This window comes from Actinomadura sp. NAK00032, from assembly GCF_013364275.1.
In the GTDB taxonomy this organism is placed as follows: domain Bacteria; phylum Actinomycetota; class Actinomycetes; order Streptosporangiales; family Streptosporangiaceae; genus Spirillospora.
Genome location: NZ_CP054932.1, coordinates 2487998 through 3388557, shown reverse-complemented (window position 1 = coordinate 3388557; position 900560 = coordinate 2487998). Strand labels below are relative to the sequence as shown.

Here is a 900560-nt window from a genome sequence, read left to right as displayed (position 1 = left end):
TGCGGAACCAGCTCTCCTCCGTCTCGCCCTCGGGGACGGGGAAGCGGGGGCTGAGGTCGCGGTACTCGAACATGCCCGCCGGGTCGACCTTCTCCGCGATCACGAGGGTGTTGCGGCACCCTTCCAGCCAGGTGTCGGAGGAGTCGATGCCGCGCATCTCGTCGGCGGTCTTGAGGTAGTAGCCGCTGCCGTTGAACCGGAACCGGTCGGGGTCGGCGAGCTGCTTGCCGACCTGCACGCACAGCAGCGCGTCGTGCGCGGTCGCCTCCGACTCGTGGGTGTAGTGCGAGTCGTTGGTCACCACCGGCGGGATGTTCAGCTTCTTGCCGATGTCGAGCAGGCCCTGCCGGACGTTGCGCTCGATGTCGAGCCCGTGGTCCATCAGCTCGAGGAAGTAGTTGTCCTTGCCGAGGATGTCCTGGAAGGTGGCGGCGGCCTTCAGCGCCTCGTCGAACTGGCCGAGCCGCAGCCGGGTCTGGATCTTGCCGGACGGGCAGCCCGTGGTGCCCATCACGCCGTCGGCGTGCTCGGCGAGCAGTTCCTCGTCCATCCGGGCGTACTTGAAGACGAAGCCCTCGGTGTAGGCGCGGCTCGACAGCTTGAACATGTTGTGCAGGCCGGTCCTGTTGCGCGCCCACAGCGTCATGTGGTTGATGAGGCCGCCGCCGGAGACGTCGTCGCGCTTCTGGCTCGGCTCACCCCACTGGACCTTCTTCTTGTGGTAGCGGGACTCGGGCGCCATGTACGCCTCGATGCCGATGATCGGGGTGACCCCGGCGGCCGTCGCCTGCTTGTGGAAGTCGTAGGCGCCGTGCATGTTGCCGTGGTCGGTCATCGCGATCGCCGGCATCTCCTGCCGGCCGACCTCTTCGAACATCTGCTTCAGCCGGGCCGCTCCGTCGAGCATGGAGTACTCCGTATGAACGTGCAGGTGAACGAAAGAGTCGGCCATGCGTGCTGCGCCTCCTGCTCATCGCATGCGACCGCCCGCGCACCGGTGGCGCGCGGTGGCGGTATCGGTCCCGGGGGAAGATCGTCAACCCGGCGGGGCCGCCGGGACGACGCGGTCCTGAGAGCCTAACCCGCCCCCGGGGCCCCACGCGCCCCGACGCGCCCGATCCGTGCGGCCCCGGCCGAACGTCTCAGCACGTGGGACGGCCTGTCCGGAGTTTGGCACGCGGGGCGGCACCGCCTACCATCGGGGCATGGCACGTCGCTATCCCAGGTTTACGCGGCCGGCTCCGGGCGAGCCGGTCGCCGCGGCGACCTGAGCGACGACCCCGGAGCCGGCCGAGGCGGAGCCCCCGCGGGCTTCGCCCCTGCTTTCGATTCGCATCGACCAGGCGCGGCCCCGGCACCGGCTCCCTTCCCCGTGCGGCCCGCCGCAGCATGAGAGGGAACCCCATGCCCGACCAGGTGATCGACCCCGCCGAGCTGCGGGTCGCGCTGCCGTCCGCCGGCGCCATCACCACCCTCGGCGAGGCGCGGGCCGCGATCGACGGCATCGACGCGGCCCTGGCGACCCTGCTGGAGCACCGCGCCGCGGTCGCCGCCGTCGTGCAGCGGCTCAAGCCGGTCGGCGGCTTCGCCGGCCGCGACCCGCGCCGGGAGCGGGAGATCGTCGAGGCGATGGCCGCGCGCGCCCCCTCGCTCGGCGCCGCCCGGCTCGCCCCCGTCGTGAACGCGATCATCGAGGCCGGCCTGGACGCCGCCGCCACCGGCCGATGAGCGCGGTGGACACGGCGCCGGGCGAGGGCGCGGTGCCGGACGAGCCCGCGGCGCCGGATGAGGGCGCTCGGGCGAGTGCCGTCCGGGACGGGCTGAGCGTGGGCGTCGCCGTGGGCGTGTCCGGGCTCGCGTTCGGCGCGGCGGCCGTCACCGCCGGCCTCACCGTCGCGCAGGCGTGCGTGCTGAGCCTGCTGGCGTTCACGGGCGCGTCCCAGTTCGCGCTGGCCGGCGTGGTCGGCGGAGGCGGCGGCCTGGTGGCCGGCTCGCTCGGCGCGGTGCTGCTCGGCGGCCGCAACGCCCTGTACGGGCTGCGGCTCGCCGGCATGCTCGGCGTGCGCGGGTGGCGGCGGCTGCTCACCGCGCACGTCGTCATCGACGAGACCGCCGCCGTCGCGACCGCGCAGCGCGACCGCGCCGCGGCCCGCGCCGGCTTCTACACCACCGCCGCCACCCTCTACCTGGCCTGGAACCTCACCACGCTGCTGGGCGCGGTCGGCGCGGCCCGGCTCGGCGACCCCGACGCCATCGGCCTGGACGTCCTCGGCCCCGCCGCGTTCCTGGCACTGCTGTGGCCGCGTCTCACCGCCGGAGGCGGCGCCGTTCGGGTGGCCGCGGGGGCGGCGGTGATCGCGGTCGTGGCCACGCCGCTGCTGCCGCCCGGCGTGCCGGTCATGCTGGCGGCCGTCGCCGCGCTGCCCGCCCTGATCGGGCGGAGGCCGGCGCCGTGAGCGTGTGGATCGCCGTGGCCGCCACGGCGCTGGGCTGCTACGCCCTGAAGCTCGCGGGGCTCGTCACGCCGCAGCGGGTGCTGGACGATCCGCGGGTGCGCCGCTTCACCGAGCTGGTGCCGGTGGCGCTGCTCACCGCGCTGATCGCCGTGCAGGCGCTCGCCGACGGCCGCTCCCTGGAGTTCGACCCCGCCCGCCTCGCGGGGCTGGGCGCGGCCGTGGTCGCGCTGCTGCTGCGGGCGCCGTTCCTGGTGGTGCTGGTCGCCGCGGCCGGCGTCGCCGCCGGACTGCGCGTGCTCGGCCTGTAGCGGTCAGGACTCGGCTTCGACGATCTCCAGGGCGCGGGCCAGGTCGTCCGGGTAGGGGCTCTCGAACTGCACCCACTCGCCGTTGGCCGGGTGCTCGAAGCCCAGCCGGACGGCGTGCAGCCACTGGCGCTTCAGGCCGAGCCGGGCCGCGAGCGTCGGGTCGGCGCCGTAGGCCATGTCGCCCGCGCATGGATGCCGGATCGCCGACATGTGCACCCGGATCTGGTGGGTGCGGCCGGTCTCCAGGTCGATGTCGAGCAGCGTCGCCGCCCGGAACGCCTCGACGGTGTCGTAGTGGGTGACGGACGGCTTGCCGCCCGCCACGACCGCGAACCTGCCGTCGCCGGACGGGTGCCGGTCGATCGGCGCGTCGACCGTGCCCCGGAACGGGTCGGGGTGGCCCTGCACCAGCGCCTGGTAGCGCTTGTCGATGCGGCGCTCCTTGAAGGCCCGCTTGAGCCGCGAGTACGCGATCTCGCTCTTGGCCACGACCATCGCGCCGGTGGTGTTGGCGTCGAGCCGGTGGACGATGCCCTGCCGCTCGGACGCGCCGCTGGTCGCGATCGTGTGCCCGGCGCCGAGCAGGCCGCCGAGGACGGTCGGGCCCGTCCAGCCGGTGGTGGGGTGGGCGGCGACGCCGACGGGCTTGTTCACCACGACGATGTCGTCGTCCTCGTACAGGATGCCCATCCCGGGGACGGGCTCGGCGACCGGCGCGGGCGGGGCGGGCGGCGGCGGGAGCGTGACCTCCAGCCAGGCGCCGGCGTGCAGCCGCTCGGACTTGGTGGCCACCTCGGCGCCGTCCAGCAGGACCTCGCCCGCGGCGATGATGTCGGCCGCGCCGCTGCGCGACAGGCCGAACAGCCGCGCCAGGGCGGCGTCGATCCGCTCGCCCTCCAGGCCGTCCGGCACGTGGAGGCTGCGCACCTCGCCCATCAGGCCTTCTCCTCCGGAGCCGGCTCCGGCTCGGCGGCCTCGGCCTTCACCTCCGTCTTGGCCTCGGTCTCGGCGCCGGTCTTGGCCTCGGTCTTGGCGTCCGTCCCGGCCCCGGCCTCGGGGGCGGGGGGTTCGTCGTCGTCATCGCCGGCGACACGGGTGCCGTCGACCTGGAGGCCGCGCGCGGCGAGCAGCACGGCGAGGACGCCGCCGCACACGATCGCCGAGTCGGCCAGGTTGAACACCGGCCAGTGCGGCAGCTGGATCCAGTCGACGACGTGGCCCTTCAGCGGCGCCGGTTCGCGCAGCATCCGGTCGGTCAGGTTGCCGATCGCGCCGCCGAGCAGCAGGCCGAGGCAGACCGCCCACGGCGCGCTGCGCAGGTTGCGGGCCGTCCGCAGGATGGCCACCACCACTCCGCAGGCGATCAGGGTGAACACGATCGTGTAGCCGGTGCCGATGGAGAACGCGGCACCGCTGTTGCGGGTCTCGCGCAGCGTCAGCAGCCCGCCGAGCAGCCGGACCGGCTCGCGGTCCTGGAGCGTCGCCACCACGATGGCCTTGGACACGGCGTCGGTGACCAGCGCGGCCAGGGCCACGGCGACGAGCACGCCGACGCGGCGCGGCCGGGAAGGTCCCGTGGACTCCCCGGCCTCGCCCTCTGGGTTCGTTGAGTCGCTCAGCGACGTTCCTCGCGTTGTTTGCATGTCACACATAGGGTCGCACGCGGGAAGACCTGAAGTCGCGCCTTGCCGATCGGCTTGGCGCAGGACTCGCAGGTCCCGTACGTGCCGGCGTCCATCCGCTGGACGGCCCGCTCGATCTGGGCGAGCAGGTCCTGTGAATTGTAGGCCAGGGCGAGCTCGTGCTCGCGCTCGTAGGTCTTGGCGCCCGCGTCGGCCTGGTCGTCGCCCGCACCGTCGCTGCCGTCGCCCTCGGCGATCTGGCTCGCGGACGCGGCGATCTCGGCGCGCAGGCCCTCGATCTGCTCCTGCAGCCCGGCCCGCACCTCGGCGAGCTCGCCGGCGGTCCAGCGGTGCTCGCCCTCCCGCACCGGCAGCTCCGCCGCCGCGGGGGCGCCCCCCTGCCGCGGCTCCGCCGCCCTCGCGCCGCTCCCTCCGGCGGCGCCCTTGCGGGCGGGGGACTTGCGCTTCCTCCCGGCGGGCGCCTCGGCGGGCTCGGGCTTCCCCTTCGCGGCCCGCTTCTCGGCGGTCCGCCCTTCGGTGGGCAGGGCGCTGTCAGCGGGCAGGGCGCCCTTCGTCGCGCCGGCCATGTCGGCCTCCCTCGCGCTGATCGCCTCGACGGGCACTGCGGGCAGCATAGGTCCCCTTTCTCGGACGCGGTAAACAACCTGGGCCGTGGTACCGACCGCTTATGCCCGGTCGCCGATCGTCCGGAAACCCCAGGCCGGCGTACGAGATCGCAAAGGAACGCCACCCGCCCGCCGGGCCGGCCCGCCGGGGAAAGGGGAAGAGCGGGCGGCGCGCGTGCGTTAAAGTGCAGACGAGCAGTCATGCGGCAGGCGCTGATGGGGACACCTGCCGCCGCAAGCGGCCATGAGCGACCCGGGGACGGTGCGAGCCCGGGGGAGCGCGCGGCGGTCTGATCACCCCGGAGCCGCCGGAGGAAACGCCCCGGCCCTCGGCCGCGGGCGCGGTAGAGCCGGCAGCCGAGACGCCGAACGAAGCGGGCCGCGCCGTTCCGGTGCGGTCAAGGAGGGTGGTACCGCGGGGCCGCGCGCCTCGTCCCTCCGGTCAACGTTTCCACGTCGATCCGGAGGTCCGCCACCGTGAGCCGAGCCTTTCGGCCGCTGCCCGCGCAGGTCGATCTGCCCGCCCTTGAGCGGGACATGCTGCGCCGCTGGCAGGAGAACAAGGTCTTCGAGCGGTCGCTCGAGCGCACCGCTTCCGGCGAGCCCTGGGTGTTCTACGAGGGGCCGCCGACCGCCAACGGCATGCCGGGCGTCCACCACGTCGAGGCCCGCGTGTTCAAGGACGTCTTCCCCCGCTTCAAGACCATGAAGGGCCACCACGTCCCCCGCAAGGCCGGCTGGGACTGCCACGGCCTGCCGGTGGAGGTGGCCGTGGAGAAGGAGCTCGGCCTCACCGGCAAGAAGGACATCGAGGAGTACGGCGTCGCGGAGTTCAACGCCCGCTGCCGCGAATCGGTCCTGCGCCATGTGGACGCGTTCGAAGAGATGACCGAGCGCATGGGGTACTGGGTCAACACCGACCAGGCCTACCGGACGATGGACCCCGAGTACGTCGAGGCCGTCTGGTGGTCGCTGAAGCAGGTGTTCGACAAGGGCCTGCTGTTCCGCGACTTCCGCATCACCCCCTACTGCCCGCGCTGCGGGACGGGCCTGTCCGACCATGAGCTGGGGCAGCCCGGCGGGTACGAGACGGTGTCGAGCCCGTCGGTGTACGTGCGGATGCCCGTCACGTCCGGGCCGCTCGCCGAGCTGGGCGCCGCGCTGCTCATCTGGACGACGACCCCGTGGACCCTGGTGTCCAACACCGCCGTCGCCGTCCACCCCGACGTCACCTACGTCGCGGCCCGCCCGGCCGGGTCGGACGAGGTGCTCGTCGTGGCCGAGCCCCTGGTCGACCAGGTCCTCGGCGAGGGCGCCGAGCGGCTCGCCACCTACCAGGGCACCGAGTTGGAGCGGACGACCTACCAGCGCCCCTTCGACCTCGTCGACATCCCGGACGCGCACTACGTCGTCCTGGGCGACTACGTCACCGTCGAGGACGGCACCGGGCTCGTCCACCAGGCGCCCGCGTTCGGCGGCGACGACATGACCGTCTGCAAGCGGTACGGCATGCCGATCGTCAACCCGATCGGGCCGGACGGCCGCTTCCTGCGGGAGGTGCCCCTCGTCGGCAACAAGTTCTTCAAGGACGCCGACGAGCCGCTCACCGAGGACCTGCGCGCGCGCGGGCTGCTGTTCCGCGGCGGGCACTTCGAGCACAGCTACCCGCACTGCTGGCGCTGCCACACGCCGCTGCTCTACTACGCGCTCCCGGCCTGGTACATCCGCACCACGCAGATCAAGGACCGGCTGCTGGAGGAGAACGAGAAGACCAACTGGTACCCCGAGACGGTCAAGCACGGCCGGTACGGGGAATGGCTGCGCAACAACGTCGACTGGTCGCTGTCGCGGAGCCGCTACTGGGGCACGCCCCTCCCCCTGTGGGTGTGCGGCGACGACGAGGAGCACGTCACCTGTGTCGGGTCGCTCAAGGAACTGGGCGAGCTGGCCGGGCGCGACCTGTCCGCGCTCGACCCGCACCGGCCCTACGTGGACGACGTCGCGTTCCCTTGCCCGCGGTGCGGCACGCAGGCGCGCCGCGTCCCCGACGTCATCGACGCCTGGTACGACTCGGGGTCGATGCCGTTCGCGCAGTGGGGCGCCCCCTACCGCAACAACGACGTCTTCGAGAACGCCTACCCGGCCCAGTACATCTGCGAGGCCCAGGACCAGACCCGCGGCTGGTTCTACTCCCTCATGGCCGTCGGGACGCTGGTGTTCGACCGGTCGTCCTACGAGAACGTCGTGTGCCTCGGGCTGATCCTCGCCGAGGACGGCCGCAAGATGAGCAAGCACCTCGGCAACGTCCTGCGGCCCATCCCGCTGATGGACGAGCACGGCGCGGACGCGGTGCGCTGGTTCATGGCCGCGAGCGGGCTGCCCTGGGCGTCCCGCCGCGTCGGGCACGGCGCCCTGGAGGAGATCGTCCGCAAGGTGCTCCTCACGTACTGGAACACCGCGTCGTTCTTCGTCCTGTACGCCAACGCCGCGCAGGCGCAGGGCCGCGCCTGGACGCCGGACCTGATGCCGGAGGCCCCGGCCCCCGCCGACCGCCCGCTCCTGGACCGCTGGGCGCTCGCCGAGCTGCACCGCACCGTCCGCGAGGTCGACGCCGCGCTGGAGGAGTTCGACACCGCGCGCGCGGGCCGGCGCCTCTCGCAGTTCGTCGACGACCTGTCCAACTGGTACGTGCGGCGGTCGCGGCGGCGCTTCTGGGAGGGCCCGGGGACCCCGGAGGGGGCGGCCGCCTTCGCCACCCTCTACGAGTGCCTGGAGACCCTCACCCGGCTGATGGCGCCGATCGTCCCGTTCATCACCGACCACGTGTGGGACGTCATCCGGCCCGAGGACGGCCCCGAGTCGGTGCACCTGGCCGACTGGCCGGCCGTCGACGAGAGCCTCCTCGACGACGCCCTGACCGCGCAGATGGCGCTCGTCCGGCGGCTGGTGGAGCTCGGCCGCTCCGCGCGGGCCGCGAGCGGCGTCCGGACCCGCCAGCCGCTCGGCCGCGCCCTCGTCGGCGCCGCCGGCTGGTCCGCGCTGCCCGCGCAGCTGCGCGCGCAGATCTCCGAGGAGCTGAACGTCCTCGGGTTCGAGGAGCTGTCCTCCATCGGCGGCGACCTGGTCGAGTACGAGGTGAAGCCGAACTTCCGGGAGCTGGGCAAGCGCTACGCCAAGGACACCCCGAAGGTCGCCAAGGCGATCACCTCCGCCGGCGCCGCCGACCTCGTGCGGGCGCTCCGCGCGGGCACGGCGCGGGTCGAGGCCGCCGATCTCGGCACGGTGCCGCTGGCGGCGGACGACGTGATCGTCACCGAGCGGCCGCGCAGCGGCTGGGCGGTGGAGAGCGCCGCCGGCGAGACCGTCGCGCTCGACCTCACCGTCACGCCCGAGCTGCGCCGCGCGGGCCTGGTGCGGGAGGCCGTCCGGCTCGTCCAGGAGGGCCGCAAGGCCGCCGGGCTGGAGGTCACCGACCGCATCGAGCTGTGGTGGGAGGCGACCGGCACCGACCTCGCGGAGGCGCTGCGCGCGCACTCCGCCGAGGTGGCCGCCGAGGTGCTCGCGACCGCGGTGGCCGAGGGCCGTCCCGCGGACGTCCCGGCGAACCGCGACGAGGAGCTGGGCCTCACCTACTACCTCCGCCGCGCGTGACCGGTGCTCCGCCGCGTCCGGATCCGGGCGCGGCGGAGAACTTTCCGCGATGGGGTTCTTCGCGACACATCGCGTTTGCGATGATGGTCCCGTGAATCTTCCCGAGCAGCCTTCGGGCTCCGAACCTCCGGCCGCCCCGTCCCCCGCGAGCATGCGCGCGTCGGACGCCGACCGCGACGAGGTGGCCGACCGCCTGCGCGAGGCCCTGGCGGAGGGGCGCATCACGCCGGAGGAGCACGCCGAGCGCATCGACGCCGTCTACACGGCCAAGACGTACGCCGAGCTGGCGCCCGTCCTCAGCGACCTGCCCGACGAGCGGCCCCCGCACCCCCGGGTCGACCTGCGCAAGGAGCCCGCGCTCGCGCCGCCTCCGCCGCAGTCGCCCAACCTGGTGGCGGTCTTCGCCGGGGTGGAGCGCAAGGGCCGCTGGCTCGTCGAGCCCACCACCAACGTCTCCTGCGTTTTCGGCGGCGCCGACCTGGACTTCCGGCAGGCGGTCCTCAGCCAGGGCGAGGTCACCGTCAACGTCACCTGCGTCTTCGGCGGCGTCAACATGATCGTCCCGCCGGGGGTGCGGGTGATCGGGTCCAACACCTCCGTCTTCGGCGGCACCGACCTGCCCGAGGACGACACGGCGGACCCGGACGCGCCCGTCATCCGGATCACCGGGATGCTGCTGTTCGGCGGCGTGTCCGTCAGCCGCCGCGCGGTCGGCGAGAAGGGCGGCCGCCGCGACCGGCACCGGGACGCCCACGAGCTGCACCGCAGGCACCACGAGGAGCTGCGGGAGCTGCACCGCGAGCACCGGGACGCCCGCCGGGAGCGGCTGCGCGAACTGCGCGCGGAGCGGCGCCGGGACCGCTGACCCGGCCGCCCGCGGGCCGGTGCGCCGGCCCGCGGGCCGGGGTCAGTCGCGGGCGTGCGCGGCGCGGTCGGGCTGGCAGACCAGGCAGGGCGTGCAGCCGCGCGACTTGGCCTCCGCGCGGGAGAGCGACTCCAGGTCGTCGGCGTCGTCGCCGACGTCCTCGATGAGCGCGCAGTCGACGCGGTGGTAGCGCTTGGTGCCGCTCAGGATGCGGACCTGCGGGCCCTCCCCCGCCGGCTCGCCGGACGACTCGTCCGCATCGGACGGCTCGCCCACGGCGGCCGGCTCCGGCTCGGGGTCGGCCGCGAAGACGTCCCCGGCGGCGGGCTCGTCGGCGGTCTCGTCGTCGGCGTGGCGCGGCTTCGGGGCGGCGGCGTCCGCACCCGTGAAGGGGGCCGAGCCGAGGTCGACGGTGACGTCCGGTGACGCGGACGCGGGCTCAGCGGGCCGCTCCCAGCCGGAGCGTGCCTCCGGCTCCTGCGATGCGGGTTCGCCCTTCTCGGCCGTCTCCGGCGCGCTGGGCGCCTTCGCGGCGGCGGCGAACAGGCCGGCGGCGGGCATGTCGGTCAGGGTCGGACCGGCGGGGCTCCCGGCCGGGGGCTCCGCGGCGGACTCGTCCGCCCGCGGGATCTCGGCCGTCCGGTCGAACGCGCCGGGCTTGTCGAAGGAGCCGGGCTTGTCAGGGGCGCCGGGGTCGGCGAAGGAGACGGGCGTGTCGAACGCCGTGGACGCCGCGGCGGAGGGCGCCGGCTTGGCGAGGCCCGCCAGGCCGCCCTCGGAACGTTCCGCGCCGGGCTCGCGGCCGGCCGCTCCCGCCTTGCCGCCCGGGCCGCCGTCCTTGGCCGGGGACGCGGGCACCGACGCCGCGGCGCGCGCCGCCAGTGCGGTGTCGGGCATGCAGGCGGTGCAGGGGCTGAACCCCTCCTCCTTGGCCTCGGCGTACGTCAGTTCCTCGACGTCGCGCCCGGCGAGCTGCCGGCACGTGTCGAGGTGGTAGCGCTTGCGCCCGCGGACGACGAACACCAGCGCGTCCTCGGGGACGTCGGCGGGCGGGGCGGCCACCTCGGGCACGTCGTCGGACGCGTCCGACGACGGTGCCGGGGACGCGGCCGCCGGGGCGCCGGCGGCGCCCACGGCGCTCTTGGCGGGCGCCGGTACCGGGGGCGCGGGCTTCTTGCGCCTGTCCTTCTTGGCCTTCTTGCTCTGCCGGGCCGGTGCCGCCGAGGCTCCGGAGCCCCACAGCTCCTTGCGCCGCAGGAACACCCCGATGGCCAGGCACAGGGCGGAGATGATGCTGACGGCGATCGATATGTAGATCACCACCAGCGCGTCCAGGCCGAAGACCTGGGCGCTGTCTCCGTTGCCGGCGACGATTCCCGCTACCAGGAGGGCGATCGCCACCACCACGAGAACGCCACTCAGGATGATCACAGGGTCTCTCCCACTCGTTCGGACCGCTCGGCTCCGGGCCGTGCGAGTGACCCGGTCGCCGCCCACGACCGCCCGTCAGCGCCGGGAGGGCGCCCGCCGGGATGGCGCCGCTGCCACCCGGCGCGGGCATCGGGACGACACTATCGCCTGCGGCGGCCGCGTCAGCGCCGTTCGTGCGGCGGGTTGTCGCCGCCCGCGTGGAAAGCGCCGGTCGCCGAGTGCTGCACCTGCTGGCCGTGCTCGGCCGGCTGCGGGAACGTGCCCGGCGCGGGCGAGGGGCCGCCGGCGGCGCCGTTGCGGTTCTCGGGGTGCGGCAGGCCGGGCTGCGGGCCGGTCTGCGGACCCTGCGGGGCGCTCTGCGGCGACTGGACCGGGGCCGCGCCCGGGACGGCGGCGAACGCGCCGGTCTCGGTGCTGCCCGCCTCCAGGTCCCGGAGCTGGCCCTCCAGGTACACCTTCAGGCGGCTGCGGTACTCGCGCTCGAACGCGCGCAGGTTGTCGACCTCGCGCTCGAGCTCCTCGCGCTGCTGCACGAGCGAGCCCATGACCTGGCGGTGCCGCTCCTGCGCGTCGCGGTCGAGGGCCTCGGCGCGGGACCGGGCCTCGCTGACGATCTGGTCGGCCTGCCGGCGGGCCTTGCCGAGGATCTCCTCGGCCTCGCGGCGGGCGCGGCCGAGCGTCTCGTCGGCCTCCCGGCGGGCGTCGGCGATCGCCTGGTCGGCGGTCTGCTGCGCGAGCGCGAGGACGCGGGCCGCGGTGTCCATGTTGTCCTCGCCGGTGGGGGCGGCGGACATGCCGAGGCCGCCGAGCACGGGCTCCGGCTCGGGCTGCGGCTGCGGCTCCGGGCGGGGCGGCTCGGGGATCTTCTGAACGTCCGGCTTCGGCTCCACGATGGGGGCGGCCATGGCGGGGACCTTGCCGCGCAGGCACTCGGCCAGCTTGGCCCGCAGCTCCTCGTTCTCCTGGATGAGGCGGTCGAGCTCGGCCTCGACCTCGTCGAGGAAGGCGTCCACCTCCTCCTCGTCGTACCCCGGCCTCAGCCTGGTGGTACTGAACTGCTTGTTCCGCACGTCGGCGGGTGTCAGCGGCATGTTCTCGTCTCCTTGGCGCGCTTGGAGTCTGTCCCTGAAGGACGGTATCCGATCGATCTAGGGACCGCCGAATACGGAGCCAACGACCATGATCAGGATCCAGACCACAAGGATGAGCACGGTGAAGCTGAGGTCCAGTGCAACGTTACCCAGACGGACGGGCGGGATGAAACGCCTCAGCAGCTTCAAGGGCGGATCGGTGATGGTGTAGGTCGCCTCGGCGATCACCAGCACCACCCCGGAGGGCTTCCATTGGCGGGCGAACGACTGAAGGACCTCCAGCACCAGCCTCCCGATCAGGAAGAGGAGGAAGAGGTACAGGAGGTACGTCAGCACCTGTCCAGCGATGTTCACGGATACTCTCGCATGTGGCTCTCAGCTCTGGTTGAAGAACCCACGTTCTGCCATCCGGGCCTTGTCCTCCGCCGTCACCTCCACGTTGGCGGGCGACAGGAGGAACACCTTGTTCGTAACACGCTCGATGCTCCCGTGCAGGCCGAACACGAGACCCGCCGCGAAGTCGACCAGACGCTTGGCGTCGCTGTCGACCATCTCGGTCAGATTCATGATCACCGGTGTGCCCTCTCGGAAGTGCTCCCCGATGGTCCTTGCCTCGTTGTAGGTCCTTGGATGCAGAGTAGTGATACGAGCGAGGTCGGTGGTACCGGACTCGTAGAGCGCCACGGAGCGTCGCTCTAGCGTCGACGTGGAGTGATGGTCGCGATCCCGGTCCGCGGTCTCTTCCGCTCGGGTAAGCTGACCGCCGGATTCGTCCTCACGGCGACGGGTCTGACCGGGGTCGGTCTCGTCGTCGTAGACCTCGTACTCGTCGTAGTCGCCGTACTTGTCGTCGTAACGGTCGTCCTCCACAAGGCCGAGGTAGACCGCCATCTTGCGCATCGCGCTGGCCATACGCCCCTCCGTGTCCTGTGGCCGCGGCGCCGGGCGCGTCCGGCGCCGTCGTTGGACTGCTCCGTCGTGGCGACCCGCGTACCGCCAGGTACCACTGGGGGGACATTACCTGACGATTGCCCGTCGGCCGCCGAGCAACGCCGTACCGATCCGCAGGTGTGTCGCGCCGCACGCGATCGCCTGCTCCAGATCGCCGCTCATACCCGCACTGACGATCCGGGCGTCCGGATGGTTCCTTCGCATCTCCGCCGCGACCTCCGCGAGCCGGGCGAATGCGGGCAGCGGGTCGACGCCGAGCGGCGCGACCGCCATCACTCCGCCGAGCCGCAGGCCGGGCGCCCCGGCGATCGCGTCGGCCAGCTCCGGCACGGCGCCGGGCGCCGCGCCGCCCCGCTCGCCGCGCGCCGCCTCCTCGTCCAGCGACACCTGGATCAGGCAGCGCGGCGTCCGCCCGGCCCGGACGGCGGCGTCCGACAGCGCGGCGGCCAGCCTCGGCCGGTCCACTGAGTGGACGACGTCGGCGTAGCCGGCGACCGCGCGGGCCTTGTTGGTCTGCACCCGGCCGACGAAGTGCCAGGTGAGCGGGAGGTCGGCGCATTCGGCCGCCTTGGGGCGGGCCTCCTGGTCGCGGTTCTCGCCGACCTCGGTGAGGCCGAGTCCGGCCAGCAGCCGCACGTCGGAGGCGGGGAAGTTCTTGGTCACCGCGATCAGCGTGACCTCGCGCTCGTCCCGGCCGGCGGCGGCGCAGGCCGCCGCGATCCGGGCGCGGACCTCGGCGAGGCCGGCGGCGAGTTCCGCGCGGCGCCGCTCCGGGGTGAGATCGGTCTCGCCGGTCACGCGCCGTCCTTGAGCCAGACATATCCCGCGAAGCGGCCGGTCCGGCCGTCGCGGCGGTAGGAGAACAGGCCCGCGTCCTCGATGGTGCAGCGCGGGTCGGCGGCGACCTCGGCCACCCCGGCGGAGGCGAGCTGCGCGGCGATGCCGGCGCGGATGTCCAGCCCGGGCGTCCCCTGGGACGTCACGGCGTGCGCGGCGGGCACGACGGCGGCGACCTCGTCCCGCATCTCGGCGGGCACCTCGTAGCAGCGGCCGCACGCGGCGGGCCCGATCGCGGCGGCCATCCGGGCCGGGTCGGCGCCCCGCTCGCACATCGCCTTCACCAGCGCCGGGACGACCCCGGCGGCCGTGCCGGGGCGGCCGGAGTGGGCGGCGCCGACGACGCCGGCGACCGGGTCGGCCAGCAGGACGGGCGCGCAGTCGGCGACGAGGACGGCGAGAGCGAGGCCCGGGACGGTCGTCACGACGGCGTCGACGGGGCCGGGGGTCTCGGGGGAGGTGACGAACGCGACGTCCGCGCCGTGCACCTGCCGCATGTAGACGGTGCGGCCGGGGTCGGCGCCGAGCGCCTCGGCGGCGCGCCGCCGGTTGCCGCGCACGGCGGCCGGGTCGTCGCCGACCGCGCCGCCGAGGTTCAGGGAGTCGTAGGGGGGCCTGCTCGCGCCGCCGGCGCGGCCGGTGAAGCCGGCGCCGACGCCGTCGCCCAGGGCGACGGGGGTGATCACTTCAGGAAGTCGGGCACGTCGAGGTCGTCGTCCTCGTCGAACACGACGGGACGGCGGCGCTGCCCGGAGGAGGCGGGGCCGCCGTCGTTCTCTCCCGCGTGCACCCGGGAGGAGGCCGGCTCGGTGGGCTGGCGCGGCGCCGGGGCGCGCGACCCGGCGGACTCGCCGGCGTCCCGGTCGCCCGGCGGCCCGGCCGAGGTGCTCTCGGGCCGGGCGGGCTCGTCGCGGTCGCCGCGGCCGGCGGCCCGGTCGTCGTGGGCCGGCGCGGGCGGCTGCGCGCGGTCGCTCTCGGCGCGCGGCGGCGCGGCCGGGGCCGGCGGCGCCGCGGCGGGCGGGTGCGGCGCGGCGGCGGCCTGCGCCACCGACGGCTGCGCCGGCGCGCCGGCCTGGTGGCCGCTCACCGGCTCCGAGCGCCCGACCCGGCTGGGGATCGGGTTGGCCGGGGCGGCGGGCGGCGCGGACGCCGGCGGCGGCACCGGGCGGGGCGGGGGCGGGGGCAGCCGCTTGCTCTCCGGCTCGGGAGCCGGCTTGGCAGGGCGCCCCTCGTCAAAACCCGCCGCGATCACCGTGACCCGGACCTCGTCGCCGAGCGCGTCGTCGATGACCGCGCCGAAGATGATGTTGGCGTCCGGGGCGGCCGCGTTCGACACCAGCTGCGCGGCCTCGTTGATCTCGAACAGGCCGAGGTCGGAGCCGCCGGAGATGGACAGCAGCACGCCGTGCGCGCCGTCGATGCTGGCCTCCAGCAGCGGGCTGGAGATCGCCATCTCGGCGGCGGCGACGCTGCGGTCGTCGCCGCGCGCGGAGCCGATCCCCATCAGCGCCGAGCCGGCGCCGGACATCACGGACTTGACGTCGGCGAAGTCGAGGTTGATCAGGCCCGGCGTGGTGATGAGGTCGGTGATGCCCTGGACACCGGACAGCAGCACCTGGTCGGCGGCCTTGAAGGCGTCCAGCACGCTGACCTGCCGGTCGGAGATCGACAGCAGCCGGTCGTTGGGGATGACGATGAGGGTGTCGACCTCGTCGCGCAGCGTCTCTATGCCGGCCTCGGCCTGCATGGCGCGGCGCTTGCCCTCGAAGCTGAACGGGCGGGTCACCACCCCGATGGTGAGCGCGCCGAGCGAGCGGGCGATGTTGGCGACGACGGGCGCGCCGCCGGTGCCGGTGCCGCCGCCCTCCCCGGCGGTGACGAACACCATGTCGGCGCCCTTGAGGACCTCCTCGATCTCCTCCCGGTGGTCCTCGGCGGCCTTGCGGCCCACGTCCGGGTTGGCCCCGGCGCCGAGGCCGCGGGTGAGCTCGCGGCCCACGTCCAGTTTCACGTCGGCGTCACTCATCAGCAGCGCCTGGGCGTCCGTGTTGATCGCGATGAACTCGACGCCCTTGAGACCCTCTTCGATCATCCGGTTGACGGCGTTGACGCCGCCGCCGCCGATGCCGACGACCTTGATGACCGCGAGGTAGTTCTGCGGTGCTGCCACGACGAGGGGCCTTTCCGCTCTCTTCGACCGCCCAGACCGGCCTGCCGACCGTGCCGCCGCGGTGTTCCGACCTGTGCACTGGGGGCGGGGCCGAAACCCTCACCCTCAACTTGAGGCTTACACTTATGTCAACCTGAAGACTGATACGGACAGTAGGGCGGCCTTACCGCCAGGGTCAACTAACCTCCCCCGAACTCCACCGGCGTGTCGCGGCTGGCATGGGTTTGCCCAGGTTGTCGTCAGGCCTCCGCCCGCCGCACCGCCCGCTGCACCGCCCGCGCGCATCGGCGTCCCCCCTCCTCGTCCGCATCGGTCCGGCATGACCGTTCCAGCGTGCCCGATCGGGCGGCGGGAATCGCCGCGACACACGCACCCGGCCCACTTCGGGGCCTCACTTCGTCTTCAGGACCTCGGGCGAGCTGATGTCGATGGTGCGGATCGCGCGGCCGGACGCGGTGCGCCGCACGGCGTCCAGCAGCCTGACCTTCTCCTCCGCCCGCTCGGCGGCGCCCCACACGACCGTCTGCCCGTCCGCCATGTGCAGCGTGACGGCCTCCGGCCCGGTGGCCTCCACCTCGGCCACCGCGCGGCCCAGCCGCTCCGGCAGGCCGGTCAGCACCGCGAGCGCCGCGCCGGTCGTCCGGTCCGACGGTCCCGGCGAGGCCACCGTCAGCACGGGCAGCCCGGACGGGCGCGACTCCCGGTCGGCCACCGTGACGCCGTGCCGGTCGAGCAGGTGGTAGCGCCCGTCGCGGCCGAAGACCGCCACCGGCGCGCGCTCCCGCACGACGATCCGGACCGTGCCCGGCCAGTGCCGCTCGATCCGGGCCGACTCCACCTCGCGGAGCCGCTCGACGCGCTCGGCGACCGCGCCGGTGCGCAGCCGCGCCATCGGCGTGCCGAGGTCGATCGCGGCGGCGGCGACGATCCGGTCGCGCGGCGCCAGCCCGGCGCCCGTGACCTCGACGTGCCGCACCACCAGCAGCCGGGACCCGAGCAGCACCCAGGTCACCAGGCCGAGCGCGCCGACGACCAGCAGCGTGACGAAGATCGCCTTCCACCGGTTCGGCCGGCCGCGGCCCTCCCCCGCCGCGCCGGGATCCTCCCCCGGGACGGCGTGCCGGCCGGTCCGTACCTCGGTCATGACCCAAGCTTGGCAGTTCTCCCCCCGCGCGCCGCCGACCGCGCGGCCGGCGGCGTGTCACCCGCCGAGGCGCTCCAGGACGAGCGGCCCGAGCTGCGTCACGTCCCCGGCGCCGAGCGTGATGACGACGTCGCCGGGCCGGGCCAGGGACGCCGCGATGCCGGGCACCTCGTCCCGGACGGGTGCGTACACGGTCTCGGTGCCGGCCGGGACGGCGTCCGCGATGAGCGCGCCGGTCACCCCGGGCTCCGGGTCCTCGCGGGCGCCGTACACGTCGAGCACCACCGCGACGTCGGCGCGGCCGAGCGCCGCGCCGAACTCGGCGGCGAAGAACCGGGTGCGGCTGTACAGGTGCGGCTGGAACACCGCGACGATGCGGCCGCCCTCGCCCTTCTCCCCCAGGTAGTCGCGGGTGGCCTCCAGGTCGGCGGTCAGCTCGGTGGGGTGGTGGGCGTAGCTGTCGAACACCTCGACGCCGCCCGCCGCGCCCTTGCGCTCCAGCCGCCGCATCGCGCCGCCGAACGCGGCGAGGCCCGCCCGCACCGGCGCGTCGTCCAGCCCGAGCGCCCGCGCGACCGCGATGACGGCGGTGGCGTTGAGCGCGTTGTGCCGGCCGGGCACGCCCAGCGCGACCTCGCCGGCGCCCTCGATCTCGAACCGGGAGCCGAGGCCGCGCGGCGTGAAACCGGTCACCCGCAGGTCGGCGCCCTCGGCCTCGCCGTAGGTGCGGACGGTCAGCCCGCGCGCCCGCGCGAGCGCGGCCAGTTCCATCGCGACCGGGTCGTCGGCGCCCGCGACGAGCGTCCCGCCCGGCTCGACCCGGTCGACGAACCGGGCGAAGTTCTCCTTCACCTTCTCGAAGCCGCCGTAGTTGTCGAGGTGGTCGGCCTCGACGTTGGTGACGACCGCGATGTGCGGGGTGTACATGAGGAACGAGCCGTCGCTCTCGTCGGCCTCGGCGACGAACACGTCGCCGGTGCCCTCGTCGGCGCCGAGGCCCGTGGTGACCAGCTGCCCGCCGATGCAGTAGGACGGGTCGGCGCCCGCGTGCTGGAGCGCGACCGTCAGCATCGACGTCGTGGTGGTCTTGCCGTGCGTCCCGGCGACCGCGACGGCGCGCCGCCCGGCCATCAGGGACGCGAGCGCCGCGGACCGGTGCAGGACGCGCAGCCCCCGCGCGCGGGCGGCGACCAGCTCGGGGTTGGACTCCCGGATCGCCGTGGAGACCACCACCGTGTCGGCCTCGCCGACGTGCGCCTCGTCGTGCCCGACGAACACCTTGGCGCCGAGGTCGCCGAGCTGGCCGAGCAGTTCGGAGTCGCGGGCGTCGCTGCCGGACACCGCCATCCCCCGGCGCAGCATGATGCGGGCGATGCCGGACATCCCGGCGCCCCCGATGGCGATGAAGTGGACCCGGCCGAGCTCGCCGGCCGGCACCACCGCGCTCGGGTCGATCAGGCTCATCGCGCGGCGCCCGCCGCGCGGACCACGTCGTACACCATGCGGGCGAGCGCGACGTCGGCGTCCCGGCGGCCCATCCGGCCGGCGGCCTCCGACATGTGCGCGACCCGGGCCGGGTCGGCCAGCACCGGCAGCAGGTGCGCGGCGATCCAGTCGGGCGACAGCTCGGCGTTGTCGACCAGCATGCCGCCGCCCGCCGCGACGATCGGCTCGGCGTTCAGGCGCTGCTCGCCGTTGCCGATCGGCAGCGGCACGTACACCGCGGGCAGCGCGACGGCGGCCAGCTCGGCGCAGGTCATCGCGCCCGCCCGGCACATCGCCATGTCGGCGGCGGCGTAGGCGAGGTCCATCCGGTCGCAGTAGGGGATCGTGACGTACTGCGGGCCGCCGGACGCGGGCTCGGGCTCCTCGGTGTTCTTCGGCCCGACGATGTGCAGCACCTGGATGCCGGCCTGCCGGAAGTACGGCGCGGCGGCCACCGCGGCCTGGTTCAGCGAGCGGGCGCCCTGCGAGCCGCCGAAGATCAGCAGCGTGGGCAGGTCGGGCAGCAGCCCGAAGTAGGAGCGGGCCTTGTCGCCCATCGCGAGCCGGTCGAGGGTGGCGATCTCGCGGCGCAGCGGGATCCCGACGAACGTCGGGTTCGGCAGCGGCGAGTCGGCGTGCGAGACGGCGACGTGCTCGGTGAAGCGGGCGCCGAGCTTGTTGGCGAGGCCGGGCTTGGGGTTGGCCTCGTGCACGATGATCGGCACCTTGCGCTTGCGGGCCGCGAGGTAGCCGGGCGTGGCGACGTAGCCGCCGAAGCCGACCAGGATGTCGGCCTGGGCCTGGTCCAGGACGGCCGCCGCGGCGTTGATCGCGCCGCGCAGCCGGCCGGGCACCGACAGCAGCTGCGGGGTCAGCGTGCGCGGCAGCGGCACCGGCGGGATCAGCGCGAGCTCGTACCCCCGCTGCGGGACCAGGCGGGTCTCCAGCCCCCGCTCGGTCCCGAGGCAGACGATCCCGGTGTTCGGGTCGTTGCGGCGCAGCGCGTCGGCGAGGGCCAGGGCGGGCTCGATGTGTCCGGCGGTGCCCCCGCCGGCCAGGACAACCCTCATGCTCGTTGACAACTCCTCAGCGTGTTCGAAAGGGGGGATTTCAACGCCGTGCCAGACCCAGCCAGCTTAGAGCCCTCACGACGGGTCCGGGGCCACGTGCGGAGAGTGCCTGCCGCGCGCCGGGCTCCCGTTTGGCGAAGGCGAGCAGCATCCCGAGCGCGAACAGGCTCGGGATGAGCGCCGAACCGCCGTAGGACACCAGCGGGAGCGGGATCCCCGTGATGGGCAGCACGGCGATGACGGCGCCGATGTTCACGATGGCCTGCACGACCAGCCAGGCGGTCACGCCCGCGGCGGCGAGCCGGGTGAAGGGGTCCTTCACGCGGCGCGCGATGCGCAGCCCGGCGTAGGCGAGCGTGCCGAACAGGCCGACGACGACGAGGGTGCCGACGAGGCCGAACTCCTCCCCCACGATCGCGAAGATGAAGTCGGTCTCGGCGTGCGGGAGGTAGTCCCACTTGGCGCGGCCCTCGCCGAGGCCGGTGCCGAACAGCCCGCCGGACGCGAGCGCGTACAGCCCCTGGGTGCCCTGGTAGTTGGTGGTCAGCTTGTTGCCCGACGGGTCGAGGAACCCGGTCAGGCGCTGCATCCGGTACGGCTCGACGACGATGAGGATCGACACCAGCAGGCACACGAGCCCGGCGATGCCGACGAACAGCCGGCCGGGCGCGCCGACGACCCACAGCAGCGCGAGGAAGATGGTGAGGAGCACCAGCGTGGTGCCGAGGTCGCTGCCCAGCATGACGAGCAGGACGAGGATCCCGGCGCCCGGCATCAGCGGCACGAGCAGCGGCCGCCACTCGGTGAGCTGGCCGAGCCGGTCCTTGCGGGCCAGCAGGTCGGCGCCCCACAGCACGAGGCCGAGCTTGGCGAGCTCGGACGGCTGGATCTGCAGCGGGCCGATGTCGACCCAGCGGGTGGCGCCGCCCGCGCTGCGGCCGAGCCCCGGCACGAGCACCAGCCCCAGCGCGACGACCGACAGCAGCACCAGGGGGTAGGCGAGCGCGCGGAACGTCTTCACCGGCAGCCGGGACGCCACCCACATGGCGGGCAGCCCGATCGCCATCCACACCGCCTGCTTCTGGAACAGCGTGTACGCCGAGCCCGTCGCCTGGAGCTGCTTCACGCTGGAGGCCGACAGCACCATCGTCAGGCCGAGCGCGAGCAGCATGATCGAGCAGCCCAGCACCAGGTAGTAGGAGGTGAGGGGCCGGTCGAGCAGCCCGACGGCGGCGGCCACGTGCTCGCGCGGCCCCGGACGCCCGCCGCCCTCCTCCTCGGCAGCGGCGGTCACGGCTACTCGGCCGCCCCGGCGCCGGCCGCCCCGGCGAGGCGTTCGACGGCCGCGATGAACGCCTCGCCGCGGGCCGGGTAGTTGGCGAACATGTCGAAGGACGCCCCGACGGGCGCGAGGAGCACGGTGTCCCCGGGGCGGGCGAGGGCGGAGGCTTCGTTGACGACGCGTTCCATGGCCCCAGTGTCGGTGTCGGAGACGTCGACGACGGGGACATCCGGGGCGTGTCGCGCGAGTGCCTCCGCGATCCGGTGCCGGTCGCGCCCCATCAGCACCACGCCGCGCAGCCGCGCGGCGCACGAGCGCACGAGGTCGTCGACGTCCAGCCCCTTGAGCAGGCCCCCGGCGATCCACACGACGGGCTCGTAGGCGGCGAGGGACGCGGCGGCGGCGTGCGGCTGGGTGGCCTTGGAGTCGTTGACGTAGGCGACGCCGGCGACGTCGGCGACGTGCTGGATGCGGTGCGGGTCCGGGACGAACGCCCGCAGGCCCGCGCGGACCGCCTCCGGCGGCACCCCGAACGCGCGCGCCAGCGCGGCGGCGGCCAGCGCGTTCGCGACGTTGTGCGGCGCGTACGGGCGGACGTCCTCCAGCGCGGCCAGCTCGGCGGCGTGGTGCGCGGGGTCGTCGGTGAGGGCCCGGTCGACCAGGAGGTCCTCGACGACGCCGAGCTCGCCGGGGCGCGGCACCCGGAGGGTGAACCCGACCCGGCCGCGGACGCCCTCGGCGCGTTCGGCGAGCGCCGCGGAGGTGTCGTCGTCGGCGTTGTAGACCGCGACGGTGCCCGGCGCGTAGATCTTGCCCTTGGCGCCGACGTAGGCGTCCATGGTGCCGTGCCAGTCGAGGTGGTCGGGGGCGACGTTCAGCACGACGGCCGCCTCCGGCGCGAGCGAGCTGGACCAGTGCAGCTGGTAGCTCGACAGCTCCACCGCGAGAACGTCGTACGGCTCGCTGTGCTCTTCCTGGGGGGGCGACCCCCCAGACCCCCCGGAACCCCCTATGGCCTCCACGATCGGGGTGCCCACGTTGCCGACCGCGAGGGCCTTGTGCCCGGCGGCGGTGAGCATGCAGGCCAGCATGCGGACGACGGTGGTCTTGCCGTCCGTCCCGGTGATGGCCAGCCACGGCGCGGCGTCCGGCCCGCGCAGCCGCCAGGCCAGCTCCACCTCGCCGATGATCTCGATGCCCGCGGCGGCGGCCGCGGCGAGCAGCGGCACGTCCGGCCGCCAGCCGGGCGAGGTCACGACCAGTTCGGTGCCCTCGGGAAGGCGCTCGCCGTCGCCGAGCCGCACGGCGACCCCGCGGGCCGCCAGCTCGGCGGCGTGGCCGCGCTGTTCGTCGCCGTCGCGGGCGTCCACGATCGTGACGCGGGCGCCGCGGCCGGCGAGGACGCGCGCGGCGGCGCGGCCGGACACGCCGAGCCCGGCCACGCACACCGGCAGGCCGTCCCAGGGCTGGTTCACTTCTTCGGCATCCATTCCAGGTAGAACAGGCCGAGCCCGGCCGCGGTGAACAGTGCGGACATCAGCCAGAAGCGCACGACGATCGTGGTCTCGGCCCAGCCGGACAGCTCGAAGTGGTGCTGCAGCGGGGCCATCTTGAACACCCGTTTCCCGGTCATCTTGAACCCGCCGACCTGGATCATCACCGACAGCGTGATCATCACGATGAGGCCGCAGAGGATCGCGAGCAGGAACTGGGTGCGGGTGAGGATCGCGAGGCCGACCAGCACGCCGCCGAGCGCCAGCGAGCCGGTGTCGCCCATGAAGATCTTCGCGGGCGGGGCGTTCCACCACAGGAAACCGAACACGCCGCCGAGCACGGCCGCGGCGACCACCGCGAGGTCGAGGGGGTCGCGGACGCTGTAGCAGTTGGGGGCGAGGGCGGCGGCGCAGCTGTTGCGCAGCTGCCAGTTGCCGATGATCACGTAGGCGGCCAGCACCATGCCGGCCGGGCCCGCGGCGAGGCCGTCCAGCCCGTCGGTGAGGTTCACGCCGTTGGACATCGCCGCGATGAGCAGCAGCGCCCACAGCACGAACAGGTACGGGCCGATCGAGGGGCCGAAGTCGCGCAGGAAGGACAGGTGGGGGTCGGCGGGGGTGACGTCGTAGCCGTTGGGGAAGTTCAGCGACCCGACGGCGAACACGACGCCGACGAGGATGATCCCGACCATCTTGGCGCCGCTGCGCAGGCCGAGGCTGCGCTGCTTGAACACCTTGATGTAGTCGTCGACGAAGCCGACGAGCCCGAGGCCCGTCATCAGGAACAGCACGAGCACGCCGGAGATCGTCGGCTCCTCGCCGGTGACCAGGTGCGCCGCGGCGTAGCCGACGAGCGCGCCGACGATGAAGACCGCCCCGCCCATCGTGGGGGTGCCGCGCTTCTTGAGGTGCGCCTCGGGGCCCTCGTCGCGGATCATCTGTCCGTAGCCGAGCCGGTTGACGATCCGGATCCACACCGGCGTGCCGACCACCACGAAGACCAGCGCGATCCCCGCGGCGATGATGATGTTGGTCATCGGGCGGCCTCCGCCAGCAGCGCCTCGGCCACCCGTTCCAGCCCGGCCACGCGCGAGCCCTTCACCAGCACGACGTCCCGCGGCGCGAGCCGCTCGCTGAGCGCGGCCACCGCCGCGCCGACGTCATCCACCTGTACGCACTCTCCCGTCCATGAGGCCACCTGCCCGGCCCCTTCGGCCATCGCCGCCGCATTCGCGCCGACCACCACGAGCCCGGCGATCCCGCTGCGCGCGACATGCTGCCCGATCTTGGCATGTTCCGCCACGGAGGAGGCGCCGAGTTCGGCCATCTCCCCCAGCACCGCGAAGGCGCGCCGCCCGCGGGCCATGTGGACCAGCACGTCGAGCGCGGCGAGCGTCGAGTCGGGGTTGGCGTTGTAGGCGTCGTTCACCACGGTCACCCCGTCGGGCCGCTCGGTGACCTCCATCCGCCACCGGCTGACCGGCACCGCTGCCGACAGCGCCTCGGCGACCGCGTCCGGCGCCAGCCCGGCGGCGCGCGCGGCGGCGGCCGCGGCGAGCGCGTTCGGGACGGCGTGCGACCCGTGCAGGCGCAGCGCGACCGGCGCCGCCCCCTCCGGGGTGACGAGGGTGAACCGGGCGCGGCCCTGCTCGTCGAGCGTCTCGCCGGTCGCGCGGACGACCGCGTCCGGGCCGCGGCCGAACGTGACGACCTCGCCCCGGGTGCGGGACGCCATCGCGGCGACCAGCGGGTCGTCGGCGTTCAGCACGGCCGTCCCGCCCGGCGGCACCGCCTCGACGATCTCGCCCTTGGCGCGGGCGATGTTCTCCCGGCCGCCGAACTCCCCGACGTGCGCGGTGCCGACGTTCAGCACCACCCCGACGTCGGGCCGCGCGATCCCGGTCAGGTAGGCGATATGGCCGATGCCGCGGGCGCCCATCTCCAGGACGAGGTGGCGGGTGCCGGCGTCGGCGCGCAGCGCGGTCAGCGGCAGCCCGATCTCGTTGTTGAACGAGCCGGGCGGGTGCACCGTCGGGCCGGCGCGGCCCACCACCTGCGCGATGAGGTCCTTGGTGGAGGTCTTGCCGGCCGAGCCGGTCACCGCGATGACCGTGAGGTCCGGGAGCCGCTCCAGCACGCCCCCGGCCAGCCGCCCGAGCGCCTCCTGGACGTCGGGGGCGACCACGCACGGCCCCTCGACCGGGCGCTGCGCCAGCACCGCGGCGGCCCCGGCGGCCAGCGCCCCGGCGGCGAAGTCGTGCCCGTCCGCGCGCTCGCCCTTGAACGCCGCGAACAGCGCCCCGGGCTCCACGGCGCGGGAGTCGATGACCACGGGACCGCTCACCACGACGTCCGGCGGCCCGTGAAGGGCGCCTCCCGTGATCTCCGCGATCGTCGCCAGCGGAAGTGGGATCACGCCTGCGTCCCGTCCCCTCTAGTCCCTTGTCTCCGGCGCCGCAGCGCCGCGCGGACGACCTCGCGGTCGTCGAACGGATGGGTCTCGCCCGCCACGCTCTGCCCCTGCTCGTGGCCCTTGCCCGCGACGACGACGACGTCGCCGCGGCGGGCCCGGCCGACGGCCAGCCCGATCGCGGCGGCGCGGTCGGGCTCCACGACGATGTGCGCGCGCTCGGGCTGGGGCACCTTGAGCCCGCCCTCGACCATAGCGGCGAGGATGGCCAGTGGATCTTCGGACCGCGGGTTGTCGTTGGTGAAATACGCCATGTCGGCCAGCCGCGCGGCGGCCTCCCCCATGAGCGGCCGCTTGCCGCGGTCGCGGTCGCCGCCGCAGCCGAGCACCACCGTGAGCTCGCCCTCGGTGACGGGCCGCAACGCGGTCAGCACGGCCTCGACCGCGCCCGGCTTGTGCGAGTAGTCGACGAGGGTGACGAAGTCCTGGCCCTCGTCGACGCGCTCCAGCCGGCCGGGGACGCCGGGCAGCGCGCCGACGCCGCGGACGGCCGCCTGCAGCGTGATGCCGGCCTCGACCAGCGCCACGATCGCGGCGAGCGCGTTGGCGACGTTGAACGGCCCGGCAAGCCGGACCTGCGCGTCCGCCTCGACGCCGCCCGGCCCGACGACGCGGAACACGCTGCCGTCGGCGCCGACGCGCACGTCCTCGGCGCGCCAGTCGGCCGCCGGGTCCCCGGACGGGGAGAACGTCGTCGTCGGCACCGCGGCGATCTCCAGCAGCTCCCGGCCGTAGTGGTCGTCGAGGTTGACCACGCCGACGCGGGAGTACTCGGGCGTGAACAGCCGCGCCTTCGCCAGGAAGTAGTCCTGCATGGTCGGGTGGTAGTCGAGGTGGTCCTGGGAGAGGTTCGTGAACACCGCGACCTCGTAGCGGGCGCCGCCGACACGGCCCTGCACGAGCGCGTGGCTGGACACCTCCATCGCGGCGGCGCCGACGCCGCGCTCGCGCATCATCGCCAGCAGCGCGTGCAGGTCGGTCGACTCCGGCGTCGTCAGCGCGCTCGGCACCACCTCGCCGCCCACCCGGATCTCGACGCCGCCGACCAGGCCCGTCTCGATCCCGGCGGCGCGCAGGCCCGCGTCCACCAGGAACACGGTGGTGGTCTTGCCGCTGGTGCCGGTGACGCCGATGAGCGTGATGTCGCGCCCCGGCTCGCCGTAGACCCAGGCGGCGGCCTCGCCGAGCCGCGCGCGGACGTCGGCGACCACCAGGACCGGCAGGCCCGACGCCGCCGCCCGGTCGTACCCGGCCGGGTCGGTGAGGACCGCGGCCGCGCCCGCGTCGGCGGCCTGCCCGGCGAACTGGGCGCCGTGCGCGCGGGCGCCGGGCAGCGCCGCGTAGACGTCGCCGGGGCGCACCGCCCGCGAGTCGTGCGTGATGCCCGTGACCGACGTGCCGTCCCGTCCGTCCCCTTCGATCCCGAGGAGCTCCGCGAGCCCGCTCAGCGGACGGGCCGGATTGGTGGTCGGACGCATGGCTGTTCTTTCGGTGCTCGCGGAACGGGACTGGTGGGACACGGGTGGTGGACTCACAGGCGAGGAGGGTACTCGCTGCGCTCAGTCTCGGGCGTGGATCTGGATGATCGGCGGTCGGCTCCCCGTCGGCGGGATCTTCTCGGACTGCAGCGCGAAGCTCATCACGTCCTTGAAGACCGGAGCGGCCGCAACGCCACCATAGTGGCTGCCGCGCTGCGGGTTCCGCAGGACGACCTGCACGACGAGCCGCGGGTCGTCCGCCGGGGCGAATCCCGCGAAGGACGCGGTGTAGCCGCCGCCCTTGTAGCAGCCGCAGCGCGGGTTGACGTTCTCGGCCGTCCCGGTCTTGCCGGCGACGCGGTAGCCCGGGATCTGGGCCTTGGGGGCGGTGCCCTCGTCGGTGGTGACGCCCTCCAGCATGTCGCTGATGTCACGGGCCGTCTTGGCGCTGATGACCTGCTTGCGCGCGGGCGCCGGGGCGGGCGTGAACGCGTCGTCCTCGCCGACCGTGCCCTCGACCAGGGTGGGCGCGACCCGGACGCCGCCGTTGGCGATGGTCGCGTACACGCTCGCCATCTGCACCGCGTTCACCGACGCCGTCTGCCCGAACGCGATCGAGTACCGGTCGGTGCCCGACCACTTGGCGGGCGGCGGCAGCAGGCCGGACGTCTCGCCGGGCAGCGGCAGGCCGGTCCGCTGCCCGAACCCGAAGTCGCGGAGCGTCCCGTAGAGCTGCTGGGGGCTGATGCTCTCGCTGGCCATGATGGTGCCGACGTTGCTGGACTTGGCCAGCACCCCGGCGAAGGTGAGCCGCTCCGGCGGGTGCGGGTGCGAGTCGTGGAACTCGACGTCGTACTTCTGGATCTTGTCGGGCACGGTGTAGGGCGTGGTCTTGGTGACGCCGCCGTGCTCCATGACGGCGGCGGCCGTGATGACCTTGCCGGTGCTGCCGGGCTCGTAGGCGTCCTGGACGAGCGGGCTGCCCCACCGGGACCGGTCGGACTCGCCGTATTCGTTCGGGTCGAAGCCGGGCGCCGACGCCATCGCGAGCATCTTCCCGGTGCGCGGGTCCATCACGACGACGCTGCCGCTCTCGGCCCTGGTCGCCTTGACCTGCTTCTCGATGGCCTCCTGCGCCTTGAACTGCAGGTCGCGCTGGAGCGTGAGGCGGACGCCGCGGCCGGGCACGGAGGGGCGCTTCTGGTCCTCGCCCATGGGGATGTGCTGGCCCTCCAGGCTGATCTCCACCCGCTGCCAGCCCGCGCGGCCGGCGAGCACGTCGTTCATGGAGCTCTCCAGGCCGGCGGCGCCCTTGCCCGTGTCGTTCACGAACCCTATGACGCTCGCGGCGAGCGAGTCGTTGGGGTATTCGCGGCGGTATTCCGGAAGAGTTCCGATTCCGGGGAGGTCCCAGGAGGTGATGAGCCGGGCCTGGTCGGGGCGGACCCCGTGCGCCAGGTACACGAACCGGGTGTCGGGCTTGCTGACCTGCTTCATCAGCGTCGCGGGGTTCAGGCCGAGCGTCGGCGCGAGCGCGTTCACCACCGCCTGCCGCCGGTCGTCCTCGATCAGCGACGGGTCGGCGTAGATGGCGCGCGCCTCCACCGTCATGGCGAGGGGGTGGCCCTGGGCGTCGGTGATGTCGCCGCGGACGGCGGGCAGCTCGATCTCCTGCATCCGCTGGCGCATCGCCTCGGCGGTGTACTTGCCGGACTCGATCGTCTGCAGCTGGACGAGGCGCCCGGCGAACAGCGACAGCAGGAACGCGACGGCGAGCAGGCCGACGTTGAGCCGCTTCATCGGGTCGCGGCGGTTGAACGGCACGCGGGCGCGCGGCCCCCGGCCCGGCGGGCGCGGCCCGGAGCCGCCGGGGCGCGGCCCGCGCGGGCCGCCGCCGGCGCGCGCGGCGCTCTTGCCGGGCGCGGTGCCCGCGGGCGCCTTCTTGCGCGCGGGCCTGCCGGTGGACGCGGCCTTCGGCGGCTCCGTGCGCGAAGCCGCCTTGCGGTCGGCGGCCTTCCGGCCGGGGGCCTTGCGATCGGGCGCCTTGCCGGCGGCAGACTTGCCACTGGACGCCTTACTGCCGGGCGCCTTGCGGTCCGGCGCCTTGCTGGAAGGGGCCTTGCGGTCGCCCGTCCTCGTCTCTCCGGACTTGCGCGGTGTCTCTCCGGACTTGCGCGGCGACTCCCGGCGGGGGGCCGAGCCCGTCCCGCCGCGCGCGGGACGGCGGGGCGCGCCGCCCTTGCCGCCCGGCCGCCCCGCGCCGTCGGCCCGCACGCCGGGGGCGCGCGGATTGCCGCCGGCCGGAGGCCCGGACGCGCGCGCCGCGCCCGGGCCGCTCTTGTCGTCCCGCCCGGCCGAGCCCCGGGGGGCCCTGCCGTCCGGCCCGCGCCGCCGGCCGGGCGGAGGGCCGGCGGCCCCGGGTCCCGGCCGTTTCGTCATCTCGTCCCCCGCTCCCCGCTGCCGCGCCGCGTCACGGCGTCCCGTTCCCGGCCCGCGCGCCGCTGCCGGCCGGCGGCCGCACGCCGTCGCCGGGCACCACGGTGCCGGGGACGCCGAGCACGCCCGCGGCGCCCGCGGACGCGGCGGCCGCCTGCGGGACGGGCCGGATCTTCCCGGCGCCGGGCCGGCCGGTGTCGGCGTCGAAGAAGGCCGGGTCCTCGGCCTCCTTCATGCCGAGCGCCTCGGCCTTGCGCGCCAGCCCCGCCGGGGAGCCCTCGCGGGCGATCTCCTCCTCGTAGGCCTGGCGCTGCTGCTCCAGCTGCTTGTTGCTCTGCTGGAGCCGCGTCAGGGTGAACGCGTCCTCGGCGAGGACGGTGTTGAGCAGCAGCAGGCTCACCAGCGCGCCGCCGAGCAGCCCGATGATGAGCAGCACGAACGGCGCGCGCGGCGCGGCCCGCCCGGCCGCGGCCGGGCGGGACCGGGCCGCCGCCTTCGCCTTCTTGCCGCCCGCCGCCTTCGCGGGCGCGGCGGCCGTGCCCTTGCCGCTGCCCGTGCCCGCGGTCTTGGCCGGAGCCTTGGCGGGAGTCTTCGGCGCGGGCTTGGCGGGAGCCTTCGGCGGGGCCTTGGGCGCGGCCTTCGCGGCCGTCGCCGTCGCGCCCCGCGCCGCGGGCGCCGGCGCCGCCGTCCTCTTCTTCTTGGGCGCCTTGGTCGGCGGGCGCCTGCTCGTCGTCGTCATGTCGCCTCCCGGACCCGCTCCGCGGCGCGCATCCGCACCGATCCGGCCCGTGGGTTGGTCGTGGTCTCCGCGTCGGACGGCAGCTCGGCCCCGCGCGTCAGGAGCCGGAACCTCGGCTCGTGCTCGGGCAGCGGGACGGGCAGGTCCGGCGGGGTGGTGTCGGCCGCCTGGGCGGCGAGGACCTGCTTGGTGATGCGGTCCTCGAGGGAGTGGTAGGACAGGACGGCGACCCGGCCCCCGACCGGGAGCGCGTCCAGTGCGGCGGGCAGCGCCCGGCGCCAGCTGTCGAGCTCGCCGTTCACCTCGATGCGCAGCGCCTGGAAGGTGCGCTTGGCCGGGTTGCCGCCGGTGCGGCGGGTCGCGGCCGGGATGGCGGTGCGGACGAGGTCGGCGAGCCTGCGGGTGGACTCCAGCGGGGCGCGCTCGCGCTCGCGGACGATCGCCGAGGCGATCCGCTGGGCGAACCGCTCCTCGCCGTACTCGCGCAGGATGCGGGCGAGCTCGGCGGGCGGGTAGCCGTTGACGACCTCGGCGGCGGTGAGGCGCTGGGTGCGGTCCATCCGCATGTCGAGCGGCGCGTCGTAGGAGTAGGCGAAGCCGCGGTCGGCCTCGTCGAGCTGCGGGGAGGACACCCCGAGGTCGAACAGGACGGCGTCCACCGCGCGCACGCCGGTCCGGCGCAGCACCGCGGGGATCTCGTCGTAGACGGCGTGCTCCAGCGCGACCCGGTCGCCGAACGGGGCGAGCCGGCGCGCGGAGCGCTCCAGCGCGAGGGTGTCGCGGTCGAGGCCGATCAGCCGCAGCCGCGGGACGGCGCGCAGCATCGCCTCGGCGTGGCCGCCCATGCCGAGCGTGGCGTCCAGGTAGACGGGGTCGCGGCCCGTCACCGCCTCGGCGGCGGGGACGAGGAGTTCAAGGACGCGGCCGAGCATGACCGGCACGTGGCCGCTGCCGGGCCCCCGGTCGCCGGCGGGCACGCCGGCCTCCTCGGACGCGTGGTCGCCCACGTCCATGGTTCACCCCCCTGTACTGCCACTTCGCTCGCGGACTGCGTGGCATCGCCGGACCGGACCGTTCCGCGCCCCCGGCGGCGGCCTCGCCCGGCCAGGTCCCCATCCGCTGCCCTAGAGGAAGATCACCGCGTTTCCGCGGGGGGTCGCCGTCTGGCACCGGGGAAGCTGCGCCAGCTGGCTCGGAGAGCGGCTGGAGACCTGGCCGAACGTGGGCCATAGCCGGTCAACGGACCGACGAGTCATTCGCTCAGAGGATCCCTGGCAACACCTCCTCCGAGACGTCGGAGAACGTCTCCTCCTCCTGCTCCAGGTAGGTCTCCCATGCCTGGGCGTCCCAGATCTCCAGGCGCGTGTTCGCGCCGATGACCGCGCAGTCGCGGGTGAGCCCCGCGTACTTGCGCAGGGGCGGAGGAATGGTGACGCGGCCCTGCTTGTCCGGAACCTCGTCGGAGGCGCTGGCGAAGAAGACCCGGCTGTAGCTCCGGACCGCCTTCTCCGTGACCGGCGCGGCACGCAGAGCCTCGGTAATCCGCTGGAACTCCGCCATGGGGAAGACGTACAGGCAGCGTTCCTGGCCCTTCGTGATCACCAATCCCCCCGACAGCTCCTCGCGGTACTTCGCCGGCAGGAACAGCCGTCCCTTGTCGTCGAGGCGCGGTGAATGGGTGCCGAGGAACACCGGCCCCACCTCCCGCGCCGCATGGGGTGCTACCGCCCCCACGGCGCCCCACTCTACTCCACTCTTCCCCACCGTCAACAAGAAAAACACCTCCCCCGGACGAATTTCGCGCACGAAACCGCAGGTCAGAGAGGGTGGTGCGAGGTGGGGCCCAGCGGCGCCCCCACCGCGCGCCGGACCGGCCGCGAGCGCCCGGTGACGCGATTCCGGGTGCCGCGGCGTGCGGTGGATGATCGTGGTGGAGCGAAGTGGCGCGCGGCGCGCGGCGTGCGCCGTCCGCCCCGTGCAGCACAATGGGCTCGCGTTCCCCATGAACATCGCGGCGGGCGTTCCGACGACGTACTGTCGGGTGGGACGGCTGAGGAGGGTTTGGTGGCAGTAGGCACGCACGGAGAGTCGTTCATGGAGACCGACCCACCGGCTTCCCACCCGGCCCGGCGGCGCGCCTCGGGAGGCGAGGGGGCCGGCCGCGGGCTCGACGGGCTCGCCCATGTCGCGAACAAGATCCGGGACGCGGTGGAGACCGTCATCGAGGGCAAGCCCTCGGTGGTGCGGCTCGCGCTCACGGTGCTGCTGGCGGAGGGGCACCTGCTGATCGAGGACGTCCCCGGGGTCGGCAAGACGATGCTGGCCAAGGCGCTCGCGCGCTCGGTCGACTGCTCGGTGCGGCGCGTCCAGTTCACCCCGGACCTGCTGCCCAGCGACATCACCGGCGTCAGCGCCTACAACCAGGAGCTGCGCGAGTTCGAGTTCAAGCCGGGCCCGGTGTTCGCCAACATCGTGGTCGGCGACGAGATCAACCGCGCGTCCCCGAAGACGCAGTCGGCGCTGCTGGAGTGCATGGAGGAGCGGCAGGTCACGGTGGACGGCACCACCTACGCGCTGGAGCCGCCGTTCATGGTGATCTCCACGCAGAACCCGGTGGAGATGGAGGGCACCTACCCGCTGCCGGAGGCGCAGCGCGACCGGTTCACCGCCCGCATCTCGATGGGGTACCCCGACCCGGCCGCCGAGCTGGAGATGCTCGACACGCACGGCCAGGCGTCCCCGCTCGACCGGCTCGCCCCGGTCGCGCACGCCGCCGACGTCCGCGACCTCATCGAGGTGGTGCGGCGCCAGCACGTCGCGCCGGCCGTGCGGCAGTACGCGATCGACCTCGTCTCCGCCACCCGCAAGCACCCCGAGCTGCGGCTCGGCGCGTCCCCCCGGGCGACGCTGCACCTGGTGCGGGCGGCGCGCGCGTACGCGGCGCTCGACGACCGCGACTACGTCGTCCCCGACGACGTCCAGGAACTCGCCGTCCCCGTCCTCGCGCACCGGCTGCTGCCGACGCCGGAGGCCCAGGTGGAGCGGCGCCGCCCCGAGCAGGTCGTCGCCGAACTGGTGAAGCGGCTGCCGGTGCCCTCCCCCGGGAAGTGACCGGTGCGACGCGCGCTCGCCGGCCTCACCACGCGCGGGCGGTCCTTCGTGGCCGCCGGCGCGACCGCGATCGTGTGCGCGGTCGTCCTCGGCGAGCGCGACCTGCTGCGGGCCGGGGTGCTCGTGCTGGTGCTGCCGCTGCTGTGCATGCTCGCGGTGTCGCGGACCCGGTACCGGCTCGCGTGCGCGCGGCGGCTGGAGCCGGCGCGGCTGCCGGTCGGCCGGGAGTCCCGCGTCGACCTGCGGCTGGAGAACGTGTCGCGGCTGCCGAGCGGGCTGCTCATGGTGGAGGACCGGGTGCCCTACGCGCTCGGCGGCCGGGCCCGGTTCGTGCTGGAGCGGATCGAGCCGCACGGCTCCCGCCAGCTCGGCTACCGGATCCGCTCGGACGTGCGCGGGCGCTACCGCGTCGGGCCGCTGACGGTCCGGCTCGCCGACCCGTTCGGGATGGTGGAGCTGGTGCGCTCGTTCAGCCTGTCCGACACCCTCACCGTGACGCCCGCGATCGTCCCGCTGCCGCACAGCCGGCTGTCGGGCGCCTGGACGGGCGGCGGCGACAGCGTCGCCCGCGCGGTCTCCGCCGCCGGTGAGGACGACGCCGCCCCGCGCGAGTACCGGCACGGCGACGACCTGCGCCGCGTGCACTGGCGGTCCACCGCCCGGCACGGCGAGTTGATGGTCCGGCGCGAGGAGCAGCACTTCCAGAGCAGCGGGACGCTGTTCCTCGACACCCGCCGCACCGCGCACTGGGGCGAGGGGCTGAGCGGCTCGTTCGAGCAGGCCGTGTCGGCGACCGCGTCGATCGGCGTGCACCTCGTCCGCACCGGGATGAGCCTGCGGTACGTCACCGACGCCGGTGAGGCGCTGCCGGCCGCGCCGTCCGAGGGCGCCTTCGAGGGGCTGCTGCTCGACGCGCTCGCCGTGGCGCGCCGGTCCAAGGGCGGGTCGCTGTCGGCGGGGCTGACCGCGCTGCGCGGCGGCGGCCGGGAGGGCGAGGGCCTGGTCGTCGCGGTGTTCGGCGCGCTGACCGCCGAGGAGGCCCGCTCGGTCGCCGAAGTGCGCAGCGGCAAGGGCACGCGCGTGGCGGTGCTCGTCGGCGGCGGGCCGGCGGGCGGCGCCGACCGGGACGCGGCGGCGGGGCTGCTGCGCGCGGCGGGCTGGCGCGTGCTGCCCGTCCGCACCGCCGCGGCGCTCGCGCAGGCGTGGACGGCGGCCGGCAAGGCCGGCGAGGACTTCGTCAGGGACGGTGCATGAGGATCCGGATGACGGCCATGGCCGGGGTGGCGACGCTCGCCGGCTCCCTCGGCCTCTACCCGCTGTTCGAGAAGTCCGGCTGGTTCTGGGCGGGGTTCGGCGCGGTGCTCGCGGTCGCCGGCGGCGGGATGCTGTCGCGGCGGCTGCGGCTGCCCGCGCCGATGAACCTCGTGTTCGGGCTGGCCGCGCTGCTGCTGTACCTCAACCTCGTGTACGCCTCCGACAGGGCGTGGCTGGCGTTCGTGCCGTCGCCGGAGTCGCTGCGGCACCTCGGCGACCTCGCCGGGGGCGGCTGGCAGGCCGCGAACCGGTACGCGGCGCCGGTCCCGCTGCTGCCGGGCATCGCGATGCTGACCGCCACCGGCATCGGGCTGGTCGCGGCGCTGGTCGACCTGCTCGCCGTCCGGCTGCACCGCACCGCGCCCGCCGGGCTGCCGCTGCTGGCCATGTACAGCGTGCCCGCCGCCGTCCGCGAGGACGGCGTCGGCTGGCTGGCGTTCGGCGCGGGCGCGCTCGGCTTCCTCGGCCTGCTGATGGCCGACGCCCGCGAGAAGGTCGGCGGGTGGGGCCGGACGGTCACCACCCACCGGCGGCCCCGCGAGGTCCCGCTCGCCGGCGCCGACTCGCCTCCGGCCGCGGGGGCGGCGCCTCCCGACGCGACGCCGCTGGCGGTGAGCGGCCGCCGGATCGCGGTCGGCGCGGTCGCCGTCGCGGTGCTGCTGCCGGCCGCGGTGCCGGGCCTGGAGCCGCGCGGCATGTTCGGCCTCGGCGACGGCGGGAACGGCGGCACCCGCACCGTCACCACCCCCGACCCCCTCGTCAGCCTGAAGCGGGAGCTGACCCGGCTGGACGACTCGGTCGTCCTCACCTACCGCACCGACGACCCCGACGGTCCCGACTACCTGCGCCTGTACGCCCTGGACCGGTTCGACGGCGACCGGTGGACCTACAGCCCGCTGAAGAGCAGCGGCAAGGACAAGGTGGTGCACGGGCGGTCGCTCCCGCCGCCGCCCGGGCTGACCATGGGCCGGGTGCACAAGGTGACGACCGAGGTGCGGGTCCGCCCCGAGGTCAGGAACATGACGTTCCTGCCGGTGCCGTACGCGCCGACCAGCGTGTCGATCAAGGGCGACTGGCGGGTGCACGCCTCGTCGCTGATGGTCTACTCGCTGCGCGACTCGGCGGGCGGCCGCGCCTACACCGTCGAGAGCCTGCGCACCGACCCGACCAGCGGGCAGCTCGCCGCCGCGGCCGGCTACCCGGACGACATCGTCGCGCACTACACGGCCGTCCCGAAGAACATCCCGCAGGAGGTCAGGCAGCTGGCCGAGCAGGTCACCGCCGGGTCGTCGACCGCGCTCGCGCAGGCCGTCCGGCTGCAGCGCTGGTTCACCGTCGACGGCGGGTACACCTACGACCTGTCCGCGCCGGCGCCGCAGCACAGCAACGACCTCGTCGAGTTCCTGCTGCGCAGCAAGCGCGGCTACTGCGAGCAGTACGCCGCGTCGATGGCGCTGCTGGCCCGGATCCTCGGCATCCCGTCCCGCGTCGCGATGGGGTACACGCCGGGCAGCGAGGTCCGGCCGGGCGAATGGGTCGTCCGGTCGCGGGACGCGCACGCCTGGCCGGAGCTGTACTTCCAGGGCACCGGCTGGGTGCGGTTCGAGCCGACCCCGGCCGGCGCCGCCGGGCAGGGCACCGCCGTCACCCCGCCCTACAGCCAGCCCGCCGTCAGCACCGGCGGCGGGAGCGACAGCTCGGGCGCGCAGGCGCCGGACAGCTCCGCCGCCGGCGGCGAGGCCACCGCGGCGCCCGGCGCGGGCGCCCGGCACCGCAACGACGAGGGCCCCGGCGGCACCACCACCGCGCAGAACGACGAGGAGGACGGTTTCACCGCCGTCCCCTGGCTCGCGGGCACCGTGCTCGTCCTGCTGCTGATGGGCGTCCCCATGGCACTGCGGATGATCACCCGGCGCCGCCGCTGGGCCGCACTGGCCCCGCCGCCCTCACCGCCGCCGCCCGGCGCCCCGCCCCGCCCCCGGACGCGGGCGGCGGCCGCCCCCGACCCGGCGGGCGCGGCCCACGCCGCCTGGCGGGAGATGCGCGCGGACGCGCTCGACCACGGGCTCGAATGGCGGCCCAGCGACTCCCCGCGCGCGACCGCGCGCCGCCTCGGCGAACTCCTGGAACTGGACGCGGCGGGCGCCCAGGCCCTCACCCGCATCGCCCGCGCGGAGGAATTGGCCCGCTACTCCCAGTCCCGCTCCCCCGAGCCGGCGGAGCGGCTGCGCGCCGACGTCCGCACCGTCCGCGAGGCGTTCGCCGCGTCCGTGGGCCGCCGCACCCGCTGGCGCGCCCGGCTCCTGCCCCCGTCGACCATGGCGCAGACACGCACGGCCCTCCGCACCGCCGGAGACCGCGTCCTGGACGTCACCGCCCGCCTCAACGACCTCCCGTCCCGCCTCCGCCGCAAGTAAACGCACCCGGGCCGCCCACCCTTGAAGACCGACCGCCGCCCAGAGGCGCCCCCAAGCCAGAACGAAACCGACACCCTCATCCCCTACGGGCGCCGGTCACTCCACCCACTCAGAAGCAGAACTGACCGCCGCCCACACTGCGGACGCCGGTCAGCAGCCCCGTCGCTCTCCGCTTCGCTAGAGCTCCACCACGGAGACCGACCGGCCAGCGTCACTCCCTGGGGGCACCTCCAGCCCCCGCACAAGCAGGACTAGCCGCCGCCCACCACTCCGCCAGCACCCCGCTGCGGACGTCGGTCAGTGTCACTCCTGAGGGACAACCCCCAGACCCCCGCCTGAGCAGGACTGACCGCCGCCCTCCGCTCCACCAGCGCTCCGCTACGGACGTCGGACAGCATCACTCCTGAGGGACAACCCCCAGACCCCCGCCTGAGCAGGACTGACCGCCGTCCTCCGCTCCGCTACGGACGTCGGTCAGTCGCCCTCGGTGCGGCGGCGCCAGCGTTCTTCCATGCGTTCCATGAAGCCCGCCTTGGCCGGGCGGGCGGCGCGGCCGCCGCCGGGGCGGGCGGGCTCGTTGCCGATGCCCGTCATGCGCTTCCAGCTCGTCAGCGCCCAGACGCAGCAGACCACCATCAGCAGGAAACCCGTCACGCTGATCGCGATGGTGACCGTGCCCTCGTTGATCACGAGGCCGGCCATCAGCGCGCAGACGCCCACGACGAAGCCGAGGGCGGCCTTCACGATCCGGCGCTTGTAGTGGACCTGGGGGTTGGTCGAGCGAACCGCGTGAGCGAACTTCGGATCCTCGGCGTACAGAGCCGATTCGATCTGTTCGAGCATGCGCTGCTCGTGCTCAGAGAGCGGCACGGCACCTCCCAACGACAGCTCCGCGACGGGGTATCCGATGCGGGACGCGAACGTCAACGGTGATATGCCCAGAATACGAGCACTGTCGAGCGTACGAAAGCGAACGGCCCGCCGAGGGCCCGGTGCCGGTCACCCCACCGCCTTCTTTCATTGTCTTCCGTCCCTGCCGTCCCGTCCGTCACCGTCCGCCGCGCGCCGCACCAGCGCGGCGGGGCGGACCGCGCCGCGGCCGAACCGGTGCGCGACCTGGTCCATGGCTCGCTCGGCCTCACGCCAACCGCGTTCCGGCTCGTCGAAGGCGAGCTGACGGGGGGCCTCGCCGGCCGGGCCCAGGTTCTCCACCCGGACGCCGACCAGTCGGAGTCGTACCCGTTCCAGCCCGGCCGCCTCGTACAGCTCGCATGCTGTGACATAGATCACACGGGCGAGGTCGGTCGGCTCGCTCAGCGTCCGCGCCCGGGTGATCGTCTTGAAGCTCGCCATCCGCAGTTTGACGCTGACCGTCCGGCCCGCGTTCCCGCCGGCGCGCAGCCGCTCGCCGGTCTTCTCCGCCAGCCGCAGCAGCGTCCGGCGGATGACCTCCGGGTCGTCGACGTCGGTGTCGAACGTCTCCTCCGCGCCGATGCTCTTGTCGGGCGTCTCCGGGACGACCTCGCGCGCGTCGCGGCCCCAGGCCAGCTCGTGCAGGTGCGCGCCGAGCGCGGTGCCGAGCTCGCGCTGGAGCGTGGGGAGCGGCACCTGGGCGAGCTGCCCGACCGTCCGCAGGCCCAGCCGGACGAGCGTCTGCTCCGTCCGCTCCCCGACGCCCCACAGGGACGCGACGGGCAGCGGGTGCAGGAAGTCGACGGCGCCGTCCGCGGGGACGACGAGCAGGCCGTCCGGTTTGCACCGGGTCGAGGCGAGCTTGGCGATGAACTTCGTGCTCGCGACGCCGACCGAGCAGGTGATCCCCTGCTGGTCGCGCACCTGCTCGCGGATGACCTGCGCGATCCGCGCGGGCCGGCCGAGCCGCCGCCGGGCGCCCGCCACGTCGAGGAACGCCTCGTCCAGCGACAGGCCCTCCACCAGCGGGGTGACCGAGCGGAAGATCTCGAACACGGCGGCGGAGACGCGGGAGTACTTGCCGTGGCTCACCGGCAGCACGACCGCCTGCGGGCACAGCCGCCGCGCGCGCGTCATCGGCATCGCCGAGTGCACCCCGAAGGCGCGGGCCTCATAGGACGCCGCGGACACCACGCCGCGCGGCCCGGCGCCGCCCACGATCACCGGACGCCCGCGCAGCTCGGGCCGTTCGAGCAGCTCGACGCTGACGAAGAACGCGTCCATGTCGACGTGCAGGATGTGGCAGCCGGTGTCGTCGGCGGGCGGGCCCGGCTGCGGCCCGGGCCGGTGCAGCTGCTGCTTGCGGCTCACGGCTAGCCGGCCGGCTTGTCGGCCACCAGGTGCAGCTGGGTGGCGAGGTCCCGCAGGACCGGGTGGACGGCCGCGACCGACTCCAGCGCGATCAGCGCGTCGGCGGAGTCGGAGTCGCCGTCCAGCAGGCCGCTCGGCACCAGGTCGGCGAAGATGCGGACACCGTGCAGCTCGGCGACCCGCAGGCCCGCGCCCCGCACCAGCGCCGACAGCGTCTCGCGGGTGAAGCGGCGCGGCATCCGGTCGCCATCGCCCCAGCGCCCGGCGGGGTCGGTCAGCACCCGCCGCGCGTCGTCGAAGTGCCCGGCCACGGCGCGGTGCAGCGCCGCGGCGACCTGCCCGGCGACGAGCACGCTGACGGAACCGCCCGGCCGGACGGCGCCGGTGAGGGCCGCCATCGCCGCGCCGGGGTCGTCGACGTACTCCAGGACGCTGTGGCACAGCACGAGGTCGGCGGCGTCCGGGCCCAGCAGGTCGGGCAGGTCGACGGCGTCGCCCTGCACCGCGCGGACCCGCACCCCGGACTCGGCGGCGCGGCGCTCCAGCGCGGCGAGCGCGTCCGGGTTGGCGTCGACCACCGTGACCCGGTGCCCCAGCTCGGCGAGCGGCACCGCGAACCCGCCGGTGCCACCGCCGACGTCCACCACGTCGCGCGGCCCGGCCTCAGGGGTGATGCGGCCGAGAACGGCGCGCAGGGCCTCCCACAGCACCGCACTGCGCACCCGACTGCCGCCCCGCACCCGCTTCTGCTGCCGGCCGGTCACGACCACTCCCCTAACGTCACTCATCCCGCCCCAGCCTAGGCTGTATTTGCCCAGGGGGGCGACCCCCTGGAACCCCCGTTGCGAGCCGGTCGATCCTCACGCCACGGTTTCCGTCGCTGTGACCGTGCGGGCCGGTGTCGTGTCGCTGCGGTCGCCCGGCTCGACGGGCATGCCCGCTGCGCTCGCTAGCGCTCACTCCGCGTGCCTGCCCGTGCTGTGTTTGCCCAGGGGGGCGACCCCTTGGAACCCCCGTTGCGAGCCGGTCGATCCTCACGCCACGGTTTCCGTCGCTGTGACCGTGCGGGCCGGTGTCGTGTCGCTGCGGTCGCCCGGCTCGACGGGCATGCCCGCTGCGCTCGCTAGCGCTCACTCCGCGTGCCTGCCCGTGCTGTGTTTGCCCAGGGGGGCGACCCCTTGGAACCCCCGTTGCGAGCCGGTCGATCCTCACGCCACGGTTTCCGTCGTCGTGACCGTGCGGGCCGGTGTCGTGTCGCTGCGGTCGCCCGGCTCGACGGGCATGCCCGCTGCGCTCGCTAGCGCTCACTCCGCGTGCCTGCCCGTGCCCCCAGTCACGGTTCATGCAAAGCGACACCCCCAGGTTCGAAGCCCAGCCACCACTCACGGGTCGGGCGGCCGGAGGGCGCCCAGCGCCCGGAGGTCGCCCGACCCGACGGTCGGCGGGCTGTTTCACCGAGACGCGCCAGCGGATCGGGGAAACGGCCCGCCGACCGGGCGGGGGTTCCAGGGGGTCGCCCCCCTGGGTTACAAACTCAGCGAGGGCTTCAGGTGTTGCAGGCGGGAGAGGAGGCCGTTGACGAAGCGGGGGGATTCGTCGGTGGAGAGTTCGGTGGCCAGGCCCACGGCCTCGCTGACCGCTACGCCGTCGGGGACGTCGTCGACCCAGAGGAGTTCGTAGGCGCCCATCCGGAGGATGTTGCGGTCGACGGCGGGCATGCGTTCCAGGGTCCAGCCGGTGGCGTAGGTGGCGATGAGGTCGTCGATGCGGTCGCGGTGCTCCTGGACGCCCTTGATGAGGCGGACGGCGTGCGGGTATTCGGCCAGTTCGTCCTGGTTGGGGCGGCCGCGGCCGGCGAGGACGGCCGTGGGCTCCTCTTCGCGCAGCTCCGCGGCGAACAGGATGTCCAGGGCGAGTTTGCGCGCCTTGGTGCGTGCCGCCATCTCAGGCGCGGCCGAGGTACTCGCCGGAGCGGGTGTCGACCTTGACCTTCTCGCCGGTGGTGATGAACAGCGGGACCTGGATCTGGGCGCCGGTCTCCAGGGTGGCGGGCTTGCTGCCGCCGGTGGAGCGGTCTCCCTGCAGGCCGGGCTCGGTCTCGGTGATCTGCAGCACGACGGCGGCGGGCAGCTCGACGTAGAGCGGGTTCTCGTTGTTGAAGGCGATCACGGCGTTCTGCTCGGGGAGCAGGTAGTCCGCGGCGGTGCCGACGACGGCCGCGGGGATGTGCGGCTGGTCGTAGGTCTCGGTGTCCATGAAGACGAAGTCCTCGCCCTCGCGGTAGAGGTACTGCATCTCCCGCTTGTCGACGCTCGCCACCTCGACCTTGGTGCCGGCGTTGAAGGTCTTGTCGACGACCTTCCCGGACAGCACGTTCTTGAGCTTGGTGCGGACGAACGCGCCGCCCTTGCCTGGCTTGACGTGCTGGAACTCCAGGACGGTCCAGAGCTGGCCGTCGAGGTTCAGCGTCATGCCGTTCTTCAGGTCGTTCGTCGTCGCCACTGGCTGTTTCTCCCGGTCGCGGACCCGCGCGCCTACAGGACGAGCAGGTCCTTCGTCGTTGTGGTGAGGAGCTCGGGGCCGTCCGCCCGGACCACCAACGTGTCCTCGATGCGGACCCCGCCCCGGCCCGCGAGGTAGACCCCCGGCTCCGCGGTGATCGGAACCCGGTCCAGCAGTTTACCGGTTTGGTCGTACCCCATGAGCGGCGCTTCGTGGATCTCCAGGCCGACGCCGTGCCCGAGGCCGTGGCCGAACGCCTCGCCGTGGCCCGCGTCCGCGATGATCTGGCGGGCGGCGGCGTCGACGTCCTTGGTGTCCGCGCCGGGTGCGGCGGCGGCGATCCCGGCCCGCTGCGCCTGATGGACGAGGTCGTAGAGGTCGCGCTGCCAGCCGGCGGGCTCGCCGATCGCGACGGTGCGGGTCATGTCGGCGTGGTAGCCGCCGTAGAGGGCGCCGAAGTCCATGGTGACGAGGTCGCCGGCCTGGAGTTCGCGGCCGCCGGGGTGGTGGTGCGGGACGGCGCCGTTCGGCCCGGACGCGATGATCGACTCGAACGCGGGGCGCTCGGCGCCGAGGTCGACCATGGCCCGTTCGAGGGCGATCGCGACGGCCCGCTCGGTGACGCCGGCGCGGATCTCGGGGAGGACGGCCTCGAAGGCGCGGTCGGTGATGGCGCACGCCTCGCGCAGGAGGCCGATCTCCTCCTCGTCCTTGACCATGCGCAGTTCCTCGACGAGGTGGCCGAGCGGCGCGAGTTCGACCGGCGAGTCGAGCTTGCCGGCCTCCTCGCGGAGGGCGGTGTGCTGCTCGACGGTGATGTCGTGGGCCTCGAAGCCGAGCCGGCCGTGGCCGTCCGCGGCGGCCCGCTTGATCAGCGCGGCGGCGACCTGCCGGTCGACGACGACCGGCAGGTCCGGGCAGACCTCGGCGGCCATGCCGGCGTACCGGACGTCGGTCGCGAGGACGGCCGCGCCGTCCGCCGGGACGAGCAGCGCCGCGCGCGAGCTGTCGAGGCCGGTCAGGTAGCGGACGTTGACGAGCCGGGTCACCAGCGCGGCGGCCAGGCCGCGGTCGGCGGCGAGCGCGGCGAGCCGGCGGCGCCGCGCGATGTGCGTCTCCCCCATGGCCAGGACTCTAGATGATCGCCGGGAGGCCGTCTCGACGCGGTCACGAAACATGAAGAACCCTCGACTTCGGGTCGAGGTCCGGCCTAGCGTGAGCTGCCGTGTGATCTTCCGTCCCCCGCTTCTGGTCTTCCCCCAGGAGGGATCCCCTTGACCCGAGTCAGCCGCCGCAGACTGCTCGGCACGGGCGCGCTCACCGCGGCCGGCGCCGTCGCCTCCGCCGCCGCGGCGCCGTCCGCCGCCGCCCGCACCGCGCCCGTCAGCACCGACGTGGTGATCGTCGGGGCCGGCCTGTCCGGTCTCACCGCCGCGCGCGACCTGGCCGCCGCCGGCCGGTCCGTGCTCGTCCTGGAGGCCCGCGAGCGCCCCGGCGGGCGCGTGTACGGGCTGCCGCTCGGCGACGGCACCACCAGCGAGGGCGGCGCCGAGTTCATCGGCCCGACGCAGGACCGCATCGCCGCGCTGGCCAAGGACATGGGCGTCGCGACCTTCAAGACCTACAACGAGGGCAAGAACGTCTACTACCGCGACGGCAAGCGGTCCCTGTACGCCACCGACGGCCTGCTCGGCGCGGTCCCGCCGGACTGGGGCGTGATCGACCTGGAGCTGGCGCTGCTCAAGCTCGGCGGCATGATCAAGGACATCCCGGTCGGCGAGCCGTGGAAGGCGGCGAGGGCCGAGGAGTGGGACGCGCAGACCTTCTACACCTGGTCGCGGTCCAACTCGCTGAGCAGCGGCGCCCGGTTCCTGATGGACGCGTTCGCCTCCTCGACGCTGTCGATGCGCTCGCAGGAGATCTCGCTGCTGTACCTGCTGAACTACGCGGCCTCGGCGGGCAACGAGAGCACCCCCGGGACGGTCGACCGGCTGATCAACACCAAGGACGGCGCGCAGGAGTCGCGGTTCGTCGGCGGGTCGCAGGAGGTGCCGGTCCGGCTGGCGGCGAAGCTCGGCGACATCGTCCGCTACAACGCGCCGGTGCGGTCGATCGCGACCGGCGCGGACGGCGTCACCGTCACCGCGGACGGGATCACGGTGTCGGCGAAGCGGGTCGTCGTCGCGATGTCACCCGCGATCGCCGGGAGGATCGACTACTCGCCGGGGCTGCCCGCGAGCAGGGCGCAGCTCATGCAGCGCTACCCGATGGGGTCGATCGCCAAGTTCGTCGGCGTCTACGACACGCCGTTCTGGCGGGCGGACGGCCTCACCGGGCAGGCCGTCGCCGACAGCGGCGCCATCGACGCGACCTTCGACAACAGCCCGCCGGACGGGTCGCGCGGCATCCTGATGGGCTTCATGAACCAGGCGAACATCCGCAGGCTGGACGGCGCGTCCGCCGACGAGGTCCGGGCGGCGGGGCTCGCGTCGTTCACCACGCTGTTCGGTGACAAGGCCGCGAGCCCGCGGATCACGGCGTTCCAGCGCTGGGACAACGAGATGTGGAGCGGCGGCGGCCCGGTCGGCATCGCGCCGCCCGGCGCGCTGACCGCGTTCGGCCCGGCGCTGCGCGCCCCGTGCGGCCGGATCCACTGGGCGGGCACCGAGACGTCCGACTACTGGACGGGCTACATGGACGGCGCGGTCCGCTCCGGCGAGCGCGTCGCCAGGGAGGTCCACGCGGCGCTGTGACGGCGCGGGGGCGGGCCGGTGCCGGCCCGCCCCGCCGCTCACACCCCGCCGCTCACACCTCGGCGGCCATCTCCTTGACCTTCTCGATCAGGGCGAGCCGGCCCTTGTGGTCGCCGGCGATCGGGGACACGTTCAGCGTCGTGATCCCGGACTCCTTCATCGCGGCGAGCCGCTCGCGGACGTGCCCCTCGGAGCCGATGAGGGACATCTTCTCCAGCAGCTCCTGCGGGACCTTCGCGGCGGCCTCGTCCTTCTTGCCGTCCAGGTACAGGTCCTGGATCTCCTCGGCCTCCTTCTCGAAGCCGTACCGGCGGGCGAGGTCGTTGTAGAAGTTCTTGCCCTTGGCTCCCATGCCGCCGATGTAGAGCGCCGCCATCGGGCGGCCGAACTCCAGGTAGCCCCGCACGTCGTCGCCGATGGCGAGCGCGGCCTGGCCGACCACGTCCAGCTCGCCGAGCGCGGGGTCGCGGCGGGCCTTGCCCGCGGCGAGGGAGGCGCCCCACACGTCCGCGGCCTTCTCCGGCATGTAGAAGATCGGCTCCCAGCCGTTGGCGATCTCGGCGGTCTGCTCGACGTTCTTCGGGCCGATCGCGGCGACCAGGATCGGGATGTCGGCGCGCACCGGGTGGTTGATGAGCTTCAGCGGCTTGCCGAGGCCGGTGCCCTGGTCGGCGGGCAGCGGCAGCGTGTAGTGCCTGCCCTCGTACTGGAGCCGCTCGCGCCGCCAGACCTTGCGGCAGATCTCGATGACCTCGCGGGTGCGGCCGAGCGGCGCGGTGTAGGGGACGCCGTGGAAGCCCTCGATGACCTGCGGCCCGGACGCGCCGATGCCGAGCGTGAACCGGCCGTCGGAGACGTAGTCCAGGCCGGCGGCGGTCTGCGCCATCGCCGTCGGCGTGCGCGAGTAGATGTTGAGGATGCCGGAGGCGATCTCCAGCCGCTCGGTCCTGGCGGCGATGTAGCCCATCTGGCTCACCGCGTCGAAGCTGTAGGCCTCCGCGATATAGACGATGTCGAGACCGGCCTTCTCGTAGTCGGCCAGCTCCTCGACGGTCTCCTTGAAACCGCCCGAGTAGCTGAGCGCCATCCCGATGCGCATCAGGCATCCTCCCTAACCGAATCCGATTCCAGTCGAACGTAACCTATCCCGCCGGCCGCCGGTCAGGGCAGCGCGGGACCGTGCAGCGCGTCCAGCACCGGCCGGTACAGGTCGGCGCGGATCCTGGCGACCGTCCCGCCGCCCCGGCCCGCCGCCGACGCCGCCAGCTCGACGGCCGCGGGCAGGACCTCGTCCTCGGCGGCGGTCCGCTGGACGATCCCGGCCTCCCGCGCCTGCTCCGCGGTGTAGCGGCGCCCGGTGAGCATGGCCTCGTGCGCGGTGGCCGTCGGCAGCCGCTCCTTCAGCAGGGCGTTCATGCCGGGCGTGAAGCTCATGCCGAGGTCGACCTCGGGCAGGCAGAAGTAGCCGCGGTCGGTGCGCATGACCACGGTGTCGTGGCAGAGCGCGAGCATCGCGCCACCGGCGAACGCGTGCCCGTTGACCGCCGCGAACGTCGGCATCGGCAGCTCCAGGACGCGGGCGAACACGCCGTGGACGCGCCCGAGGTACTCCTCGAACCTGTCCTGGTTGGCGCCGAGCCACTCCAGGTCGAGGCCGTTGGAGTAGAACTTGCCGCTGCCGACGGTGACCAGGGCGCCCGGCCCGTCGTTCTTCGCCACCGTGTCGAGCGCGTCCTCGACGGCGCCGAGGAAGTCGGGGCTGAACCGGTTCTCGCCGGCGTCGAACCGCAGGACGTACACGTCTCCGTCGCGCTGGAGGTCGATCACGTGGCTCTCCTTCATCCGTGCCTGAGCGAACCCTACTCGCGGGTAGCCGCGGGGAGGACCATGCAGGTCGTCGTGCCGTGCGCGACGAGCTTGCCGTCGGCGTTGGTGATGCGCCCCTCGGCCGTCGCGACCTTGCGCCCGACGTGGACGGCCGTCCCCTCGCACACCAGCCGGCCGCCCTCCAGCGGCACCGCCCGCACGAAGTTCACCTTGAGCTCCAGCGTCGTGTAGCTCGCGCCCTCCGGCAGCGACGTGTGCACCGCGCACCCCATCGCCGAGTCGAGCAGCGTCGACATGATGCCGCCGTGCACCGTCCCGAGGGGGTTGCTGAAGTCGGTGCGGGGCGTGAGGGCGAACACGACCCGTCCGGGTTCCAGGCTCTCGGCGGTCATGCCGAGCAGCGCCCCGATGCCGTATCCCTTCTCCGCGCCCATGGTGAGCAGCTCCTTCAGCTGCTCAAGGCCCGCCGTGCTCTCCATCCCGCTCCCTCGGTAGGACGTCCGTCATAGGAACCATGTTCTATGACGTCCGTCATGGGCAACGCGAGCACCATATGATGAATGTCATAATCGAGCCATGGGGACCGACAGCCGGGAACGCATGGTGCGCAGCGCCGCCTACCTCTTCCGCGAGCGCGGCTACAGCGGCACCGGGTTCCGCGACGTCATCGCGCACAGCGGCGCCCCGCGCGGGTCGATCTACCACCACTTCCCGGACGGCAAGGCGCAGCTCGCCGAGGAGGCCGTCCGCTACGCCGGCGAGTTCCTCAACGCCGGCATCCTCGCCGCGACGGAGGGCGGCGACGCCGCGTCCGCCGTGGACGCCTTCGTCGGCTGGTGGCGGCAGGTCCTGGTCAAGAGCGAGTTCCGCGCGGGCTGCCCCGTCGTCGCGGTCACCGTGGAGGCCCACGACGACGCCCCGCAGCTCGCGAAGGCGGCCGCGGCGGTGTTCGGCCGCTGGCAGGACACCCTCGCCACGGGCCTCGGCAACGCCGGCGTCCCCGACGAGCGCGCCGCGCGGCTGGCCCGCCTCATCGTCGCCGCCGTCGAGGGGGCCACCATCCTGTGCCGCGCCCACCGCGACGTGGCCCCGCTGGACGACGTGGTCGCCGAGCTCAAGGAGATGACCAGGCAGGCGGTCACGGAGGACTGACGGCGCCCTCCGGCCGGGTCAGGAGCTCTCGGCGACGAGTTCGGCCACGGCCTGGAGGGCCAGGACGTAGGACATGGGGCCGAACCCGGCGATGGTGCCGGTGGCGACGCCGGCGACGACCGAGGTGTGGCGGAACTCCTCGCGCGTCGCCGGGTTGGTGATGTGGACCTCGATGAGCGGCGCCGTGCGCTGGGCGAGGGCGTCGCGCAGCGAGTAGGAGTAGTGCGTGAACGCGGCCGGGTTCAGCACGATCGGGACGCGCTCGTCGGCGGCCTCGTGCACCCAGTGGACCAGCTCGGCCTCGTCGTCGGTCTGCCGGAACTCCACGCTCAGGTCGAGGCGGCGGCCGGTGTCGCGGCACAGGGCGGCGAGGTCGTCGAAGCTCGTCGTGCCGTAGGTGTCGGGCTCGCGGACGCCGAGGCGGCGCAGGTTCGGGCCGTTCAGGACGAGCACGCGGGTCATGGGGTGATCTCCCGGTAGGCGGCGGCGAGCAGGTCCTCGTCCGGGCCCTCGAGGCGGCCCGGCCGCCCGATGCCGTCCAGGACGACGAAGCGGAGCGTCGTCCCGCGCGACTTCTTGTCGATGGCCATGGTGGCGCGCAGGCCGGTCCAGTCGGCGGCGTAGGAGACCGGCAGGCCGACCGAGGCCAGGACGTCGCGGTGCCGCTGGACGGCGCCGGCGGGCAGCCGGCCGGCGAGGCGGGCGAGCTCGGCGGCGTAGACCATGCCGATCGCGACGGCGTGGCCGTGCCGGAACCGGTACTCCTCGGCCTTCTCGATGGCGTGCGCGAGGGTGTGGCCGTAGTTGAGGATCTCGCGGAGCCCGCTCTCCCTGAGGTCGGCCGAGACGACGTCGGCCTTGACCCTGACCGCCCGCTCGACCAGCTCGCGGGTGTGCGGGCCGTCCGGGGACGCGGCGCCCTTCGGGTCGTCCTCGACGAGGCCGAGGATCGCGGTGTCGGCGATGAACCCGGCCTTGATGATCTCGGCGAGGCCGCTGATGTAGTCCTCGTGCGGCATCGTCACCAGCGTGGCGAGGTCGCACAGGACGCCGGCGGGCGGGTGGAACGCGCCGACGAGGTTCTTGCCCTCGGGGACGTTGATGCCGGTCTTGCCGCCGACCGCCGCGTCCACCATGCCGAGCAGCGTGGTCGGGACGAGCACCGCCCGCACCCCGCGCAGCCACGACGCCGCCGCGAACCCGGCGAGGTCGGTGGTGGCGCCGCCGCCGACGCCGACGACGACGTCGGTGCGGGTCATGCCGAGCCGGGCGAAGGACGACCAGAGCCCGGCGAGGACGCCGACCTCCTTGGCGGCCTCGCCGTCGGGGACGGGCAGCGCGTGGACGGCGTACCCGGCCTGTTCGAGGGCGCCGCACACCGGGCGGGCGATCTCCGGGAGCCCCTCGGCGTGCACGACGGCGACGGTGCGGGCGCGGTCGCCGACCATCGCGGGCAGCTCGCCGAGGACGCCGGTCCCGATGACGACGTCGTAGGAGTCGGCCCCGCCGACGTGCACCCGCCCCGGCGTCACGCGCCCTCCCCGCCCGTGTCCAGGCCCTTGGCGATCTCTTCGACGATCTCGGCGGGCTCGCGGCCGTCGGTGTCGACGGTGACGGTGCCGAGGCGCTCGTAGATCGGCAGGCGCTCCTCCAGGAGCTTGCGCATCTGGCTGCGCGGGTTCAGCACCAGCAGCGGGCGGGCGGACGCGAGGCCGACCCGCTTGATCGCCTCGGACAGCCCGACCCGCAGGTAGACGACGCTGTGCCCGGCGAGCAGCTCCTGGGTCTCGGCGGCGAGGACGGCGCCGCCGCCGAGCGCGACGACGCCCGGGTGCTCGGCGAGGGCGGCCGCGACGGCGGCGCGCTCCAGCTCGCGGAAGCGGTCCTCGCCGTCGTCGATGAAGATCTCGCCGATCGGCTTGCCCGCCGCGGCCTCGACGTCGGCGTCGGTGTCGCGCAGCGCGACGCCGAGCCGGGCGGCGAGCGCGCCGCCGATCGTGGTCTTGCCCGAGCCGGGCGGCCCGATGATGACTGCCTTCGGTCGCATGGTCCCGCTCACTTGATCGTCAGGGCGGACAGGTAGCCGCGCAGGTTGCGGGCGGTCTCCGCGGCGGAGTCGCCGCCGAACTTCTCCAGCGCCGCGTCGGCGAGGACGAGCGCGACCATCGCCTCGGCGACGACCCCGGCGGCCGGGACGGCGGTGACGTCGCTGCGCTGGTTGATGGCCTTGGCGGGCCCGCCGGTCTTGACGTCGATGGTGTCGAGGCGCCGGGGGACGGTCGAGATCGGCTTCATCGCGGCACGCACCCGCAGCACCTCGCCGGTCGTCATGCCGCCCTCGACGCCGCCCGCGCGGTTCGTCCGGCGGCGGACGCCCTCGGGGGTGCCGTCGATCTCGTCGTGCGCGCGGGAACCGGGGCGCCGGGCGGTGGTGAACCCGTCGCCGAGCTCCACGCCCTTGATCGCCTGGACGCCCATCAGGATCCCGGCGAGCCGCGAGTCGAGCCGCCGGTCCCAGTGGACGTGGCTGCCGAGGCCGGGCGGCAGCCCGTAGGCGAGGACCTCGACGACGCCGCCGAGGGTGTCGCCGGCCTTCTTCGTCTCGTCGATGTGCGCGACCATCGCCGCGGAGGCGTCGGCGTCGAAGCAGCGGACGGGGCTCTCGTCCACCCGGGCGAGGTCGCCGGGCCCGGGCAGGACGCCCGCGGGGGCCTCGACCTCGCCGAGCGCGATCACGTGGCTGAGGACGTCCACGCCGAGGGCCTGCTTGAGGAACGCCTTGGCGACGGTGCCGAGCGCGACGCGGGCGGCGGTCTCCCGGGCGCTCGCCCGCTCCAGCACGGGGCGGGCGTCGTCGAAGCCGTACTTCTGCATGCCGACGAGGTCGGCGTGGCCGGGCCGGGGCTGCGACAGCGGCGCGTTGCGCGCCTGGGCGGCGAGCACGTCGGCGTCGACGGGGTCGGCCGACATGACCGTCTCCCATTTGGGCCACTCGGTGTTGCCGACCTCGATCGCGACCGGCCCGCCGAGCGTCACCCCGTGGCGGACGCCGCCGAGGATCGTCACCTCGTCCTGCTCGAACTTCATCCGGGCGCCCCGCCCGTGCCCGAGCCGGCGGCGGCGCAGTTCCTCGGCGATGTCCCCCGAGGTCACGCGCACACCGGCCGGCAGCCCCTCCACGATCGCGGTCAGGGCCGGGCCGTGGGACTCCCCCGCGGTCAACCAGCGCAGCATGGCCACGATCCTATTGACTCCGCGCGTGCGCCCGTGACGGCGTCCACCATCTGAGAGGCTGGCGCGGTGAGGGAGCGGGTGAGGGAGCAACTGCTCGCGCAGGCGCGGGCGTGCGCGCAGCTGGGATCGCCGATGTACGCGGAGCTGCTCGCGCGGGCGGCCGACGACCCGGGCGGCGCCGCGGCGGGCGTGCTCGGGGAGCACCGGGGCTCCGGCTTCATCCTGGGCATGCTCGGGACGGTGCACCGGCTCGTGCTGGAGGGCCGCGCGCCGGACCTGGCCGCCTACTACCCGACCGCCGGCGGGACGCGGGACCCGCTGCAGGCCTGGCCCGCGTTCCGGGACGTGCTGGCCGAGCACGCGGCGGAGATCCGCACGGGCCTGACCGATCCGCCGCAGACGAACGAGGTGGGACGGTCTGCTCCGCTGGTCGGCGGCCTCCTCGCGATCAGCGCGGCGACGGGCGGGCTGCCGGTCCGGCTGCTGGAGATCGGTGCGAGCGCGGGCCTGAACCTGCGCGCCGACCACTTCCGGTTCGGCCACGACGGCGGCGTGTACGGGCCGGAGTCGCCGGTCGTGCTGCCCGGCGCGTGGCGGGGCCTGCCGCCGGTGGACGCGCCGCTGGCCGTCGTGCGGCGGCGCGGCTGCGACCCGAACCCGCTCGACGCGGCGTCGCCCGGGGCGCAGCGGCGGCTCCTGTCGTACGTGTGGCCCGACCAGGCGGGGCGGGTGGCGCGGCTGCGGGCGGCGTTCGAGGTGGCGGCGCGGGTCCCGGTGGAGGTCGTCCGGGCGGGCGCGGCCGATTTCCTCGACGGCCTGGCCCCCGAGCCGGGCACGGCCACGGTGGTGTGGCACTCGACGATGCGCGCCTACCTGTCGGCGGACGAGTCGGCGCGCGTCGCCCGGCACATCGAGGACGCCGGCGCGGCGGCCACCGGGGGCGCCCCCGTCGCGCACCTGTCGTTCGAGGGCCGGGACGCCTCGCGCCTCAGCGTCGCGCACGTCGTGGCGCTGCGGCTGTGGCCGGGCGGGGAGCGCCGGATCCTCGGCGAGGGCCCGTCGCACGGCCTGCCGACGACCTGGTTCTAGCGCGGGTCCGCCCACGACTCGCGGCGCACGAGGTCGCCGTAGGGCTTCGCCATCGACCGCAGCCGGGCGGTGTCGGCCGGGGGCACGGCGTCCTCGCGGGCGTGGCCGATCGTGGCGACGCCGACCACGGCGATGTCGTCCGGGAGGCCGAGCAGCTTCTTGAGCCCCTCCTTGTGGCGGACGGTCGCGAACCCCGTCGCGAGGCCCTCGTTGATCGCGGCGAGCTGGACCAGCATGAGGAACGCCCCGGAGTCGACCCACCAGTAGGGGGCGGGCCACTCCATCTCCTTGCCGTCGATGAGCTTGTCGGGGCGGGTGTAGCGGTCGTGGTAGTCGTCCTCGCGGATGCCGAGCACCATCAGCACCGGCGCGACCGACAGCCACTTCTCCGGGTAGCGGGACTCCTCGGCGAGTTCGGCGACGCGCTCGCGGGCGGCGCGCTCGGTGACGACGACGAGGCGGTGGCCCTGGCTGAACCCGGCGCTCGGCGCCCTGCGGATCGTCCGGGCGATCTTCTCCACGGTCTCCGGCGGGACGGGGTCGGTGCGGTAGCGGCGCACCATCCGCCGCGCCGCGAGGACGTCGTCGAACTCCACTCGTGCCTCCGTTCTCAGATGCCCTGGGTGAGGCCGCCGTCGACCAGCAGCGTCGTCCCGGTGATGAAGCCGGCCCGCTCGCTGGCGAGGAACGCGGCGGCGGCGCCGAAGTCGGCGGGCGAGCCGAGCCGGCCGAGCGGGATGCCCGCGGCGATCCCGGCCAGGCCCGCCTCCCGGTCGGCGCCGAGGAGCGCCTCCACGGCGGGGGTGAGGTGGTAGCCGGGCGCCAGCACGTTGACGGTGGTCCCGGCCGGGCCGAGCTCGCGGACGAGCGCCTTGGCGAACCCGGCGAGCGCGGGCCGCACGGTGCCGGACAGGGCGAGTTCCGGCGCCGGCTGCCGCATCGTCTCCGACGCGATCATCAGGACGCGGCCCCAGCCGGCGTCGCGCATATGCGGGACGGCGGCCTGGACGAGCGCGATGTGCGACAGCACGCACAGCTCGACGGCGTCGCGGTAGGCGTCGAGGCCGAACCCGAGGGCGGGGCCGGCCGGCGGCCCGCCCGCGTTGGTGACCAGGACGTGCAGCCCGCCGAGGCCGGCGGCGGTGCGGTCGACCCAGGCGGCCGCCGCCTCGTGGTCGCGGACGTCGAGCCGGGTCGCGACGGCGCGTCCCGGCCCGGCCGCGTCGATCTCCTCGCGGGCCGCCTCCAGCCGCGCCTCGTCGCGCCCGCAGAACGCGACGTCGGCGCCGGCGGCGGCGAGCTCGCGGGCGGTGGCCAGGCCGAGGCCGCTGGTCGCGGCGGCGACCAGCGCGACCCGGCCGCGCAGTCCGAGATCCATCAGGCCTCCGCGGGGATGCGGGCGGCCGGGGTCGGCCGCAGCGGGTAGCGGTAGCGGGCCAGCAGCGGCAGCGCGAGGACGGTGGCGACGGCGCGGGCGGGCGCGGGCTGGGCGCGCACCCACGCGTCGTCCTCCCGGATCCGGACCGGCCCGTGCCGCAGCCGGTCGGGGTTGCCGGTCACGGTGTGGTTGACGCCGAGCCGGGCGGTGCCGGCGCCGTCCACGGGCGGGTCGCCGGTGAGGCCGGCGTGCGCCATCACCCGCGCCAGTTCGGCGCGCGGGTCGGCGGTGAAGTCCTCGTAGCGCAGCCGCAGGCAGCGCTCGGGGAACGCGCGGGCGACGCGCTCGGACGCGAGGTTGAAGCCCGTCCAGTAGGCGGTGCTGCGGGCGGGGCCCATCGCCGGGATGTAGTCCTTCGCGCGCCGCCACGACTCGGCGGTGGCGCGCGGGTCCCGGACGACGTGCAGCACGCGGGCGTCGACGCCGGGCGCGCCGCACAGCGCGGCGGCCTCGGCGGGGAACTTGCCGGTGTCGACGATCAGCCCGGCGCCGGACTCCGCCGCGATCGCCTCGTACAGCCGGACCAGGTCGGCGACGGCCGGGTGCGCGGCGCGGACGTGCCGCGCCTCGGCGAGCCGGCGGCCGGTGTGCCGGGTCCGCAGCGCGGCCCGCTGCCGCGCGACGGCGCGTTCGGCGTGCCAGGCGGGGTCGCCGCCGGCGAGCCGGGCGATGACGCCCTTCCACAGCGGGCACGCCGGGACGTCCCGCCCGCAGCCGCACAGGGTGTTGGTGCCGCGGCCGAGGACGCCGTTCGTCCACAGGTAGCGCAGCTCGCCGGCGTGGACGGCGCCCGGCAGCTCGCCGAGCAGGTTGCCGAGCAGGGTGGTGCCGCTGCGGCACCAGCCCGTCACGTACAGGACGCGGACCATCAGCGGCGCCCGGCGCCGGAGCCGACGACCTTCCGGACGGCCTCGACGACGTGGTCGCGGTCCCGCGCGGTGAGGTTCGCCGACAGCGGGATGTCGATCGACTCGTCCAGCCGCGCGGCCGTGGCGGGGTACTCGGCGCGGGCGCGCTCGGCGTCGGGGAACAGGAACCGCCAGTTCCAGAACGCGCGGACGTTGGTGTCGCCGGGGTCGCCGAGGGCGCGGGCGTCGATGCCCTCGGCGCGCAGCGCGGCGGCGGCCCAGGCGGTGCGGCGGGCGCCCGCGCCCGGCAGCCGGAACACCAGCGCCTCGCCGAGGTAGGCGCCGTCGGCGACGGGGCGGCGCAGCGCGAGGCCGGGCACGTCCGCGAGCCGTCCCGCGACGTCGTCGTAGTTGCGGTGGTGGGCGGCGAGCCGCTCGGGCAGGCGGCGCAGCATCGGGCGGGCGAGCGCGGCGCGGATCTCGTCCATCCGCAGCCCGAAGATCGGCAGGGCCAGGTCGTCGACGGGCGGCGGCGCGCCGTCGAAGTGCCGCGCCATCCGGCCCTCGTAGGCGCCGGAGTAGACGACCGCGCGGGCGTGCACGGACGGGTCGCGGGCGAGCAGGAACCCGCCCTCGCCGGTGTTGAGCGACTTGTCGGACTGGGTGCTGAACGCGCCCGCGTCGCCGATCGTGCCGAGGAGGCGGCCGCCGAGCCGGGCGCCGAGCGCGGGCACCGCGTCCTCGACGACGGGGATGCCGCGCTCGCGGGCGAGCGCGCAGATCGCGTCCATGTCGGAGGCGAACCCGCGCATGTGCACGACGACGACCGCGCGGACGTCGCCCGTGAGGCGGCGGCGCAGGTCGGCGACGTCCAGGTGCAGGTCGTCGTCGCACTCGACGAGGACGGGCCGGTGCCCGGCGAGCAGCACCGCGCTGGGCGTCGCGGCGAAGGTGAAGGCGGGGCAGGCGACGCGGGAGCCGGGCGGCAGGTCCAGGGCGAGCAGCGCGAGCGTGATCGCGGCGGTGCCGCTGGCGCAGGCCAGCGCGTGCGGGACGCCGAAGTAGCCGCACAGGTCCCGTTCGAGCAGGCCGGTGCGGGTCTCGGCGTGGGGGCGGTGGTCGTAGCGGAAGTAGAGCCGGTCGCGGATCGCGTCGAGCGCGTCGCGCAGGTCGTCCTCGTCGATGAAGACGTCGCCCTTGTCGTAGGTCGGCCAGGGGTCGGTGCGCACCGGCGCGGCGCCGTCGATGGCGAGCAGGCCGGGCTGGACGTCCACGGTCATGTTCGTCTCCTCCACGGGGAACGGGAGCATCGCTCAGGAGTGCGGGGGCGCCAGGGCGAGCACGGCGGGCACGCCGGCGGGGCGGGCGCGGCGCAGCAGCCCGTAGCCGATGCCGGACAGGCCGGCGAGCAGGCCGGGGGCGGGGGCGGGCAGGGCGGTGCGCCACGGGCCGCCGGGCGGGGCGGGGGCGTCCTCGCCGAGGGCGGCGAGCAGGTCGGTGAGCCCGGACGCGCCGTGGCAGAGCGCGTCGTCGGGGAGGCCGGCGGCGGCGGCGGAGCGGGCCGTCGCGGCGGCGGCGTCGAGGGAACGCTCCAGTTCGGGAGCGGCGCATCCGGGCCGGGCGAGGAGGTCGGCGAGGGCGAGGCCGGTGCCGGCGGCGCCCTGGCACCAGCCGGGCTCGGGGTCCTCCGGCGGGACGGCGAGCGCCTTCGCGCGGGCGGCGTGGCGGGGGTCGCCGAGCAGGCCGTGCAGGCGGGCGAGGGCGAGCGCGGCGCCGGGCGCGCCGTAGCCGAGGCCGGGCCCGGCGGGTTCCATGGCCATGAGCCGCTCCCCGGACGCCCGTGCCGCGTCGCGCACCTGCTCTGCGGGCAGGACGGCGTGCAGCGCGAGCGCGGACAGGAGCATGCCCGCTTCGCCGTCCAGGACGTCCGGGCCGGGCGGGGAGGGGGCGGTGAGCAGCGCGTCGCGCGCCGCCTCGGCCAGGTCGGGGCGGCGGTGGACGGCGGCGGCGTGCGCCAGGTGGTAGACGGGACCGAGTGCGGGGACGTCCGCTCCGGCGCGCAGGCGCACGGCGACCTCGTCGGCGACCCGCTCGGCGAGGCGGGCGGCCCAGGGCTCGTCCGTGACGGCGGACAGGTAGGTCAGGAACAGGCCGATGCCGGGCAGGCCGCCGTAGAGGTCGAGTCCGGCGGGCGCGACCCGGCGGGACGCGGCGTCGACGACCTCGATGGTCGGCCAGCCGACGCGGTCGCCGTCGCGGACGGCGGTCTCGTCCAGCCGCCGGGCGATGGCGAGGGCGCCGCGCACCGGGTCGCCGTCCGGCGGCGCGGGGACGCGGTGCCCGGCGCGCGGGCGGGTGTCGAGCGCGGCCAGGCTCGCGTCGATGGTCTCCAGCTGGGCGGCGGCGCCCTCCGCGCGCAGCCCGGCGAGACGGGCCGCGGTCTCCGCCAGCGGCGCGGCGGGCAGGACGCCGGGCAGCCGCGTGCCGTCCTCCAGCCACAGGTCGCGGTGCCCGGGGCGGATCTCGAACACGGGCACCTCGCCGCGCCGCAGCGCCGCCTTCTCCGCCGCGATCAGCGCGGCGCGGTGCGGGACGCCGGGCCAGCCCGCGTCGAGCCGGGCGAGGCCGCGCTCGTGGACGGCGGGGTCGCGCGCCGCCTCCGGCCGCCAGCCCTCCAGCAGCAGCCGGACGTAGAGGAACGTCGACAGCTGGATCAGCCGCACCGGGACGTCCGCGCAGCCGTCCAGGGGCCCGCCCGGCGCGAGCAGGGCCGTTCCCGCGGCGGCCAGGCGCCGGTGGGCGAAGGCGTACCCGGCGGTGAGCGCGTCACGGTGCGCGCGGGGGTCGGCGGTGCCGCCGTCCGGCAGGCGCAGCCGCCCGGCGGGCGCGGGGACGTCCCGGTAGCCGAGCCCGGCGCGCATCTCGTCGGTGCCCGCGTGCTCGACGACCGGCGTCGGGATGAGGGAGCGGCGGCCGGGGGCGATGCCGAGCGGGCTGATGTCGACGCCGAAGGGCAGCTCGGTGCCGGTGTCCGGCATCACGAGCGGGCCGGGGAGCAGGCCGGTGCGCAGCACGGACGCGGCCAGCCGCTCGGCGGCGGGGTCGCCGAGCCGGGCGCGGCGCGCCATCGGCTGCGTCCCCTCGGTGTGGAACAGGGCCTCCAGGTCGATCACCACGGGGTCGGCCCCGGCGGCGATCACGTTGTCGGCGTGCAGGTCGTAGCCGTGGACGGCGTGGGTCAGCGCGAGCAGGGCGCCCATCCGCCAGAAGAACGCCGGGAGCCGCTCGGGCGCGCAGGGGGCGGGCTCGACGTACTCGCTCCAGCCGCGGTCGCCGCGGTCCAGCAGCCGGATCCGCCGCAGCGGGTGCGGCACGCCGCCGGACGCGTTGAACCAGCCGAGGAGGCGGTCGAAGCAGTGGTCGACGGCCAGGCAGCGGGGCTTGTACACGAGGGTGCCGCGCTCGAACCGGACGAGCGCGACCGTCCGGCCGCCCCGGTGCGTCTCCTCGGACCCGAAGCGGACGTCGGCGACGGCGCCGAGCTCGCCGAACGCCGCGGTGAGCGCGGGAAGGTCGGCGGCGAGGTCGCGGGCGAACGCCGCGCGGGCGGCGGTCCAGGCCTCCAGCAGGCGGGCGGCCTGCCGGGCGAGGACGGGGTACCGCGCCCAGATCCGGCGCGCCTCCGCCGGGTCGCGCAGGGTCGCCGTGAACGCGTCATGGCGCCGCTCGGGGGTGTCGCCGGGCAGGCCGCGGCGGCGCGCGGCGGCGAGTTCCCGGGCCAGCGCCGGCTGGAGGGCCATCGAGAGCCAGCCGAGCGGCGGGTCGCGCGGCAGCAGGCCGGGCAGGCCGGCCAGGCCGTCCGGGAGCGGCGGGCCGGCGGCGAGCCGGTCGCGCAGGTCGTCCCGGGCGGCGCCGATCAGGGGCCGTGCGATCTCCAGCAGGCCGAGGCCGTCCAGGTCGCCGGGGGCGCCGGGGCGGGCCGCGGTCGGGGTGCTCATCCGCCGTCACCCGGCGGGTCGCCGGCCTTCTCCCGGGTGGCGCGGGCGGCGCGCAGCGGGCAGCGGGGGGCGGGGCGCGCGGCCGGCCGGGGGCCGGTCCCGCGCCGCGGATCGAGCACCGGATCGGTGAATGCCGCAGCTCCCCCGGCCGCATTATCCGGCTTCGCCATGGCACCTCCCGAACCAATCCGTTACGAAGTTCTACCATGACCGATTTTTCGGAACAAGATCGAGCGAGGCCCTTTTAATTTCCGCGATCCTGTGCTTACTCTCGGGGTTGGCACGGTGCAGGATCGGCGCCGTGCATTTGTCGGCCGGCCCGAGATCCGGACGGCCGCGAAAGGTACGTCTGATGGGAGTTCTGCGTGCTGGACTACCTCATCGATGACCCCGGGCTGCGCGAGCGCGGCCCCGGCGAGGAGCTGGCGGTCGCGGTCGCCAGGGCCGCCGGGGGCGACGCCGCGGTCCGGATCCGGGCGCCGCTGACGACGCTGTTCCCGCTGGCCTCCACCCGGCCCCGCCCGACCGTCCGCGAGCAGACCAAGGGCGGCACGGTCACCGACCGGACCCTGCGCTACGTGCGGGAACTCCGCGACACCGGGAGCGGCGAGGACGGCCGCTCCGGCACCCGCTACGGCGCGACGCCGGAGGCGGTGTTCCGCCCGGCGCTCGCCAAGGCCGAGCTGACCGAGATCTCCGTCTCCGTCCCGGTGCCCGCCGAGCTGTGCGCCGACCCCGCGCTGCTGGCGCGGTTCGTCGACCACCGCGTCATCGTCCGCCTGTGCACCGTGGAGAACGAGGTCCTCCTGCGCGGCAGCGACGACGGCGCGATCACCGGGCTGCTGCGCCTGGACGGGCTGCGCCGCCTCGCGGCCCCGCCGCCGGACGCCGCGCCCGGCCGGGTGCTGGACGCGCTGATGGCCGGCTGCGCCGAAGTGGAGGAGATGGGCGGCTCGTGCGACGGGATGGTCATGCACCCCGCCCTGTACTGGCGGCTCGTCGGCGGCGGGGCGCTGCCCGCGCTCGACGCCGCCGGGCTGCGCCTCACCCGCACCCGCATGATCGAGCCCGACCGGGTGCTGCTCGGCGACTTCCGCGCCGGCATCACGCTGCTGGACGGCGAGGAGTCCGCCCTCGCCCTGCGCCGGCCCGCCGGCGGGAACGGCGCCGGGGACGGCGCCGGGGAGGCGGCGATCACCGCCTCGATGCGGCTCGGGCTGGCCGTCCACCTCCCCCAGCACTTCCTGCTGCTGTCCCTCTGACCTGCTCGGACGCGGTCGTCCCGGCGCCCTCGCGCGCCCCGGCGGCCGCCCGCTCCCCCGGGCCCGGACGTCCGGGCCCGTGTCCGCCGAGAAGTGGAGGTGCCCCATGCGCACGCCCCCGTGGTGACCCGTCCGCGATCGTCCGTCCCGTCCCGGCGAGAGCAGGAGGTGAATCGCATGCGCACGCCCCCGTGGTGATGTTCCGCGCTCCCGTCCCGCCCCATCGGACCAGGAGGTGAATCGCATGCGCACGCCCCCGTGGTGATTTGCACCGAAGAAAAGCGCACGACACCGGGGTAAACCGGCATGCGCGCTCCGTGAAGGGCCGGAAGGCGGCAGAACAATGGCCGATGCCAGTACCGCCTTCCGCATTTGCGCCGAGGTAATTCGGTCGCACTAATTCATGGATGCGGGCGCCGGATTCACCGGTCGCGGTGCAGCGGCGCCCGCGGCGCCCTCCGGGGCCGCGGGCGCCCCCCGTCCCGGGCGGCGGCGCCGGCCAGCGCCGTAGCCGCCAGGCCCGCCGCGAGCCCCGCCCACGCGATCCGGAACGCGCCGCCGGTCGGCTCGTGCAGCACCGCGGCGAGCCCGCCGATGCCGGCCGCCGCGCCGGCCGACCGGGCCAGCATGATCAGCGCGCTGCCGCTGCCGAACCGGGCGGGCGGGACGGCGGCCATCGCGATCGTCTCGATCGCCACGGCCGCCGCGGCCATCCCGGCCGTCCCGGCGATGAGCGCGGGCAGCACCACCAGCGGGTAGCGGGGCCCGGCGCCGAGCGCCTCCGCCACCAGGGGCCAGCACCACCCGGCCGCGCCCACCGCGCCGCCCGCGACCGTGACCGCCCGCGCCCCGGCCCGCCGCACCAGCGGCCCGCTCAGCCAGGACACGGCGGCCGAGGTCAGCGGGCCGGGCGTGAGCGCGAGCGCGGCGGCGAGCACCGAGTAGCCCCAGTGCTCGGTGAGGAACAGCGCCACGCACAGCGCCACCGCGAACTGGGTGACGCTCAGCAGCACCATCGCCGCGTTGCCCACCGCCGTCGTCGCGGCGCGCAGCAGCGTGAAGTCGGCGGCCGGGCGCGGATGGCGCAGCGACCGGCGCACCCCGAGGCAGGTCAGCGCGAGGCCGGCGGCGAGCGCGCCGAGGGTCGGCGCGGCCGTCCAGCCCCAGCCGGGGCCCTGCACGACGCCGAGCACCAGCGCGGCGACCCCGGCGGCGAGCAGCGCGGTGCCGAGCAGGTCGGGCAGGCCGCGCCCCGCGGCGGGCCGGGCCGGGACGCCCGCCGCCGCGCACGCCAGCGCGAGCGCGCCGATCGGCAGGTTGACCAGGAAGATCCAGCGCCAGCCGCCGGCCGCCAGCAGCGCCGCGCCGAGCGCGGGCCCGCTCGCCCCGGCGATCCCGGACACGGCGCCGAGCAGCCCGAACGCGTGCCCGGCCCGGCCGGGGAACTCGCTCAGCCCGACCGAGATCGACAGCGCGACGACCGCGCCGCCGCCGGTCGCCTGGAGCATCCTCGCGAGCACCAGCGTCACCGGCCCGGCCGCGAGCGCGCAGGCGGCCGAGCCGAGCGTGAACACCGCGAGCCCGGCGAGGAAGATCCGCTTGGGGCCGAGCCGGTCGGCCATCCCGCCGGCGGGCAGCAGGACGGCCGCGAACACCACCGTGTACGCGGTGATCGTCCAGGACAGCCCGGCGAGGGTGCTGCCGGGGAAGGCGCGCAGCAGCTGCGGGATCGCGACGCTGACGATGTTGTAGTCGACCACCGCCATGACGTTGGCGAGGACGACCGAGGTCAGCGCCAGCGCCCGGCGCCGGGACGGGCCGGCCGGCGCGGTGCGGCGCCGGGCGAGGGACCCGGCGCTCACCGCGCGGCGGCCGCGCGCGCCCTCCGGGCGAACTCCTCCTCCAGGACCCGTTTGCGGACCTTCCCCGTCGGGGTCCTGGGCAGCTCGGCGACGACCTCCAGCCGGTCGGGCTCGTAGCCGGGCGTCATGCCCGCGTCCGCGACGCGCTCGCGCAGCTCCTCCAGCGTCGGCGGCGGGCCGCCCGGCGCGGGCACGACGACCGCCACGATGGTCTCGCCGAGCCGCGGCTCCGGCTCCCCGACGACCGCGACCTCCGCGATCCGCGGGTCGGCGCGCAGGATGCCCTCGACGGTGACGCCGGGGACGTGCAGCCCGCCCTTGTTGATCATGTCCTTGGTACGGCCGATGATCTTGATGCCGCCGCGGCCGTCCGGCCGGGCGAGGTCGCCGGTGACGAACCAGCCGTCGTGCAGCGCGGCCTCGAACACCTCGTCGGCGCCCTCGTAGCCCAGGCACATGTTCGCGCCGCGGATCTCCAGCCGGCCCGGACCGTCGGCGACGGCGGCGCCGTCCTCGCCGACGAGCCGCAGCGACATCCACTCGACGGGGCGGCCGTCGCTGCGGGCGGCCCAGTCGGGCGGGTCGTCCGGACGGCCGATCGTGACGCCACCGTTCTCGGTCATCCCCCACAGCGGCCGGACCGGGAACCCGAACGCCTCCAGGAACCGTCCCGGCAGGTCCGGCGGGATCGGCGTGGAGCCGGTGACCATGTGCCGCAGCGCCACCTCCCGCGGGTCCGCGCGCTGCTCGGCGACCAGCTCGTCCAGGACGAGCGGGGTGAAGTAGGCCGCGGTGATCCCGTACCGCACGGCGAGGTCGAGGAAGTCGCCGGGCTTGAACGCGTCCGCCCAGACGGCGGTGGCGCCCGCGACGAGCGGCGCCAGCATCCCGTAGAGCCAGCCGCCCTGCCCGCCGACGATGCACGGCGTGGACAGCACGTCGTCCTCGCCGAGCCCCAGCGGGACGGTGTAGGAGCGCGCCATCGCGTACAGCGTGTTGTGCGAGTGCCGGACGCCCTTCGGCCGCCCCGTCGTGCCCGAGGTGTACATGATCTGGAAGACGTCGTCGCCGGACGGCCGGTGCCGGGGCGCCGTGCCGCCCGCCGCGAGCAGGCCGCTCTCGAAGCCGACCGCGCCGGCCGGGACGTCGTCCCCCACCACGATCTGGTGGCGCAGGCCGGGGAGCCGGTCCCGCATGCCGGCGATGGTCCCAGCGATGTCGAGGCCGCGCACCCCGTCCAGCGACACGACGGCGCGGGCGCAGGACTCGCGCAGGATCCACTCGGTGTCGGCGGCGCCCGTCGCGATGTAGTACGGGACGACGACGGCGCCGGCGCGCCCGCAGCCGAGCGCGAGGACGGTCGCCTGCCACTGGTTGACCAGCTGCATCGCGACCCGGTCGCCGGGCCCGATGCCGAGCGCGGCGAGCCCGGCCGCGCAGCGGTCCACCCGCTCGGCCAGCTGCGCGTAGGTGAGGACGGCGTCCGGCCCGTCCCCGGTCTCCCAGACATGGCCGACCACCGCCGGGCGGTCGGGGGCGGCGTCCGCCCACCGGTCGAGGTCGTCGAGGAATGTGCCGTCCCGCCACCAGCCCCGCCGCCGGAACTCGTGCGCGTCATGGACGTCCGTCACGATCTGCCCCTTCCATGCCGGGTGACTTGATCATCACCACGGCGGGGCGGACGCGGCAACGGCCACTGTTGACGAAGACCGGACGGGCCGGTCGGCACCCGCGTCAGGCGATCTCGCGCCAGTCCAGCACGGGCGCGGCGGTGTCCCGGACGGCGGCGAGGAGCCCGAGCCGGTTGGCGCGCACGCCCGAGTCCTCGGCCATCACCATCACGTCGTCGAAGTAGGCGTCGATCGGCCCGACGAGCGCGGACGCGGCGCCGGCGAACTCCGGCAGCGACGGCCGCGCGGTCAGCTCGGCCTTCACGCGGGTGAACGCCTCGTGCAGGGCGTGCTCGGCGGGCTCGGTGAACAGCGCCGGATCGTACCCGGCCCCGGCGCCGGCGGGGACGATCCGCAGGACGCGCTGCAGCGCCGTCGTGAGCCGCTCGAACGGCGCCGACCCGAGCAGCTCCGCCAGGTCGGCGGCGGCCCGCGCGGCCTGGGCGGGCGCGCCCGCCAGCGGCAGCACGGCCCGGACGACGCGCACCGGGTGCCCCTCGTCCAGCAGGTGCTGCTCCAGGCGGCGCGCGACGAACCGCTCGGCGTCGGCGAGCGCGTCCGGGGCGACGGCGACGGGCTGGTGCCGGGCGGCGACGGCGAGGCCGTCCCCGACCGTGACCGGCGCGAGGCGCGGGACGTCCCGCAGGACGGCGGTCAGCGCGAGCGCGGCGCGGCGCAGCCCGAACGGGTCGGAGCTGCCCGTCGGCGCCGACCCGACGGCGAACAGCCCGGCGAGCAGGTCGAGCCGGTCGGCGGCGGCGAGCACGGCCCCGGCGGCCGTCGCGGGCGGCGCGTCCCCGGCGGCGCGGGGCATTTCCATCTCCAGCAGGGCCTGGGCGACGCCGTCGTCCTCCCCGGCCCGGCGGGCGTACTCGCGGGCCATCGTCCCGGCGAGGCTCGGCAGCTCGATGACCATGGACGAGGCCAGGTCGAACTTCGCCAGCGCGGCGGCGCGGCCGAGCACGGCCCGCTCGGCGGCGGTGAGGTCGAGCCGGCCCGCCAGGTCGGCGGCGATCGCGGCGATGCGGGAGGACCGGTCGGCCATCGACCCGAGCCGCTCGGTGAACGTCAGCCTGCCGAGCCCTTCCTTGATCTGCTCGGGCGCGCTGCGCAGGTCCTGCCGGAAGAAGAACGACGCGTCCTCGTACCGGGCGCGCAGGACGGCCTCGTTCCCGGCCCGGACGGCGTCGTGGTCGCAGTCGCCGTTGGCGACGGTGACGAAGTGCGGGAGGAGGCGGCCGGCGGTGTCCCGCACCGGCAGGTAGCGCTGGTGCCTGCGCATGACCGTGGTGAGGATCTCCTCGGGCAGCTCCAGGTAGGCGGGGTCGAACGACCCGAGGATGGCGACGGGCTCCTCGACCAGGTTCACGATCTCCTCGACGAGGGCGTGCTCGGCGGTCAGGGCGACCGTCCCGCCCCGGCTGCCCGCGAGGGCCCGCGCCGCCTCGGCGATCCGGGCCCGGCGGCGGGACGGGGCGGGCTCGATCCCGTGCTCGCGCAGCACCGCGACCAGCGACGCGGCGTCCGGCACGTCGACGCGCGGCGTCGCGGACGTCCGGTGGACGCGGGTCGCGCGCCCGGCGGTGAGGCCCCCGGCCGCGACCGGGACCTCCCGGTCGTCCAGCAGCGCCACCAGCCACCGGATCGGGCGGGCGAACGACAGGCCGGGCGCGTTCCACCGCATGTTCTTCCCGGCGCGCAGGCCGGTGACGATCTCCGGGAGCAGCCCGGCGAGGACCTCGGCGGCGGAGCGGCCCGCGACCGTCCGGGTGTAGCCGGCGTACTCCCCGCCGGCGACGGTGATCTTCCGGACGCCGGAGACCTCGATGCCGTGGCCGCGCGCGAACCCCTCCAGCGCCCGCGTCGGCTCGCCGGACGCGTCGTAGGCCGCGGCGAACCGCGGCCCCTTCACGACCTGCTCGGTGTCGGGCTCGCGGGCCTCCAGGCCGTCGACGAGCACGATGACCCGGCGCGGCGTCGCGTAGGCGGTGAGCGAGGACGCGTCCGTGAGCAGGCGGGCCTCGGCCAGCCCGTCGCGCAGCCGCCCCTCGACGTGCTCGGCCGTCCTCCCGACCTCGCCCGGCGGCAGCTCCTCGACGCCGATCTCCAGCGCGAACGTCCCGGCGGACGCGGCGGCCGGCAGGTCGCCCGGCCCGGCGGCGGCGGGCCGCGCCGTCGCGTCGCCGAGGGGGTGGCCCAGTTCGGCGCGGCGCTCCACCCACAGCGCGGCCACCTCGTGGGCGAGGCCGCGCATCCGGGCGAACGCGCGCGCCCGCTCGGTCGTGCCGATCGCGCCGCGCGCGTCCAGGACGTTGAACGCGTGCGAGCACTTCAGCACGTAGGAGTGGGCGGGGACGGGCAGCCGCGCGTCCAGCATCCGCCGCGCCTCGGCCGCGTACGCCTCGAACAGCTCCCGGTTCGCCGCGATGTCGGCGTCGTCCAGGTAGTAGCGGCTCATCTCGTACTCGGCCTGGCCGAACGCCTCGCCGTAGGTGATGCCGGGGGCGTACCGGATGTCCTTGAAGTGGGAGACGCCCTGGAGCGCCATCAGGATGCGCTCCATCCCGTAGGTGATCTCGACCGAGACGGGGTCGAGGGTCAGCCCGCCCGACTGCTGGAAATAGGTGAACTGGGTGATCTCCAGGCCGTCCAGCCACACCTCCCAGCCGAGCCCCCACGCGCCGAGCGCGGGCGACGCCCAGTCGTCCTCGACGAACCGGACATCGTGCGCGCGCAGGTCGACGCCGAGCGCGGCGAGGCTGCCGAGGTACAGCTCCTGCGCGTCGCCCGGCTCCGGCTTGAGGACCACCTGGAACTGGGTGTGGGTCTGCAGCCGGTTCGGGTTGTCGCCGTAGCGGGAGTCGTCGGGGCGGACGCTCGGCTCGGTGTAGGCGACGCGCCACGGCTCCGGGCCGAGCACGCGCAGCGCCGTCGCCGGGTTGAGCGTCCCCGCCCCCACCTCGGTGTTCATCGGCTGCGCGACGAGGCAGCCGCGCCCCGCCCAGTAGTCGGTGAGCCGGATCAGGGCGTCCTGCATGGTCAGCACGGGAAGTCTCCAATGGGCGCGGAAGGGACAAGCCTAGAAGCGCCCGAGACCTCGCTCGATCGCGACGCGCACGGGAGACGCCGCGGGAAGGGGGTCGGCGGGGACCAGCGGCGGCTGCGCCATGAACCGGGGGCGCGTCCCGCGGTGGCGCTGCGCGGCGTGGACGAGGAACGGGTGGCACAGGTACACGTCCCCGGCGCGGCCCGTCGCGTGCGCGACCGGCCGGTGCTCGGTCGCCGGGACCGCCTTGCCCGCCAGCTCCATGAACGCCAGGCCGACCTCGCCGGCGGGCTCCAGGATCGGCGGGACGTCCAGGTGGGAGCCCACGCGGATGCGGGTGGGGCCGTCGTCCTCGGCCACGTCCGAGAACAGGAACAGCATCAGCAGCGCGCGGGCCTTCGAGACGGCGTTCACCCGGTAGGCCATGAAGTCGGCGGGGTCGTCGCCGGGGAAGGACGCGTCGATGTGCCAGCCGTCGTCGCCGGGCGGCTCCTCGCTGGGGAACCGCACCGGGAACGTGCCGAGGCTCCCGCGCGGCAGCCAGGCGCCCGCGCCGACGACCGCGTCGAACGCGGCGCGCAGCCGGGGCGTGTTCGCGGCGGCGCGGAACGGCTCCCCCGCCTGGTCGCCGAGGCGGACCACCGGCCGGGTCCAGGTCGCGGGATCATCGGGGTCGCAGCCGGTGCCGCGCCACAGGATCGCCCGGCACTCGGCCGCCAGGTCGCGCGGGACCGCCTCGTCCACCCGCACGAACCCGTCGGTGATGAAGGCGTCGACGTCGGTCATGCCGCCCAGGGTCGCAGGGCGGCACCGGCGGGGGCGACCGAATTACCGGCGGCCCGCGTTCACCGGCGCACGACGTTCAGCTCGACGCCGCCGACGATGCGGCCGCGCAGCAGTTCGGCGAGCCGGTCGGAGACCCGCTGGACGGTGCCCCGCTCGTCGTGCCCCGGGGCGACCGAGAACCGGACGGCGACCTCCGCGGACGTCCCCTCGGTCACCCGGACGCCGGTCACCGACGGGTCGGAGCCGAACGCGGCGTCGACGGCGGCGAGGACGTCGGGGTCCTCGTGCGGCGGCGGGACGGGACGGCCCTCGGCGAGCAGGTGCAGGCGCAGCCCCTCCACGGCGAACGGGACCGGGCCGGCGACGTCCACGACCAGGGCGTCGGCGCCCTCGTCGAGGGCGGCGCGGCACGCGTCGCCGCCCCGCACCGTCACCGGGCGGGCGTCCGCGCGCCACGCCTTCATCGTCTCGGCGCAGGTGAAGCCGAGCACGCCGCGCCGCCCGTCGTCGCCGATCAGCGTGGGCAGCGCCATCTCGCTCGACTTCTCACGCCGCAGTTCGCCGGGCGCGACCTCTTCCTCCTCGGTGAGGACGGCGACGATCGGCACGAGCAGCCGGGCGTTCTGGAGCCGCCGCAGCACCGTGTGCGCGCCGACGCGGCCCGCGGCGTACCCCGTGAGCGCCTCGCACAGCCGGGGATCGGCGCCGCCGTCGTCCCCGGGGATCAGTGGTTCGGGAATGGTCAGTCCGGACACGCCAGGCAGGCTATAACCTCAGGCGACCGCCGTGGGCGACTACCCGGATACTCTCCGTCCCCGTCCGCTAGCCGAGATCGGCGATGGCGGCGACGGTGCCACCGCCGGAGGGGCCCTGGTGGACGGCCGCGACCGACACGAAGACCGCCGGGTCGCCCGTGACGGAGGCGGCGACGCCGCCGACGCACGCCTTGATCTGCCGGTGCCAGTGCACGTCCGAGTCGTCCAGCATGATGTTGCGGCGGCCCCGGACCGCGCCGCTCGGGTCGGCCTCGCACTTGATGAACACGTTGACGAGCCGGTCGCCGAGGTCGGCCGCGCGGGGCCTGCCGGGCAGGTCGAGGCCGGTCGAGGCGATGGCGTCCCAGATGCCGTCGGCGTCCAGTGCGTCCTTCATCACACCGTGCCCGGCCCGGTACCGGCCGCCGATGCCGCGCACGTTGCCGACGACGACGATCTGCGCCCGGTCGAGCTCCACGCCGGACGAGCAGGACGCCACCGACGAGTACAGCGTCAGGTCCTTATGGATCTGCCCGGCGGACGGCATCGCGATCTCGCCGAGCGCGACGGCGATGCCGAGCGCGGTGGTGGAGTTGGAGATGTCCATCGACTTCAGCGTGTCCTCGGTGACGACGTCGCGGCCCCGGGACTTGGCGTCGTTGATGGTGTCGAGGGTGAGCAGCGGCGTCTTGGTCTGCACGTAGTGGACGTCGGCGGGGTCGTCGATCCCGGCGGCCTTCATCGCCTCGCGGACCCCGGCAGCGACGGTCTCGACCATCGCGGGGCGCCCGATGTCCTCGGGCAGGACGACCTCGCTCATCGCGACGCCGACCGACAGGCGCGGCTCGTCCGAGGCGGGCGCCTTCGCCGGGTCGGTGGTGGCGAACACGGTCGCGTGCGGGCTGAGGACGCCGTCGGTGCCGCCCGACCACACCAGGGGGACGCGCGCGACCTCGTCCGCCGTCCGGGTGCCCTTGGCGGTGAGGACCTCGCGGAACGCCCGGTCGGCCAGCAGCCGCGTGTAGTCGTTCACGCCGCCGTTGCCCTCGGTCTTGCCGACGACGGCGAGTACGCGGTCGGCCTCCAGGACACCGTCGTCGATCAGCCGGGCCAGCCCGGACGCGTCGGTCACGCTCTCGATGGGGATCTTGCGGACTTCAATCGGGTCGGGCACGTCGTCGCTCCTCGGCTGCTCTGCTCGGTGTGGTCCCTACCCCGGCCGCCGCCTCCACGATCGTCCCGGCCGCTCCGGCATGGCCCGCGCCGGGCGGTCCCCGCCGTTGCGGGCCACGGGACGGACGCTAACCCGCGCGAAGGGCGGCGCTCATGGGCGAAATCCGCCCAACGAGCGCCGCTTCTTCGGCACTTTCTAGGGACGCGCGCCGAGCCGGTCGACCCAGCCCATCGCCTCGTAGGTGGTCACGATGGGCGCCTCACCGGCCTCGGTCATCCGGAATTCGAGCAGGTCGGCGGTGGCCGCCGAGATGACCAGCCGGGACTCGGTCGCGCCCGCGCCGCCGTCCGGGGCCGACTTCGCGACGACGGCCATGCCGGCGCGGCCGCGCCGGTCGGTGGTCTTGCCCGCCAGCTGGATTCCGGGCTGCGCGGCGAGGACCTTGAAGAGCGCCGACTTGGTCCCCGGCGTGATCGGCCCGCCGAGCAGGTCGTGCGCGATCCCCCACACGTAGGCGGTGAAGGTGCCCTTGAACGGGTTCTCGGCGGCCTTCAACTCTCGCGCGTAGCGGCCGCGCAGCACGGCCGACAGCCTCTTCTGGTCCTCGGGCAGGGCCGCGATCTGCTCGGACGTCATCTCGCCGGTGCCGAGGCCGAGGCGCATCGGCCCCTCCCAGACCCGCTTCTCGCCGGAGCCGGCGAGGTCGGGAGACCCGTCCTCCTGCCACAGGGCCTTGTCCCGGGCGGTGGGGAAGACGAGCTTCTCCGGGCCGCTTGTCTTGCGCGCCCTGCTTCCGTCGCGCGCGAGCCAGACCTCGCCTGGGCTCTCGATGAGAGCCTTGTAGGAGAGCTTCTTGCGCACCTTGCGGGCGTCCGGCCCCTTGCCGACGACCACCGTGCGGTACCCGCCGACCTCGCTCGTCGTCAGCTGCCGGTTGTACCAGTAGCGGCCGGTCGCGGCCGGGGCCTTCGCGGCGGTCGTCGCGCTGGCGAGCAGGAAGGTGCGCGCGTCGGCGGGCCCCTGCTCCGCCGACGGCGGCCGCGCCGGGGCGTCGCCGCCGCCGGTGACGACGACGGCCCCGGCGGCGGCGCAGGCGGCGGCCGCGACTCCGGCGGCCAGCAGCACGGGCCGGCGGACGCGGGGGCGCGGGCGCGGCGCGGCGGCGGCGCTCATGGCGCGGGCCAGGTCGGTGTCGCGGCGGCGCGCGTGGCCGTCCTCGGCCAGCTCGTCGAGCGCGGCGGGCTTGAGCGCGCGGAACGCGGTGTCGGGCATCTTCTCTCCAGTGGTCATCGGGCCGCCTCCCCGGCGACCGGTGCGGCGGGGCGGGGGCGGGCCGGGGCGGCGGCGCCGGCGGCGTCCAGGGCGCGGCCGAGGCGCTTGCGGGCGCGGTGCAGCCGGACGGCGAGCGCGGGCGCCGAGCAGCCCATGACCTTCGCCGCCTGCCGGGGCTCCAGGCCGTGCCAGTTGACGAGCGCGAGCACCTCCAGGTCGCGCTCGGGCAGCGCGGCGACGGCCGCGAGCGCGGTCTCGCGCTCCACCACGTGCTCGGCGACGTCCCAGGCCGCGAGGTCGGCGGGCGTGCTCAGCGCCCGGATCCGGTCGGCGAGGGCGTGGCCGCGGCGGCGCCGGTCGCGCTGCTTGCGCAGCAGGTTGCGGGCGACGCCGAGCAGCCACGGCAGCGGCGGGTCGGCGACGGCGTCCAGCCGCCGCCAGGCGATCAGGAACGTCTCGCCGGCGATGTCCTCGGCGGTGTGCGGCTCGGCGTGGGTGAGGGCGTAGGCGAGGACGCGCCGGTGGTTCTCGTCGTACAGGCGGGTGAACCGTGATTCGGGATCATCCACGAGTACCTCCCGTCGGGGTCGGTTGTCGTGACGTAATCCCGGGCGGGCGCCCCCGCTTACAGGCGCGGCGCGGGTTTTTCTCAGCGGAGCCGGGCGAGGCGCTCCACGGCCTCGTCGATGACCTCGTCCTTCTTGCAGAACGCGAACCGGACGAAGTGGGCCCCGGCCTCGGCGTGGTCGTAGAACACCTGGGTCGGGATCGCGACGACGCCCGCCCGCTCCGGCAGGGCGCGGGCCAGCTCCATGCCGTCGGTGAACCCGAGCGGCCGGATGTCGGCCTGCACGAAGTAGGTGCCCTGCGGCCGGTAGGCGGTGAACCCGGCGGCCTCCAGGCCGGTGATGAGCCGGTCGCGCTTGGCCTGGAGCGACTTGCGCAGCTCCTCCACCCACGGGATCTCGTTGCGCAGCGCGTACGCGGCGGCCCGCTGGTAGGGGGCGCTGACCGCGTAGGTGAGGAACTGCTTCACCGTCTGGACGGCCCGGACGTAGTGCGCCGGCGCGGTCACCCAGCCGGTCTTCCAGCCGGTGACGGAGAACGACTTGCCGGCGGACGACACCGACACCGTCCGCTCCCGCATCCCGTCGAGGGAGGCGAGGGGGATGTGCTCGGCGTCGTCGAAGGTGAGGTACTCGTACACCTCGTCGGTGATCGCGACCAGGTCGTGCTCGCGGCACACGCCCGCGATGGCCTCCAGCTCGTCCCGCGTGAAGACGGTGCCCGCCGGGTTGTGCGGCGAGTTCACCAGGATCGCGCGCGTGCGGGGGCCGACGGCCGCGCGCAGCTCGTCGGGGTCGAAGGTGAACCGGCCCTCGACCGGCCGCAGCGTGACCGGCCTGCGCACCGCTCCGGCGAGCGCGACGACGGCCGCGTAGGAGTCGTAGTACGGCTCGAAGACGATGACCTCGTCGCCGGGCCCGGTGAGCGCGAGGACGGACGCGGCGATGCCCTCGGTGGCGCCCACGGTCACGTACACCTCGGTCGCCGGGTCGTACTCCAGCCCGTACCGGCCGAGCCGCTGCGCCGCCACCGCCTCCCGCAGCTCGGCCACGCCCGGCCCCGGCGGGTACTGGTTCCCGCCCGAGCGGATCGCCTCCACCGCCGCGTCGAGGACGCCGGCGGGGCCGTCCTCGTCCGGAAAGCCCTGGCCGAGGTTGATCGCCCCGGTCCGGACGGCGAGGGCCGACATCTCGGCGAAGATCGTCTCGCCGAATCCCTGCATGCGCGCTACGAGAGGCTCACCCACGCGACCAGGGTAACGGCGTCAGATCCAGCCCATCCGCTCGGCGGTGCGGACGGCGGCGAGGCGGTTGGACTCGTCGAGCTTGCTCATGGCGGTGGAGAGGTAGTTGCGGACGGTGCCCTCGGACAGGTGCAGGACGGCGGCGATGCGGGCGGTCCCGGCGCCGGTGCCGGTGAGGCGCAGCACCTCGCGCTCGCGCTCGGTGAGCGGGTTGTCGCCGGCGGCCATGGCGCCGGCGGCGAGCTCGGCGTCCAGGTAGCGGCCGCCGCCGTGGACCTTGCGGATGGCGGCGGCGAGCTCCTGCGTGGGGGCGTCCTTGGCGACGAAGCCGCGGACCCCGGCGGCCATGGCGCGTCGCAGGTAGCCGGGGCGGCCGAAGCTCGTCAGGATGCACACCGCGCAGCGGGCGCCGGCGGCGTGCAGGTCCTCGGCGACGGACAGGCCGTCCGCACCCGGCATCTCGATGTCGAGGACGGCGACGTCCGGGTCGTGGACGGCGACGGCGGCGGCGACCTCGTCGCCGCGCCCGACCTCGGCGACGACCTCCAGGTCGGCCTCCAGGCCGAGCAGCGCGGCGACGGCGCCGCGGATGAGGTGCTCGTCGTCGGCGAGCAGGACGCGGATCACACCTCCCTCCCGGCGGGCGCCGCGGCGGGCACGGGGCCGTCGCCGGGCTCGTCTGCGGGCGCGGGCAGCGGGACGGCGGCGCGCAGCAGGAACCCGTCGCGGCCGCGCCGCCCGTAGGCGACCTCGCCGCCGAGCACGGCGGCGCGCTCGGCGAGCCCGGTCAGCCCCGAGCCGCCCGGCCCGTCGGCCGCGCGGGCGCCGTCGTTCAGCATCTCCAGCACCACGGACCCGCCGTAGGACGTGATCGAGATCGTGCAGCGGCGCGCCTCGCTGTGCTTGATCACGTTGGTGGCGCCCTCGCGGATCACCCAGGCGAGCACGGAGCGGACCTCGGGCGGCAGCCCGTCCGGCGGGGCGCCCGCCTCGCAGCGGACCCCGGCGGCCTCCAGCACCGCCCGCACCCCGGCCAGCTCGGCCTCCAGCTCGACCGCGCGGTACCCGCTGACGGCGGCCCGCACCTCGCGCAGCGCCTCCCGGGCGGCGTGCCGGACGTCGGCCATCTCGGCGCCCGCCCGCTCGGGGTCGGTGCCGGCCATCCGCATCGCCAGCTCGCTCTTCACCGCGATGAGCGACAGGCTGTGGCCGAGCAGGTCGTGCAGGTCGCGGGAGAAGCGGAGCCGCTCCTCGGTGACGGCGAGCCGGGCGAGGGCGTCGCGGGCCGCGTGGGTCTCGCGGTGCATGTCCCACATGCGGCGCTGGTAGAGGTTGACGAACGCGACCACGCCGCAGACGGCGGAGTAGATGGCGAACACCATCGGGAAGACGCCGTACCAGGGCAGGTTCCCGTCCGGGGCGATCCGGCCCGCGCCGACCGTCGCGATCACCGCGCAGACGCCTCCGGTGCCGAGGCACAGGGCGGCGATCCGGCCGCGGCTCATCGGCGTCAGCACCACGGCGGACAGCCAGAAGACGGGCACCACGCTGAACAGCGGATCGACGAGCAGCATCAGGCTGACCGCGCCCGCGACGGCGCCGCTGGCCGCGATGTCGCGGCGGCGCGCCCCGCCCTCCAGGCCCGTCCGGACGAGCCGCGCGTAGAACCAGGTGAGCAGGCCGAGGCCCGCCAGCACCGCGAGCGCGACGCCGGCGCCGATGTCGTCGCCGTAGGCGTTGGCGAGCGCGATCAGGCTGGGCCCGACGAAGCCCACGGCGGCGAACATGAACGAGCGGTAGGTGACCCGCCGGTACCGCTCCAGCCTGCGGGTGTCCTGTTCTTCGATGTCCGCCGCGGTGGCGACCGTCATGTGCGGTTCCTCCTCTCAACGCAGGGTAGTACCGGTGGTCAGGCGTGCCGCGGCTCCCACCGGAACCAGCGGGCGGCCATGGCGCGGCCGAGCGCGCCCCAGACTGCCAGGTAGAGGAACGGCCGCACGCTGGCGGCCCAGCCCTCGGCGATGCCGACGGACGGGTGCGGGGCGCCGTGGTGGACGAAGTCCTGCCCGAAGTAGCCGGTCCGGACGATCTCCACGACCGGGCTGAGCGGGACGGCCCGGCACACCTGCTGGAGCCAGCCGGGCAGTTCCTCCATCGGGAACATCACCCCGCCGCCGAGCATGCAGCCGAACATGATCGGCAGCACGGTGAGCTGGGCCAGCTCCGCGTTCGGGGTGAGCCCGGAGACGGCGAAGGCCAGCAGCGCGAACACGGCGGCGCCACCGGCGAGCCCGGCGAGCAGCAGCACCGGGTCGGCGGGGAACCGGCCGCCGAACGCGGCGGCCAGCGCGATCAGCAGCGCGAGGGCCTGCGCGGCGTACATGGCGGTCGCGGTCAGCACGCTGCCGCCGGTGATCTCGGCGTCCGAGAGCGCGGTGCCGCGCAGCCGCTTGAGCGTGCGGTCCTCGCGGCGGGCGGTGAAGACGTTGACGAGGTTCATGAACACGGCGAAGACGAGGAAGAACCCGAGGTGCCCGGTGCCCTGGAGGAGCGCGCCGTCCACGCCGCCGATCTCCTGGCCCTTCATCGGGACGAGCATCGCGGCGAACAGGACCGGCAGGCCGAACACGGTGAACATCGCCGTCCGGTTGCGCCAGAGCAGGGTGGCGTCGAGGCGGGCGACGCGCAGCATCGCGGAGAGGGTCATCGGGCCGCTCCTTCGGCGGTGCGGAGGAAGACGTCCTCGAGGGACGCGCTGCGCGCCTCCAGGCCGTCGAGCCGGACGCGCTGGTCGTCGGCCCAGCGCAGCAGGTCGTACAGGCCCGCCTGGAGGCCGGTGCCGGTGACGGTGTAGGAGGCGACGGTGCGGCCGCCGTCCACGGAGACGGCGGCGCGGGCGCCGCGCAGGTCGGGCAGCTCGGCGACCTGGAGGCTGTCGGGGACGCGGAAGCGGATGCGGTCTCCGTGCCCGGCGACGACCTCGCCGACCGTCCCGGACGTCTCGATCCGGCCCCCGTGCATGATCGCGAGCCGGTCGGCGAGGTGCTCGGCCTCTTCGAGGTAGTGGGTGGTGAGCAGGACGGTCGTGCCGTCCGCCACCAGGCCGCGGACGGTCGCCCAGGTGGCCTGCCTGGCCTCGGGGTCCATGCCGGTGGTGGGCTCGTCCAGGAAGATGACCTGGGGGCGGCCGAGCAGCGCGAGGGCGAGGTCGAGGCGGCGCTTCTGGCCGCCGGACAGCTGCCGCACCCGCACGCCGGCCTTGCCGGCGAGCCCGGAGATGGCGATGGCCTCGTCCTTGGGCCGCGCGGCCGGGGTGAAGCCGCGCCAGTGCTCGATGGTCTCGGCGACGGTGAGGTCGGCGAAGAAGCCGCCGTCCTGGAGCATGATGCCGATGCGCGGGCGGACGGCGCGGCGCTCCCGGTACGGGTCGTGCCCGAGCACCCGGACCGTGCCCGCGTGGGCGGGCCGGTGCCCCTCCAGGGTCTCGAGCGTGGTCGTCTTGCCGGCGCCGTTGGTGCCGAGGAGGGCGAACAGCTCGCCCTCCCCCACGTCGAACGAGATGCCGGCGACGGCCTCGAAGTCCCCGTACCGCTGGCGGAGGCCGGTGACGGTGATGGCTGGTTCGTCCATGCGTCCCAGCCTCGCGGCCGCGCGCGGCGGCCGGTAGGAGCCGGTGTCACCGGTTCCGGCGGCGCCTGTCAGGCGATCGGCATGACAGGTGTCACGTCCCTCAGCCCGCGACGCTGACGACGTGGCCGACGGAGGAGTCGTCGGCGATCTGGTCGAGGAGGGCGACGGCCAGGTCGGCGCGGGCGATGGTGGCGCCGCCGAGCACGTTGCGGTCGACCGCCTTGCGGTAGCGGCCGTTGCCGGGGCCGTTGGTCAGGCGCGGCGGGCGGACGATCGTCCAGCGCAGGCCGGAGCCGCGGACCGCGTCCTCGGCGGCGCGCATGTCGGCGAACGCGTGCTTGAGGAGCGGCTGGAGGAGCAGCGGCTTGACGACGAACCGGGTGACCGGGTCATCGCCCGGCCCGGCGTGCAGCCCGGACGCGCTGACCAGCAGGAACCGGTCGGCGCCCGCGGCGTCCATGGCGGCGGTGATGCTGCGGGTGCCGTCCGCGCAGACGCTGGTCGGGGCGCGGCCCTCGCGGGAGCCGAGCGCGGACAGCACGGCGTCGCGGCCCTTGACCGCCTCCTCGATCGCGGCCGGGTCCATGACGTCGGCCTGGACGACCTCGGTGCAGGAGCGCAGCTCGGACGGCAGCCGCGCCGGGTCGCGGACGACGGCGGTGACGTGGTGGCCGGCGTCCAGCGCCCGCCGGACGGTGAGCGCGCCGGTGCCGCCGGTCGCCCCGAAGATCGTGATCCGCATCGTGCCCCCTGAGGTGAGTGAGTATTTACTAACCCCTATCCTGGTGAGCGTTCACTCACCTGTCAAGGGGGCCCTATTGAGCGCGCGGGAACGGATCCTGGACGCCGCGGCGGACCTCATGCGGCGGCACGGCGTCGCCCGCGCCACCACCAAGGAGATCGCGAAGGCGTCCGGCTACTCCGAGGCGCTGCTCTACAAGCACTTCCGCGACAAGGAGGAGCTGATGCTGAGCGTGCTGAAGGAGCGGATGCCGCCGTTCGCCACGATGGGCGTACCGGGCGAGGGCACCGTGGAGTCGAACCTCGTCGCGATCGTCCACGGCGCGCTGCGCTTCTACCGGCTGGCGTTCCCGATGATGGCGTCGATGGCGGCGCAGCCCGCGCTGCTGAACGCCACCCGCGAGTCGCTGCGCAAGTACGGGGCGGGCCCGCGGGAGCCGGTGCGGGCGCTCGCCCGGTACCTGGACGCCGAGCGCGGCCTCGGCCGCGTCGCCGCCGGCGCGGACGCGCAGGCGGTGGCGGCGCTGCTCATGGGGGCGTGCTTCCAGCAGGGGTTCCTGCACTACTTCGCCGAGGGCGAGGACGGCCCCGACCTGCCGGAGTCGTTCGCGCGCGGCCTCGTGCGGCCCGTCCTGGCGGAGCTGCTGCCCTAGAGCTCGCCGAGGCGGGTCTTGACGACCTTGCCCATGGCGTTGCGCGGCAGCGCGTCCACCAGGTGGACGGTGCGGGGCCGCTTGTGCGCCGACAGCCGCTCGGCGACGAACCCGATGAGCTGGTCCGCCGCGACGCCGTCGGCGACGACGTAGGCGGTGACCTGCTCGCCGAGGTCGTCGTGCGGGGTGCCGACGACGGCCGCCTCCCGGACCGCCGGATGCGCCAGCAGCGCGTTCTCGATCTCCCCGGCGCCGATCCGGTACCCGCCGCTCTTGATGAGGTCGGTGGACGCGCGGCCGACGATGCGGTGCCAGCCGTCCGGGCCGATGGTCGCGATGTCGCCGGTGCGGAACCAGCCGTCCGGCGCGAACGACTCCGCGGTGGCCTCGGGCCGGTTGAGGTAGCCCTTGAACAGCAGCGGCGCGCGGACGTGCAGCTCGCCGGGCGCCTCCCCGTCGTGCGGGACGGCGGTGCCGTCCTCGGCGGCGAGGCGGGTCTCGACGCCGGGCAGCGGCATGCCGACATAGCCGGGACGCCTGTCGCCGTCGGCGCGCGCGCTGACCGTGATGAGGGTCTCGGTCATGCCGTACCGCTCGACGGGCCGGTGCCCGGTGAGCCCGGACAGCCGCTCGAAGACGGGCACGGGCAGGGGCGCGCTTCCGGAGACGAGGAGCCGCGCCCCGCGCAGCGCCTCGGCGCTCGCGGGATCGGCCGCCGTCCGCGACCAGACCGTGGGAACACCGAAGAACAGGCTGCCGCCGTCGTTTCGCGCGGCGGCCGCGTACAGCTCCGGCTTGGGACGTCCCGTGTGGACGAGCGGCGACCCCACCCGCAGCGCCCCGAGCACCCCGAGCACCAGGCCGTGCACATGGAACAGGGGCAGCCCGTGGACGAGCACGTCGCCGGGCGTCCACGCCCACGCCTCGGCGAGCGCGTCCAGCCCGGCGGCGATCGCGCTCCGCGAGATGAGCACGCCCTTCGGCGGACCCGTCGTCCCGCTGGTGTAGAGGATCAGCGCGGTCGCGTCGGCGGGGACGTCACCGCTTCCCCCGCCTCCGTCGCGCGGCAGCCGGTCGACCGGGAGAAGGGGCGGCTCGCCCGGCGCGGACTCCGTCCCGCCCGCGGCGAGGATCATGCTCGCGCCCGAGTCGCCGAGGATGTGGGCGCGCTCGGCGGGCCCCGAGTCGGGCGGCAGCGGCACCACCGGGACGCCCGCGAGGAGGCCGCCGACGACCGCCGCGACCGTCTCCAGCGACGCCGTCGCGTGCACGGCCACCGCGTCCGCGCCCCGGATCTGCGCGGCGACGGCGGACGCCCACCCGAGCAGTTCGTCCCGCGCCAGCTCCCGCCCCGCGACGCGCACCGGGCCGCCGGTCTCGCCGAGCAGCTCCATCATTCGCCCCTCTCCCTCTCGTCCAGCCAGGCCAGGACCGCGTCGTTGTGCTCGCCGAGCAGCGGCGGCGCGGTGTGCTCGCGCGGCGGCGCGCCGTCGAACCGCAGCGGCGGGCCGGGCAGCTCGATCCGGCCGAGCTGCGGATGGTCGACCTCGATGACCAGGCCCTGCGACCGGGTCTGCGCCCACTCGTAGACCTCGTCGATCGACCGGATCGCCCCGGCGGGGACGCCCGCCTCGTCCAGCCGCGCGAGCCACGCCTCCCGCGTGCCGGCCGCCAGCGCGCGCTCGATGTCGGCGGTCAGCTCCGCGCGGCGGGCCGCGCGGTCCGGGATCGTCGCGTAGCGCGGATCGTCCGGGTCGAGACCGGCGAGCGGCGCGAACCGGCGCCACAGGTTCTGGTTGGCGACGCCGATCTGGATCTGCCCGTCCTGGCAGCGGAACGTCCCGTACGGGGCGATGGACGGGTGGTCGTTGCCGACCGACTCGGGCGCGTCCCGCGCGACGGTCCACCGGGTGCCCTGGAACATGTGGGCGCCCACCACCGACGCCAGCAGCGATGTGCGCACGACCGTCCCGCGCCCGGTTCTCGTGCGCTCGTACAGCGCGGCCAGCACCCCGGCGACCCCGTTGTGCGCCGCGAGGATGTCGGCGATCGAGAGACCGACCTTGCTGGGCGTGCCGGGCGGCCCGGTCACGCTCATGATCCCCGCCTCGCCCTGCACGATCGCGTCGTAGCCGGGCCGCCCGCCCTCGGGCCCGCCGTGCCCGAACCCGGTGATCGACAGGACGACCAGGCCGGGGTTCAGCTCGTGCAGCCGCTCGACGGGGAAGCCGAGCCGGTCGAGCACGCCGGGCCGGAAGTTCTCCACCAGCACGTCGGCGTGCCGCACCAGCCGGGCCAGGACGCCGGCGCCCTCCTGCGACTTCAGGTCGAGGGTGACCGACTCCTTGTTCCGGTTGACCGCCAGGTAGTAGGTGCTGACCTGCTCGTCCCCCGCGAACGGCGGCCCCCAGCCGCGGGTCTCGTCCCCGCCGCCGGGCTGCTCCACCTTGATGACGCGGGCACCGAGGTCGGCGAGCGCCATGGTGGCCTGCGGGCCCGCCACCACGCGGCTGAGGTCGACGATCACGACGCCTTCGAGCGGTCCGGGCAAGGACGTCCTCCTTCGCGGGTACGGCACCTGGAAGTATGCCGTCCGTGCCGCATTCCGCGATGACCTACCCCGCGCTCGCCGCGCGCCTGCTCGCCCGGCCGCCGTCCTGCGGCCCGGCGCGCCTGGTCGCGGTGGACGGCCCGAGCGGCGCCGGGAAGTCGACGTTCGCCGGCCACCTCGCGGAGGCGCTGGTGGGCGCGCCGATCGTCCGCTCGGACGACTTCCGCGTGCCGTGGGACGCCGACCCGCTCACCTGGTGGGAGCCGCTGAGCGCGGCCGTCCTCGACCCGCTCCGCGCGGGCCGCCCGGCCCGCCTGCGCCGCTACGACTGGCACGACGACCGCTACGGCCCCGAAGAGGAGATCGCGCCGCCGCCCGTCCTCATCGTCGAGGGCGTCGGCTCCGCCTGGGCCGGCTCCCCCGCCGCCCACCGCATCTGGATCGACGCCCCCTACGGCGTCCGCCAGGCCCGCGCCCTCGCCCGCGACGGCCTGGAGTACGCCGACGCCTGGGAGCGGTGGGCCGCCCGCGAGACCGAGTTCTTCGCCAAGGACGGCACCGAGGCCCGCTGCGACCTCCACATAGACGGCACCACCTTCACCCCGCACCGCTTCTCGCCCCGCTGACCCCACGGCCGAGTCACGCTCGCCACCATGGCGAACGCACACCGGCCCCGCTACGCGGCGTGAGTATCAGTGCCGCGCAGGACGTACATGTCATCCCCGAAGACGGCCGAGATCTGAAGCTCACCACCGATGGCCTGGACATAGCGGGCAATGGCCTCGACGGTGGAGACCTCGCCTCGCTCGATCTGGGACACGCGGCTCTTGGTCACGCCCATCCGGTCGGCCACCTCCTTCTGGGACAGGCCGATGGCCTTGCGCCTCTCCGCGAGGCGGTGCCCATCGATGTACGCCTGGTTGCGCTTGCGCGCCTCGGCCACGCCCCGCTCACCGCCGGCCCCCTCGACGACGTCGGCCCGCACATCGCTCCACTTGGGAAAATTCGTCATCGCGACAGTCCCTCCTTGCCCTCTCGCTCCTTCAGGTAGTCGACGTACAGCTCTTCGGCGCGCGGTATCGCCCGCCGGTACCAGCCCGACCAATCACCCGACTTGTCCCCGCCGACGAGCAGGATCGCCGATCGCCACGGATCGAAGACGAACAAGATGCGAATCTCTGATCGTCCCGCCGAGCCCGGACGCAGTTCCTTCAGGTTGTGGATCTCGGAACCCTCCAGGCGATCGACGAGGGGGCGTCCAAGCCCTGGGCCGTCCTCGGCCAGTCGGTCGACGGCATCGACGACCTGGGCCTTTGAGCGCTCCTCCAACTCGCCGATCCAGATGAGGAACTCGTTCGTGACGCGGATCTCCCATTCCTCGTCCACGAGTGGGAGTGTAGCAAATCCTCTACCTCCTCTAGGGGTGATCAGTGCGGCCTATGCTCTGGCCATGACGGATGCCGAGTATCTGGCGACGAACAAGGCGCTCTGGGACGAGCGGGTGCCGATCCATCTGGCCAGCGACTTCTACGACGTGGCCGGGTTCAAGGCCGGCGGCCAGGCCCTGCGCGACTTCGAGACGGCCGAGGTCGGAGACGTCACGGGGCGGCGGCTCGTCCACCTGCAGTGCCACTTCGGCCTCGACACCCTCTCCTGGGCCCGCCAGGGTGCGCAGGTGACCGGGCTGGACTTCTCCGAGAAGGCCATCGAGGCCGCCCGCACGGTGGCGGACGAAACAGGTCTCACGGCCCGCTTCGCCGTAGCGGACGTGTACGACGCGCCAAGAGTTCTCGGTGAGACCTACGACATCGTCTACACGGGCCTGGGCGCCCTGTGCTGGCTCCCCGACATCGACCGCTGGGCCGGCGTCGTGGCGTCGCTGCTGGAGCCAGGCGGGTTCCTGTACCTGGCGGAGTTCCACCCGTTCGCCGACACCCTCGACGACCGCGAAGGCCGCACGCTCACCTACGACTACTTCGCCGACGGCCCCCAGATCTGGGACGAGCCGGACATGGGCAGCTACGCCGACCCGCAGGCCCCCGTCCAGCACACCCGCTCGATCGAGTTCGCCCACGGCCTGGGCGAAGTGGTGACGGCCCTGACCACCAAGGGCCTGCGCATCGACTTCCTGCACGAGCACGACTACACGCTCTGGCAGCGGTTCTCCGTCCTGGAACGCCACGGCACCACCTACCGCCTCCCAGAGGGCCACCCCCGCATCCCCCTGATGTACTCCCTCCGCGCCACCAAGCCCGCCCTTTAGTCGCGCTTGGCGAGCGCGCGCGGAGCGGACGGGTCTGGCGGAATCGGCAGGATCGTGTGATCTCGGTCTGTAGCTTGGCGTCATGAGCGGTGACGGCCTTGCGCACGGGATCGGTCCTGCGGCGAAGATAACGCTGAGGCAGGCGGCGGCCGAGGACGACGAGGACGCCGCGTCCCTGTGGTGTGCGCGGCTGGCCCAGTTCGGGATGGTCGAGGCGGCCAGGCAGTACTTCCGTCCGTCCGGCGAGGAGGGCGACCTCGCCGCGGTCAAGTGCATGGTGTGGCTCGCCTGGGAGGCCGGGGAGGACGGCGACGCCCGGACGTGGCTGGAGCGAGCCGCCCTGACCGGTGACTTGTGGGCGATGCACGAGCTGGGGCGGTCCGTGCCGGAGCCGGACGAGGCTGAGCGCTGGTACCGCCGGGCGGCCGAAGCGGGTCACGCGCTGGCGATGAACAACCTGGGGTCGCTCCTCAGCCGCACCGGCCGGCGTGATGAGGCCATGGCCTGGTACCGGCGCGCGGCCGAAGCCGGTGTCGACATCGCGATGAACAACCTCGCCGTCCAGCACGTCCTCCAGGGCGAGCACGCGGAGGCCGAGCGGTGGTTCCGGCGCGCCGCCGACACGGGCAACGTCGACGGGATGGCCAACCTGGGACGCCTGAAGCTGGAGATGGGCGACCTCCAGGACGGCGAGTCCTGGCTCGCCAAGGCGGCCGAGAAGGGCCACAGAGGCGCGATGGAACGGCTCGCCGAGCTGCGGGCCGAGTCCGGCCGATGATGCTCGGCGCGGATCGGTGGAGTCCCGCCGCCGGCCGCGAACCCGAGCGGTGAGGCGGTTGCGCCGGGCGATGTCGGGGCGGGCCGCCGAGGCGGGGCTGGGCGCCGTCCGGCGCGTTCACCGGCAGCATCGCGGCCGGCCCGACTGGACCGACCTCGCCCCCTGGTTCCTCGGCTTCGCCATGGCGGCGGGCGTGGTCGCCGCCTTCGACTGGCGGTTCGTCCTCCTGCTGCCTGCGCTGGTGTGGGCGGGCCTGGCCTGCTGGGTCCTCCTCGGGCCGATTCCCAGGGTGGACGGGCCGCGGCGCCGGTTCGCCGTCTGCGAGGACGGTCTGCTGGTGTGGGCCCGGGATTCCTCCAGCGCCATCCCCTGGGATGCGCTGACCACGCCCGACTGGGGTGCGAAGCGCCGGGTCGTGCGGCTGGCGTGGGCGGACGGTCCCGAAGAGCGGTCCGTGTTCGTCGGCCCTGTGAGCGCGTCCCGGGATCTGGGCAGGGCCGTGGAGCGCCGGGGGCCCGTGCGGGCGTCGCCCGGCCCGCGGCTGGCGACCGTGGCGGCCGGCATGGCGGTGCTCGCGCTGGTGGGCTGGATCGTGCAGCCGTGGCTCGTTCCCGCCGTCTTCGGGGAGCGGCCGGAGAATCTGAGGGAACTCGCCCGGCTGTGCTGGCGGCAGGACCGTCCCTTCGAGCGGGCCGCTGAGCATGAGGGGGCGGGCCCCCACCCGCTGGTGTTCTTCCGCGAGGGCGCGGGCCGTCCGCAACTCGCGACCACGGGCGAGGGCGCGAAGCGGCCCGCGCCGGACGAGGTGGAGCTGGTGGCGTGCAGCTACCCGGCGGGCCGCGTGTCGGACAAGCCGATCAAGGTATGCGCGTACGAGGGCGGCCTGCGCACCGAGTCCTTCCAGGGCCGCCATCGCCTCGACGTCTATGAGGCCCGCACGGGCCGCCGCGTCGGCCGGCGGATGCTGACGGGACGCGCCGGCGTCGGCGAATGCGCCCCCGCCAAGGTCGTCTACGGCGAGCCGCCCTACGACGACCGGCTCCAGGGCGAGACCTACCCCACGATGACCGACTACCAGAGCGCCCTACAGCCCTTCATCACCCCTTAGCCCACCGAGGGTGTCGACTTCGGCGGAGACGGCGCCGCCGGAGAGCTCCGGGTAGCCGGGGCCCCGGTCGAAGAAGGGGACGGGGCCGCGGGCGGCGCGCAGGCGGGCGCGGAGGGTGGTGGTCGCCCCGTCGTCCACGGTGCCGCCTTCGAGCACTACGCCGTAGTCGTCGCGGGCTCCTTCGAGGGAGACCTTGCCGTCGCGGACGTCGGCGGCCACGCGGGACGGGTCGCGGTTCAGGGGGTCGCCCCAGCCGCCGCCCCCGGTGGTCCGGATGCGGATCGTCTGGCCCGCCCTGACCGGGTGGTCATCGACGAGGCCGTCCATCTCCTCGCCGTCGATGTCGACGCGGAAGGGGCGGCCGGCGCGGCCGCCGTTGACGCCCCAGCAGGACAGGATCGAGCGGTCGGCGATCGACATGTAGCGGGCGTCGCGGAGCATGCGGATGCGCTTGTCGTAGCCGAGGCCGCCGCGGTGCTCCCCCGGGCCGCCGGAGTCGGCGGCGAGGCCGAGGCGTTCGACGATGAACGGCCAGCGGGCCTCGGCGAACTCGGCGGGGATGTTGCGGGAGTCGGGCACGACGTGGATGGTGTCCTCGCCGTCGGCGTAGTAGCGGCCGCCGGAGCCGCCGCCCAGGACCTCGCGCATGAGGTACGGGCCGCGGTCGTCCTCGCCGTAGACGCCGGTGTAGCGGATCGTCTCCTGGTCGGCGGGCATCCGGCCGCCGGTGGCCTTGGCCAGCACGCCCGCGAGGACGCCCAGCAGGCGCAGGATGACGAACGTGCGGGCGTTGGTCGGGGCAGGGAAGACGGGCGTGAGGAGGGTGCCCTTCTCGGGGAAGCGCATCTCGATGAGGGGGACGACGCCCTCGTTGACGTCCAGTTCGGCGGCGCGCTCGGGGGTGTCGGCGAGGTTCCGCAGGACGGGCGCCAGCCACTTCTTCAGGAAGACGCCGTCCGAGTAGTCGCCCGCGTGGTTGATGGGGCCCTTGGCCTGGGGCGAGGTGCCGGTGAAGTCGATGACCAGGGGGACGGCCGCCGCCTTGTCGACGGTGAGCGTGATGCGCTGCGCGTGCAGGCGGGGCGGGTCGACGCCGTCGTGCTCGGCGTAGTCCTCCCAGGTGAAGGTGCCGTCCGGGATCTTGGCGAGGAGTTCGCGGCGGAACGTCTCGGTGGTGCGGTCGATGATCGCGTCGAAGCAGCCCTCGACGGCGGCGCGGCCGTAGCGGGCGAACAGCTCGCCGAGGCGGCGGGCGCCCATCAGGCAGGCCGAGCACTCGGCGTCGAGATCGCCGGCGAGGGAGTCGGGCATCCGCGAGTTGCGGGTCATGATGGCGAGGGCCGCCGCGTTCGGGACGCCCCGGTCCCACAGCTTGATCGGCGGGACCATCAGGCCCTCCTCGAACGCGCTGCGGGCGTGGCTCGGCATCGAGCCGGGGACGGCGCCGCCGATGTCGTCGTGGTGGCCGAACGCCTGGACGAACGCGACCACCTCGTCCCCGTGGAACACCGGCACCGTGACGCAGAGGTCGGGGAGGTGGCCGATGCCGCCCTCGGACAGGTACACGTCGTTGTGGAAGAACACGTCGCCCGGCCGCATGGCGTCGAGCGGGAAGTCGCGCGCGATCGGCTGGACGAGCGCCGAGTAGGAGCGGCCGGTGAGCTTGCGGAGGCGGCGGTCGTGGATGCCGGCGCGGAAGTCGTGCGCGTCGCGGATCATCGGGGAGCGGGCGGTGCGGGCGATCGCCGTCTCCACCTCGCGCTCGACCGAGGCGAGGGTGCCCTCGACGATCTCCAGCAGGATCGGGTCGGTCATCGCGTCACCACCAGGTTGCCGTAGCCGTCGAGCCGCGCGGTGAAGCCGGGGTGCAGGGGGACGGTCGAGCCGAACTCCTCGATGACGGCCGGGCCCTCGATCGTGTCGCCCGGTGCGAGTTTCTCGCGGCGGTAGATCGCCGTCTCCCGCCAGGTGTCGAAGTGGACCTGCCGGGTGCCGGTGCGGGCGCGGGACGGGTCGCCGTCGCCCGGCGGGCGCTCGGCCAGGCGCGGGCGCTCGATCGGGCCGATGCCGGAGACGCGCAGGTTGACCCATTCGACCGGATGGCGCGGGTCGTCGCGGTAGCAGTAGCCGTAGAGGGCCTCGTGGGCGTCGTGGAACCGGCGGACGACCTCGGCACGGAACGCCTCGCCGGGCGCCCCGGCGGGCGCGGGCACGCGCACCTCGAACGCCTGCCCGTAGTAGCGCAGGTCGGCGGAGCGGGCGAAGCGGCGGTCGCCCTCCGGGAAGCCCTCGTGGGCCAGAGCGGCCGAGGCCTCGGCCTCCAGGTCGGTGTAGACGGCGGCCAGGAGCGCGGGGTCGAGTTCGGCGTCCCGGACGACCCGCGTCCGCACGTAGTCGTTCTTCACGTCCACCGTGAGCAGGCCGAACGCGGACAGGTTGCCGGGGTTCTCCGGGACGACGGCGGCGGGCAGGCCGAGCACGTCCAGCAGCCGGCAGGCGAGCAGCGGCCCCGAGCCGCCGAACGCGACGAGCGGGTAGTCGCGGACGTCCAGGCCCCGCTTCACGGTGATCCGCCGGATCGCGTTCGCCTGGTTCCACGCCGAGATCTCCAGGATGCCGGCGGCGGCGCGTTCGAGCGGCAGGCCGAGGTCGGCGGCGAGGGCGCCGAGCCCCGCGCGGGCCGCCTCCGCGTCGAGGGGGACCTCGCCGCCGAGCAGGTGCGGCGGGATGCGGCCGAGGACGGCGTGCGCGTCGGTCACGGTCGCCTCGGTGCCGCCGCGCCCGTAGCAGAGCGGGCCGGGGTCGGCGCCCGCGCTGCGCGGGCCGACCTTCAGCGCGCCCTCGGGCGACCGCCACGCGACCGAGCCGCCGCCCGCGCCGACCGTCACGATGTCGATCATCGGGATCTTGACCGGGTGGCGGCCGATCGCGCCTTCGGTGGTGAGGGTCGGCTCGCCGTCCAGGACCACGGCGACGTCGGTGGACGTCCCGCCGCCGTCCAGGGTCACGACGGAGCCGTGCCCGCTGTGCGCGACGACGAACGCCGCGCCGAGCGCCCCCGCCGCCGGGCCCGAGAGCACCGTCGTGATCGGCTGCCGGGCGACCTCGTCGGCCGACAGGACGCCGCCGTTGCTCTTCATCACCAGCGGGCGGGCCGCGGCGCGCTCGGCGATCCGGGCGAGGTAGCCGTTCATCGCGGGCTTGACTGCGGCGTCCACCAGCGTCGTCACCGACCGCTCGTACTCGCGGTACTCGCGCAGCACCTCGCACGACAGCGACACGACGGCGTCCGGGTGCTCGCGGCGCAGGACGTCCCGCATGGCCAGTTCGTGGGACGGGTCGGCGTAGGAGTGCAGGAAGCACACCCCGATCGCGCGGATCCCCTCATCGCGGAACCAGCGGGCCGCCGCGACCGCCGACGCCTCGTCGAACGGGCGGATCTCCGCGCCGGTGTGGTCGAGCCGCCCGCCGACCGCCCGCACGCGGTGCACGGGGACGATCCGCGGCGGCTTCACCCAGAAGTAGCTGTTGCCGTAGCCGTCCGGGACGCTCTGCCGCGCGATCTCCAGGACCGACTCGAACCCCTCGGTGGTGACGAACCCGAGGCCGTCGATCCGGTCTTCGAGGAGCCGGTTGGTCGCGACCGTGGTGCCGTGCGAGAGCGCCGCGACGTCCTCGGGCCCGGCGCCGAGCAGCCGCAGCACCTTCGCGACGCCGGCCGCGAACCCCTCGGCGGGGTCGGCGGGCGTGGACGGGGTCTTGGTGGTGGTCAGCCCGCCGCCCTCGTCCAGCGCGACGACGTCGGTGAACGTCCCGCCCGTGTCGATCCCGATCCGCAGCCGCCTCGCCATGCTGAAGGGTCTACCGGACGGCGGCCACCAGGGAAACCGTCGCAATCTGCCAACGGGCGCGTCGTTCTTTCGTGAAGGCCCGTAGGGCTAGGCTGAGCCTTTCCCATCGGACGACAAATGCTGGAGCCCTTTCATGGCGCTTGAACGCCCCGAGATCGACTTCCCCGAGGGACAGCCACCGCAGTACCTCGACATCACCGACATCACCGAGGGCGACGGCCCGGCGGCGGCCAAGGGGTCGCAGGTGTCGATGCACTACGTGGGCGTGTCCTGGTCCACCGGCGAGGAGTTCGACGCGTCCTGGAACCGCGGCTCGACGCTGGACTTCGAGCTCGGCTCCGGCCGCGTCATCAAGGGCTGGGACATGGGCATCGAGGGCATGAAGGTCGGCGGGCGCCGCAAGCTCGTCATCCCGCCGCACCTGGCCTACGGCGACCGCAGCCCGAGCCCGGCGATCAAGCCAGGCGAGACGCTCATCTTCATCGTGGACCTGGTGGGCGTCAGCTAGCGGCGCGCGGCTCAGCGGCGCGCGCGGTGGCCGAGCAGGTAGCCGAGCGCGACGCCGGCGAGGGCCACCGCCCCGCCGGCGCCGAACGCCGCCGTCATCGGCCACGCCGCGGACGCGCGCTCCGGCGCCGCCGCGGCGCGTCCCGCGTAGACCGCGCCGGTGCCCGCCGGGACCTCGGCGGGCGCCTGCGCGGCGGCCGGCGAGACGGTAGGCGCGGCGGTCGGCGGGGGCGCGGTGATGTCGCGTTCGACGGCGGCGAAGAACTCGCCCGCGGTGCGCTTGGCGACGCTGCCGAGCATCCGCTGCCCGACGCCGCCGACCATCCCGCCGACGACCGCCTCGGCGTCGTAGTCGACGCGGGTCGCGCCGTCGCCGTCCGACAGCCGGACGCGGACGGTCGCGTCGACCGTGCCCGGCGCGCCCTGGCCGCGCGCCCGCAGCACGAACGAGCGCGGCGGGTCGGGCTCGGCGAGCTCGACCTGCCCGACGTAGGTGCCCTGGATGGACGCGACGCCCGCGGTGACCGTCATCCGGTACGTGCCGGGGCCCGTCTCCTCCAGGGAGCGGCACCCCGGGATCGTGCGGGCGAGGACGGCCGGGTCCTGCAGGGCGTCCCAGACGCGGTCGAGCGGCGCGGCGACGCCGGCACTGCCGTTCAGCTGCATGTCCCGACTGTAGAGAACGCGACCGCCGCGCCGAACGGCAACATCTGCCGAGTACACGCCGACGATTGGGCAATGCACCCCGACGGACCCCGGAAATGATCGGATATGTCCGGCAGGTTCCGGCCGGGTGCGAACCCCGGCCGTTCGCCGCGCGTCAACCGATGCGACATCCACCCCCCACCGAACGGAGTACGCGGCCAATGCGAGGGAAGACGCCCGTGATCGCCATGGTTGCCGCCGGAGTGCTCGGCGTGGCCGCGGGCGGATGGCCCGTCGTCACCGCGCAGGCCGGCGACTCCGGACCCTCCACCCGGGCGCAGCTCGCCTCGGTGCTCGGCGACCAGAAGTGGCCGACGCCGAAGCCCGGCAGCTGGACGATGCCGAAGCCGGCCGCCAACGGGCTGCCGCCGGTCATCAGCCGCATCGAGACGCGGGAGCGCGTCGTCTTCCTCACCATCGACGACGGCTACACCTACGACTCGGAGTTCGTGAACCTCGTCCGCAAGGAGAAGGTTCCGATCATGACGTTCCTGACCTCCACCTACATCAAGGGGCAGGGGCAGTACTTCTGGGCGATGCGCAACGCCGGGTCGCCGATGGAGAACCACACGATCAGCCACCCCAACATGGCGACGCTGAGCGCCGAGCGGCAGAAGAAGGAGATCTGCGGCGCGTCGGACGCCATCCAGGCGCAGTACGGCCGCCGGCCCCAGGTCTTCCGGCCGCCGTTCGGCAGCTACAACCAGACCACGCTGCAGGTCGCCAAGGAGTGCGGCATCAAGTCGGTGCTGCTGTGGTCGGCGGAGTTCTACAACGGCACGACCGGCCCCGGCGTCGGGTTCAACGGGTTCGCGCGCGGCGACGGCGGCAAGGGGTTCAAGCCCGGCGACATCATCCTGATGCACTACCGCAAGGGACTCGCCCAGGAGTTCCAGATGATCCTCGGCTGGATCAAGCAGGCCGGGTTCCGGCCGGCGGCCGTGGAGAACTACCTGCCCACGTCGCTCGGCGGGAACGTCCCCGCGACCCCCGCCCACGGCTGATTTCCGACCTTCCCGGAGGAATCCCGGTTACGGCGAGGGCCCAGGGGGTCCTTGACTAGGGTCAACTCGCTGGCGGGGCCGAGGTCCCCCGCTTCCCGAGCCGGTCCCGCCAGCATCAGCCGCCGCGAGGGCCGTCAGCCCGCCCGCACGCCCTCGCGGACGCGCAGCGACGCGTCGTCCTCGGCGCGCCGCCGCAGCGTGAAGAGCGCGTCCGGGGAGAGCGGCATCGCGTCCACGCGCACGCCCTCCGCGTCCTCCACCGCCGACGCGATCACCGCCGACACCGGGATGACGCCCGCTTCCCCCGCGCCCTTGATGCCGAGCGGGTTCAGCGGCGACGGCGTCTCCAGATGGTCGGTCTCGATGCGCGGGATCTCCGTCGCGTACGGCATCAGGAAGTCCATGAACGACGCGTTCAGCAGCTGCCCGGACTCGTCGTACACCATCCGCTCGTACAGCGCCCCGCCGATGCCTTGCGCGACGCCGCCGTGGATCTGCCCCTCGACGACCATCGGGTTGATGAGCCGCCCGCAGTCGTGCACGACCGCGTACCGCAGGATCGCGATCTCCGCGGTGTCCGGGTCGACCTCCACCACGGCGGCGTGCGCGCCGGCCGCGAACGTCGACCGGACGGGCGAGTAGTAGTCGCGCCCCTCCAGCCCCGGCTCGTCGCCGGCCGCGACCGGCGGCTCGGTGACCGGGCGGCCCACCGCGAACTGCGTCGCCGCCGCGGCCTCCTCGTCGAAGGCGTACCGCAGCGGGTTCGACAGCACCGCGACCGTCCGCAGCGGGACCGACGCCGACCGGTCGCCCCGCACGTGCACCACCCCGTCGGTGATCTCCAGGTCGCGCGGGTCGGCCTCCAGGGCCTCCCCGGCGATGCGCAGCGCCTTGCCGCGGACCTTCCGGCAGGCCAGCGCGATCGCGTTGCCGCTCATCACCGCCGCGCGGGAGGCGAACGTCCCGACCGCGTACCCGAACCGCCGGGTGTCGCCGGTGGTGACGTGCACGTCCTCGATGGGGACGCCCAACTCGGCCGCGGCGATCTGGGCGAACACCGTCTCGTGGCCCTGCCCCTGCGAGGTCAGGCCGGTCGACACGTGCACCCGTCCGGCGGTGTCGATCTCGACGTGCCCGCCCTCGTACGGGCCGACGCCCGTCCCCTCCACGTAGACGCCGAGGCCGATGCCGACCCGGCGGCCCCGGGCCGCGGCGGCGGCGCGCTCCCGTTCGAAGCCGTCCCAGCCGACCAGCTCGCGCGCCTTGCGCAGCAGTTCCGGGTAGTCGCCGGAGTCGTAGACGAGCGGGCGCCCGTCCTGGAACGTCAGGCCCTGGTCGTAGGGGAACTCGTCGGGCTGGATGAAGTTCGCGGCGCGCACGTCGGCGCGGTCGCGGCCGAGGTGGCGGGCGATGCGGTCCATCGTCCGCTCCATGCAGAACACGCCCTGCGGGCGGCCCGCGCCGCGGTACGGGGTGACGATCAGCGTGTTGGTGTAGAGGCTGACGACCTCCGCCCGGTACGCGCCGATCTTGTACGGGCCGAGGAGCTGGGTGGAGGTGACGATCGGGATGATGATCCCGTACGGGGTGTAGGCGCCGTGGTCGTGCCGGATCCGCACGTCCAGGCCGAGGACGCGGCCGTCGCCGTCGAACCCGACCCGCACGTCCTGGAGCTGGCCGCGCTCGTGCGCGGCGGACACGAAGTGCTCCCGCCGGTCCTCGGTCCACTTGATCTCGCGGTCCAGCAGCCGCGCCGCCCACGGGACGAGGACCTCCTCCGGCCACGGGTGGACGATCTTCACCCCGAACCCGCCGCCGACGTCCGGCGCGACCACCTCGACCTTGCCGTTCGGCAGCCCGAGCCGCGCGGCGATCGCGGCGCGCACGCTGGTGGACGCCTGCGTGGAGGAGTACACGCGCAGCGACCCGTCGTCGGCGTCCCACCGCGCGTAGACGCCGCGCCCCTCCAGCGGCATGGACGCGCTGCGCTCGATGGCGAGGCTGAACTCCAGCACGTGCGGCGCGGCCTCGATGGCGGCGCGGGCGTCGCCGTTCTCCTGGACGAGGACGGCCCCGACGTTGCCCGGCACGTCGTCGTGCACCAGGTGGTCGGCGCGGGCCGCCGCCTCGATGCCGACGACGGCGGGCAGCGGCTCGTACTCGACGCGGATGCGCTCGGCGGCGTCCTCGGCCAGGTACCGGTCGCGGGCGACGACCATGGCGACGGGCTCGCCGACGTGCCGGACGACGTCGCGCGCGAGCGGGTACCCGGTGCGGCCGTGCGTCAGCGCGGGGTGCGGGATGAGCAGCGGCAGCGGCTCGCCGATCCGGCCGGGCAGGTCCTCCCAGGTGTAGACGGCGACGAGGCCGTCCACGTCGAGGGCGCCGGACACGTCGATGTCGGCGACGCGGGCGTGCGCGTGCGGCGACCGGACGAACGCCGCCGCGAGCGCGTTCCGCCCGAGGTCGTCGAGGTAGCGGCCCTGCCCCGTGGTGAGCCGGGCGTCCTCGCGCCGCTCGACCCGCTCACCGAACACGCGCGTGCCCATTCACGACTCCCCTTCGCCGGCGGACGGAGCTTCTCGAGCGGACGGAGCCTCTTGAACGGACGGAGCCTCTTGAACGGACGGGGCGAGCAGCTCGGCGGCGCGGTGCACCGACTTGACGATGTTCTGGTAGCCGGTGCAGCGGCACAGGTTCCCCGAGATCCCCTCAAGGACCTGCTCCTCGGTCGGGCGCGGCGTCTCCCGCAGCAGCGCCGTGACCGTGCAGAGGAAACCGGGCGTGCAGAAGCCGCACTGCAGGCCGTGGCATTCGCGGAAGGCGCGCTGCACCGGCGACGGGGTGCCGTCCTCGGCGGCGAGCCCCTCGACGGTGGTGACCTCGTGCCCGGCGGCGGTGACGGCGAACATCAGGCACGACCGCACCGGCTCGCCGTCCAGCAGGACGGTGCAGCAGCCGCAGACGCCGTGCTCGCAGCCGACGTGCGTGCCGGTGAGCCCGAGGTCGTGCCGCAGCAGGTCCGACAGCAGCCGCCGCGCCGGGACGCCGGCCGTGCGGTGCGTGCCGTTGACGGTCAGCGCGACGTCGAAGCACTCCTCCATCAGTCCCCCGCCTTCCGATGTGCCTCCGTCTTCAGTAATGCCTCCGTCTTCAGTAATGCCTCCGACGCCGCCGCCCGCAACGCCCGCTCGGTGAGCACGCCGGTCAGGTGGCGGCGGTAGTCGGCGCCGGCGTGGATGTCGGGTTCCGGGTCGATCCGGTCGCGGACGTGCGCGGCGGCGGCCGCCCAGTCGCCGTCCGGCCCGGCCGCGCCGGTCAGGTCGAGCACCAGCGGTGTCGCCGCGATGCCCAGGTACCCGGCGCGGGCCGCGGCGACCCGCAGGTCCGCGTCGAGGGTGACGACGGCGGCGACCCCGGCGAGCGCGTAGTCGCCGTGCCGCCGCGCCGTCTCGGTGAACGCGGTGCCGGTGCGGGGCGGCGCCGCCGGGAAGAACGCGGCGACGGCCAACTCACCGGGGGCCAGCGCCGACTCCAGCGGGCCGGCGAAGAACTCGGCGGCGGGTATGGTCCGGCGACCCGCCGCCGACGCCGCCTCGACCGTCCCGCCGAGGACGGCGAGCACGGCGGGCAGCTCGGCGGCGGGGTCGGCGTGCGCGAGGCTGCCGACGACCGTGCCCCGGTTGCGGATCACGGGGTGCGCGACGTGCCGGAGCGCCTGCCCGAGCAGCGGCTGGACGGCCGCCGCCTCCGCCGACCGCTCGACCCGCGCGTGCCGGGCGAGCGCGCCGACCCGGACGCCGCCGTCCTCGGCGCGCAGGGTGTCCAGCTCGGCGATCCGGTTGATGTCGACCAGGTCGGACGGCGCGGCGAGCCGCATGTTCAGCAGCGGGATGAGGCTCTGCCCGCCCGCGAGAACCTTGCCGCCCGGCGCGGCGGCCAGCACGTCGAGGGCGCCGGCGAGCGTGCCGGGCGCGTGGTAGCCGAACGGCGGCGGCTTCACGCGTCCGCGTTCGGGGCCGGGCGGACCGGGCCGCCGATCTCCTTCTCCGCGGGCGCGATGACGCCGCCGCCCGAGTCCTCCGGTCTGCGCAGCACGTTGAGGAGGTGGTAGCCGACCAGGACGGCGATCGTGCCGAGCGCGATGCCCTGCAGCGGGAAGTCGTCGGTGATCTGCAGCGTCACGTTCCCGATCGCCAGGATGATCGCGGCGGCGACCGGGACGAGGTTGACCGGGTCGGCGAAGTCGACCCGGTTCTCGATCCAGATCTTCGCGCCGAGCAGCCCGATCATCCCGTACAGCACGACGGTGATGCCGCCGAGGACGCCGCCCGGCGTCGCGGCGACGAGCGCGCCGAACTTCGGGCACAGCCCGAACAGCACGGCCACGACCGCGGCGACGTAGTAGGCGGCGGTCGAGTAGATCCGGGTCGCGGCCATGACGCCGATGTTCTCGGCGTAGGTGGTGGTGGGCGAGCCGCCGACCGCGCTGGCGAGGGTGGTGCCGATGCCGTCCGCGGTGATGGCGCGGCCGAGGAGGGGGTTCAGGTCGTCGCCGGTCATCGCCGACACCGCCTTGACGTGCCCGGTGTTCTCCGCGATCAGCGCGATGACGGCGGGCAGCGCCAGCAGGATCGCGGAGGTCGTGAAGTCGGGGCCGTGCAGGCTCGGGAACCCGAACCAGTCGGCGGCCTTCACACCGGAGAAGTCGACCCGGTCGTGCGGGAACGCGGTGGCGATGCAGTACGGGCCCTCCGCCGTGCACGCCCTGCCCGCCCCGTCCAGCAGGTTCTGCCCGGGAAGGACTGACGTGACCCGGCCGACGGTGTTGTCGAGAATCCACGAAAGGGCGTACCCGAACACGAGCGCAAGCAGGATCGTGATGCGCGCCCAGAACCCGCGCAGCAGCACCGCGGCCAGCACGGCGAACCCCAGCGTCGCGAGCGCGACCCACTGGTCCTGCGGCCAGTAGACGGTCGCGACCACCGGGGCCAGGTTGAAGCCGATCAGCATGACCACGGCGCCCGTCACCACCGGCGGGAACACCCGGTGGACGACCTCCCCGCCGGCGAAGTGGATCAGCACGCCGACCAGCGCGAGCACCGCGCCCGCGACGAGGATCGCGCCGGTCACGGTCGCGCTGTCGCCGCCCGCCGCGCGGATCGCCGCGACCGCGCCGACGAACGAGGCGCTCGTGCCGAGGTAGCTCGGCACCCGGCCGCCGACGATCAGCAGGAACAGCACCGTCGCGATCCCGGACATCATGATCGCGAGGTTGGGGTCCAGCCCCATCACCACGGGGAACACGAACGTCGCCCCGAACATCGCCACCACGTGCTGCGCGCCGATGCCGGCGGTGCGCGGCCACGACAGGCGCTCGTCCGGCCGGACGACCTCCCCGGGCGGCGGTGTGCGTCCGTCGCCGTGCAGCTTCCAGCCGATCACCATGCGGGGTTCCTCCTGCTCAGCCGAGCGCGTTCATGCGGGCAAGGTAGATCTACCCTGACAGGCGGGCATCGGCGACTTCTGCCAAACCCCCGCCGCGCCGATTGAGAGGACCGGCCGGTGTGAGCGCCGGTGCGCTACGCTCAGATACCGCGCATGCGCAGAACGTGCAGAGCGAGGGTGAGGTTGAGCCGCAGATGCGCGTCCTCCGTGAACGCTCCGAGCATCCGCTCCAGCTTCCCGATGCGGTACCGCAGCGTGTTGTAGTGGAAGTGCAGCCGGCGCGCCGTCTCGGCGACGTTGAGGTTGGTCTCCAGCAGCACCTGCAGCGTCCTGCGCAGGTCCACCAGCTCCGGCTCGTCGTCGGCGGCGAGGTCGCCGAGCGTCTCGCGGACGAACGCGTGCAGCTCGTCCGGGTCCGACACGAGGCTGAGCAGCCGGTACACGCCGAGCTGGTCGAAGTGCGCCCGCGCGCCCGCGCCGTTCAGCTGGCGGCCGACCCGGACGGCCTTCACCGCCTGCTCGTAGGCCTCCGGCAGCGCCGCCGGGGACGCCACCGTCCGGCTGATCCCGGTGGAGAACGTGCGCCGCACCGGCAGGTGCTCGGCGAAGATCGACGACGCCTCCTTCACCATCGCCTGCACCGGCCCGGCCGCCCATTCGGCGGGGTCGCCGCCGTCCGCGCCGACGACCGCGACGACCTCGTGCGCGAAGCTCGCGACCGCGGCGCCCTTGTCGTGGCGGCGGACGGCCGTCGTCCACGCGGCGGCGAGCCGCTCCTGCGCGGAGCGCTCCTCGGCGCCGCGGCCCCGGCCGTCCGGCTCGGCGGCCTTCGCGCGGCCCTTGCCCTCGGGCTCGGCGCCGCGCGGGCGGCCGTCCAGCTCGGCGACGACCACCATCATCGGGCGGTCCAGGTCCCAGCCGAAGCCGCCGCAGTGCGCGACGACGCGGGCGTCGTCGCCGGCCCGCCCGGCGAGGATGTCGCGCAGGAAGTCGGCGCGGTACTTGCTCTCCACCGCCGCGACGGCCTGCTGCTTGGTCACCACGAGCGCGGCGACGGTCGCGGCGCGTTCCAGGATGCCGAGGTCGGTGCCGCGCAGCGTGCCGCCGGGGCTGAACGCGACGATCCGGCCGTGGTCGAAGCCGCCCGCCATCACCGGCACCACCAGGTGGTCGCCGGTGCCGTGCGCGCCGATGACGCCGCAGCCGCCGCGCCCGCAGGCGGCGTGCCGGCCCGCGTCGAACGCGCGCATCGCCTGGACGTGCTCGTCGGGCCCGGCGCCGGCGAGCACGCGCTGCTCGCCGTCCAGCACCACGACCGCCACGTCCAGCAGGGTCGCGACCTCGTCCACGACCTCCTGGAGGCCGCCGCCGCACAGCACGATCTGGACCAGCGCCCGGTGCACCTCCTCGGTGCGGGCGAGGACGGCCGCCTGCCGGTTCAGGATGTCGGTCAGGACCTGGTTCAGGATGTCGTCGAAGCCGACGTCGTTCGGGAGCAGGATCAGGGGGAAGCCGCGCCGGTCCGCCTGCGCGATCATCTCGGCGGGGAGGGAGTCGAGGTAGCGGCCCAGTTTGATGGCCAGGGCCGCGAGGCCGCGCTCGTCGAGGTCGGCGACCAGGTTGTCGAGCGACTGGGGGGTGTTGCGGAGGGGGTAGCCGGTGGTGAGGAGCAGCTCGTTCGGTTTGACCCACGACAGGATGTCGGGGACCTCCATCACGTTGAGCCGCTGGACGACGCGGTCGAGTCCGGCGCGGCCGGCGATGAGGCGGGCGCCGTTCAGGGTGCTGACGCCGAGGACCTCCCCCACCGACAGGCCGTAGGTCAGTGTTCCGGTACTCGCGAGCCGCAGGGCCGGTGGGCCCGGGTCCGCAGTGGTGTAGCTCATGCCAGGGGTCACCTCGCTTTTGGTGCGTACATCGTCAGTGACGACGTGATCGCTACCGGTTCCTGATCAAAATGACAACAAACACGAACGATGACAACCATCCTTGGCAGCTTTCTCCATACGACCGGTGCGGGGGCCGTTCTACCGTCATCGCGAGGCCGGGCCGCCCGCGCGCCGGGCGGCCGCCGACACCGGCCTCGGGAGGATCCGTGACCGCCCTCGTCCGCGACCCCGTCCCGCTCCCGGCCGGACCCCGGCGGCGGCCGCCCGCCGCCGGCGCGGCGAGCCTCGCGCTGCGCCCGCTGCTGGACCCGCCGCGCCGCGCGGCCCGCGTCATCGCCGTGTTCCCCTCGGCGGTGTACCTGGAGATGCGGGGCGGCCCCGAGCCGCGCGTGCTCGCCGTCGTCACCTCCGACGCCGGGCGGCTGCCGAACGCGGTGGTCGTCGTCGCGACGCGCCGCGAGCACCCGTTCCGGACGGTCCGCGAGGGCGGCGACGCCCTGGTCGGCGAGGGCCGGGTGGAGGCGGACGGCCTGAGCGTGCGCGTCCGCCGCTGGTGGGACCCCTCGCCCGCGCTCGCGGTGCCGCACCCGGTGGCGCTCGCCCGCGGCGTCCGCGCGCTGGAGGCCGAACTGGCCGCGGCCGGCGTGCTCACCGCCGAGGGGCCGGTGCGCGGCGGCCTCGACGGGCATCCCGACCCCGGCGCGCTCGCCGCCGCGTGCGCGGACGGCGACCTCGCGGGCGCGGTGGAGGCGGCCGAGCGGATCGTCGGCCTCGGGCCGGGGCTGACGCCGTCCGGCGACGACATCCTGTGCGGCCTGCTGGTGTCGCTGCGGCTGGTCGGCGGCGCCGTCCGGCACGGCGACGCGGCCCTGCGGCTGGCCGACTGGCTCGGCGCCGCCGTCACCGCCGACGCCGGCACCCGCACGACCGCGCTGGCCGCGACGCTGCTGCACTGCGCGGCGGCGGGCGGCGCGGGCGCCGAGGTCGCGGCGGTGCTGCGCTTCGTCGCGGGCCATGAGCCGCCGGGCGGCGCGGGCCAGGGCGCCGTCCGGCGGCTGCTGTCGATCGGGCACACCTCGGGCACCGACCTCGCGCACGGCGTCCTCGCCGGCTGCCGCGCCGCGCTCGCGCTGACCGCTCCCGCTGTCGTCGATGTTCCGAGGGTTCCTGCATGAGCGCAGCGGACCGGGGGGTGCGGGGGGTCGACCCCCCGCAGGGTGCGCGTATGAGCGACTGGGTCGAGGTGCGTCGGGGGAGCTACCACGATTCGGTCACGCTCATGCGGGTCAGCCGGCGGCTGGCGGAGCGGCCCGGCGTCGGCGGGGCGATGGTGGCCATGGGCACCGAGCTGAACCGCGAGATGCTCGCGCGGATGGGGTTCGCCGTGCCGGACGGGACGGGCCCCGACGACCTGGTCGTGGCGATCCGGGCGGACGGCGGCGGCCTCGACGAGGCGCGGGAGGCGCTCGCCGGGCTGCTGGCCGAGGCGTCCCGCCCGGCGGCCGGCGGCGGGCCGCTCGGCGCGCCGGCGCCGCCGCGCACGACCCGGTCGGCGGCGGCGGGAGCGGACGCGACCGTCGCGCTGCTGTCGGTGCCGGGCCCGCACGTGTTCCCCGAGGCGATGGACGCGCTCGACGCCGGCCTCAACGTGATGATCTTCAGCGACAACGTGCCGCTGGCCCAGGAGATCGCGCTGAAGGAGGCGGCGGCGCGGCGCGGCCTGATCGTGATGGGCCCCGACTGCGGCACGGCGGTGGTCGGCGGCGCGGGCCTGGGGTTCGCGAACGCGGTCCGGCCGGGGCCGGTGGGCGTCGTCGCGGCGTCCGGGACGGGCGCGCAGCAGCTGATGTGCCTGCTGGACGCGGCGGGCACCGGGGTGAGCCACGTGCTGGGCGTCGGCGGCCGCGACCTGTCGCCCGAGGTGAGCGGCCGGTCGGCGCTGGCGGCGCTCGCGGCGCTGGACGCCGACCCGGGCACCGAGCTGATCGTGCTGGTGTCCAAGCCGCCCGCGCCGCAGGTCCTCGACCTGATCCGGGAGGCGGCCCGGCGGCTGGACACACCGGTCGTGTTCGCGCTGCCGATGCCCGGCGAGGACGACCTGACCCGGGCCGCGGAGAAGGTGCTGACGGCCCTCGGCCGCGCCGTCCCGCAGTGGCCGCGCTGGACCGCGGCCCCCCGCCCCGCCCCGTCGCCCGCCCCGTCACCCGCGCCGGCGCGCGGGCGGGCGCTGCGCGGGCTGTTCGCGGGCGGCACCCTGCGGGACGAGGCCGCGATGATCGCCGCGGAGGCGCTCGGCCGCGACCTGGAGGCGCGCGGCCACCGGTTCACCGACTTCGGCGACGACGCCTACACGCGGGGCCGCGCGCACCCGATGATCGACCCGGCGCTGCGGCTGGAGGCCCTGGCGGCCGAGGCCGCCGACCCGGCGTGCGGCGTGCTGCTGCTGGACGTGGTGCTCGGCCACGGCGCCGACCCCGATCCGGCGGGCGCGCTCGCCCCGGCCGTCGCCGCCGCCGTCCGCGACCGGCCCGGCCTCGCGGTCGTGGTGTCGCTGTGCGGGACGCCGGCCGACCCGCAGGGCCGCGACCGGCAGGCCGCGGCGCTGTGCGGCGCGGGCGCCGACGTGTTCGCCTCCAACGCGGCGGCGACCCGGCACGCCCTGCGCACCGTGGAAGGGGTTCCGGCATGACCGAGCAGCGGCTGGGCGGGCTGCTGGCACGCGAGCCGCGCGTCGTCACCGCCGGTGTGGAGGTGCTGGCGGACGCGCTCGCCGAGCAGGCCGTCCCGGTGCGGGCGGTCGACTGGCGGCCCCCGCCGGCCGGGACGGAGGCGGCGCTCGCCGCGGTGCTCGGCGCCCCGGGCCACTCCGAGGCCAACGCCCGCGCGGTGCGGCGCATGGTGACGGCACGCCCCCACCTGGTGGACGTGCGCCCGGCGCGGGACGTCCTCGGCCTGGAGCCGGGCACGTTCCTGCACGCGGGCCCGCCGCTGGAGTGGGAGCGCGCGTCCGGCCCGATGCGGGGCGCGCTCATCGGGGCGATGCTCCTCGAAGGGCTCGCCGAGACGCCGCTCGGCGCGCGGCACGCGCTGGAGCGCGGCACGGCCGTCCTCGAACCGTGCCACCACCACGCGACGGTCGGGCCGATGGCGGGCGTCGTCAGCCCGTCCATGTGGATGTTCGTGGTGGAGGACGCCGAGCACGGCGGCACCGCGTACTGCTCCCTCAACGAGGGCCTCGGGAAGGTGCTGCGGTACGGCGCGTACGGGCCGGAGGTCATCGAGCGGCTGACCTGGATGGGCGAGGTGCTCGGCCCGGCGCTGCGGGCGGCCGTCCGGCGGCACGGCCCCCTCGACCTGGTGTCGGTCATCGCGCAGGCGCTGCAGATGGGCGACGAGCTGCACAACCGCAACCGCGCGGCGACGTCGCTGCTGCTGCGGGAGCTGGCGCCCGACCTCATCGCCGCCGAGGAGGTGCCCCGCGACCGGGCCGCCGAGGCGCTGCGGTTCGCGGCGGGCAACGACCACTTCTTCCTGAACGCGGGGATGGCGGCGGCGAAGGCGTGCGCGGACGCGGCCCGCGGCGTCCCCGGGTCGAGCCTGGTGGTGGCGATGGCCCGCAACGGCACCGACTTCGGCATCCAGGTGTCGGGCACCGGCGACCGCTGGTTCACCGGCCCCGCCGGCGTCCCGGACGGCCTGTACCTCGGCGCCTACGGCCCGGACGACGCCAACCCCGACATCGGCGACTCGGCGATCACCGAGACGGCCGGGACGGGCGGGTTCGCGCTCGCCGCCGCGCCCGCGATCGTCCGGTTCGTCGGCGGCGAGGTGCCCGACGCGGTCGCCGCCACCCAGCGGATGTACGAGATCACGATGGCCGAGCACCCGGCGCTGCAGATCCCGCTGCTGTCGTTTCGCGGCACGCCCGTCGGCATCGACGCCGCGCGCGTCGTCCGCACCGGGATCCTGCCCGTCATCGACACCGGGATCGCGGGCCGGGAGGCCGGCACCGGCCAGGTCGGAGCGGGGCTCGTCGAACCGCCGTCGAACGTGTTCGCCGACGCCCTGCACGCCCTCGCGGAGATCGCGTAGCGGCGGTCCCAGGGGGTAGCGTCCGGGGCATGAGCGAGTCGATCACCGGAGAGCAGTACGCCCTGAGCGCCGGGCCGTACCAGGCCGTCGTCACCGAGTCGGGCGCCAGCCTGCGGGAGCTGGCCCACGAGGGGCGGCCGCTGGTGCTGTCGCACGGCGCCGACGAGCCGGCCCCGGCCGCGTTCGGGCACCTGCTGGTCCCGTGGCCGAACCGGATCGACCGCGGCCGCTACTCCTACGGCGGCGCCGAGCACCAGCTGGACCTGTCCGAGCCCGACCGCGACTGCGCGATCCACGGGCTGGTGCGGTGGGCGTCCTGGCAGGTCGCCGAGCATGAGCCGCACCGGGTGCGGCTGACCCACCGCCTGCTCGCGACGGGCGGCTACCCGTTCCGCCTCGACCTGGAGGCCGAGTACACCCTGGACGCCGCGACCGGGCTGCACGTGCGGATGTCCGCCCGCAACCCCGGGACGAACACCGCGCCGTACGGGCACGGCGCGCACCCCTACCTGACGGTCGGCGAGCCGATCGACGCCTGCACCGTCCACCTGCTCGCCGACCGGTACGTGCCGGTGGACGACCGGATGATCCCGTCCGGGCCGTCCGAGGACGTCACCGGCACGAAGTACGACCTGCGGACCGGGCCGCTGCTCAGCGACCGCCGGATCGACAACGCGTTCGCCGACCTGAACCGCGACGGCGACGGCCGCGTCTGGGTCGTGCTGTCGGGCGGCGGCCGGACGGTCCGGCTGTGGGCCGACGAGGCGCACCCGTGGATGGAGATCTACACCGCCGACAACGCGCCGGCGCCGCGCGGCGGCCTCGGCGTCGAGCCGATGACGTGCCCGCCGAACGCGTTCGCGTCCGGGGAGGGCCTCGTCCACCTGGAGCCGGGCGCGGAGTTCCACGGCACGTGGGGCATCGTCGCGGGCGGCTGACCGCGCACGGCCGATCGCGCGGCCGATCGCGCGGCCGATCGCGGGCGACCGATCCGCCGCGACCGGTTCCCCGGCGGGCGGGGGTTGGGGGATCATTGCGGGGTGAACCTCAGTGTGTCCTCGTTCGACGACCTGTCCGCGCGCATCGCCGCCGCCCGCGACGCGCACGGCGAGCGCTTCCCCGGCGGCGCGGAGGGCCGGCAGCCGGTGCACACGGTGTACGTGCCGGCCGACCGGTTCTCCCGCTCGACGCCCGCCGACTTCGGCGCGGAGGCGCTGCGGCTGCTGAACACGCACACCCCCGGCGCCGGGTCGTTCGGCGCGGCGTTCGGCCTCGACCCGGAGCTGGCCGGGCCGGTGCGCGAGCGGGTCGCGGCCAAGCTCGCCGCCGAGCCCGTCGAGGACGTGCGGATCGACTTCGAGGACGGCTACGGCGTGCGCGCGGACGCCGAGGAGGACGGGCACGTCGCGCAGGTCGTGGAGGCCGTCGCCGCCGCGTACCAGGTGAAGGGCCTCCCCCACTACTGGGGGGTGCGGGTGAAGTCGTTCGCCGACGGCGGCCACGAGCGGGCGATGCGGACGCTGGACGGGTTCCTCACCGCGCTGCGCGACCGGCTCGGCCGGCTGCCCGGCGGGTTCACGATCACCTTCCCGAAGGTGCTGAGCGTGGAGCAGGTCCGGCTGTTCACCGAGTTCCTCGACCGGCTGGAGGGCGCGCTCGGGCTGCCGCAGGGCATCCTGCGGTTCGAGATCCAGGTCGAGACGCCGCAGTCGCTCATCGACCACGCCGAGGGGCGGGTCGGGCTCGGCCCGCTCGTCGAGGCCGCGCAGGGCCGCGTCACCGCCGCCCACTTCGGCGTGTTCGACTACACCGCCGCGCTGGGGCTGCCGCCGCACGAGCAGCGGCTCGACCATCCGGCCTGCGACTTCGCCCGCCACCTGATGCAGGTGTCGCTCGCCGGGACCGGGGTGCGGCTGTCGGACGGCTCCACCAACGTCGTCCCGCGCAACGACGGGCCCGACGAGGTCAACGCGGCGTGGGCGGCGCACGCGGCGCACGTCAGGCACTCCCTCGCGCACGGCTTCTACCAGGGCTGGGACCTGCACCCCGCGCACCTGCCGAGCCGGTACGCGGCCGTGTACGCGTTCCACCTGACCGGCGCCGACGAGGTCATCGGGCGGGTCCGGGCATGGCACGAGCAGGCGGCGGGGGGCACGAGCGGCTTCCTGGACGAGCCCGCCACGATCAAGGCGCTCACGGCCCGGCTGCGCCGCGCGGTCGACTGCGGCGCGCTGGACGAGAGCGTCCTCCCGGCCTCCTAGCCCTGGACTGCCGGCGTCCTGGCCGCGGGCTGCCGGGCAACCGGGCCGCGGGCTACCGGGCCGGCCTCCAGAGCGGGCCGACGGCGTTCATGACGGTGCGGAGCTGCTCCTCCTCGTAGGCGAAATGGGCGTCGAGTTCGGCGGTGATCTTGTCGAGCTCGGCGCGGACGTCGTCCGGGTCGCGGGAGGCGGCGTCGTCCAGCAGGGCCTGGAGCCGCAGCCGGTTCCCGGTGACGGCGACGTGCTCGCGGCGCAGCCTGCCGATCACCGGGGCGAGGCCGGGGAACTCGGCCTCCAGGCGGGGGAAGGCGCGCGCCTCCTCGTTGTCGTGGTGCTCGCCGAGGACGCCGCAGACCGAGACGCAGTGCTCGCGGAGCTGCCGCGCCAGGTCGGGGACGTCGCGGGAGCCGGCGTAGAAGGCGTCGACGTCGGCGCGCAGGTCCGCCAGCCGGGCGCGCAGGTCGTCGTGGATCCTGATCAGCTCGTCGCCGATGGCGGCGCCCCGTCCTTCCAGGTGGCCGCGGTGGACGGCGACGACCGGGATGACGCGGCTCGTCTGCCGCTGGTACTCGGCGTAGGCGGGGACGCGCTCGCCCTGCAGCGCGTAGAGCCGGTCGCGCTCCTCGCCCTCGACGGGGAGCGCGACGCCCTCGAAGGTCTCGGTGCCGACCTCGACGGTGACGCGCGGGTCGGCGCGGACGTTGCGGTACCACACCGGGTCGTGCGGCTGCCCCGCGTTGGAGGCGAACACCAGCAGCCGGTCGCCGTCCGCCATGTAGCCGAGCGGCGTGGTGTGCGGGGCGCCGGTCTTCCCGCCGGTGCTGGTGAGCAGGAGCAGGTCGGCCCCCTCGAAGGGCCCGCCGACCCGCCCGCCGCCGGCCCGGAACTCCTCGATGACCTGCCGGTTCCAGTCGCTCATGGACGCGGCCTCCTATCCTGGACGCGATCAGAGAATCTTTTGCTTTGATAGCAAAGCTATTTTGGAAGCAGAGCCAATGTCAACCGAAGAGAGCGCCGGGCCGGACGTCGACGACGGCATCCGGACGATGCTGCTGCTGATGCCGCGGCTGGTGTCCACGGCCAAGAAGATCAAGGTGCCGGCGGAGCTGGCCTCCTTCGACCTCGCGCCCCGGCACCTGTCGCTGCTCGCCTACCTGCTGTTCGACGGCCCGCTGACGGTGAACGCCCTCGCCGCGCGGCTGGAGGTGGCGCCCGCGACGGTGAGCCTGATGGTCGGCGACCTCAGCCGGCAGGGCATCCTGCTGCGCCGCGAGGACCCCGCCGACCGGCGCCGCACCATCGTCAGCGTCGCCGGCGAGCACCTGCCCGCGATCAACGGGTGGCTCGGTCAGGGCGCCGGCGCCTGGCGCACCGCGCTGGAGCCGCTCACGCCCGCGCAGCGGCGGCTGTTCATCGACACGCTGCTCGCCTACGAGCGCGCGGTCACCGAGGCTCGCGGCGGGTGAAGGCCGCCAGGTCGTCCGGCGTGTCGATGTCGTCGGGCGCGGCGACGCCGTCGCACGGGACCGGGGTGACCAGCTCCGGGTGGGCGCGCAGGTAGCCGCGCGCTCCCCGGTCGCCGACCGCCGCCTCCGCGACGCCCGCGAAGTGCTCCGCGCTCAGCAGCACGGGGTTGCGGGGCGCTCCCCCGTAGGTGGCGACGGCGATCCCCGCGCCCGCCTCATAGGCGGCGACGAGCCGCTGGACGGCGGCCGGGGTGACGAGCGGCTGGTCGACGAGCGCGACCACCACGGCCGGGCAGCCCGGCGGCAGCGCGGCGAGCCCGGTGCGCAGCGACGAGCCCATGCCGTCGCGCCAGCCGGGATTGGGGACGACGACGGCGCCGATCACCTCGATCTGCGCCGCGCCCGCCACCACCAGGACCGGGGCGCAGCCCCCGTCCCGCAGCAAGCGGACGCCGCGGTCGACGAGGCGCTCGCCGTCCAGCTCCAGGGTCGCCTTGGGGCGCCCGAGCCGGCTGCCCTCCCCCGCCGCGAGCAGCAGGCCCGCCGGGGCGTCCGCGCGGTGCAACGTCATCCCGCGAGGGTAGTGCCGTCAGGGCGCGTCGGCGTGGATGCGGCCGCTGGTGTCGGTGAGCGGCCGCCCCGAGCCGCCCCAGCGGAGCTGGACCAGCTCCGCCGCGATCGACACCGCCGTCTCCTCCGGCGTCCGGGCGCCGAGGTCCAGGCCGATCGGCGAGCGCAGCCGGGCCAGCTCGGCCTCGGTCAGCCCCGCCTCCCGCAGCCGGGCGAGCCGGTCGTCGTGGGTGCGGCGCGAGCCCATCGCGCCGATGTAGCCGGCGTCCGTGCGCAGCGCCACCTCCAGGAGCGGCACGTCGAACTTGGGGTCGTGGGTCAGCACGCAGATCGCGGTGCGCGCGTCGATGGTGCCGCGCTCCTCCTCCAGGAACTTGTGCGGCCACTTCACCACCACCTCGTCGGCCTCGGGGAACCGCTTCGGCGTGGCGAACACCGGCCGCGCGTCGCACACCGTCACGCGGTAGCCGAGGAACGCGCCGACCCGCGCGACGGCCGCGGCGAAGTCGATCGCACCGAACACCAGCAGGCGCGGCGGCGGCGCGAACGAGTGGACGAACACCGACAGGTCGTCCAGCCGCCGCTCCCCCTCCGGCCCGTAGTGCCGCTGCCCGGTGAGGCCCTGCGCGAGCATGCCGCGCGCGTCGTCGTCGACGGCCGCGTCGAGGCGGGCGGCGTGCGATTCGCCGGGCGCGAGCGACCCGGAGGCCCGGTCGGCCCACACGACGCGGCGGGCGCCGATGCGGCCGGGCCCGGCGACGACGGTGGCGACCGCGACCGGCTCGTGCCGCTCGATCGCCGCCGCGACCTCGGCGAACTCGGGGAACGTGGCGGGGCCGACCGGCTCCACCAGCACGTCCAGGATGCCGCCGCAGGTCAGCCCGACGGCGAACGCGTCGTCGTCGCTCACCCCGTACCGCTGCACGACCGGTACGCCCGTCTCCAGCACCGACTGCGCCAGCTCGTAGACGGCGCCCTCCACGCAGCCGCCGGACACGCTGCCCGCCACCTCCCCGCCGGGCGACACCGCCATCGCGGCGCCCGGCGGGCGCGGCGCGCTGCGGAAGGTGTGCACGACGGTCGCGAGACCGAACGTCTCCCCCGCCGCGTACCAGCCGGCGATGTCGCCGAGCACGTCACGCATGAGCGCTCCCCTTTCCCGCGGTGCCCGCGACGATGCGGGCCAGTTCCTCCAGCGCCGCCAGGCTGTGCCCGGAGGTGAAGTCGTCGACGTGCGGCAGCGCCGCCGCCATCCCCGCCGTCAGCGGCTCGTACCCGGGCCGCGCCTTGTGCGGGTTCGCCCACACGACGCGGTAGGCGAGCCGGCGCAGCCGCGCCATCTGGTCGCCGAGCAGCGCCGCGTCGCCGCGCTCCCAGCCGTCGGAGGCGATCACCACGACCGCGCCGCGGGCCAGGCCGCGCTGCCCGAACCGGTCGAGGAACTCCTTCAGCTCCTCGCCGAGCCGGGTGCCGCCGCTCCAGTCCGGGATGGCGGCCGACGCCGCCGCCATCGCCGCGTCCGCGTCGCGGTGCCGCAGCTCGCGGGTGAGGCGGGTGAGCCGCGTCCCGGCGCTGAACACCTCCACGCCGCGGCCGCCGGACCGGGCGGCGGCGTGCGCGAACCGCAGCAGCGCGTCCGCGTACGGGCTCATCGAGCCGCTGACGTCCACGATCAGCACGACGCGGCGCGGCCGGGTGCGGTGCGCCCGGTGCCGCAGCAGGGACGTCTCGCCGCCGCGCCGCAGCGTCTCGCGGACCGTCCGGGCCGGGTCGAGCCGCCCGGCGGACGCGGGCGCGAACCGGCGCGACCTGCGCCGCCGCCCTCCCGCGTCCAGCAGCGCGATGAGCCGGGCGACCTCGGCGTGCTCGGCGGCGCTCAGCCGCGCGACGTCCCGGTCGCGCAGCACCTCGGTCTCGCTGGCCGTGGCCGTCGTCAGGTCGCCGTCCTCCTGCGCGCCGCCGCGTGCGCCCGCGTCGGGCACCGCCATCCGCCGGACGACCACGGGCGGCGGCGTCCGCCGGCCCGGCCGCGCCGTCGCGCCGGAGAAGTACGCGGCGAAGCACCGGTCGTAGCGGGGAAGGTCGTCGGGGTCGGCGCACAGCGTCAGCCGGCCCGCCCAGTACACGTCGTTCGGGTCGAGGACGTCGAGGTGGTCGAGCGCCGCCAGCATCGCCTGGACGCGCTCGGGATCGGCGGCGCCGCCCGCCGCGCGCAGCGTCCGGGCGAACCCGACGAGGGTCTCGGTGACGTCCCGCCGCACGGCTCAGCCCCCGTTGAGCAGGGCCTCGAGCCCGCCGCCGAGGAGGCGCTGCTGGTCCTCGCGGTACTTGAGCACGGCGCCGAGCGTGACCGCCGCCGACGCCGGGTCGAGCTCGCGGACGCCGAGCGCCACCAGGGCCTCGGTCCAGTCGAGGGTCTCGGCGACGCCGGGCGGCTTCAGCAGGCCGGCCCCGCGCATCCGCTGCGCGGCGCGGGCGACCTGCCCGGCGAGCCGCTCGGCCGCGTCCGGCAGCCGCCGCCTGATGATCGCGACCTCGCGGTCGAACGACGGGTGCTCCAGCCAGTGGTACAGGCAGCGCCGCTTGAGCGCGTCGTGCACCTCGCGGGTGCGGTTGGAGGTGACCACGACGACCGGCGGGCGCTCGGCCCGGATCGTGCCGAGCTCCGGGACGGTGATCGTGAAGTCGCTGAGGACCTCCAGCAGGAACGCCTCGAACTCGTCGTCGGCGCGGTCGAGCTCGTCCACCAGCAGGACGCTCGGCGCGGTCTCCAGCGCCCGCAGCAGCGGCCTGGCCAGCAGGAACCGCCGGTCGTACAGCTCGCCCTCCAGCCGCGACACATCGCTCACGCCCGCCGCCTCGGCGGCGCGCAGGTGCAGCAGCTGGCGCGGGAAGTCCCAGTCGTAGAGGGCCTGGGAGGCGTCCAGGCCCTCGTAGCACTGCAGCCGGATCAGCGGCGCGCCGAGGCCCCGCGCGAGCGTCTTGGCCAGCTCGGTCTTGCCGACGCCGGCCTCGCCCTCCAGGAACAGCGGCCGGCCCATCCGCAGCGCGAGGAAGCACGCCGTGGCGAGCCCCTCGTCGCACAGGTAGGCGTGCCGGTCGAGCAGGCCCGCGAGCTGCGCGGGAGATCCGACCCGGTCCATGGTCATCGACGCCGTCTCACCCACGGCATCGAGGCTACTCGGCGGGAGACGCAAGTCACATGGCCCGCGCCCTTGCGTTTTCGTAGCCCGCCGCGCCGGGTGACAATTCATATGAAATAGGTAGGGAAAGTTGACTTTGAGGGCGCCGCCCGCGAGCATCGGACCATGCGACCCGGTCACCGGAAGGAACCCGACCTCACCGACGAGGCGGCCTACGAGCACGTCCGCGCACTGTCCCGGCGGGGCATGCTGCGCCTGTCGGCGGGCGCCGGCGCCGCGCTCGCCGTCCCCGCCGCCGTCCCCGCCGCCGCGGCGCGGGCCGCGGCGGCCGACGGCGCCACGGGAATCGTGAAGCCGCTGCCGCCCGAGCTGTTCATCCCGCACGGCACCAACGCCGAGATGCGGTGGGAGGCCATGCGCGGCCAGGGCCCGCTCACCCCGGCCGACCGGTTCTTCGTCCGCAACCACGTCGCCACACCGCTCATCGACGCGCGCACCTGGCGGCTCAAGCTCTGGGGAACCGGGCTGCACGGCTCCCCCGCCGAGGAGCGTCCCCGCGAGTTCTCCTACCGCGACCTGCTCCGGCTGCCCTCCGAGACCATCACGGCCTTCATCGAATGCACCGGCAACGCGCGGGGGTTCTACGCCTCCCAGCAGGGCCAGCAGGTCTCCGGCACGCCCTGGAGGCTCGGCGCGGTCGGCGTCGCGCGCTGGCGCGGGGTCCGGCTCTCGACCGTGCTGAGGCTCGCAGGTATTACCCGTGAGGCCGTGGACATCCTGCCGCGCGGGTTGGACGCTGACTATGTGGACAAGGGCGAGAACCTCGGCCGCGTGCGGCGTCCCCTCCCCGTCGCCAAGGCGATGAAGGACGTCCTCCTCGCCTACGAGATGAACGGCGCCCCGCTGCCGCCCGACCACGGGCACCCCGTCCGGCTGGTCGTGCCGTCCTGGACGGGGATCGCGTCCATCAAGTGGCTCGGCGACGTGCAGGTGGCCGCCGAACCGCTGTACTCCCCGTGGAACACCCGCTTCTACCGGCTCTTCGGCCCCGGCTACCCGGCGGAGGGGTCGCCGCCGCTGACCCGAACGAACGTCAAGGCGGCCTTCGAACTGCCCTGGGAGGCGTCCCTTCCGTCCAGGCCGCAGACCCTGCGCGGCCGGTCCTGGTCGGGCAGCGGCCGCATCCGGCGCACCGAGATCAGCGTGGACGGCGGCACCACCTGGCGCCCCGCCCGCCTCCTCGACCGCCCCGACCCGCGCGGCTGGACGCGCTGGGAGTTCCCCTGGAGGCCGCACGCCTCCGGGCACCACGAGCTGCTGGCGCGCGCCACCGACGAGACCGGCGCGTCCCAGCCCTTCAACGCCCCCTACAACACCCTCGGCTACCTGTTCGGCGCCGTCGTACGGCACCCGGTCACCGTCTCCTGAACGACCCGACCCCCTGCACGAGAGGACGACCATGGCACTGTGGAAGCCGGATCCGACCTTCTACGCCTCCCCCCGCGACGCGGCCTCGGCCCCCGCCGAGAAGCTCGCCTACGTGGTCGCCTTCGACCGTGCCGCCGCGAAACCCGACGCGCTCGCGGTCCTGGACGTCGACCCCGACTCGTCGTCCTACGGGTCCGTGGTGGGCTGGACGGAACTGCCCTACCTCGGCGACGAACTGCACCACTTCGGGTGGAACGCGTGCAGCAGCGCCCTGTGCCCGGGGTCGCCGCATCCGCACGTGGAGCGCCGGTACCTGATCGTGCCGGGGCTGCGGTCGTCGCGGGTCTATGTGATCGACACCAAGGACGACCCCACCGCTCCCAAGATCGTCAAGATTCTGGAGGCGGACGAGCTGGCCAAGCGCGCCGGGTACTCGCGGCCCCACACCGTCCACTGCGGGCCCGAGGGCCTGTACCTGACGGCGCTCGGCGGCGCCAACGGCGAGGACGGGCCGGGCGGCATCGCGCTGCTCGACCACACCTCGTTCGACGTCCTCGGCCGCTGGGAGGTCGACCGGGGCCCGCAGTACCTCGCCTACGACGCGTGGTGGCACATCGCGCACGACGTCCTCGTCACGTCCGAGTGGGGCACCCCGTCCATGGTGGAGGACGGCGTCGTCGGCGAGCTGCTGCTCGGCCGCAAGTACGGGCACGCGCTGAACTTCTTCGACCTGCGCAAGCGCAAGCACGTCCAGACCGTGGACCTCGGCGACGAGCACCAGATGGTGCTGGAGCTGCGCCCCGCGCACGACCCGACCAAGCTGTACGGCTTCGCCGGCGTGGTCGTCAACGTCGAGGACCTGTCGGCGTCCGTCTGGGTCTGGCACCGCGACGGCGACGCCTGGACGGCCACCAAGGTCATCACCATCCCGGCCGAACCCGCCGACCCCGCCGACCTGCCGCCGGTCATCCAGCCGTTCGGCGCGGTGCCGCCGCTCGTCACCGACATCGACCTGTCCGTCGACGACCAGTGGCTGTACGTCTCGTGCTGGGGCACCGGCGAACTCAAGCGCTACAACGTCAGCGACCCCTTCAACCCCGTCGAGGCCGGCTCGGTCCGCATCGGGGGCATCGTCAACCGGACACCGCACCCGGCCGCGCCGGACCGCCCCCTCGCCGGCGGTCCGCAGATGGTCGAGATCAGCCGCGACGGCGAGCGCGTCTACGTCACCAACTCGCTCTACGGCTCGTGGGACGACCAGTTCTACCCCGACGGCGTCGGCGCGTGGATGGCGAAACTCGACTCCACCCCGGACGGCTTCGCCTTCGACGAGCGCTTCTTCCCCAACGGCGACGCCTTCCGCGGCCGCCGCCCCCACCAGACCCGCCTCCAGGGCGGCGACGCCTCCTCAGACTCCTACTGCTACCCGTGAACGACGGGTCGCTCGCGGCGCTGGTGGTGCTCGGGGCGTTCCACGGGGTCAATCCGGCGATGGGCTGGCTGTTCGCGGTGGCGCGCGGGCTCCAGGAGCGCAGCAGGGCGCTGGTCCTGCAGTCGCTCCCGGCGATCGCCGCGGGGCACGCCGCGTCCGTCGGCGCCGTCGCGGTGCTCATCGCGCTGACCCGGTCGGTCGTCGCGACGCAGGCGGTGGCGATCGGCGGCGGCGCGCTGCTGGTCGGCTTCGGGCTGTGGCGGCTGCTGTCGCGCCGCCACTTCCGCTGGGTCGGGATGCGGATCTCGCTGTGGCAGCTCGCCGGCTGGTCGTTCCTGATGTCGTCGGTGCACGGCGCCGGGCTGATGCTGCTGCCCGTGCTCACCGCGTCCGGGACGGCCCCGGCGGGCCACGACCACGGGCTGGCGTCGTCGTCCGGGAGCGCCCTGTCCACGGGGATCTTCGTGACGGCCGTGCACACGCTGTCGATGTTCGCCGTGGCGGGCGTCATCGCGGTGCTGGTCTACGAGATCGTCGGCCTGGCGGTGCTGCGGCGCGCCTGGTTCAACCTCGACCGCGTCTGGGCCGTCGCCCTCATCGGCGCCGGCACCGTCACCCTCTTCACCGCCCTGTGACGCCCAAGGCCCCTTGGCGACGCCGGCCGACCGAAGGCGAGCATGATCCGCGGAGGTCTAGCGGCGCTTGCCGACGGCGGTCAGGTCGATCTCGATGTCGAACGGCACCGTCACCTTGAGCTGGTCGTGGTGGATGCCGGTCAGCGCGTAGGCGTCACTGGCGGGTTCGAGCTCATAGACGTACACAATGGTCCGACCCTCGTCCTCCTCGACCCGCCAGTAGTGCTTGATGCCGGCTTCCCTGTACCTGCGCGGCTTGGTCTCCCGATCACGGATCTCGGAATCGGGCGATACCGCCTCGACCGCCAGCAGCACATCCTCGGGTAGATAGTAGGTCGACGGCTCGTCTCGCTCGTACGCCTCAGCCGAGACGATGAGAACGTCGGGCTCGGGCGCCTGGCGCCCACCGAGCTTGACGGTCATCTCCCGATCCGCGCACAGATCCTCGGGCGCCTGCCGAGCGAGCTCGTCCCGGAGCAGATTGATCACCCGGACGTGCCACTTGCGCTGCGGGCTCACGAAGACCAGGCCCCCGTCGACCAGCTCGGTGTGCCGGGGCAGACCGCGCATGCGCAGGAAGTCGTCGGCGGTGAAACCGCCCGGCGGGGGGATCACCCAGTCTGGCAGCGGTGCGGCGTCCATGTGACCACTTTCTGCGATCGCCTCGACACTCTGAGCGCTCATGCGCTTACTTTTGCACACGAGCGTCGCCCTGGTCCTGGCAACAGCCTAGAACAAGACCTCGGGTCGGGGACGTCAGGCGGGGTCGGGGGCTTCGCCCCTGGCGCGCAGGAGAGACTGGAGTTCGGTGAGCTGGCGGGCGGCGAGGGCCTTCTCGGCGCCGTTGATGCCCATGGCGCCGATGGAGGTGCCGTCCGCCAGGTCGAGGGTGGGCCACGGGTCGCCGACGTTCATGGTGACGTCGAGGATCTGCGGCCACTCCAGGCGGCGGGTGTTGAAGGCGTTGACGACCGTGACGCCCGACTCGTCGGCGGCGACGCGGCACCGCGCGAGCATGTGCAGGATCCACGCGACGACCGCGCCGAACCCCACCATCAGGACGCGGTCGAACAGCTTGTACTGCTCCGGCACCACCACGGCGAGCACGACCAGGCCGAGCATGATCACGCCCGCCGTGATGTAGGCGACGATCCGGGTGGTGCGGGGGCGCCACACGGTCGGCAGTGCCGGAGTGTCAGTCAACGATCTTCGCGATGGGGATCTCGAGGATGTCGTGCGCGCCCGCCGCCTTCAGCGCCGGGATCAGCGTGTTGACGCCGCGCTTGGCGACCACCGACTCCACGGCGTTCGACTCGCCGCCGGCGAGCGAGGTCACCGTGGGCGACGACATCGCGGGCATGATGTCGAGGACGTTCCGCAGGTCGGCCTCCGCGACGTTCAGCTTCAGCAGCACCTTGCCGCGTGCGCGGATCACGCCCTGCAGCAGGAGGGCGATGTCCTCCATCGCGGCGCGCTTGTCGGCGTCCTCGTAGGCCTCGCGGTTGGCGACCAGCTCGGTGTAGCTGGTCAGCAGCGTGTCGAGGATGCGCAGGCCGTTCTTGCGCAGCGACGAGCCGGTCTCGGTGAGGTCGACGATCGCGTCCACGATGTCGGGCACCTTCGCCTCGGTCGCGCCGTAGGACGGGACGACCGTGGCCTTCACGCCGTGCTGGTCGAGGAACCGCTTGGTCATCGCCGGGAACTCGGTGGAGATCCGGACGCCCTCCGGCAGGTCCGACACCGACTGCCAGGGCGCGCCGTCCGGCACCGCCATGATCACGCGGACCGGGTTGGCGGTCGCCTTGGAGTACTTCAGCTCGCCGAGGCTGACGACGTCGGCGTCGGTCTCGGTGATCCAGTCGCGGCCGGTGATGCCGAGGTCGAACAGCCCCTGCTCCAGGTAGGTCGGGATCTCCTGCGGGCGCAGGACCCGGACCCGGTCGATGCGGGGGTCGTCGATGGAGGCGCGGTAGTCGCGGTCCGACGTGCGCTGGACGGTGAGGTCGGCGGCGTCGAACAGCTGCATGGTCGCCTTCTCCAGCGACCCCTTGGGCAGGACGAGTGACAGCACGGAATTGCCTTTCGGATGAGGATGCGTACGGGATGCCCGGATGGTCAGGAGCCCAGATGCTCCAGGCCGTGCCCGGCGTGACCGTGATGCCGCAGACCTCGCAGGGTCAGTGCCGTGTCGAGTGCGGCCACAGTCGCCTCCCATCCCTTGTCCTCGGAGCTGCCCGGCAGCCCGCTGCGTTCCAGTGCCTGCTCAATGGTGTCACATGTGAGGACCCCGTTGCCCACCGGAGTCGACTCGTCGAGCGCGACGCGGGTCACACCCGCGGTCACCGAGTCGCAGACGTAGTCGAAATGGGCGGTGGCGCCCCGGATGACCGCGCCGAGGCAGACGACCGCGTCGAAGTCGCGGGCCATCTGCTGGGCGACCACGGGCAGTTCGAGCGCGCCGGCGACGCGGGCGACGACGGGCTGGTCGATCCCGCACTCCTTGGCTGCGGCGAGCGAGCGCTCCAGCAGCCGGTCGGTGATCTGCCCGTGCCAGCGGGTGCAGACGACGCCGAGCGTGAGCCCGGCGGCGTCGACGGTCCTGTCCTCGGGGCGTCCCGCTCCGCTCATCAGAGTCCCTCGATCTGGTGTCCGAGACGGTCCCGCTTGACCGTCAGGTAGCGCCGGTTGTGCTCGGTCACGACGACGGGCATGGCCTCGCGTCCGCGCACGTCCACGCCGAAGCCGTCCAGGCCCTTGAGCTTGTCGGGGTTGTTGGTCAGCACCCGGATAGAGCGTACGCCCAGGTCACGCAGCATATGCGCCGCGTTGGAGTACTCGCGCGCGTCGGCCGGGAGCCCCAGCTCCAGGTTGGCGTCCACGGTGTCGGAGCCGTTGTCCTGGAGCGCGTACGCCTGGAGCTTGGCGAGCAGGCCGATGCCGCGCCCCTCGTGCCCGCGCAGGTAGAGGACGACGCCGCGCCCCTCCTGCGCGATGCGCTCCATGGCGGCGTCGAGCTGGGTTCCGCAGTCGCAGCGCTCGGAGTGCAGGACGTCGCCGGTGAGGCACTCCGAGTGGGCCCGGATGAGGACGTCCTCGCCCTCGCCGACCTCGCCCAGCACGAGCGCGATGTGCTCGCCGCCGTCGATGGCGCTGGAGAATCCGACGGCGCGCCACGTCCCGAACCGGTTGGGCAGGCGGGTCTCGACGACGCGGGTGACCATCGCCTCGGTGCGGCGGCGGTACTCGGCGAGTTGTTCGATGGAGACGAGCTTGAGCCCGTGCTCCTTGGCGAAGACCTGGAGTTCGGGAAGGCGCGCCATGGTGCCGTCCTCGTTCACCACCTCGGCGAGGACGCCGGCGGGGGCGAGCCCGGCGAGCCGGGCGAGGTCGACGGCGGCCTCGGTGTGGCCGCGCCGCCGCAGGACGCCGCCCTCCCGGTAGCGCAGCGGGAAGATGTGGCCGGGGCGGACGAGGTCGCCCGGCTCCGACGCCGAGTCGCACAGGGTGCGGATCGTCTTGGCCCGGTCGGCGGCGGAGATGCCGGTGGTGACGCCGAGGCGCGCGTCCACGCTGACGGTGTAGGCGGTGCGCATCCGCTCGGTGTTCTGCGCCGTCATCAGCGGGATCTGCAGCCGGTCGAGGTCGGCGCCCTCCATCGGGACGCAGATGACGCCGCTGGTGTAGCGGATGGTGAACGTGAGCAGCTCCGGCGTCGCCTTGGACGCGGCGAAGATGATGTCGCCCTCGTTCTCGCGGTCCTCGTCGTCGACGACCACGACGGGGCGTCCCGCCGCGATGTCGGCGATCGCCGCCTCGATGGAGTCGAAGATTCCCGTGTCGTTGCCGCTGCTCATGCGGTCACCGCCTTCTGCCTGGGGGTTTGCACGCTCCGGGACTCCCGGAGCCAGTTCCTGAACCCGACCATCACCATCACGAAGAAGATCCCGTAGACCGCGCCGGAGACGTACAGCCCGGACTTGAACGCCAGCGGCACCCCGACCAGGTCGACGAGCACCCACACGATCCAGAAGTCGACCAGCGCGCGGCTCTGCGCGAACGTCGCGACGGCGCTGCCGACGAAGATGTAGGCGTTGGCCCACGGCGACCAGGCGACCTGCAGCCAGTCGAGGTGGGCGAACAGCTGGGCGACCACGGCCGTGCCGGCCACCAGGACGCCGAGCAGGACGACGCGTTCCCTGGGGGTCGCCTGCCGGACGACGATGACGTCGGTCTGCCGCCGTCCGCGCGTCCACATGACCCACCCGTACAGGGCGAGGCCGCAGAACAGCACCTGCTTGAGGGCGTTGCCGGGGACGCTCGCGTGCAGGGACGCGGCGAGCAGCAGCAGCGCGCCGACGAGCTGCACCGGCCACGTCCAGAGGGTCTTGCGCATGGCGAGCCAGACGACGGCGAGGGAGAGCACGTTCCCGGTGAGGTCGGTCCAGAGGATGTGCTCGCCGAACACCTCGAAGCCCGCGTCGAGCCAGTTCACGACCGGTCGCCCAGCATGCGTTCGACGTACTTGGCGACGACGTCCACTTCGAGGTTCACGGGGTCGCCGGGCTTCTTGTGGCCGAGCGTCGTAAGGGCGAGCGTGGTCGGGATGAGCGCGACGCTGAACCGGTCGGTGCCAGCCTCCACGACGGTGAGGCTGATGCCGTCGATGGTGATGGAGCCCTTGTTCACCAGGTAGCGGCTGAGGTCAGCGGGCAGGGAGACCGTCACGACGTCCCACCGCTCCCCCGGCTCGCGGGAGATGATCGCGCCGACGCCGTCGACGTGGCCCTGCACGAGGTGCCCGCCGAGCCGGTCGGAGAGCCGTACGGGACGTTCCAGGTTGACCTTCGAGCCCGGTTCCAGCGCGCCGAGGCTGGACTTGTCGAGGGTCTCCTTGATGGCGTCGGCGGTGAAGACGCCGTCCTTGACGTCCACCACGGTGAGACAGACGCCGTTGACGGCGATCGACGCGCCGTGGACGGCGTCCTCGGTGACGAGCGGGCCGCGGATCGCGAGGGTGACCGAGTCTCCCTGGGGATCCATCGCGACGATCTCGCCGAGCTCCTCGACGATGCCGGTGAACATCTCCCGGGCCTCCTAGTTCAGGGCTCCGGGGACGCTCATACATCGTCGTACGCCCCATGGTCAGGGGCGTACCGCGCGCTGCCTCCCATCCGGACTTTCACCGTCGGTCCCGGAGTTTCACCGGGTCAACCGGCCGATGGCTTCGGCCGGGTCGCGGACTGTCACCGCCGGTTCGGAATTTCACCGACCCCGGAGCACGCGTTCATGCTTTGCCAACCAGTGTGCCATGCATTCCATTCCGCGTCCCGTGTGACCATCGCCACTGGCCGTCCGGGATTGAACGTTCAACGATCTTGGAGTCGGGGTACACCCTGCGCCACAAGTGACGCATGACGGACTTTTCCCCCAGGAGGCAGTCATGGACGTCGTCGCCCTCATCGCCCGCATCGCCTTCACCGCGATCTTCATCGGCGCCGCGGTCGGCCACTTCACCGCGACCGAGGCCATGGCCGGTTACGCGGCCGCGAAGAAGCTGCCCATGGCCAAGCTCGCCGTGCAGGTCTCCGGCGCCTACATCCTGCTCGCGTCGGCCCTGCTCATCCTCGGCATCTGGCCCGACCTCGCCGCCATCGCCCTCGTCCCGTTCCTGCTCGTCACGGCGTTCGTGTTCCACGACTTCTGGAAGCAGGAGTCCCCGGAGGCGCGCCAGATGGAGCAGCAGCAGTTCCTCAAGGACCTCTCCCTGGCCGGCGGCGCCCTGGCTTTGTTCGTCCTGTACGCCTCCGACAACCACCCCGGCCTGAACCTTGTAGGCCCCCTCTTCACCTGACCCCGGCGGTCCGCGCCGCCGAGCGGCCCCGGCGGCGCGGCTCGGTACCTCGTCCGCGTCCGGCGCGCGGCCCGGCGATGCCGCAGCCACGGCCCGCCTCACGGAATCGGGGAACTGCGGATCGCCCAAGCGCCCCTCTGGAAGAGCCGGGGGCGAAGAGGCCGCTCGGCGGTCGGCCGCCCGTCGAGGATCATCGGTTCGCCGCGCAGGTAGCGCCGGTACTGGACGATCAGGTCAGCGTCCGGAAGCAGGGGCCACCGACTCGTCCGGCCACTCGCCTTGTCGAGGACCAGCACAGTCTCCCCGCCGGGCACCGGAACCTGCGGCGGCTCGGGCAGCACCGCCGACACGCCCCTAGCGACGTAGAAGGCGCCAAGATCACTGAGCAAGACGAGCCGCCGTGCGCCGCCCGCGGCCGAGCGGTTGAAGTGAGCGTCCGCACACGCCCACGCAGCACCGCGGTCAAGCGGAGCACCCTGCCAGGCCCCGTGCGAGACGAGCGCGGCGGCGACGCGACGCATGGTCGGGCAGGGCGCCGCTGTCTCGCACGCCGGACACGCCGCCGCTCCCGTGGGACGATGCGCGTCCAGGAGGTCGGCGAGCATGGCCACCGCACCGGCCAAGGTCCGGCTCGCTTCGGCGGCCGAGTCGTCCCGCGCGAGGACGGCGAGGGCCGCGTCCCGTGCTTCTCGGACGAGCGATTCCTCGGGACGAGCCGTCATCGGACGTCGTCTCCGGAAACGACACCGCGCTCGTGGTGGCAGACGACCTCGTCGGCGACATCGTGCAGATCCGCGAAGGGCCTGCACGCGTAGGCGTTCCGCGTCCCCGGCCGGACGCGCCACCGGAACACGCCCGGCGGCTCGGACCAGACCGTCAGGCCCCGCACCGCGACCACCGAACGGTCGGACCCGTGGTGGCAGCGCGTGCCGTCCAGCCCTCTGGCGACCAGCAGGCGGCGCAGCACCACGGCCGCCTCCCACGGGAGCGGGCGTGCCGGGGGCGCACACGTCCGGGCGGCCGGGACGCAGAACCAGGTCGCCTTGCCCGGTACCGGCAGCGGCCCCAGCCTGGACCGCGTCCGGTGCCAGCCCCACGCCGACGAGAGCGCGTCGACGACCGCCATTCCCCGGCCGTTCTCCGCCCACGCGCCGACCGCCTTGCCGGGACGCGTCCACTCGGGCTTCGGGTCGAACACTTTGAACACGAGCTGGCTCTCCGGCGTGACCCGGTGGTAGGCCCACAGCTCGAGGACGCGCCGCCCCGGCGCCGCCTCCGCGCGGCCCGACGCGCCGCCGATGCCGTGCCTGAGGCCGTTCGTCACCAGCTCCGACGCCGCGAGCGTGACGTCCTCGACGAGTTCGCCCGGCACCTTGGCCGCCGTCAGCGCCACCCGAAGGTGTGCGCGGGCCACACCGGCGCAGGTCTCGTCGGCGGGCAGCGGCCACGCCGAACACCCGCCGAGCACCAGATCAGGGAGATGGCCGTGAACCATGGGGGTCTCCTCTACACGAGGGGTCTATGTCCGAAGCAGCAAGATCGTTTCCGTAATCGGCTGCGAACGCTGCGTTACGGGCTAGATAATGAAGTCATTCGCACCTAGATCGCAAGGCTAAGCGAGATAGATAATCCAGATTCTTGCGATCATGAAACTAAATACCCACAAAATAGAAGGAATGGACATGTCAGACATTCGCGCTAGCGGATACAGTCCGACGATCAAGAAGCGTGCACTCAGCCGGAAATTGGTTGACCTGCGAAAACAGTGCGGCATGACGACAGCCCAGGTATGCAGGCAGCTCAACTGGAGTCACACGAAGCTCAACTACATCGAAAAGGCCAAATGGGTCGAACCGAGCAGCGACGCCGTCGCCGACCTCTGCGAGCTGTACGGCGTCGAGGGCAGTGACCGCGAAGCCCTGATCATGCTCACCCGGGAGGCTCGCCAGCGCGGCTGGTGGCGCAGGTACAACGACGTCTTCCGGGACGACTTCGTGGGGCTGGAGGCGGGCGCCTCAGAAATCTACGCGTTCCAAACCACACTCGTGCCGGGCCTGCTTCAAACACCTGGATACGTCGAGATGATCAATCGCGATGCGGGCATGGTTGACGACGCCGAACTGAAGCGCCACATCGATGCCCGGACGCAACGCCAGATGATCCTCACGAAACGGTCATCTCCCTGCCGCTTCCATGCGCTGATCGATGAGAACGCGTTGCTTCGGATCAGCAGCCCCCACGTACGGTCGGAGCAGATTCGCCATCTCATCAAGGTCTCAGGGAGACCTAACGTCGACGTACAGATCCTCAAGATCGCTGACGGAGTCTACCCAGGCACCAGCGAACCGTTCGTTTATCTGAAGTTCCCCGGAGCCGCTGACCGAGACATCGTCTACCTCGAAACCACGATCGACGACCGCATGATGGAGGAGGAGGATGAGCTAGAGCGCTACATGGCCAGGTTTGATCTGCTACGCGCCAGGGCTACAGATCCTGCCGCAACTAGCGCATACCTCACAAGATTGATTGAGTGACAGCCATGGAGCTTTCTAGGACGAACTGGCGCAAGAGCAGCAAGTCCAGCGCTGGCGGCCAAGAGTGCGTCGAGGTCGCTGCGGCCTGGCGAAAGAGCACTCGTTCCCTCGGCAACAACGAGCAGTGTGTCGAGGTGGCGAGCGCCTCTGAGACCGTGCTGATCCGTGACAGCAAGGACGTTGGCGGCCCGATGCACATGGTGACGCCCACGGCGTTCCGGGAGCTGGTCAGCCGGATCAAGAGCGGTGGGCTCGACCTGTAGTACAGGAAGCGCGCCCTACGTTGACCTGCGGCGTGTTGCCCTTATCCGCAGGTCGTTAATACTCCAGCCGCATTTGGAGATCTCGGTCTGATCGAGGCCGGAACGTGAGACGGCCACCGCTGTGATCGTGTGGGTGTGTTGGAACCAGACGATCGGCGGTGGCCATGCCGCCCACTGTAGAAGATGTCGACCCGGCCGGGTGGGCTGATGGGTTCGATGAGCTGTTCGCGCAGGTGGTGGCTCCGTTCTTCGGCCGGCGGGAGCCCAGGGTGCGGGCCTGGTCGTATCTGCTGGGTCTGCTGAGCGGACTGGAGCGCAAGAACGGCTGGTCGTTGGCGGGGTTCGCCGGGGACACGCGGCCGGACGGGATGCAGCGGCTGCTCAACCATGACCGCTGGGACGCCGACCTGGTGCGGGACGCTCTGCGTGCGCAAGTGGCCGAGCGGCTCGGCGACGCCGGCGGAGTGCTGGTTGTCGACGACACCGGGTTTGAGAACAAGGGCCGCCGCTCGGCGGGTGTGCAGCGCCAGTACACCGGCACCGCAGGCAAGATCACCAACTGCCAGATCGGAGTGTTCTACTCGTATGTGAACCCCGACCAACAGCGGTTGCTCATCGACCGGGAGCTTTATCTGCCCGAATCCTGGTTCGCCGACCCCGGCAGGCTCGCCGACACGGGCGTCCCGGAGCGGGCACAGTTCGCGACCAAGCCGGAGCTGGCCTGGCGGATGATCGAACGGGCCTGCGACGACCCGCTGCTGGTGTTCGGGTGGCTGACCGGCGACGAGGCCTACGGCGACAAACCGCGCTGCGCCACCGCTGCACCGGCCGCGGCGTGAACTACGTGTTCGCGGTCTCCTGCGACCACCCGCTCATGCTCGGCGGCGCCCGCACCCGGGGCCGACGCCGCGTTCGCCGACCTGGACCGGACGGCGTGGCAAGCGCTCTCTTGCGGGGACGGGGCCAAGGGCCGCCGCTGGTACGACTGGGCGTGGATCGGCCTCGGTGAACACCAGGGGGAACACCAGTGGGCGCTGGCCCGCCAGTCGATCAGCGACCCCACCGACCTGGCCTTCTACCGATGCGCAGCCAACCGGCCGGTCGGCCTGCCCGAACTGGTGCGGGTGGCCGGTTCCCGCTGGAGCGTCGAGGAATGCTTCCAAGCGTCCAAGAACGAGGTCGGCCTGGACCACTACCAGGTCCGCAAGCACACCGCCTGGTACCGGCACATCACCCCGGCCATGGTCGCCCACGCGCACCTGGCATTCCTGGCCGCCGACCCGCCCCCAGACCCCGCCAACCCAGACCCCGGCGGCACCGACGATGGCGAGGCTGACGACCTCGCCACACAGGGGGCCCGATCAGCAGGGACGATCACACTCCAATGACGCGGGCCGGGACGAACCCGACGATCTGGTCCCGCTCACCGTCAACGAGATCCGCCGCCTGCACGCCCATCTCCACCAGCCCAGGCACCCACCCCGACACCGAATCCACTGGCCACACTGGCGACGCCGCCACCAAGCACGCGCCCGCCGCTGCCACTACCAACGACAACAACGCCTCATCGATCACTAAAAGCGGCTGGAGTATTAAGTGGGGCGAGATGGATGCATCGCGGATGACGCGGCACAAGAGCAGCCGTTCGCTCGGCAATAACGAAGAGTGTGTCGAAGTCTCTGCGATCTGGCGCAGGAGCAGCAAGTCCAGCGGTGGCGGCCAGGCGTGCGTTGAGGTGGCGGGCACCCCGAGGTCGTACTGGTCCGCAACAGCAAGGACGCGGCCGGCCCCGGGCACATGATCACTCCAGAGACGTTCCGCGACCTGATCGGCCAGATCAAGAGCGGCAGGCTCAACCTGTAAGTCGTGACGCGTTGACCGGCGGAGTGTTGCCCTTATCCGCAGGTCGTTAAGGGCAACACTCCGCAAGTCATCCGTAGAGGGACGGGGGCCGGGGCCAAGGATGGACGCAGTCCGTGAACGTGCAGGTCAGCGCCAGGCCCACGGGACGATCCTGTGGACGTCTTGGCACCCGACCGGCCGCACCCACGACCTCACCGCCGCACGCGCATGGGCCTCTGCGCGAGTTGGAGCGGCTCTACCAGGCTGAACTTGACGTTCGAGGTCGCCACTCCGCCCGTAATAATGCTGCGATCAGCGCTTCCATAACAGCCACCACAAAAGGCTCCTATTGCAATCATATGTCATCAAATTCATAGACCCCCAGTCGGGCCAACTTCCTGACCATATCCGACCAGGTGGCCCCCTCTATTCGCTCGATAGCGGCAGTTACCGTTCGCAGGAGTGGCGGAATGTTTGGACTATCCACAAGTATCAACGAATAACCGAATACCACTTGCTCCCGAACCAGTCGGCGAGCGACATTTTTGGGCGTGCAGACAATGAACTGCAAAGATTCTTCACCGATGCCGTCCGAAGGGCCTACAAGAGCCTGCAAAAGGAAGGAGAAATCCGTCTCATCCTCAGGCCAGAATGAATCAAGGTCTACATCCGGACTAATGAGAGCCCTCACCTTGACGTTCATGGCATGTCTACAATGTTGAGGTGTGCGTCACCCTGCCAACGGCCTTCAGGCCGGACTCGCCATTCGAAATTTGCCTGATGCCCGGGTCCCCCGAAGCGGGCCGGCCTATTTGGCTTGAACGACGGTGGCCGATATTGCCGCAACCCGTCACTACTTATCATCGTTTTCCCATCCCGAGCTAGCCTGTACCCCGGACCTACCCACGCCTCCCCCATCAGCGCCGACTCGTGTGCCGTACCAGAACCGATACCGGAGAACCCCTTTTGCTTGCCGGCGTTGCTCAACATCCGGCTTAGCTCCATCTCCCGCTCAACACTGATACCACACCCCTTGCAGGCTCCGCCCCCGAGTCTCGGAGATTCCAACCCAAGTAGCCTCCGGAGGCCCCCCGTGCCCTGTAGAGTTCCTCCCGATTGTCCACCGTTCGCCTCAGTAACTGCGTTTGCGCCAGCGGCTCCGATCCCTGCGAGCTTTAGGCATGCCACGATTCTTGCCAGGCAGACCTCAGTGGCCACACCCGCCGCCGCTTCGCAGCCACCAAAGACACATACTCCAGCTGCAATTACAGCGAGGGATATAATTGCAGCAACCTTTTCTGGCTTAGACAGGGGCGGCAACTTGCGGTACGGCCCGTTGGGCACCGGGCCGCCTTGGTGGCACCCTGACTGCGCTGCGAGGTAGCCGTTACAGGTAGGGAGCTTTGGCCTTTGGTGCGTAGCCGAACTCCTCCCACCGTAGCTGTTGCCACTTGTAGCAACTTTGCGGCCGCCGGGGTTGTAAACATCGTAGCCGCCCTTGTTGTTGGGGCGGCGGTCCACGCCATCGCCGTTGAAGCATTCCAGGCCGTCTCGGGTTCTGCGGCACATCTTGCCGTCCGGGTCGGCGTTGGTGACGGGGCTGTTGTTGGCGTAGGTGTAGCCGTTCATCTGCTGGGGGTCGGCCTGGTCCATGAGGGGGTCGACGGAGATGAAGCGGCCTGTATCGGGGTCGTATTCGCGGGCGCCGAGGTGGGTGAGACCGGTGGGGTCCTGGGTTCCGCCGACGAACCCCTTGTCGCCTGGCCAGGTGGCGTCGTCGTCCATGCCGCGGAGGGAGCCGAAGGGTGTGAAGCGGCGGACGGTGGTCTGCTGGGTGGCGCTGTTGACGGCAATTTGGGCTGTGCCTTGGTGGTCGGCGGCCAGGTAGGTGATGGTGCCGTCGGTGGTGCGCATTGCGATGGTCTGGCCGGCGAAGGTGTAGTAGCGGGTTGCGGTGGCGGTGGTGGCGCCGTTGAGTGCACGGAGTTCGGTGCCGTCCGGGAGGTACAACGTCGCGCCGGATGCGTCCTTGCGGATCAGGCGGTTGCCGTCGGCGTCGTAGGCGAAGGTGAGGTCGTTGCCGTTTTCGGTGACCTTGGTCAGTTCGCCTTCGGTGTTCCATTCCAGGGTCTGGCCGGTATTGGTGGGGCCGGTGTCGATGGCGCGTTTGGTGGTGTTGCCGACGGCGTCGTAGGTGTAGGTGTCGCTGCGTTGGCCGGTGGGGCCGGTCTGGGTGACCTGGTTGAGGCGGTTGCCTTGGCCAGCGGGGGCGTAGGTGTAGGTGCGAGTCGTGTCGGTGGTGCCGCCGATGCCATGGCGGGTTTCGGCGGTGCGGTTGCCGGCCTTGTCGTAGGTGAAGGACTGCCAGTACGGGGCCGGGCCACCGATCAGCGAAGCGGTGGGTGCGGTGGCGCAGGCGTCAGTGGTGCTCTGCGTCCAGGCCTGGGTAAGGCGTTGCAGGTGGTCGTAGCGGAAGCACTGGTTGTCGACGCCGTCGCGGGAGACGTCGGTGATCGAGGTGATGGTGCCGGCGTCGGTGTAGTGGTAAGTGGCGTAGCGGTCGTCGCCTTGGACGCCTTCGTGCAGGGTGCGGGCGGTGGCCGGGCGCTGGGTGCCGTACTGGTAGGTGAAGGTTTGCCAGGTGTGTTTGCCGTCGGGCCCGAATTCCAACAGGTTGGGCTTGTTGGTGGGGGTGTAAAGGGCGTCGTTGACGTAGGGCGTCTGATCGGTGGGGCTTGTCCCGCCGGTCATGCCCGTGGGGCGGAGGATGTCGTCGTACTGGTATGTGACGCTCTCGGCGGGAAGGCCACCGGCAGCGGGGCGTGCCTGCCCCAGAACGGTTTCGTCCAGGCCGTACTGAGTGGAGAACTGGTACCGGCCAGCCAGCGCGCCTTGTGAAGCGGGGATAGTGAGGGCGGTCTTATCGGCGCGACCGAGTTGGTCGTAGTGGCGGACGGTGCTGGTGTAGTCGCCGTCGCTGGTGTGTCTGGTGGCGGTGGCGAGTTTGCCCTTACCGAAGGGGGCGGTGTCGTAGGTCCAGGAGGCCAGGAGCGGTCCGTCGGCTGCCCCATCGTGGGTGGCGGTCTTGCGGCTTAGCCCGTCATAGTCGACAAAGATCTTCTTGCCACGGGCGTCGGTGGTGGAGACCAGCCGATCCAGGTCGTCGTAGGCGAAGGTCGTGGTCCCCTTGTCGGGGTCGGTGGTCCGGATCTTGCGACCGCGCAGATCGTAGCTGGTGGTGAAGGTGTTCCCCGACGGGTCGGTGACCGTGGCGACCTGCCCGGCAGGGGTGTAGGTGTAGCGAGTCGCGTCGTACTCGCCGGTCGGAGTCGCGGCTTTGTACTGTCGGCGCTCGATCACCTGCCCGCGGGCGTCAGTGATCTGTGCGTTGGCGATGCCGCCGGACGGCGGGGTGACCGAGACACGGTTGCCGCCTCCGTAGCCGTAGGTGGTACGCCACAGTTCGGAGTCGGGCTGGGAGCCGTTGCCGGAAGTGAGTTTTTCGACGGTCTTGCGGCCCAGGCCGTCGTACTCGGTGCGGGTCTGGGTCTCGATGTTGCCGGGGGTGCCGATACCGAACAGCTCGGTGGTCGGGGCGCCCTCGGCCGCGTAGGCGGCATAGGTTCTGACAACTTGTCCGCGGTTGTCGTAGAAGGTGTCGCTGATCAGCCGTCCGGTCTGGCCGGGTACTTGGACTTGGCGGGGCCGCAGCCATCCGTCCAGCAGTTCTATCCTCGCTAGCCGCTGTCCGCCGGTGGCGGTCAGCGTCTGGGTGGTGACGGCGACGATCTGGCCTTCGGTGACGCGGTAGCTGTATTCGTAGTTGGGTTCGCGGCCGTTGGCCTTGGACTGGTTGGGCAGCCACACCTTGGTCAGCCGGCCGAGCGGATCGTAGGCGTAGTCGGTGCGCAGCCCCATGTTGGACTGGTCAATGGTGGTGACCGGCACACCCCATGCCGGGTCGAGGTACTTCACCGTGGTCAATGCCGTCGAGGAGACATCCGGCTTGGCCGGCGGTGTCGTGGTGGTGACCTGGGTGTTCAGCCCCTGGGTGTCGGTGTAGGACGTCGTCGTGGTCTGGTTCGCGGCATCGGTGACCTGGGTCGGACGACCGTAGCCGTCGTAGGCGGATCGAGCTTTCACCACATACGTCGGCGAGCTACCGTCATGAGAAGCGATGGTCTCGACCTTGGTGACGTTTCCCGCAGTCGGGCCTTCACCGAAACCGAGCCCGTCGTAGAAGGTGCGGACGTCGGAGACGACCTGCGTGGAGTGGTCGGGAGTGACGCTGCAGGCAACCGAGACCGTCTCGACCCGTGACGGGGAATCCACCATCCAGGCGCCTGTGTTGTCGGCGTAGTCGGTGCGGGTGCACCTGTCGTCATCGTTGGAGTCGACGTCGCCCAGGTCGCTGACCGAGGTGACACGTCCGACGCCAGGGCCCGAACTCGCATAGGAGTTGTCGGTCTTGGTCTGAAGCCAGCCGCCGCCGTCCTTGACGGTCCAGGTCCGCGTACCGTCAATCGCGGTCACGTTCGCCGTGGTTGTCCCCCACGAGCGGGTGCGTGAGGCGGTTTGGACACGCCAAGGGGTGTTGACCGTCTTGGAGTGGATGCTGCCGCCCGGCCCGGTGTACTGGGCGGTCTTGAGCGTGAATCCGGCCAGGGCGTCATGGTCGGTGTAGGTGCCGCCTTCTCCATCGGAGACGGTCACCGATTTGGTGCCTCCGTCACGGGTCTTGCGGTCGCCGTCCATGCCGCGCAGATAGTAGGTGTCGGACTGTGTGGACGGGGTGTTGTAGGAGCCGGTGAGGGTGCGGACGTGGCCGTAGCCGCGCCACTGCGACCAGGTCTTCTTCTTCTCCTTGGTCAGCCCGTCATCGTCGTCGAAATGCCAGGCAGCGCCGCCCAGGTACTCGTACTTGGTGGCCATGTCGGGGGAAAGCCCGGTCCGGTCGGTCTGGATCACCGAGGTCACCACGTACTTGTGGAACCAGTCGGTGATGGGCTCTTCTCGTCCTGGCGGTGTCCAGATGACCGGCATGCAGCGGGTGGTGTTGGTCTCCGGAGTCGGCAGGTCGCTCAGAGAGCAGTCGGGATCGGAGTAGGTGATGTCGATCTGTCCACCGGACTCGTCCCAGATCGTGCCGACCCGGTAGCGGACGTAGGCCAGAATGTCGTCGCCAACCTCATCGAGCCGGTTGTCCGCCTGGCCAGATTGGAAGGTGACCTTCGGCAGAGTCGTCTTCTTGCCATCGGCGGCATAGCCGGAATGCTGGATCTCCTCCAGCAGCAGGTCGCGTTCAACATCGGCCAGGCCCCAGTCGTGGTTCATCGACCAGGAGTCGACTGGCCGGTAATCCGATCCGTCGCTCTTGAGGATCTGGGTGGTGACCTGGGTGAGTCGTTTGCGGGACCAGAACGTCGGCGACAAGGTGCCGTGGGTGTCCTTGCACTCCTGACCGGAGTTGCAGTGCAGGTCCCAGGGGACGTCCCACCACTGGTCGGGGTTGTCGGCGATCTTGGACGGGTCGCAGTCGAAGGACGCGGTGGGGATGCAGCGCTCAGAGGTGGCGAAGGTGACCTGCGCGGGTGCCTTGGCGAAAAGCGCGTCCTTGCGCAGACCATAGGAGATCGTCTTCAGGTAGCCGCCGCGTACGTACGGGGTCTCGTCGGCGGCCTTGAGGTTGCGGCCGTAGTGGTTTGTCTCCTGGCCGTAGGTGTAGAGGATCGCGTTGCCGTTGGGATCGACGACGTAGTCCAGGTTCCAGCGGTAAGCCTGCTGACACCAGGACGTGGCGAACGACGACCCGTGGCACGGTTCACCGGCGTCGTCACCGAACACCGGTGAGGTCCATGTCGAACCTGTCTCGGGCTTCCCGCTTACCCAGCCGGGCGCCCGGTTAAGGCCAAAGAAGTACTGGGTGCCGTCGGTGGTGGTGACCTTCCAGTACTCCCCGTTGTCGTCACCGTTCTCGACGGAGGAACTGGTCAGTTTCTCGTACTTGGTGCCGTCGTCGGACTTGGCCCGCCAGGTCCCGTCCGACGTCTTGATTAGCTCCCCGCCCTTGCCGTTCCAAGTGACCGTCGCGTTGTCGTAGCCCCAGCACTGATCGCCTGGCGAGTTGCCCCATTCATCCTTTGGCGCGCCATCGTCCTCACATGACTTGTAACGGCGTTCGATGTATCCCGGCCACAGTTCGAAGCCTTCGCCGACCCAGGAGGGCTGCGAGTTGGAGTTGGCCGTCCGACCGTCCACGCTCCCCGATGAGTAGGAAATCGTGACGTTGGGCGTCAGCCCACCTGGAACGGGGGGAACTCGCATCGGGTACGACCACGTGAAGTCACCGGTGCTCCCGCCGCCCTGCCAAGTCGCCGATGCCTCTAGCGAAGTGGCCTTGTAATCGCCTTGCGAGCTGTCAGAGGCGGCGGCGACGACCAGCAGTGTTCCGTTCTGGCCTGCTTCTGTTGCCGCCTGGGACCCCGAGGTGGCGGCGGGGGCCGCCTCGACCTCGGCGGTCAGTGTCTTTCTCACACCGTTGTTATCGGCTGGTACTGGTTTGGAGGTGCGGCATTGCGGCTGGTCCGGCGTCGTCAGTGCGCACGCCGGCATCTGCATCAGCCGCAGCCTGGGCCCGTAGGCTCCGCCGAACGCCTGCGAGAACGCCGAGTAGTCCAGCCGGAGTTTGACCCGGCCCGGTGCGGCGGCATCGGTGCGGGCGACTGTGAACGCCAATCCGTCCACGCCTGCGGTGCGGGCCGCCTGCCGGTCCAGCACCTGGACCCGTACCTGTTCTGCGGGCGGTGCCGTTCGTGCGGTAGGGCTTCCGGCGGGCGCCAAGATCTCGACGGGGAGTGCGCCCGCCTTGGCGGCGGTGCCCGCGGCGCGTGCAGTGCGGCCCGTGTCCGAGCCGGACGGCACCTTCACTTCTGCGGTGCCGGGCGCGGGCCACGCCGCCTTGGCCGCCGGGCCTGGCTTGGCCGTATCGGTCTTGCGGGGTCGCGCCTTCAGGGGCCGGCCGTCCACCACCGGTTCGTGGTCTTCGACCTTGGGCCGGTGGGAGTTCGGCGGGTCGGCCAATGCCGGAGGGACCGACAGCAGGCCCGCGGCCAGCGCCACCGCGGTCACGATCGCAGTGGCCCGCGCCGACCGGCGCGGTTCCAGCACCAGTGTCCGGCGACGGGGCTTCACTCGGCCTGCCTTCACGACATCCTCCACAGGGCGGTCCTCAACGGGCACGCTCGGCATGCATCAAGTTCAAGACGGGGGCTCTTTTCCGGCCGTCGCCCGGCTGGCGGCCGGGTGTGGTGGTCAGGGCCCGGATCCGGGAGGGAGTTCCACGTCGACGGCGAGGCTGGCGACCTGGGGTTGTGTGAGCGCGCCTTGGTAGGCCCACAGGTCGTCCATCGCGTCCGGCCAGAACTCGGTTCCATCGGCCGCACCGAACTTGTTGCGGCCCACTTGCAGGCCGCCGTTGTTCTTCGCTTCGAAGGGGATCGCGCCGTCCTCCTGCGAGACCCCGCCAGCGGTTTCATCGAGTTGCCCGTTGACGTAAAGGCTGACCCGGTCCCGCAGCGCGTCGTACACCACCGCCAGGTGCACCCAGTCGCCAGGACTGAAATTGGAATGCGAAACCACAATCGGTGCTGCGGCCGCATCATCCGATCCGCGTAGCGCGACCTGCCAACTGCCCTGCTCGACCGGATCCTCGCCGGGCACGTACCGCAACACGAACGCGTTCGCCTGGGTACCGGGCTGGGAGAACACCGTGGCCGCCTGCTGTGGACGTCCCATATTGCGGACCCACCCGGCCATGGTGAAGCTCTCGTTGGTCCACACCGGTGGTGTGAGCGTCTCGGTGAACTTGCCCGCCCCGAGCATCAGACCCGCCGGCGAGGTCCCCGATCCGAATCCCGCAAGTGGATCAATGGCCGCGCCATTGTGAAATACCAGGTCGGGTGCTCCGGGCGGGAACGAGGCCGCCTCACCATTACTGTTCAGCATCCATCGGGCTTTGAGTACGGGATGGTCGGTGACCATCTTCTCGATTTCCTCGTCCCCGACGATGCGGTCGTAGACCCGCACGTCGTCGAGTTGGCCGGGCCAGTGGTCGAGTTGGACGTCCTTGTACTTGGAACGCCCGATCTGCAGGCCGCCTGTGGCCTTCCACATTGCCGGTATCACCGGGCTGTCGTTGCCGCGGTCACCGTTGACGTATATCTGCATCGTGTTGGCCAGCGCGTCCCAGACACCCACCAGGTGCGTCCATTCTCCGGTCCGGGCCGGCGCCTTGGACGACGCCTGGTACCACCCGGGCGCGTCAGTGGTGTCGGTCGCTGTCCGGCCGAACACCCATTTGCGGGTGTCCTTGACGTACTTCAGATAGAAGGCGCTCTCGTGGACGCCCTCCATTGACAGTGCCGCGAAGTCGTTGTCGGGGTCGGATGCGTCCACTTTGGCCCAGACCGATACGGCGAAGCTCTGGCTGGTGTCGACCAGCGGGGCGTTGGTCGAGGCATAGCCGGTCGAGCCGTCCAACTGGGCGGCCTGTTTGATATGGCCGACCGTGCCCAGGGTGGCGCCGCCGTGCACGGTCGCCGAGACGGCCGGTTCACCGTCACGGGTCACGGCCTGCACCGCGGTGGCACCCGCCGGCTCGTCCAGAGCGAAACCGGCCACCGGAGCCGACCCCTTGTTCGCACGGAACTCATAGGAGACGACCGGGCCGTTCTGGTCGGAGAGGGCCAGCGCCTGCACCGTCAGCACGTTGGGACCGGACCGGGTCGGAGCGATCTGCACCTGCTGCGCCGCGCCGGCGGTAGTGGCCACCGTGCGCGGAGGCCCCCCATTCAACGTGATGAGGTACCGGTCGGCGACACCAGCGGAATCGGCGATGGTGAATGTGCCGGGCTGGCCGACTCCGCCGTGCTCGGCGCCGTCCTGTGGATAGTCCGTCGAGGTGATGGTCGGCTCACCGGGTTTGGCGGGGTCGTAGTAGAAGTAGCAGGCTATCTGCGCCCCATCCGAGGCCCACGGACCGTATTGCTCACCGTCGTAAGCCCGGACGTTCCACCCGATCAGCTTCCCTGACGGGATGTTGGCGGGCAGCGCCGTCTCGAACTTGCTGTTCGAGGCTTTGGGAGCCGTCAGATTCGAGAACCATCGGGCGATGAAGCCTTTGCCGTCGCCGGCGTCCCAGTTCAAGGCGAACTGGCCTTGCACCTTGTTCCTGTCCTCGGTGTCGGGGTCCTTGAGGTAGGCGTACACCGTGGGGATGCCGTTGACCGTATGCGCCTCCCAGCTGGGCAGGCACTTGGTGCCGGGGTCGGCGAACATGGTGTCGTTATCGGGCTGCAGCGGCGGGTTGTTGTACTGCACCTTCAGGTAGGCGTCCTCGGCGAACCGCTTCCACCAGTCCATCGTCGTCTCGTTGTAGGCCTTCAACCCGAAAGTGATCGTGCCGTAGCCCTTGCCGATCGCGTCCTGCACATGCTCGCGCAGCTTCGCACCGCCGAACTCCACCGGCGCCTTGGAGCAGTACGCCACATCCCGGGTGGCCAGGACCTCACCCCAGGCGCCGCCATTGGGCCAGGTCCTCTTGGTGTTGTTCCACGTCGCCGACGAGGTGTACGCCGAGGTCCGCCACAACTCCACTACGGTCGGATTGCTGCAGTTGTAGGCGCTGGTCTCATAGGCGATGAACTCCGCGCTCTGGATATAGCGGCCCTTCAGCGGCGGCAGCTCCATCCGGTAGAACAGGCGCTTGGTCTGGTCCTTGACGCAGCGGGAATCCTTGCCGACCTCACACCGCCCCACACCCTCGGTGGAGCGGCCATCGAAAAGGGGATAGTTCTCATCGGGATAGCCCGACGACACCATCCCCCACGACGACGCCAGCAGCGTCCGGTACATCGGATCGATGTACACGGGGAACGTGGTGTCCGGCGCGGTCAGCAGCCCCTGGTCCGGCGTCAACGTGAGAGCACCGTCCCCGACAGCAACGTCGACAACAGCCGTCTTGGCCCCTTCTCCCGGCTCCTCGGCCGCGTCCGCAGTCGTCTGCGTGCGGGTCTGCGGCGCTGGGGAGGCCGGCTGGGAAGAGTCCCACATCAACGGCGACGGCGCCTGGAACACCACGGCGCCCGAGCTGGGATCGGTGGCCTTCAGGATTCCGCTGCCCTGCTCCTCGGTCACCGTCAGGCGCGTGGCCGACAGCGCCAGCGACAACGAGGCCACCCGCGGATCCTTGGCGGCGTCCGCGGTCTTGATCACCAGGATGTGGGCGAACCCGTCCGGCATCGCCCGCAGCCGCAGATCGACATCCGGGCCGGCCACGCCCGCATAGACGGCGGTGTCCCCCTCCAGAGCCGGTTCGGGCAGCGGCTGAGGCCAGGTCAGGGCGAGCTTGCGGCCAGCCCGCGTCATCTCGACCATCGGACCGTTCCCGCCGGCGGAGAACCGGAGCCCGACAGTGGTCGCGGCCGGAACGATCACATCACCCGAACGGTGCAGGGTAGCGTCAATACCGACCCATTCATTGCCCTGACGTGCGCGAATCGGCTGGAGATGCTGCTCGACCTCGATCCGGCCGTTCGGCAGCGCCCTCACCGTGCGCCTTTCCCCACGCCGAGAGGCGACCTCGACCGGTTCACCTGTCCGCGCCGCGGCCGCGACAGCTTCCCGTTCGGTCTTGGCTCCTTGAGTCGCCGTCGTCTTCGGTTCATCGGCGTGACCCTCAGATTCAAGCGCCACAACAGCTATCGGCGCTTGCAGCAAACCGGCCACCATGAGCAACGCCACCAGGTGGGCCATTCGGCCGGGACTCCGCCACAACAACGAACGGAGAACCGACGCACAACGGCATGCCGCACCGCGAACCATATGTGAACCCCAAGGCGTAAAGGGTCGTTAAAGTCGCTTTAAGTTAACTCCGCAGTCAGGCCAGTGGAAGACACCCAGACGATCTTGCTTTGTGATCTAGATCACAAGAAAACTCTGTAGACCTGAGTCACGTCCTAGGCGTCCTAATTTGTTCCATCGCCAACCGATACACTTGGTCATCAAAAGGCGACGAAGTGCAATCTGCGCAGGAGCCGCCCTTTGAGGACTGGATGAACGCCGGCCACCGCTCCGCCTCCAGCGCCTGTGCTCCGGCCCCAAGGTCTTCCCGCCCGCAAGCGCTCCGGGTGAGCATGTCTTGGCCAGCCAGCGCTCGGCCGGGTGAGGGCGGCTCCTTGGCGGGCCTATCAGCCGGAGGCGGTCAGGTGGAGGGCGGGTATGGGTTGCCTTCACATTGGTCAGGGTCCGGACGGTGTGGCGCACCGCCGCCAGAGACTCCGCCGGGTAGCTGGTCAGGACGGCCACGTCGGCATCGCCGACGGCGCGGCCCCCGGCGATGCCGACGGGGCGTCCTCGATGACCGCGCAGGTGGACGGGTCAACGCCAAGGTGCGGGGCTGCCTGGAGGTAGCCGGACGGGTCGGGTATGCCGGTCGCCACGTACTCGATCGAGGGTCCGCGCCGCTGTGTGCCAGAGCTGGTCACCTGCGGGCGCTGACACGTATCGCAGTGGCCCTAGTTATGCCTGAGGCTCTGCTCTGGACCGGCCTTGGTCGGGTCGTCTTTTGTCTGGTTGTTGTGTTCGTTGGGTTTGTTGGGGGTGCGGGCGCAGGTTAGGGCCAGGAGGGGCAGGACGGTGATCAGGCCGTAGGTGATGAGGCGGATGCCGTAGTCGTTGATCACAGCGCCGATCGTGCAGGTGGTCAGGACGGCGGCGAGGGTGGGGCGGAGGGTCGGCCATTCGCGCAGGGCGGCGTCCAGGTAGGCGGGTGAGAACCGATGCGGCCAGACGAGGGCCGTGGCCCCAGGCCAGTGGGCCGCTCGCAAGGGAGGAGAGGGCGTCGCCCGTCTCCGCCCACGTCGGCGCCCCGGGCCGGCCAGGTGTCGGGCGTCTGGAGCCAGTCCGGCCTCGGCGTCCGCAACGCCCCCAGGGCCGACCGTGTGCCCGCGATCCCAGGCACGCGGTTGGTCTTGCCGGAGAGCGAGGGCCTGGTGAAACTCGTTTACGAACGGCCCGCCGCGGACTCGGGGGAAGGCCCATGGCCAAGCTGTCCTTGTCGCCCAAGATCCTGGACGTCCTCGACTTCGGCACCCCCTCGGCGGAGCGCGACATCGCGCGCGGGCTGGGCAGCTACTTCGTGGAGTCGCCGACGTACCAGCGCGTGCGGTCCGGGGCGAAGACGATCCTGATGGGCAACCGGGGGGCCGGGAAGAGCGCGATCTTCAAGGTGCTGGCGGCCCGGGAGCGCGCCGCCGGCAGCCACGTCATCGAGCTGTCGCCGGAGGACTACTCCTACGAGCTGCTCAGCTCGACGATGGAGGCCGAGCACGCGGGGTCCTGGGCGAAGACGGGCGCGTACGCCGCCGCCTGGAAGTACCTGATCTACGTCCTCGTCATGAAGGCCCTCGCCCGGAAGGGGATGCGGCTGACCAAGGGCGGCGGCCGGGAGATCCACCGGTACATCAGGCACAACCACGGCGCGCACCAGCTCGGCACGCTGTCGCTGCTGGTGTCGTACCTGAAGCGGCTGGAGGCCATCAAGATCGGCCCGATCGAGGCCGGGGTCCGGACGCGGGAGCTGGACCGCCTCTACAAGCTGGAGGAGATCCACAACCTGCTGCCGGCGCTGCGCCGGGTGCTGGACGGCCAGCGGGTGGTGGTGTTCGTCGACGAGCTGGACCGCGGCTGGGACTCCTCCGAGGACGCCAAGGCGTTCGTGTCCGGGCTGTTCCAGGCGTGCGTGTCGATCAACGGCCTGCACCGGAACCTGCGGGTGTACGTGTCGCTGCGGCAGGAGCTGTACGACGACATCCCCGCCCTGTACGAGGACGCGCAGAAGCACCGCGACCTGCTGGAGCGGATCTACTGGTCGGAGGAGTCGCTGCTGGAGCTGATCGCCAAGCGGATACGGTACTCCGCCCGCGAGAAGGGCTTCGACGTCGAGGCGCTCGAGAAGGCCGGCGACCGCGCCTGCTGGTCGGCGGTCTTCGCCGCGCCGCCGGGCCGGGCCCGGGACGGCTCGTTCGGCTACATGGTCGACCGGACGCTGTACCGGCCGCGGGAGCTGATCCAGTTCTGCTCCGAGGCGCTGGCGCAGGCCCGGGGCCGCGTCTCGCGGCTGCCCGTGCCCTACTCTGCGATCGAGCGGTCCGAGTACGGCTACTCCACCGAGCGGACCAAGGACATCGCCGCCGAGTACCGCTCCCAGTACCCGGGCCTGCTGAGCGTGTTCGAGGTGTTCCGCGGCCGGCCCCACACGTTCGACCGCGAGGAGCTCGAACTGCTGTGCCTGGAGCTGGCCGTGGGGGACGTCCCCACGCACGGCACGGAGTCGTGGCTGCCGCTGTGCGATACGCACGACCTGATCGAGGTCCTGTGGCGCGCCGGTCTGCTCACCGCCCAGGCCGCCCGGGACGGCCGGTTCGTCGGCAGCCACCAGGCGCAGCACGTCAACCTGGCGGCCGCGCGGCGTTTCCGCGTCCACGACATGTTCCGCGCGTCCCTCGGGCTCGCGGCCGGGCTCAGCTGAGCAAGTCGATGCCCTTCGGGGCCGCCCGCACTTCGGTCAGGGTCTGGACGGTGTGGTGGGCCGCTGTGAGGGCTTCCGGCGGGTGGCTCGTCTGGACGGCCAGGACGGTGGCGCCGGCGGCGCGGCCGGCGGCTATGCCGGCTGGGGCGTCCTCGATGACCAAGCAGGTGGACGGGGCGACGCCCAGGTGCGCGGCTGCCTGGAGGTAGCCGGACGGGTCGGGTTTGCCGGACGGGACGTCTTCGGCGGTGACGATTATGGGTGGGACGGGGACGCCCGCCACGGTCGTGCGGAGTTTCAGTTGGGCCCTGTCCATCGAGGTGACGAAGGCGTGGGGCAGGCCGTTCATGGTGGTCAGGAGGTCCACCGCGCCGGGGAGGGCCGTGATGCCGTCGGTGCCGGTTGATTCCAGGGCGTCTAGGCGGGCGGTGGCGTCGGCGACCTGGTCGGGTGGGAGGAAGTCGGCTACGCGGTCGCTCGTGCGGCGGCCGTGGGCGTCGGACAGGAACTCGTCCGGGTCGATGCCGTACTCGGCGGCCCAGGCGCGGGCCGCGCGCTCGACGAGGGGCGTGGAGTCGACCAGGGTGCCGTCCACGTCGAACAGCACGGCCGCGCAGGGCAGGATCACCAGTTCGCCTTGGCCGTGGCCTCCTCGGCCTGGGCGCGGAGGTTGCGGATCGCCTCGGCCGGGTCGTCGGCGCCGTAGACGGCGCTGCCCGCCACGAAGACGTCCGCGCCGGCCTCGGCGCAGCGCTCGATCGTCTCGGCGCTGACGCCGCCGTCCACCTGCAGCCAGACGGGCAGGTCGCGGCCCTTGATCAGCTCGCGCGCGCGACGGACCTTGGGCAGGACGACGTCCAGGAACTTCTGGCCGCCGAAGCCCGGCTCGACGGTCATCAGCAGGAGCATGTCGATCTCGCCGAGGATGTCCTCGAAGCCGTCCACCGGGGTGGCCGGGTTGACGCCGAGGCCCGCGCGCGCGCCGGCGGCGCGGATGGCGCGCAGGGTGCGGATGGGGGCCTTCGCCGCCTCGGCGTGGATGGTGACGCTCTTCGCGCCCGCCTCGGCGTACTCCGGCGCCCAGCGGTCGGGGTCCTCGATCATCAGGTGGCAGTCGAGCGGCAGCGGGCTGTGGTCCAGCAGGGCCTGGACGACCGGCAGCCCGAGGGTGAGGTTCGGGACGAAGTGGTTGTCCATGACGTCGACGTGGACCCAGTCGGCGGAACCGGAGATGCGCGCGATCTCCTCGGCCAGGCGGGCGAAGTCGGCGGACAGGATGCTGGGTGAGATCTGAGGAGCCATGATGCCCCGAGTCTATTGGCGCAGTTCGGCCCGGCCCTCACCCGCCCGGGTGATGCCGGGGGTGGAGCGGGCGGCCAGGCGCAGCCGGACGAACGCCTCCGGCGCGCCGGCGGTGACCCACAGCGCGAGCAGTGCCTGGACGGCGAACGCCTGGGCGAGGTTCGACCCGTCCGGCAGCACGTCCAGCGCGGCGATGAGGACGGCGCCGGCGAAGCCCACCGGGAGGCGCGCCAACCGCTGCCAGGGGTTGCCGCCGGGGTCGAACCAGCCGCGCGCCGCGAGTATGGACAGGCCCGCGATCGCGCCGCCGAGCCCGCCGGACGCCCGCGCCGAGTCGGTCAGGGTGACGGGTTCGGTCTGGCCTCCGGCCGCCCTGATGGCGTCCCCCCAGGCGTGGGGCCACTGCCAGTTCTCCAGCGGCTGCCACGCGCCCCAGGCCGCTGCCAGCAGCAGCAGGGCGATGGCCAGTGAGAGCGCCAACTGCACGGCCAGGTGGCGGCTGGTCCACCACGGGACGACAATGGGTTCCAGGGCGAGGACGGCCACCAGGAGGGTCAGGCCGATGGCCCATCCGGCGAGGACCTGACTGGTCGAGTGGACGCCCAGATAGACGCGGGACACCCCGATCAAGGCGATGATGACGGCGGCGCCCACCCACAGGAGCCTGCGCCTGGTCTGCGCGGCGAAGAAACCCCACGCCACAATGCCGTTCTGGGCGTGCCCGGACGGCATCCCGAAGGAGGACAGCGACTGCCTGCCCTTGATGGCGGGGTCCGTCCAGTAGGGGCGCGGCTCGTGGAACACCAGTTTCAGGACCGTGTTGAGGAGCGCGCCCGACAGCAGGACGACCGCCGCCCGCGCCGCGAGGCGCGGTGCGACGCACCAGAAGAGCGCCAGCAGCAGCGGGACGTAGAAGGCCGAGCTGCCCAGGTACGACATGAAGAGCATGAAGCTGGTCAGCACGGGTCCCCCAGTGGCTCAGGTCCGGCGCAGAAGGGCCAGGAACATCGCGTCGGTGCCGTGGCGGTGCGGCCAGAACTGCGCGTAGGGGCCGTCCCCCAGACCGGTGAGGTCGGCGCTGATCGAGGTCAGGACCGCGGGCGCGTCGAGGCGTTCCACGTCGTCGCGCTTGCGCAGGACGTCGTCGACCACGACGCGGGTCTCGGCCAGGTGCGGGGAGCAGGTGACGTAGGCGACCACGCCGCCGGGACGGACGGACTCCAGTGCCGTGGTGAGGAGGCCGCGCTGCAGGGCTCCCAGTTCGGCGACCGCTTCGGGGCCCCGCCGCCAGCGGGACTCGGGGCGGCGGCGGAGCGCCCCCAGGCCGGTGCAGGGCGCGTCCACCATGACCCGGTCGAAGGCCCCGGGACGCCAGGCGGGTGCGGTGCCGTCGGCCGCGACCACGCCCGCGCGCGCGTCGACCGCACGCTGGACGAGCGCCGCGCGGTGCGGCTGGACGTCGGCCGCTAGGAGGCGGGCGTCGCGCTGGGTGGCGAGGGCGGAGAGGATCCCCGCCTTGCCTCCGGGGCCGGCGCACAGGTCGGCCCAGCGGGAGTCACGGCCCTCCAGAGGCGCCTCGGCCAGCGCCAAGGCGACCATCTGGCTCGCCTCGTCCTGGACGGCCGCGCGCCCCTCTCGGACGGCGGCGATACCAGCGGGGTCGCCTTCGGGCAGGACGGCGGCGTAGGGCGAGTACGGGGCGGGCTCGGCGCCGGCCTCGTAGAGCTCCTGGAGTGTGGCCCGGCCGGGGCGGGCGACCAGCGTCACCCTGGGGCGGGCGTTGTCGGCCGCGAGGAGTGCGTCGATCTCGCCGGGCCCGACGGCGTCGCGCAGCGCGGACACGATCCACTTGGGGTGGCTGTGCGCGATGGAGAGCCGGGTCGTCGGATCGGCGTCGGCGGGGGCCACGATCTCCAGCCAGGCGTCCATGTCGCGGGTCGCGACCTTGCGCAGCACCGCGTTGGCGAACTTCGCCTGGCCGGGGCCCGCGACGGAGCGGGCCAGCTCCACGGCCGTCCCCACGGCCGCGTGCGGCGGGATGCGGGTGGCGAGGATCTGGTGCGCGCCGAGGCGCAGGACGTCCAGCAGCGGGGCGTCGACGCGGCGCAGCTCCCGGTCGCTGCACAGCGCGAGGATCGCGTCGTAGGTGCCGCGGCCGCGCAGGGTGCCGTAGGTCAGCTCGGTGGCGAGGGCGGCGTCGCGTCCGGACAGGGCGCGGTCGTGCAGGCGCTTGGGCAGCAGCAGGTTCGCGTAGGCGTCGCGGGTCTCGACCGCGCGGATCACGTCGAACGCGGTGCGGCGGACCAGGTCCTGCGGGCGGCCCGTCCGGCGGGGGCCGCCGGGCCTGCGGTTCGGAGCGTGGCGGCGGTTGCGGGCGGGTGGCATCAGTGCAGTGCGTCCTTGACGGTGAGGTTGACGCCGCGTGCCCAGTCGGCGGCGGCCATGAGGCGCTTGCCCTGCGGCTGGACGTCGCCGAGCGCGACGGGGTGCGTGGCCGTTCCCACCAGCACCTCGCTCTTCCCGGGACGGATCTCGCCCGGCGCGAGCTTGTCGGCGTCCGGTGCGAGGCGGACCGGCCCCAGCTTGACGCGCGCGTCGCGGAAGCTCGTCCACGCGCCGGGGGCGGGCGTACAGGCGCGCACGAGGCGGTCGATGTGCAGGGCCGGGCTCCCCCAGTCGACGTGGCCGTCCTCGGGTGTGAGCTTCGCCGCGTGGGACACGCCCTCGGTCGGCTGCGGGCGGGGTTCGAGGACGCCAGCCTCGATGCCGTTCATGGTGTCCAGCAGCAGGCTCGCCCCGGCGACGGCGAGCCGCCCCAGCAGCTCGCCGGAGGTGTCGGCCGGCTGGATCGGCTCGGTGAGGACGCCGAACACCGGGCCGGTGTCGAGACCCTCCTCGATCTGGAACGTGGCCGCGCCGGTCATGTCGTCGCCGTGCAGGATCGCACGCTGGACCGGTGCCGCGCCGCGCCAGGCGGGCAGCAGCGAGAAGTGCAGGTTCACCCAGCCGTGCCGCGGGATGTCCAGGGCCTCGCGGGGCAGCAGCGCCCCGTAGGCCACGACCGGGCAGCAGTCGGGCGCGATCTCGCGCAGCCGGTCGAGGAACTCGGGGTCGCGGACCTTGGCGGGCTTGAGCACCTCGACGCCGGCCTCGGCGGCCAGCTCGCCCACCGGAGAGGCGCTGAGCCGCCGCCCACGGCCCGCCGGGCGGTCGGGGCGGGTCACGACACCGACCACCTCGTGCGAGGACCCCAGCAGCGCCGTGAGCGCCGGGAGCGCGGTGTCCGGGGTGCCCGCGAAGACCAGCCGCACCTAGATCGCCTGCCCGAGGGTCCGGTGCGGCGACTCCTTGACGACGGGGACCGGGTCGCCGAACCACTCGGCCTCCCGGATCGCCTTCATCGCCGCCTTGCGCTGCTCGGGGTCCATCCGGTCGATGAAGATGATCCCGTCGAGGTGGTCGGTCTCGTGCTGGACGCAGCGGGCCAGCAGGTGCGTGCCCTCCAGCGTGATGGGCTCGCCGTGCATGTTGAAGCCCTTGGCCACCACCCCGAGGGAGCGCGGCGTGGGGAACGCGAGGCCGGGCAGGGACAGGCAGCCCTCGTCGTCGGTCTCCAGCTCGTCGGTCAGGTCGAGCGTGGGGTTGACCAGGTGCCCGAGCCTGTCGTCGACGTAGTAGGTGAACACGCGCAGGCCCACGCCGAGCTGCGGCGCGGCCAGGCCCGCGCCGGGAGCGTCGATCATCGTGTCGGTGAGGTCCTTGACGAGCTGGCGCAGCTCCTTGTCGAAGTCCTTCACCGGCTCCGCGGGCGTGCGCAGCACGGGGTCGCCGAAGAGGCGGATGGGCTTGACGGCCAACGGGGACTCCGTTCCCTGCAAGGTCTTCTGACGTTCTGCCGATGTATCCGTCCAGTCTACGGAGACATCCGGCCGTGAATCACACGCCGCTTCACACGCCGCGGTGCGCCCCCTGGCCCGCCGAGCGCGCCTTGTAGGCGGCGGTACGCGCGGCCTTGGCGGTCGCCTTGTCGGGATGGTGCGCGCCCAATGCCTCCAGGACGTCGGCCGCACCGGGATGCTCGGTGCGCCACAGGCCGTCGACCATGTCCTTCATCTCCGCCTCAGGCGGCGCGTCGATGAGGGCCGCCTCGACCGCCTCCGCCGGTTCGGCGGTCTCCAGCATCCCGGCGACGGTGTCGACGAACACCCACAGGTACTCCTCGCGGGCCAGCTCCCGCCCGGACGGGTCGCCGACGGCGTTCAGCCAGAGCGCGGCGTAGGGCGACACCAGCGGATGCTCTTGCGCGGCGCGCACGACGCCCGCGGCCTCCGGCCCGATGCGGTGCAGCACGGCCGCGGCGAGGTTCCGCGCGCCCGGACCGCCGGTGCGCATGACGTCCAGCAGGTCGGCGGCGGCGTCCTTGGGATCGTGGGCGGCCAGCCAGCCGTCGATCTCCTCGTCGGCGGCGTCGGGCCGGTACCAGGTGAGCCCGGCGATCAGCTCGGACGCGCGGGCACCGGCCAGCTCGCCGATCACGGGGGCGGTGAACCCGTCCGCCAGCAGCAGCTCCCGGACGGCCCACACGCCGAGCGGCGTCAGCGCGAGCCCCGCGCCGGACGGCTCGGCGATCCCCCAGTCCCGCAGGGTCGCCAGCTCCAGGTGCACCGCGTCCCGGACGAGGGCGCCCATGGCCTCGGCGTCGGAGAGGTCGTAGGCCTCCTCGACATGGCCGAGCAGGGCCCCGGCCAGGATCTCCGGCTCCGTCGGCTCCTCCTGCTCGTACAGGTGGATGAGGACGCCGGTCATCTCGTTCTGGACGAGCTCCACCGCGTCCAGGCCGTCCGCGTAGTCGTGGCCGGGCACCGCCATGGCCTCGAACAGCGGCAGCCAGGCGGCGAGGACCTCCTCGTCGTCCTCGGACCCGAGGCGGGCGAGGGCCGGGCCGGGGGCGGCACCGCGGTTCTCGGCCGTGATGACGTCGGCCTCGACGGCGGCCCACCACAGGCGCTCCAGCTCGCCCTGGTCCTCCAGCTGCCCGTGGCGGCGGGGGACCTCCAGCCCGAGGGCGGCCTCGGCGGCGTCGATGTCCTCGTCGGTGAGCGTGTCGTGCTCGGTGAGGGCGCGCTCGCCCGTCCAGGCGGCCAGGGCCAGGACCGACGCGGTCAGCCGGGAGGCGCGCGCGGCGGCGGCCAGCGCGTCCCGGGGCGCCTGCCGGACCGGCGGGACGACCAGCTCGCCGGCCAGCCGCAGGTACTCCTCGGTGCGGGCGTAGCGCTCTTCCTCGGGCAGCTCCTCGAACGCGCGCACCCACGCGTCGACGGCCTCCTGGTCGTCCAGCGAGACCCCGTCGGCCTGCATCAGCCCGCTGATCACCTCGGCGGCGGCCTGCCGCTCGTCGCTGTCGACGGCGGCCACGACCTCGGCGAACTCGGGCCCCGTCCGGTCGATCTCGGCGGCCAGCGCGGCGGCGTCCGGCGCGGCGACCGCGCCGGTGTCGCCCAGATGGCGGACGATCTTGCGGAAGGCGTCCAGGACGGTCGGGACGTCGTCGCTCCCGGCGACCACGCTCTCGGGGAAGACCTTCAGCAGCAGCTCGCGGACCCCCTCCGGGGTCAGCTCGCCCGGCCCCGCCAGGCCCATCTCCTCGCGCGCCAGGCCGAGCAGGATGCGGACCCCCTGCTCGTCCAGCGCCTCGCCGCGTTCGTCCGCCCACCGCCGCAGGTCGCCGGCGGTGCTCTCCACCCAGTTGTCGGCCACCCGAGAACCCTATTGGTCAGATCAGCTCCAGGGGGTCGATCTGGACGCGTACGGTCTCCGTGGCTTTACGCGCACTGCGCACACCCTGGGATTCCTTCAGCGCGCGCGCCAGGGCGTGTCCTGCGGGACGGGACACCCGTATCAGCGCGCGTTCCTTCTCCTGGACGCCGGTTCCCGCCTGCGCCGCGGGGACGGGCACCGGAACCGGCCCGAGCACCTCCGCCCCCTCCGGCAGCCTGGCATCGGCCAGAAGCTCCCGGATCGCGGCCGGGGAGCCGGTGAGCGACGCCATCCGCGCGGCGGGCGGGAACCCCGCCTCCCTCCGCTCGGCCAGCTCGCGCTCGGCGTAGGTGGCCGGGTCCCAGCGGACGAGCGCCTGCACGGCCGGAAGCGACCCTTCGGCGGCCACGATGACCGGCCCCTGCGGGCGGACCAGCGACGCCGCGTTCATCCAGCGGCGCAGCGCCTCCTCACCCGCGCGCAGGTCGGGGCGGCCCAGCAGCACCCAGCCGTCCAGCAGCAGCGCGGCCCTGTAGCCCTCGTCGGCCGGGGGCTCCGCCCCTGGCGTGGACACCACCAGAGCACGCTCTGGGCCGACCCGTTCGAGTATCGCGTCGCGCCCGGACGTGCGTACGGGGACGCCGGGGAACGCCCTGCCCAGCTCCTCCGCCGTGCGTTTCGCGCCCACCACGACGGCGCGCACCTGGAAGAAGCCGCATTCGGGGCAGTGCCAGTCGCCCGCGATGCGCCCGCACCACCGGCAGTAGGGGGCGGCATGGGACGACGCCAGCGACAGCGGCCCCTGGCACGCCTGGCACCGGGCCGGCTCACGGCAGCGCCCGCACGCGATGCCGGGGACGTACCCGCGCCTGGGCACCTGCACGAGGACGGGCCCGTCCTCCAGGGCGCTCCGAGCGGCCTCGAACGCGACGTTCGGCAGGCGCGCCGTGCGCGCGGCGGCGTCGCGTGCGAGCTGCGCGTCCTCCCCCACGTACCGGACGCGGGGCATCGCGGCCCGGACGCCGTCGCGGGCGGCCGCGAGCGCGTGCGCCCAGCCCGTCTCCACCAGCTGGGTGGCGTCGGTGGTCCGGGTGAAACCGCCGATGAGCGCGCCCGCGTTCGCCCTGTGCGCGCGCAGCGCGAGGACGTCGCGGGGGTGCGGGTACGGCGCGTGGGGTTCGGCGTGGACGTCGTCGCCGTCGTCCCACAGCACGACGAGGCCGAGGTCGGTGACGGGCGCGAACATGGCCGCGCGCGTGCCGACGACCGCCCGCGCCCTGCCGCGCAGGACGGCGAGCCACCTCCGGTAGCGCTCGGCCGGGCCGAGCTCCGCCGTCAGGGCGACGTGCAGGCCCTCCTCCAGCTCGGCCTTGAGGGCGGTGTCCACGCGCGCAACATCGCGCCCGTCGGCCACCACGACGATCGCACCGCGCCCACTGCTCAGGGTGGCCGCGACGGCACGCGCTATGGCGGCCGCCCAGCCGGGCCCTGGCAGCGCCGTCCAGACGGCACGCGGTGCCCTCCCGTCGGCGAGCGCGCTCAAGAACGACGGACCGGCCGGGTAGTCGCCCCACACGCCGGGGTCATCGGCCCCCGGCTCCGCTTCGGCCTCGGGCTCTTCCGGCTCCGGCACGGGCTCGGCCTCCACCCGGGCGTGCCGGGGCGGGACCGCCAGGCGGAGGACGTCCGCGAACGTGCCCGCGTACCGGTCGGCCACCTCCCGGGCCAGCGCGGCGATCTCCGGCGTCAGGACGGCCTCGGACGAGGTCACCCGCTCCAGGAACAGCAGCGTGCCGTCATGGCCGCTCTCGGCGGCGCGCTCCAGCACGAACCCGTCGACGAGCTGCCCGGCGAACCGGACCCGCACCCGGCACCCCGGCACCGTCCGGGCGTCCAGCTCGGCGGGCACCAGGTAGTCGAAGGGCCGGTCCAGGTGCGGCAGCGACATGTCGACCGCGATCCGCGCCACGGGCAGCTCACCGGCCGGGCTGCGCGCCCCCTTCCGCCCGCCAGACCTGCCCGCCTTCTTCGGTCTGCCGGGCTTGTCGGGCTTGCCGGCAGGAGCCCGGGGAAGGTCGTCCAGCCCCGGGATCAGGTCCGTCCCCCCGCCGTCCTTCGTCACGCTCCCCGTCCTACCAGATCGGCCCGACGGCCGGACGGGCACGCTAGGGTTGATCCGTTTGAACGGGCGCGCGCCCGCCGGCCCATTGCCCGCCGCCCCCCTCCGCGCCCCCGCCGTCCGACGAGCCCGTGCAGGCGAAGTGACCTCAGCGCATACTCAAGAGCGGGCGGACGCCCCGGTCCGGCCTGGATCGCCGCGCCGTCCCGCACGTTCCTCGCCCGACTGGAAGCAGTGGAAGAGGCGGGCACGCCATCCGGTGGTGGCGGCCACGGCCGCCGCCGCGGTCCTCCACCTGGTGTGGGCGCTCGCCCTCGCGACCGAGGGCGGCGACCTGGCGGCCCAGGCCGCCTGGACCGACTTCGCCTGGAAGCACCCCGGCGCGGCCTACAGCTTCGCCTGGTACGGCGGCATGCACCCGGTGTCCTACAGCGTGCTGTCGCCGTACCTGATGGCGCTGTTCGGCATCCGCACGGTGGCGGTGGTGACGGGCACGCTCTCGGCGACCCTGACCGCCTGCCTGCTCAAGAGGTTCCGGGCCCCGGTGGCGCTGCCCGCGTCGCTGTGGGCCGCGTTCGCGCTGTCGTGCAACACCGCCTCGGGCCGCGTCACCTTCGGCCTGGGGCTGCTGTTCGCGCTCATGGCGACGATCGTGGCGTTCACCTCGCGCGGCACGCCCGCCCTGCGCGCCGCCGGGATGGTCGGCCTGAGCCTGCTCGCCTCGCTCGCGAGCCCGGTCGCCGGCCTGTTCCTGCTCGTGCTGGCCGCCGCGCTGTTCCTGACCGGGCGCCGCCGCGCGGGCGTCTGCCTCGCCCTCGGCCTCCCCCTCGTGGTGGGGACGACGAGCCTGCTGTTCCCCTTCAGCGGCGTGCAGCCGATCTCGCTCACCGCCATCGTGCTGCCCGCCGTCGCCAGCGTCATCGCGATCCTGCTGTGCGCGCCGAAGACCTGGACGTTCGTGCGCGTCGGCGCCGGCGTGTACCTGGCCGGGATCCTGCTGACCTGGCTGATCCCCTCGCCCGTCGGCAGCAACGTCGAGCGCCTGGCGCTGCTGTTCGGCGGCATGTTCCTGCTGTCGGCGGTGGCGCGCGCGCAGGGCCGCGTCCGGATCGCGGTGCTGTCGCTGGCGTTCATCGTCACGGCGTCCTGGCAGGTCGTGAAGCCCGTCGACGACCTGATCCACACCGAGCCCGCGGCGGCCGCCGCCGCGCACGCGCGCGGCCTCGTGTCCGAACTGGACGCCCTCGGCGCCGACAAGGGCCGCATCGAGGTCGTGCCGCTGCGCTCCCACTGGGAGTCGGCCGGCCTCAGCCGCCACTTCGTGCTGGCGCGCGGCTGGAACCGCCAGGTCGACGCCGAGCGCCACAAGCTGTTCTACGAGGACGGCGCGCTGACGGCCGATTCCTACCGCGACTGGCTGCACGAGTGGTCCGTGCAGTACGTCGTCCTGCCCGAGCAGGAGGTCGACTGGTCCGCGCAGGAGGAGGCCGCCCTGGTCGAGCAGGGCCAGCCGTACCTCACCGAGGTCTGGCGGGACGAGCACTGGCGCCTGTTCCGTGTCGCCTCCCCGACGCCGCTGGTCGACCGCCCCGCGTCCGTCCGCGAGCTGACCGCGGGCGAACTCGTCGTCGACATGCCGTCCAAGGGGTCCGTCCTCATGCGGGTCTCGTGGTCGCCCTGGCTGAGCGCCACGGGCGGGGACGCCTGCCTGGCGCGCGAGGGCGACTTCGTGCGGCTGACGGCGCGGGAGCCCGGCCGCTACACCATCGCCGCCCGCTACGGCCTGCACCGCGGCAACCACTGCCCTTCCTGACCGAAGACGCGAAGCCCCGTACACGCGAAGCCGAAGACGCGAAGAGGGCCCCGGGGTCGCCCCGGGGCCCTCTTCGCGTGTACGGGTCAGAGACCGGCGGCGGAGGCCAGGTCCTTGGCGCGGTCGGTGGACTCCCAGGAGAAGTCGGGCTCCGACCGGCCGAAGTGGCCGTAGGCGGCGGTCTGCGAGTAGATCGGGCGGAGCAGGTCCAGGTCGCGGACGATCGCGGCCGGACGCAGGTCGAACACCTCGTCGACCGCCTTCTCGATCTTCTCGGGGGCGACCTTCTCGGTGCCGAACGTCTCCACGAACACCCCGACCGGGTGCGCCTTGCCGATCGCGTACGCGACCTGCACCTCGGCGCGGTCGGCGAGCTGCGCGGCGACGATGTTCTTGGCGACCCAGCGCATCGCGTACGCGGCGGACCGGTCGACCTTGGACGGGTCCTTGCCGGAGAACGCGCCGCCGCCGTGCCGGGCCATCCCGCCGTAGGTGTCGACGATGATCTTGCGGCCGGTGAGGCCGGCGTCGCCCATCGGGCCGCCGATCTCGAAGCGGCCGGTCGGGTTGACCAGCAGCCGGTACCCGGCGGTGTCGAGCTCGAACTGGGCGAGCACCGGGTCGACCACGTGCTCCTTCACGTCGGGGGCGAGCAGCTCCTTCAGATCGATGTCGGGAGCGTGCTGGCTGGACACCACGACGGTGTCGAGGCGGACGCCGCGGTCGCCGTCGTACTCGATGGTGACCTGGGTCTTGCCGTCGGGGCGCAGGTAGGGCACGTCGCCGCTCTTGCGGACCGCCGACAGCCGCTGCGCGAGCCGGTGCGCCAGCGTGATCGGCAGCGGCATCAGCTCGGGCGTCTCGCTGGTGGCGTAGCCGAACATCAGGCCCTGGTCGCCGGCGCCCTGCCGGTCCAGGTCGTCGATGCCCTCGCCCTCGCGGGTCTCGTAGGCGTCGTCGACGCCCTGCGCGATGTCGGGCGACTGCGCGCCGATGGACACCGACACGCCGCAGGAGTGCCCGTCGAAGCCCTTCTTGGACGAGTCGTAGCCGATGTCGAGGATCTTCTCCCGGATCACGCCGGGGATGTCCACGTAGGTCTCGGTGGTGACCTCGCCGGCCACGTGCACCTGGCCGGTCGTGATCAACGTCTCGACGGCGACCCGGCTCTTCGGGTCGTCCTTGAGCATCGAGTCGAGGATCGCGTCACTGATCTGGTCCGCGATCTTGTCCGGGTGTCCTTCGGTCACGGACTCGGAGGTGAACAGGCGGCGAGACACGTACGTGAACTCCTTGCAGCGGCTGCTGACTGACGTCGCAGGACGGATATGTCATCGAGTTCGGCGGGGACGTCCCCCGCGCGTTGTCCAGTGGGTACAGGTGGGCGGTGTCCAAGTGGTAGGCCCGCAGTCTAGCCCGATCGCCGCCGGGCGCCGGTAGTGACTCGGTCGAGCCGGGCGGCCTCCGATCATTGCGCGGGCGAGCCGTCCAGGCGGGCGGCGACGAGATCCCAGACGACCTCGGCCAGGGCGTCCTTCGCACCGCGCGGCACCTCGGTGTGCGAGCCGTCCGCGCCGAGGATCACCGCCTCGTTGTCGGGGCGCCCGAAGGTCAGGTTCTCGCCGACCTGGTTGACGACGAGCAGGTCGCTGCCCTTGCGGGCGAGTTTGGCGCGGCCGTTGGCGAGGACGTCGTCGGTCTCGGCGGCGAAGCCCACGATCACCTGCCCGGGGCGCCGGTCGCGGCCGAGTCCGGCCAGGATGTCGGGGTTCTTGAGGAGCCGGATGGGCTCGGGCTCCGCGCCCTCCGCCTTCTTGATCTTCGAGCCCCGGTAGCCGGCCGGCCGGAAGTCGGCGACGGCGGCGGCCATCACGACCGCGTCCGCGTCGGCGGCGGCCGCCACGACGGCCTTGTGCATCTCCTCGGCCGATCCGACGGGGACGACCTCGGCGCCGGCGGGGTCGGGCAGGGCGACGTTCGCCGCGATGAGCGTCACACGGGCGCCGCGCGCCACGGCGGTGCGGGCGAGCGCGTAGCCCTGCAGGCCGGACGAGCGGTTGCCGATGAACCGGACGGGGTCGATCGGCTCCCGGGTGCCGCCGGCCGAGACCACGACGCGGCGCCCGGCCAGGTCGCGGCCGTCGGCGCCGCGGGCCAGGACGTGCCGCGCGACCTCGAACAGCTCGGCCGGGTCGGGCAGCCGGCCGGGGCCGGTGTCCTTGCCGGTGAGCCGCCCGGACGCGGGCTCCACCACGATCGCGCCCCGGGAGCGCAGCGTCGCCACGTTGGCGCGGGTCGCCGGGTGCTCCCACATCTCGGTGTGCATCGCGGGCGCGAACACGACCGGGCAGCGGGCGGTGAGCAGGGTGTTGGTGAGCAGGTCGTCGGCCAGCCCCTGCGCGGCCCGCGCGAGCAGGTCGGCGGTGGCGGGCGCGACGAACACCAGGTCGGCGCCCTGCCCGAGCCGGACGTGCGGCACCTCGGCGACGCCGTCCCACACCTGCGGGGACACCGGGTTGCCCGACAGGGCCGCCCAGGTCGGCTCGCCGACGAACCGCAGCGCGTCGGCGGTCGGGACCACGGTGACGTCGTGGCCGGACTCGGTGAGCCGCCGGAGCAGCTCGCACACCTTGTACGCGGCGATGCCCGCGCTCACGCCGAGGACGACGCGCGGCTTTCGGGAGGTCATGCGGTCACGATCCCATCGCGCGCCCGGAGAGCCTGCGGCGGGGGTCCGCTACCCCGCGAAGGACCCTGCGGGCATCGGCGAGGGCCGCCGCGCGCCGGGGTGCGGCATCGGCGGCCACGGGTCGGCTAGCCCTCGATGGGCTCGGCGTTCAGGAGCCCCTCGCGCGTCTCGCGGAGCGCGATCGACAGCGGCTTCTCCTGCACCTGGGTCTCGACGAGCGGGCCGACGTACTCCAGCAGGCCCTCGCCCAGCTGGGCGTAGTAGGCGTTGATCTGCCGGGCGCGCTTGGCCGCGATGCTCACGAGGCCGTACTTGGTGTCGACGACCTCCAGGAGCTCGTCGATCGACGGGTTGGTGATGCCCTCGTTGCTGGCTGCCACTCGGTGGCCTTCCACTGGTAGGTCGCTTACTGGACAGCCATCAAGGCTAGCAGCTCATCGCACACGTCCTGGACGGACGTGTTGACGAGCGTCACATCGAACTCCTTCTCGGCGGCGAGCTCCACGCGGGCCGCGTCGAGGCGGCGCTCGATGACGTCGGGGGGCTCGGTGCCGCGGCCGGTGAGCCGGCGGACCAGCTCCGCCCAGCTCGGCGGCGCGAGGAAGACCAGCCGCGCCTGCGCCATGGACCGGCGGACCTGCCGGGCGCCCTGCAAGTCGATCTCCAGGAGCACCGGCTCGCCGCGGGCGAGGCGCTCCTCGACGGGCCGGCGCGGGGTGCCGTAGCGGTTCCCCGCGAACTCGGCCCATTCGAGGAGCTCCCCTTCGGCGACGAGCCGGTCGAAACCGGCGTCGTCGACGAAGAAGTACTGCACACCATCGGTCTCACCCGGGCGGGGGGCCCGGGTGGTCACCGAGACCGACAGCCACACCTGCGGGTGCGAGCGCCGGATCTCGGCGACGACCGTGCTCTTGCCGACGCCCGACGGTCCGGACAGGACCGTCAGCCGCCGCGCGAGCGGGCCATGCGTGCTGGAGCCTTCCGGCGCAGGAATGGGTGCGCCGGAGCCGGACGGGATGGAGCCGGCGCCGGGTCGCCCCGGGCCGGCCGCGGCGGCCTGACCGCCGCGCCCGCCCGTGAGTCGCGCGTCAGCGGTTCGCACTTCCGCCGAACTCACGCTCCAGGGAGGCACGCTGGTTGGCGCCGAGGCCCCGCACACGGCGGGACTCGGCGATGCCCAGGCGCTCCATGATCTGCTTCGCACGGACCTTGCCCACACCGGGCAGTGATTCCAGAAGGGCCGACACCTTCATCTTTCCGATGACGTCGTCGGACTGACCCTCTTTGAGAACCTCGGCGAGCGAGGTTCCCCCGTGCTTGAGCCGGTTCTTAACCTCGGCCCGCTCCTTGCGCGCCTTGGCAGCCTTCTCCAGGGCTGCGGCGCGCTGTTCGGGGGTTAGGGGCGGAAGAGCCACGCCGGGTCACCTCAGGTTTCCACTCGACGGAGTCGGACGGGTTGGGAAACTAGCGAGTTCACCGCCCATAAGGCAACGTGAAGTGCCGTTTAGCCCACCACAAATTCACGAAAATCACTCCCCGGAGTGTCCTGAATACAGAGTGTACCCAATCTGGAGGGGTCCGCGGCCCATCCCCGTGCCTTGCTGGGACTTTCGCATGATCGTGAAAATCCCCCCAATCTGACCTCAAATGCGGCACTCGGTACCCTTATGTCGCAGCGGTTCGCGCCCCGCCGGGCGCGTCCCGCCGCGCTCCGCCGGGCCGCCGGCGGGCCTCCGCGACCGCCCTCCGCCGCCCTCTGTGAGGTCTCCCACAACCCATCCCGACCGAGTGACTCTCGTCACGCCGGGACGTTCCGCACGTCGCGGCGGCACCGTTACTGTCATCCTCGACAACACCCGACCCCGCCAAGATCGTCTCCCGCTCGGAGGGCCGCACCACCGCACCCAGCTCCCCGCCCGCCGCCAGGGCACCGACACGGACGCGGAACGACCGGACGACCCGCCGGGGGCTCCCCGGCCGGTGAATCGCCACTCCGCGTGAACGAGTTGCTCGTTCGGCACGTACTCGCAATGCGAACACTCCGTCCCCGCCATTCGCATGCGACTAAAACCACAATGTGCGATCCCACCCGGCTGAGAACGCCCCGAAACTTTCGTTGAATGCAGTTCCGCACGTGCACCCGCGGTCACCGCAATCGGCGCGGCGGGCCGGTGCCGGGCGGGCGTCAGCGGACGTCGGCGGAGGTGCGCCGCAGCGCGGCCGCGATCGCCGCGGCGGCGGCGCCGGGGTCGGGGGCGCCGGTGATCGGGCGCCCGATGACCAGCAGGTCCGCGCCCGCCGCCAGGGCCGCCTCCGGGGTCGCCACGCGGGCCTGGTCCTGGGTGTCGGCGCCGGCCGGGCGGACACCCGGAGTGATCAGCGTGATGTCCGGGCCGACCTCGGCGCGGACCGCGGCGGCCTCCTGCGGGGAGCAGACGAGGGCCTGCGCGCCCGCCTCGACGGCGAGCACGGCGAGCCGCCGGACGGCGTCCGGCGCGGGCCCGGACAGGCCCAGCGCGGCGAGGTCGGCGTCCCCCAGCGACGTCAGGACGGTCACCGCGGCGATCGACGTGCTGGGGGCGGCCTCGACGGCCGCGCGGATCATCGCGGGCCCGCCGGCGGCGTGCACGGTCAGGTAGGACGGCTTGAGCCGCGCCACGGCGCGGGCGGCGCCGCGGACCGTCGCGGGGATGTCGTGGAGCTTGAGGTCCAGGAAGACCTGCACGCGGCTGGCGCCGCGGACGCTGGCGATGACGTCCGGCCCGTACCGCAGGTAGAGCTCCAGGCCCACCTTGACGGTGGAGACGTGCGGCGTCACCAGGGTGGCCCAGCGCGCGGCCGTCTCCAGGTCGGGCGCGTCCAGCGCGACGGCGATGGGGGCGGTCACAGTTTCTCCTTCTCGGGCTCTTGCGGGCGCACCTGGGGCGGAACGTACCCGGCGGGCTTGTGCGCGAGGCCGACCGCGTCGGCGAGGGCGCCGATGCGGCGGGCCGCGAGCGCCTCCTCCAGCTCGCGCAGGACGCGGGGGCCGGCCAGGGGGTCGTGGAACACGGCGGTGCCGACGGCGACCGCGCAGGCACCCGCGAGGATGAACTCCAGCGCGTCCAGGCCGGTGGCGATGCCGCCGACGCCGATGATGGGCGTGCTGGGCAGCGCGGCGTGCACCTGGTAGACGCAGCGGACCGCGACGGGCCGGACCGCGGGCCCCGACAGCCCGCCCGACACGCCGGTGAGGGCGGGCCGGAGCGTCCCGGTGTCGATCGCCATGGCGTCCATGGTGTTGATCAGGGTGAGGCCGTCGGCGCCCGCGTCGACGCAGGCGAGCGCGATCGTGACGATGTCGGTGACGTCCGGGGCGAGCTTGGCGAAGACCGGGACGCCGGGCCGGGCGTGGTCGCGGACGGCCCGCACGACGGACGCGGCGGCGGCCGGGTGCCAGCCGAACACGCGCCCGCGGTCCTCGGCGTTGGGGCAGGCGACGTTGACCTCGATCGCGGCGACGCCGGGGACGCCGCGCAGGCGGCGGGCCATGTCGCCGTACTCCTCGACGCTGTTGCCGGCGACGGAGACGATCGTGCGGGCGTCCTGCTCGATGAGCCACGGCAGGTCGCGTTCAAGAAAGGTCTCCACGCCGGGGCCGGGGAGGCCCATGGCGGTGAGGAGACCGCTGGGCGTCTCGGTCACGCGCGGCGTGGGGCGTCCCGCGCGCGCTTGGGGCATGACGGACGTGGTGACGAACGCGCCCAGGCGGGAGATGTCGAAGAACTGGGCGAGCTCCCGCCCCGTCCCGCCGCACCCGGCGGCCGTCATGACGGGGTTGGGCAGCTCCAGGGGCCCGAGCGCGGTCCTGACACGGTCGCTCACTGGGAGCCCCCCTCGGTGACGTTCAGGACGCGCGGCGCGCCCAGCGCGTCGAACGGGATGGTGCCGAGGTCGCCCCACCGGACGCGGTCGCCGCGCAGGACGGGCCCGTCGGCGCAGGCGCGGACCATGCGGGTCACGCCGTCGTCGCCGTGGACGGGGAGCATGCACGTCATGCACACGCCGATCCCGCACGCACCGGTCTGCTGCAGGAACTCCTCGACCGACACCTGGGAGGGGAGCCCGAAGTCGCCGGCGACCTGGGTGACCGAGCGCAGCAGGCTCGTCGGGCCGCAGCCGTAGACGACGTCCGCGCCGGTCTCCTCGATGACGCGGGGCAGGACGTCGCGGACGGTGCCCTTCTCCCCCATCGAGCCGTCCTCGGTGGCGACGGTGGAGCTGTCGCCGATCCGCTGCGCCATCCGGGAGCCGAACACCTGCCGGGCGGACGGCCCGGCGAGCACGAAGTGCACCTGGCAGCCGCGCCGCAGCAGGGTGTCGGCGAGCGCGAACACCGCCGCGCCGCCCGGCCCGCCGCCGGCGAGCAGGCAGGTCACCGGGTCGCGGGGCAGCCGGAACGGGCGGCCGAGCGGGCCGACGAGGTCGATCTGGTCGCGGGAGCGGCGGCCGGCGAGCCAGCCGGTGCCGGGCTCGGTGTCGGCGAACACCAGCTCGACGGTGCCGCCGTAGTCGGACTTGACCTCGTGGACGCCGAAGCAGCGGCGGACCAGGCGGGACGTGTGCTCGCCGCCGACGGCGAGCGCCACGAACTGGCCGGGCCGGAACCGCTCGGCGATGGCCGGGGCCACCAGCGTCATCGCGTGGTAGTCCTGCACCTGGCGGACCGTCAGCACCGTCGCCGACGTCTGCACCGGCGTGTCGGACACCCGTCTCCCTCTCCTCGTCGTGCGCCGGGCGGGCCGGGCGGAGGCTGCCGCCGCCCGGCCCGCCCGGCGCGTCGTCACGCGGGCGGCACGTCGCCGTCCCGGCCCGCACCGCCGTCGGGGTCGCCGCCGGTCGGGGCCGGCGCCTGCGCGCGGCCCCGGGCGCCGCCGATCCGCGCGGCGTGCTCCTGGAGGGAGCGGACGCCGACCTGGCCGCCGGCGACGGCCTCGATGCCCTGCACGGCCGCCGCGAGGCCCTGCACGGTCGTCACGCACGGTACGCCCCTCAGCACGGCCGCGGTGCGGATCTCGTAGCCGTCGAGCCGCGGCCCGGACTGGCCGGGGCTGCCGAAGGGCGTGTTGACGATGAGGTCGACCTCGCCGTCCAGGACGCGCCGCACGATCGTGGGCTCGCCGGCCGGGCCGGGGCCGTCGCTGTGCTTGCGCACGATCTTGGCACGCACGCCGTTGCGGCGCAGGACCTCCGCGGTCCCTTCCGTGGCAAGAATCTCAAAGCCCAGGTCAGCGAGGCGCTTCACCGGGAACACCATGTGCCGTTTGTCGCGGTTCGCCACGGACACGAACGCGCGCCCCTTGGTCGGCAGCGACCCGTAGGCGGCCTGCTGCGACTTGGCGAACGCGGTGCCGAACACCTCGTCGATGCCCATGACCTCGCCGGTCGAGCGCATCTCGGGGCCGAGCACGATGTCGACGCCCTGCCCGCTGGCGTTGCGGAACCGGTCGAACGGGAGGACGGCCTCCTTCACCGCGATCGGCGCGTCCAGCGGCAGGGTCCCGCCGTCGCCGGTCTCCGGCAGCATGCCCTCGGCGCGCAGTTCGGCGACGGTGGCGCCCATCATGACGCGGGCCGCCGCCTTGGCGAGCGGCACGGCCGTCGCCTTGGAGACGAACGGGACCGTCCGGGACGCGCGGGGGTTGGCCTCCAGCACGTACAGGACGCCCGCGGAGAGCGCGTACTGGACGTTCATGAGGCCGCGCACGCCGACGCCGCGCGCGAGCGCCTCCGTCGATTCCCGGATGCGGCGGATGTCCTCGTGGCCCAGCGTGATGGGCGGCAGCGCGCACGCCGAGTCGCCCGAGTGGATCCCGGCCTCCTCGATGTGCTCCATCACGCCGCCGAGGTAGAGCTCCTCGCCGTCGAACAGGGCGTCCACGTCGATCTCGATGGCCTCGTCCAGGAAGCGGTCGACCAGGACGGGATGCTCGGGGCTCGCCTCGGTCGCGCGGGCCATGTACGACTCCAGCGTGGCGTCGTCGTACACGATCTCCATGCCGCGCCCGCCGAGCACGTAGGACGGGCGGACGAGGACGGGGTAGCCGATCTCGTCGGCGATCTCGCGGGCCTCCTCGTAGGAGGTGGCCGTGCCGTGCTTGGGCGCGAGCAGCCCCGCCCTGTGCAGGACCCGCCCGAACGCGCCGCGCTCTTCGGCGAGGTGGATGCTCTCCGGGGAGGTGCCCACGATCGGCACTCCGGCGTCCTTCAGCTTCTGGGCCAGGCCCAGGGGCGTCTGGCCGCCGAGCTGGACGATGACGCCCGCGACCTCACCGGACTGCTGCTCGGCGTAGACGACCTCCAGGACGTCCTCCAGCGTGAGGGGCTCGAAGTACAGCCGGTCGGAGGTGTCGTAGTCGGTGGAGACCGTCTCGGGGTTGCAGTTGACCATCACGGTCTCGTAGCCGGCCTCGGCCAGCGTGAAGGACGCGTGGACGCAGGAGTAGTCGAACTCGACGCCCTGGCCGATCCGGTTGGGGCCGCTGCCCAGGATGAGGACCTTGGGCTTGGCGCCCGGCGGGACCTCGGTCTCCTCGTCGTAGGCCGAGTACAGGTACGGGGTCTGCGCCTCGAACTCGGCGGCGCACGTGTCGACCGTGAGGTACACGGGGCGGATGCCGAGCGCGTGGCGCACCTCGCGGACGACCTCCTCCGAGAGGCCGCGCAGCTCGCCGATCTGCGCGTCGGAGAACCCGTGGCGCTTGGCGCGCAGCAGCTTGTCCCTCGTGAGCGCGTCGTCGGCGGTGCGGATCTCCTCGGCGACCTCGTTGACGGCGGCGATCTGGTCCAGGAACCAGGGGTCGATGCCGGTCGCCTGGTACACGTCGGTGATGCTCGCCCCGGCCCAGAGCGCGCGCTGGACGTCCCTGAGGCGCCCGTCGTGCGGGCGCCCGGCCGATTCGAGCAGCTCGGCGGCGTCGGCGTCCCCCGCCCAGCTGAACGACGAGCCCTTCTGCTCCAGCGACCGCAGCGCCTTCTGCAGCGCCTCGGTGAAGCAGCGGCCGATCGCCATGGCCTCGCCCACGGACTTCATGTGCGTGGTGAGCGTGCCGTCGGCGCCGGGGAACTTCTCGAACGCGAACCGGGGCACCTTCACCACGACGTAGTCGAGCGTGGGCTCGAACGACGCGGGCGTCTCCCGGGTGATGTCGTTCGGGATCTCGTCGAGGGTGTACCCGATCGCCAGCTTCGCGGCGATCTTGGCGATGGGGAAGCCGGTGGCCTTGGACGCCAGCGCCGACGACCGCGACACCCGCGGGTTCATCTCGATGACGATCATCCGGCCGGTGCCGGGGTGCACGGCGAACTGGATGTTGCAGCCGCCGGTGTCGACGCCGACCTCGCGGATCACCGCGATCGCGACGTCCCGCATGTTCTGGTACTCGCGGTCGGTGAGCGTCAGCGCGGGCGCGACGGTGATCGAGTCGCCGGTGTGCACGCCCATCGGGTCGAGGTTCTCGATGGAGCACACGATGACCACGTTGTCGGCGCGGTCGCGCATGACCTCCAGCTCGTACTCCTTCCAGCCGAGGATCGACTCCTCCAGGAGCACCTCGCCGGTCGGCGACGCGTCGAGCCCGGCGCCGGCGATGCGGCGCAGGTCGTCCTCGTCGTGGGCGAAGCCGGAGCCCCGCCCGCCCATGGTGAACGAGGGCCGCACGACGAGCGGGTAGCCGAGCTCGCCGGCCGCGGCGAGGCAGTCGTCCATCGTGTGGCAGATGACCGACTTGGCGGACTCGGCGTTCAGGCCCTGCTCGCGCGCCACCTTGGCGACGACGTCCTTGAACCGCTCGCGGTTCTCGCCGGCCTGGATGGCGTCCACGTCGGCGCCGATCAGCTCGACCCCGTACTTCTCCAGGACGCCGCTCTCGTAGAGCGCGATCGCGGTGTTCAGGGCCGTCTGGCCGCCGAGGGTGGGCAGCAGCGCGTCCGGCCGCTCCTTGGCGATGATCTTCTCGACGACCTCGGGGGTGATCGGCTCGACGTAGGTCGCGTCGGCGAACTCGGGATCGGTCATGATCGTGGCGGGGTTGCTGTTGACCAGCGTGACCCGCAGGCCCTCGGCCTTCAGCACCCGGCACGCCTGGGTGCCGGAGTAGTCGAACTCGCACGCCTGACCGATGACGATCGGCCCGGAGCCGATGACCAGGACGGACTTCAGGTCTTCGCGGCGCGGCATTACTTCGACGCCTCCATGAGCTCGCAGAAACGGTCGAAGAGCCCGGAGGCGTCGTGCGGGCCTGCCGCGGCCTCCGGGTGGTACTGGACGCTGAACGCCGGGCGCTCCAGGAGCCGCAGCCCCTCGACGCAGCCGTCGTTGAGGTTCACGTGGCTGACCTCGCCGGGCCCGTAGGGGGTGTCGAACGGCCCGCCGGCGGGCGCGTCGACGGCGAACCCGTGGTTGTGCGCCGACACGTCGACCTTGCCGGTCGCCCGGTCCTGGACGGGCTGGTTGATGCCCCGGTGGCCGAACCGCAGCTTGTAGGTGCCGAGGCCCAGCGCGCGGCCGAAGATCTGGTTGCCGAAGCAGATGCCGAAGAACGGCTTGCCGGCGTCCAGGACGCCCTTCAGCGCGTCCACGGCGTAGTCGGCGGCGGCGGGGTCGCCGGGGCCGTTGGAGAAGAACACGCCGTCGGGGTCGAGGGCGAGGATGTCCTCGGCGGTGCTGGTCGCGGGCAGGACGTGCACCTCGCAGCCCCGCTCGGCCATCCGGTGGGGCGTCATCGACTTGATGCCGAGGTCGACGGCCGCGACGGTGTAGCGCTTCTCGCCCTTGGCCGCGATGACGTAGGGCTCGGCGGTGGAGACGTCGCGCGCGAGGTCGGCGCCCTCCATCGAGGGGCTCTGCAGCACGCGCCGGACGAGCGCCTCCTCACCGGCCGCCAGGGCCTCCGGCCCGCTGAAAATGCCGGCGCGCATCGCGCCCTTGTCGCGCAGGTGCCGGGTCAGCGCGCGCGTGCCGGGGATGGCGATGCCCACCACGCCCTGGTCGCGCAGCGCGGAACCGAGCGAGCCCGTGGCCCGCCAGTTGGACGCCACGCGGGCGGGCTCGCGCACCACGTAGCCGGCCACCTGGATGCGGCGGGACTCGGGGTCCTCGCCGTTGATGCCGGTGTTGCCGATGTGGGGGGACGTCATGGCCACGATCTGGCGCGCGTAGGAGGGGTCGGTGAGGGTCTCCTGGTAGCCGGTCATGCCGGTGTTGAAGACCATCTCGCCGAAGGCCTCCCCTTCGGCCCCGTACGCGACCCCGTGGAACACCCTGCCGTCTTCCAGTACGAGCAGAGCAGGGTTCATTGCAACTTCCCTTCGAGGACGGTCGGGACGCCGCGCAGGAACGTCGCGACGACCCGGCCGGGCAGCTCCAGCCCCGCGAACGGGGTGTTGCGGCTCTTGGAGGTCATCGCCGACGGGTCCACGGCGCGGCGCGGCGACGGGTCGTACAGCGTGATGTTGGCGGGCGAACCTGCCTCCAGCGGACGACCCTGTCCGGAAAGGCGGCCGATGCGGGCGGGGCGGGCGGACATGCGGTCGGCGACCCCGGCCCAGTCGAGCAGGCCGGTGTCCACCATCGCCTCCTGGACGACCGGCAGCGCGGTCTCCAGGCCGATCATCCCCATCGCGGCCACGGCCCACTCGGTCTCCTTGGCCTCGACCGGGTGCGGGGCGTGGTCGGTGGCGACGCAGTCGATCGTCCCGTCGGCGAGGGCGTGCCGCAGCGCGGTGACGTCGTCGGCGGTGCGCAGCGGCGGGTTGACCTTGAAGATCGGGTCGTAGGTCCCGGCCTTCGCGTCGTTCAGCAGCAGGTGGTGCGGGGTGACCTCGGCGGTCACCGGGCAGCCCTTGCTCTTCGCCCAGCGGATGATCTCCACCGAGCCGGCCGTGGAGACGTGGCACACGTGCAGCCGCGACCCGACGTGCTGGGCGAGCAGCACGTCCCGGGCGATGATCGCCTCCTCGGCGACGGCGGGCCAGCCGCGCAGCCCGAGCGCCGCCGACATCTCGCCCTCGTTCATCTGCGCGCCCTCGGTGAGGCGCGGCTCCTGCGCGTGCTGGGCGACGACGCCGTCGAACGCCTTCACGTACTCCAGCGCGCGGCGCATGATGACCGCGTCCGACACGCAGTGCCCGTCGTCGGAGAAGACCCGCACGCGGGCGGCGGAGTCGGCCATCGCGCCCAGCTCGGCGAGCTTCTCGCCGGCGATGCCGCGGGTGACGGCCCCGACCGGCTGGACGTCGCAGTAGCCGGCCTCGCGGCCGAGGCGCCACACCTGCTCCACGACGCCGGCGGTGTCGGCGACGGGATCGGTGTTGGCCATCGCGTGGACGGCGGTGTAGCCGCCCATCGCGGCGGCCTTCGTCCCCGACTCGACGGTCTCGGCGTCCTCGCGGCCGGGCTCGCGCAGGTGGGTGTGCAGGTCGACCAGGCCCGGCAGGGCCACCAGCCCGGCGGCGTCGACGACCTGCGCGCCGGCCTCGTCCAGGCCGCGGCCGACCGCGGCGACGGCGCCCTCGCGGACCAGGATGTCGGCGGGCTCGCCGCCGAGGATCCGGGCGCCCCTGATGATGTACGTCGTCACTTCGCGACCTCCTGGCCGATGGCGGGCTCGGAGCCGCCGAGCAGCAGATACAGGACGGCCATGCGGGCGCTGACGCCGTTGGCGACCTGCTCGACGATCGTGGACCGGACCGAGTCGGCGACCTCGGCGGCGATCTCGACGCCGCGGTTCATCGGGCCGGGGTGCATCACGATGGCGTGCTCGGGGAGCTGCGCCATGCGGTCGCCGTCCAGCCCGTAGCGGCGGCTGTACTCGCGCACGGTCGGGAAGTAGGCGGCGTTCATCCGCTCCTGCTGGACGCGCAGCATCATGATGACGTCGCTCTTGGGGAGGACGGCGTCGAGGTCGTACGACACCGAGCACGGCCAGGTGTCGATGGCGACGGGCAGCAGCGTCGGGGGCGCGACCACGGTGACGTCCGCGCCGAGCGTGTCGAGCAGCAGGACGTTGGACCGCGCCACACGGCTGTGGAGGACGTCGCCCACGATCGTGACGCGCCGGCCGTCCAGCTCGCCGAGGCGCTTGCGCATCGTGAACGCGTCCAGCAGCGCCTGGGTGGGGTGCTCGTGCGTGCCGTCGCCGGCGTTGACGACGCTGCCCTGCACCCAGCCCGCGAGCCGGTGCGGGGCGCCCGAGGCGCCGTGCCGGACGACGACGCCGTCCGCGCCCATCGCCTCCAGCGTCAGGGCCGTGTCCTTCAGGCTCTCGCCCTTGGACACGCTCGACCCCTTCGCGGAGAAGTTGATCACGTCGGCGGACAGCCGCTTGGCCGCCGCCTCGAAGGAGATCCGGGTGCGGGTGGAGTCCTCGAAGAACAGGTTGACGACCGTCCGGCCGCGCAGCGTCGGCAGCTTCTTGATGGAGCGGCCGGCGATCTGGGCCAGCTCCTCGGCGGTGTCCAGGACGAGCAGCGCGTCGTCGCGGGACAGGTCGGCCGCGGAGATCAGATGGCGGTTCACTCGGCTCCCCCCGTCGGGGCGGGCGCCGCCGGTCCCAGCAGGACCGCGTCGCGCCCGTCGTTCTCGTCCAGCAGGACCTTCACGGTCTCGCGCATCGAGGTGGGCAGGTTCTTGCCCACGTAGTCGGCGCGGATCGGCAGCTGCCGGTGCCCGCGGTCGACCAGCACGGCCAGCTGGACCGCGCGGGGCCGGCCGAGGTCGTTCAGCGAGTCCAGCGCGGCGCGCACCGTCCGGCCGGAGAACAGCACGTCGTCGACCAGCACCACGACCTGGTCGTCGACGCCGCCGGGCGGCAGCTCGGTGCGGCCGAGGGCGCGGGCGGGCCGCATCCGCAGGTCGTCCCGGTACATGGTCACATCGAGCGAGCCCCAGGGCACCGGGCGGCCCTCGACCTCGCGCAGCGCTCCGGCCAGCCGCTCGGCCAGCGTCACGCCGCGGGTCTGGATGCCGAGCAGCAGGACGTCGTGGCCGCCCTTGGTCCGCTCGAGGATCTCGTGTGCGATACGCGTCAGCGCGCGGCGGATGTCGGGACCCTCCAGAACGGCCTTGGGCCGGGGATCACCGTCCGCCACGCGATGCTCCTGCCCGGGGGCAGCATTCACCGCAGAAACCTCCTTCCCCGCCTCACTGGACGGGCCTTAAAGGACGTTGTGTCGGCCCCACGTTAGCAGCCGGGCCGGACCGCTCCGCACCCGGACCGGTCGGCGTCTTCGCAGGTGAGAGGCGTCACATCGGAGCGGCGGCGGGACGGCCGGGCGAGGCCGGCGCGGCGCGCCGCGACCGCCGGGGGACGATCCGGACGGCCCGGATCGAGTCCTGCGGATTCGACCGCTTTTTTCCAATCAGCTTGACCTGGGGCCGTACCCGTTTTACCGTCACTGTCCGTAACCATCCCTGGAGACAGACTCCTGAGGCCCCCTGGCTTCATGAACCTGTCTCCCCCCGGTGACACCACCGGGGTCCGAACGACGACGAAAGTGAGCCTGGGGGGCCGCAGAATGCCGTCTGAATACGCTAAGGCTCTCGGCGCGCGCCTGCGCGCCATCCGCACCCAGCAGGGCCTGTCCCTGCACGGTGTGGAGGAGAAGTCACGCGGCCGCTGGAAGGCCGTCGTCGTGGGTTCGTACGAGCGGGGCGACCGCGCCGTCACCGTTCAGAAGCTGGCCGAGCTCGCCGATTTCTACGGCGTGCCGGTATCCGAGTTGCTGCCCGGCGGAGCCGCGCCGAGCCCGCTCGGGCCTACACCCAAGCTCGTGATCGATCTAGAGCGGTTGCAGCAGCTTCCGAAAGACAAGGCCGGTCCTCTCGCCCGCTACGCCGCGACGATCCAGAGCCAGCGGGGCGACTACAACGGAAAGGTCCTGTCCATCCGCCAGGAAGACCTGCGTTCACTCGCGGTCATCTACGACAAGTCCCCGACCGAGCTGACCGAAGAGCTGATCGGCTGGGGCGTCCTCGACCCGGAGGCGCGCCGCGCCGTCGAGTCGTTCTGATTCACCGCACGACCCGCTCCACCGCATCACCGAGTTTCACCGCACCACCTGCTCCACCGTGACGGGGCCCGGCGCCATGCCGGGCCCCGTCCGGCGCCTGCGGCGCGGCACCAGCAGGGCCAGCGGCAGCACGGCGGCCATGGCGGCGGCGCTCAGCGCGAACCCGGCCGTGTAGCCGCCGTCGCCGGGCACCACCACGATGACGACCGCGCTGACCTGCGTCCCGAGGGACGCGCCGACCGTGCGGATGAGGGTGTTGATGCCGGTCGCGACGCCCGTCTCCCCCGCCGGGACGGCGGCGACGACGAGGTTCGCGACGGCGGCGTAGGCGAAGCCGAGGCCGATGCCCCGGGCCAGCCCGCCGGTGTAGAGCTGCCACATGGCGGCGTGCTCGAACGCCACGAACGCGTAGCCCGCGCCGGTCATCAGCGCGCCTCCGAGCAGCACCATGCGCGAGCCGATCCGCCGGTCGAGGACGCCCGCCGCCATGCCGGCGGCGGTCATCCCGACGCTGGCGGGCAGTTGCAGGAGCGCCGCCTCGGTGGCCGTCCCGCCGAACCCGAACCCGGTGCTCTCCGGGAGCTGGACGAGCAGCGGGAACAGCAGGCCGCCGGCCATGAGCGCGTAGCCGGACAGCAGCGACGCGGCGTTCGCCGTCCAGACGCCGCGCACGCGCATCAGCCGCAGGTCGACCAGCGGTTCGGCGACGCGGCTCTCCACCCGCAGCCAGACGAGCGCCGTCACCGCCGACAGCGCGAGCAGGCCGAGGACGCCCGGCGACGTCCAGCCCCAGTCCATGCCCTGGGTCAGCGCGGTGAGCGCGGCCACCAGCCAGCCGGCGAACAGGACGGCGCCCCACCAGTCGACCCGGGCCGCCGCCCTCGGCGCCGAGCGCGGAACGATCCACCAGGCGAGGGCGATGCCGGGCACCAGCCCGATGACGGGCACCCAGAGCAGCCACCGCCAGCCGAGGAAGTCGATGATCGGGCCCGCCAGGCACCAGGAGACCGCGCCGCCGAGCCCGAGCATGGACGACATGAGCCCGACCGCGGACGCCGTCCGGGACGCCGGGACGACGTCCCGGATGATCGTGTACGCCAGCGGGTACACGCCGCCGCCGATGCCGCCGAGCACGCGCCCGGCCAGCATCGCCGGCACCGACGGGGCGAGCGCCGCGACGACCATGCCCAGGGTCGCGACCGCGAGCACGGCGAGCAGCACGCGCCGGGGCCCGTACAGGTCGCCGAGCCGCCCCACCACCGGGGTGGCGACGGCGGCGGACAGCGTCATCGCGGTGAGCGCCCACGCGGCGCCGGCCGGGGTGGTGCCGAGGCCCTCCTGGATCTGCGGCAGCGCGGGCGTCACGACGGCCATCGACAGCGAGTAGCCCATCACCCCGAGGAACGCCAGCAGCGGGACAAGCCCGCGCCCGTCCCGCACCGCCACCGCGCCCCTCCCGTACTTCGCCGCCCTAACAATCTCACATGCGGACAAAGCACACATCGCGGGCCGTCTCGCTCTCCGGTACGGCCCGCCCCCGGGCGGGGCGTCAGATGCCGAGCCGTGTCAGATGCCGGGTCGCGTCAGATGCCGTAGACGCGCTCGTACTTGTCGAGGATGGCGAGCGCCTGCCCCTTCATCCGGTGCTCGGCCCGGGACCGGACGATCTCGGCGATCTCCTCCGGCCGGTGCCCGAGGCGGCGCATCAGGTTGAGGGCGATGCTGACCACGTCCGCCGCCTCCCGCGCCGCGGCCTGCTCGTCCCCCCGCGCCAGGTGCTCCTCCAGCTCGTCGAACTGGATGTCGACCGCCCGGCGGAAATGCGACAAGGGCTTTCGCGCCATCTCATCGTCGGCCTCGTCCCATGCGTCCCACATGGATTGGAACGGACCAAGGTGATCGGTCATGGTTGCGCGCGTCCCTCCTGTACGAAATCCGTCACGGCCCCCCGGGCGTGGTCCGCGCCACGGGCGCGGGCCCCTGGGGCAGGTCGGGGACCTGTCCCGCGTCGGCCAGGAGGCCGAGCCCCACCAGGATGACGCCCGCCGTGACGAGCGCGATGATCCGGGCCCGCGAGAGCCGCGGGATCTCCACTCCGCCGACCTCGAAGTCCCCGCCGATCAGCGCTATCAGGATGCACACCGCGCCTACCACCTGCAGCGTCATGATGAAGTGCCCTCCGGACGCAACCGGGGAAGCCTCTGCAGACTTCTCTTATGTGTATTAACACATGAAGAGAAATGGATGTCTACAGCTACCTATGCGCAATATTACGCAGACCTTCGAGATCGTGCAGAACGATCTTGCGCCGCCCGGTGCTGACCAGGCCCTCGTCCCGGAGTTTGCGCAGCTCGATCGCGACGGCGTCGCGGGACGCGCCGATCCGCCCGGCGAGGTCCTGCTGCGAGAGGGTGACCGCGATCGTCCACCCCGCCCCGTCCTGCTCGCCGACCTCGCCCGCCAGGTCCAGCAGCCAGCGGGCCAGCCGGCTCTTCACGTCCAGCCGCGCGAGCAGCGCCCGCTGGTCGGACTGGCGGCGCCGGCGGACGGCCGCCCGGTACATCAGCGGCCACAGGTCGTGGTCGCGGACGAAGGCCAGCAGGGCGTCCGCCGCGATGTCCAGCCCGGCGAGGTCGGTGATCGTCGTCACGGTCGCGGCGCGGGGCTCGCCCATGAGGACGCCCTCCTCCCCCATGACCTCGCCCTCGCCGCGGATCGCCAGGATGATCTCCGTACCGTCGGCGCCCCGCCGCGTCACCTTGACGCTGCCCTTCTGGATCAGCAGCACCGAGTGCGACGGCTGCCCCTCCCAGAAGATCGTGTGCTCGGCGGGGAACTGCACCGGCGTGCCCAGCGCCTCCAGGGCCGAGCGCAGCGGCTCCTCCCCGGGCGCGAGCGGCCGGCCCAGGACGTCCATGATCCGGACGGAGGGGTCATCCATCATAGAGGCGAGTGTAATTATCCATGCACCGGCATGGCCAGGTCCGGACTCATGAATGTAACCGTCGCGTTCGGGTCAGCCGATCGCGCCCGCGCCCCGCAGGGCGGCGATCCGGTCCGGGGAGAGTGACAGGACGTCCCGCAGGACCTCGTCCGTGTGCTCGCCCAGCGCGGGCGCCGGTACCGGCGGCAGCGAGGCGCCGCCGAGGCGCAGCGGCGAGCCCGGGGCGAGATGGGGGCCGATGCCCGGCTGGTCGAGCGGCGCCATGAGGGGCTCGTCGCGCAGCCCCGCCGCCACCTCGGCGAAGCCCCGGTACCGGGACCACAGGACGGACGTGCCCTTCAACCCGTCCGCGACCTGTGCGCAGGTCCGCGCCGCGAACCAGGGGGCGAGGACGCCGCCGAGCGCCTCGCGGTGGGCGAAGCGGTCGCCGGCGCGGCGGAAGTCGGCGCCGAAGGCGCGTTCGAGGGCGGCGCCCACCTCGCCGAGCCCGGTGGCCTCCACCAGGTCGCGCCAGTGGCGGGCGGTGAGGACCGCGACCATGACGCGGCCGTCCGCGGTGGCGAAATCGCGCCCGAAGTCGCCGAACAGGTGGTTGCCCAGACGCTGCCTGGCCTCGCCCAGTTGCGCCTCTGCGAGGTACCCGAGGTTCCCCGCGGTGGCCAGGGCGACGTCTTGCAGCGCCACCTGGACGCTCTGGCCCTCGCCCGTGCGCAGCCGGTGCCGCTCGGCCGCCAGGATGCCGACGGCCATGTAGAGGCCGCACGCGATGTCCCAGGCGGGCAGCACGTGGTTGACGGGCCCGTCCTGGCCGGACGGCCCCGTGATATCAGGGAAGCCCAGGGCGGCGTTCACCGTGTAGTCGACGGCGTTGCCCCCGTCCCGGGTGCCCTGGAGCCGGATGTGGATCAGGTCCGGCCGGGCGGCCCGCAGCTCGTCGTAGCCGAGCCCCGGGCGCGGGGCCGCGTTGGTCAGCACGACGCCGCACTCCGCGACGAGCCCCGCGACGACCTCCCGCCCCTCCGCCGACCGCAGGTCGGCGGTGACGGACCGCTTGCCCTTGTTCAACCCGGCCCAGTACAGGCTCCGCCCGGACGGCGCGAGCGGCCACCGGTCGATGTCGGGCCCGCCGCCCACCTGGTCGACCCGCACGACGTCCGCGCCGAGCTGCGCCAGGGTCATCCCGCCGAGCGGCGTCGCGACGAAGCTCGACAGCTCCACGACGCGCATCCCGTCCAACGGCAAGGTTCCGCTCATGCAGCGATGTCTATCAGCCCGCCCCGCCCCCGCCCCCGCACACCCCGGCCTCACCAACGACCCGCCACATCAGCACATGCCCGCCCCCCGCCGGGGCCTGCGGGTCGTGGGCTGGGTCGGCCGCGGGCTTCATTGGTCGGCCGCGCCGAGCTTGCCCGCGCCGGGCGTGCGGTGGGCGTCGGGGATCGCGCCGGTGGGGCCGGCTCGGGGGGTTGCGGCCGCCGCCGGCGCGATCGTCCGGAGGTCGCCGGGGGCCGGGGGCGCCCGCCGCGCGGTCGGACCGGCGGGGCGGGCGCCCCGGCCCCCGGCGCGGCCGGTCCCGGAATGGGGAGGGTGGGGACGGGCCGCCGGGATGGCTAGCTGGCCTCGGGGACGGGCAGCGTGGGCTGCCCGTCGATGCCGAGGGTGTCCTCGACGAGGGTGACGAAGACCTCGGCGTCGTGCACGAGCTCTTCGGCCTCGCGCGGGGTGACGGCGCGCGGCAGCCCCGCCTCGGCGGCGGCGCGCTTGTCGGCGCCGGCGGCGAAGAACGCGGCCCACTCGCGCAGCGCGGGCTCGGCCTCGGGCAGCAGCACCCACACGCTGCGGGGGCGCCCCCGGCGGTGGGTCTCCAGGGGCTCCTTGGACGCGAGCACCGCGGCGGCGGCGCGCAGCGCCGCCAGGTGCGCGCAGACGTAGCGCACGGCCGGCGAGGTGGCCTCGGCGGCCTCGGCGAGGCCCATGCGGGCCGCGTGCAGCTGGCCGGCGGCCGTGTGCGCCGGACGCGGCGCGGGCAGCGGGCGGTGGCGTGGGCTCGGCGGCGGGACGGACTGGGCGGCGGAGTGGACGCCGCGTGCGGTCATCGTTCCGGACATCTGTGCCTCCTTCCGGGCTCGGGCCGGCCGGGCGGAGAGCTTCCCCTCACTCCGCCCGGCCGTCCGTCCCGCCGAAACACCGCGACCGGCGGGGACGTCGCCCTGGCGCGGGCCGCGAGTCCCGCACCAGCGTCGAACATAAGTTCGACGCATTCCCCAGTAAACAGGCCTGACGCCGATTCGTCAACGTGTTCGAACGCGTGGCGTGCCGCGCAGGTCAGCGGGGGTCTGCGGGGGCGCCGGCGGGCTAGCGGGGACGCCTGACGTGCACGGGGACGTCGGTGCCGAGGAGGCCGGGGAAGTACTCGGCGACGTGCATCGGCATCCGGACGCAGCCGTGCGAGGCCGGGTACCGCGGCACGTCCAGCGCGCCGTGGAAGGCGATGCCGCCGTTGAAGTAGATCGGGTTGTAGAGCCGCCCCAGGGGCGAGGTCTCCCAGCCGGTGAAGCGGCGCCCGGTGCGGAAGTCGCCCGTGCCGGTCGTGGCGTAGCGGCAGCGCGGGACGGTGGCGCCGCGGTCCTTGGCGCAGTAGTACTCCCCCGACCCCGAGGAGATGTGCGAGATCAGACGCGGCTTCCCGGCCTTGTAGAGGACGAGGTACTGGCGCTTGAGGTCGACGTCGACGCGGTTCCTCTCGCGCTTCTTGGCCATCGGGCGCGGCTCCTTGGGAGCCTCCAGCGCCGTCCAGAAGGACTTGCCCAGCGTGCTCTTCTGCTTGAGCCGGTTGACCGCCTGGAACGCCCACACGGCCATCTGCGTGGACGGCCCGTACTTGCCGTCCACCTTGCCCGGGTCGTAGTGGAGTTCCTTCAGGCGCCGCTGGAGGTCTTCGACGTCGGCGCCCTTCGCACCGGGCTTGAGCGTCCGGTGCGTGGGAGTCGGCGTCGGGGTGGGCGCCGACGCCTTCGCGGACGGCGACTTCGCCTGCGGGGAGCCCTCCCGGGCCCGGGGCTCCGCCTGCTCCGTCCCGTCGCAGCCCGCCAGGGCAACGGCCGCGATCAGCAGTACCGCGCTCTTCCGCACGTCGACCGGTATCCCGCGCATGCAGGAAGCTTAAAGTGCTTCCCATGCATCCGAATGCCGAAATCGTCGCGAAGGCCCTGCTGGACCAGGGCGCGACCGGGGTCATCGTCGAACTGTCCGACTCCGCGCGGACGGCGCAGGCCGCAGCGGACCAGCTGGGCTGCGAGGTCGGCGCGATCGCCAACAGCCTGGTGTTCGACGCCGACGGAGCGCCGCTGTTGGTGCTGACCAGCGGCGCCCACCGGGTGGACACGGCGAAGGTGGCGGCCCTCGTGGGCGTGGCGAAGGTGAAGCGGGCGACGCCGGAGTTCGTCCGGGAGGCGACCGGCCAGCCGATCGGTGGCGTGGCGCCGCTCGGCCACCCGGCCCCGCTCCGTACGCTCGTGGACGTCTGGCTGAACAGGTACGACCAGGTCTGGGCGGCCGGCGGGCACCCGCACACCGTCTTCCCCACGTCGTACGAGGAACTGCTGAGGATCACCGGGGGAACCCCCGCGGAGGTGGAGTGATGGAGATCTGGCACAACCCGCGCTGCTCGAAGAGCCGGGCCGCGAAGGCCGCCCTGGACGAGGCGGGCGTCGAGTACACCGAGCGCCGCTACCTGGACGAGCCGCCCACGGCGCAGGAGCTGGACGCGGTGCTCACGCGCGTCGGCGCGGAGCCGTGGGACGTGGCGCGGCTGAACGAGCCGGTCGCCAAGGAGCTCGGGCTCAAGGACATGGAGCACGACCGGGCCCGCTGGATCGAGGTCATGGCGGCCAACCCGGTGCTGATCCAGCGGCCGATCGTGCTGACCGGCGACGCGGCCGTGGTGGCGCGGGACGAGGAATCGGTGCGCAAGGCCCTCGACAGCCAGTGACACCGGTGTGATTCTGGGGAGTCAGGACACGACGATCGGTGACCGAGTCGACCTCGACACGGAGGTGGGATGACCGCGCAGATGCGCACGGGCCCGGCGGCGCGCGACCCGCAGTTCCGGGGGATCGACCCGCCCGCGCTCAACCAGGTCGTCAAGCAGCTGCAGGACGCGCAGAACGCGATCCAGGGCTGGCTGAACGCGCACCGTCCCCCGCCCGGGGTGTCCACGGCCGGGCACCGGCAGGCCGCCCAGGTCGCGCAGTGGGCCGCCGACCAGCTCGGGATGCTGTCGCGCCGCTACAACTACGCGGTCACCCATCCCTCCCCCGGCGGCGGGGTCGACGCCCCGCCGCCGCCCGCCCCCGCTCCGGCGCCGGGCGGGCCGGGCAAAGGCCCGTCCGGGGCGCCCCGGCCCGCCAGGCCCCCGTCCCATGAGGCGCCGGTCAAGACGGCGCCGCCCACGCTGAAGCCCACGCCGCAGCCCACGCCGAGGGGCGCGGGCGACATCGGCAACTTCCCCGACCGCAAGTCCGCGGCGAAGGCCGCCAGGACCGACGCGCTCGCCGTGGTCGCGGCCGTCCAGGACGGGCGGCCCGTCCCCGACTCGGTCTGGAGGCACCTGAAGGCCAACGCCGACGATCCCGACTACACCGAGAAGCTGTACGAGCGGCTCGGCCCGGCGGCGACGGCCGATCTGCTGAAGGCGGCCCAGGGCGACGAGGCGCGACTGAAGGCCGTCCAGGAGTCGGTGGGCGTGGCCAGCCACCACATGGTGATGGACGTGAAGTGGCTGCGCGCGTTCCTGGCCGAGGCCGACCGCGCGGGGGTCCGTCCCGTCGCGCTGCAGGTGCTGGCCGGTGCGCCCATGAGCGAGCGGGCGCGCGCGGCCATCGCCAAAGCGACCACCACCGTCGCCTGAGAGACCTGAGAGGTCGCCATGGCCGCTCCGCCGCCGCCCGGGAGCCTGCCCCTGCCGCTCACCGGTGCCGCCGCCGCCAAGCTGTCCCCGACAGAGCAGCCCAACCCGGAGTACCAGCGGCTCTACCAGGCGTACGCGGACGCCTACGGCAGCATCGACCGGCTCAGGCAGGCCCTGGACGCGCCGGTGAAGACCCTGCGCGGGACGGACGCGTGGCTGGGCCCCGAGGCGCGCGTGTGGGGCGGGCAGCTCGACGCCAATCGGGGAGCGCTGAAGAAGGCCGCCGACCGCATCCTCTGGGACCTCTACGATCGGCTCTCCGTGACGCAGCGCACCATCCCCCGGGTCTAGGCTCTTGCGGGTGAGGGACCCGAAGCTGCGCGAGATCGACCAACGCGCCTTCCTACGCAGGCTCAACCCCATGCTGGACGTGTACGCGGCCGCGATGGAGCCGCCCAACGAGCAGCTTCCGGGCCGGCACACCATCATGGAGCGGCACGCCTCGTATCCGGGCTTCCGCGCGTTCGTGGCCGAGCGGCGCGGGGCGCTGCCCGTCCTGCCGAGCCCGGTCCAGGGGTTCGCCTACGGGTTCCACGGGGCGCGCGGCCAGTGGTGGCACGACGTCGTCCACCAGGCGCTGTCCGACCTGGAGGGGCCGGGCCAGGCCGAGGAGTGGCTGGCGGACGCGTTCGAGGTCGCCGAGCTGCACGTGCACCCGCAGGCCCAGGGCAGGGGCCTCGGCCGCGGCCTGCTGACCGCGCTGTGCGAGGGCCGGCCGGAGCGGACGGTCGTCCTGTCCACCCTCGACCGGCGCCCCGAGACGCCCGCCCGCCGCCTCTACCGCTCGGTCGGCATGGTGGACCTGCTGAGCGCCTTCGAGTTCCCCGGCGGCGGGCCCCGCTACGCGGTCATGGGCGGGACGCTGCCCCTCGCGCCGTACTCCTCGGCGCCGAGGAGCGAGTAGACCTCGCGCGTCGCCGTGGACTTGTTGAACGTGATGAAGTGGATGCCGGGCGCGTCCTGCTCCAGCAGTTCGCGGCACAGCTCGGCGGCGTACTCGACGCCGAGCCTGCGGACCGCCTCCGGGTCGTGCGCGACGGCGTCGAACCGGGCCTTGACCTCGGGCGGGAACGGCGCGCCCGACAGCTGCTCGGACCGCTCGATCGTGCTCACCTGGGTGACCGGCATGATGCCCGGCAGGATCGGCACGTCGCAGCCGGCGGCGGCGACCCGGTCGCGGAGCCGGAAGTAGTCCTCGGCGCGGAAGAACATCTGGGTGATCGCGTAGTCGGCCCCGGCGCGGCACTTCTCCACGAAGTACCGCACGTCGCTGCCGACGTCCGGTGAGCGCGGGTGCTTGTAGGGGAACGCGGCGACGCCGACGCAGAAGTCGCCGTAGGAGCGGATCATCCGGACCAGGTCGGCCGCGTACTCGACGCCGTCGGGGTGCTTGACCCACTCCCCCATCGGGTCGCCGGGCGGGTCGCCGCGCAGCGCGAGCACGTTGCGGACGCCGGCGGCGGCGAACCGGCCGACGAGGTTGCGCAGCTCGGCCTGCGAGTGGTCGACGGCGGTGAAGTGCGCGACCGGGGTGAGCGTGGTGTCGGTCGCGATCCGCTCGACGATGTCGACGGTGGTGTCGCGGGTGCCGCCGCCCGCGCCGTAGGTCACCGACACGAACGTCGGGTGCAGGGACTCCAGCTCGCGGATCGTACGCCACAGGTTCCGCGCGCCCTTGTCGGTCTTGGGCGGGAAGAACTCGAAGGAGAAGGACCTGCCTCCCGCGGCCAGCAGCTCGCGGACTGTCGGGGGGCGGTCGGGGCGTACGCGTCGCATTCCCCAAGCCTACAGAAGCCGTTGGAGACGGCTTCGAACCGCCGATACGCGTGATGCTCACCACACCTCACGGGCGTTATGCCCCTATTTCCGAAGATCCAGTGACTTCTCACGTTTTGGCGGCAGGGTTGAATCGCCCCAGGTGGATACGATCTCGGCATGTCGACCAGCCGTATCCGCAAGGAGGTCGACGAAGCCCTCCTCGGCTTCGTCGACCGGCAGCGCCCGGCGCTGCTGACCATCAGCGACGACCTCGCGCCGCTGCTGTCCGCCCTCGACGCCCTGCTGAGCGGCGGCAAGCGGCTGCGGCCCGCGTTCTGCTACTGGGGCTGGCGGGCCGCCGGCGGCGAGGACTCGCCCGGCATCGTGGCCGCCGCCGCGTCCCTGGAGCTGCTCCAGGCGAGCGCGCTGGTGCACGACGACGTGATGGACTCCAGCGACACCCGGCGCGGCCAGCCGTCCGCGCACCGCCGGTTCGAGGCGCTGCACCGCGCGCAGGGCTGGCCGGGCGACGCGGAGGCGTTCGGCGGCGGCGCCGCCATCCTGCTCGGCGACCTGTGCCTGGCCTGGTCGAGCGAGATGTTCGAGACGTGCGGGCTCGGCGCCGAGCCGCGGCGGCGCGGCCGGGCCGTCTACGACCTGATGCGCACCGAGGTCATGTGCGGCCAGTACCTCGACATGCTGGAGGGCACCCGCGGCCGGGCCACCGTCGAGACGGCGCTGCGCGTGGTGGAGTACAAGAGCGCCAAGTACACGATCGAGCGCCCGCTGCACCTCGGCGCCGTCCTCGCCGGCGCCCGCCCGGACGTGACCGCCGCGCTCACCGGCTACGGCCTGCCGCTCGGCATCGCCTTCCAACTGCGCGACGACGTGCTCGGCGTATTCGGCGACCCCGCCGAGACCGGCAAGCCCGCCGGGGACGACCTGCGCGAGGGCAAGCGCACCGTGCTGATCGCCCTGACGCTGGAGCGCGCGTCCGCCGCGCAGGCCGCCGCGGTGCGGCGCCGCCTCGGCGACCCGGCGCTGGACCGGCCCGGCGTGGACGAGCTGCGCACGATCATCGACGAGACCGGCGGGCTCGCCGCCTGCGAGGCGATGATCGAGCGCTACCTGCGGGAGGCGGAGAAGAGCCTGGAGGCCGCGCCCGTCACCGCGCAGGCCCGGGAGGCCCTCGGCGAGCTGGCCGTGGCCGCCACCACCCGCAGCACGTAAGTAACCAATGACACAATCCGGCCAAATTTTCCCAGTGGACTAGAACTTTCCCACTGATCGGTGGCAGAAATGTCGCCATGTGCGCCGACACTTCGGGGAACCGCGTCCCGCGCTTCGACCCGCTGCCAGCGGACGCCTGGGACGACGTCCTCAAGGCCGTGGCAGCGACGACCGGGCCGCTGAACATCTTCACCACGCTCGCCCGCCACCCGGACCTGTTCCACGCGTGGATCGGGTTCGGGTCGATGCTGCTGATGAAGGGGACCCTCGCGGCCCGCGACCGCGAGCTGGCGATCATGCGGACGGCGCACCACCGGTCCTGCGACTACGAGTGGGAGCACCACCGCGGGCTCGCGCGCGGCGCCGGCCTCACCGAGGCCGACATCGCGGCGCTCCGGCTCGACCTCGACGGCCACGGCTGGAGCGACGACGACCGGATGGTCCTCACCGCGGCCGACGAGCTGCACGCCTCCGGCACCCTGTCCGACGCGACCTGGACGGAGCTCGCCACCCGGTTCGGGGAGCACGAGCTGATCGAGCTGGTCATGCTGATCGGCCACTACCACATGGTCGCCTTCACCCTGAACGCGCTGCGCGTCCAGAACGAGGGACCGCTCCAGAACGGGAAGGGGCACTGATGCGGACCGGACGGTGGCTCCCGGCGGCGGGCGCGCTCGCCGCGGCCCTGGCGCTGCTCTCGGTGCCCGCGCCCGGTGACGCGCGGGCGGCGGCGGGGCGCTGCGGCGACCCGGCGCAGCGGCCGTGGTGCGACACGGCGCTGACCCCGGACCAGCGGACGGCGCTGCTGCTGCCGAAGCTGACCGCCGACGAGAAGATCGCGCTGCTGGCCTCCGACGACCCGTTCGGCGGCCCGCTCGGCGGGTTCTTCGAGGACGCGCACGCCGACACCAACCGCGGGATCGACCGGCTCGGCGTCCCGCCCGTCTACATGTCGGACGGCCCGGCGGGCGTCCGGCAGGGCAAGGCGACCGCGCTGCCCGCGCCGATCGCGCTGGCGGCCGGCTTCGACCGGGACGCGGCGGCGCTGTACGGCGGGACGGTCGCCTGGGAGGCCCGGCACCGCGGCAACGACCTGGTCTTCGGCCCGACCGTGGACGTGCTGCGCACCCCCCGCAACGGCCGGACGTTCGAGGGCTTCGGCGAGGACCCCTACCTGTCCGCGACGCTCGGCGTGCCGTGGGTCAAGGGCGCGCAGGCGCAGGGCGTGATGACGTCGGTCAAGCACCTGGCCGTCTACACCCAGGAGACCGACCGGCTGTCGCTCGGCATGAAGGTGGACCCCCGCACGCTGCGGGAGATCTACCTGCCGCCGTTCGAGGCCGCCGTGAAGGACGGCGGCGCCGCGACCGTCATGTGCGGCTTCGGCAAGCTGAACGGCCGCTGGGCGTGCCAGGACGACGCCGTCCTCAACAAGATCCTGCGGTCGGAGTGGGGCTTCAAGGGCTTCGTGCCGTCCGACCACACCGCCGTGCAGGACACCGCCGAGGCCGCCAACGGCGGGCTCGACATGGAACTGCCGATCGGCATGAAGTACAACGCGTTCCTGCTGAAGATGGCCGTCGCGCAGAAGAAAGTGACGCAGGCCGCCATCGACGGGCACGTCGGCAACATCCTGCGGACGATGTTCGCGTTCGGGGTGTTCGACCGGCAGGCGTACCCGAACGACCTGTCCCGCGTCGACCGGACCGCGAGCCAGACCGCCGCGCGCCGGATCGAGGAGGGCGGCATCACGCTGCTGAAGAACGACGGCGCCCTGCCGCTGGCGGCGCCGAAGAGGATCGCGCTGATCGGCCGCGCCGCGCGGGAGGCCCCGGGCGGGTTCGGCTCGGCGAAGGTCGTGCCGTTCACCACCGTCAGCGCGCAGGACGGCATCGCGCGCCGCGCCGGGGCCGGCACCGCGATCACCTACCACGACGGCGACGACCGCGCGGCCGCCGCGAACGCGGCGCGGGCCGCCGACGTCGCGATCGTGTTCGCGACCGACAGCCAGGGCGAGTTCTTCGACAAGTCGTGCCTGACGCTGCGGTGCGGCGAACCGCTCCGCGGCGACCAGGACGGCCTGATCACCGAGATCGCCAAGGCCAACCCCAACACGATCGTCGTGCTGAACACTGGCGGCCCGGTGCTGACGCCCTGGGCGGGCCAGGTGAGGGGCATCGTCGAGGCGTGGTACCCGGGGCAGGAGGCGGGCAACGCCCTGGCGCGCGTCCTGTACGGGGACGTGGATCCGGGTGGCCGCCTACCGGTGACCTTCCCCGTGGCGGAGAACGACGCGCCGACGTCCGGGAACCCCGCGCAGTACCCGGGCGTGAACAAGACCGTCACGTTCTCCGAGGGCGTCCTGGTCGGCTACCGGCACTACGACGCGAAGGACATCACGCCGCAGTTCCCGTTCGGGCACGGCCTGTCCTACACGACGTTCGCCTACAGCGGTCTCAAGGCGAGCACCAAGGCGGTGCAGGTGACCGTCACCAACACCGGTGACCGCGCAGGCGTCGCCGTCCCGCAGCTCTACATCGGCATGCCCGCGGCGGGCGTGGACGTCCCGCAGCCGCCCAAGCAGCTCAAGGGCTACACCAAGGTCACGCTCGCGCCGGGGCAGAGCACCACGGTGACGTTCCCGCTGTCCGCGCGGTCGTTCTCCTACTGGAACGAGGAGGCGAAGGCGTGGAAGGTCGCGGACGGCTGCTACCAGGTCATGGTCGGCGCGTCGTCCCGCCAGATCACCCAGAAGGGGGCATTGGGGACATGTGGGTAGCAGTAAAGATCTCGGTTCGGCTGCCGTGCGGAGCCGTGGCGCGGTACAAATAGGGAAATCTTCGTCCGTCCCCGCCGAGTCGGAGTCTTCCTGTGCCGCACGACACCTCCCGCGGGAGGACGAACGCCCACCCCGCGCGTCCCACCGCCGCCCGGACCGGGCGACCCGGCCGCGCGACCAAGCCGCGCCCGGCCCCGCCCACCGCCAAGCAGCCCGCCAAGCAGGCCGCCCAGCAGGCCGTGGCCAAGCCCGCGGGCGCCAAGCAGGGACGCGTGGGCCAGGCCCACGCGGGCCAGGCGCGCCCGACCGCCGCGTCCCGGCCCGCGCAGGACCGCGGGCCCGGCACGCCGCTCGGCCCGGACGACCCGCGCCGCCTCGCCGGCTACACGCTGCTCGCCCGGCTGGGCGAGGGCGGCCAGGGCGTCGTCTACCTCGGCCGCGACCGTGAGGGCGGGCTCGTCACCGTCAAGCTGCTGCGCGGCGGCGTGGCGGCCGGGCAGCGGGCGCGCAGCCGCTTCGTCAAGGAGGCGGAGGCGGCGCTGCAGGTGTCCGGGCGGCACACAGCGCGCGTCCTGGACGCCGACATGACCGGCGACCGCCCCTACATCGTCAGCGAGTACGTCGAGGGCCCGTCGCTGCAGCAGGTCGTCGCCGACCGGGGCCCGCTGCCCGCCCCGCAGCTGCGCAAGGCCGCGCTGCGGACGGCGGCGGCGCTGGCCGCGATCCACCGCGCCGGGATCGTGCACCGCGACTTCAAGCCCGGCAACGTGCTGCTCGGCCCGGACGGCGCCAAGGTCATCGACTTCGGCATCGCCCGCACCACCGACGCCCTCGGGCCCGCCACGCCGCTGACCACCGGCCCGGTCGGCACACCCGCCTACATGGCGCCCGAGCAGATCGAGGACGAGCCGGTCGGGCCGCCCGCCGACGTGTTCGCCTGGGGCGCCGCGATGGTGTTCGCCGCGACCGGGCGGCCGCCGTTCGGCACCGGGCCGAGCGCCGCCGTGATGCGGCGCGTCACCACCCGGCCGCCGGACCTCGGCGACATGCGCGGCCCGCTGCGCGACCTCGCCGCCCGCTGCCTGGACAAGAACCCGGCGGCGCGGCCGACCGCGCCGCAGCTCGTCCGGGCGCTGCGGGAGGGCCGCACGCCCGCGCCGAAGCCGCGCCCGAAGCGCATCCCGCGCTACCGCTGGCGGATGATGGTCGCGCTCGGCGCCGTCGTCATCGCCGGGTTCGCGCTCGGCATGATGTTCTGAGCCGGCGCGTCACCCGTCCGGGCGGGCGCTACCAGTGCGGCGGGCGCTCCTCCAGCAGGCGGGAGTCATCGTCGCCGCCGCCGCGCCACTCGCCCCAGCCGACGTCGGTGTCGTCGGACGTCTGGTCGGGCAGGATCGGCGGGTCGTCGTCCAGTTCGACGGTGCGGTCGTCGTCGGGTCCCAGGGTCATGATCCCCATTGTCGGTGATCGTCCCGCCGTCCCGCACCGTGATCCGGGTCAAACCCGGGCCCAGGGAACGCTCAGGCCGCGAGCCGGCGCGCGAACTGCGCGGCGGCGGCGCCGGGGTCGTCCGCCTCGGTGATCGCCCGGACCACGACGACGCGGGCCGCGCCCGCGGCCAGCACCGTGTCGAGGGTGCCGAGGTCGATGCCGCCGATCGCGAACCAGGGCCGCGCCGGCCGCTGCGCCGCCACGTACTCCAGCAGCTTCGGGCCGGGCGCGGGGCGGCCGGGCTTGGTCGGCGTGGGCCACACCGGGCCCGCGCAGAAGTAGTCGGCGCCGGGCTCGGCGGCCGCCGCCGACGCCTGCTCGCCGGAGTGCGTGGACCGGCCGATCAGCACGTCGCCGCCGACGATCTCGCGGGCGGCGGGCACCGGCAGGTCGTCCTGGCCGAGGTGCAGCACGTCCGCGCGGACGGCGTGCGCCACGTCGGCCCGGTCGTTGACGGCGAGGAGCGCGCCGTGCCGGTCGCAGGCCGCCCGGAAGACCTCCAGGTGGGCCATCTCCCGCCGGGCCTCCAGGCCCTTCTGGCGGAGCTGGACGATGTCGACGCCGTTCGCGAGGACGGCGTCCAGGAACTCCGGCAGGTCGCCCTGCCGCTCCCGCGCGTCGGTGCACAGGTAGAGGCGGGCCCGGCCGAGCCGGGCGCGCAGCGCGACGGCGCGTTCGGAGGGGAGATGCCTGGACACGGCCGGGGCACGTCCTTTCACGGGTTCGGATCATGCTGGATCGCGGGGCCGCGCGGCGGTGCTCCCGCCGCACGACCCCGCGATCGTGTCATGTGCGTGTTCCTGCGGTGCCGCCGGGGTTAGAAGGCGAGGGCCTGGGCGCGGCGGCGGACCTCGGTCCCCCGGTTCTCGCTGAGCGCGTCCACCGGCGTGCCGGGCAGCGTGTCGTCGGCGGTGAACAGCCAGCGGATCGTCTCGACGTCGTCGAACCCGGCGTCCGACAGCAGCGTCAGCGTGCCGGGCAGGCCCTTGATGACCTGGCCGTCCTGGATGAACGCCGCGGGCACCATCGGCTGCCCCTCCCGGCGCACCGCGAGGATGCGGTGCTCGTGGATGAGCTGCTTGATCCGGTTGGGCCGGATCCCGAGCCGTTCGGCGGTCTCGCGGAGGGTGAGCCAGTCGCCGGCGAGGGCGTCGGTCCGGGGGTCGAGTGCGCTGTCAACGGTTGCGTGCATCTGCGTCACGCCCCCTTGCTACCACGCCTTCGGAAGCCTCAAACCCTCTGGACAGCCGTTACCCTCCGCCGCCGATCGCTATCCGCGAACGGCCTGCCGGACGGGCACGTCCGGGTCGGCGATCGCCGCCGGGTCCACCGGCGTCCCGGCGGCGATCACCCGCCGCGCCTGCACCAGGTCGCGGGGCCGGTCGACGGTGAGGATCGCGTCGAGGCGGTCGCCGGTCAGCCACACCGCCGCCCACTTGCGGCCGGCCGGGTCGCCGCGGTGGACGAGCCGCTCGGACGCGGCGTGGCTGCCCGCGTACTGCACCATGCGGCCGAACTGCTCGGACCAGAAGTAGGGGGCGGCGTCGTAGCGCGCGTCCGCGCCCAGCAGGGCCGCCGCGGCGGTCTCGGGGGCGTTGAGGGCGGTGTCCCAGTGCTCGACGAGGAGCCGCCGGCCGTAGCGCTCCGACCACCAGGCGGCGCAGTCGCCGACCGCCACGATGTCCGGGCGGAGCGCTCCGGGCTCCTCCTCGCCCTGGTAGACGCGGAACGAGCCGTCGGTGACCACGCCGCGCTCGACCAGCAGCCCGGAGCCGTCCAGCCAGGACACGTCCGGGCGGACGCCGACGCCGACCACGACCTCGTCGGCCTCGATCCGGCCGCCGCCGGCGAGGGCGAGGCCGCCCCGCTCGACCTCGGCGACCTTCACCCCGGTGCGCAGTTCGACGCCGGCCTCGGCGTACCAGGGGGCGGTCAGCGCGCCGATCTCGGGCCCGATCGCGTTGGCGAGGGGCGTGTCGGCCGCCTCCACGACGGTGACGCGGCAGCCCTTCTTCGCGGCGGTGGTCGCGACTTCGGCACCGATCCAGCCCGCGCCGACGATCACGATCCGGGCGCCCCCGGTCAGCCGGGACCGCAGGTCGCGGGAGTCGCCGATGGTCCGCAGCACGTGCTGGCGGCCCTCCCCCGGCAGCGTGACGGGGGTGGCGCCGGTCGCGATGACCAGTCCGTCGAACGGCAGGTCGCCGGCGGTGGTGGCGAGCACGCCGCCGCGCCCCGGCGCGGCGGGCCGCAGCGCGGTCGCGCGCTCGCCGAGCAGCAGCTCGCAGCGCAGCGCCGCCCAGTCGGCGTCGACCGTCGTGTCGTCGGAGTCGCCCGCGAGGACGGCCTTCGACAGCGGCGGCCGGTCGTACGGCCGCTCGCGCTCGGCCGACACGAGCGTCAGCGCGCCCTCGTACCCCTTGCTGCGCAGGGCTTCCACGGCGCGCACGCCGGCCAGCCCGCCACCCACGACGATGACCCTGTCCATGAAGGGCAGCCTAATGCGCCGCCGATTTCGGGTGGACACCTGTCCAGGAGTTGGACGGCGCGATCGAGGTCGTAAGGTAGGGATCAGGTAAAACATCACAGAGCGCGGGAGTCCGGTGCGACCGGGCTGAGAGGGCGGCTGACCGGGCCGCCGACCGCCGGACCTGATCCGGATCATGCCGGCGAAGGGAGCGCGCATGCAGATCGTGATCGTCGGGGCGGGCGTCATCGGCCTCGCCACCGCCTGGCGGACCGCCGCGGCGGGAGGCGGCGGGGTCACCCTGGTCGACCCGTCCCCCGCGAGCGGCGCCTCGTCGGTGGCGGCGGGCATGCTCACCCCGGTCAGCGAGCTGACCTACGGCGAGGAGCCGCTGCTGCGGCTCGGCCTCGCCTCCCGCGACCGCTACGGCGCCTTCGTCGCCGAGCTGGAGGAGCTGACCGGCCTCGGCACCGGCCACCGCACGGACGGGCTGCTGCAGGTCGCGTTCGACGCCGACGACCTGAAGTACCTCGACGACCTGCGCCGCTTCCAGGAGAGCCTCGGCATCCCCGCCGAGGCGCTGACCGGCCGGGAGAGCCGGCGGGCGGAGCCGATGCTCGCGCCCGGCGTGCGCGGCGGGCTGCTGGCCCCCGCCGACGGCTCGATCGACCCGCGCCGCCTCACCGCGGCCCTGCTCGCCGCGTGCGAGCGGACCGGCGTCCACCTCGTCCGCGAGCGGGCCGCCCGGATCGTCGTCGAAGGCGGCGCGGCGGCCGGCGTCGGGCTGGACGACGGGACGGTGCTGCGCGCGGACAGGGTGCTGCTCGCCGCCGGGCCGTGGTCGGGCGACCTGGAGGGGCTGCCGCCCGGGAGCGTGCCGCCCGTCCGCCCGGTGAAGGGCCAGGTGATCCGGCTCCGCACCCGGGTTCCGTTCCTGCGCCGCACGATCCGCGGCCTGGTGAAGGGCTCGTCGGTCTACCTGGTGCCGCGCGCGGACGGCGAGATCGTCCTCGGCGCCACCCAGGAGGAGCTGGGCTTCGACACGCGGGTCACCGCGGGCGGGCTGTGGGAGCTGCTGCGCGACGCCCGCGAGCTGCTGCCCGGCATCACCGAGCTGGAGTTCGCCGAGGTCACCGCCGGGCTGCGCCCCGGCTCCCCGGACAACGCGCCGCTGATGGGGCCGTCCGCGCTGCCCGGCCTGCTGCTCGGCACCGGGCACTTCCGCAACGGCGTCCTGCTGGCGCCGGTGAGCGCCGACATCCTGTCCGCGATGCTGCTGGACCGTCCCGTCCCCGAGGTCGCGGGGCCGTTCGCCCCGGGCCGCTTCTGCGAGGTGCAGGCATGAAGGTGACCGTCAACGGCGAGCCGCGCGAGCTGGCCGAGGCCGCGAGCGTGGCCGAGGCGGTCGCGTCCGTGACCGCCGCGCGGACCGGTGTGGCCGCCGCGCTGAACGACGAGGTCGTCCGCCGCTCCGCGTGGGAGACCACGCCACTGAGCGACGGCGACCGTTTGGAAGTGCTGACCGCCGTGCAAGGAGGCTGAGGTGGAGAAGGACGCACTGGTCATCGCCGGGGAGGAACTGGACTCGCGGCTGATCATGGGGACCGGCGGGGCGCCGAGCATGCATGTGCTGCGGGAGGCGCTGACCGCGTCCGGGACGGCGCTGACCACGGTCGCGATGCGGCGGGTCGACCCGTCGGCGCGCGGCTCGGTGCTGGACGTCCTCAAGGAGTGCGGCATCCGGGTGCTGCCGAACACGGCGGGCTGCTTCACCGCCGGGGAGGCCGTGCTCACCGCCAAGCTCGCCCGCGAGGCGCTCGGCACGGACTGGGTCAAGCTGGAGGTGATCGCCGACGAGCGCACGCTGCTGCCCGACCCGATCGAGCTGGTGGAGGCCGCCGAGCAGCTCGTCGACGACGGCTTCACCGTGCTGCCGTACACCAGCGATGATCCGGTGCTGGCGCACCGGCTGGAGCAGCTCGGCTGCGCCGCGGTGATGCCGCTCGGCTCCCCGATCGGGTCGGGCCTCGGCATCCGCAACCCGCACAACATCGAGCTGATCGTCGAGCGGGCGGGCGTCCCGGTGATCCTGGACGCCGGGCTCGGCACCGCCTCCGACGCCGCGCTCGCCATGGAGCTGGGCTGCGACGCCGTGCTGCTCGCGACCGCGGTCACCCGCGCCCAGGACCCGGCCCGGATGGCCGCGGCGATGCGGCACGGGGTCGAGGCGGGGCGGCTCGCCCGGCTGGCCGGGCGCATCCCGCGGCGCCGCTACGCGCAGGCGTCCTCGCCGTTCGAGGGGCTCGCGACCTCGTAGCAACGCTAAAGCATCGCCTATAGAATTATTCGCTGGACCTGAAACCTGCGCCTTACCAGACTGGGTTCGCTCACCCCGGACATGTCGCAACCTGGCATGTCATTTCGGTGTTCATGGAAACGACCCATACCTAAGGTGCGTGACATGCAGCAGGAGAACACGGGTCGCGTCGACAAGCGCGCGGTCGCCGCCGCCACGGTCACGGTCGTGCTGTGGGCGTCCGCATTCGTCTCGATCCGCAGCGCCGGCGCCGAGTACGGGCCCGGCGCGCTCGCCCTCGGCCGCCTCCTGTCGGGGACGGTCGTCCTCGGCGTGCTCTGGGCGATCCGGCGCGAGGGACTCCCGCCCCGGGCGGCGTGGCCCGGCATCGTCACCGCCGGCGTGCTGTGGTTCGGCGCCTACATGGTCGCGCTGAACTGGGGCGAGCAGCTCGTGGACGCGGGCACCGCCGCCCTCGTCGTCAACATCGGGCCCATCCTGATCGCGCTCCTCGGCGGCTGGCTGCTGAAGGAGGGGATCTCGGCCCGGCTGGTGGCCGGGATGGCCGTCTCGTTCGCCGGCGCCGCCGTCGTCGGGCTGTCGATGTCCGGGGACGGCCGCGCGTCCGTCGGCGGGGTGCTGCTGTGCCTCGCCGCCGCCGTGACCTACGCGGCGGGCGTGGTGAGCCAGAAGCCCGCGCTGCGGCACGCCTCCGCCCTGCAGTTCACCACGTTCGCCTGCGGGATCGGCGCGCTCGCCTGCCTGCCGTTCGCCGGGCAGCTGGCCGAGCAGGCCGCCCACGCCCCCGCCGGCGCCACCCTCAACATGGTCTACCTGGGCGTCTTCCCGACCGCGCTCGCGTTCACCACCTGGGGGTACGCGCTGGCCCGGACGTCCGCCGGGAAGATGGGCGCCACCACCTACGCCGTGCCCGCCCTCGTCGTCGCGATGTCGTGGCTGTTCCTCGGCGAGGTCCCCGGCCTGGTCACCCTCGCGGGCGGCCTGCTGTGCCTGGCCGGCGTGGCCGTCTCCCGCAGCCGGGGCCGCCGCCGCGCCACTCCCGCCCCAGAGGCATCACCCCAGGGGCTCATGGATGCTCATACTCGCGGCTGATGAGTTCCGCTTCGGTTCACCCGTAAACTCGCACCGATGGACATGACGGTCGCTGATCCACTCGTCGGGCGGATGCTCGACGGGCGCTACCGCATCGAGTCCCGCATCGCGCGCGGCGGGATGGCCACGGTGTACCTCGCGCGGGACGTCCGCCTCGACCGCACCGTCGCGATCAAGGTGATGCACGCCGGGCTCGCCTCCGACGAGGACTTCGTCACCCGCTTCATCGGCGAGGCGAAGGCCGCGGCGGCGCTGTCGCACCCGAACGTCGTCGCGGTCTACGACCAGCGCACCGACGGGGAGCACGTCTTCCTGGTGATGGAGTACGTGCCGGGCCGCACGCTGCGCGAGGAGCTGACCGCGCGCGGCCGGCTCGGCCCGCGCGCCGCGCTGGAGATCATGCAGCCGGTGCTGGCGGCGCTCGGCGCCGCGCACCGGGCCGGCCTCGTGCACCGCGACGTCAAGCCGGAGAACGTGCTCATCACCGAGGACGGCCAGGTCAAGGTCGCCGACTTCGGGCTCGCCCGGGCCGAGACGGCGAGCAAGATGACCAAGACCGGCGTGATCATCGGCACGGTCGGCTACCTGGCGCCCGAGCAGGTGCTGTCCGGCGACGCCGACTTCCGCTCCGATGTCTACGCCGCCGGGATCATGCTGTTCGAGCTGCTCACCGGCCGGCTCCCGCACCAGGGCGACACGCCGCTCGCGGTCGCCTACAAGCACGTGAACGAGACGGTGCCGCCGCCGTCCACCCTCGTCCCCGGGCTGCCCCCGCAGGTGGACGCGCTCGTCACCGACGCGACGAGCCACGACCCCGCCCGCCGCCCGCACGACGCGAACCAGTACCTCGCCGAGGCCGCCGAGGTGTTCGGCGGCCTGCCCCGCGACTTCGACCGGCGGCTGGAGGAGTCGTCCCACCGCGCGACCAGCGTGCTGGAGGCGCCCGCCCCCGGGCACACCGCCGTCCTCGACCCCCGCGTCGAGCCGACCGCCGACCACCCTGCGCAGCGCACCCGCACCGACCGCGCGATCGGCGCGCTGACCGGCCGGTACGTCCTCGTCGCCATCGGCGCGATCGCGGCGCTCATCCTCGGCTGGGCCGTCTGGTACCAGACGTCCGGGCAGTACGAGCACGTCCCGTCGTCGATCATCGGCATGAAGGTCGCCGACGCCCGCGACCAGCTGCAGTCCAAGGGCCTGGAGGTCCGCACGGCGAAGGCGGTCTACGACGACCGCGTCCACAAGGGCGGCGTCGCCAGGTCCGACCCGCCCGCCGGCGCCCGCCTCGCCAAGGGCGAGCCGGTCACGCTGACGCCGTCGAAGGGCCTGACGCCCCACGAGGTCCCCGACGTCGAGGGCAAGCCGCTCGCCGACGCCAAGAAGACCCTGGAGGACAAGGGCTTCACCGTCGGCCGGACGAGCACCAGCCCGTCCCAGACCGTCGGCAAGGACCGGGTCATCAGTACCGACCCGGAGGCCGGCCGCAAGCAGTCCCCCGACGAGCCGATCGCGATCGTCGTCTCCACCGGCATGTCCATGCCCGACCTCGTCGGGCAGAACGGCGACGCCGCCGCGAACCAGCTGCGCTCGATGGGCCTGAACGTCAACGTCCAGAAGAAGAAGGTGGACGGCAAGCAGCCGAACACCGTCGTCAGCCAGGCCCCCTCGGAGGGCACCGGCGTCTCCCGCGGCGACGACGTCACCATCGTCGTCAACAAGCGCGACTGCATCGTGGACGCGGGCCCGATCCAGCTCGGCTGCGACGACGGCGGCGGCGAGGAGAAGATCCCCGTCCCCAACGTCACCGGCCGCACGGTGGACGACGCCAAGAAGGCCCTCAAGGACTCCGGCTTCAAGGTCAACGTGACGGGCATCGGCGGCAACGTCGTCCGCTTCCAGTCCCCCTCGAGCGGCGAGGCCCCGCGCGGCTCCACCGTCACCCTCGTCAAGGGCCCGTGACCGGATACGCTGAACCGGCTATGACCTCACCGAACAGCCCCGTCGGGGCCCATGTCCCCGTGGCCGGCGGCCTCGCCACCGGCGGCCTGAAGTACGCCGCGCAGATCGGCGCCGAGGCGATCCAGGTGTTCGTCGCGAACCCGCGCGGCTGGGCGCTGCCCGAGGGCAAGCCCGCCGAGGACGCCAAGCTCCGCGAGCACGGCATCCCCGTGTACGTGCACGCTCCGTACCTGGTCAACTTCGGTTCGCCCACGCCCGAGACCCTCGAGAAGTCGATCGCGACGGTCCGCCACTCCCTGGTCCGCGGCCGGGCCATCGGCGCCCGCGGCGTCGTCGTCCACACCGGCTCCGCCGTGAGCCAGACCTACGACGAGGCCATGGCCCAGGTCCACGAGCACGTCCTCCCCCTCCTGGAGGAGATCCCCGAGGACGGCCCCGACCTCCTCCTGGAGCCCATGGCCGGGCAGAACAACATGCTCTGCGCCATGGTCCAGGACCTCGGCCCCTTCTTCGAGAAGCTGGAGCACCACCCGAAGCTCGGCGTCTGCTTCGACACCTGCCACGCGTTCGCCGCGGGCCATGACCTGGCCGCCCCCGGCGGCGCCAAGCAGACCATCGACGCCCTGGTCGCCACCGTCGGCGAGGGCCGCCTGAAGCTGATCCACGCCAACGACTCCAAGGACCCCTGCGCCTCCGGCCGCGACCGCCACGAGAACATCGGCGCCGGCCACATCGGCGAGCACCCCTTCGCCGACCTCTTCGCGCACCCCGCCGTCCAGGGCCTCCCCTTCCTGATCGAAACCCCGGGCCGAGCCCCCGAACCCCACGCAAAAGACATAGAAACCCTCAAGCGCCTCCGCACCGCATAGAGCAGTAACCCAGCGAGCCGCCAGGCGAGCCGCACGGCAAAACCGCAACCCACTACTGCGACGGCACCGGCCACCACCTCAGCCCGGCGACAACCTGGGCCGTCGCGATTGCGTCCGAAGGCAGGTCGCGAGCGAAGCGAGAAACCTGATCGCGCAGCGAGCCGCAAGGCGAGCCGAAGCGATGCAGCAATCGCACTTTTGCCCGCCGAAGGAAGGCGCCCTAGCGCCTGACGCCAAGGGCAAAAAACAAATACGACTCGGACGCCGCTGAACAACCCCCCGACTGTTCAGCGGCGCCCGAGCCACAGGCCGCCGGATCCCACCCCCCCGGTACGGGATCCGGCGACTCCGATCCGGCCTGTGCCGGATCTCCGGGATTTGCTGTTGTGGGAGGTTCCGCGGCCGAGGGGCCGCCCGCCCCTCCGGTGGCGGTGTGGCGTGTGGTGCCACTGAGAACACTAGACGCGCGGCACGGCCCGGCGGCACCAGGAGAACACGGGCATCGGCGAACGGTACGTAGTCATAGATGTGCGTAGCGTAGTCACGCGACGAGCGGTCGGTCCGGCGGGACGAGCGGTCGGGCGCGGACGGTCCCCGCGGCACGGGTGCCGTTCGTGGCCGGATCGCGGGGCTTCACCCGGCGCGGAGGTCCTCGGGGAGGTGCAGGCGGCGCAGGGCCCCGTCGGTGTGGCGGGGGACGCGGCGGCGGGTCAGCAGGGACACCGCGACCATGGTCGCGAAGGCGGCCGGGGCGATCAGCAGGACGGGCTGGTCCAGGACGGTCGCCGGCCAGCCCGTGGGCGCGTCGCGGAAGAGGCGGGCGAGCCCGGCGGCGACGGCGAGACCGCCGCCGGTGGCGAGGCCCGCGGCGGCGCCGGCGGCGGTCAGCCCGCGCCACCAGATGCCGAGCAGCAGCAGCGGGCACAGCGAGCAGGCAGAGACGCCGAGGGCCATGGTGACCAGGCCCGCCGCGCCCTGCGCGCCGAGGCCCGGCAGCAGGACGAGCGGCGCGGCGAGCGCGACCAGGACGCCGCGCCGGAACGCGGCCGGGCCGGCGCGGCGGGCGCACTGCGCGAGCGTCCCGCCGATGGCGACGGCGAGGCCGCAGGAGGTGGCGATGAACGCGGCGAAGGCCCCGGCGGTGACGAGGCCGGTGAGCAGCGCGCCGGGCGGCCCGGGGATGATCCGCTTCGGGAGCAGCAGGAGGGTCGCGTCGGTGTCGCCGGTCATGAGGAGTTCGGGCGCGTACAGGCGTCCCAGCGTCCCGTAGAGGACGGGGAACAGGAAGAACAGGGCGAGGAGGACGGGTACGATCGCGGCCGTGCGGCGCGCGGCGCTTCCGGACGTGCTGGTGTAGAAGCGCATCAGGATGTGCGGTAACCCCATCGTGCCGAGCAGGATGGCCAGCATCGCCGAGTAGGTGCGGAACAGTTCGTGCCGATCGCCGCGCGCGAACGGTGTCGCCCAGGTGCCGCCGTCCTGGACGGGCAGGCGCTCGGCGTGCGGCACGGGCGTCCCGGCGGGGAAGACCACGGTCGTGCCGCGGCCGATGGTGTGCCGCCCCGCGGGCAGGCGGACCGCGCCGCCGTGCCGGTGGGCGCCGTCCACGCTGCCCCGTGCGGTGACGGTGACGTCGGCGGGGACGGTGACGGTCACGCCGGTGCGGACGTCCACCCGCGTGGCCTGCTCGAACCGCGGGACGCCGGCGCCGAGCGGGCCGGGGGCGCCGTGCAGGTGCCACATCCCGAGCAGCGCGGCCGCGGGCACCGCCACCGCGACCAGCTTCACCCAGTACTGGGCGGCCTGGACGGTGGTGATGCTGCGCATCCCGCCGGACAGGACGAGCGCCAGCGTGACGGCGACCACGACGGCCCAGCCGGCCCAGGCCGGGGCGCCGGTCAGCACGCGCAGCGTCACGCCCGCGCCCTGGAACTGCGGCAGCAGGTAGAACCAGCCGGCGAAGCAGACGCAGCCGGTGACGAGGTGGCGGACGGCGCGCGAGCCGAGCCGCCATTCGGCGAAGTCGGAGAGCGTGTAGGCGCCGGAGCGGCGCAGCGGCGCGGTCACGAACGCCAGCAGCAGGACGTGCCCGGCGGTCGCGGCGATGGGCAGCCACAGCATGTCGGCGCCGTAGGCGAGGACGAGCCCGGCGGTGCCGAGGAAGGCGGCGGCGGAGATGTACTCGCCGCTGATCGCGGACGCGTTCCGCCAGGGCGTGACGCCGCGCGAGGCGACCAGGAGGTCGCAGGCCGTGCGGGCGGAGCGGCGCCCGTACACGCCGAGCGCGGCCGTCACCCCGAGCAGCACGGCCGGCGCGATGAGCGCGGCCGCCGCGGCGGGCGCGGTCACCGGCGGTCCAGCGCGCGCTCGGCCCGTTCGGCCCGTCTCAACTGGCGGACCGCGACCGCGATCCAGACCGGCTGGACGCCGGCGGCGAGGACGAGCCACAGCACCGGCAGCCCGTGCGCGCGGACGCGCGCGACCGGCGGGACGAGCGCCAGCAGCGGCAGGCCGGCCAGGACGGACATGACCATCGCGCAGGTGCCGAGCGCGGTCCGCAGCTGGGCGCGGATCAGGGCGCGCGTCTCGGCCGGGCCGGGCGGCCCCGGCGGGGCAGTGCCGGACGCGGCGGATCGGGGCGGGCCGGTATGGAGCGGGTCGGCGTCCGGTGCCTCGGGGGCGGCGGCCCGGGCGGCCGGCCGTGCGGCGCCCTCCCCCGCCGCGCGGACGGCGGGCTCCGCCGGCAGCACCGCCCGGTGCTCACCGGCCATCGCCCGCCTCCTCGGCCGCGCCGCCCGCCGCCGCGCCGCCCGCCGGACGGCCGGCGTCCGGCGGGCCGCCCTCCGGGTGGTGGAACCGGCGGACCAGGCGGTCCCGCACCTCGCGGGTGTGCCGGCGGCTGACCTGCAGCAGCTCGTCGCCGATCCGGACGGCGGCGCGGCCGCCGTCGAAGCGCACCTCGGTGATGTGCGCGGACGCGACCAGGGTGCTGCGGTGGATCCGGATGAACCCGGCGGTCTCCCACCGCTTGGTCAGCGCCGACAGCGGCATCCGGACCAGGTACCCGCCGTCGGCGGTGTGCAGCCGGACGTAGTCGCCCTGCGCCTCCACGTGCGTCACCGTGCGGCGGGAGACGAGCCGGGTGCGGCCGCCGAGCTCGACGGGGATCAGCTCGTCGTCGGGCGCGGGGGCCTCCGGGGCGGGCGGGCCCGTGCGGTGCACGGCCTCGGCGACGCGGCGGACCGACTCGGCGAGCCGCTCCTGCCGGACCGGCTTCAGCAGGTAGTCGAGCGCGCCGAGCTCGTAGGCGGTGACGGCGCAGTCGTCGTGCGCGGTCACGAACACCACGTGCGGGGGCGCGGAGAACCCGGTGAGCAGCCGGGTGAAGTCGAGCCCGTCGAGGCCCGGCATCCGGATGTCCAGGAACACGGCGTCGAGGCGCTCGCCCTCCACGAGCATGCGGCTCAGGTCGCGGAGCGCGCACGAGGCGTCCCCCGCGCCGGTGACCTGCCCGATCCGCGGGTCCTGGCGGAGGAGATAGGCCAGTTCCTCCAATGCGGGGCGTTCATCGTCGACGGCGAGGACGTGGAGCATGAGGGCGACTTTGCCGCGATTACCGTCCGTCCGCAATCGATTCCAGGAAGTGAGTGTCGCGCCGCGGGGCCGGGCGTCACTCCAGAAAGACCCCTGGACGGCACTTCGGCACGCGTAATCTGACCTTGGTTCCGGCGCCGAGCGCTGTCTCGACGGTGAGCCCGTAGTCCTCGCCGTAGACCTGCCGCAGCCGCTCGTCGACGTTGGCGAGGCCGATGCCCGGGTCGGCGCGCCCGTCCTTGCGGGGCCGCGCCGGGACGCTGCCCCAGCCGGTCGGGCCGGGCCGGCCGAGCGGCGCGGACAGGATCTCCTGGAGCCGCTCGGGGTCCATGCCGGCGCCGTCGTCCTCCACGCTGATCGCGGCCTCGGCCCCCGAGTCGCGCGCGACGATCGTGATGTGGAACGGCCCGCGCCGCCCCGCCATCCCGTGCCGGACGGCGTTCTCGACGAGCGGCTGCAGCGCCAGGAACGGGACGGCGACCGGCAGCACCTCCGGCGCGACGTCGACGCTGCACTTCAGCCGCTCGCCGAACCTGGCCCGCTCCAGCAGCAGGTAGCGGTCGATGGAGCGCAGCTCGTCGGCGAGGGTGGTGAAGTCGCGGCCGTCGCGGAAGGAGTAGCGGGCGAAGTCGGCGAAGTCCAGCAGCAGGGCGCGGGCGCGGGCGGGGTCGGTGCGGACGAACGAGGCGATCGTGGTCAGCGAGTTGTAGACGAAGTGCGGCGAGATCTGGGCGCGCAGCGCGCGCGTCTCGGCCTCGCCGAGCCGGACGCGGGCGGTGTCCAGTTCGGCCAGCTCCAGCTGCCCGGCGACGAACCGGGCCGCCTCGCCGACGGCGCGGATCCGCGCCGCCGTCACGCTGCGCCAGTACGCGGTGAGCGTGCCCTCGACCCGTCCGGCCACGGTGAGGGGCGCGGTCAGCGCGACCTGGACGGGGCAGTGCGGATCGGCGCAGCCGACCGGCTCCGGGGCGCCGGCCCTGGGGCGGCCGGACGCGAGCACGGGCACCGCGAGCCCGACGGCCTCGGCCGCGTGGGCGCCGCCGCCGGCGCCGTCCCAGGCCAGCAGCCGGGGCGCGGCCCGGAAGGGGTCACCGCCCGCCGCGTCGCCGAGGCGGCCCGGGGCCTGCGCGGGGCGCAGGGCGACCAGCGCGACCGCCTCGGCGCCGAGCAGCGGCCGCAGCTCCCGCGCCGCCGTCCGCGCCGCCTCGCCGGTCAGCCCGGCGCGCAGCGGCGGCGACGCCCGCGCGATCAGGCCGAGAGCCGCGAACGCCGCCTCCTCGGCCGGGTCGGCGGGCGCGCGGCGCGGCAGGCGGAACCACCGGCGCAGCGCCCAGACCCCGGAGGCGGCGCCGGCGGCCGCGGCGTGGACCGCGGCATCTGCGACGGACGGTAGGACCATGACGACTTACGGTAACGTCTACCGTCCCCGGCGGTCCGGCCGTTGCCCATTTACGAATGTCTCGGATAGGCCACGCCCTGCAGCACGTCCAGGGCGGCACGTCCAGGGCGGCATGTCCAGGGCGGCGCGTCCTCACAGGGGCGGGGACTCGCCCTCGTCCTCCTGGTAGGAGTAGCGCTGCTCCCGCCACGGGTCGGCGACGTTGTGGTAGCCGCGCTCCTCCCAGAACCCGCGGCGGTCCTTCACCAGGTACTCGACGCCGCGGACCCACTTCACGCTCTTCCACGCGTACAGGTGCGGGACGACGATGCGCAGCGGCGCCCCGTGGTCGGCGGTCAGCCGCTCGCCGTCGTGGTGGGTGGCGAACATGGTCCCGTCGGCGAGGAAGTCGCTCATCCGGATGTTGGCGCTGTAGCCGTACTCGGCCCAGACCATCACGTGGGTGACGTCCGGCGCGGGGGGCGCCAGCTCCACGATCGCCGTGCCGGGGACGCCCTCCCACTCGTTGCCGGGGATCGTGAACTTGGTGACGCAGTGGAAGTCGGAGACCGCCCCGGCCCGCGGCAGCGCGTCGAACTCGTCCCAGGTCCAGCGGTGCTGCCCGCCCGACTCGGTGGCGCCGAAGACCCGGAAGTCCCAGTCCGCGGGACGGAACTTCGGCACGGGGCCGTAATGCAGGACGGGCCAGCCGCGGGGGACGTACTGGCCGGGCGGCAGGTCCCGCGGCTGCGGTGCGGAGTGCTCGGGGTGGGTCATGACGCGGCCATCCTGCCATCCGGCGTGAGCTGAGCCATATTCGGGGGCGGTGCGAATGGCCGCCGCGCGCATCGGATACGCTTGGGCCCGTGCGCAACGTCGTCTATTTCTTTTGGTACGGCCAGCCCGGGCGGCTGGTCTGCCAGACGCTGCGCTGACAGACCACGGATCGAGAAGCCCCGGGCCCAGTGGCCCGGGGCTTTCTCTGTTTCAAGGGTCGTCCGCGGGGCCCACCGGGGTTCCGGGCGAAACAGGAGAGGCAGCACACGCATGGTCGTCGTCATGGCCCCGGAGGCCAACGAAGCGGATATCAAGGCCGTCGTCTCACTGGTCGAGACGGCGGGAGGTGACGCCTTCGTCAGCCGCGGCGTGGAGCGGACCATCGTCGGCCTCGTCGGCGACGTCCAGCAGTTCGGCGCCCTCAACCTGCGCGGGATGCGCGGCGTCAGCGATGTCATCCGCATCTCGGCGCCCTACAAGCTGGTGAGCCGGGAGAACCACGGCGAGCGCTCGGTGGTGCGGGTCGGCGGCGTGCCGATCGGCCCCGGCACGATGACGCTGATCGCCGGCCCGTGCGCCGTGGAGACCCCGGAGCAGACCCTCGGCGCCGCGCAGATGGCGCAGGCCGCGGGCGCGACGCTGCTGCGCGGCGGCGCCTTCAAGCCGCGCACGTCCCCGTACGCGTTCCAGGGCCTCGGCGAGGCGGGCCTGCGCATCCTCGCGGACGTGCGGGCGGAGACGGGCATGCCGATCGTCACCGAGGTGGTGGACGCCGGCGACGTCGAACTGGTCGCCTCCTACGCGGACATGCTGCAGATCGGCACCCGCAACGCGCAGAACTTCGCCCTCCTGCAGGCCGCGGGCGAGTCCGGCAAGCCGGTCATGCTCAAGCGCGGCATGAACGGGACGATCGAGGAGTGGCTGATGGCCGCCGAGTACGTCGCGCAGCGCGGCAACCTCGACATCGTGCTGTGCGAGCGCGGCATCCGCACCTTCGAGAAGGCCACCCGCAACACCCTCGACATCTCCGCGGTGCCGGTGGCGCAGCGCCTCTCCCACCTGCCGGTCATCGTGGACCCGTCGCACTCGGGCGGCAGCCGCGACCTCGTCCTGCCGCTGACCCGCGCCGCGATCGCGGTCGGCGCCGACGGCGTGATCATCGACGTGCACCCGCACCCGGAGACCGCCCTGTGCGACGGCCCGCAGGCCCTGGTGGACGGCGACCTGCGCGAACTGGCCAAGCTCGTCCGCGACCTGCCCCCGCTGGTGGACCGCGCCCTGACCCAGGCCGAGGACCCGGACACCGTCCCCGCCTGAGTCCCGCCCGGCCCGTGCCCGGCACGGGGCCGGTATCGTCCCTCGCATGGCGTACTGGGTCTCCGACTGCGGGCCGCCGCGCTCCTGACGGGGCGCGGCGACCGCACTCACAGCGAGTTCTGACCCCGGCCCGGCGCGGACACGCGCCCGGCCGGCGTCCTCCTGCGCCCCGAATCCGGAACTTCCTCTTCCGATTCGAGGTCAGGAGCCTCCGTGTCACAGCACACCTTCCTCCGGCACGCGTCCAGACGGGCCGCCCGCGCCCGCTCCGGCGGCGGTGCCGACGTCCTGCTGGCGGCGTCCCTGTGGGGGACGACAGGGACCGTCCGCACGTTCGCCGAGGGCGCGTCGGCGTTCTCGGTCGCCGCGAGCCGCATCGTCATCGGCGGTGCCGTCCTGCTGGTGCTCGCGGCGTGCACGCGCCGGGGCGCCGGGCTGCGGCGGCTGCTCGGGAACCGCCGCAACCTGCCGCTGGTCGGTGTGGGCGCCGTCGCGATCGCGGTGTACCAGACCGCGTTCTTCGTCGCGGCGGGCCGCACCGGCGTGGCGGTGGGCACGGTCGTCACGATCGGCAGCGCGCCCGCGTTCACCGGCGTGATCGGGCTGCTCGCGCGGCGGTCGCGGCCGGCCGGGCGGTGGGCGGTCGCGACCGCGGGCGCCGTCGCGGGCTGCGCGCTGCTCATCGGCGGCGGCCGGGACGCCGGCGTCGAGCCGGTGGGCATCGCCCTGGCGCTGCTGTCCGGGCTGTCGTACGCGGTGTACGCGACGGTCGCGTCCGTTCTCATCGGGCGCGGCGAGGAGGACCGGGCCGTCGCCGGGGCGCTGTTCGCGGCGGCGGCCGTCCCGCTGCTCCCGGTGCTGTCGGCCGGGTCGGGCTGGCTGCTCACCGGGTCGGGCGCGCTGATCGCGCTCTACCTCGGCGTGGTCACCACGGGCGGCGGCTACCTGCTGTTCGCGCGGGGCCTGCGCACCACCCCGGCCACGACGGCGACGACGCTGACGCTGGCGGAGCCGGCGGTGGCCGCGGTGCTCGGCACGGTCCTGCTGGACGAGCGGCTCGGCGCCGCCGCGCTGGCCGGCCTGGCGCTGCTGGCGGCGAGCCTGGTCGTGCTCATCGCGCCCGCCCGGTGGAGAACGCGGCGGTAACAAAATGGTCTGGACCATTGGCCGGAACCGGCGCGGCGAGGATGATGTCCGGCATGACGATGGGCGATGGTGACGCCGGGGGGCGGTTGTTCCCGGAGGACCTGGACGGCGTCGACCCGGTCGCCGCGGTCCGGCTCGCGGACGCGTGCCGCGCCCTGTCCGCCTATCCGGAGCTCGTGGCCGTGGGCACGCTGTTCACGGCCGCCGAGCACGTCCCGGGCGGCTGGCAGGTCGTGTGCCCGTGCGATCCGCTGCCGCAGGGCGTCCGCGAGCTGCTCGCCGGGCGGCTGGAGGACCTGGCGGCGCTCGCGGGCGGCGCGCGCGAGGACGAGCTGCTCGCCGCCGCGCGCGCCGTGCAGGGCGAGGCGGCCGACGAGGTCGCCGCGGCCGGGCGGCGGTTCCGGATCGTACGGATCGAGCAGCTCGTCCGCACCGGCCCGGACGGCCCGGAGCCGCCCCGCCCCACGGACCCGGACCCGCGGCCCGCCGCGGGCCGCGCCGCGTCCGTCCGCCCCTACGAGCTGCTGCCCGAGGACGACCCGGTGTCCGAGCCGGCGGCCGAGCTGCTGTGCCGGCTGCTGGACGCGGCCGCGGCGGCGGGGCACGAGCCGTCCGGCGCGTTCCTCACCCCGGTCGCGCTGGCGCCCGCGTTCACGGTGGCCGAGCGCAGCGAGCGGCGCTGGCGGCCGGTCGGCCGGCTGCACGGCGCGCCGCAGCAGGCCCGCGACGCGCTGATCACCTACTTCCGGCACGTGGTCCCGGCGGTGGAGAGCCCGGCCGACGCGGACGTCACCCGCTTCGCCGAGGCGGCGGAGCTGCTGGAGGCCGAGTCGCGCCGCAACGGCATCGCGGTGGCCGGCCGCCGGTTCCGCATCGTCCGCATCGAGCGCATCACGCTGATGGGCCCGGACGGCCCCGAACCCCCGCGCCCCACGGACTTCGACGCCCGCTGAGGGGCCGACCGGAGCGCCAGCGGAGGTCGGCCCCTCAGCGGGCCGTCCTTTATCGGGGGTGTGGGGGTCGTTCCCCACAATGAAAGGCTGAGGGGGCGACCGGAGCGCCAGCGGAGGTCGCCCCCCTCAGCGGGCCGCGCTCTTATCGGGGGTGTGGGGGTCGTCCCCCACAATGAAACGCTGAGGGGCCGACCGGAGCGGACCTCCACGATGAAACGCTGAGGGCGCCGGGTCAGGTTGTGGTGTCGCCGTAGGTCGGGCGGTGTTCCTGGACGGAGTCGGCGAGGTGGTCGGCCAGCTCGTCGACGTCGAGGCGCTTCTCGATGCGGCGGAGGTCGTCGATCTTGGCCTTGGTCTCGGCGCGGCGGGGCGCGAGCATGGTGCAGCAGTCCTCGTCGGGCAGCTCGGAGATCGACAGGGTGCGGATGCGGCGCGCCTGGTCCATGATCTCGCTCTTGTCCATGCCGACGAGGGGGCGCAGGATGGGCAGCTCGACGGCGTCGTCCAGCGCGGTGATGTTGGTGAGCGTCTGGCTGGACACCTGGCCGAGCGCGTCACCGGTGATCAGCGCGGTGTCGCGGCGGCGGTGGGCGAGGACCTCGCCGGTGCGCAGCATCAGCCGGCGCTGCGCGATCACGGCGAGCCGGTCCGCGCCGGACGACTTGATCTGCTGCTGCGCCTTGCCGAACGGGACGACGAACAGCCGGGACCCGCCCTGGAACTTGTCCAGCTCGCGGACCAGCGCGTACGCCTTGTAGATCGACTCGGGGCCGGTGAACGGCATGCCGGAGAAGTGCAGGTAGTCCACGCGCAGGCCGCGGCGCATCATCCGGTAGGCGGCGACGGGCGAGTCGATGCCGCCGGACATCAGCACGAGGGCGCGGCCGCTCATCCCGACGGGGAGGCCGCCCTGGCCGGGCAGCCCGCCGGAGTAGACGAACACCTCGTCGCGGTCGACCTCGATGGACAGGGTGTGCTCGGGGTCCTTGAGCCTGACGGGCTGGCCGTAGCGCTCGGCGACGAGGCCGCCGATGTGCCGGTCGAGCTCGGTGGAGGTCATCGGGAAGCGCTTGTCGCGGCGCCGGGACCGGACGGCGAAGGTGCCGGTGCGGCCGTCCATGAGTTCGAGGGCGGCGCGCTCGACGCTGGCGAGGTCCTTGCCGACCCGCCAGGCGCGGTGCGCCCACACGATGCCCATGACGTCGGTCACCCGCTGCGCGACGCGCTCCATGGTGGCGAGGTCGGCGTCGTGCTTGCGGATGATGAACACGCCGTGGCGGCGGACGACGTCGACGCGGGCGATGGGCCGGACGGCCAGCCGCACGTTGTCGGCGAGGCGGCGCTCGAACAGCTCGCGGTTCTTGCCCTTGAGGACGACCTCGCCCAGTTTGAGCAGCACGCACGGCTCGCCGCCGGCCGGCGACTGCTCCCGGGCGTCCGCCGGCGCGGTGTCGAGCGTGGTCATGCGTGATCCTCCTGGCGGGAACAGGTCGAGGGGCCGGCTTCTAGTGTGGCCCACAGTGGGCAACACCGCGACCCGGAAGACGTGTTCCCGCCGGGAGGGCCCGATCAGCCGAAGAAGACCTCGGCCTCGGCGTAGCGCTCGAGCGGGACGGTCTTCAGCTCCTTGGTCGCCTCGTCCAGCCCGACCCGGACGATGCCGGTGCCCTGGAGCGCGACCATCTTGCCGAAGTCGCCGTCCTTGACGGCGTCGATGGCCTGGAGGCCGAAGCGGGTGGCGAGGACGCGGTCGAACGCGGTGGGGGTGCCGCCGCGCTGGATGTGCCCGAGCACGGTGGCGCGGGCCTCCTTGCCGGTGCGCTTCTCGATCTCGTCGGCGAGGGCCTGGCCGATGCCGCCGAGCCGGACGTGCCCGAACGCGTCCCGCTCCCCGGTCTGCAGCTGCATCTGCCCGTCGATCGGGTGGGCGCCCTCGGACACGACGATGATCGGCGCGTACCGGGTCTTGAACCGGCTCTCCACGTACTGGCAGACCTTCTCGATGTCGAAGGGCCGCTCGGGGATGAGGATGACGTTGGCGCCGGCGGCCATGCCGACGTGCAGCGCGATCCAGCCCGCGTGCCGGCCCATGACCTCGCAGATCAGCGCGCGGTGGTGGCTCTCGGCGGTGGTGTGCAGCCGGTCGACGGCCTCCATGCCGATGTTGACGGCGGTGTCGAACCCGAACGTGTAGTCGGTCGCGTTCAGGTCGTTGTCGATCGTCTTCGGGACGCCGACGACGTTGACGCCGCTCGCGTACAGCTCGCGCGCGACGCCGAGGGTGTCCTCGCCGCCGATGGCGATCAGGGCGTCCACGCCGAGGCCGGCGAGGTTGTCCTTGATCCGCTCGACGCCGCCCTCGACCTTGACCGGGTTGGTCCGGGACGAGCCGAGAATCGTGCCGCCGCGCGGCAGGATCCCGCGCACGGCCTGCACGTCGAGGGCCACGGTGTCGCCTTCGAGGGGCCCGCGCCAGCCGGCCCGGAAGCCCACGAACTCGTAGCCGAAGACCTGCACGCCCTTGCGGACGACCGCGCGGATCACCGCGTTCAGTCCGGGGCAGTCCCCGCCACCGGTCAGCACTCCGACGCGCATGCCGTCTCCTTCTCCCGCCACCGGGCTCCTCCCTCGATTCACAGGCCCGAACATACGGCCACGGGGCGGGCGCGCCGGGCGTCCCGGCGTGCCGCCATTGGTCTAGACCATAGCCGCTGCCGGGGGCGGCGGCACACCGTTCGCGCCGCGCCGCACGGGTCAGCGCGGCGCGCCCCGTCCGAAGACCCGGACGTACCCGCGAACCCGCACCGCCACTCCCCCGGGCGCCCGGCGCACGGCGGCCCGGCGGGGGCGCGGCGGGGACTCGCCGTCATACGACCACCGGACCTCGGCGAGCGCCAGTTCCCGCGCCGCGTCCGCGTCGAGTTCGCCGCGGTGGGCGCGCGCGAAGTCCCACCCGTCCCGCAATGACCCGCGGGTCGGCCGCTCGGCGGCCCAGGCGGTGAACGCGTCGCGCCAGGACGTCCCGTAGGACGCGGCGAGTGCGGGCCACGCGCGGGCGGCCTCCCCGGCCCGCTTGAGCAGGATGCCGCGCGCGGCGGCCCCGACGGCGCCGGGGTCGAAGCCGTCCGGGAGCGGCCCGCCGGCCGCCATGGCGCGGACGAGCGCCTCCTGCGCCGCCGCGAGGGCGGGGTCGAAGGGGCCGCTCATGTGATCGGCGGGTAGCCGGACGCGGCGGCGACGGCGTCCAGCTCGGCCCGCAGCTCGCCGGCCGGCGGGTAGTGCCCGTCGCGCTCCAGCAGCAGGCCGGGCGGGCGGCGGCGCGCGCACAGCTCGGCGACCAGGTCCAGGACCTCCGGCGGGACGGCGGCGGTGTGGGTGTCGTGGTACCGGCCGCCCCGCTCGGCGCCGCCCGCGACGTGGCAGTAGGCGACGCGGTCGAGCGGCAGCCGGTCGAGGAGGTCCAGGGGGTCCTCGCCGCGGTTGCGGGCGTTGGCGTACACGTTGGCGACGTCCAGCAGGAGCAGCGCGCCGGTGCGGTCGAGCAGTTCGGTCAGGAAGTCGGCCTCGGTGTACTCGGCGTCCGGCCAGTCGAACAGGGCCGCGATCGGCTCGACGGCCAGCGGGACGGGCAGCTCGGCCCGCGTGCGGCGGATGTTGGCGGTGAGGGCGTCCAGCGCGGCGCGGGTGCGCGGCACCGGCAGCAGGTGCCCGGCCTCGATCCCGCCCGCCCGGACGAACGCGACGTGCTCGCTCACCAGCGGGGCGCGCAGCGCGTCGGCGCACGCGGCCAGGTGCGCGACCCGCTCGGCCGCGACGGGCTCGGCGCCGCCGAGCGACAGCTTCACCCCGTGCGGGACGACCGCCGCGCCCCGCTCGCGCAGCTCCGCCAGCTCCGGCGCGGGACGCTCCGGGTGCACCGATTCGGCGATCACCTCGGTGAAGCGCAGCCCCGGCAGCGCCCCGACGAACCCCGCGATCTCCGGCCGCCACCCGATCCCGACGCCCAGCTCCGGAAGGTCAGCCGCCTCCACCGCAGCCTCCTCCCCCGCCGCAACCGCCTCCGCCACCGCAGCCTCCTCCTCCGCCGCCGCAGGAGCCTCCGCCGCCGCAGGACGACGCCGAGCAGACCGAGGCGCTGGACGAGCACGACGATCTCCATTCCACGCCCGAGGTCGCCGCGGTACCGGACAGCTCCAGGTAGCGGCCGAGCCCGACGGTGTGGACGAACACCGGGTCGAGCGCCATCAGCGCCGCCGTCCCGAACAGCGCGACGCCGAGCAGGACCTCGGGGCCGGGGAGCCCGGCGTAGGCGGCCCCGTTCTCCGGGTCGAGATGGGGGGCGCGCTCCCTGGCCCGCTCGACCGCCCGCTCCCCCTCCGCCGTCCGCTCGCCCTTGTCCGCACCGAGCGACAGCGCGCCGATCCCCAGCGCGGCCAGGCCCGCGAGCGGCACCAGCGCGGCCGGGAACCCCTCGAAGACGTCGCCGAGGACGAAGACCGAGAAGCCGATCACGATCCAGACGAACACGGCGCCCCGGGCGAACCGCAGCCGGGTCCGCCCGCCCGGCCCGATCAGCAGGCCCTGGGCGACCAGCCCGTCGCGGAGCCGGTCGCGTTCGGCCCGGACGCCCGCCTCGGCGGTGAGCTCGGCGAGCGTCCCGGCCCGGCCGCCGGCGACGGCGCCGAAGACCGCCGCGTCCAGCGGAGTCCCGGCCGCGTGCGGGCCCGCGCCGGCCGGCCCGGTCGCCGCGAGCCGCCCGTCGGCGTGCGCGTCGACCGCGCGGTCGAGCCGGAGCGCGGTCAGCGAGGCCGCGATCGCGTGCCGTCCCCCGCCGTGCAGGTAGGCGATCTCGTAGGGGTGCGGGTCGCGCGGCGGCGGGGCGCCGCGCACCAGCGGCGCCCGCACGGTCCGCAAGATCAACAGCAGCAGGGCACCGATCACGAGGTGGAACGCGAGGAAGCCCAGTGCGGACCCCGAGATGTCGTCGACCATGGCACGCTCCCGTCCGGCGGCACGTTCACGTCGTGAGACGCGGGCGCTCCGGCCGTGGTTCGGGCCTGGATCCGGGTGCCGCTAGTCCTCCTGGTCGAGGCCCTTCTCGATGGCGTAGCGGACGAGTTCGACGCGGTTGTGGAGCTGGAGCTTGCCGAGGGTGTTCTGCACGTGGTTCTGCACCGTGCGGTGGGACAGGACGAGGCGCTGCGCGATCTGCTTGTAGGTCAGGCCCTTCGCGACGAGCCGCAGCACCTCGGTCTCGCGGTCGGTGAGGCGCGGGGCGTCGTCGTCTTCGGCGCGGGCGGGCGCGGCGGCCAGGCGGCGGTACTCGCCGAGGACGAGCCCGGCGAGGCCGGGGGTGAAGACCGCGTCGCCCTCTCCGGTCCGGCGGACGGCGTCCAGGAACTCCTCGCGGGCGGCGGACTTCAGCAGGTAGCCGGTCGCGCCCGCCTTCACCGCCTCCAGGACGTCCTGCTGCTCCCCGCTCGCCGACAGCACCAGCACCCGGACGGGCGGGTCGGCGGCGGCGAGGTGGCGGGTGACCTCGACGCCGCTCAGGTCGGGCAGCTGGAGGTCGACGACCGCGACCTCGGGGCGCGCGGCGGCGGCGATGCGGACCGCGGCGCGGCCCTCCCCGGCGGTGGCGACCACGTCGTGCCCGGCTTCGGCGAGGTCGCGGGCGACGGCCTCGCGCCACATCGGGTGGTCGTCCACGACCATGACTCGCAGGCTCACGTGCACACCCTAAGCCGGACGAACCGGGCGGCGGGGCACGGTCATCTCGATCTCGGTGCCCTCGCCCGGCGCGGCGGCGATCGCGACCGTGCCGCCGAGGTCGGCGACGCGGCCCCGGATGGACTGGGCGACGCCGAGCCGCCCGTCCGCCGCCGCCTCGGCCAGCCGGCCCGGGGGCATGCCGGGGCCGTCGTCGCGGACGCTCACGGCGACCCCGTCGGCGCCGTCCTCCAGCAGCACCCACGCGCGGGCGCCGTCGCCGCAGTGCCGCCGGACGTTGTCCAGCGCCGCCGCCACGGCCGCCGCGACCTCGCGGGCGGCGTGCGCGGGCAGCGGCACCGCGGTCGCCGGCGTCGAGACCGTGACGGACGTGGACGCGTGCGCGGTCAGCAGCGGGCGCAGGTCGGCGTCGGCGGTGTCGGCGGTGTCGGCGGTGTCGGCCCGCGCGGGGGCGGCCGGGGCTGTGCCGATGAGGGCGCGCAGCGCGGCCTCCTGCTCCCCGGCGAGCCGGCCCAGCTCGGCCGCCTCGCCGCCGAGCTCGCCGCCGCGCCGCTGGACCATGGCGAGGACCTGCAGCACCGAGTCGTGGATGCGGCGGGCCAGGCGCTCGCGCTCGCGGTTGGCCGACTCCAGCTCGACCGCCCGGGCCAGCCGCGCCTCGGCCTCCCGCGCCAGCCGGACGACGTGCCCCACGACGAGACCGGCGAGCACCAGCAGCACGATGCCGTTGAACGTGGTGCCGCCGATGCCGCCGCCCGTCCCGGCGATCGCGTGGACCAGGAGGTTCGCGGCGGCCAGCACGAGCGCCGCGGTGAGGCCGAGCCGCCGCCCGCCCGCCACCGCCCACGCCAGCACCGCCGCCGCCACCCACGACACCGGCAGGGTGGGGCGCCCGGCGGCGATGTTCGCGGCGGTCTCCACCCACGCCGTCGCGAGGATGCTCGCCGCCGCGACGGCGAGGTCGGCGGCCAGGAGCGGCCATCCGCGGCGGCGCGGGTCGCCGAACGCGGCGACCGCGTAGGCGGTCCACGCCGCCATGACCGCGAGGACGGCCCACCCGGCGGCGGGGTGCGCGTAGCCGTCGAAGTTCATGGCGATCACGATCGCGGCGTAGACCAGCGCCAGCCCCCGGTAGACGGCGACGGCCCGCCACAGCGCGACCTCCAGGCCCATCACGGCCCGCTACCCGCGGTCGCTGAGCCCGCCGTCGTCCTCCTCGGCGGACCGCACCGGCCTGCCCGCCAGCTCGGCCTTCACCTCGGCGGCGTACCGGTCGACGTACTCCTGCCCGGACAGCTCCCGGATGGCCCGCATGATCTCGTCGGTGATCTCCCGCAGCACCCGGTGGTCGTCCTCCCGGCCGTAGTAGCGGGAGAAGTCCATCGGCTCCCCGAACCGGACGCCGGGCCGGACGCCGAGCCGCGGCAGCGGCTTGCCGGGCGGCATCAGGTCGAAGGTGTTGATCATCGCCATCGGGATCACCGGGACGCGCGACTTCAGCGCCAGCCGCGCCACCCCCGTCTTGCCGCGGTACAGCCGGTCGTCGGGGGCCCGGGTGCCCTCCGGGTAGATGCCGAGCAGCTTGCCCTCGCCGAGGATCCGCAGGCCGGTCTGCAGCGCCGCCTCCGCCGCGTCCCCGCCGGTGCGGTCGACCGGCACGACGCCGACGCCGGTGAAGAAGCCCTTGCTGATCAGCCCTTTGATCCCCTTGCCGGTGAAGTACTCGCCCTTGCCAATGAAGAAGATCGGGCGCATCAGCGGCAGCGGGCCGAAGAAGTGGTCGGCGAACGACAGGTGGTTGCTCACCATCAGCGCGGGGCCGCGCTTCGGGACGTTGCGCATGCCCTTGTTCCGCGGCCACCACCCGAGGTACAGGATCGGCGACAGGACGATCCTGAGCAGGATCCAGAACCACAGCATGCGGGCACCTTCCTCGGAACCGTGCCCTCAGGGGTGAGCACGACCGGTCCCTGGCCGAGCGGAGACGATGGGACATCCTCCCACTCCCCGTCCCACCGATCTACCGACCGGTACCCCTCAACGGGACGCGGTCGCGCGGCGGCGGGGCCCGCCGGGAACGTAGGCTCTGAACGGTGAATCTCAATCGGGCGCGCCCGGGGGCTTGTCCCGCGCGGCGCAGCGAATACCGTGGGACACACGTTTCGGGGTGTCCGGGAGTGCCGCGGCGGGCCGCGGGCACGGCCGGGCACCGCAGTGTCGATGGGGGAGCGGAGGCCGCCATGCCGGTGCCGACGGTCACGCCGGAGTCGTCGAAGGAGCCGGCCCCGTGAATCGCCGTGGCAACGGCCTGTCGGCCGACACCTACGCCCCGCTGGTCGATCTCGCCCCGCATCTGGCCGACGCGATGCTGGCGGCGCTCGGCGAGGCCGGGGTGGCCGCCTACGCGACCTCGCCGGCCGGGCTGCCCGAACTCGCCGACCCGGCCGCCGAGCCGGTCGCGGGCGACGTCCTCGACCGGCTGTACGTGGACGTCGACATGAAGCCCGCCGCCGAGGGCATCCTGCGCGTCCACCTGGCGCGGCTCCGCGAGGCGTCCGCCCGCGGCTCCGACGCCGACCGCGCGGAGGCCGCCGAGCCCGCCGAGCGCGGCGACCAGGGCGAGCGCGCCGAGAAGGCCGAGCGCGCCGAGACCGGTCTCGCCGACCCCGCCGAGGGCGCCGCCAGCACGGACGGGGGCGGCGTCGCCGAGCGCGACGAGGACGCCATCTGGGCCGAGATCGTCGCCGGGTTCGACACCGGCCCGGAGGGCGACGACGTCCCCTGGCCGGACCAGGAGGACATCCGCGAGGACGTCCGCGAGCCCGCCGCCGACCCGCCGCGGGAGGGCGACGACCGCTCCGGCCGGCTCCCCCGCGCCCGCGTGATCAAGCCGCCGGAGCCGCCGGAGTTCCCCGCCGACGGCGGCGAGGAGGAGCACTACGTCCCGCCGCCCCCGCCGCCGCTGCCGGCCGCCGACCCGCTCACCAAGGGCGCCTGGATCGCGCTGATCGGCGGGCCCGTCTACCTGCTCGTCACCGTCATCCTCGACTGGGAGGTGCCCGGCTGGGCCGCCTTCCTCGCCGTCGCCGCGTTCATCGGCGGCTTCGTCACGCTCGTCCTGCGGATGGGCGACGAGCCCCGCGACCCCGACGACGGGGCCATCGTCTAGCCCAGCCGCAGGTCGGCCATGACGGGCCGGTGGTCGGTGGCGATCGGGTAGTCGCGGGCGAGGGCCTCGTCCTCGGGGACGCCGCACGCCTCGATCCCGATCGCGGAGTCGGCGAAGACGGCGTCGATGCGCCGGTTCGGGTTCCGGGCGGAGAAGGTGAGCTCCCCGCCGGTGGGGGCGGCCGCGTAGCCGTCCCGGAACCGCGCGGCGAGCAGGCCCCAGGCGTCGCCGCCCGGTTCCTCGTTGAAGTCGCCCGCGAGCACCGCGGGCGCGCCGTGGCGGGCGCGGGCCCGGTCGAGATGGGCGAGGATCTCGTGGACGTGGCGCTCGCGCGGGCCGGGCTCCAGGTCCAGATGGGTGCTCGCGGCGATCAGGCGGGCGCCGCCCGCCTCCAGCACGGCGATCGCCAGCGCGCGCCGGTGCAGGCCCCGGTCGGGGGTGAGCAGATGGAACTCGCGCGCGACCCGGCGGACGTGCGGGGCGGTAAAAACGGCGAGCCCGCAGGCCCGCCGCCCCGCCGCGATCCGCAGGCCGCACGCCCGCGCCAGCAGGCGCCGCCGCACCCGCCACGCCCGGAACCGCGGCACCTCCTGCAGGCACAGCACGTCCGGGCCCGCGCCGCGCACGACGCGGGCCACGGCCGCCGCGTCGTCGCGCAGCGACCGGACGTTGTAGGTCAGCAGGCGGACGGCGGCCACGCCTAGACGGCCGCGTCCCGGACGGCCGCGTCCTGCACGGGCCGGACGCGGGCGAGGTCCGCGGCGCCGACGATGCCCGCCGCCGACCCGAGCTCGGCGATCCGGATGTCGGGCAGCGGGCGGTGGCCGCGTCCGGTCAGCGCGTCCTCGAACGCGGCGCGGATCGGGTCGAGGAGGAGGTCCCCGGCGTCCGACAGGCCGCCGCCGATGATGAACGCGCCCGGGTCCAGGATGGCGGACAGGTCGGCGAGGCCCTGGCCCGCCCAGTGCGCGATGGTGCGGAAGCACTCCAGCGCGGCCTTGTCGCCCTCGCGGGCCGCCTGCGACACCTCGGGGCCGCTGATGCCCTCCGGCCGCCCGCCGCCGAGCTCCAGCAGCCGCCCCGCCATCGCGGGCGCCACCCGGGCCAGGTCGCGGGCCTCGTGCACGAGCGCGTTGCCGCTGGCGTACTGCTCCCAGCAGCCGCGGTTGCCGCAGCCGCAGCGGCGCCCGTCCGGGACGACCCGGAAGTGCCCCATCTCGGCGCCGATGCCGAACCGGCCCCGGTACAGCTCGCCGTTGACGATGATGCCGCCGCCGATGCCGGTGCCGAGCGCCACGAGCACGAGGATGTCCTCACCGCGCCCGGCGCCGAACCGGGCCTCGCCCCACGCGGTCGCGTTGCCGTCGTTCTCCACAACGACGGGCAGGCCGACCAGGCTCTCGACCTTCTCCTTGATCGGCTCGTCCCGCCAGGCGAGGTTCGGCGCGAACAGCACGGTGGCGCGGGCCTCGTCGACGAAGCCCGCCGTGCCGAGCCCGACCGCCGACACCTCGTCGTACTTGCCCTTCAGCAGGTCGACGACCTCGGCGATGGTCTCGGCGGTCTCCTTGGGGTTCGTCGAGGGAGTCGGCCGGCGGACCTTCTCCAGGATCGTCCCCCGGTCGTCGACGACCCCCGCGGCCACCTTGGTGCCGCCCACATCCACGCCGATGGTCAGGGCCATGTAACGGTTCCTCCTCCTCGCGCGCCCCGGCTGGAGCCACTGCCGCGTACCCGGTGCCGGCGGGGCCGGGCAGGGCTCCGCCGGGCCGGGTACTCCCGACCGGTCGGACGTACCCGCCCGCGGGCGAATCGACGCCTCCGGGGGCCCGGGTACCGCGCATTGGCACGGTCCCATGCCCCGCCGTCGCCTCCATCATCCCCCGCCGCGGGCGCGCGCGGTATCGCCGCCGCCGGCGCCCCGCCCCGCCGCGCGGGGCGGCGCGCCCGGGTCAGCTCTCGACGCGGCGCTTGAGGCCCTTGAGGGCGGAGTCGATGATCCGCTTCTCGCCCTTGCGCTTCACCATGCCGATCATCGGGATGCGGACGTCCACGGCGAGCTCGTAGACCACCTCGGTGGCGCCGCCCTCCTCGGCGAGGGCGTAGGTGCCGTGCAGGCCGGTGACGACCGTGCCGGGCTCGACCAGCTCCCAGCTGACCCGGTCGTCGCCCTCCCAGGTGTAGGCGAGCCCGACGGTGTCGCTGAACGGGCCGCCGTCGAAGGTCAGCCGGCCGCGCAGCGCGCGGCCGTCCTCGCCGGTCTCCTGCACGGTGAACTCGCGGATCCCGCTCGCCCACCGCGGGTACGCCTCCAGGTCGGCGATCACCGCCATGATCTCGGCCTTGCCGGCCTTGACCGTGATGGAGGAACGCGTGCGGTCGGCCATTTCCGTCTCCCTCCTGCCGTCCGCGGGCCCGCGCCGGGGCCCGCCGTCGTGACGACGGTATCCGTCACACCGTCAGGACGTACGGAACGCCGCGTGCCCGGAAGTGCCCGACGTTCAGGCATTCGGTGCGGCCGACGCGGATCCGGCGCGCGAGCGGCTGGTGGACGTGCCCGAACAGCGCGTACCTCGGCTGCGTGCGGCGGATCAGCTCCAGGATCGCCTCGCTGCCCCGCTCGAACCGGCGCGCCACCGTGTCGTAGAGCAGTTCGGGGACGGCGGGCGGGATGTGCGAGCACAGCACGTCGACCTCGCCGAGCGCCGCGACCTTGGCGGCGAAGGTCTCCTCGTCCAGCTCGTAGGGGGTGCGGTACTCGGTGCGCAGGCCGCCGCCGACGAACCCGAACCGCAGCCCGCCGATCTCGGTGGTCTCGCCGTCCAGGACGTGGTGGCCGTCGCGCAGGTGCGCGGCCCACATGCGGGGGACGTCGACGTTGCCGTACGTCAGGTAGGCGGGGGCGGGCATCGCGGCGAACAGCTGCGCGTACTGCCGGTCGACGGCGCGCTCGATGTGCGGCCACGCGTCGCCCTCCAGCGACGCCCACAGGCCCCGGGAGAAGGCGCGGGCGTCGTCGAAGCGCTTCTCGGTGCGCAGCGCGATGAAGCGGTCGGCGTTCTCCCGGCCGAACAGGTCAGCGAAGATCCCCTGCGCGTGGTCCTGGTAGTCGATGAACAGGATCAGGTCGCCCAGGCACAGGAGGGCGTCGGCGCCGTCCGCCGCGCTCGCCAGGGCGTCCGCGCGGCCGTGGACGTCGCTCACCACGTGGATCCTCATGAACCGACTCTAATAGGACAGACCACCCGGCAGGTCGGGCGGGGTCAGCCGGTCGCGGCGGACACCAGCGAGCGCCACTCCCGCACGAGGGCCGGGTCGACGGGCAGGTCCCAGGCGCCGTCCGGGCGGACGGCGGTGCCGACGTGGAACGCCGTGACGCCGGCGGCGGCGAGCACCGCGACGTGCTTGCGGCGCAGCCCGCCCCCCGCCATGATCATCCCGGCGGCGTCCGGGTCCTCGGCGGCGCGCCGGACCAGCACGTCCACCCCGGCGTCCACGCCGCGCGGCGAGCCCGCCGTCAGGACGGTGTCGAGGCCGCCGCCGAGATGGCGGACGGCCCGCCACGCCTGGGCGGGGTCGGCGGCGTGGTCGAGCGCGCGGTGGAACGTCCAGGGCAGCGGGGCGGCGACGGCGGCGAGCTTGCCGGTCGCGGCGGCGTCGACCAGGCCGGCGGAGTCGAGGAAGCCGAGCACGAAGCCGTCCGCGCCCGCGGCGGCGAGGTCGGCGGTGGCCCGCCGCAGCCGGTCCAGCTCGGCGCCGGTCGTGCGGAACCCGGCGTTCGCCCGCAGCATCACCCGCATCGGCAGCGCCGTGGCGGCCCGCATCGCGGCGACGAGGTCCGGATCGGGGGTGAGCCCGTCGGCGGCCATGTCGGCGACGACCTCGAGCCGGTCGGCGCCGCCCTCCTCCGCCGCGCGCGCGTCGTCCACGGTGAGCGCGATCACTTCCAGCAGCGACATGGCCCTCCCCCGAACCGCCTGCGTCGTACGACCGGGGACCAGCGTAGGCGACGCGGCCGCGGGCGCCGCGGGCGACGGTGCGTTCTTTGCCGTGCCGTTGAACCGGCGAAATTCCTACTCATGGGTATCATTCGGGTGCGGAGAAGCCTCCGGAGACTTCCCGCCGACCTGGAACACCGACGTACAGGAGTGGGCCGTGCGCGAGTTCAGCGTCCCCGCGATGGTGGAGGTTCCCGACTCCGCCAATCTGACCGACGCGCCCTTCACCCGTGCCGCCGAGCAGCCCGGCACGATCGTGGCGCGCCGCAAGAGCGGATCGGGAGCGGGGGACGCCTGGAGCGCCGTCACCGCGGCCGAGTTCGCGGCCGAGGCCGCCGCGGCCGCCAAGGGCCTCGCGGCCGCGGGCGTCGAGCCCGGCGACCGGGTGTGCCTGCTGTCGCGGACCCGCTACGAGTGGACCGTCCTCGACTACGCCGTCTGGACGGCCGGCGCCGTGTCGGTGCCCATCTACGAGACGTCGTCCGCCGAGCAGATCGAGTGGATCGTCGGCGACTCCGGCGCGAAGGCCGTGTTCGCCGAGACCGCCGAGCACGCCGGGCGCGTCGCCGAGGTCAGGGACCGGCTGCCCGGCCTCGCGCACGTGTGGACGATCGACGCGGGCGGCGTCGACGAGGTCGTCCGGCTCGGCGCGGACGTCGGCGACGACGTGATCGAGGAGCGCCGCCGGTCCCGCACCGCCGCCGACGTCGCCACGCTCGTCTACACCTCCGGCACCACCGGGCGTCCCAAGGGCTGCGAGCTCACCCACGGCAACCTCGTGTCGACCGCGCGGAACGCGGTGCAGGGCGCGATCTCCGAGGTCGCCGTCGAGGGCAGCTCCACGCTGCTGTTCCTGCCGCTCGCGCACGTGTTCGCGCGGCTGATCCAGGTCGCGACGATCGAGGGCGGCATCGTCCTCGGGCACAGCGACGTCCCGAGCCTGCTGCCCGACCTCGCCTCGTTCCGGCCGACGTTCCTGCTCGCCGTCCCGCGCGTGTTCGAGAAGGTCTACAACGGCGCCGAGCAGAAGGCCGCGGCGGACGGCAAGGGCAAGGTCTTCAAGGCCGCCGCCGAGACCGCGATCGCCTACAGCCGGGCGCTGGACGCGGGCCGCCCCGGGCTCGCCCTCAAGGCGAAGCACAAGCTGTTCGACGTGCTGGTGTACGGGAAGCTGCGCGCCGCCGTCGGCGGCCGGGTGCAGTACGCGGTGTCGGGCGGGGCGGCGCTGGGCGAGCGCCTCGGGCACTTCTTCCGCGGCGTCGGCATCACGATCCTGGAGGGCTACGGCCTCACCGAGACGACGGCGCCCGCCAGCGTGAACCGGCCGACCGCCATCAAGATCGGCACGGTGGGCCGGCCGATCCCGGGCGTGGACGTCCGCATCGCCGAGGACGGCGAGGTCCTCGTGCGCGGCATCAACGTGCTGCGCGGCTACTGGAACAACGAGGCCGCCACCAAGGAGGCCCTGGAGGACGGCTGGTTCCACACCGGCGACCTCGGCTCCCTCGACGGGGACGGCTTCCTGCGGATCACCGGCCGCAAGAAGGAGATCCTCGTCACGGCGGCGGGCAAGAACGTCGCGCCCGCCCCGCTGGAGGACCGGCTCCGCGCGCACCCGCTGATCAGCCAGTGCCTCGTCGTCGGCGACGGCCGCAAGTTCATCAGCGCCCTCATCACGCTGGACGAGGAGGCGCTCGGGCCGTGGCAGGAGCGGCTCGGCAAGCCCGCGGGGATGGCGATCGACGACCTGCGCCGCGACCCCGACCTCATCGCCGAGATCGAGGGCGCGGTCGCCGAGGCCAACAAGTCGGTCAGCCACGCCGAGGCGATCAAGAAGTACGTCATCCTCGGCGTCGACTTCACCGAGGAGGCCGGGCACATGACGCCGAGCCTGAAGGTGAAGCGCAACGTCGTGATGAAGGACTTCGCCGACGAGATCGACGCGCTCTACGCCTCCTAGCGGGGCCGCTCAGCGGCTCAGCACAGCGACGCGACGGCGTCCTCGACCGGGGTGCCGCCGTTCAGCAGGTCGAGCGTGCGGCGGCGGACGCCCGGGGCGTCGAGCAGCGCCACCACGACCGCCGCCACGTCGTCGCGGGTGACCGCGTCGTGCCCGATCGGCGGCTCCTCCAGCCGCACCAGCCCGGTGCCGGGGTCGTCGGTGAGCCTGCCGGGGCGCAGGATCACCCAGTCGAGGGCGTCGCGGTCGCGGAGGTCGTCCTCGGCCTCGCCCTTGGCCCGGATGTAGGCGTCCCACACCTCGCCGCGCCCCGGGGCGGCCTTCTCGCCCGCGCCCATCGCGGAGATCTGCACGAACCCGCGCACGCCCGCGCGCTCGGCGGCGTCCGCCATCAGCACCGACGCGGCACGGTCGACGGTGTCCTTGCGGGCCGTGCCGCTGCCCGGCCCCGCCCCGGCGGCGAACACGACGGCGTCCGCGCCGGCGATGAGCCCGGCGACCTCGTCGGTGCCGGCGGCCTCCAGGTCGCACACGACCGGTTCGGCGCCGGTGTCCCGGACGTCGCCCGCGTGCGCCGGGTTGCGGATGATGCCGCGTACGGTGTCCCCCCGTGCGGCCAGCAGCCGGGACAGCCGCAGCGCGATCTGCCCGTGCCCGCCCGCGATCACAATGTCCATGCCGCGATCGTAGGACGCCCGGCCCCCGGACGCGCGCGGACGCGGCCGGTGCGCCCCCACCGGCCGCGTTCCGGTGCGCTCCCCCGGCGTTCCGCGTTCCGGGCGTTCCGGACGCGGGGGGCGCGGGGGGCGCGGCTCAGCGGCGGCGCTTGCCGGTGGTGCGCGCGCCCTTGTTGATGGCGTTGACCGCCTGCTGCATCAGCCGCTCGCCCATCACGTTGATGAAGTCGCCGTGGTCGGTGACCGGGTCGTGGCCCGACTCGGGGAAGCTGTCCAGCGCGAAGGCGAGGGGCTTGGCGGGCACGTCGTAGGCCAGCGTCATCCGCAGCTGCGGGATGGCCTTGAACCCCTGCGGGCAGGCGCCCGTCCGCGCGTCGGCGAAGGCGACGTGGTCGCGGTGGTTGGCGCTGTCGGTGTTCTGGCCGTCCCAGCAGCCGGGGAAGTTCAGCACGCGCTCGACCTTGCTGCCCTGCGGGCACAGCGGGTACTTGTCGGTGAACGCCCGGTTCTCGAAGCCGCTGCACGTCCACGACGCGTGGGCGTTCTTCAGGCCGTTGGTCACGGCCTTGGCGTCGCCGGTGGCGATGCGGATGAACTGCGGCGCCGCCGTCACCTTGGCGCGCGGGTTGCCGAGGAACTGCAGCTTCACGCTGGAGGGGGTGACGATGCTGCCGACGTTGCCGTCCGCCGTGCTCTGCTCGGCCCGGTCGGAGGTGTCCTTGCCGTCGCGCAGCCGGACCACCGGCCAGAAGTAGGCCGACTTGTCGCCGTTGGTGCAGGTCGTCCCGGCGGCGGCGAACGTCTCGTCGGTGGAGAACGCGTTGGTGTCGAGGTTGCCGACGTAGTCGTGGATGTGGTGCGCGCCGTTGACGACGCCGGGCGCGGCGAGGACGTTGTCGGGGTTGCTGTGCGCCTGCCCCTCGTTCACGCCGCAGTTGGACGAGAACACGCCGGTGGACGCCTGCCGGGTGCGGCGCGGCTGCCGGACGCGGGGCGCCTTGCGGATGTCGACGAACTGGTCGGCGCGCAGCTCCGGGTTGGGCGGGGGCTGCTGGCCCTGGTCGCCGCCGTCGCCCTGGTCGCCGTTCTGGCCGTCGTCCATCTGGCCGCCGTCGCCCATCTGGCCGCCCATGTCGTCGGTCGGCTCACCGCTCGGCTGGCCGGAGGGCTGGTCCGTGGGTTCGGCCGTGGGCTGGCCGGAGGGCTGATCGGTGGGGTCGCCCATGGGCGGGTCGGCGGGGTCGCCGGTCGGCTCGGCCGTGGGGTCGCCGGGAGGCTGGGCGGTCGGCTGGGCCGTGGGCTGGGCGCCGTTCTGCTGGGTGCCGCTGGTGGGCCTGGCTCCGCCGCCCTGGAGGTTGGGGACGCCGTTGCCCTCGGCCGGCCGGCCGGGATAGGCGGCGGGATTGGCCGCCTTGGTCGTCTGCGGGCTGTACGGCCCGGCCGCGGCGCCGGGGGTCTCCTGGCACGCGGTCGCGATGAGGGCGAGCGCCGGGACCAGCACGGCGAACGCTTTCTTCTTTCGTCCCATGGAAAAGGTCTCCCTCTGCGGGGGTGGGATGTTCAGTTCAGTGCAGGGCCCGCCGGGGCACCAGGCCGGTGCTCTCCAGCAGCGACATGTGCGTGTTGACGAATTTCATCGCCCGCTCGGCGAACGCGCGGATCACCGAGTTCTCCGACTGCGCGCGCACTTTGGCGATGACCGCGAAGACCTGCCCGTGCGCGGCGCGCAGCCGCAGTACGAAGGTCTTGTCGTAATCGCCGCCGAACTTGCCGGACATCTCCCGGAGCCAGCTCTTCTGGCTGCCGTTCGGCTCGTTCGGCACGAGCACGCCGAGCTTCTCGGCGGTGGCGCGGGTGTCGGCGTCCAGCTGGACGTGCTGCTGCCAGATGATCTCTGCGACCTGCCGCACCCGAGGCGCCCGGGCGCGCTGCTGCGCCTGCTGGCCGGCGGGTATCTCCCACAGCCCGGCCTGCCGGACCTTGACCAGCAGCTGCCGGTCCAGGGTGCTCATCGGCCCCCACTCGGTCCGCACGGTGCCGCCCAGGTTGGCCGCGCCGCTGGCGGGCACTCCGACGGGGTTCAGCACGACCGCGAAGGCCGCGCCGACGGCGGCCACGGCCGCCAGCACCAGCAGCAGGCGCCCCTTTCCGAGGCGCGGGAGCCTGCGTCCTCCAGCCATTCCGTAGGATTTCCTCAAGGTTCCTTTCCTCCTCTCGGGGATCTCTCGACGGACGCGGCGCGGGTCCGCCCATGAATACGCACCGCACCGGCGCGAGGTTCAACGGTGTCCGGCAGATGTCACTTTTTCCGCGCCACCGGAATTCATCGCCGCGACGGCGCTCCCGGGACGCCGTCGACCACTCGGAGCGCCAATGCCGGGCACATCGCGACGGCCTTCTGCACGTCCTTCTCCAGCCATTCTGGGATGTCGGTGCCGAGCACCACGGGAAAGCCGTACCGGTCGAGCTGGATCAGTTCGGGGACGAGGTAGGCGCACAGCCCGTGCCCGTCGCAGCGGCTCCAGTCGATCGCCACCCGGCCCTCGGAGCCGTCCGGCACCGGCAGCGGCAGCACGCCGTAGGTGGACAGGCCGCAGCCGCCGCCCCAGCGGTGCGCGTCGATGTCGGCGCCGAACGCCTCCATCGCCGACAGCACGAACCTCGCCGTCCCGTCCGGGTGGGTGCAGGCGCCACGGCCCCGGCCGACCCCGGCGGCGCGGCGCACGTCCTCGACCCTCCCGGCGCCCTCGGTCAGCGCGTTCAGCGACCGGACGACGTCCGGCAGCCCCAGCCGGCACGGGCCGCACTGCCCGGCGGACTGCGCCGCGAGGTAGGACGCGATGCGGGTGACCTCGCCGAGCGGGCAGGTGCCCTGGGTGAGCGGGAGGATGATGCCGGCGCCGACCGTCCCGCCGACGCGCCGCATCCCGGCCCGCGACAGCACGGCCCGCGACACCCCGCCGGGGCCGAGCCACATGCCGTGGTAGCCGCCGACGAGCACGCCCGGGGACGGCGGCACCTGGCAGTGGTCGAGGACGGCCTGCAGCGGCGTGCCGAGCGGCGCCTCCACCACCTGCGTCCCGCCGATCGTGAGCAGCGTGGTGCCGGGCTCCTCGTCCGTCCCGGCCGAGGCGTACAGGTCGGAGCCGAGCGAGACCAGCACCGCGAGCTGCGCGAACGTCTCGGTGTTGGACAGCAGCGTCGGGAAGCCGTCCACCCCGGAGTCGGACGCGCGGACCTTGACGCCCGGCGGGATCGGCGCCTCCCCGTTGATCGCGCGGACCACCGCGCCGCTCTCCCCGGAGATGAACCGCTCGGTCAGCCGGACGACCCGGGCCGGCATCCGCCGCTCGCTGATCGCGGCGCGCACGGAGCGGGCGGCCTCGTCGTCCTCGACGGCCACGATGATCCGCTGCGTGCCGAGCGCGGAGGCGGCGATCTGGGCGCCGTCCAGGACGAGGTGCGGGGCCCGGCCGAGCAGCACCTTGTCCTTGGCGCTGCCGGGCTCGCCCTCGGCGCCGTTCACGACCACGACCACGTTCTCGCTGGAGCCGCGCTCGTCGGCGCGCTCGCCGGGCAGCAGCGCGGTCTGGTCGGCGGTGGGGTGCCTGATCCGCGCCGCGACCGCCATCAGCTTGCGCGCGAACGGGAACCCGGCCCCGCCGCGCCCCCGCAGGTCGACCTGCTCGGCCATGCGGATCAGGTCGTCCAGTCCGGGCGCGCGGAGCTTGCCGTGCACCGCCAGGTGCCGGTCGATGTCCAGCCGGTCGAACCGGTCGAACCCGAGCGTCAGGCGCGGCCCGCCGATGCCCGAGACCGTGACCGTCGACGTCATCGCAGCACCTCGGTGTCGCGGCCGGGCCCGGTGAGCGGCACGCCGCGCGGGTCGCGGGTGGTCCGGCGCGGATCGTCGTAGCCGTCCCGCTCGCCGAAGTCGCGCTCGCCGAACTCCCGCTCGCCGAACTCCCGCTCGCCGAAGTCGCGGCCCGCCGCCGCGGCGCGGCCCTCCTCGTGCTCGCGGGCCGCCATCGCGCGCCGGTAGCGGGCGCGCCCGGCGCCGTCCGGCACCGCGAACGGGTCGATCTCGGCGCCCGCGCGCGGCAGCTCCCGCGGCTTGATCACCACGATCATGCGGGTGACCAGCGCCAGCACGACCAGCACGACGCTCATCACGTAGCTGAGCACCACCCAGTTCGCCGCGGACCGGCCGGTGATGAGGCCGTGCACGATCGCCATCGGCCAGGCGATGTAGGCGAGCACGTGCGCCGACCGCCACATCCAGCTCTTGCCGCGGACCGCGAACCGGGCCCGCACCATCCCGGTGGCCATGACGAGCACCATCAGCTCGGCGGCGATCGTGCCGAGGCCGACGGCGCCGCCGTCCGGGACGACGACCTGCGCCGGCAGCGCCAGCCCGTTCATCACCTTCACCGAGACGTGCGCGACGAGCATCGCGGTCGCCACCACGGCCGCCGCCCGGTGCACCGCCTGCGCGAGCACGCGGTGCCGGATCTTCAGGATCAGCCGCTCGGTGGCGAGGAGCCCGCACATCACGGCGGTGGTGTAGGCGACGAGCGCGAACACCCCGGCGTAGAAGTTGAGGAAGTACTGCACGTTCGCGACCGCGACCGCTCCCGGCGGGGTCGCCGCGCCGACGAGCACCAGCACCGCGCCGGCGAGCACGACGCGCAGCACCCAGGTGGGCACCGCGGGATCATCACTGCTGCGAGTTCGCACCGTTCGGACTCCTGTTCTCGGTTGCGGCCGCCGCCGGGGCGGCGGCCGTTCCTGCGCCGTCCTCCGGCGAAGGGCTCGGAGACGGCGACGGCGGCACGGGCTCCTCCTCCGCCGCCGCCGGGACGGGGCCGAGGTTGGCCATCAGGCCCCCGGGGAGCACTTGCAGGGCGCCGCGCTCGGCGAACCCGAGCAGCGGCTTGGCCCGCTCCCGGAACGTCCAGCCGCCGATCTCGGCGCCGTCCAGCGGCACGGTCCCGGTGCCGCCGCGCAGCCCGAACCCGACCTCGGCCCGCGGTGCCGCCGCCCCGCCGCAGGGCCGTTCGGTGCCGGTGCCGCCGAGCGCGCCGCCCTGCGCGACGACACCGCCGTCGCGCAGCCGGGTCACGTTCCGCAGCCGGTAGTAGGTGGTCGCGAGGCCGCTCGGGTGGATCAGCATCACCATCGCGTTGCCGGACGCGTTGCCGCAGAACCGGTAGAGCCTGCCCTTGGCGGACGCGACGACGCGGCCGTCGCCGCCGGAGAACGCGAGCGAGGCCAGCGGGCGGGCGGAGCCGTCCGAGGTCGTCATCGCCCAGACCTGGCCGATCTTCCACGGCAGCATCAGCCGGTCGCCGGCCCGGGTGCCGTTGACGAGCGCCGCGGCCCCCTCGGCGGTGACCGTGCCGTACTCGCGCAGCAGCCGGCCCTCCGCCGCCGGCATGACGGCCGCGGGCATGCCGGCGAGCAGCGTCGCGAACGCCGCCCCGCCGGACAGCCCGACCTGCCACCGCTTCCCGGTCCAGTGCGCCGCGTAGAACGCGACCTCCGGGTTGGCGGCGCTGGACTCGGGGACGGGGATCGCGGTCGTGCCGAACACCCAGGTCCGGTCGGCGCTCGTGCGGGTGGCGCCGACGATCGGCTGCTGCGCCGGCGCCGCGCCGTAGGCCTGCCGCGCGGCGGCGCCGCGCTCGGCCAGGGTCAGCTTCCGGACCTGCGCGGCCAGCACTCGCAGGCTGGGGCCGTCCGCCGCCGGGCCGGTGCCGCCGCCCTCGGCGGGCCGCCGGGACGGCTGCCCCGGCCGCGCGGGCGCGTCCGTGCCCGGCTTCGGCGGCTGGATCGCGCGCTGCGAGCCGACCGGCCCCGACGTGCCGCCGAGCGGGCCCCCGTCGAGGAGCGCCCGCTCCAGGATGCCGAGCAGCGACAGCCCGACGGCGGTGGACAGCACGATCGCGCCGATCCCCAGCCGGTCACCGGGCCGCCGGCCGCGCCGCGGCCGCGCCTTCGGCCCGGACCGCGCCCCCCGCCGCTCCACCCGCCCCCGCTCCGCACGCCGCCCCCGCCCAACCCCCTCACCCCGAGCATCGAACCGCGCCGTCCGTGCCGCCCGCGCGTCCCGCGCATCGAACCGCGCCGTGCGCGCATCTCGCGCCTCCGACTGCGGTGTCCGCGCATCGCGCGCGTCGAAGCGTGCCGTGCGCGCGTCACGCGCGTCGGATCGGGGTGTGCGCGCATCCCGTGCAGGCTGTGGTGGGCGGGGGGTGCGTTCGGGGCCAGGTGTGCGGGCGCCGCGTCGGGGTTGCGGCGCCCGGGCGTCGCGCGGGGTGGGGCTCGATGGTGGTGCGGCCGGGCGCCCGGGGGGCACCGTGGGGACGTCGGTCCGGGTGGCGCGGGAGTCGGACGGGCGGGCGGTGCGCCGGTTGCGGGCCTCGAAGGGGTCGGCGCGGCCGGAGCCCTTGTTGCGCACGGCGAACGGGTCGGTGCGCCCGTCGCGCCGCTTGGCGGGCGGCTCGCGCCGCTTGGCGGGCGGCTCGGGCCGCTCCTGCGCCTCGCGCCGCGCACGGGACCTGCCCTCGCGCCGCTTCGCCTCGCGCCGGCCGGGCTCGCCGCGGGCCGCCTTGCGCCCGCGCTCGAACCAGTCCGGCTGCTCCGACCACCAGGACCCCTCGGGCCACTGGGGCTCCTCGGACCAGCGCGCCTGCCCGGCCGCCGGTCTCGATGAGGGGCGCGCGGGCGTCTCCGCCCACGATGAAACATGCGTGTCGCCCCGGGACGCATGCCCGTTATCGCGTCGCGCCATGCCCTCTCCTGTGGAGGAGACGGAGGGCTCGGCGAACGCCGGTGGCTCCGCACCGCCGGGCCGCAGGCCCGGCGGCGGTTCCGCTGAGACATCACGGGACCGCGGTGTCGGAGCCCGCTCGCTCCCACCGCGTTCCCCGGACGAATTCTCGGCGAACCCGCCCGATCACTCCGGGAGCATACGCCCTAGGAGCCGTTCTGACGGCAATTGGTGCCAAGAAACCGTCCCGGCCTTATCCCGCGGCCGTTCCACTCTCCGGACGAGTACGCAGGAACGGCGCATGGGGTTCATTTCTTCTGGCCGCTATCGCAGGAACTTCGCGGCCAGGGGCGCCGCCACTCGCGGCCCGGACCCACCGCCCTGGACGAACACCGCGAACGCGACGTCGTCCCGGTACCCGATGAACCAGGCGTGCGTCCCGCCGGCGAACTCCGCGGTGCCGGTCTTGCCCGCCGTCCCGCCGGGCAGGCCGGCCCCCGCCGCGGTGCCCTCGGTGACGACGGCCCGCATCATCGTGCGCAGGGCCGCCGCGCCGGGCACGGGGCGCGGTGCCGGGGCCCGTCCCCCGCTCTCCCGCATCAGCTTCGCCGGCAGCAGCCGGGGCGGTCGCCAGGTGCCGTCCGCCGCCGCGGCGGCGACCGTCGCCATCAGCAGCGGGCTCGCCTGGACGCGCCCCTGCCCGATCGCGGCTTCGGCCAGCTCCGCGCCGCTGCGCGGATCGGGGAAGCTCCCCGCCGCCGCGTCGACGCCCGGGTTGAGGGGGGCGCCGAACCCGAAGCGGCGCGCGCTCGCGGCCAGCTTCGCCGCGCCGAGCCGCTCCACCGCCAGCCGCGCGAACGTCGTGTTGCAGGACGCGGCGAACGCGCCGCGCAGCGTCGTCCGGCCGAGCGCGTGGTCCTCGTCGTTGTGGATGGTGCGCTGCGCGGTGACCACCGAGGCCGGGCAGTCGGCGCCGGTCCCGGCGCCCGCCCCGTCCGCGACCAGCCCGCCCGCCGTGACGACCTTGAACGTCGAACCGGGCGGGTAGCGGCCGACGAACGCGCCGAGGCCGCCGAGGGCGTCCGCGACCGCGAGGACCTCGCCCGTGCCGGGCCGGACGGCCACGATCGCGGCCTGGCCGGATGCGGACGCGACCGCCTTCTCCGCCGCCGCCTGCAGCCGCCGGTCCAGCGTCGTGCGGACCTTCCGGCCCTTCGGTACGTCGAACAGCTTCACCCGGCGCGGCGGCGCCTCGCCGTCCCGCAGCACGATCGCGTACCCGACCTCCTCCTCGTCCGCGTCGAGGCCCGCGGTGATCCCGTCGAGGTAGGGCGCGAGCAGCCCGTCGCGCGGCAGCGCCTTCCCGTCCCGCGCCACGAGCGTCACCGCCGGGACGCGGACCTGCCCGATCGTCCACGCCCCCTTGCCCTTCAGCCCGGGATACAGCGTCGCGGGCGTCCACAGGACCCGCCACCGCCCGTCCACGCGGCCCAGCCGGAGCACCGCCTGGAACGACCAGTCCCCGTGCCCGGACAGCGACCGGGTGACGGTGAACGCGGCCTGCGCCGCATCCTTCCCGGACCGGACGACGGGGCGCGGCTCCACCGCGATCGCCGTGACCAGGAGCCCGCGCGACAGCGCCCGGTACTGCGAGGCGAAGTCGGCCGGCGGGTCGGCGACCAGCTCCCGCATGCCGTCCAGGTCCCCCTCGCCCCAGGCGGTGAAGAAGCCGGCCGCGACCTCCTCGGGCGTGTCGTCCCGCCCGCGCCGCAGTATCCACCCCGCCGTGAGCCCCGCCACCAGCACGACCGATAACACCGCGGCCAGCACCACGACACCGCGAGACCGCATGACCCCTCCTCCGCCGGCCCGGCCGTCCGAACGCCTGATCATCCCAGTGTCCGAATGCTCCGTACATGCGAAGTAGAGCCGTTTTTGTGGCCGAAACTGGAAGGCGGCTTAGCGACGACTCATCCGCCCCTTAAACGCGCTTTAACGGCACTCCCGCACCGCCGGAACTCCCCTAGCTTCGGAAACGTCAGCGACCGCGGACGGAACGGCGGCAAGGAGGTGGCCCCATTGCATCGATCACCGCGACAAGGGATCGGCCCGGGGGCCGCCCGGCCTCCGCAGTCCGCGGCCGGGCACCGCCGGGGGCGCGATCCCCGCGGTGCCGGACGCCGCGGGTCGTGCCCCGCGCTCCCGTCCCCGCGGACCCGGTCCACCGGGCCGGCCCACCACGGCGCACCCCACCTCCAGGTCCTCCACGAGGGCGCCGGGCCGGCCGCGACCGGATCACACCCACATCCCCTCGGCAGGGGCAGGTCCGCACGGAACGGCCTCCGGGCGCAGGGCACGGCCCGACCAAGCCGTACGCCGGCCGCAAGACGGACGTCCGTAACCTGAGCAGGCGGCGACCTCAGCGTTGCGATCGCGTGCGAAGCCAGGTTCGAGCGAAGCGAGAACCTGATCGCGCAGGGAGCCGCCAGGCGAGCCGGAGCGATGCAGCGATCGCCGCTTTGCCCGTGGAAGGAAGGCGCGCCAGCGCCTGACGCCGAGGGCGAAGCAATCAACTGGTCCAGGGCAGGCGGACGGCCTCCAGGGAGTCGTCCGTCAGGACGGCCTCGATGAGGGACGTCGGGCCGACGATCTTCGTGCCCCACAGGTCCCAGTCGCAGTAGACGACCCAGGAGCGGTCCTCGGCCCACAGGTCGGACGGGCAGCTGTTCAGCCCGGGATGGTCGTAGAGGGCGGTCGCGTCGCCGAGGCGGCCCGCGAGGACGGTGTCGTCGTCCCAGTCGCCCGTGACCAGCGGGCAGTAGTAGGCCAGGCAGCGGGTGTCCGCGCCGGACGGGCCGTGCCGCAGCAGCACGCCGATGAGGCGGTTCCAGCTCTCCCGGTCCAGGCAGCCCTCCGCGGGCGGCCGGACCGCCGCCGACCAGCTGCCCGCCGGGTGCCCCTGGCGCAGGCAGCGGCTGCCCGGCAGCGCCCCGTCCGGGACGACCGGCTCACCGAAGCCGCGCGCCAGCTCCCGCCACCGCAGCCGCCGCCACCCCGCGCCGGGGTCGCCGGTGCGGCCGAGGTCGACGCCGGTGACGATCGCGCCCTCCAGCAGGTCGCCCATGTCGGACGGGCCGGTCAGCCCCGCCGCCGCCACCGACTGGTGGACATCGTCGTGCGTCGTGGTGACCAGGCCCTCCCGCCACACGTACATCGCGTGCAGGAGCCAGGCGGCGTCGGGGCGGCGCGGCGGCTCGAACCCCGAATGGCCGTGGCCCGGATCCAGCTCGCGCAGCCACCGGGCGGCGTCCCCCGGAACGCGGGCCCATGCGTCCTCGATGTCCATAGCCGCATCCTGCCATCTCAGGGCGCCAGCAGGCCGCCCAGCCGGGCGGCCTGGACCTCCCACCGCCACTCGCGCTCGATCCAGGCGCGGCCCCGCTCCCCCATCGCGCGGGCGCGCGCCGGGTCGGCCAGCAGCCCGGTGAGCGCGGTGGCGATCCCGGCGACCGAGCGGCCCGGCACGACCAGGCCCGTCTCGCCGTCCAGGACGGCGTCGGGCGCGCCGCCGGAGTCGCCGGCGACGACGGGCAGGCCGGTCGCGGACGCCTCCAGGTAGACGATGCCGAGCCCCTCCACGTCCAGGCCGCGGCGGCGGGTCCGGCACGGCATCGCGAAGACGTCCCCGGCGTCGTAGTGGGCGGGCAGCTCCTCCCAGCTCACGCCGCCGGTGAAGACCACGCTGCGGTCGACGCCGAGGGACGCCGCGAGGCGCTGCAGAGCGGCCCGGTAGGGGCCGCCGCCGACGAGCAGGAGGGCGGCGTCGGGCCGCTGCCGCAGGACGTGCGGCCAGGCGTGGATCAGCGCGTCCTGCCCCTTGCGCGGCACCAGCCGCGACACGCACACCACCACCGGGCGGTCCGCGAGCCCGTGCCGGGCCCGGATCTCCTCGCCGCCCGTGTTCCGGTGGAAGACCTTCTCGTCCACGCCGGGGGCGAGCCGCGCCAGCCGCGCGGCGGCGGGCGGTGCCAGCGCCCGCGCCAGCCGGGTGCGGGTGTACTCGCCGAGGTAGGTCAGCACGTCCAGGTCGTCGCCGATGCGGCGGAGCAGGCGCCGCGCCACCGGGAGCGCCGCCCAGCCCGCCTCGTGGCCGTGCGTGATGCCGACGAGGCGGCCGGCGCCGCGCCGCCGCAGCGCCGGGGCCAGCAGGCCGAGCGGCGCCGCCGCGCCGAACACGACCGAGTCGCAGCCCTCCGCGCGCAGTACCTCCGCGGCGCGGCGCAGCACGCCCGGCTCCGGCAGCATCAGCGACCCGGGATGCCGGACGACCGGGAACGGCTGCCGCGCGTCGAACTCCGCGGCGCCCTTCCACGCCGGGGCGTACACGACCACGGAGCCGGCCGGGCGGCGGGCGGCGAGGCCGTGCACGAACGCCTGGATGCCGCCGGGCCGCGGCGGGAAGTCGTTGGTGACGAACAGGGTCTTGGTCATCGCCTGGCCAGAATACGGACAGGCCCGCCACCGCGGCTGCGGTGGCGGGCCCCTGAGCGTGCGGTCAGTGGTTGATCTCCTGCGACGCGCGGCCGCCCTCGATCTCCTCGTGCTCGCCGTGCTCGTGCTCCTCGACGGGGACGTCGTCGAAGGTCCACGCCCGGTTGAGCCGCGACCGCAGGTGGCCGATCGGGCCCTTCGCGCCGGGCGCCGGGATGCCGGCGGCGTCCCGGTCCGGCGGCTCCGGCCGCGCGTTCTCCTTCGACAGCAGGACGTGCTTCTCCTCGTCGCGCGCCGGCTCGTGCCGCTCGGAGAACTTGCCGTCCGGCGACATCAGGATGACGCCGCTCTCCACGCCGTGGCCGACGATGTCGGCGTCCTTGCGCTGCAGGCCGAGGCAGATCCGCTTCGTGATGATGAACGCGATGACCGGCCCGACGAAGAACGTCACCCGGAAGAACCAGGTCGTGGCGAACAGCGACAGGTGGAACTTGTCCGCGAGGACGTCGTTCGCGCCGGCCAGCCACAGCAGCCCGTAGAACGTGACCGCGGCGACGCCCGTCGCGGTGCGGACCGGGGCGTTGCGCGGCCGGGTGTTGACGTGGTGGTGCCGCTTGTCGCCGGTCACCCACGCCTCGATCCACGGCCAGGCCGCGGCGCCGCCGAACACGATGCCGAGCGGCAGGGCCGCCGGGATCAGCACGCTCAGGCTGAGCGTGTGGCCCCAGGCGTTGATCTCCCAGCCCGGCATGATGCGCAGCGAGCCCTCCAGGACGCCCATGTACCAGTCGGGCTGGGAGCCCGAGGAGATGGCGCCGGGGTCGTACGGCCCGAACAGCCAGATCGGGTTGATCTGCGCGAAGGCCCCCAGCAGCGCCAGGACGCCGAAGGTGAACAGGAAGTAGGCGCCCGTCTTGGCCATGAAGACCGGGTAGAACGGGTAGCCGTAGACCTGCTTCTCGGACTGGTTCTTGACCGGCATCGCGGTGTGCTTCTGCACCCACATGATCATCATGTGCGCGGTGACCATGCCGAGCAGCAGCGCCGGGATCAGCAGGATGTGCACCATGTACAGGCGCGGCACGATGTCCTGGCCGGGGAACTCCCCGCCGAACAGGAACATGTACAGGTAGGTGCCGACGATCGGGATGCCCTCGGCCACGCCCTGCGTGATGCGCAGGCCGGTGCCGGACAGCAGGTCGTCGGGGAGCGAGTAGCCCGCGAGGCCCTCCAGCATGCCCAGCGTGAACATGCCGATGCCGATGAGCCAGTTCAGCTCGCGCGGCTTGCGGTAGGCGCCGGTGAAGAAGACCCGGAGCATGTGCGCCAGGATCGACGCCATGAACAGCAGCGCCGCCCAGTGGTGGATCTGCCGCATGAGCAGGCCGCCGCGGACGTCGAAGCTGATGTGCAGCGTCGAGGCGTACGCCTCGGACATCTTCACGCCGTTCAAGGGCTTGTAGGAGCCCTCGTACACGACCTCCACCATGCTCGGCTTGAACCAGAGCGTCAGGAACGTCCCGGTCAGCAGCAGGATGATGAAGGAGTACAGGGCGATCTCGCCCAGCATGAAGGACCAGTGGTCCGGAAAGACCTTCTTCATATTGCGCTTGAAGAAGGTGGTGGACCCGAGGCGGTCGTCGATGAACGTCAGCGGGGCCTCGACCGCCTTGGGTGCTGTCGCCTCGCTCATCCGCGCTCCCAGAAGCTCGGGCCGACGGGTTCGTGGTAGTCGCTCGTGGCGACGATGTAACCGTCCTCGACCGCCAGCGGCAGCTGCGGGAGCGGCCGGGCCGCCGGGCCGAACACGACCTTGGCGGCGTCGGTGGCGTCGAACGTGGACTGGTGGCACGGGCACAGGATGTGGTGCGTCGTCTGCTCGTACAGGGCCGCCGGGCAGCCGACGTGCGTGCAGACCTTGGAGTACGCGACGATCCCGTTGACGTGCCAGTTCTCCCGGCCCTTGGCGGGCTTGAAGTCGCCCGCCGGGACGTTGATCAGGATCGTGACGGCCTTCGCGACCTGGGTGAGCACCTCGTCCTCGGGCAGGTGCTCCTCCATGCCCTCCGGCAGCACGGTGATCATCGAGCCGGGCGAGGCGAAGTCGCTGACCTTGAGCGGCTTGTTGGTGCCGTCCACCACCAGGCGGACGCCCTTCTTGCCCTGCGCCTTCGCCTGCTTGACGGCCTCGCCCCAGAAGGTGTGCCGCAGCTTCTTCTCCGGCAGCGGGCCGAGGTCGCGCAGCAGCACCAGCGGGGCCAGCCCGAGCGGCGCGGCGGCGAGCAGCAGCGTGCGGCGCAGCAGCGGCCGCTTGGTGATGCCGCTGTCGTCCGCGCCCTCCATGAAGTCCCGGCTGAACGCCTCCCGGGTCTCCTCGTCGGCCGCCAGCTCGTGCCGCTCCTGGATGATCGGCTTGCTGGTCATCAGCCGGCGCACCCAGATGGTGACGCCGACCGCCATCGACAGGAAGGCCAGCGCCATCGTCCCGCCGAGCCAGAAGTTGTTCTCGCGGGCGTCCAGCAGGCCGTGCATGCCGCCGTCGCGGCCGCTCCAGCCGATGAAGTAGGCGATGAACGCCACGCTCGCCGCGAACGCCAGCAGGAAGAACGCCGCGACGATGCGCTCGGCACGCTTGGCCGACTGCTCGTCGAGCTGCTCCCCCACGCCGGCGGGCGCCGAGATGTCGTCCTCGGCGAGGAGCGCCTTCTCCCTCGCCGGGGACGGCGTGCCGATCACGCGTTCGCGCCGGCCGCCGTCCTCGCGCGGGCCCGTCGAGCCCGCGGTCTCCTTGTTGTCGTCGCTCATGACTTCTTCAGCTTCTTCGGCTTCTTAGCGGTGATCCACATGGCCGCCAGCACCATCAGGCTGAGCCCCACCAGCCAGGCGACCAGGCCCTCGCTCACCGGGCCGATGCGGCCGAGGCCGTTGCCGCCCGGGTTGGGCTCCTCGCGCGTCTGCACCAGGTAGGAGATGATCGCCTGCTTGTCCTCGGGCCGCAGCGTGGTGTCGTTGAACACCGGCATGGCCTGCGGGCCGGTCAGCATGGCCTCGTACATCTGGGTGGGCGTGACGTCGTCGCCCGACAGCGGCGGCGCGTACTTGCCGCCCGTCAGCGCGCCGCCCTGGCCGGTGAAGCTGTGGCACTGCGCGCAGTTGGTGCGGAACAGCTTCCCGCCGAGCGCCACGTCCCCGTTCTTCGGGTCCACGGCCGACGCGGGCGGAACCTCGGGGCCGCCGCCCAGGGAGGCGATGTAGGCCCGCAGGTCGGCCAGGTTCTTCTCGGCCTGGGCCTTCTGCTTCTCCGCCGCCTCGCGCTTCTCCGGCTCCTCGTAGTCGGTCTTGATCGAGGTGTTGAAGGCGGGGACCGGCGTCTTGCGCGGCACCTGCGCGCCAGGGTTCATCGCGGGCATGCGGCCCGTGCTGACCTGGAAGTCGACGGATGCGGCGCCCACCCCGATGAGGCTCGGCGCGATCGAGTTGCCCTCGGCGTCCTTCGTGCCCTCGGCGTTGAGCCCGTGGCAGCTCGCGCAGTTCTTGTTGAACAGCTGTTGCCCGTGCTTCAAGTCCTCCGCGGCCTGCGCGGTGTTCTGCGCCTCGGCGCGGTCGGTCTGCGGTGAGAAGCCGGCGTAGATCACGCCGATCGCCGCCAGGGCCGCCAGCACGACGGCGTAGCCCGCCCACGGGCGCCGTCGCCATGCGGTGATCCTTTTCACGGAAATCCCCGTTCGGGTCATGTCGTCGGGATGGGGTCAGAGGTCGAGCAGGTAAACGACCGAGAACAGGCCGATCCACACCACGTCGACGAAGTGCCAGTAGTAGGACACGACGATCGCGCTCGTCGCCTGCTCGTGGGTCCAGCGCTTGGCGGCGTAGGTCCGCCCGAGCAGGAACAGGAACGCGACCAGGCCGCCGACCACGTGCAGGCCGTGGAAGCCGGTGGCCAGGTAGAACACCGAGCCGTAGGCCGAGGACGAGAAGGTCAGCCCGTCGTGCGTGACGAGGTTGTAGTACTCGTAGCCCTGGCCCGCGACGAAGTAGGCGCCCATGAGGAACGAGAGGACGTACCACTCGCGCAGACCCCACCGGGCCGGGTTGAGCAGGCTGCCGTCACGGCCGACCTTGCCCGCCTCGGCCTTGAACACGCCCATCTGGCACGTCACCGAGGACAGCACCAGGATGGCCGTGTTCACCCCCGACAGGGGCAGGTCCAGCGGGGCGCCCGGCCACGCGTCTTCACCGGACTGGCCGATCGTCACGGAGCGGATCGTGAAGAACATCGCGAACAGCGCCGCGAAGAACATCAGCTCGGACGACAGCCAAACGATCGTCCCCACGCTGACCAGATTGGGACGGTTCGCCCGTGCGTGAGGTGTTGTCTCTATCGCGGATGCTGTCACGGGCAGCATTATTGCGCCCCCATCCAGTGAGTGACGCATGACCCCCCTCCTAGGGTTCCCCGCGCGTGTTGCCGGAGCCCCCGACCCGGTACCCTCACGTGCATGAGCACCACCCCGGAGAGCCCGATGAAGGTCCTCGTCTACAGCGACGACGCGAACACCCGCGCCCAGATCCGGCTGGCCGTCGGGCGCCGGCCCGCCGCCGACCTGCCCAAGGTCGAGTTCGTCGAGGTCGCCACCCAGCCCGCCGTGGTGGAGCGGCTGGACGTGGGCGACATCGACGTCGCGATCGTCGACGGCGAGACGCAGCCCGCCGGCGGCCTCGGCGTCTGCCGGCAGGCCAAGGACGAGGTCTACGACTGCCCGCCGTTCCTCGCCCTCATCGCCCGCCGCGACGACGGCTGGCTCGCCACCTGGTCGCGCGCCGACGCCGTCGCGAGCCTGCCGATCGACCCGATGGCGCTGGCGAACGCCCTCGCCGGGCTGATGCGGCAGCGCCTGGAGAACCGCCTGCCCGCCCTGTAGCCCCGCGCCCGTCCGCCGAGGGCGGCCGCACGACACCCGGTAGGGGACATGGACGCCCGCACGAACTGGCCCGCACTGCTCAACGCCCTCCTGTCGGGCGAGTCGCTGTCCAGCGAGGAGACCTCCTGGGCCATGAACAGCATCATGGCCGGGGAGGCCAGCGACGTGCAGATCGCGGGCTTCGCCGTCGCGCTGCGCGCCAAGGGCGAGACCGTCGAGGAGGTCACCGGCCTCGCCGACGGCATGATGGACAACGCCACCCGCATCGAGGTCCCCGGGCACATCGCCGACCTCGTCGGCACCGGCGGCGACCGGGCCCACACCGTCAACATCTCCACGATGGCCGGCGTCGTGGCCGCCGCGGCCGGCGTCCGCGTCGTCAAGCACGGCAACCGCGCCGCGTCGTCCTCCTGCGGCGCCGCCGACCTGCTGGAGCACCTCGGCGTCGCCATCGACCTGCCGCCGGACGCCACCGCGCGGGTCGCCGAGGAGACCGGCATCACCTTCTGCTTCGCGCCGCTCTACCACCCGGCGCTGCGGCACGCGTCCCGCACCCGCAGCGAACTCGGCACGCCGACCGTGTTCAACTTCCTCGGCCCGCTGACGAACCCGGCGCGCCCGTCCGCGCAGGCCGTCGGGGTGTTCCACCCGCGGATGGCGGGCGTCATCGCCGGCGTCTTCGCCGCCCGCGGCTGCTCGTCCCTGGTGTTCCGCGGCAACGACGGCCTCGACGAGCTCACCACCACCGGCACCTCCACCGTCTGGGTCGTCCGTGACGGCACCGCCACCGAGACCACCTTCGACCCCGCCGACCTGGGCATCGCCCCCGCCCACCCCGACGACCTGCGCGGCGCCGACGCCGAGTTCAACGCCCGCGTGGCCCGCGACACCTTCGCCGGCGCCAAGGGCGCGGTCCGCGACATAGTGCTCCTGAACGCCGCCGCCCTGATCACCGCCTACGAGGGCACCCCGCCCGCCGCAGACCTCACCAAGGCCCTGCAAACGGGCTACACCCGCGCAGCCGAAGCCATCGACTCAGGCAAGGCCAACGACCTGCTGGCACGCTGGATAGAAGTATCGGGTTCTCTTCGCTAGCTGGCCCCCACAAGCCTCAGGCGCCGGGGGCTCTGCCCCTGCTTTTCGGGGGGGGGTAGGGAGCGAAGCCCCCACCGGGGGCGTGGGGGCGGAGCCCCCACCGGGCCAACCCCCGACCGCGGGGGGCGTGGGGGGTCGCCCCCCACAATTAATCAGCGTTGGGCAGGCCCAAGGCGAATGCCTGCTCTAGGTCGTGCTGGGAGTAGGTCCGGAACGCTATGTGGGTCTCGGTGTCGACGATGCCGGGGACCTTGTTGATGCGGCCGGGGATCACGTCGTTGAGTTCCTCGTGGCGGCGCACGCGGACCATCGCCATGAGGTCGTGGTCGCCGGTGATGGAGTAGACCTCGCTGACGCCGTCGAGCGCGGCGATCGTCTCGGCCACCTCGTGGATGCGCGCGACGTCGGCCTTGACGAACACGATCGCAGTGACCACTGCACCCTCCCCCTCAGACACGGACTCTCCGACCCTATCGGGCGCGGGTCAGCCGCGGCTCAGCGCGGCCGGGCGGCGGGCGGGGCCGGCCCGGCGGGCCAGGAGGGCGAACGCCACGCCGGCCACGAAGCCGTAGATGTGCGCGGTGTAGGCGACGTTGCTCTTCTCGTCGCCCAGCGACAGCCATTGCAGGACGAACCAGTACCCGAGCACCACCCAGACGGGCAGCCGGACCACGATGACGGGCGGTACCCAGCTGACGATGCGGCCCCGCGGGTTGAGGATCACGTAGGCGCCCATCACCCCGGCGATGGCGCCGGACGCGCCGATGAGCGGGACGGTGGAGCCGGGGGACGTCCACGCGAAGCCGTAGACGGCGACCAGGCCGAACGCCAGGTAGCTCAGGAGGTAGCGCCAGCGGCCCAGGCGGTCTTCGACGCCCATGCCGACGACGAACAGCGCCACCAGGTTGCCCAGCAGGTGCAGGGCTCCGGAGTGCAGGAACATCGAGGTGAACGCGGAGGTCCAGGGCGCCTTGCCGAAGGAGGCGGGGCCGCATTCGTGGACGATGTCGGTCGGCAGGGGCTGCTGGTCGCCGGTGGTCAGCTCCTTGGGCACCGCGCCGTACTCGTAGGTGAAGTGGGCCGCCCGGCATTCGCGGACGCGGTCCTCGCCGTACCAGGTCGCGAAGTTCGACATCGGCGTGAGCAGGAAGACCACGACGTTCGCCGCGACGAGCAGGTACGTCACCCACGGGACGCGGCGCGCCGGCTGGCTGTCGTAGAGGGGCAGTGCCACAGGGTCACCTTAGTGGGCGGCCGGGGCGCGAGCGGGACGTCTCGGGCCGCTCGTAGGGCCGCTCGTAGGCCTTGTCGATCCATTCGCGCAGGCCCTCGGCGCCGTGCACGGGGCACGTCCACGGACCGTCGACCTCGACGAGCCGGACGCCGGGCAGGTCGAGCCAGCGCAGCACGCACTCCATCTCCTCGGCGGTGGCGCCCGCCGAGGGGGGCGCGCCGAGCGGGACGCCGCCGGGCGCCTCCCCGGAGGGCGGGAACACCGTCTCGGCGGTGGCGATCAGCGCGTCCACGTACGGGCGGGGGTGGGCGCGCGCCGGAACGGTCCCGGCGGCGGCGAGCCGGCCGTAGCGCACCACCGACAGCTCCCAGCCGCCGTCGAAGGCGGGCCTGGCCGCCACGAGCTGCGGCAGCCGGGCCAGGGCGGCGAGCCGCTGGCCGCGCGCGGCGGCGCGGACGAACGCGGCGAGCCGGTCGCGCTGCGCGGCGGCCTCCTCGTAGCGCAGCTCGGAGGCGAGCCGGTCGATGCGCACCTGGGCGGCGGCCACGACGGGGCGCACGTCGCCCTCCATGACGGCGCGGGCCGTCCCGGCGTGGACGGCGTAGGCGTCGGCGGACTCGCGGCCGTCGCAGGGCGCGCCGCAGCGGCCGATCTCGGCGAGCGCGCACGCGCGGGTCTTGCCGCGCTCGATCAGCCGGAGCGTCAGCCGCTGGGTGCACTGGCGCAGCGGGACGGCCTCGTGCAGGGCGGCGCGGGCCTCCTCGGCCTGCCGCCGCGACGAGATCGGCCCGAGGTAGCGGGCGCCGTCGGCGCGGCACTCGCGGACGATCGACAGCCGCGGGAAGGGCTCCACGGTCAGCTTCAGCCAGATCGCCCGCTCGGGGAACTTCGAGCGGCGGTTGTAGCGCGGCTTGTGCTCGGCGATCAGCCGCAGCTCGCGGACCTCGGCCTCCAGGCCGGTGGCGCACACGATCGTGCGGACGTTCTCGGCGAGGCCGACCATCTCGCGGACGCGCCAGCGCGTCTCCGAGCCGGTGAAGTAGCTGCGTACCCGGGAGCGCAGGTCGCCGCTCTTGCCGACGTAGAGCACCTCGCCCGCGTGGTCCTCGAACAGGTAGACGCCGGGGGTGCTCGGCACGTCGTCGGCGAGGTGGCGCTTGCGGCGCTGCTCGGGGGTGGGCGCCTTGGCGAAGCCGCGCATCTCCTCCAGGGACGTGACGCCGAACGAGCCGAGCCGCTCGATGAGGCCGTGCAGGACCTCGGTGGTGGCGCGGGCGTCGGCGAGGGCGCGGTGCGTCGGCTCGTTGGACGTCCGGAAGAAGCGGGCCAGCGTGCCGAGCTTGCAGTTGGGCACCTCGTCCTTGGACAGGACGCGGCGCGCGAGGTCGACGGTGTCGACGACGGGGAAGGCGGGCCAGGCGTAGCCGTTCGCGGCGGCGGCGGTCTTCAGGAAGCCGATGTCGAATGGGGCGTTGTGCGCGACGAGCACGCAGCCGCGCGCGAACTCCAGGAACGCGGGCAGCACCGACTCGATGCGCGGCGCGGCCGTCACCATCGCGGTGGTGATGCCGGTCAGCGCGGTGATGAACGGCGGGACGGGCCCGCCGGGGTCGACCAGCGTGCCGAAGTCGCCGAGCTCCTCGCCGCCGCGCACCTTCACCGCGCCGATCTCGGTGATGGCCGAGTCGGCGGCCGAGCCGCCCGTCGTCTCCAGGTCGACCACCACGAAGGTGACCTCGGCGAGCGGCGTGCCGAGGTCCTCCAGCGTCCCCTGCACTCCCTCAACACCGTGCGCAGCCGTCATGTGCGCGACCGTAGAGGACGCCACCGACAGAAGCCGGGGCCGCTAGGGTTGGAGGGCGCCGGCACGTCCCGCCGGGCGGGGGGCCGCGGGGGACGGCTCGGGGGAGCCCGGCGCGCCCCGTCCGATCGCGCGTCCGGCCTGGTCGGTCGCCGGTTAGGACGCGGGGCGGCAGGGAACACAGAGCCCACCGGCGGCGTAGCCCGGAAGGAGCGGGATCATCGACAGCGGCCCCGAAGCGACCCCCGGCTGCGCGGAGTCCGACGAGAAGCTGGGCAGGCCCCTCCCCGAACCGGTCCGGCAGTCGGTGGTCGAGGCCGCCGCCGAGCTGATCGGGACGCTGCCCGCCGACGAGGTCCCGGTGCCGCTGCGCCGGTTCGCGCGGTTCGAGCGCCGCAAGCGCGCCAAGCTCGCGGGGCAGCACATCGCGGCGGTGCTGGAGAAGGACGCCGCGTTCCGCGGCCGGGTCGCCGAGCCGCTGCGCGAGGCGCAGGCCGACCTGGTCGGGGAGGTCGAGGCGGGGCGGGTGCCGCCCGCCGCCGATCCGGTCCGGGTCGCGGTGCTGGCCTACCTGCTGCGGCCCGCCGGCTGGACGGCGCTCGTCGACGCGGCCCGCGCGGAGCTGGAGCGCTCCGCGACCGCCTCCGAGGAGGAGGCCGCCGAGCGCCGCGTCACCGCGCTGAAGGAGGAGCTGGCCGCCGCGCGCGCCACGCGCTCCGCCGAGCACGAGAAGGCGCGCGCCGAGCTGCGCGAGGTCAAGGCCGAGGTGGCCGAGCTGCGCCGCAAGCTGCACGACGCCCGCACCCGGTACCGGGCGGCGGAGGAGCGCGCGGACACGGTCGTGGCGGACGCCGAGCGGCGGCTGGCCGCGGCCGGCGAGTCGACGGCCGCGGCGGAGAAGGAGGTGCGCAAGCTGCGCGCCCGCGCCGAGCGGGCGGAGACCGCCGCGGAGGCCGCCAAGCGGGCCGCGCGGGAGGGGCGCAACGTCGACGACGTCCGGCTGCGGATGCTGCTCGACACGCTCGTGGACGCGGCGCAGGGCGTCCGCCGGGAGCTGGCGCTGCCCGCGACCATCGTGCGGCCGGCCGACGTGGTCGGCGGGCTGGAGCCGGACCGTCTCGCGCACCGCGCGCTGCCGGGCCGGGCCCTGTCCGACGGCGACCCGCAGCTGCTCGACCGGCTGCTGGCCCTGCCGCAGGTGCACCTGATCGTGGACGGCTACAACGTCACGAAGACCGGCTACGGGGAGCTGCCGCTGTCGGACCAGCGCAGCCGGCTGGTGTCCGGGCTCGGCGGGCTGGCCGCGCAGACCCGCGCCGAGGTGACCTGCGTGTTCGACGGCGCGGAGCTGGACGCGCCGGTGGCGATCGCGGCGCCGCGCGGCGTCCGGGTGAAGTTCAGCGCCCCGGGGCAGACCGCGGACGAGCTGATCGGCGAGCTGGTGCAGGCCGAGCCGCCGGGCCGTCCCGTGGTGGTGGTGTCCTCGGACCGGGAGGTCGCCGACGCGGCCCGGCGCGCCGACGCGCGGCCGTGCCCGTCGACGCTGCTGCTGCGCCGGCTCGGCCGGTCCTGACCGGGCGCCGCCGGTTAAGGACGGTTTAAGGCCGCGATAAGGGACGGGTCGCAATCCGTGATCTTGTCGCCACGGAAAGTGGACGTTGCCTGTCGATCTCCATCAAAGAGTGACGAATCGGTTGTGACGGTTGTTGCCCATCGCTAATGTCGTCCGCTGACGTCGTGGACGAGAGGGGCGAAACCGACCGTGGCCAAAGATCTCATCGGGGCACCGGCACGCGAGCGTGACCGGAGGGGCGGCCCCGCGAGCAGAGGCGCCTCCCGCCGCCTGGCGGCCGCCGCCTGCCTGACCGTGACCGCCGCCCTGGTCTCCCCCCCGGTGGTGGCGCACGCCGACCCCAGGCCGACCAAGGCCCAGGCGCAGAAGAAGCTCGAGAAGCTCACCGAGCAGTTCGACCAGGAAGTCGAGAAGTACAACCAGAACCGCGAGAAGCTCAAGGTCGCGAAGAAGAAGTACGAAACGGCGAACAAGGCGAGCAAGGAGGAGCAGGCCACCTTCGAGCAGCAGCGCTCCAAGATCGCCCAGATGGCGGCCGCCGCCTACAAGAACGGCGACTCCACGGACGTGACGGGCTTCGTGGGCAGCAAGGACCCGCAGTCGATCCTCGACCAGGCGGCCGTCTTCTCCCACCTGTCGCACGAGCGCAGCTCCCAGCTCACCCAGTTCCTCGCCACCGCGCAGCGCCTGCGCCGCGAGCAGTCGCAGGCCAAGGCCGCCTACGACGAGATGAAGCAGAAGCAGGCGGAGATCAAGAAGAAGAGGGCCGAGCTCGACAAGAAGGTCGAGAAGCAGAAGGCGCTGGTCCGGCGGCTCGGCGGCGGTTCGTCGTCCTCCGGCGGTTCGTCGTCCTCCGGCGGCGGGGCGACCGGCGGCACCTACAACGGCCCGGCGAGCGGCGCCCCGCGCGCGGCGCTGGACTTCGCCTACGCCCAGCTCGGCAAGCCGTACCAGTACGGCGCCGAGGGCCCGGGCTCCTACGACTGCTCCGGCCTGACCATGAAGGCGTGGGCCGCGGCGGGCGTCGGCATCACCCGCACCACCAACTCCCAGTACGCCGCCACCAAGCGGGTGGCCAAGAGCAACCTGCAGCCGGGCGACCTGGTCTTCTTCAGCAGCCTCGGCCACGTCGGCATGTACGTGGGCAACGGCAAGATGATCCACGCCCCGCGCACCGGCAAGAACGTTGAGATCGTCAGCATCACCTCGGGCTACTACCTGAACAACTACTACGGCGCCGGACGCCCCTGAGGCGTCCCTCCGCGCCCCCGCCGAGGGGCCGCGGAACGGCTCCCCCCGACAACGGACCAGGCTTGACCTGGTCCGTTGTTAATTTTGGGGGGGTTTGCCTTCTCTTGGGGCTTTGGTACCTTGTCCTCACCCATCGGCGCCCTCCAGGCGCCGTGGCCACGCGACGCCCACCAGGCGCCGCGGCCCCGCGCGGCGCGTCAGTCAGCCGCGCGACGGCGGCGCGAGCCACGCGCCGCTCCCCCCTCGGGACGGCACGGCCCACGCGCCGTCCCCGCGGCACCCGCGGGGTGCCGCAGCGGTCCGCACGCGGACCGCGGCCGGCCCGGCCCACCGTGCGCACGCCCGCAGCGGCATGGCGCTGAGAGCGCGGCCACGGCGGTCCCTCGGGGCCAGCCTCCCCGGACGTCCCCCGGCAACGGGCCCGACGTCCGTGCACAACATCAGGCGCCGCTCGTTCGCACGCGGGAGACAGGTCCCGCGCCGGGCCCCATCTCGCCCCCAGGAGCGCAGCGGCAGCGCCGAATCCGCGCAGCGCGGAACCGGGGAACCACATCGCCGGAGTCCGGGAGTCCTCCCGGACGGGCATTCCGGCACCCGGGGTGAATCGGTGCGTCTCTCCCGGCCCCGTTCCGGTGGAGCCCGCCGTAGGGCCAGCTTCCTCGCCCGAACCCGTCAGCTAACCCGGTAGGCGTCTGGAAGAGCGAAGGAGAGATTCCGCAGCGTTGCCTGGGCGTGGCCGCCCATCATGCGGCCACGCCCGGACCCCCTGCGCTCCGCGGGCCCCGCCCGCCGAGCGCTCCCCATCCGAACCGGCGTGCCCGCAACGGGCACGCCACCGCCGAGTCCGCGGCCGCGCCAGCGCGCCGGACGCGGAGCCGGGGACCCATCCAGTCCCTTCACATCGGGGTGAATCGGCCTGCCCAAGGGCGGCCGTAGGGCGGCTTCCACGCCCGAACCCGTCAGCTAACCCGGTAGGCGGCATGGAAGTCGAGGAGACCCCCCGTGCCAGGCGCACATCGCAAGAAGATCCCGGGCAAGCACCGCAAGGCGAGCCCTCTTTCCCTCCCGTGGCGGACGACCGGCGGCGTCCTCGTCGGCGCCGCCGTACTCGGCACCGCCGCGGTGACCGCCCAGGCGTCCGTCCTGCCGTTCGGCTCCGCCCCCGCGGCGACCACGGCGGCCGACGCCGCCGTCGCCAAGAAGGCGGACAAGGGCTCGTCCGGAAACTCGTCCAAGGACGCCTCCAAGCGCGGGCGGAGCAAGGCGGCCACGACGCCGAAGCCGTCCGCGCCGTCCCCCGGCAAGAGCGCGAAGGCCGAGCCGGAGCCGGCCGCCGCCGGGAAGCGGGCCTCGGCCTCGCGTCCCACCGCCGCGCAGGCCATCGAACTCGCCCGGTCCCAGGTCGGCGTCAAGGAGGACGGCGGCGGCGAGACCAAGTTCCAGCAGTGGTACATGAGCACGTCCCGCGCGCAGCAGACCCTCGCCCGCGACGGCGGCTCCCTCGGCGGCTACAGCGACGCGAACTGGTGCGACATGTTCGTCTCCTGGGTCGGCGAGCAGATCGGCTTCACCGACCAGATCGGCAGCGACGCCTGGACGGTCGCCCACGCCCGCTGGTTCCAGGAGCACGGCCGCTGGGGCACCGAGCCCAGGCCGGGCGCGATCGTCTTCTTCGCCTGGGACGGCGGCAAGAAGGTCACCGACATCCGGCACGTCGGCATGGTGATCAAGAAGGCCGGCGAGGGCACCGTCCAGACCGTCGAGGGCAACACCGGCAACGCCGTCCAGGTCAAGGTGCGCTCGGCCAGTGACATCGTCGGCTACGGATACCCCGACTACAAGTCGTGACGGCCTCCCCGGCGGCGCGGGCTGCATAGGATCGCGCGCATGGAGGACGCTCGGGACCACGACCCGGAGCGGGACGCCCCCGAGCGGGACGCCTCGCGGCGCGGCGGTCCCGTCACGCGGCGCAGGGCCCTGGTCCTCGGCGCGGGCGGGACCGCCGCGCTGCTCGCGGGCGGCGGCGCCCTCCTCGGCGCGCGGGCCGGCGCCGGCGCGGCACCGGCGGCCCGCGCGGCCCGCGGCGGCGGGTCGCGCGCGGCCGGGCCCTTCAGCCTCGACGCCGCCGGGACCGTCCTCGCCAACCGCGCCCGGGCCGTGCGGACCGGCGACCGCTTCGCCTTCCTCGCCACCGTCGGGGAGGCGCCCAGGACGTTCCAGGACGCCCAGTCCCGCATGTACGACAACCTCCGCCGGCTGCCCCTCGAAGGCTGGGAGGAGCGCGCCGTCAACGTCCAGGCCGCGGCCGAGGACGGCGCCGTCCTCCGCGTGGAGGTGCGCTACCGGCTGCGGGGCTTCGACAAGGGCCACGTCGCCCGCACCCGCTACCTCGCGATGGCCCCGGGCTCCGGCACCTGGACGATCGCCGGGGACGGGACGTCCCACGGCCTCACCGACGACGCCGACATCTGGGACGGCGGGCCCCTCACCGTGGTCAAGGGCCGCAGCAGCCTCGTCATCGGCGACACGACGGGCCTCGACGGCATCGCCGCCCGCCTGGACGCCGCCGTACCGGTCGTCACCGGCGTCGTCGGCCGCGGCTGGGCGCAGCGGGTCGTCGCACTGGTCCCCGCCGACGCGGGCCTGGCGTCCGCGCTCGCGGGCCCCGGGCAGAGCCTCGGCGAGATCGCCGCGCTCGCCACGGTCGCGCCGGCGGGCGGCACCGGCCGCGGCGAGGACCGCGTCATCGTCTCCCCCGGCACCTTCGGCCGCCTCAACGGCCTCGGGCGCGACGTCGTCCTCACGCACGAGTTGACCCATGTCGCCACCGGCGGCGCCCGGGACCGGCGGACCCCGCTGTGGCTGATCGAGGGCTTCGCCGACTACGTCGGCTACCGGCGCGTCAAGATCGGCGTCCGGTCGGCGGCCGGCGAGCTGCGCCGCGAGGTCGCCGCCGGGCGGCTGCCCGCCGCCCTCCCGGCGCCGGCCGCCTTCGCGGGCGGCTCCCCGCGGCTCTCCCAGGCCTACCAGGAGTCCTGGCTCGCCTGCCGGATGGTCGCCGACCGGTACGGTGAGGCGACGCTCGTCCGGCTCTACCGGGCCGCCGGGCGCGTCCCGGAGGCCGCCGCGCTGCGCGACGTGCTCGGCCTCACCCGGGACCGCTTCACCGCCCTGTGGCGCGATTACGTGAAGAAGGAGCTCGCATGAGTGAGCGAAGCGAAGCGGGGGGCGTGGGGGGTCGACCCCCCACAGAAGACACGAGTGAGCGAAGCGAGGCGGGGGGCGTGGGGGCCGTTGAGGTGGCGGGGAGCCGCGTTGAGCGGGACTCGGCCGGGGCCGGGATGCGGGGGGCTCGGGTCGCGGCGGGGGTCGCCGCTCTGGTGCTGTTCGCGGCCGTGGCGGCCGTGCTCGCGCTGACCACGCCGTGGAACCCGCTGCCGGGGCACGTGCCCGGCGGGCATGTGCGGGCCGACCCGGCGCTCGACTTCTCCCCCGCCGAGATCGCGCGGTCCAGGGCGTTCGACTCGGCCGTGAACCCGCCCGCCTACGCGGGGCTGCTGGTGGGGCTCGCGGTGGTCCTCGTGCTCGGCCTCACCCCGCTCGGCGCGCGCCTCGTCGGCCGGGTCACCGCCCGCACCCGGCGCCGTCCCCTCAAGATCGCGCTCGCGGCGGTCGTGCTCGTCGCCGTGCTGCGCGTCGCCGGGCTGCCGTTCGACATCTGGGGCGAGTCGGTGCTGCGCCGGTACGGGCTGTCGACGCAGAGCTGGCCCGCGTGGCTGGTCGACCAGCTGAAGTCCCTCGGCGTCACCTGCGTCATCTACACGGTCGCGCTGCTGCTCCTGTACGCGGTGGTGCGCCGGTTCCCGCGCTACTGGTGGACGGGCGCCGCCGCCGGCGGGTTCGCGCTCGTCGTGCTCGTGTCGTTCATCTACCCGATCGCCGTCGAGCCGGTCTTCAACAAGTTCCACTCGCTGCCGCAGGGGCAGCTGCGCAGCGACCTGCTCGCGATGGCGAAGCGGGACGGTGTGCCGGTGAAGGACGTCCTGGTCGCCGACGCCTCCCGGCGGACGACGTCGCTGAACGCCTACGTGTCGGGGTTCGGCTCCACGCGGCGGATCGTCCTATACGACACGCTGCTGAAGTCGCCGCGCCCGCGGATCGAGTCGATCGTCGGGCACGAGCTCGGCCACGCGAAGCGCCGTGACGTCCTGTGGGGCACGCTGGTGGGCGCGCTGGGCGTGGCCGGGGCGCTGTGCCTGCTGTACCTCCTGATGACCTCTCCGCGGCTCCTGCGGCGTGCCGGGGTCGATCCCGGCGGCCCGCCCGGGGCCGCCTCCCGCGGGCGGGCGGCGGCGGACCCGCGCACCGTCGCGCTGGTGCTCGCGCTCGTCGCCGCCGGGACGCAGGTCTCCGCCCCCGTCCAGAACCTGGTCAGCCGGCGCATCGAGGCCCGCGCGGACGCGCACGCCCTCCAGCTCACCCGCGACCCGGCGACGTTCGTGTCGATGCAGCACGAGCTGTCGGTGCGCAACATCTCCGATCTGAGCCCCGACGCCCTGGAGCGCCTCCTGTGGATGACGCACCCGGCGGGGCCGGACCGGATCGCGATGGCCCGCGACTGGGCCCGGATGAACCGCGTCCCGGTCCCGCCTCCGCTGCGCTGAGCGGGCGTCAGTTCCCCTCGGCGCCCTGCTTCTGCGGCGCCTTCTGCTGCGAGCCCTGCCCCTGCCGCGCGGACAGGGTCGCCGCGTCAGGGCGCGGCGCGGTCGTCACCGGCCGCTTCAGCGCGCCGCCCTTCACCCAGTCGTTCCAGCCGACCTGCCAGAAGCCCCAGCCGTTGTCGGGCTCCAGCTTCCGGCTGGTGCCCGTCACCTCGACCGGGTCGCCGCGGTAGCTGAGGTTGTAGAACCACTTGGCGTTGGACGGGCTGATGTTGATGCACCCGTGGCTGACGTTCTCGCTCCCCTGGGAGCCGACCGACCACGGCGCGCTGTGCACGTACTCGCCGCTGTTGGAGATGCGCACGGCCTTGTACACGGTCAGGCTGTAGCCGCCGGGGCTTCCGGGGCTGACGCCCATCCACTCCGACGTCATGACGGTGGGGTCCTCCTTGGCCATCGTCAGGTGGACGCCGTTGGTGGTGGTGTACTTGCGGGACCCGCCGCGGCCCATGCTGGTCGGGATGGTCTTGACCTTCTTGCCGTTGACCTTGACGACCATCTTGTGGCTGTCCTCGCCCGCGGTGGACACGTGCGAATCGCCGATCTTGAAGTCGACGGCGTAGTTCTTGCCGCCGTAGACGTCCCCGCCGGTGCGCACGCCGGCCAGGTGCGCCCGGAACCTCACGTTCGTGTGGGCGGGCCAGTACTGCTTGGTGCGGAACACGACCTGCTGGTCGCCGAACCAGTGCCAGGCGCCCTCGACGGTCCGGTCCGCCGTGACCTCCAGCGCCCGCTCGACCGCCGCCCGGTCCTTCACCGGCTCCTCGAAGTTCATGATGATCGGGATGCCGACCCCGACCGTCTCCTTGTTGTAGGGCGCCTCGACCGTCACGCCGTTCGTCTTGGCGGCCTCGGCCGTGGTGAAGCGGCTGGACACCGTGCGGGTCCGGCCGTCCTCGCCGAGCGCCGTCGCGGCGACCGTGTAGGTCTTCCCCGGCTCCAGCGACCAGCGCGACCGCCACTGCGTCCGGTCGGCGCTGAGGTCCCCCTCGACATCGCCCTTCCCGGTCGACACCGTGACGCTCTCGATCGTGCCGCTGTGCGCCCGGACGTCGATCTGGCTGTCCGGCTTGAGCTTGCCGCCGCCGCTCACCGGTGAGACCGCGAGCCGTACCGCGTCCGCGGCCTCCGGCTCGCCGCCCGAGCACGCCGCGGCCCCCGCCACGACGCTCGCGCCGACGAGCACGGCGGCAGTGCGCCGGCCCCGCTCCCCCGGTCCTGAGCCACCCACCCGCATGTGGACCCCCCGGTCGTCCTCCTGGGCGATCGGTCCGCCTTGCCCAGCCCGGTGGCTGGAACGGCGCCCAGTATGTGAAAGGGCCGGTACCCGCTAAAAAGCGGACACCGGCCCCCGATGGGAGTCTTTTACCGACTAGTGGGCGAAATGACCCCGGTAGTACTCGAAGACGAGACCGATGGTGGTCAGGATCGCGCTGGCCACGCCGAGGATCACCAGCCACCAGCCGAACACGATGCCGAGCGCCACCGCCGAGGCCGACAGCGCGACCCACAGCGGCCACCAGCTGTGCGGGCTGAAGAAGCCCAGCTCACCGGCCGCGTCCGCGATCTCGCCCTGCGGGTCGTCCTCGAACAGCGGGCCCGAGTTCGCCCGCTCCAGGCGGCGGATCGTGAAGTGGACGTAGAAACCGATCAGCCCGGCGAGGCCGACCGCGAGGCCGAGCGCCGTCGTGCCCGTCCAGTCCTTGGACCAGAGCCAGTACACGACGTCGGTCGCGAGGAAGAAGACCGCGCAGCCGTAGAACATGAACGCCTGGACGCGCATCGGCTACTCCCCCTTCGCCCCGGCGAGCTCGCCCTTGGCACCCACGTGCGGGTGGTGCAGGTCGAACGCCGGCCGCTCGGAACGGATCTTCGGGATCGAGTTGAAGTTGTGCCGCGGCGGCGGGCAGGACGTCGCCCACTCCAGCGAGTTGGCGTAGCCCCACGGGTCGTCGACCTCGACCTTCTTGCCCTTCTTCCACGTGATGTAGACGTTGTAGAAGAACGGCAGCATCGAGGCGCCCAGGATGAACGAGAAGATCGTCGAGATCTCGTTCAGCCCGTGGAACTCGGCGGCGTAGTCGGCGTACCGGCGCGGCATGCCCGCCGCACCCAGCCAGTGCTGCACGAGGAACGTGCCGTGGAAGCCGATGAACAGCAGCCAGAAGTGCACGTGGCCGAGCTTGTCGTTGAGCATCTTGCCGGTCCACTTCGGCCACCAGAAGTAGAAGCCCGCGAACATCGCGAACACCACGGTGCCGAAGACGACGTAGTGGAAGTGCGCCACCACGAAGTAGGAGTCCGACAGCTGGAAGTCCATCGGCGGGGACGCCAGGATGACGCCGGTCAGACCGCCGAACAGGAACGTCACCAGGAAGCCCAGCGACCACAGCATCGGCGATTCGAACGTCAGTTGTCCTCGCCAGATCGTCCCCACCCAGTTGAAGAACTTCACCCCCGTGGGCACGGCGATGAGGAACGACATGAAGGAGAAGAACGGCAGCAGGACCTGGCCGGTCACGAACATGTGGTGCGCCCACACCGTGATGGAGAGGCCGGTGATGCTGATGGTCGCGAAGACCAGGCCGATGTAGCCGAAGACCGGCTTGCGGCTGAACACCGGGAGGATCTCCGTCACGATGCCGAAGAAGGGCAACGCGATGATGTAGACCTCCGGATGCCCGAAGAACCAGAACAGGTGCTGCCATAGCAGCGCGCCGCCGTGCGCGGCGTCGAAGATGTGCGCGCCCAGCTTGCGGTCGGCCTCCAGGGCCAGCAGCGCGGCGGCGAGGACCGGGAACGCCAGCAGGACCAGGATGGAGGTCAGCAGGACGTTCCAGGTGAAGATCGGCATCCGGAACATCGTCATGCCCGGCGCGCGCATGCACAGGATCGTGGTGATGAAGTTGACCGCGCCCATGATGGTGCCGAAACCCGACATCGCCAGGCCCATCACCCACATGTCGCCGCCGATGCCCGGCGAGCGGACCGCGTCCGACAGCGGGGCGTAGGCGAACCATCCGAAGCTGGCCGCGCCGCCCGGGGTCAGGAAGCCCGCGATGACGATCAGGCTGCCGAACAGGAACAGCCAGTACGCCAGCATGTTCAGCCGCGGGAACGCCACGTCCGGGGCGCCGATCTGCAGCGGCATGATCACGTTGGTGAAGCCCGCGAACAGCGGCGTCGCGAACATCAGCAGCATGATCGTGCCGTGCATGGTGAACAGCTGGTTGTACTGCTCGTTGCTGACGACCTGCAGTCCCGGCTCGAACAGCTCGGCGCGGATGAGCAGCGCGAGCACGCCGCCGAACAGGAACATGAAGAACGAGGTGATCAGGTAGAGGTAGCCGATCACCTTGTGGTCGGTGGACGACATCCAGGAGGCGATGAGGCGCCCCTTGCTCGTCCGCGGCGCGGCGATCGGCGCGCTCGGGGCGTGACTCGTCGCGGTCACTTCCCACCTCCCGCGGCCAGTGCTTGCTTCGAATCTGCGATGAACTTGTCGTACTGCTCCGGCGTCACGACACGCAGCTGGAACAGCATCTTGCTGTGGTCGACGCCGCAGAGTTCGGCGCAGCGGCCCTCATAGGTGCCGAGCTTGTTCGCCGTGAACTCGAACTCGTTGGTGTACCCCGGCATGACGTCCTTCTTGTAGATCAGCGCGGGGACCCAGAACGAGTGGATGACGTCGTTGGAGTGCAGCTTCACCCGGACGGTCTTGCCGGCGGGGATCGTCATGACCGGCTTGCCCGGAGCGGGCCCGTTGGGGGCCACCGGCACGCCGGTGACGGTGGCGACGGTCTTGCCGCTCTCCTTGTAGTCGAACTGCCAGCTCCACTGGTACGCCGTCACGTCGACGACCACCGCGGGATTGTCGGTGGTCTTCTCGACGAAGTTCTCGTCGCGTGCGGTGAAGTAGAACAGGACCGCGATGATGACGAACGGGACCGCCGTATAGAGGATCTCGATCGGCATGTTGTAGCGGACCTGCGGCGGCAGGTCGTCGGAGCGCTTGCGGTGGAACAGAATCGCCCAGATGATCAGGCCCCAGACGACGGCCCCGACCGCGAACGCCGCGATCCAGGAGCCCTGCCACAGGTGCAGCATGCGCTCGCCTTGAACGCTGATCGGCTCGGGCAGGCCCAGCCGGGAACCACTGCAGCCGGTGGCGGCGAGCGCCAGCAGCCCTAGCGCACCGGCGCTTTTCAATGCGCGGCGACTGCGCACAGGCGTACGCCGCTCCCTAGAGCGGGTCGGACTCACGGAATGCCTTCCCCACGGATGAAGCCCGGTCGGCCGGGCGGGTGAGATCACTGTTTACACGTGTGGTGGACACCCTAGCGCGAGGGTCGCCGGAACCCCCGATCGGGTGCCCGGTTAGTGTTTCACCGTGGCCGATACGAGCACGGCGGGCGCTCCGTCCGGGTACTTCGACGCCGCGTCCACCGAGGCGCCGCACCCGGCGGGCCGGGCCGCGCTCCTGGAGGCGCTGGACGCGGGCTGGGCCGACCCCGCGCGGCTGTACGGGCCGGCGCGCGCCACCCGGCTGCTGCTCGACCGTGCCCGCGCGCGTGTCGCGGGCGTGCTCGGCGCGCGTCCGGACGAGGTGTCGTTCACGTCGTCGGGCACCCAGGCGGTGCACCTGGCGGTCCTCGGGGGGCTCCAGGCGCGCCGGCGCGCCGGGCGGCACCTCGTGGTGGGCGCCGTGGAGCACTCCAGCGTGCTGCACGCCGCCGAGGAGCACGAGCGCGGCGGCGGCGAGGTGACCGTCGTCGGCGTCGACCGCGCCGGGCGCGTCGACCCGGAGGAGTTCGCCGCGGCGCTGCGCCCCGACACCGCGCTCGCGTGCCTGCAGTCGGCCAACCACGAGGTCGGCACCGTGCAGCCGGTCGCCGAGGCGGCGGAGGCGTGCCGCGCCGCCGGGGTGCCGCTGTTCGTGGACGCCGCCCAGTCGCTCGGCCGGGCGGACGTCCCGCCCGGCTGGTCGTTCCTCGCGGGCAGCGCGCACAAGTGGGGCGGCCCCGCGGGCGTCGGCGTGCTCGCCGTCCGCAAGGGCACCCGGTGGCGCTCCCCGCTGCCGGCGGACGAGCGGGAGGGCCGCCGCGTCCCCGGGTTCGAGAACGTTCCCGCCATCGCGGCGGCGGCGGCCGCGCTGGAGGCGTACCGTGCGGACATGGCGGCGGACGCGCCGCGCGTCTCGGCGCTGGTGGACCGCATCCGCGCGGAGGTGGCGCGGAGCGTCCCCGACGTGGAGGTGGTCGGCGACCCGGTCCGGCGGCTGCCGCACCTGGTGACGTTCTCGTGCCTGTACGTCGAGGGCGAGGCGCTGCTGACCGAACTGGACCGGCTGGGTTTCGCGGTTTCCTCCGGGAGCTCGTGCACGGCGGATACGCTGCGTCCCAGTCACGTGCTGGAGGCGATGGGGGTGCTCACCCATGGGAACGTCCGGGTATCGCTGCCGCGCGGCGTCGCCGCCGCGGACGTCGACCGCTTCCTCGGCGTGCTGCCCGCCGCCGTCGCCCGGCTCCGCGAGACGCTGAGGGCCGGGACATGACGAGCGGTGACATGAGCGGTCACATGAACAGCGGTGACATGACGGGCCGCCGGACGGTCGGCACCTTCGAGACGGGGAGGCGGTCGCGCCCATGAGGTTCCGAGGCCGCGGCAGGAACGCCGCGCCGCCCGCGGACGCCGCGCCGGCGCCCGAGCCGGCCCCCGCCGGCCCGCCGCCCGTGCTCGTCATCGACGCGCTCGGCCGCAAGTGCCCCATCCCGATCATCATGCTCGCCGAGCGGATCCGCGAGGTCCCGGTCGGGCAGGTCGTGGCCGTCCTCGCCGACGACGCCGCCGCCCGCACCGACGTCCCCGCCTGGTGCCGGATGAAGTCGCAGGACTTCGTCCGCGAGGAGACCCTGCAGCAGGGCGGCTGGGGCTTCCACATCCGCCGCACGTACTGACGCGCCCGCCCTATGCGCCGGCGCGCCGGAGGGCCGCGCCGGTCGGCGCGGCCCTCCGGCGCGATGCCGCTACGGGTTCGGGCAGGTGATGTGGGCCGCGACGTCGGCGGCGGCGTCGGCGCCGTAGGCGGCGGCGAAGCGGTCGAGGAACGCCTGGCGGGCTAGGCCGTACTCCTGCGGGCCCGCGGCCTCCAGCGCGTACGCGGCGATGGTGCAGCCGACCTGCGCGGCGCGCTCCAGCGGCAGGCCCCAGGCGGTGGCCGACAGGAAGCCGCCGCGGAACGCGTCGCCGACGCCGGTCGGGTCGGCGACCTTCTCGACCGGGACGCAGGGGACGTGCACGCCCTCCTCGCCCTCGCGGTCGATGACGACGCCCTTGGCGCCGAGGGTGGTGACGCGGACGCCGACGCGGGACAGGATCTCCGCGCCTGTCCAGCCGGTCTTCTCCTCGGCGAGCGCCTTCTCGTACTCGTTGCTGAACAGGTACGCGGCGCCGTCGATGAGCCGGCGCACGTCGGCGCCGTCCATCCGGGCGAGCTGCTGGGACGGGTCGGCGGCGAACGGGAGGCCGCGGGTGCGGCACTCGTCGGTGTGCCGCGTCATCGCGTCCGGGTCGTTCGGGCTGATGACGACGAGGTCGAGCCCGCCGACGCGGTCGGCGACCGGGCGCAGCTCGATGGAGCGGGCCTCGCTCATCGCGCCCGCGTAGAACGTGGCGATCTGGTTCTGGTCCTGGTCGGTGGTGCACAGGAACCGGGCGGTGTGGTGGACGTCCGAGACGTGCACGGACGCGGTGTCCACGGCGTGGCGCTCCAGCCAGGACCGGTAGTCGGCGAAGTCGTCGCCGACGGAGCCGACGAGGATCGACTCCTTGCCGAGGCTGCCCATCGCGAAGCAGATGTTGGCGGCGATGCCGCCCCGGCGGATCTCCAGCTCGTCCACCAGGAAGGACAGCGACACCCGGTCCAGCTGGTCGGGCAGGAGCTGGTCGGTGAACCTGCCAGGGAAGGTCATCAGATGGTCGGTCGCAATGGAGCCAGTCACGGCGATGCGCACGGCGTCGCTCTCCTCGTCGTGGTCGTCCGGCTGTTTCACCGGCTGTTTCGAACCCCGAAAGACTACTTCCCCATCGCACCACAGATCGTCGCCGTGCCCCAGCGGGCGGGGCGAAATCGCCTCCCGCGGGCACGCGAAAGGGCGGCCCGGGCCGGACCCGGACCGCCCTCCCGGACGCTCCCGTCACGTGGCGGCCGCTCGCGCGGCGCCCCGGCGGAGGCGGCGCCTCAGTTGAAGGAGTCGCCGCAGGCGCAGGAGCCCGACGCGTTCGGGTTGTCGATCGTGAAGCCCTGCTTCTCGATCGAGTCGACGAAGTCGATGGTGGCGCCGGTCAGGTAGGGCGCGCTCATCCGGTCGACGCGCACGTTGAGGCCGTCGAAGTCCTGCACCTGGTCCCCGTCCATCTCCCGCTCGTCGAAGAAGAGCTGGTAGATCAGGCCGGAGCAGCCGCCCGGCTGCACGGCGACACGCAGCGCAAGGTCGTCGCGGCCCTCCTGCTCGAGCAGGCCCTTGGCCTTCTCGGCGGCGGCGTCGGTCAGGACGACGCCCTGCTGCGTGGTCTCCTGCGTGGTCTCGCCTGAAACCGTCATGTGTTCAGCTCCCGGGTCTCGCTGCGCCGCGGTGCGGCGGACTGTCGCTTGTCCGAGGACGTGATGCGCCTCTTCCCGTAGGACAACGTACCTCGCTACATGGCCATTCCGCTTATCGGCCGGGTTTAACTCCCCGCCGCGGTGCGTTCTACGTCACATCACCGCCGGCGCCGGGATGTGCCATCATTAGTCGTCAAAGCGACGATAAGCCCCCGTCGCCGAAGGGAGACTCCCGATGACCACCCCGGTACGCGACCTTCCGCTGCTCCTGCTCGGCACCGGCGCCGACCCCGCCAGCGAACGCGGCGTGGACTGCCCCGGCGAGCTGCCGCCGGCGTCCGACCCGGCGCTGGTCGAGCGCGCCCGCGCCGCCAAGGCGTCCCTCGGCGACCGGGTGTTCGTCCTCGGCCACCACTACCAGCGGGACGAGGTCATCCAGTTCGCCGACGTCACCGGCGACTCGTTCAAGCTGGCGCAGCAGGCGGCGGCGCGTCCCGAGGCGCCCTACGTGGTGTTCTGCGGCGTGCACTTCATGGCGGAGTCGGCCGACATCCTGACCGCCGCGCACCAGCGGGTGATCCTGCCCGACCTCGGCGCCGGCTGCTCGATGGCCGACATGGCGACGTTCGACCAGGTCGAGGACTGCTGGGACGTCCTTGAGGACGCCGGCGTCGCCGACGACGTCGTCCCCGTCACGTACATGAACTCCTCCGCCGACATCAAGGCGTTCGTCGGCCGGCACGGCGGCGTGGTGTGCACCTCCTCCAACGCCAAGCGCGCCCTGGACTGGGCCTACGGCAAGGGCAAGAAGGTCCTGTTCCTGCCCGACCAGCACCTCGGCCGCAACACCGCCGTCCTGGAGATGGGCTTCTCACTGGACGACTGCGTCGTCTACAGCCCGCACCGGCGCGAGGGCGGGCTCACGCACCAGCAGTTGCGGGACGCCAAGATGATCCTCTGGCGCGGCCACTGCTCGGTGCACGGCCGGTTCACCAGGGAGTCGGTGGACGAGGTCAGGGAGCGCGTCCCCGGAGTGAACGTCCTCGTGCACCCCGAGTGCCGCCACGAGGTCGTCACGGCCGCCGACCAGATCGGCTCCACCGAGTACATCATCAGGACCCTCGATGCCGCCGAGCCCGGCTCGTCCTGGGCGATCGGCACCGAGCTGAACCTCGTCCGGCGGCTGGCGAACGCGCACCCGGACAAGAACGTCATGTTCCTCGACAAGACGGTCTGCTACTGCTCGACGATGAACCGCATCGACCTCCCGCACCTGGTGCTGTCGCTGGAGTCGCTGGCGGCGGGCGACGTCCAGAACGTCATCGAGGTGGACGAGGAGACCGCGCACTACGCCCGCGCCGCCCTCGACCAGATGCTCGCCCTGCCCTAGCCGCCCGTGGGGGCGCGCCCGGCCGGTCACGGGGCGGGGGCGTCCCAGAGCGGGAACCAGCGCGCCCTGTCGGGCTCGATCGGCAGGGTTCCGGTTAGTGCGTCACGGGCGCGGGTCTCGACCAGGTTGTTGCGGCCGCGGGAGGCGGCATCGGCGGCGCCGTCCGGGCCGTCGGCCGGGCGCGGCGCGAACGGATAGAACGCGTCCCGTACCGGCGCGTGCACCAGGAAGAGCCGCTGGCGCTCCGCGCCCCTGCGGAAGCCCGCGACCGCGCACAGCAGGTAGCGCCCGTAGCCGGCGTCGGCGAGCGTCGACTCGATGAGGTGCAGGTCGGCGACCAGCGCCTCGAAGTCGCCGGGCGGGCGGGCGACGCGGATCCATCCCCAGCCGTGCGGGTCGGCGCTGGTGCCCGTCCGCCGGGCCGCGTCGCCGGACAGCAGCCGGGCGACCTCGCGCTGCGCGCGCCCGAACGCGCCGAACGGCCCGCCCTCCACGAGCCGGTGGCAGACGCCGCCCGCCCCGGTCGGGGCGAAGCCCGTCGCCGCCTCCAGCGCCGGCGCGGCGGCGGGGAGCGCGAACAGCCGGCCGGTGCCGGACGCGGCGGACGGCGGCGCGGGCCGGCCGAGGAGCCCGTCCAGGAGGCCCACGCTCATCCCCCGCTCGCCAGCCGCCAGGAGAGGCCGGTCAGCCGCTCCTTGCGCCGCTCCGTCGGCGGATGGGTGGCCAGCAGCCCGGCCACGCCGCCGCCGCGCGCCGCGACCACGCAGCGCGGCGCGGCCGGGCGCAGCGCCCGCAGGTCGTCGCGGGACGCGTCGCGCAGCTCGTCGGTGATCTTGTCGAGCGCCGTCGCGAGGTCGGCGGGCCGCCCGGTGAGCAGCGCCCCGGTGGCGTCGGCGCACAGCTCGCGCTGCCGCGCCAGGGCGAGCAGCACCAGCGTGCCCGCCGCGTACAGCACCGCGGCCACGGCGGCGAGCGGCAGCAGGACGACCCCGGCGGGCAGCGCGGCGGCGCGCCCCGCGGCACTCCTGCCGCGGCCGGTGAGCAGGCCCGCCCACCAGTCGAGGAAGAGCCCGGTGACCAGGCTCGGGAACGAGGCGATGGCCGCGACGAGGACGTCCCGGTTCGCCACGTGCGCGGTCTCGTGCGCCAGGACGGCGGCGAGCTCGGCCGGGTCGAGCCGGGCGCGCAGCCCCTCGGTGACGCACACGACCGCCGAGCCGGGGCCCGAGCCCGCGGCGAAGGCGTTGGGCGCGGCCACGGCGGAGACCGCGAGGCGCGGCCTCGGCAGGCCGGACGACATGCACAGCCGGTCCAGGACCGCGTGCAGTTCGGGCTCCTCGGCGGCGGTCACCTGGCGGGCGTCCATCGCGCGCAGGACGAGGCCGTCGGCCGCCCGCGCCGAGCAGACCGCGACGGCCGCGGCGACGGCCACCGCTGCCGCGCCCCAGACCGGTCCGGCGAGGAACGCGGGCAGCGCGGCGGCCGCGTAGACGAGCGCGACGAGGCCCATCGTGGCGAGCATCCGCCACGTCAGGCCCGGCTCGTCCGCGTCGCGGGAGGGCGTCATGGCCTGACGTTAGACCGGCGCGGTGAACGCTTCAGTGTCGTGCGACGCAGAAGCGGGTGACGGGACGGCTACAGGCCGGGGGCGCCCCAGACGGGGAACCAGCGGCCGAGGTCCTCCTCGAAGGGGAGGTCGGCGCCGATCGCGCCGCGCACCTGGAGTTCGAGCGCGTTGTCGCGCTTGTCGCCGGGCAGCGGCGCGAACGGGTAGAACGTGCCGCGCTTGTAGAGGTAGACGAGGGCGAGCCGCTGCCCCTCCGGGCCGCGGAAGCCCGCCAGCGAGCACAGCAGGTGCGGCCCGAACCCGCCCGACTCCAGCGTGGAGTTCACCGCGTGCAGGTCGGTGACGAGGTCGGGCAGCTCCTCCGGCGCGTGCGTGGCGAGCAGCCAGGTGTAGCCGTAGGCGTCGTTGCTGATCTCCACCTTGGGGCCCTGGTCGGCGTCGAGCAGTTCCTGGACGTCGGCCTGCAGCCGCGCGAACGCGCCGCCCTCGGCCGCCCGGAAGCACACCGAGCCGCGCCCCGTCGGGGTGAACCCGGTCGCCGCCTCCAGCGTGATCGCGGCCGACGACAGCCCGAAGATCTGGTCGAGGTCGGGCTTGGCCGGCTTGGAGCGGCCGAGGAGGGTGTCCAGGAAACCCACGGGATCAGACTCCCCTGCTGAGCTGGGCGGAGATCTTCGAGAGCTGGGCGAGCCGCTTGTCCAGCGGCGGGTGGGTGGAGAACAGCGCCGCGACGCTGGCGCCGCGGCCGAACGCCGGGGTGAAGAAGAACGCGTTGAACGCCTGCGCGGACCGCAGGTCGTTGGTCGGGATCCGGGCGATCTCGCCGGTGACCTTCGTCAGCGCGCTGGCGAGCGCGGAGGGGCGCCCGGTCAGCAGCGCGGCGGCGCGGTCGGCGGACAGCTCGCGGTACCGCGACAGGGCGCGGGTGAGCAGGAAGCTGACCGCGTAGGCGAGCGCGCTGGCCGCGACGACGGCGAGCAGGATCAGCCCGGTGTTCTGGTCGTTGCTGCGGCGGGAGAACCCGCCCCACAGGCCCCACTGGAGGCCGAAGCGGGTGATGAGGCCCGCGCAGATGCCGAGGAACGAGGCGATCGTCATGACCGCGACGTCCCGGTGCGCGACGTGCGCCATCTCGTGCGCGAGCACGCCCTCCAGCTCGACGGGCTCGAGCCGGCGCAGCAGCCCGGTGGTGACGCAGACGACCGCCTTCTTCTGGTTGCGGCCGGTGGCGAACGCGTTCGGCACGTCGGTGTCGGCGATCGCGACCTTCGGCTTCGGCGCGTCCGACATCGCGCAGATCCGGTCGATGACGCCGTGCAGTTCCGGCGCCTCCTCCGGTGTGACGACGCGGCCGTGCATGGCGAACAGCGTCATCCGGTCGGAGAAGAAGTACTGCGCGAACAGGAACGCCACCGCGACGCCGAGGGCGACGAACGCCCACTGCGGCACGAAGACGAAGAAAGCCCCCACGAAGACGACGTACACCAGCCCCAGCAGGAACATCGTCACGAGCATCCGCGATGTCAGCCCCCGGTCGGAGGCGTAGCGCGTCCTGGCCATGCGGCCACCCCCAAGTCTTGCTCTATTCATTTGTACCAACGCACGAGACCCGGGTTTTGTGCCTGTGTGTCCAGAACAGCCTGATCCAGAACGGTCTGGGCGTCCGGAACGGACGACACACCCGGGGCCCCGCGGCGTCGTGTCACGGGACGTCCCCTTCCCCCGCTGCGCGGAGTCAGTCCGGGATGAGCCCCTCGTCCCCGAGCATGGAGCGCACCTCGTCGATGTGCGCGTCGGCCGGCGGCAGGATCAGCTCCGACGGCTCCAGGCTGTCGGCCGGCAGCGGCCTGCCCACCTTGCGGACGTTCTCCAGCAGGGCGTGCAGCGCGGCGCGGAACGCCGTCTCGTCGCCCGACTCGATCGCCGACTCCAGCTCGGAGTCGAGGGCGTTCAACGAGGACAGGTCCTCGTCGGCCACGTCCAGCTGGCCCTCGCCCATGAGGCGGACGATCACTGGGCACCCCCGGGGTTGTTCGGCCACGGGGCCTGCTGGGGGGTGTCCTGCTGCTGCTGTTGCGGCTGCGCGTTCGGCGTGCCCTGGTTCAGCTGCTTGGGCGCGGGGCCCTGGCCGAGCTCGGCCTTCAGCTGCTCCAGCTCCAGGTCGACGCCGGGACCGGAGCCCATCCGGTCGAGCTCGGCCTGGATGTCGTCCTTCGGACCGGAGAAGTCCTCCAGGGCGCCGGAGGCCAGCAGCTCGTCGATCGCGCCGGCGCGGGCCTTCATCGTGTCGGTCTTCTCCTCGGCGCGCTGGATCGCCAGGCCGACGTCGCCCATCTCCTCGGAGATGCCGGAGAACGCCTCGTTGATCTTCGTCTGCGCCTCGGCGGCCGTGTAGGTCGCCTTGATCGTCTCCTTGCGGGTGCGGAAGGAGTCGACCTTGGCCTGCAGCCGCTGGGACGCGAGCGTGAGCTTCTCCTCCTCGCCCTGGAGCTGCTGGTACTGGCCGCGCAGGTCGTTCAGCTGGCTCTCCAGGCCGGCCCGGCGGGTCAGCGCCTCGCGGGCGAGGTCCTCGCGGCCCACCTGCAGCGCCTTCTTGCCCTGGTCGGTCAGCTTGCTCTGCTGCTGCTCCAGCTGGTTGATCTGCAGTTCGAGACGCTTGCGCGAGGTGGCGACGTCGGCGACCCCGCGACGAACCTTCTGCAGCATCTCCAGCTGACGCTGGTAGGAGTAATCGAGGGTCTCCCGAGGATCTTCCATGCGGTCCAGGGCTTTGTTCGCCTTGGACTTGAAGATCATCGACATTCGCTTCATCACGCTCATCGCGCGGCGCCGGTCCCTTCGTGCTGTCGCCTCAGTCGTGAACTGGGCTCAATGACCACTGCTGGGGTTCTTATCACCCTACGCGTTAACGCGCGAGGCAGCCACGATGTTCGCAGCCGGTAGTCTGATCCCGTGTTCAAGCGTCGTACCCCGGAGCCCCCGGCGAATCCTCCTCAGGTAGTAAAGCCGGGAGGCAAGGGCCGTCCCACCCCGAAGCGGAAGGACGCCGAAAAGCGCCGCCGCCAGCCGATCACCGCACCGGCCACCGGCAAGGAGGCCTACAAGCGGCGCCGCGCCCAGCTGGCGGACGAGCGTGTCAAGGCGCGCCAGGGCATGGCCCAAGGCGACGAGAAGCACCTGCTCAAGCGGGACAAGGGCCCCGTGCGGCGGATGGCCCGCAACTATGTGGACTCCCGCCGCACCTTCGGCTCGTACCTGATGTACGCCATGTTCGCCATGGTGCTGCTGAGCATGCTGCCGATCCCGGCCGCCCGGCTGCTGGTGCTGTTCGCGCCGCCGCTGCTGCTGATCGTCGTGTTCGGCGAGGGCTTCTGGCTGAGCCGCGGCATCAAGCGGCTGGCCGCCGAGCGCTTCCCCGAGGAGGACGCCAAGGGCGTCGGGCTGTACGCCGCCATGCGCGCCATGCAGATCCGCCGGCTGCGGGTCCCGAACCCGCAGGTGCGGATCGGCGAGAAGGAGAAGGTCTGACCCCGGGCCCGGCGATCATCCGCGGGCTAGGGTCGGAGCCATGGAGTTCCGAAACCTGGGCCGGAGCGGTCTGAAGATCAGCGAGATCGCGTACGGCAACTGGCTCACCCACGGCTCCCAGGTCGAGGAGGACGCCGCCCGCGCGTGCGTGCGGACCGCCCTCGACGAGGGGATCACCACCTTCGACACCGCCGACGTCTACGCCGGCACGCGCGCCGAGGAGGTCCTCGGCCGCGCGCTCAAGGGGCAGCGCCGCGAAGGCCTGGAGATCTTCACCAAGGTCTACTGGCCGACCGGGCCCGGCGTGAACGACCGGGGCCTGTCCCGCAAGCACATCTTCGAGTCGATCCACGCCTCCCTGGGCCGGCTCGGCACCGACTACGTGGACCTGTACCAGGCCCACCGGTTCGACTACGAGACGCCGCTGGAGGAGACCCTGCGCGCGTTCGACGACCTCGTCCGGCAGGGCAAGGTGCTGTACGTCGGCGTGTCGGAGTGGCGGGCCGAGGAGATCGAGCGCGCCCTCAAGATCGCCGACGAGATGGGCTTCGACCGGATCGTCTCGAGCCAGCCGCAGTACTCGATGCTGTGGCGGGTCATCGAGGAGGAGGTCGTCCCGCTGTGCGAGCGCGAGGGGGTCGGCCAGATCGTCTGGTCGCCGATCGCGCAGGGCGTGCTGACCGGCAAGTACAAGCCGGGCCAGCCGCTGCCGGAGGGGTCGCGCGCCACCGACGACAAGGGCGGCGCGGACATGATCAAGCGCTACCTGAACGACGACCTGCTGACCCGCGTGCAGGAGCTGCGGCCCATCGCCGACGGCCTCGGGCTGTCGATGGCGCAGCTGGCGATCGCCTGGACGCTGCAGAACCCGAACGTGTCGGCGGCGATCGTGGGCGCGACCCGTCCCGAGCAGGTCACCGACAACGTGAAGGCCGCGGGGGTGAAGCTGGACGCCGACGTGCTGAAGCGGATCGACGACGTGCTCGGCTCGGCCGTCATCCGCGACCCGGCCAAGACCGCCAGCCCGCGCAAGCGCCCCTGACCGCGGGGCGCACGCCTCCGGCCGGACGCTGACGGGGCCGCGGAGCCGCCGGCTCCGCGGCCCCACGCCTCACTCGGGGTCCTGCAGGCTCATCTCGTACACGAGCGTCTCGCCGTCCAGCAGGACGACCTTGTCCACCTCGTCGGCGCGCAGGCCGCGCCAGTTCTCCCCCAGCCAGCTCTCCGCGTCCGCCTGGGTGGAGAAGGTCTCCTCCGACATGCCGATCGCGCGCCCGTCGGCCCGCTCCAAACGCCAGCTCCACGCCATCGCGTCGACCTCCCTCGTCGCGGGTGAGACTAGCCGGTCACGCGGCGGCTTCGATGGCGCGGCGCAGCGCCTCGGGGCTCGCGGTGTCGGACGTGTCGAGCTTGCGCCCGTTCACCCGCACCGTCGGCGTGCCCTGGATCCCGGACGATATGTAGCCCTGGCTGACCGTCTTCACGCTGCCCGCGTAGCGCTGGCTCTTCACGCAGGAGGTGAAGTCGTCCCCCGTCAGCCCGAGGGGCTCGGCCAGGGAGAGCAGCTGGTCCGTGGTGTAGCCCGTGGAGCTCTCGCTCTCGGGCTGGTTGGCGTAGAGGGCGTCCTGGTAGGAGAGCCAGTGCGCGCCGTCGCCGACGCAGCGCAGGGCGGACGCGGCGCGCAGCGAGTTGTCGTGCGCCGGCTGGGTGCTCGCACCGAAGATCAGCATCGGGTGGAAGACGACCTTGGCGCGTCCCGCGACCACGAGCTGCTTCAGCATCGGGTCGTGCTTGCTGTCGAACGCGCCGCAGGGCGGGCACGCGAAGTCCTCGTAGATGTCGACGACCGGGGCGGCGACGCCGGGCCTGGACATGACGAGGCTGCCGTCGGCCTGGGGCATCGCCTCCGCGCCTCCGGCGATCTTGCCGACCCGCAGCTGGACGTCGCCGCCGCCATCGCCGCCGCCGTCATCGTCGCCGCTCTGGAGGACGAGCACGACCGCCGCCACGATGATCAGCACGACGACGAGGCCGCCGCCGAGCAGCGCGAGCACCGGCCCGCCGGCGCCTTTCCGTCCGGGCGGAGGCGGACCGGGCGGCCCGTGGGGCGGGCCGTAGGGCGTGCCGGGAGGCGGGCCGTAGCCGCCGGGCATGCCGGGCGGGGGCCCGCCCGGCGGCGGGACGGGAGGCGGGCCGTAGGGCGGCCCGCCACCAGGGCCGGGCTGCCCCGGCTGGGGCGGCCAGGGATTGTTCGGGGGGTTGCCCACCGGGCTCCTCCTGTCGGGGGCGAGGTGATCCTTCCCGGGGAGCGTAACCGTAGAGTTCCGACCGGTATGAACATCGAGCTTCGCGGCATCGCCGCTGCCCAGGGCTGGCCCGCGCCCGGCTGCCGGTGCGCGTCCTGCAACCGGCTGCGCGCCGCCGGCGTCCGGCACGAGCCGCTCGGCGGCCTCGCCGACGGCGTACCGCTGGACGACCTGCCGCGCACGGAGGTGCCCGGCGGCCACGAGGTCCGCTCCCCCGGCGGCGGGCGCGTCCTGGTGGCGGCGGGCCCGGGGGCGCGGCCGGAACCGGCCCCGGGGGTGCGGTACGACGCCGTCCTGCTCGACCTCGCGGGCTCCCCCGAGCACCTCGGCCGCCTGCGGCGCGTCGGAGCGGTGACGGCCGCGACCGAGGTCGCCGCCGTCCACGTGGACCACCGGCTGCCCTCCCCCGCCGAGCTGGAGCGCCGCATGGCCTTCTGGAACCGGCCCGGGGACGGCCCGTTCCGCACCCTGCTGCTCGGCGGGAGCCGGTCGGGGAAGTCGGCCGAGGCGGAGCTGCGGCTGGCCGCGTGCCCGGACGTCCTCTACGTCGCGACCGGCCCCGTCCGCGACGACGACCCCGCGTGGGCCGAGCGGGTCGCGGCGCACCGGCGGCGCCGCCCGGCCTGGTGGCGCACCGCCGAGACGACGGCCCTGGCGGACGTCCTGGCGTCCGCGACGGGCGCGGTCCTGGTGGACGGCATCGGCACCTGGCTGGCCGCCGCGATGGACGAGTCCGCCGCCTGGGACGACCCGTCGCGGGCGCTGCCCCGCCTCGACGAGCTGGTCGAGGCGTGGCGCGGCACGGCGGCGCGGGTGGTCGCGGTCAGCGACGAGGTCGGGCTGTCCCTGGTGCCGACGACGCCGTCCGGGCGGGCGTTCCGGGACCTGCTCGGGCTGGCCAACCAGCGGCTCGCGGCCGAGTCGGAGGAGGCCGCCCTGGTGGTCGCGGGACGCGTCATGGAGCTGCCGTGATCGAGGGGCTGCGGCTGGCGGTGACGCTGCTGACCGTCGTCCCGCTGGGCCGGGCGCGGGTCGACCGCGGCACCGCGCGCGCCGCCATGCTGCTGGCCCCGGCCGCCGGTCTGCTCACCGGCGGCGCCGCCGCGCTCGTCCTGCTCGCGGGCGGCGCGCTCGGCCTGCCCGGCCTCCTGGCGGCGGTGCTCGCGGTGGCCGCGACGGCGGCGATGACCCGGGCGCTGCACCTGGACGGCCTGGCCGACCTCGCGGACGGGCTTGGCAGCGGCCGTCCCGCCGCCGAGGCCCTGACCATCATGAAGCGCTCGGACATCGGCCCGTTCGGCGTGGTCACGCTGCTGCTGACCGTCCTGGCCCAGGTCGCGGCGCTGGCCTCGGCGCCGCATCCGGCCGTCGCCGCGCTCGTCGCGGCGGTCGCCGGGCGGCTGGCGCTCCCGTGGGCCTGCCGGAGCGGCGTTCCGTCCGCGCGTCCCGGCGGCCTGGGCGCGCTGGTCGCGGGGACGGTCGGCACGCGCGCGGTGCTGCCGGTCACGGCGGTGGTCCTCGCCGCCGCCACGGGCGCCGGAGCGGCCGCCGGCGGGGTCGGCGCCGCCGTCCAGGCCGGGCTCGCGGTGCTCGCCGCGCTGGCCGCCGCGCTGCTGATGCTCCGGCACGCCGTCCGGCGGCTGGGCGGCGTGACCGGCGACGTCCTCGGCGCCCTCGTCGAGCTCGCCGCGACGGCCGCGCTGGTCGTCCTCGCCGCCCGGCCGTGACGCGCGGCCGGGACGGCCGCGGGCGCGCCGGGACCGTCTCCGGGCCGGGCAATGCTTGATCCAAAAGGACGAAAGCGGTCACCGGGAGGACTACCATCGTGCTACGTGACGAGCATCAGCCTTGACAGCGCAGCCCTGGCCAGTCTTGACACCGACGCGATCGTGATCGGCGTCACTCCAGCCGGGGCGGGCGCCGCGCCGGCCGGGGCGGAAGACCTCGACCGCGCCATGGACGGCCGCCTCGCGGACGCGCTCGGCGCGCTCGGCGCCACCGGCAAGGCCGGTGAGATCACCAGGCTGCCGACGCTCGGCGCCGTCACCGCCAAGGTCGTCGTCGCCGCCGGGCTCGGCGAGGACCCCTCCGCCGAGGACCTGCGCCGCGCCGCCGGCGCCGCCGTCCGGTCCCTCGCGGGCACGGCCCGGGTCGCCGTGGCGCTGCCCGCGGCGTCCGCCGAGGCCGTCGAGGCGGTCGCGCTCGGCGCGCTGCTCGGCGCCTACTCCTTCGACACCTTCCGCACCGGCGGCGACCGCAAGGCCCCCGTCGAGGAGATCCGGCTCGCGGCGCCCGCTGCCGAGGAGGCCGCCGTCGCCCGCGCCCGCACCCTCGCCGCGTCGGTGAAGCTCGTCCGCGACCTGGTCAACACCCCGCCCTCGCACCTGACGCCCGAGGACCTCGCCGCCGAGGCGGGCCGCGTCGCCGCCGAGTCCGGGCTCGCGATCGAGGTGCTGGACGAGAAGGCCCTCGTGGAGGGCGGCTACGGCGGCATCGCCGGCGTCGGGCAGGGCTCGGTGAACCCGCCGCGGCTCGTCCGGCTCGCCTACACCCACGCCGAGGCGTCCCGGACGCTCGCGCTGGTCGGCAAGGGCATCACGTTCGACTCCGGCGGCCTGTCCCTCAAGCCCACCGAGGCGATGGACTGGATGAAGTCCGACATGGGCGGCGCCGCGGCGGTGCTCGGCGCGCTCGACGCCATCGCCAAGCTCGGCCCGAAGGTCAACGTCGTCGGCTACCTCGCCATCGCCGAGAACATGCCGAGCGGCACCGCGCAGCGCCCGTCCGACGTGCTGCGCATGTACGGCGGCAAGACCGTGGAGGTCCTCAACACCGACGCCGAGGGCCGCCTGGTCATGGCCGACGCCATCGTCCGCGCCGGCGAGGACTCCCCCGACCTCATCGTGGACGTCGCCACGCTGACCGGCGCGCAGCTCGTCGCGCTCGGCACCCGCACCACCGGCGTCATGGCCAACGACGACGACGTCCGCGAGAAGGTCGTGGCGGCGGCCGAGCGCGCGGGCGAGCCGTCCTGGGGCATGCCGCTGCCGGCCGAGCTGCGCAAGGGCCTGGACTCGGCGGTCGCCGACATCGCCAACATCAGCGGCGAGCGCTGGGGCGGCATGCTCGTCGCCGGGACGTTCCTGAAGGAGTTCGTGCCGGACGGCGTCAAGTGGGCGCACCTCGACATCGCCGGACCGTCCTTCAACAAGGGCGAGGCGTACGGCTACACCCCGAAGGGCGGCACCGGCGCGGCGGCCCGCACGCTGGTCCAGCTCGCCGAGGACGTCGCCGCGGGAATTCTGTAGCGAACCCCGCCGCTGTGACCTTGCGGAGAACAGAATAGGTTTCTCATGGCGGCGGGGGCCCGCCCGCGGTGCTCCCCGCCCCGCCCTACCACTACGGGCGCCCCGGTCCACGCGGGCGCCGCGACAGGGGAAATGGAGCGTCCAGTGGCCAACAGCGGCACCTTCGACATCGTCGTCCTAGGCGCCGGCAGCGGCGGTTACGCGTGCGCGCTGCGCGCCGCCGAGCTCGGCAGGTCGGTCGCACTCATCGAGCGGGACGAGTCCCTCGGCGGGACGTGCCTCAACCGCGGATGCATCCCCACCAAGGCGCTGCTGCACGCGGCCGAGGTGGCGGACCACGCGCGGGACGCGGCGAAGTTCGGCGTCAAGACCACGTTCGAGGGCATCGACGTGGCCGGTGTGAACGCCTACAAGGACAAGGTCGTCTCGACGACCGTCAAGGGCCTCACCGGGCTGATCAAGACCCGGGGCATCGAGGTCGTGCACGGCACCGGCCGGCTCACCGGCCCGACCACCGTCGAGGTCACCGCGCCCGGCGGGGAGACCAGCGTGATCGAGGGCGGGCACATCGTCCTCGGCACCGGCTCGCAGCCCAAGAGCCTGCCCGGCCTGGAGATCGACGGCGAGCGCGTCATCTCCAGCGACCACGCGCTGCGGCTGGAGCACGTGCCCGCGTCCGTCGTCATCCTCGGCGGCGGCGTGATCGGCGTCGAGTTCGCGAGCGTGTGGCGCTCGTTCGGCGCCGAGGTCACGATCGTGGAGGCGCTGCCGCACCTGCTCCCGCTGGAGGAGGAGTCCAGCTCCAAACGGCTGGAGCGCGCGTTCCGCAAGCGCGGCATCAAGTTCGAGACCGGCACCCGGTTCGAGAGCGCCAAGCCGACGCAGGGCGGCGTCTCCGTCACCCTCGAAGGCGGCAAGACCGTCGACGCCGAGCTGCTGCTCGTCGCGGTCGGCCGCGGCCCGATCTCCGACGGCATCGGGCTGGCCGAGGCCGGCGTCGAGACCGAGCGCGGGTTCGTCAAGGTCGACGAGTACTGCCGGACGAACGTGCCCACGATCTCCGCGGTGGGCGACCTGATCCCCACCCCGCAGCTGGCCCACGTCGGCTTCGCCGAGGGCATCCTCGTCGCCGAGCGGCTGAGCGGGCTCACCCCGCCGCCGATCGACTACGACGGCGTGCCCCGCATCACCTACTCCGACCCCGAGGTGGCCTCGGTCGGCATCACGTCCGCGGTGGCGCGCGAGCGCGGGCACCAGATCAAGGAGGTCGTCTACGACCTGGCCGGCAACCCCAAGAGCAAGATCCTGGGGACGCAGGGCGAGGTCAAGGTGATCGCCGCCGTGGACGGCCCCGTCCTCGGCATCCACATGGTCGGCGCGCGCGTCGGCGAGCTCATCGCGGAGGGCCAGCTCATCTACAACTGGGAGGCCCTCCCGAGCGAGGTCGCCCAGCTGATCCATCCCCACCCGACCCAGTCCGAGGCGGTCGGCGAGGCACATCTCGCCCTCGCCGGCAAACCACTGCACGTGCACGGCTGAACGCCGCACAAGTAATACGAAGGAGTCCCTGAGACATGCCGGTCTCCGTCACCATGCCCCAGCTCGGCGAGAGCGTCACCGAGGGCACCGTCACCCGCTGGCTCAAGAAGGAGGGCGAGCGCGTCGAGACCGACGAGCCGCTCCTCGAGGTGTCCACCGACAAGGTGGACACCGAGATCCCCTCGCCCGCCTCGGGCATCCTGACCAGCATCACCGTCGCCGAGGACGAGACCGTCGAGGTCGGCGCCGAACTGGCGGTCATCGGCGACGAGGGCGAGGCGCCGTCCGGCGGCGGCGCCCCGGCCGACGCCGAGCAGCAGGCCCCGGCCGCGCCGGAGCCGCCGCGGCAGGAGGCCCCCCAGCCGCCGGCGCCGCAGGGCCCGCCGCCCGCCGCGTGGCCGCCGCCCGCGCAGCAGCAGGCCCCGGCGCCGCCCGCGCCGCCGGCCCCGCCCGCGCCCGCCCCGCAGCAGGCGCCGCAGCAGCCGGCCCCGCAGGCGCCCGAGCCGGCCCCGGCCGCCCAGGCCCAGCCGGCGGCCCCGTCCGGCGAGGGCCCGTACGTGACGCCGCTGGTGCGCAAGCTCGCCGCCGAGCACGGCGTCGACCTCGGCACGGTGAAGGGCACCGGCGTCGGCGGCCGGATCCGCAAGCAGGACGTCCTGGAGGCCGCCCGCGCCGCGCAGGAGGCCGCCGCCCGGCAGCAGGCCGCGCCCGCCGCCCCGGCCGCCCCCGCCGCGCCGGCCCAGGTGCCGGCCGGCCGGCACGCCGCGCCCGCCCCCGCGGGCGCCCCGGCCGAGCAGCTCGCGCTGCGCGGCCGCACCGAGAAGATGTCGCGGATGCGGCAGACGATCGCCCGCCGCATGGTCGAGTCGCTGCAGGTGTCCGCGCAGCTCACCACCGTGGTCGAGGTGGACGTCACGCGGATCGCGCGGCTGCGCGAGCAGGCGAAGGCCGACTTCGAGGCCCGCGAGGGCGTCAAGCTGTCGTTCCTGCCGTTCTTCGCGCAGGCGGCGGTCGAGGCGCTCAAGGCGCACCCGAAGCTGAACGCGGTCATCAACAGCGAGACCAACGAGGTCACCTACCACGACGTCGAGAACCTCGGCATCGCGGTGGACGTGCAGGAGCGCGGCCTGATGGTCCCGGTCGTGCACAACGCCGGGCAGCTGAACCTGGGCGGCCTCGCGCAGCGGATCGCCGACCTCGCCGAGCGCACCCGCGCCGGCAACGTCAGCCCGGACGAGCTGGCCGGCGGCACCTTCACGCTGACCAACACCGGCAGCCGCGGCGCGCTGTTCGACACCCCGATCCTCAACCAGCCGCAGGTCGGCATGCTCGGCACCGGCGCCGTGGTGAAGCGCCCCGCCGTCATCGACGACCCGCAGCTGGGCGAGGTCATCGCGGTCCGGTCGATGGTCTACCTGGCGCTGACCTACGACCACCGCCTGATCGACGGCGCGGACGCCGCCCGCTTCCTCGCCACGATCAAGCACCGCCTGGAGGAGGGCAACTTCGACGCCGACCTCGGTCTCTGACCGACGGAGTCGGGCAGAGACCGAGGCAGTGAGTCGGGGGGCGCGGGGGGTCGCCCCCCGCAAGGCACTCGGTCTCTGACCGACGGAGTCGGGCAGAGATAACCGACGAAGTCCTGCGTGCTTGGAGCCCCGCTGTGCCGTTCGGCCGGCGGGGCTTCGGCGTGTCCGGGGAAACGCGGGACCGGGGTGAGAATCTCACCGATCGGTGGCATCGTCCGCCTAGGGTGGGTGCATGAGGGTCACCGTCACGGGCTCGTCGGGCCTCATCGGCTCGGCGCTGGTGCAGTCACTGCGGGAGGACGGCCACGACGTCGTCCGGCTGGTCCGGCGGGAGCCGGCGCGCGACGACGAGGCGCGCTGGTCACCGGCGGACGGATGCGTCGAGAAGGACTCCCTGGAGGGCGCGGACGCGGTCGTGCACCTGGCGGGCGCCGGGGTCGGCGACCGGCCGTGGACGAAGGCGTACAAGCGCAAGATCCGGGACAGCCGGCTGGCCGGCACCCGGACGCTCGCGGAGGGGATCGCGGCGGCGAACCCGCGGCCCCGGGTGCTGGTGTGCGGGTCGGCGATCGGCTACTACGGCGACACCGGCGACCGGGAGGTGGACGAGGAGTCCCCCGCCGGGGCGGGCTTCCTCGCCGACCTCGTCCGCGACTGGGAGGCCGCGGCCGACCCGGCGCGGGAGGCGGGCGTCCGGGTCGTGCTGCCGCGCACCGGGGTCGTGCTGGCCCGCGAGGGCGGCATCCTCGGGCGGACGCTGCCGCTGTTCCGGCTGGGGCTCGGCGGCACGCTCGGCGACGGCCGGCAGTGGACGAGCTGGATCTCCCTCGCCGACCAGGTCGCGGCGCTGCGGTTCCTGATCGACCGGGAGATCGAGGGGCCGGTCAACCTGACCGCGCCGAACCCGGTGACGAACGCGGCCTACACGCGGGCGCTCGGCAGCGTCCTGCACCGGCCGGCGCGGCTGGCGGTGCCGCGGTTCGCGCTGCGGGCGGCGCTGCGCGGGTTCGCCGACGAGGGGCCGCTGGTCAGCCAGCGGGTGCTGCCCCGGCGGCTCGCCGGGGCGGGGTTCCGGTTCGCGCACGAGCACGTGGACGAGGCCCTCGCCGCCGTCCTGTGAGTCCCAAGATTCGTCAAAGTCCCGGCCGACCCCATTCGGTAGTCATACGGTGACATCGGGACAGCTCGGCTCAAGAGGAGAGTGAATGAGCACTGACGGACAGCCGCACATCCTCGCGATCGGCGGGGGCACCTTCGTGCCGGACGGCCGGGACGGGCTCGCGCCCAGCCCGCTGCTGCGCTACGCGTTCGACCTGACCGGGCAGGACCGGCCCCGCGTCTGCGTCGTCACGACCGCGATGGGGGACGCGCCGCAGTACGTCGCGCGCTCCTACGCCGCGTTCTCCGCCCTGGACGCCGAGGTCAGCCACCTGGCGCTGTTCCCGATGCCCAACGTCGCCGACATGCGGGCGCACCTGCTCACCCAGGACCTCGTCTACGTGGGCGGCGGCAGCGTCGCGAACCTGCTGGCGCTGTGGCGGCTGCACGGGCTCGACGAGATCATGCGGGAGGCGTGGCAGGAGGGCGTCGTGCTGTCCGGGCAGAGCGCGGGCGCGCTGTGCTGGCACGTCGGCGGCAACACCGACTCGTTCGGGCCGCAGCTCGCGCCGATGACCGACGGCCTCGGCCTGCTGCCGTTCTCGTGCGGGGTGCACTACGACAGCGAGCCGCAGCGCCGGCCCCTGCTGCAGCAGCTCGTCGGCGAGGGGACGCTGCCGGGCGGGTACGCGGCCGACGAGTCGGTGGCCCTGCACTACGTCGGCACCGAGTTCGTCCAGGCCGTCTCCTACCGGCAGGACGCGGGCGCCTACCGCGTCGAACCGGACGGGCCCGGCAAGGCGAAGGAGACGCGGCTGGAGCCGCGGCTGCTCGCCGCCCTCTGAGGAGCGATCGCGTCCGCCCGCGGCATAAGCTGGCCGGGTGAGCGATGTGGACGCAGGCGAGCTGGTGGTGGTGCACGCGGGGTTCGGCGAGGCGGCCGTCCCCTACGAGGCGGGCTGGGAGCTGCAGAAACGCACCCACGCGCTGCGGGTGGACGACGCGATCCCCGACACCGTCCTGCTGCTGGAGCACCGGGCGGTCTACACGGCGGGCAAGCGCACCGAGGCGCTCGACCGGCCGTTCGGCGACCCCGGCGCCCCGGTGGTCGACGTCGACCGCGGCGGCAAGATCACCTGGCACGGGCCGGGGCAGCTCACCGGCTACCCGATCGTCCGGCTGCCCGACCCCGTCGACGTCGTCGGCTACGTGCGGCTGCTGGAGCGCATGATGATGGACGTCTGCGCCGAGCTCGGGCTGGCGACGACGACCGTGGAGGGGCGCAGCGGGCTGTGGGTGCCGGGCGCGCCCGACCGCAAGATCGGCTCCATCGGGATCCGGGTGGCGCGCGGCGTGGCGATGCACGGCTTCATGCTGAACTGCGACAACGACATGGGCTGGTTCGACAAGATCGTCCCCTGCGGGATCCGGGACGTCGGGTCGACCAACCTCAGCCGGGAGCTCGATCGGGAGGTCACGGTCGCGGAGGTCGTGCCGCTGGTCGAGCGGCACCTCGCAGCGGCGCTCGGCGCGGCGGAGACGTTCCACCGCACCACGGCGCAGCTGGGCGTGTCAGCGGATCAGGCCATGACCTTGTAGACGGCCTGGCCCTCGGCGGCCGCCGCCGCGAAGAACCGCGTCAGGCCCTCGTAGGCGGGCTTCAGCATCTTGTCGCGGGCGGCGCCGTCGAGCCTGCCCGCGTCCTGCACCCCGGCCTTCGCCATCGCCGCGGGGTCGAACCGTCCGGCGACCTTCGCGAACGGCGTCGCGGCGAGGTGGTCGGCGGTGGGCTTGACCCGGTCCGGCGCGAGGAAGATCACGTCCATGCCGAGTTCGTCGGCGCCGTCCTCGGTGAGCAGCCGGCCGCCGCACACGACGTCCGCCTCGGGCTGCCGCCCGTCCCACGGGTCGCCGGTGACGAGGTAGTGCACCGCCTGCCACGCCCAGCCCAGCTCGAACAGTCCCGGCGCGCCGCGGCGGCGCCAGTCGGGGGCACCGAAGATGTGGCGGGCGACGCGGCCGGGATCCGGCTCCCCCTCCAGCACCGGCGGCACCCTGAGGTACGACATTGCCAGACCCACTGCGGTCCTCCTGCTAACGCTGTTGCGTGACGACAGGGAGTCACCCTAGAGAGAACCGCTGTCGACCATGGCCGAAACACGCGAATCGGCTAGCCGACCGGGGTACTGTCATGCGTTCGAGATCGCTCCGATACGCCATCGAGGCCGCATCGGCCGAGGTGCCGCCACCGGAGATCGGGACGTAGGCTGGGACGCGTGACGACGGTGACACCCGAGGGACGCAAGCTCCTGCGCGTCGAGGCGCGCAACAGCCAGACCCCGATCGAGCGCAAGCCAGAGTGGATCAAGACCCGGCTGAAGATGGGCCCGCAGTACCGCGAGCTGATCGGCCTGGTGAAGTCCGAGGGCCTGCACACGGTGTGCCAGGAGGCTGGCTGTCCCAACATCTTCGAATGCTGGGAGGACCGCGAGGCCACCTTCCTCATCGGCGGCGACCAGTGCACCCGGCGCTGCGACTTCTGCCAGATCGACACCGGCAAGCCGAAGGCCCTCGACCGCGACGAGCCGCGCCGCGTCGCCGAGTCCGTCGCGACGATGGGGCTGAAGTACGCGACCGTCACCGGCGTCGCCCGCGACGACCTCGAGGACGGCGGCGCCTGGCTGTACGCCGAGACCGTCCGGCAGATCCACGCGGCGGTCCCCGGCTGCGGTGTGGAGCTGCTCATCCCCGACTTCAACGCCGTGCCCGAGCAGCTCGCCGAGGTGTTCTCGACCCGGCCCGAGGTGCTGGCGCACAACGTGGAGACCGTCCCGCGGATCTTCAAGCGGATCCGGCCCGGGTTCCGGTACGAGCGGTCCCTGGAGGTCATCACCAGGGCCCGCGAGGACGGCCTCGTCACCAAGTCGAACCTGATCCTCGGCATGGGCGAGACCCGCGAGGAGGTCTCGCAGGCGCTGCGCGACCTGCACGAGGCGGGCTGCGAGCTCATCACGATCACCCAGTACCTGCGGCCGAGCCCCCGCCACCACCCGGTGGAGCGGTGGGTGAAGCCGGAGGAGTTCGTGGAGCTGTCGGCGGAGGCCGAGGAGATCGGGTACGCGGGCGTCATGTCCGGGCCGCTCGTCCGGTCCAGCTACCGCGCCGGGCGCCTGTACCGGCAGGCGGTCGAGGCGCGCGCCTAGCGGGGGTTGTCGGGTCAGCCGACTGACCCGACTATCCTTGTATTCATGTCGAAAAAGCCCACGGACGGGGCCCAGGAGCGTCCGGGCCGCCTCAAGCAGATCCGCATGGTCGCCCAGGTGCTCCGCCAGGCCGACCCGAAGGCGCTGCCGATCGTGTTCGCCTCGGCGATCGGGACCCTGGTCGTCGTCATCGTCGTCGGGCTGCTCGTCGGCCAACTGTGGTTCTTCATCCCGCTGGCCGTGCTGGCGGCGCTCGCCGTCGGCATGATCGTCTTCGGCCAGCTGGCGCAGCGCGCCCAGTACAAGGTGATCGCGGGGCAGCCGGGCGCGGCGGCCGCGATCCTGAAGAACATGCGCGGCAACTGGTCGGTCACCGAGGCGGTGAGCGGCAACCGCAACCTCGACATGGTGCACCGCGCGGTCGGCCGTCCGGGCGTGATCCTCGTGTCGGAGGGCCCGCGCAACCGCGTCGGCCCGCTGCTCGGCGCCGAGAAGAAGCGCATCTCCCGCGCCGCCCAGCAGGTGCCGATCTACGACGTGCAGGTCGGGGACGACGAGGGCCAGATCCCGGTCGACAAGCTGCAGCGCCACCTGATGAAGCTGCCCCGCAACCTCACCAAGGGGCAGGTCGCGGAGCTGAACGACCGGCTCCAGGCGCTCCCCCGGTCGATGCAGATGCCGAAGGGCCCGATCCCGAAGGGCGTGAAGATGCCCAAGGGCCCGAAGCCCAAGACGCGCTGAACCGCAGTCTCGAAGAGCGTCCCCGCGGGGGCGCTCTTCGCGTCTGCGGCTAGAGGTTCACGACGACCGTGTTGCTCGCGCGGTCGTGCAGGCCCCGGTAGTCGCGGTCCCAGAACAGCGCGGGCAGCACCAGCAGGAGCAGCGCCGCCCGGGCCAGGCCGAAGCCGAACCCGACGGGCCGCCCGTCCAGCCGCACGACGCGGATGCCCGCGATCCGCTTGCCGATCGTGATGCCGAGGAACGCGGTGAGCACCCACGCCTGCAGCCCGAAGATCGCCAGCGTCCACAGGCTGCGCTCGGCCGGCTCCCAGCCGAACCCGCGCGCCAGCAGGCTCGCGACCAGCATCGACAGGCCCCAGTCGAGGAACAGCGCGAGGAGCCGCCGCCCGTAGGACGCGACGGCGCCGCTGCCCTGCTCCGGCAGCCCGAGCCGCTCGCCGGGCCGGCCGAGGTCGGCGCCCGCCGCGCCCGCGCCGCTCAGCCACGTCTGCGTCCACCGGGGCCCGGCCGCCCGCCCCTTACCACCGCTCATGGCGTCTACGCTATCCCGTCCGCCGAGGCGTTCCGCCGGGGCCGGAGTGACGCGTAACACAGCGGAAACATACGAGACACGGCCGGGAAACGGCGCCGCCCTAGCTTTTCAAGGAGCCGAGACGCGCCCTGAGGAGGCCGGATGTTCACCAGCGCCGAAGAGGTCCTGAGCTATATCAGGAACGAAGGTGTGCGATTCGTCGACTGCCGGTTCGTGGACCTGCCCGGCAAGATGCAGCACTTCACGTTCCCGGTGGAGAGCTTCGGCGAGAGCGTCTTCACCGAGGGGCTGATGTTCGACGGCTCGTCCGTCCGCGGCTTCCAGGAGATCCACGAGTCGGACATGCTGCTGCTCCCGGACCCGACGACCGCCGTCGTCGACCCGTTCCGCCAGCACAAGACCCTGAACCTGAACTTCTTCGTGCACGACCCGCTCACCGGCGAGCCCTACAGCCGCGACCCGCGCAACGTGGCGAAGAAGGCGCAGGACTACCTGCGCGGCACCGGCATCGCCGACACCTGCTACTTCGGCCCCGAGGCCGAGTTCTACATCTTCGACGACGTCCGCTTCGAGACCAAGCAGAACGCCGGCTACTACTACCTCGACTCGGTCGAGGGCGCCTGGAACACCGGCCGCGAGGAGCCCGGCGGCAACCTCGGCGCCAAGCCCCCCTACAAGGGCGGCTACTTCCCCGTCCCGCCGATGGACCACTACACCGACCTGCGCTCGGAGATGGTGGCGCAGCTCCTGGACGTCGGCATCCACGTCGAGATGCAGCACCACGAGGTCGGCACCGCCGGCCAGGCCGAGATCGACTTCCGCTTCGACACGCTGCTGAAGACCGCCGACCAGCTCCAGCTCTACAAGTACATCGTCAAGAACGTCGCGCGCGCCGCCGGCAAGACCGTCACGTTCATGCCGAAGCCGATCTTCGGCGACAACGGCTCCGGCATGCACTGCCACCAGTCCCTCTGGAAGGACGGCGCGCCGCTCTTCTACGACGAGGTCGGCTACGCGGGCCTGTCCGACAACGCCCGCTACTACATCGGCGGCCTGCTGAAGCACGCCCCGTCCCTGCTGGCGTTCACGAACCCGACGGTGAACAGCTACCACCGCCTCGTCCCCGGCTACGAGGCCCCGGTCAACCTGGTCTACTCCCAGCGCAACCGCTCGGCCTGCATCCGCATCCCGATCACCGGCTCGAACCCGAAGGCCAAGCGGGTCGAGTTCCGCGTCCCGGACCCGTCGTGCAATCCGTACCTGGCCTTCTCCGCCATGCTCATGGCGGGCCTGGACGGCATCCGCAACAAGATCGAGCCGGCGGAGCCGGTCGACAAGGACCTCTACGAGCTCCCGCCCGAGGAGGCCCGCGCGATCCCGCAGGTCCCCGGCTCCCTCCCCGAGGTCCTCGCGGCCCTGGCCGACGACCACGACTACCTCCTGGAAGGCGGCGTGTTCACCCCGGACCTCATCGAGACCTGGATCACGATGAAGAACGAGTTCGAGATCGACCCCATCCGCCTCCGCCCCCACCCCCACGAGTTCGAGCTCTACTACGACATCTAGGCCGACCGGCGCTGCACGCGGCCTGGAGGACGCCCCGCGCCCTCCAGGCCGCGGCCATATCGCGGCGAATCCCCGTAGCGCCGTACCGTGTTCCAGCCCGCACTTCTGAGGGTCTCGCCGAGGCGGTCGAGGTGCTCGGTGGGGGTCACTCGGCGCGCCAGATGATGCTGCCGGTGGCCTCGTCGCGCCGGGCTTCGCCGACCGTGCGGAGGTCGATGTAGGCCGTGGTGCCGTCGGGGGCGAGGACGACGTGCCGCACCCTTCCGGCGCGGCTCTCCAGGTCGCGCAGCCCCTCGTGGACGTGCCGTATCGCCGCATTGCGGTCGTCGGTCACCCCGGCCCGCCCCGCGTCCCCGCCCCACACGTCCCACGCGTAGAGCCTGAGCGGCTCGGTTTTCGGCGTGCGCAACTTGCCCTCCCTGAGTGTGGCCGCTGTGTCACGGAGAGCATGCGGCGTGCGGCGCGCTGCGGGAGGTACGGTGTGCGCCCGCTGGTGGAGGGATGCGGTCCGCGCCCCTTCGGCGGGGCGCGCGGTGCTCTTACACCGGGAGGCCGAGGAGGTGGGCGAACGTGCGGGCGCGGCGGTCGGTCATCGGGCCGCCGTGGTCGACGGCGTCGGCGGCCATCTGGCGGGCCTGGGGCGAGTAGTGCACCGAGTCGTTGCAGACGGGGTAGGCGCGTTCGAGCCAGTCGAGGGCGGCCGAGTAGTCGCGCTGGCGGTGGTAGGTGCGGGCCGTCTCCACCATGAGGCGCGCGCGGCGCTCGCGGCTCGGGATGGTGTCGGGGTCGATCTGCCGTGCGTGGTCGCGGGCGGCCGCCGACTTCGACAGGTCGGCGCGGACGGACACGGCGTGGACGGCCACGTTCGATGTACCGAACTGCGTCCACGGGTGGTGGTAGCCGGGTGGGAGCCGCTCCGCCGTCGCGTGCGCTTCGTCCAGGTGGCGGAGGGCGTCGCCTTCGCGGCCGTCGCGGGCGCTGGACGTGGCCGCGTGCAGGAGAAGCGCCCCGTACATCGCCTGAAGCTCCACTGGGCCCTCCTCAAGGTGGGGCCTGAGGAGGGCGGCCGCTTCGTTGACGAGGCTCAGGGCACCCTCCACGTCGCCCGTCGAGCGTTGGACGATCGCCAGCGTCCAGGCGGCTCCGGCCAGTGCGACCGGCCGGTCCGCGGTGTGGGCGGCGGCCACGCCGCGATCGGCTACCACCCAGATCAGTTCGGGCTCGGCCGCCCAGACGAGTTCGTGCTGGACGAGCGCGTAAACGTCGGCCAGGACGGCGTTGGCCGCCCGGCGGTCGCCGCCTTCGGCCGTCCGGGCGGCGGCTCGCGCGTCACGGACGAGGGCCGGTAGGACGCGCCCCACATCGGTCCGGTGCGTGGGCGAGCCGTGCCACAGGCGCCAGGCTTGAGAAACGCGCGCCGCCAGCGTGGGCACGTCGACGCGGGTCTGGGGGACGGTGAGCAGGGGGTCGCGGACGGCCTCCCGGATTGGGGGTATCGCCGCGAGCGGGATACGAGAGAACGACGCGAGCGGGATGGACGCCGCGTCGCCGAGGTCCATGTCGGTGCCGGCGAGCAGGGCAACGTCGCCCGTGCCGAGCGCCTCGGCGAGCTTGACGAGGGTGGGCAGCCGGGGTGGGAGCCGCCGGCCCGTCTCGATGCCCTTGAGCCAGGACGCGGATTTCCCGACGAGGCCGGCGAGGGTCGGGCGGGTCAGGCCCTTGCGTTCGCGGAGGACGCGGATGCGCTCTCCGGTGCGCTTGCCCGCCAGGTCGTCCAGCATCGGCCGCGTTCCTCTCGTGTCGCCCTTTCCAGGCTAGGGCGGGGTGCGGCGGTTTCCCAGGGGTTTGGGGTGGCGGCCGCTGGCATTATGGGCGCGGAGGGCGGGATGAGGGACTATGTCAGGCGCGTCCTGCGGGACGGGGAGGCGCTGCTTGGGGCCGTGCGCGGGCTGGAGGGCGAGCGGCGGCGGCTGCGGGGCGAGGTGGAGGCGGCCGTCGGGGCGCTGCGGCGGGAGGCGGCGCGGGAGCGGCTGCGGTCCGTGCCGGTCGCCCGGCTGAAGGGGCTCGCGGACGGGCCGTTCCGGCTGGGGCCGGTGCACGGGGCCGAGTTCGTCACGGTGGTGGACGTCCTCGACTCGACGCCCGAGGGGCTCCGGCTGCTGCGGGGCATCGGGCCGGTGACGGCGGAGCGGCTGCACGCGGCGGCCGAGCGGCTCGCGGAGGCGGCAGGGCGGGCGGCCGATCCAGGCATCGACCTCGGCCGGCCCGACGTCGAGCCGCTGGTGGTCGCGCTGCACTGGCTGGTGCATGTCGACGTTGCGCGCGCCGAGGCCGTCGTGGAGAGGGTTCCGCTGCTGCTGAGGCAGGCTCGGCGCAGCAGGTTCCTGCCGCCGTACCGGAGGCGGCGGGCGGCGGTCGCCGAGCTGGCGGAGATCGTGGAGGGCGCTGCGGTCGTGCCGGACGAGGTGTCCGGTGACGAGGCGCGGCGTGACTACGAGCGGCGGACGGCCGAGTATCTGGGCGTGCTGGCGGACGTGGCCGGGCTCGCGTCCGGGGGCGGGGCCGCGGAGGGGTTCCTGCCGCGGGAGGCGGCGGCGCGGGTCGCCGGGCAGGCGCTCGACGAGACGCATCTGACCGTGCCGCTGGCCGCTTACCAGGTGTTCGGGGCGCGGTTCGTGCTTGAGCGGCGGCGGGCGATCCTGGGTGACGGGATGGGGCTCGGCAGGACGGTCCAGGCGATCGCCGCGATGGCGCATCGGCGGGCGGAGGGCGTCACGCGCTTCCTGGTGGCGTGTCCGATGAGCGTCCTGCCCTCGTGGGTCCGGGACGTGGAGGCGTGCAGTGCTCTGCCTGCCCATCCGCTGCACGGGCCCGGCCGGGGCGCGGCCGTGAAGAAGTGGGCCGATGCGGGCGGCGTCGGTATCGTGCCCTTGGAGTCGCTGGCCGACCTGTACGTCTCCCCGGACGTCGCGGTAGGGATGTTCGTGCTGGACGAGGCTGACCGTGTGAAGAACCCCGGCACCGCTCGTGCGCGGGCGATCGGCTCCTGGGCCGGGCGGGTGGACGACGCCGTCCTCCTCACCGGGCTGCCGATGCGGGAGCGGGCGGAGTGCTTCCGCACGCTGGTGGAGCTGCTCGGCTCGGCGGTGCGGCCGGAGGACGCGGTCCTGGGGTCGCGGGAGTTCCGGGCGGCGGCCGCGCCGGTGTACCTGCGCCGGGAGCAGGAGGACGTGTTCAGGGAGCTGCCCGATATCGTGCGCGTGGACGAGCTCGTGGCGTTCAGCCGGGCCGACCGGGCCGCCTACCGGGAGGCGGTCGAGTCGGGCGACTTCGCCGCCATGCGCCGGGCCGCGTTCGCCGTTCCGAAGACGTCCGCGAAGCTCAGGCGGCTGCGGCGGCTGGTCGAGGAGGCGGCCGCGGACGGCCTGGAGACCGTGGTGCTGTCCGGCTTCCCGGAGGTGCTGGATACCGTCCGGGAGGCGGTCGCCGTGGCGACGGCCGGGATCGGCGAGCCGCCTCCGGAGGGCGCGGCCGTGGTGGTCATCTGCGAGCCGCAGCCGGACCGGGAGCTGGAGGCCCGCGCGATCGGCCGCCTCCAGGGCCGGGCCGGTCCCCTGCTGGTGCACCGGCTGGTGGCGCCGGGCGTCGACGAGCGCGTGGGCGGCGACCCCGGACGGATCATCGAGGACGAGCAGGCGCGGTGGGGAGTGGCATGACCGGCGAGGCCAAGGACGTCCTGCGGGACGGGTCGGCGCTGCTGGGTGCCGCGCGCGACCTGGTCGCCGATCACCGGCGGGCCGTGGCGGACGTCCATGCCGCGCTGGCGCCGCTGCGGGCCGAGGCGGCGAAGGAGCAGCTGCGGGAGATACCGCTGGCGCGGTTGAAGGACGTCACGGACGGGCGGCTGCGGCTCGGGCCTCTGGAGGAGGCGGGGTTCGGCAGCGTCGCGGACGTCCTGGAGGCGACCCCGTACCGGCTCCAGCTGCTGCCGGGCATCGGGCCGCAGACCGCGCAGCAGCTGCACGCGGCGGCGGGGAGCCTGGCGGAGGCGGCGGAGCGGTCGGTGAGCGTCCGGATCGACGTCGACCGGCGGGACGAGGCGATGGCGCCCGTGGTCGTCGCGCTGCACCGGCTGGTCAACGCGGGGCCGGAGCTGGCGAGGGCGCGGGCCGCCGCCGACGGCGTGGACGAGCGGTTCGGCCCGCTGGTGCACGACGCGCGGCCAGCCGGGTCGTGGTGGCGGCGGGCGTTCGCGCGGCCGGCGAAGCGGGAGCGGGCCCGGGAGGCGGTCGGCGAGCTGGCGGAGGCGCTGCGGGAGGCGCAGGGCGCCCGGCTGCTGATCTCGCAGGCGTCGGTGGACCTGCTGCGGCCGCATGTCTCGCCCGACGAGGCGTGGATCGACTTCGAGCTGCGCGCGTCCGACTACCAGACCCTGTTGGCGGAGCTGGCGGCGGCGGGGCCGGAGCGGGAGGCGGCCGAGGGGTTCCTGCCGGACGACCTGGCGGCGCGGGTCAAGGCCCAGCCGCTCGACGACGCCCACCGGCGGGTCGCGCTGCGCGGCTACCAGGCGTTCGGGGCGCGGTTCGCGCTGGTGCAGCGGCGGGTGATCCTCGGCGACGAGATGGGGCTCGGTAAGACGGTCCAGGCGATCGCCGCGATCGCGCACCTGCGGGCGGAGGGTGCCGCGCACTTCCTGGTGGCCTGCCCCGCGAGCGTCCTGATCAACTGGGTGCGGGAGATCGAGCAGCGCAGCGCGATCGCCGCGCATCCGCTGCACGGCGCCGGGCGCGCCGCGGCGCTGGAGGCGTGGGTCGCGGGCGGCGGCATCGCGGTGACGACGCTCGCGACGCTCCACGGCCTCGACGTCCCGGACGGCGTCCGCCTCGGCATGTTCGTGGTGGACGAGGCCCACTACGCCAAGAACCACGAGACCCGGCGGGCGCAGGCCGTGGCCGCCTGGTGCGGGCGGACCGAGCGCGTCCTGTTCCTCACCGGCACCCCGATGGAGAACCGGGTGGAGGAGTTCCGCAGCCTGGTCGCCCACCTGCGGCCCGAGCTGGCCCGGGAGATCCGGTCGAGCGACGCGGCGCTCGGGGCGCGGGCGTTCCGGTCGGCGGTCGCGCCGGTGTACCTGCGCCGCAACCAGCGGGACGTGCTCGTCGAACTGCCCGAGGTCGTGCGGGTGGACGAGTGGGAGGAGTTCAGCGCGGCGGACGAGGACGCCTACCGGGCGGCGGTGCTCGACGGCAACTTCATGGCGATGCGCCGCGCCGCGTACGCCGTCCCGGACAAGTCGGCGAAGCTGGACCGGCTCACCGAACTGGTGCGGGAGGCCGCCGAGAACGAGCTGAAGGTCGTGGTGTTCTCCTACTTCCGCGACGTCCTGGACGCGGTGCGGGACGCGCTCGGCGGAGCGGCGCGCGGGCCGATCAGGGGCGACACGCCGCCGGCGCGGCGGCAGCAGATCGTGGACGCGTTCACCGCCGAGCCGGGGCACGCCGTCCTGCTGGCCCAGATCGAGGCGGGCGGGGTCGGGCTCAACCTCCAGGCGGCGTCCGTGGTGATCATCTGCGAGCCGCAGGTGAAGCCGACGGTCGAGACCCAGGCGATCGCCCGCGCGCACCGGATGGGCCAGGTGCGGACCGTGCAGGTGCACCGGCTGCTGACGCCCGGCGGCGTGGACGAGCGGATGCTCCAGATCCTGGCGCACAAGGCCAGGCTGTTCGACGAGTACGCGCGCCGCAGCGACCTTGCCGAGCAGGCGCCGGAGGCGGTCGACATCTCCCAGCAGGACCTCGCCCGGCAGATCGTCGCCGAGGAGCGGGAGCGGCTCGGGGCCTGACCGCGGCCCCGAGCCGGTGGCGGGTCAGCCGCGCAGGAACGCGATGAGGTCGCGGTTGAAGCGCTCCTTGTCGCCCGGCACCATCGCGATGCCGTGCGAGCCGCCCTCGTACACCTTCAGGGTGGCGTCGGGGATGATCTCGACGGACTTGCGGGCGGTAGCGTCGATCGGGACGATCTGGTCGTCGTCGCCGTGCACGATCAGCGTCGGGATGTCGAAGCGGCGCAGGTCCTCGGTGAAGTCGGTCTCCGAGAACGCCGTGACGCAGTCGACGCCGGCCTTGACGCTCTCCTGCATGGCCATGAACCAGAACGCGTTCCGGTTGCCCTGGGTGGCCTTGGTTCCCGGCCTGTTGGCGCTGAAGAAGTTCTCGGACGTGTCCATCCAGAACTGCGACCGCTCGTTCAGGATGCCCTTCTTGATGTCCTCGAAGGCCTGCGCGGGCACCCCTTCGGGATTGGCGCCGGTCTGCAGCATCAGCGGCGGGATCGCCGACAGCAGCACGGCCTTGGACACGCGGCTCGTGCCGTGCCGGCCGATGTAGCGGGCCAGTTCGCCGCCGCCCATCGAGTGCGCCACCAGGGCGACGTCCCAGACGCCGAGCGCGTCGATCAGGTCGTTGAGGTCGTCGGCGAAGGTGTCGAAGTCGTAGCCCTGCCAGGGCTGGGACGAGCGGCCGTGGCCGCGCCGGTCGTGCGCGATGGCGCGGAAGCCGGCGTCGGCGACCGCCTTCATCTGGTCGTCCCACGCGTCGGCGTTCAGCGGCCAGCCGTGGATGAAGACGACGGGCCGCCCCGTCCCCCAGTCCTTGTAGTAGATCTCCGTACCGTCACGTGTCTTGATGTGCCCCATCGGTCCCCCGAATCGATGATGCCGTGGCCTGCGGCGGCCCGGTCGCGGCGCCGCCTCCAGCCCGGATACCCCGTGGTCTTCCGGGAAACGCCCAACGGGAAGAACCCGCCGGGCCGCCGTGTTCACCTGGCGGATATCGGACGATCAAAGGGGATCCCATGGCCGAGGTCAGGGTGGAGCGCACCGAGGACGGCTTCCGGGCGGTCAACGCGCGGGGCGCGGAGGTCGCGATCGGCGACGGCGACACCGCGGGCGTGTTCACGCCGGTCGAGCTGCTGCTGGCGGCTCTCGGCGGCTGCGAGCTGGTCACGGTCGAGCCGCTGACCGCGCAGCGCGGGCACCGGATGGCGCGGCTCGCCGCGACCGTCCAGGCGGACAAGGTCGCGACGAGCACGCTGGGCACGATCACGCTGACCTACGACGTGGAGCTGCCCGAGGGCGACGACAAGGCCGAGGACGTCCTGAAGGCCGTGGCGGCGCGCGTCCACGAGCGGTACTGCACGGTCGGCGAGGCGCTGCGCGAGCCGAAGAAGGTCGAGCAGGTCCTCTAGCAAGTCGCGCGGGCCGTCCAGTGGCAGCGTCGTCTAGTAGCGGAGGCCGTGCCCGTACGGGTACAGGCCCTTGATCGTGACCGGCAGCCGCCCGCCGGGCCGCGCGCCGAACACGACGCGGGCGGCGGCCTCGTGCATGGTCCGGTCGACGCGCTGGGTCCGCGCGGTCGTCCCGTAGGTGGCGATGTAGGCGGGGACGTCCGGGTAGGACGCGATGTCGTACGGCAGGCCGATCGCGACGGCGGCGACCGGCTTGCCCGTCGCCCGCAGCGCCCGGACGAGCCCGGCCTGCCCGGCGGGCAGCGGGCCGGAGGAGAACGTGGCGACGAGGATCCGGTCGGCGCCGGCGGCCCGCCGGACGGCCTCGGCGATCTCGGCATCGGCCGGGTCGGTGGTCGCGGCCCGCCAGCTCTCGACCGGGCCGCGCGCGACGGCGGCGACCGCGTCCGCGAACTCGCCGGTCTGGACGGTGCCGGCGACCAGCGTCCGCTCGGGCGAGGCCGGGTCGAACGGGAGGACGCCGCCGTCGTTCTTCACGAGGGTGGTGGCGGCGACGCCCATCGCGAGGGCGCGGCGCCGGAAGGCGGCGTTCCCGGAGATCCGCTCCGCGCGGGCCGGGTCGGCGTACCGGTGCTCGGCCACCCGGTAGGCGCATTTGAGCGCGAGGACCCGCCGCACGGACGCGTCCACCCGCGCCTCGCTCAGCTCGCCGGTCCGCAGGGCGTCGCGCAGGGCGCCCACCGCCTCCTCGTGCGCGGTGTAGTCGCCGGTCGACATGATGACGTCGGCGCCCGCCTTGACCGCCATGGCGGTGGCCTCGCGGGTGCCCCAGTTCTCGTCGATCGCGTCCATGTCCATGGCGTCGGTGACGATGAGCCCGTCGAAGCCCATCTCGTCCCGGAGCAGGCCGGTCAGCACCTTGGGCGACAGTGTCGCGGGCAGGCCGGGGTCGATGGCCTTCACCACGACGTGCGCCGTCATGATCGCGTCGGCGCCGGCCGCGATGGCGCGCCGGAACGGGGGCAGGTGGACGCGGTCGAGGGTCGCGCGGTCGTAGCCGACGGACGGCAGCCCGAGGTGGCTGTCGGTCTCGGTGTCGCCGTGCCCGGGGAAGTGCTTGGGCGTCGCGATCATCCCGGCCCGCCGGTAGGCGCGGACCTGCGCCTCGACGAGCCCGCCGACGAGGCCGGTCCGCTCCCCGAACGAGCGGACGCCGATGATCGGGTTGGCGGGGTTGGTGTTGACGTCGGCGACGGGCGCGTAGTTCCAGTGGAAGCCCATCGCGCGCGCCTCGGCGGCGGTGATCGCGGCGGCCTCGCGGGCGAGCCGGGGGTCGCGGGCGGCGCCGAGCCCCATCGCGTTCGGCAGCGGCGTGGTGCCCTCGCGGACGTTGTGGGTGGTGCCGAACTCGAAGTCGCCGGAGACGAGCAGCGGCAGGTGCGGCCGCGTTCCGGCGGCCCAGCGCTGGAGCCGGTCGGCGTAGCGGGCGGCGAGGCCCGGCGTGCGCGGCTCGGAGGTGATGACCGAGCCGATCTTCAGCTCCTGGATCGCGCGGCGGGTCCGGTCGGACGGCATGCCGTCCGGCCCGTCCTCGGTGACGGCCATGACGAGCTGGCCGGCCTTCTCGGCAGCCGTCATCCGGGACAGCTGCGCGCCGGGGTCGCAGCCGCCGGGGCGGGTCCCCGCCCGCGCGGGCGGGGCCGCGGACGGGCAGAGCGCCAGCCCGAGGGCCGCGATCGCCGCGATGGACACCAGGGTTCGGCCGCCGTTCGTCCTCATGTGGTCTAGACCAGTCCACACCGGCGGCCGGATCAAGGCACAAAAGGTGCCAAATCTCCGCGTGTGAGGCGGTGAGAGCGGGCTCGGCCGCAGGTCGTGCCGGGGGCCGGCGTCCGGCCGCGCAGGAGGTAGGCGTCCACGGCGGCGCGGACGCAGGGGTCGCCGGTGTCGTAGGCGCCGTGCCCCTCCCCGTCGAGGGTGAGGAGCACGGCCCGGCCGCCGAGCGCGCGGGTCAGCGCGGGCGCCCACGCGTACGGGGTGGCCGGGTCGCCGGTGTTGCCGACGACGAGGATCGGCGCGGCGGACGGGGCCGACACCTCCCGGGCCGCGCCGTCGCCCGCGACCGGCCACCCCGTGCACTGGAGCAGGCTCCACGCCATCGAGGGCCCGAACACCGGCGAGGCGGCGCGGAAGGCCGGCAGCAGCCGCCGGACGTCGGCGGGAGTGTGGCGTTCGGCGGTGTCGGCGCAGGTGATGGCGGTGTTCGCGGCGGACAGGTTGCTGTAGGCGCCGTTGCCGGCCCGGCCGTTCTGGACGTCGGCGAGCATCAGCAGCAGCGAGCCGTCGCGGCGCTTCACCGCGTCCACGAGGCCCTGGGCGAGGTAGGGCCAGGCGTCCCGGGAGTACAGCGCGGCGGTGACGCCGGTCGTGCCGAGGCTCTGGGTGAGCTTGCGGCCGGACGACGTCGGGAGCGGCTTGCGGTCGAGCCCGGCGAGGATCCGGCCGATGGACGCGGTGACCGCCGGGCCGTCGGCTCCGAGCGGGCACGACTTGGGGCCGAGGCGGGCGCAGGCGGCGGCGAAGGTGCCGAGCGCGCGCTGGAACGCGGCGGCCTGCTGGAGGGTGAGGTCGGCGGTGCCGATGCCGGTGTCGACGGCGCCGTCCAGGACGACCCGTCCGACGGCGCCGGGGAACTGGTGGGCGTAGGCGGCGCCGAGCCAGGTGCCGTAGGAGATGCCGAAGTAGTGCAGTTTCGCGTCGCCGAGCGCGACGCGGATCGCCTCCATGTCGCGGGCGGCGTCCACGGTGCCGACGTGGGGCAGCAGGTCGCCGGAGCGGGCCGCGCATCCCTGCACGAAGGCGGTGCGGGCGGCGATGTAGGCGGTCTCCTCGGCGGCGGTGTCGGGGGTGTCGTCCATGGCGGCGAGTTCGTCCAGGCGCGGTGCGTCCGCGCACCGGACGGGGGCGCTGCGCCCGACGCCGCGCGGGTCGAAGCCGACCAGGTCGTACCGGGTGCGCAGCGCGGCGTACTCGCCGGCGAGCTGGACGAGGGTGTCGACGCCGGCGCCGCCGGGGCCGCCGAAGTTGAACAGCAGCGAGCCGATGCGGTGCCGCCGGTCGGTCGCCGGCACCTTGACCAGGGCCAGGCCGATCGTCGCGCCGGACGGCCTGGCGCGGTCGAGCGGCACCCGGAGCGTCGCGCAGCGGAGGCCGGCGGGCAGGGGGTCACCGCCGGGCGGCGGGGTCGGCAGGCCGGTGCAGCGCGTCCATTTCAGCGGCGGGGCGGCGGGCGCGGACGAGAGCGCGCCCGCCGGCGGTATCGGGGCCGTGCCGACCGCCGTGCTGACCGCCGTGCCGACCGCCGCGCGCGGCACGGCGGCCGCGGGGCGCCGGTGCCCGGTCACTCCCGGGAGGGAGAGCAGTCCGGAAACGGCCACTCCGGCGGCGGACACCAATGCAATGCCGGAAATGCCCCGGTACCTGGCCATTCATCCCCCACTTCGTGTCGCGGGGGGCGGTCGTGACCTACCCAGGGCCTCCTATGCTGACTCCTGATCAACTCCATAGGCTCCACGCGCATGGGGGGAGCACGCGGGGCAACCGCCCGGCGTCCCCGAGGGCCCTCCCCCGAAAGTCCGGATACCGCATCAGGGTCGTACTACTCAAGGCTGAGATGAAGACCATTCATTGCGGTGATCTCATTCAGGGGGCCCTGAGGCAAAGATAGGTAGCATGGCTCAACCCGCCCCCCCAGCAGCCCGCAGAGGCCAGGCCGCCGCAAGGATGCGGCACCGGGTGCTCACCGCGCCTCCGGTCTGGCGTGAGCTTCTGCTGGTCGTCCTCTTCTACACCGGCTATACGCTGACGCGCATCGTCCTGGTTCAGGACGGCACGGGCCCGGCGTTCGCCCACGCTGAGGACATCCTGCGCCTGGAACGCTACCTGGGGATGGACGTTGAGCTGCACCTGAACCACACACTGCTGGCCGTGCCGTGGCTCGCGCGGACCGCCAACATCTTCTACGCCACGATGCACTTCATCGTGACGCTCGGCGTCGTCGTCTGGCTCTACCGCTACCGGCCGCAGCACTACCGGTGGCTCCGCACGTCCATCATGGTCGCCACCGGGGTGGCGCTGATCGGCTTCTGGCTGTACCCGCTCGCCCCGCCGAGGTTCCTGCACAGCGAGGGCTTCGTCGACCCGGTGACCGCGCTGCACTCGCTCGGCCTGTACGCCAGCGACGCCTCCGGAAGCCTGACCAACCAGTACGCGGCGATGCCGTCGATGCACGCCGGCTGGGCGCTGTGGTGCGGGTTCATCCTGGTCAGGCTGGCGTCGCGGCCGTGGGCGAAGATCCTCGGCGCGCTGTACCCCGCGACGACGGTGTTCGTGATCCTGTCCACCGCCAACCACTACGTGCTGGACGCGGTGGCGGGGATGGCGCTGATCGGCGGCGCGCTGTGGGTGTCGTGGCTGCTCTACGCGCGCTGCCCCGTGCCGATCCTCATCGCGCGGGCCCGGATCACGCACCGGCTCGCGCAGCGCACCGGCCGGGGCACCGCGAGCCGGTCCGGGGCGGGCAGAGCCGCCCCCTGCCGGGCGAGCCGGCCCTGACGGCTCTACTACTGGAGTAGTAGGGCCTACTCCGGTAGTACCGGACCACTTTCAGCCGGACGCGTGGTTTCAGCCGGACCCGTGGTTCCAGCCGGCGCCGTGGAACTTCAGTCGGCGCCGTAGAACACGCGGTCGACGACGGCGCGCGCGCGGCGGGTGCAGCGCCGGTAGTCCTCCAGCAGGTCCCCCGTGCCGGGATAGCCGAGGACGCGGGTGACGGCGCTGCGCTCCCGGTGGTGGTCGGTGGGCAGCAGGTCGGACGCGCGGCCCCGCACCAGCATGACGGCTCCCCGGATGCGGGTCGCCAGGCACCACGACTCCGCGAGGACCTCGGCGTCGGCCGCGTCCAGGAGCCGGGCCCCGACGGCGGCGTCCAGCGCGTCCAGCGTCCGGGTGGTGCGCAGCCCCGGGACGTCGTGGGCGTGCTGGAGCTGCAGGAGCTGCGCGACCCATTCCACGTCGGCGAGGCCGCCCGGCCCGAGCTTGGTGTGCAGCCGGCGCTCGACGCCGCGCGGCAGCCGCTCGGACTCCATCCGCGCCTTCAGCCGCCGGATCTGCCGGACGGCGTCCTCGCCGATGCCGCCCTCCGGCCAGCGGACCGGGTCGATCAGCGCGCGGAACCGCTCGCGCAGCCCCGGATCGCCGATCAGCGGGTCGGCGCGCAGCAGCGCCTGCGCCTCCCACGGCTCCGACCAGCGGGCGTAGTAGGCGGCGTAGGACGCGAGGGTCCGGACGAGCGGCCCCTGCCGCCCCTCCGGGCGCAGGTTCGGGTCGATCACCAGCGGCGGGTCGGGGGCGGGCAGCGCGAGCAGCCGGCGCAGCTCCTCGGCGGCGGCGTGCGCGGCGCGCCCGGCGGCGGCCTCGTCGGCGCCGGGCAGCGGGTCGTGCACGAACATCACGTCGGCGTCGCTGCCGTAGCCGAGCTCGTGCCCGCCGAACCGGCCCATCGCGACGACGGCGAGGCGGGTCGGCAGTGGCTCCCGCGTCTCCAGCTCGATCTTGTGCACGGCGGTGCGCAGCGCGGCGTCGACCGTGACGGTGGCGATGCCGGTGAGGGCGTCCCCGACCGTCCGGACATCGGCCAGGCCGAGCAGGTCGGCGACCGCGACCCGGAACAGCTCCCGGCGCCGCAGCCCGCGCACCACGCCGACCGCCTCCTCGGCCGGCCGCCCGCCCTCGGCACCGCCGCTCTGGGGGGACGGCCCCCCAGACCCCCCGGCAGGCCTTTCGTAGCGCCGGACCGCCGCCAGGGCCTCGGCGGACAGCGCCGCGCAGGGGCGCGGGGCGAGGTCGTCCTCGCCGCCGCCGAGCAGCGCGACCGCCTCGGGCGCGCGCAGCAGCAGGTCGGTGGCGTACCGGCTGGAGCCGAGCACCCACGCCATCCGCTCGGCGACGGTCACCTCGTCGCGCAGCAGCCGCAGGTACCAGGGCGTCGTGCCGAGCGCGTCGCTGACCTGCCGGAACCCGAGCAGGCCCGCGTCCGGGTCGGGCGCGTCGGCGAACCAGCCGAGCATCACCGGCAGCAGCGTCCGCTGGATCGCGGCGCGCCGCGACACGCCCGCCGTCAGCGCCTCGATGTGCCGCAGCGCGCCCGCCGGGTCGGCGTAGCCGAGCGCCTCCAGCCGGGTCCGGGCGGCCTCGGGGGTGAGCCGCGCCTCCTCCCCCGGCAGCCGCGCCACCGCCCGCAGCAGCGGTCGGTAGAACAGCTTCTCGTGGATGCGGCGGACCTCCCGGGCGTGCCGCCGCCACAGCGCGGTGAACTCCCCGACGGGGTCGGTGCGCAGGCCGAGGGCGCGGCCGAGGCGGCGCAGGCCGTCGGCGTCGTCCGGGACGAGATGGGTGCGGCGCAGCCGGTGCAGCTGGACGAGGTGCTCCACCCGCCGCAGGAACCGGTACGCCGAGGCCAGCGCCGCCGCGTCGTCGCGCCCGACGTAGCCCCCCTGCGACAGCGCGGCCAGCGCGTCGAGGGTCGCGCGGGCGCGCAGCGTGTCGTCGGCGCGGCCGTGCACGAGCTGCAGCAGCTGCACCGAGAACTCGACGTCGCGCAGGCCGCCGGGCCCGAGCTTGAGCTGCCGCTCGGAGTCGGCGGTGCGCCGGTTCAGGTCGGTCTCGACGCGGCGCCGCATGTCCTGGACGTCCTCGACGAAGCTCTCGCCCTCGGCCGCCCGCCATACCACGGGGGTGGCCATGTCGAGGTAGCGGGCGCCGAGCTCGGCGTCGCCCGCGACGGGCCGGGCCTTCAGCAGCGCCTGGAACTCCCAGGTCTTGGCCCACCGCTCGTAGTAGGCGCGGTGGCTGGCGAGGGTCCGCACCAGCGGGCCGGCCTTGCCCTCGGGGCGCAGCGCCGCGTCCACCTCCCAGAGCGCGCCCTCCTCGGTGCTGGCCGAGCAGGCCCGCATCATCGCGGACGCGAGCCGGGTCGCGGTGCGCAGCGCGGCGTCCTCGTCGTGCCCGTCGCCGGTCTCGCCGGCGCCCCGCGCCTCCGCCACGAAGACCACGTCGACGTCGCTGACGTAGTTCAGCTCGCGGGCGCCGCACTTGCCCATGCCGATCACGGCGAGCCGGCACGTCGCGTGCTCGGGGACGGCGGCGCGCGCGATCGCGAGGCCCGCCTCCAGCGCGGCGGACGCGAGGTCGGCCAGCTCGGCGGCGACCGCGGCGACGTCGGCCGCGCCGATGAGGTCGCGGCCGGCGAGCGCGAGCACCCGCCGGCGGTAGGCGACGCGCAGCGCGACGAGCGCGTCGTCGGCCCCGGCCACGGGCTCCGCGTCGGCGGGGTCGGCGCCGACCGCGGCCAGCAGCTCGTCCCGGGGGCCGCCGGGCGGCGGCGCCCAGCCGTCGCGCAGCACCCGCCAGTGGCCGGGGTGCCGCGCCAGGTGGTCGCCGAGGGCGGCGCTCACGCCGAGCACGGCGGTCAGCCGCTCCCGCGTCCCCGGCTCGGCGGCGAGGGCCGCGCGCAGCCCGGCGCCCTCGCCGTGCTCGTCGGCCGCGGCGAACAGGCGCAGCAGCCCGTCCAGGGCGAGGTCGGGGTCGGCGGTGCCGCCGAGCGCGTCGAGCAGGTCGGCGCCGGGCGGCGCGCCGGTGCCGCGCTCGGCGTCCCGCAGCAGCCACTCGGCCCGCGCCGCGTCGGTGAAGCCGAGCCGCGCGAGGCGTCCGGCGAGGGAGGAGCGGCGTTCGGGAGTGCGCGACTCGGTCACAGCGTCAACCGTAATCCGGCCGCCCCCGCTAGAGCACGGCCAGCAGGCGCTTGCGCTCGAACTCGGTCACCTGGCGCCGGTAGTCCTCCCACTCCTGCCTCTTGTTGCGCAGGAAGAAGTCGAACACGTGCTCGCCGAGGACGTCGGCGACCAGCTCGCTGCGCTCCATCGCGTGGATCGCCTCGTCCAGGTTCTGCGGCAGCGGCTCGATGCCGAGGGCGCGCCGCTCGGCGACGGTCAGCGCCCAGACGTCGTCCTCGGCGCCCGGCGGCAGCTCGTAGCCCTCCTCGATGCCCTTCAGCCCGGCGCCGAGGATCGCCGCGAACGCCAGGTAGGGGTTCGCGGCCGTGTCCAGCGACCGGAACTCGATCCGGGTGGAGTGGCCCTTGTGCGGTTTGTACATCGGGACGCGGACCAGCGCCGACCGGTTGTTGTGGCCCCAGCAGATGTAGGACGGGGCCTCTCCCCCGGCGCCGGCGGCCGAGCCGACGTTGCCCCACAGCCGCTTGTAGGAGTTGACCCACTGGTTGCAGACCGCGGTGATCTCCGCGGAGTGCCGCAGCAGCCCGGCGATGAACGCCCGCCCGACCTTGGACAGCTTGAACTCCGCGCCCGGCTCGTAGAAGGCGTTGCGGTCGCCCTCGAACAGCGACATGTGGGTGTGCATGCCGGAGCCGGGGTGCTCGGTGAACGGCTTCGGCATGAAGGACGCGTTGACGCCCTGCTCCAGCGCGACCTCCTTCATCACCAGCCGGAACGTCATGATGTTGTCGGCGGTGGTGAGCGCGTCGGCGTACCGCAGGTCGATCTCCTGCTGGCCGGGGGCGCCCTCGTGGTGGCTGTACTCCACCGAGATGCCCATGGCCTCCAGCATCATGATCGCGTTGCGCCGGAAGTCGTGCGCGGCGCTGTGCGGGGTGTGGTCGAAGTAGCCGCCGGAGTCGGCGGGCTCGGGCTCGCTGCCGTCCTCCGGCTTGTCGTTGAGCAGGAAGAACTCGATCTCGGGGTGCGTGTAGAAGGTGAACCCGAGGTCGGCGGCCCGCGACAGCGCCCGCTTCAGCACGTAGCGGGGGTCGGCGAAGCTCGGCGCCCCGTCCGGCATCAGGATGTCGCAGAACATCCGCCCGACGCCCGGCGACTCCGAGCGCCAGGGCAGCACCTGGAAGGTGGACGGGTCCGGCTTGGCGATCATGTCGGCCTCGTACACCCGCGCGAAGCCTTCGATCGCCGACCCGTCGAAGCCGATGCCCTCGCCGAACGCGCCCTCCAGCTCGGCGGGCGCGACGGCCACCGACTTCAGGAACCCGAGCACGTCGGTGAACCACAGCCGGATGAAGCGGATGTCGCGCTCCTCCAGCGTGCGGAGCACGAACTCCTGCTGACGGTCCAAAGCCTTCTCCCTCGGTACTGCCCCGCCGCCGACATGGGGCCGGGCAACGCATGCCGGCCGCGAGAGCCGGTCCGGCTACTTCGCAGTATGCCCGGTGGCTGTTACCGCGACGTTACGCCGGACCATTCCCGCTGACCGGAACATATCCGACTACTCGCCCTCCCCGACCCGCGCGGCGGCCGGGTCGAGGACGCGCGACAGGAACGCCCGGGTGCGCTCGTGCGACGGGTCGGCGATCACCCGCTGCGGCGGGCCCTCCTCGACGACCACGCCGCCGTCCATGAACACCACCCGGTCGGCCACCTCCCGGGCGAACGACATCTCGTGGGTGACCACGAGCATGGTCATCCCCGCCTCCGCCAGGGACCGCATGACGCCGAGGACGTCGCCGACCAGCTCCGGGTCCAGCGCGGACGTCGGCTCGTCGAACAGCATCACCTCCGGGCCCATCGCCAGCGCGCGGGCGATCGCCACGCGCTGCTGCTGCCCGCCCGACAGCTGCGCCGGGTAAGCGCCGACCTTGTCCGACAGCCCGACCCGCTCCAGGTTCTCCCGGGCGATCCGCTCGGCCTCCGCCTTGCCCCGCTTCAGCACCTTCCGCTGCGCGATCACCACGTTGCCGAGGGCCGTCAGGTGCGGGAAGAGGTTGAAGGACTGGAACACCATGCCGATCCGGCGGCGGACGGCGTCGATGTCCACCTCCGGGCCGGTGACGTCGGAGCCGGCGACCCGGACCGTCCCCGCGGACGGCTCCTCCAGCAGGTTGACGCAGCGCAGCAGCGTCGACTTGCCCGACCCGGACGGGCCGATCACGCACACCACCTCGCCCGGCTCGACATGGAAGTCGATGCCGCGCAGCACCTCGTTCGCCCCGAACGACTTGCGCAGCCCGGTGATCTCGATGGCGCCGCCGCCGGTGCCCTTGCCGAGGCCCGTCATCGCTGCCCCCTGCGCTGCCGCGCCTCCAGCCGCCGCGCCAGCAGGCTCAGCGGGATCGTGATGATCAGATAGCAGATCCCGGCCACGATGATCGGGGTCGTGTTGCCCTGCTCGCCCGCGAGGTCGCGGCCGAACTTGGTGAGCTCCCGCTGCTCCAGCGTGATGCCGAGGAACAGCACCAGCGAGGAGTCCTTGCAGAGCAGCACCAGCTCGTTCGTCAGCGGCGGGATGATGATCCGGAACGCCTGCGGGATGATGACCGACCGCATCGCGCGGGCGTGCGACATGCCGAGCGAGCGCGCCGCCTCCATCTGCCCCTTGGGGACGGCCTCGATCCCGGCCCGGATCGTCTCCGCCATGTACGCGGTGGCGGCGAGCCCGAGCGCGAGCCCCGCCTGCCCGGCGGCGCCGCCCGGGATGTTCGTGCCGGGGAAGGCCAGCGGCACGCCCACGCCCACGAAGATGAAGATCAGCAGCAGCGGCAGGCCGCGGAAGATCTCGATGTAGGAGGTGGCGAACCAGCGGTAGGGCGCGACCGACGACAGCCGCATCAGCGCCACGATCAGCCCGCCGCCGAGCCCGATGCCGAACCCGACCGCGGTGTAGACGGCGGTGTTGCGCAGCCCGACCGTGATGATGTCGGGGAACAGGCTCTTCGCGACCTCCCAGTTGGCGAAGTTCAGCCGCAGCGTGCCCCAGTCGGCCAGCAGGACGACCAAGATCACGACGACGGCGAAGAGCCCGTACTGCCCGCCGAGCGACAGCTGCCGGCGGCGCCGGCGGGACAGCCCGCCGGGCACCGCCGCCTTGACCGGTTCCGCGGTCACGAGCCGCCGCCGGCGGCCGCGGGCATCGGACCGATCCACTTCTCGTAGATCTTCTTGTAGGTGCCGTCGGCCTTGGCCTGCGCGAGCACCTGGTTGGTGATCTTGACCAGCTCGGGGTTCTCCCCCTTGCGCATCCAGAAGCCGTACTGCTCGCCGGTGTTGAGGTTCGCGACGATCTCGTAGCCGGAGTTCGCCGGGTCCTTCAGCCAGCCCTTGACGACCGGGTCGTCCTGGACGATCACGTCGACCTGGCCGGTGCGCAGCCCGTTCAGCTCGGCGTTGGAGTTGTCGAACGAGCGCGGGTCGAAGCCCTTGTCCTTGACGAAGTCCTCACCGGTGGTGCTCGCCTGGGAGCCGAGCTTCAGCTTCTTGCTCTTGACGTCGTCGAGCGAGGCGACGCCGGTGCCCTTCTTCGCCATCAGCGACTGCGTCGCGTCGAAGTAGGGGGCGGAGACGTCCATGAACTTCACCCGGTCGGGCTTGATGGTCATGCCGCCCATCTGGATGTCGCACTTGCCGGCGTTCAGCGCCGCGCCCGTCTTCATCGTCTCGAAGGGCGTGTCGACGACCTTCTGCGTGACGCCGAGCTTCTTGGCGACGAGGTCGATCAGCTCGACGTCGAAGCCGACGACCTTGCCGGTCTTCTTGTCCTCCGACTGGAACGGCGGGTACGGCAGGTGGGTGCACGAGGTCAGCGCGCCCTTCTCGATGAGCTTCACGCCCTGCACGGTCGCGCCCTCGTCGCCGCCGCACGCCGACGCCGTCAGCGCTACGACCGCCAGGCCCGCGGCCAGTGCCCATCGCACGGTCCCTCTGGACACTTTTCCTCCTGTATGAGCGTGTTGCCGATCACCGAACTATCGCACGTCAGCGGCACGCGCGGCAGGGGCGGGCGAATGGTGCCCCCATGACCGTCCGCGCGGAACCGTTTCCATGAAATTGACGCGGCGATCATGGTCGCTCGACGGAATGATCATTAGCGTGGTCAGCGTCGTGGACATCTCTCTTCTGCTCTCGATGACGGACCGGGTGCCCGCACTGGCGACACCGTCGGCCATGCACCCGGAGTCGTGGCGGCTGTGCGCCCAGGTGGAGGCCTGGGCCCGCGGCCGCGGCCTCGTGCTCGGCGACCCGGACACCTCGCCGCTCGGCCGGGCCCGCTGCGAGCGGCTCGCCGCCCGCGTGCTGCCGGCCGCCGACCTCGCCGGTGTCGACCTGTTCGCCCGCTGGCTGACCTGGGCGCTCGCACTGGACGACACGATGGACCATCCGCCGCTCGCCGACAGCGGCAGCGCCGTGCACGCGCTGTACGACGATCTGCTGCGCGCGATGCGGCGCGGCCACGCCCGGCCGGGGGCGCGCCCCCTGGAGGCGGCGCTGGTCGAGCTGTGGCAGGCGACGGCCAAGGACATGAGCCGCGAATGGCGCCGCCGGTTCATGCTGCAACTGGAGACGCACCGGGACGGCTGCGCGGAGGAGGCGGTCAACCGCCGCATCCGGCACGTCCCGACGGAGGCGGAGTACCCGCCGCTGCGCCGCCGGGCGTGCGGGCCGTTCCTGTACGACCTGGTCGAGCCCGTCCTCGGCGTCGAGCTGCCGGCCCGGCTGCTGCGCACGCCCCGCTGGAAGACCCTCGCCGACGGGATCGCCGACGTCGTGGCCTGGTCCAACGACCTCGCCTCCTACGACCTGGAGGCGGCCCGCGGCGACGTGCACGCGCTGCCCGCCGTGCTCGCCCGGACCCGCGGGCTGAACCCGGAGCAGGCCGCCGCCGCGGTCGCCGACCGGATCGTCGACCGGCTCGAGCAGGCGTGGTCGGCGGCGCGGAAGCTGCCGGACATGCTCGACCGGCTGGACCTCACCGTCGCGCAGCGCGCCGCCGCCGCGCAGGTCGTCAAAGTGCTGCTGGACACGCCGCGCGCCCACCTCGACTGGCTCGCCGAGTCCGGCCGCTACGCGCCCGACTCGGCGCCCGGCACGCTCCGCCTGGACGCGCTCGCCTCGCTGCGCTGACCGCGGGCGAGGGCGTCGCCCGCCGGCGTGCGGACGTACAGCACGCGGCGGCCCATCCGGTGCCCGGTGACGAGGCCGCAGGCGCGCAGCACGCCGAGGTGCTGGCTGACCGCGCCGGCGGTGACGCCGAGCCGCCGCGCCAGGTCGGTGGTCGCGGCGGGCCGCGCCAGCGCGGCGAGCAGGTCGGCGCGGCGCCGGCCGATCAGCGCGGCCAGCGCGTCCCGCCGCTCGTCCGGACGGCCCGTCTCCCACAGCGTCGCGACGCCGCGCGGCGGATAGCTGAGCATCGGCTGGTAGGGCGGCACCATCACCGACACGTGCGGCCACACGAACGCGCTCGGGACGAGCAGCATCCCCCGCCCGGCCGGCTCGCCCCGGAACGTCCAGCGCCGGTTGACGGTCAGCGTCCCCGAACGCCACGACACGGCCTCGTGCAGGTCGCCGAAGACCCCGGCGGCGCCCTCGGCGGCGAGCGCGCCCGCGCGGCGCAGGACCTCTCCTTCGAGCAGGTCGCGGACGCGCGGCCAGAACGGCTCGACGGCGACCTCCCAGTACCGTTCGAGCAGGTCGGCCAGGTGCGCCAGGGTGCGCTCCGGGGCGTCCGCCATCGCCAGCCGCGCCGGGCCCGGCCGGATGCCGAGCTCGGTCCAGCGCAGCTCGGCGGCGACGACCTCCGGCGGCGTGGCCCGGACGATCTCCAGTTCGGCGCCGAGGTCGGGCAGCGGGGTCCCCGGCGGCGGGGTGAGGAAGTCGGGGATGTAGCCGGCGGCGCCGACGACCTCGTGCAGCGGCCCGAGACCGAGCCCGCGCAGCCGCGGCCGGACGGTGCGCGCCCACGGCAGGTGCAGCGCGTGCCCGGACGGGTCGGCGAGCACCCGCAGGCTGCGCACCATCTCCCACAGCGGCGAGAACGCGAACCGCACGCGGGCCACGTCGTCCGGCGCGAACACGAACTCGATCATTCAGTCCAGGCTAAATGATTATCCGGGACCGCCCGGAACGCCCACCATCGTCCGAGTGACCACTCTGGAAGACACTCCCGTCGCCGCTCCGGGCAGGGTCGCCGCGTTCCTGCGTCCCCGGGTCGGCGGCTTCCCCCGGCCGTTCTGGGTGCTGTGGGCGGGGACGCTGCTCAACCGCCTCGGCACCATGGTGGAGCCGTTCCTCGGCCTCTACCTGACGACGATGCGGGGGCTGTCGCTGGCGCAGGCCGGCGTGGTGATGGCGGTGCTCGGCGTCGGCTCGCTCGGCGGCCAGGTCGTCGGCGGGGCGCTCGCCGACCGGCTCGGCCGGCGGGCGACGCTGACGATCGCGACCGTCGGCACCGGCGCCGCGATGCTCGCGCTCGGCTACGCCCAGGGCATCGCCGCCCTCGTGGCGGCGGCGCTGCTGCTCGGCGTCCTGCTGGACATGTACCGGCCCGCCGCGCAGGCGATGGTGGCCGACATCATCTCCCCCGCCGACCGGCCGCGCGCCTTCGGGCTGCTGTTCTGGGCGATCAACCTGGGCTGGGCGTTCGCGATGGTGCTCGGCGGGACGCTCGCGCAGCAGGGCTTCCTGTGGCTGTTCTGGATCGACGCGGCCACCTGCGCCGGGTTCGGCCTGCTGGTGTGGCGCGCCATCCCCGAGACGCGCTCGCGGGAGGCCCGCGCCGGCGGTGGCGGCGGCGGGTTCCTTCGCGTCCTGCGGGACCGGGTCATGGTCGGCTACGTGCTGGTCACCCTGGTGTACACGTTCGTGCTGATGCAGGGCATGACGACGATGCCGCTGGCGATGAAGGAGGACGGCCTCGGCCCGCAGTCCTACGGCCTCGCGATCGCCGCGAACGGCGTGCTGATCATCATCGTGCAGCCGCTGGTGAACGCGTGGCTGGCCCGCCGCGACCACAGCCTGGTGATGGTCGCCGGGTTCCTGCTGGTCGGGCTCGGCTACGGGCTGACCTCGCTCGCCTCGACGGTGGCCGCCTACACCGCGACGATCCTGGTGTGGACGCTCGGGGAGATCACCGCGGCGTCCGTCCTGCAGGCGGTCGTCGCCGACCTCGCGCCCGCCGACCTGCGCGGCCGGTACGGCGGCCTGTACGGGATGGCGTGGTCGGGCGGCTTCCTGCTGGCGCCGCTCGGCGGCACCCAGCTGCTCGGCACCGGCGGGGCGTCGGCGCTGTGGCTGAGCTGCGCGGCGCTGGCCCTCGTCGCGGCCGCGGCGCAGCTCGCGCTCGCCCCCGCGATCCGCCGCCGCCGCGCCGCCGCGCTCGCCGCCGACTTCTCGTCAAAGTGACGAAACTAGGGCCGGCGTTCTACCCTGGGAGGGTGGCACAGCTCAGGATCGCGCTCGCGCAGGTGAACCCGACCGTCGGCGACCTCGACGGCAACGCCGACCTGATCGTGGAATGGACCCGGCGCGCCGCCGACGCGGGCGCGCACCTGGTCGCCTTCCCCGAGATGATGCTGACCGGCTACCCGGTGGAGGACCTCGCGCTCCGCGCGTCCTTCGTCGAGGCGTGCCGGCGGGCGCTGGACCGGCTCGCCCGCCGGCTCGCCGACGAGGGCCTCGGCGGCCTGCCCGTCGTCACCGGCTACCTGGACCGCCGCTCCGTCGGCCCGGTCCGCTCCGGGCAGCCCGCCGGCGCGCCGCTGGACGCCGCCGCGTGGCTGCACGGCGGCGAGGTCCTGGTCCGCTCGGCCAAGCACCACCTGCCGAACTACGGCGTCTTCGACGAGTACCGGATCTTCGTGCCCGGCGACCGGCTGCCCGTCGTCCGCGTCAACGGCGTCGACGTCGCCACCGTCATCTGCGAGGACCTCTGGCAGGACGGCGGCCCGGTCAGCGTCACCTCCGCGTCCGGCGCGGGGCTGCTGCTCGCCGTCAACGCCTCCCCCTACGAGCGCAACAAGGACGACGTCCGCCTCGACCTGTGCGCCGAACGCGCCCGCGAGGCGGGCTGCGCCCTCGCCTACGTCAACATGGTCGGCGGCCAGGACGAACTCGTCTTCGACGGCGACTCCGTCATCGTCGGCCCCGACGGCACGCCGCTGGCCCGCGCGCCCCAGTTCGTCGAGCACCTGCTCGTCGCCGACCTGGCCCTCCCCGCCGCCGACCCTTCGGCCGGACCCGGCCGCACGCCGGTCGACGCCCACGACGGCTCCACCATCACCATCGAGCGGCACGTCCTCACCCCGGACCCGCTGCCCGCCTACCCGGTGCTGCCGCAGCCCGTCGCCGAGCCCATGGACGACCTCGCCGAGATCTACGCCGCGCTCGTCCTCGGCACCCGCGACTACGTCCGCAAGAACGGCTTCCGCTCCGTCGTCCTCGGGCTGTCGGGCGGCATCGACTCCGCGCTCGTCGCCACCATCGCCTCCGACGCCATCGGCCCGGAGAACGTGCACGCCGTCCTGCTCCCCAGCCGCTACTCCTCCGAGGGGTCCGTCGTGGACGCCGAGGACCTCGTCAAGCGGCAGGGCGTCAACTCCCGCATCGTCCCCATCGCCGACATGGTCGAGGCCTTCGAGAAGCAGCTCGACCTGCACGGCCTCGCCGCCGAGAACCTCCAGGCCCGCATCCGCGCCAACGTGTGGATGGCGCTGTCCAACGAGCACGGCCACCTCGTCCTGACCGGCGGCAACAAGAGCGAGCTCGCCACCGGCTACTCCACCCTCTACGGCGACTCCGCGGGCGGCTTCGCCCCCATCAAGGACGTCTTCAAGCTCACCGTCTGGGAGCTGGTCCGCTGGCGCAACACCCAGGCCGGCGTCGACCTCCCGTTCCTGCACCCGTTCGCGCAGGAGCCCATCCCCGAGGCCGTCATCGTCAAGGAGCCGTCCGCCGAGCTGCGCCCCGGCCAGCGCGACCGCGACACGCTCCCCGAGTACACCGTCCTCGACCCGCTCCTGGCCGACTACGTCGAACGCGACATGGGCCGCGAGTCCCTCATCGCCGCCGGCCACGACGCCGGCCTCGTCGACCGCGCCATCCGCCTCGTCGACATCGCCGAGTACAAGCGCCGCCAGTACCCGCCCGGCCCCAAGATCACCCCGAAGAACTTCGGCCGCGACCGCCGCCTCCCCATCACCAACGGCTGGCGCGAGAGGTAGGCCGCGGGGCCGCTTCCCGCCGTTCAGTCGGACCCGCCGTTCAGTCGGGGAGCGTCCACCACCAGTGGTGCGCAGGCACTCCCTGCGGAACGGCCTCGGGGGCCAACCGCGGGGTGTCCGGGAGGGCGTCCCGCAGCTCTTCGTCGATGTCGTCGACGTCCTCCATGTCCACCACGGACACGGCGATGCCGCCGAGGTGGCGTTCGAAGAGGAACTCCAGCGCCGAGCGGTACAGGCACGCCCCGAAGCGGCCGTCCGCGCGCACGCCCAGCGCGGACGACTCCGTCCGCGCCACGTAGCCCGCGAGATCGGCGGCGCGCGCGACCACCGCGTCCGCGACCCGGTGCCGGTCCGGCTCGTCGGCCGCCGGATCCGGCGACGCCAGGCCGGCGAGGCAGACCATCAGCATCGCCTCGTCGAAGGGCGCCGGCCCGCGCAACCGGTCCAGGGCCTCGGCCAGCAGCTCCCGGCCCGTCCGCGCGACGTCGTAGACGGGCACGGCGGCCTCGGCCACCGGCCGGCCGAAGGACTCCAGCCACACCCCGCCGTCGGCGGCGACCCGCACGCACGCCTCCAGGCGGACGGTGACGCCCTCGGCCACCGGCGCCTTCCGGTGGAACACGAGGCGGTGCTCCCCCGCGCGGACGGACTGCGACACCACCGTCCCCGCCGCGACCGTGCGTCCCGCCGCCTCGTGGAACGGGCCGATCGGCGAGCCGCCGCCCCGCTCGGCGGCGGGGAGGTCGGTGATGTGGCGCAGCGACCGGGTCGCGGCGTCCACCTCCGAGGCGAACCCGAGCCGCGCCGCGTTCGCGTGCACGCCGTCCAGCACCGCGGCGGCGCCCGCCGCCGGGTCCACCCGCGCGCCGGACCGCCCCAGCGCCCGGACCGCCGCCACATCGGCCGCGAGCCCGTCCCGCACCGCGGCCGGGTCCGCCAGCATCCGGTCCGCCGCGACCACCCGCGGATCATGCTCGCTCGTCACGCCGTCACTTCCGTTCCGTCCCCGGCACGGCCCCGGTCATCCGGGCGCCGTGAAACACCAGCAGGCCTCGTCGCCGCAGCGCAGCCAGTCCGCGTCCCCGGGCGCCGAACCGTCGACGCCTTCGAGCGAGCCGGCGAAGATCCGGTCCCGGTACTCGCGCATGCTCATGCCGGTCCGCTTCGGGGCCCACCACCACCAGTGGTGGCGCGGCGCCCAGGACGGGATCTGGAAGCGGTGCGGCGGCGGGGCGTCCTCGGCCGCCTCCTTCAGCTCCTCGTCGACGTCCTCCAGCGCGTCGAGGTCGGCCTCCGACAGCGGCTCGGCGTCCGCGAGGTCGTCGAGCAGCAACTGGAGCGCGGACCGGTGCTCGCACGCGGGCCGGTACCCGTCGAAGCGCCCGCGGTCCGCGAGATCCTCGGTCTCGCTGAGGTAGCCGGCCAGGTAGGCGCGCGCCGCCTTCTCGTGCAGCGCCCCGGCGACACCGCCGCCGCGCACCTGGTCGCGAAGGCGCGGGACCTCGGCGGGATCGTGCGCCTCCCATCCGGCCAGCCCCTCGTAGAAGGCCAGCAGCGCACGCATCGGGTGCTCCTGGACGTCCCCCTCGGGGGCCTCCCCGGGACGCGTCCGCTCCAGCGACGCCGCCGCGCTCCGCAGCCAGTGGAGGCGCTTGGACCACGCTTCCTCGGACTCCGGCATGTGCCCTAGACCCCCTTCGCCCCGCCGAACGTCGGCATCACGACCCGGCCGTCGGGCCGGATGATCACCAGGGCCTCCAGGGTGATCGGGCGGCCGTTCGCCCCGGTGACCGTCCGGTGGAACACCAGCCGCTCGGCGCCGTTGTCGAGCATGCTCCGCTTCACCACGTCGCCCTCGCGGATCGTCCGCTCCGCGCTGTTCAGGTAGTCGCGGACCACGTCACCCGTGCGCTCGGACTCCGGCAGCTCATCGTAGTGCTTGCGCGCGTGGTAGGCCGTCGAGGTGTCGGAGCCCATGTCGATGTCGCCCGCCTGCCGCCGCAGGGCGTCCACCCGCTCGCCCTCGGGGAGGTCGGTGTCGACGTCGGCGTGTCCCGGGCGCTCGCCGCGCACCGCGTCGACGTCCTGGCGCAGCTCCTCGGTCAGGTCCAGCTCGTCGAACCGCTCGAGGCCGACCTGGATCTTGCTCCGCCCGTTGAGGTCCAGGTCGCCGGACTTGATGTCCTCGGTGACCGAGCGCACCTGCTCGTCGAAGCGCGACTTGAAGTACTCGTAGCGGTAGGCGAACTCGCGCGGGTCGACGGCGCCGCCGCCGTCCAGCGCGAACCGCGCGGCGTCGGAGTTGAGCTCCGGCCTGGCGTTGAGCACCTTCTTGCCGAACTTCTGGTCCAGCGCGGAGGCGGCGCGCTGCCACGCGTCCCCGTCCCGGGGGTTGTCGCCGCGGAGCCGGTCGATCTCCTCGTCCGACAGCCCCGCGTCCCGCAGGGCCTGCTCCAGCCGCTCCGCCTTCGCCACCTTCTGCGGATCCGGCTGCGCGTCCCCGTCACCATCGGGCGCGTCCCCATCGCCTTCGGGGGCCTGGCCATCGCCCTCGGGCGCGTTCCCGTCACCTTCGGGGGCGTTGCCGTCGCCGTCAGGGGCGTTGCCGTCGCCGTCAGGGGCGTTGCCGTCACCTTCGGGGGCGTTGCCGTCACCCTCGGGGGCGTTGCCATCACCTTCAGGCGTGTTCCCATCACCGTCAGGGGCGTTGCCGTCGCCGTCAGGCGCGTTGCCGTCGCCCTCGGGCGCGTTCCCGTTGCCTTCGGGCGCGTTCCCGTTGCCTTCGGGCGCGTTGCCGTCGCCCTCGGGCGCGTTCCCGTTGCCTTCGGGCGCGTTGCCATCACCTTCAGGCGGGTTCCCGTTGCCCTCGGGCGCGTTGCCGTTGCCGTCGGGGGTGGTGTCTCCGCCCGGCGAGTCGCCGCCGGAGTCTCCGCCGTTGGACGACCCCTCGGGGTTCTGGCCGTTCTCGTTGCCGCCGACGTGGGCGGGTTCGCGGTCCGGGGCGTCCTGGAGGTCGTCCATGTCGTCCAGGGAGTCCTGGAGGTCGCCGGTGTCGATGTCCAGGTCGTTCAGTTCGTTCTGCAGGTCGGTGGTGCTGGGGTTGTCGTCGAAGCCGACCTCGTCGCTGTCGAGACGGCCGTCGCCGTCGCGGTCGCCGTGCGAGCGGTCGGGGCCGTCGGGGCTGTCCGCGTCGCCGCGCTTGAGGAGCTTGACGCCCGCGCGGACGGCGCCGACGCCGACGAAGATGCTGCCGATGTTGAGGATGCTGGAGGTGATGACGTAGCCCGGACGGTCGTCCCACTCGCGCCACGGCACGAAGGAGTGCGCGACCTCCTTCCAGTTGTTGCCGAGGTTGCTCCAGAAGTGGGAGTCCTCCTCCCACACCCAGCCGTTCTCACCGTGCAGGCCGACGAGGCCCGCCGTGTCCTCCAGGACTCCCATCCAGTTGTTGCCGAGGTTGCTCCAGAAGTGGGAGTCCTCCTCCCACACCCAGCCGTTCTCACCGTGGATGCCGACCATGTCCGCCAGGTCGGTGACGAGCCCCACGCCGAAGTCCTTGACGCCGTTCCAGGCGTCCTCGTACCAGGGTGCGTCGTACTCCTGCGGCTTCGCCCACGGGGTCTCGATGCCCTCGGGGACGTCGCCGAGGCCGTAGCCCTTCTCGCCGTTCTTGGGGTCGCCGTCCGCGGGGACGAACTTGGTGCCGCCGAAGATGCCGGTGATCTTGTTGGCGCAGTTGCGCTCCGCCTCCTGGTACTGTGCGATCGCGGCCAGGATGTCGTCGTTGAGCTGGTTGTGCTCCTCGACCTTGTCCTCGTCCTTGCGCCAGTCGTCGTCACCGGCGATGTCCGAGCGGAACTGCTGGGCGTCGCCCTTGAGGTTGTTCAGCCGGGTGATGAGCGGCCGGATCTCGCCGGCGAACGTCACCAGGGCGTCGCCCACGATGGTGACGTCGTCCTTGAAATCGTGGCCGGCGGCGGCGATGGGAGCGGTGGCCGCGTACAGCAGCTCCTCATGGGGAGCCTTGTAGAACTCGTTGAGCCCCTGCCAGTCAGAATGGATGTCGTCCCCGGTCTGGGCGATCGCGGTCCCGTCCTTCTTGAGCTCTCGTCCCGCGTCCTCGACGGCGTCGGGGTCGGCTTTGGGAATCGGGATCGCGTTCGGGTCGATCACACCGCTCAAGGTCGCACCACCCTGGTGTCATACGGGTCCGCAGATGTCACAGTTCTCACTACGACGCACGGCGGGGAGGCGTCGTTCAGATGATTTCCGGTTCTCAGCCGCCGATCTTCGGAGCGGGCGCGTTCACCGCGGTCCGCTGCGCCTCCGCGAGCATCTCCATGTCGCCGTTGATGTAGGCCTTGGTGGCCTCGACCGCGCCGGTGATGCAGGCGCCGCCCTTCGTCACCATGCCCTTCAGCCCGGAGGTCGTGTACTCCACGTACTCCTTCAGCGCCGTCCCGACGGGCATGCTCGACGCCGCCGTCCCGGCCTCTCCGACGTGCGTGCCGAAGTTCTCCAGCTGCTTGACCAGGCCCCCGCCGCCTTCGCCGCCCTCACCCGCGAGGTGGCCGCCGACCTTGGACACCACGGACCCCACGCCCGACGCCTTGATGTTGTATGCCGTCAACGGGCATCCCCCTTCGAGAATCGGCCGGGCCGGAAGTCGGCCGGCGGCCGGGCCCACGGCCGCCGGGGCGCCGGCTCGCGCACGGCGGCGAGCTCGGCCACCGACGCCTCGATCCGCAGCCCCTCGGCGCGCACCCCCGCGGTCAGCGCCGCGACCGCGGCGCCGATGGCCGCGACCGGGTCGACGTCCGTCTCCGGGTGCCGGCCGGCCTCCTCTTCCAGCTGGTCGGCGGCCCTTTCCCGGACGTCGTCGGCAGCGGCGAATTCGATCAGTTCGAACTTCATGGCTCCATCACACGGACGCGGTACCGTCATTCCATCCTGATCGCTCCGGCGGCGCTATGTCCACCCGCTTTCGCCGACTCGGCCGTTTCCGGGATCGGTCGCGCTTTTCCGGAACCCGCGGCCCCGCGAGAGCGTCTCAGTACATTGATGCGGTCTGCTCCCGGGCCGGCGCCCACCCTGTGCGGGTGGCAGGGTGGGCGGCGGAGAAACTATCGTCGGGATCAGGCATGGGCATTGCAGAGAACCTGTTCGACGACCTCTGGTGAGTGAGGCAACGATGGGGCGATGGGACCAAGGGCAGAACACGCTGCTCCACCTGGCGAAGCAGACCGGGACCTCGGGTGAGGAACTGGCGAGCCTGGTGCGGCAGCTGATCGCGGCGGCCGAGCCGCTGTCCGGCAAGTTCAACGGGGCGGGCAAGGCCGCGTTCGACAGCTTCAAGGCGCGCTCCGACCAGATCTGCGCGGACCTGAAGGGCGGCCTGGACCGGGTCAACACCGGCCAGCTCGGCATGGAGCGCGCGTTCGCCGGCGGCGACCAGGAGATGGCCGACGAGGGGAACCGCGCGATGGGGGCCGCCAACTTCGACGGCGCCAAGTTCCGGACCGCCTGAGACACGGCAAGCCACAGACGAGAGGACGGCACGGTGACGGACGGACGGCGCAGCTACGACACCGGTGCCTCGACCGAGGCCCAGGCCAACATCCAGGTGATCGTGGGGCGGCTCGAGACGCTGATCGGCACCCGCGACACCGACGTCAAGGCCGCGATGGCCGACTGGGAGGCCACCGGGGTGTCGGACGAGTACCACACCAAAGAGATGAAGTGGCACACCGCGGCCAACGAGACCCGGGAGATCATCCGGCTGGTGAAGGCCACGCTGGAGAAGAACGACGGGATCGCGCACACGACGCTCAGCAAGGCGAGCGCGGCGGTACAGGCGATCTGAACGGCCGGCGGCCGCCTCGCGGCCGTCCCGGCCGGCCGACGCGGGAGGGAACGCCGGACACCGGCGGCCCCCTCCCGCGTCCGTGTCCGCATCCGTCCCGCAGGGGACTCGCTGAGAGCGCCGAGAGCGCCGAGGGGAGGTGGCGTTGGCGCGCGACTACGACACCCAGCTGCTGGAGTCGGTGACCGTACGGCGCCGCCGGCTCCGCGACGCGCTGCTGTTCGGGCCGCAGCGGACCCGCCGCACCTTCGACGAGAGCGTCGGCAAGATCATCGCGGGGCTGTGCGCGGCGGCCGTGCTGTGCGCGGGCACGGTCGGCTGGTCGTACCTGCAGTCGGTGCTGCAGAAGCAGGAGCGCGAGAAGGCGGCGCAGGAGCGGCAGCCCACCGGCGGAGGCGCCGCGCCGGTGCCCGCCGAGTGGGTGAGCACCCAGGTCACCTTCGATCGGTTGCGCAAGGCGCTGACGGAGGCGGGTGTGCCCGGGAGCCTGTACGTGCTGCCCGGGGAACCGCGCCCGGACGCCCGGAAGGTGTCCGGCTACTACGTCATCGCCAAGGGGAAGGACCAGTTCACCGGAGGGGCGGTGGAGTTCCGCCAGGCGCGGATCGCGGCCGAGTTCCCCACCGAGGACGAGGCCTGCCGGTGGCTGTACGGCGAGCTGGTCGTCCAGGAGTCGCCGCCGCACCGGCTCGACGCGCGAGCCGAGGGCAAGGCCGTGCGGGACGGCGCGGCCCTGAGCACGCGGGTGCGGGCCGAGATCGCGGCGGCCGGCGGCGCGTCGACGACGTACACCCTGCCCCAGGGGACGCTGTTGGACCGGTTCGGGCAGGAGAGCGGAGCGGTGCTGTTCCCCTACGGCATCAGGTTCGGGGTTCGCGGGCAGCCGGAGTCGGCGCGCGCGGGCGGCCCGGCGAGCTATCAGCGGTACCGGGTCCGCCGGCAGTTCACGGTGGCGGCGTCGCTCTCGCCGGCCGCGGGCGGTTCGCCCGGCGGTGGCGTCCGCTTCACCGTCGAGGCCGGGCTGTTCCCGCGGCCGCCCGCGCTGCCCACCGTCCGGCTGCTGCTCCGCGACGGATACCTTGAACGCGTCACCGGCACGGCGGTCCCCCGGTGAGGGTCCTGACGAGAGGGCGTTCGTGAGCGTGTGGAGCCGGGTCACCCTGGTGGGAGAGAGCCGGACGGTCGACATGGTGCTGCCGGCGCAGGAGCCGCTCGGCGCCCTCATGCCGGACGTGCTGGAGCTGCTCGACGATCCGGTGCGCAGCCCGCCGCAGCTGCGGCACCTGGTCACCTCGGCCGGTGAGGTGCTGGATCCCGGCGCGAGCCTGGCCGACCGGCGGGTGCCGGACGGCGCCGTGCTGCGCCTGGTCCGGGCGGACGAGCCGCTGCCCGCGCCGGTCGTGCACGAGGTGCCCGAGGTCGTGGCCGGAGCGCTCGGCCTGCGGCTGCTGAGCTGGAGCCCGGCCGCGGCACGGTGGACCGCGACGAGCGCGCTGGTGATGCTCGCGGCGGGCGCCGGCCTGGTGATCCGGGCCGGCACCGGCGCCGGGACGGCCACCGCCGCGACCGCCTGCCTGGCGGTGCTCCTGCTGGTGGGCGGCACCGCGCTCGGCATGGCCGGGCGCACACCGGTCGGGATGGCGCTGACCCTCGGCGGAGGCGCGGCGAGCCTGCCGGCGCTGTGGTGGGCCGCCGCGGCGTACGACTGGCCCGCCTGGGCCCGCTGGGGCGGGGGCGCGCTGCTGCTCGCCGTCGTGGTCGTGCTGCTCGGGCTGAGCTCCCCGCTGGGACGCGGCGCACTGGCCGGCGGTGGTTCGGCCCTGCTGCTGGCCGCGATCGGCACGGGCTGCGCGGCGGCCGGGCTGGACTCCGCGCGCACCGGCGCGGTGCTCGCGCTGGCCTGCGTGGTGCTGCTCAGCGCGGTGCTGCGCCTGGCGCTGGCGCTGTCGGGCCTGACCTCCCTGGACGATCGGCGGGGCGCGGGGAACGCCGTGGCGCGGGCCGACCTGATGGCCGCGCTCGACCGGGCGCACCGCACCATGGTGATCGCCACGGTGGCGGTGGCGGTGGCCGCCGCCGTCGCCGGGCTGGGCGCCACCGCCCGCTTCGGCGGCTGGAGCGCCGCGCTGGCCGCGCTGCTGGCGCTCGTGGTGGCCGGCCGCGCCCGCGTCTTCCCCCTGGTCCTGGAGAAGGCCGCGCTGCTCTGCGCGGCGGTGGTCATCCTCATCGGACTGGCGGTGCGGTGGGCCGGGCACGTCTCCTGGGGCGTCGCTCCCGCGCTCGGCATGCTGCTCGTCGGCCTGGCGGCCGCGGTCGTGGTGCTCACGGCCGAACCGGCCGAGCACACCCGGGCCCGGCTGCGGCGCATCATGAACCGGATCGAGGCGATCGCCGTGACCGCGATCATCCCGGTCGCGATCGGCGTCTTCGGCACCTTCGAACGACTGCTCGAGACATTTTGAGAGGAAGCTTGGCTGAGCTCGACGGGGACAGGCCGGGCGAGGAACCCGACCCGGCCCCGGACGTGACGGCCGTCGATCCCCCCGCCATCCCGCGCCGCCCCGCGGACGGCCCGCGGCGCACCGCGCCGCCCGAGGTGGCCCGCTGGTACAGCGACATGCGCCCGGACACCGCGGAGGAGCCGGCCCCTTCCCCGGCCGGGCCGCCGGCCGCTCAGCCCCCGTCGTTCGGCGCCGCCGTCCAGCCGCCACCGCCACCGCCACCGGCACCGCAGCCACCGGCACCGCAGCCCCCACCACCGCAGTCGCCGCCACCATCGGGGCCGCCTCGTCCCGCGCCCGCACCTCCGGCACCGGCGCCGCCGGCGATGGCGCCGGAAGAGCTGGAGCGGGGGCCGGTGCACGGCGACTCGCTGCTGCGCCGGGCCGGACGCGGCGCGGTCCGGCCGTTCCGCCCCGCCGACGACGTGCAGGCGCTCGCCGAGCACGGCGAGTGGATCCAGCATCCGGTGACGACCGGGCGGCGGATCGCGGTGACGGGGCTGCGCGGCGGGGCGGGCAAGAGCACGGTGGCGGCGCTGGTCGCGTCGGTGTTCGCGCGGTACCGGCAGGACCGGGTGCTGGCGCTGGACCTCGACCCGGAGCTCGGCTCGCTGCCGCTGCGCCTCGGGGGGCGCACCGGGCACACCCTGGCCGAGCTGGCCGGGCTCGATCTCGGTGCCGCGCCGTTCGAGGAGGTCGAACCGCTGCTGACCCGGCTGGGCGAGACCCTGTGGACGCTGCCGGGGCACCGCGGGGCGATCGGCCCGGGCGCGGACGGCGGTGTCTACCGCGCGGTGGGCGTCCCGCTGAGCCGGTTCTTCGGGGTCGCCGTCACCGACTGCGGTGCCGGCATCAGCACGGACCTGCACCGCGCGGTGCTGTCGGCGGCGCACGCGCAGGTGCTCGTCACCCCGGCGACGGTGGACGGGGCGGCCAGCGTGGGCCGGGCCCTGGACTGGATGAACGCGTCCGGCTTCACCGGCCTGGTCTCCCGGACGCTGGTCGTGTTCGCGGTGCAGAGCCCGCACCTGGGGCGGCTGGCCGATGTGAAGAAGGCCGGGGAGATCCTCGCCGAGGCCGGTGTGGCGTCCGTCAAACTGCGTTTCGACCGGCACCTCGCGACCGGGTCGGTGCTCGACACCGGGCGGCTGGGGTACGCGACACGGGTCACGGCGGTCGCGATCGCCGCGGAGGCGCTGCGCCGGGCGCTGGCCGCGTGACGTCACGAGCGCAGCCGCACCATCGCCTCGCCGGGCCGCCACCAGAACGTGGTGGGCGCGCACGGGTCGCCGGAGGACGCGTGCATCTCCTCGGTGACCTGGGCGAACGCGGGAAGGACCGCGTGCCCGGAGAAGGCGCCGGCCGAGCCGCCGGCCGAGCCGCCGGGCGCGCCGAGCACGTGGAGCAGCATCGTGTCGTGCGTGGGCACCGAGAACAGCGCTCCCGCGGGGCCGGCCTCGGGGACGAAGCGCGCGATCTCGGTGAGCAGGACCGGCACGTACCGGGACCCCGGCTTGGTGACCACCCGGACGGACTCGCGGAGCGTCAGCGGCTGGTCGCGGACGTCGGCGTCGGCCACCTCCTCGTGCGTGCGGGGGACGACGTAGCCGAGCCGGCGCAGCCCGAGCAGGTGCGCGCGCGCCCTGGTCAGCGGGCCGCCGTACTCGGGATGGTCGATGACGATCACGCCGTCGAAGAACGGCCCCGCGCGGACCGCCATCAGCGGCTCGCGCTCGGCGTCGGAGAGCCGGGGCACGATGCGCATCCGGAGCAGGTCGCGCACGTCCCCCAGCAGCTCGATGTCGGCGATGGACAGCACGACGAGGTCGCCGGCCTCGCGGATCCAGTCCTCGACCAGCCGCGGCCAGCGTTCGGCCGGTGCCCGCGCGCACCGCTCCAGGGCCGTCCAGGTCGAGACGCCCCGCGCGTACCGGCCGACCGGGAAGACCACTCTGGCCGTGGGGGCGTCGAAGGACGCACCGGGGAACACGGCGGGCAGCAGATCCTCGATGAGGGCGTGCACCCGGCCCGACACCTCGATGATCGGCATGTCCATCGATTCCTCCACAGAGCCCACCCTGCCCCCACGACACCGACATTAGGGTTGGTCGACGCCGCCTTTGAACGTCGAGTGCCGTTGAACGTCGAGGAGTGACGGTTGTGACCACCCGGGTAGTCCACCGGCCGGCTCGTACCATCCTCCCGCCTCCCGAGCCGGAGACCCGCCTCATCGAGGCGCCGCCCACGCTCCCCGAGGAGGGCGCGCAGGGCAACCAGATCATGATGATCCTGCCCATGATGGGCATGATGGCGTCGCTGGCGATCATGACCGTGCTGCGCAACCCGGCGTTCATGATCTTCGGTGCGGTGCTGCTCGTGGTGGCGGTGCTGGCCGGGGCCGCGATGCTGCTGTCGCGGCGCGGGCAGGTGTCCCGGCAGCGCCGCGCCCAGCGCGAGCGCTATCTGGAGTACCTGGAGGAGCTGCGGGAGGAGCTGGCGGCCCGGGAGGCCGCGGAGCGGGCGCGGGCGCGGGTCCTGGACCCGCCGCCCGAGGCGCTGTACGACGTGGTGCGCGACCCGTCCCGGCTCTGGGAGCGGCGCCGCCGCCAGCCCGACTTCCTGCGGGTGCGGATCGGCACCGGGTTCATGCCGGGGCCTCCGCTGCAGCTCGGCGAGCAGGGCACCGCCCTGGCCCCGACCGACCCGTTCATGCTCTCGGAGGCGCGGGCGCTGCTGGAGCGGTTCCGCAACCCGCCGGACATGCCGCTCACGCTGCCGCTCGACATGGCCGGGAACGTCAGCGTGGTCGGCGCGCGCGAGGACGTGCTGCGGCTGATGCGGGCGCTGCTGGCCCAGCTGGCGGCCTTCCACTCGCCGCAGGACGTGGCGCTCGCCTTCGCCTACGGCGGCGACCGGGCCGCCGACTGGGACTGGGCGAAATGGCTGCCGCACGTGCTCGACCGGCACCGGCACGACGGCGGCGCGCCCGTCCGGCTGATCGCGCCGAGCCCGCTGCGGCTGGCCGCGCTGCTGTCCGACGACCTGCGCGAGCGCACCGACTTCGCGGCGGAGGTGCGGCGCGGGCTCGGCCGCAGGGACTCGTTCCAGCTGCTGCGCAGGCTGCTGGTGGTGCACGACACCTACGGCGAGGTCGCGGCCGACATGGTGCGCCCGGACGAGGCCGTCGCGCCCGCCGACCTGGCCGCGACCATCGTGCACCTCGTCGCCGACCGGCGGCAGGAGCCCGGCGACGTGACCCTGCGGATCCGGGTCGAGGGCGACCGCGTCGAGGTGGACGACCTGCGCGGCCCGGTCGCGGAGACGGCGGTGGGGACGGTCGACGGCGTCGCGCCCGGGATGCTGGCCGGGCTGGCCCGGATGCTCGCGCCGCTGCGGCTGTCGCGCGAGTCGGCGGAGGAGAGCGCGGCCGAGGGCGGCGAGGCCGACTTCACCGCGCTGCTGGGGGTGGACGATCCGGCCGAGCTCGATGTGGCCCGGCTGTGGGCGCCGCGCGGTGAGCGCGCGTTCCTCCGCGTCCCCATCGGGCTGGACGACGCGGGCGAGCCGGTGATCCTCGACCTGAAGGAGGCCGCCAGCCTGGGCATGGGCCCGCACGGGCTCTGCGTGGGCGCGACCGGTTCCGGCAAGAGCGAGATGCTGCGCACGCTGGTGCTGACGCTGGCCGCCTCGCACCCGCCCGAACAGGTCAGCATGGTGCTGGTGGACTACAAGGGCGGCGCCACGTTCGCCCCCTTCGAGGACCTGCCGCACGTGGCCGGCATGATCACCAACCTGGAGGACGACGCCGGGCTGATCGAGCGGGCCTACGCGAGCCTGTCCGGCGAGGTGCAGCGCCGCCAGCAGCTGCTGCGCGACGCGGGCAACATCGCCAACATCGGCGACTACGCCTTCGAGCGGACGCGGCGGCCGGAGCTCGCGCCGCTGCCGTACCTGCTGGTCATCATCGACGAGTTCGGCGAACTGCTCACCGCGCGGCCCGACTTCATCGAGCTGTTCCTGTCGATCGGCCGGATCGGGCGCAGCATCGGCGTCCACCTGCTGCTGTCGAGCCAGCGGATCGAGGGCGGGAAACTGCGCGGCCTGGAGACCTACCTGTCGTACCGGCTCGGGCTCCGCACGTTCTCGGAGGAGGAGAGCCGCACCGTCCTGGACACCCCGGACGCCTTCCACCTCCCGGCGCTGCCCGGGTTCGGCTACCTGAAGGTCGACACCAGCGTGTACCAGCGGTTCAAGAGCGGGTACGTGTCCGGGCCGTACCGGGGTCCGGTGCAGACGGTGCAGGACGGCGAGGAGCGGCGGCCGGTGCGCCGGTACACGGCGTACAACCTCGCGGACCCGGCCGATCCGGCGCGCGGGGCGGAGGCCGAGGCGGCCCGGCCGGAGCCCGGCCTGCCCGAGAGGTCCGCGGGCCCCCGGCTGCTGGACGTGCTGGTCGGCGGGCTCGTCCGGCACGGCCGCCGGATCCAGAACGTCTGGCTGCCGCCGCTGCCGTCGCTGGCCACGCTCGACCAGGTCACCGGCCCGGTCCGGATCGACGGCGCCGGGATGCGGCTGCCGGTGCGGGTGGAGCCGCTGCAGGTGCCCATCGGGCTGCTGGACGACGCGCGCCGGCAGTGGCAGGGCCTGTGGAACCTCGACCTGGCGTCGGCGGGCGGGCACGTCGCGGTGATCGGCGGCCCCCAGACCGGCAAGACGACGCTGCTGCGCACCCTGGTGCTGTCGCTGGCGCTCACCCACTCCCCCGCCCAGGCGGCGGTGTACGGGCTGGACCTGCTCGGCGGCGGGCTGCGGGCCCTGGAGGGGCTGCCCAACGTCGGCGGGATCGCGGGCCGCAGCGACCGCGAGCGCGTGCGCCGCACGGTCGAGGAGGTGCACGGGATGCTGGACCACCGCCAGGAGGTCTTCCGGCGGCACGGCATCGACAGCGTGCAGCGGCTGCGGTCGATGCACGCGGCCGGGCGGGTGCCCGAGCTCGCGGCGGCGGACGTGCTGCTGGTCGTCGACGGGTTCGGCGCGATCCGCGGCGACTTCGAGGAGATCGACGACATGATCACCGACATCCTCACCCGCGGCGGCGGCTACGGCGTCCACCTGGTGGCCGGCATGCTCCGCTGGAACGACGTGCGGATGTCGGCGCAGTCGATGTTCGGCCGCCGCGTCGAGCTGCGGCTGAACGACCCGTCCGACTCGACCGTCGAACGCAAGCTGGCGCAGACGATCGGGCCGGGGCAGCCGGGCCGCGCGCTCACCGACGCCAAGCTGTTCGCCCAGGTGGCGGTGCCCGCGCTCGGCGCCGTCCCCGACCCGGCCGAGCTGGGCGCCGCGGTGGAGTCGGCGGTCGGCGCGATCCGGTCGGCGTGGACGGGGCCGGTCGCCCCGCCGGTGCGGGTGCTGCCGCACCGGCTGGACGCGGCGGACCTGCCCGGCCCCGGCGAGCAGCCCCGGCTGGTGCCGCTCGGGCTGGAGGAGCGCTCGTTCGAACCCGTCCTGCTCGACCTCTTCGACGCCGACCAGAACCTGCTCGTGCTCGGGGACGGCGGATGCGGCAAGTCCGGCCTGCTGCGCCTGATCGCGCGGAGCCTGGTCGACCGGTACTCCCCCGAGCAGGTCGTGTTCGCGGTGATGGATCCGCGCCGCTCGCTCGGCCGGGAGGTCGTGCCCGAGCCGTACCTGGGCGGGTACGCGACCACGCCGCGGGTCTGCGGGGGCCTGGCGGCGGGCGTGGCCAAGGAGCTGGAGGGCCGGATGCCCGAGCCGGACGACGAGCAGTCCGGCCAGGGCGGCGCGATGGCCGGCCCGCGCATCGTGGTCCTCGTGGACGACTACGACCTGCTCACCAGCGCCGGGCAGCAGCCGATGGCGCCGTTCGTCCCGTTCGTCCCCAACGGGCCGGACATCGGGCTGCACTTCGTGGTGGCCCGGCGGGTCGCGGGGGCGAGCCGGGGCCTGTACGACCCGCTGGTGCAGTCGATGCGGGAGATCGGCACCGGGGCGCTGCTGATGTCCGGGGACCGCTCGGAGGGGCAGATCTTCCCGCGGGTGCACGCCGACCCGCTGCCGCCGGGACGCGGGAAGTGGATCAGGCGCGGCGAGCGGCCCCGGCTGATGCAGGCCGCGCTGCTGAAGGACGAGCCCGGGGAGGACGGGTGACCTACGACATGGTCGTGCTGACCGCGCGCGCTCCCGACGTCCGCGCCATCGTGGACTCCATGGTCGACGCCGGCGGGACGCTGCGGGTCCGCGGCTCCGGCGACGGGGCGCTCATCCAGCTGTGCGACGACGCGGGGCTGCCGCTGCTGAGCATCGAGTCGGCGCAGCGGGTCGACGTCGCCGGCGAGGTCGAGCGGCTGCTGGGCGCGGACGTCGCCGCCGGGCTGACCGTCCCCTACTGGTGGGTGGAGGCGCGCGCGACCGGCGCCGACCCGCGCGGGGCGGAGGTCGCGAACCGGTTCGCCGCGGCGATGGTGGACCGGCTCGGCGGCGCGGTGTGGCGTTCGGAGGACCGATGACGGCGGCGCATCCGGCGGTGGACATCGCCACCGCCGCCGGCGCGGTGCTGATCCAGGACCGGCCGCTCGTGCCGCTGTCGAGCTGGGTCACCGACGTGATGGCGCGGTGCGCGGCCACCGGGCAGGCCGTGCAGGTGCTCGCCCCGCACGACGCGCGCCTCACGCTGCCGCTGCGGCTCGCGCTCGACGGCGGGAGCACCCGCTGGGTGGTGCAGGAGCCGGGCGACGGCTACTACGACGGGTTCAGCGGCCTTCCGCTCACCTGGGACGGCACGGCGTTCGTCCTCGACCGGGAGGCCGCCTCTCGCGGGCCGTCGGCCACGTACCTGCGCGAGCCGCCCGCCGGCCTCGGCCGCCATCTGACGATCAGTCTCCAGGTCGTCCACCCGGCCACGGCCGGGCTGGAGCTCGGCGGGACGGTGGAGCGGCTCGCCGAGACGCTGGCGGGCGCGCCGCCGGCGTCGTGGGGGACGGCCGAGCCCGCGCTGTCGCGCTGGTCGCGGGAGGAGGTGACGGCGCTGTGCCGCCGCCGCACCCCGCGGGCCACGTACCTGGTGTTCATGGGCCCGCACGGCGCGGGCGCCGGCGACGTCCCCCGCTTCGGCGGCACCGTCCGCGTCTCCCGGGTCACCTCCGGGGTGAAGGAGGAGATCAGGTTCGCCGTCGCGCTGCCCGCCGGCGCCGGCCGGCCGCTGGAAGAGCTCGCGGAGCTGGCCGGCGGCCTCGCCCGGAGCGGCCTGAGCACGCTCGTCGCGCGGTGGGCCCCCGGCCGGACCGACCTCACCTACCCGGCCCGCTGGTGCGGCCGCCCGGTGCCGCTCGGGCTGGCGGTCGGCCCGGCGGGAGTCGCGGAGATCGGCGCGGGACGCGCGCGGGACGCCGGGCCCGGCGGGCGCCCGATCGGCGACCCCGACGAGCCCGGCCTGTGGTACCCGTTCGACGACGACGGTCCGCAGGCCTGGAAGCACCTCGGTGATCTGCTGCGCCGCCTCCAGGGGGCGTAGGGCTACTCCCGGTGGTGGTTCTCGCCCGGCCAGGACTCCTCCGGCCAGGCCGGCACCTGTTCCGAGGCGTCGGGGTCGGTGCCGGGGACGATCTGCTCGCACCAGACGACCTTGCCGGCGGCGGTGCGGCGGCTGCCCCAGCGGTGGGCGAGCTGGCTGACGACGAGGAGGCCGCGGCCGTTCTCGTCGTCGTCCTCGGCGCGGCGCAGGCGGGGCAGTGCGGCCGACCGGTCCAGGACCTCGCAGACGAGGGTGCGCTCCAGCAGGAGCCGCAGCTCGATCGGGCCGGGGGCGTAGCGGAGCGCGTTGGTGATGAGTTCGGAGGCCAGCAGCTCGGTGGTGTAGCTCAGGTCCTCCAGGCCCCACTCCTCCAGGCGGGCGCTGACGAGGCCGCGGGCGCGGCGGACCGCGGCGGGGTCGGCGGGCAGGGTCCAGGAGGCGTACTGGTCCTCGGGGAGGCGGCGCAGCCGGGCGATGAGGACGGCGATGTCGTCGCGGTGCTGGTCGGCGTAGACGCCGGCGAGGGTCGCCTTGGCGAGGTCCTCCATGGGGCGGTCGATCGACTCGGGGCCGAAGATGCCCTGGAGGCGGGCGAGGCCGTCGTCGATGTCGCGGCCGCGGTTCTCCACCAGGCCGTCGGTGTAGATGACGAAGAGGCTGCCGTCCTCGACGGTGAACTCGCGGCTCTCGATCGCGGCGCCGCCCGCGACGCCGAGCGGCGGGGCGGGCGGGACCTGCAGGTACTCGTTGTCGCCGGTCGGGCCGGCCAGCAGCGGCGGCAGGTGCCCGGCGGAGGCGATCTCGATGGTGCCGGTGGTCGCGTCGTAGACCGCGTACACGCAGGTGGCGAAGTGCGGCTCCTGCTCGCCGAGCTCGATCATCAGCTCGTGCATGACGTGCAGCGCGTCGGCCGGCGGCAGTTCGAGGTTGGCGAGCGTGTGCAGCGCGGTGCGCAGCCGGCCCATGGTGACGGCGGCGCGGACGCCGTGCCCGGCGACGTCGCCGACGATCAGCGCGACGCGGGCGCCGGGCAGCGCTATCGACTCGTACCAGTCGCCGCCGACCTCGACGAGCTTGCTGCCGGGCAGGTAGCGGTGCCGGACCTCGACGGAGGACGGCGCGGACAGCCGCAGCGGCAGCAGGCTGCGCTGCAGCGCCAGCGCGGTGGCGCGCTCGCGGCTGAACCGCCGGGCGTTGTCGATGACGATCGCGGCGCGGGCCGCGAACTCCATGCCGATCTCGACGTCGTAGGCGTCGAACTTGCGGAACCCGGGCACGCGGGTGCAGGCGATGAAGCCGAGCAGGGTGTCGCGGGCGATCAGCGGCAGCAGCACCATCGACACGTTGGACAGCAGCTCGCCCGCTGGGCCGCGCCGCCACAGCTTGCCGATCTCGGTCGCCGCGTCGAGCGGGATGTGCGGCAGGTGAACGGGCCGGGCGGTCTCCATGACCTCCCGGTACGGGGTGCCCTCGGGGAAGACGAGCACCTCGCCGACGGGGAACGTGGACGTCCAGGCGGGGTTGCCGTCGTCGGAGGTGACCGCTATGCGGCGCAGCACCGCCGAGCCGGACTCGCTGTGCACCTCGTCGGAGGCGACCAGGCTCTCCAGCACCAGCACGGACGCGGCGTTGCAGTAGTGCGGGACGACGACGTCGACGAGTCCGCGCGCGGACTGGTCGAGGTCGAGGGACGCGCCGAACCGGGTGAGCTGGTCGTCCATCAGCGCGCGGCGCATGAGGGCCGGGTCCTGGTAGCGCTCGCTGGGCGGCAGCTCCACCCGGACGAACAGCAGCGCGGTGGGCCCGGCGTCCTGCGCGCCGCCGACGAGCGGCTGCACGGTGACGAGGGCCGAGGTGCCCTGGTCGCCGCGCTGCACGGTCATCACGCCGTTGCGCTCCTGGTCGCCGACCTCCAGGAGGGTCTCCAGCTCGGCCTTGGCCTCCTCGCCCACCAGGTCGGTGGCGGGGCGGCCGATCAGCTCCTCGGGGGCCCGGCCGAGGACGGCCCGGGCGTTCGGCCCGCACTGGACGATCCGCCTGGCCCCGTCGATGCCCAGGACGAGGGTCCTGGACGCGGAATCGGTGGCGGGCGCATCGCCTCGCGGCGCCATGACGGATCTCACCTGACGCGCTCCAGACAGCCGGTCGTCTTAGCACTACCCAGCGACAGTATGGGGCATGACGCCCCCGCGAGGGAGAAGATCACGCCTACCGTGCCGAAATCGCTTCGCTTCCGTCGTCGCCGCGTCATCGCGGGACCGCTCCGATGCCCCGCATGAGGGTGTCGACGACGGCCTCGGCGCGGCCGTCGGGAAAGCTCTCCCCGGGCCGGCGGCCGGCGAGGGTGCCGAGCAGCATCGACATCGCCGCCTCGACGTCGAGGTCGGCGCGCAGCTCCCCGGTCCGCACGCCGCGCCGCAGCACCCGGCGCACGACGTCGCGGCGCGGCTCGATGATGTCGCGGCGGTAGCGGGCGTACAGCTCGGGGTACTTCTCGGCGCCGCCCATGACGTTCCAGAAGACCCGCAGGTAGCGGCGGCCGCGCTCGGCGGCCATCGCGCGCGCCAGCTCGGTGAGGTCGTCGCGGACGGAGCCGCCGGACGGCTCGGGCAGCGGCGCCTTGGCCGACCCGAGGGCGTCCAGGATCAGCGCGTCCTTGCCGGGCCAGCGCCGGTAGATCGTCGTCTTGCCGACGCCGGCCCGCGCGGCGACCGCCTCCACCGACACCCCGTCCACCCCCGACTCCTCGGCGAGGAGGTCGAGGACCGCCTCGATGATGGCCTTCTCGGCACGCTCGCTGCGGGGTCGCCCGCCGTGCCGCCGCTCTGTCCCGGTCATGGCGCGTTCACGTTCTCACATCCGCGCCCTCATGCGGCGGCCTTCTCCGGTTCGCGCGGTGCCTCGGCCTGCGCGGCGGAGGCTGTGGAGGTGCGTCCGGGCATCCACTTGGCGACGACCAGCGCGCCGAGGAGCGCGATGACGGCGGCGGCGACGGACGCGGTGTGCATGGCGTTGACGAACGCGGCGTCGGCGTGCCCGGCGAGCTGGCGCCCGGCGTCGCCCATCCGCGCGGCGACGGCGTGCGCGCCCTCGATGGACTCGCCGGCCGCCTCCCGCGCGCCCGGGGGCAGCGCGGCGAGGTCGCCGTCCAGGTCGCGGCGGTAGACGGAGGCGACGACGGAGCCGAGCACGGCCACGCCCATCGCGACGGCGACCTGCCGGGCGGTGTTGTTGATGGCCGATCCGGCGCCGGCCTTCTCGCGCGGCAGCGCCGACATGACCGACTCGGTGGCCGGCGGCATGACGTTGGCCATCCCGGTGCCCTGCACGAAGAAGATCACGCCGAGGATCCACATCGGGGTGTCGGTGCCGATGAACTGGTAGCTCGCCAGCGCGGCGGCGACCAGCAGCAGGCCGGTCGTGCAGACGGCCTTGGCGCCGAAGCGCTGCACCATCGCGGCGCTGCGCGGGGCGAACGCGAGCTGGGCGATGGCGAACGGCAGCACCATCGCGCCGGACTCCAGCGGGGTCAGGCCGCGCACCGACTGCATGTAGAAGTTGGCGAAGAAGAACACGCCGCTCGCGGCGAAGAAGCACAGCGCGATGGACGCGACGGCCGCCGACATGCGCGGGTCCCGGAACAGCCGGACGTCGAACGCCGGGGACGCGGTGCGGGCCTCGTGCGCGACGAACAGCGCGATGACGGCGGCGCCGGCGAGGATAGGGCCGAGCACGGGGAGCGCGAGCCAGTCGCCCTTCTCGCCGCCCTGGATGATCCCGTACGACAGGACGACGAGGCCGATGACCGACAGCACGACGCCGAGCGGGTCGAGCCGTCCGGGCTCGGGGTTGCGGGACTCGGGCACGAGGAACGCCATCAGCACGACGCCGACCGCGATGACCGGGACGTTGATGAGGAACACCGAGCCCCACCAGAAGTGGGCGAGCAGCAGCCCGCCGGTGAGGGGGCCGATCGCGACGCCGAGGCCGACCGCGCCGGCCCAGATGCCGATCGCGCGGGCGCGCTCGTGCGGCTCGAAGACGTTGGTGATGATCGACAGCGTCTGCGGCATCACCGCGGCGCCGCCGAGCCCCATCAGGGCGCGGGCGTAGATGAGCTGGTCGGGGGTCTGCGCGTAGGCCGACAGCAGCGAGGCGACGGCGAACACCGCCATGCCGCCCATCAGCACCCGCTTGCGGCCGAGCCGGTCGCCGATCACGCCGAAGGTGAACAGCAGCCCGGCGAAGACGAGCGTGTAGGAGTTGATCGACCACTCGAGCTGGCTCTGCGTGGCGCCGAGCCCCTTCTCCGAGTCGGCGATGGTCTTGAGCGCGACGTTGAGGATCGTGTTGTCGAGCACGACCACCAGCAGGCTCATGGTGAGGACGCCGAGGACGTACCACCGGCGCCGCTGAATCGTCTGGGGGTCCATGCCGATACGCAACGGTAGCGTTTCGTAACCTATTCCCGGCCTGCCCGAATTGAGGGAATCCCCGGGGTACCCGAATCGTTTTCGAAGTGGCACGATCGGTTCCGTCTGGGTACGCCACCGTGGCGCCTCAAGACCGGAGGTTCTCGCATGTCTTCATCTGTCGCACCCCCAGCACAGCCGACCACCCTCTACGGCGGCACGAGCACGCGCAGGGTGACCGTACGCGACATCGCCGCCGCCAAGGAGCGGCACGAGAAGTGGCCGATGCTCACCGCGTACGACGCGCAGACCGCGCGGGTCTTCGACGAGGCCGGCATCCCCGTGCTGCTCGTCGGCGACTCCGCCGCGATGGTCGTCTACGGCTACGACTCCACCATCCCCGTCACCGTGGACGAGCTGATCCCGCTGACCGCGGCCGTCGTGCGCGGCTCCAAGCGCGCCATGGTCGTCGCCGACCTGCCGTTCGGCTCGTACCAGACGGGCGTCGGCGAGGCGCTGACGACCGCCACCCGCTTCATGAAGGAGGCGGGCGCGCACGCGATCAAGCTGGAGGGCGGCCGCCGGGTCATCCCGCAGGCCGAGGCGCTCGTCTCCGCCGGCATCCCGGTCATGGGGCACCTCGGCCTCACCCCGCAGTCGGTGAACGTCTTCGGCGGCTACCGGGTGCAGGGCCGCGGCCAGGACGGCGACGAGCTGATGGCCGACGCCAAGGCCCTGGAGGCCGCGGGCGCGTTCGCGCTCGTCCTCGAATGCGTCCCCGCCGACCTCGCCGCCCGCGTCACCGCGTCGCTGTCGATCCCGACGATCGGCATCGGCGGCGGCAGCGGCACCGACGCGCAGGTGCTCGTCTGGCAGGACATGGCGGGCCTCACCCCGCACACCGCCAAGTTCGTCAAGAAGTTCGCCGACCTGAACACCCTGCTCGGCGAGGCCGCCCGCGGCTACGCCGAGGAGGTCGTCGGCGGCGTCTTCCCGGCCCCCGAGCACACCTACCGGTAACCGTCCCGCGACGGCCCGGTCGCGCCCTACTCGTCGGGGTCCGACCGGGCCGCCCGGACGCGCGCCCCGCCCCCGCCCGCCTGGCGGTCCTCGGCCTCGCGGGGCGGCGGGACGAGGCGCCCCTGCGCGCCGTCGGCCGTGATCTCGTCGCGGAGCGTCTCCACGGCGGAGCGCAGCACGTCGGGCCCGGCCACGTTCATCAGCAGCAGCCCCAGGTTGAGGGCCATCTGCCCGTCGGTCATCTCGCTGCCCGCCAGGGCGTCCACGGCGGTGCGCAGGTCGGCCTGGTCCTCGGCGGACACGTTCTGCAGCAGCCCCAGGCAGTAGGTCGGCAGCGCCAGCCGCGACTTCGCGAACGAGACGCCGCGCATGATCTCCCCGGCCTCCTGCGCGCGGGTCTTGGCCTGCATGCGGTCGACGCCCCGGTCGGCGGCGGCGAGCAGCGAGGTCAGCAGCGTGCTCGGCCCGACCGCGACGTCCTCGTCCCCGACCCGGACGGTGAACACCGCGCTGCGGAACACCATCATCGAGCCGAGGCTCGCGACCAGCACCTGCGTGGCGTCCGCGACGTGCGGCGACTGCACGCCGAACCGCCAGCCGAAGGTGTGCAGGAGCAGCAGCGACCCGGCGCCCGCTCCCCCGTTGATCAGCACGTACGCCCAGGTGCTCGGCACCCGGACGAGCGTGGTGGGCCGGTCCCGGTAGCGGCTGACCAGCTCGGCGATGCCGACCAGGCAGCTCAGCGAGACGGCGACGACGTACCCGAGCACCGGCTCAGTCCCCGGTCAGCCGGACGACCTCGTCGATCTCCCGGTCCACGGCGACCAGGCCGCGCTCGCGCAGCGCGTCCACGGCGTCCGCGACCTCGAGCAGCCCGAGCCGGGTGGCGTGGTGGAGCTGCTCCAGCGACTGCGGCGTCCCGGCCGTCCGCAACTGGGCGAGCACGCGCCGGCACGCGTCCTCGGGCACGGGCCCGGCGCCGGGCGGACCGGGCTCGGCGGCGGGCGCCGCACCGGGCTCCCGGCGCGCTCCCGCGCCGCGCCCGGGAGGGGCGAGAAAGGCGCTCCACGGATCTGCCGACCGGATCTCTCGCATGTCCACCTGCCTGTAGCCACCCTGATGATATGTCACTGTTCGGACGCAGCGGAGGCGCCGTCCGCTCCCTTCCCGCCGTCGGATCCGGCGCGCGGGCGCGGCGACGAGCGCGCGACGATCAGCCGGTCGCCGGCCTCCAGGGTGGTGCACCGCGGATGGTCGAACGGCAGCGTCCGGCCGTCCCGGACGACCGCGAGCGCCGGCTCGCGCACCGCGGCCAGCGACCCGCCGACCTCGTCCGGCCGCACCGCGCGCGATACCAGGTCCAGGCCGCTGCCCTGGTCGAGGAGGTCCTCGATGACCTCGCTGACCGCGGGCTGGCTGGTGGACATCCCGAGCAGCCGGCCCGCCGCCTCCGACGACGTCACCACGCGGTCGGCGCCCGACTGCCGCAGCAGCGGGACGTTCTCCGACTCGCGCACCGACGCCTGGATCCCGGCGTGCGGGTTGAGCTGCCGCGCGGTCAGGGTGATCAGCACCGCGGTGTCGTCGCGGGCGCTCGCCACCACGATCTCCCGGGCCCGCTGCACCCCGGCCTGCTTCAGCACCGAGTTGCGCGTCGCGTCCCCGACGATGCTCACGAACCCGGCCTCCGCGGCCTCCGCGACCACGCGCGGGTCCGGGTCGACGACGACGATCGACCCGCGGTCGACGCCCGTGCTCAGCAGGGTCTTGATGGCGCTGCGGCCCTTCGTGCCGTAGCCGGCCACCACGATGTGGTCGCGCACGCGTGCCCTCCAGCGTGACTTGCGCCAGTCCTCGCGGGTGCGTTCCGCCAGGACCTCCAGGGTCGTGCCCACGAGGACGATGAGGAACAGCACCCGCACGGGCGTGATGAAGACGATGTTGACGAACCGGGCCGCGTCCCCCACCGGCGTGATGTCGCCGTAGCCGGTGGTCGAGACGGTCACCGTGGCGTAGTAGAAGGCGTCCAGCAGCGACAGCTTCCCGTCGCCGCTGTCGCGGTAGCCGTCGCGGTCGGCGTACACGGCGGCGACCACCGCGAACAGCAGCAGCAGCGCGATACCGACCCGCTTCGCCACCGCGCGCAGCGGCCCCGTCCTCGCCGAGGGCAGCAGGACCAGCGGCCGCCGCGCCGCCTCAGGATCGTTCAAACCCGGCACCACACCGAGCCTAACGATCCTTCACCTTCTGGGGGGACGACCCCCAGACCCCCCGAAAGGAGTCCGACCGTCGTCCTCCATTCCGCTGGCGCTCCATTCCAGCCGCCGGTCAGACATCGGTAATGCGCAGTCCCGCGTGGGCCTTGTAGCGGCGGTTCATGGAGATGAGGTTGGCGGTGAACGCCTCGACCTGGTGGGCGTTGTGCAGCCGGCCGCCATAGACGCCGCGCATGCCGGGGATGCGGCCCGCGAGGGCCTGGACGAGGTCGGTGGCCTCGCGGTCGTTGCCGAGGACGAGGACGTCCAGCTCCATCTCGTCCACGCCGGGGTCGAGCAGCAGCTTGGCGGAGACGTGGTGGAAGGCGGCGACCACGCGGCTGTCGGCCAGCACGGCGGCGGCCTGCTCGGCGGCGCTGCCCTCCTCGACCGGCAGCGCGAACGCGCCCTTGCCCTTCTCGAAGCCGAGCGGGTTCACGCAGTCCACGACGATCTTGCCGGCCAGCTCGGCGCGCAGCGACTCCAGCGTGGCCTTGTGGCCGTCCCACGGGACGGCGACGACGACCACGTCCGAGCGTCCGGCGGCGACCGGGTTCTCCGCGCCGGAGATCCGCGGGCCGGCGCCCTCGGCGGCCAGCTCGTCGGCGGCGGCCTGGGCGCGCTCGGCCTTGCGCGACCCGATCGTCACCGTGTGCCCGGCGAGCGCGAACCGGCGCGCGAGGCCCTTGCCCTGGTCACCGGTGCCGCCGAGGATGCCGATCGACAGGCCGCTGACGTCGGGGAGGTCGTAGGGCGTCTTCTGCTGCTGCTCAGTCATGCGGCCGAGTCTGCCAAACCGGCGCGGGGCCGCCGCGGCCAGGGCCGCCGGCTCGCGGAAAACCGCCTGATCAGGGCGCCGGGTGCGGCACCATGGTGCGCGTGGACGCCGAGCAGATCACCCTGTTGCGCGAGGTCCTGTCGACCACGGGCTGGCTGGAGCGGACCGAGGAGTTCGGCCGGGCGCTGCGGGGCACCTCCCGCACGCCGGGCGGGCTGCTGCTGGTCGGCACGCCCGCCGGCGACCCGTGGCACCTGGCCGCGCACCTGGACGACGAGAGCCGGCTCGGCGGCGTCCCCGGACTGGCGCCGACGCTGGTCCGCTGGACGCCGCCCGCGGACGCGCCCCCGCACCTGCGGGTCGGCCTGGAGCGGCTGGAGGCGGCGCGGCGCGGCGAGACGCTGTTCGTCGTCGCCGAGGAGGAGGCGCCCGTCCCGTTGCTGGAGCGGGTCGACGACGCCCGCCGCACCGGCGCGACCGTGCTGGCGCTGGAGGGCGGCGACCGGGAGCTGCGCGGCCTCGCGCACGAGGCGCTGACCGTCCCGCCAGACGAGGCGCTGATGTCGTTCGACGGGGCGCAGCACCTGGTCAGCGCGGCGGCCGGGCGGGAGCCGGCGCGGACGCCCCGGGGGCTCCGCGACCGGCTCGCCAGGCTCCTCGACGTGGTCTCCGGCCCCGTCGTGGACTGACCCGTCGTGGACTGATCAGTCGTCCGGCTCGCGGCGGCGCCAGGACTCGTTGCGCTCGCGGGCCAGCTCCAGGGCGTTCGCGGCCTCGCCCTCGGACGCGTACGGCCCCATCCGGTCCTTGCCGGGGCAGCCGGCCCCGTGCTCGGGCTTCATGTGCTTCAGGCAGAACCACCAGTCACCGTCGTCGTCGGCCATCGGCGCTCCTCTCGCTCCGCGGGGATTCGTTGCCCCGATCCCGCTGACTACACTCCATCACTATGACGACCCAGCTGCTCCGGCCCGGAAACGTTTCACCGATGCGGAAGGTCCCGTCGACCATTCCGCGTCCGGAGTACGTGGGCAAGAAGCGGCCGCGGACCGGGGAGCCGGACGTCAAGACCCCCGAGATCATCGAGCGGATGCGGGTGGCGGGCAAGATCGCGGCGCAGGCGCTGGCGGAGGTCGGCGCGCACATCCGGCCGGGCGTCACCACCGACGAGCTCGACCGGATCGGGCACGAGTTCCTGCTGGACCACGGCGCCTACCCGTCGACGCTGGGCTACCGCGGGTTCCCGAAGTCGCTGTGCACCTCGATCAACGAGGTGATCTGCCACGGCATCCCGGACGACACGGTCCTGCGCGACGGCGACATCATCAACATCGACATCACCGCCTACATCGACGGCGTGCACGGCGACACCGACGCGACGTTCCTGTGCGGCGACGCCGACGAGGAGTCGCGGCTGCTGGTGGAGCGCACCCGCGAGGCGACGATGCGCGGCATCCGCGCGGTCAAGCCGGGGCGGGCGCTGAACGTGATCGGGCGGGTCATCGAGTCCTACGCCAAGCGGTTCGGGTACGGGGTCGTCCGCGACTTCACCGGGCACGGGATCGGCACGACCTTCCACTCGGGGCTGGTCGTCCCGCACTACGACGACCCCGCCGCCACGACGATCATCGAGCCGGGGATGACGTTCACGATCGAACCGATGCTGACGCTCGGCACCCACGACTACGACATGTGGCCGGACGGCTGGACGGTCGTCACCAAGGACCGCAAGCGCACGGCACAGTTCGAGCACACGCTGCTGGTGACCGATGACGGCCACGAAATCCTCACCCTCCCGTGACGGTCCCCTTGATCTAGAGTCCGATTCAGCGCCCCAGCCGGCCGGGAGAATTTCTGGATGAACGCCCCAGCGCCGTACGAGCCGAGGGTTCCGTCCGACAGCATGCCTCCGGGGCGGGCGGCGCTGAGCGTGACGTGGGCGGCGCTGCCGTTCCTGACCCTCGGCTACGCCACGCCGTTCACGTTCGCCGCGGCGGCGCTGTGGCGGCGCAGCGCGCACCTGCTGGTGTCCACGGCCGCCTACCTCGGCGTGTTCGCGCTGGCGATGTTCCTGCTCCCGGACATCGGCAAGGACGAGGGCGCCGAGCGGCTGGTGGGCATCCTGCTGTTCGTGCTCGCCGTGGTGGGCTGCGGACACGCGTTCCTGATCCGGCGCCGGGTGTTCGACCCGCACGGGCTGTCGGCCGTCGACAACGAGGCCGTGGTGGAGCAGGTCAAGCGCCGCCGGCTGCTGCGCGACAAGGCGCGGGAGCTGGCCGCCGCCGACCCGGGCCTCGCCAAGGAGCTGCGGATCGGGCGGCCCGACCTGCCGCGCCGGTACAACGACGGCGGGCTCGTCGACGTCAACCACGCCCCCGCCGAGGCGCTGACGCTGCTGCCCGGCGTCACCCCGGAGCTCGCGGCGCGGATCACGCGGGTGCGGGCGGAGGCGGGCGGGTTCATGTCCGCAGAGGAGCTGGCCGCCGTCGCGGGGCTGCCGCCGGACCTCACGAGCGATGTCGCCGACTACGCCGTCTTCATCCGCTGATCTTCGGGTATGTCCCCGGCGTGAGCCCGAAGAAGACGGGCGGCGACCGGCTCGCCGAGTACCGGGGCAGGCGCGATCCGGGACGCACGCCGGAGCCCGTGCCCGCCGACGCGGCCGTGCCGCGCGGGAACGACGACACGTTCGTCGTCCAGGAGCACCACGCGACCAGCCTGCACTGGGACCTGCGGCTCGAACGCGACGGGGTGCTGGTGTCGTGGGCCGTCCCCAAGGGCCTGCCGTGGACCCCGGAGACGAACCACCTCGCCGTGCACACCGAGGACCACCCGCTGGAGTACGCGACGTTCGAGGGCGAGATCCCGCGCGGCGAGTACGGCGCCGGGACGATGACCGTCTGGGACCGCGGGACGTACGAGACGGAGAAGTGGTCCGAGCGCGAGGTGAAGATCGTCATCCACGGTTCGCGGGTCTCCGGCCGGTACGTGCTGTTCCGGACGCGCGGGAAGAACTGGATGATCCACCGGATGGACCCGCCCGCCGACCCGGACGCCGAGCCGCTGCCGGAGTCGGTGCGCCCGATGCGGCCGGCGCGGCGGGCGCGGCTGCCCCGCGACCAGGGCGCGTGGGGCTTCGAGTTCGCGTGGGGCGGCCGGCGGCTGGCCGCCTACGCCGAGGGCGGGCGGACCCGGTTCACCGACGGCCGGGGCCGCGCCGTGGACGGCCCCGGCGGGCTCGGCTCCCGGCTCGGCGCCGGGCTGGGCTCCCGGCGCGCGGTGCTCGACGGGGAGCTGGCCGTCCTGGACGGCCGCGAGACCTACATGATCTACGACCTGCTCCATCTGGACGGGCATCCGCTGCTGGACGTCCCGTACCGGGAGCGGCGCGAGCGGCTCGACGGCCTCGCGCTGTCGGGGCCGGCCTGGCAGACGGCCCCCTGGTTCCCCGGGGACGGCGACGCCGTCGCGGCGGCGGCGCGCGACCAGGACCTGCCGGGGGTGCTCGCCAAGCGCCTGGACTCCCCGTACGAGCCGGGCGAGGAGTCCGGCGCCTGGCGCTTCATCCCGGCCTGACGCCCCCGACTCGGTACGCGCTCGCCGGGGGAACCAGAGCCCTCACCTTCCGCGTCAAAGGGACGTAGCACCCGCTTCGGCGCGTCGCCACTGAAAACGATCAGGTGCCGGTTAGAGTCCCGCCCTGAGTACGGGCGGTGGGGACGGTCTGGAAGGCGGGGAACGGCACATGATGGGCAAGACGCACGCCCTGAGCGGCGCGCTGGCGTGGCTGGCCGCCGTCCCGGTGCTCGGCTACGAGCGGCTCCTCGGCGACCACGCGGTGTCGCTGTCGGTGGAGCAGGTCGCCGCGGGCGCCGTGGTGTGCGCGGGCGCGGCGATCCTGCCGGACATCGACCACCACAACGGCCGCATCGCCAACACGTTCGGCCCCATCACCCACCACATGTGCAAGTGGATCGGGAAGGTGTCCGGCGGGCACCGGCACGCGACCCACTCGATCCTGTTCGCGGTCGGCATGGGCTGGGCGATGGACACCCTCGCCACCCACTACCTCTACGCCTGGTGGGCCTGCCTCTTCATGATCGTCGGCCTGGGGCTGCGCGGCGTCGGGCTGGACTTCGAGGGCAAGGAGCCGCAGTCGGCGCTCGCCGACTGCGCGCTCGCCCTCGTCGCCGTCTGGCTGATGCACAAGATCGATATGAGCTTCGTCGGGTTCGCGGTCGCGCTCGGCTGCTTCGCGCACGTCGTCGGCGACTGCCTGACACCGCGCGGCTGCCCGGTGTTCTGGCCGCTGCCGTGGCGGATCGACATTCCGCTCGTCCCGCGGACGGACGGCAAGGTGGAGCGCTGGGTCGTGATGCCCGTGCTCACCCTCGGCATCGCCGTCCTCGCCGTCCGCTCGGTCCTCGGCGAGGCCACCACCGAGTGGCTGACCCGGAACTGATCATTCGAGCAGGTCGGCGAACTGGTCGCAGGTCGAGAACGTCCACGCGGCCCTGTCCTTGGACGGGCCCTTCCACAGGGTGACGCGCTCGATGCCCGGGACGGCCTGCGCCGTGCAGACGACCTGGGCCATCGCGATCCGCGACCAGCTCTGCGCCCCGGCGCCGGGCGACCGGACGACCATCTGCGCGCGCACGCCGACCGCGCTGGCCGCGCCTTCCGCGCCGGACGCGTCGATGACCGAGTACGCCTCCAGCGGCACGTCGACCTCGGTGCGCAGCCCCATGGCGCGCTCCCGCGCGGTCGGCGGCACGTTCAGCTGGTCGATGCCCAGGTGCGGCTGCCCGGGCAGGCCTGGCCGCGACACGGCCCGGAGCCGGTCGCCGTGGACGAGGTACACGGTGACCGTGGCGGGATGCGCGCCGGCGGTCGGCACCTCCCCCGCCGGGAGGATCCCGGTCGGCCTGATCCCGCAGCCGGCGAGGGCGGCGCAGGCCGCCGCGGCCGTCAGCACCCGGTGCGGCCGTCTCATGCCGGTTCCTCCGCCTCGCCGCCGGGCAGCCACAGCGTGAACACGGCGCCGCCGTCCGGCCCGTTCGCGGCGTCCAGCGTCCCGCCGTGCAGCACCGCGTTCTCCTTCGCGATGGAGAGGCCGAGGCCGCTGCCCTCGCTGCGCGAGCGCGCCGCCTCGGCCTTGGTGAACCGGTCGAAGACCACGGCGGCCAGGTCGCCGGGAAGGCCGGGGCCGCGGTCGGCGACCACGAGCCGCACGCCGCCGGCGCCCTCCTCGGTGCGCTCGAAGCGCAGCGTGACCGGCGGGCGCCCGTGCTTGAGGGCGTTCCCGGCGAGGTTGGCGACGATGACGTCGAACCGCCGCGGGTCCAGCCGGACGACCAGGTCCGCGGGGCCCGCCACCGCCACCTCGTCCTGCCAGCCGCGCGCCGCCAGGGTGGCGCCGACCGCCGCGGCCACGTTCACGTCGTCGAGGACGAGCGCCGCGGCGCCCGCGTCGAACCGGCTGATCTCGATCAGGTTCTCCACCAGCGCGCCGAGCCGCCGCGTCTCCGCCGCGACGAGCCGCACCGCGCCGCCGTCCGGCGCGTCCGCCGCCTCCTCGGCCAGCACGCCGGTCATCGCGACCATCGAGGTGAGGGGGGTGCGCAGCTCGTGCGAGACGTCCGCGACGAACCGGCGGGACGCGGCCTCCATCGCGCGCAGCTCGGTGACCGTGCGCTCCAGGGCGTCCGCGGTGCCGTTGAACGTGCGGGCGAGGTCGGCGAGCTCGTCCCGGCCGCGCACCTGGACCCGGGTGCCGAGCTCCCCCGCGCCGAGCGCGCGGGCGGCGGCGCCGAGGCGGCGCACCGGGCCCAGCACGCCCCGCGTCGCCAGCAGCGCCAGGCCGAGCGCCGCCACCAGCGCGGCGGCGTCCGCGATCAGCAGCACGCGGGTGAACAGCCGCAGGTCGGCGGCCTCGCGGCGCAGGCTCGCCGAGACGAACACCATCGGCGGCGTCGTCCGCCACGGCTCGTCCTCGGTGGTCGTGTAGCCGGTGACGCGGGTGCCGACGAGCAGGTAGGGCGTGCCGTTGCGGTACACGCGCTGGAAGACCACGCCGCGCAGCGCGCGGCGGGCGAACTCCCCGCTCACCGGGACGTCCAGCGCGCCGGGCGGCGGGACGCCGGTCTCGCCGCCGATCAGCGGCACCGGCACCGCGACCGCCTTGCGGCCCGGGGCCGCGCCGAGCGCCTTCTCCAGGGCCGCGCCGAGCAGCGGCCCCGCGTCGGGCGGCAGCTCGACCGGGACCTGCTGGGCGAGGGTGCCGCGGATGTCGGACAGCACCGCGTCCTGCGCGCGCTGCAGCATCATCCGGCGCATCAGCACGTAGGAGATGCCGGAGGCGAGCACGGACGCCAGCAGCGCGACCGCCGTGAACGCGGCGGCGAGCCGCATCCGCAGCCCGGTGAGCCGGGTGCGGCCCATCATGGCGCGGCGAACCGGTAGCCGAACCCCCGGACGGTCTCGATCAGCCGCGGCTCGGCCGGCTCGTCCTCGATCTTGGCGCGGACGCGCTGCACGCACGCGTCCACGAGCCGGGAGTCGCCCGGGTAGGTGTGCTCCCACACCTCGGCGAGCAGGTGCTGGCGGGTGAGGGCCCGCCCGGGCCGGCGGGCCAGCTCCAGCAGCAGCCGCAGCTCGGTCGGGGTGAGGCGCAGGTCGGTGCCGCCCTTGGTCACCTTCAGCGACAGCCGGTCGATGACGAGGTCGCCGTAGGCGGACCGGTCGGTGCGGGTCTGGTCGGCGCGCCGCAGCACGGCCCGGATGCGGGCGTCGAGGACGCGCGGCTCGACGGGCTTCACCACGTAGTCGTCGGCGCCCGCCTCCAGGCCGAGGACGATGTCGAGGTCGTCGCCGCGCGCGGTCAGCAGGATCACCGGCAGCGAGTCCTCGCGGCGGATGCGGCGGCACACCTCGATCCCGTCGATGCCGGGGAGCATCACGTCCAGGATCGCGATCTCGGGGCGCCGCGACCGCAGCGCCGCCAGGCCGTCCTCGCCGGTGGTCCGGGACGTCACGCCGTGCCCCTGGCGGGTCAGCGCCAGCTCCAGGGCCGTCCGCGCGGACGGGTCGTCCTCGATGAACAGAATGCTCGCCACCGGCACAGTATCCGCCACCGGTGATCATTCGGCGCCTTCTGTCACAAGATCCGGACATCCCCGGCACGGGATCATGACGGGCCGCCGCGACGGTGGGGCCCATGATCGTCACGACCGTCCGGCCCCGGCCGGCCGCCCCGGCCGCGCCCGCCCCGCCCGGCCGCCGCCGTCCCCGCGCGCTGCCCTGGCTGCTCGTCGCGGGCGTGCTGGCGCAGGCGGCGGTCCGGCTGTGGTTCGCCCGCGCCCGGACCGGGCCGGCCGCCAACCCCGACGAGACCGGCTACCTCGTCGCCGCCCGGTGGCTGGCCGGCGGGCCCGGCGCCGACCTGTCCGGCAATACCTTCTACCAGGGCGGTTACCCGCTGCTGCTGACGCCCGCCTACTGGTTCGCGCACGACCCGGCGACGGTCTACACGGCGGTCATGGCGATCAACGCGGTGCTCGGCGCGGCGCTGTTCCCGCTCGGGTACGCGGCGGCGCGGCGGTTCGGGCTCGGCCGCCGCACCGCGCTCCCCCTGGCGTTCGCGGCGGCGCTGCTGCCCGCCGGGGCGTTCTTCGGCGCCTTCGCGCTCGCGGACGCCGTCCTGCCGGTGCTCGTCCTGGCCTGGCTGCTGGCGCTCGACCGCTTCGCCCGCGACGGCGGCGCGGTCGGCACGGTGCTCGCGAGCCTGGCCGCGTCCGCCGCGGCGGCCGTCCACTCGCGCGGGACGATCGTCCTGCTCGTCCACGCCCTGGCGCTGGCCGTCATCGCGGTGAGCGGGCGGCGGTGGCGCCGGGCCCTGGCCGGGGGCGGCGCGGCCGCCGCCGGCTACGCCCTCGGGGCGGCGCTGAACGCGCGGCTGGAGGCGGCGCTGTACCCGGGCGGCGTCCGCGACCTGGCGGCGAACGTCGAGACCCGGCTGACCACGGCCGGCGGGCAGGCGTGGGCGCTGTCGGGGGCCGCCGGGCAGGTCTGGTACCTGGTCGTCTCCACCTGGGGGCTGGCCGGGGTGGGCCTCGCCGTCGTGGCGGTGGCGCTCGTGCGGCGGCGCACCCCGGCGGCCGACCGGATCATGGCGGGCGTGCTGCTCGCCGCCACGTTCGGGATCGCCTACGCGTCGTCGGCCGCGCTGCCGGACGAGCACCGGGTCGGCAACTTCGCCTACGGCCGGTACCTGTCGTGCGTCGCCCTGGTCTACGCGCTGGCCGGGGCGGCGGCGCTGCTGCGGTCGGGCGCCCGCAGGGCCCTCCTGCTGGCGGCGTCGTCCGTCCTCGTCCTCGCGGCGGCGGGGGCATGGGTGAGCGTCTACGCGGGCGAGCGGCTCCGCACCCACGCGTTCATCGCGTTCGACTTCCCCGAGACCACGTTCCTCACCGGCGACCGCACCGCGCTGCATCTGCAGGAGGCGTCGCTGGCCGCGATCGGGCTGCTCTGCGTGCTCGCCGTCCTGTCCCGGCTGGGGCGGACGCCGCTGATGGCCGCCGCCCTGGCCGGGACGAGCCTGGCCGCGCTGATGTTCGCGATGGGGCCGTCCCCCGAGCGCGTCCGCCCCGCCCCGCCGCTCCCGGGCCCGCAGGCGGGCGGGGTCGTCGCGGACGTGGCGGTCCACTGGGGCGTCAGGACCAAGCTCATGCACCCGGTCTGGTGGACCCGCGTCGGCCGGATCGACATCCGCGACGGCCGCCCGCCCGCGCCCGGCGTGTGCACGGTCGTGGTCTCCCTGCCGGACGGGACGTCCCCGGCGGCGTCATGGCCGGGGCACCCGGCGGGCTGGCGGCACCACGCCCGGGAGGACTGGTCGATCGGCTGGGTGATCTGGCGCGACCCGTCCTGCCCGGCGGCTCAGTAGCGGGTCACCAGGGCGATGCGGCCGTGGTCGACGAGGAAGCCGTCCGAGACGAACGTCACCTCGCCGCCGTACTCCAGCACCGTCTCGATGACGTCGTCCACGGCGTCGTCGACGACGTCCGCGCCCTTGAGGACGCCCGGCATGCCGTCCACCGGGACCAGTTCGTCGCCGCGGGCCTTCACCGCGGGCGCGTAGTAGCCGCGCTCGACGACGAGGTGCTCGCCGCGGCCCTCCTCGGCGAGCGGCGTGACCTCGCAGAGCCCGCCCGCGTAGCGCTGGATGCTGCGCGCGGCCTCCAGCTCGGCGAGCACGCCGACCTCGCGGAGGTCCTCGTAGGCGGCGAGGGCCGGGCGCGCCGCCTCGGCGAGCGCGCTCGGCGCCGCGCCCTCGAAGCTGCCGTCGACGCGGCCCGCCACGGTGATGTGCGGCCCGGCCACCTCGTCGAAGAACGCCTGGTGGCGGGTGACGCCGGCGACGATCAGCGGGCGGCGGTCCCGGGCCAGGACGCGGTCGAGGGCGGCCACCACGTCCCGCATGGCGCGGCGCTGCCGCTCGCCGTCCCCGCCCTGCGCGGCGCGCCGCGCCAGCCGCCCGGAGCCGGCCTCGTCGATCGGCTCCGGCTCGACCGGGAAGCCGCCGCCGGTGCGCTCGGCCAGTTCCTCGCCGCGGCCGTCCCACAGCCGGTTCCGCTGGTCCGACAGCGACAGCAGCCAGTAGCGCGGGGTGCGGGTGTAGGCGGCGACGAGGTCGCGGGTGGCGAACCCGGCGTCCACGACGACGCGCTCGTCCACGTGCTGGCCGATCGTGAAGGCGTGGTGCTCCCCGTCGGGCGCGGCGAACAGCACCAGCCCGTCGGAGGCGTGCCGCAGGTCGACCTCGTCCGCCGCCCGCTCCAGGCCCCGGACGACATGGTCGGCGGCCTCGGGCGTGACGCGGACGTCGTCGTGCAGCCGCCGCCGGACCTCGGCCAGCAGGTTGCGCAGCCGGATGGGGTCCTGTCGGTTGTCCGGGACGGAGCGGTGCGTCGGCATCAGCACCGACACCGCCGGGTAGGCGCGCGGCTTGCGCAGCTCGGACAGGGTAACGGCGTCCATGATCCCCCGATCGGTCAGCCTTGTACGCTTCTGTCTCTTTTCTAGCTACCGATAGGTAAACCAGGTGTAAGCGGCGGCCGATGCGCCCGCCTAGACCCGCTCGATCACCGGGCCGAAGACGTCCAGGAACGGCGCGTGCACCGTGGTGTAGGAGAACCCGAACCGCTCGCGCCGCTCCCGGATCTGCTCCGCGAGCTGCTCCTGCGTCCCGAGCAGGATGAACGGTGTGTCCAGGATCTCCTCGACGCTCATGTACGGCATGCGCTCGGCGCGGATCTTCTCCGCCTCCGCGCGCCGGTCGGCGGTCACCTGGACGTGCTGGACGAGCACGTTCCACTCGATGCCGTCCGCCCGGTCGCCGGCGTGCTCCCGGACGAACCGGACCCGCTCCTGCGCCTCCGCGGCCGTGCCCAGCCGGAACGTCCCCGGCGGCTCCCCCGGCACCTGGTACGCCCCCGCGATCCCGACGATGTCGGCGTACCGCGCCGCCGCCCGCAGCACCGTGTCGCCCGTGCCGCCGACGAGCAGCGGCGGGCCCGCGCCGCCGAACCCGGCGCGCTGCACCGGCGCCAGCTCGGCCAGCCCGAAGTGCTCGGCGACCGGCCGGTGCGCCTCGTAGCCGTCCCCGCCGAACAGCGCGCCCAGCTCCTCGATCAGGCGGGCCATCCGCTCCGCGCGGGCGCCGAACCCCTCCCAGGGGATCCCGGCCGCGTCGAACTCCCACTTCATGTGCCCGGCGCCGAGGCCGAGCTCCACCCGCCCGCCGGTGAGCCGGTCGGCGGTGGCGACCTCCCGGGCGAGCAGGTGCGGGTTCCAGAACCCGGCGTTCAGCACGAGCGTGCCGACCCGCAGCCGCTCCGTCGCCTCCGCGGCGGCGACCATCGTCGGGAACGGCGCCGGGCTCCCGAGGTGGTCGGGCACCAGCGCGGTGTCGTAGCCGTACCGCTCGCCGCGCCGGCACCGGCCGGCGAACTCGTCGCGGGAGGGGATGTCGAAGAAGTTGAACCCGAAACGGAAGTCCCTCATGGGCTCACCCTGCCACCTCAGCCGGGCGTGATGAAGGACGTCTCGTAGGCGAGGATCACCGCCTGGGTGCGGTCGCGGGCCTGGAGCTTGGCGAGCACGTTGCCGACGTGCGTCTTCACCGTCTGCGGGCTCACGAACAGCTCCGCGGCGATCTCGGCGTTCGAGCGGCCCTTGGCCATCAGCCGCAGCACGTCGCCCTCCCGCTCGGTGAGCCGGCCGTGCCAGTCCGCGCCGGGCCCGCCGCCGGACGGGCCGTGGTGCGCCGCCAGCTCCCGGATCGCCGCCGGGAACAGCAGGCTGTCGCCGTGCGCGACCATCCGGACCGCCTGGAGGATCTCCTCCGGCCGGGCTCGCTTGAGCAGGAAGCCGTGCGCGCCGGCCTTCAGCGCGTCGTAGACGTACTCGTCGTTCTCGAACGTGGTGACCACGATGATCCGCGGCGGCTCCGGCACGCTCCCCAGCAGGCGGCGGGTCGCCTGGATGCCGTCGAGCCGCGGCATCCGCACGTCCATCAGCACCACGTCGGGGCGCAGCCGCCGCACCGCGTCCGGCACCTCGGCGCCGTCGGCGGCCTCGCCGACCACGGCCAGGTCGTCCTCGGCGTCGATGATGGCGGCGAGGCCCGCCCGGATCAGCCGCTCGTCGTCGACCAGCAGCACCTTGATCGTCATGTTCCGGACCTTAGCGGCAGCGAGACGCGGAACCGCCACGCGTCCCCGTCGGCCCCGGCGGCCATGTCGCCGCGCAGCACGGTGACGCGCTCGCGGACCCCGGCGAGGCCGCGGCCGCCGCCGTGGCCGGCGCCCTCGCCCCGGGCCGCCCCGAGCGGGTTGCTCATCTCCACCTCCAGCCGTTCCCCGGCGATGCCGAGCCGCAGCCGCACCGGGACCTTCCCCGCGTGCCGCAGCGCGTTCGTCAGCCCCTCCTGGACGATCCGGTACGCCTCCCGCGACACCGCCGCCGGGACGTGCTCGACGGCCGGGTCCACGGCGGCGTCGAGCTCCACCCCCGCGATCCGGGTCTGCTCCAGCAGCCGGCCGAGGTCCTTCAGCGTCGCCTGCGGCGCGGCCGGGCGGGACGGGTCCTCGCGCAGCAGCCCGAGCACGTGGTCGAGGTCCTCCAGCGCGGCGCGGGCCGACTCCTCGATCGCGCCGAGCGCCTCCCGGGCGAACGCGGGATCGCTGTCCAGCACCCGCCCGGCCGCGCCGGCCTGGAGGGTCACCACGCTCAGCGCGTGCCCGACCGAGTCGTGCAGCTCCCTGGCCAGCCGGTTGCGCTCGGCCAGCTTCACCGCCCTGGCCTCCATGTCGGCGAGCCGCTCGGCGGCCGACGGGCCGAGGAACCACGGCGCGAGCCGCGACAGCAGCGTCCCGGACGCGACGATCAGCGCGAGCAGCGCGGCCAGCGACGCCAGGCCGAGCGGCGGCGCGGGCCACTGGTGCCACGTGCTCTGCCACCCCCACACCTCCAGGAACCGGTCGTCCCAGGTCGCCAGCGGCGCGAGCACCAGCACGACCGCGAACGGCGGCACCGCGAGGCTGAGCCCGCTGACCACCACGCCCGCGAACAGGTGCAGCGCGAACCACGCCGCGGCGCGGACCCGGCTCTCCCACGAGGCCGCCGACCCGGGGGCGACCGCGGCGGCGCGCCCCTTGAGCAGCTCCCTGGCGAGCGAGCCCTCCAGCAGCCGCACCGTCGGCACGAGCCCGGTGACGAACACCGCCGCCCCCGGCATCACCACCAGCATGATCACGACCGTCACGGCGGTGTTGCCGGCCGGCAGCAGCGGCGTGAGGCTCATCGCCAGGAACCAGTACGGCATCAGCAGCGCGCCGCCCACCACGAGGTGGGACCAGCGCTGCCAGGTCGTCCGCTCGATCAGCGGCCGGAACACGCGGAGCACGTGTCGATCCTGGCAGACGGGACGCCGCGGGCCCTCCCCCGCGCGGGGGAGGGGCCCGGTCGCCGGGCCGGCCTCAGGTCTTGCCCTGCCCCTCGGCGGCCCGGTCGCGCTCGGCCAGCTTGGCGAGGCGCGCGTTGTAGGCGGCGAGCTCGTCGTCCTCGGCCCGGCCGCCCGGCCGCGCGGCGCGGTCGGCCTTGCGGTCCATGCGGCGGGCCTGCCGCTGGTCGTCGGCGTACCACTGGAACGCCATCACGATCAGGACGATGAACGTCGGGATCTCGCCGAACGCCCAGGCGATCGCGCCGCCGGTGTGCTGGTCGTGCAGGACGGTGGTGCCCCACGGCGGGTCGACGGCCCCGTACCAGCCGCGCGCCAGCGCCTGGCTCATGTTCATCAGCGCGATGCCGAAGAACGCGTGGAACGGCATCGTGACGAACAGCAGGATCAGCCGCGCCGGGTAGGGCAGCTTCTTCGGCGCCGGGTCGACGCCGAGCAGCACCCAGAAGAACAGCGACCCGGCCGCGAGGAAGTGCACCATCATCGCGATGTGGCCGAGGTGGTTGCGCATCGCCGCCTCGAACAGCGGCGAGAAGTACAGCGCGAACGTGCTCACCACGAAGATCAGCGTCGCCACCGCCGGATGCGCGATCACCGCGAGGTAGCGGCTGTGCAGCAGCGCGGTCAGCCACTCGCGGGGGCCGCGGTCGCCGCGCACCCGGGCGGGCTTGAGCGCGCGCAGCGCCAGCGTCACCGGCGCGCCGACGACCAGGAAGATCGGCGCCAGCATGTTCAGCACCATGTGCTGCGCCATGTGCACGCTGAACAAGATCGGCGCGTACTTGGCGACGCCGGTCTGGGTGACGGCGAGGATGGTCACCAGGCCGAGGATCCAGGCGGCGGTGCGCCCCATCGGCCAGGAGTCGCCGCGCCGCCGCAGCCGGACGACGGCGGCGATGTACAGCCCGCCGAGGACGGCCGCGAGGACGGCGAAGAACAGGTCGAACTGCCACAGCGTCAGCAGCCGCACCGGGGTGACCTCCGGCGGCATGTCGTAGCCGAGCAGCGACTTGACCGCGGACTCCGGGGCGGTCGGCGGGGGCGGCGCGGTGCGCGCCAGCGCCACCGCGAGGCCCATGGTGGCGGCCATCACGGCCGCCTCGACGGAGCCGAACCGGGCGAACGCCCCCGGCTTGCCGGCGGCGAGCGCGGGCAGCGTCCGCTCCCGGTGCCACCAGCCGAACCAGCCGAGCACCCCGAACGCGACGATCTTCCCGAGGGCGAGCCGGCCATAGTTCGTCGTCGCCAGCTCGGCCGGGTCAGGCAGCCGGGCGATCACGTTCACCAGGCCGCTGACCCCGACGGTGACATAGCACCACAGGGCCATCCGGCTGAACCGCTCCGCCATGACGGGCAGCCGGTCGCGGCGCAGCAGCGCGTGCGCGCCGACGATCGCCAGGCCGCCGACCCACGGCGCGACCGCCGCGACGTGCAGCGCGACGCCGGTCGTCGCGACGGAGTGGTTGGCGGCCGAGGCCGAGTGCCCGGTCAGCGGCGCCGGCAGCAGCGCGATCCCGGCCAGGGCGAGCAGCCCGAACGCGGCGGCGGGCGTGGTCGTGGTGCGCGCCAGCAGCGCCACCACCACGGCCAGCAGCACCACGATCATCAGCGCGGTGCCCTGCGGCAGCGAGCCGACGTAGCTGCTCAGCTCGCTGCCGGTGAGGACCTCCCCGACCGGCTGGCCGAGCACGTCGGCGACCGTGAACACGAGGGTGGCCGCCGCGGCGGCGGCCCAGCCCGCGGCGATCCAGGACGCGGCGCGCAGGTAGCCGACCGCGTCCGCGGACAGCCGGGCGGCGCCGCGCCCGCCCTCGACGGGCAGCAGCGCCGCGGCGGCCAGCACGGCGCCGACGGTCAGCGCGGACAGCAGGTCCATCGCGGCCCGGGACGCGGGCAGCCCCCACCGGGTGAGGGCGCCGGCGTCGCCGAGGCCGGGGATGACCTTCTCGGTGACCGACCCGCCGAGGACGAGGCCGGCGACCAGGGCCGCGGCGGCGGCCGCCGCCGCGACCGCGCCGGCCCGCACGACGCCCAGGCTGCCCTTATTCACCGCTGTTCACTTCCCGGTCGCCGCCTGGTGCTTGCGCTTGGCGCGGTACACGATGCCCATCCCGACGCCGATGCCGACCATGAGGCCGGCGACGATCAGCACCCACAGGACCGTCCGGGAGCCGGAGTCCTCCTCGGCGGCGGCCTGGTCCTGGTCGAGCTTGAGCGGCTGCTCGTCGGCGGTGGCCGCCTCGCCCGTCTGCTGCTCGGCGCCGACCCCGCCGGTGGACGGCGCCGGTGCCGCGGCCTCGCCGCCCGCGGCGGTGAACGCCAGGTCGTCGCCCTCGATCGGGTGCCCGTCCTCGCCGACGACCCGGTAGGCCACCGTGTAGGACCCGGCGGGAAGTGGCCCCGTCAGCTTCTGCGTCACCGTCGTCCCGGACCGCTCGGCCGGGCCGGACTGGTACGTCTTGTCCTGGCCGTCCTTGACGACCACCTGCGCCATGCGGATCTCGTCGCTGAAGACGAGCTTGACCTCGGTGACCGACTGCGCGGACTGGCCCTTGGCGGGCGTGCTGCTCACCAGCCGGGTGTGCGCCAGCGCGGGGGTCGCGGTCGCGGCGCCGAGGGCGAGGACGAGGGCGGCGACGGCACCGAGGCGCCGCGCGGCCCGGCGGGGCTTGCGGATGTTCATGGAGGGCCGGGTTCTCTAGTGAGTCGAAGGGCTTCATCTACCCTACTGAGCCCGCCAGGATGGCACGTCCCGGGTCGCGCGGTGGCGCGGCCTCGGGAAAACGATCAGCTGCAGTCGCAGCAGCACCCGTCGCAGCAGTCGCAATCGCAGTCGCAGCAGTTGCAGCACTCGCAGCAGTCGCCGCAACCGCTGTCGCAGTGCCGGCTGCACCAGCAGCGGTCCCCGCACGAGTCGCCGTGGTGGTCGCTCCACTCGGGCTGGAAGACGCCGCAGGTCACGCACACGGCCGCGCCGGTGAAGCACGGGATGGGCCAGCCGGGGCGGGGCGGCCGGGGGCCGTGCCTCGACTGGTCCTCCGGGCCGGCGAAGGCCCGGTCGACCGAGCGGGCGACCTCCCGGTCCAGCAGCGCCCGGACGAGCCGCGGCCGCTCCAGTTCCAGGTCGGCGAGGGCGAGGCGGAGCCCGTGCAGCGCGCCGTCGGCGTGCCGGCGGGCCTCGCCGAGGGAGGTGCCGGTGGCGAGGAGCGGGTTGTAGGCGCCCGCCGCCCGGTCGTCGGCGAGGTCCTCGACGGCGTCCAGCAGGTGCGCGAGGCGGCCGAAGAAGCGGCCGGCCTCGGCGAGGGTCTCGGCGTTGCCCTCCCGGCCCGCGAGGACGGCGGTGTGGGCGAACACGGCCGCGACGGCGGTCTCCGTGGGCTCGGTCAGGTCGAGCAGCGCCAGCCCCGTCTCCGCTTCAAGGGCGGGCTGGCGGGCGACGGCGTCGCGCAGCACGGCCGGGTCGAAGCCGACCGCGGCGCCCGTCCGGCCGCCGGCCGCGTCCCAGCGGCCCGCCATCCGGCCCGCCGCGGCCGCGACCGCGCGGCGCGCGTAGGGCCCGTCGCCGTCCGCGACGTGGTCGCGGGTCTTGCCGGCCGCGAGCAGCAGCGACGCGGCGGCCGCGAGCCGGGCGCCCTGCGCCTTCGCGGTGACGACCTGCGCGGTCTTCATCCCGCGCAGCGCGCACGGCCCGGCCTTGCGGCGCGGCGACAGCTCCGGCGCCTGCGCCTCGACCAGCACCGACACCAGCAGCCCGTCGTAGTTGGTGACGAGCCGCGCGGCCTGGCCGTGCTCGGCCCGCAGCGTCAGGCACAGCCCGCACAGATGGGCCATCCAGTCCTTGAACAGCGACCCGCACAGGACGTGCCTGCACGGCCGGACGACACCGAACACCCGCGACTCCCCCCAGCTCCGACAACTCGCAGCATTATGGACGCCGCGCCGCCCGTGCCGGTTCGGTCACACGCCGGTTCCGGTCACCCGCCGCTCTCGCTCACACGCCGACGCAGGTGAGCGCGCGCCGGTAGGCGGCCATCCGGGTCTCCTCGGCGGTGCCCGCCTCGGCCAGCACCTCGGCGAGGTCGAACCACGCCTGCGCGGCCTCCCGGGAGGACTCCATCTCCTCCAGGCAGGTCGCGGCCCGGGTCAGCACCTCGACGGCGCGGTCCCGGCGGCCGAGCCGCACCGAAGCCTCGCCGAGCACGGTCAGCGCCCCGGCGGTGGCCCGGCGCGGGGCGTCCCCCAGCAGGTCGAGGGCCTCCTCGGCGAGCGTCACCGCCTCGGCGGGGCGGCCGAGCGCGGTCTCGGCGCGGGCCAGCTCGGTCAGGCACCAGGCGACGTCGATCTCCCCGGACGAGCTGGCGCTGATCTCGCCGCGCACCCGGGCGAGCAGCTCGCGGGCGCGGGCGGCCTGGTCGGGCCGGGCGCGCAGCAGCAGCCCGGCGTAGATCACGCGGAGCCGGTTCAGGTCGCGGGGGTCCTCGCCGTCGCCGGCCAGCAGCAGCGCCCGCTCGGCCAGCGTGACGCCCTCCTCGTACTCGCCGCGGATCTCCGCGACGTAGGCGGCCTCCCAGTAGGCGACCATCCGCGCCCGGGGGCTGCCGATCCGCTCGGCCCGCTCGACGAGCTGGACGGCGAGGTGGCGGGCCCGGACGAGGTCGCCGCGCTCGATGAAGGCGGCGAGCAGCGCGGCGCCGAGGTGCACGGCGGCGTCGGTGGAGTCGGCGCCGGTCGCGATGAGGTGGCGCAGCGCGGTCTCGGCCGCCTCGACGCCCGCGCTGACGTCGCCGCGCTCGCGCAGGCAGCGGCTCAGCGCGACGTGCACCTTCGCCCAGTGGTCGAGGTCGGCCTCGGCGGAGGCCTCCTCGGTCAGCGCCGTCAGCTCGGCGATCGCCTCCTCCAGCTCCCCCGCGGCCTCCAGCGCGAGGGCGTGGCCCCAGCGGGCCTGGTGCAGCATGTCCGGCAGCGCGACCGCGTCGGCGCTGGCGAGCACCTCGGCGAACCGGGCGCGCGCCTCGGCCGCCGCGCCGTTGCTCAGCGCGATCTCGGCGTAGTCGAGGGTGACGCGCAGCTCGTCCACGACGTCCTCGCTGACGCCGCTGACGAGGTAGGTCGCCGAGCAGTTCAGCTTCGCCGCGAGCAGTTCGACCACGCTCGGGGCCGGTACCCGCTTGTCGCTCTCGATCAGCGAGATGTAGCTGTCGGACAGTTCGGGGAAGGCGAGCTGCGCCTGGCTCACGCCCTGCCGGATCCGCAGGGCGCGGATCCGCTGCCCCAGTGTCTCCCGGTCCATCTGTGCCACCGCCTACAAGGAGCTCGCCGGACGCGTCGCGCGCAGGGCGAGGAAGAAGTCGACTCGATCCTCAAGTGTGCCGAGGTCCCGGCCGGTGAGGTCCTCGATTCGCCGGATTCGGTACCGAAGCGTGTTCACATGGACGTGCAGCCGTGTCGCGCTGCGCCGCCACGAGCCCGAGCAGGCCAGGAACACCTCCAGCGTGTGCACGAGCTCGGCCCGGCCGTCGCCGTCGTACTCCTCCAGCGGGCCGAGCAGCCGGGCGCGGAAGGACGAGCGCGTCCCCTCCGGCACCGAGGCCAGCAGCCGCGCGTAGGAGTCCGCGCAGGGCTCCGCGCGGTGGTTCCGGACCTCCCGCCCGGCCGGCTCGACGGAGTCTCGCATTCGCACCAGGGCAGGCTATAGCGGACGCCTCACCCTCGTCACGCTCCGAAGTCCGCAGCGGCTAATCTGTGCACGCCCAGTCCGGCCCCGACCGCCGGAACCCACGCTGCCGAAAGCGGAGCGCGCGCCATGTCCAAGACCAGTACCGCCAAGACCGACGATTCGCCGCCGGCGGGCGGGCGCGGGCCGCTGGAGCGGCTGTTCGACCTCACCGGGCGGCGCACCACCGTCGCGCGCGAACTGCGCGGCGGCGTCACCACGTTCTTCGCGATGGCGTACATCATCCTGCTGAACCCGATCATCCTCGGCGGGGCCAAGGACGTCACCGGCGCGACGCTGTCGATCCCGCAGCTGACCACGATGACGGCGCTGTCCGCCGCGGTCACCACGGTGATCATGGGCCTGGTGGGCAACGCGCCGCTGGCGCTCGCCGCGGGCCTCGGCATCAACGCGGTCGTGGCGTTCCAGGCGGCGCCGGTGATGACCTGGCCGCAGGCGATGGGCCTGGTGGTGATCGAGGGCGCGATCATCGTGGTGCTGGCGCTCACCGGCATCCGCGAGCGGATCATGAACTCGATCCCGCTGGCGCTCAAGCACGCGATCGCGGTCGGCATCGGCGCGTTCATCGCGCTGGTCGGCCTCTACGACTCGGGGTTCGTCACCTCCAGCGCGACGAGCCCGCCGCTGTCCCTCGGCACCGGCGGCCACCTGGAGACGTGGCCGACGCTGGTGTTCGCGCTCACCCTGCTGCTGATGATCGTCCTGTACGTGCGGCGGGTGCCCGGCGCCATCCTGATCAGCATCATCGCCGGGACGGTCGGGGCCGTGGCCATCCAGGAGAACGCCTCCATCAAGGAGGGCGGCTGGGGCGTCGTCACGCCGAACATGCCCGACAAGCTGTTCGCGGCGCCCGACTTCGGGCTCTTCGGGGAGATCGACCTGTTCGGCGGGTTCGGCCGGGCCGGGGTCATCACCGCGCTGGTCGTGCTGTTCACCCTGGTGCTGTCGGGCTTCTTCGACGCGATGGGCACGATCCTCGGCATCAGCGACGAGGCGGGCCTGGTGAGCGAGAAGGGCGAGGTGCCGCGGCTCGGCCGGATCCTGTCGGTGGACGGCCTGTCCGCCGCGTTCGGCGGCGTCACCAGCTCGTCCGCCAACACGGTGTTCGTGGAGTCGGCGGCCGGCGTCGGCGAGGGCGCCCGGACCGGCCTCGCCAACATCGCCACCGGCGCGCTGTTCGCGGTGACGCTGTTCCTCACCCCGCTCGCCGCGACCGTCCCGGCGCAGGCCGCCGCGCCCGCGCTCGTCGTCGTGGGCGCGCTGATGATGACGCAGGTCGCCAAGGTGGACTGGGACGACCTGGAGATCACGATCCCGGCGTTCCTCACCATCGTGCTGATGCCGTTCACGTTCTCGATCACCATCGGGATCGGCGGCGGGATGGTCAGCTACGCGCTGATCAAGCTCGCCCGGGGCAAGCTGCGCGAGGTGTCGGTCTGGCTGTGGCCCGTGGTGGTGCTGTTCCTCATCTTCTTCGCGATCAACCCGATCGAGCAGTGGCTGGACGTGCGGTAGCGGCCGTCCGAACTCCGGGAGAACACGGCTCTGCGGCCATTTGAGACTCTCGGGCGCGCTCGCGGGTGTCAAATAGTGCCGTCATGGCGTAAGCAGAAGGTAGGGCCTTACCCCCCGGCGTGAAAGGCGTACCTGTGGTGTCCGCGGACTCTCCCTCCCGTCCGTCCCCGCCGGGGCACGTCCTGCTGGCGCCCGACCGGTTCCCGGGAGCGCTGACCGCGGTGCAGGCGGCGCGGCGGCTCGCGGCCGGGCTGCGCCGCGCCCGGCCGGACGTGCCGCTGGTGGAGCTGCCCGTCGCCGACGGCGGCGAGGGCACCGTCGCGGCCGCGGTGGCGGCCGGCTGGCGGGCGGTCGAGGTGGAGGTGTGCGGGCCGACAGGCCGCCCGGTCACCGCGCGTTTGGCGGTGCGCGGCCGCGGCGCGGTGGTGGAGCTGGCCGAGGCGTCCGGGCTGCGCCGGCTGCCCGGCGGCAAGCCGCGCCCGCTCACCGCCTCCAGCCTCGGCACCGGCCAGGTGCTCGCGCACGCGCTGCGGCTCGGCGCCCGCCGGATCGTGCTCGGGCTCGGCGGCGGCGCCTGCACCGACGGCGGCGCGGGCCTGGTCCAGGGGCTCGGCGGCCGGCTGTTGGACGCGCTCGGCAAGGACCTCCCGCCCGGCGGTGCGGCGCTGCGCTCGCTGCACGCCCTCGACCTGCGCGGCCTGCCCGACATGTCCGGCGTCGAGGTGGTGGTGGCGGGCGACTCCGCGGGCCCGCTGCTCGGCCGCACCGGCGCCGCCGCCGTGGACGGCCCGCGCCGCGGCGCCGGCCGCGAGGAGGTGCGGCTGCTGGACGCCGGCCTGCGCCGCTGGGCCGACCTCGCGGAGGCGGCCGCCCGCCGGACCGCCCGCGACGTGCCCGGCGCCGGGACGTCCGGCGGTGTCGGGTTCGCCGCGCTCACCTTCCTCGGCGCGACGATCGAGCCGGGCCCGGCGCTGCTCCTGGACCTGCTGGGCTTCGCCGACCGGGCGCGCGGCGCGCGGCTCGTCGTCACCGGCGAGGGCGTCCTGGACACCCGGTCGCTGCGCGGCTCCGCGCCGATCGGGGTGGCGCGCGCCGCCGCCCGCGCCGGCGCGCCGGTCATCGCGGTCGCCGGGCGGCGCGGGCTCACCGGCGAGCAGCTCCGCAAGGCGCGCATCCAGGCCGCGTACGCGCTGGCCGACATCGAGCCCGACGAGGAGCGCCGCGTCCGCCGGGCGGGGCCGCTGCTGGAGCAGCTGACGGTCGCGATCGCCGACGAATGGCTCCCCGCCCGCCCCTGATCGCATCGCTTTGGTGAACATTCACCGCTTTCCGCGCGCCACGGGTGATCGGTCGCCTACTGTCCGACCTGCGGCGGACCTTTGAGAACTCGACAGCGGGCATGAGGCGGGCACGGCATGGCGGATGAGCAGTACGACTGGGCGTCCCTCGGGATCGACACCACGAAGCCGAGCATCGCTCGGACCTACGACGTGGTGCTGCGGGGCAAGGACAACTTCGAGGTCGACCGGGCCTTCGTGGCCGAGATCGTGAAGATCGTCCCGGAGATCTACGACGTCGCCGCCTACAACCGGGGCGTCCTCGGCCGCGGCGTGCGGTACCTGGCCGGCGAGGCGGGCCTGCGGCAGTTCCTCGACCTCGGCTCCGGGCTGCCGACCGTGCAGAACACCCACCAGGTCGCGCAGGCGGTCGCGCCGGGCGCGCGGGTGGTGTACGTCGACAACGACCCGATCGTCCTCGCGCACGGGCGGGCGCTGCTGGCCGAGAACGCCGACACCACGGTGATCACCGCCGACGTCCGCGAGCCGGCGGAGATCCTCGCGCACGAGGACGTCCGGCGGCTGATCGACTTCGACCGGCCGGTCGGCGTCATGCTGGTCGGCATCCTGCACCACCTGCACGACGACGAGGACCCGCAGGGCGTCGTCGATACGCTGATGGACGCGGTGCCGTCCGGCAGCCACCTGTTCGTCACGAGCTTCTGCGCGTCCAGCCAGGAGGCGGTCGACGCCGAGAAGCAGTACCAGGGCCTGCTCGGCACCGGGCGGTTCCGCACGCCCGAGGAGATCACCCGGTACTTCGACGGCCTGGAACTGCTCGACCCCGGCGTCGTCCCGCTGCCGCTGTGGCGGCCCGATGAGGACGTCCCGGACGAGCTGACCGTCGGCCAGCGCCTGATGTACGGAGGCATCGCCCGCAAGCCGTAGCGGAGCCGGCGCAGCCACCAGGCGCGCTTTACACAGTGTCGCCCGACAAGGCGATGACTTGGCACACTGCTCATAGCCGGAGGCGTCCTCCGGACCGCACGCTGGAGGCGTAGGTCCTGGTCAGCGTTGACGGAGGAGCCCCCGGTGAAGATCGGTGTGCCGCGAGAGATCAAGAACCACGAGTACCGGGTGGCGAGCACGCCGGCGGGCGTGCACGAGCTGACCCGGCACGGCCACGAGGTGTTCGTCGAGCGGGGCGCCGGCCGCGGGTCGGCGATCCCGGACGAGGAGTACGCCGCGGCGGGCGCCAAGATCCTGGACGGCCCGGACGAGGTCTGGGCCGAGGGCGACCTGATCCTCAAGGTCAAGGAGCCGGTCGCGGCCGAGTACCCGCGGCTGCGCGCCGGCCAGGTGCTGTTCACCTACCTGCACCTGGCCGCGTCGCGCGCGTGCACCGACGCGCTGCTGGCGGCCGGCGTCACCGCGATCGCCTACGAGACCGTCCAGCTGCCCGACCGCACGCTGCCGCTGCTCGCCCCGATGTCGGAGGTGGCCGGACGGCTCGCGCCGCAGGTCGGCGCCTACAACCTGATGGCGTCCAACGGCGGGCGCGGCGTGCTGCCGGGCGGGGTGCCGGGCGTCGCCCCGGCCAAGGTCGTCGTGATCGGCGGCGGCGTGTCCGGCCTCAACGCGGCGCAGATCGCCGTCGGGATGGGCGCGGACGTGACGGTGCTGGACGTGAACGTCGACCGACTCCGCCACATCGACGCCATCTACCAGGGCCGGCTGCGGACCCTCGTGTCCAGCGCCTACACGGTCGAGCGGGAGGCGCGCGCCGCCGACCTCGTGATCGGCGCCGTGCTGATCCCCGGCGCGCGGGCGCCCAAGCTGATCTCCAACGACCTCGTCGCGGGCATGAAGGCCGGGTCGGTGCTGGTGGACATCGCCATCGACCAGGGCGGCTGCTTCGAGGACTCCCGCCCCACCACGCACGCCGACCCGACCTACCGGGTGCACGAGTCGATCTTCTACTGCGTCGCGAACATGCCGGGCTCGGTCCCGAACACCTCCACCTACGCGCTCACCGGCGTCACGCTCCCCTACGCCGTCCAGATCGCCGACAAGGGCTGGCACCGCGCCCTGCGGGAGAACGGCGCCCTGGCCCGCGGCCTCAACGCGCACGCCGGCGAGCTGGTCTACGACCACGTCGCCGAGGCGCACGGGCTGCCCTGGACGCCGCTGTCCTCGCTCCTCGACTGACCCGGCTCACCCGCGCCCTCACCCGGCCGGGGGTTCCGGGTCGCCGTCCCGCCGGGTAGACCCTTCCCCATGGGCGAACTGGTGCTGGTGCGGCACGGGGAGACGGAGTGGAGCCGGGCGCGGCGGCACACGGGGCTGACGGACGTCCCGCTGACCGCGCGGGGCGAGGAGCAGGCGCGGTCGCTGCACGGGGCGCTGAAGGAGCGCCGGATCGCGCTGGCGCTCGTCAGCCCGGCGCAACGCGCGCGGCGGACGGCGGAGCTGGCCGGGCTCGCGGCGGCCGAGACCGACCCCGGCCTGTGGGAGTGGGACTACGGCGGCTACGAGGGGATCACCACGGCGGAGATCCGCGAAGGCCGGCCCGGCTGGTTCCTGTGGGACGACGGGGTGGTCCCCGGCGACGCCGCCCATCCGGGCGAGACCGTCGAGCAGGTCGGCGCGCGGGCGGACGCGGTGCTGGCCAGGGCGGTGCCGGCGCTCGCGGACGGCGACGTGGCCCTCGTCGCGCACGGCCACTTCCTGCGGGTGCTGACGGCGCGGCGGCTCGGCCTGGAGCCCGCCCTCGGCCGGCTGTTCGCGCTCGGCACCGGGACCCTGTCGGCGCTCGGCACCGAGCACGGCCGGCCGGTCGTCAGCGCCTGGAACGTCCCGGCGCCGTAGTCCCCGCCAGCGCATAAGGTACCTGTTGGGGGATGTCCCCCAGGGGTACCCGGGCGTGCGCCCTCGGAAGATTGCGGAGGACGGTAATGGCGACCAGCGAGACCCCCACCCGCGGGTACACCGCCACCAAGGACCAGCTGCAGACCCGGCTCGCCCGGATCGAGGGCCAGGTGCGCGGCATCGACCGGATGGTCGAGGACGACCGCTACTGCATCGACATCCTGACCCAGATCAGCGCCGTCCAGGCCGCGCTGGACAAGGTGGCGCTCGGCCTGCTGGACGGGCACGTCCGGCACTGCGTGGCCGAGGGCGCCGAGGAGGGCAAGGGCGAGGCGATGTCGACCGAGCTGATGGCGGCCGTCGGGCGGCTCATGCGCCGCGGCTGATCACGGGCCCGGGCGGTGGCCGCCCGGGCACCCGCACTCCTCGGCGTGCTCACCGGCGTCCTCGCCCGCTCCGGCCGCCGGGCCGTGCGCCTCCAGGTTCTCGACGAGGACGCGCCAGCCGTGCAGGAAGGCCGCCCGGTCGGCCGGGGCGAGCGCCTCCAGCGTCGCCCGCAGCGGGCTCAGCCGGCGCCGGGCGAACCGCTCGACCACCGCGCGGTGCGGCTCCCCGAGGCTGACGATCATGCGCCGGCGGTCCCGCTCGTCCGGGCGCCGCTCGACGAAGCCGCCGCGCTGCAGCTCCCCGACGAGCTGGCTGACCGTGGCGGGGCTGAGCGCCATGCGCCGGGCGAGGACGCCCACGGGCGCCGGGCCGTGCAGGACGAGGTGCATCAGCACGGGCACGTGCCGGGGGCCGAGCCCGGCCGCCCGCACCCGCTCGATGAGGTCGTCCACCGCGCCGTGCCCGCCCTTCATCCCGCGCACCATCCGGGTGATGAGCTGGACCATCGTCTCCAGGTCGGCGTCGATCGGCGCGTCGGTGGAGAAGCGATCCTCGGACATACCTTGAAGTTCAACATATTTCGTGATGCACTGCAAAACGTTGAACTTCAAGGTGTTTCACATCTTGTGCTCGGGGGACTCGGGGGAACCGGACCTTCAGGCAAGGGGGACGACCATGGCCGAAAGCCCGTCCACCAAGGTGGCCCCGCCGGGCAGTCCCGGCGGCGAACGGCTCGACCGGCAGACCATCGTGCTCGGCCTCGTGATCGTGGCCGGCACCGTGATGGCGATCCTGGACACCACCATCGTCAACGTCGCGCTGGAGACGCTCGGGCGCGACTTCGCCACCGACCTGTCCACCATCCAGTGGGTCATCACCGGCTACCTGCTGGCCATGGGCAGCGTCATCCCGCTCACCGGCTGGGCCGTCGACAGGTTCGGCGGGCGGCGCGTGTGGCTGACCTCGATCGTGCTGTTCGTGACCGGGTCGGTGCTGTCCGGCGCGGCCTGGGACATCGGGTCGCTGATCGTCTTCCGGGTGGTGCAGGGGCTCGGCGGCGGCATGCTGATGCCGACCGGCATGGCCATCCTGACGATGGCGGCCGGGCCGCGCCGGCTCGGCCGGATCATGAGCATCGTCGGCGTCCCGATGCTGCTCGGGCCCGTCCTCGGCCCGGTGCTCGGCGGCTGGCTGGTCGAGGACGTCGACTGGCGCTGGATCTTCTTCGTGAACGTGCCGGTCGGCCTGCTGGCCTTCACGCTGGCCTGGTGGAGGGTGCCGCACGGCCACGGCGGGCGCGGCGAGTCGGCGCTCGACCTGCGCGGGCTGGCGCTGCTGCCGCCGGGGTTCGCGCTGCTGATCTACGGGCTGTCCACCGCGAGCAGCGAGGGCGGCTTCGGCAACGCCACCACGATCGGCTGGCTCGCCGCCGGCGCCGTCCTGGTGGCGCTGTTCGTCCTGCACAGCCTGCGGCGCCGCGAGCGCTCGCTGATCGACGTGCGGCTGTTCGCCGACCGGACGTTCGCCACCGCGTCCGTCGCGGTCTTCCTCGTCGGCATCGCGCTGATGGGCTCGATGCTGCTGATCCCGCTCTTCTACCAGACCGCGCACGGCGAGGGCGCCTTCGCGGCGGGCCTGCTGCTGGCCCCGCAGGGCGTCGGCGCGGCGGTCGCGATGCCGCTGGCCGGGGTGGTCACCGACCGGTTCGGGGCCGGGCGCATCGTCCCGGTCGGCATCGTGCTGCTGGTGCTCGGCACCGTCCCGTTCGCGCTGGTGGAGGCGGGCACGTCCTACTGGCTGCTCGGCGGCGCGCTCGTCGTGCGGGGGCTCGGCCTCGGCTGCACGATGATGCCGACGATGTCGGCGGCGCTCACGACGCTGCGCCGCGAGGCGGTGTCGCGGGCCAGCAGCTCGCTGAACATCATCATGCAGCTCGGCGGGTCGGTCGGGACCGCGCTGCTGGCCGTCATCCTATCCCGCGAGATCAGCGACCGGATCCCGCAGGCCGGCGGAGGCGGCGGGGGCGGCGGCGTCGGCGCGATCCCCGAGCAGGTCCGCGAGCGGCTCGCGCCGCAGCTGGCCGACGCGTTCGGCAGCACGTTCTGGGTCGCGCTGATCCTCACCGCGCTGCTGATCGTCCCGGCGCTGCTGCTGCCGCGCCACGGCGCCCATGCGGACGACGACGCGGAGCAGGACCGCGCGGGCGCGCCGCCGCCCATGGGCTGACGCCCCGCCCGCCGGTCAGGACGCGATCGACCAGGTGGCCAGGCCGGCCTCGTGCTCGCGCGTGAGCCGCTTGGCCCGGCGGGCGTCCGGCGAGTACCGGTACCGCTCCGGGACGACGTGCGAGGTGCGGTACAGGCCCTTCAGCGTCAGCGTCGCCGCCAGGTCGGACGTCGGCAGCCCCGGCAGCCCGTACATGCGGCGGGCCCAGCGCGGCAGCGTCGCGACGGTCAGCGTGCCGATCGCGGGCGCCGCGAGCTTCAGCGGCAGCAGGTTCCGCGGGACGGCCGGGCTGAACATCCGGCGCAGCCCCTCGCGGGCCTCCCGGCACGCCCAGATCCGCCGCCGCATCCCCGCGTAGTAGTCGCGCATCTCCGCGACCGTGGCGGGCACGTCCGCCGGGTCGAGCCCGACGACGGCGGCGGCGCGGCGCTGCTCGTCCACGAAGGTGTCGGCCTCCTCGGCGGTCAGCGGCACGCCGGCGCGGCGCGCCACATCGAGGTAGGAGTCGACCTCGCCGAGGTGGACCCAGAGCAGGTTCTCCGGATCGTCGATCGGGAACGTCTCGCCGGTGCGCATGTCGAGCCCGGTCAGCCGGGAGTGCAGCCGGCGGACGCGGCGGCCCACCCGCTCGACCTCCTCCTCCGTCCCGTAGGTGCGGACGCGGACGAACTCGACCGTCCGGGTCAGCCGCGCCCACGCGGCGGCGGGGTCCATGAGCTCGGAGTTCTGCGCGGTCCCCCACATGGAGCGCGGATGCAGGGCCTGCAGCAGCAGCGCCCGGATCCCGCCGACGAGCAGCACCGGCTCGCCCATGACCCGCCAGGTCACCGAGCCCGGCCCGAACAGCCCGTGGTCGGCTCCCACCTCGCTCAGTTCGCGCACATCGACCGCCTCTCCGTCCCGCCGCGACCCGGGGCACGCCCCCGGCCAGGGTAAACAAGAACTTACCCTGCCATGGCGCAGGTCACACGGTCCAGCGGGTCAGTCGTCGGCGGGGTCCTCCACGGCGTCGTCGCGCGCGCCGGGCTCGGTCTGCTCGGTGATCCAGGCGAGGTAGTCCATGCTGCCCGCCACCACCGGGGTCGCGATGATCTCCGGGGTGTCGTAGGAGTGCCCCTCGGTGATCAGGGAGGCCAGCTCGTCGAAGCGGTCGGCGGAGGTCTTGAACAGCACCATCCACTCCTCCGCCGACTCGATCTCGCCCTCCCACCAGTAGGTGCTCGCGATCGGGCCGACCAGCTGGGCGCAGGCGGCGAGCCGCTCGGCGACCGCCGACCGCGCCAGCTCGGCGGCCTCGGCGCGGGAGTCGGTCGCGGTCGTCACCTGCACGTAAGAGTGCGCCATGGCACGACTCCTTCCCGCTCGCCGCCCGCGCACGCCCCGCGTCGCCGCCGCACGGCGGTCACCGGTGCGGTCACCGGTGCGGTCACCGGTGCGGTCACTGGTGCGGTCACCGGGCGGGCCGGACGACCAGCGCGCTGCCGCCGCCCCGCCGCGCCGGCTCCGCCACGGCCTGCACGAGGCCGGGCCGCAGGAACTCCAGCCCCGTCGCGGCGCCGATCACGCCCGCCGGCGGGCCGGGGAACGCCTCCAGGCGGTGCCCCCGCGCGGCGAGGTCGCGGCCGTACCGGTCGATGAACGCGGGCTCGGCGTAGACGTGGGGGGTGTTGCGCTGCGTCGCGCGGGGCGCGCCCAGGGCGGCGGGCAGGTCCATGCCGAGGTCGATGCGGTTGACCAGGATCTGCAGCACGGTCGTGATGATCGTCGACCCGCCGGGCGTGCCGAGCGCGAGCCTCGGCCGGCCGTCCTTGAGCACGAGCGTCGGGGACATGCTGCTGCGCGGGCGCTTGCGCGGGCCGGGCAGGTTCGGGTCGGGCGCCCGGCCCGGCGCGGGCGGCTGGAAGGAGAAGTCGGTCAGCTCGTTGTTGAGCAGGAACCCCCGGCCCGGGACGGTGATGCCGCTGCCGCCGAACTGCTCGATCGACACCGTGTAGGACGCGACGTTCCCCCACTTGTCGGCGGTGACGAGGTGGGTGGTCTGCGGGCCCTCGAACGCCAGCGCGCGGGTCTGCGTGCCGGGCGGGACGCACGGCTCGTAGCTCCCGTCCGGCGAGCCGGGCGCGACGGGCGCGGGCGCGGCCCGGTCCGGCGCGATCAGGCAGGCGCGCTCGCGGGCGAACCCGGCCGACAGCAGCTCCTCCAGCGGCACGTCGACCTTGTCGGCGTCGCCCACGTAGCGGCCGCGGTCGGCGTAGGCGAGCTTGGACGCCTCCAGGTAGTAGTGCAGGGCGGTGACGGGGTCGCGGGCGTCGAGGCGGAAGTTGCCCAGGATGTTGAGCGCCTCTCCCACCGTGGAGCCGCCGGACGACGACGGCGGCATGCCGTACACGTCCATCCCCCGGTAGGGGACGCGGGTGGGCCGGCGCAGCACGGCGCGGTAGGCGGCGAGGTCGCCGGGCTCCATCAGCCCGGGGCGCACGGTGCGGCCCGAGGCGGGGTCGACGGGCGGCCGCGCGACGGTCCGGGCGATCTCCCGGCCGAGCGCGCCCTCGTAGAACCAGTCCGTGCCGCGCTTCGCCAGCTGCCGGTAGGTGTCGGCGAGGTCGGGGTTGCGGAACACCGAGCCGACCTCGGGCACCTTGCCGCCGGGCAGGAACAGCCTGCGGGTGGGGACGATGTCGCGGAAGCGCGCCTCGTTGACCGCCGTCTGGTCGTGGAACTCCCGGTCGACGACGAAGCCCCGGTCGGCGAGCCGGATCGCCGGGCGCAGCAGGGCGCCGAGGTCGCGGCTGCCGAACCGGCGCAGCGCGAGGTCCCACTGGGCGAGGGTGCCGGGCACGCCGACGCCGAGCCCGCTGGTGACGGCCTGGTCGAACGGGAGCGGCTTGCCCGTCGCCGGGTCGATGAAGGAGTCCGCCCGCATCCGCTTCGGCGCGAACTCGCGGCCGTCGATGGCGTGGACGCGGCGCGTGCGGGCGTCGTAGTAGGTGATGTAGCCGCCGCCGCCGATCGCGGACACGTACGGCTCGGTGACGCCGAGCGCGGCGCCGGCGGCGACGGCCGCGTCCATCGCGTTGCCGCCGTGCTTCAGGACGCCCAGGGCCGCCTTGCTGGCGTCGAGGTCGACGGTCGACACGGCGCCGCCGTAGCCGGTGGCGACGGGCTGCTTGACCGGCTGCCGCGGGGGCCCGGCGTGCGGGCCCGGCGCGGGCACGGGCGCGGCGACGGCGGCGGCGGCCGGCACGGTCAGCGCCGCGGCGGCGGTCAGCACCGCGGTGAGCGCGGCCGTGAGCGGCGTACGGCGCCGGACGCGCACGCGCCGCGGGGGATCGGACGGCTGGGCGGGGTCGGACGGCTTCGAGGGCGATGGGGAGCGGAACACCGGACCTCCAGTCGAACGCGGCGTCCCTACGGTGCCACCGATCTTCACCGGATGCCACCGTCCGCACCGGCCGACCCCGGACGCGGCGCCGGGAGAAAGATCGTAAGCGCTTTCCGTCCTGGGAAAACGGGCCGATTGACAACGGAACGGTCCATTGGAAAGGGATTCGGTAATCGGGTGCGAGCGCGCGTGCGCCGCCACGGCACGTCGCGGACCTGCGGTTTGGCAGGATGCGACAACGACGAGACGACAACCGACCCGGCCAAAACGTTGCGATTATCCTCATACGTGGTGAATTCTTAGGGACTTCAACAAGCCATCACCTCGCGAACAGCGGCGCGGGTTCAGCACCCCGGCCCGGCCCCCCGGCCGGCGGGACAACCTAGGACCTGGGACATGCGCATGCGCAACAACATGTTCCGCCGGCTGCCGGTGGAACAGGCCACCGGCCGGCTCTACGGCGGGCGGCACCGGCTCCGCGTGGTCTACCGGACCCGCGACCTCGTCGTGCTCGGCCTCGGCGTGATGATCGGCTCCGGCATCTTCAAGATCGCCGGTGAGCAGGCCAGCTCGACCGCCGGCCCCGGCGTGCTCGTGTCGTTCCTCATCGCGGGCGGCGTCTGCGTGCTGGCCGCGCTGGCGTTCGCGGAGCTGTCCTCGATCATCCCGGTGGCGGGCAGCGCCTACTCCTTCAGCTACGTCGCGTTCGGCGAGGTCTGGGCGTGGGTCGTCGGCTGGTCGCTGATCATGGAGCTGCTGCTGGCGGCGTCGGTGCTCGCGCGGGTGTGGTCGCTCTACGCCACGCAGGCGCTGCAGGACTTCGGGGTGCCGATCCCGGGCGCGCTCGGCGACCTGATCGGCCAGGTGAAGGGGCCGGACGTGCTGGCCCTCGGCATCCTGCTGCTGGTCGTGCTGCTGCTCGCGACCGGCAGCCGGCTGAGCCTGAAGACGCTGTGGTACATGGTGCTGGCCAAGGTCATCGTGATCGGGCTCGTCATCGCCACCTGCCTGAAGTTCTTCGACGCCGGCAACCTCACCCCGTTCGTCCCGCCCGCGAGGCCCGCCCCGGAGGGCGACCAGACGGTGCTGGACGCGGTGCTCGGCGCGTTCGGCGGCGGCACCCCGCACGTGTTCGGCGTCTGGGGGCTGTTCGCGGCGGCGCCCGCCATCGCGTTCGCCTACATCGGCTTCGACCTCATCGCGACCGCCTCGGAGGAGACCGACGACGCGCCCCGCAAGGTGCCGCGCGGCATCCTCACCGCCCTGGTCACCGCGATCGTGCTGTACGCGGCGGTGGCGATCGCCCTGGTCGGCATGGTCGGGATGGACGGCTTCGCCAAGCTCGACCCGGACAAGCTGCTGCTCGCCGCCGCGTTCGACGGGGCCGGCGCGGGCGCGATGGGCAAGATCGTCGATGTCGGCGCGGTGCTCGCGCTGACCACCGTCATCCTGGTGGTGACGATCAGCCTGACCCGGGTGGTGTTCTCGATGGCCCGGGACGGGCTGCTGCCGCGCCCGCTCGCCGCGATGAGCCGCTACAAGGTGCCCTCCCGCGCCACGCTGCTCGCCGGCGGCGCGGCGGTGGTCATGTCGCAGACCATCGACGTGCTGACGCTGGAGCAGCTCGTCGTGATCGGCACGCTGTTCGCCTTCCTGTTCGTCGCCGCCGCGGTCCTCGCGCTGCGCCACTCCCAGCCCGACCTGCACCGGCCGTTCCGGATGCCGGCGGCGCCGCTGGTGGTGATCGTGACGATCCTCGCGGTCGGCTGGCTGATGCTGAACCTCAAGGTCGAGACCTGGGCGTACTTCGCGGTCTGGATGGCGGTCGGCCTCGTGCTGTACCTGCTCTACGGGCGCCGCAAGAGCCAGATGAAGCTGCTGCTGGACGCGCCGCCGGACCGCTCGGCCGCCGCCACGCTGGGCGCCGCGCCGCCGCCCGGGGCGCTGCCGCCGGGCGTGGTCCCGGCCGGCCTGGCCGAGCCCGTCCCGTACGAGAGCGGGCCCTACGGGGCCCCGTACGAGCCCGGCGCCCGGCGGCCCGGGGCGCCGGAGAGCCCCTACCCGACCGGCCGGTACTCGACCGCGCGGCAGCCGGGCGGCCAGTTCTCCCGGGACCCGCACCCGGCCGGGGGGCGCCCGCCCGAGCGGTACGACCGGGACGACCTCGCGCGGCCGTCCGGTCCGCACCCCGCGGGGCCGTACGGTCCCGGGCAGCCCGGCGATCCGTTCGGCACCGACCCCGACCCGTACGCGTCCGGCCCCTACCGGCCCGGACCGTACCGGCCCGGACCGTACCGCCCCGCCGACCACGGGGAGCAGGACGAGTACAGGGAGCAGGACGGGGAGCCACCGGGCGGCCGGCACCGCCGCTGACTTCTTCTTTGTGAAGTTCCGCCGAACGCAGCGGGCGCCGCCCCCCTCGCGGGGGACGGCGCCCGTTTCGCATGGGCGGCGCCCGCGCTGGACAACGGGACGCGTCCGGGTTATGTTCTTCTCAGTACGAGATGAACTCACTCTGAGACTTACTCACTCGGAGACCGACGAGAGGCCCGCGGATGACCGCCCCGGAACCGAGCCGCGGTGAGGACGCCTTCCTCGCCGACTACGACCCGCGCGACTACGACCCGGTCGCCGTGACGGTGGACGTGGTCGCGCTGACCATCCGGGACGGCGCCCTGCACGTCCTGCTGGTCCGGCGCGGGCACCCCCCGTACGCGGGCATGTGGGCGCTGCCGGGCGGGTTCGTCCAGGCGGGCGGGCCGCTGCAGGGCGCCGACGCCGAGGACCTGTCCGACGCGGCCGTGCGCGAGCTGGCCGAGGAGACCGGGCTCAGCGCCAAGGGCGGCGCGCTCGGCCGCGTGCACCTGGAGCAGCTCGGCACCTACGGCTCCCCCGGCCGCGACCCGCGGATGCGCATCATCTCCGTCGCCTACCTGGCGTTCGCGCCGGAGCTGCCCGACCCCGAGGCCGGCGGCGACGCGGCCGACGCGGCGTGGGTCCCGGTGGACGCGCTGGGCCTGACCGAGTCCGGCGACCAGCGCCCCGGCACCACCCGCAGGCTGGCGTTCGACCACGCGCGGATCCTCGCCGACGGCCTGGAGCGGGCGCGCGGGAAGCTGGAGTACACCCCGCTCGCGACGGCGTTCTGCGGCGGCGAGTTCACGGTCCCGGAGCTGCGCGCGGTCTACGAGGCGGTGTGGGGCGAGGAGCTGCACGCCGGCAACTTCCACCGGAAGGTCCTGTCGGTGCCCGGCTTCGTGGAGAGCACCGGCGCGACGTCCGACCGGGGCGGCCGGCGCGGCGGGCCCCGCCCCCGGCTCTACCGGGCGGGCGACGCCCGCCTCCTGCACCCCGCCCTGCTGCGGCCCAGCAGGGAGGAGGAGATCAGATGACCGGGACCCTGGACGACGCGCTGGCGCGGCTGGACCGGGCGCGCGTCCCGGCCGACCTGTTCGGCGCGGACGAGGCGGAGGCGGCGCGGCGCTACCGGGCGCTGGCGCGGCTCGTCCACCCGGACGCGACCGGCGGCCGCACCCGCGAGGCGTTCATCCGGCTGAACGACCTCTGGCGCGCCCACCGCCGCACCGGCACGACCCTGATCAGCACCCGCCGCCACGCGTACCGGCTGCACGGCGACCCGATCGGCGGCGACCTCGCGGAGCTGTACCCCGCCCGCACCGGGACCGGCCGCGAGGTGCTGCTGAAGATGCCCCGCGACCCGCGCGACGGCGACCTGATCGAGCGGGAGGCGGTGGCGCTCCGCCGGCTCCCCGAGGACGGCGACGGAAAGTTCCTGCCGTACGTCCCGCGCCTGGTCGAGTCGTTCCGGCACCGGGACGCGGCCACCGGCACCCAGCGGCAGGTCAACGTGATCGCCGCGCTGGACGGGTTCCGCACTCTGGCCGAGGTCGGGGCGGCGCTCCCCGGCGGCGTCGACCCGCGCGACGCCGCATGGATGTGGCGGCGGCTGCTCGTCGGGCTCGGGTTCGCGCACCGCGCGGGCGTGCTGCACGGCGCGGTGCTGCCCGAGCACGTGCTGATCCACCCGCAGGAGCACGGCCTGGTCCTGGTCGGCTGGTGCCACGCGGTGCCCGGCTGCTACGCGCACGTCGACGGCTCGGGCCGCGTCCCCGCGATGGTCGGCCGGTACGCCGACTGGTACCCGCCGGAGGTGCCGGGACGGCGCCCGGCGAGCCCCGCCACCGACATCTTCATGGCCACCCGGTGCATGACCCGCCTGATGGGCGGCAAGGCGCCCCCGGCGATGCGCTCGTTCGCGCGCGGCTGCACGCTGCCCGCGCAGAACCGGCGCCCGTCCGACGCCTGGCGGCTGCTGGCCGAGCTGGACGAGCTGCTGGAGCGGCTCTACGGCCCGCGGCGCTTCCGCCCGTTCCACCTGCCCACCCCTCGCTGAAGGAGACCGCCATGGGAAGCGGACACTGGTCCACCGACGTCTACGCCGCCCGCGCGAGCTACCGCGCGTCCACCGGCGCGAGCGCGTTCGCCTACTCCGACGGCGGCGCCACCGCCGTCCACCCCGACCTCGACCCGGCCGGCGTGGCCGTCCGGGAGAGCCGGGACTCCGCCGACCACCCCGAGTCGCTCGCGATCGGCGTGCTGTTCGACGTGACCGGGTCGATGGGGACGGTGCCCCGGACGCTGCAGACCAAGCTCCCCGACCTGCTCGGGCTGCTGCTGCGCAAGGGCTACGTCGAGCACCCGCACATCCTGTTCGGCGCGGTCGGCGACGCCACCTGCGACCGGGCGCCGCTGCAGATCGGCCAGTTCGAGGCCGACAACCGGATGGACGACGACCTCGGCAAGATCCTGCTCGAAGGCGGGGGCGGCGGCCAGATGCGCGAATCGTACGAGCTGGCGATGTACTTCATGGCCCGGCACACCGCGATCGACTGCTTCGACAAGCGCGGGAAGCGCGGCTACCTGTTCATGATCGGCGACGAGCTGGCCTACCCGAAGGCGAAGCGGCGCGAGATCGCCAAGGTCATCGGCGGGGAGCCGGACGAGGACGTCCCGGTCGCCGCGATCGTCCGGGAGCTGCGGCGCAGGTACGACGTGTACTTCATCATCCCCGAGGGGGCCTACCACTCCGGCAGCCGGGAGCTGGCGGACTTCTGGCGGGGGCTCCTCGGCCAGAACGTCCTCTACCTGGACGACCTCGACGCGGTGTGCGAGACGATCGCGCTGACCATCGGGCTCGCCGAAGAGGCCATCGGCCTCGACGAGGGCCTGGAGCACCTCGCGGAGGCCGGGTCGGACGCCGGCGCGTCGGTGTCGCGGGCCCTCGCCCCGCTGGAGGCGTCCCGCGCGCCGGTCGCGGTGTCGGCCGCGCCGCCCGGGCTGGACGCCGCGGGGCCGTCGGCGACGACCCGGCTCTGACCTCGTGGACCAGGTGCCCATGGACCATGTGATCGTCGTCGACCTCGGCTTCGGGGACGCGGGCAAGGGCACGGTCGTCGACCACCTCTGCGCGACCCGCCCCGTGGACGTGGTCGTCCGGTTCAACGGCGGCGCGCAGGCGGCGCACAACGTCGTCGCGGGCGACGGGCGGCACCACACGTTCGCCCAGTTCGGCTCGGGGACGTTCACGCCGGGCGTGCGCACGCACCTGTCGCGGTTCATGCTGACCGACCCGCTCGCCCTCGCCGCCGAGGCCGCCCACCTGCGGTCCCTCGGCGTCGGCGACGCGCTCGACCGGCTCACCGTCGACCGGGACGCGCCGCTGACGACGCCGTACCACCGGGCCGCCAACCGGGCGCGGGAGACCGCGCGCGGCGCGGCCCGGCACGGGTCCTGCGGCATGGGCATCGGCGAGACGGCGTCCTACGCGCTCGCGCACGCCGACGCGCCCCGCGCGGGCGACTGCCTGGCGCCCGCGCGGCTGCGGCGCCGGCTCGCCGCCGTCCGCGACTGGTACCGCGACGCGTTCCCCGGCGGCCCGGACGTCCCGGACGTGGACGCCTGCGCCGACGCCTTCGCCGCGTTCGGGGAGCGGGTCGCGATCGTCGGCGGCGATCACCTGCGCGGCCTGCTGCGCGGCGGCACGGCCGTGTTCGAAGGGGCGCAGGGCGTCCTGCTGGACGAGTGGCACGGCTTCCACCCGTACACGACCTGGTCGACGACGACGTTCGCCAACGCCGAGACGCTGCTGGACGAGGCCGGCGCGTCCGCCGCGCGGCTCGGGGTGCTGCGCGCGTACGCGACCCGGCACGGGCCGGGGCCGTTCGTCACCGAGGACCCGGCGCTGACCGCCGCCCTCCCCGACCGGCACAACGGCACGGGCCCGTGGCAGGGCGCGTTCCGCGTCGGCCACCTCGACACCGTCGCGCTCCGGTACGCGCTGGACGCGGCGGGCGGCGCGGACGGCCTGGCGGTCACGCATCTGGACGTCGCGGGGGCGCGTCCCGACCTGCGTGCCGCCGTCGCCTACGAGATCGACGGCGCGCGGGTCGGGCGGCTGGAGGCCGGGCCGCCCGACCTGGACCGCCAGGCCGCCCTCACCCGCCGCCTCCTGCGGGCCCGCCCCGTCTACGCGCCGCTCGGCGACCCCGTCGCGACGGTCGAGGACGCGCTCGGGACGCCCGTCGTGCTGCGCTCCTACGGGCCGACCTCGGCCGCCAAACGGGCCGCCGAACGGGATGGCCACCTTCGGACGCCCCTTGACCTCGGCGTCCGGTGAGACCAAGATCCCGCTACACGCCGCGATCATCCGGAGGTGGACGTGCGTCTCCCCCAGCGCACCCTGGCGGCCCTCGCGGCGGTCGCCGCGGCCCTCGCCCTGCTGACCGTCCCGCCGGCGCCGCCCGCGGCGGCCGGGACGGGCGACGGCTGCGACCCGATCGACCCCGCCGCCTGCCTGCTGCCGTTCCCGAGCGACTGGTACACGGTGCCGGACGGCGGCACCGCCACGGGCCGCCGCGTCCACCTGCGGACGACCATCAAGAACGCGCTGGGGCTGCCCGTGGCGCCCGCCGAGTGGAACCGCGCGGACGGCTTCTCCCCCGGCTCCCCGCTGCTCGCCCGGGTGCCCGGCCTCGACCCGGCCCGCACCGGGGCCGCGCCGATCACCGACATCGGCGCGTCGCTGCGCGCGGACGCCCCGATCGTCATCGTGGACACCGCGACCGGCGAGCGCTGGCCGTACTGGGCGGAACTGGACGCGAACGCGCCCGGCGACCGCAAGGCGCTGATCGTCCGTCCGGCGAAGAACTTCCGCGAAGGCCACCATTACGCCGTCGCGCTGCGGAACCTGCGCGACGCGTCCGGGAACCCGATCGGGCCGAATGCGGCGTTCGCCAAGATCCTGGGGCCGGGCCTGCCGTCCGGCGACCCGCTCGCCGCGCGGCAGCGGGCCGCGAACAAGACCCTCGCCGCGCTCCAGGCGAACGGTGTGAGCCGCGACGGCCTCTACCTCGCCTGGGACTTCACCGTCGCGAGCCGGCAGAGCCTCGCCGGCCCGGTACTGCACATTCGCGACGAGGCGCTCCGCAAGCTCGGCGACCGGTCCCCCTCGTTCCTCGTGACGCAGGTGACCGACGGCGTCGACGACAAGATCGCCCGCGAGGTGAAGGGGGTCGTCTGGGCGCCGAGCTACCTCGACCAGTACGGCGGCCTGCCCGGCGCGTCCCTGCACCGGGGGCGGGACGGGCAGCCCTCGCAGCTGCCCGGCAACTCCCAGGCCGTCCCGTTCCAGTGTGAGATCCCGAAGTCGGCGCTCACCGACCCGGCCCGGCCCGCCCTCTACGGGCACGGGCTCCTCGGCAGCGAGGGCGAGGTCGACGCGGGCAACGTCAAGGCGATGGCGGCCGAGCACGGGTTCGTGTTCTGCGCCACCAAGTGGATCGGCATGGCGGACGAGGACGTCCCCAACGTCGTCACCGCCCTCGCCGACCTCACCCGCTTCCGGACGGTCGCCGACCGCCTCCAGCAGAGCCTGCTGAACTTCACCTTCCTCGGCCGCGCCATGACCCGCGGATTCGCCGGCCACAAGGCGTTCCAGAACGGCGCGGGCGAGCCGGTGATCGCCCCTGGGGCCGCGCTGACCTACGACGGCAACAGCCAGGGCGGCATCATGGGCGGCGCGCTCACCGCCGTGTCCCCCGACATCCGCCGCGCCGTCCTCGGCGTCCCCGCGATGAACTACAGCACGCTGCTGAACCGCAGCGCCGACTTCCCGCAGTACGCGCAGGTCCTCGACCTGTTCTACCCGGACAAGCTCGACCAGCAGATCGGCCTGGCGCTGATCCAGATGCTGTGGGACCGCGGCGAGGCCAACGGCTACGCCCAGCACATGACCGGTGACCCGCTGCCCGGCACGCCGGAGCACCGGGTGCTGATGCACGTGGCGTTCGGCGACCACCAGGTGGCGCCCGTGGCCGCCGAGGTCGAGGCCCGCACGATCGGCGCCCGCGTACACGCGCCGACCGTCCGGCCGGGCCGCAGCCCCGACAAGGTGCCGTACTGGGGCATCCCGGCCTTCGGCTCGTCCTACGACGGCTCCGCGATGGTCGTCTGGGACAGCGGATCTCCGGTGCCGCCGCTGACGAACACCCCGCCCACCGAGGGCCGCGACCCGCACTCCGACCCGCGCAACAACGCCGACGCGCGGCGCCAGAAGGCGGAGTTCCTGAAGACCGGCACGGTGGTGGACGTGTGCGGAGGCGGACCCTGCGTCATCACCCCCTGACCCCCACCTGAGAAAATCGGGGCATGCTCCAGGTCTGCCCGAACGGACCGCGGACGGACGGCGTGCCGGTCTCCGCGGCGGAGGTCGCCGCCGCGGTCCGCGCCGCCGTCGACGTGGGCGCCGAGGACGTGCACGTGCACCCGAAGGACGACGCCGGAGCCGACACCCTGGACCCGTTCCACGTCGCCGAGACCGTCACCGCCGTCCGCACGGCCACCCCGGCGGTCAAGATCGGCGTCACCACCGGCGAGTGGACGGCCCCCGACCCGGCCGAGCGCGCCGCGCTGATCCGCGCGTGGACCGTCCTGCCCGACCACGCGTCGGTGAACTTCCACGAGGACGGGGCCGGCCTGGTCGCCGAGGCGCTGTTCGAGCGGGGCGTCGCCGTCGAGGCGGGCGTCTTCTCCGGCACCGACGGCGCCGACCGGTTCCTGCGCTGGCCGCACGCCCACCACGTGCTGCGGATCCTCGCCGAGGTCACCGACACCGACCCGGCGACCGCCATCGGCACCGCCAAGGCGCTCCTGCACGCCCTCGGGACCCGCCACTCCCGGCCCATCCTGCTGCACGGCGAGGACGGCGGCGCCTGGCCGGTGCTGCGCCTCGCCGTCCGGCACAACCTCGACGTCCGGATCGGGCTGGAGGACACGCTCACCCTCCCGGACGGCTCCCCCGCCGGCGACAACGCCGTCCTGGTGCAGACGGCCCGCGCCCTCCTCATGCCCTGACGGGTCAGGAGCGGGGGTTGTGGCCCGCGGAGTCGAGCCGGGCCCAGTCGGCCTCCCACATCGCGTCGCGGTGCCGGTCGCAGCGGCGCCGGACGAGGGCGTAGGCGCACAGCACCGGGATCGCGCAGCCGAGGACGGCGGCGGCGCCCGCGTACACGGCGTCGGTCACCGTGCGGCTGTGCGGGCGCGGGCGCACCGTCGGCTCGGCGTCGCCGTCGACCCAGATCGTCCGGTGCGCGCCCACCTTGGCGTTCTTCCACGCCGGCAGCGTCCCGACATGGGGCTTGCCGTTCGCCCCCGGCCAGCTCGCCTGGACCGTCTCGTGGATGTAGCGGTCGCCCGACGAGCCGACGCCGCCGGTCGAGGTGACGGTCGCGACCACCTGGTGCCGGTTCGCGCGCTCGGCGTTCTCCGCGTCCATGCCGGCGCCGTAGGACCACGACGCGGCCAGCGCCGCCGCCGGCGGCCCGGTCCCGAGCAGCAGCAGGAGCAGCCCCAGCGCGACCAGCCGCTGCACGCGGTCCACCCGGCGGCGCAGCGCGTTGCGCTCCAGCCCGAGCCGGCGGCGCAGCCTCACCACCGGCGTGCTCGCGCGGCGGATGCCTGACCCGCGCATCTGCGTTCACCTCCCCGGGGATCGCCCTCCCGGCAAGAGGCCCTCAGCCTTTAGCCTTCTTTACCGAGGATATTCCCGAGTTCGTTGATCGGCACATCGCCGGTGGCCGAATCATTTCCCGTATCCCGCCCGATATGCCGCGTTGATGACCGATTTAGGCCATCGTCCGGACCGGTCGCCCCCTGCGGCGGCCCGCTCCGCCCCACCGTCAGCGCCAGCAGCGCCCCGAGAACGCACATCCCGGCGGTGATCCAGAAGATCTCCTGGTACTCGGTGCGCAGCGCGTCCCGCAGCGCCGCGTTGTAGACCTCCATCTGCCGGGCGAACTCGTCCTTCGACATCAGGAACGGCAGCGGCGGCTTCAGATCGGCCGTCAGCGCGTGGAACCGGTAGAAGCCCCAGCCCGACAGCGCCGAGACCCCGAGCAGCATCCCCATCATCCGCGCGACCACCACCGCCGCCGACGCGACACCGTGCTGCGCCGCCGGGACGAACGCCAGCACCGCCGACGACACCGGCGCGATCACCAGGCCGAGGCCGAGCCCCGTCACCACCAGATCGACGTCCATCCGCGGGAGCGGCCCGTACGACGCGCTCGCGAGGTCCGCCGGCCAGCCCGCGATCAGCAGGTAGCCCACCGCCGACACCGCCATGCCCGCCGCCATCGGCCAGCGCTCCCCCACCCGCCGCGCGAGCAGCCCCCCGGCCACCGCCGCGACCGGCAGCGCCACCAGGAACCGCGTCAGCAGCAGCGCGCCCTCCGTGGTGTCCTTGTGCAGGACGGTCTGCGCCACCAGGACCACGTCCACCAGCGTCACCATCAGCGCCGCGCCCGACAGCAGGCTCACGCCCAGCGTCGCCAGCAGCGGCCCGCGCCGCACCCCCGACAGGTCCAGCAGCCGCGTCCGCGACCTGACCTCCCACAGGACGAACACCGCCAGCACCACCGCGCCCGCCGCCAGCGCCGCGAGCCCCCACGACGGCAGCGCCGACTCCTGCGGCTCCGGGTTGTAGACCGCCGCGACCAGCAGCCCGAGACCCAGCGCCAGCAGCAGGCCGCCGACCACGTCCACCCGCGGCCGCAGCCCCTCCCCGCGCCCGCCCGGCACCGCGACCTGCACCGCGACCATCGCCACCACCACCAGCGGCACGTTGATCCAGAAGATCGCCCGCCAGTCCAGCACCGCCGCGATCCCCGCCCCGTACAGCGGGCCCAGCACGCTCCCCAGCTCCTGCGCGGCCCCCACCGCGCCGAGCACCACCGGCCGCTGGCGCTCCTCCCACAAGTCCCCGGCCAGCGCCATCGTCACCGGCAGCAGCGCACCGCCCGCGACGCCCTGCACCACCCGGCCCGCCGTCAGCACCGGGACGTCCCCCGCCAGCGCCGTCACGACCGACCCCACCGCGAAGAACACCAGGCACGCCTGCAGCAGCGGCCGCCGCCCGAACCGGTCCGACAACTGCCCGAGCAGCGGCATCGCCGCCACATACCCCAGCAGGAACCCCGTCAGGACCGGCGTCACCCGCTCCAGCCGGTTGATCGGGACCCCGACGTCCTTCACCATCGGCACCAGGACCGTCGTCACCACGTAGGCGTCCAGCGCGGCCAGCAGCACCACCGCGCCGCCCGCCCCGATCGCGACCCGGCGCCGCACCCTCACCCCGGCCGCCCTACTTCGGCGCGCTGATCTTGTACGGGGCGTCGAACTCGGTGAACGCGATCACCACCGCGCCGCCGTCCGGGAACTTCCCGCGCACCTTCACCAGCCGGTGATCCGCCCTGCTCACCCACACCTGGCCGTCCATGTCCGCGTTGATCCCCGGGATCAGCCCCGCGATCTGCGCCTTCGGCAGCTTCGCGCCCACCCGGTACGCCTCCGCGCCGTCCACCTTCTCCACCGCCTGCGGCTCCGGCGACGCCGCCGACGTCAGCAGCATCGGGATCCCCCGCTGCGGATCCAGCACCGCCGACGGGTCGTACACGCTCGCCGCCAGCGCCTTCGGCAGCTTCCGCCAGCCGCCCGTCCCCGCGTCCAGGAAGATGCTGTCCCCCGCCGCGACGACCTTCATCTCCACGTTCTGGCCCGACTGCTCGATCGTCAGCGTGCCCTCCGCGTCCCCGCTCCGCAGCAGCTTCATATCGCCGCCCTTCACGATGACCGGCGTCTTCCCCTCCGACTCCAGCGTGAACCCGACGCTCTTCAACGCCCCCATCGCCCGCGCCGCCTCCCGCAGCGTCCCCGCCGCGTCGAACTGCGCCTTCTTCCCCGGCTCCTCCGACCCGCCATCGCACGCGCCGGTGAACACCAGCGCCAGCAGAACCGGGACAAGGGCGAACATGCGTCTCGACATACGCGGGACCCTACCGACCGGTCACCACGGCCGTCACTCGCCTCCGGGTATGACATCGACCCGCCGAAAGGAGGACATCACCACGCCCGCCGCCCCCCGCCGCCGCTAAGATTGCACCCGGCAAAACCCCCACCGTCACCCGGGGGAACGGCCTCGGGGCGGTAGCTCAGCTGGTCAGAGCAGAAGACTCATAATCTTCCGGTCGCGGGTTCGAGTCCCGCCCGCCCTACAGAGGTGGGAGAGGTGTGCCCGCGGAGGGCTCGGGCCGGGCCTCTTTCGCAATGCCTTCCCGGGGGGCGACCCCCGGACCCCCGATGTGGGGGCTCCGCCCCCACGCCCCCTTGTGGCTGAGGTCCGCGCGGGGTGTTTGGGGCTTCGCCCCTCGCCCCCTTGTGGCTGGGGTCAGTGCGGTGTTTTTGGGGCTTCGCCCCTTGCCCCCTTGTGGCTCGGGTTAGGCGGGCCAGGTGGGGTGGCGTTTTTCTAGGAAGGACCTCATGCCCTCTTGGGCCTCTGGGGTCTGGCTGGAGGCGGCCATTACCTCGATGGCGTAGGTGTAGGCGTCTTGTTCTGGGCGGTCCAGTTGGGCGTACATGGCCTGTTTGCCCAGGGCCTTGCTTCTTGGGCTGCCCTGGGTTGCTCTGGTGAGTAGGTCTCGGGTCGTTTTGTCTAGGTCCTCGGTGGGGACGGCGTAGTTGATCAAGCCCCAGTCGGCTGCGGTGGTGGCGTCGATGATCTCGCCCGTCAGGGCCATCTCGGCGGCTCGTTTGCGGCCTATGTTGTGGGAGATCGCCACCAGGGGGGTGTGGCAGAACCAGCCGCCCTTGCCGCCGGGGGCGGCGAAGCCGGCGCTCTCGGCGGCCACGGCCAGGTCGCAGCTCGCCACCAGCTGGCAGCCGGCGGCGGTCGCCAGGCCGTGCACGCGGGCCACGACCACCTGCGGGACGGACTGGATCGTCCGCATCAGGTCCGTGCAGACCTGGAGCAGGTCGCGGACGTCGGCGTGGGACGCCCCGGCCATGTCGGCGAAGTCGTGGCCGGCGGAGAAGACCGGGCCGTTCGCGGCCAGGATCACCCCGCGGGCGTCCGTTGTCCCGACGTGGTCGAACGCTTCGGTCAGGTCCTTGAGGAACGCCTTCGAGAGGGCGTTGCGGCGGCGGGGGCGGTTCATCGTGATGGTGGTGAACGGGCCTTCGCGCTGAACCAGGACGTCATTGTCATCGCTCATGACATCGACGTTATGTCAGACCCGCGTCGTACGGTGGGCGGGTCCGAGGACCGAGGGGGTATGGCCTTGAAGCTGCTCACCGCTACCAACGCCTGCCAGGGATTGCGCGACAACGACTTCGACTGGTGCGTCGAAGGGGAACTGGTGCACATCGGGCTCGTGTGCGCCCGCGACCGGGGCGACCCCGACGGCGGCTGCGGGTGCGGCCGCTCGTTCGCCGGGCTCAACTCGCACCGGGCCACGACGACCGCGATGGTCCGGGAGGTCCCCGGGTTCACCGAGGCCGACTACGTGATGGCCGTCCGGTCCAGCCTTGAGCAGCAGGGCTGCGACCCCTCGTTCGCCGAGCACGAGGCCGCGCTGCTGCGGTGCCTCGTGCGCGACTGGCCGGTGGGGGTGATCGTCGAGCGGCGGCTGGATGAGATCGTGGTGAGGCAGGTCGTCCAGCCTTGATGGAGGTGCACGATGCTCGTCGCGTTCTCGGTGACGCCGCTCGGAGCGGGTGAGGAGGTCGGCGCACTCGTCGCCGAGGCGGTCCGGGTGGTGCGCGAGAGCGGCCTCCCCAACCGGACCGACGCCATGTTCACCACGATCGAGGGCGAGTGGGACGAGGTCATGGACGTGGTGAAGCGTGCCACGGACGCCGTGGCGGCGCGCGCGCCGCGGGTCTCGCTCGTGGTGAAGGCCGACATCAGGCCCGGGGTCACGGGCGCCCTCGACGCCAAGGTCGCCTCCGTGGAGCGGCACCTCAGCCGTTGAGCCAGTCCTGGATGTCGTCGTCCGTGGGCGGCAGCAGGCACCACAGCGCCTCCTCCTCCGAGGCGCACAGCGGGGCGCTCAGGCCGAAGAGGCGGAGCAGCCTGGCCGTGAACGGGTTCGCGCCCACCAGGGCCAGGGCCGTCCCCTCGGCCTCGCAGACGCGGGCGCACTGGTGGACCATGCGCAGGCCGTCCACGTCGATGAACGTGAGCCCGGACAGGTCGAGCACGAGCGGGCGGTGGGCCAGTGCCCGCAGCCGCGGCCGGACGTCGGAGCACGAGGCCCGATCCAGCTCTCCGGACAGGAGGGCCGTGGTGTGGCGGTCGCCCTCGATGACGACCAGATCGGCGACGCTCATGACGCCATGATGGTGGGCGCCGCGGCCTCCCGTCAGGTGAAGCAGGCGCTTACGCCGTTCTCGCCGCCGCGGGAGAAGCCGCGCAGCCGCTGGACGGCCGTGCCGTGGTCGCCGGGCCTGGTCCACGGGGCGTCGTCGCCGATGACCTGGAACGCCTCCACGAGCTCCTGCTCGTCGCCGTCCTCGAACCGCAGCGTCCCGTCGTCGGACGAGCCGTACAGGACCGCGCCCGCCAGGCAGTCGGCCTGGAGTTCGGCGGCGGGCGACACCAGGCCGCGGCGGAGCCGCGCCTGGATCGCGTGGCCCCACTCGTGCGCGATCACCAGGTACACCCACGCGTCGCCGCGCGCGTAGCCCGAGCGCATGAGGTGCGCGTCCCAGGCCACGTAGTCGCCGTCCGGGCAGTAGGCGGCGTTGTCGCGCGTCAGGCGCTCGTCGCCGCAGAGCGGGGCGGAGTTCCGGTCGCGGCCGTCGTAGAGGCCGACGACCCGCGGTGAGCCGTAGGAGCCGGTGAACAGCTCCCGCCAGTGGCGGCGCCAGTAGTCGTCGGTCGTCTCCTCGGCGGTGCGCAGGTCCTCCTGGAATCCCGCCTCGTCGAACGTGCTCGGCGGGCGCCGCGATTGGGCGGGTGCCACGGCGGCGGCGCCCGGCGGGCGCACCTGGAACTGGCACGCCGTCGTCAGCGCGAGCACCGCCGCGGCGGCCGCTCCGGTGCGCCTCAACTCCCTCATACCGGGACATACGCATGAGGGCGCGCGGAGGGTCGAACTGTGCTCGCCGCACAACCCGAACGACTTTCGGTTGGACTCCCGCCACGTCTTGCCCCGGGCCCGTAGACGCAGGTCGGCGGCCCGTGCTGGGCTGCCCGCCACACGAACTTCGGGAGGGGCGAATGGCGAACGGGACCCTCGTGGTCCGCGATCTGTCGGTGAGCTACGGGCGGGCCGTACGGGCCCTGCGCGGCGTGTCGCTGGACGTCCCGGCGGGCTCGGTCACGGCCGTGCTCGGCGCGAACGGGGCCGGCAAGACCACGCTGCTGCGGGCGATCTCCGGCACGCTCCCGTTCCACCGGGGGGCGGTGGACACCGGCGCGGTCCGGCTCGGCGACCGGTCCCTCATCGGGCTGCACCCGGCCACCGTGGTGGCGGCCGGGGTGGTGCAGGTCCCGGAGGGGCGGCGGGTGTTCGGCCGGCTCAGCGTGGAGGACAACCTGCGGGCGGGCGCGCTCGGGGCGCCCGGCCGCGCCGCCGCGGCCAAGGCGCACGGGCGGGTGCTGGAGCTGTTCCCGGTGCTCGCCGAGCGGGCCCGGCAGCGGGCCGGGCTGCTGTCCGGCGGCGAGCAGCAGATGCTCGCGATCGGGCGGGCGCTGATGGCGTGCCCGTCGGTGCTGCTGCTGGACGAGCCCACGCTCGGCCTCGCGCCGCTGATGGCCGAGCGGATCGCCGAGACCGTCCGGGAGATCAACCTCCAGGGCACGGCGATCCTGCTGATCGAGCAGAACGCGGCGCTGGCGCTGGAGCTGTCGTCGTCCGCGCACGTGCTGGAGGTCGGCGCGGTCGCGCTGCACGGGCCGTCGGCGGAGCTGGCCGCGAGCGACGAGGTCCGGCGGCGCTACCTCGGCGTCGGCGGCGAGGACGACGGCGGCGGGGACGAGACCGTGCCGCCCCCATCGCTGGAGCGGTGGGTCGGATGAGCGAACTCGTGGTGGAGGGGCTCACCGTGCGGTTCGCCGGGCTGACCGCGCTGGACGGGGTCGGGTTCAGCGTGGCGGAGGGCAGTGTCCACGCGGTCATCGGGCCCAACGGGGCGGGCAAGTCGACGTGCTTCAACGTGCTGTCCGGGGTGTACCGGGCGAGCGGGGGCAGCGTCCGGTTCGGCGGGGCGGAGCTGACCGCGCTGCCGCCGCACCGCATCGCGGGGCTCGGCGTGGCCCGGACGTTCCAGAACATCGCGCTGTCGCGGCACCTGACCGTCGAGGACAACCTGATGCTCGGGCGGCACCGGCTCACCCGGGCCGGGTTCGCGTCGGCGGGGCTGCGGCTGCCGCGGGCGCGCCGCGAGGACGCCCGGCACCGGGCGCGGGTCCGCGACATCGCCCGGTTCGTGGGGGTCGCGGAGCACCTGGCGGCGCCGGTGGGGCTGCTGTCCTACGGCGTCCAGAAGCGGGTCGAGCTGGCGCGGGCGCTGGCGATGGAGCCCCGGCTGCTGCTCCTGGACGAGCCGGTCGCCGGGATGAACGGCGCCGAGCGGCGGCGGATGGCCGGCGTCATCGGCCGGGTCCGCGCCGACCTCGGCGTCTCCGTCCTGCTGGTCGAGCACGACATGGGGATGGTCATGCGGCTGGCCGACGAGGTCACCGTCCTGGACTTCGGCAAGCGCATCGCGGGTGGCGCGCCCGAGGCGGTGCAGCGGGACCCGGCCGTGGTCCGCGCCTACCTCGGCGCGGCGCACGTCCCCGCGGATTCGGAGGGAAACCCTTGAGCACGTTCATCGAGCTGGTGGTCAACGGGGTCTCGGCGGGGTCGGTGTACGCGCTGATCGCCCTCGGCTTCGTGATCATCTTCAAGGCCACCGAGGTGGTCAACTTCGCGCACGCGTCGCTGCTGCTCGCGGGCGGCTACGTGACGGCGGTCCTGCACGACGACATCGGCTTCCTGCCGGCGCTCGGCGCGGGCATCGCCGGGGCGGCGGCCGCGGGCGTGCTGGTGGAGCTGGTGGTGCTGCGCCGGGCCCGGGTGGAGAACCACGCGGTGCTCGCGATCGTCACGATCGGCGTCGACATCGTGCTGACGACGGCGCTGACGCGGGAGATCGGCACGCAGGTGCTGTCGATGGGCGACCCCTGGCAGAACAAGATCGTGGACGTGGCGGGCGTCGGCATCGCGCAGACCCGCATCGCCGCGTTCGCCGTCGCGTCCGTGCTGATCGCGGCGTTCCTGCTGGCGTTCCGCTACACCTCGTGGGGCGTGGCGATGCGGGCGGCGGCCGAGGACGGGGAGACGGCGGCGCTGATGGGCGTCCGGCTGTCGCGGGTCTCGCTGGCCGCGTGGGCGATCGCGGGCGCGCTGGCGGCGGTCGCGGCGCTGTTCCTGACCGTGTTCCCCACGCCGGGGCTGGACCGCAGCACCTCGTTCGCCGCGATGAAGGCGTTCCCGGCCGCGATCCTCGGCGGGCTCGACTCGACGACAGGCGCGCTCGCCGGGGGCCTCATCGTCGGGCTGACCGAGTCGCTGGCGACCGGCTACCAGGGCGACCTCGCGTTCATGGGGCGCGGCATCGGCGAGGTGGCGCCGTTCCTGGTGATGCTCGCCGTGCTGCTGATCCGGCCGGCGGGCCTGTTCGGGACAAGGGAGCTGTCGCGTGTCTGAGCGTCCGCTGCGCCTGGCTGGGGCGGCCGGGGGCCTCCTCGTGCTGCTCGCCATGCCCTTCTACCTCGACGCGTTCTGGCTGCAGACCGGCCTGTTCGCGATGTCGGCGGCGATCGGCGCCATCGGCCTGAACCTGCTGACCGGCGCGACCGGGCAGCTGTCGATGGGGCACGCGTTCTTCCTCGCGGTCGGCGCCTACGGGTACGTGTACCTCGCGTCCGACTCGGGGCCGCACGGGGCGGGCCTCGGGCTGCCGACGCCGCTGGCGTTCGTCGGCGCGATCATCCTCGCCGGGGTCGCAGGCGGGCTGTTCAGCCCGATCGCCGGCCGGCTGCGCGGCGTCTACCTCGGCATCGCCTCGCTGGCGCTGATCTTCATCGGGCAGCACGTGCTGTTCAACGCCGAGACCGTCACCGGCGGGTTCAACGGCCGGGACGTCCCGCCGCTGGAGATCGCCGGGTTCCGCTTCGAGGACTCCCCCGAGCTGGTGCTGTTCAACGTGCCGCTGGGCGCGCTGGAGCGGCTGTGGTTCCTCGCCGTCCTGCTGCTGGTCCCGGCGGCGTGGATCGCGCGCGGCATCCTGCGCGGCCGGCCGGGGCGGGCGATGAACACCATCCGCGACCACGAGACGGCGGCGGCGGTGATGGGCGTGCCGGTGGCGCGCTACCGGGCCGGGGTGTTCGTGCTGTCGTCGATGTACGCGGGGGCGGCCGGGGCGCTGCTCGCGCTGTCGTTCCGGCGGACCGTCCCGGACTACTTCGGCATGTTCCTGTCGCTGGACTACCTCGCCATGATCGTCATCGGCGGGCTCGGCACCGCCGCCGGGGCCGTCGCCGGGGCGGTGTTCGTGTCCGTCCTGCCGCAGCTCCTCACCCGCTTCGGCGACGACCTGCCGCTCGTCGCCGCGCCGGGCTCCGCCGGGGTCTCCCCCGCCGAGGCCGCCCGGATCCTGTACGGCGCCGCCGTCGTCGCCGTCGTGCTGTTCCTGCCCGGCGGCCTGGCCGGGACGTGGTCGCGGCTGCGCACCGCCGCGTCCCGGCGCCGGGCCGCCCGTCCCCTCACCCGACTCGACCAAGAGGAGCAACTCACATGAACCGAACGGCACGTCTCACGGCGGTCGCCGCGCTGGCGGTCGCGCTGCCGCTGGGCCTGGCGTCCGGCTGCAGCGGCAAGGCCACCGGCGGCTCCGGCGGCACCGGCGCGGACGGCGTCAAGACCGGCCCCGGCGTCACCGACACCACGATCCGCGTCGGCGCGGCGACCGACCTGACCGGCGTGTACGCACCGCTCGGCAAGAGCCTCACGCAGGCGCAGCAGCTGTACTTCGAGCAGGTCAACGCCCAGGGCGGGATCTGCGGCCGCAAGGTCGAGCTGGTGGTCCGCGACCACGGCTACGACGTCCAGAAGGCCGTCGCGGGGTACAGCGAGATGCAGTCGAGCGTCATCGGCCTCGCGCAGTTCGTCGGGTCGCCGATGGTGACGGCGCTGAACCAGCGGATCACCTCCGACAAGATGTTCGTCATCCCGAACGCGTGGGCGACGACGCTGCTCGGCAACAAGTACATCCAGGTCACCGGCACCACCTACGACGTCGACATGATCAACGCGCTGGACTTCCTCACCAAGGAGAAGGGGGTCAAGAAGGGCGACAAGGTCGGGCACGTCTACTTCGAGGGCGACTACGGCGAGAGCGCGCTCGCCGGGTCCAAGTACGCGGCCGGCAAGCTCGGCCTCACGATCGTCGAGCAGAAGATCAAGGCGACCGACAACGACATGACCGCGCAGGTCTCCGCGCTGAAGGAGGCGGGCGTCACGGCGATCCTGATGAGCGCCGGGCCGAAGCAGTCGGCGTCGCTGGCGGGCGTCGCGCGGGCCAAGGGCATCATGGTGCCGATCGTCGCGAGCAACTCCGGGTTCTCCCCGCAGCTGCTGAAGACCCCGGCCGCGCCCGCCCTGCTGAAGGGCTTCTACCTCGCCAGCGCCGGCGCGCCGATCTCCTCCGACCTGCCCCTGATCAAGCAGCTGGCCGACGCCTACGGCAAGAAGTACCCGGGGCAGCCGCGCGACAGCGCGGTGGTCAACGGCTACACCGGCGCCGTGATCTTCGCGGACGCGCTGAAGAAGGCGTGCCAGTCCAAGGACCTCACCCGGGAGGGCGTGATCGCGGCGCACCGGTCGACGACCGCGCACGACGGCGGCTACGGCACCCCGATGGACTTCTCGAAGGTGGACGAGCCCGGCACCCGCATGACCTACATCCTGCGGACGGACGCCAAGGCGCTCGGCGGCATGGTCGTCGAGCGGGAGGCGATGGAGTCGGAGGCGGCCGAGACCTACCAGGTCCCGTCCGGCGCCTAATCCGTCCGGTGCCCGGGGCTCAGTCCTCGGCGACCAGGCGGGCCGCGATCCGGTCGAGGGCGGCGAGGTCCTCGGCCGGGAGGCCGGCCAGCTCCGGCGGCGGAGTGCTGAGGATCCGCTCGGCCTCCGCCGCCGCGGCGCGCCCGGCGTCGGTCGCGGTGACGAGCTTGGAGCGGCGGTCGGCGGGGTTGGCGCCGCGCTCCACCAGCCCGCGGCCGACCAGGTCGTCCACCACGAGCGTGACGTAGGGGCGGTCGGTGAGCAGCAGCTCGGCGAGGTCGCGCAGCGGCAGCGGGGCGGGCGCGGCGGCGATGCGGCGCAGCGCCTTCACCCGGAAGAAGCTCATCCCGAGCGCCTCGGTGACCTCGCGGCGCCGGTCGCCGCGCTCGTGCACCAGGACGCCGAGGTTGCGCCACGCCCGCGCGGCGGTGTCGGCGGCCTCGGCGGTGCCGGCGGACGCGGTGGGTGCGGCCGGCTCGGCGGCGGGCTGGGTGCTCATCGGGCGCTCGCTCCCGTCACAGGGGATCCGTCTGGGGCCGGGTCGCCGGCGTCGAACAGGCCGGCCACGCGCGCGACGCTGCGGGCGGCCCGCCGGCCGGTGGTGGCCGTGCCGAGCACGAGGACGGCGGCGGCGCATCCGGTCAGGATCCAGTATGCCGGGCGGGCGGCGGCGGTGAAGGCGGCCGCGCCGGGCGCGCCGGACGTCCCGGCGGCGAGCACCGCGCCGATCACCGCGACGCCGAGGGCCTGCCCGATCTGCCGGCTGGTGGAGGCGACCGCGGCGGCGACGCCGGCCTGGGCGCGCGGCATCCCGGACACGGCGGTGTTGGTGATCGGCGAGTTCACCATCCCGAACCCGATGCCGAACAGGATGTAGGACGCGAACAGGGTGGCGTCACGGGTCTCGGCGTCGAACGCGGCGAACAGCAGCGCGCTCGCCAGCATCGCCGCCCCGGCGAGCTGCAGCGGCAGCCGCGGGCCGCGGCTGCCGACGAGCCGTCCCGACAGCGGGCCGCACACGGCGGTCATCGCGGCCATCGGCAGCAGGTACAGCCCGGCGTGCAGCGCCGACAGGCCCCGGACGTTCTGCAGGTAGAGCGTGTTGAGGAACAGGAACCCGCCGAGCGCCGCGAACCCGCTGATGGCGATGAGCGTCGCGCCGGAGAACGGGACGCTGCGGAAGAAGCGCATGTCGATCAGCGGCTCGGGGGCGCGCACCGCGTGCACGGCGAACCCGGCGAGGGACGCGGCGGCCAGCAGCGCGGCGCCGTAGACGGCCGGGTCGGACAGGCCGCGGCCGGGCGCCTCGATGATCGCGTAGGTGAGGGTCCCGAGCAGCACGATCAGGTAGCCCTGGCCGAGCGGGTCGGGGCGGCGCGGCCGCGGGGCGCGCGACTCGGGGACGAACAGCGCGGTCAGCGCGAGCGCGGCGAGCCCGATCGGCACGTTCAGCCAGAAGATCGACCGCCAGCCGACGGAGTCGACGAGCAGCCCGCCGACGAGCGGGCCCATCGCCATGCTGAGCCCGACCACGCCGCCCCAGACGCCGATGGCGCGGGCCCGCTCGCGCGGCTCGGTGAACACGTTCGTGATGATCGACATGGCGACCGGGTTGAGCATCGACCCGCCGACCGCCTGCACGACGCGGGCGCCGACGAGCCAGCCGAGGGACGGCGCGAGGCTGCACAGCACCGACCCGGCGACGAACAGCGCGAGCCCGGTCTGGAAGACGCGGCGCCGCCCGATCCGGTCGGCGGTCGAGCCGGCCAGGATCAGCAGGGAGGCGAGGACGATCAGGTACGCGTCGATCGTCCACTGCAGGCCCGACAGGGAGCTGCCGAAGTCGTCCTGGAGGGTGGGCAGCGCGACGTTGAGGATCGTGTTGTCGAGGCTGACGATGAGCAGGCTCATGCAGCAGATGGCCAGCACGAGGAGCCTGCGGCGGTGGCTCAGCTCGGGCACGGAGCTCCGATCGTTGTAGGCATATAACGGTTATAAGCCTACAACGATTCTCGGCGCGCCGGTCCGGCGCGGGCGGCTCAGCGCAGGGCGGGCACCCGGGCGCGGGCGGCCGGGACGACGAGCGGCGTCCCCGTCTCCGGGCAGTCGATCACCCGGCACGGCAGCCGGAACACCTGCTCGACCAGCTCGGACGTGACGACCGCGGCGGGCGCGCCCTCGGCGACGATCCGGCCGTCCCGCATGGCGATCATGTGGGTGGCGTAGCGGGCCGCGTGGTTCAGGTCGTGCAGCACCGCGACGACCGTGCGGCCCTCCTCGTGCAGCCGCGCGCACAGGTCGAGGACCTCGATCTGGTGCGCGATGTCGAGGTAGGTCGTCGGCTCGTCGAGCAGCAGCAGCGGGGTCTGCTGGGCGAGCGCCATCGCGATCCAGACGCGCTGCCGCTGCCCGCCCGACAGCTCGTCCACGGGGCGGGCGGCGAGGTCCTGGACGCCGGTCGCGGCCATCGACTCGGCGACGACCCGCTCGTCCTCCCGGGACCACTGCCGCAGCAGGCTCTGGTGCGGGTACCGGCCGCGCGACACCAGGTCGGCGACCGTGATGCCCTCCGGCGCGATGGACGACTGCGGCAGCAGCCCGAGCGTCCGGGCGAGCTTCTTGGCGGGCCAGCCGGCGATGGGCCGGCCGTCCAGCACGACCGATCCGGCGGCCGGCCTCAGGATCCGGGCGAGCGCCCGCAGCAGCGTCGACTTGCCGCACGCGTTCGGGCCGACGATGACGGTGAACGAGCCGTCGGGCACGGCCACGTCGAGGTTCTCGGTGATGGTGCGCTTGTCGTAGGCGAGGGTGAGTCCCGTGCCGGTGAGCCGCGCGTTGGCGTCCTTCATTCAGATCCGTCCCGTCTTGCGTTCGGTCACCAGAAGCCAGACCAGGTACCCGCCGCCGAGGAGCCCGGTCACCACGCCGACCGGGAGCTGGTGCCCCGGGAAGGCGCGCTGCGCGACCCAGTCGGCGCCGACAAGCAGCGCCGCCCCCATGCACGTCGCGGGCAGCAGGTTGGGGCCGGTCGTGCGGGTGAGGCGCCGGGCGAGCTGCGGCGCGGTCAGCGCGACGAACGCGACCGGCCCGGCCGCCGCCGCGGCGAGCGAGACGAGCAGCACGGCCGCGGCCAGCATGATCAGCCGGACCCGCTCGATGGGGACGCCGAGGCCGTGCGCGGCGTCGTCGCCCATCTCCAGCATCCGCAGCGCCCGCCCGCAGCCGACGAGGACGAGCGGCCCGAGGACGGCGAGCCCGGCGAGCACCGGCGCGGCGTCGGCCCAGTCGCGGCCGTCCAGGCTGCCGGTCAGCCACAGCACGGCGCGGGCGGCCTCGGTGATGTCCGCCTCGGTGAGCAGGTAGCCGTTCACGCCGGTGAGGATCGCCGCGACGCCGATGCCGACGAGGATGAGCCGCTGGCCGTGCGCGCCGTGCCGGCCCGCCGCCGCCCACACGACCAGGCCGGTGAGCAGCCCGCCGCCGGCCGCGCCCGCCGCGACCGCGACGGTGCCGCCGCCGGTCAGCACGATCACCGCGAGGACGCCACTCGCCGCGCCCTGGGTGAACCCGAGGATGTCGGGGCTGCCGAGCGGGTTGCGGGTCAGCGACTGGAAGATCGCGCCGCCCAGGCCGAGCGCGGCGCCGACGGCGAGCGCCGCCGCCACCCGCGGCAGCCGGATCTGGTTGACGATCAGCGAGTCGGCGGGCGTGCCCTGGCCGAGCAGGGTCGCGACGACGTCGGCGGGGCTCATCGGGAAGTCGCCGCTGCCGATGAGCAGCACCCCGGCGCCGAGCGCCAGGGCAAGGCAGAGCGCCGCGACGGCGAACGCGCGCGGGTGGAACCGGAACGACATGCCGCCCGGCGTCCGGACGACGGCGGCACGGGGCGCGCGGCTCACGAGCGTGTCCGCCGTGGGGGGACGACCCCCCACACCCCCCGAGTTCGCTCCGCTCATGACAGTGCCTTCCCGAACGGGCGGCGCACGAAGTACAGGAAGACGGGCCCGCCGGCGACGACCATCACGATGCCGACCTGCAGCTCCGACGGCCGGACGACGACGCGGCCGAGGACGTCCGCCGCCAGCATCAGCGCGGGCGACAGGACCGCGCAGAACGGCAGCAGCCGCCGCAGGTCCGGGCCGGTCAGCGAGCGGACGAGGTGCGGCACCATCAGCCCGACGAAGATGATCGGCCCGCACGCGGCCGTCGCCGCGCCGCACAGCAGCGTGACGGCGACGATCGCGGTGATCCGGGCGCGGCCGGGGTCGGCGCCGAGCGCGCGGGCCGCGTCCTCGCCCATCGCCATCGCGTTGAGCGGGCGGGCGAGCAGCAGCGCGAGCACCAGGCCGACGAGGACGAACGGGGCGACGCGCACGACCGTGTACTGCTGCGCGGCGGCGAGGGAGCCGACCGTCCAGAAGCGGATCCGGTCGAGGGCCGCGGTGTCCAGCAGCTGCACGGCGTTCACGTAGGAGAACAGCGCGGCGTTCAGCGCGGACCCGGCGAGCGCGAGCCGGGCGGGCGTGGCGCCGCGCCCGCCGCCGACCGCGTAGAGCAGCACGGCGACCGCGCCGGCGCCCGCGAACGCGAACCACACGAAGCCGGTGAAGGAGGTGATGCCGAGGAACGAGATCGCGGTGACGACCGCGGCGGACGCGCCCGCGTTGATGCCGAGGATGCCGGGGTCGGCGAGCGGGTTGCGGGTGAGCGCCTGCATCACCGCGCCGGCGAGCCCGAGCGCCGTCCCGGCCAGCAGGCCGAGCAGGGTGCGCGGGAGGCGCATCTCGTGGACGACCGTGTACGCGGCCGAGCCGGGGTCGAACAGCCCGTCCCAGGCCTGCGCCGGCGACAGCGGTTTGGCGCCGACCGCGAGGCTGAGCACGGCGGTCGTGAGCAGGAGCAGCACCGCGGCGAGGAACCCGGCGGCCTGCCGCGAGCGGCGCGGCGGGCCGGCCGGCCGCTCGGTGAGCAGCGGCGGCGGTGTGGTCGACAGCACCTGCGGGCCCCCTCTGGACAAGATCTTAGGTTAGGTTAACCTAAGTCTTGATCGGCCCACTATCCGGTCACTGTAGTTGATTCTTGGAGATCGTCCGAAATGTCGAATACCGGTGCTCGCCACCTCACCCGCCGCGGCTTCCTCGGAGCCGGCGGCGCCGTCGCCCTCGGGGCCCTGATCAGCGCCTGCGGCGGCGACGGCGGCGCGGGCGGCACCGCCTCCCCCGGCGGCGCCTGGACGTTCACCGACGACCGCGGCACGAAGGTGGACCTCAAGAAGCGCCCGCAGCGCGTCGTCGGCTACGTCGCGACCGCCGCCGCCCTCTACGACTTCGGCATCGACAAGCAGCTCGTCGGCGTGTTCGGCCCGACCAAGCTCAAGGACGGCAAGCCCGACCCGCAGGCCGGGAACCTGCCCGTCGACCGGCTGGAGATCATCGGCAACGCGTTCGGCGAGTTCAACATCGAGAAGTACGCGGCGCTGCGCCCCGAGCTGCTCGTCGACAACATGTTCATCCCGGGCAGCCTCTTCTACGTCCCCGAGGAGAGCAAGGACAAGATCTACGCGCTGGCGCCGAGCGTCGCCGTCGCGGCCGGGTCCGTCCCGCTGCCGAAGCCGATCGAGCGGACCGCCGCGCTGGCCGCCGCGCTCGGCGCCGACCTGAACGCGGCCAAGGTCACCGCCGCCAAGGCCCGGTTCGAGAAGGCCGCCGAGGCGGTGCGCGCGGCGGCCAAGGCCAAGCCCGGCCTGAAGGTGCTCGCCGCGTCCGCGAGCCCCGACCTGTTCTACGCCTCCAGCCCGGACAAGAACACCGACCTCATCTACTACAAGGAGCTCGGCGTCGACCTGATCCTCCCCGACAAGCTCGGCAAGGACGACTACTTCGAGAATCTGAGCTGGGAGAACGCCGACAAGTACAAGGCGGACCTCATCCTGCTCGACTCCCGGACGCAGGCGCTCCAGCCCAAGGACCTCGGCTCCAAGCCGTCCTGGCAGGAGCTGCCCGCGGTCAAGGCCGGCCAGGTCATCCCGTGGCAGCCGGAGCCCCGCTTCTCCTACGAGGGCTGCGCGCCGCTGCTCGAAGCGGTCGCCGCGGCCCTGGCCTCCGCGAAGAAGCTCGGCTGAAAGGCGGCACGATGACGACTCCGGCCCACCCCTACGCCTTCTTCGACGTGCACGTGCTCCGCTCCGAGCGGCTCGGGCCGTCCATGGCGCGGATCACCTTCGGCGGGACGTCCCTCGACGGCTTCGCGACCGGCGGCCGCGACCAGCGGTTCAAGGTGTTCCTGCCGCACCCGCACCAGGACGCCCCCGTCATGCCGGACAACAGCGACGGCGCCACCTGGTTCAACGACTGGCGGGCGCTGGACCCGGCCGAGCGCGGCATCATGCGCTCCTACACCGTCCGCGAGTACCGGCCCGGCGAGCTCGACGTCGACTTCGCGCTGCACATGGACGGCGCGTCCGGCCCCGCCGGCCGGTGGGCCGCGAAGGCCGCCCCGGGCGACCGCGTCACGATCCTCGGCCCGACCGGCCCCGACAACGGCGGCTTCGACTTCCGGCCGCCGCCCGGCGCGCCCGTCGTCATCGCGGGCGACCTGACCGCGCTGCCCGCCGTCGCGGGCAACCTCGCCTGGCTGCCCGCCGGGACGCCCGCCCAGGTCTGGGTCGACGTCCCGCACCCCGAAGACCGGCAGGAGATGCCCACCGCCGCCGACGCGGAGGTCACCTGGGTCTCCCCCGGCGGCCTGCTGGACGCCGTCCGCGACGCGAAGATTCCGGACGGCGCCTACGCGTGGATCGCGGGCGAGTCCGCCGTGGTGAAGGCCTTGCGCCGCCACCTGGTGAACGAGCGCGGCATGGACCGCCGAGCCGTCACCTTCACCGGCTACTGGCGCCGGGGCGCCACCGAAGAGGACCTCCTCGCCGAATTCGAGGCGGGCGGCAGCCCCGCCACCGAGGAGTAGGCCGGCGCGGAAGCGGGACGCGGCGGGTCAGCGCAGGTCGAACCCGCCGCTCTTCGCCCGCCGCGCGAACGCGCGCCATTCGGCGGACGCGAAGACGAGCTTGGGCCCGTCCGGATCCTTGGAGTCCCGCACCCCGACCGCCGCCGCGAGGCCCGCTACCTCGACGCACTGGCCTCCGGTGTCACCGCTGCGGCTGCTCGTTCGCCAAGGAAGGCCCGCCACCTCGACGCAGTCACCTCCGGTGTCGCCACTGCGGCTGCCCTTCCGCCAAGTAAGGCTCGCCACTTCCACGCAATCACCGCCAGTGTCAGTACTATGGCTGCTCTTCCGCCACTGGTTCCACGGCTGGTCACCGATGCTCATAGACCCTCCAAGATCGCGTGAAGCAGCTTCAGGGACTCGCCAGTGGACAGTGCCACACCCCTGATCAAATCGAAACGTAGCGCATATGCCCGTACGGCGTCGCCCCGCTCGATCAGTTGGCCGCTCCTGTGCCCTTCGATGTAGGCAACATCGGGGTCGTCCTCGAATCCGAGCAGCGTGAAAGCACCTGGGAGACCGGCGTAGGAGCCTGTGACGCTCGGCACGATCTGGAGCGTGACGTTCCTCCGGTCGGCAAGATCGATCAGGTGCTGTATCTGGCCACGGATGACCTCCGGACCCCCGATCGGCCTCCTGAGGGCGTACTCGTCGAAGACCACGACGACATGGCACGGGTCCTCACCTTCGAGAATCGCCTGGCGGGCGAGCCGTGTCGCAACGAGTTCTTCGACTTCTTCGGGAGCTCGCCCTGCCTTCAGCTGGTCGTACGCATACTCCCGCGTCTGGAATAGACCAGTTACGGCCATGGCCTCGAACTTGTGGATCACTCGCGCGGCGGCCTCGCGCTGGAGGAATTCGGCGAAGCCGGGCGGAAGGAGTTGGATCTGGCCGACCCTCTGGATCCACTCCCAGATGCGAAGGAAGGTCCCTTTCGTCTCGAAGAACGTGTCGCAGTCCTTCGCGAAGTTCTCGGACGGGGCGCCGTCGCCCCGCTCTATCTGGCCGATGCGCTGGGGCGAGTAACCGAGTTTCGCGGCGAACTGCGGGCAGCCGAGGCCCGCCATCTCGCGGTGGGCGCGCAGTTCGGCACCGAAGTAGTCGACGGGGGTCTTCGGGACTCCGAGCTCGCGGGGACGGCGGGGCATCATCGCCTCCAGGGGGTGAAGCGGCGGTGGTTCCGGTCACGCGAGACGGGTGTCGCCACCTGCCATCTCGCTCTTTACCGACCATAGGGCCATTGCGATGATCAGGGAAGCAATTACCCGCGAGAAGCAATTAACGAAGTATGGATTGCGACCAATACATCCCGAAATGGCATGGGCCAGGAAATGAGTCAGGGGGCGGGGATGAGGCCGTGCTGGAGGGCGGTCATGACGGCGGCGGTGCGGTCGGAGACGCCTAGTTTGGTGAAGATGCGCAGCAGGTGGGTTTTCACCGTCGCCTGGCCGATGTAGAGGCGCTCGCCGATCTGGGCGTTGGTGAGGCCCTCCGCGACGAGGGCGAGTACCTCCGCCTCGCGCGCCGACAGGACGGGCGGCGCGGGGGTCTCGTCCACCGCCGCGAGGCGTGCCGAGACCTCCGGGGACAGGACGCGGCGGCCCGCCGCGGCGTCGCGGACGGCGGCGGCGAGGTCGGCGCGGGAGGCGTCCTTCAGCAGGTAGCCCGCGGCGCCCGCCTCGATCGCCCGGACGATGTCGGCGTCGTCCTGGAACGTCGTCAGCACCAGGATCCGGTGGCCGGGGAGCCGCTGGATCGCGCTCACCCCGTCGCCTGACGGCATCCGCAGGTCCATCAGGACGACGTCCGGCCGGAGGCGGGGCACCAGCGCGACGGCCTCGTCCCCGGACGCGGCCTCCCCCGCCACCTCGATGTCCGGCTCGGCGGCGAGCATCCCGCGCAGCCCCTCCCGGACGATCGGGTGGTCGTCGACGATCATCACGCGGAGCACGGCACCGCCACCTCGATCCGGGTCCCGCCCGCGGCGGTGACGGCAAACGTCCCGCCGGCGCGCTCGACGCGGGTCCGCATGCCGCGCAGCCCGAACCCGCGCTCGACGCCGTCCGGCGCGAACCCGCGCCCGTCGTCGGCGACGGTCAGCCGCACCGGGTCGCCGTAGTCCAGTTCCACCCGGACCGAGCCGGCGTCCGCGTGCTTGCGGACGTTCGCGAGCGCCTCCTGCGTCACCCGCAGCAGCACGACCTCGACGGCGTCCAGCGGCCGGGGCTCGCCCGTCACGGCCAGGTCGACGGGCAGGTCGAAGTCGCGGGCCAGCCGGCGCAGCGCCTCCACCAGCGAGCCGCCGTCCAGCGCGGGCGGGGCCAGCGCCGCGACCAGGCCGCGCGTCTCGGCGAGGTTCTCGCGCGCGGTCCGCAGCGCCAGCTCCACGTGCCGGTTCGGCCCGACCTCGGCCTCCGCCGCCTGGAGCAGCATCGTGATCGAGGTGAAGCCCTGCGCGATCGTGTCGTGGATGTCGCGGGAGAGCCGCTCCCGCTCGGCGAGCATGCCCGCCTCGCGGGACACCTCCGCCAGCTCGCCGCGCGTGCGGTCCAGCTCCTCGATGAGCCGCAGCCGCTCCAGGTTCTGGCGGCCGAGCCGGCCGATGAACACCGCGAGCAGCAGGCTGCACGTGACGCCCGCCGCCACGACCACCGCCGTCATCGCCCTGCTCGCGCCGGACTCCGCCAGCCCCAGCCCGACCGGACCGGAGAACAGCACGAGCATCAGCGCGAACCCGCGCGCGGCGCCGTACATCATGTAGACCTGCGGCACCAGCGCCGCGAGGCCCGTAGCCGTCACCGGCGCGAGCAGCGTCGCGGGGACGAACATGCAGATCAGCGCGACGGCGTAGATCTTGCAGCCGGGGCGCGGCACCTCCTGCGACCGCAGCGCGGCCCGCCCGATCGCCGCGTACGCCACGCTCAGCAGGACGAGCAGCGCGATCGCCGCGGCCTTCCGGCCGGGCGGCAGCTCGTCGGCGGCGGTCGCGGCCACGGTCCCGACCAGGACCATCGCGAAGTAGGCGTCCCAGAGCGGATACGAGCGGCGCCAGACGTTCTCGGCCCGCGCCATGGGCCTTTCGACCTCGTCCACCGCACCCCTTTTGTCCACCGACCGGTGGATACTACTGCCCTCCAGGTCACGGCAGGCTCGTGGTCATGAACAAGAACACCGCCCGGCGGGCCCTCTTCGCCCTCACCGTCCTCTACGGCCTCGTGATCGCGCTGCTGTCCGCAGTGGACTTCCAGGCGGTCGGCGTCGTCGCCGCCGTCGGCGCCGTCCTCATCGGCCTCGGCTGGGGCTGCTCCGGCATGTTCGCCCGCCGCGGCCCGCAGAACTGACCCGGGGCGGGGCGCCCCGCAGGGGCGGGTGCCCCGGTCAGGTCGCGCGGCCGGTCTCGTCCAGGGCGAGCGCCGCGCGGTCGATGACGCCGGCGCGGTAGGCCGCGCCGGCGATCGTCTGCGCGGTGACCGGGGCGGTGATCAGCTGGAAGACGGCGACGAGCAGCAGCGGCGCGGCGGCCGTCACCGAGTCGGCCCGGAGCGCGACCCCGGCGAGCACCAGCAGCAGCCCGATCGTCTGCGGCTTGGTCGCGGCGTGCAGCCGGGTGAGCAGGTCCGGGAACCGGAGCATGCCGAGCGCGCCCACCGCGCAGAACGCCGCGCCGGCGAGCAGCAGCACGGCGGAGACGGCGGCGGTCACGCCCGCTCCTCCCGCTCCCGGCGCTCCGCCCGCGCCGCCGCCAGATGGGCGGCGCTGACCGACCCCACGAAGCCCATCAGCGCGATCACCACGAGGATCGTGGCGTTCGCGGGCTCCTTGTGCACGGCGGTGTGCACCGCGATCCCGCTCACCAGCAGGACGGCCAGGACGTCCAGCGCCATGATGCGGTCGAACGTGGACGGGCCGCGGACCAGCCGCGCGGCCGTCAGCAGGAACGCGGCGCCCAGCAGCGCCAGCGCCGCGTCGTACACGATGCTCATCGGTCCTCCCGGGTGGAGACGTCTTCTTCGGCCGCGTCCTCGGCGGTCCTGAGGGCGCGCATGAGCCGGTGCTCGGTGCGGAGCACGCCCTTCCGCGCGGCGTCCGCCTCCGTGCGGGAGCCGGCCGGCATGGCGTGGATGCGCAGCAGGTGCCGGTCCCAGTCGAGGTCGACCAGCAGCGTGCCGGGGCGCAGCGAGATGCTCGTCGTGACGGCCAGCAGGATGAGTTCGGAGCGGGTCCGGGCGTCCACCTCGACGATGGCGCCCCGCACGGAGCGCGGCCGGTACAGGGCGTGGCGGGCGATGACCAGGCTGGAGACGAGCAGGTCCCAGGCGAACTCCGCGAGCGCCAGGGCGAGCCACAGCGGCCGGACCCGCTTGATGGTGGGGACGGCGGGCAGCCGGCTCACCAGGTAGGCGGCGATGACGACGACGGCGCCGCCCACCACGATGAGCGGGTCGGCCCGCCCCCACAGCAGCAGCCAGACCGCGAACAGCCACCCGGCCATGCCCAGCCGGGAGACGAAGCGGCGCGCGCGCGTGCTCACGGCCGACCTCCGTCCAGGACGGCGTGCCGGTAGCCGCCGGTGTCGACGAGGTCGCGGGCGGCGTGCCGGCTCCAGGCGGCGAGCGGGCCCGCGAACACCGCGATGAGGAGTCCCGCGGCGACCAGGACCGCGGTCACCGACTTCATGAGCCGCGCGCCGCCCGGCGTGTAGGACGCGTCGGGCGGCGGCGGTTCGTCCGCCTCCTCCGGGCGGGGGCGCCAGAACCCGAGCGTCCAGATCCGGCTCATCGCCATGAGGGTGAGGACGCTGCCCAGCACGGCGACGCCCGTGACGGCGTAGCCCAGGACGCTCCCGGAGCCGGCGCCGGCCTGGAACAGCGCGAGCTTCGCCACGAACCCGGAGGTCGGCGGGACGCCGCTGACGCTCATCGCGGGGATGAAGAACAGCACGGCGATGAACGCCGACAGGCCCGCCAGCCCGCCGAGCCTGTGCAGCGACGTCTCTCCCGTGTGGCCCTGGATGAGGTCGCTCACCAGGAAGAGCGTCGCCTGCACCACGATGTGGTGGACGAGGTACAGGATCGCGCCGGTGAGGCCGGCGACGTCGAACAGCGCGAGCCCGAACAGCATGTAGCCGATGTGCCCGACGAGGACGAACGAGAACACCCGGTGGATGTCGTCGTGCGTCAGCGCGCCGAGGGTGCCGACGAGGATCGTCCCGGCGGCCAGGACGAGCATCGGCCAGGAGGCGTGCTCGCGGGGGAACACCAGCGTCTGCACGCGGATCAGCGCGTACACGGCGGCCTTCGTCAGCAGCGCCGCGAACACCGCGGTGACCTTGGTGAGCGCGACGGGGTAGCTGTCGGGCAGCCACAGGTGCATCGGCACGATCGCGCCCTTGATGCCGAACACGACCAGGAACAGCAGCGCGAGCGCGGTGCGGGTGGCGCCGGGCAGGTCCGGGGTCCGCGTCGCCAGGTCGGCGAGGTTCACCGTGCCGGTCGCCGCGTAGGTGAGCCCGAGCGCGGTGAGGAACAGGATCGAGGACGTGAGGCTGACCACGGTGTAGGTCATCCCGGCCCGGACCCGCTCCCCGGTCGGGGTCAGCGTCATGAGGACGTAGCTCGACGCGAGCATGACCTCGAACCCGACGAACAGGTTGAACAGGTCCCCGGCGAGGAAGACGAGGCTGACCCCGGCGGTCAGCGTGAGGTAGGCCGGGTAGAACACGCCGGGCTCGTCCCCGCCGAGCCCGCCGGCGCCCTCCCCCACGGCGTGCAGCATGATCGCCAGCAGCACGGTGGCGGACACCGCCAGCAGCAGCGCCGACAGCCGGTCGGCGACGAGCGTGATGCCGAGCGGGGCCGCCCACCCGCCCAGCTGGACGGCGAGGATCCCGTCCCGCGCCACGGCCGCGACCAGCCCGGCGCAGGCGGCGACGCCGCCGGCGGCGACGAGCGGGGCGAGGATCCGCAGCCAGGTGCTCCGGCGGCGGGCCAGCACCGCCAGCGCCGCGCCGAGCAGCGGCAGCGCGAACGGCAGCGGGACGAGGACGTTCACGCGCCGTCCTCCGGTCCCGGGTTCTCCTCCTCCAGCGGCGTGCCGTCCGGGGCCTCGCCGCGGCGGCGCCGCTCCGCGCAGATCCGGCGGTCCTCGACGTCGTCGGGGACCTCGTCGCCGCCGCGCAGCTGCCGGCTCCGGTAGGCCATCGCCAGCAGGAACGCGGTGACGCCGAACGTGATGACGATCGCGGTCAGCGCCATCGCCTGCGGGAGCGGGTCGGCGGTGCGGCCCGGGCCCTTCGCGCCGAGCAGCGGCGGCGTCCCGGCGGGCCCGCCCGCGAGCAGCAGCAGGAGGTTGGCGCCGTGGCCGAGCAGGCTGAAGCCGACCACGATCCGGATGAGCGACCGCTGCATCAGCAGGTCGAACCCGGTCGCGAACAGCACCGCGACGATCACCACGAGCAGCAGGCCGGGCCCGGTCATAGCGGCTCCCGGTCCCGCTGCCCGTCCGGCTCCTCTTCGTCCGGTTCCTCCAGGCTCGCCCCGAGCGTGCTGAGGATCGTCAGCACCAGCCCGAGGACGAGCAGGTAGACCCCGGCGTCGAAGAACAGGCTGGTGGGAAGCTCGACGTGCCCGAAGACCGGTACCGTCCCGCCGAGGTGCACCGAGCGCAGGAACTCCCCGCCGGACGCCCAGCCGCCCGCGCCCGCCGCGACCGCGATGCCGAGCCCGCCGCCGAGCAGCAGGGCGGGGCGGACGGGCAGCGCGGCGGCGAGCTCGCGCCGCCCGCCCGGCAGGTAGCGCAGCACGAACGCCATGCCCGCCACCAGGCCGCCGACGAACCCGCCGCCCGGACGGCCGTGCCCGGCGAAGAACAGGTACACCGAGAACACCAGGACCGTCGGCGCCAGCAGCCGCGCCGCCGCCTCCAGCACCACCGAGGACCCGCCGAGCGGCGGCCGGCCGGGCGTGGTGAGCCAGCGGCTCCGCTGCTCCCGCGCCGGGCCGGGCAGCCGCGCGCCCGGCCCGGTCAGCACCAGGCTCGCGACGCCCATCCCGGTCGCGGCCAGCACGGCGATCTCGCCCAGCGTGTCGAGCGCGCGCAGGTCGACCAGGATCAGGTTCACCACGTTCTTCGCGTGCTCCTGCGCCGCGAGCCGCGTGTAGCCGGGCCCGACGGGAGGTTCGCCCCGGCTCAGCGACGCCGCGACCAGGAACAGCGCGACGAACCCGCCCATGCCCAGGCTGATCACTCCGGTCGCGACGCGCGCGGACCGCTTGCGCAGGTAGGGCGGGAACCGCTCCGGGAGGCGCCGCAGCACCAGCACGAGCATGAGCAGCGTCAGGGTCTCCACGACCACGAGGGTGAGCGCGAGGTCGGGCGCGCCGTGCAGCACGAACAGGCCGGCCATGCCGTACCCCACGCCGGACAGCAGCACCACCGCCGACAGTCGGCCGCGCGCCCACCGCGCCGCGACCGCGCACGCGATCACGACCGCCGCCAGGACGAGCTGCGCCGGGTCGGCCCAGGCCCGCGGCCAGCCCGCCGGCGGGTCCGGCCCGGTGCCGCGGACGAGCCCGGCCGCGAGCGCCGAGCCCGGCACGACCAGCACCATCACCGCGATCACGCCCAGGTACACCGGCAGCGATCCGGTCTGGAGCCGCCGCGTCACCGCGTGCGCGCCGCTCATGGTCCCCTCGATGACGCCGTCGTAGCCGCGCTGGGCGTCGGGGAGCCACCACCGGGTGGACCGGCCGGGGAACGTCCGCCCGAACACCGCGTACAGGCCGGCGCCCACCGCGAGCGCGACCGCCGACATCGCGATCGGCACCCCGGGCCCGTGCCACAGCGCCAGCTCGTACTCCGGGCCGTGCAGCGTCTCGGCGTACGGCCCGATCAGCGCCTGCATCGTCCCCGGTACGAGCCCCGCGGCGAACCCGGCCGCGGCCAGCAGCACGACCGGCACGACCAGGCCCCAGGGGTCGGCCGGCTCCTCCTGCGTCCCGCCGGAGAAGGCGCCGTGCAGGAACCGCGCCCCGTACGCCACGGTCAGCGCCGACCCCGCCACCACGCCGGCGAGGACGGCGAGGTCCGGCCCGCCGTGCGCGAACGCCTCGAACGCGGCCTCCTTCGCCACGAAGCCGAGCAGCGGCGGGATCCCGATCATGGACGCGACCGCCGCCGTCGCCGCGGCCGCCAGCACCGGCAGCCGCCGCCCGGCGCCCGACAGCCGGTCCGCGCGCCGCGTCCCCGTGCGGTGCTCGACGGCGCCGACGGCCAGGAACAGCGGCGCCTTGAACAGCCCGTGGGCGAGCAGCAGCGCCGCACCGGCGAGGGCCGCCGTCCGCGACCCCTCGCCGAGCAGCACCATGAGGAGGCCGAGCTGGCTGATCGTCCCGTAGGCCAGCAGCCGCTTGAGATCGTCCTGCCGCAGCGCGACGACGCCGCCCACGAGCAGGCTCAGCAGGCCCACGGCGAGCACCAGCGGCCGCCACGGACCGACGTCGGCGAACCCCGGCGCGAGCCGTGCCACCAGGTAGACGCCGGCCTTCACCATCGCCGCCGCGTGCAGGTAGGCGCTCACCGGCGTCGGCGCGACCATCGCGGCCGGGAGCCAGCCCTGCAGCGGTACCTGCGCGGACTTCGCGAACGCGCCGAGCAGCACCAGCACCGCACCGACCCGCGCCGGGGTCCCGCCGGGCGGGTCCGCGACCAGCGCCGAGATCCGGTAGGTGCCCGCGGCCTGCCCCAGCACCACGAACCCGACGAGCATGACCAGCCCGAACGCGGTGGTCGTCAGCAGCGCCTGGGTGGCGGCCCGCCGGTCGGCGGCCCGGTCCGGCCGCGTGTGCCCGATGAGGACGAACGAGCTGACGGTGGTGAGCTCCCAGAACACGTACAGGACGAGCAGGTTGTCGGCGAGCACCAGGCCCGTCATCGCCCCCGCGAACGCCACCAGCGTCCCGGTCATCAGCCGCTCGGAACGCTCGAAGTACCACCCCGAGTAGCACAGGACGACGGCCCCGACCCCGCCCACCAGCAGCAGCATCACGATGGCCAGCGCGTCGATCCGGAAGTCGAGCACGAGGCCCAGGTCGTCCGACCAGACGGCACGGGTGGCCAGCGGCCGCCCCGCCCGGGTCACCGCCCATCCGGCCGTCGCCGCGGGCACCAGCGCCGCCGCGCACGCCATGGCCCGCGGGTGCCGCCCCAGCGCCCACGGCACGGCGACCGCCGCGACGGCATAGATCCCGACCAGCGCCAGCATCCGGCCCGCAGCCCCCTCCCACCGTCGCAGGCGATCTACCCGATGGACGCCCGCGAAACGGCGGCCGCGCATCCGGACGAGCGACCGATAAGGGTTCGATAACGGGCCTCTCTAGCGTGTTCATCGTCCAACCACCTCAACGGGGAGAAAGGCATGCACAAGAGACGCATCATCGCGGGCGCGCTCGCGGCGGCGTCCGTCCTGAGCGCGGCTCCGGCCGGCGCCACCGCCCTGGCCGAGGGCCCGGAACCGAGCGCCCAAGCCGCCTGCTGGACGGACGCCAAGGTCGACGGCAAGCAGTGGGTGCGGACGTTCGACAAGGCGTTCGCCAACCCGAACTACCTCAAGTGCGGGGACCGCGTCGGCTACCTGTACCAGGGCGAGAACTACGTCTTCTGCAAGATGTGGGGCCAGAAGTACGAGGGCCAGTACGGCACCAACCACTGGTGGCTCTACACCGACCTCGACCAGGGCGCCACGCGCGGCTGGGTGTCCGCCTACTTCCTGACCGGGCCCGGCAACGGCGACGACAAGGCCGTGGACGTCAACGGCAAGACCATCAAGACCTGCTCCGGGATCTACTGAGCGGGGAACGGGGAGAACAATGCACAAGATCAAGATCGGGCTGCTCACCGGTGCCGTGATGGCGGGGGCCGTCACCGCGCTGGCGCCCTCGCCGGCGCTGGCCGCCGCGTCCGCCACCGACGGCGTCTGCCCGAAGGGCGACGTGTGCGTGTGGAGCGGCAAGAACGCCACCGGCACCCGCTGCAACTGGACCGGCGACGACCCCGACTGGCAGGGCGGGGCCATCCGCTGCAGGCCGTACGGGTTCAAGGTCAACAGCATCTGGAACAACGGCTACACCAGCGACCCGTACAACAAGGTCCGGTTCTTCCGGAACGCGAACTACGGGGGCGAGATCTCCGACCCGGTGCAGGTCACGTCGAAGCCGATCAACGCGGCGAACGTGTCCATCCGGTCGCACAAGTGGGCGAAGTAGGAGGCGGCATGAACAAGGTCCGCATCACCGTGGCCGGCATGGCCGTCGCAGGGCTCGCCGCCCTCCTGTCCCCCACCGCCGCTCAGGCCGACGGCACCGCCGCCTGGCAGGGCTCCTGCGCCAAGGGCGACTTCTGCGTCTGGAGCGGCAAGAACGGCACGGGCACCAAGTGCGCCTGGGACGGCGACGACCCCGACTGGCGCGGCGGCAACGTCCGGTGCAGCCCCCGGTTCCTCGTCGCCTCGTACTGGAACAACGGCTACACCGGCTCCTACAGCAAGGTGAAGGTGTACCACTTCGCCGATTACGACGGCTACTGGGGCACGATCGACGCCGGCAAGCGCGGCAGCTTCTGGGAGGGTCAGCTCATGAACTCCCACAAGTGGGCGAACTAGCCTCCCGCTGAGAAAGGGCCGTGCGCCGCCACCGCAGCGCACGGCCCCGCCGCCGCGGCACGCCGGGCGTCCCGGGCCGCACGAGCGGATCGTCCCGCAGGATGCCCAGCTGCAGCTCCCGCAGCTCGCGGCCCGGCTCCAGGCCGAGGTCGGCGGCGAGCAGCCGGCGCCCCTCCCGGTAGACGTCGAGGGCCTCGCTCGGCCGCCCCGCCCGCGCGAGCGCCGTCATCAGCAGCCCCCGCAGCCGCTCCCGGTACGGATGCTCCCCGACCGGCCCGATGAGCTCGCCGATCAGCTCCCGGTGGCGGCCGAGCAGCAGGTCCACGTGCGCGGCCTCCTCGACCGCCGCCAGCCGCAGCTCCTCCCAGCGCAGCGCGCCCGCCTCGATCCGCGGGCGGTCGAGCCCGTCGAGGACGGGCCCGCGCCACAGCGCCAGCGCCGCCCGGAAGCGCCCGGCGGCCTGCGGCAGCCGCCCCGCCGCGGCGTCCCGGCGCGCCGCCCCGATCAGCTCCTCCGCCGCCGCCGCGTCGATCGCCGCCGCGCCCGCCGGGATCCGGTACCCCGGCCGGACGGTCTCGATGACCCGCGCGCGGCCCGCGTCCCGGAACGCGCGGCGCAGCCCCGACACCGCGATCGCGATCTGCGTGCGCGCCGAGGACGGCGGCCGGTCCCCCCAGACGACGTCCACGAGCCGCTCCACCGGCACCGGCCGGTCCGCCTCGAGCAGGAGCGCGGCCAGCACCAGCCGGGCCCGCCCGCCCCCGAGATCGACCGGCTCCCCCTGCACCCCGGCCCGCAGCGGCCCCAAGATCCGAAATTCCACCCGTCGCGTCACCCTTCCGTGGCGGTTCGTCGCGGGGTGTGCGGGGTGTGCGCCCCGAACGTTAGACCCCGAACCGCCCGAAGGGTTCGGCCCGGCGCCGTTCTGAACGTTCAGAACAGCGAACGCCCAGGTCAGCAGCGCCGCGTGATCGCCGGGTCGGGCGCCTCCCCGACCCGCAGCTCGGACGCGGGGACGTATCCCCACCCGTGCAGCTCGGGCCGTCCCGTCGCCCGGTCGCCCTGCGTGTAGTACCAGACGTCGTTGCCGCCCTCGTGCGCCTGGCCGCGCGTCCAGCAGATGAACCAGCTCGGATCGGTCTCCAGCACGGCGACCTCGGTCCCGAACTCCGCCTTCTCGTACACGCCGACGCGGGGCCGGTTCGGGCACTGGAACATGTACTGCCACGTCTGCTTCGTCCGCAGGTCCTCGATGGTCCCGCTCAACCGCTGGCACCCGTCACCGGACGCACTCGCAACGGCGACCCACACAACCGCCCCCGCCACCAGAACGACCGCACCGCCGGCGGCGGCCCACCGCCCCCACCGCCGCGGCCGCGGCGCGCCCCCGGGCTCCGCGAGCGCCCGCCACTGAGCGCCCCACCGGCCGACCTCCGCCTCGACCGAGACCGCTTCCCCATATCGCAGGCACGCCTCGACGAACCGGACCGTGGCGGTCTCGGGCGGCCGGGTCAGCGGGTTCTTGCCGATCAGCGTGGAGACCGCAGCGGGCGACAGCCCGTCAACGCGCCCGCACAGGGCGCGGTACTTGGGCCGCCCGCACCATTCGTGCAGCGCACGGAGCCGGGCGGTGAACTCCGCCCAAGTGGAAGCGTCGTCGGGAGCGGGCGGGGGTCCGGACACAGCGGGCAAGGAGCACTCCTCTGGTCGAGCGGGGGCGCGCTCACTGTGACTACCCGCCCGCACCGGTGGTTCCTCATTCGGTCACCCGACCGGCCACAGGCGCACCCTCTCGTCACCGTGACCCGTCGCCAGCGTCCTGCCGTCCGGGCTGAACGCCACCGCCAGGACCCTGTCGGTCTTCTCCTTCAAGATGGTCTTCTTGGTGCTCGCATTCCAGATCCACGTCGTGCCGCCGACGTCTCCGGCGGCCAGGTGCCTCCCGTCCGGGCTGTAGGCGACCGAAGAGATGGCCTTGCCCGCGTCGTCGAAGGTGTGGGCGATCCGTCCGCGGGCCACGTCCCACACGCGCACCTCGCTCCCATGACCGGCGGCCAGGGTCTTGCCGTCCCGGCTGAACGCCACCGCCGACGCGCGACCGCCGTAGCCGGTGACGGGGCGCCGCCGCGCGACGTCCCACAACGTCAGCTTCTCGCCGCCGGCCAGCGTCCTGCCGTCCGGACTGAACGCGAGCGACCGGACGGCGTCATCGATGTCGTCGATCTCGCCGGCGGTGAGCCGAGCGGCCACGTTCCACAGCCGGATGCCCCAGGCGCCACCGGAGGCGCCGGTGCGGATGCCGGCCGCGAGAAGCCTGCCGTCCGGGCTGAACGCGAGCGAGCTGATGTCCTCCCCGGTTTTCTTGAGACTGCCCGCGACGCGCCGAGTGCCCGTGTTCAGCAGGCTCACCTTGTCGTTCCCGTCGATGACGGCGAGGAGCCCGCCGACGGGGCTGAACGCCACCGCGGACACCGAGTACGCATCGAGACTGAACGCGTCATGGCGAGGAGTCTCGGCGGCGAGGTCCCACAGCAACAGTTCGTCTTCCCCGACGGAGGCCAGGGTCTTGCCGTCCGGACTGAACGCCACCGACTCGACGGCGCCGTGGTGGCCGATCAGCTCCCGGTAGTCCGGCCGGGACGAATCGCTCCTCCGCTCCATCCAGACGAGTCCCGCGGCGGCGGCGAACGAGAAGACGCCCCACCCGAGGAGCGCACGCCGGCCCGGCAGCGGCCCCAGCACCGAAGGCCGGGCCGTGGACGGCGCGGGCACCGGCCGGGTCCCGGGTGGCGCGGCGGCGGCGCCGTCCACCCGCGGCACGGGAGCGGTCCACGCGACCTGCGGTAACGCTCGAAGACACCGCATGACGTCCTCGGCGGACGCGGGTCGGTCGGCAGGATTCTTCGCCAGCAACCCGAGCACCACCGCGTCCAGCTCGGCCGGGATCCCGGCCCTTCGCAGGGAGGGCGGCACGGGTTCGAGGGTCAGATGCCGGCGCATCATCACGGCCGGCGCCGCGCTACCGAACGGCAGCTCACCGGTCAGCAGCGCGTAGAGGGTGCAGCCGAAGGCGTACAGGTCGGTGCGCGCATCGACGGGCCCGCCCTCATACTGCTCCGGTGCCATGTAGGCGGGCGTCCCGATGACGCCCTGTGTGAGGGTCGTGTCGGCGGAGTGGGAGATCCCGAAGTCGCAGATCTTGACGCCGCCCCCGGCCAGTTCCATGAGGTTGCCCGGTTTGATGTCGCGGTGCACCACTCCGGCGCGGTGCGCGTAGGCCAGGGCGCCGGCGACCGCCGCCCCCGTGTCCACCACCCGCCCTACCGGCAGCCCCTGCGGGTTCTGGGTGAGGACCGTGCCGAGGTCGACACCCTCCAGCAACTCCATCACGAAGAACGGCGAGCCCTCATGCTCCCCGACGTCGTGGACGACGGTGATCCCCGGATGCTGCAGCCGCGCGGCGTTCTCGGCCTCCCGTCGCAGCACGCGGCTCAGCGCCGCCGTGTCCGCCTGGCCGGCCGTCAGGATCTTCACCGCGACCCGCCGCCGCAGTTCGGTGTCGTCGGCGGCCCACACCTCTCCCATACCGCCGCGGCCGAGTCTTCCGGCGATCCGGTACCTGCCGCCGAGCAACGCACCGGATTCCATCGCCCGCCCTCCCGCAGACCGCCAGCCCGATGATCACACCGCCACCGACGAACCCACAAGATGCCCCGACGGAACCTGACTCGGATCGAGCCCACTTCTGAGAAGTTCGGCACAACATGGACGATGCGGGCGGTGTCCAGGATGCGACTACGCTGACCCGCAGGCCCCCTACGGCAAGGTGGGGCGGGTGGGCGGGGGAGGACGGCGGAGCCGGGGGCTCCGGGGGTCGCCCCCCGGAAAGACAGTGCGGGCCCCGGCGAAGGTGAGCAGAACTCACCGAGCAGCCTGACCCGCCTCGGCTCCCGCGATTGGACTCGAAGCATTCCGGACAGGGTCGTACCCAGCTCGCTCCTACAACAAGCACGGCGGACGGTGTCCACCACCGTCCACACGCGTCCAGGTGATCCCTAGCTCGTTGTCACTCGGTTGGTCACTCACAAACCAACCCCTGGTCCGCGCCATCGCATGAGTGCGGGGACCAGGGGTTGGACATCCTCCGACTGTGGCTCGCTGATCTCAGCTCAGCCAGATGAACAGGTACCCATTGGCCGCGATCACGCAGACAACGGTGCAGAGCCTGGCGGTGTGCCCCCAACTCCGAAGGGCGGACCGGATCGTCTTACCGATCTCCGCTGCAGCCCACATGAATGTGTCTCCCTGGTTCTGAAGCCGGCAAGCCTTTTGCCCGCACCCCCAACCCTGACAGCCCAGCGCACGACGATTACGGAGAGAGACTAACGCTTACGGATTTGATCCGTTTCAGCACTCCGACCAGCGACGGGCCTGTAAACTTGGCATGGTTTACAAGAGTTGACGGCATCCACTCAGCAACCAAGCCATCACGGAGAGTGTTGTGGCAAAGGTGAATAGGCCCGTTCTGCCGGACGGTCCCATACGTGAATTCTTCGACGCCCTCCATCAACTCCATCTGGCCGCCGGCAGGCCGAGCATGCGAAATATACAGATCAGCATCGGCCGCGACGTGCTAAGCCATACAACTATCCACAAGGCGTTGCGCGGCCCTAAGGTCCCCTCATGGGGCGCTATTGAGCTAATAGTCGAGGTCCTCGCCGATAAGGCTAAGAAAAATCAACCGACGACGATCGAGTATTTTCGTCAACTGTGGGCTCGCGCAGAAGGCTGGAGTGTTGACGATCACGCCCAAAAAGAGAGGCAGCATCCTCCAAAAGACGCTTCGGCCCGCCCTATTTTGGATTTCCTATTGGGCGCGCTTGATGAGATCGAGGGGACTAGCGCCCCAGAAGGAACCTCACGCACTATTCTTACGGGAATCGACGGCCTTGACGATCTCACCGGCGGTCTCCGTCCCGGATCCCTAAACATTATCGCCTCAAGAGTATCTGTAGGTAAGACTGCAGTCACTTCTACGATAGGTCGCTCCCTGGCGATAGAACGAAGTATATCGACCGCCTTTTTCAGTCTAGAGGAGAGCGAGAATGAATTTCAAATGCGACTCCTGTCAGCCCAAGGAGGAGTACCGTTTAGACAGATAAGGGCTAGTCAACTGAAAGACGAAGAGTGGACTCGCCTAGCCAGAACTATGACCGACATAGCCAGTGCACCACTCTGGCTGATGCACTCCTCCACCCTAAATCTCAGACTCTTTAAGCAAGAGATCGAGAGACTGAAGTCTGAACATGATCTCAAGGTAGCAATTATTGACAGCCTTTCCCCAATGGTCGCAGCGAGCATTGAAGATGGCTCCGCACAAGATATGGCCGACGCACTTCGGCAACTCAAAAGAATAGGTTCCGAGCATCGGATCGTTATCATAGCAACAGCTCGAATTAAAGAATCTAGTGCAACTTATCCCACCGAGCCGGAACTGGCCGATCTAAAAGATGGCGACGACATTCTCAACGAAGCAGATATGGTCGCCCTCCTTCACCGGCCAGACTTGTACTACTTTGAGGATCGCCCCGGCGAGATGGATTTTCGCATCATGAAATACCGTCACGGACCCAGATATGCATTCACAGTAGCGCTTCAAGGGCATTACATGAGGATATTGAATCTGCCCCGAGGTTGGCCAAATAACATGAAAGATGCATCAGAGGAGGAAAGTGCAGCAACCAATGAAGGCAATTACGGTAGCCTGCGACATCCAGATGATTCTGAGGTTGATAAGCAAGGTAGTTCCGAGTAGTTCCGACAAGTAACCGGGTCGCAAGGGCCTAGCCAGGCTCCCCGACCACGGGGGTGGTGTCGGTCGTCCGCGCGAGAACGTGCGTATCAGCTATGGCGATACACCGCTGCTTCACCTGCGACGATGTAACGAGTGCTCTGAGGGACTGGACTGCTCTCATGTCATGCGAGAAACTCAAAGCATGGCCAAGTTGACCATGGAGTCAAGCCGATGGGCGGAACTCACTGCACTCTTGGAGGATGAGCAGAAGCTTAGGGCAAAGTACCCCAAAGTGGCCGAGTATCTGGACATGGCGGCACGGCTTGCGGGAACCGGCGACGATCAAGCCGATGCGCAGTTTGACCTACGGTTCGTCCATTACATGACCGGTGGCAGTGCTGTTAGCCCCAATCCCTACTGGGACATCGTTGAGCCGCTCGTGGCTGAGCACGAAGGCCGCCGCGTGGTGAATGGCGGCGAGAGGGGCGGAAGCGCGAAACTCGCTTTTGCTCAGATGCTCCTCCAAGCAACCTACTCGTACGCGATACCCAACCCACGAACGATCGTATGGGTGGCAGAATTTTGTATGGATCTTCCCATCGTGGAACTTGGTGCGGGACGGGGCTATTGGGCTGCACAGTTGACTCATGCAGGGCTGACTGTTGACGCCTACGACTCGAATCCGCCAGACAAGGCCGAGAATCCCTCTTTCCCTGGGACAGTAGGGCAGGCGGACGTCTGGCACCCCGTCAAGGATCTGACCGAATTCGAGATTCGTCCTGAGTCGACTGACTACGTACTATTTCTTTGCTGGCCCCCTGGCTGGGGCGACACTATGTCCTCTGAGGCGCTCAGGTCGTACGAGGCTGCCGGCGGCGAGCGACTCGTTTATATCGGGGAGCCGAGGGGCGGCAAGACGGGCAACGATGCTTTCTTTGACGCCTTGTCGGCTCGTTGGAGACTGGACTCGGTAGATCCCCACTTCGTTTCGTGGTGGACAGATAGGGACGTGGCTCAGGGCTGGGTCCGAATCTGAGATCGTGCATGACTAAGGGGGGCGCCGAACGAGTCGGCGCCCCCCTTAGTCATTGGCTCTACTTGAGGGTCATGCGGAACACGAACGCTTCGTAGCGGTCGCGAGGATATGAGATGTCCGAGAGCATGATGATCCGCTCGTCGGCCGACAGGAACCGCTGGTGAACCGTCTTGACGAGGTCGCCGGGCGTAGTCCGCAACCACTCGGCATGCGTCTCCACCGGTAGTTGGTCCGAGATCGTCTCTTCCAGGTAGGCAGCTTCCGAGATCCCGACGACGTCCCGCGGCTGGTAGGTGTCCGAGATCGAGATCGGTCGCCCGTTCTCGGTGGCTCGGGTGATGACGTGGTTGATCTCCTGCCCCGCCGGTACGCCGAGGGCCTCCGCTAGTTCGGTTGAGGCGGGGATCTGCTGGGTCTCTCGCTCTACCTGAACCTGCTGTTCGGACTCGTTCTCGAATGACTGTTCGGCGGTCTCCATCTGGCGTTCAGGAGACACGCGAACGAGGTTCGGGCGGTCGGCGACGAAGTTTCCTCGCCGGCGTACGGAGCGAACGAGGCCCTGGCTCTGGAGGAGTTCGAGGGCCTTGCGAACCACGATGTCCGAGACGCCGTGCTCTTGGGCGATCTCGGTGTAGCTCGGTAGCTGGGTGCGGGGTGTGAGTTCACCCCGGCGGATGCGTCGGGCGTACTCGCCGGCGATGCGGACGTAGGCCGGTTCTGCCACTGCGTCATCAACCCCTTGCCTTCTTCGGTGACACCTTGACCAGCGTATACGCACCATCGTATACCTAAGGCTTGTGCGTATACGAAGCTGCGTATACGCTGCACTCAGTGAGCCGCTCCGAACAGGGCGAATCACTGTCAGTGCTCAGAAGGTCATCAGGAGGTCCCAGTGTTCCCGCAGAAGTCCAGCAGCATCCCGCAGTGGCTCGCCGGCATCGCGGTCGCCATCTTCGCGATCAACAACCCGGAGAAGGCCGCTGCGCTGGTCAACCAGGTGATTCACGCGATCACGACGTTCTCGGGCTCGCTGGGCTGACCAGCGATGACCGCGACCTATCGCACGTCCGTGCGGCCCTCGGCGCCGAGCCACCAAGCACACCGCCGAGGACCGCGCTCCGAACCGATCACAACCCGCATGGAGGACCGCATGTCCATCGTTCCGTCGTCTCTGTCGCTGGTGGACCTGGTGACCGAACTAGGCGAGCGCGGCGAGTGCCGGCACGACCCGGACCTGCACATGGGACCGGACGCGTTCGAGTCCGAGCCGATCGCCGAGCGCCTCGCCCGGCAGGACGTGGCCCGCGAGGTGTGCGAGGACTGCCCGGTGTGGGACCTGTGCCTTGACTACGCGCTCCGGGTCCGCCCCGCGTTCGGCGTGTGGGCGGGCTACCTGCCCCGCGAGCTGGCCGCGCTCCGCCGCGAGGCCCGGACCCTGACCGCCGCGGACCTGGGTGAGGTGGCCTGATGTTCGGCGCCGACCCGATCGTCTTCCCGGCCGTGTTCGTCGCGCTGTACGCCGCGCACGAGGTGGGCGACCACTGGTTGCAGACGCACGGGCAGGCGTGCGGCAAGGGCGCCGCCGGCTGGTCCGGCCGGATCCTGTGCGCGCGGCACGTCGCCGTTCTGACCGCCGTCAAGGCCGCCGCCGTCACGGTGGTGGCGCTGGTGCTGGCGCTGCCGGTCAACCCCTACGCCGCCGCGGTCGCGCTGGCGGTGGACGCGGTCTCGCACTACTGGGCCGACCGGCGTTCCACGCTGCTGGCGCTGGCCGACTGGCTCGGCCGCACCCTGGTGGCCGGCAAGGGCGAGTTCGCCCGGCTCGGCGACGGCGCGACCGCGCCGACCGGTACCGGCGCCTACGCCCTCGACCAGTCATGGCACGTCGGCTGGCTGCTGGTGGCCGCGCTGCTGGCCTCGCTGGGGGTGGGCTGAGATGGCCCGGCCGCGTCTGCTGACCGTCCGCGCTCGCGAGGTGGTGCGGGACCCGCACGGCCGGTTCCACGTGCTGATCGCGCTGGTGTTCCTGGCGCTGGCCGCAGCGGTGCTGCTGGGAGGTGTCCAGTGAGGATCCGCCTGACCGGCCTGCCCGCCGAGGTCGAGACCGCCGCCGCCCGCATCGCCGGCGTGGTGACGGTGCTGGAGACCTCCCGGCCCTACCCGCGCCGCGGGAACTCGGCGCTGGTCTCCCTGTACCTCGACGTCACCCTCAACGCGCCCGCCGAGGGCGCCCCGCCCGCCTCGACCGATCCGACCGGCGACGCCCGCCGGTGATGACCGTGCCCCGGAACGCCCGCACTGACAGGCACCGACGTTCCGGGGTCCTCCTCAAGGAAGGAAGTTCCAACGATGGCTGACAAGCCGACCTCCGGCAAGTCCTCGACGTGGCCGCACGGTGAGCCCAAGTCCGTCCGGGACGCCTACGACGCCGCCCAGTCCGGCAAGAAGAAGTGAGCGCCGCCATGCTGTTCACCTTCGACGACGCCGACGACCGCGCCAGCGCCTCCGACGGCGTGTCCCGGTACGGGGTGTACCTGCGCCGCTACCCCCGCCTGTTCGCGTCCTGGGACGGTGACGGCGCGGTGACCGGTGACCCGGTCGAGTTCGCCGCCGCCGCGTGGCAGGTCGCCACGTCCCCGGTCATGGCGCCGCCCTACTTGGGCTGGACGGCCGAACGCCTCCAGTCGGTGACCCTGACCGGCAGCGAGCACGCCCTCGCGCTCATCGCCCGCGTGCAGGTCGCCGTCCCCCGCCCGGCCGCGCTCGCCGACGTGGCCGGGTTCGCCGAGTGGGACCGCGGCGACTGGTGGAACCGCGGCTACCACGTCCCCGACGACGCCGCCCTGTCGCGGCGGCCGGCGATGCTGTCCAGCACGCTGCTGGTGCTCCACATCGCCGCCGCCGACCTGCACGCGCCGGCGGACGCCCCCGACCGGCTGACCGCCCGCGACGCCAAGGCGTCGGTGAAGTGGCTGGCGACGCTGCTGGACGCCCGTGTGTCGCCGGTGCTGGCCGCCCTCGACTCCGCGGGGGTGGCCCGGTGATCGCCGTCCTGGTTCTGCTGGCTGTGCTGGGCGCCGGGGTGTGCTGGGTGTGCGCTTCCCCGGTCCGGCTCGCCGTCGCCGGCGGGGTGCTGCTGGTGACGCACCCGGCGCCGACGCTGGCCCTCACCGTGCTGGCCGTCGCCGTGGTCACGGCTGCCGCCGGTGTGCTGGTCTACCGGTCGCTGCGCGGTGGGGGCTGGCACCTGGTCACGGTGTGCCGTCCCGCGCTGGCGCCGGTGGTGGCGCCGGTTCTGGTTCCGGCGGGGGGTGTGGCGTGATGGCCCGCCGCCGTAGCTCCGCGCGGTTCTTCGACCCGACCGGCGCCCGCCACGGGGTGCCCACGTGGCCGTGGCGGATGGCGCCGCCGCACCTGCGCACCCGCCGCCAGCTGGCCGCCGAGGGGCTGCGGCCCGGTGGTCAGGAGATCGCCGGTCAGGTGCTGTGGAACTCCCGCCGCGGTGGTGGCGGGGTGCGCGCCGCCTACCTGTACGACGTCCGCTTCGCGCTGCCCAAGCGCGTCCCGTCCGAGCGGCAGCGCGCGGCCCTGGGCAAGGCGCTGGCCGCGCGCCGGCACTGCCCGACCTGCGGACGCGACGCCGGATACGTGCTGCCGCGCCACCTCGGTGAGTGCCTGGACTGCGCCGACGGCGTCACCGGAACGGAGGTGTGCGCGGCATGAACGCCACCACTCCCGCCCCGGTGCCCACGGCAGCCGTGCCGCGCCGGTTGCGTGCTGCCGCGGTCAAGCGGTGCCCGTCCTGCCGCACGCCGCTGGACGGCGGCCCGGTCCGCTACCGCTGCGAGGCGTGCGCCCGGTCGGTGATGGCCGCCGACCTCGACACCGAATACCACCCCGCCGCCGACCGCCCCGCCGACCGTTGCGCCGAGCCGCTCGGCGCGAACCCGGTTCGCACCGCCCCCGAAGGGAGGCACCCGAGGTGACCACGCTCAACCACCACCTGCCCGCGGCCCTCGGCACGCCCGCCAGCACTGCCGCGCCCGCCCGGCCCGCCACGCACCCGGCCGGCGCCGAGGACGCGCCGCGCGGCACGTCGGGTCCGGCCGGACACGACGCCTCGCACGTCTCGGCGAGGGGCCGCGCGTTGACCAGTAGCGAGTTCACCGCGGTCGCCACAGTGGCGGCGCTGGTGGCCGTGCTGGGCCTGCTGGGGTTCGTCAACAGCTTCGCCGCCGTGGCGGAGGCGTCCCGGCCGTCGTTCGGGCGGCTGGCCTGGACGGTGCCGCTCGGCATCGACCTGGGCATTGCGATCTTCGCCGCCCTCGACATCGTCCTTGCCCGCCTCGACATGCGGATTCGGTGGCTGCGGTTCATCCCGTGGGGACTGACCGCCGCGACCGTCTACCTCAACATCGCCGGTGAACACGGCGTGTTCGGCAAGGTCGCACACGCCGTCCTGCCCGCGCTGTGGGTCATCGCCGTCGAGATCGCCGCGCACGTGATCCGGATCCGCGCCGGCATCGCCAACGGCACCCGCATGGACGGGATCCGCACCTCCCGGTGGATCCTGGCGCCCTGGCCCACGCTGAAGCTGTGGCGCCGCATGGTGCTGTGGGAGATCCGCTCCTACCCCGACGCCCTCAACCGCGAACGCGCCCGCGTCCTCGCCCTGACCGATCTACAGGACACCTACGGCCGGTGGGCGTGGCGCCGCCACGCGCCCCGCCGGGTGCGCGCCCTGTACCGGCTCGGTGAACTCCCCACCACCCTGCCCGCCCAGGCCGCGCCCGGCGAGGCGTCCTCCGACCCGTCCGGCGGACGGCCGATGGACGGTCCCGCTCTCGCTCCCGTGGACCGTCCGGCACTGGACGCCGGACCGTCCCGCGCGCCGTCCCGGACCGCTCGGCGGACCGCCGCCGCCCGGTCCGGTGGACGCGGTCAAGGACGGTCCGCCGCCCGGTCCCGGACCGGTAGGGCCGCCGCGTCGGTCCCGGACGTGGACGAGTTGATGCCGACCGGCCGCCGGATCGCCGCCGAGCTGGCCGCCGCCGGTGAACCGCTGACCCGCAACACGCTGGCCGCGCGGCTGCGCGAGGCCGGACACACCGCCGGTAACGCCCGCGTCGGCGCGCTGCTGGCCCGACTGAAGACCGAACCCGCCAACCCGCCGTCCGCCGACCCGACCGCCGATCCGTCCGCCACTGTGCGCGCCGAGGACGACGCGCCGTCCGCCGCCGAGGGAGACACCCGGTCATGAGCTACAGCAAGTCCATGGGCGAGGTCGTACACCTGCCCGTCCGCACCAGCACCGCACCCGCCGACACCTCGGCCGACACCGCAGCCGATCCGCTGGCCGATGCCGAGTCGGCGCCCGCGCTGGACGCCCCGGCCGGCGCGCCGGACGGCGCCGAGAGGATTGAGGACGCCGCCGCGGCGGTGGTGGACATCGACACCTCCTTTGAGGTCCAACTCGACCCCGGCGCCGACCCCGACGCCGAGGGCGAACCGGTCGATGACGGGATCGGGTACCTGCTGGACGACCCCGAGGGCGACGCCTACCCGGTCATCCCCGAGCACCTGCGCAGCCTGGCCGGTGTCGGCGAGGCGATCGCCCGGCACGCGCGCCGGATGGGGCACCGGATCGCCTTCCACACGGTCCGCGCGCCCGGCTACGCCGTCCGGGCGGGGGTGTGGTCGGTGGTGGGGCTGTGGCGGCTGATCGACCGGCAGCTCAAATGGTGGTGGGTGTCGGAGAACGACTACCTGCGGTCCCTGGCGATCGCCCAGGGCGATTCGCGGGAGTGGTACAAGCTGCACCGCGAGGTGAAGGAGACCCGCCGCACCCGCGGGACGATTTTGGCCGGTCAGGCGGTCGGTGTACTCGCTGCGGGGCTGGTGCTGGTGGAGGTGGCGCCGTGGTGGGGGTGGGCTGCCGTCGCCGCGGTGGGGGTGCCGTGGCTGGCGCACCTGGGCCGCCCCGAGGACCGGCCGATCATCGTCCCGGCGACGACCGTGCCGCGGTTCCGGCTGCTCAACCACGATGTGGTGCTGCGCGCCTACTACGCCGCCGGGCTGGGCCACCCCGAAAAGCCGGGCCAGCAGGTCACCTTTGAGACCACCATGTCCCGCACCCCGCAGGGCGAGGGGTCGCAGGTCAAGGTGGTGCTGCCGCACGGCACCGGGTTCGGGGACGTGGTCAAGGCCAAGGACGACCTGGCGTCCGGGCTGGACGTCGCCCCGTCGCAGGTCTATCTGTCCCATGACCCGACCAGCCACCGCCGCCACACACTGACGGTGATGGACCGCGACCCGCTCGCCGTCCCGGCCGGCAAGACCCCGCTGCTGGACTGCAAGCCGCGCAACATCTGGCGCCCGGCGCCGTTCGGGCTGGACGAGCACAGCCGCAAGGTCACCGTGGGCCTGCTGTGGAACTCGCTGCTGATCGGCGCGCAGCCCCGCAAGGGCAAGACGTTCGCCGCGCGGCTGCTGGCCCTGTACGCCGCCCTGGACCCGGCGGTTCGCCTCAGCGTGGTGGACGGCAAGAACTCCCCGGACTGGAACAAGTTCGCGCTGGTGGCCTACCACTTCATCCGCGGCACCGTGCCCAACCGCGCCGGTGACCCCGTCCGCCAGCTCATCGACGCGCTCGCCGAGATCAAGCGGCACATCATCGACACCAACGACTTCCTGTCCACCCTGCCGCCCGAGGAATGCCCCGAGGGCAAGCTCACCGAGGAACTGTGCCGCCGCTACCCCAAGCGGCTGTTCATCTGGATGCTGGTCGTGGAGGAGTTCCAGAACTACTTCGAGCTTCCCGACCAGGACGACAACAAGCAGGTCGCCGAGTTGCTGTCGTTCATCCTGGCGGTGGGCCCGTCCTCCGGGGTGATCCTGCTGTCGTCCTCGCAGAAGCCGTCCGGGGTCGGCGCCGGCGACGTGCAACGGCTGTTCAACCGGTACCGCGACAACCACGCCGTGCGGTTCGCGCTGCGGTGCGGCAACCGCAACGTCTCCGACGCCATCCTGGGCGGCGACGCCTACTCCGAGGGCTTCGACGCCTCCGCGCTCCCGGTCGGCAAGCAGTACCTCGGTGTCGGGTACCTGTACGGCGCCGCCGACGAAACCCCCACCGTCCGCACCCACCTGGCCGACCACGGCGACGCCGAGAAGATCCTGACCGCCGCCCGCACCTACCGCGAGCGCGCCGGAACCCTGACCGGCTACGCCGCCGGCGAGGACACCGGCACCCCCGACCGCGACGTCCTCGCCGACGTGCTCGCGGTGTTCGGCGCCGACCCCGGCCTGCACTGGACCGAACTCGCCGACCGCCTCGCCGACCAGTTCCCCGACCGGTGGGCCGACGCCACCCCCGACGCCGTCTCCGCGCAATGCCGCGACCTCGGCGTGCCGAGCGTGAACGTCAAGCGCGCCGGCGTCACCGTCCGCGGCTGCCGCAAGAACGCCGTGCAGGCCGCCGCCGACGCCACCGCCACCGGCTGACCCGAGCCGCTCCGGCTCCGCTACCCGGTAGCGGCGCCGCTACCGCACCGACCTGCACAAACACCCGCGGCCGCTACCCGCCGCTACCCGCACACCCGCCCTGACCTGCGCGGTAACGGGTAGCGGCACCCGGCCCCACACCCACCAGACGAGGACCCCATGGCCCTGAAGATCCAGGTACTCAAGCGCCAGCGCGGCAAGACCCGCATCAAGCCCCGCGTCACGGCGACGTGCCGCTCCTGCGGCAAGCCCCGCGGCCTCAACCACCCGTGCAAGATCGCCACCGACTTCAAGAAGCGCAAGGCCGCCGCCGCCCGCCGCGCCGCCGCCGACCGCAAGCGCCAGCAGGCCGCCCGCCGCAAGGCCGCCGCCGCGGCCCGCCGCCAGAACACCCCCAACCGACCCGGCGCGCCGTCCAAGCCCGCCGGGACGCCCACCGCCGCCAAGCCCGGCGCGGGCAAGACCGGCGCCGCGCACGACTACCACACCTGCACCGACAACGACTGCCGCCGGTTCGCGTGCATCGCCTGGAAAGAGGCGTTCGCCGAGGGCGCCATCGAGGGCTACCGCGACGGCAGCCGGGACGGCTACCGGGAGGGCTCCAGCGACGGGTACCGGCGCGGCTGGAACGTCGGCTACGACGCCGGACTAGCCGCCTGCCCCCGACCGCACCAGTAAGGAGACACCCCGCCATGGCAACCCTGATCCTGCTCGGCATGGCCGCGGCCCTGGTATGGGCGGTCAGCGTCTACACCTACCCGTTCCGCCCCTGCCGCCGCTGCCAGGGAACCGGCCGCAAACCCGGCAGCACCCGCCGCCGGTTCGGCCCCTGCAACCGCTGCGGAGGCACCGGCCGCACCCAGCGCACCGGATCCCGCACCGCCCACCGCACCGTGCTGTCCGTCCGCTCCGAACTCGCCAAAGAACGCCAGCGCAAACGCGACCGCAACGCCACCGACCGCGCCACCCACCCCCGACGCCTCGAAGACCGCTAGCCAGCCCGCCGACCACCGGAGGAGGACGTCAAGCGGCCCCCGGCGCCAAGCCACCAAGCACACCGCCGAGGGCCGCACCCCAACCGATCACAGAGCCCGAACCGGCCCGAAGACCCGCCGAGCCCCTGGAAGAGGCACACCCATCATGACACTGCCAACCCCGACCCCGCCCGAACTCCCGCCCGCCGACCAATGGCCCATCCTCACCGGCCCCGACTGCCCCAACTGCGACGTTCCCGACGACGTCACCTGGCAGGGCGCGGCGACCGACCTGGACTACGGCGGCGCCCCGGTCCACCTGTGGCAGTGCGGCGGCTGCTGCGCCGAGTGGGCCATCCCCGCCCACCACTGGGCCGTCCTCGACGGTCCCGACTGCCCGTACTGCCGCACCGAGGTCACCTGCTGGGCCGCGCTGGCCCCCGACGCCCTCGGCGACTTGTGGACGTGCGAGCACGGCCACGAGTTCGTGCTCACGCCCGAGGGCCGGATCATCCTGCCCGAGGACGCCGCGTGACCGGCTCCGCCCCGTTGTCGTTGGGGTCGATGTGCACCGGATACGGCGGGCTGGACCTAGCCGTATCCGCCGTCCTGGACGTCGAAACCGCATGGGTCGCCGACCCCGACCCGGGCGCCGCCGCGATCCTGGCCCACCACTGGCCTGACGTGCCCAACCTTGGCGACATCACCGCCGTGGACTGGACGACCGTGCCGCCCGTCGATGTGGTGGCCGCCGGGTTCCCCTGCACGGACCTCTCCCTCGCCGGCGCCGGCGCCGGGATCACGGAAGGAACCCAAAGTGGCCTCTGGCTCGTCATCGCCGCCGCCCTCGGTGTACTTCGACCCCGGCTTGTCGTGCTGGAGAACGTGCGCGCCATCGTTGCTCGACGACCGGGGCTCGATCGTGTCCTCTCCGACCTTGCCCGCCTCGGGTTCGATGCGGAATGGACGTGTGTCCGAGCATCGGACGCCGGCGCGGCGCACCAGCGGTGGCGGTGGTACCTGCTGGCCTGGCCTGCCGACGCCGACCGCCCGCGACTGGAAGGGCCAAGGCTACGAGGGACAACTCCCGAACGCCGTCGCACTGCTGCCGACCCCGCGCGCGACCGATGGCACCAAGGGCGGCCCGAACCAACGCGGGTCATCGGGCGACCTGATGTTGCCCTCGGCGGTGCTGCTGCTGCCCGCACCGACCGCCACGGACGCCAAGTCCTCCAGCGGGACCAATCCGGCATGGGGACACGGGACCACGCTGACCGATGCGGCCCGGCGCTCGACTGGGGCGCCTACGCCCCCGCCATCGACCGGTGGGCCCGCATCCTCGGGCGGCCCGCGCCAGCTCCAACTGAGCCTGGACGCGACGGACGCCCCCGCCTGAGCCCTCCGTTCGTCGAGTGGCTCATGGGCCTGCCCGCCGGATGGGTCACCGACCCCGCCATCTGGACCGCGCTCGCCGAGACCAGCGGCAAACGCCGGGCCCGCTTCACCCCCACCAGCGCGCGCAACGCCCAACTCAAAGCCCTGGGCAACGGCGTCGTCTGGCAGCAGGGCGCCGCCGCCCTCGCCGGACTGCTCGACCGCCTCGCCGCCGACCGCCCGCTGTCCGAGGGGAGTGCGGCATGACCGCCCCCACCCGGCCACCCGCGCCCGCACCGCCCCGGCCCGATGCCGCCGCGCTGGCCCGCTACGCGCTGGCCGCCGCCGCCCGCGGCTGGCACGTGTTCCCCCTCGCCCCCGGCGACAAGGAACCGCCCCACGGGGTGCGGTGGACGCGCACCGCCACCACCGACCCCGACGTGATCCGGCGGATATGGGCCCGCCGCCCCTACAACATCGGCATAGCGTGCGGCCCGTCCCGGCTGCTGGTGATCGACCTGGACATGCCCAAGCCCGGCGAGCACCCGCCGGCCCGGTGGGCGCTGCCCGGCGTCAACGACGGCGCCGACGTGTTCGCGCTGGTCTGCGAACAGGCCGGCGAGGCGATGCCGCTGGAGACCTTCCAAGTCCGCACCCGGCGCGGCGGGTTCCACCTGTACTTCACCGCCCCCACCGGCGTCCGGCTCACCAACACCGGAGGCGAGCACGGCAACGGGCTGGGCTGGAAAATCGACACCCGCGGCGACGGCGGATACGTCGTCGGACCCGGCAGTTTCGTCGACCTGCCGGACGGGACCGGCACCTACGCCCCGTTCCACACCCCGCCGCCGGCGCCGCTGCCGGGATGGCTGGCCGAACGGCTCCGCCCGGCGCCGCTGCCGCCGCAACGCCCGATCACCGTCGCGCTGGCCACCGGGCACCGCGGCGCCTACCTGGGCAAGGCGGTCACCGCCAGCCTCGACGCCATCGCCGCCGCGCCCGAGGGGCGCCGCAACGCCACCCTCTACGGCGCCGCCGTCGCCCTAGGCCAACTGGTGGCCGGCGGCGCCCTGGACCCCGACGACACCGAGCAACTGCTGACCGCTGCCGCCGTACGCGCCGGACTGGCTGAGATGCCCGCCCGCCGAACCATCCGGTCCGGGTTCCGCGCCGGCACCCAACGCCCCAGGAGCGTCCCCGCATGACCACCAAACCCCACCTGCAAGTGGGATCCGGCCCCGAAACCATCCGCGTCCTCAAAACCGAACTCGCCAACGGCACCCTGCCCGACACCTACGTCTCCGCCGGATCCCTGGTCCACATGGAGACGGTGTCGGGCGGGCAGACGTCCCCGGCCGCCGACGAAGACTCACCGCTTCCCGTGACCGCTAGCCCGGTCACCCCCGCCACCCTCGCCGGGCTGCTGGCCGAACACGCCTACGTCTACCGGATCCGGTCCCGCCGCACCGGCAACGGCGCCACCGAGACCTACGAAGAAGAGATCACCCCGCCCCGCGACATCCTGTCCTCAGTGCTGGCCGGCAAGACCTGGCCCGGCCTCGCCCCGCTGCGCGGCGTCATCGGCGCGCCGGTGCTCCGCCGTGACGGCACCCTGCTGCAACGCCCCGGATACGACCCCGCCACCGGCCTCTACCTGGCCTCCAAAGTCGCGCTGCCGCCCGTCCCCGACCAGCCCACCGCCGAACAGGTCGAGCGCGCACGAGACTTCGTGCTGAACCGGTTCCTGCGCGACTTCCCGTGGGCCAGTCCCGCCGACCGGGCGAACTATGTGGCGCTGCTGGTCACCCCGATCCTGCGGCACTTCACCCGGTCCCTGACCCCGTTCGCGCTGATCGACGCGACCATGCCCGCGTCCGGCAAATCGATCCTGACCGGCGGCCCCGGAATGCTCTACGGGCAGCGCGTCATGCCCTGGGCCTACACCGAGGAAGAACTCCGCAAATCCATCACCGCCGTCCTGGCGGAACAGGTCGGCGTCGTGGTGTGGGACAACCTCGCCGAGGGCACCGTCATCGACTCCGCCACCCTCGCACTCCTGGTCACCGCCGGCGTGTGGTCCGACCGCCAACTCGGTGCGTCCCGCAACATCGCCACCGTCAACGACCGGCTCTGGATGGCCACCGGCAACAACCTGCAAGTCGGCGGGGACATGGCCTCCCGCACCGTCCGCGTGCACCTGGACCCCAACATGCCCCGCCCCGAGCAACGCGACCAATCCCGGTTCGGGATCCCCCACCTTGACCAGTGGATCACCGACCCGCGCAACCAGCTCACCGTTTTGTGGCACCTGCTGGTGATGGTGCTGGACTGGACGCGCAACGGAGCGCCGCGCGCCGACACGGTCTCGATGCGCCAATTCACCCCGTGGGCGCAAGCCCTCGGCGGGTTCCTGGCCCACCACGGCATAGACGGGTTCCTGGCCAACGCCGCGCAAGTACGTGACATCGACGAGGACGAAACCCGCTGGCGCGCGTTCCTGGCCTGCTGGCACCACCTGCACGGCTCCGAACCGATGACCGCCGCCGAACTACGCCGCTCCGGCGAACCCGACCGCATCGGCCTGGACGAACACGACCGGTGGGAAGGCCAGTTCATCACCACCCACACCGGCCGCCTGCCCAACGCCCTGTCCCTGGGACGCCTGCTCACCGGACAGACCGGACGCTGGCGCGGCGACTACGTCATCCGCTCCGCCAAGCACGAACGGGGCAACCGCAACGTCTTCTGGGTCGAACACCATGAACAGTGACCCGACCCGAAACCCGCTGAAACATCTCGGCATCTCGGCATCTCGGCAAACCCGCCGCCTACCTGCCCTGACCCCTGCCGAGATACAGCACCCCCGCAAACGTCCATCTCGGCATCTCGGCACCCGTTGCCGAGATAACCCCCCGGTTGCCGAGATGGACCGAACCCGCTCACCGCCATCTCGGCACCCATCACCCCAGCTCACCGGCAACTCTGCCGAGATGCCGAGATGCCGAGATGTTTCAGCCCCTCCCACACAGCAGCACACCGGACCGGCGCCCAAGCCACCACGCACACCGCCAGTCCCAGCCGACAGCCGATCACAGCCGCTCGAAAGGCATCCCTGTGGTGACCAGCACTGAGCAGATTCTCGACAAGCCGTTGTACCGGATTCCGGAGGTGGCGCGTCTCCTCTCGCAGAGCCGCGCCAAGGTCTACGAACTCATCCGTTCCGGGCGTCTCCGCACCGTCAAGGAAGGCGGCGTCCGACTCGTGACCGCCCACGCCATCGGCGAATACGTCGCGCTCCTGGAGCGCGAGGCGAAGGCGGCCTAGGCATGAGCGAGGACACGATCAACACGTCAGAGGACGACAAGGGCCGAAAGAAGCGGCCAGCGCAGGGCAAGCGACGTAGCCGCGGTGACGGCGGGCTCTATTGGAGCGAGGACCGGCAACGGTGGATCGCCGAGGTCACCGTGGGCTACACGCCGGCCGGTAGGCGCATCGTCCGCAAGGCCAGCGACAGGACCAAGACGGGTGCGCTGGCGAAGCTCAAGCGGAAGATGCGCGACTACGAAGACGGCTTGCCGGCGGAGGACGGGAGTTACACCGTCGCCCGAGCCGTCGAAGACTGGCTCAAGTACGGGCTCGGCAACCGCGACGCGAACACCGTCAAGAACCGGCGCAGCCTCGCCGAGAACCACGTCATCCCCGACCTCGGCGCGCGGAAGCTCGCCGAACTGTCCGCCGATGACGTTGACCGGTGGCTCGCCGAGAAGTCGAAGAAGCTCAGCACGAAGACACTCCGAGAGATCCGCTCCGTTCTCAAACGGGCGGTTGCCCGCGCACAGGCGCGCGACAAGGTCAAGCGGAACGTTGTGCTGCTCTGTGAGGTCCCGACAGGCCAGCCGGGACGCCCGTCCAAGGCGTTGACGTTCGAGCAAGCCGACGCGCTTCTGAGTGCTGCCGAGGACGGTTCCGCGATGGGCGCGTACATCGTGCTGTCGCTTCTCACCGGCGCACGCACGGAGGAGTTGCGGGAACTGGCGTGGTCGCACGTTGTCACGTACGTCCCGGACCGCAAGGGATGGGTGTCCGTCGAAGAAGCGGGATGGCAGGGCGAGGAGTTCGCCGTCTACGTGTGGCGCTCCGTCCGGCGGGGCGGCGACACCAAGACCTCGAAGTCCCGGCGCACGCTCAAACTCCCTCGGCGCTGCGTGGTGGCCCTCGCCGCGCTCTGGGACAACCAGGCCGCGGCCCGCGCCATCGGCAAGGGCGCCGGTCTGGTGTTCCCTGACGAGAACGGAGACAAGCGCGGCCCGATGAACGTCCTCCGGGCGTTCCGCCGGGTGGCCAGCCGTGCCGGCCTCAACGGCGCCGAGTGGACGCCCCGGGAGTTGCGACACAGCTTCGTGTCTCTGCTGTCCGACAGCGGGATGCCGTTGGAGCAGATCGCCCGGCTTGTGGGCCATAGCGGGACCAACGTGACGGAGACGATCTACCGCCACCAGATCCGGCCGGTGATCGAGGACGGCGCGACCGCGATGGACCAGCTCTTCCCAGGGAGCCACGGGGAACCGTAGTCACGCAGTTGGTCACTCAGAGACGAACAGAGCCCCTGTCCGCGCACGGACAGGGGCCCTGAACTGGGCTTACGTGGGTTAGATCAAGCTCCCGCGATTGGACTCGAACCAATAACCTGCCGGTTAACAGCCGGCTGCTCTGCCGATTGAGCTACGCGGGATCGTGCGTCCGGTGGGGCGTGTGCCCCTGTCGGCGGGTCTAGGTTAGCGCATGTGGGGGGCTCTTCGCGCACGCGTTATGGATGGGTGGGCGCTCGGCGGGTATGGGGGGGTCACGATTCCGCCGTCAGTGGGAGTTGGACATGAAGACGCGCATGATGTTCATGGCAGGCGCCGCGATCGGATACGTCCTCGGGACGAAGGCGGGGCGCGAGCGGTACGAGCAGTTGAAGCGGCTCTCGCAGCAGGTGTCGGAGAACCCGAACGTGCAGGAGGCCGCGGGGATGCTGCGGGCGAAGGGTGAGGAGTTCGCGGGCGCGGCGCGCGGTAAGGCGAACCATCTGAAGGAGCGCGTGCCGGAGCAGGTGCCGGGCCGCAAGGCCGACCGGGAGCAGCCTGAGGTGTTCCCCGGCTAGAGGCCGGTCTGGCGGCGCAGTTCCTCCAGGGCCTGTTCGGCTTGGGCGCGTAGGCCCGGGTCGGACGGGTCCATGCCCGCGTCGAAGACGAAGGTCCAGCGCACGTCGCCGCCGGCGGCGGGGCGCCGGCCGGCGATGCGGACGTTTCCGCCGGCGATCTGGGCCTGGTGGCTGACCGCGATGGTGGCGGTGACGCGTTCCCGGACGGTCTCGGGGACGGAGCCGGGTTCGGTGAGGCGGACGTGGTGTTCGGGGCCGCCGGAGGTCTCGTGGACGTGCAGCCACCCGTCCTTCCAGGTGGCGTGGTCGACGCGTTCCCAGGGGACGCGGGTGAAGCCGCCGGACGGGGTGGGCAGGTGCAGCGCGGTGGTGGTCGCGGCGACGTGGGAGCCGCCGCGGGTGGGGGCGGACGCGAGGACGCGTTCGCCGCGCTCCAGGGTCAGCGCGGCGCGGACTTCGGCGGGCAGCGAGCCCCGGAGCAGGCGCATGTGTTCACGGTAAGCGATCAGGCGGCCTGGGGTGCACGGCGGGCCCCCAGTAGGTCGAGGACGAGGGCGGCGGACCAGGCGTAGTCGTGGCTGCCGCGGCCGGTGCCGTCGAAGGGGTCGAAGAACTCGCGGAAGCCGGACTGGCGGACGAGCCGCATGGTGGAGCCGTAGAGGAGGTCGGCGACGACGGGGAGGCCGTGGCCGAGGGCGCCGTACCAGACGAGCCAGTTGGTGCTGATCCAGGTGGGGCCGCGCCAGTAGCCGGAGCGGTCGAAGGCGGGGGCCTGGATGTCGCAGGTGGGGACGGGGTAGCCGGCGGCGCCGGCGAAGCGGGCGGACAGCAGGAGGTCGACGAGGTCGCGGACGATGGGGGCGGGCAGGTCGGGGTCGAGGAGGGGGCCGAACGAGCCGACGGTGATGACGGGCAGCAGCCGGTCGTCGCGGAGGTCGCGGGCGCGGAAGCAGCCGGTCTCGGGGTCCCAGAGGCGGTCGAGGAGGGCGCGGTGGACGCGTTCGGCGCGTTCGCGGTGCGGGGCGGGGTCAGTGCCGATGATCTCGGCGATGCCGGCGAGGGCGTGGGTGGAGGCGAGGTAGATCGCGTTGACGAGGGGGTCCTCGACGGCGAACGGGTGGGTTTCGCGGAGGTAGCCGGGGGCGTAGGCGGCGTCGCGCATGAGGGCGACGAGGCGGACGTAGCGGTCGTAGTCCTCGCCGGTGGGGAGCGTGTGGGGCTGCTGGGCGGGGGCGTAGGAGGTCGGTGGGAGCCGCAGGGCGGCGAGGGGGCGGTCCCAGGCGGGGCTGTTGTCGAGCCCCGACTCCCAGGGGTGGCAGATGGCGATGAGGCCGCCGGCGGCGATGTCGCGCACGCGGGCGAGGTAGCGGTGCTGGGCGGTGAGCATCGGGTAGAGGCGGGCGAGGAAGGCGCGGCTGCTCTCGGCGTCGGTCGCGCATTCGTGGAGGCGCAGGGCGGTGAGGGCGTGCAGCGGCGGCTGGGTGAGGCCGGAGGTGTGGACGCCGCGGGGCGCGTCGGGCTGGCGTTCGCTGCGCCACAGTTCGGGGCCGGGGAAGAACGCGTGCCGGGCGAGGCTGGTGTTGAAGACGATGTGCGGGAGCATCCCGTCGGCCCATTGGCCGCGGAAGAGGGACAGCAGCTCGGTCTCGGCGCGGTCGCGGCGGTGGCGGGCGAGGCCCATGCTGATGAACGCCGCGTCCCAGCTCCACTGGTGGGGGTAGAGGCCGGGCGACGCGGCGGTGGCGGTCCCTGTCCAGTTCGCGTCGAGTACCCGGGCCGCGGCCTTCCACAGCGCGGTCTCGTCACCGGTCAGACGGGAGCTCATGTGGTCCAGGCGACCTCCTCGGCGAGCGGGGGCTCTCCCCGTGATTGTCACCTCAGATCGCGGCGACGGCGACCCCTGAGCGTGCGTCGATTCTCTACGGGGTACGGGAGCGGTCCGTGATTTTTTACGGTTCGGTGGCGCGTGCCAGGAGCCATTCAGCGATCTCCTGGCCTGCGGCGATGCCCCGGGCGGACGTGACGGCGGTGGTGGGGGACGTCCAGCCGGTGTCGTGCAGTTCGCCGTGGGCGGGGCGGATCGACCGGTCTGCCGCTTCGAGGAGTTCGATGTCGAGGAGGGAGTCGCCGGCGGCGAGGGTGGCGGCGGCGCCGGTGCGGCGGGCGACCTCCGCGGCGGCGGCGGCCTTGGTCAGGCAGGCGGGCAGGCAGTAGACCTTGCGGCCCTGCAGGGACGTCCGCCAGCCGCGTTCGGCGCACCAGCCGGTGAGGTCGTCGACCCATCCGGGCGGCAGGGCGGCCCGGTCGACGACGGTGTAGGCGAACAGGTCGGAGGCCGTGCGCCGCTTCAGGACGAAGTCGCCGCCCGTCCGGGCGAGATGGTGCTGGACGTCCGCGAGAGGCGCGCAGCCGTCCTCGGCCCGGGCGCGGACGGCCCGCGCCCATTCGGGGTCTTCCAGGCCGTCCACGAGGATGTGGCCGCCGTTGGCGCAGATGGCGAACGCGGGCGGCTTCTCCAGCAGGTGGATGCGCCGGTACTGCTCGGGTGTGCGCGTCGTCGTCGGGACGAACGCGGCGGCCGTCGCGAGGGTTTCGAGCGTCCGCGCTGAGGGCTCGGTCATGTAGGAGAGCGGCGCGCCTTGGTAGAACTCCACGCAGAGTAGGCGCGGCATGGTCTCGTCTGGGCCGTCCAAGGCGAAGGCAGCCGCGGAGTAGATGAGCGTGCGGTCGAGGTCGGAGCACACCAGGACGGTCACTGGACGGCTCCCTTGCCGAAGCGCGGATGGATGAACCCCATGCACGCGTAGGGGAACCGTTCGGGCTCCACCTCGTGGACGGGCACGCCGCGTTCGGCGGCGAGCAGCCTGATGTGCGTCACCTCGGGGCCGGCGTCCGCGCGCACGAGGACCTTCCACGGGACGCGCCGCAGCAGCACCCGGGTCGTCTCCCCGATCCCCGGCTTGACGAGGTTCAGGTCGTCGGTGCCCTCGGCCTCGGCGCAGCGCGCGACGGCCTCCCAGCCCGACCAGTCGGGCGCGCGGTCGGCGGCGCGGAGGCCGGGGAGGTCCTTGGCGACGCGCTCGGCCACGTCGGGGAACCGCGCGCACACGGCGTCGAGGAACACCGCGGACACGTCGTCGCCGGCCAGTTCCCGGTAGAACTTGGCGCCGTGGAAGTCGTCCGGCCCGATCAGCTCGGCGTTCAGGACGGTCCGGCTGACCAGGCCGGACACGGTCGAGTTGAGGCACGCGGACGGGATCAGGAAGTCATCGCGGGTGCCGTGGAGGGACGTGCAGCGCCCCGGGTCGGCGAGGACGGCGAGGTCGGCGGGGAACGGGGTCGGCGCGAGCGCGGCGGTCAGCTCCCGCGTGATCGCGCCCTTGCCGGTCCAGCCGTCCACGAACATCACGGCCGCCGGGTCGTGGTGGTCGGCGAGGTAGCGCAGCGCCGAGGCGTCGATGCCCCGGTCCCGGACGATGCTGACCGCGTAGTGCGGCAGGTCCAGGCCGTGGGCGTACCGGGCCCAGCGGCGCAGCAGGATCCCGACGGGCGTCCCGGCGCGGGCCAGCGAGACCAGGACGGCGTCCGGGCCGCGCTCGGCGAGGACCAGCTCGGTGACCAGCCCGGCCGCGTAGGCGAGCCGCTCCGCCGACGCCTCCAGCGCCCGGTGGAACAGCCGCCGGTACTCCGGGCCCGGCTGGTACTCGACGGGGAGCGACTCGGCGTAGTGGGCGCGTCCCGCCTGGATCGCCGCCTCGCGCTCCTCCGTCGGCGCCTCGAGCCGTACGTGCGAGAGGTCCTTGAGCAGCCAGGCGACGTCGTCAGCCGGGTAGCTGCCGAAGGACGGCCCGTACAGCGGCTTCACGTATCCCTCCTGTGGGCGGGGACGGTCGCGACCAGCACCGGGGCAAGCGCGCGCAGCCGTTCCAGGAGCCCGCCTGCGAGCGCGTCGGTGTCTCCGATGTCGTCCACCACGAAGACGATCTGGTCGAACCCGCGCTCACCGGCGCCGGGGGCCACGTTGTAGGCGTACCGCTCCCCCGGCCCGTCGGCGGGGTCGTCGTGTGAGGAGAACATCAGGCGCGTTCTTATCGCGTACCCCGGGTCGTCTACGGCGAGCACAGGTGAACGCGTGGTCGTGGAGTAGCGGACGTCCACGTCCGGCAGGGTGTCGGCGAGCGCCTCCGCCAGGCGCAGCGGCGCGTACATCAGCTCCTCGAAGCCCAGTACGAGCACCCGTGAGGCCCCTCGGACGAGCTTCGCCGCGAGGACGTCGCCCATGCGGGCGAGGTCCTTCTCCAGCCGCGCCCTGTGCTCGGGGAGGAAGCCGTGGCGTCCGCCGTCCGGTAGCCCGGCGGGCCAGTCCAGCACGGCCCGTGCCACCGCAGACGGCGCGGCCCCAGGGGCGGCGGCAGAAGCGCTGGAGAGGCCGGCAACGAGCGACTGCCCCGCCTCCAGGATCCCCTCGGGAAGCTCCACGTGCCCCCCGGCCAGCGCCACCGCGTCGATGCGGGTGCCCAGGCGGTCGGCGAAAGCTTCCATCCGCGCCCGGTCGGCGGGGTCGCGCAGGTCGACCAGGGACGCCAGGACGTAATGCCCCCTCGGCCGGACGGCGTGCAGGGTCTCGATGGTGTTCAGGACCGTCCGGCCCGTGGACAGCTCGTCGTCCACCAGCACCACCGGTACATCCCGGTCGAGCAGGGCCGGGTCGGCAGGCAGCAGCAGATGGCTCGTGGCGTGGCTGTGCTCCTCCTCGAACCCGCCGTAGGCGGCGAACCCCCGGACGGGACGCCGCGTCGAGTGCAGGTAGTAGGCACCGCCCAGAGCGTCCGCCACCGAGTGCCCCAAGGCTGTGGCGGTCTCGGCGTAGCCCAGGACGATCGCGTCCACAGGGCTTCTAGGGGCGCGCATGAGGTCACGCAGCCCCGCAGCGGCCCCTGGCACGCCGCGCAGGGCGTCCGGCAGCAGAGCACCGGGATGAGGCGGCTCCTCACCCCGCAGGCGCGCGCGCACGAGCTCGCCCAGCAGCAGCCCCGACCCGTACACGAGCCGCGGATCCGTCGGGACGTGCTTGCCCAGCACCGCCGAGACCAGCAGGTGCGCGCGGCGCGGATTGCGGCGCACCGCCAGCCCCACCAGCGACGACAGCCCGGCACCGGCCGGGGACGCGCCGTCGGCCAGCCGCACCCCGAGGCGCGCGGAGACCCAGCGCGCGGAGACCCGGGACGCGGTCACCGGCTGCCCGCCGCTTCCAGCAGCTCGACGAACGTGACGCCCTCCGCCGCGACCCCGAACACCCGGGCGCGCAGCATCAGCCGCTGCGCCCACGCGCGGTGCGGCTTCGCCTCGTTCATCTTGTTGGCGTACGAGCTGGCCATCGCCCCGCCCCCGGCGACGCCGAGGATGTCGGCGGCGTCGCAGTACTCCTCGTGCGTCACCACCGACAGCGCGTGGACGGCCGCCACATGGCTCGGGTGGATCACGGTCTTGCCGGTCAGGCCGTTGGCCTTGTCCAGGTGGACCTCGCGGATCAGGCCGTCCAGGTCGGAGGTGATCAGCCGCTGCCGCAGCGGCGCCGCCTGCTGCGCGTCGAACGGCGACTGCCGCAGCTGCGGCTTGAACATCCGCTCCCCCGCCGAGAAGTACTCCCACACCGGGCCGGTCACCACGTACCCGGTGCCGTCGGCCCGGCCGAGGACGTTGACCACGTCGCAGATCACGTTCGCGACCGGGCGGATGTCGTAGATCGTGAGGTCCGGCGGCCGGCGCAGCCCGTAGGCGGCGGACATGTCGGTCGCCCCGATCCGGACCGCGAGGACCCGCGGCCGGTGCTTGCCGAGCAGCCGCGCCACGTCGTCCAGCATCTCCGGGCGGGTCTCGGCGTACACCGCCTCCGGGCTCTCGATCACCGGCATCGCCAGCAGCCGCAGCCCGGTGCGGTCGGCGGCGTCCGCGAGCGCGTCGAGGAACGCTCCACCGGAGGCCGGCGTGAACTTCGGCAGCACGAACCCGCTGACCAGGTCGGCGGCGCCGCCGAGCCGGTGGAGCAGGTCGCCGATCTGCCGGGGGTCGCGGATCCGGACGAACAGCAGCGGCACGTCCGCGCCGCCCGCGTGCAGCGCCTGGAACTGCGCCACCAGGTTCGCCTCGCCGGCCGCGACCTCCGTGTCGGCGATCGCGTCCTCCAGGCAGACGACCATGCTCATGACGCCGCGCCCCGCCGCCCGCTCGATGTCGGCGGCGAGGGCGGGCCTGGTCGCCGGGCAGTACAGCGTCGCGCCGAGCGCGACGGCCAGCACCGCCGGGTCGTCGTGCCGGTCGAACGGGCGGGGGTGCCGGTAGAACAGGTGCTTGCGACGCGCGGCGTCGATGTGGTCGAAATGCCGCATGGCCGCGCCCGTCACTCCCGCCGGGTCACAGGTGCGCCGAGACGGCGGGCAGGAGGTGCTGGAACGTGCGCCCGGTCGCGGTCGCGCCGATCGCCGTCATCGACCAGCCCTGGCCGTCCCGCGACACCTTCGCCATGATCTGCGCGTTGTGCTGGCCGGCGCCGCTCAGGTCGTAGCGGGCGATCTCCTGCCCGGTGCTCTCGTCCACCAGGCGGCAGAACGCGTTGGCGATCTGCGAGAAGTCCTGCCCGGTGAAGGAGTTCACCGTGAACACCAGCTGGGCGACGTTGGCGGGGACGCCCTGCAGGTCGACGTTGATGACCTCGTCGTCGCCCGCGCCCTCGCCGGTCAGGTTGTCGCCGGTGTGCTGGACGGAGCCGTCCTTGCTGCGCAGCTGCCGGAACCAGACCTGGTCGGCGAGGTTCCCGGCGGCGTCGAACAGCAGGCAGGAGGCGTCCAGGTCGATCGACTGGGCCTTGCCCTTGCCGAACAGGCCCTTCTTGGCGACGGCGTCCCAGCCGAGCCCCATCCGGACCCGGGTGAGGGTCCCGCCGCCGGGTTTGGCGAGCGAGACCTTCTGGCCTTTCTGCAGCGAGATCGACATCGTTGGCTCCTTCGGTGGGTACTGGTCGCGGGCGGGGACCCGCCGGTCAGACGTTGCTGGAGTGCAGCTGCTTGCCGTCGCCGGTCGGCGGGGCCTCGACGTCGCCCTCTCCCCGGTTGCGGACGACGGAGCTGATGAACGCCGCGATGATCAGCCCGGCGCCGAGCCCGCCGGTGATCCACTCGGGCACGTGGTGCCCGATGCTGATCAGCATGCAGACGGCGAGGGCCCCGATCGCCCAGTGCGCGCCGTGCTCCAGGTAGACGTACTCGTGCAGGGTGCCCTTGCGGACCAGGAAGACCGTCAGCGACCGGATGTACATGGCGCCGATGCCGAGGCCGAGCGCGATGACGATCGGGTCGGTGCTGATCGCGAACGCGCCGATGACGCCGTCGAAGCTGAACGAGGCGTCCAGCACCTCCAGGTAGAGGAACAGGAAGAACCCCGCCTTGCCGGTGGCCAGCGCCAGCGAGCTCGGCCCGGACCGCGCGGCGGGCGCCGCCTCCCGGCCCTCGTCCGCGCCGTCGGCGCCCTCGGCCGCCCCGTCCTCGTCCTCGTCCTCGTCGCCCGCCTCGGAGAACAGCTCGCCGAGCCCGTTGACCAGGATGTAGGTCACCATGCCGAGCACGCCCGCGATCATGACGTTGCCCGGGTCGTCGGCCGACAGCCACGACACCAGCGCCAGCGAGCCGCCCGCGACGACCACCGCCAGCTGGTCCAGCTTCCCGATGCGGGCGAGCGGCCGCTCCAGCCACGGCAGCCACTTGTCGCCGCGCTCCTCGAACACGAAGTTCAGGAACAGCATCATCAGGAACATGCCGCCGAACGCCGCGATCATCGGGTACGCGTCGTTCATCAGCTGGTGGTAGCGGTGCGAGTCGTTGAGCGCCAGGTCGAACGCCTCGACGGGGCCGAGCTTGGCGGTGATGCCCACGATCAGCAGCGGGAAGACCAGCCGCATGCCGAACACCGCGATCGCGATGCCGACGGTGAGGAAGATCTTCTGCCAGAAGGGGCTCATCCTGTCGAGCACCTTGGCGTTGACCACGGCGTTGTCGAACGACAGCGAGATCTCGAGGATGGCCAGGACGGCGACCAGCGCGAGGCCGGTCGGCCCGTCGTAGAGGAAGGCGGCCAGCAACCCTAGAGCCGTGACGCCGAAGGACCAACCGAAGGTGCGAAGAATCATGCGCGTATTTCTGCTAGAGAGGACGGCCGGGCGGGGCGGCCGGGATGCGGGGTGCGCCGGCCTCAGCCGACGTTGACGCCGAAGTCCATCGCGATGCCGGCCAGACCCGAGGCGTACCCCTGCCCGACGGCCCTGAACTTCCATTCGCCGTTGTGCCGGTAGAGCTCGCCGAAGACCATCGCCGTCTCGGTGGAGGCGTCCTCGGTGAGGTCGAACCGGGCGAGCTCGTTGCCGTCGGTCCGGTTGACGATCCGGATGAAGGCGTTGCGCACCTGGCCGAAGCTCTGGTGCCGGTTGTCGGCGTCGTAGATCGACACCGGGAACACCACGCGCTCGCACTCGGCCGGCACCCCGGTGAGGTCGACGTTGATCGACTCGTCGTCGCCCTCGCCCTCGCCGGTCAGGTTGTCGCCGGTGTGCTCGACCGAGCCGTCCGGGCTCCGCAGGTTGTTGAAGAACACGAAGTGCTGGTCGGAGATGACCTTGCCGGTGCTCGCCAGCATCAGCGCGGACGCGTCCAGGTCGAAGTCCGCGCCGGTGGTGGCGCGGACGTCCCAGCCGAGGCCGACGGTGACCGCGGTGAGGTTGGGCGCGGCCTTCGTCAGCGAGACGTTGCCGCCCTTGGCGAGTGAGACTCCCATGTTCGGGCCGTTCCCTTCCTGAAGTGCCTGTTTCGGTGTGCCGCGCCGGCCGGGGGCGCCGGCGCGGTTCGGACGGGGTGCCGATCGGACGGGGGCGCCGACCGGACCGGGGGGCGGGTCAGAGGTTGACGCCGAAGTCCGTCGCGATGCCGGCCAGCCCGGACGCGTAGCCCTGGCCGACCGCGCGGAACTTCCACTCCGTGCCGTTGCGGTACAGCTCGCCGAAGACCATCGCGGTCTCCATCGAGGCGTCCTCCGACAGGTCGTAGCGGGCCATCTCGGCGCCGTCGGCCTGGTTCATCACCCGGATGTAGGCGTTGCGGACCTGCCCGAAGTTCTGCCCGCGGCTGTCGGCGTCGTAGATCGAGACCGCGAACGCCACCCGCTCGGCGGCGGCCGGCATCGCGCCGAAGTTGACCTTCAGCTGCTCGTCGTCGCCCTCGCCGGCGCCGGTGGTGTTGTCGCCGCTGTGCTCGACCGCGCCGTCGGGGGTGCGCAGGTTGTTGAAGAACACGAAGTGCTGGTCGGTGATGATCTTGCCGGAGCCGTCCAGCACCATGGCGGAGGCGTCGAGGTCGAAGTCCGTGCCGGTGGTGGTGCGCAGGTCCCAGCCGAGACCGACGATCACCGCGGTCAGTCCGGGCGCCTGCTTGGTGAGCGAGACATTGCCGCCTTTGCTCAGGCTGACGGGCACGATGGGCCTCCAAGATCGCATGCCGTATCGGGACGCCGACCCGGCGCCCAGAATTATCGACGTAGCAGCGATGCTATCCGTTCCATCCGTTGTAGACCTGTGACGCGGAACGCCCCGGGCGGCGGCCGGACGCCGGTCCGGGGCGCGAAACACGCGCGGTCTGGGCCAGACTGGGCAGGGACGAGAGGAGGCAGCGTTGCGGGGACCGGGCGACCAGCGCCGCCGGGGCGGCAGGGGGGCGCAGGCGGCCGCCGCGGCGGTCGAGGCCAAGGAGGCGGCGGCGGGCGCCTTCTACGACATGGACCAGGCGCAGAAGTACCTCGGCGGCCGCGTCACCGTCTTCGAGGACCTGGACGCGGCCGCGGCGGCGCCCGTCCGGCGGGAGTTCGACGGGCTGTCGGAGTCCGCCGACGCCGCGTCCATCGCCTACATCTCCGTGCTGGACGCGCACGACGTCGATGACCAGGACCGGTCACCGGCCGAGTACGACGCGGCGCGGCGCGCGTTCGTGGCCTCCACCGAGCGGCTGCAGCAGATCACCCGGAACCTGAACGGCTTCGCCGAGCGGCTCGCGCCGCGCATGGCCCGGCTGGAGGCCGCCCTCGACCAGCTTCCGCCGCGGCTGGCCGCGGCCCGCGAGGCGGTGGCCGCGGCCGAGGCCGCCGTCACCGCGGCGCGGGAGGCGGGGATGGACGCGGCCGACCCGGAGGCGGAGCTCGCCCGCGCCCGGCAGGTCCTCGCGCAGCTCGGCTCGAAGGGGCTCGGCGGGCTCGGGCTGGACGGCGCGATCCGCAAGGCCGAGGAGGTCCGGGAGATCGCCGAGGGGGCCCGGGAGGCCGCCGCGGAGCTGCCGCAGCTGGCGCAGAAGGTCCGCAACTCGCTCGCCTCCGTCCGGACGCGGGCGGACGCCGCCGCGAACCGCGTCGGGCCCGTCCGGGAGGCGATGCGGGTGCTGCTGCGCGGCTACTCGCAGGCCTGCTGGCAGGACCTCAAGGGCGCGCCCGAGTCCATCGAGGCCGCCGTCACGCGGGCCCGGGAGCGGCTGAACGAGGCGTCCGCGCACGTCGCCCGCACCGAGTGGAAGCAGGCGCAGCGGGCGCTCACCGCCGCGCGCACCGAGCTGAACGCGGCCGACCGCCGCGCCGGGCAGGTCACCGGCCGGGTCGAGGAGCTGAGGGCGGTCGCCGCCGACCCGGCCAAGCCCGCCGAGAGCGCCCAGTTCGCCGTGCGGGACGCGCAGCGGCTCGCCATGGCCCAGCCGGGCGGGGCCGCGCCGCAGCACGTCCGGGTGCTGGACGGGCTGGTCGAGCGGCTGGAGAACGCGCCGAAGCGGCTCGGCGGCTCCCATCCGGACTACTGGGCCTACCTCCAGGAGCTGGAGTCGATCAAGACCGCCGCCGGGGACGTCGTGACCCGCATCCGCTCCGAGCGGGCCGGGCAGGGCTAGCCGCCAGGGCGCGCCAGGGCCGCCCAGGCGCGCCCTAGGCGAGTCCTAGGTGAACAGGGTGTCGCCCCAGAAGCCGCCTTCGCGGACGCCCGGCGGGCACGCGTAGACGCCCGATCCGACGTGCTGGATGTACTCGTTCAGCGCGTCGTCGGCCAGCGACTGCTGGATCGGGATGAACCCGGTGCGCGGGTCGCGCTGGAACGCGATGAAGAACAGGCCCGCGTCCAGCCGGCCGAGGCCGTCGGACCCGTCGGTGAAGGAGTAGCCGCGCCGCAGGATCCGCGCGCCGCGGTTGGAGTCGGGGTGGGCGAGGCGGACGTGCGCGTCCGGCTTCATCCGGGACAGGACGGGTTCGTCGCGCTCCTTCGCCGCCCCCACGGGCGCGCCCTCGCCCTTGTCGCGGCCGAAGATGTCCTCCTGCTCGCGCAGGGACGTCCGGTCCCAGGTCTCGATGTGCATCCGGATGCGGCGGGCGACGAGGTAGGAGCCGCCCGCCATCCAGGCCGCGCCGTCGCCCTCGCCCGCCCAGACGTGCCTGCCGAGCAGCGCCGTGTCGGCGGAGCCGATGTTGTCGGTGCCGTCCTTGAACCCGAACAGGTTGCGCGGGGTCTGCGCGTCCGGCGTGGTCGAGGACGTCTTGCCGAACCCGAGCTGCGACCAGCGGACCGAGACCGTGCCGAACCCGATCCGGGCCAGGTTGCGGATCGCGTGCACGGCGACCTGCGGGTCGTCCGCGCACGCCTGGACGGCGATGTCGCCGCCGCTGCGGTCGGGGTCGAGGGCGTCGCCGGGAAAGTGCGGCAGGTCGACGAGGGCGGCCGGGCGGCGCGCCTTGAGGCCGAACCGGTCCTTGCCGTCCTTGTCGAACAGCGTGGGCCCGAACCCGATCGTCAGCGTGAGCCGGGACGGGGGCAGGCCGAGCGCCTCGCCGGTGTCGTCCGGCGGCGCCACCGCCGGCCCGCCGACCGCGCCGTCCCCGACCGGTTTCCCGGCGGTCATGGCGGCGGCCGCGGCCGTCCACTCCTTCAGCATCCGGACGAGCCGGTCGCGGTCGCCGGTCGTCACGTCGAACGCGGCGAAGTGCAGCCGGTCCTGGACGGGCGTGGCGATGCCCGCCTGGTGCGGGCCGCGGAACGCGACGGCCGCGCCGGCGTCGGCCTCCTCGTCGGCGAACGCCATCCGGTCGATGCCCGCGCCGGCGGCCGCGCCGACGAGCAGGCTCGCGCCGGAGAAGCCCAGCATCCGGCGCCGGGACAGCCCCGGCCGCGCCTCGGTCATCTCGCCGCCACCTCTCCGGTTCCCGTTACTTCGCGACGGCTTCGGCGAGCTTGGACAGCGGCTCGCCGAGGGCGTTCACCGCGTCCGCCAGCTGCTTGCGGTCGTCCTTGCCGACCTTGTCGTAGGAGACGTAGCCGTCGCCCTGCTCATGCTTCTTCAGCAGCCCCTCGACCTTGGCGAAGTTGGCGTCGAGGTCGGCCGCGAGCTGCGCGTCCCGCTCCTGGACGACCGGCTTGAGCAGGTCGTAGATCTTCTTGGCGCCGTCGACGTTGGCCTTGAAGTCGACGAGGTCGGTGTGGCTGAACGCCTCCTCCTCGCCGGTGACCTTGCCGGTGGCGACCTCGTCCAGCAGCTCCTTGGCGCCGCCGGCCATGTCGTTGACGGGGTCGAGGGTGAGGCCGGGCAGCCGCGACTTCAGCGTCCCGAGGTCGGCGAGCAGCCGGTCGCCGTACTTCTCCTTGCCCTTGACCGAGCCGTCCTCCCAGAGGGCCTTCTCCAGCAGGTGCCAGCCGGACCAGTCCTTCTTCTCCTCCGGCTTGAGGTCGGCCTCGCGGGCGTCGACCTTCGGGTCGATGTCGCCGAACTTCTCCGCGACGGGCTCGATCGTCTCCCAGCCGACGCGGGACGGGGCGTACAGCTCCTTGGCCTTCGCGACGTCGCCGGCCTTCACCGCGTCCACGAACTGGCGGGTCTTGGCGATCGTGTCGTCGAGCCGGACGATCACGAACGCCTTGTAGTCGGCGGCGGCCTTGGTGAGCCGCGCGTCCGCGCCGCCCGCCGCCGCGCCGGTGACCGTGACGTCCCGGGTCGGGCCCTTGCCGGTCTGCCCGGCGCTGCACAGCAGCTTGTACTGGCCGGCGGGCAGGTTCACGACGAAGTCGACGCTGGTCCCCGGGCCGATGTTCTCCCGCTCGGCGAGGATCTTGCCGTCCGGCTTGAGCACCTCGAACTCGTTGACCTTGGAGCCCTTGTTGGTGACCTTGAAGGTGGTCTTGCCCGCGGTGAGGTCGGTCTTGGCCACCTCGCACGCGTCGTCGGTCGCCGTCACCGGGATGGCGCCCGCGGCGTCCGCCTTGTCGCCGTCACCGCCGCACCCCGTGAGCAGGGACATCGACACGGCGGCGGCGCCGGCGAGCGCGAGGACGGACACAGGGCGCATCAGGGACTCCAGGGGCGAGCAAATGGTTAGGCTCACCTAAATTAGCGAAGCCTGTCCTCACCCCGTCAAGAGGCCCCCCGGCGACGGGACCGTGCGCCCGCGCGGGGGTTCAGCGGGGCCGGTCCTGGATCCCCATCGTGAGGTTGCGCGCGGCCATCGGCGGGCCGCCCGGCTGCGGGTCCCCGTACGGCGGGAGCTGGCCCTGCTGCGGGGGCTGGCGCTGCTGGTACTGCGGCGCCTGGTCGCGCTGCCGGCCCGCGGGCTCGGCCCAGACGGCCGTCCCGTACGCGCAGACCTCGAAGCCGCCGGCCACCGCGGCGGTGTCGAAGCGCATCCCGACCACGGTGTTGCCGCCCCGGCGGCGCGCCTCCTCGCCGAGCCGGTCCACCGCCTCGCGGCGCGCCGCGGCGAGGCCGACCGCCGGCCGCTCCCCCGTCACCCGGAACGTCGCGCTGCTCCCGGGCCGGCCGGCCTGCGGCGCGCCGCCCTGGTCGCCCGGATCGGCCTGGAGGGCCGTCGCGAGGACCTCCCCGAGCACGCTCCTGATCTCGTGCCCCGGCACCCCGTCAGTCGTCACGATCAGCATGCCCACCACGGTAGATCACCGCTCGGACGAAAAGCGACAAAATGCCAGGAGACGCCCTGGCCCAGGCCGGACGGCCCGGGACGGGCGGCCCTGCGCGGGCGGTCCTGGGCGGACGCCCCGGGGAGCGCGGCCCGGCGGGAACCGGCCGCCCTCCCCGGGCCGGCCGTCACTCCAGATACTCGCGGAGCATCTGCGCGCGCGACGGGTGGCGCAGCTTCGCCAGCGTCTTGGACTCGATCTGGCGGATCCGCTCGCGGGTCACGCCGAACTCGCGGCCCACCTCCTCCAGGGTGCGCGGATGGCCGTCCGCCAGGCCGAACCGGAGCTGGATGATGCGCTGCTCCCGGTCCGACAGGGTGCCGAGGATGTCCTCCAGCTGGTCCTGGAGCAGGATGAACGCCGCGGCCTCGATCGGCACGACGGCGTCCGCGTCCTCGATGAAGTCGCCGAGGTCGGAGTCCTCCTCGCCGATCGGCGACTGCAGCGAGACCGGCTCCTGGGCGATCCGCTGGATCTCCACGACCCGGACGGGCGACAGCCCCATCTCCAGGCCGATCTCCTCGGGCGTCGGCTCCCGGCCGAGGTCCTGGTGCATCTGCCGCTGCACCCGCACCAGCTTGTTGATCGTCTCCACCATGTGGACCGGGATCCGGATCGTCCGGGCCTGGTCGGCGATCGCCCGGGTGATCGCCTGCCGGATCCACCAGGTGGCGTAGGTCGAGAACTTGAACCCCTTGGTGTAGTCGAATTTCTCGACCGCACGGATGAGTCCGAGATTTCCCTCCTGGATCAGGTCGAGGAAGAGCATTCCCCGGCCGACGTACCGTTTCGCGATCGAGACCACCAGCCGCAGGTTGGCCTCGATCAGCCGTTGCTTCGCCCGCACGCCCTCGCGGGAGAGCAGTTCGAGGTCGATCAGCTCGCCGCGGGCGAGGACGGCGGTACGCGCCATCTTCTCCTCGGCGAACAGTCCCGCCTCGATCGATTTCGCCAGTTCTACTTCTTCTTCTGCCGTGAGCAGCGGTACGCGACCGATCTCTCTCAGGTAGATCCGAACCAGGTCGCTCGTCGGCGCCCGCTTGCCGAGGTCTCCCTCGTCCGCTCGCGTGACGTCCTCGGTCTCCTGCTGGGATTCGAGGACCTCCACCCCCTGCTCCGCGAGCATCCGCACGACCCGCTCCAGCGAGTCGTCCGGCAAGTCCGAGCGATCGAGCGCGGCAGCGACGTCCTCGACGGTCACACCGCCGCGCTCTCTGCCGCGTGCGACGAGGTCCGCCACCTGATCAACCGATGGCGCCTCGCTTGGCAGCACCGAAGGGCCCACGCAGACAGTCTGCGTCAAAGGAGGGCTAGATCACAGGACCCATTTTGCGGTCCCTTGACTTACTGTGATCCAAGCCCTCGCTCGCGCAACACCCGTCGCTGCTGCTCAAGCGCGACAAGATCGCCGAAGAGCTTGTGGTATTCCTCCTGCGACTCGGCCGGATTCAGCCGCCCGAGTTTAGATTTCGCGTCCGCGATCATGCGGGTGAGCTGGCGCTCCTGAATCCGGGCCAGCAGTTCCCCGGCATAGCGGTCGTCCGAATCCTGGGCGGACCGCACCGGCTCCACGCCGAGCTTGGTGAGCAGATCCCTGACCTGGTCGTTCGGGGCGCTCTCCAGCAGCAGGGCGACCCACTCGGCGACGCCGCCGGCCGCGGCCGTGCCGCCCGCCACCGCGATCACCGCGCGCACCGCCGCGTGCGGCGGCGCGATGAACGCCTCGGCCGGAACCTCGTCGAACGCCGGGCCGAGCAGCGCCGGGCGCTGCACCGCGAGCTTCAGCAGCTCCCGCTCGCGCTGGACCTCCGGGTCGGACGGGTCGAACGCGGGCCGCTGCGGCGGCCGCGCCTCGGCGCGGGGGCCGTTCCCGTTCCGCTCGGCGCCGCCGCCCGGCCGGCCGGGGTGGCCGTTTGCGGCCGGGGAGCGTCCGGCCTGGGCGCGGGCGTGCCGGCGGTTCGCCAGTTCGCGGACGCGGCGCAGCACGAACTGCTCGTCCATGATGCCGAGCCAGCGGTCGAGGTTGACGGCGTACATGTGCCGGCGCGAGCGGTCCTTGATGGCGGCGACGACCGGGGCCGCCGCGTCCAGCGCGGCGAGCCGCCCCTCGACGGTGTCGAGGTCGTGCTGCTCGATCGCGCTGCGCACCGCGAACTCGAACAGCGGCAGCCGGGCCGCGACCAGGTCGCGCACCGCCGCGTCGCCGTGCCGGATCCGCAGGTCGCAGGGGTCGAGCCCGTCCGGCTGGACGGCCACGAAGGTCTGCGAGACGAACTTCTGCTCGTCGTCGAACGCGCGCAGCGCCGCCTTCCGGCCGGCCGCGTCGCCGTCGAAGGTGAAGATCACCTCGCCGCGGAACTCGTCCTGGTCCATCAGCAGCCGGCGCAGCACCTTGATGTGGTCGTCGCCGAACGCCGTCCCGCAGGTGGCGATCGCGGTCGGGACGCCCGCGAGGTGGCAGGCCATCACGTCGGTGTAGCCCTCGACCACGACGGCCTGCCGGCGCCGCGCGATCTCCTTCTTCGCCAGGTCGGCGCCGTACAGCACCGACCCCTTGTGGAAGAGCGGCGACTCGGGGGTGTTCAGGTACTTGGGGCCGTCGTCGTCCTCGTAGAGGCGGCGCGCGCCGAACCCGATGACGTCGCCGGACAGGTCGCGGATGGGCCACATCAGCCGGCCGCGGAAGCGGTCCATCGGGCCGCGCCGGCCCTCCTTGGCGAGGCCGCCGGCGACGATGTCGCGGTCGGCGAACCCGCGGCCGCGCAGGTGCCGGACGAGCCCCTCCCACTCGCGGGGCGCGAACCCGACGCCGAACCGGGCGGCGTCGGCGGCCTCGAAGCCCCGCTCGGACAGGAACGTGCGCCCGATCGCCCCCTCGGGGGACGCCAGCTGCCCGGTGTAGTACTCGGCGGCGGCCTTGTGGGCCTCGATCAGGCGGGCGCGCTGGCCGCCGTCCTGCCGGGGGCCGCGCCCGCCGCCCTCCTCGTAGCGGAGCTGGATGCCGGCCTGGGCGGCGAGCCGCTCGACCGCCTCGGAGAACGACAGGTGCTCGATCTCCTGGACGAACTTGATGACGTCGCCGCCCGCCTCGCAGCCGAAGCAGAAGTACAGGCCGCGCGAGGGGGTCACGTTGAACGACGGGGACTTCTCGTCGTGGAAGGGGCACAGGCCCTTGAGGTTTCCACCGCCCGCGCTGCGCAGCTGCAGGTACTCGCCGATCACGGCGTCGATGGACGCGCGCTCACGGACGAGTGCGATGTCCTCATTGCGAATCCGGCCTGCCACGACGAAGGAGTCTACGGCGGGCCCGCGACATCCGGCGCTTCCCCGTCCGAACCGGCCGCGCGGGCGCCCCGGGGAGGCGGTCCGGGGAGGCCCTCCAGAAAGCCTGGATCGTCCTGCCTTGCGGTGAATGCCATGGTCTGTGGCCGGACTCGGCCGGAACGACCACCGGCAAGTCCGGATTTGGTCTGGACAACCCGGACCGCCGCGCGATGTGATGGCGAGCCGAGATTTTGCTCACACCCAGGCGGACGCGATGACGGATGTTGTGCTCGACGGCGTCGACAAGGTGTATCCGGGCGGGCACACCGCCGTCCGCAAGGTCCGCCTGCGCATCAACGACGGCGAGCTGTTCGTCCTGCTCGGTCCGTCCGGCTGCGGCAAGTCGACCATCCTGCGGATGATCGCGGGGCTGGAGGAGATCACCGGCGGCGACCTGTGGCTGAACGGCAGCGTCGCCAACGACCTGCCGCCGCGCGAGCGCAACGTCGCCATGGTCTTCCAGGAGGGGGCGCTCTACCCGCACCGCACGGTCAAGGGGAACATGATGTTCCCGCTGGAGGTCTCGGGCGACGACCGCGCCGAGGCGAGCGCGAAGGTCGTCGAGCTGGCCCGCGCGCTGGGCCTCAACACGATGATCGACCGGCTGCCCCGCACGCTGTCCGGCGGCCAGCGCCAGCGCGCCGCGATCGGCCGGGCGCTCATCCGCGAGCCGTCGCTGTTCCTGATGGACGAGCCGCTGTCCAGCCTGGACGCGGGGCTGCGCACCGAGCTGCGGGTCGAGATCGCCGCGCTGGTCCGCTCCACCGGCACCACCACCGTGTACGTCACCCACGACCAGGTCGAGGCCATGACGATGGCCGACCGCATGGCGGTGCTGCGCGACGGCGTCCTGGAGGACGTCGGCACCCCCGAGCAGATCTACGAGGACCCGGCGACGGTGTTCGTGGCCGCGTTCCTCAGCTCCCCGCCGATCAACCTGCTGCAGGCCACCCTGTGGGCCATCGAGGGCGAGGGGCTGCTGCTGGACTTCGGCCCGCAGCGGCTGACCGTGCCGTGGGACGACCCGCGCGCGTCCGCGCTGATCAGCCACCACGGCCAGGGGGTGATCGTCGGGATCCGGCCGGACACCCTGATGCCGATCGCGCCGGGCGCCCCCGCGCCGCACGGGTCGGTGCTGTCCGGGCAGGTCCGGGCGCTGGAGTTCCACGGGCACGAGTGGCTCGCCTACGCCGAGGCGGGCATCCCCACGATCGACGCCTCCGAGGTCGGGCGGCCGCCGCGCGCGCCGTCCCACGACGCCGAGCCCGCCGGCTGGCGGGACCGGCTGCGCGAGATGCTCGGCAAGCCGGCCCCGGACGAGGGCGTCCCCGAGGAGCACGCCGGCCACCACCGGCGCTCCGACCTGGTATTCCGCATCGCGCCCGGCGACCGTCCCGACCGCGGCGACCACGTGGCGCTGACCGTCGACTTCGACCGCGTGCTGTTCTTCGGCGCCGACGGCCGCCGCGTCACCCCCGTCCAGCGCTGAGCACCGGTCGCCGTCAGCCGCCGGCCACCGCGCGCAGCCTGCGCAGCCCCGCCTCGATCGCGGGCAGCTCCACCGCGCCGTACCCGAAGACCAGCCCGGGGACCGCCGGCCCGGTGACCGCGAACTCCGACAGCGGGAACAGCCCGACGCCCGCGCCGAGCGCCCGCGCGGCGATCGCGGCGTCGTCGGTCCCGGCCGGCAGGACGGCGCTCAGGTGCAGCCCCGCCTCCGCCGGGACGACCGCGAGCCGGTCGCCGAACAGCTCCGGGAGCAGCTCGGCGACGCGCTCGTGCCGGGCCCGGTACGCGCGCCGCGACCTGCGGATGTGCCGGACGAGCAGGCCCTCGTCGATGAACCGGGCGAGCGCCGCCTGCGCCGGCAGCTCGGCGTGCCAGGACGAGACGTACCGCGCCATCCGGAACGCGCGGTGCAGGGACGGCGGCGCCACCAGGAACCCGAGCCGCAGCACCGGCCGCATGATCTTGGAGAAGGTGCCGGTGTAGAGCACGCGGCCGTCCTCGTCCAGGCTCTGCAGCGGCTCGACCGGGCGCCCCCCGTACCGGTACTCGGTGTCGTAGTCGTCCTCGACGATCACCGTGTCGCGGCGGCGCGCCCAGTCCAGCAGGGCCCGGCGGCGCGGCAGCGACATCGGCATGCCCAGCGGGAACTGGTGGGACGGCGTGACGTACACGGCCCGCGCGTCGTCGGGGAGCGCGTCCACCCGCAGCCCCTCCGCGTCGACCGGCACGCCCCGGACCCGCATCCCGGCGGCGGCCAGCAGCATCCGGACGGGCGGGTAGCCCGGGTCCTCGACGGCCACCGTGTCGCCCGGTTCGAGGAGCACCCGGACGATCAGGTCGAGCGCCTGCTGCGTCCCCGAGGTGACCACGATGTCGCGGCCGCCGGCGCGCACCGACCGGGAGACCCCGACGTGCCGGGCGATGGCCTCGCGCAGCGCGGGCAGCCCCGCCGGGTCGCCCGCCGCGGCGGGGTCGCCGAGCGCCGAGGGCCGCAGCAGGCCCGCCATGATCCGCCGCCACGCCTCGTAGGGGAACAGCGCCGCGTCGGGCAGCCCGGCGCGGAAGTCCCATCTGATCCCGGGCATCGGCCGGGGCCACACCGCCACCTCGTCCCAGCGCGCCCGGGGCCGCAGCGGCGAGGCCGCCGGGGCGCCCCGCGCGGCCGACCCGGCCTCCCGGACGAACGTCCCGGCGCCGATCCGGCTCGCCACGAAGCCCTCGGCGGCGAGCCGGTCGTAGGCGGCCGCGACCGTGTTGCGGGAGATCGCGAGCCGCCGCGCCAGCTCCCGCGTCGGGGGCACCGCCTCCCCGGCGCGCAGCCGCCCGTCCAGGATCGCGGCGCGCAGCTGCGCGTAGATCTGCCCGGCGAGGTCTCGGCGGCCCACCAGGCTCACATGCAGGTCCACAAGGGCCCACCCTAAATCGGCTCAGCCATTTCGTGCGTTTTTGGCCCTTTATCTGGGCCTCTACGGGGTCCTAGCGTGGCCGCATGGACCTGATGACCGAACTCTTGACCACCGATTTCCGGCCGCTGGACCGCAGAGCGGCGGACCTCTACCTGTCGGCCGTCGCGCAGGTGAAGCCGGACGCGCTCGCCCTGCCCACGCCGTGCCCGGACTGGACCCTGCACGGCCTGCTGCGCCACCAGATCGGCCAGGACGAGGGCTTCGCCGCGGCGGCCCGGGGCGGCGGCGACCGCCTGGCGGCCTGGCGCGGCGGCGACCTCGGGAGCGACCCGCACGCCGCTGCCACGGCCAGTGCGGACCTTGTCGAGCGCGCCTTCGCCGACGCCGCCCTCGACGCGGAACTGGCCCTCCCCGAACTCGGCGGGCGCTTCCCGGCCGCCCTCGCGATCGCCTTCCACCTCGTCGACCTGGTCGTCCACGCGTGGGACGTGGCCGCCGCGATCGGCGTCCCGTGGGAGCCGGCGGACGACCTCGTCGCCGCGTCGCTCAAGGTCGCCGCGCTCGTCCCCGCCGAGGGGCGGGGCCCGGCCGACGCGTTCGCCGCGGCCCTGCCGTCCCCGGACGGCGCCGCACCGAAGGAGCGCCTGCTCGCCCTGCTGGGACGGGATCCCTCATGGCACTGATGAGCGGGGCACTGATCAGCGGGGCGCTGAGGAGTTCCTGGCAGGCCGGTCCGGCCGCCGCCTCGGGACCGGTCCTGGTGAGCGTCACCGACTTCACCTGCGCGCACGCGCACGACCTGCCGGCCGTCTTCCGGGCGGGCATGGCGCTGCGCCGGTCCTGGCCGGAGCTGGAAGGCGCCGTCGGCCTGTGGCTCTGGTCGCGGCCCCGGCAGCGGCGGTGCGGTTCGGTCTCGGTCTGGACGGACGAGGCAGCGCTGCGCCGCTTCGTCGGCTGGCCGCCGCACGTGGAGATCATGCGCCGGTTCCGGGACCGCGGCACGATCCGGGCCCACGCCTGGCGCGCGGACTCGTTCGACCCGGCGCAGGCGTGGGCGCGGGCCGAGCGGGTGCTGGCTCAGGCGGAGGCGGGCGCGGGCTCGCAGACCGCGTCGCGGTAGAGGCCGATCTTCATCTTGATCTGCGCCTGCTGCTCGCGCAGGGTGGCGATCTGCTCCTCCACCCGGCGGTCGTGCGCTTCCAGCAGGTCGAGGCGCTCCCGGAAGGTCTCGGTGCCGCCGCGGGCCAGTTCGGAGAAGCGCAGCATCTCCGCGATGGGCATCCCCGTCCCGCGCAGGCAGCGCAGCATGTGGAGCCAGGCGAGGTCGCCGTCGCTGAACACCCGCCGGCCGGCGGCGTTGCGGGCGATGTCCGGCAGCAGGCCGATCTTCTCGTAGTAGCGCAGCGTGTCGATGCTGAAGCCGCTCTTGTCGGCGGTCTCCGCCGGGGAGTAGGAGCTCACGCCCTCCAGGATTTCACCTGGAGCGCACTCCAGGTCAATGCGCTCCCGGCGGGGCCGCTTGACCTGGAGCGCGCTCCAGGTCGCACAGTGGAAGGAGAGAGCCGGCACACGACACACCAGGGACTGCCATGCGCATCGGACTACAGGTTCCCAGCTTCACCTATCCCGGCGGGCCGGAGCAGATCGCCCCGACGTTCGGCCGGATGGCCCGCGACGCCGACCAGGGCGGGCTGAGCTCGCTCTGGGTGATGGACCACTTCTTCCAGATCACCGGGGTGGGCCCTTCGGAGGAGCCCATGCTGGAGGGCTACTCCGCGCTCGCCTACGCGGCGGCGCTGACCGAGCGGATCACCCTCGGGACGATGGTCACCGGCGTCACCTACCGGCACCCCGGGATCCTGGTCAAGACCGTGACGACGCTGGACGTCCTGTCCGGCGGGCGCGCGTGGCTCGGCATCGGCGCGGCCTGGAACGAGGAGGAGTCGCGCGGCCTCGGCGTCCGGTTCCCGCCGACCGCCGAGCGGTTCGAGCGGCTGGAGGAGACGCTGCGGCTCGCCCACCGGATGTGGGAGGGCGACGAGTCGCCGTTCGAGGGCGAGCACTACCGGCTGGAGCGCCCGCTGAACTCGCCGCCCGCGCTGCGCCGCCCGCATCCGCCGATCCTGGTCGGCGGCGGCGGGGAGAAGAAGACGCTGCGGTTCGTCGCCAAGTACGCCGACGCGTGCAACCTCTTCGACGGCGACGAGCTGCCCCGCAAGCTGGAGGTGCTGCGGGAGCACTGCGAGCGCGAGGGGCGCGACTACGCCGAGATCGAGAAGACGTCGCTGGCCCTGCTGCCCGGGACCCCGTCGGTGGACGAGGTCGTCGACGTCGTCGGCCGCGCCGCCGAGCGCGGCGTCGACCAGGTGATCTTCTCCCAGGCCACCGGGCAGGACCTGGCCGGCGTGCTGGCCGAGGCCGCGGCCCGGACCGAGAAGGTCATTCCGGCGGGCCGCTGAGCCGCGGTCCCGCCGCGGCGCGGCGGACGGCGCCGAGCTTGTCGGGGTTGAGGACGCGGTTGACGGCGGTGACGCGGCCGCCGGCGACCTCCACGGTGTCGACGGCGAACAGCCGGCCGTCCCCCACCGCCAGCAGCTCGGGCCGGCCGTTGATCTCCGCGAACTCCAGCCGCAGCGCGTTGCGGGCGCGGACGCGCAGCAGCGCGGTGGCGACCCGGCCCGCGCCCGCGATGACCTTGCGGGCGGCGAAGACGCGGCCGCCGCCGTCGGTGGTGTAGGCGGCGTCCGGGTCGAGCAGCGCCAGCAGCGCCGCCTCGTCGCCGCGCTCGTAGGCGTCCCGGAACGCCGCCAGCACCGCCGCGCGCTCCTTCGGGGGCGCCGGGCGGGACGGCAGCGCCGCGGCGACCTTGCGGCGCGCCCGCGAGGCGAGCTGCCGGCACGCGGCGGCCGACTTCCCGAGCACCCCGGCGATCTGGTCGTAGGGCACCCCGAACGCCTGGTGCAGGACGAACGCGACCCGCTCGGGCGGCGTCAGCTCCTCCATCACGACGAGCATCGCGGTGCCGGCGGTCTCGTCCAGCAGCACCGGCTCGGCGGCGTCCGGCCCGGTCGGCAGCGGCTCGGGCAGCCACGGCCCGACGTAGTCGACGCGGCGCGCGCGGGCGGAGCCGAGCACGTCGTAGGCGCGGCGCGCGGCCGCCGTGATCAGCCAGGCGCGCAGGTCGCGGACGTCGTCCAGCGTCCCGCGCGCCGACGCGCGCAGCCAGACGTCCTGGACGATGTCCTCGGCGTCGGCGACGCTGCCGGTGATGCGGTAGGCCGCGCCGAACACGGCCGGCCGGTGCTCCGCCCACTCGTCGTCGAGCCGCGCCATGTCAGGCCGCCGCCGGCGTGAACACCCACTTCTTGTACGACCAGTAGCGGAACGCCGCGCCGAGCCCGACGCCGGCGAGCAGGCCGAGGTTGTAGGCGATGCCGCCGTGCAGGCCGAGGGTGTAGTAGGTGAAGCCGGTGCACAGCACCTGGATGAGCAGCCCGACGCCGTTCAGCGCGAAGAAGATCGCGACCTCCCGGCCGGAGCCGTCGCTGTCGCGGTGCCGGAACGTCCAGTACCGGTTGAGCAGGTAGGACGTCAGCGTCGACACCACGGTCGGCACGACGACGCTGGTGACCGGGCTGCCGCCGAGCCAGGCGCGCATCAGGTTGGCGCCGAAGATCATGATGAGCGTGCCGACGACCCCCACGAAGCCGAAGCTCAGCAGTTCGCGGAGGAATGTCCGGTAGGCCGGGGCGGACGGGACCGGATCGACCGGTCTCGACCGCTGCACAGTGCTCACTCGCCCAGACCTTACCTGAGTAGGACATATACGAAAGTCGGAACCCCGCCAAAAGATCAATGGCGCGCGCGTCAGCCCTCCGCGGTGGCCACCGCCGGGGCCAGCAGCACGATCAGCCCGACCAGCGCGACGGGGACGGCGAGCGCCCACGCCAGCCCCACCCCCTGCGCGACGAACCCGATCACCGGCGGGCCGCCGAGCAGCCCGGCGTAGCCGACCGCGGTGACCCGGGAGATGCCGGCCGCTGCGGGCACCCCCGGCAGGTTGCCGGCCGCGCTGAAGGTGACCGGCGCGACGACGGCGATGCCGAGGCCGAACAGCGTGAACCCGGCCACGGCCGCCACCGGGCCCGCCGCGGCGAGCCCGCAGCCGAGGCCGAGCGCGGCGGCCAGCGACCCGGCCCGCAGCACCGGGACGGGCCCGAACCGCGCGACGACCCGGTCCCCGCCCATCCGCCCGGCGGTCATCGCCACCGCGCAGCCGGCGTAGCCGAGGCCCGCGAGGCCGGGCCCGGTGCCGAGCTCCTCCCGCAGGTAGATCGCGCTCCAGTCGGCCATGGCGCCCTCGCCGACGAACGAGCACAGCCCGATGACGCCGAGCAGCGCCAGCAGCCGGCGGGACGAGGACCGCGCGGGCCGCACGACCGCGCCGTCCGGCTCCGGCGGGGCGTCGGCGGAGCGGTCCAGCAGGCCGCGGCAGCCGCCCGCGACGAGGACGCCGAGCAGCAGGGCGGCGGCGGCCAGGTGCAGTGGTACGGGGACTCCCGCGTGCGCCGCGCCCGCCCCGGCCAGCGCGGACAGCAGCGTCCCGATGCTGTAGGCGCCGTGCAGGCCCGACATGAGCGGACGCCCGTAGCCGCGTTCGACGGCCACGCCCTGGGCGTTCATCGCCACGTCCATCAGCCCGAGCGAGCCGCCCATCAGCAGCAGCGCGACGACCAGCGCGGGCAGGTTCCAGGCGAGGCCGAGCGGGACCAGCGACGCCGCGGCGGCCAGCCCCGCGCCGAGGGTCGTGGCGCGGCTCCCCCACCGGGCGACCGTCCACCCCGCGAACCGGACCGCCGCGACGACCCCGACCGGGGCGCCGAGCAGCGCGACGCCCATCGCGCCCTCGCTCAGCCCGAGCTGCTCCTTGATCTGCGGGATGCGGGCGACCCACGCGGCGGCGACGAGCCCGTGCGCGGTGAACGCCGCCGTCACCGCGAGCCGCGCCCGGCCGAGCGCCGCGATCTCCTCCGTGGCCATCCGGCCGACTGTACGCGGGCGGGATCAGGCGAGATCGGCCAGCGGCACCGCGGGGTCGGCGAGGCGCGCGGCGTCCACCGGGCGCTGCGCGCGGATCAGCGCCTGGACGTCCCCCGTCACGTCCCACACGTTGACGTTCATCCCGGCGACGACCCGCCCGCCGGACAGCCAGAACGCGATGAACTCCCGGGCCGCGCGATCGCCCCGGTACACGACCTGGTCGTACTCCCCCGGCGACGCGACGCCCGACATCTCCATGCCGAGGTCGTACTGGTCGCTGAAGAAGTACGGGATCCGGTCGTAGACGACGTCCTGGCCGAGCATGGCGCGGGCGGCGGCGGGCCCGCCGTTCAGCGCGTTCGCCCAGTGCTCCACCCGGATCCGCCGGCCGAGCAGCGGGTGGTAGGCGTTCGCGACGTCGCCGGCGGCGAAGATGTCGGGATCGGACGTGCGCAGCGACTGGTCGACGAGGATCCCGTCGGACACCTCCAGGCCCGCCTCCTCCGCGAGCCGGGTGTTGGGCCGCACGCCGATGCCGACGACCACGACGTCCGCCGGCACCTCGGCGCCGCCGGAGGTCACGACGGCCGACACCTGCCCGGCGCCCCAGAACCCGGCGACGCCCTGGTCGAGCCGCAGGTCGACGCCGTGCTCGCGGTGCAGGTCGGCGAACATCCCGCCGAGCTCGGGCCCCATCGCGGCGTGCAGCGGCGCCGGCTCCGGCTCGATCACCGTGACGTCGTTGCCGTAGGCGCGGGCGGCGGCGGCCGCCTCCAGCCCGATCCAGCCCGCGCCCGCCACCACGACGCGCCGGCCGCCGTGCGCGAGCGCCTGCTTGAGCGCCGCCGAGTCGGCCATCGTGCGCAGGTAGTGGATGCCCTGCAGCTTGGCCCCGGGCACGTCCAGCCGCCGCACGGACGCGCCCGTCGCCAGCAGCAGCCGGTCGTAGCCCACCGGCTCCCCGGTGGACAGCCGCACCTGGTGCGCGGCCCGGTCGACGGCCGCGACGGAGGTGCCGAGCCGCAGCTCCACGTCGTGCTTGTCGTACCAGTCCGCCTCGTGGACGTGCGCCTTGTCGCGCGGCTCCTTGTCCAGCAGGAAGCCCTTGGACAGCGGCGGCCGCTCGTAGGGCCGCTCGATCTCGTCCCCCACCAGCAGGACCCTGCCCGTGAAGCCCTCGGCGCGCAGGGTCTCCGCCGCCTTGGCGCCGGCCAGGCTCGCACCGGCTATGACGAACGTCTCCTCGGGCATGGCGACCTCCTGTGATTGACCTGTAGCTATAGCTATAGCCGCGGCACGGGAGGAACAAGGGCCACAGGTGCGCGTCGGACCGCCGCCGCGCGCTCGCGGCGGCCCCGGCGGGCGCGCCGATCAGCGCGGACGGCCGCCCAGCATGCGGTGCCGGGCGATCGCGGACAGGTCGGTCAGCGAGGCGATCTGGTCGATGACGGCGCGCAGCCGGGCCGCGTCGCCGGCGGCCTCGGTGAAGGCCGCGCGGAACCCCGGGTCGAGCGTGCCGGGCGCGCCGGCCAGCATCAGCTCGGCCAGCTCGGTGATCAGCGTCCGCTGCCGGGCCCGGATCTCCTCGTGGCTGATCCACACGTAGTGCGCCGTGATCCCCTTGAGCAGGGCGTTCTCCAGCCGCTGCGCGCGCGGCACGATCAGCTCGGCCGCGTACCGGGTGAGCGGGCGGTCGCCGTAGGCGGCGCGGGTCGCCGACTCGGCGGCCAGGCAGAACCGGCCGATCAGCGTGCTGGTCAGGTTCTTCAGGGCGGCGAGGCTGCGCGGCGTCCCGTCGTAGCGGTCCGGCCAGTACGGCTCGGCGAGCAGCGCCGTGAAGCGCTCCTCCAGCTCGGCGAGGTCGGCGTCCGGGCAGTACAGCTTGGCGGCGGTGGCGGCGACGAGGCGGCGCTCGGCCGGGTCGGCGAGCCGGGCGAAGTCGACGTGCCCGGCGACCAGCGCGTCCTCCAGGTCGTGGACGGAGTAGGCGACGTCGTCGCTCCAGTCCATCACCTGGGCCTCGAAGCACGTCCGGCCCTCGGGCGCGCCCTCCCGGACCCAGGCGGCGACGTCCAGGTCGTCGGGGTAGACGCCGAACTTGCCGTGCACCGCCTCGGCCTGCGTCCACGGGTACTTCATCGCGGCGTCCAGCGCGGCGCGGGTCAGGTTCAGGCCCACGCTGCGGCCGTGCAGGGGCGGGCCGTCCGGCGCGAACGACTTCGGCTCCAGCCGGGTCAGGACGCGCAGGCTCTGCGCGTTGCCCTCGAAGCCGCCGCAGTCGCGGGCGACGATGTCCAGGGCGTACTCGCCGTTGTGGCCGAACGGAGGGTGCCCGATGTCGTGCGACAGGCACGCCGCCTCGACCAGGTCGGGGTCGCAGCCGAGGGACTTGCCGAGCTCCCGGCCCACCTGCGCGCACTCCAGCGAGTGCGTCAGCCGGGTGCGCAGGCTCTGCACGGTGTCGGCCGCCGCGTCCGCGCCCGGCGAGGCGACCTGGGTCTTGGCGGCCAGCCGCCGCAGCGCGGCGCTGTGCAGGACGCGGGCGCGGTCGCGCTCGAACGCCGTCCGGTCGCGGCGCTTGGCCGGCTCCGGGGCCCACCGCCGCCGGTCGCGGGCGTCGTAGCCCGCAGTGTCATTGCTCGTCATGGCCCTATCCAGGGTAAGCGGGCGCGGCCTGTTCAGCGGCTCGGCGGCGCCGAGGACGGCGCCCGCGTCGTCGCGGGGGACGACGGGCCCGGCGTCGCGGACGGGTCGATGCGGATGCGCTTGATGGTCTCGTCCGGCACCTGGACGCTCTTGCCCAGCAACACGTACGACAGGTAGCCGCCGGTCTCCCGGACGATGTAGTTGAACTGCGTGTCGCGGGTCTGCACGCTGGGGCCGCTCCGGGTCGGCGACGCGGCCGCCTCGATGCCCTGGTCCTCGGCCATCTTCTTGGACCGCAGCCCGTGCCAGGGGTCGGTGACGATCACGGCGGACGACCAGTGGTGCCGGTCGAACTCGCTGCCGACCGCCTTGAGGCTCTCCAGCGTGTCCCGGCCGACCGGCACCGCGAAGACCTTGGCGGCGGGCACCCCGCCCTCCTCGATCAGCCAGGCGCGCCCGGCGCCCGCCTCGGTGTAGTTGTCGCCGGGGGCCTTGCCGCCGACGGTGACGATGGCGGGCGCGACGCCGTCGCGGTAGAGCCGCAGGGCGTGCTGGAGCCGCCACTTCAGCGTCGGGGACGGCCGCCCGTTGTACTGCGCGGCGCCCAGCACGATGATCGCGTCGGAGCGGGGCCGCTCGTCCTGCCGGGCCTGGTACCAGATCCGGGTGCCGACGGTCAGCGGGGTCAGCACGGCGATCGCGAGCAGCCCGAGGACGATGCTCACCGGAACCGTGAACCAGGGCGAGCGGCGGCGCCGCCGGCGCTCGCCGTCCGGGGTCTCGGCGGCGGGCTCTTCGGGCTGGGGCTCCGGCAAATGCACTTCCAACGTCATCGCATCGGACACACTAGGTGAGATGGTCCGGCGCGCGCCCGAAGTTCGGAGGTCCCGCGTGTTACGGACCCCACACGCGCCTCGGCGGCCGGTCCCCCGCCGGAGGGAACCGGCCGCCCGCCGGGTGCGTCAGCGGCTGTCGCTGCCGGCCCTCCCGCCGCCCGCGGCGTCGGCCGCCGCGATCGCCGCGCGGCCGGCCTCCAGCCGCGCGACGGGGACGCGGAACGGCGAGCAGGACACGTAGTCCAGGCCGACCTCGTGGCAGAAGTGCACCGAGTCGGGGTCGCCGCCGTGCTCGCCGCAGATGCCGAGCTTGAGGCCCGGCCGGGCCCGGCGGCCCTCCTGCGCGGCGATCCGGACGAGCCGCCCGACGCCCTCCCGGTCGAGGGTCTCGAACGGCGACGCCCCGAAGATGCCGAGCTCCAGGTAGCGGGAGAAGAACGCCGCCTCGACGTCGTCGCGGGAGAAGCCCCACGTCGTCTGGGTGAGGTCGTTGGTGCCGAAGGAGAAGAACTCGGCGGCCTCGGCGATCTGCCCGGCGGTCAGCGCCGCCCGCGGCAGCTCGATCATGGTGCCGATCAGCGCCGCGACGTCGGTGCCGGTGGCCTCCCGCACCTGCGCGAGGATGCCGCGGGCCTCGTCGCGGACCGCCTCCAGCTCCTGCACCGCGCCGACGAGCGGGATCATGATCTCCGGGCGCGGGTCGCCGCCCGCGCGGCGGCGCGCCGCCGCGGCCTCGGCGATCGCGCGCACCTGCATGGCGAACAGGCCGGGAATCACCAAACCGAGCCGCACGCCGCGCAGTCCGAGCATAGGGTTCTGCTCGTGCAGTCGGGTGACTGCCTCGAGCAGTCTCCGGTCCTTGGCGTCCGCGTCCTCGCCCGCGAGCGCGACCCTGACCGACAGCTCGGTGATGTCGGGGAGGAATTCGTGCAGGGGCGGGTCGATGAGGCGGATCGTGACGGGCAGCCCGTCCATGGCCGCGAAGATGCCCTCGAAGTCGCCGCGCTGCAGCGGCTCCAGGGCGTCCAGCGCGGCCTGCCGCTCGGCGTCGTCCGCGGCGAGCACGAGCTCCTCGATCAGCTGCCGCCGCTCGCCGAGGAACATGTGCTCGGTGCGGCACAGCCCGATGCCGGCGGCGCCGAACCGGCGGGCCCGCGCCGAGTCCTCGGGGTTGTCGGAGTTCGCGCGGACCTTCAGCGCGGCGCGCGCGTCGGCGTGCTTCATGACGCGGTCGACGGCCGTGACGAGGTCGTCGCCGTCGCCGGCCGCGAGCTCGCCCTCGAAGTACCGGACGACGGGCGAGTCCTCCACGGGTACCTCGCCGAGGTAGACGTCGCCGGACGACCCGTCGATCGAGATGACGTCGCCCTCGGCCACGGTCACGCCGCCGGGGGCGGTGAAGTGCCCGTTCCTGACGTCGACGTCGAGCTCCTCGGCGCCGCACACGCAGGTCTTGCCCATGCCGCGCGCGACGACGGCGGCGTGCGAGGTCTTGCCGCCGCGCGAGGTCAGCACGCCCTTCGCGGCCACCATGCCGGAGAGGTCGTCGGGGTTGGTCTCGCGGCGCACGAGGATCACGTCCTCGCCCCGGCCGGCCAGCTCCACCGCGCGGGCGGAGCTGAACACGGCCTTGCCGACGGCCGCGCCCGGCGAGGCGTTCATGCCCTTGGTCAGTTTCCGGACGCCGTCCACCCTGCTCGCGAAGCGGGGGAACATCAGCTGCGCGAGCTGGTCGCCGGTGACGCGGCGGGCCGCCTCGTCCACGTCGATGAGCCCCTGGTCGAGCAGCTGGCAGGCGATGCGGAACGCCGCGGCGGCGGTCCGCTTGCCCACCCGGGTCTGCAGCATCCACAGCTTCCCGCGCTCGATCGTGAACTCGATGTCGCACATGTCGAGGTAGTGGTTCTCCAGCGTCTCCATGATCTTCAGGAGCCCGTCGTAGGAGGCCTTGTCGATGCGCTCCAGCTCGGTCAGCGGCACCGTGTTGCGGATGCCGGCGACGACGTCCTCGCCCTGCGCGTTCTGCAGGTAGTCGCCGTAGATGCCCTGCTGGCCGGACGCGGGGTCGCGGGTGAACGCGACGCCGGTGCCGGAGTCCCGGCCCATGTTGCCGAAGACCATCGAGCAGATGTTCACGGCGGTGCCGAGGTCGACGGGGATGCGCTCCTGCCGCCGGTAGAGGATCGCGCGGTCGGCGTTCCAGGAGTCGAACACCGCCTTGACGGCGAGGTCCATCTGCTCGCGCGGGTCGGTCGGGAAGTCCCGCCCGGCCCGCTCCCGCACGATCTCCTTGAACCGGCCGACGAGCGCCTCGAAGTCCGCGGCGGTGAGGTCGGCGTCGTCGTCGCTGCCGCGCTCGCGCTTGGCGTCCTCGATGGCGTCCTCGAACAGGTCGCCGTCGATGTCCAGCACGGTCTTGCCGAACATCTGGATCAGCCGCCGGTAGGAGTCCCACGCGAACCGCTCGTCGCCCGCCTGGGCGGCGAGCCCGTGCACGGACTCGTCGTTCAGCCCCACGTTGAGGACGGTCTCCATCATTCCCGGCATGCTGAACTTGGCGCCCGACCGCACGCTCACCAGCAGCGGGTCGTCGCTCTGGCCGAGCTTCTTGCCCATCGCGGACTCGAGGCCGGCGAGGTGCGCGTTCACCTCGTCCGCCAGTCCCTCGGGCAGGTTCCCGTGCTCGAGGTAGTGCCGGCAGGCCTCGGTGGTGATCGTGAACCCGGGGGGCACGGGCAGTCCGAGGTTGGTCATCTCGGCCAGGTTGGCGCCCTTGCCGCCCAGCAGGTCCTTGAGGTCCTTGTTGCCCTCAGTGAAGTCGTACACGAACTTCGGCACGGGGAGCTCCTTCTCGCTCCGGTTCCACCCAGTGGCAGGTCCGGGCCCGCCGCGCCGGGGGCGCGCGCCGTCGCGTTCCCCCAGGCAGAAGCGGGTCCGCTGCCCTGTTTGCCGGGACTGTACCCGCGCCCGCCGCGGTTCCTCGGCGCCCGGTGCGCCGGAGGGAGTTTTCGCAGCTCAGACCGCAGATAATGGTCTATTCCAATGGGGAGACCAGCGCCACACCCGCGTCCGGGGCGGCGGCCGGGAGGCACGCGGCCGGCCGCTCTGGCGCGCCCACGGCTCGGGAGAGGTAATGATGGATCAAGGAGGTGACGTTGTGAGGCCGAAGGTCGCCGGCGGCCGGGCGGGAGATCCGTTCGCCCCGATCGCCGATTTCGGGTTCCTGTCCGACTGCGAGACGACCGCACTGGTCGCGCCGAGCGGGAACATCGAGTGGATGTGCCTGCCGAAGATGGACTCGCCGAGCGTGTTCGGGTCGATCCTGGACCGCGACGCCGGGTACTTCCGCGTCGGCCCGGCGGGCGTCGAGGTGCCCGCCGCGCAGCGCTACATCCCCGGCACCATGGTGATGGAGACCACCTGGTGGGTGCACGGGGGCTGGCTGGTGGTGACGGACGCCCTGCTGATGGGCCCGTGGCACCACGAGACGGAACGGTCCCACACGCACCGCAGGGCCCCCACCGACTACGACGCCGACCACGTCCTGCTGCGGATGGTGCGGTGCGTGAACGGGCAGGTCCAGGTCCGGCTCGACTGCATGCCGGTGTTCGACTACGGGCAGACGCCCGCGCGCTGGGAGCACACCGGCGCCGGGTACCACGAGGCCGTCGCGCGCGGCAACGGGATCGGGCTGCGGCTCACCACCGACATGAACGTCGGGTTCGAGGGGTCGCTCGCCACGTCCCGGACGCTGCTGAAGCAGGGCGAGTCGCGGTTCGTGGCGCTGTCGTGGAGCGAGCACGCGGCGCCGTCCTCGTGGGAGGAGGCGCAGGAGCGGCTCGTCTGGACCGTCCACCACTGGCAGCACTGGCTGGACCGGGGCCGCTTCCCCGACCACCCGTGGCGCAGCCACCTGCAGCGCAGCGCGCTGACGCTGAAGGGGCTGACGTTCGCGCCGTCGGGCGCGGTCGCGGCGGCGGCGACGACCTCGCTGCCGGAGGCGCCGGGCGGCGACCGGAACTGGGACTACCGCTACACCTGGATACGCGACTCCACGATGGCGCTGTGGGCGTTCTACACGCTCGGCTACGACTGGGAGGCCAACGACTTCTTCTACTTCATCACCGACGTCGCCGAGGCCGCCGAGGGCAAGCTGCAGATCATGTACGGCCTGGACGGGCGGGAGGAACTGCCCGAGTCCACGCTGGAGCACCTCACCGGCTACGGCAACGCCCGTCCCGTCCGCATCGGCAACGAGGCGTACATGCAGGCGCAGCACGACGTGTGGGGCGCGATCATCGGCTCCATCTACCTGTTCGTGCGCAAGCGGGACCGGCTCGACGACCGGCTCTGGAAGATCATCATCAAGCAGGTGGAGGACGCGCTCGCCAACTGGCGCACCCCCGACTGCGGGATGTGGGAGGTGCGCGGCGAGCCGCAGCACTTCACCTCCTCGAAGGTCTTCTGCTGGGTGGCGGCCGAGCGCGGCGCCCGGCTCGCCCGGGTCCGCGGCGACCAGGACCGGGCGCGCCGCTGGCAGGCCGCCGCCGACGAGATCCACGCGGACGTGCTCGCGAACGCGCTGGACGAGCGGGGCGTGTTCACCGCGCACTACGGCGCGACGGCGCTGGACGCCTCGGCGCTGCTGATCCCGCTGCTCGGGTTCCTGCCCGCCGACGACAAGCGGGTCCGCGAGACCGTGCTCGCCATCGCCGACGAGCTGTCGGAGGACGACCTCGTCCTGCGCTACCGGGCCGGGGAGACCGACGACGGCTTCGAGTCCGACGAGGGCACGTTCACGATCTGCTCGTTCTGGCTGGTCAGCACGCTGGTGATGATCGGCGAGCTGGAGCGGGCCCGCGCGCTGTGCGAGAAGCTGCTGTCGTACGCGAGCCCGCTGCAGCTGTACGCCGAGGAGATCGACCCGCACACGGGCCGGCACCTCGGCAACTTCCCGCAGGCGTTCACCCATCTGGCGCTGATCAACGCGGTCATGCAGGTGATCAGCGCGGAGAACGACGAGCCGCAGCCCCCGCTCGCCTGACCGGACGGATGGCCGGGGCGGCGTCCCGGCCATCCGGAGGCTTGATCACAAGTTGATCGACATACGCCGGAAATGACCCTTTTGTCGGACGCCCCGGCTACCGTTCCGCCGTGACCACGCCACCGTCCGCTGACGACCTCCCGGACGACCCCACCCCCGCCTGGGCCTCGCCCGACGTACCCGCCCCCACCGACGCACCCGTCTCCCCCGGCCCACCGGCCTCCCAGGCACCACCGCCCGGCGCGTTACCGCCCGCTCTCGCGCCGGGGCCCGGCCCCGCGCGGACGAACCGGCTGGCGGTCACCGCCCTGGTCACCGGCGTCCTCGCGCTGGTCCCGCTGGCGATCGGCTTCGGCATCGCCGCGCTCGTCCAGGCCGGCCGCCGCGGCGAGAAGGGCAAGGGCCTCGCCGCCGGCGGCCTCGCGGCCTCGGCCGTCTGGATCGTCGTCGCCGCGCTCGCCGCCGCCACGGCCGTCGGCTCCGTGCTCACCGTCGACCGCGACGCGTCGGGGCACGTCACCGGGAAGGACAGGGTGCTCCCCTCCTTCCTGCACGTCGGCGACTGCTTCGCCGGCTTCACCGGGGACGTCCAGGCGTTCGTGACGGCGCTGCCTTGCACGCAGCCGCACAACGGCGAGGCCGCCGCCCGGCTGAACCTGACCGGCACCGGCTACCCCGGCGACCAGGAGGTCCTCCGCCAGGCGGACGAAGCGTGCGGGCTGCGCCTCGCCGGGCTGCAGAAGAGCAGGTACGCCGAGCACCTGCAGTCGTACGTCGTCCTCCCGAACCGGACCACGTGGCGGGCCGGGGACCGGGAGGTCCTCTGCCTGATGCACTACGAGGGCACCGGGAAGATCACCACCCCGCTCGCCGCGACCCTGGACCCGGGCCTGAAGCTCTGGCACGAACTCGACCGCGGCGACTGCCTCGGCAAGTGGAAGCACAAGAGCCTGGTCCAGCGCGTCCTCCCCTGCACCGGGGAGCACTGGATCGAGGTCGTCGCCGTCTTCGAGCTGAAGGGCGGGGCGTACCCGGGCACGAAGGGCACCGACCGCAAGGCCGAGGCCGGTTGCGACAAGCGCTTCGCGAAGGTCTTCCGCAGGCACCCCGAACCGGACCTGGTCTCCTGGATGATGCCGCAGAAGGGCGAGTGGGAGACCGGCATCCGCACCGCCGTGTGCATGGGCGAGAGCGAAGACCGCCCCCTCAAGAAGCCGCTGCTGCCATGACCGCCCCCGAACCACCGGAAACATCGCAGCCGGGCGCCTGGGCACCACCGGACACTCCCGCAGAGCCCCCGCCGGACGCGCCGGCGGGGACGGGGCCGTCGCTCGCGGAGCCGTCCGCCGCGGGCCCGCGGCGGACGAACCGGTTCGCGGTCGTCGCGCTCGTCGCGGGCCTGCTCGGCATGGTCCTGTTCGCGGTCGGTTTCGCCGTCGCCGCCTTCGTCCAGACCGGGCGCCGCGGCGAGAAGGGCACCGGCCTGGCCGTCGGCGGGCTCGCCGCCGCCCTGGTCTGGGTCGCCGCCATCGCCGTCGTCGTCACCGTCGGGCCGCTGTCCCCGGACACCTCCGTGCCCGCCGCCCGCACGGACGGCAAGGTCGCGGTCACCGCGATGCGGCCGGGCGACTGCTTCAGCGAGTTCGAGGAGAGCCCCGCCGGCATGTTCGCGCGGCCGCTGCCGTGCACCACGCCGCACCAGGGCGAGGTCAGCGCCGAGGCCGAGCTGCCGGCCGTGCCGTACCCGGGCACGGAAGAGCTCGGCAACCGGGCGTGGACGGTCTGCCGCGAGCGGACGGAGTTCCTGGAGAAGAGCCGCTACGGCAAGGACCTCCGGCTCCACGTCGCGCCGCCGGACGAGGAGGCGTGGAAGGACGGCGACCACGCGGCCACCTGCGTCATGCGCTACACCGGGTCCGGCCTGCTCCCGGCGTCCCTCGACCAGACCATCGAGACCAAGGACCAGTACACCCCGCAACTCCAGCCCGGAGACTGCGTCAAGAAATGGGATGACAACGGCGACCAGCCGCTCGTCCCCTGCACCGAGGAGCACGAGTACGAGGTGCTCGCGGTCTACACGATGCCCGGCCGCAAGTACCCGGGGGACGCGAAGATGGATCGGAAGGCGCTGGAGGGCTGCGCCAAGCGCGCGGTCAAGGTGTGGCGGTCGAAGCCTCCGTTCGACATCGCCGACATGGGGTGGGCCGGCCCCGACAAGCTGGGCTGGGAGGCCGGGAACCGGCTGATCATCTGCCTCGTGACGGGCCGGGACGGTTTCCTCAAGCACTCCGTCGTCCCGCACTGACCGCGTGCCGCCGCCGGTGCCAGGCCGGCACCGGCGGCGGCACGCGGGCGCTAGACGACGGCGCCGGAGCTGTCCGCGGTGCGGCGGACCGGCTTCTTCGCCTTGCCCTGCGGCGGCGGGGACTTCGCGAACGGCTCCAGGACGACCGCGATCGGCGTCGCGGTGAACACGCTGGAGTACGTCCCGACGACGATGCCGATCAGCAGGGCGATCGCGAAGTCGGTCAGCGAGTCGCCGCCGAGGAACGCGAGGGCCGCGAGGATGAACAGCGCGCCCATGCCGGTGTTGATCGTGCGCGGGACGGTCTGCAGCGTGCCCCGGTTCGCGATCTCGGCGAACCGGGCCTTGGGATTGGCGCCCCACAGCTCCCGGACCCGGTCGAACACCACGACGGAGTCGTTCACCGAGTACCCGATGACGGTGAGCAGCGCGGCGAGGAACACCCCGTCGATCGGTTTGCCGAGCCAGGCGAAGACGCCGGTGACGATCGTGATGTCGTGGAACATCGCGAGGACGGAGCCGGCCGCGAACGTCCAGCGGAACCTGATCGTCAGGTAGGCCAGCTGCGCGAGCAGCGCGATGCCGAGGGCGATCAGCGCGTTCTTGCGCAGCTCCTCGCCGAGGCTCGGCCCGATCAGCTCGTCGCGCTGCTTGGTCGCGCCGCCGCCCTCCTTGGCGAGGGCCTCCTGGATCCGCTTCTCCTCCTCGTTGGTGAGGTCGGACGTGCGGACGGAGATGTCGTCCTGCCCGGAGGTCTGGACGACCGCGCGCGGGAACCCGGCGTCGGCGACGGCCGCGCGGGCCTTGTCGATGTCGAGGTGCTGGCCGGTGGAGTACTCGACCAGGCGCCCGCCGGTGAACTCCACGCCGAAGTTCAGCCCGCGGGTGAAGATCCCGGTCATCGCGACGACGACCGCGAGCACGGAGATGCCGATCCACATCCGGCTGCGCTTCATGATGTCGGGGCCGCTGTTCTCCAGCCAGTTGCGGATCCGCCCCGGACCGGCCAGCCCGCCGGCCCGGCCCTTCATGATCTTGGGCATCCGGGCGGCGGCGGCGTCGGTGAGCACGCGGCTGAGCAGCATCGCCGAGACGAGGGAGGCCAGCACACCGATGGTCAGCGTGACACCGAAGCCCCGGACCGGCCCGGAGGCGAGCCAGAACAGCAGGCCGCCCGCGAGCAGCGTCGTGACGGCGGAGTCGGCGATCGCCGACCACGCCTTGTTGAACCCGATCGTGAGCGCGTTGCGCGCGCTGCGGCCCGGTGCCGCCGCCCGTTCCTCTCTCGCCCGTTCGAAGGCGAGCACGTTCGCGTCGATCGCCATGCCGATGGCAAGGACGAACCCGGCCAGGCCGGGCAAGGTGAGCGTCGCCCCGATCGCGACGAGCGCCGCGTAGGAGATCAGCGCGTAGCCGGCGAGGGCGACCGTCGCGAGGAAGCCGACGATGCGGTAGACGGCCACGATGAACAGGCCGGTCAGCAGGATGCCGATGACGGCGGCCTTGGCGCTGGCGTCGATGGCCTCGTCGCCGAGGGTCGGGCCGACCACCCGCTGCTCGATGATCTTCACGGGGACGGGCAGCGAGCCGCCCTGGATGAGGGCCGCGAGGTCCTTGGCCTCGTCGGCGGTGAAGTCGCCGGTGATCTGGGTGGAGCCGCCGGTGATGCCGACGCCGCACGGCACGCTCTGGGTGACCTGCGGCGAGGAGATGACCTTGCCGTCCAGCACGATCGCGACGCGCCGCTCGTCGCCGGTGGCGCAGGCGGCCTTGGCGGTCAGCTTCTCCCAGGTCTTGCCGCCGCTGCCCTTGAAGTCGACGTTGACGGCCCAGCCGCCGAGGTTCTGCGCGTCGTAGGAGGCGCTCGCCTCCCCGATGCCGGCGCCGGTGAGCGCGGCGGGGCCGATGAGGATCTGCTGCCCGCTCTCGTCCGGGATCAGCTGCTGCCCTTTCGCGGCCTTGCCGGTGTTGGGCAGCACGGGGTGCGCGGTGAGCTGCGCGGTCTTGCCGACCGCCTCGGTGGCGCGGGTCGGGTCCTGGACGTCGGGCAGCTCGACGATCAGCCGCTTCTCGCCGGACCGGGTGATGGACGACTCGGCGACGCCGAGCGCGTCGATGCGCCGGTGCAGGACCTCGCGGGCCCGGTCGGTGGACTCGCGGTTGGCCTTGGTGGTCTGCGAGTCCTGGGTCTCCAGGACGATCTGGGTACCGCCGCGCAGGTCCAGGCCGAGGCGGGCCGGCTTGGACCAGGCGAAATAGAACGATGTGGCGAGCACGGCGAACGCCAGTACCGCCCGCACCATGTTGGCGCGCGTCAAGAGGGAACCTCCACACGGGGGTTTCGGCACCGCGCCTCAGCGCGCGGCACCGCGGACAGATGGCTCAGATCCGTGCGGTGGAGGGGGTGCGCGGCCGCGGGGGGCGGCGGGGGGTGCGAGGTCGGGCGAGACGGGGGCGGCGGCGGGCCGGTACGGGCGTCCCGCCGGGGGCGGCACGTCGGTGCCGGCCGCCGGGAGCGCGGCGTGCACCGGCTGCGCGCCCGGCGCGGCGGCACCGGCCGCGTGCTGGGCCGCGGCGACGACGACCGCCTGCGCGCGGGGGCCGACCTGCGCGTGCCGGACCGTCCGCGGCTTGGTGGACGACCTGGTGCGGGTCTGCGCCTTCGCGACCGGCGCGGGCCGGACGCCGGAGACCGTCCCGGTGGCCGAGGCCCCGCCGTGGGCGCCGGCGCCGACCGGCCCGACGACGAAGCCGAGCAGGCCGAACAGGACGACGAGCAGCCGCGCGGCGGGCGTGCCCGCGAGGCGGCGCTGCGCAGGGGGCAGGGCGGGGTACCGCGCGTCGCGCATTCCGCCCTCTCCTCTCCCGCCGTCCTTCTCGCCGCCGGCCGACCGTCCGCCGGGCGGCCGTCCGCCGGTCCGTTCAGGCCAACCTAGCCCAGGTTCTCCGGGGCGGAGACGAGCTTCGTTTCCCGACGGCTGAAACACGGACGCAAATCCCCGTCAAGTGACCCGGCGTGACACTGTCGTCACCGGGCCCGGCTCTCCCGCCCCCACCAGCAGACACTAGGCGGTGTCCCAATCCGGCCAGGCCGCAATCGGCCGCCATCCATTGCCCGGCCCGACAACGCGAATTACTTTCGCGTATGCCCACCCCGAACCGGACAGAGGAGTCTCCGGTGGCACGTATCAGACAGACCGCGATCGTCGGGACCGCCGCACTGGCCGTCCTCGCCGCGGGGGTCGCCCCCGCGTACGCCGCGGGCACGACCATCCGCCAGGGCTCGGCCACGGCCGCCGCCTACTCCGGCAACGTCCAGGCGTCCCTGCTCGGCACCGCGACGGTGTCCACGTCGATCGGCAGCGGATCCTGCAGCGAGTCGACGATGACCGGATCCATCAACTCCGACGGCAGCGGCCTCGCCATCAGCAGCGCCAGCTTCAGCGGCGACAACGGCGGCCCCTGCTCCGGCAGCACCAGCTCGACCATCGAGACGCAGAACCTGCCGTGGACCGGCGGCAACGTGACCTACGACGCCGGGCACACCGGCGGCCGCGACGCCACGGTCACGATCAGCAACTTCAGCGTCAAGGCCACCGTGGACATCTTCGGCGGCATCAGCTGCCAGTACGGCGGCACGCTCACCGCAAACGGCTACAACGGCGACAACGCCTCGCGGCCCGACACCGGCAGCTCCGAGGCGCAGGTCGGCGTCCAGAACGCCCAGGTCAACAAGACCGGCGGCAGCTTCCTCTGCCCGGGTACCGCCACCGTCAGCGCCACGTACGCGCTGAAGGGCGAGACCTCCGCCGGATCCGGCACCTACGACCAGTCCCTGTACGTCACGGGCTGACCCGAGCCCCGTGACACCACGCTCCCGATAAGGACACGCTCCCAGGACGTGCTCCCATGAGAAGCGGGCCGCCCCCAACACGCGGGGGCGGCCCGTAGCGCTCTTGCGGCCCGGCCGGCGGGTCAGCAGCCGACGAGCTGCGCCGCGAGGAACGACTCGACCTGGCCGATCGCGATGCGCTCCTGGCTCATCGAGTCGCGCTCGCGGACGGTCACCGCGTCGTCCTCCAGGGTGTCGAAGTCGACGGTGACGCAGAACGGGGTGCCGATCTCGTCCTGGCGGCGGTAGCGGCGGCCGATCGCGCCCGCGTCGTCGAACTCGACGTTCCAGTGCCTGCGCAGCCGCGCGGCGAGGTCGCGGGCCTTCGGGGACAGGTCGGCGTTGCGCGACAGCGGCAGCACCGCGACCTTCACCGGGGCGAGCCGGCGGTCGAGCCGCATCACGGCGCGCTTCTCCATCTTCCCCTTGGCGTTGGGCGCCTCGTCCTCGGCGTAGGCGTCCATCATGAACGTGAGCGTGCAGCGGTCGACGCCCGCCGCGGGCTCGATCACGTACGGGGTGAACCGGTCGCCGGACTCCTGGTCGAAGAACGACAGGTCGGCGCCGGACGCCTTGGAGTGCGTGGTCAGGTCGTAGTCGGTGCGGTTGGCGATGCCCTCCAGCTCGCCCCACTCGCCGCCGACGAAGTCGAACCGGTACTCCACGTCGACGGTGCGCTTGGAGTAGTGCGACAGCTTCTCCTGCGGGTGCTCGAAGAGCCGCAGGTTCTCCTTGCGGATGCCGAGGTCGACGTACCACTGCATGCGCTCGTCGATCCAGTACTGGTGCCATTCCTCGTCGCTGCCGGGCTTGACGAAGAACTCCATCTCCATCTGCTCGAACTCGCGGGTCCGGAAGATGAAGTTGCCGGGCGTGATCTCGTTGCGGAACGACTTGCCGATCTGCCCGATGCCGAACGGCACCTTGCGGCGCGCGGACTGCTGGACGTTCAGGTAGTTGATGAAGATGCCCTGCGCGGTCTCGGGCCGCAGGTAGGCGAGGCCGGACTCGTCCTCGACGGGGCCGAGGTAGGTCTTGAGCAGGCCGTTGAACATCTTCGGCTCGGTGAACGAGCCCTTGACGCCGCAGTTCGGGCAGGTGATGTCGGCGAGCCCGGCCGCCGGCGGGCGGCCGTGCTTCTCCTCGTAGGCCTCTTCCAGGTGGTCGGCCCGGAAGCGCTTGTGGCAGGACTGGCACTCGGTGAGCGGGTCGACGAACGCCTGCACGTGGCCGCTGGCCTCCCAGACCTCGCGCGCCAGGATGACGCACGAGTCGAGGCCGACGATGTCGTCGCGGCCCTGCACCATGGACTTCCACCACTGGCGCTTGACGTTGTTCTTCAGCTCGACGCCGAGCGGCCCGTAGTCCCAGGAGGCGCGGAGCCCGCCGTAGATCTCGCTCGACGGGTAGACCAGGCCCCGCCGCTTGGCGAGGTTGACGATCGTGTCCAGCACATCGGAACGGCGTGCCATGAGTTCTTCTCCATCCGGCTGGCGGTCGGCGGGACAGTGAGTGCGCCCCGGTCCGCGCACGGCGGGCGGCGGCGAGTGTGATCCCCGGTGATTGAGCTCCGGCGCGGTCATCGCCCGCCGCCGGAGAGCATTCCCCAGCTTAGGGCACCCGGCGGGCCGCCAAGGCGCTAGTAGACGCGCCCGTCCACGATGTTGCTGTCGATGTTGAGCGTGACGCCGCCGTGCTTCTCCTTGTGGCCGCCGCGGTACTGCTTGATGCGGCGGTGCGGGGACCACCAGCGGTCCGGCAGGTGCGGGTCGTTGTAGACCGAGGCTCGGCCGTTCCAGTTGGCGAACCAGATGGCGGCGGGCTTGCTGATCCCGGTCGCCCGCCCGACGTCGCGGATGCCGGACTTGGCGCTGCTGTAGAGGCACGGGACGTAGCCCTGGGCCTCCAGCTTCCGCACCCACCGGTCGATGAACCGCAGGACGGCCGCCTTGCATCCGCGCTTCTTGCTGTTGTACGCCTCCATGTCGTAGTAGATCGGCTCGCCTTCCGGGATGCCCAGCGCCCGTGCCTTGCGCGCCGCGTTCACGGCCGCCTTGGCGCCCTGCTTGGCGGCGTTCTTGGCGGTGAAGCGCTGCGGGCGGCTGCCGCAGGGCGCCTGGAGGCCGACGTAGGTGGGCGTGATGCGGTACCCCATCTCGCGGACCTGCCGGACCCAGGACGCGGTGAGGTTCGGCTGCGCGCAGCCGCGCGCCGCTCCGCCGATGTAGATGTTGGTGACCTTGAACGAGGGCTTCCAGGCCTTCATCGTCGCGAGCGAGGGCGCCGTGCACGTGTCGAAGCCCTTGCCGCGCACCCAGGGGCGGTCGAGCCCGGTGTCCCCGCGCGGCGCGGCGGGGGCCGGGTCCGGGGCCTCCCGGCGGACGGCGGGCCGGGACGGCGAGGCGGGCGCCGAGGTCCACTTCGCCGACAGCCGGGTGCCGCGCAGCATCCGCTGCAGCCGTCCCGGGTCCGCGCCGTACACGCCGGTGATCGCGACGCCCGCCTCCGGGAGGGTGAGCCGCGTCTCGTGCTCGGCGTTCGGCGCGATGGCGAGCGAGGCCATCTTGTCGGCGTGCACGACCGTCCGCGCGGAGCGGCCGTTCCCGGCGGGCTGGATGTGCACGGCCTCGGTGCGGCCGACGACGCGGGCCGGGCAGTCCTGCTGCGGCCCGGGGCGGCCGAGGTAGACGGCGTGCCGGTCGTAGCGGACGCACCGGGTCGGGTCCGCGTCGAGCCGGTGCACCGCCCAGCCCGCCGGGACGGGCACGCGCAGGCCCCGGTACTCGACGACGCGCGGCCCGGCGGCGCCCGGCGCGCCGGCGTGCTCGGCCAGGCCGGCGGGCCGGGCCGCGAGCCGGGCGGGGGCCGTCTCCAGGACGGCGAGGAGGGGGGCGGCCACCGCCGCCCCGGAAAGCACGCTGAACAGGACGGCGTGGCGCATCACTTCTCCCCCGGGACCCGCGCGGTGATCATCTAGGGGCAGAGATGACCATGGCGGCGGCGCCGAAACCGGGCCAGAACGCTTCTTGCCCGGCGGTTGCCCCGCTCGTGACCGGGCGGCCGGGGCGGCCGGGGCGCCGGGGGCGGGCTCAGGTCCGCTCAGGCCGTGCTGACGATCTCGTACGCGCCGGGCTCGTCCACCGCCAGCGCGGCGAGCGGCATGAACTGCATCCGGATCTCGTGACCGCCGAGCGCCCGCCGGTAGTGCCCGGCGCCGTCCCACTCGGTGACGAGGGCCCACAGGCCGGGGTCGTCGACGGTGCGGGCGAGGCGGCCGGAGCGGAAGCCGGGGCTGGCCGACAGCGCGGCCAGCACCGCCGTCATCCGCTCGGCGAAGCCGTCCGACTCGGCGTCCGGCACCCGGTAGCGGGTTATCGCGATCATCCGTCCATCCTGGCAGTACGTTGGGGCCTGTGGAGACGAGAGGTGAGCGCGGGGGCGGCCTGCGGGCCGCCGTCGAGCGGCACAGCGCGGCGCCCGTGGTGTTCCTGCACCGGCTGCCGCGGTGGGTGCTGCTCGTCGCGGTGTTCCTGCTGCTGGTGGTCGGCATGGCCGGGACGGGCTGGGTCGCCGCGGCCGGGCTGCTGGTGCTGGCCGTCGCGCTGGGCTGGTTCGCCTACCTGAACTGGCCCGCGCTGGACGGCTCGGGAAGGCTTCTGCGCGCCGTGGCGCTGGCGGTCCTCGTGGGGTTCGCGCTGGGCCGCGGCATCGGACGGTTTTGACAACCGTTTTCACTTTGTCCATAATCGGCAGGTGCTCCGCTTCCCCGACTCCCTGCGCGCCCTCCCGGCGGCCGCCCTGGCCCTGGCCGGGCTCGCCGGGGGGCTCGCGGCCTGCGCCGACGCGGACGCCGGCGTCCCGCCCGGCAAGACCGCGGTGGTCGCCTCGTTCTACCCGATGGCGTGGCTGGCGGAGCGGGTCGGCGGGGACGACGTCTTCGTCCGGACGCTGACCAAGCCCGGCACCGAACCGCACGACCTGGAGCTGACCGCCCGGCAGGTCGCCCGCATCGAGGACTCCGCCCTCGCCGTCTACGTGCGGGGCGTCCAGCCCGCCGTGGACGACGCCGTCGGCCGGCACGCCGAGGGCCGCTCACTGGACGCGGCGTCGGTGGTGAAGACGCTGTCCCCGGCGGGCGAGACCGACGACGAGGAGGCGCACGACGGCGTCCGCCACCGCGAGGCCGACTACGACCCGCACCTGTGGCTCGACCCGAGCCGCATGGCCGCCGTCGCCACCGCGCTCGGCGAGCGGCTCGCCGCCGCCGACCCCGGCAGCGCGGCCGGCCACCGGCAGCGCGCCGCCGCCACCGCCGCCGAGCTGACCCGGCTGGACCGCGCCTTCCAGGACGGCCTGCGCACCTGCGCCCGCCGCGACATCGTCACCGCGCACGCCGCGTTCGGCTACCTCGCCGACCGCTACGGCCTGCGGCAGATCCCGGTGTCGGGGGTCGACCCGTCCGGCGGGCCGTCCCCGAAGCGGCTCGCCGAGCTGACCCGGCTGATCTCGGCCACCGGCGCGACGACGGTCTTCACCGAGACGCTGGTCAGCCCGAAGGTCGCCGAGGCGCTGGCCCGGGAGGCGGGGGCGCGGACGGCGGTGCTGGACCCGGTCGAGGGCATCGAGGACGGCTCGCCCGACGACTACCTGACGATCATGCGACGGAACCTGCGGACCCTGCGTCCGGCCCTGGAGTGCTCATGAGCGAGGAGACGGCACCGCCGCCGGAGACGGCGCCGCCGCTGGAGATGGCGGGCGGGCTCGTCCGGCGGGACGGCCGCGAGGTCCTGGCCGGCATCGACCTGCGGGTCGCGGCCGGCGATGTGCTGGCGGTCCTCGGGCCGAACGGCGCGGGCAAGTCCACGCTGGTCAAGGCGCTGCTCGGGCTGGTCCCGCTGGCCGCCGGCCGTACCGAGATCTACGGCGCGGCGCCCGCCCGGTTCCGCGACTGGCGGCGGATCGGGTACGTCCCGCAGCGGCTGCCGATGGGCGGCGGGGTGCCCGCCACCGTCCGGGAGGTCGTGGCGTCCGGGCGGACGGCCCGGCGGTCGCGCTGGCTGCCGGCGGCGTTCACCGACCGGGCGGCCGACCGCGCCGCCGTGGACCGCGCGCTGCGCGCGGTCGGGCTCGCCGACCGGGCCCGCGACTCGGCGCACCTGCTGTCGGGCGGCCAGCAGCAGCGGGTGCTGATCGCCCGCGCGCTCGCCGGGGAGCCCGACCTGTTCGTGCTGGACGAGCCGACCGCCGGGGTGGACGCGCGCAGCCAGGCGGCGCTCGCCGCGACCCTCCACGAGCTGGCCGCCGGCGGCCGCACGGTGGTCCTCGTCGCGCACGAGCTGGGCCCGCTGGAGCCGCTCGTCACCCGCACGGTCGAGCTGGGCCACGGCCGCGTCGTGCACGAGACGACCACCCACGCGACGACGGTCGGCCGGACGGCGACCATGGGAAGGCCCGCGTGAGCGAGATGCTGCAGTACGACTTCATGCGCGTCGCGCTGGTGATGGCGGTGCTGATCGGGCTGACCGCCCCGGCCGTGGGCACGTTCATCGTCCAGCGCCGGCTGTCGCTGCTCGGCGACGGCATCGGCCACATCGCGCTGACCGGCATCGGGCTCGGGCTGCTCACCAGCACCTCCCCCGTGCTCGGCGCGCTGGTGGTGTCGGTGCTCGGCGCGGTGGCGATCGAGGTGGTGCGGGCCCGCAGCCGCAGCGGCGGCGACGTCGCGCTCGCCCTGCTGTTCTACGGCGGGCTCGCGGGCGGCGTGATCCTGACGAACGCCAACGGCGGCGGCTCGGCGAGCCTGCAGTCGTACCTGTTCGGCTCGATCAGCAGCGTGACGGTGACCGACCTGTACGTGGTCGCGGGGCTGGCCGCCGCCGTGCTCGCGATCGTCGCGGTGTTCGGGCGGGAGCTGTTCCTGCTGTGCCAGGACGAGGAGGTGGCGCGGGCGGCGGGCCTGCCCGTCCGGTTCCTCAGCGTGCTGATCGCCGCGACCGCCGCCGTCACCGTGGTGATCTCGATGCGCGCGATCGGGCTGCTGCTGGTCAGCGCGCTGATGGTCGTCCCGGTGGCGGCGGCGCAGCAGGTCACCCGGGGCTTCTGGCAGACGATGCTGGCCGCGATGGGGATCGGTGTGGTCTCGGCCGTTTCGGGTCTCGCGGGGTCCTTCGAGTACGATCTGCCTCCAGGCCCCTCGATCGTGCTGCTTGCGCTCACGGCGTTCGTGGTCGCGGTCGCCGGGGGCTCGGTGGTGCGCCGCAGGCGCGCCCGCGCCCGCGCGGCGGACGGCGCCGTCCCCGCCGGGTCCGGCGTGGAGGCGCGCGTGGATGCCGAGGCGGAGGTGCTTGGGGGATGACGACGGCCCGCCGGGACGCGGTGCGGCAGGTGCTGGCCGGCTGCGAGGGGTTCCGCAGCGCGCAGGACATCTACGCCGACCTGCGCGCCGACGGCTCCAAGATCGGCCTGACCACCGTGTACCGGGCGCTGCAGGCGCTCAGCGACGCGGGCGAGGTCGACGTGCTGCGCACCGACGAGGGCGAGGCCGTCTACCGCGCCTGCCGCACCGAGCAGCACCACCACCACCTGGTCTGCCGCGACTGCGGCCGGACGGTCGAGGTCGAGGGCCCGGCCGTGGAGCGCTGGGCGGACGCGATCGCCGCCGAGCACGGGTTCACCGACATCACGCACACCGTCGAGGTGTTCGGCACCTGCGCCGCCTGCTCGGCCGCCCGCCGCTGAGCTGCGGACCAGCACTCTACTGATCGGTAGCAAGACGCGTAGTCCACACGCGCCGCCGGGTTTTATTGGCGAATTGTCACATCTACAACAGTCCTGCCCTATGTCATAAATGTCGCATCGCCACGGCGGGCCCGACGGCGGGCCTCTCGGGGGGTGCGTGGCGCCCGCACGAGAGGGCGTACATGACAAGACGGGCGTTCACCAGCCGACGTACCGCGCTCCTGGCGTCGGCGACCCTGCTCGCGACGGCCGGCACCGCGCTGCCCGCCTCCGCGCGGCAGGCGCCGTCCCCGCCCACCCCGCAGAAGGCCGCCGAGCGCGCGCTCCACGCGCTCGCCGAACGCGGCGCGCAGGTCCGCGCCGGGGACGGGCAGTCCTTCAAGGTCGTCCGGGTCGGCATCGACCGGGACGGCACCTCCCACACCCGGATGACCCGCGCCTACAACGGGCTGCCGGTGCTGGGCGGCGACATCGTCGTCCACCAGTCGGCGGCCGGCGCGTGGCGCGGCAGCAGCGGCACGCTCGCGCAGGCGCCCGCCGACTCCACCCCCGAGGTGCCGGCCGCGACCGCGAAGAAGCGCGCCGTGACCGAGCACCGCAAGGCGGACGGCTCCCCCGCCCTGGTCGTGGAGGCGCGCACCGCCGACCACGCGCCGCGGCTCGCCTGGCGCGTCCAGACCGTCGGCAAGCAGGCCGACGGGACGCCGAGCCGGATCTTCACCTCCGTGGACGCCGCTACCGGCAAGGTCCTGCTGCGCGAGGAGATGATCCGCACCGAGGCGGGCGACGGGAAGTCGCTCTACACCGGCACGGTCCCGCTGGAGACCACCAAGTCGGGCAGCACCTACCAGCTCAAGGACCCGACCCGCGGCGGCACCTACACCGGCGACGCCGAGAACCAGACCGACCTCTGCTTCCTCATCTGGTGCTTCCGGCGCGCCCCCGCCACCCTGTTCACCGACGCCGACAACCACTGGGGCAGCGGCAGCACGTCCGACCGCGCCACCGTCGCCGTCGACGCCCAGTTCGGCACCGACATGACCTGGGACTTCTACAAGAACGTCTTCGGCCGCACCGGCATCGCCGGCGACGGCAAGGGGTCGTTCAACCGCGTCCACTACGGCGACGGCTACGCCAACGCGTTCTGGGACGACTCGTGCTTCTGCATGACCTACGGCGACGGTGACGGCTCCCAGCTCGGCCCGCTCACGTCCCTGGACGTCGCCGCCCACGAGATGAGCCACGGCGTCACCAGCGCCACCGCGAACCTCACCTACTCCGGCGAATCGGGCGGACTGAACGAGGCCACGTCCGACATCATGGCCGCCGCCGTCGAGTTCTACGCGAACAACCCCAACGACGTCGGCGACTACCTGGTCGGCGAGGAGGTCGTCCTGCCCGGCTTCGGCAAGCCCGCGCTGCGGTTCATGGACAAGCCGAGCCGCGACGGCAACTCCCCCGACGCCTGGTCGTCCAACACCAAGAACCTCGACGTGCACTACTCCTCGGGCGTCGCCAACCACTTCTACTACCTGCTGTCCGAGGGCAGCGGCGCGAAGACGGTCAACGGCGTCTCCTACAACAGCCCCACGTCCAACGGCTCCACGATCACCGGCATCGGCCGGGACGCCGCCACGAAGATCTGGTACCGGGCGCTGACCACGTACATGACGTCCTCGACCGACTACAAGGGCGCGCGGACCGCGACCCTGAACGCGGCCGCCGACCTCTACGGCGCGGGCAGCACGCAGTACAGCACCGTGGCCGCCGCCTGGTCGGCGGTGAACGTCGCCTAGGACCCCCGTTCCGGGGACGGGAGCCCCGTGCCCGCCCGGGCACGGGGCTCTCCCCCGGTCCGCGCCGACACGGGCACGGGCATTCCCGGGTTGATGATCCGCCGGCGGGGGCCATGGTGGAGAATCGGGGCATGGCTACGACACGTACCGCAAACGCGCACTGGGAAGGCTCGCTCCTGGAGGGCCAGGGCACCGTCTCGCTGGACTCCTCGAAGCTCGGCACCTACGACGTCACCTGGGCGTCGCGGGCCGAGGAGCCGAGCGGGCGGACGAGCCCGGAGGAACTCATCGCCGCCGCCCACTCCACCTGCTACTCGATGGCGCTCTCGCACGCCCTGGCGGGCGCCGGGACGCCCCCGGAGAAGGTGGACACCAAGGCCGAGGTCACCTTCCAGCCGGGCGAGGGCATCACCGGCATCCACCTGACCGTCCGGGCGAGCGTGCCGGGGCTCTCCGCCGGCGACTTCGAGAAGGCCGCGCAGAACGCCAAGGAGAACTGCCCGGTCAGCAAGGCCCTCACCGGCACCGAGATCACCCTGGACGCCGCCCTCGCCTGAGGCGCCGGCCGGGCGCCCGGGGCGTCAACCGGTCGCGGCGGCGGGTTCCACGATGTTCGGGACCGCGCCGCCGTACCGGCGGTCGCGGGAGGCGTAGAGCTGGCACGCGTGCCACAGGTGGCGGCGGTCGAAGTCCGGCCACAGCGTGTCGAGGAACACCATCTCCGCGTACGCCGACTGCCAGAGCAGGAAGTTGGACGTGCGCTGCTCCCCCGACGAACGCAGGAACAGGTCGACGTCGGGGATGCCCGGCTCGTCCAGGTAGCGGGCGAACACCTTCTCGTTGATCTTGTCGGGGTTGAGCCGGCCGGCCCGCACGTCGCGGGCGATCGCCGCCGCCGCGTCCGCGATCTCGGCCCGGCCGCCGTAGTTCACGCAGAACTGCAGGGTGAGGACGTCGTTGCCGCGGGTCATCTCCTCGGCCGTCTCCAGCTCCCTGATGACGCTGCGCCACAGCCGCGGCCGCCGGCCCGCCCACCGCACCCGCACGCCCATCGCGTGGAGCTGGTCGCGGCGGCGGCGGATCACGTCCCGGTTGAAGCCCATCAGGAAGCGGACCTCGTCCGGCGAGCGCTTCCAGTTCTCGGTGGAGAACGCGTAGGCCGACAGGTAGGGGACGCCCAGCTCGATCGCCCCCATGATGACGTCGAAGAGCGAGTCCTCGCCGCGCTTGTGCCCCTCGGTGCGCGGCAGCCCGCGCTCCTTGGCCCAGCGGCCGTTGCCGTCCATCACGATGGCGACGTGCCGCGGCACCAGCTCCGCGGGGATCGCGGGCGGGACCGCACCATCGCGGTGCGGCTCCGGCGGCGATACGGACCTGCTCAAACTCGCTCCCTGTCGGTGTCGTCGTGTGACTCGTCGTGCGCGCGGGGGTTCGCGTCCCGCTCCACGTGGCGCAGCGAGCGGATCCCGTGCTCCAGATGCCACTGGAGGTAGGCGGCCACCAGGCCGCTGGTCTCCGCCCGGTGCCGCTGCTCGCTGGCGTCGGCGTACTCCCAGTCGCCGCGCAGCAGCGCCAGCATCAGCGCGAACGTCGGCGGCGCCGGGGTCGCGGCGCCCGGCTGCCGGCAGTTCGCGCAGATCGCGCCGCCCGCCGCGATGGCGAACCCGCGCAGCCCGCCGCGGGTGCCGCAGCGGCAGCACTCGTCCAGCGCGGGCGCCCATCCGGCGACCGACAGCGAGCGCAGCAGGAACGCGTCCAGGACGAGCCTCGGGTCGTGGGCGCGCTCGGCGAGGGTGCGCAGCCCGCCGACCAGGAGCAGGAACTGCCGCAGCGCGGGCTCCCCCTCGTCGCCGGCCAGCTTCTCCGCCGTCTCCAGCATCGCCGTCCCCGCCGTGTAGCGGGGGTAGTCGGCGACGAGCGCCTCCCCGTACGGGCGCAGCGTCTCGGCCTGCGTGATGAGGTCGAGGGAGCGCCGCTCGTACAACTGGAGGTCCACGTGCGTGAACGGCTCCAGCCGCGCGCCGAACCGGGACTTGGTCTTGCGGACCCCCTTCGCCGCGGCGCGGATCCGGCCGGTCCGCCGGGTCAGCACCGTCACGATGCGATCGGCCTCGCCCAGCTTCTGGGTGCGCAGGACGATGCCTTCGTCGCGGTAGAGGGTCACCCGTTCATTCTGACGCACGCCGCGCGATGCCTCGGCGCGGCGGGCGGACATCTCCCCAGGATCTTCACAAGGCGCCCGGACGGTACCGCTGCGCTTCATAACAATCACATACCGTGACCGGATTCGGCCGTGACGTCCTGTCGAAAGTTATGGCTCGAACCACCCCGAGCTGGCAGCGTTGTGGCATGAGATGCCACATCGTGCCACCGCACATGCTGGAGCGCATCGCCCGCGACGCCGACGATCCGGCCCTCCGCGCCCGCGCCCGCCGTACGCTGGCGCTCACGTCCGCGCAGTTCGCCGAGCGCAAGCTGACCGCGGCCGGCGCCCCCGACCCGTCCGAGGACTTCGTCCCCGACCGGACCATCGGCGACGCGGGCCACCGCGAGGAGCTGCCGGGCCGCACCGTCCGCTCCGAGGGCGGCCCCGCCACCGGCGACCAGGCCGCCGACCAGGCCTACGACTGGCTCGGCGCGACGTTCGACTTCTTCGAGGCCGCGTACCGGCGCAACTCGATCGACGGCGCCGGCCTGCGGATGGTCTCGACCGTCCACTACGGCGACGACTACGACAACGCCTTCTGGAACGGCGAGCAGATGGTGTACGGGGACGGCGACGGCGTCCTGTTCACCGGCTTCACCGGCCCCCTCGACGTCACCGGGCACGAGCTCACCCACGGGATCACCCAGTACACCGCCAACCTGGAGTACTACGGCCAGGCCGGCGCCCTCAACGAGTCCATGTCGGACGTGTTCGGATCGCTCATCAAGCAGTGGCATCTCGGGCAGACCGCCGACCGGGCCGACTGGCTCATCGGGCAGGGCCTGCTCGCCGAGGGCGTCAACGGCGTCGCGCTGCGCTCGATGAAGGAGCCGGGCACCGCCTACGACGACCCCCGCCTCGGCAAGGACCCGCAGCCCGCCCACATGGACCACTACGTGGAGACCTACCGCGACAACGGCGGCGTCCACATCAACTCGGGCATTCCCAACCACGCGTTCTACCTGGCGGCGACCGCGCTGGGCGGCAACGCCTGGGAGAAGGCCGGCCGCGTCTGGTACGACACGCTCACCGGGGGCACCCTGGCCGCGGACGTCGACTTCGCCGGTTTCGCCGCCGCGACCGCCGCGACCGCGAACCGGCTGTTCGGTGCCGGCTCCGCCGAGGCGAAGGCGGTGAACCGCGCCTGGACCGGGGTAGGAGTCTCCATGGAGGCGAACGGATAGCGCATTGAAAGTGACAGTCGTCCGCAGCGGAGGGTTCGCGGGGATCGAGCGGCGCGCCGAGTCCGACAGCGCCAGCGACCCCATGCTGATGAGGCTCGTCCACCGGGTGGACCTCACCGCGGTGCCGCCGCCGGGCCGGATCCCCGACCAGTTCCTGTACGAGATCGACATCGACGGCGACCGCACCACCGTCGGTGAGGCCCAGCTGCACGGCCCCCTGCGCGAACTGGTCCACCACGTCCTCGGCCGCGCCCGCTGACCCGGCGGGGCCCGCGGGTGCCTCCCAACACCCGCGGGTCCCGGTCCGCGTGCTCAGTCGCGGTCGATGGCGTAGGTCGTGGTATTGGCCGCGTCTTGCTGCAGCTTGATCTTGCCCCGGACGCCTGCTGCCGCAGGAGCGTCCGACCAGCCGGGCCCGCTCGCCCCGCAGCCGGGCGGGGCGCTCGTAGCCGAGCACGTCGCCGCTTACGCGTCTTGCGCGCGGGCCACCCGGTTCACGGCCGACAGGATCGCCTTGAGGGACGCGGTCACGATGTTGCCGTCGATGCCGACGCCCCACACCGTCGTGCCGTTCACGTCGCACTCGACGTAGGCGGCGGCGCGCGCGTCGCCGCCCGCGCTCATCGCGTGCTCGGCGTAGTCCAGCACCCGTACGTCGACCCCGATCGTGGCGAGCGCGTCCTCGAACGCGGAGACCGGGCCGTTGCCGACGCCCTCGATCTCGCGGATCTCGCCGTCGACGCGGACGTCGCAGCTGAGCACGTCCTTCTCGTCCACCCGGGAGGTGGCGCGGTGCGCCAGCAGCCCGGCGCGGGGGCCGTTGCCGAGGAACTCGGCCTCGAAGATCTCCCACATCCGCTCGGGCGTGACCTCGCCGCCGGCGCTGTCGGTGTGCTCCTGCACCACCCGGGAGAACTCGATCTGCAGGCGGCGCGGTAGCTCCAGGGAGTGCTCGGTCTTCATGACGTAGGCGACGCCGCCCTTGCCGGACTGGCTGTTGACCCGGATCACGGCCTCGTACGTCCGGCCGACGTCGTGCGGGTCGATCGGCAGGTACGGGACCTCCCACCGGTACTCCTCCACCGGGGTCCCGGCGGCCTCGGCGTCGCGCCGCAGGTGGTCGAAGCCCTTGTTGATGGCGTCCTGATGGGAGCCGGAGAACGCGGTGTAGACCAGGTCGCCGCCGTAGGGGTGCCGCTCGTGGACGGGCAGCTGGTTGCAGTACTCGACGGTCCGCCGGATCTCGTCGATGTCGGAGAAGTCGATCTGCGGGTCGACGCCCTGGGTGAACAGGTTCAGGCCCAGGGTGACCAGGCAGACGTTGCCGGTGCGCTCGCCGTTGCCGAACAGGCAGCCCTCGATGCGGTCGGCGCCCGCCATGTAGCCGAGCTCGGCGGCGGCGACGGCCGTCCCGCGGTCGTTGTGCGGGTGCAGCGACAGGACGACCGAGTCCCGGTAGGCCAGGTTCCGGTGCATCCACTCAATCTGGTCGGCGTACACGTTCGGCGTCGCCATCTCGACGGTCGCCGGCAGGTTGACGATGACCTTGCGGTCCGGGGTGGGCTTCCACACGTCGTTGACGGCGTTGCAGACCTCGACGGCGTACTCCAGCTCGGTGCCGGTGAACGACTCCGGCGAGTACTGGAAGTAGATCTCGGTGTCGCCCATGTCCTCGGCGAGCTTGGCGCACAGCTTGGCGCCCTCGACGGCGATCGCGGTGATGCCGTCCCTGTCCTGCCCGAACACGACGCGGCGCTGCAGCGTGCTGGTCGAGTTGTACAGGTGCACGATCGCCTGCTTGGCGCCGCGCACCGACTCGAAGGTCCGCTCGATCAGTTCCGGGCGGGCCTGGGTCAGCACCTGGATGACGACGTCGTCGGGGATCCGGCCCTCGTCGATGATCTGCCGGACGAAGTCGAAGTCGGTCTGGCTGGCCGCCGGGAAGCCGACCTCGATCTCCTTGTAGCCCATCCGTACCAGCAGCTCGAACATCTTGAGCTTGCGGTGGGCGTCCATCGGGTCGATCAGCGCCTGGTTGCCGTCCCGCAGGTCGACGGCGCACCAGCGCGGCGCCTCGGCGATGACGGCGCCGGGCCAGGTGCGGTCGGCCAGCCTGACCGGGGCGAAGGGGCGGTAGCGCTCGAAGGGCATACCGGAGGACTGCTGTTGCGGATACATCCGTTGAGATCTCTCTGCTCGAACCTCGCGGCCGACGTCCACGTCAAAGTCCCGCAGCGAGGGAGCCGACCTGTCTTACAGGCCCCCGCTGCGGCCGCTAAGGAGGAGCAGCTCACGCAACACGCTCGCCAAGTTAACAGATGCCATCCGGGTTGCGGAAACCCAGGTCCGCATGTTGAGACAACAGCGGCCTCCTCCGTCTCATCGCAACGCCGCCCGGCGCGCGGGGCATTCCCGCCGGACGGTCAGGGGACGAGCACGGACAGGCAGGTCACACAGCCGTCGAGGGCCTCGAACTCGCTGATGTCCACCCGGGTGACGCGCAGCCCGTCCGCCGCCAGCTGCGCCGCCGTGCGCGGCGCCGAGGCCGCCATCAGGACGTGGTCGGGCCCGAGCCGCACCACGTGGGCGCCCGCCGGCTCGGGCGCGACGCGCAGGCTCGGCAGCGCCGAGGTGTCCACCAGCTCCGGCCGGCCGATCAGGCCGCCGTCCGGCAGCGCGGTCATCGCCGACTTCAGGTGCAGGCAGCCGCGGGTGTCCACCGGCACGACCCGCCGCCCGCCCAGCAGCCGCGCCAGCGCGCAGATGCCCTCCTCGTTGGTGCGGGAGCCGCGGCCCACGTAGACGGTGCCGCCGACGCTCAGCACGTCGCCGCCGTCCAGGGTGCCCGGCGGCTCGATCCGCTCGATCCGCAGGCCCAGCTCGCGCGCCGCCCGCTCGGCGCCCGCGAGCTCGCCCCGGCGGCGCTCCGCGCCCGACCGGCACACGATCGCCAGGTCGCCGGCGACGACCAGGGCGTCCTCGACGAACACGGCGTCGGGCTGGTCGTCGGCGGGCGGCACGGCCCGCACCGACCAGCCGGCCGACCGCAGCGCCGCGACGTAGGCCGCGTGCTGGCGCGCCGCGAGCGCGGTGTCCACCGGGCGGCGGGCGGCATGGGTGACGATGCCCTCGGCGACCCGCGGCCCGGGAGCCCGGACCAGCGCCCTTCCGGCGGGGGCCATGTCAGCGCGCCGCCCCCTCGGTGGTCACGATCACGCCCAGCGCGTACGCGGGGGACATGCCGAGCAGGTCGGCGATGCCGTGCAGGGCCTGCCGCTCGCCGTCGCCGAGCGGCCCGTCCGCCAGCCCGATCCGGACGGCCTGCGCGAGGAACCACTCCTTGGCCTCCACCGCGAGCTGGGCGCCGGCGTGCACGACCTCCCGCTGCAGGAACGTGCGGCGCAGCGCGAGGTCGGCGTCGACGGCGGCGGTGTCGTAGTCGGGCTCGCCGTACCCGGTGACGGTGGCGATCGCGCGGGCGCGGGCCGCGGGGGCGGACGGGTCGCCGGCCCGCAGCACCAGCGCGGCGGCCGCCCGCATGCCCGCGGCCAGGGTCTCCCCCAGCTGCCGCGCCGTCGGCGTGCGCAGCGCCATGACCGGGAACCGGCCCTTGCAGGTGCGGCACTCAACCGTGTGGGACAGCCGCCACAGCGGCACCGTCGGGACGAAGAACACCGAGAGCCAGCGGCGCCCGGCGCGCCTGCGGTAGGCGCGGTCACCGCCGCACTGCGGGCAGTGGAACGTCCCCTCGCTGACGGTACGGAACACCGCCGTCAGCCCGAAAACGAGCAACACCGGGGATCTCCTCCCATAACGGACTCCGTCCAAAGTACCGACCCGGCGCCGCCGCCGTGGCCGTCCCGGTCCAGGCGGCCCCTGCCCTTACGCTGGGTCCATGACCGGTGACCTGGGTTCCGACGCGGGCCGCTCGCAGCCGCGCCCGTCCTTCCTGCCGCCCGTCGACGGCTACCCGCCGCCCGCGGGCGAGCCCGCCCCGGACGCGTACGGCGCCCCGGAGCCCGCCACGGCGCGCGGCGGCGCCCTGTGGATCATCGCCCTGATCGCCGCCGCGTCGGCGCTGCTGGTGTCGGCGTTCCTGCCGTGGGCGCACGCCGCGGTCGCCGTCGAGCTGTTCGGCCGCACGCTCAGCCGCGACCTCGGCAGCGTGGCCGGCATCGACGCCGACGACATGGTCCTCGCCGTCCCGGTGCTGGCGGTCATCGCGATCGCGCTCGCCTGCTGGGACCTGATCGGCCGGGACGCGCGGATCGGCGGGCTCGCCGCCGTCCCCGGCACGCTCGCCCTGCTGGTGTGCGGCATCTTCGTGCTGCGGCTCGGGGACGTCCGCGACGACCTCCCCGAGACCGGCCTGGACCTCGGCTACCAGATCACCGTCCGCTACGGCTGGTACCTCGCGGTCGTGGCGTCCCTGTTCGTGGTCGGCTTCAGCCTCGCCCGCCCCATCGGCGCGCGCGTGGCGCGCTCCCAGAACGCGGACGCGTACGACTACCGGTACCAGCCGCAGGAGCAGTACCAGCCGCAGTTCGCCTACCCCGACCAGCCGGGCGCCTACCCCGACCAGCCGGGCGAGGGCGCCGCCTGGCCCGACGAGGACCAGGCCTGGGGCCGCCACCACGACGCGCCCGAGCAAGCCCCCGAGCCCGGCCCCCAAAAAGATCAGTCGTAGAAGCCCAGCCTGCGGAGCTGCTTGGGGTCGCGCTGCCAGTCCTTCAGGACGCTGACGCGCAGGTCGAGGAAGACCTTGGTGCCGAGCAGCGCCTCGATCTGCCGGCGCGCCGCCGCGCCGACCTCGCGGAGCCGGGCGCCCTTGTGGCCGATGATGATGCCCTTCTGGCTGGACCGCTCGACGTACAGGTGCGCGTAGACGTCGACGAGGTCGGCGCGGCCCTCGCGCGGCGCCATCTCGTCCACCACCACGGCGATCGAGTGGGGCAGCTCGTCGCGGACGCCCTCCAGCGCCGCCTCCCGGATCAGCTCGCTGATCAGAACCTGCTCGGGCTCGTCGGTGAGGTCGCCCTCCGGGTAGAGCGGCATGCCCTCCGGCAGGTGGGAGATCAGCAGGTCGCCGACGAGGCCGACCTGGAAGCCGTCCGCGGCCGAGCACGGCACGATGTCGGCGAACTCGCCGAGGCGGCCGACCGCGAGGAGCTGCTCGGCGACCTGCTCGGGCGAGGCCAGGTCCGTCTTCGTGACGATCGCCACCACGGGCGTCTTCTTCACGCCCGCCAGCTCGCGGGCGATGTACTTGTCGCCGGGCCCGACGGGCTGGTCGGCGGGAACGCAGAACCCGATCGCGTCCACCTCGGTCAGCGTGGACCGGACGAGGCTGTCCAGCCGCTCCCCGAGCAGCGTCCGCGGCTTGTGCAGGCCGGGCGTGTCGACGACGACCAGCTGCGCGTCCGGCCGGTGCACGATCCCCCGGATGGCCCGCCGCGTCGTCTGCGGGCGGCTGCTGGTGATCGCGACCTTGGTCCCGACGAGGGCGTTCATCAGGGTCGACTTGCCCACGTTCGGCCGCCCGATGAAGCACGCGAACCCCGCCCGGTGCCCCTCGGGCGCCCCGTTTCCCACACTGGTCATCCCTCAATTGTCGCCCACCCGGCGGGGCGGGCGGCACGTGCCGTCAGGCGGCGGGGTTGCCGAGCCGGGTGAGGGCGGTGCGGGCCTTGTCGGTCCACTGGGCGGCGCCGAGGCGGTCGGCGACCTCGGCGGCCTTGCGGTAGTGGGCGGCGGCCGTCTCGGCGGGGCGCTCCAGGAACAGCGCGAGGTCGCCGAGGATCTGCGCGACGGGGCCGATCGTGGCGGCGGCGGTGGCGCCGCCGCTGACGTGCTCCGCGTAGGGCAGCAGCGCCGCGTAGGCCCGCTCCGCCAGGTCGCGGTCGCCGAGCGCCATCGCGCGCAGCGCCCGGATCGCCATGGTGAGGTCGAAGAAGTAGTCGAGCCGGACGGGCCCCGCGCCCGCGGCGGCCCGCCGCGCGTCCGCGGTGCGGCCGGCGGCGGCGAGGGCGAGGGCGTACAGGTCGGCGGTGGCCTCGACGTGGCCCCACTGCCGGTGCAGCCAGGCGGCGCCGTCCACCAGCTCGCCCTCGCGGCCCTGGCAGAGCCGCAGGCAGAACAGCCCGACGAAGACCATGCCGCGCTCGCTGAACCAGATGCCGGTCCGGCCGATGGCGCCGCCGACCTCCTCGTAGGTGCGCTCGGCCGCGTCGAACCGGGCGGCGAAGGCGTGCACGAGCCCGGCGTACCAGCCGGCGATCTGCGCGAGCAGCGGCAGCCCGTACTGGTCGGCGAGCCGCCGGCCCTCCGCCAGGTGCCGGTGCGCGGTGGGCAGGTCGAGGGCGGCGACGGCGCACTGCTGGAGCTGCAGGTGCGCGAGGACGCGGTAGGTGCCGAGGTCGTGCCCGGCGGCGAGGTCGAGCAGCTCGGCGGCGATCCGCTGGCGGCGGGCGAGGCCGTCGGCGGTGCGGTAGCCGTTGACGTAGCCGCCGTTGAGCGCGGCGGCGAGCAGTTCCGGGACGCCGAGCCCGCGGGCCGCGGCGATCGCCTCCTCGGACGCGGTGAGCCCGCGGTCGTCCTGCTCGCCCTCCAGCTCCATCGCGAGCGTGGTCAGCAGCCGGACGCGCAGTTGCGGCTCATCGCCGGGGAGCCGGTCGAGGGCCTCGCCGGCCGCCTCGACCACGGCGCGGTCGACGGTCCCGTACTCGCGGCTCGTCCACAGGGTCGGGACGTCGAAGCTCGTGATGATCCGGGCCAGCAGCCGGACGTCGCCGAACGCGCGGGCGTCGGCGATGGCGGCCAGCCGCCGGTCGCGCGCGGCGACGACCTGCCCGGACAGCGCGCCGGCGCGGATCGCGGCGGCCTCCGCCGCCAGCCGCTCGCCGGTCGCGGCGGGCCCCTGCGCGCGCAGCGCCGCGACGGCGCGGGCCCACAGGTCGGCGGCGGCGCCGTGCGCGAAGCGGGCCTCGGCCGCCTCGGCGGCGCGGCACGCGTACCGGACGGCCTTCGCCGGGTCGGTGCCCGACTCCAGGTAGTGGTGCGCGATCGCGGCGGCCTCGTCGGGCGTGTGCCGTTCGAGGGCGGCGGCGACGCGGCCGTGCAGCCGGACGCGGCGGGCCTGCGACAGCCCGGCGTAGAGGGTGTCGCGGACGAGCGCGTGCGCGAACCGCATCCGGCCGGGCGCCGGCTCGACGACCAGGCCGCTGGCCAGGCCCGCCTCGACGGCGTCGACGACCGTGTCGTCGTCCCCCGCGAGGTCGGACAGGACGCGCAGGTCGGCGTCCCGGCCGAGGACGGCGGCGTCGCGCAGCACGGCACGGGCCGGTTCCGGCAGCCGGGCGATCCGGCGGCGCAGCACGTCGCCGACCCCGGCGGGCACCCGGCGGGTGGCGGCGGGCAGGCCCTCGGCGTCCAGCAGCCGGGCGGTCTCGCGGGTGAAGAACGGGTTGCCGCCGGTCCGCTCGGCGATCGCGGTGACCTCCGCGTCGTCCAGCCGGGTGGCGCAGACGCCGCGGACGAGTGCGGCGGTCTCGTCCGGCGACAGGCCGGCGAGGTCGATCCGGGCCGGCTCGTGCCGGGCGAGGGCGGCCAGCGCGCCGGCGAGCCCGTCGGCGACCTCCGTCGGCCGGAACGTGGCCAGCAGCAGGACGGGCCGGTCGCGGAGCCCCCCGGCGAGCCGGACGAGCAGGGCGAGGGTCTCCTCGTCCGCCCAGTGGAGGTCGTCCAGGACGAGCAGCAGCGGTGCCGCGCCGGCGAGCCCGGCGAGGTAGTCGCCGACGGCCAGGTGGAGCCGGAACCGGCCCATGCTCACGTCGGCGTCGCCGCGCCCGGTGGCGGCGTCGTCCAGCAGCGGGCCCAGCCGGTCGACCAGCCCTTCGGCGGGCGGCGCGGCGGCGGCCAGGCCGCGCAGCAGCTCGGCCCAGGGCCAGGCGGCGGGGGCGCCGCCGGTCTCGGGCGCCCGGCCCCACGCGCACGTCCAGCCCCGCTCGGCGAGCCCGGCCGCGAACCGCTCGGCGAGCGCCGTCTTGCCCATGCCCGCGTCGCCGCCGACGAGGACGACGCCGCCCCGCCCGGTCTCGGCGGCGCCGGCCGCGCCCTCCAGCCTCGCGAGTTCCCGGACGCGCCCGACGAAGTCCGGGTGCTCGGCCGGGGGCGGCGGCGCGACCCGCAGCACCGGGCGCGCGGGCGCCGGCTCCCCCAGCGCGGGCGCCTGCGCCAGGATGTCGGCTTCGAGGCGGCGCAGCGCGGGGCCGGGGTCGACGCCGAGTTCCTCGGTCAGGGCGGCGCGGGCCCGGCGGAGGGCGGCGAGGGCGTCGCCCTGGCGCCCGGCGCGGTAGAGGGCGAGGGCGAGCAGCCGCCACGCCTCCTCGCGCAGCGGGTCGGCGGCGGCGTGCGCCTCCAGGTCGGGGACGGCCTCGGCGGCGGCCCCGAGCCGGAGCGCGGCCTCGGCGCGGCGCTCCACGGCGATGCGGCGGCGCTCCTCCAGCCGGGCGGCCTCGGCGGCGGCCCACGGCAGCCCGGCGAACTCCGCGTAGGCGGGGCCGCGCCACTCGGCGAGGGCGGCCGCGGCGCTGCGGCGCGCCTCCGCCGGGTCGGTGTCCAGCAGCTCGGCGGACACGTCGATCAGCGCGTCGAACCGCCAGGCGTCGACGGCGCCGTCCGGCAGCCGGAGCGCGTACCCGGGCGGCTCGGTGGTGAGGATCCGCGCGGGCGTGCGGGGCGGCCGGTCCGGTTCCAGGGCGCGGCGCAGGTGCGACACGAACGACTGGAGGCCGGCGGCGGCGCGGGGCGGGGGCGCGGCGGCCCACAGGTCCTCGACGAGCCGGTCGGCGGGCACCATCCGGCCGCGCGCGGCGACGAGCCGGGCGAGCACGGAGCGCTGCCGGGGCCCGCCGAGGTCGGCGGGCGCTCCCGCCACCTCCGCGCCGAAGGCTCCGAGCACGCGTACGACAGGCGACATGTCCCGATCAGCCTAACCGGGACATGTCCACCCATCGTGATCACTCCCCCGGTTACGCGCGGCTGGGTTCGGGCTCCCGTTCGGCCGGCCCGGCGGGCTCGGCGCCGCCGTGCACGTCGATGCGCGGCAGGACCCGGCCGAGCGGCCCCGGCAGCCACCAGTTCGCCCGGCCGAGCAGCGACATCGCGGCGGGCACCAGCACCAGCCGGACGACGGTCGCGTCCAGCGTCACCGCGACCGCGAGCCCCACCCCCATCTGCTTGACGATCAGGCCGGGGTCGGCGGCGAAGCCGAGGAACACCGCCACCATGATCAGCGCCGCGCTGGTGATGACCCGGCCGGTCGCGGCGAGCCCGGTGGTGACCGAGGCGCGGGCGTCGCCGTGCGCGAGCCACTCCTCCCGGATCCGCGACAGCAGGAACACCTCATAGTCCATCGACACCCCGAACAGGACCGCGAACATCAGCAGCACGATGAACGACGACACCGGGACGCTGTGCGGCAGCCCGAGCAGGCCGGTGCCCCAGCCCCACTGGAACACCGCCGTCAGCACCCCGTACGCGGCGCCGATCGACAGCAGGTTCATCACGGCGGCCTTCAGCGGCACCAGCACCGACCGGAAGACGATCAGCAGCATGACGAAGGACGTGGCGACGACGACGCCGATCACCGGCCACAGCCGGTCCGACAGCGTCCGGGACAGGTCGACGTACACGGCGGTCAGCCCGGTGATCTCCGTGCCGGCCGGCAGCGCGTCCGCGCGGATCCGGTCGACGAGGCCGGTCACCCGCTCGTCCTGCGGGCCGTACTCCGGCGTCACCATGATCATCGCGGCGTCGCGGCGCGGGGACAGCCGCGGCGGCGCGACGGCCGCGACGCCCTCGGTGCGGGCCAGCCGCTCCCCCAGCCCCGGCAGCGCGCCCGGGTCGGTCCGCTCCAGGTCGACGGCGACGAGCAGCGGCCCGTTGGCGCCGGGCCCGTAGGCGTCCGCGACCAGGTCGTAGGCCTGCCGGACGGTGTTGGACGACGGCTCGCTGCTGGCGTCGGTCGGCCAGGTCCGCATGCCGAGCGCGGGGGCGGCCAGGCTGAGCATCACCACCGCCGCGGCGAGCAGCCACGGCCACGGGTGCCGCCCGACGTGCCCGGCCCAGCGCCGCACCCGCGGCGACTCGACCGTGATCTTCGCGCCGGCGGCGCGGTCGCGGCGGCGCAGCACCCGGCGGCCCGCGAGCCCCAGGACGGCGGGCAGCAGGGTGACCGCGCTCAGCACGGTCGCCGCGACGACGAGCCCGGTGGTGAAGCCCATGGTCATGAAGACCGGGATGCGCGACAGCACGAGCCCGCACAGCGCCAGCAGCACGGTGAACCCGGCGAACAGGACCGACAGGCCCGCGGTCGCGATGGCCCGGCCCGCCGCCTCCGGCACCTCCAGCCCGGCCGCGAGGCCCTCGCGGTGGCGGGTGAGGATGAACAGGGCGTAGTCGATGCCGACGCCGAGCCCGACCATGCTCGCCACCGTCGGCGCGGTGGTCGCGACGTTCGTGAGTGCCGCCACCAGCGTGATCCCGGACACGCCAACACCGAGCCCGGCCAGCGCCACCACCAGCGGCATCCCCGCCGCCACCACCGACCCGAACGCCAGCAGCAGGATCACCAGCGCCGCCACGACCCCGACCGCCTCGGCGACGCCGCTGGGCGCCGTCACGTTCTCGGGGACCTGGCCGCCGAACTCCACCTGGTACCCGGCCGCGTCCAGGCCGCCGGTCGCCGACCGCAGCAGGTCGAGCGTCTCGCCGGGCGCCAGGTCGGTGACGGGCACCGAGTAGCGGACGGTCAGCAGCGCCGTCGCGCCGTCCGCGCTCGGCCGCGCCGGGGCGACCGCGCTGACGTGCGGCAGCCGGCCCAGCTCGGCCGCCGCCGCGTCGAGCTTCGCCTGGTCGACCTTCCCCGACTTCGCGTGCACGACCACCCGCGCGTCGGCGCCCGCCACGGCGGGGAACCGGTCCCGCAGCAGGTCGGTGGCCTGCTGCGAGCCCGTCCCGGACAGCGTGTAGTCGTCCTGCAGCGCTCCCCCGGCGACGCCCGCGAGACCGCCCACCGCCGCGATGAGCGCCAGCCACACGACGATGAACCGCCAGGGCCGCAGCGCCGCGGCCCTCCCCAGGCGGTAGAGCAGACGGGACATCACTTTCCCCCAGAAAACGGCTAACTCTGACCGCCTGAGGATCGCGCGGCGCTCTTGCCGCCCACTTGCCGGTGACTTGCGGGCGACCCCGTACGCTTGGCGGCGTGAGCGAGCTGAACCCCGAGGACGCCAAGATCATCACCCTGGCCCGGTCGGCGCGGGCCCGCACCGGCGCCGCCGAGGGCGCCGCCGTGCGCGACGAGACCGGCCGCACCTACGCCGCCACGAGCGTGGACCTGCCGTCCCTGACGCTCTCGGCCCTCAAGGTCGCCGTCGCGATGGCCGTCTCCAGCGGCGCCGAGGACCTGGAGGCCGCCGCCGTCGTCACCGCCGCCGACGCCCCGGACGCGGCCGACGTCGCCGCCGTCCGCGACCTCGGCGCCAAGGCGCCCGTCCTCGTCGCGGGCCCCGACGGGACGCTGCGCACCACCCTCGGCTGACGCGCGGGAGCGGCGCCGGCGGGAGCGGCGCCGGCGGGAGCGGCGCTAGCGGGACCGGCCCGGATCGTCGGCCTCGGCCGCGTCGGCGGCGGTCGCGCCGAGCCGGTGCACCAGCACCGTGCCGATCCGGTTGCGGCGGCCCGCGATCGTCTCCGCCTTGAGCGACAGGACGGGCCCGCCGTCGGCGGGGCCGACCTCCGCCGTGGAGCCCTCGATCGGGACGCGGCCCAGGGCGTGGGCGAGCAGCCCGCCGACCGTCTCGACGTCCTCGCCGTCCAGCTCCACGCCGAACAGCTCGGCGAGGTCCTCGACGGGGAGCCGGGCGGTGACCCGGGCGGCGCCGTCCGGCAGCCAGGTCACCGGCGGGATCTCCCGGTCGTACTCGTCGGTGATCTCGCCGACGATCTCCTCCAGGATGTCCTCGATGGTGACCAGGCCCGCGGTGCCGCCGTACTCGTCGATGACGATCGCGACGTGGATCCGGCGGGCCTGCATCTCGCGCAGCAGCTCGTCGATCGGCTTGCTGTCGGGCACGTAGGTGGCCGGGCGCATGACGGAGTCGACCGTCTCGGTCGACTCGCCCGCGCGGTGCTCCTGGCTGCGGCGGGCGACGTCCTTGAGGTAGGCGATGCCGACGACGTCGTCCTCGTTCTCGCCGACGACCGGGATGCGGGAGAAGCCGCTGCGCAGCGCGAGCGACATCGCCTGCCGCAGCGTCTTCGTCCGCTCGATGAACACGATGTCGGTGCGCGGCACCATCACCTCGCGCACGAGGGTGTCGCCCAGCTCGAACACCGAGTGGATCATCTCCCGCTCGACCGGCTCGATCAGCTCCCGCTGCTCGGCCAGGTCGACGAGGTCGCGCAGCTCCGCCTCCGACGCGAACGGGCCCTCCCGGAACCCCTTGCCGGGCGTCAGCGCGTTGCCGAGCAGGATCAGCAGCCGGGGCAGCGGCCCGAACACCCGGGTGACCGGGTGGATCACCGCGGCGCCCGCCAGCGCGATCCGGTCGGCGTGCTGGATGCCGAGCGTGCGCGGCCCCACCCCGATCACCACGTAGCTGATCAGGATCATCACCGCGGCGGCCGTGACGTAGGCGCGCCACGTCTCGTCCAGCCAGGAGATGCACAGGTCCGCCACGATCACGGTGGCGACCAGCTCGCAGCCGATCCGCAGCAGCAGCACCATGTTCACGTAGCGCGCCGGGTCGGCGACGACCTCGGCGAGCCGCTTGGCACCGCGCCGCCCCTCGCGGAGCGCCTCGTCCACGGTGACCCGGGACACGCGGGCGAGCGCCGTCTCGGTGCCGGCCAGCAGGCCCGCCATGAAGACCAGGCCCACCGCCAGGGCGGACAGCCACGCCTGCGCGGTGCTCATCAGCCGCCGCGTTCCTCCCGCCAGGAGGCCAGGAGCTCGGCCTGCAGGCCGAACATCTCCTTGTGCTCCTCCGGCTCGGCGTGGTCGTAGCCGAGGAGGTGCAGGATGCCGTGCGCGCACAGCAGCTCCAGCTCCGCCTCGGTGCTGTGCCCGGCCTCCCGCGCCTGCCGCTCCGCCACCGACGGGCACAGGACGACGTCGCCGAGCAGCCCGGGATCGGTCTCGCCGTCCTCGTCGGCGCCGCCGGACATGTGGCCGGGGCGCAGCTCGTCCATCGGGAAGGACAGCACGTCGGTCGGGCCGGGCTCGTCCATCCACTTCACGTGCAGCTCGGTCATCGCGGCCTCGTCGACCAGCAGCACCGACAGCTCGGCCAGCGGGTGGACGCGCATGCCGTCCAGGACGTGCCGCGACAGCGCGGCGAGCGCCTGCTCGTCGACGGGCACGCCCGACTCGTTCAGCACCTCGATGCTCACTGCCGCCCCCGCTTGCGGGGGCCGCCGCGCCCGCCCTGCCCCTGCCCGGCCGCCGGCACGCGCTCCTCGTCCCAGCGGTTGTAGGCGTCGACGATGTCGGTGACGAGCTTGTGCCGGACGACGTCGCGGCTGTCGAGCCGGCAGAAGTCGATGTCCTCGACGCCCTCCAGGATGTCCTGCACGACGCGCAGGCCGCTGGTCTGCCCGCTCGGCAGGTCGACCTGCGTGACGTCGCCGGTCACCACGACCTTCGAGCCGAACCCGAGCCGGGTGAGGAACATCTTCATCTGCTCGGGCGAGGTGTTCTGCGCCTCGTCCAGGATGATGAACGAGTCGTTCAGCGTCCGCCCGCGCATGTACGCCAGCGGCGCGACCTCGATGGTGCCGGCGGCCATCAGGCGCGGGATCGAGTCGGGGTCGACCATGTCGTGCAGCGCGTCGTACAGCGGCCGCAGGTACGGGTCGATCTTCTCGTAGAGCGTTCCCGGCAGGAAGCCGAGCCGCTCCCCCGCCTCGACCGCGGGACGCGTCAGGATGATCCGGTTGACCTGCTTGTCCTGCAGCGCGCGGACGGCCTTGGCCATCGCCAGGTACGTCTTGCCGGTGCCGGCGGGGCCGATCCCGAACACGATCGTGTGCCTGTCGATCGCGTCGACGTAGCGCCGCTGGTTCAGCGTCTTCGGGCGGATCGTGCGGCCCCGGCTGGACAGCACGTCCAGGGTCAGCACCTCCGCCGGGCGGGCGCCGCTCTCGCCGCGCAGCATCGCCAGGCTGCGCTCGACGGCGTCGGGGGTGAGCTGCGTGCCCCCCTTCAGCAGTTCGAGCATCTCGGTGAACAGCCGGGACACCAGGTCGGTGTCGTCGCCGGACCCGGTCACGGTGATCTCGTTGCCGCGGACGTGGATGTCGATGGCGCTGCCGAACGCCTGCTCGATCGCGTGGAGCAGCTCATCCCGGGAGCCGAGCAGGCTCACCATCGAATGGTCGTCCGGCACCACGATCTTGATCTGCGCGCGCGAGCCGTTGCGGTCGTCGCGCCCCGTGCGGGTTGCCCTCGTGTGAGTTGATTCGACCATCAGCCGGGCCTTGCGGCCTTCGGACCTGCCTTCTGTCTGCTCCGGGTGTCCAGGTATGCCGGTTCCATCGTACTGGGCACCCCCGGCACGGCACCGAAGGGTTTTTCGCGTGGCGTAACGCCCGCCCCGGCGCGGGCGGGTGCGGGCGCGCTCAGCCGGGCGGCCAGTTGAGGCCACGTCCGCCCAGCACGTGGGCGTGCACGTGGAAGACGGTCTGGCCGGCCTGGGCGCCGGTGTTGAACACGATCCGGTAGCCGGTCTCGGCGATGCCCTCGTCGGCGGCGACCTGGTGCGCCTCCCGGACGACCTCGGCCAGCAGTCCGGCGTCGGACGCGGCCAGCTCCCCCGCGGTCGGGTGGTGCTCGCGCGGGATGACCAGCACGTGGGTCGGCGCCTGCGGGTTGATGTCGCGGAACGCGACCGTCCCGGCCGACTCGCGGACGATCGTGGCCGGCACGTCCCCGGAAACGATCTTGCAGAACAGGCAGTCGGTCATCTGTCTCCCCTCGCCGCGGCGCCCGTGACCGCCCCGGAATCCTATCGAGACCCGCGCGATCATGGTCCGCGCCGCCCCGCGCCGGATAGGCTTTCCGGCGACCGACCTCCCGGTTGCGGTCACCATTCCGACCGGCCACTGGTTAAGGTTGTCAGCTCAAGGCGTACCCCCCGGTCCGCAGGCATTGCGGCGCGCTTCCGGGCGGGCGGGCGCGCCCCATTCGTGCCACCCCGAGGGCGCCCGTCCGAATGGACGGCCGGGGCCGGCAAAGGCGGCGGACAGGTGACCGAGGCAGATCAGGACATGCCCTTTCGTAAACCGGGCGAGGAGGGCGCGCGTCGAACTGACGTGACCGAGACCCTCGTGGCCAGGGGCACGGCGGGGGCGGTGGCCGTCGCCTGGGACGCCGATCAGGCGGTGACCGCGCTCTACAGCGCCAACTACCGCTCGCTGGTACGCCTGGCGGCCATGCTCGTACGGGACGCCGGGACGGCCGAAGAGGTCGTCCAGGACGCCTTCGTCGCGATGCACGGCGGCTGGCGGCGGCTGCGCGACCCCGACAAGGCCCTGTCCTACCTGCGCCAGTCCGTGGTGAACCGGTCGCGATCGGTGCTGCGGCACCGCGCCGTCGTCGAGAAGTACGCCCCGAAGGGGCTGCCGGACGCGCCGAGCGCGGAGGCCGGGGCCATCGGGGAGCTGGAGCGCTCGGCGGTGATCGACGCGCTCGCCCGGCTCCCCGCCCGCCAGCGGGAGGCGCTCGTCCTCCGCTACTACGCGGACCTGTCCGAAGCGGAGATCGCCAACGCGATGGGCATCTCCCGCGGCGCCGTCAAGAGCCATACGGCGCGCGGGATGACCGCGCTACGCAACGTCCTGGAGCAGTTCACATGACCACCGACCCCCACGACGAGCACGGCGAGATCCTCCGCCGCGCCCTGCACGCGGAGGCGGATACGGTCAACCCCGCGGGCGACGGCCTGGAACGCATCCGGGCCCGCGTCGCCGACGGCCAGAGCCGCCGGTTCGGTCTCGGGCGGTTCGGACCCGCCCGGTTCGGGTTGGACCGGTTCACCGTCGGCTGGGCGCGGCCCGTGCTCGCCGTCGCCGCCGCCGTCGTCATCGCCGGGCTCGGCGTGACGGCGCCGCAGACCATCGACCTCATCCAGCAGTCCGTCGGCAACAGCGGGCCGTCCGGCGGCGGGCAGAACAACACCGACGGCGACCGCGCGGCCACCCCGGGCAACCCCGAGTTCCCCGAGCCGCCCGCCGCGGGCAGCACCTCGTCGGGTTCGCCGTCCGCCTCGTCGACCACCAGTCCCAGCTCGTCGCCGGGGCTGTCGTCGTGCCGCATCCCGCCGCCGGCGGGCACGGCGCCCGCCTCGCCGGGCGCGACCGGCACGCAGACTCCGGAGACCACGCCGTGCCCGAGCGAGACGCCGACGCAGGCGCCGACCTCCGCGCCGCCGCCGACCCCCACCACGTCGCCGACCACGCAGAAGCCGACCGACGCGCCCACGCAGGCGCCGACGAGCAGCCCCGCGGGGACGGCCGAGGAGGGCGCGGCGACCACGCCCTGACGGGCCCGCCGGGTCGTCCTACCAGCGTCCGGTGGCGGCGAGCAGCACGCTGCCCGCCGCCACCCCGGCCGTCGACGTGCGCAGCACGGTCGGGCCGAGCCGCGCCGGGCTGCCGCCGGCCGCGGCGAAACGCTCCAGCTCCGCCTCGGTGATGCCGCCTTCGGGCCCCACCACCAGCACGATGTCGCCGTCCGGGGGCACTCGCACCCCGCTCAGCGGCGCTTCGGCCTCCTCATGCAGGACGAGCGCCAGTGACGCGGCGGCGATCCGCGCGGCGACGTCCTCGGTGGACGCGAGATCCGGTACCTCGGGCAGCCGGCCGCGCCGCGCCTGCTTGGCGGCCTCCCGGGCGGTCGCGCGCCAGCGCCCGAGCGCCTTCTCGCGGCGCTCCGGGCGCCACCGGGTGACGCAGCGCTCCGCCGCCCACGGGACGATCACGTCGACGCCGACCTCGGTCATGGTCTCCACGGCCAGCTCGCCCCGGTCGCCCTTCGGGAGCGCCTGGACGACCACGATGCGCGGCGCGGGAGGCGGCTCCCGGTGCCGGGCCAGCACGTCCAGGGTGAGGGACGCGCGGTCGGCGGCGGTGACGACGCACTCGGCCAGCAGCCCGGCGCCGTCGGTCAGGTCGACCCGCTCACCGGGCCGCAGCCGCCGCACGGCCGCCGCGTGCCGCCCTTCGGGGCCGTCCAGGACGACCGTGCCGCGCTCCAGCGCGTCCGCCCCGGCGAGGAACACCGGCGGGCTCATGTGGGCCTCTCAATGCTCGGAACCGCCGCGGCGGCCCTCCCGGTAGGCCGCCGCCACCTCGCTTCAGTGCTGGTTGAAGACGTCCTTGATACGGGAGAACACGCCGTTGCGCTGACCGGGGGCGAACTTGCCGGGCGGGCGCTCCTCGCCGCGCAGGGCCGCCAGGCGGCGGAGCAGGTCCTCCTGCTCCTCGTCGAGCCGGCCCGGCGTCTCCACGTTCACGTGGATCATCAGGTCGCCGCGGCCGCTCTCGTTGAGGTGCCGGACGCCCCGGTTGTAGAGCGTGATCACCTGCCCGGACTGCGTGCCGGGCTTGATGTCGACGCTCTCGGCGTCGTCCAGCGTCTCGATGGTGACGCTGGTACCGAGCGCCGCCGCCGTCATCGGGATCTCGACCGTGCAGTGCAGGTCGTCGCCCTCCCGCTCGAAGATCGGGTGCGGCTTCTCCACGATCTCCAGGAACAGGTCGCCGGGCGGGCCGCCGCCCGGGCCGACCTCGCCCTCGCCGGCGAGCTGGATGTGGATGCCGTTCTCCACCCCGGCCGGGATCTTGACCTTGACGGTGCGCCGGGTGCGGACCCGGCCGTCGCCCGAGCACTCGGTGCACGGGTTGCGGATCACCGAGCCGAACCCGCCGCACGCCGGGCACGGCCGCGCCGTCATGACCTGGCCGAGGAACGAGCGCTGGACCTGCTGCACCTCGCCGCGCCCGTGGCAGGTCTCGCACGTCTCCGGGTGGGTGCCGGGCGCGCAGCCCGACCCGTCGCAGGCGGCGCAGCCCACCGCGGTGTCGATGGACAGCTCGCGGGTCGTGCCGAACGCCGTCTCGGCGAGGTCGAGCTCGACCCGCAGCGTCGCGTTGCGGCCGCGCCGGGCCCGCGACCGCGGGCCGCGCGCGGTGGCCGTCCCGAAGAAGGCGTCCATGATGTCGCTGAAGGGGAACCCGGCCCCGCCGAACCCGCCGGCCCCCGCGCCCGCCCCGGACGCGAACGGGTCCGCGCCGAGGTCGTACATCTCCCGCTTCTTGGGGTCGGAGAGCACCTCGTACGCCTGGGTGATCTCCTTGAACTTCTCCTGGGTCTCCGGATCCGGGTTGACGTCGGGGTGAAGCTCCCGCGCCAGCCGGCGGTAGGCCTTCTTCACCTCGTCGGCGCTCGCGTCGCGCCGGACCCCCAGGGTCGCGTAGTAGTCGTTCGCCACCTTACGACCCCGCCAGGATCTGTCCCACGTAGCGTGCCACTGCCCGTACCGCTCCCATCGTGCTGGGGTAATCCATGCGTGTAGGCCCGAGTACTCCGAGCCTGGCCAAGGTGAGGTCGCCGACCCCGTAGTCCGCGGCGACCACCGAGGTCGATCGGAGCCCCAGGTCGGGGTTCTCGGTGCCGATCCGCACCGTAACTGTAGAGGAGTCGCCGGTCTCGCCGAGCAGCCTCATCAGCACCACCTGCTCCTCCAGCGCCACCAGGACCTCCCGCAGGCTCTGCGAGAAGTCGACGGCGGCGAGGTTGGCCGCCCCGGCGAAAACGATCTTCTCCTCGTGCTTGTCGACGAGCGTCTCCAGCAGCACCGACAGCACCGACGCCGCGACCGGCCGCTCGTCCGGCCCCACCTTCTCCGGCAGGTCGGCGACGGCCGTCGGCACGTCGCCGAGGCCGAGCCCGTCCAGGCACGTGTTGAGCAACGCCCGCAGGTGCCCGATCGATTCCTCGGAGATCGCGGCGGGCGTCTCGATGACCCGCTGCTCCACCCGCCCGGTGTCGGTGATCAGGACGAGCAGCAGCCGCCCCTCGGCGACCGGGACCAGCTCGACGTGCCGCACCGACGAGCGGGTCAGCGACGGGTACTGGACGACGGCGACCTGCCGGGTGAGCTGCGCGAGCAGCCGCACCGTGCGGCCGACCACGTCGTCGAGGTCGTAGGCGCCGGACAGGAACGTCTCGATGGCGCGCCGCTCGGCGATCGACAGCGGCTTGATCGTCGACAGCCGGTCGACGAACAGCCGGTAGCCCTTGTCGGTGGGCACGCGCCCGGCGCTGGTGTGCGGCTGCGTGATGTAGCCCTGCTCCTCCAGCACCGCCATGTCGTTGCGGATGGTCGCGGGCGACACACCGAGGTTGTGCCGGTCCGCCAGGGCCTTCGACCCCACCGGCTCGTTGGTGGAGACGAAGTCCTCGACGATGGCGCGCAGGACGGCGAGCTTGCGGTCGTCCAGCACGGCGTCACCTCCCTCGTCCGGTCGGCCGTTCCGCTGGCACTCCATACTCTAGAGTGCCAATTGTACGGCCCCGCACCCCCGATCGGAGTGCCCGCGCACTCCCCGGACGGCGGCGCGATCCTATCCGTATCGGACGCGGGCGCCACGCCGAGGGACGAGGGGCGACGCCACCCGGCCGCCCCGCCGGGTTAATGTGCGGACCCGTGCGCAGTAAGGACTACGGAAACGATGTGCTGGCCGGCGACTGGCGCAGGCCGCGCAAGGGGCAGATCCCGGAGGTCCCGGCCGAGCCGGGGCTGGTCGCCGAGGACCCCGGCAGCGGCTTCTGCGGCGCGGTGGTCGGCTGCGACAAGTTCGGCGTCACGCTGGAGGACCGGTTCGGCAAGCGGCGCGTGTTCCCGCTGGCGAAGGCCGGCTTCCTGATCGACGGCAAGCCGGTCACCCTGGTCAGGCCCACCGCGGCGCCCAGGGGGCAGGCGCGGTCGGCGTCCGGCTCGATCGCGGTGCGGGGCCTGCGCGCCCAGGTCGCCAAGCAGAGCCGCATCTACGTCGAGGGCGTCCACGACGCCGAGCTGGTCGAGAAGATCTGGGGCCACGACCTGCGCGTCGAGGGCGTCGTCGTGGAGTACCTCGAAGGCGTGGACGACCTGCCCGCGATCGTCGAGGAGTTCGGCCCGGACGCCGGCCGCCGCCTCGGCGTCCTCGTCGACCACCTGGTGGAGGGGTCCAAGGAGTCCCGGATCGCCGCGCGGGTGTCGTCCCCGCACGTCCTGATCACCGGCCACCCGTTCATCGACATCTGGGAGGCGGTGAAGCCAGCCGCCGTCGGCATCCGCGCCTGGCCACGCATCCCCCGCGGCATCCCGTGGAAGGAGGGCGTCATCGCCGAACTCGGCTGGGGCGACGACACCGGCGCCGCCTGGAAGCGGATCCTGAACTCGGTCGGCAGCTACACCGACCTGGAACCCGCACTGCTGGGCCGCGTGGAGGAACTGATCGATTTCGTGAGTGCAGGTCGCTCTTAGGTGAGGTCTCGGACTACTGCGTCGGCCAGGAGGCGGCCCTTTAGGGTCAGGACGGCTCGGCCCTCTTCGTAGGGGGCCGGTTCTAGTAGGCCCTCGTCGATTGCTCTGCGGGTGGCCTTGTCGTCCAGGAGGGGTGTGGGGCAGCCCTGGGCCAGGCGTAGTTCCAGCATGACGCGCTCGATGTGGCGGTCGTCGTCGGTGAGGATCTCCCTGGCGTGGGCGGGGGTCGTGCCCTCGGCCAGGCGGGAGGCGTAGGCGGCGGGGTGCTTGACGTTCCACCAGCGGGTTCCGCCGACGTGGCTGTGCGCCCCTGGGCCGACGCCCCACCAGTCGGCGCCCGTCCAATAGAGCATGTTGTGGCGGCAGGCGGCGGCCGGGTCGGACGCCCAGTTGGAGATCTCGTACCAGTGCAGGCCGCGGCCGCTGAGCATCTCGTCGGCGATGAGGTAGCGGTCGGCCATGGCGTCGTCATCGGGGGCCTTGAGTTCCCCGCGCCGCACCTGGGCGGCCAGGCGGGTGCCCTCCTCGACGATGAGCGCGTAGGCCGACACGTGGTCGGGCTCGGACGCGAGGGCCGCCTCCAGGGAGGCCCTCCAGTCGTCGTCGGTCTCGCCTGGGGTGCCGTAGATCAGGTCGAGGTTGATGTGCTCGAAGCCCGCCTTGCGGGTCCAGTCGACGACCTGCGGGACGCGGCCGGGAGTGTGCGTGCGCTCCAGGACGGCCAGGACGTGCTCGCGCGCGCTCTGCATGCCGTAGGAGATGCGGGTGAACCCGGCCTCCCGGAGCTTGGCCACGTAGGACTCGTCCACCGACTCGGGGTTCGCCTCGGTGGTGACCTCCGCGCCCTTGGCGAGCCCGAACTCGGCGTCGATGGCGTCGAGGACGCGCCCCAGGTCTCCCGGCGGGAGCAGCGTCGGTGTGCCGCCGCCCACGAAGACCGTCTCCACGGGGAGGTCGGCGTCGCCCAGGACGCGCCTGGCCATCCGCACCTCGCTGATGGCGGTGTCGGCGTAGGAGTCACGGCTCGCCCCCGGGCCCAGCTCCGTCGCCGTATAGGTGTTGAAGTCGCAGTACCCGCAGCGTGTCACGCAGAAGGGCACATGGACGTAGAAGGCGAACGGGCGGTCCCCCAGGCCGTTCAGCGCGCCGGCGGGCAGCGCGCCGTCGGCCGGTACGGGGTCTCCGTCGGGAAGCGTCGAGGGCACCCTTCAAGTCTGCCCCGCCCGGCCGCCTGCTCAGACCCGGCGGAGGCGGTCGTTCAGGACTCGTCGAGTTTTTCGCGGAGCCAGTCTGGGATGTGGGCGTCCGTGCGGGGGAAGCGGTCGAGGTCCTGGACGTAGGCGGACGCGGTGAGGGGCGGGGTGAAGTCCGGTTCGCCGTCGTAGTCGAACTCGGCGCTGAAGCGGCCGGAGCGCTCGATCTGGAGGCGCGCGGTGAACCAGGCGCCCTTGCCGGCGCGGTACATCACGCGGCGCAGCTCGTCCATCCGGCCGATGGCCTGGCCGGGCGGGACGGCGGTACGGCGGCCGCCGCCGGCGTCCTCGACCTCCAGCGAGGCGCTGTCGATGCCGACGGTCGCGCGGAACGCGAAGTCGAGCCGCTCCCAGCCGTCGGGGGCGGCGGAGCGCAGCGCGCGGACGGCGCCGTTCACCGTTTCCCGTTCCTTCGCAGAACGCAGTACCTGCTCGGGGTGGGTCACGCTACCTCCGGGAGGTCGGGTCAGACCGTCTGGCCGCTGTTCTGACCGTACCTACATACGGGCCCAGGTCGAGCAACCGCCGCCGTGTCGTCCGGAAACCACGCGCCGGACGGCCGGAATGCAGCATGCCGCCCCTCTTGGGTGGATAGTGTCAACGGGATGGTGGACGAGGGTGCGACCGAGCAGGGACGGGCGCCGGCGCGGGTGCTGCTGCAGGGCGGGCCGGACGGCTGGCACTGCACGGTGGTCGACGGCGCGGGCGGCGAGCGGCGGTCCGGCCTGCCCGGGCCGGGGACGCGCTGGTCGACGGGCGGGTCCGCCGAGCCGGAGCCCCCGTGGTGGCGCCGCCGCCTCGCCGAGACCGCGGAGGGGCTGCGCGAGGCGGTCGCCGAGCGGCTGACCGACGCGACGTTCCGCGACCTCGGCGTGGAGGCCGTGATCACCTGGTTCGCGGTGGACGAGCCGGTGGAGTGGGAGGGGCTCGTCACGCTCCGGGAGGCCGACCCGGCGCGGTTCCCGGGGCGGGTGGCGCCGTTCGTCGTCACGCTGGAGCCGGGCCGCGGGGCGCTGCTGCCGGACGCGAGCCTGCTGTTCTCCACCCTGGCCCCCGACGCGTGGACGGCCCTCGCCGGCGTCGCCGAGCACTGCGGCACCCGCCCGCCGAAGGCGTCGCTGCTGTGCGGGTGGGCCGACCACCGCAGCGTGCGGGTGGGGCGCGGGACGCTGGCGCTGTCCACCGACCGGGGCGAGGACGGCGTGGAGCGGCTCGCCGAGATCTGCGGGACGCGCTCGCCCGGCTGGAGCGGCAACCCCGAGATGCGGTTCCGGCTGGACGGCGTCGACCTGCTCGACGAGCCCGCCGGCGACGTGGTCGCGCTGCTGCGGGAGCTGGGCCACGACGTCGTCCGGCGGGGCCGCGCCGTCCGGCTGGCCGAGTCGGGGCTGACCCTCTACGGGCCCGACGCACACGGCGGGAAGGGCGAGGGGGCCGGGCGGTTCACGGCCGTGTCGCTGCAGGAGCCGGCCGCGCTCGCCGCGCTCGCGCCGCTGCACCGCAGCCGCGCCTGACGCCTCACCGAGCCGACACCCGCGGGCGACCGCGCCGTCACCGGAACGCGACCCCGGCGCCGTACCTTTCCCGATCATGAGAAGCCGTGCGCGTCATGCCGTGCTCGCCGCCCTCGCCGGCGCTCCCCTCGTCCTCGCTCCGCTTCCCGCCCACGCCGCCGGCGGCACCCTCACCGTCCAGCGCGGCGGCCCCGCCCGGACGCTGACGTTCACCGCCCACCGGGACGGGGAGGCCGTCATCTCCTTCGCCGCGTCCGCGCCGGGCGTCTCGTGGGTCCGCGAGGGCGCCGAGTCCGCCGTGGTGTCGGTCGCGGTGGACGGGCACCATGTGACCGACCTGGTCGTCCCCTCGTCCGACCCGGTTCCCCGCAGCCTCGGCCTCGGGCATGTCGGGAAGGGGCGCCACGAGGTGACGCTGCGCTTCGCGAAGGGCAGCGCGCCCGCCGCCCGCCGCGTCACCCTGAGCCAGGCCCGCGTCCGGATGCCGGAGGCGGACGCGGTCGCCCTGCGCCACGCGCCCGCCGTCGTCGGCCGGACCGGCTGGCCGTTCGGCGACCCCTACCAGAACGCGGCCACCGACACCCCGCTGATCGCCTGGCACGAGACGCGGCCCGCCGCGACCCCCGGGCACCGCGTCATCGAGTACTCGGTGGTGTGGAGCAACGAGGACGGCGGCACCGACACGCCCGCGCTGATGGCCCGCTGGGGGCGGACCACCGACATCGAATGGGTGTACCGCGTCGAGGTCGACGCGTCCGGGAACCGGGTCGACGGCACCGCCGTCTACCAGGCGCCCCTGCACCTGACGCTGAAGTTCGCCGGCCGCTACGAGGGCGACCACCCGGTGCTGCAGACCTGCACGTCGAACAACAACATGTGCGACGTGATCTCGCCGGACCCGCCGCTGCGCTTCCTCCTCGACGCGTCCCGGACGCGGCCGGAGGGACGCGCCCGCGAGGCCGTCATGGACCGCGAGCCGTGGACGTACCGGGTCGCGGCCCAGGAGATGGTGCGGGAGGGCGAGATCGAGGACCCGTCCGACCCCGTGACGCGGGAGGTCGGCGACCAGCGCTCCTACCTGTTCGTCGAGTTCGCCAAGACGACGGGCGCGGCGACCGGGTTCGGGTCCGTGCCCGGGGTGGCGCTCGGCGTCCGGCTGAAGGCCGACCCGTCCGTGCTGTACCGGTCCGACCACGGCGAGCCGACCTGGTCGATCGACCGGGACGGCGCCGTCGCCACCACCGTCGAACTGCCCGCGGGGACGCGGGCCGCCGACATCGCGAGCGTCGAGGCGCTGCGGCTGCCGACCGGGTGGGGCGACAACGGCGCACCGGCGACGGTCACGTCCGTCAACCGGGGGTTCTTCCTGGACGAGGCGTACCTGCCGCAGCCGTCGGCCATCGCCTGGACGGGCTCGGTCACGCTCACCCGGGCGGCCCCGTCCGCCGTCGTGTGGCGTCCCTGACGCCGGGCTGTGCCGGCGTGTGGCGCGAAACGGCCACAGGCCGGGCGATCCGGGGAACCGGTTCGAACTTACCGTGCGTCCTAGGAGTCATACACTTCGCGCAATGGCTCGCAGCTTCGCACCTTCGCATCGCGAACGCGCAGCGAACTAATGGAGAGGACGTCCGCCATGGCCTACGGGCCTCCCCCGTCGCCCGGTCAAGGTCAGCAGCCCGGCCAGGGCTGGCAGCAGCCCCAGCAGCAGGCTCAGCCCCAGGCGCCCTGGCAGCAGCCAGGGAACATGTGGCAGCAACCCCAGCAGGGACAGCAGCCCCAACAGCAGCCCAACGCGGCCTGGCAGCAGCCCCAGCAGGGCGGTGGCACCGTCCAGATGCCCGGTCAGATGGCGGGGCAGATGCCCGGCGGCCACGGGCCGGGCGGGGACGACGACCGGACGTGGGCGCTCATGGCGTACGTGGGCCAGTTCCTCGTCGGCGCCATCGCACCGGCCATCGTCTTCTTCGGCAAGGGCGGTTCGCCGTTCGTGCGGCGGCACGCCGCGCAGGGCCTCAACATGGGCATCGCCGCGATCGCGGTGTGGTTCGTCTTCGGGCTGCTGTCGCTGGCCGTCGACGTCCTCATCTGGGTGCCGCTGCTGTTCACGGCCGCCGTGATGTTCTACCTCGTCTACGCGGGGCGCGCCGCGAACCGCGGCGAGTTCCGCCGCGTCCCGGTCGTGGTGGCGTGGCCCATCCTGAAGTAGGCCGGGCCTGACGTAGGGGCTGCTCCTACTTCTTGCCCTTGTCGGCGTCGCCGCCGCCACCGGTGGACAGGGCGGCGACGAAGGCCTCCTGCGGGACGTCCACCCGCCCGATGGTCTTCATCCGCTTCTTGCCCTCCTTCTGCTTCTCCAGCAGCTTGCGCTTGCGGGAGATGTCGCCGCCGTAGCACTTGGCGAGGACGTCCTTGCGGATGGCGCGGATGTTCTCGCGGGCGATGATCCGGGCGCCGATCGCGGCCTGGATGGGCACCTCGTACTGCTGCCGGGGGATGAGCTCCTTCAGCTTGGAGGTCATCATCAGCCCGTACTCGCGGGACTTCTCCCGGTGGACGATCTGGCTGAACGCGTCCACCGACTCGCCCTGCAGCAGGATGTCGACCTTCACGAGGTCGGACTCCTGCTCGCCGCTGGGCTCGTAGTCGAGCGAGGCGTACCCGCGCGTCCGCGACTTCAGCTGGTCGAAGAAGTCGAAGATGATCTCGGCGAGGGGCAGCGTGTAGCGGATCTCGACGCGGTCCTCCGAGAGGTAGTCCATGCCGAGCAGCACGCCGCGGCGGCCCTGGCACAGCTCCATGATCGCGCCGATGTGCTCGGACGGGGACAGCAGCGTCGCCTTCACCACGGGCTCGTGGACGGAGCCGATCTTGCCCTCGGGGAACTCGCTGGGGTTGGTGACGGTGTGCTCCGTCCCGTCCTCCATGACGACCCGGTACACGACGTTCGGCGCGGTCGAGATCAGCGAGAGGTTGAACTCCCGCTCCAGCCGCTCGCGGACGATCTCCATGTGCAGCAGGCCGAGGAAGCCGCAGCGGAACCCGAACCCGAGCGCCGCCGACGTCTCCGGCTCGTAGACCAGCGCGGCGTCGTTCAGCCGCAGCTTGTCGAGCGCGTCGCGCAGCTCCGGGTACTGGTCGCCGTCCACCGGGTACAGGCCGGAGAACACCATCGGCTTCGGGTCGCGGTACCCGCCGAGCGGCTCGGCCGCCTGCCGGGACGCGATGGTCACGGTGTCGCCGACCCGCGCCTGCCGGACGTCCTTCACCCCGGTGATCAGGTAGCCGACCTCGCCGACGCCGAGGCCCTGCACGGGCTTCGGCTCCGGGGAGATCACGCCGACCTCCAGGGTCTCGTGCGCCGCCCCGGTCGACATCATCAGGCTCTTCTCGCGGCGGGACAGGTGCCCGTCCACGATCCGGACATAGGTGACGACGCCCCGGTAGGTGTCGTACACCGAGTCGAAGATGAGCGCGCGGGCGGCCCCGTCCGGGTCGCCGACCGGCGCCGGCACCTCCGCGACGATCTTGTCGAGCAGCTCGCGGACGCCCTCGCCGGTCTTGCCCGACACGCGCAGCACGTCCGACGGGTCGCAGCCGATGATCCCGGCCAGCTCCTCGGCGTACTTGTCCGGCTGCGCCGCGGGCAGGTCGATCTTGTTCAGCACCGGGATCAGGTGCAGGTCGGCCTCGATCGCCAGGTACAGGTTCGCGAGGGTCTGCGCCTCGATGCCCTGCGCCGCGTCCACCAGCAGGACCGCGCCCTCGCACGCCGCCAGCGACCGCGACACCTCGTAGGAGAAGTCGACGTGGCCGGGCGTGTCGATCAGGTTGAGGACGTGGTCGACGCCGCCGGACGTCCAGGGCAGCCGGACGGCCTGGCTCTTGATCGTGATGCCGCGCTCGCGCTCGATGTCCATGCGGTCGAGGTACTGGGCGCGCATCTGGCGGTCCTCGACCACACCCGTCAACTGCAGCATCCGGTCCGCGAGGGTCGACTTGCCATGGTCGATGTGCGCGATGATGCAGAAGTTGCGGATGATCGCGGGATCGGTCTTGTCGGGCTGGGGCGCTGGCACCGGGGTCCGTTCGCAAAACTCACAGGTGGACATGGATATGTGTGCTTCCATAGTCCCATGCCGGGCGCGGTGCTCCGTGCACGGCCCGGTTTGGGGCGGGCCCCGGTGATTGGTAAGCTGTGCGACTGCGTGTGGCGTAGCGTCGTGCCCCGGGGGCACCGTCCCGCCCCCGTCCAGACACTCGTCAGAACCTGCCGGTGGCAGGCCAGGATCGCAACCAAGCTGAGGCACTACGACGTGGCTAACATCAAGTCCCAGATCAAGCGCAACAAGCAGAACGAGAAGGCCCGCCTGCGCAACAAGGCCGTCAAGTCCGAGCTGAAGACGGCGATCCGCAAGTTCCGCGAGGCCGCCGAGGCCGGCAACGCCGACGCCGCCGTCGAGGCGCAGCGCAGCGCCGCGCGCAAGCTCGACAAGGCCGTCAGCAAGGGCGTCATCCACAAGAACCAGGCCGCCAACCGCAAGTCGGCGATCGCCAAGCAGGCCGCCGCCCTGCAGGCCAAGTAGAACCGCACGCTAGGGGCCGGCCGTTCCGCGCGCCGGCCCCGACGCATGTCCGGGCCCATGGACGAACGCCGCGTGGTGAAGGTCTCCAAGTATCTCGCCAAGCATCTGCGGCACCGCCCGGAGCGGATCGGGCTCGCGCTCGACCCCGAGGGCTGGGCGGACGTCACCGAACTCCTCGCCGCCGCGTCCCGGCACGGCTTCGCGTTGACGCGTTCCGAACTGGAACATGTCGTGAGCGTCAACGACAAGAAGCGCTACGAAATGCAGGGAAACCGGATCAGGGCCGTCCAGGGCCATTCCGTCCCGGTCGACCTGAAACTGCCATCGGTATCCCCGCCGGAGTTCCTCTACCACGGCACGGTGAGTACGTCCGTCGCCGCGATCCTGCGCGACGGGCTCCTGCCGATGGGCCGGCACGCCGTGCACCTGTCCCCCGACCGCGAAACGGCCCGGCGCGTCGGCGCCCGCCGCGGCCGGCCCGTCGTCCTGGTCGTCGAGTCCGGGCGGATGGCCGCGGACGGGCACGAGTTCCGGGTCAGCGCGAACGGGGTGTGGCTGACCGGGGCCGTGCCGCCCGAATATCTGCGCGAATGATCTCCGCGGCCGCCCAGTCGGGCAGGAGCCGCACCCATTCCGGGCCTTTCTCCGCCCCGAACAGATACCGGTGGGGGACGATGTCGCGAATGGCCCGGTGCACGTCCAGCCGGTCGTCGATCATGTGCGTGATGCCGAGTTCCGCGCAGTGGCCTGCCTTGTCCGCCCGCTTCCGGCAGAAGCGCACGTTCTCCTTCGGCAGACCCGTCCTGGCATAGAAGTCATGGTGGTCGAGCCATGCCAGTGTCCGTTTCTGGATGCGCTCACCGCACTTGGAGATGATCCAGGCGCGCCCTTCGAAGGCGTCGATGAGCCCCGGCAGCACCTCGTAGACGCCATCGGTCGCCGGTGATGCCAGAGCGTCTTCGAAACTGCCGTCCAAGAACGCGGTGTCGTCGTCGCCGGGCGCCCGCAGCCCCCCGTGCACGACCCGGCCGAAATCAACGCCGAGCCGAGGTTCGATGTCCATGCCTCAACTCTCGGGGCCCCACCCCTAAAGCAGAACTATCAATGACCCACCCGGCTATAGTTCCCGGCTATGGATCTGAGTCGGCTCTCCACCGACGCGCTCGCCTCCTTCGCGGTCTTCGCCGACCACCTCAACTTCACCCGCGCCGCCGACGAACTCCACATCTCCCAGCCCGCCCTCCACGTCAAAGTGCGGAAACTGTCCGAGAGTCTCGGCCGCCCCCTCTACACCCGGCACGGACGCCGCCTCGCCCTCACCCCCGCCGGCGAGCAGGTCGCCCGCTTCGCCCGCGACCTCGACGCCCGCATGTCGGCGTTCCTCGACGCCGTCCACGGCACCGCCCCGTCCCGCCTCCCGACCCTGGCCGCCGGCGAGGGCGCCTACCTGTACCTGCTCGGCGACGCCGTCCGCACCGGGGTCCGCCTGATCAACGGCGACCGCGCCCGCACCCTCACCGCCGTCCGCACCGGCCGCGCCGACGTGGGCGTCGCCGTCCTGGACGTCCTGCCGACCGACGTGCGCACCGAACCACTGGCGTCCTACCCGCAGATCCTGGTCATGCCGGACGACCACCCGCTCACCGCGCTCGGGCGCCTCACCCTCGCCGACCTCGCGGGCGCCGACCTCATCGTCCCGCCCCCGGCCGGCCCGCACCGCATCACCCTCGAACGCGCGCTGCGCGCCGCCGGCGTCCCGTGGACGCTCGCCGTCGAGGCCGAGGGCTGGCCGCTGATGCTGCACTTCGTCTCGCTGCGCATCGGCCTGGCCGTGGTGAACGGCTGCGTGCCCCCGCCGCCGGGCCTCACCGCCCGCGAGATCATCGACCTGCCCGCCGTCCCCTACTACGCTCTGCATCTGCCGGACCGCGCCGACGACCCCTTGGTCACCGACCTGCTGGCCACCGTCCGCACCGCCGTGAGGAGCACGCCGTGCACTTCGAGATCTCCGTCGACATCGCCGCCGCCCCCGAGACCGTCTGGAACCTCCTGAAGGACGTCGAGCGCTGGCCCGAGATGACCGCGTCGATCGACCGCGTCGAGATCCTCGACCGGCCCTTCGGCCTGTCCAGCCGGGCCCGCGTCCAGCAGCCGAAGATCCCCGCCGCCGTCTGGACCGTCACCGCCTTCACCGAGAACGAGACCTTCACCTGGGAGTCCCGTTCCCCCGGCGTCACCACGACCGCGGTCCACGACATCACTCCGGCCCCGAACGGCGCCACCGTCCGCCTGACCCTCGACCAAAAAGGCCCCCTGGCCCCCCTCTTCGCCCTCCTACTGGGCCGCCTCTCCCGCCGCTACGTAACAATGGAAGCCCACGGCCTGAAAGCCAAGGCCGAAACCCCCTGAGCCGACGCACGCCTCGTGAGCCGGCCGCCGAGCCTCGGGGTCAGCCGCGGGCGGCGACGATCTGGGCGACGGTCTTTTCCAGGGCGTACGCGGGGTCGGCGGCGCCGCCCTTGACCTGCTCGTCCGCTGTTGCCACCGCGGCCAGCGCCCGCGCGACGCCGTCTCCGGACCAGCCGCGCAGCTGCCGCTGCACCCGGTCGATCTTCCACGGCGGCATGCCCAGTTCCTTCGCCAGTGCCGCGCCCCGCGCCCCGCGCGGCGCCCCGCCGACCTTCGCCAGCCCCCGCACGCCCTGAGCGAGCGCGCTGACGATCAGCACCGGCGCCACCCCGGTGGCGAGCGCCCACCGGAGCTGCTCCAGCGCCTCGGCGAGCTGCCCCTCGATGGCCTTGTCCGCCACCGTGAACCCGCTGACCTCGGCGCGCCCCCGGTAGTAGCGGGCGACGGCCGCGTCGTCGACCTTTCCCCCGGTGTCGGCCACCAGCTGGCTGCACGCCGCCGCCAGCTCGCGCAGATCGTTCCCCACCGCGTCGATCAGCCCGCGCGCACCGTCCGCCGAGATCTTCCCGCCCGCCCGGCGGATCTCCGCCCTGACGAAGTCGACGCGTTCCCCGACCTTGGCGACCTTCGGGCACGACACCTTGCGCGCCTTGAGCTTGGTGAGCCCGTCCACCAGCGCCTTGCCCTTGGCCCCGCCGGGGTGGACGGCCACGAGCACGACCTCGTCCGCCGGGTTCTTGGCGTACTTCAGCACCTCGGCCGTGAGGTCCTTGCCCAGGTCCTGCGCCGACCGGATCACCAGCACCTTCCCGCCCCCGAACAGCGACGGCGACGTCAGCTCCGAGATCCGCCCGGGCTCCAGCCCGCCCGGAGCGAGATCGATGACCTCGGTATCCGGGTCGTCCGCCCGCACGGACGCGACGACATCCCCGATCGCCCGCTCCACGAGCAACTCTTCGTCCCCGACGACCAGAACAATGGGCTCAACCGACACCCCGCCAGCATGCCACGCCCCACTCCCCCTCCGCGCCACCCACCAACCACCCGCCCCCAAGCTCCGGCCCCGCCCAAGCTCCGAGCACAGCCGGCCCCCGAGCGAGGCCAGGCCCCGGACACGCCCAAACTTCAAACACGCCCAAGCTCCGGACGGGCTGAGCCCCGGACACGCCCAGCCTCCGAGCACAGCCGGCCCCCGAGCAAGACCAAGCCCCGAACACGCCCAAACTTCAAACACGCCCAAGCTCCGGACGGGCTGAGCCCAGAACTCGCCCAGACGCCCGACACGCCCAGCTCCGGACACAGCCAGGCTCCGGGCGAGGCCAGGCCTCGGACACGGCCGAGGTCCGCGCGGGAACGAGGTCCGCGCGGGAACGAGGTCCGCGCGGGAACGAGGTCCGCGCGGGGTCGAGGTCCGCGCGGGTTGGCGTTTCAGGGGCGGCGGGTTGGGGTTTCAGGGGCGGTGGGTTGGGCGTGGGGGCTGGGGCGGGCTCTGGTCAATTGCGGGAGATGGCGGTGACGGTGGTCGCGGTGCGGACGATGGCTATGTCTCCTTCCTGGTCGGTGCGGTGGATCTGGGTGTGGAGGCGGTGGAGGAGGCCCAGGGTCGCCCCGGACGGGTGGCCGTAGTCGTTGTGCTCGCCGACCGAGATCAGGGCGATGGACGCGTGGGCGGCGGCCAGGAAGCCGGGGTCCTGGCTTCGGGAGCCGTGGTGCGGCACCTTCAGGACCTGGACACGGGGGACGCCGGCCTCCAGCGCGCGTTGCGCGTCCACTTCGATGTCGCCGGCCAGGAGGGCGCTGAAGCCCGGTCTTCGGGCGACGAGGACGACGCTGGCGTTGTTGATCACGGTGCCGTCGTCCTTCGGGGAGAGGGTGTGGGCGGAGCTGAGCGGGGCCAGGACCGAGAGGGTCAGGTCGCCGATGCGCCACTGCTGTCCCGGTTCGGCGTGGCGGGTGGTGAGGCCCGTGGTGTAGCGCGCTTCGCGGCCCGGGCTGAGGGGTGTTGTGAGCACCTCGTGGACCCTGCGGCGGTGGCGGACGCCCGGCATGCCGTTGACGTGGTCGGCGTGCGGGTGGGTGAGGATCACGAGCGGGATGTCCTCGATGCCGAGGCGCCGCAGGCAGCGGTCGACGGGGGCGGGTTCTGGGCCGGTGTCCACGATGACTGCCTGGCCGGGGCCGGCGGACAGGACGAGGGCGTCGCCCTGGCCCACGTCGCAGGCGACCATCTGCCAGCCGGGCGGCGGCCAGCCGGGGGCGATGGCGCGGATGGCGACGACCGCGATCAGGACGCCGGTCAGGGCCGCCGCGGCGAGCAGGCGCAGGCGGCGGCCGCGCAGGATCAGGAGCGCGACCGCGCCCGCCGCGAGCAGGGCCAGGGCGCCGAGGCCGCCGCCCGTCCAGGGGATGGTCGCGTACGGGAGCGCCGCGGCGGTGCGGGCGACCCAGATGATCCAGCCGACGGCCAGGCCCGCGGGCCACACGATCAGCCGGGCGAGGGGCACCGAGACGGGCGCGGTCACGGCCGCGAGCGCGCCGAGGAGGGTGGCGGGGGCCACGGCGGGGGCCGCGAGCAGGTTCGCGGCGACGGAGACGACGCCCACCTCGCCGGAGAGCATGACCAGGACGGGCGCCACCGCGACCTCGGCTGCGGCCGTGACCGCGAGGGCGTCGGCGACGGGGCCGGGCAGCCGGCGGGCGAGCCGCTCCCGCCAGGACGGTGCGAGGACCAGCAGCCCGGCCGTCGCGAGGACCGACAGCGCGAAGCCGTACGAGCGCGCGAGTTCGGGGTCGATCAGGACGAGGAGGAGGACGGCCGCGGCCAGCGCGGGGAGCCCGTGGCGCTCCCGGCCGGTGAGCAGCGCGAGCAGGCCGATCACGCCCATGAGCGCCGCCCGCAGGACGCTCGGTTCCGGCCGCGCGACGACGACGAACGCCAGCACCGCGAGGACGGCCACGGGCGGGGCGCGGCGGCGGCCGAGGCCGGCGAGGCGGCACAGCCCGAGGACCGCCCCGGTGACGATCGCCAGGTTCGCGCCGGAGACCACCAGGAGGTGGGTGAGCCCGGCGGTCCGGAACTCCTCGGCCAGCGCGGGGTCGAGGCGGGAGGTGTCGCCGACGACCATCCCGGGCAGCACGCCGCGCCGGTCGGGCGGCAGCCGGTCGACCGCGGCCCGCAGGCGGGCCCGCACGTGCTCGGCGGCGCGCTGCGGTGCGGACGGCGGGCCGAGGACCGACGGCGGCCCCCGGACGATCACGACCGCGGCCAGCAGGCCCGTCCGGTCGGGCGGCGCGAACCGGCCGCGCAGCCGCACCCGCTGGCTGGGGACGAGGCGCAGCCAGCCGGGGTCGCCCGCGATGAGCAGCACCGGAACGCGGACCTTCGTGCGCTCCACCGCCTCCGCCCGCGCCCGGACGATGACCATCCGCCGGCCGTGGCCCGGCTTGGCCTGCGGGTCGCCGGTGACCACCGCCTCGGCCGCCGCGAACCGTCCCGCACGGGCGAGGTCGCGCACGGGACCGGTGGTGACGGCGGTCGTCCGCAGCGCCACCCCGCACGCCGACGCCGCCGCACACGCCAACACGACCCCGACCACGACCCGCCACCCGCCCGCCCCGGGGCGGTTGTGCGGGGCGGCTGGTCGGCGGCGGGTCAGTAGGTAGAGGGAGGTCAGGGCCGCGGTTGCCGCGAGGGTGTAGGTGAGGGGTGGGGGGAAGGAGAGGGTCGTGGCGGCCGTCAGCCAGGTGGCGAGGGCGGGGGCCAGGAGTCTGATGTCGCGGATCATGCGCGGACCTTGGGTTTCAGGTCGGCGAAGCGGCGGGCTCCGATGCCGCTGACCTCCTGGAGTTGCTCGACCGAGCGGAAGCCGCCGTGTTCGGTGCGGTAGGCGACGATGCGCTGGGCGAGGACGGGGCCCACGCCGGGGAGGTCGTCCAGCTGGTCGGCGGTGGCGGTGTTCAGGTCGAGCGGCGCGCCGGACGCCGCGGGGGACGCGGCCGGTTGCGGTGGCCGGGGGACGCCCACCGGGATCTGCTCGCCGTCGACGAGCTTGCGGGCGAGGTTGAGCGTGCCGGTCTCGGCGTCGGCGCGGACGCCGCCGGCCGCCTTGATGGCCTCGGCGACGCGGGACCCGGACGGCAGTGTGATCACGCCGGGGTGCTTGACCTTGCCGAGGACGTGCACGACCACCGAGGAGGCCGCCGCAGGGCGGGCCGAGACGGTGGGGCGGGTGAGCGTGGCGGCCGCCACCGGGGCGGCGGGCTCCCGGGGGCGCGGGCGTGCCAGCCACAGGTAGCCGGCCGCGACCAGGGCCGCGATCACGCCGATGACGACCAGCGTCCGGACGTGGGAGCGTTCGGGGGTCGCGCGCGGCAGCGGTGTGTCGGGCGGTTTCACCTTGCCCATGAGGGCGTGGAGGCGGGCGTGCGCGTCGGGGCTCATGGCAGCCGACGCTAAGGACGGCCGGGCGGTGGCCGCGGCCGGTTCGGTGATTGTGGATAACTCCCGGCGTCAGAGCTGGGGCGCCACGACCACGCCCAGCATGCCGGGGCCGACATGGGCGCCGATGACCGGGCCGACCTCGCCTACGTAGACGTCCTCGACGTGCGGGACGCGTTCGCGCAGGCGGACGGCCAGGGCCTCGGCGCGGGACGCGGCGGAGAGGTGCTGGATGCCCAGGTCGACCCTGCGGTCGCCGGCCTCGGCGACGGCGAGTTCTTCGAGCCGGGCGAGCGCGCGCGAGGAGGTGCGGACCTTCTCCAGCGGCGCTATCCGTCCATCGGCGATGTCCAGGAGGGGCTTCACCATGAGCGCGGAGCCGAGGAGGGTGGCGGCGGCGCCGATGCGGCCGCCGCGCCGCAGGTGTTCGAGGGTGTCGACGTAGATGAGGGAGCGGGTGAGTTCGGCCCGGCGGACGGCGGCGGACGCGGCGGATTCCGGGGTGCCGCCCGACAGGGCCGCGGACGCCGCGGAGAGGGCGGCGAAGCCGAGTCCGAGGCCGATGGTCCCGCTGTCGATGACGGTGACGGGCACGGGGGCGTCGCGGGCCGCGAGGCGGGCGGCCTCCACCGTCCCGGAGAGGGCGGACGACAGGTGCACGGAGACGATGTGGCGGGCGCCGCGGGAGGCGGCGGTCTCGTAGGCGCGGGCGAAGCGTTCCGGGGCCGGGCGCGACGTGGTGATGGGGTGCCATTCCTTCAGCGCCCGCGCGGCGTCGGCGGTGCTGATGTCGGCCTCGTCGCGGGTGGCGCCGCCGACGGCGATCTGCAGCGGGACGACGGTCAGCCCGTGCCGTTCGGCGAGGCCGGGCGGGAGGTAGGCGGTGGAATCCGTGACGACCGCGACCGCGGTGGGTGGCGACACCGAGGGCGCGTCAGGGCTGGACGGGGACGCCGCCGCGCCAGATGCGCAGGGCGCGGAGGCCGAACGCCCACGCGAACGCGCCCTCGTGGTCGGCGTCCCACAGCACGATGTCGGCGAGCATGCCGGGCGCGAGGGAGCCGCGGTCGCCGACGCGCAGGGCGGCGGCTCCGCCGAGGGTGGCGGCGCGCAGGGCCTCGGTCACGCTCAGCCCGAACATGGCGACCGACAGCCCGATGACGAGCGGCATCGAGGTGATGCCGCACTGGCCGGGGTTGTGGTCGGTGCCGAGGGCGACGGTGACGCCGCGGTCGAGCATCTGCCGGACGGGCGCGGGCGCGCGGCTGCTGTTGAGGGAGCTGCCGGGGCAGACGGTGGCGGTGACGCCGGCGTGGGCGAGCGCCTTGATGTCGTCGTCGTTGGCCTGGGTGAGCAGGTCGGCGGACGCGCAGCCGACCTCGGCGGCGACCTGCGCGGCGCCGACGCGCTCGTTGGCGCAGGCGTGCATGCGGGCCTTCAGCCCGGCGCGCTTGCCGGTGAGCAGCAGGGCGCGGGCCTCCTCGGCGGTGAAGTGGCCCTCGTCGCAGTAGACGTCGATCGAGTCGGCGCCGGCCACGGCGGCGTCGCCGGCCCACAGCCGGACGGCCTCGATGTAGTCGCGGCGGCGGCCGAAGAACTCGGGCGGCAGGATGTGCGCGGCGAGGAACGTCGCGTGGATGCGCGGCATGGACGGCTCACCCTCCAGCGACCGCAGCATCCGGATGTCGGCGAGCTCGCCGTCGCGGGTGAGGTGGTAGCCGGTCTTGGCCTCGACGGTGGTGGTGCCGGCGAGGATCCACTGGCGGAGCCGTTCGCGGACGCCGTTGCACAGCGTCCAGGGGTCGGTGCCCCGGGTGACGGTGACCGTGGAGTTGACGCCGCCGCCCGCGGCGGCGATGGCGGAGTGCGACGACCCGCTGGTGCGCATGGCGAGCTCGGCCCACCGGTTGCCCGCGTAGACGGGGTGGGAGTGCGCGTCGATGAGGCCGGGGGTGACGAGGCCGCCGCCGAGGTTCTCGACGTGGTCGACGTCGACGATGTCGTCGATGATGCCGGGGACGCTCTGCGGGAGGTCGGAGGCGGGGCCGGCCCAGACGATGCGGTCGTCGTGGATGAGGACCGCGGCGTTGCTGCAGACGTCGGTGCCCGTCCAGAGCCTGCCGATGTTCGTCAACAGCCGTACGGTCATGGCGTCACCGACCTGGATCGAGCCGTGCGCGCAGCCGCGCGGGATGAAGCGGGCCGCTCGCCCTCGTTCCAGTGTTCGGACCTGCCATGGCCACCTGCTCTCGATCCGAAACACCGGCCGGGCGCCGGCGACTCGCCGATGGAGGGTCGGGTGGCCGGGCGACCACCGCTGGCAACGAGACCGGAGATATCGGTTTCGTCACGGTAGTGCACCGAAGGCCCGTCCGACAACCTCTCGTCGTAGCGCATCGACAGCCATCACCCCGCCCCTAGTGCTAAAGACCGTACGGATTTCAACCGAACCGTCAAGCGGATTGGACAAGCTGTCACCGTTCGGCGACGCGAACGATGCTTCCGCTTGTTCCGGACGGGATCGAAGCCGGTCTCAGAGCACCCGAAAACCCACCGGGCCCGTGGCGGGGCCCGGTGGGCCGAGGTCAGGCCGTCGGGGCCACGGTCTCGTACTGGGAGAGCTCCCCCGCGAGACCGGCGGGCACCCTGGCGTGCAGGACGGTGCCTTCGGCGACGTGCTCCTGCTTGAGCACCTCACCGCGCTCGTGCACCTGCGCGACGAGGTCGCCGCGCTCGTACGGCACGAGGGCGTGGAGCTCGCTCTCCAGCCCCGGGAGGTCGGCCTCGACGACCGCGCGCAGCTCCTCGATGCCGAACCCGGTGCGGGCGGACACGACGACGCTGTGCGGCTCGCGGCGCCGCAGCCGCGCGACCGCGAGGTCGTCGGCGGCGTCCGCCTTGTTGATCACGATGATCTCGGGGATCGCGTCCGCGCCGATCTCGCGCAGCACCTCGCGGACGGCGTCGATCTGCGACTCGGGGTCGGGGTCGGAACCGTCCACGACGTGCAGGATCAGCCCGGCGTCGGTGACCTCCTCCAGCGTCGACCGGAACGCCTCCACCAGCTGGTGCGGCAGGTGCCGGACGAACCCGACGGTGTCGGCGAGGGTGTAGGCGCGGCCGCCGGGCGTCTCGGCCCGCCGGACGGTCGGGTCGAGGGTGGCGAACAGCGCGTCCTCCACCAGCACCCCCGCGCCGGTGAGCCGGTTGAGCAGGGACGACTTGCCGGCGTTGGTGTAGCCGGCGATGGCGACGGCGGGCACCTGGTGGCGACGGCGCTCGCCGCGCTTGGTGTCGCGCGCCTTGCCCATCTCGGCGATCTGCCGGCGCAGCTTGGCCATCCGGGTGCGGATCCGCCGCCGGTCCAGCTCGATCTTGGTCTCGCCGGGGCCGCGGCCGCCGATGCCGACGCCGCCCGCGGCGCGTCCGCCGACCTGCCGGGACAGGTTGCCGCCCCAGCCGCGCAGGCGCGGCAGCAGGTAGTTGAGCTGCGCGAGCTCGACCTGCGCCTTGCCCTCGCGGCTCTTGGCGTGCTGGGCGAAGATGTCCAGGATCAGCGCGGTCCGGTCGATGACCTTGACCTGGACGGTCTCCTCCAGGTGCCGCAGCTGGCTCGGGGCCAGCTCGCCGTCGCAGATGACGGTGTCGGCGCCGGTGGAGATCACGACGTCGCGCAGCTCCGCGGCCTTGCCGGAGCCGATGTAGGTGGCGGCGTCGGGGCGGGACCGGCGCTGGACGAGCCCTTCGAGCACCTGCGAGCCCGCCGTCTCGGCGAGCAGCGCCAGTTCCCGCAGGGAGTTCTCGGCCTGCGCGGCCGTGCCGTCCGTCCAGACGCCCACGAGGACGACCCGCTCCAGCCGCAGGGCGCGGTACTCGACCTCGGTGACGTCGGTCAGCTCGGTGGACAGGCCCGCGACGCGGCGCAGTGCCCGGCGGTCCTCCAGGTCGAGTTCGCCCGTCATGGGCTCGTACTCGACGTCGTCCTGGATCTGAGTCTGGGTCTGGGTCTGGTCTGCAGAGAAAGGTTCAGTCATATGTCCTCGGTAGAACGCCGCCTCGCGGCCGTATCTTCCCGGCGATCGTCTCACGCCCGTCCCCAGAGGTCACCTGCTTATCCCTCTGTTTCCCCCTGGGTTGACGCAAGCGCGCGCGGGGAGGTCTCGCAAGGGATACCCGCTTTGACCGCGGCTCGCACCGCCGAGTACGGTTCTCCACATAACAGAAGTCGAATTTCGCTATACGAAAGGGCAAGGCAGATGGCCGCACTGGAAGGCGTCGAGGTCACCGGACCCCTCGGCGACCGCTACGAGGAGATCCTGACCCCCGAGGCGCTCGGCCTTCTCGCCGCCCTGCAGCGCGCTCTCGGCGCCCGCCGCAAGGAGCTGCTGGAGGCCCGCGCGGAGCGGCAGCGCACGCTGTCGGCGGGCGGCACGCTCGACTTCCTGCCCGAGACCGCGGGCGTCCGCGACGACGACTCCTGGCGCGTCGCCGAGCCCGCGCCCGGCCTGGTGGACCGCCGTGTCGAGATCACCGGCCCCACCGACCGGAAGATGACGATCAACGCGCTCAACTCGGGCGCGAAGGTGTGGCTGGCCGACTTCGAGGACGCCAACACGCCGCTGTGGGACAACATGGTCGAGGGCCAGCTCAACCTGCGGGACGCCCTCGACCGCACCATCGACTTCACCGACGCCAAGTCCGGCAAGAGCTACGCGCTCAAGGCCGACGAGGAGCTCGCGACCATCGTCGTCCGGCCGCGCGGGTGGCACATGGAGGAGAAGCACCTCCTGGTCGACGGCGAGCCCATGTCCGGGTCGCTGTTCGACTTCGGCCTCTACTTCTTCCACTCGGCGCGGCGCCAGCTGGCCAAGGGCAAGGGGCCGTACTACTACCTGCCCAAGATGGAGAGCCACCTGGAGGCGCGGCTCTGGAACGACGCCTTCAACCTCGCGCAGGACCACCTGGACGTCCCGCGCGGCACCATCCGCGCGACCGTGCTGATCGAGACGATCCCGGCCGCGTTCGAGATGGAGGAGATCCTCTACGAGCTGCGCGACCACTCCGCGGGCCTGAACGCCGGCCGCTGGGACTACCTGTTCTCGGTGATCAAGAAGTTCCGGGACCGGGGCGCGGAGTTCGTCCTCCCCGAGCGCAACGCGATCACGATGACCGCACCGTTCATGCGCGCCTACACCGAGCTGCTGGTCCGGACGTGCCACAAGCGCGGCACGCACGCGATCGGCGGCATGGCGGCGTTCATCCCGTCCCGCCGGGACGAGGCGGTCAACAAGGTCGCGCTGGAGAAGGTCCGCGCCGACAAGGCCCGCGAGTCCGGCGACGGCTTCGACGGCTCGTGGGTCGCCCACCCCGACCTCGTCCCCGTCTGCCGCGAGGTGTTCGACGGCGTCCTCGGCGACGAGCCGAACCAGCGCGACCGGCTCCGCGAGGACGTCCGCGTCACCGCCGCCGACCTGCTCAACGTCAAGGACACCCCCGGCGAGATCACCGAGACCGGCCTGCGCAACAACATCGACGTGGCGCTGCGCTACCTCGCCACCTGGCTGGACGGCGCCGGCGCCGTCGCCATCCACAACCTGATGGAGGACGCGGCCACCGCCGAGATCTCCCGCTCCCAGGTGTGGCAGTGGATCTACAACGGCGTCGCCACCGCCGAGGGCCGGAAGATCACCAAGGAGTGGGTCGAGCAGCTCCTGGACGAGGAGCTCGGCAAGATCCGCACCGAGCTGGGGCAGGCGTACAACGAGCCCCGCTACGACCAGGCGGTCGCCCTCTTCAAGGAGGTCACCCTGGCGGACGAGTACTCCGAGTTCCTGACGACCCCCGCCTACCAGCAGTTCCCGTGAGCGCGGGCGGCGCGTGAAGGGAGCCGGGCGGCCCGCGGGCCGTCCGGCTCCGGATCTTGCGGGGGTGTCGGGGGCGGAGGATGGTGGTAAAGGTGGAGTCCATGCTCACGGCGCTCGATTCCCGGCTGGAAGCGCTGCTCGGGGCGGAACGGGTGATCACCGACCCGGTGCGGCTGCGCACGTACGAGTGCGACGGCCTCACCAACCACCGGGCCACGCCCGGGATCGTCGTGCTGCCCGACACGGCCGAGCAGATCGCGGCGATCGTGCGCGAGTGCGCTGCGGCGGGCGTGCCGTACGTGGCGCGCGGGTCCGGGACGGGCCTGTCCGGCGGGGCGCTGCCCCGCACCGACGGCGTGCTGATCGTGACGTCCCGGATGCGCCGCGTTCTGGAGATCGACATCCCCGGGCAGCGGGCCGTGGTGGAGCCCGGCGTGATCAACCTGGACGTGACGCGGGCCGTCCGCCCGTACGGGTACTACTTCGCGCCCGACCCGTCCAGCCAGCAGATCTGCTCGGTCGGCGGCAACGTCGCGGAGAACTCCGGCGGCGCGCACTGCCTGAAGTACGGGTTCACCGCGCACCACGTGCTGGCGTGCGAGGTCGTCACGCCGGACGGCGAGCTGGTGGAGCTGGCGGCGGACGCGCCCGGCTACGACCTGCTCGGGGTGTTCGTCGGGGCGGAGGGCACGCTCGGCATCACCACCAAGATCACGGTGCGGCTGACGCGGGTGCCGGAGACCGTGCAGACGCTGCTGGCGGCGTTCGACTCGATCACGGCGGGCGGCACCGCGGTGTCGGCGATCATCGGCGCGGGCGTGCTGCCGGCGGCGATCGAGATGATGGACGCGCTCGCCATCGAGGCGGCGGAGGCGGCGGTGCGCTGCGAGTACCCGGCGGGCGCCGGGTCGGTGCTGATCGTGGAGCTGGACGGCCCGGACGCCGAGGTCGCGGCCCAGTTCGCCGAGGTGGAGCGGCTGTGCCGGGACGCGGGCGCGTTCGAGATCCGGATCGCCGCCGACGACGCGGAGCGGGCGCTGATCTGGACGGGCCGCAAGTCCGCGTTCGCGGCGGTCGGCCGGATCAGCCCCGCCTACCTCGTCCAGGACGGGGTGATCCCCCGGACGGTGCTGCCGGACGTCCTCGCGAGCATCGACGCGCTGTCGGCGGAGTCGGGCGTGCGGGTCGCGAACGTGTTCCACGCGGGCGACGGCAACCTGCATCCGCTGGTGCTGTTCGACGATTCCGAGCCGGGCGCAGAGGAGCGCGCCGAGGAGGTCTCGGGCGCGATCCTCGACCTGTGCATCGAGCACGGCGGCTCCATCACCGGCGAGCACGGCGTGGGCGTCGACAAGGCCCGCTACATGCCGCGCATGTTCACCGACGCCGACCTGGACACGATGCAGATGGTCCGCTGCGGATTCGACCCGGCGGGCCTGTGCAACCCGGGCAAGGTCTTCCCGACGCCCCGGCTCTGCGGTGAGGTGCCCGGCAAGCGCAAGGGCCCCCACCCGTACGAGGGAAAGGCGGACATCTTCTGATGCGGCCCCTGGACGCCCTGGCGAAGGTCTGCGCCGACGTGCGCCCCGGCGAGCCCGCCGAAGGCGTGCTCGGCGTCGAGCCCGCCCTCGTCGCCGCCCCGAAGGACCTGGCCGAGGCCGCCGACGTCATGCGCGTCGCCGCCGAGAAGGGGCTCGCGGTCGTTCCCCGTGGCGCCGAGACCCGGCTGGACTGGGGGACGCCTCCGGAACGCTGTGATCTGCTGGTCGACACCCACCGGCTGGACAAGCTCGTCGAGCACACGGCCGGCGACCTCGTCGCCAAGGCCGAGGCGGGGCTCCCCATGGAGCGGCTCAACGAGAGCCTCGCCGAGCACGGCCAGCGCCTCGCCCTGGACGTCCCTCTGCCCGGCTCCACGGTCGGCGGGACGATCGCCAGTGGCGCCGCAGGGCCGCTCCGCACGCTGTACGGGACGCCCCGGAGCCTTGTCATCGGGCTGACGGTCGTCCGGGCGGACGGACAGGTCGCACGGTCGGGCGGCAAGGTCGTCAAGAACGTCGCAGGGTACGACCTGGGGCGGCTCTTCTCCGGCTCTTACGGGACCCTGGGCCTGATCGTGGAGGCCACCTTCCGGCTGCATCCGATCCCGGCAGCGTCCGCGTACGTGACGTGCGCCGTGAACGGGCCGGAGGACGCGCATGACGCCGTCCAGAGCGTCCTCCACTGCCCTGTGGCGCCGAGTGCGGTCGAGTACATCGGCCCAGGGACGGTCTCGGTGCTCCTGGAAGGCGTACCTGAGGGCGTCGCCGCGCGCGCTGGGCAGACCGAGCAACTCCTTGGGGAGAACGCCGAGATCTCCGAATCCGCACCGGACGGCTGGGGACGCTACCCGGACGGCACCACCCTCATCGACATCAGCGCACCACCGCCCTCGCTCCGCGACGTCCTCACTCTGCTCGGTCCGGACGCCGCCGCCACATGGAGCGCCAGCGGGAACGGCCACGTCGGTCTGCCTCCGGAGATGGCGCCGGACGAGGTGGCCGACGTCCTGGGGCGGCTGAGGGACGTCCTGTCCCGGCACCGCGGCCACGCCGTCGTCCGCTACGCGCCGGAAGAGGTGCGCGGCGAGATCGACCTGTGGGGGCCGGTTCCGGCGCTCGCTCTGATGCGGCGCGTGAAAGACCAGTTCGACCCGGACCGCAGGCTGTGCCCGGGCCGTTTCGTGGGAGGAATCTGATGAGCGCCCAGGACGATCTCCCCAATCTCCTGAACGACTGCGTCCACTGCGGTTTCTGCCTCCCCACCTGCCCGACCTACGTGCTGTGGGGCGAGGAGATGGACTCCCCCAGGGGCCGCATCCACCTCATGCAGCAGCACCTTGAGGGGGCACCGCTCAACGAGCCGATGGCCGAGCACTTCGACCGGTGCCTCGGATGCATGGCGTGCGTGACGTCCTGCCCGTCCGGCGTCCAGTACGACCGCCTCATCGAGGTCACCCGCACCCAGGTGGAGGACGAGCACCCGCGTCCGCTGAAGGAACGGGCCATCAGGGAGATGGTCTTCCAGCTGTTCCCGTACAAGCGGAGGCTCCGTGCTCTGCGCGGCCCTCTGCGCGCGTACCAGAAGTCGGGTCTGGAGCGCCTCGTCCGGCGGAGCGGCGTCCTGGAGCGCCTTTCGCCGTCCATCGCGGCGATGGAGCGGCTCGCGCCGCCGCTCGGGAAGGCGCCCCGGCTGCCCGAGCGGGTCGCGGCGCGCGGCGGGCGACGCGCCACGGTCGGGATGCTGACCGGGTGCGTGCAGAGCGAGTTCTTCCCCGGCGTCAACGCGGCCACGGCCCGCGTGCTGGCCCTCGAAGGCTGCGACGTCCTCATCCCGCGCGGCCAGGGCTGCTGCGGAGCGCTGTCGCTGCACTCCGGCCGGGCCGAGGAGGCCCGCGCCTTCGCCCGCCGGACGATCGAGACGTTCGAGTCCGTCGACGTCATCGTGGTGAACTCGGCGGGCTGCGGGTCGGCGATGAAGGAGTACCGGACGCTGCTCGCCGGCGAGCCGGCCTGGGCCGCGCGCGCCGAGGCGCTGTCGGACAAGACCCGGGACCTCGCCGAGTACCTCGCGGAACTCGGGCCCCGCGCGGAGCGGCGGCCACTTCCGGTCACCGTCGCCTACCACGACGCCTGCCACCTCGCCCACGCCCAGGGCGTGCGCAGCCAGCCCCGGGCGCTGCTGGCCGCGATCCCCGAGCTGACCGTCAGGGAGATCGCCGAACCGGACATCTGCTGCGGTTCCGCCGGAACCTATAACCTGTTCCAGCCGGAGGCCGCCGGTGAACTCGGCGACCGCAAGGCGGTGAACGTGGACGCCACCGGAGCCGAACTACTGGTCGCCGCCAACCCCGGCTGCTCGATGCAGATCGCCACCGCGCTGCGCCGGCGCGGCGCCGGCATCGCGGTCGCGCACACCGCGCAGGTGCTGGACGCCTCTCTGCGGGGGCTCGGCCGCGACGCCCTCGTCGCGCGCATTTCGTAACCCGCCGGCCTGGAACACCGCCGTTCCGGGCGTCCGGTATCGTGGCCTGCCGCCGTTGCCGACGACAGCTCGACAGGACGCGCTTACTGAGCCTGGAGCAGGCCCGAGGGAGCACGCACCACCATGTCCAACAGCTACCAGCCCTACCGCTCGCACCGCCGCCGCAAGAAGACCGCCGCGGGCCGGCTCGGCCTCGCCGGGGCCGTCACCGGCGCCGTCGGCATCGCCGCGATCGCCGGCGGGATCGTGTTCCTGCGGCCCGGCGGGGACGCCGCCGAGGAGACCGCCCAGCCGACCCTGGCCAGCCAGGGCGACGGCACGCAGCAGGGCTCGGCCGTGCCCGCGCCGAAGGCGGGCCCGCCGGTGAACTTCACGACCCCCGAGGGCTACGGCTACAGTCTCGCCGCCGTCCAGGCCGGGACGGACGCGCAGCCCCTGGGCGCCACCGAGGCGCCGCCGTCCGGGACGACGTACGCCTACGCCGACTACATCCTGACCAACACGCAGCGGCGGCCCGTCCTGCTCGACTACCCCGCCGACCTGTTCATGCCGAAGGCGCAGGTCCCGAAGGCGGCGCAGGAGCGCTGCATGCCGCAGGCCGGCATCCCCGACGACATGTGCACGCTGCCGAACCACAGCAAGATCACCGCCCGGATCGACGGGGCGAAGCCGCCGGTCGACGACAGCGGCAGCATGATGATGCCGGGCGGCGCCTCCTACGTCGTGCGGATCGCCTCCGACCTCCCGGTCGACGAGGGCATCTCCGGCGACGACCTGCGGCTGTACGTGTGGAACGCGCGCTACACCAGCGACCGCAAGGGCATCCAGCTCACCTTCCCGTGACCGTCCGGCATGGGGGTCAGCGGGCGGTGAACCCGATGTCCTGGTAGTCGGGCTCCAGGAAGCCGCACGCCCCCATGTTGGCCAGGTCCGCGCGCGCTGCGACGAGTTGCGGACGCTGGTACAGCGGCAACACCGACGCCTGGCGCCAGATGAGCCGGTCGGTCCTGTTCACGAGGACGTGGACCTTCGCGGGGTCGGTCTCCGCGATCGCCCGGTCCATCGCCGCGTCGATGGCGGCTGTCCCGGTGCGGGAGTAGTTCTGCTGGACGCGGCCGCCGTGCGGCCGAGCGAACACCGCCCTCATGGGTGACACCGGGAACGAGGTGCCCAGCCACGAGAACGGGACGATGTCGAAGTCGCCCTTCGTCACGTGGGCGTCGAGCGCGTCGTCGGCCGGGACGGGCCGGATGTCCACCCGGACACCGATACGTTCGAGCAGCGCGCGCGCCAGTTCCGCTTCGCGCGCGCTGATGGGAACACCGGAAGGCACCACGAAGCGCAGCGCGAGGGTGCGTCCTGCCTTGGCACGGTACTTGCCGTGCTGCCGCCAGCCCGCCTCGTCCAGGAGCCGCCCGGCGTGCGCGGGATCGTAGCCGCCGAGGACGGCCGAGTTGTCCCGGTAGCCGTTCTGGGTGTTGACGTAGAAGTGGTTGCCGAGGGTCTGGACCGGCACCCCGAGGCCGGACAGGTCGGATCGTGCGATGACCTCCCGGTCGATGCCCAGCATGACCGCACGCCGTACGCGCACATCGGACAGGACGGGCGAAGCGGCGTTGAACGTGAAGTGCCGCCAGTCGGGTCCCCCCGCGCGGCGTATGTCGGTACCGGGGACGCCTTGGACGCGTCGCATCGCACTCGCGTCCAGCCCGATGTCCATCAGGTCGATCTCGTGATTGGCGAACGCGCCGGGCATGGCGCTGCTGTCCATGGCGCGGTAGACGATGCGGTCGAGTTTCGCCGGCGGCCCCCACCAGGACGGGTCGCGAGCCACGGTGACGGTCTTGTCGGTGCGGTCGATCCGCTGCACTTTGAACGGGCCTGCGGTGACGGGCAGTGCGTTCGTCCAGCCGGTGTTGAACGCGCGTGGGGTGGAGTAGGCGGCGGCCGGGTAGAGCGGGCTGAACAGGCTCCGCCAGTCGGCGTAGGTCTGGGTGAACGTCACCTTCACGTCGTTTGCGTGCGGGCCCTGCTCGATGCGTTTGATCAGGCGGTAACCGCTGACGGTGGAGACCTCGTAACGCCGGTCGCGTCCGGAAAGCGCACGGGCCTGGGCGACGAAATCGGCGTATCCGATGGGACGGCCGTCAGACCATCTGGCCTGGGGATTGAGCCTGTAGGTGACGGTCTGGCCTCGCCTGGTGCGCTTCAGCGTGGCCGACTCCAGATACTCCGGGACGGGATGAGGAATGGATTTCTCGTCAGCGCGCATTAGATGCGGCAGGACGCCCTGGATGACATGTTCCACCGCGCCCTTGGTGCCGTTGACGTGGTTGAAGTTCCACTGGGACGGGAACTCCGGCAGCGGCCAGCGGAGCGTGCCGCCGTTCACGATCCGGTCGCGCGGGACGGGGTTGACGTCCGCGGCCGGCAACCGCCCGGACGCACCGTCCTGCCCGCCGAGGTCGCCGCAGCCGGTCATGAGCACGATGCCCAGGAGAACTGCGCCGAGTATCCGTTTCACTGCTTGACCTCTGCTCCGGTGAGGGGAAAGTGACAGGCGACCGACCGATCTGGGTCTTGCAAGGGCTCCGGATCCTGTTCATCGCACAAGCGAGCGTCCTGTTCGGCGAGCGTGGCGTAGCAAGGGCACCGGGAACGGAAACGGCATCCAGTGAGCGGTGACATCGGGTCCGATGTGTCTCCGTGCAGAGGGTCGTGTCGTAGCAGTGCGCGCGTGTAGGGGTGAGCCGGCGCGTCGTACACCTTGCGAGTCGGCCCCAGCTCGACGATGCGGCCCATGTACATGACGGCGACCCGGTCGGCGATGCGGTGGACGACGGCCAGATCGTGGGCGACGAGCAGGTACGCCAGGCCAAGGCGGTCGCGGAGGCTTTCCAGCAGAGCCATGACGCTCGCCTGCACAGGCGCGTCCAGGGCCGACACAGGCTCGTCCAAGAGCAGCAGGCGCGGTTCCAGAGCCAGTGCCCGCGCGATGCTCACACGCTGCTTCTGTCCGCCAGAGAGTGTGTGGGGATAGCGCCGTATGGTGTTGGCCTTCAAGCCCACCAGCTCCAGCAGCTCCTCCACGCGGCTTCCGATCCCGGACGACGGGAATCCGTGCGTGATCAGAGGCTCGGCGATGATGTCGGCGATGCGCATCCGAGGATTGAGCGACGCGGCCGGATCCTGGAACACGACCTGGACGTCCCGTCGCAGTGCCTTCCGCCGGGCGGCGCTCAGCGACGCCGTGTCCTGGCCGAGGACGACCACACGGCCGTCCTGCGGCCGTGCCAGCCGCAGGATCTCCCTCAAGGTCGTGGTCTTACCGCACCCCGACTCCCCCACGAGCGCGAGGGTCTCGCCCTCCCGAACGTCGAGGCCGATGCCGTCCACCGCGCGCACACTGCCGACCCTCCGCCGCACCAGCGTCCCCTTGAAGACGGGGTAGTGCCGGACGAGGCCGTCCACGCGCAACACAACAGGACGCTCAGGCCGAGACTGCTCCACAGCCTTGCCCTCCACGCGCGGGATGGACCGCAGCAACTCGATCGTGTAGGCCGCACGCGGTGCCCGGTAGATCTGCTCCACTGGCCCGGACTCGACGATCCGCCCCTCACGCATCACCATCACGCGATCGGCGAAGTCCTCGACGAGCCGCAGGTCATGTGTGATCAGCACGAGCGCGGCACCGGTCGTGTCCTTCGCGGTCCGGAGGACGTCCAAGACCTGTGCCTGGACGGTCACGTCCAGGCCGGCCGTCGGCTCGTCCGCCAGGATCACTCCAGGACTGTTCGCGATGGCCATGGCGATCATCACTCGGCGCCGCATTCCGCCGGAGAACTCGTGCGGGTACGCACGCGCCCGCCCTGCGGCGATTCCCACCACATCCAGCAGTTCCACCGCCCGCGCACGCGCCGCCGCCCGCGTGACCTTCACATGGGCACGCACCGCCTCGGTGACCTGATCGCCCACGGTGCGGACGGGCGTGAGCGCCGCCTCCTGGAACACCATCGCCAGGTCCTTGCCGCGCACCCGGCACAACTCGGCGTCAGACCGCCCGATCAATTCCTCACCGCGCAGCCGCACGGACCCCGTGACCTCGGCGCCCTCCGGAAGAAGCCCCATCGCGGCGAGAGCGAGCGCGGTCTTGCCCGCCCCCGACTCACCGACGACCGCGAGGACCTCCCCCGCCTGAACCGCGAAGTCCACCTCGCGTACGGCGCGCACGCCGCCTGGAAGATCGACCGTCAGGCCGGTGACGCGCAGCACCGTCAACGCGCGTCCCGCAGCGGATCGAGGACGTCCCGCAACCCGTCGCCGACCAGGTTCACGGCGAGGACGATCAGCACGAGCAGCCCGGCGGCGGACAGGAACGGCCAGGCGGCCGCCGCGCCCCGCCCCTCCGCGATCATCGTGCCCAGCGAGACGTCCGGCGGACGGGCGCCGAAGCCGAGGAAGGACAGCCCGCCCTCGGCGACGATCGCGACGCCGGCGGAGAGGCTCGCGTCCACGACCAGCAGCGACGCCATCTGCGGCAGGACGTGCCGGACGAGCGCACGCGACGTGCGCACCCCGATGAACCGGGCGGCGAGCACGTATTCGCGCTCGCGCACCGACAGCGTCATCGCCCGGACCACCCTGGCGGTGAGCATCCACATGAACGCGGCGAGCAGAGGCGCGAGCATCGGCCATGCCCCGCCCGGCGCCAGAACGGCGACCACGAGGAAGGACGGCAATACAAGCAAGAGATCGACGCCCCACATCAGGGCCCGGTCGAGCAGACCGCCCGCGAACCCGGCGACAGAACCGACCACGGCGGCGAACCCCGTCGAGAGCAGCGCGGCCAGAAGCCCGATGATCAGGGACTTCTGGGCACCGCGCAGGGTGAGCGCGAAGACGTCCCGCCCGCTCTGCGTCGTCCCGAGCCAGTGCCGCGCCGACGGCCCCTGACCGAACGCCGCGAAGTCGGTCTCGTCCCAGCGCCATGGCGCCACGAGCGGCCCCGCGAACGCCAGGACGAACACCGCCACCAGGAGCACGACCCCGACGACACCCCGCCGGGTCATGCCGCACCCTCGGACCGGACGCGCGGGTCGAGAGCGGCGTTCAGGACGTCCGACACCAGCCCGGACAAGACGACGACGCAGGCGGCGACGCAGTCGATCGCCGCGACCACGTTGACGTCGCCGCGCGCGATCGAGTCGACGAGCCACTCGCCCATGCCGTGCCGCCCGAAGACCTTCTCGGTGAACACCCCGCCGAGAATGAGCAGCCCGGACGCATAGGCGAAGTACGTGGTCATCGGTACGAACGCTGCACGCAGCCCGTGCCGCAGCAAGGCGCTCCGCTGCGAGAGCCCCTTGGCCCGCGCGGTCCGCACGAAATCGGCACGCAGGACGTCCAGCATCAGCCCCCGCTGGTACCGGCTGTAGAGAGCGAGTTGCGCGAGCGCGATCGTGGCCATCGGAAGCAGCAGATGCCGCGCCTGATCAGCAAAATTGCGGGGCTCGCCCTCCCCCACCCACACGAACACGCGCACGCCCAGCACGTCGTTCACCGTCACGGCAGCCGCCTGTAACAGCACCGCCAGAACGAACACAGGCACGGCCAACAGCAGGCAGGCCCCGCCCGTGACGAGCCTGTCCGGAACCCGCCCACGCTTGGCCGCCGCGTACGCGCCGACCAGAATCCCCAGCGCGCCTCCCAGAACCCCGCCGGGAACCAGCAACCGGAGGCTGCCACCGAGCCGTCGCCATAACTCGGCGTTGACGGGCTCGCCCTCCTGCGTCCGACCGAAGTCCCCGTGCAGGACGCCCCGCACCCAGACCACATAGCGGTCTTGCACCGGCGTCCGGTCGTTCAGGTTCAGAGCGCTGAGCCGGGCATCGACGACGGCCTCGGGCGGGCGCGGTGTCCGCCCCTCGAACGCGGCCCGCGGATCGAGCACGGCCGCGGCGAGCAGGTAGGCGAGGCTCCCGGCGAGCACGACCAGCACCGCGCGGCTGAGCACTCGCCGCAGCACAAACCCCGCCACCGACTCCCCTCTCACACCACCCGCCAACGAACACGGAATGCTACACATCGAACACGGAACGCGCAGATAGACGGCAAAACCTCGCCCTGACCTGGACTTTCGTTTTCTCGCCCCTGCGCGCCACACCCTCACCCGCGGCCGAAGAAGCGGCGAACGGCCGGCTCGGCCCACGTTCGGCGGACCACCTCGGGCCGGGACAGATCTTCCCTGCTCAGGGCGCGCCATCGTAGGTTAGGGCTCCCCTGTTGGCTCCCGTAGGTAGATCATTCGGCCGGATGCGGCTCTTGGCCTGGGTCTCCGCTACCTGGACGCTTTAACATTCCATTACTTTCGGGCGGGGAGCGCATGATGGAGACGGCAGCACACGGCCGCGCGGCGGGGCGCCTCGGCGTCCTGCTCGCGCTGGCCGCGGTCGCGTCCGTCGCCGCGTCGCTGACCCTCGGCGGCTGGCTGCCGTCGGCCGAGCGGATGGTCTGGTGGCATCCGGAGATCCTCGTCGCGCTGGCCTGGACGCCCGTCGGCGCCGTGCTGCTGCGGCACCGGCCGGGGCTGACGGTCGCCTGGCTCATGGTCGGCGCCGGTTTCAGCGCGGCCCTGTACGTCCTGACGCTGAACCTCACACCGTGGGCGGACCGGCACGGCTGGGCCGCGGCCGGGTTCATCGACTGGGCCGGCACCTGGCTGTGGGCCGTCGACACCTACGCGCTGACGCTGGTCCTGCCGCTGTTCTTCCCGGACGGGCGGCTCGTGTCGCGCTGGTTCCGGCCGGTGCTAGTGCTGGCCTGCCTCGTGCCGGTCATCGTGTGCGTGCATCTGACGATCGATCCCAGTGTGCGGCGGTGGCACAACGGGGTGTCGGTGTACCCGTTCGATGAGATCCCGCTGCCGATCAGCGTCGTCATCCTCGGCACCCTGGCCGCGGGCCTCTTCTCCGTGCTCGTCCGGTTCGTCCGGTCGCCGCCTGATGTCCGGCGCCAGATCGCCTGGGTCGTCTACCCCGGCATCCTCGCCGAGGGGGTCATCTACATCGGCGAGAACAGTCCCATCGGGGATCCCTTGCGCAATATCACCATCGTCGCCGTGCCGATCTGCATCGCGATCGCCATCACCCGCTTCCGGCTGTACGACATCGACCTCGTGGTCAGCAGGACGCTGGTGTACGCCGGGCTGGTGGTCGTCATCACCGGCGTGTACTTCGCGCTGGTCGGCGCGGCGAGCCTGCTCGCGCACGGCCGGGGCACCCTCGCCGGCCTGGCCGGGGCGATCGTCGCGGGCGCGGTGTTCGAGCCCGTCCGGCGGCGCCTCCAGCGGATGGTGGACGGCGTCATCCACGGCGAGCGCGACCCGTACCGGATCGCCGACACCCTCAACCGGCGGCTGCAGACCGCCGCCGACCCCGGGGCCGCGCTCGCCGCGGCCGCCGAGGTGGCCCGCTCCGCGCTGCACGCGACCGGCGTGGTGATCGAGGTGCTGGACCGCGACGGCCGGACGATCTCCGCCGAGGACGGCGTGCTCGGCCCGCGGCCGCAGCTCGTCCCGCTGGTGTGGCACGGGGAGCCGGTGGGCCGGCTGCTGTTCGGCGTCACCCGCACCCCGGACGCGCGGCTGTCGGGCATCCTCGCCCGCAACCTCGCCGAGCTGGCCAACGCGGCCCGGCTCGCCGCGGACGTCCAGCGCTCCCGCGAGCACATCCTGCGCACCCGGGAGGAGGAGCGGCGGCGGCTCCGCCGCGACCTGCACGACGGCCTCGGCCCGACGCTCGCCAGCCTCGCCATGACGGTGGACGCGGCCCGCATCACGCTGAGGACCGACCCGGAGGCGGTGGACACGCTCCTGGAGGAGCTGCGCGCCACCATGGGGCGCACCATCGGCGACATCCGCGACCTGGTGTACGGGCTGCGCCCGCCCGCGCTGGACGACCTCGGGCTGGAGGGCGCGATCCAGGCGCTCGGCGGCGTCGTCGCCACCGGGGACGGCCCGACGGTCGACGTGCGTGTTGAGGGCGACCTGAACGGCCTGCCCGCCGCCGCGGAGGTCGCCGCGTACCGGATCGTCCAGGAGGCGCTGACGAACGTGCACCGGCACGCCAACGCCGGCTGCGCCGAGGTCACGCTGTGCCTGAACGGTGATCTGCACGTCACGATCGGCGATGACGGCGTGGGGCTGCCCGACCGGCTGCGTTCCGGGGTCGGCATGTCGTCGATGCGGGAACGCGCGACGGAGCTGGGCGGATCCTGCACGGTCGGCCCCGGCCCCAACGGCGGGACCCTCGTCCGCGCCCGGCTGCCGGTCAACGGCGCCCACCCCTGACGCCCGCCGCTCTCCCGGGGCGCGCTCACCCGGGGTTCTCCGGCCTCACCCTGGTGGGAGGGCCGGTGACCGCCCCCCGCCAAGAAGGTCGCCACCGGCCCTCAGGCTCCGTACGGCCCCGGGGCTCCCATCCCGGTCCGTACGGGCCATTCACCAGAGGGTGTGCAAGAGAGAAGTTATGCGGCCGAGGGTCCCGTTGGAGAGGGACACCTGTCCCGTTCATGCCGGGACGAGTCCGGAACCGCCGCCGCCCCTGGTGAGCCAGGGGTTCCGCTAGATCCACCCCGGACGGGTCTCGCCCTCGGCGACGAGCACCGCCGGGCCGCGCAGATGACTGGTCCGCCCGTCGAGGGTGACGGTGACCCGGCCGCCCGGAACGTCCACGGTCCATTCGGACGTGCCCGGCGTACCCTGGGCCGCGGCGGCGGCCACCGCGACCGTCCCGGTGCCGCAGGAGCGCGTCTCGCCGGAGCCGCGCTCGAACACCCGCATCTCCACGTGCCGCTCCCCGACGGACCGGAAGAACTCGACGTTCACCCCGTCGGGGAACACGGCCGGGTCGAAGCCGGGGGCGCGCGACAGGTCCAGCGCGGCGACCGGCCCGTCCACGCGGCACGCCAGGTGCGGGTTGCCCACCGAGACCCGCCGGCCCTGGAACGCCACGCCCGCCAGGGACGCCTCGCCGTAGCCGAGGAGTTCGGGCGCGCCCATGTCCACGCTCACGTCGCCGGACGCGCCGAGCGCCACCCGGCGCAGGCCCCCACGGGTCGCCACGTCCCACTCGCCGGGCGCGGCCAGGCCGGAGTCGACGAGGTAGCGGGCGAAGACCCGCATCCCGTTGCCGCACATCTCGGCGATGCCGCCATCGGCGTTGCGGTAGTCCATGAACCACTCGGCGTCCGCGTCCACGTCCGCGTCGATGTCCGCCGCCTTCGTCCGGACGACGCGCAGCACCCCGTCGGCGCCGATACCGGCGCGCCGGTCGCACAGCCGCGCGACGGCCTCCGGGGTGAGGTCGAGGACGCCGTCCGGGTCGGGCAGGATCACGAAGTCGTTCTCAGTGCCGTGGCCTTTGACAAACCGCATCCCTCGATCGTATTGCCTCGCTCAGGTGCCCCGCCCTGGCTCGTCCGCCGCCGCGGCCTCCGTGACCAGGGCGAGTGCGCGCTCGGCCAGGTCGGGGGCGTCATAAGGGAGCCACCGGACGCGCGGGTCGCGGCGGAACCAGGACTCCTGCCGGCGGGCGAAGCGCCGCGTCGTCCGGACCGTGTCCTCCTTGGCCTGCTCCTCGGACCACTCCCCCGCCAGGAACCGCAGCACCTGCGCGTAGCCGAGCGCCCGCCCGGCGGTCAGGCCGTCCCGCAGGCCCCGCTTCTCCAGGGCCCGCACCTCGTCGACCAGGCCCGCGTCCCACATCCGCTCCACCCGCAGGGCGATGCGCTCGTCCAGGGCGTCGCGCGGGACGCTCACGCCGATCTGCAGCGCCGAGCCGTACCGGTACCGGTGCTCGGGCAGCGTCGCGGTGAACGGGCGGCCGGTGATCTCGATGACCTCCAGGGCGCGGACGATCCGGCGCCCGTTGCTCGGCAGGATGGCGTCCCCGGCGGCCGGGTCGAGCCGGCGCAGCCGTTCGTGCAGCGCACCGGGGCCGACCCGCGCCAGCTCCTCCTCCAGGCGCGCCCGGACGGCCGGGTCCGTCCCGGGGAACTCCATCTCGTCGAGCGCCGCGCGCACGTACAGCCCGGACCCGCCGACCAGGACCGGCAGCCGCCCCCGGCCCCGGACGTCCGCGATCGCGTCCGCGCTCAGCGCCTGGTACTCGGCGACGCTGGCGGTCCTCGTCACGTCCCAGACGTCCAGCAGATGGTGCGGGACCCCGCGCATCTCGGCCGCGGACAGCTTCGCCGTGCCGATGTCCATGCCGCGGTAGAGCTGCATCGAGTCGGCGTTGACCGCCTCGCCGTCCAGCCGCAGCGCCAGTTCCACGGCGAGATCGGACTTCCCCGCGGCCGTCGCCCCGACGACCGCGATCACATAGGGAGCATTCGGTGAGGTCACGGGATTGATTGTGGCAACAGAACGGGTATGGGCGGGGTGTACGGGTGTCGCGTGCCAACCGCGCCGCACCGATCGAGACGAGGGATCCGGGGGGATCGGGAATGTCCATCGTCGACAAGGTCAAGCAGATGCTCGGGCAGCACTCCGACAAGGCCAGGCAGGGCGTCGAGCGCGCCGGGGACATGATCGACGAGCGCACCGGCGGCAAGTACGCCGACAAGGTCGACAAGGTCCAGGAGAAGGCCGGCGACTACATCGACCGGGGCGAAGGCGGTCGGGGCGGCACCGGCCAGAGCGGCCAGGGCGGCCAGGGCGGCCAGGGCGGCCAGATGGGGCAGGGCGGCCAGCCCGGCCAGGGCCAGGGCCCCTCCTAGGCGGCCCGGCGGTCCGGCCCCGCCCAGACCGCCGCGAAGTAGCCGACACCGTAGGGCGCCTCGTCGGCGAGCAGTTCACCGCCGAGACCGGCGGCGTCGACCGCAGCGCCCGCGAGCACTTGCCACGCCGCACGCCCTGCCGCCTGGACGTCCCGGGAGAGCCCGGGGTCCAGTGCGGCCAGGGCGGCGGCGTCGGCCGTGCCGAGAGCGCGCGCCACGCCCTCGTCGTGAGGGCGCGCGCGCTCATCGAGGTATCCGGGCGCCTTCTCTGAGCGGCACGCCGACCCGTCCCCCATCACCAGGAGGGCTACACGGTCGGCCGCCCCGGCCAGCTCCCTGCCGAGGGACAGGCAATCCTCCGGCTCGGCGTCGAAGGCCACGGCCTGGTAGCGCGCCCGCTCGGCGAGCCCCTGCCGCTCCAGCAGCCACCGGCCGATCGTCAGGGACAGCGGGAGCGCCTCCGCCCCGTCCACAGGTTCGTGTGGGCTCGTCCAGTCGAGGCCGTACGGCTTGAGGGACGCGTAGGCGTCCGCACCGTATGGCCGCGTCTCCGCCCCGCCCCCGACGACGGCCAGCATGTCGGCACCGGCGAGGAACCCGACGGCCCTGTCGCAGGCGGCGCGCAGCGCGTCGAGCTCCGGTGCCGCCTCCCCCGCCATCTCCGGGACCAGAACCGGCGGGTGCGGGCACACCGCCGCCGCTACGAGCACACTGCCTCCTTGGACGGGGTAAGACCGCACCTTGGGACGGATAGACCGCGAACGGCCGCGAGAGCCGCGCTCAGGACGCGCTCAGGAGCAGCCGTGGCCGGACGGCGCGGCCGGGGCCGCAGCGGGCCGTCCGATCGAAGGCATGCCCAGCGCGACGCCCTTCGGACCGCCGCCGTCCCCCTGGCGAGCCTCCCACGCGTCGCCCGCCCGCGTGCGGCGGACGTCCAGCACGGGCTTGTCGGCGACCAGGTGGTGCGGCGCCGCGTAGGTCACCTCGACGGTGACCATGTCGCCGGGCCGGACGGGCTGCTCCGGGGCGCCGAAGTGCACGAGGCGGTTGTCGCGCGCGCGGCCGGACAGCCGGCGGGTCGCCTCGTCCTTGCGCCCCTCGCCCTCCGCGACCAGGACCTCCAGCGTGCGGCCGAGCTGCTTCTTGTTCTCCGCCCAGGAGATCTCCTCCTGGAGGGCGATGAGCCGCTCGTACCGCTCCTGGACGACCTCCTTCGGCAGCTGGCCGTCCATGGTCGCCGCCGGGGTGCCCGGCCGCTTGGAGTACTGGAAGGTGAACGCCGAGGAGAACCGGGCCTCCCGCACCACGTGCAGGGTCTCCTCGAAGTCGGCCTCGGTCTCGCCGGGGAAGCCCACGATGATGTCGGTGGTGATCGCCGCGTCCGGGATCGCCTCCCGCACCTTGCCGATGATGCCGAGGTAGCGCTCCTGCCGGTACGAGCGCCGCATCGCGCGCAGCACCGCGTCCGACCCGGACTGCAGCGGCATGTGCAGCGACGGCATCACGTTCGGCGTCTCGGCCATCGCCGCGATGACGTCGTCGGTGAAGTCCTTGGGGTGCGGCGAGGTGAACCGGACCCGCTCCAGGCCCTCGACGCCGCCGCAGGCGCGCAGCAGGCCCGCGAAGGCGGACTGGCCGCCCTCCGTCATGGCGCGCACCTCGTCCGGCGCCGCCGACAGGGCCCCGAAGCCCGAGCCGTAGGCGTTGACGTTCTGCCCCAGGAGGGTGACCTCCAGCGCGCCCTCGCCGACGAGCGCCTCGACCTCGGCGAGGATCTCACCGGGGCGGCGGTCCTTCTCCTTGCCGCGCAGGGACGGGACGATGCAGAACGTGCACGTGTTGTTGCAGCCGACGGAGATCGACACCCACGCCGCGTACGGCGACTCCCGGCGCGTCGGCAGCGTCGAGGGGAAGGTCACCAGCGACTCTTCGATCTCGACCTGTGCCTCGTCCCGCACGCGGGCACGCTCCAGCAGCGCGGGCAGCGACCCGATGTTGTGGGTGCCGAACACCACGTCCACCCAGGGGGCGCGCTTGACGATGGTGTCGCGGTCCTTCTGCGCGAGGCAGCCGCCGACGGCGATCTGCATGCCCGGATGGCCGTCCTTGACCGGCCGCAGGTGGCCGAGGTTGCCGTAGAGCCGGTTGTCGGCGTTCTCCCGCACCGCGCAGGTGTTGAACACCACCACATCGGGCTCGGCGTCCCCGGCGCGGACGTACCCGGCCGCCTCCAGCAGCCCGGACAGCCGCTCGGAGTCGTGGACGTTCATCTGGCACCCGTAGGTACGGATCTCGTACGTGCGGGCGGCCGTCTCCATTGGCGCACTCATGACGGTAACCAAGGGTACGGGCCCGTCCCGCCGCGATGGAACGTCCAACCGCGGCGCCCGGGCGGAGCGGCGCACTTCCCGGGGCCGGAGCGCACCTCCGGACACACCGCTCCGACCAGCCCCGATGATCACTCTCCGCCACGATGGACCCCGTCCGACATGGGGATTCGTGATCGTATCGGTACCGCGCGGCAACTTTCAGGCGGCCGGCCATGACGTAAAGTCCGTCCGCATGACGGACAGCGAAGACGAGCTCGACCTCACCAAGGACGAGCCCGAGGACTCCGTTCCGGCGCCGGCCCCCGCGGCGGGCGACCGGCCCCTCGTCGTGGTCGAGAACGTCGACAAGCACTTCGGCGAGCTGCACGTCCTCAAGGACATCAACCTCACGGTGAACTCCGGCGAGGTCGTCGTCGTCATCGGCCCGTCCGGGGGCGGCAAGTCGACCCTCTGCCGGTCGATCAACCGGCTGGAGCCCATCGACGGCGGGAAGATCCTCGTGGACGGCAAGGAGCTGCCCAAGGAGGGCAAGGAGCTGGCGAAGCTCCGCGCCGACGTGGGCATGGTGTTCCAGTCGTTCAACCTGTTCGCCCACAAGACGATCCTCGAGAACGTCACGCTCGGGCCGGTGAAGGTCCGCGGGCAGGGCAAGCAGGAGGCCCAGAAGCACGCGATGGAGCTGCTCGACCGGGTCGGCATCGCCAACCAGGCGGGCAAGTACCCGGCGCAGCTGTCCGGCGGGCAGCAGCAGCGGGCCGCGATCGCGCGCTCCCTGGCGATGAGGCCCAAGGTGATGCTCTTCGACGAGCCGACCTCGGCGCTGGACCCGGAGATGGTCAACGAGGTCCTGGACGTCATGACGGGGCTCGCCCGCGAGGGCATGACGATGATCGTCGTCACGCACGAGATGGGGTTCGCGCGCCGCGCCGCCCAGAAGGTCGTGTTCATGGCGGACGGCCAGATCGTCGAGGAGAACACCCCCGACGAGTTCTTCACCAATGCGCGCACCGACCGCGCGAAGGACTTCCTTTCCAAGATCCTCACGCACTGAGCCGCGGGGCTCCGGCAGAGAGCAGAGGTAGGACGAGCAATGCGAGTACGTCGTTTCGGCGCCCTCATCGGGGCGGGGATGGCGCTGTCCCTGGCGCTCAGCGCGTGTGGCAGCGACACCGAGAAGACCGAGGCCAAGACGGTCGTCCAGAAGGCCAAGGACGACAAGAAGCTGACCATCGGCATCAAGTTCGACCAGCCGGCGCTCGGGCTGAAGAAGCCCGACGGCACCTACGACGGCTTCGACGTGGACGTCGCCAAGTACGTCGCGCAGAAGCTGGGCGTGCCCGAGAGCGGCATCACGTTCAAGGAGACGACCTCCGCGAACCGCGAGTCGTTCATCGGCGGCGGGCAGGTCGACCTGATCTTCGCCACCTACTCCATCACCGAGGCGCGCAAGCAGCAGGTGACCTTCGGCGGTCCCTACTACGTCGCGCACCAGGACACGATGGTCAAGGCCGACAACACCGACATCAAGAAGGCCGCCGACCTCAAGGGCAAGAAGCTCTGCAAGGCGGCCGGGTCGAACTCGTTCCGCCGCATCACCGAGGGCCCGCCGGACGGCAAGCTCAACATCAAGGGCGTCACGCTGGTCGACGCCAGCAGCTACTCCGAGTGCGTGAGCAAGCTGAAGTCCGGCGCGCTGGACGCGGTGAGCACCGACGACCTGATCCTGGCCGGGTTCGCCAACCAGCAGAAGGGCTCCTTCAAGGTCATCAACGACCCCTTCACCGACGAGAAGTACGGCGTCGGCATCAAGAAGGGCGACACCGAGACCTGCGAGGCCGTCAACAAGGCCATCACGGAGATGTACTCCGACGGCACCGCCAAGACCCTGCTGGAGAAGCACTTCGCCGGCACCGGGCTGAAGCTCGTCACGACCGCCCCGCAGATGGAGGGCTGCTCCTGACCGGGGGCCGCGCCTGACGCCCGCCGCGCCGGCGCGTCCCCGCGGAGCGGCTCCCGGGGACGCGCCGGTCCGGCCTGACACCCGCCGGCCGGGCTCGACACCGCTGGCCCGACACCGCTGGAACGCCATGAAACAGCTGAGCAATGTTTGACTTCAGCCCGTTCTTCGACAGCTTCGACGAGATCCTCCAGGGATTCTGGGCGACGATCCGCCTGGCGGCCGCCGCGGCGGTGCTCTCCCTCATCATCGGCACGGTCCTGGCGAGCTTCCGCGTCGCCCCCGTCCCGGTGCTGCGCGCCTTCGGCACGGGCTATGTCAGCATCGTCCGCAACACGCCGCTGACGCTGGTGCTGCTGATGTGCAGCCTCGGCCTCAACGACATCCTCGCGCTGAAGTTCTCCTCGACCTCGTCGGTGACCTACTACTGGTGGGCCGTCCTCGGCCTGTCCGCCTACACCGGCGCGTTCGTCTGCGAGACGCTCCGGTCGGGGATCAACACGGTCCCGCTGGGCCAGGCGGAGGCGGCGCGGTCGATCGGCCTGACCTTCACCCAGTCGCTGCGCGTGATCATCCTGCCGCAGGCGTTCCGCGCGATCATCGCGCCGCTGGGCAGCGTCTTCATCGCGATGATCAAGAACACCACGGTCGCCGCGGCGGCGAGCTACGCCGAGGTCGCGCTGGTCACCAAGACGATCGTCGACAAGCCCACGTTCGCGAACGGCGTCATCCCGCTGTTCCTCGGCGTGGCCGTCGGCTTCCTGATCCTCACCTTGCCCACCGGATACTTCTTCGGCTGGCTGGCCAAGCGGATGGCGGTGGCCCGATGAGCAAGGAAGCGACCGTACTGTTCGATATTCCGGGGCCGCGGGCGCGCGCGCGGAACAGGGCACTCGGCGTCGCCGTCACGGTGGCGCTCGCCGCCGTCCTCGCCGCGCTGATCTGGCGGCTGGCCGCCAAGGACCAGTTCGCCGGGAAGTACTGGACGCCGTTCACCGAGTGGACGGTCTGGCGGCACCTGATCTTCCCCGGGCTGCTGAACACGCTGAAGGCGGCCGCCGTCGCGACCGTGCTGGCGCTGCTGTTCGGCATCGTGTTCGGCCTGGCGCGGCTCTCCGACCACTGGTGGATCCGCGTTCCCGCGGGCGTGGTGGTGGAGTTCTTCCGCGGCATCCCGCTGCTGATCCTGATCTTCCTGGCGTTCTTCGTCCCGAACAAGATCAGCCCGGAGATCGCCGAGTCCCAGTTCGGGCAGCTGCAGCGCGTCTCGGTGGACTACTTCTTCTCGATCTTCGGGGTGGAGAGCAACGCCGGCGTGGTCACGGTCCCGGCGTTCGCCGCGGTCGTGTTCGGCCTCACGATGTACAACGGCTCGGTGCTCGCCGAGGTCGTCCGGGCGGGCGTCCTGTCGATCCCGAAGGGCCAGGCCGAGGCCGCCTACTCGATCGGGCTGCGCAAGAACGGCGTCATGCGGCTGATCCTGCTGCCGCAGGCCATCACCGTGATGATGCCCGCGATCGTGAGCCAGATCGTCGTCCTGCTCAAGGACACCGCGCTCGGGTTCATCATCGCCTACCCCGAACTGCTGTCCGCGGGCTTCCGCCAGGTCCCCGCCAACTACAGCAACAACGTCCTGCAGGCCGGCATCATCGTCGCGATCATCTACATCGCGATCAACATGTCGGTGAGCCGGCTGGCGACGTGGCTGGAGGCGCGCAGCCGCCGCAGCCGCAAGACCGAGGCCAAGACCATGGGCACGGGCGGGGCGCCGCCCGTCGCCGGGGTCGGGGTCGGCGAGCAGGCCGTCCCGTCGACCTGATCTCCACGGTCGCCCGCCGCGGGGGCGCCGCCGGTCTCCGGCGGCGCCCCCGCCGCCGTTCCCGCGCACGTTACCGGTGAGTCCGCTGGTGGCGCCCTTGTATCTTTCCGAAGTCAAACGGGGCGTCATGGCCCCAACCGATCCCCGTATGCGGGACGATTCCTGTTATGACCGCTCGTGCGACCCTCCCCTACGGCTCCTGGCCCTCCCCCATCTCCGCGGCCGATGTCGCCCGCGCCCGGCTGCGCCTCAGTTTCCCCACCGTCGCGGGCGATGACGTCTGGTGGCAGGAGACCCGCCCCGAGGAGGACGGACGGGCCACGGTCATCCATCTCAAGGGCGGGCACCGCACGGAGCTGCTGCAGGCGCCGTGGAACGCCCGTACCCGCGTCCACGAGTACGGGGGACGGTCGTACCTGCCGATCCGCACCGGGCAGGGCTGGTCGATCGTCTTCGCCAACTACGACGACCAGCGGCTCCACCGGCTCGACGAGGGCGACCCCAAGCCCTACCCGCTGACGCCGGAGCCGGCCGTCCCGGCGGGGCTGCGCTACGCCGACCTCGTCCTGTCCCCGGACGGGACGGAGATCTGGTGCGTCTGCGAGGGCCACATAGCCGCGCCTGCGGCGGAACCCGCCCCCGCCGCCGAAGGCGAGGAGGGCGAGGCGCCGCCGGCGGAGGAGCCCGCCACCACGGGCATCAGGCGGGCCATCGTCGCCGTGCCGCTGGACGGCCGCGCCGCCGGCGACGCGGGCGCCATCCGCGAGCTGGTCACCGGGGCGCAGTTCTACGCCAACCCCGTCCCGTCGCCGGGCGGCGGGCACCTCGCGTGGGTGCAGTGGAACCACCCCCGCATGCCCTGGGACGGCACCGAGGTGCGCGTGGCTGCGCTGGAGGACGGTCGTACGGTCGCGCCCCGCACCGTCAAGGGCGGCCTCAAGGAGTCGGCCCTGGCGCCGCTGTGGCGCGACGACGAGTCCCTGTACGTCATCTCCGACTGGCCCGGCTGGTGGAACATCTACCAGGTCGGCCTGCACGGCGAGTCCCCGCAGGCCCTCTACCCGGCCGAGGAGGAGTTCGCCGCCCCGCTGTGGCAGCTCGGCGGGATGCCGTACGCGCTGCTGGGCGACGGGCGCCTCGCCGTCCTGCACGGCGAGGGCGACATGCGCCTCGGCGTCTACGACCCCGAGACGCTCGACCTCGTCGATCTGGAGGTCCCCTACGAGCACTGGGCGACCGAGCTGTCCGCGGACGGGACGACGATCGTCGGCATCGCCGGCGGCCCCGACCTGCCGCCGTCCGTCGTCCGCGTCGACACCACGACCGGGCGCGTGGAGGGGCTGCGCCGCGAGCTGGCCGAGCTGCCGGACGTCGCGTACCTGTCGAAGCCGCGCGCCGAGCGCCTGGAGGGGCCGTTCGGGCGTCCCGTCCACGCCTACGTGTTCCCGCCGACCAACCCGGAGGCCGCCGCGCCCGAGGGCGAGCTGCCGCCGTACGTCGTGTTCGTGCACGGCGGGCCCACCGGCCGGGTCACCAAGGTGCTCGACCTGGAGCGCGCCTACTTCACCAGCCGCGGCATCGGCGTCATCGACGTCAACTACGGCGGATCCAGCGGCTACGGCCGCGCCTACCGCGAACGGCTGCGCCGCCAGTGGGGCGTGGTCGACGTAGAGGACGCCGTAGCCGCGGCCCAGGCGCTCGTAGACGGCGGAATAGCCGACCCCGCACGTCTGGCCATCCGGGGCGGCTCCGCGGGCGGCTGGACGACGCTGGCGGCGATCACGCAGACCGACGTGTTCAAGGCCGCGACGTCCTACTTCGGCATCAGCGACCTGCAGAGCTTCGCCGAGGCCACCCACGACTTCGAGTCGCACTACCTGTTCGGCCTCATCGGCCCCCTGCCCGGCTTCGAGCGCGCCTACGAGGAGCGCTCACCGCTCGGGCACGCCGACAAGACCGCCTGCCCCGTCCTGCTCCTGCAGGGCCTCAACGACCCGGTGGTGCCGCCGGACCAGTCCGAGCGGTTCGCGCTGGCGCTGCGCGAGAAGAAGACGCCGCACGCCTACCTCACGTTCGAGGGCGAGTCCCACGGCTTCCGCAAGGCCGCCACGGTCATCCGCAGCCTGGAGGCCGAGCTCGCCTTCTACGGGCAGACCCTCGGCTTCGAGCCCCGCGGCGTGGAGCCCATCAACCTCACCGCGGGCTGACCGCCACGCCACGACGTAGGACCGGCTCCCGGGCGGGACCACGTGCTCGCTGTTCTCCGGCTGGACGCGGTCACCGCTCGGGTCGGGAAGGCGCTGGCGATGACGGCGCTCGCCGGCGGGGAGCCCCGCCATGGCGCCCGGCCGGGGAAGACCTGCCCGGCGGGTCGGCGACGCCGGGTCAGCGGGCGAACTCGATGGCGCGGGACTCGCGGACCACGGTGACGCGGATCTGGCCCGGGTAGGTCAGCTCGTCCTCGACCTGCTTGGCGATGTCGCGGGCGATGACCTGCGCCTGGATGTCGTCGACGGTGTCCGGCTTGACCATCACGCGGATCTCGCGGCCGGCCTGCATCGCGAAGACCTTCTCCACGCCCTCGTGCTTCTCGCGGGCGATCTGCTCCAGCCGCTCCAGCCGCTTGACGTAGGCCTCCAGCGACTCGCGGCGCGCCCCCGGGCGGCTGCCGCTCACCGCGTCCGCGGCCTGGGTCAGGACGGCCTCCACCGTGCGGACCTCGACCTCGTTGTGGTGGGCCTCGATCGCGTGGACGACGTCCTCGTGCTCGCCGTACCGGCGCGCGATCTCGGCGCCGATCAGCGCGTGGCTGCCCTCCACCTCGTGGGTGAGCGCCTTGCCGATGTCGTGCAGCAGCGTGCACCGCTTGGCGATCTCCACCGGGAGGCGCAGCTCGCTCGCCATGACCCCGGCGATGTGCGCGGACTCGATCAGGTGCTTCAGCACGTTCTGCCCGTAGGACGTGCGGTACCGCAGCTGGCCGAGCAGCGCGATCAGCTCCGGGTGCATGTCGGCGATGCCGACCTCGACCAGGGCGTCCTCGCCGGCCCGGACGCACAGCTGCTCCACGTCGCTCCTGCTGCGCTCGTAGATCTCCTCGATGCGCTGCGGGTGGATGCGCCCGTCCAGCACGAGCTTCTCCAGCGTCAGCCGCCCGACCTCGCGGCGCACGGGGTCGAAGCAGCTCAGCAGCACCGCCTCCGGCGTGTCGTCGATGATGAGGTTGACCCCGGTCGTCGTCTCGAACGCCCGGATGTTGCGGCCCTCCCGGCCGATGATGCGGCCCTTCATCTCGTCGCTCGGCAGGTGCAGCACCGACACGACCGACTCGGCCGTCTGCTCGCTCGCGACCCGCTGGATCGCCAGCGTCACGATCTTGCGGGCGCGCTTCTCGCCCTCGGTCCGCGCGGTGTTCTCGATCTCGCGGACGATGGGGATGGACTCCCGCTTGGCCTGGTTCTCGATCGCCGCGACGAGTTCGGCCTTGGCCTGCCCGGTGGTGAGCCCGGCGGCCTGCTCCAGCACCTTGCGGCGCTCCTCGGCGACGCCGGCCAGTTCCTCCTTGCGGGCGTCGAGCGCCTGGCGGGCCTCGGTGAGCCGGCCCTGCCACTCCTCCAGGCGGCGCATCTCGGCGTCCAGCCGCTGCTCGCGCTCGGCGAGCCGGGCCTCCCGGCGCTCCAGGTCCTCGCGGACGGCCCGCAGGTCGTCCTTGAGGGCGCGGCCCTCCCGCTCGGCCTCCGCGCGGGCCTCGGCGGTGATCCGCTGCGTGTCGCGCTCGGCCTGCTCCAGGGCGTCCCGCTGCGTCTCCTGCGCGTCCCGCTCGGCCTTCGACCGGATCTCGTCGGCCTCGCTCTGCGCCCGGGCGATCTCCGCCGCGGCTCTGCCGGGCATGCCGGGACGCCACAGGATCGCGATGACGAGAGCGACCAGGGTCACCAGCAGCGCTGCACCCAGCAGGACGCTCTCCATGAGGCAGATCCTTCCTCGCCGCGGGCCCGTCCGGACTTCGGGACCCTGCCTAGCGAGGATTTACTCGCGCGCGCGGACGCACGACGTCATCGGGCCGCACGCGGCGCGCCCTCGATGACTCGGCCGTATCCGGTCGACGAACGTGTCCTGTATGCCTCTCAGCTGCTGGAACGTGCTCGGTCGTATGGCAATCCGCGAGACGCGGAGTAACTCCTCACTGCCGTAACGGTAAGCGGCATGGAGGTAATGAGCAAGCAAACGAGGGGCATTCCGGACTAACCGAACGTCAGCGTGAGTCCTTCCTTACCGCCGCCCCTGACCGCCCGCACCCCTCCCCACCTGCCCGGAAGGCACCCGGTCAGAGTCAGGACGGCGGCACGCCCCAGTCACCCGCTCTCCGACCCGGCGTGTCGCCCCCCACCGGCCTCCGCCGAGCCGTCCCTCATCGAGCCGCCGGCGAACGCGTGCCCGTTCACCGCCACGGGCTCGCGCTCCGCCGCGACACCGCGGTCATGCCCACCGACCGCGGCTGCGTCGAGCAGCCGGACAGGTTCAGGCAGGCGCCCTCGTGGCGGAGCGGGCGGTCAGTCGTCGGGGGTGGGGTCGGGGAGGGTCTCGAGGTCGGCGCCCTCGTCGGCCAGGGCCTCCTTGACCACCCGGTAGCAGAGGCCGGGCGGGTAGCCCTTGCGGGCGAGCATGCCGACGAGGCGGCGCATGCGCTTGGCGGGGTCGGCGCCGCGGGTGCCGGGCAGCCTGCGGTCGACCAGGGCCCGGGCGGTCTCCTCCTCCCGGGCCGGGTCGAGGGTCTCGACGGCCTCGTTGACGGTGTCGGCGGCGACGCCGCGCCGGCGGAGTTCGGCGGCCAGGGCGCGTTTGGCCAGGCCGCGGCCGGTGTGCCGGGACTGGACCCAGGCCTGCGCGAACGCCTCGTCGTCGATCAGGCCGACGTCGGTGAAGCGCGCGAGGACCCGGTCGGCGACGTCGTCGGGGACGTCCTTGCGGCGGAGCGCCTCGGCGAGTTGGGCGCGGGTGCGCGGGGACGCCGAGAGCAGGCGCAGGCACACCTCGCGTGCCCTGGCCTCCGGATCGCCGTCTCCGGTGGCGCGCCGGGACGCGCTCACCGGCCGCGCTCGGTGACCGCCGTGGGAGCGGCGGCGCCATCGGGGAAGGTCCGGGCCCCGGTCGTGCGGGGCCCGGTAAGGCGCCGCCGCCCTGCATAGGAGATCATCGCTTACTCTTCGTCAAGAGTCACCCATATCAGGGGATTCCTTGTCAGGAATCACCCGTCTTGGCGGCCTTCGCGGTCTTCTTCGCGGCCGTGGTCTTGACGGCCGGCGCGGGTGCGGGAGCGGGGGCGCCCGGGGCCGCCGCGGGCTCGGCCTCCTTGTCGACCTTCGGGCCGATGCCCAGCTTCTCCTTGATCTTCTTCTCGATGCCGTCGGCCAGGTCGGGGTTGGCCTTGAGGAAGTTGCGGGCGTTCTCCTTGCCCTGGCCGAGCTGGTCGCCGTCGTAGGTGTACCAGGCGCCGGACTTGCGGACGAAGCCGTGCTCCACGCCGAGGTCGATCAGGCCGCCCTCGCGGCTGATGCCGAAGCCGTAGAGGAGGTCGAAGTCGGCGACGCGGAACGGCGGGGCCATCTTGTTCTTGACGACCTTGACGCGGACGCGGTTGCCGACCGCCTCGGTGCCGTCCTTCAGGGTCTCGATGCGGCGGACGTCGAGGCGGACCGAGGCGTAGAACTTCAGCGCCCGGCCGCCGGTCGTCGTCTCGGGCGAGCCGAACATGACGCCGACCTTCTCGCGGAGCTGGTTGATGAAGATGGCGGTGGTCTTGGTCTGGTTGATCGCGCCGGTGAGCTTGCGCAGCGCCTGCGACATGAGGCGGGCCTGGAGGCCGACGTGGCTGTCGCCCATCTCGCCCTCGATCTCGGCGCGGGGGACGAGCGCGGCGACGGAGTCGATGACGACGATGTCGATCGCGCCGGAGCGGATCAGCATGTCGGTGATCTCCAGGGCCTGCTCGCCGGTGTCGGGCTGGGAGACCAGCAGGGCGTCGATGTCGACGCCGAGCTTGGCGGCGTACTCGGGGTCGAGCGCGTGCTCGGCGTCGACGAACGCGGCGATGCCGCCCTGCTTCTGCACGCTCGCCACGGCGTGCAGCGCGATGGAGGTCTTGCCGGAGCCCTCGGGGCCGTACACCTCGACGACGCGGCCGCGGGGCAGGCCGCCGATGCCGAGCGCGATGTCGAGGGAGATCGCGCCGGTCGGGATCACCTCGACGGGCGCCCGGGCCTCCTCGCCCATCCGCATGACCGACCCCTTGCCGAACTGCCGCTCGATCTGGGCGAGTGCGGTCTCGAGAGCCTTCTCCCGGTCGTTCGCTGCCATTGAGATGTCCTTCTCGTCGTGACTGTCGGCTCTCGGCCGCTGCTTGCGATGTCGAGGGCGACGTTACGGCGGGCCACCGACACTTTCGAGCGCCCGGCGCGATTGTGGACGGCGCCGCGTGCCGGGGCCAGCCTACCGAACATCCGTTCGATCATCGTCCGGTATGGCGATTTGGATGGGAATCGCCGTGCGTTTCATGGTCTGGACCCCGTACGCTGGCGCCGTCCACGGAGGGTTCCAATCATGACGCTGACCGTCCTCTTCTGCGTCGATCCGCTCCACCCCCGGCGCGTTGACCCCCACTTCTCCCGCGAGGCCGAGGCCGTCCGGGACCACTACGGCGAGACGGCCCTGATCGACCACGACGCGCTGCGGCGCGGGGACGTGGAGGACGCGATCGGCGCCGTGCCCGCCGGTCTGGGCCCGGTCTGGTACCGGGGCTGGATGCTGTCGGCGGACGAGTACGCCGCGATGGCCGCCGCCCTGAAGCAGCGCGGCACGGTGTTGCTCACGCACCCGGACGACTATAGGCGCGCCCACGAGCTGCCGGGCTGGCACGAGACGTTCGCCGGGCTGACCCCGCACAGCGTGTGGCGCCCGCTGGGCACCGGCCAGGATCCGGGCGATCCCAGCGAGCTGGCCGAGCTGGTCCGGCCGCTGCGGAGCGGGCCCGGCATCGTCAAGGACTACGTGAAGTCGTGCAAGCACGAGTGGGAGGAGGCGTGCTTCGTCCCGGACGTGAAGAACCTGCCCCGGCTGCACGACATCGCCTCCAAGATGGTCGCCCTGCGGGACGACCATCTGGCGGGCGGCCTCGTCGTCCGCGAGTTCGAGGAGTACGACGGCGGCGGCGAGGCGCGCGTGTGGTGGGTGGACGGCGAGCCCGCGCTGGTGGGGCCGCACCCTGACAGCCCCGGCATGGAACCCGATCCGGACCTGGCCGCCGTGGCTCCGGCCGTCCGAGCCTTGGGCTGCCGGTTCATCACCACCGACGTGGCCCGCCGGACGGACGGCGCCTGGCGCGTCGTTGAGGTCGGCGACGGCCAGGTCAGCGATCTGCCGTCGTCCGTGGACGCGATGGACCTCTACGCCCACCTGCCCGTGCCGGACTGACCTCCCCTACCGGCCCCCTACCGGAAGGTCGAGCCCTACCGGAGGATCGAGGGCACGTCGAACGTGGCGACGACGGCCTGCCACACCCGCTTGGCCGATTCCCCGTCGGCGAGGGCCTGCTCGATGGTGCGGCCGCCCAGTTCCGCCAAGACGTAGTCCTTGGCCACGCTCTGGGCGTAGCTTTCGCCGAACTGCTGGTTCATCCGATCCCAGAACACTGTGAGCCGCACGCCCTCCACGCTATCCGACGGAGGGCTCCCCCAAGGACCGCGCGACCTCGTCCGGGACGTCCGGTCCGGCGCCCTGCCGGTACTGGCGGTGCAGGCCGGTCAGGTAGCGCTCGACGCCCTCGATGACGCGGGCCGTCCGGTAGGAGGGGAAGACGTCGAACCCGTGCTGGGCGCCCTGCATCTCGGCGTAGACGACGGGTGACGCGGAGACGTCCCGGAGCCGTTCGACGAAGCGCCGGGCCTCCGCCACGGGGATGAGCGAGTCGCGGCTCCCGTGGATGACGAAGAAGGGCGGCGCCTCATCGCTGATGTGCGTGACGGGGGACGCGTTGGCGTACACCTCGCGGTTCTCAGCGAAGGGCTTCTTGATGACCATCTTCTCCATGATGCGGTTGGACCCCATGGGGGCGGGCCAGGGCCCCGCTTCGACGAGGTTGTAGACCCCGTAGAACGGGACGGCGCCCTGCACGCTCGTGTCGACGTCCTCGAAGCCCGGCTGGAACTCGGGCTCGTTCGCGGTCAGCGCCACCAGCGCGGTGAGGTGGCCGCCGGCCGAGCCACCGGTCACGCAGAGGAAGTCGGGGTCGGCCCCGTACTCCTCGGCGTGCTCCTTGTACCAGGCGAGGAAGTGCTTCAGGTCGATCAGGTGCTCCGGCCAGGTGGCGCGCGGGCTGAGCCGGTAGTTGACGTTGAAGCCGACCCATCCCTGCAAGGCCATGTGGTTGAGCAGCGGAAGGCCCTGCTCGCGCTTGTCTCCGATGACCCATGCGCCGCCGTGGATCTGCATGAGGCCGGGACGCAGCCCGCCGTCGGCGGCGTCGTCCACAGGGCGGTACACGTCCAGCTTGAGGCGGAGCCGCCCTTCCTCGCGGTACAGGACGTTGCGGTCGACGCGCACGCCCCTGCGCGGGATCAGGCACAGCGGCGGGATGATGAGCTGCGCCAGCGGGAAGCGGGGCGCGCCCTCCGGGTCCAGGTCGAGCGGTGCACCGCACTCGCGCAGGGTGACGACCGTGCGGCGGGACGCGGCGACGGTGGCCGCGACGCCCGCCATGCCGGCGAGCGCCAGGACGAGGCCCGTCCAGCCCGCCCAGCCGTCCAGTCCTCCGAACGCGGCCACGAGGGAGGCGGCGACGGCCCAGGTGACGAGCACGTGGGGCGCCATCTCGATCGTCAGCCAGCCGAAGAAGAAGCCCGGCACGAGGAGCGGGCCGCCGCGCCGGGGAGCGTGCGCGTTGGCCGCGGTCAGCGCGAAGAGGATCCCGAGAGCGAGCAGGACGTAGGGCATGGAGAACTCCCTTGGGGGTGTGCGTCCTACCGGTAGACCCTGCCCGTACAAGCGCTTGCTTACAATGTGACGCCCGCCACTCCGGCGCGTTCTGTCGGACCCGCGAGGCAGGATGGCGCCATGGGCGGTGACGTGCTCGAACGCTTCTCCCCGGCGACCCGTGCCTGGTTCTCCGGGGCGTTCGCCGCGCCCACGCCCGCGCAGGCCGGGGCGTGGGCGTCGATCGCGGGCGGCGACAACACGCTGGTCGTGGCGCCGACGGGGTCCGGCAAGACCCTGGCGGCGTTCCTGTGGTCCCTCGACCGGCTCGCCACCGAGCCCGTCCCCGACGACGCGCTGCGGCGCTGCCGCGTCCTGTACGTGTCGCCGCTGAAGGCCCTCGCGGTCGACGTCGAGCGCAACCTGCGCGCCCCGCTGACCGGCATCCGGCAGGCGGCGCGGCGGCTCGACCTGCCGGAGCCGGGCGTCCGGGTCGGGATGCGGTCGGGCGACACCCCGGCCGACGAGCGCCGCCGGCTCGCCGTCAAACCGCCGGACATCCTGATCACGACGCCGGAGTCGCTGTTCCTGATCCTCACCTCGCGGGCGCGCGAGTCGCTGCGCGGCGTCGAGACCGTCATCGTGGACGAGGTGCACGCGGTGGCGGGCACCAAGCGCGGCGCGCACCTGGCGCTGTCCCTCGAACGCCTCGACGCGCTGCTCGAACGGCCCGCGCAGCGGATCGGCCTGTCGGCGACCGTCCGCCCCGCCGGCGAGGTGGCGGCGTTCCTCGGCGGGCCCCGGCCGGCGGCGGTCGTGCAGCCGCCCTCGGAGAAGGTCTTCGACCTCGACATCGTCGTCCCCGTGGAGGACATGGGCGAGGTCGGCCAGTTCGTGGACGACTCCGGCGGGGCCGACCCCCGCCAGCGCAGCATCTGGCCCCACGTCGAGGACCGCCTCCTCGACCTCATCCAGGCCCACCGCTCGACGCTGGTGTTCGCGAACTCGCGGCGGCTGGCCGAGCGGCTCTGCGGGCGGCTGAACGAACTCGCCTACGAGCGCGCGACGGGCGAGCCCCTGCCCGAAGACCACTCCCCCGCCGCGACGATGGCCCAGGCGGGCGCCGCCAGGGGCGCGCCCATGGAGATCGCCAGGGCGCACCACGGCTCGGTCTCCAAGGAGGAGCGGGCCGGCATCGAGAACGCCCTGAAGGAGGGGCGCCTCCCGGCGGTCGTGGCGACCTCCAGCCTGGAGCTGGGCATCGACATGGGCGCCGTCGACCTGGTCGTCCAGGTGGAGTCGCCGCCGTCGGTGGCCAACGGCCTGCAGCGGGTCGGACGCGCGGGCCACCAGGTCGGCGCGGTGTCCAAGGGCGTCATCTTCCCCAAGTACCGGGGCGACCTCGTCCAGACGACGGTGGTGGCCGAGCGCATGCGCGGCGGCGAGATCGAGGAGCTGCGCTACCCGCGCAACCCCCTCGACGTCCTCGCGCAGCAGATCGTCGCGATGGTCTCCATGGACGAGTGGGCCGTCGACGACCTCGAATCGCTGGTGAAGCGCGCCGCGCCCTACGCCACGCTCCCGCGCTCGGCGCTGGAGGCCTGCCTGGACATGCTCGCCGGCCGCTACCCCAGCGACGAGTTCGGCGAGCTGCGCCCGCGCCTCGTCTGGGACCGCGTCACCGGCCTCCTGCGCGACCGCCCCGGCGCGCAGCGCCTCGCCGTGACCAGCGGCGGGACGATCCCCGACCGCGGCCTGTTCGGGGTGTTCCTCGTCGGCGAGAAGTCCTCGCGGGTCGGCGAGCTGGACGAGGAGATGGTCTACGAGTCCCGCGTCGGCGACGTGTTCGTCCTCGGCGCCAGCTCGTGGCGCATCGAGGACATCACCCCCGACCGGGTGCTCGTCTCGCCCGCGCCCGGCCAGCCCGGCAAGCTGCCGTTCTGGCACGGCGACACGCTCGGGCGCCCCGCCGAGCTGGGCCGCGCGCTCGGCGCGTTCACCCGCGAGCTGGCCGGCCTGCCCGCCGAGGGGGCGCAGGCGCGCGCGTCCGCTGCCGGGCTGGACGCGTGGGCGTCCGCCAACCTCGTCTCCTACCTGGGCGAGCAGCGCGAGGCCACCGGGCACGTCCCCGACGACCGCACCATGGTCGTCGAGCGGTTCCGCGACGAGCTCGGCGACTGGCGGATGGTCGTCCACTCCCCGCTGGGCGCGCGTGTGCACGCGCCCTGGGCGCTCGCCATGGCGGGCCGCCTGCGCGAGCGGTACGGCGTCGACGCCCAGGCCATGCACGCCGACGACGGCATTGTCATCCGCATCCCCGACATGGACGAGCCGCCCGGTCTCGACCTCGCCGTCTTCGACGCCGACGACGTCGAGCGCGTCGTCGTCGACGAGCTGGGCGGCTCGGCGCTGTTCGCGGCGCGGTTCCGCGAGTGCGCCGCCCGCTCGCTGCTGCTGCCCCGCCGCCGCCCGGACAAGCGCATGCCGCTGTGGCAGCAGCGCCAGCGGGCCGCGCAGCTGCTCGCCGTCGCGAGCAAGTACCCGTCGTTCCCGATCGTGCTGGAGACGATGCGCGAGTGCCTGCAGGACGTGTTCGACGTCCCCGGCCTGGTGCAGCTCATGCGCGACCTGTCGGGACGCAAGGTCCGCATGGTCGAGGTCGAGACGCCCGAGCCGTCGCCCTACGCCCGCTCCCTGCTGTTCCACTACGTCGGCGCCTTCATGTACGAGGGCGACTCGCCGCTCGCCGAGCGCCGCGCCCAGGCCCTCGCGCTCGACTCGGCACTCCTCGCCGAGCTGCTCGGCCAGGCCGACCTGCGCGAGCTGCTCGACCCGGACGCGGTCGCCGACACCGAGCGCGAACTCCAGCGCCTCGCCCCCGACCGCCGCGCCCGCGACCTGGAGGGCGTCGCCGACCTGCTGCGCGCCCTCGGCCCCCTCACCACGGCCGAGATCGCCGACCGCACGCTCCCCGCCGCCGCGGACGGCCGCCCGGACACCGCGAGCGGCACGCTTCCGGCGGCCGGTGCGACCGCGCTCGCCCCCGCCGACGCACCGGACGGCCGGGAGGCGCCGCCTCCCGCCACTCCGGCCGGCGATCCGGAGGCACCAGGGCCCGCCGGCCCGCCGGACGGCCGTGAGGCGCCGCCCGCCGCCCCGGCGGAGGGTCCCGAGGCGCCGCCGCCCGGCGCTTCGGAGGCCGCCAGATGGCTGGTGGAGCTGGAGGGGACGCGGCGGGCGATCCGGGTGCGGATCGCGGGCGAGGAGCACTGGGCCGCGATCGAGGACGCCGGGCGGCTGCGCGACGCGCTCGGCGCGCCGCTGCCGGTGGGCGTCCCGGAGGCGTTCCTCGAACCGGTGGGCGATCCGCTCGGCGACCTGGTGTCCCGGTACGCGCGCACGCACGGGCCGTTCCGCGCGGCCGGGGCCGCCGGCCGCTTCGGGCTGGGCGTCGCCGTGGTCACCGAGACGCTGCGCCGGCTGGCGGCCGCGGGGCGGGTCGTCGAGGGCGAGTTCCTGCCGGTCGAGGCGGTGGCGGGGCCGCTGACGACCGAGTGGTGCGACGCCGGCGTCCTGCGCATGCTGCGGCGCCGCAGCCTGGCCCGGCTCCGGGCCGAGGTCGAGCCGTCCCCGCCGGAGTCGCTCGGCCGCTTCCTGCCGGTCTGGCACGGCATCGCGGGCGGGTCGCGGCTGCGCGGCATCGACGCGCTCGTCCAGGCGGTCGAGCAGCTGCAGGGCGCGGCCGTCCCGGCGTCGGCGCTGGAGTCGCTGGTCCTGCCGTCCCGCGTCGCCGGCTACACCCCGGCCATGCTGGACGAGCTGACGTCCGCGGGCGAGGTCGTGTGGGCGGGGCAGGGCGGGCTGCCGGGCGGCGACGGCTGGGTGGCGCTCTACCTGGCCGACACCGCGCCACTCCTCATGCCGGAGCCCGCCGAGATCACCCTCACGCCCGTGCACCAGGCGGTCCTGGACGCCCTGGGCGACGGCGGCGCCCACTTCTTCCGCACCCTGTCCGACCGGGTGAACGCCGACGTCACCGCCGGCGACGCCGACCTCGCCAACGCGGTGTGGGACCTCGTGTGGTCCGGGCACCTCACCAACGACACGATGGCGCCGCTGCGGGCCGCGCTGGGGTCGGGCCGCCCGACGCACCGGTCCCGGACGACGCGGCGCGGCCGGCCCGTGCTGCCGTCCCGGACGGGTCCGCCGACGGTCGCCGGGCGCTGGTGGCCGCTGCCCGCGCGGGAGGCCGCCGCGACGCTGCGCTCGCACGCCCTCGCCGAGGCGCTCCTGGAGCGGTACGGCATCGTCATCCGCGGCGCCGTCGCCGCCGAGCGCACCCCCGGCGGCTTCTCCGCCGTCTACCCGGTGCTGCGCGCGTTCGAGGAGACGGGCCGCTGCCGCCGCGGCTACTTCGTCGAGGGCCTGGGCGCCGCCCAGTTCGCCCTGCCGGGCGCCGTCGACCGCCTCCGCGCCCTGCGCCCCGCGTCCGCTCCCCCGGACGACATCTCGGCGCTCTGGGAGACGCCCCGCAAGCCCGACGTCCGCGCCCTCGTGCTGGCCGCCGCCGACCCCGCCAGCCCGTACGGGGCGGCGCTGCCGTGGCCGGGGCGCGACGACGAGGTCGCGAGCGGGCACAAGCCGGGCCGCAAGGCGGGCGCACTGGTGGTGCTCGTCGAGGGCCGCCTCGTCCTCTACGTCGAGCGCGGCGGCCGCACCCTGCTCACCTGGGACGACGACCCGGACGTCCTGCAGCCCGCGGTGGACGCCCTGGCGCTGGCCGTCCGCGAGGGCGCCCTCGGCAAGCTGACCGTCGAGCGCGCCGACGGCGAGTCGATCAACGACTCCCCGCTGGCCGCCGCCCTGGAGTCGGCGGGCTTCCACCCGACCCCGCGGGGGCTGCGCCTGCGCACCTGACCCCGAGCCGGCCTGGCGCCCGTCCAGGCGGCCCAGGTCGCCGCCGCGGTCAGCGGCGGCGCTTGAACATCGCGATCAGGCCGCGGAGGGCGCGCTCGTCCATGGAGCCGAACGGGTTGTCGTGGACGAGGTAGGTCCAGGTCGCGGAGGGGCGTTTCAGGCCGGCGGAGTCGAGGTCGATGCCGTCCTCGGTGGCGGTGAGGCCCTCGAAGGCGGCGACGGCGCGGGTGCGGGCCTCGCCGAGGAGGCGCTTGCCCGCCGGGACGGCCTCCCGGTTGAACTCCACCAGCGGGTCGAGGCCGCGGCCAAGGGAGCGCAGGTGGATGCCCTCGCGCAGGTCGGCGAGGAAGGCCAGGTGCTCGGCCCAGCAGCGGTCCAGCTGGTAGAGGACGATCTGGCGGGCGGCGGCGGCCACCGCGTCCGCGCCGGCGGTCTTGGTCAGCTCGGCGTGCTTGGCGGAGGCGGCCTCGGCCATCGCCCGGTCGGCGGCGTCGCCGGTCAGGACGGCGTCGCGCTCGGTGAGCAGCTCGCGGCGCTGCAGCCCGATGAGCTGGTTGTAGCGCCAGGTGTTGCGGTGCAGTTCGAGGTCGACGCCCTCGGCGACGCGCTGGGCGTGGCCGACGATCCAGTGGGCGCCCTTGTCGCCGATCAGCCCGTCGTCGCCGGTCGGGGCCTTCGTCGTCTCGTCGGGGGCGTAGCGGGTGACCAGGTCGTCCTGGAGGCTGGTGAAGAAGACCGACGCGCCGGGATCGCCCTGCCGGCCGGCGCGGCCGCGGAGCTGGCCGTCCAGCCGGCTGCTGTGGTAGCGGCCGGTGCCGATGACGAGCAGGCCGCCCGCTTCGGCGACCCGGTCGTGGTCGGTGCCGGCCGCGTCGGCGGGCGCGGTGCCGGGGGCGGCGGACGGGCTGCCGCCGAGGCGGATGTCGGTGCCGCGGCCGGCCATCTGGGTGGAGACGGTGATCGCGCCGTACGCGCCCGCCTCGGCGATGATCGCGGCCTCCTCGGCGTCGTTCTTGGCGTTGAGCACGACCCGGTCGAGCCCCGCGCGGGCGAGGCTGCGGGCGAGCCGCTCGGACTCGGCGACGTCGCCGGTGCCGACCAGCACCGGGCGCCCGGCGGCGTGCGCGGCGGCGATCTCCTCGACGATCGCGACCTCCTTGTCGGCGGTGGTCGCGTAGAGGCGGTCGGGCCGGTCGTCGCGGACGCGGGGCCGGTTCGGCGGGACGACCGCGATCTGCAGCCCGTAGAACTCGGTGAGCTGGCCGGACACGGCCATCGCGGTACCGGTCATGCCGCACCGGACGGGGTAGCGCCCGACCAGCTCCTGCACGGTGATCGAGTCGAGGATCTCGCCGCTCGGGGAGGCTTCGAGGGCCTCCTTCGCCTCGACGGCGGCCTGCAGGCCGTCCGGCCAGCGCTGCAGGAGCGCGACCCGGCCGCGCGACTCGCTGATCAGCTTCACGGCGCCGTCCCGGACGATGTAGTCCACGTCGCGGTGCAGCAGGACCTCGGCGTGCAGGGCGACGTTGACTGCGGTGAGGGTGCGCAGGTTCTCGGGGGCGTACAGGTCGAGGCCGAGGACGCGTTCCACCTCGCGCGTCCCCGCGGCGGTGAGCTGGACGTTGCGGGCCTCGGCGTCGGTGGCGTAGTGCAGGCCGGGGCGCAGCCGCCGGGCGAGGTCGGCGTACCGGGGGTCGGCGGCGTCGAGGTCGGCGGCCCCGGCGAGGACGAGCGGCACCATGGCCTCGTCCACGAGCACCGAGTCGGCCTCGTCGATCAGCGCGACGGACGGCTCGGGCAGCACGGCGTCGCCGGCGGCGGTGACGAGCCGGTCCCGCAGCAGGTCGAACCCGACCTCGCTGACCGGCGCGTAGGTGACGTCGGCCCGGTAGGCGGCCCGGCGCTCGTCCGGCGTGGACGACTGGCCGACCCAGGCGACCGTCACGCCCAGCATCGCGTAGAGCGGGCCCATCCATTCGGCGTCGCGGCGGGCCAGGTAGTCGTTGACCGACATCGCGTGGACCCGGCGGCCGCGCAGCGCGTACCCGGCGGCGGCGAGGGCCCCGGACAGGGTCTTGCCCTCGCCGGTGGCCATCTCGGCGACGTGCCCGGACAGCAGCGCGAGCGTCCCGACCAGCTGGACGTCGTACGGCCGCTCGCCGAGGGTCCGGCGGGCGGCCTCCCGGCCGAGGGCGCACAGCTCCGCGAGGTCCTCCTCCTGGCGGAGGGCGGCCGCGACGGCGGTCAGTTCCGCGTCGGACAGCTCCCGGACCCGCGCCTCGCGGGCGCCCGCCTCGTCCACCAGGGCGCGGAAGGGCGCCAGGTCGACGCTGCCCGGCTTCTGGACGAGCCGCCGCAGCCGGTCACGCAGCGCCACGGCGGGCCCCCGGTTCTTCGCTCACGGTTCCCCCAACGGCGGATACGGGACGGTCGTTCCCCTCCATGATCCCAGGGTGCACCCGCCCCTGGACCAGGGTGATCTCCACTGTTGGTCTGACCTCGATTTCATTCCTCGGACGGATCCCGCGGACCCCTCTCCTTTGAGAGCATGAGGGCATCACGGGGTTTGCGGTGGCCGAGGGGAAGCGCCACCGCGGAACGGGGTTCGCCATGACACCTACGGCTCGGAAGGCCGCCGCGCTCCGGCGCAAGAGACAGATCATCAGCCAGACCGTCATCGACCGCGCGCTGAACGACCCGCGGCGCCACAAGGAGGCCGCCGTCGCGGCGGCGGCCGCCAAGTAGGCCGGCAACGCAGAGTGCCCCCGCCGTCCGGCCGGACGGCGGGGGCACTGCGCTTCGCTAGGCCGCCCCGTCCGCGGAGAACACGTCGTCGCGGGCCTGCTGCAGCGCCGCGTGCAGCGCGCCGCGCAGCACCGGGTTGCCCTCGACCTCGGTGACGGCGACCTCGGGGCGGGTCGGGCTGATCCGGCCGACGATCCGCTCGATGCGGGTGGCCAGCGGCCGTCCGCCGGCCCGGCCGAGGCTGCCCGACAGCACGACGAGCCCCGGGTCCAGGACGATGTTGACCGAGGTGACGCCGTAGGAGATGCGGTTGGCGAGCGCGTCCAGGAACGCGCCGCCGAGCGCCTCGTCGGCGGCGGCCGCGCTGACGCAGTCGAACGCGGTGTCCTCGGTGATCCCGTGCTCGTGGGCGAGGGCGCGGACCGCGTCCGCGCCGACCAGCGCGCCGTAGCCGCCGGCGAGCGTGGGGATGCCCCAGGTCGTCGACTCGGTGACGCCCTGCTCGTCGCGCGGGCCGCGGCGGGCGGCGCCGAGCGGCAGCGGCGCGCCGGGCACCGGCAGGTAGCCGATCTCCCCGGCGCCGCCCCACCGGCCGCGGTGCAGCCGGCCGCCGAGCATGACCGACAGGCCCATGCCGCGGTCGAACCACATCAGCGCGAAGTCGTCGGCGTCCCGCGCCGAGCCGTAGGCCCGCTCGGCGATGGCGGCGAGGTTGACGTCGTTCTCTATGGTCACGGGCCGGCGCAGGTCGGTCTTCAGCGCGGCGAGGACGCCCTCGTGCCAGGACGGCAGGTCGAAGGAGAACTGGACGTCGCCGGAGCGCGGGTCGACGACGCCGGGCGTCCCGATGACGAAGGCGCTCAGCTTCGACACCGCGACCTTGGCGGAGCGGCACGCCTTGACGACCGCGTTGTGCACCACCTTCACCGGCTCGTCGGCGCCGTTGGGGTCGACGGTCACCTGGGCGGTGATGTGCCCGGTGATGTCGGCGACGCCGGCGGTGACGCCGTCCGGCCCGACCTCCAGCCCGGCGACATAGGCGCTGGACGGGACGACGGCGTACAGGGCGGCGTTGGGGCCCCGCCCCCCGGCCTGCTCGCCGACGACCGAGACCAGCCCGCGGTCCTCCAGTCTCGACAACAGCTGGGATGCGGTTACCTTCGATAGCCCGGTGTGTTCGCCGATCTGCGCACGGGTCAGCGGGCCCTGCTCGACGAGCAGGTCCAGCGCCGCGCGGTCGTTGAGCTCACGCAGCAGCCTCGGCGTTCCCGGGCGTCTGGCCATGCCGGCCCCCTCGATGTCTCAATCCGCTAACGAGCAGTTTTGTTTAGGAAAGTTTCTTGTTAGTTTACGCCCAAGCGCTGACCGGTCCGGTACCCCGGACCGGGGGCGCGCGCAGTGCGCGGACTGGCGAGCAGGGCGCCCGCGAGCGATGCGAACGCGAGGTGGGCATGGCCAGGACCCTAAAGGGTCCGGGCCGTCTCCCTCGCACGCAGGCCACAAGGCCGCGCGAGGCGACGCCGGAAAGGAACCCCCAGTGAAGTACATCAAGATTGCGGCCGCGGCGGCCGCGATCGCCCTGGCCGCCACGGCCTGCGGCGGCGACGGCGACGACAAGGACGAGGCCGGCGCGGGCAAGGACCCGGCGCAGCTCAAGGTCTGGATGATGGGCGAGGGCACGCCCGAGCAGACCAAGTTCCTCGACACGGTCGAGACCGAGTTCAAGCAGAAGCACCCGGGCACCGACGTGCAGATCAAGTACGTCCCCTGGCCGCAGGTCGCCACCACCTTCCAGAAGGCGGCGGCGGGCGGCGAGGGCCCGGACGTCACCGAGATCGGCAACACCGACGTCCAGTCCCACATCGAGCAGGGCAGCCTGGCCGAGGTCACCGACGAGTTCAAGGGCTGGGCCGACGGCAAGACCCTGAACAAGACGGCCCTGGAGAACGACACCTCGAACGGCAAGATCTACGCGGTGCCGTGGTACGGCGGCGTCCGCGGCGTCTGGTACCGCACCGACTGGTTCCAGGAGCTCGGCATCCAGCCGCCGAAGAGCTGGGCCGACCTGACCGCGGCGGCCAAGAAGGTGCAGGACTCCAAGAAGGTGCCGGGCATCGGCATCCCGAGCGACCAGACCAACGCGCTGCTCAGCTTCATCTGGGGCAACAACGGCCAGGTCGCCGTCAAGGAGGGCAGCTCCTGGAAGGGCCAGCTCGACCAGCCCGCGGCGGTCGAGGCGGCCAAGTTCTACGCCGGGCTCGTCGCCACCGAGAAGGTCGCGCCCGAGAAGTACATCGGCAAGAACGAACTGGAGGGCCCGCAGCGCGACTTCGCGCTCGGCAAGCTCGGCATGTACATCGACGGCAGCTGGGCGCTCAAGGAGATGAAGAAGATCTCCGAGAAGGACGCCGACAAGTGGGCCGTGTTCCCCATCCCGAGCAAGGCCGGCGGCAACGCGCCGGTCATGGCGGGCGGCTCCGACGTCGCGGTCTGGAAGGACAGCAAGGCCAAGAAGGCGGCGTTCGACTACATCACCGTCCTGAACAACGCCAAGAACGCCAAGGCGTGGGCCGACTACAGCGGCTTCTCGTCCATGCGGTCCGACGTCAAGTTCTCCGACCCCAAGCTGGAGATCTTCACCGAGATCGCCACCAACACCAAGTTCCCGCCGATCGGCGCCGGCTGGGCCGAGTTCGAGCAGGCCAAGAAGGTGCTGCCGAACACGATCAAGGCGATCATGCAGGGCAAGAGCGCCGACGAGGAGATGAAGAAGGCGAACGAGCAGGCCAACACGCTGCTGAACCCGTAGTCCAGGCTGATCGGAACGTCCATGCTCGACACCGCCCCCGCGGTGGGCAGAGCGCCCGGCCGGAAGTCCTCCGGCCGGGCGCGGCCCCGCCGCCGGCCCCGCCTCGGGCCCTACCTGCTGATCGCGCCGACCGTGCTCGTGATCGCCGTCCTGATGTTCTGGCCGATGATCCAGATCGGGGTCATGTCGTTCCAGAAGGTCGGCAACCGCCAGCTGCGCGGCGAACCGGCCGAGCAGGTGGGGACCGAGAACTTCGACAAGATCCTCAATGACCCGTTCTTCTGGCAGACCCTCCGGCACACGGTCCTGTTCGCCGTCGTGGCGGTGAGCCTGACGCTCCTCGTCGGGACGCTCGTGGGCCTGCTGCTCAACAAGCTCGGCAAGAAGATGTCGGGCTTCGTCGCCGGCGGCGTCATGGTCGCCTGGGCGACCCCTCCGGTCACCGCGGCGATCATCTTCAGCTGGCTGTTCGGCACCACCGGCGGCCTGGTCAACTGGTGCCTGGACCTGCTGCCGGACTTCCTCATCGGCGGCGGCTGGGCCGACCACAACTGGTTCGCCACCCCGCTGTCCACCTACACCGTGCTGACCGTCTGCGTCGTGTGGCAGGCGTGCCCGTTCGTCGCCGTGTCCGTCCTGGCCGGGCTGAAGAGCGTGCCCGGCGAGCTGTACGAGGCGGCGCGGGTGGACGGCTCCGGCCCGTGGCGGACGTTCTGGAGCATCACCTACCCGATGCTCAAGCCCATCTTCATGGTGCTGCTCGTCATGTCGATCATCTGGGACTTCAAGGTCTTCACCCAGCTGTTCATCATGTCCGGGCTGGCCAACCGCGACGCGTTCAACCTGTCGCTCTACGCCTACTCCGAGGCGTTCGGGTCGCTGAATCCGAAGCTCGGGATGGGCTCGGCGATCGCGCTCGTGCTCACGTTCATCCTGCTCATCGTCACCGCCCTGTACGTGCGGGTCATGGTCCGACAGGGGGAGACGCGATGAAGCCCTCGCTGCCGCGCAGGATCCTGCTGAACGGGACGGGGATCCTCGTCTTCCTCGTCGCGGTGTTCCCGGTCTTCTGGATGGCCTCCACCGCGTTCAAGCCGAACACCGAGATCTTCAGCACGACACCGAAACCGCTCCCCTCCCACCCGACGCTGGACCACTTCGATCTGGTGCTGAACGGCGGCATCGCCGAGGTCTCCTTCTGGGAGTACTTCCGCAACAGCGCGGTGCTCGCCCTCATCACCGTCCTCGCGTCCGGGCTGCTCGCGCTGATGGCGGCCACCGCCGTCGCCCGGTTCCGCTTCCGGTTCCGCACGACCTTCCTGGTCATGCTGCTGGTGGTGCAGATGGTGCCGCTGGAGGCGCTGGTCATCCCGCTGTTCCTCGACCTGAAGCAGCTCGACCTGCTCAACAGCCTCGGCGGGCTCGCGCTCGTCTACATCGGCTTCGCCGTGCCGTTCGCCATCTGGATGCTGCGCGGGTTCGTCGCCGCGGTGCCGCGCGAGCTGGAGGAGGCCGCCGAGATCGACGGCGCCGGCCCGGTCCGGACCTTCTTCACGGTCCTGCTCCCGCTGGTGGCGCCCGGACTCGTGGCGACCAGCATCTTCTCGTTCATCACCGCGTGGAACGAGTTCATCTTCGCCTACACGTTCCTGGAAGACCAGGACAAGTACACCTTGCCGATCATGCTGCAGTTCTTCTTCGGCCGCAGCGGCAACGCCTGGGGGCCCATCATGGCAGCGTCCACGCTGCTCACCATTCCCGTCATCGCCTTCTTCCTGCTCGTCCAGCGCCGCATGGTGTCCGGCCTCACCGCCGGGGCGGTGAAGGGGTGACGACCGACGACATCGCGACCACGGCGGAGATCGCCCGGCTGGCGCGCGGGACGCTGCTCCCGTCGTTCCTCGGGCCGACCGCGCCGCGTTGGCTGCTGGACGAGCTGGAGGGCGGCCTCGCCGGCGTCACGCTCTTCGCCCTCACCGGCAACGTGCCGAGCCCGGAGTCCCTCGCCGCGCTCACCGCGCAGATGCGCAAGGCCGGCGACCCGTTCGTCACGATCGACGAGGAGGGCGGGGACGTCACCCGGCTGGGCGGCCACGCGACCGGCAGCCCCTACCCCGGCAACGCCGCGCTCGGCGCCGTGGACGACCCCGAGCTGACCCGGCGCGTCTACCGCTCCCTGGGCGCCGAGCTGGCCGAGGTCGGCGTGAACTTCAACTTCGCGCCGTCGGTGGACGTCAACACCGCCGACGACAACCCGGTGATCGGGACCCGCTCGTTCGGCTCCGACCCCGAGCTGGTCGCCCGGCACGCCGCCGCGTCCGTCACCGGGACGCAGGAGGCGGGCGTCGCGGCCTGCGCCAAGCACTTCCCCGGGCACGGCGCGACGGTGGACGACTCGCACCTGTCGGTGCCGCTCGTCGACGCCGACCTGGAGCTGCTGGACCGCCGCGAGCTGGTCCCGTTCCGGGCGGCGATCGCCGCCGGCACCCGGGCGGTGATGACCGGCCACCTCAACCTGCCCGCGATCACCGCGGGCACGCCCGCCACGCTGTCGCACGCGGCGATCACCGGGCTGCTGCGCGAGCACCTCGGCTACCAGGGCGTGATCGTCACCGACGCGCTCGACATGGAGGGCGCGAGCGGCGCGATCGGCATCCCGGAGGCGTCCGTGCGGGCCCTCATCGCGGGCGCCGACCTGCTCTGCCTCGGCCCCAAGGAGGGCGCCGAGACCGTCGAGGCGACCCTCGCCGCGATCGACGAGGCGGTGCGGACGGGCCGGCTGCCGGCGGCGCGGCTGGCGGCGGCGGCCGAGCGCACCGCGCTGCTGCGGGACTGGCTCGCCGAGCCGGTCCCCGCCGTGGTGGACCGCGCCGCCGGCCTGGCGGCCGCGCGCCGCGCCGTGCGGGTCACGGGAGCGCTCCCAGGCTGGGCCGGGCCGCCGCTGGTCGTGGAGACGGAGTCGTCCGGCAACATCGCCGTCGGCCCGACCCCGTGGGGGCTGCACCCGTGGGCGCCCGACGCCGTCCGGACGGACGGCGCGGACGGCGCGGCGGACCGCGTCCTGGACCGTGCCAAGGGGCGCGGCCTGGTCGTCGTCCTGCGCGACGCGCACCGGCACGCCGGGCAGCGCGCGCTCGCCACGGCGCTGCTGACCGCCCGTCCCGACACGGTCGTCGTCGAGATGGGGCTGCCCGTCTGGCGCCCCGGATCGGCCGTCTACCTCGCCACCTACGGCGCCGCCGCGGCCAACGCCCAGGCCGCCGCGGAACTCCTCGGCCTCGCCCCGGCCGGCTGAGCCCGCGGCGCGCCCGCCGGACAAGGAGCCCGGTTCCGGCGGGCGCGCCGCGTTCCACCCTCGCTCGCCCCGGCCGCGCGGGGCCCGAGTGGTTCGTCCGACAAGGGATAATGCGTACATGCGATTGTCCGCCAGGGTCGACTACGCGCTGCGTGCCGCCGCCGAGCTGGCGGTCGCCGGGAGTCACCCGGTGACCGCGGTGCAGCTCGCCGAGGCCCAGCAGATCCCGCCCAAATTCCTCGAGAACATCCTCGGCCAGCTGCGCCGGTCCGGCCTCGTCCGGAGCCAGCGCGGCCCCGAGGGCGGCTACTGGCTGGCGCGGCCCGCCGAGCGGATCTCCCTCGCCGACATCATCCGCGCCATCGACGGGCCGCTGCTCGGCGTCCGCGGCGAGCGCCCCGAGCACGTCGGGTACGAGGGGCCGGCGCGCTCCCTGCAGGAGGTGTGGATCGCGCTGCGCGCCAGCGAGCGCGCCATCCTGGAGCAGGTCACGCTCGCGCACATCGCGGCCGGGGAGCTGCCCGCCCCCGTCCAGAAGCTCACCGAGGACCCGTCCGCCTGGGAGAGCCCCTCGCTGATCTGAGCCATGCCCGAGGGCGACGTCGTCTGGTGGACGGCCCGGCGGTTGCGCGAGGCGCTCGCCGGGCGGGTCCTGACGCGCTCGGACTTCCGCGTCCCCCGGCTCGCCACGGCCGACCTGCGCGGCCGGACGGTCCTGGAGTCGCTGTCGCGGGGCAAGCACCTGCTCACCCGCGTCGAGGGCGGGCTCACCGTCCACACGCACCTGCTGATGGAGGGGCGCTGGCAGATCCGCCGGACCGGGCCGCCGCCCCGCGACCACCGGGTCCGGCTGGTCCTGGCGAACGCGCAGTGGCAGGCGGTCGGCTACTCGCTCGGCGTGGTCGAGCTGCTGCGCACCGCCGAGGAGGACGCGGCGGTGGGCCACCTCGGGCCCGACCTGCTCGACCCGGCGTGGGGCCCGGAGGCGGCCGCGGAGGCCGTGGCCCGGCTCGGCGAGCAGCCGGCGCGGGCCGCCGGGGAGGCGCTGCTCGACCAGACGCGGCTCGCCGGGATCGGCAACGTCTACAAGGCCGAGGTCCTGTTCCTGCGGGGCGTGAACCCGTGGACCCCGATCCGGGACGTTCCCGACCTCGCAGCGCTCGTGGAGCTGTCTCACCGGCTCCTGGACGCCAACAAGGAGCGGCACGGCCACATCACCACCGGCGACCGGGGCCGCGGGCGGGAGCACTGGGTGTACGGGCGCGCCGGGCGCCCCTGCCGGCGCTGCGGGACGCGGATCGAGCGCGCGGAGCAGGCCGGGGAGCGGGTCACGTTCTGGTGCCCGCGCTGCCAGCCCGCGACGGGCTAGCGGGCCGGGACGGGGCGGGCGGTCGACGCCCGCCCGGAGCCCGGGCTCCGGGCGGGTCGCCGCTTGACCGGGTCGCCGGATCCTGCGCCCGTAGGACGATCTTCGAACTGCGACCGTTCCAAGTCAATTCTCGGGTTTCCTTATCGGTCTCCCAGCTCTAGCTTGGACACATGACCCTGGACGACCTCCGCGTGTTCACCGCCGTCTGCGCGGCGGGCAACCTCAGCGCGGTGGCGCGCGACCTGTCGTGCAGCCAGTCGGCCGTCAGCCAGCACGTGAAGCGGCTGGAGCGGGAGACCGGGCTCGTCCTGCTGGAGCGGCGCCCGCGCGGCGTGGTGCCGACGCGGGCCGGGCGCGTCCTGCACCGGGCGGCGACGGACGGCCTGGCCGGGCTGGACGCCGCGCTGCGCCACCTCGACGACCTGCGCCGGGGCGTCGGCGGCACCGTCCGGATCGCGACGGGCGCCACGACCGTCCGGCACTTCATGGCCGCGGGGGTGGCGGCGTTCCGCGCGCGGCACCCCGAGGCGGCCCTGCAGTTCGAGACGGCGGGATCCAGCCGCCGCTGCCTGGAGGCCGTCCGCTCGCACACGGCGGACCTGGCCTGGGTGACGATCGGCCCCGCGCTGGAGGGCGTCGAGCAGCGCGCCTCCTGCGAGCTGCCGTGGATGCTCGCCGTCCACACGGGCGACCCGCTGGCGGAGCGGGCGTCGATCGCGCTGGACGACCTGGCGGGGATCCGGTACATCGAACTGCCCGCGCACTCCACGTCGCGCGTCCATCTGGAGATGCACCTCGAACGGCACGGCGTCCGGCTGGCGTCCACCACGAGCGTCGCCGACTGGGACACCGCGCTGCTGCTCGCCGAACTCGGGCTGGGCCAGGCGATCCTGCCCGCCCTCCCCGGCTGGGGCCGGGGGCAGGGCGAGGTCAGGCTGCTGCCCATCCCCGACCTGCCGCCGCTCACGGCAGGCTGGGCCGCGCGGCACTGGGACGCCCTCAGCCCCCTCGCCACCGAGTTCGCCGAGACCGTCCTGGAGCACCTGCACGGCGACAGCTGACCTGGACACGAAAAGCCCCGGCGCCCGCCGGGAGGGCGGGCGCCGGGGCCGGGGCCGGCCGGGTCCGGTCCGCGCCGGGATCGCGGCGGCGCGACGCCGGACCGGTCGCCGTTCGTCAGGTCCGTCCGGTCTGCCAGGTCTGTCAGGTCTGGGCCTGGAACATCCAGTGCTGCTTCTCGAGTTCGGCGGTGATGCCGATGAGCAGGTCCTGGGTCACCTGATCGGGCTCGTCGGTCGCGGCGATGCGCTCCCGGAACCGCCCGATGATCTGCGCCAGCGTGTCGGTGACCGCGGCGACGACCTTGTCGTCGTCCAGGTACCCGGCCTCCAGCTGGGGGAGCTTCGTGCGGTCGGCGACCGTGCGGGCGCGGCCGTCGGGGTTCACCCCGATCGCCACGGCGCGCTCGGCCACGTCGTCCTGGCCGGTGCGCGCGAGCGCGACCACCTCGTCCAGGTGCTCGTGGACGACCTTGAAGTTGCGCCCGGTCAGGTTCCAGTGCGCCTGCTTGGCCACCAGGGACAGGTCGATGAGGTCGACGAGAGAACCCTGCAGGGCCTCCCCCACGACCTTGACGGCCTCGTCCGGGAGCGGGCTCTTGACCCTCGCCATTATCGGGCTCCTTCCGCGTCGTTACGGTTATCCGCTACAACACGGGAAGATCCCCGCGAATGCCGCGTTCATGCAGTGAGGCCGCGCACACCCGCGGCCCCGGGTCGGGCATGAACGCCGCCCAGACCGGGTCAGGCCGCGACCATGTCGGCGCGGAACTCCCCGGTGATCTCCTCCGGCGTCTCCGGAATGCTCTCGGCCGCGATGCGCTCGTGCTCGGGCGCGCCCGCCATGACGGGCTCGTGCTGCAGCTCGGCGAGGGCGAGCTGATCCGCGACCTCCCGCAGCACGTGCGACAGCGGGACGCCCAGTGCCTTGCAGATCGAGGAGAGCAGCTCCGAGGAGGCTTCCTTCTGACCCCGCTCGACCTCGGAGAGATAGCCGAGTGACACCCGCGCCGCCGCGGACACCTCACGGAGGGTGCGTCCCTGGCGCAGCCGCAGCTGCCGCAGTACGTCACCGAGCAGCTGGCGAAGCAGGACCATCGTCTCGCTCCCTCCCTCAGTTCGGACCATCTGCCGGTTCCACCGTACCCGCCTTGACGGCGGCCATGGCAGACCGTTGATTTCGTGTTCGCTCGGAACGTAACGCTGTAATCAGTCCCGGTCTTCCCGATCTGCCTGAGCCTCCTCGCTCTCCTCCGCGGCGTCAAGCCCCAGCAGCACGCGTCTCAGCAGCTCAAGGGCGTGCACGACGGTCATCCGCCGGATCACCGCGCGGGTCTCCGGCCCGGGGCCGGGCACGGAGAGTTTCGGACTGACCACAGTTCGCGATTCGCCGGGTCCGGCCACGCCGACGAAGACCGTGCCCACCGGGCGGCCGTCCTGCGGCTCGGGGCCCGCGACTCCGGTCACCGCGATCCCGTAGGCCGCGCCGAGCGCGTCCCGGACGCCCGCGGCCATCGCGGCGGCCACGTCCGGGTGGACGGCGCCGTGCGCGGCGAGCAGCTCCGCCGGGACGCCGAGCAGCCGGTGCTTCGCCTCCGTCGCGTAGGTCACCATGCCGCCCGCGAAGGTGGCGGACGAGCCGGGCATCGCGGTCAGCTCCGCGCCGATGAGCCCGCCCGTCAGCGACTCGGCGGCGGCGACGGTGGCGCCGCGCTCGGCGAGCAGCCGGTGGACGACCCGGTCGAGCGTCTCCTCCTCCGCCCCGTAGACCGCCGTGCCGAGCAGGTCGCGGACGCGGGCCTCCACGTCCGCGAGCCGGCGGGCGGCGTCCGGGCCGGCCACGGTGATCCGGATCTTCACCTCGGCCGGGTCGGGCAGGTACGCCAGCCGCACCCCGTCCATCGCCTCGACCTCGGCGAGCCGCGTCGCGACGACCGACTCCCACAGCCGGGCGGTGCGCAGCGTGCGGCGCGCGACGGCGGGCAGGCCCGCGATCCGGGCGAGCTCCGGCAGCACGGCCTCGTCCATGATGGTGCGCATCTCGAACGGGACGCCGGGCAGCGCGTAGACGACCCCGCCGGGCAGCTCGACGCGCAGGCCGGGCGCCGAGCCCGCCGAGTTGGCGAGCACCCCGGCCCCCTTCGGGACGTCGGCCATCCGCAGCGCCATCGGACGCAGCTCGCGGCCGGCGCGGGCGGTCCGCTCGCGCAGCCGCGCCTCCAGTTCCGGGTCGCGGACGAGCGGCACCCCGGCCGCCGCGGCGAGCGCGTCCCGGGTGACGTCGTCGTAGGTGGGGCCGAGACCGCCGGTGGTGATCACCGCGTCGGCCCGGCCGAGCGCCGCCTGGACGGCCGCGACGATCACGTCGAGCTCGTCGCCGACGACGACGCTGCGGGTCACCTCGACGCCGTGGTCGGCGAGCCGCCGGCCGAGCCACGCCGCGTTGCCGTTGACCGTGTCGCCGAGGAGCAGCTCGTCCCCGACGGTGAGCAGTTCGACTCGCATGGCGCCCCCAATCCTCGCCGGCGGCCGCCCGTTGCGCGTCCGCAGGCGAGTCGAATGTACCGGCGCCGGCCCGGCGCGCCGCGGGCCCGGGGGCGGGCGCGGACCGGTGCGACGACCCCGGCGCGCCACCGGTTCACCGCGAAAAACGGCCGAATGAGGACGCAAGCGACATAGCCCCGTTCAACCGCTCCACCCCGCTTATCCCTTTTCCGTCGCGCCGCGAAAGGAACGGCCGCGCTTTGGCCGCCCGAAGGGGACCCGCCGCGCCACGGCGCGCGGCCGGGGCGGCCACCCGGGCGCGCATCGTCGCCGCACGTCAATGACCCGGCGACCCGACAAATCCGGGACGCGCAGGTCACATTGTGAGTCAAAACTCATTTGATCGATTCGTCCCACCGGGCGCGGGCAGGGATAATCGAATTGCGTGGCGCCCGCGCGAACGGGGCCGCGGGACCACGACCGGGGTGGGCGTGGCCTCGCGGCCCCACGCGCGGGCGTCACACGTGCGGGCGTCACGGCCTCGACAGGCGGCGCAGCACGGCGCCGCAGCGGCGGACGTACATCCGCTGGAACACCCGGACGAGCGGGCCCGCCAGCCGCGCCGGCGCGGTCGCGGCCCGGCTGAACAGGGTGACCGTCAGCCACACGTCGTCCTCCTCGTCCCGGTGCACGACGAACGCCTCCTCCCCCGCCAGCGGGTGCCCCGGCAGCGTCCCGTACGCCCAGCCGGCGTAGCGCTCCTCCTCGCGCGTCCACACGATCCGGCACGGCGCGGCCACCCGCAGCGGGCCGAGGCCGAGCCGGACGACGACGCTCACCCCGGGCGCCGCGCGCCGGGCGGAGGCGTCCACCCGGGCGGGGAGCGCCCGGTGCATCCAGAACTCCATGACCGCGTCGGCCGCGTCCTGGAACGCCGCCGCGCCGTGCCCGACCGGCACGCGCTCGCGCAGGTGCCGGTACCCGGCCGGCCGCTCCGCGTCCCGCGTCGCGCCCACCTCGGCGTAGGTGAAGTCCTGTGCGGTCACGGCGCTTCGGGCGCGCGGCGCAGCCGCCAGGCCCGGAGCAGGTAGTCGGCACCGGTCACGACCGTGACGATGAGCGCGGCGCCCATCGTCACCCACCGCACGTAGTCGAGCGGGCCGGGCAGGATGTAGAAGCCGATGGCGATGACCTGCAGCATCGTCTTCAGCTTCCCGCCCTTGCTGGCCGGGATCACGCCGTGCCGGATCACGACGAAGCGCAGCACCGTGATGCCGATCTCGCGGACCATGATGGCGGCCGTCACCCACCACCACAGCTCCCCCATCGCCGACAGGCTGACCAGCGCGGCGCCGGTGAGCGCCTTGTCGGCGATCGGGTCGGCGATCTTGCCGAAGTCGGTGACCAGGCCGCGGGCCCGCGCGATGTCGCCGTCGATCTTGTCGGTGATCGAGGCGGCGGCGAACACCGCGAACGCGGCGAGCCGCCAGCCGGTGCCGTCCAGGAACAGCAGCCACACGAACAGCGGGACGAGCGCGATCCGGACCATCGTCAGCGCGTTGGCGATGTTCCAGACGCCCGCCTGCGGCGGGCCGGGGGCGCCCGCGACCGGTTCCGTGGCGCCGGCCGTCATGCGATGTCCGCGATCAGGTCCACGCCGTCGCTCCCGATGACGCGCGCCTCGACGATCTCGCCCAGCGCGAGGCCGTCGCCGCGCACGAGGACCGTCCCGTCCACCTCCGGCGCCTGGTGCTCGGCGCGGCCCTCGAACCCGCCGCCGTCGGCCTTCTCCTCCAGCAGGACGCGGACGAGCGAGCCGATCCGGTCCTCGGCGCGCTGGGACGTCAGCTCGTCGGCCAGCTCCGACAGCTCCTCGACGCGGCGGGCGACCTCGTCCGGGTCGAGCTTGCCGTCCAGGCCCGCGGCCTCCGTGCCGTCCTCGTCGGAGTAGCCGAACACGCCGACCGCGTCCAGCCGGGCGGCGGACAGGAACTCCGCCAGCTCCTCGAAGTCGTCCTCGGTCTCGCCGGGGAAGCCGACGATGAAGTTGGACCGCACGCCCGCCTCCGGGGCCAGCTCGCGGATCTGGCCGAGCAGCCCGAGGAACCGCTCCCGGTCGCCGAACCGCCGCATCGACCGCAGCACCGGGCCGCTCGCGTGCTGGAACGACATGTCGAAGTAGGGCGCGACGCCCGGCGTGCCGCAGATCGCCTCGATGAGCCCCGGCCGGGTCTCGGCGGGCTGCAGGTAGCTGACCCGGACCCGCTCGATGCCGTCCACGGCGGCGAGGCCGGGCAGCAGCTTCTCCAGCGCGCGCAGGTCGCCGAGGTCCTTTCCGTAGGACGTGGAGTTCTCGCTGACGAGCACCAGCTCGCGGACGCCGTGCCCGGCGAGCCAGCGCGCCTCCTCCAGCACCTCCGCCGGCGGCCGCGAAACGTACGCGCCGCGGAACGCGGGGATCGCGCAGAACGTGCAGCGCCGGTCGCAGCCGGACGCCAGCTTCAGCGGCGCCACCGGGCCGCCGCCGAGCCGCCGCCGCAGCACCCGGGGGCCGGACGCGGGCGCCACCCCGGCCGGCAGGTCCGCCGGCGCGCCGTGCCCGGGGACCGCCACCCCGGACGCCGACCGCTCCACGGGGCTGATCGGCAGCAGCGTCCGGCGGTCGCGCGGGGTGTGCGCGTCGCGGCGGCGGCCCGCCATGACGTCCTCGAGCCGCTCCCCGATGCCGGCGTAGTCGTCGAACCCGAGGACGGCGTCGGCCTCCGGCAGGGCCTCCGCCAGCTCGCTGCCGTACCGCTCGGCCATGCACCCGGCCGCGACGACCTTGGCGCCGGAGTCGTGCGCGGCCAGCAGCGTGTCGATGGAGTCCTTCTTGGCGGCCTCGATGAACCCGCAGGTGTTGACGACGACCACGTCCGCGCCGTCGGCGCCCTCGGACAGGTCCCACCCCGCGTCCTCGATGCGCGCGGCGAGCTCCTCGGAATCGACCTCGTTGCGGGCGCAGCCGAGCGTGATGAGCGAGACCTTGCGGCGAGTGGACATGCCCCTAAAGGTAATGGGCGCGGGCGACTTCGCGCGCCAGCGGGGTACGGGCGCGCTCAGGCGTCCTCGGACGTGCTCAGGCGTGCTCAGGCGTGCTCGGGCGTGCTCAGGCGTGCTCGGGGTCGCCGCGGTCGAAGCTCAGCCGCTGCACGCCCTTGCCCTTGCCGGGCGACCCGATGTCCTTGCCGTTGACGGTCAGGTTGACGCTGCCGCCGACGCCGACCACCAGCTTGACCTTCTTCTTGGCGGTGAAGTCCTTCTCGTCGCCCTTGTGCAGGGTGCCGATGAACAGCGTCTCGCCCTTGTCGCCGATGACGTTCAGCCAGGTGGTCCGCTTGGCCGCGACGCGCACCTCGACCTTGGTGCGCGGCGCCTCCGCGACCGGCGCGCCGCTCTTCGGCGGCGCGGACGACGGGGCGTGCCCGGACGGCGCCGGCGTCCCGGCGACCTGCCGGGCGGTGCGCTCCTCGCCGCCGCCGCCGTGCCCGACCACCTGCACGACGCCGTAGATGACGACGAGGGCGAGCGCGAACGCCATCGCGGCGCTCCAGTTCGGCGCCTTGCGCTCGCGGAACGCGACGGGCTGCTCCGGCTCGAACGCCGAGACCGCCGACACCGGCTGCGGGGCGCCGCCGTGCGCGGCGTCGAACTCGGCGACCAGCGGCTCGGGGTCGATGCCGATGACCCGCGAGATGCTGCGGATGTGGCCGCGGGCGTAGAAGTTGCCGCCGCACAGCGAGAAGTCGTCGGCCTCCATGCCGCGGATCACGGTCTCCCGGATCCGGGTCTGGAGACTCACCTGTGTCACCGAGAGACCGGCCCGCTGACGCTCCTCCGCCAAGGTCTCACCGATGCTCACCTCGGGCCTCCTTCGGGGGCGCTCGCGGCCGATCTTCTGGGACACCAGTCTAGGAACGGCCATGCCCGATCGGCGACAGCCGACACGTTCGAAACAGGGCAAGATTTCGCATCATTCCGCAATGCCCCGTCCTCTCCGGTCAGCCGCCGCCGCGCAGTTCCGCGAGCACGCCGGGGAGATCGTCCGGCTTGGCCAGCACGTCCCGCGCCTTGGAGCCCTCGCTCGGCCCGACGATGTCGCGGCTCTCCATCAGGTCCATCAGCCGGCCGGCCTTGGCGAAGCCGACGCGGAGCTTGCGCTGGAGCATCGACGTCGACCCGAACTGCGTCGACACGACCAGCTCGATCGCCTGGACGAGCAGGTCCATGTCGTCGCCGATCTCCTCGTCGATCTCCTTCTTCGGCTTGTTCGCCTCGGCGACGTCCTCCCGATAGTTCGCCTCCATCTGCCCCTTGCAGTGGTCGACGATCCCGTGGATCTCCTTCTCCGCGACGTAGGCGTTCTGGAGGCGCATGGGCTTGCTCGCGCCCATCGGCAGGAACAGCGCGTCGCCCTGCCCGACGAGCTTCTCCGCGCCGGGCTGGTCGAGGATGACGCGGCTGTCGGACAGCGAGGAGGTCGCGAACGCCAGCCGGGACGGCACGTTGGCCTTGATGAGCCCGGTGACGACGTCCACCGACGGCCGCTGCGTGGCGAGGACCAGGTGGATGCCGGCGGCACGCGCGAGCTGGGTGATGCGGACGACCGAGTCCTCGACGTCGCGGGGCGCGACCATCATCAGGTCGGCGAGCTCGTCGACGATCACCAGCATGTACGGGTACGGGGTGTAGACGCGCTCGCTGCCGGGCGGCGGCTTGAGCTTGCCCGCCTTCACCGCCTTGTTGAAGTCGTCGATGTGCCGGTACCCGGACGCGGCGAGGTCGTCGTAGCGGCGGTCCATCTCGCCGACGACCCATTCGAGGGCCTCGGCGGCCTTCTTGGGGTTGGTGATGATCGGCGTGATCAGGTGCGGGATGCCCTGGTACATCGTCAGCTCGACCCGCTTGGGGTCGACCAGGATCATCCGCACCTCGTCGGGCGTGGCGCGCATCAGGATCGAGGTGATGAGCCCGTTGATGCACGTCGACTTGCCCGCGCCGGTGGCGCCCGCGATGAGGATGTGCGGCATCTTCGCCAGGTTCGCCACGACCGTGCGGCCCTCGACGTCCTTGCCGAGCCCGACGATCATCGGGTGGTGCTCGTTGGTCGCGGCGGGCGAGCGCAGCACGTCGCCGAGGCTGACGATGTCCTTGTCGGTGTTGGGGATCTCCACCCCGATCGCCGACTTGCCGGGGATCGGGGAGATGATCCGCACATCGGCGCTCTTCACCGCGTAGGCGATGTTCTTGGTCAGCGCGGTGACCTTCTCGACCTTCACCGCCGGGCCAAGCTCGATCTCGTACCGGGTGATCGTCGGGCCCCGGGTGAACCCGGTGACCTGCGCGTCGATGTCGAACTGCTCCAGCACGCCGGTGAGCGCGTTCACGACCGTGTCGTTGGCCTTCGTCCGCGGCTTGGACACGCTGCCCGGCCGCAGCGCCGACGGGTCGGGCAGCGCGTAGATCTCGCCGGACGACGACAGCGGCAGCTGCTCGGACCGGCGCGGCGCGGGGGTCGGGTCGGGCACCTCGTGCGGCGCGTCCCCGGCCATGGCGGGGTCGGCGACGTGGTCGTCGTCCGCCTCGCCGGCCGGCCCGTCCATCGCCTCGTCGTCGAGGGGCGGCGCGGGCGGCGGGACGTCGGCGCCGAACGGGTCCGGTTCGAACAGCTCGTCGGCGAGGTCGCGGCGCGGCCGGTCGCCCTTCTTCGGCTCGTCCTCCAGCAGCGGCGTGTCGTAGGGCCGGGAGTGCTCGCCGACCTCCAGCTCGCCGTCGCCGTCCTCGCCGTCGTCGGACTTCTTCTTGCGGCGCCGCTTCTTCGGCGCCGCCGCCTCTTCGCCCGCGGTCTCGGACGGGTGCTCCGGTCGGCCCTGCAGCGTCGCCATCGCCCACAGGTCGCCGACCCGCTCGGGGACCTTCGCGATCGGCGTCGCGGTGACGACCAGCAGCCCGAACCCGGACAGGAGCAGCAGCAGCGGCACGGCCACCCAGCCGCTGAGCGCCGCGTCCAGCGGCGCCGACACCAGCCAGCCGACGACGCCGCCGGACTCGCGGACGCCGTCCATGTCCTGCGCCGGGGACGGGACGCCGGCCGCGATGTGCAGGATGCCGAGCACGCCGACGCCGAGCGCGGTGATGCCGATGACGACGCGGCCGGTGTCCTCGTGCTGCTCGGGGTGGCGCAGCGTCCGCCACGCCAGCAGCGCCAGCAGCACCGGCAGCGCCATCGCCAGGATGCCGATCCCGCCCCGCACGACCTTCTCCAGCGCGATCGTGACGACGCCGTCCGGCCGGAACCAGGTCACCGAGGCCAGCACGATCGAGGAGCCGAGCAGCGCCAGCCCGAGGCCGTCGCGCCGGTGCTCGGGGTCGAGGTTGCGGGCGCCGTGCCCGTAGGCGCGGAAGACCGAGCCGACCGCGACGGCGGCGAGCAGGTACAGCTTGAACAGGAGCTTGAAGAACCCGAGGACGGCCTGGGAGATCGGATCGGGCTTCTGCGGGGGCCGCCCCCGCCCCGAGCCGCGGCCCTTGGCGGCGCCGCCCTTGCCGGTGCCGCTCGTTCGCTTCCGGGGGGATGAACCTGCGGGCTTGCGAGCCGCACTGCCCCCCGTGCGCGAGGAGGAGGTCTTCGCGCCCCCGGACGCACGTGTGGCCATGCTTATGAGAGTAACCAAGGACCCCCGGGGTTCCCGGGATGGCGCGGGGGCGTGTTGGAGAAGCCGGGCGTGTTGGAGAAGCCGGGCGTGCTGGGGAAGCGGGGGCGTGCCGGAGGGAACGGACGGCCGCGGGGCCCGCGCCCCGCGGCCGTCCGCCGCGGTCCGCTAGACCTCCACGACCACCGGGACGATCATCGGGCGGCGGCGGTAGTTGTCGCTCACCCACTTGCCGACGGTGCGCCGGATGAGCTGGCTCATCTGGTGCAGGTCGTTGACCCCGTCGCCGGCGGCGTCCCGCATCGCGGCCTCGATCCGGGCGATGACGTCGTCGAAGTCCTCGTTGACGATGCCGGCGCCGCGGGCGTGCACCTCCGGCCCGGCGACGATCTTGCCGGACGTCGAGTCGATGCCGATGACGATGGAGACGAACCCCTCCTCGCCGAGGATGCGCCGGTCCTTCAGCGAGGTCTCGGTGACCTCGCCGACCGACAGGCCGTCCACGTACACGTACCCGGCGGGGACGGCGCCGACGATCTTGGCGCGCCCGTCCACCAGGTCGACGACGACGCCGTCCTCGGCGATGACGACGCCCTCGTCCGGGACGCCGGTGAGCGCGGCCAGCTTGGCGTGCGCGCGCAGGTGCCGCCACTCGCCGTGGATCGGGACGAAGTTGGCGGGCTTCGTCACGTTCAGCACGTACAGCAGCTCACCGGCGGAGGCGTGCCCGGACACGTGCACGAGCGCGTTGCCCTTGTGCACGACGCGGGCGCCCCACCGGGTGAGGCCGTTGATGACGCGGTTGACCGCGTTCTCGTTGCCGGGGATCAGCGAGGACGCGAGCATGACGGTGTCGCCCTCGGTGATGCGGATCGAGTGGTCGCGGTTGGCCATCCGCGACAGCGCCGACATCGGCTCGCCCTGGGACCCGGTGCACACCAGCACCAGCCGGTCGGCGGGGATGTCGTCCAGCTCCCGCTGCTCGACCATGATGCCGTCGGGCACGTTGAGGTAGCCGAGCTCGCGCGCGACCCCCATGTTGCGGACCATGGACCGGCCGATGAAGCAGACCTTGCGGCCGTTGGCGACGGCGGCGTCCAGGACCTGCTGGACGCGGTGGATGTGGGAGGCGAAGCAGGCGACGATGAGCCGCTCCTTCGCGGTGCGGAACACCTCGTCCACGACCGGGCCGATGTTGCGCTCGCTGGTGACGAAGCCGGGCACCTCGGCGTTGGTCGAGTCGGCCATCAGCAGGTCGACGCCCTCGGCGCCGAGCCGGGCGAAGCCGGGCAGGTCGGTGAGCCGGCCGTCCAGCGGGAGCTGGTCCATCTTGAAGTCGCCGGTGTGCAGGACGAGCCCGGCGGGGGTGCGGACGGCCACGGCGAGCGCGTCCGGGATGGAGTGGTTGACGGCGAGGAACTCGCAGTCGAACGGCCCGAAGACGCGCCGCTCGCCCTCCACCACCACGTCGGTGACCGGTCTGATGCGGTGCTCGGTGAGCTTGGCCTCCAGCAGCGCGAGCGTGAGCCTGGAGCCGACGAGGGGGATGTCGCGGCGTTCGCGCAGCAGGTAGGGCACGGCGCCGATGTGGTCTTCGTGGCCGTGCGTGAGGACGACGGCCTCGACGTCGTCGAGGCGGTCCCTGATGTACTCGAAGTCGGGCAGGATCAGATCGACGCCGGGCTGCTCGGTCTCGGGGAACAGCACGCCGCAGTCGACGATGAGCAGGCGTCCGCCGTACTCGAACACCGTCATGTTGCGGCCGATCTCCCCCAGCCCGCCGAGCGCGACGATGCGCAGCCCGCCCTCGGGCGGCGCGGGCGGGTCCGAGAGCTCCGGGTGAGGATGACTCACCGGGTGACCTCCGGCATGGCGACCTCAGGCACTTTGACTCCCCCTATCGTGAGGTCTTCTCGCAGGCGCGCCGCGAACTCCGGCGTGGCCTCCACCAGCGGCGCGCGGAGCGCGCCGCCTCCGGGAAGGCCGAGCAGGTTCAGCGCTGCCTTGACGGCGATGGCGCCCTGCGTTCGGGTCATGATGGCGGTGACCACGGGCAGCAGCCGCCGGTGGATCTCCAGCGCCCGCCCGTGCTCACCGGCGCGGTATGCGTCGATCATCTCATGGAGTTCGACGCCGACGACATGTCCGACCACGCTGACGAACCCCGCCGCGCCGACCGAGAGCCAGGGCAGGTTGAGGACGTCGTCGCCGGAGTACCAGACCAGATCGGTCGCGGCCATCACCCGGGACGCGCCGAACAGGTCGCCCTTGGCGTCCTTCACGGCGATGATCCGCGGATGGTCGGCGAGCTGGACGAGCGTGTCGTTCTCGATCGGCACCCCGGCGCGCCCCGGGATGTCGTACAGCATGCAGGGCAGGCCCGTCGCGTCGGCCACGGCGGTGAAGTGGCGGACGAGGCCCTCCTGCGGGGGCTTGTTGTAGTAGGGCGTGACCACGAGCAGCCCGTGCGCGCCGGCGGCCTCGGCCTGCCGCGCGAGTTTCAGGGTGTGCTCGGTGTGGTTCGTGCCGGCACCGGCGACGATCACCGCGCGGTCGCCGACCGCCTCGATGACCGCGCGCAGAAGTTTGCTCTTCTCGTCGTCGCTCGTCGTGGGCGACTCGCCCGTCGTCCCGTTGACGACGAGGCCGTCGTGGCGCCGCTCGTCGACCAGGTGGGTCGCGAGGCGCGCGGCGCCGTCGTAGTCGACGCCGCCGTCGGGCAGGAACGGGGTGACCATGGCGGTCAGCATCCGTCCAAACGGAGCGTCAGTCGTTGTGCTGGGTGCCATGCAACGAACGGTACCGTTCCGGCCGTTCGTCTTGGACCCGCAGGTCGTACATAACGTCACCCGAAAAAGGGAGAAGCCGCCGCCACACGCTCGGGGGTACGCGTGGCGGCGGCTCCCACCTCCACATCGTGGCACGCAAAACCGGCGTTACGGGGTCAGTCCGGCCACTTCCCGGACTCGATCGCATAACGTGACCCACCGGTCATCTCACGCAACCGGACACGCAGCTCCTCGACGTCGGGAGTGCGCACGAGATCGTTGCCGCGGACGGCCCACCAGAGGCCGGACCCGCCCCGTCCGATCCGCCAGCCGGCGAACTCGGCCGACAGCTCGCCGATCCGGTCGGCGTCGCGCCGCGCGGTCCGCTGAGTGCCCATGGCCTCGCCCTCGCTTCCTTTGCCGTCCGCTGGTCTCGCCTTGGCTTCCACGCCGCTCAATACCCCGAGAGGTGAAGGGCTACCCAACCCTTTCTACCTGCACGTTCAAGCGAACGGAAACGTCGCGGGCCGGGTTTCTCAAGCGCCAAGACTTCCTGTCCCCCGGGGCAGCCAGGTGGAGCGGAACAGGGCCCATTCGCGGGGCTCGGTCGTCCAGCCCGCGTACACGCCGACGCCGTACGGGCGCTTGGGCGCGCGCTCCAGCTGGTCGAGGCCGCGCCGGACGCCGCGCAGCGCGACCGGCAGGTCCTCCGCCCAGTCCATCAGGGGGCGGTAGGTGGGGATGCCGATGAACACGGACGTGCGGTCGCCGATGAGCTCCAGCGTCGCCCGGGTGTGCCGCGCGTAGTGCCAGCCGGCGAGGGCCTCGGTCGGCAGCGACACGTCGTAGGTCATGATCGCGACCTGGTCGGCGCGGTCGGCGACCGCGCGCAGGAAGTCCCGGGTCGGGCGCGGCGGGTAGTGCACCGCGCCCGTGCGCGGGATGAGCGCCTTGTAGACGGGCTGCAGGCCGTCGAAGAGCGTCGGCTGCTCCAGCGCCACCGACAGCAGCCCGCCGCGGGAGCGGGTCAGCTCGCGGGTTCGGTCCATGAGCACCATGAACGCGTCGTCGTCGGGGTAGATCGGCTCGAAGTCGTAGTGGATGCCGTCGAAGCCGAGGTCCAGGAAGGCGGCGTCGGTCTCCAGGACCCGCTCCCGGACGGCCGGGTCGTCGAGGTCGATGACGCCCTTGCCCTCCACCACGCGGATCTGCCCCAGGTACGCCTGCGCGCGGACGCCGGGCGCGTACTGCCGCATCGCCTGGATGAGCTGCCGCGCGTAGCGGTACTTGGCGGGAGGCACCGTCCCGTCCGCCTCGAACGGGCCGGTGTGGAAGAACACGTCGCTGATGTGGTTGCGCTTCAGCAGGTCGCCCAGCGCGCGGTACTCGGCGTCGGTGTGCGGCTCCCCCACCCACTGGTGGCGGGCCCAGAGCCCGTTGAGCTCGGTGCCCCGCGCCTCCGGCTCGGGCTGCCACCAGACCCAGGCCCCGGCGAAGACGAGCGCCGCGATGCCGAGCACGTAGGCCGCCGCCCAGCCCGTCCAGCGCAGCAGCGCGCCCAGAGCACCCGCAACCCGCCCGTTACGCTTCATCAGGTCATGATCCCGGATCGGCGGGGTGCTTCGGACGCCCCGCACCAGCGATCCCCCATGAAACGATCATGGTTGGGACGTGTTCGCGCGCCGCGCGCTCCAGCCGTTGACATCCGGGGAACCCTGTGATGACGAGGCGACTCAGCGGTGTCGCCCGTCGCTTCGACGGGGAGCCGCCCCGATCCTTACCGTCCGTCCGGATGGAGGTCGAACCGGCATGCGAGTACCACCCGAGCACGTGCCACCGGAGCAGGTGGCCCCCGAGCACGACCGGCCGCGTCCCCTGATCAGCACGCGGGCCCTGGTGATCATCATCGTGGCGGCCGGCGCGGCCGCCCTGACCGCCGCCGCCCCGCGGCTGGCGATCCCGATCGGTGTCGGCGTCGGCGTCGTGACGCTGCTGGCCCAGATCGTCAAGGACTGATCCGCACGCGGGCGCGCTGGGTGAGCGCCACGCAGACCAGCACGGCGACGGCGGCCAGCGCGGTCGCGGCGTCGACCGCCTCGCCGAGCAGGAGCCCCGACCAGAGCAGGGTCAGCACCGGCTGCGCGAGCTGCACCTGGCCGCCGCGCGCGATCCCGGCCCGGGCGAGGCCCTCGTACCAGGCGAAGAACCCCAGGTAGGCGGAGACGGCGGCGACGTAGCCGAAGCCGGCCGCGGCGCGTCCCGTCCACTCGGGGCCGGTCGCGGCGAGCAGCCACCCGGTGACCGGGACGGTGACCGGCGCGGCCAGCAGCAGCGCCCAGGAGATCACGCGCCAGCCGGGCATGTCCCGGGCCAGCCGCCCGCCCTCGGTGTAGCCGGCGGCCGCGGCCACGAGGGCGCCGAACAGCAGCAGGTCGGCGGCGGTGAAGTGGCCGCCGCCGCGGACCGCGGTGAAGCCGGTGACGCAGGCGGTGCCCGCCGCGCCGGCGAGCCAGAACGCCCCGGAGGGCCGCTCGCCCGCGCGCAGCACGCCGCACACGGCGGTGGCGGCGGGCAGCAGCCCGACCACGACCGCCGCGTGCGCGGACGAGGCGCCCCGGTCGAGCGCGAGCGTGGACAGCACGGGGAACCCGAAGACCACGCCGCCCGCCGCGACCGCGAGCCCGGCCCACTGGTCGCGGCGCGGCGGGCGGGCGCGCACCGCCAGCAGCGCGGCGGCGGCGAGGACGGCCGCGGCGGCGGAGCGGCCGACGCCGACCAGGTACGGGTCCATGCCGTCCAGGGCGAAGACCGTGCCCGGCAGGGTGAACGAGAAGGCCAGCACGCCGAGCGCGGCGAGCCGCAGACCCGCGCCGCGGGGAGCGTCCGCTATCGGCGCGGTGACAGTAGCGCTATCTTTGGTCTTCATGAAAGACGATAGCAGTGTGGCGGCGCTCGCCGACGCGCTGCGCGCCGACGTCCACCGCATGACCCCCGGCGAGCGGCTGCCGTCGAGCCGGGCGCTGGTGGAGCGGCACCGGGTCAGCCCGGTCACGGTGTCGCGGGCCCTCGGGCTGCTGTCCGCCGAGGGGCTGGTGGTGACGCGGCCGGGCAGCGGCGCGTTCGCCGCCGAGCGCCGCCGGCCCGCCGCCGAGCCCGCCGACTTCGGCTGGCAGGCGGTGACGCTCGGCGACCGCGCCGTCGACCCGTCCGGCGTGTCGTGGCTGCTCACCCCGCCGCCCGACGGCGTGGTGCCGCTCAGCGGCGGCTACCCGCACCCCGCGCTGCAGCCGGTCCGGGCGCTCGCCACGGCGGCGGCGCGGGCCGCCCGGCGCCCGGACGCGTGGGCGATGCCGCCGCTCGGCGGGCTGCCGGAGCTGCGCGCCTGGTTCGCCCGGACGGTCGGCGGCGCCGTCACCCCCGCCGACGTGCTGATCACCAGCGGCGGCCAGCAGTCGCTGACGACGGTGCTGCGGGCGCTGCTGCCGCCCGGCGCGCCCCTGCTGGTGGAGTCCCCGACCTACCTCGGCGTGCTGTCGGTCGCGCGGGCGGGCGGGCTGCACCCGGTGCCGGTCCCGGTGGACGCCGACGGAATCCGCCCCGACCTGCTCGCCGAGGCGTTCGCGCTGAGCGGCGCGCGCGTCCTGTACTGCCAGCCGGCCTTCCACAACCCGACCGGGGCGGTGCTGAGCGCCGAGCGGCGCGCGCGGGTGCTGGACGTGGCGCGGGCGGCGGGCGCCTTCGTGGTGGAGGACGACTTCGCCCGCCACCTCGGCATCGCCGCGCCCCCGCCGCCGCTGATCGCCGGCGACGCCGACGGCCGCGTCGTGCACATCGCGTCGCTGACGAAGGCGACCGCGCCCAGCCTGCGGATCGCGGCGGTGGTGGCCCGGGGGCCGGTCGCCGCGCGGATCCGCGCGACGCAGCTCGTCGAGGAGTTCTTCCCGGCCCGGCCGCTCCAGGAGACGCTGCTCGAACTGGTCAGCTCGCCGGGCTGGCCGCGTCATCTGCGGGCCGTCCGGGCGGCGCTGCCGGCGCGCCGGGACGCGCTGCTCGGCGCGCTCGCCCGCGACCTGCCCGAGCTGCGGGTGAGCCGTCCGGCGGGCGGCCTGCACCTGTGGGCCCGGCTGCCGGACGGCGCCGACGACGCGGCCGTCGCCGAGGCCGCACTGCGCGCCGGGGTCCTGGTCAGCGCGGGCCGGCCGTTCTTCCCCGCCGAGGCCCCCGCGCCGTACCTGCGGCTCAGCTACGGGACGGCGGCCGGCGAGGCCGAGCTGGCCGAGGGCGTGCGCCGCCTCGCGACCGTCCTCGGGTCATGAGACGGCGCTGACCGGCCGGGCGGGCGGCCCGGCCGGCCGGCCGGCGCGGGGTCAGCCCGTGCAGAGGCAGAACTCGTTGCCCTCGGGGTCGTGCCAGACCTGGAAGGGCCGCTCCGGGTTGCCCATCGGCTCCCCGTCCGGGACGGCGCCGAGCCGCCGCGCCCGCTCCCCCGCCGCGCGGATGTCGGGCACCTCCAGGTCGAGGTGCAGCCGGTTCTTGACCGCCTTGCCCTCGGGGACGAGCTGGAACGCCAGCACCGGCCCCTCCCCGGCGAGCGGTTCCAGGTCGAGCCAGTCGTCCTCGCGCGAGGTCGTCTTCATGCCGAGCAGCCCGCCCCAGAACGCGGCCATGGCGTCGAGGTCGGCGCAGTCGAAGACGAGCGTGGTCACCTTCGGGGTCGCAGCGGTCATCGCATTCCTCCGGCGGTTCGCGGGACGCGGACGGAGCGGGCGGCCGCGCGCCGGCAGCCGGCCGCCGGGCGGGGCGGCGCAACGGGCCGGCGCCGGGCGGTGATCCGCTCCGGCACGCCGCCGAGCAGCCACCGGCGGATCCGGGCGGCGCGCTCGGCCTCGCGGACGCGGGTCCTCAGCCGCGCCTCCAGGATGTCGGCGTGCAGTCGCGCGAACTCCCGCTCCGCCCAGGCGTGCCGCGTGGCGAGCCCGGCCAGGTACGGCAGCTGATTCATCTCGTCCTCCTGACGTTGACACCACCTAAACCGTAACGCCGGTGTCGCCATCATGCAACCGGTCAAACAGGAATGACGGTGTTGAAACTCGGATAGAGTTCTCCTTGGACGAGCAGGAGAAGTCATGACCGACGCGCACCCCGCACCAGACCCCGCGCTGCTGCTGGCGGACTTCGTCAACACGCTCGACATCGACTCCGGGACGGACGGCTTCGCCGCGCCCGCCGGCCTCGCCGCATGGCTGGCCGAGCGCGGCCTCGTGCCCGCCGGGACGGCGGCCGGCGACGCCGACCTGCGCGCCGCGACCGCGCTCCGCGAGGGGCTCCGCGATGCCATGTCCGCGCACCACGGGCCGCTGGAGGCCGACGTCCCCGCCGGCCTCGACGGCGCCCTCGCCGCCCTCCCGCTGCGGATCGCGCTCACCGGGCCGCGCCCGGCGCTCGTCCCGCTCGACCCGCCCGGCACGGCCGCCGCCGGCCTCGCCCGCGTCGCCGCCGCGATCATGGACGCGGTCGCCGCCGGGACGTGGCCGCGGCTGAAGGTCTGCCAGGAGGACACCTGCCGCTGGGCGTTCCTCGACACGTCCAAGAACCGCTCCCGCGCCTGGTGCTCGATGCGCGTCTGCGGCAACCGCACCAAGACCCGCGCCTACCGGGCCCGCCGCCGCCCCCCGGCTCGCTAGGGTGGGCGGCGGATTTCCGAGCGAGGACGAGGGGGGCGGCATGGCCGATGTGGGGGTGCGGCCCGCGCGCCGGGCGGACGCGGCCGCCGTCGCCGCCATCCAGGTGCGGGCGTGGCGGCACGGGTACCGCGAGCTGCTGCCGGCCGGCGTCCTCGACCGGGTGACCGCGCCCGACGCCGTCGCGGCGTGGCGGGAGCGGTGGGCGCAGGCGGCCGCCGCGCCGCCGAGCCCCCGGCACCGGCTGCTGGTCGCGGTGGCGTCCGACCTGGTCGTGGGGTTCGCCGCGCACGCCCCCGCCGAGGACGCCGACCTCGACGCCGCCGCCACCGCGGAGCTGGTCGCGCTGCTGGTCGACCCGCCGCACGCCCGCGCCGGGCACGGCAGCCGGCTGCTCGCCGCGACCGCCGACCTGCTGCGAGAGGACGGCTTCGGCACCCTCGTCAGCTGGGTCTTCGAGGACGACGAGGTCACCCGGACGTTCCTCGGCTCGGCCGGCTGGGGCCCCGACGGCACGGCCCGGACGCTCGACATGGGCGAGCCCGTCCGGCAGATCCGCCTGCACACCGACATCAGCGCCTGACGCGCGCGCGGCGCGCCCGTCCGGCCCGCTAAGCAGGGGTCGGTGAGGTGCACTCGCGGCCCCGCAATATCTTTGAGGTCGTGCCCGAGTCCCTCTCCCTGACACCGCCGCGCCCCGACACGGCGGCGCCCGCCGTCCGGCACCGCCGACTCGTGATGGCCGTCATCAGCCTCGGCGTCTCGCTGATCATCGTGGACGCCACGATCGTCGGCGTGCTGCTCCCCCGGATCGTCGCGGACCTGGGCCTCACCACCACCGACGCCGAATGGGTCACCTCCGTCTACGCGCTGGTGTTCGCGGCGCTGCTGATCCCGTTCGGGCGGGCCGGCGACCTGTTCGGGCGGCGCCGGATGTTCGTGCTCGGCACCGCGGTGTTCGCGGCGGCGAGCGTCGCCGCCGCGCTCGCCGGGGACGGGTCGGGCCTGATCGGCGCGCGGGCCCTGCAGGGCGTCGGCGCCTCGATGGTCCTGCCGGCCGCGCTGTCCACGCTGAACACGGTCTTCACCGACCGTGACCGGGCCGTCGCGTTCGGCATCTGGGGCTCGATGATCAGCGGCATGGCCGCGCTCGGCCCGCTGCTCGGCGGCGCCGTCGCGGCCGGCGGCGGCTGGCGCTGGGCGTTCGGGATCAACCTGCCGCTCGGCGCCGCGCTCATCGCGGCGGCGCTGCGGCTGATGCCGGAGACCCGGCGGCCGGGCGGCGGCAGCGCCCGCCGCGAGATCGACTGGGCGGGCGGGCTGCTGTCCGCGCTCGGGCTCGGCGCGCTCGTCTGCGGGATCATCGAGGGCCAGACCTACGGCTGGTGGGCCGCGACGCGCCCGTTCTCGATGGCCGGGTTCCACTGGCCGGAGACGGGTCTGTCGCCCGTCCCGGTGGTCCTCGCGCTCGGCGCGGTGCTCATCGCCGCGCTGGTCGTCGTGGAGCGGTCCAGGGCGGCGGCCGGGCGTCCGGTGATGCTCGACATGGCCCTGTTCCGCATCCCCAACTTCCGGCGCGGCAACCTGGCCTCCGCCCTCATCAACGTCGGCGAGCTCGGGCTGCTGTTCGTCCTGCCGCTGTTCCTGCTGGGCGTGCACGGCACCGGGCCGCTGCAGATCAGCCTCGCGGTGCTGCCGCTGGCGGTCGGGGCGTTCCTGTCCGGCGGGTACGCGGGCCGGCTCGCGAACAGGCGCGGCGCGCACCGGGTCGTCCAGACGGGCATGGTCCTGGAGGTCGGCGCGGTGCTCGGGCTGGCCCTCACCGTGTCGGCGACGACGGGCGGCCTCGGGCTCGCGCCCTGGATGCTGCTGTACGGGATCGGCCTCGGCCTGACATCGGCGCAGCTGACGAACGTGTCGCTGGCGGACGTCCCGCCGGAGCAGTCCGGGCAGGCGTCCGGCACCCAGTCGACGGCCCGGCAGGTGGGCGCGGCCCTCGGCATCGCCGCGATCGGGACGGTGTTCGCGACCAGCCTCGGGCACGCGATGGCCGACCGGCTGGCCGCGGAGTCCGCGCTGCCGCCCGCGCGGCAGGCCGCGATGGCGCACGACCTGCGGGAGAGCGCCGGGACCTACGGCCGCGACCTGCACGGCGCCCCCGGGCTGGCGGTGGAGGCCCGCGCGGCCGACGCGAGCCTCGCGACCGCGACCCGGCACGCGGCGCTCACCACCGCGGCGATCCTCGCGCTCGGGCTCGCCGCGTCGCTGCGGCTGCGCCCGAGTGGTGATCTCCATCGGGGAGAATCGAAGCGGTAGTCCCCCTGTCGTCCACGAGAACAAGCGGTAACTGTGGCCACGCTCTCGCAATGGGTCGCCGGATCCCGGCCCCGCACCCTGCCCGCCTCCCTCGTTCCCGTCGTCGTCGGCACCGGCGTCGCGGTCGGCGAGGGCGAACCCGTCTGGTGGCGCGCCGTCCTCGCCGCGTTCGTCGCCCTCGTCCTGCAGATCGGGGTGAACTACTCCAACGACTACAGCGACGGCATCCGCGGCACCGACGAGGACCGCGTCGGGCCGCTGCGCCTCGTCGGGTCGAAGGCGGCGCCGCCCAAGCAGGTGCTCGCCGCCGCGCTCGGCTGCTTCCTGGCCGCCGCGGTCGCCGGGCTCGTGCTCGCCGCCGTGACGACCTGGTGGCTGCTGCTGGTCGGCGCGGTCGCGATCCTCGCCGCCTGGTTCTACACCGGCGGCAAGACGCCCTACGGCTACCGCGCCCTGGGCGAGGTGTCGGTGTTCGTGTTCTTCGGCCTCGTCGCCGTCGTCGGGACGGTGTACGTCCAGGTCGAGGCGCTGCCGTGGGAGGCGTGGGCGGCGGCGGTCCCGGTCGGGCTGCTGGCCTGCGCGCTGCTCGTCGCCAACAACCTGCGCGACATCCCGACCGACCGGGAGTCGGGCAAGCGGACCCTCGCCGTGCTGCTCGGCGGCCCGTGGACCCGCATCCTGTACGCGGCGTGCGCCGCGCTGCCGTTCATGTTCGTGCTCGCGCTGGCGGCGCCGCACCCGTGGGCGCTGCTCGCGCTGCTCGCCGCGCCGCTGTCGCTGCCGCCGACGCAGAAGGTGCTGAACGGCGCGGCCGGCCCCGCCCTGATCCCCGTGCTGGGCGAGACCGGCCGGCTCCAGATCGCCTACGGCGCGCTGCTCGCGATCGGCCTCGCGCTCTGACGCTCGGCGAGCAGGAACGCGCCGGTGAGCCCCATGAGGAGGCCCCCGAGCAGCCCGCAGAGCGCGGTCAGGCCGGCGGCGACCGTGACGTCCGACGCGAGGTCGCCGGGCTGGCCGAGCATGGCGAGAAGCGCGTACAACGACGGGGCGAACGTGGTCGCCGACCCCGCCCAGGCCGCCGCCAGCGGCACCGCGAACCGGCTCGGCCGGGCACCCCGCCGGACGATCGCCAGCAGCGCCGCGGCGCCGGCGAGCGCGGCCACGCCGTACACGCCGTCGGCCAGTTGCTGCGGCGCGCTCCGGTAGTCGAGCTGGTTCGCGTGGAGGCCGGCGGTCCCGCCGAAGGCCCAGAAGAGGTGGACGGCCGCGAAGCCCGCCGCGAACACGCTCGCCGTACGCGCCAGGAGAACCTGCAGCGGGTGCGTCGCGCCCTTCGGGACGTCCCGGGTGCGGGCGGTGAAGATGCCCGCCCAGCGGTCCCGCGCGTAAAGGACGAAGGCCGCGAGCAGGCCGAGCCCCTGGAGGGTGAAGCCGGAGTAGACGACGCCGAACACCCAGCCCTGCAACGCGATGTCGCTCTCAACGAGCGGCTTCGACGAGAAGAGCGTCTGCAGGAGCGACCCCGCCGGGACGGCGATGACGATCGGGGCGAGCAGCCCGACCGCGATCCATATCGGCGTCAGCACCAGCCAGGCCGGGATCCGCAGCCCCCACCGGAAGGTGAACGCCAGCGCGACCAGCACGGCCACCGCGTCCATGCCCATGGTGATCGCGTTGCCGACGTAGAGCGCGGAATCGCGGGCGGCCTCCGCGTCGTTCCAGCCGACCGTGCTGCCGGACAGCCACGCGAGCTTGAGGGTGAGGTAGGGGAGGCAGGCGGCGACGGTCGCCGCGCAGACGGCAAGGCGCAGGCGCCCCGGCCCCGCGTGCGCGGCGTGCGCGGCGCGCGTCGTGGCGAGCGGCTGAAGTGAAGCGGTCATGCCCCGACGATGCCGGGACCGCCACCCGCGCCGCTTCCCGCCGCCGGGTGAAACCGCCCCCACCGCTCCCCCGCGCGGGTGAGGGCGCTGCCTACCCCCAGCTGATCTCGGCCAGGCCGGCGTCGACGAGGGCCTTGTTGACCGCGCTGAACGGGCGCGTCCCGAAGAACTTCTTCGCGCTGAGCGGGCTCGGGTGCGCCGACTCGATCACGGTGTGCTGCGGCCCGGTGATCAGGCGGGCCTTCTTGCGGGCGTAGGCGCCCCAGAGCACGAACACGACCCGCTCGCTCTTGTCGTTCAGCGCGCGGATCGCGGCGTCGGTGAAGTCCTCCCAGCCCTTGCCGGCGTGCGAGCCCGCCTCGCCGCCGCGGACGGTCAGCACCGCGTTCAGCAGCAGCACGCCCTGGTCGGCCCAGCGGGTGAGGTCGCCGGACGCCGCCACCGGGACGTCGAGGTCGGCGGCCAGCTCCTTGTAGATGTTGCGCAGCGACGGCGGCAGCCGCACCCCGTCCCGGACGCTGAAGCTGAGCCCGTGCGCCTGGCCGGGGCCGTGGTAGGGGTCCTGCCCGAGGATCAGCACCCGGGTCCCGTCGAACGAGCAGTGCCGGAACGCGTTGAACAGGTCGTCGCGCGGCGGGTAGACGGTCTGCGCGGCGTACTCCCCCGCGACGAACGCGCCCAGCGCGGCGGTGGCCACCGGGTCGAGCAGCGGGTCGAGCCGCTCCCGCCAGCCGCCGGGCAGCAGTTCCATCAGGTCGAGGGACATCGTCGGGCCTCCGAGAACGTGATCTCCAGTTGCCGCAAACATTAGTGCGCGCCACTGACACGCCAGGCCGAATCACGGGTGTGCGAAAGGCCCGACCTTAGGATGAGGCCATATGCCCCATACCCCCCGTAGGCGGCGCCTCCGCGCGTCCGTGCTGCTCGCCGCGCTCGCCGTGCCCGCCCTCGGTTCGGGCTGCGGCGGCTCGTCCGGGCCGGTGACGCTGACCGTCCTCGCCACCGCCGCCCTGACCGAGGTCTTCGGCGAGATGGGGACGGCCTACCACCAGCAGCATCCCGGCGTGAAGCTGCGCTTCGTGTTCGGCGGCTCCCCGGAGATCCTCGGCCGCCTCTCGGACCACCCGCCCGCCGACGCCCTGGTGACCGGTGACCGGGCCGCCCTGGAGGAGGCCGCCGGCCACCTGGCCGGACGCCCCCGGATCGTCACCCACGACACGCTCACCATCGCGGTCGGCCCCGGCAACCCCGAGCGCATCCGGGGCCTGCGCGACCTGCGGCGCCCGGGGCTGCGCGTCGTGGTCGGCGCCGGCTCGGTCCCGGTGGGCCGCTACACCCGGCAGGTCCTGGCGAAGTCGGCGCTGACCGTGCACTGGAACTCCGAGGAGATCGGCTCCCGGGCCGTCCTGGACCGGGTCCGCTCCGGGGAGGCCGACGCGGGGATCGTCTACATCACCGACCTGCGCTCGGCGGGCGTGGCGGCGAGCAGCGTCGCCATCCCCGCGGAGCAGAACGTCACCGCCGCCTTCCCCGCCGCCCCCCTGCTGGAGTCCGAGCACCCCGAGGAGGCGGCGGCGTTCGTCGCGTGGCTGCTCAAGCCCGCCGCGCAGCGGCTGTTCCACAAGTACGGCTTCCCCAGCCCCGCCTCGCCCCGCTGAGCCGCACTGAGCCCCCGTCGCGGGCCCTACTCGGCGCGCGGCAGGCCGATCGGGTTGGGGAAGGGCATCTCGCCCGCCGCGGCCTTCGCCGCCGGAACGAGGGACGCGCGGAGCGCCTCCGGGTCGTCCAGGACGCCGTACGGCGGCGCGGCCAGCTCGTCGGTGCGCCGCTCGATTGCGTCCTTGAGCGCCCGGCCCTCGGCCGTGGCCTCCCCACCGGCCGCAAGACCGCGCCGGGCCAGCGCGCCGGCCGCCGCGTCCCACTCCTCGGGCGACCATCCCCGGCTCTGCTGGAGCCGCTCCGCCGGGACGACGCCGGCGGCGGACGCCAGCACGTTCGCCTCCAGGCCGCTCAGCCCCTCGGCGGCGAGCAGGGCGACATGCCCGTCGCCGCGGTGCTCGCGCAGCGCCGTGGCCGCCTGCCAGAGCGCCTCCACGGGGTCCTCCGGGACGTCCAGGTCCCGGTTGGCGGCGAACAGCGCGCGGCCCCCTCCGCCCGCGGCCAGGACGACCTCGCGCAGCAGCGGCGCGGCCGTCACCGCGACGTCCTCGATCGCGGGGAAGACGCGGCGCAGCGCGCGCGCCGCCGCCGCGCCCCGCACGCGCAAGATGCTCTCCGGCGACGCGAAGCTCCACGCGTCGGGCACCGCCCGCCGCACCCGCGCCGGATGGAAGCCGAAGAACACGGCCTCGACCGCGCCCGCCGAGACCGCTCCGAGCGGTGCGGCCCGGCTGCCGAAGTACCCCATCCAGAAGCCCTTGAGGCCGGCGTCCTTGCTGGCCGCCAGGCACTCCTCGGCGAAGTACGTCACCGCGTGCAGCGGCTCGATGGCCTTCCACATGTCCCGCGCGAACGTCGCATCCACCCGGCGAACGCTAAGCCGCCGCAGCGGCCCGCACAACCCCGCCGTCGCTCAGGACAGGAGGCGGTGGAACAGGACCCGGTCGGTCGCGGGGCCGTCGTGCGCGGGGGCCGGTGTGGCGGTGAAGCCCATGGCCTTGTGGAAGGCGATGGAACCGCTGTTCTGCGGGGACGTGAGGGCACGCACGCTCGTCCGGCCGTCGGCGCGGGCCAGGTCGAAGAACGTCCCGTAGAGGCGGCGGGCCAGGCCGGTGCCGCGGAACGCGGGGTTCACGCCGACGAAGTGGATGTAGGCGGTGTCGGGCAGGGACGGGGACAGGAAGCCGACGAGGAAGCCCGCGAGGTCGTCCCCCGCCTCCGCGACGAGGCTCGTCCGGTGGAAGTGGTCGAGGAACAGGCGGGGCAGGATGTGCTGCACTTCGCGGCCCCACCAGTCGTCCACGACCGCGATGATGCGGTCGTAGTCGGCGGGTGTGGCGGGACGCGGGCTCATGTGAGCGGGGCCGGGAGTGCGGCAGGCTTCGGCATGGCCTTGAGGCCCTCCAGGACGGACTCCGGCGGTACCGCGTACACCGTGGGGAGCACCGGGTCGCCGGGGAACGCCAGGCAGTGCTCGGACGGGGAGAACTGGACGTCGATGCCCGGCTTGTTGCCCCGGGGGTCGAGCATGACCCAGCGGTCGTCCACCAGAGCGGCGGTGAGGCCGTGCAGGACGCCGGACGACTCCTGGTAGCACAGGCCCGCCTGGACGCCCCCCGCGCGCAGCAGGGCGACGTAGGCGTGGGACTTGGCGTAGCAGAGGCCGGTCCGCTGGTCGAGGACGTCGGAGGCCCGCCAGGGGACGCGCGGGTCGCCGGCGTCCATCGAGTGGGCGACCTTGTCGCGGACGTGGTCGAACGCGGCGCGGGCGTAGGCGATGTCGTCGCCGGTGCGCAGCTGCGCGGCGATCGACTGGACGAGCGGGTGCTCGATGTCGATCGCCTCGGACGCGCCGAGGTAGTCCCAGGGTTCGGCGGCGAAGTCCATCACAGGCCGAGCAGCGCCTCGATGCCGAGGGTGAGGCGGTCCAGCCCGGGCACCTTGCGGACGGCGAGCAGCACGCCCGGCATGAACGACTCGCGGTTCATGGAGTCGTGCCGGATCGTGAACAGCTCGCCGTGGCCGCCGAGGACGACCTCCTGGTGGGCGACGGCGCCGGACATGCGGACCGCGTGCACGCGCACGCCGTCCACGTCGGCGCCGCGGGCGCCCGCGACCTCGGAGACGGTCGCGTCCGGGGACGCGGCCACGCCGGCCTCCGCGCGGGCGGCGGCGACCAGCTCGGCGGTGCGGTAGGCGGTGCCGGAGGGGGCGTCGGCCTTGTTCGGGTGGTGCGTCTCGACGATCTCGACGGACTCGAAGAACGGCGCGGCCCGCTGCGCGAAGTGCATCATCAGGACCGCGCCGATCCCGAAGTTCGGGGCGATGAGGACGTTCCCCGAGGAGTCGTCGGTCAGCCAGGAGCGGACCGTGTCGAGCCGGGACGGGTCGAACCCGGTGGTGCCGACCACGGCGTGCAGCCCGTGCTCCACGCACCACTTGAGGTTGTCCATGACGACGCCGGGGTGGGTGAAGTCGACGACGACCTCGGCGGCGGTGAGCGCGTCGAGCGCGTCGCCCTGGTCGACGGCCGCGACGAGCTCCATGTCGCCGGCCCCCTGCACGGCTCGGCACACCTCGGCCCCCATGCGGCCCCGCGCGCCCAGCACCCCGACCTTTGTCACGTGTTCCTCCCGGTTGGCGTCCCGCCCGAGCCTATCGTCAGAAGCGCTTGCCCAGCTCCCGGGCCTCGGCGTGGGCGGCGCGGCGCCCCGTCTCGGCGTCGGCGGTGGCGAGGTCGGGCCGGAACTGGACGGTGCCGAGGTCGGTGACGCCCGTCCAGCGCAGCCAGCCCTCCAGGAAGGGCGCCTGGTGGTCGTCGCCGAACGCGGGCGGGCGGCCCTCCCCGTACACGGCGCTCGTGTAGACGACGGCGGCCTTCTTGCCGTGGAGCAGGCCGCTGTACCCCTTCTCCCCGTCGAACGCGAACACCCAGCCGGGCTGGGAGACCACGTCGATGAACTGCTTGAGGACGTACGGCACGCTGGAGTTCCACATGGGGACGCTGAACAGGTAGCGGTCGTAGGAGTCGTAGCGCTCGAAGACGGCGCGGGCGGCCCGCCACGCGGCGGCCTGGTCGCCGGCCGGGTCGCCCCCGGCGAACACGGTCATCTTGGCGCCGACCCCGGCCGGGCCGAACGCGGGAAGGGTGCCGTCCCACAGGTCGAAGTGGTCGACGGCGTCGCCGTGGACCTCGCGGTAGGCGTCCAGGAACGACTCCGCGATCGCCAGGGACTCGGACTCGGCGCCCCGGGGAGACGCGGAGATGTGCAGCAGGCGGGACATGGGGGGGTTCCTCTCAACGAAAGCATGCGGACCGCAGTCCGGTTACCCTTGAACGGTAGCGGACTACGGTCCGCTTAGCAAGCCTCCGTCAGTCGTCGGCGACGAACAGGTTGAGCAGCCAGCTCACGACGCCGATGATGATCGCGCCCCAGAACGCCGGCCAGAACCACTCCACGTGGAAGGGCAGCCCGAACTCGCCCGCGATCCAGCTCGTCAGCATGAGCAGCCCCGCGTTCACCAGCAGCGCGAACAGCCCGAGGGTCAGCACGTAGAAGGCGCAGCCCAGCACCTTGATCACGGGCTTGAGCACGGCGTTGACCACGCCGAAGATCACGGCGACGACCAGCAGCGTCAGCACGCGCTCGGTCGTGCTCCCCGCGGTCAGCTCGACGCCGTCGAGCGCCGCCTCCGCGACCCACAGCGCGATCGCAGCGATGACCACCCTGATGAGGATCTTCACGCGGCCCGGTCTACCCGGGCGCGGTGCTCCCTAACGGGTCAGGCGGTGAAGTCGCGGTCGCCGACCGGGCCGATGACGGTGAGGGCCTGCGGGGCGGCCAGCACCTCGCTCGCGATGGCGCGGACGTCGTCGAGGGTCACCGCCTCGATGCGGGCCAGCACCTCGTCCACCGGCAGCAGCGACTCGTAGACCAGCTCGCTCTTGCCGATGCGGCTCATCCGGGAGCCGGTGTCCTCCAGGCCGAGGACCATGGCGCCGCGCAGCTGCCCCTTCCCGCGCTCCAGCTCCTCGGCGGTCAGGCACTCCCGTGCGGCCCGGCCCAGCTCGTCCCGGCAGATCGACAGGACCTCCTCGGCCTTGGCGGGCTGGCAGCCCGCGTAGACGCCGAAGATGCCGGAGTCGGCGTACTGGGCGGTGTAGCTGTACACCGAGTAGGCCAGGCCCCGCTTCTCCCGGATCTCCTGGAACAGGCGGGACGACATGCCGCCGCCGAGCGCGGCGTTCAGCACGCCGAGCGCGAACCGGCGGTCGTCGGTGCGCGACACCCCGGGGCCGCCGAGGATGATGTGCGCCTGCTCGGTGTCCTTGTCGATCACCACGCTGCGCGGGGCGACCGGCGCGGGCGTCCCGTCCAGGCGCGGCGGAGCGGGCTCGGCGTCACCGGTCAGGTGCCCGGCGAACGCCTCCGACACCAGCCGCACGACCTCGTCGTGGTCGATGTTGCCGGCCACCGACACCACCAGCTTGGACGGGACGTAGTGCTCCCGGTAGTAGCCGTGGATGCGGTCCCGGGACAGGGCGTTGATCGAGTCCTCGGTGCCGAGGATGGGGCGGCCGAGGGGGGTGTCGCCGTACAGCGCGGTGGAGAACTCGTCGTGGATGAGGTCGCCCGGGTCGTCGTCGCGCATGTGGATCTCTTCGAGGATCACCCCGCGCTCGGCCTCGACGTCCTCGGGCCGGTTGACCGAGTCGGCCACCATGTCGGACACGACGTCCACGGCGAGCGGCAGGTCGGCGTCCAGCACCCGCGCGTAGTAGCAGGTGTACTCCTTGGCGGTGAACGCGTTGAGGTCGCCGCCGACCGCGTCGACCGCCGCCGAGATCTCCAGCGCCGACCGCCGCCGCGTCCCCTTGAACAGCACGTGCTCCAGGTAGTGGCTGGCCCCCGCGTCGGCGGGCGCCTCGTCGCGGGAACCGACCGCCGACCAGATGCCGAACGCGGCGGACCGCACGGTCGGCATCGTCTCGGTGATGATCCGCAGCCCGCCGGGCAGCACGGTGCGGCGCACCGCTCCGGCCCCGTCGGTGTGGATCGTGGTGGTGGTGCCGGGCTCCTGCGCCCGCGCCGGCAGCGTCACGTGTCGCTCACATTCGGGTTGGTGGAGGGTCGGAGAAAGCGGCCGACCGGCACGCCCCCGCCGAGGAGGGCGTGCCGGTCGGTCGTCGCACGGGTCAGGAGTTGCGCTGGCCGGACTCGTCGCCGCGGCGGGTGCGGCGGCGGCGCGGGCGGCGGTCGCCCTCGTCGCGGCGCTCCCGGCGCTCGCCGGAGTCGCCGTCGTCCGCGGCGGCGGCGGCCGGGGCCTCGCCGTCACCGGCGTCGCCCTTGTCCGCGGCCTCCCGCTCGATCACCTCGACCGGCACCAGCGACAGCTTGCCGCGCTGGTCGATCTCGGTGACCTCGACCTGGATCTTCTCGCCGACGCCCATCACGTCCTCGACGTTCTCGATCCGGGCGCCGCCGTGCAGCTTGCGGATCTGCGAGACGTGCAGCAGGCCGTCCTTGCCGGGCAGCAGCGACACGAACGCGCCGAACGTGGTGGTCTTGACGACGGTGCCGAGGAACCGCTCGCCGACCTCCGGCATGTGCGGGTTCGCGATCGAGTTGATCGCCTGCCGGGCGGCCTCGGCGGACGGGCCGTCGGTGGCGCCGACGTAGATGGTGCCGTCGTCCTCGATCGTGATGTCGGCGCCGGTGTCGTCCTGGATCGAGTTGATCATCTTGCCCTTGGGGCCGATGACCTCGCCGATCTTGTCGACCGGGACCTTGATCGTGATGATCCGCGGCGCGTTCGGGCTCATCTCGGCGGGCGCCTCGATGGCCTCCTGCATCACGTCCAGGATCGCCAGGCGCGCGCCCTTGGCCTGCTTCAGCGCGGCGGCCAGCACCGAGGCGGGGATGCCGTCGAGCTTGGTGTCGAGCTGCAGCGCGGTGATCAGGTCGCGGGTGCCGGCGACCTTGAAGTCCATGTCGCCGAACGCGTCCTCGGCGCCGAGGATGTCGGTGAGCGTGACGTACTCGCCGCCCTCGTTGATCAGGCCCATCGCGATGCCCGCCACCATCTGCTTGAGCGGGACGCCCGCGTCCAGCAGCGACATGGTGGACGCGCAGACCGAGCCCATCGAGGTGGAGCCGTTGGAGCCGAGCGCCTCCGACACCTGCCGGATCGCGTACGGGAACTCCTCGCGCGACGGCAGCACCGGGATCAGCGCGCGCTCGGCGAGCGCGCCGTGCCCGATCTCGCGCCGCTTGGGCGAGCCGACCCGGCCGGTCTCACCGGTGGAGTACGGCGGGAAGTTGTAGTTGTGCATGTAGCGCTTGGTGCGCTCGGGGTTCAGCGTGTCGATCGTCTGCTCCATGCGGAGCATGTTCAGCGTCGTCACGCCGAGGATCTGGGTCTCGCCGCGCTCGAACAGCGCCGAGCCGTGCACGCGCGGGACGACGTGCGCCTCCGCGGTGAGCTGGCGGATGTCCTTGAGGCCGCGGCCGTCCATGCGCAGCCCGTCGCGGATGACCCGCTCGCGGACCAGCTTCTTGGTGACGGCGCGGTAGGCGGCGGAGATCTCCTTCTCGCGCCCCTCGAACTGCTCGGCGAGCTTGTCGGCGGCGGCCGCCTTGATCTCGTCGAGCCGGGTCTCGCGCTCCTGCTTGCCGGCGATGGCGAGCGCCTGCGCGAGGTCGCCGCTGACGGTGTCGGTGACGGCGGCGAGCACGTCGTCCTGGTAGTCCAGGAAGATCGGGTACTCGCGGGTCTCCTTGGCGGCGACGGCCGCGAGGTCGCTCTGCGCCTTGCACAGGACCTTGATGAACGGCTTGGCCGCCTCCAGGCCCTCGGCGACGGTCTCCTCGGTCGGGGCGGTGGCGCCCTCGCCGACGAGCTTGAGGGTGTCGCGGGTGGACTCCGCCTCGACCATCATGATCGCGACGTCGCCGTCCTCCAGCACGCGGCCGGCGACGACCATGTCGAAGGTGGCGCGCTCCAGCTCGGGGTGCGTCGGGAAGCCGACCCACTGGCCCTCGATCAGCGCGACGCGGACGCCGCCGATCGGGCCGGAGAACGGCAGCCCGGCCAGCTGGGTGGACATCGAGGCGGCGTTGATCGCCACGACGTCGTACAGGTGGTCGGGGTGCAGCGCCATGATCGTCTCGACGACCTGGATCTCGTTGCGCAGGCCCTTGGCGAACGACGGGCGCAGCGGCCGGTCGATCAGCCGGCAGGTGAGGATCGCGTCCTCGGAGGGCCGGCCCTCGCGGCGGAAGAACGAGCCGGGGATGCGCCCGGCCGCGTACATCCGCTCCTCGACGTCCACGGTCAGCGGGAAGAAGTCCAGGTTGTCCTTGGGCTTCTTGGACGCGGTGGTCGCCGACAGCACCATCGTCTCGTCGTCGAGGTAGGCGACGGCCGAGCCGGCCGCCTGCCGGGCCAGCCGGCCGGTCTCGAAGCGGATGGTGCGGGTGCCGAACGTGCCGTTGTCGATCACGGCCTCGGTGCTCTGCGCTCCGTCGATGCGCACGGCTTCTGTCACGGGAAACCTCCTCAGGGTTCCATGTCGGTCCTCGCGGCCGTTTCCCGTGGCTTGTCACGCTGCCGGTCTTCGATCGAAGCACCCGGATCGGCGCCTCCGCCGACGCGGCGGAACGGATCCGGAAGCCACTACCGAGGACCGGCCCGCACCAGCGGTGTCCGCGAGGCTTGTCTGCAGTTGTGCGGCCGGGGCCTGGGCAGGCCCGGCGGCCGGTGACCGGCCGGCGTCCGCCGGCCGGTAAAAGGAAGGGAGTGGCCCGGGCGGGCCACTCCCTCACCGTGCTAGCGGCGCAGGCCGAGTCGCTCGATCAGCTGCCGGTAGCGGTTGATGTCCTTGTTGCTCAGGTACTTCAGGAGGCGGCGGCGACGGCCGACCAGCAGCAGCAGTCCGCGGCGGCTGTGGTGGTCGTGCTTGTGCTCCTTGAGGTGCTCGGTCAGATCGTTGATGCGGCGCGTCAGCAGCGCGACCTGGACCTCCGGGGATCCGGTGTCACCCTCAGTGGTCGCGTACTCGGCGATGATCTGGTTCTTCGTGGCGGTGTCGAGCGACACGTGGCTCCTTCGATGGGATCGTCACCCGCAGATCCGGGCCCGGAGGGCGCACGGGTCCGCATGGTGCGTTTCAGAGGGTGGCGGGCCGCATGAGGGTGCAGCTCGCCGCGCCGGGGCCCTTCCCGGCGACTATTCACCGTACCATGCCGGAAACCCGCCCCGTCACGAAGCGAGAACCGGTGTTATCGCAGGGTACGCGGCCGAAGCGGGGGCCTCGCCCGGGTCATCCGGAGGTGATCTCCCTGGCCCGGTCGACGTCCCGGCGCATCTCCTCGATCAGCGCGTCGATCGAGTCGAACTTCAGCGTGTCGCGGATGCGGGCGGTGAAGTCCACGGCCATGTGCTCGCCGTACAGGTCGAGGTCGTCGCGGTCCAGCGCGTAGGCCTCGACGGTCCGCTCCCCCGCGCCCTCGAACGTCGGGTTCGTCCCGATGGAGATCGCGGCGGGCCAGCGGAAGTCCGGGTAGCGCTCGGAGTCGCAGACCAGCCAGCCGCCGTAGACGCCGTCGGCCGGGATCGCGGTGTTGGCGGCCGTCTCCAGGTTCGCCGTCGGGAAGCCCAGCGCGCGGCCGCGCCGGTGGCCGCGCACGACGATGCCCTCCACGCGGTGCGGCCGGCCGAGCGCCCGCGCCGCCGCCTCGACGTCGCCCGCGTCGAGGCGCTCGCGGATGTGGGTGGAGGAGATCGTCCCGCCGTTCGCCACGAGCGGCATGCCCTCGGCGGTGAAGTCGTACTTCTCGCCGAGCTCGCGCAGCAGCGCGACGTCGCCCTTGGCCTTGTGGCCGAAGCGGAAGTCCTCGCCGACGATGACGTGGGCGGCGTGCAGCCGGTCGACCAGGACCGACTGCACGAACTCGTCCGGCGGCACCTTGGACAGCTCAAGGGTGAACGGGACGACCGCGACCGCGTCCGTGCCGAGCCCCTCCAGCAGTTCGACGCGCCGCCGGGTGGTGGCGAGCAGCGGCGGATGGGTGCCCGGCCGGACGACCTCGTCGGGGTGCGGGTCGAACGTGATGACCACCGAGCGCAGTCCGCGGCGCCGGGCCTCCTCCGCCGCGGCGCCGACGATCCGCTGATGGCCGCGGTGCACGCCGTCGAACACCCCGATGGTGATCACTGAACGGCCCCAGTCCGCGGGAACCTCGTCGAGGCCATTCCAACGCCGCACCATTCTCTCCCTGCGTAGGGCATGCCTGCCGGTTTTCTCCTGCCGCCCTCAAGAGTGCCATGACCGAGGCCGGAAGGTCGCACCCAGGGGTACCCGTCAGCCGGACTGGTAGACGACCAGCGACACCGCGATGTACTGCAGGACGTAGGCGGCGAGCGTGCAGGCGTGGAAGACCTCGTGGAAGCCGAACCAGCTCGGCGACGGGTCCGGGCGGCGCAGCCCGTAGACGACGCCTCCGACGCTGTAGCAGATGCCGCCGACCGCGACCAGCACGCACGCGGCGACGCCGGCGCCGTCCAGGAACTGGGGCAGGAAGAACACCGCGACCCAGCCGAGGACGATGTAGAGGGTCACGTAGAGAGCGCGCGGGGCGCCGATCCAGGCGGTGCGGAAGACGACGCCGGCGACGGCGCCCGTCCAGACGGTGATGAGGACGGCGAGCCGCACGCCGCCGTCCAGGGCCACGACCGCGAAGGGGGTGTACGTCCCCGCGATGATCAGGTAGATGTTGGCGTGGTCGAACCGGCGCAGCACCTCGATCAGCCGGTGCGACTGCTGCCGGTGGTAGGTCCCGGAGATCCCGAACAGCATCCCCGATGTCGCCACGTACACCGCCGACGCGAGCCGCGCGTGGACGCTCGGGCCGAGCGCCACCAGCACGAGCCCGGCGACCAGCACCGCGGGGAACGCGCCGAGGTGCAGCCAGCCGCGCAGCCGCGGCCGGGTGGGGGACGCCACCGGGGGGTGGTCCTTCACAGTGGTCACGGACACCTCCTGCCTAGTAACTTACGCTCTCGTAGGTTACGCGCCCGTAGGTTTTCGTGCAGCACTTTCACCCGGTGATGCGTACCACGGGGTGTATTGCCCGGTCTGAGCCGGGCTTAGCCCAGGAGATGGCCCTCAGGCCGCAAGGCCCGCGCCCGGGGTCAGGGGACGAAGACGGCGAGGGGCCTGGCCTGCCCGCCCTGCTCCTCGACGAGGGCGAGCAGCGTCCCGTCCGGCGCGAAGACGCCCACCGGGCCCGGCCCCAGCCCGGCCGCCGGGAGCCGCCCGCCGTGCGCGATCTTGCGGGCGTCGTCGGCCGAGACGTCCCGGCGCGGGAACACCCCGGCGACCGCCTCGCCCATCGGCAGGATCTCCAGCTTCTCCGCCAGCTGGTCGAGGGTCCGCGCCGCAGGCAGGTCGTAGGGCCCGACACGGGTGCGGCGCAGCGCCGTCAGATGGCCGCCGCAGCCAAGGGACGCGCCGAGGTCGCGGGCCAGCGCCCGGATGTAGGTGCCGGACGAGCAGGCGACCGACGCGTCCACGTCGATCAGGTCGCCCTCCCGGCGCACGCCGGTGACCGTGAAGGAGTGCACGGTCACCGGACGGGCGGCGAGCGCCACGTCCTCGCCCTTGCGGGCCATCTTGTAGGCCCGCTCACCGTTCACCTTGATCGCGCTGACCTGCGGCGGGACCTGCTGGATCGGCCCGGTCAGCGCCGCGACGCCCGCGCGCAGCGCCTCGTCGGCGACGGAGGCGGCGGACGCGGACGCGGTGATCTCGCCCTCCGCGTCGTCGGTGTTGGTCGACTGCCCCAGGCGGATCGTCGCGTCGTACCCCTTCTCCGTCAGCGCGAGGTGGCCGAGCAGGCGGGTGGCCTTGCCGACGCCGAGCACGAGCACGCCCGTCGCCATCGGGTCGAGCGTGCCGGCGTGCCCGACCCGCCGGGTCTTCGCCAGCCGCCGCATCCTCCCGACGACGTCGTGCGACGTCCAGCCGGCGGGCTTGTCCACGATGACGAGTCCCGAGTTGTCCACGCGCGCTCCGAAAGGTCAGTCGTCGTCGGGGTCGCCGGGCGCGCGCAGCGCCGCGCGCAGCCGGTCGATGATGGCGGCGGGCTCCCCGCCCAGGGTGAACGCGGCGGCCGTGCGGTGCCCGCCGCCGCCGAGCTCCACGCAGGCGCGGCCGACGTCGACCGCGCCCTTGGAGCGGGTGGACACATACCACTCGCCCCGGTCGTTCTCCTTGCACACGACCGCGACCTCGGCCTCGTCGGTACGCCTGAGCTGGTCGATGACCCCTTCGAGCTGGTCGTACTCGACGTCGCGGGCGGCCCGGTCGGAGCGGGCGATCGTCGTCCACACCAGGCCGAGGCCGGCGGCCGCGTCGCGCTCCAGCCGGGCCCGCGCCAGCGCGCCCGCGAGGACCTGCAGGTAGCCGAACGGGGCCCGGTCCCACAGCTCGCGGCTGACCGCGTCCGGCCGGACGCCCGCCGTCAGCAGCCGTCCCGCGAGGTCGTGGACCTCCGGGGTCGTGCACGGGTACTTGAACGAGCCGGTGTCGCTGGCGAGCCCCGCGTACAGGCCCTGCGCGATGTCGCGGTCGAGGGGGACGCCGAGCCGGCGGATCAGCTCCTCGACCAGCACCGCGGTGGCGGCGGCGTCCGGGTCGACGAGCCGCACGCCGCCGAACCCGGTGTTGGACGCGTGGTGGTCGACGACGACCAGCGCGCCGGCCCGGTCGGCGTGCCCGGCCAGGCCGCCGAGCCGCGCCCGGCCGGCCGCGTCCAGGGAGATCATCAGCTCCGGGGCCGCGGGCACCCGGGCGGGCTCCACCAGCAGCTCCTGCCCCGGCAGGAAGCGCAGGATCGCCGGGACCGTGAACGGCTCCCCGAACGAGGCCACGCACCGCTTGCCGAGCGCGCGGAGCGCCTGCGCGAGCGCCAGCATGGAGCCGAGCGCGTCACCGTCCGGCGCCACGTGGCAGACGAGGCAGATCTCCTCCGCCGCGCGGATCAGCTGGACCGCGCGATCCCACTCCAGGCGGGCGGACGCCTCGGCGGGCACGGCCGGCGCGCCGCGCCCGGCACCGCGCGCTCCGCCGCCGCGCGGGACGATGTCGTGGCCGCCCGCGGCGTGGCCGCCCGCGTCGTGCAGCCGGCACGCCTCCGGCCCCCCGGCGGCCGCGGCCTCCGCGCGGCCCTCGGGGCCGTTCACGATGACGGGGGCCCGGAACGGCCGTCCTCGTCGTCGGCGTCCTCGTCGAGGTCGTCCTCGGCGGCGGGCTCCCGGTACGGGTTCGCCTCACCGGCCGGGGACGCGTCCTGCGCGGCGCGCGCGACCTCGGCGTCCCTGGCCCGGGCCTTGGCCAGCAGGTCGTCGATGTGCGCCGCGTTCTCCATCAGGGAGTCCATCACGAAGGTGATGCTGGGCGTGTGCCGGACGCCCGTCTTGCGGCCCACCTCCGACCTGATGACGCCCTTCGCGCTCTCCAGCGCGGCGGCCGTCTCGGCGCGCTCGCCGTCCGACCCGTACACCGTGTAGTAGACGGTCGCGTCGCGCAGATCGTTGGTGATGCGGGTGTCCGTCACGGTCACGAAGCCGAGCCGCGGATCCTTGATCCGCCTCTCCAGCATCTCGGCCACGATCTGCTGGATGCGGTCGGCGAGCTTGCGCGCCCGAGCTGCGTCCACCATGATCGCACTCCCTTTCTCTGGTATGCCGACCCTTCTATGGTCCGGCGCCGGCACCGAATGTCCATTGTGGGGCCACTCCCCCACCCGCCCGACCGCCGCACGGTTCATTGTGGGGGACGCCCCCCACCCCCGGCCGGGAAGACCGAACGCCGTCCGGTCAGTCCTCGTCGTGGAAGATCCGCTGGCGGGCGGACAGGAGTTCTATCTCCGGCCGTCCGGCCACCAGGCGTTCGCACTGGTCGAGCACCTGGGTGCAGTTGGCGGCGGAGCCCGAGACCACCGCCACCCCGATCTCCGCCCTGCGGTGCAGGTCGTTGCCGCCGGTCTCGGCGACGGCCACCGCCGGGAAGTGCTTGTGCACCTCGGCGATGATGGGCCGGACGACGGACCGCTTCTGCTTCAGCGAGCGGACGTCCCCCAGCAGCAGGTCGAGTGTCAGCGCACCCACGTACACCTGGTCGATCACCTCGGGATCTGTCTGGTTGGAACGACGGGGATCACCCGCCGTGTTCCCGGCCCGCGCCGCCGGGGCGGCGGGCGGGGCCGGACATGACGGACGCCAGGCTAGAAGATCCGCCTGGCGTCCTGTCATCCGATTGAACGATCACATCGGCGACGAGCCGGCCGCCGCCCGGCCCGCGCCCGCAGGGGGCGGGCCGGGCGGGCGGGCCGCCCGGCCTCAGACGCGGGGCTTCTCCCGCATCTCGAAGCACTCGATGACGTCGCCGAGCTTGATGTCGTTGTAACCGACGCCGATGCCGCACTCGAAGCCCTCGCGGACCTCGGTCGCGTCGTCCTTGAAGCGGCGCAGCGACGACACCGTGAGGTTGTCGGCGACCACGACGCCGTCGCGGACGAGGCGGGCCTTGGCGTTGCGCTGGATGATCCCCGAGGTGACCATCGAGCCGGCCACGTTGCCGATCCGCGGCACCTTGAAGATCTCGCGGACCTCCGCGGTACCGAGCTGGGCCTCCTCGAACTCCGGCTTGAGCATGCCCTTGAGGGCCGCCTCGATCTCCTCGATCGCCTGGTAGATGATCGAGTAGTACCGGATGTCGACGCCCTCGCGGTCGGCCAGGTCCTGCGCGTTGCGCTCCGGCCGCACGTTGAAGCCGATGATGACCGCGCCCTCTTCGGACGCCAGCGACAGGTTGACGTCGTCCTGCGTGATCGCGCCGACACCGCGGCGGATGATCCGCAGGCTGACCTCGTCGCCCACGTCGATCTTGAGGAGCGAGTCCTCCAGCGCCTCGACGGAACCGGACACGTCGCCCTTGAGGATGAGCAGCAGCTCCTGCCGCTTGCCCTCCTGGAAGTCCTTGAACAGCTCTTCCAGGGAGCTGCTCTTGCGACTCTTGAGCAGCTCGGCGTTGCGCTTGCGCGCCACCCGCTTGTCGGCGATCTGCCGGGCGATCCGGTCGTCGTCGACGACCAGGAAGTTGTCGCCCGCGCCGGGCACGGCCGCGAGGCCGAGCACCATCACCGGTCGGGACGGGCCCGCCTCCTCGAGGTTGTTGCCGTTCTCGTCGAGCATCGCCCGGACGCGGCCGTTGGCCACGCCGCAGACGATCGAGTCGCCGACCCGCAGCGTGCCGCGCTGCACCAGCACGGTCGCCACGGCGCCCCGGCCCTTGTCCAGGTGGGCCTCGATGGCCGAGCCCTGGGCGGGCATGTCGGGGTTGGCCTTCAGGTCGAGCTCGGCGTCGGCGGTCAGGATGATCGCCTCCAGCAGCGCGTCGATGTTGGTGCCCTGCTTGGCGGACACGTCGACGAACTGCGTCGAACCGCCGAACTCCTCGGCGACCAGGCCGTACTCGGTCAGCTGCGCGCGCACCCGGTTGGGGTCCGCGCCCTCGACGTCGATCTTGTTGACCGCGACGACGATCGGCACCCCGGCCGCGGTGGCGTGGTCGATCGCCTCGGTGGTCTGCGGCTTGACGCCGTCGTCCGCGGCGACCACCAGCACCACCAGGTCGGTGGTGTCGGCACCGCGGGCGCGCATGGCGGTGAACGCCTCGTGGCCCGGGGTGTCGATGAAGGTGATCTTGCGCTCTTCGCCGTCGACCTCGGTCTCGACCTGGTAGGCGCCGATGTGCTGGGTGATGCCGCCGGCCTCGCCCGCCTGCACGTTGGCGTGCCGGACGGCGTCCAGCAGCTTGGTCTTACCGTGGTCGACGTGGCCCATGACGGTGACCACCGGCGGACGCGACTGGAGGTTCTCCTCGCCGCCCTCGTCCTCGCCGTACTCGATGTCGAACGACTCGAGCAGCGCGCGGTCCTCGTCCTCGGGGCTGACGACCTGGACGTCGAAGTCCAGCTCGAGCCCGAGCGCCATGAGGTCGTCGGGGTCGACCGACTGGGTCGCGGTGACCATCTTGCCGAGGTGCATCATGATCGCGACGAGCGACGCCGGGTTGGCGCCGATCTTCTCGGCGAAGTCGGTCAGGGTCGCGCCCTGCGGCAGCCGGATGGTCTTGCCGTTGCCGCGCGGAGCCGAGACACCGCCGGCGGCGGGCGCCTGCATGTTCTCGAACTCTTGACGGCGCGCGCGCTTCGACTTGCGCCCGCGGGCCGGCCGGCCCCCGGGGCGTCCGAACGCGCCCTGCGTGCCGCCGCGACCGCGACCGCCGCCACCCGGGCGGGGACCGCCGAAGCCGCCGCCGGGACGGCCGCCGCCGCCCGCGCGCGGGCCGCCGAAGCCGCCGCCACCGCCGGGACGACCGCCGCCACCGGGACCGCGACCGCCGCCACCGGGACGACCGCCGCCGCCACCCGGGCCGCGTCCACCGCCGCCGCCACCGGGACCGCCGCGCCCGGGGGCGCCTGCGGGCCGCGAGGACGGCATGTTCATCGGGCTCGGCCGCGGGCCGCCCGGCCGGGGCGGCATGCCCCCCGGGCTGGGCCGCGGGCCGCCCGCGCCGGGCGCGCCGCTGCGGCCGCCGGGACGGGGGCCGCCGGGAGCGCCGCCGCCGGGACGGTCACCGCCCGGACGGTCGCCGCCCGGACGCGGACCGGGACGCGGGCCCGGCTTGGGCGCCTGGCCCATGCCGGTGTTGGTCGAGCTGAACGGGTTGTTGCCCGGACGCGGCCTGCCGCCGCCTCCGCCGCCGCCCTGGCGCGGGCCGGGACGCGGGCCCGGCTTGGGCGCGCGGGGACCCGGCTTCGGGCCGCCGGGGGCGCGGGTGCCCGCGCCGTTGCCGGCCGCGGGACCGCCCGCGGCGGGACCCGCCGCCGGCGGGGCGCTCGGCCCCTGCGCGGCGGGCGCGTTCACCGGCGTGCTCGGCGCCGGCGGGACGGGCGGGCGCGGGCCCGGCTTGGGCATGCCGCCCTGGCCCGGACCGCCCTGGCCGCCCGGAGCGCCCTGGCCGCCGGGACCACCCGGGCCCGGCTTGGGCGCGGGCGGGCGCGGCGCGGCGGGCCGGGGGGCCTGCGGGCGCGCACCCTGCCCGTCGGAGGCGCCGCCGCCGGGCGGGCCCGGACGCGGCGCGGCGGGACGCGGACCCGAAGGTCGCTTCGGCGCGCCTCGATTGTCCCCCTGCTTGGAGGACGAAGAAGAATTTGAGAAGGCTTCCTTCAGCCTGCGTTCGACCGGCGCCTCGATCGTGGAGGACGCCGACCGTACGAACTCGCCCATCTCCTTGAGCTTGGCCATGACGACCTTGCTCTCGACACCGAACTCCTTGGCGAGTTCGTAAACCCGGACCTTCGCCACTGCACTCCCTACTCGGTCCGGGGGTGCGGCCTCCGGACCGTCGCTAACTTGCCGTACTCATCGCGGCGTGCTCATCGAGCGCTCATAGCAATCTCGACCTGCTTCCGACTAGACGTCGCTTTCACTTCGGCCATCCTGCTGCCGCGCGGCGTGCACCGCAAGCCGTGCCCGCAGCGCACCACCGTCGAGCGGCCCCGGCAGGCGGAACGCCCGCGGGAACGCCCGACGCCGCTCTGCGAGCTCGAGACACTCCAGGGCGGGGTGCAGATGCGCACCCCGTCCCGGCAGCCGCCCGCGAGGGTCGGGGACGATGACGCCCTCGACCACCACCAGGCGCAGCAAGCCGGACTTGGCCGTGCGAACCCGGCAGCCCACACACGTGCGAACAGGGGCCGCCCGGCCACGTTTCATGAGTCTACCGCGCCGAGGCGTCCGCGGGGCCGGTCGCATGCTCTCCTGACGTAGAAGATCCGGTTTGGCCCGGCTCGGCGGGTTCCGCGGGCGGCCGCGCCGGCTCGGTGTCGGACCTGATGTCGATCCGCCAGCCGGTCAGCCGGGCCGCGAGCCGCGCGTTCTGCCCCTCCTTGCCGATGGCGAGGGACAGCTGGTAGTCGGGCACGATCACCCGGGCGACCCGGGCGTCGGCGTCGATGACCTCGACATGGGAAACCCGCGCGGGCGACAGCGCATTCCCGACGAGCTCGGCGGGGTCGTCCGACCAGTCGACGATGTCGATCTTCTCGCCGTGCAGCTCGGCCATCACGTTGCGGACCCGGCCGCCGAGCGGGCCGATGCACGCGCCCTTGGCGTTCACGCCGGACTTGCGCGAGCGCACCGCGATCTTGGTGCGGTGGCCGGCCTCGCGGGCGATCGCGGCGATCTCCACGGTGCCGTCGGCGATCTCCGGGACCTCCAGCGCGAACAGCTTGCGGACGAGGTTCGGGTGCGTCCGCGACAGCTGCACCGACGGGCCGCGGTGGCCCTTGCGGACCTGCACCACGTAGGCGCGCAGCCGCTCGCCGTGCTCGTAGCGCTCGCCGGGCACCTGCTCCTGCGGGGGCAGCACGGCCTCGATCCGGCCGAGGTCGACCAGCACGTTCCGCGGGTCCTTGCCCTGCTGGATGATGCCGCTGACGATGTCGCCCTCGCGGCCGGCGTACTCGCCGAAGGTCAGCTCGTCCTCGGCGTCGCGCAGCCGCTGCAGGATCACCTGCTTGGCCGTGGTCGCCGCGATCCGGCCGAAACCGGTCGGGGTGTCGTCGTACTCGCGGAGGTCGTCGCCCTCCTCGTCGGTCTCGGTCGCCCAGACGGTCACGTGCCCGCTCTGCCGGTCCAGCTCGACGCGCGCCTTCGGCGCCGCGCCCTCCGTCCGGTGGTAGGCGATCAGCAGGGCGTCTTCGATGGCCTTGACGGCCACGTCGAGCGAGATGTCCTTCTCGCTCTCCAGGCCCCGCAGGGCGGTCATGTCGATGTCCACGAGGTTCCCCCCTCTAGTCCGGCTCAGCCGGAGAACGCTTATCGTCGGCCGTCCGCTCCAGGGGCTTGAACTCCACCTGGACCCGGCCGCGCCCCAGCTCGTCCAGGCCGAACCTGCGCCGCGCGGTCCGCGTCCCGGCGCCCTTGCCGCCGCCGCGCCGCTTCTGGACGACGTCGATCTCGACGGCGGCGTCGTCGGCCGCGACCACGCGGCCCTCGACCTGCCCGCCCTCGGCCAGCGGCGCGACGACCAGCCGGCCGACGGCGCGGCGCCAGTGCCGCGGCTCGGTGAGGGGTCGGTCGACGCCGGGCGAGGTCACCTCCAGCACGTAGGGCGAGGTCCCCATCACCTCGGACTCGTCGAGCAGCCGGGAGGCGGCCTCGCTCACCCGGGCGACGGCGTCGAGGTCGACCCCGGCGTCGCCGTCCACCACGATCTTCACGAGCCGGCGGCGCCCGGCCGGGCGCACGTCGACCTCCTCCAGGTCCAGGCCGGCCTCGGCCACGGCCGGCCCGACCAGCCGGGTCAGCTCGGCGATGGCGGTGTCGCGCGCGGGCCGCGCGGAGGCGTCGGCGCGCCTGCCGGGACCGCGCCCGCCCTGAGCGCGGCCACCGCTGGACTCGACGCTCATGGGCCCTCCTCGTTTTCCCTCTGTTGTCACGCCTGCGATCGCGGATGTCACCGTTCGTCCGTCGACACCTCAAGGGTATCGACAGCCGGGGACCGCGTCGGTCTTTCCGGCGGCTCACCGGCGCGGCGGATATGGAATGCTTGAGCTGGCCCGATGGACGCGTCCGGGGACCGCGGCCGCGGCGGGCCGCCACCACCACGCCACCGGGTGAGGAGACTCCCTTGCCGAACGCCCTGCCGCGCTCGCCCGAAGGGACCCCGCCCGATGGCAGCTCGCACGAAGGAACCCCGCCCGGAGGAACGCTGTCGCGGCGCGCGCTGCTGCGGCGGGGGGCCGTGCTGGGCGGGACGATCGGCGGGGGCGCCCTGCTCCTGCCGTGGCTGGCGGGCTGCGCCACCGAGTCGGCGGCGTCGTCGCCGGCCGGGCGCGCCGGCGTCGCGGTGCTCGTCGGCGCGATCGCGTCCGAGCAGCACCTGATCGCGGCCTATGAGGCGGCGCGGTCCGCGGGCGCCGTGCCCGCCGGCAGGCTAGAACCCGCCCTCGCGCACCACCGCCGGCACCTGGAGGTCCTGAAGAGGCACTACGTGCCCGGCTCGGGCGACAGGGCGGGCGAGGGCGGCGCCATGCCGTCCGCCAGTCCCGCTCCCCCGGTCCCCGCTGGCACCGCGCAGGCGCTCGCCTTCCTGCGCGACGCAGAGGACGACGCGGCGCGCCTGCGGACGGCCGACGCCGCCAAGGCCGGCCCCGCACTGGCGCAGCTGCTCGCCAGCATCGGCACCTGCGAAGCGGGCCATGCGAGGACGGTCAAGGGCGAGGCTCCGGCCGTCCGCTCCACGTCCGGCGCCGAAGCCGTCCGGACGGCCCTGTCCGCCGAGCACGCCGCCGTGTACGGGTACGGGGTGCTCGGGGCCCGGCTGCGCGGCACCATGCGGCAGACCGCGAAGGACATGTGGAACGGCCACCGGGCCCAGCGCGACGAGCTGGCGTCGATCCTGTCCGGCGGCCCGGCCCCCGCGGCGGCCGCCTACCGGCTGCCCGTCCGGGTCACCGACACCCGCAGCGCCGCCCGCCTCGCCGCGGCGCTGGAGGACGACCTCGCCGCCGCCTACGTCGGGCTCGCCGGCCTCTCCGCCCCCGACCTGCGGGCCTTCGCCGCCGACAGCGCGCAGCGGGCGATGGCGCGGTCGGCCCGGTGGCGGGCGCGGGCGGGCGCCGCGGCACCGGCGGCGGCGTTCCCCGGGCTGCCGGCCGCGGCCCTCGCGCCCCGTCCCGAACCGGGTGAGTGATCTTCCGCACGGCGGGAACGAAGCGCGGCACCGATCGCGTTGGTCCCGGTAGAGGGGACTACTCGGGGGAGGAGCCCAGACGTGACCACGACTCCGGTGGGGGGCGGCCGCAGCGCCCTCGACGAGCTGCGGGACGCCTACCACGAACAGCTGAACCGGCTCGCGGCGGAGCGCGACGCCGCGCGGCGCCAGGCGCGCATCGCGCAGGCGCAGGCGGACGTGGCGCGGGCCGACCTCGCGAGCCTCAAGGCCCAGGTGCACGAGCTGCTGGCCGCCGCCGCGCGGCACCTTCCCGACCTGCCCGCCGCCGAAGGCCCGGACGAGAGCGCGCGGGCGCTGCCCGCCGCCCCGGACGGCCCCGCCGGCGACTCCGCGCATCCGGAACGTCCCGCGCGGGCCGCCTGACCGGGGAGGAGCGGCCCGCACAAGGGCCGCGCGGAGACCGCCGGGCCATCGTCCCGGCGGTCTCCGCTCCGACCTTCCAATAGGGTTCTGCGAATGACCGCGTACGGCCTTCTCGTCACCCCTTCGCACAACCGCGTCTACGCCCAGGCCGCGGCCGACCTGCTGAAGGCCGAGCTGACGGTGTTCAGCGAGCAGGCGCTGGGCGGGCGCCTGGGCGACATCCGCGAGACGGCCATGGGCGGCGTCCCGTACGTGACGTTCTCCGCCGACGAACTGACGGAGCAGGACGTCCGCCTCCTTTCGAACCTGTCGGGGCTCTACGCGCTGTTCCAGATCGAGGGGGAACTGCTCCGGCCGGTCACGCTCCAGCCCCTCGACCTGTTCGGCAGCGACCTGCTGACCATCCAGAAGTACTCCGGCAAGACGAACGAGTACTTCACCAAGCTGCTGCTGAACGTCACCGCGATGGCGATGGACTCGCCCATGGACCTGGTGACCGGGCGCCCCCGCGTCCTGGACCCCATGTGCGGGCGGGGCACCACCCTCAACCAGGCGATGATGTACGGGCTGGACGCCGCCGGCATCGACATCGACGGCAAGGACTTCGACGCCTACGCGGCCTTCATCAAGACCTGGCTGAAGAACAACCGGGTCAAGCACCAGGCCGAGACGGCGAACATCCGGCGCGAGAAGGCCGTCCTCGGGCGCCGCCTCCACGTGACGCTGGGGGCGTCCAAGGAGCGCTACAAGAGCGGCGAAACGATGGAGATCACCGTCGTGAACGCCGACTCCGTGGGCGCCGGCAAGTTCTTCCGGCCCGCCTCGTTCGATCTGATCGTCGCGGACGCCCCGTACGGCGTCCAGCACGGCAGCCGCCCCAAGGGCGCGCAGCCCGGCCGCAAGGGCAAGCCGCAGCTGTCGCGCAGCCCCGTCGACCTGCTGGCCGCCGCCGTCCCCGAATGGGCGCGGCTGCTGCGCCCCGGCGGTGCCCTCGGCATCTCCTGGAACACCTTCGTCGGCCGCCGCGAGCAACTCGCCGACATCCTCCGCACCGCCGGCCTCGACGTCCTGGACTCCGAGGCCTACCGGAGCTTCCGCCACCGCGTGGACCAGGCCATCACCCGCGATCTGATCGTCGCCCGGCGGCCCTGACCCCCGAGCGCTACCCCCACCTCTCCACATGCGGGAGCAGTTCGTCCAGGGTGTGGATGAGGGCGTCGGGGGGTGTGAGGCCGGGGCGCTCGAAGGCGTGGGTGGTCTGGTGCCGGATCTGGACGGCGCGCAGGCCGGCGGACTTGGCGCCGTGGATGTCGTCGTAAGGGCGGTCGCCGACGAAGACGCAGGCGGCGGGATCGGTGGCGCCGACGGCGTCCATGGCGGCGCGGAACGCCTCGGCGTGCGGTTTCGTCCAGGGGATCTCGCTGGAGTAGACGGCGCCGTCGAGCAGGCCGAGGACGTCGTCGCGGGCGAAGACGCGCTCGTGCCACTCACGGGTCCAGATGGTGTTGGACAGGACGCCGATCTTGATGCCGCGGTCGCGGAGGGCGTGGAACAGGCCCGGGACGGCGGGGTCGGTGTGGGTGTGCGGGGTCCAGGTCTCGAAGTGCGTCCCGAGGAGGTCCTCGGTGGGCTCCACCCCGGCCATCTCGAACACCTCGGCGAGCGTGGCGCTGCGGTGCTCCTCGGTGCCGCGGCGCCACATCTCCAGCTCGGCGTCGGCGAGCGCGGCGGCGGCCTTCTCGACGGCGTCCGGCGGCAGGTGGGCGGAGCAGATCGCGCGCCACATGTCGGTGAGGTCGAGGTCGTGCCACGGGGTCAGCGTGCCGCCCCAGTCGAAGATCACAGCTTGTACGCCCATGACCGGATCGTAACCATCCGGGCGCGATCGACGATCACCGTTTACGCTGTGGATCCCCCCGGAGGGCGCGACCGGGCCGCCGTCGTCCCGTCTTGGAGCCCGTCATGCGCAGACCCCTGCTCGCCGCCCTCCTGGCCGCGGGCCTCGCGACCGCCGGTCTCGCGGCCCCCGCGGCCGCCGCACCGATCCCCGACGGCCCCGGCAGGGGCTTCGTCCCGGCGTACGTCGGCGGGCCGGCGGCGCCGCGCCCGCTCGCCGGGCGGCCTGTTCCGGCCAACCCGCACCAGGGGCCGGTGGGGACGTCGTCGATGCACGCCGACAGCTACGCCTCCGACACCTACCCGTTCCCGGGTCCGCTCGGCCGCGATCCCGAGGTGCTGAACGAGGCCAAGGGCGGGGGGCTGCCGGGGCTGTGCTCGACGGTGACGTTCGCGCGGCGGACGGGCCTGATCGTCGCGCAGTGCACGCGCGGGCAGAACTTCGTCCTGCGGCTGATCGACCCGAGGACGCTCAAGGACCTCGCGACCTACGACCTGCCGCCGCGGCCGTCGACCGTCCAGGCGGTGTTCTCGCTGAGCCTCGACAAGGTGCTCACCGACACCTCGGGCGGGGCGTACTACTACCTGGATCCGCAGGACCGCGCCGTCCTGGCGGATTCGGCGTTCCATCTGCGCCGGTTCGCGCATGAGAAGGGGCCGGACGGCAAGTGGCGCTTCACGGTGACCGACGACTGGGACCTGAGCGGCTACCTGCCCCACGACTGCGCCACGTGGACCAACCCGTGGCCGAAGGGCGAATGCGACCCGATCACCGCGGTCGGGCCCGACTGGGGCGGCCTGATCTGGTGGATCACCCGGAACGGGCGGATCGGCACGGTGGACCCGGAGTCGGGCAACGTCCGGATGACGCGGCTCACCGGGGAGAGCATCCAGAACTCCTTCGCCGCGGCCGAGGACGGCGTCTCCATCGTCTCCGACCACGCGCTGTACCAGATGCGGGCCGACGCGAGCGGCATGCCGAAGGTCCTGTGGCGCCAGCCCTATGACAGAGGTACCGGACGCAAGCCCGGCCAGATCGACCAGGGATCGGGGACGACTCCCACGTTCTTCGGTGACGGCTACGTGGCCATCACCGACAACGCCGACGACCGCATGCACGTCATCGTCCGGCGCAGGGCCGACGGTGGGCTGGTCTGCCAGATCCCCGTGTTCGGCAGCGGGGCCAGCGCGACGGACAACTCCCTCATCGGCTACGGCGACAGCCTGTTCGTCGAGAACAACTACGGCTACCGCAACTTCTTCGAGCTTCCGCCGGGAGGGTCGTCCACGGGCGGGGTGAGCCGGGTGGACGTGAAGTCCGGAGGTCAGGGCTGCGAGACCGTCTGGACGAGCCAGGAGCGCTCGCCGTCCACCGTGCCGAAGGTCTCGGTGCCCAACGGGCTGCTGTACCTGTACACGAAGGAGCCCCGGCGTGACCTCATCGACGCCTGGTACCTGACGGCGGTGGACGTCCACACGGGCAAGACCGTCTACAAGGTGCTCACGGGTACGGGCAAGTGGTTCGACAACAACTGGGCGCCCATCACGATCGGCCCGGACGGCAGCGCGTACATCGGCGTCATCGGCGGGCTCGTCGCCGTCCGCGACCGCGGGTAGGGCCGTCCGCGACCGCGGGGAGATCCGTCCGCGATCACGAGTAGGGGCCCGGTCAGCGGGGATACCGGTTCGATCAGCAGGAAAGCAGACGAACCGGGAGGAACGATGAGGGCACGCAGGCCCGGTGAGACGCGCGACTTTCGTGACGACATCGACGACATGGGCGACAACGATCAGGACGAGGAGATCGGCCTGACCGAGGAGTACGTGACCGACCCGCCCGACGACCTGGTGATCGAGGAGCCCGAGCAGAGCAGGGACGGGCTCGGCATCACCGAGTACGAGCGGCAGACCGTCCGGGAGGGGGACGACGAGCGCCCCCGCCCGGACACCGCCGCCGAGTCCGACGCCGTCAACCCGACGCGGCGGCCCTGACCGCGCGTCCGCGCGCCCGCGCACGCGCGTCCGCGTCCGCGCGGCCGCCGGTGACGCGTGTGACGGGGGTCTCTTTGCGGTTCGCTGCCGGACCCGGGGGAATGTCATAGGCGGGCCGTAGGTTGCGCATTGCGGGCGATCTTGCGAGGTGACCGGGACATGCATGAGACAGTCGCGGCACCGGTCCGCCCTCCGGCCGACGCCGAGCCCGTCGACGCCGACGCCGAGCCTCGTGCGGCCGACGCCGAGTCCCCGTTCCCGATTCCCGGCGGGCACGACGATCAGGCCGCGCGGCGCCCCTGGTGGCGGCGCAGGGCGGGGCTGCTCGTCCAGTGGGCGCTGATCCTCGCCGCGCTCGCGGCCTTCCCCCTCTACCGCGACGAACTGCCCGACCTCGGCGCCATCTGGTCGGCGGCGGCGCACGCCGACCCGGGCTGGCTCACGATGGTCGTGCTGGCCGTGGCGGGGTCGATGGGCGCGTTCGCCCGGCTGCAGCGCCGGCTGCTGCGCGTCGGCGGCCTGCGGATGCCGCTGCGCCGCGCGTTCGCGATCACCTACGCGGGCAACGCGCTGTCCACGACGCTGCCGGCGGGCCCCGCGGTGAGCGTCGTCTACACGTTCCGGCAGTTCCGCCGCGGCGGGGCGTCGGCGCCGCTGGCCACGGCGGTGATCCTGGCCGGCGGGGTGATCACCACGTCCGCCTACACGCTGGTGGGCCTGCTGGCGCTGCTGGCCGACCCGCACGCCCGCGGGCCCGCGCTGGCCGCGCTGGCCGTCCCGCTGGTGCTCGCGGTGCCGCTCATCCCGGCGCTGCGGCGGCCGCGGACGCGCGCCGCGCTGGCGGCGCCGCTGCGCCGCGCCCACCGGTGGGCGCTCGCCCGGCCGCGGATCGCCCCGCACGCCGAGCGGCTGGCCGGCGTCCGCGACGTGCTGCGCCCGACCCGCCGCGACTGGGCCGCGCTCGCCTCGCTCGCCCTGCTGAACTGGGTGTTCGACATCCTGGCGCTGCTGGCGGCGGCGAACGCGGTCGGCATCGAGGTCTCCCCGAACGGGGTCGCCCTCACCTACTTCGCCGCGCAGGCCGCGGGCAGCGCGCTGCCGCTGCTGCCGGGCGGCCTCGGCGCGATCGAGGGCAGCATGGCCGCGTCCCTGGTGGCGTTCGGCGCGGCCCTCTCCCCCGCCGCGGCGGCCGTCGGCCTGTACCGGCTGGTGTCCTACTGGGCCGTGGTCGGGGTCGGCTGGCTGGCGTGGGCGGCCCTGCACGAGCGCGCCCGCCTCGGCGCGCGCCTCAAGCCGCGGCTCGCCGCCGCCGGCGGCCTGCTGATGGACGGCATGACGGCCTTCGCGTTCGTCACCCCGTACAGCGCGGGTCCCCTGCACGCGCCGGAGGCCCGGCGCCCCTAGCGGGGCCTCGGACCGGGCCGCCGGGTCTCAGACCGGGCTGTCCTCGGGGGCCCGCAGCCTGGTCAGCACCTGGACGGGGTCCGACAGGACCTCGGCGAACGCGAACTCGGCGGCGCCGACGAGGGTGGTGTCGTCGCCGAGCGCGGCCGTGCGGAGCTTGACCTTCTCGCGGGGCGCGGCGAGCGCGCCGGTGGCGAGGACGCTGCGGATCTGCGCGGCGGCGCCGAGGTAGATGTCGCGGAGCGTCCCGCCGAAGACGATCATGCCGGGGTTGAACACGTTGACCAGGCTGGCCACGCCGAGGCCGAGCCAGGTCCCGACCCGGTGCAGCGCCTCCCGCGCGGCGATGTCGCCCGCGTCGGCGGAGGCGAGGACGGCGCGGACCGCGTCCCGGCCCGCCTGCCCCGGATGCTCCTCCTGGCCGGCGTGGTGCAGCAGGGCCCGCTCGCCGACCTCGGCCTCCAGGCAGCCCTTCGAGCCGCACGCGCAGCGCCGCCCGCCCGGGTTGATGATCATGTGGCCGATCTCGCCGCCGAACCCCTCGTCGCCGCCGAGCAGCCGGCCGTGCGCGATGATGCCGCCGCCGACGCCGACGTCGCCGTGCAGGTAGATGAGGTTGTCGCAGTTCACCCCGGCGCCGCGCTCGTGCTCGGCGAGCGCGCCGAGGTTGGCGTCGTTGCAGACCGAGACGGAGATGCCGAGGCCGAGGCGGCGCGACAGCGCGTCCCCGAGCCGCAGGTCGCCGACGTCGAGGTTCGGGCCGAACATGATGGTGTCGTCGGCGCGGCGGACGGTGCCGGGGAACCCGAGGGCGGCACCGACGCAGACGGCGTCGCGCTCGGCCTTGCGCACCAGCGAGCGGGCGCCCGCGACGAGCACGCCGAGCAGGTCGGCGGGGTCGGAGTCGCGGGCGCGCACGCCCTCGCGGCGGTCCAGCACGACGCCGCCGAGGCCGACGCGGGCGACGACGAGCCGGTCGACGCCGACCTCGAACGCCAGCACGTACACGCGGGTCGACTCGGGCCGCACGACGAGGGAGGGCCGCCCGGCGCGGCGCCCGGGGCCGCGCGGCAGCTCCTCGCGGACGAGCCCGGCCGCGGTGAGGTCGGACGTCAGCGCCATGATCGTGCTGCGGTTGAGGCCGAGCGACTCGGCCAGCGTCGCCCGCGACGCCGGGCCCCGCAGGTGCACGAAGCGCAGCAGTGTCCCGAGGTTGTGGCGCCGGATGTCCTCTTGTGACGGGCCCGCCTTCATCATCGGCGCAGCCCCAGCTCTCCCCCGGTGCCCGAGGTGATCAGCTCGACGATCTGGCGGTGGGTGACGTCGGCGGTCCTGACCTGGGCGACCATCCGGCCGAGGTAGAGCGCGGCGATCCGGTCGGAGATCGCGAAGACGTCGTTCATGTTGTGCGAGATCAGCACGACCGCGAGGCCCTTGTCGGCGAGCCGGCGGACGAACTCCAGCACCTGCTGGCTCTGCGCGATGCCGAGCGCGGCGGACGGCTCGTCCAGCACGACGACCTTGGCGTCCTGCAGGACGGCGCGGGCGATGGCGACGATCTGCCGCTGCCCGCCCGACAGCGTGGCGACCCGGCGGCGGACCGAGCCCAGCGTGCGGACGGCGAGCCCCGACAGCGCGGTGCGCGCGGTCTCCTCCATCAGATCCTCGTCGAGGACGGGGCCGCTGCGCCGCTCGCGGCCGAGGAAGAGGTTCTGCACGATGTCGAGGTTCTCGCAGAGCGCGAGGTCCTGGTGGACGATCTCGATGCCGAGCCGCGCCGCGGCGCGCGGGCCGGCGATCCGCACCGGCTCGCCCTCGAACCGGTACTCGCCCTTGTCGAACCGATGGATGCCGCCGATGCAGTTGACCAGCGTGGACTTGCCGGCGCCGTTGTCGCCGACCAGTGCGGTGATCTCGCCGGGGTAGGCGGAGAACGAGACGTCGTGCAGAACCCTCACGGAACCGAAGCTCTTCTCGATGCCGCGCAGGTCGATGGCTGGCGTCACTGACATGCCGAGGGGCTCCCACCGTGCCACACCGCCGCCGCGCGCCAGGCGGTCGTGATCCGTGAGCGTATCAGCAGCGGTCATGGCGGACGTACCGGCGGAATCCCCGCCCGGCCACGCCTGGGAGCCGATGGTGCGGGCCACCGGCTCCCAGGCGTCCCCGGCCGCGTTCACCGGGTCACCGCGTCCACGCGGTCACCGCGCCCGCGGGCTCATCGGCCGGCGGCCGTGCGCCGCCGCCTGGCCAGCGCGTCCATGGTGGCGGCGAGCAGGAGCACCACCCCGGTGATGAGGAAGCTCAGGTACGCCTTGGTGCCGAGCAGGCCGAGCCCGTTCTCGATGATCGCGATGACGAGCCCGCCGAGGACGGCGTCGCGGGCCTTGCCGCGGCCGCCGAACAGGCTCGTCCCGCCGATGACGGCGGCGCCGACCGCGTACAGCAGCGTGTTGCCCGCGCCCGCGTTGACGGCGACCGAGTTGAGCCGGGACGCGGCCACGATGCCGCTGACCGCCGCCAGCCCGGACCCGATCATGAAGACGGAGATCCGGATGCGGACGACGTTGATGCCGGCCCGGCGCGCGGCCTCGGCGTTGCCGCCGACGGCGTAGATGTGCCGGCCGTAGGCGGTGCGGCCCAGCACGAACGTGCAGACGATCAGCAGCACGCCGACCAGCAGGACGCCCCACGGGATGCCGCCGAGCGTGATCAGCGGGCTCGGCGCGCGGTCCTGGCTGAGCACGAACGTGCTGATCAGCAGCGCGGCGGCGACGACGCCGGACTGGGCGAGCACGAACTCCAGCGGCTTGGAGTGCAGTTCGCGGGTGCGCTGCCGGTGCCAGCGCAGCACCTGCGTCGCGGCGTAGCCGAGGGAGCAGGCGACGGCGAGCGTCCAGCCGAGCCAGATCGGCATGTTCTTGGTGGCGATCGCCACGATGACCTCGTCGCGGACGGGCACGGTGCCGCCCTCGCCGATCAGCCGCAGCGTGATGCCCTGTAGGCCGAGGAAGAACGCGAGCGTGACGACGAACGACGGTATTCGCAGGACGGAGACGAGCCAGCCGATCACGGTGCCGATGAGCACGCCGGTCGCCACCGCGCTGATGATCGCGACGTACCAGGGCTGGCCGCCGTCCACCAGGATCTTGGCCATCACGGCGGCGGACAGGCCGCTCGCCACGCCCGCGGCGAGGTCGATCTCGCCCACCAGCAGGACGAACACCAGGCCCATCGCGAGGATGGTGATGGGCAGCGCCTGGGTGGACAGGTTCGCGACGTTCGCCTTGCTGAGGAAGGTGTCGGGCTTCAGCGCGGTGAACAGGACGACGAGCGAGATCAGGCCGAGGATGGCGGGGAGCGCGCCCAGCTCGCCGGCCTTGATCTTGTTCCAGTAGTCCCGGGCCGCCGACTTCACGTCGTGCTCGCGCCGGTCGCTCGCGAAGTCCGCGTCCGCCAGCGTCATGGCGGTGTCCTTCGGGGTCGGGATGTCGGTGGACACAGGGTCCCCCCTCAGATGCTCTCTGCGGCGGTCGTCGGCGCGAGGCCGAGATCACCGGAACGGCCGGCGGTGATGAGCTCCACGACCTGGCCGTGGGTGACCTCGGAGCGGGCGACGTCCGCGGCGACGCGGCCGAGGTACAGCGCGGTGATGCGGTCGGCCACTTCGAAGACGTCGTTCATGTTGTGCGAGATCAGCACGACGGCGTGGCCGCTGTCGGCGAGGCGCCGGACGAGGTTGAGCACCTGCTGGGTCTGGGCGACGCCGAGCGCGGCGGTGGGCTCGTCCAGGATCACGACCTTGGACTCCCACAGCGCGGCCTTGGCGATGGCGACCGTCTGCCGCTGCCCGCCGGACAGGCTCGACACCTGCTGGCGGACGGACTTGACGGTGCGGACCGACAGCCGGGCGAGGACCTCCCGGGCGGACTCCTCCATCGACGCCTCGTCCAGGATGAGGCCGTGCTTGCGCTCGCGGCCGAGGAACATGTTCTGCACGATGTCGAGGTTGTCGGCGAGCGCGAGGTCCTGGTAGACGACCTCGATGCCGAGGTCGGCCGCGGCGCGCGGCCCGTCGATCGTCACCGGGCGCCCGTCGAACTCGATCCGGCCCGAGTCGATCGGGTGGATCCCGGCGACGCACTTGATCAGGGTCGACTTGCCCGCTCCGTTGTCGCCGACGAGGGCCATGACCTCGCCGAGCCGCAGCGTGAAGTCCACGTCGTGCAGGACGTGGACGGCACCGAAGCTCTTGTTGAGCCCGGTCAGGCGGAGGACGGGGTCTCCGTTTTCAGCCACGTGGTTCCTTCCACTGTCTGTCGCGCGGCACTGTCTGTCGCGCGGCACTGCCTGCCGCGCGCCCGTGGCGGGCCCCCGGCGCCCCGGGCTTCCGGGTGCCCGGGACGCCCTCAGCGGGTGGGGCCCGCCACGAGGTCGGCGGGGGTCGTTACTGGACCGTGATGCCGGCGGCCTCGCACTTGGCCGCGTACGCCCCCTTGCAGAGGTCGGCCGCCTTGACCGAGCCGTCGTCGACGACCTTCTTGACGTTCTCCTTGGTGATGCCGATCGGCTCCAGCAGCACCGACGCGACGTCGCGCTTGCCGATCGGGTCGTGCTCGGTGGCGGTGGTCTCGCCCTTCTCGCCCTTGATCAGGGAGACGGCGAGCTTCACCGCCGCGTCGGCCTCCAGCTTGGACGGCTTGTAGACCGTGGTGCACTGGGTGCCGTCGAGGATGTTCTGCAGGCCCTGCACGGTGGCGTCCTGGCCGGTGACCGGGACCTTGCCCGCGCGCTGGTTCTTCTTCAGGATCGAGATCACCGCGTTGCCGAGGTTGTCGTTCGCGGCGAGCACACCGTCGATCTTGCCGTGCTGCTCGGTCCACATCTGCTCGAAGAGCGTCGCGGCCTTCTCGGCCTCCCAGTCCGGGACGGGCTGCTCGGCGACCTTCTTGTAGGTGGACACCTTGTCGAGGACGTTGTGCGAGCCCTTGGCGAAGAGCGTCGCGTTGTTGTCGGAGGGCGAGCCGTTCAGGTAGACGATGTTCGCGTTCTTGTCGCCCAGGCACTTCTGCAGGCCGGCGGCCATCGTCTCGCCGACCTTCACGTTGTCGAAGGAGACGTAGTAGTCGGCGACGCCGCCCAGGGTGAGCCGGTCGTAGTCGATGGTCTTGACGCCCTGCGCCTGCGCCTTGCGCTGCACGGCGGCGGCGGAGTTGGAGTCGAGCCCGGTGACGAGCAGGACGGTGACGCCGCTGGTCAGCATCTGGTCGGCGATGGTCTGGAACCGCTGGGCCGAGCCCTCGGCGTTCTGGATGTCGCTCGGGATGCCGGCCGCCTTGAAGGCCTGCTCGAGGTAGGGGCGGTCGAAGTTCTCCCACCGCGCGGAGGAGGCCGTGTCGGGCAGGATCACGCCGACCTTGCCCTTCGCCGCGGCGCCGCCGGAGTCGTCGCCGTCGTCCCCGCACGCGGTGAGGCTGAGCGCCGCGGCCGTCGTGAGGGCCATCAGGCCGAGGATGCCCTTGCGCATTGCCCGGGTCCTTTCTGGGGGGCGGCCGCCGTGCCGCGGCCGGGGTCTTCCGGCCCGGTGAGCGAGGTCACACGTCCACCGGGCTGAATGTTGTGTCCCGCAACTTATGTCGCGCTTGTCCGTCACGCCAGACCTGTCGGCGTGTTGATTTGTTGTCGGCGGTAACAATCACGTAACACGAGATCAACTAGGGTGGGACGCGGGGTTGCCCGGGCATGGCGGCGCCCCGGCGCGGGCACCGGCCGGAGACGGGCGGGCGGGGCGGCGCGCACGAAATGTTTCGCGGCTCAACATTCACCCCGAGCCCCGCCGAGCAGGGTTCGAGGGCACGCGGAAGCGCCCGGCAGCCCGGAACAGCGCACGGCACGTACGGCGAACACGGGCAGGGCGCGGGAAGAAGAGCAGGCCGCGGGGCCGCGCGTCAGGGCGCGGCGGCGAACCGGTGCGTGCTGAAGATCAGTGGGCGGCCAGGACGGCGGCGACGCGGTCGGCGGCGGTGGCGACGTCGTCGGCGGCGGCGATGCGCTCCGACCACGACCACCAGTACCACCAGCCGTCGGCGCTCTGCTCGGCCATGATGTTCTCGGTCAGCGCTGCCGCGTCCGGGTTCAGGACGTGCAGGCTCGGCGACTGCCCCCGGGGCAGCGTCAGGCGCACCCGGAGGCCGCGTCTGACCAGCTCGCCCCCGAGCTCTTCCAGATATTCGATCCGCGTCTTCGACGGCGCGGCCGTTCCCGTATCGTCAGGCGTCATCCTTGCTTCCTCACGGACTCCGCGCGGCCCGACGTGTACGGTACTCACCTTCCCGCTTCACCGGCCCGGGTGCAAGCACATCGCCTGGTCAGCGCGGTGCGGCACCGGGACGGGCGGCGGCAGCGGCCCGCGTTCGGAGGTCCCGGGGACCCTATCCGGGATATCTTGCGCGTAGTACATGAACCGGGAACATGGGGGCGACTATGACGGTGGGCGCGGGTGCCCAGCCAGGAGCCGGCCCGGCCGCCGCTCCGGCGGGCGGCCTCGGACGGGGCGCGCGGACGTGGCACCGCTTCCACTACGCGGTCGGCGTGTTCCTCCTCGCCTACGGGGTGGCGGTCCTGGCCAGCGGCGTGCTGCTGTGGGGCGACCGGGTGGACGAGGCCGAGGGCTACTTCGGCTCCGGCCCCGCGAGCGGCGTCCTCGTCGCGGTCAAGGCGGCCGAGGGGCTGCTGCTGCTCTGCGCGGCGGCGGGCGTGGCGCTGCGCCGCGACACGCTGTTCGTGCCGCCGCTGGCGGGCTGGATGGCCGGGTTCGCGATGTTCGCCGTCCTGGACGTGTTCACCGGCCGGTGGGGCGGCCTGATCCAGCACCTGCTCTACCTGGCGGCGTTCGTCGTACTGCTGTTCCTGTCCTACGGGCTGAGCGCGAAGGCCCAGCTCGCCGGGATGCGCGCGACGGCCGAGCCCGGCTCCTCCTCCCCCGCCGGGCCGCGCGGGCTCACCCGTACGCAGGAGTTCGCCCTCCAGGCCATCGACCGGGCCGTCGCCCTGACCGGCCCGCGCCAGCGCCCCGTCCCGCCGCCCGCGCCGGCGGCGCCGTCACCGCAGCCGCAGCCACCGTCACCGCAGTCGCCGCCCGCCGGGCAGAGCGACTGATCTTGGCAGATCTTGCCGTTGGTGCGGCCCGCACCCGGTGTCACGTTGTGGCTCATGAGAGCCCGAGAACTGGCGTTGCCCGTGGTCGTGGCGGCGTCCCTCGCAGTGCCCGCGGCGCTCGCGGCACCCGCGTCGGCACGGCCCGCCGCCCCCGCGGCGGCCTGTGACCCGACCCAGACCGCACCGGTCTACCGGGGCGGGGTCCCCGCTCCGGAGCAGGTCCTCGGCTTCGACCTCGGCGAGCGGCCGGTCAGCGCCGCCGAGTCCGACGCCTACCTGGAGGCGGTCGCCGCCAAGAGCGAGCGCGTCGTGTCCGGGACGCTCGCCACGTCCGCGCAGGGCCGCCCGCTCAAGTACGCGATCGCGGGACGTCCCGCGCTGCTGTCCAAGGCGGGGCTGGCCAAGGTGCGGCGGGAGGCCGCGCTGCTGCGCGACCCGCGCACCCCGGAGGCGCTCGCCGAGCGGATCACCAGGCGCGGCGTCCCGATCCTGTGGGTCAGCGGCAACGTCCACGGCGACGAGCCGAGCGGCACCGACGCGGCGCTGAAGGTGCTCCGCGACCTCGGCGACCGCACCGACTGCGCCGCCGCGTCGATCCTCGACAACGCGCTCGTCGTCGTCCTGCCCACGCAGAACCCGGACGGGCGCGAGCTGAACACGCGCCAGAACGCCTACGGGTTCGATATGAACCGCGACTGGTTCGCGCGCACCCAGCCGGAGACCGACGGCAAGCTGGCGATGCTGAACCAGTACCCGCCGGCCCTCTACATCGACGCGCACGAGATGGGCGGGACGTCGTACTTCTTCCCCCCGAACGCCGACCCGGTCTACCACGAGACGCCCGAGCAGGCCGTCGGCTGGATCAACGACCTGTACGGCGGGGCGATGGCCGCCGAGTTCACACGGCAGGGCATCGACTTCTTCAACCGCGACGTCTACGACCTCTTCTACCAGGGCTACGGGGACTCGGTCCCGACCAGCGCGTTCCACGCCGCCGGGATGACGTTCGAGAAGGGCGACGGCAGCCCCTACCCGGAGCGGGTGAAGGAGCAGTACCTCACCCAGTGGGTGACGTTGTCGGCCGCCGCCCGCAACCGGCACCGCGTCCTGACCGAGTGGCGCCAGATGACGGTGGACGCCTACGCGCAGGGCGGGGTCGGGAAGCTGGAGCCCAACCAGATCTACAACCCGCCGAACACGATCGACCGGCCGGTGCCCGACCGGAAGGTGCGGAGCTACTTCCTGCGGGACGACGACCCGGCCAAGCGGGCCGAGGTCCGGCTGGTCGTGCGGCGGCTACAGCGCATGGGCGTGCGGGTGAAGAAGCTCGTCCGGCCGCTGGCCGTCCCGGACTTCAAGGCCTACGGGCGCGCCGAGGCCAGGACGATGCTGCCCGCGGGCACGTACTGGATCTCGATGGCGCAGGGCCGGAAGCACTGGATCCAGGCCATGCTCAACGAGGACTCCTACACGCCGTTCCCGTACTTCTACGACGTGACGGCGTGGAGCCTGCCGCTGCTGGGCAACGTGGCCGGCGGGTCGTCCGGGGCCGTCCTGCGGCCGCGCGCCGTGCCGGTGCCGCCGCTGCCCGCGCCGCGTCCGGGCCATGAGGGGAAGGCGCCGAAGCTCGGCGTCCTGCAACTGTCGGCGACGTCGTCGTCCGCGCGCCAGTCGGCCGGCTGGCTGCGGCACCGCCTCGACCGCGACTGGAAGCTGCCGTTCACCCCGCTCACCCCGGCGGATGTGGCGGCGGGCGGGCTCGACGGCATCGAGGTCCTGGTCACGCCGGACGGCCCGGCGTCGTCCGCCTACACCGCGCTCGGCGACGCGGGCCGGGCCGCGCTCCAGCGGTGGACGCGCGACGGCGGCCGCTACATCGGCTGGCAGGGCGGGACGCAACTCGCCGCGCGGCTCGGCCTGACGACCGCGACGCTGGCCGAGCCGACGTCCGACATCCCCGGCACCCTGTTCCGGGTGAAGGTGGACCGGTCGAGCCCGCTGGCGAAGGGCGTCGGCCCGGCGGCGTGGAACTTCACGTCCTACGACCTGGTGATGAACGCCTCCAGCGGCGTCGCCGTGGCGTACCCGCCGGCGGACTCGCCCGACTGGTTCGTCTCCGGGTTCGAGCGCGGCGCGGCCGAGCTGGGCGGCACCGCGGCGGTCGTGGACCAGCCCGTCGGCGCGGGACGCTCCGTGCTGTTCGCGGCCGAGCCGAACTTCCGCGCGTTCAGCGACGGCACGGCCAAGCTGCTCTACAACGCGATCCTCGGCCCCGACCCGGCGGCGGCAGCGGCGCCGCAGGGCACGGCGAAGGCGGTGCGGGAGGCCGCCGAGCTGCCGTCCTACGAGTCGCCGATCCGCGTGTCGGTGAAGGCGGCCGACGCCGCGAAGACCGCGTCGGTGCTGCGGTCGCTCGGCGCGAAGTGGGCCGAGACCCGCGCCGGCGGGACGGTGCACTACGTGATCGACAACCCGCGGGGCCTGCCGGTCGACCACCACCCGTTCGCCGGGCGCCTGCCGTCCCTGATCCGCGCGGCGGGCATCGCCCCCGTCGCCGTCACCCTGCCCTGACCGGCGGCGCGGCGTGCCGGCGCGCCCGGCACGCCGCGCCCCAGGGGTGCTACTCGCGGACGATCCACGCGATCGCGGTCATCGTCCCCGGCGGGACCTCGGTGAACCCGCCGTCGCGCACCGCGATCGTCGCCCTCTTCACGCCGTCGCGCCACGGGACGTCCCGGACCAGCCGGACGGCCGCCCCCGCCTCCACCCACGCCGCCACGTCCCTGCGGCGGCCCTGGCGGAGCAGCAGCTGGGCGGCGTGCCCGCACTGCGCGGCGGCCTTGCCCGTCGTGATCGTCACGTCCGGGTTGAGGGCGATCGCCGCGTACGGCGGCTCCGGCGCCGGAGCCGGCTCGCCGTCCGCGAGGTCGAGGCCCGCGACCTGCAGCTTCGCCAGCTGCGGCGGGACGTCCGACACCGGGCCCGGCGGGAACGCCCGCACCTGGGCGCCCGCGTGCTCGACGGTGACGCCGGGCAGCGCCGCCGCCTCCGGCCAGCGCACGCCCCGCGCCCGCCGCGTCACCTTCCGTATCCGCCGGGACTCCCACTCGCGCACGGCGTCCCGCCATTCGCCCCCGACCGCGCGCGGGTCGGTGAGCAGCCGGACGACGGCGGTCGCCGCCGCCTCGCAGACCGCGCCATGCCCCGGCGGATCGGCCTTCTCGGCCCGTACCACCAACTGCATCGCCCAGGGCGGATCATCGAGGGGGTCGTAGTCAGGTCGCACCCGTGGAGTATTCCAAACCCGATCCGGCTTTCCCTGGTCGGATGTGGGTAATGCAACTCTTACCGTCCCCCGGACGTCGTTCAGGTACGGGAGGTCGCCGGTGACCAGTGGCTCGTGGAGTGATTCCATACCGGGTATCGGGACGTACTTCGTCGGCATCGACGTCGCCCCCGGCCGCTACAGATGCGACGACGGCAAGGGCGGCTGGTGGGTCCGGTTCACCGGGCCCGGCGGGGGCGACCCCGTCGGCTCGTGGCCGCTGCCCGCCGGGCCGACCGAGATCGAGATCGCGCGGACCGACTTCGCGTTCGAGACGCACGTCTCCACGGTCTGGCGCCGCGTGGCGCCGCCGCGCGCCCCCGAGGACGGCTCCCCCGCCGAGCCGCGCCCGGTGGCCGACCCGACGCTGCGCGCCGAGCTCGACACGATCGTCGGCCGCCGCCGCCCGCTGCTGTGGCTGGCGCCGCTGACCGTGCTCGCCCTCGGCCTGCTCGGCTCGCCGCTGCTCGGCTCGCTGTGGCTGATCGGCCTCGGCATGCTCGCGGTGCTGGTCGCGCTCGGCACCCCGTCGGTGTCGCTGGACCTGCGCCGCGCCCGCGAGCTGGAGCGGCGCCGCGACCGCTACCTCACCCCCGAGGACCTCGACGGCGACGGCCGCGCGCTGCTGGGCCGCGTCCAGGGGGCGATCGACGCCGTCCGCGACTCCGCGGTGAACCGCGAGGGCCTGCTGGACGCCGTGGACAACGCGGTCACCCTGCCCCGGCAGGAGTGGGAGATCGCCCAGGTCCTCGCCAAGCAGTCGAGGCTGCGCGCCGACCACGCCGAGATGGCCGGGGAGACCACGCTGCCCGAGGTGGAGGCGGCGCTCCGCCCGCTGCGCGAGAAGCTGGACATCTCCGTCAAGGCGGTGACCCGCCGGGTGGAGGCGCTCGAACGCTACGCCGAGCGCGCCAGGGCGGCGGACGAGGTGCTGCGCGCCCAGCGGCACCTGGAGACGATCGCCGAGAAGGCCCACGAGTACGACGAGCTGCTGGCCGCGACCGTCCGCGACGACCTGGCCCTCCCCGCGATCGAGCGCCTCACCGAGCAGGGCGACGAGCTCCTGCGCACGCTCCGCGACCGCCTCACCAAGGCCGCCGAGGCCGCCACCGAACTCCCGCCCCCGCACTGACCGCCCCGCACTGGCCGCCGCCTCGGGACCGTCCCCTCTTCGGACGGTCCCCTCTTCGGACGGTCCCGCTCGTTTCTTTCGGAAATCCCATTCTCCGCGTCGTGCTTATACAGGCGACAGATATGAGCGGCGCTCGTTTTCCAATGACAGCCATACCGACAATGGGTCTAAGGTGATGTGCGGAAGTTCGCGGACGTCAGCGGGAAGGCCTCACAATGGACGACGGCGCCGGCCGCCCGAGCCCTGTCATCGACAAGACGCGGCCGCATCAGGCGCGGTTGTGGAACCACTGGCTCGGCGGCAAGGACACCTACCCGGTGGACCGCGAGATCGGCGACCGGATCGCGGCGGTGTATCCGGAGATCGCGGACGTGGCGCGGCAGTCGCGGGCGCTGCTGGTCCGCATGGTGCATTTCATGACCGGCCTCGGCGTTCGGCAGTTCCTCGATATCGGCACGGGGCTGCCCGCCGTCGACAACACCCACGAAGTGGCGCAGCGCGACGTCCCGGAGGCGCGCGTGGTGTACGTCGACAACGACCCGCTGGTCGTGGCGCACGCGCGGGCGCTGCTGAAGAGCGTCCCGGCCGGCGCGTGCTCCTACATCGAGGCCGACATCCGCGAGCCCGAGGAGATCGTCCGGGCGGCCGGTGACGTCCTCGACTTCCGCGAGCCGGTCGGGCTGCTGCTGCTCGGCATCGTCGGCAACATCGCCGACGAGGACGACCCGCCGGGGATCGTCCGGCGGCTGGTGGACGCGCTGCCGTCCGGCAGCCTCGTGGCGATCAACGACGGGACGAACGTCCTCGGCCTGGACGAGTGGACGCCCGCCGAGGCCACGGCCCGGGGCGAGGCGCTCCGGCTGTGCGCGGAGGCGGGCACCGTGCCGTACCACGCGCGGACGCCGGAGTACATCGAGGCGCTGTTCGAGGGCCTGGAGCTGCTGGAGCCGGGCGTCGTGTCGACGCCGCTGTGGCGGCCCGACTTCCCGCAGGCCGGCGCGCCCCGGCCGATCGACTCCTTCGGCGGCGTCGCCCGCAAGCCCTAGCCGCGCCCGCGGGCGCTGGCCGCGCGCCGTCCTAGAAGATCTCGTCCAGGTGGTGGCGGAGGACGCGCATCGCGGACTCGGGGCTCCGCCGCCCCGCCAGGACGCTGGTGCCGAGGCCGTGGGCGAGCGCGAGCACCCGCGCCGCCTCCATGGCCGGGTCCTCGCATGTGCCGGCGAGGATCCGCGCGAGGCGTTCCTCCAGGCGGTCGGGGCCGTCCACGAAGGGCTGCTCCGCGAGCGACGGCTCGGTCTGCGCGAGCACGGCGTAGGACGTCCAGACCTGGTGGAACAGGCGGCTCTCCTGGTCGGTCGGCAGCGCCTCGGCGAGCAGCGCCTCGACGGTCTCGCGCGGTGACGGGTCGTCCAGGCCGGCAAGGCGGGCCGCCCAGCGTTCGTGGCTCTGCCGTTCGAGCCGCTCCAGCGCCGCGTTCATGAGCCGCGCCTTGGTCTCGAAGTAGTACTGGACGAGCCGCAGCGAGACCCCGGCCTCGGCCGCGACCGAGCGCATGGTGACGGCGTGCAGGCCGTCGCGCCCGGCGACGCGGACGAGCCCCTCGATGATCTGCGTGCGGCGGGCGTCGTGGTCGGCGGTCCTCGGCATGCCCTTATGATACCGATGTATCATAATGATACGTCCGTACCAGAGGAGCCTCATGACGCCGCGGCAGCGAGCCGTGCTCGCCCTGGCGTGCGCCGCCCAGTTCATGGTCGTGCTGGACGTGTCGGTGGTGAACGTCGCGCTGCCGTCCATCCAGGCGGACCTGCGCTTCGCGCCCGCCGACCTCCAGTGGGTCGTCAACGCCTACGCCCTCCCCTTCGCCGGGCTGCTGCTCCTCGGCGGCCGGCTCGCCGACGTCCACGGGCTGCGCCGCGTGTTCGTCGCGGGGCTGGCCCTGTTCACGCTGGCGAGCCTGGCCGGCGGGCTCGCCGCCGGGCCGGGCCCGCTCGTCGCGGCGCGCGCCTTCCAGGGCGTCGGCGCCGCCCTCCTGGCCCCCGCGACGCTGACCGTCCTCACCACGGCGTTCGACGAGGGCGTCCGGCCCCGCGCGCTCGCCGCCTGGACGGCCGTCGGCCTCGCGGGCGGGACGGCCGGCAACCTCGTCGGCGGAGTCCTCACCGACGCGCTGTCGTGGCGCTGGATCCTGCTCGTCAACGTCCCGATCGGCGTCCTCGCGCTGCTCGCCGCGCGGCTGATCGGGAACGCGAAGGGCGAGCGGCGGCGGCTGGACGTGCCGGGCGCCGTGCTGGCCACCGCGGGCGCCGCGTCCCTCACCTGCGGCGTCACACGCGGTTGGAGCCCCGTCGCGCTGGCCGCCGGGGCCGCCGCGCTGGCGGCGTTCGCGATCCGGCAGTCGCGGGCCCGGACGCCGCTGCTGCCGCTCGGGCTGCTGCGGCTCCGCGCGGTCGCGGCCGGGAACGCGGCGATGCTGCTCGCCGGGGCGTGCCTGAATCCGATGTGGTACTTCCTGGCGCTGTCGATGCAGGACGTCCTGCACCTGAGCGCCCTGGAGACGGGGCTCGGCTTCCTCCCGCACACGCTGCTGACCATGGCCGTCGCGCTGCGCGTCACGCCCCGCCTGATGGGGCGGGTGTCCGACCGCGCGCTGATCGCGGCCGGGTCGCTGATCGCCGCCGCCGGGTTCCTGTGGCAGAGCCTGCTCTCCCTCGGCGGCACCTACCTGACGGACGTCCTCGGCCCGGCGGTCCTCATCTCGGTGGGCGGCGGGCTGCTCAACACCCCGATCACCAACGCCGTCACGGCGGGCGTCCCGCGCGAGGACGCCGGCGCCGCGTCCGGCCTGATGAACACGACGAAGCAGGCGGGCGCCGCGCTGGGCCTCGCCGTGCTGGTCGCCGTGACCTCCGACTACGCCGACGCGTTCGCGGTGATGGCGGGCCTCCTGGTGGCGACGGCCGCGGTCGCGGGCGCCCTGCCCGGACGTCCCCAGGCTGCAGGCGAGGTCGCGGGCCCGGCGCGGCGCGTCAGCCGGCCAGAGCCCTGACCTGGTCGGGGCCGCTGAAGACCTCGGCGCGCATGCCGGCCTCGCGGGCGGCGCGGACGTTGCGCTCGGTGTCGTCGAAGAACAGGACGTCGCCGGGCTTGACGCCGAGGCGCTCGGCGCAGATCTCGTAGGCGCGCGGATCGGGCTTGGCGACGCCGATACGGCAGGAGTAGACGAGCGCGTCGAAGCGGTCGAGCAGCGCGCCGTGCCGCGCCTCGAAGCGCGGCACCAGGTCGCCGATGATGTTGGAGAGCAGGCCGAGCGTGCGGCCCGCGTCGGCCAGTTCGCCGACGAGCGCCACCATCGCGTCGTCGACGTCCGTCCAGCTGTCGAGGTCGGCCTCGATGAGCGCGGGGACGTCGGGGAACGACACGCCGAGCCGCGCCGCGACCTCGGCCCAGTACGCCGCGCTCTCCTGCCCGGCGTCGTAGGCCGGACGGCAGCCCCAGTAGGCGTCCCAGAACGCGGCGCCGGGCACTCCGGCGATCCCCTCGATCCGCCGGACCGCCTCGGGGGTCTGGGTGCGGGCGATCACTCCGTACAGGTCGAACACGATCACATCGGCCATGGGCCCGAGCCTATGCGGCGCGCCGCGGATCCCGCGCCCGGCAGACGTAGCAAGCGCTTGGTATAGGCCGTAACCTGGGGCGGCGGCGCAATCGAGCAAGCGGTTGGGCGGGCACGGCATAATGAGAGGGTGACGACCACGAGCGCTAAGTCCGGACGATCCCGAACCCGTGCCACGGGCGAGGGCGGTTCCCGCCGCCGTGGCAGGGGCTCGCCCGCCTTGGCGTCGGAACGGCGCGAGCACCTCGTCAGACTCGCCGCCGAACTCTTCGCGGAGAAGGGCTTCCAGGCCACCACCGTCCGCAACATCGCCGACGAGGCGGGCATCCTGTCCGGCAGCCTCTACCACCACTTCGACTCCAAGGAGTCGATCGTGGACGAGATCCTGTCCGGCTTCTTCGACGAGATCATGGCCTCCTACCAGTCGGTGATCGCGGAGGGCCGCAACCCGCGCGACACCATCGCCGGGCTCGTCCGCGTCGCGTTCGGCACGCTGGAGCCGCACCGCGCCGCCATCACGGTGATGCAGAACGACTGGAACTACCTCAAGGGCATGGACCGGTTCGCCTACCTGATCAAGTCCGAGGACGAGGTCGAGAAGATGTGGGTGGACACGCTCCAGGCCGGCCAGGCGGAGGGGCTGTTCCGGCACGACCTCGACCCGAAGCTCACCTACCGGATGATCCGCGACACCGTGTGGGTCGCGGTCCGCTGGTTCCGGCCGGGCGGCCGCCTGAACGCCCAGGGCCTGGCGGAGCACTACCTCAAGGTGATGTTCGACGGCATCAACCTGCACTAGACGGCTCGCGCCGGGGTACGCCGCGTCCACGCGCGTCCAGGGTTGGCGGACGGGCGCCGGCGGCCGCTGACGGCTGCCATCGGACGGGCGTCCCATCGTGCCGTCTTCGCCCGTCATCGTACGGTTCCGCCCCGGTCGCGCGACCGGCGATGCCGCTCGGTTCTCCCCCGAATACATCCGTTGGAGCACATCCGGCGCGGTATCCCACTGTGAGAGGGCGCCAACCCCCATAGTGTGCTTAGTCACAAATTGCCGAGTAGGGGTGACGCATTGGTCCGTGGGGACGCTGTTACTGGAGACATCTACGGGGGGAGGGCGGCATGACGGCTCAACGGGGCGCCGCGGGTCGCGACGAGCCCACGCCCGCGGCCATGCGCGCCGCCACCGCGCGCGGCCTCCAGGAGCAGTTTCCGGGAGTGCGCGTCTGGTTCGGCGAGGCGACCGGGTCGTGGTGGGCGATGGTTCCGCTGCGTGACGGGCCGCGGCTGCTGGAGGCGGCGACGCCGCAGCAGTTGCGCGACGAGATCATGAATCTGCGGCACCGGGGCTGACCGCGTATGCCGCCCGCCGGGAACGGGGCGCGATCCGTTCCCAGCGGGCGTCTCTGCTGAAACTAACCCGAAAACCATTCGGGCACAAGCGCTTGCTCGGTTTTACTCTCCGTCACGGTCCGTACCCCGGCCGGCCGCCGGCGCGGGGACCGCTCAGACGCCGCCGAGTTCCGCCGCCGTGATCGCGCCGAGCTCCCAGCACGCCTCCAGGTCGGCCTTGCCCGGCTCGCCCGTCACCACGACCGGCGGCTGGACGGCCTTCCAGCGCAGCCCGGTGGTGATGGAGTCGAGCGCCCGCAGGGCGCCGGTCGCGTCGTTGTTGCCGTGCAGGTAGGCCCCGAAGGGGCGGCGGACGGTCTCCTCCAGGCACGGGTAGTAGACCTGGTCGAAGAAGTGCTTGAGCGCCCCGGAGAGGTAGCCGAGGTTGACCGGCGTGCCGAGCAGGTAGCCGTCCGCCTCCAGGACGTCCACGGCGGACGCCGTCAGCGCCGGGCGGGACACGACCTCCACGCCCTCGACCTCGTCGGTGGACGCCCCGGCGCGCACCGCCTCGTACATCGCCTGGACGGACGGTGACGGCGTGTGATGGACGAGCAGCAACCTCTTCATCACCGCGAGCCTATAGACGCGTGCGCCTGGCGGACCGCCTCCCACCCCGGGGAAGACCGGCCGTTCCGGGGCGGCATCGCGGGCCGTAGTCTGCGCATGAGGGATGAAGAACGTCCGGCCAGGGGAATGAGTTCCAAAGGATCTTGGTTGGGGGCTCAGCGGAGGTGTCCTTCGTGGAACCAGGGAAATCGGCCGTGCCCGCGTCGGGCCGGCCCGTCTGGCCGCTCGCGGCGGCCGCGGCGCTCGTCGCCGTGCTCATCGCGGTGCCGGCGCTGCACGGCACGCCGGGGTGGCTCGGCCGGCTGTCCCGGATCGTCACCGGCAGCCCCCTCGCCCCCGCGCACGCCATCGTGATCGCGCTCGCGCTCGCCCTCGTCGCCCGCGGCGTCCTGCTGCGGCGCCGCGCCGCCTGGTACGGCCTCGCGGTGCTGGTCGCCCTCGGCCTGCTCGCCGTCGTCACCGGCGAGGACCCGCTGTGGCGGCTGCCGCTGCTCGGCGCCGTCCTCGGCGCGCTGTGGCTGGAGCGCGACCGGTTCCCGGTGCGCCCGCACCAGGAGCGCGTCCGCACCGCGGTGAAGACGGGCGCGTTCCTGGTGGCCGCCGCGATCGCCGGCTCGCTGCTGTTCGGCGGCGTGTCGGTCCGGTCGGTCGGCGCCGTCGCCGCCGGGCTCGGCGCCACCGGCGCGCCGCTGGACGGCGCGTCCTGGCTGCCCGGCGTGCTCGGCCTCGCGGGCGCCGCCGGGCTGCTCGTCCTGGTCACCACGCTGCTCGCGGCCGACCCCGCGCCGCCGCCCGGCGACGAGGGCGAGCGCCGCCGCGTCGCGGGCCTGGTCGCGCACCCCGGGTCGGACACGCTGGCCCCGTTCGCGCTGCGCCGCGACAAGGCGTACGTGTTCAGCGCGGACGGCCGGGCCGCGATCGGCTACCGCGTCCTGTTCGGCGTCGCGGTGGCGGGCGGCGATCCGGTCGGCGACCCCGCCGCGCACGGCGACGCCGTCCGCGCGTTCCTCGCGATGTGCCGGACGACGGGCTGGCGCCCGGCCGTCCTCGGCGCGAGCGACGACCTGCTGCCCGCCTGGGGGCCGTGCCGCACGATCGGTTTCGGCGACGAGGTCGTCGTCCGGCCCGCGGAGTTCACGCTGGCGGGGCGGCGGATGCGCAACGTCCGGCAGGCGGTGAAGCGCACCGGGAACGCCGGCGTCACGTCCCAGATCCTTCCGGAGCGGGAGCTGGCGCCCGCGCTGCGCGAGCGGCTGCTGGACGTCGCGTCCCGGTCCCTCGGCGGCGCGGCCGAGCGCGGGTTCTCCATGAACCTCGACGAGTTGCTCACCGGCTACCACCCGGGCGCCGTCGTCGCGATCGCCTACGGCGAGGACAAGGAGCCCATCGCCTTCCAGCGCTACGTCGCCGCCGGTCAGGGCATCAGCCTGGACGCGATGCGCCGCAGCCCCGGCGGCCCGAACGGCGTCAACGAGCGCCTCATCGTCGAGATGATCGAGTACGCGGCCGAGCGCGGCCACGGCGTCGTCTCGCTGAACTTCGCGGCGTTCCGGGAGCTGCTCGACCACGACGAGCGCGGCCTGCTGGAGAAGGCCGGATACCAGGCCCTGCACCTGCTGGACCCGTGGATCGCCGTCGAGTCGCTGTACCTGTTCAACAAGAAGTTCCGGCCGTCCTACAAGCCGCGCAACGTCGCGTTCCGCTCGTGGTTCGACATCGTCCAGCTGGCCGCCGCGCTGCTCACGCTGGAGTTCGGCCGCACCGGCACGGCGCGTCCGGCCGCGGAGCCCCTGACCCAGCCCGTGCACCACCTCGGCCGCTGACCCCTGCCGGGTCCCGGCTCGGGTGCGGGCTCGGCGGGGAATCCTAGAACGTGATTCTATGGAGCCCCCGTGGGAGAGGACAGCGGCATGAGCACTGTGGTGCAGGGGCACTGCGATCCGGCGTTCGCCGGCGTGCGGGAGGTGTTCGAGCGGAACTTCGCCGAGGGGCGCGAGCTCGGCGCCGCCGTCGCCGTGTACGCGGGCGACCGCAAGGTCGTCGACCTGTGGGGCGGCACCGCCGACCGCCGCACCGGCCGCGCGTGGCTGCCGGACACCCCCTGCTTCGGCTTCTCCTGCACCAAGGCGGTCACGGCCACCGCCGCGATGCTGCTCGCCGAGCGCGGCGCCTACGACATGGACGGCCCGGTCACGGACTGGTGGCCGGAGTTCGGCGCCGCGGGCAAGGACGGCGCGACCGCCGCGCACCTGCTGTCGCACCAGGTGGGGCTGCCCGCGTTCGCGCGTCCGGTGTCCGCCGAGGAGGCCGCGGACCCCGCCGCGCTCGCCTCGCTTCTGGCCGCGCAGGAGCCGGAGTGGAAGCCTGGCTCGGCGCACGGCTACCACGCGCTGACCTACGGCTGGCTGGCCGGCGAGATCGTCCGGCGGCACGGCGGGCGGACGGTCGGCGCGTTCGTCAAGGACGAGTTCGCCGGCGGCCTCGACCTGTGGATCGGCGCCCCGGACGGGGTGATCGAGCGCGCCGCGAAGATGTCGGCCGGACGGCGCGGCGCCGCCGACACGCCGCGGACCTCCGACCGCGGGCTGCTGACCCGGCTCGCCGCCGCGTACACCGACCCGGACAGCGCGATGAACCGGTCGCTCGGCAACCCGAGCCCCGGCAAGGGCGGCTTCAACAACCCCGTCGTGCTGCGCGCGGGCTGGCCGTCCGCCGGGATGCTCGCCACCGCGCCCGCGTTCGCCGCGTTCTACCGCGACCTCGCGGCGGGCCGGATCCTGCGCCCGGACACACTGCGCGAGGCGATGCGCCCACGTGTCAGCGGCCCGGACCGGACGCTGCTCATCGACAGCGCGTTCGGGCTCGGCTTCATGCGCCCGGCCCAGACGTACTACGTCCCGAAGGCGGCGCGGGCGACGGCGTTCGGGCACACCGGCGCGGGCGGGTCCATCGGCCTCGGCGACCCGGACGCCGGGCTCGCGCTCGCCTACCTGCCGAACCTGATGGGCGACCAGGCGACCGGCGACCTGCGCGCCTTCCGGCTGACCGAGGCGGCGTACGCGTCCCTGTCCTGAAGGCGCGCCGTCCTGCGGCCGCGCTCTTCGCGGGCGGTAGCGTCCCGGGCATGGTGGTACGCGAACTGCACGACTGGCCGGCCACGGCCGCGGAGGCCGAGGCGATCCAGGACCGGCTGCGCCCGCTGCTGGAACTGGACGTCCCCGGCCCGGCCGCGCCGCGCACGGTCGCGGGGCTGGACGTCTCCTACGCGGGCGACGGCGGCGGCACCGGGACGCGGCTGGCCGCCGCCGCGGTCGTCCTGGACGGCACCACGCTGGAGGTGCTGGAGGAGTCGGTGGCCGTCGGCACGGCCGCGTTCCCCTACGTCCCGGGCCTGTTCGCGTTCCGCGAGCTGCCGACCCTGCTGGAGGCGCTGCGCGGCCTCACCACCACGCCCGACCTGCTCGTCTGCGACGGGTTCGGGATCGCGCACCCCCGCCGGTTCGGGCTCGCCTGCCACCTCGGCGTCCTGACCGGGCTGCCGTCCATCGGCGTCGGCAAGACCGCCTTCATCGGCGCCTACGAGCAGCCGGGCGCGCGGCGCGGCGACACCAGCCCGCTGGTGGACGGCGGCGAGGTCGTGGGGCGGGTGCTGCGCACGCGGGACGGCGTGAAGCCGGTGTTCGTGTCCGTCGGGCACCGCGTCGACCTCGACACGGCGTGCCGCGTCGTGCTGGCCCTCACCCCCGAGTTCCGGCTGCCGGAGACCACCCGCCGGGCCGACCGGCTGTCCCGGGACGCGCTGGCCGGGCGCGGCGACGGGTAGCGCGTCCGCCCTGGAAGATGGCAGGCTCGTCCCCAACGCAAGGCGGTGACCACCGCAGGTCGTCCGCCAGACCGCTGGACGGTGCCCATGGACACCCGCCCGATGCGGGCCGACGCCCGCCGCAACTACGAGCGACTGATCACGACCGCCCGGACCGCGTTCACCGAGCACGGCACGGGCGCCTCCCTCGACGACATCGCCAAGCGCGCGGGCGTCGGTTCCGGGACGCTGTACCGGCACTTCCCGACCCGCGACGCGCTGCTGCACGCCGTCCTGCGGGAGCGGATCGACGGGCTCCTCGCGCACGCCGACGAACTGCTCGCCGACCCCGATCCGGGCGGCGCCGAGGCCGCCCTCGACCGCTGGCTGCGCAGCTACCTCGCGGGCGCGGCGACCCCGCGCGGCACCGCCACGGTGATCATCGAGGCGATGTCGGCGGAGTGGGCCGACACCGGCCTCGGCGCCGCCGCGGCCTCGATCTGCGACGCGCTCGGCCGACTGCTGGCGCGGGCGCAGCGGGCGGGGGCCCTCCGCGCCGAGATCGACCCGCGCGACCTGCTCCGGCTCACCAACGCGATCGGGGTGGCGTCCGAGCGCACCCCCGACCCGGCCGCCTACGCCGACCGGATGCTGACCCTGCTGTTCACCGGGCTGCGCGCCTGACGTCCGGGGCCGCCTTGTTCAGTTGACCAAGCGTTCGCTAGGTTAGCCGCAGGCTTACGGGCGACGAGGAGCGTTGATGGGTCAGCTGGACGGCAAGGTGGCGCTGATCACCGGTGGTGCGCGCGGGATGGGCAAGTCGCACGTCCGCCGGTTCCTGGACGAGGGGGCCAAGGTCGTGTTCGGCGACGTCTTGGAGGAGGAGGGCGCCAAGCTCGCCGCCGACCTCGGCGACGCCGCCCGCTTCGTCCGGATGGACGTCACCTCGCCGGACGACTGGCAGACCGCCGTCGAGACCGCGACGTCCGCGTTCGGCGCGCTGAACGTCCTGGTCAACAACGCCGGGATCATCCGGCACAAGAGCATCGAGGACATGGGCCTCGACGAGTTCCGCCGGATCCTCGACGTGAACCTGGTCGGCCAGTGGCTCGGCGTGAAGTCGGTGACCGCGCCGATGCGCGACGCCGGCGGCGGCTCGATCGTCAACGTGTCGTCCACCGAGGGGTTCATCGGCGCGTCCGGCCTCGCCGCCTACAGCGCCAGCAAGTTCGGCGTCCGCGGCCTCACCAAGTCCGCCGCGCGCGAGCTCGGCAAGTACGGCATCCGGGTGAACTCGATCCACCCCGGCGGCGTCGTCACCCCGCTGTTCATGCAGGACGACATCATCGCGGCCAAGGCCGACAGCGCCGACGCGTTCCTGAACTCCCTCCCCCTCGGCCGCATGGCCAAGTCCAAGGAGGTCTCGGGCCTGGTCGTCTACCTGGCCTCGGACGACTCGTCCTACTGCACCGGCAGCGAGGTCCTGGTCGACGGCGGCATGCTGACGGGCGCGGGCTACTGAGGGCGGGCCGCCCCGGAGCGGCCCGCCTCGCCTACGGACGCCGCTCGCCCCACCCCTCGACGGCCTCCAGCTGCGCCGCCAGCGAGATGAGCGTGGCCTCGTCGGAGTCGTGCCCGAGGAGCTGCGCCCCGATCGGCAGGCCGCGCTTGGTGAACCCGGCCGGGACGTTCACTCCCGGCCACCCGAGCACGTTCCACGTCCACGCGTAAGGGCAGGCCGCCGCGACCCCCGACTGCGTCTTCTGATAGCCGGCCCCGTCGAACGCCCCCACCCGCAGCGGCGGCTGCGCCGTGGTGGGCGTCAGCACCACGTCGGCGATCTGGAAGATGCGGCCGACCTTGCGCCGCAGGTAGGGGTCCATCCGCTTCGCCAGCGGCAGCAGCCGCTTCCCGACGACGCGTCCGATGCGCGCCTCGACCTCCGTCCGGGGCTCGGGCCGCGGATTCGGCAGCGAGTCCAGCCAGTCGGCGACGCCGGCCGTCCCGCGCGGGATGAGACCGAGGCCGACCAGCCCGTAGTCGGGATCGGCCGGGAACACCTTGTGCCCGAGATCGGTCAGCCTCCTGGCCAGCCGCTCGACCGCCGCCCGGATCTCCGGGTCGAGCTTGCCGCTGACCCCGAACGCCGTGCGGAAGGAAACGGCGATCCTGAGCCGCCCGGGTTCCCGCCGCGCGGCCTCCACGAAGGGCGTCGTCGGCGGATCGACCTGGTAGACGTCGTCCGGATGGCTCCCGCTCAGCACGTCGAGCATCAGGGCGGCGTCCTCGACGCTGCGCGCCAGCGGCCCCCACACGGTGATGCCGTTGAACGGATCGGTCTGCGGGTACCCCGAGACCCTCCCCCGCTGCGGCTTGATGCCGACGAGCCCCGTCCACGCCGCTGGAATGCGGATCGACCCGGCCCCGTCCGACCCGACCGCCGCCGCGACCATCCCCGCCGCCACGGCCGCGGCCGAGCCCCCCGACGACCCGCCCGGCGTGTAGTCGGGATTCCACGGATTGCGCGCGCACCCGTACTCGGGCGACTCGCTGAACGGCCACAGCCCCAGCTCGCACGTCGTGGTCTTCCCGACGATGACGGCCCCGGCCGCCCGCAGCCGCTTCACGACCTCCGCGTCCCGCGCCGCGGGACGGTGGTCCCCCGCGACCGCGAACGGCGTGGTCTCCCCCGCCAGATCGGTGTCGTCCTTGATGGCCACGGGCACCCCGAGCAGCGGCAGCCGCTCCCCGTCCGCGAGCCGCTTGTCGGCCGCCAGCGCCTCCTGCGCCGCGGCCGCCGCCCGCACCACCCGGAAGGCCCCGAGCGACTCCTCGCGCCCGATGCGCTCCAGGCTCTCCTCGACCAGCTCGCTGGACGAGACGTCCCCCCGCGCCAGCGCCGCCGCCTGCCCCGCCAACCCCAACACGCGACCTCCCGGTATCGTTCGTTCGAACGAACGATACTGAACGCGCACGACTTGGGGAAGACTGTGCACCGATGAGCGCCCGCGACCGGATCCTCCAGGCCACCCTCCGCCTCATCGGCGAGCGAGGGATCGGCGCCGTGACCAACCGTGCCGTCGCCCGCGCGGCCGGCGTCTCACTCGGCTCCCTGACCTACCACTTCCCGAGCCAGGAGGACCTCCTCCGCGAGGCCCTGCACACCTTCGTGGAGCAGGAGATAGCCCGCATCACCGCCTACGCCACGGCCCTGGCCGACTCGGGCGTGGACCCGGCCCAGGCCCCCGACCAGGTCGAGAAGGCGATCCTCGACTTCACCGACGGCCCCGAGCAGATCGCGAACCTGGAACTCCACCTGCACGCCGCCCGCGACCCGGGCCTCCTGGAGACCTCGAAGCGCTCCGTCGCCGCCTACGACGACCTGGCCACCGCCGTCCTGAAGGCCCTCGGCATCCCCGACGCCGAACACCACGCCCCCGCGATCGTCGCCATGCTCTACGGCCTCGCCCTCCGCCGCCTGGCCACCGGCGACCCCACCGGCACCGCCGACGCGTTCCGCCTCCTCCTCCTGGGCGCCCTCCCCCGCTGAAACGGCTTCTGGCCCGCACGGCCCCAGAGCGGGGTTACGGGGCCGTGCGGGCCAGAAACCTGTCTCAATCAGGAACCTCAGTCGGAACCTCAGCCGACGTTCGCTTCGCTCTCCGCCTGTGCACCTCCGCCGTCTCCTAGTTCTGACACCCGCAACGCTAGGCCCCCACCCCCACCAACAGAACGCCCTTAAGCCTCACTTAGGGAAGGGCTGAGTCGCCCTTATTCAGGGGGTGTTCGGGCTGTGCGACAGGGGCGACGAGAGTTGGGCAAGAAGAGTTTTCGTTACATTGTGTCTTCCATATGTCACTCTGGGTTATGTTCTGACTGCATGTCGGACGAACTTGGAGGGGATACATGCGCGTAGGTACGAAACTCGGTGCGGGGCTGGTGGCGGGCGTGCTCGCCGCGGGGACGCTGAGCGTCGCGACGGCCGCCGAGGCGGAGCCGCCGCCGCAACCGGGGCAGCAGGAGGAAGAGGGGCACGGGCCCGGGGCGATCGTCGTGGGGCCGGAGGGGGCCGCCAAGGCGATGAACCGGCTCCTCGCCCGGGACGAGGAGCGCGTCCGCTGGTGCACCGGCACGGTCCTGCCCGCGAACGGGCTGAACGTCCGCACGGGGCCGGGCGTCGGCTACACCAAGGTCGGCGCCCTGGAGCACGGGACCCGGGTGCGGACGGACTGGGACACCATCCAGCGCCGCGACGGCTACCTGTGGGTGCGGATGAGCCGGCAGCGCTGGATCGCCGACTACAAGCTCGGCAACGGCAACGGCAAGTGGTACGTCCGCTACTCCGACTGCTGACCGACCGGGGCCGCCGCCCAGGCGGCGGCCCATCCCGGCCACCGCGCGCCGCCTCCCGGGCCCGCGTGGTTTCCTTTGCAGCGTGGCCGACGTCTTCATCAACTACCGGACTGTCGACGCCGCGCCCTATGCCGCCGGAGCGTACGAGTTCCTCAAGGAGCGGTTCGGCGAAGACCGGGTGTTCCGCGACGCGGTGTCGCTGCGACCCGGCGACCACTACCCGGTGGAGATCCGGCGGGAGCTGGAGAGCGCGAAGATCCTGCTCGTCCTGATAGGTCCGAGGTGGTTCGCGGCCGATGGGGGCGAGCGCCTCATCGACCGCGAGAAGGACTGGGTCCGGAGGGAGATCCGGGCCGCGCTCGGCGCGGGGATCGCCGTCGTCCCCGTGCTCCTCGACGGGGCGGCGCGGCCGGCGGCGGACGATCTGCCCGGCGACATCGCCGGGCTGGCCCACCGGCAGTCCGTCGCGGTCGCCCACCCGAGGTTCGGCGAGGACCTCCGGCGGCTGGCCGGGCTGATCGCCGAGAAGGTTCCCGACCTGCTGCTCCCGGACCTCTTCGAGAAGCCGCCGGAGCTGCCGGACGATCCGCTGCCGAGCATGCTCCTCCGGCCCGAGTACGGGGTGGTGCCGTTCGGCGGGCGGACGGCCGAACTCGACCGGCTGCGGGACTGGCTGCGCTCCCCGGCGCGAGTGGACGTCCTGCTGGTCACCGGTCCCGGGGGGCAGGGCAAGACCCGGCTCGCGGACGAGCTGGTCAGGAAGGCCGGCGGGTGGGCGGCCGGTCTCGTCCCCGAGCGGCTGCCCGATGAGGTGCTCGGCCGGGTCGGCGAATTCACCACTCCTCTGCTACTGGTCGTCGACTACGCGGAAGGCCGCACCGCGCAGGTCGCCCGTCTTGCCTCGGCCTTGCTCGAGCGGACCGCGGAACGCGGACCGTCGCGAATGCTGCTGCTCGCCAGGTCCGCCGGGGTCTGGCGGCAGTTCCTCCGCCGGCACAGGGACGACCGGGTCGCCCTGCTGTTCGGCGATATGGCGGAGATGCGGCTCGGCCCGCTGACCGGCACGGATGACCGGCGCGCCGAGTTCGACCGCGCGCTGACCGCGTTCGCCCGCGGGCTGGGCCGTCCTGAACCGCTCAGCGCGCCGCCGGCGGGTCTCACCGGCGGGCGCTGCGACCGGGCCCTGGAGGTGCACGCGGCCGCGCTCGCCGCGCTGCTCGACGGGCCGGCGCCGGGACCGGGGCGGGACGACCCCGTCCTGCGGGTCCTCGACCACGAGCGGCGCCTCTGGTCGCGGACCACCGCCGTCCACCTGCTGCCGGAGCCGCACGACGCCCGGCTGGACGAGGTCGTGTCGGCCGCCACGCTGTTCGGCGCCGACGACGCCGAGCAGGCGCAGGCGCTGCTGCGCGCGCTGCCCACCTTCGACGGCGCGGGCCGCGATGCCGTCGCCCGCTACCGGCGCTGGCTCGCCGCGACGTATCCCGGCCCCGGCGCGCTCAACCCGCTGCGCCCGGACCGGCTGGGTGAGGACCTCGCCGCGGCGACACTGGCGGAGGAACCCGGCCTCGCCTCGGCCGCCGCTCCCCTGGTCGACGGGGACCGGCTCGTCCGCGCGCTGACGGTGCTCGGCCGGGCGGCACCGCGCCATCCGCACGTGCGGGACACGATGCGCGCGCTGCTGACGCCCGACCTGCTCCGCCGGGTGCCGCTCGCGATCGCCGTCGCCACCCGCGTCGAGGACGGCTCCCTGGTGGGCGTGCTGTCGGAACTCCTGGACACCGGTGCCGAGGACGGCGCCGCGCTCGACGAGGCGATCGTCGGGCGCCTGCCCGACTCGACGCTCGCCCTCGCCGCCTTCGCCGTGGTCCGCACCCGGACGGCGCTCGACCGCAAGCTCGCGGAGCGGCCGCCCGATCCGGAGGGCGCCGCCTGGCTGACGCACGCCCTCGCCCGGCGTCTCGCGGCGGTCGGGGAGCATGACGAGGCCCTCGTCGTCGCGGCGCGCGCCGTCCGGCGTTACGAGGCGATGGACGAGCACGACGTGGAGGCGGCGTCAGCCCTGGACACCCTCGCCGGCGCCTACGGCGCACTCGGCCTCGCCGGGGACGGCCTGGAGTACGCGGAGAAGGCGATCGGCGCGTTACGCGCGGCTGGAACGGCCGAGGCGCGCGACCTGCTCGCGGCAGCGCTGTTGACCCATGCGAGCCTGCTGGGCCTGACGGCGGAGTTCGGCCGGGCGGCCGGCGCCGCGGCGGAGGCCGTGGAGCTGCTGCGCACGCGCGCGCGGGAGGCCGCCGGCGATGACAGGACGCACCTCATGTCCGGGCTCGCGTCGGCTCTGGGCGATCTGGCCGTGGCCCTGTCGGAGGCGGGCCGCCCCACCGAGGCCCTGCCCGCCACCGGTGAGGCGGTCGGCCTGCTCCGTGAGCTGGACGCCGCCGACCCCGACCGGTTCCGCGACGACCTCGTCAGGTACCTCGGCAACCTCGCCGGCGACCAGGCGGCGCTGCACCGGTGGCCGGAAGCGCGGGAGGCGGCGCGGGAGGCGGTCGCCCTCGCCCGCGGCCTCGTCGCCCGCTACGGGGAACGGCACCTCGATGCCCTGGCCGCGGCCCTGGTCAACAGCGCGGCGACACTGCGCGGGCTCGGCGACCACGAGGCCGCGATCGAGGAGGTCACCGAGGCCGTCGGCCTCTACCGGGAGCTGGCGTCCGAGCTTCCCGGGACCCAGCTCGCCAATCTCGCCAAGGCGCTGCACAACCTCGGCCTGTACTGGCGCGAGACCGGCGACGCGGGCGGCGCCCGGGACGCGTTCGACGAATCGGTCGACATCTACCGCAAGCTCTCCGATCCGCTGCCCGACGCCTTCGAGCCGGAACTCGCCGAGGTACTGGGCGCCCTGGCGGGGATGCTCCAGGACGAGGGCGACCTCGACGGCGCGCTCGCGGCGGCGGCGGACGCGGTCGCCGTCTTCTCCGCCCTGTTCGGCCGAGGCCGGGCGGAGGTGCGGGAGAAGTACGTCGCGGCGCTCATGGTGCTCGCCCACATCCACCACGACCTCGGCCGGGCGGGCCCGGTCATCCTGCTGACGGACCGGGCCGGCGGGCTGCTCTCCGCACTGGTCGCCGAGGGCAGGGCGGATCTCCGAGACCGGCAGGCGGTGAACCTCCACCTCAGGGCGCAGGCCCTGGAGGACGATGAGCGGGACGAGGCGGCGGCCGAGGCGTACGCCCTGGCCGCCGCGCCACTGCGCCGGATCGGGGACGGCGACCGCCTGGCGTCCGTGCTGACGGACCTCGGCCGCTGCCTGAGCGGCCTCGGCCGGGCCGAAGAGGCCCTGTCGGCGGCCGAGGAGGCGGTGCGCATCCGCCGGGCGCTCCCCGGCGAGGCGCCCGGCGATCGCGTGGAACTGGCGAACGTCCTCAACAACCTCGCCGACACCCTGCACGATCTCGGGCGGACCGATGAGGCCCTCCCCCTCATCGAAGAAGCCGTCGCCCTCTGCGCCGGCGTCCACGACGCGGGCGGCCCTGAGGCCGACCTCATGTACGTCTGCTCCCTCGTCACGATGGCGCGGATATCCGATGACCGGGATCCGGCGACGAGCATGCGGGCCGTCGGCCGCGCGGCACGGGTGGCGCTGGACCTGGACGATCCGGAGCTCATCGGGATCGCCCGCGGGGCATGGGCCGAGTTGAGCGACGAGCCCTTCCCAGGCGGCTCCCCGAACCGATTCCCCCCGACACCCGACGAAAGGCCGCACACGCGTGACTGAACCCGGACACCCCCAGTTCACCGCCGAGCAGGTCAAGCACCTGGAGTTCATCCAGGCGGTCGTCACTCGGCTGGGCAACGGCTCGTTCCTGATCAAGGGCTGGACGCTGACGCTGGTCGCGGCGTTCCTCGGCGTCTCGCTGAGCAGCCCGAAATGGCGGGTGACGGCCGTCGCGCTGGTGCCGGTCCTCGGCTTCTGGCTCGTGGACGCCTACTTCCTGCGGCAGGAGCGCCTGTTCAGGAAGCTGTACGACCAGGCGCGGATCCCGGGCGGGCCGGTAGAGGTCTTCTCGATGAACACCGCCCCGTACGCCGGGGAGGTGAAGTGGCCGCAGGTGGTCGGTTCCACCACGCTGCGGGGCTTCTACGGGACCCTCGTCCTGATCATCGTGGCGGTGGTCGTCGCGGTGGCCCTCGGTTGAGGCGGCGCCGGACCGGCGGGGCGCGGGATCAGCGGGGCGGCGCGCCGCCCAGTTCCCGCCTGATCAGCCGTACCGCCCGCTCGACCCGGCCGGCCTCGTGCCGCGGCGACTCGGGCCACAGGCGGCCGAAGCCGTCCTCCTGCCACCGCGGCACGACGTGGACGTGCACGTGGAACACGGTCTGCGTGGCGGCGCGGCCGGAGGAGTTGATGACGTTGAGCCCCTCGGGATCGAGCGCGCGCCGCACGCCGTGCGCCACCCGCAGCACGGCGTCCGCCAGCCGGTGGGCCGTGTCCGCGTCCAGCGCCCAGATGTCGGGAAAGTGTTCTCTGGGAACGACGAGAACGTGGCCGGGCGTGGCCGGGTGAAGTGGCACGAAGGCAACGGCGGAGTCGTCGGCGTAGACGGTTTCGGCCGCCGCCTCCCCCGCCGCGATGGCGCAGAACTCGCACGTTCCCACCGGCGTCCGCTCCCCGTTCGCCTAGCCTGAGCGTTCCAGACTATGCCCCGCATCCGGAGGGTCGGACATGGGCTTCCACGCGGTGTCGGCCGAGGACGTGTACGACTACGTGTTCCGGACCGACGGCCGGTCCCGCCGCCTCACCGACGGCTTCGGCTGGAGCATCATGCTGGTGGGCGACGACTCTCCGGTCTGTGCCGAATTCCTCCAGGAGTACTGCGTCGACCTGTGCCGGCGGACGGCGAACCGAGTCCGCTTCGTCTTCTTCTCGGGTCTCTCCGAAGGGGAGTTCACGCGGATCCAATACCGGGAGGCACAGCGCGGAACGATTCTCGGCGGAGTCCTCGCCCGCATGCGCAGGGGCATCCCCTTTCCCTTCTCCGGTCCCGTCTTCGATCATGAACGACCGGACTGGAGCACGATCCGCCCGCAATCGCTCCGGCCGCTGCGGGACAGGGACGACATCGAGGTGCACCTCGACTTCCAGCGCCAGGCCAGGACGGCGATCCCGGGTACGGAGGCCGCACTGCATTTCGCGCAGCGGCTCGGCATCGGACGCCATGTCCCGTGCCTGGTGATGTTCACCGACATCGGGGAGCTCAAGGTCGATGTGTTCCCGTTCGCGGGGCACGATGCCGCCGAGGTGCACGCCAGGGTGCGGGGCTGGGTCGACGAGTACTACGAGGTCAACCGGGACGCGCTCCGCCACTGGGACGGTGTGGAGGACCAGGTGCTCCGACTGGCCACCGCGTCCAGCGGGTCGTTACTGGCGGTCCAGGGCTGGGCTCCGGCGCGGCGGAGGACGCAGCAGTGCCTCCGAACACTGGCGGTGCTGGCCCACGAGTTGTCCGGCTCCGGCCCGGTCGACCTCTCCCGAGCGGCCTCGGACCCGAACGTCCCCTGGACCTTGAGGGACACCCTCCGGGCCGTGGGGAGGCGGCTCGCCGAACTCGACGCGCGCCTCGCGGCGTACCAGGCCCTGAACCGGGCCGTCTCCGGCCTGCGGAACACCACCGACCCGGCCGAGGTCGACCGGCTGCTGGCCGAACTCCTCGAACACGCCCTTCCGCAAGAGACCTCGTCGCTCGCCCGGCGCGCGCGAAATCGGCTGACCGGGCCAGAGCAGGACTTGTTCGACTGGTGGCGGAAAGCACCGATACGGCTGTCCAAGTCGCGCTTCCGGGCCTTGCGGAAGGCCTGGCGGCGCCTCGTCGTCGTCGGCCGCGAGGACTCCGCTCTCTCGCTGCGATCCGACCATGAGACCCTCTGGGCCTCCGTGGGCCGGCTGGCGCTGGCCCCGCCCGCCACGTGCGACGTCGACCGCGTCCTCTCCGAACTGGCCGGGCATTACGGCGTCGACGCCGGCGCCGCGTCCTGGCGGGAGGCCACCACCGGCTTCCGGGCCGCACTGCGGAAGATGATCGCCGAGACCGTCCGCACCGCCCCCGGCTGGGTGCGGGACGGTTCCACCGGCCTGACGCTCGCCCAGTGCGTCCCCCCTCCGGGCCCCGGTGACGCCGCCTCCCTGCTGGCCTTCCTGCACGGCGTCCCGGAACTGGAGCACCTGGTCCGCCTGCGGCGCGAGAGCGAAGGGCTCGGCGGAAGCGCCGTCGCCGCCATGCTCGAATCCCTGGCGGCGGGGCTGGAGCGTGAGGCCCTGGCGCTCTCGACGGCCGCCGCCGACGGGGAGGCGGCCCGGGCGGCGCTGGCGGAGGTAGTGGACCAGCGGCGGGCCGAGCTGGAACGGGAGGAACGGGAGGCCGCCGAAGACCCCGGACTCCGCCCGCGGCTCCCGGCCTGTGACCCGGCCCTGGTCGCCGGGCTGCACGATGCGCTCGACGCCTACGACACGGCCGTGGCCCAGATCGTGTACCCGCACCTCCGCGACCCGGACGTGTTCTCCGTCCGGACCAGCACCGACCTGCTCGCGGCGGCCGGCCTGCACGCGCAGCGCGTCTCCCGCCCGGACGCCGATCCGCTGCGTTCCACGTTGCGGCGCGCGGTGGCCAACGATCGCGAGGCGGCGCGGCGGTGGCCCGCGGAACGGGTGGCGGGCGCGGCGGTCCGTCCGTCCAGGGCCCTGGGGGACGCGCTGGAGGAGGTGCTCGGGCCGGAGCGGCTCGCCGGCGTCCTTGAGGCCCACGAAGGCCGGACCGCCGAGACATTCGACCGCCTCGTGGCGGACGGCGGTGCCGAGGCACTGCTGGCGTCGCTCACCATGGCCGAACTCGGCGCCCTCCTCACCCGCACGCTGCCGGACGGACCGGGCGCTCCGGCCGACCCGTCGCGGCAGGCCCTGCACGGGCTGGTCCTGGCGAGCCTCGGGCTCCGGCCCCGGCACGGCGCGCCCGTCCCGGACCCCGCCGAAGCGGCGCGCACGCTCCATGGCAAGCTCCTGCGCGACGAGTTCGACGTCTTCGTGGCGCACAGTTCCGCCGACCGCCCGGCCGTCAGGGAACTGTGCCGCGAACTGCGTCGGCGCGGCGTCCAGCCGTGGCTGGACATCCACGAGATCCGCCCGGGCACGTCCGTCCAGGACAAGATCCAGCTGGCGGTCCGCAAGGCGCGCTCCGCGCTCATCTGCCTGGGGCCGGACGGCATCGGCCCGTGGCAGGAGACCGAGATCCGCGCCCTCATGGAGCAGTGCGTCGAGAGGTCGATGCCGCTCATCCCGGTGATGCTTCCGGGCGCGCGGGCGGTGCCCGCGCGGTTCGGCTTCCTCGGCCAGTTCGGCACCGTCTCGTTCGACCAGGACATCACCGAGCAGGAGCCGCTCTGTCGGCTGGTCTGGGGCATCACCGGGGTCCATCCGGCCGGTGGTTCCGCGCCCTCGTCGTGAGGCGGGTGCTGGTAGCGTCCGCGCCCATGGAACAAGTGCCGTATACCGGTGGGGAGAAGGAGAGCCTGCGGGCGGCTCTCGATCGGCATCGTGATGTGGTGCTGTGGAAGCTCCAGGGGCTGGACGAGGAGCAGGTGCGGCGGGCCATGACGCCGTCCGGGACGAGTCTGCTCGGGTTGGCGAAGCATCTGGCGGCCGTCGAGTACTCGTGGTTCTGCGAGACGTTCGGGAGGGAGACCGAGCCGCTGCCGTTCCGCGAGGACGATCCGGAGGCCGATCTGCGGGTCGAGCCCGGTGAGACGACGGACGGGATCGTCGCGTTCTACGGGCGGGCGCGGGCCGCGTCGGACCGGGTGATCGAGGAGCTGGACCTCGAGACGCGCGGGACGGCCTGGCACGGGGCCACGGTGACGCTGCGGTGGGTGCTGATCCACATGGTCGAGGAGACCGCGCGGCACGCCGGGCACATGGACGTCGTCCGGGAGCTGATCGACGGCGCGACCGGTGACCACGCGCGGGACTAGGGGCCGCTAGTACGAGCCGGGCGCCGTCGGGATGTTGCCGCTGGCGAGGACCCCGGCGACAGCGATCGCGGCGGCGATGAGCAGGCCCACGACGGCGATCGCGGCCGCGGCGACGTACTGGGAGCGGCGCGGCGCGTACGGGGAGCGCGGGGGCTTCATGCCGGTCACGCTAGGGGCGCCCGGCGGCGGGAGCCTCGTGGTTAAGGCGGATTTAAGGCCGCGTTAGGTGCGGGAGTGGCGGCGGCGGCCGACCAGGCGGCGGGAGCGGCGGGCGGGCGGGAGCCAGCGGGTCCGGAACCACATCTGCACCTGGGCGCCGCCGAGGACGCTGCGGTGGATGCGCAGGTAGCCGCCGGTGGACTCGGCGGCGCGGCGGGCGATGTCCAGGCCGAGGCCGGTGGAGCCGCCGCCGCTGCTGCCGCGCTTCAGCGCGGCATCCGGGTCGGCGATGCCGGGGCCGCCGTCGGCGACGAGGATGCCGGTGACGCCCTGCCCCTGGTGGAGGGTGACGACGAAACCGGTGCCCTCGGCGGTGTGCCGGAAGATGTTGCCGAGCAGGGCGTCGACGGCGGCGGCGAGCTCGGTGCCGGGGACCGGCAGCGGCGCGGGGCCCTCGGCGCCGATCAGCTCGCAGGAGCGGCCCTCGTCCTCGGCGAGGACGGACCAGAACGCGACGCGGTCGCGCAGCACCTTGGACGCGTCGCAGTTGCCCCGCCCGGTGGGCCGCCGGACGGTCCGGATGATCTGGTCGACCTCGCGCTCGATGCGGTCGACGGCCTCGCGGGTCTGCTCGGCGACGGGCCCGTCGCCGAGGGCCTCGGCGTTGAGGCGCAGCGCGGCGAGCGGGGTGCGCAGGCGGTGCGACAGGTCGGCGGCCATCTCGCGTTCGGCCGACAGCAGCTGGACGACATGGTCGGCCATCGCGTTGAAGGCCAGGCCCGCCTCGACCAGTTCGGGCGGCCCGTCCGGTTCGATGCGGACCGACAGCTCGCCGTCGCCGAAGGCGCCCGCGGCCTCGGCGAGCCGCCGGGTGGAGCGGATCATGCGGTTGCCGAGCCGGTCGGCGACGGCGACGGACCCGGCGACGAGCGCGCAGGCCACCGTCGTCATGACGAGCCACGCCTTCCAGACGCCGCGCGACAGGTCCTCGTCGGGGAGGAACACCTCGACGACGGCGGTGCGGCCGGCGTCCAGCGACACCGGCTGGAGCAGGGCGTACCCGCCGTCGACGCGGGCGGTGTAGGAGCGGCCGCGGCGCCCGGCCTCGGTGAGCTGCTCGGGACGGGCGCTGAAGTCGCCGTGGGCGTTCCTCGGGACGAGCCCGCCGTCCGGCAGGTGCACGGTCATCCGCCCGGCGGCGCCGGCCTGGGTGCTGGCCAGGGCGCGTTCGAGGGCGGCGGGGTCCTCGGTGACGACGAGCACGGGCCCGAGCGCGCTCGCCTGCCGCTCGGCGGTGGTGAGGGCGCGGTCCCGGGCGATCTCCCGGACGGTCAGCGCGAGCGGGATCAGGAACGCCAGCGCGACCATCGAGGTGACCGCCAGGGACACCAGGACGAGCGTCTTCCTCATGACCGGGGGTCGGGCTCGGCCAGCCGGACGCCGACGCCGCGGACCGTGTGCAGGTAGCGGGGCGCGGCGGCGGTCTCGCCGAGCTTGCGGCGCAGCCAGGACAGGTGGACGTCGATGGTCTGGTCGTCGCCGTAGGCCTGCCGCCACACCTCGGCGAGCAGTTCGCGCCGGGCGACGACGCGGCCGGGGCGGGCGGCGAGGTAGGCGAGGAGGTCGAATTCGCGGCGGGTGAGTTCGAGCTGCTCGCCGTCCAGCAGCGCCTCGCGCCGGTCGAGGTCGATGTGCAGGCCGCCGACGCTCAGCTCCGCGGTCGGACCGGACCGTGCCGACCGGCGCAGCACGGCGGCGAGGCGGGCGCTGAGGTGCTCGATGGAGAACGGCTTGATCAGGTAGTCGTCGGCGCCGGCGTTGAGTAACCGGACGATCTCCGGCTCGTCGTCGCGCGCCGTCGCGATGATGACCGGGACGTCGGAGATGCCGCGCAGCATCTTCAGCACCTCCGCGCCGTCGAGGTCGGGGAGCCCGAGGTCGAGCACGACGACGTCGGGCGGCGACTGCGTGACCTCGCGCAGCGCGTCCATCGCGGTGCCGACGCTGCGTACGACATGCGACCGCACGCTCAGTTCCCGGATCAGGGCGGTCCGGACATTCGCGTCATCCTCGACCACCAAAACACTCGCCATGGCGGAACCGTATGCCACCATGTGCCCATGCGTCGCGCGATGTCGTATGTTGCCCCGTGGGCCGGGGTGACCGCGCTCGCGGTCGCCTTATCGTGGCTCGGCGTGCGCGACGTCGTGCGCGGCGCGGTGTCGGAGCGGTCGGCGCCGCCGCCGATCGCCGGGCCGGTCATCCACTCCAGCCCGGCGGCGCCGCCGGGGCCGCCGGCGATCGGGTCGCCGACCGCGCGGCCGAAGCCGCCGGACGGCGCGGACCGGGCGCCCACGCCGACGAAGTCCGCGAAACCGCCGCCGTCCGGCAGGCCCTCGAAGGCCCCGCCGAAGACGCCCGACAACGTGCGCAGCTACGCGACCCGGGGCGGGCGGGCCGCGATGTCGGTCGAGAAGGACCGGGTACGGCTCGTCTCGGCGACGCCGAACCCCGGCTACGAGACCCGCGTGACGCAGGCCGAGGGGTGGCTGCGCGTCGACTTCCTGAACGAGGAGCACACCTCGTCGGTCATCGCGTCCTGGTACGACCACGAACCGATGGTGAAGGTGTACGAATACTGAGCCGACCGGGGGAAAGGACGACGCCATGCCCATCATTTCCCGAGGATTCGGCGGACGGCGCCCCTCCGGCGACCACGAACTCCCGCCCGGCCAGTACGAGACGTTCGACTTCCCGGTGCTGTCGGCGGGTCCGACCCCGCACGTCCCGCTGGACGAATGGGAGTTCACCATCGGCACGGAGACCGGCACCGAGTACCGCTGGAGCTGGGACGACCTGATGGCGCTGCCCGCGGAGACGCCCACCGTCGACCTGCACTGCGTCACCAAATGGTCAAAATTCGACACGGAATGGCGAGGCGTTTCTTTGGACGTCCTTTTCGAGGACGTGGAGAGCGCCGCCGATTTCACGCTCGTCCACTCCTACGGCGGCTACAGCACGAATCTGCCGCTGGAGGACCTGCTCGACGGCAAGGCGTGGATCGCCTACGGCTACGGCGGCGGGGAACTGCCTCCGGAACACGGCGGCCCCGCCCGCCTCCTCGTCCCGCACCTGTACTTCTGGAAGTCGGCGAAGTGGGTACGCGGGATCCGGCTGGGCCTTGAGGACGAGCCCGGGTTCTGGGAGAGCGCCGGATACCACGACTACGGAGACCCATGGCGGGAGCAGCGGTACCAGGGCGACTAGGCGGGCGGCTGCGCTGGCACACCGCCGAACTGGTGGAGCGGCGCGCCGAGTCCGCGACGGCCGCGACGCTGGTGTTCGACGTCGACGGGTGGCCGGGCCACCTGGCGGGCCAGCACGTGGACGTCCGGCTGACGGCCGAGGACGGCTACAGCGCGCAGCGCAGCTACTCGGTCGCGTCCGCGTCCGGCGGTGAGCGCGTCGAGCTGACGGTGCAGCGGGTCGCGGACGGCGAGGTGTCGCCGTACCTCGCGGAGGAGATGGCGCCGGGCGACCTCGCGGAGCTCCGCGGGCCGGTCGGCGGCTGGTTCGTGTGGCGGACCGAGCAGACCGAGCCGGTGCTGCTGGTGGCGGGTGGGTCGGGCCTCGTGCCACTGATGTCCATGGTCCGGACGCGGCGGGCGGCCGGGAGCCGCGTGCCGTTCCGGCTGCTGTACTCGGTGCGCGGGCCCGCCGACCGGCTCTACGCCGGCGAGCTGGCGCGCGCCGACCCCGGCCTGGACGTGACGCTCCTCTACACGCGCACCGCGCCGGACGGGCTGCCGCGCGAACCGGGCCGGCTCACCCCGGAGGACCTCGTCCAGTACGGGTGGCCCGCCGACTTCGAGCCGACCTGCTACGTGTGCGGCCCCACCGGCTTCGTCGAGAAGGCCGCCACGTACCTGGTCATGCTCGGCCACGCCCCCGAAAGAGTCCGGACCGAGCGCTTCGGCCCCACCGGCGGATGACCCAGCGGAGGATGACATGACCGGCCTCGACGACCAGGACGACGCCTTCACCGACGGCAACGCCCTCGCGGGCGCGCTGTCGGAGGTGTTCGCGGTCGACCTGACCGCCGCCGAGAGCCGCTGCGCCAACTGCGGGCGGACCGGGCCGGTCGGCGAGCTGCGCGTCTACGCCCGCGCGCCCGGGTTCGTGGCCCGCTGCGCGGGATGCGGCCACGTCGTGCTGCGGCTGGTGCGCGGCCCCGGCACCGTCTGGCTCGACCTGCGCGGGGCGGTCGCGCTCGCCGTCCCGGTGGACGACTGACCGGAGCGCTCCTGCGCTTCCCTCCGGCCGGTGCTTCCATCCGGCCGGTGCTTCCGGACGGCCGGCGCTTCCGGCCGTTTCGGCGGCGACCCCGGTGGGAAGCAGTGGATCACAACTCCTGGGGCCGGCGGGGGCGGTCGGAAAGGTCAGAGCTCCCATGGTCCTGGATCCCGGAGAGGCCGGCCGCGCCCGCGCGGCGGACGCCGGCGAGCGGCGCGCGCAGGTGCGCAAGGCCGCCGCCGCGAGCGTCATCGGCACGTCCATCGAGTGGTACGACTTCTTCCTCTACAACACGGCAGCCGCGATCGTCTTCAAGGACGTCTTCTTCCCCGAGTCGAGCGACTACGCCGGGACGCTGTCGGCGTTCGCGACCTACGCGGTCGGGTTCGCGGCCCGCCCGATCGGCGCGGCGGTCTTCGGGCACTGGGGCGACCGGCTCGGCCGCAAGGCGACGCTGATCGTCACGCTGGTGCTGATGGGGGTGTCGAGCGCGCTGATCGGCGTGCTGCCGGGAACGGAGACGATCGGCTGGGCGGCGCCCGTGCTGCTCGTCCTGCTGCGCGTCCTCCAGGGCATCGCGGTCGGCGGCGAGTGGAGCGGCTCGGTGCTGCTGTCGATGGAGTGGGGCGACCGCGAGCGGCGCGGGCTGATGGCGAGCCTGCCGCAGCTCGGCGTCCCGATCGGGCTCATCCTCGGCACCGGCATGATGACGGCGATCGCGCTGTCGGCGGAGGGCGCCTTCAAGGACTGGGCGTGGCGCATCCCGTTCCTGTTCAGCCTCGTGCTCGTCGCGATCGGGCTGTGGGTGCGGGTCCGGGTGATGGAGACGCCGCTGTTCGCGGAGGTCGTCGCGCGCGACGAGGTCTCCCGCGTCCCGGTGGCCGAGGTCGTGCAGCGGCACCCGCGCGAGATCGTCCTCAGCGCGCTGCTGCGCTGCTCCGAGCAGATGCCGTTCTACCTGTTCACCTCGTTCGCCCTCACCTACGTGGACGACCACCTCGAGATGGCGGAGGGGCTCGCGCTCAGCGCGGTGACGGCCGCGGCGGTGCTGGAGCTGTTCACGATCCCGGCGGCCGGGCACCTCGGCGACCGGATCGGCCCGCGCCGGGTGTACGCGACCGGGTCGCTGCTGGTCGCGGTGTTCGCGTTCCCGTACTTCCTGCTGCTGAACACCGGGGCCGCGGCGCTGATCGTCGTCGCGGTGGTGGTGGCGCAGATCCCGCACGCCGTCCAGTACGGGCCGCAGGCGTCGCTGATCGCCTCGGTGTTCCCGACCCGGCTGCGGTACGGCGGCGCGGGCATCGGGTACCAGCTCGCGTCGGTGTTCGCGGGCGGCCCGGCGCCGCTGCTGGCGACGTGGCTGCTGCACGACTACGGCTGGCAGGCGATCTCGATCAGCATGATCGTGGCGTCCGCGCTGACGCTGACCGCGCTGAGCCTGCTGCCACCGCCCGCCGCCGACCACACCGGGCCGGCGGCCGCGAAGGCGTGACGCCGGCGGGCCGGGTCGGGGAGGGCCGGGTCAGAAGTGCGGGACGAACCGCTGCGGCATGATGAACATCGCGGTGGCCTCCACCGTGACCCGGCCGTCCGGGCCGCAGATCGTCCCGGACGCGTAGACCTTGCGCCCCTCCACCCGGCTCGCCTTCGCCTCCACCGAGAGCGGGACGCCGAGCGGCGTCGGCCGCCGGTAGCGGGTCTCCAGCGTGGCGGTCATGCCGGGCGTGCCGGACGCGGCCGCCGCCATGCCGAGCACCTGGTCGAGCACCATCGCCGACACACCGCCGTGCACGTACGACGGCGGCCCCTCGTAGACGGTGCTGAGGGTGAACTCGCCGCGGACGATGCCGTCCGAGCTCACCGTCAGCTCGACGGGCGGCGCGAGCGGGTTCAGGGCGCCGGTGACCGGGTTGCCGATCTGCCGGTCCATCCGGCGCTCGCCGGACGGGACGAACGGCGGCGCGTCCCGGCGCGCGGCGGCCAGCCGCGCGGTCAGGGCCTCGACCTCCGCGGCGACGGCCGCGGCCTCCGCGGTGCCGACGCTCGTCAGGACGGTGGCCTCGGCCAGCGCGCGGACGCGGGCGGCGAGGCCGCTCAGGGCCGCCGCCTCGTCCTCCGCCAGCACCGGCCGCTCCATCGGGATCCCGCTCATCCAGCCTCCTCGCGGGGCGGTCCCCCGTACCGCCGCCCCATAGCCGAACGAAATTCTAGAAGAGCGGGGCGACCACTGCGGACGCGGGTCCCGCTCAGCGGTGCGGCGGCCCCGTCCGCTGCGGCCCGTCCGCTCAGGACCGTGAGAGCGGGCCGGTGACCGTCCAGTGGCGGCCGTTCGGCGACGTCCCGCTGTAGCGGAACACCAGCCGGTCTCCCCCGGTCTCCGGGGTGAGGGACACCGAGCCGGTGTCCACGCAGCGCTCCGTCCCGGACGTGATCCGCTCCAGGAACACCAGCGTGTCGCCCGTCCGGCGCAGGTAGGTCTCCGTGCCCGAGCAGTTCTGGAGCGGGTAGGCGACCCTGCCCGCGGCGCCGCCCGCCGGCAGGACGAGCGTCATCGGGAAGACCTTCCCGTCGTTCTGGGTGACCCGGCCCGTCCACGTCCCCGCGTACCGGTCCGGGATGCCGGTCCGCCGGGACTCGGCCGTGCTCGACCCGGAGGACGCCGGGGACTGCGTGGCGGTGGCTGAAGCGCTCGGCCCGGCGGCGGTCGGCGGCGCCTCCCCGGCGCGCAGGCCCTCCAACTGCTCGGGCGCCATGAAGGCCGGGGTGCCGATCGCCCCGCTCACGGTGATGGTCGCGCCGTCCAGCGCGCGGGCGATGCCGAAGTCGATGACGCGCGGCCCGTCCGAGCCGAGCAGCACGTTGTGCGGCTTGAAGTCGCGGTGCACGACGCCCGCCCGGTGGATCGCGACGAGCGCCGTCGCCGTGCCGACCGCGAGCCGCTCCAGCGCGCCGCGCGTGCGCGGCCCCTCGGTGGTGACGACCCGGTGCAGCGAGGGCCCGTCGACGAACTCGCTGACGATGTAGGGGCGGTCGCCCGCCGCGTCGGCGTCCAGGATCGCGGCCGTGCAGAACTCCGCGACCCGCTTGGCCGTGTCGAGTTCGCGCAGGAACCGGGCGCGGGCCTCCGGGTCGTCGCCGAGGCGCCCGTGCAGGAGCTTCACCGCGACCCGGCCGTGGCCGCCGCCCTCGTCCTCGGCGAGGAAGACGGTGCCCTGCCCGCCCTCGCCGAGCCGGCCGGTCAGCCGGTAGCGGCCGAGCCGCTCCGGGTCGCCCGGACGCAACGCTCCCGCCGCCGGCATGTGGGCCTCCCGCCCCGCGGGGACCCGCGTCGGCGAGCCCGATTGAGATAGATTCCTGCAGTATCTCCCATCGAGGCACCGCAGAGCGCGAGGACAGTACGTGACGGACCAGCCCCCGCCGCCACCTCCCGAGCAGCCGCCGGACGGCCAGCCGCCGCCCGGCCAGCCGCCGCCGTACGGTCAGCCTTACGGTCAGCCGCCGGGCGGTTACGACCCGCGGTGGGGCTACGGCCCGCCGGGCTCCCCCCACGGCGTGCCGATGCAGGGCCCGTCCGAGGAGACGACCTGGGCGATCTTCGCCTACATCGGGAACGCGATCATCGGCTTCCTGCCCGCGCTGATCATCTACCTGGTGAAGAAGAACACCTCGCCGTTCACCCGGTTCCACGCGGCGCAGTCGATGAACCAGCAGCTCACCATGCTGATCCATATCGTCGTGGTGCTGGCGGTGTGCCTGCCGCCGGCGATCCTCATGGAGGCGCCGGCCTTCCTCGCCCTGCTGCTCTTCCCGTACCTGGAGCTGCTGATCGGCGGGTGGACGTTCATCATCCTCGGCGCGGTGAAGGCGGGGAAGGGGCAGTACTACCGCTTCCCGACCTTCTTCTGCTACCGCATGATCCGGTAGGTCACAGGTAGGCGCGGGCGTACCCGTCCAGCACCGGCAGGACGGCCTCGCGGTCGCCGGCCGGGACGCGCAGCACGACCTCCTCGATCCCGAGCGAGCCGTAGTAGCCGAGCTTCTCCGGGGTGGGCAGCGTCCCGAACGGGACCACGGGCACCATGCCGCGTCCGGCGTCCGCGCAGGCGCGCCGCAGGGCGGGCAGCGCCTCGCGGATGCCCGCCCCGCCGATCGGCAGCCACCCGTCGCCGTACTCGGCGATGTGCGCGAACAGCGTCGGGCCCGGCGCGCCGCCGAGCAACACCGGCACCCTGCCGGACGGCTTGGGCCACGACCAGGACGCCTCGAAGCTCACGAACTCGCCCTCGAAAGACGCCTCCTCGTCCGTCCAGAGGGCCCGCATCGCGAGGACGTGCTCGCGCGCCACGGCCCGCCGCCGCTTCCACGGCACGCCGTGGTCGGCGCCCTCCTCGGCGTTCCAGCCGTACCCGACACCGAGCGCGACGCGCCCGCCCGCGAGCCGGTCGAGCGTCGCCACGGCCTTCGCGGTGACGATCGGGTCGCGCTGCGCGGGCAGCAGGATGCCGGTCCCGAGCGTGATCCGCTCGGTCGTCACGGCCGCCGCGGCGAGCGCCACGAGCGGGTCGAGGGTCCGCGCGTACTCCTCGGCCAGGGTGTCGTCCCCGGTCGGCGGGGGCGTCTCGCGGGCCACCGGGATGTGGGTGTGCTCGGGGACGTAGAGGGACGCGAAGCCGCGCTCCTCGGCCGCCCGCGCCAGCTCGTGCGGCGCCATCGTCCGGTCGGTGGCGAACATGGTGACCCCGAGCCGCATGCGGGCCCCTCCTTCTCCCGGTTTCCCGGCACCCTACAGAGGCGGGGTCAGACGAGGACGGCCCGGTCGTCCACGCGGGCCACGGCGCGGACGGGCGCGCCGTCGGCGCCGGCCAGCGCGATCGGGAACAGCGAGACCTCGATCGCGCAGCCCGCGTCCTGCGCCGCGACGAGCCGGCCGAGCCCGGTGAGGTTCTCGGCGATCACGGCGCCCGCGCCGCACAGCACGCGGTGCGCCGCGAGCGAGGACTCCGCGGACCCGGGCGGCGGGGTGCGGTCCACGCTGAGCGCGTCGACGGCGACGGTGCGGACGCCCGCGGCGACGATCGCCTCGGCCGTCTCGGGCGCCGGGTACGGGTGGGCGAGGTAGTCGCCGGTGCCCCAGTGCTCCGACCAGCCGGTCGCGATGACCAGCACGTCGCCGGGACGCAGGCCGGGCGGGAGCGCGTCCGGCGGGATGGGCGCGCGGGGCGGCAGGCCGCGGACGTCCATCACCACGGCCGGGCCGGTGAAGCGGGTCAGCGGCAGCTCGTCCAGGCGGGGCAGGGCGTCGTCGATGTGGAACGGGGCGTCCACGTGCGTGCCCGTCTGCGACCCCATGTGCAGGCGCAGGACGTTCACGCCGTCCTCGGCCGCGGTCAGCGCCGGGACCGCCTCCACCTCGGGGTCGCCCGGGTAGACCGGCATGCCCGTGGTGATCGGCACCGACAGGTCCAGCAGCTCAACGCCCATGTAATGGATTATCCCGCGCGGACCCCCAGCCGATAGCGTTGCGACGTGTTGCCACATGTGACGGCCATCCGATACGTGACGCCGCTCCGCGAGGGCGGTTCCCTGCCGGGCGTCGTCGAGGCCGACGACCTCGGCACCTACGTCATGAAGTTCCACGGCGCGGGACAGGGGCGCAAGGCGCTGATCGCCGAGGTGGTCGCGGGCGAGCTGGCCCGCCGGCTCGGCCTCCGGGTGCCCGAGCAGGTGCTGATCGACCTGGACCCGGCGATCGGGCGGCACGAGCCCGACCCCGACGTCCAGGACCTCCTCAAGGCCAGCCCCGGCTGGAACCTCGGCGTCGACTTCCTGCCCGGGTCGCTCGGCTTCGACCCGCTCGGCTGGAGCCCCGACCCGGACTTCGCGTCCCGGGTGCTGTGGTTCGACGCGTTCATCGGCAACGTGGACCGCAGCTGGCGCAACCCGAACATGCTCGTCTGGCACGGCGACGTGTGGCTCATCGACCACGGCGCGAGCCTGATCTTCCACCACGCGTGGGCGAACGCGGCCCGGCTGTTCGCCGGGCCCTACGACGTCGACGACCACGTCCTCACCCCGTACGCGTCCCGGCTGGAGGCGGCGGAGGCCGAGTTCGCCCCGAAGATCACCGAGGGGCTGCTGCGCGAGGTGGTCGCGCTGGTGCCCGACCGGTGGCTGGAGGGCGAGCCGGGCTTCACGGGCCCGGCGGCGCTCCGCGACGCCTACGTCGAGATCCTGCTGCCGCGCGCCGGCAAGCCGCGCGACTGGCTGCCCGACCTCGACGTCAGCGGCCGCGCCCCCGACACGTCGGCGCGGCGAGGGGAGAACCGCCCCGGTTGGCTGGGTGGTCCGGCATGAGCGAAGCGAACCCGAGGGTCGTCCCCTCGCAGGACGCGGGCAGGGGCAACATCAGGGCGGCCGGCGAGCCGACGGTGTTCGAGTACGCGGCGCTGCGGGTCGTGCCGCGCGTCGAGCGGGGCGAGTCGATGAACGTGGGCGTCGTCGTGTACTGCCGGGCGCTCGACTACCTCGGCTGCCGGACGCACCTCGACGAGCGCCGCCTGCACGCGCTGGACCCCTCGCTCGACCTGGAGGGCGTCCGCGCCTCGCTGAAGGGCGTGGACGCGGTGTGCTGCGGCGGCGAGCGCGCCGGGCAGGCCGCGGCGGAGCCCCCGGGCCGCCGGTTCCGGTGGCTGACGGCGCCGCGCAGCACGATCGTCCAGCCGGGGCCGGTGCACGCGGGGCTCACCGCCGACCCGGCCGCCGAGCTGGAGCGGCTGCTGCGCCTGCTCGTCCTCTGACCGCGCCGGCGCGCTAGTCCCACTCCCAGCGGATGCCGTGGTAGCCGGCGGCCATGCCGAACTCGATGAAGTGGACGCTGTGGTAGCTGGACAGGCGCAGGTCGGCGGAGTCCTTGAGCGCGGTGTGGCCGTCGGGCCGCCACGTCCGGTGGCAGCGGGCGGGCAGCGCGGACGGGTGGAACCGCACCTCGATCAGGAACTCGTGCTGCGGGGTGCGGAAGCCGCGGCCCTCCTCGGTGATGGGCGGGCCGGTCTCGTCGAACCCGAAGCCGTACTCCAGCAGGTAGGTCTCGCCGCGGCCGAGCGCCCGGTCGAACAGCAGCTCGGCGGCGATGAGGCCGCTCGCCTCGTCCATCCGGACGCGGCCGAACCGGCAGCCGCGCACGGTCCGCGACGACGGCAGGACGCCCTGCGGGTGGTGGTACACCGCGATCCAGCGGTCGACGCCGCGCTGCTGGGCCTGGAACACCGCCCGGCAGCGGACCTCGCGCAGCTCCCGGCGGCGCCCGACGACGTACTGGTCGTGCAGGCTGAGCCCGGTGAGCAGCCGCTCGCCGCGGTCGCCGATCTCGTCCAGCAGGTCCCGGACGCCCGGCTCCGGGCACAGCTCCTCGACGGGCAGCCACGGCCCGGCGGTCCGCTCGGTGGTGGGCTTCAGCAGCGTCAGCAGCGAGTGGCGCGGCAGTTCGAGGATGACCTCCAGGCCGCGGACGGCGCGCAGCGAGTCGGCGCGCTCGGGCCTGGTCCGGCCGCGCTGCCAGTAGCTCAGCGTCGACAGGCTGACGGCGATGCCCTGCTCCTCCAGGCGGCGCCGCAGCGAGTCGAGGCTGAGGCCGCGCGCCTGGATGGCGGCGTGGAGGGCGACGTTGAACGGCCCGTACTGGAGGACCTGTAGGAGATCGTCCTCTGCGACACTCTGCACCTGCGGCCTCCGGATCTGCTCCGGCCGGCCCCCGTCCAACGGCCTTGACTCCTGCGATTGCAACTTCCGCGCTCACTGTAAAGCGGTTGGTCCCCGTTGCCAACAGGCAACTTGTCACAACCAGGGGTCCACGCGCTAGTGCCACTCCCATTCGATGCCGACGATACCGCGCCTTACGGACCCGACCGCGATGTTGGCGCTGCCGGACGTGCCGACCCACAGTTCGCCGAGCCGCCGCCGGGGGGCGTGCGAGCTCTCGGCGGTGAACCCGTAGCAGCGGGCGGGCAGCCGGCCGCCGTCGAACTGGATGATGGCCACGTAGTCGTGGACGGGATGGGCGAAGCGTCGGTCGTAGCTGTCGGACGGCGGCTCGGCCGCCGGCCCGAGCTCGTACTCGACGACCGCCGTGTCCCCCGCCGACAGCACCCGGTCGAAGACGAGCTCGAACGCCATCAGGCCGCCCTCGGCGCGGACGCGGCCGGGGCGGCAGTACCGCACGCCGGTGAGCCCGGCGGCGCCCGCCGCGGCGGGGCCGCCGGCGACCTGGTGGACGCAGACGATGCGGTCGATGTCGTCGCCGGCCGCGCGCACGACGGTGCGGACCGACAGCGTCCAGGAGCGCCGCACCTCGTCCAGCCGGTAGACGTCGTGGATGCTGAGCCGCTCCAGCCGGTGGTCGCCGGACCGGTCGAGCTGCCCGACGAGGCAGGCGTACCGCTCGGGGTCGGGCCACAGGTCGCGCACGCTGCGGGCCCGGTCGCCCGCGCCGCCCGGCGCGGCGGGCCCGCCGCGCCCGGCCGGTCCGCGCGGGGGCGCGGCGGTGGGCGCGGGGTCGTCCAGCAGTTCGGTGAGGGTGCCCGGCGGCACCTGGAGGACCTCCTCCAGCGCGACGACGACGGTGCGCGAGCGGGGCCTGCTGCGGCCCCGCTGCCAGTAGCTGAGCGTGGCCACGCTGACGGTCAGGCCGCGCCGCCCGAGCCGGTGGCGGATCCGCTCCAGCGTCAGCCCGCTCGCCTGGACGGCCTGCCGCAGTGCCCCGGCGAACTCCACGGCGGGATGGTACCCGCCGCGCAAGATCAAATCAGGTGTCAGGGCAGATCAGTCACGCACTGACAAGCCGGACGCAGGTCAGAACAAGATCGACATGAAGGAGCCGAGCTCGCCGAACCCCACCCGGCGGTAGGCGGCCCGCGCCCGCGTGTTGTAGTCGTTGACGTACAGCGACACGGTCGGCGCGACGCTGCGCAGCGCCTCCCGCACCACCGCGGACATGCCCGTCTCCGACAGGCCCCGGCCGCGCAGGTCGGGCGGCACCCACACGCCCTGCACCTGGCAGGCGCGCGGGGTGACGGCGCCGATCTCCGCCTTGAACGTGACGCGGCCGTCCTCGATGCGGGCGAACGCGCGGCCGTCGCGGATCAGCTCGGCGACGCGGGCGCGGTAGAGCACTCCCCCGTCGCCGGCGTTGGGCGACACCCCGACCTCTTCGGTGAACATCGCCACGCAGGCCGGGTAGACGATGTCGAACTCCTCCATCACGACGCGCCGGACGTGCGGGTCGGGCGGCACGTCCGGGACGGCGGAGGTGGCCATCACCGGCTGGGACGCGCGCACGGCCCGGGGCGGCCCCCAGTACGGCGCGAGGATCTCCCACAGCTCGCCGACCGCGTCGACCGGCCCGACGATGGACGAGCAGCGCCGCCCCTGCGCCTGCGCCCGCTCGGCGAACGCGCGGACCGCCTCCGGCCCGGCCGCGACCGGGATCAGGTTGGCGCCCGAGTAGCACAGCGAGACGAGCCGCCCGTCGCGCAGGTAGCCCCACATCTGCGCGCCGAGCCGGCGCGGGTCGAGCCCCGCGGCGTGCACGCGCGAGCTGACGAACACGTTGGACACCGGGTCGGCGTCCAGGATCGCGAGGGCCTCCGCCCGGTACCGGTCGTCCAGCACGCGCACCGGCATCGAGCCCAGCATGCGCATGGCTACCGGTCCCTCGACGGGAGGGGCCCCCGTTCGGCCCTCACCACTGAAAGCTCCACGTGGACAAGCCTATGCGGTCCGGGGCCCGCGCACCGCCGCGGCCTGCACACTGCCCGCCCCCGCCGGGTCAGCGCTGCGCGGCTCCCTGGTCGACGCGGTGCCGCTTCTTGCCCGCGCCGGGTTCGGGCGCCGCCGGGGCCTGGCACTTCGCGTCCGGACCCGGCCGGCTCGCGGGCAGCCGGCCGCCGCCGAGGTAGGCGGCGACCGCCCGGTCGACGCAGTCGTCGCCGGACAGGGAGACACCGTGGTTGCGCCCGCCGGCCTGCACCAGGAGCCGGGACGTCGGGAACCTGCGGTGCGTCTCCAGCGCGCCCGGGTACGGGGTGGCGGCGTCCTTCGAGGCCTGGACGAGCAGGATCGGCGGCAGCGTCGAACGGCCCCGCACCCGCGGCGGCGGCCCGCCCCGCACGGCCCAGAACGCGCAGGGCGCGTTGTACCAGGTGTTGCTCCAGGTCTCGAAGCGGTTGCCGGTGCGGTAGAGGCGCTCGCTGTCGGCGTGCCAGCGGGACCAGTCGCGCGGCCAGGCGGCGTCGCGGCACTGGACGGCGCTGTAGACGGTGTAGTTGTTCTGGTCGAGCCGCGACGGCGGCTGCCAGGCCTTGCGCAGCGGGCCGGGGTCGTGCCGGACGACGAACGCCGACAGGGCGCGCGCGTGCGCCGGCCAGGCGAGGTCGGCGTAGCCGTCGGCGAGGAAGGCGTCGTCCAGTTCGGACGGGCCGATCTTGCCGTCGATGGGCTTGGCCTTGAGCGCGGCGCGCGCCTTGGCGTAGGCGGCGGCGACCTTCCGCTCGGTGTCGCCGAGCTTGTAGAGCGTGTGGTGGCGGGCGATCCAGGCGAAGTAGGCGCGGATGTTCTTCTCGAACGCCACGTTCTGGTCGAGGTTGTTCTGGTACCAGACGCCGCTCGGCCGCACGACGCTGTCGAGGACCATGCGGCGGACGTGCCCGGGGTACATCGTCGCGTACACGGCGCCGAGGTAGCTGCCGTACGAGTAGCCGAAGTAGCTGATCTTCCGCTGCCCGAGGGCGCGCCGGATCGCGTCCATGTCGCGGGCCCAGTCGGCCGTCCCCATGTGCGGGAGGACCGCGCGGTACCGGCGGGCGCAGTCGTCGGCGAACGCCCGCGCCTTCGCCGTCCAGGCGCGCTCCTCGGCCGGGCCGGCGGGAATGGTGTCGGGGCGCGCGCGGCCCGGGTCCTGGTAGCCGGGGTCGCAGATCAGCTCGGGCTTGCTGGCGCCCACGCCGCGCGGGTCGAAGCCGATCCAGTCGTAGGACGCGGCGACCTTCGCCGGCAGCGACTCCCGGAAGAAGCCGGGCAGGTCGCGCCCGTGGGCGCCGGGGCCGCCCCGGTTCAGCAGCACCGCGCCGTTCGATGTGGACGCGGTGTGCCGGGCGCGGGTCAGCGCGAGGGTGATCTTCTTCCCCGCGGGCCGGTCGTGATCGAGCGGCACCCGGAGGGTGGCGCACTCCAGGCCCTTGAGCTTGCCGCCCTCGACGGGGTCCTTGGCGGGGCACGGCTTCCAGGCGAGGCCGCGCGGCGCGGGCGCGGCCTCCGGTGCGGGGGGCGCGGCGGCGGCCGCGGGCGTTCCCATGGCGGCGGCTCCGAGCGCGACCGCGGCGGCGGCCGTCCGGGCGGCCGCCCTCCTTCCAGCGTCGTTCAGCACCCCCGCTTTCTACCGGCCGGGCGCCGCCGGGAGCGGGACCCCGGATCGCGCGATTCCAGGGTGAGCAGGGCACGGACCCCCAAAAGAACCGTGGCGTGCCCGCCTCGGGGAGGAGGCGGGCACGCCACGGGACGGCGTGCTATCCGGGTCCTACGGGCGTCCGACCGGAAGGTCCTTGCCCGCGGTGGTGCGGGCGGCCTTCAGCGCCATGGCCGTCGGGTCCGGGTCGTTCAGCGCCGGGACGGCCTTGCAGTAGGCGTCCGGGCCGCGGTGGCTCGCCGGCAGCGCGCCGGTGTCGAGGTACGCGGCGACCTTGTCGTCCAGGCACACGTTGCCGTTCAGCGTGTTGGCGTGGGTCTTGCCGCCGACCTCGAACACCAGCCGCGAGGACGGGAAGACCTTGTGCATCTGCAGCCCGCCCGCGACCGGCGTGGCCGCGTCCTCGGTGGACTGGACGAGCAGCATGCCCGGCAGGTTCCTCGCGCCCTTGAGCCGGAACTCGGGCCCGCCCTTGAACGGCCAGAACGCGACCGGGGCGTTGAACCAGACGTTGCTCCAGGTGTTGAAGCGGTAGCCCTGCCGGTAGAGCTTCACCGCGTCCCGGTGCCACTTGCTCCAGTTGCGCGGCCAGCGGGCGTCGGCGGCCTGGACGGCGTTGTAGACGGCGAAGCCGTTGTCGTCGCCGCCCGTGCTCATCCAGCCGAGGAGCCCGGAGGCGTCCTCGTCGTTCACCCAGGCGGACAGCGCCTCGGCGAACGGGATGTAGTAGCCGGTGTTGTAGCCGGCGGACAGGACGGTGTCGTCCAGCTCGTCCGGGCCCATCTGGCCGCCGATCGGCGACTTCTTCGCGGCCGCGCGGACGGCGTAGTACTTCGCCTCGACGGCCTTCTCGGTCTTGCCGAGGTGGTAGACCGAGTCGTACTTGGCGATCCAGGCCCACCAGGCCTTCATGTTGTGCTCGAACGCCTTGTCCTGCTCGAGCTGGGCGTCGTACCAGACCGTCTTCGGGTTGACGTTGCCGTCCAGCACCATCCGCTTCACCCGGTTGGGGAAGAGGGTGGCGTAGGTGGCGCCGAAGTAGGTGCCGTAGGAGAAGCCGTACCAGCTGATCTTGTCCTGGCCGAGCGCGGCGCGGATCACGTCGATGTCGCGGGCGGCGTCGGTGGTGCGCATGTGGGGCAGCAGCCAGCCGAACTTCTTGGCGCAGTCCTGCGCGTACTTCTTCGACTTGGCGATCCAGGCCTTCTCCTCCTTCCACGAGCCCGGCACGTAGTCCGGGCGGATCGGGTCGGAGTAGTTCGGGTCGCAGGTCAGCGCCGGCTTGCTGGAGCCGACGCCGCGGGGGTCGAACCCGATGACGTCGTACTTGGCCGCGACGTCCGCGTGGCCGGTGCCGCCGATCCAGCGGGCGAGCGCGGGCGCGTAGGCGAGGCCGGAGCCGCCGGGGCCGCCCGGGTTCACGAACAGGACGCCCTGGTAGTTCTTCTCGTCGGTGTGCTTGAAGCGCGACACCGCGATCGAGATCTTGCGCCCGTTGGGCCGGGCGTGGTCGAGGGGGACCTCGACCTGCGCGCACTGGGCCTGGTTCATCGGGTCGTTCGGGCCGCTGACCTCGCACTTGCCCCAGTCGATGGACTGGACCTGAGCCGCGGCGCCGGCCCGGCCGGTGTCCGCGCTCGCGGAGGCGGCGACCGCGGTGCCGCCGCCGGCCGCCACGACCACCGCGGTCGTGACGAGAACGATCTTTCTCACGTGACCCCCTCAGATCGGCGGGTCCGGCCGCCCGACTGGGCCGGAGGGGGGAGCCGCGCCGATAAGTAGCGGATGCGGATTGCGTGGCGATTGTGGCGGTTATGTCGTTTATGACGGCAGTCCGCCGCGCGACTGGATGCGAAATCGTGACAAGATCATCGGAACTTCGTGATGTCGCCGCGCGTTTGCCGCGCTCCCGGCGTCCCGCGGCTCCGCGCCCGGGCTCTCCGCCCGGGACATGCAAGGGCCCCGGGGACCGCTCCCCGGGGCCCTCATGAGGCCGGCCGGTCGCCGGCCGTCCGGCGTCAGCGGATGACGTCGGCCTCCAGCCGGGCGGCCTTCGGCGCCGCCGAGCCGGTCAGCGTCCGGGCGGACGCCTGCGACGGCGGAACCGGGTCACCGAGCTGCGGGACGTGCACGGTGCGCTTCTCCGGACGCTCTCCCCGCAGGAAGTAGGCGTCGAAGTAGGCGTCCACCTCGGCGGAGCCGCGGTGGACGATGCAGTGCGTGCGGTCGCCGTCCTGCACGACCAGGCGCGAGCCCTTGAGCCGGCGCTGCATGTCCAGCGCCCCCTCGTACGGGGTGGCCGCGTCGGCGGTCGACTGGAACATCAGGATGTTGTCCGGCAGGTTCCGGGTGTGCCCGATGTTCACCGGCTTGCCGGCCTTGGCGGGCCAGAACAGGCACGGCGCGTTGAACCAGGCGTTGCCCCAGGTCTCGAACGGGTGCTTGCGGTTGATCCGGGTGTTGTCGCGGTGCCACTTGGCCCAGCTCGTCGGCCACTGGACGTCCGTGCACTCGGTGGCGAGGTACATCGCGGTGCCGTTGTCGTCGGACTCGCCGGTCGTCGGGGCGCCGAACGTCCCGGCGAACGTGGCGGTGTCGCCGGTCTTGTAGGCGGCGAGACCGGCGGCGTACCCGTGCCAGATGGCCTGGCTGCGGCGGTAGCCGGCGTTCAGGATGACGTCGGTCAGCTCGTCCGGCCCGACGGCGAGGGTCTGCCCGCTGTCCTGGTCGGTGTAGTAGACCGGCTTGTGCTTGAGCTTGGCGCGCAGGCGGTAGAAGAAGTCGCGCACGCGCCGCTGGGTCGTGCCCAGGTGGTACACCGAGTCGTACTTGGCGATCCAGCCGAAGTAGTAGTCGATGTTCTTGTCGAACGCGACGTCCTGCTTGAGGTTGGCGTCGTACCAGACGTCCGACGGGCCGACGTTGCCGTCCAGCACCATCCGGTCGACGTTCCGCGGGTACATGGTGGCGTAGGCCGACCCGAGGTACGTGCCGTACGAGGCGCCGTAGTAGTCGATCTTGTCGTTGCCCAGCGCCTTGCGGATCGACTCGATGTCGTTGACCGAGTCGATCGTCTTGACGTGGTTCAACAGTCCGATCTTGTCGTTGCGCGCGCAGTCCTCGGCGTAGCCCTTGGACTTGCGCAGCCAGGTGGAGACCGACCTCCAGTCGCCGGTGCCGTAGTCCGGACGCGGCGCGTTCGCCCACGTCGGGTCGCACTTGACGGCCGGGACGCTCATCCCGACGCCGCGCGGGTCGAACCCGATGACGTTGTAGGCGTCGCGCATCGGCGCGGAGTTCTGGGCGAACACCCGCGGCCCGAAGAGCGCGCCGCCGCCGCCCGGGCCGCCCGGGTTGACGATGATGTCGCCCTTGGCGGCGCCCTCGCCGGTGTGCGGCGTCTTCGTGAGCTGGAGGGTGATCTTCGTGCCGTGCGGCTTGGCGTAGTCGAGCGGCACCTGGAGCTCCGCGCACTGCACGATCTTCGAGACCGGGTACAGGCCGTCGTAGAGATCGTGCACCGTCTGGACGAAGTCCGCGGGGCAGGCGTGCCACCGCGCCGCGGCGGGGTTGAAGGCTCCGGCCGTTCCGGCGGAGGGGCCCGCGGCCTGCGCGCTTGTGGCGCCCACGCCGGTGAGACCGAGCCCGGCCACCGCGGCCACGACAACGATCCTCTTCACATATCCCCCTAACGTGCTGACTCCGGTTGAGTCAGACATACGGGTAAAAGACAGGTGATTCTGGCGTCTTTGCCGCGAGCCTCGACAGGGCCCCTCAGGAGTGGATGCCGAATCGTGACAAGATCAGCGGAACTCTGTGACAACCTCGGTCGTCTCCGCGCAAGCGAAAGGCCCCGGGTTCGCACCCGGGGCCCAGTTCGCGCTCGTGCCGGATCGGCCGGCGACCAGCCGGATCAGCCGACGACCACCTCGGCGCCCGGCCCGGTCACCGAGCCGTCCTCGCCGATCTCGATGCCCATGCCGTCGGCGATGCGCATGGCCTCCTCGATGAGGGTCTCGACGATCTGCGCCTCGGGGACGGTCTTGACGACCTGGCCCTTGACGAAGATCTGGCCCTTGCCGTTGCCGGACGCGACGCCGAGGTCGGCCTCGCGGGCCTCGCCGGGCCCGTTCACCACGCAGCCCATCACCGCGACGCGCAGCGGGACGGGGAAGTCCTTCAGGCCGGCGGTGACCTGCTCGGCGAGGGTGTAGACGTCCACCTGCGCGCGCCCGCAGGACGGGCACGACACGATCTCCAGGCCGCGCTGCCGCAGCCCGAGCGACTCCAGGATCGCCGTGCCGACCTTGACCTCCTCGACCGGCGGCGCCGACAGCGACACCCGGATCGTGTCGCCGATCCCCTCGGCCAGCAGCGCGCCGAACGCCACCGCCGACTTGATCGTGCCCTGGAACGCCGGGCCCGCCTCGGTCACGCCGAGGTGCAGCGGGTAGTCGCAGGCCGCGGCCAGCCGCCGGTAGGCGTCGATCATCACGACCGGGTCGTTGTGCTTGACCGAGATCTTGATGTCGCGGAAACCGTGCTCCTCGAACAGCGAGCACTCCCACAGCGCCGACTCGACCAGCGCCTCGGGGGTGGCCTTGCCGTACTTCTCCAGCAGCCGCTTGTCGAGCGAGCCGGCGTTCACGCCGATCCGGATCGGCACGCCCGCGTCCGCGGCGGCGCGCGCGATCTCGCCGACCTTGTCGTCGAACTTCTTGATGTTGCCCGGGTTCACCCGGACGGCCGCGCAGCCCGCGTCGATCGCGGCGAACACGTACTTGGGCTGGAAGTGGATGTCGGCGATGACGGGGATCGGCGACTTGCGGGCGATCGCCGGCAGCGCGTCGGCGTCGTCCTGCGACGGCACCGCGACCCGCACGATCTGGCACCCGGACGCGGTCAGCTCCGCGATCTGCTGGAGCGTGGCGTTCACGTCGGCGGTGAGGGTGGTGGTCATGGACTGCACCGACACCGGCGCGTCGCCCCCGACCGGAACGCTCCCGACCATGATCTGCCGGGACTTGCGGCGGGGCGTGCTCGGACCCTGCGCCCCAGGCCCGTCGCCCTCGCCGCGGACATTAGGCATTCCCAGTGAAACGCTCATCCCTCTCCTCTGACTTGCGGCCCCGTACAAAGCCTAAGCGCCCCGGGCGGCGGACATGACGCCGCCCGGTATCGAAGAGTGTGCCCATCCGGCCACTCTTCGTGAACATCGCGTGTCACTCCGGTAGCCGGAGCGGGTTGACCAGGTCGGCGAGGATCAGCAGCACCCCGAACCCCACCAGCAGCAGCACCGCCAGATACGTCAGCGGCAGCAGCCGGGTCATGTCGACCGTGCCCGGGTCGGGCCGTCCGCGGACGCGGTTGACGCCCGCCCGGGCCCGCTCGTAGGCGACGACGGCGAGGTGCCCGCCGTCCAGCGGCAGCAGCGGCAGGACGTTCAGCGCGCCGAGGAAGATGTTCACCGAGACGACCAGCGACAGGAACAGCGCGACCTTGTCGCGGGCCGTGTCGTCGGAGGAGAAGATCTGGCCCGACACCTCGGTCGCGCCGACCACGCTGCCGACCTGGCCGCCGGGCGAGCTCTCCCGCTCCGGCGAGAACAGCCGCGGGATCGCGCTCGGCAGGTCCGCCGCGACCTTGCCGATGCCCTCGACCGTCCGGCCGATGCCGCGCCCGGCGAACACCGCCGCGTCCACCGGCCCGGCCCGGTCGTACCCGCCGCCCGCGATCTTCGCGGAGACGCCGACGAACGGCTCGCCGCCCACGTCGGCGAGCGTGACCGGCAGCGTCACCGGCCCGCTCGCGCCCGGCCGCTGGACGGTCACCTTCACCGTCTCCCCCGGCCTTGCCTTCCCGATCGCCGCGGTGAGGTCGTCCCAGTCGGAGACCGGCGCGCCGTTGAACGCGACGACCTTGTCCCCCGCCCGCAGCCCGGCCCGCTCCGCCGGCGAGGGCGGCCGGCCGTCGCCGCAGCCGCCGCGCATCGTGGCCGGGACGCAGGAGGTGACCTCGTCGACCGTGCTGGTCACCGTGCCGGGGCGCGGCTCGCCGATCGTCATGGCCATCGCCATCAGCAGCACGAACGCGAACACGAAGTTGGCGACGACGCCCGCCCCGATGACGACCGCGCGCCGCCCGGCGGGCTGCCGGTAGAACGCGCGGTCCCGGTCGGCGGCGTCGATCTCCTCCAGCGGCGTGTAGCCGACGATCTTGACGAAGCCGCCGAGCGGGATCGCCTTCACCCCGTACTCGGTCTCGCCGCGGCGGGTGGACCACAGCGTCGGCCCGAAGCCGACGAAGTACTGGGTGGCCTTCATCCCGAACCGCTTGGCGGTGAGCAGGTGCCCGCCCTCGTGGAGCATCACCGATGCCAGCAGCGCGACGACGAACGCCGCCGCGCCGAGGAAGAAGGCCATCCGGGTCCCCTCGGGCTCGTGCCCGGGGTCCCCGGGTCAGTCGGTTCCGGTCAGTTCCCTGCTCCTGGCGCGGGCCCACCCGTCGGCCGCGAGGACGTCGTCCAGCGTGAGGTCCCCGGGCGTGCCCGAACCGTGCTCCTGCACTACCCGCGCGACGGTGTCGACTATCCCGAGGAACGGGAGCCGTCCCGCGCGGAACGCGTCCACACATTCCTCGTTCGCGGCGTTGTAAACGGCCGGCACGGTCCCGCCCAGCTCACCGGCGTGCCGCGCCAGCGCGACGGAGGGGAACGCCTCGTCGTCGAGCGGGAACAGCTCCCAGGTGTGCGCCGCCGTCCAGTCGAGGCCGGGCGCGGCGTCCGGGACGCGGCCCGGCCAGTCGATGCCGAGCGCGATCGGCAGCCGCATGTCGGGCGGGCTCGCCTGCGCGAGCGTCGCGCCGTCGGTGAACTCGACCATCGAGTGGATGACCGACTGCGGGTGGACCATGACCTCGATCCGGTCCATCGGGACGTCGAACAGCAGGTGCGCCTCGATGACCTCCAGCCCCTTGTTGATCAGGGTCGCGGAGTTGATGGTGACGACGGGGCCCATGTTCCACGTCGGGTGGTTCAGCGCCTGCTCGGGCGTGACGTCGCCGAGCTCGGCGCGGCTCCGGCCGCGGAAGGGGCCGCCGCTCGCGGTCAGCACGAGCCGCCGCACCTCGTCCGCGCGCCCGCCGCGCAGGCACTGGGCGAGCGCCGAGTGCTCGGAGTCGACCGGGACGATCTGCCCCGGCCGCGCCCGCTCCTTGACCAGCGGGCCGCCCATGATGAGCGACTCCTTGTTGGCGAGGGCGAGCGTCCGGCCGGCGTCCAGCGCGGCGAGCGTCGAGGCGAGGCCGAGCGCGCCGGTCACCCCGTTCAGCACCACCTCGCACCGCCAGGCGGCGACCTCGGCGACCGCGTCCGGCCCCGCGACGATCTTCGGGATGGCGAAGTCGCCGGAGGCGTAGCCGCGCCGCTTGGCCTCGGCGTAGAACGCGAGCTGCAGGTCCTGGGCGGCGGACGCGCGGGCGACCGCGACGATCTCGGGCCGGAACTCCAGCGCCTGGGCGGCGAGCAGCTCCACCCGCCCGCCGCCGGCCGCGAGCCCGGTCACCCGGAACCTGCCGGGATTGCGGCGGACCACGTCCAGCGCCTGGGTGCCGATCGAACCGGTGGAGCCGAGGACGACGACCTCGCGGGCGGCCGCGCCGCCGGAGGTGCCGGTGCTTGAGGTGCCGGTGCTTGAGGGAGACATCACCGCTCCATTCTCCGGCACCGGCCCGCTCAGGTCTCCCCCGCGCCGTAGGCGCGGCGCGCCGGGGGTCGCCTTCCGCCGGGCTGCGACCGTCTCCGCCCCGATCAGCGGGCGAGCGGCAGCCGGAGGACGAGGCGGGCGCCGTAGGCGCCGTCGGCGACGTACAGGCCGCCGCCGTGGGCGACGGCGATCTGCCGCGCGATCGGGAGCCCGAGGCCGCTGCCGCCCTTGTCCCGGCTGCGCGCCGCGTCGAGCCGGGCGAAGCGCTCGAAGACCCGGTCGCGGTCGTCGAGCGGGATGCCGGGGCCGTCGTCGTGCACCTCGACGACCGCCTCCTCGCCGACGGCGCGGGCCACCACCTCGATCCGCCCGGCGGCGTACCGCTCGGCGTTGGTGAGCAGGTTGCCGAGGGCGCGGTCGAGCCGCGACCGGTTGCCCATCACCTCGATGCCCGGCTCCGCCTTGACGGTCACCGGCACGGCCGGGGACCGCCGGGCGACCAGCCGCTCCACCAGCACGCCGAGGTCCAGGCGCTCCCGCGCGGGCAGGTCGCCGGAGTCGAGCCGGGCGAGGACGAAGAGGTCCTCGACGATGCGGTGCAGCCGGTCGACGTCGTCCAGGGCGTGCTGCAGCATGTCGCGGACCTCGGCGTCCTCCGGGTCCCCCAGCGCCAGCTCGACGCTGGTCCGCAGGCCCGCGAGCGGGGTGCGCAGCTCGTGCGAGGCGTCGGCGATGAAGGCGCGCCGCTGCGCGGCCGAGGTCTCCAGCCGGTCGAGCAGCATGTTGATCCGGCCGGCCAGCCGTGCGACGTCGCCGCCGGTGGCGGGCACCGCGACGCGGCCGCCCGGCTCGGTGGCGGGGAGGTCGGCCAGCTCCCGGTGGAGCCGCCGCACCGGGCGCAGCGCACGCGCGGCGGCGCGGCGGGCGCCTGCCACGGCCAGCACGGCCGCGCAGCCGGCGAGCGGGCCCATGACGCCCACCAGCACGCGCTTGCGGCCGGTGCCGAGAAGGCGCAGCACGGCGGCCACCGGCGGGGCGGCGAGCGCGGCGGTGCCGAGAATGGAATCGCGCATGGCGGTGCGCGTCCCCGCACGCTCCCGTGCGGTACCGGGCCCGCGCGGCCGGACGGGCGAAGCTGCGCCGTTCCGTGCCGACATGTCTCCTTTGTACTCACAAGACCGCCAACCAACAACAAAGCGCCCGACCGGTGCGCGCATAGGCCTGGTCTGCAAAGCCCCCGATCGGGCGGCTCGCGGCCGTCCCTCGGCGCGCATAGCCCGTCCGATCTCCGGCGGGCGGGCGACACGGGCGGGCCCGGGTAGGCTTTGCCGCTCTTTTCACGTTCGGTAACAGTGGCAACACTCGTCCCGGCCTATAAAGGAAGGCACGTGAAGGCGACTCCCTCCAGGGGGATGGGACATGGGCCAGACAGGCGAGCCGACGATCGACCCGGACGGGCTGACCGCAGCCCAGCTCCTGGGCGACGCCTGCGTCGTCTGCCGCAAGAGATGGCCCCGGCCGCGCGTCCGCGTCGGCCGCCTGCCGGACTCGACCGGGGTGTTCGCGTGCGATGACTGCGCACCCGCCCCGCCGGCACCCCGCCCGCGGCGGGGCCCACGGGAGCCGCGCACGGACGCCGGACGGCCGGTCGGGGAGCCGGCGCCGGCGCGGGCGGCGGGCCTCGCGTCCGTCGTCGTGGAGGTCTCTCCAGGGAGAAGGGTGACCCGGGCGTTCGGGGGGAAGTCCGGGACCACCCCGCAGGCGCGTCCGGCTGGGGGCGGCCGGACGCGCCGGGGAGACCCCTAGCACCGCGGACCGCGGGCCGGCCTAGGGCTTGGCCTGCGGTTCGGCGGCCTGCGGCCGCGTCGCCTCGATCCAGGTCCGGCGCCACTGCGCGTAGTCCGTGCAGTCGTTCTTCTCCGACTCGCCGCCGCACGCCTTCGACGGCGCGTGCGCGAAGAGGATGTCGTCCAGGTAGTCGCGGTCGCCGACGTGGTAGGCCGCGCAGAAGCCGGACCTGAGCCGGTCGCCCGAGCACGCCTGCGGGTTGGCGGGGGCGACGCCGGTCCACTCGGCGACCTGCTGCTGCACGTCCGGCGACGCCGTCCACTGCAGCCACTGGTACATGCAGTTCGGGTGCTGGACGCGGGCGCCGATCATCCAGGCGTCCATCCAGCCGGTCACGCCCTCGGCCGGGATGACGCCCCGGACGGGCCGCCCGGCGCGGTTCAGCACGTCCACCTGGTAGGGCCACGCCTGGCCCAGCACCGCGCGCCCGCCCGCGAACGCGCTCACCGCGTCGGCGGGGATCTCCCAGTACTCCCCGACGTGCGGGCGCTGCTTCGCCAGCACCCGGCCGGCGGCGGCGAGCTGCTTGGGCGTCAGCGAGTAGGGATCGCGGATCTTCAGCTTGCGCTCGGCGCCCTTGAGGTAGAGCGCGGCCTCGGCGATGGCGAGCGGGCTGTCGCGCATGACGATCTTGCCGGAGTAGCGGCGGGCCTGGCCGGGGTCGAAGACGGCGGCCCAGCTCGCCGGCGGCGGGACGGTCCGGGTGTCGTACATGAGCAGGTTGGAGCCCCACACGTACGGGATGCCGTAGTGCTTGCCGTCCCGCTCCAGCAGCCCGCGCAGCTTCGGTTCCAGCTTCTTGTAGCCGTCCACCAGGTCGGTGTTGACGGGGGCGACCTGGTTCTCGGCGATCAACTGGCCGGCGACCTCCGGCGGCGCCGCGACGCCGTCGTAGCGGCGGTCCTTGTCGCGCATGAGCCCGGCCATCTCCTCGGGCGTGGCGGCGACCTTCAGGCCGACCTTGCAGCCGGTGCGCTCCTGGAACGGGGTGACCCAGTCGACGCGCGGGTCGGTCCGGCCGCTCTCGATGGAGCCGGGCAGCGTGACGAGGTTGAGCATGCCCTCGCCCGGCCCCAGGGTGCTGGCCACCTTGGCGGCGCCGACCGGCTCCTTCGGCCCGTCGCCGCTGCAGCCCGCGAGGCCCGCGGCGGCGACGGCGGCGGTGCCGAGCAGGGCCACCGCGACCTTCGTGCGGGCCGCCCGGACCCGTGCCACCCTCGCCCGTGCCGCCGTGACCCGTGCCGTGGCCGTCCGCCGCATGTCGCTCCCGATCCGTGCCCAGGGCCCTCCCCCTCGTGAGGCCCATCGGCGCAGCGTAGCGCCTCCGGCCCGGCGGGACGGCCCGCACCCGCCGCGCGCGGGCGCCACCGGACCGGCCGCACCGCCATTCCGTCCGGTCCCGGCGGCCCCGCACGATCCGATCGCCGGTCCGCGCCGGAATTTCCGCCGGTGCGCGCCGCCGCGGCGGGCAATTACCGAAGATCGCGACTCGGACGTTCGGTCCGGACGTTTCTTGGAGGTAAGAAATACCTGACCATTGCCGCACCATTATGTGCGGAATTCCGGACGGGCCCTTAACGGTGAAACCGCCGGGGCCCCGGCGGACGGCGGGTGCTGGCGTCCGCGCCATACACGGAGGTTGCCGGAGAGGGGTATGGCGCGGGCTGCCGTCCGGACCGGGACCGCGGCGGCACCGGCGTGCGCGGCGAGGGTGGGGAACAGCGGATCACCGTGCGGTGCTGCCCGGCCACGCGATCACCGGTACCCGGCCGGAGTGCGGCGGTGTGACGCCCTCGAGACGGAGGAGGTTCGAGGGACGCCGCACGTCCTGCCGGGGGTCGCGGGACGGCCGCCGAGGGCCGCCGTCGTGCTGCTGGTCGTGCTGCTGGTCGTGCTGCCGGCGAGCCGGCCCGCGGGCCGGCGGCCGCCTTCGCGCGGCCCGGGTGACCACCTCGATCCGTGCGATGAGCCGCTGCGGGGTGTCGGCCTCCAGGAAGTCGCCGACGTCGCGGTCGCGGGGCGGCAGTGCCCACCAGTGCCCGGTGCTCGGGCCGAACCAAATGGTCCAGCCCGGAAATCGCCGTCCGAGCGCGTCCACCTCTGCTGCGTGGTCGCCTGCGGCCATGGCGCGACTCCCTTGACTGCCTACCCTGACTTTCAATTCCGCCTCAATTAATTGAGACAGTGCGATTGTGTCGCCGGACACAGAGCGCGTCAACGGATGTCGGCATTATTCGTCCCGCCGCGGGCGGCGGAAATTAACGACGGCGAAGGCGGCCGGTGGGAAACTCCCAAACGGCCGCCGGCCTGCGCGGACGTACGGCCGGCGCCCGGGGGCGGCCGGCCGTACGTCCGATATGTCACCCGTTGGTGGGGAAACCGAGGTTCACTCCGCCATGGGACGGATCGAGCCACCGCGCGGTGACGGCCTTCGTACGCGTGTAGAAGTGCACGCCCTCCATGCCGTGGGCGTGGCTGTCGCCGAACAGCGAGTCCTTCCAGCCGCCGAAGGAGTAGTACGCCATCGGCACCGGGATCGGCACGTTCACGCCGACCATGCCGACCTCCACCTCGTTCTGGAAGCGGCGCGCCGCGCCGCCGTCGTTGGTGAAGATCGCGGTGCCGTTGCCGTACGGGTTGGCGGAGATCAGCTCCATCGCCGCGTCGTAGGAGCCCGCCCGCACGACCGCCAGCACCGGGCCGAAGATCTCGTCCCGGTAGGCGTCCATCTCGGGGGTGACGCGGTCGAGGACGCTCGGCCCGAGCCAGAACCCGTCGCCCGCGCCGCCGAGGACGTCCGGGTCGCGCCCGTCGATCGCGAGGACGGCGCCCTGCGCGACGCCGGAGTCCAGGTAGGAGGCCACGTTGTCGCGGTGCGCGCGGGTGACCAGCGGGCCCATCTCCGCCTCCGGATGGTCTCCCGGGCCGACCTTGAGGCCGGCGACCCGCTCCCTGATCCGGGCCAGCAGCTCGTCGCCGACCGGGTCCACGGCGACCACGACGGAGATCGCCATGCACCGCTCCCCCGCCGACCCGAACCCGGCGGACACGGCGGCGTCCGCGGCCAGGTCGAGGTCGGCGTCCGGCAGCACCAGCATGTGGTTCTTGGCGCCGCCGAGCGCCTGCACCCGCTTGCCGTTCGCCGCCGCCACGGCGTAGACGGACCGGGCGATCGGGGTCGAGCCGACGAAGCTGACCGCCTTCACGTCGGGGTGGCGCAGCAGCCCGTCCACCGCGGCCTTGTCGCCGTGGACGACGTTGAACACCCCGTCCGGCAGCCCCGCCTCGGCCCACAGCTCGGCCAGCCGGACCGACGCCGACGGGTCCTTCTCCGACGGCTTCAGCACGAACGTGTTCCCGCACGCGATCGCCACCGGGAACATCCACATCGGCACCATCGCCGGGAAGTTGAACGGGGTGATCCCGGCGGCCACGCCGAGCGGCTGCAGGATCGAGTACGCGTCCACCCGCGTCGAGACGTTCTCGGAGAACCCGCCCTTGAGCAGGTGCGGGATGCCGCAGGCGAACTCGACGACCTCCAGCCCGCGGGCCACCTCGCCGGCCGCGTCCGAGACCACCTTGCCGTGCTCGGCGGAGATCAGCCGGGCCAGCTCGTCCCGGTGCGCCGCGACCAGCTCGCGGAACCGGAACAGCACCCGGGCGCGCTGGGAGAGCGAGGCGTCGCGCCAGCCGGGGAACGCCGCCGTGGCCGCGGCCACGGCCGCGTCCACCTCGTCCCGCCCGGCGAAGTCGACCGTCCCGGCGAGGCGTCCCGACGCGGGCTCGTAGAGGTCGCCGCGCCGCGCGGCCTCCCCGCCGAACGGCTTGCCGCCGATCCAGTGCGTGACGTGCTTGTCGCTCATGACGCGGCTTCCTCTTGGACGGCTTCCAGGGACGCGATCAGCACGCCGAGGCCCTCGGCCGCCTCGGCGTCGGTCAGGGTCATCGGCGGCGCCATGCGCACCACGTTGCCGTACAGCCCGCCCTTGCCGATCAGCAGGCCCCGCGCGCGGGCCGCCTCCATCAGCGCGGCGGCGAGCGGCGGGCTCGGCTCGCCGGTGCGCGGGTCGGCCAGCTCGACCGCGAACATCAGGCCCTTGCCCCGCACGTCCCGGACGACCGGCAGCCGCCCGGCGGCGCGGCGCAGCCCGCCGATGAGCGTCGCGCCCTGCCGCGCCGCGTTCGCCTGGAGGCCGTGGTCGAGGACGTAGCCGAGCGTCGCGTTCGCGGCCGCCGTCGAGACCGGGTTGCCGCCGAACGTGGAGATGCCGAGCGCGGGCAGCGCGTCCATCAGGTCGCCGCGCGCGACGACGCCGCCGATCGCGAAGCCGTTCCCGAGCCCCTTGGCGAACGTCATCATGTCCGGGGTGACGCCGTGGTTCCCGATGCCCCAGAAGCTCTCGCCCGTCCGTCCCCACCCGGTCTGCACCTCGTCGGAGATGAACAGGATCCCGTACTCGTCCAAGACGCTCTTGTAGGCGGCGAACAGGCCGTCCGGCGGCATCGTGAAGCCGCCGACGCCCTGGACCGGCTCGGCGATGAGCGCGGCGACGTCCCCGCCCGTCGCGGTGGCGAGCACGTGCCGCAGGTCCGCCGTACAGGCGTCGATGTACTGCGCGTCGGACATGCCGGCGAACTGCGGGAGGTGCCGGTCGGCGCCGTGCAGGAAGTGGACGTCCAGCGGCGAGAACGACAGGTTCCGCCAGGCCCGGTTGCCGGTGACGCCCGCCGCCGCGAACGACCGGCCGTGGTAGCTCTGCCGCATCGCGAGGACCTGGCCGCCGCGCCGCGCGTAGGCGGCCAGCAGCAGCGCCGTCTCGTTGGCCTCCGTCCCGGAGTTGGCGAAGAACACCTTCGCGTCCGGGATGCCGGACAGCCGGGCGATCTTCTCGGCCAGCTCGACCTGGCCGCGCAGCAGGTAGGCGGTGGAGGTGTGCACGACGCCGGTGGCGAGCTGCCGCTCCACCGCGTCCCGCACCTCGGGGACGTCGTAGCCGAGCATGTTCGTCAGGATGCCGGTGAAGAAGTCGAGGTAGCCGTTCCCCTCGGCGTCGGTCACGCGGGCACCCTTGCCGCCGACGATCTCGATGGGGTCCGAGTAGTTGAGCGCCATCCACGACGGCATGACCGCCCTGTGGCGCCGGAGCAGGTTCGCGTGTTCCGACATGGCACAAGTCTCGGCCGCGCGCACCGTCCGGGCCACCCGCAGAGTGTCGGGTCCGGGCGCGACCGGTTGACGGTCTGCCAGTGGCTGACAACCTGTAACGATGTGCCCGGCCGAGCTGACAGGGTGCCGGATATCATGCGGCGATGCTGCCCACCGTCGACGACGTCCTCCAGCTCGACGCGGTGCGCCGCGGCCAGCCGCGGGTCGTCGCGGGCGCGGACCGCACGACCAACCGCGTCCGGTGGGTGCACGTCGCCGAGGTCACCGACATCGCGCACCTGCTGCACGGCGGCGAGCTGGTGCTGACGACCGGGATCGCGCTGCCGGACGAGCCGGAGCGGCTGCGCGCCTACATCGCCGACCTCGCCGAGGTCGGGGTCAGCGGGCTGATGATCGAGCTGGGCCGGCGCTACGCCACCGTGCTGCCGCCCGCGCTGACCGCCGCCGCCGAGGACCACGGCCTCCCGGTGATCGTCCTCGCGCACGAGCCCGCGTTCGTGGACATCACCGAGGCGGTGCACGCGCGGATCGTCCGGGAGCAGTTCGCCGAGCTGCGCGCCTCCGAGCGGCTGCACGAGATCTTCACGCGGCTGTCGGTGGAGGGCGCCTCCACCGAGGAGGTCGTCCGGCAGGTCGCCGCGCTCGGCGGGCACCCGGTCGTGCTGGAGAACCTCGCCCACCAGGTGCTCGCCGCCGACGCCGGCGGCGCCGACCCGGCCGAGCTGCTGTCGGCGTGGGAGACCCGCTCGCGGGCCGTCCGGCCCGGCCGCCGCACCGGCTACGACCCGGCGTCCGGCTGGCTGGTCACGATGGTCGGCGCGCGCGGCGAGGACTGGGGGCGGCTGATCGTCGACCTCGGCGCGCCGCCGTCGCCGCGCGACACCGTGCTGGTCGAGCGTGCCGCCACCACGCTCGCGCTCGGCCGGCTGCTGGACCGGCACGCCGAGAGCGTCGAGCGGCAGGCGCACGGCACGATCATCGCCCGGATCCTCGCGCACGCCTACTCCGACCCGCAGGAGGCCGCCGCCCGCGCCCGCGCGCTCGGCGTCCCGCTGTCCGGCCGCCGGCTGCTCGGGGTGGTGCTCCGGCACCGCGGCCCCGGCACGCCCGCGCCGCCGGCCGGGGAGCTGTCCGCGCTCGCCGAGACGGCCGCCGCGGCCTGCCGGGACGCCCGGCTCGCCGCGCTCGTCGGCGTGCTGGACGAGGGCGGCCCGCACGCCCGCGTCGGCGTGCTCGCCTCGCTGCCCGCCCGCGCGGACGTGGAGACGGCGCTCACCGAGGTCGCCGCCGGCGTCCGCAGGCGGTCCGCGGACACGGTGCTGGCGGCCGGGTCGGTGGTGGAGACGATCGCCGACGTGCGCCGCTCCTTCCTGGAGGCCGAGCAGGTCGCGGGCGTCGCGGCCCGCGGCTCCGGCGCCCGGCCGTTCTACCGCCTCCCCGACCTGCGCCTGCGCGGCCTGCTGCACCTGCTCCGCGACGACGCCCGCGTCCAGACGTTCGTCGAGCGCGAGCTGGGGCCGCTGCTGGAGTACGACGCCCAGCGCGGCAGCGACCTCACCCGGATCCTGGAGCTGTACCTCGGATCGGGGCGCAACAAGGCCGTCGCCGCGCAGCAGGCCCATCTGTCCCGTCCCGCCTTCTACGAGCGGCTGCGGCGCATCGAGCGGGTCCTCGACGCCGATCTCGACGACGTGGAGTCCTGCGTGTCGTTCCACGTCGCGCTGCTGGCGCTGAGCTCGGTGCGGTGGGAGCGTCCCTGACCGGTGCCGCTTGGCCGGTGAAGGACGTCCGGGTCGTCCCGCTCGCGCATACGCTTCACTGCATGACGGACGCGGCGTTGCATGTGCATCGATATGGAGACCCGGCGGGAGCGCCCGTCGTGCTGCTGCACGGTGTCGCGGGCCACGGGGCGCGGTGGCGGCGGACGGCGGAGGCCCACCTCGCCGACCGGTACGTCCTGGCGCCCGACCTGCGCGGGCACGGCCGGTCGCCGTACGAGCCGCCCTGGACGGTCGAGCGGCACGTGGCGGACGTCCTGGCCCTGCTGGACGCGGAGGGCCTCGAGCGGGCCGACCTCGTCGGGCACTCCTACGGCGGGATGATCGCGCTGCACCTGGCGCGGACCGCGCCGCGCCGGGTCCGGCGGCTGCTGCTGCTCGACCCGGCGATCGGGCTGGCGCCGGGCGAGGCGGCCCGGCAGGCCCGCGGCTACCTGGCCCCGGTGTCGTTCGGCGACGTCGCGCAGGCCCGCGCCGACCGGGCGGCGCGCTGGTCGCAGTCGCCGCCCGATGCCGTGGACGAGGAGGTCGCCGAGCACCTCGAACCCACCCCGGACGGGCGGCTGCGCTGGCGGTTCGAGCCGGCGGCGGTGGTGACGGCGTACTCGGAGATGGCCCGGCCCCACCTGACGCCGCCGCCGGACACGCCCACCCACCTGGTCATCGCGGCGCGGGCCGACCTCGTCCGCCCCGAGTTCGTGGTGGACTGCCGCGCCGCGCTCGGCCCGCGGCTCGCCATCAGCGAGATCGACGCCGGGCACATGCTCTACGTCGACCGCCCGCAGGAGACGGGGACGCTGCTCGCCGGCTGGCTCAGCGGAGCAGCCGGCGCCCGGTGAACAGCGGCAGGGTGAGCGGCGTGTGCAGGCCGGGCGGCGCCTCGGCGACCGCCCGGACGGCGTTCACCATGCGCAGCGCCGTGGCGTCGGCGCCGTCGGCGCCGGCGAGGTCCAGCCGCACGGCGGGCTCGCCCGCGATCTCGACGCGGTGGCCGCGCGCCGCGCCCGGCGGCGGGGCGGGCCAGTGCGGGGCGAGGTCCGGGCGCGCCCGCAGCACGCGCTCCACCGTGATCACGGCCCGGCCGCGCAGCACCCCCGACACCTGGAACCGCAGGCCGGCCAGGGCGCCCTTCGCGATCGGGCCGCCCGGCACGTCGATCGCCTCGGGCGCCGGGCAGGTCTCGTAGGCCTCGGCCAGGTCGTCCAGCGGGACGGCGAGGTGCCGGGCCAGGAGCCGCACGACCGGGCCCCAGCGCCGCGCCGGCGCGCCCGGCCGCACGACCGGCGGGCGGCGCCCGATCGGCTCGCCGAACCCCGCCCGCGCGCCGGCCGCGCCCCGGAACTCGGTGATCGTGACCGACTCGATGCGCCGGCAGCCGCCGCTGAGCAGCAGCGGCAGCACGTCGTGCACCGGTCCGGGGGCCACCGCGAGGCAGCCGGCGCCGCCGGTGGCGCACGCCGCGCGGAGCCGCCGGACCAGCGCGGGATCGGCGGACGGCGGGTCCACCAGCGCGGGCAGGACGTGCGTGACCACGCCGGCGCCCGCCGCCAGCACGCGGCACAGGTCACCGGCGGAGCCTCCGGTGAAGCAGACGACCCGGGGCCGCCGGGCCAGGAGGCCGGCGGGGTCGGCGGTGACCGGCACCCCCAATGAGCGTCCGGTTCCGGCCAGTTCGGCGGCGTCCATCCCGGCATGGCGGGGATCGTCCGACACGACGCCGGCGAGTTCGAGGTCGGGGTGCTCGATCAGGGCCCGGAGCGTCCGCGTGCCGACGGCGCCGAGGCCCCACTGGCCGACGAGATAGGACATACCACCAACTTTCGACCACGCGTCAGGTCAAGTGCGGGGCGCATTTTAGGCACGGACCTGCGACCAGGAGGATCCCCTCCGGGGACGTACAACCGTGCACTCCCGGGAAGGACATCCTGGTGACAGTGCACACGGGTCCGCGCACGTTCGGGGTGGAGGAGGAGCTGCTCCTCGTCGACCCGGCGAGCGGTGCGCCGCAGGCAGCCTCCGGTTCCGTCATCCGCTACGCCCGGCGGCACGACGAGCTGTTCCTGACCGGCGGGCGGCGGTCGAAGTCGCTGGAGACCGAGCTGCAGCGCGAGCAGCTGGAGACCGCGACGCCGGTCTGCACGTCGCTCGGCGAGCTGTCCGAGCACGTGCGGACGGCGCGGCTCGCGGCGGCCAAGTCGGCGGCCGGGGTCGGCGTCGCGATCGCCGCCCTCGCCACCTCGCCGGTCAGCGTCCGGCCCTCGCCCACCCCGTCGCACCGCTACCTGCGGATGCTGGACGCCTACGGGCCCGCCGCCGGCGAGCAGCTCACCTGCGGCTGCCACGTGCACGTGGGCATCGACTCCCCCGAGGAGGGCGTCGCCGTGCTGGACCGGATCCGGCCGTGGCTGCCGCCGCTGCTCGCGCTCAGCGGCAACTCGCCGTTCTGGCAGGGCACCGACACCGGCTACGACAGCTGGCGGCACCAGGTGTGGAGCCGGTGGCCGTCCAGCGGCCCCACCGAGCTGTTCGGCTCCGCCGCCGCCTACCGCGCCACCGTCGACGCGCTGCTCGCCACCGGCGCCCTCGTCGACGAGGGCATGGTCTACTTCGACGCCCGACTCTCGCGGCACTACCCGACCGTGGAGGTCCGGGTGCCGGACGTCTGCCTGGACGCCGACGACGCCGTGCTGATCGCCGCGTTCGTCCGGGCGCTGGTCGACACCGCCGCCCGCGCCTGGCGCCGCGGCGAGCCGCCCGCCCCGGTGCGGGCCGACCTGATGCGCCTGGCGATGTGGCGGGCCGGCCGGTCGGGCCTGCGGGCCGACCTCGTCCACCCGTGCACCGGCCGCGCGGCCCCCGCCACCGCCGTCGTGGACGCCCTGCTGGACCACGTGGCCCCGGCCCTGGACCGCGCCGGCGACCTCGGCGCCGTCACCCGCCTGCTGCCGGCCCTGCTGGAGCGCGGCAACGGCGCCCACTTCCAGCGCGACGTCCACACCCGCACCGGCGACGTCCCCGCCGTGGTGGCCGCCGCCGCGGACCGCACCGTCACCGTCTGAGCGAAAGGCCCCGCAGCCGGTCTGGGGTGTCGGGGTGGTGCCCGGGCGGCGGGGCGCGGCAGGGGGAGGGCGCGGGCCCGCCGCCCGGGGGTTCAGGACGCCTTGCGCTGGAAGGGGAGGTAGCGGTCGGCGCGGCGGGGGCGGGCGCGCAGGCCGGTGGACTCGACGGCGAGGATCCGGTCGAACCGGAAGGCGCGGACGCCGCGCCGCATCCGGCACCAGCCGACGAGGTACCAGTGGTCGCGGTGGACGAGGCAGGTGACGGGCTCGACCTCGCGGATCGTGACGTTGGCGCCGGCGTCGCCGTAGCAGAGCCGGACGACGCGGTGGTCGGTGATCGCGGCGGCGACCACGCGGGCGCGGTCGGAGGTGGAGGCGTCCAGGGGCGCGGTGAGGGTGGCGAGGGTGGTGGTGACGACGTCGTCGTGGGGGGCGTCGAGGAGGGTGTGCAGGGCCCGGCGCGCGGTCGTGGCCTGCGGGCCGGTGCCGAGGTGCGCGAGGGACAGCGCGAGGGCGGCGATCTCGGCCGCGGTGAGCGGGGCCGGCGCGGTGGGCGCGGGCTGGGCGGTGGGCGCGGTCTGGGGGTGCGTCGCAACGTTCGCCATGGTTCGATCATACGTTCGAACACTGACATTTTGGAGCCTTCGGGCACGGCCGGATCGCGTCGCGTGACGCAGCGGCGGCGAAGATCGCCGCCCGGTTGAGAAGGCGGCCGTGCATACGGAAAACTGAGGCTCCACAACGTGCTCTATTCGGGGGAATCGGGGGCGAACATGGCTCAACCGCGGAGCGGCGTTGAGTGACGCGCGCGTGACCGGCCCCCCACTGAGCCGCGAGGAGGCCGACCGGACGCTGGCGCGGCTGCGGGACGAGCGCGAGCGGATCGGCGCCGCGCTGCTCGAACTGGAGGCCCACCAGGGGTACCAGCTGCTGGAGGGCGCCGCGCTGACCGGGGAGACGCGCCGCGTCCAGGCGGACGTGCAGTCCCGCGCCGCGTCCCTGTGGACGCTGTTCGACCTGTACGGGCGCGCCGTCGGCGCGGCCGAGGACCTCCGGGCCCGCCACGGCCGGCCGGGGCAGGCGCAGCTCGCGGAGCTGACCCGGCTGCTCACCGGGCCGTCGGTGGAGCTGCCGGTCCGGGAGGTGCCGCTGGAGCGGCGGACGCTGCTGGCCGTCCCGTCCGGCGAGCGGCTCACGCTGCGCGCGGCGGTCGACCGGATGACGGCGCTGTACGAGGAGATCGCGCGCTCGGTCGCGGCGCTGGACGCGGTCTGGTCGACGCTGCTGTCCCGGCTCGCCGAGGTCGAGGCGGAGCGGCGGGGCGCCGCGGAGCTGCTGGAGTCCCTCGGCGGGACCGACCCGGAGTTCGACCGGCTGCGCGCGGAGCTGGAGTCGGCCGCCGCCGTGGTGCGCGGCGACCCGCTGGCGCTGGCGCGCGACGGGCGGGCCGACACGGCGCGGCTCGACGCGATCCGCACCGGCCTCGCCGGGGTGCGCCGCGGGCTGGCGGAGGCCGAGCGGCTGCGCGACGGCTTCGCCGACCGGATCCGCGGCATCGCCGCCGCCCTGGAGCGGCTGCGCGCCGCGGAGGCGGAGGCGCGCGCTGTCCGCGCCGAGGTGCTGGTCAAGATCGCCTCGCCGGCGCTGCCCGACCTGCCGGAGGCGGCGGCGGTCCTCGCCGACCGGCTCGCCGCCGTCGGCGCGCCGCCGCGCGGCGGCTGGCACCGGCTGGCCGAGCGGGTCGCCGACCTGGAGCGCGCCGCCGCGGCGGCGCTGGAGCGTGCGCGCGAGACCACCGGCGTGGTCCGCGGGCTGCTGGACCGCCGCGAGGAACTGCGCGGCCGGCTGGAGGCCTACCGGGTGAAGGCCGCGCGGCTCGGCCACGCCGAGGACGCCGAACTCGCCCGGATCTACGAGCAGGCCCGCGAGCTGCTGTGGACCTCCCCCTGCGATCTGCGGAAGGCGACCGTGTCGCTGTCCGGATACCAGCAGGCCATCATGTCGCGGGCGAAGGGAGCGCAACGATGAGCCAGTGCACCGAGCCGGGCTGCGGCGGAACCGTCGACGGCGGCTACTGCGTCCTATGCGGCGTGGCAGCCACGCCCTCGACCCCGGCCCCGTCCCCACCACCGTCCGCATCACCGCCGTCCGCGGCCGGCGCGTGCGCGCAGCCGGGCTGCGGCGGGACGATCGTCGACGGCTACTGCGACATCTGCGGCAGCCCGCCCGCGAGCGCGGCGCCGGCCGTGCCCGCGCCCCGTCCGGCGGAGCGGCGCCCCGACGACGCGTGCGGCCAGGCCGGCTGCGGCGGGACGATCATGGACGGTTACTGCGACGTCTGCGGCTCGCCGCCCGCCCACACCTCCCTCGTGGCGGCGGCCGGCACCGGCAGCACCCGCACGGGCAGCACCAGGACGGGCAGCACCCGCACCGGGTCGTCGCGCTCGTCCGGCCGCCGGGGCATGCTCGGCGCCGGGCTGGTCGAGGTGCCGCGCGTCCCCTACCGGGACCCCTCCAGCGCGGTGATGAGCGACCCGCAGGTCGCCGAGACCAAGCGGTACTGCAGCAGCTGCGGCGAGCCCGTCGGCCGGGGCCGCGGCGACCGGCCCGGCCGCACCGAGGGGTTCTGCCCCAAGTGCGGCACCCGCTTCTCCTACACCCCGAAGCTCAGCCCCGGCGACCTGGTCGGCGGGCAGTACGACGTGCTGGGCTGCCTCGCGCACGGCGGCCTCGGCTGGATCTACCTGGCCAAGGACCGCAACGTCAGCGACCGCTGGGTGGTGCTGAAGGGCCTGCTGGACAGCGGCGACGCCGACGCGATGGCCGCCGCGGCCGCCGAGCGGGCCTACCTCGCCGAGGTCGAGCACCCCAACATCGTCAAGATCTACAACTTCGTGCAGCACGACGGCGACGGCTACATCGTCATGGAGTACGTCGGCGGCGAGTCGGTCAAGGACATCCTGCTGCGGCAGCCGCAGCAGCCCGGCGAGAAGCACCTGCCGCTCGCGCAGGCCATCGCCTACGGCCTGGAGGCGCTGCGCGCGTTCGACTACCTGCACGCGCAGGGCCTGCTGTACTGCGACTTCAAGCCGGACAACGTGATCCAGTCCGAGGAGCAGCTGCGGCTCATCGACCTCGGCGGCGTCCGGCGGCTGGACGACCCGGACGGCGCCATCTGGGGCACGGTCGGCTACCAGGCGCCCGAGATCGCCGACGACGGGCCGTCCATCTCCTCCGACCTCTACACGGTCGGCCGCGCGCTCGCCGTGCTGAGCTTCCCGTTCCGGGGCTACACCCGGACGTTCGTCGACTCGCTGCCGCCCGCCGCCGAGGTCCCGGTGTTCCAGCGGTTCGAGTCGTTCCACCGGTTCCTGCTGCGCTCGACGCACCCCGAGCCGGACGAGCGCTTCCAGGACGCGGCGGAGATGGCCGAGCAGCTCACCGGCGTGCTGCGGGAGGTCCTCGCCGCCGAGGACGGCACCCCGCGGCCCGCCCCGTCCGGGCTGTTCGGCCCGGAGCGGTTCACGGCCCGGATCGCGGGCGGCGCGGCGGACGTCCACGCGCTGCCGCCCGTCCCGCCGGAGGTGGCAGCGGCGGCGCTGCCGGTGCCGCTGGTGGACGGGTCCGACCCCGCCGCCGGGTTCGTGTCGGGGCTGGCGGCGCTGGAGCCCGCGCAGGTCGCGCAGGCGGCGGCGAACGCGCCCGCGCGCACCCCGGAGGTGCGGCTCGCGCTCGCCCGGGTGAAGATCGAGCTCGGCGCGGTGGACGAGGCCGGCGCGCTGCTCGACGAGCTGGACGCCGAGCGCCCCGGCGACTGGCGGACCGCCTGGTACCGGGCGGTCGCGCTGCTCGCGCGGGGCCGGGTGGCGGAGGCCGCGCCGCTGTTCGACCGGCTGTACGGGCTGCTGCCCGGCGAGGCGGCGCCCAAGCTGGCGCTGGCGTACTGCAAGGAGCTCTCGGCGCCCGCCGAGGCCGTCCGCCTGTACGAGACGGTGTGGCGCACCGACCAGAGCTACCTCAACGCCGCGTTCGGCCTGGCCCGCGTGCATCTCGCGGCCGGCGACCGGGCCGCGGCCGCCGCCGCGCTCGACTCGGTCCCGAAGATCTCCATCCGGTACGTGCCCGCGCAGGTCGCGGCGGTCGCCACCGCGGTGCGCGGCCGGCCGCCCGCGGAGCTGTCGGCGGCCGAGCTGGTCTCCGCCGGGGACCGGCTCACCGCCCTCGACCTGGACGCCGAGCGCCGCGACCGGCTCGCCGCGGAGGTGCTGGAGGCCGCGCTCGACTGGCTCCTCGCCGGCTCCGGGACGGGCGGCGCGCAGGGCGGGGCGCTGCTCGGCGCGCCGCTCACCGAGACCGCGCTGCGCCGCCTGCTGGAGGCGACGTACCGGGAGCTGGCGCGCCGCACCCGCGACCGGGACGAGTGCCGCCGGCTCGTCGACTCCGCCAACGCCGTACGCCCGAGGACGCTCCTGTGACCGACGACCCGACCGCCGCCGAGCACGCGAAGGCCGCGGAGCTGTCCTGCCCCGCCTGCGGCGAGATCGTGTACGCGGAGGAGGTCTACTGCGAGGAGTGCGGGCACCGGCTGACCGACGCGCCGCCCCCGCCCGCCGCGGCGCCGGAGCCCGCGGCGCGGCCGTGCACCGGCTGCGGCGGGACGGCCATCGACGCCGACGGCTACTGCGAGCACTGCGGGCTGCGCCAGCCCGCCGAGCGCGACCACGTCGAACTGGAGCTGCCCGCTCCCGGCGGCCGGCCGCCGGTCGCGGCGGGCGCCAGCGACCGGGGCCGCCGCTACAGCCGCAACGAGGACGCGCTCGCCCTCGCCGCGCACGCCGCCGGGGTCGCCGCCGTCGTGTCCGACGGCGTCGGCTCCTCCCAGCGCCCCGAGGACGCCTCCCGCGCCGCCGCCGACACCGGCGCCGCCGAGCTGGTGGCGCGGCTCGACGCCGGCGAGGACCCCGAGGACGCCACCCGGCACGCGGCGCTGCGCGCGGCGGCGGCCGTCGCCGCGCTCGCCACGTCCCCGGCGGACGCGCCGTCCTGCACCTACGTGTCCGCGGTGACGCGCGGCGCGACCGTCACCGTCGGCTGGATCGGCGACAGCCGCGCCTACTGGCTGTCGGCGGACGGCACCGCGGAGCCGGGCGAGAACGGAGCGCGCGAACCGGCGCCCGGCGCGTCCGAGGCCCCGGACGCCCCCGACGCCGCCGAGGTCAGCACCGGCGACCTGGCCGAGCTGGGCCCGTCCCGGCGGCTCACCGAGGACGACTCGTGGGCGGCGTTCATGGTCGCGGAGGGCTCGCTGACCGAGGCGGAGGCCGAGGCGCACCCGAACGCGCACGTCATCACCGCGTGGCTCGGCGTGGACGCCGGCGAGGTCCAGCCGCACGTCGCGACGTTCCGCCCCGCCGGCCCCGGCACGCTGCTGGTCTGCAGCGACGGCCTGTGGAACTACTTCCCGGCGGCCGGCGACCTGGCCGCGCTCCTCGCCGGCGCCGCCGACGGCGAGACCGCCAACGGCGAGGCGGACGGTGCCCAGGCGGGCGGTGCCCAGGCGGGCGGTGGCGCGCACGACCCGGCGGCCGACCCGCTCGGCACGGCCCGCGCCCTCGTCCAGCACGCCCTCGACGCCGGCGGCCGCGACAACATCACGGTCGCCGTCATCCCGCTCCCGTCCCCCGCTGCACCCGCGTCCCCCGCCGAACCCCGCCGCACCGCCCAGAGCCGCGACACACCGCCGCAGAGCACGGAACCGCAGAGCACGGAGCAGCCCCGATGAGCGAGCACCCGCAGTTCACCGTCAAGATCGACCAGAACCGGTACCTGCCCGAGGGCGGACGCGAGGTGCACGCCATCGTGTCCGTCGAGGCCACCGCCGCGGGCGGCGTGCCCGCCCCGTCCACCGCCCGCGCCGCCGAGGTGATCATCATCGACACCTCGGGCTCGATGTCCTACCCCGACGCCAAGCTGCGCGCGGCCGTCGCGGCGGCGCAGGTCGCGATCGACACGCTGCGCGACGGCGTGGAGTTCGCGGTCGTGTCCGGATCCAACACGGCCAAGATGATCTTCCCGAAGCATCCGGGGCTGGTCGCGGCGAGCCCGCAGACCCGGGGCGAGGCCAAGCAGGCGCTGGGCCGGCTGACGGCGTCCGGCGGCACCGCCATCGGGTCGTGGCTGCGGCTGGCGAGCCAGCTGTTCGACACGGTGCAGGGCGGGATCCGGCACGCGATCCTGCTGACCGACGGCAAGAACCAGCACGAGACGCCCGAGGAGCTGGACGCCGCGCTGGCGGCCTGCGGCGGCCGGTTCGTCTGCGACTGCCGCGGCGTCGGCACCGACTGGGAGGTCGCGGAGCTGCGCAAGGTCGCCTCCGCGATGCTCGGCAGCGTCGACATCGTCGCCGACCCGGCCGGGCTCGTCGCCGACTTCCGGGCGATGACGGAGGCGGCGATGGGCAAGTCCGTCGCCGACGTCGCGCTGCGGGTGTGGACGCCGCAGACGGCGACGCTCCGGTTCGTCAAGCAGGTGATGCCCTCGGTGGAGGACCTCACCTCCAAGCGCGCCGAGTCGGCGCCGCAGGCGGGCGACTACCCGCTCGGCGCGTGGGGCGCGGAGAGCCGCGACTACCACGTCTGCGTGGAGGTCACCCCCGGCCAGGTCGGCGGCAAGGAGCTGCGCGCCGCGTGGGTGCGGCTCGTCGTGCCGGGCGGGCCCGGCGAGGAGGCGCAGGTCCTGGCGTCCGGGAACGTCCTCGCGCAGTGGACGGACGACGAGGCGCAGTCCACCAAGATCAACGAGCGGGTGGCGCACTACACCGGGCAGGCCGAGCTGGCCGCCGCCATCCAGGAGGGGCTGCAGGCCCGCCGGGAGGGCGACCTCGACACCGCGACCGCGCGGCTCGGCCGCGCCGTGGTGCTGGCCGACGAGGCGGGCAACGACGCGATCACCTCCATGCTGCGCCGCGTCGTGGACGTGGTCGACCCGGCGACCGGCACCGTCCGGCTGAAGCGCGACATCGACAAGGTCGCCGAGATGGAGATCGAGACCCGCTCCACCAAGACGGTCCGGACCCGCAAAGACGAGACCGTGACCACCCGGCGGGGCGAGGGCTGAGCATGCCGAGCTGCCCCAGCGGACACTCCTCCCAGTCGGCGGACTACTGCGACGTCTGCGGCGAGAACATGGGCGGCGGCTCGTCCGCCCCGGCGGGCGGGGCCGCGGGCGGCGCGGCGCCGCAGCCGCCGCCGGCCGGCGGCACGCCCTGCCCGGACTGCGGGACGCCCAGCGTCGACCGCTTCTGCGAGCGGTGCGGGTACGACTTCGCGACCGGCGGCGGCCTGCCCACGCCGCGGACGGCCCCCGCCCAGCCCGCCCAGCCCGCGCAGCCGGGGCCGCCGACGCAGCCGTTCACTCCGCCGACCGGGCCGCCGCACCGCGGGCCGTCCGAGCCGCCGCCCGCGCCGCCGCTGCCGGCGCCCCCGGTCCCGGCACCCCCGGTGCCCGCGCCGCCCGTCCCGCAGCCTCCGGTACCTGCACCACCCGTGCCCGCGCCGCCCGTCCCGCAGCCGCCCGTGCCCGGAGCGGCCTGGACGGCGGTGGTGACGGCCGACCGCGAGTACTTCAACACGGTGATCGCCGAGGAGGGGCCCGACTCGGCGTCGCTGTCGTTCCCCCCGTACGCGCCGGAGCGGTGGATCCCGCTGACCGGGCGGGAGATCCGGATCGGGCGGCGCAGCTCGTCCCGGCCGTCCCCGCCCGAGATCGACCTGCGGGAGCCGCCCGAGGACCCCGGCGTCTCACACGTCCACGCCGTGCTGCTGGCCAAGCCGGACGGCACCTGGACGCTGGTCGACCCCGGCTCCACCAACCGGACCTGCGTCAACGGGTCCACCGACCCCATCCCCTACAACGTGGAGGTCCCCGTCTCCGACGGCGACCGCATCCACGTGGGCGCCTGGACCACCATCACCCTCATCCGAGGCGAGGCGACATGACGGCCGTGCAGCAGGCTCCCCCGGCGGGGGAGCCCGCCCCCACCGCGCAGGCGTCCCCGCCGGCCTGGCACAACTCCGCCCCCGGGCGGGTCGCCTGGGTGGCCGGCGACCCGCCCACCGGGATCGCGCGGCTGGTCCCGCGCACGGTCGCGGCCCGGGTCCGGACGCTGACCGCGCTGTCGCTCGTCCTGCTGGTGGCCCTGCTCGGCATCGGCTGGGCGGCGATCGCGAACGCCCGCGAGGGCGTGCGGGTCATCGGCCACGACGCGGGCCCGCAGGTCGTCGCCACCGGCGACCTGTACCTCCAGCTCAGCGACATGGACGCGCAGCTCGCCAACGCGCTGCTGATCGGCACCGCGCCGGGCGGCGGCCGCGACCAGGCTCTCAAGCGCTACGACGACAACCGGCAGAAGGCCGGGGACGCGCTGCTGAAGGCGGCCAAGCTCGCCGACGAGACCACCGAGAACAACACGGCCCGCGACCTGCTGGACGCGCTCGGCCGCTACGAGCGCCTCGCCGGGCAGGCGCTGCTGCTCGACCGGCAGGCCCCGCACGCGTCCGGCCCGCCGTCGCAGCAGGTCATCGACCTGTACCGGCAGGCGACCGACCTGATGAAGCTGGACCTGCTGCCCAAGGCCTACAACCTGACGCTCGACAACGGGACCCTCGTCCGGCACACCTACGAGGACAAGCGGTCAGCGGTGCTCACGGGCCGCACGGGCCTGCTCGTCGCGGGGCTGGTGCTGCTGGCGACCCTGACCGGCCTCCAGGTGTACCTGGCCAAGCGCTTCCGCCGCCTGCTGAACGTGCCGCTGGCGGTCGCCACGCTCGGGACGCTCGTCCTGGTCGGGGCGGGCGCGCTCATGCTGACCGGCCAGGCGGACCATCTACGCAAGGCCAAGGAAGAGGGCTTCGACTCGATCCTGGCGCTGTCGCGGACGCGCGCCATCAGCAACAGCGCGAACGCCGACGAGACCCGGTTCCTGCTGGATCCCGGACGCGCCGACGCCTACGAGCAGGTGTACCTGAGCAAGTCCCAGACCGTCCTCTACCTGAAGGCGGGCAACCTGACGCAGTACAACGCGGCCGTGCAGAAGGGCCTGTCGTTCGAGCCCGGGCGGGCGCCGTTCCTAGGCTTCCTCGGCACCGAGGCCAACCGGCCGGCGGAGTCCGCCGAGCAGAAGGCGCGGCTGGTGGACGTCATGAACAAGGCCCTGGGCGCCTACCAGAAGGTGCAGGCCAACGACCGGCGGATGCGCGACCTCGTCAAGGCCGACCAGCGCGGCCAGGCCGTCGGCGCGCGCGGCACCGCCGCCGCGGACTTCACCCAGTACGACCGCGCCCTGCAGCAGTTGAGCGGCATCCACCAGGACGCGTTCGACGAGGCCGTCAAGGACGGCGACGGCGGGACGAGCGGCTGGTACGCCGTGCTGCCGATCGCGGGCGTCGCCATCGCCCTGCTGGTGCTCGCCGGGGTGCGCCCCCGGCTGGCGGAGTACCGGTGGTCGAAGTGAGGGCACGGCGTATCGCGGCGGCCGCCTTCGCGGCGCTCGCGGTCCTCGGCGCGGGCGCGGCGTGCGGCGTCGCGGACGCCGGGGAGGCATCGGTCGCCGACAAGGACGCGCTCGTCATCGGCGTCAACACCGACCAGCCCGGCGTGGGCGTCCGCACCGACAACGGCACCTACGAGGGCTTCGACATCGACGTCGCCAAGGAGATCGCCGCGCGCCTCGGCGTCCGCGAGCCGGGCGTGCGGTTCAAGCCGGTGTACTCGGCGACGCGCGAGGACATGCTCCAGCAGGGCGACGTCGACCTGGTGGTGGCGAGCTACTCCGTCACCCCGGAGCGCAAGGTGAAGGTCTCGTTCGCGGGCCCGTACTACGTCGCGCACCAGGACATCCTCGTCCGCGCCGCCGACGCCCCGAAGGTCCGGGACATCCACGACCTGCAAGGGCGGCGGCTGTGCAAGGTGCGCGGCTCGGTGTCGTTCCCGCGCGTCCACGACGAGCAGGGCGTCGCCGCGCTGCCGGTCGAGGAGGACGGCTACTCCGACTGCCTGACCGACCTCGTCGAGAACCGGCTGGACGCGGTCTCGACCGACGACCTGATCCTCGCGGGGCTGGCGGGCAATGCGTCCGAAAGCGGCCACAAGCTCGCGGTCGTCAACGCGCCGTTCACCGACGAGCCGTACGGCGTCGGCATCCGCAAGGGCGACGAGGACGGCTGCGAGGCGGTGAACAAGGCGATCACCGGGATGTACCAGGACGGCACGGCGGCGCGCCTGCTGAAGCGGTGGTTCGGCACGTCCGGGCTGAAGATCACCACGACCGTCCCGCAGTTCGAGGGCTGCGTCTGAGGGGCCCCGGAACCGGCGTCGCCGATAGCACGGAGCCGGCCGCGGCACGCCGTGGAACGGGGCCGCCGCAACCGCCCGGTCATAGAGATCAGTCGGTTGCGTAAGTTCCGGTCGGCGCGCGTGATCGTAAGTTATGGTCGCGATCAAAACCCGGTCCGGCAACCTCCGTCACCCCCCGAGGAGCACCATGACGACGGTCATCCTGGTGGTGATGTGCGTCGTGGTGGCCGCGTTCGAGCTCTACGCCGGCAAGCAGGGCCGAGACCAGGCCAACGCGTTCACCCGCCGGATCGACGAGCTGAACGACCAGGTCACCAAGCAGAACAACGTGCTGGTCACGGTGGGCGAGCAGCTCACCGCCGAGCTGTCGCGGGTCAAGCAGGACGTGCTGCCCGCGCTCGACGGCCGGCTCCGCCAGAACACCGGACAGGTGGAGGAGCTGGCGGGCCTCGTCCACCAGGCCGACGACTACCTGCGCGCCCAGGCGGGCCGGCTGCGCGAGCTGGAGCAGCAGCGCGTCACGCTGGCCGCGCTGCGCCGCAAGCTCGGCGAGGTCGAGACGTCGGTGCGCGCCGTCACCAAGGCGCACGGCGAGTCGGCGGCCGGGAAGGTCGACGCGGCGCTCGACCGGCTCGCCGGCATCGAGCGCGGCGGCGCGGAGATCCTGGAGCTGCAGCGCACCCTCACCCGCACCCTGGAGGGCGTCGAGGACGTCGTCGCCGAGCTGCTCCAGTTCACCGAGGGCGAGCTGGACGACACCGTCACCGCCGCGCTCACCGGCCGCCCCCGCGCCCACGGCGACGCCGTCACCGCCACCGGGCGGCTGTGGACCCGCGACGGCCAGCTGGAGGACATCCTCACCGAGATGTACGAGCGGTGCGTGCGCGCGAGCCGGCTGAACGTCCGGTTCCGCACCGCCGAGGGCGCGAACGGCACCGCGCCCGGCGGGCCGGAGCGCCGCCGCTACTTCCTCGGCGGGCACGCCTCCGAGGACCTCGCGGGCGTGTTCAGCGCGCTGCTCATCTCCACCGGCGCCGACCTGCCGCACAACGGCTCCCACGAGCCCCGGCGCGGGCTCGCGCGGGTCGAGCCCGGCGTCCCCGCCGGGGTGGAGCCGACCCGCCCGCCCGAGGACGAGGCGGCCCTCAAGTCCCTGCTGCGGACGCTCGCGGAGAGCTCGGGCGCCGTCGCGCAGATCGGCCCGCTGCTCGCCGTCCGGACGCGGGACGAGCTGCTGTGCGCCGTGCTGACGGCCGCGCAGTCCCTGGAGCTGGAGAGCGACGAGGTGTTCTGGGACCCGGCCGCCGCGACCGTCCGGCTGCGGCGGCTGCCGTCCCATCAGCTCTGGGACCTCACCGCCTGGGCCACCCCGTAGGGCGGGGCGCCGTAGACGCGCACCGTCCGCTCCGCGGGGCCGCCGAGGCGCACGTACAGGGGGCACGCGGCGGTGCGGGTCAGCGGGTCGACCTCGGCGCACAGCCCGATCCCCGCCGCGCGGTCGAGGAACACCACGTTCTCCACCGCCCGCGCGCCGCGCACCGCGTACGGGACGGAGTCGGCGTCGCCGGTGTCGATCAGCTCGTCGAACGTCAGCCGCCGCGCGAACCGCAGCAGCGCGCCCGCGTCCACGACCCGGGTCCCGATCGCGGCCGACGGGCCCGCGGCGACGATGCCGAAGCTCGGGTTCTCCCGGCCGCGCACGTAGATCTCCCGGTCCGGTTCGAGGCCGCGCCGGCGGTCGGGCACCTGGACCCCGAACCCGGCGTCGCCGGTCAGGTAGGCGGGCGGGCCGAACCCGGCGGCCGCCGCCGTCCCGTGCCGGACCCGCACCGCGCCCGCGGGCAGCTCCCAGCCCGGCAGGTACACGCCGAGGCCGCGCAGCAGCAGCCGCCAGATGGGCCGTCCCGTCACGTCCGGCGCGAACTCCATGGCGACCATCATCCGGTGCGGCGGCCGCCGCCGACAAGATCCTCTCGGGGGGCCAGAGCCCTTACCGCGCCGCCCCTGCGCGTCCGGCACCGCGTGGGCTACCGTTGGACCACCCGGATCATGACGAGGACGCCGCCGTGAATCTGCAGGACATGATGGTGCACCGCGACACCTCGTCGCGCACCGTCGACAAGTATCTGATGTCCTACGAGGGACGCGTCATCGCGGTGCGCCGGCACCCCGCCGTCCTGCTCCCGCCCGCGGCGATCGTCGTCGCCGGGCTCATCGCGTGCGGCGCCGCCAGCGCGTGGACCGGCATCGGCTGGCTCTGGTTCCTGTGGCTGATCGCCGTGGGCTACCTCGTGTGGAAGGTCCTCGCCTGGTCGATCGAGTTCTTCCTGGTCACCGAGCACCGGGTGATGGTGGTCCGGGGCGTCCTCAACCGCAACGTCGTGATGATGCCGCTGGCCAAGGTCACCGACATCACGCTGAACCGGTCCATGGTCGGCCGCCTGTTCGGCTACGGGGAGTTCCGCACCGAGTCCGCGGGCCAGAAGCAGTGGCTGAAGAGCGTCAACTTCATGCCGTACCCGGAGCAGCTCTACCTGGAGGTCTCCTCCGTCATCTTCGGCACCACCGACGCCTCCCCCGACTGAGCCTCTCCGGCTAGCGGGCGGCACGGTCCGGCGGGCGGCACGGTCCGGCGGGCGGCACGACCCGGCGGGGGGCCGCGGTCCGGTGGGCGGCCCGTCCTAGCGGGCGGCGCGGATGTTGCGGCGCGCCGAGACGACCGCGATGAGGATGCCGACCGCGAAGATGAGCGTCCCCATCACGTTCACCTGCGGGGGCGTGCCCGTCCGGGTGGAGCCGTAGATCCACAGCGGGAAGGTGACGGTGGCGCCGCTGGTGAAGTTGGTGATGACGAAGTCGTCGATCGACAGCACGAACGCCAGCAGCGCCCCCGCCAGCACCCCCGGCATGATCATCGGCAGTGTGACCAGCCGGAACCGCGTCCACGGGCCGGCCCCGAGGTCCTGTGCCGCCTCCTCCACCGCCGGGTCGAGGCCGACGACGCGGGCCCGGACGGTCACGGCGACGAACGCGATCGAGAACATCACGTGCGCGACGAGGATCGTCAGGTAGCCGCGCGGCAGGTTGAAGGTGACGAACATCGACAGCAGCGACGCGCCCATCACGATCTCCGGGCAGGAGATCGCCATGAACAGCACCAGGTTCGTCGAGCCCTTGCCGCGGAACCGGTAGCGGCCGAGCGCGAGGCCCGCGAACGTCCCGAGGACCGTGGTGATCAGCGTGCTGAGCAGCGCGATCGTCAGGGAGTTGACGACGGCGGTGGTGAGGTCGCTCTTGTCGAACAGGTGCCGGTACCACTTGAGCGTGAAGCCCTGCCACTCGAAGTTCTGCTTGCCGCGAGTGTCGTTGAACCCGAACAGGATCATGATCGCGATCGGCAGGATCAGCCAGGCGATCAGCACGAGCGTGTAGACGTGCAGGCCGGAGACCTTGCGGCGCGGACGGGCCGCCGGGCGCTTCGCTTCGGCGTCCGGAGTCTTCGGGGTCCGCGGGGTGGTGAGCGTGGTCATCGTCCCGCCGCCTCCAGAACGTCCTGCGTGCCGAGGGTGCGCGCGTAGGCGAAGATCCCGACGAGCAGGATCGCCATCAGCGAGAACGACAGCGCCGACGCCGTCGGATAGGCGCTGTTGTTGAAGTACTCGGTCTGGATCACGTTGCCGATCATGGTGTTCTGCGGGCCGCCGAGCACCTCGGCGTTGACGTAGTCGGACGACACCGGCACGAACGTCATGATCACGCCGGCGAAGACGCCGGGCAGCGACAGCGGCAGGATCACCTTCGCGAACGCCTGCACGCGGCTCGCGTACAGGTCGTAGGCCGCCTCGACCACGCGGTGGTCGATCCGCTCCAGCGCCACGTAGATCGGCAGCACCATGAACGGCAGGAAGTTGTAGGTGAGGCCGGAGACGACCGCGACGCCGGTGTCCAGGATGTGGAAGCCGTCCGGGAGGATCCCGCTGTGGCGCAGCGGCCCGAGGACGGGGCCGTTGTCGGTCAGCACCAGCTTCCACGACACCGTCCGCAGGATGAACGAGACGAAGTACGGGAGCAGGAGGAGGAACAGGTACGTGGACTTGTGCCGGCCGCCGCGGAACGCGATCCAGTACGCGGCCGGGTAGGCGAGCGCGATGCACGCGGCGGTCGCCAGGAACCCGTACCACAGCGACCGGACGAACTTGTCGCCGTAGGTGTCGAGCCCGTCGAGGTAGTTCTGCCAGTGCAACGTCTGCCGGAACCCGTCGATCAGGTTGCCCGTCTGCAGCGACAGGGACACCATCAGCACCATCGGGACGAGGAAGAACGCAGCCATCCACAGCCCGCTCGGCAGGATCATGAGGTACGGCGCGAGCCGTCCCCGCCCCCGCCGCGGCTCCCCCCGCGCCATCACGACCCCTTGGCGATGGGCTCGAAGATCTTCTGGTACTCGGCCTCCTCGGCCTGGGTGAGCCGCCGGTAGTGCCGCAGCTTCGCCAGGTCGGCCTGCGTCGGGAAGATCAGCGGGCTGGTGCTGAGCCGGGTCAGGTCCTTCTTGTCGTCGCCCGAGGCAGCGGCCGCCTTCTGCTTCAGCAGCTCCTGGGTGGACGGGATCGGCGGCATGTAGTTGATGAACTCGGTCAGCGGGACGTTGTTCTCCGGGACGTACAGCCAGTCCATGAGCGTCAGCGCGTCCACCGGGTTCTCGGCGGTCTTCGGGATGCACAGGTTGTCGGTCCAGATCGTGCCGCCCTCCCCGGGCACCACGAACTTCACGTCCGGGCTGGTGAGGCTGTAGACGTCACCGGACCACGCCATCGTCATCCACACGTCGCCCTTGCTGACGGCGTCCACATAGTCCTGGCTGTAGTACTTGCGGACGATGCCCTTGTCGCGCTGCTCGCGCAGCTTCGCGGCGGCCTTCTCCCAGTCGGCCTTCGTCGACTTCTCCGGGTCGACGCCGAGCAGGAACATCCCGAAGTTCCCGAGCTCCTGCGAGTCGGCCATCATGCCGACCTTGCCCTTGTACCTGGCGTCGAAGAGCTGGGCGATGCTCGTGATCTCCTCGTCGACGTACTTGGTGTTGTACGCGATGCCGGTGACGCCCGACTCGTACGGGATCGTGTGCGCGTTGCCGGGGTCGTACGACGGGTTCTTGAACGACTCCCCCGCGTTCTTCTGGAAGTTCGGCAGCTTCGCCAGGTCGAGCGGCGCCAGGTAGCCGAGCTGGCGGCACTGCTCCAGCTGGATGCCGTTCGTCATCACCATCAGGTCGAACCCGATGGACTGGCCCGCCGACAGCGGCGCCTGGATCTTGCCGAACCACGGGCCCATCTCCTGGATGACCTCCTTGTAGGTCACCTTGATGCCCGTCTCCTTCTCGAACGCCTTGATCGTCGCCCGGTCGTCCTGCATGTAGCCCGGCCAGTTCGCCCAGTTGAGGCTGCCCTTCTCGGCCTTGCCCGCCCAGAACTCCTGCACGTCGGTCCGGCTGACCTTCTCCTTGCCGCCCTGGCCCTGCACGCCGCACGCGGACAGCGCGAGGCCCGCACCGGCCGCGCCCATCATCCGCAGGACGTCCCGCCGGGCGAAGCCGGCACGTGCCAGGCGCGGCCGCGTGAGTCCGCGCAGGAAGGCGGGATCGAAGTTGCTCACTGGGGGGCTCCTATGGCGTAAGAGTGGCGCGGGTCCCACGACAGCCAGACGGCGTCGCCGCGGACGGCGATGTCGTCGGCGGACGCGGCGTTCTGCAGGAAGACGACGACGTCGGCTCCGGCGGCGGTGGTGATGTTGTAGTTCGTCGACGTCCCGAGGTACACGACCTCGGTCACGGTGCCGCGGACGCCGCACAGGCCGTCCGCCGGCCGGTCCGGCCCGATGCCGATCTTCTCGGGCCGGACGGTCAGCTCCAGCCGCTCCCCCGCCGCGACCGCCAGCCCGTCCCGCACCGGGACCTCGATGCGGCCGTCCGCGCCGTAGGAGATCACCGCGGTGCCCGGCCCGGTCTCGGCGACCTCCCCGCCGAGCAGGTTGGACGTCCCGATGAACCCGGCCACGAACCGCGACGCGGGATGCTCGTAGATCTCCCGCGGCGTGCCGAGCTGCTCGATCAGCCCGTCGTTCATGACGGCGATGCGGTCCGACATGGTCAGCGCCTCGCCCTGGTCGTGCGTCACGTACACGAACGTGATGCCGACCTCCCGCTGGATCCGCTTCAGCTCGACCTGCATCGCCTGCCGCAGCTTCAGGTCGAGCGCGCCGAGCGGCTCGTCCAGCAGCAGGGCGCGCGGCCGGTTCACCAGCGCGCGGGCCAGCGCGACCCGCTGCTGCTGGCCGCCGGACAGCTCGGCCGGACGGCGCCTCTCCCGTCCGGCCAGGTCGACGATGCCCAGCATGTCGCCGACCCGCTCGGTGATCTCGGCCTTCGGGACGCCGCGCCGGCGCAGCCCGAACGCGACGTTCTCGAAGACGCTCATGTGCGGGAACAGCGCGTACGACTGGAACACCATGTTCACGTCGCGCCGGTTGGGCGGCACGCCGGTGACGTCCCGGCCGAGCAGGTGCACCCGGCCCGCCGTCGGCTCCTCGAAGCCGGCGATCATGCGCATGGTCGTCGTCTTGCCGCAGCCGGACGGGCCGAGCAGCGAGAAGAACTCGCCCTGCGCGATCTCCAGGTCCACGCCGCGGACCGCGGCCACGGTCTCGCCGTGGGCGTGGTACGCCTTCCGCACCCCCGCGAGCTCGATGGCGGGGACGGTGCGCCCCGGGTCTTCGCGCGCCGGGGCCTGCTGGGTCTCGGTCATGGCGGGTCTTCCTTCGCGGGCTCGTACGGGACGGTCAGCCGCCGATGTAGTGCATGACGTGCTTGACGCGGGTGTAGTCCTCGATGCCGTACATCGACATGTCCTTGCCGTAGCCGGAGTGCTTGAAGCCGCCATGCGGCATCTCCGACACGAACGGGATGTGGGTGTTGACCCACACGGCGCCGAAGTCGAGGGCCTTGGTCATGCGCATGGCGCGGCCGTGGTCCCGCGTCCACACGCTCGCGGCGAGGCCGTACTTGACGCCGTTCGCCCACGCGACGGCCTGCTGCTCGTCCGAGAAGCCCTGCACGGTGATGACCGGGCCGAACACCTCGTCCTGCACCATCTCGTCGTCCTGCTTCAGGCCGCCGACGACGGTCGGCGCGAAGAAGTAGCCGCGGTCGCCGACGCGCTCACCGCCGGCCAGGACCTCCGCGTGGCTCGGCGCCCGGTCGATGAACCCCTGCACCCGGGCCAGCTGGTTCTCGCTGTTGACCGGCCCGTAGTAGGCGTCGGTGTCGCTCGGCGGCCCCACCACCGTGCCCTTGGCGGCCTCGACGAGCGCCTCGGTGAACGCGCCCCGCAGCCGCTCGGCGACGAGCACCCGCGTGGCGGCGGTGCAGTCCTGCCCGGCGTTGAAGTACCCGGCCTCGGCGATGCCGGTCGCGGCGGCCTCGACGTCGGCGTCGTCGAACACCACCACCGGCGCCTTGCCGCCCAGCTCCAGGTGGACGCGCTTGAGGTCCCTGGCCGCCGCCGCGGCGACCTCCATCCCGGCCCGGACGCTGCCGGTGATGGACACCATCTGCGGCGTCGGGTGCTCCACCAGGGCGCGGCCGGTGTCGCGGTCGCCGCAGATCACGTTGAACACGCCCGGCGGCAGGAACTCGGCCGCGATCTCCGCCAGCATCAGCGTGCTCGCCGGCGTCGTCTCGGACGGCTTCAGCACCACCGTGTTGCCCGCCGACAGCGCCGGGCCGAACTTCCAGACCGCCATCATCATCGGGTAGTTCCACGGCGTGACCTGCGCGCACACCCCGATCGGCTCGCGGCGGACCGAGGAGGTGTGGTCCGCCATGTACTCGCCGGTCGCCTTGCCCTCCAGGACCCGCGACGCCCCCGCGAAGAAGCGGAGGTTGTCCACCATCGGCGGCATCTCCTCGTCCAGGGTCAGCTGGACGGGCTTGCCCGTGTCGCGGACCTCCGCCTCGACGAGGTCCTGCGCGCGCGCCTCGACGGCGTCCGCGAACCGGAGCATCGCCAGGCTCCGCTCCGCCGGCGTGGCGTCGCGCCAGGCGGGGAACGCGCCGGCCGCCGCGCGGAACGCGGCGTCGACGTCCGCGGCGCCGGACACCGGGGCCTCCGCGTACACCTCGCCGGTGCTCGGATCGGCCACCTCCAGCGTCCGCCCGTCCTTGGCGTCCACGTACTCGCCGCCGATAAAGTTGCGCAGCCGCTCGCCGCGCATCCTCAGGTCCCTCCTGGGCACCGGTGCCCGTTGTGTCCTGTAGGCCCAGACCCTTACAGACGACTCCCCCCATTACAAGTGATTCCGTTGTTACGATCCAGTTTCGCGACTGATTCACTTGATGCAGACGCCGTACACTCTCGATGCCGTAGCTAGGAGACCAACTCATGGAACGCGCAGCACGCGTCCAGCTCGACGAGACCGCGAAGCACATCATCGAGCAGCTCCAGCAGGACGGCCGCCGCTCCTACGCCGCCATCGGCAAGGCCGTCGGCCTCTCCGAGGCCGCCGTCCGCCAGCGCGTCCAGAAGCTCCTGGACACCGGCGTCATGCAGATCGTCGGCGTGACCGACCCGCTCATGCTCGGCTTCTCCCGGCAGATGATGATCGGCGTCAAGTGCGAGGGCGACCTGGAGAAGATCGCCGACGAGCTCGCCGACCTCCCCGAGATCGACTACGTCGTCATCACCGCCGGCTCGTTCGACATCCTCGTCGAACTCGTCTGCGAGGACGACGAGCGCCTCCTGGAGCTCCTCGGGCGCATCCGCGCCGTCCCCGGCGTCGTCTCCACGGAGAGCTTCGTCTACCTGAAACTCCGCAAGCAGACCTACTCCTGGGGAACGCGCTGACCCCCGCAATTCTCGTTCTCATTGGGGATGTCCCGGCACCACCGCACGGCGTACTTTGAGATGCCGTAAGGAGGGAGATCGGCCATGCCCGAGCCGGTCCGCCAGGACCTTCCCGCCACCGAGCGCATCGCCTTCCCGACCTCCGCCGACCAGTACCTCGTGATCCGCAAGGCGGCCGAGCTGATCGGCTGGACGGTCACCGACTACGTCCTGTCCGCGGCCCTGGACCGGGCCGAACGCGACCTCTACGAACACGCGGCCGCCCAGGAGGCGCCGCCCGAGCCGGAAATGGCCGCCCCCTGCACCGCCGTCCTGACGGCCCTGGCCGCGCCCGCGGTCAACCTGAGCTGAGCCCCCCGGCCAGGCGCTCGGCGTACTCGGCCGCCTCCTCGTCCGACGCGTACTTCTGCCGCGGCCAGAAGAACCCGCGCAACCCGTCCTTGCGGTTGCGCGGGACCACATGGACGTGCAGGTGCGGCACGCTCTGGCTGACCCGGTTGTTCATCGCCACGAACGACCCCGCCGCCCCGAGCACCGACTCCATCGCCCCCGCGAGCCGCTGCGCGTACCCGAAGAACGGCCCGAGGAACTCCCCGGGCAGATCGGTGAGCGTCTCATAGTGCGTCCGCGGAACCAGCAGCGTATGTCCCTTGAACAGGGGCCGCGCATCGAGAAACGCCATCACATCGGGCTCGTCCAGCACCACATGCGCCGCCCGCTCCCCTTTGACGATCTCGCAGAACACACACCCGCCCATGCCCCCATCCTCCCCCACCCCAAAGACCCCCAGCCCCAAAACCCACCCCCAAGCCCGGGCCACTGACCAACAGCACCCCTCATGGCGCGTCCACACAACCTCCACCGCCCCCCGCACACGACGCACAGGAGCGCGCGTCCACACAACCTCCACCGCACCGGGCCCGCACGCCGCGCAGGACGTTAACGGCGTCCTTATGAGGGTGGGTCTACGGTGTGGTGATCATGCGGCTGGAGAACGTCGCCTTCCGGTACCGGCGGAGGGATCCCTGGGTGCTCAGGGACGTCACCCTGGCCCTCTCCCCGGGGAGCGTCACCGAGGTGACGGGCCACAACGGTGCCGGGAAATCCACGCTGCTCCGGGTGATCGCCGGACTGCGGAGGCCGCGTGCGGGCGCCGTCAAGGAGCGGCCGGCGCGAGTCGGGTACGCGCCCGAACGCTTCCCCGTGGACCAGCCGTTCAGTGTGCGCGGGTACCTGGGGCACATGGCCGCCATCCGCCGGGTGCCGGAGGACACGGTCACCGCGTGGTCGAAACGGCTCCGCTTCGATCACCTCCTCGATGTGCGGCTCTCCGAACTGTCGAAGGGCAGCGCCCAGAAGATCGGGCTCGCCCAAGCCCTCATGGGCGACCCGAAACTCCTGGTCTTGGACGAGCCGTTCGCGGGCCTGGACGCGGTCACCCGTGATGAACTCCCCGCGCTGATCTCCGAACTCGCAGCCGGCGGCACCACCGTGGTCGTCAGCGACCACCAGCGCTGTATCGAGTCCCTGCCGGGCATCGACAGGCTGCGGGTCGCCGACGCATTGGTGACCCACCTCGCCGGCGAGACCGCCGCCTGGACGCTCCTCGAGGTCGAGGTGCCCGGCGACGAGGCCGACACCGTGGAGACCAAGCTGCGGGCGGACGGCTACCGGGTGCGGAGGCCCGAGCGGTGATCGCGCTCGTCCGGTTCCAGGTCGCGGGCTATGTCCGTTCGCTGCGCGTCCTGCACCCCCTCATCCTCGTGCTCCTCTTCGTGGCCCTGATCCTCTTCCAGGGACCGAGCGGGCCCGATGCCGCCGATCTCGCCGCGATGACCTTCGCGGACGTGGCGGCCGTAATGTTCCCCGTGTGGGCGTGGGCGGCGCGCGCGTTGCTCGACACGGCGCCCGATGAACAGCGGGCACTGACGGCGACCGCCGTCCGCCGCCCGTCCATCCCCGTCTGGGCGGGGCTCCTCGCCGCCTATGGCGTGAACCTGTGCCTGGGCGCCGTCGCCTTGGCCGTCCCTCTCCTGCACGCCGTCCAAGCGGGCTCCCCCGGTTCAGCGATCCTGACGGGGCTCGGACTGAACGTCCTCGTCGCCGTCCCGGGGACGTTGCTCGGCGCCTGCACGAGCCGCGCCCTCATCCCCGACCCTGGTGTCTCGCTGCTCGCGCTTCTCGGCGGAGCCGTCGCGCTCCTCCTCCTCGGCATCGGCCCCCTCGCCTGGCTCTCCGTACCGATGATCGAATGGCTGCGCGCGGCCCATGACGGCCCCGACGCCTTCGCCTCCGACTTCCCCGCCATAGCCCTCCACCTCCTCATCTGGTCCTTGGTCGTCGGCTTCTTCTACGTCACGACCGCACGCCGCACCACAGCCGCATAGCCCATCAAGCTCCAGGTGGCGTCCACTCGCACCGCTCCTCGCACACGGGCGCCAATGAGGCAGTCCTCCCGCCCACCCACCACACCAGCCCCCACAAACACCGCCATAACAACCCCCACCGCCACCCCGCCCGAGCCCCGCCGACCTAGCAGCACCGCTCACACACAGCCATACGCGAGCACCACCCCGAGACCGCCGTAAGCCACCCCCGACCGCCACACCGCCAGCACCGCCAGCACCGCCGCAGGCCAGCACCGCCGCACCCCCGGCCGCCACACCCCCGGCCGCCACACCGCCACAGGCCGCACCGCCGCACCGCCAGCACCGCCACACCGCCGCACCGCCGCACCGCCGCACCGCCGCACCGCCACAGGCCAGCACCGCCGCCCCCCCCCCCCCCCCCCCCCCCCCCCCGGCCGCCACACCGCCACAGGCCAGCACCACCACGCCGCACCAAGCAGCACTGTCACACAGCACCCGAAATCCAACGTCACACTCACCGCAGGCGAGCATCGCCGTCCCACCGCCGTAGACGAGCATCCCCGTCACACCGCAGGGCGCCGCCGTGGCCCGTGAGGGCGGCCGGCTCCAGGGCGGCATCCGCTGCGGCCGCTCCCCGCCGGGCCGCCCGTCCGCACCGGAGCCACCGGGGCCGGCGGCGCCGACGCCGATGAGTGCCAGCCCCGCCGCGTAGGCGGCCCACACGCCGAACGCCGCCCGCGCGCACGGCGCCCGGATCCTGCTGGACGCCACCCAGGCCGCCGGATGGCTGCCGCTGCCCGCCGACCGCGTCGACTGGCTGGTGTGCGGCGGCTACAAGTGGCTGCTCGGCCCCCGCGGCACCGGCCATAGGCGAGCATCCCCGAGACGACGGCGGCGACCGTGATGGGCACGCCGGTCAGCGCCAACAAGGGCGTCCACCGATCGGCCAGCCGATCCCAAACCCGGGCGTTCGTGCTGGACGGCGCGGCGCATCCTGTCCCCAATCGCGTCGCAGCAGCCAACACCACCGCCACGCCAGCGACCTCGCCATGTCGCCTCCTCTGGCATCACCCGCCGAAGTCAGCGTTGGGCAGGCGTGCGGCTTGCCGTGCCCGGTGTGCGGGACGGCGGTGGCAGTGCTGGCGGCCGAAACCTGTTCTGGTGTCCGCCCGTCAGCCGTTCGCCGTGTGAGGCACGGGCGGCCCCTCGGGTAGGTCAGGTGATGGCCGCGCCAACACCACCGCCAGGCCGCTGTGGCCAACGTCTCCATGCCGCCGTAACGGGCGCAGACGGCTGCTGTACACCGCAGGACGGCTCGTCTCGCCCACCGCCGCCTTCTTCGCCTCCCACGTCGGCGGTGGCGGGAAGGCTTCTGCCTTAGGTAACGCCATGCGGGGCGGTTCGGTAGGACGTGTACATCGTCTGTTGGTCGGGCGCCGTCGCGGACGGCTCTCATCACCCCTCTCGGCTGGTGCGCTTGGTCTGGCCAGGGCGCTTCGCTGTGTTGGGCTAGGCCCTCGACGGTGCGGTCGAGCGTGACGCGGCTGCCAGGGAGAGGACTGCGGACGCCGACCGGCGAGTGCCGTCGAGGGGCGGCTGTTTCGGGGGTGCGGCTTTGGCTGAGGGCATCAGGCGGCTTGGAGGGGGCAGGTTGAGGGTCTGCGGACGCCTTCCTGCCAGTGCTGGCGGTGGGGCTGTGTTGGGGAGGGGGCCTTGGGTGGGGGTCAGGCGGCTTGGAGGGTTAGCCAGGATTCCTCCAAGGGGGTGTTCTGACGGTTGCAGAAGTAGATGCGGCCTGGGTCGCCCCAGTACCAGCCGAGGCGGGGGTCGGAGTCGAGTTGGAGCAGGAGTTGCCACTCCTCTACGGTGCGCTGCTCATCGGGGGTGAGTGCCGGGGACTGGAGGGACGTCAGGGTGCGGCCCGTCGAGGCGTACAGACAGTCGGGGCCCAGCGGGCGTTGGACGAGGGCGGGCCATCCGCCGAGTTGGTGTGCAGGCGTGTCGTCCGGCCAGGTGTGTCGCGTCCACGCGGCGTGGAGTTGTACGTACACGGGCAGCACCCCGCTGTAAATGGTCTCCAGGCGTTGGACGGCGGGCTCCTGAGGTGAGGGCAGGGAGAGGAACGGGGTGGCGCTCAGGGTGGTCTTGGGGGGCGTGGTCGTCTTGGCCGGTGGCGTCGCTTCTCGGAGGGTGCCGGTGAAGACGCGCCAGCCGTCCCGGTGCGCGGGCTCGTTGCCCCAGGGCCGCGGGATCTCGGTGGTGTAGTAGAAGGCGGTCGTGCCGGTCTTGGGCAGGCCGGGGATCTTGCCGAAGCCGGCGAGTCCGGCGAAGTCGATCGCGCCGAGGAAGTCGAGCGGGCGGCCGTTCCACTCCGGCCACGTCTCCCCCGGCGGGAGAAGCGGTGCGCCGCCGAGGTGGACGGGGACGCCGTCACCGGCACCCAGTCGCAGCGCCGGCTTGGCCAGCGGCAGCAGGACGGCCGTGATCTCCGGTGACAGGAACGCTTCGAGCAGGAGGCGGAGCCGGCGGAAATGCGCGATGAGATCGTCCATGCACGTAGCGTGACCCGAGCGGGGCGGGGTTCGCAGCATCCGGCGAAATTGTGGATAACTTCGGTCAGCGCTCCAGGGCGGAGGCGAGCTGCACCAGGAAGCGGTCGACGTCCTGCTCATCGTAACCGGGCCCCAGGCGGACGACACGGAAGGCGCATTCCCGTACATCGCGGGCGGTCACCGGCGGGGCGGACCCGCGCAGGCCGGCGACGACGCGGTCCAGGAACGCGTCCACGTCCCGGACGTCGTAGCCGGTGCGCAGGCCGGCGCCGGCGAACCGGGCGCTCTGGATCCAGTTGATCAGCCAGGCGGGCCGGGCGCGCGAGCGCCCAGGGCGTTCCACGATCGGGACCCGGGTCTGGAGCTCCCTGATGCATTCGCGCAGCAGTTCGTCCACGGCGCGGTTGTCGTAGCCGCGCAGGACGACGTCGAAGCGGCTCTCACGCACCTCGTCCACCGAGATCGGGGGGCCGCCGTTCAGCGCCTGCGCGACCCGTCGCAGCAGGGTGTCGACCTGGTGCCGGTCATAGCCGCGCAGGACCACCGGCAATCGCGCGCTCGTCCTCACCGGTCCGTGCTCCTCACCCCGCGCGCGGAACGCGAGGAGCACGCCCGCGGCGCGCTCAGTCCCTGGTCGACGCGGCGAGCTGGCCGCAGGCCCCGTCGATCTCCCTGCCCCGAGTGTCGCGCACCGTGACCGGGACCCCGTGGGCCTCCAGGCGGCGGACGAACTCGCGCTCGTCCTCGGGCCGGGAGGCGGTCCACTTGGAACCCGGCGTCGGATTCAACGGGATCAGATTGACGTGAACGAGATTCCCGCGCAAGAGCCTGCCGAGAAGGTCGGCCCGCCATGCCTGGTCGTTGACGTCCTTGATGAGGGCGTACTCGATCGACACCCGGCGCCCGCTGCGGTCGGCATAGGCCCATGCCGCGTCCAGCACCTCGGACACCTTCCAGCGGTTGTTGATGGGAACGAGGTCGTCCCGTAGCTCGTCGTCAGGGGCGTGCAAGGACACCGCCAGCCGGACGGACATGTCCTCGGCGGCGAGCTTCTCGATCGCCGGGACGAGCCCGACGGTGGAGACGGTCACCGAGCGCTGGGAGATGCCCAGGCCCGCGGGTGCCGGATCTGTGATGCGGCGTACGGCGCCGATGACCGCCTTGTAGTTGGCCAGGGGCTCGCCCATGCCCATGAAGACGATGTTGGAGACCCGACCGGGCCCGCCTGGGATGCGCCCGCGCGCGAGTGCGCGCGCGCCGGCGGCGACCTGTTCGACTATCTCGGCGGTGGAGAGGTTGCGTGTCAGCCCGGCCTGGCCGGTCGCACAGAAGGGGCAGTTCATGCCGCACCCCGCCTGGGACGAGACGCACATCGTGGCCCGGTCCGGATAGCGCATCAGCACCGACTCGAACAGAACGCCGTCGAAGGCCTTCCAGACCGTCTTGAGGGTCGTCCCACCGTCGCAGTCCAGTTCGCGGACGGGGCTCAGCAGCGAGGGCAGGAGTTCGGAGACCAGGCGTTCGCGGACGGCGGCCGGCAGATCCGTCATCTCGGCGGGGTCGTCCACCAGGCGGGCGAAGTAGTGCCGTGACAGCTGGTCCGCCCGGAACGGCTTCTCCCCCAGCTCGGCGACCGCCTCGCGGCGCTCCGCGGTGGTGAGGTCGGCGAGGTGCCTCGGCGGCTTGCCGCGCCTGGGCGCGGCGAAGACGAGCTTCGCCGGGGTCTTCTTGGGCGCGGCACCGGTCGTGGCGGGCTGGGTCGTAGACATGGTCCTTCCAGTGTCGCAAACACCGGCCTGTGCCTCGTCCGTCCACGTACGGCGCCTCGACGCGTAGGACGACATTCCTGCACATGACCTTGTGTAGGACTAAGGTCTCGATCATGTCGGTTTTGCGTAGGGGCGGTGTCTCGTCCCGTGGTTCCGCGGCCAAGGTCGTCCACGCCGCGGCGAGCCCGTACGGCAGTCGGCGGCTCGTCATCGAGACCGACGGCGACGTCACCGCGGCCTATCTGAAGGACGCGCGCGACTCTGTGGTCGGGGCGACCTGGGTCGCGAACCACCGCAAGGCCCCACCGGAACTGGACCAGTCCCGCTTGGACACGGGAGACCCTCCTCTCCTGCCGGAATCCCACGTGCGCCATCCGTCCGGCCGCAAAGCGCTGGACGGCGAGGCCCTGGAGGTCGTGTGGTTCGAGGAGGGCGACGGTGTCGCCGTGCTGGAGGCGGGCGACCCGTTGATCGTGATCCCCGGATGGTCGGACATGGGACGCGGCATCCCCGGGTACGCGCGCGACGCGGCGCACCAGAGCCCCTTCGCCTTCCCCCTGGACGAGGAGATCGAGAACTTCGGGCCGCGCATCGAGCAGGCGCGTGACCATTGGAAGCGGTGCCGCGCCGACGGATCCTGGGCGGAGTTCCAGCAGTCGGTGCTCGGCCACTTGCTGCAACGGCTCGGCCCAAGTGGCCACTACTGGCACGACGTAGGACGGCAACTGGCGGGCGGCAGGACGGCGGTCTCCCCGACCGTGGGCGTTTCTGAGCGTCCGGCACGCAGCAACCGCGAATTCACCGTCCTGAGCACGGTCGGCATGAGCCGCCAGCGCATGCCCACGGTCGAGCTGTATGAAGACGACGTCGCCCCGTATGGACGTATTGAACTGGCCGTTGCCAGCACACTGCCCAGCCAGAAGGCCGGCAGCATCTTCCCCTGGCTGGCGCAGTACCCGTGGCGGTCGGTGACCTGGTTCGCTCCAGGGGACGTCGTCAAGTGGTACCACGAGGCCCGTACGTTCCCGCTGAGCAGCGGCGAGTCGTCCTGGGAGGGCGTCCTGCTCCTGGACGACCCGACCCGTCTGGCGGGCCCTGAAGCCCCCGCGATGACCGGGCTCACGCTGGGCGGCGACGCCGTCCGGTGGCTGTGGCTGGTGCCCATCACCGGTGAGGACCACCGCTACGCGAAGAGCGAAGGCTCGGACGCGCTCATACGGCGCCTTGCGCAGCAGGGCCGTTCCTGGGTCATCTCCTAGCTCGGCAGGAACAACTCCAGGAGAAGCCACACGACCGGGGCCGTCGCGACCAGCGAGTCGAGGCGGTCCATCACCCCGCCGTGGCCGGGAAGGAGCGTTCCCATGTCCTTGATGCCGAGATCCCGCTTGATCATCGATTCGACGAGGTCGCCTGCGGTCGCGGTGACCACGGCGGCGAGCCCGATGAGCACGCCCTGCCAGACCTGACCGCCGTCCAGCAGCCACCAGACCAGCCAACCGCCGACGGCCATGCAGGCGATCGCCGAACCGGTGACGCCCTCCCAGGTCTTCTTGGGGCTGATCGTGGGGGCCATCTTGTGCTTGCCCAGGAAGGACCCGGCGAAGTAGCCGCCGATATCGCTGGCGACGGTCGTGGCGATGAAGATGACGATGCGGTGGTCGCCGTCGTCCGGCCGCATGAGCAGCGCGACGATGCCGCCCATCAGCACCAGGTAGCCCGCCACGAGCGACCCCGCGGCGACGTCGCGCACGTACCCATCGGCGCCTTCGGTCATCCGCGTCATCAACAGGGCCAGCACCGTGAGGGACACGGCCGCCACGGCGGCCGTGGGGCCCCACACGTACGCGACGACCGGAGTACCGACCATTCCGGTGGCGACCGGGATGAACGGGACGCGGATGTCGCGGCTCTTGAGCGCCTCGGTCAGCTCCCGCATGCCGAGGAAGAGGAACACCACCATCACGCCAAGGAAGATCTCCTTGACGGTGTAGAGCGACAGCAGGACGAGTGAGCCCAGCCCGGCGCCCACGCCGATGGCAAGTGGCAGGTTGCGGCCCGTCCTGCTCTCCCGCTTGCCTCCAGGCGTCCCGGAGGGCGTCCCAGAGGAGATCCCAGCGGGCGCCTCGGGGGATGTGTCGGCGAGCGTCTCGGGGGACGCCTCAGAAGGCGCCGCAGCGGTGGCGCCGGCGGACGGAACGTCCGCGAGGGGGGCCTCCTCTGGGGGTACGACCTCCTTAGAGGACGAGTCCAGAGCTTCTCCGGGGGGTGGGCCGGCCATGTGGGCCTCCGGCTCGTCCGGGAAGCCGACGGGCTCCCCGGCGTCGTCGCGTTCCATCAAACTTCGAGCAGTTCGGCCTTCTTGTGCTCGAGCAGCTCGTCGATCTGCGCCACGTAGCGGTGCGTCGTGTCGTCGAGCTCCTTCTCGGCACGCCGCACGTCGTCCTCACCGGCCTCGCCGTCCTTGGCGAGCTTGTCGAGGGCGTCCTTGGCGCGGCGCCGGATGTTGCGGATGGAGACCCGGCTGTCCTCCGCCTTCGTCCCGGCGACCTTGATGAGGTCCCTGCGGCGCTCCTCCGACAGCTCGGGGAACACGACGCGGATCACGTTGCCGTCGTTGGTCGGGTTGACGCCGAGGTCGCTGTCGCGGATCGCCTTCTCGACCGCCTGCGTGGACGACTTGTCGAAGACCTGGACGATGACCATGCGCGGCTCGGGCAGCGTGAACGACGCGAGCTGGTTGATCGGCGTCGGCGTCCCGTAGTACTCGGCGGTGATCTTGTTGAACATCGCGGGGGTGACCCGGCCGGTGCGGATGGCCTGGAAGTCCTCCTTGGCGACCGCGACCGCCTTCTCCATCTTCTCCTCGGCCTCGAGGAGGGTCTCGTCGATCACTGTGACTCCCATGTCATCTGGTCGGCCCTGCTCCTGCGGTTGCACGGTGCGCCGGGCACCGGCGTGGACTGCGGTCAGCCCTGGGCCGGGCTGACCAGCGTGCCGATCTTCTCACCCCGGACGGCCCGGACGATGTTGCCCTGCCCCATGAGATCGAAGACCACGATGGGGAGCGCGTTGTCCATGCAGAGACTGATGGCCGTGGCGTCCATGACCTTCAGGCCCCGCTGTAGAACTTCACCGTAATCCAAACGGTCGAACTTGACCGCGTCTGGATTCTTTCGTGGATCGGCGTCGTACACACCGTCCACCTGTGTCGCCTTGAGGACGGCTTCTGCACCGATCTCCAGCGCGCGCTGGGCGGCGGTGGTGTCGGTGGAGAAGAAGGGCTGCCCGAGGCCCGCGCCGAAGATGACCACGCGGCCCTTCTCCAGGTGCCGTATGGCGCGCCTGGGGATGTAGGGCTCGGCCACCTGGCTCATGGTGATGGCGGTCTGCACCCGCGTGTCCAGCCCGAGCTTCTCCAGGAAGTCCTGGAGGGCGAGGCAGTTGATGACGGTGCCGATCATGCCCATGTAGTCGGCGCGGCCGCGGTCCATGCCGCGTTCGGCCATGACGGCGCCGCGGAACATGTTGCCGCCGCCGCAGACGACCGCCACCTGCACGCCGTCCCGGACGGCCTCGGCGATCGCCTCCGCGACGTGCTGGACGACCTCGGGGTCGATGCCGAGCGGGTCGCGTCCGGCGAAGGCCTCGCCCGAGAGCTTCAGCAGGACCCGCTTCCAGCCGGCGCGCGGAGCGTGCCCGCCGGGCGCGTGCCCGGCGGACGACGAGGCCGCCGTCGCGCTAGTGGTCGTCTTGTCCGGCACGTCGGCGGCCTCCTCGTTGCGTTGCGATATCTCGGGTACCCGTCTCCAGAGTGCCCTTACGCCTGCCCGACCTTGAACCGGGCGAAGCGGACGACCTTCACACCGGCCCCGTCGAGGACCTTGGCGATCGTCTTCTTGCTGTCCTTCACGAACGCCTGCTCCACGAGCACGAAGTCGCGGAAGTAGGCGTTCACCCGGCCCTCGACGATCTTGGGGATGGCCTGCTCGGGCTTGCCCTCGTCGCGGGTGAGCTGCTCGGCGAGCGCCCGCTCCTTCTCGATCGCCTCGGCGGGGATCTCCTCGCGGGTGAGGTACTTCGGCGCCATCGCGGCGATCTGCTGCGCGATGTCCTTGGCGACCTCGGCGTTCTCGCTGTCCAGTTCGACCAGCACGCCGGTGGTCGGCGGCAGGGACGGGTCGGACTTGTGCAGGTAGCTGGCCACGTACGCGCCCTGGAAGTGGGCGAAGCGGCGCAGCTCCAGCTTCTCGCCGATCTTGGCGCTGTTCTCCTCGATCAGGGCCTGGACGGTCTTGCCGGGCTCGATCTCGGCGGTCGACAGCGCGGCAGCGTCGGCGGCGCCGCTGCCGGCAGCGAACTCGACCAGGCGCTGGGCCAGCTCGATGAACTGCGCGTTCTTGGCGACGAAGTCGGTCTCGCAGTTGAGCTCCAGCAGCGAGCCGTCACCCGAGCCGTTGAAGTGCTCGGCGACGAGGCCGTTGGCGGCGGTGCGCTCGGCGCGCTTGCCGACGTCCTTGGCGCCCTTGAGGCGCAGCAGCTCGGTCGCCTTCTCAAAGTCGCCGTCGGCCTCGGTGAGGGCGTTCTTCACGGCCATCATGCCGGAGCCGGTCAGGTCGCGGAGCCGCTTGACGTCAGCGGCGGTGAAGTTGGCCATCGCTCTCTTCGCTTCTCTCGTCGTTGGTCGTGGGACCCGCGACGGTCCCGGCGGCCCCGCACCGGGGCCGCCGGGACCGCGGGATCAAGCCTGCTCGGCCTCGGCGGCCTGCGGAGCCGCCTCCGGCGCCTGCTCGGCCTGCTCGGCCGACTCGGCCGACTCGGCCGGCGCCTGCTCAGGCTGGGCCTGCTCGGCGGGCGCGGCCTCCTCGGCGGGCGCGGCGGCCGGCGCGGCCTCGGCGCTCGCGGCGGCGTCCGCCGGGGCCTCGGCCTGCTTGTTCTCCAGCAGGTCGCGCTCCCACTCGGCCAGCGGCTCGGCGGCGCCCGCCGCCCGCTCGGCCGGCTTCTCGTCCCCGCCGGTCGCGGCGCCCGCACGGGCGAGCAGGCCGTCGGCCACGGAGTCGGCCACCACGCGGGTCAGCAGGCTGACGCTGCGGATGGCGTCGTCGTTGCCGGGGACCGGGTAGTCGACCTCGTCGGGGTCGCAGTTGGTGTCGAGGATCGCGACGACCGGGATGCCGAGCTTCTTGGCCTCGTTGACCGCGATGTGCTCCTTCTTGGTGTCCACGATCCAGATGGCGCTCGGAACCTTCGCCATGTCGCGGATACCGCCGAGGGTGCGCTCCAGCTTGTCCTTCTCGCGGCGCAGGCCGAGGAGCTCCTTCTTGGTCATGCCGGAGCCGGCCACGTCGTCGTAGTTGATCTCCTCCAGCTCCTTGAGCCGGGTGAGCCGCTTGTGGACGGTGGAGAAGTTCGTGAGCATGCCGCCCAGCCAGCGCTGGTTCACGTAGGGCATGCCGACCCGGGCCGCCTGCTCGGCGATGGACTCCTGGGCCTGCTTCTTGGTGCCGACGAACAGGATCGTGCCGCCGTGGGCCACGGTGGCCTTGACGAACTCGAACGCGCGGTCGATGTAGGACAGCGACTGCTGCAGGTCGATGATGTAGATGCCGTTGCGCTCGGTGAGGATGAAGCGCTTCATCTTCGGGTTCCACCGGCGGGTCTGGTGGCCGAAGTGGACGCCGCTCTCAAGGAGCTGCCGCATGGTGACGACGGGTGCCATTGCCCGTGCTCTCCTTCTCTGGCCCTGGCGGGCCGCATTTGGTTGTCTGCCTGCGCCCGGGTGCGGTCCCACCGTCGCCGAGGCGACGGACCGAGGGACTGCGCCCCACCAAGCCTTCAGTGGCATGCGGACGCGTGAAATCAGCCGCCATGGGCATCCCAGGCGGCTGGCCCGTTGCCGGGTCTGAGCCTGTCCGTTCCGGGAGCGGCTTCTCGTCTCCCCGCCCGGAGGCGGGTCGATGACGGCCTGGCCCTGGCCGGTGTCCTTTCGGGCACGTCTACAGATTATCAGGGCGCCGACGCGTCCGGGCATCATCGGCCGGGGCGGTTATCCACAGTTGACCGAACGTATCGACGCGGTGGCGGGGGCCCGGCAGGCTGCGCTGCATGACGCTGCTCACGCTACTGCTCACCTGCATGATCACCGCCGGCGCACCGGGCCTGGACGCCTGGCGCTGGCCGTTAGGGCCGCCCGCGCCGCACGTCGTCCGGGCCTTCACGCCGCCGGCGACGCCGTGGGGCGCCGGCCACCGCGGGGTCGACCTCGCGGGGCGCCCCGGGCAGGCCGTCCACGCCGCCGCGCCGGGACGCGTGTCCTACGCCGACCGCCTGGCCGGACGCGGTGTCGTGGCGATCGATCACGGTGTGCTGCGCACGACGTACCTGCCCGTCGTCCCCAGCGTGCGTGTGGGGAGTCGCGTCGCGTCCGGCACCCGGATCGGCGTCCTGGAGAACGGGCTGCTCCACTGCCGCGTCCCCTGCCTGCACTGGGGTCTGCGCCGCGGTGCGCAGTACCTGGATCCGATCAACCTCGTCCGGCGCCAGGTACGTCTCCTTCCTCGCTGGCCGCGACCCGCGCTGTCCCATGGCGCCGCGCCGTCCCATGGCGCCGCACCGGAGGAGCCCGCCACCCGTTTCGCCTTGCGCGACGCCACCACGGCCACGGGCGGCGCGCTGACGGGCATGGCGCTGACGCTGTCCGTGGCCTTCGCCTGGCGACGCTTCCGCTTCCGCCGCCACCGCCGCCGGCCCCCGCCGGGCGTGATCGACCTCGCCCAGGAACGCCGCCTACGCCGCACTCCCTGACACGGCTCACGCCCGTAGACCACATCCCGAACACCGCCGCCCGGCTTCCGCGCACCGAATCCGGGCGGCGGCCCGGGCCCATGCCACGAACGCATCGGCCATCCGGCATCGCCCGGCGGCAAGGGCCGGCTTTGCCCGGCGGCAAGGGCCATCCGGCTTCGCGCCCCGCAGCAAGGGCCATCCGGCTTCGCGCCCGGCAGCAAGGGCCATCCGGCTTCGCGCCCGGCAGCAAGGGCCATCCGGCTTCGCCCGGCTGGACGGGCCGTCCGGCGGCGAGCGGCGCGCTCCAGGCTGTCAGTCGGGTTGGGCGCCGCGGGGGTGGGCCTGGCGGTGTACCTGCTTCAGCCGCTCGGCCGAGACGTGGGTGTAGAGCTGGGTGGTCTGGAGTGAGGCATGCCCCAGGATCTCCTGGACGCTCCGCAGGTCGGCGCCGCCTTCCAAGAGGTGGGTGGCGGCACTGTGGCGCAGTCCGTGCGGGCTCAGGTCGGGGACTTCGCCCACCTCGGAGATCCGCGCGTGGACGATACGGCGTGCGCTCGTCGGATGGAGGCGTCCGCCTCGCACTCCCAGGAAGAGCGCCGGGCCGCTGTCCCCCGCGGCGAAGGCCGGGCGCCCTGCGCGCAGCCAGTCCTGGACGGCGCGGACGGCCGGCTCCCCCACCGGGACCACGCGTTCGCGTCCGCCCTTGCCCAGGACGCGGACCGTCGCACGCCCGGTGTCCAGGTCGTCGATATCGAGCCCGCACAGTTCGCTGACGCGGACGCCCGTCCCGTAGAGCACCTCCAGGACGGCCAGATCACGGAGCCCGAGGGGCCCTTGGGCGTCCATGCTGTCGAGCAGGCGCGCCGCATCGGCCTGCGTGATGACGCCGGGGAGATCGCGCTGCCGCTTCGGCGTGCCGAGGAGCAGCCCGGGATCGTCCTCAAGGAGCCCGCGCCGGTACAGGTGCCGGGTGAAGGCGCGGGCGGCGGCCGTCCGGCGGGCCAGGGTGGCGCGGGAGCGGCCGAGCGCGTGCTGGCGCGCGAGCCAGGCCCGGAGTATCGAGACGTCCAGTTCGCCGGGGTCGCCGACTCCGGCGACGGCAGCATAGGCGCACAGATCGGACAGATCCCCTAGATAGGCCCGCAGCGTGTGCGGCGACACGTCCCGTTCGGCGCGGAGATGGCGCCCGAACTCGGCTACGGCGTCCTCCAGCGCGTTGGTCACAGCCGTCACGCTGCGCCAACGGCCCGGCCGGCGCAAGCACCGACCTGCGGTTTCGTGCGAACTGCCGTGATCTCCGGCCAGTTATCCACAGTTAGTCGTTCCTTCATCACGCAAAGTCACGGTCCGGCAGCGTCAGAGACCGGAGGTGAGGCATCCATGAAAGCCCACATCAGTCTCGGCCGGCGCGGTGAAGCGGCCGCCGCCGACTACCTCGCCGGCCTCGGCTGGACGATCCTCGACCGCAACTGGCGCTGCCGCGAGGGCGAGCTCGACATCGTCGCGCACGACGGCCGCAGGCACATCGTCTGCGAGGTCAAGACCCGCCGCTCGGCGCGGTTCGGCGATCCGGTCGAGGCGGTCACCGCCGAGAAGGCGGCCCGGTTACGGCGGCTCGCATGGCGGTGGGCCGCGGCCCACGGGGTCAGCGGCGCGCTCATCCGGGTGGACGTCCTCGGGCTGACCGGCGACGGCGACGGATTCTCGATCGACCACCTGCGGGAGGTGTGCTGATGACGCTCGCGAAGACCCGCTCGGTGTCCCTGGTCGGCGTGGACGGCTTCGTCGTCGACGTGGAGGCGGCCATCACCAGCGGCGTCCCCGGCCTGCACCTGGTCGGCCTCCCCGACACGGCCCTCAGCGAGGCCCGTGACCGCGTCCGCGCCGCCATCTTCAACTCCGGCGAAGACTGGCCCAACCGGCATGTCACCGTGTCGCTCTTCCCGGCGAGCATGCCGAAGAAGGGGTCCACCTTCGATCTGGCCATCGCGATAGCGCTCCTCGCGGCGGCGGAGGTCGTCCCGCCGCGCAGTTGCGCCGGGCTGGTGCTGATCGGCGAGCTCGGCTTGGACGGCCGCATTCGCCCGATCCAGGGCATCCTGCCCGCCGTGCTGGCCGCGGCCAACCGGGGCTGCCGCACGGTCGTCGTGCCGCAGGCGAACGCGGCCGAGGCCGAACTCGTCCCCGACATGCAGGTCGTGTCCGCGGGCACGCTGCGCGGCCTGCTGTGCATCCTGCGCGACGAGCCGCCGCCGATCGAGGAGGACGAGGAGGACGACTTCGCCATCCCCGCCGACGGGTACGCCATCCGGCAGCAGGAGATCCCGCCCGACCTGGACCTGGCCGACGTCCGGGGGCAGGCCGAGGCCCGCCGGGCACTGGAGATCAGCGCGGCGGGCGGCCACCACCTCTTCTTCGCCGGGCCCCCGGGGTGCGGCAAGACGATGCTCGCGGAGCGGCTGCCGACCCTGATGCCGTCACTGGAGCCCGAGATCGCCCTGGAGGTCACCGCGATCCACTCCGTCGCCGGAACCCTCCGGCCGGGCCAGCCGCTGATCACCCAGCCGCCGTTCTACGCCCCGCACCACACCGCCTCCAGAGCGTCGATGGTCGGCGGCGGGTCGGGCCGCGTCCTGCAGCCCGGCGCCGTCTCCCTCGCACATCGGGGGATTCTCTTCCTGGACGAAGCCCCGGAATTCCAAGGAGGAACGCTCGACGCCCTGCGGCAGCCGCTCGAAGAGGGCGTGGTGCGGATCTCCCGCATCGAGGGCATGGCGCTTTTTCCCGCACGGTTCACGCTCGTCCTCGCGGCGAACCCGTGCCCGTGCGCGGCCGCGAAGCAGATCGACTGCTCCTGCGCGCCCGGAATCCGGCGCAGATACGCCAGCCGCGTGACGGGTCCGCTGCTCGACCGCATCGACCTCAAGCTGGAGCTGGCACCGGCGAGCCGCGCGGAACTCCGCTACGACCTGGAGTTCGCCGAGTCCAGCAAGGTGGTCGCCGAACGCGTCCAGTTCGCCAGGGAGCGGACGCGGCACCGCCTCGCGGACACCCCGTGGCGCTCCAACGCGGAGGTTCCCGGCCCGGAGCTGCGCAGGCGTTTCACACCGTCCGCCGAAGCGATGCGAGCGGCCGACGAGGCGCTGCAGCGGGGCACGCTGAGCGCCCGCGGCCTCGACCGCATCCTCCGGGTCGCCTGGACGATCGCCGACCTGGCGGGCCATGACGAGCCCGGCCCGGACGACGTCGGCGGCGCGCTCGCCCTCTGGTCGGCGGGGCGCCAATGAGCGACGAGAGGACCGCCCGCGCCACCCTCACCGCCGTCGCCGAGCCCGGCGACGCCTTCCTCAACCGGATCATCGACCACTGCGGACCGGAGGAGGCCCTCGATGCGATCCGCGCCTGCCGCCTCCCCCACGACGTGGAGGCCACCCCGAAGGAGGTCCGGCGCCTCGATCAGTGGCGGATCCGCCTGATCGCCGCCGAACCCGACCAGGACATGGCCGTCTGCGCCGGGTTCCGCGGCCGCCTCATCTGCCCGGGAGATCCCGAATGGCCGACGACCCTGGACGACCTCGGCACCGGACGTCCCTACGCCCTCTGGCTGCGCGGCCCCGGCGACCTGCGCTATTCCTGCCTGCGATCGGTCGCCATCGTCGGTTCCCGCGCCGCGTCCCCCTACGGCCTGCGCGCCGCCGCCGACTTCGCGTCCGACCTGGCCGATGAGGGCTGGACGGTCGTCTCCGGCGGCGCGCTCGGCATCGACGCGGCCGCCCACCGCGGCGCGCTGGCCGCCGACGGCCCCACCGTCGCCGTCCTCGCCAACGGGGTCGACGTCCCCTACCCGGCGTCCAACGAGGGGCTGTTCGCCGAAATGGCGCGGCGGTCGCTGCTGGTCAGCGAGTCGCCCCCAGGGACGCATCCGCACCGGCTGCGCTTCCTCGTCCGGAACAGGGTGATCGCGGCGCTGTCCCGGGGCACGGTCATCGTCGAGGCGGAGGCCCGCAGCGGCGCCCTGAACACCGCCGGCTGGGCGTCCAAGCTGGGCCGGGTGGTCATGGCCGTGCCCGGCCCGATCACCTCCCGCTCCTCGGTCGGCTGCCACCGGCTGCTGCGGGAGGAGGGCGTCACGCTGGTCACCCGCCCCGAGGAGATCATCGAGGCGGTGGGACGCATCGGCACGGACCTGGCGCCGCCGCCGGACACGCCCGTCCTCCCCCGCGACCGGCTCGAACCGGTGACCCGGACCGTCCTGGAGGCGTTTCCGGCCCGGGGTGCGACCGGCCCCGCGCAACTCGCCGTCCGAGCGGGCATCGACCTGCCCACCGTCAACGCCAAGCTGGGCCTGCTGTCCGCTGCGGGCTTCATCGAGCGCGCCCCGTCCGGCTGGCGCCTGACCAAGTCCGGAAAGAGCTCACAGGGCCCCACCCCGAGCCTCACCCCCGAGGAGCCGAAATGACCCGAGCAACCGCACCACGCCAGAAAACCCGAACAACCTCGTCTGGGACGCCGGCGCGTTCGGCCGGCTCGGCACGCAGCGGCATCGGCCGCGCCGACGGCCAAGCCGGCGCCGATGCCCGCCTGCCGGCTGCCACCTCTGGCGCCGCGGTGCGAGCCGGCGGCTACCCGGCGGATCACTCCTGCGAGGGGAGTTCGAAGTCGCTCTTGGCGAGTTCCTCGACGTTCACGTCCTTGAACGTGACGACACGCACGTTCTTGACGAAGCGGGCAGGGCGGTACATGTCCCAGACCCACGCGTCCTGCATCGTGACCTCGAAGAAGGTCTCGCCGCTGTCAGCGCCGCGCACCTGGAGGTCGACCGAGTTGGTGAGATAGAACCTGCGCTCGGTCTCGACGACGTAGCTGAACAGCCCGAGGACGTCCCGGTATTCGCGATAGAGCTGCAGCTCCATCTCGGTCTCGTACTTCTCGAGATCCTCGGCGCTCACGCTCGTGCCCCCTCCGCGCAGCCCTCGCCGGAGACCTCCCCATCGGTCTCCTCCACCAGGGCCACCTCCCCATTGTTGCGCAAGGCCCGCCCGACGTTGACGTAGGAGAACCGATGCTCCGGACATGGCCCGTGCTCGGCGAGCGCCGCGGCGTGCGCGCGGGTCACGTAGCCCTTGTGGACGTCGAAGCCGTACTCGGGGTAGCGCTCATGGAGCCCGACCAGGATCCGGTCTCGGGTGACCTTCGCGACGATGGACGCGGCCGCCACGCAGGCCGCGACCTGATCGCCTTTGATCATCGCGAGGCCGGGGACGTCCAGCCCGGGGACGGGGAAGCCGTCGCTGAGGACGTAGGAGGGCCGCCTGTCCAGCGCGGCCAGCGCCCGCCGCATCCCCGTGACATTGCACCGGTGGAGGCCGATCCGGTCGATGTCATGGCACGGGATGACGATGGCGCTCCACGCGTACGCACGCCTGACGATCTCCCCGTACAGCTCCTCGCGGCGCGCCGGCGTGAGGAGCTTCGAGTCGGTCAGGCCGTCGATCCGGCCGCGTCCACCCTGCAGAATGACCGCGGCGACCACCATCGGCCCCGCGCAGGCCCCGCGTCCGGCCTCGTCGACACCTGCCACAGGGCTGAACCCCGCGTGCGCCAGCGCGCGCTCATACGCGAACAGCCCGGCGTCCCGACGCGGGGTGAAGCGGAGTGGACGTCCCTTCATGCTCCGCAGGTTACGTCCCCACCCACCTCCACCGCTCCCCGAATGCCCGCGATCACCCGCCATGTCCACCCCACACCACGACGCCCCCGCCCACCACCGGCCGCACAAGGCCCATCACATGACCACACGCCGCCCCTTCCGTCTTCGACGCCGACCAAGGAGAGCCCTGGGCTGTCGACTGCCCCCACTGCGCCACCGAGCACGCCCTCATGCAGCGCCACGAGACGACACAAACCCCACCCACATGCACCACCACGCCAAGCGGCCACGCCGGTCGATCATCCCGCACACCACGCCACATCCACCCGACGCGCGGCCGACGCGCGGCGTGCTCCGCGTGGCGCGGTCAGTACTAGGTGCGTTTGGTGTGGTGGCGGCGGCGGAGGTAGGCGAGGGGGACGGTGAAGAGGACGCCCAGGGCGAAGGGGGTGGCGGGGGCGGCCACGGCGGCCGATTTCTCCAAGGCGGGTTGCTTGAAGGTGGCGGGGATCGGCAGGGTGCCGATGCGGTCCAGGGGCCAGACGATGACGAAGGCGCGGCCGATGACGCGGTCGATCGGGATGGTGCCGCCGCCGGGGTCGCCGCGGTGGGAGCGGGAGTCGTAGGAGAGTTCGCGATGGTCGCCCATGACCCAGAGCTGGCCCGGCTTCACGGTGACGTCGAACGGGTCGTTGGACGGCTTGTTCTGCTCGTGCGTGATCGGGTCGGTGAAGACGTAGGACTTCTCGTCCAGCGGGACGCCGTTGACGGTGACCCGGCCCTTGGCGTCGCAGCATTTGACGTGGTCGCCGGGGATGCCGATGACGCGCTTGATGTAGTCCTTCTCGTTGGGCGCCACACCGAACGCGGTGCCGATGGCCCGCAGCACCTTGGAGACGGGGTTGCCGGGCTCGTCGACCTGGACCTCGGGGTCCCAGGAGTCCAGCCCGTTGAACACGATGACGTCGCCGCGGGCGATGTCGCGCGTGTGGTAGACGATCTTGTTGACGAGGACGCGGTCGCCGACCTGGAGGGTGTTCTCCATCGAGCCGGACGGGATGTAGAACGCCTGTACCGCGAACGCCTTGATGACGAGCGCGAGCACGACGGCGACGACGATCAGGACGGGGAGTTCCTTCCAGAACGACCCCTGCTTCTTCTTTTTGCCCTTGCCGTCGTCTTCGCCGTCGTCGGCCTGCTCCTCGGCCGAGTCCACGGGCTCCTTCTCTTCGGGCACCGCGCCCTCGGCCTCGGATCGCACGTCTCTCCGATCGTCCTCGTCAGTCATCAGAGCGAAAGCCTAGCGGCGCCGGGCCCGCGGGGCGCCGCCCGCGGGCGTGTCGCCGGTGCCCGGGCCGATCGCGTCCGTCCGGAACGGGCAACGCCCCGGGCACCGTCGCGGGTTCCCGGGGCGTCGTGGTCCATCGGCTCAGTGCTCGCGCTTCTCCTTGATGCGCGCGGCCTTGCCGCGCAGGTTGCGCAGGTAGTAGAGCTTGGCGCGGCGCACGTCGCCGCGGGTGACGACCTCGATCTTGTCGATCGACGGGCTGTTGAGCGGGAAGGTCCGCTCGACGCCGACGCTGTAGCTGACCTTCCGGACGGTGAACGTCTCGCGGGCGCCGCCGCCCTGCCGCCGGATCACCACGCCCTGGAAGATCTGGATACGGCTACGGTTGCCCTCGGTGACGCGCACGTGCACCTTCAGCGTGTCGCCCGGACGGAAGTCCGGGACGTCGGCGCGCATTGCGGCCTTCTCGATCTCCTGGATCAGGGTGTGCATCGCAGCGGTTCCTCGTGGTCGAACGCGGGCGTCGAGAGGCCCCGGTGGGTCTTTCGTGGGGGCGTCGCGCCGCGGGAAGTGGTCTTCGGGTGCCATGCGTTCTGGACGCACGGACGCTCTAGTCTGCCACACCTTCGGCGTCAACCGGAAAACCGGCCTCGCGCAGGACCTCGCGGTCCCGCTTGTCGAGGTCCTCCGGGGCGAAGCGGCCGAGGAGTTCGGGACGGTGCCGGGCCGTCCGGCGGAGCGCCTCGTCCCGCCGCCAGCGGGCGATCGCGCCGTGGTGGCCCGACAGGAGGACGTCCGGAACCGGCCGGTCCCTCCAGACGGGCGGCTTGGTGTAGACGGGACCCTCCAGGAGGGATTCCATGGCGCCGGGGGCGAAGGAGTCGTCCGCGACCGAGTCGGCGTTGCCGAGCACGCCCGGCACCAGGCGCCCGATCGCCTCGATCATCACCAGCACCGCGACCTCGCCGCCGGCGAGGACGAAGTCGCCGAGGCTGACCTCGTCCACGGGCATGCGGGTGCGCGCCTCCTCCGCGACGCGGGAGTCGATGCCCTCGTAGCGCCCGCACGCGAACACGAGCCAGGGTTCGGCGGCGTACCGCACCGCGTCCGCCTGCGTGAACGGGCGCCCGCTCGGCGTCGGAATGATCAGCCGCGGCACCGCCCCCACCGACCCCGCCCCAGCCGAGCCGGCCGCACCCGAACCATGCGCACCCAAGTCAGACGTGCCCAAGGCAGGCGCACCCGAGGCAGGCGCACCCGAAGCAGGCGTTTCCAAGTCGGGCCTATCTGAGGCAGACGCACCCAAGCCGGACATGCCCGAGGCAGACGTACCCGGGGCAGGCGTGCCCGGCGTGCCCGGCATGCCTGAGGCAGGCGTGCCCGAGGCAGGCGTGCCCGGCGTGCCCGGCGTGCCCAGGGCGGACGTGCCCGAGCCAGGCGTGCCGGGCGTGCCCGGACCGGGCGTGCCCGGCGTGCCCGAGCCAGGCGTGCCGGGCGTGCCGGGCGTGCCCGGCGTGCCCGAACCGGGCGTGCCCGGCGTGCCCGAGCCAGGCGTGCCGGGCGTGCCGGGCGTGCCCGGCGTGCCCGAACCGGGCGTGCCCGGCGTGCCCGAGGCAGGCGTGCCCGCGGTGCCCGAACCGGGCGTGCCCGAGGCGGGTTCGCCCGGGGCGGGGGTGCCTGGGGCAGACGTGCCCGGGCCCGGCTCACCCGGGGCGGGCGCGCGCAAGGCGGGCTCGCCTGGGGCGGGGGTGCTCCCGGTGGGCGAGGAGGGTGGGGGGGCGAGGGTGTCGAGGGCTTCGCCCCAGGGGTCGGGTTTCATGACCATGCCCGGGCCGCCGCCGTACGGGGTGTCGTCCACGGTGCGGTGCCGGTCGTGGGTCCAGGCGCGCAGGTCGTGGACGTGGACGTGGAGGAGGCCGGCGCGCCGGGCCTTGCCCAGGAGGGAGATGTCCAGGGGGGCGAAGTACTCGGGGAAGATCGTGAGGATGTCGATTTTCATGATTCGTCGAGCAGGCCGGGGGGCGGGTCGATGACGAGCCGCCCCCCGGGAACGTCCACCTCGGGGACGAGCGCGGCCACGAACGGCACGAGCTTCTCCCCGCCGGGACCGCGCACGACCAGCAGGTCCTGGCCGTGGTGCAGGATGTCCGCGACCTCGCCGACGCCGGCTCCGTCCGCGGTGACCACGGACAGGCCGATCAGCTCCTGGTCGTGGAAGTCGTCCGGGTCGGCGGACGGGGGGATGTCGCCGGGGTCGACGACGAGCCAGGTGCCCCGCAGGGCCTCCGCGGCGTCGCGGTCGCCGATCCCGGTGAAGCGCACGAGCAGGCGTCCCGAATGCCAGCGGGTCCGCTCGATGGTGAGCGGGCCGGCGGCGCCGGGGTCGGTGGCGATCCTCGTGCCCGCGGCGAACCGGGTGTCCGGTTCGTCGGTGCGGACATCGATGGTGACCTCGCCGCGGACCCCGTGCGGCCGCCCGATCCGTCCCACCACGAGCGGTTCGCTCATCGGGACGCCACTCAGCGGACCTCGTTGACGTCGAGCAGGTCAACGCGCACGTAGCGGCCCCCGGAGAGGGCGCTGATCACCGTGCGGAGGGCCTTGGCGGTGCGGCCGCCGCGGCCGATGACCTTCCCGAGGTCCTCGGGGTGCACCCGCACCTCGAGGACCCGGCCGCCCCTGATCCGGCGGGCGCGGACCCGGACGTCGTCCGGGTTCTCCACGATCCCGCGGACCAGGTGCTCGAGCGCTTCTTCGAGCACTGTCAGCCCTCGCTCTTGGCTTCGTCGGTCTCGGTGGCCTTGGCCTTCGGCTCGGCCTTCTTCTTGCCGCGGGTGGCGGTGCCGGCGGCCTCGTCGTCGCCCAGGGACTCCTTGACGGCGGCCTCGAAGGCGGCCTTCTTGTCGGCCTTGGGCTCGGCGACCTTGAGGGTGCCCTCGGCGCCCGGCTCGCCCTTGAACTTCTGCCAGTCGCCGGTGATCTTCAGCAGGTTCAGCACGGGCTCGGTCGGCTGCGCGCCGACGCCGAGCCAGTACTGCGCGCGCTCGGAGTCGATCTTGATGAGCGACGGCTCCTGCTTGGGCTGGTAGAGCCCGATCTCCTCGATGGCGCGCCCGTCCCGCTTGGTGCGGGCGTCGGCGACGACGATCCGGTACTGCGGGTTCCGGATCTTCCCCAGGCGCTTGAGCTTGATCTTGACTGCCACGGGTGTGGTGTACTCCGATTTCATTACTGGGTGGACGGGCCCGCGCCAGGTGGGGAACACCGGCTCGCGGCCGTCCGATGGACTCCGGTCGCGCAGGACGAGAGAGGGCGCCTCGCGATTCCGGGTTTCCAGCCTGTCATTCTGCCAGACGTTCGGTGTAAAGGTGCAATCGCAGGGCGCCGTGTCCCCATGAGCCGCCCGGCTCGGGCACGCCGGCGACTGCGGACGCGGCACGCAGGCGCACGCGGCCGGTTTCGCGATCTGGGTGTTCCCGCCGTGCCGCGTGGACGTCCGGACGGAACGCGGCCCCTACTTCTTCTTGCGGCCCTGGAGTTTGCCCAGGTCGGGCATCTGGAAGCCGGGCGGGAGCTGGCCGCCGAGACCGGGCGGCAGCCCGCCGGGGCCGCCCGGACCGCCGGGGCCGCCGCCGAGGCCCGGCGGGAGGCCCTGGGGCGTGCCCTCGGCCGCGGGCTGCCGGTCCTTGCCGGCGGCGCGCTTGCGCGGGTCGCCGCTGCGCTGCTTGCCCTTCTTGTTCTTCTTGGCGGCCGCCTTCGCCGCCTTCTTGCGCCCGCCGGGCATGCCGGGCAGGCCCATGCCGCCGGCCATCTGGCGCATCATCTTCTGCGCGTCGAAGAACCGGGTGACGAGGCTGCTGACCTCGCCGACGGTGACACCCGACCCGCCCGCGATGCGCGCCCGCCGCGAGCCGTTGATGATCTTGGGCTGGGAGCGCTCCTGCGGGGTCATCGAGCGGATGATCGCGGCGATCCGGTCCAGGTCCTTGTCGTCGATCTGGCTGATCTGGTCGCGGACCTGCCCCATCCCCGGCATCATCCCGAGCAGGTTCCCGATCGGGCCGAGCTTGCGGATCATCATCATCTGCTCGAGGAAGTCCTCGAGGGTGAAGTCCTCGCCCGAGGCGAACTTGCTGGACATCTTCTCGGCCTGCTCGGCGTCGAACGCCTGCTCGGCCTGCTCGATCAGGGTGAGGATGTCGCCCATGTCGAGGATCCGGCCCGCCATGCGGTCCGGGTGGAAGACGCTGAAGTCCTCCAGCTTCTCGCCCGTCGAGGCGAACATGATCGGGCGCCCGGTGATGTGCCGGACGGACAGCGCCGCGCCGCCGCGCGCGTCGCCGTCGAGCTTGGTGAGGACGACCCCGTCGAAGCCGACGCCGTCCATGAACGCCTGGGCGGTGTTGACGGCGTCCTGGCCGACCATGGCGTCGACGACGAACAGGATGTCGTCGGGCTGGACGGCGTCGCGGATGTCGATGGCCTGCTGCATCATCTCCGTGTCGACGCCGAGGCGGCCCGCGGTGTCGATGACGACGACGTCGTGCAGGGCGTGCCGGGCCTGGTCGATGGAGCGGCGCGCCACGTCCACCGGGTCGCCGACGCCGCTGCCCGGTTCGGGCGCGAACACCGGCACACCGGCCCGCTCGCCGACGACCTCGAGCTGCTGGACGGCGTTGGGCCGCTGCAGGTCGGCGGCCACCAGCAGCGGCGTGTGGCCCTCCTGCTTCAGCCACCGGGCGAGCTTGCCCGCGAGCGTGGTCTTACCGGCGCCCTGCAGACCGGCGAGCATGATCACGGTCGGCGGCGTCTTGGCCAGCCGGATCCGGCGGGTCTCGCCGCCGAGGATCGCGATGAGCTCCTCGTTGACGATCTTGACGACCTGCTGCGCCGGGTTCAGCGCCTGCGAGACCTCCGCGCCGGCCGCCCGCTCCTTGACCTGCGCGATGAAGTCCTTGACGACGGGCAGCGCGACGTCGGCCTCGAGCAGCGCGATCCGGATCTCACGGGCCGTCGCGTTGATGTCGGCCTCGGAGAGCCGGCCCTTGCTGCGCAGGGACGAGAAGACCGTCGTCAACCGGTCGGAGAGCGTCTCGAACACGTGTCTGGACCGTCCTTGGAAAGCTTCTGGGATCGCCTATCAGCGTATCGGGTCGTTGTGCCTCATTGCTGTGTTGATTGCTTCGCCCTCGGCGTCAGGCGCTGGCGCGCCTTCCTTCCACGGGCCAAGCGGCGATCGCTGCATCGCTCCGGCTCGCCTGGCGGCTCGCTGCGCGATCAGGTTCTCGCTTCGCTCGAACCTGGCTTCGCACGCGATCGCAACGCTGAGGTCGGCGCAGACTCAGCTTACTGACGATAACCGCTGGGCCGGCGCGACCGGCCTGGCTTCGCGCGCGGTCGCGTCGTTGTGGTCGTCGCGGGTCGGGCTTGCGGATGGCATTGGTTGAGGTCTGTGTGGGTTCGGGCCAGCGGGCGGGGGTTGTGTGTGGGCTTGGTGGTGGGACTGGCCATGGGATAGGGAGTCGAGCCGCGACGAAGTTGGCGGGGGCTGTTGCCTGGTTGTGCCTCTGGCAGGGGGTGGTTAGGCGAGGGTTGTCAGGATTTGGGCTCTCACGGCCTCTAGGGCGGTGGAGTCGTCTAGGGGACGGCCGACGTCGTCCACCACGTAGAAGACGTCCACGGCCTCCGCGCCCAGGGTGTCGACCTGGGCGGCGCGGATGTGCAGGCCGCGGGAGCCCAGCGCCTGCCCGATCCGCCACAGCAGGCCGGGACGGTCGTGGGCGCGCACCTCGATGACGGTCGCCGTCCGTGAGGCGTCCTCAAGGATCATGACGCGCGGCGGCGGCACCGCCACCCCGGGGCGCGTCCGCATCGAGCGCGCGCGGCGCTCCAGGCGGTCGGCGACGTCGAGGCGTCCGGCCAGCATGCGGCGCAGGTCGGCCTCCAGCCCGGCCGGGTCCGGCGGCGTGCCGAACTCGGGGATCGCCGTGAAGTCCAGGACGGCTGTCCCGCTCACCGGCGACTCCCCGTCCGATCGCTGGTCGTTGAGCGTGGGGGCCGAGATCGTGCGGGCGGTCTTCACGGCCAGACGGTGCAGGGCGAGGACGCCGGCGGCTCGCCAGAGGAGGCCCGGACGGTCGGGGGCGGCGATGGTGATACGGGAGCCGGTGACGCGGACGGCGGCGCCGTCGTGGCGGGCCAGGGCCAGGTGGGCGGGGTCGAGGACGGGCGGGGGCGGCGGCGTCCCGCCGGTGAGGGCGGCGGCGGCGCGGCGGGCCAGTTCGGCGACGAGGCCGGCCTTCCAGGCGCCCCAGGCGGCGGGGCCGGTGGCGGTGCCGTCGGCGATCGCGAGGGCGGCGAGGAGGTCGAGGATCTCGCGTTCGCGTCCCGGCACCCCGGAGACGGCGCCGGTGACGTGCTGCACCGTCACGGGGTCGTCGATGTCGCGGCGGGTGGCGGTGTCGGGGAGCAGCAGGTGGTGGCGGACGAGGGCTTCGAGGACGCGGACGTCGTCTGCGGGCAGGCCCAGCCGCGTCCCGATGCCGCGGACGGCGGCGGCGCCCGCGGTGGAGTGGTCGCCGGGCCGGCCCTTGCCGATGTCGTGGAGGAGGGCGCCGATGAGCAGCAGGTCGGGGCGGGCGACCTCGCGGGTGAGGGCGGCGGCGCCGGCGGCGGTCTCCACGAGGTGGCGGTCCACGGTGAAGCGGTGCACGGGGTTGCGCTGCGGCCGGTTCCGGACATGTGCCCAGTCGGGCAGCAGCCGGACGATCAGCCCGGCCTGGTCGAGGGCCTCCCAGACGGCGATGGCGGCGGGACCGGCGCCGAGCAGGGCGACGAGCGCGTCACGGGCGGCGGCGGGCCAGGGCACCGGCGGCAGGGCGGCGCGCTCGGCGAGCCTCGCCACCGTCGCGGGAGCGAGCGGCAGCCCCGCCTGGGCCGCCGCGGCGGCCACGCGGAGGACGAGGGCGGGGTCGCCGAGGTCGGCGTTCCGCGCGAGCACGACCTCGCCGTCGTACTCGACGGCGCCGTCCCCGACGGGACGCCGTTCGGCGCCTCTCGGCCGTGCGGGCCTCGCCGTCGATCGGGTGAGGCGGTCGACGCGCCGCCACAGGGTGGAGCCCGCGTAGGTGATCGTGCGGGCCGCGTCCACGATGGAGCGCTGCAGGACGTCCGCGTCCGGCAGGGCGAGGGCGCGGGCGACGGCCTCCTGCTCCTGGAGGACGAGGCGGTCGGTGGAGCGGCCCGTGACCTCGTGCAGCGCGTGCCGCACGTCGAGGAGCAGGTCGTGGGCGGCCCTGACCCGGCCGTCGGGGGCGGAGGCGACCCAGGACGCGGCGACGGCGTGCATCACGTGGACGTCGCGCAGCCCGCCGCGGGCCTCCTTGAGGTCGGGTTCGAGGAGGAAGGCCAGTTCGCCCTGGGCCTCCCAGCGCTCCCGGCACATCGCCGCCAGCTCCGGCAGCCGGGCGGCCGCGTCGGCGCGCCAGTCGGCGAGGACGGCGGCGCGCAGTTCGTCCACCAGGGTGTGGTCGCCCGCGACGCGGCGCACGGACAGCAGCCCCAGCGCGGCCTTCATGTCGCCGCGGGCGACGGTCCGGGCCTCGTGGACGGTGCGGACGGAGTGGTCGAGCCGCGTCCCGGAGTCCCACAGCGGGTACCAGACCCGGTCGGCGATCCCGGCGACGTCGGCCCGGCCGCGGTGCAGGAGGACGAGGTCGAGATCGCCCCCGGGCGTCAGCTCCCCGCGCGCATGGCTCCCGACGGCGGCGAGCGCGACCCCGTCCGAGAGGTGGGTGCCGAGGCCCTCCGCCGCCGGGGCGCGCGGACGCGCGGGGGCGTCCGGCGGCAGGGCGGTGGTCAGGAGGGCGGTCAGGTGGCGGTCCAGATCGGTGGCGCGGGACGCCCGCGCCGCCGCGAGGGTGGCGCGGGCGGTCGGGGCCGCTCCGGTCCCCCGCCCCCGGCCGGACGGCGTCCCGGTCCGGGCGGCCGAGGGGCTCGGCGGCCGGGGGCCGCGGGGTTCGGAAGCGGGCATGGGCGTCCTAGAGGGCTTCCGGGCCGGTCTCGCCGGTGCGGACGCGGACGACGGTGTCCACCGGGACCGCCCACACCTTGCCGTCGCCGATCTTGTCGGTGCGGGCGGCGCGGACGATCACGTCGATGATGTCGTCGGCGTCCGCGGCGTCCACCAGGACCTCGATCCGGAGCTTGGGCACCAGGTCGACCTGGTACTCGGCGCCCCGGTAGACCTCGGTGTGGCCCTTCTGCCGGCCGTAGCCGCTGGCCTCGCTGACGGTCATCCCCTTGACCCCGAAGGTCTCCAGGGCCTTCTTGACCTCGTCCAGCTTGAACGGCTTGATGACCGCCGTGATGAGCTTCATCCCTACGCCTCAACCTTCTTCGCGGGGGCGGGCGCGGCCGCGGTCGCCCCGGAGCCGATGCCCGCGCGGATGGTGCCGAAGTCGTAGGCGGTCTCCGCGTGCGCCGTGCTGTCGATGCCGGCGGCCTCGTCCTCGTCGCTGATCCGCAAGCCCATCACCAGGTCGATGACCTTGGCGATCACGTAGGTCACGACGAAGGAGTAGGCGAGGGTCGCCAGGACGGCGACGGCCTGCTTGCCGAGCAGCGCGAACCCGCCGCCGGCCAGCAGCCCGTCCGCGCCGGCGTCGTTGACGGCGGTGGTGGCCAGGAAGCCGATGAGCAGGGCGCCGACGATGCCGCCGACCATGTGGACGCCGACCACGTCGAGCGAGTCGTCGTACCCGAGCCGGTACTTCAGCCCGACCGCGAACGCGCAGACCGCGCCGGCGACGAGGCCGAGGGCGATGGCGCCGAGCGGGGTGACGAACGCGCAGGCCGGGGTGACGGCGACCAGCCCGGCGACGACGCCGGAGGCGATGCCGAGCGTGGTGGACGCGCCGTCGCGCAGCTTCTCGACGACGATCCAGGCGAACGCGGCGGCGCAGGTCGCGGCGAGCGTGTTGATGAACGCGACGGCCGCGGTCTCGCCGGCGGCGAGCGCGGACCCGGCGTTGAAGCCGAACCACCCGAACCACAGCAGCCCGGCCCCGAGCAGGACGAACGGGAGGTTGTGCGGGCGCATCGGCTCCTTCGGCCAGCCCTTGCGCTTGCCGAGGACGAGCACCAGCGCGAGCGCCGCGACGCCGGCGTTGATGTGGACGACCGTGCCGCCCGCGAAGTCGAGGGCGCCGAGGTCGAACAGCCAGCCGGCCTTGCCGCCGTCCTGGCCGTCCGACCACCACACCCAGTGGGCGATCGGGAAGTACACGAGCGTGGCCCAGACCAGGGTGAACACGACCCAGGCGCCGAACTTGGCGCGGTCGGCGATCGCGCCGCTGATCAGGGCGACGGTGATGATGGCGAACGTCGCCTGGAAGGCCACGAACACCAGTTGCGGGATGCCCGTGCCGTCGTCGGCCGTGGCGGCCTTCTCCAAGCCGACGAGCCCCCAGTCGCCGAGCCCGCCGATGAACGAGCTGAGGGCGCCGCCGTCGCCGAACGTGAGGGAGTAGCCGTAGACGACCCACGCCATGCCCACCACGGCGATGCTGACGAAGCTCATCATCATCATGTTGAGCACGCTCTTGGCGCGGCTCATGCCTCCGTAGAAGAAGGCGAGCCCGGGTGTCATCAGCAGGACGAGCGCGGTGCTCGTCAGCATCCAGGCGGTACTACCGCTATCGATCTTCATCTCTGAGAGAGTCCCTCCTCGCCAGGGAACTTCGAACTGCTCAGAGACTCGACCTCGGCGGTTTCACGCGCGGGGCTCCCGCGTTTCGCCGGTGTGAAAAGCACTACCGGGGTGTTTCGTGCGTGTTTCTATTTCCTCACATGCCGTTTTTAACCGATTAGAGGTCTATTTCAGTCACCCAGGATCGCGTCCACGAACGCCTCCGGCTCGAACGGAGCGAGGTCGTCCGGCCCCTCCCCCAGCCCGACCAGCTTCACCGAGACGCCCAGCTCCCGCTGCACCTGGACGACGATGCCGCCCTTCGCGGTGCCGTCCAGCTTGGTCAGCACCACGCCGGTGATGTTCACGACCTCGGCGAACACGCGCGCCTGCTGCATGCCGTTCTGCCCGGTGGTCGCGTCCAGGACGAGCAGGACCTCGTCCACCGCCGCCTGCTTCTCCACGACGCGCTTGACCTTGCCCAGCTCGTCCATCAGCCCGGTCTTGGTGTGCAGCCGGCCCGCGGTGTCGATGATCACCACGTTGACCTTGGACTCGATGCCCTGCTTGACCGCGTCGAACGCGACGCTCGCCGGATCGGCGCCCTCGTCCCGGCGGACGACCTGCGCCCCCACGCGCGTCCCCCAGGTCTCCAGCTGGTCGGCGGCGGCCGCGCGGAACGTGTCGGCGGCGCCGAGCACGACCGTGTTGCCGTCCCCCACCAGGACGCGGCCGAGCTTCCCGCACGTGGTGGTCTTGCCCGTGCCGTTGACGCCGACGACCATCAGCACCGCCGGACGGTCGCCGGCCCCCTCGGTGCGCAGCGAGCGGTCCAGGTCCGGGCCGATCTGCTTGACCAGCTCGTCCTTGAGCAGCCCCCGGACCTCCTCGGGGCTGCGGGTGCCGAGCACCTGGACACGGGTCCGCAGGTCGTCGGTGACCTGCCGGGCCACCGCCGTGCCCATGTCCGCCGTGATGAGGGTGTCCTCGATCTCCTCCCAGGCGTCCTCGTCGAGCGTGTCGCGCGACAGCAGGCCGAGCAGGGTCTTGCCGAACGTGTTCTGGGAGCGCGCGAGCCGGGCCCGCAACCGGACGAGGCGCCCCGCACCCGGCGGCGGCTTCTCGATCTCGATCGTGGGGCGCGGAGCGGGCACCTCCGTCGGCGGCGCCTCGACGGTCGGCGCCTCCGCCTCGTCGACGGCCGTGGCGCCGCCGGTGCGTTCCGCCGGCTCCTCCACCGGCGGGCGCGGACGGGTACGGCGGGGCCTCAGCAGCGTGATGCCACCGATGATCAGAGCGACGGCGGCCAGCGCGGCGATGACGATCACATATTCCATAGCGCCCCCAAGTTTTGCAGACTTATCCAGGGGGGCGACCCCCTGGAACCCCCGTCAGCGGTCGAGAGGCTGTTTCCCCGATCCGCTGGCGCGTCTCGGCGAAACAGCCTCTCGACCGGCGGGTCGGGCGGCCTCCGGGCGCTAGGGCGCCCTCCAGCCGCCCGACCCGTGTGGTGGTTCAGGGAGGTGGCTCCCTGGAACCCCCGTTGCGAGCCGGTCGGCATGCCCGTGGTCGGTGGCCGAGCTTCGAACCCCGAGGCTGGTGTGGGTCAGCTCATTGCGGGTTCGGTGATCGGCGTGGCAACGATGCCCGTTCGGAGGTCTCCCATTCGTCGACGTTGCGGAGGAGGGCCTCCAGGTAGGAGCGCAGGTGGGTGCGGTAGACGTCGCTGTAGGTGCGCAGGTAGGCGATCTCTCGTTCCATCGAGCGGCGCTCGTCGTCCGGGGCGGGGCGGGTCTCCTCCGTGGAGCGGACGGCGGCGTCGGCCACGGCGGCGGCCTTGCGGTGCGCGTCCTCCAGCAGGTGCTCGGCGCGGCCCTTGGCGTCCGAGAGGATCGCCTCCCGGTGCAGCCGCGCCTCGTGGGCGAGTTCGCGGGTGTAGCGCTCGGCGTCCGCGACGTACAGGTCGGCGGTCTGCTGGGCCTGCGACAGGATCCGGACGGCCTGGAAGTGGGCGTCCTCGGGCGCCATCACGCCGGAGCCGCCGCCCTTGGCCGCCTGGGCGCGCAGCCGGTTCACCTCGTCGGCCAGCGCGGCCTTGTCGGTGAAGATCTGGACGAGTTCGCCCTCGACGTAGGCGAGGAAGCCGCGGACCTGCTCCTCGTCGTAGCCGCGGCGGCCGAGGGCGGCCCGCCCGAACACCACGGAACGGAGCTCGCCGGGGGTCAGCCGCGTGCCGGCGGACACCACGGGAAGGTTCGGGGAGTTCAACGCGCTCACCTCTGTGCGTCTGCGAAGGTTTCCAGGCGGATGCGGTCGCGGGCGACGCCGAGGCGGGCCAGTTGCTCGACGGTGTGCCCGACCATCGCGGACGGCCCGCACACGTAGGCGTCGCGGCCGTCCCAGGGGCCGTGCCCGGCCACGACGTCCGACAGGTTGCCGTGCTCGACGTCCCCGTCGCCCGACGTGAGGACGGAGGAGAAGCCGTGTCCGCCGGGTTCGTCCGATACGGCGGGGACGACGGTGAGCCAGGGGAGGCCGCCGGCCAGCTTGGTCAGGTCCTCCAGGTCGTACAGGCCGTCGCGGGTGCGGGCGCCGAAGAACAGGTGCACGCGGGGCGGTGCGGTGCGCTGCGAGATCTGCTCCAGGATCGCCTTGAGCGGCGCCAGGCCGGTGCTGCCCGCGACGAGCAGGACGTCCCGCGGGGACTCCTCGTCCAGGGTGAGCGTGCCGATCGGCGCGCCCATCCGGACCCGGTCGCCGGTCTCCGTGCCGCGCACCAGGACCGGGCTCACCGGCCCGCCGTCCACCAGCCGGACATGGAAGTCGACGGTGTGGTCGGGGCGGGGCGCGTTCGCCATCGAGTAGTACCGCCAGTGCCGCAGCCGCGACGGCACCTCCAGCGCGACCGACTGGCCGGGCCGGTACGGCAGCGGCCGGTCCGGCTGGACACGCAGGACGGCGATGTCGAACCGTCGCCGCTCGACCGCGACGACCTGGCCGTTCCACCAGGCGGGGGCCGTGAGGGCGTTCTCGTCGGCGGCCTCCAGCATGACCTTGGCGACCAGGCTGTAGGCGGCGTTCCAGTCGCCCTCGACGTCGTCGGTCCAGTCGTCGCCGGTGAAGTGCCGCAGGGTGGCCAGGAGGCTCGCGCCGACGTGCGGGTAGTGCTCGGCGACGATCCCGAACCGCCGGTGGTCGCGGCCGAGCTGCCGCAGGAACGGGACGAGGGCCGGCAGGTCGTCGACCTGGGCGACGATGTGCCCGAGGGCGCGCAGCAGCTTGTCCCGCTGGCCGCTCATCCCGACGGGGAACATGTCGCGCAGGTGGGGGTTGCGGACGAACAGGTCGGAGTAGAAGAACAGGGCGACGGCGTCACCCTGCCCCGCGACCCGGTCGAAGCTGTCCTTCAGCCGCTGGGCGTCCACGCCGGATCAGGAGACGGGCTCGGCGGCGGCCTCCGTCATGACCTGGGCGACCACGCCGTAGGCGGCCGTCCAGTCGCGTTCCAGGTCCGCGCTCCACGCGGGGCCGCTGAAGTGGGCGAGGGTGGCGAGCAGGCTCGCGCCGACGGGCGTGTAGTGGTCGGCGGCGACGCCGAAGCCGTGGTGGCGCCGGCCGAGGTCCCGCAGGAACGGCACGAGCGCGTCCGGGTCGTCGACGGACGAGACGATCTGGGACAGCGCCGCGAGCAGCACCTCGTGCTGTTTGGCCATCGCGGCCGGGAACATCGATCTGAGCTGCGGCGCCCGCGCGAAAAGGTCGGCATAGAAATACTCGGCGACGTCCACGCCGTTCGCGCCCACCAGGGCGAAATTGTCCTTGAGTTTGCCGGCGTCCATGGGCAGCACCTCTCCACCGGTCCTCCGTACCGGGCGGAGGGCACCCGGTGAGGGGAGCCGGAGAACCACGGTGCACATGGGTAGTGGATGCCCCGGAGCCGCACAAGCCCGCCAGCGTCGCCGCCGCATCACCGTCAGTGCACGCGGATCACGCGCCGTCCACGTCACCGGCGAGAACGCGCCCGTAATCCATCGGTTATTGCCGGGTGAAAAAGATTTCGCGCCCGTCCGAATTGCGGACGGATAGGCGATGCAACGCTCCAATCACCGGCCGCGAATATTACGGCCATATGAAATCCGCAACACGGCGCGGGCGGCAAGGCGCACGTCCGTGAGCCCGGCCGGTGTCGGCCGCAACGTTGCGATCGCGTGCGAAGCCAGGTTCGAGCGAAGCGAGAACCTGATCGCGCAGCGAGCCGCAAGGCGAGCCGAAGCGATGCAGCGATCGCCGCTTTGCCCGTTGAAGGAAGGCGCGCCAGCGCCGACCGCCGAGGGCGAAGCAATCAACTCAACCGCTGGCTGACCACCTGGGTTACGCCGTCGCCTCGCATGCTGACGCCGTAGAGGGCGTCGGCGCCCTCCATCGTGCGCTTCTGGTGGGTGATGACGATGAGTTGGGACGATTCGCGCAGCTCTTCGAAGACGGTGATGAGCCGCTGGGTGTTGGTATCGTCCAGTGCGGCCTCGACCTCGTCCAGGACGTAGAACGGGGACGGGCGGGCCTTGAACACGGCGACCAGGAAGGCGATGGCGACCAGCGACCGCTCGCCGCCGGACAGCAGCGACAGCCGCTTGACCTTCTTGCCGGGCGGGCGGGCCGACACCTCGACCCCGGTCGTGAGCATGTCGTCGGGGACGGTCAGCGAGAGGCTGCCCTCGCCGCCGGGGAACAGCCGCGCGAAGATCCGCTCGAACTCGCGGGCGGTGTCCTCGTAGGCGGCGGCGAACACCTCCTGGACGCGGTCGTCGACCTCCTTGACCAGGCCGAGCAGCTCCCGCTGGGTCTTCTTCAGGTCCTCCAGCTGCGAGGTGAGGAACGCGTGCCGCTCCTCCAGCGCCGCGAACTCCTCCAGGGCGAGCGGGTTGACCTTGCCGAGCTGGTTGAGCTGCCGCTCGGCGACCTTGGCGCGCTTCTCCTGGACGGTCCGGTCGTAGGGGACGGGCCGGGCGTCCTCCCCCTTCTCCGGGTCGGGCGGGACGAGTTGGTCCGGGCCGTACTCGGCGACCAGCGACTCGACCTCCAGGCCGAACTCCTCCAGGGCCCGCTGCTCGTACTGCTCCAGCCGGAGCCGCTGCTCGGCGCGGGCGACCTCGTTGCCGTGGACGACGTTGACGAGGCGCTCCAGGGTCGCCGACAGCTCGCGGACCTGCGTCCGGACGACCTTCAGCTCGGCCTCGCGCGCGGCCTTGGCCTGCTCGGCGGCCTCGCGGCGGCGGACGGCGGCGGCGAGGGAGTGCTCGATGCGGTCGAGGGCCGTCCGGGCGCCGCGGTGGACGGCCTTGGCGACCCTGGCCTGCTCCTCGCGGCGGGCGCGGCGCTGCGCGGCCCGCGCGCGCTCCTCGCGCTCGCGGCGGGCGCCGCGTTCGAGGGCGTCGGCGCGGCCGGTGATGGCCTGCACGCGCTCCTCGGCGGTGCGGACCGACAGCCGCGCCTCCATCTCGGCGGACCGCAGCTCCTGGCTCCGGGCATGCAGGTCGTCGCGCGCCTCGGTGTCGTGCCCGGCCTCGTCGGCGACCTCGGCGGCCTCCTCCGACTCGGCGAGCCGCATCGCCAGTTCCTCGGCGGCCTGGGTGTCGCGCTCCAGCGACTCGGTCGCGGCGTCCAGTGCTTTGGTCAGCCGCTCCGCCTCGCCGCGCGCGGCCCGGACGTCGGCCTCCAGGCGCGCGGCGCGCTTGGCCTCCTGCGCCGCCTGCGCGTCGAACTCGCGCACGCGCGCTCGGACGCGGTCAAGGTCGGCCTGGGCCTGGTTCACGCTGGCCTGGGCCTCGCCCGCGGCGGCCTCCGCGGCCTCCAGCGCCATCTGGGCGGACTGCTCACGCTCCATGGACGCCGTGAGTTCGTCGGCGGCGGCCCCCGCAGCCGTCTCAGCGGCGGCCAGGTCTTCGGTGGCCTGGTCAAGGGTCGCGCGCATCTGCAGAAGGCCCTGCCCACCGCTCGCACCACCCTGCGCCCAGTGCGCGCCGACGAGTTCGCCGTCGCGCGTCACGGCGCGCAGGGACGCCTCCCGCCGGACCAGCGCTGCGGCGGACGGCACGTCGTCGACGACCGCCACGTCCCGCAGGAGATGCTCCACGGCCGGACGCACGACCTCGGGGACGCTCACCGCGTCGATCGCGTAGTCGACGCCCGGCACCCGTGTTCCGGGCGCGGCCGCTCCCCCGCCGACGAGAAGCCCGGCGCGTCCGGCGTCGCGGGTGCGCAGCAGCGCCAGCGCGGCCTCCGCCGTGTCGAGCGAGCCGACCGCGATGGCCTCGGCCGCGTTCCCCAGGGCGGCGGCGACCGCCGTCTCGTACCCGGACCGGACGTTCAGCAGCGACGCGACCGTGCCGAGCACGCCTTCGAGGGAACCGTCCGCGCCCGCCGACAGCAGGGCCTCGCCGCCGTCGGCGGCGCTGGCCAGCGTCAGGTTCAGGGCCTCGATCCGCGCCTGCAGCGCCGTGACCTTCTTCTGCGCCGCCTGGTCGGCGGACCGCGCGGCGCCCACCGCGCCCCGCGCCTCCTTCAGCGCTCCGCGCGGCCCGTCCACACCGGCGCGCGCGGCCTCGGCGGCGTCCTTCGCGGTCGCGAGCGCCTCCTGCGCGGCCTCGTGCTCGGCGGCGAGCGCGGGGTCCTCGACGACCTCGGCCTCGAACGCCTCGAACTCCACGCGGGCGTCGTCGGCGCGCTGCTCGGCCTCCTCGCGGGCGTCGGCGAGCCGTCCGATCTCCGACCGGCCGGCCTGCGCCTTGCTGCGCAGCGCCTCGACCCGGCCGCGCAGCCGGGCCAGCTCCTCGCGGCGGTCGGCGGCGGCGCGCGCGGCGGCCTGGAGGCGGCGCTCCTCGGCCGCGAGGGCCTCCTCGACGCCCGTCCGCTGCTCCACGGCGTCGGCGAGACCGTCCTGGGCCTCGTCCAGCGCGGCGCGGAGCATCTCCTCCTGCTCGCGGATCTCGGCGGCCTCGCGCTCCATGTCCTCGGGGTCGCGGCCCCGCCGCTCCTCCTCGCGCGCCTCCGCGGCGTTGCGGTGCCGCTCGGCGGCGAGGTCGGCGACGCCCCGCAGCCGCTCCTTCAGCGCCGACAGCTGGAACCAGGTGTCCTGGACCTGCGCGAGCCTCGGCGCCTGCTCGGCCTCCTCCGCCTCCAGGACGGCCTCGCGCCGCTGCGCCTCGCCCAGCGCCCGCTCCGTCTCGGTGCGGCGCTCCCGGATCGCGGCCTCGTCGGCGGCCTCCTGCTCCAGCCTCGTCCGCAGCGAGACGAGGTCGTCGGCCAGCAGCCGCAGCCGCGCGTCCCGCAGGTCGGCCTGGATCACCGCCGCGCGCCGCGCGATCTCGGCCTGCTTGCCGAGCGGCTTCAGCTGGCGGCGCAGCTCACCGGTGAGGTCCTGGACGCGGGTCAGGTTGCCCTGCATCGCGTCGAGCTTCCGCAGCGCCTTCTCCTTGCGCTTGCGGTGCTTGAGGACGCCGGCCGCCTCCTCGATCACCGCCCGGCGCCCCTCCGGGCCCGAGTGCAGGACGCGGTCGAGCTGCCCCTGCCCGATGATGACGTGCATCTCGCGCCCGATGCCGGAGTCCGACAGCAGCTCCTGGATGTCGAGCAGCCGGCACGAGTCGCCGTTGATCGCGTACTCGCTGGACCCCGACCGGAACATCAGCCGGCTGATCGTCACCTCGGTGTAGTCGATCGGCAGCGCCCCGTCGGCGTTGTCGATCGTCAGCACGACCTCGGCGCGCCCGAGCGGCGCCCGGTTCGCCGTCCCGGCGAAGATGACGTCCTCCATCTTGCCGCCGCGCAGCGACTTGGCGCCCTGCTCGCCCATCACCCAGGCCAGCGCGTCCACGACGTTGGACTTGCCCGACCCGTTCGGCCCCACGACGGCCGTGATCCCCGGCTCGAACTTGAGCGTGGTGGAGGACGCGAAGGACTTGAAGCCGCGCAACGTCAAGGTCTTCAGGTACAAGCGCCGTCCCTCCCTCGCGCCGCAGGCGGCATCGCAACGCTAGAGGCTATCGCGTACCCGCCCGACGACCCCGCCGTCACGCGCGGCCCCCGTCCGATGCCACGCTCCCAGAGATCAACACACAACCCCCCGGTTCCGGCCGCCCCGAACCCCGGAAACCTTTGCCACTTTTTGACCCCGCACCCCGGGCGCGACGCCGATCCCAGGATGCACCCGCGGACACCGCCCGGCGGGCAAGTCATGCGATCGCGCGATGGACCTCACGACGCCGCTCCTGCACGATGGCAATCAGACGGCGGCCCGCCACAAGCGACCGCAGCCGACGAAACCCACACCAGAGGGACGCCTGTACCGGCGGAGACCTGCACTGTCTCGTCCGTAAGCTGAGCCTGCGGGGGCCTCAGCGTTGCGATCGCGTGCGAAGCCGGGTTCGAGCGAAGCGAGAACCTGATCGCGCAGCGAGCCGCCAGGCGAGCCGAAGCGATGCAGCGATCGCCGCTTTGCCCGTTGAAGGAAGGGCCGCCAGGCCCGACCGCCGAGGGCGAAGCCATCAACACAGCGATCGCCGCTTTGCCCGTTGAAGGAAGGGCCGCCAGGCCCGACCGCCGAGGGCGAAGCCATCAACACGCAAATAAACACCTTAGGGACGCCGAAGGTCGGCGTCCCTGTGTTTTGAGGATGGAGCGCCGAGACTAGGTCAGCGCGGGTTCGCGGTCCTTAACCGCGAGCGACATCACATCGTCGTCCGTCGCCGTCGCAAGCGCGTCGTTCTCCGCCTGGAGCCGTACGAGCTCGGCCTCCAGGTCACGTACGCGCTGCTGCAGGCGCCGCATCTCCGCGACCATCCGGGGGTCGGGACCGCCGACGTGGCCGAGTAGAGCCTTCGCCATGACTAAGGGTCCTCCACGCTGAGTAACCAGCAGGGATCGCGCACGAGAATCAGCTGAAGTCGGTGCGCGTATCGTCTAGAGTCGCACCGGCCGGTGTCCTGGTCAAGCCGCACATCACAGGCCGGTAACAACCTTCCTCTACTAGTTTAGCAGGTACAAACCGGAACTCCCCACCCGTCACCGCTCCACGAAGCCGGCGGCCTCGCCGCGCGGGGCGCTCCAGCGCTCGGTGACGCCGGTGACCCTGCCCGGACGGCCGGCGGTGCCGTCGCCTTCCAGCAGGTCGAGCAGGGCGCGGCACTTGCCGCGCGGGCCCTCGGCCACGACCTCGACGCGGCCGTCGCCCAGGTTCGCGGCGCTGCCGGTCAGGCCGAGTTCCAGCGCCCGCGACCGCACCCACCAGCGGAACCCGACGCCCTGGACGCGGCCGCGCACCCAGGCCGTGAGCCGCACGTTCTCCTCGTCGTCCGTCACGCGAGAACCCTAGTAGTGCGCCCGCCGGGGGCGCGGCTGGCACACCGGGCAGCTGTAGGACGAGCGGTTCATGAACTCGTCGCGGCGGATGGGCGCCCCGCAGCGGCGGCAGGGCTCGTCGCGGCGGCCGTAGGCGTCCAGGGAGCGTTCGAAGTAGCCGCTCTCGCCGTTCACGTTGACGTACAGGCTGTCGAAGGACGTGCCGCCCACCGCGAGGGCGGCGCCCATGACCTCCTGTGCGGCCTCCAGGAGGCGCGTGGCCTCCGCGCGGGTCATCGTCTCGGTGGGGCGCGCCCAGTGCAGCCTGGCCCGCCACAGCGCCTCGTCGGCGTAGATGTTGCCCACGCCGCTGATCAGCGACTGGTCGAGCAGGGCCCGCTTGATCCCGGTCCTGCGGCGGCGCAGCGCGCGGAAGAACGCCTCGGGGTCGAAGGCGTCCTCCAGCGGGTCGGCGGCGATGTGCACGATCGGCTCGGGGACGAGCGAACCCGCGCCGAAGGCGTCCGGGACGAGGTCGGTGAGCATCAGGTGCCCGAAGGTCCGCTGGTCGACGAAGCGCAGGTCGTGACCGCCGTCGTCGAAGCAGACCCGGACGCGCAGGTGCTTCTCGCGCTCGCGCCCGGGGTCGCCGACGAGCAGCTGCCCGCTCATGCCGAGGTGGCACAGCACCGCCTCGGAGTCGCCGTCGAGCGGGATCCACAGGTACTTGCCGCGGCGGCGGGGCGGCCGCGTCGCGCGGCCGGCGAGGCGGGCGGCGAAGTCGGCGGGGCCCGCCTCGTGGCGGCGCACCGAGCGGGGGTGCAGGACCTCCGCGGACGCGATGGACCGGCCGGTCGTCCACTGCTCGAGGCCGCGCCGGACGACCTCGACCTCGGGCAGCTCAGGCACCGGCCTGCGCCGCCTCGCCGGCCTGCTCGCCGGCCTGCTCGCCGGCGTCGCGCTCCACGACGAGCGCGCGGATCTCGTTCCAGGCGGCCTCGGCGGCGTGCTGCTCGGCCTCCTTCTTGCTGCGGCCCTCCCCCGAGCCGTAGGTCTTCCCGCCGACCCGCACGGACGCGCGGAAGGTCTTCTGGTGGTCGGGGCCGCTCTCGGCGACGTGGTACTCGGGGACGCCGAGCTCCTCCACGGCGGTGAGCTCCTGCAGCGAGGTCTTCCAGTCCAGCCCGGCGCCGAGCCCGGCGGACCGGGCGATCAGCCCGTCGAAGAGCCGGTGGACGAGGGCGGACGCCTCGTCGAGGCCGCGGTCCAGGTAGACGGCGCCGATCAGCGCCTCCAGGGTGTCGGCGAGGATCGAGGCCTTGTCGCGGCCGCCGGTGCCCTCCTCGCCGCGGCCGAGCCGGATGTGGGCGCCGACCCCGAGGCCGCGCGCGACGCCCGCGAGCGCGCGCATGTTGACCACGGCGGCGCGGAGCTTGGCCAGTTGCCCCTCGGGCAGGTCGGGGTGGCCGCGGAACAGGGTGTCGGTGACGACGAGCCCCAGCACCGAGTCGCCGAGGAACTCCAGGCGCTCGTTGGTCGGCAGGCCGCCGTTCTCGTAGGCGTACGAACGGTGCGTCAGGGCACGTTCGAGCAGTTCGCCGGTCACTTCGACGCCGAGCGCGGCGGTCAGTTCCGCGCGGTCCGGCGTGGGTGCGCTCCTCTTGGCGCTCACGGGCCCTCCTCGCAGGCCGTGCACCGCGCATGGCGCGGTCGCTGATGCGGCGCGCCGGCCGGAACGGCCGGGACGGCGAGGACGCGCGGCGGGGAGGATGTCCGCGAAGACGAGGTGCGCGCCGGTCGGCTGATCCCGGCGTGCACCACGGCTCCGGGCGCGGTTCCCGCACCGGTCACCACGCCGACGTCGCGCGCCGGGGTGGTCGGGTGGTGTCCGTCCCGCACCGTGGGGGGCGGGCCGCGCCGCGCGCGGATCCGCCCCCCAGGATGCGAGAAGACTCAGGCCGACGGGGTGATGACCTGCCGCCGGTCGTAGGTTCCGCATGTCGCGCACGCGGTGTGCGGCAGCTTGTGGTCGCGGCACGTCGGGCACTCGACCAGGTTCGGCGCCGCGGTCTTCCACTGCGAACGCCGGTGCCGCGTGTTGCTGCGCGACTTCTTCCGCTTCGGGACGGCCACGTCAGCCCTCCTGCTTTCCTTCTCGTCGGTCGAATGAACCACGGGTGCCGGAGCTCCCGTTCCCCCGGTCGGGGTCCGCCGGCGCCATGTCGCCGGCGAGGTCCTGCAGCGCCGCCCACCGGGGGTCGGCGACGTCGTGGTGGTGCCCCGGCTCGACGTCCGCGAGCCGCGCACCGCAGTCCGGGCACAGGCCCGGGCAGTCGTCCCGGCACAGCGGGGACAGCGGCAGCGCGAGCACCACCGCGTCCCGCAGGACCGGTTCGAGGTCGATGAGGTCGCCCTCGAGGCGGAGCTCGTCGTCGGCGGCGTTCCCGCCCGAGCGGGTGTCGTCGTAGACGAAGAGCTCCTGGAAGTCCGCCTCGAAGGTCGAGGCGATCGGGTCGAGGCAGCGGGAGCACTCCCCCTCCAGGGGGACCGTCGCCGTGCCGGTGACGAGCACCCCCTCCAGGACCGCTTCGAGCCGGAGGTCCAGCCCGATCGCGGCGCCCTCGGGGACGCCCACCATCTCGACGCCGAAGTTCTCCGGTGCCGGCACGGTCAGGTGCTCCTCGCGCGACGATCCCGGCTGCCGGCTCAGAGCTCGGGTGTCGAGCACCAGAGGGGCGTTGGGGTCGAGGCGTGTCAGCGGAGTCCCTGCTTTCGTGAGGCATGGTGAACGGCGGCCGCCGTTGATGGCCGATGTCCCAGGGTACCGAACCCGGGGCGGTGACCCAACTCGCGACCCGACCGCCCGCCGCTCACGGGGCGGGGAGGGCCGTCAGGTCTGCTGCCGGAGGCGGTCCACGAGGCGGGCGTGGACGCTGTCGGGGACGAGTCCGGAGATGTCCCCGCCGAACTTCACGACCTCTTTCATCAGGCTGGAGGACAGGAAGGCGTACTCCGGGTTCGTCGCCATGAAGAGCGTCTCCACGCCGGCGATCCGGTGGTTCATCTGGGCCATCTGCAGCTCGTACTCGTAGTCGCTGACGGCCCGCAGCCCCCGGACGATGACCGGGATGTCCTGCTCCTTGCAGTAGTCGACGGTGAGTCCGTAGAACTTGTCCACCTTGACGTTGCCGTACTCCGCGGTGACCTCGGCGATCATGTCGGCGCGCTCGTCCACGGTGAACAGGCTCTTCTTGTTCTTGTTGATCAGCACCGCGACGACCACCTCGTCATACAGACGGGAGGCGCGGCTGATGATGTCGAGATGCCCGTTGGTGACGGGGTCGAACGATCCCGGACAGACGACACGGCGCACGACGCGAACCCCTTCGGTCCCGGTTTCTGACCTGCGGCGTGAACGTACCAAATCGCATTCGGCCCGGTTTCACCCGGGCTCGCCCGGCCGGTTCGGCCGCCCGCGCGGGGGCCCGCCGGGGGCCGTCCGGTGGGCCGGTCAGTCGCCCAGGGCCTTGAGGATCCTGGCCGCGATCGGGCCCGACTCGATGCCGTAGCCGGGCGCCTCGGTCATCACCGCGACCGCGTACTTCGGGTCGTCCCCCGGACCGAACCCGATGAACCAGCGGTCGTTGTAGGCGGCGCCCTCGACGTCGGCGGTGCCGGTCTTGCCGCCGACGATGGACGTCCCCTTCAGCGTCTTGCCCGTGCCCCGGTCGACGACGGCCTTCATCATGTCCCGCATCTGCTTCGCCTGCCCGGACGTCAGCGCCCGCGACATCCGCTTCGGCGAGACCGTGTCGACCGTCCGGCCGTTCGGGGCGCGCAGCTTGTCGACGAGGTGCGGCCGCATGACCTCCCCGTCGTTGAGGACGCCGGCGGCGACCATCGCCATCTGCAGCGGGCTGGCGACCGTGCTGCCCTGCCCGATGGAGCCGAGCGCGCTGAGCGAGGGCTGGTCGGTCGTCGGGAACGCGCTGGCGGCGCCGCGCAGGCCGTCGGCGTACTCGACCGGGTCGCCGAACCCGAACGCGGCGGCCGCGTCGTGGACGGCGTCGTTGCCGGGCTCCTCCGCGCCCATGAACGCGAACGTGGTGTTGCAGGACTGCGCGTACGCCTCGGCCAGCGGGATCCGGCTCAGGTCGCAGGACCCGCCGATGTCGCCCGCGTCGTTGTTGATCGCCTGCCCGGCGCCCGGCGGCTTGTAGCTGCGGCCGGCCTTGACCTGCGACCCGGCGGTGGCACCGGCCTTCAGCGCGGCCGCGGCGACGACGGTCTTGAACGTGGAGCCGGGCGGGAACACCTCCCGGGTGGCCTTGTCGAGCAGCGGCTTCAGCTTCTCGCGGTTGAGCCGCTCGAACGCCTTCACGGCCTTCTTCCGATCGAGCGTCGACACGTCATCGGGGTCGTAGGTCGGCGTGGACGCCAGCACCCGGATCGCGCCCGTCTCCGCGTCGAGGACCACGGCCGCGGCGCGGCGGGCGCCGCTGGACGCGAGCGCGGCGTAGGCGGTGCGCTGCGCCTTGACGTCGATGGTCGCCTCGACCGTCCCGCCGGGGACGTGGTTGCCGACGAGCTTGTCGACGAAGTTGGTGGTGGCCAGGCGGTCGTCGGTGCCGTCCAGGAAGTGGTTCGCGGCACTCTCCAGGCCGGTCTGGGAGAACACGGAGAAGTAGCCGGTGACCGGCGCGAACACCTTGCCGTCCTTGTAGTGGCGCTGGTAGCGGTCGTCATCGGTCTTCTCCGACCAGGCGAGCCGCTGGCCGTCCGCCACGATGGGGCCGCGGTCGATCTTGAAGCGGTCCTCGAACTGGCGGGCGTTGAGCGAGTCGTCCCGCAGGTCCTGCGCCTGGAAGCCCTGCACGTACGTGATGTTCGCCATCAGGGCGACGGCCATGACCAGCGCGACGACCCAGGTGCGTCCCACCGCGCGGTCGATACCGGGCTTCATGGGCATGCCTTTACCCGATCTCCCTCCCGTCAACGGCCGTTGGCGCGGCCGTACCAGAAAATCGCCTCACCGTAACGTCTCTCGCGCTCCGCCTCGTACCCGTCGGGCCAGGCCAGCGCGGGCCCGCGGGACGCCCGTTCGACGACGACCAGGGCGTCCGGCGCGGCCCAGCCGTGGTCGCGCAGGTCCTCCAGGAGGCCGGTGACGGACGCGTCCGCGAGCGCGTACGGCGGGTCGGCGAAGATCAGGTCGTAGGGCTCGCCGGGCGCGCGCCGGACGAGCCGCTCCACCTTCTCGGCGCAGGGGGCGGCGCCGGGCAGCCCGAGCGCGTCCGCGTTCTGCTTGATCACCCGCATCGCACGCGGGTGCGACTCGACGAGCAGCGCGTGCGCCGCGCCCCGGGACAGCGCCTCGAACCCGACCGCGCCGGACCCGGCGTACAGGTCGGCGACGCGCAGCCCGTCCAGCGGGCCGAGGAGGGCGAGGACGGTGGAGAACAGGCCCTCCCGGGCGCGGTCGCTGGTCGGCCTGGTGTCCCGTCCCGGCGGGACGGCCAGCCGCCGCCCGCCCGCGCTGCCCGCGATGACCCTGCTCACCCTTCCAGTATCGGGGGCCTTCTCCGCTGATCGCGCATCGGCGGCCGGCCCGGCCCGGCCGGCGGTCGGCGAAATGATGCACAACGCGCGCGGGGGCCTCTTGTGAACCTCTACCCAAATGGCGCGGACGATGTTCACATCGACTACGTCACGTGCAAGCGTGCTCGCAGGTTGTGCAACCCATCCCTCAGGAGCACCTGTGCCTCACGGTAGGAGACTGGCGGTGACGGCCGGGGCCGCGGTCCTCGGCTTCGCCGCCATGAGCGGCGTCTCGCACGCCGAGACCTCCACGCCCCTCGCCGACCTCACGACCCCTCACGCGACGACCCCTCGGACAACGGCCCCTCGGACAACGGCCCACCCGGAATCGGCTCAACCGAAATCGGCGCGTCCGAAAACGGTGACGACGCGAAAGGCGCCGACTAAGAAGACGGAAAGGCTGATAACGCCCAAGAAGGCGAAAACCCGAAAAGCGCCTTCGAAGAAGGCGTCGAGCAAGGCGAAGGCGAAGCCGCTGCTCGACCTCCGCGTCGGCGCCACGCTGGACTACGACGAGCGCACCCGGACCGCGAGCGCCGGCCTCGACGTCGGCGCGGGTATCGGCACGCCCGACACCGGCGCGGGCGTCCGGCTGCGGGCCGGCGCGAGCGTGTCGCTGAGCGACGCGACGGCCAAGGCGGGCGCGCGGCTGGACGGCCGGGCGGCGTCGCCCGCCGGGAGCGCCGGGCTCTCCCTCGCGGCGGGCGCCACCGCGTCCGCGGGCGGGCGGCTCCTCAGCGCCCAGGCCGACCTGGGCGCCTCGGTGGCCCCGGCCGGCGGCACCCCCGTCTCGGCGCACCTGTCGGCCGGCGCCTGCGTCGGCGGGGGCTGCGAGGCGCCCACGCCGCCGACTCCCCCGACCCCGCCGGTCCCGCCCACGCCGCCGACCCCGCCCGTGCCGCCGTCGCCGCCGTCGCCTCCCGGCGAGCCGGCGCCGCCCGGTTCGTCCCCGGAGCCGCCGTCGCTGCCGTCGTCCCCGGTGCCGCCCGAGCTGCCGTCCGGCACCGGCCTGGGCCCCGGCGCGACCGCCGCCGAGTTCACCCCGCCCCAGGGGCTGCCCTTCACCGGCACCGACGCGCTGCCGCTGGTGGCGCTCGGCCTCGCCGCCATCGGCGCGGGCAGTGCCGCGGTGGCCGCGACCCGCAGGCGCCACGCACGCGAGTCCTGAGCCGTCCCGCCGAAGGGCGTCCCCTCGCAGGGGGCGCCCTTCGGCCGTCTCAGAGGCTCCGCCGTCTCAGAGCGTCTCGGACTTGGCGACCTTCCAGCCGCCGCCCGCCCGTTCGAGCAGGAGGCGGCGGACCTCGACCGCGTCGCCGTCGGTGCAGCCGCCCTTGCACGCGCCGACCAGCACCAGCGCCGTGACCTGCTGCTCCGCCGCTCCCGCGCGCAGCCCGACCTCCAGCGCGGTCCCGCGCGCGACGGCCGGGTCGCGGGAGACCGCGTCGACCGCCCCGCGCGCCCGCACGCCCGGCCAGGTCGCGCCGGACATGTCGGCGCGGGGCGAGCCCGCCTTCAGCGAGTACAGGCTGTCGAGCAGCCACCCGCCCCCCTGCTTGACCATGGTCGCGCGCATCGGGTCCTGGAGGCGGGAGGGGTCGGCGTTCTGGGCGCGCACCGTCCGCCGGACGTACGACAGGACGGTGACCCTGCCGGGCGCCGCGGACACGACGGCGGCGTCGGCCACCTCCGCGGTGACCGAGCCCTTCTTCTCGGTCAGCTCCGCGCGGTAGTCGCGCGTCGCGAGCTGCCGGTCGTAGTCGGCGCCGTACCGGGCCGTGGCGGTCCGGTGCGCGGCCGCCACGTTCTGGTCGAACCGGGCGTGGTCGAAGCTGAGCACGGTCTCGATCGCCCGGGTCGCGGGCGCGACCGCCTCGGCCGCGGCGGCGGGCGGGGCCGCGGAGCCGGTCTCCGCCTGCGCGGGCGCTTCGCCGGAGCCGCCCGCCATCAGCGCCCACGCCGTCCCGCCCGCCGCGAGCGCGACCACCGCCGCCACGGCGGCGGCTACTCCCAGCCCGCGCCTGCGGCGCCGCGGCGGGACGGTCCGCGGCGGAGGCGTCCCGCCCGGGTCGGTTCCGCCCGGCCGCGCGGGGGTCGGCAGCGGCAGCACCCGCGCGTCCCCGGCGAAGTGGGCGCCGGTGCTGAGCGGGCCCTCGTCCTCCGGCACGGCCTGCCCGCCGAGCAGGTCCAGCAGCACCGTCTGGGCCTCCGGGCGCAGCGCCGGGTCCTTCGCCAGGCAGGACGCGACGGCGCCGCGCAGCGACTCCGGCAGCGCCGACAGGTCCGGCTCGTAGTTCAGGATCCGGTGGAACACCGCGGAGATCGTGTCGTTGCCGAACGGGTGCCGCCCCGTCGCGGCGAACAGCATCGTCGCCGCCCAGGTGAACATGTCGACGCCGGTGCCGAGTTCGGCGTCGGTGACCTGCTCGGGCGCCATGTAGGACGGCGTCCCGACGACGCCGCTGCCCTTCGCCGCCGGGGCGCCGGCGATCCGCGCGATGCCGAAGTCGATGACGCGCGGGCCGTCCGGCCCCATCAGCACGTTGGACGGCTTGAAGTCGCGGTGCAGGATCCCCGCCCGGTGGATCGCCGCCAGCGCGGTCACGGTGCCGATGGCCAGCCGGTCGAGGTCGGTGCCGGTGCGCGGCCCGCGCTCGTGGACGAGCCCGCTGAGCGACGGCCCCGGCACGTACTCGCTCACCACGTAGGGCAGGTCGCCGGAGATGTCGGCCTCGACGACCTGCGCCGTGCAGAACCCGGCGACCCGCCCGATCATCCGCATCTCGCGCTCGAACCGGGCGCGCCATTCGGGGCTGCGGCTGAACCGGTCGCGCAGCAGCTTCACCGCGGCCTGCGTCCCGTCCTCGCGGCGGCCGAGGTAGACGACGCTCTGCCCGCCCTCACCGAGCCGTCCGACCAGCTCGTACCGCCCGAGCCGCGCGGGGTCGCCGGGCGCCATAGGGCCAACGGACGTCATGGGGAGCTCCTCCGTCGCGTACGGGCCGCCACCGGGACCCCTACCCTGGCGAGCCCCCGATGGCCCCTCACCATCCACTCACGTTAGACCTCTGTGATCAACCGTGTGTCCGGAGTGAGCGGCGGCGTGGACGGCCCGCGACGGCCTAGGTCTTCTCCAGGAAGTCGGCGCGGTCCTCGTCGAGGAGGGAGGACAGGACGGTGGCGAGGCCCGGATGGCCGGCGAGGGCGGGATCGGCGCCGACGAGCGCCGTCGCCTCCTCGCGGGCGTCGCGGATCACGTCCTCGTCGCGCTGCAGGGTCAGCAGCCGCAGGCTGGACGCGCGGCCCGCCTGCGCGGCGCCCAGCACGTCGCCCTCGCGGCGCTGCTCCAAGTCGAGCCGCGACAGCTCGAACCCGTCGGTGGTGGACGCGACGGCGTCGAGCCGCTCGCGGGCCTTGCTGCCGGGCTCCGCCTCGGTGACCAGCAGGCACAAGCCGTGCAGCGAGCCGCGCCCGACCCGGCCGCGCAGCTGGTGGAGCTGGGACACGCCGAACCGGTCGGCGTCCATGATGACCATGACGGTGGCGTTGGGGACGTCCACGCCGACCTCGATGACGGTGGTGGCGAGCAGGACGTCCAGCTCCCGCTCGGTGAACCGGCGCATCACCGCGTCCTTCTCGTCGGGGTGCAGCTTGCCGTGCAGGACGCCGATGCGCAGCCCGGCGAGCAGCTCCTCCAGCTTCGGCAGCACCTCCATGATGCCGAGCGGCGACCTGCGCTCCCCCTCCTCGGCGGCGACGGCGTCGCCCTCGTCGCCCTCCTGCTCGCCGATGCGCGGGCAGACGATGTAGACCTGCCGGCCCTTCTCCGCCTCCTCCTTGATGCGCTCCCAGATACGTGCGAAGAAGGCGGGCTTCTCGGGCGGCACCACATGGGTCTGGATCTGCGACCTGCCCGCCGGGAGCTGCCCGAGGACCGAGGTCTCCAGGTCGCCGAACACGGTCATCGCGACCGTGCGCGGGATCGGCGTCGCCGTCATCACCAGGACGTGCGGGCGCCCGCCGTCGACCTTCTCGCGCAGCGCGTCCCGCTGCTCGACGCCGAAGCGGTGCTGCTCGTCGACCACGACGAGGCCGAGGTCGGCGAACTGGACGCTCTCCTGCAGCAGCGCGTGGGTGCCGACGACGATCCCGGCGGCGCCGGACGCCGCGTCCAGCAGCGCCTCCTTGCGCGCCTTCGCGCCCAGCGACCCGGTCAGCAGCGCGACGCGGGTGGCGTGCTCGGCGCCGCCGAGCTGCCCCGCCTGGGCGAGGTCGCCGAGCATCCCGGTGATCGAGCGGTAGTGCTGCTGCGCGAGGACCTCGGTGGGCGCGAGCAGCGCCGCCTGGCCGCCGCCGTCCACGGCCTGCAGCATCGCCCGCAGCGCGACGATCGTCTTGCCGGCGCCGACGTCGCCTTGGAGGAGGCGGTGCATGGGGTGTTCCTTGGACAGGTCGGCGGCGATCTCGTCGCCTACTTCGCGTTGTCCCTTGGTGAGCTCGAACGGGAGACGGGCGTCGAACTCCGCCTGGATGCCGCCGAAGGCCGGCGGGCGCGGCTTGGCCGGGAGCGCGGCGGCGGCGAGGCGGCGCTGGGCCAGGGCGATCTGGACGACGAACGCCTCGTCCCATTTGAGGCGCTTCTTGGCGCGGCCGAGCTCGTCCCAGCTCTTCGGGCGGTGGATGCCCTCGTACGCCTCGCGCAGGCCGATGAGGCCGCGGCGCTTCAGAAGGGCCTCGGGCACCGGGTCGGCGGGCAGGTCCAGGTGGGTCAGGACGGTCTCGACGGACGTGCCGATCGTCTCGATGGGCAGCGCCTTCGTGGACGGGTAGATCGGGATGATCTCGTCCGCCCACTCCTGCGCGGCCTGCTCGGCGCTGCGCTCGTGGACGACCTTGTACTGCGGGTGGGCGAGTTGCCGGACGACGTTCCCGCTGCGCGGCCGGTAGGTGCTGATCTTCCCGGCGAACAGCCCGCGGGTGCCGGGCGAGAGGTCCTTCTCGGCCCGGTAGGAGCCCTTGCGGCCGAAGAAGCTCAGCTTGAGCTGCCCGGTCCCGTCGGTGACGGTGATCTCCAGGACGTAGCCGGGGCTGCGGGACAGGGCGCGGCCCTGCACCTTGACGACCTCCGCCATGACCGTGACGTGCTCGCCGTCCTCCAGCCCGCTGAGCTGGGTCAGCTCGCCCCGGTGGGCGTAGCGGCGCGGGTAGTGGTGCAGCAGGTCGCCGACCGTGTGCAGGTCGAGGCCCTTCTCCAGCGCCTTGGCCGTCTTGTCGCCGAGGACCTTGCGCAACGGCTCGTCGAGGTTCGCCACGCACTCTTTTCTAGCCCATGGGCACGACGGGAATCATTCGACGCCGATGAGGAGGGGGTGGCGTTCCTGCCCGCCCGCGTAGACGCCGACCTCCACGTCGGGGTGCTCCCGGCACAGATGCTCCGCGAGAGCGCCGGCCAGGCCGTCCGGGGCCCGCGCGCCGACGATCAGCGTGACGAGTTCGCCGCCGCCGGACAGCATCCGGTCCAGGACGGCGCGGGCCACCTCGGCGACGTCCGCGCCGATCGTCGCGACATCGCCCTCGATCAGGCCGAGGACGTCGCCCGGCCGGCACAGCCCGACGCTGGTCACCGCCTCCTGCGCGGCGACCTCCAGGCGGCCCGGGCGCGTCGCGCCGGCGGCGCGGGTCATCTCGATCACGTCCTCGCCGAAGCGGCGCAGCGGGTCGTGGACCGCCAGCGCCGCCAGCCCCTGGACGGACGCCTTGGCCGGCACGACCGCGATCCGCGCGCCGCCGTCGCGCGCCCGTTCCGCCGCGGCCTCGGCGAGCGCGAGGACCTCGGGCCCGTCCGGCAGCACGGCCACCTCGTCGCCCGCCGCGAGGATCGCCTCCGCCAGTACCGCGAGCGGCGGGACCGCGCCCGGCTCGCGGCGGACGACTCGCGCGCCGCCCTCCTCGAACAGCGCGGCGAGCCCGCCGGCGGCGGTCACGGCGATCACCGCGCGGCCGGTGTGCGGTGCGTGCGGCTCTTCCGGGCCCGCGCGCAGGTAGTTGACGCGAATGCGGTGCGGGCGCCCGGCCGCCATGCCCGCCTCGATCGCGGCGCCGGCGTCGTCCACATGGACGTGCACGTTCCACAGCCCGTCGCCGCCGACCACGACGAGCGAGTCGCCGAGGCCGTCGAGCCGCCCGCGCAGGTCGTGGACGGCGCCGTCCGGCGCGTCGAGCAGGTACATCACCTCGTAGCCGGGGCCCTGCGGCGCCGGGCGCCGGGGTTCGGACGCCGTCCCGGCGGCGCGCGCGGGCACCTCGTAGTGCTCGGGGTACTCCTCGGTGACCACGGCGGCCAGGGCGTCGAGGACCACGCAGAGCCCGGCCGCGCCCGCGTCGACCACGCCGCTGCGGGCCAGCACGTCCAGCTGGCCGGTGGTGCGGCGCAGCGCCCGCCGGGCCCCGTCCGCGGCGCACCGACACGCCGTCGAGAGTTCGGCCCCACCTGCCGCCCCCGCCTCGGCGGCCTCGGCCAGGACGCTGAGGATCGTGCCCTCCACCGGGTGCTCGACGGCGCCCCGGGCCAACTCGGAGGCATGCCCGAGCGCGCCCGCGAACGCCGCGCCGTCCGGCGGCGCCGCCAGGGGGCAGAGGACGTCGGCGAGGCCCCGGAACACCTGGCTGAGGATCACGCCGGAGTTGCCGCGCGCGCCGAGCAGCGCGCCTCGCGCGAGCTCCCGCCACGTCTCGGCGGGGCCCGCGGCGGCGGGCAGCCCGTCCAGCGCGTCCGCCGCCGCGACCACGGTCAGGTGCAGGTTGGTGCCGGTGTCGCCGTCCGGGACGGGGAACACGTTGAGCGCGTCGATCTCGCCCCTGGTGCGGCCGAGCGCGTCCGCCGCCAGCCGGCACCACCGGCGCACCGCCGGGCCGTCGAGCACCTCGCCCAAGGACCGCTCCCCTCCCCGCCCGCGATTCGCCTACCGACGGGCTGTCGGCTAATCTGATCCGTGCGCCTCGTCCGAGGCGCTCATCAGTGAGCACCCATGATGCCCGGCCCTCCCCGCGAGCGGCACCGGGGCGGCGCTCCGGTCAGAGCATCGACACCACTTGGAGTTTCCCGTGGCTTCCGTCTGCGACGTCTGCGGCAAGGGACCCGGTTTCGGCATGCGCGTCTCCCACTCGCACCGCCGCACCCCGCGCCGCTGGAACCCCAACATCCAGCGCGTGCGCGCCGTCGTGAACGGCAGCACCAAGCGCATCAACGCCTGCACGTCCTGCATCAAGGCCGGCAAGATCGTCAAGCCCACGGTCTGACCCGCCCCGGCGGCGCCGCGACCGCACAGGACTCCGAGTCGGCCCATCGAACCGATGGGCCGACTTTCGCATGCCCGGGTGCGGTGGTCAGGAGCGGTGGCGCCAGGCGTGGTCCACCGGGCCGATGCCGGCGCCCAGGGGGAAGCCCGCCGCGATCGCGCCCGTCACGTACTGCTTGGCCTTCGCCACGGCGGTGGGGACGTCCTCGCCCAGGGCCAGGTTGGACGCGATCGCGGAGGCGAGCGTGCAGCCGGTGCCGTGGGTGTGCCGGTTGTCGTGCCTGGGGGCGGTGAAGCGGTGCTCGTGCTCGCCGTCGAACAGCAGGTCGGCGGGCTCGCCGCGGAGGTGGCCGCCCTTGATCAGCACCCACCGCGGGCCGAGGGCCAGGACCGCCTCGGCGGCCTCGCGCAGGCCCGTCTCGTCCACGACCTTGACGCCGGTGAGCTGCTCCACCTCGTACAGATTCGGCGTGACGACGGTCGCGACCGGGAGGAGGGCGGAGCGGACGGCGTCGACCGCGTCCGGCGCGAGCAGCGAGTCGCCGTGCTTGGAGACGCCGACCGGGTCGACGACGGCGGGGGCGTCGGTGGCGGCGACGGCCTCGGCGACGATCTCGACCAGTGCCGTGGAGGCCAGCATCCCGGTCTTGAGCGCGTGCACGCCGATGTCGGACAGGACGGAGTCGAGCTGCGCGCGCACCGCCTCGGGCGGCAGCTCCCAGTAGCCCTGGACGCCGAGGGAGTTCTGCGCGGTGACGGCGGCGATGACGCTCATCCCGTGGACGCCGTGGGCGAGCATGGTCTTCAGGTCCGCCTGGATGCCGGCGCCGCCGCCGGAGTCCGAGCCCGCGATGGTGAGCGCGAGGGGCGGGGTCTGCGGCGCGGACGGAGTATGCGACATGCCGTCCACCTTATGGTGGTTTCGGCGCGTGCTCAGAGGAGGGCGCAGGGGAGCTTGTTCAGGACGCAGGTGGTCGGCTTGGAGGCGGTGCCCTGCGCGGTGAACACGATGCGGACGCTGTCGCCGGGGGCGATCGCGCTGCGGCCCCGGACGAAGGCGAGCCGCCCGGTCCGCACGACGGTGGCGCCGCTGATCGCGGTGACCGACGCGTCGGGGATCGTGAAGGCGAGGGCCCACTTGGCGACGGGCGCCTGGCCCCTGTTGGCGATGGTCGCGGTGGCCTTGAAGCCGCCGGGCCGCTTCGAGGCGACCTTGAAGGAGATGACGAGGCCGTCGGCGCGGGCGTTGCCGCGGCCGGCGCGCTCCCCCGGCCCGCGCTGGGAGACCTGGCTGTCGCGGGGGTTGCTCTGCGTGTCGCGGGGGGCTCCGCCGCCGCCCGCGAAGTTGAGCGATATCTGCTGCGTGCTCAGCGCGTAGGAGACCGATCCGACCGCGACGACGAGCGCGACGATCGGCAGCAGCGGGAGCGGCAGTTTCGCGATGAACTTCGTGAGGCCGCGGCCGCCGCCCGGTTCGTCGGAGGCGCCCGCCCGCGGCCGGTCGACCGGGCCGTCCGGGTCTTCGGGAGCGTAGGCGGGTTCGGGGGCGCCGGGATAGTCGCCGGGGTAGTCCCCCGGGAGCGGGTCGAAGCGGTACCCCTCCGGGGCGGGCGGGGGACCCGACCTGGGCCGCTCGTACGACGACACGAAGACCCGGTCGTCGGTGGGCCCGGAGAACGCCTCGTAGGACGCCTCGTAGGACGGGTCGACCGGGGCCGCGTAATACGGCTCCTGGGATGCCGAGGTGCCCGGTACGGGTTCACCGTCCGGTCGCTCGTGCCTCGTGTGTCGTCCCATCCCATCCCTCTTCGATCACAGGATGTATACCAAACCCGCCCCAAACCTGCCTACCGGATGCGTCAACGCACACGGCCGTACGCGCTGCGTGCACCCGCCGTTCAAACGGCGAAATGGTCCCATGCGCCGGGCGGCGGTTCGCGGCCGTCCACGCGCACTCCCGAACCCGCCGCCACGGCGCCGATCCGCGACCAGGACGCCGGGACGGGCCCCGGGAACGTCGCGGCGAACGCGTGGTCCTCACCGCCGGTGAGCGCGTACCGCAGCCCGTCCGGGCCGAGGATCTCCGGGACGGGGACGGCCGCGGAGTCGATCTCGACGCGCACGCCGCTCGCGTCCGCGATGTGGCCGAGGTCCTGGACGAGCCCGTCCGACACGTCCAGCAGGGCGGTGGCGCCGTGGGCGCGGGCCTCGTCCCCGGCCTCGTAGGGCGGTTCGGGGCGCCGGTGCGCGGCGATCAGCTCCGCGGGGCCGTCGCGGCCCTCGGTGAGCAGCGCGAGGCCGGCGGCGGCGTGGCCGAGCCTGCCGCGGACGGCGACGCAGTCGCCGGGGCGGGCGCCGGACCGGGTGAGCGGCGCCGCGCCGCCGAGGTCGCCGAGCGCGGTGATCGCGAGGGTGACCCGCGGCGCGGACACGACGTCGCCGCCCGCGACCGAGGCCCCGGCGGCGCGGCACTCGTCGGCCAGGCCGTCGTAGAGCGCCTCCGCCCAGTCCGCGCCGGTCTCGGGCGGCGCCGCGAAACCGACCAGGAGGGCGGTCGGCCGGGCGCCCATCGCGACGACGTCGGCGAGGTTCTGCGCGGCGGCCTTGCGCCCGATGTCGTAGGGGCCGGACCAGTCGCGGCGGAAGTGCCGCCCCTCCACGAGCAGGTCCGTGGTGGCGACGACGCGCCCGTCCGGCGCGGCGACCACGGCCGCGTCGTCGCCGGGGCCGAGCCGGACCGCCGGGCCCTGCGGCAGCCGCCGCACCAGCCGGTCGATCAACCCGAACTCGCCCAGCTCGCCGATCGTGCCCATCCGCGTCCGTTCCCCCGTGTTCCGCCTGCTCGGGCCGCCCCGCCGGGACACCCGCCGCCCCGGCATGCCGCGGCGGCGCGTAACACGATACGGTGAACCGTCCGACGGTAGATTCTCCGCTTGGGGAGGACGTGATGGTGCAGGCCTACATCCTCATCCAGACCGAAGTCGGTAAGGCCGCCGAGGTGGCGAGCCACATCTCCGGCGTGGCGGGCGTCACCCTGGCGGAGGACGTCACGGGGCCCTACGACGTGATCGTCCGCGCGGAGGCGCGCAACGTCGACGAGCTGGGCAGGCTCGTGGTGGCGCAGATCCAGGCGATCGAGGGCATCACCCGCACGCTCACCTGCCCGATCGTGCACATCTAGATGGTCTTTGCGGGGGGAGCGGGGCGCCGGCGCCTCGCGGCGGTGCTGCTCGCCGGGCCGGCGGTGCTGGCGGCGGCCTGCGGCGACGGCGCCGTGCAGGTACCCGCGCCGAGCCCGGACGCGGCCGTCACGCGGCTGTGCGAGGGCCTGCGGCTGCCCGCGACGGTGCGCGGGCAGGAGCGCCGCGACACCTCCCCCGGCTCGCCGCTGACCGCCGCGTGGGGGTCGCCCGCGATCGCGCTGCGCTGCGGCGTGCCCCGCCCCGCCGCGCTCCAGCCCACCTCCCAGCTGGTGACGATCAACGGGGTCGACTGGTTCGGGGTGCCCGCCGACCGACCGGTCACCTTCACCGCGGTCGGCCGGCAGGCGTACGTCGAGGTGACGGTGCCGCCGAAGTACAACCCGGCCGGGGACGTGCTGATCGAGCTCGGACCGTCGATCAAGGCGACGATCCCGCCGAAGCCCGAGGGCCAGATCTGACCCGCCGGCCCCGGTCACCCGGCCGGGCGCGCCGTCACCAGATCGGGACGGGGCTCTCGCCGCGCCGGTAGTAGCCGGGGATCGGCTCGCCGGCCGCGGCCCGGTCGAGGCGCCGCTTCATCCCGTCCGACAGCACCCCCGCCTTCATCATCTCGACGAACACCGAGGTGACGTTGCCGAGGTCGAACCAGTCGCGCTGCCACGACCACCGCCGGTCCCCGGCGTAGCGGAACCAGGACCCGCCGATGCCGAGCACCTCGTAGGGCGTCCCGTCGGGGCGGACCGCGTCGGCGACCTGCTTCCAGAACCCGACGACCTCGCCCTTCACCTCGTCGACGAGGATGCTCTGGTACGGGTACGTCCAGCCGTCGAGGCCGCCCATCTCCGAGCCGAGCGCGAGGTCGCGGATCTCGTCCCGGCCGACGGCCATGAAGTCCTGGTCGGGGCCGATGTTCCAGCCGTAGGTGGCGTCCTCGGTGTAGAGGTCGGCCAGCGGGCGCCAGTCGCCGGCCTCCTCGCAGCGGCGGTTCTCGGCCAGCCAGTGCTCGACCATCGCGTCGAGCTCTTCACGGGGGAACGAGGGCATCACGTCTCCAGCAGTCTGAGGGCCTGGGTGGGGCAGTAGCGGACGGCGGCGGCGACCTCGGCGCGCAGGTCGGCGGGCGGTTCGGCGTCGAGGACCCGCACCTTGCCCTTGTGCGGGACCTCGAAGACGTCGGGGGCCTCCAGCTCGCACATGGCGTGGCCCTGGCACAGGTCCAGGTCGGCCTCGACCCTCACCGCCGCCTCCTGCGGTAGCGGACGGCGCACGGCTGGGCGAGCTGGACGACCATCTTGGAGTGGTCGTTGCGGTAGGTCTCGGGCGGCTGCGCGGCCTCGAACTCCCAGTCCCGCAGCAGTACCGAGAAGATGGCCTTGAGCTGCATCATCGCGAAGTTCGCCCCGACGCAGCGGTGCCGGCCGGCGCCGAACGGCACCCACGTCCAGCGGTTGAGGAGGTCCTCCTCGCGGGGCGCGACGTAGCGGTCCGGGACGAACGCGTCCGGGTCGGGGAAGTCGCTCTCGATCCGGTTGGACACGGCGAGGCTGCAGCCGACCATCGTCCCGGCGGGGATGCGGTGGCCGAGCACCTCCTGGTCGGACTGCGCGACCCGCAGCAGCAGGATCAGCGGCGGGTGCAGCCGCAGCGCCTCCTTGACCGCCGACTCCAGCCGGGGGATGGCGCGCAGCGCCTGGAACGACACCTCGCGGCCGTCGTCGTACAGCTCGTCCAGTTCCGCCACGACGCCGCTCAGCACCTCGGGGTGGCGGAGCAGCTCGATGAGCGTCCAGGCGGCGGTGCCGGACGTGGTGTGGTGCCCGGCGAACATCATCGAGATGAACATGCCGGTGACCTGGTCGGCGTCGAACTTCAGCGTCCCGTCGGGGTCCTTGATGGACATCAGGACGTCGAGGAGGTCGCGGTCCTCCTTCGGCGGTCGCGGGTCGCGGCCGTCCATGATGCCCTGGACGAGTCCGACGAGCGCGGCGCGCGCCGCGTCGCGCTTGCGGAAGCTCTCGATGTCGGCGTGCGGATCGACGTAGGCGATCGCGTCGGTGCCGCGTTCGAGGTCGTGGTAGAGGTCGGCGAACCGGCGGTCGAGCTGCTCGCGGAACTTGCGCCCGATCAGGCACGCCGACGAGGTGTAGATCGTCAGCTCGGCGAAGAAGTCGAGCAGGTCGATCTCGCCCTCGTCGCCCCAGCCTGCGATCATCCGGTCGACCTCGGCGGAGATCGTCGCGGCGTGGCCCTTCATGAACGAGCCCTTGAGCGCCTGGTTGTGCAGGGCCTCGCGGCGCTGCTCGGGGGTGGCGTCGAACACCACGCCCTCGCCGAAGATCGGCGTCATGAACGGGTACGCCTCGGCCTGGTCGAGCTCCTCGTCGGGGGCGCGGAAGAAGAACTCGTTGGCCTCGGCGCCCGACAGCAGCACGACCCGCCGCCCGGCGAGCACGAACTCGCCGACGTCGCCGCACTCCTCCCGGACCCGGCGCATCAGCCCGATCGGGTCCGAGCGCAGCTCCTCCAGGTGGTCGGGCCCGCCCGACACGGTGCGCGGCTCCACCAACGCTGTCATGACTCCTCCAGGGGGGCTTCGGGCTGTACTTCGACGAGCCGCAGATGGGCGCCGCGCGGGGTCGCGACGATCGCGGCGACGGCCGCGGCGACGTCGGAGGGGCGCAGGAAGTACGGGTGGCGGGCGTGGCCCCACTTCACCCAGTCCTCCAGGACGGCGCCGGTGGTGCCGGCGTCCCAGCTCATGCCCATCCCGGTCGCGGTGGGGCCGGGCCGGACGATGGACGCGCGGACGCCCGTCCCCTCCAGTTCCATCTGCATCGTGCGGGCCATGCCCTCGACGCCGTTCTTGGCGGCGACGTAGGCGCCCGTCCAGGAGCGGGGGGCGGGGACGGTGTCGGACGAGACGAACACGATGTCGCCGCGCCGCCGCGCCACCATCCGCGGGACGAAGTGCGACACGAGCCGGTGCGCGCCGACGAGGTGGACCTCGACCTGCGCGGCGAACGCGTCGGAGCCGATCTCGTGCAGGCGCCCGGCGGCCAGGTCCCCGGCACTGGACACGACGACCTCGACCGGGCCGAGCGCGTCGCCGGCGGCGGCCGCGAACGCCTTGACGGAGTCGGAGTCGGCGACGTCCAGCGGGTGCGCGAACGCCTCTCCCCCGCCGGCCCGGATCGTCGCGGCCAGCTCCTCGCACTTGTCGGCGCGCCGCGCGCCGAGCGCGACCGGGTGCCCGGCCATCGCCAGCGCGGTCGCCGTCGCCGCGCCGATCCCGGAGGACGCGCCGGTCACCACGGCGGGCCGCCGCTCGGGATGGGGGTCGAACCGGGGCATCAGCGCACCTCCACGCGCACGGGCAGGGACGCGAAGCCGCGCACGTTCACCGAGTGGACCCGCTCGGCGTTCGCGTGGTCGACCTCGTAGGACCGGACGCGCCGGACGAACTCCGTCAGCGCGATCCGCGCCTCCAGCCGGGCCAGGTTCGCGCCGAGGCAGAAGTGCCGGCCGCCGCCGAAGCTGACGAGCTGGGAGGTGTCGCGGTCGAGGTCGTAGGCGTCGGCGTCGGCGAACACACGCGGGTCGCGGTTGGCGGACCCGACGAGCAGCAGCACGCGCTCGCCCGCGGTGACCCGCCGGCCGTGCAGTTCGACGTCCTTCACGACCTTGCGGGCCAGCATCTGGCTGGAGGTGTCGTAGCGGAGCGTCTCCTCCACCCAGTCGTCGACGCGCGCCGGGTCGGCCAGGGGCTTGGCCGCCTGGCCGGGGTTGCGCGACCCCCAGTACAGGGCGTTGGCGAGCAGCTTGGTCGTGGTCTCGTTGCCGGCGACGACCATCAGGAACAGGAACGCGATGACCTCGGTGTCGTCCAGCCGGTCGCCGTCGGTCTCGGCCTCCAGCAGCGCCGAGGTCAGGTCGCCGGCGGGCCTGCGGCGCCGTTCGGCGACCATGTCCTGGTAGTAGCCGACGAGGGTGAGCGCGGCGTCCATCCCGGCGGGCGGGACGTCGTTGAGGCCCTCCTCGCGGTGCACGACCGTGTCGGCGAGGCGGCGGACCTCGACCCGGTCGGCCTCGGGGACGCCCATCATCTCGGAGATGACGTCCATGGGCAGCAGCCCGGCGAAGTCGGAGACGAAGTCGAACTCGCCCTTCTCCAGGGCGGGTTCCAGATGGCGGAGGGTCAGCGCCCGGATGCCGTCCTGCATCTCCTTGACGCGCCGCGGCGTGAAGCCCTTGGACACCAGTGCGCGCATCCGCGTGTGGCTGGGCGGGTCGAGCGCCAGGAACGACATCGTGCGGTGCGCGTGCGGGCCCCAGGCGCTCGGTTCCACCGAGACGCCGTGGGAGCTGGAGAACGTGCCGTGGTCGCGGAAGGCCGCCGCGACGTCGGCGTGCCGGGACAGCGCCCAGAAGCCGATCTCGTCGTTGCGGTAGAGGGGCGCCTCCTCGCGCAGGCGCGCGTAGACGGGATAGGGGTCTTCGTGGACGGCGTAGTCGAACGGGCTGTAGGAGACCTGCGCAGCAGGGTCCACGGCCGTCACCTCACTCGGGGGGGTTCGGGCAGGATGAGCTCTGCCATCTCGGCGAGCCGGTCGGCCATGCGGGCGTAGGACGTGTAGCCCATGCCCGCGTGCACGAGCGCGCCGGTGTAGGCCAGCTCCAGCGCACCGAGGATCTTGGGATCGTCGTGGTCGCGGAGCGCGGCCCGCAGCCGCTCGCGGATCGCGACGCCGATCCGCACCCGCAGTTCCCGGACGTCGGGGTCGGTGCCGAGCAGCGCGGTGGTGCACGCGGCCGCCAGCTCCGGCTCGTCCGACACCAGCAGGGCGATGTCGCGCAGCACCTCCACCACGCGTTCGAGCAGCGCGCCGTCGGCCTCCACCGGCGGCAGCGCGCTGAGCCGCCGCCAGAACACCTCGGTGATGAGATGGTTCTTGGAGGCGAAGTAGGTGTAGGCGGTCGCGGGGGCGACCCCGGCGCGCCTGGCCACGTTGCGGACGGTCAGCCCCTCGTAGCCGGTCTCGCCGACCTCCACCACGGCGGCGTCGGTCAGCCGCCGCACCGTGTCGGCCTGCCGCTCGGTGAGGCGGCGGCGGGTGGGCTCGGTCGTCAGCTCCTGGTTTCCGGACACGTGTCCAGACATTAGTTCAGCGACGCCGGATGCGCAACGGCGGCACACCGCCCGGCCCGCCGCCTGAGCGCGGGGGTCCCGCAATGGGCGCGCGGCGGTCCTGTCCGAGCCCGGGGCACCCGACCGACGATGGCGGACGTCCGGGCGGCGCAAGCCGGGCCCCGGCAGGGGCCGGGACCGCCCGGGGACGAGGAGCCAGGTCGCCCATGGACGCCAGAGACGAACCACTGTCGGCGCGGAGCCTCGCCGACCTCTTCCAGCGCACGGCCGCCGCGCGGCCCGGCGAGGTCGCCCTGCGCGCCTCGGACGGCAGCGTGGAGCTCACCTGGCGCGAGTACGCCGAGCGCGTGCGCCGGATCGCCGGCGGCCTCGCCTCGCTCGGCGTCCGCCGCGGGGACACCGTGGCGCTCATGCTCACCAACCGGCCGGAGTTCCATCTCGCGGACACGGCGGCGCTGCATCTCGGCGCGACGCCCTTCTCGGTCTACAACACCAGCCCGCCGGCGCAGATCGCGCACCTGTTCGCCAACGCGGGCAACCGGGTGGTGGTGACCGAGCGGCAGTGGGTGCCGGCGGTCCGCGCGGCGAGCGAGGCGGTGGGCGGGGCGCTGGAGCACATCGTCTGCGTCGACGGCGCGCCCGAGGGCACCCTGCCGCTGGCCGAACTGGAGGCGCGGCGGCCGGCGGCATTCGACTTCGACGCCGCCTGGCGGGCGGTGGACCCCGCCGACCTCGCCACCCTGATCTACACCTCCGGGACGACGGGGCCGCCCAAGGGCGTCGAGGTGGAGCACCGCGCGATCCTCGCCTGCCTGCGCGACGGCCTCGCGCTCCCCCACGTGGGCGCGGGCGCGCGCGCCGGGCGCATGGTCTCCTACCTTCCGGACGCCCACGTGGCCAACCGGTACTTCAGCCACTACCTCGCGATGGCCGCCGGCTCCTCGATCACCACCGTGGCCGACCTGAAGGCCGTGGCGCAGGCGCTGCCCGCCGTCCGGCCGACCGTCTTCCTCGGCGTCCCGGCCTTCTGGTACAAGACCCAGGCCGCGGTCACCCAGGCGATCGGCGCGCGGACCGGCGTGCGCCGGCACGCCGCCGAATGGGCCATGGGCGTCGCCCGCCTGGCCGCGGAGCGGCAGGCCGCCGGCCGCCCGCTGCCGGCCCGCCTGGCGGCCCGGCGGGCCGTCGCGGACCGGCTGGTGCTGCGGCCGATCCGGGCCCGGATCGGCCTGGACGAGGCGGCCGCCGTCATCACCGGCTCCGCCCCGATCGCCGCCGAGACCGTCCGGTTCTTCCAGTCGCTCGGCATCGAGCTGTGCGAGGGGTGGGCGATGTCGGAGTCGTCCGCCGCCGGGACGATCAACCGGCCGGGCGCGATCCGGCCGGGGACGGTCGGCCGCCCGATGCGGGACGTCGAGGTGCGGGTGGCGGCCGACGGGGAGCTGCTGCTGCGCGGGCCGGCGCTCATGCGCGGCTACCGCGGCGACCCGGAGCGGACGGCCGAGGCGATCGGCGCGGACGGCTGGCTGCGCACCGGCGACGTGGGCACGGTCGACGCCGACGGGTACGTCACGATCGTCGACCGCAAGAAGGACCTGATCGTCAACTCCGCGGGCAAGAACATGTCGCCGGCGAACATCGAGAACGCCGTGCTCGCCTGCTGCCCGCAGGCCGCGTCCGTCGTCGTGGTGGGCGATCGCCGCCCGTACGTGGTGGCGCTGATCGTCCTCGACCCGGCCGCCGCGCACGGCCTCGCCGGCGACACCGAGGTGCGCGCGGCCGTCGGGGCGGGCGTCGCGCGGGCGAACGCGACGCTGTCACGGGTCGAGCAGATCAAGGACTTCGCGGTCCTGCCCGGCCCGTGGGCGCCGGGCGGCGCGGAGCTGACCCCGACCGGCAAGCTGCGGCGGCGGGAGATCGCCGAGCGGTACGCGGCGGAGATCGAGGCGCTCTACGAGCGCGGGCGGCGGCCGGACCGGGCCCGCTGACGGGGCCGGCTCACCGGCCGCCCGCGCGCGGGCGGCCGTCCCCGGGCCGGTAGGCGCCCGGCGGCCGCCCGGTCCACCGGCGGAACGCGCGCCGGAACGCGCTCGCCTCGGAGAACCCGAGCCGCCTCGCCAGCTCTTCGACCGACTCCTCGCCGCGGGTGAGGCTGGCGACGGCGACCTCGCGCAGCAGGTCCTCCTTGAGCTGGCCGATCGAGGTCTGCTCGGCCCGCAGCAGCCTGCGCAGGTGCTGGGTGCTGACGCTGAGCCGCGCGGCGATCTCGTCGGGCACCGGCCAGTCCCCGCTCAGCCCGCGCTCCAGGATGCTGCGCACCTGGTCGGCGGTGGAGGACCCGTAGTCGCGGGTCACGAACCAGACGTTCGGCTGGTCGGCCAGGTAGTCGGCGAGCTGCCGCTCGTCCCGCACCAGCGGCGCCGTCAGCAGCGCCCGGTCGAAGGCCAGCACCAGCCCGGCGGCGTCGAACTCCGGGTGCCGGCCGAACACGACCTCGTAGTCGGCGGCGCTGGCGGGCGACGGCCACGGCAGGCGCAGCTCGCGCAGGACGATCCGCCGCCCGGCGAGCCAGCCGAGGACCCGGTGGATCAGCGTGGCGAGGAGTTCGCCGCCCAGATGGTCGGGGTCGTCCAGCGCGCTGACGTCGATCTCCACCTCCACGAGGGCGTCGCCGACGGTCACGCGCAGCCGGGGCGTTCCGAGCACCTCGCCGGCCTCGGCCAGCCGCCGCAGCGCGGCCCGCAGGTCCGGGACGTGGATCACCGAGCGCATCATGAGCTGGAACGCGCCGAGGCGCACGGGCGGCCCCAGCCCGAACAGCTCGTCCCCGGTCAGCAGCCACAGCTCCTGCGTCAGCTCCGACACCTGGGAGACCGTCACGGCGCCGCCGTACGGGTCCGCGGCGTTCGCGGGCAGCCCCGCGCGCCGCAGCAGCGACGCCCCGTCCAGGCCCTGCCGCTCCCCGATCGCCACCAGCCGCCGGGCCACGTCCCCCGGTAGTGCCGACCTGCTCACGGACGCATCCTAACCGCCGCAGCCGCGGCCGACCGGCATCAACCCAGGTCCGCACGGGGCGGCGGGCGGCGTGCGGCGTGCGCGCGAGGGTCATGGAACGTGCGAGGCACGGTGCTCGGCCGGGCGGACGGGGATCCGTAGCTTCGCCGGTATGTTCAGCACGCAGCAGATCGGGGTCTGGAGCGGCCCCACCGAGTTCGCGGTGACGGCGGAGCGCAGCAGGACACCACGCCCGGCGACAACGCCCCCTGGATCGTGGACGTCCCCACGCGCGGCACCTCCACCCCGTACCGCGTCGTCGGCGACGTCTTCGCCTGGCTGTGCGCGGCGGCGACCCTCGCGGCCCTCGGCTTCGCCCTCCGCCGCTCCCGACCGCGCGACTGACGCTCACTGCCACAGCACACGAAGGAGAACCATGGGAAAGCTGGACGGACGCACCGCGCTGGTGACCGGAGCCGGACGCGGGATCGGCCGCGAGATCGCGCTCAAACTGGCCGCCGACGGGGCCCGCGTCGTGGTCAACGACCTCGACGACGGGCCGGCCGCGGAGACGGCCAAGGAGGTGGAGGCGCGCGGGGGCGCCGCGGTCGCCTGCCCCGGCAGCGTCACCGACGCCGCCTTCGCCGGGCGGTTCACGGCCGCGGCCGTCGACGCCTTCGGCGGAATCGACATCATCGTCAACAACGCCGGCTACACGTGGGACTCGGTCGTCCAGAAGATGACCGACGAGCAGTGGGCCGCGATCCTCGACGTGCACCTGACCGCGCCCTTCCGCATCCTGCGCGCGGCCCAGCCGGTCATCGCCGCGGCGGTGCGCCGGGAGCGGGAGGCCGGGGGGCCGGTCGCCTGCCGCAAGGTCGTCAACATCTCGTCGGTCGCCGGTCTCGGCGGCAACGCCGGGCAGGTCAACTACGCGGCGGCGAAGGCGGGCGTCACCGGGATGACCAAGACGCTCGCCAAGGAATGGGGCCGGTACAACGTCACGGTCAACACCGTGGCGTTCGGCTTCATCCGCACCCGGCTGACCGAGGCGGCCGCCGGCCGGGGCGGCACCATCGACGTCGGGGGCCGCGACATCAGGGTCGGCGTCAACCCGGAGCTGCTGGCGGCGGCGGAGCGGATGATCCCGCTCGGCCGCACCGGCACGCCCGAGGAGGCCGCCGGCGCGGTCCACCTGCTCTGCATGCCCGAGTCCGACTACGTCAGCGGCCAGACCCTCGTCTGCGGCGGCGGGCTGAGCCTGTGAACGCGGCGGGCGCACGGGCGGGATCTCTGGGGCGGGTGGGATCTCGGTGGGGCGGGTGGGATTCGAACCCACTCAGCGCGAGGCACCTGGGTTACAGCCAGGCCCGACTCTCCGAGCGTCGGCGCCGCCCCTGGACGTTCTCGTACCTCCGGAGGGATTCGAACCCCCAGCACACGGCACCTCATGCCGCTGTCTCTACCGTTGGACTACGGAGGCGTGCGGCTCCCGGGAGTCGAACCCGGAACGTCCACTTCCTGAAAGTGGTCCCTCTGCCGGTTGGGGTAGAGCCGCGTGGTCGAGGTGGGCGTCACTCGCGGCGGCTCGGCCGGGGTTCCTAGAAGGCGGGATACCGGCCGGGGCGGGCGTGCGACGCCGAGGGCAGTCGAAGTCGATACTGCTCCAGAGCCATGGCCGGTCCTCCTCTCAACCGTCGTGTGCGGGCCGACGACGTCCACAGTGCCATCGGCGGCGGGACGGCCGCAACGTATTTTCCGGCGGTCGGATCTCGTCCGGCCGCGCGGCCCGCCGGCCACCCGGCCGGGGCCGGGCCCTTGCGCTCCGGGCGGGGCTGAACTGTAGTCTGGACAAGTGTCCAGAACAACCGATCGCTTGCTTCTGCTGGACGGGCGGCTCGTCCCCGGGACGGGCGGCGCCTTCGAGACGATCAACCCCGCGACCGAGGAGGTGCTCGGCACCGCCGCCGACGCCACCGCAGCCGACATGGACCGCGCGATCGGCGCCGCCCGCCGCGCGTTCGACGAGACCGCCTGGTCGACCGACCACGCGTTCCGGGCGCGCTGCCTGAACCAGCTCCGGGACGGCCTGAAGCGGCGCGCCGACGAGCTGCGCGACCTGACGATCCGGGAGGTGGGCGCGCCCCGCTTCCTGACGTTCGGCGCCCAGCTCGACGCGCCCGTCGACGACCTGGGCTGGTTCGCCGGCCTCGTGGAGTCCTACGAGTGGGAACGCGACCTCGGCCGGGCCGAGCCGATGGGGATGGCCAGCCACCGGCGGGTGCGCCGGGAGGCGGCGGGCGTCGTCGGCGCCGTCACCCCGTGGAACTTCCCGCACCAGATCAACCTGGCCAAGCTGGGCCCGGCGCTCGCGGCGGGGAACACGGTGGTGCTGAAGCCCGCGCCCGACACCCCGTGGTGCGCGGCGGTGCTCGGCGAGGTCATCGCGGAGGAGACCGACATCCCGGCGGGCGTCGTCAACGTGGTGACGTCGTCCGACCACGGGCTCGGCGCCCAGCTGACGCGGGACCCGCGCGTCGACCTGGTGTCGTTCACCGGCTCCACCGCGACCGGCCGGGAGGTGATGGCGAGCGCGGCCGGCACGCTCAAGCGGGTCTTCCTGGAGCTCGGCGGCAAGTCGGCGTTCATCGTGCTGGACGACGCCGACCTGCGGGCGGCGTGCTCGTACGCGGCGTTCTCCGGGGTCGCGCACGCCGGGCAGGGGTGCGCGATCACCACCCGGATCCTCGTCCCGCGCGAGCGCTACGCGGAGGCCGCCGAGATCACGGCGGGGACGCTGGCCAAGCTCGGCGTCGGCGACCCGCAGGACGACCGGACGATCTGCGGCCCGGTGATCTCCGCGAAGCAGCGCGAGCGGATCGAGGGCTACCTGGAGCTCGCGGTCGAGGAGGGCGGCGCGTTCGCGTGCGGCGGCGGGCGCCCGGAGGGCCGCGACAAGGGGTTCTGGATCGAGCCGACGCTGATCACCGGCCTGCCGAACGAGGCCCGCGCGGCGCGGGAGGAGATCTTCGGCCCGGTGCTGGTCCTGCTGCCGCACGACGGCGACGACGACGCGGTGCGGGTCGCCAACGACTCGCCCTACGGGCTGTCGGGCGCGGTGCACGGCGGTGACGTGGAGCGGGCGCGCACGGTCGCGCGGCGGCTGCGCACCGGGACGGTCAGCGTGAACGGCGGTGTCTGGTACAGCGCGGACGTCCCGTTCGGCGGCTACAAGCAGTCGGGCATCGGCCGCGAGATGGGCGTGGCCGGGTTCGAGGAGTACCTGGAGACCAAGGCGATCGCGGAGGGCTTGTGAGGTTCGAGGGAAAGGTCGCGGTGGTCACAGGGGCCGCGCAGGGCATCGGCGAGGCGTACGCGCGGGCACTGGCGGCGGAGGGCGCGCACGTCGTCGTCGCCGACGTGGACGAGCGCGGGCAGGGCGTGGCCGACGACGTCAAGGGCCTGTTCGTCCGGACGGACGTGTCCGACCCCGCGTCGGTGGAGGCCATGGCGGCGGCCGCGAAGGAGCGGTTCGGCGGGATCGACCACCTCGTCAACAACGCCGCCATCTTCGGGACGATGAAGCTGGACTTCCTCTTCACGGTCGACTGGGACTACTACAAGAAGTTCATGTCCGTGAACATGGACGGTGCGCTGCTGTGCGCGCGCGCCTGCTATCCCCACATGCAGGAGCGCGGCGGCGGCTCGATCGTCAACCAGTCGTCCACGGCGGCGTGGCAGTACTCCGGCTTCTACGGGCTGGCGAAGGTCGGCGTCAACGGGCTGACGCAGCAGCTCGCGCACGAGCTGGGCAGCATGAACATCCGCGTCAACGCGATCGCCCCCGGGCCGATCGACACCGAGGCCAACCGGACGGTCGTGCCCGGCAACATGTCGCAGAAGATCGTCCAGGACAAGATGGCGCTCAAGCGCATGGGCTCCCCCGAGGACCTCGTCGGCGCCTGCCTGTTCCTGCTGTCCGACGACGCCGCCTGGATCACCGGGCAGATCGTCAATGTGGACGGCGGCGAGGTGTTCCGCTCATGACGGTCGCGTTCATCGGGCTCGGCCAGATGGGCGCGCCCATGGCCGGGCACCTGGCCGGCGCGGGCCTGGTCGTGTACGACGCGCGCCCGGAGGCGGTGGCGCCGCTGGTGAAGGCGGGCGCGCGGGCGGCCGGGAGCGTCGCCGAGGCCGCCGCGCACGCCGACCTGGTCTCGGTCATGGTGCGGGACGACGCGCAGGTGCGCGAGGTGGGCGCGGAGGTGCTCGCCTCGGCGCGGCCGGGCACGGTGCTGGCGATCCACTCGACGATCAGGGCGGCGACGGCCGAGGAGCTCGCGGCGCAGGCCCGGCGCTACTCGATCGACGTCGTGGACGCGCCGGTCAGCGGCGGGTTCATGGGGGCGAGCGCGGGCACCCTCGCGGTGATGGTCGGCGGGACGGACGAGGCGTTCGAGCGCTGCCGGGAGCCGTTCGGCGCGTGGGCGGACCTCGTCCTGCACATGGGGCCGGCGGGCGCGGGCACCCGCGCGAAGCTGGCCCGCAACATGCTGCACTTCATCTCCTTCACCGCCGCCGCCGAGGCGCAGCGGCTCGCGGAGGCGTCCGGGGTGTCGCTGCGCAAGCTCGGGCGGGTCGTCCGGCACACCGACGCGATCACCGGCGGCGCCGGCTCGATCATGCTGCGCCCGACGACCGCGCCGCTGGAGCCGGGCGACGACCTCTACGACATCCTGTGCCACACCCGGGACCTCGGCGAGAAGGACCTGTCGCTCGCCCTGGAACTGGCGGACGAGCTGGGAGTGGACGTCCCGCTCGCCCGGATCGCCCGCGACCGGTTCGGCCCCGGGCTCGGGCTGCCGGAGGGAGACAGCGATGGATGAGCGGCGCGAGCGCGGGCTGGAGATGATGCGGCAGGTCTACGGCTGGGAGGTCGGGGACGGGCCGGGCGACTTCTTCGGCATCACCGTCGACCACCTGTTCGGCGACATCTGGACGCGGCCCGGGCTGAGCATGCGGGACCGGCGGCTGCTGCTCGTCGGCGCCCTCGCCGGGCAGGGGCTCAACGACGTCCTGGACATCCAGATCCCGGCGGCGCTCGGCAACGGCGAGCTGTCGCCGGCGGAGCTGCGCGAGATCGGCATCTTCCTGACCCACTACATCGGCTGGCCGCTCGGCTCGCGGCTGAGCGTGCAGATCGACACCCTCATCGCCAAGCACGAGAAGCAGCAGCGTAAGAAAAAGGACGAATAACGGAAACCGGGCGGCCGGTACGGGCGTCCAACGTCCATGCGGGGTCGAATCTCGGTAGCGGCCGCGGTGGCGCTCCTGGCGGCCGGCTGCTCCGGCGCGCCCCACTCCGGGACGCGGCCGGACCCGGCGCCGGGGGTGCGGCTCGTCGCCTACGCCGGCTGCGACGCGCTCCTCGACGATCTGCGCCGCGCCACCGTCGACCGGGTCGGCCCGAACGGGCTCAGCGACATGCCGATGCTGCCCGCGGACGGGAACTGGGCGCTGAGCAAGGGCGGCCGGCTGCCCGCCGAGGCCGCCGCGCCGCAGGAGTACTCGGCGACGAACGCCCACGAGCCGGGCGCGGACGAGCCCGACCTCGTCAAGACCGACGGCCGCCGGATCGTGGCGGTCGCCGGCCGGCGCCTCCACGTCGTCGACCCCGCCACCCGCGAGATCGCCCACACGCTGGACCTGCCGGGCCTCGGCCGGTTCGACCGCGCCGAACTGCTGCTCAGCGGCGACCGCGCGCTCGTGCTGACGAACCGCACGCCGGCCTATGCCGGCGACACACCGCCGCCCGGGTACACCGGCCGGGCCATGCGCCTCACGCTGGTCGACCTCGCCGGGCCACCCAAGATCATCGGGACGATGGACTCCGACGTCCAGTACCTGGACGCGCGGCAGAGCGGCTCGACGGTACGCGTCGTGGTGCGGTCGGAGCCGCGGATCGACTTCCCCGGCGGGACGGGCCGGGAGGACGCGATCGAGGAGAACCGGGTGGAGGTCTGGAAGGCCCCGCTCGACGCCTGGCTCCCGGCCTTCACCCTCGGCGACGGCAGGACGTACCGCGCGCCCTGCGACCAGGTCAGCCGACCGTCCTCGTACAAGGGCTCGTCGATGCTGACCGTGCTCACGCTGGATCTGGGCAAGGGCCTCGGTGACCCGCAGCCCATCGCCGTCACGGCGGACGGCTCCACCGTCTATGGCAACGGCAAGAGCCTGTACGTCACCGGCATGCCTCCGGAGCTGTTCAGGTGGTCGACCAAGAAGCGCCCCGATCCGCGTACCGACATCTACAAGTTCGACCTGAGCGGCCCCGCGCGTCCGCGCTACGCCGCGTCAGGGTCGGTCAAGGGGTTCCTGCTCAACCAGTACGCGATGTCCGAGCACGGCGGGAACCTCCGCCTCGCCACGACCACCGACCGGAACGGCGCGAAATCGCAGAGTTCGGTGCACGTCCTCGCCCAGCACGGCGCCCGCCTCGACCAGGTCGGACGGCTCGACGGGCTCGGCAAGGGCGAGCGGATCCACGCCGTCCGGTTCCTCGGCGCCACCGCCTACGTCGTGACGTTCCGGCGGACCGACCCGCTGTACACCGTGGACCTCACCGACCCCCGCCGCCCCCGCCGCACCGGCGAACTCAAGATCACCGGCTATTCGGCGTACCTGCACCCCGCGGGCGGCGGCAGGCTGCTCGGCGTCGGCCAGGACGCCGAGACGTCCGGCCGCACGACCGGCCTCCAGGTGTCCCTCTTCGACGTCTCCGGCGCGCCGCGCCGGATCGCCGCCTACACGCTGCCCGGCGCGACGTCCCAGGTCGAGTTCGACCCGCACGCGTTCCTGTACTGGCCGAAGTCGGGCCTGACCGTCGTCCCGGCGTCGCGGGGAGCCGACGGGACGGCGGACGCGGAGGCGCTCGTCCTCAAGGTGACCGGCTCGTCCATCACCCGGGCGGGCCGCATCCGGCAGCCGGGCGGCATCGTCCGCTCCCTCGTCATCGGCGACACCCTGTGGACGTTCTCCGACGACGGAGCCCGCGCGGCCGCCATGACCGCCCTCGACGAGGGCACCTGGCTCCCCTACCGCTAGCGCGGGCCGCGGGGCTAGCGCAGGCCGGTCGAGCGCTTCAGCGCCGTCTGGATGAGCCGGTCGACCAGCGCCGGGTAGTCCAGCCCGGTCGCCGCCCACATCTGCGGGAACGCCGACGCCGGGGTGAAGCCCGGCATGGTGTTGATCTCGTTGAGCACCCACCGGCCGTCCGGCGTGTGGAAGAAGTCGACGCGGGCGAGGCCCTCGCAGTCGAGCGCCTCGAACGCCTGCACGGCGACGCGGCGGACCTCCTCGATCGCGGCGGGCGGCAGGTCCGGCGGGACCGCCATCGAGGTGGAGCCGTCGAGGTACTTGGTCTCGAAGTCGTAGAAGTCGTGCTCGCCCGCCATCAGCACCTCGGCGGGCAGGCTCGCCTCGGGCGGGCCGTCGTCCACGCCCTGCAGGACGCCGCACTCGACCTCGCGGCCCTCGATCGCGGCCTCCACGACCACCTTCGGGTCGTGCTCGCGGGCCGCCTCGACCGCCGCCTCCAGGTCGGCCTCGTCGGTGACGCGGGTGATGCCCATGCTCGACCCGGCGCGGGCCGGCTTGACGAACACCGGCGCGCCGTCCGCCAGGCCCAGCTCCTTGATCTCGTCGATCTTGCGCTTGCGCTCGCGCCGCCACTCCCGGTCGCCGACCAGCACGTACGGGCCGACGGGCAGGCCGCGCGCCTGCCAGACGAGCTTCATGTACCCCTTGTCCATGCCGACGGCACTGGCCAGCACCCCGGCGCCGACGTAGCGGACGCCCGCGAGGTCGAGCAGGCCCTGGATCGTGCCGTCCTCGCCGTAGGGGCCGTGCAGCAGCGGCAGGACGACGTCGACCTCGGCGAGCGTGTCGGGCACCTCGCCCGGCCGCACCACCATCAGCCCGCGGCTGTCGGGGTCGAACGGCAGCGCGAGGGCGCTGCCGGCCCCGGTCACCTCGGGCAGCCGGCCGCCCTCGATCCCGAGCGGCAGGTCGGCGGGCGGCAGCACCCAGCGGCCGTCCCGGGCGATGCCGATCGGCACCACCTCGTACCGGTCCCGGTCGATGGCGGCCATGACGGCGCCCGCGGTGACGCAGGAGATCGCGTGCTCGGAGCTGCGTCCGCCGAAGACCACGGCCACGCGGATCTTAGAAACCTGGGACATGAGGTCCGACCCTACCGGTGATCAGTCCGGCTCGGCCACGAGCGGCCGGGCGCGGCGGGACGCGGGCGGGGGCGCACGTCACACCCCGTACCGCTCGGGCTTCGGGGACCGCGAGATCAGCGAGACCGCCGCCTCCTTGATCGGCATGCCGTGGTGCAGCACGGCGGTGACCGCCTCGGTGATCGGCATCTCGACGTTGTGCTTGCGGGCCAGCTCCAGCACCGCCTCGGACGACTTCACGCCCTCGGCGGTCTGCTTGGTGACGGCGATGACCTCCTCGAGGGTCATGCCGCGGCCGAGGTTCTCGCCGAACGTCCGGTTGCGCGACAGCGGCGAGATGCACGTCCCGACGAGGTCGCCCATGCCGGCGAGCCCGGCGAAGGTGTGCTCGTCGGCGCCGAGCGCCGCGCCGAGCCGGGCGATCTCGGCGAGCCCGCGGGTGATCAGCAGCGCCTGGGTGCTGGCGCCGAAGCCGAGCCCGACCGACATGCCGACGCACAGCGCGACGATGTTCTTCACCGCGCCGCCCAGCTCGCAGCCGACGACGTCGGTGGAGGTGTAGACGCGGAAGTACGGGGTCATCGTCGCGGCCTGCAGGCGCCGCGCGACGGCCTCGTCCACGCAGGCGGCGACGGCCGCGCCCGGCTCCCCGCTCGCGATCTCGCGGGCCAGGTTGGGGCCGCAGAACACGCCGACCCGCTCCGGCGGGACGTCGGCGACCTCGCGGATCACCTCCGACATCCGCCGCGCGGTGCCCATCTCGACGCCCTTCATCAGGCTGACGAGCACCGCGTCCGGCGGCAGGTGCGGGACCCAGGCGCCGAGGTTGGCGCGCAGCGTCTGCGCGGGGACGGCGAGCGCGACGAAGTCGGCGCCCTTCAGCGCCTCCGCCGGGTCGAGGGTGGCGCGGACGCCCTCCGGCAGCGTGACGCCGGGCAGGTAGTCGGGGTTCTCGTGCCGCTCGTTGACCGCCTCGACGACCTCGGGGCGGCGGCCCCACAGGACGACGTCGCCGCCCGCGTCGTGCAGCAGCTTGGTGAACGTCGTCCCCCAGGATCCGGCGCCCATCACCGCGGTACGGAAGGTCACGAGCCGTCCGCCTTCCGGGCGGCGGGCGCCGGCTCGACCGGGTCCGCGGGCGCCGGCACCGCGGCAGGCGCGGCGCGGCGGCGCTCCTCCAGCACCAGGTGGTGGTCGTAGCGCTCCTTCGGCGGCTCCTCGCCGCGCAGCTCGCCGAGCAGCCCGGCGATCGCCGCCATGATGTCGTCGGTGGCGGCGCGCAGCGTCTCCTTGCTGAGCGGCAGCCCCGCGTACTCCGACAGGTCCACCGGCGGCCCGGCGATCACCCGCATCGTCTTGCGGGGCAGCGGGTGGAAGCCCTTCTTCAGGCTGCCCGCGAGGCCCTTCTGCTCGCCCTTCTTGTACGGCATCAGCTCGTGCGCCCCCCAGCTCGCGACGGGGACGACCTTGGCGCCGGTCGCCAGCGCCATCCGGGCGACGCCCGTCTGGCCGGTCATCGGCCACAGCTCCGGGTCGCGGGTGCAGCTGCCCTCCGGGTAGAACATCAGGCACTCGCCGTCCACCAGCGCCTTCTCCGCCGCCTCCAGGGCGAGCGCGGCGTCGGCGCGGTCGCGGAACACGGGGATCTGGCCGGTGCCGCGCAGCACGCTGCCGATGAACTTCACGTCGAACAGCGTGGACTTGGCCAGGTAGACCGGGTACCGGCCCGACTCGTAGACGAAGTGGGCGAGCGCCAGGGGGTCGGCCTCGGAGATGTGGTTGGCGGCGATGATGACGCCGCCCTCCCCGGGTACGTTGCCCCGGCCCCGCCAGTCCCGCCTCAGGAGCCCGAACAGCAGCGGGCGCAGGATGACGATGGTGAGCTTCCGCCAGCGCGGCGAGTAGCCGTGGCTCATGCCCGTCCCCTCCTCATTCCTTCCCCTCCTCGCTTCATCCCCCGGATGAACGTGGGGTGTCATCAAGTGTCGCGGTTGCGTGCGCATAGTGTCGAGTTGCCATGTCTACAACAGCACGGTCTACAACAGCACGGGCCGGTGCCGCGCGGAACGCGCCCCGCCTGCCCTGGTCGCTCGTCGTCCCCGTCAAGGTGCTCGCCAGGGCCAAGACCCGCATGTCCGCCGCGGCGGGGCCGCACCGGGAGGCCCTCGCGCTCGCGGTGGCGGCCGACACGGTCGCCGCGGCGCTGCGCTGCGACCGGGTCCGCGACGTGATCGTTGTCACCGACGATCCCCTTCCGGCGGCCGAGCTCGCCGCCCTCGGCGCCCGCGTGGTGCCCGACGTGCCGGACGCCGGCCTGAACCCGGCGCTGGTGCACGGCGCGGGCCGGGGCCGCGAGCTGTCCCCGGACGCGGGCGTCGGCGCCCTGTCAGCGGACCTTCCCGCGCTGCGGCCGGATGAACTCGCCCGCGTCCTCGACGCCGCCGCGGCCGCGCCCGAGGCGTTCGTCCCGGACGCGGCGGGCATCGGGACGACGCTGTACACGGCGCGTCCGGGCGTCCCGTTCGCGCCGGCGTTCGGCGGCGGGTCCCGGGCGGAGCACCGCTCCCGCGGCGCCGTGGAGATCGTCCTGCCCGGCATCGACAGCGTCCGCCGCGACGTCGACACGCCGGACGACCTCCGGGCCGCCCTCGCGCTCGGCACCGGCCCCCGCACCGCCGAGGTCGCGGCCCGGCTGCCCTCGGTGGCCTAGAGTTCCGGTCATGCAGGGGACGGTGAAGGCGTTCGACGCGCAGACCCGGTCGGGGAGCGTCCTCCTCGACGACGGCACCGAGCTGGCGTTCGACGCGGACGCGTTCGCGGCGGGCGGGCTGCGGCTGCTGCGGTTCGGCCAGCGGGTGAACCTCGCGCTGGCGGGCGGCCGCGTCACCGCCGTGACGCTGTCGACGTTCCCGCTCCCCACCTGAACGCGTCAGCGCCCGGGACCGTTCGGACGGTCCCGGGCGCTGTCGCGGTGAGGCTACTTCTTGCCGGCCACCAGGTTCTTGAAGTCCGCACCGGCCTTGAACTTCGGCACGGACGTCGCGGGAACCTCGATGGTCTTGCCCGTTGCGGGGTTGCGGGCCGTACGGGCAGGCCGGTCGGCCTTCTCGAACGAACCGAACCCGGTGATCGCGACCTTGTCGCCCTTGGCGACGGCGTTCTGGATCGCCTCCAGGATGGCGTCGACGGCCTCGGCTGCGGCCTTCTTGCTGCCCAGCCGGTCAGAGATGGCGTCGACCAGCTCACGCTTGTTCATGGGTTACTCCTCTAGTTCCCCCCTTGCCCGAACGAAACTAAGGGACCCTCAGCATGGACACAATCACCTGCACGCAAGAGTTGGCGTGTCGCTGGCGTTTTTGTCGGCCTCGCCCCCGTCTCGCCGGGTGACCGGACCGGATCCGGCCACTGCGCACGCTAACCGACGTCGGCCCCGTCTTGGAAATCGGCGAGGAACGCGTCCAGCCTGCGGGCGGCCAGTCCGGCGTCCCGTTTCGCCAGATCGGTGATCGCCAGCAGGTGCCGGATGAGCCGCTGCCGGGTCTCGGCCGGAAGCGGCGCGACCGCCCGATGAGCGTCACGCAACTGGCGTGCGAGCAGCATCAACGCGGGATCGTCCCACTCCGGCCCCGTCCACGGGACGGCACTCAATTCCATTCCCCCAAACGGTCGGCGACCATGGCACACAGAAATTGTCCCTGGTGCCTGAAGCAACCGACACGCCCGGGGCCCACCTGAGCCCGCCCCACGCCTCTGGAGGACCTCAACCGGGGCCACGGGCAGGCCCGCGGAGGGCGCCCCAGCGCCCGGAGCGGGCCTGCCCGTCGGCGCAGGCGACCGCAGCGACGCCGCGCACGCCGGAACGGCCACGACAGACCACAACGGCGGCGTGAGGATCGCCTGCGCCGCAACGGGGGTTCCAGGGGGTCGCCCCCCTGGACTCACACGGTGCTGGGAAGCCAGGCTTGGCGAGATTTTTCGAAGTCGTCGATGGCGTCGGCGTGGCGGAGGGTGAGGCCGATGTCGTCCAGGCCCTCCAGGAGGCGCCAGCGGGTGTAGTCGTCGATCTCGAAGGACGCGGTCTCGCCGGCGTAGCGGACCTCGCGCGCGTCCAGGTCGACGGTGATCTCCAGCGCCGGGTCCTTCTCGATCCGGGCCTGGAGGTCCTCGACCTGCTCACCGGTCAGGATGACCGGCAGCAGACCCATCTTGGTGGAGTTGTTACGGAAGATGTCCCCGAAGCGGGGCGCGATGATGACGCGGAAGCCGTACTGCTGGAGGGCCCAGACGGCGTGCTCGCGGGACGAGCCGGTGCCGAAGTCGGGCCCGGCGACCAGGATGCCGGCGCCGTCGTACTGGGGCTGGTTCAGGACGAACTCAGGGTCCTCGCGCCAGGCGGAGAACAGCCCCTTGTCGAACCCGGTGCGGCTGACCTGCTTGAGCCAGACGGCCGGGATGATCTGGTCGGTGTCGACGTTGCTGCGGCGCAGCGGGACCGCGCGCCCGGTGTAGGTGGTGAACGCTTCCATCGTGGGTTCCCTTAGAGGTCGGCGGGGGCGGTCAGGCGGCCGGTGACGGCGGTCGCGGCGGCGACGGCGGGCGACACCAGGTGGGTGCGGCCGCCGGGTCCCTGGCGTCCCTCGAAGTTGCGGTTGGACGTGGAGGCGCTGCGCTCGCCGGGCGTGAGCTTGTCGGGGTTCATCGCCAGGCACATCGAGCAGCCGGCCTCGCGCCACTCGGCGCCGGACGCGGCGATCACCGCGTCGAGGCCCTCCTCCTCGGCCTGCTTCTTGACCTTCATGGAGCCGGGGACGACCAGCATCCGGACGCCGTCGGCGACCGTGCGGCCCTCCAGCACACCGGCGACGGCGCGCAGGTCCTCGATGCGGCCGTTGGTGCAGGAGCCCACGAAGACGGTGTCGACCTGGATCTCGCGCAGCGGCGTCCCGGCGGTGAGGCCCATGTAGTCGAGGGCGCGCTCGGCGGCCTGGCGCTGGACCGGGTCGGTGTAGGACGCGGGGTCGGGCACGGTCTCGCCGAGCGGCAGGCCCTGGCCGGGGTTGGTGCCCCAGGTGACGAACGGGGTCAGCGAGGCCGCGTCGATCACGACCTCCTTGTCGAAGACCGCGTCGTCGTCGGTGCGCAGGGACGTCCAGTACTCGACGGCGCGGTCCCAGTCCTCGCCCTGGGGGGCGTGCGCGCGGCCCTTGAGGTACGCGAACGTGGTCTCGTCGGGGGCGATCATCCCGGCGCGGGCGCCGGCCTCGATGGACATGTTGCAGACCGTCATCCGGCCTTCCATCGACAGCGACCGGACGGCCTCGCCGCGGTACTCGATGATGTGGCCCTGGCCGCCGCCGGTGCCGATCTCCGCGATGATCGCGAGGATGAGGTCCTTGGCGGTGACGCCCGCGGGCAGCGCGCCCTCGACGGTCACGGCCATCGTCTTCGGCTGGACCTGCGGCAGCGTCTGGGTGGCGAGGACGTGCTCGACCTCGCTGGTGCCGATGCCGAAGGCGAGCGCGCCGAACGCGCCGTGCGTGGAGGTGTGCGAGTCGCCGCAGACGACGGTCATGCCGGGCTGGGTGAGGCCGAGCTGCGGGCCCATCACGTGGACGATGCCCTGCCCGTCGTCGCCCATCGGGTGCAGCCGGACGCCGAAGTCGGAGCAGTTCTTGCGCAGCGTCTCGACCTGGGTGCGCGACACCGGGTCGGCGATGGGCTTGAGCAGGTCCGTCGTCGGGACGTTGTGGTCCTCGGTGGCGATGGTCAGGTCGGGGCGGCGGACCTCGCGGCCGGCCATCCGCAGCCCGTCGAACGCCTGCGGGCTCGTGACCTCGTGGACGAGGTGCAGGTCGATGTAGAGGAGGTCGGGCTCACCTTCGGCGCGCCGCACGACGTGCGCGTCGTAGACCTTCTCGGCCAGTGTTCGGCCCATCACTCCCACCTCACCTGTCAGGATCGTCGGTGCCCGGCGCTGGTCGACGGCGCACCGTGGTCTCGGTCACCTTGACTTGCAATCTCACATTACGAGACGCCAATATCAAGACATGGACAACTCTAGCGGAGTCGGCGTACTTGACAAAGCGGTTCTCGTACTGAACGCGCTGGAGGCCGGCCCGACCTCGCTCGCCCAGCTCGTCCAGACGACCGGGCTGGCCCGCCCGACCGCGCACCGGCTGGCCGTCGCGCTGGAGCACCACCGCCTCGTGCACCGCGACACGCAGGGGCGCTTCATCCTCGGCCCGCGGCTCGCCGAGCTGGCCGTCGCCGCCGGCGAGGACCGGCTGCTCGCCATCGCCCAGCCCGTGCTGGCCCAGTTGCGCGACCTCACCGGCGAGAGCGCCTCGCTGTTCCGCCGCCAGGGGGACGTCCGGGTGTGCGTGGCCGCCGCCGAGCGGACCAGCGGCCTGCGCGACACCATCCCGGTCGGCGCGGCGCTGCCGATGTCGGCGGGGTCGGCCGCGCAGATCCTGCTCGCCTGGGAGGAGCCCGACCGGCTGCACCGGGGGCTGCGCAACGCCAAGTTCGAGGCGACGACGCTGGCGTCGGTCCGGCGGCGCGGGTGGGCGCAGAGCGTCGGGGAGCGCGAGCAGGGCGTGGGGTCGGTGTCGGCGCCGATACGCGGCGCCGCCGGCCGGGTGATCGCGGCCGTCTCGGTGTCCGGCCCGCTGGAGCGGCTGACCCGCTCCCCCGGCCGGCTGCACGCCGGCCCGGTGGTCGCCGCCGCCGAGAAGATCTCCGAGGGGATGCGCCGCACCGCGTCCTGACCCGGCGGACCGGACATCCGCGGAACCGAACAAGGGGAACAACTCGGACAGACATTGGATAGTGCCGGTATCCAATCCCCCCGCCTCGCTACCGTTGGCCTCCGGCGAAGGGGGTTCGACGGTGCAGATCTCCGAGCTCAGCGATCGGAGCGGTCTGACGATCCAGACGATCAAGTTCTACATCCGGGAGGGACTGCTCCCCAAGGGCTCGACCGTCAGCGCGACCCGCGCGGAGTACGACGGCCGCCATCTGGAGCGGCTGCGGCTGATCAACGCCCTGCGCGAGGTCGGGGACCTGCCGGTCGCGGCGATCCAGCAGATCATCGCCGCCGTCGAGGACGACCGGGTCAGCCTGCACGACCTGTTCGCCACCACCCAGCACGCGATCGGCCCGCACGTCGCCGCGCCGCACGACCCGCACTGGCGCGCCGCCCGCGAGGACGTGGACGCCCTCGTCCGCGAACTCGGCTGGACGGTCGGCGCCGAGGCCCCCGCCCGCGACCTGCTCGCCCACACGTTCGTGGCGCTGCGCCGGCTCGGCTTCCCCATCACGCTCAAGGACCTGCGTCCCTACGTCAACGCCGCGACCGAGGTCGCCGAGCACGAGATCGGCCGGGTCGGCGAGGGCGCGCCCCGCAGCCGGACGGTCCATTCGCTGCTCGTGTCCACCGTCCTGTACGAGCAGGTGCTCACCGCCCTGCACCGGCTGGCCCAGGAGGACGCCTCGGCCCGCCGCTTCGGTACCCGCTGAACACCGCGCCACCAGGCATTTCCCAGATTGTCAGTCGGAATTGATTTTCCGTCCCGAAAATGGCATGGGCGCTTTCATCGCCTAATATGAATGGCGATGACCGCGACACGGCACTCGTCCTCCCCGGGCGGCAGGTGGGCCGACCGCCTGCTCGCCGAGGGCGACGACCCCGACCCCAGATTCACCCTCGCCAACGAGCGCACGTTCCTGGCGTGGATCCGCACGGCGCTGGCGCTGATCGCGGGCGGCATCGGCGCGGCGCTCGCCGGCGACTTCCTGGAGCCGGTGCTGCGGCACGGCCTCGCCATCGCGTTCGCCGGAACCGGCGCGCTCACCGCCGCGCTCGCGTTCCGCCGCTGGCTGCGCACCGAGCGCGCCCTGCGCCGCGACGAGACGCTGCCGCCGCCCGCGCTCGCCCCGGTGATCGCCTACGGCATCGCGATCGCCGCGATCGCGCTGCTGGTCGCGCTGCTGGTCACCCGGTGAAGCTCTGGGACCGGGGGGCGCAGCCGGAGCGGACGGCCCTGGCCTGGTCGCGCACCACCCTGTCCCTGACCGTCGCGGGCCTGCTGTGCGTGCGGCTCGCGCCCTCCGCCGCCGGGATGGCCGCCGCCGCGGCCGTCGTCTGCGGCAGCGCCGCGCTGCTGGTCCGCCGCACGCGGGCCGGCCTGCGGCTGCGGGCGCACCGGCTGCCCGCGGGCGGCGGCGCGGCCGACCCCGGCTCCATCGCGCTCATGACGGGCCTGGCACTGCTGCTGGCGCTCGTGGCGATCCTCTTCGCCTTCGGCTGAGCCATGCGCGGCTCGCATGACCGCCGTGCGAACCCTTCGCTGGTGTCATGGCAAAAAGGCGCCTAGCGTCGATCGCGCCATGACAAGAATCGCTTTTCTCGGACTGGGGCGCATGGGCGCCCCCATGGCCGCGCGGCTGCTCGCCGCCGGCCACGATCTGGCCGTCTGGAACCGGACGCCCGCCCGCACGGCACCGCTCGTGGAGGCCGGCGCCACCGCCGCCGCCACGCCCGCCGAGGCCGCCGCGGGCCGCGACCTGGTGATCACGATGCTCACCGACGCCGGCGCGGTGGAGGACGCCCTGTTCGGCCCCGCCGGCGCGGTCCCGGCGCTGGCGCCGGGCACGGTGATCGCCGACATGTCGACGATCGGGCCGGACGCGGTCCGCCGCGTCCGGGACCGGCTGCCCGCGGGCATCGGCTTCGTGGACGCGCCCGTCTCCGGGAGCGTCCCGCAGGCGGACGCGGGCGAGCTGGTGATCCTGGCGGGCGCCGCGGAGGCCGACCTCGCCCGCTGCGCGCCGGCGTTCGAGGCGCTCGGGCACGTCCGGCACGCCGGGCCGCCCGGCGCGGGCGCCGCGCTCAAGCTGGTGGTGAACGGCGTGCTCGTCGCCAATTTCGCCGCGCTGGGCGAGGCGCTCGCCGTCGCCGACCGGCTCGGCGTCGACGGCGGCCTGGCCCTGGACCTCCTGTCCCGCGTCAGCCCGCAGGCGCGCCGCCTCCAGGAGGGCGGGGGCCCGCCCCGCTTCACCCTCGCGCTCGCCGCCAAGGACCTCGGCCTCGCCCTCGACGGCTCCGCACAGGGCGGCGGTGTCCTGTCCGCCGTCCAGGCTCGCACGCAGGCCGCGCTGGACGACGGGCTCGGCGCCCGCGACCTCACCACACTCACCGACCACATCAGGAGAAGCACGCAGATGCGCGTCACGCTCGGCAACCCGGACACCGTCCCCGCCCCGCCGAACCCCGCCTACTCCCACACCGCGTACGTCACGCAGGGGCCGATGCTGTACGTGTCGGGGCAGATCGCCATGGACGAGGACGGCAAGGTGGACGCGCCCGGCGACATGACCCGCCAGTGCGAGGTGATCTTCTCGCTGCTCGGCCGCATCCTCGCCGCGCACGGCGCGGGCTTCGACGACGTCGTCAACATCCGCACGTTCCTGACCGACATGGACCTGCGCGCCGAGTACGCGGCCGTCCGGTTCCGGCACATCACCGGCACGCCGCCGACCAGCACGACCGTGGAGGTGCCCCGCCTGTTCCACCCGGACGCCCTGATCGAGATCGAACTCGTCGCGGCGATCCCGTAGCCGCTAGGGGTGCAGGTCCCCGGCCACGTCCCGCAGGTCCGCCAGGAACGCGGTGACGGCCGGGGACCGCCGCGCGTGCCGCCCCACCGCCGCGTAGACGGTGCGGCGCGGCCCCCGCCCGGACGCCACGGCGCGCAGCACCACCCCGTCCCGCACCACGGCGGAGGCCGCCAGCGCGGGCACGAGCGTCACGCCGAACCCCTCCGCGACCAGGCCCAGCTTGGAGATCCACTCGGCGACCCGGATCGGGGTCTCCGGGACGAACCCGGCGGCCTCGCAGCGGACGCGCAGCGCGGCGATCGCCTCCGGGTCGTCGGCGACGATCCACGGCTCGGCGGCCAGCTCCTCCAGCGGGACGCGGTCGCGCGCGGCGAGCCGGTGCCCGCTCGGCAGCGCGACGAGCAGCGCGTCCTCCAGCAGCGGCACGAGGTGGTCGGCGTCGAGCGACGGGTGCTTGTGGGTGCTGACCAGCACGATGTCGAGGTCGCCCGCGTCCAGCATCGGCAGCAGCCGCTCGGTCGTGCCCTCCCGGAGCACCGGCCGCACGCCCGGATGGCGGGCCCGGAACCGGGCGAGGGCGCGCGGCACGAGCACGGCGTTGGCCGTGGGGAAGGCGCCGAGGCGCAGCGTCCCGGTGTCGAGGCGGCGCAGCCCGTCGAGCGCGCGGGCAGTGGCGGCGAGGCGGTCGAGCAGCGCCCGCGCATGCGGCAGCAGGTACTCCCCGGCGGGGGTCGGCCGGACGCCCCGCGCGCCGCGCGCGAACAGCTCCACCCCGCAGACGTCCTCCAGCGCGGCGACCTGCCGGGACACCGCCGACTGGGTGTACCCCCCGGCGGCCGCGGCGGCGGTGAAGGAGCCGAGGTCGGCGACGGCGACGAACGTCCGCAGCAGGACGGGATCGAGGGCTTCGGCGCGCACAGGTGCAGGATACGAGCAGGCGGGGGGCACGGGCCGATCACCGGCTTGGTACCCTTTTGCGTCTCCCCCTCCGTCATCGCCGCAGGTCCCGCCGAGGTCGCCCATGTCCGAGAGCCGTCCGTTCGTCAGCCTGGCGACCGACTTCGGCGCCGCCTACACCGCCATCTGCGCCGGCGTGGTCCACACGATCGCGCCCGGCGCCACCGTGCTCGTGCTGAGCGACGAGATCACGCCGTTCGACGTCCGCGAGGGCGCGATGCTGCTCCGCCAGGCGCTCCCGTACCTGCCGGTCGGCGTCCACACCGGGATCGTCGACCCCGGTGTCGGGACGCCGCGCCGCCCCGTCGCGGTCGAGACCGGGCGCGGGGACGTGCTCATCGGCCCCGACAACGGGCTGCTCGTCCCCGCCGCCGAGAAGCTGGGCGGCGTCGTCCGGGCGCACGCCCTGGAGGATCCCGCGTACCGGCTGCCGGAGGTGTCGACCTCCTTCCACGGCCGCGACATCTTCTCCCCCGCCGCCGCGCACGTCGCGAACGGCGTCGCCGTCGCCGACCTCGGCGCGCCGGTCGGGCTGCTGCCGCTGGACGTCCCGCCCCCGGTGGCGGACGGCGGCGCGCTGACCGTGCCCGTGCTCTACACCGACCGCTTCGGCAGCCTCGTCCTCGGCGCCGAGCCCGGCGACCTGGCCGCCGCGTTCGGCGAACTGCCGCCCGGGACTCCGCTGGACGTCGCGTGGAGCGTTCCAGCCCCGGGCTCGGCCCGGGTGGCGTTCGCGGAGACCTTCGGCGCGGTCGCGCCCGGCGAGCCGCTGCTGTGGACCGACTCGTCCGGCTGGCTCGGCCTCGCCGTCAACCAGGGGTCGGCCACCGACGCCCTCGGCCTCACGGGTGTGCGGTCGCTCACGCTGCGACCCGCCGCCCCCGTTCCCGACTGAACACGAAAAGATTCGCTGGAGGCCCCCTTTGCACCGCCGCCCCCTGGCGGCCGTCCTCACCGGACTGGCCGCGCTGACCCTCGCCGTCACCGCCTGCGCCCCGCAGGAGGACGACACCGCCACCGCCTCCAAGAGCCCCGCGTCCTGCACGAAGGACAAGCTCCCCCTGAAGACGCCCGGCAAGCTCACGGTCGCCACCGACAAGCCCGCGTTCGAGCCGTGGTTCAAGGACGACGACCCGAAGAACGGGCAGGGCTTCGAGAGCGCCGTCGCCTACGCGGTCGCCGGCAAGCTGGGCTTCACCAAGGACGAGGTGGCCTGGACGGTCGAGTCGTTCGAGTCGTCCTACGCGCCCGGCACGAAGAAGTTCGACTTCGACATCAACCAGGTCTCGGTCACCCCGGCCCGCGAGAAGGCCGTGACGTTCAGCTCCGGCTACTACGACGTCCAGCAGGGCGTGGTCGCGCTGAAGGGCACCAAGTTCGCGGGCGCCTCGAGCATCGCCGAGCTGAAGGGCGCGAAGATCGCCGTGCAGGTCGGCACGACCTCGTACCAGGCGGTCAAGAACCAGCTCAAGCCGGACATCGAGCCGAAGGTGTTCAACAACCAGATCGACGCCGTCAACGCGCTGAAGAACAAGCAGGCGGACGTGCTGCTGGTCGACCTGCCCACCGCGTTCTACGTGACCGCCGCCCAGGTGGAGGACTCCAAGATCGTCGGGCAGCTGCCGCAGACGCAGGGCGGCGAGACCGAGCACTTCGGGCTGCTGCTGGAGAAGGGCAGCCCGCTGGTCGGCTGCCTCGACAAGGCGCTCGGCGAGCTGAAGTCGTCCGGTGAGCTGGCGAAGATCGAGGAGCGGTGGCTGACGTCGGCGGCCGGCGCTCCCGTGCTGAAGTGACCGCGCGCGGGACGAGCGCGCCCGGGGACGCCGCCTGGGTCAAGAGCGAGCGGCAGCTCGACCGGGAGCACCGGCGCCGCCGCGCCGGCGTCCGGTCGGCGTCCCTCGCCACGGCGTCGACCGTGCTGTTCGCGGTCGTCGTCGTGGCGGTCGTGGTGTCCTCGCCCGGCTGGCCGCGGGTGCACGAGACGTTCTTCGCCTGGGACGAGTTCGCCGACGCGTTCCCCGACGTGCTGCGCGGCTTCTGGCTGAACGTCCGGATCTTCCTGATCGCCGAGCCGGTGATCCTGGCCGTCGGGCTGCTGGTGGCGCTCGCGCGGGGGCTGCGCAGCCCGCTGTTCTTCCCGCTGCGGGCGCTCGCCGTCGCCTACACCGACGTGTTCCGGGGCATCCCGACGATCCTGCTGGTGTACCTGGTCGGGTTCGGGCTGCCCGCGCTGCGGCTGCAGGGCCTGCCGGACGATCCGGCGGTGCTGGGCGGGTTCGCGCTGGTGCTGTCCTACGGCGCGTACGTCGCGGAGGTGTTCCGCGCCGGGATCGACTCGGTCCACCCGAGCCAGCGCGCCGCCGCGCGGTCGCTCGGCCTGAGCCGCACGCAGAGCCTGCGGTTCGTGGTGCTGCCGCAGGCGGTGCGCCGGGTCGTGCCGCCGCTGCTGAACGACTTCGCGTCGCTGCAGAAGGACACCGCGCTCGTCGCCGTCCTCGGCCCGCTGGAGGCGCTCCGGCAGGCGCAGATCCACTCGGCCGACACCTTCAACTACACGCCGTTCCTGGCCTCGGCGGTGCTGTTCATCGCGCTGACGGTGCCGATGGCCCGGTTCACCGACCATCTCGCGGCGCGCGCGGAGCGGCGCCGCGCCCCCGGAGGCGGCACATGAGCGAACCGCTGCTGCGCGTCGAGGGCGTGTGGAAGACCTACCACGCGCATCCGGTGCTGCGCGGCGTCGACCTGGACGTCGCGCCGCACGAGGTCGTCTGCCTGATCGGCGCGTCCGGTTCGGGCAAGTCGACGCTGCTGCGCTGCGTCAACGTGCTGGAGACGGTCGACGACGGCGCGATCTTCCTGGACGGCGACGACATCACCGACCCGGGCGCCGACCCCGACGACGTCCGCAAGCGCATCGGGATGGTGTTCCAGTCCTACAACCTGTTCCCGCACATGTCGGTGCTGGACAACATCACGCTCGCGCCGGTGCGCGTCCACAGGCGGCGGCGCGCCGAGGCCGAGAAGGACGCCCGGGAGCTGCTGGAGCGGTTCGGGCTCGCCGACAAGGCCGCCGAGTACCCCGACCGGCTGTCCGGCGGGCAGCAGCAGCGCGTCGCGATCGTCCGGGCGATGGCGGGGCGGCCCAGCCTGCTGCTGCTGGACGAGGTGACGTCCGCGCTCGACCCCGAGCTGGTCACCGAGGTGATGGACATCATCCGGGAGCTGAAGGACTCCGGCATGACGATGGTGCTGGCGACGCACGAGATGGGCTTCGCCCGCGACATCGCCGACACGGTCTGCTTCCTGCACGACGGCGTGCTGCTGGAGCGCGGGCCCGCCGAGCAGATCTTCACCGAGCCCGCCGAGCCGCGGACCCGGGAGTTCCTGCGCCGGGTCCTGGAGTCCCGCAGGCTGTAGGAGACTGGTCGGGTGGCGGATCTCGACGTGGTGGCGTGGGTGCAGGTGTCGGACGGCCGGATGCTCGCCGTCCGGTCGCGGGGCCGCGACCTGCTCTACCTTCCGGGCGGCAAGCGGGAGCCGGGCGAGGACGACTGGTCGGCGCTGTCCCGCGAGGTCCGCGAGGAGCTCGCGCTGGAGCTGGACCGGGCGTCCTTCCGGGAGCTGGGCGTCGTCCGCGCGCCCGCCCACGACCAGCCCGACTTCGCCCACGTGCGGATGGCCTGCTTCACCGCCGGCCACCGGGGCGCGATGACCGCGGCCGGCGAGGTGGACGAGTACGCCTACGTGGGGCGCGGCGACCGGCACCTGCTCGCCCCGGCGGCGCGGGCGGCGCTCGACCTGGCCGGGGAGCACGGTCTCCTCGGCTGACCGGGGGCGGGGCTCAGAACGTCAGGGCCACGCCGGCGCCGATTCCGAGCGCGACCGAGAGCAGCGCGGCGGCGACGGCGACCGCCGTGGCGCCCCGCGCCGGACGGGACGCCCCGTCCGGCCGCCGGAACGTCGGGACGAGCCAGCGCAGGTAGTAGAAGACGCTCGCGACCGTGTTGACGGCGGCGACGGCGGCGAGCCACAGGTAGCGGCCGTCCAGGGCCGCACCGAACATCAGGACCTTTCCGACGAACACGGCGGTCGGCGGGGTGTCGATGAAGCCGAGCAGGCAGATCACCAGCGACAGGCCGTGCAGCGGTGAGCGGCGCATGAGCCCGGCGTATCCGGCAAGGTCGTCGCGTCCGGCGGCGAGGACGACCGCGAACGCGCCCGCGTTCGTCACCGCGTAGGCGGCGAGGTAGTACAGCAGCGCGGGCTCGGCCAGGCCGGTGCGTCCCGCCATCGCGACGGGGACGAGCAGGTAGCCCGCCTGGCTGACGGTCGAGTAGGCCAGCAGCCGCCGCACGTTGTCCTGCCCGAACGCGGCGAGGTTGCCGAGCGTCATGGTGGCCGCCGCGACGACGGCGACGAGCGCGGGCCATCCGGCCGCGCCCGGCGGGAGGGCCTCGGCGCCGAACCGGTAGAGGGCGGCGAACGCGCCGATCTTCGGGACGGTCGTGACGAACGCGGCGACGGCGGGCGGCGCGCCCTCGGTGACGTCGGGGACCCAGAAGTGCCCGGGGACGGCGCCCGCCTTGAACAGCAGCCCGGCGAGCAGCGCGACGACGCCGGCGGCGACCGCCGCCGGGGGCGCGTCGGCGAGGCCCGCGCGCAGCGCCGCGTAGGAAGTGCCGCGCCCCACCCCGAACAGCACCGTCACCCCGGCGAGCATGAAGACGCCGAGCAGCGCGCCCATCAGGTAGTACTTCAGCGCGGCCTCGGTGCCGTGCGCGTCCTTGCCGAACCCGGCGAGGGCGTAGGCGGGGATGCTCGCCAGCAGGTAGGCGGCGACCAGGACCAGCAGGTCGGACGAGGCGCCCAGCACGATCGCCCCGAGCGCCGACAGCAGGATCAGGACGTAGTGCTCGCTCTCGCGCGGATGGCCGCGCACCGGCCCGGCGGCGAGGGCCAGCACGGCGAGCGTCGCGGCCATCACGGTGATCCGGGTGACGTGCGTGATGGCGTCGACCTGGAAGGCGTCGAACACCGCCAGGTCGGCGCGGGTCGCGGCCACCCCGGCGGCGGCCAGCCCGGCGATGAGGCCGGCCGCGCAGATCACCGCGACCCGCCATTGCCGCGTGCGGGGCAGGAACAGCCCGTTGACCAGGCCGAGGACGGCGGCGAGCAGGACGCACATCTCGGGGGCGAGGTCGGCGGGGTTCTCGTTCATCACCGTCCCGCGTCACCGTCCCACGAGCCCGATGACGGCGGCCGAGACGGGCTCGATCGTGTCGAGCAGGCCGCGCGGCACCACGCCGATGAGCAGCGACAGGAGCAGCAGCGGGGCGAGCGCCGCCAGCTCGGGCCGGCGCAGGTCGGTGACCCGGCCGGTCAGCTCGCCGGGCGGCCCGAGCACGGCCCGGTGCAGGACGCGCAGGAACAGCCCGGCCGTGATCAGGATGCCGACGACGGCGAGCGCGCCGGTGACGGCGGCGGCGGTCGTGCCGCTCCCGATCGTCCCGGCGAAGATCTGGAACTCGGCGATGAACCCGGACAGGCCGGGCAGCCCGAGCGAGGCGAACGCCGCCACCGCGAACAGCCACGCGAACACCGGCGCGTCCCGCGCGATCCCGCCGAACCGGCCGAGGTCGTAGCCGCCGGCCCGGTCGTGCAGGACCCCGGCCAGCAGGAACAGCGCACCGGTGACGAGCCCGTGGCTGACCATCTGCGTCACCGCGCCGGTCACCGCGAGGCGCCGCGCGTCGGCGTCGCCGGAGGCGTACCCGGCCGCGCCCAGCGCGAGGACGATGTAGCCCATGTGGTTCACGGACGTGTAGGCGATGAGCCGCTTGACGTTGTCCTGCGCGAGCGCGACCAGTGCCCCGTACAGGACGCTGACCAGCCCGACGACCAGGAAGACGAGGGCGTAGCGGCGCCAGGCGTCCGGCAGCATCGGCATCGCGATCCGGACGAGGCCGTAGGTGCCCATCTTCAGCATCACCCCGGCGAGGATCGCCGACCCGGCGGCGGGCGCGTCGGTGTGCGCGGGCGGCAGCCAGGTGTGGAACGGGACGACCGGCGTCTTGATGCCGAGCCCGATCGCGACGGCAATCAGCGTCAGTCCGGCGAGCCCGCCCTGCGGCGGCGGGTTCCGGGTCAGCTCGACCATGTCGAAGGTGTTGGGGTCGGCGCCGAGGTAGAGGCCGATGAAGCCGAGGAGCAGGACCAGCGAGCCGAGGAAGGTGTAGAGGAAGAACTTCAGCGCCGACCGCGACCTGTCGCCGTGCCCCCACAGCAGGATCACGAAGTACATGCCGACGATCGACAGGTCGAAGAACACGAAGAACAGCAGGAGGTCGAGGGCCGCGAACAGGCCGAGGCACACCGTCTCCAGGAAGAGGAACAGCATCGCGAACGCCCGCACCCGGTGCGTCTGCCTCAGCGAGTACACCGCGCAGGCCGCGAACAGCACGGCGGTGAGGGCGAGCAGCGGCAGCGACAGGCCGTCCACGCCGACGTGGTAGCCGGCCCCGACGGACGGGATCCACCGCGCGTCGGTCTCGTAGGAGAGCCCGCCGCCCGTGCCGTGCGCGGCCCACATCCAGGCGACGAGCGCGACCTCGGCGAGGCTGACGGCGGTCCACGTCCACGGCACCGCGCGGCGCGGGACGGCGGGCAGCACGGCCGCGACCAGGACGGGCAGGAAGATCACCAGTGTCAGCATCGGCTCACCCGGCCAGGACCGCGACGACGACGAGCACCGCGAGCACCACCGCGGCCTGGGCGTAGTACAGGTGCACCTGCCCGGTCTGCGGGCGGCGGGCCAGGCCGGCGAGCGCGCGGGCGGCGCGCGCAACGAGGGCCGTCACGCCGTCCACCCGGATCTCGACCCGGCGCCCGGCCAGGCCCGCCGCCCACCGGCCGCCCCGCGCGGCGCCCCGGACGGCGCCGTCCACGACCCGGTCGTCGAACCGGGCCAGCGCCCGCGCGGCGGCGAACGCCGGACGGACGACGACGGCGCCGGCGGCCCGCTCCAGGTACAGCCACTCCGCCGCCCACCCGGGCGCCGGGATCCGCCGGGCGGCGCCGACCGCGCCGGCCGTCAGCACCGCCAGGGCACCGGACAGGACGAGCACCCAGAGGTCGGGGCCGCCCTCGTGCGGCATGCCGAGCATGTCGCGCCAGGCGTCCGCCACCGCGGGCAGCCCCAGCACCCCGAGCACCGCTGCCGCGAAGGCCAGCACGACCAGCGGAGCCTGCCCGAGGACCGGCACTCCAAGCGCCGCGCCCTCGGCGGGACGGAACACCGCGAACAGCGCCTTCGCCGCATAGGCGGCCGACAGCACCGACGCCGCGAGCGCCACCGCGAGCAGCCCGGCGGGCAGCCCGCGCAGCACCTCGTCCTTCGTCACCCACAGCGACAGCGGCGGGACGCCCGCCAGCGCCAGCGCCCCGACGCCGAACGCGGCGCCGACGAGGCGGTGCCGCCGTGCCGCGCCGCGCAGGTCGTCCAGCCGCTCGGTCCCGAGGGCGGTCAGCCAGGCGCCCGCGCAGAGGAACAGCAGGCTCTTCACCGCCGCGTGCGCGACGAGGTGGGCCGTCGCCCCGCCGACCGAGCCCGCGCCGGCGCCCAGCACCATGAACCCGATCTGCGCGCACGTGGACGCGGCGAGGAGCTGCTTGAGGTCCTGCTGTGCGAGCGCGACGGCGCCCAGCACCAGGGCGGTCACCGCGCCCGCCCACGCCACGAGCGTGTCCGCCCAGCCGGTCGCGGCCAGCAGCGGATGGACGCGCATCAGCAGGTACGCGCCGGCGGCGACCATCGTGGCCGAATGCAGCAGCGCCGACACCGGACTCGGGCCCGCCATGGCCCGCGCCAGCCAGAACGAGAACGGCAGCTGCGCCGACTTGCCCAGCGCGGACACCACGATCCCCGCCGCGATCAGGTCCCGCCAGGGGACGTCCGCCTGCGCGAGCGCGTCGAGCCGCAGCGAGTGCGCGCCCGCGAGCGCGAAGCCGGCCGCCGCGTACAGGCCCATGTCGGCGGCCCGGGTCGTCAGGAACGCCACGTCCGCCGACCGGACCCGTCCGGCGTCCGGCCACGCGTAGCCGATGAGCGCGTACGACATCGCGCCCATGACCTCCCAGCCCATCAGCAGCATGAGCAGGTCCGTGGCGGTGACCGTGACCGCCATCGCCGCCGCGAACAGCAGCATCAGCGCGTAGAAGCGGACCCCGTACCGCTCCCCCGCCGCGAACACCAGCACCGCGACCAGGACGACGGCGAGGGTCACCAGCAGCACGGCGGACAACCCGTCCACCGCCAACCCGCCCAGCCGGAGGATCATCCCTGCTCCCTGTGGGGGGCGACCCCCCACACCCCCCGGTTCGCTTCGCTCATCCTTTGAGATCCCCCGCGTCATCGGTCATGTCCACGTCGCGCGCCCGGAAGAGGGCGGTGACCACGGCGAAGCCCATCGCCATCTCCAGCGCCATCACGGTGATCGCGACCAGCACGAGGACCTGACCGTCCGGCAGGCCGGGCGACACCCAGAACCAGAACCCCGCCGCCGCGACCACCACGCCGTTGATCATCAGTTCGAGGCCCATCATCAGCATCACGACCGACTGCTGGGACAGCGCGCCGAACAGCCCGACGCAGAACAGCGCGGCGGCCAGCAGCAGGAACGTCTCAAGCGTCATCGCCGTACCGCCCCCGATGCGTCGCCAGCACCACCGCGGCGATCATGGTGGCCAGGATCGCGATCCCGATCACCATCATGACCAGCATCTTCGGCCCCATGATCGACTCGCCGAGCGCGAACGTCGGGTCGCGGGGCGGGCGGCCCGCGCGCTCCGGCCACGGCACCGCGAAGATCCCGGCGGCGAGGGCGGCGAACAGGGCGACCGAGATCCCGGCCGCGCCGCGCGCGTTGTGCATCATCGTCATCGGCATCAGCCCGGCCGGGTTCATCATGTACATGACCATGAAGACCGCCATCACCAGCATCTCCATGATCATCATGAGCACGACCAGCACGCCGAGGTAGTGCAGGTCGATCAGCAGCAGTTCCGCGCCCACGCACAGGAAGGACGCGAGCAGCGCGAACGTCGCCCGCGCCATCGAGTCGACGACGAACACCGCGGCGCCGGCCGCGACCGCGAGCACGGCGAGCACCCAGAACGCGGCGTCCTCCATGGGCTCCCTCCTCTCAGCCGATCCTTCAGACCACGACGATCCCGACGACGAGCATCTGCAGCAGCACGGCGGGGATCAGCACCGTCCACGCCGCCGCCATGGCCCGGTCCATGCGCAGCACGGGCACCCGCCCGCGCGTCCACACCAGCAGGGCCAGGACGGCGCACGCCTTCACCAGCGACCACAGCCACCCGGGCAGCAGCGGACCCGCGCCGCCGCCGAGGAACAGCGGGACGGCGACAGCCGCCGCCACCGCGAGCAGCCCGTACCGGCCGGCCAGGAGGACGAGCCGGTCGGGGCCGGACAGCTCCGCCATCGCGCCCCCGGCGAGGTCGCCGCCCACCGGATGCCCGAGCGGCCCCCAGAACGTCATCGCCAGCGTCGAGAGCAGGTAGACGGCGAACGCGACCGGCATCCAGACCGCGAACCACAGGCCGTGCTGCGCCGCCGCGATGACCCGCAGGTCCAGCGAGTGGGCGCCCAGCGCGGCGGTGATGAGCGCGAACATGTGCGGCAGCTCGTAGGCGAGGCCCTGCGCGAGGAACCGGTACCCGCCGACCAGCGCGTACGCCGAGTTGACGCCCCATCCGGCGAGCCACACCGAGGCCCAGGCCACGACCTCCATGGCGTTGAACCAGACGACGCCGACGCTCGACCCGACGGCCACCCGGTCGCCGAAGGGCACCACCAGCGCCGCGAGCGCCGCCGCCACCGGCAGCGACACCACGCCGACCGTGGTCAGCAGCCGGTCGGCGCGGTGGGTGGCGCGCCGCTGCAGGGTCAGCAGCCGCACCGCCTCCTGGAACGGCGCGGCCGGACGTCCGGCGAGCGCCCCGCTCAGCGTCGCCGCCGCGACCGCCAGCGCACCGATGACGACCACCTCAACCATCGGCGAGCGCCCCCAGATCGGGGTCGAGGCTCGCCACGATCAGCCGCGCCTCGCCCAGCTCGGCCCCCTCCAGCAGGGACGGCAGCGCGTCGAGCGCCTCCGCCGCCGGTATCGGCCGCCGCGCGTCCTCGCCTTCGATCTCCCGGAGCCATCCCTCGACCCGCTCCCGGACCCCGCCGAGCCCCCGTGTCATCCACCGCAGGACGACCGAGCGCCGGACCCCGCGGGTGAACGGCGCCGACCGCTCGGGCGCGAGGCCGCCGGCCAGGGCCTCGTCGCGCAGCACGGCGGCCCGTTCCGCCGCCGCGTCCCAGCCGGCGACGCGCAGGAACCGGGAGAGGCTGTCGAGGCGGGCCGCGACGCGCCGGTCGTCGGTCCAGAAGGTCCCGTCCGCCCGGTCGACCGCCGTGGCCTCCGCGGCCTGGACGACGTCCCCCTGCAACGTCAGGTCGAGGCGCAGCCCGGCGGGCCAGTAGGGCAGCACCGGCCCGAGCGGCACGTGCAGGACGTCCAGCCGCAGCCCGTCCCGGTCGTCGGCCCGGTCGGCCATCTCCGCACCGGACTCCAGCGCAGGGCGCTCCCCGCCTCCGCCCGCACCGTCCAGCCCGCGCCGCCTCGGCTCCGGCATGTCGCGCCAGACGGTCTCGATGGCCTCGGCCAGCGCCGGCCCGGGACGGCCGCAGACGACGAGCGTGCCCGTCTCGGCGGGGGCGAGCGCGGGCCGCCACCGGCGCCGCCGCAGTTCGGCCTCGACCGCGAGCCGGTCCGCTGTGCCGTCCGCCGCCGCCACGACGAACGGGCGCGGGTCGCCCGTCACGTCCACCGCAGCGCCCCCTCCCGCCACGCGTAGAGGACGCCGACCAGCAGCAGCGCCAGGAACGCGAACATCTCCACGACCGCCTTCACGCCCACCGACGCGACGACGAGCGCCCACGGGTACATGAAGACCATCTCCATGTCGAAGGCCAGGAAGACCATCGACACCGTGTACCAGCGCACGTGGTAGCGGGACAGCGCGTGCTCGGCCGGGCGCGCCCCCGACAGGAACGGCCCGCTCCCGAACCCGCGCGGCGCCAGCGCGGACGAGGCCGCGTACACGCCCGCGACGAGCGCGAGGACCAGGCCGACCACCGAGAGGGCGACGGCGTACGGCGGCATTGCCCCTCCGGGGTATCAGTGGACCGACTAGTCCGCCTCTACCTGATCAGGAGGGTCGCGAAACATCGCCCCGGCCCGGAATGTCCGGCCCGGTCGGCGTCCGCCCTAGGCGTTGCGGTCGCGGTCGGCCGCCGCGGCGGCGAGGATCATCTCGTCCACGACCCAGCGGGCCTGCGGGGACAGGTCGACGAGGGCGCGCAGCACCTCCGGCCGGATGACGCCCTGCTCCACGTCCCGCCGCAGCGCCTGGATCGTGAGGTCGTCGCCGATCGGCGCGGACTCGCCGGCGAAGCCGAAGTAGCCGATCGGCACGCCGAAGAACGTGGCGAGCGCGGTCAGCGTCTTCAGCTGCGGGTTCTCCTGCCGGCCGGTGCGCAGCTTCCAGACGGTCGTGGACGAGATGTCCTCGCCGGTGGCGCTCGCGATGGCGGCGGCCGTCTCGACGTTGTTGCGCGGCGGCGCGGCGTCCGCCGGCCACAGGTTCCGGATCAGCCACTCGACCTTCTCGGCCAGCGACGCCCCCGGTGCGTCCGGTGCGTCCGCGTGCTCGCGCATCATGCCCCTCCCCATGTCAGTGATTTTAGTTGACCACATCAACGCTCGTCAGCCAAGGACACGCGCCGGGCGGGACCGGAGAGCCAGGCGGTGCCTCCCCCTCAGGTCGCAGCCCCTCCCTCCCGCCGCCGAACTTTGCCGAGACCCGTTGCAAAGGGCCTTTGCAACTCCTAGCGTCAGCGGCATGAAGGAGCAACCGACTCCCGAGGTGATCACCGATCCGGCGCAGGTGCGGCTGCTCGCGCACCCGCTGCGGCAGCGGATCGCCGAGGTGCTGCGGCGCGGGCCCGCCTCGTCCACCACCCTCGCCCGCGAGCTCGGCGAGAGCACCGGGTCGACGAGCTACCACCTGCGGCAGTTCGCCAAGCACGGGTTCGTCGAGGAGGTCCCGGAGCTGGCGCGCGGGCGGGAGCGCTGGTGGCGGGCGGTGCCCGCCGACCGGCGGCTGCCGCCCCACCGCGAGCAGTCGCCGCAGATGCGGGCGGCCGTGGCCGAGGTGACCCGGCTGGAGTTCGCGAACGAGCTGGAGATGCTCGACCGCTACCTGCGCGAACGCGACGGTCTCGGGCCCTGGGCGGACGCGCTGCTGTACTCGTTCGGCACCGTCACGCTGACGCCCGACCAGGTGCGCCCCTTCTTCGAGGAGTACATCGCGCTCCTCTACCGCTACAAGCGCGCCGACGACGACCCGCCGCCCGGCGCGCGCACCCTCCACGCCAGGTTCCTGGCGTTCCCGGAGGTCTAGAGCCCGGGCCGCCGAGTTGCCCCTCGCCGGCCCGGACGGGCGGAAGCCCGCGTCACCACGCCGAACGGCGTGTTCCACGCAACGCAAGCCCCCACCGGAAAGGAGAGCACCTCATGCTGCTCTCGCGCAAACGGCGGCTGCTCACATGGGCGGTCCTGCTGACCTGGATCGTGGTCACGGTCCTGGCGGCGCCCCTCGCCGGCCGCCTCTCGGACGTCGTCCAGGCGAAGTCGTCGGCCGAACTGCCGCGCGGCGCCCAGTCGACGGAGGTCGACGAACTCGTGTCCCGCTTCCCCGGCGGCGAACTCGCGCCGGGCGTCATCGCCTACGTGCGGCCGGCGGGCCTCACCCCGGCCGACCGCGCGAAGGCCGAGGCCGACCGGCGCGCCCTCGCCCCGCTGGCCGCCGGGCCGATCGGGCGGCCCGTCCCGTCCGCCGACGGCGAGGCGCTGATGCTCACCGTGCCGCTGCCGGACGACGACGCGCTCACCGACCGGGCCGAGCGGCTCCGCGACCGGGCCTTCTCGAACGCCCCGCCCGGCCTGGACGTGCGGCTGGCCGGCCCGGCGGGCGCCACCCTCGACATCGGGGACGCCTTCGAGAAGGTCGACAAGCCCGTCCTGATCGCCACGGTCGCGCTGGTCGCCGTCGTGCTGCTGCTCACCTACCGCAGCCCGGTCCTGTGGCTGCTGCCGATCGTCAACGCGGCGATCGCCCTCCAGGTGACGGGCGCCGTCGTCTACCTGCTCGGCGAGCACGCCGGCCTCTACGTCGCCGACGGGACGTCCACGATCCTGAACGCGCTCGTGTTCGGCGTCTCGACCGACTACGCGCTGCTCCTGCTCGCCCGCTACCGCGAGGAGCTCCGCCGCCACCCCGACCGGCACGACGCGATGCGGGCCGCGCTGCGCCGCGCCGCCGCGCCCATCGCCGCGTCCGCCGCGACCGTCTCGCTCGGCCTGCTCTGCCTGCTCGCCGCCCGCATGGGCTTCAACTACGCGCTCGGCCCGATCGGCGCCATCGGCGTCGCCGGCGGCCTGTTGGTCGTCATGTCGCTGCTGCCCGCGCTCCTCGTGGTCCTCGGCCGCTGGGTGTTCTGGCCGCGCATCCCCCGCTACGGCGACGCCCCGTCCGGCCGCGGTGCCTGGGACCGCGCCGGCCACCGCATCGCGGCCCGCCCCCGCCTCGTCTGGGTGGGCGGCCTGGCCGTCCTCGGCGCGCTGGCCGCCGCCTGCCTCGGCATCAGCACCGGCTTGGACCGCGCCCACTTCCTCACGAGCACGCCCAGCTCCGCCATCGGCGAGAAGCTGCTCGCCCAGCACTACCCCGGCGGCCAGGGCCGCCCCCTCCAGGTGATCACCGAGCGGCCGGACGCCGTCACCGCCGCGCTCCGCGACGCCTCCGGCGTGGCCCGCGTGGGAGCGCCGCAGGCCTCCTCGGACGGCCGCCTGACCCGCTTCGACGTCGTCCTCACCGCGGCGCCCGACAGCGCGGCGGCGAAGCGGACCGTCCGGGACCTCCGCGCGGCCGTCCCCGACGCGCTGTTCGGCGCGAGCACCGCCGCCGAGATCGACCTGGCCGACGCCCAGGCCCACGACCGCAAGGTGGTGATCCCGCTCGTCCTGGCCGTCGTGCTGCTGGTCCTCATCGTCCTGCTCCGCGCGCTGGTCGCCCCGCTCCTGGTGGTCGCGACCGTCGTCGCGTCCTACTTCGCCGCCCTCGGCGCCTCCTGGCTGCTGTTCAGATACGCGTTCGGCTTCCCCGCCCTCGACATCCAGGTCGCGCTCATGGGCTTCCTGTTCATGGTCGCCCTGGGCGTGGACTACAACCTGTTCCTCGTCTCCCGCATCCGCGAGGAGGCGGGCCGCGCCGGCCACCGCGCCGGCGTCCTGCGCGGCCTCGGCGTCACCGGCGGCGTCATCTCCAGCGCCGGACTCGTCCTCGCCGCCACGTTCGGCGTCCTCGGCGCCATGCCGGTCACGATGATGGTGCAGATCGGCGTCCTGGTCTCCCTCGGCGTCCTCCTGGACACCTTCTTCGTCCGCTCGGTCATCGTCCCCGCCCTGGCCCTGGACACGGGCCCCCGCTTCTGGTGGCCCGCCCGCAGCACCCCAGCCGCGAAACCACACGACCGACCAAAGGAACCAGCCCACCCCTGACCCACCGAAAAGGCGGAGGGACCGGGGGTCCCTCCGCCACCATGTCCACCAACACCCATCCCCCAGGGAGGTTCCCTTCCATGCGTCTCCATGACGACGACCCACGGTGGAACGAGCGCAGCGGCGGTTCCGGTCACGACGGCCCCGAATGGGCGCCGGGCGACGAGGACAAGGCCCTCGCCCCCGCCCACGTGATGGCGGGCTCCCTCAACGGCATGCACAAAGGCAACGAAGCGGCAGGCCGCCGCTTCCCCTTCTGCTGGTGGGAGAAGGACGGCGGCGCCTCCTACGCGGCCAGGACGCAGACCGCCCGCATCTTCGACACCGCGCTCAACGCCGCCGAATTGGCCGCGTCCCGGGGCGAGGTCCTCGCGTTCGCCTCGCCCGCCGACCACGTGCGGCCGATCCACCCTCGTCCTGACCGACGCCGAGGCGGCGTGGGACGGGTGGGTGTTCAGCGGCTTCGCCGGCGTCCGCCCTCGCGGGTGAGGGGGCGCCACCGGATCAGCAGCGACAGCAGAACCGGGCCCAGGGCGAGGCTGAACAGGACGTCGGTGAGCCAGTGCTCGTCCGCCACCGTCAGCGCCGCGGCCGTGACGCAGCCCGCCGCCAGCGCGATGCCGCGGCGGCGGTGCGCGGGCAGCCGGACGGACGGGAACGCGATCACCAGCAGCTCCAGGATGAGCCAGATGAGCACGAACGCGTTGAGGGTGTGGCCGGACGGATAGGCGTTCCCGTGGGCGAACAGGACGTCGGTGCCGCTGAAGGGATAGGTCCGCGGGATCGCCGCCTTCAGGCCGGTCTGCAGCAGCGACAGCCCGCCGACGATCACCACGCTCACCAGGAGGCAGCGGGGCGAGCGCGTCCGGACGGAGGCGATGACGGCCAGCGGAACGATGACCACGACCAGGTCGCCGCGCTGGCCGAGCTTGGTGACCAGGTGGACGGCCGTGAGCAGCCCGCCCCGCACGTGCGCGTCGCAGAACTCGTGGACGGTCCAGTCGAGCCGCCTGAGCGGGCCGTCGAGGAGCACGTCCACGGTGACCAGCACCATGACCGCGGCGGGGAGCGCGTACAGCCCGGCATGCCCGCGCACCGCCGCCTCCGCCCTCACGGCGTGAGGATCGCGCGGCCCCGCACGCGTCCGGCGTCCAGGTCGCCGACCGCGGACTGGAAGTCGTCCAGCGCGTACTTGCGCGTGTGCAGCGTGACCGCGCCGCGGGCCGCGAGGGCCATCAGGTCGCACAGGTCGTTGTAGGAGCCGACGAGGTTCCCGATGATGTTGATCTCGGCGGAGATGACGTCGATCGTGGGGACGTCGATGTTCTCGCCGTAGCCGACCACGTGGTAGTCGCCCGCCTCGCGCAGCATCCGCAGGCCCTCGGCGGTCGTGCCGCCCTCGCCGACGAAGTCGAGGACGACCTCGGCGCCGCCACCGGTGCGGTCGAGGACCTCGCCGACATGGTCGCCGTCCGCGACGATCCCGTGGTCGGCGCCGATCTCGGCGGCCAGCCGCACCGCGTCCGGCTCGCGGTCCACCACGATCAGCTCGGCCGGGCTGATCGCCTTGAGCACCTGGACGCCGATGTGCCCGAGGCCCCCGGCCCCGATCAGCACGCACCGGTCGCGCGGGGTCAGCCGCCGCGCCGCCTTCGCCGCCGCGTGGTAGGCGGTGAGGCCCGCGTCGGCGAACGCCGCGACGTCCGCCGGCTCCAGCGACTCGTCCAGCTTCACCACGCTGCGCGCGGACGTCTTCAGGTAGTCGGCGTATCCGCCGTCGGAGTCGATGCCGGGGAACCTGCTGTCCGCGCAGTGCACGTCGTCCCCCGACCGGCACGCCCGGCACAGCCCGCAGGTGACGATCGGATGCAGGATCACCTTGTCGCCCTCGGCGACGTTCGTGACCGCCGGCCCGACGGCGTGCACCCACCCGGCGTTCTCGTGCCCGATCGTGTAGGGCAGCTCCACCCCGGACTTCTCGGCCCATTGCCCTTCGAGGATGTGCAGGTCCGTCCGGCACACCCCGGCCCCGCCGATCCTCACCACGACGTCGAACGGCCCGTCCGCCACGGGAACGGGCACCTCCGCCATCCGCAGGTCCTCGCCGTACCCGACGACCCGCACGGCCCGCATAGCGCTGCTCATGGACACGCCCATACCCACGCACGCCGGTGATGATCGCCCGGGGAAACCGCACCCGGAAAAAGAAAAAGCCGCAGGTTCCCCTGCGGACGTGTACCCCCGAGCGGATTCGAACCGCCGTTACCGCCTTGAGAGGGCGGCGTCCTAGGCCACTAGACGACGGGGGCCGGACATTTCACCCGGCGCGATCTCCCGCCCGGGCCTCGCCCAGCCTACCGGACGCAGCCCCCCACCTCGACCAGATTTCCCCCGCACGCCCCACCCGACCCACGCCCACGCACGACACAAGCCTTCAACGACCAGCGCTTCCCACACAGCCCGGCCGCCAAGCACACCGCCGATTTCCCTGCCGCCCACCACCCGCGCCAGCCGCTCTGCCCCCAGCAAACAAACACACCGACTCGTCACATCGGCTTCAAAGCGAGAGGCAGATCAAGAGACTGTGCATGCCCGCACAAAAAAACGTTCTTGGGCGATGCAGAAGAAGATCCCCGAGTACGCCCCAGCCACCGTGAGGGCGAAGCCCGAACATCGGGGGGTTCCAGGGGGTCGCCCCCTGGAGGACACCAGACGGCGGCGAAATCGGCCAACGGCCGATGAGCAGCCGTAGGCAAGTACCCCCGAGCGGATTCGAACCGCCGTTACCGCCTTGAGAGGGCGGCGTCCTAGGCCACTAGACGACGGGGGCGTGTGTCCGCCTGCAGGACGGACGCAGCTGGGGTACCAGGACTCGAACCTAGACTAAGTGAACCAGAATCACTCGTGCTGCCGATTACACCATACCCCAGTGAGGTACGAGCTTCCGTTCCGTTTCCGGCTGGTCGCTCGCGCCTCGATGAGAATACAGGGTCTTGGGAGAACCGCCAAAACGATTGGCGGGGCGGGTCTCAGCGGGTGAAGTCGGGCGGCCCGATGTGCCGCCGGCCCCAGTCCACGAGGGGGCGCAGGCGCCGCCAGGTGGTCCGTACCCGCGTGCGGACCTCGCCGGGGTCCGCCGCCCAGGGGTCGGCGGGCCAGCCCGTGTGGGCGTAGAGGGAGCGGTGCCGCAGGAGTTCGAGGCGCGGGTGGTCGGGGGGCGTGCCGCGGGGGCGGGTCTTGAGCCGGTCGCCGGCGATCTCCAGGCCGGCGGCGCGGAGGTCGTCCACGATGGCCTGGAGCTCGCCGCCGAAGGTGTCGGACGCGACGGCTTCGCGGTAGCGGCGGAGCTGCTCGGGGGTGGGCGCGTACATCCCGCCCGCGACCATCAGGCCGTCGGCGTCGACCTGGATGTAGAACCCCTCGGAGGTGTGGCCGCCCTGGTGCGTCTTGTAGGGCGTCTTGTCCTTGCTGAAGCGGACGTCCCGGTACGGCCGGAAGAGCTTGACCGCGCCGAACTCCTCTTCGAGCTCGGCGCACAGCTCGGCCAGCGGTTCGCGAACATGGCGCTCGTAGGTCGCCTTGTGGGACGTCCAGTAGGGCTTGCTGTTGTCGCTCTGCAAGCCCTCGTAGAACGCGAACGCCTCGTCGGTGAAGCCGCCGAACGCCATGGCTAGTCGCGGGAGACGACGCGGTTGGTGAGGCTGCCGATGCCCTCGATGGTGACGGTCACCTCGTCCCCGATCCCCATCGGGCCGACGCCGGCGGGGGTGCCGGTGAGGATGACGTCGCCGGGCAGGAGCGTCATGACCTGGCTGACGTACTCGACGAGGGCCGGGATGCCGTGCAGCAGCAGGGACGTCCGGGCGTCCTGGCGGACCTCGCCGTTGACGGACGTGGTGATGGCCAGGTCGGCGGGGTCGATCTCGGTCTCGATCCAGGGGCCGATGGGGCAGAACGTGTCGAAGCCCTTGGCCCGCGTCCACTGCCCGTCCCGCTGCTGGAGGTCGCGGGCGGTGACGTCGTTGGCGCAGGTGTAGCCGAGGATGACCTCGGCGGCGCGGGCGGCGGGCACCTCGCGGCACAGGCGGCCGATGACGACGGCGAGCTCGCCCTCGTGGTCGACGCGCTCGGACAGCTTCTCCGGGTACATGATCGCCTCGCCCGGGCCGATCACGGCGGTGGACGGCTTGGAGAAGATCACCGGTTCGGCGGGCGGCTCGGCCCCGCCCATCTCGCGGACGTGGTCGGCGTAGTTCTTCCCGATCGCGATGATCTTGCTGGGCAGGATCGGCGCGAGCAGCCGGACGTCGGCGAGCGGGAGGCGCTGCCCGGTGAACGTCGGCTCACCGAACGGGTGGGCCGCGATGGCGGCGACGGTGTTCTCCTCCACCACACCGAAGGACACGCCTTCGTCGATGGAGAACCTGGCGATACGCATGGTCGAGAGCCTAGTACCCCGGTCAGAGGCCGCATGCCTCGCCGTTGAGCTCGCAGCCCCTCGGGGTGGACGCCCGTCCCGCCGCGCCGTACTGGATCTCCCAGGTGCCGCCCGGCGGGATCGCGCGGGCGCCGTCCAGGTTCCGGATCTCCACCTCGGTGCCGCCGTGCACGAGCGCCGCGCCCCAAATGTTCTTCACGTCCGCGCCGGGGGCGCTGAACGTCAGCGTCCACGTCCTCATGGGACGGCCGGTGCGGTTGGTGATGACCATCTTGCCTTCGAAGTACCCCTCGTCCTGCTGGACGAGCTGGTAGGTGATCCCGTCGCCGCGGACGAGCGGGCCGATCGGGACGGTGGTCACCGGCGGCGGCCCGCTGGGCTGCCCCGCGGGCGGCCGACCGTTCGCGGGCGGCGCCGCGGGCGGCGTCTTGCCCGGGGAGGGCGCGCCGGACGACGGCACCGGAGCCGGGCCGCCGGTCGCGGGGGCGGACGCCGCCGGAGACGCCGGCTTCGGGGCGGCCTCCTCGTCCTTCGAGTCGCTCCCCGAGAACAGGAGCACCACGAGCGCCGCGGCGGCCAGCAGCACCACGGCGCCGACCACGGCGATCAGGATCATCGGACGCCTGGAGCGCGCCGGCGGCACTCCCCCCGCCGGCACTCCCCCGGCCGGCCCCGCCGGGGCGGTCGCGTCGGGCTGGGGGCCGGTCCCGGCGAGGTCCGGTGCCGGCATGGCGAAGGCGGCCGCCGGATCGCCCGCGCCTGAAGCCGCCGTCTCCTGCTCCGCGCCGAACTGCTCCGTCCACGGCATCTCCCGCATGAGCGGCACGGGCGGAGCCGGGGGCGCCGGCCGTGCCGGCTCCTCCCGAGGCGGGGCGTGCTCTTCGAGCCGGATGTCGGAGACGGTCGCGGACGCCTTCGCCGGCTCATCGCGGGACGTCACGCCCGGGCCCTCGGCGGCGAGATCCCGCGACGTCGCTTCGGGATCGTCCTCGGGGTCGTCTTCCGGATCGTCCTCGGGGTCGTCTTCCGGGAGGTCGCCGAGGGTGACGTCCGGAGCACCGGCCAGCTCCTCCACCGGGACGTCCTGGACCGTCGAGTCCGCCGGGCCGTCCGCGGGTTCGTCGACGAGGGTGGCATCGCCGCCCGTCCCCGCGTCCCGCGCGGCCGGGCCGCCGGGGACACGGAACTCGGCGGTCGTCTTGTGGTCCGGGGGCACGTACCCGGGCTCCTCGCCGCTCAACTCGTCCACCCTCCGCCGTCGTCGATCTCATGGAGTCCGACGACGGGCGAAGCGGTTCGGTTCATACCGACCGGGCGGCGTCCGGAGGGGGTCAGCCCGCCGGGGCGGGCTCCAGCCCGCGGCGCGCGGCCTGCCGCAGCTGCCGGTTGAGCATGTCGGTGATGAGCTCGATGGCGTCCGGGCTGGTGGTGTCGAGGGCGCCGCTGAGCCAGCGGGCGGCCTCGGCGATCAGCTCCCCGGCCGCGTCGCCGGCGGTCCCGGCGTCGGCCAGCCGCCCCAGCACGGCGCCGAGGCGCAGCGCGGCGTCGGCGCAGCCGGACTCGGCGGCCCGCCGGTACCAGCCGGCGGCCTGCTCCAGGTCGCCCTCGTGCTCGTACATCTCCCCCAGGCCGAAGGCGACATCGGCCCATGTCCCGTCCGTGGGACGCCCAAGGTCCTCGGGGGTCCAGGGTCGAGCGGGCATACGATCACTCCGGCGAGTCGGTTCGATGGGCGCGGGCACGCGGGAATGCCACGCGTGCCGTGCGGAACCCCATAGTGGACGCCGTTGACGAAATCCGCCACCGGTTTAGCCGAGTTTGGCGAACTTTCTGCGCAGCCGCCCCAATACCGCTGGAAACATCCTCGTTCGTGCGAACGACCGGTTCCGCGTCAGCGCCGCCACGGAGCGGCGGCCGCGGCGAGCGCGGCCGCCGCGCAGAGGACGGCGGGCCGGGCGTCCGGCCGGTGGCGCAGCTCGGCCGCGATCACCAGGGCCGCGGCCCCGGTGACCACGATCCGCATCGTGCGCGGCAGCGCCTCGCCGGACGTCCGGGCCTCCGGCACCGGAGTGAGCACCACCCGGGGGTGCGCCGCCCCGGACGGCTCGTCGAGGGTCGTCGCGGCGAACGCTCGCCCCGCCGCCGCGATCCGCGTCTCCTCCATCTCGGCCTCCTACACTCCTGGCCGCTGCGGGCCCGCGACGGCCGGCGCGGTCTCGATGACGGCGGCGGGGTGGTCGCGCGACACCACGTTGGCCAGCATCCCCGCGCGGCTGCGGGGCGGGCCGCCGGAGCCGGCGCGGAAGATGACGCTCCGGGTGCGGTACCCCATCAGGGCGAGGTAGCCGACGAGGGCCAGGAACAGCGAGGCCGGGACGAGTATCCACAGGTAGAGGGTCAAACCGCCGATCATCTGCACGCTCCTCTCAGTCCGGCTGGAGGATCGGCGCCTACGTGTCCGGCCGCCAGGGAGAGCGCACCGTGCTCCGCGACGCGCGCCGCCTCGGCGGCGGGATCCTGCTGTCCGCGCCCGCGCTCGCCGATCTGGTCGAGAGCGGTGCCGCGCTGCCGCTGGTCACCCGCGAGGCCGACGCGCGGGACGGGCTGTTCGACGCGCTGCGCACGCGGCGCGCCTGACCCGCGCCCCGCCGGTCGTGGCCGTCCGAGAGCGGCCACGGCCGGCGAGACCGCCGCTTCTTCGCGCACAAGTCCCTCGGCTCCGGTGCCCGCCACCGCCGCCGCGAAGGGACGCGATGCCATGGCCCGCGCGACGCCCGTCCGCTGGCGCGACATCGCCGAAGGCGCGCCGCCCATCTCGGCGAGGTCCTCGGCTACCGCGAGGCCGGCCACCACGACGAGAGCGGGGCCCGCCTCCCGGACGACGATGAGCAGCGGTTCTTCGGCCTGGGCGACCGCGCGGCGGACACCGTCCTCGAGACCGTCCGGACGGCGTACTCCACCGGGGGCGAGGCGTCCGATCACCGTGACGGTCTGGCCCGCCGACCGTACGCGGCTGCGCTACAGCGCCGGGCGGGTCCCCGGCGACGTGGCGGGGCCGCCGGGCTCGGGCGGGGCGGCGTCGGGCGCGGACGCCGGGTCAGACGAAGCGGACGAGCATGAGGTCGCTGTCGGGGGTCTCGCGCCAGTAGAAGGCGCCGGGCTCGCGGGACATGCCCTCGATCTCGCCGGCGATGATCAGCGCGCGGTTGATGCAGTCGGTCTTGTTGTAGCCGGTCTGCTCCTGGAGGCGCTGGAGGGCCTGGACGGCCTTGCCGGTCAGGTTGACCGTGACGCGCTCGCTGTGCGGGACCGGCTCCGCCCGGGGACTCCCGGCGGACCCGCCCGAGGTCTCGGAGGCTGCTCGGGATGTCGTCATGAGCGCTCACTCCTATCCGGGGCGCGAGGCCCGTCCCCGCGCCTTCCGGCGCCGGGACCGGAAGGCTCCGCCGGTCAGGCGACCATACAGCCCTCCGTCAGCAAATCCATGCCCAACGTACAGCATGCAGAACAAGGGTTCCCCGGTCGGCGGGACGAGAAACCTGCGTTATCCCTGTCTTGCCATCGAGCGATATAACAGTTACCGAGTTACAGACAGTCTTCGTATGGCTTTCATATGTATCTCATCCTAGTCTCGATGGTGGGAGACGTGGGGACGGAACCGACGCCGAGAGGCCGGACGGCACTACGCCCGGCCCTTCCGGGGGAAGGAAGACTCCGTGGAGCCGAACCGCTGGAGGGCGCGGTCGCGGAGGCGCACGGCCTCGCACGCGGGCACGATGAACGCGAAGACCGTGACCGCGGTGACGCTGGGGGCCGTGGTGCTCGGGTACGCGGTGGGCGGCTCGGCGACCGCCGCCGTCAGCGGGTTCCTGACGTTCCTGACCTTTCCGGCGGTGGCCGTGGCGAACGCCCTCGTCCAGTACCTGAAGGCCGGCACGCTGCGGGAGACGCCCGGACCGCCGGTGGTGGCCGCGGCGGCGGCGCCCCGCATGCTCGCGGTCCCCGGCCTGCCCGCTCCGTCCGGCACGGCGGCGTTCTGGGACGCGCTGACGCCCGCCGAGCGGTACGACCTCGCCGCACGCGCGCGCCGGCACGTCTACCGCGCCGAGGAGGTCCTGTGCCGGGAGGGCGGGATCGCGGGCGAGGTCATCGTGATCCTGTCCGGCTGGACGCGGGTGTGGGTCCGGGAGGGCGCCGAGCAGCGGATCATCGCGTTCCGGGGCGCCGGGGAGCTGGTCGGCGAGCGGGCGGCGCTGATGGTGCGGGACCGGTCCGCGACCGTCACGGCGGAGAGCGACGTCCGGGCGCTGCGCGTCGACGCCCGCGACTTCGCGGCGTTCCTGGACCTCAACCCGCGCGTGCGGGCCGTCCTGGAGCAGCAGGTGTACCGGCGGCAGGTCGAGAAGCACGACTTCAAGGACGTGCGGGGCAACTGCTCGATCCTCATCACCGACATCACGCGGTTCAGCTCGCCGCTGCGCACCGACGCCGACCGCGAGTACGTGCTGTCCGTGATGTACGGCCTGCTGGAGGAGGCGTTCGGCGCGTCCGGCCTCGACCTCGGCCGGATCTACCAGGAGGACCGCGGCGACGGCGCGCTCGTGGTGGTCCCGCCGACCACGCCGACCGACACGGTCGTCGACCCGATGCTCGCGCACCTGGCCGCGCAGCTGCGGCGGCACAACCGGCGCGCCGCCGAGGCCACCCGGCTGCAGCTGCGCGCCGCGCTGCACGTCGGCCCGGTGCGGCGCGGCCCGAAGGGGGTCGCCGGGACGGCCATCATCACGGCGCGGCGGATGGTGGACGCCCCGGCGGTGAAGCGCCGCGTCGCCGAGACCGGCGCCGACCTGGCGTTCGTCACGTCCGACTTCGTGTACGACTCGGTGATCGCGCCCGCCCCCGGCCTCGTCGACCCGGGCCGCTACTCGCGGGTCCGGGTCCGGCTGAAGGACGCGTCGCTGTCGGCGTGGCTCATGCTGGAGGGCGGCGGGTCCAGGCTCCAGGCGGTGTGAGGGTCGGGCGGTGTGCGGGTCAGGACGCCACGAGATCCTGGTAGTCGGGGTGCTTCTGGATCCACTTCTTGATGAACGGGCACAGCGGGACGGCCGACAGGCCCTTCCCCCGCACGTCGTCCAGCGCGCCGCGCGCGAGCGCGCTCCCGATGCCCTTGCCCTCGAACGCCGAGTCGACCTCGGTGTGGGTGAAGACGACGGAGCCCTCCCCGCGTTCGTACTCGGCGAACCCGGCGAGGTCTCCGTCCACCCTGATCTCGTAGCGGCTCTTCCCGGCGTTGTCACTGATCTCGGTGCTCATGCCCCGATAATGCCCCGAGGGCCGGCGGCATTCCCCGGCGGGCCGCCCTTCGCGCGCGGCGGCGCCTCAGCCGGCCTCGCGGCCCGCGCGCAGGAGGCAGTAGGTGACGGCCTCCTCCAGCGCCTGCCAGGACGCGGCGATGACGTTGTCCTCGACACCGACCGTGCCCCATTCGCGCTCGCCGTCGCCGGACTCGATCAGCACGCGCGTCCGGGCGTCGGTGCCGTGCGCGCCCTCCAGGATGCGGACCTTGTAGTCGACCAGCTCCAGCCGCGCGAGCTCCGGGTACAGCCGGCCGAGGGCGAGGCGCAGCGCGTTGTCGAGGGCGTTGACGGGGCCGTTGCCCTCGCCGGTCGCGATGATCCGCTCGCCCTTGGCGTGCAGCTTGACGGTGGCCTCGCTGACCATGGAGCCGTCGGGGCGGCGCTCCACGATCGACCGCCACGACTCGACGTCGAAGTGCCGCTGCCGGACGCCGGTCAGCTCCTCGCGCAGCAGCAGCTCGAACGAGGCGTCCGCGGCCTCGAAGGTGTAGCCGGTGGACTCCAGCTCCTTGACCTTGGCCACGACGGCCTTCGCCTTGTCGCCGGACAGGTCGTAGCCCAGCTCGCGGCCCTTCAGCTCGACGGACGCGCGCCCGGCCATGCTCGACACCAGCATCCGCATGTCGTTGCCGACGGTGGCCGGGTCGATGTGCTGGTACAGGTCCGGGTCGACCTTGACTGCGGACGCGTGCAGGCCCGCCTTGTGCGCGAACGCCGACACCCCCACGTACGGCTGCTGCGAGCTGGGCGCGACGTTGGTGACCTCGGAGACGGCGTGCGCGATGCGGGTCATCTCGGCGAGCTGCGCGTCCGACACGAGGTTCATGCCCCGCTTGAGCTGCAGGTTTCCGACGACCGTGAACAGGTTGGCGTTGCCGCTGCGCTCGCCGTAGCCGTTGGCGCAGCCCTGCACGTGGGTGGCGCCGGCCTTCACCGCGGCGAGCGTGTTCGCCACCGCGCAGCCGGAGTCGTCGTGGCAGTGGATGCCGACGCGGACGCCGTACCCGACGACCTCGTGGACGACCTCGGCCAGCTCGTCCGGCAGCATGCCGCCGTTGGTGTCGCAGAGCGCGACGACGTCCGCGCCCGCCTCGGCGGCGGTGCGGACGGCCTCCAGCGCGTAGGCGCGGTTGGCCTTGTGGCCGTCGAAGAAGTGCTCGGCGTCCAGGAAGACTCGTTGGCCCTCCGCACGCAGGTGGGAGACCGTGTCGCGGATCATCGCGAGGTTCTCCTCCAGGGTGGTGCGGAGGGCCAGCTCGACGTGCCTGTCGTGGCTCTTGGCGACCAGGGTCACGACGGACGCGCCGGATTCGCGCAGGGCGGCGACCTGGGGGTCGTCGGCCGCCTTCACCCCGGCCCGGCGGGTCGCGCCGAACGCGGTGAGCCGCGCGTGCCTCAGGTCGAGCTCTGTTCGAGCGCGCCTGAAGAACTCGGTGTCCTTGGGGTTGGCGCCGGGCCAGCCGCCCTCGATGAAGCCGACGCCCAGGTCGTCGAGGTGCCGCGCGATGGCGAGCTTGTCGGGCACGGAGAGGTTGAGCCCCTCCTGCTGGGACCCGTCGCGCAGGGTGGTGTCGTAGACGTGGAACGCGTCGCCTTGCATTGGTGAGAACCCCCAGAGGGTGGCGCCAGGGCACAAAAAAGACCCCTCACGGACGTGAGAGGTCTGCGCGCCGGCGGTGTCCCGTTAGCTGCCGGCGCGCCAGCCGATAATGACGAGGCTGTTGCGCATGATGCGCTCCAGTCTGCCATACGGGTCGAATGCTTGGGACACCCGTCTTGAATGATGAGACGGCCGGGCCCCGGCACGCGTCCGGCCGGGGCCCGTGGAACCGCAGGTCAGACGAGCTTGTGGACCCAGCCGTAGGGGTCGGGGCGGGTGCCGTACTGGATGCCGACCAGCTCCTGGCGGAGCCGCATCGAGATCTCGCCGGGCTCGCCGTCGCCGATCGTCCACTCCCGGTCCCGGCCCTTGACCCGGCCGACCGGGCTGATGATCGCGGCGGTGCCGCAGCCGAACACCTCGGTGATCTCGCCGGACTCGCAGCCCGCCTGCCACTCCTCGATGCTGATCTTGCCCTCGGCGGCGGGCACGCCGAGGTCGGGCGCCAGCTTGAGCATCGAGTCGCGGGTGATGCCGGCGAGCAGCGTGCCGGTGAGCGCGGGGGTGAGCAGCCGGGCGTGCGCGCCGGAGCCGTAGACGAACATGAGGTTCATCGAGCCGACCTCCTCGACCCAGCGGTGCTCCACCGCGTCGAGCCAGACGACCTGGTCGCAGCCCTGCGCGACGGCCTCGGCCTGCCCGGCGAACGACGCCGCGTAGTTGCCGCCGAACTTGGCCTCGCCCGTCCCGCCGGGGGCGGCGCGGGTGTAGTCCTGCGACAGCCACACCGAGACGGGCTTGATGCCGCGCGGGTAGTACAGCCCGGACGGCGACGCGATGACCATGAACAGGAACTCGTTCGCGGGGCTGTTGACGCCGAGCGCGCGGGTCGTGGCGATCATGAACGGCCGCAGGTAGAGGCTGTGGCCCTCGGTGTCGGGCACCCAGTCCTTGTCGGTGCGGACGAGCAGCTCGATCGCGTCGACGAACAGCTGCTCGGGGATCTCCGGCATCGCCATCCGCTTGGCGGACCGGTTCATCCGCGCCGCGTTCATGTACGGCCGGAAGGTGACGATGGACCCGTCCGGCTGCTTGTAGGCCTTGAGACCCTCGAAGAGCTCCTGGGCGTAGTGGAACACCTGCGAGGCCGGGTCCATCGGGATCGGCCCGTACGGTTCGAGTCTCGCGTCGTGCCAGCCGCGGTCGGCCGAGTACCTGATCGTGACCATGTGGTCGGTGAAGTGCCGGCCGAAGCCGGGATCTGCCAGGACCGCGGCCCGCTCGGCGGCGCTCGCGGGCCGCTCGGTGCGCGTGATCTCGAACTCCAGGGTGTCGCTCATCGCGGTTCGTCCTCTCGCGGATCGCCGGGCGGCCCCATCGCCGCTGTGGCGTCTCTCATCCCTATTGTCGTACTTCGTCTAGACCTGCTCCTCCACGCGCGGCGCATGCCGAAGACCGGGCGCGCCGCGAGGGCACACCCGGTCCGTCCGGACAGGCGGCGTGCCCTACCCGGATACTCGCTTGGCGATCGCGTCGCCGATCTGGGACGTGGACCGGGCGCCCAGGGCGGCGCGCTCGGCCAGGTCGTCGGAGACGGCCTGCTCGACCCGGCGGGCGGCGTCGCCCTCGCCGATGTGGTCGAGCAGCATGGCGACCGACAGGACCGTGGCGGTCGGGTCGGCCTTGCCCTGCCCGGCGATGTCGGGGGCGCTGCCGTGCACCGGCTCGAACATCGACGGCGCCGTCCGGTCGGGGTTGACGTTGCCGGACGCGGCGAGCCCGATCCCGCCCGCGATCGCGGCGCCGATGTCGGTGATGATGTCGCCGAACAGGTTGTCGGTGACGACCACGTCGAACCGCTGCGGCTGGTTGACGAAGAACATCGTCGCCGCGTCGACGTGCACGTAGTCGGTCGCGACCTGCGGGTACTCCTCGCCGACCCGCTTGAGGACCCGCTGGTACAGGTCGCCGGCGAAGGTGAGCACGTTGTCCTTGTGGACGAGCGTGAGCTTCTTGCGCGGCCGGGACGCCGCGACCTCGAACGCGTACCGGATGACCCGCTCGACCCCGTACGCGGTGTTCACGCTCTCCTGCGTGGCGACCTCGTGCGGCGTGCCCTTGCGCAGCACCCCGCCGACGCCGGTGTACGGGCCCTCGGTGCCCTCGCGGACGACGACCATGTCGATGTCGGCGGGCGCCACGCCGGCCAGCGGCGTCGCGACCCCCGGGAACAGCTTCACGGGCCGCAGGTTGACGTAGTGGTCCAGCTCGAAGCGGGTGCGCAGCAGCAGGCCGCGCTCCAGCGTCCCGCTGGGCACGCTCGGGTCGCCGACGGCGCCGAGCAGGATGACCTCCTGCTCGCGCAGCTCGGCCAGCACCGAGTCGGGCAGCGTCTCCCCCGTCCGGTGCCAGCGGGCGGCGCCCAGGTCGTAGGAGGTCCTGTCGAACGTGAGGTCGCCGGACACGGCGTCGAGGACCTTCAGTCCCTCGGCGACCACCTCGGGGCCGATCCCGTCACCGGGGATGACGGCCAGACGAATGCTGCGCGAAGCCATGCGCGCACTCTACTGCAAACGTCTCAATGCTTGGGCTCGCGTCTCACGATCCGGTCAACAGCCCGCAATCTCCGCACATCCCGCCGCCGGGCACCCGGTAGTACAGGCAGCAGCTCCTGCGGACGAACCGGTCGTCCAGGGCTCCCGCCAGCGGCTCCCGCCCGAGCAGTTCGCGCACCAGCGCGACCCGCACGGGCGACCCCGGCACCCGCAGAGTGCCCGCCAGCGCGGACGCCGCGTTCCCCCACACGAGCCCGTCCGCCAGCCGGACGAACTCGGACATCGCCGCTTGCAACGGCCGCAACAGACCGTCCACGACCACGGCCTGGATCACCGAGGCGGCCTCACCCACCTCTTCGACCCGCCACCCACACGCCTCCGGAACCCCGAGCGTGATTGCCTCGCCAGGCGCCCACGACCACCGCAGTTCCCGCAGGTCGGGCACGATCCCCGCCGCCGACGACGCGACGACCGGCGACCACAACCGCGCCGCGAGCCCCTGGAACAGCAGAGACGCGGCGACCCGCCGCTCCCCCGTCCCAAGCCGCACGGCGTGATCCCGGGTCAACTCCCGCAGCCGCTCGACGTCCCCGCTGAACGGCCGCCAGGCGCCGCCGCCCACGTCGTCCACGAGGAGTTCGAAGTAGGGCCCGAGCCGCCCGACCTCACGCAACACCCGAGCGACCTCACCGCCCCCGACAACGTCCACCCGCCAAGTCTCGCACCCGGCGACAGAACGGCCGGGACGGCATCAGCCACCGCCCCGGCCACGCACTGACCTCGACCCTCGCGATCGCGTCCGAAGGCAGGTTCGAGCCTGCGAGAACCTGATCGCGCAGCGAGCCGCCAGGCGAGCCGAAGCGATGCAGCGATCGCCCGCAACGCCCGTGGAAGTAAGGCGCCCCAGCGCCTGACGCCGAGGGCGATGCCTAACTACTCCGCCCTACGGTCCAGGGCGGTCTGCAGGGCTCGGGTGGCCTCTTCTTCGGCTTCTTCGGCCGTGGTGTTCCAGGTGTCGTCCATGGCAAATGCTCCAGATTCGCTGTGCGGTGGCGGGAGGGCCTGCCGGGGGCGTGGGTTCGCACGGTCCGGCGTCGATATCGGGCTCACGGCCAGGCAGAGCCTCCGCAGCGGGTGCCGGCCTGCCGATGATCAGGCCCCGCTGCGGCAGCGAAGGATTACTACGAAGCGCCGCATGACTACCAGCGAGAATACCTCCGCCACGGCGGGTTGTCCCGATCCGTGGCGGAGGTTCTCAGTATGTGAGACGTGCGGGCGGGCGTCAGCCCTCCAGGTCGACGCGGCGGCCCATGTCGGCGCCGACCTCGCGGGTGATGGCGTCCACGAGCTGCGGCGCGATGGCGGAGTCGACGGTGAGCGCGATCAGCGCCTTGCCGCCCTTGGCGTCCCGGCCGACCTGCATGCCGGCGATGTTGACCTGCTCGTCGCCGAGCAGCTTGCCGACGGCGCCGACGATGCCGGGGCGGTCGACGTAGGAGAAGAACGCCATGTGCTCGGTCGGGACGAGCTCCATGTTGTAGCCGTTGATCTCGATGATGCGCTCGGCGTGCTTGGGGCCGGTGAGCGTGCCGGAGACCGAGACGACGCCGCCGTCGGCCATCGTGCCGCGCACCTGTACGACGTTGCGCCAGTCGGGGCTGTCCTCGGAGGTGGTGAGGGTGACCTCGACGCCGCGGTCGCGGGCCAGCAGCGGCGCGTTGACGAAGGTCACGGCCTCCTCGATGACGTCCACGAAGACGCCCTTGAGCGCGGCGAGCTCCAGCACCTTCACGTCGTGCTCGGCGATCTCGCCGCGGACGACGACGTCGAGCCGGACGGGGACGCCGCCGGCGAGGGCGGTGAAGATGCGGCCGAGCTTCTCGGCGAGCGGCAGGCCGGGCTTGACGTCCTCGGCGACCGCGCCGCCCTGCACGTTGACGGCGTCCGGCACGAACTCGCCGGACAGCGCGAGCTTCACCGAGCGGGCGACCTGCGTGCCGGCCTTCTCCTGCGCCTCGTGGGTGCTGGCGCCGAGGTGCGGGGTGACCACGACGTTGTCGTGGTGGAACAGCGGGCTGTCGGTGCAGGGCTCGCTGCTGAACACGTCGAGCCCGGCGCCGGCGACGCGGCCGTCCTTGATCGCGAGGTCGAGGGCCTCCTCGTCGACGATCCCGCCGCGGGCGGCGTTGACGATCCGCACGTTCGGCTTGACCTTGTGCAGCTCGGCGTCGCCGACCAGGCCGAGGGTCTCGGGGGTCTTCGGCAGGTGGACGGTGATGAAGTCGCTCTCGCGGAGCAGCTCGTCGAGCGTGACGAGCTTCACGCCGAGCTGGGCGGCGCGGGCGGCCTGCACGTACGGGTCGAACGCGATCACGTTCATGTCGAAGGCGGCGAGGCGCTGGGCGACCAGGACGCCGATCCGGCCGAGGCCGAGGACGCCGACGGTCTTGCCCTGCAGCTCGACGCCGGTGTACTTCGAGCGCTTCCACTCGCCCTGCTTGAGCGCGGAGTGCCCCTGCGGGACGTTGCGCGCGGTGGCGAGGAGCAGCGCGATCGCGTGCTCGGCGGCGGTGACGATGTTGGACGTGGGCGCGTTGACGACCATGACGCCGGCCTTGGTGGCGGCCTCCACGTCGACGTTGTCGAGGCCGACGCCGGCGCGGGCGACGACCCGGAGCTTCTTGGCGTGCTGGAACACCTCGGCCGTGACCTTGGTGGCGCTGCGCACGATCAGGGCGTCGACGTCGGCGACGGCCGGGAGCAGCTGCTCGCGGTCGCTGCCGTCGACGCTCCGGACGTCGAAGTCGGCCTCCAGCACGGCGATGCCGGCCGGGGAGAGTTCTTCTGCGACGAGGACGACGGGCTTGCTCAAGAGGAAACAGTCCTTCGGGAAGTGGATGTTCGTGTGCTGTGTGCAGGTGAAGTCGCGAGTCACCTCGTCGTGGACCTCGCCCCCGGCAGATGAGTCTATAACCCGGCGGCGGCGCCGGTTCGCGGCAGGGAAGGACTCACCGGTAACTCCGCATTCGCCCTGGTCTGTCAGGCCGCGTCTGCCAGGCAGCGTCTGTCAGGCCGCGTTCGGTTCCGGGACGGCGGCGAGCACGGACGCCACCCGTTCGGCGTCGGCGACGTGCACGTGCGGGACGTCCACGAACACCCGCAGCGGCCCGGCGGGCAGCCCGAGCTCCTCGGCGACGCCGAGTTGCACCTCGCGCAGCGGGATGTACATCAGGTAGCCGCGGTGGACGTTCTGCGACCGGAACATCGCGGTCATGGTCAGCCGGTAGCCGCGGATCCGGAACGACAGCGCGGTCAGCGCCGGCAGCCCGTCGGCCGGCTCGCCCGGGATCGTCAGGGAGATCCACGCGCTGGTCGTCCACGGCCTGGCCCGCAGCAGGTCGACCACCCAGCGGATCTGGTCGTGCCCGTCCAGGTCGTGCAGCCGGGGCCAGTACCGGCCCCGGACGACCCGGCGGGTGCGCTCCTGGGCGCGCCGCACGAGCCGCGCCCGGTCGCCGTGCTCGTGGAGGATCGGGTCCTCCCAGCTCAGCGAACCGATCTCGAACAGCAGCGGGGGTCCCTCGATGATGGGACCGCCGTCCTCCAGCCCGGCCTCGCCGGCGGACCAGACGTGTCGCAGCACGCCGATCCACGCCTGACCGCACGTCTCCCAGCGCCGGACGTCCTCGTCCCGATGCGCCGGCATGTCATGACTCCGCACCGTTATTCACAAAATTGACTAGCCGCGCGATTGCCGCGCCGGTGGGGAATTGCGCACCGCCTCCGGCCGGCGTGCCCGTGTTGTCCTCGATCAGCCTCACACCGCTCATCCGCTCCGCCCAGGACCCGTTCCGGCGGCGGTCACACGGGTGTTCGCGCAGGTTCTCCACGCAGTGGCCGCGGCCGTCACGGCTTTCTTCAAGTATCAGGCAAAGTACCCAGAAACGATAGGGATATTTATCCGAACGGTATCTTCACTGGAATTCTGACAGCGATGTCGTCCATCGGTCACTGGACAATCCGTCCAAAGCGGCGGCTCACCAGGGATCGGGGGCGTCGCGGTGCAGGACGATGTATCCGGACTGCCGGAAGACCGTCCGGTACCCGGCGGCCTCCAGCTCGGCGACCCGCCGCCGCTGGTCGGCGACCGAGGGGAACGGGAACTCCAGCCGCCCGACGTAGGCGACCACCCACGGCGCCCCGCGCGACCGCTCGTCCCACAGCAGGACGCGGGCGCGGGACGTCAGCGCGGGCCCGACGCCGTTGGCCGCCTCGACGAGCGCGCCGTCGGGGACGGTCGCGGCCGCCGCCGCGGCCGCGCGGGCCCGCTCGTTCTGCCGCCAGAGCGCGGGGTCGGCCAGGTGCCGGTAGGCGAAGAACGGCACGCACACGAGCGTCGCGGCCAGCACCCCGGCCATCGGCAGCACGGGCGGGACGCGCCGAACCTTGCCCAGCCGCCCGCGCAGCCGTGCCGCTCCGTCCACCCCCGCGAGGACGAGCACGGCGACGATGAACGCGTTGTAGTGGTAGTGGGGCTCCCACCAGTTGCCGAAGCTGCTCGCGAGCATCCGCTCGGCCAGCAGCGGCACGGCGGTGAGGGTCAGTGGAGACGCCAGCGGCAGCAGGAGCAGCGGCAGCAGGACCAGCGCCATCGTCAGCACCTTCTGCGGCGGGTCGACGAGCACGGCGGCGACGTCCCACGGCTGGGTGAGGGCGTGGACTGCGGCGTGCGGCACGTCGGGGCCGAGCGCCCCGTACGCCCAGTAGTAGCCGTTGTCGCCGCCGAAGGCCGAGATGAGCACCCGCGAACTGACCCAGGTGGCGCACAGCCCGACCGCCGCGTAGGCGAGCCCGGCCCGGCGGTCGCCCCGGGGCAGCAGGTCGCGCAGCCGCCGCCGCTCGCCGTCGGACTCGTCGGGCCGGGTGAGCAGGTAGAGGCCGAAGCCCGTGAGGAGGAGCCCCATGTCCTCCTTGACGAGCAGCAGCGCGGCCGCCGCCACCGCCGCGTGGACGCGCCGCCCGGCGTCGTACCGCTCGACCAGCAGCGCCGACAGCAGCGGGACGAACGCGACCTCGTGGAAGTCGAACGCGAGCGCCTCGGCGATCGGCCAGGACAGCGCGTAGGCGCCCGCCGCGCAGTACGCGGCGCCGGAGCCGAGCCTGCGCTCGGCGTACCGCCAGATCGGCCAGATCGCGAGCGCGAGCAGCACGGCCTGCGCGATCAGCAGCGTCTCGGGGCCGTCGTGGATCCAGTAGAACGGCGCGAGCAGCGCCAGGATCGGCGAGAAGTGGTCGCCGAGGACGGAGAAGTCGGGCCCGAAGCCGTTGTGGACGCCCTTCACCATGGCGACCGGCAGGTCGAACCGGCTGTAGGACCGGACCGCCTGGTCGAAGATCACCAGGTCGTAGCTGCCGGTCCGGAAGGCGCGCAGCCGCATCAGCGCGTACGCCACGTACAGCAGCGCGCTCGCCGCGATCAGCGCGGCGAGCGGCAGGCGGGGCCGGCGCCGGGCGCCTCCCCCGGTGCCGGCCGGAACCTCCCCGACGGGTTCCTGCGCCACGACGACCTCGGCCACGCGCCGGACGCTACCACCGCACCGGCCCGCGGCTGAGTTCCGGCCCGCGCGTTTCCCCGCCCGGCGCGGACCCATGACCACACCTTTCCCCAGGACGGGACCGCCAGGGGCAGGGCCCGCCAGACCGCGGCGCGGGGTCTGGCGGGCCGTGGGGCGGGGTCGCTAGGCCGTGGTGCGGCGGGTCGTGGGGAGGCGGGTGGCGGTGGTCGCGCCGGCGACGAGTGCGACGAGCAGCGGGATGCCGACGCCGACCGCCAGGAGCAGCGTCCACGGGATGTCGACGATCACGCCGTGCGCCGCCGCGCCCGTCTCCTGGACCTCGCCGGTGAGCGGGCGCGCCACCGCGATGCCGGGGACGAGCCCGCCGGCGATGCCGAGCCAGCAGCCGAGCGCGGCGATGAACGCGGCCCGTCCCATGGCCAGCAGCCGCCGGGTGCCGGGCTTGGCGCCGACGGCGCCGAGGGTCGCGAGGTCGGGACGGGCGTCGGCGGACGCCAGCCCGGTCGCGATCAGCGCCCCGCCCAGTGCGAGGACGCCCGCCGCCCCCGCCAGCATCAGCACGACCTTGCCGAACGACCCGGTGAAGCCGCGTTCGACGTAGACGGACCCGTCGTCCTTGGTGAAGGAGCCGAGGGTCCTGTCGAGGCGCGCCTGTTCGGCCTCGGTGACGCGGTGGTCGGCGCGGTCGACGCCGAACGCCTCCGTCCGGACGGGCAGCCCGATCTTCGCGGCGGCCGCCGGCGGGACGATGGCCCGCACGTGCGGGTCGCCGGGTGCGGCGACCGCCGGCAGGTTCCCGATCGTCCGGAGGGTGTGCTCCTTGTCGTCCGCCCAGTAGGACACCTTGGCCGTGGTCGTCCCGCCGGCCAGGGGCTCGACCCGGAACAGCACGATCTTGCCTGCTGCCAGCGCGGCCGTGACGGCGGGATCGTCGCGGCCGAGGACGAGCCGGGCCTCGCGGGCGCCGCCGACCACGTTGTCCATGAGGTCGAAGGAGGCGTTCCCGTCGCGTTCGGCGGCGAAGCTCACGGACGGGCACTGCGACCAGTCGTCGGACGCGCAGACACCGTCCGGCCCCGGCATGGCCTTCAGCGGCAGGACGGGCACGCCGGGCAGGTCGCCCCGGACGGCGGCTCCCACCTCCTCCGCCCGGTCCAGCGGCGGCCGGACCAGCGCCGAGCCCATGGGCAGCCGCGCCTGGTACTCGACCTGCTCCTGCCGGAGGTCGCTGGCGCCCCCGATGGCCAGCGCGGTGATTCCGGCGACGGCCGCCATGATCGCGGCGACCGCGGGCGCGGTGCGGGCCCGGTTGCGGGCGCCGTCGCGGACGGCGAGGCGGAGCGGCAGCGGCAGCCGGTGCGCGAGCCGCCCGGCCGCGCCGATGAGCCACGGGCAGGCGAGCACGAGCCCGATGATGATCGCCGCCGCGCCGATCGCGGCGCCGAACTCGCGCCACCGCCGGACGCCCTCCAGGCACAGCGCCACGCCCGCGACGACGAGCACGGCTCCGGCGACGGGCCAGCCGCGGCGGCCCGGGGCGGGCGTCTCGCGGCGCTCGGCGAGGGCGGCGACGACGTCCATCCGGGCGGCCTGCGCGGCCGGGACGAGCGCGGCCGCCAGTCCGCTGCCCGCACCGAGCAGCACGGTGGCGGCGAGCAGGAGCCACGGCACGGTGAACGGGCCGAGCGGGGCCGCGCCCCGCGCCTCGGCGGTCCACGTGACAGCGGCCGCGCCCGCGACGCCGAGCACGGCGCCGCCGACCGCCGCGGACCCGCCGAGCAGGACGCCGCTCGTCAGCACGACGGCGCGCAGGTGCCGGCCGGCACCGCCCGCCGCCGCGACGAGCGCGAGGTCGCGGCGGCGGCGCCGGACGTCCACCGCGAAGGCCGGCCCGGCCAGCAGCACGACCTCCAGCACGGCCATCGCGACGATCAGCGCCAGCACGCCGGCCTCGGCGGCGGACGCCTCGCCCGCGCCGCCCGCGCCGTCGCGCGCCGCGGTCGTCGCCCGCAGGACCGCGAGGGCGCTGACGGCGCCGACCGGCAGCCCGATCATGCACAGCACCAGCGCGGTGCGGCCCCGGGACCGCAGCGCGTCCTGCCGCGCGAGGCGGAAGGCGAATCCGTAGCGGGTCACGTCGTCTCCCGCAGCAGGGTCTCGGGGCCGGTGCGGCCGGGCGTGGCGTCGACGAGCCGGCCGTCGCGCAGGAACACGACCCGGTCGGCCCAGGCGGCGTGCCGGGACTCGTGCGTGACCATCAGGCAGGACGCGCCCGCGTCGCAGCGGCCCCGCAGCACCCGCATGACGTCCTCGCCGGTGTGGCTGTCGAGCGCGCCGGTCGGCTCGTCGGCGAGGACGAGCCGCCGGTCGCCGACCAGCGCGCGGGCGATCGCGACGCGCTGCTGCTGGCCGCCGGACATCTCGTCGGGGTACCGGTCGGCGAGGTCGCCGACGCCCACCTCCGCCAGCGCGTGCAGCGCCTCGCGCCGGGCCTTGCGGGCGCGGACGCCGTCCAGCTCGCGGGGCAGCATGGCGTTCTCGGCGGCGGTCAGGCTGGGGATGAGGTTGAGGTCCTGGAAGACGTAGCCGACGGCGCGGCGGCGCAGCGCCGAGCGGGCGGCGCGGCCGAGCGCGCCGAGGTCGGCGCCGTCCACGAGGACCTGGCCGGACGTCGGGGTGTCGAGCCCGCCGGCGAGCGTCAGCAGGGTCGACTTGCCGGAGCCGGACGGGCCCATCACGGCGACGAACTCGCCCTCGGCGACCTCCAGCGTCACCCCCGCGAGGGCGTGCACGAGGGCCGGGCCGCCGCCGTGGTCGCGGGAGACGTCCCGCAGGGACAGCACGCTCATCGCCGCGCCTCCCCGCCGGCCTTCTCCGGCGCCTCGGCGGGCGCGGCGGCCGGGGCCGCCGGGGCGGCGGGCTCGGCGCGGGCGACGAAGGACTCGCAGTGGTCCAGCCAGCGCACCTCGGCCTCCGCCTGGAAGATCATGGACTCCAGCACCAGCCGCCACGCGCGGTCGCCCTGGTCGGCGGGGACGGCGGGCGCGTCGGCCTTCAGCCGGGTGAGGTCCTGGAGGGCGCGCAGCGTGGCGGTGCGCTGCGCCTGGACGACGCCGGCGACGTCCACGCCCGGCGTGGTGACGGCCATCGCGAGCTTGATCGCGAGTTCGTCGCGGGGACGGTCCGCCCGGACGAGCGGGGTGGCGAACCACCGCCGGACGTCCGCCTCGCCCGCCGGGGTGATCCGGTAGACGAACCGGCCCTCGTCGTCGGCGCCGACGCGGGTGACGAGCTCGTCGCGTTCGAGGCGGGAGAGGGTGGAGTAGACCTGGCCGATGTTGAGCGGCCAGGTGCCGCCGGTGGAGGACTCGAACTCGGCGCGCAGCTGGTAGCCGTAGCGGGGCCCCTGGGACAGCAGTGCCAGCAGGCCGTGACGGATCGACATGCCTACCAAGTATGCATACCGCGTATCCCCGAGGCAATACCGAGTATGCATCCAGGAGGACACACCACCGGGATTTCACTGTGTGCAATCGCCCGGAGCCTTAACGTGACCGGTGTCCCCGGCCGATCAGGAGAGACCCGTGACCTCGGACTGCACCATCAGCGTCCTGCGCGACGTGCTGCGCGTGTACGACCACCGCTACCTGAGCCTCGACCGCGTCCAGCGGGAGCGGCTCGTGGAGGGCACCCGCCACGTCATCGGCGAGGAGGGGCTGAGCGAGGCCGCCCGCTCCGCGATGCCCGCGTCGGTGCGGCTCCGGGCGTTCTGCATCCAGCACGGCCTGCGCGAGGAGCTGGAGCGGCTGATCCGGGACGAGGTGGAGGGCAGCCCGGCGGGCGCCGTGGTGGTCGGCGGCCGGATCTACGCGATGTACCCCTACCTGCGCGGCGTCCCCCGGCAGGACGCCGACATCACCGCCGAGGTCGGCGTCGAGCACCGGCTCGACGCGGTCGCCTGGCAGGGCCGCAAGGTGCGCATCCGCGGCGTCGCGGCGCTGCAGCGCGTCGAGACCAACCACACCGCCGTGGACCTCATCCTGCGGGAGCGGACGTCCGGCGTCGAGCACGGCTTCCCCGCCGAGCCCCGCCCGGACGGCGCCCGCGGGTTCGAGGCCGTCGCCGACCCCGCCGCCGTGGCGCCCGGGCGCTGGGACGTGCACGTCGCGGCGACCGCGCTCGGCGTCACCCGCGAGGCCCGCTTCGGCGCCGTCCGCGCCGAGGGCGTGCGGACCGGCCCGCAGCGGCGGGCGGCCGGCGCGCGGGACGTCGCCGTCTACTTCACCAGGGGCGGGCACCTGGCGCTCTTCGTCGGCGGCGCCGGCGGCGGCCCCTCGCTGCGGGCGCGGCTGCTCCGCCGCTTCGGCCTCTGAGCGCCCGGCCCCCGGAAACGGCGGAGGCGCGGAGGCGGTCCGCCCCCGCGCCTCCGGCGCGGCGCTCAGTCGTTGAGCCAGCTCATCATCGGGCGCAGCTCGGCGCCCGTCTTCTCGACCGGGTGCTCGGCCATCTTCTCGCGGTACTCCTTGAACTTCTTCTGGCCGCTCTCGAACTCCTCCACCAGCTCCTTGGCGTACTCGCCGGACTGGATCTCGCCGAGGATCTTCTTCATCGCGGCCTTGGTCTCCGGCGTGATGACGCGCGGGCCGCTGCGGTAGCCGCCGTACTCGGCGTTGTCGGACACCGACCAGTACATCTTGGAGATGCCGCCCTCGTACATGAGGTCGACGATCAGCTTCAGCTCGTGCAGCACCTCGAAGTAGGCGACCTCCGGCTGGTAGCCGGCCTCGGTCAGCACCTCGAAGCCGGTCTTGACCAGCTCGGACGCGCCGCCGCACAGCACGGCCTGCTCGCCGAACAGGTCGGTCTCGGTCTCCTCGGTGAAGGTGGTCTTGATGCCGCCCGCGCGCAGGCCGCCGATCGCCTTGGCGTAGGAGAGGGCCAGCGGCCAGGCGTTGCCGGACGCGTCCTTCTCCACGGCCACGATCACCGGCACGCCGCGCCCCGCGACGAACTGGCGGCGGACGAGGTGGCCCGGCCCCTTCGGCGCGACCATCGCCACGTCCACGCCCTCCGGCGGCTGGACGAGGCCGTAGCGGATGCTGAAGCCGTGCCCGAAGAACAGCGCGTCGCCCTCGACCAGGGCGGGCTTGATGTCCTTCTCGAAGATCTCCCGGTGGTGGTGGTCCGGGGCCAGCAGCATGATGAGGTCGGCCTCCTCGGCCGCCTCGGCCGGGGTCACGACGCGCAGGCCCTCGGCCTCCGCCAGCTCCCGGCTGGCCGACCCCTCGCGGAGCCCGACCCGGACGTCCACGCCGGAGTCGCGCAGGGAGAGCGCGTGCGCGTGCCCCTGGCTGCCGTAGCCGATGACCGCCACGTGCCGGCCCTGGATCACGCTCAGGTCGGCGGCGTCGTCGTAGAACATCTCAGCCACAGTGCTGTCGCCTTTCGTTGTATCTGTAGTGGTTTGCCAGGGTGCGGGGGCGGGCCCCGCACCCCGGCTTACGCGCTGCGCTCGATCGCCCGGAGCGAGCGGTCGGTGATGGACCGGGCGCCGCGGCCGATGGCCACCATGCCCGACTGCACCAGCTCCTTGATGCCGAACGGCTCCAGGACCCGGATGAACGCGTCCAGCTTGTCGCGGTTGCCGGTCGCCTCGATGGTGACCGCGTCCGGCGCGACGTCCACCACCTTGGCACGGAACAGGTTGACGGTCTCCAGCACCTGCGACCGCGTCTCCGCGTCCGCCCGCACCTTGACCAGCACCAGCTCGCGCTGGACCGACGCCCCGGAGTCCAGCTCGACGATCTTCAGCACGTTGATCAGCTTGTTGAGCTGCTTGGTGACCTGTTCGAGCGGCAGGTCGGCGACGTTGACCACGATCGTCATCCGGGAGATGTCCGGGTGCTCGGTGACGCCGACCGCGAGGGACTCGATGTTGAAGCCGCGCCGGGAGAACAGCGCCGCGACCCTGGCCAGGATGCCGGGCTTGTTCTCCACCAGCACCGAGAGGGTGTGCAGGCTCATCGGGGTCAGTCTCCGTTCTCCCACTCGGGCGCCATGTCCCGCGCGATCTTGATGTCGTCGTTGGTGGTGCCGGCCGCGACCATCGGCCAGACCATGGCGTCCTCGTGCACGACGAAGTCGATCACGACGGGGGCGTCGTTGATCTCCATGGCCTTGGCGATGACCTCGTCGACGTCCGCAGCCTTGTCGCAGCGCAGGCCGACACAACCGTACGCCTCGGCGAGCTTGACGAAGTCGGGGATCCGCTTCTCGGCGTGCTCGGCCTGCGGCTTGAGGCCGGTGTTGGAGTAGCGCTCGTTGTAGAAGAGCGTCTGCCACTGCCGGACCATGCCGAGGTTGCCGTTGTTGATGATCGCGATCTTCACCGGGATGCCCTCGATCGCGCAGGTCGCGAGCTCCTGGTTGGTCATCTGGAAGCAGCCGTCGCCGTCGATCGCCCAGACCGTCGTGCCGGGCGCGCCCGCCTTGGCGCCCATCGCCGCCGGGACGGCGTAGCCCATCGTCCCGGCGCCGCCGGAGTTCAGGAACGCGCCCGGCCGCTCGTACTTGATGAACTGCGCGGCCCACATCTGGTGCTGGCCGACGCCCGCGACGTAGTAGGCGTCCGGCCCGGCGATCGCCCCGATCCGCTCGATGACGTACTGGGGGGACAGCGAGCCGTCGTCCGGCGTGTCGTAGCCCAGCGGGTAGGTCTCCCGCCAGGCGTTCAGCTGCCGCCACCAGTCGGTGTAGTCGCCCTTGTGGCCCTGCTCGTGCTCGTTCTGCACGGCGACGACCAGATCGGCGATGACCTCGCGGGCGTCGCCGACGATCGGGACGTCGGCGTGCCGGTTCTTGGAGATCTCCGCCGGGTCGATGTCGGCGTGCACGACCTTGGCGTGCGGCGCGAACCCGTCCAGCTTGCCGGTGACCCGGTCGTCGAACCGGGCGCCGAGGGTGACCAGCAGGTCGGAGCGCTGCAGCGCGCCGACCGCGCCGACCGCGCCGTGCATGCCGGGCATGCCCATGTGCAGCGGGTGGCTGTCGGGCAGCGCGCCCTTGGCCATCAGCGTGGTGACGACGGGCGCGCCGGTCAGCTCGGCGAGCACCTTCAGCTCGGCGGACGCGCCGGCCTTCAGCACGCCGCCGCCGACGTACAGCACCGGGCGCTCGGCGTTGACGATGAGCCGCGCCGCCTCGCGGACCTGCTTGGAGTGCGGCCGGGTGACGGGCCGGTAGCCGGGCAGCTGGAGCGCGACCGGCCACTCGAAGGCGACGGTGGCCTGGAGCGCGTCCTTGGCGATGTCGACCAGGACCGGTCCCGGCCGGCCGGTGCCCGCGATGTGGAACGCCTCGGCGATCGTCCGGCCGATGTCCGACGCCTTGGTCACCAGGAAGTTGTGCTTGGTGATCGGCATCGTGATGCCGGCGATGTCGGCCTCCTGGAAGCCGTCCGTCCCGATGAGGGAGGACGCGACCTGGCCGGTGATCGCCACGATCGGCACCGAGTCCATGTAGGCGTCGGAGATCGCCGTGACGAGGTTGGTCGCGCCGGGGCCGCTGGTGGCCATGCAGACGCCCACCTTGCCGGTCACCATCGCGTAGCCCTGGGCGGCGTGTCCGGCGCCCTGCTCGTGCCGGACGAGGACGTGGCGCAGCTTCTTGGAGTCGAACAGCGGGTCGTACGCCGGGAGGATCGCGCCACCCGGAATGCCGAACACGGTGTCGACGCCGACGTTCTCCAGGGCGCGGACCAGCGCCTGGGCTCCCGTCATCTGTTCGGTCGTCATGATTCTGCGGTTCCTTGGGGAGTGAGTCTTGGCTCGCCGGGCAACAAAAAACCCCCGCCGCCGTGAAGCGGTCGAGGGGAGGCGCGCAGGACGAGAAGCTTGGTCAGCCCGCGCGCCGGCCAAGTACTACGAGGATGATGGAGGTGCTCTGCACGAGCCCACTTTCGCCGATGTCCGCCCCCCGGTCAAATCCGTGGACAGTAAATCTCAGGATTTGAGATAACTGTGGCGCGGTTCACGCGGCGGAGGCCGGCCGGGCCAGGGGCAGCCGGGGCAGGGTCAGCCGAACAGGGTCAGCCGGGCAGGGGCAGCGCGACGTCGCCCGGGCGGTTGCGCCCGGCGAGGTTCGTCCGCACCAGCGACTCGACCCGCCCGGCCGCCATCGGGCGCGCCACGAGGAAGCCCTGGCCGCGCGGGCAGCCCATCTCCCGCAGCAGCTCCAGCTGCTCGGGCCGCTCGATGCCCTCCGCCACCACGGTCAGCCCGAGGTCGCTGCCGAGCCGGACGATCGTCCGGGTGAGCAGCGTCAGCGTCTCGTCCCGGCCGAGGCCGGCCACGAACGACGGGTCGATCTTGATGATGTCCACCGGGAGCTGGCCGAGGTAGGCCAGCGAGGCGTACCCGGTGCCGAAGTCGTCGATCGCCAGCCGGACGCCGAGGTCGCGCAGCTCCGACAGCCGCGCCACGTTCTGCCCGGCGTCCTCGACGAGGACCTCCTCGCGGACCTCCAGGGTGAGCGCGCTCGGCGCCAGCCCGGTCTCCTCCAGCACCGCCGCGACCGTCTCGGTGAACCGCGGCGCGGCGATCTGCCGGGCGGTGAAGTTCACCGACAGGCCCACGTCCCAGGAGTCGCCGCGCCACCGGGCGACCTCGCGGCACGCCTCCCGCAGCACCCACTCGCCGAGCGGGACCATCAGGCCGGACTCCTCCGCCGGGCCGATGAACTCCTCGGGAGGTACCGCCTCGCTCCCCCGCCACCAGCGCAGCAGCGCCTCCACCCCGGTCACCCGGGACGTGCCGAGGTCCACCACCGGCTGGAACTCCACCGCGAACTGCTCCTCGGCGAGCGCCGTCTGCAGGTCGCTGCCGAGCTCCAGCCGCCGGACGACGTCGGCGTGCATGTGCGGCGCGTACACCTCCACGCGCCCGCCGCCCGCCTCCTTAGCGCGGGCCATCGCGAGGTCGCCGTTGCGCAGCAGGTCGGCGGCGGAGCGGCGGAGCCTGCGGCCCGCGTCGGCGCCGCCGCGCCCGGCGCCGGGCTCCTCCTCGTCCCCCGCGAACGCGATGCCGACGCTCGCGGTCAGCACGATGTGCTTGTCGCCCACCTGGTAGGGGTCGACCGAGAGGACGCGCAGCAGCCGCCCGGCGAGCTCGACCGTCGCGCGGGTCTCGCCGTCGTCCGGCGGGAGCTGGACGAGCACGGCGAACTCGTCGCCGCCCCACCGCGCCACCGTGTCGTCGGACAGGACGTTGGCGCGCAGCCGCCGCGCCGCCTGCGCGAGCACCTGGTCGCCGGCCGCGTGCCCCTCCGAGTCGTTCACCGCGGTGAACCCGTCGAGGTCGACGAACACGACCGCGGCCTTGCCGCCGGACTGCTGCCGCGACAGCACCTCCCGCGTCCGCTCCTCGAAGTAGGACCGGTTCGGCAGGCCCGTCAGCCCGTCGTGGAACGTCAGGTGCGCGACCTGCCGCTGCAGCGCCGCCTGCTCGCTCAGGTCGCGCGTCGTCACCAGCAGCCGGGCCGGCGTCCCGGCCGAGCCGCTGTAGCGCGAGATCGTCGACTCGGTCGGCAGCCAGGTGCCGTCGGCCGCGCGCACCCGGCACGACACGCGCAGCGCGTCGTCGGGCCCGCCGGCGCCGGGCTGCTCGCCCAGGAACTCGGTGAACACCGCCTGGACGCGCGGCAGGTCCTCCGGGTGGACGATCTCGCTCAGCGGGCGGCCGAGCAGCTCCTCGGACGTGTAGTGGTAGGTCCGCAGCGCGCCCGCGCTGGCGTACTGGACGGTCGCGTCCAGGTCGCAGATGAGCACGGCGTCGTTGATGCTCTCCGACAGCGCCCGGAAGTGCTCCTCGCCGGTGTCCACGGCCCGGCGCAGCGCCTCGTTCTCGTGCAGCAGCGCGGCGAGCCGCGCGATCAGCACCAGCGCGGCCGAGCCCGCGGCGATCGACACGCCGGGCTCCAGGCCGTTCTGGCCGGTGAGCGAGTGGCCCCCGATGAACAGCGCCGCCGCCGCGGCGACCGCGGCGGGCGCGATGCCGGGGCCGATCATGCGGCCGCGCTCCTCGGCGTCCACCTCGACGTCGGCCGGGATGTCGTCGACCGGCAGGTCCGGTTCGGCGACCGGGCCGGTCCACGGCACCAGCAGCAGGAGCAGCAGCCCGGCCAGGCGCAGGATGTCGGACGGGTCGTCGGACGGCCCGCCGCCGTCCAGCCGGACGAACGTGCTCACGATGTCGGCGGCGGCGATGGCGGTGAGCGCGCCGTACCCCATCCAGGCGAGCCGCCGGTGCCCGCGCGCCGCGCCGAGGACGAACGGCAGCGCGCCGCAGACGAACACGATGTCGATCAGCGGGTACAGCAGTTCCAGCAGGAACTCCGGCGGGGCCTCCCCCGACCGGTGGTACAGCGTGCCGAACAGCGCGACCCAGCCGAGCACGAACAGCGCGCACGCGCAGACATAGGTGTCGGCCGCGTAGCGCAGCCAGGTGCCCGCGTCGCGCGGCAGCCTGATCGGCACGACGAGACCCGTGACGAGCGCCACCAGCGCGAACAGGTAGAACAGGTCGGGGACCGACAGGGACAGCGCGCTGCGGCCGGCGCCGTCCGCCAGGGCCCCGCCGAGCGCGCCGACGAACCAGGACGCGGCGGCGATCCCGTACCACCGCCACGACGCGCGCCAGAGCCCGCCCGGTGCGCCCGGCTCCGCCGGGACGCCGTCGGGCCGACGGGACGACAGCAGCAGCGAGACCGCGGCGGCGCCCGCGGCGCCCGCCTCCGCCCACGCGATGAACGCCCGGCCGCCCCAGCCCAGCAGCGAACCGGTGGCGTACAGCACGCCGACGACCGCGGCCATGGCGACCGGCAGCGCACGCGGCGGCATCCGCCTGGCGTAGTCGCCGCTCATCGCGCCGGTCCCTTCCTGCCCCGGTGGGGCGTGTCGGCCCCCGCGGACGGTGGACGCCGCACGCCGGGGAGGAGTTGGGTCCACGACCCTCGCCGCTCGTACAACGGCCGGAAGGTCGCGGATCGTGCCCCGCGCAGGGTCGGCGCGGGCCGGTGGCGACCGGCTTGCCTGGGGGGAGCATGCCTGCCGGAGCCGCCTGCCGGAGATCAGCGACGTTGCTGCACTACGGGATCACCGTGTCGCTCACTGTACGTTCGGTAGGTCACGGAGCGATTGAGGCTGGGCGTCCTCCCGGCGACAAACGACCTCGTCGCGGATCTGTTTGGGAGGTCCGAAATGGGATCGTCACCGAATCGGCGGCTTGCCCCTGGATGACGCTCGGTGACGGGGAACGACCCGGCCGCCGGATGCGTACTACCTACAGGAGGCGTTCATGCGACTGCACACGATCGTCCTGGTCTCGACCGCGGTGCTCCTCGCGGGGTGCTCGTCCTCTTCGTCCGGCGGGGACGATGACGGCGGCGCGCGCACTTCACCGCCGCCTTCGTCCGGCGCGCCGTCCGGGACGCCCGGAGCGCGCGGCGAACCGCGCACCGTCGCCGCGGATCTGGAAGTGCCGTGGGCGGTGGCGTTCCTGCCGGGCGGCGACGCGCTGGTCACCGAGCGGGACTCGGGCCGCGTGGTGCGGGTCGCGCCGTCCGGGCAGAAGACGGTCGTCGGCACGGTGCCCGGCGTGGAGGCGCAGAGTGAGGCCGGGCTACTGGGCGTGGCGGTGTCGCCGTCCTACGCGTCCGACCACCTGGTCTACCTGTACTACACGGCCGCGGCGGACAACCGTGTCGCCCGCGCCACCTATGACGGGCGCCTCGGTACGCCCGAGCCGATCGTCACCGGCATCCCGAAGGGCCCCAACCACAACGGCGGCCGGCTCGCGTTCGGCCCCGACAAGATGCTGTACATCACCACCGGCGAGACCGGCGACGGCCCTCTCGCCCAGGACAAGAACTCCCTCGCCGGGAAGATCCTGCGCGTGACGCCCGACGGGAGGCCCGCCCCCGGCAACCCGTTCGGCAACCGCGTCTGGACGTACGGGCACCGCAACGTCCAGGGCCTCGCCTGGGACGACGAGGGCCGCCTCTACGCCACCGAGTTCGGGCAGAACCGCTTCGACGAGATCAACCTGATCCAGAAGGGCAGGAACTACGGCTGGCCCGAGGCCGAGGGCGACGAGGACGGCGACGGCTTCACCAAACCGCTGCTGACCTGGACGACCGACGAGGCGTCGCCGTCCGGCCTCGCCTACGCCGACGGCTCCCTGTGGGCCGCCGCGCTGCGCGGCGAACGCCTCTGGCAGGTCCCCCTGGACGACGGCAAGGCGGGCCGCCCGGTCGCCCGCCTCCAGGACCGCTTCGGCCGCCTGCGCGCCGTCGCCGAGGCGCCCGACGGCACCCTCTGGGTGACGACCAGCAACCGCGACGGCCGGGGCGACCCCGCCTCCGGCGACGACCGCGTCCTCAGCGTCCAACCCGGCTGACCGCCGCCCCGCGCCTCCGTCGGGGGCGCGGGGCGGCGGTCGCCCGGGGTCAGGACGCGCCGAGCTTCTCCAGGATGAGTTCACGGGCGCGGCCGGCGTCGGCCTGGCCGCGCGTGGCCTTCATCACGGCGCCGACGAGGGCGCCGGCGGCGGCGACCTTCCCGGCGCGGATCTTGTCGGCCACGTCCGCGTTGTCGGCGATCACCTGGTCGATGACCGAGGACAGCTCGCCCTCGTCGCTGACGACCTTCAGGCCGCGCTTCGCGACGACCTCGTCCGGGGTGCCCTCGCCGGCGAGGACGCCCTCGAACACCGTGCGGGCCAGCTTGTCGTTCAGCTCCCCGGCGGTGATCATCGCCTGCACACGGGCGACCTGCTCCGGCGTGATCGGCAGGTCGGCCAGCTCGACGCCCTGCTCGGTGGCGCGCCGCGACAGCTCGTTCATCCACCACTTGCGGGCCGCGCCGGCGTCGGTGCCCTGCGCGACCGTCGCCTCGATGAGGTCGACCGCGCCGGCGTTGACGACGTCCCGCAGCTCCAGGTCGGACAGGCCCCACTCGGCCTGGATGCGGCGGCGGCGCGCCGCCGGGAGCTCCGGCAGCGACGCGCGCAGCTCCGCCACCCAGTCCCGCGACGGCGCCATCGGCACCAGGTCGGGCTCGGGGAAGTAGCGGTAGTCCTGCGCCTCCTCCTTGCTGCGCCCGCTGGTGGTGCGGCCGGTGTCCTCGTGGAAGTGGCGGGTCTCCTGGACGATGCGGCCCCCGGCGTCCAGCACGCCGGCCTGCCGCTCGATCTCCGACCGGACGGAGCGCTCCACCGACCGCAGCGAGTTGACGTTCTTGGTCTCGGTGCGGGTGCCCCACTGCGACCCGCCGCGCGGCATCAGCGAGACGTTCACGTCGCAGCGCATCGAGCCCTGCTCCATGCGGACGTCCGACACGCCGAGCGACCGGACCAGCTCGCGCAGCTCCGTCGCGTACGCGCGGGCCACCAGCGGCGCCTTGTCGCCGGTCGCCGGGATCGGCCTGGTGACGATCTCCACCAGCGGGATGCCGGCCCGGTTGTAGTCGACCAGCGAGTACTCGGCGCCGTGGATGCGCCCGGTCGAGCCGCCGACGTGCAGCGACTTGCCGGTGTCCTCCTCCATGTGGACGCGCTCGATCTCGATCCGGTACGTCTCGCCGTCGACCTCGACGTCCAGGTGGCCGTCCACGCACAGCGGCTCGTCGTACTGCGAGATCTGGAAGTTCTTCGGCATGTCCGGATAGAAGTAGTTCTTCCGGGCGAACCGGCACCATTCCACGATGTCGCAGTTCAGCGCCAGGCCGATCTTGATGATGCCCTCGATCGCCGCGTGGTTGGTCACCGGCAGCGCGCCCGGCAGCCCGAGGCACACCGGGCACACCTGCGTGTTCGGCTCCGCCCCGAACTCCGTCGGGCAGCCGCAGAACATCTTCGACGCGGTGCCGAGCTCGATGTGCGTCTCGATCCCGAGGACCGGCTCGTACTTCGCCAGCGCCTCGTCGTAGTCCATCAGCGTCGGGGTGGTCACTTCGCCTCCACCAGTTCCGGGGCCTGCGCCAGCAGCGGGCCGCCCCAGCGGTCTTCCAGGGCCCGCTCGACGGCGGCGCCGACGCGGTAGACGCGGTCGTCGCCGAGGACGGGGGCCATGATCTGCAGGCCGACGGGCAGGCCGTCCGCCAGGCCGCACGGCACCGAGATCGCGGCGTTGCCGGTGAGGTTCGCCGGGATCGTGCACAGGTCGGCCAGGTACATCGCGATCGGGTCGTCGGCGCGCTCGCCGACGGGGAACGCGGTGGTCGGCGTGGTCGGCGAGACCAGCACGTCCACCTGCTCGAACGCCGCCTCGAAGTCGCGCTTGATCAGCGTGCGGACCTGCTGCGCCTTGCCGTAGTAGGCGTCGTAGTAGCCGGACGACAGCGCGTAGGTGCCGAGCATGATGCGCCGCTTGACCTCGGGCCCGAAGCCCTCGGCGCGGGTCAGCGCCATGACCTCCTCGGCGCTGCGGGTGCCGTCGTCGCCGACGCGCAGGCCGTACCGCATGGCGTCGAAGCGCGCCAGGTTGGACGAGCACTCCGACGGCGCGATGAGGTAGTAGGCGGGCAGCGCGTAGGCGAAGTGCGGGCAGGACACCTCGACGACCTTCGCGCCGAGCGACTCCAGCAACTCGACCGCCTCGTTGAACCGGGCGGACACGCCCGGCTGGTAGCCGTCGCCGGCGAACTCCTTGACGACGCCGACGCGCAGCCCGTTGACGTCGGCGCGGCGCGCGGCCTCCACGACCGGCGGGACGGCCTCGCCCACCGAGGTGGAGTCCATCGGGTCGTGGCCGCTGAACGCCTCGTGCAGCAGCGCCGCGTCGAGCACGTTGCGGGCGAACGGGCCCGGCGTGTCGAGCGACGACGCGAACGCGATCACGCCGTACCGGGAGGAGCCGCCGTAGGTCGGCTTCATGCCCACGATGCCGGTGACGGCGGCGGGCTGCCGGATGGAGCCGCCCGTGTCGGTGCCGGTCGACAGCGGCGCCTCGTACGCGGCGACCGCCGCCGACGACCCGCCGGACGAGCCGCCGGGGACGCGCTCCAGGTCCCACGGGTTGCGGGACACGCCGTAGGCGCTGTTCTCCGTGGACGAGCCCATCGCGAACTCGTCCATGTTCGTCTTGCCGAGGATCACCAGCCCCGCCTGCCGCAGCCGCGCCGTCACGGTCGCGTCGTACGGCGGCTTCCAGCCCTCCAGGATCTTGGACCCGGCGGTGGTGGGCATGTCCGCGGTGGTGAAGACGTCCTTGTGCGCGATCGGGACGCCGGCCAGCGGCCCGAGTTCGGCCCCGGCCGCGCGCCGCTCGTCCACCCGCCGGGCCTGCGCCAGCGTCGTCTCGCGGTCGACGTGCAGGAACGCGTTGACCTGCCCGTCCACGGCGGCGATGCGATCCAGGTGCGCCTCGGCCACCTCGACGGCCGACACCTCGCCGGCGGCGAGCAGCTCCCCGAGCTCCGCCGCCCCCTTCCTGACCAGCTCACTCGAGCCCTTCTGGGGGGACGCCCCCCCGGGCCCCCCGGGACGTGCCGCCTGACCGGCGCCTTCCGCTCCGCTGCGCTCCGCTCCAGTCACCGCTCAGGCCTCCTCGTCCAAGATCCGGGGTACGCGGAAGCGCTGCTCCTCGGCCGCCGGCGCGCCGGAGAGGGCCTGCTCGGGGGTGAGGCACGGGCGTACCTCGTCCTCCCGGTAGACGTTGGTCAGCGGCAGCGCGTGCGAGGTCGGCGGGATGTCCTCCGCCGCGACCTCCTGCACCCGCGCGACCGCGGAGATGATCTGGTCGAGCTGGGCGGCGAGACGGTCGAGCTCGTCGTCGCCGAGCGCCAGCCGGGACAGCCGGGCGAGGTGCGACACCTCGTCACGGGTGATGGCGGACATGATGGAAACCGTTCCTGCGATGAAGTGGGTTCCCGCCCATCCTATGGGCCGCGCGCCCGAAGGCCCGCCCGGTTCACGCGGGCACGATCGCGGCGCGCCGTTTCATCTCCGCACACGGGGAACGCTCCCCTCGTCCACCCCCGGGACGACGAGAGGAGCCCGCCGTGACCATCGGCGGCAGCATCGCCCTGATCATCATCGGCGCGATCCTGGCCTACGCGGTCAACTACGAGTTCAGCGGCATCGACATCCGGCTGGTCGGCGTGATCCTGATGATCGGCGGCCTGATCGGCCTGGTCATCGGCATCGTCCGCATCGTCTCCGCCCGCCGCGCGGTCGACCGCCGCCCCCCACCGGCCGTCCGCGAGGAGTACTACGCCGACGACTACGAGCCCCGTCGACGCTACTGACCCGGCCCGCTACCGGGCCACGGCGCGGTCACTGGGGCGGCTGGTACTGCTGCGGCACTCCGTGCTGCGGCCCCGTGCCGTGCTGCGGATACGGCTGCCCCTGCGGCGGAACGGCGCCCTGCTGCTGTTGCTGGAAGGGGAACGTCACCGGCTTCGGCGGCGTCTCCGAGCCCTTCATGCCCGCCAGCGCGGCGGCCCCCAGCACCGCGCACGACAGCATGACGAACCCGCCGAAGATGACTCCGGCGAGGTCGGCGGCCTTGAAGTCGCTGTCGCTGTCGGGCATCGAGGCGATGACCATGAAGAACATGGCTCCCATGCCCATGAGGGCGAGGCCGAGGATCACTCCGCGGGCGGCGTTGTTCATGGCGCGTGATCGTAGCGCCCCTGTCGACTCCGCGTAAGGCAGTCGGTAAAGACGCCCGGAACCGGCCCCGGACGGCTCGTGCGCGGCTGCGCGCGCTGGAGATCACGCAGCGGGTTCTGGGGCCTTGCGGGAATTTCGGCGGAGCCAGGCGGTGGCGGTTTCGGCGTCCATCGGGCGGCCGAAGTGCCAGCCCTGGGCGGCGTCGCAGCCCATGTCGCGGAGGGTCTGGGCGGTGGCCGGGTCCTCGACGCCCTCGGCGACCGAGCGCAGCCCGAGGGTGCGGACGAGGTCGACGATGGAGCGGACGATGACGGCGTCGTCGGTGGAGTCGGCGAGCCGGTGCACGAACGAGGCGTCGATCTTGATCTCCTCGACGGGGAGCCGCTTGAGCCGGACGAGGGAGGAGTAGCCGGTGCCGAAGTCGTCCAGGCTGAGCGGGATGCCGAGGGCGGCGAGGGCGGCGACGGTCTCGGAGGCGTAGGCGGGCTCGTTCATCAGGATCCGCTCGGTGATCTCCAGCTGGAGCGCGGCGGCGGGCAGGCCGCGGGCGAGCAGGCCCTCCTCGATCGTCTCGGCGAGGCCGGTGTCGAGCAGGTCGCGGCCGGAGACGTTCACCGCGACCTGGACGGCGAGGTCCTCGCGCCACCAGGCGGCGGTCTGCGCGAGCGCGGCCGTCACGACATGGTGGGTGATCGAGCGCATCAGGTACGTCTGCTCTGCGATGGACAGGAACGCCTCGGGTTCGAGGACGCCCTGGTCGGGGTGGCGCCAGCGCAGCAGCGCCTCCATGCCGACGAGCTGGCCGTCCCGCAGCGAGACCTTCGGCTGGTAGAACAGCTCCAGCTCCGAGCGGTCGATGGCGCGGCGCAGGTCGCCGAGCATGCTGAGCCGCGCCGGGGAGTTGCGGTCCTTGCCGGGCGAGTAGGTCTCGACGCCGGTGCGGGCCTCCTTGGCGTTGTACATCGCGACGTCGGCGCGCTGCAGGAGCAGCTCGAAGTCGGGCGCGTGGTCGGGGAACAGCGCGATGCCGACGCTGGCCTCCAGGTCGAACGACATGCCGTCCAGCCGGACGGGCTCGCTGAGCGCGGCGCGCAGCCGGGCGGCGACCTCGCGGGCGGCGGCCTCGTCCCGGACGGTCGGCAGCAGCACCGCGAACTCGTCGCCGCCGAGCCGCGCGACGAGGTCGCCGGGGCGGACGCTGTGGGTGAGCCGGTGCGCGACGAGTTGCAGCAGCCGGTCGCCGGTGGGGTGCCCGAGGGTGTCGTTGACCTCCTTGAAGCGGTCGAGGTCGAGCAGGAACAGCCCGGCGCGGTGGTCCGGCGGGTCGGCGGGCCTGCGGCGCCGGGACCCGAGCCGGCCGGGGCGGTGCCGCTCCGCGCCGCGCCCGCGGGCGCCGTGCCGCTCGGCGCCGCGGCTCCTGGCGCCGCGCGCCTCGGCGAGCGCCTCCTCGGTGCGGACGATCAGCAGCTTGCGGTTGGGCAGCCCGGTCAGCCCGTCGTGCAGCGCCTGGTGCTCGCGCCGGACGGAGACCGAGGCGTTCATGTAGACGGCGATGAACGGCAGCACGATCAGCGGCACGAACAGGGCGGACCGGTCCATCGCGACGACCATCAGCGGGGCCAGCCCGAGCAGCGCCAGGTGCACCAGGATCTGGTAGCCGAGGTCGAAGCGGAGCGCCTTCACCAGCGAGACCCGCTCGTGCAGGGCGACGGCGGAGCCGACGAGGGTGTCGTTGCAGACGAAGTACACGGCGCCGGCGAGGGCGATCGCGGGCAGGTCGGACCCCTGCGGCACCCACAGGCTGGACGGGGTCGCGAGGTTGCCCGACAGCGCGAGGACGAGCTGCGCGGCGGCGAGGCTGAGGGTGTACTGCGCGGCGTTGAAGGCGATCCGGTGCGGGGTGCGGCCGCGGAAGATGCCGCAGGTGATGACGGCGACGGCCTGGAGCGCGGCGGCGATGGGCAGCCCGGCGTACAGCAGCGCCGCGAACGAGAACGTGGTGGAGGTGGTGGCGCCGTTGTTCTCGGTGGAGCCCGGCGTGATGATCGGGCGCATCTCGCCGAAGATGATGAAGCAGCCGAGGATCCAGAACACGGGCGTGCCGAGGAGTGCGTCCAGGTCGGCGGCGCTCAGCCCGGAGAACGCCGCCCCGCCGGCCGCGCAGCCGAGCAGGACGACCACGACGAAGTAGATCCACAACGGGGAGCCGCGGCGCGGTGCCGTGTTCCGCGTATTGTTCGGGTCCTTCATCACATCCTCGGGGGGAGGTTCGGGGGGCCGGCCCCCGGCACCGGGCGTCTCCGCTCCCGGGGGACGCCTCCCGGGTGTTACGTCCGGAGATTCAGGTGTAGGTCGTGATGAGTGGGAGGGTACGGCCTTTGGTCAACTTCGCGAAACCGATTGCGTACGTTCCGTTATGCCGTATCACACCCGCCGCTCACCGTTGGGTGATCGTAGTGTACCCCTGAGTAACGCGACCCTGGTCGGACCCCCGTGACCACACCGCGTTATTCGTCGGCGCGCAAAGTTACGTTTTTGGCCGCATCTGGCCCGTCGGCGAGCAGCACACGGAAGCCGTCCTCCGCTAGGACCGGCACGCCCAGCTTGACGGCTTTGTCGTATTTCGACCCCGGATTGTCGCCCACGACCACGAAGCCGGTTTTCTTCGACACCGAACCCGACACCTTGCCGCCGAGCCGCTGCACCGCCTCGGTCGCCGAGTCCCGGCTGTACTCCACCAGCGAACCGGTGATCACCACGGTGACGCCCTCCAGCGGGCGCGGGCCCGCGGCGCGCTCGTCCTCCATCCGCACGCCCGCGGCCCGCCACTTGTCGACGATCTCCCGGTGCCAGTCGACCGCGAACCACTTCTTGATCGAGGCCGCGATCGTCGGCCCGACGCCGTCGACCGCCGCCAGCTCCTCCTCGGTCGCGGCCGCGATCGCGTCCATCGAGCGCATCTCGCGGGCCAGGTCGCCCGCGGCCGACGGCCCCACGTGCCGGATCGACAGCGCCACCAGCACCCGCCACAGCGGCTGCCGCTTGGCCTTCTCCAGCTCCTCGAAGAGGATGTCGACCGTCTTCTTCGGCTCGCCCTCCTTGTTGGCGAAGAACGACACGACCTTCGGCTCACCGGTCTTCGGGTCGGTCTTGGCCGTGCCGGTCTTGGGGTCGAGCACCAGGCTCCGGATCGGCAGCAGCTGCTCGACCGTCAGGTGGAACAGGTCGCCCTCGTTCCTCACCGGCGGGTCGGACGGCTCCAGCGGCTGCGTCAGCGCGGTCGCCGCGACGTAGCCGAGCGCCTCGACGTCGAGCGCGTTGCGGCTCGCCACGAAGTACAGGCGCTCGCGCAGCTGCCCCGGGCAGTACCGCGCGTTGGGGCACCGGATGTCGGCGTCGCCCTCCTTCTCGTAGGCCAGCTCGGTGCCGCACTCGGGGCAGTGCGACGGCATCTCGAACTCGCGCTCCGAGCCGTCCCGCAGCGCGGTCACCGGCGCGACGATCTCGGGGATGACGTCGCCGGCCTTGCGCAGCACCACGGTGTCGCCGATCAGCACGCCCTTGCGCTTGACCTCGCCCGCGTTGTGCAGCGTGGCCCGGTCGACGGTGGAGCCCGCGACCTTCACCGGCTCCATCACGCCGTACGGGGTGATGCGCCCGGTGCGCCCGACGCCGACCTTGATGTCGAGGAGCCGGGTGTTGACCTCCTCCGGCGGGTACTTCCACGCGATCGCCCAGCGCGGCGCCCGGCTCGTCGACCCGAGCCGGCGCTGCAGCGAGAACTCGTCGACCTTCACCACGACGCCGTCGATCTCGTAGGCGGGGTCGTGCCGGTGCTCGCCGTACCCGGCGATGTACTCGCGGACGGCGTCCAGCCCGCCGACGACCTTGTACCGGTCGCTGACCGGCAGCCCCCAGCCGCGCATCAGCTCGTACGCCCCCGACTGGCTCTCCGGCTGCGTCCCGCCGCGCCAGGCGCCGAAGCCGTGGACGAGCATGCCGAGCGGCCGGTGCGCGGTGACCCGCGGGTCCTTCTGCCGCAGCGACCCCGCCGCCGCGTTGCGCGGGTTGGCGAACGGCTCCTTGCCCGCCTCCACCTGCGCCGTGTTGACCTGCTCGAACCCCTCGACCGGCAGGAAGACCTCGCCGCGCACCTCCAGGACGTCCGGCCAGCCCTCCCCCGCCAGCCGGTCAGGGATGTCGGCGATCGTGCGGATGTTGTTGGTGACGTCCTCGCCGGTGCGCCCGTCGCCGCGGGTGACGCCCCGCGTCAGCCGCCCGCCCTCGTAGGTCAGCGCGATCGCCAGCCCGTCGATCTTCAGCTCGCACAGGTAGCCGGCGACGGTGCCGACCTCCTTGACGACCCGCTCGTCCCACGCGAGCAGCTCGTCGCCGCTCATCGCGTTGTCGAGGCTCTGCATCCGCTCCAGGTGCCGGACGGTCGCGAAGTCGGTGGTGATCGGCGCGCCGACCTTCTGCGTCGGCGAGTCGGGGGTGACCAGTTCGGGATGCCGCTCCTCCAGCGCGCCGATCTCCCGCATGCGCGCGTCGTACTCGGCGTCGGTGAGCGTCGGCTGGTCGAGGACGTAGTACCTGTAGTTGGCCTCGTCGAGCTCCCGGCTCAGCTCGAGGTGCCGCTGCCGTGCCTCCGCGGGAACGCCATCGCTCATGGTCATGCCCCCATTGTCGCCAACGCGTCCGACATTATGACCCGTGACGCACCCTGGTCATCCACCTTCTCAACGCCCGGCCGACCCACCGCTGAAACGCCCCGCGGGCACTCACTCGTCGGCGGCTTCGTACAGCATCCGGGCGGTGTCGCGGCAGCGTTTGAGGGCGGCGCGGACGTAGCGGGGGGAGGCGGCCGCCATGCCGCAGGCGGGAGTGATCACGACCTGGCGGGCCAGTCGCGCGGGCGGGAAGCCGAGCCGCCGCCACAGGTCCCGCACCGGCTCCCCGGTCGCCTGGAGGGACGGCAGGGCGGTGTCGGTACCGGGCACCGTGCCGAGGAGCAGCCCGATCCCCGCGTCGATCGTCTCGCCCACCGCGTCGTCGTCGTGCTTCGGCACGAGGCGCAGGTCGACCGAGATCGCCTTCGCGCCGGCGCCGCGCAGCAGCCCGTACGGGACGTTCCGGGCGCAGCAGTGCACCACCGGGTAGGCGCCGGCCGCGTCGATCACCGTGCGGAGGACGTCCTCGGCGACGGCCTCCTCGACGGCGCGCAGCCGCGAGAAGCCGCTGGCCGTCGGGACCGTCCCGGCCAGCGCGGCGGGCAGCCCCGGCTCGTCCAGCTGCAGGACGATCTCCGCCGCGGGCAGCCGGCGCCGGACGTCCGCGACGTGCGCCGCGACGCCCTCGGCGAGCGAGGCGGCCAGGTCCCGGACGGCGCCCGGGTCCTTCAGCGCCCGGTCGCCGTGCCGCAGCTCGATCGTGGACGCCAGCGTCCACGGCCCGCACACCTGGATCTTGAACGGCCCGTCGTGGCCGCCCGCGACCTCCTCCAGGACGTCGAGGTCGCGGGCCAGGTGGTCGAGGGCGCGGCGGGTGTCGCGGCCGGGCCGGTCGGAGAACCGCCAGCCGGACGGCTCGACCCGCACCGGCATGTCGATCAGCAGCCCGGCGGTCCGGCCGGTGAGGTCGGCGCCGGGGCCGCGCGCGGGCAGCTCCGGCAGGTGCGGCAGCTCGGGCAGCTCCCCGAGCACGACCCGCAGGGCCTCGGCCGGGTCCTCCCCCGGATACGACCCCACCCCGGTCGCCGTCCCCGCCTGCCACGGGTAGCTCGTCGTCACGTCCCCGACCCTATCGGCGCCGTGATCAGACCAGCTCCGCGAGCCGGTCGAGGTGGCGGAGCGTGACGTCCTCGGGCTCGGTCCTGAGGTTGAACAGCACCTCGTCGACGCCGGCGGCCGCCAGCTCGGCGACGACCTCCTCCTTCGCGGGCACGCCGAACAGCGTGACCGGCACCGCGCGGCCCGCCCGCTCGCGCAGCTCGGCGATCCGCGCCGCCAGCGTGTCCGTGCCGCGCCCGTAGATCGGCATCCAGCCGTCGCCGAACTCGACCACCCGGTCGAACGTCGTCGGGCCGGACCCGCCGATCATCACGGGCGGGTGCGGGTCCTGGACGGGCTTGGGGTAGGAGAACACCGGGTCGAAGTCGACGAACTCGCCGTGGAACTCGGCCCGGTCCCGCGTCCACAGCTCCTTGACGGCGAGCACGCGCTCGCGGAGCAGCCGCATCCGCGTCCTCGGGTCGGTGCCGTGGTTGCGCATCTCCTCCCGGTTCCAGCCGGCGCCGACGCCGAGCACCGCCCGCCCGCCGGAGACCAGGTCGAGGGACGCGACCTCCTTCGCCAGCACGATCGGGTCGCGCTGGACGACCAGCGCGATGCCCGTCCCGACGCGCAGCCGCTCCGTCGCCGCCGCCGCGGCGGTCAGCGCCACGAACGGGTCGAGCGTCCGGTAGTACATCCGGGGCAGCTCCGCCCCGCCGGGCCACGGCGTCTCCCGCTTCGCCGGGATGTGCGTGTGCTCGGCCAGGTACAGCGACCCGAGCCCGCGCTCCTCCAGCGCACGCCCGAGCGCCGCCGGCCCGATCCCCTCATCGGTCACGAACGTCGAAACACCGAACTCCACAGCACGCCTCCCAAGATCCGTCCACGCGACGATAGGCCACCCGGCACCCCGCCGCGGTGCTGCGGCCCGCGTACCCGAACCGTGTCAGGCGGGGACGCGGGTGGTGTCGGCGATCGTGGCGGACGCGAGGACGCGGTCGCCGGTGTAGAGGACGGCGGCCTGGCCGGTCGCGACGCCGCGCGCCGGGGCGGCGAGGGTGAGGCGCAGCTCGTCGCCGTCCCGCTCGGCGGTGCAGTCGTAGACCTCGCCGTGCGCGCGGAGCTGGACCTGGCAGGCGAAGGGGCCGTCCGGGGCGTCGCCCAGCCACACGGCGCGCTCGCCGGTGATCTCGCGGACGTCCAACTGCTCGCGCGACCCGACGGTCACCGTGTTCGTCACCGGGGAGATGTCGAGGACGTAGCGGGGGCGGCCGTCCGGCGCCGGGGTGCCGAGCCGCAGGCCCTTGCGCTGGCCGATCGTGTACGCGTAGGCGCCGTCGTGCTCGCCGACCTCGTTGCCGTCGGTGTCGACGATCGGCCCCTTGGGGGCGCCGAGCCGCTCGGCGAGGAAGCCGCGGGTGTCGCCGTCGGCGATGAAGCAGATGTCGTGGCTGTCGGGCTTGTCGGCGACCTGGAGACCGCGCCGCTCCGCCTCGCGCCGGATGTCGGCCTTGGAGGTGTCGCCGAGCGGGAACAGCGCGTGCGCGAGCTGCTCGGGCGTGCAGACGGCCAGCACGTAGGACTGGTCCTTGGCCGGGTCGACGCCGCGGCGCAGGACGCCGTCCTCCAGGCGGGCGTAGTGGCCGGTGCAGACGGCGTCGAAGCCGAGCGCCATGGCGCGGTCGAGCAGCGCGGCGAACTTGATCTTCTCGTTGCAGCGCAGGCACGGGTTCGGGGTGCGGCCGGCGGCGTACTCGCTGACGAAGTCCTCGACGACGTCCTGGTGGAACCGCTCGGCGAGGTCCCAGACGTAGAAGGGGATGCCGATCACGTCGGCGGCGCGGCGGGCGTCGCGGGAGTCCTCCAGGGTGCAGCAGCCGCGCGCGCCCGTCCGGTAGGACTGCGGGTTGCTGGACAGGGCCATGTGGACGCCGGTGACGTCGTGCCCGGCCTCGGCGGCACGGGCGGCGGCCACGGCGGAGTCGACGCCGCCCGACATGGCGGCGAGAACGCGCAGAGTCATAGTCCTTCGAGGGTACGCGGCGTGGCCCGGTCCGCCGTCCGCATTTCCGCGTACGATTGGGGCCGCTATGGGAATCTTCCGCCGTCCGCGCGAGGCGTCCACCGTCGTACCGCCCGCGATCAGCGAGTTCTGGGAGTGGTGGGCGCAGGCCCGCCCCACCATCGAGGCGTCGCTGGCCGCCGGGCCCGAACCCGACGCGGCCGAGGCCGCCGTGCCCGGCGAGGGGCTGTCGGCCGAGACGATCGAGGAGCTGTCCCGCCGCGTCCACAAGATCCATTCCGGGCTGCAGTGGGAGATCGGCGGCGCCGACGACCGGAGCCCGTCGCTGACCGTGACCGGCGGCGGCGACCCGGAGCTGCGCGGCCTCACCGAGCGGTGGGCCCGCACGGCGCCCTCCGGTGCCGCGGCCGGCGGCTGGAGCTTCCATCCGGCGCGCCAGGCCGACCCGGAGATGCTGTCGCAGGACCTCGTCCTCGGCGACCACGAGTTCGACCTGGAGTACGTCCGGCTGGGCATGCGCGCCGACGCCGACCGCGCCCGCGTGCACATCACCGCCTACCACCCCGACTTCCTGTTCGTCGCCGAGGAGCAGCAGCTCCAGGTGGCGCTGAACGTCCTGTACTGGGCGCTCGGCGAGGACGACGTGGCCCGCTGGATCGGCGAGGTCGCGATCGCGACGGAGGCGCCGATCGACGCGCTGGTGCCGGCGATGCTGCCCGCCGTCGTCGAGCAGGTCGCCGAGCCGTTCGCCGAGCCCGCCTGGCTGAGCGGCGAGGGCCGCACCCCGCGCGGGCACCCGGCCCGGCTCGGCGCCCGGTTCCCGCTGCACCGGCAGGACTACCCGCTCTGCGACCTGCACGTGGCGATCACCGTCCCGTACGCCAACAGCAACCCCGACCGGCTGCCGGTCGAGCCGTCGGCGGGCGCGCTGCGCTCCTTCGAGAAGAAGCTGGCCAAGCTCGGCGACCGCGCGGTCCTCGCGGTCCGGGAGACCGGTGACGGCCTGCGGGTCTTCCACCTGTACGCCGACCCCGACTCGGGCGTCATCTCCGAGCTCGACCAGCTCGCCGCGGGCTGGCCGGAGGGCAAGGCCAAGGTCGCCTCCACCGCCGACCCCGGCTGGAAGGCCCTCGCGCCCTACCAGCCCTGAGCGGCGGAAACGCCTACCAGCCCTGGCGGGTGGCGTCGACCTTGCGCCAGCGGGCCTCGCAGAAGCAGTAGAGGCCGAAGGTGAGCACGCCGGCGGCGACGGCCGCGAGGCCCCAGGCGCCGGCGGGGGTGGCGGCGAACTCGCGCAGCGTGCCGTCGAGGCCGCGGGCCTTCTCCGGCTGGAAGGTGGCGGCCGCGTAGGCGAGGAACGCGCCGGCGGCGAGGCCGACCAGGCCGCGGGCGCCGTTCCCGACGATGCCGAGGGGCTGGACGAGCCGCCGCGCCGCCCTGCCCATCTCGGCGGTCTTCAGCTCGTCCAGGAAGCCGCGGCGGACGGCGCCGGCGACCACGACGACGCCCCAGACCACGAACCCGATGGCGATGGCCAGGACGAGCCAGCGGCCGCCGGGCTCGCCCATCAGCCGCGCCGTGATGGTCTTGGACTGCCGGTCGCTCGACGTGCCGTGGTGGCCGAGCAGGAACGCCAGGGTCGCCGCGCAGCCCGCCGTGTACACGACGGCGCGTCCCGCCGACCCGAGCCGCTTGGTGAGCTTGTCGCCGTCCGCCATGGGACGCCCGTACAGGACCTCGGCGAACTGCCAGAGGGCGAGCGCGGCGAACCCGGCCGCCATCAGCCCGAGGACGACCGGGCCGCCCGGCTTCCCGGCGACCGCCTCCAGCGCGCCCTTGCGGTCGGCCTCCTTCCCGCCGCCGCCGAACGCCACCTGGAGGGCGAGCCAGCCGATCAGGAGGTAGAGGAGTCCGCGGGAGGCCAGGCCCGCCCGGGACAGGTGGTGGAACCAGGGGTGTCCCGCCGCCTGCTTGATGCCGTCGCTCACGTCCGTCGTCACGGGCAACGCCGTCCCCGTTCAAGAGACGGTCAAACCAGGGCAGATCGGTCTGCGGTCAGCTGAGGCCGGCGCGGCGCGCCCGGTCCACCACCGGGCCGATCGCGTCGGCGAGCGCCTTCACGTCGGCCTCGGTGGAGGTGTGGCCGAGGGTGAAGCGCAGCGAGCCGCGGGCGCGCTCGGTGCTCGCGTCCATCGCGAGCAGGACGTGGCTCGGCTGGGAGACGCCGGCCGAGCACGCGGACCCGGTGGAGCAGGCGATGCCGCGCGCGTCCAGCAGCATGAGCAGGGCGTCGCCCTCGCAGCCGGGGAAGGAGAAGTGGGCGTTGCCGGGGAGGCGGTCCGCGGGGTCGCCGTTCAGGACCGCGTCCGGCACGGCGGCGCGGACGGCCTCGACCAGCCGGTCGCGCAGCTCGGTGAGGCGGCGCGCCTCGGCCTCCCGGTGCGCGACGGTGGCCTGGACGGCGGCGGCGAACCCGGCGATGGCCGGGGTGTCGAGCGTCCCGGACCGGACGTCGCGCTCCTGTCCGCCGCCGTGCAGCAGGGGCACCGGGTCCAGGAAGACGGGCTCTTTGGGCTTGGCGAGCAGCAGCGCGCCGACGCCGATCGGCCCGCCGAGCTTGTGGCCGGTAATGGTCAGGGCCTGCGCGCCGCTCGCCGCGAACCCGACGGGCAGCTGCCCGGCGGCCTGGACCGCGTCGGTGTGCAGGGGGACGCCGCGCTCGCGGGCGGCGGCGGCCAGGGCGGCGACCGGCTGGACCGTCCCGACCTCGTTGTTGGCCCACATCACGGTGGTGAGCGCCACGTCGTCGCCGGATCCGAGCGCCTCGCGGAGCGTCTCGGGGCGGACGCGGCCCAGCCCGTCCACCGGGAGCCACTCGACCTTGGCGCCCTCGTGGTCGGCGAGCCACTGCACCGCGTCCATGACGGCGTGGTGCTCCACGGCGCCCGCCAGCACGCGGGTGCGGGCGGGATCGGCGGCACGGCGGGCCCAGAACAGGCCTTTGACCGCGAGGTTGTCGGCCTCGGTGCCGCCCGAGGTGAACACGACCTCGCTCGGCCGGGCGTCGAACGCCTCGGCGATGATCTCGCGGGACTCCTCGACGACGCGGCGGGCGCGCCGTCCCACCGCGTGCAGGGAGGACGGGTTCCCCAGCTCGCGCAACTCCGCCGTCATCGCCTCGACGGCCTCGGGCAGCATCGGGGTCGTCGCCGCATGGTCGAGGTAGGTCACCACGCGGTCAACATTATCCGCGCCGGTCCTGTTCCCCGCCGGTGCCCGTGCCGTTGCGCGCGAGGGCGGGAATAGCCGCCGGGGAGGGCCGGTTCAGCGTCTGTACCGTCCAGCCGGTACAGTAGGAGGACCATGACGAAAGAAGCCCTTCTGGACGCCGCCGAGGCCGTGCTCTCCGAGCAGGGCACGCAGGCGCTGACGCTCACCGCGGTCGCCGACCGCGCCGGCGTCAGCAAGGGAGGGCTGCTCTACCACTTCCCCACCAAGGACGCGCTCGTCCGGGCCATGGTGGCGCGGGTCATCGAGGAGTTCGACGACCTGATCGCCGCCTACGTCGACACCTACGCGGGCGGCGTGCCGAGCGCCTACACCCGCGCCTACGTCGAGGCCACGTTCGAGATCCTCACCGGGGAGGCCCGCGCCTACCGGCGCTGGTCGGCCATCACGGCCGCCGCGGCCGACCCGGAGCAGGCCGAGCCGCTGAACGAGGCGATGCGCCGCTGGCACGGCCGCGACCCCGGCGAGGACCGGGACCCGGGCGCCGCGCTGGTCGTCCGGCTCGCGGCCGAGGGCCTCTGGGAAGTGGTGAGCCATGATCCCGAGCTGTACGACGCCGCGCAGCTCGAAGCGCTGAAACGGCGGCTGCTGGACCTGCTGGAGCGATGACGGGGGCACCCGCCCCCTGACTCCCCCGTCCACCGCCCCACCCCGAACCACCCCACCCCGAACCACCGGGCGGCCCCGCTGTGCGGGGACGCCCGGCTGACTCCGGGCCGCCCCGCGGTCCGGAGTTCCGCCGTGACGGTGCCGCGCGAGCAGCACCGGGGCGCCCGCCCCACCGAGCCGAGAAAGAGGTGAACCATGCTGTTCCGTGCCCGCACCGGATCGTTCCTGACCTTCGCGCTGGCCGGCCTGCTGACCGGAGTGTGGGTGGCGCGCATGCCCGCGCTGGCCGCCAAGTTCGGGACGACCGAGGGCGAGATCGGCATCGTCGTCCTCGTCTGGGGGCTCGGTGCCGTCGCGGCCATGCAGGCGCTGCGCGGCGTCATGGCGCGCGCGGGCAGCCGGACGGTGCTCCGCGTGGCCCTGCCGCTGACCGCGCTGTCCTACGTGGCGGTCGCGCTCGCGCCGACCTACGGGGTGCTGCTCGGCGCCGTCGCGCTGTTCGGCATGACGTTCGGGATCACCGACATCGCGATGAACGCGCAGGGCAGCGTCGTCGAGCGGGCGTACCGCCGGTCCATCATGAGCGGCATGCACGCCGGGTGGTGCGTCGGCGCGATGAGCGGCGGGGTGTTCGGCGTCGCGACGGCCGCCGCCGGGCTCGGCTTCACCGCGACCGTGCTGACCGCCGCGCTGGTGGCGCTGCCCGCGGGCCTCGCGCTCGGCCGCACCTACCTGCCCGACCCGGTGGCGCCCGCCGCGTCCGGGACGGGCCGCGGGGCGCGCCGCCTGCCGCCCGCGGTCTACCTGATCGGGATCCTCGGGTTCATCGCGTTCATGACCGAGGGGTCGATCGCCGACTGGAGCGGCCTGCTCCTGCACGACGAGCTGGGCGCGACGGAGGCCGTCGCGGCCGTCGGGTACCCGGTGTTCGAGCTGGCGATGCTGCTCGGGCGGCTCGTCGGCGACCGCGTCCGGATGCGCGTCGGCACCCGCCGGCTGCTGACCGGCGCGGGCCTCGGCACCGCCGCCGGCATGGCGGTCGTCGTGCTGGCGCCGGGCCCGGCCGTCGCGATCGCCGGGTTCTTCGTGACCGGGCTGGTCGTCTGCACGGTCGTCCCCACGACGATCTCGCTGGCGGGGACGGCAGCGCCGGACCGCCCGGCCGCGGCCGTCGCCCAGGTCGGCGCGATGGGCTACGGCGGGCTGCTGCTCGGCCCGGTCGTGGTCGGCTTCCTGTCGGACGCCACCTCGCTGCGCGTCGGCGTCGGCACGGTCGTCGTCCTCGCCCTGCTCATCGCCGCCGGGGCGCGCTTCGTCCCGGTCGGGAGCGGCATCGACGCGACGGCCGCCGCGGCACCCGAGCCGGCTCCCCGGACCGACCCCGCCGACACCGGCGAGACCCGGCCCGAGCCCATCGCCGCCTGATCCCGGGCGGCCCGGGGCGCGATCCGATATAAACCCAATCGGAACCGCTGCGGCGGTGCGTCGTTTCGGGTGATGGGGGCGGGCCATGGCGGGGTGGCGGGTTCCGGGGTACAGCGAGCTGCGCGTGCTCGGGGAGGGCGCGCAGGGCCGGGTGGTGCTGGCGCGGCACGACGCGACGGGACGGCCCGCGGCGATCAAGTACCTCGGGGAGTCGCTCTCCGGGGACGCGGAGTTCCGGGAGCGGTTCCGCGGCGAGGCCGAGCTGCTGAGCCGGCTCCGCAACCCGTTCGTCGCGCAGCTGTTCGGCCTGGTCGAGAGGCCGGACGGCGCGGCCATCGTGATGGAGGCGGTGGACGGGGCGTCCCTCAAGGCGGTGCTCGCCGAGCGGGGGCCGCTGCGGCCGGAGGCGGCCCTGGCGGTGCTGAAGGGCTCGCTGCTGGGCCTCGCCGCCGCGCACGACCTCGGGATCGTCCACCGCGACTACAAGCCCGCGAACGTGATCGTGCGCGGCGACGGGCTGAGCAAGCTGATCGACTTCGGCATCGCGGTGGATGCGGGCGCGGCCGGGCGGTCGGGCACGCCCGTCTACATGGCGCCCGAGCAGTGGCGGGACGAGCCCGCCTCCCCCGCGACCGACGTCTACGCGGCGGCGTGCGTCTTCTTCGAGTGCGTGACGGGGCGCCGGCCCTACACCGCCGAGGACCACGTCGGCCTGATGGGGCGCCACCTCACCGCCCCGGTCCCGGTGGAGGACGTCCCCGAGCCGCTCCGCCCGCTGATCGGGCGCGGGCTGGCCAAGAACCCGTGGGACCGCCCGATGGGCGCGGCGGCGTTCGTCGCCGAACTGGAGGCCGTCGCGGCGGACGCGTACGGGGCCGGCTGGGAGGGGCACGGCGTCCGGACGCTCGCGGGCACCGCCGCCGCGCTGTCGATGCTCTTCCCGCTCACCGCGATGGGGCTCGGCTCAGGCGGCGCGGCCGGCGCCGGGGCCGGGGCCGCCGGGGCGGGGGCTGGCGCGGCCGGAGCGGCGGGCGGCGCGGGTGGCGCGGGCGCGGCCGGAGCGGGCGGTGCCAGTGCGGGCGGTGCCGGCGCGGGTCAGGGGGTGCTCGGCGCGCTCGGCGCGAAGGGCGCGGCGGCCGTCGCGGGCGGGGCCGCCGCCGTGGCGGTAGGCGGCGGCGCGGCGGTGTACGTGGCCACGGCCGACGAGGCGCCGAAGCCGATCGTGACGCGGCTGGCCGCGCTCAGCGAACCCCAGCGGGCCATCGGGAACGGGGCCACGTTGCGGGTCCAGGGGCAGCTCGTGCGGGTCACCGGCGGGGAGCCCGGGGTCGCCCGCAAGATCAACGCAGCGCTGCGGGCGCCGCTCGAACAGCGCTGGACGAAGACCGTCAACGGCCTGAAGGACATCGGCCGCGGCGCCTACACCGATGTGGTGAAACCGCAGATCCTGCTGCGCAACGACCGGCTGCTGTCGGTCTGGTACACCGTCAGCCTGCAAGGCGACCGCGGGACGGGCTGGGACCAATCGCAGGCGGTCACCGTCGACCTCGGGACGGGCGCCGCCTACACCGCGCCCGGCCTGTTCCGCGTCCCGACCGAGCAGGGCCTCCAGCCGCTGGACGGCAAGATCAAGGCGCATCTGCCCGACGGCGTGTACTGCTGGAGCGGCCAGAGCACCCCGGGCGGGACGGTGGTCGAGCGCGGCACCGACAACCCGTCCAAGTTCGTCAACGAGGGCTCCGTCACCATGGCCCTCACGCCGAAGGGCGTCCGCGTGGCGTTCTACGGGGCGATCCTGGGCTACGCGTCGGCGTGCGGGCTGCAGGACACGGTCGTCCCGTACGGCGAGGTGGGCGAGATGCTCAAGCCCGCGCTGCTGAAGGCCGTCCCGTACCCGTCGCCCGCGCGCTCCTGAACGCCGAAGGCCCCGGCGGCGGGCGCCGCCGGGGCCGATCGCGGGGCGATCACTTGCGCTTGGTGATCTCCTCGGTGAGCTGCGGCGCGACCTGGAAGAGGTCGCCCACGATGCCGTAGTCGACGAGCTCGAAGATCGGCGCCTCGGGGTCCTTGTTGATGGCGACGATGGTCTTCGAGGTCTGCATGCCGGCCCGGTGCTGGATGGCGCCGGAGATGCCGACCGCGATGTAGAGCTGCGGCGACACGGTCTTGCCGGTCTGGCCGACCTGGAACGAGTGCGGGTACCAGCCGGCGTCCGTCGCGGCGCGGGACGCGCCGACGGCGCCGCCGAGCGAGTCGGCCAGCCCCTCGATGATCGAGAAGTTCTCGGCGCCGCCGACGCCGCGGCCGCCGGAGACGACGATCGCGGCCTCGGTCAGGTCCGGGCGCTCGCCCTTCTCCTGGACGACCTTCTCCACGATCTTCGCGCCCTTGTCGGCGTCCGACAGCGCGACCGACACCTGCTCCTCGGCCGGAGTGGCCGGGGCCGCCTCGGGGGCGACGGAGTTCGGCCGGACCGCGATGATCGGCGTGCCGGTCTTCACCTTGGCGTGCGCGATGATGCCGCCGCCGAAGATGGAGTGCTCGGCGACGAAGCCGTCGGTGACGTCCACGACGTCGGTGAGCACGCCGGAGCCGGTCTTGACCGCGAGGCGGCCCGCGACCTCCTTGCCCTCGCCGGTCGCGGCGACCAGCACGGCCGCGGGCGACTTGTCGGCCACGAGCTGGGCGAGCAGCGCGGCCTTCGGGGCGACGACGTAGGAGGTCAGCTCCTCGTCGGCGGCCACGTAGACCTTGCCGGCGCCGTACTCGCCGAGCTTGTCCTTGGCGTTCTCATAGCCCGGGCCCACCCATACCGCGGCGGCCTCGCCGAGCCGGTTGGCCAGCGTCAGCAGTTCGAGCGCGACCTTCTTGACCTCACCGTCGACATGGTCGACGAGGACGAGAATCTCAGCCATTGGTCTCTAATCCCCTTCCCCGGTCAGACGAACTTCTTCGACGCGAGGAACTCGGCGATCTTCACGCCGCCGTCGCCCTCGTCGGTGACGATCTCGCCCTTGGCGCGCGGCGGCGCCTCGGCGAAGTCGACCACCTCGGTCGCGGCGTTCGCCAGGCCCACCTGGGCCGCGTCGATGCCGGCGTCGCCCAGGCCGAGCGTCTCGACCGGCTTCTTCTTGGCCGCCATGATCCCCTTGAACGAGGGGTAGCGCGGCTCGTTGATCTTCTCGACGACGCTGACGACCGCGGGCAGGCTCGCCTCGACCCGGTCGAAGCCGTAGTCGGTCTGCCGCTGCGCCTTGATGGCCGACCCGTCGATCTCGACCTTGTTGGCGAGCGAGACCTGCGCGACGCCGAGCCGCTCGGCGAGCATCGCGGCGAGGACGCCGGTGCGCGCGTCGGTGGACTCCGAGCCGAGGATCACCAGGTCGAACCCGGTGCGGCCGAGGACCTGCTGGAGGGCGTACGAGGTCTGCAGCGCGTCGGAGCCGGCGAGGCCGTCGTCCACGAGGTGCACGGCCTTGTCGGCGCCCATGGCCAGGGACTTGCGGATCGAGTCGGTGGCCTTGCCGGGACCCATGGTCAGGACGGTCACCTCGCCGCCGTGGGCCTCCTTGATGCGCAGCGCCTCTTCGATCGCGTACTCATCGAGTTCGTTGATGACCCCGTCCGCCGCCGCGCGGTCGAGCGTGCTGTCATCGGACTTCAGCTTGCGCGGGCTCTCCGTATCGGGAACCTGCTTCACCAGGACGACGATGTTCATGGCCGGTGGCCGACCTCCCTGCACTCAGTTGGCCGCTGGAAGAGCGGCAGAGGGGCGCCGCCCATGACGGGTCGACGCGGACGTGCGCTTTCGAAGTCACAGCCTGCCAAAGACCCGAACCGGCTTCGGCGCCGGGTCCCCGATTCGGCCGTGCACCCGCCATGTTACTAGCGAGTAGCCTGCTGGCAAATCCCAGTTCGTGAGACCTTACCCACGCGAACGGGGGTTTCAGGGGCCGAATCCCATTCCGAACCGGACGTGACGCACTTCACGTCTCACCACCGGTTGACGGCGTGCTGCAGCCGGTCCAGCGAACTCTCCAGCGACTGCTGCGCCCCGTACAGCGGAGCGAAGCTCGGCGTCAGCGTCAGCGCCGCGACCCCCGCGACCAGGGCGAGCGCGCCGAGGCCGAGCACGGCGCCGGCGATGGTCCGGGGCCGCCGCGCGACGGGCAGGAACATCCGCATCAGCTGCCGGCGCGGGCCGTGCACGCCCGGCGCCGTCCACAGCACCGCCGCCCCCGCCCCGGCGCCGAACGCGGCGGCGGTGAGCGAATCGATCCTCCCGCCGGCCGCCGCCGCCGCGACGAGCACGACCGGGACGGCGACCGCGGCCGCCGCCGCGTACGGGACGGTCAGCAGCGTCCGCCCGAACGCCCCCGCCCAGCCCTTCGCCCACGTCCCCACCGGGGTGCCCGCGAGCCGCAGCAGCGTCACGGCGGCGAGCGACGCCACCAGGCCGGCGACCGGCACCACGACCACGACGGCGACCGCGATCACCACGGCCATGGCGGTGAGCAGCCGCGCCCAGCCCAGCGCCACCTTCTCCTCGTGCGCCCGCACGGGCTCCCGCCGCGCCGCCTCCGGAACCCGCGTCGGCGCCGGCGGCAACGGCGCCGCGTCGGGCGCCGGACGGGCCGCCGGGACGGCGGGCAGGTCGAGCCGGGAGGCCGCCTCCGCCAGGTCCTCCGCCGCCGGGCGCATCCCCGGATCGGGATGCGCGGCGGCCTCGACGAGCGCGCGCAGGACGTCCGGCAGCGCGCTGACCGGGGCGTCCTGCCGGCCGGTGGCGGCGAACACCACCGTCGCGGCCCACGCGCGGACGTCGCTCGCGGAGTCGGCGGCGGTCAGCGCGAAGTCGACGACGACCGGCGCGTCGTCCACGACGAGCACGGTCCCCGGACCCAGCGCCCCGTGCGCGAGGCCCGTCGCGTGGATGGCGGCGAGGGCCTTGGCCAGCCCGGCGGCCATGCGGCACAGCGCGTCCCCCGCCATCGGACCGCGCTCCGCGACCGTCTCCGCCAGCGGCCGCCCCGGAACGAACCGGGACACGACGTACGGCTGCGGCCCGGCGGGCTCACCGTCCAGGACGTCCACCACGTAGGGGCTGAGCACCTCGCGCATCCGCCCGATATCGACGGCCGCACCAGGCGGGAGCAGCCGGATCGCGACATCACGGCCATCCGGCCCAGCACCCCGGTGCACGCCCCCGGCGGCGCCAGGCGCGCCGCCGTCCAGCCCGGACAGCAGCCGGTACGGGCCGATGTGCTCCATTCGCCTCGTCTCACCGCTCATAAGGGTCGCCACCATACCGACGCATCAAGATCTGTCGAGGCCCGTCGCAGGCTGCCGAGATCATTCGGGGTCCGTCAGGCTCTCCGGGTCGGTCGCCGTCCTTCGGGGGCCGCCGGGGTTTCCGGGACCGCCGAGGTCAGCGGTACCGGGTGGGGCCCGCGGGTCACATGCCGGGGATGTTGGAGACCAGGTCGCGGACGTCGGCGCGCAGGCCCTCCAGGCTCTGGCTCATGCCGTCCAGGGGCGTGGTGTCGGGCGGCTGCCGCTGCGACAGGCCGGCCAGCACCCCGGCGAAGATGCCGAGCACCAGGACGCCGGCGAGGGCGGCCTCGGCGCGCGGCAGGAGCGCGCCCCAGATCCGGGCGAGTTGCCGCCGGGGCGCGCCGCTGCCCGGCGCGAGGCAGAGCAGCCCGATCACCGCCATGGACGAGTACGCGATGGCCTTCGACGCCGTCATGTCCGACTGCGCGAAGATCAGCACGGCGAGCATGATCAGCCCGGCCAGCAGGCTGAGCGACGTCCACAGCACCGTGGACATCAGCGCGCCCGGCAGGTGCAGCGGCGTGCGGAACGCGGCGGCGACGGCGTCGCCGGAGCGCGGCCCGCGCCTGGTCTGGCGGCCCTCCATGCCCTTGGCGGCCTTGTCGGCCGCCCGCAGCACGAACACGCCGCCGATGGCGACGCCGAGGGCGAGCAGCGGCGCGATGTTGGCGAACGCCAGCAGCGCCACCAGGACGATGAAGCTGAGCACCCGGTACCAGCCGTAGGGCTTGCGGCGGTCGCGGTCGGCGCGCTCGCGGTCGGCGCGGGCCTGGTCGGCAACGCGGCGCTGCGCGTCCTGCGTCTGCGCGTCGTAGGGCGCGCCGCGCTGCAGTGCGCCCGGTGGCGGCTGGTTCGGCGGCGGCTGGTTCGGCGGCTGGTGGGGCTGGTTGGGCGGCGGCGCGTAGGGCGGGTACGCGCCGCTCTGGCCGTACGGGTCGGGCGGGGCGTAGCCGCGTCCGCCGAACTGCTCGCCCGCCTTGAACTGCGCGGGCGGCGGGCCCGGCGGCGGTGGCGGCGGCGCGGCGGGCGGCAGCTGGCCGACGAAGTCGCGGGGCTGCGCCGGGACGGGCGCCGGCGCGGGCGCGGGCAGCGCGTTGCCGCCGGGGGTCGTCGCGGGCGGCGGCGGCGCCGGGACGTCCTGGGAGGTGTCGGGCGGCGACCCCGTCACCGGCATCGAGAACATCCGGGAGTGGTCGGGCGCCGGCTCGTCCAGGGACGTGCCGTCCGGCGGCGCGGCCGGGGCCGGGTAGTGCCGGTCGACGCGGGTCTGGTCGGTGATGGTGGCCTCGACGTGGATCCGCCGGGTGAGCTGCACCAGCTTGACGGCGGTGGGGCGCTCGGCCGGGTGCCGCGCCATCGCCGACCGCAGCACCGGCAGCATCGCGTCCGGGACGCCGTCCAGGTCCGGCGTGCCCTGCATGATCTTGTAGAAGATCGACTCGAAGGTGCCGGAGCCGAACGGCGGCCGGCCGGTGGCGGCGTAGGCGACGGTCCCGGCCCAGGCGTGCACGTCCGACGGCGGGCCCGCGTCCTCGCCCTCGATGATCTCCGGGGCGAGGTAGCCGGGGGTGCCGATGACCATGCCGGTCGCGGTGAGCCGGGTCGCGTCGGCGGCCTGCGCGATGCCGAAGTCGATGACGACGGGCTCGCCGTCCACGAGCATCACGTTGCCGGGCTTCATGTCGCGGTGCACGATCCCGGCGCCGTGGATCGCCGACAGCGCCGCCGCCAGCCCGACGCCGAGCCGCTGCAGCCCCGGCCCGTAGATCGGCCCGGCGTCCTCGACGACCTCTTCGAGCGTCCGGCCGGGGACGTACTGGGTCACGATGTAGGGCTGGTCGGCGGTCACGTCGGCGTCGAGGATCTCCGCGACGTGCGGGCTGTGCACCCGGCGCATCGAGTCGACCTCGCGGGCCAGCCGGCGGCGCGCCGTGGCGTCGCCCGCGACCGCGGGCCGCAGCACCTTGATGGCCACGTTGCGCCCCTCGGCGTCGGCGCCGAGGTAGACGACGCCCATGCCCCCTTCGCCGAGGGTCTGCAGGACGCTGTAGTGGCCGATTCGGTCCCCGGACGTGACGGCTCCCTTCATCGTTTCCGAAACCCTACCCTCGCCGCCGCGGGCGGGCGGTTCCCATCGGCGTCACGCGGCCACCCCGTCACGGGCGGTGACCGGCCCGCCCCGCCGGGCGCGCCCCCCGGCGGGCTCCCCGGCGAGCGCGCCCGCGAGCCAGCGCGCGGACGGGCGCCGGGACGGGTCGCGCAGCAGCGCCGCCCGCAGCAGCCCCGCCACCGGGGCCGGGACGCCGTCCAGGTCGGCGTGGCCGCGCAGGATCCGGAAGCACACCCCGTGCAGCGACCCGCGCCCGAACGGCGGGCGGCCCGTCGCCGCGTACGCGACGGTCGCCGCCCAGGAGAACACGTCCGACGCGGTGGTGGCGCGCTCCCCCTCGATCAGCTCCGGGGCCAGGTAGGCGGGCGTCCCCACGACCATCCCGCGCCGGGTGAGCTGCTCGGCGCCGGCCTCGTGCGCGATCCCGAAGTCGATCAGCGTGGGCCGGTCGCCCAGCACGATGACGTTGCCCGGCGACACGTCGCGGTGCAGCACGCCCGCGTCGTGGACGTCGCCGAGCGCGAGCGCCAGCCGGCGCGCGAACCGGGCGAGCCGGTCGCCGCGCAGCGGCCCGTACGCCGCGATCAGGTCGTTCAGCGGGCAGCCCGGCACGTACTGCATGACCACGTGCGGCCGCTCCGCGGTGATCGCCCCGTCCAGCAGCCGGGCGACGTGGGCGCTGCGCACCCGCGCCTGCGCCCGCATCTCCCGTGCCAGCCGGTCGATCGCCTCCGCCACCCCCGTCAGCTCGGGTATCAGCTCCTTGACCGCGACCTCGCGGCCCTCGGAGTCCATGGCGAGGTAGACCACGGCCGTGCTCCCCCGGCCGATCTCGTCCAGCAACCGATACCCGCCCAGTCGCCGATGCGTCCCCATGCATGCTTTGACGCCGGGAACGGGGGCCGCGTTCCCGCGAACCGCGGCGCGGGCCGGCTCAGCCCCTGCGGGCGGCCTGGCGGGCGCGGCGCTCCTCGCGGCGGGTCTCGAACTTGGTGGCGGCGGCGTCGAGCTGGTCCAGGAACTCAGCCAGCTCCTCGCGGGCCTTCTCGCCCTCGCCGGACAGGTCGGTGCGGTCGAACACGCCCCACTTGCGCAGCACGGGGACGAGCACGTCGTCGTGGTGCAGCCGCAGGTCGTAGATGCCGGCGTTGGCGATGATCACGGACTTGCGCAGGAAGCCGTCGATGCTGTGACCGGGCATCTGGAAGCCCTTCACCACGTCGGTGATCGCCCGCATCGTCTCGTTCGGGGCAGCCTCCAGCGCGGCGGCCATCAGGTTCCGGTAGAAGATCATGTGCAGGTTCTCGTCGGCGGCGATGCGGGCCATCATCTGCTCGCAGACGGGGTCGCCGGACGCCTTGCCGGTGTTGCGGTGCGACACGCGGGTGGCCAGCTCCTGGAACGACACGTACGCCGTGCCGTGCAGGATCGAGTCGCCGTGGTCGGCCTCGTAGCCGGCCTCCATGTGGTGCATGCGGGCGCGCTCCAGCGCGACCGGGTCGACCGCGCGGGTCACGGTGAGGTAGTCGCGCAGGACGATGCCGTGCCGGTTCTCCTCGGCCGTCCAGCGGTTGACCCAGGTCCCCCAGGCGCCCTCGCGGCCGTAGACGGTGGCGATGGCGCGGTGGTAACCGGGGAGGTTGTCCTCGGTGAGCAGGTTGACGATCAGCGACTCGCGCGCCTCGACGCTCAGCTTCGACTGCTCCAGCGACCAGGGCTCGCCGTCCAGCAGCCCGTCGTAGTCGCGGCCCTGGCTCCACGGGACGTACTGGTGCGGGAACCATTCCTTGGCCATCGAGAGGTGCCGGTTCAGTTCCGTCTCGACCACCGGCTCGAGGTCGTGGAGGATGCCGGTCTGGAACTTCTCTTCGGGGGTCACGGACATGCGGTTCCTTCGCTGGGACGAGGTGGACTTGCCGGACGCGGGGCCGCGTCCGCGGCTCGATCGGGGCGCCCAGCAGGCCGTACACAACCTACTCAAGCGTAGGTTCGATCGTCGCCACTCGCCGTGACCCCCGTCAAGTCAGCACCGCCACAATCAACCCCCGGCAACTTTTGTAGACCTGAGCAAACCGGCGGCGGCGTCAGCGGCGAGGCGGGACGGCGTCAGCGCGTGTCGGCGGCCTGCTGCCACATGCGGTTCACGGCCGCCCTGAGCAGCGGTCTCGGCACGAGCTTCAGCGCCGGCATGGCCGCCTTGTACTGCATGCCGGGAACGCACAGCGCGCGCCCGGCGGCCACCGCGTCCAGGCCCGCGCGCGCCACGTCGTCGCGGCGCAGCCACAGCAGGTTGGCGGGGACGTCGTCCTCCGTGCGGGTGAAGCCGGGGCACAGCGCCGTCACGTGCACGCCCTTGCCCGACACCTCCGAGTGCAGGCTCTCCGAGAACGACGCCACGTACGCCTTGGTGGCCCCGTAGGTGGCGCTGCCGGGCGACGGCGCGAACCCCGACATCGAGGCGACGTTCAGCACCCCGCCCCGGCCGCGCTCGACCATCCCCGGCAGCGCAGCGTGCGTGAGCCGGACGAGCGCGGTGACGTTCAGCTCGATCTGCGCCAGATGATCGTCCAGCGGCAGTTCCGCGAACGCTCCAAAAGCGCCGTACCCGGCGTTGTTCACCAGCAGCTCGACCGGGTCGGCGCGCAGCCGCCCCTCGACCTCGGCGCGCTGCGCGGGGTCGGTGAGGTCGGCGGCCACCACCTCCACCGCGACCCGGTACCGCTCGACCAGCTCGCGGGCCAGCCCGTCCAGCAGCTCGGCCCGGCGCGCCACGACCACCAGGTCGGTGCCGCGGCCGGCCAGCAGGCGCGCGAAGCTCTCCCCGATGCCGCTGGACGCGCCCGTCACGAGCGCGGTTCGGTAGGCGTGTCGCATGGCGGCCGATGCTATCGACGGAACCCCACCGCTCCCGGCAGCACACTCGAAAACAGAAGTAACGGTTTAACCCTCACATACCGAGGTGCGGCGCGGGTCGCCGCCGGCGTGCGCGGGCGGCGGCAGCATCGCGGACGGGTCCTCGCCCGCGACCAACAGCCCGACCACGAACGCGGCCGCCGCCTCCAGCAGCCCCGCCCGCTCCAGGCCCCCGCCGTCCATCGGCACGCAGCCGAGATCCGCGACGAGCGCCCTGACCGCGGCGAGCGCCTCCGCGTCGTCCCCGCACAGCGGCACGCCGAGGGGCCGCCCGCCGAACTCCGGCGGCTCCATCCGCCACACGCTCTCGTGGCACAGATTGAACGCCTTGACGACCCGCGCGCCGGTCGCGTCCGCGATCCGCCTAGCCGCCGAGGGGCCGCCCTCCGTCTTGAGCCGCTCGAACGGCGGCTCCATCGGGTTGGTGCAGTCGATCAGCACCCGCCCGTCCAGCGGGCCCGCCGCGCGCAGGACGTCCTCCACGCCCTCGTGCCACACGGCGAGCAGCAGCACACCACCGTGCTCGGCCGCCTCCCGCAGGGTGCCGCCGGCCGCACCGTGCCCGATCCGCTCCGCCAGCGCCACCGCCTTCGCGGGCGTGCGCGCCCCGATCCGCACCTCATGGCCCTTGCGCGCCCACTGCGTCGCCAGCGCGTCCGCCATGTTCCCCGCGCCCAGCACTCCGATCCGCATGATGACCTCCCGCTCGATTACCGTCGGACGGGACGCTAAGCGGTCCGTTCGGCACCAACTGGTGCGTAACGGGAGGGGCAGAATGCCGGACGACACCATGAACACAGCGGCTTTTCTCAACGACGGCGGGTTCGCCGCGGACTGCCAGACCCGGATGGCCCTCGACCTCCTGTCCGGCACGTGGACGGGCGTCGTGCTCTGGACGCTGCGCGACGGCCCGCTCCGCCCGGGCCACCTGCGGGACCGGATCGGCGGCATCAGCCACAAGGTGCTGACCGAGACGCTCCGCCGCCTCGAACAGAACGGGCTCGTGACGCGGCGCCGCTACGCGGAGGCACCACCGCGCGTCGAGTACGAGCTGACCGGCCCCGGGCGGGGGATGCTGAAGCCCCTGTACGCCCTGGGCCGGTGGACCGAGGACTACGCCGACGAGGTGCTGGACGCGCAGGAGCGCATGCTCAGCGGCCGGTGAACTTCGCTTTGCCGGGGCCTTCCTCCATGAAGCTCTTCATGCCGTTCGCCTGGTCGTCGGTGGCGAACAGGGCGGCGAACTGCGCCCGCTCGATCTCCAGGCCGGTGTCGAGGTCGGCCTCCAGACCCCGGTCGACGGCCTGCTTGGCGGCGCGCAGCGCGATCGCCGGGCCGCCGGCGAACGTCGCCGCCCACTCCTTCGCGGCCGTGTAGACGTCGGCGTCCGGCACGACCCGGTCGACCAGGCCCATCGCGAGCGCCTCGGCCGCCTCGACGTGCCGTCCGGAGAAGATCAGGTCCTTCGCGCGGGACGGGCCGACGAGGCGGGACAGCCGCTGCGTGCCGCCCGCGCCGGGGATGATGCCGAGCTGGATCTCCGGCTGCCCGACCTTCGCGCCCTCGCCCGCGACCCGGAAGTCGGCGGTCAGCGCGACCTCCAGCCCGCCGCCGAGCGCGTACCCGGTGATCGCGGCGATGACCGGCTTCGGGATCGCGGCCAGCTCCCGGGTGAAGTCCTGCAGGAGCCGGGACGGCGCGCCCGACATCTCCGCGTACGACATGGGCGCCATCTCCTTGATGTCCGCCCCGGCCGCGAACACCTTCTCCCCGCCGTACAGCACGACCGCGCCGGCCTCGGCGTCCTCGGACACCTGCCGCGCCGCCTCGATCAGCTCCCGCTGCATCTGGGCGTTCAGGGCGTTCATCTTCGGCCGGTCCAGCCTGATCGTCGCGACCCCGTCCTCGATCTCGACCCGTACGAACTCGCCCACGGCGACCCTCCTGCGCATCCGGCGGTGAACGTCCCCGAGCCTAGCCAGCGACGGGTGCGGCGGTTGTGACGGGTAGTGCTGTCGGAGGCTGCTGGTAGCTTCGGTGACCATGCTCGTCGCCCACGCCACCTGGCATGGCGGTGCGCTCTGCCTGTGGGCCGAGCGCACCGGCCCGTACGAGCCGTCACCGGACGTCCACCCCTTCGCGACCTGCGACTTCACCGGGACGTCGTACGAGCCGCTCGTCCGCACGGGGTTCCGCGTCGAGCTGGCGATGACGCTGCCGACCCGCGGCGACCACCCGCTGCCCTCGGCCGAGCTGGGCCCCGAGCCGGTGCGGGACGAGCCGGAGCTGCGGCCGTGGCGGGTGCCCGCGCTCGTCCTCGAACCGTTCCCCGCGATGGCGCTGCTCCAGGCCGCCGAGCACAGCGGCGACGTCGTCCCCGGCAGCGACCTGCGGTTCCTGTGCCTGCTCGCGGACGAGGCCGTCCACCTCGCCGGGCGCGGCCACGTGCTGCCCGCCCTGCTGCGCGAGGACGGCGACCTCGTGGCCCGGTGGCGCCCGGTGATCGACGACCCCGCCCGCTTCCGCGACCTCGTGCGCGCCATGCCCGCCGCGTGCCGCGCGGCCGACGGCGGGCGCCCCGCCGCCGAGGTGCTGCGGGAGGCGCTGTCCGGGCTGGTCGACACGGCCGTCCGGGGGGTGGTGCCGCACCCGCTGCTGGTGTCGCGGCGCAAGGAGCCCGACCGGCTGCCGCTCGCCGAGCGCTGGGTGATGGCGCTGACCGGGCCGTCCGCCGCCGTCGCCCGCGAGCCCCGCGACGACCCCGCCGACCTGATCGCCGAGCTGGACGCGTGGGCCGCCGCCGCGCGCCGCCCGTCCGGCCCGCTGCGCGTCTGCTTCCGCCTCGCCGAGCCGGGCGCGGCGGAGTTCGGCGACCAGCAGGAGTTCGGCGAGCCGGCCGGTCGCGACGAAGCGGACGCCGACTCCTGGCGGGTCGAGTTCGCGCTCCAGGGCACCGACGACCCCAGCCTCTACGTCCCGGCCGCCCTGGTCTGGGACGGCGAGGCCACCTCGATCCCCGACGCGGAGGAGACCCTCCTCGGCGGCCTCGGCCGGGCGCTGCGCCTGTTCCCCGACATGGCGCCCGCGCTGAACGGCGCCGCACCGGCCGAGCTGGTCCTCGACACCGCAGGCGCGTTCCGCTTCCTGCGGCAGGCGGCGCCGATGCTCGCCGCCGCCGGTTTCGGCGTCCTGCTCCCCCAGTGGGCGGGCAAGGCGAAGCTCGGCATGAAGCTGACCACCCGCACCGAGGACCCGGAGGCGTCCGCCGGCGCCGCCGCGCCCTCCGGCTTCGACCTGAAGGGCATGGTCGACTTCCGCTGGGACCTCGCCATCGGCGACGCGAGCATCGACGAGGCCGAGCTGGAGGAGCTGGCCCGCCTCAAGACCCCGCTCGTCCGCCTGCGCGGCCAGTGGGTGGAGCTGGACGAGCGGCAGCTCGAAGCGGCCCTCGACTTCCTGCGCCACCCGCGCCGGGGCCGGATGACCGCCGCCGAGGCGATCCGCGCGATCGTCCACGCGGGCGACGACGCCCTCCCCCTCACCGAGGTCGACGCGGCCGGCCCGCTCGGCGACCTGCTCTCCGGCGAGGCCGACCGCCGCCTCACCCCCATGCGCACCCCGGACGAGCTGGACGCCGAGCTCCGCCCCTACCAGGAGCGGGGCCTCGCCTGGCTGACCTTCATGAACGACCTGGGGCTGGGCGCGCTGCTCGCCGACGACATGGGGCTCGGTAAAACGATCTCCGTGCTGTCGCTGCTCGTGCACGAGCGCGAGGACGGCGCCCGCCCGGGGCCGACGCTCGCGATCCTGCCGATGTCGCTGGTGGGGAACTGGCAGCGGGAGGCGGCGCGGTTCACGCCCAAGTTGCGCGTCCACGTCCACCACGGGGCGGGGCGGCATCGCGGGGACGACCTCGTCGAGGCCGTCGCGGGGGCCGATCTGGTGCTGACCACCTACGGGACGGCCGCGCGGGACGCGGAGATGCTCGCCGCCGTCGCGTGGGAGCGGGTGATCTGCGACGAGGCGCAGGCGCTCAAGAACAGTGCGACGCGGCAGGCGCGGGCCGTGCGGAGCATCCCGGCGCGCACCCGGATCGCGCTCACCGGTACCCCGGTCGAGAACCACCTGACCGAGCTGTGGTCGATCATGGAGTTCGCGAACCCGGGGCTGCTCGGGCCGCGCGCCGAGTTCCGGCGGCGGTTCGCGATCCCGATCGAGCGGGAGGGCGACGAGCAGGCGGCGCTGGCGCTGAAGCGGGCCACTCAGCCGTTCGTGCTGCGCCGTCTGAAGACCGATAAGTCGATCATCTCCGACCTGCCGGAGAAGCAGGAGATCAAGGTCTACTGCAACCTCACCACCGAGCAGGCGTCGCTGTACCGGGCGACGGTGGACGACATGCTCCAGCAGATCGCCGAGGCCGACGAGAAGCAGCGGCGCGGGCTCGTCCTCGCGACGATGGCGAAGCTCAAGCAGGTCTGCAACCACCCGGCGCAGCTGCTGAAGGACGGCTCGCGCCTCCCCGGCCGCTCCGGGAAGCTGCAGCGCCTGGAGGAGATCTGCGCCGAGGTCCTGGAGCAGGGCGAGAAGGCCCTGGTCTTCACCCAGTACGCCGAGTTCGGCTCGATGCTCCAGCCCTACCTCGCCGCGCGCCTCGAGCGCCCCGTCCTGTGGCTGCACGGCGGGACGTCCAAGCAGGCCCGCGACGACCTCGTCCAGCACTTCCAGGGCGATCCCGAGCCGGCGGTGTTCCTGCTGTCCCTCAAGGCCGCCGGGACGGGCCTGACCCTGACCGCGGCGAACCACGTCGTGCACGTCGACCGCTGGTGGAACCCCGCCGTCGAGGACCAGGCCACCGACCGCGCGTTCCGCATCGGCCAGACGCGCAACGTCCAGGTCCGCAAGTTCATCTGCGTCGGCACGATGGAGGAGCGCGTCGACGAGATGATCGAGCGCAAGAAGGCCCTCGCCGAGTCGATCGTCGGCACCGGTGAGGACTGGCTCACCGAGCTGTCGGTCGCCGAGCTCCGCGACGTGCTGCGGCTGTCCCCCGAGGCGGTGAGCGACTGATGGACGACGACGTGCGCGGTGCCGGGGGCGTCGAGGGCATCAGGGCCCGCACCAAGCGCGGCTCGATCGGCACCGAGTGGTGGTCGCGGCGCTTCATCGACCTCGTCGAGTCGTTCGCCGACAAGGGCCGCCTCCAGCGCGGCCGCACCTACGCCCGCAAGGGCAGCGTGTTCGACCTGCGCGTCGAGCCGTACGAGGTCACCGCGAAGGTGCACGGCTCGGCGCCCGAGCCCTACGAGGTCGCGCTCGGCATCGACGCGATCGACGAGGCGGACTGGCGGGCCGTCGAGCGGGAGCTGGCGTCCCGCGCGGTGTTCCGGGCCCGGCTGCTGGCCGGGGAGATGCCGCCGGAGATCGAGTGGGTGTTCGCCGAGCTCGGCCTCGCGCTCTTCCCCGGCTCGGCGTCCGACCTGCACCTCATGTGCGACTGCCCCGACTGGGGCGACCCGTGCAAGCACGCCGCCGCCGTCCTGTACCTGCTCGCGGAGGCGTTCGACGACGACCCGTTCCTCATCCTGCGGTGGAACGGCCGGGGCCGCGACCGGCTCCTCGCCGGCCTGCGGCGCGGCGCCGCCGCCGCACCCGACCCGCTCGACGTCGCGGACGAACCGCTCACGGCCGCCGGGTTCTGGACGCCTCCGTCCGGCCTGGCGCGCCTGCGCGACCGACCGCCCGCGCCCCCGGTCCCGCACGGCTTCGTCCTCCAGGTGGCCGCACCGCCGCCGATCAAGATCCGACGGCGCTCCCTCCCCGACGTCCTGGCTCCCGCCTACGAGGCGCTGGCCACCCAGGACGACACCTCCGACTGACCGTGGCCGGCGCGGGCTAGAGCGGGAGCCGGGCGCGGACGGTGAAGCCGCCGTCCGGGGCGGGGCCGGCCTCCAGGCTGCCGCCGAGCGACTCGGCGCGGTCGCGCATCCCGCGGATGCCGCTGCCGTCCTCGGACGACGCGTCCGGTGCCTGCTGCCCGTCGTCCTGCACGGTGACGGTCACGTGCGCGCCGGCGTAGGCGACGCGGACGACGGCGGTGGACGCGGCGCTGTGCCGGGTCACGTTGGTGAGGGCCTCCTGGACGATCCGGTACGCGGCGAGGTCGGCCTCGGCGGGCAGGGGGCGCGGCTCGCCCTCGGTCTCGGTGCGGATCGTCAGGCCGGCGGCGGCGATGCCGCCGGTCAGTTCGTCCAGCCGGGCGAGGCCCGGGGCGGGCGCGACGGGCGCGGCCTCGTCGACCTGGCGGAGGACGCCGAGGGTGGCGCGCATCTCGCGGAGCGTCTCCTTGCTCGCCTTCTTGATGGCGGTGAGGGCCTCCTCGGCGCGCTCGGGCTCGCGGCGCAGTCCGTGCAGCGCGGCGGCGGCCTGCACGTTGATCAGGGAGATGTTGTGGCCGAGGACGTCGTGCAGTTCGCGGGCGATGCGCAGCCGCTCCTCGACGGCGCGGCGGCGGGCCTCGGCCTCCCGGCCGCGCTCGGCGACCCGGGCGCGCTCCTCGGCCTCGCGCAGGTAGGCGCGGCGGTTGCGGACGACGCCGCCGATCGCGACGACGGCGACGAACCAGCCGGCGAGCAGGAAGGACGCCGCGTCGGCGAGGTGGTTGATGTCGTCGTGCCGGTCGGCGGCCACGGAGCCGGCGATCGAGACCGCCGCGAGCGCGGAGGACGCCACGAGGTGCCCTTCGGCCGCCGCCGTGTAGAGCGCGAGCACGAAGGCGACCACGAGCGGGCCGTCCGGTTCCACCAGCGGGTAGTAGGCGCCGCACGCGAAGAACGTGACGACGGCGACCGCGACCGGGTGGCTCAGGCGGAAGTAGAGCGCGCCGCACGCGACCGCCATCAGCGCCCAGCCGTAGACGGGCATCCGCGTGGACGCGCCCGTCTGGATCGATACGAGCGTCAGCGCGGCCGTGACCGCGAACAAGCCGCCGGCCAGGAGCGCGTTCGCCGAGCGCGTGCCCGGAGTCCACGGGACCGGGCGCTCGCGTGGTTTCGCCAGTCGCACATGTCCATCCTGCCAGGGTCCTTCCGCTTGTGACGGTCCGTCTGCTTGCGAGACTGCGATGGGATGTAGTACTTCTACTATCAATAGAAGTAGGAGTCGGGTGGATGATCCAAGTTCCCGTATGGGGGGTGCGCGTCAGATGAGCGAGCCGGTGATCCGGGCGCGGGACCTGCGTATGCGCTACGGCCGCACCGAGGTGCTGCGCGGCGTCGACCTGGAGGTCGGCGCCGGCGAGGTAGTGGCCCTGCTCGGGCCGAATGGTGCCGGGAAGACCACCACGATCGAGATCCTGGAGGGGTTCCGGCGCCGTTCGGCCGGGGAGGCCGCGGTGCTCGGCACCGACCCCGGGACGGGCGGGGACGCGTGGCGGGCGCGGCTCGGCATCGTCCTGCAGGACTGGCAGGACCACCCGCGCTGGCGCGTGCGGCCGCTGCTGGCGCACATCGCCGCGTTCTACCCGCGGCCGCGCGACCCGGACGAGCTGCTGGCCGCCATGGGCCTCACCGCGCAGGCCGGGCAGGCGGTCGGGCGATTGTCGGGCGGCCAGCGGCGGCGGCTCGACATCGCGCTCGGCATCGTGGGCCGCCCCGAGCTGCTGTTCCTGGACGAGCCGACCGCCGGCTTCGACCCGGAAGCGCGCCGGGAGTTCCACGGCCTGGTCGAGCGGCTCGCGCGGGAGGAGGGCATGACCGTGCTGCTCACGACGCACGACCTCGCCGAGGCGGAGCGGCTCGCCGACCGGATCGCGATCCTCGTCGACGGCGAGGTCCGCGTCTGCGGTACCCCGTCCGGGCTGGCGTCGGTGGTGCAGGCGGCATCGGAGGTGCGCTGGCTGGAGGACGGGACGCGGCGCGCCGAGCGGACGTCCGACCCGTCCGGGCTGGCGTTCGACCTGCACCGGCGGTTCGGCGGGCCGGTCCCGGGCCTGGAGATCCGGCGGCCGTCGCTGGAGCAGAGCTATCTCGATCTCGTGTCACGGAAGGAGGCCGCGTGATGAGCGCGCCGGGCATGCGGGCGATGAGGATCGGGCTGCGCCGCGGCTGGACGGAGCACGTCCAGTTCCTGAGCAGCCGCAAGGAGCTGGCGTCCGCGCTGGTCGGCACGGTCGGGGTGTACGTGCTGCTGGTCCGCTGGCAGGGCGGCAACGTCGTGGAGGGCACCGGGGAGTCCCAGGCCGTCCTGATGACGGCGGGGTTCATCGCGTTCTCGGTGTTCTCCGCGGCGCTGCTGAACCTGCCGATGGGCATCGCCGCCGACCGCGAGGAGGGGACGCTGCTGCGGCTGCGCACGGTGCCCGGCGGGCCGTCGGCCTACCTGGTCGGGCGCGCGGTGTCGGTGCTGCTGCAGATCGCCGGGTACGTGCTGCTGATGCTGGTCGCGGGCGCGGCGGTCGCCGGGCTCCGGCTGCCGGCCGCACCGGCCGACTGGCTGACCCTGGCCTGGGTGCTCGCGCTCGGCACGCTGTCGGTCGTCCCGGTCGGCGCGGCCCTCGGGGCGCTGCTGCCCGGCCCGCGCAACGCCGCGAGCATCCTGTCGCTGCCGGTGATGGCGCTCGTGGTCGTCTCCGGGGTGATGTTCCCGGTGGCGCGGCTGCCGGAGGCCGTGCAGACCGCCGCGCAGTTCTTCCCGCTGTACTGGCAGGGGCTCGGGCTGCGGGCGGTGTTCCTGCCGGACGCGATGGCGGCCGCCGAGATCGGCGGGACGTGGCGGCTGCCGGAGACCGCCGCCGTCCTCGGGGCCTGGGCCGCCGCCGGGCTGCTGCTGGCGCCGTGGGTGCTGCTGCGCGCGACGCGGCGCGAGTCCGGCGCCCGGGTGGCCGAGCGCCGCGAGCGGCGCGCCGCCCAGGGCGCGCTGTGACCCGGCGGTCGCCGGTCTCGCCCGTGATGCGGAGGGACCGGCCGTGATCCGGAAGACTGGCGCGGTGTCCGCCGACAAGGAGACCGTCTACAACCGGATCCCGGTGCTGAGGGCCGAGCGCGGCGTCTCGCGCCGCGACCTGGCCGCCGCGCTGGGCGTCCACTACCAGACGGTCGGCTACCTGGAGCGGGGCGAGTACAGCCCCAGCCTGCACCTGGCCCTGCGCATCGCCGAGTACTTCGAGGTGCCGGTCGAGGTCGTCTTCTCCCTGAAACCCTTCCCCCGAATCGGAGGCACATCATGACCAGGCGCTCCTCCGGGTGGCGCGAGCGGTACCGGCACAAGCGCGCGGCCCGCCTCGCGGCCCTCGACGAGCAGTTGGAGAGCCGGCTGCCCGCCCGCTACGCGCGGCGGCGGCCCCGCCGGGTGCTGGCGGGGGCGGGCGCGGTCACGCTCGGATTGTTCTGGGTGGACGCCGCCGTCTCGTGGGTGCTGGCGCCGAGCGACACCGCCATGATCGCGAACTTCGTGATCCTCGGGGTCCTGGTGGTGGTCGGGTTCCCGCTCGCGGGGCAGCTGATGGCGGTGACGCGGGGCCTCACCTCCAAGCGGGAGGACGAACTCGACGAGCGGCAGCTCCTCGCGCGGCTCCGCGCGTACGCGACCGCGCACCGGGCGACCACGTTCGTGCTGGCCGCCGTGCTGATCGTCACGAGCGCCGTCGACACCGAGGGCCGCGAGTCGCAGATCCCCGGCGCGGCGCTGTTCCTCATCCTGTTCGCCATGCTGGCGACGCACGTGCTCCTCCCGCTCGTCGTCGCGACCTGGCAGACGGCCGACCCACCGGACGACGACGAGGACGAGGCGGAGGACGAGGAAGACGCAGAGGCTTAGCGCAGGTCTCCGTTCGTCATGCCCTGCGGGGCGGGCGGGAGGGCGACGAGGCCCAGTTCCGCCCGTCCCGACAGCAGCGGGTGGCTCGGCACCACCCGGACGCTGTAGCCGAACGCGCCGCTGCGCCCGAGGGGGACCTCGCCGGCGTAGCGGCGCCGCCCGTTCTCGGCCGGCCCGGCCTCCGCGAGCTCCAGGTAGGACGGCTCGACGAGCGTGTCGGCGTCGTCGACCCGGCCGTAGGCGACCTCCACGGCGACGTCGCCGGGGTCGAGGCCGCCGAGGTCCACCACGACCCGCACCGCGAGCCGCGCGCCGACCTGCGGGCTCTCGGCCCCGTTGGACTCGACGTGCTCGACGGCGACGCCCGGCCACGCCTTGCGGACCCGCTGCTTCCACGCCGCCAGCTCCCGCGCGCCCGCGTAGTCGCCGGCGACCATCGCCCGCTCGGACGCGGCGGCCGGGGCGTAGAGGCCCTCGACGTACTCGCGCAGCATCCGGGTCGCGAGGACCTTCGGGCCGAGCGTGGCGATGGTGTGCTTGACCATCTCCAGCCAGCGGCGCGGCAGCCCGGCGCCGTCCCGGTCGTAGAACGTGACGGACACGTGGTCCTCGATCAGCTCGTACAGCGCGGCGGCCTCCAGCTCGTCGCGCCGGTCGGGGGCCGACAGGCCGTCGGCGGACGGGATGGCCCAGCCGTTCTGGCCGTCGTACCACTCGTCCCACCAGCCGTCCAGGATGGACAGGTTCAGCCCGCCGTTCAGCGCCGCCTTCATCCCGGACGTGCCGCTCGCCTCCAGCGGGCGCAGCGGGTTGTTCATCCACACGTCGCAGCCCTGCACCATCAGCTGCCCGAGCGCGATGTCGTAGTCGGGCAGGAACACGATGCGGTGCCGGACGTCCTCGGAGTCGGCGAACCGCACGATCTGCTGGATGAGGCGCTTGCCGCCCTCGTCCGCCGGGTGCGCCTTCCCGGCGATGACGATCTGCACGGGGCGCTCCGGGTCCAGCAGGATCGAGCGGAGCCGGTCCGGGTCGGTCATCATCAGCGTGAGCCGCTTGTAGGACGGGACGCGGCGCGCGAACCCGATCGTCAGGACGTCGGGGTCGAGGGCGTCGTCGATCCAGGAGACCTCGGCCTCGCTGGCGCCGCGCTGCCGCCACGACGCGCGGAGCCGGCGCCGCGCGTCCAGCACGAGCCGGCGGCGCAGCAGGGCGCGCATCCGCCAGATCTCGGGCTCGGAGACAGCGCGGACGCCCTCCCAGCCGCGGCCGCTCTCCATCACCGACGGCAGCTCGCGGGCGGTGAACTCCAGCACCTCGCGCGCCACCCACGTCCCGGCGTGCACCCCGTTGGTGATGGATCCGACCGGGACCTCGGCGAGGTCGAACCCGCCCCACAGGCCGCCGAACATCTCCCGGCTGACGCGCCCGTGCAGCTCGCTGACGCCGTTGACGCGCTGCGCGAGCCGCATCCCCATCACGGCCATGTTGAACACGGTGCGGTCGCCGCCGGGGTAGTCCTCGCTGCCGAGCGCGAGGATCCGGTCGACGGGGACCTGCCCCTCCTCGTTGGCGCCGCCGAAGTAGCGGCCGATCAGCTCGCGGGGGAACCGGTCGATGCCGGCGGGGACGGGCGTGTGCGTGGTGAAGACGGTGCCGGCGCGCGTCGCCTCCAGGGCCTCGTCGAACGTCAGCCCGTCCTCCGACGCCAGCTCGCGGATGCGCTCCAGGCCGAGGAACCCGGCGTGGCCCTCGTTGGTGTGGAACACCTCGGGCGCCGGGTGGCCGGTGATGCGGCAGTACGCGCGGATCGCGCGGACGCCGCCGATGCCGAGCAGCATCTCCTGCAGCAGCCGGTGGTCGCCGCCCCCGCCGTACAGCCGGTCGGTGACGTCGCGGGCCGCCTGGTCGTTGTCCTCGACATCGGAGTCCAGGAGCAGCTGCGGGACGCGTCCGACGCGCGCGATCCACACCTGCGCGCGCAGGGCGTGCCCCTTGGGGAGGCCGATGGCCACGTGCACCGGCGTCCCGTCGCGCTCGCGGAGCAGGGTCAGCGGGAGGCCGTTGGGGTCGATCGGCGGGTAGCGCTCCAGCTGCCAGCCGTCCGGGGACAGCGACTGGGAGAAGTAGCCGTGCCGGTACAGCAGCCCGACCCCGAGGATGGGGACGCCGAGGTCGCTCGCCGTCTTCAGGTGGTCGCCGGCGAGGATGCCGAGCCCGCCGGAGTACTGCGGCAGCGCGGCGGTGATGCCGTACTCGGGCGAGAAGTAGGCGATGCAGGCCGGGCCGCCGTCGCCCTCCGCGCGGCTCTGGTACCAGCGCGGCGCGGTGAGGTACTCGCGCAGGTCCTCGGCGGTGTCCTGCAGGCGGCGCAGGAACCGCCGGTCCTCGGCGAGGCGCTCCAGCCGCTCCGGGGCGACCTCGCCGAGCAGCCGGACCGGGTCGTGGTGGACGGCCTTCCAGAGCGCGGGGTCCACGGCGCGGAACAGGTCGAGCGTCTCGTGGTGCCAGGACCAGCGCAGGTTGAGGACCAGTTCCTCGAGCTGCCGGAGCGGCTCGGGAAGGACGGTGCGGACCGTGAAACGTCGGATTGCCTTCACACAACACCACGCTAAGCGCTGGGATCGGCTGGGCGCGACGGCGGGGATCGGGCCGCCGGCGCGCGGTTCGATGGCCCGGTACCCGCCTGGGCCGCGAAAACCCCCGGCGGCGTTGGGACTTTCGCCCGTTCGGACGGTCACGGACCGGGTTCGGAAGAGCACGTAAAGTTATCCCAAACTACTCGGCGGTAGGTCCGGCGTCGCGGGCATGGGACGTTTCGGAAGTCCCGCTCGGGTAGGGGGGAGAGAAGTCCCGCTCGGGTAGGGGGGAGACATGCACGTCGAGTCCGGAACATCCCATATGACCGGAATTCCGAGGCTTGGTCGCATTCCGATTCTGGACGTGTCGCCGGTGGTGGGGTGCGGCCGGTGGCCGGCGAAGGCCGTGGTGGGTGAGACGGTCGAGGTGTCGGCGACGGTGTTCCGGGAGGGGCACGAGCGGCTGGGCGCGGCGGTGGTGCTGCGCACGCCGGGCGGCGAGGAGCTGCCGGGTGAGCGGATGGCCGAGGTCGGTGCGGGGCTGGACCGGTGGTCGGCGCTGGTGACGCCGACGGAGTTGGGGTCGTGGTCGTTCCGGGTGGAGGCGTGGGGCGACCCGATCGCGCACTGGTGGCACGACGCGCAGATCAAGGTGCCCCGCGGCCAGGACGTCGAACTCATGCTCACCGAGGGCGCCCTGCTGTTCCAGCGTGCGGCGGAGGCCGTCCCCAGCAAGGACCGCCCGACGCTGGACCGGCTGGCGAAGTGCCTCGGGGACGAGACCGTCCCGGTCACCGACCGGATGGAGGCCGCCGCCGACCCCGATGTCGCCGTCGTGCTGGAGCAGCATCCGCTGCGGGATCTGCTGACGGTGTCGGACTGGTACCCCCTGGTCGTGCACCGCCAACGCGCCCTCTACGGCGCCTGGTACGAATTCTTCCCCCGGTCTGAGGGCGCCACCTTCGACCCCATGGGACGCCGGGGGCCGACGTCGGGGACGTTCCGCACCGCGATGAAACGGCTCCCCGCGATCGCCGACATGGGCTTCGACGTCGTCTACCTCCCACCGATCCACCCGATCGGGACCACGTACCGCAAAGGACCCAACAACACCCTGGACGCCGGCCCCTACGACCCCGGCTCCCCCTGGGCCATCGGCTCACCCGACGGCGGCCACGACACCGTCCACCCCGACCTGGGCACCCTCGACGACTTCGACGCCTTCGTCGCCCACGCCGGCGACCACGGCCTCGAAATCGCCCTGGACCTGGCGTTGCAATGCTCCCCCGACCACCCCTGGGTCCACCAGCACCCCGAATGGTTCACCCACCGCGCCGACGGCACCATCGCCCACGCCGAGAACCCGCCCAAGAAATACCAGGACATCTACCCCCTCAACTTCGACACCGACCCCGACGGCCTCTACACCGAGATCAAACGCATCCTCCACCACTGGATGGACCACGGCGTCCGCATCTTCCGCGTCGACAACCCCCACACCAAACCCGCCGCGTTCTGGGAACGCCTCCTGGCCGACATCCACACCACCGACCCCGACGTCCTCTTCCTCGCCGAAGCCTTCACCCGCCCCGCCATGATGCACACCCTCGCCAAAATCGGCTTCCACCAGTCCTACACCTACTTCACCTGGCGCAACACCGCCGACGAACTCACCACCTACCTCACCGAACTCACCGGCCCCGCCGCCGCCCACATGCGCCCCAACCTGTTCACCAACACCCCCGACATCCTCAACCAATACCTCCAGCACGGCGGCCGCCCCGCCTTCGAGATCCGCGCCGTCCTCGCCGCCCTCCTCTCCCCCACCTGGGGCATCTACAGCGGCTACGAACTCTGCGAGAACACCCCCGTCCGCCCCGGCAGCGAGGAATACCGCGACTCCGAGAAATACCAGTACCGCCCCCGCGACTGGGACACCGCCGACCGCACCGGCACCACCATCGCCCCCCTCATCACCCAACTCAACACACTCCGCAACACCCACCCCGCCCTCCAGCAACTCCGCAACCTCCACTTCCACCACATCGACCAACCCGAACTCCTCGCCTTCTCCAAACGCCACCTCCACGACGTGGTCCTGGTGATCGTCAACCTCAACCCCCACCAACCCCGCGAAGCCACCGTCCACCTCGACCTCCCCGCCCTCGGCCTCCCCGACGACCCCCACCGGCCCCACACCGTCACCGACCAACTCGACGGCGCCACCTACACCTGGACCCAGTCCAACTACGTCTACCTGGACCCCCAGACCCGTCCCGCCCACGTCCTGACGTTCGGGAGCAGCGAGAGTTGAGCGGACCCCACGAGCCAGACCCCCCGGCGCGGCCGGGTGCCGTGCCGGGCCCGGCACCGGGCGCCGTGCCGCGGGACGAACCCGTCCCGGACGTCCCCCTGGAGACCGTCCCCGCCTCCTCGGAACCGGTTCCGGACGCGTTCAGCCCCGAGACGCCGCGCGATCCGCACTGGTTCAAGACGGCGGTGTTCTACGAGGTGTCGGTGCGGGGGTTCGCCGATTCCAACAACGACGGCTACGGCGACCTGCGCGGCCTCATCTCCAGACTCGACCACCTGCAATGGCTCGGCATCGACTGCCTGTGGCTGCTGCCCATCTACCAGTCACCGCTCAAAGACGGCGGCTACGACATCGCCGAGTACACGCGGATCCTGCCCGACTTCGGGGAGCTGGGGGATTTCGTGGAACTGGTGGAGGAAGCGCACGCGCGCGGTATCCGGGTGATCGCGGACCTGGTGATGAACCACACCTCCGACCAGCACCCCTGGTTCCAGGCCTCCCGCACCGACCCCGACGGCCCCTTCGGCGACTTCTACATGTGGGCCGACGACGACACCGGCTACCCCGACGCCCGCATCATCTTCGTCGACACCGAGCAGTCCAACTGGACCTACGACCCCGTCCGCGGCCAGTACTACTGGCACCGCTTCTTCACCCACCAACCCGACCTCAACTACGACAACCCCGACGTCCAGGACGCCATGCTGGAGAACCTGCGCTTCTGGCTCGACCTGGGCATCGACGGATTCCGCCTCGACGCCGTCCCCTACCTGTACGCCCGCGAAGGCACCAACTGCGAGAACCTCCCCGAAACCCACACCTACCTCAAACGCGTCCGCGCCGAAGTCGACCGCCTCTACCCCGACCGCGTCCTGCTCGCCGAAGCCAACCAATGGCCCGCCGACGTCGTCGAGTACTTCGGCGACCCCGCCGCCGGCGGCGACGAATGCCACATGGCCTTCCACTTCCCCGTCATGCCCCGCATCTTCATGGCCGTCCGCCGCGAACAGCGCTACCCCATCTCCGAGATCATGGCCCAGACCCCCAAAATCCCCGAATCCTGCCAATGGGGAATCTTCCTGCGCAACCACGACGAACTCACCCTGGAGATGGTCACCGACGAAGAACGCGACTACATGTACACCGAATACGCCAAAGACCCCCGCATGAAAGCCAACATCGGCATCCGCCGCCGCCTGGCCCCCCTCCTGGACAACGACCGCAACCAACTCGAACTCTTCACCGCCCTCCTGCTCTCCCTCCCCGGCTCACCCGTCCTGTACTACGGCGACGAGATCGGCATGGGCGACAACATCTGGCTCGGCGACCGCGACGCCGTCCGCACCCCCATGCAATGGACCCCCGACCGCAACGCCGGCTTCTCCACCTGCGACCCCGCCCGCCTCTACCTCCCCGTCATCATGGACCCCATCTACGGCTACCAGGCCGTCAACGTCGAAGCCCAGGCCAACAACCCCGGCTCCCTGCTGCACTGGACCCGCAAAATGATCGAGATCCGGCAGCGCCACCCCGTCTTCGGCGTCGGCTCCTACGTCGAACTCTCCGCCTCCAACCCCTCCGTCCTCGCCTTCACCCGCGAGATCGACGGGTCGGACACCAACCAGTGGGGCGGCATGGACACCGTCCTCTGCGTGAACAACCTGTCCCGCTTCCCGCAGCCGGTCGAGCTCGACCTGCGGCGGTTCCGGGGCTCCGCACCGATCGAGTGCATGGGCGGCGTCCAGTTCCCGGCCATCGGCGACCTGCCCTACCTGCTGACGCTCCCCGGGCACGGCTTCTACTGGTTCCTGCTCCCGCCGCCGCCCGCCGAGCGCGAACCGGGAGAAGGGGTGATGTAGCCGTGCCGCCGCCCGACCATTCCCTCGTTCGGCTCCTGTCCGACTGGCTGCCCAGGCAGCGGTGGTTCGGCGGCAAGGACGGCCCCATCGACGAACTGTCCATCGGCACCGCCACCGAACTGCGCACCGGCGACCCCGCCCTGCACCACCTCGTCCTCGACGTCCGCCAGAACGGCACCACCGACCGCTACCAGCTCCTGCTCGGCGTCCGCCGCGAGCTGCCCGACCGGCTGCGGGCCGCCGCGATCGGACGGGCCGCCGGGCACCCCCCGATCACCGGGCACGTGTACGACGCGGCCCACGACCCGGACCTGACCCGCGTGCTGCTGGACCTGATGGCGAGCGAGGCGGCCGTCGGCCCGCTGCAGTTCCGCCGCGCGCCCGGCACCGGCGTCCGCACCGGCCTGGAGGGGCTGCCGGCCTCGGCCGAGCAGAGCAACACCTCGCTGATCTTCGGGGACGCCTACATCTGCAAGCTCTTCCGGCGGCTGTCCCCCGGCGTCAACCCCGACCTGGAGGTCAACCTCGCGCTCACCCGCCAGGGCTGCGAGCACATCGCCGCCGTCCACGGCTGGATCGAGCTCGACCCCGGCGACCCCGCCGAGCCCGGCGCGGAGCCGGTGACGCTCGCGCTGCTGTCGGAGTTCCTGCGCACCGCGACGGACGGCTGGCAGCTCGCCCTCACCAGCGTCCGCGACTGGTTCGCGCAGCCCGCCCCGCCGGGACCGGCGGGCGGGGTCACGGCCGGGGACGCGGGCGACGCCGGCGGCGACTTCGCCGCCGAGGCCGAGCGGCTCGGCGCCGCCACCGCGCAGGTGCACCGCGACCTCGCCGCCGCGTTCGGCGTGGTGCGGACGCCGCCCGAGGCGCTGCGCGGCATCGTCTTCGCGATGAACGAGCAGCTCGACCAGGTCACCGCCGCCGTCCCGGAGCTGCGCCCGCACGCGCACGCGATCCGCGAGGTGTTCGACCGGGTCGCGGCCGACGCGTCCGAGATGGAGTTCCAGCGCGTCCACGGCGACTACCACCTCGGGCAGGTCATGCGCACCGACGCGGGCTGGGTGCTGCTGGACTTCGAGGGCGAGCCGGCCCGCGCCCCGGGCGAGCGCCGCGCCTTCGCGCACCCGCTGCGCGACGTCGCCGGGATGCTGCGCTCCTTCGAGTACGCGGCGCGGTTCCTGCTCGCGCGCGACGGCGGCCTGCCGGACGGCACCGCGGAGGCCCTGGAGGTGCGCGCCCGCGCCTGGGCCGAGCGCAACCGCGCGGCGTTCTGCGCCGGCTACGCCGCCGCGGGCGGCCCCGACCCGGCCGCGCACGAGGCGCTGGTGCGGGCGTTCGAGTTCGACAAGGCGGTCTACGAGGTCCGCTACGAGGCGAGCAACCGGCCGTCCTGGCTCCCCGTGCCCCTGCGCTCCCTGGCCCGCCTGGCGGGCTAGCCCGGGTCGCGAACCGGGTTCACAGGTCGATCGAATAGTCGAGGACGACGCGGTCGGCGGGCAGGACGATCTCGCGGCAGACCTCCATCACGCCGGCGTGCGCCAGCAGCCGGCGGGTGATGCCGAGGACGGGGACGCCGCCGGTCATGCGGAGGGTCTCGGCCTCCTCCGGCGTCGGCATCCGGGAGCGGACGGCCTCCTCCACCCGGACGGCCGGGTGCCCGAGGTAGGCGAGCTGCGCGAGCGTCCCGCCGGGCCACGGCTCGCGGGCCGGGTCGGCGACCGGGGTGTCGCCGACGAGGTCCCACGGCAGGTAGTTGACGGAGATCTGCTGCGGCTCGCCGCGCGCGAAGAAGACGAACCGGCGGCGCAGCAGCTCGGTGCCGGCCGGCAGCTCGAACAGCGCGCCCAGCTCGCCGTCGGCCCGCACCCGGGTGAACTCCGTGTCGAGCCGGTAGTCCGCCCAGCCGATCTTCTGGTCGCGGGTGAAGGTCGTCTCCGGGACCGCGAGGGGCCGGGTCACCGCGCGGTACCGGTCCATCGCGACGCGGCGCGCCGGCGGGACGACCCTGACGAGGGTGCCGCCGCCGCGGCGGGTCTCGACGAGCCCCTCGCCGCGCAGCAGCGCGACCGCCTGCCGGACGACGATCTCGGAGACGCCGTGGATCTCGCACAGCTCGGCCATGGTCGGCAGCCGCGTCCCCGGCGGGAGGCTGCCGTCGCGGATCCCCTCCCGCAGCGTGTCGGCGATGCGCAGGTAGGCGGGGCGGTCCGGCACCGGCGTCACCTCCCTACTCTGCGCCGCGCGCGCCCCGCGCGGCGTTCGAACGATGTTCGAGTCGGCGTTCGATCCTGGTCCGTCCCTCCCCGCCATCCATACCTTCCACGCGCTATCCGGGAGGGCACGGTCCGCTTACGGACAGCTTGACACCTCTTGGCCCGAGTAAGACTTTTGTATACAGAAGAACGACCTCGGGGAAGGGACGACCTTGATGGGCGACTTCGACGTGTTGAAGGCGGCCATCGAGGAGGAGTTCCCGGGCTGGCAGGTGTGGCGCAGCGACGCAGGCCGCTGGTACGCGACCCGCATCGGCGACCTCACCGACGCCGAACTCCAGGCGGGATGTGCGATGACCGTGGCGGCGGACGACTCGGAGGGGCTCCGCCGGCTGCTCGTCGAACAGGCGCACGGAGGGCACGGGGACCGGTGACCGGAGGCCATGGGGAACAGCGCGGCCCGGTCCGCGAGCGGGGGCGGACCGGGCCCGGGCGCTCCGGTGCGCAAGGTACCTGTGTCGCTGAGGTGACACAGGAGTGGATCCTCGGGCGGCGGGGTCGGTGTCACCCCTGGGGCGAGGTGGACGTGACCCGGTAGCGGGCGGCGGGCGGGGAGCCGCCCCACGGAACGTGGCCGCACGGGCGGCGGCATTCGGCGCGACCCCACGACGCAGAGTCGCGCCGCCCGTGCGGCCGCAAGCCCGCGCTCGCGGCCGCGAGCACCTGCCCGCCAGGTCGCGGCCGATCGCCGATCTTGAACGTCAAGCTCGCGGAAACAGGTCCTCCGGTCATGTGAGAGCACCGCTTCTCGGGGCACTCCTAGAGGGGTAAAACCTCAGTGACGGGAGGCCATGAGCTCATGGCACGGGTGACGCGCGCGGAGATCGACCGGCTCGTCGGCGGCGACCACCACGATCCGCACGGCGTCCTCGGGGCGCATCCGGGCCGGGACGGCGTGACCGTGCGGGCGCTGCGCCCGCTGGCGGAGAAGGTCGAGGTCGTCCTGCCGAACGGCGACCGGCACCCCCTCCGCCACTTCCACCAGGGCCTGTTCAAGGGCACCCTGCCGAAGGGGGCCTCCCTCGCGGGCGAGGACGAGCGCGCGGCGCCGCTGGCCGTCCCCGACTACCGGCTCGCCGTCACCTACGGGGACGGCGTCGAGACGGTCCAGGACGACCCCTACCGGCACCTGCCGACGCTCGGCGAACTCGACCTGCACCTGATCGGCGAGGGACGGCACGAGGAGCTGTGGCGGGCGCTCGGCGCGCAGCCCCGCTCCTACGCGTCCGCGCTCGGCACCGTGCACGGGACGGGTTTCGCGGTGTGGGCGCCGACGGCGCGCGGCGTGCGGGTGGTCGGCGACTTCAACCACTGGGACGGCCGCGGCCACCCGATGCGGTCGCTCGGCTCCACCGGCATCTGGGAGCTGTTCGTCCCGGGCGTCGGCGACGGCACCTGCTACAAGTACGAGATCCTCGGCGCGGACGGCGTGTGGCGCTCCAAGGCCGACCCCATGGCGCGGTGGACGGAGCGCCCCCCGGCGACGGCGTCGCGCGTGTTCACCTCGTCCTACACATGGGGCGACGGCGCATGGATGGACGGCCGCAAGGACCACGACTGGCTGCACGAGCCGATGAGCGTGTACGAGGTGCACCTCGGGTCGTGGCGCCCCGGGCTCGGGTACAAGGAACTGGCCGACGAACTCACCGAGTACGTGCGCGACATGGGGTTCACCCACGTCGAACTGCTGCCCGTCGCAGAGCATCCTTACGGGCCGTCCTGGGGCTACCAGGTGACGTCCTACTACGCGCCCACGGCGCGGTTCGGGAACCCGGACGACTTCCGGCATCTCGTCGACCGGCTCCACCAAGCCGGTATCGGCGTCATCATGGACTGGGTGCCGGCCCACTTCCCCAAGGACGAGTGGGCGATGGCCCGGTTCGACGGCACCGCGCTGTACGAGCACGACGACCCGGCGCGCGGCGAGCACCCCGACTGGGGCACGCTCGTGTTCAACTACGGCCGCGCGGAGGTCCGCAACTTCCTGGTGGCGAACGCGTCGTTCTGGCTGGAGGAGTTCCACATCGACGGCCTGCGCGTCGACGCCGTCGCCTCGATGCTGTACCTGGACTACTCGCGCAACGAGGGCGAGTGGTCGCCGAACATCTACGGGGGCCGCGAGAACCTGGAGGCCATCTCCTTCCTCCAGGAGATGAACGCGACGGTCTACAAGCGCAACCCCGGCGTCATGACGATCGCCGAGGAGTCCACGGCGTGGCCGGGCGTGTCCCGCCCGACCCACCTCGGCGGGCTCGGGTTCGGGTTCAAGTGGAACATGGGCTGGATGCACGACACGCTCGAGTACCTGCGCCACGAGCCCGTGTTCCGGCACTACCACCACAACGAGATCACGTTCTCGCTGGTGTACGCGTTCTCGGAGAACTACGTCCTGCCGCTGTCGCACGACGAGGTCGTCCACGGCAAGGGGTCGCTGCTGAGCAAGATGCCGGGCGACTCCTGGCAGCAGTTCGCGGGGCTGCGCGCCCTGCTCGCCTACATGTGGTCGCATCCCGGCAAGCAGCTGCTGTTCATGGGCCAGGAGTTCGGGCAGGGCGCCGAATGGGCGGAGGAGCGCCCGCTCGACTGGTGGCTGCTGGAGAACGCCGCCGAGGGCGCCAACCACCTCGGGCTGCAAAAGCTCGTCCGCGACCTGAACCGCGCCTACCGCGCCGAGCCCGCGCTGTGGACGCGCGACAGCGACCACGAGGGGTTCCGCTGGATCGACGGCAACGACGCGGGCGGCAACACCCTCTCCTACCTGCGCTACGGGACGCCCCGCGCCGACGGCGAGCCTCCGGTCCTGGCATGCGTCGTGAACTTCGCCGGGAACCCGCACGAGGACTACCGGCTCGGCCTGCCCCGCGCGGGCCGCTGGCGCGAGGTCGTCAACACCGACTCCTACGACTACGGCGGCAGCGGCGTCGGCAACCTGGGCCGCGTCGAGGCGTCCGGCGAGCCGTGCCACGGCCTGCCGGCGTCCGCGGTGCTGCGCGTCCCGCCGCTGGGCGCGGTCTGGCTGGTGCCCGAATAGGGGCGCGCGCGCAGACCCGCCCGGTCATAGGGTGGGCGCATGCAACGCCTGCACATCGTTCCGGGCCAGTTCCTGGTCGAGCATCTGCCGCAATCGACGTTCCCCGAGGGCGACGACTGGGTCGCGCTGATCCGCGCCCCGGAGGGCCTCACCGTCGTGCGGGAGGCGTCGCCGTTCACCGAGGCGGAGCGCTGGGTCGGCTTCTACGGTGAGCCGGACGGCCTGGACGTGCCCGGCACGCTGGCCGCGCTCGTGCAGCCGCTCGCCGACGCGGGGGTGCCGGTCTTCGTGGTGTCCACCTACCACGCCGACCTCGTCCTCGTCCCCGAGCACCGCCTGAAGGACGCGACGGAGGCGCTCCGCGGCGCAGGCCACCGCGTCGAGGTCTAAGCCCCGGGTCTGGTCGAGGTCTACAGGCGTTCCAGGAGCCAGCGCGGCCCGGTGACGGCGGCGCCGGCGGCCTCGCAGCGGGCGCGCAGCTCCCGGTCGGCCGTGACCACCAGGTGCGCGGTGCCGGGCCGGGCCTCCTGGACGAGTTCCACGATCCGGTCGTCGCCGCTGCCGGGCGCCGCCACGACGGCCACCCCGTCGGCGGGCTCGTCCGCGACCGGCCGCGCCGCGCCTTCCACGACCAGGACGACCTCGGGGAAGCAGCGGTCGAACGGCACGACCCCGCCGGGCAGGCCCCGCACGCCGCCGGAGAGGGCCTTCAGGTCGTCGCGGAGCCGGGCGTTCGCCCCGGCGCGGTCCTTCCACCAGCCGTCGGCGCGGGCGCCCACGACGTTCGCCGCGTCCACGACGAGGACGAGGGTCGTCATCGAGTCCCGCAGGCGGGGCCACGACCGGGCGAACGGCGCGAACAGCTTGCGGTCGGTGACCTCCTCCTGCCGCACCCATTCGGCCCTGCGCGTCTCCCTGGACGCGGCGTCCACGCGGACGCGCTCGGACAGCGACCCCATCACGGAGGTGAACGACCAGCCGCCGTGGTCCTCGACGCTCGTGCCGTGCACGTTCACCACGCCGGTGTCGAGCGTGCACTCCTCGGAGGTCTCCCGCAGCGCGCCGGTGACGGCGTCCTCGTGGCTGTGCAGCGCGCCGCCGAACATGCCCCACGTCCCGCCGCCGATCCCCCACCAGGCGCGCTGCTGCAGCAGGATCCACACCTGGCCGTCGCCGTCGCGGTGGTAGGCCAGCAGGCCCGCGGCACCGAACCGCCCCCAGTGCGTGTGGCCCTGCCCGCAGTCGGCCCAGCCGTCGCCGTCTCCCATGCGTCCGACGATAGCGCCGGACACTCGTGACGAACGGCATAGTGCCGCCCCGCCGGGCACCGAATACCATTCGAAGATCACCGCTGACCGGGGAGAGTGAGTTGAGCGTCGACGCGAGCGCGGCGGCCCTTCAGGAGGCCGCCGAACTGTGGAACACGCTGTCCGGCGCCGACTTCATCCAGGCGATGGTGGACCGGCGCGTCCCGGAGATCTCTGACATCAGCGACTACATCGGGCAGGACGTGCGGGCCGCCGAGCCGGGCCGCGTGGAGATCGCGTGGTCGCCCGCCGACAAGCTCTGCAACCCGGGCGGCACCGTCCACGGCGGCTTCATCGCGATGATCCTCGACAACGCGGTCTGCCTGGCGGCGAGCAGCACGTGCGAGCACTTCATGCCGATGCTCACCCTCAACCTGAACGTCGACTACCTGCGCGGCGTCCAGTCCGGCCAGACCTACACGGTGACCGGGACGTGCCTGCACCCGGGCGGCACCCGCATGGTCTCCAACGCGCTGATCACCGACACCGCCGGCCGGCCCGTCGCCCAGGCGTCCGCGAGCGTCATCCCCAACAAGGCCTTCGCCCGCTGAACGAGGCCTGTGCCCGCTGAACACGGCATGCGCCCGCTGAGCCGGCCCCCTGCTCCTCGGACGGCACCGGGTCCTCCTTACGTCGGAGCTCACCTGGACTCGGGGTGCAGGAACGGCGCCGGGTGAGCGCATAGGCTGGGCCCATGGTGGATCCCGGCACAGTCGTCAACGTGATCAAGCAGGCCCGCGAGCGGCGGACGGCGCCGCTGATCCTCGAACTCGACCTCACCGACGGGCTCGTGGAGACCGCGCCGGCCGACCCGATCTCGGCGATCCTGTCCATGCGCCGGACGAACCTGCGCGACGTCCTGGACGGGCTGCGCCGCGCCCGCTCCGACGCCCGGGTGCGCGCCCTCGTGGTGAAGGTGTCCGGCGGCATCGGGCTGGCGCTCGTCCAGGAGCTGCGCGAGGCCGTCCAGGCGCTGCGGGACGCGGGCAAGTACACCGTCGCGTGGGCCGAGACCTACGGCGAGGGCGGGCGCGGCACCGTGCCGTACTACCTGGCCACCGCGTTCGACAAGGTGTACCTGCAGCCGACCGGCGAGGTGGGGCTGACCGGCGTCGCGCTGGAGGAGCCGTTCTTCGCGGGCGCGCTGGAGAAGGCGGGCATCGAGCCGCGGTTCGCCAAGCGGTACGAGTACAAGACCATGGCGAACACGTTCATGGAGAAGGCGTACACGCCCGAGCACGAGGAGTCGTCGCGGCGGCTCGTCGCCTCGCTCGGCGAGCAGATCACCGCCGGGGTCGCCGCCGCCCGCGGCCTGCCCGAGGACGCGGTGCGCGCGCTCGTCGACCGCGGCCCGTTCCTCGCCGACGAGGCGCTGGAGGAGAACCTCGTCGACCGGCTCGCCTACCGCGACGAGGTCTACGCCGACCTGCGGGAGCGGTTCGGCGAGGAGGCGCAGCTGCGCTACGTGTCCCGGTACAACCGCGCGCACGGCCTCGCGAGCCGGCTCCCGCAGCCGGGCAGGCAGGACGTCGTCGCGCTGATCAACGGGCAGGGCCCGATCCGGCTCGGCCGCAGCGGGCGCGGCGGGCCGCTGCCGAACTCGGGGCCCGCGATGGGCTCGGACACGATCGGCGCCGCGTTCCGCGCCGCGGTCAAGGACGAGCGCGTCAAGGCCATCGTGTTCCGGGTGAACAGCCCCGGCGGGTCCGCCGTCGCGTCCGACGCGATCTGGCGCGAGGTCGTCCTCGCGCGCCGCGCCGGCAAGCCGGTGGTGGTGTCGATGGGCAACGTCGCGGCGTCCGGCGGCTACTACGTGTCGATGGCGGCCGACACGATCATCGCGCAGCCCGGCACGCTCACCGGCTCGATCGGCGTCGTCGTCGGCAAGGCCGTGGTGAACGGCCTGCTGGACCGCGTCGGCATCGGCCTCGGCGCCGTCGCCGACGGCGCCCACGCCCGGATGCTCAGCGCCACCAAGGACTTCAGCGACTCCGAGTGGGAGCGGGTCAACGCCTCCCTCGACCGGATCTACGACGATTTCACCGCGAAGGTCGCCGAGGGCCGCGAGCTGTCCCGCGAGCGCGTGCACGAGCTGGCCCGGGGCCGGGTGTGGACGGGCGCGGACGCCAAGGAGCGCGGCCTCGTCGACGAGCTCGGCGGCATCGACGCCGCCCTCGGCCTGGCCCGCAAGAAGGCCGGGCTGGCCTCCGACGCGCCGGTCCGGACGTACCCGCACACCTCGCCGCTGGAGCGGCTGCGCCCGCCGGAGTCCAGCGAGGACCGCACGGCCGCGTCCGCCCGCTTCGAGGGGTGGGGGTCGCTCGGCGGCCTCGCCGCGCGCCTCGGGCTGCCCGCCGCGGGCCCGCTGACCCTGCCGGGCGCCTGGGAGATCCGCTGAGCGCCGACTTTGTCGAGGCCGTCGCGGGCTTCGCCACGGGAGTGGCCGTGCTGACGGTCCGCGACGGCCGCGACGACCTCGGCACCACGGTGACCTCGTTCATGTCGGTCTCCCTCGACCCGCCGATGGTCGTGGCGAGCGTGGCGACGTCGTCGTACCTGTCGGAGGTCCTGAACCGGCGGCCCCGGTGGGCGGCGACGGTCCTGGCGTCGGCGCAGCGCGCCCTGGCCGGCCGGTTCGCCGCCGAGGGCCGTCCGAGCGCCCGGATCCTGCTGGCCGCCGAGCCCCACCACCGGGGCCCGCGGTCGGACGCGCTGATCCCGGACACCGGGGTCTCCGCGCTGGAATGCGAGACCCGCCAGGCCATCGAGGCGGGCGACCACACGCTCTTCGTCGCCGAGGTCCTCGCCACCGACTACGTGGCGCGCGACCGCTCGCCGCTGATCCGCGTCAACCGCCGCTACCTGCCCGCCTAGCCGAGCCCGTTTCAGCGGAGCCGGTTTCAGCGGAGCCGGTTTCAGCCGACCCGGCGGCCCGCCTTCCACACGGCGCGGGTCTGCGGGACGCCGGGGCGGTAGGCGAGGTGGATGTGGGACGAGGCGTCCAGGACATGGACGTCCGCGCGCGCTCCCGGGGCGAGGTGGCCGACGTCGGTGCGGCGGAGGGCGCGGGCCCCGCCGGCGGTCGCGGACCAGACGGCCTCGGCCGGGGTCATGCGCATGTCGCGGACGGCTACCGCGACGCAGAACGCCATGCTCGAGCTGTAGCAGGAGCCGGGGTTGCAGTCGGTGGCGAGGGCGACGGTCGCGCCGGCGTCCAGGAGGCGGCGGGCGTCGGGGTAGGGCTGGCGCGTGGAGAACTCGACGCCGGGCAGGAGCGTCGCGACCGTCTGGGACGAGGCGAGGGCGTCCACGTCGGCGTCGCTCAGGAACGTGCAGTGGTCGGCGGACGCGGCGTCCAGTTCGACGGCGAGCTGCACGGCGGGGCCCTGGGTGAGCTGGTTGGCGTGCAGGCGCGGGCTAAGGCCGGCCTTCACGCCCGCTTGCAGGACCTCGCGGGCCTGGTCGGCGTCGAACGCGCCCTCCTCGCAGAAGACGTCCACCCAGCGGGCGTGCGGGGCGCAGGCGGCGAGCATGCCGGTCGCGGCCAGGTGCGCGTAGCCGGCCGTGTCGTCTTTGTACTCGGCGGGGACGACATGGGCGCCGAGGTAGGTGACCTCGTCCGCCAGTTCGGCGGCGATGCGGACGGCGCGCTCCTCCTGCTCGACCGTGAGGCCGTAGCCGGACTTGCACTCGACGGTCGTCGTCCCCTGGCGGGCCATCTCCTCGATGAGGCGGCGCAGGTTGGCGCGCAGGTCGTCGTCGGACGCGGCGCGGGTGCGCTCGACCGTGGTCCGGATGCCGCCCGCCGCGTACTTCTCGCCGCTCATCCGGGCGGCGAACTCCTCGGCGCGCTCGCCGGCGAAGACGAGGTGGGCGTGGGAGTCGACGAAGCCGGGGAGGACGGCCCGCCCGGCGGCGTCGAACGACGCGTCGGCAGGGGGCGCCTCGGATGCCGGGCCCGTCCAGGCGATGGTGCCGCCGTCCATGACCAGGGCGGCGTCGCGGACGATGCCGAGGCCGCCGCCGGCGGCCGGGTCGTTGGTGACGAGTTCCCCGATGTTCGTGATGACCGTGCTCACCAGGGCAGCATCTCACGCGGTGCGGCGGCGTCCCACCCGGTACGGCCGCGTCTCACGCGGTGCCGGCGCCGGCGGGCGCCGGCACCGCGCGGGCCGTCAGCGGCGGCGCGCGTCGGCCTCCAGGAGGGGGGCGGTGCCGCGCGCGGGCGCGCGCAGGTCGACGACTCCGCGCTGCTCGGAGAAGACCTCGACGACCTGCCGGGTGTGGCTGCCGCCGGAGACGTGCTCCATCCGCACGCCGGGCCCGACGCGCAGCGACGTGCACTTGAAGTGGATGGCGTAGACGTTCTGCGCCTCACCGCCGACGACGGAGTCGCACACCATCACCTTCTTCGTTCCGTCCTCCATGTCCTGCACGACCGCGTACCCGTGGTCGGTCGGCAGGTAGTAGTCCGAGCTCATGTGACCGTCCTTTCTCGTATGTGTGGTTGGTCAGAGGGGGCGGACGGGCGAGACGCCCTCGCAGTCGATCCCGAACATCACCCGCTTCCAGTCGCCGGCGTAGGAGAAGATCCCGCCGGACGTGGCGACGCCCAGCCTCGACGGCACCCGCGTCGCGTCCACGTGCCGGCGCACGCGCCCCATCGAGTGGACGCCCTCCATGTCCTGCCAGAGCGACACGTTGAGCAGCGTCCGGGCGCGCCAGGCGACCATCAGCGACGACCCGAGGAACCCGGTCGCGTCCCGCCGCACGTCCCGCGCGAGCCGCTTGTGCAGGACGAGCACGAGGAGCAGCGCCCACAGGCTCGGGCACTCGAACCTCGTGACCACGATGACGCCGCCGGTCACGGCGTCTGGAGCGCCGTCACCGCCGTCACCACCGCCAGCGACACCAGGGCCGTCCCGGACAGGGCGCGAATCGATCTCAGCCATAGCCGTTGCCTTCTCGTTCCCATGTCGACCATCGCGGGCGTGAAGCGCAGGCTCCCCACCGCGACGCTGAGGTTGGACAGCAGCGCCATGCCGACCATGACCGGTGCGGCCGTCCACGGGTCCAGCAGCACCACCGCGGCGACGGCGACCCACACCAGCGACACCGCCTTCTGCGTCGTCACGAGCAGGCCGAGGTCGAAGCCCCAGGCCACGCCGCGCGACCCCGGCGGCAGCCGGTGCACGAGCTGCTGCGGGACCTGCCGCCACACATGCGGCGTCCGGCCCGCCAGGTCGGCGAGCCCGAACCCGAGCGCCACCGCGGCCAGGGCGAGCACCCGCGCGCCCTCCGGCAGGACCTCGTGCACCCCGCGCCCCACCACGTACAGCAGCAGCGCCACGAGCAGCCCGGCGAGGACGCCGCCGGCGGTGAGGCCGGTCAGGAAGCGCGCGCCGTCCGCCGGACGGCGGCGCAGCAGCGGGCCGGAGACTCCGGCCATGGACCGGCCTCAAGGGCTCAGGATGTGCAGGACCGCGCCGATCCCGCCGAGCACCACCCAGGTGACCACGCGCGGCCCGTTAGCTGTAGCGGCACTCGTAGGCCGAGTGCTGCTTGCCGCTGTAGTAGGCCTCGCAGCAGGAGCAGTGCAGGTAGGCGCTCATGGCGCAGCCCCACAGGTAGTCCATGTTGTTGCGGCAGGTGTTGATGGAGATGTTGGGGCAGACCGCGAGGTTGCAGCAGTTCTGCTTGCAGATGGCGTAGGCGGGCTCGGACCGGCCGAACACCGCCGAGGCGGCGGTCAGCCCGCCGGCGCCGAGCGCGCCGAGGAACCCGCGCCGGGCCCACCTCCCGGTCGCCCGCCCCACCCGGCCGCCGGCGCGGCCTCCCGCGTCGCCCCGCGCGCGGTGCTCCGTCGTGGTGGTCATGACACTCCCTTCGGTTCGTTGACCCTCGTCCTGAGGGCCTGGACGTCCTGGAAGACGAGGGCCGACTCCAGCCGCCCGCCGCGGATGACCAGTGCGGTCGGGCTCATCCGGACGTTGAACTCGTCGGCGACCCAGCTGCCGCCCTCGTCGACGTAGTGCGCGAGGCGGTGCAGCCCGTACTGCTGGACGAAGCGGTCGCCGCGCGCACGCTCCGCCGTGGAGACGACCACGGCCATGTCGCCCTCGGCGCCCTTGTCCAGCTCGTCCGACAGCTGCTGGGCGACGTCCTTGCAGGTCGAGCAGGCGGTGCTGAGGACGAGGACGGTCCGGGCGGCGTCGATGTCGGTGCCGGGTCCGGTGAGGCCGGCGAGTTCGGCCGGCCAGCGGCCCGGCTCGGTGCCGAGCCGCGCGTCGTCCAGCGGCCAGATCGCCGGGTCGCGGTCGGCGGCGGTCTCCCGCTCGGTCGGCAGCCGCGAGCTCAGCTCGCCGAGCATCGCGAACAGCAGCACGACTGCCGCGACGAGCACGAGCAGCACGGCGCCGAAGAAGACTTCCATCATGGGGGTGTTCCTCCGTCTATCGCGAGGCCGGGAGGGGCCGGGTGAGGTCCGTGACGAGGCCGCGGTGCGCCCACCCGCACACCAGCAGCGCGCCGGACGCCAGCCCGGTGCCGGACTGGAAGAAGTACGCGGCGGCGGAACCGGGCGCCGCGGCGGCCAGGTTCACCGCGGGGACGGCCATGAGCAGCGCCCCGGCGAGCACGTTGAACCAGCCGAGCGGCCGGCCGCCCGCCGCGCCGAGGCAGCCGCAGACGGCGCCGCCGCCGCGGACGGCGCCGAGGACGCCGGCCGCCGCGAAGCTCGCGCCGAGCGCGCCCACCGCCCAGGCGCCGGCCGGGCGGGTGGCGGTGCCGGTCAGGGCCAGCGCGGCGAGGATCTCCACCGCCGCGAACGCCCGGACGTGGCCGCCGGTGAACCCGTCGCCCGAGCGCCGGAAGAGCGCGTTCAGCGCCCGGCCGAGCTGGGCCGGAGAAACCATTTTGGAGACGCCCGCGACGAACAATACGGCGGCCGCGGATGAATTGACGACGACGAGGACGGAATCGTTTGCAGCCATGCTGAGGACGACCTCGTGAAGAAGCGGGGAAGTGGGAGCTTTCGATACGCTCTTTTTAACCCGGCTTGATCAAGGAGTCAACGCTGTCGGCGGCCGGGCCGGAATTGAGTCGGATGCTCAACCGGCTCCGCGGGAGTGCTCATTCGGCGGCGGGCCGCTCGCGCGGCGCGGCGGGGGCGTCCAGGTCCAGGCCGCCGAGTTCGCCCCGGGTCCGGACGCCGAGCTTGGGATACGCGCGGTAGAGGTGGTTGCCGACGGTCCGCGGGCTGAGGAACAGCCGGTCGGCTATCTCCCGGTTGCTGGCGCCGGCCGCGGCGAGCCGGACGATCTGCGACTCCTGGTGGGTGAGGCCGGCGAGCACCGTTTCCGGGGCGTCCGCCGGGCGCGTTCCGCAAGCTCCGAGCTCCGCCCGCGCGCGCTCGGCCCAAGCACCGGAGCCCAATTCCTCAAACAATTCGAGCGCGTTGCTCAAATGCGTCCGCGCGGCTGCTCTGCGGCGCTCCCTGCGCAGCCATTCCCCGTACAGCAGACCGGTGCGGGCACGCTCATAGGCGTTGCCGTTCCGCAGCAGTTCCACCGCGTTCACGAAATGTCGTTCCGCCGCCGCGCCGGCGGCGAGCTGGGCGCGGCACCGCGCGGCCAGCGCCCGCACGTCCGGGGACGCGTCCCGGGCCGCGCGGTGGTCGAGCAGGGCGAGCGGGCGCGCCGCCCGGTCCGGCCGCCCGGCGCGCACCGCCGCCTCGACGCGGTCGGCCGCCTGGCGGGCGGCGCTCGCGGCCGGGCCCGCCGCGGGCACCTCCTCGGGGAGCTCCTCCAGCCGGGCCAGCGCCTCGGCGTGCCGACCGGCGCCGAGGTCGAGCAGCCCGAGCGCCCACGTCCCGAGGGAGGCGGTCGGCGCGATGTCCTCGGCGCGGGCCTGCTCCAGGCCGGCGGCGACCAGGTCCGCGCAGCGCTTCCCGTCGCCCTCCACCGCGGCGAGCCAGCCGAGCAGGCAGCTCAGGTGGGCCGAGCGCGACCGCGCACCGGCGTCGCCCGCCAGCCGCAGCCCCTCCTCGGCCGCCTTCCGCGCCTCGCGGTGCAGGCCCCGCCCGATCAGGGCGTGGGCGAGGACCTGGAGCGCGTAGGGCAGCCGCCCGGCCTCGGTGCGGCAGTCCCGCGCGAACCGCGCGGCCGCCTCGTGCGCGCCGGGGGCGCCGTCCGCGAACGCGATGGTGGACGCGGTGAGCCGGCGGCTCAGCTCGTCCGGTAACGAGCGCCGCAGGTCGGCGAGCCGCCCGGCGGCGTCCGCCGCGTCCGTCGCCGCGTCGATCGCGGCCGGCAGCCGGGCCAGCGCGGAGCCCGGCGGCAGCGGGAGGGCGCCGAGCGCGTCCAGCGCCTCCCGGGTGAGCCGGGCGTCGCCGGCGTGCCAGCCGCACCGGGCGGCGTCGGCGAGCAGCAGCGCGGCGCCGGCGGGATCGAGCCCGGCGAGCGGCGCGGCCCCGGCGACCAGCGCCCGCGCGGCGCGGCGCGGCGAGCCGCACTCGGCCTCCGCGACCGCGCCGGCCCGCGCCAGCTCGGCCCGCGTCAGCGGGTCGGCGGCGAGCCTGCGGGCGCGCGCGACCAGGTCCCGCGCCCCGTCGAACAGGCCCGCCGCGCAGGCGGCGCGGGCCGCGGCGGCGAGCCGGCGGGCGCGGGCCCGCTCCCCGGCGGTCAGCTCGGCCGCCCGCGCGTGGCAGACGTAGGCGCGCCGGTCCCCCGAGCACGCTCCGGCGCGCTCCAGCTCGGCCGCGACGTCCGCCTGGTACCCCAGGGACGCGGCGGCCAGGTGCCAGGTGCGCGCCTCGGGGTGCGCGGCGCCCGCGCTGTCGGCGAGCGCCCGGTGGGCGGCCCGCCGCTCGGACGGCGTCGCCCGGTGGTAGGCGACGGCCCGGACCAGCGGATGCGCGAACGCGATGGTCGTCCGCGTCGCCGCCAGCAGCCCGGCGCGCTCGGCGGGCGCGAAGTCGGCGACGGTCGCGCCGACGCTCGCCGCGGCGCCCGTGACGCGGGCGGTGTCGCGGGTGTCGTCCGCGGCGGCCAGGAGCAGCAGCGCCCGGGTCGGGGGCGGGAGCGTGCCGAGCCGGGCGCACAGCTCGGCCTGGAGCGTTCCCCCGACCGGGGAGGCGCCGTCGTGGAACGTGAACGGGTTGACGCACCCCGCGCGCTGGGCCGGGGACAGGGACGTCGCCAGCAGCCGCAGCGCCAGCGGGTTCCCCTCGGCCTCGGCGAGGACGCGGTCCCGCGCGGGCGGTGCCAGGCCGGCGCCGGCCGCGGTGCCGCGCAGGAACGCCGCGGCCTCGTCCGGGCCGAGGCGCCGCAGCCTGATCTCCGCCAGGCCGGACGAGCCGAACGCGCCCTCGTCGCGGGCGGCGGCCAGTAGGGCGGCCGGTTCGGCGCCGAGGCGGCGCGCGGCGTACGCCAGCGCGTCCGCCGACGCGGCGTCCAGCCACTGGGCGTCGTCGACGAGGCAGACCACGGGCCGGTCGGCGGCGAGCCGGTGCAGCAGCGCGAGGACGGCGCGGCGCACGGCGAAGACGTCCTCGCGGCCGGCCGCCGCCTGCGGCTCGATCAGTGCGCGCAGCCGCTCGGCCTCCGGTCCGCCGAGGCCGAGGACCGGCCGCAGCATCAGCTCCAGCGACGCGAACGGCTGCTCGGCCTCCGGCGGGAAGCCCGCGCAGCGCAGCACGAGCGCCCCGTCCGCCGCGTCCGCCGCGTGGTCGAGGAGCACGGTCTTGCCGATCCCGGCCTCGCCCCGGATGACGGCGGCCCCGCCCGCCCCGCCCCGCGCGGCGGCGACCAGCGCTTCCACCTCGGCCCGTTCGGCGGCTCTGCCCTGGAACATGGGGCCCCCACGCGTGCGGCTGCGGCCTTCAAGATCGTCCACCGCATGATCGCATGGCCCCGCCCGGCCGCCCCCTATCCCTGAGGTCTCCTCAGTGTCACCACTTCGGACCGCCCCTGGCGGCCCGTCAGCCGGGCCTGGTGACGTCGGTGATGGCCTCGGTGAGGGCGGCGGGGACGTCGTCGACGAGGAGGTGGCGGCCGTCGTGGACGATGGGCCGGCCGGAGACGACGACGTGCCGGACGTCGGCGGCGGTGGCGGCGAAGACGGCGGCCTCGGCGGCGTGGCCCGGGGCGGCGCCGGCGGTGCGGACGGAGTCGAGGTCGACGGTGACCAGGTCGGCGTACGCGCCCGGTTCCAGCCGGCCCGCCTCGGGCCAGCCGAGCCCGTAGTGGCCGTTGGACGTGGCGGCGGCGAGCAGTTCGCCGGCCGTCCAGTGGCCGCGGGCGCGGGTGCGCAGCCGCTCGTCCAGCTCGACGGCGCGGGCCTCCTCGAACAGGTCGATGACGGCGTGCTGGTCGGAGCCGAGGCAGATCGGCGAGCCCGCGCCGGCCAGCGCGCGGGCGGGGCCGATGCCGTCGGCGAGGTCGCGTTCGGTGGTCGGGCACATGCAGACGCCGGTCATCGTCGTCCCGAGGAGGCCGATGTCCTCGTCGGTGAGGTGCGTGGCGTGGACGGCGGTGGTGAGCGCGCCGAGCGCGCCCGCCTCGGCGAGCAGCCGGGCCGGGGTCATGCCGTAGGCGTCCAGGCACGCCTCGTTCTCGGCGGGCTGCTCGGACAGGTGCACGTGCAGCGGCGCCCGGTGCTCCTTCGCCCAGGACGCGACCGCGCGGAGCTGCTCGCGGGGCACCGCCCGGACCGAGTGGATCGCGGCGCCGACGCGGGCGTGCAGCCGCCCCGCCTTGTCGGTCTGCTCGTAGAGGCTGTCGACGCGCCGCGCCCAGTTGCCGGCGCTGCCGTCGCCGAAGCGCAGCTGCGGGCCGGCGAGGGGGCGGCCGATGCCGCCGGTGAGGTAGCAGGCGTCGAGGAGGGTGATCCGGATGCCGGCGTCGGCGGCGGCGGCGATGAGCGCCTGGCCCATCGCGTTGGGGTCGGCGTAGGGGGCGCCGCCGGGCCGGTGGTGCAGGTAGTGGAACTCGCCGACGCAGCTGATCCCGGCGAGGGCCATCTCGGCGAAGACGGCGGTGGCGAGGGCGCGGTACGACTCGGGGTCGAGCCGGTCGGCGACCTGGTACATCTGCTCCCGCCACGTCCAGAAGGTGCCGGAATGGGCCTGGACGCGGGAGCGGAGGGCGCGGTGGAAGGCGTGGGAGTGGGCGTCGGCGAGGCCGGGGAGCGTGAGGCCGGGGAGCCGCTGGGCGTACGGGGCGGACCGGACGCCCGGCGCGACGCCCGTGATCCGCTCTCCGTCGGCCTCGATCAGCACGTCGGCCGCCACGCCGTCGCCAAGCCAGGCGTACTGGGCATGCCACTGCATAGTGGGACCCTTACCCGCCCGCCAGGTCGTCCAGTACCGCGGTAAGGGCCTCCACACCCGCCAGGCAGTCCGCGGGCTCGGCGAACTCGGCGGGCGCGTGCGAGACCCCGGTCGGGTTCCGGACGAACAGCATCGCGGCGGGCACCCGCGCGGACAGCACGCCGGCGTCGTGGCCCGCCCCGGTCGGCAGGACGGGCGCGCCGCCGAGCGCCGCGCCGACCCGGTCGCGCAGGGCGCGGTCGAAGTCGACGATCTCGGTGTAGGACTCCTCGGCCAGGTCGACGCTCACCCGGTGCGGGCGGGCGGCGACGCGGGCGGCCTCGTCGATCTCCCGCACGGTGCGCCGGACCCGCTCCTCCTCGGGGCCGCGCGCGTCCAGCCAGGCGGTGACGGACGAGGCGATCGCGTTGACCCCGCCGGGCACGACGCCGACCTTCCCGACCGTCGCGACGGTGCCGTTGCGCTCGGCGGCCTCGCGGGCGGCGATGACCATGCGCGCGAACGGCAGCATCGGGTCGCGGCGGTCGGCCAGGAGGGTCGTCCCGGCGTGGTCGCCCTCGCCGGTGAAGTCGAACCGCCACCGGCCGTGCGGGACGATCGCGCTGGCGATTCCGACCGGTTCGTCCAGGGCCCTGCCCTGCTCGACGTGGAGTTCGACGTAGCAGCCGACGCGTCCGAGGAGGTCGTCGTCGGGGCCGATCGCGTCGGGGTCGAGACCGGCGTTGTGCATGACCTCCGCGAAGGTGTGCCCGTCACCGTCGGTCAGCGCGCGCGCCCGCGCCGGGTCGATCGCCCCGGAGAGCAGGCGCGACCCAAGGCAGGCCACACCGAACCGGGCGCCCTCCTCCTCGGCGAACGCCGCGATCCCGATGGGCTTCGCGGGCGTGGCGCCCCGCCTCCGCAGCTCGTCGACGGCCGCGAACGCGGACACGATGCCGAGCGGACCGTCGAACGCTCCCCCGCCCGGCACCGAGTCGAGGTGGCTGCCGGTCAGGACGGCGCCGTGCCGGGTGCCGTCGTCCGGGAGCCACCAGGCGAACATGTTGCCGTTGGCGTCGTGCTCCACGTCCAGGCCGCGGCGGCGCGCCTCGTCCAGGAACCAGGCGCGGCACTCCAGCTCGGGCGGCGTCCACGCGAACCGGTGGTAGCCGCCGGTCGCCTCGTCCCGCCCGACCGGCAGCAGCGCCGCCCACATCTCCTCGAAACCCATGCCCGCCCCGCTCATCCCAGCATCGGAATCCTGACGCCGCGCTCCCCGGCGACGTCGGCTGCCCGCTCGTACCCCGCGTCGACGTGCCGCATGACGCCCGTTCCCGGGTCGTTGGTGAGGACGCGCCGGAGCTTCTCGCCGGCGAGGGCCGTCCCGTCGGCGACGCAGACCTGGCCCGCGTGCACGGAGCGGCCGATCCCGACGCCGCCGCCGTGGTGGATGGACACCCAGGTCGCGCCGGACGCGGTGTTGAGCATCGCGTTCAGCAGCGGCCAGTCGGCGATCGCGTCGGAGCCGTCCTTCATGCCCTCGGTCTCCCGGTACGGGCTGGCGACCGAGCCGCAGTCGAGGTGGTCGCGGCCGAGCACGATCGGCGCGCTGATCTCGCCGCGCGCGACCAGGTCGTTGAACGCCTCGCCGGCCCTGTCGCGCTCGCCGTAGCCGAGCCAGCAGATCCGGGACGGCAGGCCCTGGAAGTGCACCTTCTCCCCCGCCATCCGCATCCAGCGGGTCAGCGGCTCGTTGTCGGGGAACAGGTCGAGGATCGCCCTGTCGGTGCGGGCGATGTCCTTCGGGTCGCCCGACAGCGCCGCCCAGCGGAACGGCCCCTTGCCCTCGCAGAACAGCGGCCTGATGTAGGCGGGGACGAAGCCGGGGAACTCGAACGCCCGCGCGTACCCGGCGAGCTGCGCCTCGCCGCGGATCGAGTTGCCGTAGTCGAACACCTCGGCGCCCGCGTCCTGGAAGCCGACCATCGCCTCGACGTGCGCGGCCATCGACGCGCGGGCCCTGGCGATGAAGCCGTCGCGGTCCTTGCCGCGCTCGCCGGCCATGTCCTCGAACGCGACGCCGCGCGGCAGGTACATCAGCGGGTCGTGCGCGCTGGTCTGGTCGGTGACGATGTCGATCGGGGCGCCGCGCCGCAGCAGCTCGGGGACGACCTCGGCGGCGTTGCCGAGCACGGCGATCGACAGCGGGCGCCGCGCGGCCCGCGCCTCCTCGGCGAGGCGCAGCGCCTCGTCCAGCGAGCCGGCGCGGACGTCGCAGTACCGGTGCGCGACGCGCCGCTCGATGCGCGACGGATCGCACTCGACGCAGATCGCGACGCCGCCGTTCATCGTGACGGCGAGGGGCTGCGCGCCGCCCATCCCACCGAGCCCGGCGGTCAGCGTGACCGTCCCGGCGAGGGTGCCGCCGAACCGCTTCGCCGCGACGGCCGCGAACGTCTCGTAGGTGCCCTGGAGGATGCCCTGCGTCCCGATGTAGATCCACGACCCGGCGGTCATCTGGCCGAACATCGTCAGCCCGAGCGACTCCAGCCGGCGGAACTCCTCCCAGGTCGCCCACTGCGGGACGAGGTTGGAGTTGGCGATCAGCACGCGCGGCGCCCACTCGTGCGTGCGGAAGATCCCGACGGGCTTGCCGGACTGGACGAGCAGCGTCTCGTCCCCGTCGAGGTCCGCCAGCGACCGGACGATGCCGTCGAAGGCGTCCCAGTTACGGGCCGCCTTGCCGGACCCGCCGTAGACGACCAGCTCGTCGGGGTGCTCGGCGACCTCCGGGTCGAGGTTGTTCTGGATCATGCGGAGGGCGGCCTCCTGCGGCCAGCCCTTGGCGGCGGTGAGCGCGGTGCCGCGCGGCGCGCGAACGGGACGGGGTCCAGACATGTCGGGCTCCTTGGGACGACGGGCCGGTGACGGCGGGTGCGGGCGGCCTGGCTACGACAGCGTGGGCTTACGACAGGGCCGGCTTACGACAGGGGGCCGGTGACGGTTTCGGCGGCGGCGATGAGGGAGCCGTCCCGCACCAGCGCGGTGGCGGCGGCGATCTCGGGGGCGAGGTAGCGGTCGGGGCCGGGCGGCGGGACGGCCTCGCGGAGCCGGGCGACGACGGCGCCGGTCGCGGGGCCGGGGCGCAGCGGGGTGCGCAGGTCCAGCGCCCGCGCGGCGGTGAGGATCTCCACGGCGACGACCTGGGCCAGCCCGTCCACGGCCCTGCGCAGCTTGCGGGCCGCGTTCCAGCCCATCGAGACGTGGTCCTCCTGCATGGCCGAGCTCGGGATCGAGTCGGCGCTCGCGGGGGCGGCGAGCCGCTTCAGCTCCGAGACGATCCCGGCCTGCGTGTACTGGGCGATCATGTGCCCGGAGTCGACGCCGGGGTCGTCGGCGAGGAAGGCGGGCAGCCCGTACGAGCGGCTCTTGTCGAGCATCCGGTCGGTGCGCCGCTCCGACATGGACGCGACGTCGGCGACCGGCACGGCGAGGAAGTCCAGCACGTACGCGATCGGCGCGCCGTGGAAGTTGCCGTTGGACTCGACCCGCCCGTCCGGCAGCACCACCGGGTTGTCGATGGCGGACGCCAGCTCCCGTCCCGCCACCAGCTCGGCGTGCTGGAGGGTGTCGCGGGCGGCGCCGTTCACCTGCGGCGCGCAGCGCAGCGAGTAGGCGTCCTGGACGCGGGTGCAGTCGGGCCCGCGGTGCGACTCCATGATCTCGGACGCGGCGAGCATCAGCCGCAGGTTGGCGGCGGACGCGGCCTGCCCCGGATGCGGCCGCAGCGCCTGCAGGTCGGCGGCGAAGACCCGGTCGGTGCCGAGCAGCGCCTCGACGGTCATCGCGGCGGCGACGTCGGCCGCCGTGAGGAGCCGGTGCAGGTCGCCGATGGCGAGGGCGAGCATGCCGAGCATGCCGTCCGTCCCGTTCAGCAGGGCGAGCCCTTCCTTGGCGGCGAGCCTGACGGGCGCGATCCCGGCCGCGGCGAGCGCCTCCGCCGCCGGCTTCAGGTCGCCGCCGGCGTCCCGGACCGACCCCTCGCCGATCAGCGCGAGGGCGACGTGCGCCAGCGGGGCGAGGTCGCCGGAGCAGCCGAGGCTCCCGTACTCGAAGACCTGCGGGGTGATGCCGGCGTTCAGCAGCGCGGCGAGCGTGCGCGCCGTGGTCGGCTGCACGCCGGTGCGCCCGGTGGCGAGCGTCCGCAGCCGGAGCAGCATCAGCGCCCGGACGACCTCCCGCTCGACCTCCGGCCCCGACCCGGCCGCGTGCGACCGGACGATGTTGAGCTGCAACTGGTCGCGCAGCTCCGGGGCGATGTGCCGCGTCGCGAGCGCGCCGAACCCCGTCGACACCCCGTAGACCGGTGTCGGGCGCGCCGACAGCTCCTCGATGTGGGCCCGCGCCTCGCCGATCAGCTTCAGCGCGCCGTCGGTCAGCGCCACCTCGGCGCCGTCCCGCGCGACGGCGGCGACCTGCGCGAACGTCAGCGCCTCCGGCCCGACCTCAACCATAGGAACACCCATACCCACCATTGGACCCGCCCAGCGGCGCCCGCCCCACCCCCGGGCGGCGCCTTGTGTCTCAGATACGAGACAATGCGGCCATGTCGCAGGTCCCCGCCGCCCGCCGCGCCCTGGCGGTGCTGCGCCTGCTGGCCGCCGCGCCCGGGCCGCTGCCCGCCTCGTCCATCGCCCGCGCCCTGGAGCTGCCCCGCTCCAGCACCTACCACCTGCTCACGGCGATGGCGGCGGACGGCTTCGTCGCCTACGTCCCGGAGGAGCGCCGCTGGGGGCTCGGCGTCGCGGCGTTCGAGATCGGCTCCGCGTACCTGCGGCACGAGCCGCTGGAGCGGCTGGCCCGCCCGCTGCTGCGCCGCCTCGTCGACCAGGTCGGCGAGATCGCGCAGCTGGGCGTCCTGCACGGCGCCGAGACGCTCTACCTGCTGAAGGAGCAGCCGCCCCGGCACGCCACCCTCGTCACCGACGTGGGCGTCCGCATGCCCGCCCACCTGACGGCGAGCGGCCTGTCGCTGCTCGCACACCTGCCGCCGGCTCAGGTGCGGGCCCTGTTCCCCGGCCGCTTCGTCGACCGGACGGGCAAGGGCCCCGCGTCCCTGCGCGAGCTGCGCCGCACCCTCGCCGAGGACGCCCGCCGGGGCTGGTCGGTCGAGGACGGCCACGTCACCGAGGGCTTCGCCAGCATCGCGGCCTGCGCCTTCGACCACACCGGCCACCCCACCGCCGCGATCACCGTCACGTTCCGCCGCGACGCGCACCCCGTGGAGACCTGGCCGCGCCTCGCCGCGCCCGTCCGCAGGACGGCCGAGACCCTGACCACCCGCCTCACCGGCCGCCTCCCCCACTGAGCGCCCCTGCCGGGCCACACCCCCCACCGGAGCACGGCCCCTGCCGAAAGACAGGGGCGGCGGGTGGCGTTCGGGCGGTGCGGCGGCGACCTGCCGATTCCTAGGTTCGAACCCGCAATGACCGACGATCCGGGTGGGAGACCCTTTGATCACGTTGCGGGGCCTGACGAAGCGGTACGGGGACAAGACGGCGGTGGACGGGCTGACACTCGAGGTGGCGGCCGGAAAGGTCACCGGGTTCCTCGGCCCGAACGGCGCGGGCAAATCGACGACGATGCGGATGATCGTCGGGCTGGACCGGCCCAGTGCGGGCGAGGCGCTGGTCGGCGGGCGCCGGTACACGGGCCTGCCGCGCCCGCTGCGCGAGGTCGGGGCGCTGCTGGACGCGGGCTTCGTCCATCCGGGCCGGCCCGCGCGGGCGCACCTGCTCGCCATGGCCCGCAGCAACGGCATCGACCGGTCGCGGGTCGAGGAGGTCCTCGGCCTGGTCGGGCTGGAGTCCGTGGGGGGCAAGCGGGTCGGCTCGTTCTCGCTCGGCATGCGGCAGCGGCTCGGCATCGCGGGCGCGCTGCTCGGCGACCCGCCGGTGCTGATGTTCGACGAGCCGGTGAACGGCCTCGACCCGGACGGGGTGCTGTGGGTGCGGGAGCTGATGCGCGGCCTGGCGGCGGAGGGGCGCACGGTGTTCGTGTCGTCCCACCTGATGAGCGAGATGCAGCTCACCGCCGACCGCCTGGTGGTGATCGGCCGCGGCCGGCTGCTCGCGGACGCCCCGATGGGCGAGGTCATCGCGCGCGGTCCCGGCAACGCCGTCCGGGTGCGCACGCCGGGCGCGGCCCACCTGGCGGCGCGGCTCACCGCCGTCCGGGCCGCGGTCCAGCGGGTGGACGAGAACGAACTCGAGGTGAAGGGCGTACCGGTGGACCGGGTCGGGCTCATCGCCTTCGAGGCGGGAGTGCCGGTGCTGGAGCTGCGTGCCGTCGAGGCGTCGCTGGAAGAGGCGTACATGGAACTGACCGGGGCGAGCGTGGAGTACGGGGTGGGACGATGAGGCGCGGCGGGATGCCGAGGGCACTGGCGGCGGAGTGGACGAAGCTGTGGTCGCTCCGGTCCACCTGGTGGGGCCTGGCCGGCGCGGTGCTGCTGATGGCCCTGATGTCGATGATCATGGCGACGAGCACGGTCTCGAACAACACCCACCCGACCGCGGGCGGGGAGCCGCCCGGCGTGGTGTCGGTGAGCGGGACCGCCACGAGTTCGGTGGACATGGTGCAGTTCGTCGTCCTCGCCCTCGCCATCCTGATGATCACCGGCGAGTACGCGACGGGCAGCATCCGGGCGACGCTCCAGTGGGTGCCGCCGCGCACCCGGCTGCTGTCGGCGAAGGCGATCGTCGCGATGGCGGTCATGTTCCCCGCCGGCGTGGTCCTCTCGCTGACCGGCACGGCGGTCGCCTACCCGATGCTCGGGAAGTGGGGGCGCCTGGACGCCGGCGACGCCGTCCGCGACGCGCTGCTGACGGGCGTGTACCTGGCGGTGATGAGCGCGTTCATCCTGGGCGTCGCGGCGATGCTGCGCAGCACCGCGGCGACGATCACGACCGCGTTCCTGTTCGTCCTCGTGCTGCCGATCACGCTGGTGAACGGGCCGTCGGAGCTGATGAAGGACGTCGCCGACGGGCTGCCGAGCACCGCCGGCCGGCACCTGATGAACGGCGGGGGCCCCTACCCGGCGGCGGTCGCCCTGCTGATCATCGCCGCGTGGACGGCCGCGGCGCTGTTCGGCGGGATCACCCTCCTGCGCCGCCGCGACGCCTGAACCCCGCACGCAACCGCCGGTCAGCCGGCCGCGTCCTCCCCGTAGCGGCGGACGAGCGGCAGGAACAGATCGTCGACGATCGACTTGATGCGCCCGGCCCGCACGGGTTCGAAGTCCATGAGCAGGTCGTGGCGCACCAGGTCGAACGGCATGGCGAGCACGGCCGGCGGCAGCCAGGCCAGATCGATCTCACCGCGGTCGTGGGCGCGCTCGTAGATGGTCCGGATGCGCGCGGTCCGCTTGTCGCCCAGGATCTCCTCGCGGACCTGGGCGGGGGTGAGCCCGGTACCGGCCAGCAGCCCCGAGAACGCGGTGGCCGCGACGATGGCGAAGAAACCCGCGCGCGCCTCGCCCATGCCGGTCAGCGCCGCGAGGAGGTCGCCGCGCAGGCTGCCGGTGTCGGGGACGTCGACCGGATGGCCGTTCCGGTAGTGCTCGAGCGCGGCGAGGACGAGCCGGTCCTTGTTGGCCCAGCGGCGGTACAGCACGGCGATGCCGGTGCCCGCGCGGGCGGCCACGGACTCCATGGTCAGCTTCGCGTAGCCGGCCTCGACGAGTTCGTCCCAGGCGGCGTCCAGCAGCGCGCCCTCAAGCTCGGCCCCGCGCCGCCGCCGGCGGGCCCCCTCGGGTGATGCGGTCACACCCTCACTATAAGGAAGGTTTGCCTTCCGTATCGAGGCGGCCGTACTCTTCTAAGAGAGGAAACCCACTCTTATTCTCCCGAGGGGAACGGCATGGCCCCAGAGAAGACGCTGTCACCGCAGGTCAGACATGCGCTGCTCGCGCTGATCGTCGGCGGGATCGCGGCGATCCTCGACTCGACGATGGTGACGCTCGCGATCCACACGCTGGCCGTGGAGCTGCACTCGACCGCCGGCACGATCCAGTGGGTCACCACCGGCTTCCTGCTCGCAATGGCCGTCGCGATCCCGGTGACCGGCTGGGCCGAGCGGCGCTGGGGCGGCAAGCGGGTCTGGACGGCCGCGCTCACGCTGTTCGTCCTCGCCTCGGTGCTGTGCGCGGCCTCCTGGAACGACACGTCGCTGATCGGCTTCCGCGCGCTGCAGGGCTTCGGCGCCGGGCTGATCTTCCCGCTGATGCAGACGCTCGCCGTGCGCGCCGCGGGCGGGCGCATCAGCAGCCGGCTGATGGCGGCCGTCAGCCTGCCGATCGCGCTGGGCCCGATCCTCGGCCCGGTGATCGGCGGCGTGATCCTGAACTGGCTGAGCTGGCGCTGGCTGTTCCTGGTCAACGTCCCGCTGATCGCCGCCGGACTGCTGCTGGCCCGGCGGTTCCTGCCCGCCGACCATCCCGCGCCCGGCACCGGACGCGCCCGCCTGGACTGGATCGGCCTCCTCCTGCTCGCCCCCTCCCTGGCGGGGGTGCTGCTCGGCCTCTCGCGGCTGTCCGAGGACGGCGAGATCGCCCACACCGCCGTTCTCCTGCCGCTCCTGGCGGGCGCCGCGCTGCTCGCGGCGTTCATCGCCCGGGCGGCCCGCCCGGGCGAGCACCGCCCGATCGTCGACATCCGCCTGCTGCGCCTGCGCTCGCTGGGCAGCGCCTCCGCCGTCCTCTTCACCGCCGGCGCGGCGATGTACGCCGGAATGTTCCTGCTGCCGCTCTACTACCAGCAACTGCGCGGCGACAGCGTCCTGCAGGCCGGGCTGCTGCTCATCCCGCAGGGCATCGGCGCCCTCGCCGCCCGCTTCGCGGTCGGCGGCCTGGTCGACCGCTTCGGCGCCCGCGCCGTGACGATCGCCGGCTTCCTCCTCGCCGCCGTCGCCACCGCCCCCTTCGCACTCGCGGGGCCGGCCACGAGCCCGTGGTGGCTGGGAGCCGTGCTCCTCCTCCGGGGCCTGGGGATCGGCGCGGTGCTGATCCCGCCGATGTCGGTCGCCTACCAGGACGTCGAGCCGGCGGGCATCCCGCACGCCACCATGAACACCCGGATCGTCCAGCAGGTCGGCGCCTCCTTCGGCACCGCGATCGTCGCCGTCGTCCTGCAGTCCCTGCTCGCCCAAGGCGCCACCAGCGCCTTCCAGGGCGCGTTCTGGTGGGCGACGGGCATCACGGCCGCCGCACTCGTCCCGGCCATCGCCCTCCCGACCGCCGAGCCGGCGAGCCACCGCCCGTCCACGCCCCAGAAGGAGCGGCCCGACCCGGCCGTCACAACACATCACTCAGCCACGTGAACCCCGTCGGCCACCTGGATGAGATCCATGAGCACCTGGTCCCCCTTGAGGAACATCCGATCTATTCGAACAAAGTGGCGAGCATTCCCCACCGGACTGAATTCTGTCGCCGCCCATGGCCGCCGAATGGAGGAATCGCTATGATCTCCCGGATGTCGACGCACTCCGGGGGCTTTCACCGTGCAACCACCACAACCGCCGTATAGCGGCCAGCCGCCTCACCGCCCTCCGCCCGGTCCGCCCGGCCCCCCTGGCTGGGGGCCGCCGCCAGGCGGTCCTCCGGGATGGGGCCCGAACGGCCCTCGGCCGCCGAAGGGCGGTAACGGGATGGTGGTCGCCATCGTGGCCGTCACGGGCTTCCTGCTGCTGGTCGGCGGCGGCGCGGCCGTGTGGGCCTGGTCCGGCGACGACGACTCCCCGAGCACGACATCGGTGGCATCGAGGCCTTCGTACTCGGGCCTTCCCACGCCGCCCACCTACAGCCCGCCGACGTACAGCCCCCCGTCCCTCCCCAGCTCGGACCCGACCACCTCCGAGCCCACGTACTCCCCGCCTGAGCAGAACTACGGTGCCATCGCCGTGGGACGAAACGGCGCGGTCGGTAAGGCCTGGGACTACGACACCGCGTCGGCCGCCCGCAGGCGGGCACTGAACGAGTGCCCCACCTCCGGCTGCAAGGTCCTCACGACCTTCGTCAACGGCTGCGGCGCCGTCGCCTACAACTCCAGAACCAACAAGTACTGGGGCGGCCACGGCTCCACCAAGGCCGCAGCCCAGCGCAACGCGATATCCAACGCGGGCGGCGGCCGCTGGATCGCCTGGGTCTGCACCACCCGGTAGGCGGGCGCGGGCCGCGCTCGCGCCTAAGGGTTCTTTCGAACAAGTGGCGGATTCGAACGGTGCCGCACTCCGCCGCCGGCCGATACCGGCGAACCGGGAACCGCGCGGACCACCGGCCCGTCCGATGGAGGATCCACCATGATCTTCCGGATATCAACGCACACCGGGGGCTTTCACCGTGCAACCTCCTCCACCGCCACCTGGCGGCCAGCCGCCGCACCGTCCTCCCGGCCCTCCCGGCTGGGGGCCGCCACCCGGCGGTCCTCCCGGCTGGCGGCCGCCGGGCTCCCCGCCGCCGAAGAGCGGCAACGCGATGATCGTCGTCATCGTGGCCGTCACGGGCTTCCTGCTGCTGGTCGGCGGCGGCGCGGCCGTGTGGTTCTGGACCGACGACGATGACCCCCCGAGCACGACCTCGGTGGCTTCGCGACCCACATACTCGGGCCTCCCCACGCCGCCCACCTACAGCCCCCCGTCCCTTCCCACCTCTGAGCCGACCACCCCAGAACCCACGTACTCACCGCCTGAGCGCAACTACGGTGCCATCGCCGTGGGACGAAACGGCGCGGTCGGCAAGGCCTGGGACTACGACACCGCGTCGGCCGCCCGCAGGCGGGCATTGAACGAGTGCCCCACCTCCGGCTGCAAGGTCCTCACGACCTTCGTCAACGGCTGCGGCGCCGTCGCCTACAACTCCAGAACCAACAAGTACTGGGGCGGCCACGGCTCCACCAAGGCCGCAGCCCAACGCAACGCCATATCCAACGCGGGCGGCGGCCGCTGGATCGCCTGGGTCTGCACCACCCGCTAGGCAGAGCGCCCCATCCCCGGCGTTGCGACGTGCCTGACCCGAGCCAGTGGGGTCAGGTACGTCGCACGTCCGATCAGGGCCTGTGGAGCAGGTGGGGACGACCATCGGGCTGCGGGAAGTGGTGGTGGCGCGGGGACGGGCGGTTCGGCCACCAGTTCCAGGAGCCCAGAAGCGCCATCAGGGCCGGCAGGACGAAGATGCGGATGACGACCGCGTCGACCAGGATGGCGGCCGCCAGGCCGACGCCGAGCTGCTTGAACTCGACCATGCTGAGCGTGCCGAAGATCGAGAAGACGGCGACCATGACGATCGCGGCGCTGGTGACGACCCCGGCCGAGCGGGTGATGCCCTCGCGGACGGCGTCCCGGGTCGGCAGACCGCTCCGGGCGGCCTCGCGGATCCGGCTCACGACGAACACGTGGTAGTCCATCGACAGCCCGAACAGCATCACGAACAGGAACAGCGGCAGCCAGGAGACGACCGCGCCGGAGGACGTGAAGTCCAGCAGGTCCTCCGCCCAGGTGTGCTGGAAGACCGCCACGAGCACGCCGAAGGCCGCGCCCGCCGACAGCAGGTTGAGCAGGGTGGTCGACAGCGCGATGGCGGGCGAGCGGAAGATGAGGCCCATCGTCACCAGGGTGAGGAGCAGGACGAAGCCCACCACCAGGGGCAGCCGCCTCTCCAGGTGATCAGTGAAGTCGACGCCCTCGGCGACCTTGCCCGTGACGGCGTACTCCGCCCCCGGGACGACGCCGACCGCCTGCGGCACCCAGGCGCGGAGCGTCTCCAGTGAGCGGCGGGCGCCGTCGCTGTTGGGGGTGTGCGGGGTGGCGATGCCGACCAGGTGCACCCGGCGGTCGGCCGACGCCTTGACGGCGGGACGGCGGTCGTGCGCGAAGAGCGGGTCGGCGGCGGTGCGGCGGGCCAGGGCGGTGAGGGCCGCCTCGACCTCCTCCGACCGGTCGGCCGGGGCGCGCACCGCGACCTCGTGGACGGTCCCCTCGCTGGGGAACGCGTGGGTCAGCCGGTCCATCGACCGGACGACGGCGATGTCGCGGGACAGGTCGTCCGAGCCCGGCTGCTTGAGCCGCATGTCCAGGGCGGGGGCGGCCAGCAGGAGGAGCAGCCCGATGGAGACCGCCAGGGTGACCGCCGGATGGTTGAGCGCGGGGCGCAGCAGCGCGGGCCACAGCCGCGACTCGCCTTGCCGGAGGGTAAGGCGCCACAGGACGGGGATCCTCGGGCGGTCCGTCCAGCGTCCGAGCTTGGCCAGCAGGGCGGGCAGCACGGTGAGGGACGCGAGCACCGCGACCGCGACGACGATGATCGAGCCGGTGGCGAGGGACGAGAACGTCGCCTCGCCGGCCAGGTAGAGCCCGGCCATCGCGACGATCACCGTCATGCCCGACACGACGACCGTGTGCCCGGACGTCTCCGCCGCGATCTCGATCGCGTCCGGCCTGCCCCGGCGCCGCTCCTCCCGCTCGCGCTTGAGGTAGAACAGCGAGTAGTCGACGCCGACCGCCATCCCCATCAGCAGGATCACGTTGCTGATCGCGCTCGTCGCGGGCAGCACGTGCGAGACCAGCGCCGACAGTCCCATCGCGGCGGCGACCGACGACAGCGCCAGCGCCACCGGCACGCCGGCCGCGATCACGGCGCCGAACACCACCAGCATGATCAGCAGGGTGAGCGGCAGGCTGATGAACTCGGCCCGCTCGAAGTCCTCGCCGAGCGTCTCGCCGAGGCCCTTGGCCGTCGAGCCCGTCCCGACCTGCTCGACGCGCAGGCCGGGGTTGGCCCGCTGCACCGCCGCGCTCTGCGCGAGCAGCGGGTCCACTCGGCGGTCGGCGGTCTCGGTGTCGCCCTTCATGGTGACCGGCACCAGCACGGCCGTACGGTCGGGCGACCGGACGGGGCGTCCGACCGACTCGACCTCGGGGAGCGCCTTCATCCGCCGGACGACGTCCGCGGCGGCGGCCTTCGCCGTCCGGGCGTCCAGTTTCCCGCCCTCGGTCCGGGTGATGAGGACGCTCTCCTCGGGCTTCTCGGGGAAGTGCCCGGACTCCGCGATCCGCCCGGCCCGGCCCGACTCCCCGACCCCGGACTCCGCGTCACTGATCTTGTTGGTGCCGGCGGCGCCGCCGAGCGCCAGGCACAGCACGACGAACAGGGTCCACAGCGCGATCGCCGTCCAGGGCCGCCGCGCGCTCCACCGCGCCACCCGGACCGTCACCGATTTCTTGATCTTCACGCGGACGACGCTATTTCCGGGCCGTTCCCGGCCCCATGGGGAAGACCATCGGATCCCGCCGCGCCACCGCACCCCGCGCCCTGCGGAAATCCTCAGGGGGGGCGAGGCGGGCGCGGCGCGGCGGTGGCTCACCGGGGCGGCGGTGCCGCGGCCATGAGGCGGGCACCGAGTGCGCGGACGTGTTCGGCCAGCTCAGGAGGCTCGTGGACGGTGAAGGGCGCGCCGATCAGCGCCACCCACAGGGCCAGTTCGTCGAGTGAGTTGGAGCCGCAGAGCAGCGTGCACGTCCGCTCGTCGACGGCCTCGACCGTGCCCGCCGTGGGCGGGACGCGGTCGGCCACGGCCGCGGCGGGGGCGTGGACGGTGAAGCGGCCCCGGTAGCGGTACGGGGCGTTGGAGATCGCGCGCGAGGCGTACTCCGCGAGGTCGGCGGCGGGCGGCTCGCGGGGGACGAAGCGCGGGCCGTTCGGCGAGCGCAGGCCGAGCCGGTCGACGCGGAACGTCCGCCAGCCGGCGCGGTCGGTGTCGTAGGCGACCAGGTACCAGCGGCGGCCGGTGGCGACCAGGCGGTACGGCTCCACCGCGCGGCTGCTGCCGGCGCCGTCATGGGCGCGGTAGTCGATGCGCAGGATCTCGCGGTCGCGGCAGGCCGCCGCGATCCTGGTCAGGGTGTCCGCGTCGACCGGCGGCGCGCCGGCGGCCATGGGCACCGTCATCGACTGCAGCGCCCGGACGCGGTGCCGCAGCCGGGACGGCAGCAGCCGCTCCAGCTTGGCCAGCGCCCGCAGCGAGCTCTCCTCGATGCCGGCGACGGTGCCGCCGGCGGCCGTGCGCAGCCCCACGGCGACCGCGACCGCCTCCTCGTCGTCCAGCAGCAGCGGCGGCACGTCGGACCCGGCGCCCAGCCGGTACCCGGCCGCCCCCGCGACCGCGTCCACCGCGTAGCCGAGTTCGCGCAGCCGCCCGACGTCGCGGCGGACGGTCCGCGCGGTCACGCCGAGCCGTTCCGCCAGTTCCGTGCCCGACCACTCCCGATGGGTCTGCAGGAGCGAGAGCAGTCTGAGCAGCCGGGCCGATGTCTCCACCATGCTCCCCAGAATGCCGCACACCTAGGACCGAAGCCGTCCTAGCTCGCCCGTAGCGTGTTCTTCATGACCTCCACTACAGAGATCCGCCCGTTCCGCATCGACATCCCGCAGTCCGCGCTGGACGACCTGAACGACCGGCTGGCGCGCACCCGCTGGCCCGACGAGCTGCCCGGCGTCGGCTGGTCGTACGGCATCCCGGTCTCGTACGTGCGGCGGCTGGCCGAGTACTGGCGCACCGGCTACGAGTGGCGGGCGCACGAGGCGGCGCTCAACGAGTTCCCGCAGTTCACCACGGAGATCGACGGCCAGAACATCCACTTCCTGCACGTGCGGTCGCCCGAGCCGGACGCGCTGCCGCTGGTGCTCACCCACGGCTGGCCCGGCTCGGTCGCCGAGTTCATGAAGATCATCGGCCCGCTCACCGATCCCCGCGCGCACGGCGGCGACCCCGCCGACGCCTTCCACGTCGTCGCGCCGTCCATCCCCGGGTTCGGCTTCTCCGGCCCCACCCGCGAGACCGGCTGGGACCTGCACCGGGTCGCCCGCGCGTGGGCCGAGCTGATGAGCCGCCTCGGCTACGAGCGCTACGGCGCGCAGGGCGGCGACAGCGGCGCGGTCATCTCCCCCGAACTCGGCCGCGCCGCGCCCGACCACGTTGTCGGCGTGCACGTCAACGGCGCGCTCGGCTTCCCGACGTTCGACCCGGCCGAGACGCAGGGCCTCACCGCGGCCGAGCAGGCCAGGCTCGGGCAGTACGCCGACCAGGGCGCGTCCAGCTACGCGATCATCCAGGCCGCGCGGCCGCAGACCGTCGCGTTCGGCCTGCACGACTCCCCCGCCGCCCAGCTCGCCTGGATCGCGGAGAAGTTCAAGGAGTGGACCGACCCCGCGCACGACCTCCCCGAGGACGCGGTCGACCGCGACCAGCTGCTCACCGACGTGACGGTCTACTGGCTCACCGGCACCGCCGCCTCGTCCGCCCGGCTCTACAAGGAGGGCGCGGCGCGATGGGGGGCGCCGACGGAGCGCTCGGACGTCCCGCACGGGGTCGCGGTCTTCCCCGGCGACGGCGGCATCCGGCGCATCGCCGAGCGGGAGCACAACGTCGTCCACTGGTCGGAGTTCGACCGGGGCGGCCACTTCGCCGCGATGGAGGCTCCCGACCTGCTGATCGAGGACGTCCGGGCGTTCTTCCGCAAGGTCCGCTGAACCCGGGACCGCCCACCCGGGGGCTCCATCCTCGACCGCCGCGGCGCGCGGCGGCGGCCGCACGGTCTGGACGGAGATCGCCCCCTACCGGCGCGACGGGATCTACCCGTCCGACCACGACCCCGTGATCGCCCACCTGAAGCTCGGCTGACGCCCCCGCGGCCGGTCAGGTGAAGCGGTGGACGGTGCCGGCGGGCACGCCGGGGTCGCCGTCGCGGACGAAACCGGTCCAGGCGCGGCGCACCCGGTCGACCAGGCCGGCGGGCCGCTCACCGGCGAGCATGGGCGCGTCCCGCCAGGCCTGCGCGGTGCCGAGGGTGAACGACAGCTCGATGCAGTGGCAGGCGCCGTAGGGGCTGTCCACCGGATGCCAGTCGAAGCGGTACAGCCAGGGCGTGGCCCCGTGCTCGACGAGCGTCCGCGCCAGCCGCCGCGCCGGTTCGCCGAACAACTGCTCGGTGGCCAGGTCGATGGCGATCCGCGTGGCCGTCCGCCCGTCGGGTGCGGCGCGGCCGGGGTCGCCGAACCAGTCGGTGGCGATGCGGGCGAGGTCGTCCTGGCTCAGCGCCGCGACCTGGTCGTCGAGGGCGAGGAACGCCGCCGCCTCGTCGCGGGTGGTGCCCATCAGCAGCTCGACGCCGCCGGCGGCGCGCGCGCCGACCTCGGCCACCGGGTCGGCCGCGACCAGGTCGCCGTCGGCGACCAGCTGGAACGGCGGGACGGCGCTGAGCGGGACGGCGGTGCGGCGGGCGACCGCGCCCTGGGCGGCCAGCAGCCCGGCGACCGGCACGCGGCCGAGCCGGCCGGCCTGGCCGGGCTCGATGCCCAGTTCGTCCAGCAGCAGGCGGCCGGTGCGCTCGGCATCGTCGGCCGCGTCGGGGAGCATGCCCGCGGGGGTGCTCTGCAGGATCGCGCGCCGGAACAGCCCGCCGGCCCGCCCGCCGGACAGCAGCGCCAGGATGGACTGGGCGCCGGCGGACTGGCCCGACACCGTGACGTCGCCCGGGTCGCCGCCGAACGCGGCGATGTTGTCGCGGATCCAGTGCAGCGCCGCGAGCTGGTCGCGCAGCCCGAGGTTCCCCTCGCTCACTCCGGGCAGGCGGAGGAAGCCGAGCGCGCCGAGGCGGTAGTTGAGCGTCACCACGACGACGTCGCCCTGGGCCGCCAGTTCGGCGCCGTCGTACCAGCCGATCGATCCCGAGCCGCTCATGTATCCGCCGCCGTGCAGGAAGACCAGGACGGGGTGACCGTCGCCCGGCGGCGCCCACACGTTCAGGTACAGGCACTGCTCGGCCTGCGGCGTCTGGAAGGCGCCCATCACGCGTTCCAGGCGGGACGGGTGCTGCGGTGCGGCCGGGCCGGGCGCGGCGGCGTCCCGGACGCCGGGCCGCGGCGGCACCGGCCTGGGTGCGGCGAACCGGTCGGCGAGGGCGTAGGGGATGCCGCGGAAGGCGGTGACCGGGCCGGCGGGGACGCCGCGGACGCGGCCCGCGGCCGTTTCGGCGATCATCGGGCGGTGAAGACCAGGGCGGCGCCGTGGGCGTCGCGGGCGGACACGGTGAAGCCGTCGGCGGTGGCGCGGGTCGCGGTGCCCGCAGCCTCGACGATCGCGCGCGCGGCGGCGACGTCGTCCACCGCGACGGTCATCGCGGCCAGGTAGGACCTGGCCGGGGCGGGCTCGCCGGGCAGCACCTCCTCCGCGCGGGAGGCCCGGACGAGCTCCAGCCGCCCGGCCGCCAGGTCCAGCACCGTGCGCGGCCCCTGCGTCCTGGGCTCGGCCCGCAGGATGCGGGCGTACCGGGCGGTGACCGCGCCGGCCTCGGCGTCGTCGACCACGATCAGCACCGCCTCCAGGGCGCGCGCGCCGTTGGGATGCCGCAGGTGGCGCGGCTGGTGGACGTACTCGCGGGTGAGGTGCTGCGCGATCCCCACGTACGCCTCCGGGGTCGTGCGCGGGTCCAGGTGCAGGGCGCGGGCCCGCATGGTGCGGGTCCCGTCCTCGGTGTCGACGTCGCGTTCGAGGTCGAGGACGCCGGAGGTGCGCAGCCCGCCGGCGGTCAGCCGCCGGTCGGTGGCCTCGGCGTCGCCGGTGTCGAAGTTCAGCAGCCGGAACCCCTCGTAGTCGGCGACCATCGCCTTGGTGCGCCAGGGGTCGGGCGCCGACTCGTCCACGATGCCCAGCAGTTCGATGTAGGCCCCGCCGAAGAGCGCGCACCGGTTCGCCGTGCATCCCGGCACCGGCGGCTCGCCGGGACGCTCGTTCAGCAGGTGCCGGGAACGGGGGCTCAGTGTGAACCCGAAGGAGAGGTAGGTGCGCTCCAGCGCGTCCAGATCGCGGGTCACGATGCCGGCGTGGTGGAAGCCGCGGATGTCGTGCGTGTCGTCTGCCATACGCAGATGCTGCGCCCGCGACCGCCGTCCCGTCCCCCACGGGCGCCGCAGACGCCGGGATCCGACATCGACGTACCATCATCGGGTGGATTCGGTCATCCTCGACCCGGTCGACCTGCGGCTGCTGCACGCGCTCCACGTCGACGGGCGCGCCCCCTTCAGCAGGATCGCCGGCGTGCTCGACGTCTCCGACCGGACGCTGGCCCGCCGCTTCGCCCGGCTGCGCGCCGCCGGCGCCGCCCGCGTCACCGCCGTGGTCGACACGCGCGGCCTCGGCCACGCCGAATGGCTGGTGCGCCTGCGCGTGCCGCCCGCCGCCGCCGGCGCGCTGGCCGGGTCGCTGGCGCGGCGGCCCGACACCGCGTGGGTGACCGTGCTGTCGAGCGGCACCGAGATCATCTGCATCCTGCGCGCGCCCGCCGGGCGGCCCGCCCCGCTCGCGTCGCTGACCCGGCACCCGCGGATCCTCGACGTGCGGGCGGACCGGCTGCTGCGCCATCTGATGGACGGCCGCTGGTTCGGCCGGACATCGGCGCTCACCGCAGAACAGGTCGCCGCGCTCCGGCCGCCCGCATCCGACGGCACCGGCCCGGTCGTCCTCGGCGACCTCGACCGGGGGCTGCTGCCCGCCCTGGCCGCCGACGGCCGGGCCGCCCACCCGAGCCTGGCGCGCCGCCTCGGCTGGTCGGAGTCGGCGGTCCGCCGCCGGCTGGAGGCCCTGCGCCGGTCCGGCACGCTGCACTTCGACGTCGAGGTCGACCCGGCGCTGCTCGGCTTCTCGGCCCAGTGCCTGCTGTGGCTGACCGTCGTCCCGTCCCGGCTCGCCGCCACCGCCCGGGCCCTGGCCGGCGACGCCGAAGCGGCCTTCGTCGGCGCGACCACCGGGCCGCACAACCTCATGGCCATCGCCGTCTGCCGCGACGAGGACGCCCTCTACACCTACCTCGCCGGCCGGATCGGGGCGCTGGACGGCGTCGAGCGCGTGGAGACCGCCCCGATCACGTCGTACAGCAAGCGCGCCGCTCCGGCGTCCTGACCGTGCCGCCCGCGTCGGCGGTAGGCTGCCGCATCTCCGGAGGCACCGGGACGATTGGGGACCCCTCATGGGTGAGCACTCCGCCTGGCTGGGCGAGCGACGTCATTGCTGGATGAGGATGTCGAGCTTCCGGGAGGCACCGGGGTTCGGCGAGCTGCCCCAGGGCCGGGGGCAGGGCGGCGAGCTGCCGCAGGGCGTCCGGGCACGCCAGTTCCGGGCCGGGGTCCTGATCGCCGACGACCTCCGCGCGGGGGCGCTGATCAGGGAGAAGGTCATCGGGACGCGGCTGGAGGCGCGGGCGGAGATCGGCCAGTTCCGCCGGTCGGCGGTGGCGGCCGGGCACGGCGACGTCCGCGTGGACGACCAGTTCGAGTTCTACACCCGCGCCGAACCCGCGGTCGGCTGCTGGGCCGTGCCGCCCGAGCGGGAACTCCCCCTCGGGCGGGCGACCGTGCGCGGGACGGCCGGCGACCCACTGGCGGGGCCGGGCGCGCTGGCCGACGCGGTCGAGGGACGTCTGCGGGCGGGTGACCGGGTGCGGGTCGTGCGCGGCGGCCGCCCGCTCGCCGACGCGCTACGGCTTCTGCTCCTGACCGACGACGCCGGGCAGCCGCTGAACGAGCTGGCAGCGGGCGGGCAAGGGGCCCTCTACCTCGGACATCCCGACCTGCGCGCCGGAGACACCGTCCTCGCCTACGCCGTGCCCGCGCCGGAATCGACGGAGGAGCGGACGTCCACGCTCAGCGTCACCGACATCGAGGCCACCGGTTCCGTGACCCGCACCATCGTCCTGCCGATCAGGGACTACGTGCTGTCGGCGAACCCGGCCGAGGGGCTCGCGGCGGGGCACCGCGCCCGCATCCTGCGCGACAAGACCGTCATCGCCGACGGAGCGACCATCCGCAGCGTGGTCACGCAGGGGCTGCTGGAGCAGTCACTGCGCTCGGGCCCCAACTCCAAGATGCGGGTCGCCATCGACTTCCCCGACCTGCGCGAAGGCGACTGGATCGAGCCGTACCGGACCGTCCCCATGCCCCCGCAGTCACTGTGACCGGCAAGAGCCCGCCGCGCGGCGCGCGGCGGGCTCTTATGAGGGTGGGCGTCAGGCCAGGCCGGACTTCTTCAGCCAGTCCTCGGCGACCTTCTCCTGGTCGTCCTTGTCGATGGCGATGCGCTTCATCATGTCCAGGAGGTCCTGGGTGGTGAGCTTGGCGGAGACGCCGTTGAGGGCCGCCTTCGCCTGGTCGTTCACCGCCTCCTTGTTGATCAGCGGCGTGACGTTCTGGGCGCTGAAGACGTTCTCCGGGTCCTCCAGGACGACCAGCTTGTTCTGCTGGATGGTCGGGTCGGTGGTGAACAGGTCGGCGGCCTGGATCTTGTTCTCGGTGAGCAGCTTCACCAGGGTGGCCTGGGCGCCCGCGTCGAACGGCTGGAACTTCTTGAACTCCAGGCCGTAGACCTTCTGGAGGCCGACGAGGCCCTGCTGGCGGGTCTTGAACTCCGACGGCCCGGCGATGACGAGGTCCTTGGCGACCGGCTTGAGGTCGGCGATGGACTTCAGGCTGTACTTGGCGGCCGTCTGCGGGTTGACCGTCACGGAGTCCTTGTCCTCGGCCTGGGCCGAGTCGAGGATCTCCACGGACGGCGGCAGCTTGGCCTTGAGGGCGGCGTTGATCTCCTCGGTGGTCGCGGCGGTGCTGCTCTTGTCGACCGAGGTGGTGAGCAGCGCGCCGTTGTACTCCGGCATCACGCTGATGCCGCCCTTGACGACCTGGTCGTAGTAGATCTCGCGGGCGCCGATGTTGAACTTGCGGATCACCTTGAGGCCCTTGGCCTCCAGCGCCTGCGCGTAGACCTCGCCGAGCAGGTTGCTCTCGGGGAAGTTGGCGCCGCCGACGGTGATCGTGCCGCTCTTGCCGCCCCCGGCGAGCGGGTTCTTGTCGTCGCCGGACGAGTCCCCGCCGCCGCAGGCCGACAGCGTGAGGGCGGCCGCGAGGCCGATCGCCGCGCCACGGATGAGTTTCTTCATGGTCCTTGTCCTTCGGTCGGTCAGGAGGAACGGGCGGAGCCGAGCAGTCCCGGCGAGATCACGACACGGCGCAGCGCCGCGAAGACGAGCTGGACGATCAGGGCGAGCAGGACGACGAGCACGGTCCCCCCGATGACGAGCTGGTAGTCGTTGCGGGCCAGCCCGTCGATGATGTAGCGGCCGAGGCCGCCGAAGCCGGGGTAGGCGGCGATGGTGGCGGTCGCGACGACCTGGATCGCCGAGGTGCGCAGGCCGAGCAGGATCAGCGGCAGCGCCATCGGCAGCTCCGCGTGCCACAGGACGCCCCAGCCGGTCATGCCCATGCCGCGCGCCGCGTCCTTGGCGTCGGCGTCGACACCGCGGATGCCCTCGAAGGTGTTCACCAGGATCGGCGGGACGGCCAGCGCCACCAGCGCGACCAGCACCGGCGTGATGCTGTACTCGATCACGACGATGAACAGGATGAGCCCGAAGGTCGGGATCGCGCGGGCGAAGTTCGCGAGCGTGATGGCGAGGAAGCCGCCGCGGCCGGTATGCCCGATGAGCAGGCCGAGCGCCAGCCCGATCACCGCGGCGGCCGCGAGCGACACGCCGCTGTAGTAGAGGTGCTGGAGCAGCCGGTGCGGGATGCCGTCGGCGCCGTGCCACTGGGACGAGGCGGTCAGCCACGTCCAGAACAGGTCGATCTGGTTCCACACGTCGGTCACGATGCCCCCCTTGCCCGCGCCCACGGTGTGAGCAGGCGCTGGACGGTGACCAGGATCGCGTCCGTGACCAGGGCCAGCAGGATGATCAGGACGGTCGCGGCGACGATCTGCGTCTGGAACTGCAGCTGGTAGCCGCGGATGATGTCCTCGCCGAGCCCGCCCTGCCCGATCAGCTGGCCGACCGCGACGAGGCTGATGGAGGAGACGGCGGCGACCCGCGTCCCGGCGATGACGATCGGGACCGCGATCGGCAGCTCGACCTGCAGCAGCCGGCGCAGCGGCCCGAAGCCCATCGCGGTGGCGGCCTGCCGGACGGGTTCGGACACCGACGCCAGGCCGTCCACGACGTTCGGGACGAGCACCGACAGGCTGTACAGGGTCAGCGGGATCATCACCGTGGCCGGGTTGAGCCCGGTGTAGTCGATGAACAGCATGAACAGCGCCAGCGACGGGATCGCGTACAGCACGTTCGAGAGGGTCAGCGCGGGCAGGTACAGCCAGCCCCAGCGGCGGCACAGCACGCCGACCGGCAGCGAGATGAGCAGCCCGAACAGCACCGGCAGCAGCGCGAGCCGCAGGTGCAGGACGGCGTGCTCGCCCAGCGAGTCGGTGTGCTCGCCGATCCAGCCCCAGTCGATGTCCATCAGCCGCCCTCCTTGGCCAGGGACGGCGCGCCGGGATCGGTGTCGGCGCCGGGATCGGTGTCGGCGTCTGGACCGGTGCCGGCGTCGGGATCGGCGGTGGCGCCGGTGCGGGCGATGGCGCTGGTCAGGTCCTGCTGGTCGGCGACGCCGACGAGCCGCCCGCCGGCGTCGACGCTCACGGCGCGGCCGGACGGCGACAGGATCGCGGCGTCGAGCGCGGCCCGGACGGAGTCGGTCTCGGTGTCGAAGGTGTGCCCGACCGGTGCGAGCCGCGCGTCGCCGAGCACACCGGAGGACGGCAGGACGCCGGCCGAGGCCCAGCCGAGCGGGCGCCGGTCGCCGTCCACGACCAGGACCCAGCCCTCGGAGGGCGCCTCGGCCACCGGGGTGTCGGCGGGCAGGACGCCGCGCTCGTTCAGCGGCACGGACGCGGACGGGACGAACGACAGCCGCCGGATGCCGCGGTCGCGCCCGATGAACCCGGCGACGAAGTCGTTCGCGGGCCGGGCGAGGAGGTCTTCGGGGCTGTCGACCTGGACGAGCCGGCCGCCGGTCTCGAACACCGCGATCCGGTCGCCGAGCTTGATGGCCTCGTCGATGTCGTGGGTGACGAACACGATCGTCTTGTGCAGTTCGTCCTGGAGGCGGAGGAACTCGTCCTGCAGCTCGCCGCGGACGACGGGGTCGACGGCGCTGAACGGCTCGTCCATCAGCATGATCGGCGGGTCGGCGGCGAGCGCCCGCGCGACGCCGACGCGCTGCTGCTGCCCGCCGGACAGCTGGAACGGGTAGCGCTTCCCCATCGCGGGGTCGAGCCCGACCCGTTCCATCAGCTCCAGCGCCCGCTCGCGCGCCTTCTTCTTGTTCCAGCCGACGAGGTAGGGGACGGTGGCGATGTTGTCGACGATGGTGCGGTGCGGGAACAGCCCGGCGTGCTGGATGACGTAGCCGATGCCGCGCCGCAGCTCGGCCGGCTTGCGCTCGCGGACGTCCCGCCCGTCGATGAGCACGCGGCCGGACGTCGGGTCGACCATCCGGTTGATGGTCCGCAGCGCGGTGGTCTTGCCGCCGCCGGACGTGCCGACGAACACGGTGATGCGCCCGGTGGGGCAGTCGAGGCTGACATCGTCCAGGGCGACGGTGCCGCCCGGGTAGCGCTTGGTGACGCCCTCAAAGGTGATCAACGATTCACGTCCTCGTTGGGCGCCCGCGACGCCGATGATCGATTTCGGCCTACCCGCCAACCGTAACCAATGGGTACGGTCACCTCGGTGTCCCAGCTTGTCCGGAACGTCGGTTGTCGAGCATAACTACCGGTAAACAGGGGAAAGTAGCGTAGCCGCGTGGAGAACAGTCGAATCGTTATCGACGGGACCGCGCTCACCTGCGGCCAGGTGGTCGCCGCGGCCCGCTCGGATGTGACGATCGTCATGGGCCCGGAAGGGGTCGCGCGGGCCGGCGCCGCGTGGCGGACCGCCCGCGAGGCCGCCGCGACGCAGCCGGTGTACGGGCGGACGACCGGCGTCGGCGCGAACCGCGTGGTGGACGTGGAGTGGGAGGACGCCGACGCGCACGGCCTGCGCCTGCTGCGCAGCCACGCCGCCGGGGCCGGGCCGCTGGTCGCCCCGGAGATCGTCCGGGCGATGCTGACGGTCCGGCTGAACCAGCTCGCGGCGGGCGGGTCGGGGGTGGAACCGGGCGTGCTGGGCGCTCTCGCGGACGTCCTCAATCTGGGCCTGCTTCCTCCGGTGCCGGTGTACGGGGCGATCGGCACGGGCGACCTGACGGCGCTGGCGTCGACCGCGCTGTGCCTGCTCGGCGAGCGGGCGTGGCTGGCCGACCCGGACGGGAGCGCCGACCCGGACGGGGCGGCGCGCGGGCCCGGCTACCGGCTCGGCTCCGCCGACGCGCTCGCGTTCATCAGCTCCAACGCCGCCACGCTCGGGGAGGCGGCGCTCGCGGTCGCCGACCTGCGCGAGCTGCTGCGCGCCTCGACGGTCGTCGCGGCGCTGTCGCACTTCGCCGTGCGGGGCTCGGAGGAGCCGTACGCCGAGGCGGTGCAGGACGCGTGCCCGCACCCCGGCCAGCGGGACGCCGCGGCGGCGATGCGGGCGCTGCTCGCCTTCGACCGGCCCGCGCCGATGCGCATCCAGGACCCGTACGGGTACCGGGCGTTCCCGCAGGTGCACGGGCCCGCGCTGGAGGCGGCGCGGTACGCCGAGGAGGTCGTCACCCGGGAGATCAACGCCGCCGCCGAGAACCCGCTGGTCGACGTCGCCGGGCGGCGGGTCTGGCACAACGGCAACTTCCACACCGCCTACGCCGGGCTCGCCCTGGACTCGGCCCGCGCGGCGCTGTTCCAGACCATGGCGCTCGCCGCCGCCCGCCTCGGGACGCTCGCCGAGCCGTCGTTCACCGGCCTCTACCCGTTCCAGGGCGCCACGGAGGCCTCGTCCGGGATCATGATCCTGGAGTACGTGGCGCACTCGTGCCTGGCCGACGTGCGGCGCCTGGCGACCCCGGCGGCGCTCGGCAGCGCGGTGCTGTCGCGCGGCGTGGAGGAGCACGCGGGCTTCTCGACCCAGTCGGCGCGCGCGACGACCGACGCCGTCGCCGCCTACCGGCTGGGGCTCGGCTGCGAGCTGGTCGCCGCCGCGCGGGCGCTGCGGATGCAGGGGCGCGCCCCGTCCGGCGGGCCGCTGCGCGCGGCGACCGACCTGGCCGCCGCCGTCCTGGACCCGCGCGTGGAGGACCGGCCGCTCGACTCCGACATCGCGGCGGCGGCCGACCTGCTGCCCCGGCTGGCGCGGCTGCATCCCTGACCCGGCCCTACTCCGCCCCGCCGCCGGTGGAGGCGCGGACGCGCAGCGCCGGCTCGCGCACCACGCGGCGCTTGCGGGGCTTGCCGTCGATGACGTCCACGACGAGCCGGACGGCGGAGTGGACGATGCCGTCGATGTCCCAGTCGACGGTGGTGAGCGGCGGCGTGAGCAGCGCCGACATCGGATGGTTGTCGTACCCGCAGACCGCCACGTCGCCCGGGACGGCGAGGCCGAGCGCGCGGGTCGCGGCGTAGACGCCGTAGGCGATCGAGTCGGCGAAGCAGAACACCGCGGACGGCCGGTCGGGGCCGCCGAGCACCCGCGTCGCGACCTCGGTGGCGGCGGCGAGCGACTGCGGCACGACCACCACGTCCACGCGCAGGCCGAGCCGCTCGGCCTCGGCGTTGACGTGCACGTCGGCGGGGCGGTCGGGGGTGCTCGCGCCGGTCGGGGTGAACACGGTGACGCGCTGGTGCCCGAGGCCGCGCAGGTGCTCCAGCGCGAGCGTGACGCCGCGCCGGTTGTCGAACACGACCTCGCCCTGCGCCTGGCCGCCGTGCAGCGCGTCGCCGATCGACACGACCGGGACGGTGCCGGCGAGCTCGGCCCACAGCGCGGCGGACGGGTCGAGCGGCTGCACGATCAGCCCGTCCACCCGCTGGTCGCGCAGCCGGCGGGCGAGGGCCAGCTCCCGCTCGG

At 73.5% G+C, this 900560-nt stretch carries 839 protein-coding genes, 8 tRNA genes, 6 pseudogenes and 4 riboswitches (2 of these 857 running past the window's edge); of the genes and pseudogenes, 327 read left to right on the top strand and 526 right to left on the bottom strand.

The annotated features are described in order from the left end of the window. Positions 1–952 carry the 5' end (the start) of a DNA polymerase III subunit alpha gene (dnaE, locus tag HUT06_RS15880; RefSeq protein WP_176196444.1) on the bottom strand. It extends 2579 nt beyond the left edge of the window, so 952 of the gene's 3531 nt are visible here — the first part of the coding sequence; the start codon lies at positions 950–952; the stop codon falls past the left edge of the window. A 452-nt stretch (positions 953–1404) separates the two neighbouring features. On the opposite strand from dnaE, the gene HUT06_RS15875 reads away from it, so the two are divergent. From HUT06_RS15875 to HUT06_RS15865, 3 genes are read left to right on the top strand one after another with little or no spacing between them, the layout of a single operon-like run. Beyond that, on the top strand, positions 1405–1728 hold the full coding sequence (locus tag HUT06_RS15875; RefSeq protein WP_176196443.1) for a chorismate mutase: 324 nt from the start codon (positions 1405–1407) through the stop codon (positions 1726–1728). Then, entirely contained in the window at positions 1725–2456 is a 732-nt protein-coding gene (locus HUT06_RS15870) for an AzlC family ABC transporter permease (RefSeq protein WP_176196442.1), read from the top strand. The genes HUT06_RS15875 and HUT06_RS15870 overlap by 4 nt, the downstream gene beginning before the upstream one ends. Continuing rightward, entirely contained in the window at positions 2453–2764 is a 312-nt protein-coding gene (locus HUT06_RS15865; protein ID WP_176196441.1) for an AzlD domain-containing protein, read from the top strand. Before HUT06_RS15870 ends, HUT06_RS15865 begins: the two co-directional genes overlap by 4 nt. A 3-nt stretch (positions 2765–2767) precedes the next feature. Here HUT06_RS15865 and HUT06_RS15860 read toward each other — a convergent pair whose 3' ends face one another. From HUT06_RS15860 to HUT06_RS44565, 3 genes are all read right to left on the bottom strand, one after another. Further along, positions 2768–3700, bottom strand: coding sequence for an RluA family pseudouridine synthase (locus HUT06_RS15860; protein ID WP_176196440.1), 933 nt, complete (start codon positions 3698–3700; stop codon positions 2768–2770). After that, positions 3700–4311 carry a signal peptidase II gene (locus tag HUT06_RS15855; RefSeq protein WP_254715202.1) on the bottom strand — a complete coding sequence of 204 codons (612 nt, stop codon included), beginning with the start codon at positions 4309–4311 and terminating at the stop codon, positions 3700–3702. The genes HUT06_RS15860 and HUT06_RS15855 overlap by 1 nt, the downstream gene beginning before the upstream one ends. 68 nt (positions 4312–4379) lie before the next feature. Beyond that, the gene (locus tag HUT06_RS44565; protein ID WP_254715762.1) at positions 4380–4760 is read right to left on the bottom strand and encodes a TraR/DksA C4-type zinc finger protein; all 381 of its coding nucleotides are present in this window, start codon (positions 4758–4760) and stop codon (positions 4380–4382) included. 729 nt (positions 4761–5489) lie between these two features. Between HUT06_RS44565 and ileS the strand changes: the two genes are divergently transcribed. Together ileS and HUT06_RS15840 are read left to right on the top strand one after the other, a co-directional pair. Beyond that, positions 5490–8663 (top strand): isoleucine--tRNA ligase, encoded by a 3174-nt coding sequence (ileS, locus tag HUT06_RS15845; RefSeq protein WP_176196437.1) that lies wholly within the window; start codon positions 5490–5492, stop codon positions 8661–8663. A 91-nt stretch (positions 8664–8754) separates the two neighbouring features. Continuing rightward, positions 8755–9528, top strand: coding sequence for a DUF1707 domain-containing protein (locus tag HUT06_RS15840; protein ID WP_368406971.1), 774 nt, complete (start codon positions 8755–8757; stop codon positions 9526–9528). Positions 9529–9570: 42 nt separating this feature from the next. Here HUT06_RS15840 and HUT06_RS15835 read toward each other — a convergent pair whose 3' ends face one another. The 19 genes from HUT06_RS15835 to mraZ form a co-directional block, all read right to left on the bottom strand. Continuing rightward, on the bottom strand, positions 9571–10959 hold the full coding sequence (locus HUT06_RS15835; protein WP_176196436.1) for a hypothetical protein: 1389 nt from the start codon (positions 10957–10959) through the stop codon (positions 9571–9573). A 161-nt stretch (positions 10960–11120) separates the two neighbouring features. Beyond that, positions 11121–12050 carry a DivIVA domain-containing protein gene (locus HUT06_RS15830; RefSeq protein WP_176196435.1) on the bottom strand — a complete coding sequence of 310 codons (930 nt, stop codon included), beginning with the start codon at positions 12048–12050 and terminating at the stop codon, positions 11121–11123. Between the two features lie 57 nt (positions 12051–12107). Further along, complete coding sequence (locus HUT06_RS15825; RefSeq protein ID WP_176196434.1) at positions 12108–12404, bottom strand: YggT family protein; 297 nt, start codon at positions 12402–12404, stop codon at positions 12108–12110. Between the two features lie 21 nt (positions 12405–12425). Then, a complete protein-coding gene (locus HUT06_RS15820; RefSeq protein WP_138641857.1) occupies positions 12426–12962 on the bottom strand; it encodes a cell division protein SepF in 537 nt (178 codons plus the stop codon). A 105-nt stretch (positions 12963–13067) separates the two neighbouring features. Then, entirely contained in the window at positions 13068–13799 is a 732-nt protein-coding gene (locus tag HUT06_RS15815) for a YggS family pyridoxal phosphate-dependent enzyme (protein WP_217711311.1), read from the bottom strand. Then, positions 13796–14524, bottom strand: coding sequence for a peptidoglycan editing factor PgeF (gene pgeF / locus HUT06_RS15810; protein ID WP_176196433.1), 729 nt, complete (start codon positions 14522–14524; stop codon positions 13796–13798). The genes HUT06_RS15815 and pgeF overlap by 4 nt, the downstream gene beginning before the upstream one ends. Next, positions 14521–16008 (bottom strand): cell division protein FtsZ, encoded by a 1488-nt coding sequence (gene ftsZ, locus HUT06_RS15805; RefSeq protein WP_176196432.1) that lies wholly within the window; start codon positions 16006–16008, stop codon positions 14521–14523. Before ftsZ ends, pgeF begins: the two co-directional genes overlap by 4 nt. 391 nt (positions 16009–16399) lie before the next feature. Further along, entirely contained in the window at positions 16400–17152 is a 753-nt protein-coding gene (locus HUT06_RS15800; protein ID WP_176196431.1) for a cell division protein FtsQ/DivIB, read from the bottom strand. Positions 17153–17209: 57 nt separating this feature from the next. Beyond that, a complete protein-coding gene (gene murC, locus HUT06_RS15795) occupies positions 17210–18616 on the bottom strand; it encodes a UDP-N-acetylmuramate--L-alanine ligase (protein WP_176196430.1) in 1407 nt (468 codons plus the stop codon). Beyond that, the gene (gene murG / locus HUT06_RS15790; RefSeq protein WP_138637705.1) at positions 18613–19707 is read right to left on the bottom strand and encodes an undecaprenyldiphospho-muramoylpentapeptide beta-N-acetylglucosaminyltransferase; all 1095 of its coding nucleotides are present in this window, start codon (positions 19705–19707) and stop codon (positions 18613–18615) included. The genes murC and murG overlap by 4 nt, the downstream gene beginning before the upstream one ends. 40 nt (positions 19708–19747) lie before the next feature. After that, complete coding sequence (gene ftsW / locus HUT06_RS15785) at positions 19748–20947, bottom strand: putative lipid II flippase FtsW (RefSeq protein WP_254715761.1); 1200 nt, start codon at positions 20945–20947, stop codon at positions 19748–19750. Between the two features lie 56 nt (positions 20948–21003). Then, positions 21004–22479 carry a UDP-N-acetylmuramoyl-L-alanine--D-glutamate ligase gene (gene murD / locus HUT06_RS15780; RefSeq protein WP_176196428.1) on the bottom strand — a complete coding sequence of 492 codons (1476 nt, stop codon included), beginning with the start codon at positions 22477–22479 and terminating at the stop codon, positions 21004–21006. Further along, the gene (mraY, locus tag HUT06_RS15775; protein ID WP_176196427.1) at positions 22461–23519 is read right to left on the bottom strand and encodes a phospho-N-acetylmuramoyl-pentapeptide-transferase; all 1059 of its coding nucleotides are present in this window, start codon (positions 23517–23519) and stop codon (positions 22461–22463) included. The genes murD and mraY overlap by 19 nt, the downstream gene beginning before the upstream one ends. Then, positions 23516–24898, bottom strand: a complete 1383-nt coding sequence (gene murF / locus HUT06_RS15770) for a UDP-N-acetylmuramoyl-tripeptide--D-alanyl-D-alanine ligase (protein WP_176196426.1) — start codon at positions 24896–24898, stop codon at positions 23516–23518. The genes mraY and murF overlap by 4 nt, the downstream gene beginning before the upstream one ends. Further along, positions 24895–26430 (bottom strand): UDP-N-acetylmuramoyl-L-alanyl-D-glutamate--2,6-diaminopimelate ligase, encoded by a 1536-nt coding sequence (locus HUT06_RS15765; protein WP_176196425.1) that lies wholly within the window; start codon positions 26428–26430, stop codon positions 24895–24897. Before HUT06_RS15765 ends, murF begins: the two co-directional genes overlap by 4 nt. Positions 26431–26511: 81 nt before the next feature. Then, a complete protein-coding gene (locus HUT06_RS15760; protein ID WP_176196424.1) occupies positions 26512–28869 on the bottom strand; it encodes a penicillin-binding protein 2 in 2358 nt (785 codons plus the stop codon). 31 nt (positions 28870–28900) lie between these two features. Further along, positions 28901–29605: a hypothetical protein gene (locus tag HUT06_RS15755; RefSeq protein ID WP_176196423.1), complete on the bottom strand. Its 705-nt coding sequence runs from the start codon at positions 29603–29605 to the stop codon at positions 28901–28903. Continuing rightward, positions 29602–30618 (bottom strand): 16S rRNA (cytosine(1402)-N(4))-methyltransferase RsmH, encoded by a 1017-nt coding sequence (gene rsmH / locus HUT06_RS15750; protein WP_176196422.1) that lies wholly within the window; start codon positions 30616–30618, stop codon positions 29602–29604. The genes HUT06_RS15755 and rsmH overlap by 4 nt, the downstream gene beginning before the upstream one ends. Before the next feature lie 247 nt (positions 30619–30865). After that, positions 30866–31297, bottom strand: a complete 432-nt coding sequence (mraZ, locus tag HUT06_RS15745; RefSeq protein ID WP_067885190.1) for a division/cell wall cluster transcriptional repressor MraZ — start codon at positions 31295–31297, stop codon at positions 30866–30868. Between the two features lie 372 nt (positions 31298–31669). Here mraZ and HUT06_RS15740 point away from each other — a divergent pair, with 372 nt between their 5' ends. Genes HUT06_RS15740 through HUT06_RS15730 form a run of 3 tightly spaced genes read left to right on the top strand, consistent with a single transcriptional unit; the run spans position 31670 to position 36447 of the window. Beyond that, entirely contained in the window at positions 31670–32716 is a 1047-nt protein-coding gene (locus HUT06_RS15740) for a MoxR family ATPase (protein ID WP_254715201.1), read from the top strand. A gap of 3 nt (positions 32717–32719) precedes the next feature. Beyond that, positions 32720–33970 (top strand): DUF58 domain-containing protein, encoded by a 1251-nt coding sequence (locus HUT06_RS15735; RefSeq protein ID WP_176196421.1) that lies wholly within the window; start codon positions 32720–32722, stop codon positions 33968–33970. After that, positions 33967–36447: a DUF3488 and transglutaminase-like domain-containing protein gene (locus tag HUT06_RS15730; RefSeq protein WP_254715200.1), complete on the top strand. Its 2481-nt coding sequence runs from the start codon at positions 33967–33969 to the stop codon at positions 36445–36447. The genes HUT06_RS15735 and HUT06_RS15730 overlap by 4 nt, the downstream gene beginning before the upstream one ends. Positions 36448–36921: 474 nt before the next feature. Here HUT06_RS15730 and HUT06_RS15725 read toward each other — a convergent pair whose 3' ends face one another. From HUT06_RS15725 to HUT06_RS15700, 6 genes are all read right to left on the bottom strand, one after another. Beyond that, positions 36922–37317, bottom strand: coding sequence for a DUF3040 domain-containing protein (locus HUT06_RS15725; RefSeq protein WP_176201389.1), 396 nt, complete (start codon positions 37315–37317; stop codon positions 36922–36924). Between the two features lie 147 nt (positions 37318–37464). Next, a complete protein-coding gene (locus HUT06_RS15720) occupies positions 37465–38730 on the bottom strand; it encodes a DNA polymerase IV (RefSeq protein ID WP_176196420.1) in 1266 nt (421 codons plus the stop codon). 2 nt (positions 38731–38732) lie between these two features. After that, entirely contained in the window at positions 38733–39518 is a 786-nt protein-coding gene (locus HUT06_RS15715) for a methyltransferase domain-containing protein (protein WP_176196419.1), read from the bottom strand. A 738-nt stretch (positions 39519–40256) separates the two neighbouring features. After that, entirely contained in the window at positions 40257–40673 is a 417-nt protein-coding gene (gene nusB, locus HUT06_RS15710; RefSeq protein WP_176196418.1) for a transcription antitermination factor NusB, read from the bottom strand. 1 nt (position 40674) lies between these two features. Next, positions 40675–41232: an elongation factor P gene (efp, locus tag HUT06_RS15705; protein ID WP_176196417.1), complete on the bottom strand. Its 558-nt coding sequence runs from the start codon at positions 41230–41232 to the stop codon at positions 40675–40677. A 32-nt stretch (positions 41233–41264) separates the two neighbouring features. After that, on the bottom strand, positions 41265–42356 hold the full coding sequence (locus tag HUT06_RS15700; protein ID WP_176196416.1) for a Xaa-Pro peptidase family protein: 1092 nt from the start codon (positions 42354–42356) through the stop codon (positions 41265–41267). A gap of 150 nt (positions 42357–42506) precedes the next feature. Here HUT06_RS15700 and HUT06_RS15695 point away from each other — a divergent pair, with 150 nt between their 5' ends. Next, positions 42507–43985: a flavin monoamine oxidase family protein gene (locus HUT06_RS15695; protein ID WP_217711310.1), complete on the top strand. Its 1479-nt coding sequence runs from the start codon at positions 42507–42509 to the stop codon at positions 43983–43985. A gap of 52 nt (positions 43986–44037) precedes the next feature. Here the strand turns inward: HUT06_RS15695 and HUT06_RS15690 are convergent, their stop codons facing one another. The 3 genes from HUT06_RS15690 to HUT06_RS15680 all read right to left on the bottom strand — a co-directional run bounded on the left by HUT06_RS15690 (position 44038) and on the right by HUT06_RS15680 (position 46291). Then, complete coding sequence (locus HUT06_RS15690; protein WP_176196415.1) at positions 44038–45084, bottom strand: LLM class F420-dependent oxidoreductase; 1047 nt, start codon at positions 45082–45084, stop codon at positions 44038–44040. A 62-nt stretch (positions 45085–45146) separates the two neighbouring features. After that, a complete protein-coding gene (locus tag HUT06_RS15685) occupies positions 45147–45812 on the bottom strand; it encodes an enoyl-CoA hydratase-related protein (RefSeq protein ID WP_176196414.1) in 666 nt (221 codons plus the stop codon). Between the two features lie 32 nt (positions 45813–45844). Then, entirely contained in the window at positions 45845–46291 is a 447-nt protein-coding gene (locus HUT06_RS15680) for a PaaI family thioesterase (protein ID WP_176196413.1), read from the bottom strand. 97 nt (positions 46292–46388) lie between these two features. Between HUT06_RS15680 and HUT06_RS15675 the strand changes: the two genes are divergently transcribed. Beyond that, a complete protein-coding gene (locus HUT06_RS15675) occupies positions 46389–46964 on the top strand; it encodes a TetR/AcrR family transcriptional regulator (protein ID WP_176196412.1) in 576 nt (191 codons plus the stop codon). 18 nt (positions 46965–46982) lie between these two features. On the opposite strand, the gene aroQ is transcribed toward HUT06_RS15675, so the two are convergent. The 4 genes from aroQ to aroC are packed head-to-tail and all read right to left on the bottom strand — an operon-like array spanning position 46983 to position 50198. Further along, positions 46983–47426: a type II 3-dehydroquinate dehydratase gene (gene aroQ / locus HUT06_RS15670; protein WP_176196411.1), complete on the bottom strand. Its 444-nt coding sequence runs from the start codon at positions 47424–47426 to the stop codon at positions 46983–46985. After that, on the bottom strand, positions 47423–48496 hold the full coding sequence (gene aroB / locus HUT06_RS15665) for a 3-dehydroquinate synthase (RefSeq protein WP_176196410.1): 1074 nt from the start codon (positions 48494–48496) through the stop codon (positions 47423–47425). Before aroB ends, aroQ begins: the two co-directional genes overlap by 4 nt. Beyond that, positions 48493–49011 (bottom strand): shikimate kinase, encoded by a 519-nt coding sequence (locus tag HUT06_RS15660; RefSeq protein ID WP_176196409.1) that lies wholly within the window; start codon positions 49009–49011, stop codon positions 48493–48495. The genes aroB and HUT06_RS15660 overlap by 4 nt, the downstream gene beginning before the upstream one ends. An 8-nt stretch (positions 49012–49019) precedes the next feature. Next, positions 49020–50198 carry a chorismate synthase gene (gene aroC, locus HUT06_RS15655; RefSeq protein ID WP_176196408.1) on the bottom strand — a complete coding sequence of 393 codons (1179 nt, stop codon included), beginning with the start codon at positions 50196–50198 and terminating at the stop codon, positions 49020–49022. A gap of 78 nt (positions 50199–50276) precedes the next feature. Here aroC and HUT06_RS15650 point away from each other — a divergent pair, with 78 nt between their 5' ends. Then, complete coding sequence (locus HUT06_RS15650) at positions 50277–51287, top strand: DUF2332 domain-containing protein (RefSeq protein WP_176196407.1); 1011 nt, start codon at positions 50277–50279, stop codon at positions 51285–51287. Here the strand turns inward: HUT06_RS15650 and HUT06_RS15645 are convergent. Genes HUT06_RS15645 through HUT06_RS15625 form a run of 5 tightly spaced genes read right to left on the bottom strand, consistent with a single transcriptional unit; the run spans position 51284 to position 57571 of the window. After that, complete coding sequence (locus HUT06_RS15645; protein ID WP_176196406.1) at positions 51284–51883, bottom strand: nitroreductase family protein; 600 nt, start codon at positions 51881–51883, stop codon at positions 51284–51286. The genes HUT06_RS15650 and HUT06_RS15645 overlap by 4 nt on opposite strands. 14 nt (positions 51884–51897) lie before the next feature. Next, positions 51898–52665, bottom strand: coding sequence for an SDR family NAD(P)-dependent oxidoreductase (locus HUT06_RS15640; protein WP_176196405.1), 768 nt, complete (start codon positions 52663–52665; stop codon positions 51898–51900). Further along, positions 52665–53594, bottom strand: a complete 930-nt coding sequence (locus tag HUT06_RS15635) for a sulfotransferase (RefSeq protein ID WP_176196404.1) — start codon at positions 53592–53594, stop codon at positions 52665–52667. The genes HUT06_RS15640 and HUT06_RS15635 overlap by 1 nt, the downstream gene beginning before the upstream one ends. Further along, entirely contained in the window at positions 53594–54853 is a 1260-nt protein-coding gene (locus HUT06_RS15630; RefSeq protein ID WP_217711309.1) for a DegT/DnrJ/EryC1/StrS aminotransferase family protein, read from the bottom strand. The genes HUT06_RS15635 and HUT06_RS15630 overlap by 1 nt, the downstream gene beginning before the upstream one ends. A 33-nt stretch (positions 54854–54886) precedes the next feature. Further along, entirely contained in the window at positions 54887–57571 is a 2685-nt protein-coding gene (locus HUT06_RS15625) for a type 2 lanthipeptide synthetase LanM family protein (RefSeq protein ID WP_176196402.1), read from the bottom strand. A gap of 365 nt (positions 57572–57936) precedes the next feature. Between HUT06_RS15625 and HUT06_RS15615 the strand changes: the two genes are divergently transcribed. After that, positions 57937–58833 (top strand): family 3 encapsulin nanocompartment shell protein, encoded by an 897-nt coding sequence (locus HUT06_RS15615; protein WP_217711308.1) that lies wholly within the window; start codon positions 57937–57939, stop codon positions 58831–58833. 422 nt (positions 58834–59255) lie between these two features. On the opposite strand, the gene HUT06_RS15610 is transcribed toward HUT06_RS15615, so the two are convergent. The 14 genes from HUT06_RS15610 to HUT06_RS15545 form a co-directional block, all read right to left on the bottom strand. Further along, positions 59256–60695 (bottom strand): MFS transporter, encoded by a 1440-nt coding sequence (locus HUT06_RS15610; RefSeq protein WP_176196400.1) that lies wholly within the window; start codon positions 60693–60695, stop codon positions 59256–59258. Next, positions 60692–62326, bottom strand: a complete 1635-nt coding sequence (locus HUT06_RS15605) for an AMP-binding protein (protein WP_176196399.1) — start codon at positions 62324–62326, stop codon at positions 60692–60694. The genes HUT06_RS15610 and HUT06_RS15605 overlap by 4 nt, the downstream gene beginning before the upstream one ends. A 103-nt stretch (positions 62327–62429) precedes the next feature. Beyond that, positions 62430–65402 (bottom strand): glycine--tRNA ligase, encoded by a 2973-nt coding sequence (locus HUT06_RS15600; RefSeq protein WP_176201386.1) that lies wholly within the window; start codon positions 65400–65402, stop codon positions 62430–62432. Between the two features lie 42 nt (positions 65403–65444). Further along, a complete protein-coding gene (locus tag HUT06_RS15595) occupies positions 65445–66197 on the bottom strand; it encodes a phytanoyl-CoA dioxygenase family protein (RefSeq protein ID WP_176196398.1) in 753 nt (250 codons plus the stop codon). Between the two features lie 59 nt (positions 66198–66256). Next, a complete protein-coding gene (locus HUT06_RS15590; protein ID WP_176196397.1) occupies positions 66257–66952 on the bottom strand; it encodes an SseB family protein in 696 nt (231 codons plus the stop codon). Positions 66953–67019: 67 nt separating this feature from the next. Then, positions 67020–68126, bottom strand: coding sequence for a ring-opening amidohydrolase (locus HUT06_RS15585; RefSeq protein WP_176196396.1), 1107 nt, complete (start codon positions 68124–68126; stop codon positions 67020–67022). A gap of 195 nt (positions 68127–68321) precedes the next feature. Next, entirely contained in the window at positions 68322–69416 is a 1095-nt protein-coding gene (locus HUT06_RS15580) for a CU044_5270 family protein (protein ID WP_176196395.1), read from the bottom strand. Then, entirely contained in the window at positions 69413–69967 is a 555-nt protein-coding gene (locus tag HUT06_RS15575) for an RNA polymerase sigma factor (RefSeq protein WP_254715198.1), read from the bottom strand. The genes HUT06_RS15580 and HUT06_RS15575 overlap by 4 nt, the downstream gene beginning before the upstream one ends. An 80-nt stretch (positions 69968–70047) precedes the next feature. Beyond that, on the bottom strand, positions 70048–71211 hold the full coding sequence (locus tag HUT06_RS15570) for a pyridoxal phosphate-dependent aminotransferase (RefSeq protein ID WP_176196394.1): 1164 nt from the start codon (positions 71209–71211) through the stop codon (positions 70048–70050). 18 nt (positions 71212–71229) lie between these two features. Beyond that, positions 71230–71835 (bottom strand): DNA-binding response regulator, encoded by a 606-nt coding sequence (locus HUT06_RS15565; protein WP_176196393.1) that lies wholly within the window; start codon positions 71833–71835, stop codon positions 71230–71232. Then, the gene (locus HUT06_RS15560; protein ID WP_176196392.1) at positions 71832–73079 is read right to left on the bottom strand and encodes a sensor histidine kinase; all 1248 of its coding nucleotides are present in this window, start codon (positions 73077–73079) and stop codon (positions 71832–71834) included. Before HUT06_RS15560 ends, HUT06_RS15565 begins: the two co-directional genes overlap by 4 nt. Before the next feature lie 38 nt (positions 73080–73117). Beyond that, positions 73118–73915, bottom strand: a complete 798-nt coding sequence (locus tag HUT06_RS15555) for an ABC transporter permease (protein ID WP_176196391.1) — start codon at positions 73913–73915, stop codon at positions 73118–73120. Further along, entirely contained in the window at positions 73912–74838 is a 927-nt protein-coding gene (locus tag HUT06_RS15550) for an ABC transporter ATP-binding protein (protein ID WP_176196390.1), read from the bottom strand. Before HUT06_RS15550 ends, HUT06_RS15555 begins: the two co-directional genes overlap by 4 nt. A gap of 100 nt (positions 74839–74938) precedes the next feature. Continuing rightward, positions 74939–75580, bottom strand: coding sequence for an NAD(P)-dependent oxidoreductase (locus HUT06_RS15545; RefSeq protein WP_176196389.1), 642 nt, complete (start codon positions 75578–75580; stop codon positions 74939–74941). 76 nt (positions 75581–75656) lie between these two features. Between HUT06_RS15545 and HUT06_RS15540 the strand changes: the two genes are divergently transcribed. Then, entirely contained in the window at positions 75657–76232 is a 576-nt protein-coding gene (locus tag HUT06_RS15540; RefSeq protein WP_176196388.1) for a TetR/AcrR family transcriptional regulator, read from the top strand. Here HUT06_RS15540 and HUT06_RS15535 read toward each other — a convergent pair. After that, a complete protein-coding gene (locus tag HUT06_RS15535; protein ID WP_176196387.1) occupies positions 76229–77629 on the bottom strand; it encodes an acyl-CoA synthetase in 1401 nt (466 codons plus the stop codon). The genes HUT06_RS15540 and HUT06_RS15535 overlap by 4 nt on opposite strands. Continuing rightward, on the bottom strand, positions 77626–78783 hold the full coding sequence (locus HUT06_RS15530) for a CaiB/BaiF CoA-transferase family protein (RefSeq protein ID WP_176196386.1): 1158 nt from the start codon (positions 78781–78783) through the stop codon (positions 77626–77628). The genes HUT06_RS15535 and HUT06_RS15530 overlap by 4 nt, the downstream gene beginning before the upstream one ends. 44 nt (positions 78784–78827) lie before the next feature. On the opposite strand from HUT06_RS15530, the gene HUT06_RS15525 reads away from it, so the two are divergent. Beyond that, entirely contained in the window at positions 78828–79409 is a 582-nt protein-coding gene (locus tag HUT06_RS15525; protein WP_254715197.1) for a uridine kinase, read from the top strand. A gap of 50 nt (positions 79410–79459) precedes the next feature. Here HUT06_RS15525 and HUT06_RS15520 read toward each other — a convergent pair whose 3' ends face one another. Together HUT06_RS15520 and HUT06_RS15515 are read right to left on the bottom strand one after the other, a co-directional pair. Beyond that, positions 79460–79795 (bottom strand): helix-turn-helix domain-containing protein, encoded by a 336-nt coding sequence (locus HUT06_RS15520; protein WP_138639714.1) that lies wholly within the window; start codon positions 79793–79795, stop codon positions 79460–79462. Next, a complete protein-coding gene (locus HUT06_RS15515) occupies positions 79792–80112 on the bottom strand; it encodes a type II toxin-antitoxin system RelE/ParE family toxin (RefSeq protein WP_254715759.1) in 321 nt (106 codons plus the stop codon). The genes HUT06_RS15520 and HUT06_RS15515 overlap by 4 nt, the downstream gene beginning before the upstream one ends. A gap of 121 nt (positions 80113–80233) precedes the next feature. Between HUT06_RS15515 and HUT06_RS15510 the strand changes: the two genes are divergently transcribed. The 3 genes from HUT06_RS15510 (at position 80234) to HUT06_RS15500 (ending at position 82932) form a co-directional block, all read left to right on the top strand. Then, a complete protein-coding gene (locus HUT06_RS15510) occupies positions 80234–81046 on the top strand; it encodes a bifunctional 2-polyprenyl-6-hydroxyphenol methylase/3-demethylubiquinol 3-O-methyltransferase UbiG (protein ID WP_176196384.1) in 813 nt (270 codons plus the stop codon). Between the two features lie 82 nt (positions 81047–81128). Then, entirely contained in the window at positions 81129–81824 is a 696-nt protein-coding gene (locus tag HUT06_RS15505) for a tetratricopeptide repeat protein (RefSeq protein WP_176196383.1), read from the top strand. A 49-nt stretch (positions 81825–81873) separates the two neighbouring features. Then, entirely contained in the window at positions 81874–82932 is a 1059-nt protein-coding gene (locus HUT06_RS15500) for a hypothetical protein (RefSeq protein ID WP_176196382.1), read from the top strand. Here the strand turns inward: HUT06_RS15500 and HUT06_RS15495 are convergent. Further along, positions 82909–84747 carry a hydantoinase B/oxoprolinase family protein gene (locus HUT06_RS15495; RefSeq protein WP_176196381.1) on the bottom strand — a complete coding sequence of 613 codons (1839 nt, stop codon included), beginning with the start codon at positions 84745–84747 and terminating at the stop codon, positions 82909–82911. The genes HUT06_RS15500 and HUT06_RS15495 overlap by 24 nt on opposite strands. Further along, positions 84744–86783 carry a hydantoinase/oxoprolinase family protein gene (locus HUT06_RS15490; RefSeq protein WP_176196380.1) on the bottom strand — a complete coding sequence of 680 codons (2040 nt, stop codon included), beginning with the start codon at positions 86781–86783 and terminating at the stop codon, positions 84744–84746. Before HUT06_RS15490 ends, HUT06_RS15495 begins: the two co-directional genes overlap by 4 nt. A 133-nt stretch (positions 86784–86916) precedes the next feature. On the opposite strand from HUT06_RS15490, the gene HUT06_RS15485 reads away from it, so the two are divergent. Continuing rightward, entirely contained in the window at positions 86917–87291 is a 375-nt protein-coding gene (locus HUT06_RS15485) for an FKBP-type peptidyl-prolyl cis-trans isomerase (protein ID WP_176196379.1), read from the top strand. A gap of 11 nt (positions 87292–87302) precedes the next feature. Here the strand turns inward: HUT06_RS15485 and HUT06_RS15480 are convergent, their stop codons facing one another. Continuing rightward, positions 87303–87956 (bottom strand): carbon monoxide dehydrogenase subunit G, encoded by a 654-nt coding sequence (locus HUT06_RS15480; protein ID WP_176196378.1) that lies wholly within the window; start codon positions 87954–87956, stop codon positions 87303–87305. Positions 87957–88183: 227 nt separating this feature from the next. Here HUT06_RS15480 and HUT06_RS15475 point away from each other — a divergent pair, with 227 nt between their 5' ends. Further along, entirely contained in the window at positions 88184–88999 is an 816-nt protein-coding gene (locus HUT06_RS15475; protein ID WP_254715758.1) for a polysaccharide deacetylase family protein, read from the top strand. A gap of 134 nt (positions 89000–89133) precedes the next feature. On the opposite strand, the gene cutA (HUT06_RS15470) is transcribed toward HUT06_RS15475, so the two are convergent. The 5 genes from cutA (HUT06_RS15470) to HUT06_RS15450 form a co-directional block, all read right to left on the bottom strand. Continuing rightward, a complete protein-coding gene (gene cutA / locus HUT06_RS15470) occupies positions 89134–91548 on the bottom strand; it encodes an aerobic carbon-monoxide dehydrogenase large subunit (protein WP_176196376.1) in 2415 nt (804 codons plus the stop codon). Beyond that, entirely contained in the window at positions 91549–92103 is a 555-nt protein-coding gene (locus HUT06_RS15465; protein WP_176196375.1) for a (2Fe-2S)-binding protein, read from the bottom strand. Then, the gene (locus tag HUT06_RS15460) at positions 92103–93002 is read right to left on the bottom strand and encodes a xanthine dehydrogenase family protein subunit M (RefSeq protein WP_176196374.1); all 900 of its coding nucleotides are present in this window, start codon (positions 93000–93002) and stop codon (positions 92103–92105) included. The genes HUT06_RS15465 and HUT06_RS15460 overlap by 1 nt, the downstream gene beginning before the upstream one ends. Next, positions 92999–94447, bottom strand: a complete 1449-nt coding sequence (locus HUT06_RS15455; RefSeq protein ID WP_176196373.1) for a uracil-xanthine permease family protein — start codon at positions 94445–94447, stop codon at positions 92999–93001. The genes HUT06_RS15460 and HUT06_RS15455 overlap by 4 nt, the downstream gene beginning before the upstream one ends. A gap of 140 nt (positions 94448–94587) precedes the next feature. After that, positions 94588–96333, bottom strand: coding sequence for a PucR family transcriptional regulator (locus HUT06_RS15450; protein WP_176196372.1), 1746 nt, complete (start codon positions 96331–96333; stop codon positions 94588–94590). A gap of 209 nt (positions 96334–96542) precedes the next feature. Between HUT06_RS15450 and HUT06_RS15445 the strand changes: the two genes are divergently transcribed. The 5 genes from HUT06_RS15445 (at position 96543) to HUT06_RS15425 (ending at position 102689) form a co-directional block, all read left to right on the top strand. Beyond that, positions 96543–97511, top strand: coding sequence for a DUF2877 domain-containing protein (locus HUT06_RS15445; RefSeq protein WP_254715196.1), 969 nt, complete (start codon positions 96543–96545; stop codon positions 97509–97511). Between the two features lie 50 nt (positions 97512–97561). Continuing rightward, positions 97562–99025, top strand: coding sequence for an FdrA family protein (locus HUT06_RS15440; RefSeq protein ID WP_176196370.1), 1464 nt, complete (start codon positions 97562–97564; stop codon positions 99023–99025). After that, positions 99022–100428, top strand: a complete 1407-nt coding sequence (locus tag HUT06_RS15435; protein WP_176196369.1) for a DUF1116 domain-containing protein — start codon at positions 99022–99024, stop codon at positions 100426–100428. The genes HUT06_RS15440 and HUT06_RS15435 overlap by 4 nt, the downstream gene beginning before the upstream one ends. Positions 100429–100457: 29 nt before the next feature. Further along, a complete protein-coding gene (locus tag HUT06_RS15430; protein ID WP_176196368.1) occupies positions 100458–101366 on the top strand; it encodes an aldose 1-epimerase family protein in 909 nt (302 codons plus the stop codon). Positions 101367–101468: 102 nt separating this feature from the next. Beyond that, entirely contained in the window at positions 101469–102689 is a 1221-nt protein-coding gene (locus HUT06_RS15425; RefSeq protein ID WP_176196367.1) for an aldolase, read from the top strand. A 52-nt stretch (positions 102690–102741) separates the two neighbouring features. Here HUT06_RS15425 and HUT06_RS15420 read toward each other — a convergent pair whose 3' ends face one another. Further along, positions 102742–103608: a nitroreductase/quinone reductase family protein gene (locus HUT06_RS15420; RefSeq protein ID WP_176196366.1), complete on the bottom strand. Its 867-nt coding sequence runs from the start codon at positions 103606–103608 to the stop codon at positions 102742–102744. A gap of 76 nt (positions 103609–103684) precedes the next feature. On the opposite strand from HUT06_RS15420, the gene HUT06_RS15415 reads away from it, so the two are divergent. Then, entirely contained in the window at positions 103685–104155 is a 471-nt protein-coding gene (locus HUT06_RS15415; protein WP_176196365.1) for a MarR family winged helix-turn-helix transcriptional regulator, read from the top strand. On the opposite strand, the gene HUT06_RS15410 is transcribed toward HUT06_RS15415, so the two are convergent. Genes HUT06_RS15410 through HUT06_RS15395 form a run of 4 tightly spaced genes read right to left on the bottom strand, consistent with a single transcriptional unit; the run spans position 104133 to position 107874 of the window. After that, on the bottom strand, positions 104133–104726 hold the full coding sequence (locus HUT06_RS15410; RefSeq protein WP_176196364.1) for an NTP transferase domain-containing protein: 594 nt from the start codon (positions 104724–104726) through the stop codon (positions 104133–104135). The genes HUT06_RS15415 and HUT06_RS15410 overlap by 23 nt on opposite strands. An 18-nt stretch (positions 104727–104744) precedes the next feature. Further along, positions 104745–105869 carry an XdhC family protein gene (locus HUT06_RS15405; protein WP_176196363.1) on the bottom strand — a complete coding sequence of 375 codons (1125 nt, stop codon included), beginning with the start codon at positions 105867–105869 and terminating at the stop codon, positions 104745–104747. Next, positions 105862–106986 carry a VWA domain-containing protein gene (locus HUT06_RS15400; RefSeq protein ID WP_254715195.1) on the bottom strand — a complete coding sequence of 375 codons (1125 nt, stop codon included), beginning with the start codon at positions 106984–106986 and terminating at the stop codon, positions 105862–105864. The genes HUT06_RS15405 and HUT06_RS15400 overlap by 8 nt, the downstream gene beginning before the upstream one ends. 3 nt (positions 106987–106989) lie before the next feature. After that, positions 106990–107874 (bottom strand): MoxR family ATPase, encoded by an 885-nt coding sequence (locus HUT06_RS15395; protein ID WP_302931881.1) that lies wholly within the window; start codon positions 107872–107874, stop codon positions 106990–106992. A gap of 159 nt (positions 107875–108033) precedes the next feature. Here HUT06_RS15395 and HUT06_RS15390 point away from each other — a divergent pair, with 159 nt between their 5' ends. From HUT06_RS15390 to HUT06_RS15380, 3 genes are read left to right on the top strand one after another with little or no spacing between them, the layout of a single operon-like run. Beyond that, on the top strand, positions 108034–109296 hold the full coding sequence (locus HUT06_RS15390; RefSeq protein WP_176196362.1) for a sulfite oxidase: 1263 nt from the start codon (positions 108034–108036) through the stop codon (positions 109294–109296). Between the two features lie 31 nt (positions 109297–109327). Continuing rightward, positions 109328–110728, top strand: a complete 1401-nt coding sequence (locus tag HUT06_RS15385; protein WP_176196361.1) for a selenium-binding family protein — start codon at positions 109328–109330, stop codon at positions 110726–110728. Next, positions 110725–111363, top strand: a complete 639-nt coding sequence (locus HUT06_RS15380) for a hypothetical protein (RefSeq protein ID WP_176196360.1) — start codon at positions 110725–110727, stop codon at positions 111361–111363. The genes HUT06_RS15385 and HUT06_RS15380 overlap by 4 nt, the downstream gene beginning before the upstream one ends. A gap of 57 nt (positions 111364–111420) precedes the next feature. On the opposite strand, the gene HUT06_RS15375 is transcribed toward HUT06_RS15380, so the two are convergent. From HUT06_RS15375 to HUT06_RS15345, 7 genes are all read right to left on the bottom strand, one after another. Next, a complete protein-coding gene (locus HUT06_RS15375; RefSeq protein ID WP_254715194.1) occupies positions 111421–112047 on the bottom strand; it encodes a Uma2 family endonuclease in 627 nt (208 codons plus the stop codon). Between the two features lie 72 nt (positions 112048–112119). Beyond that, positions 112120–112566: a PH domain-containing protein gene (locus tag HUT06_RS15370; protein ID WP_254715193.1), complete on the bottom strand. Its 447-nt coding sequence runs from the start codon at positions 112564–112566 to the stop codon at positions 112120–112122. Then, entirely contained in the window at positions 112559–113434 is an 876-nt protein-coding gene (gene hisG, locus HUT06_RS15365; protein WP_176196359.1) for an ATP phosphoribosyltransferase, read from the bottom strand. The genes HUT06_RS15370 and hisG overlap by 8 nt, the downstream gene beginning before the upstream one ends. A gap of 44 nt (positions 113435–113478) precedes the next feature. Continuing rightward, positions 113479–113991 (bottom strand): 6,7-dimethyl-8-ribityllumazine synthase, encoded by a 513-nt coding sequence (gene ribH / locus HUT06_RS15360; RefSeq protein ID WP_176196358.1) that lies wholly within the window; start codon positions 113989–113991, stop codon positions 113479–113481. After that, positions 113991–115217, bottom strand: coding sequence for a bifunctional 3,4-dihydroxy-2-butanone-4-phosphate synthase/GTP cyclohydrolase II (locus HUT06_RS15355; protein ID WP_302931806.1), 1227 nt, complete (start codon positions 115215–115217; stop codon positions 113991–113993). Before HUT06_RS15355 ends, ribH begins: the two co-directional genes overlap by 1 nt. After that, positions 115214–115855, bottom strand: a complete 642-nt coding sequence (gene pnuC / locus HUT06_RS15350; protein ID WP_176196357.1) for a nicotinamide riboside transporter PnuC — start codon at positions 115853–115855, stop codon at positions 115214–115216. Before pnuC ends, HUT06_RS15355 begins: the two co-directional genes overlap by 4 nt. Beyond that, positions 115852–116445 carry a riboflavin synthase gene (locus HUT06_RS15345; RefSeq protein ID WP_176196356.1) on the bottom strand — a complete coding sequence of 198 codons (594 nt, stop codon included), beginning with the start codon at positions 116443–116445 and terminating at the stop codon, positions 115852–115854. Before HUT06_RS15345 ends, pnuC begins: the two co-directional genes overlap by 4 nt. Positions 116446–116516: 71 nt before the next feature. Continuing rightward, a riboswitch (FMN riboswitch) is annotated at positions 116517–116647 on the bottom strand. Between the two features lie 156 nt (positions 116648–116803). Between HUT06_RS15345 and HUT06_RS15340 the strand changes: the two genes are divergently transcribed. Further along, positions 116804–117214, top strand: coding sequence for a DoxX family protein (locus HUT06_RS15340; RefSeq protein ID WP_176196355.1), 411 nt, complete (start codon positions 116804–116806; stop codon positions 117212–117214). A gap of 98 nt (positions 117215–117312) precedes the next feature. On the opposite strand, the gene HUT06_RS15335 is transcribed toward HUT06_RS15340, so the two are convergent. Then, positions 117313–117936, bottom strand: a complete 624-nt coding sequence (locus tag HUT06_RS15335; protein ID WP_176196354.1) for a hypothetical protein — start codon at positions 117934–117936, stop codon at positions 117313–117315. Then, positions 117933–118709, bottom strand: a complete 777-nt coding sequence (locus HUT06_RS15330; RefSeq protein WP_176196353.1) for an anti-sigma regulatory factor — start codon at positions 118707–118709, stop codon at positions 117933–117935. Before HUT06_RS15330 ends, HUT06_RS15335 begins: the two co-directional genes overlap by 4 nt. A 151-nt stretch (positions 118710–118860) precedes the next feature. On the opposite strand from HUT06_RS15330, the gene HUT06_RS15325 reads away from it, so the two are divergent. The 3 genes and pseudogenes from HUT06_RS15325 to HUT06_RS15315 all read left to right on the top strand — a co-directional run. Next, the gene (locus tag HUT06_RS15325) at positions 118861–119748 is read left to right on the top strand and encodes a helix-turn-helix domain-containing protein (protein ID WP_368406970.1); all 888 of its coding nucleotides are present in this window, start codon (positions 118861–118863) and stop codon (positions 119746–119748) included. Positions 119749–119753: 5 nt separating this feature from the next. Beyond that, positions 119754–120011, top strand: a complete 258-nt coding sequence (locus HUT06_RS15320; protein WP_176201378.1) for a DUF397 domain-containing protein — start codon at positions 119754–119756, stop codon at positions 120009–120011. A 221-nt stretch (positions 120012–120232) separates the two neighbouring features. Then, a pseudogene (locus HUT06_RS15315) lies at positions 120233–121276 on the top strand (IS701 family transposase); the annotation flags it as partial. A gap of 109 nt (positions 121277–121385) precedes the next feature. Here HUT06_RS15315 and HUT06_RS44560 read toward each other — a convergent pair. After that, positions 121386–121667, bottom strand: a complete 282-nt coding sequence (locus tag HUT06_RS44560; RefSeq protein WP_176193781.1) for a hypothetical protein — start codon at positions 121665–121667, stop codon at positions 121386–121388. Here HUT06_RS44560 and HUT06_RS45595 point away from each other — a divergent pair. Further along, complete coding sequence (locus HUT06_RS45595) at positions 121618–121812, top strand: DUF397 domain-containing protein (protein ID WP_368407028.1); 195 nt, start codon at positions 121618–121620, stop codon at positions 121810–121812. The genes HUT06_RS44560 and HUT06_RS45595 overlap by 50 nt on opposite strands. Positions 121813–122208: 396 nt before the next feature. Here HUT06_RS45595 and HUT06_RS15300 read toward each other — a convergent pair whose 3' ends face one another. The 4 genes from HUT06_RS15300 to HUT06_RS15285 all read right to left on the bottom strand — a co-directional run bounded on the left by HUT06_RS15300 (position 122209) and on the right by HUT06_RS15285 (position 133738). After that, positions 122209–122556 carry an Imm8 family immunity protein gene (locus HUT06_RS15300; protein WP_176196351.1) on the bottom strand — a complete coding sequence of 116 codons (348 nt, stop codon included), beginning with the start codon at positions 122554–122556 and terminating at the stop codon, positions 122209–122211. Beyond that, the gene (locus HUT06_RS45230; RefSeq protein WP_176196350.1) at positions 122553–129071 is read right to left on the bottom strand and encodes an RHS repeat-associated core domain-containing protein; all 6519 of its coding nucleotides are present in this window, start codon (positions 129069–129071) and stop codon (positions 122553–122555) included. Before HUT06_RS45230 ends, HUT06_RS15300 begins: the two co-directional genes overlap by 4 nt. A 93-nt stretch (positions 129072–129164) precedes the next feature. Then, on the bottom strand, positions 129165–132665 hold the full coding sequence (locus tag HUT06_RS15290; protein WP_176196349.1) for a LamG-like jellyroll fold domain-containing protein: 3501 nt from the start codon (positions 132663–132665) through the stop codon (positions 129165–129167). A 761-nt stretch (positions 132666–133426) separates the two neighbouring features. Further along, the gene (locus HUT06_RS15285; protein WP_176196348.1) at positions 133427–133738 is read right to left on the bottom strand and encodes a hypothetical protein; all 312 of its coding nucleotides are present in this window, start codon (positions 133736–133738) and stop codon (positions 133427–133429) included. A 212-nt stretch (positions 133739–133950) separates the two neighbouring features. On the opposite strand from HUT06_RS15285, the gene HUT06_RS15280 reads away from it, so the two are divergent. Beyond that, a complete protein-coding gene (locus HUT06_RS15280; RefSeq protein WP_176196347.1) occupies positions 133951–135441 on the top strand; it encodes a hypothetical protein in 1491 nt (496 codons plus the stop codon). On the opposite strand, the gene HUT06_RS15275 is transcribed toward HUT06_RS15280, so the two are convergent. The 8 genes from HUT06_RS15275 to HUT06_RS15240 all read right to left on the bottom strand — a co-directional run bounded on the left by HUT06_RS15275 (position 135434) and on the right by HUT06_RS15240 (position 144622). Next, positions 135434–136069, bottom strand: a complete 636-nt coding sequence (locus HUT06_RS15275) for an HAD-IA family hydrolase (RefSeq protein WP_176196346.1) — start codon at positions 136067–136069, stop codon at positions 135434–135436. The two genes, HUT06_RS15280 and HUT06_RS15275, sit on opposite strands and share 8 nt — an antisense overlap. Beyond that, positions 136066–136743 carry a ribulose-phosphate 3-epimerase gene (gene rpe / locus HUT06_RS15270; RefSeq protein ID WP_176196345.1) on the bottom strand — a complete coding sequence of 226 codons (678 nt, stop codon included), beginning with the start codon at positions 136741–136743 and terminating at the stop codon, positions 136066–136068. The genes HUT06_RS15275 and rpe overlap by 4 nt, the downstream gene beginning before the upstream one ends. A gap of 12 nt (positions 136744–136755) precedes the next feature. Next, the gene (locus tag HUT06_RS15265; protein WP_176196344.1) at positions 136756–137706 is read right to left on the bottom strand and encodes a phosphatase PAP2 family protein; all 951 of its coding nucleotides are present in this window, start codon (positions 137704–137706) and stop codon (positions 136756–136758) included. Between the two features lie 15 nt (positions 137707–137721). After that, complete coding sequence (locus tag HUT06_RS15260; protein ID WP_176196343.1) at positions 137722–139128, bottom strand: RsmB/NOP family class I SAM-dependent RNA methyltransferase; 1407 nt, start codon at positions 139126–139128, stop codon at positions 137722–137724. Further along, positions 139128–140054, bottom strand: coding sequence for a methionyl-tRNA formyltransferase (gene fmt / locus HUT06_RS15255; protein WP_176196342.1), 927 nt, complete (start codon positions 140052–140054; stop codon positions 139128–139130). The genes HUT06_RS15260 and fmt overlap by 1 nt, the downstream gene beginning before the upstream one ends. Beyond that, the gene (gene def, locus HUT06_RS15250) at positions 140055–140600 is read right to left on the bottom strand and encodes a peptide deformylase (RefSeq protein WP_176196341.1); all 546 of its coding nucleotides are present in this window, start codon (positions 140598–140600) and stop codon (positions 140055–140057) included. A 91-nt stretch (positions 140601–140691) separates the two neighbouring features. Then, positions 140692–142500, bottom strand: a complete 1809-nt coding sequence (locus HUT06_RS15245) for a hypothetical protein (RefSeq protein WP_176196340.1) — start codon at positions 142498–142500, stop codon at positions 140692–140694. 16 nt (positions 142501–142516) lie between these two features. Next, positions 142517–144622, bottom strand: coding sequence for a primosomal protein N' (locus HUT06_RS15240; protein WP_176196339.1), 2106 nt, complete (start codon positions 144620–144622; stop codon positions 142517–142519). 259 nt (positions 144623–144881) lie between these two features. Between HUT06_RS15240 and HUT06_RS15235 the strand changes: the two genes are divergently transcribed. Beyond that, positions 144882–146432 (top strand): MFS transporter, encoded by a 1551-nt coding sequence (locus HUT06_RS15235; protein WP_254715192.1) that lies wholly within the window; start codon positions 144882–144884, stop codon positions 146430–146432. A gap of 86 nt (positions 146433–146518) precedes the next feature. Here HUT06_RS15235 and metK read toward each other — a convergent pair whose 3' ends face one another. The 13 genes from metK to pyrR all read right to left on the bottom strand — a co-directional run bounded on the left by metK (position 146519) and on the right by pyrR (position 161250). Beyond that, entirely contained in the window at positions 146519–147712 is a 1194-nt protein-coding gene (metK, locus tag HUT06_RS15230) for a methionine adenosyltransferase (protein WP_176196337.1), read from the bottom strand. A gap of 188 nt (positions 147713–147900) precedes the next feature. Further along, entirely contained in the window at positions 147901–149121 is a 1221-nt protein-coding gene (gene coaBC, locus HUT06_RS15225; protein ID WP_176196336.1) for a bifunctional phosphopantothenoylcysteine decarboxylase/phosphopantothenate--cysteine ligase CoaBC, read from the bottom strand. Positions 149122–149246: 125 nt separating this feature from the next. Continuing rightward, complete coding sequence (gene rpoZ / locus HUT06_RS15220; protein WP_021597645.1) at positions 149247–149501, bottom strand: DNA-directed RNA polymerase subunit omega; 255 nt, start codon at positions 149499–149501, stop codon at positions 149247–149249. 26 nt (positions 149502–149527) lie between these two features. After that, complete coding sequence (gene gmk, locus HUT06_RS15215) at positions 149528–150115, bottom strand: guanylate kinase (RefSeq protein WP_176201377.1); 588 nt, start codon at positions 150113–150115, stop codon at positions 149528–149530. A 94-nt stretch (positions 150116–150209) separates the two neighbouring features. Continuing rightward, complete coding sequence (gene mihF / locus HUT06_RS15210) at positions 150210–150536, bottom strand: integration host factor, actinobacterial type (RefSeq protein ID WP_026405770.1); 327 nt, start codon at positions 150534–150536, stop codon at positions 150210–150212. Between the two features lie 770 nt (positions 150537–151306). Then, the gene (gene pyrF / locus HUT06_RS15205) at positions 151307–152008 is read right to left on the bottom strand and encodes an orotidine-5'-phosphate decarboxylase (RefSeq protein WP_176196335.1); all 702 of its coding nucleotides are present in this window, start codon (positions 152006–152008) and stop codon (positions 151307–151309) included. After that, complete coding sequence (locus tag HUT06_RS15200; RefSeq protein WP_176196334.1) at positions 152005–152985, bottom strand: dihydroorotate dehydrogenase; 981 nt, start codon at positions 152983–152985, stop codon at positions 152005–152007. The genes pyrF and HUT06_RS15200 overlap by 4 nt, the downstream gene beginning before the upstream one ends. Beyond that, positions 152982–153869, bottom strand: coding sequence for a dihydroorotate dehydrogenase electron transfer subunit (locus tag HUT06_RS15195; RefSeq protein WP_176196333.1), 888 nt, complete (start codon positions 153867–153869; stop codon positions 152982–152984). Before HUT06_RS15195 ends, HUT06_RS15200 begins: the two co-directional genes overlap by 4 nt. A gap of 74 nt (positions 153870–153943) precedes the next feature. Then, positions 153944–157339, bottom strand: a complete 3396-nt coding sequence (carB, locus tag HUT06_RS15190) for a carbamoyl-phosphate synthase large subunit (RefSeq protein WP_254715191.1) — start codon at positions 157337–157339, stop codon at positions 153944–153946. After that, positions 157339–158457, bottom strand: coding sequence for a glutamine-hydrolyzing carbamoyl-phosphate synthase small subunit (carA, locus tag HUT06_RS15185; RefSeq protein WP_176196332.1), 1119 nt, complete (start codon positions 158455–158457; stop codon positions 157339–157341). Before carA ends, carB begins: the two co-directional genes overlap by 1 nt. Continuing rightward, on the bottom strand, positions 158454–159740 hold the full coding sequence (locus HUT06_RS15180; protein ID WP_176196331.1) for a dihydroorotase: 1287 nt from the start codon (positions 159738–159740) through the stop codon (positions 158454–158456). The genes carA and HUT06_RS15180 overlap by 4 nt, the downstream gene beginning before the upstream one ends. After that, the gene (locus HUT06_RS15175; RefSeq protein WP_176196330.1) at positions 159737–160678 is read right to left on the bottom strand and encodes an aspartate carbamoyltransferase catalytic subunit; all 942 of its coding nucleotides are present in this window, start codon (positions 160676–160678) and stop codon (positions 159737–159739) included. The genes HUT06_RS15180 and HUT06_RS15175 overlap by 4 nt, the downstream gene beginning before the upstream one ends. Then, the gene (gene pyrR, locus HUT06_RS15170) at positions 160675–161250 is read right to left on the bottom strand and encodes a bifunctional pyr operon transcriptional regulator/uracil phosphoribosyltransferase PyrR (RefSeq protein ID WP_254715190.1); all 576 of its coding nucleotides are present in this window, start codon (positions 161248–161250) and stop codon (positions 160675–160677) included. The genes HUT06_RS15175 and pyrR overlap by 4 nt, the downstream gene beginning before the upstream one ends. 426 nt (positions 161251–161676) lie before the next feature. Between pyrR and HUT06_RS15165 the strand changes: the two genes are divergently transcribed. Beyond that, positions 161677–162171, top strand: coding sequence for a transcriptional regulator (locus HUT06_RS15165; RefSeq protein WP_021597992.1), 495 nt, complete (start codon positions 161677–161679; stop codon positions 162169–162171). Positions 162172–162207: 36 nt separating this feature from the next. Here HUT06_RS15165 and HUT06_RS15160 read toward each other — a convergent pair whose 3' ends face one another. The 7 genes from HUT06_RS15160 to HUT06_RS15130 all read right to left on the bottom strand — a co-directional run bounded on the left by HUT06_RS15160 (position 162208) and on the right by HUT06_RS15130 (position 168268). Beyond that, entirely contained in the window at positions 162208–163617 is a 1410-nt protein-coding gene (locus tag HUT06_RS15160; protein WP_254715189.1) for an MFS transporter, read from the bottom strand. A gap of 137 nt (positions 163618–163754) precedes the next feature. Further along, a complete protein-coding gene (locus tag HUT06_RS15155) occupies positions 163755–164048 on the bottom strand; it encodes a hypothetical protein (RefSeq protein WP_176196327.1) in 294 nt (97 codons plus the stop codon). A gap of 61 nt (positions 164049–164109) precedes the next feature. After that, positions 164110–164337 carry a hypothetical protein gene (locus tag HUT06_RS15150; RefSeq protein ID WP_176196326.1) on the bottom strand — a complete coding sequence of 76 codons (228 nt, stop codon included), beginning with the start codon at positions 164335–164337 and terminating at the stop codon, positions 164110–164112. Positions 164338–164425: 88 nt separating this feature from the next. Beyond that, positions 164426–165115, bottom strand: coding sequence for a Crp/Fnr family transcriptional regulator (locus HUT06_RS15145; RefSeq protein WP_176196325.1), 690 nt, complete (start codon positions 165113–165115; stop codon positions 164426–164428). Positions 165116–165187: 72 nt separating this feature from the next. After that, on the bottom strand, positions 165188–166369 hold the full coding sequence (locus HUT06_RS15140) for a CoA transferase (protein WP_176196324.1): 1182 nt from the start codon (positions 166367–166369) through the stop codon (positions 165188–165190). 356 nt (positions 166370–166725) lie between these two features. Then, a complete protein-coding gene (locus HUT06_RS15135; RefSeq protein WP_176196323.1) occupies positions 166726–167223 on the bottom strand; it encodes an SAV_6107 family HEPN domain-containing protein in 498 nt (165 codons plus the stop codon). A 247-nt stretch (positions 167224–167470) separates the two neighbouring features. Further along, a complete protein-coding gene (locus HUT06_RS15130) occupies positions 167471–168268 on the bottom strand; it encodes a L,D-transpeptidase family protein (RefSeq protein ID WP_176196322.1) in 798 nt (265 codons plus the stop codon). 23 nt (positions 168269–168291) lie between these two features. On the opposite strand from HUT06_RS15130, the gene HUT06_RS15125 reads away from it, so the two are divergent. The 5 genes from HUT06_RS15125 to HUT06_RS15105 all read left to right on the top strand — a co-directional run bounded on the left by HUT06_RS15125 (position 168292) and on the right by HUT06_RS15105 (position 170988). After that, on the top strand, positions 168292–168756 hold the full coding sequence (locus HUT06_RS15125; protein WP_176196321.1) for a YbaK/EbsC family protein: 465 nt from the start codon (positions 168292–168294) through the stop codon (positions 168754–168756). Continuing rightward, positions 168756–169106, top strand: coding sequence for an arsenate reductase family protein (locus HUT06_RS15120; RefSeq protein WP_176196320.1), 351 nt, complete (start codon positions 168756–168758; stop codon positions 169104–169106). The genes HUT06_RS15125 and HUT06_RS15120 overlap by 1 nt, the downstream gene beginning before the upstream one ends. Positions 169107–169175: 69 nt before the next feature. Next, entirely contained in the window at positions 169176–170024 is an 849-nt protein-coding gene (locus tag HUT06_RS15115; protein WP_176196319.1) for a hypothetical protein, read from the top strand. An 18-nt stretch (positions 170025–170042) separates the two neighbouring features. Continuing rightward, positions 170043–170375, top strand: coding sequence for a hypothetical protein (locus tag HUT06_RS15110; protein WP_176196318.1), 333 nt, complete (start codon positions 170043–170045; stop codon positions 170373–170375). Positions 170376–170385: 10 nt separating this feature from the next. Next, on the top strand, positions 170386–170988 hold the full coding sequence (locus HUT06_RS15105) for a GNAT family N-acetyltransferase (RefSeq protein ID WP_254715188.1): 603 nt from the start codon (positions 170386–170388) through the stop codon (positions 170986–170988). Here the strand turns inward: HUT06_RS15105 and metF are convergent. Then, positions 170925–171860 (bottom strand): methylenetetrahydrofolate reductase [NAD(P)H], encoded by a 936-nt coding sequence (metF, locus tag HUT06_RS15100; protein ID WP_176196317.1) that lies wholly within the window; start codon positions 171858–171860, stop codon positions 170925–170927. The two genes, HUT06_RS15105 and metF, sit on opposite strands and share 64 nt — an antisense overlap. Before the next feature lie 159 nt (positions 171861–172019). On the opposite strand from metF, the gene HUT06_RS15095 reads away from it, so the two are divergent. The 4 genes from HUT06_RS15095 (at position 172020) to HUT06_RS15080 (ending at position 177110) form a co-directional block, all read left to right on the top strand. Beyond that, positions 172020–173072, top strand: coding sequence for a polyprenyl synthetase family protein (locus HUT06_RS15095; protein WP_176196316.1), 1053 nt, complete (start codon positions 172020–172022; stop codon positions 173070–173072). A gap of 77 nt (positions 173073–173149) precedes the next feature. Then, positions 173150–173710 carry a carboxymuconolactone decarboxylase family protein gene (locus HUT06_RS15090; RefSeq protein WP_176196315.1) on the top strand — a complete coding sequence of 187 codons (561 nt, stop codon included), beginning with the start codon at positions 173150–173152 and terminating at the stop codon, positions 173708–173710. Continuing rightward, positions 173710–175851 carry a glycoside hydrolase family 3 C-terminal domain-containing protein gene (locus HUT06_RS15085; protein ID WP_176196314.1) on the top strand — a complete coding sequence of 714 codons (2142 nt, stop codon included), beginning with the start codon at positions 173710–173712 and terminating at the stop codon, positions 175849–175851. The genes HUT06_RS15090 and HUT06_RS15085 overlap by 1 nt, the downstream gene beginning before the upstream one ends. Positions 175852–175943: 92 nt before the next feature. Beyond that, positions 175944–177110 (top strand): serine/threonine-protein kinase, encoded by a 1167-nt coding sequence (locus HUT06_RS15080; RefSeq protein ID WP_254715187.1) that lies wholly within the window; start codon positions 175944–175946, stop codon positions 177108–177110. A 28-nt stretch (positions 177111–177138) separates the two neighbouring features. Here the strand turns inward: HUT06_RS15080 and HUT06_RS15075 are convergent, their stop codons facing one another. The 4 genes from HUT06_RS15075 to HUT06_RS15060 all read right to left on the bottom strand — a co-directional run bounded on the left by HUT06_RS15075 (position 177139) and on the right by HUT06_RS15060 (position 179830). After that, positions 177139–177300, bottom strand: coding sequence for a hypothetical protein (locus HUT06_RS15075; RefSeq protein WP_176196313.1), 162 nt, complete (start codon positions 177298–177300; stop codon positions 177139–177141). A 71-nt stretch (positions 177301–177371) separates the two neighbouring features. Next, positions 177372–178040 carry a thiamine phosphate synthase gene (gene thiE / locus HUT06_RS15070; protein WP_176196312.1) on the bottom strand — a complete coding sequence of 223 codons (669 nt, stop codon included), beginning with the start codon at positions 178038–178040 and terminating at the stop codon, positions 177372–177374. 119 nt (positions 178041–178159) lie between these two features. Further along, positions 178160–178534, bottom strand: a complete 375-nt coding sequence (locus HUT06_RS15065; protein WP_176196311.1) for a helix-turn-helix domain-containing protein — start codon at positions 178532–178534, stop codon at positions 178160–178162. Positions 178535–178612: 78 nt separating this feature from the next. Then, on the bottom strand, positions 178613–179830 hold the full coding sequence (locus HUT06_RS15060) for an NAD(P)/FAD-dependent oxidoreductase (protein ID WP_176196310.1): 1218 nt from the start codon (positions 179828–179830) through the stop codon (positions 178613–178615). 94 nt (positions 179831–179924) lie between these two features. After that, a riboswitch (TPP riboswitch) is annotated at positions 179925–180037 on the top strand. On the opposite strand from HUT06_RS15060, the gene thiO reads away from it, so the two are divergent. The 6 genes from thiO to HUT06_RS15030 all read left to right on the top strand — a co-directional run bounded on the left by thiO (position 180027) and on the right by HUT06_RS15030 (position 186046). Further along, on the top strand, positions 180027–181154 hold the full coding sequence (gene thiO, locus HUT06_RS15055; RefSeq protein WP_176196309.1) for a glycine oxidase ThiO: 1128 nt from the start codon (positions 180027–180029) through the stop codon (positions 181152–181154). (Overlaps the previous riboswitch by 11 nt.) Then, a complete protein-coding gene (gene thiS, locus HUT06_RS15050) occupies positions 181151–181351 on the top strand; it encodes a sulfur carrier protein ThiS (protein WP_176196308.1) in 201 nt (66 codons plus the stop codon). The genes thiO and thiS overlap by 4 nt, the downstream gene beginning before the upstream one ends. Position 181352: 1 nt before the next feature. After that, positions 181353–182126 (top strand): thiazole synthase, encoded by a 774-nt coding sequence (locus tag HUT06_RS15045; protein WP_176196307.1) that lies wholly within the window; start codon positions 181353–181355, stop codon positions 182124–182126. Positions 182127–182270: 144 nt separating this feature from the next. Continuing rightward, entirely contained in the window at positions 182271–183218 is a 948-nt protein-coding gene (locus tag HUT06_RS15040; protein ID WP_176196306.1) for a DMT family transporter, read from the top strand. Between the two features lie 36 nt (positions 183219–183254). Further along, positions 183255–185177 carry a Stk1 family PASTA domain-containing Ser/Thr kinase gene (gene pknB, locus HUT06_RS15035; protein WP_176196305.1) on the top strand — a complete coding sequence of 641 codons (1923 nt, stop codon included), beginning with the start codon at positions 183255–183257 and terminating at the stop codon, positions 185175–185177. Positions 185178–185197: 20 nt separating this feature from the next. Further along, entirely contained in the window at positions 185198–186046 is an 849-nt protein-coding gene (locus HUT06_RS15030) for a deoxyribonuclease IV (RefSeq protein WP_176196304.1), read from the top strand. A 633-nt stretch (positions 186047–186679) separates the two neighbouring features. Here HUT06_RS15030 and HUT06_RS15025 read toward each other — a convergent pair. From HUT06_RS15025 to HUT06_RS15005, 5 genes are all read right to left on the bottom strand, one after another. Continuing rightward, positions 186680–188395, bottom strand: coding sequence for a cation acetate symporter (locus HUT06_RS15025; RefSeq protein WP_176196303.1), 1716 nt, complete (start codon positions 188393–188395; stop codon positions 186680–186682). Then, positions 188392–188817: a hypothetical protein gene (locus HUT06_RS15020; protein ID WP_176196302.1), complete on the bottom strand. Its 426-nt coding sequence runs from the start codon at positions 188815–188817 to the stop codon at positions 188392–188394. The genes HUT06_RS15025 and HUT06_RS15020 overlap by 4 nt, the downstream gene beginning before the upstream one ends. Further along, a complete protein-coding gene (locus tag HUT06_RS15015) occupies positions 188807–189640 on the bottom strand; it encodes a LytTR family DNA-binding domain-containing protein (protein WP_176196301.1) in 834 nt (277 codons plus the stop codon). The genes HUT06_RS15020 and HUT06_RS15015 overlap by 11 nt, the downstream gene beginning before the upstream one ends. A gap of 76 nt (positions 189641–189716) precedes the next feature. After that, positions 189717–191039: a histidine kinase gene (locus tag HUT06_RS15010; RefSeq protein WP_176196300.1), complete on the bottom strand. Its 1323-nt coding sequence runs from the start codon at positions 191037–191039 to the stop codon at positions 189717–189719. Between the two features lie 132 nt (positions 191040–191171). Next, on the bottom strand, positions 191172–191795 hold the full coding sequence (locus HUT06_RS15005) for a sulfite oxidase-like oxidoreductase (protein ID WP_176196299.1): 624 nt from the start codon (positions 191793–191795) through the stop codon (positions 191172–191174). A gap of 270 nt (positions 191796–192065) precedes the next feature. On the opposite strand from HUT06_RS15005, the gene aroF reads away from it, so the two are divergent. The 3 genes from aroF to HUT06_RS14990 all read left to right on the top strand — a co-directional run bounded on the left by aroF (position 192066) and on the right by HUT06_RS14990 (position 195211). Next, entirely contained in the window at positions 192066–193112 is a 1047-nt protein-coding gene (gene aroF, locus HUT06_RS15000) for a 3-deoxy-7-phosphoheptulonate synthase (protein WP_176196298.1), read from the top strand. A gap of 213 nt (positions 193113–193325) precedes the next feature. Further along, complete coding sequence (locus HUT06_RS14995) at positions 193326–194258, top strand: DMT family transporter (RefSeq protein ID WP_176196297.1); 933 nt, start codon at positions 193326–193328, stop codon at positions 194256–194258. Positions 194259–194311: 53 nt separating this feature from the next. Continuing rightward, on the top strand, positions 194312–195211 hold the full coding sequence (locus tag HUT06_RS14990) for a DUF5954 family protein (RefSeq protein ID WP_176196296.1): 900 nt from the start codon (positions 194312–194314) through the stop codon (positions 195209–195211). 232 nt (positions 195212–195443) lie between these two features. Here the strand turns inward: HUT06_RS14990 and thiI are convergent, their stop codons facing one another. The 8 genes from thiI to HUT06_RS14950 all read right to left on the bottom strand — a co-directional run bounded on the left by thiI (position 195444) and on the right by HUT06_RS14950 (position 202861). Further along, the gene (gene thiI / locus HUT06_RS14985; RefSeq protein ID WP_176196295.1) at positions 195444–196676 is read right to left on the bottom strand and encodes a tRNA uracil 4-sulfurtransferase ThiI; all 1233 of its coding nucleotides are present in this window, start codon (positions 196674–196676) and stop codon (positions 195444–195446) included. Positions 196677–196780: 104 nt separating this feature from the next. Further along, complete coding sequence (locus HUT06_RS14980; protein WP_176196294.1) at positions 196781–197806, bottom strand: 6-phosphofructokinase; 1026 nt, start codon at positions 197804–197806, stop codon at positions 196781–196783. A gap of 159 nt (positions 197807–197965) precedes the next feature. Further along, a complete protein-coding gene (locus HUT06_RS14975) occupies positions 197966–198418 on the bottom strand; it encodes a hypothetical protein (RefSeq protein WP_176196293.1) in 453 nt (150 codons plus the stop codon). Further along, on the bottom strand, positions 198415–199242 hold the full coding sequence (locus tag HUT06_RS14970) for a DUF692 domain-containing protein (RefSeq protein WP_176196292.1): 828 nt from the start codon (positions 199240–199242) through the stop codon (positions 198415–198417). The genes HUT06_RS14975 and HUT06_RS14970 overlap by 4 nt, the downstream gene beginning before the upstream one ends. Beyond that, entirely contained in the window at positions 199229–200203 is a 975-nt protein-coding gene (locus tag HUT06_RS14965) for a TIGR04222 domain-containing membrane protein (RefSeq protein WP_176196291.1), read from the bottom strand. Before HUT06_RS14965 ends, HUT06_RS14970 begins: the two co-directional genes overlap by 14 nt. Positions 200204–200284: 81 nt before the next feature. Then, positions 200285–200926 carry a response regulator transcription factor gene (locus HUT06_RS14960; RefSeq protein WP_176201374.1) on the bottom strand — a complete coding sequence of 214 codons (642 nt, stop codon included), beginning with the start codon at positions 200924–200926 and terminating at the stop codon, positions 200285–200287. 24 nt (positions 200927–200950) lie between these two features. Next, positions 200951–202114 (bottom strand): MacS family sensor histidine kinase, encoded by a 1164-nt coding sequence (locus HUT06_RS14955; protein WP_176196290.1) that lies wholly within the window; start codon positions 202112–202114, stop codon positions 200951–200953. Between the two features lie 9 nt (positions 202115–202123). After that, positions 202124–202861: a 1-acyl-sn-glycerol-3-phosphate acyltransferase gene (locus HUT06_RS14950; protein WP_176196289.1), complete on the bottom strand. Its 738-nt coding sequence runs from the start codon at positions 202859–202861 to the stop codon at positions 202124–202126. 367 nt (positions 202862–203228) lie between these two features. Between HUT06_RS14950 and HUT06_RS14945 the strand changes: the two genes are divergently transcribed. Beyond that, complete coding sequence (locus HUT06_RS14945; protein ID WP_176196288.1) at positions 203229–204110, top strand: hypothetical protein; 882 nt, start codon at positions 203229–203231, stop codon at positions 204108–204110. Here HUT06_RS14945 and HUT06_RS14940 read toward each other — a convergent pair. From HUT06_RS14940 to HUT06_RS14920, 5 genes are all read right to left on the bottom strand, one after another. Beyond that, the gene (locus HUT06_RS14940; protein WP_176196287.1) at positions 204107–204808 is read right to left on the bottom strand and encodes an endonuclease/exonuclease/phosphatase family protein; all 702 of its coding nucleotides are present in this window, start codon (positions 204806–204808) and stop codon (positions 204107–204109) included. The genes HUT06_RS14945 and HUT06_RS14940 overlap by 4 nt on opposite strands. A 2-nt stretch (positions 204809–204810) precedes the next feature. Continuing rightward, complete coding sequence (locus HUT06_RS14935) at positions 204811–205794, bottom strand: ROK family glucokinase (RefSeq protein ID WP_176196286.1); 984 nt, start codon at positions 205792–205794, stop codon at positions 204811–204813. A 268-nt stretch (positions 205795–206062) separates the two neighbouring features. Continuing rightward, complete coding sequence (locus tag HUT06_RS14930; protein ID WP_176196285.1) at positions 206063–206497, bottom strand: SRPBCC family protein; 435 nt, start codon at positions 206495–206497, stop codon at positions 206063–206065. A gap of 64 nt (positions 206498–206561) precedes the next feature. Then, positions 206562–207329: a metallophosphoesterase gene (locus tag HUT06_RS14925; RefSeq protein WP_176196284.1), complete on the bottom strand. Its 768-nt coding sequence runs from the start codon at positions 207327–207329 to the stop codon at positions 206562–206564. A gap of 44 nt (positions 207330–207373) precedes the next feature. Next, a complete protein-coding gene (locus tag HUT06_RS14920; protein WP_176196283.1) occupies positions 207374–208069 on the bottom strand; it encodes a copper homeostasis protein CutC in 696 nt (231 codons plus the stop codon). A gap of 196 nt (positions 208070–208265) precedes the next feature. Here HUT06_RS14920 and HUT06_RS14915 point away from each other — a divergent pair, with 196 nt between their 5' ends. After that, positions 208266–210068 carry a long-chain fatty acid--CoA ligase gene (locus HUT06_RS14915; RefSeq protein WP_176196282.1) on the top strand — a complete coding sequence of 601 codons (1803 nt, stop codon included), beginning with the start codon at positions 208266–208268 and terminating at the stop codon, positions 210066–210068. Positions 210069–210085: 17 nt separating this feature from the next. Here HUT06_RS14915 and HUT06_RS14910 read toward each other — a convergent pair whose 3' ends face one another. The 13 genes from HUT06_RS14910 to HUT06_RS14850 form a co-directional block, all read right to left on the bottom strand. Next, entirely contained in the window at positions 210086–210745 is a 660-nt protein-coding gene (locus tag HUT06_RS14910; RefSeq protein ID WP_176196281.1) for an NAD(P)H-binding protein, read from the bottom strand. A 136-nt stretch (positions 210746–210881) separates the two neighbouring features. Further along, positions 210882–212273, bottom strand: coding sequence for a DUF1996 domain-containing protein (locus tag HUT06_RS14905; RefSeq protein ID WP_176196280.1), 1392 nt, complete (start codon positions 212271–212273; stop codon positions 210882–210884). 37 nt (positions 212274–212310) lie between these two features. Beyond that, complete coding sequence (locus HUT06_RS14900; RefSeq protein WP_176196279.1) at positions 212311–212925, bottom strand: DUF4142 domain-containing protein; 615 nt, start codon at positions 212923–212925, stop codon at positions 212311–212313. Positions 212926–213068: 143 nt separating this feature from the next. Beyond that, positions 213069–214580 carry an NADH-quinone oxidoreductase subunit NuoF family protein gene (locus HUT06_RS14895; protein ID WP_176196278.1) on the bottom strand — a complete coding sequence of 504 codons (1512 nt, stop codon included), beginning with the start codon at positions 214578–214580 and terminating at the stop codon, positions 213069–213071. Continuing rightward, positions 214577–215452 (bottom strand): hypothetical protein, encoded by an 876-nt coding sequence (locus tag HUT06_RS14890; RefSeq protein ID WP_176196277.1) that lies wholly within the window; start codon positions 215450–215452, stop codon positions 214577–214579. The genes HUT06_RS14895 and HUT06_RS14890 overlap by 4 nt, the downstream gene beginning before the upstream one ends. Before the next feature lie 10 nt (positions 215453–215462). Next, entirely contained in the window at positions 215463–217538 is a 2076-nt protein-coding gene (locus tag HUT06_RS14885) for a hypothetical protein (protein WP_176196276.1), read from the bottom strand. Positions 217539–217841: 303 nt separating this feature from the next. Further along, a complete protein-coding gene (locus tag HUT06_RS14880) occupies positions 217842–219368 on the bottom strand; it encodes a penicillin-binding transpeptidase domain-containing protein (RefSeq protein ID WP_176196275.1) in 1527 nt (508 codons plus the stop codon). A 718-nt stretch (positions 219369–220086) separates the two neighbouring features. Beyond that, positions 220087–220863, bottom strand: a complete 777-nt coding sequence (locus HUT06_RS14875) for a hypothetical protein (RefSeq protein WP_176196274.1) — start codon at positions 220861–220863, stop codon at positions 220087–220089. A 17-nt stretch (positions 220864–220880) separates the two neighbouring features. Continuing rightward, positions 220881–222008 carry a glycosyltransferase family 4 protein gene (locus HUT06_RS14870; RefSeq protein WP_176196273.1) on the bottom strand — a complete coding sequence of 376 codons (1128 nt, stop codon included), beginning with the start codon at positions 222006–222008 and terminating at the stop codon, positions 220881–220883. A 64-nt stretch (positions 222009–222072) separates the two neighbouring features. After that, positions 222073–223701, bottom strand: a complete 1629-nt coding sequence (locus HUT06_RS14865) for a ubiquinol-cytochrome c reductase cytochrome b subunit (protein WP_176196272.1) — start codon at positions 223699–223701, stop codon at positions 222073–222075. Then, positions 223698–224813, bottom strand: a complete 1116-nt coding sequence (locus tag HUT06_RS14860; protein ID WP_176196271.1) for a ubiquinol-cytochrome c reductase iron-sulfur subunit — start codon at positions 224811–224813, stop codon at positions 223698–223700. The genes HUT06_RS14865 and HUT06_RS14860 overlap by 4 nt, the downstream gene beginning before the upstream one ends. Further along, entirely contained in the window at positions 224810–225721 is a 912-nt protein-coding gene (locus HUT06_RS14855; RefSeq protein ID WP_176196270.1) for a c-type cytochrome, read from the bottom strand. The genes HUT06_RS14860 and HUT06_RS14855 overlap by 4 nt, the downstream gene beginning before the upstream one ends. A gap of 36 nt (positions 225722–225757) precedes the next feature. Next, positions 225758–226414, bottom strand: a complete 657-nt coding sequence (locus HUT06_RS14850; RefSeq protein WP_368406969.1) for a heme-copper oxidase subunit III — start codon at positions 226412–226414, stop codon at positions 225758–225760. Positions 226415–226507: 93 nt separating this feature from the next. On the opposite strand from HUT06_RS14850, the gene HUT06_RS14845 reads away from it, so the two are divergent. After that, the gene (locus tag HUT06_RS14845) at positions 226508–226930 is read left to right on the top strand and encodes a response regulator transcription factor (RefSeq protein WP_176196269.1); all 423 of its coding nucleotides are present in this window, start codon (positions 226508–226510) and stop codon (positions 226928–226930) included. 48 nt (positions 226931–226978) lie between these two features. Next, positions 226979–228025: an anthranilate phosphoribosyltransferase gene (trpD, locus tag HUT06_RS14840; protein WP_176196268.1), complete on the top strand. Its 1047-nt coding sequence runs from the start codon at positions 226979–226981 to the stop codon at positions 228023–228025. 148 nt (positions 228026–228173) lie between these two features. Here the strand turns inward: trpD and HUT06_RS14835 are convergent, their stop codons facing one another. From HUT06_RS14835 to HUT06_RS14825, 3 genes are read right to left on the bottom strand one after another with little or no spacing between them, the layout of a single operon-like run. Next, complete coding sequence (locus tag HUT06_RS14835) at positions 228174–228461, bottom strand: Lrp/AsnC family transcriptional regulator (protein WP_176196267.1); 288 nt, start codon at positions 228459–228461, stop codon at positions 228174–228176. A gap of 48 nt (positions 228462–228509) precedes the next feature. Then, positions 228510–229259, bottom strand: coding sequence for a rhomboid family intramembrane serine protease (locus HUT06_RS14830; RefSeq protein WP_176196266.1), 750 nt, complete (start codon positions 229257–229259; stop codon positions 228510–228512). A 4-nt stretch (positions 229260–229263) separates the two neighbouring features. Further along, positions 229264–231063 carry a DEDD exonuclease domain-containing protein gene (locus tag HUT06_RS14825; protein WP_176196265.1) on the bottom strand — a complete coding sequence of 600 codons (1800 nt, stop codon included), beginning with the start codon at positions 231061–231063 and terminating at the stop codon, positions 229264–229266. A 304-nt stretch (positions 231064–231367) separates the two neighbouring features. On the opposite strand from HUT06_RS14825, the gene HUT06_RS14820 reads away from it, so the two are divergent. The 5 genes from HUT06_RS14820 to HUT06_RS14800 all read left to right on the top strand — a co-directional run bounded on the left by HUT06_RS14820 (position 231368) and on the right by HUT06_RS14800 (position 238548). Beyond that, on the top strand, positions 231368–232633 hold the full coding sequence (locus HUT06_RS14820) for an NYN domain-containing protein (RefSeq protein ID WP_254715186.1): 1266 nt from the start codon (positions 231368–231370) through the stop codon (positions 232631–232633). A gap of 189 nt (positions 232634–232822) precedes the next feature. Then, positions 232823–233884, top strand: a complete 1062-nt coding sequence (locus HUT06_RS14815; RefSeq protein ID WP_176196264.1) for a C40 family peptidase — start codon at positions 232823–232825, stop codon at positions 233882–233884. Between the two features lie 506 nt (positions 233885–234390). Beyond that, positions 234391–234590: riboswitch (cyclic di-AMP (ydaO/yuaA leader) on the top strand. A gap of 145 nt (positions 234591–234735) precedes the next feature. Then, positions 234736–234878: riboswitch (cyclic di-AMP (ydaO/yuaA leader) on the top strand. An 8-nt stretch (positions 234879–234886) separates the two neighbouring features. Beyond that, complete coding sequence (locus tag HUT06_RS14810; protein ID WP_254715185.1) at positions 234887–235732, top strand: CHAP domain-containing protein; 846 nt, start codon at positions 234887–234889, stop codon at positions 235730–235732. Positions 235733–235771: 39 nt separating this feature from the next. Next, positions 235772–237091 carry a hypothetical protein gene (locus tag HUT06_RS14805; protein WP_176196263.1) on the top strand — a complete coding sequence of 440 codons (1320 nt, stop codon included), beginning with the start codon at positions 235772–235774 and terminating at the stop codon, positions 237089–237091. A 77-nt stretch (positions 237092–237168) separates the two neighbouring features. Further along, positions 237169–238548: a M48 family metallopeptidase gene (locus HUT06_RS14800; RefSeq protein ID WP_254715184.1), complete on the top strand. Its 1380-nt coding sequence runs from the start codon at positions 237169–237171 to the stop codon at positions 238546–238548. 7 nt (positions 238549–238555) lie between these two features. On the opposite strand, the gene HUT06_RS14795 is transcribed toward HUT06_RS14800, so the two are convergent. From HUT06_RS14795 to coxB, 4 genes are all read right to left on the bottom strand, one after another. Next, complete coding sequence (locus HUT06_RS14795) at positions 238556–239791, bottom strand: Ig-like domain-containing protein (RefSeq protein ID WP_254715183.1); 1236 nt, start codon at positions 239789–239791, stop codon at positions 238556–238558. Between the two features lie 186 nt (positions 239792–239977). Further along, a complete protein-coding gene (locus HUT06_RS14790; protein ID WP_176196260.1) occupies positions 239978–240388 on the bottom strand; it encodes a cytochrome c oxidase subunit 4 in 411 nt (136 codons plus the stop codon). A 3-nt stretch (positions 240389–240391) separates the two neighbouring features. Then, positions 240392–241981 carry a cytochrome c oxidase subunit I gene (gene ctaD / locus HUT06_RS14785; RefSeq protein WP_254715755.1) on the bottom strand — a complete coding sequence of 530 codons (1590 nt, stop codon included), beginning with the start codon at positions 241979–241981 and terminating at the stop codon, positions 240392–240394. 74 nt (positions 241982–242055) lie between these two features. Beyond that, positions 242056–242814, bottom strand: a complete 759-nt coding sequence (gene coxB, locus HUT06_RS14780; protein ID WP_254715182.1) for a cytochrome c oxidase subunit II — start codon at positions 242812–242814, stop codon at positions 242056–242058. A 181-nt stretch (positions 242815–242995) separates the two neighbouring features. Between coxB and HUT06_RS14775 the strand changes: the two genes are divergently transcribed. After that, positions 242996–244159 carry a cysteine desulfurase family protein gene (locus tag HUT06_RS14775; protein WP_176196257.1) on the top strand — a complete coding sequence of 388 codons (1164 nt, stop codon included), beginning with the start codon at positions 242996–242998 and terminating at the stop codon, positions 244157–244159. Positions 244160–244250: 91 nt separating this feature from the next. Beyond that, complete coding sequence (locus HUT06_RS45225; RefSeq protein ID WP_176196256.1) at positions 244251–244562, top strand: sulfurtransferase TusA family protein; 312 nt, start codon at positions 244251–244253, stop codon at positions 244560–244562. A gap of 69 nt (positions 244563–244631) precedes the next feature. Here HUT06_RS45225 and HUT06_RS14765 read toward each other — a convergent pair whose 3' ends face one another. Both HUT06_RS14765 and HUT06_RS14760 read right to left on the bottom strand, forming a co-directional pair. Further along, entirely contained in the window at positions 244632–245618 is a 987-nt protein-coding gene (locus tag HUT06_RS14765; RefSeq protein WP_176201370.1) for a carbohydrate kinase family protein, read from the bottom strand. 227 nt (positions 245619–245845) lie between these two features. After that, positions 245846–246208 carry an iron-sulfur cluster assembly accessory protein gene (locus tag HUT06_RS14760; RefSeq protein ID WP_176196255.1) on the bottom strand — a complete coding sequence of 121 codons (363 nt, stop codon included), beginning with the start codon at positions 246206–246208 and terminating at the stop codon, positions 245846–245848. 235 nt (positions 246209–246443) lie between these two features. Here HUT06_RS14760 and nadA point away from each other — a divergent pair, with 235 nt between their 5' ends. Continuing rightward, a complete protein-coding gene (nadA, locus tag HUT06_RS14755; RefSeq protein WP_176196254.1) occupies positions 246444–247598 on the top strand; it encodes a quinolinate synthase NadA in 1155 nt (384 codons plus the stop codon). 26 nt (positions 247599–247624) lie between these two features. On the opposite strand, the gene HUT06_RS14750 is transcribed toward nadA, so the two are convergent. The 6 genes from HUT06_RS14750 to HUT06_RS14725 all read right to left on the bottom strand — a co-directional run bounded on the left by HUT06_RS14750 (position 247625) and on the right by HUT06_RS14725 (position 251985). After that, positions 247625–248251 carry a hypothetical protein gene (locus tag HUT06_RS14750; RefSeq protein ID WP_254715181.1) on the bottom strand — a complete coding sequence of 209 codons (627 nt, stop codon included), beginning with the start codon at positions 248249–248251 and terminating at the stop codon, positions 247625–247627. Next, the gene (locus tag HUT06_RS14745) at positions 248248–249165 is read right to left on the bottom strand and encodes a M48 family metalloprotease (protein ID WP_176196253.1); all 918 of its coding nucleotides are present in this window, start codon (positions 249163–249165) and stop codon (positions 248248–248250) included. The genes HUT06_RS14750 and HUT06_RS14745 overlap by 4 nt, the downstream gene beginning before the upstream one ends. A gap of 68 nt (positions 249166–249233) precedes the next feature. Further along, positions 249234–249803: a hypothetical protein gene (locus HUT06_RS14740; protein ID WP_176196252.1), complete on the bottom strand. Its 570-nt coding sequence runs from the start codon at positions 249801–249803 to the stop codon at positions 249234–249236. Positions 249804–249807: 4 nt separating this feature from the next. Then, positions 249808–250725 (bottom strand): zinc metalloprotease HtpX, encoded by a 918-nt coding sequence (gene htpX, locus HUT06_RS14735; protein WP_176196251.1) that lies wholly within the window; start codon positions 250723–250725, stop codon positions 249808–249810. 175 nt (positions 250726–250900) lie between these two features. Then, positions 250901–251179 (bottom strand): hypothetical protein, encoded by a 279-nt coding sequence (locus tag HUT06_RS14730; RefSeq protein WP_138639258.1) that lies wholly within the window; start codon positions 251177–251179, stop codon positions 250901–250903. Then, entirely contained in the window at positions 251176–251985 is an 810-nt protein-coding gene (locus HUT06_RS14725; protein ID WP_217711304.1) for a PspA/IM30 family protein, read from the bottom strand. The genes HUT06_RS14730 and HUT06_RS14725 overlap by 4 nt, the downstream gene beginning before the upstream one ends. 132 nt (positions 251986–252117) lie before the next feature. On the opposite strand from HUT06_RS14725, the gene HUT06_RS14720 reads away from it, so the two are divergent. Both HUT06_RS14720 and HUT06_RS14715 read left to right on the top strand, forming a co-directional pair. Further along, positions 252118–252693 carry a DUF3043 domain-containing protein gene (locus tag HUT06_RS14720; RefSeq protein ID WP_176196249.1) on the top strand — a complete coding sequence of 192 codons (576 nt, stop codon included), beginning with the start codon at positions 252118–252120 and terminating at the stop codon, positions 252691–252693. A gap of 40 nt (positions 252694–252733) precedes the next feature. Continuing rightward, positions 252734–253735 (top strand): aldo/keto reductase family protein, encoded by a 1002-nt coding sequence (locus HUT06_RS14715; RefSeq protein ID WP_176196248.1) that lies wholly within the window; start codon positions 252734–252736, stop codon positions 253733–253735. 69 nt (positions 253736–253804) lie between these two features. On the opposite strand, the gene HUT06_RS14710 is transcribed toward HUT06_RS14715, so the two are convergent. Both HUT06_RS14710 and HUT06_RS14705 read right to left on the bottom strand, forming a co-directional pair. Continuing rightward, positions 253805–254002, bottom strand: coding sequence for a hypothetical protein (locus HUT06_RS14710; protein ID WP_176196247.1), 198 nt, complete (start codon positions 254000–254002; stop codon positions 253805–253807). A 37-nt stretch (positions 254003–254039) separates the two neighbouring features. After that, positions 254040–254960, bottom strand: coding sequence for a thioredoxin domain-containing protein (locus tag HUT06_RS14705; RefSeq protein WP_176196246.1), 921 nt, complete (start codon positions 254958–254960; stop codon positions 254040–254042). Positions 254961–255026: 66 nt separating this feature from the next. Here HUT06_RS14705 and HUT06_RS14700 point away from each other — a divergent pair, with 66 nt between their 5' ends. The 8 genes from HUT06_RS14700 (at position 255027) to lipB (ending at position 264072) form a co-directional block, all read left to right on the top strand. Further along, positions 255027–255971: a bifunctional adenosylcobinamide kinase/adenosylcobinamide-phosphate guanylyltransferase gene (locus tag HUT06_RS14700; RefSeq protein ID WP_176196245.1), complete on the top strand. Its 945-nt coding sequence runs from the start codon at positions 255027–255029 to the stop codon at positions 255969–255971. Further along, the gene (locus HUT06_RS14695) at positions 255968–256726 is read left to right on the top strand and encodes an adenosylcobinamide-GDP ribazoletransferase (RefSeq protein ID WP_176196244.1); all 759 of its coding nucleotides are present in this window, start codon (positions 255968–255970) and stop codon (positions 256724–256726) included. Before HUT06_RS14700 ends, HUT06_RS14695 begins: the two co-directional genes overlap by 4 nt. Positions 256727–256831: 105 nt before the next feature. Continuing rightward, positions 256832–258307: a leucyl aminopeptidase gene (locus HUT06_RS14690; protein ID WP_254715180.1), complete on the top strand. Its 1476-nt coding sequence runs from the start codon at positions 256832–256834 to the stop codon at positions 258305–258307. A gap of 132 nt (positions 258308–258439) precedes the next feature. After that, complete coding sequence (lpdA, locus tag HUT06_RS14685) at positions 258440–259846, top strand: dihydrolipoyl dehydrogenase (RefSeq protein WP_176196242.1); 1407 nt, start codon at positions 258440–258442, stop codon at positions 259844–259846. Positions 259847–259881: 35 nt separating this feature from the next. After that, on the top strand, positions 259882–261375 hold the full coding sequence (gene sucB / locus HUT06_RS14680) for a 2-oxoglutarate dehydrogenase, E2 component, dihydrolipoamide succinyltransferase (protein WP_176196241.1): 1494 nt from the start codon (positions 259882–259884) through the stop codon (positions 261373–261375). A gap of 232 nt (positions 261376–261607) precedes the next feature. Further along, complete coding sequence (locus HUT06_RS14675) at positions 261608–262495, top strand: TIGR01777 family oxidoreductase (RefSeq protein WP_176196240.1); 888 nt, start codon at positions 261608–261610, stop codon at positions 262493–262495. An 85-nt stretch (positions 262496–262580) separates the two neighbouring features. Next, positions 262581–263318, top strand: coding sequence for a peptidase E (locus tag HUT06_RS14670; RefSeq protein ID WP_176196239.1), 738 nt, complete (start codon positions 262581–262583; stop codon positions 263316–263318). A gap of 37 nt (positions 263319–263355) precedes the next feature. After that, entirely contained in the window at positions 263356–264072 is a 717-nt protein-coding gene (gene lipB / locus HUT06_RS14665) for a lipoyl(octanoyl) transferase LipB (RefSeq protein WP_254715179.1), read from the top strand. On the opposite strand, the gene HUT06_RS14660 is transcribed toward lipB, so the two are convergent. Further along, positions 264054–264542: a DUF1877 family protein gene (locus HUT06_RS14660; RefSeq protein ID WP_254715178.1), complete on the bottom strand. Its 489-nt coding sequence runs from the start codon at positions 264540–264542 to the stop codon at positions 264054–264056. The two genes, lipB and HUT06_RS14660, sit on opposite strands and share 19 nt — an antisense overlap. A gap of 207 nt (positions 264543–264749) precedes the next feature. Between HUT06_RS14660 and lipA the strand changes: the two genes are divergently transcribed. After that, on the top strand, positions 264750–265676 hold the full coding sequence (lipA, locus tag HUT06_RS14655; protein WP_176196237.1) for a lipoyl synthase: 927 nt from the start codon (positions 264750–264752) through the stop codon (positions 265674–265676). A gap of 45 nt (positions 265677–265721) precedes the next feature. Continuing rightward, positions 265722–266417: a DUF4191 domain-containing protein gene (locus HUT06_RS14650; protein ID WP_176196236.1), complete on the top strand. Its 696-nt coding sequence runs from the start codon at positions 265722–265724 to the stop codon at positions 266415–266417. A gap of 49 nt (positions 266418–266466) precedes the next feature. Here HUT06_RS14650 and HUT06_RS14645 read toward each other — a convergent pair whose 3' ends face one another. Next, positions 266467–266949, bottom strand: a complete 483-nt coding sequence (locus HUT06_RS14645) for an RDD family protein (protein ID WP_176196235.1) — start codon at positions 266947–266949, stop codon at positions 266467–266469. A gap of 141 nt (positions 266950–267090) precedes the next feature. Between HUT06_RS14645 and glnA (HUT06_RS14640) the strand changes: the two genes are divergently transcribed. Further along, positions 267091–268515, top strand: coding sequence for a type I glutamate--ammonia ligase (gene glnA, locus HUT06_RS14640; RefSeq protein ID WP_138640942.1), 1425 nt, complete (start codon positions 267091–267093; stop codon positions 268513–268515). 145 nt (positions 268516–268660) lie between these two features. On the opposite strand, the gene HUT06_RS14635 is transcribed toward glnA (HUT06_RS14640), so the two are convergent. Together HUT06_RS14635 and HUT06_RS14630 are read right to left on the bottom strand one after the other, a co-directional pair. Further along, on the bottom strand, positions 268661–268924 hold the full coding sequence (locus HUT06_RS14635) for a hypothetical protein (RefSeq protein ID WP_176196234.1): 264 nt from the start codon (positions 268922–268924) through the stop codon (positions 268661–268663). A gap of 130 nt (positions 268925–269054) precedes the next feature. Then, positions 269055–270296 carry a helix-turn-helix transcriptional regulator gene (locus tag HUT06_RS14630; protein WP_176196233.1) on the bottom strand — a complete coding sequence of 414 codons (1242 nt, stop codon included), beginning with the start codon at positions 270294–270296 and terminating at the stop codon, positions 269055–269057. 105 nt (positions 270297–270401) lie between these two features. On the opposite strand from HUT06_RS14630, the gene HUT06_RS14625 reads away from it, so the two are divergent. Both HUT06_RS14625 and HUT06_RS14620 read left to right on the top strand, forming a co-directional pair. Next, positions 270402–272231, top strand: a complete 1830-nt coding sequence (locus tag HUT06_RS14625; RefSeq protein WP_176196232.1) for an SNF2-related protein — start codon at positions 270402–270404, stop codon at positions 272229–272231. Next, positions 272228–274357: a DEAD/DEAH box helicase gene (locus tag HUT06_RS14620; RefSeq protein WP_176196231.1), complete on the top strand. Its 2130-nt coding sequence runs from the start codon at positions 272228–272230 to the stop codon at positions 274355–274357. Before HUT06_RS14625 ends, HUT06_RS14620 begins: the two co-directional genes overlap by 4 nt. Positions 274358–274381: 24 nt before the next feature. Here the strand turns inward: HUT06_RS14620 and HUT06_RS14615 are convergent, their stop codons facing one another. Further along, positions 274382–275209, bottom strand: coding sequence for an alpha/beta fold hydrolase (locus HUT06_RS14615; RefSeq protein ID WP_176196230.1), 828 nt, complete (start codon positions 275207–275209; stop codon positions 274382–274384). Between the two features lie 158 nt (positions 275210–275367). Between HUT06_RS14615 and HUT06_RS14610 the strand changes: the two genes are divergently transcribed. After that, positions 275368–275760 (top strand): OsmC family protein, encoded by a 393-nt coding sequence (locus HUT06_RS14610; RefSeq protein ID WP_176196229.1) that lies wholly within the window; start codon positions 275368–275370, stop codon positions 275758–275760. A gap of 33 nt (positions 275761–275793) precedes the next feature. Here HUT06_RS14610 and HUT06_RS14605 read toward each other — a convergent pair whose 3' ends face one another. Beyond that, a complete protein-coding gene (locus HUT06_RS14605) occupies positions 275794–277539 on the bottom strand; it encodes a glycoside hydrolase family 3 protein (protein WP_176196228.1) in 1746 nt (581 codons plus the stop codon). A 32-nt stretch (positions 277540–277571) separates the two neighbouring features. Then, on the bottom strand, positions 277572–279197 hold the full coding sequence (locus HUT06_RS14600) for an alpha/beta hydrolase (protein WP_217711303.1): 1626 nt from the start codon (positions 279195–279197) through the stop codon (positions 277572–277574). Between the two features lie 358 nt (positions 279198–279555). On the opposite strand from HUT06_RS14600, the gene HUT06_RS14595 reads away from it, so the two are divergent. After that, a complete protein-coding gene (locus HUT06_RS14595) occupies positions 279556–280374 on the top strand; it encodes a phosphatase PAP2 family protein (protein WP_254715177.1) in 819 nt (272 codons plus the stop codon). A gap of 107 nt (positions 280375–280481) precedes the next feature. On the opposite strand, the gene HUT06_RS14590 is transcribed toward HUT06_RS14595, so the two are convergent. From HUT06_RS14590 to HUT06_RS14570, 5 genes are all read right to left on the bottom strand, one after another. Beyond that, positions 280482–283571, bottom strand: a complete 3090-nt coding sequence (locus HUT06_RS14590; RefSeq protein WP_176196226.1) for a bifunctional [glutamine synthetase] adenylyltransferase/[glutamine synthetase]-adenylyl-L-tyrosine phosphorylase — start codon at positions 283569–283571, stop codon at positions 280482–280484. A gap of 28 nt (positions 283572–283599) precedes the next feature. Continuing rightward, on the bottom strand, positions 283600–284961 hold the full coding sequence (glnA, locus tag HUT06_RS14585) for a type I glutamate--ammonia ligase (RefSeq protein ID WP_176196225.1): 1362 nt from the start codon (positions 284959–284961) through the stop codon (positions 283600–283602). A 150-nt stretch (positions 284962–285111) separates the two neighbouring features. Next, positions 285112–285900, bottom strand: a complete 789-nt coding sequence (locus HUT06_RS14580) for an amino acid ABC transporter ATP-binding protein (protein ID WP_176196224.1) — start codon at positions 285898–285900, stop codon at positions 285112–285114. After that, positions 285897–286766 (bottom strand): amino acid ABC transporter permease, encoded by an 870-nt coding sequence (locus HUT06_RS14575; protein WP_176196223.1) that lies wholly within the window; start codon positions 286764–286766, stop codon positions 285897–285899. The genes HUT06_RS14580 and HUT06_RS14575 overlap by 4 nt, the downstream gene beginning before the upstream one ends. Continuing rightward, the gene (locus HUT06_RS14570; protein WP_176196222.1) at positions 286724–287548 is read right to left on the bottom strand and encodes a transporter substrate-binding domain-containing protein; all 825 of its coding nucleotides are present in this window, start codon (positions 287546–287548) and stop codon (positions 286724–286726) included. Before HUT06_RS14570 ends, HUT06_RS14575 begins: the two co-directional genes overlap by 43 nt. Before the next feature lie 172 nt (positions 287549–287720). On the opposite strand from HUT06_RS14570, the gene HUT06_RS14565 reads away from it, so the two are divergent. Further along, positions 287721–288740 carry a terpene synthase family protein gene (locus tag HUT06_RS14565; RefSeq protein WP_176196221.1) on the top strand — a complete coding sequence of 340 codons (1020 nt, stop codon included), beginning with the start codon at positions 287721–287723 and terminating at the stop codon, positions 288738–288740. Here the strand turns inward: HUT06_RS14565 and HUT06_RS14560 are convergent. Next, positions 288680–289702, bottom strand: coding sequence for a DUF5937 family protein (locus HUT06_RS14560; RefSeq protein WP_176196220.1), 1023 nt, complete (start codon positions 289700–289702; stop codon positions 288680–288682). The two genes, HUT06_RS14565 and HUT06_RS14560, sit on opposite strands and share 61 nt — an antisense overlap. 55 nt (positions 289703–289757) lie before the next feature. Here HUT06_RS14560 and HUT06_RS14555 point away from each other — a divergent pair, with 55 nt between their 5' ends. Together HUT06_RS14555 and HUT06_RS14550 are read left to right on the top strand one after the other, a co-directional pair. Next, the gene (locus tag HUT06_RS14555; RefSeq protein ID WP_368406968.1) at positions 289758–291017 is read left to right on the top strand and encodes an MDR family MFS transporter; all 1260 of its coding nucleotides are present in this window, start codon (positions 289758–289760) and stop codon (positions 291015–291017) included. 32 nt (positions 291018–291049) lie between these two features. Continuing rightward, positions 291050–292834, top strand: coding sequence for an NAD+ synthase (locus HUT06_RS14550; protein WP_176196219.1), 1785 nt, complete (start codon positions 291050–291052; stop codon positions 292832–292834). Between the two features lie 40 nt (positions 292835–292874). On the opposite strand, the gene HUT06_RS14545 is transcribed toward HUT06_RS14550, so the two are convergent. The 5 genes from HUT06_RS14545 to HUT06_RS14525 form a co-directional block, all read right to left on the bottom strand. Next, positions 292875–293819 (bottom strand): hypothetical protein, encoded by a 945-nt coding sequence (locus HUT06_RS14545; RefSeq protein WP_176196218.1) that lies wholly within the window; start codon positions 293817–293819, stop codon positions 292875–292877. 36 nt (positions 293820–293855) lie between these two features. Continuing rightward, positions 293856–294515 (bottom strand): hypothetical protein, encoded by a 660-nt coding sequence (locus HUT06_RS14540; RefSeq protein WP_176196217.1) that lies wholly within the window; start codon positions 294513–294515, stop codon positions 293856–293858. Positions 294516–294520: 5 nt separating this feature from the next. Next, a complete protein-coding gene (locus tag HUT06_RS14535; RefSeq protein WP_176196216.1) occupies positions 294521–297016 on the bottom strand; it encodes a hypothetical protein in 2496 nt (831 codons plus the stop codon). A gap of 94 nt (positions 297017–297110) precedes the next feature. Further along, entirely contained in the window at positions 297111–297464 is a 354-nt protein-coding gene (locus tag HUT06_RS14530; protein WP_176196215.1) for a DUF6507 family protein, read from the bottom strand. Continuing rightward, positions 297461–297748: a hypothetical protein gene (locus HUT06_RS14525; protein ID WP_176196214.1), complete on the bottom strand. Its 288-nt coding sequence runs from the start codon at positions 297746–297748 to the stop codon at positions 297461–297463. The genes HUT06_RS14530 and HUT06_RS14525 overlap by 4 nt, the downstream gene beginning before the upstream one ends. A 277-nt stretch (positions 297749–298025) precedes the next feature. On the opposite strand from HUT06_RS14525, the gene HUT06_RS14520 reads away from it, so the two are divergent. The 5 genes from HUT06_RS14520 (at position 298026) to HUT06_RS14500 (ending at position 302418) form a co-directional block, all read left to right on the top strand. After that, positions 298026–298361, top strand: coding sequence for a hypothetical protein (locus tag HUT06_RS14520; protein WP_176196213.1), 336 nt, complete (start codon positions 298026–298028; stop codon positions 298359–298361). 33 nt (positions 298362–298394) lie between these two features. After that, positions 298395–298697, top strand: a complete 303-nt coding sequence (locus HUT06_RS14515; RefSeq protein WP_176196212.1) for a pore-forming ESAT-6 family protein — start codon at positions 298395–298397, stop codon at positions 298695–298697. A 145-nt stretch (positions 298698–298842) separates the two neighbouring features. Further along, positions 298843–299811, top strand: coding sequence for a glycohydrolase toxin TNT-related protein (locus HUT06_RS14510; RefSeq protein ID WP_176196211.1), 969 nt, complete (start codon positions 298843–298845; stop codon positions 299809–299811). Positions 299812–299833: 22 nt separating this feature from the next. Next, positions 299834–301159: a type VII secretion integral membrane protein EccD gene (gene eccD / locus HUT06_RS14505; RefSeq protein ID WP_176196210.1), complete on the top strand. Its 1326-nt coding sequence runs from the start codon at positions 299834–299836 to the stop codon at positions 301157–301159. 8 nt (positions 301160–301167) lie between these two features. Continuing rightward, positions 301168–302418, top strand: a complete 1251-nt coding sequence (locus tag HUT06_RS14500; RefSeq protein WP_176196209.1) for a hypothetical protein — start codon at positions 301168–301170, stop codon at positions 302416–302418. A gap of 2 nt (positions 302419–302420) precedes the next feature. Here HUT06_RS14500 and HUT06_RS14495 read toward each other — a convergent pair whose 3' ends face one another. Continuing rightward, positions 302421–303254 (bottom strand): hypothetical protein, encoded by an 834-nt coding sequence (locus HUT06_RS14495; protein ID WP_176196208.1) that lies wholly within the window; start codon positions 303252–303254, stop codon positions 302421–302423. Positions 303255–303358: 104 nt separating this feature from the next. Between HUT06_RS14495 and eccCa the strand changes: the two genes are divergently transcribed. From eccCa to HUT06_RS14480, 3 genes are read left to right on the top strand one after another with little or no spacing between them, the layout of a single operon-like run. Beyond that, complete coding sequence (eccCa, locus tag HUT06_RS14490) at positions 303359–307369, top strand: type VII secretion protein EccCa (RefSeq protein ID WP_176196207.1); 4011 nt, start codon at positions 303359–303361, stop codon at positions 307367–307369. Next, positions 307366–307728: a hypothetical protein gene (locus HUT06_RS14485; RefSeq protein ID WP_176196206.1), complete on the top strand. Its 363-nt coding sequence runs from the start codon at positions 307366–307368 to the stop codon at positions 307726–307728. The genes eccCa and HUT06_RS14485 overlap by 4 nt, the downstream gene beginning before the upstream one ends. Beyond that, entirely contained in the window at positions 307725–308732 is a 1008-nt protein-coding gene (locus HUT06_RS14480; RefSeq protein WP_176196205.1) for a DUF6177 family protein, read from the top strand. Before HUT06_RS14485 ends, HUT06_RS14480 begins: the two co-directional genes overlap by 4 nt. A 2-nt stretch (positions 308733–308734) precedes the next feature. Here HUT06_RS14480 and HUT06_RS14475 read toward each other — a convergent pair whose 3' ends face one another. The 3 genes from HUT06_RS14475 to HUT06_RS14465 all read right to left on the bottom strand — a co-directional run bounded on the left by HUT06_RS14475 (position 308735) and on the right by HUT06_RS14465 (position 313165). Then, positions 308735–310843 carry a SpoIIE family protein phosphatase gene (locus HUT06_RS14475; RefSeq protein WP_176196204.1) on the bottom strand — a complete coding sequence of 703 codons (2109 nt, stop codon included), beginning with the start codon at positions 310841–310843 and terminating at the stop codon, positions 308735–308737. A 136-nt stretch (positions 310844–310979) separates the two neighbouring features. Beyond that, positions 310980–311570 (bottom strand): TetR/AcrR family transcriptional regulator, encoded by a 591-nt coding sequence (locus HUT06_RS14470; protein ID WP_176196203.1) that lies wholly within the window; start codon positions 311568–311570, stop codon positions 310980–310982. A 29-nt stretch (positions 311571–311599) separates the two neighbouring features. Next, a complete protein-coding gene (locus tag HUT06_RS14465) occupies positions 311600–313165 on the bottom strand; it encodes an MFS transporter (protein ID WP_176196202.1) in 1566 nt (521 codons plus the stop codon). A 147-nt stretch (positions 313166–313312) separates the two neighbouring features. On the opposite strand from HUT06_RS14465, the gene panB reads away from it, so the two are divergent. Further along, positions 313313–314164 carry a 3-methyl-2-oxobutanoate hydroxymethyltransferase gene (panB, locus tag HUT06_RS14460; protein ID WP_176196201.1) on the top strand — a complete coding sequence of 284 codons (852 nt, stop codon included), beginning with the start codon at positions 313313–313315 and terminating at the stop codon, positions 314162–314164. A gap of 26 nt (positions 314165–314190) precedes the next feature. Here the strand turns inward: panB and HUT06_RS14455 are convergent, their stop codons facing one another. From HUT06_RS14455 to npdG, 4 genes are all read right to left on the bottom strand, one after another. Then, positions 314191–314934: a hypothetical protein gene (locus HUT06_RS14455; RefSeq protein ID WP_254715176.1), complete on the bottom strand. Its 744-nt coding sequence runs from the start codon at positions 314932–314934 to the stop codon at positions 314191–314193. Positions 314935–314938: 4 nt separating this feature from the next. Then, positions 314939–315259, bottom strand: coding sequence for a hypothetical protein (locus HUT06_RS14450; protein WP_176196200.1), 321 nt, complete (start codon positions 315257–315259; stop codon positions 314939–314941). Positions 315260–315291: 32 nt separating this feature from the next. Continuing rightward, the gene (locus HUT06_RS14445; RefSeq protein WP_176196199.1) at positions 315292–316374 is read right to left on the bottom strand and encodes a TrkA family potassium uptake protein; all 1083 of its coding nucleotides are present in this window, start codon (positions 316372–316374) and stop codon (positions 315292–315294) included. 118 nt (positions 316375–316492) lie between these two features. Beyond that, complete coding sequence (gene npdG / locus HUT06_RS14440) at positions 316493–317197, bottom strand: NADPH-dependent F420 reductase (RefSeq protein ID WP_176196198.1); 705 nt, start codon at positions 317195–317197, stop codon at positions 316493–316495. A gap of 92 nt (positions 317198–317289) precedes the next feature. Between npdG and HUT06_RS14435 the strand changes: the two genes are divergently transcribed. Then, positions 317290–317886: a hypothetical protein gene (locus HUT06_RS14435; protein WP_176196197.1), complete on the top strand. Its 597-nt coding sequence runs from the start codon at positions 317290–317292 to the stop codon at positions 317884–317886. A 15-nt stretch (positions 317887–317901) separates the two neighbouring features. Here the strand turns inward: HUT06_RS14435 and HUT06_RS14430 are convergent, their stop codons facing one another. Further along, positions 317902–318081, bottom strand: coding sequence for a hypothetical protein (locus HUT06_RS14430; protein ID WP_176196196.1), 180 nt, complete (start codon positions 318079–318081; stop codon positions 317902–317904). Positions 318082–318143: 62 nt separating this feature from the next. Between HUT06_RS14430 and map the strand changes: the two genes are divergently transcribed. The 4 genes from map to HUT06_RS14410 all read left to right on the top strand — a co-directional run bounded on the left by map (position 318144) and on the right by HUT06_RS14410 (position 321656). Next, positions 318144–318995, top strand: a complete 852-nt coding sequence (gene map / locus HUT06_RS14425; RefSeq protein WP_176196195.1) for a type I methionyl aminopeptidase — start codon at positions 318144–318146, stop codon at positions 318993–318995. Between the two features lie 57 nt (positions 318996–319052). Continuing rightward, positions 319053–319742, top strand: a complete 690-nt coding sequence (locus HUT06_RS14420) for a helix-hairpin-helix domain-containing protein (RefSeq protein ID WP_176196194.1) — start codon at positions 319053–319055, stop codon at positions 319740–319742. A gap of 20 nt (positions 319743–319762) precedes the next feature. Then, positions 319763–320770: a DNA polymerase ligase N-terminal domain-containing protein gene (locus tag HUT06_RS14415; protein ID WP_176196193.1), complete on the top strand. Its 1008-nt coding sequence runs from the start codon at positions 319763–319765 to the stop codon at positions 320768–320770. Between the two features lie 169 nt (positions 320771–320939). Further along, complete coding sequence (locus HUT06_RS14410; RefSeq protein ID WP_176196192.1) at positions 320940–321656, top strand: metal-dependent hydrolase; 717 nt, start codon at positions 320940–320942, stop codon at positions 321654–321656. Here HUT06_RS14410 and HUT06_RS14405 read toward each other — a convergent pair whose 3' ends face one another. From HUT06_RS14405 to HUT06_RS14395, 3 genes are read right to left on the bottom strand one after another with little or no spacing between them, the layout of a single operon-like run. Continuing rightward, a complete protein-coding gene (locus tag HUT06_RS14405) occupies positions 321657–322187 on the bottom strand; it encodes a hypothetical protein (RefSeq protein WP_176196191.1) in 531 nt (176 codons plus the stop codon). It abuts the gene before it with no gap. After that, entirely contained in the window at positions 322184–323638 is a 1455-nt protein-coding gene (locus HUT06_RS14400; protein WP_176196190.1) for a cell wall metabolism sensor histidine kinase WalK, read from the bottom strand. Before HUT06_RS14400 ends, HUT06_RS14405 begins: the two co-directional genes overlap by 4 nt. Beyond that, complete coding sequence (locus tag HUT06_RS14395) at positions 323635–324309, bottom strand: response regulator transcription factor (RefSeq protein WP_176196189.1); 675 nt, start codon at positions 324307–324309, stop codon at positions 323635–323637. The genes HUT06_RS14400 and HUT06_RS14395 overlap by 4 nt, the downstream gene beginning before the upstream one ends. A gap of 101 nt (positions 324310–324410) precedes the next feature. Between HUT06_RS14395 and HUT06_RS14390 the strand changes: the two genes are divergently transcribed. Next, a complete protein-coding gene (locus tag HUT06_RS14390; protein ID WP_176196188.1) occupies positions 324411–326138 on the top strand; it encodes a hypothetical protein in 1728 nt (575 codons plus the stop codon). On the opposite strand, the gene HUT06_RS14385 is transcribed toward HUT06_RS14390, so the two are convergent. The 9 genes and pseudogenes from HUT06_RS14385 to HUT06_RS14345 all read right to left on the bottom strand — a co-directional run. After that, on the bottom strand, positions 326132–327232 hold the full coding sequence (locus HUT06_RS14385; RefSeq protein WP_176196187.1) for a hypothetical protein: 1101 nt from the start codon (positions 327230–327232) through the stop codon (positions 326132–326134). The two genes, HUT06_RS14390 and HUT06_RS14385, sit on opposite strands and share 7 nt — an antisense overlap. A 90-nt stretch (positions 327233–327322) precedes the next feature. After that, positions 327323–328258: a TIGR03621 family F420-dependent LLM class oxidoreductase gene (locus HUT06_RS14380; protein ID WP_176196186.1), complete on the bottom strand. Its 936-nt coding sequence runs from the start codon at positions 328256–328258 to the stop codon at positions 327323–327325. Between the two features lie 17 nt (positions 328259–328275). After that, positions 328276–328929: a response regulator transcription factor gene (locus tag HUT06_RS14375; RefSeq protein WP_176196185.1), complete on the bottom strand. Its 654-nt coding sequence runs from the start codon at positions 328927–328929 to the stop codon at positions 328276–328278. Beyond that, entirely contained in the window at positions 328926–330161 is a 1236-nt protein-coding gene (locus tag HUT06_RS14370) for a sensor histidine kinase (protein ID WP_254715175.1), read from the bottom strand. Before HUT06_RS14370 ends, HUT06_RS14375 begins: the two co-directional genes overlap by 4 nt. Positions 330162–330234: 73 nt before the next feature. After that, positions 330235–332268: a bifunctional copper resistance protein CopD/cytochrome c oxidase assembly protein gene (locus HUT06_RS14365; protein WP_176196184.1), complete on the bottom strand. Its 2034-nt coding sequence runs from the start codon at positions 332266–332268 to the stop codon at positions 330235–330237. A 6-nt stretch (positions 332269–332274) separates the two neighbouring features. After that, positions 332275–332901 carry a copper resistance CopC family protein gene (locus tag HUT06_RS14360; RefSeq protein ID WP_176196183.1) on the bottom strand — a complete coding sequence of 209 codons (627 nt, stop codon included), beginning with the start codon at positions 332899–332901 and terminating at the stop codon, positions 332275–332277. Positions 332902–333005: 104 nt separating this feature from the next. Continuing rightward, the gene (locus HUT06_RS14355; protein ID WP_176196182.1) at positions 333006–334109 is read right to left on the bottom strand and encodes a DUF5685 family protein; all 1104 of its coding nucleotides are present in this window, start codon (positions 334107–334109) and stop codon (positions 333006–333008) included. Positions 334110–334209: 100 nt separating this feature from the next. Continuing rightward, a complete protein-coding gene (locus HUT06_RS14350; RefSeq protein ID WP_176196181.1) occupies positions 334210–335508 on the bottom strand; it encodes a helix-turn-helix domain-containing protein in 1299 nt (432 codons plus the stop codon). A 12-nt stretch (positions 335509–335520) separates the two neighbouring features. Beyond that, positions 335521–335829: pseudogene (locus HUT06_RS14345) on the bottom strand (PucR family transcriptional regulator); the annotation flags it as partial. A 192-nt stretch (positions 335830–336021) separates the two neighbouring features. Between HUT06_RS14345 and HUT06_RS14340 the strand changes: the two are divergent. The 6 genes from HUT06_RS14340 (at position 336022) to HUT06_RS14315 (ending at position 341998) form a co-directional block, all read left to right on the top strand. After that, positions 336022–337467 carry an NCS2 family permease gene (locus tag HUT06_RS14340; RefSeq protein WP_176196180.1) on the top strand — a complete coding sequence of 482 codons (1446 nt, stop codon included), beginning with the start codon at positions 336022–336024 and terminating at the stop codon, positions 337465–337467. A gap of 137 nt (positions 337468–337604) precedes the next feature. Continuing rightward, the gene (locus tag HUT06_RS14335) at positions 337605–338765 is read left to right on the top strand and encodes a glycerate kinase (protein ID WP_254715174.1); all 1161 of its coding nucleotides are present in this window, start codon (positions 337605–337607) and stop codon (positions 338763–338765) included. A 117-nt stretch (positions 338766–338882) separates the two neighbouring features. Further along, the gene (locus HUT06_RS14330; protein ID WP_176196179.1) at positions 338883–339692 is read left to right on the top strand and encodes an SAM-dependent methyltransferase; all 810 of its coding nucleotides are present in this window, start codon (positions 338883–338885) and stop codon (positions 339690–339692) included. Between the two features lie 144 nt (positions 339693–339836). Further along, a complete protein-coding gene (gene ald / locus HUT06_RS14325) occupies positions 339837–340952 on the top strand; it encodes an alanine dehydrogenase (protein ID WP_176196178.1) in 1116 nt (371 codons plus the stop codon). A gap of 69 nt (positions 340953–341021) precedes the next feature. Beyond that, positions 341022–341612, top strand: a complete 591-nt coding sequence (locus HUT06_RS14320; protein ID WP_176196177.1) for a histidine phosphatase family protein — start codon at positions 341022–341024, stop codon at positions 341610–341612. Positions 341613–341698: 86 nt separating this feature from the next. Next, a complete protein-coding gene (locus HUT06_RS14315) occupies positions 341699–341998 on the top strand; it encodes a metal-sensitive transcriptional regulator (protein WP_176196176.1) in 300 nt (99 codons plus the stop codon). On the opposite strand, the gene HUT06_RS14310 is transcribed toward HUT06_RS14315, so the two are convergent. Beyond that, entirely contained in the window at positions 341999–342559 is a 561-nt protein-coding gene (locus HUT06_RS14310; RefSeq protein WP_254715173.1) for a MarR family winged helix-turn-helix transcriptional regulator, read from the bottom strand. Between the two features lie 115 nt (positions 342560–342674). Between HUT06_RS14310 and HUT06_RS14305 the strand changes: the two genes are divergently transcribed. Then, the gene (locus HUT06_RS14305) at positions 342675–344225 is read left to right on the top strand and encodes a DHA2 family efflux MFS transporter permease subunit (protein ID WP_176196175.1); all 1551 of its coding nucleotides are present in this window, start codon (positions 342675–342677) and stop codon (positions 344223–344225) included. 15 nt (positions 344226–344240) lie between these two features. On the opposite strand, the gene HUT06_RS14300 is transcribed toward HUT06_RS14305, so the two are convergent. The 3 genes from HUT06_RS14300 to ggt all read right to left on the bottom strand — a co-directional run bounded on the left by HUT06_RS14300 (position 344241) and on the right by ggt (position 347607). Further along, positions 344241–345107 carry an oxygenase MpaB family protein gene (locus HUT06_RS14300; RefSeq protein WP_254715172.1) on the bottom strand — a complete coding sequence of 289 codons (867 nt, stop codon included), beginning with the start codon at positions 345105–345107 and terminating at the stop codon, positions 344241–344243. A 99-nt stretch (positions 345108–345206) separates the two neighbouring features. After that, positions 345207–345569 carry a divalent-cation tolerance protein CutA gene (cutA, locus tag HUT06_RS14295; protein ID WP_176196174.1) on the bottom strand — a complete coding sequence of 121 codons (363 nt, stop codon included), beginning with the start codon at positions 345567–345569 and terminating at the stop codon, positions 345207–345209. A 106-nt stretch (positions 345570–345675) separates the two neighbouring features. Continuing rightward, on the bottom strand, positions 345676–347607 hold the full coding sequence (gene ggt / locus HUT06_RS14290) for a gamma-glutamyltransferase (RefSeq protein ID WP_254715171.1): 1932 nt from the start codon (positions 347605–347607) through the stop codon (positions 345676–345678). Between the two features lie 396 nt (positions 347608–348003). Here ggt and HUT06_RS14285 point away from each other — a divergent pair, with 396 nt between their 5' ends. The 7 genes from HUT06_RS14285 (at position 348004) to HUT06_RS14255 (ending at position 357039) form a co-directional block, all read left to right on the top strand. Further along, on the top strand, positions 348004–349980 hold the full coding sequence (locus tag HUT06_RS14285) for an APC family permease (protein ID WP_254715170.1): 1977 nt from the start codon (positions 348004–348006) through the stop codon (positions 349978–349980). A gap of 182 nt (positions 349981–350162) precedes the next feature. After that, complete coding sequence (locus HUT06_RS14280; protein ID WP_176196173.1) at positions 350163–350999, top strand: NUDIX domain-containing protein; 837 nt, start codon at positions 350163–350165, stop codon at positions 350997–350999. Next, on the top strand, positions 350996–352021 hold the full coding sequence (locus HUT06_RS14275) for a protein kinase family protein (protein ID WP_176196172.1): 1026 nt from the start codon (positions 350996–350998) through the stop codon (positions 352019–352021). The genes HUT06_RS14280 and HUT06_RS14275 overlap by 4 nt, the downstream gene beginning before the upstream one ends. Before the next feature lie 11 nt (positions 352022–352032). Further along, entirely contained in the window at positions 352033–353004 is a 972-nt protein-coding gene (locus HUT06_RS14270; protein ID WP_176196171.1) for a hypothetical protein, read from the top strand. A 19-nt stretch (positions 353005–353023) separates the two neighbouring features. Then, positions 353024–354304, top strand: coding sequence for an adenylosuccinate synthetase (locus tag HUT06_RS14265; RefSeq protein ID WP_176196170.1), 1281 nt, complete (start codon positions 353024–353026; stop codon positions 354302–354304). Between the two features lie 36 nt (positions 354305–354340). After that, a complete protein-coding gene (locus tag HUT06_RS14260; RefSeq protein ID WP_254715169.1) occupies positions 354341–356311 on the top strand; it encodes a hypothetical protein in 1971 nt (656 codons plus the stop codon). A gap of 23 nt (positions 356312–356334) precedes the next feature. Then, positions 356335–357039 carry a 3-keto-5-aminohexanoate cleavage protein gene (locus tag HUT06_RS14255; RefSeq protein WP_176196169.1) on the top strand — a complete coding sequence of 235 codons (705 nt, stop codon included), beginning with the start codon at positions 356335–356337 and terminating at the stop codon, positions 357037–357039. Positions 357040–357043: 4 nt separating this feature from the next. Here the strand turns inward: HUT06_RS14255 and HUT06_RS14250 are convergent, their stop codons facing one another. The 3 genes from HUT06_RS14250 to HUT06_RS14240 are packed head-to-tail and all read right to left on the bottom strand — an operon-like array spanning position 357044 to position 360007. After that, a complete protein-coding gene (locus HUT06_RS14250; protein WP_176196168.1) occupies positions 357044–357655 on the bottom strand; it encodes a hypothetical protein in 612 nt (203 codons plus the stop codon). Positions 357656–357705: 50 nt separating this feature from the next. Further along, positions 357706–359316, bottom strand: a complete 1611-nt coding sequence (locus HUT06_RS14245; RefSeq protein ID WP_176196167.1) for an MFS transporter — start codon at positions 359314–359316, stop codon at positions 357706–357708. A gap of 10 nt (positions 359317–359326) precedes the next feature. Then, entirely contained in the window at positions 359327–360007 is a 681-nt protein-coding gene (locus tag HUT06_RS14240) for an LppX_LprAFG lipoprotein (protein WP_176196166.1), read from the bottom strand. Between the two features lie 155 nt (positions 360008–360162). On the opposite strand from HUT06_RS14240, the gene HUT06_RS14235 reads away from it, so the two are divergent. Then, positions 360163–360236 (top strand) — tRNA-Ile (locus tag HUT06_RS14235). A 222-nt stretch (positions 360237–360458) separates the two neighbouring features. Here the strand turns inward: HUT06_RS14235 and HUT06_RS14230 are convergent. Then, positions 360459–361232: an enoyl-CoA hydratase-related protein gene (locus HUT06_RS14230; protein WP_176196165.1), complete on the bottom strand. Its 774-nt coding sequence runs from the start codon at positions 361230–361232 to the stop codon at positions 360459–360461. Positions 361233–361292: 60 nt separating this feature from the next. Between HUT06_RS14230 and HUT06_RS14225 the strand changes: the two genes are divergently transcribed. Continuing rightward, entirely contained in the window at positions 361293–361685 is a 393-nt protein-coding gene (locus HUT06_RS14225) for a hypothetical protein (RefSeq protein ID WP_176196164.1), read from the top strand. A gap of 12 nt (positions 361686–361697) precedes the next feature. Beyond that, the gene (locus HUT06_RS14220; protein ID WP_176196163.1) at positions 361698–361991 is read left to right on the top strand and encodes an MTH1187 family thiamine-binding protein; all 294 of its coding nucleotides are present in this window, start codon (positions 361698–361700) and stop codon (positions 361989–361991) included. On the opposite strand, the gene HUT06_RS14215 is transcribed toward HUT06_RS14220, so the two are convergent. Together HUT06_RS14215 and HUT06_RS14210 are read right to left on the bottom strand one after the other, a co-directional pair. Then, the gene (locus HUT06_RS14215; protein ID WP_176196162.1) at positions 361981–362349 is read right to left on the bottom strand and encodes an STAS domain-containing protein; all 369 of its coding nucleotides are present in this window, start codon (positions 362347–362349) and stop codon (positions 361981–361983) included. The genes HUT06_RS14220 and HUT06_RS14215 overlap by 11 nt on opposite strands. A gap of 32 nt (positions 362350–362381) precedes the next feature. Continuing rightward, complete coding sequence (locus tag HUT06_RS14210) at positions 362382–363080, bottom strand: neutral zinc metallopeptidase (protein ID WP_176196161.1); 699 nt, start codon at positions 363078–363080, stop codon at positions 362382–362384. A gap of 161 nt (positions 363081–363241) precedes the next feature. Here HUT06_RS14210 and HUT06_RS14205 point away from each other — a divergent pair, with 161 nt between their 5' ends. The 5 genes from HUT06_RS14205 to HUT06_RS14185 are packed head-to-tail and all read left to right on the top strand — an operon-like array spanning position 363242 to position 368075. After that, the gene (locus HUT06_RS14205; RefSeq protein ID WP_176196160.1) at positions 363242–364042 is read left to right on the top strand and encodes an ABC transporter ATP-binding protein; all 801 of its coding nucleotides are present in this window, start codon (positions 363242–363244) and stop codon (positions 364040–364042) included. Further along, positions 364039–364830: an ABC transporter ATP-binding protein gene (locus HUT06_RS14200; protein WP_176196159.1), complete on the top strand. Its 792-nt coding sequence runs from the start codon at positions 364039–364041 to the stop codon at positions 364828–364830. Before HUT06_RS14205 ends, HUT06_RS14200 begins: the two co-directional genes overlap by 4 nt. Then, positions 364827–365717: a branched-chain amino acid ABC transporter permease gene (locus HUT06_RS14195; RefSeq protein WP_176196158.1), complete on the top strand. Its 891-nt coding sequence runs from the start codon at positions 364827–364829 to the stop codon at positions 365715–365717. The genes HUT06_RS14200 and HUT06_RS14195 overlap by 4 nt, the downstream gene beginning before the upstream one ends. Before the next feature lie 52 nt (positions 365718–365769). After that, positions 365770–366810, top strand: coding sequence for a branched-chain amino acid ABC transporter permease (locus HUT06_RS14190; RefSeq protein ID WP_176201358.1), 1041 nt, complete (start codon positions 365770–365772; stop codon positions 366808–366810). Beyond that, the gene (locus tag HUT06_RS14185) at positions 366807–368075 is read left to right on the top strand and encodes an ABC transporter substrate-binding protein (protein ID WP_176196157.1); all 1269 of its coding nucleotides are present in this window, start codon (positions 366807–366809) and stop codon (positions 368073–368075) included. Before HUT06_RS14190 ends, HUT06_RS14185 begins: the two co-directional genes overlap by 4 nt. A 19-nt stretch (positions 368076–368094) precedes the next feature. Here HUT06_RS14185 and HUT06_RS14180 read toward each other — a convergent pair whose 3' ends face one another. The 5 genes from HUT06_RS14180 to HUT06_RS14160 form a co-directional block, all read right to left on the bottom strand. Further along, complete coding sequence (locus HUT06_RS14180) at positions 368095–368574, bottom strand: MarR family winged helix-turn-helix transcriptional regulator (protein ID WP_176196156.1); 480 nt, start codon at positions 368572–368574, stop codon at positions 368095–368097. Beyond that, positions 368571–370037, bottom strand: coding sequence for an MFS transporter (locus tag HUT06_RS14175; protein ID WP_176196155.1), 1467 nt, complete (start codon positions 370035–370037; stop codon positions 368571–368573). The genes HUT06_RS14180 and HUT06_RS14175 overlap by 4 nt, the downstream gene beginning before the upstream one ends. 77 nt (positions 370038–370114) lie before the next feature. Continuing rightward, positions 370115–370924: an ABC transporter ATP-binding protein gene (locus tag HUT06_RS14170; protein WP_176196154.1), complete on the bottom strand. Its 810-nt coding sequence runs from the start codon at positions 370922–370924 to the stop codon at positions 370115–370117. Continuing rightward, positions 370925–371974 (bottom strand): iron chelate uptake ABC transporter family permease subunit, encoded by a 1050-nt coding sequence (locus tag HUT06_RS14165; protein ID WP_254715168.1) that lies wholly within the window; start codon positions 371972–371974, stop codon positions 370925–370927. Between the two features lie 53 nt (positions 371975–372027). Further along, positions 372028–373092 (bottom strand): iron ABC transporter permease, encoded by a 1065-nt coding sequence (locus HUT06_RS14160; RefSeq protein WP_254715167.1) that lies wholly within the window; start codon positions 373090–373092, stop codon positions 372028–372030. A gap of 78 nt (positions 373093–373170) precedes the next feature. Here HUT06_RS14160 and HUT06_RS14155 point away from each other — a divergent pair, with 78 nt between their 5' ends. Together HUT06_RS14155 and HUT06_RS14150 are read left to right on the top strand one after the other, a co-directional pair. Continuing rightward, complete coding sequence (locus HUT06_RS14155; RefSeq protein ID WP_176196152.1) at positions 373171–374196, top strand: ABC transporter substrate-binding protein; 1026 nt, start codon at positions 373171–373173, stop codon at positions 374194–374196. An 11-nt stretch (positions 374197–374207) separates the two neighbouring features. After that, complete coding sequence (locus HUT06_RS14150; protein ID WP_176196151.1) at positions 374208–375038, top strand: siderophore-interacting protein; 831 nt, start codon at positions 374208–374210, stop codon at positions 375036–375038. Positions 375039–375065: 27 nt separating this feature from the next. Here HUT06_RS14150 and HUT06_RS14145 read toward each other — a convergent pair whose 3' ends face one another. From HUT06_RS14145 to HUT06_RS14130, 4 genes are all read right to left on the bottom strand, one after another. After that, positions 375066–375401, bottom strand: coding sequence for a DUF397 domain-containing protein (locus tag HUT06_RS14145; protein WP_176196150.1), 336 nt, complete (start codon positions 375399–375401; stop codon positions 375066–375068). After that, the gene (locus HUT06_RS14140) at positions 375398–376228 is read right to left on the bottom strand and encodes a helix-turn-helix transcriptional regulator (protein WP_254715166.1); all 831 of its coding nucleotides are present in this window, start codon (positions 376226–376228) and stop codon (positions 375398–375400) included. Before HUT06_RS14140 ends, HUT06_RS14145 begins: the two co-directional genes overlap by 4 nt. Before the next feature lie 185 nt (positions 376229–376413). After that, positions 376414–377028, bottom strand: coding sequence for a response regulator transcription factor (locus tag HUT06_RS14135; protein WP_176196149.1), 615 nt, complete (start codon positions 377026–377028; stop codon positions 376414–376416). After that, positions 377016–378170, bottom strand: coding sequence for a sensor histidine kinase (locus HUT06_RS14130; protein WP_176196148.1), 1155 nt, complete (start codon positions 378168–378170; stop codon positions 377016–377018). Before HUT06_RS14130 ends, HUT06_RS14135 begins: the two co-directional genes overlap by 13 nt. Positions 378171–378235: 65 nt before the next feature. On the opposite strand from HUT06_RS14130, the gene HUT06_RS14125 reads away from it, so the two are divergent. After that, positions 378236–378418 carry a hypothetical protein gene (locus HUT06_RS14125; RefSeq protein ID WP_176196147.1) on the top strand — a complete coding sequence of 61 codons (183 nt, stop codon included), beginning with the start codon at positions 378236–378238 and terminating at the stop codon, positions 378416–378418. 37 nt (positions 378419–378455) lie between these two features. On the opposite strand, the gene mnhG is transcribed toward HUT06_RS14125, so the two are convergent. The 6 genes from mnhG to mbhE are packed head-to-tail and all read right to left on the bottom strand — an operon-like array spanning position 378456 to position 384339. After that, the gene (mnhG, locus tag HUT06_RS14120) at positions 378456–378779 is read right to left on the bottom strand and encodes a monovalent cation/H(+) antiporter subunit G (RefSeq protein WP_176196146.1); all 324 of its coding nucleotides are present in this window, start codon (positions 378777–378779) and stop codon (positions 378456–378458) included. Further along, a complete protein-coding gene (locus HUT06_RS14115) occupies positions 378776–379060 on the bottom strand; it encodes a monovalent cation/H+ antiporter complex subunit F (protein ID WP_176196145.1) in 285 nt (94 codons plus the stop codon). Before HUT06_RS14115 ends, mnhG begins: the two co-directional genes overlap by 4 nt. Next, a complete protein-coding gene (locus HUT06_RS14110; RefSeq protein WP_176196144.1) occupies positions 379057–379608 on the bottom strand; it encodes a Na+/H+ antiporter subunit E in 552 nt (183 codons plus the stop codon). The genes HUT06_RS14115 and HUT06_RS14110 overlap by 4 nt, the downstream gene beginning before the upstream one ends. After that, a complete protein-coding gene (locus HUT06_RS14105) occupies positions 379605–381128 on the bottom strand; it encodes a Na+/H+ antiporter subunit D (RefSeq protein WP_176196143.1) in 1524 nt (507 codons plus the stop codon). The genes HUT06_RS14110 and HUT06_RS14105 overlap by 4 nt, the downstream gene beginning before the upstream one ends. Continuing rightward, positions 381125–381553, bottom strand: coding sequence for a Na(+)/H(+) antiporter subunit C (locus tag HUT06_RS14100; protein WP_176196142.1), 429 nt, complete (start codon positions 381551–381553; stop codon positions 381125–381127). The genes HUT06_RS14105 and HUT06_RS14100 overlap by 4 nt, the downstream gene beginning before the upstream one ends. Then, entirely contained in the window at positions 381550–384339 is a 2790-nt protein-coding gene (mbhE, locus tag HUT06_RS14095) for a hydrogen gas-evolving membrane-bound hydrogenase subunit E (RefSeq protein WP_176196141.1), read from the bottom strand. Before mbhE ends, HUT06_RS14100 begins: the two co-directional genes overlap by 4 nt. Positions 384340–384492: 153 nt before the next feature. Between mbhE and HUT06_RS14090 the strand changes: the two genes are divergently transcribed. From HUT06_RS14090 to HUT06_RS14080, 3 genes are read left to right on the top strand one after another with little or no spacing between them, the layout of a single operon-like run. Continuing rightward, positions 384493–384924: a hypothetical protein gene (locus tag HUT06_RS14090; RefSeq protein ID WP_176196140.1), complete on the top strand. Its 432-nt coding sequence runs from the start codon at positions 384493–384495 to the stop codon at positions 384922–384924. A 19-nt stretch (positions 384925–384943) separates the two neighbouring features. Beyond that, positions 384944–385339, top strand: a complete 396-nt coding sequence (locus HUT06_RS14085; RefSeq protein ID WP_176196139.1) for a peptidase inhibitor family I36 protein — start codon at positions 384944–384946, stop codon at positions 385337–385339. 8 nt (positions 385340–385347) lie between these two features. Next, positions 385348–385734 carry a peptidase inhibitor family I36 protein gene (locus HUT06_RS14080; RefSeq protein ID WP_176196138.1) on the top strand — a complete coding sequence of 129 codons (387 nt, stop codon included), beginning with the start codon at positions 385348–385350 and terminating at the stop codon, positions 385732–385734. Here HUT06_RS14080 and HUT06_RS14075 read toward each other — a convergent pair. The 3 genes from HUT06_RS14075 to HUT06_RS14065 all read right to left on the bottom strand — a co-directional run bounded on the left by HUT06_RS14075 (position 385706) and on the right by HUT06_RS14065 (position 389382). Continuing rightward, positions 385706–386557 (bottom strand): AfsR/SARP family transcriptional regulator, encoded by an 852-nt coding sequence (locus HUT06_RS14075; RefSeq protein WP_176196137.1) that lies wholly within the window; start codon positions 386555–386557, stop codon positions 385706–385708. The two genes, HUT06_RS14080 and HUT06_RS14075, sit on opposite strands and share 29 nt — an antisense overlap. Positions 386558–386688: 131 nt before the next feature. Then, positions 386689–387426, bottom strand: a complete 738-nt coding sequence (locus tag HUT06_RS14070; RefSeq protein WP_176196136.1) for a hypothetical protein — start codon at positions 387424–387426, stop codon at positions 386689–386691. Between the two features lie 72 nt (positions 387427–387498). Continuing rightward, a complete protein-coding gene (locus HUT06_RS14065; RefSeq protein WP_176196135.1) occupies positions 387499–389382 on the bottom strand; it encodes a WD40 repeat domain-containing serine/threonine protein kinase in 1884 nt (627 codons plus the stop codon). An 853-nt stretch (positions 389383–390235) separates the two neighbouring features. Between HUT06_RS14065 and HUT06_RS14060 the strand changes: the two genes are divergently transcribed. Together HUT06_RS14060 and HUT06_RS14055 are read left to right on the top strand one after the other, a co-directional pair. Further along, entirely contained in the window at positions 390236–391549 is a 1314-nt protein-coding gene (locus tag HUT06_RS14060; RefSeq protein WP_176196134.1) for a DnaB-like helicase C-terminal domain-containing protein, read from the top strand. Between the two features lie 181 nt (positions 391550–391730). Next, positions 391731–392564, top strand: a complete 834-nt coding sequence (locus HUT06_RS14055) for a hypothetical protein (RefSeq protein ID WP_176196133.1) — start codon at positions 391731–391733, stop codon at positions 392562–392564. A 58-nt stretch (positions 392565–392622) separates the two neighbouring features. Here the strand turns inward: HUT06_RS14055 and HUT06_RS14050 are convergent, their stop codons facing one another. Then, positions 392623–393288 (bottom strand): GntR family transcriptional regulator, encoded by a 666-nt coding sequence (locus tag HUT06_RS14050; protein ID WP_176196132.1) that lies wholly within the window; start codon positions 393286–393288, stop codon positions 392623–392625. Between the two features lie 168 nt (positions 393289–393456). Between HUT06_RS14050 and HUT06_RS14045 the strand changes: the two genes are divergently transcribed. The 19 genes from HUT06_RS14045 to HUT06_RS13960 all read left to right on the top strand — a co-directional run bounded on the left by HUT06_RS14045 (position 393457) and on the right by HUT06_RS13960 (position 406986). Beyond that, positions 393457–393603 (top strand): hypothetical protein, encoded by a 147-nt coding sequence (locus tag HUT06_RS14045; protein ID WP_021593495.1) that lies wholly within the window; start codon positions 393457–393459, stop codon positions 393601–393603. 111 nt (positions 393604–393714) lie between these two features. Then, complete coding sequence (locus HUT06_RS14040) at positions 393715–394032, top strand: WhiB family transcriptional regulator (protein WP_176196131.1); 318 nt, start codon at positions 393715–393717, stop codon at positions 394030–394032. Next, on the top strand, positions 394032–394499 hold the full coding sequence (locus HUT06_RS14035) for a DUF3307 domain-containing protein (RefSeq protein ID WP_176196130.1): 468 nt from the start codon (positions 394032–394034) through the stop codon (positions 394497–394499). The genes HUT06_RS14040 and HUT06_RS14035 overlap by 1 nt, the downstream gene beginning before the upstream one ends. Before the next feature lies 1 nt (position 394500). Beyond that, complete coding sequence (locus HUT06_RS45220) at positions 394501–394632, top strand: hypothetical protein (protein WP_302931804.1); 132 nt, start codon at positions 394501–394503, stop codon at positions 394630–394632. Further along, complete coding sequence (locus tag HUT06_RS14030) at positions 394629–394838, top strand: hypothetical protein (protein ID WP_176196129.1); 210 nt, start codon at positions 394629–394631, stop codon at positions 394836–394838. The genes HUT06_RS45220 and HUT06_RS14030 overlap by 4 nt, the downstream gene beginning before the upstream one ends. Before the next feature lie 176 nt (positions 394839–395014). Then, positions 395015–395608: a hypothetical protein gene (locus HUT06_RS14025; RefSeq protein WP_176196128.1), complete on the top strand. Its 594-nt coding sequence runs from the start codon at positions 395015–395017 to the stop codon at positions 395606–395608. Further along, entirely contained in the window at positions 395605–395886 is a 282-nt protein-coding gene (locus tag HUT06_RS14020) for a hypothetical protein (RefSeq protein ID WP_176196127.1), read from the top strand. The genes HUT06_RS14025 and HUT06_RS14020 overlap by 4 nt, the downstream gene beginning before the upstream one ends. After that, positions 395886–396287 (top strand): RRQRL motif-containing zinc-binding protein, encoded by a 402-nt coding sequence (locus HUT06_RS14015; protein WP_176196126.1) that lies wholly within the window; start codon positions 395886–395888, stop codon positions 396285–396287. The genes HUT06_RS14020 and HUT06_RS14015 overlap by 1 nt, the downstream gene beginning before the upstream one ends. After that, a complete protein-coding gene (locus HUT06_RS14010) occupies positions 396284–396550 on the top strand; it encodes a hypothetical protein (RefSeq protein WP_176196125.1) in 267 nt (88 codons plus the stop codon). The genes HUT06_RS14015 and HUT06_RS14010 overlap by 4 nt, the downstream gene beginning before the upstream one ends. After that, positions 396547–397824 (top strand): DUF2637 domain-containing protein, encoded by a 1278-nt coding sequence (locus tag HUT06_RS14005; protein ID WP_176196124.1) that lies wholly within the window; start codon positions 396547–396549, stop codon positions 397822–397824. The genes HUT06_RS14010 and HUT06_RS14005 overlap by 4 nt, the downstream gene beginning before the upstream one ends. Continuing rightward, a complete protein-coding gene (locus HUT06_RS45215; protein ID WP_176196123.1) occupies positions 397821–400067 on the top strand; it encodes a cell division protein FtsK in 2247 nt (748 codons plus the stop codon). The genes HUT06_RS14005 and HUT06_RS45215 overlap by 4 nt, the downstream gene beginning before the upstream one ends. Positions 400068–400226: 159 nt before the next feature. Continuing rightward, complete coding sequence (locus HUT06_RS13995) at positions 400227–400745, top strand: hypothetical protein (protein WP_176196122.1); 519 nt, start codon at positions 400227–400229, stop codon at positions 400743–400745. A 14-nt stretch (positions 400746–400759) separates the two neighbouring features. Then, positions 400760–401062: a hypothetical protein gene (locus tag HUT06_RS13990; protein ID WP_176196121.1), complete on the top strand. Its 303-nt coding sequence runs from the start codon at positions 400760–400762 to the stop codon at positions 401060–401062. A 145-nt stretch (positions 401063–401207) separates the two neighbouring features. Then, the gene (locus tag HUT06_RS13985) at positions 401208–401576 is read left to right on the top strand and encodes a hypothetical protein (protein WP_176196120.1); all 369 of its coding nucleotides are present in this window, start codon (positions 401208–401210) and stop codon (positions 401574–401576) included. Next, positions 401573–402682: a DNA cytosine methyltransferase gene (locus HUT06_RS13980; RefSeq protein WP_254715165.1), complete on the top strand. Its 1110-nt coding sequence runs from the start codon at positions 401573–401575 to the stop codon at positions 402680–402682. Before HUT06_RS13985 ends, HUT06_RS13980 begins: the two co-directional genes overlap by 4 nt. Next, positions 402679–403620 carry a bifunctional DNA primase/polymerase gene (locus HUT06_RS13975; RefSeq protein WP_176196119.1) on the top strand — a complete coding sequence of 314 codons (942 nt, stop codon included), beginning with the start codon at positions 402679–402681 and terminating at the stop codon, positions 403618–403620. Before HUT06_RS13980 ends, HUT06_RS13975 begins: the two co-directional genes overlap by 4 nt. Continuing rightward, the gene (locus HUT06_RS13970) at positions 403617–405185 is read left to right on the top strand and encodes a hypothetical protein (protein ID WP_176196118.1); all 1569 of its coding nucleotides are present in this window, start codon (positions 403617–403619) and stop codon (positions 405183–405185) included. The genes HUT06_RS13975 and HUT06_RS13970 overlap by 4 nt, the downstream gene beginning before the upstream one ends. A gap of 347 nt (positions 405186–405532) precedes the next feature. Further along, complete coding sequence (locus HUT06_RS13965; protein WP_218826489.1) at positions 405533–405739, top strand: helix-turn-helix domain-containing protein; 207 nt, start codon at positions 405533–405535, stop codon at positions 405737–405739. Between the two features lie 2 nt (positions 405740–405741). Beyond that, positions 405742–406986, top strand: a complete 1245-nt coding sequence (locus HUT06_RS13960) for a site-specific integrase (RefSeq protein WP_176196116.1) — start codon at positions 405742–405744, stop codon at positions 406984–406986. Between the two features lie 88 nt (positions 406987–407074). Here the strand turns inward: HUT06_RS13960 and HUT06_RS13955 are convergent. Continuing rightward, positions 407075–407147, bottom strand: a tRNA-Asn gene (locus HUT06_RS13955). A gap of 141 nt (positions 407148–407288) precedes the next feature. On the opposite strand from HUT06_RS13955, the gene HUT06_RS13950 reads away from it, so the two are divergent. Further along, positions 407289–407561, top strand: a complete 273-nt coding sequence (locus tag HUT06_RS13950) for a YtxH domain-containing protein (protein ID WP_176196115.1) — start codon at positions 407289–407291, stop codon at positions 407559–407561. Here the strand turns inward: HUT06_RS13950 and HUT06_RS13945 are convergent. The 10 genes from HUT06_RS13945 to HUT06_RS13900 form a co-directional block, all read right to left on the bottom strand. Continuing rightward, positions 407558–408049, bottom strand: a complete 492-nt coding sequence (locus tag HUT06_RS13945; protein ID WP_176196114.1) for a hypothetical protein — start codon at positions 408047–408049, stop codon at positions 407558–407560. The genes HUT06_RS13950 and HUT06_RS13945 overlap by 4 nt on opposite strands. A 17-nt stretch (positions 408050–408066) precedes the next feature. Further along, positions 408067–409386: a hypothetical protein gene (locus HUT06_RS13940; RefSeq protein ID WP_176196113.1), complete on the bottom strand. Its 1320-nt coding sequence runs from the start codon at positions 409384–409386 to the stop codon at positions 408067–408069. 124 nt (positions 409387–409510) lie between these two features. Further along, entirely contained in the window at positions 409511–410317 is an 807-nt protein-coding gene (locus HUT06_RS13935) for an HAD family hydrolase (RefSeq protein ID WP_176196112.1), read from the bottom strand. Beyond that, positions 410314–411426, bottom strand: a complete 1113-nt coding sequence (locus tag HUT06_RS13930) for a cysteine protease StiP family protein (protein WP_176196111.1) — start codon at positions 411424–411426, stop codon at positions 410314–410316. Before HUT06_RS13930 ends, HUT06_RS13935 begins: the two co-directional genes overlap by 4 nt. Next, positions 411423–412796, bottom strand: a complete 1374-nt coding sequence (locus HUT06_RS13925) for a phosphoribosyltransferase family protein (protein ID WP_176196110.1) — start codon at positions 412794–412796, stop codon at positions 411423–411425. Before HUT06_RS13925 ends, HUT06_RS13930 begins: the two co-directional genes overlap by 4 nt. Further along, positions 412793–413950: an HpcH/HpaI aldolase/citrate lyase family protein gene (locus HUT06_RS13920; RefSeq protein WP_176196109.1), complete on the bottom strand. Its 1158-nt coding sequence runs from the start codon at positions 413948–413950 to the stop codon at positions 412793–412795. Before HUT06_RS13920 ends, HUT06_RS13925 begins: the two co-directional genes overlap by 4 nt. Positions 413951–413975: 25 nt before the next feature. Continuing rightward, on the bottom strand, positions 413976–414554 hold the full coding sequence (locus HUT06_RS13915) for a TerD family protein (RefSeq protein ID WP_176196108.1): 579 nt from the start codon (positions 414552–414554) through the stop codon (positions 413976–413978). 46 nt (positions 414555–414600) lie between these two features. Then, a complete protein-coding gene (locus HUT06_RS13910; RefSeq protein WP_176196107.1) occupies positions 414601–415743 on the bottom strand; it encodes a DUF475 domain-containing protein in 1143 nt (380 codons plus the stop codon). A gap of 62 nt (positions 415744–415805) precedes the next feature. Continuing rightward, positions 415806–416384, bottom strand: a complete 579-nt coding sequence (locus tag HUT06_RS13905; RefSeq protein WP_176196106.1) for a TerD family protein — start codon at positions 416382–416384, stop codon at positions 415806–415808. Positions 416385–416502: 118 nt separating this feature from the next. After that, on the bottom strand, positions 416503–417078 hold the full coding sequence (locus tag HUT06_RS13900) for a TerD family protein (RefSeq protein WP_176196105.1): 576 nt from the start codon (positions 417076–417078) through the stop codon (positions 416503–416505). A gap of 196 nt (positions 417079–417274) precedes the next feature. Here HUT06_RS13900 and HUT06_RS13895 point away from each other — a divergent pair, with 196 nt between their 5' ends. Then, complete coding sequence (locus HUT06_RS13895; protein ID WP_176196104.1) at positions 417275–418525, top strand: molecular chaperone DnaJ; 1251 nt, start codon at positions 417275–417277, stop codon at positions 418523–418525. Positions 418526–418570: 45 nt separating this feature from the next. On the opposite strand, the gene efeB is transcribed toward HUT06_RS13895, so the two are convergent. The 5 genes from efeB to dnaG all read right to left on the bottom strand — a co-directional run bounded on the left by efeB (position 418571) and on the right by dnaG (position 424872). Then, positions 418571–419803 (bottom strand): iron uptake transporter deferrochelatase/peroxidase subunit, encoded by a 1233-nt coding sequence (gene efeB, locus HUT06_RS13890; protein ID WP_176196103.1) that lies wholly within the window; start codon positions 419801–419803, stop codon positions 418571–418573. Between the two features lie 25 nt (positions 419804–419828). Continuing rightward, on the bottom strand, positions 419829–420962 hold the full coding sequence (efeO, locus tag HUT06_RS13885; RefSeq protein WP_176196102.1) for an iron uptake system protein EfeO: 1134 nt from the start codon (positions 420960–420962) through the stop codon (positions 419829–419831). A 109-nt stretch (positions 420963–421071) separates the two neighbouring features. After that, the gene (locus HUT06_RS13880) at positions 421072–421548 is read right to left on the bottom strand and encodes a YbjQ family protein (RefSeq protein WP_176196101.1); all 477 of its coding nucleotides are present in this window, start codon (positions 421546–421548) and stop codon (positions 421072–421074) included. 166 nt (positions 421549–421714) lie between these two features. Continuing rightward, positions 421715–422827: an RNA polymerase sigma factor RpoD gene (rpoD, locus tag HUT06_RS13875; protein ID WP_254715164.1), complete on the bottom strand. Its 1113-nt coding sequence runs from the start codon at positions 422825–422827 to the stop codon at positions 421715–421717. Between the two features lie 104 nt (positions 422828–422931). Beyond that, complete coding sequence (gene dnaG / locus HUT06_RS13870) at positions 422932–424872, bottom strand: DNA primase (RefSeq protein ID WP_176196099.1); 1941 nt, start codon at positions 424870–424872, stop codon at positions 422932–422934. A gap of 253 nt (positions 424873–425125) precedes the next feature. On the opposite strand from dnaG, the gene HUT06_RS13865 reads away from it, so the two are divergent. After that, complete coding sequence (locus HUT06_RS13865; RefSeq protein ID WP_176196098.1) at positions 425126–426400, top strand: ABC transporter ATP-binding protein; 1275 nt, start codon at positions 425126–425128, stop codon at positions 426398–426400. A 13-nt stretch (positions 426401–426413) separates the two neighbouring features. Here the strand turns inward: HUT06_RS13865 and HUT06_RS13860 are convergent, their stop codons facing one another. Beyond that, positions 426414–427826: a PLP-dependent aminotransferase family protein gene (locus tag HUT06_RS13860; protein ID WP_176196097.1), complete on the bottom strand. Its 1413-nt coding sequence runs from the start codon at positions 427824–427826 to the stop codon at positions 426414–426416. 83 nt (positions 427827–427909) lie between these two features. Between HUT06_RS13860 and HUT06_RS13855 the strand changes: the two genes are divergently transcribed. Both HUT06_RS13855 and HUT06_RS13850 read left to right on the top strand, forming a co-directional pair. Next, entirely contained in the window at positions 427910–428509 is a 600-nt protein-coding gene (locus HUT06_RS13855) for a TIGR03086 family metal-binding protein (RefSeq protein WP_217711302.1), read from the top strand. Continuing rightward, positions 428509–428946, top strand: a complete 438-nt coding sequence (locus tag HUT06_RS13850) for a hypothetical protein (RefSeq protein WP_176196096.1) — start codon at positions 428509–428511, stop codon at positions 428944–428946. The genes HUT06_RS13855 and HUT06_RS13850 overlap by 1 nt, the downstream gene beginning before the upstream one ends. Here the strand turns inward: HUT06_RS13850 and HUT06_RS13845 are convergent. Continuing rightward, positions 428904–429287, bottom strand: coding sequence for a MerR family transcriptional regulator (locus HUT06_RS13845; protein WP_176196095.1), 384 nt, complete (start codon positions 429285–429287; stop codon positions 428904–428906). The two genes, HUT06_RS13850 and HUT06_RS13845, sit on opposite strands and share 43 nt — an antisense overlap. Before the next feature lie 128 nt (positions 429288–429415). Between HUT06_RS13845 and HUT06_RS13840 the strand changes: the two genes are divergently transcribed. Beyond that, complete coding sequence (locus tag HUT06_RS13840; RefSeq protein ID WP_176196094.1) at positions 429416–430285, top strand: LLM class F420-dependent oxidoreductase; 870 nt, start codon at positions 429416–429418, stop codon at positions 430283–430285. Here the strand turns inward: HUT06_RS13840 and sigJ are convergent. The 7 genes from sigJ to ppdK all read right to left on the bottom strand — a co-directional run bounded on the left by sigJ (position 430266) and on the right by ppdK (position 439186). Beyond that, positions 430266–431159, bottom strand: coding sequence for an RNA polymerase sigma factor SigJ (sigJ, locus tag HUT06_RS13835; RefSeq protein WP_176196093.1), 894 nt, complete (start codon positions 431157–431159; stop codon positions 430266–430268). The two genes, HUT06_RS13840 and sigJ, sit on opposite strands and share 20 nt — an antisense overlap. A gap of 1 nt (position 431160) precedes the next feature. Next, positions 431161–431622 (bottom strand): GtrA family protein, encoded by a 462-nt coding sequence (locus HUT06_RS13830; protein ID WP_176196092.1) that lies wholly within the window; start codon positions 431620–431622, stop codon positions 431161–431163. A 71-nt stretch (positions 431623–431693) separates the two neighbouring features. Then, positions 431694–432866, bottom strand: a complete 1173-nt coding sequence (locus HUT06_RS13825) for an MFS transporter (protein WP_176196091.1) — start codon at positions 432864–432866, stop codon at positions 431694–431696. A 24-nt stretch (positions 432867–432890) separates the two neighbouring features. Beyond that, the gene (locus HUT06_RS13820) at positions 432891–434117 is read right to left on the bottom strand and encodes an NAD(P)/FAD-dependent oxidoreductase (protein WP_176196090.1); all 1227 of its coding nucleotides are present in this window, start codon (positions 434115–434117) and stop codon (positions 432891–432893) included. Positions 434118–434237: 120 nt separating this feature from the next. Then, a complete protein-coding gene (locus HUT06_RS13815) occupies positions 434238–435512 on the bottom strand; it encodes a deoxyguanosinetriphosphate triphosphohydrolase (protein ID WP_176196089.1) in 1275 nt (424 codons plus the stop codon). A gap of 32 nt (positions 435513–435544) precedes the next feature. Continuing rightward, positions 435545–436345: a YdcF family protein gene (locus tag HUT06_RS13810; protein WP_176196088.1), complete on the bottom strand. Its 801-nt coding sequence runs from the start codon at positions 436343–436345 to the stop codon at positions 435545–435547. Between the two features lie 129 nt (positions 436346–436474). Further along, positions 436475–439186 (bottom strand): pyruvate, phosphate dikinase, encoded by a 2712-nt coding sequence (ppdK, locus tag HUT06_RS13805; RefSeq protein WP_176196087.1) that lies wholly within the window; start codon positions 439184–439186, stop codon positions 436475–436477. A gap of 319 nt (positions 439187–439505) precedes the next feature. Between ppdK and HUT06_RS13800 the strand changes: the two genes are divergently transcribed. The 3 genes from HUT06_RS13800 (at position 439506) to HUT06_RS13790 (ending at position 443697) form a co-directional block, all read left to right on the top strand. Next, positions 439506–441392 (top strand): glycoside hydrolase family 15 protein, encoded by a 1887-nt coding sequence (locus HUT06_RS13800; RefSeq protein ID WP_254715163.1) that lies wholly within the window; start codon positions 439506–439508, stop codon positions 441390–441392. Between the two features lie 110 nt (positions 441393–441502). Continuing rightward, positions 441503–442621: a DUF4190 domain-containing protein gene (locus tag HUT06_RS13795; RefSeq protein ID WP_176196086.1), complete on the top strand. Its 1119-nt coding sequence runs from the start codon at positions 441503–441505 to the stop codon at positions 442619–442621. Then, positions 442618–443697: a DUF4190 domain-containing protein gene (locus HUT06_RS13790; protein WP_176196085.1), complete on the top strand. Its 1080-nt coding sequence runs from the start codon at positions 442618–442620 to the stop codon at positions 443695–443697. The genes HUT06_RS13795 and HUT06_RS13790 overlap by 4 nt, the downstream gene beginning before the upstream one ends. Before the next feature lie 50 nt (positions 443698–443747). On the opposite strand, the gene secD is transcribed toward HUT06_RS13790, so the two are convergent. After that, positions 443748–446015: a protein translocase subunit SecD gene (gene secD / locus HUT06_RS13785; RefSeq protein ID WP_176196084.1), complete on the bottom strand. Its 2268-nt coding sequence runs from the start codon at positions 446013–446015 to the stop codon at positions 443748–443750. A 36-nt stretch (positions 446016–446051) separates the two neighbouring features. Next, positions 446052–446546, bottom strand: coding sequence for a hypothetical protein (locus tag HUT06_RS13780; RefSeq protein WP_176196083.1), 495 nt, complete (start codon positions 446544–446546; stop codon positions 446052–446054). 329 nt (positions 446547–446875) lie between these two features. Between HUT06_RS13780 and HUT06_RS13775 the strand changes: the two genes are divergently transcribed. Further along, positions 446876–447550: a hypothetical protein gene (locus HUT06_RS13775; RefSeq protein WP_176196082.1), complete on the top strand. Its 675-nt coding sequence runs from the start codon at positions 446876–446878 to the stop codon at positions 447548–447550. 122 nt (positions 447551–447672) lie between these two features. Here the strand turns inward: HUT06_RS13775 and HUT06_RS13770 are convergent, their stop codons facing one another. From HUT06_RS13770 to HUT06_RS13760, 3 genes are all read right to left on the bottom strand, one after another. Further along, complete coding sequence (locus HUT06_RS13770) at positions 447673–449061, bottom strand: glycine--tRNA ligase (RefSeq protein ID WP_176196081.1); 1389 nt, start codon at positions 449059–449061, stop codon at positions 447673–447675. A gap of 167 nt (positions 449062–449228) precedes the next feature. Beyond that, positions 449229–450530, bottom strand: coding sequence for a glycoside hydrolase domain-containing protein (locus tag HUT06_RS13765; protein WP_176196080.1), 1302 nt, complete (start codon positions 450528–450530; stop codon positions 449229–449231). Positions 450531–450688: 158 nt separating this feature from the next. After that, positions 450689–450973: an antibiotic biosynthesis monooxygenase gene (locus HUT06_RS13760; RefSeq protein WP_176196079.1), complete on the bottom strand. Its 285-nt coding sequence runs from the start codon at positions 450971–450973 to the stop codon at positions 450689–450691. A 29-nt stretch (positions 450974–451002) separates the two neighbouring features. Here HUT06_RS13760 and HUT06_RS13755 point away from each other — a divergent pair, with 29 nt between their 5' ends. The 7 genes from HUT06_RS13755 (at position 451003) to HUT06_RS13725 (ending at position 456680) form a co-directional block, all read left to right on the top strand. Continuing rightward, positions 451003–451311, top strand: coding sequence for a DUF6703 family protein (locus HUT06_RS13755; RefSeq protein WP_176196078.1), 309 nt, complete (start codon positions 451003–451005; stop codon positions 451309–451311). Between the two features lie 31 nt (positions 451312–451342). Continuing rightward, positions 451343–452293, top strand: a complete 951-nt coding sequence (locus HUT06_RS13750) for a metal ABC transporter substrate-binding protein (RefSeq protein ID WP_217711301.1) — start codon at positions 451343–451345, stop codon at positions 452291–452293. Between the two features lie 44 nt (positions 452294–452337). After that, positions 452338–453048, top strand: a complete 711-nt coding sequence (locus tag HUT06_RS13745; RefSeq protein WP_176201351.1) for a metal ABC transporter ATP-binding protein — start codon at positions 452338–452340, stop codon at positions 453046–453048. Next, the gene (locus HUT06_RS13740; protein WP_176196077.1) at positions 453045–453944 is read left to right on the top strand and encodes a metal ABC transporter permease; all 900 of its coding nucleotides are present in this window, start codon (positions 453045–453047) and stop codon (positions 453942–453944) included. Before HUT06_RS13745 ends, HUT06_RS13740 begins: the two co-directional genes overlap by 4 nt. Then, positions 453941–454327, top strand: coding sequence for a Fur family transcriptional regulator (locus HUT06_RS13735; protein WP_138636919.1), 387 nt, complete (start codon positions 453941–453943; stop codon positions 454325–454327). The genes HUT06_RS13740 and HUT06_RS13735 overlap by 4 nt, the downstream gene beginning before the upstream one ends. A 182-nt stretch (positions 454328–454509) precedes the next feature. After that, positions 454510–456123, top strand: coding sequence for a M4 family metallopeptidase (locus tag HUT06_RS13730; protein WP_176196076.1), 1614 nt, complete (start codon positions 454510–454512; stop codon positions 456121–456123). Positions 456124–456254: 131 nt separating this feature from the next. Then, the gene (locus tag HUT06_RS13725) at positions 456255–456680 is read left to right on the top strand and encodes an OsmC family protein (protein WP_176196075.1); all 426 of its coding nucleotides are present in this window, start codon (positions 456255–456257) and stop codon (positions 456678–456680) included. Positions 456681–456704: 24 nt separating this feature from the next. Here HUT06_RS13725 and HUT06_RS13720 read toward each other — a convergent pair whose 3' ends face one another. Together HUT06_RS13720 and recO are read right to left on the bottom strand one after the other, a co-directional pair. Beyond that, complete coding sequence (locus HUT06_RS13720; RefSeq protein WP_176196074.1) at positions 456705–457505, bottom strand: isoprenyl transferase; 801 nt, start codon at positions 457503–457505, stop codon at positions 456705–456707. Continuing rightward, positions 457502–458287 (bottom strand): DNA repair protein RecO, encoded by a 786-nt coding sequence (recO, locus tag HUT06_RS13715; protein ID WP_176196073.1) that lies wholly within the window; start codon positions 458285–458287, stop codon positions 457502–457504. Before recO ends, HUT06_RS13720 begins: the two co-directional genes overlap by 4 nt. A 185-nt stretch (positions 458288–458472) precedes the next feature. Between recO and HUT06_RS13710 the strand changes: the two genes are divergently transcribed. Together HUT06_RS13710 and HUT06_RS13705 are read left to right on the top strand one after the other, a co-directional pair. Beyond that, entirely contained in the window at positions 458473–459513 is a 1041-nt protein-coding gene (locus HUT06_RS13710) for a M4 family metallopeptidase (RefSeq protein WP_176196072.1), read from the top strand. Positions 459514–459523: 10 nt separating this feature from the next. After that, positions 459524–459772, top strand: coding sequence for a protealysin inhibitor emfourin (locus HUT06_RS13705; RefSeq protein ID WP_176201350.1), 249 nt, complete (start codon positions 459524–459526; stop codon positions 459770–459772). A 206-nt stretch (positions 459773–459978) separates the two neighbouring features. On the opposite strand, the gene leuA is transcribed toward HUT06_RS13705, so the two are convergent. From leuA to HUT06_RS13690, 3 genes are all read right to left on the bottom strand, one after another. After that, complete coding sequence (leuA, locus tag HUT06_RS13700; RefSeq protein WP_176196071.1) at positions 459979–461691, bottom strand: 2-isopropylmalate synthase; 1713 nt, start codon at positions 461689–461691, stop codon at positions 459979–459981. Positions 461692–461936: 245 nt separating this feature from the next. Then, positions 461937–462695 carry a dimethylargininase gene (gene ddaH / locus HUT06_RS13695; RefSeq protein ID WP_176196070.1) on the bottom strand — a complete coding sequence of 253 codons (759 nt, stop codon included), beginning with the start codon at positions 462693–462695 and terminating at the stop codon, positions 461937–461939. A gap of 1 nt (position 462696) precedes the next feature. Beyond that, entirely contained in the window at positions 462697–463308 is a 612-nt protein-coding gene (locus HUT06_RS13690; protein WP_176196069.1) for a hypothetical protein, read from the bottom strand. A gap of 100 nt (positions 463309–463408) precedes the next feature. Here HUT06_RS13690 and HUT06_RS13685 point away from each other — a divergent pair, with 100 nt between their 5' ends. After that, the gene (locus tag HUT06_RS13685; protein ID WP_176196068.1) at positions 463409–464200 is read left to right on the top strand and encodes a hypothetical protein; all 792 of its coding nucleotides are present in this window, start codon (positions 463409–463411) and stop codon (positions 464198–464200) included. Here HUT06_RS13685 and era read toward each other — a convergent pair. The 3 genes from era to HUT06_RS13670 are packed head-to-tail and all read right to left on the bottom strand — an operon-like array spanning position 464191 to position 470675. Then, entirely contained in the window at positions 464191–465114 is a 924-nt protein-coding gene (gene era, locus HUT06_RS13680; RefSeq protein ID WP_176196067.1) for a GTPase Era, read from the bottom strand. The two genes, HUT06_RS13685 and era, sit on opposite strands and share 10 nt — an antisense overlap. Positions 465115–465157: 43 nt before the next feature. Then, complete coding sequence (locus HUT06_RS13675) at positions 465158–468490, bottom strand: BTAD domain-containing putative transcriptional regulator (protein WP_176196066.1); 3333 nt, start codon at positions 468488–468490, stop codon at positions 465158–465160. Between the two features lie 52 nt (positions 468491–468542). Continuing rightward, positions 468543–470675, bottom strand: coding sequence for an MMPL family transporter (locus tag HUT06_RS13670; RefSeq protein WP_176196065.1), 2133 nt, complete (start codon positions 470673–470675; stop codon positions 468543–468545). A 104-nt stretch (positions 470676–470779) separates the two neighbouring features. Here HUT06_RS13670 and HUT06_RS13665 point away from each other — a divergent pair, with 104 nt between their 5' ends. Further along, on the top strand, positions 470780–471115 hold the full coding sequence (locus HUT06_RS13665) for a cytidine deaminase (protein WP_176196064.1): 336 nt from the start codon (positions 470780–470782) through the stop codon (positions 471113–471115). Positions 471116–471160: 45 nt separating this feature from the next. On the opposite strand, the gene HUT06_RS13660 is transcribed toward HUT06_RS13665, so the two are convergent. The 4 genes from HUT06_RS13660 to HUT06_RS13645 form a co-directional block, all read right to left on the bottom strand. After that, positions 471161–472492: a hemolysin family protein gene (locus tag HUT06_RS13660; RefSeq protein WP_176196063.1), complete on the bottom strand. Its 1332-nt coding sequence runs from the start codon at positions 472490–472492 to the stop codon at positions 471161–471163. Next, on the bottom strand, positions 472492–472968 hold the full coding sequence (gene ybeY / locus HUT06_RS13655; RefSeq protein WP_176196062.1) for an rRNA maturation RNase YbeY: 477 nt from the start codon (positions 472966–472968) through the stop codon (positions 472492–472494). The genes HUT06_RS13660 and ybeY overlap by 1 nt, the downstream gene beginning before the upstream one ends. Continuing rightward, positions 472965–473945, bottom strand: coding sequence for a PhoH family protein (locus HUT06_RS13650; protein ID WP_254715753.1), 981 nt, complete (start codon positions 473943–473945; stop codon positions 472965–472967). The genes ybeY and HUT06_RS13650 overlap by 4 nt, the downstream gene beginning before the upstream one ends. A 250-nt stretch (positions 473946–474195) precedes the next feature. Further along, positions 474196–474540 (bottom strand): histidine triad nucleotide-binding protein, encoded by a 345-nt coding sequence (locus tag HUT06_RS13645; protein WP_176196060.1) that lies wholly within the window; start codon positions 474538–474540, stop codon positions 474196–474198. 348 nt (positions 474541–474888) lie between these two features. On the opposite strand from HUT06_RS13645, the gene HUT06_RS13640 reads away from it, so the two are divergent. Both HUT06_RS13640 and HUT06_RS13635 read left to right on the top strand, forming a co-directional pair. Then, the gene (locus HUT06_RS13640) at positions 474889–475431 is read left to right on the top strand and encodes a SigE family RNA polymerase sigma factor (protein ID WP_245868104.1); all 543 of its coding nucleotides are present in this window, start codon (positions 474889–474891) and stop codon (positions 475429–475431) included. Further along, positions 475428–476117, top strand: coding sequence for a hypothetical protein (locus tag HUT06_RS13635; protein ID WP_176196059.1), 690 nt, complete (start codon positions 475428–475430; stop codon positions 476115–476117). Before HUT06_RS13640 ends, HUT06_RS13635 begins: the two co-directional genes overlap by 4 nt. Before the next feature lie 18 nt (positions 476118–476135). Here the strand turns inward: HUT06_RS13635 and HUT06_RS13630 are convergent, their stop codons facing one another. The 3 genes from HUT06_RS13630 to hrcA all read right to left on the bottom strand — a co-directional run bounded on the left by HUT06_RS13630 (position 476136) and on the right by hrcA (position 479082). Beyond that, entirely contained in the window at positions 476136–476867 is a 732-nt protein-coding gene (locus HUT06_RS13630) for a 16S rRNA (uracil(1498)-N(3))-methyltransferase (protein WP_176196058.1), read from the bottom strand. A gap of 63 nt (positions 476868–476930) precedes the next feature. After that, a complete protein-coding gene (dnaJ, locus tag HUT06_RS13625; protein WP_176196057.1) occupies positions 476931–478067 on the bottom strand; it encodes a molecular chaperone DnaJ in 1137 nt (378 codons plus the stop codon). Between the two features lies 1 nt (position 478068). Beyond that, positions 478069–479082: a heat-inducible transcriptional repressor HrcA gene (gene hrcA / locus HUT06_RS13620; protein ID WP_176196056.1), complete on the bottom strand. Its 1014-nt coding sequence runs from the start codon at positions 479080–479082 to the stop codon at positions 478069–478071. Between the two features lie 203 nt (positions 479083–479285). On the opposite strand from hrcA, the gene HUT06_RS13615 reads away from it, so the two are divergent. Next, the gene (locus tag HUT06_RS13615; protein ID WP_254715162.1) at positions 479286–480107 is read left to right on the top strand and encodes a DUF3097 domain-containing protein; all 822 of its coding nucleotides are present in this window, start codon (positions 479286–479288) and stop codon (positions 480105–480107) included. Here HUT06_RS13615 and hemW read toward each other — a convergent pair. Together hemW and HUT06_RS13605 are read right to left on the bottom strand one after the other, a co-directional pair. After that, positions 480104–481312, bottom strand: coding sequence for a radical SAM family heme chaperone HemW (hemW, locus tag HUT06_RS13610; protein WP_176196054.1), 1209 nt, complete (start codon positions 481310–481312; stop codon positions 480104–480106). The two genes, HUT06_RS13615 and hemW, sit on opposite strands and share 4 nt — an antisense overlap. A gap of 53 nt (positions 481313–481365) precedes the next feature. Beyond that, positions 481366–481758, bottom strand: coding sequence for an antitoxin YezG family protein (locus HUT06_RS13605; RefSeq protein ID WP_254715161.1), 393 nt, complete (start codon positions 481756–481758; stop codon positions 481366–481368). Positions 481759–481965: 207 nt separating this feature from the next. On the opposite strand from HUT06_RS13605, the gene HUT06_RS13600 reads away from it, so the two are divergent. The 3 genes from HUT06_RS13600 to HUT06_RS13590 all read left to right on the top strand — a co-directional run bounded on the left by HUT06_RS13600 (position 481966) and on the right by HUT06_RS13590 (position 485080). Then, entirely contained in the window at positions 481966–482874 is a 909-nt protein-coding gene (locus HUT06_RS13600; RefSeq protein ID WP_176196052.1) for a hypothetical protein, read from the top strand. 76 nt (positions 482875–482950) lie between these two features. After that, a complete protein-coding gene (locus HUT06_RS13595) occupies positions 482951–484339 on the top strand; it encodes a hypothetical protein (protein ID WP_176196051.1) in 1389 nt (462 codons plus the stop codon). 279 nt (positions 484340–484618) lie between these two features. Beyond that, positions 484619–485080, top strand: a complete 462-nt coding sequence (locus HUT06_RS13590) for a DUF4870 domain-containing protein (protein WP_176196050.1) — start codon at positions 484619–484621, stop codon at positions 485078–485080. 25 nt (positions 485081–485105) lie between these two features. On the opposite strand, the gene lepA is transcribed toward HUT06_RS13590, so the two are convergent. Further along, complete coding sequence (lepA, locus tag HUT06_RS13585) at positions 485106–486983, bottom strand: translation elongation factor 4 (RefSeq protein ID WP_176196049.1); 1878 nt, start codon at positions 486981–486983, stop codon at positions 485106–485108. A 204-nt stretch (positions 486984–487187) separates the two neighbouring features. Here lepA and rpsT point away from each other — a divergent pair, with 204 nt between their 5' ends. Together rpsT and HUT06_RS13575 are read left to right on the top strand one after the other, a co-directional pair. Then, positions 487188–487457, top strand: coding sequence for a 30S ribosomal protein S20 (gene rpsT, locus HUT06_RS13580; RefSeq protein WP_176196048.1), 270 nt, complete (start codon positions 487188–487190; stop codon positions 487455–487457). A 57-nt stretch (positions 487458–487514) separates the two neighbouring features. Further along, positions 487515–488051 carry an RNA 2'-phosphotransferase gene (locus tag HUT06_RS13575; RefSeq protein ID WP_176196047.1) on the top strand — a complete coding sequence of 179 codons (537 nt, stop codon included), beginning with the start codon at positions 487515–487517 and terminating at the stop codon, positions 488049–488051. On the opposite strand, the gene HUT06_RS13570 is transcribed toward HUT06_RS13575, so the two are convergent. After that, positions 487993–488520: a hypothetical protein gene (locus HUT06_RS13570; protein ID WP_176196046.1), complete on the bottom strand. Its 528-nt coding sequence runs from the start codon at positions 488518–488520 to the stop codon at positions 487993–487995. The two genes, HUT06_RS13575 and HUT06_RS13570, sit on opposite strands and share 59 nt — an antisense overlap. A 69-nt stretch (positions 488521–488589) precedes the next feature. Between HUT06_RS13570 and HUT06_RS13565 the strand changes: the two genes are divergently transcribed. Together HUT06_RS13565 and HUT06_RS13560 are read left to right on the top strand one after the other, a co-directional pair. Then, positions 488590–489510, top strand: a complete 921-nt coding sequence (locus tag HUT06_RS13565; protein ID WP_176196045.1) for a LysR family transcriptional regulator — start codon at positions 488590–488592, stop codon at positions 489508–489510. Continuing rightward, the gene (locus tag HUT06_RS13560) at positions 489450–489866 is read left to right on the top strand and encodes an SRPBCC family protein (RefSeq protein WP_176196044.1); all 417 of its coding nucleotides are present in this window, start codon (positions 489450–489452) and stop codon (positions 489864–489866) included. The genes HUT06_RS13565 and HUT06_RS13560 overlap by 61 nt, the downstream gene beginning before the upstream one ends. Positions 489867–489906: 40 nt before the next feature. Here HUT06_RS13560 and holA read toward each other — a convergent pair whose 3' ends face one another. The 6 genes from holA to hflX all read right to left on the bottom strand — a co-directional run bounded on the left by holA (position 489907) and on the right by hflX (position 498266). Beyond that, positions 489907–490860: a DNA polymerase III subunit delta gene (gene holA / locus HUT06_RS13555; protein ID WP_176196043.1), complete on the bottom strand. Its 954-nt coding sequence runs from the start codon at positions 490858–490860 to the stop codon at positions 489907–489909. A 499-nt stretch (positions 490861–491359) separates the two neighbouring features. Next, entirely contained in the window at positions 491360–493651 is a 2292-nt protein-coding gene (locus HUT06_RS13550) for a ComEC/Rec2 family competence protein (protein WP_176196042.1), read from the bottom strand. Next, positions 493648–494307: a ComEA family DNA-binding protein gene (locus HUT06_RS13545; protein ID WP_217711300.1), complete on the bottom strand. Its 660-nt coding sequence runs from the start codon at positions 494305–494307 to the stop codon at positions 493648–493650. The genes HUT06_RS13550 and HUT06_RS13545 overlap by 4 nt, the downstream gene beginning before the upstream one ends. Positions 494308–494376: 69 nt before the next feature. Beyond that, positions 494377–495228 (bottom strand): DegV family protein, encoded by an 852-nt coding sequence (locus HUT06_RS13540; RefSeq protein ID WP_176196041.1) that lies wholly within the window; start codon positions 495226–495228, stop codon positions 494377–494379. Between the two features lie 10 nt (positions 495229–495238). Then, positions 495239–496453 carry an imidazolonepropionase gene (gene hutI, locus HUT06_RS13535; RefSeq protein ID WP_131939124.1) on the bottom strand — a complete coding sequence of 405 codons (1215 nt, stop codon included), beginning with the start codon at positions 496451–496453 and terminating at the stop codon, positions 495239–495241. A gap of 436 nt (positions 496454–496889) precedes the next feature. Beyond that, entirely contained in the window at positions 496890–498266 is a 1377-nt protein-coding gene (hflX, locus tag HUT06_RS13530; protein ID WP_254715752.1) for a GTPase HflX, read from the bottom strand. Between the two features lie 294 nt (positions 498267–498560). Between hflX and aceB the strand changes: the two genes are divergently transcribed. The 5 genes from aceB to HUT06_RS13505 all read left to right on the top strand — a co-directional run bounded on the left by aceB (position 498561) and on the right by HUT06_RS13505 (position 505034). Further along, the gene (gene aceB / locus HUT06_RS13525; protein WP_176196039.1) at positions 498561–500168 is read left to right on the top strand and encodes a malate synthase A; all 1608 of its coding nucleotides are present in this window, start codon (positions 498561–498563) and stop codon (positions 500166–500168) included. Between the two features lie 101 nt (positions 500169–500269). After that, positions 500270–501709 (top strand): FAD-linked oxidase C-terminal domain-containing protein, encoded by a 1440-nt coding sequence (locus HUT06_RS13520; protein WP_176196038.1) that lies wholly within the window; start codon positions 500270–500272, stop codon positions 501707–501709. Next, positions 501709–502905, top strand: coding sequence for an FAD-binding oxidoreductase (locus tag HUT06_RS13515; RefSeq protein ID WP_176196037.1), 1197 nt, complete (start codon positions 501709–501711; stop codon positions 502903–502905). Before HUT06_RS13520 ends, HUT06_RS13515 begins: the two co-directional genes overlap by 1 nt. After that, positions 502905–504191: a (Fe-S)-binding protein gene (locus tag HUT06_RS13510; RefSeq protein WP_176196036.1), complete on the top strand. Its 1287-nt coding sequence runs from the start codon at positions 502905–502907 to the stop codon at positions 504189–504191. Before HUT06_RS13515 ends, HUT06_RS13510 begins: the two co-directional genes overlap by 1 nt. Before the next feature lie 123 nt (positions 504192–504314). Beyond that, positions 504315–505034, top strand: a complete 720-nt coding sequence (locus tag HUT06_RS13505; protein WP_176196035.1) for a hypothetical protein — start codon at positions 504315–504317, stop codon at positions 505032–505034. Between the two features lie 16 nt (positions 505035–505050). Here the strand turns inward: HUT06_RS13505 and HUT06_RS13500 are convergent, their stop codons facing one another. From HUT06_RS13500 to HUT06_RS13485, 4 genes are read right to left on the bottom strand one after another with little or no spacing between them, the layout of a single operon-like run. Beyond that, entirely contained in the window at positions 505051–506715 is a 1665-nt protein-coding gene (locus HUT06_RS13500; RefSeq protein ID WP_254715160.1) for an ABC transporter family substrate-binding protein, read from the bottom strand. Then, entirely contained in the window at positions 506712–508463 is a 1752-nt protein-coding gene (locus tag HUT06_RS13495) for an ABC transporter ATP-binding protein (protein WP_254715751.1), read from the bottom strand. The genes HUT06_RS13500 and HUT06_RS13495 overlap by 4 nt, the downstream gene beginning before the upstream one ends. A gap of 2 nt (positions 508464–508465) precedes the next feature. Next, positions 508466–509260, bottom strand: a complete 795-nt coding sequence (locus HUT06_RS44535) for an ABC transporter permease (protein ID WP_176196033.1) — start codon at positions 509258–509260, stop codon at positions 508466–508468. Beyond that, positions 509257–510228, bottom strand: a complete 972-nt coding sequence (locus tag HUT06_RS13485; protein WP_176196032.1) for an ABC transporter permease — start codon at positions 510226–510228, stop codon at positions 509257–509259. Before HUT06_RS13485 ends, HUT06_RS44535 begins: the two co-directional genes overlap by 4 nt. A 345-nt stretch (positions 510229–510573) precedes the next feature. Between HUT06_RS13485 and HUT06_RS13480 the strand changes: the two genes are divergently transcribed. Further along, on the top strand, positions 510574–512538 hold the full coding sequence (locus HUT06_RS13480; protein WP_254715159.1) for a sensor histidine kinase: 1965 nt from the start codon (positions 510574–510576) through the stop codon (positions 512536–512538). 273 nt (positions 512539–512811) lie between these two features. On the opposite strand, the gene dapF is transcribed toward HUT06_RS13480, so the two are convergent. Together dapF and miaA are read right to left on the bottom strand one after the other, a co-directional pair. Next, positions 512812–513624, bottom strand: coding sequence for a diaminopimelate epimerase (gene dapF, locus HUT06_RS13475; protein WP_176196030.1), 813 nt, complete (start codon positions 513622–513624; stop codon positions 512812–512814). A gap of 21 nt (positions 513625–513645) precedes the next feature. Beyond that, a complete protein-coding gene (gene miaA, locus HUT06_RS13470; protein WP_176201346.1) occupies positions 513646–514572 on the bottom strand; it encodes a tRNA (adenosine(37)-N6)-dimethylallyltransferase MiaA in 927 nt (308 codons plus the stop codon). A gap of 125 nt (positions 514573–514697) precedes the next feature. Between miaA and HUT06_RS13465 the strand changes: the two genes are divergently transcribed. Beyond that, the gene (locus HUT06_RS13465) at positions 514698–514970 is read left to right on the top strand and encodes an antitoxin (RefSeq protein WP_176196029.1); all 273 of its coding nucleotides are present in this window, start codon (positions 514698–514700) and stop codon (positions 514968–514970) included. On the opposite strand, the gene HUT06_RS13460 is transcribed toward HUT06_RS13465, so the two are convergent. Together HUT06_RS13460 and miaB are read right to left on the bottom strand one after the other, a co-directional pair. Continuing rightward, positions 514967–515680, bottom strand: coding sequence for a hypothetical protein (locus HUT06_RS13460; protein ID WP_176196028.1), 714 nt, complete (start codon positions 515678–515680; stop codon positions 514967–514969). The two genes, HUT06_RS13465 and HUT06_RS13460, sit on opposite strands and share 4 nt — an antisense overlap. An 81-nt stretch (positions 515681–515761) precedes the next feature. Then, positions 515762–517300 carry a tRNA (N6-isopentenyl adenosine(37)-C2)-methylthiotransferase MiaB gene (miaB, locus tag HUT06_RS13455; RefSeq protein WP_176196027.1) on the bottom strand — a complete coding sequence of 513 codons (1539 nt, stop codon included), beginning with the start codon at positions 517298–517300 and terminating at the stop codon, positions 515762–515764. A 328-nt stretch (positions 517301–517628) separates the two neighbouring features. Here miaB and HUT06_RS13450 point away from each other — a divergent pair, with 328 nt between their 5' ends. From HUT06_RS13450 to HUT06_RS13430, 5 genes are all read left to right on the top strand, one after another. Further along, positions 517629–518351 (top strand): amino acid ABC transporter ATP-binding protein, encoded by a 723-nt coding sequence (locus tag HUT06_RS13450; RefSeq protein ID WP_254715750.1) that lies wholly within the window; start codon positions 517629–517631, stop codon positions 518349–518351. A gap of 39 nt (positions 518352–518390) precedes the next feature. Then, complete coding sequence (locus HUT06_RS13445) at positions 518391–519260, top strand: glutamate ABC transporter substrate-binding protein (RefSeq protein WP_176196025.1); 870 nt, start codon at positions 518391–518393, stop codon at positions 519258–519260. Positions 519261–519403: 143 nt separating this feature from the next. Beyond that, the gene (locus HUT06_RS13440; protein WP_176196024.1) at positions 519404–520087 is read left to right on the top strand and encodes an amino acid ABC transporter permease; all 684 of its coding nucleotides are present in this window, start codon (positions 519404–519406) and stop codon (positions 520085–520087) included. Then, complete coding sequence (locus HUT06_RS13435; protein ID WP_176196023.1) at positions 520084–521076, top strand: amino acid ABC transporter permease; 993 nt, start codon at positions 520084–520086, stop codon at positions 521074–521076. Before HUT06_RS13440 ends, HUT06_RS13435 begins: the two co-directional genes overlap by 4 nt. A gap of 167 nt (positions 521077–521243) precedes the next feature. Beyond that, positions 521244–523283, top strand: coding sequence for a prolyl oligopeptidase family serine peptidase (locus HUT06_RS13430; RefSeq protein WP_176196022.1), 2040 nt, complete (start codon positions 521244–521246; stop codon positions 523281–523283). A gap of 178 nt (positions 523284–523461) precedes the next feature. Here HUT06_RS13430 and rny read toward each other — a convergent pair whose 3' ends face one another. The 3 genes from rny to recA form a co-directional block, all read right to left on the bottom strand. Continuing rightward, positions 523462–525045 (bottom strand): ribonuclease Y, encoded by a 1584-nt coding sequence (rny, locus tag HUT06_RS13425; RefSeq protein WP_176196021.1) that lies wholly within the window; start codon positions 525043–525045, stop codon positions 523462–523464. A 584-nt stretch (positions 525046–525629) separates the two neighbouring features. Further along, the gene (locus tag HUT06_RS13420; protein WP_254715158.1) at positions 525630–526166 is read right to left on the bottom strand and encodes a regulatory protein RecX; all 537 of its coding nucleotides are present in this window, start codon (positions 526164–526166) and stop codon (positions 525630–525632) included. Positions 526167–526317: 151 nt separating this feature from the next. After that, entirely contained in the window at positions 526318–527433 is a 1116-nt protein-coding gene (gene recA, locus HUT06_RS13415; protein ID WP_176196020.1) for a recombinase RecA, read from the bottom strand. 243 nt (positions 527434–527676) lie between these two features. Between recA and HUT06_RS13410 the strand changes: the two genes are divergently transcribed. Further along, on the top strand, positions 527677–528546 hold the full coding sequence (locus HUT06_RS13410; RefSeq protein WP_176196019.1) for an ATP-grasp domain-containing protein: 870 nt from the start codon (positions 527677–527679) through the stop codon (positions 528544–528546). Between the two features lie 35 nt (positions 528547–528581). Here HUT06_RS13410 and HUT06_RS13405 read toward each other — a convergent pair whose 3' ends face one another. Continuing rightward, positions 528582–528776 (bottom strand): DUF3046 domain-containing protein, encoded by a 195-nt coding sequence (locus tag HUT06_RS13405; protein ID WP_176196018.1) that lies wholly within the window; start codon positions 528774–528776, stop codon positions 528582–528584. Positions 528777–528786: 10 nt separating this feature from the next. After that, complete coding sequence (locus HUT06_RS13400; RefSeq protein WP_176196017.1) at positions 528787–530064, bottom strand: alpha/beta hydrolase; 1278 nt, start codon at positions 530062–530064, stop codon at positions 528787–528789. A gap of 120 nt (positions 530065–530184) precedes the next feature. On the opposite strand from HUT06_RS13400, the gene HUT06_RS13395 reads away from it, so the two are divergent. Then, entirely contained in the window at positions 530185–534960 is a 4776-nt protein-coding gene (locus HUT06_RS13395) for a DEAD/DEAH box helicase (RefSeq protein WP_176196016.1), read from the top strand. 49 nt (positions 534961–535009) lie between these two features. On the opposite strand, the gene secA2 is transcribed toward HUT06_RS13395, so the two are convergent. Continuing rightward, on the bottom strand, positions 535010–537331 hold the full coding sequence (secA2, locus tag HUT06_RS13390) for an accessory Sec system translocase SecA2 (protein ID WP_176201344.1): 2322 nt from the start codon (positions 537329–537331) through the stop codon (positions 535010–535012). Between the two features lie 239 nt (positions 537332–537570). Between secA2 and HUT06_RS45210 the strand changes: the two genes are divergently transcribed. Beyond that, positions 537571–537705 carry a hypothetical protein gene (locus HUT06_RS45210; protein ID WP_268843210.1) on the top strand — a complete coding sequence of 45 codons (135 nt, stop codon included), beginning with the start codon at positions 537571–537573 and terminating at the stop codon, positions 537703–537705. 57 nt (positions 537706–537762) lie between these two features. On the opposite strand, the gene HUT06_RS13385 is transcribed toward HUT06_RS45210, so the two are convergent. Then, complete coding sequence (locus HUT06_RS13385) at positions 537763–538989, bottom strand: ROK family transcriptional regulator (protein ID WP_176196015.1); 1227 nt, start codon at positions 538987–538989, stop codon at positions 537763–537765. A gap of 253 nt (positions 538990–539242) precedes the next feature. Here HUT06_RS13385 and HUT06_RS13380 point away from each other — a divergent pair, with 253 nt between their 5' ends. The 7 genes from HUT06_RS13380 (at position 539243) to HUT06_RS13350 (ending at position 546239) form a co-directional block, all read left to right on the top strand. Then, the gene (locus HUT06_RS13380) at positions 539243–540514 is read left to right on the top strand and encodes an extracellular solute-binding protein (RefSeq protein ID WP_176196014.1); all 1272 of its coding nucleotides are present in this window, start codon (positions 539243–539245) and stop codon (positions 540512–540514) included. Positions 540515–540535: 21 nt separating this feature from the next. Next, positions 540536–541507 carry a carbohydrate ABC transporter permease gene (locus HUT06_RS13375; RefSeq protein WP_176196013.1) on the top strand — a complete coding sequence of 324 codons (972 nt, stop codon included), beginning with the start codon at positions 540536–540538 and terminating at the stop codon, positions 541505–541507. Next, entirely contained in the window at positions 541504–542346 is an 843-nt protein-coding gene (locus HUT06_RS13370; RefSeq protein WP_176196012.1) for a carbohydrate ABC transporter permease, read from the top strand. Before HUT06_RS13375 ends, HUT06_RS13370 begins: the two co-directional genes overlap by 4 nt. Beyond that, entirely contained in the window at positions 542343–543809 is a 1467-nt protein-coding gene (locus HUT06_RS13365) for a glycoside hydrolase family 3 protein (RefSeq protein WP_254715157.1), read from the top strand. The genes HUT06_RS13370 and HUT06_RS13365 overlap by 4 nt, the downstream gene beginning before the upstream one ends. Positions 543810–543927: 118 nt before the next feature. Further along, the gene (locus HUT06_RS13360) at positions 543928–544392 is read left to right on the top strand and encodes an Rrf2 family transcriptional regulator (RefSeq protein WP_089323778.1); all 465 of its coding nucleotides are present in this window, start codon (positions 543928–543930) and stop codon (positions 544390–544392) included. A 3-nt stretch (positions 544393–544395) separates the two neighbouring features. Continuing rightward, on the top strand, positions 544396–545178 hold the full coding sequence (locus HUT06_RS13355) for an Fpg/Nei family DNA glycosylase (RefSeq protein ID WP_176196011.1): 783 nt from the start codon (positions 544396–544398) through the stop codon (positions 545176–545178). A 170-nt stretch (positions 545179–545348) separates the two neighbouring features. Further along, complete coding sequence (locus HUT06_RS13350; protein WP_176196010.1) at positions 545349–546239, top strand: LysR family transcriptional regulator; 891 nt, start codon at positions 545349–545351, stop codon at positions 546237–546239. A gap of 142 nt (positions 546240–546381) precedes the next feature. Here the strand turns inward: HUT06_RS13350 and HUT06_RS13345 are convergent, their stop codons facing one another. The 12 genes from HUT06_RS13345 to HUT06_RS13290 all read right to left on the bottom strand — a co-directional run bounded on the left by HUT06_RS13345 (position 546382) and on the right by HUT06_RS13290 (position 559772). Beyond that, complete coding sequence (locus HUT06_RS13345) at positions 546382–546849, bottom strand: Dps family protein (RefSeq protein ID WP_176196009.1); 468 nt, start codon at positions 546847–546849, stop codon at positions 546382–546384. A 131-nt stretch (positions 546850–546980) separates the two neighbouring features. Further along, complete coding sequence (locus HUT06_RS13340) at positions 546981–547334, bottom strand: helix-turn-helix domain-containing protein (RefSeq protein ID WP_089323774.1); 354 nt, start codon at positions 547332–547334, stop codon at positions 546981–546983. A gap of 111 nt (positions 547335–547445) precedes the next feature. Beyond that, positions 547446–548741, bottom strand: a complete 1296-nt coding sequence (locus tag HUT06_RS13335) for a CinA family nicotinamide mononucleotide deamidase-related protein (RefSeq protein WP_176196008.1) — start codon at positions 548739–548741, stop codon at positions 547446–547448. A gap of 512 nt (positions 548742–549253) precedes the next feature. Further along, on the bottom strand, positions 549254–549766 hold the full coding sequence (locus HUT06_RS13330) for a DUF1990 family protein (RefSeq protein WP_176196007.1): 513 nt from the start codon (positions 549764–549766) through the stop codon (positions 549254–549256). Next, positions 549763–550353, bottom strand: coding sequence for a CDP-alcohol phosphatidyltransferase family protein (locus tag HUT06_RS13325; protein WP_176196006.1), 591 nt, complete (start codon positions 550351–550353; stop codon positions 549763–549765). Before HUT06_RS13325 ends, HUT06_RS13330 begins: the two co-directional genes overlap by 4 nt. After that, positions 550350–551762 carry a 30S ribosomal protein S12 methylthiotransferase RimO gene (rimO, locus tag HUT06_RS13320; protein ID WP_176196005.1) on the bottom strand — a complete coding sequence of 471 codons (1413 nt, stop codon included), beginning with the start codon at positions 551760–551762 and terminating at the stop codon, positions 550350–550352. Before rimO ends, HUT06_RS13325 begins: the two co-directional genes overlap by 4 nt. Before the next feature lie 106 nt (positions 551763–551868). Beyond that, complete coding sequence (locus HUT06_RS13315; protein ID WP_176196004.1) at positions 551869–552621, bottom strand: helix-turn-helix domain-containing protein; 753 nt, start codon at positions 552619–552621, stop codon at positions 551869–551871. A 139-nt stretch (positions 552622–552760) separates the two neighbouring features. Beyond that, the gene (locus HUT06_RS13310) at positions 552761–555415 is read right to left on the bottom strand and encodes a DNA translocase FtsK (protein WP_176196003.1); all 2655 of its coding nucleotides are present in this window, start codon (positions 555413–555415) and stop codon (positions 552761–552763) included. A gap of 165 nt (positions 555416–555580) precedes the next feature. Then, on the bottom strand, positions 555581–557266 hold the full coding sequence (locus HUT06_RS13305; protein WP_176196002.1) for a ribonuclease J: 1686 nt from the start codon (positions 557264–557266) through the stop codon (positions 555581–555583). Then, positions 557263–558201 carry a 4-hydroxy-tetrahydrodipicolinate synthase gene (gene dapA, locus HUT06_RS13300; RefSeq protein WP_176196001.1) on the bottom strand — a complete coding sequence of 313 codons (939 nt, stop codon included), beginning with the start codon at positions 558199–558201 and terminating at the stop codon, positions 557263–557265. Before dapA ends, HUT06_RS13305 begins: the two co-directional genes overlap by 4 nt. Positions 558202–558356: 155 nt before the next feature. Next, the gene (locus HUT06_RS13295; protein WP_176196000.1) at positions 558357–558578 is read right to left on the bottom strand and encodes a hypothetical protein; all 222 of its coding nucleotides are present in this window, start codon (positions 558576–558578) and stop codon (positions 558357–558359) included. A 138-nt stretch (positions 558579–558716) separates the two neighbouring features. After that, the gene (locus tag HUT06_RS13290) at positions 558717–559772 is read right to left on the bottom strand and encodes a hypothetical protein (RefSeq protein WP_254715156.1); all 1056 of its coding nucleotides are present in this window, start codon (positions 559770–559772) and stop codon (positions 558717–558719) included. 217 nt (positions 559773–559989) lie between these two features. On the opposite strand from HUT06_RS13290, the gene HUT06_RS13285 reads away from it, so the two are divergent. Next, entirely contained in the window at positions 559990–560196 is a 207-nt protein-coding gene (locus HUT06_RS13285) for a hypothetical protein (RefSeq protein WP_176195999.1), read from the top strand. Here HUT06_RS13285 and HUT06_RS13280 read toward each other — a convergent pair. Next, positions 560186–561106 carry a DMT family transporter gene (locus HUT06_RS13280; RefSeq protein ID WP_176195998.1) on the bottom strand — a complete coding sequence of 307 codons (921 nt, stop codon included), beginning with the start codon at positions 561104–561106 and terminating at the stop codon, positions 560186–560188. The genes HUT06_RS13285 and HUT06_RS13280 overlap by 11 nt on opposite strands. Here HUT06_RS13280 and HUT06_RS13275 point away from each other — a divergent pair. Next, the gene (locus HUT06_RS13275) at positions 561105–562496 is read left to right on the top strand and encodes a PLP-dependent aminotransferase family protein (protein ID WP_176195997.1); all 1392 of its coding nucleotides are present in this window, start codon (positions 561105–561107) and stop codon (positions 562494–562496) included. The genes HUT06_RS13280 and HUT06_RS13275 overlap by 2 nt on opposite strands. Before the next feature lie 51 nt (positions 562497–562547). Here HUT06_RS13275 and HUT06_RS13270 read toward each other — a convergent pair whose 3' ends face one another. Beyond that, positions 562548–562907, bottom strand: coding sequence for a VOC family protein (locus HUT06_RS13270; RefSeq protein WP_176195996.1), 360 nt, complete (start codon positions 562905–562907; stop codon positions 562548–562550). Beyond that, positions 562904–563182, bottom strand: coding sequence for a hypothetical protein (locus tag HUT06_RS13265; protein WP_176195995.1), 279 nt, complete (start codon positions 563180–563182; stop codon positions 562904–562906). The genes HUT06_RS13270 and HUT06_RS13265 overlap by 4 nt, the downstream gene beginning before the upstream one ends. Before the next feature lie 124 nt (positions 563183–563306). Between HUT06_RS13265 and HUT06_RS13260 the strand changes: the two genes are divergently transcribed. The 4 genes from HUT06_RS13260 to HUT06_RS13245 all read left to right on the top strand — a co-directional run bounded on the left by HUT06_RS13260 (position 563307) and on the right by HUT06_RS13245 (position 567077). Continuing rightward, positions 563307–563864: a CGNR zinc finger domain-containing protein gene (locus HUT06_RS13260; protein ID WP_176195994.1), complete on the top strand. Its 558-nt coding sequence runs from the start codon at positions 563307–563309 to the stop codon at positions 563862–563864. A 40-nt stretch (positions 563865–563904) separates the two neighbouring features. Then, on the top strand, positions 563905–564444 hold the full coding sequence (locus HUT06_RS13255; RefSeq protein WP_176195993.1) for a GNAT family N-acetyltransferase: 540 nt from the start codon (positions 563905–563907) through the stop codon (positions 564442–564444). Between the two features lie 80 nt (positions 564445–564524). Beyond that, a complete protein-coding gene (locus HUT06_RS13250) occupies positions 564525–566177 on the top strand; it encodes an MFS transporter (RefSeq protein WP_254715155.1) in 1653 nt (550 codons plus the stop codon). 33 nt (positions 566178–566210) lie between these two features. After that, positions 566211–567077 carry a 1,4-dihydroxy-2-naphthoate polyprenyltransferase gene (locus tag HUT06_RS13245; RefSeq protein WP_176195992.1) on the top strand — a complete coding sequence of 289 codons (867 nt, stop codon included), beginning with the start codon at positions 566211–566213 and terminating at the stop codon, positions 567075–567077. On the opposite strand, the gene HUT06_RS13240 is transcribed toward HUT06_RS13245, so the two are convergent. Together HUT06_RS13240 and HUT06_RS13235 are read right to left on the bottom strand one after the other, a co-directional pair. Next, complete coding sequence (locus HUT06_RS13240; RefSeq protein ID WP_176195991.1) at positions 567041–568057, bottom strand: hypothetical protein; 1017 nt, start codon at positions 568055–568057, stop codon at positions 567041–567043. The genes HUT06_RS13245 and HUT06_RS13240 overlap by 37 nt on opposite strands. 91 nt (positions 568058–568148) lie before the next feature. Then, on the bottom strand, positions 568149–568823 hold the full coding sequence (locus tag HUT06_RS13235; protein ID WP_176195990.1) for a uracil-DNA glycosylase: 675 nt from the start codon (positions 568821–568823) through the stop codon (positions 568149–568151). Between the two features lie 112 nt (positions 568824–568935). Between HUT06_RS13235 and HUT06_RS13230 the strand changes: the two genes are divergently transcribed. Next, positions 568936–569715 (top strand): extracellular solute-binding protein, encoded by a 780-nt coding sequence (locus HUT06_RS13230; protein WP_176195989.1) that lies wholly within the window; start codon positions 568936–568938, stop codon positions 569713–569715. Positions 569716–569741: 26 nt separating this feature from the next. Here the strand turns inward: HUT06_RS13230 and HUT06_RS13225 are convergent, their stop codons facing one another. The 19 genes from HUT06_RS13225 to rimP form a co-directional block, all read right to left on the bottom strand. Further along, positions 569742–570581: a hypothetical protein gene (locus HUT06_RS13225; RefSeq protein ID WP_217711298.1), complete on the bottom strand. Its 840-nt coding sequence runs from the start codon at positions 570579–570581 to the stop codon at positions 569742–569744. 48 nt (positions 570582–570629) lie between these two features. Then, complete coding sequence (locus HUT06_RS13220; protein ID WP_176195988.1) at positions 570630–571070, bottom strand: GNAT family N-acetyltransferase; 441 nt, start codon at positions 571068–571070, stop codon at positions 570630–570632. Beyond that, positions 571067–571603 (bottom strand): transglutaminase family protein, encoded by a 537-nt coding sequence (locus HUT06_RS13215; RefSeq protein WP_176201339.1) that lies wholly within the window; start codon positions 571601–571603, stop codon positions 571067–571069. The genes HUT06_RS13220 and HUT06_RS13215 overlap by 4 nt, the downstream gene beginning before the upstream one ends. Beyond that, entirely contained in the window at positions 571603–572340 is a 738-nt protein-coding gene (dapB, locus tag HUT06_RS13210) for a 4-hydroxy-tetrahydrodipicolinate reductase (protein WP_176195987.1), read from the bottom strand. Before dapB ends, HUT06_RS13215 begins: the two co-directional genes overlap by 1 nt. A gap of 37 nt (positions 572341–572377) precedes the next feature. After that, the gene (locus HUT06_RS13205; protein WP_176195986.1) at positions 572378–573001 is read right to left on the bottom strand and encodes an FMN-dependent NADH-azoreductase; all 624 of its coding nucleotides are present in this window, start codon (positions 572999–573001) and stop codon (positions 572378–572380) included. An 88-nt stretch (positions 573002–573089) separates the two neighbouring features. Next, positions 573090–573461, bottom strand: coding sequence for a phage holin family protein (locus tag HUT06_RS13200; protein ID WP_176195985.1), 372 nt, complete (start codon positions 573459–573461; stop codon positions 573090–573092). A 38-nt stretch (positions 573462–573499) separates the two neighbouring features. After that, complete coding sequence (locus tag HUT06_RS13195) at positions 573500–574819, bottom strand: pitrilysin family protein (RefSeq protein ID WP_176195984.1); 1320 nt, start codon at positions 574817–574819, stop codon at positions 573500–573502. Between the two features lie 94 nt (positions 574820–574913). After that, positions 574914–577247 (bottom strand): polyribonucleotide nucleotidyltransferase, encoded by a 2334-nt coding sequence (locus tag HUT06_RS13190; RefSeq protein WP_176201338.1) that lies wholly within the window; start codon positions 577245–577247, stop codon positions 574914–574916. A 299-nt stretch (positions 577248–577546) separates the two neighbouring features. Beyond that, entirely contained in the window at positions 577547–577816 is a 270-nt protein-coding gene (gene rpsO, locus HUT06_RS13185) for a 30S ribosomal protein S15 (protein ID WP_021599383.1), read from the bottom strand. Positions 577817–578039: 223 nt separating this feature from the next. Then, complete coding sequence (locus HUT06_RS13180) at positions 578040–578984, bottom strand: bifunctional riboflavin kinase/FAD synthetase (RefSeq protein WP_176195983.1); 945 nt, start codon at positions 578982–578984, stop codon at positions 578040–578042. Positions 578985–579080: 96 nt separating this feature from the next. Beyond that, positions 579081–579749, bottom strand: coding sequence for a hemolysin III family protein (locus tag HUT06_RS13175; RefSeq protein ID WP_254715154.1), 669 nt, complete (start codon positions 579747–579749; stop codon positions 579081–579083). Between the two features lie 161 nt (positions 579750–579910). Next, complete coding sequence (gene truB, locus HUT06_RS13170) at positions 579911–580783, bottom strand: tRNA pseudouridine(55) synthase TruB (protein ID WP_176195982.1); 873 nt, start codon at positions 580781–580783, stop codon at positions 579911–579913. Positions 580784–580798: 15 nt separating this feature from the next. Next, positions 580799–581962 carry a bifunctional oligoribonuclease/PAP phosphatase NrnA gene (locus HUT06_RS13165; RefSeq protein ID WP_254715153.1) on the bottom strand — a complete coding sequence of 388 codons (1164 nt, stop codon included), beginning with the start codon at positions 581960–581962 and terminating at the stop codon, positions 580799–580801. Further along, positions 581959–582441, bottom strand: a complete 483-nt coding sequence (gene rbfA, locus HUT06_RS13160; RefSeq protein WP_176195981.1) for a 30S ribosome-binding factor RbfA — start codon at positions 582439–582441, stop codon at positions 581959–581961. The genes HUT06_RS13165 and rbfA overlap by 4 nt, the downstream gene beginning before the upstream one ends. A 157-nt stretch (positions 582442–582598) precedes the next feature. After that, positions 582599–582907, bottom strand: a complete 309-nt coding sequence (locus tag HUT06_RS13155; protein WP_254715152.1) for a DUF503 domain-containing protein — start codon at positions 582905–582907, stop codon at positions 582599–582601. Positions 582908–583120: 213 nt separating this feature from the next. Continuing rightward, positions 583121–586153: a translation initiation factor IF-2 gene (gene infB / locus HUT06_RS13150; RefSeq protein ID WP_176195980.1), complete on the bottom strand. Its 3033-nt coding sequence runs from the start codon at positions 586151–586153 to the stop codon at positions 583121–583123. Positions 586154–586261: 108 nt separating this feature from the next. Then, positions 586262–586564: a YlxR family protein gene (locus HUT06_RS13145; protein WP_176195979.1), complete on the bottom strand. Its 303-nt coding sequence runs from the start codon at positions 586562–586564 to the stop codon at positions 586262–586264. A 4-nt stretch (positions 586565–586568) separates the two neighbouring features. Further along, positions 586569–587618, bottom strand: coding sequence for a transcription termination factor NusA (nusA, locus tag HUT06_RS13140; RefSeq protein WP_176201335.1), 1050 nt, complete (start codon positions 587616–587618; stop codon positions 586569–586571). Between the two features lie 25 nt (positions 587619–587643). Beyond that, positions 587644–588261 (bottom strand): ribosome maturation factor RimP, encoded by a 618-nt coding sequence (gene rimP, locus HUT06_RS13135; RefSeq protein WP_176195978.1) that lies wholly within the window; start codon positions 588259–588261, stop codon positions 587644–587646. Between the two features lie 221 nt (positions 588262–588482). Here rimP and HUT06_RS44530 point away from each other — a divergent pair, with 221 nt between their 5' ends. The 3 genes from HUT06_RS44530 to HUT06_RS13120 all read left to right on the top strand — a co-directional run bounded on the left by HUT06_RS44530 (position 588483) and on the right by HUT06_RS13120 (position 591104). Then, positions 588483–589547, top strand: a complete 1065-nt coding sequence (locus HUT06_RS44530) for a DUF4439 domain-containing protein (RefSeq protein WP_254715151.1) — start codon at positions 588483–588485, stop codon at positions 589545–589547. A gap of 81 nt (positions 589548–589628) precedes the next feature. Next, on the top strand, positions 589629–589952 hold the full coding sequence (locus HUT06_RS13125; RefSeq protein WP_176195977.1) for a hypothetical protein: 324 nt from the start codon (positions 589629–589631) through the stop codon (positions 589950–589952). A 93-nt stretch (positions 589953–590045) separates the two neighbouring features. Then, the gene (locus tag HUT06_RS13120) at positions 590046–591104 is read left to right on the top strand and encodes a TRM11 family methyltransferase (RefSeq protein WP_176195976.1); all 1059 of its coding nucleotides are present in this window, start codon (positions 590046–590048) and stop codon (positions 591102–591104) included. A 10-nt stretch (positions 591105–591114) separates the two neighbouring features. On the opposite strand, the gene HUT06_RS13115 is transcribed toward HUT06_RS13120, so the two are convergent. After that, positions 591115–591810 carry an HAD family hydrolase gene (locus tag HUT06_RS13115; protein WP_176195975.1) on the bottom strand — a complete coding sequence of 232 codons (696 nt, stop codon included), beginning with the start codon at positions 591808–591810 and terminating at the stop codon, positions 591115–591117. A 104-nt stretch (positions 591811–591914) separates the two neighbouring features. Between HUT06_RS13115 and HUT06_RS13110 the strand changes: the two genes are divergently transcribed. The 3 genes from HUT06_RS13110 (at position 591915) to HUT06_RS13100 (ending at position 595244) form a co-directional block, all read left to right on the top strand. Beyond that, positions 591915–593465 (top strand): hypothetical protein, encoded by a 1551-nt coding sequence (locus HUT06_RS13110; RefSeq protein ID WP_176195974.1) that lies wholly within the window; start codon positions 591915–591917, stop codon positions 593463–593465. A gap of 105 nt (positions 593466–593570) precedes the next feature. Then, positions 593571–593840 (top strand): hypothetical protein, encoded by a 270-nt coding sequence (locus HUT06_RS13105; protein ID WP_176195973.1) that lies wholly within the window; start codon positions 593571–593573, stop codon positions 593838–593840. A gap of 159 nt (positions 593841–593999) precedes the next feature. Beyond that, positions 594000–595244: a lysylphosphatidylglycerol synthase transmembrane domain-containing protein gene (locus HUT06_RS13100; protein WP_176195972.1), complete on the top strand. Its 1245-nt coding sequence runs from the start codon at positions 594000–594002 to the stop codon at positions 595242–595244. A 27-nt stretch (positions 595245–595271) separates the two neighbouring features. Here the strand turns inward: HUT06_RS13100 and HUT06_RS13095 are convergent, their stop codons facing one another. The 6 genes from HUT06_RS13095 to HUT06_RS13070 all read right to left on the bottom strand — a co-directional run bounded on the left by HUT06_RS13095 (position 595272) and on the right by HUT06_RS13070 (position 601524). Then, positions 595272–596498, bottom strand: coding sequence for an ROK family transcriptional regulator (locus tag HUT06_RS13095; protein WP_176201333.1), 1227 nt, complete (start codon positions 596496–596498; stop codon positions 595272–595274). Next, positions 596498–597256, bottom strand: a complete 759-nt coding sequence (locus tag HUT06_RS13090; protein ID WP_176195971.1) for an ATP-binding cassette domain-containing protein — start codon at positions 597254–597256, stop codon at positions 596498–596500. Before HUT06_RS13090 ends, HUT06_RS13095 begins: the two co-directional genes overlap by 1 nt. 206 nt (positions 597257–597462) lie before the next feature. Further along, positions 597463–598746 carry a sugar ABC transporter permease gene (locus tag HUT06_RS13085; RefSeq protein WP_254715150.1) on the bottom strand — a complete coding sequence of 428 codons (1284 nt, stop codon included), beginning with the start codon at positions 598744–598746 and terminating at the stop codon, positions 597463–597465. A gap of 11 nt (positions 598747–598757) precedes the next feature. Beyond that, the gene (locus tag HUT06_RS13080) at positions 598758–599543 is read right to left on the bottom strand and encodes an ATP-binding cassette domain-containing protein (RefSeq protein WP_176195970.1); all 786 of its coding nucleotides are present in this window, start codon (positions 599541–599543) and stop codon (positions 598758–598760) included. A 148-nt stretch (positions 599544–599691) separates the two neighbouring features. Beyond that, on the bottom strand, positions 599692–600771 hold the full coding sequence (locus tag HUT06_RS13075) for a sugar ABC transporter substrate-binding protein (protein ID WP_176195969.1): 1080 nt from the start codon (positions 600769–600771) through the stop codon (positions 599692–599694). 456 nt (positions 600772–601227) lie between these two features. Further along, on the bottom strand, positions 601228–601524 hold the full coding sequence (locus HUT06_RS13070; protein ID WP_176195968.1) for a hypothetical protein: 297 nt from the start codon (positions 601522–601524) through the stop codon (positions 601228–601230). Positions 601525–601727: 203 nt separating this feature from the next. On the opposite strand from HUT06_RS13070, the gene HUT06_RS13065 reads away from it, so the two are divergent. After that, on the top strand, positions 601728–602402 hold the full coding sequence (locus tag HUT06_RS13065) for a hypothetical protein (protein ID WP_176195967.1): 675 nt from the start codon (positions 601728–601730) through the stop codon (positions 602400–602402). A 54-nt stretch (positions 602403–602456) separates the two neighbouring features. After that, positions 602457–604973, top strand: coding sequence for a M14 family zinc carboxypeptidase (locus tag HUT06_RS13060; RefSeq protein ID WP_176195966.1), 2517 nt, complete (start codon positions 602457–602459; stop codon positions 604971–604973). A 49-nt stretch (positions 604974–605022) separates the two neighbouring features. On the opposite strand, the gene HUT06_RS13055 is transcribed toward HUT06_RS13060, so the two are convergent. Further along, positions 605023–605688, bottom strand: coding sequence for a hypothetical protein (locus HUT06_RS13055; RefSeq protein WP_176195965.1), 666 nt, complete (start codon positions 605686–605688; stop codon positions 605023–605025). Positions 605689–605788: 100 nt separating this feature from the next. On the opposite strand from HUT06_RS13055, the gene HUT06_RS13050 reads away from it, so the two are divergent. Next, positions 605789–606859, top strand: a complete 1071-nt coding sequence (locus HUT06_RS13050) for a hypothetical protein (RefSeq protein WP_176195964.1) — start codon at positions 605789–605791, stop codon at positions 606857–606859. A gap of 215 nt (positions 606860–607074) precedes the next feature. Next, entirely contained in the window at positions 607075–607905 is an 831-nt protein-coding gene (locus HUT06_RS13045; RefSeq protein WP_176195963.1) for an SAM-dependent methyltransferase, read from the top strand. A gap of 31 nt (positions 607906–607936) precedes the next feature. Here HUT06_RS13045 and HUT06_RS13040 read toward each other — a convergent pair whose 3' ends face one another. Continuing rightward, positions 607937–608506, bottom strand: a complete 570-nt coding sequence (locus tag HUT06_RS13040) for a TetR/AcrR family transcriptional regulator (protein WP_138638267.1) — start codon at positions 608504–608506, stop codon at positions 607937–607939. Positions 608507–608558: 52 nt separating this feature from the next. On the opposite strand from HUT06_RS13040, the gene HUT06_RS13035 reads away from it, so the two are divergent. Beyond that, positions 608559–609908 (top strand): MFS transporter, encoded by a 1350-nt coding sequence (locus HUT06_RS13035; RefSeq protein WP_176195962.1) that lies wholly within the window; start codon positions 608559–608561, stop codon positions 609906–609908. Here HUT06_RS13035 and HUT06_RS13030 read toward each other — a convergent pair. Beyond that, entirely contained in the window at positions 609889–610476 is a 588-nt protein-coding gene (locus HUT06_RS13030) for an HAD family phosphatase (RefSeq protein ID WP_176195961.1), read from the bottom strand. The genes HUT06_RS13035 and HUT06_RS13030 overlap by 20 nt on opposite strands. Positions 610477–610605: 129 nt before the next feature. Between HUT06_RS13030 and HUT06_RS13025 the strand changes: the two genes are divergently transcribed. Together HUT06_RS13025 and HUT06_RS13020 are read left to right on the top strand one after the other, a co-directional pair. Continuing rightward, positions 610606–611274 (top strand): TetR/AcrR family transcriptional regulator, encoded by a 669-nt coding sequence (locus HUT06_RS13025; RefSeq protein ID WP_176195960.1) that lies wholly within the window; start codon positions 610606–610608, stop codon positions 611272–611274. A 320-nt stretch (positions 611275–611594) separates the two neighbouring features. Beyond that, the gene (locus HUT06_RS13020) at positions 611595–611825 is read left to right on the top strand and encodes a hypothetical protein (RefSeq protein ID WP_176195959.1); all 231 of its coding nucleotides are present in this window, start codon (positions 611595–611597) and stop codon (positions 611823–611825) included. A gap of 153 nt (positions 611826–611978) precedes the next feature. On the opposite strand, the gene HUT06_RS13015 is transcribed toward HUT06_RS13020, so the two are convergent. Continuing rightward, a complete protein-coding gene (locus HUT06_RS13015) occupies positions 611979–612434 on the bottom strand; it encodes a flavodoxin family protein (protein WP_176195958.1) in 456 nt (151 codons plus the stop codon). Positions 612435–612607: 173 nt separating this feature from the next. Here HUT06_RS13015 and HUT06_RS13010 point away from each other — a divergent pair, with 173 nt between their 5' ends. From HUT06_RS13010 to HUT06_RS12990, 5 genes are all read left to right on the top strand, one after another. Next, on the top strand, positions 612608–614257 hold the full coding sequence (locus HUT06_RS13010; RefSeq protein WP_176195957.1) for a bifunctional lysylphosphatidylglycerol flippase/synthetase MprF: 1650 nt from the start codon (positions 612608–612610) through the stop codon (positions 614255–614257). 87 nt (positions 614258–614344) lie between these two features. Beyond that, a complete protein-coding gene (locus HUT06_RS13005) occupies positions 614345–615508 on the top strand; it encodes a serine hydrolase domain-containing protein (RefSeq protein WP_176195956.1) in 1164 nt (387 codons plus the stop codon). A gap of 50 nt (positions 615509–615558) precedes the next feature. Further along, entirely contained in the window at positions 615559–616257 is a 699-nt protein-coding gene (locus tag HUT06_RS13000) for an endonuclease V (protein ID WP_176195955.1), read from the top strand. Between the two features lie 87 nt (positions 616258–616344). Further along, complete coding sequence (locus HUT06_RS12995) at positions 616345–616920, top strand: TetR/AcrR family transcriptional regulator (protein ID WP_217711296.1); 576 nt, start codon at positions 616345–616347, stop codon at positions 616918–616920. Positions 616921–616996: 76 nt separating this feature from the next. Then, entirely contained in the window at positions 616997–617758 is a 762-nt protein-coding gene (locus tag HUT06_RS12990) for a glucose 1-dehydrogenase (protein WP_176195954.1), read from the top strand. Positions 617759–617789: 31 nt separating this feature from the next. Here the strand turns inward: HUT06_RS12990 and HUT06_RS12985 are convergent, their stop codons facing one another. Beyond that, positions 617790–619163 carry an amidase gene (locus HUT06_RS12985; protein WP_217711295.1) on the bottom strand — a complete coding sequence of 458 codons (1374 nt, stop codon included), beginning with the start codon at positions 619161–619163 and terminating at the stop codon, positions 617790–617792. Positions 619164–619234: 71 nt separating this feature from the next. On the opposite strand from HUT06_RS12985, the gene HUT06_RS12980 reads away from it, so the two are divergent. The 4 genes from HUT06_RS12980 to HUT06_RS12965 all read left to right on the top strand — a co-directional run bounded on the left by HUT06_RS12980 (position 619235) and on the right by HUT06_RS12965 (position 624788). After that, entirely contained in the window at positions 619235–619786 is a 552-nt protein-coding gene (locus HUT06_RS12980) for a TetR/AcrR family transcriptional regulator (RefSeq protein WP_176195953.1), read from the top strand. 356 nt (positions 619787–620142) lie between these two features. After that, positions 620143–620589, top strand: coding sequence for an SH3 domain-containing protein (locus HUT06_RS12975; RefSeq protein ID WP_176195952.1), 447 nt, complete (start codon positions 620143–620145; stop codon positions 620587–620589). An 82-nt stretch (positions 620590–620671) separates the two neighbouring features. Continuing rightward, the gene (locus HUT06_RS12970; protein WP_176195951.1) at positions 620672–624367 is read left to right on the top strand and encodes a toll/interleukin-1 receptor domain-containing protein; all 3696 of its coding nucleotides are present in this window, start codon (positions 620672–620674) and stop codon (positions 624365–624367) included. Further along, positions 624360–624788: a hypothetical protein gene (locus tag HUT06_RS12965; RefSeq protein WP_176195950.1), complete on the top strand. Its 429-nt coding sequence runs from the start codon at positions 624360–624362 to the stop codon at positions 624786–624788. Before HUT06_RS12970 ends, HUT06_RS12965 begins: the two co-directional genes overlap by 8 nt. Before the next feature lie 28 nt (positions 624789–624816). Here the strand turns inward: HUT06_RS12965 and HUT06_RS12960 are convergent, their stop codons facing one another. Next, positions 624817–625248, bottom strand: coding sequence for an HIT domain-containing protein (locus HUT06_RS12960; RefSeq protein ID WP_176195949.1), 432 nt, complete (start codon positions 625246–625248; stop codon positions 624817–624819). A gap of 67 nt (positions 625249–625315) precedes the next feature. Here HUT06_RS12960 and HUT06_RS12955 point away from each other — a divergent pair, with 67 nt between their 5' ends. Continuing rightward, positions 625316–628087, top strand: a complete 2772-nt coding sequence (locus HUT06_RS12955) for a toll/interleukin-1 receptor domain-containing protein (protein WP_176195948.1) — start codon at positions 625316–625318, stop codon at positions 628085–628087. 26 nt (positions 628088–628113) lie between these two features. Next, positions 628114–628611 carry a DinB family protein gene (locus HUT06_RS12950; protein WP_176195947.1) on the top strand — a complete coding sequence of 166 codons (498 nt, stop codon included), beginning with the start codon at positions 628114–628116 and terminating at the stop codon, positions 628609–628611. A 6-nt stretch (positions 628612–628617) separates the two neighbouring features. Here HUT06_RS12950 and HUT06_RS12945 read toward each other — a convergent pair whose 3' ends face one another. The 3 genes from HUT06_RS12945 to HUT06_RS12935 form a co-directional block, all read right to left on the bottom strand. Then, complete coding sequence (locus tag HUT06_RS12945; protein WP_176195946.1) at positions 628618–628770, bottom strand: hypothetical protein; 153 nt, start codon at positions 628768–628770, stop codon at positions 628618–628620. A 63-nt stretch (positions 628771–628833) separates the two neighbouring features. Continuing rightward, positions 628834–630180 (bottom strand): HAMP domain-containing sensor histidine kinase, encoded by a 1347-nt coding sequence (locus HUT06_RS12940; protein WP_176195945.1) that lies wholly within the window; start codon positions 630178–630180, stop codon positions 628834–628836. After that, positions 630177–630863 carry a response regulator transcription factor gene (locus HUT06_RS12935; protein WP_176195944.1) on the bottom strand — a complete coding sequence of 229 codons (687 nt, stop codon included), beginning with the start codon at positions 630861–630863 and terminating at the stop codon, positions 630177–630179. The genes HUT06_RS12940 and HUT06_RS12935 overlap by 4 nt, the downstream gene beginning before the upstream one ends. A gap of 27 nt (positions 630864–630890) precedes the next feature. Here HUT06_RS12935 and HUT06_RS12930 point away from each other — a divergent pair, with 27 nt between their 5' ends. The 5 genes from HUT06_RS12930 to HUT06_RS12910 all read left to right on the top strand — a co-directional run bounded on the left by HUT06_RS12930 (position 630891) and on the right by HUT06_RS12910 (position 634555). After that, positions 630891–631412, top strand: coding sequence for a hypothetical protein (locus HUT06_RS12930; protein ID WP_176195943.1), 522 nt, complete (start codon positions 630891–630893; stop codon positions 631410–631412). A 25-nt stretch (positions 631413–631437) separates the two neighbouring features. Further along, positions 631438–632037 (top strand): sulfite oxidase-like oxidoreductase, encoded by a 600-nt coding sequence (locus tag HUT06_RS12925; protein ID WP_176195942.1) that lies wholly within the window; start codon positions 631438–631440, stop codon positions 632035–632037. Next, positions 632007–632762, top strand: coding sequence for a ferredoxin reductase (locus HUT06_RS12920; RefSeq protein ID WP_176195941.1), 756 nt, complete (start codon positions 632007–632009; stop codon positions 632760–632762). The genes HUT06_RS12925 and HUT06_RS12920 overlap by 31 nt, the downstream gene beginning before the upstream one ends. Positions 632763–632778: 16 nt before the next feature. Then, on the top strand, positions 632779–633063 hold the full coding sequence (locus HUT06_RS12915; RefSeq protein ID WP_176195940.1) for a DUF6510 family protein: 285 nt from the start codon (positions 632779–632781) through the stop codon (positions 633061–633063). Positions 633064–633220: 157 nt separating this feature from the next. Next, positions 633221–634555 (top strand): MFS transporter, encoded by a 1335-nt coding sequence (locus HUT06_RS12910; RefSeq protein ID WP_176195939.1) that lies wholly within the window; start codon positions 633221–633223, stop codon positions 634553–634555. Between the two features lie 30 nt (positions 634556–634585). On the opposite strand, the gene HUT06_RS12905 is transcribed toward HUT06_RS12910, so the two are convergent. After that, complete coding sequence (locus HUT06_RS12905; RefSeq protein ID WP_176195938.1) at positions 634586–635215, bottom strand: PaaI family thioesterase; 630 nt, start codon at positions 635213–635215, stop codon at positions 634586–634588. A 133-nt stretch (positions 635216–635348) separates the two neighbouring features. After that, a complete protein-coding gene (locus HUT06_RS43810) occupies positions 635349–636362 on the bottom strand; it encodes a serine/threonine-protein kinase (protein WP_217711294.1) in 1014 nt (337 codons plus the stop codon). A 100-nt stretch (positions 636363–636462) separates the two neighbouring features. Between HUT06_RS43810 and HUT06_RS12895 the strand changes: the two genes are divergently transcribed. Next, positions 636463–636987 (top strand): DUF4870 domain-containing protein, encoded by a 525-nt coding sequence (locus HUT06_RS12895; protein WP_176195937.1) that lies wholly within the window; start codon positions 636463–636465, stop codon positions 636985–636987. A 1-nt stretch (position 636988) separates the two neighbouring features. Here the strand turns inward: HUT06_RS12895 and HUT06_RS12890 are convergent, their stop codons facing one another. Next, positions 636989–637813, bottom strand: a complete 825-nt coding sequence (locus tag HUT06_RS12890) for a TIGR03619 family F420-dependent LLM class oxidoreductase (RefSeq protein ID WP_176195936.1) — start codon at positions 637811–637813, stop codon at positions 636989–636991. A gap of 47 nt (positions 637814–637860) precedes the next feature. Beyond that, positions 637861–638544, bottom strand: coding sequence for a cyclase family protein (locus tag HUT06_RS12885; protein WP_176195935.1), 684 nt, complete (start codon positions 638542–638544; stop codon positions 637861–637863). A gap of 45 nt (positions 638545–638589) precedes the next feature. Between HUT06_RS12885 and HUT06_RS12880 the strand changes: the two genes are divergently transcribed. After that, complete coding sequence (locus HUT06_RS12880; RefSeq protein ID WP_176195934.1) at positions 638590–639417, top strand: HipA family kinase; 828 nt, start codon at positions 638590–638592, stop codon at positions 639415–639417. Next, on the top strand, positions 639414–639860 hold the full coding sequence (locus tag HUT06_RS12875; protein ID WP_176195933.1) for a DUF3037 domain-containing protein: 447 nt from the start codon (positions 639414–639416) through the stop codon (positions 639858–639860). The genes HUT06_RS12880 and HUT06_RS12875 overlap by 4 nt, the downstream gene beginning before the upstream one ends. Positions 639861–639873: 13 nt before the next feature. On the opposite strand, the gene HUT06_RS12870 is transcribed toward HUT06_RS12875, so the two are convergent. The 10 genes from HUT06_RS12870 to HUT06_RS12825 all read right to left on the bottom strand — a co-directional run bounded on the left by HUT06_RS12870 (position 639874) and on the right by HUT06_RS12825 (position 653297). Continuing rightward, positions 639874–640782, bottom strand: coding sequence for a hypothetical protein (locus HUT06_RS12870; RefSeq protein ID WP_138636215.1), 909 nt, complete (start codon positions 640780–640782; stop codon positions 639874–639876). 135 nt (positions 640783–640917) lie between these two features. Then, a complete protein-coding gene (locus HUT06_RS12865; protein ID WP_176195932.1) occupies positions 640918–641832 on the bottom strand; it encodes a helix-turn-helix domain-containing protein in 915 nt (304 codons plus the stop codon). A gap of 78 nt (positions 641833–641910) precedes the next feature. Then, positions 641911–642753 carry a GNAT family N-acetyltransferase gene (locus tag HUT06_RS12860; protein WP_176201329.1) on the bottom strand — a complete coding sequence of 281 codons (843 nt, stop codon included), beginning with the start codon at positions 642751–642753 and terminating at the stop codon, positions 641911–641913. A gap of 133 nt (positions 642754–642886) precedes the next feature. Further along, positions 642887–644482 carry an alpha/beta hydrolase gene (locus HUT06_RS12855; protein ID WP_254715149.1) on the bottom strand — a complete coding sequence of 532 codons (1596 nt, stop codon included), beginning with the start codon at positions 644480–644482 and terminating at the stop codon, positions 642887–642889. A 150-nt stretch (positions 644483–644632) separates the two neighbouring features. Beyond that, positions 644633–646234 (bottom strand): alpha/beta hydrolase, encoded by a 1602-nt coding sequence (locus HUT06_RS12850; RefSeq protein WP_254715148.1) that lies wholly within the window; start codon positions 646232–646234, stop codon positions 644633–644635. A gap of 305 nt (positions 646235–646539) precedes the next feature. Next, entirely contained in the window at positions 646540–648201 is a 1662-nt protein-coding gene (locus tag HUT06_RS12845; RefSeq protein ID WP_176195931.1) for an alpha/beta hydrolase, read from the bottom strand. A 233-nt stretch (positions 648202–648434) separates the two neighbouring features. Beyond that, on the bottom strand, positions 648435–649610 hold the full coding sequence (ispG, locus tag HUT06_RS12840; protein WP_176195930.1) for a flavodoxin-dependent (E)-4-hydroxy-3-methylbut-2-enyl-diphosphate synthase: 1176 nt from the start codon (positions 649608–649610) through the stop codon (positions 648435–648437). Between the two features lie 133 nt (positions 649611–649743). Further along, complete coding sequence (locus HUT06_RS12835) at positions 649744–650943, bottom strand: RIP metalloprotease (protein WP_176195929.1); 1200 nt, start codon at positions 650941–650943, stop codon at positions 649744–649746. A gap of 36 nt (positions 650944–650979) precedes the next feature. Next, positions 650980–652224, bottom strand: coding sequence for a 1-deoxy-D-xylulose-5-phosphate reductoisomerase (gene dxr, locus HUT06_RS12830; protein ID WP_176195928.1), 1245 nt, complete (start codon positions 652222–652224; stop codon positions 650980–650982). A 104-nt stretch (positions 652225–652328) separates the two neighbouring features. Continuing rightward, positions 652329–653297, bottom strand: coding sequence for a cell wall metabolism sensor histidine kinase WalK (locus HUT06_RS12825; RefSeq protein WP_176195927.1), 969 nt, complete (start codon positions 653295–653297; stop codon positions 652329–652331). Positions 653298–653643: 346 nt separating this feature from the next. On the opposite strand from HUT06_RS12825, the gene HUT06_RS12820 reads away from it, so the two are divergent. Further along, positions 653644–654030, top strand: a complete 387-nt coding sequence (locus HUT06_RS12820) for a hypothetical protein (RefSeq protein ID WP_176193780.1) — start codon at positions 653644–653646, stop codon at positions 654028–654030. A gap of 21 nt (positions 654031–654051) precedes the next feature. On the opposite strand, the gene HUT06_RS12815 is transcribed toward HUT06_RS12820, so the two are convergent. The 4 genes from HUT06_RS12815 to HUT06_RS12800 all read right to left on the bottom strand — a co-directional run bounded on the left by HUT06_RS12815 (position 654052) and on the right by HUT06_RS12800 (position 659239). Further along, positions 654052–655287, bottom strand: coding sequence for an ABC transporter substrate-binding protein (locus tag HUT06_RS12815; RefSeq protein WP_254715147.1), 1236 nt, complete (start codon positions 655285–655287; stop codon positions 654052–654054). A gap of 511 nt (positions 655288–655798) precedes the next feature. After that, positions 655799–656197 carry a hypothetical protein gene (locus HUT06_RS12810; RefSeq protein ID WP_176195925.1) on the bottom strand — a complete coding sequence of 133 codons (399 nt, stop codon included), beginning with the start codon at positions 656195–656197 and terminating at the stop codon, positions 655799–655801. A 235-nt stretch (positions 656198–656432) separates the two neighbouring features. Continuing rightward, on the bottom strand, positions 656433–657935 hold the full coding sequence (locus tag HUT06_RS12805) for a CoA-acylating methylmalonate-semialdehyde dehydrogenase (protein ID WP_176195924.1): 1503 nt from the start codon (positions 657933–657935) through the stop codon (positions 656433–656435). After that, complete coding sequence (locus HUT06_RS12800; protein WP_176195923.1) at positions 657932–659239, bottom strand: aspartate aminotransferase family protein; 1308 nt, start codon at positions 659237–659239, stop codon at positions 657932–657934. The genes HUT06_RS12805 and HUT06_RS12800 overlap by 4 nt, the downstream gene beginning before the upstream one ends. A 143-nt stretch (positions 659240–659382) precedes the next feature. On the opposite strand from HUT06_RS12800, the gene HUT06_RS12795 reads away from it, so the two are divergent. Together HUT06_RS12795 and HUT06_RS12790 are read left to right on the top strand one after the other, a co-directional pair. Further along, entirely contained in the window at positions 659383–660999 is a 1617-nt protein-coding gene (locus tag HUT06_RS12795) for a PucR family transcriptional regulator ligand-binding domain-containing protein (RefSeq protein WP_176195922.1), read from the top strand. A 62-nt stretch (positions 661000–661061) separates the two neighbouring features. Further along, positions 661062–661856: an alpha/beta fold hydrolase gene (locus HUT06_RS12790; RefSeq protein WP_176195921.1), complete on the top strand. Its 795-nt coding sequence runs from the start codon at positions 661062–661064 to the stop codon at positions 661854–661856. Here the strand turns inward: HUT06_RS12790 and HUT06_RS12785 are convergent. After that, positions 661831–662826 carry a hypothetical protein gene (locus HUT06_RS12785; RefSeq protein ID WP_254715146.1) on the bottom strand — a complete coding sequence of 332 codons (996 nt, stop codon included), beginning with the start codon at positions 662824–662826 and terminating at the stop codon, positions 661831–661833. The two genes, HUT06_RS12790 and HUT06_RS12785, sit on opposite strands and share 26 nt — an antisense overlap. Positions 662827–662945: 119 nt before the next feature. On the opposite strand from HUT06_RS12785, the gene HUT06_RS12780 reads away from it, so the two are divergent. Continuing rightward, the gene (locus HUT06_RS12780; protein ID WP_254715145.1) at positions 662946–664076 is read left to right on the top strand and encodes a glutamate--cysteine ligase; all 1131 of its coding nucleotides are present in this window, start codon (positions 662946–662948) and stop codon (positions 664074–664076) included. A 92-nt stretch (positions 664077–664168) separates the two neighbouring features. Here HUT06_RS12780 and HUT06_RS12775 read toward each other — a convergent pair whose 3' ends face one another. Beyond that, positions 664169–664681 carry a YafY family protein gene (locus HUT06_RS12775; RefSeq protein WP_176195918.1) on the bottom strand — a complete coding sequence of 171 codons (513 nt, stop codon included), beginning with the start codon at positions 664679–664681 and terminating at the stop codon, positions 664169–664171. A gap of 205 nt (positions 664682–664886) precedes the next feature. Here HUT06_RS12775 and HUT06_RS12770 point away from each other — a divergent pair, with 205 nt between their 5' ends. The 8 genes from HUT06_RS12770 (at position 664887) to HUT06_RS12735 (ending at position 675804) form a co-directional block, all read left to right on the top strand. Then, positions 664887–666104 (top strand): hypothetical protein, encoded by a 1218-nt coding sequence (locus HUT06_RS12770; RefSeq protein WP_254715144.1) that lies wholly within the window; start codon positions 664887–664889, stop codon positions 666102–666104. Next, positions 666101–668551 carry a serine/threonine-protein kinase gene (locus HUT06_RS12765; RefSeq protein ID WP_176195917.1) on the top strand — a complete coding sequence of 817 codons (2451 nt, stop codon included), beginning with the start codon at positions 666101–666103 and terminating at the stop codon, positions 668549–668551. The genes HUT06_RS12770 and HUT06_RS12765 overlap by 4 nt, the downstream gene beginning before the upstream one ends. Then, complete coding sequence (locus tag HUT06_RS12760) at positions 668548–669858, top strand: protein phosphatase 2C domain-containing protein (protein WP_176195916.1); 1311 nt, start codon at positions 668548–668550, stop codon at positions 669856–669858. The genes HUT06_RS12765 and HUT06_RS12760 overlap by 4 nt, the downstream gene beginning before the upstream one ends. Then, complete coding sequence (locus HUT06_RS12755; protein WP_176195915.1) at positions 669855–671192, top strand: VWA domain-containing protein; 1338 nt, start codon at positions 669855–669857, stop codon at positions 671190–671192. Before HUT06_RS12760 ends, HUT06_RS12755 begins: the two co-directional genes overlap by 4 nt. A gap of 2 nt (positions 671193–671194) precedes the next feature. Next, on the top strand, positions 671195–672073 hold the full coding sequence (locus HUT06_RS45205) for an FHA domain-containing protein (RefSeq protein ID WP_176195914.1): 879 nt from the start codon (positions 671195–671197) through the stop codon (positions 672071–672073). Continuing rightward, on the top strand, positions 672070–673587 hold the full coding sequence (locus tag HUT06_RS12745; RefSeq protein ID WP_254715143.1) for a hypothetical protein: 1518 nt from the start codon (positions 672070–672072) through the stop codon (positions 673585–673587). The genes HUT06_RS45205 and HUT06_RS12745 overlap by 4 nt, the downstream gene beginning before the upstream one ends. Then, positions 673575–674429 (top strand): glutamate ABC transporter substrate-binding protein, encoded by an 855-nt coding sequence (locus HUT06_RS12740; RefSeq protein WP_368406967.1) that lies wholly within the window; start codon positions 673575–673577, stop codon positions 674427–674429. Before HUT06_RS12745 ends, HUT06_RS12740 begins: the two co-directional genes overlap by 13 nt. Before the next feature lie 187 nt (positions 674430–674616). Further along, positions 674617–675804, top strand: coding sequence for a hypothetical protein (locus tag HUT06_RS12735; RefSeq protein ID WP_176195913.1), 1188 nt, complete (start codon positions 674617–674619; stop codon positions 675802–675804). Here HUT06_RS12735 and HUT06_RS12730 read toward each other — a convergent pair. Beyond that, entirely contained in the window at positions 675768–676358 is a 591-nt protein-coding gene (locus HUT06_RS12730) for a hypothetical protein (protein WP_254715142.1), read from the bottom strand. The two genes, HUT06_RS12735 and HUT06_RS12730, sit on opposite strands and share 37 nt — an antisense overlap. A 137-nt stretch (positions 676359–676495) precedes the next feature. On the opposite strand from HUT06_RS12730, the gene HUT06_RS12725 reads away from it, so the two are divergent. Further along, entirely contained in the window at positions 676496–677014 is a 519-nt protein-coding gene (locus HUT06_RS12725) for a PH domain-containing protein (protein ID WP_254715141.1), read from the top strand. A gap of 96 nt (positions 677015–677110) precedes the next feature. Here HUT06_RS12725 and HUT06_RS12720 read toward each other — a convergent pair whose 3' ends face one another. The 5 genes from HUT06_RS12720 to HUT06_RS12700 form a co-directional block, all read right to left on the bottom strand. Continuing rightward, a complete protein-coding gene (locus HUT06_RS12720; protein ID WP_254715746.1) occupies positions 677111–677815 on the bottom strand; it encodes an ABC transporter permease in 705 nt (234 codons plus the stop codon). 140 nt (positions 677816–677955) lie between these two features. After that, positions 677956–678834 (bottom strand): ABC transporter permease, encoded by an 879-nt coding sequence (locus tag HUT06_RS12715; protein WP_176195910.1) that lies wholly within the window; start codon positions 678832–678834, stop codon positions 677956–677958. Continuing rightward, positions 678834–680078, bottom strand: coding sequence for a spermidine/putrescine ABC transporter substrate-binding protein (locus HUT06_RS12710; RefSeq protein ID WP_254715140.1), 1245 nt, complete (start codon positions 680076–680078; stop codon positions 678834–678836). The genes HUT06_RS12715 and HUT06_RS12710 overlap by 1 nt, the downstream gene beginning before the upstream one ends. Continuing rightward, positions 680075–681226 (bottom strand): ABC transporter ATP-binding protein, encoded by a 1152-nt coding sequence (locus HUT06_RS12705; protein WP_176195909.1) that lies wholly within the window; start codon positions 681224–681226, stop codon positions 680075–680077. Before HUT06_RS12705 ends, HUT06_RS12710 begins: the two co-directional genes overlap by 4 nt. A 34-nt stretch (positions 681227–681260) precedes the next feature. Next, positions 681261–682694, bottom strand: coding sequence for a gamma-aminobutyraldehyde dehydrogenase (locus HUT06_RS12700; RefSeq protein ID WP_176195908.1), 1434 nt, complete (start codon positions 682692–682694; stop codon positions 681261–681263). A 167-nt stretch (positions 682695–682861) separates the two neighbouring features. Here HUT06_RS12700 and HUT06_RS12695 point away from each other — a divergent pair, with 167 nt between their 5' ends. Both HUT06_RS12695 and HUT06_RS12690 read left to right on the top strand, forming a co-directional pair. Continuing rightward, positions 682862–683323 (top strand): Lrp/AsnC family transcriptional regulator, encoded by a 462-nt coding sequence (locus tag HUT06_RS12695; RefSeq protein ID WP_176195907.1) that lies wholly within the window; start codon positions 682862–682864, stop codon positions 683321–683323. 84 nt (positions 683324–683407) lie between these two features. Beyond that, on the top strand, positions 683408–683674 hold the full coding sequence (locus HUT06_RS12690) for a DUF1778 domain-containing protein (protein WP_176195906.1): 267 nt from the start codon (positions 683408–683410) through the stop codon (positions 683672–683674). Here HUT06_RS12690 and HUT06_RS12685 read toward each other — a convergent pair. After that, positions 683661–684080, bottom strand: a complete 420-nt coding sequence (locus HUT06_RS12685; RefSeq protein ID WP_176195905.1) for an HIT family protein — start codon at positions 684078–684080, stop codon at positions 683661–683663. The genes HUT06_RS12690 and HUT06_RS12685 overlap by 14 nt on opposite strands. 224 nt (positions 684081–684304) lie before the next feature. Here HUT06_RS12685 and HUT06_RS12680 point away from each other — a divergent pair, with 224 nt between their 5' ends. The 3 genes and pseudogenes from HUT06_RS12680 to HUT06_RS44515 form a co-directional block, all read left to right on the top strand. After that, the gene (locus HUT06_RS12680; RefSeq protein WP_176195904.1) at positions 684305–685018 is read left to right on the top strand and encodes an ATP-binding cassette domain-containing protein; all 714 of its coding nucleotides are present in this window, start codon (positions 684305–684307) and stop codon (positions 685016–685018) included. Beyond that, positions 685015–685710, top strand: coding sequence for a hypothetical protein (locus HUT06_RS12675; protein ID WP_176195903.1), 696 nt, complete (start codon positions 685015–685017; stop codon positions 685708–685710). Before HUT06_RS12680 ends, HUT06_RS12675 begins: the two co-directional genes overlap by 4 nt. 712 nt (positions 685711–686422) lie before the next feature. Then, positions 686423–686551, top strand: a pseudogene (locus HUT06_RS44515) (aminotransferase); the annotation flags it as partial. 865 nt (positions 686552–687416) lie between these two features. Here the strand turns inward: HUT06_RS44515 and HUT06_RS12670 are convergent. From HUT06_RS12670 to rlmN, 3 genes are all read right to left on the bottom strand, one after another. Continuing rightward, positions 687417–688244, bottom strand: a complete 828-nt coding sequence (locus tag HUT06_RS12670) for a DUF1963 domain-containing protein (RefSeq protein ID WP_176195902.1) — start codon at positions 688242–688244, stop codon at positions 687417–687419. A 64-nt stretch (positions 688245–688308) separates the two neighbouring features. Continuing rightward, the gene (locus HUT06_RS12665; protein ID WP_176195901.1) at positions 688309–688812 is read right to left on the bottom strand and encodes a DivIVA domain-containing protein; all 504 of its coding nucleotides are present in this window, start codon (positions 688810–688812) and stop codon (positions 688309–688311) included. Positions 688813–688867: 55 nt separating this feature from the next. Next, positions 688868–690013, bottom strand: a complete 1146-nt coding sequence (gene rlmN, locus HUT06_RS12660; protein WP_176195900.1) for a 23S rRNA (adenine(2503)-C(2))-methyltransferase RlmN — start codon at positions 690011–690013, stop codon at positions 688868–688870. Positions 690014–690126: 113 nt separating this feature from the next. Between rlmN and HUT06_RS12655 the strand changes: the two genes are divergently transcribed. Beyond that, positions 690127–691272, top strand: a complete 1146-nt coding sequence (locus HUT06_RS12655) for a suppressor of fused domain protein (RefSeq protein ID WP_176195899.1) — start codon at positions 690127–690129, stop codon at positions 691270–691272. Here the strand turns inward: HUT06_RS12655 and HUT06_RS12650 are convergent. The 5 genes from HUT06_RS12650 to rpsB all read right to left on the bottom strand — a co-directional run bounded on the left by HUT06_RS12650 (position 691269) and on the right by rpsB (position 695729). Continuing rightward, entirely contained in the window at positions 691269–692348 is a 1080-nt protein-coding gene (locus HUT06_RS12650) for a phosphatidate cytidylyltransferase (RefSeq protein WP_254715139.1), read from the bottom strand. The two genes, HUT06_RS12655 and HUT06_RS12650, sit on opposite strands and share 4 nt — an antisense overlap. Then, positions 692348–692905 (bottom strand): ribosome recycling factor, encoded by a 558-nt coding sequence (gene frr, locus HUT06_RS12645; RefSeq protein WP_176201320.1) that lies wholly within the window; start codon positions 692903–692905, stop codon positions 692348–692350. The genes HUT06_RS12650 and frr overlap by 1 nt, the downstream gene beginning before the upstream one ends. 74 nt (positions 692906–692979) lie before the next feature. Next, a complete protein-coding gene (gene pyrH, locus HUT06_RS12640; RefSeq protein ID WP_245868246.1) occupies positions 692980–693678 on the bottom strand; it encodes a UMP kinase in 699 nt (232 codons plus the stop codon). Between the two features lie 152 nt (positions 693679–693830). Beyond that, entirely contained in the window at positions 693831–694667 is an 837-nt protein-coding gene (gene tsf, locus HUT06_RS12635) for a translation elongation factor Ts (RefSeq protein WP_176195897.1), read from the bottom strand. A gap of 84 nt (positions 694668–694751) precedes the next feature. Further along, positions 694752–695729, bottom strand: a complete 978-nt coding sequence (gene rpsB / locus HUT06_RS12630; protein WP_176195896.1) for a 30S ribosomal protein S2 — start codon at positions 695727–695729, stop codon at positions 694752–694754. Between the two features lie 386 nt (positions 695730–696115). On the opposite strand from rpsB, the gene HUT06_RS12625 reads away from it, so the two are divergent. Continuing rightward, positions 696116–696814 (top strand): murein hydrolase activator EnvC, encoded by a 699-nt coding sequence (locus HUT06_RS12625; protein ID WP_176195895.1) that lies wholly within the window; start codon positions 696116–696118, stop codon positions 696812–696814. Positions 696815–697108: 294 nt separating this feature from the next. On the opposite strand, the gene HUT06_RS12620 is transcribed toward HUT06_RS12625, so the two are convergent. Next, on the bottom strand, positions 697109–698020 hold the full coding sequence (locus tag HUT06_RS12620) for a tyrosine recombinase XerC (RefSeq protein ID WP_254715138.1): 912 nt from the start codon (positions 698018–698020) through the stop codon (positions 697109–697111). A 156-nt stretch (positions 698021–698176) separates the two neighbouring features. On the opposite strand from HUT06_RS12620, the gene HUT06_RS12615 reads away from it, so the two are divergent. Genes HUT06_RS12615 through dprA form a run of 3 tightly spaced genes read left to right on the top strand, consistent with a single transcriptional unit; the run spans position 698177 to position 701255 of the window. Beyond that, positions 698177–698530 (top strand): YraN family protein, encoded by a 354-nt coding sequence (locus HUT06_RS12615; protein WP_176195893.1) that lies wholly within the window; start codon positions 698177–698179, stop codon positions 698528–698530. Further along, entirely contained in the window at positions 698530–700083 is a 1554-nt protein-coding gene (locus tag HUT06_RS12610) for a YifB family Mg chelatase-like AAA ATPase (RefSeq protein WP_176195892.1), read from the top strand. Before HUT06_RS12615 ends, HUT06_RS12610 begins: the two co-directional genes overlap by 1 nt. Continuing rightward, positions 700080–701255, top strand: coding sequence for a DNA-processing protein DprA (gene dprA, locus HUT06_RS12605; RefSeq protein ID WP_176195891.1), 1176 nt, complete (start codon positions 700080–700082; stop codon positions 701253–701255). Before HUT06_RS12610 ends, dprA begins: the two co-directional genes overlap by 4 nt. A 175-nt stretch (positions 701256–701430) precedes the next feature. Here dprA and HUT06_RS12600 read toward each other — a convergent pair whose 3' ends face one another. The 27 genes and pseudogenes from HUT06_RS12600 to rsmD all read right to left on the bottom strand — a co-directional run bounded on the left by HUT06_RS12600 (position 701431) and on the right by rsmD (position 728317). Next, entirely contained in the window at positions 701431–701745 is a 315-nt protein-coding gene (locus tag HUT06_RS12600) for a DUF2469 domain-containing protein (RefSeq protein ID WP_176195890.1), read from the bottom strand. Next, complete coding sequence (locus HUT06_RS12595; RefSeq protein WP_176195889.1) at positions 701742–702467, bottom strand: ribonuclease HII; 726 nt, start codon at positions 702465–702467, stop codon at positions 701742–701744. Before HUT06_RS12595 ends, HUT06_RS12600 begins: the two co-directional genes overlap by 4 nt. Positions 702468–702819: 352 nt before the next feature. Beyond that, on the bottom strand, positions 702820–703707 hold the full coding sequence (gene lepB / locus HUT06_RS12590; protein ID WP_254715137.1) for a signal peptidase I: 888 nt from the start codon (positions 703705–703707) through the stop codon (positions 702820–702822). A gap of 168 nt (positions 703708–703875) precedes the next feature. Beyond that, positions 703876–704226 (bottom strand): 50S ribosomal protein L19, encoded by a 351-nt coding sequence (gene rplS, locus HUT06_RS12585; protein ID WP_067632127.1) that lies wholly within the window; start codon positions 704224–704226, stop codon positions 703876–703878. 118 nt (positions 704227–704344) lie between these two features. Continuing rightward, positions 704345–704890, bottom strand: a pseudogene (locus tag HUT06_RS12580) (tRNA (guanine(37)-N(1))-methyltransferase); the annotation flags it as partial. Positions 704891–705520: 630 nt separating this feature from the next. Then, positions 705521–705733, bottom strand: a pseudogene (locus HUT06_RS12570) (tRNA (guanosine(37)-N1)-methyltransferase TrmD); the annotation flags it as partial. Next, positions 705730–706242 (bottom strand): ribosome maturation factor RimM, encoded by a 513-nt coding sequence (gene rimM, locus HUT06_RS12565; RefSeq protein WP_176195887.1) that lies wholly within the window; start codon positions 706240–706242, stop codon positions 705730–705732. The pseudogene HUT06_RS12570 and the gene rimM, both read right to left, overlap by 4 nt. A gap of 11 nt (positions 706243–706253) precedes the next feature. Continuing rightward, positions 706254–706496: an RNA-binding protein gene (locus HUT06_RS12560; RefSeq protein ID WP_067632131.1), complete on the bottom strand. Its 243-nt coding sequence runs from the start codon at positions 706494–706496 to the stop codon at positions 706254–706256. Between the two features lie 2 nt (positions 706497–706498). Further along, the gene (gene rpsP, locus HUT06_RS12555; RefSeq protein ID WP_176195886.1) at positions 706499–706939 is read right to left on the bottom strand and encodes a 30S ribosomal protein S16; all 441 of its coding nucleotides are present in this window, start codon (positions 706937–706939) and stop codon (positions 706499–706501) included. Between the two features lie 309 nt (positions 706940–707248). Continuing rightward, complete coding sequence (ffh, locus tag HUT06_RS12550) at positions 707249–708835, bottom strand: signal recognition particle protein (RefSeq protein ID WP_176195885.1); 1587 nt, start codon at positions 708833–708835, stop codon at positions 707249–707251. Between the two features lie 480 nt (positions 708836–709315). Continuing rightward, positions 709316–711766, bottom strand: a complete 2451-nt coding sequence (locus HUT06_RS12545) for a [protein-PII] uridylyltransferase (RefSeq protein WP_176195884.1) — start codon at positions 711764–711766, stop codon at positions 709316–709318. A 7-nt stretch (positions 711767–711773) separates the two neighbouring features. Next, a complete protein-coding gene (locus HUT06_RS12540) occupies positions 711774–712112 on the bottom strand; it encodes a P-II family nitrogen regulator (protein WP_138638122.1) in 339 nt (112 codons plus the stop codon). Between the two features lie 2 nt (positions 712113–712114). Continuing rightward, positions 712115–713443, bottom strand: a complete 1329-nt coding sequence (locus HUT06_RS12535) for an ammonium transporter (RefSeq protein ID WP_176195883.1) — start codon at positions 713441–713443, stop codon at positions 712115–712117. A gap of 170 nt (positions 713444–713613) precedes the next feature. Then, a complete protein-coding gene (ftsY, locus tag HUT06_RS12530; protein ID WP_176195882.1) occupies positions 713614–714759 on the bottom strand; it encodes a signal recognition particle-docking protein FtsY in 1146 nt (381 codons plus the stop codon). Positions 714760–715033: 274 nt separating this feature from the next. Continuing rightward, positions 715034–715690, bottom strand: a complete 657-nt coding sequence (locus HUT06_RS12525) for a DivIVA domain-containing protein (RefSeq protein ID WP_176195881.1) — start codon at positions 715688–715690, stop codon at positions 715034–715036. 5 nt (positions 715691–715695) lie between these two features. Next, positions 715696–716847, bottom strand: a complete 1152-nt coding sequence (locus HUT06_RS12520) for a globin domain-containing protein (protein WP_176195880.1) — start codon at positions 716845–716847, stop codon at positions 715696–715698. Between the two features lie 6 nt (positions 716848–716853). Beyond that, a complete protein-coding gene (locus tag HUT06_RS12515) occupies positions 716854–717261 on the bottom strand; it encodes a globin domain-containing protein (protein WP_176195879.1) in 408 nt (135 codons plus the stop codon). A gap of 503 nt (positions 717262–717764) precedes the next feature. Beyond that, positions 717765–721415, bottom strand: a complete 3651-nt coding sequence (gene smc / locus HUT06_RS12510; RefSeq protein WP_176195878.1) for a chromosome segregation protein SMC — start codon at positions 721413–721415, stop codon at positions 717765–717767. A 692-nt stretch (positions 721416–722107) separates the two neighbouring features. Beyond that, positions 722108–722305 carry a hypothetical protein gene (locus HUT06_RS12505; RefSeq protein WP_021598747.1) on the bottom strand — a complete coding sequence of 66 codons (198 nt, stop codon included), beginning with the start codon at positions 722303–722305 and terminating at the stop codon, positions 722108–722110. A 177-nt stretch (positions 722306–722482) separates the two neighbouring features. After that, positions 722483–722779: an acylphosphatase gene (locus HUT06_RS12500; RefSeq protein WP_176195877.1), complete on the bottom strand. Its 297-nt coding sequence runs from the start codon at positions 722777–722779 to the stop codon at positions 722483–722485. A 9-nt stretch (positions 722780–722788) separates the two neighbouring features. Further along, positions 722789–723667: a bifunctional DNA-formamidopyrimidine glycosylase/DNA-(apurinic or apyrimidinic site) lyase gene (gene mutM / locus HUT06_RS12495; protein WP_176195876.1), complete on the bottom strand. Its 879-nt coding sequence runs from the start codon at positions 723665–723667 to the stop codon at positions 722789–722791. Beyond that, on the bottom strand, positions 723660–724430 hold the full coding sequence (gene rnc / locus HUT06_RS12490) for a ribonuclease III (protein WP_176195875.1): 771 nt from the start codon (positions 724428–724430) through the stop codon (positions 723660–723662). The genes mutM and rnc overlap by 8 nt, the downstream gene beginning before the upstream one ends. Positions 724431–724711: 281 nt before the next feature. Then, complete coding sequence (gene rpmF / locus HUT06_RS12485; protein ID WP_176195874.1) at positions 724712–724891, bottom strand: 50S ribosomal protein L32; 180 nt, start codon at positions 724889–724891, stop codon at positions 724712–724714. Position 724892: 1 nt separating this feature from the next. Further along, positions 724893–725486: a DUF177 domain-containing protein gene (locus HUT06_RS12480; protein WP_176195873.1), complete on the bottom strand. Its 594-nt coding sequence runs from the start codon at positions 725484–725486 to the stop codon at positions 724893–724895. A 162-nt stretch (positions 725487–725648) separates the two neighbouring features. After that, positions 725649–726131 carry a pantetheine-phosphate adenylyltransferase gene (gene coaD / locus HUT06_RS12475; RefSeq protein WP_176195872.1) on the bottom strand — a complete coding sequence of 161 codons (483 nt, stop codon included), beginning with the start codon at positions 726129–726131 and terminating at the stop codon, positions 725649–725651. A 138-nt stretch (positions 726132–726269) separates the two neighbouring features. Next, entirely contained in the window at positions 726270–727721 is a 1452-nt protein-coding gene (locus tag HUT06_RS12470; protein ID WP_176195871.1) for a penicillin-binding transpeptidase domain-containing protein, read from the bottom strand. A 29-nt stretch (positions 727722–727750) separates the two neighbouring features. Next, complete coding sequence (gene rsmD / locus HUT06_RS12465) at positions 727751–728317, bottom strand: 16S rRNA (guanine(966)-N(2))-methyltransferase RsmD (protein ID WP_176195870.1); 567 nt, start codon at positions 728315–728317, stop codon at positions 727751–727753. A 400-nt stretch (positions 728318–728717) separates the two neighbouring features. On the opposite strand from rsmD, the gene HUT06_RS12460 reads away from it, so the two are divergent. Then, positions 728718–729524 (top strand): hypothetical protein, encoded by an 807-nt coding sequence (locus HUT06_RS12460; RefSeq protein WP_176195869.1) that lies wholly within the window; start codon positions 728718–728720, stop codon positions 729522–729524. 66 nt (positions 729525–729590) lie between these two features. Here HUT06_RS12460 and HUT06_RS12455 read toward each other — a convergent pair whose 3' ends face one another. The 3 genes from HUT06_RS12455 to HUT06_RS12445 all read right to left on the bottom strand — a co-directional run bounded on the left by HUT06_RS12455 (position 729591) and on the right by HUT06_RS12445 (position 735276). After that, positions 729591–731330, bottom strand: coding sequence for a serine/threonine-protein kinase (locus tag HUT06_RS12455; RefSeq protein WP_176195868.1), 1740 nt, complete (start codon positions 731328–731330; stop codon positions 729591–729593). A 145-nt stretch (positions 731331–731475) separates the two neighbouring features. Beyond that, positions 731476–733665: an ATP-dependent DNA helicase RecG gene (recG, locus tag HUT06_RS12450; RefSeq protein ID WP_176195867.1), complete on the bottom strand. Its 2190-nt coding sequence runs from the start codon at positions 733663–733665 to the stop codon at positions 731476–731478. Positions 733666–733698: 33 nt separating this feature from the next. Continuing rightward, positions 733699–735276 (bottom strand): DAK2 domain-containing protein, encoded by a 1578-nt coding sequence (locus HUT06_RS12445; protein WP_254715745.1) that lies wholly within the window; start codon positions 735274–735276, stop codon positions 733699–733701. A gap of 181 nt (positions 735277–735457) precedes the next feature. On the opposite strand from HUT06_RS12445, the gene rpmB reads away from it, so the two are divergent. Continuing rightward, positions 735458–735652, top strand: coding sequence for a 50S ribosomal protein L28 (gene rpmB, locus HUT06_RS12440; protein ID WP_067632165.1), 195 nt, complete (start codon positions 735458–735460; stop codon positions 735650–735652). An 87-nt stretch (positions 735653–735739) separates the two neighbouring features. Here rpmB and thiD read toward each other — a convergent pair whose 3' ends face one another. The 3 genes from thiD to HUT06_RS12425 form a co-directional block, all read right to left on the bottom strand. Further along, entirely contained in the window at positions 735740–736552 is an 813-nt protein-coding gene (gene thiD / locus HUT06_RS12435) for a bifunctional hydroxymethylpyrimidine kinase/phosphomethylpyrimidine kinase (protein WP_176195865.1), read from the bottom strand. 32 nt (positions 736553–736584) lie between these two features. Further along, positions 736585–737448, bottom strand: coding sequence for a cellulose binding domain-containing protein (locus HUT06_RS12430; protein ID WP_176195864.1), 864 nt, complete (start codon positions 737446–737448; stop codon positions 736585–736587). A 101-nt stretch (positions 737449–737549) separates the two neighbouring features. Next, entirely contained in the window at positions 737550–738464 is a 915-nt protein-coding gene (locus HUT06_RS12425; protein ID WP_176195863.1) for a thiamine-phosphate kinase, read from the bottom strand. Between the two features lie 134 nt (positions 738465–738598). On the opposite strand from HUT06_RS12425, the gene HUT06_RS12420 reads away from it, so the two are divergent. Then, positions 738599–738832, top strand: a complete 234-nt coding sequence (locus HUT06_RS12420; RefSeq protein ID WP_176195862.1) for an Lrp/AsnC family transcriptional regulator — start codon at positions 738599–738601, stop codon at positions 738830–738832. After that, complete coding sequence (locus HUT06_RS12415) at positions 738833–739312, top strand: DUF3515 domain-containing protein (RefSeq protein ID WP_176195861.1); 480 nt, start codon at positions 738833–738835, stop codon at positions 739310–739312. 34 nt (positions 739313–739346) lie between these two features. Here HUT06_RS12415 and HUT06_RS12410 read toward each other — a convergent pair whose 3' ends face one another. From HUT06_RS12410 to HUT06_RS12385, 6 genes are read right to left on the bottom strand one after another with little or no spacing between them, the layout of a single operon-like run. Continuing rightward, a complete protein-coding gene (locus HUT06_RS12410) occupies positions 739347–739898 on the bottom strand; it encodes a nuclear transport factor 2 family protein (protein ID WP_176195860.1) in 552 nt (183 codons plus the stop codon). Further along, entirely contained in the window at positions 739898–740092 is a 195-nt protein-coding gene (locus tag HUT06_RS12405; protein WP_176195859.1) for a ferredoxin, read from the bottom strand. Before HUT06_RS12405 ends, HUT06_RS12410 begins: the two co-directional genes overlap by 1 nt. Next, a complete protein-coding gene (locus HUT06_RS12400) occupies positions 740089–741429 on the bottom strand; it encodes a cytochrome P450 (RefSeq protein WP_176195858.1) in 1341 nt (446 codons plus the stop codon). The genes HUT06_RS12405 and HUT06_RS12400 overlap by 4 nt, the downstream gene beginning before the upstream one ends. Further along, positions 741426–742205 carry an SDR family oxidoreductase gene (locus HUT06_RS12395; RefSeq protein ID WP_176195857.1) on the bottom strand — a complete coding sequence of 260 codons (780 nt, stop codon included), beginning with the start codon at positions 742203–742205 and terminating at the stop codon, positions 741426–741428. Before HUT06_RS12395 ends, HUT06_RS12400 begins: the two co-directional genes overlap by 4 nt. Beyond that, positions 742205–743401 (bottom strand): cytochrome P450, encoded by a 1197-nt coding sequence (locus tag HUT06_RS12390; RefSeq protein ID WP_217711293.1) that lies wholly within the window; start codon positions 743399–743401, stop codon positions 742205–742207. Before HUT06_RS12390 ends, HUT06_RS12395 begins: the two co-directional genes overlap by 1 nt. Before the next feature lie 5 nt (positions 743402–743406). Beyond that, entirely contained in the window at positions 743407–744000 is a 594-nt protein-coding gene (locus HUT06_RS12385) for a TetR/AcrR family transcriptional regulator (RefSeq protein WP_254715136.1), read from the bottom strand. A gap of 206 nt (positions 744001–744206) precedes the next feature. Here HUT06_RS12385 and HUT06_RS12380 point away from each other — a divergent pair, with 206 nt between their 5' ends. Beyond that, on the top strand, positions 744207–745988 hold the full coding sequence (locus tag HUT06_RS12380; protein ID WP_176195855.1) for a long-chain fatty acid--CoA ligase: 1782 nt from the start codon (positions 744207–744209) through the stop codon (positions 745986–745988). A gap of 10 nt (positions 745989–745998) precedes the next feature. Here the strand turns inward: HUT06_RS12380 and HUT06_RS12375 are convergent, their stop codons facing one another. Then, positions 745999–747015 carry an AraC family transcriptional regulator gene (locus HUT06_RS12375; protein ID WP_176195854.1) on the bottom strand — a complete coding sequence of 339 codons (1017 nt, stop codon included), beginning with the start codon at positions 747013–747015 and terminating at the stop codon, positions 745999–746001. Positions 747016–747270: 255 nt separating this feature from the next. On the opposite strand from HUT06_RS12375, the gene HUT06_RS45200 reads away from it, so the two are divergent. Both HUT06_RS45200 and HUT06_RS12370 read left to right on the top strand, forming a co-directional pair. Further along, on the top strand, positions 747271–747399 hold the full coding sequence (locus tag HUT06_RS45200; RefSeq protein ID WP_302931802.1) for a hypothetical protein: 129 nt from the start codon (positions 747271–747273) through the stop codon (positions 747397–747399). Positions 747400–747430: 31 nt separating this feature from the next. Then, positions 747431–748261, top strand: a complete 831-nt coding sequence (locus HUT06_RS12370) for an SDR family NAD(P)-dependent oxidoreductase (protein WP_176195853.1) — start codon at positions 747431–747433, stop codon at positions 748259–748261. Between the two features lie 47 nt (positions 748262–748308). Here the strand turns inward: HUT06_RS12370 and HUT06_RS12365 are convergent. The 3 genes from HUT06_RS12365 to HUT06_RS12355 all read right to left on the bottom strand — a co-directional run bounded on the left by HUT06_RS12365 (position 748309) and on the right by HUT06_RS12355 (position 748552). After that, positions 748309–748392: transfer RNA gene (locus tag HUT06_RS12365), tRNA-Tyr, on the bottom strand. Positions 748393–748404: 12 nt separating this feature from the next. Then, positions 748405–748477: transfer RNA gene (locus tag HUT06_RS12360), tRNA-Leu, on the bottom strand. A gap of 1 nt (position 748478) precedes the next feature. After that, positions 748479–748552: transfer RNA gene (locus tag HUT06_RS12355), tRNA-Leu, on the bottom strand. A 297-nt stretch (positions 748553–748849) separates the two neighbouring features. Between HUT06_RS12355 and HUT06_RS12350 the strand changes: the two genes are divergently transcribed. From HUT06_RS12350 to HUT06_RS12330, 5 genes are read left to right on the top strand one after another with little or no spacing between them, the layout of a single operon-like run. Then, positions 748850–750310, top strand: coding sequence for an aldehyde dehydrogenase (locus HUT06_RS12350; RefSeq protein WP_176195852.1), 1461 nt, complete (start codon positions 748850–748852; stop codon positions 750308–750310). Next, positions 750307–751041: an SDR family oxidoreductase gene (locus HUT06_RS12345; RefSeq protein WP_176195851.1), complete on the top strand. Its 735-nt coding sequence runs from the start codon at positions 750307–750309 to the stop codon at positions 751039–751041. The genes HUT06_RS12350 and HUT06_RS12345 overlap by 4 nt, the downstream gene beginning before the upstream one ends. Then, the gene (locus HUT06_RS12340; protein WP_176195850.1) at positions 751038–751880 is read left to right on the top strand and encodes an NAD(P)-dependent oxidoreductase; all 843 of its coding nucleotides are present in this window, start codon (positions 751038–751040) and stop codon (positions 751878–751880) included. The genes HUT06_RS12345 and HUT06_RS12340 overlap by 4 nt, the downstream gene beginning before the upstream one ends. Further along, positions 751873–752250, top strand: a complete 378-nt coding sequence (locus tag HUT06_RS12335) for a carboxymuconolactone decarboxylase family protein (RefSeq protein ID WP_176195849.1) — start codon at positions 751873–751875, stop codon at positions 752248–752250. The genes HUT06_RS12340 and HUT06_RS12335 overlap by 8 nt, the downstream gene beginning before the upstream one ends. 36 nt (positions 752251–752286) lie before the next feature. Next, a complete protein-coding gene (locus HUT06_RS12330; protein ID WP_176195848.1) occupies positions 752287–754098 on the top strand; it encodes a beta-propeller domain-containing protein in 1812 nt (603 codons plus the stop codon). A gap of 14 nt (positions 754099–754112) precedes the next feature. On the opposite strand, the gene HUT06_RS12325 is transcribed toward HUT06_RS12330, so the two are convergent. From HUT06_RS12325 to HUT06_RS12315, 3 genes are all read right to left on the bottom strand, one after another. Then, positions 754113–755234, bottom strand: a complete 1122-nt coding sequence (locus HUT06_RS12325; protein ID WP_176195847.1) for a D-alanine--D-alanine ligase family protein — start codon at positions 755232–755234, stop codon at positions 754113–754115. A 78-nt stretch (positions 755235–755312) separates the two neighbouring features. Further along, positions 755313–756302 carry an NAD(P)H-dependent glycerol-3-phosphate dehydrogenase gene (locus HUT06_RS12320; RefSeq protein WP_176201318.1) on the bottom strand — a complete coding sequence of 330 codons (990 nt, stop codon included), beginning with the start codon at positions 756300–756302 and terminating at the stop codon, positions 755313–755315. A 17-nt stretch (positions 756303–756319) separates the two neighbouring features. After that, positions 756320–757150, bottom strand: a complete 831-nt coding sequence (locus HUT06_RS12315; protein WP_176195846.1) for a 1-acyl-sn-glycerol-3-phosphate acyltransferase — start codon at positions 757148–757150, stop codon at positions 756320–756322. A gap of 101 nt (positions 757151–757251) precedes the next feature. Between HUT06_RS12315 and cofC the strand changes: the two genes are divergently transcribed. Further along, a complete protein-coding gene (gene cofC / locus HUT06_RS12310; protein WP_176195845.1) occupies positions 757252–757944 on the top strand; it encodes a 2-phospho-L-lactate guanylyltransferase in 693 nt (230 codons plus the stop codon). Between the two features lie 10 nt (positions 757945–757954). Further along, positions 757955–758158 (top strand): hypothetical protein, encoded by a 204-nt coding sequence (locus tag HUT06_RS12305; protein WP_176195844.1) that lies wholly within the window; start codon positions 757955–757957, stop codon positions 758156–758158. Between the two features lie 53 nt (positions 758159–758211). Here HUT06_RS12305 and HUT06_RS12300 read toward each other — a convergent pair whose 3' ends face one another. The 4 genes from HUT06_RS12300 to leuC form a co-directional block, all read right to left on the bottom strand. Next, positions 758212–758490, bottom strand: coding sequence for an HU family DNA-binding protein (locus tag HUT06_RS12300; protein ID WP_021598708.1), 279 nt, complete (start codon positions 758488–758490; stop codon positions 758212–758214). A 158-nt stretch (positions 758491–758648) separates the two neighbouring features. Next, entirely contained in the window at positions 758649–758888 is a 240-nt protein-coding gene (locus HUT06_RS12295; RefSeq protein WP_138636379.1) for a hypothetical protein, read from the bottom strand. Positions 758889–759172: 284 nt separating this feature from the next. Then, positions 759173–759760, bottom strand: a complete 588-nt coding sequence (gene leuD, locus HUT06_RS12290; protein ID WP_176195843.1) for a 3-isopropylmalate dehydratase small subunit — start codon at positions 759758–759760, stop codon at positions 759173–759175. An 11-nt stretch (positions 759761–759771) separates the two neighbouring features. Then, a complete protein-coding gene (gene leuC / locus HUT06_RS12285; protein ID WP_176195842.1) occupies positions 759772–761169 on the bottom strand; it encodes a 3-isopropylmalate dehydratase large subunit in 1398 nt (465 codons plus the stop codon). Between the two features lie 112 nt (positions 761170–761281). Between leuC and HUT06_RS12280 the strand changes: the two genes are divergently transcribed. The 5 genes from HUT06_RS12280 (at position 761282) to HUT06_RS12265 (ending at position 764852) form a co-directional block, all read left to right on the top strand. Then, on the top strand, positions 761282–762001 hold the full coding sequence (locus HUT06_RS12280) for an IclR family transcriptional regulator (protein ID WP_176195841.1): 720 nt from the start codon (positions 761282–761284) through the stop codon (positions 761999–762001). A 121-nt stretch (positions 762002–762122) separates the two neighbouring features. Next, complete coding sequence (locus HUT06_RS12275) at positions 762123–762752, top strand: MerR family transcriptional regulator (RefSeq protein WP_176195840.1); 630 nt, start codon at positions 762123–762125, stop codon at positions 762750–762752. Positions 762753–762848: 96 nt separating this feature from the next. Further along, positions 762849–763238: a YidH family protein gene (locus HUT06_RS43800; RefSeq protein WP_217711291.1), complete on the top strand. Its 390-nt coding sequence runs from the start codon at positions 762849–762851 to the stop codon at positions 763236–763238. After that, the gene (locus HUT06_RS43795; RefSeq protein WP_217711290.1) at positions 763235–763543 is read left to right on the top strand and encodes a DUF202 domain-containing protein; all 309 of its coding nucleotides are present in this window, start codon (positions 763235–763237) and stop codon (positions 763541–763543) included. Before HUT06_RS43800 ends, HUT06_RS43795 begins: the two co-directional genes overlap by 4 nt. Before the next feature lie 79 nt (positions 763544–763622). Further along, the gene (locus tag HUT06_RS12265) at positions 763623–764852 is read left to right on the top strand and encodes an NAD(P)-binding domain-containing protein (RefSeq protein ID WP_176195839.1); all 1230 of its coding nucleotides are present in this window, start codon (positions 763623–763625) and stop codon (positions 764850–764852) included. Positions 764853–764855: 3 nt separating this feature from the next. Here the strand turns inward: HUT06_RS12265 and HUT06_RS45195 are convergent, their stop codons facing one another. Then, a complete protein-coding gene (locus HUT06_RS45195) occupies positions 764856–765770 on the bottom strand; it encodes a LysR family transcriptional regulator (protein WP_302931801.1) in 915 nt (304 codons plus the stop codon). A 103-nt stretch (positions 765771–765873) separates the two neighbouring features. Between HUT06_RS45195 and HUT06_RS12255 the strand changes: the two genes are divergently transcribed. From HUT06_RS12255 to HUT06_RS12235, 5 genes are read left to right on the top strand one after another with little or no spacing between them, the layout of a single operon-like run. Further along, positions 765874–766704, top strand: coding sequence for an S-adenosyl-l-methionine hydroxide adenosyltransferase family protein (locus tag HUT06_RS12255; RefSeq protein ID WP_176195837.1), 831 nt, complete (start codon positions 765874–765876; stop codon positions 766702–766704). Positions 766705–766732: 28 nt separating this feature from the next. After that, entirely contained in the window at positions 766733–767602 is an 870-nt protein-coding gene (locus tag HUT06_RS12250; protein ID WP_176195836.1) for an ABC transporter substrate-binding protein, read from the top strand. Next, complete coding sequence (locus HUT06_RS12245) at positions 767563–768480, top strand: amino acid ABC transporter permease (RefSeq protein ID WP_176195835.1); 918 nt, start codon at positions 767563–767565, stop codon at positions 768478–768480. Before HUT06_RS12250 ends, HUT06_RS12245 begins: the two co-directional genes overlap by 40 nt. Further along, the gene (locus tag HUT06_RS12240; RefSeq protein ID WP_176195834.1) at positions 768477–769226 is read left to right on the top strand and encodes an amino acid ABC transporter ATP-binding protein; all 750 of its coding nucleotides are present in this window, start codon (positions 768477–768479) and stop codon (positions 769224–769226) included. The genes HUT06_RS12245 and HUT06_RS12240 overlap by 4 nt, the downstream gene beginning before the upstream one ends. Before the next feature lie 12 nt (positions 769227–769238). After that, positions 769239–769637, top strand: coding sequence for an NUDIX domain-containing protein (locus HUT06_RS12235; protein ID WP_176195833.1), 399 nt, complete (start codon positions 769239–769241; stop codon positions 769635–769637). A 13-nt stretch (positions 769638–769650) separates the two neighbouring features. Here HUT06_RS12235 and HUT06_RS12230 read toward each other — a convergent pair whose 3' ends face one another. The 9 genes from HUT06_RS12230 to HUT06_RS12190 all read right to left on the bottom strand — a co-directional run bounded on the left by HUT06_RS12230 (position 769651) and on the right by HUT06_RS12190 (position 777613). After that, on the bottom strand, positions 769651–771027 hold the full coding sequence (locus HUT06_RS12230) for an NADH-quinone oxidoreductase subunit N (protein ID WP_176195832.1): 1377 nt from the start codon (positions 771025–771027) through the stop codon (positions 769651–769653). A 12-nt stretch (positions 771028–771039) separates the two neighbouring features. Further along, the gene (locus HUT06_RS12225) at positions 771040–772521 is read right to left on the bottom strand and encodes a NuoM family protein (RefSeq protein WP_176195831.1); all 1482 of its coding nucleotides are present in this window, start codon (positions 772519–772521) and stop codon (positions 771040–771042) included. A 4-nt stretch (positions 772522–772525) separates the two neighbouring features. Then, positions 772526–774145 carry an NADH-quinone oxidoreductase subunit L gene (locus tag HUT06_RS12220; RefSeq protein ID WP_254715134.1) on the bottom strand — a complete coding sequence of 540 codons (1620 nt, stop codon included), beginning with the start codon at positions 774143–774145 and terminating at the stop codon, positions 772526–772528. Between the two features lie 49 nt (positions 774146–774194). Continuing rightward, positions 774195–774500 carry an NADH-quinone oxidoreductase subunit NuoK gene (gene nuoK, locus HUT06_RS12215; protein WP_176195829.1) on the bottom strand — a complete coding sequence of 102 codons (306 nt, stop codon included), beginning with the start codon at positions 774498–774500 and terminating at the stop codon, positions 774195–774197. Further along, a complete protein-coding gene (locus HUT06_RS12210; protein ID WP_176195828.1) occupies positions 774490–774996 on the bottom strand; it encodes an NADH-quinone oxidoreductase subunit J in 507 nt (168 codons plus the stop codon). The genes nuoK and HUT06_RS12210 overlap by 11 nt, the downstream gene beginning before the upstream one ends. Positions 774997–775021: 25 nt before the next feature. Beyond that, positions 775022–775885, bottom strand: coding sequence for an NADH-quinone oxidoreductase subunit H (locus tag HUT06_RS12205; protein ID WP_176195827.1), 864 nt, complete (start codon positions 775883–775885; stop codon positions 775022–775024). After that, positions 775878–776708, bottom strand: a complete 831-nt coding sequence (locus tag HUT06_RS12200; RefSeq protein ID WP_176195826.1) for a hypothetical protein — start codon at positions 776706–776708, stop codon at positions 775878–775880. Before HUT06_RS12200 ends, HUT06_RS12205 begins: the two co-directional genes overlap by 8 nt. Then, on the bottom strand, positions 776699–777043 hold the full coding sequence (locus HUT06_RS12195) for an NADH-quinone oxidoreductase subunit A (protein ID WP_176195825.1): 345 nt from the start codon (positions 777041–777043) through the stop codon (positions 776699–776701). The genes HUT06_RS12200 and HUT06_RS12195 overlap by 10 nt, the downstream gene beginning before the upstream one ends. A gap of 105 nt (positions 777044–777148) precedes the next feature. Then, on the bottom strand, positions 777149–777613 hold the full coding sequence (locus tag HUT06_RS12190; RefSeq protein WP_176195824.1) for a helix-turn-helix transcriptional regulator: 465 nt from the start codon (positions 777611–777613) through the stop codon (positions 777149–777151). Between the two features lie 169 nt (positions 777614–777782). Between HUT06_RS12190 and HUT06_RS12185 the strand changes: the two genes are divergently transcribed. The 3 genes and pseudogenes from HUT06_RS12185 to HUT06_RS45590 all read left to right on the top strand — a co-directional run. Beyond that, positions 777783–778343: a helix-turn-helix domain-containing protein gene (locus HUT06_RS12185; protein ID WP_176195823.1), complete on the top strand. Its 561-nt coding sequence runs from the start codon at positions 777783–777785 to the stop codon at positions 778341–778343. Positions 778344–778456: 113 nt separating this feature from the next. Further along, a complete protein-coding gene (locus tag HUT06_RS12180) occupies positions 778457–780502 on the top strand; it encodes an MMPL family transporter (RefSeq protein ID WP_176195822.1) in 2046 nt (681 codons plus the stop codon). A 41-nt stretch (positions 780503–780543) separates the two neighbouring features. Beyond that, positions 780544–780828 (top strand): annotated as a pseudogene (locus HUT06_RS45590) (DUF6416 domain-containing protein); the annotation flags it as partial. Between the two features lie 128 nt (positions 780829–780956). Here the strand turns inward: HUT06_RS45590 and HUT06_RS12175 are convergent. The 11 genes from HUT06_RS12175 to HUT06_RS12125 form a co-directional block, all read right to left on the bottom strand. Beyond that, entirely contained in the window at positions 780957–781616 is a 660-nt protein-coding gene (locus HUT06_RS12175; protein ID WP_176195821.1) for a phosphatase PAP2 family protein, read from the bottom strand. Beyond that, positions 781613–782635 (bottom strand): NAD(P)-dependent alcohol dehydrogenase, encoded by a 1023-nt coding sequence (locus HUT06_RS12170; RefSeq protein ID WP_176201316.1) that lies wholly within the window; start codon positions 782633–782635, stop codon positions 781613–781615. Before HUT06_RS12170 ends, HUT06_RS12175 begins: the two co-directional genes overlap by 4 nt. 103 nt (positions 782636–782738) lie before the next feature. Continuing rightward, a tRNA-Glu gene (locus HUT06_RS12165) sits at positions 782739–782811 on the bottom strand. Between the two features lie 448 nt (positions 782812–783259). Next, positions 783260–783332 (bottom strand) — tRNA-Glu (locus tag HUT06_RS12160). Positions 783333–783359: 27 nt separating this feature from the next. After that, a tRNA-Gln gene (locus HUT06_RS12155) sits at positions 783360–783431 on the bottom strand. Between the two features lie 100 nt (positions 783432–783531). Then, a complete protein-coding gene (locus tag HUT06_RS12150) occupies positions 783532–784170 on the bottom strand; it encodes a DUF2461 domain-containing protein (protein WP_176195820.1) in 639 nt (212 codons plus the stop codon). 2 nt (positions 784171–784172) lie between these two features. Then, positions 784173–784940, bottom strand: a complete 768-nt coding sequence (locus HUT06_RS12145) for a fumarylacetoacetate hydrolase family protein (RefSeq protein ID WP_176195819.1) — start codon at positions 784938–784940, stop codon at positions 784173–784175. Between the two features lie 22 nt (positions 784941–784962). Then, on the bottom strand, positions 784963–786189 hold the full coding sequence (locus tag HUT06_RS12140; RefSeq protein ID WP_217711289.1) for a cellulose binding domain-containing protein: 1227 nt from the start codon (positions 786187–786189) through the stop codon (positions 784963–784965). An 82-nt stretch (positions 786190–786271) separates the two neighbouring features. Continuing rightward, on the bottom strand, positions 786272–786643 hold the full coding sequence (locus HUT06_RS12135) for an SEL1-like repeat protein (RefSeq protein WP_176195817.1): 372 nt from the start codon (positions 786641–786643) through the stop codon (positions 786272–786274). Between the two features lie 188 nt (positions 786644–786831). Then, a complete protein-coding gene (locus HUT06_RS12130) occupies positions 786832–787104 on the bottom strand; it encodes a hypothetical protein (RefSeq protein ID WP_176195816.1) in 273 nt (90 codons plus the stop codon). Positions 787105–787113: 9 nt separating this feature from the next. Continuing rightward, the gene (locus HUT06_RS12125) at positions 787114–787353 is read right to left on the bottom strand and encodes a hypothetical protein (RefSeq protein WP_176195815.1); all 240 of its coding nucleotides are present in this window, start codon (positions 787351–787353) and stop codon (positions 787114–787116) included. A gap of 41 nt (positions 787354–787394) precedes the next feature. Here HUT06_RS12125 and HUT06_RS12120 point away from each other — a divergent pair, with 41 nt between their 5' ends. Beyond that, a complete protein-coding gene (locus HUT06_RS12120; RefSeq protein ID WP_176195814.1) occupies positions 787395–787577 on the top strand; it encodes a hypothetical protein in 183 nt (60 codons plus the stop codon). A 460-nt stretch (positions 787578–788037) separates the two neighbouring features. On the opposite strand, the gene HUT06_RS12115 is transcribed toward HUT06_RS12120, so the two are convergent. After that, positions 788038–788316, bottom strand: a complete 279-nt coding sequence (locus HUT06_RS12115; RefSeq protein WP_217711288.1) for a hypothetical protein — start codon at positions 788314–788316, stop codon at positions 788038–788040. 400 nt (positions 788317–788716) lie between these two features. Between HUT06_RS12115 and HUT06_RS12110 the strand changes: the two genes are divergently transcribed. After that, positions 788717–789952: a Crp/Fnr family transcriptional regulator gene (locus HUT06_RS12110; RefSeq protein ID WP_176195813.1), complete on the top strand. Its 1236-nt coding sequence runs from the start codon at positions 788717–788719 to the stop codon at positions 789950–789952. A gap of 19 nt (positions 789953–789971) precedes the next feature. Here the strand turns inward: HUT06_RS12110 and HUT06_RS12105 are convergent, their stop codons facing one another. The 11 genes from HUT06_RS12105 to HUT06_RS12055 all read right to left on the bottom strand — a co-directional run bounded on the left by HUT06_RS12105 (position 789972) and on the right by HUT06_RS12055 (position 803473). Beyond that, positions 789972–790253 (bottom strand): GNAT family N-acetyltransferase, encoded by a 282-nt coding sequence (locus HUT06_RS12105; RefSeq protein ID WP_176195812.1) that lies wholly within the window; start codon positions 790251–790253, stop codon positions 789972–789974. Positions 790254–790319: 66 nt separating this feature from the next. After that, complete coding sequence (cimA, locus tag HUT06_RS12100; RefSeq protein ID WP_176195811.1) at positions 790320–791897, bottom strand: citramalate synthase; 1578 nt, start codon at positions 791895–791897, stop codon at positions 790320–790322. Between the two features lie 236 nt (positions 791898–792133). Then, positions 792134–793237, bottom strand: coding sequence for a branched-chain amino acid aminotransferase (locus HUT06_RS12095; protein ID WP_176195810.1), 1104 nt, complete (start codon positions 793235–793237; stop codon positions 792134–792136). A gap of 165 nt (positions 793238–793402) precedes the next feature. Then, positions 793403–794452 carry a 3-isopropylmalate dehydrogenase gene (locus tag HUT06_RS12090; RefSeq protein ID WP_176195809.1) on the bottom strand — a complete coding sequence of 350 codons (1050 nt, stop codon included), beginning with the start codon at positions 794450–794452 and terminating at the stop codon, positions 793403–793405. Positions 794453–794495: 43 nt separating this feature from the next. Beyond that, positions 794496–795161: a (2Fe-2S)-binding protein gene (locus HUT06_RS12085; RefSeq protein ID WP_176195808.1), complete on the bottom strand. Its 666-nt coding sequence runs from the start codon at positions 795159–795161 to the stop codon at positions 794496–794498. 573 nt (positions 795162–795734) lie between these two features. Further along, positions 795735–797324, bottom strand: coding sequence for a phosphoglycerate dehydrogenase (serA, locus tag HUT06_RS12080; protein ID WP_176195807.1), 1590 nt, complete (start codon positions 797322–797324; stop codon positions 795735–795737). Between the two features lie 195 nt (positions 797325–797519). Continuing rightward, entirely contained in the window at positions 797520–798158 is a 639-nt protein-coding gene (locus HUT06_RS12075; protein WP_254715132.1) for a hypothetical protein, read from the bottom strand. A 331-nt stretch (positions 798159–798489) separates the two neighbouring features. Continuing rightward, positions 798490–800028 carry a DUF2079 domain-containing protein gene (locus HUT06_RS12070; protein ID WP_176195806.1) on the bottom strand — a complete coding sequence of 513 codons (1539 nt, stop codon included), beginning with the start codon at positions 800026–800028 and terminating at the stop codon, positions 798490–798492. Positions 800029–800190: 162 nt separating this feature from the next. Further along, positions 800191–802164, bottom strand: coding sequence for an ABC transporter permease (locus tag HUT06_RS12065; protein ID WP_176195805.1), 1974 nt, complete (start codon positions 802162–802164; stop codon positions 800191–800193). Next, positions 802161–802877, bottom strand: a complete 717-nt coding sequence (locus HUT06_RS12060; RefSeq protein WP_176195804.1) for an ABC transporter ATP-binding protein — start codon at positions 802875–802877, stop codon at positions 802161–802163. Before HUT06_RS12060 ends, HUT06_RS12065 begins: the two co-directional genes overlap by 4 nt. After that, positions 802874–803473, bottom strand: a complete 600-nt coding sequence (locus HUT06_RS12055) for a PadR family transcriptional regulator (RefSeq protein ID WP_176195803.1) — start codon at positions 803471–803473, stop codon at positions 802874–802876. Before HUT06_RS12055 ends, HUT06_RS12060 begins: the two co-directional genes overlap by 4 nt. 139 nt (positions 803474–803612) lie before the next feature. On the opposite strand from HUT06_RS12055, the gene HUT06_RS12050 reads away from it, so the two are divergent. Continuing rightward, a complete protein-coding gene (locus tag HUT06_RS12050; RefSeq protein ID WP_254715131.1) occupies positions 803613–804401 on the top strand; it encodes a hypothetical protein in 789 nt (262 codons plus the stop codon). 65 nt (positions 804402–804466) lie between these two features. Here HUT06_RS12050 and ilvC read toward each other — a convergent pair whose 3' ends face one another. The 4 genes from ilvC to HUT06_RS12030 form a co-directional block, all read right to left on the bottom strand. Further along, a complete protein-coding gene (ilvC, locus tag HUT06_RS12045; protein WP_176195802.1) occupies positions 804467–805450 on the bottom strand; it encodes a ketol-acid reductoisomerase in 984 nt (327 codons plus the stop codon). Positions 805451–805527: 77 nt separating this feature from the next. Further along, positions 805528–806052, bottom strand: coding sequence for an acetolactate synthase small subunit (ilvN, locus tag HUT06_RS12040; RefSeq protein ID WP_138636588.1), 525 nt, complete (start codon positions 806050–806052; stop codon positions 805528–805530). Between the two features lie 5 nt (positions 806053–806057). Beyond that, positions 806058–807944: an acetolactate synthase large subunit gene (locus HUT06_RS12035; RefSeq protein ID WP_176195801.1), complete on the bottom strand. Its 1887-nt coding sequence runs from the start codon at positions 807942–807944 to the stop codon at positions 806058–806060. Positions 807945–808114: 170 nt separating this feature from the next. Continuing rightward, a complete protein-coding gene (locus HUT06_RS12030) occupies positions 808115–810946 on the bottom strand; it encodes a bifunctional diguanylate cyclase/phosphodiesterase (protein WP_176195800.1) in 2832 nt (943 codons plus the stop codon). A 433-nt stretch (positions 810947–811379) separates the two neighbouring features. On the opposite strand from HUT06_RS12030, the gene HUT06_RS12025 reads away from it, so the two are divergent. Beyond that, positions 811380–812480 (top strand): sorbosone dehydrogenase family protein, encoded by a 1101-nt coding sequence (locus tag HUT06_RS12025; RefSeq protein ID WP_176195799.1) that lies wholly within the window; start codon positions 811380–811382, stop codon positions 812478–812480. A gap of 49 nt (positions 812481–812529) precedes the next feature. Here HUT06_RS12025 and gatB read toward each other — a convergent pair whose 3' ends face one another. From gatB to gatC, 3 genes are all read right to left on the bottom strand, one after another. Then, a complete protein-coding gene (gene gatB / locus HUT06_RS12020) occupies positions 812530–814014 on the bottom strand; it encodes an Asp-tRNA(Asn)/Glu-tRNA(Gln) amidotransferase subunit GatB (RefSeq protein WP_176201313.1) in 1485 nt (494 codons plus the stop codon). 14 nt (positions 814015–814028) lie between these two features. Then, positions 814029–815519, bottom strand: a complete 1491-nt coding sequence (gatA, locus tag HUT06_RS12015; RefSeq protein WP_176201312.1) for an Asp-tRNA(Asn)/Glu-tRNA(Gln) amidotransferase subunit GatA — start codon at positions 815517–815519, stop codon at positions 814029–814031. Positions 815520–815618: 99 nt separating this feature from the next. Next, a complete protein-coding gene (gatC, locus tag HUT06_RS12010; protein WP_138636592.1) occupies positions 815619–815918 on the bottom strand; it encodes an Asp-tRNA(Asn)/Glu-tRNA(Gln) amidotransferase subunit GatC in 300 nt (99 codons plus the stop codon). Between the two features lie 164 nt (positions 815919–816082). On the opposite strand from gatC, the gene HUT06_RS12005 reads away from it, so the two are divergent. Continuing rightward, positions 816083–816328 (top strand): DUF6458 family protein, encoded by a 246-nt coding sequence (locus HUT06_RS12005; protein WP_176195798.1) that lies wholly within the window; start codon positions 816083–816085, stop codon positions 816326–816328. A 28-nt stretch (positions 816329–816356) separates the two neighbouring features. Here the strand turns inward: HUT06_RS12005 and HUT06_RS12000 are convergent, their stop codons facing one another. From HUT06_RS12000 to mnmA, 6 genes are all read right to left on the bottom strand, one after another. After that, positions 816357–816695 carry a hypothetical protein gene (locus HUT06_RS12000; protein ID WP_176195797.1) on the bottom strand — a complete coding sequence of 113 codons (339 nt, stop codon included), beginning with the start codon at positions 816693–816695 and terminating at the stop codon, positions 816357–816359. Between the two features lie 102 nt (positions 816696–816797). Then, complete coding sequence (locus HUT06_RS11995; RefSeq protein ID WP_176195796.1) at positions 816798–818945, bottom strand: bifunctional diguanylate cyclase/phosphodiesterase; 2148 nt, start codon at positions 818943–818945, stop codon at positions 816798–816800. A gap of 257 nt (positions 818946–819202) precedes the next feature. Continuing rightward, a complete protein-coding gene (gene ligA / locus HUT06_RS11990; RefSeq protein ID WP_176195795.1) occupies positions 819203–821371 on the bottom strand; it encodes an NAD-dependent DNA ligase LigA in 2169 nt (722 codons plus the stop codon). A 105-nt stretch (positions 821372–821476) separates the two neighbouring features. Next, complete coding sequence (locus tag HUT06_RS11985) at positions 821477–822484, bottom strand: methionine synthase (protein WP_176195794.1); 1008 nt, start codon at positions 822482–822484, stop codon at positions 821477–821479. Positions 822485–822509: 25 nt separating this feature from the next. Continuing rightward, positions 822510–823328 (bottom strand): LLM class F420-dependent oxidoreductase, encoded by an 819-nt coding sequence (locus HUT06_RS11980; protein WP_176195793.1) that lies wholly within the window; start codon positions 823326–823328, stop codon positions 822510–822512. 84 nt (positions 823329–823412) lie between these two features. Continuing rightward, positions 823413–824489: a tRNA 2-thiouridine(34) synthase MnmA gene (gene mnmA, locus HUT06_RS11975; protein ID WP_176195792.1), complete on the bottom strand. Its 1077-nt coding sequence runs from the start codon at positions 824487–824489 to the stop codon at positions 823413–823415. Positions 824490–824556: 67 nt separating this feature from the next. Here mnmA and HUT06_RS11970 point away from each other — a divergent pair, with 67 nt between their 5' ends. After that, on the top strand, positions 824557–825639 hold the full coding sequence (locus tag HUT06_RS11970) for a DUF695 domain-containing protein (RefSeq protein ID WP_176195791.1): 1083 nt from the start codon (positions 824557–824559) through the stop codon (positions 825637–825639). Positions 825640–825652: 13 nt separating this feature from the next. Here the strand turns inward: HUT06_RS11970 and HUT06_RS11965 are convergent, their stop codons facing one another. Next, positions 825653–826489, bottom strand: coding sequence for a DUF1206 domain-containing protein (locus tag HUT06_RS11965; RefSeq protein WP_254715130.1), 837 nt, complete (start codon positions 826487–826489; stop codon positions 825653–825655). Positions 826490–826544: 55 nt separating this feature from the next. Next, positions 826545–827720 (bottom strand): cysteine desulfurase family protein, encoded by a 1176-nt coding sequence (locus tag HUT06_RS11960; RefSeq protein ID WP_176201311.1) that lies wholly within the window; start codon positions 827718–827720, stop codon positions 826545–826547. Between the two features lie 132 nt (positions 827721–827852). Between HUT06_RS11960 and HUT06_RS11955 the strand changes: the two genes are divergently transcribed. The 3 genes from HUT06_RS11955 (at position 827853) to HUT06_RS45190 (ending at position 831726) form a co-directional block, all read left to right on the top strand. Next, complete coding sequence (locus tag HUT06_RS11955; RefSeq protein WP_176195789.1) at positions 827853–828386, top strand: TetR/AcrR family transcriptional regulator; 534 nt, start codon at positions 827853–827855, stop codon at positions 828384–828386. 195 nt (positions 828387–828581) lie between these two features. Continuing rightward, a complete protein-coding gene (locus HUT06_RS11950) occupies positions 828582–829811 on the top strand; it encodes an MFS transporter (RefSeq protein WP_176195788.1) in 1230 nt (409 codons plus the stop codon). A gap of 85 nt (positions 829812–829896) precedes the next feature. Continuing rightward, positions 829897–831726 carry a serine/threonine-protein kinase gene (locus HUT06_RS45190; protein ID WP_217711286.1) on the top strand — a complete coding sequence of 610 codons (1830 nt, stop codon included), beginning with the start codon at positions 829897–829899 and terminating at the stop codon, positions 831724–831726. Between the two features lie 49 nt (positions 831727–831775). On the opposite strand, the gene HUT06_RS11940 is transcribed toward HUT06_RS45190, so the two are convergent. From HUT06_RS11940 to HUT06_RS11905, 8 genes are all read right to left on the bottom strand, one after another. Next, a complete protein-coding gene (locus HUT06_RS11940; protein WP_176195787.1) occupies positions 831776–832726 on the bottom strand; it encodes an electron transfer flavoprotein subunit alpha/FixB family protein in 951 nt (316 codons plus the stop codon). Between the two features lie 23 nt (positions 832727–832749). Beyond that, the gene (locus tag HUT06_RS11935; RefSeq protein ID WP_176195786.1) at positions 832750–833529 is read right to left on the bottom strand and encodes an electron transfer flavoprotein subunit beta/FixA family protein; all 780 of its coding nucleotides are present in this window, start codon (positions 833527–833529) and stop codon (positions 832750–832752) included. A 275-nt stretch (positions 833530–833804) separates the two neighbouring features. Continuing rightward, positions 833805–835103, bottom strand: a complete 1299-nt coding sequence (locus HUT06_RS11930; RefSeq protein WP_176195785.1) for a hypothetical protein — start codon at positions 835101–835103, stop codon at positions 833805–833807. 163 nt (positions 835104–835266) lie between these two features. Continuing rightward, positions 835267–837234 (bottom strand): serine/threonine-protein kinase, encoded by a 1968-nt coding sequence (locus HUT06_RS11925; RefSeq protein WP_176195784.1) that lies wholly within the window; start codon positions 837232–837234, stop codon positions 835267–835269. A 51-nt stretch (positions 837235–837285) separates the two neighbouring features. Further along, positions 837286–838098, bottom strand: coding sequence for a serine/threonine-protein kinase (locus HUT06_RS11920; RefSeq protein ID WP_176195783.1), 813 nt, complete (start codon positions 838096–838098; stop codon positions 837286–837288). A gap of 91 nt (positions 838099–838189) precedes the next feature. Further along, on the bottom strand, positions 838190–839140 hold the full coding sequence (locus HUT06_RS11915; protein WP_176195782.1) for an acyl-ACP desaturase: 951 nt from the start codon (positions 839138–839140) through the stop codon (positions 838190–838192). A gap of 221 nt (positions 839141–839361) precedes the next feature. Continuing rightward, positions 839362–840129 (bottom strand): SDR family oxidoreductase, encoded by a 768-nt coding sequence (locus HUT06_RS11910; RefSeq protein WP_176195781.1) that lies wholly within the window; start codon positions 840127–840129, stop codon positions 839362–839364. 66 nt (positions 840130–840195) lie between these two features. After that, complete coding sequence (locus HUT06_RS11905; protein WP_176195780.1) at positions 840196–840861, bottom strand: NADPH-dependent F420 reductase; 666 nt, start codon at positions 840859–840861, stop codon at positions 840196–840198. Between the two features lie 82 nt (positions 840862–840943). Here HUT06_RS11905 and HUT06_RS11900 point away from each other — a divergent pair, with 82 nt between their 5' ends. Continuing rightward, the gene (locus tag HUT06_RS11900) at positions 840944–841333 is read left to right on the top strand and encodes a helix-turn-helix domain-containing protein (RefSeq protein ID WP_254715129.1); all 390 of its coding nucleotides are present in this window, start codon (positions 840944–840946) and stop codon (positions 841331–841333) included. Here the strand turns inward: HUT06_RS11900 and HUT06_RS11895 are convergent. Beyond that, positions 841320–842102 carry an enoyl-CoA hydratase/isomerase family protein gene (locus HUT06_RS11895; RefSeq protein ID WP_176195779.1) on the bottom strand — a complete coding sequence of 261 codons (783 nt, stop codon included), beginning with the start codon at positions 842100–842102 and terminating at the stop codon, positions 841320–841322. The two genes, HUT06_RS11900 and HUT06_RS11895, sit on opposite strands and share 14 nt — an antisense overlap. Before the next feature lie 109 nt (positions 842103–842211). Here HUT06_RS11895 and HUT06_RS11890 point away from each other — a divergent pair, with 109 nt between their 5' ends. After that, positions 842212–845235 carry a DEAD/DEAH box helicase gene (locus HUT06_RS11890; RefSeq protein WP_176195778.1) on the top strand — a complete coding sequence of 1008 codons (3024 nt, stop codon included), beginning with the start codon at positions 842212–842214 and terminating at the stop codon, positions 845233–845235. Then, positions 845235–846044 carry an SWIM zinc finger family protein gene (locus HUT06_RS11885; RefSeq protein ID WP_176195777.1) on the top strand — a complete coding sequence of 270 codons (810 nt, stop codon included), beginning with the start codon at positions 845235–845237 and terminating at the stop codon, positions 846042–846044. The genes HUT06_RS11890 and HUT06_RS11885 overlap by 1 nt, the downstream gene beginning before the upstream one ends. Before the next feature lie 16 nt (positions 846045–846060). On the opposite strand, the gene HUT06_RS11880 is transcribed toward HUT06_RS11885, so the two are convergent. Continuing rightward, complete coding sequence (locus HUT06_RS11880; RefSeq protein ID WP_254715128.1) at positions 846061–847230, bottom strand: sensor histidine kinase; 1170 nt, start codon at positions 847228–847230, stop codon at positions 846061–846063. Positions 847231–847369: 139 nt separating this feature from the next. On the opposite strand from HUT06_RS11880, the gene HUT06_RS11875 reads away from it, so the two are divergent. Genes HUT06_RS11875 through HUT06_RS11860 form a run of 4 tightly spaced genes read left to right on the top strand, consistent with a single transcriptional unit; the run spans position 847370 to position 849981 of the window. Then, a complete protein-coding gene (locus HUT06_RS11875; protein WP_217711285.1) occupies positions 847370–848224 on the top strand; it encodes an ABC transporter ATP-binding protein in 855 nt (284 codons plus the stop codon). Beyond that, positions 848224–849087, top strand: coding sequence for an ABC transporter permease (locus HUT06_RS11870; protein ID WP_176195775.1), 864 nt, complete (start codon positions 848224–848226; stop codon positions 849085–849087). Before HUT06_RS11875 ends, HUT06_RS11870 begins: the two co-directional genes overlap by 1 nt. 43 nt (positions 849088–849130) lie before the next feature. Beyond that, on the top strand, positions 849131–849391 hold the full coding sequence (locus tag HUT06_RS11865) for a helix-turn-helix transcriptional regulator (protein WP_217711284.1): 261 nt from the start codon (positions 849131–849133) through the stop codon (positions 849389–849391). Next, positions 849388–849981 (top strand): hypothetical protein, encoded by a 594-nt coding sequence (locus HUT06_RS11860; RefSeq protein WP_176195774.1) that lies wholly within the window; start codon positions 849388–849390, stop codon positions 849979–849981. The genes HUT06_RS11865 and HUT06_RS11860 overlap by 4 nt, the downstream gene beginning before the upstream one ends. On the opposite strand, the gene glgP is transcribed toward HUT06_RS11860, so the two are convergent. Next, positions 849978–852581 (bottom strand): alpha-glucan family phosphorylase, encoded by a 2604-nt coding sequence (gene glgP, locus HUT06_RS11855; RefSeq protein ID WP_176195773.1) that lies wholly within the window; start codon positions 852579–852581, stop codon positions 849978–849980. The two genes, HUT06_RS11860 and glgP, sit on opposite strands and share 4 nt — an antisense overlap. Positions 852582–852882: 301 nt before the next feature. Between glgP and HUT06_RS11850 the strand changes: the two genes are divergently transcribed. From HUT06_RS11850 to HUT06_RS11840, 3 genes are all read left to right on the top strand, one after another. Continuing rightward, on the top strand, positions 852883–854874 hold the full coding sequence (locus tag HUT06_RS11850) for an alpha-1,4-glucan--maltose-1-phosphate maltosyltransferase (protein WP_217711283.1): 1992 nt from the start codon (positions 852883–852885) through the stop codon (positions 854872–854874). A gap of 98 nt (positions 854875–854972) precedes the next feature. Next, complete coding sequence (treS, locus tag HUT06_RS11845) at positions 854973–856733, top strand: maltose alpha-D-glucosyltransferase (protein WP_176201308.1); 1761 nt, start codon at positions 854973–854975, stop codon at positions 856731–856733. A 2-nt stretch (positions 856734–856735) separates the two neighbouring features. Next, positions 856736–858169, top strand: coding sequence for a phosphotransferase (locus tag HUT06_RS11840; RefSeq protein WP_176195771.1), 1434 nt, complete (start codon positions 856736–856738; stop codon positions 858167–858169). A gap of 19 nt (positions 858170–858188) precedes the next feature. On the opposite strand, the gene HUT06_RS11835 is transcribed toward HUT06_RS11840, so the two are convergent. Further along, a complete protein-coding gene (locus HUT06_RS11835; protein WP_254715127.1) occupies positions 858189–858956 on the bottom strand; it encodes a GntR family transcriptional regulator in 768 nt (255 codons plus the stop codon). A 205-nt stretch (positions 858957–859161) separates the two neighbouring features. Here HUT06_RS11835 and HUT06_RS11830 point away from each other — a divergent pair, with 205 nt between their 5' ends. The 3 genes from HUT06_RS11830 to HUT06_RS11820 all read left to right on the top strand — a co-directional run bounded on the left by HUT06_RS11830 (position 859162) and on the right by HUT06_RS11820 (position 862427). Then, positions 859162–859380 (top strand): hypothetical protein, encoded by a 219-nt coding sequence (locus HUT06_RS11830; RefSeq protein WP_176195770.1) that lies wholly within the window; start codon positions 859162–859164, stop codon positions 859378–859380. A 425-nt stretch (positions 859381–859805) separates the two neighbouring features. Further along, positions 859806–862037, top strand: coding sequence for a 1,4-alpha-glucan branching protein GlgB (gene glgB / locus HUT06_RS11825; RefSeq protein WP_176195769.1), 2232 nt, complete (start codon positions 859806–859808; stop codon positions 862035–862037). Positions 862038–862076: 39 nt separating this feature from the next. Continuing rightward, positions 862077–862427 (top strand): ACT domain-containing protein, encoded by a 351-nt coding sequence (locus HUT06_RS11820; RefSeq protein ID WP_176195768.1) that lies wholly within the window; start codon positions 862077–862079, stop codon positions 862425–862427. A gap of 20 nt (positions 862428–862447) precedes the next feature. Here the strand turns inward: HUT06_RS11820 and HUT06_RS11815 are convergent, their stop codons facing one another. Continuing rightward, positions 862448–863305 (bottom strand): NUDIX domain-containing protein, encoded by an 858-nt coding sequence (locus HUT06_RS11815; protein WP_176195767.1) that lies wholly within the window; start codon positions 863303–863305, stop codon positions 862448–862450. 101 nt (positions 863306–863406) lie between these two features. Between HUT06_RS11815 and HUT06_RS11810 the strand changes: the two genes are divergently transcribed. The 3 genes from HUT06_RS11810 to HUT06_RS11800 all read left to right on the top strand — a co-directional run bounded on the left by HUT06_RS11810 (position 863407) and on the right by HUT06_RS11800 (position 866218). After that, on the top strand, positions 863407–863895 hold the full coding sequence (locus tag HUT06_RS11810) for a PaaI family thioesterase (protein ID WP_254715126.1): 489 nt from the start codon (positions 863407–863409) through the stop codon (positions 863893–863895). 143 nt (positions 863896–864038) lie between these two features. After that, complete coding sequence (gene sppA / locus HUT06_RS11805; protein ID WP_176195766.1) at positions 864039–865742, top strand: signal peptide peptidase SppA; 1704 nt, start codon at positions 864039–864041, stop codon at positions 865740–865742. Beyond that, on the top strand, positions 865727–866218 hold the full coding sequence (locus HUT06_RS11800; protein ID WP_176201305.1) for a flavin reductase family protein: 492 nt from the start codon (positions 865727–865729) through the stop codon (positions 866216–866218). The genes sppA and HUT06_RS11800 overlap by 16 nt, the downstream gene beginning before the upstream one ends. A gap of 41 nt (positions 866219–866259) precedes the next feature. Here the strand turns inward: HUT06_RS11800 and hutI (HUT06_RS11795) are convergent, their stop codons facing one another. From hutI (HUT06_RS11795) to hutH, 12 genes are all read right to left on the bottom strand, one after another. Further along, positions 866260–867423, bottom strand: coding sequence for an imidazolonepropionase (gene hutI, locus HUT06_RS11795; protein ID WP_254715124.1), 1164 nt, complete (start codon positions 867421–867423; stop codon positions 866260–866262). Positions 867424–867519: 96 nt separating this feature from the next. Continuing rightward, entirely contained in the window at positions 867520–867825 is a 306-nt protein-coding gene (locus HUT06_RS11790; RefSeq protein WP_176195765.1) for a hypothetical protein, read from the bottom strand. 30 nt (positions 867826–867855) lie between these two features. Then, on the bottom strand, positions 867856–868212 hold the full coding sequence (locus tag HUT06_RS11785) for a hypothetical protein (RefSeq protein WP_176195764.1): 357 nt from the start codon (positions 868210–868212) through the stop codon (positions 867856–867858). Next, positions 868209–868793, bottom strand: coding sequence for a hypothetical protein (locus HUT06_RS11780; protein ID WP_176195763.1), 585 nt, complete (start codon positions 868791–868793; stop codon positions 868209–868211). The genes HUT06_RS11785 and HUT06_RS11780 overlap by 4 nt, the downstream gene beginning before the upstream one ends. Positions 868794–868872: 79 nt before the next feature. Beyond that, positions 868873–869220, bottom strand: a complete 348-nt coding sequence (locus HUT06_RS11775) for a twin-arginine translocation signal domain-containing protein (protein ID WP_176195762.1) — start codon at positions 869218–869220, stop codon at positions 868873–868875. Further along, the gene (locus tag HUT06_RS11770; RefSeq protein ID WP_176195761.1) at positions 869217–869780 is read right to left on the bottom strand and encodes a hypothetical protein; all 564 of its coding nucleotides are present in this window, start codon (positions 869778–869780) and stop codon (positions 869217–869219) included. Before HUT06_RS11770 ends, HUT06_RS11775 begins: the two co-directional genes overlap by 4 nt. 16 nt (positions 869781–869796) lie before the next feature. Then, positions 869797–870336 carry a MauE/DoxX family redox-associated membrane protein gene (locus HUT06_RS11765; RefSeq protein WP_176195760.1) on the bottom strand — a complete coding sequence of 180 codons (540 nt, stop codon included), beginning with the start codon at positions 870334–870336 and terminating at the stop codon, positions 869797–869799. A 139-nt stretch (positions 870337–870475) separates the two neighbouring features. Next, a complete protein-coding gene (locus HUT06_RS45185) occupies positions 870476–873196 on the bottom strand; it encodes an AAA family ATPase (RefSeq protein WP_176195759.1) in 2721 nt (906 codons plus the stop codon). A 127-nt stretch (positions 873197–873323) separates the two neighbouring features. Then, positions 873324–874673: a formimidoylglutamate deiminase gene (locus HUT06_RS11755; RefSeq protein WP_176195758.1), complete on the bottom strand. Its 1350-nt coding sequence runs from the start codon at positions 874671–874673 to the stop codon at positions 873324–873326. A 10-nt stretch (positions 874674–874683) separates the two neighbouring features. Then, positions 874684–875883: an allantoate amidohydrolase gene (locus HUT06_RS11750; protein WP_176201303.1), complete on the bottom strand. Its 1200-nt coding sequence runs from the start codon at positions 875881–875883 to the stop codon at positions 874684–874686. Positions 875884–875894: 11 nt separating this feature from the next. Further along, the gene (gene hutU / locus HUT06_RS11745; RefSeq protein ID WP_176195757.1) at positions 875895–877550 is read right to left on the bottom strand and encodes a urocanate hydratase; all 1656 of its coding nucleotides are present in this window, start codon (positions 877548–877550) and stop codon (positions 875895–875897) included. An 83-nt stretch (positions 877551–877633) separates the two neighbouring features. After that, the gene (gene hutH / locus HUT06_RS11740) at positions 877634–879178 is read right to left on the bottom strand and encodes a histidine ammonia-lyase (protein ID WP_176195756.1); all 1545 of its coding nucleotides are present in this window, start codon (positions 879176–879178) and stop codon (positions 877634–877636) included. An 80-nt stretch (positions 879179–879258) separates the two neighbouring features. Between hutH and HUT06_RS11735 the strand changes: the two genes are divergently transcribed. The 3 genes from HUT06_RS11735 to HUT06_RS11725 all read left to right on the top strand — a co-directional run bounded on the left by HUT06_RS11735 (position 879259) and on the right by HUT06_RS11725 (position 881838). Continuing rightward, positions 879259–880020 carry an IclR family transcriptional regulator gene (locus HUT06_RS11735; protein WP_176195755.1) on the top strand — a complete coding sequence of 254 codons (762 nt, stop codon included), beginning with the start codon at positions 879259–879261 and terminating at the stop codon, positions 880018–880020. Between the two features lie 145 nt (positions 880021–880165). After that, the gene (locus HUT06_RS11730; protein WP_176195754.1) at positions 880166–881071 is read left to right on the top strand and encodes an ATP-binding cassette domain-containing protein; all 906 of its coding nucleotides are present in this window, start codon (positions 880166–880168) and stop codon (positions 881069–881071) included. Positions 881072–881082: 11 nt separating this feature from the next. After that, positions 881083–881838, top strand: coding sequence for an ABC transporter permease subunit (locus HUT06_RS11725; protein WP_176195753.1), 756 nt, complete (start codon positions 881083–881085; stop codon positions 881836–881838). 20 nt (positions 881839–881858) lie between these two features. On the opposite strand, the gene HUT06_RS11720 is transcribed toward HUT06_RS11725, so the two are convergent. Continuing rightward, the gene (locus HUT06_RS11720; RefSeq protein ID WP_176195752.1) at positions 881859–882479 is read right to left on the bottom strand and encodes a TetR/AcrR family transcriptional regulator; all 621 of its coding nucleotides are present in this window, start codon (positions 882477–882479) and stop codon (positions 881859–881861) included. Positions 882480–882572: 93 nt separating this feature from the next. On the opposite strand from HUT06_RS11720, the gene HUT06_RS11715 reads away from it, so the two are divergent. From HUT06_RS11715 to HUT06_RS11705, 3 genes are all read left to right on the top strand, one after another. Further along, entirely contained in the window at positions 882573–884030 is a 1458-nt protein-coding gene (locus HUT06_RS11715; protein WP_176195751.1) for an MDR family MFS transporter, read from the top strand. 327 nt (positions 884031–884357) lie between these two features. Further along, positions 884358–884870: a DUF4189 domain-containing protein gene (locus tag HUT06_RS11710; RefSeq protein ID WP_176195750.1), complete on the top strand. Its 513-nt coding sequence runs from the start codon at positions 884358–884360 to the stop codon at positions 884868–884870. Between the two features lie 313 nt (positions 884871–885183). Next, on the top strand, positions 885184–885681 hold the full coding sequence (locus tag HUT06_RS11705) for a DUF4189 domain-containing protein (RefSeq protein ID WP_176195749.1): 498 nt from the start codon (positions 885184–885186) through the stop codon (positions 885679–885681). A gap of 73 nt (positions 885682–885754) precedes the next feature. On the opposite strand, the gene HUT06_RS11700 is transcribed toward HUT06_RS11705, so the two are convergent. Further along, a complete protein-coding gene (locus HUT06_RS11700) occupies positions 885755–887935 on the bottom strand; it encodes an MMPL family transporter (protein ID WP_254715123.1) in 2181 nt (726 codons plus the stop codon). Positions 887936–888063: 128 nt separating this feature from the next. Beyond that, positions 888064–889023 carry a YafY family protein gene (locus HUT06_RS11695; RefSeq protein WP_176195748.1) on the bottom strand — a complete coding sequence of 320 codons (960 nt, stop codon included), beginning with the start codon at positions 889021–889023 and terminating at the stop codon, positions 888064–888066. 63 nt (positions 889024–889086) lie between these two features. Here HUT06_RS11695 and HUT06_RS11690 point away from each other — a divergent pair, with 63 nt between their 5' ends. After that, entirely contained in the window at positions 889087–890232 is a 1146-nt protein-coding gene (locus HUT06_RS11690; protein WP_176195747.1) for an epoxide hydrolase family protein, read from the top strand. Between the two features lie 166 nt (positions 890233–890398). On the opposite strand, the gene HUT06_RS11685 is transcribed toward HUT06_RS11690, so the two are convergent. Both HUT06_RS11685 and HUT06_RS11680 read right to left on the bottom strand, forming a co-directional pair. Next, complete coding sequence (locus HUT06_RS11685) at positions 890399–891742, bottom strand: carboxylesterase family protein (protein ID WP_176195746.1); 1344 nt, start codon at positions 891740–891742, stop codon at positions 890399–890401. After that, entirely contained in the window at positions 891739–892623 is an 885-nt protein-coding gene (locus tag HUT06_RS11680) for a VOC family protein (RefSeq protein ID WP_176195745.1), read from the bottom strand. Before HUT06_RS11680 ends, HUT06_RS11685 begins: the two co-directional genes overlap by 4 nt. Before the next feature lie 85 nt (positions 892624–892708). On the opposite strand from HUT06_RS11680, the gene HUT06_RS11675 reads away from it, so the two are divergent. Together HUT06_RS11675 and HUT06_RS11670 are read left to right on the top strand one after the other, a co-directional pair. Next, entirely contained in the window at positions 892709–893659 is a 951-nt protein-coding gene (locus HUT06_RS11675; RefSeq protein ID WP_176195744.1) for an AsnC family transcriptional regulator, read from the top strand. A gap of 112 nt (positions 893660–893771) precedes the next feature. Further along, on the top strand, positions 893772–894710 hold the full coding sequence (locus HUT06_RS11670) for a hypothetical protein (protein WP_176195743.1): 939 nt from the start codon (positions 893772–893774) through the stop codon (positions 894708–894710). Between the two features lie 51 nt (positions 894711–894761). On the opposite strand, the gene HUT06_RS11665 is transcribed toward HUT06_RS11670, so the two are convergent. The 4 genes from HUT06_RS11665 to HUT06_RS11650 are packed head-to-tail and all read right to left on the bottom strand — an operon-like array spanning position 894762 to position 898223. Beyond that, on the bottom strand, positions 894762–895688 hold the full coding sequence (locus HUT06_RS11665; protein ID WP_176195742.1) for an ABC transporter substrate-binding protein: 927 nt from the start codon (positions 895686–895688) through the stop codon (positions 894762–894764). Between the two features lie 20 nt (positions 895689–895708). Beyond that, positions 895709–896395 carry an ABC transporter permease gene (locus HUT06_RS11660; RefSeq protein WP_176195741.1) on the bottom strand — a complete coding sequence of 229 codons (687 nt, stop codon included), beginning with the start codon at positions 896393–896395 and terminating at the stop codon, positions 895709–895711. Beyond that, a complete protein-coding gene (locus tag HUT06_RS11655) occupies positions 896392–897039 on the bottom strand; it encodes an ABC transporter permease (RefSeq protein WP_176195740.1) in 648 nt (215 codons plus the stop codon). The genes HUT06_RS11660 and HUT06_RS11655 overlap by 4 nt, the downstream gene beginning before the upstream one ends. Continuing rightward, a complete protein-coding gene (locus HUT06_RS11650) occupies positions 897039–898223 on the bottom strand; it encodes an ABC transporter ATP-binding protein (protein ID WP_176195739.1) in 1185 nt (394 codons plus the stop codon). The genes HUT06_RS11655 and HUT06_RS11650 overlap by 1 nt, the downstream gene beginning before the upstream one ends. 159 nt (positions 898224–898382) lie before the next feature. Here HUT06_RS11650 and HUT06_RS11645 point away from each other — a divergent pair, with 159 nt between their 5' ends. Then, positions 898383–899861 carry an aromatic amino acid ammonia-lyase gene (locus tag HUT06_RS11645; protein ID WP_176195738.1) on the top strand — a complete coding sequence of 493 codons (1479 nt, stop codon included), beginning with the start codon at positions 898383–898385 and terminating at the stop codon, positions 899859–899861. Positions 899862–899868: 7 nt separating this feature from the next. On the opposite strand, the gene HUT06_RS11640 is transcribed toward HUT06_RS11645, so the two are convergent. Beyond that, positions 899869–900560, bottom strand: partial view of a LacI family DNA-binding transcriptional regulator gene (locus HUT06_RS11640; protein WP_176195737.1) — the 3' portion only. Its footprint extends 316 nt past the window's final position; 692 of the gene's 1008 nt are visible here — the last part of the coding sequence; the start codon falls outside the window, past its right edge — the gene reads right to left on this strand; the stop codon is at positions 899869–899871.

What these genes read in the sequence shown, in the direction of transcription:
- HUT06_RS15010 (WP_176196300.1), bottom strand. Translation starts at nt 191,039, where the DNA reads ATGGTCCTACCGTCCGTCGCAGATGCCGCGGTCCACGCCGCGGCCGCC.
- HUT06_RS12935 (WP_176195944.1), bottom strand. Translation starts at nt 630,863, where the DNA reads ATGGCGAGTGTTTTGGTGGTCGAGGATGACGCGAATGTCCGGACCGCC.
- HUT06_RS12700 (WP_176195908.1), bottom strand. Translation starts at nt 682,694, where the DNA reads ATGCGCGGCGAGCGGCTGCGCAACTTTATCGGCGGCGAGTACGTGGAC.
- HUT06_RS12115 (WP_217711288.1), bottom strand. Translation starts at nt 788,316, where the DNA reads ATGACGACATCCCGAGCAGCCTCCGAGACCTCGGGCGGGTCCGCCGGG.
- HUT06_RS13275 (WP_176195997.1), top strand. Translation starts at nt 561,105, where the DNA reads ATGAAAGACGATAGCAGTGTGGCGGCGCTCGCCGACGCGCTGCGCGCC.
- HUT06_RS15110 (WP_176196318.1), top strand. Translation starts at nt 170,043, where the DNA reads ATGGCCGCTCCGCCGCCGCCCGGGAGCCTGCCCCTGCCGCTCACCGGT.
- HUT06_RS12650 (WP_254715139.1), bottom strand. Translation starts at nt 692,348, where the DNA reads ATGGAACGCGACGACGCCGGGGAGCCCGTCGGCTTCCCGGACGAGCCG.
- HUT06_RS14310 (WP_254715173.1), bottom strand. Translation starts at nt 342,559, where the DNA reads ATGTCCGAGGATCGCTTCTCCACCGACGCGCCGATCGACGCCGACCTG.
- HUT06_RS11665 (WP_176195742.1), bottom strand. Translation starts at nt 895,688, where the DNA reads ATGAAGAAACTCATCCGTGGCGCGGCGATCGGCCTCGCGGCCGCCCTC.
- HUT06_RS15435 (WP_176196369.1), top strand. Translation starts at nt 99,022, where the DNA reads ATGACCGAGCAGCGGCTGGGCGGGCTGCTGGCACGCGAGCCGCGCGTC.
- HUT06_RS13065 (WP_176195967.1), top strand. Translation starts at nt 601,728, where the DNA reads ATGACGGTGGGCGCGGGTGCCCAGCCAGGAGCCGGCCCGGCCGCCGCT.
- HUT06_RS14340 (WP_176196180.1), top strand. Translation starts at nt 336,022, where the DNA reads ATGTCCAAGACCAGTACCGCCAAGACCGACGATTCGCCGCCGGCGGGC.
- HUT06_RS13855 (WP_217711302.1), top strand. Translation starts at nt 427,910, where the DNA reads ATGGACCTGATGACCGAACTCTTGACCACCGATTTCCGGCCGCTGGAC.
- HUT06_RS12395 (WP_176195857.1), bottom strand. Translation starts at nt 742,205, where the DNA reads ATGCCCCGGTTCGACCCCCATCCCGAGCGGCGGCCCGCCGTGGTGACC.
- HUT06_RS12735 (WP_176195913.1), top strand. Translation starts at nt 674,617, where the DNA reads ATGACGACGGTCATCCTGGTGGTGATGTGCGTCGTGGTGGCCGCGTTC.
- HUT06_RS13660 (WP_176196063.1), bottom strand. Translation starts at nt 472,492, where the DNA reads ATGAGCACCGCGCAGGCGTGGCTGTCCGCCCTGGCGGTGGGCCTGGTC.
- HUT06_RS12315 (WP_176195846.1), bottom strand. Translation starts at nt 757,150, where the DNA reads ATGAGCCACGGCTACTCGCCGCGCTGGCGGAAGCTCACCATCGTCATC.
- HUT06_RS13120 (WP_176195976.1), top strand. Translation starts at nt 590,046, where the DNA reads ATGACCGCGTACGGCCTTCTCGTCACCCCTTCGCACAACCGCGTCTAC.
- hutI (WP_131939124.1), bottom strand. Translation starts at nt 496,453, where the DNA reads ATGACCGTACGGCTGTTGACGAACATCGGCAGGCTCTGGACGGGCACC.
- HUT06_RS13905 (WP_176196106.1), bottom strand. Translation starts at nt 416,384, where the DNA reads ATGGGAGTCTCACTCGCCAAGGGCGGCAACGTCTCGCTGACGAAGGCC.
- dprA (WP_176195891.1), top strand. Translation starts at nt 700,080, where the DNA reads ATGAGCGACGAGAGGACCGCCCGCGCCACCCTCACCGCCGTCGCCGAG.
- HUT06_RS14185 (WP_176196157.1), top strand. Translation starts at nt 366,807, where the DNA reads ATGAACCGAACGGCACGTCTCACGGCGGTCGCCGCGCTGGCGGTCGCG.
- HUT06_RS15115 (WP_176196319.1), top strand. Translation starts at nt 169,176, where the DNA reads ATGACCGCGCAGATGCGCACGGGCCCGGCGGCGCGCGACCCGCAGTTC.
- HUT06_RS14140 (WP_254715166.1), bottom strand. Translation starts at nt 376,228, where the DNA reads ATGATGCCCCGCCGTCCCCGCGAGCTCGGAGTCCCGAAGACCCCCGTC.
- HUT06_RS14255 (WP_176196169.1), top strand. Translation starts at nt 356,335, where the DNA reads ATGCTCCAGGTCTGCCCGAACGGACCGCGGACGGACGGCGTGCCGGTC.
- efeB (WP_176196103.1), bottom strand. Translation starts at nt 419,803, where the DNA reads ATGACCGAGGCGCGGCCGGGGCTGTCCCGGCGCCGGATGCTGGGCTTC.
- HUT06_RS13990 (WP_176196121.1), top strand. Translation starts at nt 400,760, where the DNA reads ATGGCAACCCTGATCCTGCTCGGCATGGCCGCGGCCCTGGTATGGGCG.
- HUT06_RS14115 (WP_176196145.1), bottom strand. Translation starts at nt 379,060, where the DNA reads ATGAGCATCGTGTACGACGCGGCGCTGGCGCTGCTGGGCGCCGCGTTC.
- nusA (WP_176201335.1), bottom strand. Translation starts at nt 587,618, where the DNA reads ATGACCGCCCTGCGGGGCCTGGAGAGCGAGAAGGACATCTCGCTCGAC.
- HUT06_RS15690 (WP_176196415.1), bottom strand. Translation starts at nt 45,084, where the DNA reads ATGCGCATCGGGATGGCGCTCAGCTACTCGGGCGGTTTCAAGGAGACC.
- HUT06_RS13865 (WP_176196098.1), top strand. Translation starts at nt 425,126, where the DNA reads ATGACGGATGTTGTGCTCGACGGCGTCGACAAGGTGTATCCGGGCGGG.
- HUT06_RS13810 (WP_176196088.1), bottom strand. Translation starts at nt 436,345, where the DNA reads ATGACGTTGGAAGTGCATTTGCCGGAGCCCCAGCCCGAAGAGCCCGCC.
- HUT06_RS12190 (WP_176195824.1), bottom strand. Translation starts at nt 777,613, where the DNA reads ATGGGGAGGGGCATGATGCGCGAGCACGCGGACGCACCGGACGCACCG.
- HUT06_RS11940 (WP_176195787.1), bottom strand. Translation starts at nt 832,726, where the DNA reads ATGGCTGAGATTCTCGTCCTCGTCGACCATGTCGACGGTGAGGTCAAG.
- HUT06_RS15440 (WP_176196370.1), top strand. Translation starts at nt 97,562, where the DNA reads ATGAGCGACTGGGTCGAGGTGCGTCGGGGGAGCTACCACGATTCGGTC.
- HUT06_RS13100 (WP_176195972.1), top strand. Translation starts at nt 594,000, where the DNA reads ATGCATGAGACAGTCGCGGCACCGGTCCGCCCTCCGGCCGACGCCGAG.
- HUT06_RS14215 (WP_176196162.1), bottom strand. Translation starts at nt 362,349, where the DNA reads ATGAGCGTCGCCGATCTGGTCGTCATCGAGGGCGACCGCCACACCACG.
- thiS (WP_176196308.1), top strand. Translation starts at nt 181,151, where the DNA reads ATGAAGGTGACCGTCAACGGCGAGCCGCGCGAGCTGGCCGAGGCCGCG.
- HUT06_RS14200 (WP_176196159.1), top strand. Translation starts at nt 364,039, where the DNA reads ATGAGCGAACTCGTGGTGGAGGGGCTCACCGTGCGGTTCGCCGGGCTG.
- rpsB (WP_176195896.1), bottom strand. Translation starts at nt 695,729, where the DNA reads ATGGCACCCGTCGTCACCATGCGGCAGCTCCTTGAGAGCGGCGTCCAC.
- HUT06_RS12730 (WP_254715142.1), bottom strand. Translation starts at nt 676,358, where the DNA reads ATGGAGTTCGCGCCGGACGTGACGGGACGGCCCATCTGGCGGCTGCTG.
- HUT06_RS14035 (WP_176196130.1), top strand. Translation starts at nt 394,032, where the DNA reads ATGTTCGGCGCCGACCCGATCGTCTTCCCGGCCGTGTTCGTCGCGCTG.
- HUT06_RS15340 (WP_176196355.1), top strand. Translation starts at nt 116,804, where the DNA reads ATGGACGTCGTCGCCCTCATCGCCCGCATCGCCTTCACCGCGATCTTC.
- HUT06_RS14895 (WP_176196278.1), bottom strand. Translation starts at nt 214,580, where the DNA reads ATGACGTCGACGGTCACGGTCTCGGGCATCGGCGGGCCGCGCCTGACG.
- HUT06_RS14875 (WP_176196274.1), bottom strand. Translation starts at nt 220,863, where the DNA reads ATGGACATCGAGGACGCATGGGCCCGCGTTCCGGGGGACGCCGCCCGG.
- ilvC (WP_176195802.1), bottom strand. Translation starts at nt 805,450, where the DNA reads ATGTTCTACGACGACGCCGCCGACCTGAGCGTGATCCAGGGCCGGCAC.
- HUT06_RS14275 (WP_176196172.1), top strand. Translation starts at nt 350,996, where the DNA reads ATGACCGGGACCCTGGACGACGCGCTGGCGCGGCTGGACCGGGCGCGC.
- HUT06_RS11830 (WP_176195770.1), top strand. Translation starts at nt 859,162, where the DNA reads ATGGGCGACTTCGACGTGTTGAAGGCGGCCATCGAGGAGGAGTTCCCG.
- HUT06_RS15760 (WP_176196424.1), bottom strand. Translation starts at nt 28,869, where the DNA reads ATGACGAAACGGCCGGGACCCGGGGCCGCCGGCCCTCCGCCCGGCCGG.
- HUT06_RS11930 (WP_176195785.1), bottom strand. Translation starts at nt 835,103, where the DNA reads ATGAGCGGTGAGACGAGGCGAATGGAGCACATCGGCCCGTACCGGCTG.
- HUT06_RS13670 (WP_176196065.1), bottom strand. Translation starts at nt 470,675, where the DNA reads ATGTCCCGTCTGCTCTACCGCCTGGGGAGGGCCGCGGCGCTGCGGCCC.
- HUT06_RS11915 (WP_176195782.1), bottom strand. Translation starts at nt 839,140, where the DNA reads ATGTCCGTGACCCCCGAAGAGAAGTTCCAGACCGGCATCCTCCACGAC.
- carB (WP_254715191.1), bottom strand. Translation starts at nt 157,339, where the DNA reads ATGCCGCGCCGCGAAGACCTGAAGTCCGTCCTGGTCATCGGCTCCGGG.
- HUT06_RS15635 (WP_176196404.1), bottom strand. Translation starts at nt 53,594, where the DNA reads ATGGTCCGCGTCCTGTACGTGACGGGCTGGTGCCGCAGCGGCACCACC.
- HUT06_RS14925 (WP_176196284.1), bottom strand. Translation starts at nt 207,329, where the DNA reads ATGAGGATCCACGTGGTGAGCGACGTCCACGGCCGCGCGGACGCCCTG.
- HUT06_RS14955 (WP_176196290.1), bottom strand. Translation starts at nt 202,114, where the DNA reads ATGGGCCTGGAGGTCGCGCTGTGGCGGGCCGTCGCCGTCTACCGGGGG.
- HUT06_RS12110 (WP_176195813.1), top strand. Translation starts at nt 788,717, where the DNA reads ATGAACGCGAAGACCGTGACCGCGGTGACGCTGGGGGCCGTGGTGCTC.
- HUT06_RS12455 (WP_176195868.1), bottom strand. Translation starts at nt 731,330, where the DNA reads ATGACGTCCGTTGGCCCTATGGCGCCCGGCGACCCCGCGCGGCTCGGG.
- HUT06_RS13510 (WP_176196036.1), top strand. Translation starts at nt 502,905, where the DNA reads ATGAGCGCCCAGGACGATCTCCCCAATCTCCTGAACGACTGCGTCCAC.
- HUT06_RS15065 (WP_176196311.1), bottom strand. Translation starts at nt 178,534, where the DNA reads ATGCACGCAACCGTTGACAGCGCACTCGACCCCCGGACCGACGCCCTC.
- tsf (WP_176195897.1), bottom strand. Translation starts at nt 694,667, where the DNA reads ATGGCCAACTTCACCGCCGCTGACGTCAAGCGGCTCCGCGACCTGACC.
- HUT06_RS14715 (WP_176196248.1), top strand. Translation starts at nt 252,734, where the DNA reads ATGGAGTTCCGAAACCTGGGCCGGAGCGGTCTGAAGATCAGCGAGATC.
- HUT06_RS12695 (WP_176195907.1), top strand. Translation starts at nt 682,862, where the DNA reads ATGGAACGCGCAGCACGCGTCCAGCTCGACGAGACCGCGAAGCACATC.
- HUT06_RS14700 (WP_176196245.1), top strand. Translation starts at nt 255,027, where the DNA reads ATGAACATCGAGCTTCGCGGCATCGCCGCTGCCCAGGGCTGGCCCGCG.
- HUT06_RS15140 (WP_176196324.1), bottom strand. Translation starts at nt 166,369, where the DNA reads ATGAGCGGAACCTTGCCGTTGGACGGGATGCGCGTCGTGGAGCTGTCG.
- rimP (WP_176195978.1), bottom strand. Translation starts at nt 588,261, where the DNA reads ATGAGCGTCGAGTCCAGCGGTGGCCGCGCTCAGGGCGGGCGCGGTCCC.
- HUT06_RS12430 (WP_176195864.1), bottom strand. Translation starts at nt 737,448, where the DNA reads ATGGGACGACACACGAGGCACGAGCGACCGGACGGTGAACCCGTACCG.
- lpdA (WP_176196242.1), top strand. Translation starts at nt 258,440, where the DNA reads ATGGAGCGTCCAGTGGCCAACAGCGGCACCTTCGACATCGTCGTCCTA.
- HUT06_RS13075 (WP_176195969.1), bottom strand. Translation starts at nt 600,771, where the DNA reads ATGCGCAAGGGCATCCTCGGCCTGATGGCCCTCACGACGGCCGCGGCG.
- HUT06_RS12150 (WP_176195820.1), bottom strand. Translation starts at nt 784,170, where the DNA reads ATGGCGTTCGGCGGCTTCACCGACGAGGCGTTCGCGTTCTACGAGGGC.
- HUT06_RS15495 (WP_176196381.1), bottom strand. Translation starts at nt 84,747, where the DNA reads ATGACCGACCCGATCCTGCTGGAGATCGTCGAGGGCACCCTCGCCTCG.
- murD (WP_176196428.1), bottom strand. Translation starts at nt 22,479, where the DNA reads ATGGATGCCGAAGAAGTGAACCAGCCCTGGGACGGCCTGCCGGTGTGC.
- HUT06_RS11680 (WP_176195745.1), bottom strand. Translation starts at nt 892,623, where the DNA reads ATGGCAGACGACACGCACGACATCCGCGGCTTCCACCACGCCGGCATC.
- HUT06_RS12055 (WP_176195803.1), bottom strand. Translation starts at nt 803,473, where the DNA reads ATGTCGATCCGTCACGGCCTGCTGGCACTGCTGTCCCAGGGGCCCCGC.
- HUT06_RS13745 (WP_176201351.1), top strand. Translation starts at nt 452,338, where the DNA reads ATGGCGGGCGGGCTCGTCCGGCGGGACGGCCGCGAGGTCCTGGCCGGC.
- trpD (WP_176196268.1), top strand. Translation starts at nt 226,979, where the DNA reads ATGGACGCCCGCACGAACTGGCCCGCACTGCTCAACGCCCTCCTGTCG.
- HUT06_RS12535 (WP_176195883.1), bottom strand. Translation starts at nt 713,443, where the DNA reads ATGAAGATCGATAGCGGTAGTACCGCCTGGATGCTGACGAGCACCGCG.
- HUT06_RS14605 (WP_176196228.1), bottom strand. Translation starts at nt 277,539, where the DNA reads ATGAGGACGAACGGCGGCCGAACCCTGGTGTCCATCGCGGCGATCGCG.
- HUT06_RS15320 (WP_176201378.1), top strand. Translation starts at nt 119,754, where the DNA reads ATGGAGCTTTCTAGGACGAACTGGCGCAAGAGCAGCAAGTCCAGCGCT.
- HUT06_RS15085 (WP_176196314.1), top strand. Translation starts at nt 173,710, where the DNA reads ATGCGGACCGGACGGTGGCTCCCGGCGGCGGGCGCGCTCGCCGCGGCC.
- HUT06_RS11755 (WP_176195758.1), bottom strand. Translation starts at nt 874,673, where the DNA reads ATGCAGTGGCATGCCCAGTACGCCTGGCTTGGCGACGGCGTGGCGGCC.
- leuC (WP_176195842.1), bottom strand. Translation starts at nt 761,169, where the DNA reads ATGGGCCGAACACTGGCCGAGAAGGTCTACGACGCGCACGTCGTGCGG.
- HUT06_RS14150 (WP_176196151.1), top strand. Translation starts at nt 374,208, where the DNA reads ATGACGACTCCGGCCCACCCCTACGCCTTCTTCGACGTGCACGTGCTC.
- HUT06_RS14100 (WP_176196142.1), bottom strand. Translation starts at nt 381,553, where the DNA reads ATGACCGGGCCCGGCCTGCTGCTCGTGGTGATCGTCGCGGTGCTGTTC.
- HUT06_RS12690 (WP_176195906.1), top strand. Translation starts at nt 683,408, where the DNA reads ATGCCCGAGCCGGTCCGCCAGGACCTTCCCGCCACCGAGCGCATCGCC.
- HUT06_RS15450 (WP_176196372.1), bottom strand. Translation starts at nt 96,333, where the DNA reads ATGAGCTACACCACTGCGGACCCGGGCCCACCGGCCCTGCGGCTCGCG.
- HUT06_RS43800 (WP_217711291.1), top strand. Translation starts at nt 762,849, where the DNA reads ATGACCGCGACACGGCACTCGTCCTCCCCGGGCGGCAGGTGGGCCGAC.
- HUT06_RS14430 (WP_176196196.1), bottom strand. Translation starts at nt 318,081, where the DNA reads ATGGCCGACGACGACGGTGACTGGTGGTTCTGCCTGAAGCACATGAAG.
- HUT06_RS14610 (WP_176196229.1), top strand. Translation starts at nt 275,368, where the DNA reads ATGGCCGAGGTCAGGGTGGAGCGCACCGAGGACGGCTTCCGGGCGGTC.
- HUT06_RS15290 (WP_176196349.1), bottom strand. Translation starts at nt 132,665, where the DNA reads ATGGCCCACCTGGTGGCGTTGCTCATGGTGGCCGGTTTGCTGCAAGCG.
- HUT06_RS12925 (WP_176195942.1), top strand. Translation starts at nt 631,438, where the DNA reads ATGCCCATCATTTCCCGAGGATTCGGCGGACGGCGCCCCTCCGGCGAC.
- HUT06_RS14865 (WP_176196272.1), bottom strand. Translation starts at nt 223,701, where the DNA reads ATGAGCGAGGCGACAGCACCCAAGGCGGTCGAGGCCCCGCTGACGTTC.
- HUT06_RS12930 (WP_176195943.1), top strand. Translation starts at nt 630,891, where the DNA reads ATGCGTCGCGCGATGTCGTATGTTGCCCCGTGGGCCGGGGTGACCGCG.
- HUT06_RS11885 (WP_176195777.1), top strand. Translation starts at nt 845,235, where the DNA reads ATGGACGACGACGTGCGCGGTGCCGGGGGCGTCGAGGGCATCAGGGCC.
- HUT06_RS13395 (WP_176196016.1), top strand. Translation starts at nt 530,185, where the DNA reads ATGGGCGGTGACGTGCTCGAACGCTTCTCCCCGGCGACCCGTGCCTGG.
- HUT06_RS14625 (WP_176196232.1), top strand. Translation starts at nt 270,402, where the DNA reads ATGAGGGACTATGTCAGGCGCGTCCTGCGGGACGGGGAGGCGCTGCTT.
- HUT06_RS15375 (WP_254715194.1), bottom strand. Translation starts at nt 112,047, where the DNA reads ATGAGCGCTCAGAGTGTCGAGGCGATCGCAGAAAGTGGTCACATGGAC.
- HUT06_RS14375 (WP_176196185.1), bottom strand. Translation starts at nt 328,929, where the DNA reads ATGACGATCAAGGTGCTGCTGGTCGACGACGAGCGGCTGATCCGGGCG.
- hutU (WP_176195757.1), bottom strand. Translation starts at nt 877,550, where the DNA reads ATGTCTGGACCCCGTCCCGTTCGCGCGCCGCGCGGCACCGCGCTCACC.
- aceB (WP_176196039.1), top strand. Translation starts at nt 498,561, where the DNA reads ATGGCCGCACTGGAAGGCGTCGAGGTCACCGGACCCCTCGGCGACCGC.
- HUT06_RS15135 (WP_176196323.1), bottom strand. Translation starts at nt 167,223, where the DNA reads ATGTCCGGAACGATGACCGCACGCGGCGTCCACTCCGCCGCCCAGTCC.
- HUT06_RS13565 (WP_176196045.1), top strand. Translation starts at nt 488,590, where the DNA reads ATGGATCTGAGTCGGCTCTCCACCGACGCGCTCGCCTCCTTCGCGGTC.
- HUT06_RS14270 (WP_176196171.1), top strand. Translation starts at nt 352,033, where the DNA reads ATGGGAAGCGGACACTGGTCCACCGACGTCTACGCCGCCCGCGCGAGC.
- HUT06_RS13915 (WP_176196108.1), bottom strand. Translation starts at nt 414,554, where the DNA reads ATGTCGATCTCGCTGCAGAAAGGCCAGAAGGTCTCGCTCGCCAAACCC.
- HUT06_RS13325 (WP_176196006.1), bottom strand. Translation starts at nt 550,353, where the DNA reads ATGACGGCCGGCGCCACGGAACCGGTCGCGGGCGCCCCCGGCCCGCCG.
- thiD (WP_176195865.1), bottom strand. Translation starts at nt 736,552, where the DNA reads ATGTCGCATACTCCGTCCGCGCCGCAGACCCCGCCCCTCGCGCTCACC.
- HUT06_RS12210 (WP_176195828.1), bottom strand. Translation starts at nt 774,996, where the DNA reads ATGGAGGACGCCGCGTTCTGGGTGCTCGCCGTGCTCGCGGTCGCGGCC.
- HUT06_RS12370 (WP_176195853.1), top strand. Translation starts at nt 747,431, where the DNA reads ATGGGAAAGCTGGACGGACGCACCGCGCTGGTGACCGGAGCCGGACGC.
- mnmA (WP_176195792.1), bottom strand. Translation starts at nt 824,489, where the DNA reads ATGACTCTGCGCGTTCTCGCCGCCATGTCGGGCGGCGTCGACTCCGCC.
- HUT06_RS11705 (WP_176195749.1), top strand. Translation starts at nt 885,184, where the DNA reads ATGATCGTCGTCATCGTGGCCGTCACGGGCTTCCTGCTGCTGGTCGGC.
- miaB (WP_176196027.1), bottom strand. Translation starts at nt 517,300, where the DNA reads ATGAGTGCGCCAATGGAGACGGCCGCCCGCACGTACGAGATCCGTACC.
- HUT06_RS15675 (WP_176196412.1), top strand. Translation starts at nt 46,389, where the DNA reads ATGGGGACCGACAGCCGGGAACGCATGGTGCGCAGCGCCGCCTACCTC.
- HUT06_RS12800 (WP_176195923.1), bottom strand. Translation starts at nt 659,239, where the DNA reads ATGTCGGAACACGCGAACCTGCTCCGGCGCCACAGGGCGGTCATGCCG.
- HUT06_RS13515 (WP_176196037.1), top strand. Translation starts at nt 501,709, where the DNA reads ATGCGGCCCCTGGACGCCCTGGCGAAGGTCTGCGCCGACGTGCGCCCC.
- HUT06_RS15060 (WP_176196310.1), bottom strand. Translation starts at nt 179,830, where the DNA reads ATGGACAGGGTCATCGTCGTGGGTGGCGGGCTGGCCGGCGTGCGCGCC.
- HUT06_RS14870 (WP_176196273.1), bottom strand. Translation starts at nt 222,008, where the DNA reads ATGACCAAGACCCTGTTCGTCACCAACGACTTCCCGCCGCGGCCCGGC.
- aroF (WP_176196298.1), top strand. Translation starts at nt 192,066, where the DNA reads ATGGTCGTCGTCATGGCCCCGGAGGCCAACGAAGCGGATATCAAGGCC.
- rsmH (WP_176196422.1), bottom strand. Translation starts at nt 30,618, where the DNA reads ATGGACGTGGGCGACCACGCGTCCGAGGAGGCCGGCGTGCCCGCCGGC.
- HUT06_RS14525 (WP_176196214.1), bottom strand. Translation starts at nt 297,748, where the DNA reads ATGAAGTTCGAACTGATCGAATTCGCCGCTGCCGACGACGTCCGGGAA.
- HUT06_RS12075 (WP_254715132.1), bottom strand. Translation starts at nt 798,158, where the DNA reads ATGCCGGCGCATCGGGACGAGGACGTCCGGCGCTGGGAGACGTGCGGT.
- HUT06_RS15455 (WP_176196373.1), bottom strand. Translation starts at nt 94,447, where the DNA reads ATGGTGATCGGCTGGAAGCTGCACGGCGACGGACGCACACCGCCGCCC.
- HUT06_RS15075 (WP_176196313.1), bottom strand. Translation starts at nt 177,300, where the DNA reads ATGACCCTGGGACCCGACGACGACCGCACCGTCGAACTGGACGACGAC.
- mbhE (WP_176196141.1), bottom strand. Translation starts at nt 384,339, where the DNA reads ATGCTGGCGCTGGTCGGGATCTATGCCGTCGCGGCGGTCGCCGTGCCG.
- HUT06_RS13335 (WP_176196008.1), bottom strand. Translation starts at nt 548,741, where the DNA reads ATGCGAGTCGAACTGCTCACCGTCGGGGACGAGCTGCTCCTCGGCGAC.
- HUT06_RS14190 (WP_176201358.1), top strand. Translation starts at nt 365,770, where the DNA reads ATGCCCTTCTACCTCGACGCGTTCTGGCTGCAGACCGGCCTGTTCGCG.
- HUT06_RS13765 (WP_176196080.1), bottom strand. Translation starts at nt 450,530, where the DNA reads ATGCGCCACGCCGTCCTGTTCAGCGTGCTTTCCGGGGCGGCGGTGGCC.
- HUT06_RS15465 (WP_176196375.1), bottom strand. Translation starts at nt 92,103, where the DNA reads ATGGAGGAGTGCTTCGACGTCGCGCTGACCGTCAACGGCACGCACCGC.
- HUT06_RS13440 (WP_176196024.1), top strand. Translation starts at nt 519,404, where the DNA reads ATGTTTGACTTCAGCCCGTTCTTCGACAGCTTCGACGAGATCCTCCAG.
- HUT06_RS15420 (WP_176196366.1), bottom strand. Translation starts at nt 103,608, where the DNA reads ATGAGCGACTGGAACCGGCAGGTCATCGAGGAGTTCCGGGCCGGCGGC.
- HUT06_RS13030 (WP_176195961.1), bottom strand. Translation starts at nt 610,476, where the DNA reads ATGGCCGATGTGATCGTGTTCGACCTGTACGGAGTGATCGCCCGCACC.
- HUT06_RS11870 (WP_176195775.1), top strand. Translation starts at nt 848,224, where the DNA reads ATGAGCGCGCCGGGCATGCGGGCGATGAGGATCGGGCTGCGCCGCGGC.
- HUT06_RS15475 (WP_254715758.1), top strand. Translation starts at nt 88,184, where the DNA reads ATGGTTGCCGCCGGAGTGCTCGGCGTGGCCGCGGGCGGATGGCCCGTC.
- HUT06_RS13145 (WP_176195979.1), bottom strand. Translation starts at nt 586,564, where the DNA reads ATGAAACGTGGCCGGGCGGCCCCTGTTCGCACGTGTGTGGGCTGCCGG.
- ftsY (WP_176195882.1), bottom strand. Translation starts at nt 714,759, where the DNA reads ATGGAATATGTGATCGTCATCGCCGCGCTGGCCGCCGTCGCTCTGATC.
- HUT06_RS15410 (WP_176196364.1), bottom strand. Translation starts at nt 104,726, where the DNA reads ATGACGTTGCACCGCGCGGACGCCCCGGCGGGCCTGCTGCTCGCGGCG.
- HUT06_RS12335 (WP_176195849.1), top strand. Translation starts at nt 751,873, where the DNA reads ATGGATGAGCGGCGCGAGCGCGGGCTGGAGATGATGCGGCAGGTCTAC.
- map (WP_176196195.1), top strand. Translation starts at nt 318,144, where the DNA reads ATGACGACCCAGCTGCTCCGGCCCGGAAACGTTTCACCGATGCGGAAG.
- HUT06_RS12470 (WP_176195871.1), bottom strand. Translation starts at nt 727,721, where the DNA reads ATGAAGCCCGGTATCGACCGCGCGGTGGGACGCACCTGGGTCGTCGCG.
- HUT06_RS15485 (WP_176196379.1), top strand. Translation starts at nt 86,917, where the DNA reads ATGGCGCTTGAACGCCCCGAGATCGACTTCCCCGAGGGACAGCCACCG.
- thiO (WP_176196309.1), top strand. Translation starts at nt 180,027, where the DNA reads ATGCAGATCGTGATCGTCGGGGCGGGCGTCATCGGCCTCGCCACCGCC.
- HUT06_RS11970 (WP_176195791.1), top strand. Translation starts at nt 824,557, where the DNA reads ATGGGAATCTTCCGCCGTCCGCGCGAGGCGTCCACCGTCGTACCGCCC.
- HUT06_RS12610 (WP_176195892.1), top strand. Translation starts at nt 698,530, where the DNA reads ATGACGCTCGCGAAGACCCGCTCGGTGTCCCTGGTCGGCGTGGACGGC.
- HUT06_RS13090 (WP_176195971.1), bottom strand. Translation starts at nt 597,256, where the DNA reads ATGTCAGTGACGCCAGCCATCGACCTGCGCGGCATCGAGAAGAGCTTC.
- HUT06_RS11860 (WP_176195774.1), top strand. Translation starts at nt 849,388, where the DNA reads ATGACCAGGCGCTCCTCCGGGTGGCGCGAGCGGTACCGGCACAAGCGC.
- HUT06_RS11925 (WP_176195784.1), bottom strand. Translation starts at nt 837,234, where the DNA reads ATGAAGGGAGCCGTCACGTCCGGGGACCGAATCGGCCACTACAGCGTC.
- HUT06_RS12885 (WP_176195935.1), bottom strand. Translation starts at nt 638,544, where the DNA reads ATGGGCGTTGAGCTGCTGGACCTGTCGGTGCCGATCACCACGGGCATG.
- HUT06_RS13920 (WP_176196109.1), bottom strand. Translation starts at nt 413,950, where the DNA reads ATGCGGCATTTCGACCACATCGACGCCGCGCGTCGCAAGCACCTGTTC.
- HUT06_RS13505 (WP_176196035.1), top strand. Translation starts at nt 504,315, where the DNA reads ATGTCCAACAGCTACCAGCCCTACCGCTCGCACCGCCGCCGCAAGAAG.
- HUT06_RS12920 (WP_176195941.1), top strand. Translation starts at nt 632,007, where the DNA reads ATGGCGGGAGCAGCGGTACCAGGGCGACTAGGCGGGCGGCTGCGCTGG.
- HUT06_RS15480 (WP_176196378.1), bottom strand. Translation starts at nt 87,956, where the DNA reads ATGCAGCTGAACGGCAGTGCCGGCGTCGCCGCGCCGCTCGACCGCGTC.
- HUT06_RS11955 (WP_176195789.1), top strand. Translation starts at nt 827,853, where the DNA reads ATGACGAAAGAAGCCCTTCTGGACGCCGCCGAGGCCGTGCTCTCCGAG.
- murG (WP_138637705.1), bottom strand. Translation starts at nt 19,707, where the DNA reads ATGAGGGTTGTCCTGGCCGGCGGGGGCACCGCCGGACACATCGAGCCC.
- HUT06_RS45205 (WP_176195914.1), top strand. Translation starts at nt 671,195, where the DNA reads ATGCCGAGCTGCCCCAGCGGACACTCCTCCCAGTCGGCGGACTACTGC.
- HUT06_RS11790 (WP_176195765.1), bottom strand. Translation starts at nt 867,825, where the DNA reads ATGAGCTCGGACTACTACCTGCCGACCGACCACGGGTACGCGGTCGTG.
- HUT06_RS13370 (WP_176196012.1), top strand. Translation starts at nt 541,504, where the DNA reads ATGAAGCCCTCGCTGCCGCGCAGGATCCTGCTGAACGGGACGGGGATC.
- HUT06_RS13205 (WP_176195986.1), bottom strand. Translation starts at nt 573,001, where the DNA reads ATGTCCCGCCTGCTGCACATCTCCGCGTCTCCCCGGGGCGCCGAGTCC.
- HUT06_RS11685 (WP_176195746.1), bottom strand. Translation starts at nt 891,742, where the DNA reads ATGATCGCCGAAACGGCCGCGGGCCGCGTCCGCGGCGTCCCCGCCGGC.
- HUT06_RS13520 (WP_176196038.1), top strand. Translation starts at nt 500,270, where the DNA reads ATGCTCACGGCGCTCGATTCCCGGCTGGAAGCGCTGCTCGGGGCGGAA.
- rbfA (WP_176195981.1), bottom strand. Translation starts at nt 582,441, where the DNA reads ATGGTGGACGCAGCTCGGGCGCGCAAGCTCGCCGACCGCATCCAGCAG.
- HUT06_RS14155 (WP_176196152.1), top strand. Translation starts at nt 373,171, where the DNA reads ATGTCGAATACCGGTGCTCGCCACCTCACCCGCCGCGGCTTCCTCGGA.
- HUT06_RS13770 (WP_176196081.1), bottom strand. Translation starts at nt 449,061, where the DNA reads ATGGCACGCCGTTCCGATGTGCTGGACACGATCGTCAACCTCGCCAAG.
- npdG (WP_176196198.1), bottom strand. Translation starts at nt 317,197, where the DNA reads ATGACTGAGCAGCAGCAGAAGACGCCCTACGACCTCCCCGACGTCAGC.
- HUT06_RS12905 (WP_176195938.1), bottom strand. Translation starts at nt 635,215, where the DNA reads ATGAGCGGGATCCCGATGGAGCGGCCGGTGCTGGCGGAGGACGAGGCG.
- dapA (WP_176196001.1), bottom strand. Translation starts at nt 558,201, where the DNA reads ATGGCACCCAGCACAACGACTGACGCTCCGTTTGGACGGATGCTGACC.
- HUT06_RS14360 (WP_176196183.1), bottom strand. Translation starts at nt 332,901, where the DNA reads ATGAACATCCGCAAGCCCCGCCGGGCCGCGCGGCGCCTCGGTGCCGTC.
- HUT06_RS12300 (WP_021598708.1), bottom strand. Translation starts at nt 758,490, where the DNA reads ATGAACAAGCGTGAGCTGGTCGACGCCATCTCTGACCGGCTGGGCAGC.
- HUT06_RS14710 (WP_176196247.1), bottom strand. Translation starts at nt 254,002, where the DNA reads ATGGCGTGGAGCTGGCGTTTGGAGCGGGCCGACGGGCGCGCGATCGGC.
- HUT06_RS12205 (WP_176195827.1), bottom strand. Translation starts at nt 775,885, where the DNA reads ATGGTTGAGGTGGTCGTCATCGGTGCGCTGGCGGTCGCGGCGGCGACG.
- HUT06_RS13255 (WP_176195993.1), top strand. Translation starts at nt 563,905, where the DNA reads ATGGCCGATGTGGGGGTGCGGCCCGCGCGCCGGGCGGACGCGGCCGCC.
- HUT06_RS12060 (WP_176195804.1), bottom strand. Translation starts at nt 802,877, where the DNA reads ATGAGCGTGCTGTCCCTGCGGGACGTCTCCCGCGACCACGGCGGCGGC.
- HUT06_RS15040 (WP_176196306.1), top strand. Translation starts at nt 182,271, where the DNA reads ATGCAGCAGGAGAACACGGGTCGCGTCGACAAGCGCGCGGTCGCCGCC.
- HUT06_RS15680 (WP_176196413.1), bottom strand. Translation starts at nt 46,291, where the DNA reads ATGGAGAGCACGGCGGGCCTTGAGCAGCTGAAGGAGCTGCTCACCATG.
- HUT06_RS14400 (WP_176196190.1), bottom strand. Translation starts at nt 323,638, where the DNA reads ATGATGGGCCGCACCCGGCTCACCGGGCTGCGGATGCGGCTCGCCGCC.
- HUT06_RS11900 (WP_254715129.1), top strand. Translation starts at nt 840,944, where the DNA reads ATGCCGGACGACACCATGAACACAGCGGCTTTTCTCAACGACGGCGGG.
- HUT06_RS14040 (WP_176196131.1), top strand. Translation starts at nt 393,715, where the DNA reads ATGTCCATCGTTCCGTCGTCTCTGTCGCTGGTGGACCTGGTGACCGAA.
- pknB (WP_176196305.1), top strand. Translation starts at nt 183,255, where the DNA reads ATGGACATGACGGTCGCTGATCCACTCGTCGGGCGGATGCTCGACGGG.
- HUT06_RS14420 (WP_176196194.1), top strand. Translation starts at nt 319,053, where the DNA reads ATGAACGCCCCAGCGCCGTACGAGCCGAGGGTTCCGTCCGACAGCATG.
- murC (WP_176196430.1), bottom strand. Translation starts at nt 18,616, where the DNA reads ATGAGCCTGATCGACCCGAGCGCGGTGGTGCCGGCCGGCGAGCTCGGC.
- HUT06_RS14805 (WP_176196263.1), top strand. Translation starts at nt 235,772, where the DNA reads ATGGAGGACGCTCGGGACCACGACCCGGAGCGGGACGCCCCCGAGCGG.
- HUT06_RS14145 (WP_176196150.1), bottom strand. Translation starts at nt 375,401, where the DNA reads ATGAGCATCGGTGACCAGCCGTGGAACCAGTGGCGGAAGAGCAGCCAT.
- HUT06_RS45215 (WP_176196123.1), top strand. Translation starts at nt 397,821, where the DNA reads ATGAGCTACAGCAAGTCCATGGGCGAGGTCGTACACCTGCCCGTCCGC.
- HUT06_RS15335 (WP_176196354.1), bottom strand. Translation starts at nt 117,936, where the DNA reads ATGACGGCTCGTCCCGAGGAATCGCTCGTCCGAGAAGCACGGGACGCG.
- HUT06_RS15020 (WP_176196302.1), bottom strand. Translation starts at nt 188,817, where the DNA reads ATGGCCGGTGAGCACCGGGCGGTGCTGCCGGCGGAGCCCGCCGTCCGC.
- HUT06_RS13645 (WP_176196060.1), bottom strand. Translation starts at nt 474,540, where the DNA reads ATGACCGACTGCCTGTTCTGCAAGATCGTTTCCGGGGACGTGCCGGCC.
- HUT06_RS14905 (WP_176196280.1), bottom strand. Translation starts at nt 212,273, where the DNA reads ATGGGACGAAAGAAGAAAGCGTTCGCCGTGCTGGTCCCGGCGCTCGCC.
- HUT06_RS13105 (WP_176195973.1), top strand. Translation starts at nt 593,571, where the DNA reads ATGAGGGCACGCAGGCCCGGTGAGACGCGCGACTTTCGTGACGACATC.
- HUT06_RS12755 (WP_176195915.1), top strand. Translation starts at nt 669,855, where the DNA reads ATGAGCGAGCACCCGCAGTTCACCGTCAAGATCGACCAGAACCGGTAC.
- mraY (WP_176196427.1), bottom strand. Translation starts at nt 23,519, where the DNA reads ATGACCAACATCATCATCGCCGCGGGGATCGCGCTGGTCTTCGTGGTG.
- HUT06_RS14205 (WP_176196160.1), top strand. Translation starts at nt 363,242, where the DNA reads ATGGCGAACGGGACCCTCGTGGTCCGCGATCTGTCGGTGAGCTACGGG.
- HUT06_RS13375 (WP_176196013.1), top strand. Translation starts at nt 540,536, where the DNA reads ATGCTCGACACCGCCCCCGCGGTGGGCAGAGCGCCCGGCCGGAAGTCC.
- HUT06_RS15875 (WP_176196443.1), top strand. Translation starts at nt 1,405, where the DNA reads ATGCCCGACCAGGTGATCGACCCCGCCGAGCTGCGGGTCGCGCTGCCG.
- HUT06_RS13630 (WP_176196058.1), bottom strand. Translation starts at nt 476,867, where the DNA reads ATGAGCCCGCCGGTGTTCCTCGCCGGGGCGGACGCGCTGGAGCGCGGC.
- HUT06_RS12875 (WP_176195933.1), top strand. Translation starts at nt 639,414, where the DNA reads ATGAGCGAAGCGAACCCGAGGGTCGTCCCCTCGCAGGACGCGGGCAGG.
- HUT06_RS13005 (WP_176195956.1), top strand. Translation starts at nt 614,345, where the DNA reads ATGAGCACTGTGGTGCAGGGGCACTGCGATCCGGCGTTCGCCGGCGTG.
- HUT06_RS12540 (WP_138638122.1), bottom strand. Translation starts at nt 712,112, where the DNA reads ATGAAGCTCATCACGGCGGTCATCAAGCCGTTCAAGCTGGACGAGGTC.
- HUT06_RS14965 (WP_176196291.1), bottom strand. Translation starts at nt 200,203, where the DNA reads ATGGTCGACGACATCTCGGGGTCCGCACTGGGCTTCCTCGCGTTCCAC.
- HUT06_RS12195 (WP_176195825.1), bottom strand. Translation starts at nt 777,043, where the DNA reads ATGCCGCCGTACGCCGTCGCCCTCTCGGTGGTCGGCCTGGTCCTCGCG.
- HUT06_RS13220 (WP_176195988.1), bottom strand. Translation starts at nt 571,070, where the DNA reads ATGAGCCCGCGTCCCGCCACACCCGCCGACTACGACCGCATCATCGCG.
- HUT06_RS12220 (WP_254715134.1), bottom strand. Translation starts at nt 774,145, where the DNA reads ATGATCCTCCGGCTGGGCGGGTTGGCGGTGGACGGGTTGTCCGCCGTG.
- HUT06_RS12265 (WP_176195839.1), top strand. Translation starts at nt 763,623, where the DNA reads ATGACAAGAATCGCTTTTCTCGGACTGGGGCGCATGGGCGCCCCCATG.
- HUT06_RS14790 (WP_176196260.1), bottom strand. Translation starts at nt 240,388, where the DNA reads ATGCGCGTCCAGGCGTTCATGTTCTACGGCTGCGCGGTCTTCTTCCTC.
- HUT06_RS12805 (WP_176195924.1), bottom strand. Translation starts at nt 657,935, where the DNA reads ATGAGCGACAAGCACGTCACGCACTGGATCGGCGGCAAGCCGTTCGGC.
- HUT06_RS11710 (WP_176195750.1), top strand. Translation starts at nt 884,358, where the DNA reads ATGGTGGTCGCCATCGTGGCCGTCACGGGCTTCCTGCTGCTGGTCGGC.
- HUT06_RS13910 (WP_176196107.1), bottom strand. Translation starts at nt 415,743, where the DNA reads ATGATTCTTCGCACCTTCGGTTGGTCCTTCGGCGTCACGGCTCTAGGG.
- HUT06_RS15120 (WP_176196320.1), top strand. Translation starts at nt 168,756, where the DNA reads ATGGAGATCTGGCACAACCCGCGCTGCTCGAAGAGCCGGGCCGCGAAG.
- HUT06_RS15580 (WP_176196395.1), bottom strand. Translation starts at nt 69,416, where the DNA reads ATGACCACTGGAGAGAAGATGCCCGACACCGCGTTCCGCGCGCTCAAG.
- HUT06_RS12030 (WP_176195800.1), bottom strand. Translation starts at nt 810,946, where the DNA reads ATGAGCGGCGACTACGCCAGGCGGATGCCGCCGCGTGCGCTGCCGGTC.
- HUT06_RS15560 (WP_176196392.1), bottom strand. Translation starts at nt 73,079, where the DNA reads ATGACGGTCGCCACCGCGGCGGACATCGAAGAACAGGACACCCGCAGG.
- HUT06_RS11850 (WP_217711283.1), top strand. Translation starts at nt 852,883, where the DNA reads ATGACCGGAATTCCGAGGCTTGGTCGCATTCCGATTCTGGACGTGTCG.
- HUT06_RS15355 (WP_302931806.1), bottom strand. Translation starts at nt 115,217, where the DNA reads ATGAGCAGCGGCAACGACACGGGAATCTTCGACTCCATCGAGGCGGCG.
- HUT06_RS15125 (WP_176196321.1), top strand. Translation starts at nt 168,292, where the DNA reads ATGCATCCGAATGCCGAAATCGTCGCGAAGGCCCTGCTGGACCAGGGC.
- HUT06_RS14330 (WP_176196179.1), top strand. Translation starts at nt 338,883, where the DNA reads ATGGCGGATGAGCAGTACGACTGGGCGTCCCTCGGGATCGACACCACG.
- HUT06_RS15415 (WP_176196365.1), top strand. Translation starts at nt 103,685, where the DNA reads ATGTCAACCGAAGAGAGCGCCGGGCCGGACGTCGACGACGGCATCCGG.
- HUT06_RS12915 (WP_176195940.1), top strand. Translation starts at nt 632,779, where the DNA reads ATGACCGGCCTCGACGACCAGGACGACGCCTTCACCGACGGCAACGCC.
- HUT06_RS14990 (WP_176196296.1), top strand. Translation starts at nt 194,312, where the DNA reads ATGACGATGGGCGATGGTGACGCCGGGGGGCGGTTGTTCCCGGAGGAC.
- HUT06_RS13480 (WP_254715159.1), top strand. Translation starts at nt 510,574, where the DNA reads ATGATGGAGACGGCAGCACACGGCCGCGCGGCGGGGCGCCTCGGCGTC.
- HUT06_RS13310 (WP_176196003.1), bottom strand. Translation starts at nt 555,415, where the DNA reads ATGGCCACACGTGCGTCCGGGGGCGCGAAGACCTCCTCCTCGCGCACG.
- HUT06_RS13850 (WP_176196096.1), top strand. Translation starts at nt 428,509, where the DNA reads ATGAGCGGGGCACTGATCAGCGGGGCGCTGAGGAGTTCCTGGCAGGCC.
- HUT06_RS14495 (WP_176196208.1), bottom strand. Translation starts at nt 303,254, where the DNA reads ATGGACATGCCGATCATCGAGGTGTCGGGCCGGGTGCACGCCCTCATC.
- HUT06_RS11735 (WP_176195755.1), top strand. Translation starts at nt 879,259, where the DNA reads ATGTCGCAGGTCCCCGCCGCCCGCCGCGCCCTGGCGGTGCTGCGCCTG.
- panB (WP_176196201.1), top strand. Translation starts at nt 313,313, where the DNA reads ATGTCTTCATCTGTCGCACCCCCAGCACAGCCGACCACCCTCTACGGC.
- aroQ (WP_176196411.1), bottom strand. Translation starts at nt 47,426, where the DNA reads ATGACCCGCGTGCTCGTCCTGAACGGCCCGAACCTGCGCCGCCTCGGC.
- recA (WP_176196020.1), bottom strand. Translation starts at nt 527,433, where the DNA reads ATGGCAGCGAACGACCGGGAGAAGGCTCTCGAGACCGCACTCGCCCAG.
- HUT06_RS15600 (WP_176201386.1), bottom strand. Translation starts at nt 65,402, where the DNA reads ATGCAGGACGCCCTGATCCGGCTCACCGACTACTGGGCGGGGCGCGGC.
- HUT06_RS15395 (WP_302931881.1), bottom strand. Translation starts at nt 107,874, where the DNA reads ATGACCATGGACCGGGTCGGATCTCCCGCGCAGCTCGCGGGCCTGCTC.
- HUT06_RS11715 (WP_176195751.1), top strand. Translation starts at nt 882,573, where the DNA reads ATGGCCCCAGAGAAGACGCTGTCACCGCAGGTCAGACATGCGCTGCTC.
- HUT06_RS14930 (WP_176196285.1), bottom strand. Translation starts at nt 206,497, where the DNA reads ATGGCCGACCGCACGCGTTCCTCCATCACGGTCAAGGCCGGCAAGGCC.
- HUT06_RS15505 (WP_176196383.1), top strand. Translation starts at nt 81,129, where the DNA reads ATGAGCGGTGACGGCCTTGCGCACGGGATCGGTCCTGCGGCGAAGATA.
- HUT06_RS12095 (WP_176195810.1), bottom strand. Translation starts at nt 793,237, where the DNA reads ATGAGCGACACCCTGGAGTTCGAGATCACGCGCACCGAGCGGCCCGCG.
- HUT06_RS13410 (WP_176196019.1), top strand. Translation starts at nt 527,677, where the DNA reads ATGACGCTGACCGTCCTCTTCTGCGTCGATCCGCTCCACCCCCGGCGC.
- HUT06_RS13015 (WP_176195958.1), bottom strand. Translation starts at nt 612,434, where the DNA reads ATGAAGAGGTTGCTGCTCGTCCATCACACGCCGTCACCGTCCGTCCAG.
- rlmN (WP_176195900.1), bottom strand. Translation starts at nt 690,013, where the DNA reads ATGTCTACGACCCAGCCCGCCACGACCGGTGCCGCGCCCAAGAAGACC.
- HUT06_RS12180 (WP_176195822.1), top strand. Translation starts at nt 778,457, where the DNA reads ATGCTGCTCTCGCGCAAACGGCGGCTGCTCACATGGGCGGTCCTGCTG.
- HUT06_RS15625 (WP_176196402.1), bottom strand. Translation starts at nt 57,571, where the DNA reads ATGAGCACCCCGACCGCGGCCCGCCCCGGCGCCCCCGGCGACCTGGAC.
- HUT06_RS12295 (WP_138636379.1), bottom strand. Translation starts at nt 758,888, where the DNA reads ATGGAATTGAGTGCCGTCCCGTGGACGGGGCCGGAGTGGGACGATCCC.
- HUT06_RS14220 (WP_176196163.1), top strand. Translation starts at nt 361,698, where the DNA reads ATGCTCGTCGCGTTCTCGGTGACGCCGCTCGGAGCGGGTGAGGAGGTC.
- HUT06_RS15765 (WP_176196425.1), bottom strand. Translation starts at nt 26,430, where the DNA reads ATGCGTCCGACCACCAATCCGGCCCGTCCGCTGAGCGGGCTCGCGGAG.
- HUT06_RS11950 (WP_176195788.1), top strand. Translation starts at nt 828,582, where the DNA reads ATGCTGTTCCGTGCCCGCACCGGATCGTTCCTGACCTTCGCGCTGGCC.
- HUT06_RS15800 (WP_176196431.1), bottom strand. Translation starts at nt 17,152, where the DNA reads ATGACCGAGGTACGGACCGGCCGGCACGCCGTCCCGGGGGAGGATCCC.
- HUT06_RS15090 (WP_176196315.1), top strand. Translation starts at nt 173,150, where the DNA reads ATGTGCGCCGACACTTCGGGGAACCGCGTCCCGCGCTTCGACCCGCTG.
- HUT06_RS45185 (WP_176195759.1), bottom strand. Translation starts at nt 873,196, where the DNA reads ATGTTCCAGGGCAGAGCCGCCGAACGGGCCGAGGTGGAAGCGCTGGTC.
- HUT06_RS14250 (WP_176196168.1), bottom strand. Translation starts at nt 357,655, where the DNA reads ATGCGCGGGTCAGGCATCCGCCGCGCGAGCACGCCGGTGGTGAGGCTG.
- HUT06_RS14015 (WP_176196126.1), top strand. Translation starts at nt 395,886, where the DNA reads ATGGCCCGCCGCCGTAGCTCCGCGCGGTTCTTCGACCCGACCGGCGCC.
- HUT06_RS14745 (WP_176196253.1), bottom strand. Translation starts at nt 249,165, where the DNA reads ATGACGCCCTCCCGCGACGCGGACGAGCCGGGCCTGACGTGGCGGATG.
- thiI (WP_176196295.1), bottom strand. Translation starts at nt 196,676, where the DNA reads ATGACCACGCTCGACACCGCGCCGGCGGACGCCCGGGAGCAGTCGCCG.
- HUT06_RS14560 (WP_176196220.1), bottom strand. Translation starts at nt 289,702, where the DNA reads ATGATCGAGTTCGTGTTCGCGCCGGACGACGTGGCCCGCGTGCGGTTC.
- HUT06_RS15510 (WP_176196384.1), top strand. Translation starts at nt 80,234, where the DNA reads ATGACGGATGCCGAGTATCTGGCGACGAACAAGGCGCTCTGGGACGAG.
- HUT06_RS12320 (WP_176201318.1), bottom strand. Translation starts at nt 756,302, where the DNA reads ATGGGCGCCGGATCCTGGGGGACGACGTTCACCAAGCTGCTGCACGAC.
- HUT06_RS12790 (WP_176195921.1), top strand. Translation starts at nt 661,062, where the DNA reads ATGACGGACGCGGCGTTGCATGTGCATCGATATGGAGACCCGGCGGGA.
- HUT06_RS13270 (WP_176195996.1), bottom strand. Translation starts at nt 562,907, where the DNA reads ATGACCGCTGCGACCCCGAAGGTGACCACGCTCGTCTTCGACTGCGCC.
- HUT06_RS11820 (WP_176195768.1), top strand. Translation starts at nt 862,077, where the DNA reads ATGCAACGCCTGCACATCGTTCCGGGCCAGTTCCTGGTCGAGCATCTG.
- HUT06_RS13780 (WP_176196083.1), bottom strand. Translation starts at nt 446,546, where the DNA reads ATGCGCGACGCGCGGTACCCCGCCCTGCCCCCTGCGCAGCGCCGCCTC.
- HUT06_RS12715 (WP_176195910.1), bottom strand. Translation starts at nt 678,834, where the DNA reads ATGGCGCGGGGGGAGCCGCGGCGGGGGCGGGGACGGCTCGCGCCGTAC.
- HUT06_RS15385 (WP_176196361.1), top strand. Translation starts at nt 109,328, where the DNA reads ATGGCACTGTGGAAGCCGGATCCGACCTTCTACGCCTCCCCCCGCGAC.
- HUT06_RS14385 (WP_176196187.1), bottom strand. Translation starts at nt 327,232, where the DNA reads ATGGACGCCGTTACCCTGTCCGAGCTGCGCAAGCCGCGCGCCTACCCG.
- HUT06_RS14900 (WP_176196279.1), bottom strand. Translation starts at nt 212,925, where the DNA reads ATGGCTGGAGGACGCAGGCTCCCGCGCCTCGGAAAGGGGCGCCTGCTG.
- rimM (WP_176195887.1), bottom strand. Translation starts at nt 706,242, where the DNA reads ATGAGCGAACCGCTCGTGGTGGGACGGATCGGGCGGCCGCACGGGGTC.
- HUT06_RS14285 (WP_254715170.1), top strand. Translation starts at nt 348,004, where the DNA reads ATGCGCATGCGCAACAACATGTTCCGCCGGCTGCCGGTGGAACAGGCC.
- HUT06_RS14230 (WP_176196165.1), bottom strand. Translation starts at nt 361,232, where the DNA reads ATGAGCGATGACAATGACGTCCTGGTTCAGCGCGAAGGCCCGTTCACC.
- HUT06_RS15155 (WP_176196327.1), bottom strand. Translation starts at nt 164,048, where the DNA reads ATGTGGGACGCATGGGACGAGGCCGACGATGAGATGGCGCGAAAGCCC.
- HUT06_RS13020 (WP_176195959.1), top strand. Translation starts at nt 611,595, where the DNA reads ATGACGGCTCAACGGGGCGCCGCGGGTCGCGACGAGCCCACGCCCGCG.
- ilvN (WP_138636588.1), bottom strand. Translation starts at nt 806,052, where the DNA reads ATGAGCCTGCACACCCTCTCGGTGCTGGTGGAGAACAAGCCCGGCATC.
- HUT06_RS14435 (WP_176196197.1), top strand. Translation starts at nt 317,290, where the DNA reads ATGGTGCGCGTGGACGCCGAGCAGATCACCCTGTTGCGCGAGGTCCTG.
- HUT06_RS14860 (WP_176196271.1), bottom strand. Translation starts at nt 224,813, where the DNA reads ATGAGCGACGACAACAAGGAGACCGCGGGCTCGACGGGCCCGCGCGAG.
- metF (WP_176196317.1), bottom strand. Translation starts at nt 171,860, where the DNA reads ATGCGACGCGTACGCCCCGACCGCCCCCCGACAGTCCGCGAGCTGCTG.
- HUT06_RS13000 (WP_176195955.1), top strand. Translation starts at nt 615,559, where the DNA reads ATGGTGGTACGCGAACTGCACGACTGGCCGGCCACGGCCGCGGAGGCC.
- HUT06_RS13350 (WP_176196010.1), top strand. Translation starts at nt 545,349, where the DNA reads ATGACCCTGGACGACCTCCGCGTGTTCACCGCCGTCTGCGCGGCGGGC.
- HUT06_RS11815 (WP_176195767.1), bottom strand. Translation starts at nt 863,305, where the DNA reads ATGGGAGACGGCGACGGCTGGGCCGACTGCGGGCAGGGCCACACGCAC.
- HUT06_RS12820 (WP_176193780.1), top strand. Translation starts at nt 653,644, where the DNA reads ATGGGCCAGACAGGCGAGCCGACGATCGACCCGGACGGGCTGACCGCA.
- rimO (WP_176196005.1), bottom strand. Translation starts at nt 551,762, where the DNA reads ATGTCCACTCGCCGCAAGGTCTCGCTCATCACGCTCGGCTGCGCCCGC.
- HUT06_RS12785 (WP_254715146.1), bottom strand. Translation starts at nt 662,826, where the DNA reads ATGTCCTATCTCGTCGGCCAGTGGGGCCTCGGCGCCGTCGGCACGCGG.
- HUT06_RS14670 (WP_176196239.1), top strand. Translation starts at nt 262,581, where the DNA reads ATGAGCACTGACGGACAGCCGCACATCCTCGCGATCGGCGGGGGCACC.
- HUT06_RS15630 (WP_217711309.1), bottom strand. Translation starts at nt 54,853, where the DNA reads ATGACCGTGGACGTCCAGCCCGGCCTGCTCGCCATCGACGGCGCCGCG.
- HUT06_RS12135 (WP_176195817.1), bottom strand. Translation starts at nt 786,643, where the DNA reads ATGCCCGCTCGACCCTGGACCCCCGAGGACCTTGGGCGTCCCACGGAC.
- HUT06_RS12415 (WP_176195861.1), top strand. Translation starts at nt 738,833, where the DNA reads ATGGTCTTTGCGGGGGGAGCGGGGCGCCGGCGCCTCGCGGCGGTGCTG.
- HUT06_RS13435 (WP_176196023.1), top strand. Translation starts at nt 520,084, where the DNA reads ATGAGCAAGGAAGCGACCGTACTGTTCGATATTCCGGGGCCGCGGGCG.
- HUT06_RS12890 (WP_176195936.1), bottom strand. Translation starts at nt 637,813, where the DNA reads ATGCGGCTCGGGGTCACCATGTTCGCCACCGACCGGACGATGGCGCCG.
- HUT06_RS14580 (WP_176196224.1), bottom strand. Translation starts at nt 285,900, where the DNA reads ATGACGGGCCTCGGCAAGGGCACCGGCGGCGGCGCCATCGAGATCACC.
- HUT06_RS15150 (WP_176196326.1), bottom strand. Translation starts at nt 164,337, where the DNA reads ATGACGCTGCAGGTGGTAGGCGCGGTGTGCATCCTGATAGCGCTGATC.
- HUT06_RS14630 (WP_176196233.1), bottom strand. Translation starts at nt 270,296, where the DNA reads ATGCTGGACGACCTGGCGGGCAAGCGCACCGGAGAGCGCATCCGCGTC.
- ddaH (WP_176196070.1), bottom strand. Translation starts at nt 462,695, where the DNA reads ATGGCCCCCGCCGGAAGGGCGCTGGTCCGGGCTCCCGGGCCGCGGGTC.
- HUT06_RS15145 (WP_176196325.1), bottom strand. Translation starts at nt 165,115, where the DNA reads ATGATGGATGACCCCTCCGTCCGGATCATGGACGTCCTGGGCCGGCCG.
- HUT06_RS13345 (WP_176196009.1), bottom strand. Translation starts at nt 546,849, where the DNA reads ATGGCGAGGGTCAAGAGCCCGCTCCCGGACGAGGCCGTCAAGGTCGTG.
- HUT06_RS14920 (WP_176196283.1), bottom strand. Translation starts at nt 208,069, where the DNA reads ATGTCGCTGCTGGAAGTGATCGCGCTCACCGTGGACGACGCGCGCGCG.
- HUT06_RS13295 (WP_176196000.1), bottom strand. Translation starts at nt 558,578, where the DNA reads ATGGGCACTCAGCGGACCGCGCGGCGCGACGCCGACCGGATCGGCGAG.
- HUT06_RS14980 (WP_176196294.1), bottom strand. Translation starts at nt 197,806, where the DNA reads ATGCGCGTCGGAGTGCTGACCGGTGGCGGGGACTGCCCCGGACTGAAC.
- dxr (WP_176195928.1), bottom strand. Translation starts at nt 652,224, where the DNA reads ATGTCTCCCTCAAGCACCGGCACCTCAAGCACCGGCACCTCCGGCGGC.
- era (WP_176196067.1), bottom strand. Translation starts at nt 465,114, where the DNA reads ATGACCAGTGTGGGAAACGGGGCGCCCGAGGGGCACCGGGCGGGGTTC.
- HUT06_RS13280 (WP_176195998.1), bottom strand. Translation starts at nt 561,106, where the DNA reads ATGAAGACCAAAGATAGCGCTACTGTCACCGCGCCGATAGCGGACGCT.
- HUT06_RS12955 (WP_176195948.1), top strand. Translation starts at nt 625,316, where the DNA reads ATGGGCTTCCACGCGGTGTCGGCCGAGGACGTGTACGACTACGTGTTC.
- HUT06_RS15130 (WP_176196322.1), bottom strand. Translation starts at nt 168,268, where the DNA reads ATGCGCGGGATACCGGTCGACGTGCGGAAGAGCGCGGTACTGCTGATC.
- efeO (WP_176196102.1), bottom strand. Translation starts at nt 420,962, where the DNA reads ATGCGCCCTGTGTCCGTCCTCGCGCTCGCCGGCGCCGCCGCCGTGTCG.
- ctaD (WP_254715755.1), bottom strand. Translation starts at nt 241,981, where the DNA reads ATGTCGTCCACCGACCACAAGGTGATCGGCTACCTCTACCTGATCACC.
- HUT06_RS45225 (WP_176196256.1), top strand. Translation starts at nt 244,251, where the DNA reads ATGAGGTTCCGAGGCCGCGGCAGGAACGCCGCGCCGCCCGCGGACGCC.
- HUT06_RS13545 (WP_217711300.1), bottom strand. Translation starts at nt 494,307, where the DNA reads ATGAGCCCCGACGCGCACGCCCGCCTCCACGCCCTCATGGGCAAGGTG.
- HUT06_RS13825 (WP_176196091.1), bottom strand. Translation starts at nt 432,866, where the DNA reads ATGGCCACGGAGGAGATCGCGGCGCTCGGCCGGGCGCGGCTCGCGGTG.
- HUT06_RS12670 (WP_176195902.1), bottom strand. Translation starts at nt 688,244, where the DNA reads ATGGACGATCTCATCGCGCATTTCCGCCGGCTCCGCCTCCTGCTCGAA.
- HUT06_RS13045 (WP_176195963.1), top strand. Translation starts at nt 607,075, where the DNA reads ATGGACGACGGCGCCGGCCGCCCGAGCCCTGTCATCGACAAGACGCGG.
- HUT06_RS12330 (WP_176195848.1), top strand. Translation starts at nt 752,287, where the DNA reads ATGCGGGGTCGAATCTCGGTAGCGGCCGCGGTGGCGCTCCTGGCGGCC.
- HUT06_RS12810 (WP_176195925.1), bottom strand. Translation starts at nt 656,197, where the DNA reads ATGGCCGCAGGCGACCACGCAGCAGAGGTGGACGCGCTCGGACGGCGA.
- HUT06_RS14725 (WP_217711304.1), bottom strand. Translation starts at nt 251,985, where the DNA reads ATGAGCGTGATGAAGCGAATGTCGATGATCTTCAAGTCCAAGGCGAAC.
- HUT06_RS12990 (WP_176195954.1), top strand. Translation starts at nt 616,997, where the DNA reads ATGGGTCAGCTGGACGGCAAGGTGGCGCTGATCACCGGTGGTGCGCGC.
- HUT06_RS13760 (WP_176196079.1), bottom strand. Translation starts at nt 450,973, where the DNA reads ATGATCGCGATAACCCGCTACCGGGTGCCGGACGCCGAGTCGGACGGC.
- HUT06_RS12000 (WP_176195797.1), bottom strand. Translation starts at nt 816,695, where the DNA reads ATGAACAACGCCGCCCGCGGAGTGATCCTCGGCCTCGCCCTCATGGGC.
- HUT06_RS12860 (WP_176201329.1), bottom strand. Translation starts at nt 642,753, where the DNA reads ATGCTGGGCTCGATGCCGGTGCGCGTGCTGGACGACCGGTACCGGGCG.
- HUT06_RS12305 (WP_176195844.1), top strand. Translation starts at nt 757,955, where the DNA reads ATGCAGGGGACGGTGAAGGCGTTCGACGCGCAGACCCGGTCGGGGAGC.
- HUT06_RS13445 (WP_176196025.1), top strand. Translation starts at nt 518,391, where the DNA reads ATGCGAGTACGTCGTTTCGGCGCCCTCATCGGGGCGGGGATGGCGCTG.
- HUT06_RS15005 (WP_176196299.1), bottom strand. Translation starts at nt 191,795, where the DNA reads ATGACCCACCCCGAGCACTCCGCACCGCAGCCGCGGGACCTGCCGCCC.
- HUT06_RS14540 (WP_176196217.1), bottom strand. Translation starts at nt 294,515, where the DNA reads ATGCCGGAGTCCGAGGAAGCGTGGTCCAAGCGCCTCCACTGGCTGCGG.
- HUT06_RS12975 (WP_176195952.1), top strand. Translation starts at nt 620,143, where the DNA reads ATGCGCGTAGGTACGAAACTCGGTGCGGGGCTGGTGGCGGGCGTGCTC.
- HUT06_RS12505 (WP_021598747.1), bottom strand. Translation starts at nt 722,305, where the DNA reads ATGGCGAAGGCTCTACTCGGCCACGTCGGCGGTCCCGACCCCCGGATG.
- HUT06_RS13685 (WP_176196068.1), top strand. Translation starts at nt 463,409, where the DNA reads ATGACCGGTGACCTGGGTTCCGACGCGGGCCGCTCGCAGCCGCGCCCG.
- HUT06_RS12720 (WP_254715746.1), bottom strand. Translation starts at nt 677,815, where the DNA reads ATGATCCTGTTCGGGTTCAACGACACTCGCGGCAAGCAGAACTTCGAG.
- HUT06_RS14475 (WP_176196204.1), bottom strand. Translation starts at nt 310,843, where the DNA reads ATGGCGCCGCGAGGCGATGCGCCCGCCACCGATTCCGCGTCCAGGACC.
- HUT06_RS12980 (WP_176195953.1), top strand. Translation starts at nt 619,235, where the DNA reads ATGAGCGCCCGCGACCGGATCCTCCAGGCCACCCTCCGCCTCATCGGC.
- HUT06_RS13600 (WP_176196052.1), top strand. Translation starts at nt 481,966, where the DNA reads ATGGTGGACGAGGGTGCGACCGAGCAGGGACGGGCGCCGGCGCGGGTG.
- HUT06_RS13945 (WP_176196114.1), bottom strand. Translation starts at nt 408,049, where the DNA reads ATGCGCCTGCTCCGGGGCTCGCTGCCCGCCGAAGTCCGCGCCGCGCTG.
- ispG (WP_176195930.1), bottom strand. Translation starts at nt 649,610, where the DNA reads ATGCCTAATGTCCGCGGCGAGGGCGACGGGCCTGGGGCGCAGGGTCCG.
- HUT06_RS14885 (WP_176196276.1), bottom strand. Translation starts at nt 217,538, where the DNA reads ATGGCGCGACGCGATAACGGGCATGCGTCCCGGGGCGACACGCATGTT.
- HUT06_RS12340 (WP_176195850.1), top strand. Translation starts at nt 751,038, where the DNA reads ATGACGGTCGCGTTCATCGGGCTCGGCCAGATGGGCGCGCCCATGGCC.
- HUT06_RS12745 (WP_254715143.1), top strand. Translation starts at nt 672,070, where the DNA reads ATGACGGCCGTGCAGCAGGCTCCCCCGGCGGGGGAGCCCGCCCCCACC.
- HUT06_RS14315 (WP_176196176.1), top strand. Translation starts at nt 341,699, where the DNA reads ATGGCGACCAGCGAGACCCCCACCCGCGGGTACACCGCCACCAAGGAC.
- HUT06_RS13550 (WP_176196042.1), bottom strand. Translation starts at nt 493,651, where the DNA reads ATGATCCGCGACATCAGACTCCTGGCCCCCGCCCTCGCCACCTGGCTG.
- HUT06_RS15660 (WP_176196409.1), bottom strand. Translation starts at nt 49,011, where the DNA reads ATGCGACCGAAGGCAGTCATCATCGGGCCGCCCGGCTCGGGCAAGACC.
- HUT06_RS11690 (WP_176195747.1), top strand. Translation starts at nt 889,087, where the DNA reads ATGACCTCCACTACAGAGATCCGCCCGTTCCGCATCGACATCCCGCAG.
- HUT06_RS11670 (WP_176195743.1), top strand. Translation starts at nt 893,772, where the DNA reads ATGAGGATGTCGAGCTTCCGGGAGGCACCGGGGTTCGGCGAGCTGCCC.
- HUT06_RS13110 (WP_176195974.1), top strand. Translation starts at nt 591,915, where the DNA reads ATGCGCAGACCCCTGCTCGCCGCCCTCCTGGCCGCGGGCCTCGCGACC.
- HUT06_RS15545 (WP_176196389.1), bottom strand. Translation starts at nt 75,580, where the DNA reads ATGCGGATCACGATCTTCGGGGCGACCGGCGGCACCGGCGCGCTCACC.
- HUT06_RS11775 (WP_176195762.1), bottom strand. Translation starts at nt 869,220, where the DNA reads ATGACCACCACGACGGAGCACCGCGCGCGGGGCGACGCGGGAGGCCGC.
- HUT06_RS11910 (WP_176195781.1), bottom strand. Translation starts at nt 840,129, where the DNA reads ATGCGACACGCCTACCGAACCGCGCTCGTGACGGGCGCGTCCAGCGGC.
- HUT06_RS15165 (WP_021597992.1), top strand. Translation starts at nt 161,677, where the DNA reads ATGCCGTCTGAATACGCTAAGGCTCTCGGCGCGCGCCTGCGCGCCATC.
- HUT06_RS14910 (WP_176196281.1), bottom strand. Translation starts at nt 210,745, where the DNA reads ATGGACATTGTGATCGCGGGCGGGCACGGGCAGATCGCGCTGCGGCTG.
- sucB (WP_176196241.1), top strand. Translation starts at nt 259,882, where the DNA reads ATGCCGGTCTCCGTCACCATGCCCCAGCTCGGCGAGAGCGTCACCGAG.
- HUT06_RS13235 (WP_176195990.1), bottom strand. Translation starts at nt 568,823, where the DNA reads ATGTCCCTCGACCTGATGGAACTGCTGCCCGGCGGCTGGCGGGAGCGG.
- rplS (WP_067632127.1), bottom strand. Translation starts at nt 704,226, where the DNA reads ATGCACACCCTGATCCAGGAGATCGAGAAGGCCGCAATGCGCGCCGAC.
- HUT06_RS12410 (WP_176195860.1), bottom strand. Translation starts at nt 739,898, where the DNA reads ATGCCCTCGTTCCCCCGTGAAGAGCTCGACGCGATGGTCGAGCACTGG.
- HUT06_RS15280 (WP_176196347.1), top strand. Translation starts at nt 133,951, where the DNA reads ATGGCCAAGCTGTCCTTGTCGCCCAAGATCCTGGACGTCCTCGACTTC.
- gatB (WP_176201313.1), bottom strand. Translation starts at nt 814,014, where the DNA reads ATGGACTACGACGAGGCGCTGGCGAAGTACGAGCCGGTCCTCGGGATC.
- HUT06_RS12625 (WP_176195895.1), top strand. Translation starts at nt 696,116, where the DNA reads ATGACGCTGCTCACGCTACTGCTCACCTGCATGATCACCGCCGGCGCA.
- HUT06_RS11905 (WP_176195780.1), bottom strand. Translation starts at nt 840,861, where the DNA reads ATGCGGATCGGAGTGCTGGGCGCGGGGAACATGGCGGACGCGCTGGCG.
- HUT06_RS13675 (WP_176196066.1), bottom strand. Translation starts at nt 468,490, where the DNA reads ATGTCGCCTGTCGTACGCGTGCTCGGAGCCTTCGGCGCGGAGGTGGCG.
- HUT06_RS15260 (WP_176196343.1), bottom strand. Translation starts at nt 139,128, where the DNA reads ATGCCACCCGCCCGCAACCGCCGCCACGCTCCGAACCGCAGGCCCGGC.
- HUT06_RS15870 (WP_176196442.1), top strand. Translation starts at nt 1,725, where the DNA reads ATGAGCGCGGTGGACACGGCGCCGGGCGAGGGCGCGGTGCCGGACGAG.
- HUT06_RS13465 (WP_176196029.1), top strand. Translation starts at nt 514,698, where the DNA reads ATGTCCATCGTCGACAAGGTCAAGCAGATGCTCGGGCAGCACTCCGAC.
- HUT06_RS14055 (WP_176196133.1), top strand. Translation starts at nt 391,731, where the DNA reads ATGGCCAAGTTGACCATGGAGTCAAGCCGATGGGCGGAACTCACTGCA.
- HUT06_RS13975 (WP_176196119.1), top strand. Translation starts at nt 402,679, where the DNA reads ATGACCGCCCCCACCCGGCCACCCGCGCCCGCACCGCCCCGGCCCGAT.
- coaBC (WP_176196336.1), bottom strand. Translation starts at nt 149,121, where the DNA reads ATGACCTCCCGAAAGCCGCGCGTCGTCCTCGGCGTGAGCGCGGGCATC.
- gatC (WP_138636592.1), bottom strand. Translation starts at nt 815,918, where the DNA reads ATGTCCGCCATCACCCGTGACGAGGTGTCGCACCTCGCCCGGCTGTCC.
- HUT06_RS14320 (WP_176196177.1), top strand. Translation starts at nt 341,022, where the DNA reads ATGGGCGAACTGGTGCTGGTGCGGCACGGGGAGACGGAGTGGAGCCGG.
- HUT06_RS12025 (WP_176195799.1), top strand. Translation starts at nt 811,380, where the DNA reads ATGCGACTGCACACGATCGTCCTGGTCTCGACCGCGGTGCTCCTCGCG.
- HUT06_RS45190 (WP_217711286.1), top strand. Translation starts at nt 829,897, where the DNA reads ATGGCGGGGTGGCGGGTTCCGGGGTACAGCGAGCTGCGCGTGCTCGGG.
- HUT06_RS13265 (WP_176195995.1), bottom strand. Translation starts at nt 563,182, where the DNA reads ATGAATCAGCTGCCGTACCTGGCCGGGCTCGCCACGCGGCACGCCTGG.
- sppA (WP_176195766.1), top strand. Translation starts at nt 864,039, where the DNA reads ATGGTGGATCCCGGCACAGTCGTCAACGTGATCAAGCAGGCCCGCGAG.
- HUT06_RS13035 (WP_176195962.1), top strand. Translation starts at nt 608,559, where the DNA reads ATGACGCCGCGGCAGCGAGCCGTGCTCGCCCTGGCGTGCGCCGCCCAG.
- HUT06_RS14450 (WP_176196200.1), bottom strand. Translation starts at nt 315,259, where the DNA reads ATGCGAGAGATCCGGTCGGCAGATCCGTGGAGCGCCTTTCTCGCCCCT.
- carA (WP_176196332.1), bottom strand. Translation starts at nt 158,457, where the DNA reads ATGAACCCTGCTCTGCTCGTACTGGAAGACGGCAGGGTGTTCCACGGG.
- HUT06_RS12940 (WP_176195945.1), bottom strand. Translation starts at nt 630,180, where the DNA reads ATGAGGAAGACGCTCGTCCTGGTGTCCCTGGCGGTCACCTCGATGGTC.
- HUT06_RS13970 (WP_176196118.1), top strand. Translation starts at nt 403,617, where the DNA reads ATGACCACCAAACCCCACCTGCAAGTGGGATCCGGCCCCGAAACCATC.
- HUT06_RS14065 (WP_176196135.1), bottom strand. Translation starts at nt 389,382, where the DNA reads ATGGAATCCGGTGCGTTGCTCGGCGGCAGGTACCGGATCGCCGGAAGA.
- HUT06_RS14080 (WP_176196138.1), top strand. Translation starts at nt 385,348, where the DNA reads ATGAACAAGGTCCGCATCACCGTGGCCGGCATGGCCGTCGCAGGGCTC.
- HUT06_RS15405 (WP_176196363.1), bottom strand. Translation starts at nt 105,869, where the DNA reads ATGCGTGACGTGCTCGGCGACATCGCCGGCTGGTACGCGGCGGGGGAG.
- HUT06_RS13215 (WP_176201339.1), bottom strand. Translation starts at nt 571,603, where the DNA reads ATGGACTTCGCCGCCGAACCCTGGGACTACCTCGGCGCGTCCGAGGCG.
- HUT06_RS14750 (WP_254715181.1), bottom strand. Translation starts at nt 248,251, where the DNA reads ATGAGCGTGGGCCTCCTGGACGGGCTCCTCGGCCGGCCCGCGCCGCCG.
- HUT06_RS13635 (WP_176196059.1), top strand. Translation starts at nt 475,428, where the DNA reads ATGACCACCGACCCCCACGACGAGCACGGCGAGATCCTCCGCCGCGCC.
- HUT06_RS13950 (WP_176196115.1), top strand. Translation starts at nt 407,289, where the DNA reads ATGAAGACGCGCATGATGTTCATGGCAGGCGCCGCGATCGGATACGTC.
- HUT06_RS14660 (WP_254715178.1), bottom strand. Translation starts at nt 264,542, where the DNA reads ATGTCGTACCTCAGGGTGCCGCCGGTGCTGGAGGGGGAGCCGGATCCC.
- HUT06_RS14935 (WP_176196286.1), bottom strand. Translation starts at nt 205,794, where the DNA reads ATGGCCCTGACCATCGGCGTGGATGTGGGCGGCACCAAGGTGGCCGCG.
- HUT06_RS14645 (WP_176196235.1), bottom strand. Translation starts at nt 266,949, where the DNA reads ATGAGCGGTGGTAAGGGGCGGGCGGCCGGGCCCCGGTGGACGCAGACG.
- HUT06_RS14085 (WP_176196139.1), top strand. Translation starts at nt 384,944, where the DNA reads ATGCACAAGATCAAGATCGGGCTGCTCACCGGTGCCGTGATGGCGGGG.
- cutA (WP_176196376.1), bottom strand. Translation starts at nt 91,548, where the DNA reads ATGGGCACGCGCGTGTTCGGTGAGCGGGTCGAGCGGCGCGAGGACGCC.
- HUT06_RS13575 (WP_176196047.1), top strand. Translation starts at nt 487,515, where the DNA reads ATGGACGAACGCCGCGTGGTGAAGGTCTCCAAGTATCTCGCCAAGCAT.
- HUT06_RS14760 (WP_176196255.1), bottom strand. Translation starts at nt 246,208, where the DNA reads ATGACGGTTTCAGGCGAGACCACGCAGGAGACCACGCAGCAGGGCGTC.
- HUT06_RS12705 (WP_176195909.1), bottom strand. Translation starts at nt 681,226, where the DNA reads ATGACCGAGACCCAGCAGGCCCCGGCGCGCGAAGACCCGGGGCGCACC.
- HUT06_RS14465 (WP_176196202.1), bottom strand. Translation starts at nt 313,165, where the DNA reads ATGGACCCCCAGACGATTCAGCGGCGCCGGTGGTACGTCCTCGGCGTC.
- HUT06_RS12170 (WP_176201316.1), bottom strand. Translation starts at nt 782,635, where the DNA reads ATGCGGGCCGTGCGGGTCGTCGGGTACGGCGAGGACCTGCGGATGGCG.
- HUT06_RS13095 (WP_176201333.1), bottom strand. Translation starts at nt 596,498, where the DNA reads ATGAAGGCGGGCCCGTCACAAGAGGACATCCGGCGCCACAACCTCGGG.
- HUT06_RS15730 (WP_254715200.1), top strand. Translation starts at nt 33,967, where the DNA reads ATGAGGATCCGGATGACGGCCATGGCCGGGGTGGCGACGCTCGCCGGC.
- HUT06_RS14180 (WP_176196156.1), bottom strand. Translation starts at nt 368,574, where the DNA reads ATGAGCACCCAGCCCGCCGCCGAGCCGGCCGCACCCACCGCGTCCGCC.
- leuA (WP_176196071.1), bottom strand. Translation starts at nt 461,691, where the DNA reads ATGTATCCGCAACAGCAGTCCTCCGGTATGCCCTTCGAGCGCTACCGC.
- HUT06_RS14470 (WP_176196203.1), bottom strand. Translation starts at nt 311,570, where the DNA reads ATGACCGGGACAGAGCGGCGGCACGGCGGGCGACCCCGCAGCGAGCGT.
- HUT06_RS12765 (WP_176195917.1), top strand. Translation starts at nt 666,101, where the DNA reads ATGAGCCAGTGCACCGAGCCGGGCTGCGGCGGAACCGTCGACGGCGGC.
- HUT06_RS11725 (WP_176195753.1), top strand. Translation starts at nt 881,083, where the DNA reads ATGCCGAGGGCACTGGCGGCGGAGTGGACGAAGCTGTGGTCGCTCCGG.
- HUT06_RS13815 (WP_176196089.1), bottom strand. Translation starts at nt 435,512, where the DNA reads ATGACGAGCAATGACACTGCGGGCTACGACGCCCGCGACCGGCGGCGG.
- HUT06_RS12145 (WP_176195819.1), bottom strand. Translation starts at nt 784,940, where the DNA reads ATGCGTATCGCCAGGTTCTCCATCGACGAAGGCGTGTCCTTCGGTGTG.
- HUT06_RS15095 (WP_176196316.1), top strand. Translation starts at nt 172,020, where the DNA reads ATGTCGACCAGCCGTATCCGCAAGGAGGTCGACGAAGCCCTCCTCGGC.
- HUT06_RS13710 (WP_176196072.1), top strand. Translation starts at nt 458,473, where the DNA reads ATGAGATGCCACATCGTGCCACCGCACATGCTGGAGCGCATCGCCCGC.
- HUT06_RS13040 (WP_138638267.1), bottom strand. Translation starts at nt 608,506, where the DNA reads ATGCCGAGGACCGCCGACCACGACGCCCGCCGCACGCAGATCATCGAG.
- htpX (WP_176196251.1), bottom strand. Translation starts at nt 250,725, where the DNA reads ATGGCCAGGACGCGCTACGCCTCCGACCGGGGGCTGACATCGCGGATG.
- HUT06_RS12090 (WP_176195809.1), bottom strand. Translation starts at nt 794,452, where the DNA reads ATGGCTTCGCGCAGCATTCGTCTGGCCGTCATCCCCGGTGACGGGATC.
- HUT06_RS11750 (WP_176201303.1), bottom strand. Translation starts at nt 875,883, where the DNA reads ATGGGTTTCGAGGAGATGTGGGCGGCGCTGCTGCCGGTCGGGCGGGAC.
- HUT06_RS14960 (WP_176201374.1), bottom strand. Translation starts at nt 200,926, where the DNA reads ATGGTCGTGGACGACCACCCGATGTGGCGCGAGGCCGTCGCCCGCGAC.
- HUT06_RS15430 (WP_176196368.1), top strand. Translation starts at nt 100,458, where the DNA reads ATGAGCGAGTCGATCACCGGAGAGCAGTACGCCCTGAGCGCCGGGCCG.
- HUT06_RS45220 (WP_302931804.1), top strand. Translation starts at nt 394,501, where the DNA reads ATGGCCCGGCCGCGTCTGCTGACCGTCCGCGCTCGCGAGGTGGTGCGG.
- HUT06_RS15640 (WP_176196405.1), bottom strand. Translation starts at nt 52,665, where the DNA reads ATGGATCTCGGACTGCGCGGCCGGGTCGCGCTGGTCGCCGCCGCGACC.
- HUT06_RS12325 (WP_176195847.1), bottom strand. Translation starts at nt 755,234, where the DNA reads ATGTCCCAGGTTTCTAAGATCCGCGTGGCCGTGGTCTTCGGCGGACGC.
- HUT06_RS13790 (WP_176196085.1), top strand. Translation starts at nt 442,618, where the DNA reads ATGACCGCCCCCGAACCACCGGAAACATCGCAGCCGGGCGCCTGGGCA.
- ribH (WP_176196358.1), bottom strand. Translation starts at nt 113,991, where the DNA reads ATGAGCGGAGCGGGACGCCCCGAGGACAGGACCGTCGACGCCGCCGGG.
- HUT06_RS13060 (WP_176195966.1), top strand. Translation starts at nt 602,457, where the DNA reads ATGAGAGCCCGAGAACTGGCGTTGCCCGTGGTCGTGGCGGCGTCCCTC.
- HUT06_RS15300 (WP_176196351.1), bottom strand. Translation starts at nt 122,556, where the DNA reads ATGAACGTCAAGGTGAGGGCTCTCATTAGTCCGGATGTAGACCTTGAT.
- HUT06_RS15345 (WP_176196356.1), bottom strand. Translation starts at nt 116,445, where the DNA reads ATGTTCACCGGCATCGTCGAGGAGCTCGGCGAGATCGTCGCGATGGAT.
- HUT06_RS15595 (WP_176196398.1), bottom strand. Translation starts at nt 66,197, where the DNA reads ATGACCGACGTCGACGCCTTCATCACCGACGGGTTCGTGCGGGTGGAC.
- HUT06_RS12280 (WP_176195841.1), top strand. Translation starts at nt 761,282, where the DNA reads ATGGACAACTCTAGCGGAGTCGGCGTACTTGACAAAGCGGTTCTCGTA.
- HUT06_RS15555 (WP_176196391.1), bottom strand. Translation starts at nt 73,915, where the DNA reads ATGACCCTCTCCGCGATGCTGCGCGTCGCCCGCCTCGACGCCACCCTG.
- HUT06_RS13995 (WP_176196122.1), top strand. Translation starts at nt 400,227, where the DNA reads ATGGCCCTGAAGATCCAGGTACTCAAGCGCCAGCGCGGCAAGACCCGC.
- HUT06_RS14850 (WP_368406969.1), bottom strand. Translation starts at nt 226,414, where the DNA reads ATGCTGCCCGTGACAGCATCCGCGATAGAGACAACACCTCACGCACGG.
- dapF (WP_176196030.1), bottom strand. Translation starts at nt 513,624, where the DNA reads ATGCGGTTTGTCAAAGGCCACGGCACTGAGAACGACTTCGTGATCCTG.
- nuoK (WP_176195829.1), bottom strand. Translation starts at nt 774,500, where the DNA reads ATGACGCTTGAGACGTTCCTGCTGCTGGCCGCCGCGCTGTTCTGCGTC.
- HUT06_RS11765 (WP_176195760.1), bottom strand. Translation starts at nt 870,336, where the DNA reads ATGGCTGCAAACGATTCCGTCCTCGTCGTCGTCAATTCATCCGCGGCC.
- lepA (WP_176196049.1), bottom strand. Translation starts at nt 486,983, where the DNA reads ATGTCCACCTGTGAGTTTTGCGAACGGACCCCGGTGCCAGCGCCCCAG.
- HUT06_RS13595 (WP_176196051.1), top strand. Translation starts at nt 482,951, where the DNA reads ATGAGAAGCCGTGCGCGTCATGCCGTGCTCGCCGCCCTCGCCGGCGCT.
- HUT06_RS13840 (WP_176196094.1), top strand. Translation starts at nt 429,416, where the DNA reads ATGCGCATCGGACTACAGGTTCCCAGCTTCACCTATCCCGGCGGGCCG.
- HUT06_RS11695 (WP_176195748.1), bottom strand. Translation starts at nt 889,023, where the DNA reads ATGGTGGAGACATCGGCCCGGCTGCTCAGACTGCTCTCGCTCCTGCAG.
- HUT06_RS15325 (WP_368406970.1), top strand. Translation starts at nt 118,861, where the DNA reads ATGAAACTAAATACCCACAAAATAGAAGGAATGGACATGTCAGACATT.
- HUT06_RS13290 (WP_254715156.1), bottom strand. Translation starts at nt 559,772, where the DNA reads ATGAAGCGTAACGGGCGGGTTGCGGGTGCTCTGGGCGCGCTGCTGCGC.
- HUT06_RS14350 (WP_176196181.1), bottom strand. Translation starts at nt 335,508, where the DNA reads ATGGACCGGGAGACACTGGGGCAGCGGATCCGCGCCCTGCGGATCCGG.
- HUT06_RS13940 (WP_176196113.1), bottom strand. Translation starts at nt 409,386, where the DNA reads ATGAGCTCCCGTCTGACCGGTGACGAGACCGCGCTGTGGAAGGCCGCG.
- HUT06_RS14520 (WP_176196213.1), top strand. Translation starts at nt 298,026, where the DNA reads ATGGGGCGATGGGACCAAGGGCAGAACACGCTGCTCCACCTGGCGAAG.
- HUT06_RS11935 (WP_176195786.1), bottom strand. Translation starts at nt 833,529, where the DNA reads ATGAACATCGTCGTCCTGGTGAAGCAGGTTCCCGATACGGAGAGCCCG.
- HUT06_RS13820 (WP_176196090.1), bottom strand. Translation starts at nt 434,117, where the DNA reads ATGCCCGAGGAGACGTTCGTCATAGCCGGTGCGAGCCTGGCCGGCGCC.
- HUT06_RS11655 (WP_176195740.1), bottom strand. Translation starts at nt 897,039, where the DNA reads ATGGACATCGACTGGGGCTGGATCGGCGAGCACACCGACTCGCTGGGC.
- aroC (WP_176196408.1), bottom strand. Translation starts at nt 50,198, where the DNA reads ATGCTGCGCTGGTTGACCGCGGGGGAGTCCCACGGCCCGGCCCTGACC.
- HUT06_RS44535 (WP_176196033.1), bottom strand. Translation starts at nt 509,260, where the DNA reads ATGACCCGGCGGGGTGTCGTCGGGGTCGTGCTCCTGGTGGCGGTGTTC.
- glgB (WP_176195769.1), top strand. Translation starts at nt 859,806, where the DNA reads ATGGCACGGGTGACGCGCGCGGAGATCGACCGGCTCGTCGGCGGCGAC.
- sigJ (WP_176196093.1), bottom strand. Translation starts at nt 431,159, where the DNA reads ATGGCGCGGCTCGACGACGAGTGGGCGGAGCACCGGCCGGCCGTGTTC.
- HUT06_RS13735 (WP_138636919.1), top strand. Translation starts at nt 453,941, where the DNA reads ATGACGACGGCCCGCCGGGACGCGGTGCGGCAGGTGCTGGCCGGCTGC.
- HUT06_RS13285 (WP_176195999.1), top strand. Translation starts at nt 559,990, where the DNA reads ATGCGAGTACCACCCGAGCACGTGCCACCGGAGCAGGTGGCCCCCGAG.
- HUT06_RS11890 (WP_176195778.1), top strand. Translation starts at nt 842,212, where the DNA reads ATGCTCGTCGCCCACGCCACCTGGCATGGCGGTGCGCTCTGCCTGTGG.
- HUT06_RS12950 (WP_176195947.1), top strand. Translation starts at nt 628,114, where the DNA reads ATGGAACAAGTGCCGTATACCGGTGGGGAGAAGGAGAGCCTGCGGGCG.
- HUT06_RS13115 (WP_176195975.1), bottom strand. Translation starts at nt 591,810, where the DNA reads ATGGGCGTACAAGCTGTGATCTTCGACTGGGGCGGCACGCTGACCCCG.
- HUT06_RS13355 (WP_176196011.1), top strand. Translation starts at nt 544,396, where the DNA reads ATGCCCGAGGGCGACGTCGTCTGGTGGACGGCCCGGCGGTTGCGCGAG.
- HUT06_RS14125 (WP_176196147.1), top strand. Translation starts at nt 378,236, where the DNA reads ATGAACAAGAACACCGCCCGGCGGGCCCTCTTCGCCCTCACCGTCCTC.
- HUT06_RS13260 (WP_176195994.1), top strand. Translation starts at nt 563,307, where the DNA reads ATGACCGACGCGCACCCCGCACCAGACCCCGCGCTGCTGCTGGCGGAC.
- HUT06_RS13385 (WP_176196015.1), bottom strand. Translation starts at nt 538,989, where the DNA reads ATGGCCAGACGCCCGGGAACGCCGAGGCTGCTGCGTGAGCTCAACGAC.
- cimA (WP_176195811.1), bottom strand. Translation starts at nt 791,897, where the DNA reads ATGCAAGGCGACGCGTTCCACGTCTACGACACCACCCTGCGCGACGGG.
- HUT06_RS15820 (WP_138641857.1), bottom strand. Translation starts at nt 12,962, where the DNA reads ATGGCCAGCGCGATGCGCAAGATGGCGGTCTACCTCGGCCTTGTGGAG.
- nusB (WP_176196418.1), bottom strand. Translation starts at nt 40,673, where the DNA reads ATGGCGGCACGCACCAAGGCGCGCAAACTCGCCCTGGACATCCTGTTC.
- HUT06_RS13400 (WP_176196017.1), bottom strand. Translation starts at nt 530,064, where the DNA reads ATGCCCTACGTCCTGCTCGCTCTCGGGATCCTCTTCGCGCTGACCGCG.
- HUT06_RS13960 (WP_176196116.1), top strand. Translation starts at nt 405,742, where the DNA reads ATGAGCGAGGACACGATCAACACGTCAGAGGACGACAAGGGCCGAAAG.
- HUT06_RS14170 (WP_176196154.1), bottom strand. Translation starts at nt 370,924, where the DNA reads ATGAAGGACGCCAACGCGCGGCTCACCGGCACGGGACTCACCCTCGCC.
- HUT06_RS13340 (WP_089323774.1), bottom strand. Translation starts at nt 547,334, where the DNA reads ATGGTCCTGCTTCGCCAGCTGCTCGGTGACGTACTGCGGCAGCTGCGG.
- HUT06_RS12825 (WP_176195927.1), bottom strand. Translation starts at nt 653,297, where the DNA reads ATGCGCGATTCCATTCTCGGCACCGCCGCGCTCGCCGCCCCGCCGGTG.
- HUT06_RS13985 (WP_176196120.1), top strand. Translation starts at nt 401,208, where the DNA reads ATGACACTGCCAACCCCGACCCCGCCCGAACTCCCGCCCGCCGACCAA.
- nadA (WP_176196254.1), top strand. Translation starts at nt 246,444, where the DNA reads ATGACCACCCCGGTACGCGACCTTCCGCTGCTCCTGCTCGGCACCGGC.
- HUT06_RS14880 (WP_176196275.1), bottom strand. Translation starts at nt 219,368, where the DNA reads ATGCGGTCTCGCGGTGTCGTGGTGCTGGCCGCGGTGTTATCGGTCGTG.
- ligA (WP_176195795.1), bottom strand. Translation starts at nt 821,371, where the DNA reads ATGACCATGAGCGATGGCGTTCCCGCGGAGGCACGGCAGCGGCACCTC.
- HUT06_RS15390 (WP_176196362.1), top strand. Translation starts at nt 108,034, where the DNA reads ATGCGACCCGGTCACCGGAAGGAACCCGACCTCACCGACGAGGCGGCC.
- HUT06_RS14650 (WP_176196236.1), top strand. Translation starts at nt 265,722, where the DNA reads ATGTCGAAAAAGCCCACGGACGGGGCCCAGGAGCGTCCGGGCCGCCTC.
- HUT06_RS15830 (WP_176196435.1), bottom strand. Translation starts at nt 12,050, where the DNA reads ATGCCGCTGACACCCGCCGACGTGCGGAACAAGCAGTTCAGTACCACC.
- HUT06_RS14615 (WP_176196230.1), bottom strand. Translation starts at nt 275,209, where the DNA reads ATGGGGCACATCAAGACACGTGACGGTACGGAGATCTACTACAAGGAC.
- HUT06_RS15715 (WP_176196419.1), bottom strand. Translation starts at nt 39,518, where the DNA reads ATGAGTGACGTTAGGGGAGTGGTCGTGACCGGCCGGCAGCAGAAGCGG.
- HUT06_RS12225 (WP_176195831.1), bottom strand. Translation starts at nt 772,521, where the DNA reads ATGCTGACACTGGTGATCTTCCTGCCCGTCCTGGTCGCGGCCGTGCTG.
- HUT06_RS12425 (WP_176195863.1), bottom strand. Translation starts at nt 738,464, where the DNA reads ATGGGCACGATCGGCGAGCTGGGCGAGTTCGGGTTGATCGACCGGCTG.
- HUT06_RS45595 (WP_368407028.1), top strand. Translation starts at nt 121,618, where the DNA reads ATGGATGCATCGCGGATGACGCGGCACAAGAGCAGCCGTTCGCTCGGC.
- leuD (WP_176195843.1), bottom strand. Translation starts at nt 759,760, where the DNA reads ATGGAAGCGTTCACCACCTACACCGGGCGCGCGGTCCCGCTGCGCCGC.
- HUT06_RS14305 (WP_176196175.1), top strand. Translation starts at nt 342,675, where the DNA reads ATGGCCGAAAGCCCGTCCACCAAGGTGGCCCCGCCGGGCAGTCCCGGC.
- HUT06_RS13070 (WP_176195968.1), bottom strand. Translation starts at nt 601,524, where the DNA reads ATGACGCCTGACGATACGGGAACGGCCGCGCCGTCGAAGACGCGGATC.
- HUT06_RS12655 (WP_176195899.1), top strand. Translation starts at nt 690,127, where the DNA reads ATGTCGGTTTTGCGTAGGGGCGGTGTCTCGTCCCGTGGTTCCGCGGCC.
- cutA (WP_176196174.1), bottom strand. Translation starts at nt 345,569, where the DNA reads ATGGCGCACTCTTACGTGCAGGTGACGACCGCGACCGACTCCCGCGCC.
- HUT06_RS12125 (WP_176195815.1), bottom strand. Translation starts at nt 787,353, where the DNA reads ATGATCGGCGGTTTGACCCTCTACCTGTGGATACTCGTCCCGGCCTCG.
- HUT06_RS12995 (WP_217711296.1), top strand. Translation starts at nt 616,345, where the DNA reads ATGGACACCCGCCCGATGCGGGCCGACGCCCGCCGCAACTACGAGCGA.
- HUT06_RS12255 (WP_176195837.1), top strand. Translation starts at nt 765,874, where the DNA reads ATGTCCGAGAGCCGTCCGTTCGTCAGCCTGGCGACCGACTTCGGCGCC.
- hutH (WP_176195756.1), bottom strand. Translation starts at nt 879,178, where the DNA reads ATGGGTGTTCCTATGGTTGAGGTCGGGCCGGAGGCGCTGACGTTCGCG.
- hflX (WP_254715752.1), bottom strand. Translation starts at nt 498,266, where the DNA reads ATGACGGGCGAACTCGACCTGGAGGACCGCCGGGCACTGCGCCGCGTC.
- HUT06_RS12595 (WP_176195889.1), bottom strand. Translation starts at nt 702,467, where the DNA reads ATGAAGGGACGTCCACTCCGCTTCACCCCGCGTCGGGACGCCGGGCTG.
- rpe (WP_176196345.1), bottom strand. Translation starts at nt 136,743, where the DNA reads ATGGCTCCTCAGATCTCACCCAGCATCCTGTCCGCCGACTTCGCCCGC.
- HUT06_RS45210 (WP_268843210.1), top strand. Translation starts at nt 537,571, where the DNA reads ATGACACCTACGGCTCGGAAGGCCGCCGCGCTCCGGCGCAAGAGACAG.
- HUT06_RS14010 (WP_176196125.1), top strand. Translation starts at nt 396,284, where the DNA reads ATGAACGCCACCACTCCCGCCCCGGTGCCCACGGCAGCCGTGCCGCGC.
- HUT06_RS12775 (WP_176195918.1), bottom strand. Translation starts at nt 664,681, where the DNA reads ATGGCGAACGTTGCGACGCACCCCCAGACCGCGCCCACCGCCCAGCCC.
- HUT06_RS13570 (WP_176196046.1), bottom strand. Translation starts at nt 488,520, where the DNA reads ATGGACATCGAACCTCGGCTCGGCGTTGATTTCGGCCGGGTCGTGCAC.
- HUT06_RS14410 (WP_176196192.1), top strand. Translation starts at nt 320,940, where the DNA reads ATGATGGGCAAGACGCACGCCCTGAGCGGCGCGCTGGCGTGGCTGGCC.
- HUT06_RS12835 (WP_176195929.1), bottom strand. Translation starts at nt 650,943, where the DNA reads ATGGCCTTCTTCCTCGGCGCGGCGGCGTTCGTCGTCGCGCTGCTGGCA.
- HUT06_RS14405 (WP_176196191.1), bottom strand. Translation starts at nt 322,187, where the DNA reads ATGAGACGGCCGCACCGGGTGCTGACGGCCGCGGCGGCCTGCGCCGCC.
- HUT06_RS12615 (WP_176195893.1), top strand. Translation starts at nt 698,177, where the DNA reads ATGAAAGCCCACATCAGTCTCGGCCGGCGCGGTGAAGCGGCCGCCGCC.
- HUT06_RS12945 (WP_176195946.1), bottom strand. Translation starts at nt 628,770, where the DNA reads ATGAAGCCCCCGCGCTCCCCGTACGCGCCGCGCCGCTCCCAGTACGTC.
- HUT06_RS43810 (WP_217711294.1), bottom strand. Translation starts at nt 636,362, where the DNA reads ATGCCGGCGGCGGGAGCGTTGCGTCCGGGCGACCCGGAGCGGCTCGGC.
- HUT06_RS13360 (WP_089323778.1), top strand. Translation starts at nt 543,928, where the DNA reads ATGCGATTGTCCGCCAGGGTCGACTACGCGCTGCGTGCCGCCGCCGAG.
- HUT06_RS14390 (WP_176196188.1), top strand. Translation starts at nt 324,411, where the DNA reads ATGATCGTCACGACCGTCCGGCCCCGGCCGGCCGCCCCGGCCGCGCCC.
- HUT06_RS14950 (WP_176196289.1), bottom strand. Translation starts at nt 202,861, where the DNA reads ATGCTGTGGTTCTGGATCCTGCTCAGGATCGTCCTGTCGCCGATCCTG.
- HUT06_RS15550 (WP_176196390.1), bottom strand. Translation starts at nt 74,838, where the DNA reads ATGGACGAACCAGCCATCACCGTCACCGGCCTCCGCCAGCGGTACGGG.
- HUT06_RS12380 (WP_176195855.1), top strand. Translation starts at nt 744,207, where the DNA reads ATGGACGCCAGAGACGAACCACTGTCGGCGCGGAGCCTCGCCGACCTC.
- HUT06_RS13240 (WP_176195991.1), bottom strand. Translation starts at nt 568,057, where the DNA reads ATGACCGCTTCACTTCAGCCGCTCGCCACGACGCGCGCCGCGCACGCC.
- HUT06_RS12515 (WP_176195879.1), bottom strand. Translation starts at nt 717,261, where the DNA reads ATGGACGCCGGCAAACTCAAGGACAATTTCGCCCTGGTGGGCGCGAAC.
- HUT06_RS11780 (WP_176195763.1), bottom strand. Translation starts at nt 868,793, where the DNA reads ATGGCCGGAGTCTCCGGCCCGCTGCTGCGCCGCCGTCCGGCGGACGGC.
- HUT06_RS12795 (WP_176195922.1), top strand. Translation starts at nt 659,383, where the DNA reads ATGCTGCCCACCGTCGACGACGTCCTCCAGCTCGACGCGGTGCGCCGC.
- HUT06_RS14265 (WP_176196170.1), top strand. Translation starts at nt 353,024, where the DNA reads ATGGACCATGTGATCGTCGTCGACCTCGGCTTCGGGGACGCGGGCAAG.
- HUT06_RS13725 (WP_176196075.1), top strand. Translation starts at nt 456,255, where the DNA reads ATGGCTACGACACGTACCGCAAACGCGCACTGGGAAGGCTCGCTCCTG.
- HUT06_RS11995 (WP_176195796.1), bottom strand. Translation starts at nt 818,945, where the DNA reads ATGAAGGACCCGAACAATACGCGGAACACGGCACCGCGCCGCGGCTCC.
- HUT06_RS12680 (WP_176195904.1), top strand. Translation starts at nt 684,305, where the DNA reads ATGCGGCTGGAGAACGTCGCCTTCCGGTACCGGCGGAGGGATCCCTGG.
- HUT06_RS12130 (WP_176195816.1), bottom strand. Translation starts at nt 787,104, where the DNA reads ATGGAGGAGACGCGGATCGCGGCGGCGGGGCGAGCGTTCGCCGCGACG.
- HUT06_RS15330 (WP_176196353.1), bottom strand. Translation starts at nt 118,709, where the DNA reads ATGGTTCACGGCCATCTCCCTGATCTGGTGCTCGGCGGGTGTTCGGCG.
- HUT06_RS15030 (WP_176196304.1), top strand. Translation starts at nt 185,198, where the DNA reads ATGACCTCACCGAACAGCCCCGTCGGGGCCCATGTCCCCGTGGCCGGC.
- HUT06_RS13730 (WP_176196076.1), top strand. Translation starts at nt 454,510, where the DNA reads ATGACAAGACGGGCGTTCACCAGCCGACGTACCGCGCTCCTGGCGTCG.
- HUT06_RS13230 (WP_176195989.1), top strand. Translation starts at nt 568,936, where the DNA reads ATGCCCCATACCCCCCGTAGGCGGCGCCTCCGCGCGTCCGTGCTGCTC.
- HUT06_RS15700 (WP_176196416.1), bottom strand. Translation starts at nt 42,356, where the DNA reads ATGGGGGAGACGCACATCGCGCGGCGCCGCCGGCTCGCCGCGCTCGCC.
- HUT06_RS14210 (WP_176196161.1), bottom strand. Translation starts at nt 363,080, where the DNA reads ATGAGGGAGTTGAGGCGCACCGGAGCGGCCGCCGCGGCGGTGCTCGCG.
- HUT06_RS13430 (WP_176196022.1), top strand. Translation starts at nt 521,244, where the DNA reads ATGACCGCTCGTGCGACCCTCCCCTACGGCTCCTGGCCCTCCCCCATC.
- HUT06_RS12230 (WP_176195832.1), bottom strand. Translation starts at nt 771,027, where the DNA reads ATGAACGAGAACCCCGCCGACCTCGCCCCCGAGATGTGCGTCCTGCTC.
- HUT06_RS12240 (WP_176195834.1), top strand. Translation starts at nt 768,477, where the DNA reads ATGAGCGAACCGCTGCTGCGCGTCGAGGGCGTGTGGAAGACCTACCAC.
- HUT06_RS12685 (WP_176195905.1), bottom strand. Translation starts at nt 684,080, where the DNA reads ATGGGCGGGTGTGTGTTCTGCGAGATCGTCAAAGGGGAGCGGGCGGCG.
- HUT06_RS11770 (WP_176195761.1), bottom strand. Translation starts at nt 869,780, where the DNA reads ATGATGGAAGTCTTCTTCGGCGCCGTGCTGCTCGTGCTCGTCGCGGCA.
- HUT06_RS15535 (WP_176196387.1), bottom strand. Translation starts at nt 77,629, where the DNA reads ATGATGGAGCTGCTCGGCGAGACCGGCGGCCCGGTGCGCGTCGCGGGG.
- HUT06_RS14225 (WP_176196164.1), top strand. Translation starts at nt 361,293, where the DNA reads ATGGCCTTGAAGCTGCTCACCGCTACCAACGCCTGCCAGGGATTGCGC.
- HUT06_RS14620 (WP_176196231.1), top strand. Translation starts at nt 272,228, where the DNA reads ATGACCGGCGAGGCCAAGGACGTCCTGCGGGACGGGTCGGCGCTGCTG.
- HUT06_RS14845 (WP_176196269.1), top strand. Translation starts at nt 226,508, where the DNA reads ATGAGCACCACCCCGGAGAGCCCGATGAAGGTCCTCGTCTACAGCGAC.
- HUT06_RS13590 (WP_176196050.1), top strand. Translation starts at nt 484,619, where the DNA reads ATGTGGCAGCAACCCCAGCAGGGACAGCAGCCCCAACAGCAGCCCAAC.
- HUT06_RS12185 (WP_176195823.1), top strand. Translation starts at nt 777,783, where the DNA reads ATGAAGGAGCAACCGACTCCCGAGGTGATCACCGATCCGGCGCAGGTG.
- HUT06_RS13650 (WP_254715753.1), bottom strand. Translation starts at nt 473,945, where the DNA reads ATGGTGAGCCTGCTCGGCTCCCGGGATGAGCTGCTCCACGCGATCGAG.
- HUT06_RS15490 (WP_176196380.1), bottom strand. Translation starts at nt 86,783, where the DNA reads ATGGCGAGGCGGCTGCGGATCGGGATCGACACGGGCGGGACGTTCACC.
- HUT06_RS14090 (WP_176196140.1), top strand. Translation starts at nt 384,493, where the DNA reads ATGCACAAGAGACGCATCATCGCGGGCGCGCTCGCGGCGGCGTCCGTC.
- HUT06_RS12910 (WP_176195939.1), top strand. Translation starts at nt 633,221, where the DNA reads ATGGTCCTGGATCCCGGAGAGGCCGGCCGCGCCCGCGCGGCGGACGCC.
- HUT06_RS14240 (WP_176196166.1), bottom strand. Translation starts at nt 360,007, where the DNA reads ATGTCGAGACGCATGTTCGCCCTTGTCCCGGTTCTGCTGGCGCTGGTG.
- HUT06_RS14975 (WP_176196293.1), bottom strand. Translation starts at nt 198,418, where the DNA reads ATGAGCGGCCCCTTCGACCCCGCCCTCGCGGCGGCGCAGGAGGCGCTC.
- HUT06_RS14380 (WP_176196186.1), bottom strand. Translation starts at nt 328,258, where the DNA reads ATGAGGGACTTCCGTTTCGGGTTCAACTTCTTCGACATCCCCTCCCGC.
- HUT06_RS13880 (WP_176196101.1), bottom strand. Translation starts at nt 421,548, where the DNA reads ATGCTGATCGTGACGACTGACGGGGTGCCGGGGCACGAGATCAGGAGC.
- HUT06_RS15015 (WP_176196301.1), bottom strand. Translation starts at nt 189,640, where the DNA reads ATGCTCCACGTCCTCGCCGTCGACGATGAACGCCCCGCATTGGAGGAA.
- HUT06_RS11875 (WP_217711285.1), top strand. Translation starts at nt 847,370, where the DNA reads ATGAGCGAGCCGGTGATCCGGGCGCGGGACCTGCGTATGCGCTACGGC.
- HUT06_RS12545 (WP_176195884.1), bottom strand. Translation starts at nt 711,766, where the DNA reads ATGCCCGCTTCCGAACCCCGCGGCCCCCGGCCGCCGAGCCCCTCGGCC.
- cofC (WP_176195845.1), top strand. Translation starts at nt 757,252, where the DNA reads ATGTCTACAACAGCACGGTCTACAACAGCACGGGCCGGTGCCGCGCGG.
- HUT06_RS12400 (WP_176195858.1), bottom strand. Translation starts at nt 741,429, where the DNA reads ATGACAGCGTTGGTGGAGCCGCGCACCGTGTCGGGCGGGCCCGACCAC.
- HUT06_RS14480 (WP_176196205.1), top strand. Translation starts at nt 307,725, where the DNA reads ATGACGGCGGCGCATCCGGCGGTGGACATCGCCACCGCCGCCGGCGCG.
- HUT06_RS15860 (WP_176196440.1), bottom strand. Translation starts at nt 3,700, where the DNA reads ATGGGCGAGGTGCGCAGCCTCCACGTGCCGGACGGCCTGGAGGGCGAG.
- HUT06_RS14825 (WP_176196265.1), bottom strand. Translation starts at nt 231,063, where the DNA reads ATGACGGCTGCGCACGGTGTTGAGGGAGTGCAGGGGACGCTGGAGGAC.
- glnA (WP_138640942.1), top strand. Translation starts at nt 267,091, where the DNA reads ATGTTCACCAGCGCCGAAGAGGTCCTGAGCTATATCAGGAACGAAGGT.
- HUT06_RS15520 (WP_138639714.1), bottom strand. Translation starts at nt 79,795, where the DNA reads ATGACGAATTTTCCCAAGTGGAGCGATGTGCGGGCCGACGTCGTCGAG.
- rny (WP_176196021.1), bottom strand. Translation starts at nt 525,045, where the DNA reads ATGGAGAGCGTCCTGCTGGGTGCAGCGCTGCTGGTGACCCTGGTCGCT.
- HUT06_RS14280 (WP_176196173.1), top strand. Translation starts at nt 350,163, where the DNA reads ATGACCGCCCCGGAACCGAGCCGCGGTGAGGACGCCTTCCTCGCCGAC.
- HUT06_RS14675 (WP_176196240.1), top strand. Translation starts at nt 261,608, where the DNA reads ATGAGGGTCACCGTCACGGGCTCGTCGGGCCTCATCGGCTCGGCGCTG.
- HUT06_RS12420 (WP_176195862.1), top strand. Translation starts at nt 738,599, where the DNA reads ATGGTGCAGGCCTACATCCTCATCCAGACCGAAGTCGGTAAGGCCGCC.
- HUT06_RS15755 (WP_176196423.1), bottom strand. Translation starts at nt 29,605, where the DNA reads ATGACGACGACGAGCAGGCGCCCGCCGACCAAGGCGCCCAAGAAGAAG.
- HUT06_RS12105 (WP_176195812.1), bottom strand. Translation starts at nt 790,253, where the DNA reads ATGAGCACCGAGATCAGTGACAACGCCGGGAAGAGCCGCTACGAGATC.